Source organism: Mesorhizobium sp. G2-6-1 (assembly GCF_055809095.1).
Genome location: NZ_CM147896.1, coordinates 2,531,690 through 3,454,435 on the forward strand (window position 1 = coordinate 2,531,690; position 922,746 = coordinate 3,454,435).

The 922,746-nt window shown below is 56.2% G+C and carries 771 protein-coding genes, 10 tRNA genes, 2 other RNA genes, 102 pseudogenes and 2 riboswitches (1 of these 887 running past the window's edge); of the genes and pseudogenes, 541 read left to right on the forward strand and 344 right to left on the reverse strand.

What is annotated here, in order from left to right; all coding sequences use genetic code 11:
• Positions 1-539: 539 nt before the first annotated feature.
• A complete protein-coding gene (locus AC0L7S_RS12220) occupies positions 540-1,214 on the reverse strand; it encodes a helix-turn-helix transcriptional regulator (protein WP_473471228.1) in 675 nt (224 codons plus the stop codon).
• Between the two features lie 456 nt (positions 1,215-1,670).
• Here AC0L7S_RS12220 and AC0L7S_RS12225 point away from each other — a divergent pair.
• The 6 genes and pseudogenes from AC0L7S_RS12225 (at position 1,671) to AC0L7S_RS12250 (ending at position 8,294) form a co-directional block, all read left to right on the forward strand.
• Positions 1,671-2,770, forward strand: a pseudogene (locus AC0L7S_RS12225) (ABC transporter ATP-binding protein).
• A 101-nt stretch (positions 2,771-2,871) separates the two neighbouring features.
• Complete coding sequence (locus AC0L7S_RS12230) at positions 2,872-4,062, forward strand: acyl-CoA dehydrogenase (protein WP_473471230.1); 1,191 nt, start codon at positions 2,872-2,874, stop codon at positions 4,060-4,062.
• Positions 4,063-4,157: 95 nt separating this feature from the next.
• A complete protein-coding gene (locus AC0L7S_RS12235) occupies positions 4,158-4,532 on the forward strand; it encodes a YciI family protein (protein WP_473471232.1) in 375 nt (124 codons plus the stop codon).
• Positions 4,529-5,803, forward strand: coding sequence for an RNA polymerase sigma factor (locus AC0L7S_RS12240; protein ID WP_473471234.1), 1,275 nt, complete (start codon positions 4,529-4,531; stop codon positions 5,801-5,803). The genes AC0L7S_RS12235 and AC0L7S_RS12240 overlap by 4 nt, the downstream gene beginning before the upstream one ends.
• Positions 5,804-5,964: 161 nt before the next feature.
• Entirely contained in the window at positions 5,965-7,479 is a 1,515-nt protein-coding gene (gene amaB / locus AC0L7S_RS12245; RefSeq protein ID WP_473471236.1) for an L-piperidine-6-carboxylate dehydrogenase, read from the forward strand.
• Positions 7,480-7,628: 149 nt separating this feature from the next.
• Positions 7,629-8,294, forward strand: a complete 666-nt coding sequence (locus tag AC0L7S_RS12250; protein ID WP_473471238.1) for a hypothetical protein — start codon at positions 7,629-7,631, stop codon at positions 8,292-8,294.
• Between the two features lie 250 nt (positions 8,295-8,544).
• Here the strand turns inward: AC0L7S_RS12250 and AC0L7S_RS12255 are convergent.
• Positions 8,545-8,621 (reverse strand) — tRNA-Met (locus AC0L7S_RS12255).
• A gap of 244 nt (positions 8,622-8,865) precedes the next feature.
• Here AC0L7S_RS12255 and AC0L7S_RS12260 point away from each other — a divergent pair.
• Positions 8,866-9,825 carry a Gfo/Idh/MocA family protein gene (locus AC0L7S_RS12260; RefSeq protein WP_473471240.1) on the forward strand — a complete coding sequence of 320 codons (960 nt, stop codon included), beginning with the start codon at positions 8,866-8,868 and terminating at the stop codon, positions 9,823-9,825.
• Between the two features lie 101 nt (positions 9,826-9,926).
• Here AC0L7S_RS12260 and mnmA read toward each other — a convergent pair whose 3' ends face one another.
• The gene (gene mnmA, locus AC0L7S_RS12265; RefSeq protein WP_473471242.1) at positions 9,927-11,117 is read right to left on the reverse strand and encodes a tRNA 2-thiouridine(34) synthase MnmA; all 1,191 of its coding nucleotides are present in this window, start codon (positions 11,115-11,117) and stop codon (positions 9,927-9,929) included.
• Between the two features lie 325 nt (positions 11,118-11,442).
• Here mnmA and sciP point away from each other — a divergent pair, with 325 nt between their 5' ends.
• Positions 11,443-11,718 (forward strand): CtrA inhibitor SciP, encoded by a 276-nt coding sequence (gene sciP, locus AC0L7S_RS12270; RefSeq protein ID WP_023679563.1) that lies wholly within the window; start codon positions 11,443-11,445, stop codon positions 11,716-11,718.
• A 367-nt stretch (positions 11,719-12,085) separates the two neighbouring features.
• On the opposite strand, the gene AC0L7S_RS12275 is transcribed toward sciP, so the two are convergent.
• Positions 12,086-12,463, reverse strand: coding sequence for a flagellar export protein FliJ (locus AC0L7S_RS12275; RefSeq protein WP_473471244.1), 378 nt, complete (start codon positions 12,461-12,463; stop codon positions 12,086-12,088).
• A 216-nt stretch (positions 12,464-12,679) separates the two neighbouring features.
• Here AC0L7S_RS12275 and AC0L7S_RS12280 point away from each other — a divergent pair, with 216 nt between their 5' ends.
• Positions 12,680-12,880, forward strand: a complete 201-nt coding sequence (locus tag AC0L7S_RS12280) for a hypothetical protein (RefSeq protein ID WP_473471246.1) — start codon at positions 12,680-12,682, stop codon at positions 12,878-12,880.
• Between the two features lie 31 nt (positions 12,881-12,911).
• The gene (ctrA, locus tag AC0L7S_RS12285; RefSeq protein WP_473471249.1) at positions 12,912-13,607 is read left to right on the forward strand and encodes a response regulator transcription factor CtrA; all 696 of its coding nucleotides are present in this window, start codon (positions 12,912-12,914) and stop codon (positions 13,605-13,607) included.
• 178 nt (positions 13,608-13,785) lie between these two features.
• Here ctrA and AC0L7S_RS12290 read toward each other — a convergent pair whose 3' ends face one another.
• Entirely contained in the window at positions 13,786-14,154 is a 369-nt protein-coding gene (locus AC0L7S_RS12290) for a response regulator (protein ID WP_473471251.1), read from the reverse strand.
• 168 nt (positions 14,155-14,322) lie between these two features.
• On the reverse strand, positions 14,323-14,952 hold the full coding sequence (gene chpT, locus AC0L7S_RS12295) for a histidine phosphotransferase ChpT (protein ID WP_473471252.1): 630 nt from the start codon (positions 14,950-14,952) through the stop codon (positions 14,323-14,325).
• Positions 14,953-15,273: 321 nt separating this feature from the next.
• Here chpT and AC0L7S_RS12300 point away from each other — a divergent pair, with 321 nt between their 5' ends.
• The 3 genes from AC0L7S_RS12300 to AC0L7S_RS12310 all read left to right on the forward strand — a co-directional run bounded on the left by AC0L7S_RS12300 (position 15,274) and on the right by AC0L7S_RS12310 (position 17,109).
• A complete protein-coding gene (locus AC0L7S_RS12300) occupies positions 15,274-15,810 on the forward strand; it encodes a DUF1134 domain-containing protein (protein WP_473474282.1) in 537 nt (178 codons plus the stop codon).
• A gap of 89 nt (positions 15,811-15,899) precedes the next feature.
• Positions 15,900-16,565, forward strand: a complete 666-nt coding sequence (locus AC0L7S_RS12305; protein WP_473471254.1) for a hypothetical protein — start codon at positions 15,900-15,902, stop codon at positions 16,563-16,565.
• 79 nt (positions 16,566-16,644) lie between these two features.
• Entirely contained in the window at positions 16,645-17,109 is a 465-nt protein-coding gene (locus AC0L7S_RS12310) for a hypothetical protein (RefSeq protein WP_473471256.1), read from the forward strand.
• A gap of 23 nt (positions 17,110-17,132) precedes the next feature.
• Here the strand turns inward: AC0L7S_RS12310 and AC0L7S_RS12315 are convergent, their stop codons facing one another.
• The 5 genes and pseudogenes from AC0L7S_RS12315 to AC0L7S_RS12335 all read right to left on the reverse strand — a co-directional run bounded on the left by AC0L7S_RS12315 (position 17,133) and on the right by AC0L7S_RS12335 (position 20,652).
• Entirely contained in the window at positions 17,133-17,936 is an 804-nt protein-coding gene (locus tag AC0L7S_RS12315) for a TrmH family RNA methyltransferase (RefSeq protein ID WP_473471258.1), read from the reverse strand.
• 57 nt (positions 17,937-17,993) lie between these two features.
• Positions 17,994-18,329, reverse strand: coding sequence for an ArsR/SmtB family transcription factor (locus tag AC0L7S_RS12320; protein ID WP_473471260.1), 336 nt, complete (start codon positions 18,327-18,329; stop codon positions 17,994-17,996).
• Positions 18,330-18,524: 195 nt separating this feature from the next.
• The gene (locus AC0L7S_RS12325) at positions 18,525-19,259 is read right to left on the reverse strand and encodes a HugZ family pyridoxamine 5'-phosphate oxidase (protein ID WP_473471262.1); all 735 of its coding nucleotides are present in this window, start codon (positions 19,257-19,259) and stop codon (positions 18,525-18,527) included.
• Positions 19,260-19,304: 45 nt separating this feature from the next.
• Positions 19,305-20,067: pseudogene (locus tag AC0L7S_RS12330) on the reverse strand (3-hydroxyacyl-CoA dehydrogenase).
• 73 nt (positions 20,068-20,140) lie between these two features.
• A pseudogene (locus AC0L7S_RS12335) lies at positions 20,141-20,652 on the reverse strand (GNAT family N-acetyltransferase).
• 265 nt (positions 20,653-20,917) lie between these two features.
• Between AC0L7S_RS12335 and AC0L7S_RS12340 the strand changes: the two are divergent.
• Positions 20,918-21,907 carry a glutathione S-transferase family protein gene (locus AC0L7S_RS12340; RefSeq protein WP_473471264.1) on the forward strand — a complete coding sequence of 330 codons (990 nt, stop codon included), beginning with the start codon at positions 20,918-20,920 and terminating at the stop codon, positions 21,905-21,907.
• Position 21,908: 1 nt separating this feature from the next.
• Here the strand turns inward: AC0L7S_RS12340 and AC0L7S_RS12345 are convergent, their stop codons facing one another.
• On the reverse strand, positions 21,909-22,409 hold the full coding sequence (locus tag AC0L7S_RS12345) for an NUDIX domain-containing protein (protein ID WP_473471265.1): 501 nt from the start codon (positions 22,407-22,409) through the stop codon (positions 21,909-21,911).
• Between the two features lie 95 nt (positions 22,410-22,504).
• On the opposite strand from AC0L7S_RS12345, the gene AC0L7S_RS12350 reads away from it, so the two are divergent.
• Positions 22,505-23,437, forward strand: coding sequence for a metallophosphoesterase family protein (locus tag AC0L7S_RS12350; protein ID WP_473471267.1), 933 nt, complete (start codon positions 22,505-22,507; stop codon positions 23,435-23,437).
• On the opposite strand, the gene AC0L7S_RS12355 is transcribed toward AC0L7S_RS12350, so the two are convergent.
• The 18 genes and pseudogenes from AC0L7S_RS12355 to AC0L7S_RS12440 form a co-directional block, all read right to left on the reverse strand.
• Positions 23,427-24,041, reverse strand: coding sequence for a hypothetical protein (locus AC0L7S_RS12355; RefSeq protein ID WP_473471269.1), 615 nt, complete (start codon positions 24,039-24,041; stop codon positions 23,427-23,429). The genes AC0L7S_RS12350 and AC0L7S_RS12355 overlap by 11 nt on opposite strands.
• Positions 24,042-24,124: 83 nt before the next feature.
• Entirely contained in the window at positions 24,125-24,766 is a 642-nt protein-coding gene (locus AC0L7S_RS12360) for an alpha/beta fold hydrolase (protein WP_473471271.1), read from the reverse strand.
• Between the two features lie 133 nt (positions 24,767-24,899).
• Positions 24,900-26,693 (reverse strand): tetratricopeptide repeat protein, encoded by a 1,794-nt coding sequence (locus AC0L7S_RS12365; RefSeq protein WP_473471273.1) that lies wholly within the window; start codon positions 26,691-26,693, stop codon positions 24,900-24,902.
• 199 nt (positions 26,694-26,892) lie between these two features.
• Positions 26,893-28,622, reverse strand: a pseudogene (gene leuA, locus AC0L7S_RS12370) (2-isopropylmalate synthase).
• Positions 28,623-29,067: 445 nt separating this feature from the next.
• Positions 29,068-30,156: an AbrB family transcriptional regulator gene (locus AC0L7S_RS12375; RefSeq protein WP_473471275.1), complete on the reverse strand. Its 1,089-nt coding sequence runs from the start codon at positions 30,154-30,156 to the stop codon at positions 29,068-29,070.
• A gap of 284 nt (positions 30,157-30,440) precedes the next feature.
• Positions 30,441-30,740 carry a putative quinol monooxygenase gene (locus AC0L7S_RS12380; RefSeq protein ID WP_473471277.1) on the reverse strand — a complete coding sequence of 100 codons (300 nt, stop codon included), beginning with the start codon at positions 30,738-30,740 and terminating at the stop codon, positions 30,441-30,443.
• A gap of 326 nt (positions 30,741-31,066) precedes the next feature.
• Positions 31,067-31,981 (reverse strand): cation diffusion facilitator family transporter, encoded by a 915-nt coding sequence (locus tag AC0L7S_RS12385; RefSeq protein ID WP_473471278.1) that lies wholly within the window; start codon positions 31,979-31,981, stop codon positions 31,067-31,069.
• A gap of 17 nt (positions 31,982-31,998) precedes the next feature.
• Positions 31,999-34,189: pseudogene (locus tag AC0L7S_RS12390) on the reverse strand (anthranilate synthase).
• A gap of 226 nt (positions 34,190-34,415) precedes the next feature.
• Positions 34,416-35,669: a DUF2254 domain-containing protein gene (locus tag AC0L7S_RS12395; RefSeq protein WP_473471280.1), complete on the reverse strand. Its 1,254-nt coding sequence runs from the start codon at positions 35,667-35,669 to the stop codon at positions 34,416-34,418.
• Between the two features lie 6 nt (positions 35,670-35,675).
• Positions 35,676-36,728, reverse strand: a complete 1,053-nt coding sequence (locus AC0L7S_RS12400; protein WP_473471282.1) for a peptidase M14 — start codon at positions 36,726-36,728, stop codon at positions 35,676-35,678.
• A gap of 211 nt (positions 36,729-36,939) precedes the next feature.
• A complete protein-coding gene (locus AC0L7S_RS12405) occupies positions 36,940-38,619 on the reverse strand; it encodes a formate--tetrahydrofolate ligase (RefSeq protein WP_473471284.1) in 1,680 nt (559 codons plus the stop codon).
• Positions 38,620-38,862: 243 nt separating this feature from the next.
• The gene (locus AC0L7S_RS12410) at positions 38,863-40,053 is read right to left on the reverse strand and encodes a DUF2333 family protein (RefSeq protein ID WP_473471286.1); all 1,191 of its coding nucleotides are present in this window, start codon (positions 40,051-40,053) and stop codon (positions 38,863-38,865) included.
• Between the two features lie 21 nt (positions 40,054-40,074).
• The gene (locus tag AC0L7S_RS12415; RefSeq protein ID WP_473471288.1) at positions 40,075-41,379 is read right to left on the reverse strand and encodes a DUF6638 family protein; all 1,305 of its coding nucleotides are present in this window, start codon (positions 41,377-41,379) and stop codon (positions 40,075-40,077) included.
• A gap of 46 nt (positions 41,380-41,425) precedes the next feature.
• Positions 41,426-43,336 carry an AAA family ATPase gene (locus tag AC0L7S_RS12420; RefSeq protein ID WP_473471290.1) on the reverse strand — a complete coding sequence of 637 codons (1,911 nt, stop codon included), beginning with the start codon at positions 43,334-43,336 and terminating at the stop codon, positions 41,426-41,428.
• Between the two features lie 51 nt (positions 43,337-43,387).
• Complete coding sequence (locus AC0L7S_RS12425; RefSeq protein WP_473471292.1) at positions 43,388-44,536, reverse strand: hypothetical protein; 1,149 nt, start codon at positions 44,534-44,536, stop codon at positions 43,388-43,390.
• An 84-nt stretch (positions 44,537-44,620) separates the two neighbouring features.
• A pseudogene (locus AC0L7S_RS12430) lies at positions 44,621-45,713 on the reverse strand (hypothetical protein).
• A gap of 340 nt (positions 45,714-46,053) precedes the next feature.
• Positions 46,054-46,317 carry a 30S ribosomal protein S21 gene (rpsU, locus tag AC0L7S_RS12435; RefSeq protein WP_473471294.1) on the reverse strand — a complete coding sequence of 88 codons (264 nt, stop codon included), beginning with the start codon at positions 46,315-46,317 and terminating at the stop codon, positions 46,054-46,056.
• 203 nt (positions 46,318-46,520) lie between these two features.
• Entirely contained in the window at positions 46,521-47,132 is a 612-nt protein-coding gene (locus AC0L7S_RS12440) for a thymidine kinase (RefSeq protein ID WP_473471296.1), read from the reverse strand.
• Between the two features lie 209 nt (positions 47,133-47,341).
• Here AC0L7S_RS12440 and choX point away from each other — a divergent pair, with 209 nt between their 5' ends.
• The 3 genes from choX (at position 47,342) to choV (ending at position 50,524) form a co-directional block, all read left to right on the forward strand.
• Positions 47,342-48,277, forward strand: coding sequence for a choline ABC transporter substrate-binding protein (gene choX / locus AC0L7S_RS12445; protein WP_473471298.1), 936 nt, complete (start codon positions 47,342-47,344; stop codon positions 48,275-48,277).
• Between the two features lie 211 nt (positions 48,278-48,488).
• Positions 48,489-49,343: a choline ABC transporter permease subunit gene (gene choW, locus AC0L7S_RS12450; protein ID WP_473471300.1), complete on the forward strand. Its 855-nt coding sequence runs from the start codon at positions 48,489-48,491 to the stop codon at positions 49,341-49,343.
• Complete coding sequence (choV, locus tag AC0L7S_RS12455; RefSeq protein ID WP_473471302.1) at positions 49,340-50,524, forward strand: choline ABC transporter ATP-binding protein; 1,185 nt, start codon at positions 49,340-49,342, stop codon at positions 50,522-50,524. Before choW ends, choV begins: the two co-directional genes overlap by 4 nt.
• Positions 50,525-50,675: 151 nt before the next feature.
• Here choV and AC0L7S_RS12460 read toward each other — a convergent pair whose 3' ends face one another.
• From AC0L7S_RS12460 to AC0L7S_RS12475, 4 genes are read right to left on the reverse strand one after another with little or no spacing between them, the layout of a single operon-like run.
• On the reverse strand, positions 50,676-52,760 hold the full coding sequence (locus tag AC0L7S_RS12460) for a hypothetical protein (protein ID WP_473474283.1): 2,085 nt from the start codon (positions 52,758-52,760) through the stop codon (positions 50,676-50,678).
• Between the two features lie 2 nt (positions 52,761-52,762).
• Positions 52,763-55,579 (reverse strand): DUF4159 domain-containing protein, encoded by a 2,817-nt coding sequence (locus AC0L7S_RS12465; RefSeq protein WP_473471304.1) that lies wholly within the window; start codon positions 55,577-55,579, stop codon positions 52,763-52,765.
• Entirely contained in the window at positions 55,576-56,493 is a 918-nt protein-coding gene (locus AC0L7S_RS12470) for a DUF58 domain-containing protein (protein ID WP_473471306.1), read from the reverse strand. The genes AC0L7S_RS12465 and AC0L7S_RS12470 overlap by 4 nt, the downstream gene beginning before the upstream one ends.
• A complete protein-coding gene (locus AC0L7S_RS12475) occupies positions 56,493-57,497 on the reverse strand; it encodes an AAA family ATPase (protein ID WP_473471308.1) in 1,005 nt (334 codons plus the stop codon). Before AC0L7S_RS12475 ends, AC0L7S_RS12470 begins: the two co-directional genes overlap by 1 nt.
• 135 nt (positions 57,498-57,632) lie before the next feature.
• Between AC0L7S_RS12475 and AC0L7S_RS12480 the strand changes: the two genes are divergently transcribed.
• From AC0L7S_RS12480 to AC0L7S_RS12490, 3 genes are read left to right on the forward strand one after another with little or no spacing between them, the layout of a single operon-like run.
• Positions 57,633-58,262, forward strand: coding sequence for a DUF1285 domain-containing protein (locus AC0L7S_RS12480; protein WP_473471310.1), 630 nt, complete (start codon positions 57,633-57,635; stop codon positions 58,260-58,262).
• Positions 58,262-58,897, forward strand: a complete 636-nt coding sequence (locus tag AC0L7S_RS12485) for a CoA pyrophosphatase (RefSeq protein ID WP_473471312.1) — start codon at positions 58,262-58,264, stop codon at positions 58,895-58,897. The genes AC0L7S_RS12480 and AC0L7S_RS12485 overlap by 1 nt, the downstream gene beginning before the upstream one ends.
• Positions 58,894-60,162: a CCA tRNA nucleotidyltransferase gene (locus tag AC0L7S_RS12490; protein ID WP_473471314.1), complete on the forward strand. Its 1,269-nt coding sequence runs from the start codon at positions 58,894-58,896 to the stop codon at positions 60,160-60,162. Before AC0L7S_RS12485 ends, AC0L7S_RS12490 begins: the two co-directional genes overlap by 4 nt.
• Before the next feature lie 20 nt (positions 60,163-60,182).
• Here the strand turns inward: AC0L7S_RS12490 and AC0L7S_RS12495 are convergent, their stop codons facing one another.
• The 3 genes and pseudogenes from AC0L7S_RS12495 to hemF all read right to left on the reverse strand — a co-directional run bounded on the left by AC0L7S_RS12495 (position 60,183) and on the right by hemF (position 61,980).
• Positions 60,183-60,368 carry a DUF1059 domain-containing protein gene (locus AC0L7S_RS12495; protein ID WP_473471316.1) on the reverse strand — a complete coding sequence of 62 codons (186 nt, stop codon included), beginning with the start codon at positions 60,366-60,368 and terminating at the stop codon, positions 60,183-60,185.
• A 164-nt stretch (positions 60,369-60,532) separates the two neighbouring features.
• Positions 60,533-60,793, reverse strand: a complete 261-nt coding sequence (locus tag AC0L7S_RS12500) for a DUF1344 domain-containing protein (RefSeq protein WP_473471318.1) — start codon at positions 60,791-60,793, stop codon at positions 60,533-60,535.
• 274 nt (positions 60,794-61,067) lie between these two features.
• Positions 61,068-61,980: pseudogene (gene hemF, locus AC0L7S_RS12505) on the reverse strand (oxygen-dependent coproporphyrinogen oxidase).
• A 96-nt stretch (positions 61,981-62,076) separates the two neighbouring features.
• On the opposite strand from hemF, the gene AC0L7S_RS12510 reads away from it, so the two are divergent.
• Complete coding sequence (locus tag AC0L7S_RS12510; protein WP_473471320.1) at positions 62,077-62,334, forward strand: hypothetical protein; 258 nt, start codon at positions 62,077-62,079, stop codon at positions 62,332-62,334.
• Between the two features lie 273 nt (positions 62,335-62,607).
• Here the strand turns inward: AC0L7S_RS12510 and AC0L7S_RS12515 are convergent, their stop codons facing one another.
• On the reverse strand, positions 62,608-63,066 hold the full coding sequence (locus AC0L7S_RS12515; RefSeq protein WP_473471322.1) for a tRNA (cytidine(34)-2'-O)-methyltransferase: 459 nt from the start codon (positions 63,064-63,066) through the stop codon (positions 62,608-62,610).
• Positions 63,067-63,573: 507 nt separating this feature from the next.
• Here AC0L7S_RS12515 and AC0L7S_RS12520 point away from each other — a divergent pair.
• Together AC0L7S_RS12520 and AC0L7S_RS12525 are read left to right on the forward strand one after the other, a co-directional pair.
• Complete coding sequence (locus AC0L7S_RS12520; protein WP_473471324.1) at positions 63,574-65,454, forward strand: ABC transporter ATP-binding protein; 1,881 nt, start codon at positions 63,574-63,576, stop codon at positions 65,452-65,454.
• Positions 65,451-67,334, forward strand: a complete 1,884-nt coding sequence (locus AC0L7S_RS12525) for an ABC transporter ATP-binding protein (RefSeq protein WP_473471326.1) — start codon at positions 65,451-65,453, stop codon at positions 67,332-67,334. The genes AC0L7S_RS12520 and AC0L7S_RS12525 overlap by 4 nt, the downstream gene beginning before the upstream one ends.
• Positions 67,335-67,431: 97 nt before the next feature.
• Here AC0L7S_RS12525 and AC0L7S_RS12530 read toward each other — a convergent pair whose 3' ends face one another.
• From AC0L7S_RS12530 to AC0L7S_RS12540, 3 genes are all read right to left on the reverse strand, one after another.
• A complete protein-coding gene (locus AC0L7S_RS12530; protein ID WP_473471328.1) occupies positions 67,432-67,911 on the reverse strand; it encodes a hypothetical protein in 480 nt (159 codons plus the stop codon).
• Positions 67,912-68,106: 195 nt separating this feature from the next.
• Positions 68,107-68,337 carry a hypothetical protein gene (locus AC0L7S_RS12535; protein WP_473471329.1) on the reverse strand — a complete coding sequence of 77 codons (231 nt, stop codon included), beginning with the start codon at positions 68,335-68,337 and terminating at the stop codon, positions 68,107-68,109.
• Positions 68,338-68,902: 565 nt separating this feature from the next.
• Positions 68,903-69,136 carry a hypothetical protein gene (locus AC0L7S_RS12540; protein WP_473471331.1) on the reverse strand — a complete coding sequence of 78 codons (234 nt, stop codon included), beginning with the start codon at positions 69,134-69,136 and terminating at the stop codon, positions 68,903-68,905.
• 500 nt (positions 69,137-69,636) lie between these two features.
• On the opposite strand from AC0L7S_RS12540, the gene petA reads away from it, so the two are divergent.
• The 4 genes from petA to AC0L7S_RS12560 all read left to right on the forward strand — a co-directional run bounded on the left by petA (position 69,637) and on the right by AC0L7S_RS12560 (position 73,048).
• Complete coding sequence (gene petA, locus AC0L7S_RS12545; protein ID WP_473471333.1) at positions 69,637-70,197, forward strand: ubiquinol-cytochrome c reductase iron-sulfur subunit; 561 nt, start codon at positions 69,637-69,639, stop codon at positions 70,195-70,197.
• A 17-nt stretch (positions 70,198-70,214) separates the two neighbouring features.
• Positions 70,215-71,519: a cytochrome b gene (locus tag AC0L7S_RS12550; RefSeq protein ID WP_473471335.1), complete on the forward strand. Its 1,305-nt coding sequence runs from the start codon at positions 70,215-70,217 to the stop codon at positions 71,517-71,519.
• A 29-nt stretch (positions 71,520-71,548) separates the two neighbouring features.
• The gene (locus tag AC0L7S_RS12555; protein WP_473471337.1) at positions 71,549-72,406 is read left to right on the forward strand and encodes a cytochrome c1; all 858 of its coding nucleotides are present in this window, start codon (positions 71,549-71,551) and stop codon (positions 72,404-72,406) included.
• A 96-nt stretch (positions 72,407-72,502) separates the two neighbouring features.
• Positions 72,503-73,048 carry an adenine phosphoribosyltransferase gene (locus tag AC0L7S_RS12560; RefSeq protein WP_473471339.1) on the forward strand — a complete coding sequence of 182 codons (546 nt, stop codon included), beginning with the start codon at positions 72,503-72,505 and terminating at the stop codon, positions 73,046-73,048.
• A gap of 92 nt (positions 73,049-73,140) precedes the next feature.
• On the opposite strand, the pseudogene AC0L7S_RS12565 reads toward AC0L7S_RS12560, so the two are convergent.
• The 5 genes and pseudogenes from AC0L7S_RS12565 to AC0L7S_RS12585 form a co-directional block, all read right to left on the reverse strand.
• Positions 73,141-73,612 (reverse strand): annotated as a pseudogene (locus tag AC0L7S_RS12565) (MaoC family dehydratase).
• A complete protein-coding gene (locus tag AC0L7S_RS12570) occupies positions 73,609-74,079 on the reverse strand; it encodes a MaoC family dehydratase (protein ID WP_473471341.1) in 471 nt (156 codons plus the stop codon). Before AC0L7S_RS12570 ends, AC0L7S_RS12565 begins: the two are co-directional and overlap by 4 nt.
• 237 nt (positions 74,080-74,316) lie before the next feature.
• Positions 74,317-74,937, reverse strand: a complete 621-nt coding sequence (locus AC0L7S_RS12575) for a transglutaminase-like cysteine peptidase (protein ID WP_473471343.1) — start codon at positions 74,935-74,937, stop codon at positions 74,317-74,319.
• A 221-nt stretch (positions 74,938-75,158) separates the two neighbouring features.
• Positions 75,159-76,436, reverse strand: a complete 1,278-nt coding sequence (locus AC0L7S_RS12580; RefSeq protein ID WP_473471345.1) for a polyhydroxyalkanoate depolymerase — start codon at positions 76,434-76,436, stop codon at positions 75,159-75,161.
• Positions 76,437-76,617: 181 nt separating this feature from the next.
• A complete protein-coding gene (locus AC0L7S_RS12585) occupies positions 76,618-76,971 on the reverse strand; it encodes a septal ring lytic transglycosylase RlpA family protein (protein WP_473471347.1) in 354 nt (117 codons plus the stop codon).
• Positions 76,972-77,233: 262 nt separating this feature from the next.
• Between AC0L7S_RS12585 and AC0L7S_RS12590 the strand changes: the two genes are divergently transcribed.
• Positions 77,234-78,193, forward strand: coding sequence for a DUF1402 family protein (locus tag AC0L7S_RS12590; RefSeq protein WP_473471349.1), 960 nt, complete (start codon positions 77,234-77,236; stop codon positions 78,191-78,193).
• A gap of 148 nt (positions 78,194-78,341) precedes the next feature.
• Positions 78,342-79,754: an ATP-binding protein gene (locus AC0L7S_RS12595; RefSeq protein WP_473471351.1), complete on the forward strand. Its 1,413-nt coding sequence runs from the start codon at positions 78,342-78,344 to the stop codon at positions 79,752-79,754.
• 90 nt (positions 79,755-79,844) lie between these two features.
• On the opposite strand, the gene AC0L7S_RS12600 is transcribed toward AC0L7S_RS12595, so the two are convergent.
• The 3 genes from AC0L7S_RS12600 to AC0L7S_RS12610 all read right to left on the reverse strand — a co-directional run bounded on the left by AC0L7S_RS12600 (position 79,845) and on the right by AC0L7S_RS12610 (position 81,342).
• Positions 79,845-80,204 (reverse strand): tRNA-binding protein, encoded by a 360-nt coding sequence (locus tag AC0L7S_RS12600; protein WP_473471353.1) that lies wholly within the window; start codon positions 80,202-80,204, stop codon positions 79,845-79,847.
• A gap of 12 nt (positions 80,205-80,216) precedes the next feature.
• The gene (locus AC0L7S_RS12605) at positions 80,217-80,717 is read right to left on the reverse strand and encodes a type III secretion system chaperone family protein (RefSeq protein ID WP_473471355.1); all 501 of its coding nucleotides are present in this window, start codon (positions 80,715-80,717) and stop codon (positions 80,217-80,219) included.
• A gap of 313 nt (positions 80,718-81,030) precedes the next feature.
• On the reverse strand, positions 81,031-81,342 hold the full coding sequence (locus AC0L7S_RS12610) for an accessory factor UbiK family protein (RefSeq protein ID WP_473471357.1): 312 nt from the start codon (positions 81,340-81,342) through the stop codon (positions 81,031-81,033).
• 198 nt (positions 81,343-81,540) lie between these two features.
• Here AC0L7S_RS12610 and lgt point away from each other — a divergent pair, with 198 nt between their 5' ends.
• The 6 genes and pseudogenes from lgt to AC0L7S_RS12640 all read left to right on the forward strand — a co-directional run bounded on the left by lgt (position 81,541) and on the right by AC0L7S_RS12640 (position 87,338).
• On the forward strand, positions 81,541-82,392 hold the full coding sequence (gene lgt, locus AC0L7S_RS12615) for a prolipoprotein diacylglyceryl transferase (RefSeq protein WP_473471358.1): 852 nt from the start codon (positions 81,541-81,543) through the stop codon (positions 82,390-82,392).
• Positions 82,389-83,468, forward strand: a complete 1,080-nt coding sequence (locus tag AC0L7S_RS12620) for a class I SAM-dependent methyltransferase (protein ID WP_473471360.1) — start codon at positions 82,389-82,391, stop codon at positions 83,466-83,468. The genes lgt and AC0L7S_RS12620 overlap by 4 nt, the downstream gene beginning before the upstream one ends.
• A gap of 147 nt (positions 83,469-83,615) precedes the next feature.
• Positions 83,616-84,407: a peptidoglycan editing factor PgeF gene (gene pgeF, locus AC0L7S_RS12625; RefSeq protein ID WP_473471362.1), complete on the forward strand. Its 792-nt coding sequence runs from the start codon at positions 83,616-83,618 to the stop codon at positions 84,405-84,407.
• A 5-nt stretch (positions 84,408-84,412) separates the two neighbouring features.
• A pseudogene (locus tag AC0L7S_RS12630) lies at positions 84,413-85,563 on the forward strand (M24 family metallopeptidase).
• 49 nt (positions 85,564-85,612) lie between these two features.
• Positions 85,613-86,218, forward strand: coding sequence for a hypothetical protein (locus AC0L7S_RS12635; RefSeq protein WP_473471364.1), 606 nt, complete (start codon positions 85,613-85,615; stop codon positions 86,216-86,218).
• 184 nt (positions 86,219-86,402) lie between these two features.
• Positions 86,403-87,338, forward strand: a complete 936-nt coding sequence (locus AC0L7S_RS12640; protein ID WP_473471366.1) for a ribose-phosphate pyrophosphokinase — start codon at positions 86,403-86,405, stop codon at positions 87,336-87,338.
• 15 nt (positions 87,339-87,353) lie between these two features.
• On the opposite strand, the gene AC0L7S_RS12645 is transcribed toward AC0L7S_RS12640, so the two are convergent.
• Complete coding sequence (locus AC0L7S_RS12645) at positions 87,354-88,196, reverse strand: AraC family transcriptional regulator (RefSeq protein ID WP_473471368.1); 843 nt, start codon at positions 88,194-88,196, stop codon at positions 87,354-87,356.
• A gap of 122 nt (positions 88,197-88,318) precedes the next feature.
• Here AC0L7S_RS12645 and AC0L7S_RS12650 point away from each other — a divergent pair, with 122 nt between their 5' ends.
• The 4 genes and pseudogenes from AC0L7S_RS12650 to ychF all read left to right on the forward strand — a co-directional run bounded on the left by AC0L7S_RS12650 (position 88,319) and on the right by ychF (position 92,303).
• The gene (locus AC0L7S_RS12650; protein WP_473474284.1) at positions 88,319-89,530 is read left to right on the forward strand and encodes an MFS transporter; all 1,212 of its coding nucleotides are present in this window, start codon (positions 88,319-88,321) and stop codon (positions 89,528-89,530) included.
• 178 nt (positions 89,531-89,708) lie between these two features.
• Complete coding sequence (locus tag AC0L7S_RS12655; RefSeq protein WP_473471370.1) at positions 89,709-90,350, forward strand: 50S ribosomal protein L25/general stress protein Ctc; 642 nt, start codon at positions 89,709-89,711, stop codon at positions 90,348-90,350.
• Between the two features lie 33 nt (positions 90,351-90,383).
• Positions 90,384-91,109: an aminoacyl-tRNA hydrolase gene (gene pth, locus AC0L7S_RS12660; protein ID WP_473471372.1), complete on the forward strand. Its 726-nt coding sequence runs from the start codon at positions 90,384-90,386 to the stop codon at positions 91,107-91,109.
• 89 nt (positions 91,110-91,198) lie between these two features.
• A pseudogene (gene ychF, locus AC0L7S_RS12665) lies at positions 91,199-92,303 on the forward strand (redox-regulated ATPase YchF).
• Positions 92,304-92,311: 8 nt separating this feature from the next.
• Here ychF and AC0L7S_RS12670 read toward each other — a convergent pair.
• On the reverse strand, positions 92,312-93,064 hold the full coding sequence (locus tag AC0L7S_RS12670) for an SDR family NAD(P)-dependent oxidoreductase (protein ID WP_473471374.1): 753 nt from the start codon (positions 93,062-93,064) through the stop codon (positions 92,312-92,314).
• Between the two features lie 219 nt (positions 93,065-93,283).
• A complete protein-coding gene (locus AC0L7S_RS12675) occupies positions 93,284-94,270 on the reverse strand; it encodes a D-2-hydroxyacid dehydrogenase (RefSeq protein WP_473471376.1) in 987 nt (328 codons plus the stop codon).
• 327 nt (positions 94,271-94,597) lie between these two features.
• Here AC0L7S_RS12675 and AC0L7S_RS12680 point away from each other — a divergent pair, with 327 nt between their 5' ends.
• The 8 genes and pseudogenes from AC0L7S_RS12680 to AC0L7S_RS12715 all read left to right on the forward strand — a co-directional run bounded on the left by AC0L7S_RS12680 (position 94,598) and on the right by AC0L7S_RS12715 (position 103,160).
• The gene (locus AC0L7S_RS12680) at positions 94,598-95,260 is read left to right on the forward strand and encodes an LLM class flavin-dependent oxidoreductase (RefSeq protein WP_473471378.1); all 663 of its coding nucleotides are present in this window, start codon (positions 94,598-94,600) and stop codon (positions 95,258-95,260) included.
• Positions 95,261-95,325: 65 nt separating this feature from the next.
• Positions 95,326-95,703: a hypothetical protein gene (locus AC0L7S_RS12685; protein WP_473471380.1), complete on the forward strand. Its 378-nt coding sequence runs from the start codon at positions 95,326-95,328 to the stop codon at positions 95,701-95,703.
• Positions 95,704-95,846: 143 nt separating this feature from the next.
• The gene (locus tag AC0L7S_RS12690; RefSeq protein WP_473471382.1) at positions 95,847-96,965 is read left to right on the forward strand and encodes an ABC transporter substrate-binding protein; all 1,119 of its coding nucleotides are present in this window, start codon (positions 95,847-95,849) and stop codon (positions 96,963-96,965) included.
• A gap of 183 nt (positions 96,966-97,148) precedes the next feature.
• Positions 97,149-98,069, forward strand: a complete 921-nt coding sequence (locus AC0L7S_RS12695; RefSeq protein ID WP_473471384.1) for an ABC transporter permease — start codon at positions 97,149-97,151, stop codon at positions 98,067-98,069.
• 4 nt (positions 98,070-98,073) lie between these two features.
• Positions 98,074-98,862, forward strand: coding sequence for an ABC transporter permease (locus AC0L7S_RS12700; RefSeq protein ID WP_473471386.1), 789 nt, complete (start codon positions 98,074-98,076; stop codon positions 98,860-98,862).
• Between the two features lie 9 nt (positions 98,863-98,871).
• On the forward strand, positions 98,872-99,951 hold the full coding sequence (locus tag AC0L7S_RS12705) for an ABC transporter ATP-binding protein (RefSeq protein ID WP_473471387.1): 1,080 nt from the start codon (positions 98,872-98,874) through the stop codon (positions 99,949-99,951).
• A 146-nt stretch (positions 99,952-100,097) separates the two neighbouring features.
• A pseudogene (locus tag AC0L7S_RS12710) lies at positions 100,098-101,715 on the forward strand (GMC family oxidoreductase).
• Positions 101,716-101,720: 5 nt separating this feature from the next.
• Positions 101,721-103,160 carry an FAD-dependent oxidoreductase gene (locus AC0L7S_RS12715; protein WP_473471389.1) on the forward strand — a complete coding sequence of 480 codons (1,440 nt, stop codon included), beginning with the start codon at positions 101,721-101,723 and terminating at the stop codon, positions 103,158-103,160.
• Between the two features lie 125 nt (positions 103,161-103,285).
• Here AC0L7S_RS12715 and AC0L7S_RS12720 read toward each other — a convergent pair whose 3' ends face one another.
• Entirely contained in the window at positions 103,286-105,397 is a 2,112-nt protein-coding gene (locus tag AC0L7S_RS12720) for a sigma-54-dependent Fis family transcriptional regulator (RefSeq protein WP_473471391.1), read from the reverse strand.
• A gap of 176 nt (positions 105,398-105,573) precedes the next feature.
• Here AC0L7S_RS12720 and AC0L7S_RS12725 point away from each other — a divergent pair, with 176 nt between their 5' ends.
• Genes AC0L7S_RS12725 through AC0L7S_RS12740 form a run of 4 tightly spaced genes read left to right on the forward strand, consistent with a single transcriptional unit; the run spans position 105,574 to position 108,779 of the window.
• Positions 105,574-106,206, forward strand: a complete 633-nt coding sequence (locus AC0L7S_RS12725) for an enolase-like domain-containing protein (protein ID WP_473471393.1) — start codon at positions 105,574-105,576, stop codon at positions 106,204-106,206.
• Positions 106,207-106,253: 47 nt separating this feature from the next.
• Positions 106,254-106,745 (forward strand): enolase C-terminal domain-like protein, encoded by a 492-nt coding sequence (locus tag AC0L7S_RS12730; protein ID WP_473474285.1) that lies wholly within the window; start codon positions 106,254-106,256, stop codon positions 106,743-106,745.
• Positions 106,746-106,772: 27 nt separating this feature from the next.
• Positions 106,773-108,221 (forward strand): NAD-dependent succinate-semialdehyde dehydrogenase, encoded by a 1,449-nt coding sequence (locus AC0L7S_RS12735; protein ID WP_473471395.1) that lies wholly within the window; start codon positions 106,773-106,775, stop codon positions 108,219-108,221.
• Between the two features lie 36 nt (positions 108,222-108,257).
• Positions 108,258-108,779 carry a flavin reductase family protein gene (locus AC0L7S_RS12740; RefSeq protein WP_473471397.1) on the forward strand — a complete coding sequence of 174 codons (522 nt, stop codon included), beginning with the start codon at positions 108,258-108,260 and terminating at the stop codon, positions 108,777-108,779.
• Positions 108,780-108,860: 81 nt separating this feature from the next.
• On the opposite strand, the pseudogene AC0L7S_RS12745 reads toward AC0L7S_RS12740, so the two are convergent.
• Both AC0L7S_RS12745 and AC0L7S_RS12750 read right to left on the reverse strand, forming a co-directional pair.
• Positions 108,861-109,579 (reverse strand): annotated as a pseudogene (locus AC0L7S_RS12745) (response regulator).
• Positions 109,580-109,598: 19 nt separating this feature from the next.
• The gene (locus tag AC0L7S_RS12750) at positions 109,599-110,111 is read right to left on the reverse strand and encodes a MarR family winged helix-turn-helix transcriptional regulator (protein WP_473471399.1); all 513 of its coding nucleotides are present in this window, start codon (positions 110,109-110,111) and stop codon (positions 109,599-109,601) included.
• 239 nt (positions 110,112-110,350) lie between these two features.
• On the opposite strand from AC0L7S_RS12750, the gene AC0L7S_RS12755 reads away from it, so the two are divergent.
• The 3 genes from AC0L7S_RS12755 to AC0L7S_RS12765 all read left to right on the forward strand — a co-directional run bounded on the left by AC0L7S_RS12755 (position 110,351) and on the right by AC0L7S_RS12765 (position 112,470).
• Entirely contained in the window at positions 110,351-111,244 is an 894-nt protein-coding gene (locus AC0L7S_RS12755) for a branched-chain amino acid aminotransferase (protein ID WP_473471400.1), read from the forward strand.
• A 144-nt stretch (positions 111,245-111,388) separates the two neighbouring features.
• The gene (locus AC0L7S_RS12760) at positions 111,389-111,691 is read left to right on the forward strand and encodes a hypothetical protein (RefSeq protein ID WP_473471401.1); all 303 of its coding nucleotides are present in this window, start codon (positions 111,389-111,391) and stop codon (positions 111,689-111,691) included.
• Between the two features lie 137 nt (positions 111,692-111,828).
• On the forward strand, positions 111,829-112,470 hold the full coding sequence (locus AC0L7S_RS12765; protein WP_473471402.1) for an MBL fold metallo-hydrolase: 642 nt from the start codon (positions 111,829-111,831) through the stop codon (positions 112,468-112,470).
• 143 nt (positions 112,471-112,613) lie between these two features.
• On the opposite strand, the gene AC0L7S_RS12770 is transcribed toward AC0L7S_RS12765, so the two are convergent.
• From AC0L7S_RS12770 to AC0L7S_RS12780, 3 genes are all read right to left on the reverse strand, one after another.
• A complete protein-coding gene (locus tag AC0L7S_RS12770) occupies positions 112,614-113,009 on the reverse strand; it encodes a BA14K family protein (RefSeq protein ID WP_473471403.1) in 396 nt (131 codons plus the stop codon).
• Positions 113,010-113,157: 148 nt separating this feature from the next.
• Entirely contained in the window at positions 113,158-113,370 is a 213-nt protein-coding gene (locus AC0L7S_RS12775; protein WP_473471404.1) for a cold-shock protein, read from the reverse strand.
• A gap of 222 nt (positions 113,371-113,592) precedes the next feature.
• On the reverse strand, positions 113,593-113,805 hold the full coding sequence (locus AC0L7S_RS12780; RefSeq protein WP_473471405.1) for a cold-shock protein: 213 nt from the start codon (positions 113,803-113,805) through the stop codon (positions 113,593-113,595).
• A gap of 600 nt (positions 113,806-114,405) precedes the next feature.
• On the opposite strand from AC0L7S_RS12780, the gene AC0L7S_RS12785 reads away from it, so the two are divergent.
• Together AC0L7S_RS12785 and AC0L7S_RS12790 are read left to right on the forward strand one after the other, a co-directional pair.
• Positions 114,406-114,849, forward strand: a complete 444-nt coding sequence (locus tag AC0L7S_RS12785; RefSeq protein ID WP_473471406.1) for a GFA family protein — start codon at positions 114,406-114,408, stop codon at positions 114,847-114,849.
• 97 nt (positions 114,850-114,946) lie between these two features.
• On the forward strand, positions 114,947-116,674 hold the full coding sequence (locus AC0L7S_RS12790; RefSeq protein ID WP_473471407.1) for a tetratricopeptide repeat-containing sulfotransferase family protein: 1,728 nt from the start codon (positions 114,947-114,949) through the stop codon (positions 116,672-116,674).
• Between the two features lie 141 nt (positions 116,675-116,815).
• Here AC0L7S_RS12790 and AC0L7S_RS12795 read toward each other — a convergent pair.
• Positions 116,816-117,025: pseudogene (locus AC0L7S_RS12795) on the reverse strand (hypothetical protein); the annotation flags it as partial.
• A gap of 235 nt (positions 117,026-117,260) precedes the next feature.
• A pseudogene (uvrB, locus tag AC0L7S_RS12800) lies at positions 117,261-119,855 on the reverse strand (excinuclease ABC subunit UvrB); the annotation flags it as partial.
• A 287-nt stretch (positions 119,856-120,142) separates the two neighbouring features.
• Here uvrB and AC0L7S_RS12805 point away from each other — a divergent pair.
• From AC0L7S_RS12805 to AC0L7S_RS12815, 3 genes are all read left to right on the forward strand, one after another.
• Positions 120,143-121,078: a CapA family protein gene (locus AC0L7S_RS12805; RefSeq protein ID WP_473471408.1), complete on the forward strand. Its 936-nt coding sequence runs from the start codon at positions 120,143-120,145 to the stop codon at positions 121,076-121,078.
• A 366-nt stretch (positions 121,079-121,444) separates the two neighbouring features.
• A complete protein-coding gene (locus AC0L7S_RS12810; RefSeq protein WP_473471409.1) occupies positions 121,445-121,687 on the forward strand; it encodes a DUF1344 domain-containing protein in 243 nt (80 codons plus the stop codon).
• Between the two features lie 192 nt (positions 121,688-121,879).
• Positions 121,880-122,818, forward strand: coding sequence for a diacylglycerol/lipid kinase family protein (locus tag AC0L7S_RS12815; protein ID WP_473471410.1), 939 nt, complete (start codon positions 121,880-121,882; stop codon positions 122,816-122,818).
• A 94-nt stretch (positions 122,819-122,912) separates the two neighbouring features.
• Here the strand turns inward: AC0L7S_RS12815 and AC0L7S_RS12820 are convergent, their stop codons facing one another.
• The 3 genes from AC0L7S_RS12820 to AC0L7S_RS12830 form a co-directional block, all read right to left on the reverse strand.
• Positions 122,913-123,833, reverse strand: a complete 921-nt coding sequence (locus AC0L7S_RS12820) for an NAD(P)-dependent oxidoreductase (protein WP_473471411.1) — start codon at positions 123,831-123,833, stop codon at positions 122,913-122,915.
• The gene (locus AC0L7S_RS12825; RefSeq protein ID WP_473471412.1) at positions 123,830-125,041 is read right to left on the reverse strand and encodes a mandelate racemase/muconate lactonizing enzyme family protein; all 1,212 of its coding nucleotides are present in this window, start codon (positions 125,039-125,041) and stop codon (positions 123,830-123,832) included. The genes AC0L7S_RS12820 and AC0L7S_RS12825 overlap by 4 nt, the downstream gene beginning before the upstream one ends.
• 103 nt (positions 125,042-125,144) lie before the next feature.
• Positions 125,145-126,761, reverse strand: a complete 1,617-nt coding sequence (locus AC0L7S_RS12830; RefSeq protein ID WP_473471413.1) for a GMC family oxidoreductase — start codon at positions 126,759-126,761, stop codon at positions 125,145-125,147.
• Between the two features lie 266 nt (positions 126,762-127,027).
• Between AC0L7S_RS12830 and AC0L7S_RS12835 the strand changes: the two genes are divergently transcribed.
• Positions 127,028-127,423, forward strand: coding sequence for an acyl-CoA thioesterase (locus AC0L7S_RS12835; RefSeq protein ID WP_473471414.1), 396 nt, complete (start codon positions 127,028-127,030; stop codon positions 127,421-127,423).
• Between the two features lie 29 nt (positions 127,424-127,452).
• On the opposite strand, the gene AC0L7S_RS12840 is transcribed toward AC0L7S_RS12835, so the two are convergent.
• The 6 genes from AC0L7S_RS12840 to AC0L7S_RS12865 all read right to left on the reverse strand — a co-directional run bounded on the left by AC0L7S_RS12840 (position 127,453) and on the right by AC0L7S_RS12865 (position 132,955).
• Entirely contained in the window at positions 127,453-128,775 is a 1,323-nt protein-coding gene (locus AC0L7S_RS12840; RefSeq protein WP_473471415.1) for a hemolysin family protein, read from the reverse strand.
• An 80-nt stretch (positions 128,776-128,855) separates the two neighbouring features.
• Positions 128,856-129,557, reverse strand: a complete 702-nt coding sequence (locus AC0L7S_RS12845; RefSeq protein WP_473474286.1) for an LssY C-terminal domain-containing protein — start codon at positions 129,555-129,557, stop codon at positions 128,856-128,858.
• 179 nt (positions 129,558-129,736) lie between these two features.
• Positions 129,737-130,552: an extensin-like domain-containing protein gene (locus tag AC0L7S_RS12850; protein ID WP_473471416.1), complete on the reverse strand. Its 816-nt coding sequence runs from the start codon at positions 130,550-130,552 to the stop codon at positions 129,737-129,739.
• Between the two features lie 306 nt (positions 130,553-130,858).
• Complete coding sequence (locus tag AC0L7S_RS12855; protein ID WP_473471417.1) at positions 130,859-131,695, reverse strand: extensin-like domain-containing protein; 837 nt, start codon at positions 131,693-131,695, stop codon at positions 130,859-130,861.
• A 134-nt stretch (positions 131,696-131,829) separates the two neighbouring features.
• Positions 131,830-132,540 (reverse strand): MOSC domain-containing protein, encoded by a 711-nt coding sequence (locus AC0L7S_RS12860; RefSeq protein ID WP_473471418.1) that lies wholly within the window; start codon positions 132,538-132,540, stop codon positions 131,830-131,832.
• Entirely contained in the window at positions 132,530-132,955 is a 426-nt protein-coding gene (locus tag AC0L7S_RS12865) for a DUF3775 domain-containing protein (protein ID WP_473471419.1), read from the reverse strand. Before AC0L7S_RS12865 ends, AC0L7S_RS12860 begins: the two co-directional genes overlap by 11 nt.
• Before the next feature lie 226 nt (positions 132,956-133,181).
• Here AC0L7S_RS12865 and AC0L7S_RS12870 point away from each other — a divergent pair, with 226 nt between their 5' ends.
• The 5 genes and pseudogenes from AC0L7S_RS12870 to AC0L7S_RS12890 all read left to right on the forward strand — a co-directional run bounded on the left by AC0L7S_RS12870 (position 133,182) and on the right by AC0L7S_RS12890 (position 137,371).
• A complete protein-coding gene (locus AC0L7S_RS12870; RefSeq protein WP_473471420.1) occupies positions 133,182-133,715 on the forward strand; it encodes a tetratricopeptide repeat protein in 534 nt (177 codons plus the stop codon).
• Between the two features lie 246 nt (positions 133,716-133,961).
• A pseudogene (gene greA, locus AC0L7S_RS12875) lies at positions 133,962-134,434 on the forward strand (transcription elongation factor GreA).
• 31 nt (positions 134,435-134,465) lie between these two features.
• The gene (locus AC0L7S_RS12880) at positions 134,466-135,527 is read left to right on the forward strand and encodes a glycosyltransferase family 4 protein (protein WP_473471421.1); all 1,062 of its coding nucleotides are present in this window, start codon (positions 134,466-134,468) and stop codon (positions 135,525-135,527) included.
• A 127-nt stretch (positions 135,528-135,654) separates the two neighbouring features.
• The gene (locus AC0L7S_RS12885; RefSeq protein ID WP_473471422.1) at positions 135,655-136,473 is read left to right on the forward strand and encodes a glycosyltransferase family 2 protein; all 819 of its coding nucleotides are present in this window, start codon (positions 135,655-135,657) and stop codon (positions 136,471-136,473) included.
• A gap of 166 nt (positions 136,474-136,639) precedes the next feature.
• Positions 136,640-137,371 (forward strand): glycosyltransferase family 25 protein, encoded by a 732-nt coding sequence (locus AC0L7S_RS12890; RefSeq protein ID WP_473471423.1) that lies wholly within the window; start codon positions 136,640-136,642, stop codon positions 137,369-137,371.
• A 27-nt stretch (positions 137,372-137,398) separates the two neighbouring features.
• On the opposite strand, the gene AC0L7S_RS12895 is transcribed toward AC0L7S_RS12890, so the two are convergent.
• Positions 137,399-137,869, reverse strand: coding sequence for an Lrp/AsnC family transcriptional regulator (locus AC0L7S_RS12895; RefSeq protein ID WP_473471424.1), 471 nt, complete (start codon positions 137,867-137,869; stop codon positions 137,399-137,401).
• Between the two features lie 317 nt (positions 137,870-138,186).
• Between AC0L7S_RS12895 and trxB the strand changes: the two genes are divergently transcribed.
• A complete protein-coding gene (trxB, locus tag AC0L7S_RS12900; protein WP_473471425.1) occupies positions 138,187-139,161 on the forward strand; it encodes a thioredoxin-disulfide reductase in 975 nt (324 codons plus the stop codon).
• Positions 139,162-139,214: 53 nt separating this feature from the next.
• Complete coding sequence (locus AC0L7S_RS12905) at positions 139,215-140,111, forward strand: LysR family transcriptional regulator (RefSeq protein ID WP_473471426.1); 897 nt, start codon at positions 139,215-139,217, stop codon at positions 140,109-140,111.
• A gap of 728 nt (positions 140,112-140,839) precedes the next feature.
• Here the strand turns inward: AC0L7S_RS12905 and AC0L7S_RS12910 are convergent.
• Positions 140,840-142,892 (reverse strand): annotated as a pseudogene (locus AC0L7S_RS12910) (elongation factor G).
• Here AC0L7S_RS12910 and AC0L7S_RS12915 point away from each other — a divergent pair.
• The 3 genes and pseudogenes from AC0L7S_RS12915 (at position 142,891) to AC0L7S_RS12925 (ending at position 145,439) form a co-directional block, all read left to right on the forward strand.
• Positions 142,891-143,061, forward strand: coding sequence for a hypothetical protein (locus AC0L7S_RS12915; RefSeq protein WP_473471427.1), 171 nt, complete (start codon positions 142,891-142,893; stop codon positions 143,059-143,061). The pseudogene AC0L7S_RS12910 and the gene AC0L7S_RS12915 sit on opposite strands and share 2 nt — an antisense overlap.
• 284 nt (positions 143,062-143,345) lie before the next feature.
• Positions 143,346-144,233, forward strand: a pseudogene (locus AC0L7S_RS12920) (tyrosine-type recombinase/integrase).
• A 12-nt stretch (positions 144,234-144,245) separates the two neighbouring features.
• Complete coding sequence (locus tag AC0L7S_RS12925; RefSeq protein ID WP_473471428.1) at positions 144,246-145,439, forward strand: IS91 family transposase; 1,194 nt, start codon at positions 144,246-144,248, stop codon at positions 145,437-145,439.
• Positions 145,440-146,858: 1,419 nt separating this feature from the next.
• Here the strand turns inward: AC0L7S_RS12925 and AC0L7S_RS12930 are convergent.
• Positions 146,859-148,817, reverse strand: a complete 1,959-nt coding sequence (locus AC0L7S_RS12930; protein WP_473471429.1) for a glycosyltransferase — start codon at positions 148,815-148,817, stop codon at positions 146,859-146,861.
• 14 nt (positions 148,818-148,831) lie between these two features.
• The gene (locus tag AC0L7S_RS12935; protein WP_473471430.1) at positions 148,832-150,121 is read right to left on the reverse strand and encodes an HlyD family secretion protein; all 1,290 of its coding nucleotides are present in this window, start codon (positions 150,119-150,121) and stop codon (positions 148,832-148,834) included.
• Between the two features lie 337 nt (positions 150,122-150,458).
• Here AC0L7S_RS12935 and AC0L7S_RS12940 point away from each other — a divergent pair, with 337 nt between their 5' ends.
• Positions 150,459-150,854, forward strand: a complete 396-nt coding sequence (locus AC0L7S_RS12940; RefSeq protein WP_473471431.1) for a (R)-mandelonitrile lyase — start codon at positions 150,459-150,461, stop codon at positions 150,852-150,854.
• 62 nt (positions 150,855-150,916) lie between these two features.
• Here the strand turns inward: AC0L7S_RS12940 and AC0L7S_RS12945 are convergent, their stop codons facing one another.
• The gene (locus AC0L7S_RS12945; protein WP_473471432.1) at positions 150,917-152,119 is read right to left on the reverse strand and encodes a pyridoxal phosphate-dependent aminotransferase; all 1,203 of its coding nucleotides are present in this window, start codon (positions 152,117-152,119) and stop codon (positions 150,917-150,919) included.
• Positions 152,120-152,334: 215 nt separating this feature from the next.
• Here AC0L7S_RS12945 and AC0L7S_RS12950 point away from each other — a divergent pair, with 215 nt between their 5' ends.
• From AC0L7S_RS12950 to AC0L7S_RS12960, 3 genes are all read left to right on the forward strand, one after another.
• Positions 152,335-153,243, forward strand: a complete 909-nt coding sequence (locus AC0L7S_RS12950) for an EAL domain-containing protein (RefSeq protein ID WP_473471433.1) — start codon at positions 152,335-152,337, stop codon at positions 153,241-153,243.
• Entirely contained in the window at positions 153,227-154,084 is an 858-nt protein-coding gene (locus tag AC0L7S_RS12955) for an EAL domain-containing protein (protein ID WP_473471434.1), read from the forward strand. Before AC0L7S_RS12950 ends, AC0L7S_RS12955 begins: the two co-directional genes overlap by 17 nt.
• Before the next feature lie 89 nt (positions 154,085-154,173).
• The gene (locus AC0L7S_RS12960; protein ID WP_473471435.1) at positions 154,174-154,785 is read left to right on the forward strand and encodes a glutathione S-transferase family protein; all 612 of its coding nucleotides are present in this window, start codon (positions 154,174-154,176) and stop codon (positions 154,783-154,785) included.
• Positions 154,786-155,050: 265 nt separating this feature from the next.
• Here the strand turns inward: AC0L7S_RS12960 and AC0L7S_RS12965 are convergent, their stop codons facing one another.
• The gene (locus tag AC0L7S_RS12965) at positions 155,051-155,263 is read right to left on the reverse strand and encodes a cold-shock protein (RefSeq protein ID WP_473471436.1); all 213 of its coding nucleotides are present in this window, start codon (positions 155,261-155,263) and stop codon (positions 155,051-155,053) included.
• Positions 155,264-155,665: 402 nt separating this feature from the next.
• Here AC0L7S_RS12965 and AC0L7S_RS12970 point away from each other — a divergent pair, with 402 nt between their 5' ends.
• The gene (locus AC0L7S_RS12970) at positions 155,666-155,989 is read left to right on the forward strand and encodes a hypothetical protein (RefSeq protein ID WP_473471437.1); all 324 of its coding nucleotides are present in this window, start codon (positions 155,666-155,668) and stop codon (positions 155,987-155,989) included.
• Here the strand turns inward: AC0L7S_RS12970 and AC0L7S_RS12975 are convergent.
• A complete protein-coding gene (locus AC0L7S_RS12975) occupies positions 155,986-156,561 on the reverse strand; it encodes a methylated-DNA--[protein]-cysteine S-methyltransferase (RefSeq protein ID WP_473471438.1) in 576 nt (191 codons plus the stop codon). The genes AC0L7S_RS12970 and AC0L7S_RS12975 overlap by 4 nt on opposite strands.
• A gap of 193 nt (positions 156,562-156,754) precedes the next feature.
• On the opposite strand from AC0L7S_RS12975, the gene AC0L7S_RS12980 reads away from it, so the two are divergent.
• A complete protein-coding gene (locus AC0L7S_RS12980) occupies positions 156,755-157,465 on the forward strand; it encodes a transglycosylase SLT domain-containing protein (protein ID WP_473471439.1) in 711 nt (236 codons plus the stop codon).
• A gap of 27 nt (positions 157,466-157,492) precedes the next feature.
• On the opposite strand, the gene AC0L7S_RS12985 is transcribed toward AC0L7S_RS12980, so the two are convergent.
• Positions 157,493-157,837, reverse strand: a complete 345-nt coding sequence (locus AC0L7S_RS12985) for a hypothetical protein (RefSeq protein WP_473471440.1) — start codon at positions 157,835-157,837, stop codon at positions 157,493-157,495.
• Between the two features lie 140 nt (positions 157,838-157,977).
• Between AC0L7S_RS12985 and AC0L7S_RS12990 the strand changes: the two genes are divergently transcribed.
• The 3 genes from AC0L7S_RS12990 to AC0L7S_RS13000 all read left to right on the forward strand — a co-directional run bounded on the left by AC0L7S_RS12990 (position 157,978) and on the right by AC0L7S_RS13000 (position 160,204).
• Positions 157,978-158,433 (forward strand): GFA family protein, encoded by a 456-nt coding sequence (locus tag AC0L7S_RS12990; RefSeq protein ID WP_473471441.1) that lies wholly within the window; start codon positions 157,978-157,980, stop codon positions 158,431-158,433.
• A 295-nt stretch (positions 158,434-158,728) separates the two neighbouring features.
• Entirely contained in the window at positions 158,729-159,202 is a 474-nt protein-coding gene (locus AC0L7S_RS12995; RefSeq protein ID WP_473471442.1) for a hypothetical protein, read from the forward strand.
• A gap of 675 nt (positions 159,203-159,877) precedes the next feature.
• Complete coding sequence (locus AC0L7S_RS13000) at positions 159,878-160,204, forward strand: hypothetical protein (RefSeq protein WP_473471443.1); 327 nt, start codon at positions 159,878-159,880, stop codon at positions 160,202-160,204.
• A 935-nt stretch (positions 160,205-161,139) separates the two neighbouring features.
• Here AC0L7S_RS13000 and carB read toward each other — a convergent pair.
• The 3 genes from carB to AC0L7S_RS13015 form a co-directional block, all read right to left on the reverse strand.
• Positions 161,140-164,646 (reverse strand): carbamoyl-phosphate synthase large subunit, encoded by a 3,507-nt coding sequence (carB, locus tag AC0L7S_RS13005; RefSeq protein WP_473471444.1) that lies wholly within the window; start codon positions 164,644-164,646, stop codon positions 161,140-161,142.
• A 234-nt stretch (positions 164,647-164,880) separates the two neighbouring features.
• A complete protein-coding gene (locus AC0L7S_RS13010) occupies positions 164,881-166,485 on the reverse strand; it encodes a BCCT family transporter (protein ID WP_473471445.1) in 1,605 nt (534 codons plus the stop codon).
• Between the two features lie 258 nt (positions 166,486-166,743).
• On the reverse strand, positions 166,744-168,111 hold the full coding sequence (locus AC0L7S_RS13015; RefSeq protein WP_473471446.1) for an Nramp family divalent metal transporter: 1,368 nt from the start codon (positions 168,109-168,111) through the stop codon (positions 166,744-166,746).
• 265 nt (positions 168,112-168,376) lie between these two features.
• Here AC0L7S_RS13015 and mntR point away from each other — a divergent pair, with 265 nt between their 5' ends.
• From mntR to AC0L7S_RS13035, 4 genes are all read left to right on the forward strand, one after another.
• Positions 168,377-168,829, forward strand: coding sequence for a manganese-binding transcriptional regulator MntR (gene mntR / locus AC0L7S_RS13020; protein WP_473471447.1), 453 nt, complete (start codon positions 168,377-168,379; stop codon positions 168,827-168,829).
• 115 nt (positions 168,830-168,944) lie between these two features.
• Positions 168,945-169,133, forward strand: coding sequence for a hypothetical protein (locus AC0L7S_RS13025; RefSeq protein ID WP_473471448.1), 189 nt, complete (start codon positions 168,945-168,947; stop codon positions 169,131-169,133).
• 229 nt (positions 169,134-169,362) lie between these two features.
• Complete coding sequence (gene ypfJ, locus AC0L7S_RS13030; RefSeq protein WP_473471449.1) at positions 169,363-170,286, forward strand: KPN_02809 family neutral zinc metallopeptidase; 924 nt, start codon at positions 169,363-169,365, stop codon at positions 170,284-170,286.
• A gap of 297 nt (positions 170,287-170,583) precedes the next feature.
• Positions 170,584-172,215: a TadE/TadG family type IV pilus assembly protein gene (locus AC0L7S_RS13035; RefSeq protein WP_473471450.1), complete on the forward strand. Its 1,632-nt coding sequence runs from the start codon at positions 170,584-170,586 to the stop codon at positions 172,213-172,215.
• 65 nt (positions 172,216-172,280) lie between these two features.
• Here AC0L7S_RS13035 and carA read toward each other — a convergent pair whose 3' ends face one another.
• A complete protein-coding gene (gene carA, locus AC0L7S_RS13040) occupies positions 172,281-173,477 on the reverse strand; it encodes a glutamine-hydrolyzing carbamoyl-phosphate synthase small subunit (RefSeq protein WP_473471451.1) in 1,197 nt (398 codons plus the stop codon).
• A gap of 264 nt (positions 173,478-173,741) precedes the next feature.
• Here carA and AC0L7S_RS13045 point away from each other — a divergent pair, with 264 nt between their 5' ends.
• Complete coding sequence (locus AC0L7S_RS13045; RefSeq protein WP_473471452.1) at positions 173,742-174,191, forward strand: GatB/YqeY domain-containing protein; 450 nt, start codon at positions 173,742-173,744, stop codon at positions 174,189-174,191.
• Between the two features lie 100 nt (positions 174,192-174,291).
• The gene (locus AC0L7S_RS13050) at positions 174,292-175,686 is read left to right on the forward strand and encodes an MFS transporter (RefSeq protein ID WP_473471453.1); all 1,395 of its coding nucleotides are present in this window, start codon (positions 174,292-174,294) and stop codon (positions 175,684-175,686) included.
• 16 nt (positions 175,687-175,702) lie between these two features.
• On the opposite strand, the gene AC0L7S_RS13055 is transcribed toward AC0L7S_RS13050, so the two are convergent.
• From AC0L7S_RS13055 to AC0L7S_RS13065, 3 genes are all read right to left on the reverse strand, one after another.
• Complete coding sequence (locus AC0L7S_RS13055; protein WP_473471454.1) at positions 175,703-176,050, reverse strand: TraR/DksA family transcriptional regulator; 348 nt, start codon at positions 176,048-176,050, stop codon at positions 175,703-175,705.
• A 77-nt stretch (positions 176,051-176,127) separates the two neighbouring features.
• Positions 176,128-176,361, reverse strand: a complete 234-nt coding sequence (locus AC0L7S_RS13060; RefSeq protein ID WP_473471455.1) for a DUF2061 domain-containing protein — start codon at positions 176,359-176,361, stop codon at positions 176,128-176,130.
• Positions 176,362-176,622: 261 nt separating this feature from the next.
• Complete coding sequence (locus AC0L7S_RS13065; RefSeq protein WP_473471456.1) at positions 176,623-178,287, reverse strand: Na/Pi cotransporter family protein; 1,665 nt, start codon at positions 178,285-178,287, stop codon at positions 176,623-176,625.
• Positions 178,288-178,742: 455 nt separating this feature from the next.
• Between AC0L7S_RS13065 and AC0L7S_RS13070 the strand changes: the two genes are divergently transcribed.
• From AC0L7S_RS13070 to AC0L7S_RS13090, 5 genes and pseudogenes are all read left to right on the forward strand, one after another.
• A complete protein-coding gene (locus AC0L7S_RS13070) occupies positions 178,743-179,135 on the forward strand; it encodes an RcnB family protein (RefSeq protein ID WP_473471457.1) in 393 nt (130 codons plus the stop codon).
• Positions 179,136-179,289: 154 nt separating this feature from the next.
• A pseudogene (dnaG, locus tag AC0L7S_RS13075) lies at positions 179,290-181,249 on the forward strand (DNA primase).
• Between the two features lie 318 nt (positions 181,250-181,567).
• Positions 181,568-183,598 (forward strand): RNA polymerase sigma factor RpoD, encoded by a 2,031-nt coding sequence (gene rpoD / locus AC0L7S_RS13080; RefSeq protein WP_473471458.1) that lies wholly within the window; start codon positions 181,568-181,570, stop codon positions 183,596-183,598.
• Between the two features lie 19 nt (positions 183,599-183,617).
• Entirely contained in the window at positions 183,618-183,908 is a 291-nt protein-coding gene (locus AC0L7S_RS13085; RefSeq protein ID WP_473471459.1) for an HlyU family transcriptional regulator, read from the forward strand.
• A 151-nt stretch (positions 183,909-184,059) separates the two neighbouring features.
• A complete protein-coding gene (locus AC0L7S_RS13090; RefSeq protein WP_473471460.1) occupies positions 184,060-184,941 on the forward strand; it encodes an SDR family oxidoreductase in 882 nt (293 codons plus the stop codon).
• A 241-nt stretch (positions 184,942-185,182) separates the two neighbouring features.
• Here AC0L7S_RS13090 and AC0L7S_RS13095 read toward each other — a convergent pair whose 3' ends face one another.
• On the reverse strand, positions 185,183-186,034 hold the full coding sequence (locus AC0L7S_RS13095) for an OmpA family protein (protein WP_473471461.1): 852 nt from the start codon (positions 186,032-186,034) through the stop codon (positions 185,183-185,185).
• A 45-nt stretch (positions 186,035-186,079) separates the two neighbouring features.
• On the opposite strand from AC0L7S_RS13095, the gene AC0L7S_RS13100 reads away from it, so the two are divergent.
• The 3 genes from AC0L7S_RS13100 to AC0L7S_RS13110 all read left to right on the forward strand — a co-directional run bounded on the left by AC0L7S_RS13100 (position 186,080) and on the right by AC0L7S_RS13110 (position 188,270).
• Positions 186,080-187,192 (forward strand): hypothetical protein, encoded by a 1,113-nt coding sequence (locus AC0L7S_RS13100; RefSeq protein ID WP_473471462.1) that lies wholly within the window; start codon positions 186,080-186,082, stop codon positions 187,190-187,192.
• Between the two features lie 88 nt (positions 187,193-187,280).
• Positions 187,281-187,733, forward strand: coding sequence for a YcgN family cysteine cluster protein (locus AC0L7S_RS13105; protein WP_473471463.1), 453 nt, complete (start codon positions 187,281-187,283; stop codon positions 187,731-187,733).
• Between the two features lie 195 nt (positions 187,734-187,928).
• On the forward strand, positions 187,929-188,270 hold the full coding sequence (locus AC0L7S_RS13110; RefSeq protein WP_473471464.1) for a hypothetical protein: 342 nt from the start codon (positions 187,929-187,931) through the stop codon (positions 188,268-188,270).
• Between the two features lie 138 nt (positions 188,271-188,408).
• On the opposite strand, the gene AC0L7S_RS13115 is transcribed toward AC0L7S_RS13110, so the two are convergent.
• Positions 188,409-189,119, reverse strand: a complete 711-nt coding sequence (locus AC0L7S_RS13115) for an SIMPL domain-containing protein (RefSeq protein WP_473471465.1) — start codon at positions 189,117-189,119, stop codon at positions 188,409-188,411.
• Between the two features lie 230 nt (positions 189,120-189,349).
• Here AC0L7S_RS13115 and AC0L7S_RS13120 point away from each other — a divergent pair.
• From AC0L7S_RS13120 to AC0L7S_RS13130, 3 genes are all read left to right on the forward strand, one after another.
• Positions 189,350-189,425: transfer RNA gene (locus AC0L7S_RS13120), tRNA-Ile, on the forward strand.
• A gap of 344 nt (positions 189,426-189,769) precedes the next feature.
• Positions 189,770-190,558 carry a hypothetical protein gene (locus AC0L7S_RS13125; protein WP_473471466.1) on the forward strand — a complete coding sequence of 263 codons (789 nt, stop codon included), beginning with the start codon at positions 189,770-189,772 and terminating at the stop codon, positions 190,556-190,558.
• 1,681 nt (positions 190,559-192,239) lie between these two features.
• A complete protein-coding gene (locus tag AC0L7S_RS13130) occupies positions 192,240-195,524 on the forward strand; it encodes an autotransporter domain-containing protein (protein WP_473471467.1) in 3,285 nt (1,094 codons plus the stop codon).
• Positions 195,525-195,619: 95 nt separating this feature from the next.
• On the opposite strand, the gene AC0L7S_RS13135 is transcribed toward AC0L7S_RS13130, so the two are convergent.
• A complete protein-coding gene (locus tag AC0L7S_RS13135) occupies positions 195,620-196,267 on the reverse strand; it encodes an amidohydrolase family protein (RefSeq protein WP_473471468.1) in 648 nt (215 codons plus the stop codon).
• Positions 196,268-196,656: 389 nt separating this feature from the next.
• Here AC0L7S_RS13135 and AC0L7S_RS13140 point away from each other — a divergent pair, with 389 nt between their 5' ends.
• The gene (locus AC0L7S_RS13140) at positions 196,657-196,815 is read left to right on the forward strand and encodes a hypothetical protein (RefSeq protein WP_473471469.1); all 159 of its coding nucleotides are present in this window, start codon (positions 196,657-196,659) and stop codon (positions 196,813-196,815) included.
• A gap of 245 nt (positions 196,816-197,060) precedes the next feature.
• On the opposite strand, the gene AC0L7S_RS13145 is transcribed toward AC0L7S_RS13140, so the two are convergent.
• Genes AC0L7S_RS13145 through AC0L7S_RS13155 form a run of 3 tightly spaced genes read right to left on the reverse strand, consistent with a single transcriptional unit; the run spans position 197,061 to position 198,892 of the window.
• Positions 197,061-197,735: a GntR family transcriptional regulator gene (locus tag AC0L7S_RS13145; RefSeq protein WP_473471470.1), complete on the reverse strand. Its 675-nt coding sequence runs from the start codon at positions 197,733-197,735 to the stop codon at positions 197,061-197,063.
• Positions 197,736-197,789: 54 nt separating this feature from the next.
• Positions 197,790-198,386: an isopentenyl-diphosphate Delta-isomerase gene (locus AC0L7S_RS13150; protein WP_473471471.1), complete on the reverse strand. Its 597-nt coding sequence runs from the start codon at positions 198,384-198,386 to the stop codon at positions 197,790-197,792.
• The gene (locus AC0L7S_RS13155) at positions 198,383-198,892 is read right to left on the reverse strand and encodes a TIGR02444 family protein (RefSeq protein ID WP_473474287.1); all 510 of its coding nucleotides are present in this window, start codon (positions 198,890-198,892) and stop codon (positions 198,383-198,385) included. Before AC0L7S_RS13155 ends, AC0L7S_RS13150 begins: the two co-directional genes overlap by 4 nt.
• 250 nt (positions 198,893-199,142) lie before the next feature.
• Here AC0L7S_RS13155 and AC0L7S_RS13160 point away from each other — a divergent pair, with 250 nt between their 5' ends.
• The 6 genes from AC0L7S_RS13160 (at position 199,143) to AC0L7S_RS13185 (ending at position 206,193) form a co-directional block, all read left to right on the forward strand.
• The gene (locus AC0L7S_RS13160) at positions 199,143-200,534 is read left to right on the forward strand and encodes a UbiD family decarboxylase (protein ID WP_473471472.1); all 1,392 of its coding nucleotides are present in this window, start codon (positions 199,143-199,145) and stop codon (positions 200,532-200,534) included.
• Between the two features lie 123 nt (positions 200,535-200,657).
• Complete coding sequence (locus AC0L7S_RS13165) at positions 200,658-201,242, forward strand: UbiX family flavin prenyltransferase (protein ID WP_473471473.1); 585 nt, start codon at positions 200,658-200,660, stop codon at positions 201,240-201,242.
• 57 nt (positions 201,243-201,299) lie between these two features.
• A complete protein-coding gene (locus AC0L7S_RS13170; protein WP_473471474.1) occupies positions 201,300-201,554 on the forward strand; it encodes a transposase in 255 nt (84 codons plus the stop codon).
• 148 nt (positions 201,555-201,702) lie between these two features.
• The gene (locus tag AC0L7S_RS13175; protein WP_473471475.1) at positions 201,703-202,698 is read left to right on the forward strand and encodes a TAXI family TRAP transporter solute-binding subunit; all 996 of its coding nucleotides are present in this window, start codon (positions 201,703-201,705) and stop codon (positions 202,696-202,698) included.
• A 46-nt stretch (positions 202,699-202,744) separates the two neighbouring features.
• Positions 202,745-204,634, forward strand: coding sequence for a TRAP transporter permease (locus AC0L7S_RS13180; RefSeq protein WP_473471476.1), 1,890 nt, complete (start codon positions 202,745-202,747; stop codon positions 204,632-204,634).
• Positions 204,635-204,693: 59 nt separating this feature from the next.
• A complete protein-coding gene (locus tag AC0L7S_RS13185; protein ID WP_473471477.1) occupies positions 204,694-206,193 on the forward strand; it encodes a chlorohydrolase family protein in 1,500 nt (499 codons plus the stop codon).
• Positions 206,194-206,263: 70 nt separating this feature from the next.
• On the opposite strand, the pseudogene AC0L7S_RS13190 reads toward AC0L7S_RS13185, so the two are convergent.
• A pseudogene (locus tag AC0L7S_RS13190) lies at positions 206,264-206,467 on the reverse strand (transposase); the annotation flags it as partial.
• Between the two features lie 181 nt (positions 206,468-206,648).
• Positions 206,649-206,808: pseudogene (locus AC0L7S_RS13195) on the reverse strand (transposase); the annotation flags it as partial.
• Between the two features lie 672 nt (positions 206,809-207,480).
• On the opposite strand from AC0L7S_RS13195, the gene AC0L7S_RS13200 reads away from it, so the two are divergent.
• A complete protein-coding gene (locus AC0L7S_RS13200) occupies positions 207,481-208,083 on the forward strand; it encodes an SH3 domain-containing protein (protein ID WP_473471478.1) in 603 nt (200 codons plus the stop codon).
• Positions 208,084-208,287: 204 nt separating this feature from the next.
• On the opposite strand, the gene AC0L7S_RS13205 is transcribed toward AC0L7S_RS13200, so the two are convergent.
• The 5 genes from AC0L7S_RS13205 to AC0L7S_RS13225 all read right to left on the reverse strand — a co-directional run bounded on the left by AC0L7S_RS13205 (position 208,288) and on the right by AC0L7S_RS13225 (position 212,473).
• The gene (locus tag AC0L7S_RS13205) at positions 208,288-209,532 is read right to left on the reverse strand and encodes a M20 family metallo-hydrolase (protein ID WP_473471479.1); all 1,245 of its coding nucleotides are present in this window, start codon (positions 209,530-209,532) and stop codon (positions 208,288-208,290) included.
• A 5-nt stretch (positions 209,533-209,537) separates the two neighbouring features.
• Positions 209,538-210,419 carry an alpha/beta fold hydrolase gene (locus tag AC0L7S_RS13210; protein ID WP_473471480.1) on the reverse strand — a complete coding sequence of 294 codons (882 nt, stop codon included), beginning with the start codon at positions 210,417-210,419 and terminating at the stop codon, positions 209,538-209,540.
• A gap of 9 nt (positions 210,420-210,428) precedes the next feature.
• Complete coding sequence (locus AC0L7S_RS13215) at positions 210,429-211,211, reverse strand: SDR family oxidoreductase (RefSeq protein ID WP_473471481.1); 783 nt, start codon at positions 211,209-211,211, stop codon at positions 210,429-210,431.
• Between the two features lie 127 nt (positions 211,212-211,338).
• Positions 211,339-211,881 carry an aminotransferase class I/II-fold pyridoxal phosphate-dependent enzyme gene (locus AC0L7S_RS13220; RefSeq protein ID WP_473474288.1) on the reverse strand — a complete coding sequence of 181 codons (543 nt, stop codon included), beginning with the start codon at positions 211,879-211,881 and terminating at the stop codon, positions 211,339-211,341.
• The gene (locus tag AC0L7S_RS13225) at positions 211,778-212,473 is read right to left on the reverse strand and encodes an aminotransferase class I/II-fold pyridoxal phosphate-dependent enzyme (protein WP_473471482.1); all 696 of its coding nucleotides are present in this window, start codon (positions 212,471-212,473) and stop codon (positions 211,778-211,780) included. Before AC0L7S_RS13225 ends, AC0L7S_RS13220 begins: the two co-directional genes overlap by 104 nt.
• 195 nt (positions 212,474-212,668) lie before the next feature.
• Here AC0L7S_RS13225 and AC0L7S_RS13230 point away from each other — a divergent pair, with 195 nt between their 5' ends.
• Positions 212,669-213,475, forward strand: a complete 807-nt coding sequence (locus tag AC0L7S_RS13230) for an alpha/beta fold hydrolase (RefSeq protein ID WP_473471483.1) — start codon at positions 212,669-212,671, stop codon at positions 213,473-213,475.
• Positions 213,476-213,517: 42 nt separating this feature from the next.
• Here the strand turns inward: AC0L7S_RS13230 and AC0L7S_RS13235 are convergent, their stop codons facing one another.
• From AC0L7S_RS13235 to AC0L7S_RS13255, 5 genes are all read right to left on the reverse strand, one after another.
• Positions 213,518-214,177, reverse strand: coding sequence for a GntR family transcriptional regulator (locus tag AC0L7S_RS13235; protein WP_473471484.1), 660 nt, complete (start codon positions 214,175-214,177; stop codon positions 213,518-213,520).
• 117 nt (positions 214,178-214,294) lie between these two features.
• Positions 214,295-215,050, reverse strand: a complete 756-nt coding sequence (locus tag AC0L7S_RS13240) for an ABC transporter permease (protein WP_473471485.1) — start codon at positions 215,048-215,050, stop codon at positions 214,295-214,297.
• Positions 215,032-215,781 (reverse strand): ABC transporter permease, encoded by a 750-nt coding sequence (locus AC0L7S_RS13245; RefSeq protein WP_473471486.1) that lies wholly within the window; start codon positions 215,779-215,781, stop codon positions 215,032-215,034. The genes AC0L7S_RS13240 and AC0L7S_RS13245 overlap by 19 nt, the downstream gene beginning before the upstream one ends.
• Complete coding sequence (locus AC0L7S_RS13250) at positions 215,778-216,620, reverse strand: ABC transporter ATP-binding protein (protein WP_473471487.1); 843 nt, start codon at positions 216,618-216,620, stop codon at positions 215,778-215,780. The genes AC0L7S_RS13245 and AC0L7S_RS13250 overlap by 4 nt, the downstream gene beginning before the upstream one ends.
• A 30-nt stretch (positions 216,621-216,650) precedes the next feature.
• Complete coding sequence (locus tag AC0L7S_RS13255) at positions 216,651-217,664, reverse strand: ABC transporter substrate-binding protein (RefSeq protein WP_473471488.1); 1,014 nt, start codon at positions 217,662-217,664, stop codon at positions 216,651-216,653.
• Between the two features lie 280 nt (positions 217,665-217,944).
• Between AC0L7S_RS13255 and AC0L7S_RS13260 the strand changes: the two genes are divergently transcribed.
• Complete coding sequence (locus tag AC0L7S_RS13260) at positions 217,945-219,351, forward strand: amidase (protein WP_473471489.1); 1,407 nt, start codon at positions 217,945-217,947, stop codon at positions 219,349-219,351.
• 12 nt (positions 219,352-219,363) lie between these two features.
• Here the strand turns inward: AC0L7S_RS13260 and AC0L7S_RS13265 are convergent, their stop codons facing one another.
• Positions 219,364-220,500 (reverse strand): alpha-hydroxy acid oxidase, encoded by a 1,137-nt coding sequence (locus AC0L7S_RS13265; RefSeq protein WP_473471490.1) that lies wholly within the window; start codon positions 220,498-220,500, stop codon positions 219,364-219,366.
• 210 nt (positions 220,501-220,710) lie between these two features.
• On the opposite strand from AC0L7S_RS13265, the gene AC0L7S_RS13270 reads away from it, so the two are divergent.
• The 6 genes from AC0L7S_RS13270 (at position 220,711) to AC0L7S_RS13295 (ending at position 227,950) form a co-directional block, all read left to right on the forward strand.
• Positions 220,711-222,210 carry an aldehyde dehydrogenase gene (locus AC0L7S_RS13270; RefSeq protein ID WP_473471491.1) on the forward strand — a complete coding sequence of 500 codons (1,500 nt, stop codon included), beginning with the start codon at positions 220,711-220,713 and terminating at the stop codon, positions 222,208-222,210.
• Between the two features lie 21 nt (positions 222,211-222,231).
• The gene (locus AC0L7S_RS13275; RefSeq protein ID WP_473471492.1) at positions 222,232-223,944 is read left to right on the forward strand and encodes a thiamine pyrophosphate-requiring protein; all 1,713 of its coding nucleotides are present in this window, start codon (positions 222,232-222,234) and stop codon (positions 223,942-223,944) included.
• A 372-nt stretch (positions 223,945-224,316) separates the two neighbouring features.
• Complete coding sequence (locus tag AC0L7S_RS13280) at positions 224,317-224,688, forward strand: hypothetical protein (RefSeq protein ID WP_473471493.1); 372 nt, start codon at positions 224,317-224,319, stop codon at positions 224,686-224,688.
• A 183-nt stretch (positions 224,689-224,871) separates the two neighbouring features.
• The gene (locus AC0L7S_RS13285; RefSeq protein ID WP_473471494.1) at positions 224,872-226,050 is read left to right on the forward strand and encodes a hypothetical protein; all 1,179 of its coding nucleotides are present in this window, start codon (positions 224,872-224,874) and stop codon (positions 226,048-226,050) included.
• The gene (locus AC0L7S_RS13290) at positions 226,047-226,352 is read left to right on the forward strand and encodes a hypothetical protein (protein WP_473471495.1); all 306 of its coding nucleotides are present in this window, start codon (positions 226,047-226,049) and stop codon (positions 226,350-226,352) included. The genes AC0L7S_RS13285 and AC0L7S_RS13290 overlap by 4 nt, the downstream gene beginning before the upstream one ends.
• A 365-nt stretch (positions 226,353-226,717) precedes the next feature.
• Complete coding sequence (locus AC0L7S_RS13295) at positions 226,718-227,950, forward strand: AGE family epimerase/isomerase (protein ID WP_473471496.1); 1,233 nt, start codon at positions 226,718-226,720, stop codon at positions 227,948-227,950.
• Between the two features lie 148 nt (positions 227,951-228,098).
• Here the strand turns inward: AC0L7S_RS13295 and AC0L7S_RS13300 are convergent, their stop codons facing one another.
• Positions 228,099-228,746 (reverse strand): hypothetical protein, encoded by a 648-nt coding sequence (locus AC0L7S_RS13300; protein ID WP_473471497.1) that lies wholly within the window; start codon positions 228,744-228,746, stop codon positions 228,099-228,101.
• 288 nt (positions 228,747-229,034) lie between these two features.
• Here AC0L7S_RS13300 and AC0L7S_RS13305 point away from each other — a divergent pair, with 288 nt between their 5' ends.
• Both AC0L7S_RS13305 and AC0L7S_RS13310 read left to right on the forward strand, forming a co-directional pair.
• Positions 229,035-230,537: a UxaA family hydrolase gene (locus tag AC0L7S_RS13305; RefSeq protein ID WP_473474289.1), complete on the forward strand. Its 1,503-nt coding sequence runs from the start codon at positions 229,035-229,037 to the stop codon at positions 230,535-230,537.
• Between the two features lie 58 nt (positions 230,538-230,595).
• The gene (locus tag AC0L7S_RS13310) at positions 230,596-230,796 is read left to right on the forward strand and encodes a tautomerase family protein (RefSeq protein WP_473471498.1); all 201 of its coding nucleotides are present in this window, start codon (positions 230,596-230,598) and stop codon (positions 230,794-230,796) included.
• A 77-nt stretch (positions 230,797-230,873) separates the two neighbouring features.
• Here the strand turns inward: AC0L7S_RS13310 and AC0L7S_RS13315 are convergent, their stop codons facing one another.
• Both AC0L7S_RS13315 and AC0L7S_RS13320 read right to left on the reverse strand, forming a co-directional pair.
• Complete coding sequence (locus tag AC0L7S_RS13315) at positions 230,874-231,779, reverse strand: dihydrodipicolinate synthase family protein (RefSeq protein WP_473471499.1); 906 nt, start codon at positions 231,777-231,779, stop codon at positions 230,874-230,876.
• A 132-nt stretch (positions 231,780-231,911) separates the two neighbouring features.
• Positions 231,912-232,886: a dihydrodipicolinate synthase family protein gene (locus AC0L7S_RS13320; protein ID WP_473471500.1), complete on the reverse strand. Its 975-nt coding sequence runs from the start codon at positions 232,884-232,886 to the stop codon at positions 231,912-231,914.
• Between the two features lie 270 nt (positions 232,887-233,156).
• Between AC0L7S_RS13320 and aldA the strand changes: the two are divergent.
• A pseudogene (gene aldA / locus AC0L7S_RS13325) lies at positions 233,157-234,616 on the forward strand (aldehyde dehydrogenase).
• 56 nt (positions 234,617-234,672) lie between these two features.
• On the opposite strand, the gene AC0L7S_RS13330 reads toward aldA, so the two are convergent.
• Genes AC0L7S_RS13330 through AC0L7S_RS13345 form a run of 4 tightly spaced genes read right to left on the reverse strand, consistent with a single transcriptional unit; the run spans position 234,673 to position 239,312 of the window.
• Positions 234,673-235,458 (reverse strand): SDR family NAD(P)-dependent oxidoreductase, encoded by a 786-nt coding sequence (locus tag AC0L7S_RS13330; RefSeq protein WP_473471501.1) that lies wholly within the window; start codon positions 235,456-235,458, stop codon positions 234,673-234,675.
• Positions 235,455-237,239 (reverse strand): hydantoinase B/oxoprolinase family protein, encoded by a 1,785-nt coding sequence (locus AC0L7S_RS13335; RefSeq protein ID WP_473471502.1) that lies wholly within the window; start codon positions 237,237-237,239, stop codon positions 235,455-235,457. The genes AC0L7S_RS13330 and AC0L7S_RS13335 overlap by 4 nt, the downstream gene beginning before the upstream one ends.
• The gene (locus tag AC0L7S_RS13340; protein WP_473471503.1) at positions 237,232-237,354 is read right to left on the reverse strand and encodes a hypothetical protein; all 123 of its coding nucleotides are present in this window, start codon (positions 237,352-237,354) and stop codon (positions 237,232-237,234) included. Before AC0L7S_RS13340 ends, AC0L7S_RS13335 begins: the two co-directional genes overlap by 8 nt.
• A complete protein-coding gene (locus tag AC0L7S_RS13345) occupies positions 237,351-239,312 on the reverse strand; it encodes a hydantoinase/oxoprolinase family protein (RefSeq protein WP_473471504.1) in 1,962 nt (653 codons plus the stop codon). Before AC0L7S_RS13345 ends, AC0L7S_RS13340 begins: the two co-directional genes overlap by 4 nt.
• Before the next feature lie 354 nt (positions 239,313-239,666).
• Here AC0L7S_RS13345 and AC0L7S_RS13350 point away from each other — a divergent pair, with 354 nt between their 5' ends.
• From AC0L7S_RS13350 to AC0L7S_RS13365, 4 genes are all read left to right on the forward strand, one after another.
• Entirely contained in the window at positions 239,667-240,368 is a 702-nt protein-coding gene (locus tag AC0L7S_RS13350) for a GntR family transcriptional regulator (RefSeq protein ID WP_473471505.1), read from the forward strand.
• A gap of 21 nt (positions 240,369-240,389) precedes the next feature.
• Positions 240,390-241,412 (forward strand): TRAP transporter substrate-binding protein DctP, encoded by a 1,023-nt coding sequence (gene dctP / locus AC0L7S_RS13355; RefSeq protein ID WP_473471506.1) that lies wholly within the window; start codon positions 240,390-240,392, stop codon positions 241,410-241,412.
• An 87-nt stretch (positions 241,413-241,499) separates the two neighbouring features.
• Positions 241,500-241,982 (forward strand): TRAP transporter small permease, encoded by a 483-nt coding sequence (locus AC0L7S_RS13360; RefSeq protein ID WP_473471507.1) that lies wholly within the window; start codon positions 241,500-241,502, stop codon positions 241,980-241,982.
• Between the two features lies 1 nt (position 241,983).
• Positions 241,984-243,270: a TRAP transporter large permease gene (locus AC0L7S_RS13365; RefSeq protein ID WP_473471508.1), complete on the forward strand. Its 1,287-nt coding sequence runs from the start codon at positions 241,984-241,986 to the stop codon at positions 243,268-243,270.
• 149 nt (positions 243,271-243,419) lie between these two features.
• Here the strand turns inward: AC0L7S_RS13365 and AC0L7S_RS13370 are convergent.
• Positions 243,420-245,434, reverse strand: a pseudogene (locus tag AC0L7S_RS13370) (putative bifunctional diguanylate cyclase/phosphodiesterase).
• Entirely contained in the window at positions 245,404-245,943 is a 540-nt protein-coding gene (locus tag AC0L7S_RS13375) for a heme NO-binding domain-containing protein (protein ID WP_473471509.1), read from the reverse strand. Before AC0L7S_RS13375 ends, AC0L7S_RS13370 begins: the two are co-directional and overlap by 31 nt.
• A 297-nt stretch (positions 245,944-246,240) precedes the next feature.
• Here AC0L7S_RS13375 and AC0L7S_RS13380 point away from each other — a divergent pair, with 297 nt between their 5' ends.
• From AC0L7S_RS13380 to AC0L7S_RS13405, 6 genes are all read left to right on the forward strand, one after another.
• The gene (locus AC0L7S_RS13380) at positions 246,241-247,956 is read left to right on the forward strand and encodes a TackOD1 domain-containing metal-binding protein (protein ID WP_473471510.1); all 1,716 of its coding nucleotides are present in this window, start codon (positions 246,241-246,243) and stop codon (positions 247,954-247,956) included.
• On the forward strand, positions 247,956-249,242 hold the full coding sequence (locus AC0L7S_RS13385; RefSeq protein WP_473471511.1) for a glycosyltransferase family 2 protein: 1,287 nt from the start codon (positions 247,956-247,958) through the stop codon (positions 249,240-249,242). The genes AC0L7S_RS13380 and AC0L7S_RS13385 overlap by 1 nt, the downstream gene beginning before the upstream one ends.
• 38 nt (positions 249,243-249,280) lie before the next feature.
• Complete coding sequence (locus AC0L7S_RS13390; RefSeq protein WP_473471512.1) at positions 249,281-250,261, forward strand: HlyD family secretion protein; 981 nt, start codon at positions 249,281-249,283, stop codon at positions 250,259-250,261.
• Positions 250,262-250,275: 14 nt separating this feature from the next.
• Entirely contained in the window at positions 250,276-250,626 is a 351-nt protein-coding gene (locus AC0L7S_RS13395; RefSeq protein ID WP_473471513.1) for an Hpt domain-containing protein, read from the forward strand.
• A gap of 74 nt (positions 250,627-250,700) precedes the next feature.
• Positions 250,701-252,611, forward strand: coding sequence for a CHASE domain-containing protein (locus tag AC0L7S_RS13400; protein ID WP_473471514.1), 1,911 nt, complete (start codon positions 250,701-250,703; stop codon positions 252,609-252,611).
• Positions 252,612-252,670: 59 nt separating this feature from the next.
• On the forward strand, positions 252,671-254,572 hold the full coding sequence (locus AC0L7S_RS13405) for a hybrid sensor histidine kinase/response regulator (protein ID WP_473471515.1): 1,902 nt from the start codon (positions 252,671-252,673) through the stop codon (positions 254,570-254,572).
• A 43-nt stretch (positions 254,573-254,615) separates the two neighbouring features.
• Here AC0L7S_RS13405 and AC0L7S_RS13410 read toward each other — a convergent pair whose 3' ends face one another.
• Both AC0L7S_RS13410 and AC0L7S_RS13415 read right to left on the reverse strand, forming a co-directional pair.
• Positions 254,616-255,008: a response regulator gene (locus AC0L7S_RS13410; protein ID WP_473471516.1), complete on the reverse strand. Its 393-nt coding sequence runs from the start codon at positions 255,006-255,008 to the stop codon at positions 254,616-254,618.
• Positions 255,009-255,167: 159 nt separating this feature from the next.
• Positions 255,168-256,283, reverse strand: coding sequence for a helix-turn-helix transcriptional regulator (locus tag AC0L7S_RS13415; protein WP_473471517.1), 1,116 nt, complete (start codon positions 256,281-256,283; stop codon positions 255,168-255,170).
• Positions 256,284-256,522: 239 nt separating this feature from the next.
• Here AC0L7S_RS13415 and AC0L7S_RS13420 point away from each other — a divergent pair, with 239 nt between their 5' ends.
• The 6 genes from AC0L7S_RS13420 (at position 256,523) to AC0L7S_RS13445 (ending at position 265,555) form a co-directional block, all read left to right on the forward strand.
• Positions 256,523-257,566: a transferrin-binding protein-like solute binding protein gene (locus AC0L7S_RS13420; RefSeq protein ID WP_473471518.1), complete on the forward strand. Its 1,044-nt coding sequence runs from the start codon at positions 256,523-256,525 to the stop codon at positions 257,564-257,566.
• A gap of 53 nt (positions 257,567-257,619) precedes the next feature.
• Positions 257,620-258,228: a hypothetical protein gene (locus AC0L7S_RS13425; RefSeq protein WP_473471519.1), complete on the forward strand. Its 609-nt coding sequence runs from the start codon at positions 257,620-257,622 to the stop codon at positions 258,226-258,228.
• Complete coding sequence (locus AC0L7S_RS13430; protein WP_473471520.1) at positions 258,212-258,910, forward strand: surface lipoprotein assembly modifier; 699 nt, start codon at positions 258,212-258,214, stop codon at positions 258,908-258,910. Before AC0L7S_RS13425 ends, AC0L7S_RS13430 begins: the two co-directional genes overlap by 17 nt.
• A gap of 440 nt (positions 258,911-259,350) precedes the next feature.
• Entirely contained in the window at positions 259,351-261,147 is a 1,797-nt protein-coding gene (locus AC0L7S_RS13435) for an adenylate/guanylate cyclase domain-containing protein (protein ID WP_473471521.1), read from the forward strand.
• Between the two features lie 179 nt (positions 261,148-261,326).
• Positions 261,327-262,571 (forward strand): cytochrome P450, encoded by a 1,245-nt coding sequence (locus tag AC0L7S_RS13440; RefSeq protein ID WP_473471522.1) that lies wholly within the window; start codon positions 261,327-261,329, stop codon positions 262,569-262,571.
• Entirely contained in the window at positions 262,538-265,555 is a 3,018-nt protein-coding gene (locus AC0L7S_RS13445) for a Dyp-type peroxidase (protein ID WP_473471523.1), read from the forward strand. Before AC0L7S_RS13440 ends, AC0L7S_RS13445 begins: the two co-directional genes overlap by 34 nt.
• Positions 265,556-265,595: 40 nt before the next feature.
• Here AC0L7S_RS13445 and AC0L7S_RS13450 read toward each other — a convergent pair whose 3' ends face one another.
• A complete protein-coding gene (locus AC0L7S_RS13450) occupies positions 265,596-266,060 on the reverse strand; it encodes a Crp/Fnr family transcriptional regulator (RefSeq protein WP_473474290.1) in 465 nt (154 codons plus the stop codon).
• Positions 266,061-266,450: 390 nt separating this feature from the next.
• The gene (locus AC0L7S_RS13455) at positions 266,451-267,098 is read right to left on the reverse strand and encodes a response regulator (RefSeq protein ID WP_473471524.1); all 648 of its coding nucleotides are present in this window, start codon (positions 267,096-267,098) and stop codon (positions 266,451-266,453) included.
• Between the two features lie 422 nt (positions 267,099-267,520).
• On the opposite strand from AC0L7S_RS13455, the gene AC0L7S_RS13460 reads away from it, so the two are divergent.
• The 4 genes from AC0L7S_RS13460 to AC0L7S_RS13475 all read left to right on the forward strand — a co-directional run bounded on the left by AC0L7S_RS13460 (position 267,521) and on the right by AC0L7S_RS13475 (position 270,122).
• Positions 267,521-267,937: a hypothetical protein gene (locus AC0L7S_RS13460; RefSeq protein WP_473471525.1), complete on the forward strand. Its 417-nt coding sequence runs from the start codon at positions 267,521-267,523 to the stop codon at positions 267,935-267,937.
• Between the two features lie 105 nt (positions 267,938-268,042).
• Entirely contained in the window at positions 268,043-268,537 is a 495-nt protein-coding gene (locus AC0L7S_RS13465; RefSeq protein WP_473471526.1) for a hypothetical protein, read from the forward strand.
• Between the two features lie 298 nt (positions 268,538-268,835).
• Positions 268,836-268,994 carry a hypothetical protein gene (locus tag AC0L7S_RS13470; RefSeq protein WP_473471527.1) on the forward strand — a complete coding sequence of 53 codons (159 nt, stop codon included), beginning with the start codon at positions 268,836-268,838 and terminating at the stop codon, positions 268,992-268,994.
• Positions 268,995-269,438: 444 nt separating this feature from the next.
• Positions 269,439-270,122, forward strand: coding sequence for a DUF4336 domain-containing protein (locus tag AC0L7S_RS13475; RefSeq protein WP_473471528.1), 684 nt, complete (start codon positions 269,439-269,441; stop codon positions 270,120-270,122).
• A gap of 38 nt (positions 270,123-270,160) precedes the next feature.
• Here AC0L7S_RS13475 and AC0L7S_RS13480 read toward each other — a convergent pair whose 3' ends face one another.
• The 8 genes and pseudogenes from AC0L7S_RS13480 to AC0L7S_RS13515 form a co-directional block, all read right to left on the reverse strand.
• Complete coding sequence (locus AC0L7S_RS13480; RefSeq protein WP_473474385.1) at positions 270,161-270,412, reverse strand: hypothetical protein; 252 nt, start codon at positions 270,410-270,412, stop codon at positions 270,161-270,163.
• A 122-nt stretch (positions 270,413-270,534) separates the two neighbouring features.
• Positions 270,535-270,672, reverse strand: a pseudogene (locus AC0L7S_RS13485) (SH3 domain-containing protein); the annotation flags it as partial.
• On the reverse strand, positions 270,639-271,136 hold the full coding sequence (locus tag AC0L7S_RS13490; RefSeq protein WP_473471529.1) for a hypothetical protein: 498 nt from the start codon (positions 271,134-271,136) through the stop codon (positions 270,639-270,641). The gene AC0L7S_RS13490 and the pseudogene AC0L7S_RS13485, both read right to left, overlap by 34 nt.
• A gap of 70 nt (positions 271,137-271,206) precedes the next feature.
• A complete protein-coding gene (locus AC0L7S_RS13495; RefSeq protein WP_473471530.1) occupies positions 271,207-272,193 on the reverse strand; it encodes a L,D-transpeptidase in 987 nt (328 codons plus the stop codon).
• A 132-nt stretch (positions 272,194-272,325) separates the two neighbouring features.
• The gene (locus AC0L7S_RS13500; protein WP_473471531.1) at positions 272,326-273,102 is read right to left on the reverse strand and encodes a lysostaphin resistance A-like protein; all 777 of its coding nucleotides are present in this window, start codon (positions 273,100-273,102) and stop codon (positions 272,326-272,328) included.
• 172 nt (positions 273,103-273,274) lie between these two features.
• The gene (locus AC0L7S_RS13505; protein ID WP_473471532.1) at positions 273,275-274,066 is read right to left on the reverse strand and encodes an SH3 domain-containing protein; all 792 of its coding nucleotides are present in this window, start codon (positions 274,064-274,066) and stop codon (positions 273,275-273,277) included.
• A gap of 105 nt (positions 274,067-274,171) precedes the next feature.
• The gene (locus tag AC0L7S_RS13510; RefSeq protein WP_473474291.1) at positions 274,172-276,145 is read right to left on the reverse strand and encodes an alpha/beta fold hydrolase; all 1,974 of its coding nucleotides are present in this window, start codon (positions 276,143-276,145) and stop codon (positions 274,172-274,174) included.
• 108 nt (positions 276,146-276,253) lie between these two features.
• The gene (locus AC0L7S_RS13515) at positions 276,254-276,577 is read right to left on the reverse strand and encodes a hypothetical protein (RefSeq protein ID WP_473471533.1); all 324 of its coding nucleotides are present in this window, start codon (positions 276,575-276,577) and stop codon (positions 276,254-276,256) included.
• Positions 276,578-276,870: 293 nt separating this feature from the next.
• Between AC0L7S_RS13515 and AC0L7S_RS13520 the strand changes: the two genes are divergently transcribed.
• Together AC0L7S_RS13520 and AC0L7S_RS13525 are read left to right on the forward strand one after the other, a co-directional pair.
• Positions 276,871-277,764 (forward strand): LysR family transcriptional regulator, encoded by an 894-nt coding sequence (locus AC0L7S_RS13520; RefSeq protein ID WP_473471534.1) that lies wholly within the window; start codon positions 276,871-276,873, stop codon positions 277,762-277,764.
• Positions 277,765-277,927: 163 nt separating this feature from the next.
• Positions 277,928-278,557, forward strand: coding sequence for a DUF938 domain-containing protein (locus tag AC0L7S_RS13525; protein ID WP_473471535.1), 630 nt, complete (start codon positions 277,928-277,930; stop codon positions 278,555-278,557).
• A 58-nt stretch (positions 278,558-278,615) separates the two neighbouring features.
• On the opposite strand, the gene AC0L7S_RS13530 is transcribed toward AC0L7S_RS13525, so the two are convergent.
• On the reverse strand, positions 278,616-279,320 hold the full coding sequence (locus AC0L7S_RS13530; protein ID WP_473471536.1) for an SDR family oxidoreductase: 705 nt from the start codon (positions 279,318-279,320) through the stop codon (positions 278,616-278,618).
• A gap of 115 nt (positions 279,321-279,435) precedes the next feature.
• On the opposite strand from AC0L7S_RS13530, the gene AC0L7S_RS13535 reads away from it, so the two are divergent.
• The 6 genes and pseudogenes from AC0L7S_RS13535 to AC0L7S_RS13560 all read left to right on the forward strand — a co-directional run bounded on the left by AC0L7S_RS13535 (position 279,436) and on the right by AC0L7S_RS13560 (position 285,766).
• Positions 279,436-280,368 (forward strand): LysR substrate-binding domain-containing protein, encoded by a 933-nt coding sequence (locus AC0L7S_RS13535; RefSeq protein WP_473471537.1) that lies wholly within the window; start codon positions 279,436-279,438, stop codon positions 280,366-280,368.
• Positions 280,369-280,551: 183 nt separating this feature from the next.
• Entirely contained in the window at positions 280,552-281,877 is a 1,326-nt protein-coding gene (locus tag AC0L7S_RS13540) for an NAD(P)H-dependent oxidoreductase (protein ID WP_473471538.1), read from the forward strand.
• 2 nt (positions 281,878-281,879) lie between these two features.
• Positions 281,880-282,914 (forward strand): thiamine pyrophosphate-dependent dehydrogenase E1 component subunit alpha, encoded by a 1,035-nt coding sequence (locus AC0L7S_RS13545; protein WP_473471539.1) that lies wholly within the window; start codon positions 281,880-281,882, stop codon positions 282,912-282,914.
• Entirely contained in the window at positions 282,914-283,912 is a 999-nt protein-coding gene (locus tag AC0L7S_RS13550; RefSeq protein WP_473471540.1) for an alpha-ketoacid dehydrogenase subunit beta, read from the forward strand. The genes AC0L7S_RS13545 and AC0L7S_RS13550 overlap by 1 nt, the downstream gene beginning before the upstream one ends.
• 3 nt (positions 283,913-283,915) lie before the next feature.
• Positions 283,916-285,296 (forward strand): annotated as a pseudogene (locus tag AC0L7S_RS13555) (pyruvate dehydrogenase complex dihydrolipoamide acetyltransferase).
• A 101-nt stretch (positions 285,297-285,397) separates the two neighbouring features.
• Positions 285,398-285,766, forward strand: a complete 369-nt coding sequence (locus AC0L7S_RS13560; RefSeq protein ID WP_473471541.1) for a hypothetical protein — start codon at positions 285,398-285,400, stop codon at positions 285,764-285,766.
• 3 nt (positions 285,767-285,769) lie between these two features.
• Here AC0L7S_RS13560 and AC0L7S_RS13565 read toward each other — a convergent pair whose 3' ends face one another.
• Complete coding sequence (locus AC0L7S_RS13565) at positions 285,770-286,744, reverse strand: sugar-binding transcriptional regulator (protein WP_473471542.1); 975 nt, start codon at positions 286,742-286,744, stop codon at positions 285,770-285,772.
• A 230-nt stretch (positions 286,745-286,974) separates the two neighbouring features.
• Here AC0L7S_RS13565 and AC0L7S_RS13570 point away from each other — a divergent pair, with 230 nt between their 5' ends.
• The 5 genes from AC0L7S_RS13570 (at position 286,975) to AC0L7S_RS13590 (ending at position 292,752) form a co-directional block, all read left to right on the forward strand.
• The gene (locus tag AC0L7S_RS13570; protein ID WP_473471543.1) at positions 286,975-287,961 is read left to right on the forward strand and encodes an ABC transporter substrate-binding protein; all 987 of its coding nucleotides are present in this window, start codon (positions 286,975-286,977) and stop codon (positions 287,959-287,961) included.
• Between the two features lie 108 nt (positions 287,962-288,069).
• Positions 288,070-289,773 carry an ABC transporter permease gene (locus AC0L7S_RS13575; protein ID WP_473471544.1) on the forward strand — a complete coding sequence of 568 codons (1,704 nt, stop codon included), beginning with the start codon at positions 288,070-288,072 and terminating at the stop codon, positions 289,771-289,773.
• Positions 289,761-290,840: an ABC transporter ATP-binding protein gene (locus AC0L7S_RS13580; protein WP_473471545.1), complete on the forward strand. Its 1,080-nt coding sequence runs from the start codon at positions 289,761-289,763 to the stop codon at positions 290,838-290,840. Before AC0L7S_RS13575 ends, AC0L7S_RS13580 begins: the two co-directional genes overlap by 13 nt.
• Positions 290,837-292,018, forward strand: coding sequence for an MBL fold metallo-hydrolase (locus AC0L7S_RS13585; protein ID WP_473471546.1), 1,182 nt, complete (start codon positions 290,837-290,839; stop codon positions 292,016-292,018). Before AC0L7S_RS13580 ends, AC0L7S_RS13585 begins: the two co-directional genes overlap by 4 nt.
• Positions 292,006-292,752, forward strand: coding sequence for a 5'/3'-nucleotidase SurE (locus AC0L7S_RS13590; protein WP_473471547.1), 747 nt, complete (start codon positions 292,006-292,008; stop codon positions 292,750-292,752). Before AC0L7S_RS13585 ends, AC0L7S_RS13590 begins: the two co-directional genes overlap by 13 nt.
• A 32-nt stretch (positions 292,753-292,784) precedes the next feature.
• Here AC0L7S_RS13590 and AC0L7S_RS13595 read toward each other — a convergent pair whose 3' ends face one another.
• Together AC0L7S_RS13595 and AC0L7S_RS13600 are read right to left on the reverse strand one after the other, a co-directional pair.
• A complete protein-coding gene (locus AC0L7S_RS13595; protein ID WP_473471548.1) occupies positions 292,785-293,459 on the reverse strand; it encodes an HAD family hydrolase in 675 nt (224 codons plus the stop codon).
• An 82-nt stretch (positions 293,460-293,541) separates the two neighbouring features.
• Positions 293,542-294,192, reverse strand: coding sequence for a hypothetical protein (locus AC0L7S_RS13600; RefSeq protein ID WP_473471549.1), 651 nt, complete (start codon positions 294,190-294,192; stop codon positions 293,542-293,544).
• 161 nt (positions 294,193-294,353) lie between these two features.
• Here AC0L7S_RS13600 and AC0L7S_RS13605 point away from each other — a divergent pair, with 161 nt between their 5' ends.
• The 5 genes and pseudogenes from AC0L7S_RS13605 to ptsP all read left to right on the forward strand — a co-directional run bounded on the left by AC0L7S_RS13605 (position 294,354) and on the right by ptsP (position 299,084).
• Positions 294,354-294,791: a transcriptional regulator GutM gene (locus AC0L7S_RS13605; protein WP_473471550.1), complete on the forward strand. Its 438-nt coding sequence runs from the start codon at positions 294,354-294,356 to the stop codon at positions 294,789-294,791.
• Positions 294,792-294,845: 54 nt separating this feature from the next.
• Positions 294,846-295,607 (forward strand): PTS glucitol/sorbitol transporter subunit IIC, encoded by a 762-nt coding sequence (srlA, locus tag AC0L7S_RS13610; protein ID WP_473471551.1) that lies wholly within the window; start codon positions 294,846-294,848, stop codon positions 295,605-295,607.
• Positions 295,608-295,625: 18 nt separating this feature from the next.
• Positions 295,626-296,635 (forward strand): annotated as a pseudogene (gene srlE / locus AC0L7S_RS13615) (PTS glucitol/sorbitol transporter subunit IIB).
• 20 nt (positions 296,636-296,655) lie between these two features.
• A complete protein-coding gene (locus AC0L7S_RS13620) occupies positions 296,656-297,036 on the forward strand; it encodes a PTS glucitol/sorbitol transporter subunit IIA (protein WP_473471552.1) in 381 nt (126 codons plus the stop codon).
• Positions 297,037-297,091: 55 nt separating this feature from the next.
• Positions 297,092-299,084: pseudogene (gene ptsP, locus AC0L7S_RS13625) on the forward strand (phosphoenolpyruvate--protein phosphotransferase).
• A 3-nt stretch (positions 299,085-299,087) separates the two neighbouring features.
• Here ptsP and AC0L7S_RS13630 read toward each other — a convergent pair.
• Positions 299,088-299,894, reverse strand: a complete 807-nt coding sequence (locus AC0L7S_RS13630) for a hypothetical protein (RefSeq protein WP_473471553.1) — start codon at positions 299,892-299,894, stop codon at positions 299,088-299,090.
• A gap of 227 nt (positions 299,895-300,121) precedes the next feature.
• Here AC0L7S_RS13630 and AC0L7S_RS13635 point away from each other — a divergent pair, with 227 nt between their 5' ends.
• Positions 300,122-301,072: a sugar-binding transcriptional regulator gene (locus tag AC0L7S_RS13635; RefSeq protein WP_473474292.1), complete on the forward strand. Its 951-nt coding sequence runs from the start codon at positions 300,122-300,124 to the stop codon at positions 301,070-301,072.
• Between the two features lie 157 nt (positions 301,073-301,229).
• On the opposite strand, the gene hutC is transcribed toward AC0L7S_RS13635, so the two are convergent.
• Positions 301,230-301,985: a histidine utilization repressor gene (gene hutC, locus AC0L7S_RS13640; protein WP_473471554.1), complete on the reverse strand. Its 756-nt coding sequence runs from the start codon at positions 301,983-301,985 to the stop codon at positions 301,230-301,232.
• Between the two features lie 191 nt (positions 301,986-302,176).
• Between hutC and AC0L7S_RS13645 the strand changes: the two genes are divergently transcribed.
• From AC0L7S_RS13645 to AC0L7S_RS13710, 14 genes and pseudogenes are all read left to right on the forward strand, one after another.
• A complete protein-coding gene (locus AC0L7S_RS13645) occupies positions 302,177-303,016 on the forward strand; it encodes a transporter substrate-binding domain-containing protein (RefSeq protein ID WP_473471555.1) in 840 nt (279 codons plus the stop codon).
• Between the two features lie 288 nt (positions 303,017-303,304).
• Positions 303,305-304,027, forward strand: coding sequence for an ABC transporter permease (locus AC0L7S_RS13650; RefSeq protein WP_473471556.1), 723 nt, complete (start codon positions 303,305-303,307; stop codon positions 304,025-304,027).
• Between the two features lie 11 nt (positions 304,028-304,038).
• Complete coding sequence (locus tag AC0L7S_RS13655; protein WP_473471557.1) at positions 304,039-304,743, forward strand: ABC transporter permease; 705 nt, start codon at positions 304,039-304,041, stop codon at positions 304,741-304,743.
• 19 nt (positions 304,744-304,762) lie between these two features.
• A complete protein-coding gene (locus AC0L7S_RS13660; protein ID WP_473471558.1) occupies positions 304,763-305,533 on the forward strand; it encodes an ABC transporter ATP-binding protein in 771 nt (256 codons plus the stop codon).
• Positions 305,534-305,772: 239 nt separating this feature from the next.
• Complete coding sequence (locus AC0L7S_RS13665) at positions 305,773-306,501, forward strand: FadR/GntR family transcriptional regulator (RefSeq protein WP_473471559.1); 729 nt, start codon at positions 305,773-305,775, stop codon at positions 306,499-306,501.
• Between the two features lie 96 nt (positions 306,502-306,597).
• Positions 306,598-308,127, forward strand: a complete 1,530-nt coding sequence (locus tag AC0L7S_RS13670; protein WP_473474294.1) for an alkaline phosphatase family protein — start codon at positions 306,598-306,600, stop codon at positions 308,125-308,127.
• A gap of 285 nt (positions 308,128-308,412) precedes the next feature.
• Complete coding sequence (locus AC0L7S_RS13675) at positions 308,413-310,341, forward strand: autotransporter assembly complex protein TamA (RefSeq protein WP_473471560.1); 1,929 nt, start codon at positions 308,413-308,415, stop codon at positions 310,339-310,341.
• Positions 310,342-310,367: 26 nt separating this feature from the next.
• Positions 310,368-314,543 (forward strand): translocation/assembly module TamB domain-containing protein, encoded by a 4,176-nt coding sequence (locus AC0L7S_RS13680; protein WP_473471561.1) that lies wholly within the window; start codon positions 310,368-310,370, stop codon positions 314,541-314,543.
• 296 nt (positions 314,544-314,839) lie between these two features.
• Positions 314,840-316,495, forward strand: a complete 1,656-nt coding sequence (locus tag AC0L7S_RS13685; RefSeq protein ID WP_473471562.1) for an ABC transporter substrate-binding protein — start codon at positions 314,840-314,842, stop codon at positions 316,493-316,495.
• Between the two features lie 166 nt (positions 316,496-316,661).
• Positions 316,662-317,694, forward strand: a pseudogene (locus tag AC0L7S_RS13690) (ABC transporter permease).
• 15 nt (positions 317,695-317,709) lie between these two features.
• Positions 317,710-318,867, forward strand: a complete 1,158-nt coding sequence (locus AC0L7S_RS13695) for an ABC transporter permease (RefSeq protein WP_473471563.1) — start codon at positions 317,710-317,712, stop codon at positions 318,865-318,867.
• 11 nt (positions 318,868-318,878) lie between these two features.
• Positions 318,879-320,993, forward strand: coding sequence for a dipeptide ABC transporter ATP-binding protein (locus AC0L7S_RS13700; RefSeq protein WP_473471564.1), 2,115 nt, complete (start codon positions 318,879-318,881; stop codon positions 320,991-320,993).
• Between the two features lie 121 nt (positions 320,994-321,114).
• Entirely contained in the window at positions 321,115-321,483 is a 369-nt protein-coding gene (locus AC0L7S_RS13705; protein ID WP_473471565.1) for an IS5 family transposase, read from the forward strand.
• A complete protein-coding gene (locus AC0L7S_RS13710) occupies positions 321,389-321,859 on the forward strand; it encodes an IS5 family transposase (RefSeq protein WP_473471566.1) in 471 nt (156 codons plus the stop codon). Before AC0L7S_RS13705 ends, AC0L7S_RS13710 begins: the two co-directional genes overlap by 95 nt.
• A 56-nt stretch (positions 321,860-321,915) precedes the next feature.
• Here the strand turns inward: AC0L7S_RS13710 and AC0L7S_RS13715 are convergent, their stop codons facing one another.
• Positions 321,916-322,509 (reverse strand): transglycosylase SLT domain-containing protein, encoded by a 594-nt coding sequence (locus tag AC0L7S_RS13715; RefSeq protein ID WP_473471567.1) that lies wholly within the window; start codon positions 322,507-322,509, stop codon positions 321,916-321,918.
• A gap of 210 nt (positions 322,510-322,719) precedes the next feature.
• Between AC0L7S_RS13715 and AC0L7S_RS13720 the strand changes: the two genes are divergently transcribed.
• Positions 322,720-324,258: a trimethylamine methyltransferase family protein gene (locus AC0L7S_RS13720; protein WP_473471568.1), complete on the forward strand. Its 1,539-nt coding sequence runs from the start codon at positions 322,720-322,722 to the stop codon at positions 324,256-324,258.
• A gap of 107 nt (positions 324,259-324,365) precedes the next feature.
• Here the strand turns inward: AC0L7S_RS13720 and AC0L7S_RS13725 are convergent, their stop codons facing one another.
• A complete protein-coding gene (locus AC0L7S_RS13725; RefSeq protein WP_473471569.1) occupies positions 324,366-325,142 on the reverse strand; it encodes a VOC family protein in 777 nt (258 codons plus the stop codon).
• 261 nt (positions 325,143-325,403) lie between these two features.
• On the opposite strand from AC0L7S_RS13725, the pseudogene AC0L7S_RS13730 reads away from it, so the two are divergent.
• The 4 genes and pseudogenes from AC0L7S_RS13730 to AC0L7S_RS13745 all read left to right on the forward strand — a co-directional run bounded on the left by AC0L7S_RS13730 (position 325,404) and on the right by AC0L7S_RS13745 (position 329,181).
• Positions 325,404-326,767, forward strand: a pseudogene (locus AC0L7S_RS13730) (NAD(P)-dependent oxidoreductase).
• 2 nt (positions 326,768-326,769) lie between these two features.
• Positions 326,770-328,083: an NAD-dependent dihydropyrimidine dehydrogenase subunit PreA gene (preA, locus tag AC0L7S_RS13735; protein ID WP_473471570.1), complete on the forward strand. Its 1,314-nt coding sequence runs from the start codon at positions 326,770-326,772 to the stop codon at positions 328,081-328,083.
• Between the two features lie 108 nt (positions 328,084-328,191).
• Positions 328,192-328,719 (forward strand): RrF2 family transcriptional regulator, encoded by a 528-nt coding sequence (locus AC0L7S_RS13740; protein ID WP_473471571.1) that lies wholly within the window; start codon positions 328,192-328,194, stop codon positions 328,717-328,719.
• Between the two features lie 4 nt (positions 328,720-328,723).
• A pseudogene (locus AC0L7S_RS13745) lies at positions 328,724-329,181 on the forward strand (carboxymuconolactone decarboxylase family protein).
• A 25-nt stretch (positions 329,182-329,206) separates the two neighbouring features.
• Here the strand turns inward: AC0L7S_RS13745 and AC0L7S_RS13750 are convergent.
• A pseudogene (locus AC0L7S_RS13750) lies at positions 329,207-329,853 on the reverse strand (TetR family transcriptional regulator C-terminal domain-containing protein).
• Between the two features lie 235 nt (positions 329,854-330,088).
• Here AC0L7S_RS13750 and aptA point away from each other — a divergent pair.
• From aptA to AC0L7S_RS13790, 8 genes and pseudogenes are all read left to right on the forward strand, one after another.
• Positions 330,089-331,417 (forward strand): omega-aminotransferase AptA, encoded by a 1,329-nt coding sequence (gene aptA, locus AC0L7S_RS13755; RefSeq protein WP_473471572.1) that lies wholly within the window; start codon positions 330,089-330,091, stop codon positions 331,415-331,417.
• A 66-nt stretch (positions 331,418-331,483) separates the two neighbouring features.
• Complete coding sequence (locus tag AC0L7S_RS13760) at positions 331,484-332,746, forward strand: Zn-dependent hydrolase (RefSeq protein WP_473471573.1); 1,263 nt, start codon at positions 331,484-331,486, stop codon at positions 332,744-332,746.
• Positions 332,747-332,863: 117 nt separating this feature from the next.
• A pseudogene (gene hydA / locus AC0L7S_RS13765) lies at positions 332,864-334,316 on the forward strand (dihydropyrimidinase).
• Positions 334,317-334,339: 23 nt separating this feature from the next.
• The gene (locus AC0L7S_RS13770) at positions 334,340-335,149 is read left to right on the forward strand and encodes an ABC transporter ATP-binding protein (protein ID WP_473474295.1); all 810 of its coding nucleotides are present in this window, start codon (positions 334,340-334,342) and stop codon (positions 335,147-335,149) included.
• Between the two features lie 11 nt (positions 335,150-335,160).
• On the forward strand, positions 335,161-336,039 hold the full coding sequence (locus AC0L7S_RS13775; RefSeq protein WP_473471574.1) for an ABC transporter permease: 879 nt from the start codon (positions 335,161-335,163) through the stop codon (positions 336,037-336,039).
• Entirely contained in the window at positions 336,036-337,172 is a 1,137-nt protein-coding gene (locus AC0L7S_RS13780; RefSeq protein WP_473471575.1) for an ABC transporter permease, read from the forward strand. Before AC0L7S_RS13775 ends, AC0L7S_RS13780 begins: the two co-directional genes overlap by 4 nt.
• 98 nt (positions 337,173-337,270) lie before the next feature.
• The gene (locus AC0L7S_RS13785) at positions 337,271-338,242 is read left to right on the forward strand and encodes an ABC transporter substrate-binding protein (protein WP_473471576.1); all 972 of its coding nucleotides are present in this window, start codon (positions 337,271-337,273) and stop codon (positions 338,240-338,242) included.
• Positions 338,243-338,524: 282 nt separating this feature from the next.
• Positions 338,525-339,808, forward strand: a complete 1,284-nt coding sequence (locus AC0L7S_RS13790; protein ID WP_473471577.1) for a cystathionine gamma-synthase family protein — start codon at positions 338,525-338,527, stop codon at positions 339,806-339,808.
• 27 nt (positions 339,809-339,835) lie between these two features.
• Here AC0L7S_RS13790 and AC0L7S_RS13795 read toward each other — a convergent pair.
• The 3 genes and pseudogenes from AC0L7S_RS13795 to AC0L7S_RS13805 form a co-directional block, all read right to left on the reverse strand.
• Positions 339,836-341,484, reverse strand: a pseudogene (locus AC0L7S_RS13795) (thiamine pyrophosphate-binding protein).
• Complete coding sequence (locus tag AC0L7S_RS13800; RefSeq protein ID WP_473471578.1) at positions 341,481-342,653, reverse strand: CaiB/BaiF CoA transferase family protein; 1,173 nt, start codon at positions 342,651-342,653, stop codon at positions 341,481-341,483. Before AC0L7S_RS13800 ends, AC0L7S_RS13795 begins: the two are co-directional and overlap by 4 nt.
• A gap of 137 nt (positions 342,654-342,790) precedes the next feature.
• A pseudogene (locus tag AC0L7S_RS13805) lies at positions 342,791-343,719 on the reverse strand (alpha/beta fold hydrolase).
• 158 nt (positions 343,720-343,877) lie between these two features.
• Between AC0L7S_RS13805 and ettA the strand changes: the two are divergent.
• The 3 genes from ettA to AC0L7S_RS13820 all read left to right on the forward strand — a co-directional run bounded on the left by ettA (position 343,878) and on the right by AC0L7S_RS13820 (position 347,526).
• A complete protein-coding gene (ettA, locus tag AC0L7S_RS13810) occupies positions 343,878-345,527 on the forward strand; it encodes an energy-dependent translational throttle protein EttA (RefSeq protein WP_473471579.1) in 1,650 nt (549 codons plus the stop codon).
• 16 nt (positions 345,528-345,543) lie between these two features.
• Positions 345,544-346,311 carry a trans-aconitate 2-methyltransferase gene (gene tam / locus AC0L7S_RS13815; protein WP_473471580.1) on the forward strand — a complete coding sequence of 256 codons (768 nt, stop codon included), beginning with the start codon at positions 345,544-345,546 and terminating at the stop codon, positions 346,309-346,311.
• Positions 346,312-346,404: 93 nt separating this feature from the next.
• Complete coding sequence (locus AC0L7S_RS13820) at positions 346,405-347,526, forward strand: beta-ketoacyl-ACP synthase III (protein WP_473471581.1); 1,122 nt, start codon at positions 346,405-346,407, stop codon at positions 347,524-347,526.
• 37 nt (positions 347,527-347,563) lie between these two features.
• On the opposite strand, the gene AC0L7S_RS13825 is transcribed toward AC0L7S_RS13820, so the two are convergent.
• Positions 347,564-347,875 carry a DUF2293 domain-containing protein gene (locus AC0L7S_RS13825; protein WP_473471582.1) on the reverse strand — a complete coding sequence of 104 codons (312 nt, stop codon included), beginning with the start codon at positions 347,873-347,875 and terminating at the stop codon, positions 347,564-347,566.
• Positions 347,872-348,378 carry a tRNA (N6-threonylcarbamoyladenosine(37)-N6)-methyltransferase TrmO gene (gene tsaA, locus AC0L7S_RS13830; protein ID WP_473471583.1) on the reverse strand — a complete coding sequence of 169 codons (507 nt, stop codon included), beginning with the start codon at positions 348,376-348,378 and terminating at the stop codon, positions 347,872-347,874. The genes AC0L7S_RS13825 and tsaA overlap by 4 nt, the downstream gene beginning before the upstream one ends.
• A gap of 126 nt (positions 348,379-348,504) precedes the next feature.
• Between tsaA and AC0L7S_RS13835 the strand changes: the two genes are divergently transcribed.
• Both AC0L7S_RS13835 and metF read left to right on the forward strand, forming a co-directional pair.
• On the forward strand, positions 348,505-349,527 hold the full coding sequence (locus AC0L7S_RS13835; protein ID WP_473471584.1) for an ArsR/SmtB family transcription factor: 1,023 nt from the start codon (positions 348,505-348,507) through the stop codon (positions 349,525-349,527).
• Positions 349,527-350,441, forward strand: a complete 915-nt coding sequence (gene metF, locus AC0L7S_RS13840; RefSeq protein WP_473471585.1) for a methylenetetrahydrofolate reductase [NAD(P)H] — start codon at positions 349,527-349,529, stop codon at positions 350,439-350,441. Before AC0L7S_RS13835 ends, metF begins: the two co-directional genes overlap by 1 nt.
• Positions 350,442-350,828: 387 nt before the next feature.
• Here the strand turns inward: metF and AC0L7S_RS13845 are convergent.
• A pseudogene (locus AC0L7S_RS13845) lies at positions 350,829-351,708 on the reverse strand (DMT family transporter).
• A 307-nt stretch (positions 351,709-352,015) separates the two neighbouring features.
• On the opposite strand from AC0L7S_RS13845, the gene AC0L7S_RS13850 reads away from it, so the two are divergent.
• Positions 352,016-353,236, forward strand: coding sequence for an alanine racemase (locus tag AC0L7S_RS13850; RefSeq protein WP_473474296.1), 1,221 nt, complete (start codon positions 352,016-352,018; stop codon positions 353,234-353,236).
• 47 nt (positions 353,237-353,283) lie between these two features.
• On the opposite strand, the gene AC0L7S_RS13855 is transcribed toward AC0L7S_RS13850, so the two are convergent.
• Both AC0L7S_RS13855 and AC0L7S_RS13860 read right to left on the reverse strand, forming a co-directional pair.
• Positions 353,284-354,462, reverse strand: coding sequence for a lytic murein transglycosylase (locus AC0L7S_RS13855; RefSeq protein ID WP_473474297.1), 1,179 nt, complete (start codon positions 354,460-354,462; stop codon positions 353,284-353,286).
• Between the two features lie 76 nt (positions 354,463-354,538).
• Positions 354,539-355,341 (reverse strand): annotated as a pseudogene (locus tag AC0L7S_RS13860) (glycoside hydrolase family 25 protein).
• 202 nt (positions 355,342-355,543) lie between these two features.
• Between AC0L7S_RS13860 and AC0L7S_RS13865 the strand changes: the two are divergent.
• Positions 355,544-356,934, forward strand: a pseudogene (locus tag AC0L7S_RS13865) (serine hydrolase domain-containing protein).
• 3 nt (positions 356,935-356,937) lie between these two features.
• On the opposite strand, the gene AC0L7S_RS13870 reads toward AC0L7S_RS13865, so the two are convergent.
• Positions 356,938-360,579, reverse strand: a complete 3,642-nt coding sequence (locus AC0L7S_RS13870) for a hydantoinase B/oxoprolinase family protein (protein ID WP_473471586.1) — start codon at positions 360,577-360,579, stop codon at positions 356,938-356,940.
• A 180-nt stretch (positions 360,580-360,759) separates the two neighbouring features.
• On the opposite strand from AC0L7S_RS13870, the gene AC0L7S_RS13875 reads away from it, so the two are divergent.
• The 5 genes from AC0L7S_RS13875 (at position 360,760) to rnpB (ending at position 364,133) form a co-directional block, all read left to right on the forward strand.
• Positions 360,760-361,047, forward strand: a complete 288-nt coding sequence (locus tag AC0L7S_RS13875) for a hypothetical protein (RefSeq protein WP_473471587.1) — start codon at positions 360,760-360,762, stop codon at positions 361,045-361,047.
• Positions 361,048-361,209: 162 nt separating this feature from the next.
• Positions 361,210-361,929 carry a TerB family tellurite resistance protein gene (locus tag AC0L7S_RS13880; RefSeq protein ID WP_473471588.1) on the forward strand — a complete coding sequence of 240 codons (720 nt, stop codon included), beginning with the start codon at positions 361,210-361,212 and terminating at the stop codon, positions 361,927-361,929.
• Positions 361,926-362,690: an N-acetylmuramoyl-L-alanine amidase gene (locus tag AC0L7S_RS13885; protein WP_473471589.1), complete on the forward strand. Its 765-nt coding sequence runs from the start codon at positions 361,926-361,928 to the stop codon at positions 362,688-362,690. The genes AC0L7S_RS13880 and AC0L7S_RS13885 overlap by 4 nt, the downstream gene beginning before the upstream one ends.
• A 186-nt stretch (positions 362,691-362,876) precedes the next feature.
• Positions 362,877-363,641 carry a lytic transglycosylase domain-containing protein gene (locus tag AC0L7S_RS13890; protein WP_473471590.1) on the forward strand — a complete coding sequence of 255 codons (765 nt, stop codon included), beginning with the start codon at positions 362,877-362,879 and terminating at the stop codon, positions 363,639-363,641.
• Positions 363,642-363,734: 93 nt separating this feature from the next.
• Positions 363,735-364,133, forward strand: an RNA gene (rnpB, locus tag AC0L7S_RS13895) — RNase P RNA component class A.
• Positions 364,134-364,237: 104 nt separating this feature from the next.
• Here the strand turns inward: rnpB and AC0L7S_RS13900 are convergent.
• Complete coding sequence (locus AC0L7S_RS13900) at positions 364,238-365,347, reverse strand: cystathionine gamma-lyase (RefSeq protein WP_473471591.1); 1,110 nt, start codon at positions 365,345-365,347, stop codon at positions 364,238-364,240.
• 404 nt (positions 365,348-365,751) lie between these two features.
• Here AC0L7S_RS13900 and mraZ point away from each other — a divergent pair, with 404 nt between their 5' ends.
• The 22 genes and pseudogenes from mraZ to AC0L7S_RS14010 all read left to right on the forward strand — a co-directional run bounded on the left by mraZ (position 365,752) and on the right by AC0L7S_RS14010 (position 392,106).
• Complete coding sequence (gene mraZ / locus AC0L7S_RS13905; protein WP_473471592.1) at positions 365,752-366,210, forward strand: division/cell wall cluster transcriptional repressor MraZ; 459 nt, start codon at positions 365,752-365,754, stop codon at positions 366,208-366,210.
• Positions 366,207-367,222, forward strand: a pseudogene (gene rsmH, locus AC0L7S_RS13910) (16S rRNA (cytosine(1402)-N(4))-methyltransferase RsmH). The gene mraZ and the pseudogene rsmH overlap by 4 nt, the downstream one beginning before the upstream one ends.
• Before the next feature lie 4 nt (positions 367,223-367,226).
• Positions 367,227-367,598 carry a cell division protein FtsL gene (gene ftsL, locus AC0L7S_RS13915; protein ID WP_473471593.1) on the forward strand — a complete coding sequence of 124 codons (372 nt, stop codon included), beginning with the start codon at positions 367,227-367,229 and terminating at the stop codon, positions 367,596-367,598.
• Positions 367,595-369,310, forward strand: coding sequence for a peptidoglycan D,D-transpeptidase FtsI family protein (locus AC0L7S_RS13920; RefSeq protein ID WP_473471594.1), 1,716 nt, complete (start codon positions 367,595-367,597; stop codon positions 369,308-369,310). Before ftsL ends, AC0L7S_RS13920 begins: the two co-directional genes overlap by 4 nt.
• 54 nt (positions 369,311-369,364) lie before the next feature.
• Positions 369,365-370,819 carry a UDP-N-acetylmuramoyl-L-alanyl-D-glutamate--2,6-diaminopimelate ligase gene (locus tag AC0L7S_RS13925; RefSeq protein ID WP_473471595.1) on the forward strand — a complete coding sequence of 485 codons (1,455 nt, stop codon included), beginning with the start codon at positions 369,365-369,367 and terminating at the stop codon, positions 370,817-370,819.
• Positions 370,816-372,249: a UDP-N-acetylmuramoylalanyl-D-glutamyl-2,6-diaminopimelate--D-alanyl-D-alanine ligase gene (locus AC0L7S_RS13930; protein ID WP_473471596.1), complete on the forward strand. Its 1,434-nt coding sequence runs from the start codon at positions 370,816-370,818 to the stop codon at positions 372,247-372,249. Before AC0L7S_RS13925 ends, AC0L7S_RS13930 begins: the two co-directional genes overlap by 4 nt.
• Positions 372,250-372,272: 23 nt before the next feature.
• A complete protein-coding gene (mraY, locus tag AC0L7S_RS13935) occupies positions 372,273-373,355 on the forward strand; it encodes a phospho-N-acetylmuramoyl-pentapeptide-transferase (RefSeq protein WP_473471597.1) in 1,083 nt (360 codons plus the stop codon).
• Between the two features lie 8 nt (positions 373,356-373,363).
• Positions 373,364-374,764, forward strand: a complete 1,401-nt coding sequence (gene murD, locus AC0L7S_RS13940; RefSeq protein ID WP_473474298.1) for a UDP-N-acetylmuramoyl-L-alanine--D-glutamate ligase — start codon at positions 373,364-373,366, stop codon at positions 374,762-374,764.
• Complete coding sequence (gene ftsW / locus AC0L7S_RS13945) at positions 374,764-375,918, forward strand: putative lipid II flippase FtsW (protein WP_473471598.1); 1,155 nt, start codon at positions 374,764-374,766, stop codon at positions 375,916-375,918. Before murD ends, ftsW begins: the two co-directional genes overlap by 1 nt.
• Positions 375,919-377,046, forward strand: coding sequence for an undecaprenyldiphospho-muramoylpentapeptide beta-N-acetylglucosaminyltransferase (gene murG, locus AC0L7S_RS13950; RefSeq protein ID WP_473471599.1), 1,128 nt, complete (start codon positions 375,919-375,921; stop codon positions 377,044-377,046). It begins immediately after the preceding gene.
• Positions 377,043-378,449 carry a UDP-N-acetylmuramate--L-alanine ligase gene (murC, locus tag AC0L7S_RS13955; RefSeq protein ID WP_473471600.1) on the forward strand — a complete coding sequence of 469 codons (1,407 nt, stop codon included), beginning with the start codon at positions 377,043-377,045 and terminating at the stop codon, positions 378,447-378,449. Before murG ends, murC begins: the two co-directional genes overlap by 4 nt.
• Entirely contained in the window at positions 378,446-379,411 is a 966-nt protein-coding gene (murB, locus tag AC0L7S_RS13960; protein ID WP_473471601.1) for a UDP-N-acetylmuramate dehydrogenase, read from the forward strand. The genes murC and murB overlap by 4 nt, the downstream gene beginning before the upstream one ends.
• Before the next feature lie 229 nt (positions 379,412-379,640).
• Positions 379,641-380,566 (forward strand): annotated as a pseudogene (locus AC0L7S_RS13965) (D-alanine--D-alanine ligase).
• The gene (locus tag AC0L7S_RS13970; RefSeq protein WP_473471602.1) at positions 380,554-381,495 is read left to right on the forward strand and encodes a cell division protein FtsQ/DivIB; all 942 of its coding nucleotides are present in this window, start codon (positions 380,554-380,556) and stop codon (positions 381,493-381,495) included. The pseudogene AC0L7S_RS13965 and the gene AC0L7S_RS13970 overlap by 13 nt, the downstream one beginning before the upstream one ends.
• Entirely contained in the window at positions 381,492-382,799 is a 1,308-nt protein-coding gene (ftsA, locus tag AC0L7S_RS13975; RefSeq protein WP_473471603.1) for a cell division protein FtsA, read from the forward strand. Before AC0L7S_RS13970 ends, ftsA begins: the two co-directional genes overlap by 4 nt.
• Positions 382,800-382,867: 68 nt before the next feature.
• Positions 382,868-384,553, forward strand: a complete 1,686-nt coding sequence (ftsZ, locus tag AC0L7S_RS13980) for a cell division protein FtsZ (RefSeq protein ID WP_473471604.1) — start codon at positions 382,868-382,870, stop codon at positions 384,551-384,553.
• Positions 384,554-384,841: 288 nt separating this feature from the next.
• Positions 384,842-385,780, forward strand: a complete 939-nt coding sequence (gene lpxC, locus AC0L7S_RS13985; protein ID WP_473471605.1) for a UDP-3-O-acyl-N-acetylglucosamine deacetylase — start codon at positions 384,842-384,844, stop codon at positions 385,778-385,780.
• Between the two features lie 203 nt (positions 385,781-385,983).
• Positions 385,984-386,850 (forward strand): outer membrane protein assembly factor BamD, encoded by an 867-nt coding sequence (locus AC0L7S_RS13990; RefSeq protein ID WP_473474299.1) that lies wholly within the window; start codon positions 385,984-385,986, stop codon positions 386,848-386,850.
• 2 nt (positions 386,851-386,852) lie between these two features.
• Positions 386,853-388,527, forward strand: a pseudogene (gene recN / locus AC0L7S_RS13995) (DNA repair protein RecN).
• Between the two features lie 133 nt (positions 388,528-388,660).
• Positions 388,661-390,811, forward strand: coding sequence for an NAD-dependent DNA ligase LigA (gene ligA, locus AC0L7S_RS14000; RefSeq protein WP_473471606.1), 2,151 nt, complete (start codon positions 388,661-388,663; stop codon positions 390,809-390,811).
• A gap of 261 nt (positions 390,812-391,072) precedes the next feature.
• Positions 391,073-391,813 (forward strand): AzlC family ABC transporter permease, encoded by a 741-nt coding sequence (locus AC0L7S_RS14005; protein WP_473471607.1) that lies wholly within the window; start codon positions 391,073-391,075, stop codon positions 391,811-391,813.
• Positions 391,810-392,106: an AzlD family protein gene (locus AC0L7S_RS14010; RefSeq protein WP_473471608.1), complete on the forward strand. Its 297-nt coding sequence runs from the start codon at positions 391,810-391,812 to the stop codon at positions 392,104-392,106. The genes AC0L7S_RS14005 and AC0L7S_RS14010 overlap by 4 nt, the downstream gene beginning before the upstream one ends.
• A 56-nt stretch (positions 392,107-392,162) precedes the next feature.
• Here the strand turns inward: AC0L7S_RS14010 and AC0L7S_RS14015 are convergent, their stop codons facing one another.
• From AC0L7S_RS14015 to AC0L7S_RS14025, 3 genes are all read right to left on the reverse strand, one after another.
• Complete coding sequence (locus AC0L7S_RS14015; RefSeq protein WP_473471609.1) at positions 392,163-394,037, reverse strand: aminopeptidase P family protein; 1,875 nt, start codon at positions 394,035-394,037, stop codon at positions 392,163-392,165.
• Between the two features lie 86 nt (positions 394,038-394,123).
• Positions 394,124-394,996, reverse strand: coding sequence for a 50S ribosomal protein L11 methyltransferase (locus AC0L7S_RS14020; protein WP_473471610.1), 873 nt, complete (start codon positions 394,994-394,996; stop codon positions 394,124-394,126).
• A gap of 22 nt (positions 394,997-395,018) precedes the next feature.
• Complete coding sequence (locus AC0L7S_RS14025; protein ID WP_473471611.1) at positions 395,019-395,597, reverse strand: SCO family protein; 579 nt, start codon at positions 395,595-395,597, stop codon at positions 395,019-395,021.
• Between the two features lie 243 nt (positions 395,598-395,840).
• Here AC0L7S_RS14025 and AC0L7S_RS14030 point away from each other — a divergent pair, with 243 nt between their 5' ends.
• The 3 genes from AC0L7S_RS14030 (at position 395,841) to AC0L7S_RS14040 (ending at position 397,485) form a co-directional block, all read left to right on the forward strand.
• Entirely contained in the window at positions 395,841-396,329 is a 489-nt protein-coding gene (locus tag AC0L7S_RS14030) for a CreA family protein (RefSeq protein ID WP_473471612.1), read from the forward strand.
• 41 nt (positions 396,330-396,370) lie between these two features.
• Positions 396,371-397,012 (forward strand): DapH/DapD/GlmU-related protein, encoded by a 642-nt coding sequence (locus AC0L7S_RS14035; protein ID WP_473474300.1) that lies wholly within the window; start codon positions 396,371-396,373, stop codon positions 397,010-397,012.
• A gap of 149 nt (positions 397,013-397,161) precedes the next feature.
• Complete coding sequence (locus AC0L7S_RS14040) at positions 397,162-397,485, forward strand: hypothetical protein (RefSeq protein WP_473471613.1); 324 nt, start codon at positions 397,162-397,164, stop codon at positions 397,483-397,485.
• Positions 397,486-397,545: 60 nt separating this feature from the next.
• On the opposite strand, the gene AC0L7S_RS14045 is transcribed toward AC0L7S_RS14040, so the two are convergent.
• Positions 397,546-398,757, reverse strand: coding sequence for a hypothetical protein (locus AC0L7S_RS14045; RefSeq protein ID WP_473471614.1), 1,212 nt, complete (start codon positions 398,755-398,757; stop codon positions 397,546-397,548).
• A 121-nt stretch (positions 398,758-398,878) separates the two neighbouring features.
• On the opposite strand from AC0L7S_RS14045, the gene AC0L7S_RS14050 reads away from it, so the two are divergent.
• Together AC0L7S_RS14050 and AC0L7S_RS14055 are read left to right on the forward strand one after the other, a co-directional pair.
• Complete coding sequence (locus AC0L7S_RS14050; RefSeq protein ID WP_473471615.1) at positions 398,879-399,223, forward strand: low affinity iron permease family protein; 345 nt, start codon at positions 398,879-398,881, stop codon at positions 399,221-399,223.
• Positions 399,224-399,293: 70 nt separating this feature from the next.
• Positions 399,294-399,575 carry a hypothetical protein gene (locus AC0L7S_RS14055; protein WP_473471616.1) on the forward strand — a complete coding sequence of 94 codons (282 nt, stop codon included), beginning with the start codon at positions 399,294-399,296 and terminating at the stop codon, positions 399,573-399,575.
• 56 nt (positions 399,576-399,631) lie between these two features.
• Here AC0L7S_RS14055 and AC0L7S_RS14060 read toward each other — a convergent pair whose 3' ends face one another.
• Both AC0L7S_RS14060 and AC0L7S_RS14065 read right to left on the reverse strand, forming a co-directional pair.
• Entirely contained in the window at positions 399,632-400,858 is a 1,227-nt protein-coding gene (locus AC0L7S_RS14060; RefSeq protein WP_473471617.1) for a bifunctional alpha/beta hydrolase/OsmC family protein, read from the reverse strand.
• A 129-nt stretch (positions 400,859-400,987) separates the two neighbouring features.
• A pseudogene (locus AC0L7S_RS14065) lies at positions 400,988-403,556 on the reverse strand (ATP-dependent helicase).
• A gap of 264 nt (positions 403,557-403,820) precedes the next feature.
• Here AC0L7S_RS14065 and AC0L7S_RS14070 point away from each other — a divergent pair.
• A complete protein-coding gene (locus AC0L7S_RS14070; protein WP_473471618.1) occupies positions 403,821-404,093 on the forward strand; it encodes a hypothetical protein in 273 nt (90 codons plus the stop codon).
• 30 nt (positions 404,094-404,123) lie between these two features.
• Here the strand turns inward: AC0L7S_RS14070 and AC0L7S_RS14075 are convergent, their stop codons facing one another.
• Positions 404,124-404,378 carry a hypothetical protein gene (locus AC0L7S_RS14075; protein ID WP_473471619.1) on the reverse strand — a complete coding sequence of 85 codons (255 nt, stop codon included), beginning with the start codon at positions 404,376-404,378 and terminating at the stop codon, positions 404,124-404,126.
• A gap of 97 nt (positions 404,379-404,475) precedes the next feature.
• On the reverse strand, positions 404,476-404,961 hold the full coding sequence (locus AC0L7S_RS14080; RefSeq protein ID WP_473471620.1) for a thioesterase family protein: 486 nt from the start codon (positions 404,959-404,961) through the stop codon (positions 404,476-404,478).
• Between the two features lie 100 nt (positions 404,962-405,061).
• On the opposite strand from AC0L7S_RS14080, the gene AC0L7S_RS14085 reads away from it, so the two are divergent.
• Positions 405,062-406,477: an FAD-binding oxidoreductase gene (locus tag AC0L7S_RS14085; protein WP_473471621.1), complete on the forward strand. Its 1,416-nt coding sequence runs from the start codon at positions 405,062-405,064 to the stop codon at positions 406,475-406,477.
• 309 nt (positions 406,478-406,786) lie between these two features.
• Positions 406,787-410,774: pseudogene (locus AC0L7S_RS14090) on the forward strand (AsmA family protein).
• 38 nt (positions 410,775-410,812) lie between these two features.
• On the opposite strand, the gene AC0L7S_RS14095 reads toward AC0L7S_RS14090, so the two are convergent.
• The 4 genes and pseudogenes from AC0L7S_RS14095 to ssrA form a co-directional block, all read right to left on the reverse strand.
• On the reverse strand, positions 410,813-411,031 hold the full coding sequence (locus tag AC0L7S_RS14095; RefSeq protein WP_473471622.1) for a ribbon-helix-helix domain-containing protein: 219 nt from the start codon (positions 411,029-411,031) through the stop codon (positions 410,813-410,815).
• The gene (locus tag AC0L7S_RS14100; protein WP_473471623.1) at positions 411,028-411,228 is read right to left on the reverse strand and encodes a DUF4169 family protein; all 201 of its coding nucleotides are present in this window, start codon (positions 411,226-411,228) and stop codon (positions 411,028-411,030) included. Before AC0L7S_RS14100 ends, AC0L7S_RS14095 begins: the two co-directional genes overlap by 4 nt.
• A 20-nt stretch (positions 411,229-411,248) precedes the next feature.
• Positions 411,249-411,787: pseudogene (locus AC0L7S_RS14105) on the reverse strand (SspB family protein).
• A 290-nt stretch (positions 411,788-412,077) separates the two neighbouring features.
• Positions 412,078-412,438, reverse strand: a transfer-messenger RNA (tmRNA) gene (gene ssrA / locus AC0L7S_RS14110).
• A gap of 164 nt (positions 412,439-412,602) precedes the next feature.
• Here ssrA and AC0L7S_RS14115 point away from each other — a divergent pair.
• Together AC0L7S_RS14115 and AC0L7S_RS14120 are read left to right on the forward strand one after the other, a co-directional pair.
• Complete coding sequence (locus AC0L7S_RS14115) at positions 412,603-412,911, forward strand: DUF2853 family protein (protein ID WP_473471624.1); 309 nt, start codon at positions 412,603-412,605, stop codon at positions 412,909-412,911.
• 383 nt (positions 412,912-413,294) lie between these two features.
• On the forward strand, positions 413,295-414,089 hold the full coding sequence (locus AC0L7S_RS14120) for a thymidylate synthase (RefSeq protein WP_473471625.1): 795 nt from the start codon (positions 413,295-413,297) through the stop codon (positions 414,087-414,089).
• An 18-nt stretch (positions 414,090-414,107) separates the two neighbouring features.
• Here the strand turns inward: AC0L7S_RS14120 and AC0L7S_RS14125 are convergent, their stop codons facing one another.
• Genes AC0L7S_RS14125 through AC0L7S_RS14155 form a run of 7 tightly spaced genes read right to left on the reverse strand, consistent with a single transcriptional unit; the run spans position 414,108 to position 422,064 of the window.
• Complete coding sequence (locus tag AC0L7S_RS14125) at positions 414,108-415,913, reverse strand: ABC transporter ATP-binding protein (RefSeq protein ID WP_473471626.1); 1,806 nt, start codon at positions 415,911-415,913, stop codon at positions 414,108-414,110.
• Positions 415,914-415,924: 11 nt separating this feature from the next.
• Complete coding sequence (locus AC0L7S_RS14130; RefSeq protein ID WP_473471627.1) at positions 415,925-416,869, reverse strand: acetamidase/formamidase family protein; 945 nt, start codon at positions 416,867-416,869, stop codon at positions 415,925-415,927.
• Entirely contained in the window at positions 416,859-418,505 is a 1,647-nt protein-coding gene (locus AC0L7S_RS14135) for an ABC transporter substrate-binding protein (protein ID WP_473471628.1), read from the reverse strand. Before AC0L7S_RS14135 ends, AC0L7S_RS14130 begins: the two co-directional genes overlap by 11 nt.
• A 23-nt stretch (positions 418,506-418,528) precedes the next feature.
• Positions 418,529-419,449, reverse strand: coding sequence for an ABC transporter permease (locus AC0L7S_RS14140; protein WP_473471629.1), 921 nt, complete (start codon positions 419,447-419,449; stop codon positions 418,529-418,531).
• Positions 419,446-420,354, reverse strand: a complete 909-nt coding sequence (locus AC0L7S_RS14145; RefSeq protein WP_473471630.1) for an ABC transporter permease — start codon at positions 420,352-420,354, stop codon at positions 419,446-419,448. The genes AC0L7S_RS14140 and AC0L7S_RS14145 overlap by 4 nt, the downstream gene beginning before the upstream one ends.
• Positions 420,332-420,952 carry an ANTAR domain-containing response regulator gene (locus tag AC0L7S_RS14150; protein ID WP_473471631.1) on the reverse strand — a complete coding sequence of 207 codons (621 nt, stop codon included), beginning with the start codon at positions 420,950-420,952 and terminating at the stop codon, positions 420,332-420,334. The genes AC0L7S_RS14145 and AC0L7S_RS14150 overlap by 23 nt, the downstream gene beginning before the upstream one ends.
• A complete protein-coding gene (locus AC0L7S_RS14155) occupies positions 420,949-422,064 on the reverse strand; it encodes a transporter substrate-binding protein (protein ID WP_473471632.1) in 1,116 nt (371 codons plus the stop codon). The genes AC0L7S_RS14150 and AC0L7S_RS14155 overlap by 4 nt, the downstream gene beginning before the upstream one ends.
• Before the next feature lie 254 nt (positions 422,065-422,318).
• Here AC0L7S_RS14155 and modA point away from each other — a divergent pair, with 254 nt between their 5' ends.
• The 4 genes and pseudogenes from modA (at position 422,319) to AC0L7S_RS14175 (ending at position 425,387) form a co-directional block, all read left to right on the forward strand.
• A complete protein-coding gene (gene modA, locus AC0L7S_RS14160) occupies positions 422,319-423,122 on the forward strand; it encodes a molybdate ABC transporter substrate-binding protein (protein WP_473474301.1) in 804 nt (267 codons plus the stop codon).
• Positions 423,123-423,138: 16 nt separating this feature from the next.
• Positions 423,139-423,842, forward strand: a pseudogene (gene modB / locus AC0L7S_RS14165) (molybdate ABC transporter permease subunit).
• Positions 423,839-424,954 carry a molybdenum ABC transporter ATP-binding protein gene (modC, locus tag AC0L7S_RS14170; protein WP_473471633.1) on the forward strand — a complete coding sequence of 372 codons (1,116 nt, stop codon included), beginning with the start codon at positions 423,839-423,841 and terminating at the stop codon, positions 424,952-424,954. The pseudogene modB and the gene modC overlap by 4 nt, the downstream one beginning before the upstream one ends.
• A 91-nt stretch (positions 424,955-425,045) precedes the next feature.
• Positions 425,046-425,387: a winged helix-turn-helix domain-containing protein gene (locus AC0L7S_RS14175; RefSeq protein ID WP_473471634.1), complete on the forward strand. Its 342-nt coding sequence runs from the start codon at positions 425,046-425,048 to the stop codon at positions 425,385-425,387.
• A gap of 64 nt (positions 425,388-425,451) precedes the next feature.
• Here the strand turns inward: AC0L7S_RS14175 and cobF are convergent, their stop codons facing one another.
• The 4 genes from cobF to AC0L7S_RS14195 form a co-directional block, all read right to left on the reverse strand.
• Positions 425,452-426,228: a precorrin-6A synthase (deacetylating) gene (gene cobF, locus AC0L7S_RS14180; protein ID WP_473471635.1), complete on the reverse strand. Its 777-nt coding sequence runs from the start codon at positions 426,226-426,228 to the stop codon at positions 425,452-425,454.
• 188 nt (positions 426,229-426,416) lie between these two features.
• Positions 426,417-426,818, reverse strand: a complete 402-nt coding sequence (locus AC0L7S_RS14185) for a VOC family protein (protein ID WP_473471636.1) — start codon at positions 426,816-426,818, stop codon at positions 426,417-426,419.
• 85 nt (positions 426,819-426,903) lie between these two features.
• Complete coding sequence (locus tag AC0L7S_RS14190; RefSeq protein WP_473471637.1) at positions 426,904-427,398, reverse strand: SRPBCC family protein; 495 nt, start codon at positions 427,396-427,398, stop codon at positions 426,904-426,906.
• The gene (locus tag AC0L7S_RS14195; protein ID WP_473471638.1) at positions 427,391-427,765 is read right to left on the reverse strand and encodes an ArsR/SmtB family transcription factor; all 375 of its coding nucleotides are present in this window, start codon (positions 427,763-427,765) and stop codon (positions 427,391-427,393) included. The genes AC0L7S_RS14190 and AC0L7S_RS14195 overlap by 8 nt, the downstream gene beginning before the upstream one ends.
• Positions 427,766-428,002: 237 nt before the next feature.
• On the opposite strand from AC0L7S_RS14195, the gene AC0L7S_RS14200 reads away from it, so the two are divergent.
• From AC0L7S_RS14200 to AC0L7S_RS14215, 4 genes are all read left to right on the forward strand, one after another.
• Positions 428,003-428,521 carry a dihydrofolate reductase gene (locus AC0L7S_RS14200; RefSeq protein WP_473474302.1) on the forward strand — a complete coding sequence of 173 codons (519 nt, stop codon included), beginning with the start codon at positions 428,003-428,005 and terminating at the stop codon, positions 428,519-428,521.
• 161 nt (positions 428,522-428,682) lie between these two features.
• Positions 428,683-429,834, forward strand: a complete 1,152-nt coding sequence (hflK, locus tag AC0L7S_RS14205; RefSeq protein ID WP_473471639.1) for an FtsH protease activity modulator HflK — start codon at positions 428,683-428,685, stop codon at positions 429,832-429,834.
• A 1-nt stretch (position 429,835) separates the two neighbouring features.
• Positions 429,836-430,780 (forward strand): protease modulator HflC, encoded by a 945-nt coding sequence (gene hflC, locus AC0L7S_RS14210; RefSeq protein ID WP_473471640.1) that lies wholly within the window; start codon positions 429,836-429,838, stop codon positions 430,778-430,780.
• 5 nt (positions 430,781-430,785) lie between these two features.
• Complete coding sequence (locus AC0L7S_RS14215) at positions 430,786-430,971, forward strand: DUF2065 domain-containing protein (RefSeq protein ID WP_473471641.1); 186 nt, start codon at positions 430,786-430,788, stop codon at positions 430,969-430,971.
• Between the two features lie 1,030 nt (positions 430,972-432,001).
• Here AC0L7S_RS14215 and AC0L7S_RS14220 read toward each other — a convergent pair.
• Positions 432,002-432,094 (reverse strand): DUF3892 domain-containing protein, encoded by a 93-nt coding sequence (locus AC0L7S_RS14220; RefSeq protein WP_473471642.1) that lies wholly within the window; start codon positions 432,092-432,094, stop codon positions 432,002-432,004.
• Between the two features lie 1,015 nt (positions 432,095-433,109).
• Here AC0L7S_RS14220 and AC0L7S_RS14225 point away from each other — a divergent pair.
• Complete coding sequence (locus tag AC0L7S_RS14225; RefSeq protein ID WP_473474303.1) at positions 433,110-434,630, forward strand: DegQ family serine endoprotease; 1,521 nt, start codon at positions 433,110-433,112, stop codon at positions 434,628-434,630.
• 65 nt (positions 434,631-434,695) lie between these two features.
• On the opposite strand, the gene AC0L7S_RS14230 is transcribed toward AC0L7S_RS14225, so the two are convergent.
• Both AC0L7S_RS14230 and serB read right to left on the reverse strand, forming a co-directional pair.
• Positions 434,696-435,268, reverse strand: a complete 573-nt coding sequence (locus AC0L7S_RS14230; RefSeq protein WP_473471643.1) for a GNAT family N-acetyltransferase — start codon at positions 435,266-435,268, stop codon at positions 434,696-434,698.
• A pseudogene (gene serB, locus AC0L7S_RS14235) lies at positions 435,265-436,151 on the reverse strand (phosphoserine phosphatase SerB). The gene AC0L7S_RS14230 and the pseudogene serB overlap by 4 nt, the downstream one beginning before the upstream one ends.
• Here serB and miaA point away from each other — a divergent pair.
• From miaA to AC0L7S_RS14250, 3 genes are all read left to right on the forward strand, one after another.
• Positions 436,141-437,085, forward strand: a complete 945-nt coding sequence (miaA, locus tag AC0L7S_RS14240) for a tRNA (adenosine(37)-N6)-dimethylallyltransferase MiaA (RefSeq protein WP_473471644.1) — start codon at positions 436,141-436,143, stop codon at positions 437,083-437,085. The pseudogene serB and the gene miaA overlap by 11 nt on opposite strands.
• Before the next feature lie 127 nt (positions 437,086-437,212).
• Positions 437,213-438,004 (forward strand): GGDEF domain-containing protein, encoded by a 792-nt coding sequence (locus tag AC0L7S_RS14245; protein ID WP_473471645.1) that lies wholly within the window; start codon positions 437,213-437,215, stop codon positions 438,002-438,004.
• Positions 438,005-438,155: 151 nt separating this feature from the next.
• Entirely contained in the window at positions 438,156-438,524 is a 369-nt protein-coding gene (locus AC0L7S_RS14250; RefSeq protein ID WP_473471646.1) for a SpoIIAA family protein, read from the forward strand.
• Positions 438,525-438,625: 101 nt separating this feature from the next.
• Here AC0L7S_RS14250 and AC0L7S_RS14255 read toward each other — a convergent pair.
• A pseudogene (locus AC0L7S_RS14255) lies at positions 438,626-440,453 on the reverse strand (ATP-binding protein).
• Positions 440,454-440,848: 395 nt separating this feature from the next.
• Here AC0L7S_RS14255 and AC0L7S_RS14260 point away from each other — a divergent pair.
• The 7 genes from AC0L7S_RS14260 to AC0L7S_RS14290 all read left to right on the forward strand — a co-directional run bounded on the left by AC0L7S_RS14260 (position 440,849) and on the right by AC0L7S_RS14290 (position 446,932).
• A complete protein-coding gene (locus AC0L7S_RS14260; protein WP_473471647.1) occupies positions 440,849-442,630 on the forward strand; it encodes an acetolactate synthase 3 large subunit in 1,782 nt (593 codons plus the stop codon).
• 79 nt (positions 442,631-442,709) lie between these two features.
• Positions 442,710-443,282, forward strand: coding sequence for an acetolactate synthase small subunit (gene ilvN / locus AC0L7S_RS14265; protein WP_473471648.1), 573 nt, complete (start codon positions 442,710-442,712; stop codon positions 443,280-443,282).
• Between the two features lie 221 nt (positions 443,283-443,503).
• Entirely contained in the window at positions 443,504-444,100 is a 597-nt protein-coding gene (locus tag AC0L7S_RS14270) for a LysE family translocator (protein WP_473471649.1), read from the forward strand.
• A 62-nt stretch (positions 444,101-444,162) separates the two neighbouring features.
• On the forward strand, positions 444,163-444,768 hold the full coding sequence (nthA, locus tag AC0L7S_RS14275; RefSeq protein WP_473471650.1) for a nitrile hydratase subunit alpha: 606 nt from the start codon (positions 444,163-444,165) through the stop codon (positions 444,766-444,768).
• Positions 444,765-445,424: a nitrile hydratase subunit beta gene (gene nthB / locus AC0L7S_RS14280; protein WP_473471651.1), complete on the forward strand. Its 660-nt coding sequence runs from the start codon at positions 444,765-444,767 to the stop codon at positions 445,422-445,424. The genes nthA and nthB overlap by 4 nt, the downstream gene beginning before the upstream one ends.
• Complete coding sequence (locus AC0L7S_RS14285; protein ID WP_473471652.1) at positions 445,411-445,767, forward strand: nitrile hydratase accessory protein; 357 nt, start codon at positions 445,411-445,413, stop codon at positions 445,765-445,767. Before nthB ends, AC0L7S_RS14285 begins: the two co-directional genes overlap by 14 nt.
• Positions 445,768-445,804: 37 nt before the next feature.
• Positions 445,805-446,932 carry an ATP-dependent DNA helicase gene (locus tag AC0L7S_RS14290; protein WP_473471653.1) on the forward strand — a complete coding sequence of 376 codons (1,128 nt, stop codon included), beginning with the start codon at positions 445,805-445,807 and terminating at the stop codon, positions 446,930-446,932.
• Between the two features lie 70 nt (positions 446,933-447,002).
• Here AC0L7S_RS14290 and AC0L7S_RS14295 read toward each other — a convergent pair whose 3' ends face one another.
• Positions 447,003-447,404, reverse strand: coding sequence for a SpoIIAA family protein (locus tag AC0L7S_RS14295; protein ID WP_473471654.1), 402 nt, complete (start codon positions 447,402-447,404; stop codon positions 447,003-447,005).
• A gap of 112 nt (positions 447,405-447,516) precedes the next feature.
• Here AC0L7S_RS14295 and AC0L7S_RS14300 point away from each other — a divergent pair, with 112 nt between their 5' ends.
• The 5 genes from AC0L7S_RS14300 (at position 447,517) to AC0L7S_RS14320 (ending at position 452,611) form a co-directional block, all read left to right on the forward strand.
• Positions 447,517-448,257 (forward strand): pyridoxine 5'-phosphate synthase, encoded by a 741-nt coding sequence (locus tag AC0L7S_RS14300; protein ID WP_473471655.1) that lies wholly within the window; start codon positions 447,517-447,519, stop codon positions 448,255-448,257.
• Between the two features lie 102 nt (positions 448,258-448,359).
• Positions 448,360-450,273 carry a potassium transporter Kup gene (locus AC0L7S_RS14305; protein ID WP_473471656.1) on the forward strand — a complete coding sequence of 638 codons (1,914 nt, stop codon included), beginning with the start codon at positions 448,360-448,362 and terminating at the stop codon, positions 450,271-450,273.
• 217 nt (positions 450,274-450,490) lie between these two features.
• Positions 450,491-451,108, forward strand: coding sequence for a TetR/AcrR family transcriptional regulator (locus AC0L7S_RS14310; RefSeq protein WP_473474304.1), 618 nt, complete (start codon positions 450,491-450,493; stop codon positions 451,106-451,108).
• Positions 451,109-451,112: 4 nt separating this feature from the next.
• On the forward strand, positions 451,113-452,132 hold the full coding sequence (gene ilvC / locus AC0L7S_RS14315; protein ID WP_473471657.1) for a ketol-acid reductoisomerase: 1,020 nt from the start codon (positions 451,113-451,115) through the stop codon (positions 452,130-452,132).
• Between the two features lie 188 nt (positions 452,133-452,320).
• Complete coding sequence (locus AC0L7S_RS14320) at positions 452,321-452,611, forward strand: PilZ domain-containing protein (protein WP_473471658.1); 291 nt, start codon at positions 452,321-452,323, stop codon at positions 452,609-452,611.
• 58 nt (positions 452,612-452,669) lie between these two features.
• Here the strand turns inward: AC0L7S_RS14320 and AC0L7S_RS14325 are convergent, their stop codons facing one another.
• Entirely contained in the window at positions 452,670-453,140 is a 471-nt protein-coding gene (locus AC0L7S_RS14325) for a BA14K family protein (RefSeq protein WP_473471659.1), read from the reverse strand.
• A gap of 164 nt (positions 453,141-453,304) precedes the next feature.
• Here AC0L7S_RS14325 and AC0L7S_RS14330 point away from each other — a divergent pair, with 164 nt between their 5' ends.
• Both AC0L7S_RS14330 and AC0L7S_RS14335 read left to right on the forward strand, forming a co-directional pair.
• Positions 453,305-454,417 (forward strand): endonuclease/exonuclease/phosphatase family protein, encoded by a 1,113-nt coding sequence (locus AC0L7S_RS14330; protein WP_473471660.1) that lies wholly within the window; start codon positions 453,305-453,307, stop codon positions 454,415-454,417.
• A gap of 13 nt (positions 454,418-454,430) precedes the next feature.
• Complete coding sequence (locus AC0L7S_RS14335) at positions 454,431-455,162, forward strand: hypothetical protein (RefSeq protein WP_473471661.1); 732 nt, start codon at positions 454,431-454,433, stop codon at positions 455,160-455,162.
• 7 nt (positions 455,163-455,169) lie between these two features.
• On the opposite strand, the gene AC0L7S_RS14340 is transcribed toward AC0L7S_RS14335, so the two are convergent.
• From AC0L7S_RS14340 to AC0L7S_RS14350, 3 genes are read right to left on the reverse strand one after another with little or no spacing between them, the layout of a single operon-like run.
• Complete coding sequence (locus AC0L7S_RS14340) at positions 455,170-456,387, reverse strand: ABC transporter permease (protein WP_473471662.1); 1,218 nt, start codon at positions 456,385-456,387, stop codon at positions 455,170-455,172.
• On the reverse strand, positions 456,384-457,094 hold the full coding sequence (locus AC0L7S_RS14345) for an ABC transporter ATP-binding protein (RefSeq protein WP_473471663.1): 711 nt from the start codon (positions 457,092-457,094) through the stop codon (positions 456,384-456,386). Before AC0L7S_RS14345 ends, AC0L7S_RS14340 begins: the two co-directional genes overlap by 4 nt.
• Positions 457,095-457,099: 5 nt before the next feature.
• The gene (locus AC0L7S_RS14350; RefSeq protein WP_473471664.1) at positions 457,100-458,395 is read right to left on the reverse strand and encodes an efflux RND transporter periplasmic adaptor subunit; all 1,296 of its coding nucleotides are present in this window, start codon (positions 458,393-458,395) and stop codon (positions 457,100-457,102) included.
• Positions 458,396-458,508: 113 nt separating this feature from the next.
• Here AC0L7S_RS14350 and AC0L7S_RS14355 point away from each other — a divergent pair, with 113 nt between their 5' ends.
• The 41 genes and pseudogenes from AC0L7S_RS14355 (at position 458,509) to AC0L7S_RS14555 (ending at position 496,373) form a co-directional block, all read left to right on the forward strand.
• A complete protein-coding gene (locus tag AC0L7S_RS14355; RefSeq protein WP_473471665.1) occupies positions 458,509-459,420 on the forward strand; it encodes a PhzF family phenazine biosynthesis protein in 912 nt (303 codons plus the stop codon).
• Between the two features lie 308 nt (positions 459,421-459,728).
• Positions 459,729-459,804: transfer RNA gene (locus tag AC0L7S_RS14360), tRNA-Lys, on the forward strand.
• A gap of 814 nt (positions 459,805-460,618) precedes the next feature.
• Positions 460,619-461,773, forward strand: a complete 1,155-nt coding sequence (locus AC0L7S_RS14365; RefSeq protein ID WP_473471666.1) for a transporter substrate-binding domain-containing protein — start codon at positions 460,619-460,621, stop codon at positions 461,771-461,773.
• Positions 461,774-461,785: 12 nt separating this feature from the next.
• A complete protein-coding gene (locus AC0L7S_RS14370) occupies positions 461,786-462,202 on the forward strand; it encodes an ANTAR domain-containing response regulator (protein ID WP_473471667.1) in 417 nt (138 codons plus the stop codon).
• A 49-nt stretch (positions 462,203-462,251) separates the two neighbouring features.
• Entirely contained in the window at positions 462,252-462,395 is a 144-nt protein-coding gene (locus AC0L7S_RS14375) for an ANTAR domain-containing protein (protein ID WP_473471668.1), read from the forward strand.
• A 457-nt stretch (positions 462,396-462,852) separates the two neighbouring features.
• A complete protein-coding gene (locus AC0L7S_RS14380; RefSeq protein ID WP_473471669.1) occupies positions 462,853-464,100 on the forward strand; it encodes a transporter substrate-binding domain-containing protein in 1,248 nt (415 codons plus the stop codon).
• A gap of 81 nt (positions 464,101-464,181) precedes the next feature.
• Positions 464,182-465,072, forward strand: coding sequence for an urea ABC transporter permease subunit UrtB (urtB, locus tag AC0L7S_RS14385; RefSeq protein ID WP_473471670.1), 891 nt, complete (start codon positions 464,182-464,184; stop codon positions 465,070-465,072).
• Positions 465,073-465,120: 48 nt separating this feature from the next.
• Positions 465,121-466,206 (forward strand): urea ABC transporter permease subunit UrtC, encoded by a 1,086-nt coding sequence (urtC, locus tag AC0L7S_RS14390; protein WP_473471671.1) that lies wholly within the window; start codon positions 465,121-465,123, stop codon positions 466,204-466,206.
• A 19-nt stretch (positions 466,207-466,225) separates the two neighbouring features.
• On the forward strand, positions 466,226-467,008 hold the full coding sequence (urtD, locus tag AC0L7S_RS14395) for an urea ABC transporter ATP-binding protein UrtD (RefSeq protein WP_473474305.1): 783 nt from the start codon (positions 466,226-466,228) through the stop codon (positions 467,006-467,008).
• Positions 467,001-467,696, forward strand: coding sequence for an urea ABC transporter ATP-binding subunit UrtE (urtE, locus tag AC0L7S_RS14400; RefSeq protein WP_473471672.1), 696 nt, complete (start codon positions 467,001-467,003; stop codon positions 467,694-467,696). Before urtD ends, urtE begins: the two co-directional genes overlap by 8 nt.
• 49 nt (positions 467,697-467,745) lie before the next feature.
• A complete protein-coding gene (gene ureE, locus AC0L7S_RS14405; RefSeq protein WP_473471673.1) occupies positions 467,746-468,198 on the forward strand; it encodes an urease accessory protein UreE in 453 nt (150 codons plus the stop codon).
• Positions 468,195-468,881, forward strand: a complete 687-nt coding sequence (locus AC0L7S_RS14410; RefSeq protein ID WP_473471674.1) for an urease accessory protein UreF — start codon at positions 468,195-468,197, stop codon at positions 468,879-468,881. Before ureE ends, AC0L7S_RS14410 begins: the two co-directional genes overlap by 4 nt.
• A gap of 57 nt (positions 468,882-468,938) precedes the next feature.
• Complete coding sequence (locus AC0L7S_RS14415) at positions 468,939-469,634, forward strand: urease subunit beta (protein WP_473471675.1); 696 nt, start codon at positions 468,939-468,941, stop codon at positions 469,632-469,634.
• A gap of 13 nt (positions 469,635-469,647) precedes the next feature.
• On the forward strand, positions 469,648-471,360 hold the full coding sequence (ureC, locus tag AC0L7S_RS14420) for an urease subunit alpha (protein WP_473471676.1): 1,713 nt from the start codon (positions 469,648-469,650) through the stop codon (positions 471,358-471,360).
• 4 nt (positions 471,361-471,364) lie between these two features.
• The gene (gene ureG / locus AC0L7S_RS14425; protein WP_473471677.1) at positions 471,365-472,012 is read left to right on the forward strand and encodes an urease accessory protein UreG; all 648 of its coding nucleotides are present in this window, start codon (positions 471,365-471,367) and stop codon (positions 472,010-472,012) included.
• The gene (locus AC0L7S_RS14430; RefSeq protein ID WP_473471678.1) at positions 472,009-472,887 is read left to right on the forward strand and encodes an urease accessory protein UreD; all 879 of its coding nucleotides are present in this window, start codon (positions 472,009-472,011) and stop codon (positions 472,885-472,887) included. Before ureG ends, AC0L7S_RS14430 begins: the two co-directional genes overlap by 4 nt.
• Positions 472,888-472,953: 66 nt before the next feature.
• Positions 472,954-473,550: pseudogene (locus AC0L7S_RS14435) on the forward strand (HupE/UreJ family protein); the annotation flags it as partial.
• A gap of 102 nt (positions 473,551-473,652) precedes the next feature.
• Positions 473,653-474,420, forward strand: a complete 768-nt coding sequence (locus AC0L7S_RS14440; protein WP_473474306.1) for a helix-turn-helix domain-containing protein — start codon at positions 473,653-473,655, stop codon at positions 474,418-474,420.
• 201 nt (positions 474,421-474,621) lie between these two features.
• The gene (locus tag AC0L7S_RS14445) at positions 474,622-475,755 is read left to right on the forward strand and encodes a transporter substrate-binding domain-containing protein (RefSeq protein WP_473471679.1); all 1,134 of its coding nucleotides are present in this window, start codon (positions 474,622-474,624) and stop codon (positions 475,753-475,755) included.
• A 3-nt stretch (positions 475,756-475,758) separates the two neighbouring features.
• Positions 475,759-476,232 carry an ANTAR domain-containing protein gene (locus AC0L7S_RS14450; RefSeq protein ID WP_473471680.1) on the forward strand — a complete coding sequence of 158 codons (474 nt, stop codon included), beginning with the start codon at positions 475,759-475,761 and terminating at the stop codon, positions 476,230-476,232.
• Positions 476,160-476,468 carry an ANTAR domain-containing response regulator gene (locus tag AC0L7S_RS14455; RefSeq protein WP_473471681.1) on the forward strand — a complete coding sequence of 103 codons (309 nt, stop codon included), beginning with the start codon at positions 476,160-476,162 and terminating at the stop codon, positions 476,466-476,468. The genes AC0L7S_RS14450 and AC0L7S_RS14455 overlap by 73 nt, the downstream gene beginning before the upstream one ends.
• Before the next feature lie 310 nt (positions 476,469-476,778).
• Positions 476,779-477,813 (forward strand): alpha/beta fold hydrolase, encoded by a 1,035-nt coding sequence (locus AC0L7S_RS14460; protein ID WP_473471682.1) that lies wholly within the window; start codon positions 476,779-476,781, stop codon positions 477,811-477,813.
• A 185-nt stretch (positions 477,814-477,998) separates the two neighbouring features.
• Complete coding sequence (locus tag AC0L7S_RS14465) at positions 477,999-479,237, forward strand: ABC transporter substrate-binding protein (protein WP_473474307.1); 1,239 nt, start codon at positions 477,999-478,001, stop codon at positions 479,235-479,237.
• A 78-nt stretch (positions 479,238-479,315) separates the two neighbouring features.
• Positions 479,316-480,182: a branched-chain amino acid ABC transporter permease gene (locus AC0L7S_RS14470; RefSeq protein ID WP_473471683.1), complete on the forward strand. Its 867-nt coding sequence runs from the start codon at positions 479,316-479,318 to the stop codon at positions 480,180-480,182.
• Positions 480,179-481,210, forward strand: a complete 1,032-nt coding sequence (locus AC0L7S_RS14475; protein ID WP_473471684.1) for a branched-chain amino acid ABC transporter permease — start codon at positions 480,179-480,181, stop codon at positions 481,208-481,210. Before AC0L7S_RS14470 ends, AC0L7S_RS14475 begins: the two co-directional genes overlap by 4 nt.
• Positions 481,207-481,932, forward strand: coding sequence for an ATP-binding cassette domain-containing protein (locus AC0L7S_RS14480; protein ID WP_473471685.1), 726 nt, complete (start codon positions 481,207-481,209; stop codon positions 481,930-481,932). The genes AC0L7S_RS14475 and AC0L7S_RS14480 overlap by 4 nt, the downstream gene beginning before the upstream one ends.
• The gene (locus AC0L7S_RS14485) at positions 481,925-482,617 is read left to right on the forward strand and encodes an ABC transporter ATP-binding protein (RefSeq protein WP_473471686.1); all 693 of its coding nucleotides are present in this window, start codon (positions 481,925-481,927) and stop codon (positions 482,615-482,617) included. The genes AC0L7S_RS14480 and AC0L7S_RS14485 overlap by 8 nt, the downstream gene beginning before the upstream one ends.
• An 84-nt stretch (positions 482,618-482,701) precedes the next feature.
• Positions 482,702-483,133 (forward strand): urease accessory protein UreE, encoded by a 432-nt coding sequence (locus AC0L7S_RS14490; RefSeq protein ID WP_473471687.1) that lies wholly within the window; start codon positions 482,702-482,704, stop codon positions 483,131-483,133.
• Positions 483,134-483,559: 426 nt separating this feature from the next.
• On the forward strand, positions 483,560-484,465 hold the full coding sequence (gene dctP / locus AC0L7S_RS14495; protein ID WP_473471688.1) for a TRAP transporter substrate-binding protein DctP: 906 nt from the start codon (positions 483,560-483,562) through the stop codon (positions 484,463-484,465).
• A gap of 109 nt (positions 484,466-484,574) precedes the next feature.
• Positions 484,575-485,105, forward strand: coding sequence for a TRAP transporter small permease (locus AC0L7S_RS14500; RefSeq protein ID WP_473471689.1), 531 nt, complete (start codon positions 484,575-484,577; stop codon positions 485,103-485,105).
• 17 nt (positions 485,106-485,122) lie between these two features.
• Positions 485,123-486,418: a TRAP transporter large permease gene (locus AC0L7S_RS14505; RefSeq protein WP_473471690.1), complete on the forward strand. Its 1,296-nt coding sequence runs from the start codon at positions 485,123-485,125 to the stop codon at positions 486,416-486,418.
• Positions 486,419-486,507: 89 nt separating this feature from the next.
• On the forward strand, positions 486,508-487,377 hold the full coding sequence (locus AC0L7S_RS14510; RefSeq protein WP_473471691.1) for an FAD binding domain-containing protein: 870 nt from the start codon (positions 486,508-486,510) through the stop codon (positions 487,375-487,377).
• Entirely contained in the window at positions 487,374-487,865 is a 492-nt protein-coding gene (locus AC0L7S_RS14515; protein WP_473471692.1) for a (2Fe-2S)-binding protein, read from the forward strand. The genes AC0L7S_RS14510 and AC0L7S_RS14515 overlap by 4 nt, the downstream gene beginning before the upstream one ends.
• Positions 487,858-490,224 carry a xanthine dehydrogenase family protein molybdopterin-binding subunit gene (locus AC0L7S_RS14520; RefSeq protein ID WP_473471693.1) on the forward strand — a complete coding sequence of 789 codons (2,367 nt, stop codon included), beginning with the start codon at positions 487,858-487,860 and terminating at the stop codon, positions 490,222-490,224. Before AC0L7S_RS14515 ends, AC0L7S_RS14520 begins: the two co-directional genes overlap by 8 nt.
• Positions 490,225-490,234: 10 nt before the next feature.
• Complete coding sequence (locus AC0L7S_RS14525) at positions 490,235-491,023, forward strand: SDR family oxidoreductase (RefSeq protein ID WP_473471694.1); 789 nt, start codon at positions 490,235-490,237, stop codon at positions 491,021-491,023.
• A 209-nt stretch (positions 491,024-491,232) separates the two neighbouring features.
• Positions 491,233-492,867: a thiamine pyrophosphate-binding protein gene (locus tag AC0L7S_RS14530; RefSeq protein WP_473471695.1), complete on the forward strand. Its 1,635-nt coding sequence runs from the start codon at positions 491,233-491,235 to the stop codon at positions 492,865-492,867.
• A 28-nt stretch (positions 492,868-492,895) separates the two neighbouring features.
• A complete protein-coding gene (locus AC0L7S_RS14535; protein ID WP_473471696.1) occupies positions 492,896-493,243 on the forward strand; it encodes a cupin domain-containing protein in 348 nt (115 codons plus the stop codon).
• 2 nt (positions 493,244-493,245) lie between these two features.
• Positions 493,246-493,827, forward strand: a complete 582-nt coding sequence (locus tag AC0L7S_RS14540; RefSeq protein WP_473471697.1) for a CoxG family protein — start codon at positions 493,246-493,248, stop codon at positions 493,825-493,827.
• A gap of 98 nt (positions 493,828-493,925) precedes the next feature.
• Positions 493,926-494,153 (forward strand): aldehyde dehydrogenase family protein, encoded by a 228-nt coding sequence (locus tag AC0L7S_RS14545; protein ID WP_473471698.1) that lies wholly within the window; start codon positions 493,926-493,928, stop codon positions 494,151-494,153.
• Positions 494,150-495,394: an aldehyde dehydrogenase family protein gene (locus AC0L7S_RS14550; protein WP_473474308.1), complete on the forward strand. Its 1,245-nt coding sequence runs from the start codon at positions 494,150-494,152 to the stop codon at positions 495,392-495,394. The genes AC0L7S_RS14545 and AC0L7S_RS14550 overlap by 4 nt, the downstream gene beginning before the upstream one ends.
• Positions 495,395-495,674: 280 nt before the next feature.
• Positions 495,675-496,373: a TetR/AcrR family transcriptional regulator gene (locus AC0L7S_RS14555; protein WP_473471699.1), complete on the forward strand. Its 699-nt coding sequence runs from the start codon at positions 495,675-495,677 to the stop codon at positions 496,371-496,373.
• Between the two features lie 35 nt (positions 496,374-496,408).
• On the opposite strand, the gene AC0L7S_RS14560 is transcribed toward AC0L7S_RS14555, so the two are convergent.
• Both AC0L7S_RS14560 and AC0L7S_RS14565 read right to left on the reverse strand, forming a co-directional pair.
• The gene (locus AC0L7S_RS14560) at positions 496,409-497,344 is read right to left on the reverse strand and encodes an AMP-binding protein (protein ID WP_473471700.1); all 936 of its coding nucleotides are present in this window, start codon (positions 497,342-497,344) and stop codon (positions 496,409-496,411) included.
• Positions 497,345-497,409: 65 nt separating this feature from the next.
• A complete protein-coding gene (locus AC0L7S_RS14565) occupies positions 497,410-498,015 on the reverse strand; it encodes an AMP-binding protein (protein WP_473471701.1) in 606 nt (201 codons plus the stop codon).
• A gap of 208 nt (positions 498,016-498,223) precedes the next feature.
• On the opposite strand from AC0L7S_RS14565, the gene AC0L7S_RS14570 reads away from it, so the two are divergent.
• The 5 genes and pseudogenes from AC0L7S_RS14570 (at position 498,224) to AC0L7S_RS14590 (ending at position 502,906) form a co-directional block, all read left to right on the forward strand.
• A complete protein-coding gene (locus AC0L7S_RS14570) occupies positions 498,224-499,375 on the forward strand; it encodes an ABC transporter substrate-binding protein (protein WP_473471702.1) in 1,152 nt (383 codons plus the stop codon).
• Positions 499,376-499,480: 105 nt separating this feature from the next.
• A pseudogene (locus tag AC0L7S_RS14575) lies at positions 499,481-500,354 on the forward strand (branched-chain amino acid ABC transporter permease).
• The gene (locus tag AC0L7S_RS14580) at positions 500,351-501,394 is read left to right on the forward strand and encodes a branched-chain amino acid ABC transporter permease (protein ID WP_473471703.1); all 1,044 of its coding nucleotides are present in this window, start codon (positions 500,351-500,353) and stop codon (positions 501,392-501,394) included. Before AC0L7S_RS14575 ends, AC0L7S_RS14580 begins: the two are co-directional and overlap by 4 nt.
• Positions 501,391-502,191: an ABC transporter ATP-binding protein gene (locus tag AC0L7S_RS14585; protein ID WP_473471704.1), complete on the forward strand. Its 801-nt coding sequence runs from the start codon at positions 501,391-501,393 to the stop codon at positions 502,189-502,191. Before AC0L7S_RS14580 ends, AC0L7S_RS14585 begins: the two co-directional genes overlap by 4 nt.
• Complete coding sequence (locus AC0L7S_RS14590; RefSeq protein ID WP_473474309.1) at positions 502,184-502,906, forward strand: ABC transporter ATP-binding protein; 723 nt, start codon at positions 502,184-502,186, stop codon at positions 502,904-502,906. The genes AC0L7S_RS14585 and AC0L7S_RS14590 overlap by 8 nt, the downstream gene beginning before the upstream one ends.
• Before the next feature lie 21 nt (positions 502,907-502,927).
• Here AC0L7S_RS14590 and AC0L7S_RS14595 read toward each other — a convergent pair whose 3' ends face one another.
• Positions 502,928-503,170, reverse strand: a complete 243-nt coding sequence (locus AC0L7S_RS14595; RefSeq protein WP_473471705.1) for a hypothetical protein — start codon at positions 503,168-503,170, stop codon at positions 502,928-502,930.
• On the opposite strand from AC0L7S_RS14595, the gene AC0L7S_RS14600 reads away from it, so the two are divergent.
• The 6 genes from AC0L7S_RS14600 to AC0L7S_RS14625 all read left to right on the forward strand — a co-directional run bounded on the left by AC0L7S_RS14600 (position 503,169) and on the right by AC0L7S_RS14625 (position 510,866).
• On the forward strand, positions 503,169-503,996 hold the full coding sequence (locus AC0L7S_RS14600) for a putative hydro-lyase (protein ID WP_473471706.1): 828 nt from the start codon (positions 503,169-503,171) through the stop codon (positions 503,994-503,996). The genes AC0L7S_RS14595 and AC0L7S_RS14600 overlap by 2 nt on opposite strands.
• A gap of 49 nt (positions 503,997-504,045) precedes the next feature.
• Entirely contained in the window at positions 504,046-505,077 is a 1,032-nt protein-coding gene (locus AC0L7S_RS14605) for a zinc-binding dehydrogenase (protein WP_473471707.1), read from the forward strand.
• A 127-nt stretch (positions 505,078-505,204) separates the two neighbouring features.
• Positions 505,205-506,443, forward strand: a complete 1,239-nt coding sequence (locus tag AC0L7S_RS14610) for a diaminopropionate ammonia-lyase (protein ID WP_473471708.1) — start codon at positions 505,205-505,207, stop codon at positions 506,441-506,443.
• Positions 506,444-506,536: 93 nt separating this feature from the next.
• The gene (locus AC0L7S_RS14615) at positions 506,537-508,837 is read left to right on the forward strand and encodes a xanthine dehydrogenase family protein molybdopterin-binding subunit (protein WP_473474310.1); all 2,301 of its coding nucleotides are present in this window, start codon (positions 506,537-506,539) and stop codon (positions 508,835-508,837) included.
• Positions 508,834-509,664, forward strand: a complete 831-nt coding sequence (locus AC0L7S_RS14620; protein WP_473471709.1) for an FAD binding domain-containing protein — start codon at positions 508,834-508,836, stop codon at positions 509,662-509,664. Before AC0L7S_RS14615 ends, AC0L7S_RS14620 begins: the two co-directional genes overlap by 4 nt.
• Complete coding sequence (locus tag AC0L7S_RS14625) at positions 509,664-510,866, forward strand: xanthine dehydrogenase family Fe-S subunit (protein WP_473471710.1); 1,203 nt, start codon at positions 509,664-509,666, stop codon at positions 510,864-510,866. Before AC0L7S_RS14620 ends, AC0L7S_RS14625 begins: the two co-directional genes overlap by 1 nt.
• Before the next feature lie 55 nt (positions 510,867-510,921).
• Here the strand turns inward: AC0L7S_RS14625 and AC0L7S_RS14630 are convergent, their stop codons facing one another.
• From AC0L7S_RS14630 to cbiE, 11 genes and pseudogenes are all read right to left on the reverse strand, one after another.
• On the reverse strand, positions 510,922-511,701 hold the full coding sequence (locus AC0L7S_RS14630) for a CoA-transferase subunit beta (protein ID WP_473471711.1): 780 nt from the start codon (positions 511,699-511,701) through the stop codon (positions 510,922-510,924).
• A 9-nt stretch (positions 511,702-511,710) separates the two neighbouring features.
• A complete protein-coding gene (locus AC0L7S_RS14635) occupies positions 511,711-512,646 on the reverse strand; it encodes a CoA transferase subunit A (protein WP_473471712.1) in 936 nt (311 codons plus the stop codon).
• 32 nt (positions 512,647-512,678) lie between these two features.
• Entirely contained in the window at positions 512,679-514,787 is a 2,109-nt protein-coding gene (locus tag AC0L7S_RS14640; RefSeq protein ID WP_473471713.1) for a hydantoinase/oxoprolinase family protein, read from the reverse strand.
• Positions 514,788-514,817: 30 nt separating this feature from the next.
• Positions 514,818-516,605 carry a hydantoinase B/oxoprolinase family protein gene (locus AC0L7S_RS14645; protein WP_473471714.1) on the reverse strand — a complete coding sequence of 596 codons (1,788 nt, stop codon included), beginning with the start codon at positions 516,603-516,605 and terminating at the stop codon, positions 514,818-514,820.
• Between the two features lie 402 nt (positions 516,606-517,007).
• Entirely contained in the window at positions 517,008-518,018 is a 1,011-nt protein-coding gene (gene cobT, locus AC0L7S_RS14650; RefSeq protein ID WP_473471715.1) for a nicotinate-nucleotide--dimethylbenzimidazole phosphoribosyltransferase, read from the reverse strand.
• Between the two features lie 24 nt (positions 518,019-518,042).
• Entirely contained in the window at positions 518,043-518,801 is a 759-nt protein-coding gene (cobS, locus tag AC0L7S_RS14655; protein ID WP_473471716.1) for an adenosylcobinamide-GDP ribazoletransferase, read from the reverse strand.
• Between the two features lie 5 nt (positions 518,802-518,806).
• A pseudogene (locus AC0L7S_RS14660) lies at positions 518,807-520,122 on the reverse strand (cobyrinate a,c-diamide synthase).
• Complete coding sequence (cobA, locus tag AC0L7S_RS14665; RefSeq protein WP_473471717.1) at positions 520,119-520,937, reverse strand: uroporphyrinogen-III C-methyltransferase; 819 nt, start codon at positions 520,935-520,937, stop codon at positions 520,119-520,121. Before cobA ends, AC0L7S_RS14660 begins: the two are co-directional and overlap by 4 nt.
• On the reverse strand, positions 520,934-521,698 hold the full coding sequence (gene cobM / locus AC0L7S_RS14670; protein WP_473471718.1) for a precorrin-4 C(11)-methyltransferase: 765 nt from the start codon (positions 521,696-521,698) through the stop codon (positions 520,934-520,936). The genes cobA and cobM overlap by 4 nt, the downstream gene beginning before the upstream one ends.
• A gap of 109 nt (positions 521,699-521,807) precedes the next feature.
• A pseudogene (locus AC0L7S_RS14675) lies at positions 521,808-522,098 on the reverse strand (cobalamin biosynthesis protein); the annotation flags it as partial.
• Positions 522,077-523,314, reverse strand: a pseudogene (gene cbiE / locus AC0L7S_RS14680) (precorrin-6y C5,15-methyltransferase (decarboxylating) subunit CbiE). The pseudogenes AC0L7S_RS14675 and cbiE, both read right to left, overlap by 22 nt.
• A 1-nt stretch (position 523,315) precedes the next feature.
• Between cbiE and AC0L7S_RS14685 the strand changes: the two are divergent.
• Positions 523,316-524,083 (forward strand): cobalt-precorrin-6A reductase, encoded by a 768-nt coding sequence (locus AC0L7S_RS14685; RefSeq protein WP_473471719.1) that lies wholly within the window; start codon positions 523,316-523,318, stop codon positions 524,081-524,083.
• Here the strand turns inward: AC0L7S_RS14685 and AC0L7S_RS14690 are convergent.
• From AC0L7S_RS14690 to AC0L7S_RS14725, 8 genes and pseudogenes are all read right to left on the reverse strand, one after another.
• Complete coding sequence (locus AC0L7S_RS14690; RefSeq protein ID WP_473471720.1) at positions 524,047-524,811, reverse strand: precorrin-3B C(17)-methyltransferase; 765 nt, start codon at positions 524,809-524,811, stop codon at positions 524,047-524,049. The two genes, AC0L7S_RS14685 and AC0L7S_RS14690, sit on opposite strands and share 37 nt — an antisense overlap.
• A complete protein-coding gene (locus tag AC0L7S_RS14695; protein ID WP_473474311.1) occupies positions 524,808-525,560 on the reverse strand; it encodes a precorrin-2 C(20)-methyltransferase in 753 nt (250 codons plus the stop codon). Before AC0L7S_RS14695 ends, AC0L7S_RS14690 begins: the two co-directional genes overlap by 4 nt.
• A gap of 8 nt (positions 525,561-525,568) precedes the next feature.
• The gene (locus AC0L7S_RS14700) at positions 525,569-526,201 is read right to left on the reverse strand and encodes a precorrin-8X methylmutase (RefSeq protein ID WP_473471721.1); all 633 of its coding nucleotides are present in this window, start codon (positions 526,199-526,201) and stop codon (positions 525,569-525,571) included.
• A complete protein-coding gene (gene cobG, locus AC0L7S_RS14705; protein ID WP_473471722.1) occupies positions 526,198-527,571 on the reverse strand; it encodes a precorrin-3B synthase in 1,374 nt (457 codons plus the stop codon). The genes AC0L7S_RS14700 and cobG overlap by 4 nt, the downstream gene beginning before the upstream one ends.
• Positions 527,568-530,916: pseudogene (gene cobN / locus AC0L7S_RS14710) on the reverse strand (cobaltochelatase subunit CobN). Before cobN ends, cobG begins: the two are co-directional and overlap by 4 nt.
• 46 nt (positions 530,917-530,962) lie before the next feature.
• Complete coding sequence (cobW, locus tag AC0L7S_RS14715) at positions 530,963-532,000, reverse strand: cobalamin biosynthesis protein CobW (RefSeq protein WP_473471723.1); 1,038 nt, start codon at positions 531,998-532,000, stop codon at positions 530,963-530,965.
• Positions 532,001-532,002: 2 nt separating this feature from the next.
• Positions 532,003-532,431 (reverse strand): DUF1636 family protein, encoded by a 429-nt coding sequence (locus AC0L7S_RS14720; protein WP_473471724.1) that lies wholly within the window; start codon positions 532,429-532,431, stop codon positions 532,003-532,005.
• Positions 532,432-532,468: 37 nt separating this feature from the next.
• A riboswitch (cobalamin riboswitch) is annotated at positions 532,469-532,674 on the reverse strand.
• A 28-nt stretch (positions 532,675-532,702) separates the two neighbouring features.
• Positions 532,703-533,902, reverse strand: coding sequence for a winged helix-turn-helix domain-containing protein (locus AC0L7S_RS14725; RefSeq protein WP_473471725.1), 1,200 nt, complete (start codon positions 533,900-533,902; stop codon positions 532,703-532,705).
• A gap of 329 nt (positions 533,903-534,231) precedes the next feature.
• Between AC0L7S_RS14725 and AC0L7S_RS14730 the strand changes: the two genes are divergently transcribed.
• From AC0L7S_RS14730 to AC0L7S_RS14850, 25 genes and pseudogenes are all read left to right on the forward strand, one after another.
• A complete protein-coding gene (locus AC0L7S_RS14730; protein ID WP_473471726.1) occupies positions 534,232-534,597 on the forward strand; it encodes an NADH-quinone oxidoreductase subunit A in 366 nt (121 codons plus the stop codon).
• Positions 534,588-535,170, forward strand: a pseudogene (locus AC0L7S_RS14735) (NuoB/complex I 20 kDa subunit family protein). Before AC0L7S_RS14730 ends, AC0L7S_RS14735 begins: the two are co-directional and overlap by 10 nt.
• A gap of 3 nt (positions 535,171-535,173) precedes the next feature.
• A pseudogene (locus tag AC0L7S_RS14740) lies at positions 535,174-535,781 on the forward strand (NADH-quinone oxidoreductase subunit C).
• A gap of 9 nt (positions 535,782-535,790) precedes the next feature.
• A pseudogene (locus AC0L7S_RS14745) lies at positions 535,791-536,980 on the forward strand (NADH-quinone oxidoreductase subunit D).
• On the forward strand, positions 536,980-538,005 hold the full coding sequence (gene nuoE / locus AC0L7S_RS14750; RefSeq protein WP_473471727.1) for an NADH-quinone oxidoreductase subunit NuoE: 1,026 nt from the start codon (positions 536,980-536,982) through the stop codon (positions 538,003-538,005). Before AC0L7S_RS14745 ends, nuoE begins: the two are co-directional and overlap by 1 nt.
• Positions 537,972-538,232 (forward strand): hypothetical protein, encoded by a 261-nt coding sequence (locus AC0L7S_RS14755; protein WP_473471728.1) that lies wholly within the window; start codon positions 537,972-537,974, stop codon positions 538,230-538,232. The genes nuoE and AC0L7S_RS14755 overlap by 34 nt, the downstream gene beginning before the upstream one ends.
• A gap of 11 nt (positions 538,233-538,243) precedes the next feature.
• Positions 538,244-539,548, forward strand: coding sequence for an NADH-quinone oxidoreductase subunit NuoF (nuoF, locus tag AC0L7S_RS14760; protein WP_473471729.1), 1,305 nt, complete (start codon positions 538,244-538,246; stop codon positions 539,546-539,548).
• Positions 539,549-539,633: 85 nt separating this feature from the next.
• Positions 539,634-540,275: an NADH-ubiquinone dehydrogenase gene (locus AC0L7S_RS14765; protein ID WP_473471730.1), complete on the forward strand. Its 642-nt coding sequence runs from the start codon at positions 539,634-539,636 to the stop codon at positions 540,273-540,275.
• A 70-nt stretch (positions 540,276-540,345) separates the two neighbouring features.
• Positions 540,346-542,428, forward strand: a pseudogene (gene nuoG, locus AC0L7S_RS14770) (NADH-quinone oxidoreductase subunit NuoG).
• Positions 542,429-542,430: 2 nt separating this feature from the next.
• Positions 542,431-543,474 carry an NADH-quinone oxidoreductase subunit NuoH gene (nuoH, locus tag AC0L7S_RS14775; RefSeq protein WP_473474312.1) on the forward strand — a complete coding sequence of 348 codons (1,044 nt, stop codon included), beginning with the start codon at positions 542,431-542,433 and terminating at the stop codon, positions 543,472-543,474.
• A complete protein-coding gene (gene nuoI, locus AC0L7S_RS14780) occupies positions 543,474-543,965 on the forward strand; it encodes an NADH-quinone oxidoreductase subunit NuoI (RefSeq protein WP_473471731.1) in 492 nt (163 codons plus the stop codon). Before nuoH ends, nuoI begins: the two co-directional genes overlap by 1 nt.
• A gap of 133 nt (positions 543,966-544,098) precedes the next feature.
• Positions 544,099-544,718: pseudogene (locus tag AC0L7S_RS14785) on the forward strand (NADH-quinone oxidoreductase subunit J).
• A 1-nt stretch (position 544,719) separates the two neighbouring features.
• Positions 544,720-545,028 (forward strand): NADH-quinone oxidoreductase subunit NuoK, encoded by a 309-nt coding sequence (nuoK, locus tag AC0L7S_RS14790; RefSeq protein ID WP_473471732.1) that lies wholly within the window; start codon positions 544,720-544,722, stop codon positions 545,026-545,028.
• Positions 545,029-545,030: 2 nt separating this feature from the next.
• Positions 545,031-547,013, forward strand: a pseudogene (gene nuoL / locus AC0L7S_RS14795) (NADH-quinone oxidoreductase subunit L).
• Positions 547,013-548,518, forward strand: coding sequence for an NADH-quinone oxidoreductase subunit M (locus tag AC0L7S_RS14800; RefSeq protein WP_473471733.1), 1,506 nt, complete (start codon positions 547,013-547,015; stop codon positions 548,516-548,518). The pseudogene nuoL and the gene AC0L7S_RS14800 overlap by 1 nt, the downstream one beginning before the upstream one ends.
• An 18-nt stretch (positions 548,519-548,536) precedes the next feature.
• On the forward strand, positions 548,537-549,973 hold the full coding sequence (gene nuoN / locus AC0L7S_RS14805; protein WP_473471734.1) for an NADH-quinone oxidoreductase subunit NuoN: 1,437 nt from the start codon (positions 548,537-548,539) through the stop codon (positions 549,971-549,973).
• A complete protein-coding gene (locus AC0L7S_RS14810; protein WP_473471735.1) occupies positions 549,973-550,800 on the forward strand; it encodes a biotin--[acetyl-CoA-carboxylase] ligase in 828 nt (275 codons plus the stop codon). The genes nuoN and AC0L7S_RS14810 overlap by 1 nt, the downstream gene beginning before the upstream one ends.
• Positions 550,801-550,820: 20 nt before the next feature.
• On the forward strand, positions 550,821-552,491 hold the full coding sequence (locus tag AC0L7S_RS14815; RefSeq protein ID WP_473471736.1) for a ribonuclease J: 1,671 nt from the start codon (positions 550,821-550,823) through the stop codon (positions 552,489-552,491).
• A gap of 22 nt (positions 552,492-552,513) precedes the next feature.
• A pseudogene (gene mce, locus AC0L7S_RS14820) lies at positions 552,514-552,917 on the forward strand (methylmalonyl-CoA epimerase).
• Entirely contained in the window at positions 552,914-553,072 is a 159-nt protein-coding gene (locus AC0L7S_RS14825) for a DUF1467 family protein (protein ID WP_473471737.1), read from the forward strand. Before mce ends, AC0L7S_RS14825 begins: the two are co-directional and overlap by 4 nt.
• Positions 553,073-553,761: 689 nt before the next feature.
• Positions 553,762-555,090 carry a proline--tRNA ligase gene (proS, locus tag AC0L7S_RS14830; protein ID WP_473471738.1) on the forward strand — a complete coding sequence of 443 codons (1,329 nt, stop codon included), beginning with the start codon at positions 553,762-553,764 and terminating at the stop codon, positions 555,088-555,090.
• Positions 555,087-556,394 (forward strand): lipoprotein-releasing ABC transporter permease subunit, encoded by a 1,308-nt coding sequence (locus AC0L7S_RS14835; protein ID WP_473471739.1) that lies wholly within the window; start codon positions 555,087-555,089, stop codon positions 556,392-556,394. The genes proS and AC0L7S_RS14835 overlap by 4 nt, the downstream gene beginning before the upstream one ends.
• Entirely contained in the window at positions 556,391-557,074 is a 684-nt protein-coding gene (locus AC0L7S_RS14840; RefSeq protein WP_473474313.1) for an ABC transporter ATP-binding protein, read from the forward strand. Before AC0L7S_RS14835 ends, AC0L7S_RS14840 begins: the two co-directional genes overlap by 4 nt.
• A gap of 449 nt (positions 557,075-557,523) precedes the next feature.
• Positions 557,524-557,859 carry a hypothetical protein gene (locus AC0L7S_RS14845; protein WP_473471740.1) on the forward strand — a complete coding sequence of 112 codons (336 nt, stop codon included), beginning with the start codon at positions 557,524-557,526 and terminating at the stop codon, positions 557,857-557,859.
• Entirely contained in the window at positions 557,816-558,781 is a 966-nt protein-coding gene (locus tag AC0L7S_RS14850) for a zinc metalloprotease (protein ID WP_473471741.1), read from the forward strand. The genes AC0L7S_RS14845 and AC0L7S_RS14850 overlap by 44 nt, the downstream gene beginning before the upstream one ends.
• Positions 558,782-558,910: 129 nt before the next feature.
• On the opposite strand, the pseudogene lipB reads toward AC0L7S_RS14850, so the two are convergent.
• A pseudogene (gene lipB, locus AC0L7S_RS14855) lies at positions 558,911-559,653 on the reverse strand (lipoyl(octanoyl) transferase LipB).
• A 206-nt stretch (positions 559,654-559,859) separates the two neighbouring features.
• Here lipB and AC0L7S_RS14860 point away from each other — a divergent pair.
• The 3 genes from AC0L7S_RS14860 to AC0L7S_RS14870 all read left to right on the forward strand — a co-directional run bounded on the left by AC0L7S_RS14860 (position 559,860) and on the right by AC0L7S_RS14870 (position 562,215).
• A tRNA-Leu gene (locus tag AC0L7S_RS14860) sits at positions 559,860-559,944 on the forward strand.
• Between the two features lie 278 nt (positions 559,945-560,222).
• Complete coding sequence (gene mgtE / locus AC0L7S_RS14865) at positions 560,223-561,641, forward strand: magnesium transporter (protein ID WP_473471742.1); 1,419 nt, start codon at positions 560,223-560,225, stop codon at positions 561,639-561,641.
• Between the two features lie 187 nt (positions 561,642-561,828).
• A complete protein-coding gene (locus AC0L7S_RS14870) occupies positions 561,829-562,215 on the forward strand; it encodes a MerR family transcriptional regulator (RefSeq protein WP_473474314.1) in 387 nt (128 codons plus the stop codon).
• A 54-nt stretch (positions 562,216-562,269) separates the two neighbouring features.
• On the opposite strand, the gene AC0L7S_RS14875 is transcribed toward AC0L7S_RS14870, so the two are convergent.
• Together AC0L7S_RS14875 and AC0L7S_RS14880 are read right to left on the reverse strand one after the other, a co-directional pair.
• Positions 562,270-562,746 (reverse strand): methyltransferase family protein, encoded by a 477-nt coding sequence (locus tag AC0L7S_RS14875; RefSeq protein WP_473471743.1) that lies wholly within the window; start codon positions 562,744-562,746, stop codon positions 562,270-562,272.
• Positions 562,743-563,742 (reverse strand): annotated as a pseudogene (locus AC0L7S_RS14880) (heparan-alpha-glucosaminide N-acetyltransferase). The gene AC0L7S_RS14875 and the pseudogene AC0L7S_RS14880 overlap by 4 nt, the downstream one beginning before the upstream one ends.
• Before the next feature lie 239 nt (positions 563,743-563,981).
• Between AC0L7S_RS14880 and AC0L7S_RS14885 the strand changes: the two are divergent.
• A complete protein-coding gene (locus AC0L7S_RS14885) occupies positions 563,982-565,181 on the forward strand; it encodes an MFS transporter (RefSeq protein WP_473471744.1) in 1,200 nt (399 codons plus the stop codon).
• A gap of 33 nt (positions 565,182-565,214) precedes the next feature.
• Here AC0L7S_RS14885 and AC0L7S_RS14890 read toward each other — a convergent pair whose 3' ends face one another.
• Entirely contained in the window at positions 565,215-566,393 is a 1,179-nt protein-coding gene (locus tag AC0L7S_RS14890) for an aromatic ring-hydroxylating oxygenase subunit alpha (RefSeq protein WP_473471745.1), read from the reverse strand.
• Between the two features lie 179 nt (positions 566,394-566,572).
• On the opposite strand from AC0L7S_RS14890, the gene cobU reads away from it, so the two are divergent.
• Positions 566,573-567,079, forward strand: coding sequence for a bifunctional adenosylcobinamide kinase/adenosylcobinamide-phosphate guanylyltransferase (gene cobU, locus AC0L7S_RS14895; protein WP_473471746.1), 507 nt, complete (start codon positions 566,573-566,575; stop codon positions 567,077-567,079).
• A gap of 1 nt (position 567,080) precedes the next feature.
• Positions 567,081-567,710: a cob(I)yrinic acid a,c-diamide adenosyltransferase gene (gene cobO, locus AC0L7S_RS14900; protein ID WP_473471747.1), complete on the forward strand. Its 630-nt coding sequence runs from the start codon at positions 567,081-567,083 to the stop codon at positions 567,708-567,710.
• A gap of 91 nt (positions 567,711-567,801) precedes the next feature.
• Here cobO and cbiB read toward each other — a convergent pair whose 3' ends face one another.
• Positions 567,802-568,767 carry an adenosylcobinamide-phosphate synthase CbiB gene (gene cbiB / locus AC0L7S_RS14905; RefSeq protein ID WP_473471748.1) on the reverse strand — a complete coding sequence of 322 codons (966 nt, stop codon included), beginning with the start codon at positions 568,765-568,767 and terminating at the stop codon, positions 567,802-567,804.
• Between cbiB and cobD the strand changes: the two genes are divergently transcribed.
• A complete protein-coding gene (gene cobD, locus AC0L7S_RS14910) occupies positions 568,766-569,821 on the forward strand; it encodes a threonine-phosphate decarboxylase CobD (RefSeq protein WP_473471749.1) in 1,056 nt (351 codons plus the stop codon). The genes cbiB and cobD overlap by 2 nt on opposite strands.
• A complete protein-coding gene (locus tag AC0L7S_RS14915; RefSeq protein WP_473474315.1) occupies positions 569,821-570,330 on the forward strand; it encodes a tyrosine phosphatase family protein in 510 nt (169 codons plus the stop codon). The genes cobD and AC0L7S_RS14915 overlap by 1 nt, the downstream gene beginning before the upstream one ends.
• A 5-nt stretch (positions 570,331-570,335) precedes the next feature.
• Here AC0L7S_RS14915 and AC0L7S_RS14920 read toward each other — a convergent pair whose 3' ends face one another.
• Positions 570,336-571,139, reverse strand: coding sequence for a creatininase family protein (locus tag AC0L7S_RS14920; protein ID WP_473471750.1), 804 nt, complete (start codon positions 571,137-571,139; stop codon positions 570,336-570,338).
• A 61-nt stretch (positions 571,140-571,200) separates the two neighbouring features.
• Positions 571,201-571,584 (reverse strand): RidA family protein, encoded by a 384-nt coding sequence (locus AC0L7S_RS14925; protein ID WP_473471751.1) that lies wholly within the window; start codon positions 571,582-571,584, stop codon positions 571,201-571,203.
• Positions 571,585-571,828: 244 nt separating this feature from the next.
• On the opposite strand from AC0L7S_RS14925, the gene AC0L7S_RS14930 reads away from it, so the two are divergent.
• The 7 genes and pseudogenes from AC0L7S_RS14930 to AC0L7S_RS14960 all read left to right on the forward strand — a co-directional run bounded on the left by AC0L7S_RS14930 (position 571,829) and on the right by AC0L7S_RS14960 (position 578,502).
• Positions 571,829-572,833 carry an ABC transporter substrate-binding protein gene (locus tag AC0L7S_RS14930; RefSeq protein ID WP_473474316.1) on the forward strand — a complete coding sequence of 335 codons (1,005 nt, stop codon included), beginning with the start codon at positions 571,829-571,831 and terminating at the stop codon, positions 572,831-572,833.
• Between the two features lie 33 nt (positions 572,834-572,866).
• On the forward strand, positions 572,867-573,679 hold the full coding sequence (locus AC0L7S_RS14935) for an ABC transporter ATP-binding protein (protein ID WP_473471752.1): 813 nt from the start codon (positions 572,867-572,869) through the stop codon (positions 573,677-573,679).
• Between the two features lie 4 nt (positions 573,680-573,683).
• Complete coding sequence (locus AC0L7S_RS14940; RefSeq protein ID WP_473474317.1) at positions 573,684-574,526, forward strand: ABC transporter permease; 843 nt, start codon at positions 573,684-573,686, stop codon at positions 574,524-574,526.
• 94 nt (positions 574,527-574,620) lie between these two features.
• On the forward strand, positions 574,621-575,925 hold the full coding sequence (locus AC0L7S_RS14945; RefSeq protein ID WP_473474318.1) for a cytosine deaminase: 1,305 nt from the start codon (positions 574,621-574,623) through the stop codon (positions 575,923-575,925).
• Positions 575,925-577,326, forward strand: a pseudogene (locus AC0L7S_RS14950) (FAD-binding oxidoreductase). Before AC0L7S_RS14945 ends, AC0L7S_RS14950 begins: the two are co-directional and overlap by 1 nt.
• 10 nt (positions 577,327-577,336) lie before the next feature.
• Positions 577,337-577,918, forward strand: coding sequence for an NAD(P)H-dependent oxidoreductase (locus AC0L7S_RS14955; RefSeq protein ID WP_473471753.1), 582 nt, complete (start codon positions 577,337-577,339; stop codon positions 577,916-577,918).
• Positions 577,918-578,502, forward strand: a complete 585-nt coding sequence (locus tag AC0L7S_RS14960; RefSeq protein WP_473471754.1) for an NAD(P)H-dependent oxidoreductase — start codon at positions 577,918-577,920, stop codon at positions 578,500-578,502. Before AC0L7S_RS14955 ends, AC0L7S_RS14960 begins: the two co-directional genes overlap by 1 nt.
• A gap of 13 nt (positions 578,503-578,515) precedes the next feature.
• Here the strand turns inward: AC0L7S_RS14960 and AC0L7S_RS14965 are convergent, their stop codons facing one another.
• From AC0L7S_RS14965 to AC0L7S_RS14975, 3 genes and pseudogenes are all read right to left on the reverse strand, one after another.
• Positions 578,516-579,697, reverse strand: coding sequence for a pyridoxal phosphate-dependent aminotransferase (locus AC0L7S_RS14965; RefSeq protein ID WP_473471755.1), 1,182 nt, complete (start codon positions 579,695-579,697; stop codon positions 578,516-578,518).
• Between the two features lies 1 nt (position 579,698).
• Positions 579,699-582,153 (reverse strand): annotated as a pseudogene (locus AC0L7S_RS14970) (GcvT family protein).
• 32 nt (positions 582,154-582,185) lie between these two features.
• Positions 582,186-582,773, reverse strand: a complete 588-nt coding sequence (locus tag AC0L7S_RS14975; RefSeq protein ID WP_473471756.1) for a helix-turn-helix domain-containing protein — start codon at positions 582,771-582,773, stop codon at positions 582,186-582,188.
• Between the two features lie 190 nt (positions 582,774-582,963).
• Between AC0L7S_RS14975 and AC0L7S_RS14980 the strand changes: the two genes are divergently transcribed.
• On the forward strand, positions 582,964-583,674 hold the full coding sequence (locus tag AC0L7S_RS14980; RefSeq protein WP_473471757.1) for a nitroreductase: 711 nt from the start codon (positions 582,964-582,966) through the stop codon (positions 583,672-583,674).
• Positions 583,675-583,831: 157 nt separating this feature from the next.
• On the opposite strand, the gene soxG is transcribed toward AC0L7S_RS14980, so the two are convergent.
• The 4 genes and pseudogenes from soxG to AC0L7S_RS15000 all read right to left on the reverse strand — a co-directional run bounded on the left by soxG (position 583,832) and on the right by AC0L7S_RS15000 (position 588,994).
• Entirely contained in the window at positions 583,832-584,422 is a 591-nt protein-coding gene (soxG, locus tag AC0L7S_RS14985) for a sarcosine oxidase subunit gamma family protein (RefSeq protein ID WP_473471758.1), read from the reverse strand.
• Positions 584,415-587,411, reverse strand: a complete 2,997-nt coding sequence (locus tag AC0L7S_RS14990) for a sarcosine oxidase subunit alpha (protein WP_473471759.1) — start codon at positions 587,409-587,411, stop codon at positions 584,415-584,417. The genes soxG and AC0L7S_RS14990 overlap by 8 nt, the downstream gene beginning before the upstream one ends.
• Positions 587,408-587,704: a sarcosine oxidase subunit delta family protein gene (locus AC0L7S_RS14995; protein ID WP_473471760.1), complete on the reverse strand. Its 297-nt coding sequence runs from the start codon at positions 587,702-587,704 to the stop codon at positions 587,408-587,410. The genes AC0L7S_RS14990 and AC0L7S_RS14995 overlap by 4 nt, the downstream gene beginning before the upstream one ends.
• A gap of 31 nt (positions 587,705-587,735) precedes the next feature.
• A pseudogene (locus AC0L7S_RS15000) lies at positions 587,736-588,994 on the reverse strand (sarcosine oxidase subunit beta family protein).
• 210 nt (positions 588,995-589,204) lie between these two features.
• Between AC0L7S_RS15000 and AC0L7S_RS15005 the strand changes: the two are divergent.
• From AC0L7S_RS15005 to AC0L7S_RS15060, 12 genes are all read left to right on the forward strand, one after another.
• Positions 589,205-591,724, forward strand: a complete 2,520-nt coding sequence (locus AC0L7S_RS15005; RefSeq protein ID WP_473471761.1) for a mechanosensitive ion channel family protein — start codon at positions 589,205-589,207, stop codon at positions 591,722-591,724.
• A 140-nt stretch (positions 591,725-591,864) separates the two neighbouring features.
• Positions 591,865-592,128 carry a hypothetical protein gene (locus AC0L7S_RS15010; protein WP_473471762.1) on the forward strand — a complete coding sequence of 88 codons (264 nt, stop codon included), beginning with the start codon at positions 591,865-591,867 and terminating at the stop codon, positions 592,126-592,128.
• 215 nt (positions 592,129-592,343) lie between these two features.
• On the forward strand, positions 592,344-593,783 hold the full coding sequence (locus tag AC0L7S_RS15015; protein ID WP_473471763.1) for a UbiA family prenyltransferase: 1,440 nt from the start codon (positions 592,344-592,346) through the stop codon (positions 593,781-593,783).
• The gene (locus AC0L7S_RS15020) at positions 593,780-595,135 is read left to right on the forward strand and encodes an FAD-binding oxidoreductase (RefSeq protein WP_473471764.1); all 1,356 of its coding nucleotides are present in this window, start codon (positions 593,780-593,782) and stop codon (positions 595,133-595,135) included. The genes AC0L7S_RS15015 and AC0L7S_RS15020 overlap by 4 nt, the downstream gene beginning before the upstream one ends.
• 121 nt (positions 595,136-595,256) lie before the next feature.
• The gene (locus tag AC0L7S_RS15025) at positions 595,257-595,706 is read left to right on the forward strand and encodes a DMT family transporter (RefSeq protein WP_473471765.1); all 450 of its coding nucleotides are present in this window, start codon (positions 595,257-595,259) and stop codon (positions 595,704-595,706) included.
• On the forward strand, positions 595,703-596,710 hold the full coding sequence (locus AC0L7S_RS15030; protein ID WP_473471766.1) for an NAD-dependent epimerase/dehydratase family protein: 1,008 nt from the start codon (positions 595,703-595,705) through the stop codon (positions 596,708-596,710). The genes AC0L7S_RS15025 and AC0L7S_RS15030 overlap by 4 nt, the downstream gene beginning before the upstream one ends.
• 121 nt (positions 596,711-596,831) lie before the next feature.
• Complete coding sequence (locus AC0L7S_RS15035; RefSeq protein ID WP_473474319.1) at positions 596,832-598,262, forward strand: aspartate aminotransferase family protein; 1,431 nt, start codon at positions 596,832-596,834, stop codon at positions 598,260-598,262.
• Between the two features lie 101 nt (positions 598,263-598,363).
• Positions 598,364-599,506, forward strand: coding sequence for a hypothetical protein (locus AC0L7S_RS15040; RefSeq protein WP_473471767.1), 1,143 nt, complete (start codon positions 598,364-598,366; stop codon positions 599,504-599,506).
• A complete protein-coding gene (locus tag AC0L7S_RS15045; RefSeq protein ID WP_473471768.1) occupies positions 599,503-600,258 on the forward strand; it encodes an FkbM family methyltransferase in 756 nt (251 codons plus the stop codon). Before AC0L7S_RS15040 ends, AC0L7S_RS15045 begins: the two co-directional genes overlap by 4 nt.
• A 150-nt stretch (positions 600,259-600,408) precedes the next feature.
• A complete protein-coding gene (locus AC0L7S_RS15050; RefSeq protein ID WP_473471769.1) occupies positions 600,409-602,928 on the forward strand; it encodes a GcvT family protein in 2,520 nt (839 codons plus the stop codon).
• Positions 602,929-603,242: 314 nt separating this feature from the next.
• Entirely contained in the window at positions 603,243-603,824 is a 582-nt protein-coding gene (locus AC0L7S_RS15055; protein WP_473471770.1) for an inner membrane-spanning protein YciB, read from the forward strand.
• A gap of 180 nt (positions 603,825-604,004) precedes the next feature.
• On the forward strand, positions 604,005-604,802 hold the full coding sequence (locus AC0L7S_RS15060) for a DUF1194 domain-containing protein (protein WP_473474320.1): 798 nt from the start codon (positions 604,005-604,007) through the stop codon (positions 604,800-604,802).
• A gap of 70 nt (positions 604,803-604,872) precedes the next feature.
• Here AC0L7S_RS15060 and AC0L7S_RS15065 read toward each other — a convergent pair.
• Positions 604,873-605,810 (reverse strand): annotated as a pseudogene (locus AC0L7S_RS15065) (GlxA family transcriptional regulator).
• A gap of 503 nt (positions 605,811-606,313) precedes the next feature.
• Between AC0L7S_RS15065 and AC0L7S_RS15070 the strand changes: the two are divergent.
• The gene (locus AC0L7S_RS15070; RefSeq protein ID WP_473474386.1) at positions 606,314-606,682 is read left to right on the forward strand and encodes a hypothetical protein; all 369 of its coding nucleotides are present in this window, start codon (positions 606,314-606,316) and stop codon (positions 606,680-606,682) included.
• Between the two features lie 137 nt (positions 606,683-606,819).
• On the opposite strand, the gene AC0L7S_RS15075 is transcribed toward AC0L7S_RS15070, so the two are convergent.
• Positions 606,820-607,005, reverse strand: coding sequence for a hypothetical protein (locus tag AC0L7S_RS15075; RefSeq protein ID WP_473471771.1), 186 nt, complete (start codon positions 607,003-607,005; stop codon positions 606,820-606,822).
• Positions 607,006-607,195: 190 nt separating this feature from the next.
• On the opposite strand from AC0L7S_RS15075, the pseudogene AC0L7S_RS15080 reads away from it, so the two are divergent.
• Positions 607,196-608,094, forward strand: a pseudogene (locus AC0L7S_RS15080) (LysR substrate-binding domain-containing protein).
• A 117-nt stretch (positions 608,095-608,211) separates the two neighbouring features.
• Here the strand turns inward: AC0L7S_RS15080 and AC0L7S_RS15085 are convergent.
• The 7 genes from AC0L7S_RS15085 to AC0L7S_RS15115 all read right to left on the reverse strand — a co-directional run bounded on the left by AC0L7S_RS15085 (position 608,212) and on the right by AC0L7S_RS15115 (position 615,225).
• The gene (locus AC0L7S_RS15085; RefSeq protein ID WP_473471772.1) at positions 608,212-610,281 is read right to left on the reverse strand and encodes an ASKHA domain-containing protein; all 2,070 of its coding nucleotides are present in this window, start codon (positions 610,279-610,281) and stop codon (positions 608,212-608,214) included.
• Positions 610,282-610,379: 98 nt separating this feature from the next.
• The gene (locus tag AC0L7S_RS15090; protein WP_473471773.1) at positions 610,380-611,345 is read right to left on the reverse strand and encodes a methyltetrahydrofolate cobalamin methyltransferase; all 966 of its coding nucleotides are present in this window, start codon (positions 611,343-611,345) and stop codon (positions 610,380-610,382) included.
• Positions 611,346-611,423: 78 nt separating this feature from the next.
• Positions 611,424-612,527: a methylenetetrahydrofolate reductase gene (locus tag AC0L7S_RS15095; protein ID WP_473471774.1), complete on the reverse strand. Its 1,104-nt coding sequence runs from the start codon at positions 612,525-612,527 to the stop codon at positions 611,424-611,426.
• Positions 612,524-613,135: a methylenetetrahydrofolate reductase C-terminal domain-containing protein gene (locus AC0L7S_RS15100; protein WP_473471775.1), complete on the reverse strand. Its 612-nt coding sequence runs from the start codon at positions 613,133-613,135 to the stop codon at positions 612,524-612,526. Before AC0L7S_RS15100 ends, AC0L7S_RS15095 begins: the two co-directional genes overlap by 4 nt.
• Positions 613,128-613,430, reverse strand: a complete 303-nt coding sequence (locus AC0L7S_RS15105; protein WP_473471776.1) for a virulence factor — start codon at positions 613,428-613,430, stop codon at positions 613,128-613,130. Before AC0L7S_RS15105 ends, AC0L7S_RS15100 begins: the two co-directional genes overlap by 8 nt.
• A 131-nt stretch (positions 613,431-613,561) precedes the next feature.
• The gene (locus AC0L7S_RS15110; protein ID WP_473471777.1) at positions 613,562-614,341 is read right to left on the reverse strand and encodes a formyl transferase; all 780 of its coding nucleotides are present in this window, start codon (positions 614,339-614,341) and stop codon (positions 613,562-613,564) included.
• Between the two features lie 251 nt (positions 614,342-614,592).
• The gene (locus AC0L7S_RS15115) at positions 614,593-615,225 is read right to left on the reverse strand and encodes a DUF1638 domain-containing protein (RefSeq protein WP_473471778.1); all 633 of its coding nucleotides are present in this window, start codon (positions 615,223-615,225) and stop codon (positions 614,593-614,595) included.
• 64 nt (positions 615,226-615,289) lie between these two features.
• On the opposite strand from AC0L7S_RS15115, the gene AC0L7S_RS15120 reads away from it, so the two are divergent.
• Positions 615,290-615,427 carry an entericidin EcnAB gene (locus AC0L7S_RS15120; RefSeq protein WP_473471779.1) on the forward strand — a complete coding sequence of 46 codons (138 nt, stop codon included), beginning with the start codon at positions 615,290-615,292 and terminating at the stop codon, positions 615,425-615,427.
• A gap of 15 nt (positions 615,428-615,442) precedes the next feature.
• On the opposite strand, the gene AC0L7S_RS15125 is transcribed toward AC0L7S_RS15120, so the two are convergent.
• Complete coding sequence (locus tag AC0L7S_RS15125; RefSeq protein ID WP_473471780.1) at positions 615,443-616,141, reverse strand: corrinoid protein; 699 nt, start codon at positions 616,139-616,141, stop codon at positions 615,443-615,445.
• A gap of 258 nt (positions 616,142-616,399) precedes the next feature.
• On the opposite strand from AC0L7S_RS15125, the pseudogene AC0L7S_RS15130 reads away from it, so the two are divergent.
• The 6 genes and pseudogenes from AC0L7S_RS15130 to AC0L7S_RS15155 all read left to right on the forward strand — a co-directional run bounded on the left by AC0L7S_RS15130 (position 616,400) and on the right by AC0L7S_RS15155 (position 623,550).
• Positions 616,400-617,972 (forward strand): annotated as a pseudogene (locus AC0L7S_RS15130) (trimethylamine methyltransferase family protein).
• 146 nt (positions 617,973-618,118) lie between these two features.
• Positions 618,119-618,777 (forward strand): annotated as a pseudogene (locus tag AC0L7S_RS15135) (hypothetical protein).
• 194 nt (positions 618,778-618,971) lie between these two features.
• On the forward strand, positions 618,972-620,150 hold the full coding sequence (locus AC0L7S_RS15140) for a BaiN/RdsA family NAD(P)/FAD-dependent oxidoreductase (protein ID WP_473474321.1): 1,179 nt from the start codon (positions 618,972-618,974) through the stop codon (positions 620,148-620,150).
• Between the two features lie 354 nt (positions 620,151-620,504).
• Positions 620,505-621,064: pseudogene (locus AC0L7S_RS15145) on the forward strand (RNA polymerase sigma factor).
• 2 nt (positions 621,065-621,066) lie between these two features.
• Positions 621,067-623,100, forward strand: coding sequence for a vWA domain-containing protein (locus AC0L7S_RS15150; RefSeq protein ID WP_473471781.1), 2,034 nt, complete (start codon positions 621,067-621,069; stop codon positions 623,098-623,100).
• A 168-nt stretch (positions 623,101-623,268) separates the two neighbouring features.
• The gene (locus tag AC0L7S_RS15155) at positions 623,269-623,550 is read left to right on the forward strand and encodes a hypothetical protein (protein WP_473471782.1); all 282 of its coding nucleotides are present in this window, start codon (positions 623,269-623,271) and stop codon (positions 623,548-623,550) included.
• 19 nt (positions 623,551-623,569) lie between these two features.
• On the opposite strand, the gene bmt is transcribed toward AC0L7S_RS15155, so the two are convergent.
• Together bmt and AC0L7S_RS15165 are read right to left on the reverse strand one after the other, a co-directional pair.
• Positions 623,570-624,586 carry a betaine--homocysteine S-methyltransferase gene (gene bmt, locus AC0L7S_RS15160; protein ID WP_473471783.1) on the reverse strand — a complete coding sequence of 339 codons (1,017 nt, stop codon included), beginning with the start codon at positions 624,584-624,586 and terminating at the stop codon, positions 623,570-623,572.
• Positions 624,587-624,673: 87 nt separating this feature from the next.
• Positions 624,674-625,515 (reverse strand): annotated as a pseudogene (locus tag AC0L7S_RS15165) (helix-turn-helix domain-containing protein).
• A 297-nt stretch (positions 625,516-625,812) separates the two neighbouring features.
• Here AC0L7S_RS15165 and AC0L7S_RS15170 point away from each other — a divergent pair.
• Together AC0L7S_RS15170 and AC0L7S_RS15175 are read left to right on the forward strand one after the other, a co-directional pair.
• Entirely contained in the window at positions 625,813-626,769 is a 957-nt protein-coding gene (locus tag AC0L7S_RS15170; RefSeq protein ID WP_473471784.1) for a fatty acid desaturase, read from the forward strand.
• Positions 626,770-626,847: 78 nt separating this feature from the next.
• Positions 626,848-627,644, forward strand: a pseudogene (locus AC0L7S_RS15175) (phosphate/phosphite/phosphonate ABC transporter substrate-binding protein).
• Positions 627,645-627,650: 6 nt separating this feature from the next.
• Here AC0L7S_RS15175 and AC0L7S_RS15180 read toward each other — a convergent pair.
• The 3 genes and pseudogenes from AC0L7S_RS15180 to AC0L7S_RS15190 all read right to left on the reverse strand — a co-directional run bounded on the left by AC0L7S_RS15180 (position 627,651) and on the right by AC0L7S_RS15190 (position 633,270).
• A complete protein-coding gene (locus tag AC0L7S_RS15180) occupies positions 627,651-629,021 on the reverse strand; it encodes a M24 family metallopeptidase (RefSeq protein ID WP_473471785.1) in 1,371 nt (456 codons plus the stop codon).
• 9 nt (positions 629,022-629,030) lie between these two features.
• Positions 629,031-631,601: a GcvT family protein gene (locus tag AC0L7S_RS15185; RefSeq protein WP_473471786.1), complete on the reverse strand. Its 2,571-nt coding sequence runs from the start codon at positions 631,599-631,601 to the stop codon at positions 629,031-629,033.
• 92 nt (positions 631,602-631,693) lie between these two features.
• Positions 631,694-633,270, reverse strand: a pseudogene (locus AC0L7S_RS15190) (trimethylamine methyltransferase family protein).
• Positions 633,271-633,483: 213 nt separating this feature from the next.
• On the opposite strand from AC0L7S_RS15190, the gene AC0L7S_RS15195 reads away from it, so the two are divergent.
• The 3 genes from AC0L7S_RS15195 to AC0L7S_RS15205 are packed head-to-tail and all read left to right on the forward strand — an operon-like array spanning position 633,484 to position 636,263.
• The gene (locus tag AC0L7S_RS15195) at positions 633,484-634,662 is read left to right on the forward strand and encodes an MFS transporter (RefSeq protein ID WP_473471787.1); all 1,179 of its coding nucleotides are present in this window, start codon (positions 633,484-633,486) and stop codon (positions 634,660-634,662) included.
• A 6-nt stretch (positions 634,663-634,668) separates the two neighbouring features.
• Positions 634,669-634,830 carry a hypothetical protein gene (locus AC0L7S_RS15200; RefSeq protein WP_473471788.1) on the forward strand — a complete coding sequence of 54 codons (162 nt, stop codon included), beginning with the start codon at positions 634,669-634,671 and terminating at the stop codon, positions 634,828-634,830.
• Between the two features lie 53 nt (positions 634,831-634,883).
• The gene (locus AC0L7S_RS15205; RefSeq protein ID WP_473471789.1) at positions 634,884-636,263 is read left to right on the forward strand and encodes an aspartate aminotransferase family protein; all 1,380 of its coding nucleotides are present in this window, start codon (positions 634,884-634,886) and stop codon (positions 636,261-636,263) included.
• A gap of 376 nt (positions 636,264-636,639) precedes the next feature.
• Here the strand turns inward: AC0L7S_RS15205 and mmsB are convergent, their stop codons facing one another.
• Both mmsB and AC0L7S_RS15215 read right to left on the reverse strand, forming a co-directional pair.
• On the reverse strand, positions 636,640-637,524 hold the full coding sequence (mmsB, locus tag AC0L7S_RS15210; RefSeq protein WP_473471790.1) for a 3-hydroxyisobutyrate dehydrogenase: 885 nt from the start codon (positions 637,522-637,524) through the stop codon (positions 636,640-636,642).
• A gap of 17 nt (positions 637,525-637,541) precedes the next feature.
• Positions 637,542-638,708, reverse strand: a complete 1,167-nt coding sequence (locus tag AC0L7S_RS15215) for an isobutyryl-CoA dehydrogenase (RefSeq protein WP_473471791.1) — start codon at positions 638,706-638,708, stop codon at positions 637,542-637,544.
• A gap of 248 nt (positions 638,709-638,956) precedes the next feature.
• Here AC0L7S_RS15215 and AC0L7S_RS15220 point away from each other — a divergent pair, with 248 nt between their 5' ends.
• Together AC0L7S_RS15220 and AC0L7S_RS15225 are read left to right on the forward strand one after the other, a co-directional pair.
• Complete coding sequence (locus AC0L7S_RS15220; RefSeq protein ID WP_473471792.1) at positions 638,957-639,469, forward strand: dimethylsulfonioproprionate lyase family protein; 513 nt, start codon at positions 638,957-638,959, stop codon at positions 639,467-639,469.
• Between the two features lie 3 nt (positions 639,470-639,472).
• A complete protein-coding gene (locus tag AC0L7S_RS15225; RefSeq protein WP_473471793.1) occupies positions 639,473-640,942 on the forward strand; it encodes a cobyric acid synthase in 1,470 nt (489 codons plus the stop codon).
• A gap of 15 nt (positions 640,943-640,957) precedes the next feature.
• Here the strand turns inward: AC0L7S_RS15225 and AC0L7S_RS15230 are convergent.
• Positions 640,958-641,744: pseudogene (locus AC0L7S_RS15230) on the reverse strand (TSUP family transporter).
• A gap of 125 nt (positions 641,745-641,869) precedes the next feature.
• Between AC0L7S_RS15230 and AC0L7S_RS15235 the strand changes: the two are divergent.
• A complete protein-coding gene (locus AC0L7S_RS15235) occupies positions 641,870-642,301 on the forward strand; it encodes a TerB family tellurite resistance protein (protein ID WP_473471794.1) in 432 nt (143 codons plus the stop codon).
• A 16-nt stretch (positions 642,302-642,317) separates the two neighbouring features.
• Here AC0L7S_RS15235 and AC0L7S_RS15240 read toward each other — a convergent pair.
• The 5 genes and pseudogenes from AC0L7S_RS15240 to AC0L7S_RS15260 all read right to left on the reverse strand — a co-directional run bounded on the left by AC0L7S_RS15240 (position 642,318) and on the right by AC0L7S_RS15260 (position 648,724).
• A pseudogene (locus AC0L7S_RS15240) lies at positions 642,318-643,941 on the reverse strand (ABC transporter ATP-binding protein).
• Complete coding sequence (locus AC0L7S_RS15245; RefSeq protein ID WP_473471795.1) at positions 643,938-644,807, reverse strand: ABC transporter permease; 870 nt, start codon at positions 644,805-644,807, stop codon at positions 643,938-643,940. The pseudogene AC0L7S_RS15240 and the gene AC0L7S_RS15245 overlap by 4 nt, the downstream one beginning before the upstream one ends.
• Positions 644,804-645,751, reverse strand: a complete 948-nt coding sequence (locus AC0L7S_RS15250) for an ABC transporter permease (protein ID WP_473471796.1) — start codon at positions 645,749-645,751, stop codon at positions 644,804-644,806. The genes AC0L7S_RS15245 and AC0L7S_RS15250 overlap by 4 nt, the downstream gene beginning before the upstream one ends.
• A 104-nt stretch (positions 645,752-645,855) precedes the next feature.
• A complete protein-coding gene (locus AC0L7S_RS15255) occupies positions 645,856-647,334 on the reverse strand; it encodes an ABC transporter substrate-binding protein (RefSeq protein ID WP_473471797.1) in 1,479 nt (492 codons plus the stop codon).
• Positions 647,335-647,446: 112 nt separating this feature from the next.
• Positions 647,447-648,724 carry an acetylornithine deacetylase/succinyl-diaminopimelate desuccinylase family protein gene (locus tag AC0L7S_RS15260; protein WP_473471798.1) on the reverse strand — a complete coding sequence of 426 codons (1,278 nt, stop codon included), beginning with the start codon at positions 648,722-648,724 and terminating at the stop codon, positions 647,447-647,449.
• 223 nt (positions 648,725-648,947) lie between these two features.
• On the opposite strand from AC0L7S_RS15260, the gene AC0L7S_RS15265 reads away from it, so the two are divergent.
• The 4 genes and pseudogenes from AC0L7S_RS15265 to AC0L7S_RS15280 all read left to right on the forward strand — a co-directional run bounded on the left by AC0L7S_RS15265 (position 648,948) and on the right by AC0L7S_RS15280 (position 654,101).
• Positions 648,948-649,379: a L,D-transpeptidase gene (locus AC0L7S_RS15265; RefSeq protein ID WP_473471799.1), complete on the forward strand. Its 432-nt coding sequence runs from the start codon at positions 648,948-648,950 to the stop codon at positions 649,377-649,379.
• A 186-nt stretch (positions 649,380-649,565) separates the two neighbouring features.
• Positions 649,566-652,406: pseudogene (locus tag AC0L7S_RS15270) on the forward strand (molybdopterin oxidoreductase family protein); the annotation flags it as partial.
• A gap of 4 nt (positions 652,407-652,410) precedes the next feature.
• Positions 652,411-653,174: pseudogene (locus AC0L7S_RS15275) on the forward strand (4Fe-4S dicluster domain-containing protein).
• Positions 653,175-653,177: 3 nt separating this feature from the next.
• Positions 653,178-654,101, forward strand: coding sequence for a dimethyl sulfoxide reductase anchor subunit family protein (locus AC0L7S_RS15280; protein ID WP_473471800.1), 924 nt, complete (start codon positions 653,178-653,180; stop codon positions 654,099-654,101).
• Positions 654,102-654,116: 15 nt separating this feature from the next.
• On the opposite strand, the gene AC0L7S_RS15285 is transcribed toward AC0L7S_RS15280, so the two are convergent.
• The 6 genes and pseudogenes from AC0L7S_RS15285 to AC0L7S_RS15310 form a co-directional block, all read right to left on the reverse strand.
• Entirely contained in the window at positions 654,117-655,094 is a 978-nt protein-coding gene (locus tag AC0L7S_RS15285; protein ID WP_473471801.1) for a lipid A biosynthesis lauroyl acyltransferase, read from the reverse strand.
• Positions 655,095-655,103: 9 nt separating this feature from the next.
• A pseudogene (locus AC0L7S_RS15290) lies at positions 655,104-656,131 on the reverse strand (zinc-binding dehydrogenase).
• Between the two features lie 137 nt (positions 656,132-656,268).
• Positions 656,269-657,540, reverse strand: coding sequence for a beta-ketoacyl-ACP synthase (locus AC0L7S_RS15295; RefSeq protein WP_473471802.1), 1,272 nt, complete (start codon positions 657,538-657,540; stop codon positions 656,269-656,271).
• Positions 657,541-657,552: 12 nt separating this feature from the next.
• Positions 657,553-658,743, reverse strand: a complete 1,191-nt coding sequence (locus tag AC0L7S_RS15300) for a beta-ketoacyl-ACP synthase (RefSeq protein WP_473471803.1) — start codon at positions 658,741-658,743, stop codon at positions 657,553-657,555.
• A gap of 61 nt (positions 658,744-658,804) precedes the next feature.
• Complete coding sequence (locus tag AC0L7S_RS15305) at positions 658,805-659,086, reverse strand: acyl carrier protein (RefSeq protein ID WP_473471804.1); 282 nt, start codon at positions 659,084-659,086, stop codon at positions 658,805-658,807.
• Between the two features lie 164 nt (positions 659,087-659,250).
• Positions 659,251-659,799: a histidine phosphatase family protein gene (locus AC0L7S_RS15310; RefSeq protein ID WP_473471805.1), complete on the reverse strand. Its 549-nt coding sequence runs from the start codon at positions 659,797-659,799 to the stop codon at positions 659,251-659,253.
• 287 nt (positions 659,800-660,086) lie between these two features.
• Between AC0L7S_RS15310 and AC0L7S_RS15315 the strand changes: the two genes are divergently transcribed.
• The 5 genes from AC0L7S_RS15315 (at position 660,087) to AC0L7S_RS15335 (ending at position 664,374) form a co-directional block, all read left to right on the forward strand.
• Entirely contained in the window at positions 660,087-661,544 is a 1,458-nt protein-coding gene (locus AC0L7S_RS15315; RefSeq protein ID WP_473471806.1) for an NAD-dependent succinate-semialdehyde dehydrogenase, read from the forward strand.
• Positions 661,545-661,601: 57 nt separating this feature from the next.
• The gene (locus AC0L7S_RS15320) at positions 661,602-662,621 is read left to right on the forward strand and encodes an aldose epimerase family protein (protein ID WP_473471807.1); all 1,020 of its coding nucleotides are present in this window, start codon (positions 661,602-661,604) and stop codon (positions 662,619-662,621) included.
• A gap of 99 nt (positions 662,622-662,720) precedes the next feature.
• Complete coding sequence (locus AC0L7S_RS15325; RefSeq protein ID WP_473471808.1) at positions 662,721-662,855, forward strand: hypothetical protein; 135 nt, start codon at positions 662,721-662,723, stop codon at positions 662,853-662,855.
• Positions 662,852-663,166, forward strand: a complete 315-nt coding sequence (locus tag AC0L7S_RS15330) for a FixH family protein (protein WP_473471809.1) — start codon at positions 662,852-662,854, stop codon at positions 663,164-663,166. The genes AC0L7S_RS15325 and AC0L7S_RS15330 overlap by 4 nt, the downstream gene beginning before the upstream one ends.
• Positions 663,167-663,174: 8 nt before the next feature.
• Positions 663,175-664,374 (forward strand): cytochrome-c peroxidase, encoded by a 1,200-nt coding sequence (locus AC0L7S_RS15335; RefSeq protein ID WP_473471810.1) that lies wholly within the window; start codon positions 663,175-663,177, stop codon positions 664,372-664,374.
• 1 nt (position 664,375) lies between these two features.
• Here AC0L7S_RS15335 and AC0L7S_RS15340 read toward each other — a convergent pair whose 3' ends face one another.
• Entirely contained in the window at positions 664,376-664,828 is a 453-nt protein-coding gene (locus AC0L7S_RS15340) for a winged helix-turn-helix transcriptional regulator (protein WP_473471811.1), read from the reverse strand.
• Positions 664,829-664,996: 168 nt separating this feature from the next.
• Between AC0L7S_RS15340 and putA the strand changes: the two genes are divergently transcribed.
• A complete protein-coding gene (gene putA / locus AC0L7S_RS15345) occupies positions 664,997-668,608 on the forward strand; it encodes a bifunctional proline dehydrogenase/L-glutamate gamma-semialdehyde dehydrogenase PutA (protein ID WP_473471812.1) in 3,612 nt (1,203 codons plus the stop codon).
• A 34-nt stretch (positions 668,609-668,642) separates the two neighbouring features.
• On the opposite strand, the gene hmuQ is transcribed toward putA, so the two are convergent.
• The 3 genes from hmuQ to AC0L7S_RS15360 are packed head-to-tail and all read right to left on the reverse strand — an operon-like array spanning position 668,643 to position 670,850.
• Positions 668,643-668,957, reverse strand: a complete 315-nt coding sequence (gene hmuQ / locus AC0L7S_RS15350; protein ID WP_473471813.1) for a heme-degrading protein HmuQ — start codon at positions 668,955-668,957, stop codon at positions 668,643-668,645.
• Positions 668,958-669,005: 48 nt separating this feature from the next.
• A complete protein-coding gene (locus AC0L7S_RS15355) occupies positions 669,006-670,382 on the reverse strand; it encodes an energy transducer TonB family protein (protein ID WP_473471814.1) in 1,377 nt (458 codons plus the stop codon).
• 24 nt (positions 670,383-670,406) lie between these two features.
• On the reverse strand, positions 670,407-670,850 hold the full coding sequence (locus AC0L7S_RS15360) for a hypothetical protein (RefSeq protein ID WP_473471815.1): 444 nt from the start codon (positions 670,848-670,850) through the stop codon (positions 670,407-670,409).
• 303 nt (positions 670,851-671,153) lie between these two features.
• On the opposite strand from AC0L7S_RS15360, the gene hemP reads away from it, so the two are divergent.
• On the forward strand, positions 671,154-671,363 hold the full coding sequence (gene hemP, locus AC0L7S_RS15365) for a hemin uptake protein HemP (protein ID WP_473471816.1): 210 nt from the start codon (positions 671,154-671,156) through the stop codon (positions 671,361-671,363).
• Between the two features lie 30 nt (positions 671,364-671,393).
• On the opposite strand, the gene rirA is transcribed toward hemP, so the two are convergent.
• On the reverse strand, positions 671,394-671,855 hold the full coding sequence (gene rirA / locus AC0L7S_RS15370; RefSeq protein WP_473471817.1) for an iron-responsive transcriptional regulator RirA: 462 nt from the start codon (positions 671,853-671,855) through the stop codon (positions 671,394-671,396).
• 245 nt (positions 671,856-672,100) lie between these two features.
• Between rirA and AC0L7S_RS15375 the strand changes: the two genes are divergently transcribed.
• A complete protein-coding gene (locus AC0L7S_RS15375) occupies positions 672,101-672,655 on the forward strand; it encodes a GNAT family N-acetyltransferase (RefSeq protein WP_473471818.1) in 555 nt (184 codons plus the stop codon).
• A gap of 102 nt (positions 672,656-672,757) precedes the next feature.
• Here the strand turns inward: AC0L7S_RS15375 and AC0L7S_RS15380 are convergent, their stop codons facing one another.
• On the reverse strand, positions 672,758-673,114 hold the full coding sequence (locus AC0L7S_RS15380; protein ID WP_473471819.1) for a hypothetical protein: 357 nt from the start codon (positions 673,112-673,114) through the stop codon (positions 672,758-672,760).
• Positions 673,102-673,950, reverse strand: a complete 849-nt coding sequence (locus AC0L7S_RS15385) for a hypothetical protein (protein WP_473471820.1) — start codon at positions 673,948-673,950, stop codon at positions 673,102-673,104. Before AC0L7S_RS15385 ends, AC0L7S_RS15380 begins: the two co-directional genes overlap by 13 nt.
• Positions 673,951-674,201: 251 nt before the next feature.
• On the opposite strand from AC0L7S_RS15385, the gene parC reads away from it, so the two are divergent.
• On the forward strand, positions 674,202-676,508 hold the full coding sequence (parC, locus tag AC0L7S_RS15390; RefSeq protein WP_473471821.1) for a DNA topoisomerase IV subunit A: 2,307 nt from the start codon (positions 674,202-674,204) through the stop codon (positions 676,506-676,508).
• 60 nt (positions 676,509-676,568) lie between these two features.
• Here parC and AC0L7S_RS15395 read toward each other — a convergent pair whose 3' ends face one another.
• Positions 676,569-676,868, reverse strand: a complete 300-nt coding sequence (locus tag AC0L7S_RS15395) for a hypothetical protein (RefSeq protein WP_473471822.1) — start codon at positions 676,866-676,868, stop codon at positions 676,569-676,571.
• A gap of 43 nt (positions 676,869-676,911) precedes the next feature.
• Here AC0L7S_RS15395 and AC0L7S_RS15400 point away from each other — a divergent pair, with 43 nt between their 5' ends.
• The 4 genes from AC0L7S_RS15400 to AC0L7S_RS15415 all read left to right on the forward strand — a co-directional run bounded on the left by AC0L7S_RS15400 (position 676,912) and on the right by AC0L7S_RS15415 (position 683,325).
• Positions 676,912-677,523 (forward strand): TetR/AcrR family transcriptional regulator, encoded by a 612-nt coding sequence (locus tag AC0L7S_RS15400; RefSeq protein WP_473471823.1) that lies wholly within the window; start codon positions 676,912-676,914, stop codon positions 677,521-677,523.
• A gap of 38 nt (positions 677,524-677,561) precedes the next feature.
• The gene (locus AC0L7S_RS15405; RefSeq protein ID WP_473471824.1) at positions 677,562-678,764 is read left to right on the forward strand and encodes an efflux RND transporter periplasmic adaptor subunit; all 1,203 of its coding nucleotides are present in this window, start codon (positions 677,562-677,564) and stop codon (positions 678,762-678,764) included.
• Complete coding sequence (locus AC0L7S_RS15410) at positions 678,761-681,901, forward strand: efflux RND transporter permease subunit (RefSeq protein WP_473471825.1); 3,141 nt, start codon at positions 678,761-678,763, stop codon at positions 681,899-681,901. Before AC0L7S_RS15405 ends, AC0L7S_RS15410 begins: the two co-directional genes overlap by 4 nt.
• 263 nt (positions 681,902-682,164) lie before the next feature.
• Entirely contained in the window at positions 682,165-683,325 is a 1,161-nt protein-coding gene (locus AC0L7S_RS15415; protein WP_473471826.1) for an AI-2E family transporter, read from the forward strand.
• Here the strand turns inward: AC0L7S_RS15415 and AC0L7S_RS15420 are convergent.
• The 8 genes from AC0L7S_RS15420 to hemB all read right to left on the reverse strand — a co-directional run bounded on the left by AC0L7S_RS15420 (position 683,313) and on the right by hemB (position 690,093).
• The gene (locus tag AC0L7S_RS15420; protein WP_473471827.1) at positions 683,313-684,212 is read right to left on the reverse strand and encodes a DMT family transporter; all 900 of its coding nucleotides are present in this window, start codon (positions 684,210-684,212) and stop codon (positions 683,313-683,315) included. The two genes, AC0L7S_RS15415 and AC0L7S_RS15420, sit on opposite strands and share 13 nt — an antisense overlap.
• A gap of 67 nt (positions 684,213-684,279) precedes the next feature.
• Positions 684,280-685,032, reverse strand: a complete 753-nt coding sequence (locus AC0L7S_RS15425) for an arginyltransferase (RefSeq protein WP_473471828.1) — start codon at positions 685,030-685,032, stop codon at positions 684,280-684,282.
• Positions 685,033-685,090: 58 nt separating this feature from the next.
• A complete protein-coding gene (gene crcB / locus AC0L7S_RS15430; RefSeq protein WP_473471829.1) occupies positions 685,091-685,546 on the reverse strand; it encodes a fluoride efflux transporter CrcB in 456 nt (151 codons plus the stop codon).
• A 77-nt stretch (positions 685,547-685,623) separates the two neighbouring features.
• Positions 685,624-685,686: riboswitch (Fluoride riboswitch) on the reverse strand.
• A 46-nt stretch (positions 685,687-685,732) separates the two neighbouring features.
• Positions 685,733-686,203 carry an RDD family protein gene (locus tag AC0L7S_RS15435; protein WP_473471830.1) on the reverse strand — a complete coding sequence of 157 codons (471 nt, stop codon included), beginning with the start codon at positions 686,201-686,203 and terminating at the stop codon, positions 685,733-685,735.
• Positions 686,204-686,278: 75 nt separating this feature from the next.
• A complete protein-coding gene (locus AC0L7S_RS15440) occupies positions 686,279-686,653 on the reverse strand; it encodes a DUF423 domain-containing protein (protein WP_473471831.1) in 375 nt (124 codons plus the stop codon).
• Complete coding sequence (locus tag AC0L7S_RS15445; RefSeq protein ID WP_473474322.1) at positions 686,640-687,929, reverse strand: multidrug efflux MFS transporter; 1,290 nt, start codon at positions 687,927-687,929, stop codon at positions 686,640-686,642. The genes AC0L7S_RS15440 and AC0L7S_RS15445 overlap by 14 nt, the downstream gene beginning before the upstream one ends.
• A 19-nt stretch (positions 687,930-687,948) precedes the next feature.
• Entirely contained in the window at positions 687,949-688,998 is a 1,050-nt protein-coding gene (locus AC0L7S_RS15450; RefSeq protein ID WP_473471832.1) for an aldo/keto reductase, read from the reverse strand.
• A gap of 63 nt (positions 688,999-689,061) precedes the next feature.
• Positions 689,062-690,093: a porphobilinogen synthase gene (gene hemB / locus AC0L7S_RS15455; protein WP_473471833.1), complete on the reverse strand. Its 1,032-nt coding sequence runs from the start codon at positions 690,091-690,093 to the stop codon at positions 689,062-689,064.
• Positions 690,094-690,326: 233 nt separating this feature from the next.
• On the opposite strand from hemB, the gene AC0L7S_RS15460 reads away from it, so the two are divergent.
• The 12 genes and pseudogenes from AC0L7S_RS15460 to AC0L7S_RS15515 all read left to right on the forward strand — a co-directional run bounded on the left by AC0L7S_RS15460 (position 690,327) and on the right by AC0L7S_RS15515 (position 702,768).
• A complete protein-coding gene (locus tag AC0L7S_RS15460; RefSeq protein WP_473471834.1) occupies positions 690,327-691,370 on the forward strand; it encodes an enoyl-CoA hydratase/isomerase family protein in 1,044 nt (347 codons plus the stop codon).
• Positions 691,371-691,417: 47 nt separating this feature from the next.
• Positions 691,418-691,786, forward strand: coding sequence for a DUF6163 family protein (locus AC0L7S_RS15465; protein ID WP_473474323.1), 369 nt, complete (start codon positions 691,418-691,420; stop codon positions 691,784-691,786).
• Between the two features lie 242 nt (positions 691,787-692,028).
• Positions 692,029-692,544 (forward strand): transcriptional regulator LdtR, encoded by a 516-nt coding sequence (gene ldtR / locus AC0L7S_RS15470; RefSeq protein WP_473471835.1) that lies wholly within the window; start codon positions 692,029-692,031, stop codon positions 692,542-692,544.
• Positions 692,545-692,904: 360 nt separating this feature from the next.
• Positions 692,905-694,159 (forward strand): annotated as a pseudogene (locus tag AC0L7S_RS15475) (L,D-transpeptidase family protein).
• Between the two features lie 201 nt (positions 694,160-694,360).
• Positions 694,361-695,674, forward strand: a complete 1,314-nt coding sequence (glyA, locus tag AC0L7S_RS15480) for a serine hydroxymethyltransferase (RefSeq protein WP_473471836.1) — start codon at positions 694,361-694,363, stop codon at positions 695,672-695,674.
• A 214-nt stretch (positions 695,675-695,888) separates the two neighbouring features.
• Positions 695,889-696,353 carry a transcriptional regulator NrdR gene (gene nrdR, locus AC0L7S_RS15485; RefSeq protein WP_473474324.1) on the forward strand — a complete coding sequence of 155 codons (465 nt, stop codon included), beginning with the start codon at positions 695,889-695,891 and terminating at the stop codon, positions 696,351-696,353.
• A 3-nt stretch (positions 696,354-696,356) separates the two neighbouring features.
• Positions 696,357-697,481: a bifunctional diaminohydroxyphosphoribosylaminopyrimidine deaminase/5-amino-6-(5-phosphoribosylamino)uracil reductase RibD gene (ribD, locus tag AC0L7S_RS15490; protein ID WP_473474325.1), complete on the forward strand. Its 1,125-nt coding sequence runs from the start codon at positions 696,357-696,359 to the stop codon at positions 697,479-697,481.
• Positions 697,481-698,098, forward strand: a complete 618-nt coding sequence (locus tag AC0L7S_RS15495; RefSeq protein ID WP_473471837.1) for a riboflavin synthase — start codon at positions 697,481-697,483, stop codon at positions 698,096-698,098. The genes ribD and AC0L7S_RS15495 overlap by 1 nt, the downstream gene beginning before the upstream one ends.
• Positions 698,099-698,195: 97 nt before the next feature.
• Complete coding sequence (locus tag AC0L7S_RS15500) at positions 698,196-698,654, forward strand: 6,7-dimethyl-8-ribityllumazine synthase (protein WP_473471838.1); 459 nt, start codon at positions 698,196-698,198, stop codon at positions 698,652-698,654.
• On the forward strand, positions 698,651-699,160 hold the full coding sequence (gene nusB, locus AC0L7S_RS15505) for a transcription antitermination factor NusB (protein ID WP_473471839.1): 510 nt from the start codon (positions 698,651-698,653) through the stop codon (positions 699,158-699,160). The genes AC0L7S_RS15500 and nusB overlap by 4 nt, the downstream gene beginning before the upstream one ends.
• A pseudogene (locus AC0L7S_RS15510) lies at positions 699,160-700,370 on the forward strand (MFS transporter). Before nusB ends, AC0L7S_RS15510 begins: the two are co-directional and overlap by 1 nt.
• Before the next feature lie 256 nt (positions 700,371-700,626).
• Positions 700,627-702,768, forward strand: coding sequence for a sodium-translocating pyrophosphatase (locus AC0L7S_RS15515; RefSeq protein WP_473471840.1), 2,142 nt, complete (start codon positions 700,627-700,629; stop codon positions 702,766-702,768).
• 250 nt (positions 702,769-703,018) lie between these two features.
• On the opposite strand, the gene AC0L7S_RS15520 is transcribed toward AC0L7S_RS15515, so the two are convergent.
• On the reverse strand, positions 703,019-703,540 hold the full coding sequence (locus AC0L7S_RS15520; RefSeq protein WP_473471841.1) for an outer membrane protein assembly factor BamE: 522 nt from the start codon (positions 703,538-703,540) through the stop codon (positions 703,019-703,021).
• A gap of 120 nt (positions 703,541-703,660) precedes the next feature.
• Between AC0L7S_RS15520 and AC0L7S_RS15525 the strand changes: the two genes are divergently transcribed.
• The 7 genes and pseudogenes from AC0L7S_RS15525 to AC0L7S_RS15555 all read left to right on the forward strand — a co-directional run bounded on the left by AC0L7S_RS15525 (position 703,661) and on the right by AC0L7S_RS15555 (position 708,594).
• Positions 703,661-704,206, forward strand: coding sequence for a ubiquinol-cytochrome C chaperone family protein (locus tag AC0L7S_RS15525; RefSeq protein WP_473471842.1), 546 nt, complete (start codon positions 703,661-703,663; stop codon positions 704,204-704,206).
• Positions 704,207-704,218: 12 nt separating this feature from the next.
• Entirely contained in the window at positions 704,219-704,794 is a 576-nt protein-coding gene (locus tag AC0L7S_RS15530) for a YceD family protein (protein WP_473471843.1), read from the forward strand.
• Between the two features lie 75 nt (positions 704,795-704,869).
• Entirely contained in the window at positions 704,870-705,955 is a 1,086-nt protein-coding gene (plsX, locus tag AC0L7S_RS15535; RefSeq protein WP_473471844.1) for a phosphate acyltransferase PlsX, read from the forward strand.
• Positions 705,952-706,922: pseudogene (locus tag AC0L7S_RS15540) on the forward strand (beta-ketoacyl-ACP synthase III). Before plsX ends, AC0L7S_RS15540 begins: the two are co-directional and overlap by 4 nt.
• Before the next feature lie 104 nt (positions 706,923-707,026).
• A pseudogene (locus AC0L7S_RS15545) lies at positions 707,027-707,347 on the forward strand (integration host factor subunit alpha); the annotation flags it as partial.
• Between the two features lie 204 nt (positions 707,348-707,551).
• Positions 707,552-708,094, forward strand: coding sequence for a MerR family transcriptional regulator (locus AC0L7S_RS15550; protein WP_473471845.1), 543 nt, complete (start codon positions 707,552-707,554; stop codon positions 708,092-708,094).
• A 197-nt stretch (positions 708,095-708,291) separates the two neighbouring features.
• Positions 708,292-708,594 (forward strand): hypothetical protein, encoded by a 303-nt coding sequence (locus AC0L7S_RS15555; RefSeq protein WP_473471846.1) that lies wholly within the window; start codon positions 708,292-708,294, stop codon positions 708,592-708,594.
• Positions 708,595-708,722: 128 nt separating this feature from the next.
• Here AC0L7S_RS15555 and AC0L7S_RS15560 read toward each other — a convergent pair.
• The 5 genes and pseudogenes from AC0L7S_RS15560 to AC0L7S_RS15580 all read right to left on the reverse strand — a co-directional run bounded on the left by AC0L7S_RS15560 (position 708,723) and on the right by AC0L7S_RS15580 (position 716,601).
• Positions 708,723-708,799: transfer RNA gene (locus AC0L7S_RS15560), tRNA-Pro, on the reverse strand.
• Between the two features lie 209 nt (positions 708,800-709,008).
• Complete coding sequence (locus AC0L7S_RS15565) at positions 709,009-710,346, reverse strand: HlyD family type I secretion periplasmic adaptor subunit (RefSeq protein WP_473471847.1); 1,338 nt, start codon at positions 710,344-710,346, stop codon at positions 709,009-709,011.
• A pseudogene (locus tag AC0L7S_RS15570) lies at positions 710,343-712,551 on the reverse strand (type I secretion system permease/ATPase). Before AC0L7S_RS15570 ends, AC0L7S_RS15565 begins: the two are co-directional and overlap by 4 nt.
• A gap of 193 nt (positions 712,552-712,744) precedes the next feature.
• Positions 712,745-714,925 (reverse strand): hypothetical protein, encoded by a 2,181-nt coding sequence (locus AC0L7S_RS15575; protein WP_473471848.1) that lies wholly within the window; start codon positions 714,923-714,925, stop codon positions 712,745-712,747.
• 116 nt (positions 714,926-715,041) lie between these two features.
• The gene (locus AC0L7S_RS15580; protein ID WP_473471849.1) at positions 715,042-716,601 is read right to left on the reverse strand and encodes a hypothetical protein; all 1,560 of its coding nucleotides are present in this window, start codon (positions 716,599-716,601) and stop codon (positions 715,042-715,044) included.
• Between the two features lie 48 nt (positions 716,602-716,649).
• On the opposite strand from AC0L7S_RS15580, the gene AC0L7S_RS15585 reads away from it, so the two are divergent.
• Positions 716,650-716,898, forward strand: a complete 249-nt coding sequence (locus AC0L7S_RS15585; protein WP_473471850.1) for a hypothetical protein — start codon at positions 716,650-716,652, stop codon at positions 716,896-716,898.
• An 809-nt stretch (positions 716,899-717,707) separates the two neighbouring features.
• Positions 717,708-718,235 carry a hypothetical protein gene (locus AC0L7S_RS15590; RefSeq protein ID WP_473471851.1) on the forward strand — a complete coding sequence of 176 codons (528 nt, stop codon included), beginning with the start codon at positions 717,708-717,710 and terminating at the stop codon, positions 718,233-718,235.
• A gap of 13 nt (positions 718,236-718,248) precedes the next feature.
• Here AC0L7S_RS15590 and AC0L7S_RS15595 read toward each other — a convergent pair whose 3' ends face one another.
• The 4 genes and pseudogenes from AC0L7S_RS15595 to AC0L7S_RS15610 all read right to left on the reverse strand — a co-directional run bounded on the left by AC0L7S_RS15595 (position 718,249) and on the right by AC0L7S_RS15610 (position 722,813).
• Positions 718,249-719,478 (reverse strand): O-antigen ligase family protein, encoded by a 1,230-nt coding sequence (locus AC0L7S_RS15595; RefSeq protein WP_473471852.1) that lies wholly within the window; start codon positions 719,476-719,478, stop codon positions 718,249-718,251.
• Positions 719,475-721,010, reverse strand: a complete 1,536-nt coding sequence (locus AC0L7S_RS15600) for an undecaprenyl-phosphate glucose phosphotransferase (RefSeq protein WP_473471853.1) — start codon at positions 721,008-721,010, stop codon at positions 719,475-719,477. The genes AC0L7S_RS15595 and AC0L7S_RS15600 overlap by 4 nt, the downstream gene beginning before the upstream one ends.
• A 106-nt stretch (positions 721,011-721,116) precedes the next feature.
• A pseudogene (locus AC0L7S_RS15605) lies at positions 721,117-722,245 on the reverse strand (glycosyltransferase family 4 protein).
• A 4-nt stretch (positions 722,246-722,249) separates the two neighbouring features.
• On the reverse strand, positions 722,250-722,813 hold the full coding sequence (locus AC0L7S_RS15610; RefSeq protein WP_473471854.1) for a polysaccharide biosynthesis/export family protein: 564 nt from the start codon (positions 722,811-722,813) through the stop codon (positions 722,250-722,252).
• Positions 722,814-723,055: 242 nt separating this feature from the next.
• Here AC0L7S_RS15610 and AC0L7S_RS15615 point away from each other — a divergent pair, with 242 nt between their 5' ends.
• Positions 723,056-725,185 carry a GumC family protein gene (locus AC0L7S_RS15615; protein ID WP_473471855.1) on the forward strand — a complete coding sequence of 710 codons (2,130 nt, stop codon included), beginning with the start codon at positions 723,056-723,058 and terminating at the stop codon, positions 725,183-725,185.
• An 85-nt stretch (positions 725,186-725,270) separates the two neighbouring features.
• On the opposite strand, the gene AC0L7S_RS15620 is transcribed toward AC0L7S_RS15615, so the two are convergent.
• On the reverse strand, positions 725,271-726,488 hold the full coding sequence (locus tag AC0L7S_RS15620) for a GNAT family N-acetyltransferase (protein WP_473471856.1): 1,218 nt from the start codon (positions 726,486-726,488) through the stop codon (positions 725,271-725,273).
• Between the two features lie 139 nt (positions 726,489-726,627).
• Positions 726,628-726,843 carry a DUF2842 domain-containing protein gene (locus tag AC0L7S_RS15625; protein WP_473471857.1) on the reverse strand — a complete coding sequence of 72 codons (216 nt, stop codon included), beginning with the start codon at positions 726,841-726,843 and terminating at the stop codon, positions 726,628-726,630.
• Between the two features lie 162 nt (positions 726,844-727,005).
• On the opposite strand from AC0L7S_RS15625, the gene AC0L7S_RS15630 reads away from it, so the two are divergent.
• Complete coding sequence (locus AC0L7S_RS15630) at positions 727,006-728,100, forward strand: COX15/CtaA family protein (protein WP_473471858.1); 1,095 nt, start codon at positions 727,006-727,008, stop codon at positions 728,098-728,100.
• Positions 728,101-728,150: 50 nt separating this feature from the next.
• On the opposite strand, the gene argC is transcribed toward AC0L7S_RS15630, so the two are convergent.
• Together argC and speB are read right to left on the reverse strand one after the other, a co-directional pair.
• Positions 728,151-729,083, reverse strand: coding sequence for an N-acetyl-gamma-glutamyl-phosphate reductase (gene argC / locus AC0L7S_RS15635; RefSeq protein WP_473471859.1), 933 nt, complete (start codon positions 729,081-729,083; stop codon positions 728,151-728,153).
• 15 nt (positions 729,084-729,098) lie between these two features.
• Positions 729,099-730,097 carry an agmatinase gene (speB, locus tag AC0L7S_RS15640; RefSeq protein WP_473471860.1) on the reverse strand — a complete coding sequence of 333 codons (999 nt, stop codon included), beginning with the start codon at positions 730,095-730,097 and terminating at the stop codon, positions 729,099-729,101.
• Positions 730,098-730,222: 125 nt separating this feature from the next.
• Between speB and AC0L7S_RS15645 the strand changes: the two genes are divergently transcribed.
• From AC0L7S_RS15645 to AC0L7S_RS15655, 3 genes are all read left to right on the forward strand, one after another.
• Positions 730,223-731,431: an acyltransferase family protein gene (locus tag AC0L7S_RS15645; RefSeq protein ID WP_473471861.1), complete on the forward strand. Its 1,209-nt coding sequence runs from the start codon at positions 730,223-730,225 to the stop codon at positions 731,429-731,431.
• A gap of 187 nt (positions 731,432-731,618) precedes the next feature.
• Positions 731,619-732,050 carry a phasin family protein gene (locus AC0L7S_RS15650; protein ID WP_473471862.1) on the forward strand — a complete coding sequence of 144 codons (432 nt, stop codon included), beginning with the start codon at positions 731,619-731,621 and terminating at the stop codon, positions 732,048-732,050.
• A gap of 158 nt (positions 732,051-732,208) precedes the next feature.
• The gene (locus tag AC0L7S_RS15655; protein WP_473471863.1) at positions 732,209-732,694 is read left to right on the forward strand and encodes a MaoC family dehydratase; all 486 of its coding nucleotides are present in this window, start codon (positions 732,209-732,211) and stop codon (positions 732,692-732,694) included.
• Positions 732,695-732,738: 44 nt separating this feature from the next.
• Here AC0L7S_RS15655 and AC0L7S_RS15660 read toward each other — a convergent pair whose 3' ends face one another.
• Genes AC0L7S_RS15660 through AC0L7S_RS15670 form a run of 3 tightly spaced genes read right to left on the reverse strand, consistent with a single transcriptional unit; the run spans position 732,739 to position 735,147 of the window.
• Positions 732,739-733,779, reverse strand: a complete 1,041-nt coding sequence (locus AC0L7S_RS15660) for a zinc-dependent alcohol dehydrogenase family protein (protein ID WP_473471864.1) — start codon at positions 733,777-733,779, stop codon at positions 732,739-732,741.
• 16 nt (positions 733,780-733,795) lie between these two features.
• On the reverse strand, positions 733,796-734,455 hold the full coding sequence (gene maiA / locus AC0L7S_RS15665) for a maleylacetoacetate isomerase (protein ID WP_473471865.1): 660 nt from the start codon (positions 734,453-734,455) through the stop codon (positions 733,796-733,798).
• A complete protein-coding gene (locus AC0L7S_RS15670) occupies positions 734,452-735,147 on the reverse strand; it encodes a fumarylacetoacetate hydrolase family protein (RefSeq protein WP_473471866.1) in 696 nt (231 codons plus the stop codon). The genes maiA and AC0L7S_RS15670 overlap by 4 nt, the downstream gene beginning before the upstream one ends.
• Here AC0L7S_RS15670 and AC0L7S_RS15675 point away from each other — a divergent pair.
• From AC0L7S_RS15675 to AC0L7S_RS15695, 5 genes are all read left to right on the forward strand, one after another.
• Positions 735,146-735,316: a hypothetical protein gene (locus tag AC0L7S_RS15675; RefSeq protein WP_473471867.1), complete on the forward strand. Its 171-nt coding sequence runs from the start codon at positions 735,146-735,148 to the stop codon at positions 735,314-735,316. The two genes, AC0L7S_RS15670 and AC0L7S_RS15675, sit on opposite strands and share 2 nt — an antisense overlap.
• A gap of 43 nt (positions 735,317-735,359) precedes the next feature.
• A complete protein-coding gene (gene serS / locus AC0L7S_RS15680; RefSeq protein WP_473471868.1) occupies positions 735,360-736,664 on the forward strand; it encodes a serine--tRNA ligase in 1,305 nt (434 codons plus the stop codon).
• Entirely contained in the window at positions 736,664-737,422 is a 759-nt protein-coding gene (surE, locus tag AC0L7S_RS15685) for a 5'/3'-nucleotidase SurE (protein WP_473471869.1), read from the forward strand. The genes serS and surE overlap by 1 nt, the downstream gene beginning before the upstream one ends.
• Positions 737,419-738,072 (forward strand): protein-L-isoaspartate(D-aspartate) O-methyltransferase, encoded by a 654-nt coding sequence (locus AC0L7S_RS15690; RefSeq protein WP_473471870.1) that lies wholly within the window; start codon positions 737,419-737,421, stop codon positions 738,070-738,072. Before surE ends, AC0L7S_RS15690 begins: the two co-directional genes overlap by 4 nt.
• Before the next feature lie 107 nt (positions 738,073-738,179).
• Positions 738,180-739,535: a peptidoglycan DD-metalloendopeptidase family protein gene (locus AC0L7S_RS15695; RefSeq protein ID WP_473471871.1), complete on the forward strand. Its 1,356-nt coding sequence runs from the start codon at positions 738,180-738,182 to the stop codon at positions 739,533-739,535.
• Between the two features lie 33 nt (positions 739,536-739,568).
• Here AC0L7S_RS15695 and AC0L7S_RS15700 read toward each other — a convergent pair whose 3' ends face one another.
• A complete protein-coding gene (locus tag AC0L7S_RS15700) occupies positions 739,569-740,438 on the reverse strand; it encodes an ATP-binding protein (protein WP_473471872.1) in 870 nt (289 codons plus the stop codon).
• Positions 740,439-740,614: 176 nt separating this feature from the next.
• Between AC0L7S_RS15700 and yajC the strand changes: the two genes are divergently transcribed.
• Genes yajC through AC0L7S_RS15720 form a run of 4 tightly spaced genes read left to right on the forward strand, consistent with a single transcriptional unit; the run spans position 740,615 to position 744,807 of the window.
• On the forward strand, positions 740,615-740,950 hold the full coding sequence (gene yajC, locus AC0L7S_RS15705) for a preprotein translocase subunit YajC (protein ID WP_473471873.1): 336 nt from the start codon (positions 740,615-740,617) through the stop codon (positions 740,948-740,950).
• 46 nt (positions 740,951-740,996) lie between these two features.
• Positions 740,997-743,549 (forward strand): protein translocase subunit SecDF, encoded by a 2,553-nt coding sequence (gene secDF / locus AC0L7S_RS15710; protein ID WP_473471874.1) that lies wholly within the window; start codon positions 740,997-740,999, stop codon positions 743,547-743,549.
• Positions 743,550-743,555: 6 nt separating this feature from the next.
• Positions 743,556-743,945 carry an Mth938-like domain-containing protein gene (locus AC0L7S_RS15715; protein WP_473471875.1) on the forward strand — a complete coding sequence of 130 codons (390 nt, stop codon included), beginning with the start codon at positions 743,556-743,558 and terminating at the stop codon, positions 743,943-743,945.
• 1 nt (position 743,946) lies between these two features.
• Positions 743,947-744,807, forward strand: coding sequence for a phytoene/squalene synthase family protein (locus AC0L7S_RS15720; RefSeq protein WP_473471876.1), 861 nt, complete (start codon positions 743,947-743,949; stop codon positions 744,805-744,807).
• A gap of 56 nt (positions 744,808-744,863) precedes the next feature.
• Here the strand turns inward: AC0L7S_RS15720 and trmFO are convergent, their stop codons facing one another.
• From trmFO to AC0L7S_RS15735, 3 genes are all read right to left on the reverse strand, one after another.
• Positions 744,864-746,258, reverse strand: a complete 1,395-nt coding sequence (trmFO, locus tag AC0L7S_RS15725; RefSeq protein ID WP_473471877.1) for a methylenetetrahydrofolate--tRNA-(uracil(54)-C(5))-methyltransferase (FADH(2)-oxidizing) TrmFO — start codon at positions 746,256-746,258, stop codon at positions 744,864-744,866.
• A gap of 365 nt (positions 746,259-746,623) precedes the next feature.
• Positions 746,624-746,764, reverse strand: a complete 141-nt coding sequence (locus AC0L7S_RS15730) for a DUF1127 domain-containing protein (RefSeq protein WP_473471878.1) — start codon at positions 746,762-746,764, stop codon at positions 746,624-746,626.
• 42 nt (positions 746,765-746,806) lie between these two features.
• Positions 746,807-746,947 carry a DUF1127 domain-containing protein gene (locus tag AC0L7S_RS15735; protein WP_473471879.1) on the reverse strand — a complete coding sequence of 47 codons (141 nt, stop codon included), beginning with the start codon at positions 746,945-746,947 and terminating at the stop codon, positions 746,807-746,809.
• Positions 746,948-747,295: 348 nt separating this feature from the next.
• On the opposite strand from AC0L7S_RS15735, the gene AC0L7S_RS15740 reads away from it, so the two are divergent.
• The 3 genes from AC0L7S_RS15740 to AC0L7S_RS15750 are packed head-to-tail and all read left to right on the forward strand — an operon-like array spanning position 747,296 to position 750,321.
• Positions 747,296-748,063 carry an FMN-binding protein gene (locus AC0L7S_RS15740; RefSeq protein ID WP_473471880.1) on the forward strand — a complete coding sequence of 256 codons (768 nt, stop codon included), beginning with the start codon at positions 747,296-747,298 and terminating at the stop codon, positions 748,061-748,063.
• 6 nt (positions 748,064-748,069) lie between these two features.
• The gene (locus tag AC0L7S_RS15745) at positions 748,070-748,813 is read left to right on the forward strand and encodes an FAD:protein FMN transferase (RefSeq protein ID WP_473471881.1); all 744 of its coding nucleotides are present in this window, start codon (positions 748,070-748,072) and stop codon (positions 748,811-748,813) included.
• Positions 748,810-750,321 carry an RnfABCDGE type electron transport complex subunit D gene (locus AC0L7S_RS15750; RefSeq protein WP_473471882.1) on the forward strand — a complete coding sequence of 504 codons (1,512 nt, stop codon included), beginning with the start codon at positions 748,810-748,812 and terminating at the stop codon, positions 750,319-750,321. Before AC0L7S_RS15745 ends, AC0L7S_RS15750 begins: the two co-directional genes overlap by 4 nt.
• A 42-nt stretch (positions 750,322-750,363) precedes the next feature.
• Here AC0L7S_RS15750 and AC0L7S_RS15755 read toward each other — a convergent pair whose 3' ends face one another.
• The 5 genes from AC0L7S_RS15755 to AC0L7S_RS15775 form a co-directional block, all read right to left on the reverse strand.
• The gene (locus tag AC0L7S_RS15755) at positions 750,364-751,707 is read right to left on the reverse strand and encodes an ATP-binding protein (protein ID WP_473471883.1); all 1,344 of its coding nucleotides are present in this window, start codon (positions 751,705-751,707) and stop codon (positions 750,364-750,366) included.
• The gene (locus AC0L7S_RS15760; protein WP_473471884.1) at positions 751,704-752,369 is read right to left on the reverse strand and encodes a response regulator transcription factor; all 666 of its coding nucleotides are present in this window, start codon (positions 752,367-752,369) and stop codon (positions 751,704-751,706) included. Before AC0L7S_RS15760 ends, AC0L7S_RS15755 begins: the two co-directional genes overlap by 4 nt.
• A complete protein-coding gene (locus tag AC0L7S_RS15765) occupies positions 752,369-752,695 on the reverse strand; it encodes a PepSY domain-containing protein (RefSeq protein ID WP_473471885.1) in 327 nt (108 codons plus the stop codon). The genes AC0L7S_RS15760 and AC0L7S_RS15765 overlap by 1 nt, the downstream gene beginning before the upstream one ends.
• A gap of 47 nt (positions 752,696-752,742) precedes the next feature.
• Positions 752,743-753,300, reverse strand: a complete 558-nt coding sequence (locus AC0L7S_RS15770; RefSeq protein WP_473471886.1) for a cytochrome b — start codon at positions 753,298-753,300, stop codon at positions 752,743-752,745.
• A gap of 794 nt (positions 753,301-754,094) precedes the next feature.
• Positions 754,095-754,370 (reverse strand): hypothetical protein, encoded by a 276-nt coding sequence (locus AC0L7S_RS15775; RefSeq protein WP_473471887.1) that lies wholly within the window; start codon positions 754,368-754,370, stop codon positions 754,095-754,097.
• 592 nt (positions 754,371-754,962) lie between these two features.
• On the opposite strand from AC0L7S_RS15775, the gene AC0L7S_RS15780 reads away from it, so the two are divergent.
• The 4 genes from AC0L7S_RS15780 (at position 754,963) to AC0L7S_RS15795 (ending at position 759,833) form a co-directional block, all read left to right on the forward strand.
• On the forward strand, positions 754,963-755,892 hold the full coding sequence (locus AC0L7S_RS15780) for a bifunctional DNA primase/polymerase (RefSeq protein ID WP_473471888.1): 930 nt from the start codon (positions 754,963-754,965) through the stop codon (positions 755,890-755,892).
• Positions 755,889-757,208, forward strand: a complete 1,320-nt coding sequence (locus AC0L7S_RS15785; RefSeq protein ID WP_473471889.1) for a virulence-associated E family protein — start codon at positions 755,889-755,891, stop codon at positions 757,206-757,208. Before AC0L7S_RS15780 ends, AC0L7S_RS15785 begins: the two co-directional genes overlap by 4 nt.
• A gap of 359 nt (positions 757,209-757,567) precedes the next feature.
• Complete coding sequence (locus tag AC0L7S_RS15790; protein WP_473471891.1) at positions 757,568-758,092, forward strand: terminase small subunit; 525 nt, start codon at positions 757,568-757,570, stop codon at positions 758,090-758,092.
• A 46-nt stretch (positions 758,093-758,138) separates the two neighbouring features.
• Positions 758,139-759,833 carry a phage terminase large subunit family protein gene (locus AC0L7S_RS15795; protein WP_473474326.1) on the forward strand — a complete coding sequence of 565 codons (1,695 nt, stop codon included), beginning with the start codon at positions 758,139-758,141 and terminating at the stop codon, positions 759,831-759,833.
• Positions 759,834-759,840: 7 nt separating this feature from the next.
• On the opposite strand, the gene AC0L7S_RS15800 is transcribed toward AC0L7S_RS15795, so the two are convergent.
• The 3 genes from AC0L7S_RS15800 to AC0L7S_RS15810 form a co-directional block, all read right to left on the reverse strand.
• Positions 759,841-760,047 (reverse strand): YodC family protein, encoded by a 207-nt coding sequence (locus AC0L7S_RS15800; RefSeq protein ID WP_473471892.1) that lies wholly within the window; start codon positions 760,045-760,047, stop codon positions 759,841-759,843.
• Positions 760,048-760,089: 42 nt separating this feature from the next.
• Positions 760,090-760,272: a hypothetical protein gene (locus AC0L7S_RS15805; protein WP_473471893.1), complete on the reverse strand. Its 183-nt coding sequence runs from the start codon at positions 760,270-760,272 to the stop codon at positions 760,090-760,092.
• Positions 760,273-760,373: 101 nt separating this feature from the next.
• A complete protein-coding gene (locus AC0L7S_RS15810; protein WP_473471894.1) occupies positions 760,374-760,538 on the reverse strand; it encodes a hypothetical protein in 165 nt (54 codons plus the stop codon).
• 424 nt (positions 760,539-760,962) lie between these two features.
• On the opposite strand from AC0L7S_RS15810, the gene AC0L7S_RS15815 reads away from it, so the two are divergent.
• Genes AC0L7S_RS15815 through AC0L7S_RS15835 form a run of 5 tightly spaced genes read left to right on the forward strand, consistent with a single transcriptional unit; the run spans position 760,963 to position 765,020 of the window.
• On the forward strand, positions 760,963-761,277 hold the full coding sequence (locus AC0L7S_RS15815) for a hypothetical protein (RefSeq protein ID WP_473471895.1): 315 nt from the start codon (positions 760,963-760,965) through the stop codon (positions 761,275-761,277).
• A gap of 1 nt (position 761,278) precedes the next feature.
• The gene (locus AC0L7S_RS15820; protein ID WP_473471896.1) at positions 761,279-762,658 is read left to right on the forward strand and encodes a phage portal protein; all 1,380 of its coding nucleotides are present in this window, start codon (positions 761,279-761,281) and stop codon (positions 762,656-762,658) included.
• Positions 762,648-764,468 (forward strand): prohead protease/major capsid protein fusion protein, encoded by a 1,821-nt coding sequence (locus AC0L7S_RS15825; protein ID WP_473471897.1) that lies wholly within the window; start codon positions 762,648-762,650, stop codon positions 764,466-764,468. Before AC0L7S_RS15820 ends, AC0L7S_RS15825 begins: the two co-directional genes overlap by 11 nt.
• Positions 764,468-764,689 carry a phage head-tail joining protein gene (locus AC0L7S_RS15830; protein WP_473471898.1) on the forward strand — a complete coding sequence of 74 codons (222 nt, stop codon included), beginning with the start codon at positions 764,468-764,470 and terminating at the stop codon, positions 764,687-764,689. The genes AC0L7S_RS15825 and AC0L7S_RS15830 overlap by 1 nt, the downstream gene beginning before the upstream one ends.
• 1 nt (position 764,690) lies before the next feature.
• Positions 764,691-765,020, forward strand: coding sequence for a DUF2190 family protein (locus AC0L7S_RS15835; RefSeq protein ID WP_473471899.1), 330 nt, complete (start codon positions 764,691-764,693; stop codon positions 765,018-765,020).
• 81 nt (positions 765,021-765,101) lie between these two features.
• On the opposite strand, the gene AC0L7S_RS15840 is transcribed toward AC0L7S_RS15835, so the two are convergent.
• The 3 genes from AC0L7S_RS15840 to AC0L7S_RS15850 form a co-directional block, all read right to left on the reverse strand.
• Entirely contained in the window at positions 765,102-765,659 is a 558-nt protein-coding gene (locus tag AC0L7S_RS15840) for a tyrosine-type recombinase/integrase (RefSeq protein WP_473471900.1), read from the reverse strand.
• A 68-nt stretch (positions 765,660-765,727) separates the two neighbouring features.
• Positions 765,728-766,312 carry a tyrosine-type recombinase/integrase gene (locus AC0L7S_RS15845; protein WP_473471901.1) on the reverse strand — a complete coding sequence of 195 codons (585 nt, stop codon included), beginning with the start codon at positions 766,310-766,312 and terminating at the stop codon, positions 765,728-765,730.
• Between the two features lie 151 nt (positions 766,313-766,463).
• Positions 766,464-766,548: transfer RNA gene (locus AC0L7S_RS15850), tRNA-Leu, on the reverse strand.
• Between the two features lie 241 nt (positions 766,549-766,789).
• Here AC0L7S_RS15850 and AC0L7S_RS15855 point away from each other — a divergent pair.
• Positions 766,790-767,893 (forward strand): NADH:flavin oxidoreductase/NADH oxidase, encoded by a 1,104-nt coding sequence (locus tag AC0L7S_RS15855; protein WP_473471902.1) that lies wholly within the window; start codon positions 766,790-766,792, stop codon positions 767,891-767,893.
• Positions 767,894-768,237: 344 nt separating this feature from the next.
• Entirely contained in the window at positions 768,238-768,477 is a 240-nt protein-coding gene (locus AC0L7S_RS15860) for a hypothetical protein (RefSeq protein WP_473471903.1), read from the forward strand.
• Positions 768,478-768,566: 89 nt separating this feature from the next.
• On the opposite strand, the gene wrbA is transcribed toward AC0L7S_RS15860, so the two are convergent.
• The gene (wrbA, locus tag AC0L7S_RS15865; RefSeq protein WP_473471904.1) at positions 768,567-769,166 is read right to left on the reverse strand and encodes an NAD(P)H:quinone oxidoreductase type IV; all 600 of its coding nucleotides are present in this window, start codon (positions 769,164-769,166) and stop codon (positions 768,567-768,569) included.
• A 175-nt stretch (positions 769,167-769,341) separates the two neighbouring features.
• On the opposite strand from wrbA, the gene AC0L7S_RS15870 reads away from it, so the two are divergent.
• The 5 genes and pseudogenes from AC0L7S_RS15870 (at position 769,342) to AC0L7S_RS15890 (ending at position 772,386) form a co-directional block, all read left to right on the forward strand.
• Positions 769,342-770,082: a competence/damage-inducible protein A gene (locus AC0L7S_RS15870; RefSeq protein WP_473471905.1), complete on the forward strand. Its 741-nt coding sequence runs from the start codon at positions 769,342-769,344 to the stop codon at positions 770,080-770,082.
• Between the two features lie 85 nt (positions 770,083-770,167).
• A complete protein-coding gene (locus AC0L7S_RS15875; RefSeq protein WP_473471906.1) occupies positions 770,168-770,779 on the forward strand; it encodes a universal stress protein in 612 nt (203 codons plus the stop codon).
• Positions 770,740-771,000, forward strand: coding sequence for a universal stress protein (locus AC0L7S_RS15880; protein WP_473471907.1), 261 nt, complete (start codon positions 770,740-770,742; stop codon positions 770,998-771,000). Before AC0L7S_RS15875 ends, AC0L7S_RS15880 begins: the two co-directional genes overlap by 40 nt.
• A 237-nt stretch (positions 771,001-771,237) precedes the next feature.
• Positions 771,238-771,734: pseudogene (gene gpt / locus AC0L7S_RS15885) on the forward strand (xanthine phosphoribosyltransferase).
• 160 nt (positions 771,735-771,894) lie between these two features.
• Positions 771,895-772,386 carry an NUDIX hydrolase gene (locus AC0L7S_RS15890; protein WP_473471908.1) on the forward strand — a complete coding sequence of 164 codons (492 nt, stop codon included), beginning with the start codon at positions 771,895-771,897 and terminating at the stop codon, positions 772,384-772,386.
• Between the two features lie 213 nt (positions 772,387-772,599).
• Here AC0L7S_RS15890 and tig read toward each other — a convergent pair.
• A pseudogene (gene tig / locus AC0L7S_RS15895) lies at positions 772,600-774,064 on the reverse strand (trigger factor).
• Between the two features lie 339 nt (positions 774,065-774,403).
• On the opposite strand from tig, the gene AC0L7S_RS15900 reads away from it, so the two are divergent.
• A tRNA-Leu gene (locus AC0L7S_RS15900) sits at positions 774,404-774,488 on the forward strand.
• Positions 774,489-774,772: 284 nt separating this feature from the next.
• Positions 774,773-775,102 (forward strand): GYD domain-containing protein, encoded by a 330-nt coding sequence (locus AC0L7S_RS15905; protein WP_473471909.1) that lies wholly within the window; start codon positions 774,773-774,775, stop codon positions 775,100-775,102.
• Positions 775,103-775,492: 390 nt separating this feature from the next.
• Here AC0L7S_RS15905 and AC0L7S_RS15910 read toward each other — a convergent pair whose 3' ends face one another.
• The 3 genes from AC0L7S_RS15910 to AC0L7S_RS15920 all read right to left on the reverse strand — a co-directional run bounded on the left by AC0L7S_RS15910 (position 775,493) and on the right by AC0L7S_RS15920 (position 778,991).
• The gene (locus tag AC0L7S_RS15910) at positions 775,493-776,344 is read right to left on the reverse strand and encodes an alpha/beta fold hydrolase (RefSeq protein ID WP_473471910.1); all 852 of its coding nucleotides are present in this window, start codon (positions 776,342-776,344) and stop codon (positions 775,493-775,495) included.
• A gap of 255 nt (positions 776,345-776,599) precedes the next feature.
• On the reverse strand, positions 776,600-777,760 hold the full coding sequence (locus AC0L7S_RS15915; RefSeq protein ID WP_473471911.1) for an alpha/beta hydrolase: 1,161 nt from the start codon (positions 777,758-777,760) through the stop codon (positions 776,600-776,602).
• 136 nt (positions 777,761-777,896) lie between these two features.
• Entirely contained in the window at positions 777,897-778,991 is a 1,095-nt protein-coding gene (locus AC0L7S_RS15920; RefSeq protein WP_473471912.1) for an alpha/beta hydrolase, read from the reverse strand.
• 198 nt (positions 778,992-779,189) lie between these two features.
• On the opposite strand from AC0L7S_RS15920, the gene ilvA reads away from it, so the two are divergent.
• Together ilvA and AC0L7S_RS15930 are read left to right on the forward strand one after the other, a co-directional pair.
• Complete coding sequence (ilvA, locus tag AC0L7S_RS15925; protein ID WP_473471913.1) at positions 779,190-780,446, forward strand: threonine ammonia-lyase IlvA; 1,257 nt, start codon at positions 779,190-779,192, stop codon at positions 780,444-780,446.
• Complete coding sequence (locus tag AC0L7S_RS15930; protein WP_473471914.1) at positions 780,443-780,994, forward strand: DUF1697 domain-containing protein; 552 nt, start codon at positions 780,443-780,445, stop codon at positions 780,992-780,994. The genes ilvA and AC0L7S_RS15930 overlap by 4 nt, the downstream gene beginning before the upstream one ends.
• A gap of 8 nt (positions 780,995-781,002) precedes the next feature.
• On the opposite strand, the gene AC0L7S_RS15935 is transcribed toward AC0L7S_RS15930, so the two are convergent.
• Positions 781,003-781,443 carry a VOC family protein gene (locus AC0L7S_RS15935; protein WP_473471915.1) on the reverse strand — a complete coding sequence of 147 codons (441 nt, stop codon included), beginning with the start codon at positions 781,441-781,443 and terminating at the stop codon, positions 781,003-781,005.
• A 233-nt stretch (positions 781,444-781,676) separates the two neighbouring features.
• On the opposite strand from AC0L7S_RS15935, the gene AC0L7S_RS15940 reads away from it, so the two are divergent.
• The 3 genes from AC0L7S_RS15940 (at position 781,677) to AC0L7S_RS15950 (ending at position 783,707) form a co-directional block, all read left to right on the forward strand.
• Complete coding sequence (locus tag AC0L7S_RS15940; protein ID WP_473471916.1) at positions 781,677-782,249, forward strand: cold-shock protein; 573 nt, start codon at positions 781,677-781,679, stop codon at positions 782,247-782,249.
• A 124-nt stretch (positions 782,250-782,373) separates the two neighbouring features.
• Positions 782,374-782,916 carry a DUF192 domain-containing protein gene (locus AC0L7S_RS15945; RefSeq protein WP_473471917.1) on the forward strand — a complete coding sequence of 181 codons (543 nt, stop codon included), beginning with the start codon at positions 782,374-782,376 and terminating at the stop codon, positions 782,914-782,916.
• Between the two features lie 23 nt (positions 782,917-782,939).
• Complete coding sequence (locus AC0L7S_RS15950; RefSeq protein WP_473471919.1) at positions 782,940-783,707, forward strand: alpha/beta fold hydrolase; 768 nt, start codon at positions 782,940-782,942, stop codon at positions 783,705-783,707.
• Between the two features lie 45 nt (positions 783,708-783,752).
• On the opposite strand, the gene AC0L7S_RS15955 is transcribed toward AC0L7S_RS15950, so the two are convergent.
• From AC0L7S_RS15955 to AC0L7S_RS15965, 3 genes are read right to left on the reverse strand one after another with little or no spacing between them, the layout of a single operon-like run.
• A complete protein-coding gene (locus AC0L7S_RS15955) occupies positions 783,753-784,358 on the reverse strand; it encodes an HD domain-containing protein (RefSeq protein ID WP_473471920.1) in 606 nt (201 codons plus the stop codon).
• Between the two features lie 18 nt (positions 784,359-784,376).
• Positions 784,377-785,030 carry a hypothetical protein gene (locus tag AC0L7S_RS15960; protein WP_473471921.1) on the reverse strand — a complete coding sequence of 218 codons (654 nt, stop codon included), beginning with the start codon at positions 785,028-785,030 and terminating at the stop codon, positions 784,377-784,379.
• Positions 785,027-785,326, reverse strand: coding sequence for a DUF3572 domain-containing protein (locus tag AC0L7S_RS15965; protein WP_473471922.1), 300 nt, complete (start codon positions 785,324-785,326; stop codon positions 785,027-785,029). Before AC0L7S_RS15965 ends, AC0L7S_RS15960 begins: the two co-directional genes overlap by 4 nt.
• 251 nt (positions 785,327-785,577) lie before the next feature.
• On the opposite strand from AC0L7S_RS15965, the gene AC0L7S_RS15970 reads away from it, so the two are divergent.
• Together AC0L7S_RS15970 and AC0L7S_RS15975 are read left to right on the forward strand one after the other, a co-directional pair.
• Positions 785,578-785,934, forward strand: a complete 357-nt coding sequence (locus AC0L7S_RS15970; protein ID WP_473474327.1) for a response regulator — start codon at positions 785,578-785,580, stop codon at positions 785,932-785,934.
• A 50-nt stretch (positions 785,935-785,984) separates the two neighbouring features.
• Positions 785,985-787,359, forward strand: a pseudogene (locus AC0L7S_RS15975) (PleD family two-component system response regulator).
• A gap of 383 nt (positions 787,360-787,742) precedes the next feature.
• Here AC0L7S_RS15975 and rpmG read toward each other — a convergent pair.
• A complete protein-coding gene (gene rpmG / locus AC0L7S_RS15980) occupies positions 787,743-787,910 on the reverse strand; it encodes a 50S ribosomal protein L33 (RefSeq protein ID WP_080919382.1) in 168 nt (55 codons plus the stop codon).
• Between the two features lie 178 nt (positions 787,911-788,088).
• Positions 788,089-789,910, reverse strand: a pseudogene (locus AC0L7S_RS15985) (LTA synthase family protein).
• A gap of 343 nt (positions 789,911-790,253) precedes the next feature.
• Between AC0L7S_RS15985 and fabD the strand changes: the two are divergent.
• From fabD to gmk, 7 genes and pseudogenes are all read left to right on the forward strand, one after another.
• Complete coding sequence (fabD, locus tag AC0L7S_RS15990) at positions 790,254-791,195, forward strand: ACP S-malonyltransferase (RefSeq protein WP_473471923.1); 942 nt, start codon at positions 790,254-790,256, stop codon at positions 791,193-791,195.
• Positions 791,196-791,249: 54 nt separating this feature from the next.
• Positions 791,250-791,987, forward strand: coding sequence for a 3-oxoacyl-[acyl-carrier-protein] reductase (gene fabG, locus AC0L7S_RS15995; protein WP_473471924.1), 738 nt, complete (start codon positions 791,250-791,252; stop codon positions 791,985-791,987).
• A gap of 203 nt (positions 791,988-792,190) precedes the next feature.
• The gene (locus AC0L7S_RS16000) at positions 792,191-792,427 is read left to right on the forward strand and encodes an acyl carrier protein (protein ID WP_473471925.1); all 237 of its coding nucleotides are present in this window, start codon (positions 792,191-792,193) and stop codon (positions 792,425-792,427) included.
• Positions 792,428-792,458: 31 nt separating this feature from the next.
• Positions 792,459-793,721 (forward strand): beta-ketoacyl-ACP synthase II, encoded by a 1,263-nt coding sequence (gene fabF, locus AC0L7S_RS16005; RefSeq protein WP_473471926.1) that lies wholly within the window; start codon positions 792,459-792,461, stop codon positions 793,719-793,721.
• A gap of 108 nt (positions 793,722-793,829) precedes the next feature.
• Positions 793,830-795,070: pseudogene (mltG, locus tag AC0L7S_RS16010) on the forward strand (endolytic transglycosylase MltG).
• Positions 795,071-795,100: 30 nt separating this feature from the next.
• Positions 795,101-795,991, forward strand: a complete 891-nt coding sequence (locus AC0L7S_RS16015) for a YicC/YloC family endoribonuclease (RefSeq protein WP_473471927.1) — start codon at positions 795,101-795,103, stop codon at positions 795,989-795,991.
• Positions 795,992-795,994: 3 nt separating this feature from the next.
• A complete protein-coding gene (gene gmk / locus AC0L7S_RS16020) occupies positions 795,995-796,651 on the forward strand; it encodes a guanylate kinase (protein WP_473471928.1) in 657 nt (218 codons plus the stop codon).
• 34 nt (positions 796,652-796,685) lie between these two features.
• Here the strand turns inward: gmk and rsmA are convergent, their stop codons facing one another.
• The 6 genes and pseudogenes from rsmA to lptF form a co-directional block, all read right to left on the reverse strand.
• Positions 796,686-797,510 carry a 16S rRNA (adenine(1518)-N(6)/adenine(1519)-N(6))-dimethyltransferase RsmA gene (gene rsmA / locus AC0L7S_RS16025; RefSeq protein ID WP_473471929.1) on the reverse strand — a complete coding sequence of 275 codons (825 nt, stop codon included), beginning with the start codon at positions 797,508-797,510 and terminating at the stop codon, positions 796,686-796,688.
• 10 nt (positions 797,511-797,520) lie between these two features.
• Positions 797,521-798,549, reverse strand: a complete 1,029-nt coding sequence (pdxA, locus tag AC0L7S_RS16030; RefSeq protein WP_473471930.1) for a 4-hydroxythreonine-4-phosphate dehydrogenase PdxA — start codon at positions 798,547-798,549, stop codon at positions 797,521-797,523.
• A gap of 6 nt (positions 798,550-798,555) precedes the next feature.
• On the reverse strand, positions 798,556-799,482 hold the full coding sequence (locus AC0L7S_RS16035) for a SurA N-terminal domain-containing protein (protein WP_473471931.1): 927 nt from the start codon (positions 799,480-799,482) through the stop codon (positions 798,556-798,558).
• A 99-nt stretch (positions 799,483-799,581) separates the two neighbouring features.
• A pseudogene (locus tag AC0L7S_RS16040) lies at positions 799,582-801,977 on the reverse strand (LPS-assembly protein LptD).
• The gene (gene lptG / locus AC0L7S_RS16045; protein WP_473471932.1) at positions 801,970-803,058 is read right to left on the reverse strand and encodes an LPS export ABC transporter permease LptG; all 1,089 of its coding nucleotides are present in this window, start codon (positions 803,056-803,058) and stop codon (positions 801,970-801,972) included. Before lptG ends, AC0L7S_RS16040 begins: the two are co-directional and overlap by 8 nt.
• Positions 803,055-804,254 carry an LPS export ABC transporter permease LptF gene (lptF, locus tag AC0L7S_RS16050; protein WP_473471933.1) on the reverse strand — a complete coding sequence of 400 codons (1,200 nt, stop codon included), beginning with the start codon at positions 804,252-804,254 and terminating at the stop codon, positions 803,055-803,057. The genes lptG and lptF overlap by 4 nt, the downstream gene beginning before the upstream one ends.
• A 323-nt stretch (positions 804,255-804,577) precedes the next feature.
• On the opposite strand from lptF, the gene AC0L7S_RS16055 reads away from it, so the two are divergent.
• The 6 genes from AC0L7S_RS16055 (at position 804,578) to AC0L7S_RS16080 (ending at position 809,330) form a co-directional block, all read left to right on the forward strand.
• Positions 804,578-806,071 (forward strand): leucyl aminopeptidase, encoded by a 1,494-nt coding sequence (locus tag AC0L7S_RS16055; protein WP_473471934.1) that lies wholly within the window; start codon positions 804,578-804,580, stop codon positions 806,069-806,071.
• Positions 806,072-806,097: 26 nt separating this feature from the next.
• Positions 806,098-806,547, forward strand: coding sequence for a DNA polymerase III subunit chi (locus tag AC0L7S_RS16060; RefSeq protein WP_473471935.1), 450 nt, complete (start codon positions 806,098-806,100; stop codon positions 806,545-806,547).
• Positions 806,519-807,211, forward strand: a complete 693-nt coding sequence (locus AC0L7S_RS16065; protein WP_473471936.1) for a hypothetical protein — start codon at positions 806,519-806,521, stop codon at positions 807,209-807,211. The genes AC0L7S_RS16060 and AC0L7S_RS16065 overlap by 29 nt, the downstream gene beginning before the upstream one ends.
• Positions 807,212-807,244: 33 nt before the next feature.
• On the forward strand, positions 807,245-808,105 hold the full coding sequence (locus tag AC0L7S_RS16070) for a 23S rRNA (adenine(2030)-N(6))-methyltransferase RlmJ (protein WP_473471937.1): 861 nt from the start codon (positions 807,245-807,247) through the stop codon (positions 808,103-808,105).
• A 52-nt stretch (positions 808,106-808,157) separates the two neighbouring features.
• Positions 808,158-808,601: a hypothetical protein gene (locus AC0L7S_RS16075; RefSeq protein WP_473471938.1), complete on the forward strand. Its 444-nt coding sequence runs from the start codon at positions 808,158-808,160 to the stop codon at positions 808,599-808,601.
• A gap of 132 nt (positions 808,602-808,733) precedes the next feature.
• Complete coding sequence (locus tag AC0L7S_RS16080; protein WP_473471939.1) at positions 808,734-809,330, forward strand: glutathione S-transferase family protein; 597 nt, start codon at positions 808,734-808,736, stop codon at positions 809,328-809,330.
• A gap of 65 nt (positions 809,331-809,395) precedes the next feature.
• On the opposite strand, the gene AC0L7S_RS16085 is transcribed toward AC0L7S_RS16080, so the two are convergent.
• Positions 809,396-810,055: an outer membrane protein gene (locus AC0L7S_RS16085; RefSeq protein WP_473471940.1), complete on the reverse strand. Its 660-nt coding sequence runs from the start codon at positions 810,053-810,055 to the stop codon at positions 809,396-809,398.
• A 419-nt stretch (positions 810,056-810,474) separates the two neighbouring features.
• Between AC0L7S_RS16085 and AC0L7S_RS16090 the strand changes: the two are divergent.
• The 6 genes and pseudogenes from AC0L7S_RS16090 (at position 810,475) to AC0L7S_RS16115 (ending at position 815,236) form a co-directional block, all read left to right on the forward strand.
• Positions 810,475-811,240, forward strand: a pseudogene (locus tag AC0L7S_RS16090) (SDR family oxidoreductase).
• The gene (uvrC, locus tag AC0L7S_RS16095) at positions 811,237-813,294 is read left to right on the forward strand and encodes an excinuclease ABC subunit UvrC (RefSeq protein ID WP_473471941.1); all 2,058 of its coding nucleotides are present in this window, start codon (positions 811,237-811,239) and stop codon (positions 813,292-813,294) included. Before AC0L7S_RS16090 ends, uvrC begins: the two are co-directional and overlap by 4 nt.
• Before the next feature lie 98 nt (positions 813,295-813,392).
• Positions 813,393-813,989 carry a CDP-diacylglycerol--glycerol-3-phosphate 3-phosphatidyltransferase gene (gene pgsA / locus AC0L7S_RS16100; protein ID WP_473471942.1) on the forward strand — a complete coding sequence of 199 codons (597 nt, stop codon included), beginning with the start codon at positions 813,393-813,395 and terminating at the stop codon, positions 813,987-813,989.
• Between the two features lie 4 nt (positions 813,990-813,993).
• Positions 813,994-814,227, forward strand: a pseudogene (locus AC0L7S_RS16105) (MoaD/ThiS family protein); the annotation flags it as partial.
• 3 nt (positions 814,228-814,230) lie between these two features.
• Entirely contained in the window at positions 814,231-814,719 is a 489-nt protein-coding gene (locus tag AC0L7S_RS16110) for a molybdenum cofactor biosynthesis protein MoaE (protein WP_473474328.1), read from the forward strand.
• Positions 814,720-814,825: 106 nt separating this feature from the next.
• On the forward strand, positions 814,826-815,236 hold the full coding sequence (locus AC0L7S_RS16115) for a YbaY family lipoprotein (protein WP_473471943.1): 411 nt from the start codon (positions 814,826-814,828) through the stop codon (positions 815,234-815,236).
• Between the two features lie 118 nt (positions 815,237-815,354).
• Here the strand turns inward: AC0L7S_RS16115 and ndk are convergent, their stop codons facing one another.
• Both ndk and AC0L7S_RS16125 read right to left on the reverse strand, forming a co-directional pair.
• A complete protein-coding gene (gene ndk / locus AC0L7S_RS16120) occupies positions 815,355-815,777 on the reverse strand; it encodes a nucleoside-diphosphate kinase (protein ID WP_473471944.1) in 423 nt (140 codons plus the stop codon).
• A 362-nt stretch (positions 815,778-816,139) separates the two neighbouring features.
• Positions 816,140-816,835, reverse strand: a complete 696-nt coding sequence (locus AC0L7S_RS16125) for a glutathione S-transferase family protein (RefSeq protein ID WP_473471945.1) — start codon at positions 816,833-816,835, stop codon at positions 816,140-816,142.
• A gap of 64 nt (positions 816,836-816,899) precedes the next feature.
• On the opposite strand from AC0L7S_RS16125, the gene AC0L7S_RS16130 reads away from it, so the two are divergent.
• The 3 genes from AC0L7S_RS16130 (at position 816,900) to AC0L7S_RS16140 (ending at position 821,553) form a co-directional block, all read left to right on the forward strand.
• Positions 816,900-817,412 carry a DinB family protein gene (locus AC0L7S_RS16130; RefSeq protein ID WP_473471946.1) on the forward strand — a complete coding sequence of 171 codons (513 nt, stop codon included), beginning with the start codon at positions 816,900-816,902 and terminating at the stop codon, positions 817,410-817,412.
• 63 nt (positions 817,413-817,475) lie between these two features.
• Positions 817,476-819,353 (forward strand): ABC-F family ATP-binding cassette domain-containing protein, encoded by a 1,878-nt coding sequence (locus tag AC0L7S_RS16135; RefSeq protein WP_473471947.1) that lies wholly within the window; start codon positions 817,476-817,478, stop codon positions 819,351-819,353.
• Positions 819,354-819,447: 94 nt separating this feature from the next.
• Positions 819,448-821,553: a molybdopterin oxidoreductase family protein gene (locus tag AC0L7S_RS16140; protein ID WP_473471948.1), complete on the forward strand. Its 2,106-nt coding sequence runs from the start codon at positions 819,448-819,450 to the stop codon at positions 821,551-821,553.
• Between the two features lie 12 nt (positions 821,554-821,565).
• Here the strand turns inward: AC0L7S_RS16140 and AC0L7S_RS16145 are convergent, their stop codons facing one another.
• Genes AC0L7S_RS16145 through purM form a run of 3 tightly spaced genes read right to left on the reverse strand, consistent with a single transcriptional unit; the run spans position 821,566 to position 823,895 of the window.
• The gene (locus AC0L7S_RS16145; RefSeq protein WP_473471949.1) at positions 821,566-822,084 is read right to left on the reverse strand and encodes a SixA phosphatase family protein; all 519 of its coding nucleotides are present in this window, start codon (positions 822,082-822,084) and stop codon (positions 821,566-821,568) included.
• Between the two features lie 36 nt (positions 822,085-822,120).
• Positions 822,121-822,834, reverse strand: coding sequence for a phosphoribosylglycinamide formyltransferase (purN, locus tag AC0L7S_RS16150; RefSeq protein WP_473471950.1), 714 nt, complete (start codon positions 822,832-822,834; stop codon positions 822,121-822,123).
• Complete coding sequence (gene purM / locus AC0L7S_RS16155; RefSeq protein WP_473471951.1) at positions 822,831-823,895, reverse strand: phosphoribosylformylglycinamidine cyclo-ligase; 1,065 nt, start codon at positions 823,893-823,895, stop codon at positions 822,831-822,833. Before purM ends, purN begins: the two co-directional genes overlap by 4 nt.
• Positions 823,896-824,074: 179 nt before the next feature.
• Between purM and AC0L7S_RS16160 the strand changes: the two genes are divergently transcribed.
• From AC0L7S_RS16160 to hdaA, 3 genes are read left to right on the forward strand one after another with little or no spacing between them, the layout of a single operon-like run.
• Positions 824,075-824,632, forward strand: coding sequence for a CDP-alcohol phosphatidyltransferase family protein (locus AC0L7S_RS16160; RefSeq protein ID WP_473471952.1), 558 nt, complete (start codon positions 824,075-824,077; stop codon positions 824,630-824,632).
• Positions 824,604-825,803 carry an AI-2E family transporter gene (locus AC0L7S_RS16165; protein WP_473471953.1) on the forward strand — a complete coding sequence of 400 codons (1,200 nt, stop codon included), beginning with the start codon at positions 824,604-824,606 and terminating at the stop codon, positions 825,801-825,803. The genes AC0L7S_RS16160 and AC0L7S_RS16165 overlap by 29 nt, the downstream gene beginning before the upstream one ends.
• 1 nt (position 825,804) lies before the next feature.
• Positions 825,805-826,506 (forward strand): DnaA regulatory inactivator HdaA, encoded by a 702-nt coding sequence (gene hdaA / locus AC0L7S_RS16170; RefSeq protein ID WP_473471954.1) that lies wholly within the window; start codon positions 825,805-825,807, stop codon positions 826,504-826,506.
• Positions 826,507-826,591: 85 nt separating this feature from the next.
• Here hdaA and AC0L7S_RS16175 read toward each other — a convergent pair.
• A tRNA-Pro gene (locus AC0L7S_RS16175) sits at positions 826,592-826,668 on the reverse strand.
• A gap of 129 nt (positions 826,669-826,797) precedes the next feature.
• Between AC0L7S_RS16175 and AC0L7S_RS16180 the strand changes: the two genes are divergently transcribed.
• Together AC0L7S_RS16180 and AC0L7S_RS16185 are read left to right on the forward strand one after the other, a co-directional pair.
• A complete protein-coding gene (locus tag AC0L7S_RS16180; protein ID WP_473471955.1) occupies positions 826,798-827,103 on the forward strand; it encodes an ETC complex I subunit in 306 nt (101 codons plus the stop codon).
• 89 nt (positions 827,104-827,192) lie between these two features.
• Positions 827,193-827,269, forward strand: a tRNA-Arg gene (locus AC0L7S_RS16185).
• Positions 827,270-827,314: 45 nt separating this feature from the next.
• Here the strand turns inward: AC0L7S_RS16185 and dprA are convergent.
• From dprA to AC0L7S_RS16205, 4 genes and pseudogenes are all read right to left on the reverse strand, one after another.
• Positions 827,315-828,442 (reverse strand): DNA-processing protein DprA, encoded by a 1,128-nt coding sequence (gene dprA, locus AC0L7S_RS16190; RefSeq protein WP_473474329.1) that lies wholly within the window; start codon positions 828,440-828,442, stop codon positions 827,315-827,317.
• Positions 828,443-828,447: 5 nt separating this feature from the next.
• Positions 828,448-829,035 (reverse strand): glycerol-3-phosphate 1-O-acyltransferase PlsY, encoded by a 588-nt coding sequence (gene plsY, locus AC0L7S_RS16195; protein WP_473471956.1) that lies wholly within the window; start codon positions 829,033-829,035, stop codon positions 828,448-828,450.
• A gap of 85 nt (positions 829,036-829,120) precedes the next feature.
• A pseudogene (locus AC0L7S_RS16200) lies at positions 829,121-830,406 on the reverse strand (dihydroorotase).
• Positions 830,403-831,368 (reverse strand): aspartate carbamoyltransferase catalytic subunit, encoded by a 966-nt coding sequence (locus AC0L7S_RS16205; protein ID WP_473471957.1) that lies wholly within the window; start codon positions 831,366-831,368, stop codon positions 830,403-830,405. Before AC0L7S_RS16205 ends, AC0L7S_RS16200 begins: the two are co-directional and overlap by 4 nt.
• A gap of 177 nt (positions 831,369-831,545) precedes the next feature.
• Between AC0L7S_RS16205 and AC0L7S_RS16210 the strand changes: the two genes are divergently transcribed.
• Both AC0L7S_RS16210 and AC0L7S_RS16215 read left to right on the forward strand, forming a co-directional pair.
• Positions 831,546-833,177: an acyl-CoA dehydrogenase family protein gene (locus AC0L7S_RS16210; protein WP_473471958.1), complete on the forward strand. Its 1,632-nt coding sequence runs from the start codon at positions 831,546-831,548 to the stop codon at positions 833,175-833,177.
• Between the two features lie 275 nt (positions 833,178-833,452).
• A pseudogene (locus tag AC0L7S_RS16215) lies at positions 833,453-833,725 on the forward strand (DUF6105 family protein); the annotation flags it as partial.
• A gap of 15 nt (positions 833,726-833,740) precedes the next feature.
• Here AC0L7S_RS16215 and ruvX read toward each other — a convergent pair.
• The gene (gene ruvX / locus AC0L7S_RS16220; RefSeq protein ID WP_473471960.1) at positions 833,741-834,217 is read right to left on the reverse strand and encodes a Holliday junction resolvase RuvX; all 477 of its coding nucleotides are present in this window, start codon (positions 834,215-834,217) and stop codon (positions 833,741-833,743) included.
• A gap of 171 nt (positions 834,218-834,388) precedes the next feature.
• Here ruvX and AC0L7S_RS16225 point away from each other — a divergent pair, with 171 nt between their 5' ends.
• The 4 genes from AC0L7S_RS16225 (at position 834,389) to gatA (ending at position 837,475) form a co-directional block, all read left to right on the forward strand.
• Complete coding sequence (locus tag AC0L7S_RS16225) at positions 834,389-835,096, forward strand: metal-dependent hydrolase (RefSeq protein WP_473471961.1); 708 nt, start codon at positions 834,389-834,391, stop codon at positions 835,094-835,096.
• 138 nt (positions 835,097-835,234) lie between these two features.
• Positions 835,235-835,522 carry an Asp-tRNA(Asn)/Glu-tRNA(Gln) amidotransferase subunit GatC gene (gene gatC / locus AC0L7S_RS16230; RefSeq protein WP_473471962.1) on the forward strand — a complete coding sequence of 96 codons (288 nt, stop codon included), beginning with the start codon at positions 835,235-835,237 and terminating at the stop codon, positions 835,520-835,522.
• 4 nt (positions 835,523-835,526) lie between these two features.
• Positions 835,527-835,994 carry a GNAT family N-acetyltransferase gene (locus AC0L7S_RS16235; protein WP_473471963.1) on the forward strand — a complete coding sequence of 156 codons (468 nt, stop codon included), beginning with the start codon at positions 835,527-835,529 and terminating at the stop codon, positions 835,992-835,994.
• Complete coding sequence (gatA, locus tag AC0L7S_RS16240; protein ID WP_473471964.1) at positions 835,994-837,475, forward strand: Asp-tRNA(Asn)/Glu-tRNA(Gln) amidotransferase subunit GatA; 1,482 nt, start codon at positions 835,994-835,996, stop codon at positions 837,473-837,475. The genes AC0L7S_RS16235 and gatA overlap by 1 nt, the downstream gene beginning before the upstream one ends.
• A 33-nt stretch (positions 837,476-837,508) precedes the next feature.
• Here gatA and AC0L7S_RS16245 read toward each other — a convergent pair whose 3' ends face one another.
• The gene (locus AC0L7S_RS16245; protein WP_473471965.1) at positions 837,509-838,246 is read right to left on the reverse strand and encodes a DUF599 domain-containing protein; all 738 of its coding nucleotides are present in this window, start codon (positions 838,244-838,246) and stop codon (positions 837,509-837,511) included.
• Positions 838,247-838,437: 191 nt separating this feature from the next.
• On the opposite strand from AC0L7S_RS16245, the gene AC0L7S_RS16250 reads away from it, so the two are divergent.
• The 3 genes from AC0L7S_RS16250 (at position 838,438) to AC0L7S_RS16260 (ending at position 841,132) form a co-directional block, all read left to right on the forward strand.
• Complete coding sequence (locus tag AC0L7S_RS16250) at positions 838,438-839,841, forward strand: L-serine ammonia-lyase (protein WP_473471966.1); 1,404 nt, start codon at positions 838,438-838,440, stop codon at positions 839,839-839,841.
• 62 nt (positions 839,842-839,903) lie between these two features.
• A complete protein-coding gene (locus tag AC0L7S_RS16255) occupies positions 839,904-840,341 on the forward strand; it encodes a DUF1489 family protein (protein WP_473471967.1) in 438 nt (145 codons plus the stop codon).
• Between the two features lie 140 nt (positions 840,342-840,481).
• Positions 840,482-841,132 carry a DnaJ domain-containing protein gene (locus AC0L7S_RS16260; protein ID WP_473474330.1) on the forward strand — a complete coding sequence of 217 codons (651 nt, stop codon included), beginning with the start codon at positions 840,482-840,484 and terminating at the stop codon, positions 841,130-841,132.
• Positions 841,133-841,179: 47 nt separating this feature from the next.
• On the opposite strand, the gene AC0L7S_RS16265 is transcribed toward AC0L7S_RS16260, so the two are convergent.
• Complete coding sequence (locus AC0L7S_RS16265; protein ID WP_473471968.1) at positions 841,180-842,526, reverse strand: D-alanyl-D-alanine carboxypeptidase; 1,347 nt, start codon at positions 842,524-842,526, stop codon at positions 841,180-841,182.
• Positions 842,527-842,797: 271 nt separating this feature from the next.
• Between AC0L7S_RS16265 and AC0L7S_RS16270 the strand changes: the two genes are divergently transcribed.
• The 3 genes and pseudogenes from AC0L7S_RS16270 to clpA all read left to right on the forward strand — a co-directional run bounded on the left by AC0L7S_RS16270 (position 842,798) and on the right by clpA (position 846,295).
• The gene (locus tag AC0L7S_RS16270; RefSeq protein ID WP_473471969.1) at positions 842,798-843,127 is read left to right on the forward strand and encodes a phasin family protein; all 330 of its coding nucleotides are present in this window, start codon (positions 842,798-842,800) and stop codon (positions 843,125-843,127) included.
• A gap of 329 nt (positions 843,128-843,456) precedes the next feature.
• Entirely contained in the window at positions 843,457-843,828 is a 372-nt protein-coding gene (gene clpS, locus AC0L7S_RS16275; protein ID WP_473471970.1) for an ATP-dependent Clp protease adapter ClpS, read from the forward strand.
• A gap of 6 nt (positions 843,829-843,834) precedes the next feature.
• Positions 843,835-846,295, forward strand: a pseudogene (clpA, locus tag AC0L7S_RS16280) (ATP-dependent Clp protease ATP-binding subunit ClpA).
• Positions 846,296-846,456: 161 nt separating this feature from the next.
• Here the strand turns inward: clpA and AC0L7S_RS16285 are convergent.
• The 4 genes from AC0L7S_RS16285 to AC0L7S_RS16300 form a co-directional block, all read right to left on the reverse strand.
• Entirely contained in the window at positions 846,457-846,903 is a 447-nt protein-coding gene (locus AC0L7S_RS16285) for an HIT family protein (RefSeq protein WP_473471971.1), read from the reverse strand.
• A gap of 227 nt (positions 846,904-847,130) precedes the next feature.
• Positions 847,131-848,351 (reverse strand): GNAT family N-acetyltransferase, encoded by a 1,221-nt coding sequence (locus tag AC0L7S_RS16290; RefSeq protein WP_473471972.1) that lies wholly within the window; start codon positions 848,349-848,351, stop codon positions 847,131-847,133.
• A gap of 267 nt (positions 848,352-848,618) precedes the next feature.
• Positions 848,619-849,347: a glycerophosphodiester phosphodiesterase gene (locus AC0L7S_RS16295; RefSeq protein ID WP_473471974.1), complete on the reverse strand. Its 729-nt coding sequence runs from the start codon at positions 849,345-849,347 to the stop codon at positions 848,619-848,621.
• 14 nt (positions 849,348-849,361) lie between these two features.
• Positions 849,362-849,826, reverse strand: coding sequence for a RidA family protein (locus AC0L7S_RS16300; RefSeq protein WP_473471975.1), 465 nt, complete (start codon positions 849,824-849,826; stop codon positions 849,362-849,364).
• Between the two features lie 141 nt (positions 849,827-849,967).
• Between AC0L7S_RS16300 and AC0L7S_RS16305 the strand changes: the two genes are divergently transcribed.
• The 15 genes and pseudogenes from AC0L7S_RS16305 to lpxB all read left to right on the forward strand — a co-directional run bounded on the left by AC0L7S_RS16305 (position 849,968) and on the right by lpxB (position 864,650).
• Entirely contained in the window at positions 849,968-850,801 is an 834-nt protein-coding gene (locus tag AC0L7S_RS16305; protein WP_473471976.1) for a cell envelope integrity EipB family protein, read from the forward strand.
• Positions 850,802-850,820: 19 nt separating this feature from the next.
• Positions 850,821-851,099: a DUF4031 domain-containing protein gene (locus tag AC0L7S_RS16310; protein WP_473471977.1), complete on the forward strand. Its 279-nt coding sequence runs from the start codon at positions 850,821-850,823 to the stop codon at positions 851,097-851,099.
• Positions 851,100-851,317: 218 nt separating this feature from the next.
• Positions 851,318-852,160 (forward strand): 30S ribosomal protein S2, encoded by an 843-nt coding sequence (gene rpsB, locus AC0L7S_RS16315; RefSeq protein ID WP_473471978.1) that lies wholly within the window; start codon positions 851,318-851,320, stop codon positions 852,158-852,160.
• Between the two features lie 117 nt (positions 852,161-852,277).
• The gene (tsf, locus tag AC0L7S_RS16320; RefSeq protein WP_473471979.1) at positions 852,278-853,201 is read left to right on the forward strand and encodes a translation elongation factor Ts; all 924 of its coding nucleotides are present in this window, start codon (positions 852,278-852,280) and stop codon (positions 853,199-853,201) included.
• 157 nt (positions 853,202-853,358) lie between these two features.
• Positions 853,359-854,082, forward strand: a pseudogene (gene pyrH, locus AC0L7S_RS16325) (UMP kinase).
• A 130-nt stretch (positions 854,083-854,212) separates the two neighbouring features.
• Positions 854,213-854,767 (forward strand): ribosome recycling factor, encoded by a 555-nt coding sequence (frr, locus tag AC0L7S_RS16330; RefSeq protein ID WP_473471980.1) that lies wholly within the window; start codon positions 854,213-854,215, stop codon positions 854,765-854,767.
• A gap of 33 nt (positions 854,768-854,800) precedes the next feature.
• Positions 854,801-855,520, forward strand: a complete 720-nt coding sequence (locus AC0L7S_RS16335; protein ID WP_473471981.1) for an isoprenyl transferase — start codon at positions 854,801-854,803, stop codon at positions 855,518-855,520.
• Positions 855,521-855,531: 11 nt separating this feature from the next.
• Positions 855,532-856,347, forward strand: a complete 816-nt coding sequence (locus AC0L7S_RS16340) for a phosphatidate cytidylyltransferase (protein WP_473474331.1) — start codon at positions 855,532-855,534, stop codon at positions 856,345-856,347.
• Between the two features lie 102 nt (positions 856,348-856,449).
• The gene (rseP, locus tag AC0L7S_RS16345; protein WP_473471982.1) at positions 856,450-857,592 is read left to right on the forward strand and encodes an RIP metalloprotease RseP; all 1,143 of its coding nucleotides are present in this window, start codon (positions 856,450-856,452) and stop codon (positions 857,590-857,592) included.
• A 217-nt stretch (positions 857,593-857,809) separates the two neighbouring features.
• Positions 857,810-860,179 carry an outer membrane protein assembly factor BamA gene (bamA, locus tag AC0L7S_RS16350; RefSeq protein WP_473471983.1) on the forward strand — a complete coding sequence of 790 codons (2,370 nt, stop codon included), beginning with the start codon at positions 857,810-857,812 and terminating at the stop codon, positions 860,177-860,179.
• A 76-nt stretch (positions 860,180-860,255) separates the two neighbouring features.
• Positions 860,256-861,306 (forward strand): annotated as a pseudogene (gene lpxD / locus AC0L7S_RS16355) (UDP-3-O-(3-hydroxymyristoyl)glucosamine N-acyltransferase).
• A pseudogene (fabZ, locus tag AC0L7S_RS16360) lies at positions 861,299-861,764 on the forward strand (3-hydroxyacyl-ACP dehydratase FabZ). Before lpxD ends, fabZ begins: the two co-directional pseudogenes overlap by 8 nt.
• A 13-nt stretch (positions 861,765-861,777) precedes the next feature.
• Positions 861,778-862,611, forward strand: a complete 834-nt coding sequence (lpxA, locus tag AC0L7S_RS16365; protein ID WP_473471984.1) for an acyl-ACP--UDP-N-acetylglucosamine O-acyltransferase — start codon at positions 861,778-861,780, stop codon at positions 862,609-862,611.
• Positions 862,598-863,497: an LpxI family protein gene (locus AC0L7S_RS16370; RefSeq protein WP_473474332.1), complete on the forward strand. Its 900-nt coding sequence runs from the start codon at positions 862,598-862,600 to the stop codon at positions 863,495-863,497. The genes lpxA and AC0L7S_RS16370 overlap by 14 nt, the downstream gene beginning before the upstream one ends.
• The gene (lpxB, locus tag AC0L7S_RS16375; RefSeq protein ID WP_473471985.1) at positions 863,487-864,650 is read left to right on the forward strand and encodes a lipid-A-disaccharide synthase; all 1,164 of its coding nucleotides are present in this window, start codon (positions 863,487-863,489) and stop codon (positions 864,648-864,650) included. The genes AC0L7S_RS16370 and lpxB overlap by 11 nt, the downstream gene beginning before the upstream one ends.
• A 182-nt stretch (positions 864,651-864,832) precedes the next feature.
• Here lpxB and gltA read toward each other — a convergent pair whose 3' ends face one another.
• Together gltA and gltX are read right to left on the reverse strand one after the other, a co-directional pair.
• Positions 864,833-866,122 carry a citrate synthase gene (gene gltA, locus AC0L7S_RS16380; protein ID WP_473471986.1) on the reverse strand — a complete coding sequence of 430 codons (1,290 nt, stop codon included), beginning with the start codon at positions 866,120-866,122 and terminating at the stop codon, positions 864,833-864,835.
• Positions 866,123-866,289: 167 nt separating this feature from the next.
• Positions 866,290-867,711, reverse strand: a complete 1,422-nt coding sequence (gltX, locus tag AC0L7S_RS16385; RefSeq protein ID WP_473471987.1) for a glutamate--tRNA ligase — start codon at positions 867,709-867,711, stop codon at positions 866,290-866,292.
• Between the two features lie 240 nt (positions 867,712-867,951).
• Here gltX and AC0L7S_RS16390 point away from each other — a divergent pair, with 240 nt between their 5' ends.
• Both AC0L7S_RS16390 and AC0L7S_RS16395 read left to right on the forward strand, forming a co-directional pair.
• The gene (locus tag AC0L7S_RS16390; protein ID WP_473471988.1) at positions 867,952-868,956 is read left to right on the forward strand and encodes a ComEC/Rec2 family competence protein; all 1,005 of its coding nucleotides are present in this window, start codon (positions 867,952-867,954) and stop codon (positions 868,954-868,956) included.
• Complete coding sequence (locus AC0L7S_RS16395; RefSeq protein ID WP_473474333.1) at positions 868,887-870,284, forward strand: ComEC/Rec2 family competence protein; 1,398 nt, start codon at positions 868,887-868,889, stop codon at positions 870,282-870,284. The genes AC0L7S_RS16390 and AC0L7S_RS16395 overlap by 70 nt, the downstream gene beginning before the upstream one ends.
• Before the next feature lie 76 nt (positions 870,285-870,360).
• Here AC0L7S_RS16395 and lexA read toward each other — a convergent pair.
• The 6 genes and pseudogenes from lexA to AC0L7S_RS16425 form a co-directional block, all read right to left on the reverse strand.
• Positions 870,361-871,076, reverse strand: a pseudogene (gene lexA / locus AC0L7S_RS16400) (transcriptional repressor LexA).
• A gap of 114 nt (positions 871,077-871,190) precedes the next feature.
• Positions 871,191-872,396 (reverse strand): molybdopterin molybdotransferase MoeA, encoded by a 1,206-nt coding sequence (locus AC0L7S_RS16405; RefSeq protein WP_473471989.1) that lies wholly within the window; start codon positions 872,394-872,396, stop codon positions 871,191-871,193.
• A gap of 1 nt (position 872,397) precedes the next feature.
• A pseudogene (gene moaC / locus AC0L7S_RS16410) lies at positions 872,398-872,885 on the reverse strand (cyclic pyranopterin monophosphate synthase MoaC).
• Positions 872,878-873,699, reverse strand: coding sequence for an indole-3-glycerol phosphate synthase TrpC (gene trpC, locus AC0L7S_RS16415; RefSeq protein ID WP_473471990.1), 822 nt, complete (start codon positions 873,697-873,699; stop codon positions 872,878-872,880). The pseudogene moaC and the gene trpC overlap by 8 nt, the downstream one beginning before the upstream one ends.
• 21 nt (positions 873,700-873,720) lie before the next feature.
• The gene (gene trpD, locus AC0L7S_RS16420) at positions 873,721-874,731 is read right to left on the reverse strand and encodes an anthranilate phosphoribosyltransferase (protein WP_473471991.1); all 1,011 of its coding nucleotides are present in this window, start codon (positions 874,729-874,731) and stop codon (positions 873,721-873,723) included.
• A complete protein-coding gene (locus AC0L7S_RS16425; protein ID WP_473474334.1) occupies positions 874,728-876,620 on the reverse strand; it encodes a SurA N-terminal domain-containing protein in 1,893 nt (630 codons plus the stop codon). The genes trpD and AC0L7S_RS16425 overlap by 4 nt, the downstream gene beginning before the upstream one ends.
• A 126-nt stretch (positions 876,621-876,746) precedes the next feature.
• On the opposite strand from AC0L7S_RS16425, the pseudogene tpiA reads away from it, so the two are divergent.
• The 6 genes and pseudogenes from tpiA to kdsA all read left to right on the forward strand — a co-directional run bounded on the left by tpiA (position 876,747) and on the right by kdsA (position 883,063).
• Positions 876,747-877,509: pseudogene (gene tpiA, locus AC0L7S_RS16430) on the forward strand (triose-phosphate isomerase).
• Positions 877,510-877,710: 201 nt separating this feature from the next.
• On the forward strand, positions 877,711-878,172 hold the full coding sequence (secG, locus tag AC0L7S_RS16435; protein WP_473471992.1) for a preprotein translocase subunit SecG: 462 nt from the start codon (positions 877,711-877,713) through the stop codon (positions 878,170-878,172).
• A 370-nt stretch (positions 878,173-878,542) separates the two neighbouring features.
• Complete coding sequence (locus AC0L7S_RS16440) at positions 878,543-879,481, forward strand: L,D-transpeptidase (protein WP_473471993.1); 939 nt, start codon at positions 878,543-878,545, stop codon at positions 879,479-879,481.
• A gap of 124 nt (positions 879,482-879,605) precedes the next feature.
• Complete coding sequence (locus AC0L7S_RS16445) at positions 879,606-881,243, forward strand: CTP synthase (protein ID WP_473471994.1); 1,638 nt, start codon at positions 879,606-879,608, stop codon at positions 881,241-881,243.
• Between the two features lie 120 nt (positions 881,244-881,363).
• Positions 881,364-882,236 carry a VOC family protein gene (locus AC0L7S_RS16450; RefSeq protein WP_473471995.1) on the forward strand — a complete coding sequence of 291 codons (873 nt, stop codon included), beginning with the start codon at positions 881,364-881,366 and terminating at the stop codon, positions 882,234-882,236.
• Positions 882,233-883,063, forward strand: a complete 831-nt coding sequence (kdsA, locus tag AC0L7S_RS16455; RefSeq protein WP_473471996.1) for a 3-deoxy-8-phosphooctulonate synthase — start codon at positions 882,233-882,235, stop codon at positions 883,061-883,063. The genes AC0L7S_RS16450 and kdsA overlap by 4 nt, the downstream gene beginning before the upstream one ends.
• Before the next feature lie 58 nt (positions 883,064-883,121).
• On the opposite strand, the gene AC0L7S_RS16460 is transcribed toward kdsA, so the two are convergent.
• The gene (locus AC0L7S_RS16460) at positions 883,122-883,244 is read right to left on the reverse strand and encodes a hypothetical protein (protein ID WP_473471997.1); all 123 of its coding nucleotides are present in this window, start codon (positions 883,242-883,244) and stop codon (positions 883,122-883,124) included.
• A 211-nt stretch (positions 883,245-883,455) separates the two neighbouring features.
• On the opposite strand from AC0L7S_RS16460, the pseudogene eno reads away from it, so the two are divergent.
• From eno to AC0L7S_RS16505, 9 genes and pseudogenes are all read left to right on the forward strand, one after another.
• Positions 883,456-884,731, forward strand: a pseudogene (eno, locus tag AC0L7S_RS16465) (phosphopyruvate hydratase).
• A gap of 191 nt (positions 884,732-884,922) precedes the next feature.
• Positions 884,923-885,246 carry an FtsB family cell division protein gene (locus AC0L7S_RS16470; protein ID WP_473471998.1) on the forward strand — a complete coding sequence of 108 codons (324 nt, stop codon included), beginning with the start codon at positions 884,923-884,925 and terminating at the stop codon, positions 885,244-885,246.
• 172 nt (positions 885,247-885,418) lie between these two features.
• Positions 885,419-886,459: a pyruvate dehydrogenase (acetyl-transferring) E1 component subunit alpha gene (pdhA, locus tag AC0L7S_RS16475; protein ID WP_473471999.1), complete on the forward strand. Its 1,041-nt coding sequence runs from the start codon at positions 885,419-885,421 to the stop codon at positions 886,457-886,459.
• A gap of 12 nt (positions 886,460-886,471) precedes the next feature.
• Positions 886,472-887,854, forward strand: a complete 1,383-nt coding sequence (locus AC0L7S_RS16480) for a pyruvate dehydrogenase complex E1 component subunit beta (protein ID WP_473472000.1) — start codon at positions 886,472-886,474, stop codon at positions 887,852-887,854.
• Positions 887,855-887,872: 18 nt separating this feature from the next.
• Positions 887,873-889,207, forward strand: coding sequence for a pyruvate dehydrogenase complex dihydrolipoamide acetyltransferase (locus tag AC0L7S_RS16485; protein ID WP_473472001.1), 1,335 nt, complete (start codon positions 887,873-887,875; stop codon positions 889,205-889,207).
• A gap of 7 nt (positions 889,208-889,214) precedes the next feature.
• On the forward strand, positions 889,215-889,853 hold the full coding sequence (locus AC0L7S_RS16490; protein WP_473472002.1) for an SGNH/GDSL hydrolase family protein: 639 nt from the start codon (positions 889,215-889,217) through the stop codon (positions 889,851-889,853).
• 15 nt (positions 889,854-889,868) lie between these two features.
• Positions 889,869-891,314, forward strand: coding sequence for a dihydrolipoyl dehydrogenase (gene lpdA / locus AC0L7S_RS16495; RefSeq protein WP_473472003.1), 1,446 nt, complete (start codon positions 889,869-889,871; stop codon positions 891,312-891,314).
• 121 nt (positions 891,315-891,435) lie between these two features.
• Complete coding sequence (gene lipA, locus AC0L7S_RS16500) at positions 891,436-892,401, forward strand: lipoyl synthase (protein ID WP_473472004.1); 966 nt, start codon at positions 891,436-891,438, stop codon at positions 892,399-892,401.
• Positions 892,402-892,413: 12 nt separating this feature from the next.
• The gene (locus tag AC0L7S_RS16505) at positions 892,414-892,872 is read left to right on the forward strand and encodes a type II toxin-antitoxin system RatA family toxin (RefSeq protein WP_473472006.1); all 459 of its coding nucleotides are present in this window, start codon (positions 892,414-892,416) and stop codon (positions 892,870-892,872) included.
• Here the strand turns inward: AC0L7S_RS16505 and AC0L7S_RS16510 are convergent.
• Together AC0L7S_RS16510 and AC0L7S_RS16515 are read right to left on the reverse strand one after the other, a co-directional pair.
• Complete coding sequence (locus AC0L7S_RS16510; RefSeq protein ID WP_473472008.1) at positions 892,869-893,369, reverse strand: CinA family protein; 501 nt, start codon at positions 893,367-893,369, stop codon at positions 892,869-892,871. The genes AC0L7S_RS16505 and AC0L7S_RS16510 overlap by 4 nt on opposite strands.
• On the reverse strand, positions 893,366-894,595 hold the full coding sequence (locus AC0L7S_RS16515; RefSeq protein WP_473472009.1) for a bifunctional 2-C-methyl-D-erythritol 4-phosphate cytidylyltransferase/2-C-methyl-D-erythritol 2,4-cyclodiphosphate synthase: 1,230 nt from the start codon (positions 894,593-894,595) through the stop codon (positions 893,366-893,368). Before AC0L7S_RS16515 ends, AC0L7S_RS16510 begins: the two co-directional genes overlap by 4 nt.
• A gap of 137 nt (positions 894,596-894,732) precedes the next feature.
• Between AC0L7S_RS16515 and dusB the strand changes: the two genes are divergently transcribed.
• The 7 genes and pseudogenes from dusB (at position 894,733) to AC0L7S_RS16550 (ending at position 903,859) form a co-directional block, all read left to right on the forward strand.
• Entirely contained in the window at positions 894,733-895,761 is a 1,029-nt protein-coding gene (gene dusB / locus AC0L7S_RS16520; RefSeq protein WP_473472010.1) for a tRNA dihydrouridine synthase DusB, read from the forward strand.
• Positions 895,758-896,900: a two-component system sensor histidine kinase NtrB gene (locus tag AC0L7S_RS16525; protein ID WP_473472011.1), complete on the forward strand. Its 1,143-nt coding sequence runs from the start codon at positions 895,758-895,760 to the stop codon at positions 896,898-896,900. The genes dusB and AC0L7S_RS16525 overlap by 4 nt, the downstream gene beginning before the upstream one ends.
• Entirely contained in the window at positions 896,897-898,366 is a 1,470-nt protein-coding gene (gene ntrC, locus AC0L7S_RS16530; protein WP_473472012.1) for a nitrogen regulation protein NR(I), read from the forward strand. Before AC0L7S_RS16525 ends, ntrC begins: the two co-directional genes overlap by 4 nt.
• A gap of 136 nt (positions 898,367-898,502) precedes the next feature.
• A pseudogene (locus AC0L7S_RS16535) lies at positions 898,503-900,784 on the forward strand (sensor histidine kinase NtrY-like).
• Positions 900,774-902,133, forward strand: a pseudogene (gene ntrX / locus AC0L7S_RS16540) (nitrogen assimilation response regulator NtrX). The pseudogenes AC0L7S_RS16535 and ntrX overlap by 11 nt, the downstream one beginning before the upstream one ends.
• A 414-nt stretch (positions 902,134-902,547) precedes the next feature.
• Positions 902,548-902,623 (forward strand) — tRNA-Lys (locus AC0L7S_RS16545).
• A gap of 339 nt (positions 902,624-902,962) precedes the next feature.
• The gene (locus AC0L7S_RS16550) at positions 902,963-903,859 is read left to right on the forward strand and encodes an alpha/beta fold hydrolase (RefSeq protein WP_473472013.1); all 897 of its coding nucleotides are present in this window, start codon (positions 902,963-902,965) and stop codon (positions 903,857-903,859) included.
• 70 nt (positions 903,860-903,929) lie between these two features.
• Here the strand turns inward: AC0L7S_RS16550 and AC0L7S_RS16555 are convergent, their stop codons facing one another.
• A complete protein-coding gene (locus AC0L7S_RS16555) occupies positions 903,930-904,901 on the reverse strand; it encodes a GlxA family transcriptional regulator (RefSeq protein WP_473472014.1) in 972 nt (323 codons plus the stop codon).
• A 326-nt stretch (positions 904,902-905,227) separates the two neighbouring features.
• Between AC0L7S_RS16555 and AC0L7S_RS16560 the strand changes: the two genes are divergently transcribed.
• Positions 905,228-906,814, forward strand: a complete 1,587-nt coding sequence (locus AC0L7S_RS16560; RefSeq protein ID WP_473472015.1) for an ABC transporter substrate-binding protein — start codon at positions 905,228-905,230, stop codon at positions 906,812-906,814.
• Between the two features lie 35 nt (positions 906,815-906,849).
• On the opposite strand, the gene AC0L7S_RS16565 is transcribed toward AC0L7S_RS16560, so the two are convergent.
• The 4 genes from AC0L7S_RS16565 to AC0L7S_RS16580 all read right to left on the reverse strand — a co-directional run bounded on the left by AC0L7S_RS16565 (position 906,850) and on the right by AC0L7S_RS16580 (position 911,634).
• On the reverse strand, positions 906,850-908,070 hold the full coding sequence (locus AC0L7S_RS16565; RefSeq protein ID WP_473472016.1) for an amidohydrolase: 1,221 nt from the start codon (positions 908,068-908,070) through the stop codon (positions 906,850-906,852).
• Between the two features lie 135 nt (positions 908,071-908,205).
• Entirely contained in the window at positions 908,206-909,474 is a 1,269-nt protein-coding gene (locus tag AC0L7S_RS16570; protein ID WP_473472017.1) for a class I SAM-dependent methyltransferase, read from the reverse strand.
• On the reverse strand, positions 909,461-910,285 hold the full coding sequence (locus AC0L7S_RS16575) for a DUF1365 domain-containing protein (protein ID WP_473472018.1): 825 nt from the start codon (positions 910,283-910,285) through the stop codon (positions 909,461-909,463). Before AC0L7S_RS16575 ends, AC0L7S_RS16570 begins: the two co-directional genes overlap by 14 nt.
• Positions 910,285-911,634, reverse strand: a complete 1,350-nt coding sequence (locus AC0L7S_RS16580; protein ID WP_473474335.1) for an NAD(P)/FAD-dependent oxidoreductase — start codon at positions 911,632-911,634, stop codon at positions 910,285-910,287. Before AC0L7S_RS16580 ends, AC0L7S_RS16575 begins: the two co-directional genes overlap by 1 nt.
• Positions 911,635-911,838: 204 nt before the next feature.
• Here AC0L7S_RS16580 and AC0L7S_RS16585 point away from each other — a divergent pair, with 204 nt between their 5' ends.
• Genes AC0L7S_RS16585 through AC0L7S_RS16605 form a run of 5 tightly spaced genes read left to right on the forward strand, consistent with a single transcriptional unit; the run spans position 911,839 to position 915,504 of the window.
• The gene (locus tag AC0L7S_RS16585) at positions 911,839-912,420 is read left to right on the forward strand and encodes a sigma-70 family RNA polymerase sigma factor (protein WP_473472019.1); all 582 of its coding nucleotides are present in this window, start codon (positions 911,839-911,841) and stop codon (positions 912,418-912,420) included.
• Positions 912,417-913,070, forward strand: a complete 654-nt coding sequence (locus AC0L7S_RS16590) for a ChrR family anti-sigma-E factor (RefSeq protein WP_473472020.1) — start codon at positions 912,417-912,419, stop codon at positions 913,068-913,070. Before AC0L7S_RS16585 ends, AC0L7S_RS16590 begins: the two co-directional genes overlap by 4 nt.
• Before the next feature lie 6 nt (positions 913,071-913,076).
• Entirely contained in the window at positions 913,077-913,907 is an 831-nt protein-coding gene (locus AC0L7S_RS16595) for a DUF1295 domain-containing protein (RefSeq protein WP_473472021.1), read from the forward strand.
• The gene (locus tag AC0L7S_RS16600) at positions 913,904-914,929 is read left to right on the forward strand and encodes an SAM-dependent methyltransferase (RefSeq protein WP_473472022.1); all 1,026 of its coding nucleotides are present in this window, start codon (positions 913,904-913,906) and stop codon (positions 914,927-914,929) included. Before AC0L7S_RS16595 ends, AC0L7S_RS16600 begins: the two co-directional genes overlap by 4 nt.
• On the forward strand, positions 914,929-915,504 hold the full coding sequence (locus tag AC0L7S_RS16605; protein ID WP_473472023.1) for a hypothetical protein: 576 nt from the start codon (positions 914,929-914,931) through the stop codon (positions 915,502-915,504). The genes AC0L7S_RS16600 and AC0L7S_RS16605 overlap by 1 nt, the downstream gene beginning before the upstream one ends.
• Before the next feature lie 5 nt (positions 915,505-915,509).
• Here AC0L7S_RS16605 and AC0L7S_RS16610 read toward each other — a convergent pair whose 3' ends face one another.
• Entirely contained in the window at positions 915,510-915,920 is a 411-nt protein-coding gene (locus AC0L7S_RS16610) for a DUF2177 family protein (protein ID WP_473472024.1), read from the reverse strand.
• A gap of 359 nt (positions 915,921-916,279) precedes the next feature.
• On the reverse strand, positions 916,280-917,836 hold the full coding sequence (locus AC0L7S_RS16615; RefSeq protein WP_473472025.1) for an ISL3 family transposase: 1,557 nt from the start codon (positions 917,834-917,836) through the stop codon (positions 916,280-916,282).
• A gap of 90 nt (positions 917,837-917,926) precedes the next feature.
• Here AC0L7S_RS16615 and AC0L7S_RS16620 point away from each other — a divergent pair, with 90 nt between their 5' ends.
• Positions 917,927-918,142 carry a DUF2147 domain-containing protein gene (locus AC0L7S_RS16620; RefSeq protein WP_473474336.1) on the forward strand — a complete coding sequence of 72 codons (216 nt, stop codon included), beginning with the start codon at positions 917,927-917,929 and terminating at the stop codon, positions 918,140-918,142.
• A gap of 362 nt (positions 918,143-918,504) precedes the next feature.
• Here AC0L7S_RS16620 and AC0L7S_RS16625 read toward each other — a convergent pair whose 3' ends face one another.
• The 3 genes from AC0L7S_RS16625 to AC0L7S_RS16635 form a co-directional block, all read right to left on the reverse strand.
• Entirely contained in the window at positions 918,505-919,983 is a 1,479-nt protein-coding gene (locus AC0L7S_RS16625; RefSeq protein WP_473472026.1) for a pyridoxal phosphate-dependent decarboxylase family protein, read from the reverse strand.
• A gap of 22 nt (positions 919,984-920,005) precedes the next feature.
• Positions 920,006-921,091 (reverse strand): PLP-dependent cysteine synthase family protein, encoded by a 1,086-nt coding sequence (locus AC0L7S_RS16630; protein WP_473472027.1) that lies wholly within the window; start codon positions 921,089-921,091, stop codon positions 920,006-920,008.
• Positions 921,092-921,225: 134 nt separating this feature from the next.
• Entirely contained in the window at positions 921,226-921,627 is a 402-nt protein-coding gene (locus tag AC0L7S_RS16635) for a DUF6632 domain-containing protein (protein WP_473472028.1), read from the reverse strand.
• Positions 921,628-921,809: 182 nt separating this feature from the next.
• On the opposite strand from AC0L7S_RS16635, the gene AC0L7S_RS16640 reads away from it, so the two are divergent.
• Positions 921,810-922,746, forward strand: the 5' end (the start) of a protein-coding gene (locus AC0L7S_RS16640) for a BTAD domain-containing putative transcriptional regulator (protein WP_473474337.1). Its footprint extends 1,073 nt past the window's final position; the window shows 937 of its 2,010 coding nt (coding positions 1-937); its start codon is at positions 921,810-921,812; the stop codon falls past the right edge of the window.

Consider the following 922,746-nt stretch of genomic DNA (forward strand, 5'->3'; position numbering starts at 1 on the left):
CCGCAGCGAACAATGAAAAACAACGGGCATGGGTATCATAGAGCGCGTCTTCGGGCAGAGCGATTTGCGATCCATGAAAGACGACCAGTCCGCATTGGTTGCGCTCGCCGTGAACGGGAAATGCAATGCCGGCAGTGCCCGGAGCCAGGGGGCAATCGGGGCGATCCAGGAATGTTCGCGAAATGCATTATCGGAGCCGCCAACATTGTCATCAGCCCACCAGCACGGCTGCGTCGAGTTACGCGCATGATGGACAATGTCTTCGCCGTGCCAGCTCGAAATCTGCTTCGTGATGGGAGCAATGCCAGGATAATCGCTGTCGAAAACGGGGACGAGACATGCCCTTTCCGGCGAGGGACTGGCGAAGAATAGCGCGAAGCCTGTGGCGTTGATGTTGATGGCGATCCAATGGCAGCGGCGGACAGCGTCGGAAATGGTGACGGTATGCTGCTGCGTATCGGGACGGGCCGAGAATGGCCCGAAGGGGCTGTGATGTTCGTTGAAGGAACTTTCTGTGTCCAGCTCGACGTTTGCGTGCATCAGATGATTCCACTCCTGATCGCCGTGGCGATTGCCATTGGCCGATTGCTGGCCGAGAATTTCTGGATGGCGTGTGTGATGTAGCTGTTGACGGTGTTAGAAGAGACGCCAAGGATCACGGCCACTTCGTCGGTGGTCTTGCCCTCCGATACCCAGAACAGGCATTCGCGCTCACGATCCGATAGCGGGTCCAGCGTGGCTGAGCGAGATAGCAATTGTGGAATATGTGACAGGGCATAGCAGCACTTCAACTGAGCCGCCATCAGAGTGTCCTGATCGATTTTTCCCGCTTGATCAGCGGAGAACAGAACAAAGAAGCGCTGATGGCCGACATTGATGCCCAGCGAAAAAATTTCGACATGACCGAGCACGTCGAGCAGGCGGGTTTCCTCGCTAGTGACGAAATCGCCATTGGCAGGTACCTGACTGGTGATGAGCGAGCGCGGGCGAATTCCGGGTGCGGCGGTGAGGGGGCCTTGGGCAAGGGTTGCTATCAGTTTCTTGCCGGCGAGTTCGATGGCATCGAAAATCCAGTTGGACGCAATGATGCGCGCATCATGGTTGGCTTCGCTGTGCGTGATGGCGACCAGCATATAGCTGTCTGCGCCGATCTCTGCCGTCAACTGCATGAGAAAGCTTGTCAGGTCGCCACGCGACGCAAGTCGGTTGCTCAAAGTTTCTGATTGAATAGGCGCTGCGGAACCTGTCATGCCATGCTTTGCTCAGAATCGATCCTCATGCCGATGCTGGGAAAGTCAGCGACCGGTTTTGATTACTCATCACTTTTACGTAGATACACACGCAGCGCAGACTTGCGCCCGATCCGGCGAGATCCACAGGGGAACGCGAAAGCGACCGCGTCGTGCTTCGGAAGAAATCCGCAGCTTCTGACTTGTGATTGCTTGCCTCGCCCCCAAGGTCCGGCTGATTCGGGTCTAATCTAGCCGCAGTCGAATCCGACATCAAATAGGAATTGACAAAATTTTAATTAACGGACTCAAACCCGACTCGGAAGAGGCGTTGCGGGGCAGCTTGAGCAAGGCTCGTGTTACCAATTGGTTTGGCCTATGGTAACAATCGATAGAGCGTGAAGTGCTGCAACAGCAACAATTGAGCGATGGAGTATGTGCGTGCCGGAAATGCCGGATAGGAAGGCGATCGAGGTTCGCGAGGCTCGCAAGACTTTTGGAGCGGGTGAAGCACAGGTTACCGCGTTGGATGCGATTTCCGTGTCTGTACAGGAGAATGAATTCTTCACGCTATTGGGGCCGTCGGGCTGCGGCAAGACGACGTTGTTGCGCTTGATCGCAGGCTTTGATTTTCCCACGTCGGGGAAATCCTGCTCTATGGCGACGACATTGCCTTGCTGCCGCCGTTCAAGCGCCCCGTTAACACGGTATTCCAGAGCTATGCGCTTTTCCCGCATATGACGGTTGCGGAAAATATCGGCTTCGGCCTTGAAATGCTTGGCAAATCCAAGATCGAGAAAAAGGCCCGCGTGGACGAGATGCTCAAGCTGGTGCGTATGGACGACCTCGCCTCGCGTCGAACCAGCCAGATTTCCGGTGGCCAACAGCAACGCGTCGCCCTTGCCCGTGCATTGGCACCGCAACCGAAAGTTCTGCTGCTCGATGAACCGCTATCGGCGCTGGACTATAAATTGCGCAAGGAAATGCAGATCGAACTGAAGCGATTGCAAGCCGAGACGGGGATTACCTTCATCTTCGTGACACACGATCAGGAAGAGGCATTGACGATGTCCGATCGCATCGCGGTGATGTCGGCGGGCAAGATATTGCAGGTCGGTAGTCCGCGCGACATCTATGACAGGCCGGCCGTGCGCTTTGTTGCCGACTTTATTGGCGAATCCAATTTTCTCACGGGCACCGTTCTCAACAAAGCAAATTCGGGTGTCACCGTCAGGCTTTCCTCTGGTGCAGAGATATCGGCCTCGTTGCCGGATGGGTATGTGGCGAAAGAAGCTGTTACGATCGTCGTTCGCCCGGAACATGCCCGGATCGGCCCGCAAGACAGCGAGGCTTCGCTTGTGGGAACGGTTGAAACGGTCGTGTATCTTGGCACCGACACGCATATTCACTTGCGTCTCGATGACGACAGCCCGTTTGTCGTCAGGCGTCAGAACAGTCGCGATATGCGTGATGAGTTTGTGCGAGGGAGCAGGGTCGCTATCTTGATCGACGATCAGGCGGCGCAGGTCGTCAGCGATTGATGCGTTGAAGCTTGGCTGCTTGTAAACAGGCAAATTCAATTGATTTCCAGCTTTGTGCGGTTGATAAGCACGCAAAGTGATGTGTTGGGAGACCAAGTTTCATGACCGGCGACAAGAATACTCTCATCTGGGACGATCCGTTCCTGCTCGAAAACCAATTGAGCGAGGATGAACGGATGATGCGCGATGGTGCGGCAAGCTTTGCCGCCGACAAGCTCAGCCCGCGCATTGAGGAAGCCTATATGGAGGAAAAGACCGACCCGGCGATTTTTCGCGAGATGGGCGATGCCGGGCTGCTCGGTATTACCATTCCCGAGGAATTTGGCGGGCTGGGTGCGGGATATGTGACCTATGGGCTGGTGGCGCGCGAGGTCGAGCGGGTGGATTCCGGCTATCGTTCGATGATGAGCGTGCAATCGTCGCTGGTCATGTATCCGATCCATGCCTATGGCTCGCAGGAGCAGCACAAGAAATATCTGGCCAAGCTTGCGAGCGGCGAATGGATCGGCTGCTTCGGACTGACGGAGCCGGATGCCGGTTCCGATCCGGGTGGCATGAAGACGCGCGCGGAAAAGACGGCTTCGGGCTATCGCATTTCCGGCTCGAAAATGTGGATTTCGAATGCACCCATCGCCGACGTATTCGTCGTGTGGGCCAAGTCATCGGCGCATGACAACCAGATCCGGGGGTTCATTCTCGACAAGGGCATGAAGGGTTTGTCAGCACCGAAGATCGGCGGCAAGCTGTCGCTGCGGGCGTCAATCACCGGTGAGATTGTCATGGAGAATGTCGAGGTGGGCGAAGAAGCCCTCTTGCCCAATGTGTCCGGGCTGAAGGGGCCGTTCGGCTGCCTCAACCGGGCGCGTTACGGCATTTCGTGGGGTGCGATGGGCGCGGCGGAAGATTGCTGGCATCGGGCGCGGCAATATGGCCTGGATCGCAAGCAATTTGGCAAGCCGCTGGCTGGTACGCAGCTTTATCAAAAGAAGCTTGCCGACATGCAGACGGAAATTGCTCTGGGATTGCAGGGATCGTTGCGCGTTGGCCGCTTGATGGATGAGGGCAAGATGGCACCGGAGATGATCTCTCTGATCAAGCGCAACAATTGCGGCAAAGCGCTCGACATTGCCCGCATGGCCCGCGATATGCATGGAGGCAATGGCATCCAGATTGGCTATCATGTCATGCGCCATGCGCAGAACCTGGAAACCGTCAACACCTATGAAGGCGCTCACGACGTTCACGCGTTGATCCTCGGGCGTGCGCAAACCGGTTTGCAGGCGTTCTTTTAAAGCGGGTTTTCCGTACCTTTCGAAGCGTTTTTTGTCGACGGCATGTCGGAAACGGCTTTAGTCTTTCGTCCTTTGTGCAGGAGGAAGGACTTCACATGCTTTACGCCATTCTTTGCTATGCCTCTGAAGATGTCGTCACGTCCTGGAGCAAGGCTCAGGACGATGCCGTCATGGACAAGCTCGCTGCCGTGCAGGAGAAATATGCCAAGGCTGGCAAGCTTGGTCCGGTGGCACGTCTATTGCCAACGACAGCGGCGACAACCTTGCGAAAAGTCAAAGGCGAAGCGGTCGTCCTCGATGGCCCTTTCGCGGAAACCAAGGAGCAGTTTCTCGGCTTTTATACGGTGGATTGCGACAGTCTGGAGGATGCGGTGGAGTTTGCGCGCGAACTTTCAGACGTCAATCCCAGTGGCGGGGCTTATGAAATCCGGCCTGTCGGACTTTTCAATCCGGTAAAGGCAACCTTATGAGCGACCTGGACTGGGTCAGCACCGTGATCACGACCGCCCGCCCACAGGCAATGGGTGCGCTGCTGCGTTATTTTCGGGACTTCGATACTGCCGAAGAAGCGTTTCAGGATGCCTGTCTACGGGCGCTGAAGAACTGGCCGCAAAACGGCCCGCCGCGTGATCCTGCTGCCTGGTTGATCCTGGTCGGCCGCAATAGCGGCATAGATGCCGTGCGCAAACGAAGCCGTCAGGCCCCGTTGCCGGCGGAAGACCAGATATCGGATATCGAAGACGCTGAAAGCGATCTTGCCGATCGGCTGGATGGAGCGCACTACCGGGATGACATTCTTCGACTGTTGTTCGTGTGTTGCCATCCGGATTTGCCCCAAACGCAACAGATCGCGCTTGCCTTGCGCATTGTCTCAGGGCTTGGCGTCGAACAGATTGCTCGTGCCTTTCTGGTTGGCGAAAGTGCGATGGAACAGCGCATAACCCGTGCCAAGGCACGGATATCTGGTGCGGGATTGCCGTTTGAAACGCCGGATGCAGTTGCTCGGTCCGAGCGGCTGGCCGCTGTAGCAGCCATGATCTACCTCATCTTTAACGAGGGTTATTCAACCAATAGCAGCGAGGCGAGTGCCCGCGCGCAATTGTGTGACGAGGCCATACGCTTGTCGCGGCTCTTGCTGCGACTGTTCCAGAGCGAAGCTGAAATCATGGGGCTAACCGCTCTCATGTTGTTGCAGCATGCGCGCACACCGGGGCGCTTCGTTGGAACTGGCGAGATCGTCTTGCTGGAAGATCAGGACCGTAGCCTCTGGAACCGGAAGATGATCGATGAGGGATTGGCGCTTGTTGACAAGGCGCTGCGCCATCGCAACCCCGGTCCCTATCAGGTTCAAGCTGCAATCGCGGCTTTGCATGCGCGCGCACTGCGTGCCGAAGATACGGACTGGCAAGAGATCGACCTCCTTTACGGTGCGCTGGAGCAGATGCAGCCTTCACCTGTCGTGACACTCAACCGTGCGGTTGCGGTCGCGAAAGTTCGCGGGCCGGAAGCCGCACTTGCGATGATTGAACCGTTGGAAGACAGGCTTTGTGGATATTTTCACTATTTTGGCTTGAAAGGCGGTCTGTTGATGCAATTGAGTCGCGATGACGAGGCGCGTATTGCATTTGATCGTGCCATTGCGCTGGCTGGCTCGACCGCAGAGGCCAGTCACATTCGCCTGCATATTGATCGTCTGACAAAGGACGCACATATGCGCCTTTCCGGGCAGCTGGCAATCTGAGATAAATTTCGCCTTCTGGTTCAATCGACAAGGCCGGGCTTGGACCATGCCGGGCTGGCGGATGCGTGCTGAAACAGGTAAGCAACGGCAAAATCCAGCTTGCACATATGGCATGGCGCCAAGCCGATGCCATATGGCGCTGAAATCGAAAAGGACACGTAATGTCGATATCGAACGAAACTGCCGAACTTCTTTCAAAGCTGGGTGTTGCCAAGGATACTCTTACCGGTGGCGATCTGGCGGTGCATAGCCCGGTTACAGGCGAAAAGATCGCGGCTTTGCAAACTGTTTCACCAGCGGATGCGGCAAATTCCATCGAAGCAGCACATAAGGCTTTCCGGGCATGGCGCTTGGTGCCGGGGCCGCGCCGTGGCGAACTGGTACGGCTGCTTGGCGAAGAACTGCGCGCACACAAGGCCGAGCTTGGCCGGCTGGTCTCCATCGAAGTTGGCAAAATCCCATCCGAGGGCTTGGGCGAAGTGCAGGAGATGATCGATATCTGCGATTTCGCGGTTGGCCTTTCGCGCCAACTTTATGGTCTCACCATCGCCACCGAACGTCCCGGCCATCGCATGATGGAGACATGGCATCCGCTTGGCGTTGTTGGCGTTATCTCGGCCTTCAATTTTCCGGTCGCGGTGTGGTCGTGGAATACGGCACTTGCGCTGGTGTGCGGCGACGCCGTGGTGTGGAAGCCTTCGGAAAAGACGCCGCTGACGGCCCTTGCCTGTGAGGCTATTTTCAAGCGTGCGGCCAAGCGCTTGGGCGCAGATGCCCCCGCTGGGCTGCTTGATGTGTTGATTGGCGACCGGGCTGTTGGCGAAGTATTGGTCGATCACCCGAAAGTGTCGCTGGTGTCGGCAACCGGATCGACGCGCATGGGGCGTGAGGTTGGCCCGCGTCTTGCCAAGCGTTTCGCCCGCGCCGTGCTCGAACTCGGTGGCAACAATGCTGGTATTGTGTGCCCAAGTGCTGATCTCGATATGGCGTTGCGCGCCATCGCCTTCGGCGCGATGGGCACCGCTGGACAGCGCTGCACCACGCTTCGGCGTCTGTTCGTGCATGAGAGCGTCTATGACCAGATCGTGCCGCGGCTGAAGAAAGCTTATGAGAGCGTTTCGGTTGGCAATCCGTTGGAAACCTCGGCTCTTGTCGGGCCGTTGATCGACAAATCGGCTTTTGAGAACATGCAAAAGGCGCTGCAAGAAGCCACTGGCAACGGCGGCCGGATAACAGGCGGCGCGCGTGTCGAGAATGGCCACTCCGATGCCTATTATGTCCATCCAGCACTTGTCGAAATGCCGAAGCAGGTTGCGCCGGTGACCGAAGAGACCTTCGCGCCAATCCTTTATGTGATGAAGTATTCGGATTTCGACGAGGTGCTTGATCTGCATAATGCGGTCGGGGCCGGACTGTCGTCGTCGATTTTCACGCGCGACCTGCAAGAGTCGGAGCGTTTTCTTGGTGCCGATGGCTCGGATTGCGGTATTGCCAACGTCAATATCGGCACTAGCGGCGCCGAAATAGGCGGAGCATTCGGCGGCGAAAAGGAAACAGGTGGCGGTCGCGAAAGCGGATCGGATGCCTGGAAGGCCTATATGCGCCGCGCCACCAACACCGTGAACTACTCCAGGGAACTGCCTTTGGCGCAGGGTGTGTCATTCGATATCGACTGACCTCATATAGCGAACAGAGGCGGGAGATAATCTCGCTGCTGCCTTGTCAAAATGCAAGAAATGGTTGCGATATGGTCACCTTAAAAGCAGAATAAACCCAATAAAATAGATGATTTATAAGGAACTACAGTGATTCGGGAGTCATGCTGATGAAAAAGATTGTGCATCCTGAATTCGCAAAGCGGCTCGAAGGTGTGTGCGATGGGAATCCAGATGTCCCACAGTTGAACTATGGTCGCCTCGGATGGTTCGTGGACCAACTGGAAGCCTACGGCCTAAACGTGACACCTGAAACTGTGCGAAAATGGTTTTACGGCGAAACGCGGCCACGCCATAAGCCGATGACTGCGCTGGCACAGTTGCTCAAAGTTAACGAACTGTGGCTAGCAAATGGCGTGGCTCCAGAATTCACCGAGAGCCAACGTAAGCATCATAACGCGGTCGCGGGTGGCGCAGTCAATATCGTCGCTGGATTTATTCAGACGGATGGCGGTCATCCAGCATTTCCACTCGATGATGACCTGGACGCCAAAAATGAGAAGATTGGTCTGTATGCAATCATTAGAGGCGCGAAATACAGTTTTCACATCGTTACGGCGATAAGTGAGAGCGACGACCTGCACTTCATTGTGCCGCACGATGCTCGAAATACGGTCGTTCTTGGCGTCGTCTTCGGTGCGCCCTTTTCGGTGAAAATCTATGAGCTTGATTGGGAAACGATCAACTCGGCCGGCACCCGCAAAAGCACAGGATTTGAAGTGAAGTTAGGTGACGGAGACTGGCGCGAGATCGTGACGTTTTCCGAACGCATTTAAATTCACGCAAAAGTGATAATTCGAAGCTCCCTGATGGAGCTTCGAATGACATCGCATATGAGTAAGTGGAATTCCCGTTTCATGGATTTTGCATGGCCAGTTTCCACTGGGAGCGATGACCTGTCAACGAAGGTTGGATGTGTGATTGTTGACAAGGGTCGACGAGTGGTCGGCCTCGTCTACACATGCCGTTAATTTCAATAATTATATGAAATTATGCGTCCCAATGTGTGTCAATTCAAGGAAAAATTGGTAGCGGGAAGTGGACTCGAACCACCGACCCCAGGATTATGATTCCCGTGCTCTAACCAACTGAGCTATCCCGCCAGGGTACGATAGGATCGAAAAACATCTGCGATACGCAAGTGCGCCGAAGCCATCGTCAAGGTCGGGCGGATATAATGTTGCCATGCCAAGCGTGTCAAGCAGGCAAAAGCGCTGTTTCCCACATGCCTGACGTATTGTTTTGGGGCATAACCGGTTTGTCAGTGCTTTCGCAACGGTCGTCGGGGTTGAGTTCGCGAATTTGCGCCGCTATGTGTCAGCCAAGAAATTTTTGAGTTCTCAATTGATGAAACCGCGTATTGCCGTCCTCGGGTGCGGTTACTGGGGCAGTAACCACATCCGCACCCTCAAGGCTCTCGGCGCGCTGCACGCAGTCTCCGACGTCAATAGCGCCCGCGCGGAAGGTTTTGCCAGCGAGCAGGAGTGCCTGGCAATTGAACCGGACGCACTCTTTGAGTGCAGCGATGTCGATGCGATCGTCATGGCGCTGCCGCCGCAGTACCATGCCGATATGGCGGTGCGGGCTGTGGAAGCTGGCAAGGACGTTCTGGTCGAGAAACCTGTCGCGCTAACGGTCGCGGATGCGCAACGCTCGGTGAAAGCCGCAAAAGACCATAAGCGTGTTTTCATGGTTGGCCATGTCTTGCGCTTTCACCCTGCTTTCGAGAAGTTGAAGGCGCTTGTCGATGACGGTGAACTTGGAGAGGTGCGTTATATTCATTCGCATCGGCTTGGCCTTGGCAAGTTTCACACTGAAAATGACGCATTGTGGGATCTGGCGCCGCACGATCTATCGATGATTCTGGCCATAACTGGCTCGGAGCCGGTTGAAGTGCATGGGGAGGGGGCCGCTCTTCTCGATCATCTCAGTGATTTTGCTCATCTGCATATGCGTTTCCCAGGCAATCTGCGTGGCCATCTCTTTACTTCGCGCCTCAATCCCTATCGCGAGAGGCGGCTGACCGTGGTGGGTACGAAAGCAATGGCGGTTTTTGACGACGTTGAGCCGTGGGAGCGCAAGCTTGCCGTCTATCGTCATGCAGTGTGGCAAGATAGTGGTCACTGGGCCTTTACGGCCAATGAGCCTTCATATGTGCCGGTGGAGCAAGGCATGCCGCTGACACGCGAACTGGAGCACTTTATGGAGTGCATCGAAACGCGAATGGAACCGCGCACCGATGGCGAAGAAGCGATAAGAGTGCTGCGCGTTCTTACCGCCGGTACCGTAAATCATGACCGATTTTAGAGCTCATTGCGTCTAAAGGGATTCATGCAGGGTGCTTTAAGCTTTTGTTTTCATGAATATCGTTGTCTAAAAAACCGCTGCACATTTTTGGGCGACATGCATTATCCGGCTGAAATCGGAGCTGGTCGAGCGCCGAGGCGCACGAGCATCGCTTCGGCTTCGGCGCCGCGTTCCGAGCGCCCTATAAAGCCGCCACCCAGAACCCGTGCTTCGTTACCGTCATCGGAATAAAGAACGCAAGCCTGACCGGGGGCAACGCCGGATTCGCCATCGACCAGTTCAACAAAGGTGGAACCTGCTTCGTGGTGCAGGACTGCCGGGCGGGGTGGTCTGGCTGACCGTACTTTGGCGAACAGTTCGATGCCCTGAGAAGGAATGTCGGTGAGGTCGCCATCTCCCAACCAGTTGGTGTTACGCAGATAGACCTTGTGAGTTTCCAGTGCTTCGCGTGGTCCTACGATGACGCGCGCGTTCTCGGCATCGATATAGACGACATATAGTGGCTCGCCGGATGCAATTCCGATGCCACGCCGCTGGCCAATCGTGTATCGCAAGATACCTTCATGCTGGCCCAGAATGCGGCCGTCCATATGGACAATGTCGCCAGGGTTCGCTGCAGTCGGCCTGAGCTTGGCAATAACGTCAGAATATTTTCCCTGCGGCACAAAGCAGATGTCTTGACTGTCGTGCTTGGCAGCAACCGTCAATTCCATTTCCTCGGCGATGGCGCGCACAGCGGGCTTGGGCAAATCGCCAAGTGGAAAGCGAAGATAGTCGATCTGTGCCTGCGTCGTGGCGAACAGGAAATAACTCTGGTCACGGTCGGCATCGACGGGCCGGTATAGCGAGCGGTGCGCACCATTGGCACGTGAGCGGATATAGTGGCCGGTCGCCAGTGCATCGGCACCAAGTTCCTTGGCCGTGGCAAGCAAATCCGCGAATTTCACGGTTTGATTGCACGATACGCAAGGAATCGGGGTTTCGCCATGCACGTAGCTTTCGGCAAATGGGTCAATGACGGCTTTGCGAAAACGCTCTTCGTAATTGAGCACATAGTGGGGAATGCCAAGCGTTTCGGCAACGCGGCGGGCATCGTCAATGTCCTGACCGGCGCAGCAGGAACCTGAGCGATGGGTGGCCGCTCCATGATCGTAAAGTTGCAAGGTTACGCCGACAACATCGTAGCCCTCGCGTTTCAAGAGCCCCGCAACGACGGAAGAATCGACGCCACCCGACATGGCAACAACAATGCGCGTGTTTTCGGGGGATCCGGGAAGGTCCAGGCTGTTCATATCATTTATTCCGAAATTTTGCCGGGCGCGTTGTCGCCGCTCGCAATACCTTTGTCGAATATATCTGGTGTCGAGCCCATCAATACAGACCCAATGCTGACAATATAGGTCAAGCTTTCGCCCAGCGCCAGCTTGCGTTCAGGGGATATGGTGCTCCGATACCGCTCCAGACAGGCATTCCGGCACTTATTTCAAATGCTGGAAAATTCCCTAACGCGACGTTCATGAACCTTACCTATCCATTAGGAACTGCTTAGGCAAATTTTAAAGCTGTGTCAGTAATGTGGCTGGGATTGGTTCTTTTGTGTTTTTAGTAGAGAGTCTGATGACCGATCTTATTAGACCGCGCGTCAAGTATGTTATAGGGCCCGATGGCAGCCCGCTTACAATTGCCGATTTGCCACCGACGAATACTCGTCGGTGGGTAATTCGCCGCAAGGCGGAGGTGGTTGCGGCCGTGCGTGGCGGCCTCCTTAGCCTTGAGGAAGCCTGTCAGCGCTACAAACTGACCACCGAGGAGTTTCTGTCCTGGCAGGCCTCCATCGATGAATATGGTTTGGCTGGTTTGCGCACAACGCGCATTCAACAATACAGGCATTAGAGCGCGATACGTCCATCCGGACGCACAAAAGCACTCTATCATTTGCTTTAGGATATCGGGGCTGTTGCCCCGTTCTCCGCTTTCCAAATCCGCCGAGCCGCAATTGCCAGTCGTTCAGCCGATGGGGAAATGTGCGTGCGATTTGGCGCGTGGCCGCTTGCCGATTTAATTCCTGGCAGGAGCGTCAGGCGCGCTATCGCGAAGATTTCGGGGGGGTTATCGCTTCCGCTCCCTCTTCCAGCGAGGAATGAAGCGAAACACTCCAAAGCACGCCGCGTCTGGATGGATTCATGCAGGGTGCTTTAAGCCATTGTTTTCATGCATGTCGTTGTCTGAAAAACCGCTGCACACTTTTGGGTGACATGCACTAGCCAATCATGACGTTGGGCGTGCTGACTTCGGCTTCGCGGCCCTTGGTATCTCGCGATTCCAGCATTTCCGCTTTGGAAAGCTCCGCTTCAGCTTCACCTAGTAATGATTCGGCGGTGCTTCGCTGTTGCGCGAGGTCGGATTGGGAATCTCTGAGATTATCGCGGCGCTGGCGTGCCGCTTTGGCAAAGGTGGGGTAGGCAAAATGATTGATATCGGTAATGCCAGCCTTTTTTTCCTCAGCAGTGATCTGGAGCTCCAGTTCACCGGCCATGCGCTCGAATTCTGCAATCATCATGTCCAGTTGCAGCAGTTGCCGCCGCTTCTCGGTAACCTGAAATTGCTTCAGACGAACGAGATTTTCACGTGACTTCATGACTCATACTCCCGCGAACGCACATACGCACTTATCGATTCATCAGCACCAAAGGACTCGGCTACGACCCGTATCCACCGAATTTCCCGAACCTATGGGAAACAAAGTCCTAAAATTTTTCTCCGCCAGTAACCATTCGTTTACGGGCATTGTTAATCATACGTGGCAGGACTTAAGGCCAAGTAAAAATTCCGAAGGTGGAATGGATAGGGGCTAATGAGTCGTTTGAGTCGCTTATTTGAATTTCTTGATGTAAAATTTGAGCAAATGCGCGTCAAATTTATCTTTGGATTCAAAGGAATGTGGCGAGAGGTTAAAAAATGTGGTATCGATTGGTGGGCGAAATTAGGATTTGTTAACCATTCGATGGCAGTTTTCGATTTAGGCAATCACTGTTCCGGTTCTGGATGCGTTTGAAGATGGTCCGGCGGCAGAAAAGGGGATTAAGATGCGCGTTCTGCTGATAGAAGATGACAGTGCAACCGCACAAAGCATCGAACTTATGTTGAAGTCCGAGAGCTTCAATGTCTACACGACCGACCTCGGTGAGGAAGGCGTCGACCTTGGGAAGCTTTACGACTATGACATAATTCTCCTGGACCTTAATCTGCCTGATATGTCGGGCTATGAAGTCCTGCGCACACTCAGGCTGTCCAAAGTCAAGACGCCGATCCTTATCCTTTCGGGCATGGCGGGCATTGAAGACAAGGTCCGCGGCCTTGGATTTGGTGCCGACGATTATATGACCAAGCCGTTCCATAAGGACGAGTTGATTGCGCGAATTCATGCCATTGTGCGCCGCTCGAAAGGGCATGCTCAATCGGTTATCACCACCGGCGATCTGGTGGTCAATCTCGATGCCAAGACGGTCGAAGTTGGTGGCCAGCGGGTTCATTTGACCGGCAAGGAATACCAGATGCTGGAGTTGCTCTCGCTGCGCAAGGGCACGACGCTCACCAAGGAAATGTTCCTCAACCATCTCTATGGCGGCATGGACGAACCGGAACTGAAGATCATCGACGTTTTCATTTGCAAGTTGCGCAAGAAGCTGGACGCTTCCTCGGGTGGCCAAAACTACATCGAAACGGTGTGGGGACGCGGCTACGTTCTGCGCGAGCCGGAAGAAGTACGCGAAAGCGCGTAATCGATCTGATAATTCTTACAAAAAACCCGGCTTGTTGCCGGGTTTTTTGTATTCGAATCCCAAGCACGATGTGCTCAATTGAGTGGATTTGACCGGAACGCCATGATGGGAAATTTGCGTTTACGCCAAGTCGAAGAGGAGATTGTCCCCCTGTTTCAACAGCCAGCACTCGCGATAATTACGCCGCGATATGCAAGGTGCGGAAGCGTTCGAGCAATTGGGAGCGGTTGAAAGGCTTTAGCAAATAGCCTTGAGCGCCAGCGCGCTTGGCGCGCATGATGGCGCCAATGTCGACTTCAACCAGGGAAACAAGGATTTGCGGATCGACCGGACTTTCGATGGCGCGTATGCTGCGTACCAAATCTGCGGTCTGCATGTCTGCCAGTGAGCCGTCGATCACAATGATATCGGGCATTTGCGCCTCGCACATTTCGATCGCTTCACTGCCGGTGCCAGTTTCCACTACGATCATGTCGGGACCTGCGAGGATGCGTCTGGCAACCTTGCGGATGACGCTTGAGCCGTCAACGAACATGCAACGTTTCATTTTTGTACCCTCCTTGCCCTCCCGCTCGAAGCACGACCAAAAGGAATTTGAGGTCAAATATAGACCAAATCGGTAAAAATCCTGGCAACGGCTTTGGTAAACTCTTTGGAAAGATCACGCTTCAGGCGCTATTTGCGACCGAAAAAGGTCGATCAGGCTCCGGGTGGTTTACGCTGCGGTCAGGGTGATTTCATCGGCTGTTGCATGGATAGATATGGTCATGCCGGCTTCGCGCGCCAGTAGCAGCGTGTAATAGGGCTGCACCGCGTGGGCATCGATGGCTTCCTCTGGCTTGTGTCCGGAATGGAGTTCCAGAAATTTCGGCGGAACGCGCAGCATCGGACCACTTGCCATCAGTGTAAAACGTGGCTCGGTTTCGGGATCGTGGAGGGTCACTGCAATCTTGCCACCACGCGGAATGGCGGCATTGGCGATGAGGATGAGATTGAGGAGCAGTTTGACCTTGTTCTTGGGCAACAGAGCACGTGTTCCAGCCCAGGTCAGTTCCGGTTTCTCGTTCTTCAAAAACGCCGTCGCAACGGTTTCCGCATCGCCGGTGTCTATCATCATGCCTGCGGAACCTGCCGCACCGAAGGCGATGCGTGCAAACTGCAACCTTGCCGAAGCGTTGCGCGCGCTTTGGCGAATCAGGTTCATGGCGTCTTCGTCAGCGCCACCTTCGTCGAGTAGTTCGAGGCCGTTATTGATGGCACCGACCGGGGAAATGATGTCATGGCAGACACGACTGCACAAAAGCGCGGCAAGATCGGGCGCGGAGAGAGTGAATAAGTCGGTCATTGACGGTGGTCCTTGCAAAAATCACAGGCGGCCTGATTGAAAATGAAATATATGCCGTTACGTCGAATCACACTCTAGCACTTTTGATATGAATACCGTTCGTGCGGGAGCGTGCCAAATCAGCATTAGCCTTTGAACGGCCATCTTCATGTGAAAGCTTAATGGTTGAAAAAGGATTACGGCCTAGTTTGCCGTGAGAGTTACCTCAGCTGCCATTCAAGAGTTGCGGGGTACAGGGTGCCGACAAAAAAGTGCTCCGTGACGGAGATTGGCTGCATGTTTTCCAGATTTTGCGACCGGAGTTTGGTCCGGCTTATCGCTATGACAATCGTCATGACGAGCGCGTTCATTGTTTCGAGCACGGCTTTGCGGGCTCAGGAATACACCGCTCAGGAGATCGTCGATTCAGGTCACAAATTTTTCGGCGCGACCTCTGGCGGTCTGGCCAGCGTGGTGGAAAGAATATTTGCTTCATACGGTCTGCCCAATGGCTATCTGCTGGGCGAAGAGGGCTCCGGCGCGTTCGTTGGCGGTCTGACCTATGGCGAGGGCACGCTCTATACGAAGAATGCGGGTGACCATAAGGTGTTCTGGCAAGGCCCGTCTCTTGGATGGGATTTCGGCGGCGAGGGTTCGCGTGCCATGATGCTGGTCTACAACCTCGATGACATCAACAGTCTCTACAGCCGCTTTGGCGGCGTGGCCGGTTCTGCCTATGTCGTGGCTGGTGTCGGCTTCAACGTCTTGAAGAACGGCAACATGCTTCTGGTGCCTATCCGCACGGGAGTTGGTGCAAGACTGGGTGTCAATGTGGGCTATCTGAAGCTTACCCAAAAGCCGACATGGAACCCGTTCTAAGCTCCATTTACCGTTTTCAGGACTTGCCGAGGCGCTGAAATTAGGTCATGCGACTGGCGCAGACAGTGAGCTTCAACGGATAGATTAAATTGGCCCAATCGATCCTGCTTTTCGTTCTCGGATTTCTCTGTGCGGGATTTCTGGCGCTGATGATGGCCCCGCCGATCTGGCGGCGGGCGGTTGCGTTGACACGCAAGCGGATTGAAGGATCGGTGCCGCTGACATTTTCCGAAATCCAGGCTGACAAAGATCAGGTCAGGGCGAAGTTTGCCGTGGACATCCGGCGGCTTGAGATGGAAATCAAGGCACTTCGGGAAAAATCGGCAGAGCAAATGGTGAAAATTGGCCGCTCTCATGAGGATTTGAAAGCGGAAACGGCCGAAAGCACGCAAAAGAGTGAGGCTATTCGAGATTTAGACGCCGTGAACGGAGAACTTCGAAGCAAACTTGGCCAACGCGACGAAGAATTGCAGCAGCTTGGCTCCAAAATGAACGAGATGGAGCGCAAATTTGAGCAAGAGGCTGCGGAACTCGAAAAACTGGGGCAGATGTATGACGATGCCAGTTTTCTGGCGAGCAGTCGCCAGATCGAATTGGTGGCGCGTGAATCCGAGCTTGAGCAATTCAGCCTCGACCTGACGAGTTTGCGAAACCAGCGTAAGGATGGTGAGCAGCAGAACCGCGAGATTGCGACCGAAAATCAAGCTTTGCGCGAGATCTTTAAAGGCGGAGCAGAAGAAGATCGCCGCTTTTGAAAAGCGGATCGAGCGGCTAATTGCGACCGTCGCTGATCGCGAAGACAAGCTGGAGCGCAGAGAAAAGGAACTGGCTCGGTTGCGTGAGAAACTCAAGGCGAAAGCCAATACCGGCCGCGAACTGACAGCACAGCGTCTGGGTGTGGACGTCAATCAGGCTGAAGCAGGGCCCGGTGGAAGCGATGGCCAGATTGAGAAGGCGCTTGCCAAGCTTGATGCCGATCGCTTGAGGCTTGAAGCAAGGCTGGCGACCTTGGTGCGCGACAACAGGAAGCTGAAATCAGAACTTGCCGCATCTGGCTCTGCGACCGGGGTCGATCACGAGGCTGACCAGAAAGACAATGAGCAATTGCGCGAGCAGATGAGCAATTTGGCTGCGGAAGTTGTTCATCTCACAGCAATGCTGGATGGTGCGGATTCACCCATCGCCAAGGCACTGGACATGCCCGGTAATGGTGTTGCGCAAAGTAATGATGAGCGGCGGATGCTCAGTCTTGCCGATCGTATCCGCGCATTGCAGAAGGCCGGTTCAACGCCCGCCTGATGTCGGCTGTTCTCAGTTCTTGTCTATAAGGCGTGACGCGCGAAATGATGCAGTGCGATTGCGGATGCTGTGGCGACATTCAGGCTGTCAAAATCCTTGGCCATATCGATGCGCAATGTGTCCATGCATGACATCAGATCGTCAGGCAATCCATGCCCCTCGCTGCCGAGAAACAATGCCGTCGGGCTATCGCATACCACATCGCGAATATCGGTCATGCCGGAAGGCGACAGTGCAAACCGCCTGAAGCCGAACTGTTCCAGTTCTCTGGCTACATGGAGAGGGGCATCGAAGGTGGCAAAAGGAACCTTGAGAGCCGCCCCGACGGAAACGCGGATCGCCTTTCGATAGAGCGGATCGCAGCTTGTCGTGTCCAGAAGCACCGCTTTTGCACCGAATGCCGCGGCATTGCGGAAGATCGCGCCAACATTGTCATGGTTGGAAATTCCGACCAGAACGACGACAAGCGCGTCTTTGCCAAGGGTTGAAAGCAATTCTCCAACACCGATTGGTGCCTTCTTGATGCCGATTGCCAGAATGCCGCGGTGCATTGGAAACCCGGCGATTTGATCCATGATTGCGCTGGATGTGACATAGACCGGGACATTTTCCGGTAAATTATCGAGAATTTGAGAAAGACCCGTAAGACGATTTTCCAGGACAAGGATGGATTCAGTTTTGAACCGTCGCTCGGTCAAGAGAACATTGAGAACAACCTTACCTTCGGCAATGAAGCGTCCTTGCCTGCCAACCAGATCACGTTCGCGGATGTCACGATAGGCGGCAATGCGCGGGTCGCCAGGTTCGTCTATTCGGATAATTCCCATGCCATCCCCATACGTCCTCATCGTCGTTGAGGGGTAAAGAGGCGCAAGGGCTGGCGGTCAAGCCCCCGTTTCGTGAAAGTGGTGGCGCAGTTCGGGTCTCTCGGTCACGATGAAGACTTGCTCAAGATACATCAACAGCTTTCGCACGGCGTCAGAATGACACGAATAATAGATCGTCTGGCGATCTCTTCGAGTCTGGACAAGGTTGAAAGCCCGCAGCTTGGCCAGATGCTGCGAAAGAGCCGATTGGCTGAGTGATACCTTTGCAGCGATGGCACCCACCGACAGTTCAGAATCAATAAGCTGAACCATAATAGCGAGGCGTTTTTCGTTGCCCATCAAAGCCAGAAAAGCGGCGGCCTCGACGCGCGCGTTTGTCTTGAATGAATCCATGATCCCCTATCCAGTACAACAGCCCAGACGCCATGGGGGCAATGGCGAGGGGGTAGTGTATGTCATGTTCTGTGTCCGCTCTCGCGGGTGCTACACAAGCGGTCTGTATTTAAACCTAGAACATTCCCGCTAAATCTCAAGACCTATCTATGGTTGAGAGCGGAAAGAATTCTTTGATACTGATTTTATTCGATTTCAGCGCGGTTTTGCCATCGCAATTAACGTAGGTCGCAGTTCTTGCAATGTTGCCAGCGGCTTGGGAAACAAAACACGCTGCACTTCGCCACTAGCCGCCAGGTCCATGCCTTCGGCGTCAAGTCCTGTCAAGGTCCAGTTCCTGTCGGGCGTCTGAGGGGAAACGCCTGCGTATGTGGCAATGGCATCCCGGTGTTGCGTGTTCATGTGAATGAGCGCCGATTGTTCATTTGCCGCAAGTTCCTCATTGATCGGGCTGTTGAGGATCAGGTCACTGCGTTCAAGCAGATAGGCTTTGCCAAATCCGCCATTCAAGCTTGCCCGTTCGACTTCGAGACGAAAGAAGGAGAAGTCTCCGAGATCGGCGTAAAGCTTGGCCTTGGGGTTGCGGTTGAGGTAGCGGCGCGCCGCGCGCTCATGGTCGGTTGAGCCGCGTACAAGCTGCTTTGCGGTGCAGACAAGCGTGAGGCGCGGATAAGCCAGCGGGTCGCCCTTGCCGGGTTCGCCGAGCAGCAAAGAACAACGCGGATCGGTGGTGATCGCGCTTGTATGGGCTGCAAGCGCAGAAACCAGAACAAGCGGTGTTGCATCGATATCGCTGGCCATGCCAACCCGGCTTGCCAGTGGTGTGCCCGTCACCGGCTCGATAGTGGCCAGAGCCGCAAAGCGCGCTGTGCGCACAAGTGTCTTTGCCAGAGCAATCGCATCATTATCCGTGACGCGGATGACCTCCATTTTCCGATCTTCCAAATTCGTCATCCCGAACCGATGTCTTGAGAGCTATCTTGGTGCCATGCGGATGGCGCCATCAAGGCGGATCGTTTCGCCGTTGAGCATCTGGTTTTCGACGATATGCAATGCAAGAGCCGCATATTCGGACGGTTCACCGAGCCTTGGCGGGAAGGGGACTGCCGCGCCCAGCAGAATCCTGCACGTCCTGGGGCATGCCAGCCATCATCGGTGTTTTGAATATGCCCGGTGCAATGGTGCAAACGCGGATGCCCGAGCGGGCGAGATCACGCGCCGCCGGCAACGTCATGGCAACGATGCCGCCCTTGGACGAAGAATAGGCAATCTGACCGATCTGCCCATCATAAGCGGCGACGGAAGCGGTGTTGACGATGACACCGCGCTCGCCGCCCTGCAAGGGCTCGAGTTTCGATGTGGCCTCAGCGGCGAGGCGGATCATATTGAAGGTGCCGATCAAGTTGACTTCGATGACCTTGCGGTATTGATCGAGCGGGTGCGGCCCTTCTTTGCCGATTGTTTTCACACCAATGGCGATGCCGGCGCAATTGACGAGGATACGGGGTGCTCCAAGCTTTTGCGTGACCTCGGCGATAGCGGCGGCGCCACTTTCGGCGCTGCTGACATCGCACTGGATGGCAATAGCATCAATTTCGCTGGCGACCTTGGCTGCGCGTTCGATACCGATATCAAGAATGGCAATACGGGCACCTTTTGCGGCCAAAGCGCGCGCTGTTGCCTCGCCGAGGCCAGAGCCTCCGCCTGTGATGATTGCAGTCTGACCGTTTGGGTTCATCCTTGTCTCCTCGACAGTTCATTTGATGCGACGAAACTGCATCTGGTCGGGCAATCAATGCTCAAGCCAGCACTCAGGCTTCGGCCAGATCGGCATGGCGAACTTCGCCTGAAAGCCCAGCCGCAGAGCCTTCTATTATTTCATGCACCAGCAGACGATTCAAATCGACCGGTCGCGGCATGGAGATTTGCCCGCGCGGGATTTTTGAAAGCCCAGCGGTCCGTAATAGGGCTCGTCGCCAACCAGTATCACCGCCGCAATCTGTGCATTTTTTGCAGCTTCAAGCGCCAGTGTCACCAGATGGCGACCGATGCCGAGGTTTTTGTATGACGGGCGAACCGCCAAAGGGCCAAGCATGAGTGCGCGGCCGGAGCCGGCGGCTATGCGTGTCATGCGTACCGACGCGATGACTTTGCCGCCCTTTACCGCCACGAATGACAGGGAGCGTTCATGCGGCCCATCTTCGCGGATTCTGTAAGCAGCGCGTGCAAAGCGTCCAGGACCGAATGCCCGTTCGTTGATTATGTCAATTTCGGCATCATGCGCGGGCGTTTCCGGCAGATATTGAATGTCGGCAGGGGGCATTGTCTTCGCGTTCCGGTGTGCGAGGAAGAGATTGCTGCAAATGGCAGCGTTCGCCAGTTAGCGCGTCAAGCGCGGGCGTCCTTTCGTCGTCGGTCGAACCGGATGGTTGCAAAGAGGTCCAGCATGGAGTTTCCGCTAGCACCAATTCTCGCGGGCCGCAATTGGTCTATCGCTTCTAAGTGGCATTGACGCTGTGTTCAGCGATGATGATCCCGACAAGAGGTGATTTCGCACTATATATCCTGAATTGCGGAAAGGATGGATCATGGGATTGCTGGTAGATGGCAAGTGGCACGATCGCTGGTACGACACGAAGGAAAGTGGCGGAAAATTCGTACGGTCCACTTCGCAATGGCGAGACTGGGTGACAGCCGATGGGGCCGTTGGTGAAGGGCGCTCGCGCGCGTTCAAAGCGGAGCCGGGGCGTTATCATCTCTACGTCTCGCATGCTTGTCCGTGGGCGCACCGGACAATGATCTTTCGTGCTTGCAAGAAACTGGAGGATGTCATCTCCGTTTCGGTCGTCCATCACTATATGGGTCCAGATGGCTGGACGTTCCTGAGCGAAGATGGCGCAACCGGCGATACGCTCTATGGTCTGGATTTTTTACACCAGATCTACACCAAATCTGATCCAGCCTATTCGGGCAGGGTCACTGTACCGGTGCTTTGGGACAAAAAGAACCAGACAATCGTTTCCAATGAATCGTCCGAGATCATCCGCATGCTCAATTCCGCTTTTGATGAATGGGGCAATCGAGATGTGGATTTCTACCCGCAGGCATTGCGCGGCGAGATAGATAGAATCAACGCACTGGTCTATCCATTTGTTAACAATGGCGTTTATCGTGCCGGATTTGCCACGACGCAGACTGCCTATAAAGAGGCGTTTGATGAGCTGTTTTCGACGCTGGACACCTTGGATGAGACATTGTCACACCAGCGCTATCTTGCGGGCGAACGCCTGAGCGAAGCCGACTGGCGGCTTTTTACGACACTGGTGCGGTTCGACCCGGTCTATGTGGGGCATTTCAAATGCAACCTCAGGCGCATTGCGGACTATGCGAACCTGTCGAATTATCTGCGTGAGCTTTATCAGATGCCCGCTATTGCGGACACGGTGAACCTGTTGCACATCAAGGCGCATTACTATGGCAGCCATCCCACCATCAACCCGACGCGCATCGTGCCCGTTGGCCCGGAGTTGAATTATTCCGCTGCGCATAATCGTGGCAGGTTTGCCAAAGCTGCGTGATCTACCAGTAGGGTGAGGGTGGGGTGCCTTCAAATATCTCGGCGATCCTGCGCCGTGTTGCAGGCGTGGTGTTTTTCGGCAGATCGTCCAGCGCAAAGAAACCGGCCTCGGCGATTTCGCGGTCCGGCGTTTTTGGTGCTGTCTGGCGAGAGCCTTCAATCAGGTAGAAACCGACATGATCGCGTCGGCTGGCATGACGGTTGAAATGCATTGATTTGAGGATTGGTGGCGTCGCAAAGGCGATGTTACCTTCCTCGGAAAGCTCGCGTTCCAGCGCCTGCGTCATTGTTTCTCCCGGCTCTACCCCACCGCCCGGCAATTGCCAGCCCGGTACATAGGTATGACGAATGAGAAAAACCGAATTGTCGGCGCGGTTGTGAACAAGACCGCGCACGCCGAGCGTCATCGGGCGTGTCAGCACGAAAAAGAAATGGAATAGTTTCGCTCGGATGCCGGGCCATCCGCTCTGGCGAAACGCGCTTTCGGACTGGCTATCGGTCATCGGCAAGTCCTTGCTTCGATTTATCGCTATTCATCTTGATCGAATTTGACAGGTGAAGAGTGGAAAGCATTGCTTCTCTCCCGTAAGAAGAGGTCATGTTCAGGCTTGCGCATATGTCCGATGTCCATATGGGACCACTGCCCGCTGTATCCTATCGCGACCTCGCCTCCAAGCGGGTGATTGGGTACATCAACTGGCAGCGCAATCGACGCCGTTACATACACGACGCGGTCATCGACACAATTGCGTCCGATCTCAAAGCGCACCAACCCGACCATATTGCCGTGACCGGCGATCTCGTCAATCTGGCGCTCGATGGTGAAATCGAGATGGCTCGATCATGGCTGGAAACGCTGGGATCGACGCATGATGTATCGGTGGTTCCTGGCAATCATGACGCTTATGTGCCCGGCGCTTTCGACAAGGCATGTCGTTCGTGGGCCTCGTGGATGAGGGGAGACGGTGTCACACACCTGATCGACCGCCATGCATTTCCCTATCTTCGTGTGCGCGCCAACATCGCGCTGATAGGTGTATCGAGCGCACGCGCGACCGCACCCTTCATGGCCAATGGTTTCTTTCGGGAGAAACAGGCGAGACGTCTGGAAAAAATACTCGACGAGACCGGAAAACGTGGGCTGTTTCGCGTTATCATGATCCATCACCCGCCGGTGCGCGGTGCTGTCTCGCAGGTCAAGCGCCTGTTCGGCATTGGCCGCTTCCACAAGGTTATCGGCAAATGCGGGGCGGAACTCGTCCTGCATGGACATTCGCACCTGCCGTCGCTCCATTTCATCGGCGCAGCCAGTGCAAGAGTGCCCGTCGTCGGCGTAGCTGCGGCCGGACAGGCACCGGGTCATTCGCATCCGGCAGCCCAATATAATCTCATCGACATTGATGGTGAAAACGGTGCTTGGCGCATCATTCTGACACGGCGCGGGCTTGCCGGGCCTGCCATGCCGCCATCCGAAATTCAGAAGTTGGAACTCAGCGCGCTGGAGGTCCAGCGCAGTTTCGTCAAAAACTGATTTTCATTGCGGCGATGCGATCCCAAAACAGCACCAGCGAAAAGACGAGCCCAACCAGTGCGCCGGCTGCGATCAGGGCAAGACCGGTGAGAAACGCTGACCAGAGTTTTGATTGCGGCGTTTTCGGCTCTTCTTGCGCGACTTCGGGAACCGGCGTACGCACAATGCCGGTTGCCGGTTCGGCACCGTTTTCCATCATGCGTTCGCGCTCGATGATGCGCTCGGCGACATAGAGCGTCACCTGATCGACAATCGGCTTCATTTGCGTGGATTCAGCCAGCACGACGCGGCCCACACGCGTATCCTTGAGGAAGCGATAGGTCCGGCGGTCACGGCCCATGGCAACGTGGCTGACGGCGTCGATCCACAGGCGCGGCTGCAACCCGGACGAAACAGTGAAGTCGAAATTGTCGATGTCCGTGGGAACATCCGAGAACACAGGGGCAAGTTCGGAGGCAAGCAACTCCAGGCGCATCCGATGGGCTTCGCGCATGTCAACGACAACGTCATCGCGGTCGGCAATGGCGTTTTTCACACTCCGTATGGACGCGGCCAGTCGATTCTGTGGATCGATTGGCGTGACGTTTTCACCTGCATCGCTCATTGGTGTCGGCTCGTCTGTTGGTAAACAACAGATTAACATAGCCTAAAATGAAATGCATCCGAGGATCGCAGCCAGCGCAATTATCATGTCTGGCTGGCGTTTATTCTGGCGTCTATCAAATCCTTGATGAGATCGGGTGCTTCCTCGATCAGCATATGACCTGCACCTGCCACGAGGTGGCGCTGAAAGTGATGTGGCAAGTCATCGGCTTGCGTTGGTGGCAAAACGGGATCATTTGTTCCCCACACCACTGAGACCGGCATTGTCAGCGCAGCGAGTGATGTTCGTGGAATTTCGCCCTGCCGGTCGTTTTTGGTAATTATTTCAGCTATTTCAACCAGCTTTTCCTTCTGGCCGGGCCGCGCGCGCATTTCCACATACCGTTTGACCGTGGCTTCAGGAACAGTGCTGTCCGGCCCGGACATGGCCTCAAGGCAGGCGCGCAGTTCAACGAAGTCTGTGGCCGCACCATAGCGACGCAGAAGCGGTCCGTTGATTTGCGGGCCAAACCCGCCGGGTGCGAGCAGCGTCAGGGAGGAAATATTCTCAGGTTGCGACAGCGCCATGATGACGGCGATCGCGCCGCCCATGGAGTGGCCGACGATGTGCACCTTGCCAACACCGCGCTGTGCCAAATCGGCAAGAATGGACCGTGCAGCCAGTTTCGGCGGGCCAGCGTCAGGAAAATCAAGCGACTGGTCATGACCCGGCAAGTCATAGGCCAATGACCGTCCATTTTGCGATAAGCTGTTGGCCTGATCACGCCATATAGCGCTGCACCCCCGAAGCCATGCAGAAAGACTATGGTTTGGGGGCCACTTCCTGATCGGAAACGTAGAGCGATGCAGTCATTGGGTCTCAACTGGCTTTGCCGAGGCCGGCAGCCAAAAGGGCTTTTACCAGACGATCGGTGAGGTCCTTCGGATATTTCCTGCCGGTGAAAATCTGCCGCAGATTGGTGGCGAAATTCGGGAAGCGTGATGTAATTTCACGCAGCAACTCGGCCTTGGTGTGTTCGTCACCTGCAGCATCGGCGACGATAAGGCGGGCTGCAAGGTATTGGGATTTCGAGTTTGCCGATGTCAGCGAGATGGCCGCTTCTCGAGCGCCATCCATATTTCCAAGCATGAAGTCACCCAGAAACAGGCCAAAATCCCACCATGGAGGATGTGCGGTAGAGGCTTCGACCGCTCGTTCCATGATTTTTGTGCCCTGGACGTAATCTCCTGCAAAAACAAGACCGTATCCATAGGCTGCTGCCATGGTGAGATCGTAGGTATTGAGTTCATACGCCCTGCGTAGCCACCGCGTCGCATCCTCTGAGTTGCCAAGGCGCGTATTCAGATAACCGAAGGCGCGATAGACATACGGGCTGGTGGCGCTTATTTGCATGGCGCGGTGGGCCAGTTCCGTTGCCCCTTCAATCGTGGCAGATGGCGGATAGGCGTAGTGGTTAACGACGGCTTCAAGATGTAGAGCCGAAAGTTCTGAATAGATTAGCGGCGATTTCCCGTCTTCAGCGATCAGTTTTTCAAAACAGCGGTAAGTCGTCTCCAGTTTGCGGGCATCTTGTGCCTGATAGAAATCGTCGTTGAGAAGCAGGCATCTGGTCAAACCCGATTGGAGACCAGCTATGTCGATATAACTGTAAATGCTCCCTGATGCGGGGACGGTGGCGCTGAGGAGGCCGGCAATTTTGTCGTCCACATTGGCGGCTTCAATTTCGGTTGCTTCCAGCACACGCGACAACAGAACCCGGCCCGTGCCAATATTCTGAAGCTCAACGGTTACGTTTCCTGTTGCCTGTCCAGGTAATACTTTGAAGATAAACTTGGTTGCATCGCGTTTTGGGTCGGGGTCGCCGATGAATTTGCGCCCGATGAAATTGATCGTGTCGAAGCCTGAAAGGCCCGTGCGCATCGCGGTCGCCACGCGACTGCCCTCCTCCTTATCGTCAATGACCGAGAGATAGACTGTCGGTAGACTTTTCTGCCCTTGAATGGAGGCTTTGCGGGCTGTGAGGGATGTGTTAGCAGTGACTGTGTCCAGATTTGCGCCGACCGTTGACAAGATATTGCTTTGACGCAGGATCAAAAAGGCGAGCGCTGCAACGACAATTGCAATCGCCAACCATAAACATAGCAAGTGTCGATTGATCGACGTGACTGCCGAGGTGCCGGAATTGGCGTGGAGTTTCGTTTCCTCTTGAGACGACAGCTGTTCCTGGTGTGGGCTTGCCGGTAAATCGGGGGCGAGTGTCGGACACACTGTGTCGAACTCATAAGCGGGCACATATGTTCCGCGCGGAATGATAATGCGTAGCGGTTCGCCAGCACCCTCGGTCGTGAAATATTGTTGCAACAGTTCGCGTAACCGGCCAGCTTGAACGCGGACGACCGCATCGGTCGATGGATCGAAACCGGCATCCTTCCCAAACACATCCATTGCGATGGAGAAGCCCTTGAGCTTGGCGGCTTCTCCAGCTTGTTCGCGTTCAACAAGATACTGTATGAGATCGCGGGCCCGTTCAGAACGACTGAACGTTTCGCTGGCAAGCAATCGCTCCAACGTCTTGCGCACTGCGGGGGCAGCAGGCGTGTAGTGCTGCACGTGTCGACCCTTCCGAACAGGCGTTGACCGGGTGTCAATCATATATAGCTCGGGCCACGATACAAGCACCGGGATTCTACCCCCGTGCGGCGTTTTGCCGACTACCGTGCGTCGCGCTCTGGCAAATTTATGATTTTAGTGTGGTTTGGCGATTTGAAGTTCGTATCAGTGACGTCGAAGTCAAATGAAACGAACTTCAAATCCACCTCGCCAGAGGTTTGGCAAGGCACGCCGGAATGGCTCAGTTGCCCTTGCGTCCGACGATGCGATTGGCTGCCGAGACGACAGCTTCCAATGACGCGGCCGAGATATTTGTATTGATACCGACGCCGAATATCTTTCCGTCCGGGTATTCCATTTCCATGTAACAGATCGCTGCTGCGTTGGAGCCGCGCTGCATGGAATGTTCCGAATAGTCGATGACAGACATTGTCACACCTATGTGGCGCGACAGGGCGTCGATGAAACCGTCGATGGGCCCTGTGCCGGTTCCACTGATCGTCATCTCCTGTCCGCCATCGAGAATCGTGGCTTCGACCAGCCGGCGTCCCTTGTGCGCGGTGTCCGGGTAAGTGTGATGATCGACGAATTTCAGGCGCGCGCCGGGCTGATCGACATAGGCTTCGAGAAAACGCTCATGAATGCGTTTTGCCGAGACTTCCTTGCCTTCCTTATCCGTGATTTCCTGGATCTCGTGGCTGAATTCGACTTGCAGGCTGCGCGGCAGATTGAGCCCATAGTCAGCTTGAAGAATGTAGGCAATGCCACCCTTTCCTGACTGGGAGTTGATACGGATGATTGCTTCATAGCTACGCCCTACATCGGCGGGGTCGATCGGCAGATAGGGAACTTCCCATGTTGTCGTATTGGCTTTCTTGAGCGCCTTGATGCCTTTGTTGATGGCGTCCTGATGCGAGCCTGAGAAGGCTGTGTAGACCAGTTCGCCGACATAGGGATGGCGTTCGGGTATCTTGAGCTGGTTGGAATATTCATAGACGTCCTTCATCCGGTTGATGTCAGAACAGTCAATCAACGGATCGACGCCTTGCGTGTACATGTTGAGCGCCAGGGTGACGATATCGACATTGCCGGTGCGTTCGCCATTGCCAAACAGCGTTCCCTCAACCCGGTCGGCCCCGGCCATCAGACCCAATTCGGTTGTGGCTATACCGGTGCCCCGGTCGTTATGGGGATGCAGTGAAATGATGAGATTTTCGCGGTTGTCGAGATGGCGGATCATCCATTCAATGCGGTCGGCATAGACATTGGGCGTCGACATCTCGACGGTCGAAGGCAGATTGACGATCAACTTGTTCTTTGGCGTCGGTTTGACGATTTCGGTCACGGCGTTGCAGATTTCCAGTGCAACTTCGAGTTCGGTTCCTGTGAAGCTTTCCGGCGAATATTGAAACCGAAAGCCATCGCTTCCCGACTTCGTAGCTTTTGCCGCCATGTCGGTTATCAGTTTGGCGGCATCGGTGGCGATCGTCTTGATACCGCGCACGTCTTTTTCAAACACGACGCGGCGCTGCAATTCACTGGTGGAATTATAAAAATGCACGATCGGGCGCGTCGCACCTTCCAGTGCTTCAAATGTACGGGAGATGAGTTCCGCTCGACACTGGACCAGCACCTGAAGCGAGACATCATTGGGAACATTTCCTTCCTCAATGCACCAGCGGGCGAAATCGAAGTCGGTCTGGGATGCGGAGGAAACCCAATTTCGATTTCCTTGAAGCCCATATCGAGGAGCAGAGCAAACATGCGCGCCTTGCGGTCATGGCCCATCGGGTCGATCAGTGCCTGATTGCCGTCGCGTAAGTCGACCGAGCACCAGACAGGTGCTTTTTCTATGACTTTGGAGGGCCAGATGCGGTCAGTCAGACCCACCGTCGGATAGGGTTGGTATTTTCGTGCTGCATCCGGCATTCCCCTGCCGGCACCTGTGCGGATTTCATCATGTGCGTTCATCGCTTTATCTCCCGACCACTTGCCGGACCTGCCATCGGGCGGTCACGGACACCGAGTGGTGCCTCTCAACTGAGTTTCGTTCACTGATTGTAATGTGCCAAGGAGCATGGTGCCAAACGGCGGTTCTCGACCGCCGGGCGCTCCTTCAGCGGGCCCGGCGATCGCCTGTAAGACCGAGAAGTAGCAAAGTCGAGGTGAGCGCACGCAAAGCCTCGCCGGACAAGCCGGGCGGACGGGAAACGATGGATGCAGAGCGCGTAGTCATGCCAAGCCTCATACAGGAGCGACCGGAGCGAGGCAAGACCTGTTGCTTTGGTTCGGGTCGAAAGCCGGGCTCCACATTTCCGCATCGCGCTCTAAAGGGATTCATGCAGGGTGCTTCAAACCCTTGTTTTTGTGCATGTCGTTGTCTGACAAACCGCTGCACACTTTTCGGCGATATTCATTAACTTCGCAAAGTTCGTGCGACGAGCCGTGCGACGGCCGGACCAAGTAGCAAGACGACCATGAAGCGCATGGTCTGCAAGGCCATGACGAAGGAAATGTCGACGTTTTGCGCGGCAGCCGCGATAATTGCGACGGAATCCATGCCGCCAGGACTGGTCGCCAGATAGGCTGTTAGCGGATCGATGCCCAGCGTGTGGTTGATCAGCCAGCCGAGACCGCCGCAGAACGCTATGAGGATCAGGATCGAACCAATTATTTGTGGCAGTGCGCGCGTTGCATGACGAAGGATCTGTCGAGTGAAGTTGAGACCTATTGCCCAGCCGATCAATGTATAACTGGCAGCCAGCAACCATTCCGGCAATTGAAGTTCGACATCAAAGCCAAGATGGAGCGTAATGCCAAGGATCATTGTGCCGAGGAAATAGGGCGAGGGCAGTTTCAACCAATGGCCGACGAGCGACCCGGTCAGGGATATTGCAAGGGTGGCTGCAAATGCCTGCGGATGAAGGGCGGGAAACCAGACAGTCGCCGGGATTTCGATGCCTGATGTGTCGATCCACATTCTGGCAACGAGTGCGGCGGCAACGGAAACGAAAATTACGCGAAGATATTGCATGAAGGCGACAAGGCGTTCATCAGCGCCAAAGGCTCCTGCCATCAATACCATGGCTGTCGCGGCGCCCGGCGACGAACCCCAAACGCCGGTGGTTCCCGGCATGATCTTCCAGTGGCTGATCAGCCATCCAAGCAGGCTGGACGCCGCGAGTGTTGCCATGACGACGCCAAGAAACAACGGCCAGTCGGCATAGAAAACTGTGAAAATGTCGCGTGAGATCGCAGTGGCGATGAGACAGCCAACTATCGCTTGGGCGGCTGCGAACGCGACCTTTGGAACGCGCACCGTCGCACCATTCGTTCCAGCAACTATGCCGGCGAGCATCGGCCCGAGGAGCAATGCCGCGGGCATGGCGCTCAGTTGCAATCCTGCGGCAAACAGAGATGACACCACCAGAACGATGAGCCACTGGAGACCCGGATGCGCGCGAGCCATGCGCTCCATGGATGGCGGTTGGGAAGATTGATCCATATGCGGGTCATAGACCGAACATGGTCGAATGCGAAGCCTTCGCCACGGCAGATTGGATTTGCGCCTATGTCAGTGCCGCTGACCTACAGCGGTTCAGCATTAATTTGAATCACTGAACTGCTCCAAGTATTTGTTTTCATGCGATCACGGACGGGTAATCGCTGTATATTTTTCATGGAATTGCTTGAATGCATGCCGCCCAAAAAGTGCAGCGGTTTTGGGTCCAAGAGATGCATGGACAAGTCTAAAATGCTCTGCATGTAACTCTTCAGATTCAAGATGTATCAGGTGTCCGGCAGTCCAAAACCTCCGACCGGATCGGTTTCGATCTGGAACTCGACGCCAGCAATCAGCGGCTTGGCAAGCGCAATTGCGGCCTGGACTTCAGGCGAGGCCAGCGAAGCCTTGTGGCTTTCCTGATCCTTCCATACTTCGCTTACCCACAGCGCAGTTGTGTCGGCCGGGTCGCGCGCGACGATATAGTTCAGGCAGCCGGGCAAGGCATGGGTGGCGTCAAGTAAGAGATGAAGCAGTTGGTCGCGCTTTCCCGGTGTGGCGCGCATCTTGCCGATCAAGCCGTACATCCAATCCTCCTTCGTATGGTGTTTCCAAGGAATATCGGTGTGATTGCAACGGTTATAAATAGAAATAGTTCAGTCTTTGCGCCTACGCCAGTTGTGCCAGGGTGGTCAATATGGATCCAAGTGTATGGTTTATCTCATGTGCGGCCAAGCTTCCTCATTTCTGATGTCTTTGGATGAACGATTTAGCCCAATCTTCAACGTAGCACAAATTGACACGTATGGATGTGTTTGAATAAATTGATTCAGAAAGCCAGAGTAAGGTTTTGTATTTGCACGCTTCCTGACCTTAAAGCGCGCTACACGAATTTCTTGATGCGTGATGCACTTTACGCGAACGGGACTGCGACGGTCCCCTTGGGCAGTTTGGCCTCATCATCGGGTTCGACATGGATAGTGACCCGCACCGAAGGGATTTCCGATTGCAGTGCGTGTTCGATACGGTCGCAGATGACGTGGCTCTCACCCACGGACATGGCCGCATCGACCACCATATGAAACTCGATGAACGTGGCCCTGCCGGCGATGCGCGTCTTTAGATCATGCACTTCCAGCGCACCTTTTGAGTTGGCCGAAATTATGTCGCGGATACGAATGTGCTCGTCAGTATCGACCGCGCGATCCATGAGACCGTTCAGCGATTCACCTGTGATCTTCCAGCCCTGGTAGAGAATATTCAAGGCGACGACAAGCGCCAGTAGCGCGTCGAGTACGTGCCAGCCGGTGAGAACAGCCGCGATAAGGCCGATAATGACTCCAGCGGAAGTTATCACATCGGTCATGATATGCTGGCCGTCGGAGACCAGGGCCGGTGATTTTGCCTGGCGCCCGAAACGGATGAGGATGAACGCCCATACCGCATTGGCGAGCGCGGCGACACCATTGATGGCAAGACCTTCCCAAGGTTGTTCAAGCGGTGCCGGGTTTTGGAGAGAATACCAGACCTGCGTGATGATCAGCAGGGCGGCCACGACAATGAGAACGCCTTCGAGCACGGCTGAAAAATATTCGGCCTTGTGATGCCCGAACGGGTGATCCTGATCGGCTGGCTTATGACTGATCTGGATGGCCCAGAAAGTTGCTGCCGCTGTAATGACATTGACGATCGATTCCAGCGCGTCTGAATATAGCGCGACCGATCCGGTCATGCGCCACGCGATAAATTTCAGCCCCATCACTGCGAATGCAACCGCGATCGACCAGAAGGCAAGACTGGCGATCTTTTGCTTTGAAGTGGATGTCACGACAGTCACGTTTAAGCCTAAGCCGCCTTTTCCTTGGCCTTGCGCGGAAGGTGCGCAACCACGTTTTCTATCATGCGCATACCGGCATCGTGGCCAAGGCTCATGATGGATTCGGGATGGAACTGGACGGCCGCGACAGGTTCTTCCCGGTGCTCGAAGGCCATGATCGTTCCGTCTTCGCTTTCTGCCGTAACCTCGAATTCTTCGGGAAGGCGCGCCGGGTCGGCGAAAATCGAATGATAGCGCCCAACCGTCACGTCCTTTGGCAGACCGGAAAAGATAATGCCGGGGTTCAGCACCCGGATGCGCGATGGTTTGCCGTGCATCGGTACGCTCAATTGGCGCAATTCGCCGCCATAGGCCTCTGCCAGCGCCTGTAGCCCAAGGCATACGCCGAAGATCGGCAATTGGCGTTGGCGCGCCAGCCTGATCGTGGCCGCGCAGTCGAAATCCTTTGGCGTTCCCGGTCCGGGCGACAGCACCACAAGGTCGGGCTTCAGGCGATCAAACACCTCTTCGGCCACGGGCGTTCGCACGGTCGAGACATTGGCTCCGGTTTGGCGAAAGTAATTGGCCAGCGTGTGGACGAACGAGATCCTCGTGGTCGACCAGCAGAATGTTGACGCCTTCACCGACGCGAGCCGTAGCTCGTTCAGTGCTTGCCGAATTCCCGGTCTTGGCGTCGCGGATCGCGGAGAGCATGGCAGATGCCTTCAGTTCAGTTTCGGCTTCCTCGTCCTCTGGGACGGAATCAAACAACAAGGTTGCGCCTGCGCGCACCTCTGCAATGCCGTCCTTTATGCGGATGGTGCGCAGCGTCAAGCCTGTATTGAGATCGCCGTTGAAATGAACCATGCCGATGGCACCACCATACCAGCCGCGTGGCGATTTCTCGTTTTGCTCGATGAAGCGCATTGCCCATAGTTTTGGCGCACCGGTAACGGTGACGGCCCAGGCATGCGTCAAGAAGGCATCGAAAGCGTCCATGCCCTCGCGAAGGCGGCCTTCAATATGGTCGACCGTGTGAATGAGACGGGAATACATCTCGATCTGACGACGCCCGATAACGCGCACGGAGCCGGGCTCGCAAACACGCGATTTGTCGTTACGATCGACGTCTGAACACATGGTAAGTTCGGATTCGTCCTTCTTTGAATTGAGCAGTTTGAGAATCTGTTCCGAATCGGAAATGGCGTCGTCGCCGCGCTTGATGGTGCCGGAGATCGGGCAGGTTTCGACGCGCCGTCCGTTGACGCGTACGAACATTTCAGGCGAGGCGCCAATCAGATACTCGCCTTCACCGAGATTGATGAAGAAGGAATAGGGCGAGGGATTTGTGGTTTTCAGCTTGTGGGCGATATCGGACGGTGCCGATTCACAGCGCTCATAAAACATCTGGCCGGGCACCACCTCGAACAGGTCGCCGCGCTTGAAGCTATCCATCGCGTTGCGCACCAGATTGGCATATTCGCCAGGTTCATGGTCGCTGCGAGGTGGTTTTTGTTCTGTTGGCTTGAACGGTTCCGTCTTTGCTTCACGCGGCAATCCCTGAGTAGAAAAATCTGCCCCTGAATAGTCGTAGCGGTCGGTCCATGCCTTCGCCGAATAGTGGTCAACCACCAGTATTTCGTCGGGCAGAAACAGAACCAGATCGCGTTGGCTCGGCTTGCGGGCGAGCTTGTATTCCACAGGGTCGAACTGGAAGGCCAGATCATAGCCAAACGCCCCGTAGAGGCCAAGATTGGCATCGTTGGCACTCTTGAACAGAGCCGTCACCGCACGCAGAACCGTGAATACAGAAGGGGCTCGGCTGCGTTCTTCCTCAGTGAAAACCCGCGTCGGCTTGGCGACTTCAAGCTGGATAAGTGTCGCCGTATTTTCCACAATGGCCACGTCAGGCAGATCTGACAGTGACTTGCCGATCATCGGCAACAACATTTCACCGCGCGCGTTCAGCGCTTCGATACGCATATCTCGTCCGTGCGCGGAAATCACCAGCGGTGGGTCGATGATGGCGGTGTCCCAGCGCGTATAACGGCCCGGATATTCGTAGTTTGACGAGAAAACCGCTCCGCGGCGCTCGTTCAAACTATCGATGTAAGTTTCAATCGCGTTGGCATATGGCCGGTCATGACGCTGGCGGGTGACCGTGATGCCACCTTCGGTGACATAGCGTTCAGCGCCGTTGTTCAAAACTTCAACCGTCATTGCCGTCTCCATTCGCTGCTTGCGCAACGGACCCGGGGTGCAGAATACAAAATGGCCGCCCGGACTTTCCGTTGCGGCCATCATCCATGTTCACGCGCACGCGTTTACGAGGCCGCTGTCAGCTGGCCCACCACCAAGTCGTATTTTTGGAATGCGTGTTCATGTAAATTCCATAGCTGTGAATGATTACACGGGCAAGAGGAATCCGAATTCGCTTCTCAGTTGCTCAGGCGCGTACGGCTTGGGAAGCCTGGCGCACACGCTCTATGTCGTGTTCGAATGGCATCGCCGTTTCGGCGCGTGCAAGCGCCTGATGGGAATGCTTCTGGGCATTTTGAATATAGCGTTCATCATCGGTTCGGCCCAGTGCCGCGAAAGCCTTTTGCAACCGGATCTGGACTTCGACCAGATTGGCACCGTCGCGGGCAATTGGCGCGAATATGTCATCGAAAAGTTCATCGACAGTGATTTCGGGCACCCATATTTCAGGATACAGGGGTTCTTCTTCTTCCACCTTGTTTGCCCATATCGACAAAACCCTGACGGCGCGACCGATAACGTCGATGGCTGTTCCGGGATCATTGATTGCCGAGGAGAGTGCGCGCGATGCGATTTCAGCCATGACGGAAAGGCCGAAGCGCGGGTCCTGATCGAAGGTGCGTTCGTCAGCTACGGAAAACGCGCTGCGAATTTCCTTGAAATTGTCGGTGTCGTCGAAGCCTGAACACCAGGCAAGCGGACGGCGCAGATCGACGAACCGGCCGGGCAGCGCGACCACATAGATGGTTCCCTTCTGGCGGCGCGCGCATTCCGCGATCTTTGATGTGTCAACATGCTGCACATAGCCGATCTTTTCAGGAAAGACGGGATGTGCTCCATCCGGAATGCCATTTTCCGGGTCGTGCAGCGGTTGTCCGCCCAGGCATGGCTTGTTCTGTCGTCTCCGCATGGCGCGAATTGTCGCTTCTTCAACCTGATCTGTGGTTTCGCCAACACGGCCAAGCCGCAAAAGATAGTCGATCCAGCGTAGTAGCGTGATGACGATCAGGAGAATGACGGCGATGGTCATGACGAACAGCACCACCCGGCCACGATCGCCATAAGCCCCCATCGACAAGGTGATGATAGCGACCAGACTGTAGAGAAACGAACCAACGAATGTGGCCAGCACGTTCTGGGTGGTGGTGTCTTCGATCAACAATTTCGTTGCGCGCGGTGAGACATTGCTCGTCGCGGCCGAATAGGCGGCGACCATGGTGCTGAGCGAAAAGGTCGTGACGGCCAACATGCTGGAGGCGATAATGTCGAGAATACGGTCGACCGCCTGCGCGCCGATGCTGGTGGACAATCCCGCCGGCAGATACGGGGATATCAACAGTGACAGCAATGCGGCACCGATTGCCAGCAACGAGATCAAAGAGGCGCGAAACCAAAGTCTCCGCGAGAGAAGTCGCCACAGCCACGCCCATTTTGAGATCATGCCGCTTCAGTCCTCCAGCGCGCCGCTTCGCGCATCCGTGCTTCGTGCGTTGCCTACCAGTTTTAGCAGAGCATCGCCTGCGCGTGTCAGGCGATGGGAGCGGCGTGTCAGGATGTAGCCGGGCTGGGGAGCCAGAACTTCTACCCTGCCGCCCGGTTCACCGGGAGCGTGGACGATGGTTGCAAGCCGGTCGCCTTGGGCAACGTGATCACCGGGCTTTACATCGTAGAGGACGGCACCTGCCTTTGGCGCGGGCATCATGTCGATGTTTTCCAGCGGTGCGACCAGTCCCTTGAAGGCGCCGGGGGCGGGCAGGGAAGGGTCTGCAATAATGCCACGGGCAACGAGCAAGCGATAAAGGCCATCGGCATCGGAGCGGGCAAAACCTCCATTGACGTCGAGAATGCCTCGATATTCGACGGTAGTCACCGCGAGCCTGTTCAGTGTCGCGCTGTCAGCTTTGAGATAGGGATGAAGCGACGCCTCATCGAATGAGGAGCCGCTGGTATCGGCCCACAAAATGACGGCTTCGACACCCATTGCGGTGGCACAGTCGGCCATTGCCGGCCATAGTTTTTGCGGCACATAAAGATATGCCACGCCTTCGTCGTCGCAATGCAGGTCGAGCACGATTTCATGGCCGACGGACAGTTTCAAAAGGCGTGTCTTGAGTCGCTGGTCCGCCGTTTCCAGTGCCGAATCCGGTGGCAGGAGCCCTGCGTCCGGGTGCTCGATCAATGGAAAGTCGCGGTTGAAATTGGTTCGCGTGCCAAGATGGAAGCGGCCTTGATGGTCGCCGAGAATATATTGACTGCGGCCAATCGGATTGGCCCACGGTACGAGCGTGATCGAGCCGCGAATGCGCCCTTCGTTTTCGGCCTTGGCAAGCATGGGCATAAGCGCGTCGATGGCGACGGTGCCCGGCAATTCTCCGCCATGAAGAGCGGCCTGCAAATAGGCAGAAGGTGCCTGTGGTGACGAGCCGGTGAAGCGAAACACCGGAAATTCGTAGGAAATTCCGTCGCTATCGCCAGTGATACGCTCGATTGATTTTTCCATAGACCCGCACTCTCTCAATAGAGAAAGCTTTGGCATTTCGCGTGGTTATTGTCGATATGCCAGCGATGGTCAGGATGTGATTAGCCGCATACAAGAAGGGCGGGTGTTTTGGCACCCGCCCTTTTGTTCGAGATGATTGTGCCTTGATGCCTGTCGTCCAAAAGTGTGCAGCGAGCGGTTTTGGGCGACAGGCTTTTACGGGGCCGGTCGTTTAACTCAAGCCTTCAATGTCGCCGTCGGCGTTGAGACGGATGTTCTCCGACGATGGCCTGGAGGGCAGGCCCGGCATGGTCATGATCTCACCGCAGATGGCGACGATGAAGCCCGCACCCGCTGCCAGGCGCACTTCGCGCACCGCAACCGTGTGCCCGCTCGGCGCACCGCGCAGGTTCGGGTCCGTCGAGAACGAATATTGCGTCTTGGCCATGCACACCGGCAGATTGCCATAACCTGCCTGCTCCCATGTATGAAGCTGGTCGCGAACGCTCTTGTCGGCAATCGCCTCCGAACCGCGATAGACGCGCTGCACGATGGTGTTGATCTTGTCGAACAGCTTCATGTCGTCGGGATAAAGCGGTGCAAACTGCGAAGCGCCCGATTCCGCAAGCGACACCACCTTGTGGGCAAGTTCCTCGATACCGGCCGAGCCATGCGCCCAGTGCTTGCACAGGATCGCCTCCTCGCCCATCTCCGCGACATAGTCCTTCAGCGCCTTGATCTCGGCGTCCGTGTCGGAGTGGAAATGGTTGATGGCAACCACTGCCGGGACGCCGAACTGGCGCACATTCTCGATATGACGACCAAGGTTCGGGCAGCCCTTGCGCACGGCTTCCACATCTTCGGTGCCAAGGTTCTCCTTCTTGACGCCGCCATTCATCTTCATGGCGCGAACGGTTGCCACGATGACGGTTGCGGCAGGCTTCAGGCCTGCCTTGCGGCACTTGATGTTGAAGAACTTCTCCGCTCCCAGATCAGCGCCGAAGCCGGCCTCGGTCACCACATAGTCGGCCAGCTTGAGCGCCGTTGTCGTTGCCATCACCGAGTTGCAACCATGCGCGATGTTGGCAAACGGGCCGCCATGCACAAAGGCCGGGTTGTTCTCCAGCGTCTGCACGAGATTGGGCTGGATGGCATCCTTGAGCAGCACCGCCATGGCACCCGGTGCCTTGATGTCGCGGGCAAAGACCGGTGTCTTGTCGCGGCGATAGGCGACGATGATGTCGCCAAGGCGCTTTTCGAGGTCCTGAAGATTGCGCGAAAGACAAAGGATCGCCATCACTTCGGAGGCGACGGTGATGTCAAAGCCGGCCTCGCGCGGATAGCCATTGGCAACGCCGCCCAGCGAGCAGTTGATCTGCCGAAGCGCCCGGTCGTTCATGTCCATGACCCGGCGCCAGGTGACGCGGCGCGTGTCGATGCCGAGGTCGTTGCCCCAGTAGATGTGATTGTCGATCAGCGCCGACAGCAGATTGTGGGCCGAGGTGATGGCATGGAAGTCGCCGGTGAAGTGCAGGTTCATGTCGTCCATCGGCACCACCTGGGCATAGCCGCCACCGGCCGCGCCACCCTTCATGCCGAAGTTTGGCCCCAGCGAGGCTTCGCGGATGCAGATCATTGCCTTCTTGCCGATGCGATTGAGGCCATCGCCAAGGCCAACCGTCGTCGTCGTCTTGCCTTCGCCCGCAGGCGTCGGGTTGATCGCCGTGACAAGGATCAGCTTGCCGTCCTTGTTGCCTTGCACCGAGTTGATGAACTTGGCCGATACCTTCGCCTTGTCGTGGCCGTAGGGAAGCAGATGCTCCGTCGCAATGCCAATCTTGGACCCAACTTCCTGGATCAACTGCTTCTTCGCAGCACGCGCTATCTCAATGTCAGACTTTACTTCGGCCATCAGGCGTTCCTCGTTATTTTATTGTCCAGAGCGCCGTGCGTCCGATTAGACGCACGAAGAACGCTCCATCGCTTTGATTGAGCGTCGGGAAATTCCGAAAACCGGTACCCACTTTTCGGTCCGACGCTCTAGAAGACCAATGCGTCTTCCGTGGCGCGCATAGAAAACCGCGCGCCGCGTGTTTGCCGTCTCAAAACAGGCGCGAAATACGCGAAATGCGACAGGCTGCACCATGGTAGCGTGTTAACGGTCGAGCACCGATCTGATTTCAACAATATGAGAACGGACCTGGAGCAAGTTGAAGCCCATCGTGGCAAGATGCGAGGGAAAAAGGGCGCTCGACTCGTTGCCATTGGAAATGATCCATGGCTGGACATTGAGCGATGTGCGCAATTGCTGTTCCATTCGCTCCCAAAGCGTTGTCAGGTTGCGCTCGGCGATGACGGCGGCGAAATCTGAACTGGTTGCTACCAGTATGCCGTAATAGGCATAGAGCTGGCCATAAGCGAACCAGAAACGATCGTCGGCACGCATGTCGAACCAGCCTGCGTCCGAGGCATCGATGCGAGCGCGCAAAATGTCCGAGGTTGATCCAATATCGCTGGCGATACGATCAAGGAACTGCATCAGATTGTCAGCGCGGGCGTCGAAGTTTGACTGGCACTTTTCCAGACTGGAGTTGAACGCACGCAGTTTGACGATTGCTTGGCGGTAGACGCTGGGTGTGGGGCGGGTGGGACCGCGCAGACCGATATACCATGCGTTCTCATCCCAGGCGAGCGCCGTTCGGGCGTCCTGAAGGTTCTGGTCGATCTGGGAGGTGCCGCGCACGCGCCCAAGAGTATCGACAAGCTCGGTCGTGGTGCGGCGCATGACCTGATTGATGCCGAGCTGGAACGCAGCCTTGTTGTCGAAAAACGGCGTGCTGCGCCAATTGATGCCAAACAACCCCAGCTTCGAGACAACCATGGACGATATCCAGGCATTCTGGTTGACGTTGAAGTCAATCAAATCCGCCGAAATGTCTGCGATTGCCGAGCGCTGGCAACTTGTGGCCGCGGGTTTGGTCTGGGCGGTGTCTACCAAGCCTGCTGCGTTGTTGTTGTCGGTTGCAGCTGAACCGGTTTGAGTGGCATCCGCTGCCTGCGTGCCAACCGGTATGCCTGCAAGCGAGCGGCTGGCTGTCTTGACGATGGCGGTTGGATAGTCCGGGTTGAAATTGGTCCACCACTGCGTGACATAGAAGAAATAGCCGTAGAGCCCGACGAGAACCAGAAGGGCAGCGCCAACGCCTGATTTGAGAATCCAGCCGCGCCGTGTGTACCAGCGTCCCGCCCATACAAAAGGCCAGACAATGATGCCGACGATGAAACCGAGACCGCGGCCAATCCACTGGAAAACCATGGCGAAGAAACTCATGATTGGATCAAGCATGGTGGTCTATCCCTCGTCGGTTCAATCGGTCAGGCCGTAAAGGTGGGTCCGCAACGCCGCCTTGTCTTTCAGATATGTGGTTTTGAGAATGTCTACAACATGCGATCGCCATCCATCGCTGTAGTTCTCATAATCCTTGTAAAAGCCCTGCTTGTTGAAAACGTAGCGTGAGACGAAATCTGACGGCACGAAGTCGGAGATCAAGCGGTTGGTCAACCAGGCATCTGGATGATCGGGTTTGGCGCGGATCACCAGAAACCTCCGCTCGGGCAATACATCTTCTATCTTGAGGTGGCCGAGTTGAGAGATTTCACGCTTGGCAGCATTGAGGAATGGAAAATTACCGTCCTTGTTGATCAGGTCGGCGTGGCCGTGGATCCAAGTTTGCAGCCAGACCTTGTCGACATCCGACAGGTTTCGCTTCGGTTCTGAATCGCGGATGAGTGAGCGCACCACCATTTCAGCGCGATGTTCGAGATAGCCCGATGCTTCTACCCAGGAGGCGCGAGGCAGTTCGATGCGCCCCGAGCCGGCCAGGAAGCCGAAGACTTTTTCAGCATTGTGGATTGACAGGTAACTCACCTGCCAAGGTCGCGACCGGCGAAATCCCGGCGCCGACGGATCGCCGATCACGGTCGTCATGTCCGCATCGACAAAGACGTAAAGCCCACCGAAATGGCTTGTCCAATAGGCATTGTGGCGAAAGATGACCTGATCGGGCACCAGCGCGTTTTCGCGGATATCGCCGCAAATCCTTGCCAGATCGACCATATGTGTCAGCATGGCATTGTCACGCCACGCGTCTGGCTCCTGCTTGAGCCTGTCGACGAGTTTGCCAAGTTCGGCGGCTTTTCCCAGCACGTCTTCGCCGGACAGCACCTTGAATTCTACCTGATTGATCGAGAGAAGATCCTCAATATCTTCAACTGTCGAGATGGAATCGTCGATCTCACCACAGATCACGTCCTTGATGGTCAGCGCGTCGATGGCGCGCTGGTTCCTGGACATGAATTCGAACATCAACTGCGATGTGTTTGAAAAGGCGGTATGCACCACCGGCAAATCGATTTGCGACGGCGTCAGGATGATGAAGCGGCGGTTGACCTCATTGGGGTCGAGATAGTCATAGTCGCCGCATTCTTGCGCTACCTGTGGCGAAAAACCGGTGCGATCGATCTCGAAGCGTTCCAGTTTCGTAGGTTGCAATCCAAATGTCGCCAGCGCCTTGTTGTAGCGGTCGATCAGGTGAGGTTCATCGACAACCAATAGCCGCCCATAAATCAACTGGTTGTCGCGCAGGAGCGGGAATTGGGGGGCTGACGCCATCTACCTTTTCCCCTTGTGGGACAAATTGGCCGTGAGTCGTGCGTTGTCAGGCATTCCACAAGCCCTTTTGCTTCAATTCCTCCATTTCGCGCGTGGCGCGTTCGCGCAGGCGGGTATCGCGCAAGAGCTTTTCTACCGCCGCATCGTCGGATTTGTCTGAATAGCGGAATTCTGAATCGGCGTAGCGATTGATCTCCTGCATCACCATGGCGAGTGAGAACGGCCCGCGAAGTTCCTCGATCATGGCTTTCTTTTCGTCGTAAGGCTTGTGGATGAAAACTTCCGGCGTTTCAAACCATTCGTCAGGAAGTTCGATATCCATGGCGCGCATCTTGATGGCGTCGGTGACGTTCTTGATCGAGCGGCCTGTGAAGCGAGGTTCGGCTTCTTTGATGAGATGCAGATAGGTGCCGACGTCGGCCAGGCTTTTGGGACCGCCATTTTCTTTCATGAAACGATCATAGACTTTCTTCAAGCCGTCTTCCTGCGGCTTTTCGTGCTCTTCATAGGCATCAGTGATGGCGCGTTGAATTTCCTGGGCTGCGTAAAGTTCGTGTTTTCCCAACGGAATCTTGTGGTTCTTGCCAGCTAGAAGCACGAATATGTCGATGTAGTCGTCGCGGGTTTGTGGCCCGTCGACCAGCCAGCGGGCGCTGGCGCGTTGACGCAGCGCATCGTCGACGTTTTCGGGATAGTTGGAAAACATGCCGAACGCGCAATTGCCGCGCACCACAGTCGATGCGCCAGCAAAGGCATCCATCAATACGCCGGTGATTTCCTGCTGACCGGCGGAGGCGCGGTCATCAGAACGGCGCGCGGCGACCTGGTCAATGTCGTCGATGGTGCCGAAGCCGATGGTGCGCGGGTTCAAGACATTGGAGATGAACTGGCGGCAATTCTGACCCGATTTGCCCTGATAGGACGAGATCTGATCGACGCCGAAATTCTCATAAACGAAATTGTAGCCGGCGACTTGGCAGTAGTCGTTGACGAGCCCCGCGATCATCTGGATCAAGGTCGTCTTGCCGGTGCCGGGGGCGCCGTCGCCGATGAAAGTGAACAGAAATCCACCCAACTCGACAAAGGGGTTCAGTTCGCGGTCGAAGTCATAGGCCATGAGCATTTTGGCCAGTTTCACCGACTGGTATTTTGCAATGTGGTTGCCGACGACTTCTTCCGGCTTCTTGAAGGTCATGACCAGCGGTTTTGATTTTTTGCCCGGCGCTACGTCGAAGCCGTCGAGGGTAAAATCGTCGGCGTCGATGCGGATATGCGCGTTCTCGAAGGGGCCTATCCCGTCGAAACGGCCTTTTCGCGCCAACAGCCCGTCTATGGCCACACGGGCGAACGCCCGTGCGCGGCTCATCAGGTCAGCATCATCTCCGGCACCGGCAATCGCTGCTTGTAACCCGGCAATGATTGCCTTGACCGCATCTTGCGGTGTGTCGAACAAAAAGTCCGGCTCAGGTGTGTCGTTGGGTGCTTCACCGTCGCTGTCGATCAACTGGAACAGGTATGCAGACAGGCTGAAGGCCGCGATATAGGCCGAGGCGGAGAGTAATTTCTTGAAGGTGGCCGCCTGATCGCCTTGCAGTGGTGCGCGGGCATTTTGCGCCTGAAGGTTTTCCAGATTGGAGCCTTCGGCAAAAACATCGGAGATGGCGAGAGCAATTGCAATGCCGCGGCGCGCCCGGAAAAGCAGCGTGTGCTGGGCAATGGTCAGCAACTGGTCGTCCGGATGAACAGCGGCGACCGCCCTTGTCAGTTCCACCTCGCGGGTGCGACGCACCGAACCCGTAGATACCGTCGAGACAAAACGGCGGCCGCTGCCAGCCAGTGCTGTGCCGGATTCGCGCTCCGAATCTTCCAGCACGACAATACGCGTGATGAAGCTTTGAGCTGTGGCGCGGTGTTTTTCAATTTCCGCCTCGGGAATGGTGGTCAGGCCGGTATCCATGGCGTCCTCCGGGCAAATGGCACCCTAACTTCCTGCGCAAGAGATTTGGTTCTAAACATCGGAGATGACATGCCCGTTCGACAGGATGTGGACCTTGTATCCTGCAAAGATTTTCTGGGCTTCACCAGCCGCGTAAAGCACCTGATATGCCTCGTGCGGGATAAGGGCATGACTTTCATATGCGGAAACGCCCTGCCTTGTGGCTTCCAGATCATCTGTATTGATGAAGAATTCCTGTGTCGTCTGCTCGCTGGAAAACAGACCCTTGCGGCCGGGTTTCTCGCCTTTGGAATAGACCTCTTGAATGGTCCATGTCAGCAGCCAGGCGTTTTCCGGTTTGCGCACCTTGGAAAGCACTTCGCTCACGGTTGTGTTGTTTTCGGTGATACCTGCCGTATAGAAAGGCCCAAGCACTACACGGCGCAATTGTTTGGGGTGCAACGCCTCGAAGTCCTTGTCGAGATTAACGGCAATCGTCATTGGTGCCAGTGAATAGGCGGAGTTCTTCTCGGTAAAATCGTCGAAGCGATGGGCCAGTTCCGGGTTTAGTAACCCATCAACAGGCAGGGGGATCTCAACTTTTTCGTTCAGTTTCCTGGCATTGTTATCGACAAGCTGACGGACTATTGCGGGCGAAGAATCTTCGACCGTGACCATATAGACGAGCGGCAGGTTTGCGGTGCCATCGAATGCAGCCCAATGGACGAGATAATAGGGCAGGCCGGAGTTCGGGTTGACCGACACCTTGGCGGTCCGGGCCAGTGTAAAAGGGCCGAAGGTCTCCTTGCTTCTTGCGTCTTCCAGATAAAGCCGTTCGGCCATCGACTTTTGCAAGGCTTGCGGAAATTCCTTGTGACGCAAAATGAAGTCGGCCATTTCCTCTCGCAACTCATCCGGACGTGGGATGTTGGCGAGGCGGGCATCTGCCTGGCGGCGATCATTTTCGAGTTCAAGCAGGTTCTGGAAGACCGGAAAACCGCTTTCTGCGCGTGAAATACGAAAGCTGTCCTGAAATCCCAGGCGATTGCGCCAGCACGAAAACGATTTTTCCAGCCGCGCTATATATTCGGCCACGACTTTTGCGACAATGCCATGACGATAGAGCGGCGAGCGGTCGTCACGCATGAACACTTCGAGGCCGCGCAATGCCGCTTCGATGGCAGAAAAGTAACGCTCGGCAGCATCGGTTTCGGCGCTCATGCAAACAACTCCGCAGCGAGGCCAGAGGGGGTGTGACTAGGTGCAAACGGGTCAAGCGAACAAGCCGGTTCTCAATTAAACACGTTACGATTGTTGCACGTAGTCAGCCGCATTGTGCTTGCGCAACACATCGTCGAAACGGCGGGCAAAGGCATCATCGGCAAGTTTCTTGCGGCGCTGGATGTCCGCAGTCGCCACCATGTTCTTTTCATGCAATTCCAAGAGATCGCCAATATGCTTTTGTGAGGCAGCACCGATCCCGGCCATGGTTTGTTCGGCGGTCGTATCGACCTGACTACCCAAAGTGTTGATCTTGTGGGCAACATCCTGCTGTGCGGCGGTTTTTAGCGAGATCCTCCAAAGCCTTGTAGAGTACGATGCGTTGCTCGGTATCTATCGTCAATTTGTTGATCAGCGTCGACTGGGCCGCAATCTGGTTGTTGAGTGAATCCACGAATGTCTGGAACATCGAGGTATAGCGTTCCAGCGTTTGGCTCTCTGCCAGAAGCTCCTGTTCCTTGGCCTGTTTCTCGTTATATTCGGTTGCCATTTTCGAACGCTCGCCTTCCAATTGCGTTCGTTCGATCTGGTTGGTGGAAGATGAGATCTTGTTTTCGATATCAAGCAGCAGAGGGTTCAGTTCCTCGATGCGCTTTTGCGTGGCAGTCAAATTGTCGATCGTCGCCTTGCGGCGTTCGATAACTTGCGAGAGGCTGGTTTCCGATGTCTTGTAACGCTGGTCGAGCACATCTTTCTGGGCTTTGAGGATACCGACGATTGTGTCCGACTTGGTTAGCAATTCCTGCAAGTTCCCGGCCAGCGACATGTTGCGAACCCGATCGGTGCGCATGCGTTGTTGGCGCTGCTTTGAAAATATGCCGATGAAGGTTTCCCATCCCGTATAATTCTTCATGCTCTCGAATTCGGTGCCGAAAACATTGGTCGCGTCTTCCAGCCCGATGATGAGATCGGCAATATTGCCTTCCATCGTCTTTTGCTGTTTCAGCACATCCGCGATGCGGGCATTTTCGATGTCGAAGTCGGCATCGCCGATTTTCTTGTCTGCCTGTGCAAGGGTATCAAGCACGGTGCCTGACTGCTCGATCTTGGAGCGCATGTCCTCGACGACCTTCTTGGTCTTGGCAATTTCAGCATCGAAATTCTGCAATGTCGCCATCGTGCTCTCCAGTTTCGGTGTGAGGTCGCGTATCGCAAGCAGCGGCGAATATATGTGTGGTGCCGGTCAATGGAAAGGTGCAACCGAAATTCAGCGGCCAGAATCAGGGGCCAAAAACAGAATTTTCGACGCACACCTGCATCATTCTGGAGAAAGGGGAGGGCCGGTTTAAGGTTTGGAATTGTGACGTTTGGTCTTGCGCACGGTTGTGGCATCGCAAGCGATGGCATTGCGAAAAGCGCGCGCACCGGGATGACTGACTGTCAAACAGCCGAAATCTCTCGATCATCGGATGGAACCCGATGATCGAAGAATGTCGTTTAAACTGGAATGACCCGGATCAGGTCGTTGCTGGGCGCGGGGTGCGCGTATCGGGGCGCGGCTTCTTGACGGGGCCAGCGATCAGCCCTTCGCGAATGGCAAGCTTGCGCGCTGCCTTACGCGTGCGCCGAATTGCTTCGGCCTTTTCTCGACCGCGACGTTCCGATGGCTTTTCATAGGCGCGACGCGCCTTCATTTCCCGGAACACGCCTTCGCGCTGTAATTTCTTTTTCAGAACCCTGAGAGCCTGGTCAACGTTATTATCACGTACAAGAACCTGCAATGAATGCCTTCTTTCTGATTGTTGATTTGATTTGAAAATAAACCGCTTCGGGAATCGATCCCGACCGATTTGGCGTAAACAGGATGCTATATATAGAGACAAGTGATGTGAAATGCACGCACTCGCGAAATATTTTATAAATTCAATGCGTTGGCACTGTATGGGGAAATTTGGGTGTTAATTTGAACTCAAATTGTCACCGTTTATTGCCCGGCAAAGCCAACAAAGTCTTCAACGGGAACGCGCCCCATCTCCTCTTCCCAGTGGCGGCGGCACAAGGAAACGTAGATATCCTTGCCAATAGCCACCTGTTCGCCAAGCCTTGCGACTTTGCCGTCCGAGCCAAGACGAACCACCATTGTCGCTTTACGCCCACAACGGCAGATAGTGCGGACTTCGCGCAGATCGTCGGCCAGCGCCAAAAGGGCACGCGACCCGGAAAACAGATTTCCCTGAAAGTCGGTGCGAAGCCCGTAGCACATCACCGGAATCCCGAGGCGGTCAGCGACACGCGCCAATTGCCAGACCTGCTCTTCGTCGAGGAATTGGGCTTCATCGACGAACACGCAATGGACGGTCGTATGTTCATGATGTGCGGCTACCCGTGCGTAAAGATCGTCGCCGCCGCGAAACATTTCCGCTTCAGCCTCGAGCCCAATGCGTGAGGATATGTAGCCGCTGTCTTCCTTGCGGTAGTGGCCTGCCACAAACATCATCGTGGTCATGCCGCGCTCACGGTAATTATATGACGCCTGCAAGAGCATGGTTGTTTTGCCGGCGTTCATTGTCGCATAATTGAAGTAGAGCTTGGCCATGTCGTTCTTTATGCCCAAATATGGTGGAGAGGGTAGCGCCTGGTTACCTGCTTCCACTAAAAACGGACATCTGTGTCGCAGATCGAACGCCAAGACCTCGATCTGAGATACATGGTGCTTGAAACTATATCAAAATGGTGTTTGGCTGATATACCAATGCAGGCATATAAAGCTGCTCAGCCAAAAGAATCGTAAATGGGAGACTATTCATGTCGCGTATGAATTCATTCGTCGCAGCCCTCGGGGTTGCCGCAATCGTTTCTACGAGTGCGGCTTTTGCTGCAGATTCAGATAGTTGCAAGAAAGTTCGCCTTTCCGATGTTGGCTGGACCGACATTCAGGCAACCACAGGCGTGGCCTCCGTGCTGCTGACGGCACTGGGCTATGAGCCTGATGTCATCCAACTCTCCGTGCCGGTCACTTATGCATCGTTGAAGAACAAGGATCTCGATGTATTTCTCGGCAACTGGATGCCGTCGATGACCAACGACATCAAGGATTATACAGCCGACGGTTCGGTCGAGACCATCAGCGAGAACCTGTCGGGTGCCGGTTATGGCATCGTGGTTCCAACCTATGTCGCGGACGCTGGCGTCAAGACGCTTACCGATCTTGGCAAGTTCAAAGACAAGTTCAACGGCAAGATCTATGGCATCGAGGCCGGCAATGACGGCAACCGCATCATCCTCGACATGATCAAGAACCCTGCCGACAATCTTGAAGGATTCGATCTGGTTGAGTCCTCGGAAGCTGGAATGCTCACGCAAGCCGAGCAGTCGATGAAGAACAATGAATGGATCGCATTCCTGGGCTGGACCCCGCATCCTGTCATGGGCGCGATGGATATCACCTATCTTGATGGCATGGGCGATTCAGGCTTTGGTGCGGCTACGGTTCATACCAATGTGCGCCAGGGCTACACCACCGAGTGCCCGAATGTCGGCAAGTTCATCTCCAATCTGAAGTTCAATCTGGACATGGAAGGCGAGATGATGGACGCGATTCTCAAGGGTGGAGACGCTGATGCGGTTGCAAGCGACTGGCTGAAGGCGCATCCCGATGCTGTCGCTCCCTGGATCGACGGTGTTACGGCGTTTGACGGCAACGATGCTGCGGCGGCTGTCAAGTCCGCGCTTGGCAGTTGATTTGTCTGGAGCATCGGACCGAAAAGTGGTTGCCGGTTTTCGGAATGCCTCGATGCTCCATCAAAGACATAGAGCGTTTTTTGTGCGTCTGATTGGACGCACGGCGCTCTAGTGTGAACTGAAACCAAAGGGCAGTTCCCTATATGAACTGCCCTTTTTGGGTTTGGTTACAGCGTGCCGGTGCGAGGCGAAGCGCATTCGAGGGGGCAGAATGGATCCAATTTCACAATTTCTGATCGACTATAAGATTCCGATCGGGGCATGGGGTAAGGCGTTTTTCACGTTCCTCACGGACAATTTCAACACGGCCCTGCGTGCATTTTCGAACGGCCTGAACTTTTTTCTCGATGGAACCGTTGATCTGTTGCTGGTCGTGCCACCTGTGGCCTTGGCATTTATCATTGCGTTGATCGCCTGGTTCTTACAGCGTTCCAAGCCTCTCGCTTTAGGTGTGTTCCTCGGTCTCGTTTTCATCATCAACCAGGATTTGTGGAAGCAGACTGTCGAAACCATGGTGCTTGTGGTTGCTGCTGCGACCGTGTCGATGGCCATCGGCGTTCCCCTTGGCATCTGGGCTGCGCACAAGCCCAAGGTCTATCGCATCATGCTGCCGGTGCTTGACATGATGCAGACGTTGCCGACCTTCGTTTATCTGATTCCGGTTCTGACACTGTTTGGCCTGGGTAACGCTCCGGGACTTGTCGTGACCATCATTTTTGTTATCCCGACACCGGTTCGCCTGACCTATCTTGGCGTTACCTCCGTGCCCCAATCGATCATCGAGGCGGGGCAATCCTTTGGTGCAACGAAGCGCCAGCTGCTGTGGAAAGTCGAACTGCCCTCGGCCCTTCCCACCATCATGGCCGGTCTGACGCAGGCGATCATGCTGTCGCTCTCGATGGTGGTGTTTGCGGCCCTGATCGGCGCGGGAGGACTGGGAACCGAGATCAACCGGGCCTTGGGTTCGCGCAAGATCGACCTCGGGCTTGAATCCGGGCTGGCAATCGTGGTTCTGGCAATCGTGCTTGACCGAATGACCCGTATCGGTGTGGGAGGCAAGAAATGAGTGTCGCGGTCGATTTCAAGAACGTCGACATCATTTTTGGCGAGAACGCTCGCCAGGCATTGTCCATGGTGGATCAAGGCGCGAGCCGCTCCGAAATTCTGGAAAAGACAGGCAATGTGCTTGGCTGCGCCGGTGCGAACCTGACGGTCGAAGAGGGCGAGATTTCCGTTCTCATGGGCCTGTCGGGTTCGGGAAAATCGACGCTGCTTCGGGCCGTCAACGGGTTGAACAAGGTCACGCGTGGCGAGGTTATCGTTTATGATGATGGCTGGTCAGCCGATGTCGTTTCCTGTTCTTCTGCGGAACTTCTCAAAATTCGCCGCGAATGCGTGGCAATGGTTTTCCAGCAATTCGGTCTTCTGCCGTGGCGCACGGTGGAAGAAAATGTCGGCTTTGGCCTGGAACTGGCCGGTGTGCCGGAAAAGGAACGCGCAGAGCGCGTGCAAAGGCAGCTCAAACTCGTCAGTCTCGATCAGTGGGCGAAGAAATACGCGCATGAACTTTCCGGCGGCATGCAGCAGCGCGTCGGATTGGCGCGTGCCTTTGCAACGGAAGCGCCAATTCTCTTGATGGATGAGCCGTTTTCGGCGCTTGATCCACTCATACGCACGAAGTTGCAGGATGAATTGCTTCAACTTCAGACTGAATTGAAAAAAACCATCATCTTCGTTTCACATGATCTCGAAGAAGCGCTGAAAATCGGCAATCACATTACCATCATGGAAGGTGGCCGGATCGTCCAGACGGGAACGGCGGAAGATATCGTTTTGCGTCCAGCCAACGATTATGTCCGCGATTTTATTTCCAATGTGAATCCTTTGTCCGTTTTGACCGCGTGGAACATCATGCGCGACAAGCGAGACCTCGAAGCGGCTGGAAGGGGAGGGTGGCTATGGCTGGACCGGCGCCAGACAACCCGCTTCAAGATCGACAAGCAGGGTCTTGTCGTGGACGCAGAACGCAATGGCAAGCCTGCGGTCTGGGTGTCTTGCGATGAGATCGACAACGGGCCTGAAGAGGAGGTGCAGGTGTTTTGGGCAACACCTGGAACATCGTTGAAGACCGTGATGCTTGCCATGCACCGCTCACAGACTGCGCCGGTTGCGTTGTTTGACGACCAGTCGCGTTTTGTGGGCTCAATCGGCATTCGTGATGTGTTGAGCGCGGTGCTGCGAAAGTAGCATCCGCGAAGGCGTGCATGCGAAAACTATGACAGTTTGCGTGTAATCGTGTTTGAGCGGTTCAGCTTTTGACAGAATCAAGGAGCCGCTCCAAGCATCTGTTTTCATGTAATTCTGGATGGAAAGCGGCTGCGCATTTTCCTAAAGGTGCTTAGCGGCCTTCCCGATACCACATGCTTCCCAAAGCGAGCAGCAGCAGACCCAGACCGAGGAAACCGCCGAACAGCGGCACATGCGAGACAGCTTTGAGTACGCTGTCATTGGTAGTCCTGAAACCGATCCAATCGCGGCCCGATGCATCGCCGGTTGAGCGCACCGGAACGACCGATGGCAAGGTAACGCCATCTCCAGAGCCAACCAGGGATGAGCTGGCGAGCCGCCTTATGCTGCCGCCTGTTGCCTCTGCCACAGGTCGCAGTTCGTTTTCAGTCGAGACGACATCTGCGAATTCGGGCGCGTTTACCGGGCCGACATGGGCCAGCGCCGACAGGTCGCCATTGCCAATTTGGTAGAGACCGATTTCCGTCGTTTCAATGCTGCCGGTGAACACGCCGGGTTCTGACTGTTCAAGTTTCACCGTCATTGTCTTGCCAGACGGGGCAATGATCTGGGCTGGCCCCGGATCGTCGGTCATCGTCTGGCGGCGGATGTCCAGCATCATGCCGCGTCCATCGGCAGTTAACCGTTCCTCCTCAAGTTCCGGCTCCTTCATCAGCCAGTGCGCCAGCCGCCGGTAGAGTTGAACATGAGGCCCGCCGCCTTCATAGCCGCGCGCCCAAAGCCACCCCTGATCGGAAAGCAACATACCAACGCGGCCTTCACCCTTGTGATCGAGCACAAGCAGGGGCAGGTCGTCGGCACCTTTCATAACCACTTCGCCTTCCGGGTTTTCCACGCCAATGGTGCGAAACCATCGCCCCCAATGCGGTGGCTCTGCGCTTGACCCGTCGAGACCGCGTGTTACCGGATGCCTTTGGCCGATATCTGTAAGGCGCGGATAAAACGCCTTGTCGATCACCTGGCCGGTCGGCATTGCCGGAAGAGCCGCCATCAAAGGTGTGCGGGCAATCGTGCTTTCGCCGGCATATTCCGGCCCCGCGGCAATCAGCAGCGCGCCGCCATTTTCAACATATTGCGCGATGTAGTCATAATAGAGGATCGGCAGCACGTCGCGGTGCTGATAGCGGTCGAAGATGATCAGGTCGAACTGGTCGATCTTTTCCACGAACAATTCGCGCGTTGGAAAGGCAATCAGGGATAGTTCATTGATCGGTGTGCCGTCCTGCTTTTCCGGGGGACGCAGAATCGTGAAATGAACGAGATCGACCGAGGCATCGGACTTCAACAGATTGCGCCATGTCCGCTCGCCCGCATGTGGTTCGCCTGAAACAAGCAGAACCCGCATGTTTTCGCGAATGCCGTCGATCAACGCAATGGCACGGTTGTTGACGTCGGTAAGTTCGTCGTCCTGTTTGGCAATTGCCAGTTCAACGATGTTGCGTCCCGCATTGGGAACGACGATTTGTAACGGCATTTCCTGACCGATAAAAGCGCGCTCTACCGAAACCAGTTCGCCATTGACCAAGACGCGAACATCGATCGGGCCGGATCGCCTCGGGGTCGAAAGCACACGGTAAGTCAGGTCGAGAGGCTTGCCGACCAGACCAAAACGCGGGGCTTTCTCGAAGCGGATACGTTGGTCTCTTTCGTTTTCATTGCCGGTGATCAGTGCATGAAGGGGTGCATTGAATTCCGGCGTCCCCGTTGGCGTGTCATGAACCTGACCATCGGTAATCATCACCGCACCGCCGATACGCGAAGGCGGTACGTCGCGAACAGCACTTTGCAGTGCAGAAAAGAGCCTTGTTTCGGTGCGATCGCTGGCCACTTCGCCCTTGCCGGTTTCCACCACGCGCACGTCAAACTGCTTGAAGCGGGCCAGTCGTTGCTTGATGCCCTCAAGCGCCTCGTCCGTCTGCTTGTTGCGTTCGCCAATATCCTGGCTCTGGCTGCGGTCAACAACGACAGCAACGACGCTTTTAAGCGGTTCTCGTTCCTCGTCGAGCAAGACAGGGTTGAGCAGGGCGGCAGCGAGCGCGGCCAATGCAATGGTGCGAAAGATCGCACCACGCTGGCGAAACCACAGACCGGCAACTGCCAGAATTGCGAGCGGAACGAATATGATGGCAAGCAATGGCCATGAGAGGAGCGGTTCGAAGGAAATCGACCAGTTCATCATCACTGCCCCAACCGTTCGAGTAGAACCGGGACATGAACCTGATCGGATTTATAGTTGCCGGTCAGCATGTACATCATGATGTTGACACCAGCGCGCAACGCATAAATGCGCTGCATCGGGTCAGAGGGCACAGTTGGCAGCAGCGGGTAGCCGCTGGCATCTATTGCCCATGCGCCGGCAAAGTCATTGGCCGTGATCATGATCGGGGAAACGCCGTCTCCGGTTCGTACCGGCCTGTTTTCGGGGTTTCTGGCATTGAGCGACGCCTCGACCCAAAGCGGGCTGCCGTTAAAGCGCCCGGGAAACTCCGAGAGGATGAAGAAGGATTTGGTCAAGACGTGATCGGCTGGCACCGGTTCCAATGGCGGCACGTTGAGATTGCCCAGTATGGCGCGCAGCCTTTGGGTGGCGGGACTGGTGGACCCCGCGTCGATGCCGCTGGAAAATTGATCGCGCGTGTCAAACAGGACCGTGCCACCTTGCTGCATATAGGCGTCGATGCGCGCAATCGCTGCCTGGCTTGGCATTGGCGCAGTTTCATCCACTGGCCAATAGATCAAGGGGTAGAAGGAAAGCTCATCCTTGGCGATGTCGACCCCCGATGGCTCTCCAGGTTCCAGGGCCGTCTTGTCGATCAGGAAGCGAACGAGACCTTCCAGTCCCGCACGGCTGACGGCGTCGACGCCGGGTTCGCCGGTCAAGACATAGGCTATTCTGGTTTTGGAGATGGCTTCTATTGCGGCTGCGTCGCCGGGCTTTGAGTCGTCGGCTCTTGCATGGTTTGGGTGTGCGACCAAGGCGCCAAGCGCCATGAACAAGGCCACAGCCGTTGCTGCGCCTCGCGCTTGGCGTCGGCGTGAAAACAGGCCACCCATCCAGAACACGGCCAGTGTATCAAGAGCCATCAAGGCCAGGGCAATACCAACCAGCGCCCCTTTGAGGTGGCGGGATTCGTCGAATGCGTACTGGACGGTCGTAACAGGAACCGAAACCTCGGGGCGTTTCAGCAGCGCAAACGTACTTTCAGGTTCAAGCAGATTGTGCGCCAGCACGCCTGCGTCGGAACCATAAAGACCGGGCGGATTTTCAATGGTGACGGCTGCGCTACTACCCGGCGTCAGCGGACGCGCATCGGAGGGCGGTGCCGTGAGGGCACCATCTTGAGCGATCATGCGATAAGGGGCCAGCGAAGCGGCCGGGGCGTCGGTATTTACGGTAACGGTGCCTTGATTGCGCGACAATTGTACAATGCGGCGTAGCATTTCCACGAAACTGCCGGAAATCGGCAGGTTCGACCAGGTTGCTTCCGACGTGACGTGAAACAGCACGAGCGTGCCTTTTCCCTTCTTCAGACCTGTCACCAAAGGTGTGCCATCGGCAAGGCTTGCCCAGGTTCGCTCGACAATATCCGGCGATGGTTCGGCCAGCACCTGCCGGCTGACCGTAACCTCTGCGGGCGGCGCAAGGTCGGCAAATGGGCCGGTTTTGGGAAATTCCGCCACTGGTTGCGGGGTTGTCCAGGAAAGTGCACCTCCCAATGATCGCTCGCCGGTGCGCAGCTTGACCGGCAACAGATCGTCATTATCGCTTGCAGCGGCCAGCCGCGACCCGGCAAAGCGCACCAACATGCCGCCATTGTCGACCCAATCGACCAATAGTTGGCGGACTTCCGTGGGAATGGTGCCTATATCGGCCATGACGATCATCGCCGGTTTGCGGGCCAGAATCTGTGGGATGGCGTCGGCAAGATCAGCACTTTGCGGCTCGACAAGATCGGCAAAGGGCGAAAGTGCTCGCCGGATATAAAAGAGCGGTGACAAAAGCGGCTGCGCCTGATCGGCCTCAGCTTGCGACAACAGTCCGACACGGCGGCGTTTTGAACTGTCATCGAGAACGCGCACTGCGCCCGCCTGGCGTTCACCGTCCAGCGATATGGCCGCGAAATCGTTCCGCAATTCGAATGGAACGCTCATGGTTCCCGTGGCCTTGGTTTCGCCAGGGCCAAACGTCAATGTCGCATCGGCAATGCGCCGCCCCTTGTCGTCGAACGCGCCAGCGCTGACTTGCCCCGGTCCGGGGTTTCCCGGCGCGCGTATGGCGGTCAGGGCGAAGCCATCCACTTCGTTTTCGGCATCGACCAGTCCGACCGGCGCGACCCGGTCCGGCACGGCCCACACGACATTTGCCGCATTGCGCGACAACAGCGTGTTGAATGCGGCTTCGTCGCCTTTGGCGGCAAGCCCGTCAGCCAGTATGGCGACGCTGGCACCGGGCAAGGAAGCCAGTGCATCGGCAACACGCGCATAAACAGCGGGGCGATCGGTCGGGATCGGACGTGGCTTGGCGGCGCGTAACCGGTCAAGTGCGGCACTGGCGTCAAACGGACCTATCTCGGCATTGGGTTTTTCGGCGGTAAAGGCGACAATCACCGGCACGCCGTTTTCACCCGCATCGTTGATCAGCCTTTCGGCTGTGGCAACGCGTTTGTCCCAATCGGGGGCTGCGGCCCAGTCATTGTCGATGACAAGCGCCAGCGCTTTGCCATTGGTCGGCAGCGTTTCACGCGGATTGAAAACCGGTTCGGCAAGTGCGGCTATGACAAGGGCTGCCATCAATAGCCTCAAAAGTGTGAGCCACCACGGGCTTTGTTGCGGCGTTTCCTCGCGCTTCAACACCCGCGCCAATATCTTCAAAGGCGGGAATATTTCGCTCTGCGGTTTGGGCGGCGTAAATCTCAGCAACCACCAGATCACAGGTAGTGCGAGTAATCCCCAAAGGATCGCGGGTGCGCCGAAGGAGAGCGGTAGCCAGCTCATGCGCTGAACCTTTGGGCGGGAAAGCTATCGCCACTCATGGCAAGGTGCATGCGAACCAGTGCATCTGAAGCCAGTTTGTCCGTGTGGTTGGTGGTGTAACTCCAGCCCAGCCGCTTGCAGCGGCTCGCCAGTTCATGCCTGCGGGCATGATATAGGTTGCGATAGGCATCACCGAGTGTTTCGGCCCTGCCAGCGGTCAACTTCTCTCCGGTTTCCGGGTCGGTAAATTCGGTGCGTCCGGCATAGGGAAAGGATTCTTCCGCTGGGTCGGCGACTTCGATCAAGTGAGCGCGCACACCATGACGGGCCAACCCGTCGAGCCATTCAAAGGTTTCTTCGACCGGGTCGAGAAAGTCGCTTATCAAAACAATATCGGAAAACCGTTTGATGGTGGAAAGGTCGGGTTTTACTGGTCGAATGGGCGAGTGGGCGAGGTGTGAGGCGATGCGTTCGGCCCCATTGCGCGCCGTGAACGGATCGGTCAGCCCCGGCCATGCTATGCGTTCGCCGCTGCGCGACAATAGCTCGGCCATGGCGAGAGCCAGCACCAGTGCGCGTGTTTCCTTTGAAATCCGTGCAGTTGACGATTTGTACAGCATAGATGGCGAAGCGTCGGCCCAAAGCCATACGGTGTGGGCGGCCTCCCATTCGCGGTCGCGAATATAGGTGTGATCATCGCGAGCAGAGCGTCGCCAATCGATACGGTTGACAGCTTCGCCTTCGACATAAGGGCGGAACTGCCAGAAATTCTCGCCAATGCCGCGTTTGCGGCGGCCATGCCAGCCGGCTATCACTGTGTTGACGATGCGGCGGGCCTCAACCAGCAGATCGGGCACAAGCGAAGCCCGCTGCCGTCCACGCGCCAGCGCTTCCTGTGCTGATGACGGTGGCTGGGCTTCGCCGATCCTGGCCATCAGATGCCTTTGACCAGTCTTGCTACGACATCGCGTACGCTCATTCCTTCGGCCCGCGCGGCAAATGTCAGGGCCATGCGGTGCTGCAATACAGGTTCGGCCAATGCGCGCACGTCGTCTATGGAGGGCGCCAGCCGCCCATCGTAAAGGGCACGGGCGCGCGCGCAAAGCGTCAGTGCCTGGCTGGCGCGGGGGCCAGGACCCCAGGCGACGTTCTTGTCGGTATCGGCATTGCCCTGGCCCGGACGAGCCGACCGGACGAGGGTTAGAATTGCTTCGACGACGCTTTCGGATACCGGCATGCGCCGGATCAGCGTCTGAATTTCCTTCAGCCTTGCGGGTTCGAGAACATTGGCGGCTTTTGCTTCATCGCTTCCTGTTGTTTCCATAAGGATGCGCCGTTCCGCTTCCAGTTCGGGGTAGAGAATATCGATTTGCATCAGGAAGCGGTCGAGCTGTGCTTCGGGCAGCGGGTAGGTGCCTTCCTGCTCCAGTGGATTTTGCGTGGCCAGAACGTGGAACGGTGCGGGCAGGTCGTGGCGGGCACCGGCCACCGTGACATGGTATTCCTGCATCGATTGCAAAAGCGCCGACTGGGTGCGTGGCGATGCGCGGTTGATTTCGTCGGCCATCAGCAGTTGCGCGAAAATCGGGCCGGAAATGAAACGAAAGGACCGGCGGCCTTTTTCGTCCTGCTCCATCACCTCCGAGCCCAAAATATCGGATGGCATCAGGTCAGGCGTGAACTGGATACGGCTCGTATCGAGGCCGAGCACGATGCCCAGCGTTTCCACCAGCTTGGTCTTGGCAAGGCCCGGCACACCGACCAGCAGCGCATGGCCCCCGGCAAGCAGTGCCACAAGCGTGCGCTCGACAACGCTCTCCTGGCCGAAAATGACTTTGCCGACGCCATCGCGAATACGGGAAATGTCGGCCAGGGCTTTCTCGGCCTGTGCAATCATTTCCTTTTCGCTTATGGGGCTTTCCTTGACAATGACGCTCATGCTGCATCAGTCCTTGTGGTTGGAATTGAAAGTCAATCACCGATAGTCTGCGATTCGGCTTCGCGTAAAACGCGTTAGAAGTCTAATTCACAGGGCTAGGCTGACAAGCGCAACAACAGTGACTATTTCGTGACCATGAGCGAACACTCCAAACATCGTGAAGATAGCCTTTCGGGCGCAGCCGATACGGGCGGGCTGGAAGCGTTGATTTCGCGCGCGGCGCGCGCCGGCAAGGGTTTGCCGCCGGTTGAACGCTGGAATCCTGACTTCTGTGGCGATCTCGACATGGAAATCAGGCAGGATGGCACATGGTTCTATCTTGGCACTCCCATTGGCCGCATGCCGCTGGTTCAGCTTTTTTCCACTGTGCTGCGCAAGGATGAAGACGGCAAGACATATCTTGTTACGCCGGTGGAAAAGGTCGGCATTCGCGTTGTTGATGCACCCTTTGTTGCAGTTGAAGTCAATGTTTCCGGCTCGGGAAACACACAGGTCGCCACTTTCCGCACCAATGTTGGCGATGTGGTGGAAGCAGGAGCAGATCACCCGCTTCGCTTTGTCGAAGAAGAAGAAACAGGTGGCCTGAAGCCTTATGTTCTGGTTCGCGGCAGGCTGGAAGCGCTGGTGGGACGAGCGGTGATGTATGAACTGGTCGAATATGGCGAGGAGATCGACATCGATGGCCAAATGACATTTGCGATTCGTTCCAACGGGCAGGTCTATCCGATCATGGCGATGGATAGACTGAAACGGCTGAGCGCCTGATGGAACTCGCTACAGAATCGCCATTCTCGGTGGAAGGGTTTCGCGTCAGGGCTGCACGACAGCGCGTTGGCGATGACGGCGAAGATTATGGCGACCATCGCTACAACCCCGGTCATCCGCGCCTTTTTGCAAGCGAAGGTAAACTGCGCGATGCTGCTGTGCTTATTCCGGTTGTCGATCACGGGAAGGACGCAACTGTCCTTTTGACCAAGCGTGCCGAAACCTTGCGCAACCATACGGGACAGGTCGCGTTTCCGGGCGGACGCATCGACGCAACCGATCCCACGGTGGAATTTGCCGCACTTCGTGAAACGATGGAAGAAATCGGGCTTGGCGAGGGCAATATTGATGTGATCGGGCGCATGCCCGATTATGTTTCGGGCACAGGCTACCGCATTTCGCCGGTCCTTTCCGTGGTCAAACCCGATTTCAAACTGCAGCTCAATCCAGATGAGGTGGATGCGGCGTTCGAGGTACCGTTGCGTTTCCTTATGGACCCGGCCAACCATAGACGCGACAGCCGCATGTGGAACGGCCGGGAATGGTTTTTCTATGAGATGCCTTATGGCGGGCGTCGTATCTGGGGCGTGACCGCGGGCATCATCCGCACGCTTTACGAAAGGCTTTACGCGTGAGCGAGACGGTGAGCATTGCCGGGCGAGTCGACTGGCTTGATAACGATCACTTGCAGCAGTTGCTTGCCGTATTGTCTGATGAAGGAGAGACGGCGCGGATTGCCGGTGGCGGCGTGCGCGATGCGTTGCTGGGCTTGCCAGTCTCCGATGTGGACATTGCCACGACGACATTGCCGCAAGAAACGATGCGCCGTGCGAAATCGGCTGGGTTCAAGGTGGTGCCAACCGGCATCGGGCATGGCACCGTTACCGTCATTGCCGGTGGCAGGGCGTTCGAGGTCACGACATTGCGTGCTGATGTTGAAACCGATGGCCGTCACGCCAAGGTCTTGTTTGGGCGGGACTGGAAAGCCGATGCGGCGCGGCGCGATTTTACCATCAATGCGCTTTATGCCGACGCCGACGGGTGCGTGCTCGACCTTGTCGGCGGTCTTGCCGATCTCGAGGCGCATAATTTGCGCTTCATTGGAGAACCGGAAACGCGTATCCGCGAAGACTATCTGCGCATATTGCGCTTTTTCCGCTTCTTTGCCTGGTATGGCAAAGGACGTCCCGATGCTGATGGATTGAAAGCCTGCGCGCGCTTGAAAGAAGGGCTGGACCAGCTCTCGGCGGAGCGGGTGTGGATGGAACTGAAAAAGCTTTTTCGGCACCAGACCCCGCGCGCGCTTTTATGGATGCGTCAGGCGGGTGTTTTGTCGCGCGTTTTGCCGGAAAGCGAGAAATGGGGCATCGATTCGGTGCATGGGCTCGTCAAGGCGGAGCAGGATTTCGACTGGCTAGCCGACCCCATGCTTCGGCTGCAAGCAATTGTTCCTCCCGATCCCGCCCGCATGAAGATGCTGGCCGAGCGGCTTAAGCTGTCGAGCGCACAAACCAATCGCATGGAGCGCTGGGCGCTGAGGCCAGCGGTTGATCCCAAAATCACCGAAAGCGGCCTGGCGAAACTCCTCTATCTTGGCGATCACCAAGTGTTCGTCGATCGCTTGCGGCTTTCGCTTGCTGGGGCGCGGGCGCGCGCTGTCGAAAACGACAAGGCGCTGGTCGAGGCGGGTGGCTATTCGCGTTTGCTCGCCTTTGCGCTGAAATGGAAGAAGCCGGCATTCCCGCTCAAAGGTGCTGATCTGGCAGCTCTCGGTCTCGCGCAGGGACCAAAACTCGGCTCGCTGTTGAAGCAGTTGGAGAATGTGTGGATCGAATCGGGCTTCGTTCTTGAGCGCGACCCGCTTCTCGAGCGCGCCGCAAAAGAGATCGACATCAGCTAGGATTTGAACGAGTCCCCATCCTAAGCCGCGTCACGAACCTTTTCGATGCGGGAACGGATGGCCTCGACCATCGTTTCGCGGATAATCGTTTCGCCATGTGTATTGCGCATATGCTCGACAGCGCGGCGCATGACCTCGGCTTCCTCATCGGCGCGCGTATGCCAGTCGCAACCGGGGACGAGTGACCCGCAGTGATATTCCTTCATCGGATTCTCCCTTCCTGGTGTCGTTCGGGAACAAAGCATATCATGAAATGAGGCGATTGATTGCGCCGACCTGCGGTTTTCCGATCAAATTTTCTTCCACTTTGGCTGTGAGAAAGGCGAAACGGGTATTTCGCCTTTCTCACCTTAGTTCTGTAATTATATCGTTATTTCACGATCTTAACCGTTTCAGCGACCTTGTTCTTGCCGCTCATATCCCACGAAACCTTGACCTTCTCGCCGACCTTGAGGCCCGGATCCTTGAATGTCTTGGCCAGCATGAACGATGTGCCGTCCTTGAGAACAAGGCTTTTGGCGGTCACGTTGAAGGTTTTGACGCTGCCGGTGGTGTGATGGGTTGCGGCGAAAGCAACGGAACCACTGGCGAGGATGGCGGCAAGGGTAGCGGAAACAACAAGCTTGCGCATGGCAGGCTCTCCTGAAAATGCGGGCACTTTCTTGATCGGTGCCCGACTTGGACTTAGACCGTCAGGAAACGTCGTGTCGCGGTTCGTGAGTTCGCGAACCGCCGGCGTTTCCCGGTCTGGGCGAAAAAATAACGTTGAATTTTGCGCTGTGAATTAGACGAAAAAGAAAATCTGTGCGGAATGAATCGCCACAATCAAGGCCCGAATTTCGACATTTGGACCCGATTGCGGCAGGCGTTCTGCTCACGAAAATTTTACGGCTATCTGGAGTTTTTCACGGCCATTTTGCTTCTGGTGGCAGGCTGGACAAGATTGAATCCACATTTCCGCCGGTCTTCAGGCCAAAAATGGTTCCCCGATCATAAAGCAGGTTGAATTCTGCATAGCGTCCGCGGCGAATGAGTTGTTCTTCGCGCTGGCCATCGCTCCAGTTATCGTTGAAATTGGCGCGCAGCAGATGCTGGTAAACCACGAGGAATGAACGACCAACGTCCTGAACGAATGAAAAGTCCGCGTCCCAACCGCCTTTTTCTTCTGGCGAATGCAGCCAGTCGAAGAATATGCCGCCAATGCCACGCGCTTCGTTGCGGTGAGGGAGAAAGAAATATTCGTCGCACCATGCTTTCAGCCTGTCATAGTCAGCGACATCACTATTTTTTCGCATGCGAACTGCATCGCCCGGTGAAAGGCGAGGGTGTCGCGGTCTTCTTGGGTGCGACGCCGGTCAAGCACCGGCGTGAGATCGGCACCGCCGCCAAACCATAGACGCGACGTCGCAACCATACGCGTGTTCATGTGCACAGCGGGAACATTGGGATTCCATGGATGCGCGATCAAAGAGATGCCGCTTGCCCAGAAACGGGGGTCTTCCTCGGCCCCTGGAATCTGCTTGCGAAACTCCGGCGAGAACTCGCCATGGACGGTTGAGGTGTGTACGCCGACTTTTTCGAAAACACGCCCATGCATGATCGACATGGTGCCGCCGCCGCCCGCGCCATCGTCACGCAACCACGGCGTTTTTCAAAACGCCCCGGTTGCCACGATGCCAATGGCCCCTGCAACTCATCTTCTATCGTCTCGAAGCTAGCGCAGATGCGGTCACGCAATTGCTCAAACCAATCGCGCGCTGCCTGCCTTTTGGTTTCGATGTCGGCGGGCAGTCCAGCCGGTATATCGGGTCTTTCCAATGGCCGTCTCCGGTTTGGGCGTTCTGGCCCGACAAATGACTCGTCTTTTACCTCAGTGATCCCTAATCTGTCAGCCACAAGCGTCAAGGAGGCTTTTTGCGCACCCCGGCTAGGCCGCCGCTGGATGGCCTCAAGAAAAGGCTGGATCAAAGCCGTGCCGAGCGTGGAGGCGCACCGCGCGACGGCTTTTTGCGTGAAACTTTCGTGCTGCCACGTCACGATGCGCGGCAAAAAGCGCAGGAATGGTTCGAGCGTTGGCCAAAGCAGGCCTACTGGACGTCGATCGAGAGTTGGTTCGAGCGCCCCGGCGATCTTATCGAGTTTACAATACGCCGCTTGCCAGCAGCTGATTAACTCCTGCTTTTTAGAGGCGCAATCAGCCATTGCAGCAGCTCGCGCCATCGCGCAGCTTCTTCAAGTGCATGATCCTCTGGTCGAGTTTGCCGCGCCAAGCCTCTGAAAGATGACTCCAATCAGCGCGCACTGATGTGCGTTCTTCAGGTAATGAATCAGGCGCCCGGCTACCAAGCATTGCAGTTGCATATAGGTTTGCGTTCTTTCGCACCCCCTCCGTCCGGCAGGGCAGAGGGGGTGATATTCACAGTGATGGCCGCAACTGCCACGCCGCTACCGAAGTTGGCGTATCGCTTCGCCCGCCACCATGGCGGTGGAAAGAGCGAGATTGATGGAACGGGTGCCACCGGCCATCGGGATGATGAGACGGGCGTCGGCAGCGGCATGTACGTGGTCGGGCACGCCAGATGATTCGCGACCAAACAGAAGCGTGTCGCCATTTTCAAATGTGAAGTCGGTGTAGGGCAGGGTGGCTTTGGTCGACAAAAGCACCAATCTGCGTTTCGCAGCGATGCGTTGCTCCTCGAATGCCTGCCAGTCGACGTGGCGGATCAACACCGCCATTTCGAGATAATCCATGCCAGCGCGCCGGAGTGCCCGGTCGGACAGGTCGAAACCGGCGGGTTCGATAATATCGACGCTCAACCCAAGGCAGGCGGCAAGGCGCAAGATTGTTCCGGTATTGCCGGCGATATCGGGCTGATAGAGTGCAATGCGAAGACCGTCATTCATTTTCAGGCGCTTTTTGTGCGTGGCAGATCGGTCACATCCAGATCGTGGATTTCGCGATGGTGGGACTTTCGTGTGGTCATCTTTCTGGAATGCTTTTATAATGCTGACATTGTCAACTCGAACTGAGGGAGGCGGTTATGGACTTCACGATGTGCCTGAATATCTACCGCCCCACCAGTGGGCACCCGGCCTGACGGCGGCATTCGGTTCGACGATTCACTGACATTCCAGACAAGATCGCGCTGATTTCCGCCGAAATCCGTTTACGGTTTTCAAAGGAACCTTGCGATGTTCCCAATGCCCATAAAGACTTCCACGTTCGGTGGCGTGCTCTCACCTTCTGGCCTGTCAGGATGGTTGCAACAGGCCTGTCGGGAAATTGCCAATGCTATCCTATATCTCACGGATAGGGGCGGCACTTCGTCAAGAGCATCCGCGTTCCAATCTGCTATTCCGATACACCCCGGATTTCGGGCTGAGACCAGATCATGAAAGAGTGCCGACGCCATGTTTAAGTGGTTTGAACAAAAGCTTGATCCGTTTCCGGTTGCGGAGCCTGTCGAGCCACCGAGAACGCTGATTGCGTTTTGCCTGCACTACACGCGTGGGGCATGGCCCTATCTTGTGGCAACCGGTCTTTTGATCACCGCTATCGCATTGGTGGAAGTCTGGATGTTCGGCTTCCTTGGCCGCATCGTCGACTGGCTGTCGGCCCAGAACCGGGAAACATTCCTTCAGACAGAAGGCTGGAAACTGGCTGCAATGGGTCTTGTCGTGGTCGTCGCATTGCCGGGAATGGCTTTCGTTCAATCGCTTATCCATCAGCAAATCCTGATGGGCAACTATCCGATGCGCATCCGCTGGGACGTGCATCGCTATCTGCTCAAGCAGTCGATGACGTTCTATCAGGATGAATTTGCAGGCCGAATCGCAACCAAACTGATGCAGACCGCGCTTGCGGTGCGCGAATGCGTCATCAAGCTGATCGACGTTCTCAACTATGTCACGGTCTACTTTCTCGGTATGCTTTTCATCGTTGGTTCGTCCGATTTGCGGTTGGCCATTCCTCTGGTGATCTGGCTCGCGGGTTATCTCGTTTTGTTGCGGTATTTCATCCCACGTCTCGGCAAGGTCGCCGAGCAGCAGGCCGATGCCCGTTCATTGATGACTGGCCGCGTTGTCGATTCCTACGCCAATATCCAGACCGTGAAACTGTTCTCTCACGCCAGGCGCGAGGCTTCCTATGCCCGCGACAGCATGTCGATATTTCTGGATACTGTGTACCGCTCGATGCGGCTGGTCACTGGCCTGTACGGCTTCTTGTACATGCTCAATTCTCTGCTCTTGTTCTCGGTTGCTGCACTTTCGATCTGGCTATGGTTGAATGAGGCGGTGTCGATTGGCGCAGTCGCGGTGGTCATCGGACTGGTGCTGCGCTTGTGGGGCATGTCGCAGTGGATCATGTGGGAAACATCGGCGCTGTTTGAAAATATCGGCACGGTGCGCGACGGTATTGGCTCGATCTCGCTGCCAAGGCTGGTGGAAGATCGCTCCAATGCGCAGGATATCGTCGTCGACAAGGGTGAAATCGCCTTCGAGAACATCGGATTCCACTATGGCAAGAAAACGGGCGTGATCGAAAACCTTTCGCTCACCGTCAAGCCGGGTGAAAAGGTTGGCATTGTCGGGCGCTCGGGTGCCGGCAAATCGACGTTGGTCAATCTGCTGCTGCGTTTCTACGATCTCGAAAAGGGACGGATCATGATCGACGATCAGGAGATCGCTTCGGTCAAACAGGATTCGTTGCGTGCCCAGATCGGCATGGTTACGCAGGATACATCGCTGCTCCACCGCTCTGTACGTGACAACATCCTCTATGGACGCCCTGATGCCGGTGAGGCGATGATGCTGGAGGCGGCGCGAGGTGCTGCGGCAATGGAGTTCATCGGCGGGCTGGCCGACGCGAAAGGCCGCAAGGGTTTCGATGCTCATGTTGGCGAACGCGGCGTCAAACTGTCAGGTGGCCAGCGCCAACGCATCGCAATTGCGCGCGTCATGTTGAAGGATGCGCCGATCCTCATCCTTGATGAGGCGACTTCGGCGCTCGATTCGGAAGTGGAGGCAGCCATTCAGGAGAATCTGTACAAGCTGATGCAGGGCAAGACAGTCATTGCCATAGCACACCGGCTATCGACCATCGCGGCGATGGACCGGCTTGTGGTGATGGACAAGGGGCGCATCATCGAGGAAGGCACGCATGAGGCGCTTATTGCCAGGGGCGGGCTCTACGCGCAGTTGTGGCAGCGCCAGTCCGGCGGGTTCCTGCTCGATGATGGGCCTGGGGAGCCTGCAAACGATGCAGGTGCGGAGGGGCAAGCCGCGGAATGATGAGTGGTGTCTATCGGTGGTTCGAGAACTGGGTCTATCCCTTCAGGGAACCGGCGAACCTTCGCCCTCCGACGACGGTTGGCGCTTTCCTGTGGCACTATGTGGGCCAGGCGAAAGTCGCCTTCTTTGCCATGCTTGTCATTGGCGGCATTGCGCCACTGGTCGAGGCCGGCCTGTTCTACTTCGTCGGGCGGTTGGTCGATATTCTCGACCAGCTTCCGGCCGAGCGTAGTTGGGAAGCGTTGTGGAACGCAGCCGGTTGGGAACTGGTTTTCATGATCGTGGTCGTCTTGGTCGTGCGCACCAGCATTGTCGCTCTGGCAACGCTGGTTGACGAGCAGACAATCACGCCCGGCTTTTACAATCTGGTGCGCTGGCAGGCGCATCGCCATGTTTCGCGCCAGTCATATTCCTTCTTTCAAAATGATTTTGCCGGCCGTATCGCCACCAAGGTCTGGCAGGCGGGGCAGGCAACCGGCGACCTGATGGAAAGTTTCATTGAGGTGGTCTGGTTCATGCTCGTCTACACCGTCACCACGCTGGTGCTGGTGGCGGGGCTGGATTGGCGCCTTGCGGCACTTGTCGTGGTCTGGATCATGGCGTTCGGCTGGCTGGCCAAGATCTATCTGCCGACGGTGCGCAAATATGCCGAGGCAACGGCCGAGGCCGGTTCTATGATCAATGGGCGGCTTGTCGATTCCTACTCCAACGTTCAAACGTTGAAGCTTTTTGCCGCCGATGGCGACGATAGCTATATTCGCAAGGGCTTTGATATCTATCTCGGGGCTTTGAGGCCCTTCACGCGCAGTCTGACCGGCGTGCGGATAGCGCTCACCACTTTATCAGGCATCATGATCACGGCGATCGGCTGCTTTTCGGTCTTTCTCTGGGTTGATAATCTCATCACGGTTGGCGCTGTTGCCTTTACGCTGTCGCTTGTTTTGCGCCTGAACATGCTGCTTGGACGCCTGATGATGCAGCTCAACAGCATTCTGCGTAATCTTGGCGTTCTGGAAAACTCGAAGGCGCTGATTTCTCAGCCGCTGGGCCTGACCGATGCGCCTGATGCGAAGCAACTTGAAGTCACGGGTGGGCGTATCGATGTGAAGAACGTGGAATTTCACTATGGCAAGGACTCAGGTGTGCTTGATGGCATCGCGCTGACCATCCACCCGGGTGAGAAAGTGGGACTGGTCGGGCCGTCCGGTGCAGGCAAGACGACGCTCGCTAATTTGATCCTGCGTCTTTACGACCTCGAAAAGGGACATATCGAAATTGACGGGCAGGATATCTCGCTGGTCACACAGGATTCGCTGCGCTCCAATATCGGTGTCGTCAGTCAGGAGACGGCGTTATTCCACCGTTCCTTGCGCGACAATATCAAGCTTGGCATGGAGGATGCATCCGACGCGCAGGTCATCGAGGCGGCCAGAAAAGCAGAGGCACATGATTTCATTCTTGCCTTGCGCGACAATCGCGGCCGGGCTGGCTACGAGGCGTTTGTCGGTGAGCGCGGTGTCAAATTGTCCGGGGGGCAGCGCCAGCGTGTTGCCATCTCGCGGGTGTTCCTCAAGGACGCGCCTATTCTCATTCTCGATGAGGCGACCTCTGCGCTCGATTCCGATATTGAGGCCGCGATCCAGGAAAACCTTCAACGACTGATGCATGGCAAGACCGTCGTGGCCATAGCGCATCGGCTATCGACCATCGCGGCTCTTGACCGACTTGTTGTACTCGACGGCGGGCGCATCATCGAAGATGGCACGCATGACGAGCTTATCGCGCTCGACGGTCTTTATGCACGTTTATGGAAGCGCCAGTCGGGCGGCTTCCTGTTCAGCGAGGAAAGCGCGCTCGAAGAAACCCGCCCTGCGGAGTAATGCATGTCGCCCAAAAGTGGCTACCGGTTTTGGGATAACGACATGCATGAAAAACAAGATGCATGTCGCCCAAAAGTGGCCGCTTGCAACGTTATGATCAGTTGGAAAGTGCTGCCAGTTCTGCCGGCGAAACCATGCTGTCCGGGCATTCGCCAGACCGGATGATTGCCCGTATCAGAACCGGCGGTGCATTGATGCCCATATAGCGCTCAAGCCTGCGAAAATAGTGACGCATCAGCGGTTTGACGATTGGTTGCTGATCATACAGCGCGGAACCTGCCGAATAGCTTGCCGAATCGTTGCCAGCCTTCCACTCGACCGCTGCACGGTGCCAGCCCTGGGGCGATACATTGGCAATTCGCAGGTGGCATTTGTCCCGCTCACCGGAAACCCAAAGTGGGTCGGTATCGGGTTTTGGCATCGTCACGGCAAACTGGTTTTTTGCCAGCATGGCCGCGATGTCTTCATTGCCCGGATATTGCGCGCTGAAATTTGTTGCCGACCCAAGCTGAAGCTTGAGGGTCAAGCTCACGAGCAGGAGAAGCGCGAGCGCCGAACTAAGCAGCAGCCGGGGCATTGGTTTTTATTCCATAGCTGAAAATCAATAATATGGCGGCGATGGTGATCCAGGACGCAATCAATGCGCCGATTGGTCCGTGGATCTGCGTGTAGTACTGCGGCATCAAACCGATCAGGGATATCCGGCATACATTGATAAGAACCGTGGCGGTACAGGCACCGATCGTTGCGCCAATTGCTGCCGGTGACCACTTCACCCCTGAATTTTTATGAACAGGACCGCGCAAAGGATGGCGAGCGAGACATTGGTCAGAGATGAACATGACGGTTCGAGGAATATGACGCCGGACCCATCGGCAAGCGGGATCGTATTGCCGCTGCTTTGGGTGCCGACCACCCACCCGACGAGCTTGGCGTCGACCTCCAGTATCGTCGTACTGGCCGCCGCAAAAAGAATGCGCGCCCATAACATCGGGATGGTCAAGGCAAAGAGAATTGCACCGGCTTTGCGCAGATCATCCGAAGGTTGGGAAGAAAGGCAAAGATAGGCAGCAATGAGACTTACGCCGAGCCAACTCAGAAACGGGGCGGGCGCAAGAAAACACAGAGCCGCAAGAAGCGCGACGGCAGAAATCCATCCGCCCAGCGGGGCGCGGCTCAGCGCGATAGAGGAAAAATGCAGCGCTAAGGCCAGCCGCCCAGATGATGACGCTTACGCCAAAAGTATTAAATAGCGAGAGCAGGAGGCCTTCGCGCTCAAATGCGGTTCCGGCCTTCTCACTGATTCCATTGAGGAAACCGATTCCGGCAAGTCCGCAAAACAGCAAATTCCGCGGGATTGCCGAGGCGGTTCGGCGACTTTCGCGCCGATTGTCATCTATCATGGAATTGATTGCGACCACGTGCCCACGCGCCTCGTAAATTTTACCCCAGCGCTCTTCGTTACAACATGCGCTTGGTGGAAAGCGCCTTCCAGTTGTTTCGACGTGCGGCATTGTCGTAAATTGAGCGGAGCCTTGTGAAAGCTCCGCTTTAAACGCGTATGACCGCTATTTCTTGTCTTTGGTATTGCGTGCCCGGCGTCTCAACCAGACGAAACCGCCGAAAGCAACGGCGGCTGGCAATCCCAGGCCGATAACGGGACCGGGTGCCGAATGTGAGACTGAGCCGCCACCGCCGCCACCACCATTATGTGATGGAAACCAAGATGACAAAGCAAATGCTGGTAAACTGCTGAAAACTGTAAATGCCAGTGCGATCGGCAATGCCCTTGTTGCCCTCATTTCAAAATCTCCTATCCATGCGCGAAGACTGAAAATTAACATGCGAGAGCTGATTCGGACGCTAATCATAGGTGGTAGTTTAATAGATACTATGGCTTAACCGCACCTCATACGTGCGCTGTATATTTTCGCAACCCCTAATATACTCCGGTTTGCTAGGGCTTTTCCCCTCTGGGGATGCGCGTTTCGGTTGCTTACGCAGCCAAGGCGAGATTTGCGCCCTATCGTTGCGCAAGCGCCTTTGATCTCGCTCTGTGGCGAGGTTCGCGCGTATGAGAGGCGAATGGCGCAACGCGCCGGCGAAATCCGCTATTCACAGGAGGCGCGACAATCTGCCGTCCTGCCTGTTGCGGTCTGGACAAGCGAAGGCTTCGCGCATAAACCGAAACCCAAATGCCGGAGGAATTCGCTAGCCCGTTGCCATGCGCTGATGGGCGGCGTTGCGAGTGGGGACAAATACTCGTCCTGCGGCACGGAAGAGGCGAAAGGATCAGGCACCCGTGAGCGCAAACGAAATTGACGATCCCAACCGTCGTGACTTTCTCTATATCGCTACAGGTATGGCAGGCGTTGTCGGCGCCGGAGCTTTTGCCTGGCCTTTCATTGATCAGATGCGGCCGGATGCTTCGACGCTGGCGCTGTCGACGGTTGAAGTCGATGTTGCGTCGCTGACGGCCGGCTCCTCGTTGATCGTCAAGTGGCGTGGCAAACCGGTGGTGGTGCGTAATCGCACGCCGAAAGAAATGAAGAGCGGCGAGGACGTAAAACTCGACGATCTCAAAGATCCGATCGCGCGCAATGCCAATCTGGCAAGCGATGCGCCGGCAACCGACGCCAACCGTACCACGCCGGGCAAGGAAGCCTGGATGGTCATGGTTCAGGTCTGCACCCATCTCGGCTGCATTCCTCTTGGTCAGGAAGGTGAGTATGGCGGCTGGTTCTGTCCATGCCATGGCTCGGTTTACGATACGGCTGGCCGTATCCGTAAGGGGCCTGCACCGGAAAACATGGCTGTGCCGGTATTCAAGTTTATCTCCGACACCAAGATTCTTATCGGCTGAGGCAGAGGGACAATTCGATGAGCGAGGGACACTCGACCTATACGCCGAAAACCGGAATTGGACGCTGGTTCGATGCGCGCATGCCATTGCCGCGGCTGGTTTATGATTCGTTCGTTGCCTATCCGGTGCCACGCAATCTCAATTATGCATGGACGTTCGGCGGTATCTTGTCGATCATGCTGGTGGCGCAGATTCTGACGGGCATCGTTCTGGCGATGCATTATACGTCAGACACCAATCTCGCCTTCAATTCGGTCGAGAAGATCATGCGCGATGTCAATCACGGTTGGCTGCTTCGCTATCTGCACTCCAACGGCGCGTCATTCTTCTTCGTTGCCGTCTATATCCATATTTTCCGTGGTCTTTATTACGGTTCCTACAAAGCGCCGCGTGAACTGCTGTGGATTTTGGGTTGCATCATCTACCTGTTGATGATGGCGACCGGCTTCATGGGCTATGTGCTGCCTTGGGGACAGATGAGTTTCTGGGGCGCGACGGTCATCACCGGCTTCTTTACGGCGATCCCGCTGGTCGGCGACTGGATTCAGCAGCTTCTGCTCGGCGGGTTTGCGGTCGACAATCCAACGCTCAACCGTTTCTTTGCATTGCACTATTTGCTGCCCTTCATGATCGCGGGTGTTGTTGTGCTGCATGTGTGGGCGCTGCATGTGACCGGCCAGAACAATCCGACTGGTATTGAAGTCAAGTCCAAGACCGACACATTGGCATTCACGCCCTACGCAACCGTCAAGGATGCATTCGGCATGGCTGTGTTCCTGTTGGTGTTCGCCTATTTTGTCTTCTATCTGCCAAATTATCTGGGTCATCCCGATAATTACACGATTGCCAATCCGCTGAAGACGCCTGCTCACATCGTGCCTGAATGGTACTTCCTGCCATTCTACGCGATCTTGCGCGCCATCACCTTCAACATCGGACCGATCAACTCCAAGCTTGGTGGCGTTCTGGCTATGTTCGGCGCAATCGCCGTGCTGTTTGTGGTGCCCTGGCTCGACACTTCAAAGGTGCGTTCAGCCGTTTACCGGCCCTGGTTCAAATTGTTCTTCTGGGTGTTCCTGGCTGACGCCATATTGCTTGGCTGGCTTGGTTCGCGGCCCGCTGAAGGCTCCTATGTGCTGATGGCTCAATTGGCGACACTGGTCTACTTCGCCTTCTTCCTGATCGTCATGCCTGTCTTGGGTCTGATAGAGACGCCCAGGCGTTTGCCGAACTCGATCACAGAAGCGGTCCTGGAAAAGAACAAGGGTTCAGGCGGCGGTCATCCTGCGGGTGCTACGGCGTCCGCGGAAACCCGAGGCTGAGTGATAGAGAATCTTAGAGGAATTTTGGCATGAAGAAGATTCTCACCTCTCTGGCGGCACTGACAATGATATGTGCTGGCACAGCGGCAATCGCTCAGGAAGAGGGGCATAGCGAGGCAGCGCCTACGCATTTCCCGATCCATGAACCCAAGCAATCGAACTGGAGCTTTGCCGGTCCTTTCGGAACTTATGACAAAGCGCAATTGCAGCGCGGCTTCAAGGTTTACAAGGAAGTTTGCTCGGCGTGCCACTCCATGCATCTGGTGGCGTTCAGGTCGCTGGAAGACCTTGGCTATTCCGAGGCACAGGTCAAGGCGCTGTCGGCGGAGTATACCATCAACGATGGCCCCAATGATGATGGGGATATGTTCGACCGCCCCGGTAAGCCGTCGGACTATTTTCCATCGCCATTTCCAAATGAACAGGCTGCGGCTGCGGCCAATGGCGGCGCTGCGCCGCCAGATATGTCGCTGCTTGCCAAGGCGCGCGGTGTGGAACGTGGCTTCCCGACCTTCATCTTTGACATCTTCACGCAATATGCTGAAGGCGGGCCAGACTATATCCACTCGTTGCTCACCGGCTTTGACGAGCAACCGCCTGCCGGTATGCAGATCCCCGAGGGTACGCACTACAATCCTTATTTCGCTTCAGGCGTATCATTGAAGATGGCAAAACCGTTGTCGGACGATCAGGTGACGTATGACGATGGGTCACCGCAGACCGTCGAGCAGTATTCTGAGGACGTTTCAGCCTTCCTTATGTGGGCAGCAGAACCGCACCTCGAAGAGCGCAAGAAGACGGGCTTTCGCGTTGTGATATTCCTGCTGCTGTTCAGTGCACTATTGTACATGACCAAGCGCAAGGTGTGGGGCGACATTCCACACTAAATGCAAAATGCAGTATGAAATCGAAGGGGCGCCCATCGGCGCTCTTTTCTTTTTCGTTGCGAGCAGTCAAAACTGCTGTGCAACTGGAAGCGATTTATGAAGCCCTCTCTCGAAGAAACACTGCTTGGTGCGATCCGCACCATCCCCGACTATCCGAAGCCGGGAATATTGTTTCGAGACATCACGACGTTGCTTGGTAATGCGCGGGCATTTCGCCGTGCCATCGACGAACTCGTCCACCCGTTTGCCGGAGAAAAAGTCGACAAGGTTGCCGGTATTGAAGCGCGTGGTTTCATACTCGGCGGCGCAGTTGCCCATCAGCTTTCGGCCGGGTTCGTTCCGATCCGCAAGAAGGGCAAGCTGCCGCATGAGACAGTTCGCGTGGCCTACAGCCTCGAATACGGGCTGGATGAAATGGAGATGCACAAGGATGGCGTGGCTGGTGGCGAGAAGGTGATCCTCATCGATGATCTGATTGCCACGGGTGGGACGGCGGAGGCCGCGGTGAAACTGCTCCGGCAGATCGGAGCTGACATTGTGGCGGCATGTTTTGTCATCGATTTGCCGGATCTGGGCGGGCGGAAAAAGCTGGAAGCGCTGGGCGTTCCCGTCAGAACGCTGATCGGCTTCGCCGGTCACTAAAACCGCTGCACATTTCGTGCGACAGCATTAGATGCGAAGCTTCGACAGCTAAAGAACCGGTGGTAAACGTGAGTGCTGGTTGCGCGATGTGCTCAGTTGGTGTCGATGAGGACTGCGTTTTCGAATTCGATCACCTTGTCACCTGTCGAGATCGAATGCCTCGGCGCGAATGGACAGCATTCGCCAGCCCGGACGTGATGCGATTGCCCTGTGGGAGAGCCCTGTGCGCGTGAATGTAATGGTCTCACCAGCATAAACAGGCTTTAGCCATTTCAGATTCTTGAAGCCGGGGGAGGGACCAAACTGTGGCATCGGTCCGGGTCCAGGCCACGCACGCTCTCCTTGCCTCTTGATCGAGGCGAGATTGTATTTCATCCAGGTTGCGGCGGTATGCCAACCCGATGCGCATAGACCGCCAAGCACGCTGTGTTTTGCCGCCTCTTCATCGAGATGAAATATTTGAGGGTCGTATTTGGCGGCAAACGCCTTGATTTCGTCTGCCGTGAATTTATGGGAACCCAATGTGACGGTGGTGCCGATGCCGAAGAACTCGTCCAGGGTCATGATGCACCGAGTGCGGCTGCACGGGTCAGAAACATACCGGTATTTTCAAGTTCAAATACACATTCGCCATTCTGGTTGAACAATTCCGTTCGCATGGTCACTAAGCCAAGGCGAGGGTTCGATTTTGAAGGGCGTTTGGCGAGGATCGTGGTGCTGCCGGTCAGTCGGTCGCCTGCCAGGACAGGCTTTTTCCATTTGACGTGATTTATCCCCGGTGATCCCTGTGATGTCGAGTCGAGCAGGAAGGCGTCGCACAGCATGCGCATGAACATCGCGCAGACGTGCCAGCCTGATGCCGCCAACCCACCCAATATGCTGGCCCTGCCGGCATCTTCATCCAGATGCATCGGTTGAGCATCGAATTCGGACGCGAACTCTATGATCTCTTCGGATGTGACCATTTTCGGTCCAAGCTCCAGCGAGCTGCCCTCAACGAAATTCTCGTAGGCCCATGTGCTGGTGGTCATGCGGATGCCTTGTTCAAATCTGATATATACGATGTTGTCATATCTCGAACACAGCAAGTTTTGTTGGTGTAACGCGTCGATTTGACCGGCCCAGGACACGCAATGCCACTCCAACCGCCGTTTGGAGGTCTGAAAGTGTGCTGGCATTCATGTCACCGGGGAAGGATTGGCCAGCTTTGACGCCACGCATGCGAATGCGTGGGCCACTCATATCAATGTAGATTTGACATTAAGAACCTACTGTACCGAGCCGACCAGAAGTTGCTGATCGCCGCGGATCGAGACCCACCGGCCAGTGTTGTTCGTCGCCTGCCGCTTGAGGAAGCGATAGCCTGTTTGCTGCCAGGCGCGAACCTTGTCAGTCAGATTGTCGAGGATGAAATCACCATTGCTGGTGCGTACCGTCAGTACGGCATGGCCTTCGCCATCGGGCTTGCGGACGACCGTAATCAGGAGATTTGCCAGTGACACACCCTGCCGGTGCAATATGCGCCGCTTTTCCAGCACATAATCCTCGCAATCACCGACGCCGCGGTCCGGATAAGCCCAAACCTCATCCTTGCCATAAATATCGATGTCATTCATAGGCACGACCGCGTGATTGACCTTTGCGGTGACGCTGGTCAATTTCCGACGCAGGGCCTTGGTCCATCTGGCTGGCGTGAGATTGCGCGAGCGGATGGAACATTCGGCCCGGTTTGCCTTGCAGAAATTATAATGCCCGATTGGTTGGGAGGTAATACCGCCGGTCACCATGCCACTGGCCGCCAAAACAGGACCGCTCCAAGCCATTGCCGGTGCCGCGACAATGAATGCAAAGCACAAACGTATCGGGATCGTCCTCAGTGAGGAAGTCATGGTGCCGCTCGCCCCTTTTTATTAACGAAATGTTAATGGGGATTTACAGGGCGTGTCAATTGATCGCGGCAAGCCATTTGGGGCATGGTTACCATCACAGGCAAAATCGCGGCGATTGTGCAACAGTCTTGATGAGCGCCAGATGTAATTACGCCGTTCAGGTGCAACCAGAGTAATTCATTGAAAGCGGCATTTTTTGCAGCAACACCGAGGGCATCGTCTCAGGCCCGTTTTGCGCCCACAGCACGAGATTTCGCTGTAAAGCGGCCTTCATGGCTATTGCGCGACATGAAATCAACTATGCGCGGCACGATCTCACTGCGGAAACGTGAGCCGTTGAAAACCCCGTAATGGCCAACCGTCGGTTGCATGTAATGCGCCTTCATATCGGCTGGTATGTTTATGCACAGGTCATGTGCGGCGCGTGTCTGCCCGATACCTGAAATATCGTCATTCTCGCCTTCAACTGTAAACAGCGCGACATTGCGAATCGCAGAAGGCTCAATCGGCGTGCCGCGATGCGTCATCTCGCCTTTTGGCAAGGCATGGCGAATGAAGACCGTATCCACGGTCTGTAGATAAAATTCTGCTGTCAGGTCCATGACTGCCATATACTCGTCATAGAACTCACGGTGCTTTTCGGCACTGTCGCCATCATCCTTGACCAGATGCATGAAGAAATCTTTGTGGGCGGTGATGTGGCGGTCGAGGTTCATGCTCATGAAGCCCGAAAGCTGTAAGAACCCCGGATAGACCGGGCGGCCAAAGCCCATCGTTGGCCAAGGTGCTGGCATGATGACGTGGTCGCGAAACCAGCCAAGGCCCTTTTGCTTGGCAAGCGCATTGACCGCTGTAGGATGGCTGCGCGTGTCGATGGGTCCTCCCATCAGTGTCATTGTCGCAGGGGCGCAGGGGTCTTTGCGGGCCTCCATGAGCGCGACGGCTGCCAGAACCGGCACCGATGGCTGACATACAGCCATGACGTGCGTGTCGGGGCCCAATTCATGCAACATATCAATAATGTAGTCGATATAATCGTCGAGATCGAAACGCCCTTCGGTGAGAGATACAGTGCGTGCATCAACCCAATCGGTGATGTGAACGTCGGCATGGGGCAGCATCGCTTCGACCGTGCCGCGCAACAAAGTTGCATAATGGCCAGACATCGGGGCGACGACCAGCAGCTTGGGATCTCCGGTGCGGCTTGGCGGAACTTTCCGCTGAAAATTCACAAGATTGCAAAATGGCCGTGACCATATGATTTTTTCACTCACCGGCACTTTCTTCAGAATCCACGACGGTCGCATCGATGCCAAAGCGCGGCTTGCCATAGTGGCGGGTGGTGCGTTCGAATAATTCGGCGCTGGCGGCCACAGATCGGCCCCAATATGTGTTTGAAAGAGGTTGAGCGGGTTGGTGTAAAGCATATGCACCGCATCGGCATATGCCCGCGCAGGCTGCATGGCCGCGTGGCCCATTTCATATATCTGATAGAGCATGCACGTTCCCCGCTGCGGCTTTCGACCGATAAAAGGTTCCGACGAAGCAGTGCCGAGCCTTCAATATCCCGTGGCGAGGTTAACAACAAATTGCTGCGACGCAATACAAACGTTTCAAGTCGTACCCAGCATTGCTACGTAAACCACTGGAAAACCGCTACACAATTTTTCTGGTATCACTCTAGATGCGGTCCAGGCAGATTGAGGTATGGCCCGCTTTTACGAAGCCAAGTTTGCGTGCGGCTCCTTTTGAAAGGTCAAGCACACGCCCCTTGATGAACGGGCCGCGATCATTGATGCGCACCGTGACGCTTTTGCCATTTCGACGATTTGTTACCTTGACCCGCGTGCCGAAGGGCAGGCTGCGATGAGCCGCGGTCATGGCCGCAGGGTTCATCCGCTCGCCCGAAGCCGTGCGCGAGTGCAAGGCGTACCATGAAGCACGTCCGCATTGTGCGGATGCCGGCAGGGTTCCTGCCATCAGACCGGTTGTGACAATAGCCGCGACCAGCGCAGTCTTGTTGTTCTTGTTCATTTGCTCGAGATCGCTCCAATAACAGAAGTGTGTCGGCTAGAGAGCAAATAAGGCGATGTCCGGGCTTTTTGGCCGATGCGCCACACGTTTGGAGTCGCAGGGAAACAGTGCGTCAGAATCGTCAATGAATATCGCGCAGAAATGCAAATGTGTGGCAATATGGAAGCACCCCTTCAACATTCGCGGGGTGCGGTCATGGCCCTCTCGACTTGAGTCCAGCCTTTACCTATTTTGCGCGGCATTTGTTCTTGAGCGGCGGCGCATGAAAATCTTGAAATTTGTTCTTGTGTGGATGGTGCTGGCAATTGCCACCGTGCCTGCTGGCGCGGCAACACTTGTGCCTGCTGGAAACCGCAATATCGAACAACCCCCCATACCGGGTGCGTCCAGCCGGCGTACGCAGGCGACAAACACCACGTTTCAGGCCAAATACCGCAAGGTTTATGCGCTCTTGCGAAATGACGCAGACCTTCGCGACAAGATCGTGCGCACTGCCACTCTATACAAGATCGACCCGATACATATCGTCGGGGCCATTGTTGGCGAGCACACTTATAATGTCGACGCCTATGACCGACTTCAAACCTATTATGTGAAGGCAATCTCCTACTTCTCCAGCAAGCTCAAATTCGCCTATGACGGCGAGGACATTTCAGATTTCATTCGGCGGCCCGAATTCGACGCATGCGCGGCAAAAAAGGATAGCTACAGCCTGTGGGAATGTCGTGAGAATGTCTGGAATCAGTCATTTCGCGGCAAGACAGTTGGTGGAATCAGTTTTCCCGACAATCGTTTTGGCGCGACGTTTTTCCAACCTTACTATGCAGGCCAGACATTCGGACTTGGCCAGCTCAACCCATTGACGGCCCTTCAGGTCAGCGATCTTGTCAGCAAGGTTTCCGGATTGGCCCGGCTCGACGTTGGCGATCCGAACGAGGTTTACAAGACGATCATGGACCCGGATCTGACGCTTGCCTATGTGGCAGCCGCAATCCGGATATCCATCGATGTCTACAAGAACGTCGCCGGATTCGACATTTCGCAAAACCCCGGAATTACCGCAACACTCTATAATGTCGGCAATCCTGATGCGCGCGCTTTGGCCCTGAAGCTAGAGAACGAGCGACGCAGCAAGGCTGGCGAGCCGGAAAAGCTGCCGGAAGAGAATTATTATGGCTGGTTGGTGAATGACAAGCTGCCGGAACTGAATGCACTTTTTTAGCGCCTGGAACCGATGCCTTTTCGCTCTATGGCGTTCGGGCATTGGCTCGACTGGCCAGATGCTGTTCCAGAAATACCCAGCGTGGAATAGAGTGGTCTCGACGACAGCTTGAAAGCGCGTCAGCTTACAACCGCAGACCGGTAAACGAATGGCGACGACAGATTTGCAAGGCCCGCAACCAGATGGCTTTGGCGCACGCATAATGCGGGCGGCAAGTGCGACGCGCCGCGCCTGGAGGCGGTTCTGGCGGCTCATCTCGCTGTATATGCCCAAGCGCCTTTATGCGCGCTCGCTGATTATCATCATCGCGCCGATGATCCTTTTGCAGTCGGTTATCGCCTTTGTTTTCATGGAGCGCCATTGGCAAACGGTGACGCAACGGCTGTCGCAAGCCGTCACCCGTGACATAGCCGCCGTTATCGACCTGATCGAAACTTATCCGCACGATGGCGACTATGCCAACATCATTCGCATTGCGCAGGATCGTATGCAGCTCAAGGTCGACCTTTTGCCGCCCGACCCGTTGCCGCCGCCAGGCCCGAAGCCGTTTTTCTCGATTCTCGACGAGGCCCTGTCTTCCGAAATTACGCGCCAGATCAACCGGCCATTCTGGATCGACACGGTCGGAAATTCGAACATCGTCGAGGTGCGGGTACAACTGGAGACCAAGGTTTTGCGTGTCTTTGTCCGCCGCAGCCAGGCATATGCGTCCAATACCCACATCTTCCTGATCTGGATGGTTGGAACATCGCTGGTTCTGCTGACGATCGCGATCCCCTTCCTGCGCAACCAGATCCGCCCGATCCTGGCGCTTGCGGAAGCCGCCGAAAGTTTCGGCAAGGGACAACCGCCGCCGCGCGATTTCCGCCCGCGCGGAGCCGAGGAAGTGCGCCGGGCAGGCTTTGCCTTCATCCAGATGCGTGAGCGGATAGAGCGCCAGATCGAACAGAGAACGGCAATGCTGACTGGCGTCAGCCACGATCTGAGGACGATTCTCACCCGCTTCAAGCTGCAACTGGCGCTTACGCGCACCAAGGCCGACACCGAAGCCCTTGGTCACGATATAGATGACATGCAGTCGATGCTGGAAGGTTATCTGGCGTTCGCACGGGGTGAAGCTGCGGAGGATGCCGGCCGCTTTGATCTGGCGGCTTATTTCCAGAAACTTGGAGAGGAGGCGCGCTTGCGCAAGCGCAACCTGACGGTGGCCATGACCGGCGAGACGGACATTCAGGTTCGCCCGAACGCATTCATGCGACTGATGTCCAATGTCGTGGGCAATGCATTTCGCTATTCGAAGAACATCGAGATCACCGCGGTTCACGGTCGTGGTTCATTGACGATCACCATAGATGACGATGGTCCCGGTATCGCCCTCGAACAGCGCGAAGATGTGTTCAAGCCTTTCGTCAGACTGGATCAGGCACGCAATCTCGATGACAGCGGAACGGGACTTGGCCTTCCAATTTCGCGTGATATCGCTCGCAGCCATGGCGGTGATATTGTCCTTGAAGATAGTCCGTTGGGCGGGCTGCGTGCCATCGTCAAGGTGCCCGCCTGACCGCAAACGGGAGACGAACGAACCGCTCTATCACTTTGATTGAGCCGCGGATTTATCCATTAACCGGTGCCTGGTTTTCCTAGAGTCGCACTAAAACAGCCTGCCGCCATCCGGCACTTTGCGCTCGATGGCACCCAGCACCACAGCACCCTCATCATCTGGAAAACCGAGGGTCAACACTTCCGACATGAATGGTCCGATTTGTCGCGGTGGAAAGTTGACGACGGCGAACACCTGCCGACCGATTAGTGTGTCGGGCGTATAATATTTGGTGATTTGCGCCGACGATTTCTTGACGCCGATGACGGGGCCGAAATCGATCTTCAGCTTGAACGCCGGTTTGCGCGCCTGTGGAAATGGCTCGGCTTCAATGATGGTGCCTGCGCGAATGTCGACCTTGTCAAAGTCTGCAAAGTCGATTTCGGGCTTGCGGTCGTCACTTGTACTCATCGCGGTGTCGGCTCAGGCGTTGCCATAGGTTTCAAACAACACGCCGGCGAGTGCATCCTTGGCCGAGGTTCCCGACCAGACGACGAACTGGAATGCCTGGAAATAGCACTCGCAAGCCTCCAGGGCAGACGACAATAGCACCTCGACCTGCTGGCTGGATGGCTCGACACCACCGGCAAGCAGCAGCGATTGCCGGAACATGATCGCGCCCTCCTGTTCCCACAGATCGAAATGCCCGAACAACATCTGTTCGTTGATCAATGACAACAGCCGCATCACTTCAAGCGTGCGGCTCTCGGGAACCTTGATGTCGAAGGCACATGCAAGATGGAGCGCTTCAAAATCCTCCATCCATGAAAAGGAGACGTGATAATCGGTCCAATTGCCTGCAACCGAGATCGCAATCTCGTCGTCGCCAGCGCGCTCAAAAGCCCAGTCGTTATTGTGCGCAACCTGTTCGATGACATCCACCGGATGGATTTCACGCGAGATATCAAGTTCGAGAAGTTCCATAAAATGCTTCCTGTCGTTTGGCAGCGCCGCCACACACTTGGTGGAGAGGCACGCACAACGAACGATCTTGTGTAGAACGCAGACGGTCTGGACTGCTTGACTCGACAACCCATGACTGGACCCCACCGCCCGGCGCATGTTCCGTTTCCGAATCATGCAACAAATTCAGTGTATTGATCGGGAGTCGCGTGACCAGTCAAATTTTGCATAAGGCGACATTCGCATGTGGAAAGCCGCTGCTACGAAGATTCATGCAATGCTGATAAAGGATTCACGGCAAAGCACTTTTCCGGTTCGCGCTTTGTGGAAAAGTTTAACGATTATTTTTTGCGCGCGGTGCCGCGGAAGTGCCGGATTTGCCAGTTGCGCCTGAAACCTCGGCCAATTTCGTTTCCAGAGTGTCAATACGGGCAGAAAGCCTGGAATTTTCTTCACGTGCTTTCACCGCCATATCGCGTACGGCCTCGAACTCTTCACGCTGCACGACTTCCATGGAATTGAGAACGCGCTCGGCCTGTCCGCGAAACGCGGTCTCGACTTCGCGTTTCACGCCTTGAGCAGCACCGGCGGCGTCTGTCGCCAGTTTTGCGAGTTCATCCAGAATACGATTGGGGCCGGTCGACATGACAACACCTCATTTGGTCGATTTGACGTAGTCACCATCCGCGTGGAATGCAAGTACGTCCTAGGCTTTCTCCTCGTATCCGAACAAATTTGCTCATACGAGTCCAACCAGATTAATGGGGCCTGGCCCTGGTCTTGACCGTATCAAAAGCGTGCCCCATGTTCCGCGCCGAATGCGCCCTTTATCGAGGTTTGTCTGTTGAGTGCCTATCCGCTTTTGCCACTTGCTGCGCTGTCCTTTCCAAATATCGATCCGGTCATCGTCCATATTGGGCCGTTGGCGATCCACTGGTATGGCCTGGCCTATATTGGCGGCATCCTGTTTGCGTGGTGGTACGCGAAACGGCTTGTAACCAATACCCGCCTATGGCCGAACGGCACCCTGCCGATGAAACCGGAAGACCTCGACGATTTCATCGTCTGGGCAGCAGTTGGTGTCGTGCTTGGGGGCCGCATCGGCTATGTCCTGTTTTACGACCTGCCGCGCTACATTGCCAATCCGTTTGACATTCTGGCGGTCTGGCAAGGCGGCATGTCGTTTCATGGCGGCATTCTTGGCACCTTGCTGGCGATGACGCTTTTTGCCCGTTCGCGCAAAATCAATCCTTGGACGCTGTTCGATGTCGTCGCCGCTGGCGTTCCTGTCGGTCTGGCGCTTGGACGATTGGCAAATTTCATCAATTCGGAGCTATGGGGACGGGTCACTGATGTTGATTGGGCCGTTGTGTTTCCCAATGGCGGTCCTCTTGCCCGCCATCCGAGCCAGCTTTACGAGGCGCTGCTTGAAGGTCTCCTGCTGCTGGGCGTGCTGCGCATACTGACCCATTCGCGGCTCAAGTTGAAAGCGCCGCGTTTTGTCAGTGGTGCTTTCATTGCTGGCTATGGCCTGTCGCGCATCTTCGTCGAATTTTTCCGTGAGCCCGACCAGCAATTGGGCTATTTGGCAGGCAATTGGCTGACCATGGGCATGGTGCTGTCGGCACCGATGGTCCTCATTGGTATTTGGGCAATGGTGAGCGCAAAAACAGTGACGCATCAACACCCTGCATGACCAATCTCAAGAAGAGAATCGTTGAACTGATTGTGGCGAATGGGCCGATACCCGTCAACGAATATATGGCGCTGTGCCTGTTTGATCCGCGTGACGGCTATTACACGAACCGCGAACCGTTCGGGGTTGCGGGCGACTTTGTCACGGCGCCAGAGATAAGCCAGATATTCGGCGAGTTGATCGGCGTCTGGCTGTTTCAGGCGTGGGTAGCACTTGGCCGGCCAAAGTCCGTGACCATTGCCGAAATCGGACCGGGTCGCGGCACGCTGATGAAGGATATGATGCGCACCTTCAAACAACTCGACCCCGCATTTGCCGCTGCCGCATCCTTTGCCATGATTGAAACGAGCCCACGGCTCACCGAAATCCAGAAGCAGACGCTGGCCGATACTTATGCGCCAATCAAATGGCACGAAACAATCGAGACGGTTGCGCAAAATCCGATGCTGATCGTTGGCAACGAGCTGTTTGATGCCATCCCCATCCGACAGTTCGTCTGCACCGCAGCCGGGTGGCGCGAGCGAATGGTCGGGCTGGATGGCGACGAACTCAGCTTCTTTGCCGGTGCCGCGTCGCTCTCACCGTTACTGCTTCCAGATAATGCGAAAACAGCACCAGAAGGCACGATTTTTGAAATTTCACCGGCGAGAAGCGCCTTGATGGAGACAATTGCCGAACGAATCACGGAAAATGGCGGGGCGGGGCTTTTTCTCGACTATGGCCATCTCCACCCCGGCTTTGGGGACACATTTCAGGCGCTTTACAAGCATGACCACGAGGACGTTCTTGCCCAACCCGGAAAAGCCGATCTGACCGCCCATGTCGACTTTTCGTCTCTTGCCGATGTCGTGCGCTCCCACGATCTGGTCGCACATCTGGCCAGTCAGGGCGAATTCCTGCTTGAATTGGGGCTGCTAGAGCGCGCAGGAATTCTCGGAGCCAATGCCGATGGTGCCAGACGTGAGCAGATATCGCTTGATGTCGAACGCCTCGCGGGAACCACGCAAATGGGGGAGCTTTTCAAGGTTCTTGCCGTGCTTGCGCCGGCTGTCAGCGTTCCGCCGTTTTTTCGGTGAATTGACTCTTTGGCCAAGCCTGGCCACTGTCGCGCCGGTTGACATGGATCAACCGGCAACATCTCTTTGCCAGTGAGACTTTGCCAACGAGACTTGGCCAACGAGACTTGGCTTGACGAAACGGATTGCGCAGACAACAAGGCAGTAATGTTGAATCAGTTCAAGCTGGATCCGATCCGCTCGCCCTTGCTTGAAAAAGCAAAAGCGCACGGCATTCGCCACGGATATTTTACCCGTGCAGGCGGGGTGTCCAGTGGGATATATGAAGGTTTGAACACCGGCTCAGGTTCGTCGGACGATCAGACGCTGGTGCGGGAAAACCGTCGCCGGGTTGCCCAATGGATGGGCGTTTCGGCAAATCATCTTCTCACCGTGCACCAGATACATTCGCCCGATGTCATCGTCGCGCGCGAACCATTTTCTGATGAACGCCCCAAGGCCGATGCCATTGTCACGGATCAGCCTGGAATCGCGGTTTGCGCCTTGACCGCTGATTGCGGCCCGGTTTTGTTTGCCGACCCGGATGCCCGCGTTATCGGCGCGGCTCACGCTGGTTGGAAAGGCGCATTCACGGGCGTTCTGGAGAACACGATTGCCGCCATGGAGGGTCTGGGCGCGAAAAGAGAGAACATCACTGCTGTTCTTGGCCCCTCCATAGGACCACAAAACTATGAAGTCGGCCCGGAATTCGTCTCGCGTTTCGTCGAGCAGGATCAGGCCAACGGCAGCTATTTCGTGCCATCAGGCAAGCCCGGTCACGTGCTGTTTGATCTTAACCGCTACACCGTCGACCGGTTGAACAGGGCAGGCGTTATCGCAGCCGGGCTTGACCGCTGCACTTATGCCGAGGAAAACCTGTTTTATTCGTACCGCCGCGCAACACATCGCGGCGAAGGAGATTATGGCCGACAGATTTCGTCAATCGCTTTGGAGAATTGAGAGATATGGCGCTACACTTCGAACGTTCGGAATTTGATGCGCGACGTGATCGACTGATGATCGATCTGGCCGAGAAGAAGCTGGACGCCATTCTCCTGTTTGCGCAGGAAAGCATGTACTGGCTGACCGGTTACGACACGTTCGGCTTCTGCTTCTTCCAATGCCTGGTGGTCAAGGCCGACGGATCGATGACCTTGCTGACCCGCTCGGCCGATCTGCGTCAGGCGCAGCAGACCTCGATCATCGAGGATATCGTTTTGTGGACCGACCGCGAGGGTGCCAATCCGGCAATCGATCTGCGCAATCTGCTCAACAATCTCGATCTGCTGGGCGCGCGCATCGGTGTTGAATATGATACGCACGGCCTTACTGCCCTCAATGGCCGCCGTGTCGATGAACAATTGCAGACCTTCGGGCAGATTACAGATGCCTCAGGCATCGTCTCGCGCCTGCGCCTGTTCAAGAGTCCTGCTGAAATCACCAAGGCCGAAAAGGCCGCTGCCCTTGCCGACGCCGCACTTGATGCTGCTCTTCCCTGATCAAGCAAGGTGGTGATGAAGCAGCCATACTTGCCGCCATGCAAGGCGCTGTCTTTGCCGGTGGTGGTGACTACCCGGCCAATGAATTCGTCATCGGCTCAGGTCAGGATGCGCTGCTTTGCAGATACAAGGCCGGGCGGCGAAAGCTCAACAAGAACGATCAGCTGACGCTGGAGTGGGCAGGCGTATTCCATCATTATCACACGCCGATGATGCGCACCATTTTGACCGGCAAGGTGTCGAAGCGCCATCAGGAGTTGTTCGACGCCGCGCATGCAGCACTTCTTGCGGTTGAAAAGGCGATGACGCCGGATAATACATTTGGCGACGTTTTCGATGCTCATGCGCGCACCATGGAGGCACATGGGTTGACCAAGCATCGGCTGAATGCGTGCGGCTATTCGGTTGGAGCGCGCTTCACGCCTTCCTGGATGGACATGCCAATGTTCTATCAGGGCAACCCGGAGCCGATTGCGCCGAATATGACGTTGTTTGCACACATGATTATCATGGATTCCGAAACGGAAACGGCCATGACGCTTGGCCGCACCTATCTGACGACGGAATCGCAGCCCAAGCCCCTGTCACGCCATGATCTCGACTTGATCGTGCAATGAAACATTGACAGCCGCATTACCGGGGCTTGTTGGGGAGTATTGGGCACAGATGACACGCTTGCACATGGCAGCCATATCGCTGTTGGTTGTGTTGACACTGTCGGCTTGCAACAGTTCAACCGGTGCCCTTGATCCGTCCGCGCTTGCGAGCCAATCGAAGCAACCGACTGTTGCCTCGCAAGGTGACAAGGCGTCCGACATACCGGAAAGCTTTGCTCCAGCGGTTGCGCCAACGCAAAACCCGGCCAGCGCAGCCTCGCCACCCGTCCAGCAGACTGCGAGCCTTGGCAAGACGCGTTTGCAGGTCGCGCCAATCGTTGGTGCGTCGGTCGAAGCGGCGACGCCGCTTAGCGTGGAGCTTCAAACGCGGGCCCGCCAGCGCGGCATCACGCTTGCCGGCAGCGCCGGTCAATCGCCAACCCATGTCCTGAAAGGCTATTTCTCGGTCATTTCCGAAGGCAAGGACACGACGGTCATCTATGTCTGGGATGTTTACGACCCGGCGGGAAACCGCCTTCACCGTATCAATGGGCAGCAAAAGGCGCCGTCTTCGGGTGTTGAAGGATGGCCCGGCGTGCCAGCGAGCACAATGCAAGCAATTGCCGACAATACCATCGACGAATTCGCGACATGGCTTTCAGGCAGCGCTGGCTAGAGCCGGATGAGGAAAAGTGGGTTCCGGTTTTTTGCCCGCATTCCACGCTCAACCATCTTGATCTAACGCCGCAAATGGCGACTTCCGAGCTGTTTTTGGGAATAGCCGAAGATTTTGAAGCAGAGCGCTTGCAATACAGACCAAGGCTACTAAAACCCGAGGAAATTCTCTTCAGGAACAATACATGAAACTCTTCGCGGGCAATTCCAACAGAGTGCTGGCCGAAGCTGTTGCCCGCTATCTCAACATCCCGCTCGGCAAGGCCAGCGTCAGGCGTTTCGCCGATCAGGAGATTTTCGTCGAAATTCAAGAAAATGTGCGCGGAGAAGACGTTTTCGTCCTGCAATCAACGTCCTATCCGACCAATGACAACCTGATGGAAATGCTCATCATGATCGACGCCTTCATGCGCTCATCGGCACGACGCATCACGGCGGTTATTCCCTATTTCGGCTATGCGCGACAGGATCGGCGCGCCTCGGGCCGAACACCGATCTCGGCCAAGCTGGTTGCCAATATGATCACCCGAGCAGGCGTAAGCCGCGTTCTGACGCTTGACCTTCATGCCGGCCAGATTCAGGGTTTCTTCGATATTCCCACCGACAATCTGTTTTCAGTGCCGGTCATGGCGCGTGATGTGAAGGCCAAATACAAGCAGCTTGCCAATGTCATGGTGGTTTCGCCCGATGTTGGCGGCGTGGTGCGTGCACGCGCGCTTGCCAAGCGAATTGATGCTCAGCTTGCCATTGTCGATAAACGTCGTGAAAGACCCGGCGAATCCGAAGTGATGAACGTTATCGGTGATGTCAGCGGCAAGGATTGCCTGCTGATCGACGACATCGTTGATTCTGGCGGTACGCTTTGCAACGCTGGCGATGCACTTCTGGCGAAAGGCGCCACCAGCGTCACCGCCTATATCACCCACGGCGTGCTGTCGGGCGGCGCAGTGGCGCGCATTGCCGGATCGCATTTGCAAGAACTGGTCATTACCGATTCCATCCAGCCGACGCAGGCGGTTCTGGACGCGCCCAATGTACGCGTCGTATCCATTGCCGATCTGCTCGGTGAAGCGATTTCGCGTACTGCCAGTGAGGAATCCGTTTCGAGCCTGTTCGACTGACGCTTGAACTGCTTATCAGCGCACCCGTTCTACATCGCGTGAACCATAAAGATACCTGCGGGGCGACATGCCAAGCATGCGCTTGAACATCGTCGTGAAAGCCGGAACGCTGTCATAGCCAAGATCGAGCGCAACACGGGTAACCGTTTCACCGTCAGTCAGGCGCGGCAAGGCTGCAAATAGCAGCGCCTGCTGGCGCCATGTCGACAATGACAGTCCAGTCTGGCGGTGGAAAACGCGCGTAAACGAGCGGCGACTCATGCCTGCAATTGCCGCCCATTCGTCGATCGTGGCGCGCGGCGATGGCTCGGCCACGAAACGGCGGCATAGCGCTGCAATGCGGGCATCTGCCGGAAAGGGAAGGCCGAGGGATTTTTCGGGCAAGTTCGGAATTTCAAGGAGCAGAAGGCTGAGAACAAGATCGGAGCGCTCTGCAAGTTGGGGTATTTGCGGCAGTTTCACTGCTTCAATGATCAGGCTTCGCATCAGATCACTGACGCCGACAACCCGCAGCCGAACCGGCAGTCCTTCGATTGCATCGGGGACCACATAGACGGAACGCATGCTCACATCGCCAAGCATTTCCACCGCATGGTCAATGCCTGCGGGAATCCACATGGCATGATCGGGTGGCACCATCCAGCGCCCATAACGTGTCTTGACCAGAACGACGCCGGTCAAGGCATGCAACAACTGGCTGCGGCTATGATTGTGGTCGGGAACATGATAGCCGTCAGGATATTCCGACGGCAGGGCGATGATCGCCCCTCTCGTCTGTTCCAGCCAGTCCAGCCGCGCGCGATGCAGATCAAAAAGATCGGCAACGGGTGCCTGTAGATATGAGACATTTATTGGCATTGAGTGGCCCACTTGCGAAACAATTGGACCAAACCACGAAAGAAGCCGCACCGCAATTCGATTATAAACTCACTTGAGGCTCGACCAAGCCAGACAATTCCACGGAGCGTTCCTTGACCGACATGGCGGCGAAAGCCGGAAACACGACTGCGGCCGCTACTGCGACCACCTTCACCGTCATTCTGGCCGTGAGCTTTTGCCACGGCGTCAACGATATCATGCAGTCGCTGCTGGCTGCGATCTATCCGCTGCTGAAAGAAAATTACAGTCTCGATTTCTGGCAGATCGGCCTGTTGACTTTCACCTTCCAGCTGACAGCGTCTCTGTTGCAGCCCATGATCGGCTGGATCACCGACAAGCGACCAATGCCTTATTCCCTGCCTGTCGGCATGGCGTCTTCGATGTTTGGCCTGATCGTGCTCGCCTATGCGGGGCACTATTGGGTGCTGCTGATCGGGGCTTCCATGATCGGCATTGGCTCGGCTGTCTTCCATCCCGAATCCTCGCGCATTGCGCGGTTGGCCTCCGGCGGAAGGCATGGTCTGGCTCAATCCTTGTTTCAGGTTGGCGGCAATACCGGCCAGGCCATCGGGCCATTGCTTGCAGCCTTTATCGTCGTGCCGTTCGGCCAGACGAGCATTTCGTGGTTTGCGCTTGGGTCATTGGTCGGGATTTTCGTTCTGTGGCAGGTTGGCGGCTGGTACAGCCGTCTGCGCACTTCGATGAAGAACCGCAAGCCAGAAGCACATGTCTCGCCTTTTTCGCGAAACCGCGTGGCTTGGGCGCTGGCCGTCCTCACCTTGCTGGTGCTGACGAAGAACGCCTACATTTCCAGCATTGCCAGCTATTACACATTCTACGTCATAGACAAATTCGATGTGTCGGTTCAGATGTCCCAAATCATGCTGTTCCTGTTTTTAGGGGCGTCGGCTCTCGGCATCCTGCTCGGCGGCCCGTTCGGCGATCGTTTCGGCCAAAAATCCATGATCTGGTTCTCGATCATCGGCGTGCTGCCCTTCACGCTTGCGCTTCCCTATGCCAATTTCGAATGGACGATGGTGCTGACCGTGCTCATTGGCTTGATCCTGTCGTCGGCTTTTTCCAACATCGTTGTTTTCGCACAGGAACTGGTCCCCGGCCGCGTCGGCACAATTGCGGGAATATTCTTTGGCTTCGCCTTTGGTATCGGTGGCATCGCAGCCGCTGTACTGGGCGTGGTTGCTGACGCGAAGGGCATCGAATTCGTCTATCGCATCTGCTCCTATTTGCCGCTGCTTGGCCTGCTGACGGTTTTCCTGCCCAACATGAAGAACGCCAAAAAGGCTGGTGCTTGATCTTGCCGATCTTGGACGATCCTTGCGCTCTTTGCGGCCTTCAGCTATAGAGCCGCCAACCGCGTAGACACCCTTGGAGGCAACGCGGCGGAAGGCCGCCCGATACGGCGGCTTTCAACGTTTGCGGACCAACCAAACAAGCCGCAGACGGCCCCAGAACAACGCGAAAGGAAATGCCATGAGCGTGAAGACATACGAGCTCAAGGCCGAAGCGCGCGAACAGGTCGGTAAGGGGTCCGCCCGTGCAGTTCGCCGCAACGGTAAGGTACCAGCAGTTATCTATGGTGATAAGCAGCCTCCCCTGGCAATCGCTCTCACCTATAAGGACATCTACTACAAGGTTCATGGTGGTGGATTTTTGACCACGATTGCCACGATCGTCGTCGACGGCAAGAAGATTCAGGTTTTGCCGAAGGACTTGCAGCTCGATCCTGTCCGGGATTTCCCGATGCATGTCGATTTTCTGCGGATCAGCAAGAACACCGTGGTCAACGTCAACATTCCCGTCCACTTCATCAATGAAGAGACGTCACCCGGCCTCAAGCGCGGCGGTGTTCTCAATGTGGTGCGTCACGAGGTCGAGTTTAACTGTCCGGCTACTGACATTCCCGATTCCATTACCGTCGATCTGGACGGCACCGAAATCGGCGATTCCATCCACATTTCGGCGATTAAATTGCCCGACGGCGTTAAACCCGTGATCTCCGACCGCGATTTCACCATCGCAACGGTTGCAAGTTCATCGGCAATGAAGCCGGACGCCGAAGACATCGAGGAAGTCGAAGAGACGGAAGAAGAAGAGACGGAAGAAGAAGAATAGCGGCAGGTTTCAGCGTCACGGAGGATCGCAACGATGCTGCTCTTTGCAGGTCTTGGTAACCCGGGCGCGAAATTTTCCAACAACCGGCACAATGTCGGTTTCATGGCGGCGGATGCAATTGCCCGCCGCCATTCGTTTTCGCCCTGGTCGAAGAAATTCCAGGCCGACATTGCCGAAGGTACGCTTGCTGGCGAAAAAGTACTGCTGATAAAGCCGCGCACCTTCATGAACCTCTCGGGTCAGGCCGTTGGTGAAGCGATGCGGTTTTACAAACTGGACCCGTTGGCCCTCACGGTTTTATACGACGAGATCGACCTCACTGCGGGCAAGGTGCGCGTCAAGATCGGTGGCGGCTCTGGTGGGCACAATGGCATTCGCTCGCTGGACCAGCATGTTGGCAAGGATTATCGGCGCGTTCGCATCGGCGTGGGCCATCCCGGTGCAAAGGCCATGGTGCATGGTCATGTGCTTGGTGATTTTTCGAAAGCTGATCACGAATGGCTCGATGTTCTGCTCGAGGCAATGGCCGATAGCGCCGAATGTCTCGCTCAGGGTGATGGCAGCAGTTTCATGAATCGCATCACATTGACATTGCGCGACAAACTCGTTCCAACCAGTGAAGACGACACGCCTCCGCCCAAACAAGCAAAAGCCCGCAGCCATATTCATCAGGCGCGCCAGCAATCAAAGCCGGCCAAGCTGCCTGAAACCGGGCCGATGGCGGCGATGCTGAAGAAGTTGTTTGGTGACAAGTCATGAGCCTGCGTGACTTGCAGGGCTTGACGATGGTCAAGCCTATCGCCCATAGCCCTCACTGAACCACTGTTTCCCAATAGGACCGAAAAATCATGGGCTTCAAATGCGGTATCGTTGGCTTGCCCAACGTCGGAAAATCGACGCTGTTCAATGCACTGACCCGGACGGCTGCTGCCCAGGCCGCCAACTATCCGTTTTGCACCATCGAACCCAATACCGGGGAGGTGGCCGTGCCGGACCCTCGGTTGCTCAAAATTGCTGAAATTGCAAAATCGAAAGAGATCATTCCTACGCGGATTTCCTCTCGTCGATATTGCTGGTCTTGTGCGTGGTGCTTCCAAGGGGGAGGGGCTCGGCAACCAGTTTCTGGCCAATATCCGCGAGGTCGATGCCACGGTACATGTCCTGCGCTGCTTCGAGGACGACGACATTACGCATGTTGAAGGCCGTATCGACCCTGTAGCCGACGCAGAGACCGTCGAGACCGAATTGATGCTCGCTGATCTCGAAAGCATCGAGCGCCGCATCACGCAAATGCGCAAACGCGCCGCCAGCAAGGACAAGGAAGCTGCCACCATCCTGCCGATGATGGAAAGGGCGCTTGAGGAACTTCAGGCAGGCAAGCCGACCCGCATATTGCTCAACGGGCTTGCCATTGAGGATTTGCGCATACTTGAAGGCTTGAACCTTCTGACCTCCCACCCGGTTCTCTATGTTTGCAATGTTGCCGAAGCAGATGCTGCCAGCGGCAACGCGCATACCAAGGCCGTTGAAGAAATGGCAAAGGCGCAAGGTGCAGGCACTGTCGTGATTTCGGCGGCTATTGAGGCCGAGGTCGCGCAGCTTCCCGATGACGAGGAACGTGAATTCCTTGCGTCGATGGGGCTCGATGAGCCCGGCTTGGACAAGCTGATCCGTGCCGGTTACGAACTGCTACAATTGATTACCTACTTCACTGCCGGGCCGAAGGAAACGCGGGCCTGGACCATCGAACGCGGCACCAAGGCACCTCAGGCGGCCGGTGTCATTCATACCGACTTCGAGCGCGGGTTTATTCGCGCCCAGACGATCGCCTACAACGACTTCGTAACGCTCGGCGGCGAAGTGCCCGCCAAGGAAGCGGGCAAAGCGCGTGACGAAGGCAAAGAGTATGTCGTTCAGGACGGCGATGTCATGATGTTCAAGTTCAACACCTGACGGCATCGCTACATCGCGATGCTGCCGCCATCGATGGCCAAGGTGCTGCCGGTGGCAAAGGTTGCTTCGACAGCCACGAATGTGATGAAATTTGCGATCTCTTCCGGTGTCGCAATTCGTTTCAGTGGCACACGCGCTATCATGTTTTCACGCACGTCGGGCGTTCCGCCAAACCATTCCAATTCCGCATCCAGCATTGGCGTATCGACAGCGCCGGGGCAAACACAGTTCACCCGTACGGTGGGTGCCAACTCCATTGCCATGGCTTTGGTCAAACCGGCCACACCCGCCTTGGTGGCGCAGTAGTGAGCATAGGATTGCAAGCCGATGAAGGACAGATCGGAGCCAATATTGACGATGCTTCCGCTGCCGCGCTCGCGCATCCGCAAGCCGCAATCGCGCATGACATAGAATGCGCCCGACAAATTGGCGTCAATATGCTTGCGCCAAAGTTCAGGGGTAAGGTCTTCGAGAGGCGCAGGCTCAACAATGCCAGCCGCGTGAACGACATAGTCAATTCCCTCCAACGCAGCCCAGGCTGAATCCACTGCGGCGGAAACATTTCGATCGTCGGTCACATCTGCCGTAACGGCAATGGCGCCGCCGCCTATTGAAGCGGCGAGGTCTTCGATGATGGCTGTTCGCCGTGCCACAAGTGCCACCCGCGCGCCTAGTTTGGCAAAGTGTCTTGCTGTGGCAAGGCCCATGCCTGACGATGCGCCCGTGACGAGCGCCGTTTTTCCGGTGAGATTGGCGACCACTTTCCACTTCTCCTTGAATTGATGAAAGGTGCGAATTGATGAAACTTGCCGTGGCCATAGCTTTTGTTTTAGGCAAATGACCGATCATGCCGGCGAGCGTTCAACTCACCGGCGCAATACACCTAGCAATTCATGTGCCACCTACATTGGTATTATGGGCGCGCTGTCCGCCGCCGCCTTAAGTCGATTAGCCGACACCGCGTTTGATCAGCGGAATGATCAATAACCGCGCGAACCGTCAACGACATTTCGCAGTTCACGCCCCTCGTCAAGACGCGCCATGTTTTCTGCGAAAATGGCAAGGCAGCGGTCGATATAACCAACCGAGTCGTCGCAAGATATGTGGGGCGAAATGACAAGATTGGGGACGTCCCACCATGGCGCGTCCTCGGGCAATGGTTCGGGATCGAATACGTCGATGACCGCTCCTGAAATATGTCCTGAGCGCAGCGCATCGGCGAGCGCTGAATTATCCAGCACACCTGCTCTTGCCATATTCAAAACCCCTGCACCTTGGGGCAGAAGTGAAATCTCCTTCTTGCCGATGAGGTTTTGCGTTTCGGGCGTTAATGGGCATGTCAGCACCAGGAAATGAGCTTGGGCGAGATGGTTCTCCAACTGATCTGGGCCGGATACGGTGTCTGCGAGAGGATGCGGCTCACCCGAGCGCCGGATTCCGAGTATGCGCAGCCCGAATGATTTGAGACGAGCCGCTATGGCCTCACCGAGCGAACCGAGCCCATAAATCAGAACGGTTTTTCCGGTTATTGCAGTGGAAAGTGTGTTGTCCCAGACATGCCGCTTCTGGTTGGTGACGTGGCGGGGGATACCTTCATTGAGCATCAGCACGGCCATGGCACCGAAAGCCCCACCCTTTTCGGCGTGAACGCCGCTGCTGTTCGTCAATACAGCGCCATTGTTGAGCCAGTCGAGAGGCAGGTAACTTTCAACACCAGCGCTCGTGCAATGAACGACACGCACACGCTTTGCATGTTTGCGCAGCATTTCGGTGTTGAAGCCTGAGCCGATGAAATAATCGCATGCGGAGAGTTTTGCCAAGTCAGGATCATCGACACTGCGCACCGTCACCGAATCGGGCTTGGCTACATCGGCCATAGCTGAGCGAACAGCTTCTTCTGTTACCTGGTAGTCGGCCTCAACGCCGGCCTTGTTTTCTACATATATGTTCATCGGCGCTGCACTCATGCCCGGTCTCCATTGTTTGCCTTTACGGCAGCAATTCCCATGCCATCCACTGGCATTGGAAGCATGCCATCCACTGGCGTTTCAAAGTTCGTACTGCTCACCAGAGAATCGGATGATTCCAGGATCAAGATTTTCTCGACTATATGATCTCAAGCAACTCAATATTGAGACGGAGTCTCGTTTATGAGAGATGTAATCGCAAATTACCCGGGTAACTGACGAAGATAGTCCAGAGAATTAGCTCCAATTCAACTGGCATGAGATTTGCTCCCATTATTTCGAAGCCGGATAAAAACGGCGAAGTAAGCTTGAGAGGAGCTACAACTTATGGACCTCGGACTCTTTATGATGCCGTTGCACGATCCGAAGCGTGATTACACTGAGGTGCTACAGCAAGATCGCGAAGCCATCATTTTGGCTGATAAGCTTGGTTTTGCTGAAGCGTGGGTTGGAGAGCATATTACCTGCTCGTCCGAACCGATAGCTGATCCGCTTCAGTTTTGCGCAACTCTTATCCATGAGACGGACAACATCAAGTTTGCTACCGGCGTTCTCAATTTACCGCAGCAGCATCCTGCAATGATTGCCGCACGCGTTGCCCAGTTCGATCATTTGAGCAATGGCCGCTACATCATGGGCGTTGGGCCCGGCGGGCTTGTTACCGACATCGAACTATTCGGAACTGGCGACAGGAACCGCGCAGAGATGGTTCTGGAATCGATCGAGATGGTTCACAAGATCTGGGCTTCCGATCCGCCTTACAACATTCCGGGAAAGTTCTGGAATATTGCTGTCGAAAAAACGCTCATTCCCAGCCTTGGTTTTGGGCCGATGCTCAAGCCTTTGCAGAAGCCGTACCCGCCGCTTGCCATCTCCGTCATGAGTCCTTCATCGAGCAGTGCGCGTCAGGCTGGCGAAAAGGCTGGGCGATGGTTTCGGCAAACTTCACGCCCGCTTCCAACGTCAAAACGCATTGGGAGCAATATGTAATCGGGGCCGAAAAGGCTGGGCGTCGTCCTGACCGTAAAACGTGGCGCATTGCGCGTTCGATTCTTGTGACCGAAACGGACCAGGAGGCGCAGGATTATCTCGATGCCGGTGATTCATCGGTTGGCTGGTACTACGACTACATCATTGAAGACATGGCGGCCTTCAAGCTTCTTGGCGTTTTGAAGCCGACCATGACGACGCCGGACGGCGACATCACACGCGAAAACTGTCTTGAATGGATGGTCCAGTCAGGATCTCCCAAGACCGTACTCGACAAGCTTGTGGCGTTTGTCGATGAGGTTGGTGGACCATTCGGGGCATTGATCATGACGCAGAAGGATTGGGACAAGCCTGCGCTCCACAAAAGATCGATGGAATTGTTGGCGACCGATGTCATGCCGAAATTGCGCCAGCACTGTTCCCAGCTTCAAGCCGCCGAATAATTGTGAAAAATCAAGGGCAGCTTTTCTGATCACCTAGCCATCCAGAAGGTCATCTTGTGGATGGAGTTCCTGCAAACAACAATGGGAGTTTGGATATGACGAAGGATACGACTTCAAATCAAATTGGGGCACCGAGAATTTCCTTGGATAACTTTGAGATAGATCGCCGTAAAGTTCTCCTGGGCGCGGCTGCCGCTGCGGCTGGGGCTACACTTGGTTCATGGGCGCCGCCCGCGCGGGCGGCTGTTGGTGGGCACATGGAGATCATGGCCTGGGAAGGTTTTTCGCTAGAGCCGGAACTGGTTGAATGGCGTAAGGCAAATGGCGTAACGAGTTCTTCCGCGATCATGAGCAATCAGGATGATGTGACGGCAAAGCTCGCGGGCAGCAATCCGGTCAGGCTTGACGCAGCCGAGTATTCGAACGGCTATCAGGAAGTTTACAAGGACATCAAGGCGCTCACATCGATCGACGTCTCCAAGATTCCAAACTACAACAAGGACGATATCTACCCGCCCTTTTACGAAGGCGCCATGTGGCACTGGGATGACACGACATGGGCTTTGCCGTGGTGTTGGGGCGTCGATACGCTGGTCATCAATCCGGAACTCGCCGGCGTTGAAATCAAGAGCTACAAAGACCTCTTGAAGCCGGAATTGAAGGGCAAGGTGACCTTCGTCGACAACCCTTTGACGACTTGGCCGACCATCGCCAAGGTGACAGGTTATGAGGACAAATTCCCGAAGCTGACAAAGGAAGAGCTCGACGATTGCTTCGAGAAGTTGCAGCCTTACCGCGATCAGTGCCGCGTCTTCGCTTCATCAAATGGTGATGTGATCTCGCTGTTCGCTGCCGGTGAAATTGCCGCGTGTTTCTGTGTTTGGGCGGCTGTTCCGCTTGAGACTGCCAAGCAGAATGTCGAGACGAAGGCGATCATTCCAACGGAAGGCGCCGCGGTCTGGGCTGATGCCTGGTTCATTCCAATGACGGCGGAAAATGTCGACACGGCGCATGCCTTCATCAATGAAGCCCTGTCGCCTGAGATTCAGGCTTCCATCGCCGAAACGACGGTGTGTAGCGCGGTAAGCAGGAAAGCCGTGCCGCTGATGGATGACGTCACAAGGGCATTGTTCGATTACGACAATTTCGACGAGGCTTTCAAATCGATCAAGGTTCCCTATCAGCCACCACGCAACAGCGACGAATATGCAACCTATGATGACTGGTTGCAGAAATGGGCCGACTTCCGGGCCGGTTTCTAATGCAGGTGGCCAAGGCTGTTTAGCGGTTCTGGGGCAACGACATGCGTGAAAACAAAGGCTTGAAGCGTGCTGAATTACTCATTCAGATACGATGCGCTTCAAGATAAACAAGCCCCTTGACCTGAAGCGGGAACGGCGGAACGCGAAGCACCGCCGTTCCCGATCAAATTCACGGGAAAGCGAATGACGGATATCGCTCAAGTCAACGATACACCAAGAGAGAAGGTGGGTTTTCGGCGATATTTGGCGGAAAATCGAATCGGCCTGAAGTTCGCCTCTCCATCGCTATTGTTTCTGCTCGTGTTTTTTCTCGTTCCGACATTGCTGTTGTTTGTGACCAGTTTTCTGTCGGCGCGGTCGTTCTCGATTGAATATGTCTGGAATATCCAGAACTATGTTCGGCCGATGTCGGCCATGGGCTTTTGGGCGGCAACCTGGGTCGGCATCAAGAACGGGTTTTTCACGGCGTTCTTCTCTGTCGTCCTCAGTTTTCCTGTCGCCTATTACCTGGTTTATAAAACCCGAAGCAATCTGGTGCTTTATCTTGCACTGCTGTCATGGTTTTCCAGCTATCTTGTGCGCGTCTATGCATGGCGCACAATCCTTGGAACCAATGGCGTCATCAACTCGATGCTGCTGCAACTGGGCGTGATAAACGAGCCGCTGGAGATCATCCTGTTCAGTCCGTTCGCCTCGGTGGTGACGCTGGTTCATATCATGTTGCCGTTTTCGCTGCTGATCCTGGTTTCGGCCATGCGTGATGTTAAGCAAGACTATCTCGACGCGGCGCGAGATATGGGTGCAACCAAGATTCAAGTGCTGACGAAAGTCATCATTCCGATGATCTATAATGGCCTTATCGGGTCTTTCATGTTCACCTTCATTCTTGCGGCTGGCGATTACATTACGCCGCAACTCCTTGGCGGCCGCGACGGTATTACCAGTGGCCTGCTTATCGCCAATCAGTTCAGGAGCACTGGAAACTGGCCCTTCGGCGCGGCGATGGCATTCATCCTGATGATGGCTTTCGCGGTTGTCTTCATGCTTCTCATCCAATTCTTCAAGCTGGCAAAGCTCGCCCCCGGGCGTCGCTATCACGAGTAGAATCATGCTGCGCGTTTATCTCTGGACCTATCTGTTTTTCCTGTTCGCGCCGGTCGCGATCATCGTCCTGTTCAGCTTTCATTCCTCACCTGCGCTGGTGTTCCCGTTCGAGGGCGTCAGCCTGCGCTGGTACGAGTTGCTCTTTTCGCGAGCCTCGTTCGTCAGGTCGCTGGAGAACAGTCTGATCGTGGGATTTACCACTGCAGTGAGTACCGCATTTTTAGGGACCTTCGCCGCGCTTGCACTCATCCGGTTGAAAGAGCCTGTGCGGTCTTGGTTCGCCTTTGCCAATTTCGCGCCGATAGGATTTCCCGGACTGTTTCTGGGAATTGCGATGCTCATTCTCTTTGCCCAGATCAATGTCGGGCGCTCACTGTTGACGGTAACTGTTGCGCATACGCTTTTCGCGCTGCCCTTTTTTGTCCAGGCGGTACGCTCGCGTGTTGTCTATTTCGACACGTCGCTTGAAGAGGCGGCGCGTGATCTTGGCGCGACCCAATTTCAGACGTTCCGTTTGGTCACATTGCCAATTCTGGCACCCACTATTGTCGGTGCTGCAATTCTTACCTTCGCCCTTTCCTTCGATGAATTCATCATAACCGTGTTTGTGAGCGGCAACGACACAACCCTGCCGCTCTATATCTGGTCGATGATGCGGCGGACCGTGGACCCATCGATCAATGCAGCCAGCGTTGTTGCTTTGGGGATGTCTATTTCGGTGCTTGCTTTGGGCGGACTGGCATTCTGGCTGCAGCGGAAACGCGCTTTGGCAGCTCGAGAAAACGGGGAGTAGAGAATTTTCATGAGCCGCAAGATTGTCAGCCTTTCCAATATTACCAAACGATGGGGTGCCTTCACCGCGTTGAACGACATCAGCCTTGATGTCCACGAGGGAGAAATTCTCACCTTGCTTGGACCGAGTGGCTGCGGAAAAACCACGCTCATGAGGATTGTCGCGGGTTTTGAAACACCGACCATGGGGTCCGTGACCATCGACGAAACCTGCGTCGATGGCATTCCGCCGGAGCGGCGCCCGGTCAACATGGTGTTCCAGCGCTATGCCTTGTTTCCTCATCTCGACGTATTCGACAATGTCGCGTTCGGGCTGCGATTGAAGAAACTGCCGAAGGCGCAGATTCAATCGGAAGTTACTGCGATGCTGAAACTTGTTCAGCTCAACGATCTCAGCCGACGCTGGATCAGCGAGATCAGCGGTGGTCAGGCACAGCGCGTGGCATTGGCGCGCGCCTTGATAAACCGTCCGGCAGTGCTGCTGCTCGATGAGCCGCTTGCTGCACTCGATCTCAAAATCAGGCACCTCATGCTGGAGGAGTTGAAACGCATCCATACCGAGACCGGCACAACGTTCATCTATGTGACCCATGATCAGGATGAGGCGATGATCCTGTCCGACCGCGTGGTTCTGATGAACAAGGGTGGGATCGAACAGATGGGCAGCCCCGAAGAGATGTACGGTTCACCGCGCACCTTGTTTTGCGCCCGCTTCTTTGGCGAAACCAATATCGTGACCGGTAAGGTCAGCAGTAATGGTGGCGATGAAATCCAGATTGATACGCAGTGGGGGCCGTTGCTTGCCCATAGCGAGGCCGCCAAGACGGGCGATGGCGTCCACATCTCGGTCAGGCCGGAGGCGATACGCATTGGCGCTTACGATGAAGCCGAAGATCCGCTTAACAGCGTCAGTGGCGTGGTAGATGATGTCACGTTTATCGGCAGCCGCATTCAGTACAAGATCCGGGAAAAATCCGGCACGCTGATAAAATGCCAGGAACCGCGAACCCCGGCGGGCATCCGCTTCAAACCCGCCAGCAAAGTTGCGCTTTCGTGGGATGCTGCGGCTGCGGTGGTGCTTCTTGATTAGGCTCGCAGATGGTTCATTGAAGGTGCGTTGCTGCTCCTTCTCATTATTTCGGATGAGGTTTGGAAAGGCGCCCCGGCATTCGGGCCCGTCATCCCAATCCACCAAGCTATCATGGCCATGATGACGGCCTGACCAGAGGTAAGTTCATGTTCGACTATATTGTAGTTGGTGGCGGGTCGGCGGGTTGCGCTATCGCTTCTCGCCTGAGCGAGGACCCGGACCGGAAAGTCCTGCTGCTTGAGCAGGGGCCAAGTGACTGGAACCCTTACATTCACATGCCGGTCACTTACTTCAAGACGGCGAAGGGCAATCTTCTCACTCGCTATCGCATCGAGCCGCAGGTGCATCAGGGAAATGTCACGCCCGAATTCGTGCAGGGCCGCGTGCTTGGTGGCGGCAGTTCAGTCAATGCAATGGTTTACATGAGAGGTTGCCCTGAAGATTATGACGGGTGGGCGGCTGACGGGTGTCATGGTTGGGGGTACCGCGATGTCCTGCCCTATTTCAAACGGGCCGAGGACAATGAACGGTTCAGCGGCGAGGCGCATGGCCAGGGCGGGCCACTGGGCGTATCGGACCAGAAATACACCCACTATCTGACCAAGGCATGGCTGCGCGCCTGTCAAGACATCGGCATCAATTACAACCCCGATTTCAATTCAGGGACGCAGGCCGGTTGCGGCCTGTATCAGGTTACGATGCGTGACGGCCTTCGTTGCAGCGCGGCCTCGGCATATCTCAAGCCTGCTCGCGCTCGAAAGAACCTCACAATAAAGACGAACACGCGGGCGACGAAAATTATCATCGAAAATGGTCGTGCTGTCGGTGTTCAGTATCTCGATCGCGGCCATCCAACGCAAGCCCGTGCTTCCGGCGAAGTTGTCATCAGCGCCGGAGCTATCGGTTCACCGCATCTATTGATGCTGTCCGGTATCGGGCCTGCCGAGCAACTGAGGAAAGCGGGTGTGTCCGTCGTTCACGACCTTCCCGGTGTGGGGCAAAACCTGCAAGATCATTTCGATGTGTTTTTGATTTATCAACTCACCGGCCCCCACAGTTACGACAAATACAAGAAATTGCATTGGCAGGCTTGGGCAGGCTTGCAATACGCCCTGTTTCGAAATGGCCCCGTCACCTCGAATATCTGCGAAGGTGGCTTGTTGTGGTATGGGGATAAATCCGACCCTCTGCCAAACCTTCAATATCACTTCCTCCCCGGTGCGGGTGTCGAAGAAGGGGCGGAATCGGCACCGGGCGGCAATGGCTGTACTGTCAATGTCTACCAGACGCGGCCACGCTCACGCGGTGCGGTCACGCTCAAGAGTGCGGACCCGATGGTTCACCCGGCAGTCGATCCCAACTATTTATCAGAAGAATATGATGTGGAATGTCTGGCTGAAGCCGTACGCATCGGCCAAGAAATCTTGAGCCAGCGAAGCCTCGAACAATATGTTGCGGGGGTGGTCAGGCCCACCAGGACACTGACCACCAAGGCTGAAAGGATGGATTCTCGTCAGGCAGGCGGGGCAGGGCGCTCTGCACCCATCTGGTGCCTGCAAGATGGGCACCGATGCGATGGCGGTTGTCGATCCGTTTCTCAGAGTCCACGGCATAGATGCGCTGCGCGTTGCCGATACATCGATCATGCCACGCCTTGTTTCGGGCAATACCAATGCGCCTGCGATGATGATCGGTGAACGTGCATCGGACTTCATCAAAGGTAACAAGCTGGAACACGTAATGTCCGAAAAAGAGGCCGTGTAGCGGGCATGGTCATCCGGTTGAACAAGGCGCTTGATACACAAGACCCGGCGCTCTTTTCCTGGTGGCAACAGGATATTCGGCGCCACGGAAATATCTCGCCATGCCCGCATCTGGAAGGCACCAGAGCAGTCGATGTCGTGATCGTCGGGGGTGGTTATACCGGTTTGTGGACCGCTCTTACTCTAAGACAAAGAGCACCGAGCCTGTCAGTCGCGGTGGTTGATGCCGGACGATGTGGTGATGGTGCGAGCAGCCGCAATGGCGGTAATGTTCATGGGTATTGGGGGGCAATGCCAGCGCTTCGAGCCCTGCTTGGCGCTGATCGTGCGATCGAAGTTGCGCGGCTTGGTACCGTTGCGCAGGATGGCATTCGTGCATTCGCGTGCGGCGCGGAGCGTGAGACTTGGTGGCGCGAAGAGGGATATCTGCGCGTTGCGGCCAGCCAGAGACAGGTCAAGAACCTTCAGTCACTCATCATTACAGCGCGAGAGCTTGGCCTTATAAACACTGTCAGGCCGCTTACGAACGAAGAGGTTTCGGCCTATTGCTCCTCGCTGCCATTTCTCGGCGGTGCATTGTTTTCGGAAGGAGCTACGGTTCATCCGGCCCGGCTGGCGGCGGCGCTTCGTGAAGCCGTCATCAATGCGGGCGTTCAGGTCTATGAAGGCTCTGCGGTCACCGCGGTTGATCCCGGCACACCGTCGCGTGTGCAAACCGCCAATGGAGAGATTATTGCGCGCGAAGTGGTGCTGGCAAATTATACCGGCACGCTGGCGCTGCCTCAGGTGAGGGCGCGCACCACGCTGTTTTCCAGTTTTCCCGTCATGTCCAATCCAGCTCCGGAGGGCTTGGCTGCAAGAAACTGGACCAAGCCGCATGGCATTGCCGATTTGCGCATGTTTCAACATTACTTTCGCAGGACATTGGATGGGCGCGTATTGATGGGGTCGGGATCTGGCCCCATGGCGCGTGGCGATGACGATGGCGCGTCTGTTCTAAGGCAACACGAGCCGAGCACGCAGCGGGCGATGGCCGGGCTGAAGCGATTCTTCCCCGATATTGCCGCAGCAGGCATTGCCGCAAAATGGGGTTGGCCGATTGAGGTGTCTTCTGACCGGTTGCCGTTTTTTGGAACGGTGGCGGGAACGCGGGTCCATTTTGCCAGCGGCTATTCGGGTCATGGCGTGAATGCAACCTATATTGCCGGACAATGTGTGACGTCACTTATCCTTGGCGTGAAAGACAAGTGGTCGACATCGCCATTTTGCACACGTACCCAGCCGAAAATGCCTCCAGAGCCTTTTCGCTTTCTGGGAGGGCGGGCGATACAATGGGGCGTTCTTTCTTGTGAAGATGCAGAAGACAGCGGCCTTGCTGGTTCGCTGGCTGCGCGGTTCGTTGCTGATTTGCCCAAACGTCTCGGCCTGAGGATCGGTGTCCGGTAAGCTCATATATGCTCGACAGTGCGGCTCATTGATAGAATCACCGAACGCAATTAAGTATCTGTTTTGACACGATTTCGAGCGAAATCAGATTGTCGTTTCGCTGATGGCGACATGACATTTGTGAATCAGTTCAGGGAAAGCTCATGGCGCTTCAGTTTTCGATACAGCGTTGCACGGCTCAAGCCGAGATATTGCGCGCATAGTTTTGCATCGCCCGCGGATTGACTGATCGCCTTTTCGAGGGCTGCGCGTTCTGCGATTGCGACAGCGTTTTTCGCCGAGCCATTTCCAGAACTCATGGCGTTTTCCTCGTGCGGTTGCGACAGCATTGACTGGCTTTGGTGCGGATGTGTCTGATCCAAAGACACGCCTGCCATGCGAATTTCGCCGGTGGAAAAGAACCCGCCTACAGTCAGGTCTTCGATTTCGATAATGTTGCCTTCGACCATCTGGGCGGCGCGATGGATGACATTTCGTAACTCGCGAATGTTGCCGGGCCATTGATGCGAAAACAACAGATCATATGCGTTCTTGCTGAATTTCAGTTTCCGGCCATCCGCGTACTGCTCGACAACAGCTTCTATCAAAAATGCCTTGTCCTGGCGCTCACGCAGCGCTGGAATCGTGACGACAGCGCCCGCCAACCTGTGAAACAGATCCTGGCGAAATGTTCCTTTCTGGACGCAGGCAACGAGATTCTGGTTGGTCGCAGCAATGACTTGCGCATTGACGAAGCGTGTCTTGCCGCCACCCAATGGCGTAACCTCGCCGGACTCCAGAAACCTCAATAGCCGGGTCTGCATTACCAGCGGCATATCGCCGATCTCGTCGAGGAAAAGCGTGCCATCATGGGCTTCGATGATGCGCCCGGTGTTGCCTTCCCGGCTTGCTCCGGTGAAAGCGCCGGAATTGTAGCCAAACAGTTCGCTGTCGATCAAAGATTCCGGTACGGCAGAACAATTGAAGGCGACATAGGGACCGCTTGCGCGCGAACTGTCGTCATGCAAAGCCCTTGCAAGTGTGTCTTTGCCGACGCCGGTTTCGCCAAGCAGCAACATGTGCAGGCCGCTGCCCATCAAACGGCGCAGCACGCTGACATTCTTGCGCATTCCGGCATCCTGCCCAATGCAGTCGCTGATCGTTGGATTGCGTTGACGAGCGTTCGTTTCCGGCTTTTTTGATGCCGCTCTTGTGGAAAGTGGCCTTGCATCGAGAGTGCGCGCTACGACAGTCGGTTTGCGGCCACGAATCTGAAATGTGACGCCACATCCAATTTCGCGCAGGACCGTATCTTTTCTGCAGAAGCTTTCAGGGCTTGAGATGTCTCGCGTCCGCTCAAACATGGCCCATAGATTTCTGGTGCCGATTGCGCCGTCATGTAGTGACAAGATATTGCGCGCGGTGTGCGTTGCCCCGACAAGCCTGAAATCGTCGTCTATGGCCAGCATGGCAGGGGAAGCTTCTTCACCATCCAGATTGAGGATGAACTGTTTCGCGAATTTCTCTCTGAAGTAGCGTGTTTCAAGACGTCTGGCCACATTTTGCGCAACGCCGAAAACGACCTTGTGGGTGCTTTGCTGCAAGTTGGGATTGCGGGTCGAGAAGTTGACCACGCCGAGCAAGTGCCCGTCAGGATCGAAGAAAGGCGCGGCTGCACAAGACTGAACGGAAAACTCTTCAAAAAAATGATCGTTGAGGAACACGGCGGTCGGGCGCATGTTGAGAATGCTGGTTCCAATTCCATTGGTTCCGCCAACCTCTTCACTCCACACCGCGCCGACCTTGTCGCTGTTGCAAAAATGCGTTGCGTCGCGGCTGCGGCGCTCAGCAATGATCGTTCCCTTGCGATTGGCGATGCAGGCGCTGTAGCCGCCTTCTTCAATAATGGTCAGCGCATTTTCCAGTTCGATCTCGGCGGCGGAAAGATCGACGTTGAATATTTCATTTTGCAGTTTGAGTTCACGCGCCGACATTCCAGGTATTCTGGGCCTGGCCGGGTCGAGTTTATATTGTCCCACGCACCGCATCCAGGATGCGGCACGCCAGTCTTCCTGCGTCGTGGTTGCTGAGACAGCGGACACTTCAATTTGCTTGAGATGTTCTTCGTAGTCTGGCATCGGCATCCTTGCTTTTTTTGCCAATGTCTTGACGACACCGTTTCCCCAACCCTCATGAGACATTGCCAGATTGGGGGAGTCAACAGGCTTTGACCTGAGTTTGAGCCTTGCAAGTCTCACATGTGAGACTCCTTAAAAACCCGGTTGGCGGGCAATCGGCTCTATGCCCTGCTTTGCATGGGGTTAAGACCAGACCAGTCATTTGGCATGAAGCTTGCATGAAAATCTGGAGTGCAATCGTCAATGAAAAAATTGGCATGCCGTCAAGGTCAGAACGCGCAAGGAGCATCCTTAGAATGTCGAAAATAATTGCCGCACGCATCTATTCCGTCACCGGTTCCAAGCTGCATCCGATCGTGGTTGAGCTGGAAACCGACGAGGGACTTGTCGGCGTTGGAGAGGCTGCAATCGCCTATGGTGTGGGAGGGGTGGCAGCTGCGGCCATGCTCAAGGATGTTTGCGAACGCATCGTATTGGGAACAGATTCGACCCGCATCGAGGCTCTATGGCACGAGATGTATGACCATACATTCTGGGCCAAGGGTGGTGGCGCTATCGTGTTCGCGGCGATCAGCGCGGTGGAAACGGCGCTTTGGGATATCAAGGGCAAGCGTCTTGGCGTGCCGGTCTACGAGCTTCTCGGTGGTCTGGTGCATGACAAGCTGGCTGTCTATGCGAATGGCTGGAATTACGAGTTTCTCGATGCGCAAAGCTGGGCCAAGGCCGGTGAGCAGCCGGTAAAGGACGGCTACAAGGCCATCAAGTGCTACCCGTTCGCGATTCCGACCGAGGCATCACGCACGCTGCGTCATGTTACACGGCGCACCCTCGACGCTGACCACATTGAACTCGCTTATCAACGGGTCAAGGCTCTTCGCAATGTGGTCGGGGACAAGATCGACATTCTTCTCGACCTTTCCGGGGGCTGACCACTGACGAAACGATCCGTTACTGCGAGCGGGTACAGGAATTCAATATCGGCTGGATCGAGGAGCCATGCGATCCTTTCGATATCGGTGCCTTGAAGAAGTTCGCCGACCGTATTCACACGCCCCTGGCTGTCGGTGAGCGGCTCTATACGCGCTACGGTTTCCGCAAGGTGCTCGAAACCCAGGCCATCGAGATCATTCAGCCTGATGTCGGCAATACCGGGGGCATCCTTGAGATCAGGAAAATCGCGGCAATGTCGGAGGCGTACAATATGCGTTTTGCCCCGCACAATTGCGCCAGCGGCATTTCAACGGCGGCCAGCGCCCATGTCAGCGCATGTACGAGCAACTTCATGACGCTCGAGATTTACCCATACTTCGTCAACTATCCAAACTACGTCGAGATACTGAAGGAAAATCCCGAACGCCGCATCAAGGACGGCTATCTCGAGGTCGATCGCCTGCCCGGCCTTGGCGTCGAATTGGACCATAAAGTTATCGACCCGTTTTTGTACGCGGAATGCAAGCACAACGGTTGAATGGAAATGCGGGAGAAAGTTGAAGCAATGAATTATACCGATGTGCAGTTGTTTATCGATGGCAAATGGCGTGACGGAAGCTCTGGTCGAACACTTGAAATCACCAACCCTGCAACTGGCGAAAAGATCGGGTGTGTTGCTCATGCGGGCAAAGCCGATCTCGATCTTGCGCTCAGCGCCGCCGAAAAAGGCTTCGAAGTCTGGAGCCAGACATCGGCGTATGAGCGCAGCAAAATCATTCGCCGTGCGGCTGACAATATACGCGCAAAGGCTGAAGATATTGCGCGCATACTGACCACGGATGAAGGCAAGCCGCTGGCAGAATCCCGGCTGGAGGTCAATTCGTGCGCCGATCTGCTTGACTGGTTCGCGGAAGAGGGTCGGCGCACCTATGGGCGTGTGATACCGGCGCGTGCTGTTGGCGTTCAGCAATTTGCGGTCATGGACCCTGTAGGGCCAGCAGTTGGCTTTACGCCATGGAATTTCCCCATGAGCCAAATTGTGCGCAAGCTTGGCCCGGCAATCGCGGCTGGCTGTTCGATTATCGTCAAGGGCGCGGAAGAAGCTCCGGGAGCGCCTGCCCAGCTATTTCGTTGTCTTGATGAAGCGGGTCTTCCTGCCGGGGTGGCAAACCTGATTTTCGGCACGCCCGCCGAAATTTCGGAATACCTCATTCCCCACCCAAGGATCCGCAAGGTTTCGTTTACGGGCTCTATCGCGGTGGGCAAGCATCTCGCTGCATTGGCGGGTTCTCATATGAAACGCGTCACGATGGAGCTTGGCGGTCACGCGCCGGCAATTATCGCAGACGATGCCAATACAGAGTCCGCCGTGGCCGCATTGATCGCAGCAAAGTTTCGCAATGCCGGGCAGGTCTGTATTTCTCCCACACGCTTCCTTGTCCAGTCGAAGGTCTATGACCGTTTTATGAGTGCATTCATTTCAAGCGTCGAAAACCTCAAAGTCGGCGACGGCTTGGAGGAGGGCGTCAATATGGGCCCCCTGATCGGCCAAAAGCGACTGTCGGCTGTTGAAAATGTTGTCGCGGATGCGGTCTCAAAAGGTGCCAAAGTTGAGACTGGTGGCAATCGTATCGGGAATCGTGGTTATTTCCATGCGCCGACTGTTCTGTCCAATGTCGACACCGGCATGGTTGCACTCAATGAAGAGCCGTTTGGGCCGGTTGCATTGGTCAGCCGGTTCTCGGATATGGAGGAGGCCGTCGCCGAAGCCAACCGGCTTCCCTTTGGCCTGGGCTCCTACGCATGGACCTCCAGTGCTGCCACGGCCAACCTTCTGGCCCGTAAGGTTCAGGCTGGAATGTTGACGATCAATCATGTCGGGCTTGGTTTGCCTGAAACACCTTATGGTGGCGTCAAGGATTCAGGCTACGGATATGAGGGCGGCAAAGAAGCACTCGAAGCGTACATGACGACGCGGTTCATCACCCATGACACATCGCTGACGGCCTCGTGAAGCGGCTGGAGTGTGGCATCGTCAAAGGAGTGACCCATGATCAGGGCCGATGATTTCCGGGAGGCAATGCAACGATTTGCCGGTCCGGTTACTGCCATTACAACGATTGAGAATGGGGTGCCCAGCGGTCTGATGGCGACCGCGGTTTGCAGTCTGTCGGACGACCCACCATCCCTCATCGTGTGTATCAACAAGACAGCGACCGCACATGACGCTGTCTTGCGGCAGGGCTTTTTCGGTTGCAGCGTCTTGCCCGATACCCAAAAGGCCTTTGCGGAACATTTTGCCCGCGCAAAGGGAACTGATCGCTTCCAGGGTGCGCTTTGGATGGTTCAGGAAACTGGCGCGCCTCTGCTGGCGGGGGCTGCGGTTGCTTTCGATTGCCGTATCGCCACGCATCACGACGGTTATTCGCACACCATTCTGGTCGGGATCATCCACGATATCCTGCTTCCAAACGAAAATGCTGACCGCTGCATGTTGTGGCATCGCAAAGGGTTTGTAAGGCTAGCCGGAGTGGATGATTACGAGCCCTCATCGCCTGAGGGTGCTCAATAGCGAGTGGCAAGGCGCACCGGGATTACACGATACGTCATCTACTGGCCGGCCCATGCGCGGGTGAGGGGCGCGTCTTGCGCTTTACTCCACGCTGAGCCGGTAGCCGATGCCGCGCACGGTTTGCAACCAGATCGGGTTGGAAGGGTCGCGTTCGATCTTGCGGCGCAATCGGTTGATCTGAACGTCGATGGTGCGCTCGCCAACTTCTGAATCATCGCCAACGAGTTCATGGCGCGGAATGGTTTCGCCGGCGCGCGCTGCAAACATCGCCAGAATTTCCTGTTCGCGATCGGTCAATTTGAGGATTTCTCCCCACATTTCAGTTCGCGCCGGGAGATCTGGAACGTGTAGGGGCCAAATACCAGTTGCTCGACCTTCGGGGTTGCCGCAGGGCCACCGCGTCGCAAGATATTGTTGATGCGCAAGATCAGTTCGCGCGGGTCGAACGGCTTTGGCAGATAGTCGTCGGCGCCGGCTTCAAGCCCCGTTACACGGCTATCGGTTTCCGACAGCGCCGTCAGCATCAGGATGGGAACATTCTTGTCGGTCCTGAGCGCCTTTGTCAGGTCGACACCACTTTCGCCCGGCATCATCACGTCCAGCACAAGCAGGTCGAAATCGATGCCGACGAGTTTGCGCCGGGCTTCGGTCGAGTTGCCGGCAACAGTGACGCGAAATCCGTTTTCGCTGAGATATTGTTTCAACAGATTGCGAATACGCGTGTCGTCGTCGACAACAAGCAAGTGGGGAGCGTCGTCCTCCGGTGCGGTCAGTTGGTCCAGTCTGTCACTGCTTTCCATAACCGTTTCCTGACGTGTTCTAATCTGCGTTTCCGGGGCCTGCATCGATCTGTGTCCTGAGTTCGGGATTGACCATCGCCTTGAGGAATTGCTCGACCGATGCGCGTCCACCAACTCCTGTATCTTCCATTGCAGCATGGATGCGGCGTGACTGTGGCCTTGCCAGTGCGAGCGCCAAGGCGCGTCCCTTGGCAGTTGGATATAGTTCGCGTTGGCGACGGTCACGCGGTCCTTGCAATTGCACAATGTGATCGGTGTCGATCAGTTGCTTGAGTACACGGGCAAGAGATTGCTTGGTGATCTTGAGAACGTCAAGCAATTCGGCCACCGTCAGCCCCGGTCTGCGGTTGACGAAATGCAGCACGCGATGGTGAGCCCTGCCGAAACCATAGTCGGCGAGTATCTCGTCGGGGTCCGAGGTGAAGTCGCGATAGGCATAGAAGAACAGCTCGATGACGGCAAAATCTATGCCGTCGGCGTTTCCGATCGCTGTTTTGATTGGAGTTGTATCCCTAGCTTCCTGGTCCGGCATCGTTTTCCTGTATGACTCTAAAACTACGTCAGCACTATTGACATATTTTTACGGCGATTGTAATTTTTGCCAAGCTTTAGGGCTGAATACGACCTAAAAGGCAAGTGCGGGGCAATTTTGCGGAATTTCCTGAGTTTGTCATAGTCGTCTTATCGGCTTACATTTCGTCTTGACGGTCGCTTTGTTGTGACCGCCTCAACGGCTAATGCAATGCGGGCTGCCGCCTGCGGGAGGTTACCATGGCATCCGTCCCATTCGATCAACTCGACGGCTTTATCTGGATGAATGGCGAATTCGTCAAATGGGCGGACGCGAAGGTTCATGTCCTTTCGCACGGGCTGCACTATGCCAGCGCGGTGTTTGAAGGTGAGCGCGCCTATGGTGGCGAAATTTTCAAACTGACCGAACACACCGAGCGTCTGCATGAATCAGCACGTATCCTTGGTTTCCGGATTCCTTATTCGGTTAGTGATATCGACGATGCCTGCAACGCCTTGTTGAAGAAGCAGGGTTTCAAGGATGCATATGTACGCCCCATCGCCTGGCGCGGCAGCGAGCAGATGGGCATCTCGGCACAGAACACCCACATCAATTGCGCCATCGCCATCTGGCAATGGCCAAGCTATTTCGATCCTGAGCAGAAGCTGAAGGGTATCCGGCTGGATCTGGCCGAATATCGGCGTCCCGACCCGCAAACTGCCCCTTCAAAGGCGAAAGCTGCGGGGCTTTATATGATCTGCACCATTTCCAAGCACGCAGCCGAAGCGAAGGGTTATGCTGACGCCATGATGCTCGACTGGCGCGGCCAGGTGGCGGAGGCGACCGGTGCCAATATCTTCTTTGTCAAGGACGGCAAGATCCATACGCCGAAACCGGATTGCTTCCTGGACGGCATTACGCGCCGGACCGTTATCGGCCTTGCGAAGGAACATGGTTTCGACGTTGTCGAGCGTGTGATCATGCCCGAAGAACTGGAAGGCTTCGAGCAGTGCTTCCTCACCGGAACCGCAGCGGAAGTGACGCCTGTTTCAGAGATCGGGCCTTATCAGTTCGAGGTGGGCGAGATCGCCAGATCCCTGATGAATGCCTATTCCGCGGCAGTTCAACCCAATCGTGCGATAGCCGCGGAATAGCGGAAAAGCTGATTGAATTTCTGAAGGGCGGTTCGCGAACCGCCCTTGTCGTTTCAGATATCCCTTATTTGACATTTGGCCGGTTCCGGGTCTGATGCTGAGGTCGGCTCTGGCGAGTCGGTGTCATTGAGGAGGGACGGAAATATGGAATCAATTCTTCCAATCATCGTTCAGGTGGTCACAGGCATTATCGGTGGTCAGGCGGTGGGCGCTGCGGTCAAACAGGTGGCGATGAGCCAGTTGCCCAAGATTCTCTGCGGAGCAATCGGAGGTGTCGGCGGTGCGGCGATCCTTGGCAGTCTCATGGGCGGCGGCGCGGTCGATCCGGCTATGGCTGCCGATGGCATGGGCAGCGCGCTCAACCTCAATAGCATCATTGGCGGCGCCGGTGGCGGTGCCATCCTGACGGGCCTTGTTGGTGCTGTCATGGGTGCAATGAAGAAGTAGGCCGACCTTTCATTTATAGTTCAACACGGGCGGCTTCGGTCGCCCGACTTTTATGAACGACCATCACGAATGCCCGACATGTTGCCACTTACGCGCCGTTATGTTGTATCGGGTATCGTTTGACCGAGAGGACCGTCATGGGACAGCTCAATGCAGGCATCGTGCCTGTCACTCCCTTTCAGCAAAATTGCACAATCCTGTTCGACAGTGATGACAAGATTGGTGTCGTTGTTGATCCGGGCGGCGATATCGACAACATCCTGGCATCGCTGAAGGACAACGCCATCACGGCAGGCGCGATCTGGATCACACATGGGCATATCGACCATGCCGGAGGGGCGATGGACCTGAAAGATGCGCTTGGCGTTGAGATTATCGGCCCACATGAAGCCGATTTGCCGCTGCTCGCCAATCTTGAGGAGCAGGCCAAACGCTTCGACATTCCCGGAGCCGTGCGCAATTGTGTTCCAGACCGCTTCCTTACCGAGGGAGAAACGGTTTCATTTGGCGAACATGTTTTCGAAGTCCTGCATTGTCCGGGCCACGCGCCGGGCCATGTTGTTTTCTACAATCGGGCGGCCAAGTTCGCGCATGTTGGCGACGTTCTGTTTCGCGGCTCGGTTGGGCGCACGGATCTGCCGGGCGGCGACGCTGGCGCGCTGATTTCCTCGATCAAGGAAAAACTCCTGCCTCTTGGCGATGACATTGGTTTCCTGTGCGGCCACGGCCCGGGCGGGCGCTTTGGCGAAGAACGCCGAAGCAACCCGTTTCTGGTGTGACGGTGTGGCCATCACGGCCTATTAGCCCTTTCTGCCGGGCGGGACGGAGGAGGCGCGAAGCAGCGCAAACCACTAATGCCCATCGCGTCAAAAGGGATTCATGCAGGGTGCTTTGAGCCCCTCCAGCAATCGCCCGGTTTGGGTCAATTCGCCTGACAGAAATGCTGTTGTCCGTCATAGCCGGTAAAGGTGCCGGTGCGTGGCTTGAAGCTGCGATAGCGGTCCGAGCAGTAGCGATACCACTCGCGGCTCCATGGCTCGAAGGCTCCGCCGTATTCGGTCCGGTAATATCTGCGGGCCCGAACGGGACGACGCTCGCGAATGATATATTCCGGTTCCGGCTCATAGTAACGCGGCTGCGAGGCGAGCACACCGCCCAGCAATGCGCCGGCGGCAAGGCCGATGACGCCGGCGGCAATGGCGTCGTCATTGGAATGCCTGCGGTTGTGCCGGTCGCGCGCATTGGCGGCGGGCAATGTCGCAAGGATGGTGGCGGCGATGGTGGCGGAAAGGACTGTGGTTTTCACAAATCTGTTCATGACGGTCTCCATAAAATCCGGTCTGCCGGTGCAGGAATTGCAGTCCGGTGTTGCAGAACTTCTAGAAGACCGTGGCTGAACGGCAGCTGAACAAGCAGCGGCTTACATTGTAAACGCGCCTGCGCGCCACACATCCATGCTCCGGCTGTCAGCCGACTGTCAGGTTGACCGCTTTCGGTCCCTTGCCGCGCTTATCCGGTTCAGTCTCGAAGGTCACTTTCTGACCATCCTCAAGGCCGGGAAGACCCGATGCCTGAACCGCTGATATATGCACGAAGACGTCCTTTTCGCCATCATCAGGTGTGATGAAGCCGAAGCCTTTTGCATGATTGAAGAATTTAACCGTGCCGGTCTGCTCCATGGGAAACTCCCTTTATCCCATAATTTCATGTCTTCGGGCCGGCAAAATGCCCGAAGATTAATTTGTCGTTTATTTTGGGAGCGTCGGCAAGAAAAAAGGTTTTTTTGATAAGAGGTATTCAAATAAATGCATTGAAGTGGCTGTGAAGCCCTATGGAAAAGGGGCGCGGCCCATTCGCCGCGCCCCCTTCAAACTGTTTAATACGCCGGAAGCGCTTGTAGCTTATTCTGCGCTGAGATTAACCGCCTTGGGGCCTTTGCCCATGCGGTCTGGCTCAACGTCGAAGTTGACCTTCTGGCCATCAACGAGAGTGCGCAGGCCTGAAGCCTCGATTGCCGAGATGTGAACGAACACATCCTTGGCGCCGTCGTCAGGCGTGATGAAGCCGAAGCCTTTGGTCGCATTGAAGAATTTAACGGTGCCGGTCTGGGCCATGGGGGAACTCCTTCACCCGATCAGAATTTCGGTCCTGCCCGCCGCCTGGGTCGGATGCAAGTCCCGGTGGTTGTTTTGGCGGTATGCATTTGCGCACAATAATACCCCCGCCAAATAAAGTGGGGCTGTCAGAGATTCACAGTATCGGGGATAGGGTCGTACAAAACGTTCCACTCTCCGGGTCGCAAATGCCCGAACGCAGAACTTATTGCACGAATTTGTGATGGTTGCAAGATAACGCTCGCAGGTTGCGTCATCAGCAGCAAACCCCACGTTGATCATCGGTTACGCTTCGCAAACGCCAAGGTCATAGGCCACATGCGGGGAAACATAGGCACAGATGCGGCCAGTAGAAATTGCCGAGTCTATTGCGACGCATTTGTGGCCAAAATTTCAATGATCGTTTTCAGTGTTCAGTTGTTCAGGACGAAACCGTTGATGAAATTTGCAATGCGCTTTCAAAATACTCTCATATCGAGTTCTGAAGATCAGAAGATCGTCGCTGCATGCCGATGCGAAGAAACCGCCACGGTCAGGTGTCGAATGTGCTAAAGTTGATCCTCGTGGTGAGAGCTTACGTTATGTCGGTTCCGCGCACGAGTGAAAGGACTAAACAATGTCCGGGACACAAAAGGGAGGTGCTTTTGCGGCACCGTTGAAATCGAAGTATCTGGTAATCCGGAAGCGATGGGATACTGCCATTGTGAATCCTGCCGGTCGTGGTCTGCTGGGCCCGTCAATGCCTTTACGCTTTTCAAGAACGAGAACGTGAAGGTCACCAAGGGGCAAGAGCAGATCGGGCATTTCAAGAAAACTGAGCGCAGCGATCGTCAATATTGCACCAAATGTGGTGGACACCTGATGACCTATCATCCTCACTGGGGGCTGATGGATGTTTACGCGGCTACGGTGCCGGGCCAAACATTTTCGCCCGCTGTGCATGTCAACTACGCTGAAACCGTGCTGCCTATGAAAGATGGTTTGCCCAAGATGAAGGATTTTCCATCCGAGATGGGAGGGAGCGGCGAAAGCCTTTCCGAGTAGCCCCTGGAGGTTTGAATTCACCCTTGAACCTCCTGCACTCATGGCTTAGATCGCCACAGGCTCACATTTTTGCGGCAGGTGTTTCATCAACCGGGCTTTGAGACGACAGCAGGGTGCCAAGAGCGCCAAGGGTAGCACCAAGGGTTCCGGTGGTGCTGGCGGGCCGCCTTCCGGTCCGCTTGACGATGCTGTGCGCCAGGCCCTTTCTCTGCATCAGTCGGGGCGACTTGGCGAAGCGGAGGCGCTCTACCGGCAGGTTCTGGCAAAACAGGGAAGCCACGGACCCGCATTGCATTTTCTTGGGCTGCTCTTGCATCAAAGTGGGCGTAGCACCGATGGGCTTTTGCTGATCGAGCGTTCGGTCAAGGGCGCGCCCAACAATCCTGACTTTCTCAATAATCTTGGCACGGTGCTTCGTGACCTCGGCAAGAACGCTGCCAGCGCGGAATGTTTTCGCAAGGCAGTTGAGGCGCGGCCCGATTTTCTCGCGGCGCGTGACAATCTCGGCTCCGTGCAAAGGCTGCTTGGTCGGTTCGAGGCGGCGGAACAGACGTTCAGGGCAACGATGGGGCGCTCGCCTTTTCATATGCGTGCGCGCGCCGGTTTGGCCGAAACGCTGCAAGAGGCGGGACGGCTTGATGCTGCCCTTGACGTGTTTCGCGAAGCGCTTTCCATCCGGCCAAAGGATAGCGAGGCATTGCACGGATATGGCGTATGCCTGATGGAAAAAGGCGATCTTGCGGGGGCCGCCGCGCAGTTTCGCCTCGCGCTTGCGGCTCGGCCGGGGCAGGCGCATTCATGGTTGATGCTGAGCCAGGTGAAGCGGCAGCTGGAAGCTGACGCTGAACTTGCCACCATGCAGAGCTTGCAGGAGCGAGCCGGGGCCGACAGTACCGAGCGGATGCAGCTTTCGTTCGGGCTCGGCAAGGCGCATGACGATTTGAAAGCCTATGAGCGCGCGTTCGGCTATTTCGCCGAAGGTAACGCCATTCGCCGCAAAGAGGTGAGCCACGACACAGCGCGTGTGCGGGCCGATTTCGAGGCGATGAAGGCGACGTTCGATGCCGCGTTTTTCGAGACGCGCCAGCCAAGCATGATCAGCGACGATACGCCGATCTTCATTGTCGGCATGCCGCGCTCGGGCACGACGCTGGTGGAGCAGATCATCGCCAGCCATCCGCAGGTTTATGGTGCCGGTGAATTGTCCATTCTCAAGACAGCGGTGGGCAAGGGCTTTCCGCTGGACATGAAGGGTGGGTTTCCGGCCGGAATTGCGGACATGCCTGACAAGGCATTTGCCGATGCGGGGCAGGACTATCTCGACATGCTGCACAAACGTTATGCTGGCGTTCGCCATGTCACCGACAAGATGCCGGGCAATTTCGTTCTCGTCGGTTTCCTGCGCATGATGCTGCCAAATGCAAAGATAGTGCATTGTGCGCGCAATGGCGTGGCGACGTGCCTGTCGATCTTCAAGACGCATTTTCGCGGCGATAGCCATTCCTACAGTTACGATCTGGAGGAACTGGCGGATTTCCACAATCTCTACACCGACATGATGGCGCATTGGCGTACTGTTTTGCCGGGCGTGGTGCATGATGTGCGCTACGAGGATTTCGTCGCTGATCAGGAGGGTCAGACGCGGGCGCTGATTGCCCATCTTGGTCTGCCGTGGAGCGACGCCTGCCTGAAATTCCATGAGACCGACAGACCGGTGCGTACGGCATCCGCCGCACAGGTGCGCCAACCGATGTACAAGGGCTCGGTCGATCTGTGGAAGCGCTATGGCGAGAAATTGAAACCGCTGATCGAGCGGCTGGATTAAAGCAATCCCAGGAAAAGTGTTCAGCGGTTTTCCGTCTGGGATTGCGCAAGACAAACAAGCAATCCCAGGAAAAGTGTTCAGCGGTTTTCCGTTCGGGATTGCGTAGGATAAACAGGCAATTCCAGGAAAAGTGTTCAGCGATTACTTGCCGGGTCGCCCTGTCTTGCCGGGCCTACGCTTTTGTTTGGCCGTATCGGATGGGTCTTCGTAGGAGTCGATACCGGCGCGTTCACGGCGAACCGGTTTTGCATCATCCGCAGCGGGAGAAGGCGACGGGCGTGAGGGCTTGGCACCTTCGACGGGCTTTTCGGTTCGCCGCACGGTCATTTCGTCGAGCGAATTCTTGCGGAACAATCGCTTGCCGTCATCGCCCGGAATGCCGAAGTCCGAGCCGTGGGCTTCCGAGGCCGATTGCTTTTTGAACAGCGAGCGTGACACCGCACCGGCTGGCGTGGCCATATCGGTGCCCGGCCCCATATTGTCGAGCGAAGGTTTGGCAAAGAGGGAGCGAGGTTTTTACCTGCCCCCTTTGTGTTGATGCCAGTATTCCCGTCAAGGGAGGAGGCTGCCTTGTCGTCAATGGCTTTGTGCAGCGCGCGACCTTTGTTGTGCTTGCCTTTTTCGCGTCCCGAAACAGGACTTTCCATGTCGGCATATTTGGCCAGCGGGTCGTCGGAAATGGCAAGTTCCATCTCGCGCAACCGCTTGATCTCGTCGCGAATGCGGGCGGCTTTTTCAAAATCGAGATTGGTGGCTGCGTCGCGCATCTGTTTGTCCAGTGCGTCGAGATGAGCCTTGAGATTGTTGCCCATCATGGCACCGGCATCGTCGGTGAATTGCGAGATGTCGGCGCGGACATGATCCTTCTCGTAGACCGAATCGAGAATGTCGGAGATGCGCGACTTGACGCTTTCAGGCGTAATGCCGTTGGCCTCGTTCCACTCAATCTGCTTTTCGCGGCGACGATTGGTTTCCGCCATTGCGCGCTGCATCGAACCGGTGATTTTATCCGCGTAGAGGATGACCTTACCATCGACGTTTCGAGCGGCGCGTCCGATGGTCTGGATCAGTGAAGTTTCGGAGCGCAGAAAACCCTCCTTGTCGGCATCGAGAATGGCAACGAAACCGCATTCGGGAATGTCGAGCCCCTCGCGCAACAGGTTGATGCCAACCAGCACGTCGAACGCGCCAAGGCGCAGATCGCGCAGAATTTCGATGCGCTCCAGCGTGTCGATGTCGGAGTGCATATAGCGTACACGAATGCCCTGTTCGTGCAGATATTCGGTGAGGTCCTCGGCCATGCGCTTGGTCAGCACGGTCGCCAGCGTGCGGTAGCCCTTGGCCGTCGTTTCGCGAATTTCACCGACAACGTCATCGACCTGCGCCTTGGCCGGACGCACCTCGACCGGCGGGTCGATCAAGCCGGTGGGGCGGATAACCTGCTCGGCGAACACACCGCCCGCCTGCTCCATCTCCCAGCCGCTGGGAGTTGCCGACACGGCAACGGATTGCGGGCGCATGGCATCCCATTCCTCGAAGCGAAGAGGCCGGTTGTCCATGCAGGACGGCAGCCGGAAACCATATTCGGCCAAGGTTGCCTTGCGGCGGAAGTCGCCTCGGTACATGCCGCCGATCTGCGGAATGGTGACGTGGCTCTCATCGACAAAAACAAGCGCGTTGTCCGGGATATATTCGAACAGGGTTGGCGGCGGGTCGCCGGGCAGGCGTCCGGTCAGGTAGCGCGAATAATTCTCGATACCAGCGCAGGAGCCGGTGGCCTCCAGCATTTCCAGATCGAAGCGGGTGCGTTGTTCCAGCCGTTGCGCTTCCAGCAGCCGTCCAGCCTTCTCAAGTTCCGCAAGCCGGTGTTTAAGCTCTTCCTTGATCGATTTGGTGGCCTGGTTCAAGGTCGGGCGCGGCGTGACATAGTGGGAGTTGGCGTAAATCTTGACCGATTTCAGGTCGCCTGTTTTCGCGCCGGTGAGCGGGTCGAATTCGGTGATGGTTTCGATTTCGTCGCCGAACAGCGAAATACGCCAGGCGCGATCCTCAAGATGGGCCGGAAAGATTTCAATGGTGTCGCCGCGCACCCTGAAAGAGCCGCGCACGAAATTGATGTCCTGGCGCTTATATTGCTGGGCAACGAGATCGGCCAGCAGAGCGCGTTGATCGAGCCGGTCGCCAATCTCCATCTGGAAGGTCATGGCCGTATAGGTTTCGACCGAACCGATACCGTAAATACACGAAACCGAGGCAACGATAATGACGTCATCGCGCTCCAGCAGTGAGCGTGTCGCCGAATGGCGCATCCGGTCAATCTGCTCGTTGATCGACGATTCCTTCTCGATGAAGGTATCGGTGCGCGGCACATAAGCCTCGGGCTGATAATAGTCGTAATAGGAAACGAAATATTCGACCGCGTTGTCGGGGAAGAATTTCTTGAACTCGGCGTAAAGCTGGGCGGCCAACGTCTTGTTGGGCGCAAGGATGAGGGCAGGGCGCTGTGTTTCCTCGATCACCTTGGCCATGGTGAAGGTCTTGCCGGACCCGGTGACGCCAAGCAGGACTTGCGTCCGATCTTCGTTGGATATGCCTTCAACGAGATCCTTGATCGCGGTTGGCTGGTCGCCTGCCGGCTCGAAATCGGACACCATCTTGATGGCGATGCCACCTTCGGATTTCGCTGGCCGTTCGGGCCGGTGCGGCGTCCATAACACGCCATCCTTGTGCAGCGGGTTGCCGCTTTCGATGAGGGCCGAGAGTGCCGCGACGGTCGCGGTGACGCCGCCGGATGAAACCGATTCCGCCTCTTCGAGGCTGACGTCGAGGCCAGCTACCGGGTTGAGACCGACGGCGACGCGTTCCTTGGCTGAGGCCGCACCGCCCATCGAGGTGCCGCGCGAAGTGCGGGTGGGGGAACCGGATCGTTCGGGGATTTTTTCGACGGTCGGGATGGTTTTGCGGTTTCCCCTTCCAGTGAAGAATTGGGCCGCTGGTCTTGTGCTTCCTGTGAAATCTGCTCGGCCCAATCCGAGATCGAGCCGGAAACCGGTGTACCCGAAAGTTCAGCTTGCGGTGATTCTGCAAAGCCGCCCTTGTCCAACGGCACGCTGGCGTCATGGAAGTCGGTCAGCGGATTGCGCCGCTTGTGCTGCGCCGATTTTTCAGAGGATTTGGCCATGGCTGGAATATGGGCGGTGTCAGGTGAAATGGAAAGGGCGGATCGCTGTTCACTAAAATAGCAGGACGTGCTCCTGACAGAAGGGTGTCAGGAGTGGATTCAGCGCGATTACCATAGCGTGGCTTCTCTGCGGCTGTGGTGATCTCTACATTGGGTCTATATTTCGCTACAGGTTGTTGGTGTCGAATTATCCGCTTTTCTACAAGCTGTCATGGCTCCCGCGCTTTCTGAAACCGTCAATGCGTGGCGGCGGGCCTGCTGGATGTGCGCGCAAATCGGCGACATTAATGCAGCCGCCACCCGACCAGACTATAAGGCTGGCATTTATCGGTGATATTTCTGCCGTGGCTAACCGGGCCCCGCCACTTGTCGATCCCGCTATCTCTGATCTTCTGCTCAGCGCCGATCTGGTCATTGGCAATTGCGAAAGTCCGGTGGTTGCGGTGCCGCGCCGGCCGTTGCGAACCCGCCTTGGAACGCATCATGCCATGACAGCGCCGTTTCTGGCTGGTGTGCTGGACGCTGCCGGGATCGATCCTGAAAAGCTGATGCTTTCACTTGCCAACAATCATGCGCTCGATCAGAAGCCTGATGGCTTTGACGAAACGATGGTGAGCCTTGTGCGCATGGGTATTCGGACCATCGGCACGGTTGCGGATGGTCCGGTTGTGCGTGTCGCTGTGGGGGCGTTGACCATCGGTCTTGCCGCATTCACAGTTTGGCACAATGGCGGGCAAGAGGAATTTGCCAGCCGGATTTCGATGGAATGCCAACCGGAAGACTGGAAGTCCAAGGGGTTCGACGAGGTGGACTTGATGTGCGCCGTGCCGCACTGGGATTGGGAATTCCGGCACTACCCGCAAGCAGCTACGCGGGTTCTCGCAGAAAATTTGGTACAGGCGGGCGTCGGACTGATCGCGGGACACCATGCGCATGTCGTGCAACCGCTGGAAGAGGTCGGAAGAACGCCGGTTGCTTATGGGTTGGGCGATTTTATTGGCACCGCATTTTCGCGCCAGCCCTGGCCGGGGCGTATCGGAGCGATCCTGATCGTTGATGTCAGCTCAGACGACCGAACACGCGGAACGATTGCTGCTTATCGGATGCACTTTTTCTACCGCTGCCGTGATGGTGAGCGCGAGCATCTTGTGCCGGTGGCGGCATTGGAGGGGAATGCTGGCGCGCGCGTAAGGCAAAGGCTGGCGGCGATTTTCGGTGAGTGAGCCGGAAAACGCGGCGCGCCGATATAAGGCCGATACAAAACGTGTTTCTCAAATTTTTTTGCTGAGAATCCTGTGACCGCGCTGACAGGAAATGCGGCGTTTGAGTGACTGTCACAAGGGACGGGTCCAGTGCTGCTGATCGACTCGTTTTGCGGGCGTTTCACCATCATCAACAGCTATACCGACGTGAAACGATGATATCACCCGATGGCAATGTGTCAGAAATAAGCCGCTGAAATCATTTAGGAAAGTCATTCTTCGTGATTTGTCGGCGAGGTGCGGCGGCTCTAAATCGAGGGTGTTCCGCAGTTGTCACTGCTCATCGGGCAATCGGAACAACGAAACCGATCAAACGGAGTTTTCGATATGAAAAAGACCCTTGTAACTGCCGCTGCCCTGCTTGCTTTCATTGGTTCCGCTTATGCGGCAACCGTTCAAGGTACGATCCAGTCAGTTGATCCGACGACCAAGTCGATCACGCTCGACGATGGCAAGATTTACCAATTGCCCGCCGAGGCGTCATTGGATCAATTGAAGGTCGGCGCGCAGGTGGTCGTGACGTTTGACGATACGACCGGCACGATCACCTCGATCGAAAGCGCTTCATAATTCTCATACCCGAGCGGAACACCTGCTTGTGAAGATGGCCGGTCCGGTTGGATCGGTCATTTTCATGTCTGCCAGCCGGTGAATCATCAGCTTCCCTCATTCGGGCTACTGCACATTGAGTCTTGCCGAACCGGGCATTGACGCGCATCTATGCCGAAACGAAAATGGGTAACGTTTCGGGGAGGCGCAGACGTGAAAATCGGAGTGGTTCTCAATCCGATTGCTGGTGGCGGCAGGCTCAAGCGCGAGTGGCCGAATGTGGCGGCGCTCATCACCCGCCATTTGGGCGCGTTCGACTTGCGCGAAACTCAGGCAGAGGGCGATGCCGAACGGCTGGCGCTCGACCTTGCCGCGCATGGATGCGACCTGGTGATTGCGGCCGGCGGTGATGGTACGGCCAGCGAAGTGGCGGACGGGTTGTTGCAGGCCGGTCAGGATCATGGGCATGCGCCGGAACTGGCGCTGCTGCCATGCGGTACGGGCATCGACTTTGCCCGTGGCCTTGGTTTGCCGCGAAGCGTCGATGGCGTGCTGAAGCGGATTGCGGAAGCAAAAGGCAGAAAGATTGACGCTGGGTGCATTTCCTATGTCGATGATCATGGTGCGCTTGCCAGCCGCCACTTCGTCAATATTGCCAGTCTTGGCCTTTCAGGCGCGACGGATCGGGCTGTCAATGCCGACAAGCGCAAGGGGCGCGTTTCAGCCAAGGCGCTTTTTTACTGGCGCACGGTGGTGGAGTTCATTTTCTACCGCTTCCAGACGGTACGGATTACCATTGATGACGGCGAGCCGGTTGAGGCACGCATAGCTCTGGTGGCCGTGGCCAATGGCAAATATTTCGGGGGCGGCATGATGATTGCACCGGATGCCGCCCTGGATGATGGGCAGTTCGAGATCGTCGTTGTGCGGGCGGCAAGCAAGACCAGGCTGATCCGGGATCTGCGGCTGGTCTATGGCGGGCATCACCGAAACCATCCGGCCATCACCATATTGCGGGGGCGAAAGGTTCTGGTCGAGCCGGTGGGCACTGTTGCGAGCAATGGCGCGCTGATCGATATCGACGGTGAATCGCCGGGGCGCATACCGGCGACATTCGAGATGTTGCCGGGCGCGCTGACGCTGCGTTTTTGAACCGTACAGCTTGAGAATCTGATTCAAGTCCTTGCCAGATCGATTCGGGTAATCCGGCAAGGTTGTTGATATCGTTGGAGTTCTGCGCAACTCCTCAGGCTTCGAGCCGGGAAGGGAAGCCGGGTGCCCGAAGCTCGGTTCCAACCGTGTCTTCAAGCAGCTTGACGATCATGGTTGACCAGGCATCGCCACCATAGGCGGCTTTGCCATGCTGGAAAATCTCATTGACTTTGGAAACAAGATCGAGCGGCACGCCGTTTTCCTTGCTCATGCGCATGGCAAAGCCGAGGTCTTTCAGGGCCAGATCCATGGTGAAACCGACATCGTAGGAACCGTTGAGAACCAGTTGGCTTTCGGTTTCATGGACGAAGCTGTTGCCGGACGAGGCGACGATGGCGTGATAGGCTTGGGAAAGGTCCAGACCCTCGGTTTTGGCCAGCATGAGTGCTTCGCCCGCCGCAACGAGATGGATGAAGGCCAGCATGTTGGTGATGACCTTGATGACGGCCGCCGAGCCGATGGGGCCCATGAGAAAAGACTTTGCGCACATCGCCTCGATGGTCGAACGGTGGCGCTCATAAAGCGCCTTGTCGCCCCCGACGAGCGCGGTGATGCTGCCGGTTGCTGCCAGATGAACGCCACCAGTGACGGGACATTCGAGCGTTTCGATACCACGCTCTGAGGCAAGCCCGGCAAGGCGAACCATTTCATCGCGGCCATTGGTCGACATTTCGATCCATGTTGCGCCGCGTGGCAAACCATCAAGGATGCCATCGGGGCCGGTCAGCACGGCCTCGCTGATTTTTGGGGAAGGCAGGCAGGTGATGGCGTTGCCCACCTTTGCCGCCTGTGCGGGGGTGACCGCTGCCCTTGCGCCCAAATCGACGAGCTTCTCGACGGCTTTTGGCGAGGGGTCGTATACGGTTAGCGAAAAACCTTCACGCAGCAGGCTGGCGGCAAGATTGCTGCCAAGGTTTCCAAGGCCGATAAATGCGTATTTTTGTCGTGCGGTCATGGAAACAGCGCCTCCTGTGCCATTTGCAGATGCAAATCCTTGCCGGTGTAAGGATGCGCCTCGCAAACGGCTTCGTCCAGTTCGACGCCGATGCCGGGCTCCTTCGATGGAATGACGTTGCCATCCTGCCACTCGATCTTCGTCTTGAGCAGCTTTTCGTGAAAGCCGTCCCATTGCCTGAGCGATTCGAGGATGAGAAAATTGGGAAGCGTTGCTGCAAGCTGGATGTTGGCCGCACCGACGATAGGCCCGCAATAGCAATGAGGCGCGATCTGTATGTGATAGGCCTCGGCCATGGCTGCGATTTTCTTGGTTTCAAGAATGCCGCCGGAGCGTCCGAGATCGGGTTGCAGGATCGAAGCGGCGCGGTTTTCGATGACGCGGGCGAATTCGAATTTTGTGGTCAGGCGTTCGCCTGTGGCGATGGGAATGCGGGTGCCGCGCGCCACTTCTGCCATCACCTCGGGCATATCGGGTGGCACCGGTTCCTCGAACCATAGCGGGTCGTAAGGTTCGATGGCAGCGGCCATGCGCAACGCGCCGGAGGCGGTGAATTGGCCATGTGTGCCAAACAGGATGTCGGCGCGGGTGCCCACGGCCTTGCGGATCGCCTTCAACATGCGGGCGCAAAGGTCGATATCGATGAGGCGCGGCTGATGCCCGTCGAAAGCCGTGTAGGGGCCTGCCGGGTCCAGTTTGACAGCGGTGAAGCCCTGTTCGACATAGGTCATCGCACATTCGGCGGCGAGGTCCGGGTCGTTATAGACATTGCGAGCCTGTGCATCTTCGGTGTGAACGCTGCCGGAATGCGGATAGAGATAGGTGTAGGAGCGCAGGGTTTCGTGGACCTGACCGCCGAGCAATTTGTAGACGGGTTTGCCTGCTTCCTTGCCGATGATGTCCCAGCAGGCGATTTCGAGGGCCGAAAAGCACCCCATGCTCGAGACATCGGGGCGCTGGGTGAAGCCGGATGAATAGCAGCGGCGAAAGAAGCTCTCAATGTCGTACGGATCACGGCCGACGAGATAGCGTTCTGCCATGTCCTCGATCATTGTGGCAGTAACATCGGCGGAGAATGTAGCGTTGTATGCCTCGCCGTAACCGACAACACCGCCATCGGTGGTGAGTTTGACGAAGATGAAATATTTTCCGCCAATGCCGGGTGGCGGATTGCCGACTACATAGGTTTTTACGTCAGTGATCTTCATGGCTGACTTTCTGTCTGGTATCGCAATTCGATTGTGGGGGCTTCCTTTGTCCCACCGTTCTGTCGGAACTTTCCTCTTCAAGCGAACAGGTTAGCAGTATTTCTCACTTCGTATCTTCCACAATCATGGTTGCGCCTTTCCAGCCCGTCATGATGGCGGCAGCATTGGTGTTGCCGGATATGTTGTCGGGGAAGATCGAGGCGTCAACGACGCGTAACCCCAACAAACCATGAACCCTCAACCGTTGGTCGACAACCGCGCGCGATGGGTCCGGCCCCATGCGGCAGGTCGAGACAGGGTGGTAAACGGTGCCCGAACGCATCCTGAAATCCTGAATCAAGTCAGCGTCGGAAGTGATTGATGGACCTGGCACAACCTCTTCTTCGATGATCTGCGAAATCGCCGGCATCGAGGCCAGTTTGCGCAGGAATTTCACCGCATCGAGCATTTGCGAGACGTCTTCATTGGTTGAAAATGCATTAGGCATGATGCGCGGATGTTCGAGCGGATTTTTCGAGCGGATCATGATTTCGCCGCGGCTCGATGGGCGACAATTCGACAGGCCGATGGAAAAGCCCGGCCACGGATCGGGGCTGAGGATGGGGCGCTCGCCATTGCGGGGAATGACGGTCGAGAATGCCTGAAAATAGAGCTGCATGTTGATGCGTTGCAGATCCGGCCCGGTTTTGAAAAAGCCGCCACCCTGGTTCATCGACATGGAGAGCGGACCGGAACGCGTCAGAATATATTGCATGCCGACAAGGCATTTACCCCACCAGGGTCGCAATATCTGGTTCAGCGTGGGTATCTTGCCTTTCCATGTATAGTTGATGCCCTGATGATCCTGCAGATTGCGTCCGACATTTTCGGATGCCTGCACGACGGGAATGCCAAGGCTGGCCAACAATTCGGCGGGGCCAATGCCGGAAAGCTGCAGCAATTGCGGTGTGTTGATCGAGCCACCGCACAGGATGATTTCGCGGCCCGCATGTGCGGTCTGCATTTTGCCACGCTGCAAATATTCAACGCCGGTTGCCCGTTTTCCATCGAACAGAATCCGCGTTGCCAGAGAAGCGGTTTCGACCCGGATATTTGCCCGTTTCATGGCGGGGCGCAGGAATGCACGGGCAGCCGACATGCGCCGGCCTCCCTTGGTGGTGAGCTGGTAGATGCCGACACCTTCCTGAGATGCGCCATTGAAATCGTCATTGAGCGGCAAACCGGCCTGCTGACCAGCTTCGAGAAAGCGCTCGGTCAGGGGATGGACATGGCCGCGATTGTCAGCGACATGAACCGGACCGCCTTGGCCCCGCCATTTGTCGCCACCTGCTTCATTATCCTCCATCGCCTTGAAAATCGGCAGGAGGTCGTCATAGCCCCAACCTAAATTGCCGGCGGCTTGCCACGCATCGAAATCCTGGCGTGCACCCCTGATCCAGACCATTGCGTTGATCGAGCTTGAACCGCCAAGCAATTTTCCGCGCGGCCAATGGTCGGCATTGCCTGCAAGGCCGGGGTCCGGCTCTGTTTTGTAGTTCCAGTTGACGGCAGGATCAAAGAAGGTCTTCCCGTAGCCCAGCGGCATCTGCACGAAGAAACGGCGGTCGGTGCCACCAGCTTCCAGAACCAGAACGGAAAAGCGTCCGTTTGCCGACAGTTTCTCGGCTACGACCGACCCAGCGGAACCAGAGCCGACGACGATAAAATCATAGGTGGTCATGGCTGATGGAAATGGCTCCGCAATGATTACCGCCAGCCTAACCCTGTAGGGTGAGGGGTGGCACCGGACCTTCCGGCATTGCCTACAAGAAAAACGACCACATGCAGTGTCGCATCGAAATGTGATTGCCGGTTTTCGTAATAATCCGATGCTCGATCGAAGCGATAGAGCGCCGGGCACCATAGATCGAACCGTGCGGATGCGTTGACGTATCTGATCTGCCGGACTACGGGACGCAGGCAAGTCGGACAGCGAGGGGATCAATCATGGTGCAATATGCGAGCGGCAAGCCACATGGCGAACTGACGTTGCGAACGCTGGCCATGCCCTCTGACGCCAATGCCGCTGGAGATATATTTGGTGGCTGGGTGATGGCGCAAATGGACCTTTCCTGCGGCATTCGGGCGGCGGAACGGGCGCGTGGGCGCGTGGTGACTGCCGCGGTCAAGGAAATGGCATTCGCCAAGGCGATGAAGATTGGCGATACGCTTTGCATCTACACCCATGTCGAACATGTTGGCCGCACCTCGATGACCCTCAAGGTCGAGGCGTGGGCGCAGCGCTATCTGTCAGATCTGATGGAAAAAGTCACACATGCCGATTTCGTCATGGTGGCGCTGGACGCCGAGGGCAACCCCACGCCGGTGCCTGCCGAGGCCTGATCCTGCTGCGTGCCTTTCCTCATTCCGATTTAACGGACAAACTCACGATGGCCAACGGGCAGGCGGGAGGCAAGCACCTTGTCGATGCGCCGGCCATCAAGATCGATGACCTCAAAGCGCCATCCTTGCGCATGCACCAACTCGCCCGTTGCGGGCAGGTGGTGCATATGGGAAAGGACGTAACCCGCCACGGTTTCATAGTCGCGGTTTTCCGGCAGGTCGATGCCGATTGTGTCGGCCATTTCGTCCGCCTGCATGTAACCTGCGAGCAGCCAGGAACCATCCTCGCGCAGCACCGCGTTCTCATTGGCTTCGCCAACTTCCAGATCGGAGCGGAATACGCCGGTAATGGCCTCAAGAATGTCGGCTGGCGTGACGATGCCTTCAAAATGGCCATACTCGTCATGAACGAGCGCCATTGGCATGTCCGCTTCTCTCAGCTTGGTCAGCACGTCGAGTGCATCTGCCTGGTCGTGGACAATGGGCGCCTCACTGACATGCTTGCGCGGGTCAATTGAACGACCAGCAAGAAGGGCTGCCAGCATGTCGCGGGTCTGGACCACGCCGACCATTGCATCTACGGCGCCATCGCCTGCAGGAAGGCGCGAGTGCTGGGTTTCTATAAGAAGCTTGCGGGTGACGGCCTCGTCTGCCCGCAGATTGATCCAGTCAACATCTGTTCGCGGGGTCATCAGCGCCCGCACAGCGCGATCACCAAGACGCATGACGCCGGCGATCATGCGCCGTTCGTCGGATTCGATGGTGCCGTGATGTTCGGCCTCGGCCACGAGCATCTTGATTTCGTCGTCCGTTACCTTGTCTTCGCTTTGCCCGCGCTGGCCCAGCAGCCAGAGAACGGCGCGGCCGGATAGATCGAGCAACCAGACCAGCGGTGCCGCGATCATGGCGAGAACAGCCATTGCTGGCGCGACCCTCGATGCAACGCGTTCAGGATCGCGCAGGGCGATCTGCTTGGGCACAAGTTCGCCAATAATGAGCGAGCCATAAGTGATGGCCGCGACGACAATACCGACGCCAAGCGGTTCGGCGAAGCGGTCGCTTACGCCCCACTCGGACAATGTCTGGGCAAGCCGTTGGCCGAGCGTGGCGCCTGAAAATGCGCCGGACAAAACACCGACCAATGTGATGCCGATCTGCACGGATGACAGGAATTTTCCGGGGTTGGCACCTAACTGAAGTGCGCTGGCTGCACCACTTGCACCCTTGACCTCGCGCTCGATCATCGCCTTGAGCCGGGCAGGGCGCGAGGAGACAATGGCGAGTTCCGACATTGACAGAAGGCCGTTGACGCAGATGAGAACGACTACAATGGCTATTTCAAAGTAAAGCATCGGCGCTCATTAGCATCTTGGACGGCTTGCGGCATAGATGGTAAAATATGCGATCGTACTGCATTTTTTGGCGATATTCGTCAGGGCCTCAGTATGCCGATCTTGGCCTTGCCATCGGTGTGATAGGAATCGCCTTCGCCATTGCGGCCAACGCGGGTTGCGCCAACCCCTTCAATCTCGCGTACGGATAGCAGCAGTGAAGCATCGGACAGATTGCGTATGATGAAATCACGTTCGGCGTCGATGTCGGGCCCGATATGGTGGGTGATGGCTCCGGTTTCGTGGCTGAGGCCGACGCCTCGGTCAAAGCTTGCCGCGCCAAGCCAGAACGGACGTCCGTCGTCATGACGTCTATCCGTCATCCATAACCGCACATGGTGTCGTTTGTCGGCGCTATTGCCCGACGGTTTTTCAAAGGCGATATCCTGAGCAAGGCCATTGAACAGCAATTCGCTTACAGGGGCGTCGGGATAGGGACGGTCGAAAACTACGCTCTCACCGATTTCAACTGCGCTCTTCAGCGTCACGTTATCGGCAGTGTCCCAATGCGTTACGCCGAATGCATGGGTGACTTGCCGTCTTGTTCCAACAAAGCCGATATTGATGGGATCGCCAGCAATGCCTTGTGGCGTGTGCGTCACCATTTTAGCTTGGCCTTTCCCGAAGCCGTGATCGCGCCATTCCCAAAATGCGGGCGCTGCGAAATAGGCCAGACCCAGATAGGCAGCGCACAGCAGGGCAAACCAGTTTGAAATGCGCCGTTGAAGGCTCTTTTTCTTCATAGCCATCACTGGATTATGATGATTTCAGAACACAATGCGAGCGGATAACCGGCAATTGATTTTCTGCTTTTCGTATTAAAGCACATCGCGTCTAAAGGGATTCATGCAGGGTGCTTTAAGCCTTTGTTTTTGTGCATGTCGTTGTCCGAAAACCGCTGCACACTTTTGGGCGACATGCACTAGCGGCAGGCGCGATAGCCGTTGCGACGGTTCTTGATGTCGAAATGAAAATGGTTGCGATGGTCGTAATTGTAGCCGGGACCGAGCACGGTTGTAAAATATTGGCAGCCATCGGCGCGCACGGTGTTCAGGAAACCCCGGGTGCGGAAGGCGAACAGGCCGGGCTTGCGCACGTCGATGTTGTTGCCATTGTTGAGGTCGATACTCATGACATCGAGCGCGTTGCCCTTGCCATGTTCTGAAAGCACGCCCTCACCGGCAATGTTGCGGCATGAGTAACTGGAGCCCTGACGAATGGCCTTGATGCCGGAGAAATAGCGCCAGCGGGCGGCAGGAACGAGTTCACGTTTGGTCCAGTTGGCAAAGCTGGCGGCCATGTTGCAGGTCAGCGTTGCCGCCGGTTTTATCTGGACGCTGCCAATGGCCGACATTTTGACCGGATGTTCGATGCCGCATTGGCCGCCGCCATGGATGGGTTCAATGTCAGCGTAGGTGACGCCAAGACGCTTCAACTCCTTGCGGCAATCAATCTCGTCAGCCGGCAATTGCTCGACCGGCGTCAGCGGCTGATCCATGCGCGGATAGGCGACGCTCATATAGGGATCTGACGTGGCCGGCATTTGTGGGGGGCTATATTGCTGAATCGCAGCAGTTTGCGTGCCGACATCGACGGCTGGCTCCAAATTGAGGACGCTGCCAGTGGTGCAGGCTGAAATTCCCGCAAGCATTGCGACAACCACAGTATGGCTTGCAAGGCGGGTCGCGCCTTTCGATTGTGGCACGACGGCAAGTGCTGCACGACGATTTTCGAACATCCAACAATTCCTGTCCCCTGGCGCGGGCTCGCGGTTCCCTGGAAAGGCGATTGCGCACAGTCATCTCCGATCTCACGCAGTTTCGGGCAGGAAAGCAGGTGTTGCCTCCTTTGAAATGCTTGAGATGGGAAGAGTTTAGCGGCGAAGGGTAAAGGAAAAATCAGTGCCGGCATTTATTGCTGCGGCTAAAATGAGGCGCGATTTAAGGGCTTCATTCCGCCCTTTAAGTTCTTGTATTCATGCATGTCGTTGCCCCCAAAACCGCTGCATACTTTTGGGCGACATGCATTTTAATGAGGCGTTGCCTCACTGGCAAAAGGTGCCACCATTGCGCCGAGGTTCGAGATCGAAATGGAAATGGCGCGTATGATCGGCATCGCTGCCGGGGCCGAGTACTGTCTTGAACGGCCCGCAGGCGGCCTTTCGCACGGCGCTCAGGAATTGCGCATTGTCTGTCGGCGGTGTGGGGCTGACCTCGACCACCGTGTCGTTTGTCAGCGTGAAATTGGCAATATCGAGCGCATTGCCGAATGCATGCTCAGACATCTTGCCGCCATTGTGGCGGGGGCGGCAGACATAGGCGGACGCTTGCCCGATGGATTTCACATCAACCCCGAATCGGGCAACAGCTTCAGGCGACACCACGTCGGTCATGAAGCGTGCGAGCGCCTCGGTCATTTGGCAGTTGAGTTCCGCCTTTGGGACGATTTCAATCGCCTTGCCCAGTTTGACGACGATCAGAGGGTAGGGGATCGAGCAGCCCGCAGCTTCGTCACGTTCGGCCTCATGGTCTTTGAATTCAACGCCCAGAAGTCTAAGCCGCGTTCGGCAAGCGACTTCCGTTGCTGGCAGGTCCGGCTGGGCAATGATGGCCGAACGCGGGTCGGTGGTCGGTGGTTTGGTCTTGTCTTCGTCGCTGTCAACGGGGCCGATAACGGGCTTTTCCGGTGGTGGCGATATACGCAGTGGCGTGGTCGGCAAATTACCCTGCGGCACATCTTGTGGCATATGCTGTATCTCTGGAACTGGCGCGGAACGCGGCAGTTCGGTGGCCTTCTGCTTCGCCAACGCCATTGGCACGGGCATGAGCCCCGCACATAAGAGCAGCGTTGTCGATATGAGGCAGGGACGCGAATAGACCATCAACGTTCAACGGATGAGGAAGCGGATGGTTGCGCGAGTGAGTCTGCCAGATGAGATGCCGGGCCGTTGATGCGATGATTCAGTATGGTTGCTTATGGCCCTGTTTCTGAATCGCTTTTGATATGCGGTTGCGGCTATGCGCCGCCATGCAGTCTTCGATCCCAATTTTCGACTGAGCGGGCGGCAACGCGGCGATTGGCAAGATCACGCCATGACTCGGCAAGTTCGGGCAATGCACCGAGCGTTTCGAGTGCGGCCATATCGAGCGTGCGCGTGTAGAGGAGTTCGATGATGCGTGTCAGTGGCCATTGCGGCTGGAGCCTCTCTTCAAGCTGGAGATGGTCGCCGCAGGCAGCTTCACCTTCCTGAAGAACACGATAGTACCAACCCGTGCGGCCGGTTTTCTGGACGAGCCATGCCATGTCGTCGCGTCCGAAACGCGCATTCAGCCGCCAGCATGGTTGGCGCCCCTGGCTGACCTGAAGCAGCGATGATCCAAGGCGATAGATGTCGCCGATGCAGACATCGGCTTCTGTTAGGCCCAATGTCGAGATGTTTTCGCCAAACGCCGGCGGGACTACTTCCAGACCGTCCGTGCGCCATGCCGCATAGTGGTCGCGCGGATAGTGGTGGAGTGCCTTTTCCGGCCCGCCATGATGGCGGGTATCGCCGTGCTGATCGCCCTGCACGCCGACAGTCGTTATGCGTTGAAGACCGGTGACGAGTTGTTTGTCGATGCCGCTCGGCACGTGTCGTGGGCCAAGTGGCGCGAGCTTGCCGATAAACAGTGCCTCGACTTTGGGCGTTGATGATGATGCCAGTGCGGCCGAGATATTATTCGGCAATTGCTTCCAGTCCTTCTTCCAGCCAGTCGGCAAGTTGCGGCATGCCAAGCAGATATTTGGCCGTTCGCCGAAACGGGCGTTGGCGCGCCGCAGCCAGCGCGTCCTGCCATTCGGATGCATCGTAGTCGCCACGGCCGACCCAGACCAGAGCGACCAGTTCGGCGGCTTCGTCAACATTGAGGTCGCCAATCAACTCGCGCAATTCGGCCTCGGTCAGGTTTTTGGACTCCTCCTCGGCAAGAGCTTCATGCTGATGGAGGTCGTGGCCATCGCCGTCGAATTCGATCTCATGTTCGCTAGCTCCGGCAAAATCATTGTCGAGGGCGGCGCTCAACGTCTTTGCCTTGAGAATGAACAGGCGCACCGTGTCCGGCCCGATCGAAAGCTCCCATTCCTTTTGAACATGTTGCTGCACTGAGCATCTCCATGCCTGTTCCTTGCCCCTGTCCCCTGCCAATGATAGCGCATTTGCATGCATCGTCACACGTTCTTGGTGCCTGTGGTTGCGTTCGATTGACGACCCCCTCGTTTCGCGTACCCGCACAGGCGAGAAAAAGGTGATAACATGTCGATCCTGCTGCGCCGGGATGAATTGGCGTGCGTCAGGCGTTTACGTTTCAGGGTAACTCATGGAGGCACCAATGCGCACAAGATTGCTGATGCAAGTGGCGGCGATTGCCGTTTTCCCGATGGTAACAGTTCCCGCATTTGCCGCTGGCGAGGAAACCGGCGGCAGTGAGACGGTTGAAAAATGCAAGGCTGGTGAAGTTTATGACAAAAAGCTGAAGGCGTGTGCTGCGCCCAAGGAAGGCATGCTCGACGACGACAATATCTATGAGGCAGGCCATGCGCTGGCGATGGCGGGACGCTATGGTGAAGCGATCACGGTGCTTAGTCTGGCGAAGGATAAATCTGACGCGCGCATTCTCAACTACCTTGGCTATTCGCACCGCAAGGCCGGGCGCATCATCGTCGGTCTCGGCTATTATCAGGAAGCGTTGCAAAATGATCCCGATTACACGCTGGTGCGTGAATATCTGGGCGAAGCGCATTTGCAACTTGGCGACCTCGCATCCGCCAGGGCGCAACTCGACGAGATCGAGAAACGAGCCGGGAAAAATTCGCGCGAATATGGCATGTTGGCAGAACAGATCGACCATTTCCTGAAAAGCTGACGGCATGTCTGCGAATATCGCGGGTGGGCCACAATTGATTGCATTTGGCGGATGATCGCGAACGCGTTTGGCCTGTTTGTAATATAATTATTCAGCCAACTGATTTTTTGGCGTGAAAATCGCGCGCGGGTTGCTATATTAAGGTGATCCGAGATGAGACGGTCCCGCCAGTTGGTGCTGACGGACCGTTTTCTTTTGTGCGACAGGGCCACCCGGAAGGGGGTGGGCGGCAGGAAAGGGCAGTCTATGAACAAGGTTCCAATGACGGGCGCAGGCTTCGAGTCGCTGAAGGAGGAACTGCGCTGGCGCCAGCAGGAAGAGCGGCCACGTATCATTGAGGCTATCGCCGAGGCACGTTCGCATGGCGATCTTTCCGAAAATGCCGAGTATCATGCTGCCAAGGAAGCCCAGAGCCTCAATGAGGGCCGGGTGGGTGAACTCGAGGACTTCATCGCCCGCGCCGAAGTGATCGATATCAGCAAGCTTGGCGGTGAGCGGATCAAGTTTGGCGCGACCGTCGTTCTTGTCGATGAGGACACCGAAGAAAAAAGACCTATCAGATCGTTGGTGATCAGGAGGCCGATGTGAAGCTTGGCCGCATTTCCATTTCATCGCCGATAGCGCGCGCGCTGATCAGCAAGGAAGTGGGCGACACCATCGAGGTCAACGCACCGGGTGGTGCGCGCGGTTACGAGATTCTCGAAGTGCGGTGGGTCTGAGAACAGGTTCCGGACAGCGGGTGCATAACCGATGAAACCGGCACGCGTGGACATGTCGCGGGTGCTGGTCGTCGTTCCCAATTTCAAGCAACGCCTTTCCGGTGTGACAAGCACGATCATTCAACTGGTGCCGCTACTGGCAGACACCATTGGCGTGGCAACCCTTGGGCCGGGGCTTCCCGATCATCTGCCGAAGATGAGATGGTGGCAGCTTGCGGCACTTCTTAAACGCCCGAACAATGCGCGTGTGAGGGTGTGGCATGCGCGGCGAAACCCGGAAATGCTGTGCGGCGTGGTGCTCAAATATCTGTTTCGTGCGCCGCTGAAACTGGTCTTTACCTCCGCTTCGCAACGACGCCACACAAGTTGGACGCGCTTTCTCATCCGCCGCATGGATGCGGTGGTGGCGACGAGCCGCAAGACCGCGAGCTATCTGGAAGTTCCCAACAAGGTGGTGATGCACGGCATCGATCTTGAGCGATTTTGCCCGCCCGCCGACAAGGCGGAGGCCGTGCGCGCCGTCGGTCTGGACCCGAGCCAGCAATATGTCGGGAGTTTCGGGCGTATCCGTCACCAGAAGGGGACCGACCTTTTTGTCGACAGCATGATTGAATTATTGCCCCACCATCCGAAATGGTCGGCCGTGGTGGCTGGACGCGCCACCGCGCAGCACAAGGAATTCGAGGCAGGCTTACGTACGCGCGTCGAGAGTGCCGGGCTTGGCGAGCGCATTCATTTCGTGGGTGAGCATCGCGACATTGAACGCTGGTATCAGGCGCTGTCATTGTTCATCGCGCCGCAGCGCTGGGAAGGGTTCGGCCTGACACCGCTTGAGGCGATGGCGTGCCGTGTTCCCGTGGTGGTGAGCGACGTGGGTGCCTTTTCGGAACTGATCGAGGATGGGGTAACGGGGACGCTGATTGTGCGCGACGACCTCAGCGCCATGATAGATGGTGCGGGCAGGCTGATGGGCGATGATGCAGCGCGCGCAAAAACTGCCGCCTCTTGTTTGCAGCGCGCAAGGAATATCTTCCCGCTTCAAGGTGAGGCAGATGCACTGATCGAGATTTATCGCGGTCTTGCGTCGGCTTGATGCTGGTGTTCAAAAGGTGCAGCGGTTTTCCGTTCGGGATTGCGCAGAAACAAGTAATTGAAGCGGCTCAGTGAACCTGTCAAAAGCTGAACCGGTCTAGATGCCGTGTCGCGGAAGGGATTCCGGCTTGGAAACAGAAGAACCAAAACCTAACGGCGTTCTACCCCTGTCGGCATATATCATCTGCCAGAATGAGGATGCATATCTTGGCGATTGTATCGAGAGCCTGCGCGGCTTCAAGGATATCGTAATTGTCGATTCGGGGTCGACTGATGGCACATTGGCTCTGATACAGGCCTATGTGGACAAGGGTTGGCCGATCCGCCTGTTTTCAGAACCTTGGCGTGGTTATGCCGGGCAAAAGCAGTTCGCCTTGGAGCAGTGCCGCGAAGAATGGTGTTTCAATGTCGATGCGGACGAACGTCTTGACGCGCCATTGCGAGCTGCGCTGCCCGAGCTATTGGCGGCGGACAATTCAATCGTTGGCTGGCGTATCGCACTGCGCCTCTACCTGATCGGATATGGTTATACGCCAGAACGTGTGCATGAGCGGCACTATTTACGCCTGATCCGGTGCGGCAAAGGCCATTACGAGTTGTCAAAAAAGGTGCATGAGGGGATCGTGCCTGATGGTGCGACCCGCAATGCGGCGAAAGGCACCATATTGCATTTCCGTCCATTGATGATGGATGAGCAGATCCTTAAGGAAAACACATATTCGTCGCTGAAGGCAGACCAGCAGGTGGCGGCGGGTGCGTCGGCGCGCCGGCTGAAATTGATTTTCAATCCGCCGATTTATTTCCTGCGCCTGTATTTTCGCAAGGGTTTGTGGCGTTGCGGGTTTCCCGGCTTCATCGAAGCAATGACTGGGGCCGTCTATTCATTCTTGACCGAGGCAAAGATATTCCAGCGCCTCGCCGAGCGTGCACGCCCTCCGGAAGAATGATTCCATTTAGTCGCCCGATGCTCTAAAGGCAGCGACAAGGCGCATGGTTGCCGCCTACCCGGAAATTCACAACAAGATAGTGATGGATAGCATTGGTTTTTGGTGGGATAATTGACGGTGGCGACAGGCTGATAGACAATGTCGTTGAGGGGATAATAAGAGATCGATGCGGATAGAAGGTTTTGTAATTCACCTTTCGCGCGCTTCGCAAAGGCGGCTGCATGCGGAGCGATTGCTCCAGGCTTTGCCGATCCCTTCTCGAATTGTGGATGCGGTCGACGGTCAAGCGCTTGGTGATGACGAGATAGCGTCAGTTTATCGGCGTGATCTTCACCGGCCTCAATATCCGTTCGAGTTGCGCAAGGCCGAGATCGGCTGCTTCCTGTCCCACCGCAAGGTTTGGCGTGAGATTGTCGATGGCGGGTTCGATGCCGGTCTGATTGTCGAGGACGATATCGAGATCGACACTGCGAAGCTGGATCAGATTTTCTCCGTTGCAAGGTCAGGATTTACTGCGGAGGATTTCCTGCGCTTTCCGCAAAAGGCGAATGAGACGGGTCGGGTCGTGTTGGCTGAGGGTGGCATTGCGATCATCGAACCCAAGCATGTCGGTTTGGGAATGGTCATGCAACTTGTTGGCCGTGATGCGGCTGCCGCGCTTCTGGAGACGACCGGGCAGTTTGATCGGCCTGTCGATACGACGCTTCAGCTTCGGTCTTCGCCGCGCATTCGCATGTTGTCATCGCAGCCCGTCTGCGTACGGGAAATCAGCGCTGCGATGGGTGGATCGACAATACAGAAAAAGTCGAAAACCGTGACGGAAATCATCTCCCGCGAAGTCAAGCGTGCCATGTACAGGACGACGTTGAAAATTGCGGGGTTCAGGCAAAGAGCGTGAGATCGTTCGCCGCCACGGCGTTGTTCATCATATCTCTACCGTGACCTCGTCCTTGACCTTGCGGATGGTCAGGGCAGTGCGCACCGTATCGACATTGGGTGTTGAAGTCAGTTCTTCCAGGACGAATGTCTGGAAAGTGCGCAGGTCCGTTGTAACGCAATGCAACAGGAAATCTGAATCGCCCGATACCATCCACGCTTCGCGCACGATCGGCCAGCCGCGTGTGCGTTCGGCAAATGCTTTCAACTCGCTATCGGCCTGATGCTGGAGGCCAATGAGGCAAAAGGCGACGACCTCCATGCCAAGCGAAGGCGCATCCAGAAGGGCGCGGTAGCCGCGAATAATACCCGCTTCTTCCAGCCGTCGCACGCGCCGGAGGCATGGGGGCGCAGAAATGCCGACCCGGTTGGACAATTCCACATTGGTCATGCGGCCATCGTGCTGCAATTCGCGCAGGATTTTCCAGTCTATGGCATCGAGGTCGGCCTTGATCGGCATGCGTATCTGTCCAGTGCGCAAGAATCTGTCGTCGAGTGGTCATTAGAGTATCGGGCAGTTAAATGGAATCAATTCTGTTTCACGAGCGCCTCGACGCAGTAGCCGCCCGATGCTCTAAACGACTTTATGCGATACGCCACCTTTTTTCAGGTAAAGCGAAGTCAGTTTTGTCACACGCGTGAGGCGTTGGCATGACAGCTTTCCGGGGACACTGGCCAACTTGTCTTGATGGGGGCAGCCAGCACTTACATTGCACTGGCACATAAATGATATTTGCGGATGGCAGCTTGCGTGCCTCCTCTTTCAAAGGCCGTTTCATGACCGTCAAACATGCACCCGTCCTCATCATCGGCTCCGGCCCGGCAGGTTATACAGCGGCGATCTATGCCGCGCGCGCCATGCTCAAGCCGATGCTTGTCGCCGGTCTGCAACAGGGCGGGCAGTTGATGATTACGACAGATGTCGAAAACTATCCGGGCTTTGCCGACGCGATACAGGGCCCGTGGTTGATGGAGGAAATGCGCAAGCAGGCCGAACATGTCGGCACCGATATCGTCAATGACATCATCATGGAGGTCGATCTCGATGTGCGCCCGTTCACCGCGAAGGGTGATTCCGGCACCGTCTATACAGCCGATGCGCTGATTATCGCGACGGGTGCGCAGGCAAAATGGCTGGGTATTCCATCCGAACAGACATTCATGGGATTTGGCGTTTCGGCTTGTGCCACTTGCGACGGTTTTTTCTATCGCGGCAAGGATGTCGCTGTCATTGGCGGTGGCAACTCGGCGGTCGAGGAGGCGCTTTATCTGTCCAATCTGGCCAAGAGCGTGACGGTTATCCATCGGCGTAACGATTTTCGCGCCGAGCGTATCCTGCGCGAGCGTTTATTGAAGAAGGACAACGTCAAGATCGTCTGGGACACGGTTGTCGATGAGATTACCGGTCAACCGGGCAAGAAGCCGTTGCCGCCTTCTGTCGAGGGATTGAAGCTCAGGAATGTCAAGACTGGCGAGGAAACGCAACTCAAGATCGATGGTGTGTTTGTGGCAATCGGCCATGCGCCAGCCGTCGAACTATTTGCCGGGAAGCTGAAGCAAAAGGCGAACGGTTATTTGTGGACGGCGCCCGATTCATCGCGCACCGATGTTGCCGGCGTGTTCGCGGCAGGCGACGTGACCGACGACATTTATCGTCAGGCGGTAACTGCGGCAGGCATGGGTTGCATGGCCGCACTTGAGGCGGAAAAATATCTGGCTGGTATTGAAGAACATCGGGAAGCGGCCGAATAAGCCTTAATAAAAACCCGGAACTTCATATAAAGCTGAGCGCAACGAGGGGAATCATGGCGCTGGATTGGGATAAATTACGCGTGTTTCACGCAGCGGCGGAGGCTGGGTCGTTCACGCATGCGGCGGAAACGCTGCATCTTTCGCAATCGGCGATATCACGTCAGGTGAGTGCGCTTGAGCACGATGTTGGTGTGGCGTTGTTCAATCGTCATGCCCGCGGCCTGGTGCTGACCGAACAGGGTGAAATGCTCTATCGCACCGCTCATGATGTGTTGATGAAGCTGGAGACGATCAAGTCGCAACTGACTGAAACCAAGGATCTGCCCTCTGGCATTTTGCGTGTCACCACGACTGTCGGCCTGGGAACTGGATGGTTGACCGACAGGGCCAGGGAATTTCTGGACCTCCACCCTTCCATCAATCTTCAATTGGTGTTGACCAATGAAGAACTCGACCTGACCATGCGCCAGGCGGACTGCGCTGTGCGGTTGCGCCAACCGCAGCAACCGGACCTCATCCAGAGGCGTCTTTTCACGGTGCATCTGCATGTGTTCGCTTCGCAAGCCTATCTCGACCAGTATGGTGTGCCAAAATCGGCGAGCGATCTCGATCAGCATCGTATCGTTACGTTTGGCGAACCTGTTCCGCATTATCTGGCTGGCCTCAACTCGCTGGAGACGGTTGGACGCAAGGACGGTGACAAACGCCTGTCGGCATTGCAGATCAACGATCTGATGTCTGTCAGGCGTGCTGTGAAGCGCGGTGTCGGTATCGCCATGTTGCCCGACTATATGGCTGGCAAGGACACCGGCCTCGTGCCCATATTGGAAGAGCTTGAAGGCCCCTCTTTCGATACCTTCTTTGTTTATCCGGAAGCCATGAAGAACCAGGCCAGGCTCAAGGCCTTTCGCGACTTCATGTTCACCAAGGCGCGCAACTGGTCGTTTTGACCTGCAATTGGTCGAAGTGAAGGATGCTCTGCCTGATTTCGCGGCTCTGGCGCCAATTTGGGCATGACACTTGCACAAGAACGAACCGGCGATATCTCGCCTGCCTGCAACCATGTCTTGCCTGCCTGCAAATCAGCCCGTTTTCTGGCCCTATTGCTGCGAAATTGGTATTGGACCACAGGGTTCGTCTTTTTGCATGCGTGCATTGCAAAATAGGTGCTTGTTTCCTGAGCAGGTAAAGCACATATATTAATCATCTCCCGGGCGCGTTCTCCTCCCATTTGCGCCCTTGAGTGTTCCCTCTGGAGGTTCGCCCTAACGGGCACTTCCATTCAACTCAGCCGGGTCTTTTTTGATCCGGCTTTTTTGTTGCCTGAAAGACGGGGGTGCCAGACGCTGCGCCGGCTTTCTCAATCCCGGCAACCATTTTTCGGCCGATGCTCTCTCCACGTAACAGTGGCGTAACATGTTGTAACATGTCGCGCGCGCGCGATCTTGGCTAGATAGTTGGCAGGACGCGGCGCAGCTTGTTCGAAAGATGGGGGCATCTTTCGTGCGGGCTCTGCCGCAGTTGGCCGCCGCGTCCGGTTGATTATGCCGCCGGCTTTACCGGCGACGATAGAAAAAGATGCGGCGGACCTGCCGTTCCTCCCCGGATGCGGTTCGCAACAAGCGGCACCCGGTTTGCGGGTGCCGCTTGTCGTTTCATGTCACTTGGAGTCTATCGCTCAAGCGGCCTTTCCACGCGTGTTGGCGATGCCATCGGCGAGGCGGCCCGTCAGTTCCGTCATGTGGCTGGAGCTGGCCATATAGGTGGCAACACCAGCCGTTGCCGAGCGCAGTTCGATGATGAGATCGCCGATTTCTGCTTGCGGCATGGTTGCTTCGACGACATCCCAGCCTGACCAGCCCGCGCGTGCATCATAGCCGAGAATTTGACCCCGCCGCTGCGGTATCAATGCGATGATCTTCGCAGTTGCATCGGATGGCGTGACGATTTTGACGTTCATTACCGGTTCCAGCAAAACCGGAGAACAGGCGGCCATGCCCTCTTTCATGGCGATCTTTGCCGCCATCTGAAATGCCATGTCGGAGGAGTCGACCGCGTGATACGAACCGTCTGACAGGTTCACGGCAATGTCGACGACCGGAAAGCCGAGCGGGCCGGACTTGAGATAGTCCAACACGCCCGTTTCAACGGACTGGATATAGGTTTTGGGAACAGCGCCGCCGGTGATGGTATCGGTGAACTGAAACCCGGAGCCGCGCGGCAAGGGTTTGATTTCCAGAACGACATCGCCGAACTGGCCATGACCGCCGGACTGCTTCTTGTGGCGGCCGCGCTGCTGCGCGGATTTGCGAATGGTTTCACGGTAGGGGACGGCCGGGGCATAGCCCTCGACCGAAATCTGGTTCTTGTCCTCCAGCCGTTCGCGCACGACGCGCAGATGCATTTCGCCATGCCCTGACAGCACTGTTTCAGCCGTTTCCTGATTGTGGCTGAGGGTCAGTGAAGGGTCTTCCTCGGCCAGCCGCTGGATGGCGGCGGACATTTTCACGTCGTCCTTGCGTTCCTTGGGGCGCAGGGCGAACGCGTAAACAGACTGAGGCGGTGCCAGTTCGACGAGCGGCGCAAGCCCGCCCTTGACCGATGACAGCGTCTGGCCGGTTCTGGCATCCTCAAGCTTGCCAAGCGCGACCGTGTCGCCTGCGGTTGCAGAGGCAAGCTTTGACTGCTCCTTGCCGAGCAGCCTGTAGATACCCGAAATCTTGTTGGTTTCGCCATTGCTCAGACAGAGTTCCGTTCCATCGGAAATCTGCCCGGATAAAATGCGCGAGACCGACAGCTTGCCGCCATGCGGGGTGTGGATGGTTTTGACGATCTGGATGACGGTATCGTTGCCATCTGGCGCGCCGAGGCGCTCGCGGGTGGCTTCAATATCGGGCGCGTCATGGCGTATTGCCTTCAACAGACGCAACACGCCGTTGCCCTTTTCGGTGGCGCCAATCAGCACAGGCGTCACGGTGCCGTCGCGCAGGTCGGCGGCAAGATCGTCGAAAACCGCATCCTTGGGCGGTTCGATTTCCTCAAGCAGGTTTTCCATCAATGCGTCATCGTGGTCGGCCAGGGCCTCCAGCATCGAGAACCGCGCCTCGATCTCGCGGGCCTTGTCATCATTGGGAATTTCGGCAATCTCGCTCTCGGCATATTCGCGGTAGATGTAGGCGCGTTCCAATGCGAGATCTATCGAGCCGATGACAATGCCATCCTTGCGCAGGGGAATTTGGCGCAGCAACAGGGGCGTCTGGCTCACCGGTTGCAGAACTTTGAGCGTATCGCGCACGCCGCTGATCGATTTGTCGACCTTGTTGAGGAAGAGAATGCGCGGCACGCACATATCGTCGAGCTTGCGCATGATCAGTTGCAGGGCAGGGATTTTCTTCTCATCGGCTTCGGCAACGACAACGGCGATGTCGCAGGCGGCCAGAACCGGGTCTGCCTCGAAAGCGAACTCGATGGAGCCGGGGCAGTCGATGAAAGTCAGCGTATCGCCCATGAATTCGGTGGTGGCAACGCTGGCATCTACGCTCATTGCGTGGGCGCGTTCTTCGGGCGAATAATCTGAAACGGTGTTGCCCGATGCGACGGGGTTCTGGCGCGAAATTGCGCCCGTACGGGCGAGTATGGCTTCGAGAAGGGTCGTCTTACCACTCTGAAAAGGGACCGACGATTGCAATGCACTTCGGCCCCGTGCGTCGTCCTCCGGCTCTGTTACCCATGATTGACCTCCGCTCAGGCGATTTTGAAGGGAGCGGCGGCCGGCCTGTCGACCGTCGCGCGGCGGCTGCCATTATTGCAAATAGCAGCCTACCTTCATCCATCGTCACACGGGTCGATGAACAGGGCAAGAAAAATTGGGTGGTGCTTGAGTTGGGATTGCTGGCTTAGGGTCAAAGTGGTCATTCGTAGCGGAACTGCCGACGACCACTTAGCGCCTCATATGGGGCATTCAGGAGTGCGCTCGCCGTTCTCAATAGCTGCCGTCTATGCACTCATTCGGCTGCCAACGCACCCGATGGTGAACGGCGATGTTTGGGTGGTTGGACTAAGCCGCTCGCGCGGCAATGGCGCTTGTGACAAGCGGTGCGCCTGCTGATTGACCGTGCTTCTTTGTAACTCGGGTTCCTGGCCTGACAATTGGGGTCTTCTCAATCATCAGACAGGAGGTTCCTATGAAGGAGGAGAGGACCACCCCACTGCGCGCGCGCATGATCGAAGACATGCGTATTCGTGGAATGGGCGACAAGGCTCAAGAAGCCCATATTCGGGCCATCAAGGATTTCGCCGGGTTTTTGAGGCGATCTCCTCGACCTCGCGACACCCGACGATTTACGCGCCTATCAACTGCATATGACGAATGCCGGGGTGTCACCCTGGATATTCAATTCCCGGATTGTCGCGCTGCGGTTTTTCTTCGGCACCACCTGCGGTCGCGAAGAGATGAAGCGGCATATGCAGTTTCAACGCAAACCGCGCAACCTACCGATTGTTTTGAGCGTCGAAGAGATCGCCGCGGTTATGGCTGCGGTTCCCGGGCCGGGTCTGAAGTATCGCGCTGCGCTTGGCATCAGTTATGGCGCAGGATTGCGGGCCTCAGAGGTTTGCCACCTCAAGGTCATTGATATCGACAGCGAGCGCATGTTGATCCACGTCGACGAAGGCAAGGCCGGTAAGGATCGCAAGGCCATGCTCTCGCCGGCCTTGTTGGCCTTATTGCGCGAGTACTGGCGGAATCGCGGCCGCGGGGATGGCTATTTCCGGGCCAGCCGAAGATCAATCCGCTGTCGCCGCGTCAACTCAACCGAGCCTTCACCTCGGCCAAGCACAAGGCGGGCATCGCCAAGCCCGCCACGCTGCACACCTTGCGCCACTCATTCGCCACACACCTTCTGGAGGCCAACACGGATGTACGGGTGATCCAGGTTCTGCTCGGCCACGCCAAGCTGAGCACGACTGCCCGATATGCCCATGTCGCCACAAAGATAATCCGCGACACCATCAGCCCCTTCGAGCGCCTGAAGCAGTTGGAGGATCAAACCCTTATGCGTCGGCTGGAGTGACACGCCGTCGGGGTGACCCGGCCGAAGCTGGAGATCGCTGATATTTTCCGTGCCCATGGGCCTGCGTGGCGGCAGGCCAATGCGGGGCATGTCAGTCTGAGCCAGCTCAAGGTCATGTCGGCGATCGAGGCCTGCCGGACGGAGGCGCTGGGCGGGCACGTGGCCGCCTGCGCAAAATGTGGACACCGCCATATCTCTTACAATTCCTGCAAGAACAGGCATTGCCCGAAGTGTCAGGGGCCCGCAGCGCGCGACTGGATGGCAGCGCGGATAGAAGATCTGCTGCCCGTGGAATATTTCCATGTCGTATTCACTGTACCCGCAGAGATCGCGCAGATTGCCTATTGGAACAAGGAGGCGATCTATGGGCTGCTGTTCCGGGCGTCGGCCGAGACGCTAACCACCATTGCGGCCGATCCACGCCACCTCGGTGTCCGCATCGGCATGACCAGCGTACTGCACAGCTGGGGCTCGGCGCTCACCCATCACCCCCATGTCCACATCATCGTGCCCGGCGGCGGGCTGTCGCCGGACGGCACGCGATGGATCGCCTGCCGTCCGGCGTTTTTTCTGCCAGTGCGGGTCCTGTCGCGGCTGTTTCGACGGTTGTTCATCGAAGGGCTGCTGGCGCTGCATCGCACACGCAATCTGGTATTCTTCGGTGATCTGGCCGGGTTGGCTGAAGCTGACACCTTCGCCGCCTGGCTTGCCCCCTTCCGCAAATCCGAATGGGTGGTCTACGCCAAGCCTCCCTTCGGCGGGCCAGAGGCCGTGCTGGCCTATCTCAGCCGCTATACGCATCGCGTGGCCATCTCCAACAACCGCCTGATCAGCGCCGATGCCAAGACGGTGACCTTCCGCTGGAAGGATTACCGGATCAAGAACGGCGACCGTCAAAAGGTCATGCGGCTGGCCACTGACGAGTTCATCCGCCGCTTTCTGATCCATGTGCTGCCCGATGGCTTCCACCGCATCCGCCATTACGGATTTCTGGCCAGCACAGGCCGCAAGGCCGCAATCGCAAAAATCCGAACCCTGCTCACAGCGGAAGCGGTCAGACAGGATGATCCGCCAAGCGCCGAGATCGTTCCGCTCACCCTACGCGAACCATGCCCAGCCTGCGGCGGCCCGATGCGCATCATCGAGATCTTTCGACGCGGCCAGAAGCCGAGATCGCGTGCCCCACCAAGGGAGCAGGCAGCATGACGAGCCGCCCGTCAACGTGGCCAAAGCTGCCCCGGAAAGATATGACGCTCCGGGATGGCATCGGTTTGCGCCACACAACGCTGAACACCGCAAGACCGTCGAACGCGGCAAGAAGGAGGCCGTCAGACCTGCTTCCGATCATGTCATCGCACGCCCCCAGATCAGCCCGTCTGCTTCTGCCGCCAGCGTCGAACTCCACAACAGGCGTTCGCTCCCGCGCGCTTTCCCCATAGGTCCCGCCCAAACTCCGCGGCTTCCTCCTTCCAAGGTTTGTCAACGCGGGCCGCCAATGCCGGTGGCCAACATCGCGCTGCGGCCCGCATCGAAAAACCTTCAGGAAAGCGGAATGGCCGCTTCTGGAGGGTAATGCAAGAAAGCCGTCTCCCAAGTGGTTGGCGCTGAAACAGAATTGGTAATTCTGTTTCAGCGTGACTTTATGTTTGCCGGTAGGCAACTGCCGCCTACGAACGTTCTAAATGCGTGTCGGTCATGCGTCTCGTACGGCAAACGGACGTGTACCCCGACAGCGCTTTGTAGCCACTGTTCGTCGTCAACGAGTATTCCGTGCCAGCCTTTACCACAACCCACTCCCCGATCATAATATCTATACCGTTAATAGTCATATCTCCCGATATAAGCAGGCGGAATATACTTTCGTCATGACTGTGTGGTTGGACAGTTGTGCCGGCAGATGTATCGACAATATAAAATAACCCATATGAAATTAATGGCCATGCAATAGTTGTCTTAATTATGTTGTCGTCGACTCCGTCTAGCAATATCGGAATATTTACATTTCGCGACAGGAGAAGTCCGTCGACGAATTCGGTATTCGCATTTTCAATTCGGGTAAGATGTGTAGACAGGGTTTCATGAATCTCGCGGTCAGGCATAGTACCACTTCCTTTTGTTTTATAGCCATCGTATAGAGGCACGGAATTTTCTTGGGAGCAATCGGGGCGCGCGCCGAAACAAAGCGAGCTTCGACATTGAAACAGAATCATAGTATTCTGTTTCAGGGATTAAACGTCCGCTTCAAGGCAACGACGATAACGATGGGAATGTCTTGGATGGGGTCGCAAGCGACGACGATGGCCCACCCTTGGGGCGTTCGCTTTCCGGCCAGATCTCAGGGGGGTCGCTGGTCGCGCGAAACTGCCACCACCTATGCCCGCTCGAATGTCTGCTTTCGGTGAAATGCCGGTGCCGCCGTTTCGACCGCAATGAGGTCGGTAGCGGAACGGCAATTTATCGATGGTAGCCGCCCTAGACCGGACGTTCGGCTGTCGGCCCAGATTGAGACGTTTTTGTCTCGTCGCCGAGCGTCGTTATGCCCTGCGCATTCAAAAATTCAATCCGTATCTCCAGCAAAACCCGGCACGGTGGTTCGCCGCTGGTTCCGGTGTTGCCAGCGGTGTTTTATCGGAGAAGGCGGGCGAGAACCTTGCGGGCAACAGCACCGGGTTTGACGGTGCCGATCAACGCCCGGTAATCGCCTGAATAGACACGGCGCAGCATCGCGGTGCGTGTGCCTTGCGTCTGCTCCAGCGAAATGGCGAATTCGGCTTCGGTGCGCCTGACAATGGTGCCTTCGAAATGGGCATTGCCAAGTTGCACCGAGACTTCGGTTCCTATTGGTGCGCGAATATTGCCGAGCAGGCGCATGCCCCCCACCGAGACGTCGGCGGTGACATAGATGTGATGTTCTGTGCCAAAGGATACGATGACGGTTTCAGCACCCAGAAGGCGTTCGTGGCGGCGCTGGCGCGGTTTTTCAACACAAACCGCGATTGCGGCAACGAGGATCACCATATTGTACCATGACCAGTAAAGCGCGACCATGCTGGAGTCCTGAAGCGGACCGCGCCCGCCAAAGGAAACAATGATGCCAAGCACGGTCAGGCCGAGCAGCAGGGCGAACTGGTTCATCATGCCCCATTGGATGACGGTCTTGCTGCGGTCGCCACCCTTGGCCGTGACCTTGAATTTCTGGCCCTTCGGCTTGAACAGGCCGATTACCACGGCTTTGAGAATTTCACGTGCGGCAAGTAGTTGCGAAATATCGGTCATCACCGGCAAGACACGTTGTCCCGATAGCCAGCCCATCACGGCGATCTGCGCGAAATAATAGGGCAGGAAGTTCGATATGCCATCGACGGTTCCCACCTGCACGGCATTGATGCCCAGCAGCAGGTAGAAAATTGGCACCAGAATGCCGGCCACGCGAAACAAATAGGCCATGCTCCAGTAAAGCAGGCTTTCGATAAGGCTGACGCGGTCGATGAATTGAAGCCCGTTGCGCAAGTTGAACGGACCGTCCTTGCCGCGAATGATCTGGATGAAGCCGAGACACCAGCGGCTGCGCTGGGTGATGTATTCCTGAAGGCCCTCAGGGGCGAGGCCGAGCGAAAGACGCTCATTGAGATAGACCGTGCGAAAGCCGTTGCGTTTCAGGCGTAGCGTCAGGAGATAGTCTTCCGTTACCGATTCCGTGGGAAAACCACCGGCGAGCTGCAATGCTTCCATGCGGATGACTGACGATGTCCCGCAGCAAAATGCAGTTCCCCATGCATCTTTCGCCGGCATCAGGACATCGAAGAAATAGCGTTGTTCGTCGGGCCATGCGTCCGAGGCTTGAAGATTGGCCTGGATGGGATCGGGGTTGATGAAATGCTGCGGCGTCTGGACGATGCCGACATCGGTTTCCTTGAACAGGCTCAAGGCGCGTGACAGGAACACCGGCGTCGTCACGAAATCCGCATCCAGCACCGAAATGAAATCGGGCGGCACCGGCAGGGCCGAGACGTGGCGAATGGCGTGATTGATGTTGCCCGCCTTGGCATGTGCATTGTCGGGCCGGGTCAAATAGTTGCAGCCCAGTTCCTCGGCCAGATCGCTCAGCCATTCGCGGCGGCCGTCATCGAGAACCCATACCCTGAAATTTGGGTAGGTCATGCCTGTCGCGCCAATGATGGTGCGTTCGAGGATTTCGCGATCTTCGTTATAGGTGCAGATGAAGACGTCGACCAGCGGCATGCGTGGCTGGTTCATCAGCCAACTGGTGTTGCGCTCGACCTCAGGCGTGCGATTGCTGGTCCGCGCAAGCGTTATGTAGGAAATCACCGATCCCGTTACCGCACCGAGTTCGATGAGGAAAAACAGCCAGCCGGCAAAGAAATCGACCGGTTGATCTATCGTCGGGATGGTTGCGGTGATGCGCCAGTAGAGATATCTGGCCGTTAGTGCCAGAACCAGCATGATGGGCAAAACCCGATAGCGGCTGTTCCTGTCTATCCACGGCATTGTCACGAGAAGCAGGCCGGCAATCAAAAGACCGGGTACTGCGCCTTCGGACAGAACTGACAGGATAGGGTTCATGGATGATCCCGCGCTCAGGATGCCGTTTTGCCGAACACGACACGTCCGGTACGCCCGACCGGGCAGGCATCATCCTGACGCATACCGTCAACCGCTACCGACACACGATAGGCTTCCTTGGTAAGCGCCGATGGCAGAATGGCGAAATTGGATGCTGCCGATGAAACGCCGCTCATCTGCACAACCTTGCCCGGCAAGGCGGTCGAGCCGTCGCGGAAGGTGAATTGTGCATCCATGCCGACCGACAGCGTATTGTAGACCGCTTCGGTAACGGCGGTTGTCACCAGAAGTTTCGAGCAATCGAGCACGCTGACCAGAGGCTGACCGGCAACCACCTGTTCACCGGGCGCGGTGAGAAGTTCCCATATCTGGCCGCGAACCGGCGCGATCAGCCTGGCGCTGCTGGCGAGTTGGAACAGGCTATTCTCACGCTGCAAGCCGTTCTCCAGACGCTTGACCCTGGTTTCCAGCTTGGTCTTTTCGGACTGGAGCGATGTCATAGTCTCGGCGATGTCATCGAGGCGCTGGGCCGAACGCGGTTCGTCATCGTAGCCGTCACCGAAAAACCGGTTCTGGCTCAAAGCTTCGGCTTCCACGCCAAGGGATGTCTTTCGGGCTTGCGCCTGATCAACCACAGCTTTGGCAACGTCGAGATCACGTTTGGCATTTTCGCTTGTCGTGCGGGCGCCCGCACCGGATTTCGACAGTGCGGACTGGCGCTCGAACTCGGTTTCAGCGCGCGCAAGCACAGCGTTTGCGGCAATCAATTGCGCGTCGATTTCCGATATGTCGGCGGCAACGCGGACCTTGCGGTCGGCGCGATAGGCTTCGACGCGCTGGCTTACCTTGGTGCGCAGGTCGGCAAGGCGCGCAATATGGGCCTCAACAGCGGTGAGATCCTCGCGTGCCGTTTCCAGATTTTCGGCGACGCGCTCGACATTGTTGTGGTCGGCGCGTGGATTTGCCACTTCCGTCAGGGTCACACCCGATGTGACAGGACTTCCAACGCGCATGTCATTGAGGCCACCTTCGACGACACCGCTGATCGGCGCACGAAGGGTCACAACCTGCGCGTTTACCACAGCCTCGACGCTTGACACCTGAAACAGGCGTTGCAGCGGAAGCCAACCTACGGTTGCGATGATTGCCAGACCCGCCACGGTTTTGAGAATACGCGACTTTGTCGGCGTAAGCGGCTTGCCTATCCGGGCAGGTTCTGGCGCAGGCGTAGGTGTCGGCGTTTCGGGGGCACGTTTTTGAGTGTCCTCGTGGTCGACGAATTCCTTGTGCAACAATGACTGCAACGCCGCTGCACCTTGATTGCCCGGCGCTGCTTCAGACTTGGCCGCCTTGGATTCTGACGGTTTCAGACTGCGCGGACGCTTTTGAATTCTTCACGCGTTTGGGCTGTGCCCCAACCTGTGATGCCATTTGATGTTACCCGTTGATACGGGGTCCCTGCTAAGGTGAATAAGTGCCAGTTCTTGGACCGGCTTTGTTTTACTGATGCCATACTGAAGGGAATGAGTTGCGAGAGATTAAACTTCGATACAATTTAGACGGGATGGATAACGCTTCGTGAAAGCCACAACTCTGTTAAGGCAATGCAAAGCACGGCAGATGAAATGAGGAATAGTTCAAATGAAGATCACACCTTGCGGGGCCGAACCGACGATTTTCGCATCCGATAAATATTTTACCGGGCGCGTATCGCAAACACCGATCATCGTGGCTGAAGAGCCGGCACGGCTTCGGGCCCTGACGGTGAATTTCGAACCGGGCGCGCGCACCGCGTGGCACACGCATCCGCTTGGCCAGACACTCCATGTCGTATCAGGGCGCGGGCTGGTCCAAAGCTGGGGTGGGGCAATTCAGGAGATCAGGGCAGGCGATACGATCTGGTTCTCGCCCGGTGAAAAACATTGGCATGGTGCAGGACCAACAACGGCGATGGCCCATATAGCGATGCAGGAATCGCTCGACGGCAGGCAGGTCGATTGGCTCGAAAAGGTCAGCGACGAACAATATGGCGCATGATTGAACCGGCTTTCAAACTGAACCCGGCGCAAGACCGGGTTCGTTATTGAAACTCAACCTGTTCAGGTGAGTGATGCAGTGAACCGCTGGATACGCGTGCAGGCTTCCTCAAGCAGGGCATCCGACGTGGCGTAGGATATGCGGAAATTCGGACCAAGACCGAATGCCGAACCAAAAACCACCGCGACACCCTCGGTTTCGAGCAATTGCGTGCAGAAGCTTTCGTCGCTGTCGATGATTTTGCCGTCGGCGGTCTTCTTGCCAATCAGATCAGCGCAAGACGGATAGACATAAAATGCGCCCTCCGGCGACGGGCAGGAAATGCCGCGTGCCTGATTGAGCATCGACACCACGAGATCACGGCGCGCCTGAAACACCGCCTTGTTCGTGGCGATGAAATCCTGTGGGCCGTTCAGGGCTTCGACTGCCGCCCATTGCGCAATGGTGCAGGCTCCGGAAGTCTGCTGGCCCTGAATCATATCCATTGCCTTGACGAGTTGAACCGGACCGGCAGCGTAACCGATGCGCCAACCGGTCATCGCGTAGGCTTTCGACACGCCATTCATGGTCAGCGTGCGCTCATAAAGCTGTGGCTCGACCTCGGCGATGGTCTTGAAGACGAAATCGCCATAGGTGAGGTGCTCATACATATCGTCGGTCAAAACCCAGACATGCGGATGCTTGAGAAGCACATCCGCCAACGCCCGCAATTCAGCCTCGGTGTAGGCGGCCCCCGACGGGTTGGACGGTGAATTCATCAACAGCCATTTCGTGCGCGGCGTGATCGTCTTATCAAGCGCGGCTGCGGTGAGCTTGAATCCATTGTCGATGCCCGTATCGGCAAAGACTGAAGTTCCGCCGCAGATCGCCACCATTTCGGGGTAGCTTACCCAATAGGGCCGCGGGATGATGACCTCGTCGCCTGAATTGAGCGTCGCCATGAAGGCGTTGAACAGGATCTGCTTGCCGCCCGTACCAACGATGGTTTGCTCGGGACGATATTCGAGATTGTTCTCGCGCTTGAATTTGCTGGCGATGGCCTCGCGCAGTGGCACGATGCCGGAAACCGGCGGGTATTTTGTTTCGCCACGCCTGATTGCCTCAATCGCTGCGTTCTTGATGTTGTCGGGTGTGTCGAAATCCGGTTCACCGGCACCGAGGCCAATCACATCACGACCGGCATTTTTCAGTTCACGCGCTTTCTGGGTAACCGCGATGGTGGCGGACGGCTTTACGCGGGAAAGGGCGTCAGCAAGAAAGGCCATGAACAATGTCTCCGATGTGTGGACAAGATGAGGTGCAATTCACGGCGTTTCTATTGTCGCATCGGGCGGGCAAGTGCAAGCATCGTCAGCCCCTCCGGTCGTAAAATGAAAGCGCGGGTCTGAAAACCGGGCTCCGCCACACATTAACGTGCGGTAAAATGTTCAGGGCATAAGATTGCGCGCGATTATTCGCTGGAGACAGATAGCGAGGAATAGTGGCGCGGAGCGTTGGACTTGCGCATATCATACGGCAGGACGACGGTACTTCTACCGGCGTGTGGGGTGTTTATACGCTAAAAAGCGCGTTCCAGCCGATCTTCGCGTTCAAGCAGGGCAAGCTTTCGGTGGCTGCGTTCGAAGGTCTTATCCGGCCATTTCGCGATGGCGAACCGCAATCGCCGGGGGCGTTTTTCAGCACATGTCCGCCATGTGACCGGCTGCATGTCGAGGCGTTGACCCGCACGCTTCACCTGCTCAATGCAGGCAGTTGTTTACCGGAAGAGACATCCATCTTTGTCAATTTCGACCCGTCTGTTTTCACCGACCGTTCGATTGCCGAAAATGCCTTGCGCGATATGCGGCTGGTCTTGCACGAAGCAGGCATCGATGCGCGGCGTGTCGTTTGCGAGGTCACGGAACAGAAATCGGCTTCGCAGCGCACATTGTTCGATTTTGTCGAAGAACTGCGCGCCAGTGGCTTCCGGATTGCCGTTGACGATTATGGATCGGACGATTCCGATATCAATCGCATCAAGGAACTGAAGCCCGATATCGTCAAATTCGATGCGATATGGATCAATCAATTGATGGAGTCGGGGGCCGGATTTGCCCTGTTGACCGCAATGGTCGATGCTTTTGAGCAGCAGGATATCCGCACCGTGTTTGAAGGGATCGAGGAAAGCTGGCAACTCGATCTGGCCGAAAAATCCGGCGCTTCGATGGTTCAGGGCTTCATTCTGGCGCGCCCGGAACTGGCACCAACCAGTTTCCGCGTCTTTGCCAGCAATGACCAGGCGGCGGCGTCACCGAAAATGGAAGACGCACATGTTTCGCCGCGCGTGACCTTGCAGGAAGGCCAGCCAGGGCATTCGGACGCCGGACTGCGCAATGAAGCCACCGCATGAACGACGGCGCGATGTCGGTGGCTCGATTTTCGCGGATGAGATCGGCATCGAATACGGTGTTTATGGTGAGTTTCGGTTGCGTAGTGCCTATCAGCCGATTTTCGGCGTGCGCGACAAGTTCCTGACGCCGGTGGCGGTGGAAGCCCTGATCGAGCCGCATCGCGATGGCAAGGCCGTTTCATCGGCCGTGTTTTTCGAGGGCATTGGCGCGCAAGACCAGCTTTATGTCGAAGCGATGTGCCGCACACTTCACCTGCGTAATTTTCGCAATATCGGAGTTGAGGGGCTGGATCTTTTCTTCAACTTCGATCCGAGCATCAACGATCATGTCGGGCGGGTCTTGTCTGAACTGCGCCTGATGGCCGGCCGCCTTGAGGAATATGATCTTCATCCTGGAAAGCTGGTTTGCGAGATCACTGAAATGGCGGCCCCTGACGACAAGGTGCTGGTTGCGCTGGTGCGTGAAATGCGCCGCAACGGACTTCGCGTGGCGATCGACGATTTCGGGGCAGGGCATTCGACCGAGGAACGCCTTCGGCTCGTCGAGCCGGATATCGTCAAGATTGATGGTGCGTGGTTTGCGTTGTTGTGCCGGTATCCGGCTGCCGAGAAGCTTTTCAAACCGCTTGTTACGCTGTTGCATGACCTTGGTGCAAAGGTGCTTGTCGAAGGCATCGAGCAGCCAGCGCAATTGCAACTGGCGTTGCAAAGTGGTGCCGACATGCTGCAAGGTTTTCTTTTGGCGCGCCCGGCACTGGCGGGGGTGATTTTTCAAGAAGAGCCGCTCGAACTTGCACGCTTGCTGAGAGGTCTGGGGCAGACCAAACCCGTGTTCGGCTGAAGCCCTGCAAATATGCGTGCTGTACCAATATAAATTGCTGGATGCCTCATGCTTGCCGGGGCACTATTGGCGTGCATGAGGCAAAGCAGATGAACACACTTTATGGAATGCTCGACAGCGGCAATTGCTATAAACCGCGCCTGTTGATGGCCAAGCTCGGGTTGTCGTTCAAGAATGTTGAAGTGAGCAGCCACACCGGCGATACCCGCAAGCCGGAATTTGTTGCCAAGAACGCCAACGCGATGGTGCCCCTTCTGGAATTGGAAGACGGGCGGCGCATTGCCGAGTCCAATGCCATCCTGCTTTATTTGGCCGAGGGTACGCGGTTTCTTCCTGCCGACCGCTATGATCGGGCATTGGCTTATCAGTGGTTGTTCTTCGAGCAATACAGCCATGAGCCTTATATTGCGGTGCGCAAGGCATTGCTGACATTTCCAGAACGCGCCCATGATGCGACGCCTGAACGTTTGGCATTGACACTTGAACGGGGCAACAAGGCGCTCAAGATAATGAACGGTCATTTGACGCAGAATGCCTTCTTCGCTGGCAAGGCGCTGAGTGTCGCCGACATTTCACTCTATGCCTATTCTCATGTGGCAGAGTATGGCGGCTTTCAGCTTGATGCCTATCCAGCCGTCGCGGCGTGGTTGAAGCGGGTAGAAATGGACCCCGGCCATGTGACGATAGACTGGTTGCCCTGATCGTCGTGGCGTGTTTGCGAATTGCCGTCGATAACAGCGCAATAACTACGCGACATGTGGAAATTCAGGCAAAGAAAAAGGCGGGAAAAATCCCGCCTTTCGATGCTTGGAAGCCTGATCGGGAACATCAGGGCCGGGCCGGCAGCAATCTGCTGCGTCGACTTGTCGGGTCCATCTGCTCCGGCGCGCTTTACGCACGACCGCCAGTACATCCGTGACTTGCCGCGCGCTCTGAACTATCGCTCAGCGCGCGCCATTCGCAAAATCAGGCTGCCTTGCTAAGAGATCCAGCGGACGACTTGCCAGTGCGGCGGTCCTGCTCGATCTCGAAATCGATCTTCTGGCCTTCGACGAGGGTCGAAAGACCTGCACGTTCAACAGCGGAGATATGAACGAAAACGTCCGCGCCGCCATTGTCTGGTTGAATAAAGCCGAAACCTTTGGTGGCGTTAAACCACTTAACGGTACCAGTTGCCATTTGTATTTCCTTCACATTTGCTACGTTTTGTGGCCCGAACAAGTCTGGCCGGTGTATCGAGATTTTGGAGATAGACGTCAGCAAACGCGAAAATCGCGAGGCCCGGATCGATCGGCCGAAATATCAACGAGTTGCATATAGAGACTGTTTAAGGCGAATACAAGGCCGTACCGGGCGTGTTTCAGATTGAGGCCGTCATGCAGATAAAACCGCCGGGAATGGTGCGGATTACACAACATAGATAGGGCTGGTGGCAATCCATTGGCGAAGGCATGGCTTCGCGCGGGGTGCTTGGGGATGCGCGTCAAATGTGCGCCGCAATCGGGTGAAATCATTGGAATGTGGACGGTTTTGATGCGGAATATGTGGCCGTGCCTGCGATGAGAACCCGTGGAGTAGGTGATGAAATCCATCTTGCTGGCGGTTTGTCTTTGTTTTGTAGCTGCTGAGGCGCACGCGATTTCGCGTTATGATCCAACGCGGATGAGTTGCGATCAGGTGCGCTCGACGGTCAACCGCGATGGCGCTGCGATCCTGCGCTATCGCTCCACGCGCACGCCGGGTATTTCGCTTTATGACCGCTATGTGCGCGATGATCGGTTTTGCGAAAGGGGAGAGGTGCGCAAACGCGCCTTTGTGCCGAGTGCCGATTTGAAGGCCTGTCCCGTTTTCAAATGCATACGGCCGGAATTCGACCGGCGGTTTCGGCGATTGTTCCCGGACTAGAAGCTGAAAGCGGCCTGCGCCGAGGGCGGCGGACCAATGCTAACCCCTTCAAGTGACAGCATTTTTTCCTTGGTGGCCGCGCCGCCGACTGCGGAAAAGCCGCCGATCTTGCCGCCTGCCGCGAGGATGCGGTGGCAGGGAATGACCAGCGGCACGGGATTGGCGCCAAGCGCCGCGCCGGTTTCGCGGGCAAGACCGGCATGACCGGCGCGTTTGGCCAGTTCGCCATAGGTGACGGTTTGACCAAATGCGAGGTTTCGGGCGGCGCGATAGATGGCGAGCTGGAAATCGTCGGCGCCTGCGAGGTCAACCGGAACGCTTGTAAAATCAATGGCTTGGCCGCTGGTATAGGCTTTTATCGCGGCGATCAGGCGCGTGATCCATGCAGGTGAAACGTCTGTGATTCCGGCATTTCCGGTCAGGCGCAACAGGCGGCGTTCTACTGCCTCGCGGCTGCTTTGCGGCAGGCAAAGGCGGGTAAGTCCTGCCTCACTCCAGGCTATTGCCATGAAGCCCATATCGGTGCCGAATACGGTCTGACCGCTTGAAATTATGTGGTTTGACGCTTCCATTTCGGCCCTTTTTTGCCGCCGTTTTCCTGTTTTTGCGCTGAAAACGCGACGGAAATGGTACAAATCGCGAACAAAATTGCATTTTTTGGCCGCGTTTTCCACCCGTTTCCTGCAAAAACCACAGGTTGCTCGTCAAAATCTGGTGGTGTAAAGGACTTGTTTACTGTTCCGACCAACGGACCTTGAGCCCGGTTTGTACGCGAAGCCATTCATTGTTGCGATTGCCATGATGCTGGCGATGTTTTCCGTTGCGGGTTGCACATCGACCTCGCAAGGAACATTGACGTCCGGCCTTGGCGATAATGAAAGCATTGCGCTGGCATTACCCGATGCGGTTTCGGTGTTGCCGGAGAGTGCCTTTGCAAGTGGGGCGAACAGTGCTGACATGGCCGCGCTTTCGACTTCGGAGCCATCCGGCCAGTCTGTGCCGGATGAACCTTTGATGGTCGCGTCGATCCAGCCGCAATTTGAGCCGGCATCTTTCGTTGCCCCCATCCAGCCTGCCGGGCCAATCAGTGAGATCGACGGGCTGATTGCCAAATATGCGACGGTTTATGATCTGCCGGTGGCTTTCGTGCGGCGCGTGGTCAACCGCGAAAGCACGTTCAACCCGCGCGCTTATAACAAGGGCCATTGGGGGTTGATGCAGATCAAGCACGCGACGGCGCGCGGCATGGGGTATCGCGGACCGGCGAAGGGTCTGCTCGATGCCGAGACGAATTTGAAATATGCGGTGAAATATCTGCGCGGCGCATGGCTGGTGGCCGATGGCAATGCCGATCGCGCCGACCGGCTTTACCAACGCGGCTATTATTACGCCGCCAAGCGCAAGGGGCTGCTTGAGGCAACCGGCCTTGGCAAAGACCGCAAACGCCGCCGTGGCAAGGTCGATCCCGAGGCTTGAGCCTCAAAAGGGAGCGGCTTGGCTTCCTCAGATGTCGGGCGTGTTGCCGATGCGGCTTTTCATTTCGAGCGCCCATGCGCGGCCTTCGTCGCCACCCCATAACAACCACGCGATATAGCCGGCGGACGGATTGTCCTCATTGCCGTAATTCTTGCCGCGCTTGTCCACTTCGTGGCGGGCAAAATAGCTGACCATGCGCCGTATGGTGGAGGGGCCCAGCGCCTTGCGGGCTTTCAGTTCGGTTGCGCGCCCCACGCCGATTTCGGTGCCGCCACGCCCGAATTTTGCACGAAACGCCAAGCCCCTGGCGGCATTGTCGGCAACGATCTGCGGCGGCACCAGGGAGATTTCGTCGGGTTCGTGATTGGTCATGCGGTTTTTATAGCGCGAATGGGCGGCACACGCATCAGCGGCCATTTTTCAGGTGTCTGCATCTGGCAGGAGCGGATGCGCAACGGGGGACAAATCGGCCTGATTGTTGCTATAGCGAGTGAAACAGCAAAGAGGCCATCATGTCACATATTCCGCTTCCCCTTGCCGGTTCGTGCCGCTGCGGGCGGGTTGAATTTCGCGTTACCAAGGCCCCGATCTGCACGGCTGCCTGTCACTGTCCGGGTTGCCAGAAAATGGCGGCCAGCGCCTATTCACTGACGGCGATGGTGCCAGCGGACGGGTTTGAAATGACACAAGGCCAGCCGGTGATTGGCGGGCTGCACGGCGCGGACATCCACCATTATTTCTGCGGGCATTGCATGACGTGGCTTTTTACAAAGCCGCAAGGCATGGATTTCGTCAATGTGCGGCCAACCATGCTGAATGAAAAAAGCTGGTTTCGCCCCTACATGGAAACCTATGCCAGCACCAAGCTGCCGTTCGCTGAAACCGGCGCGGTGAAGAGTTTTGAGACATTCCCCGCGATGGAGGATTTAGAGGGATTGGTGCGGGGATATGCGGAGTGGGCTGGGTGAGGGGGTTGTCCCCTTGTGGGGAAGGGGAGCGCGACGTTGATTTGAAACAACGTTTTACCAGCAGTAGAAACAGGCCGCTCGCTCTTGCAGGCCTCATATCTAAAAATTAGCTACCACTTATAAGTGGAAATAATTCTATCCAATGTTTTTCACGTATATAATTATCATATGAAATCAATTACTTAATATGATAATTAGTTTGATGCATATTGTCATATGCTGTCGTATTGAAGTGGACACTCGATTGGAGTATAGGCATTGCGCTGATGGAGTTAAATATTTGATGGAGACCGAAATGAATCGAATCAGTGTTAAGGCCGGCGGGCTGGAAGTCGAATATCAGGGCGATCAAACGTTTATCGAAGAGAAACTTGTGGATTTTATTAAGCAGATATCCGAGTTGAGTGGAGTAGTGCAGGACTCGCAACGTTCATTAGCTGCGGATGACGGGCAGTCAAATAGGAAGCTTGAGTTGTCGACAAATACGATCGCTCAAATAATCGACGCTAAAACTGGTTCCGATTTGGTAGTGTCAGCGATGGCCAAGATAATAATATGCAATAATAAATCAACTGCTACGCGACAAGAGATACATTATGAGATGAAAGAGGCATCGACATATTATAAAGAAACCTTTGCAAGTAACCTTTCTTCTTATTTGGATACTTTAATGAAAGGCAAAAGGATTAATCTTGTGTCGAAGCAGAATTATTCGTTTCCAGCGAGCGAGCGGGCGCGATTGGAAGACGCAATTGCCGTCGGCCAGTAGGCGTCTTCCCTAGACAGAAATATGTTTCTTATTATAAGATGGCTGCATCCCGTCCTAGGCGGGCACCTGACGGTCTGGCTGCCGTCAGGTAAAAGCGATCCCTTCCAAAAGGATCGCGTCCCGGTTCCCCCTCCACAAGGGAGGTGTTCCCCAAACGGTAGTTCGGTCCAAACGGACTACTAAGGTGGGCCTGCGCTGAATCCTAACCTCGGTGCGGGCCCACGACTTGTACAATAGCACTGAACCTTTCCTTTGCAATCCCGGTCGCTAAACTTGCTCAGACTCGAAACACTTAAAATATGGCTTCATCGTTCAGGCAATCCGCTTGATAAGTTGCTTATGGTTCTTGGGTCGATTGATGCGCCCTCTACTATAGCGAATTTGAGAGGACGAGCTCTTGAGGCAGGCTTCAAAATTCCCAAAAGTTGGAATGTTTCTAGCGTTCTAGGACGATCAAAGGGATTGGCAATACGGGTTCTCGATGGTTGGGAACTTACTGACGCTGGTAAAAGCCACCTTTGCAATCTTGGAGTTTCAACTCTAAGTCCTGCGTCCGTACAAGTTGCGACTGATTTACGTGCCCATCTTAGTCACATTTCGAGTGCTACGACACGAGCATTTGTTGAAGAGGCAATTAAATGTCACGAACAGAAACTGTACAGGTCGGCTATAGTTATGTCTTGGATTGCTACTGTCGACATTCTTTATAAGGAAGTTGTGGCTAATCATCTGGATGCGTTCAACGCTGAGGCTGCAAAAGTGAATACAAAGTGGAAAGCTGCGCTGAATGAAGACGGACTTGCTCGCATGGGAGAATCTGACTTCATGGATCGGCTCAGTGCAATAGGCGTAGTCGGCAAGAATACGAAAGAGGAATTGATGAAGGCGCTCAAGTTGCGAAATGGGTGCGGCCACCCCAACAGTCTTAAAGTTGGACCAAACATCGTTGCCAGTCATCTGGAAACGCTCATATTAAACGTGTTTGAAGTGTTTCCACGCTAGATTGCGAGATCTGCGCATGGCCTCGGCTGCTGTGATGATGCTAGGCATAGACCCGATGATCGCCAGTACCGACTTGTAGCCTTGAGGGCGGTGATGGCTTCGGCAACGGCGGCGGCACCCGATAGTGTCGCGTAATGGGGACGCTTTCTGCACAAGCGGCGCGGGCTGTCCCTTCTCCCCTTGTGGGAGAAGGTGCCTGAACGAAGTGAAGGCGGATGAGGGGTGTTGGAAGGAATGGGCGGTGCCAAGATGGAGCACCCCTCAACCGCCCTCGTTTTACTCGGCCACCTTCTCCCACAAGGGGAGAAGGGAAGGGGCAGCGTTGGCGACGAAATATCACCCCCTCTGGCCTGCCGGCGTTCGGTGCTCGAAAAGCCACGCAATTGGCATTTCGTCCGCTTCGCGGATCGCATCTCACCCCACCTCAGGTGGGGAGGTTGGCAGTTTCGGCGATGCGCATGGCGCGGGTTTTTCCTTCTCCCCTTGTGGGAGAAGGTGCCTGAACGGAGTGAAGGCGGATGAGGAGTGTTGGAAGGAATGGGCAGTGCCAAGATGGAGCACCCCTCAACCGACCTCGTTTTACTCGGCCACCTTCTCCCACAAGGGGAGAAGGGAAGGGGCAGCGTTGGCGACGAAATATCACCCCCTCTGGCCTGCCGGCGTTCGGTGCTCGAAAAGCCACGCAATTGGCATTTCGTCCGCTTCGCGGATCGCATCTCACCCCACCTCAGGTGGGGAGGTTGGCAGTTTCGGCGATGCGCATGGCGCGGGTTTTTCCTTCTCCCCTTGTGGGAGAAGGTGCCTGAACGGAGTGAAGGCGGATGAGGAGTGTTGGAAGGAATGGGCAGTGCCAAGATGGAGCACCCCTCAACCGACCTCGTTTTACTCGGCCACCTTCTCCCACAAGGGGAGAAGGGAAGAGGTGGCGGTGGCGTTTAGGAGAAATATTCCTGCAACGGCCTGACTTCCAGGCTTCCGGCCTTGAGGGCTGCGATGGCTTCGGCAACGGCGGCGGCACCTGATAGCGTGGTGTAATAGGGCACTTTCTGCATCAGGGTTGCGCGGCGCAGCGATTTGGAGTCCGAGACGGCTTTCTGGCCATCCGTGGTGTTGAAAACGATCTGCACCTGACGGTTGCGGATGGCGTCTTCGATGTGCGGGCGGCCTTCCAGAACCTTGTTGATTTTTTCGGCCTGCACGCCGTTTTCGCCAAGAAAGCGGGCGGTGCCGGAGGTGGCCAGCACCTTGAAGCCGAGATCGGCCAGCCGCTTGACGGCGGGCAGTATGCCTTTCTTGTCTTCGTTGCGCACAGAGACAAACAGCGTGCCGGAGCGGGGCAGATCAACGCCCGCGCCAAGCTGAGCCTTGGCGAAGGCCAGCGCATAATCGGTATCGAGGCCCATGACTTCGCCGGTGGAGCGCATTTCGGGACCAAGCAATGTGTCGACGCCGGGGAAGCGGGCAAAGGGGAACACCGCTTCCTTGACCGCGACGTGGCCGGGATTGCGTGGATCGGGCTTTGCGCCGTAATGGGCGAAGGCGTCGTCGAGACTTTCGCCCGCCATGATGCGCGCGGCGATCTTGGCAATGGGGCGGCCAATGGTCTTGGCAACGAAGGGCACGGTGCGCGAGGCGCGCGGATTGACCTCCAGCACATAGATGGTGCCGTCCTTGACCGCATATTGCACGTTCATCAGGCCGCCGACATCGAGCGCGCGGGCAAGGGCTGCGGTCTGGCGTTCCAGTTCGTCAACGATTTCGGGGGCAAGCGAGTGGACGGGCAGCGAACAGGCGCTGTCGCCAGAATGGATGCCTGCCTCTTCGATATGCTCCAATATGCCGGAAACGAAGGTGTTTTCGCCATCGCACAGGCAATCGACATCTACCTCGACCGCTTCGCTGAGATAGGTGTCGAACAATAGCGGGTTCTTGCCCAGAAGCGTGTTGATCTGGCCGGTCTTGTCGTTGGGGTATTTCTGCTTGATGTCTTCGGGCACGAGGCCGGGCACGGTGTCGAGCAGATAGGTTTGCAGCATGGTCTCGTCATGGACGATCTGCATGGCGCGCCCGCCCAGCACATAGGATGGGCGCACGACCAGCGGGAAGCCAAGTTCGCCAGCGATGATGCGGGCCTGCTCGACCGAATAGGCGATGCCATTCCTGGGCTGTGTGAGGCCAAGCTTGTGCAGGAGCTTCTGGAAGCGGTCGCGGTCTTCGGCCAGGTCGATCATGTCCGGCGAAGTGCCGAGGATGGGGATGCCGGCGGCTTCGAGGCTGGCCGCAAGTTTCAACGGGGTCTGGCCGCCGAACTGGACGATGACGCCGACCAGTTCGCCCGATGCCGCCTCGGTGCGCAGGATTTCCAGCACGTCCTCCGCCGTCAGCGGATCGAAATAAAGCCGGTCAGAGGTGTCGTAATCGGTGGAAACGGTTTCGGGGTTGCAGTTGATCATGATGGATTCGTAGCCCGCTTCGCGCAGGGCGAAGGAGGCATGACAGCAGCAGTAATCGAACTCGATGCCCTGGCCGATGCGGTTGGGGCCGCCGCCGAGGATGACGACCTTTTTGCGTGCCGACACTTGCGCTTCGTTGGCAAGCGCGCCGGCAAACGGCACTTCGTAGGTGGAGTACATATAGGCGGTGGGCGAGGCGAACTCGGCCGCACAGGTGTCGATGCGCTTATAGACGGGATGGACGCCGAGGGTTTGACGTTGTTTTTGAATCGCTTGCGGCTCGCTCTTCGTAAGCGAAGCGAGGCGGGCATCGGAAAAGCCCATGCTCTTCAGCATACGCAGATTGGCAGCGTCTTGCGGAAGGCCGTGCTCGCGAATGCGCGCTTCCATGGCGATGATCGCGGCAATCTGTTCGAGAAACCACGGGTCGATCTTGCACATGGCGTGGACGTCCTCAAGCGAGGTGCCCATGCGGATGGCCTGCGCCACCATGCGCAAACGGTCCGGCGTGGGGGTGCCAAGGGCGGCGCGAATGGCGTTGCGGTCATCACCGCCATCGCCACTTGCGGCAAGGCCGGGAATTTCAATCTCGTCGAGGCCGGTCAGCCCGGTTTCCAAGCCGCGCAGCGCCTTTTGCAGGCTTTCCTGGAAGGTGCGGCCAATGGCCATGACCTCGCCGACCGATTTCATGGCGGTGGTCAGGACATTGTCGGCGCCGGGGAATTTCTCAAAAGCAAAGCGCGGGATCTTGGTGACGACATAGTCGATGCTCGGCTCGAACGAGGCAGGCGTTGCGCCGCCGGTGATGTCGTTTTCCAACTCGTCCAGCGTATAGCCGACAGCAAGCTTTGCGGCGATCTTTGCGATGGGAAAGCCGGTGGCCTTGGAGGCAAGGGCTGAGGAGCGCGAGACGCGCGGGTTCATCTCGATGACGACAAGGCGGCCATCGGCGGGATTGACGGCGAACTGGACGTTGGAGCCGCCGGTTTCAACGCCGATCTCGCGCAACACCGCGATCGAGGCGTTGCGCATCATCTGATATTCCTTGTCGGTCAAGGTCAGCGCCGGGGCAACGGTGATCGAATCGCCGGTGTGGACGCCCATCGGGTCGATGTTTTCGATGGAGCAGACGATGATGCAATTGTCGGCTTTGTCGCGCACCACCTCCATCTCGTATTCCTTCCAGCCAAGCACCGATTCCTCGATGAGGACTTCGGTGGTGGGGGAGGCATCAAGGCCGGACTGGATGATGTCGAAGAATTCGGTGCGGTTGAAGGCAATGCCGCCGCCGGTGCCGCCCATGGTGAAGGAGGGGCGGATGATGGCGGGAAGGCCGATGGTATCCATCGCCTGCGCGGCAATGGCCATCGCATGGTTGATGTAGCGCTGCTTGCGATCACCTTCGCCAAGGTTCCAGCTGGTTTCCAACTCGTCGAGTGCGGCATCAAGGTCAGCGGAGGCGTCTTGCCCGACCTCGGCTTTAAGTGTGGCGCGATCAGCCTCGTGCTTGTTGCGGTCGGCCTCCTTGACGTCGGTGGCGTTGGCGAGCATCGACTTCGGCGTTTCCAGACCGATCCTGGCCATCGCCTCGCGAAACAGCGCGCGGTCTTCAGCCTTGTCGATGGCCTGCGCGTCGGCACCGATCATCTCGACATTGTAGCGTTCCAGAACGCCCATGCGGCGCAGCGACAGGGCGGTGTTGAGCGCGGTCTGGCCGCCCATGGTGGGAAGCAGCGCATCGGGGCGCTCCTTGGCGATGATCTTGGCGACGACTTCGGGGGTGATTGGCTCGATATAGGTGGCGTCGGCCAGTTCCGGGTCGGTCATGATGGTGGCTGGATTGGAGTTGACCAGAATGACGCGGAAGCCTTCTTCGCGCAGCGCCTTGCAGGCCTGTGTGCCGGAATAGTCGAACTCGCATGCCTGGCCGATAACGATGGGGCCGGCGCCGATGATCAGGATTGATTTGATATCGGTGCGTTTTGGCATGGTTTGTCCGTCGGGTCTGGGCCTGCGCGAAATACCGGCACCGGTTTTCCGGGCCGGAGCGCGCAAGAAGATTCTGCTATAAGGCTAAGTGGGCCTTATAGGGAAAGCTGGGCGGGATGTAACCCCGAAAATGCGTTGTAACAACAGGATTTGCCAGATGGGACAAGGGACCGCGACAATGCCGCTCCGGTGTCAGGAATTGGAGCGGCATTGCTTGAAGAGGCGGGATAGTTGCTAGGCGAGCTTGTTTTGCTCCTCGCGCAGCGACTTCCATGTGGCAACCATCATCAACATGAGGAGGATGGCGAATGGAAAGCCGGTTGTGATGGCTGACGCCTGAAGTGCGGCCAGTCCGCCGCCGAGCAGAAGCACGATGGCAACCAGACCCTCAAACGTTGCCCAGAAGACCCGTTGCGCGACAGGTGAGTCCATTTTGCCGCCCGCCGTGATGGTGTCGATGACCAGCGAACCGGAATCCGATGATGTGACGAAAAAGACGATCACAAGGATGATGCCGACGAGCGATGTAATGCCGGCAAGCGGCAGGATTTCCAGCATGCGGAAGAGCGACAGTTCCGGCGTATAGGCGGTGACCGTCTCCTGGACGCCCTGATAGCCAGAGGCGATGAACTCGGTAATGGCGGTTCCGCCGAAGACGGTCATCCAGAATATCGAGACAAGCGTTGGTATCAGAAGAACGCAGACGATGAACTCACGTACCGTGCGCCCCCTTGAGATGCGGGCGATGAACATGCCCACGAAAGGCGACCATGAAATCCACCAGGCCCAGTAGAAGGTGGTCCAACCATGGACGAAGTCGCTATCGGTACGGCCAAACGGGTTGGACAACGCTGGCAAGTGCCGGACATAGGACCATGTGTTTGAAAAGAACCCGGTGACGATTTCGATTGTCGGACCAAGCACGAAGACGAAAGCAACGAGAAGGGCCGCAAGCATCATGTTGAGTTCGGAGAGACGTTTGACGCCAGCGTCAAGACCGGCAACCACCGAACATAAAGCAATGGCGGTGATACCGGCGATCAACAGTACTTTCATGGTGTCGGTGACGGGTACGCCGTAGAGATAGTTCAGGCCGGCAAGGGCCTGCTCGGCACCAAAGCCCAGCGATGTTGCCAGACCGAACAGCGTTGCAAACACCGCCAGAATGTCGATGACGTGGCCAACCCAGCCGCGTACCCTATCGCCAAATATCGGATAGAATGCCGAGCGCATGGATAGCGGCATGTTCTTGTTGAAGGCGACAAGCGCAAGCGAGAGGCCGACGACGGCGTAAATGGCCCATGGATGCAGCCCCCAGTGGAAGATGGTTGCGGCCATTGCCATGTCGCGCGCGGCAACGGCGGTTGCGCCATTGATGGCACCATCGGCACCGATGCCGCTAACCAGTCCGAGCGGCGGGTGGTTGAAATGATACATTGGCTCCAGAACGCCGAAGAACATCAGGCCAATGCCCATTCCGGCCGCAAACAGCATGGCGAACCAGCCGGAATAGCCGTAATCGGGAACAGCATCGGCGCCACCGATGCGGACACGGCCAAGCGGTGAAACCACAAGTGCGATGCAAAACAGGACGAACAGATTGCCGGCAATGATGAACAGCCAGTCAAAGGTCGAGGTGATCCAGACCCGCGTCGCACCCAGAGCCGGGCCAACAGAATCCTGAAAGATCAGGGTGATGATGACAAAAGCCACGATGAGTACTGCAGATACAAAAAACACCGGATTGTGAATGTCGAGGCCGAGGATCTGCACATTGTCCTGGCCAGCTTCAAGACCATGATCCTCGGTGTTATTGGCCGTTGTTTCGGCTGATGACATGTTTCCCTCCTGTATTGTCGCGTAGTCCATCGGCAATCTCGATGGTGATGGAATTGGATGACGCGCGGGTGTCGAAATACGACATGTCTGCCTGAGTGAATCAGACAAATCGTATATATCACGATTTCGAGTTGAACGAACCCGGTTGCAAATCCACCAGCGCGCCGTGCATCCAATTAGACGCTCAAAGGACAGGAATTCCGAAAACGGGGTTCCACTTTTCAGGGGGTGGTGGTTGCTTGAGGGAAAGGCGTGGTTTCAGCCGAATCCGACGATGGTATCGTAGAGCAGCTTGAAGTTGAGCAGGAGGATGAGGCCCGCAACGATACAGGCGAGAAGGATGACGCTGCGTGGAATGGCGAAGACCCCCATCTTTTTCTTGTCGGAGACGAACTGGACCAGCGGGATTACCGCGAAGGGAAGTTGCATGGACAAGATGACCTGGCTGAAGACGAGCAATTCAGCCGTGCCTTTTTCGCCATAGATGGCGGTGACGAAAACGACGGGGATGATGGCGAGACCGCGGGTGAGCAAGCGGCGTGCCCAATGCGGCATGCGCAGATGCAGAAAGCCCTCCATGACTATCTGGCCGGCCAGAGTGGCTGTGACGGTGGAATTCAACCCTGAAGCCAGAAGAGCTACAGCGAAGAGCGTCGAGGCGATACTCAAGCCGAGTAATGGCGAGAGAAGTTGGTAGGCATCGCCAATCTCGGCAACGTCTTGATGCCCGCTGCCATGAAAGGCGACGGCAGAAACGATCAGGATGGAGGCGTTGACGAACAGAGCGAGCATCAGGGCGATGGTGGAATCGGTCGTCGCCCATTTGATCGCTTCGCGCTTGCCGCGTTCGGTGCGTTCATAGGCGCGGGTCTGCACGATCGCCGAATGCAGATAGAGGTTGTGAGGCATGACGGTGGCACCAATGATGCCTATGGCGATGTAGAGCATGGCCGGGTTGGTGGCGATCTCGGTCGATGGTACGAACATGGCGTGCAAAATGGAGCCGACTGGCGGCGCAGCGACAAAAATCTGGACGGCGAAGCAGCCGAAGATGATGAGAAGCAGGGCAATAATGAAGGCTTCCAGATAGCGGAACCCCTTGTTCATCAGGAGAAGTACGAGAAAGGCATCAAGTGCGGTCAATAATGCCCCGCCAATCAGGGGGATGCCGAACAGCAGTTGCAGGGCAATGGCTGTGCCGATGACTTCGGCAAGATCGGTGGCGATGATGGCAAGTTCGCATAAAACCCAAAGCGCGTAAGCAACAGGCTTTGGATAATAAGCCCGGCAGGCCTGTGCGAGATCGCGGCCGGTGGCAATGCCGAGCCGGGCAGCCAGCGCCTGCAACAGGATCGCCATCAGGTTCGACAGCATGACGACAAACAACAGCGTGTAGCCGAATTGTGCGCCGCCAGCGAGGTCGGTCGCCCAATTGCCTGGGTCCATATAGCCGACCGAGATCATGTAGCCGGGGCCCATGAAGGCAAACAGGCGCCTCATCCACGAGCCCGACGTTGGCACGGCAATCGAGGCATGAACTTCCGGAAGGCTGGGCATGCTGCCGTCTGCGTGCCGCACAACACGTTCAGGCACATGCGACGATACGGTTGCTCGGGCTTCTGGCATGAAATGGAGTCCTGCTGGTTTCAACCTCGATTTGCGTCGGGAGAAATATGCCAATGCTTAACAATATGCAATAGGCTATATTTCATTGTTGATGCTTTTTTAACGCGCCGAATAATCGTGCGTGTGGACAGAGGCTTCAATGGTTGCGAAACCGCGCATAAGCAGGCATGAAGAAACGAAGCCTGTGCTATAAAAATACAAGGTGATTGAATCAAACCGCGAGCTATCTTCGTGCTTGCCACCGATCTTCGAAAAGGAGACAGACTTGGCACCCAGAAGCCGCCCGGTTCCGCGGGATGAGCCACTTCCCGACGCAGATGTGCATTCGGAAGGGTTCAAACAGGCGCGCGAAGCGCGCCGCAGCGCAATTGTCGAGGATTATGTCGAACTGATTGCCGACCTGATCGAGGATGGCAATGAAGCGCGACAGGTGGATATTGCGGCGCGCCTCGGCGTTGCCCAGCCAACGGTTGCCAAAATGCTGACCCGGCTTTGCGCCGACGGTCTGGTCTCCCGCAAACCCTACAGGGGCGTTTTCCTGACTGATGCGGGGCGCAAGGTGGCAGAGGAATGCCGCATCCGCCACCAGACGGTGGAGGCTTTTCTGAGATCGCTTGGCGTCAGCGCGGAAACGGCCCGTCTCGATGCTGAAGGGATCGAGCACTATGTCAGCGCCGAGACACTTGAAGCCTTTCGCCGGGCGCTGGCTGCTGCCTGATTTTCGATTGTCATGCGTGGCTTCTGGCAATCGCCGGTTTTGGGGAACCGTCGTGGGCGTGCCGCGTTGGTTCAGATGTTCCGCGATTGTCGCGGGCGAACCGGTGGAGACCGATATGAGTGTCGAACAGGTGCCAACCGCCAAGGGAAAAAAGGCGGCAACAGGTTTGAAAAAGGCTTCGCAGAAAGACGAACGCAAGACGGAGGCTGCGACCGGTCATGCCTTGAAAAAAGGGGCCAAGCGTTTTGACGAACGCTCCAAGAGTTCGGATGGCAAAAGCGCGGGCACAAAACAGCGCGATTGATGCACGCTGTTTCTGAAGGCGCTAAGCAGCCAGCCTTGTCGCGGATTTATGGTTGTTGCGGACGAACGAAAATTTTTAATTGTGGGCGCTTGGTAAGCGGCTCGTCGAAAATTGCCAATGACTTGCTGTGACCATTACGGTATTTGTTGACAAGTTCTGCTGTCTGAAACCGCTGTTGTAACCAGCAGTAGAGTTTGCGAGGACGCTAAATCACGCGCGAGGGACAGGTATGCGTTGGAGAGGCCGCCGTCAGAGCGACAATGTAGAAGACGCACGCGGGCAAAGTGGCGGGTTCGGTCGCCGGGGTGGATCTGGTGGTCGAGGTGGCCAGTTTCGTATCCCGATTGGTGGGCGTGCCGGGGGTGGTAGCATATCGACCATCGTCGTTCTTGTGGTGCTGTTTTTCGCCCTGAAGGCGTGTGGCATCGACCCCATGCAGATTCTGGCAGGCGGCGGCATGGCACCCGGTGGTGGCCAGACCAGTCAATCCGATTCTGGAGAAGGCGCGCCTGCATCCGACGAGATGAAACAATTCGTCTCGACTGTGCTGGCCGAGACAGAGGATGTCTGGAACGGAATATTCAAGGCCAATGGTGCTCAATATGAGGAGCCGAAGCTGACCCTGTTTGCGGGTCAGATAAGGTCGGCATGTGGTTTTGCTTCGTCCGCATCCGGGCCGTTTTATTGCCCGACCGACCGCAAGGTTTATCTCGACACGTCCTTTTTTCAGCAACTTTCGCAGCAATTCGGCGCATCGGGCGATTTTGCCGAGGCCTATGTGATTGCCCATGAGGTTGGCCACCACGTTCAAAATCTGATTGGCGTTTTGCCGAAGTTTAACGAAATGCGCCAAAGGATGAATGAGGCGGACGCCAACCACATGTCGATGCAGGTCGAGCTTCAGGCCGATTGCTTTGCCGGTGTATGGGGGCATTTCACTGCGCAGAAGGGGCTATTGGAGGAGGGCGATGTCGAGGAGGCCCTCAATGCCGCCAAGCAGATTGGCGACGACACGCTGCAAAGGCGCACGCAAGGCTATGTGGTGCCGGAGAGCTTCAATCATGGCACGTCGCAACAGCGCCAAACGTGGTTCGCGCGCGGCTACAAGAGCGGCAGGCTCGATGCCTGCGATACATTCAATAATGCGATTTGACACTACAGTTGCGAATTCAGTTCGCGGCCATCACTGTGTATATTACCCCCTCTGTCCTGCCGGACATCTCCCCCTCAAGGGGAGAGATTGGCCACTCGTCATTGTTGGACCTTTTGGGGAACGCCGATGATTGGCGAAAGACTAGCTGAAGGCTGATCTCCCCACCTGAGGGGGAGATGCCACGGTGAGTTGGCCAGTCAGCGGCAGTGGTTAACGTGAATGTTAGATTTCGAATTCGCGGATTGGCTATCTGGAAATAATTAAGTGTTAGCTTCCGATGTAATTCGGGGTTGGCATATGGCAAAGAATTTCAGCAGCTTTCTTAGCGATCGGCGTGGCAATTTCGCGATTATTTCGTCTTTGCTGGTGGTTCCGGTGGTGCTCGCGGTGGGCATGTCACTCGACTATTCGACGATCATTCGCGCGCACTCGAACCTGCAAAACAGCCTGGATGCCGCCGTCCTGGCGGTCGCCAGAGAGGGCAAGGACGTCAGCGATGACCGCGCGAAGGACATCGCAACCATGTTCGTTTCACAAAACCTCGGACTGGAAGTTTCCGATCTCAAGGTCACGCATGACGGGACGAGCTTCGGCGTTGAAGGCCACGCGACGGCTCCTATTTCGTTCGGAAATCTTTTTGGTTATTCAAGATGGCCGGTAAGCGCATCGTCGACAGCTGATATCGCATATTCTTCCTACGAGATCGGACTGGTTCTGGATACGACCGGCTCGATGGCCGGTGGCAAGCTGGTCGCCATGAAGGATGCCGTGACGGGCCTGATCGACGACATGTCGACAAGCGTCAATGATAGCAACAAACTGAAATTCGCGCTCGTTCCCTTCTCCTCCTTCGTCAATGTGGGACCGGGTTTTGGTCCATCGTTCGACGCGAGTGGAAAGCAGATTGCCGGAACCGGCGCGGATTGGCTCGACCTCAAGGGGGACAGCCAAATCCAGCAGTCCGAACTCGGAACGGGTGCCAGTCGCTTCCAGCTTTATAGCAATCTCGGCCAAAAATGGCAGGGTTGTGTGGAAACGCGCGATGCCGGCACTAAAAATTACGACGTAAGCGATGAGCCGGGAGATCCGACGAAACCGGAATCGCTGTTCGTACCGGCCTTTGCGATTGACGAGCCCGACACTGGCGGCTTCCTCAACAGCTACATCAATTCGTCGGCCGTGCCGAACGATCCTTCGATCGCGCAGAAGATAAAGCGCTGGAACAAATATGGCGTTCAGACCGATCTTGCGGGTAATCCTGTGAACGGCGGTCTGCTCGATTTTGTCTGGGCGCTGCTCAAGGGCCTGCTGCTGACGAGCGGCAACAAGATAGCCATCGACGTTCACAGTGTCGGTGGTTATGGCGAAACGGGGCCGGCCTTCGGGTGCGTCTCCAAGCCGATCATGCCACTTTCCAACAATTATGCGGCGTTGAAATCGGCCGTCAACGGGCTGGCAGCGCAAGGCAACACCAATATCATGGACGGGGTGGCGTGGGGTATGCGCACCCTTTCACCCGGCGAGCCCTTCTCGGAAGGTGCACCAGCGACAGCCTCCAATGTCGAAAAGATCATGATCGTTCTGACCGATGGCAGCAACAGGCTTGGTAACAAGAACAATAGTCTGGGCTCAACCTATTCAAGCTTCGGCTATCTGGTCGATGGGCGTCTGGGCATGACGGCCGGTGGTTCGAGCGCAACCACGAACGCGATGAACGACAGGACGCTTGCCGCCTGCCAGAGCGCCAAGGATCAGGGGATCGAGGTGTATACCATTCGCCTTGAAGAGCCGAATGTGACGACTGGAACCATGCTGAAAGACTGTGCGAGTTCGCCTCAGAACTATTTCGACGTGCCGTCGCGTTCGCAGCTCAAGGATGCTTTTGGCAAGATCAAGGAACATGTTGCCAGAGTGCGGATATCATCTTGATATATCCGGTCGCGGCAATAGCAACCTGACCGATCTGGCAACCCGGTGCGCCTTTGTGCGCCCCGTCATTCAATCAAGGCAGGCTCGCTATGCTTTTCGTTGATGAGGTCGACGAAACGGCGAAACAGATAGTGCGAATCTTGCGGGCCGGGAGAGGCTTCGGGGTGATGCTGGACGGAAAACACCGGCCGCCCTGTCAGCGCAATGCCACAGTTCGATCCGTCAAACAGCGAGACATGAGTTTCCTCGACAGTGTCGGGTAACGAGTCGGCATCGACGGCAAAGCCGTGGTTCATCGAGACGATCTCGACCTTACCGGTGGTGTGGTCCTTGACCGGATGGTTGGCGCCGTGATGACCCTGATGCATTTTCTCGGTCTTGCCGCCGAGCGCCAGCGCCAGCATTTGATGGCCAAGGCATATGCCGAAGATCGGGATGTCGGTTTTCAACAAATCCTGAATGATGGGCACTGCGTATTCACCGGTTGCTGCCGGGTCGCCGGGCCCGTTCGAGAGGAAAATTCCGTCAGGGTGCATGGCAAGAATTTCTTCCGCGCCAGTGGTGGCCGGAACCACCGTGACCCTGGCGCCAAGACCTGCCAGCAATCGTAATATGTTGCGCTTGACGCCGTAGTCGATGGCGACGACATGCATGGATGGTTCGTTTTGTTCGGCGTAACCCTCATTCCAGACCCACGGCGTTTCACGCCAGACAGAAGACTGGCCCGAGGTGACGTCCCTTGCAAGATCAAGGCCGACAAGACCCGACCATTCTGCGGCGCGGCTTTTCAGGTCTTCAATATCGAATTGACCATCTGGCGCATGTGCGATGACGGCATTTGCCAAGCCCTTTTCGCGGATCAGGGCGGTGAGGGCTCTGGTGTCGATGCCTGAAAGCGCAATGACGCCGCGCTTTTTCAGCCATTGGTCGAGATGGCTTGCTGCGCGATAGCTGGACGGGTTGGTAACATCGGCCTTGAATACTGCACCAACCGCGCCAGCACGGCTGACCGGGTTCAAATCCTCGATGTCTTCGTCGTTGGTGCCGATATTGCCGATGTGGGGAAAGGTGAAGGTGACGATCTGACCGCTATAGGATGGGTCGGTGAGAATTTCCTCGTAACCGGTCAGGGCTGTGTTGAAGCAGACTTCGGCAACGGCTGTACCGACAGCGCCAAGGCCGCGCCCTTCGATCACCGTCCCATCGGCCAGCACGAGAAGGGCTGTTGGCTTGTTGACGGTCCAAGGGGAGGTCGAGGTCATGGCGAGGCTCCATCACGAAGCTGCGATCTTCATTGATGGCCGAAACCATTTTCGCAGCAAAAGGCACGGGGCGGCGAACCGTCGCAACCTCCGTGCACAACTACAATTCAGTCTATGCAAGGCCATTCCAATAAGTGAAGGCGCAAGCGCGGTCAATATGGCGTTGTGGCCCGTGCAGGCATTTGTTGTGCTGCTCTTGATGTTTGTCGGCAATGCCTTCTATCTGGGGCCATCAATTCGGGGGCGGATGTGAAGGAGCAGGACATGCGTGAAAGGCTATCCGACGAGGTAAAGAGTGCGATGAGGGCGCAGGATAAGCCGCGTCTATCGACATTGAGACTGATCCAGTCGGCCATCAAGGATCGCGATATTGCCAATCGTGGCACTGGCAAGGAAGCGGCAAGCGATGAAGACATTGCGCAATTGCTGGCCAAAATGGTCAAGCAACGCGAGGATTCGGCCAAGGCATTCGAGGACGGCAAGCGCCCCGAACTTGCGGAAAAAGAGCATGAAGAGATTCTGGTGATCCGAGAATTTATGCCGGCGCAACTGGATGAAGTGGCAATGAAGGCGGCAATAAGTGCCATCATTGCCGAAAACGGGGCCAGCAGCGTGAAGGATATGGGCAAGGTGATGGCCGATTTACGCGAAAAATATGCCGGGCAAATGGATTTTGGCAAGGCAAGCGCCATTGTGAAGGGGCTGTTGGGATAACAGGCAACCGGGCTCTCCGGTGCCTCAGTCAGGACTGGGGAGCGCGTATGAGCCTATGTAATCCGTTCGGCAGGAATACGCGGTAGTGGAAAGGTGAGCAATGGCATCGATCGCCGGATCGAAGCAGACAGGCTGGGTTGATCTTTTTGCGGAAGGGCGCTTGCCGAAATTCGTACTCGTCATGCTTGGCGTGTGGCTGATGGCTGTGGACAGCCTGGTGACATCAACCATCATGCCGAGTGTGGGGGCTGAACTGCAAGGCTATGCCTGGTTCGGCTGGGCGGTCGCCGGTTTCTTCATCGGGGTTGTTCTTGCCAGCGCCAGTTCCGGGCGGTTAGCGGAAATCTTTGGCCTTCGCCGCGCCACTATTGCGGCTGCGCTATTGTTTGCGCTCGGCTGTTTTATGAGCGCTGTCGCGCCGGATATGGCCACTTTCCTGATCGGGCGCTTCGTTCAGGGCGCGGGAAGCGGATGGATCGCCGGTTTTGCCATGGTCGCTATCGGCCTGCTGTTTCCGCACCGCCATCTGGCGCGCGTATTTGCTTCGGTTGCCGCGGTTTGGGGCATTGCCACGGTGTTGGGGCCGCTTTTTGGTGGCTTGTTTGCCGAAAGCGGCAATTGGCGCGCAGTGTTCTGGCTGTTCGCAGCGCAAGCCCTGATATTTGCCATAGCTGCGTTCTGGCTCTTGCGGGGAACGGTCGCTTCCCAAACGGGGGCGGGCGTTCCCTGGCGTCAGCTTGGTGTGCTTGCCGTTGGCATAGGCGCAATCGGGGCTGCTGACATGGTGGCCTCGGTCTGGTTTGCGTTGATGCTGATTTTTGGAGGGCTGTGCGTATTGGCGTCGATCCTGCGTCTGGACAGGACAGCGACTGTCCGGCTGCTTCCTGTTGATGCGGGCGACCTGCGCTCGGTGGCGGGCGCCGGATATGCTGCGATGTTTGCGACGACGGCAGCGGGGACGGGCTTGCTGGCCTATGGGCCTGCAATTCTTCAAAAGCTGCATGGGCTTTCGCCTTTGTGGGCGGGTTATGCGGTGGCGGCACAAGCTGTTGCATGGACGCTTTGCGCCTTCGTGGTTGCAGGTGTTGGCGACGGTGGTGAGCGCCGCTGGATTCGCCTCGGTGGGCTTTGTATTTTCGGCGGTGTGGGATTATTGGCATTGTTTGCGCCAAGCTCGGCACTTGTCTGGTTTGTCATCGCAGCGGCGCTTATGGGGGCGGGGTTCGGCTTTTCCTCCAGCCTCATGAACAAGCGTGTTCTGGGCGTCATCCCAGAATGGGACAAAGCGATAGGCAGTTCGGCTCTGATCGCCGTTCGCCAGATGGGCGGCGCGGTTGGGGCAGCGATTGCGGGCGCGACTGCCAATCTCGTCGGGTTCGGTTCCGGGTTGAGCGTGGAAACGGCACAGGCTGCAGCGTTTTGGGTTTTTGCTACCGCCTTGCCACTCGCGTTTGCCGGAGTATGGGCAGCGTGGCGGATGACCGCGCCACGTTAATGTTGAAAATATGGAGTTATTTCGCGCATTTGACATATGTGGAAAATGTCGGATCGACACCGAGGCGGCCTTCAGCGATGTCTTCGCCGCATTCGAGACAGTAGCCGAACTCACCCTCATCCATGCGCTTGATGGTTTGGCCGATTGCGACGCGTCGGGCCTCCCGACGCCGCTGCACGGCCTGTGACATTGCCTGCATCTGCATGGCATCGATGCGCGAAACGCGCCCGACGCTTTGCTGGTCCAGTTCAACCGGGGCGCTCCACGAGACGTTTTCCTCTTTCAACTGGTCGATCTCGGCAAGTTCCTGAAGAAGGCGCGGCCGGAACCGGTCAACGCGTTGTTTGTAAGCTGTCGTGTCCATCGTGATCAGTATGTCTCAAACCCCCCGACATCAAAAGCCTGATTTTGGAGATTTGATGCGATTTCGGTGTTGGCAGGCTATTCTTCGCTTGCTGGTTGCTTTGGTGGTGCAAGATTGCTCCCAAAGGGAATTTTGAGCCATGCCCGTTCGTGAACATAGTACAGGAACGACTTGGTGACGACCTCGGTCAGCCCAATGGTTGCCGCGAATTTGAGGCTGCCTGTCACGATCAGCGAGATGATCATCGTGTCGATAGAGCCGGTGACGCGCCAGGAGAGCGCCTTGACGAAACTTCGTGAGTGCGTGTCCATCAACAACCCTCTGGAGCGCCGAGCATCCAACCGGACGCACAAGGGACGCTCTATCATTTTGATTTAGCATCGGAATATTGCGAAGACCGGTATCCACGTTTCAGTTCGATGCACTGGAGCGCCCAGCCATGCTTCATAGCTGACCTGCGGGCGGCGGTGCAAAGATTAATTTTTGCTCGTATGGAGAGAACCGGAAACATTGTTCCAAAGCCGGAGAATTCGACGCGAGCCATGTCTGGTTCGGCGTAAAGCGTTTCTGGTTCAGCTTGCTTTGAGCCGCGAGCCGCTGAGCAGGCCATGTTCTTCAAGCACCGGATAGGCCATCGAGGCGAGCAGCGAATTGATCTGCTTCAGGTCGCGAATGGTATCGAGGTGGATCGAGCTTGTTTCGATGCTCTGTGGGGTGCCGTCGCGCAGGCGCAGGAAATGGCTTTGACTGGTTTCCTTCTCGCGGTCGCGCAGGCGGTCTTTCTCCAGCACGAGCTGGCGTGCCGTTTCGGCGTCGCGCGCAACCAGCACGTTGAAGGCAAGGCGGGCGTTGGCGAGGACGGAAGCGTGGAAGGCGCACAGTTCGCGCCACCCTTCGGGCGTAAACTCCAGCCCGTGCTCGACCTTTTTCTTCACATGGACCAGCATGTTGCGCACGATGATGTCGCCAACCTGTTCCAGCTTGACGCAGGCACCGATCAATTCCTGGCAGCGTAACGCCTCATCCTCGGTCATTGTGTGCCGGGTGACTTTGGCCAGATAAATCTTGATTGCCGCATGGCGGCGGTCAACACGATCATCCAGCGATGCCAGAGCCTTGATCTTGTCGTTGTCAGCGCTTTCATACAATTCGATGATGCGTTTCAGCATGATTTCGACCGTTTCGCACACGCGCACGACTTCGCGGGTGGCGTTGGCAAGTGCCTGGCTGGGTGTTTCGAGTGCGGCTTCGTTGAGCGCCGACAATTCCGCGACCTGGAGTGCATCGGCGCTTTCCGGCTTGGCACCCAGCGCCACGATCTTTTCCGATGCGCGATAGACGATGCCGGCAAGCGGCAAACCGGCCAGAAGAATGATGACATTGAAAAGGATATGGGCGTTGACGATCTGGTCGGATGCGGTTTGACCAAGAAATGCGACAGGCGGGTGCAAGCTCATGAAGGCGATGAGCATGATGACGGACCCCATGCCGCGCATCAGAAGATTGCCGATGGGCACGACGCGCACGCCGGGCTCGGCATTGCGCGTGAGCATGGGGGCGATGACCGACGAGCCGAGATTGACGCCGAGTACCAGAACGACACCGAGTTCAGGCGTGATGAAGCCCCGGCCAGCGAGCGTGGCCATGAGAAGAACGGCGGCGATGCTGGATTGAAACAGCCATGTGATGAGGGCCGCCAGCAGGAAAGCGGTGATCGGATCGCTGGAGAAATAGTCGATGATGACGGGCATGAGCTGGCTTTCGCGCAGCGGTTCCGATGCTTGCCCGATCATCTCAAGCGACAGGATCAACAGCCCGACGCCGACCAGAATGCGCCCGATCTGGCGCCAGTCGCGCCGCTCGGTCGCCATGAACATGAAGGTTCCCGTGATAAGGCACAGAGGCACAACCAGCGTCAAATCAAAGGTCAAAAGCTTGGTGACGAACGCCGAACCGATCTCGGCACCACGCACGGCAAGTTGTCCGGCAAGGCCCGAAACGATGCCCGCACCAGCAAAAGAGCCGACCAGGAGCGTGACGGCTGTGGAGCTTTGCAGGGCGATAGCGAGAGCCGTTCCGGCCAATACGGCCATGAAGGGATTGCGCATGGTGGCACGCAAGCGGTGGCGCAAGACATCGCCATAGGCGCGCTCGACGCCGGTTTTTACCAGACGCGTGGCAAACAGCATCAGGGCGACCGCGCCAGCCAGATGGATGAGGACGACTGAGCCGCTCATGACTGGAACCTGCCATTGCCGCGCTTGGCAAAACAGCACACGCATCCACACCGTGTCATCGGTGAGGCTGGCGCCCAGACGGGAAGGCGAATCGGAGATGGAACCATAATCATCATTGCGTTGCGATATTAGCCGGATAATAAAATTTGTCTATTGTGTGCGCCATCCTTTGCACGAAAATTCACGGCAAAAATAGGCATGTTGGGAAAAAGTTGCACAGTGGTTTTCGAGCTGCGCTGGGCGCGGATTCACTTTTCATCAGAAAAGCGATGCCGTTCCGTTTCTGATAATTCGATGCAGGCACGGGCGTTCCGCTATCATTCCGGCGCTTTGAGATTGAATCGTAAAACTCAGATAAATTTCTGAAATTATTACATAAATGTAATCCTGCCATTCATATCCCGTTCATCGGGCAATCTGTAAATCTCTGGCATCGGCAAACAAGGAGTTCCCTGATGAAACGCTTCATTCTTTCTGCTCTCGCTCTATCAATGTTGTCGGCCTCAGCCCTGCAAGGACAAGCCGCGCCATTGATGGCACCGACAGCACCGCATTCCAATTATACGCAGGTCGATTGGAAAAAAACGACGCGTCACGTGGAAAAACGTCACGTCGGCGAACGGGCCAACAAACGCGTTATCGTCAAGAAGCATGTGGTTGCTAAACAGCCTCGGTGGAAGCGCGGGCAACGCTATTCCAACTGGCGTCGCCATGAACGGGTTCGCGATTATCGCCACCTCGGATTGAAGCGTCCGGGCCACGGACAGGAATGGATCCGCGTTGGCAATGATTACCTGCTGGTCGGTATCGCTTCAGGAATTATCGGTGGGATGATCGCCGCGCGCTAGATTTTATCGACGCAAATGGGAAAGGCGGCTCGCATGGGCTGCCTTTTCTCTTGATCCATGAAAAGCGGTGCCTGCGAAAATCGCGAATGGATGCTATCTGGAGTCGTCTTGTGGCGATGGGATGGTTATATGAAGGGGAAACGAGCCGTTCCCCATGCGCTTTTTGCCAACATTTCTTGACGAGATACGTGACCGTGTACCGATTTCCTCGGTTATCGGCACACGCGTGGCGTGGGACCGCAAGAAGACCAATGCGCCGCGTGGTGATTATTGGGCGTGCTGCCCCTTTCACGGCGAGAAATCTCCTTCGTTCCATTGCGAAGACAAGAAGGGACGCTACCACTGCTTTGGCTGCGGGGTATCCGGCGATCATTTCCGGTTTCTCACCGAGCTTGACGGGCTGAGTTTTCCCGAGGCGGTGGAGCGTATTGCCGATCTGGCCGGTGTGCCGATGCCGGCGCGTGACGAACAGGCGGAAGTGCGTGAAAAGCAACGCGCCAGCCTGACCGACGTGATGGAGATGGCGGCCGGTTATTTTCAGGAACGGTTGCACAGCGCAGATGGCGCTAAGGCGCGCGCCTATTTGCGTGATCGAGGGCTGACACCGGCTACGCAGCAATCATTCGGGCTGGGCTACGCACCTGATAGCCGCAATGCGCTGAAAGAATATCTCGCCACCAAGGGCGTTGAAAAGGTGGACATCGAGGCGTGTGGGCTGGTTGTGCACGGACAGGACGTGGCGGTGTCTTATGACCGTTTCCGCGATCGCATCATGTTCCCAATCCCGGATCTCGCGCGGCAGGACCATAGCATTTGGCGGGCGGGCGCTGTCGCCGGAGGTTTCCGCCAAATATCTGAACTCGCCGGAAACGGAGCTCTTTCACAAAGGCAATGTGCTTTATAATTTCGCCCGTGCGCGCAAGACACTGGCCAGAGGCGGCACGGTGATTGCGGTGGAAGGCTATATGGACGTGATTGCGCTGGCGCAGGCCGGTTTCGAGAACGTGGTGGCGCCACTTGGCACCGCGCTTACCGAAAACCAGCTTGAACTGTTGTGGCGCATGGCCGGTGAGCCGGTATTGTGTTTCGATGGAGACGGCGCCGGGCTCAAGGCGGCATGGCGCGCGGCAGATCTGGTCCTGCCAGCCATCCAGCCCGGCCGCACGGCGCGATTTGCATTGTTGCCAGAAGGCAAGGACCCTGACGATCTGGTCAAGGCCGATGGGCCGGAGGCGTTTCGTGCAGTGGTGAACGAGGCGCGGCCATTGGCGGAACTCTTGTGGATGCGCGAGACATCGGGGGGCGTGTTCGAAACGCCTGAACGGCGCGCTGAACTGGAAAAGACGCTACGCGAACTGACAAACCGCATCCGCGATGAGAGCGTGCGCTTTCACTACAATCAGGACATGCGCGAGCGTGTGCAGAATTTCTTCGGGACACAGCGCAACCGCCAGCAACGGTCCGGCAAATATGGCCAGAAGGGACAAGGCGGCCAGTGGGGAGATAAATGGGGGAGCCAGCGGGTCGAGCAATGGTCGCGTGGCGCGGCGCTCGGGCGTAGCGCGATTACCGAAAGCCTCGGCCGCTCGGCATTGCTGAAGCATGGCAGCGAGATGATGTCGGTGCGCGAGGCGACAATCATGGTTGCCCTGGTCAATCACCCGGAACTGATCGATGAAAATTTCGAACATGTCGAATTTCTCGATCTTGCAAATAGCGATCTGCGCAAGCTTCACGGCGCACTTCTGGACGCACTGGCGCATGACCTTGCCAATGACCGCGGAGCCGTGGTTGAAGCGATCGGGCGTGCCGGATGTCTTGGCATATGGGAACGGGCGGTGTCACTGATCAAGCGCACAAGGCAATGGCCGGCGCTGGAAAGTGCCGCTTTGGAGGATGCGCGCGACGCCTTCAGCCAGACACTGCACTTGCACCGCAGCGCACGAACGCTACATAAAGAGCTGAAACAGGCTGAGGTCGCACTTGCCACCGATCCTACAGACGAGAATTATCGGCGTCTTATCGAGATTCAGACGCAATTCAGGGACGTGCAGGCGACGGAAGCGTTGATCGAAGGATTCGGCGTCTCGTCGGGGAGGACAGGACAAGTCTAGGGCGCTGAGCGGTAAATTAGGTAATTGATTCGCTTTTTTTGCACGAATCATGCGACAGGCGCTTGACCTATCGACAGAATGGCGGAATCAGGTCGATTCGTAATCATTGACCCGGCGAGGTGTCAGGGCAGAAGCGTCAAAGAAGGTAACTGTTGGCGGATGAATGGCAAACCGGCCACGGATATCAGGGTTAATCCAGGATTAACGAAAGATGCGGCAACTGGCAGAATAGACGCATTGCTCTAGCAGCTAACCGTAAATACACGGTTTGATAGCCCGCGCGGCTAGCTATGACAGACCTTTGGAGAAGTAAAAAGAATGGCGACAAAGGAAAAGGAAGAGGTCGAAACCGAACGCGAGGGCACAACCGACGGCCCGCTACTCGACCTTTCCGACGATGCTGTCAAGAAGATGATCAAGGTCGCGAAAAAGCGCGGCTATGTGACCATGGACGAGCTTAATGCGGTGTTGCCGTCGGAGGAAGTGACCTCCGAGCAAATCGAAGACACGATGGCGATGTTGTCCGACATGGGCATCAATGTCGTTGAGGACGACGAACAGAGCGACGAGCCCGAAGCGACCGATACGCAGGCCGAGGCCGAGGCCGATGCCACGGAACTGGCCGAGCGGACCGGAACCGCTGTGGCCGCTGTCGCCAAGAAAGAACCGACCGACCGCACGGACGATCCGGTGCGCATGTATCTGCGCGAGATGGGTTCGGTGGAACTGTTGTCGCGCGAAGGCGAAATTGCGATTGCCAAGCGCATCGAGGCTGGCCGCGAGACGATGATCGCCGGCCTTTGCGAAAGCCCGCTTACTTTTCAGGCAATCATCATCTGGCGCGATGAACTCAACGAGGAGCGTATATTGCTTCGCGAGATCATCGACCTTGAAACCACCTATGCCGGGCCGGAGGCCAAACAGGCACCGGCGGTCGAGCGTGTCGACGAAGATGCCAAGGCCAAGGCAGATGAAAAACTGCGCGCAGGCCAGCGCAAGGACGATGACGATGTTACCAATGTCGTTGTCGATACGCGTGGCCTTGAAGACGATGACGACGAGGAAGAAGATGAGGTGAACCTTTCACTGGCGGCGATGGAAGCAGAGCTTCGCCCGCAAGTGATGGAGACGCTGGACGTTATTGCCGACACATACAAGAAGCTGCGCAAACTGCAGGACCAGCAGGTCGAGAACCGTCTTGCCGCGGCTGGCACCTTATCGCCCAGCCAGGACCGGCGCCTGAAGGAACTGAAAGATCAACTCATCACGGCGGTGAAATCGCTGTCGCTCAATAATGCGCGCATCGAATCGCTGGTCGAACAGCTTTACGACATCAACAAGCGGCTGGTTCAAAACGAAGGCAGGCTGTTGCGTCTGGCTGAAAGCTATGGCGTGCGCCGTGAGGAATTCCTGCGCGAATATCAAGGGTCGGAACTCGACCCGAACTGGATGCGTTCGATTGCGAATTTGACGTCGCGGGGCTGGAAAGAATTTACCCGCAACGAAAAGGACATGATCCGCGATCTGCGTACCGAAATCCAGAATCTGGCTACCGAAACGGCGATTTCGATCCTGGAATTCCGCAAGATCGTCAATCAGGTGCAAAAGGGCGAGCGCGAAGCGGCGATTGCCAAGAAGGAAATGGTCGAGGCCAATTTACGGCTCGTCATCTCGATTGCCAAGAAATACACCAATCGCGGCCTGCAATTCCTCGATCTCATTCAGGAAGGCAATATTGGCCTGATGAAGGCGGTCGACAAGTTCGAATACCGGCGCGGTTACAAATTCTCGACCTATGCGACCTGGTGGATCAGGCAGGCGATCACCCGCTCGATTGCGGATCAGGCGCGGACCATCCGTATTCCTGTTCACATGATCGAAACGATCAACAAGATCGTGCGCACTTCACGCCAGATGCTGCACGAGATTGGCCGTGAGCCAACGCCGGAAGAACTGGCGGAAAAGCTGGCAATGCCGCTGGAAAAGGTGCGCAAGGTTCTCAAGATCGCCAAGGAGCCGATCAGCCTTGAAACGCCGGTCGGCGATGAGGAAGATTCGCATCTGGGCGATTTCATCGAAGACAAGATGGCGATCCTGCCGATTGATGCGGCAATTCAGGCTAATTTGCGCGAAACGACGACGCGGGTTCTGGCCTCACTGACGCCGCGTGAAGAACGTGTGCTGCGCATGCGTTTCGGCATCGGTATGAATACCGACCATACGCTTGAGGAGGTCGGCCAGCAGTTTTCGGTGACTCGCGAACGTATTCGCCAGATCGAAGCCAAGGCGTTGCGTAAACTGAAGCATCCCAGCCGCTCACGGAAGCTGCGCAGCTTCCTCGATAGCTAACGGAAACGGGGAGGGCTCCATGTCGTTCTTGAAGCGCCTGTTTGGTGGTGGCGAACCGGAAGAAACACCGGAAAATGCTGCTCCCGCCAAGCAGATCGAACACAAGGGTTTTACGGTCAGCGCGACCCCATACAAGGCCGATGGCCAGTATCAGACCTGTGGTGTTGTCTCCAAGGAAGTTGGTGGACAGACCAAGGAACACCGCTTTATCCGAGCGGATCGGTTCGCGGGACTTGATGATGCCGTCGATGTATCGCTGAAGAAGGGCGTTCAACTGGTCGACGAGCAGGGCGAAAAGATTTTCGAATAATTTGCGCCGGCCAGCATGGCTTTGCCTGATGTGCGAGTGAAGTGGCAGCGTGGCGCATTTTTGAGCGCTGCATCCGTTACGTAAACCTTGCGGGTCTTGCGCAGGAGCCTGTTTAAGGCAAGGATCGTGCGGCATTTGCAGGAGGCCGCCCATGTCACTCACGCCCAGATCACTCAAGGGAAAAACGCTGTTCATCTCCGGTGGTTCGCGCGGGATAGGCTTGTCCATCGCGCTAAGAGCCGCGCGTGACGGCGCAAATGTAACGATTGCAGCCAAGACCGGCGAACCGCATCCAAAACTGCCCGGCACGATCCATACGGCAGCCGAAGAGATCGAGAATGCGGGTGGTAAGGCGCTGCCGGTATTGTGCGACATTCGGGAGGAGATGCAGGTTGCCGAGGCTGTTGCCAAAACGGTCGAACGCTTCGGGGGCATTGACATCTGCATCAACAATGCCAGCGCGATCCAGCTCACCGGTACGCTGGAAACCGACATGAAACGCTATGATCTGATGCACCAGATCAACACGCGCGGCACGTTCCTCGTGTCGAAAATGTGTATTCCCCATTTGAAGTTGGCGCAGAACCCTCACATTTTGAATCTGGCACCGCCACTCGATATGGAAGCCAAATGGTTCAAGAACCACGTTGCCTACACGATGGCGAAATTTGGTATGTCGATGTGTACGCTGGGGATGAGCGCGGAGTTTGCCAAGCAGGGTATTGCTGTCAATTCGCTGTGGCCGCTGACGACGATCGATACGGCGGCGGTTCGCAATCTTCTGGGTGGTAAGACGATGGCGGCAATGAGCCGCTCGCCTGAGGTGATGGCGGACGCGGCGCACGCCATTCTCACCCGGCCATCGCGCGAGACGACGGGTAATTTCTACATTGATGAAGAAGTTCTGCGGGCCGAAGGCGTCAGCGATTTTTCGAAATATGCACTGGGCACTGAGGGACCGCTTGCGGGCGATTTTTTTGTGCCGGATGAGGTTTTCGCGCGGACTGATACGAAAGTGACGAAATTGTCTTAAACGGTTCGATGAAGAAAACCCCGCCAGTGGAGTGGCTGGCGGGGCCTCGTGTCCCGCAGAGAGCGGGACGGGGCAGGGAACCCCATAGGTATAATTTGGGGTTGTGATGCTGCGGTTCAATGGCAAGGCCCTGAACCGCAGCTTCCGGTGCGTCCAAAGGGATTCATGCAGGGTGCTTTAAGTCTTTGTGTTCGTGCATGTCGTTATCCCAAAACCGCTGCACACTTTTGGGCGACATGCACTAGTTCGCACTGGCGACAGGAGCCACCAGGGAGGTGATGCGACGTATGGCGACACGGCGATTCTCCCGTTCCGGTTTGGTCGTATCTACCTTCAGATATTCCTCGCCATAGCCTTGTGTCGAAAGATTCTCAGGCGGAATGCCAAAGGCATTGGTCAGGGCCTGCGCGACTGCTTCCGCCCGCTGGTCGGATAGTGCGAGGTTTGCAGTTTCGGTGCCGACCGCATCGGTGTGGCCTTCGATCAAGAAGGTTTCGGCCGGATTTTTCTCCAAAAGCCTTTCCATGGCGGATGCGACAGCTTCAAGTTTCTGGACATCTTCATCCGAAATCGAAGCGGAGCCGAACTCGAAATTGAGCGTGTCGAGGTCGATGCGCCGAGCGATGTCGCGCACTCGGGCGGAGCGCTTCACCTCACTAACCGAATAGAGCCGCTGCACACGTTCTACGGGCGGCTGTTCGAGGAAGTCGTAATAGGCACCCGGATCTTCGACCGACCTGGAATCGAGAATGTACTGGTTGCGCGGAATACGCAGCCGCATCGGCGGAAGATCATCACCGGGATCGCGCCAATCGCGCAGATCACCGTAGTGGCTCTCGTCGACATAGTTCAGCACAAATTCGCGACCGTCCGGGGTGATGCGCGAGCGGCGGATAATGTCGCCATTTCGGTTGCGGATCGTGACAATCTGGCTGCCATTCTTGCGCTCGATGGTTTCACGCGTTCGGCCACGCGGCAGATCCTCATAGTAGACGTTTTGCGCACCGCGTGTCATGCGCTCACGATCATTGCTTTCAACAAGTGTCTGGTTGTTGAACTGGATGATGAGGCGCCCGCCGATCTCCTTGAGCACGTCAGCGCCGCTGGGGCGTTCGCGGCTCTGGACATCGGGTGCGGATTGACGACGTTTGCCTTTTTCTTCCGTGACCGGAACGATAGCCTCGGGCGTGATGGCCTGCTGTGCAGCCTTGTCATCAACGGGCGGAGGAGCCTGCTCGGCTGGAGCCTGTTCAGGTGCTGCGGCCTGACTGTCTGCGGCTGCTTCGCCATTCTTGCCCTTGCGCTTACGATTACGCTTTGCGTCTTTCTGGCTATCGAGGATGGGCGCGGCCTCGGGATTTTGCGGTGCCGCAGCCTCACCCTCGACAGGTTGTTCTCCCTGTGCTGGCGTGGCCTGCCCACTGTCGGCGGGCTGTTCGGCTGCCGGCTGCTGGTCGGGTGCAGGCTGTTCCGCTTCCGCCGGTGGCTGCTGCGTGGTTTCCTGTGCAGGAGCCTCTTCGACTGGTGCCTGTTCAACCGGTGTTTGTTCGACCGGCGCTTGTTCGCTGTCTTGCGGTGCGGTTGGCTCTGCCTGGGTTGCGGGTTGTTTGGCAGGCGCTTCAGTTGGGACTGGAACAGGGGCAGCTTCGTCCGCCGGTGCCTGTTCAACCGATTCTTTCGCTTTCTTTTCCTTTTTCTTGCGCGGTTTTTGCTCGGGCTCGGCAACTGGCGCTTCCGGTTCGGCCTGCTGTGCTGCGGGGGCTCTTCTGCTGCAGGGGTTGGCTGCTCTGCCTGTGCCGGAGCGGCTTCTGCGGCAGGTGCAGCCTCCTCCTGTGCGGGGGCAGCTTCTTCTACCGCAGGCGCAGGTTCTTCGGCTGCTGGAGCGGGTTGCTCGGCCGGTGCGGCTTCTGGTTCAGGTGCCGCCTGCTCTGGTGCTGCTTGCTCTGGCTGGGCCTCCTTCGGCTCGGCCTGTCTGGCGGCGCACTCTTCAGCAGTCTCATCTTCGGCACATTTTGCCTGTGCCAAATATAGTGGCGCATTCATGGTGTTTTGTGCTGGTTGGGTGAAATTGCCGCTTTGGAGTGGGAATGCGCCTAACGGCGCGGATGCCATCAGCAAGCCCATTGCGGTGCCTGCAAGTATCCGTGGTTGGCGTTTCATGCATGTGTCTCCTTGTGGGGTCCCATCCTTGCCTAAACCAGCCAGTTCGCGAATGGTTCCGGGCGGATGGCTCAGCAAGGCAATGAGATAAGATGCTGAGAAGGCATGCGCCTGTCCAAACCGTGGTGACATCATGTTCATCTTCAGGCTGACTTGACGCCGCCGTCGACACAAGCCACATGCGCAAGATGGAACCGTTCTGGAAAACCAAGACATTGGCGCAGATGACCATCGGCGAGTGGGAATCGCTGTGCGACGGTTGTGGGAAATGTTGCCTTTCCAAGCTCGAGGATGAAGATACCGGCGAGATTTACTGGACCAGCGTTGCGTGCAGGTTGTTTGATGCCGGCACCTGCCGCTGTGGCGACTATGCCAACCGGCTGGAGCGGGTGGCTGATTGTGTGGGGTTAACGCCGCAGAATGTCGGTATAATCAAATGGCTACCAAGCACCTGTGCCTACCGGCTGGTCGGTGAAGGCCATGATCTCTATTGGTGGCATCGTCTGATCTCGGGTAGCGCTGAAACCGTGCATGAGGCTGGCATGTCGGTTCGCGGTAAGGTGAGGGCGAGCGAAAGCGACCTTGGCGAGCCGGAGGAGTATCTCGACTATGTGCTTGATGAAGAGCCGTAAGAGAGCCGAGGCGGCGATGTCGTGCGCCAGTCCGTTCAATGTGCCAGTCTGTTCAACGCAGCAACTGGTTTGTCAGATGAACCAAACATGAATGTCCGGTTCGCCATCGGTTCAGGTCGGTGGCGCTAGAGTTGCCATATTGATTTGGTGAAACGGGATCGAGGCCATACCGAGATCCACAACTGGAGAGAAAAGATGTTTAAACTGGCAAAGACTGCAGTACTTTCGGCTCTTATTGGTCTTGGTGGTCTCGCGGCTGTTCCGGCAACCGCACAGGCGGATGGCATTTATCTCAATTTCGGCCGTCACGCCGATACAGGTTTCGGGGTTCATTTCCGTGATCGTGACAATCGCCGCAATATGCGTCGTGCCTGCTCGCCGAGGCGTGCCTTGCACAAAGCTGGCCGCATGGGGGTTCGCCACGCACGTATTGTTCGTGCAAACAGACGAATCGTAAAGGTTGCCGGTCGCAAGCACCATCGTCGGGTCGCCGTGGTATTTGCAAATCGGCGTGGATGTCCGGTCGCTTATCGCTAAATCGCGCTTATCGTTGAGGCAACGGAAGGTTCGCGATCATCAAAACGAGAGTTTTCTCGTTTGTGTATGAATAGTCATTTTGTAAAAACCCCGGAGGTGCGAGCTTCCGGGGTTTTTTGTAGCGTTATTCCGGCTTTGTCACTTCATCTCGAAGGTGACATTGACCTGAACTCTGTAAGAGTTTTCGCCTGCTTGAATAGGGACCGCTGCTGGTGCCGCGTCGAAAGCCTTGGCGTTGATGCGCATGGGCGAGGGGGCATAATTCTGGTCGGTTATTTCCAATACGCGGCCCAGTTTGACGCCCGCCGCTTCGGCAAGCGTCTTGGCTTTGGCAATGGCGTTGGCGACCGCGTTCTTGCGCGCTTGCGTGATTATGGTTGCAGGATTGGCGTTGGTGAAATTAATGCCGCCGCCTTCATTGACACCGAGCGTTACCGCTTTGTCGAGAATCTCACCGGTCTTGTCGATGTCGCGCACGCGTATGGAGAGCGTGTTGGTGACCTGGTAGGCGACGAGATTTGCCTGTTGGCTGCCATCTGCCTTCTTGGAATAGTCATAGCGCGGATTGATCTGGATTCCTGCTGTTTGCAAATCGCGCTCTTCGATGCCTGAAGACTTCATCGCCGCGATAACGGCAGCCATGGCGTCGTTATTGGCGTCAAGTGCAGCACGCGCTGTTGGGGCCTCTCTCATGACGCTTAATGTCAACATTGCAAGGTCAGGTGCGGCGGTTGCTTCGCCTTCACCGCTGACGATGATGCGCGGGGTTGTCGGCGTATCCGCTGCCTGTGCCACGATGGGTAAAGCCAGGGCGGCACCCAGCGCCAGGGAGAAAATAAATCTGCTCATTGAAGCTCCATTGTCTGCCAGGAGTGGTTTGGCTGTAACGCAATCGGTAGACTACATCGCCCACTTTGCGCAATCTGCAAGAACCTGTTTTCAGTTTGTCTTTGTCGCGAATCGTCTGAAGTGGTGCGGGGTTGGACTATGGCGCGAATATGGAGTGATTTTGACCGTTTGCTCCCGTTCGTTCGGAAAGCCTTGTGTCGGGCGAAGAAAAACACTATCCAGCCGCCGTGGGGCCTGTAGCTCAATGGTTAGAGCCGGCGGCTCATAACCGCTTGGTTGGGGGTTCGAGTCCTCCCGGGCCCACCATTCATAAAATTATCCAATTAAACCAATTGCTTAAATTGCTGAAAATCACTCAAAAATAGTGATTTTAGGTCGTTTTGCGGGCACATGGCCCAAGCGTTCAGCGAACAAATACCCTCATCCCGAATTTGGCAAAGTAAAAAATCTGATGTTGGCGCGGTTAATTTTTCTGAAAAATGTATTTGTTTCAGATACTTAACTTTACAAGGTAGGTCTGATTCGGACGCGGAGTATAACGCCAGTAAGCGGGGCAGGCGGTTGGGGGGTCTTCATAAGCAGGTAGGCAACACAAGCTCGGGTACTGTTTATATGGTCTCGGCACAGCAGGATGAAGAAAGGCTACTGGTATGAGCGCGACTATGCCCGAGAATCTTGTCCTGTTGCAAATAGGCGAAGAAGACCTTCGCAAAAAATCAGTCACGCTCATCGCGGCGAGTGAGGATATGTTACTCGATGTTTCGATGGTCGAAACCTGCATGAACATGCTGCAATATGTTCGCATGAATACGCCTGAGATGAGTGAGGATCAGATGATCGTCGCTCTCATCGGTGCCAGCGTGTTCAACTCAATGGCGTCGGCATTCAAACTATTGCTTGGCGGCTACTACCAATCATCAGGCTTGCAGATTCGCTACATCATGGAGAGCGGGTGGTTGCTTGACTATTTGAGGACTGACCCAACACTCGTCCAAGAATGGAAGTCCACTCCCGAGGGCAAGCGGCAGAGCGTATTCCGGCCCGGGAAAATCCGCGACCGACTGGATAAGCGCGACGGGTTTACTGAGAAGAAGCGCGAAGCGCATTATAAGCGACTTTGCGTATTGTGCGGCCACCCAACCTTCGCGGGCTTTGCCATGCTGCGTCCCGAGGCAAACGCCGACGCCCACATGGGGCCGTTTCTCGTACCCAGCCTCCTAGATGCCTGCATTCAGGAACTGGTGATGGTGTCGATCACCGCACGGCAATCATTCATGCGGTTTTTTCCGCCCAAGACGGTCCCCGACTACAAGGCTCGGATTTCGTACATGGAAAAGCAAAATGTGTGGTTCAAACACGTCTATGGCAAACCGCACGATATGACCGCTGTGGACGAACTCAGAAAACTAATCACGCAATTGGAGGCACAGTCCATATAACGCTGATATGGTTGGCATGCAAAACAGGGGCATCTATGCAGGTATCGGGCATTTTCGCCGAGCTAAGTACCTGAATATATGCGTCTTTCATGTTCTTCCGGTCCATCATTCAACTCTTTACCGTCGCATGAGTTTGCAATTTAGTCAGGTAGATTGCCCCAAACACCAGATAAGTTTGCATCTTGCGACCGCGACGTAGTCATTTCCACAGATTTTGGCGGGCACTCTTGCTGAAACAGGCCAACCGATTTCTGCTGGCCGACGATCCAGATGCCGGTAAAACCATATTTGCCATCCGTTCTGTTGATTGAACCACTATCGATGTGGCGCGCTCGTTCGCGATTCAATGACGCCGATGGTGCGCTGTCTTTCGACCGCAACATCCGCCTAGTGACAACAGACAATCCGCCTCAGGACGAGATCAGCCTTGGTCGGCGATTGGGCTTTTGTCGTTCCGCCAGAATTGCGGGCGCCTGGCTTTGTTGTCTTAGGGTCCTGACCCATTAATCTGGTTGGAATGGTATGAGCAAATTTATTCGGATACGAGGAGAAAACCCACAGGAAACCGTCTGGTTTTCAAGGGCTTGCGACGCTGTAGGTGGACAAATCGGCCATATCCGTCTGGACGGCGAAACGGCTGCGACCTGCGTCGCCGAACCGCTCGATCGGGGATGGACCCCGCTCTTCGCGCGGTCCTTGGTTAATCGGCTGGCTTGTGGCTTTCCCGTTTCGCCATTTTAACGGGGCAGAAATGACGAATCATTCGATCGGCATACTGTAAATCCTGCAAGAAAATGGCTTCGTGCCCGAAGAAGCTATTTGGTAACAGCGTGCGCGCATCACATCGTGGCCCGGCTGCAACAGCAGCCCACTCGCGAGAGGTCGGATACACTTACGCAAACTGGAATCGTCAACGATCAAATTCGTTGCAACGACAGTGTGAACCAACCATTTTTTACAGGACATTCTGCAGCATAGCTTTGTCCTAAGACAGAACTGCGGCATACTTCTTGCGCCAATCGTAGAACGTTGTCTGACTTACACTGGCCTTGCGGCACGCAGTTCGGTTCGGTGTAAAGTCTATGTGGCGACCAATCATCTCGTCAGAGAAATTCGGACCCATTTCATATCGTATCCGCCCATAGGCAATGCAGGGTTTCACATGTGAAATTTCACTGATACTGACGCGAAATTCGCACCTAGACTATCCCATGTGAACTTTCGTCCAACATGATCCTATGCCGCGGAGCGTCAAGCATCAGATTCTACGACATTATTGGTGCCTGGCAGGGGTCCCGATCATTGCGATTTACAACTTGATGGTATGCCATTTTTGTTGTGAAATCAATGTGATGCGGCTCATTCGGCGAAGGGCCAAAGTTCGCCGCTAACGCATATCTGAAACAACGCTTCGAACATCGGCACCTACGTTCTTAGCTGTTGCTTTTTCCAGCCCGAAATATCTCCTCTTCACAGTTAATCACAAAAGACACTGCGTTCACGAACTATGTCGGAAGCGCTGCTTTCGTGTAGTTTTCGACACGCGGAAACGCGGTGACTGGAGATTATTTCAATTATGATTCACAGTAGTGCGATAAGTGATTCGTTTTTGGAACAGGTGCGGTCCCGGGAAGAAAAATAGGATGGGATGACCCCACAACGGCAACGTTCAGTCATCACAATGCCCATCAGTATTTCTGCCGTGCTGATCGCGTTTGCGATAAGCGGCCAAGCGCAAGCCGAGGACTGGCTTGGAACACAATCACAAGATTGGTTCACCGGCCTGAACTGGTCGACGGGCGCAGTTCCAAATGCAACCGACGATGTTGCGATCAACTCCACTACTCCGTACTCGCCGACAATTGACGGCGCATCTGCCACCGCTGGCTATTTGCAGGTCGGCGGTCAATTCGATCTGAATACCGGCACGGCTACGACAGGCACCGGATTTTTGACCATTTCCAATAGCGGGCAACTGGTAAATGGAACGGGCAATTTCTTTGGAACTTTTGTCGGCATAGGGACTGGCTCGCTAGGTGGCGTTACGCTGACTGGAACTGGATCGAGTTGGACAACAGCGGATGCGGTGCTTGTCGGCACATCGGGGGCGACAGGGTGGTTGACGATCGAGGACAATTCCACCGCGGACTTCGCCGCACTTTTTGTAGGTTCGTCCATAAGTGATTTTGCCGGCCTTGCCCTTGTCAACGCCGCAGGCACCAGCAAGGGAACATTGAGCGTAACCAGCGGCGCTCACTTGACGTCCACCGCGTTTATCAACGCTGGCGTGGGACGTGATACTTATGGCGAGGTCACGATTTCAGGCCCCGGCTCGACGATCAGTAGTTCTGGATCTTTCATAGGCGGTGCCCTGGGCGGGAATGGTACGCTTGTCATTGAGAATGGCGGCACCCTTTCGACCGGCATCAACGGACCATATGCGTTTTCGGTAATTGGCGGAGGAGGTCCAAGCAACAATGGCATGGGCCCTCCTATCAATGGTGGTGTCGGCAGGGCGACCATTTCCGGCGCTGGGTCTTCGTGGGTCAATAGCGGTGGGCTCTATGTCGGCGGGTTCTTCGACGCAGCCAATGGCATCGTATATCCGGGAATTGGCACGTTGACAGTTTCCGACGGTGCCACATTGACGAGCGCCGGGGATGCCAACACGGGTCTGCCGGACGGCATCGGCATTGGCACAGGCGCGGTCGGCACGGTCACTCTTACCGGTGCCAATACACGTTGGACAGCTGCACAAAATGTCGGGATCGGCCTGGCCGGTGGTGTCGGCACATTGACGGTTCAAAGTGGCGCTACGCTGGATGTCGCCGATATCACGGGAGTAGGGGTCGGGTTATTCGGATTCTCGGGCGGCAGCGGCACATTGAATGTGTTGGCCGGTGGCACCGTCCTCACCAATACGGGTGGTCAACCCGGCTTCGGAGGCGGTTTCGTTGGTGCAGACGGCACACCTGGGAACGTGAACATTTCCGGCAATGGAGCCTCGTGGATCATTAATGACGGGCTGTTCATGGGCGGGCAACCCGCTCTGGGGCTCGGCCCGGGAACCGGCACGGTAAACGTCCAGAACGCCGGTGTCTTGAGTGCATCTGGCGGCATCACGCTCGCGCCTGAAGTCGGCTCAGTGGCGACATTGAACATCGGCGCCGCTGCGGGAGGAATTCCGGTCGCACCGGGGAGTGTAACTGCACCCACGGTCACTTTCGGCGACGGCAACGGCACACTTAATTTCAATCACACTGGCAGCGTTGTTTTTGCTTCCAACATGTCGGGTTCCGGTTCATTCAACCATGGTGCAGGCGCGACAACTCTGACAGGCGATAGTTCCGGGTTTGCTGGGACAACGACAGTAACAGGCGGCCGGCTCAGCGTCGGGTTCGACACAACCGCATTTCTTGGTGGCACTATCATTGTAATGGCGGATGGAACGCTTGGTGGATCGGGTAGGGTTGGCACGACCACGATTTCGTCAGGCGGCACTGTCGCACCGGGCAATTCCATTGGCACCTTGCACGTCAATGGTGACATCACCTTCGCGCCCGGTTCAATATATAGCGTGGAGATTGCGCCTGATGGGACTTCCGACCGTATAGACGCCACAGGCAACGCCAATATTCTTGGTGGAGATGTCATAGCGCTCAATGCATCCGGTAGCTATTCACCTGGTACGCGTTACACAATCCTGACGGCCACGGGCGGCGTTACCGGCACCTATGATACGCTCAACCCCAGCACTGCAATGCCGTTTATTGATCTTGCTCTCGCTTATGATCCAGGGGCTGTCTATCTCGATGCGGTGCGCAATGCAGCCAGTTTTTGTTCCATAGCTGCTAGCGCAAACCAATGCGCTACGGGCACTAGCGCTGAGAGCCTGGCATCGGGCAATCCAGTGCATGATGCAATCGTCGGGCTTCCTGACGTGATGGCAGCACGTCACGCACTGGACAGCCTGTCGGGCGAGATACATGCCTCGATTGCATCGACGTTGATTGCAAACAGCCGGCTGGTCCGCGATATCGCCACTGATCGTATACGCGGTGCGTTCGGGGATGTGAGTGCCGCTCCCATCCCTGTACTTGGCTATGGTCCCGGTGGACTGGAAGTCCTTCCCGCCTCTACCGATCGCTTCGGGTTTTGGGGTCATGCATTTGGTAGTTGGGGCCGATCGGACAGCGACGGCAACGCCGGAAACCTCGACCGCTCAACGGGTGGCTTCCTCATTGGCGCCGACACGCTGGTTGACGATATATGGCGGTTAGGGCTTCTGGCTGGTTACAGCCGCTCCAGTTTTCATGTGAGTGATCGGGGATCATCTGGAGAAAGTGATAATTATCATCTTGGCCTCTATGGCGGCCGGATGTGGGGAGCCCTGTCGTTGCGGGCAGGCGCGGCCTACACATGGCATGACGTCACGGTAAGCCGATCAGTCTCTTTTAGCGGGTTTGCCGACACACTTAACGCCGACTACCGCGCTGGTACTGCTCAGGCATTTGGTGAACTGGGATACAAAATTGATGTAGGCTCCATTGCCTTTGAACCTTTCGCAGGCCTAGCCTACGTCAATCTGGATACTGACGGGTTCAGTGAGCGCGGTGGAACGGCGGCGCTGACCAGCAAAAGCCGATCCGAGGACACAGCCTTTAGCACGCTCGGCGTGCGCGGCGAAAGCAATGTCTCGCTAGGTGGATTTATCGGCACTCTACACGGGATGCTCGGTTGGCAACATGGGTTTGGTGATGTCACGCCAGTAGCAACCCATGCATTTGCCGGTGGTACGGATTTCGCCGTTTCAGGCGCGCCAATTGTTCGCGATGTGACTATCGTGGAAGCTGGCATTGACGTTGATCTCGCTGAAGATAGCCGTCTTGGGCTATCTTACGGCGGACGTTTCGGTTCCAACGTCCGCGACCACGGCGCTCGCGCCCGATTATCTATGCCGTTTTGATGTCTATCACCCAAGGCGAATGGAGATGTGCCATGCGCAACCAGTGTGAATTTTCACATCTTATTCCAGATGCTTCGCTTAACGCCGTAATCGCATTAGGTCGCGACAGAACGCCACGGTCTTTTTCTTAGATGTGAAGTGGAAGCTCGTCGATACAATTCGTCCGCAGCCTTCTGCGCCATGTGTCTTGTTCGCGTTTCGTCGACACTCAGCATCTGCCTGTCCCTCATGACGAATTCGCCGTTGATCATCACCGTCGAGACTTCGTGCCCGAGCGCCGAATAGACGAGCGTGGAGGGTGCATTGTGGAATGGCGTCAGCCACGCATTGTCGATGTCGATCACAACAACATCCGCCTTTTTCCCCGTCTCTATTGACCCAATTTCGTTCTCCAGCCCGACCGCCCGTGCGCCTTCGATAGTCGCCATTTCGAGAGCCCTTTCGACGGTCATGATCGTAGCGTCGCGGTGAACGCTTTTCTGTATCAAGGCAGCGAATTTCATGGCTTGGAACAGGCTGTGGTTGCTGCTGCTGGCCGGGCCGTCAGACCCCAACCCCACCGTCAATCCAGTCGCCAGCATCTCTGGAATCGGTGCTATACCCGAGGCCAGATAGAGATTGCTGCATGGGTTATGCAATATCTTGACCCCATGATACTTGAGGGTTCGAATGTCGTGACTGTTGCAGTTGACGCAATGGACAGCCAGCACATCGGGACCCAAGAAACCCAGTTCGCTCAACATCTGTGTATCTGTGCAGTCGTAGTCGCTGCGCGCGCGATCTCGAAATCCGTTTCGGAAAGATGGGTGGTAATCAGAATTTTTTCAGCGTCCGCCAATTCGCGAGTCTTCCGATAAGCATCGCGATCAACGGTCCACATCAGCACGGTGTAATCCCGACTTGAACGCGGCCGCCAGGCTTGTTGTGCCGGCGTACCGCCGCGCGAACGTCAGCCATGACGACGTCAGTCTCCTCGATCAATTGCACCGGCGCGCCAAACTCGCCACCACTGCTCATGAACACAAGGCAGACAAATCTCCCATTCCTGTCTGACCAAAATCTTCAACAACAGCGTCGGTTATTCCGGGTTGGACGTGCACATATTGGAAATCCACCAGCGTGGTGACGCTGAATGATTGGATTCAACGCAGCCATGCAGTGCGGCTATATGGATGTCGTCACGAGTGAGATGGACCGCAGCCGGCCCGGTCATGCAGGCAAACCACTTCTTGAGTTCCATGTCGTCGCCCAGCCCTTTCAGCAAGGTCTGAAAGAGATGTGTGTGTGTTGACCATGCCGGGAATGATAAGTTTCCCGGTGCAGTCAATGAATCCGGATTTGGGTCAGAAAGCGGCATTGAGGGCTTTGAAGCTTACCAGCGGACCAAATTCGTGACAGAGTTTGCGTTGTGAATGCATTTTACGTGTGAAATTTCACCGGGCCGTGACCCCGAGTAGCGGAACACCCTGTCCGGGATCAGCGGTGGGGAATGTCAGGCACGGAGATATTCCGAAACGCGCACTTGATGCGGATCAACTATTCGGGGTTGTCAAAGAAATGTTTTTCGCTGAGCAGAATATCAGTCATTTTGCTCAGGTGATCGTGGAACAACAAGGCTATCTTGTCCTCATCACGTTCCAATGCTGCGTTGTAGAGGTTGAGATGTTCCTGATTCAAATCTCGCCCGGAGTTTGAGGTTTGAATGGCTAAACGGCGATAACGCTCCCATTGCGAATAGAGGATATCGCGAATGCGCAATAGCCATCTGTTGTCACATGCGGAAATCAGCGCTTGATGGAACTCGTCATGGGCTAATGGAAATGCTTCGGAAGATCGCAGTGGAGTGCCGTCTTCAAACATCGGCGTTTTGGAAAGTTTATGAAATGCGGCAGCGAGATTGGCTTCCCAGCTAAGATCACCCTTGCGAAGGGATCGCCGAAGACAACTGATCTCAATTTCAATTCTGACGGGTGTGAGATCGCGCAAATCATCGGCTGAAATGGGTGCTGCGCGAAAACCTCGTTGCTGTGTGGCAACGAGTAGGCCTTCGGCCGTAAGACGCGAAAGTGCCTCGCGAACTGCGCTGAGATTCAAAGCTAGGCGCTCGACTGTTTCGTTAATACGAACGCGCCGCCCCGGTACAATTCGGCAAGCGAGAAGGTCAGCCCTGATTATTTCATAGGCGATTTGCGCTTGGGTTGACTCTGACATATATATGTTTCTTGTCGTTGTTGTTTTAATTGTATCAATATCATTAATACTTATTTATTCGAATAAATCATGGTATCCGAAATCATATATATCATTATCGTATACTATTTCAGCAATTCTTGTGCCAAATGTTTTTAGATATAGGATAAACCACGGCGTTAGATTCGCCTCGTTCGCATTCGGCATTTGCATGAATTCGGACCTCACCGCTGTTACCTCTAATTTGTTCGGCCGCATAGGGCCGGCATACATTGCACCAAACAGCTCAACTTTTTCATGCTCAATCAATCTGCCATCGATGCCTAGAGGTGCCGCCACTGATGCACGATAGCGGATGGTGCCGAAATGACGAGGCTTGCAGTTTATACCCAGTTCCTCCCGTAATCTCCGGATTGCCGCGGCTTCATCTGCCTCTCCGGGGAAGGGGTGGCTGCAACATGCGTTCGACCATAAACCCGGCGCATGGTACTTCATAGCCGATCTTTTTTGAAGAATGTGCCGACCTTCGGAGTCGATCAAATGGACGGAAATAGCGGCATGATAACGCCCCTCCTTATGAGCTGCCAGCTTCTCCATCGTTCCGATCGAAGTATCGGTGGCAGGATCAAGTAGGACAATTTGTTCTTCATTAGATGCGTTGTTTAGCCTCATGATCGGTCATCCACCGACGTAGCGGCATTGACTATCGTCTTGATCGCATCGCCTGTCCGATTGTCCTGGATGGAGTTCCTTTGTGACCTGTCTTGGTTGGCGAAGTAGCTCACAATTCGTTCCGCTGTTGCCAGCAGATCGGACGCCACTAGATCGCGCTTCGCCTCGGACATCCACCTCGCAATGATGGCCTGTTCCAGTTGCTCAGCCCGAAGTTCTGTTTCCTTGACCCGATCGCAGAAAACGTCGCCATAGGATGCTCCCTTCAGCCATCGCCGTGCGGCGCGCAGGGGAGCGACCACGTTGTTTCTGAATTCTCGCACATGCGCGTCCAACAATTCGATCTCCATTTTGGAGAAACCGATATTCATCCGGCTGGCACCATAAAGCCCCAGAAGCAGGATGTTCACGTCCACACCATGTCTGTCCTGGAGAAGCAGACAGGCAGATCGAACATCTGCTTTGCTGTAAGTCGCGAGCGCAAACTGCCAGTGGGGGCCATCCATAGAAAGGTTATCAGCCACAGAAATTGCCTCGTTGGCTCAATTGTCGGGATGGTAGTTCGTTCTCAAAAACTCTCGCACCGCTTGAGGATATTCTGAATGCGTAACGTCTTGCGGCGTCAACTGCCTTTACAGCGTGCGACGTCCATTTGACGATGGCAACCAAAAAATCAATTTTTTATGAGAAAGTGGATTTACATATATAATTCCATCGTTAGGATGATGGTCAGTATTCTTGTCCCGGGAGCATGATGTGACTGTCGACAACCAGAGTTTGCGGGGTTTCCTTAGTGCGGTCGAGAGCCGTTTTCCCGAGGAAATTCTTCGTATCAGGGAGCCGGTCAGCACGCAGCTGGAGATGACATCAGTCGTCTTTGAACTGGATCGTGCTGGTAAAGCCCCTATCGTTATTTTTGAAAATGTCGATGGCCACTCGATGCCCGTCGTGACGAACATAGCCGCCAATCGGAAGCTTCTGGCTTCGTGCCTGCAGGTTGATTTGGCAGATCTGTCTACGGCGTTTCGTGAACGGTGCCGAAACTACATTCCATGCGAAACAGTTTCGAAAGGGGCGTGGGACGAAGTGGTTTTCGAGGGTGATGACATCGACTTCACAAAACTCCCGATACCCTTCCAGTTTTCGGTGGATGCGGCACCTTACATAACGGCGGGGCAGATCGCAGCAAGAGATCCCGTCACCGGCGTTGATACCACCGGCTTCCATCGATTGATGTTGAAGGGAAAGAACAGGCTAGGTGTGTCGCTTCATTCCCGTCGGCGCATGTACGAGTTCTATCGCCGTGCCGAGCAGATGGGCCGTTCGTTGCCTGTCGCGATCGTGATCGGCAACCACCCGCTCCATTACATGGGCTCGATGGTCTATTCATTTCCTCCAGATGTGCGGAAATTCGAAATTATCGGTGGCTTGTTCGGCGAGCCCTACAGATTGGCGAAATGTGGCGTCGGAGATCTTGAAGTGCCCGCGGGCGCGGAGATCGTCATTGAGGGCGAGATTCTTGCCGGAGAGAGGGAGCCGGAAGGGCCGTTCGGTGAGTTTACCGGCTATGCGTCTTACCGCAGTACGCAGAATGTCTTCGTGGCCAGCCGTGTACGAATGCGCAAAGACGCGTTCTTTCATAGCGTTGTGTCTGGCATGTCGCGGGATCACATCCTCATCTCATGCGTCACACGTGAAGGCGAGTTGCTAAATGCCCTTCGTCGTAACATGCCTAACGTCAAGGCGGTTCACGTGCCCCACAAGACTTGCGGAGCCTTCATGGCCATCGTTTCCATGAAAAAGGTGTCCGAGGGCGAGCCGAAAATGGCGATGCTGACCGCTCTCGGAACAGAACTCTACACCAAATACGTCGTTGTCGTTGATGACGATGTCGATATCTACGACATGGATGACGTGATGTGGGCCATCGCAACCAGGGTTCGCGCCGAGAAGGACATCGTCATGATCCCCGGCGTGAAATCCGCGATCATCGACCCAACCTCAGATCCAGCAACGTTTACCGTAACAAAAATGGGAATCGACGCAACGGCTCCAATGGAAGCCGGGTTTGCTGAGCGACTTACTATCTCGGATGAGCAGCGCGCACGAGCAAAGGAGATACTGGCGACAGCGAATTTCTCGCTCTGATCCTTAGTGGTTTGCCACGGCTGTTTCGACTTGTCGAACGGATGCGGATTGTGTTGGCAAGGGTTGTTCGAGTGAAAATGTCAACGGTCCACGGTGGCTATATGACGTGCGGGAGCATCAACATTGAGTACTTCACGCCTAATAGTGGGAATTACCGGAGCATCCGGGGCGGTATATGGCCAGAGAATTCTGCTCGCCCTTAAAGGTGCGGGCGTTGAAAGCCATCTGGTGGTCTCGCGGTCAGCGCAGATAACGGTTGCGCACGAGTTGGGTATTAGTCCCTTGGAACTCGCAAGTCTGGCCGATGTCAGCTATCGCATCGACGATATCGGCGCTGCGATTTCCAGCGGGTCCTTCAAAACGGACGGTATGATAATAGCGCCCTGTTCCATTCGAACGCTCTCGGAGATCGCCTGCGGAGTTACATCGAACTTACTTTCCCGTTCGGCTGACGTCATTCTCAAAGAGCGTCGCAGGCTTGTTCTCATGGTGCGCGAAACGCCGCTTCACACAGGGCATTTGCGCACTCTGACAAATGCCTCTGAACTGGGGGCAATCATAATGCCACCGGTTCCCGCGTTTTATGCGAAGCCCGGAAGCATCGACGCGATGGTCGATCATACGGTTGGCCGCGCATTGGATTTATTCGGCGTTGAAACTGAGCTGGTCAAACGCTGGGGGGAGGATGTTGGCTTGGGCAAGGCCTGATGTAGGCCGCTCGTTGAATGGATATGCATCGAAATCGGGACAGAGTTGCGAGGAAACATGGCAAGAAAACCTCATTCTTTGACGGAAATCACATCGAAACTTCGGGAGATTGACTCGCTCATATCAAGCGGTTGTCGAACCGAGGAGGCGGCTCGCAAAATCGGAATAGCGCCGATCACCTATTATCGCTGGCGGCGGCAGAACTGCGATGCAAAAGCCATTCACACAAATATTCGCAAAATGACGACCGTAAATTGGCGTGTAATTCGATTAGAAAATTACAGACAATCTCAGTCAAAATTCCTGAATTAGAAACAAAATTCTCCATTTCATAATTTTATACTATGACAATTAGAAATAAAATCTGTCAAAATTTCGTGAAATAATCAGCATTTGTGAAGTATACCCATTTTAAACGAGGTATCACACAAATAAAACAAGTCGTAAAAAGGAGGAAAATATGCGTTATACTTTAGCAATAGCTTTCGCGATTGTGGGTGGCTCAATGAGTATCCTTCCGGCATCTGCGCAAAGTGGGAAGGAGCTTCGCTTCGGAACGGTTGGAGTGGGGTCATCTTGGTATAATTATGGCGCGGGCATGGCGAACATGGTTCAGCCAAATCTCCCCGAAGGATATACCATAAGTGTGCTGCCTCAGGCCGGTGGTATTGGAAATATCAAACTCGTTCAGTCCGGGGAGATGGAATTTGGTATTACATTCTCCGTCTCGACGTCTGAAGCGTGTGCCGGCACCGGTGTGTTCTCTGGAGAAAAATACGACAAAGTACTTAGTGTGATGGGAGGGCTTGATAAATATTACTTCGCAACTTTTGTGAACAAGTCATCTGATGTCACATCCTGGGATGAGATCGTCGAGGCAAAAGGCGGCTTCCATCTTCTGACAACACGTCCTGGCGGCACTGGCGAGCAGGCTGTGCGTCAAGTGTTGGGATTGATGGGATCAAGCCCGGATGACGTTGCCGCCAAAGGAGGAGAAGTGGAAGCCTCGGCGCGCTCGGGCGCGGCGGAAAGCCTTCGAGATGGAAGGGCAGATGGCTGGGCCCATGTTGTGACTAAAGGGCATCCTGCTGCGACGCAAATTGTTTCAATCAACGATACAAATGTGCTCGGCCTCTCCGACAAGGTAATTGAGGGGATGGTCAAGGAGCATGGTTGGACCGCGGCTGAAATTCCGGACAAGACGTTTGAGGACCAAACCGGACCAGTGAAGACGGTGTCCACGTCGTCCCAGATCATCGTCTCGGCGTCCGTTCCAGAAGAAATTGTCTATGAATTTACCAAGACAATCGTGGAAAATGCGAAGAAGTTGCCGTCCATTCATGCGGCTCTATCAGACTTTGATCCCAAAAGTGCTGCTGATCCGGCGCTGAATGGAAATTGTCCGCTGCACCCAGGTGCCGAACGCTACTACCGCGAAGCTGGCCTTCTTCGCTGATTTCGTGACGCGTATCTGTCATTGAATTTTGACCGGGGACGAGAGAATGCTGCCAGCTTTGTATGGAAAGGTACTTGTCGGGGTAATTGCGATTGCCCTGACAATAGTACAGTTCATGCCACTTATTATAGGCCGGTCGCTGCCGGAATTATCCTTTCTGGGAGCTCATGTAGGTGCGGCGATGGGAGTAGGTTTTCTTGCCTTCGGTCGTCGGGGACGGCGAGGGGCTGACGATCTCATCTCGGTTCCAGACATGTTTTTCTGTCTCCTTTCTCTTGTCAGTGCCGGCTATTTCATAACGCAAGGTGTCCGTGTCGCGACACGTATTGCGAGCGTCGATGCTGTCTATAATATCGACATTTTCTTCGGCGTTCTTCTCATATTGCTATTGCTTGAAGTTTGCCGAAGAACAACTGGCGTGGTTTTAACGGGGATAGCCGTTCTATTCATCTCCTACATATTCCTTGGCCCATATTTGCCTGATTTCCTGTCCCATCGCGGATTAAGCCTGGCGCGTTTCATCGATCTTCAAGTGCTGTCCGCACAAGGGATTTTCGGGACTCCCATTTCCGCCTCGGCGAATATGGTTTTTTACTTCATTCTCGTTGGAGCGTTTCTCGAGGTATCCGGGGCAGGCAAGCTTTTTGTGGATTTGGCCTACTGCGTAACAGGCCGCGCATGGGGAGGGGCCGGCAAGGCTTCTGTCGTGTCCTCCAGCCTGTTCGGCATGGTTTCCGGGAGCGCGGTAGCCAACGTATTGATGAGCGGGATCGTCACGATACCGCTCATGAAGAAAACCGGGTTTAAGCCGACGATGGCAGGGGCCATCGAGGCAACCGCGTCGACGGGAGGGCAACTTGCTCCACCGGTCATGGGTGCGGCGGCATTTATTCTCGCCAGCATTGTGGGTGTCCCTTATGCCGACGTCGTCTATGCCGCTATCGTTCCGGCAGCTCTGTTCTACCTGTCGCTTCTGGTTGTTGTAGACAGCTATGCCCGTCGACAAGGTTTGCGGCCGGACAATTCGTTGCCGGTGTCGGAATCGCTGGCTGGTTTGCGTGCGCGGTGGCATCTGATTCCACCGTTGATATTGATGATTTATCTTCTGATGGCGCATTATTCGTTGATGCTCACAGGCGCGATCACAACGATTGCAGTGATCACGATAAGCTGGCTGCGCCCGGCTACGCGCATGGGGCCGAATGACGTCTATCGGGCAATCGTCGCTGCTGTTCGTGCGACGACTGAAGTTGCAATTCCCTCGGCTGTTGCTGGAATTGTCGTTGGTACGCTCATCCAGACGGGAATGGCACTCGATCTCCAGAGATGGCTTCTGGACGTAGCTAACGGATCTATCTTTCTGTCACTGGCCGCCACCATGATCTTGACGCTCATGCTTGGCATAGGCATGCCGACCGCGGCGGCCTACCTGGTTTCCGCGATCCTCGTCGCGCCAGCCTTGCAGGAACTCGGCATCCCGGCGCTCGCGGCTCATCTCTTCGTTTTCTACTTTGCAATCCTGTCGATGGTGACGCCGCCAGTCGCCCTTGCGGGATACGCGGCGGCAGGCCTCAGCGGCGCCAATTTATGGAATACTGGCGTGGTCGCGTTTCTGATCGCTCTTCCAGGTTTCCTGATCCCCTATGTGTTTGCCCTCGATCAAGGTCTGCTGCTTCAGGGTGACCCCGGCCACATTGCGCGCGTGATAACCAGTGCGGCCGTCGGCATTAGTTGTTTGTCAGTGGCGACCGGCGGATATGCCTTTGGGCCATTGGCGATGCCGCTAAGGGGCATCCTGTTTTGCCTAGGGCCGCTGCTCGTAATGTCGGAGACGGCTTCAGACCTGATCGGCGTCGTCGGGGTCGCTTGCGTCGTGACCTACCAGCTTTGGCGATTTCGCTTTTCCAAACGCCCCGGGTTTAACGAGAATTCGTGACCAGCCGCAAAAGCCCGGCCGTTCTTACCCATAGTATTTCAGATTTCAGGAGATTCTGTATGCGCACATTGATTAATGCCGGTTGGATTGTTGGCCACGAGAATGGTCATCACCGGTTGATCCAGAATGGTGTGGTCGTTTACGAGGAAAACCGGATCATTCATGTCGGAAGGACATTCGACGGCCAGATCGACAAGACCATTGATGCAAGCGGCAAACTGGTTGCGCCGGGTTTTATCGACACGCATGTTCATTCCGGGCACCGTGCATCGCACCGCTTGATCGCCGACAATGGACGCCCATTCTATTTCGGCCAACCCTTTCTCGAGATTAGCGTTCCCAAGGAAGGTAAAGTGGTGAGCGGCGACCCACGCTACCTGAAACACGGAGCTTTGGGTGCCGAAGCGGCATTTGCCTTGAACGCCACTTTCACCGTTGCTGAACTTCTGCGCAATGGCGTAACGACATTTATCGAGTTCGGGAGCCAATTGAATGTTCAGGATGCGCTTCTTGCAGAGGTAGACCGACTTGGCACGCGCGCATATCTCTCACCTGGATATGATTGTGGCCGTTGGGTGGGGGATGAAAAAGGCCGTCTCAAACGCATTCGCAATGAGGAGCAGGGGTTTGATGGCCTGAACAAAGCGCTGGACTGGATATCTCGAAACAGTGGTGCCGCGGGAGATAGGGTTCGTGGCATTCTCATACCACGAGAGGTCGAGACATCGAGCATCGAACTCTTGCGTCGGACGCGCGAAGCTGCCGATGAAGGCAAACTGCCGATGGCAACGCATGCCGCCTACAGCGTGCTTGAGTTTCACGATATCGTGCGTGAGTATCAAATGACACCCATCGAGTTATTGGACGATGTGGGGCTGCTGAGACCCACACTCAATATTGGCCACGGGAATTTTATCTCGGACAATGCGAACATGAATTACGCACTGGCCCGAGATTTGAAACTGATGGGTGAATCCGGGGTTACGATTTCGCATTGCCCTATCAATATCGTGCGACGGGCACGTGTTCTCGATAGCTGGAAAAAATACCAGGATGCAGGTGTCAACATCTCGATCGGATCGGACACCTATCCGCGTGACATGGTCATGAACATGCGATCTGCTTCTTATCATGGTAAAGTCATGAGCCATTCGTACTTTGCGGCAAATGCTGGCGAGGTTTTCGAGGCGGCCACCCTTGGCGGTGCCGATTCAGTCGGACGCAGCGATCTCGGGCGTCTTACTCCCGGTGCGCTTGCCGATATCATCATCATCGATTTGTCCGGTGGAAATACACTGCGCTATGGGCCGGTTCGGGATCCGATCAAGGGGCTCGTCGAGTGCGGCGTCGGTGATGATGTTGATACCGTTATTGTAGATGGCAAAATCTGCATGGAAGGTGGCATTATCCCGGGCGTCGATTTCGACAAGATCCGCGAGGAGTCGCAACAGGCTGGCGAAGCGATCTGGGACAGCCTGCCGGAATGGGATCCACTTGGCCGCAGTGCCGAAGATGCTTGCCCTTGGTGCTATCCGATGGTGGATGGTGTCCGACAATGACGAGAAAAAGAGTGTAATGTCGCCCGTGTGTGAAACCTCACCGAGCCGTGACCCTAGGATGGGGACTCGTTTAAATCCACGCGATTAGAGTTGCGATGAGAGCAATTTCTGAGAGGTAATTTGAAGCTTGGCGATCGTATCGTGTTGCAATGCGCCGCCAGTTTTTGAGCCGGCAGAATAACTGTTCGATGACATTTCTCCGCCGATAGGCTTTGCGGTCGAGTGGATATGGCGTTTTCCGAGCCGCTGATGAGGGGATCACCTCCCTTGACCTTGGCGTCAACCTGATCAGAACTAGCACTTACAATCACCGGCAGGAATACAGGCTTCTGTTCCGGTGGAGCGAACTCCCTCTTCCAGCGAAAGAGCAATGGGCTATCTATCCCGTAACGACGGGCAACGCCCAATATCGAAGTACCGCAAGCCATAGCCTCCGCGACAATCCGGAAAGTTTTTCAGTTTGAACAGAGCCCTCGCAGCATAAGGCGGATAGACGCCAGTTTGAGGAACGCGAGGGCGTTGCGTGATAGGTTCTCGAAGCCCTTGGTCAATCTGCGGCAACGCCCCAAACCAGGCGCATGTCCTCTCGACCACCCAGCGCCTCGGCAAGACCTCCACCACGGCGATAGAGTAACTTACCCTGAACCGCTGAAGCTTCAGTCTTAAACGTCGCTCGCCAATTGCCAAACCGCTTCAACGGCTGCCCGTTCGCTTCTTAGAATTCAATCTGGCCATGATGTTCTTCTCCTGCGCAAATTACATCGCGCAGGAGAGATCGGCACACCTTATCCAGAAACAGCCGTGCATTCCCGAGACGCTTACTAAATTTCCCTGCAATCGCTTAAAGTTTCCCTGATAGCTCGATTTAATTCCCTGTTCCGATGCGTAGGGAATTTGCCTCTTAACTCATTGGTATCACGTCACAATTATCAGCGAAAATCGGCCAAATATACGATTTTTTGAAAATATTCCCTGTTAATTTCCCTGTTGCAGGGAAAATTGACCGGAGACCTGTTCGCTCGAGACTGGCTCCACCACCATTCAGCCTGCTGGTTTTTCTGCTATTCCTGTCGTCTCCAAATAGATTTGACATTTCCGTGGTTTGGGCGGTGCGTCTCTGTGGGACGGTTTGCGTAGCCAAGTGTTTTGGGAGGCGATGGCTACACCCGGTGCATTTCGCACATGGCTGGCAAATACGTAGTGCAAGAGTGGTCACTATTTGACATGTTTCCAGAAGCACTCCTCTATGCGCCTTGGTCCATTTTTCGTGAAAAATGGGAGACGGGCGTGAAATATACCATTGTGGTGGCGGCAAGCCTGATGCTTTCGGTTCTCTCCGTGGGATCAGCCCTGGCGAACGACGAAACAGCCGCGTTTCCTGCCGGCGGCGATGCTGGCGGCATAACAATCTGCTCCCTCGGCGCGATTTCAAGCGACAAGGATCCAAACGGCCTCAATATCCGCGCTGGCCCCGGTGCCAATAACGCCATGATCGGGCGGATTCCGCCGCCGCGCAATATTGAGGGCGAAGAATTTGCTGGCGAGGTCACCATCACCGGTTCGAAAGATGGTTGGTTCCAGATCAAGCACGCCGTGATGCCCGACTACGCATACGACAATGACAAGGTTGTGTTCGATGGCGAAGGCTGGGTGTCCGGCCGTTACCTCTATTCCTGGGTCGAAGAGCGATATCTGCGCAGCGGTCCATCTACTAGCAAACCCGTCATCGCCGACCTTTACAAGCCGGGTCCGAACGGCGAACCCGGGGGGCGGACAATTTCGAAGTCGAAGATTTCTACGCCTGCCTCGGCAACTGGGTCGAGGTGGAGGGCGTGTATTTCGGGCAGCGCCTACACGGCTGGACCTACGGGACTTGCTCAAGCCAGGTGACCACCTGCGGCGGCGGGCACATACCCAATCCCAATTGACGAACGGAAGCTTTCCATAATCATGGTCCGGTAATATTGAGCGGCAAACCTGGAATGTTTCCATGGCCTAATGGGGATGCCAGTTTGTACAGTTAAATCACACCGATACGACCTGCTCTATGGCGGGTTCAAGTTGGGTGGAAATTCACAGATGGAGAACAGTCCACTATATTTTCGACAGGGCTACAAGAACCTCGGTCAATACTCTAGCCCCCTGTTCCACATGCTCAGGTTCGCTCCATTCGAGCGGGTTGTGGCTGATCCCATCGCGACTGGGAATAAAGATCATGCCCGTCGGACACAATGCATGCAACTGCCGGGCGTCATGCCCTGCTGCCGAGTAGATTGCCATATGCGGTACCTTGGCTGTGTCGGCAGCCTTGCCGATAGCCGATTGGATGGCATTTGAGAACGCGATCGAGTCCGCCTGGGCGATCTGTTGCAGATCGATAGTGCAGGGGGAAGGGCAGGTTTCGATTAATCTTCGTATCGATCTGTCAACAGACTCGACGGCATCGTTATCCGGATGCCTGATGTCGATTGAAAAATAAGCCTCGCTGGGCACTACAGATGGAGCATTTGGCTCGACTTTCATATGACCAACCGTGAACTTGAAGTCATCGAACGCAGCGGCTGCGTGCTTGAAACCGGCTATCAGGTCAACGGCAGTCAGCAACGCATCTTGCCGCTCGGCCATGGGTTCCGTTCCGGCATGTGCGGCCTTGCCGGTGACACGAATCCGGTATCGGCGTGTCCCTTGTATGCCAGAAACAACGCCGAGAGGGACGCCGGCCTTTTCGAGTGCCGATCCCTGTTCGATATGCCCTTCGATGAAACAGGCGGGCTTGCGGCCAAGCGGCCTGAGGGCAACATCGATGTCTTGCGAGAGGAATGTTTCCACTGCCTGTTCGACACTGGTTCCATCTGCATCACGTATAGCCAGTATCTCTGTCAGCTTGTCAGGAAAGCAGAAGGCAGTCGACCCATTCATGCCGGGAGCGAAGCGTGATCCTTCCTCATTTGTCCATGCCACGATCTCAATCGAGCGTTGTGGCTGGTATCCGGCACTAACCATTGCTTCCAGCGCCTCAAGCGAAGCCAGAACGCCGAATACGCCGTCAAACTTACCGCCGGTCGGCTGGGAATCGATATGCGAGCCCGAGAGGACGGGATCAAGTTCCGGTTCCAATCCATCCAGTCTCAGGAAGAGGTTGCCGATTACGTCCGTGAAGGGTGTCAAGCCGATGGCGCGCGCCCACGTAATAATTTGCGCGCGTGCAGCAGCTTCTTTGTCAGAAAGCGATGGCCGATCAACCCCACCGTCTTCTCGTGCTCCGAAGCAGGCGAGAGCCTGTATGCGCTGCCACAACCGCTCGCCTGAAACATGTTCGGAGATCAGTTTTGGAACCATCGGCTTCAATCCGTGCGCATAATCTGGGACGGATTGGCGCGCGGGTCGCGAGCGCCCCAACGCCCCGATTGTACGTCGTGAAGGAAGTCCTCAAGGATACGGTTAAACAGCGCCGGTTCTTCCAGGTTGAGCGTATGACCCGCTTTGGGTAATACCGCCAGGCCCGCGCGAGGTATGACGCGCTTGAGAAAAACGCCCGGCTGGATGCAATGATCGTCCTCATCGCCGGTCATGATCAGCACCGGGTTCTCCAGAGCGCGGAACTCGGTCTCGAGGTCATACAGAGAGGGTCTGGTCATCTGGACGCCGCGCATCGTGTTGGCCGCGCCAAGCGAGGAATGCTTGGCAAGCCTGTCGGCAAACAGTTTCCATCCGCGCGGGTCTTTACTCTGAAACTGTACGCGCGAGGCACCTTCCGCGTAGACAGGAGCGAAATCGACGGCTCCCCGCTCTTCGAAATTTCGGGCGACTTCACTGGATATGTTACGGAAATAATCCTCGTGCGCTTTCTCCGCACCGTAACCCGCTCCTGCTGCCGTGACGGACAAAATCCGATCGGGGTGGCGCAGTGCCGCGTGAAGACAGGCAAATCCGCCCATCGACAGTCCAACGATGTGGGCCTTGGCAATATCCAGACCGTTCATCACGTCGATAATATCGTCTGCTGCGCGGGCCTGTGAGTACTTTTCGACATCTTCAGGAATGTCTGATGGCGCATATCCGCGCGCCGCGAAAGTTATGCAGGTGAACCGTCGTGCGAAGTGGTTCATCTGCGGTTCCCAACTCCAATGGCTGCCGCCGAATTCATGGACGAAAATGATCGGCTCGCCTTGACCGACGGTTTCGCAATAAAGGCTGACGCCGTCGCTTGTTTGAATGGTTGTCATGGTCCGCCCTCAGATAACCGAACGCCTGGCAGCAATACCGCCGTCGATTGTAACGATAGTGCCGGTGGTATAGGCGGAGCGTTCCGACGCAAGGAACAGGATCATGTCAACAATCTCGCGCAGATGGGCGGGACGCTTCAGGGGATAGCGCTCCAGAAGTTCCGTATAGCGGGCCTCGTCATTGAAGAGCGTTTTGGCGCGCAGTTTGAGCATCTTGTAAATCCGGCTGGTGTCGACAGGGCCCGGATTGATACCGAGCACACGGATGTTGTCATCGAGGCTGCTTCCACCAAGGGCCCTGGTAAAGGCCATCAAACTGGCATTACCGGTCGCACCCGCTATGTAGTCGGGGTCGCAAATTTCTCCGCCATTTCCGATGTTGTTGATAATGACGCCGCCACTGCGCGCCTTCATTTTCGGGTAGATTGCCCGAGTCAGATCGACATAGCCGAAGCCCTTGAGTGCCCAGCCTTGACGCCACGCATCGGCATCCACCTGCCAAAGATTGCCGCTGGGGATGGTCCCGGCATTGTTGACAAGGATATCAACATCTCCTGCTGCGTCGACAAGCTGGTCGATGGCCCCTTGCAAGGAGAGATCGAGTGCCGAGATGCCAACCTTGCAGTCCGAACGGTTCTCTATGTCGGTCTTAAGGGCCTGGAGCCGGTCAAGCGAACGCGCAACGAGATGAAGCGAGCATCCTTCTTCCGAAAAGCCACGGGCCAACTCCTCGCCGATACCCTGTGATGCGCCGGTGATAAGTACATGTTTGCCTTGCAGATTTAAATCCATCGTATTTTCCTGTCGGTTATCAAGGGCTTTTCATGGTCGCTGCGAATGGCATGATGCCGAAATGGAATTGCCTGGAATGCTGGTTGAAAACGCCGCATAATTGCATCCGCCACATTTTCGCTGTGCCTCAGAACAAGGCGGTCTGGTCGTTAAGACCTCGCGCCTTCTCAACCATGTCCGGCAACAATTGTGCGAACGCCTCGACCCAGTCGGTCGGCACGCTGACACTGACTTTGACGAAACGATCGCCGAAAGTCGGAGTATGATAGGCGCCCTGACGGATCATGATGTCGTGGGTCTGATAGGCTGAAACCAGCGCTTCGGGCTGAATGCCCGCTGCCTGGCATTCGATGATCACAAAATTTCCGTTCGACGGATATACGGGCATGCTCAGGCCATCAACGGCATCGACAGCGGCCTTGACGCGTGCCTGATTGTCTCGCTGGGCCTGCAGGACAGCCGGGAACCATTCGGATTTCGATGCCAGCCCGGCAATAGCCGCGCGTTGGGAAACAATGCTCGAACCAAGATTGTTGGGTGGGGCATCGGCCAGGCATTCGATAACATCAGAAGATGCCACCGATGCTCCGATACGCATGCCCGCCATCCCTAGCCATTTGGAGAAGCTGTAGGTGGTGATCGTCTTTTGCGGATAGAATTCGGCAGCCAGATGATGCTCGTAAGCGAAATGCCGATAGGTCGAGATCATGAACCAGATAGGCACCAGCTTGCTTGGCAATAGCCGCGATTTGTTCAATCTCCTGACGCGTCGCAACTGTTCCCAATGGGTTGTTTGGGTCGACGAAGTAGATCATTTTCGTCTTGGAAGTTATCGCTTGTGCAAGCCGTTCCGGTGCAAGTCGGTAGCCGTGCTCTTCGCCATAAATCGGGATTTGTTTTACTGTCGCGCCCTTTGAGCGCGCAAACGCCATCGGCCAATTCCATGTGGGGTCAGTCGTAATGAACTCGTCGCCCGCTTCCAGGAATGTATGGCAGATGTGGTAGAGCGAAGCGACGGCTCCGTCCGATACAAGAGCGGATTGATCCTTAAGCCCGAGATCAGCAACTATTCCCGCCCGGAGTTCTTCGAAGCCGGCCGGGGGCGCATAAATGTGAAACTCTTCTTTTCTGATCGAGTCGTGCATTGCCTCGATTACCGAGGGATGCGGTGTTGTGTGGTTGGTATTCTGACCTAGCCATTTCAGGCCGGGCGTGTTCACGAGCCGATCGAAATGTGCATTACGGACTTCAAATCGCTTCATTCGCGAACCTCCCCGGCGTCGTTTGTGTTACGCCCACTGCCATCGCCTTCTAGAAGGCTTATCATTATACTACTTATCTTATAAAAAATACAAATATGATTTTCATGCATAACGAAATTATCCGCACCCCTTTGCACCCGCTAAGCAGATACAAACGGTGATACGGTGGAGAATACGGGAGGGCAGGCGGACAGAATGAGTTTTTCAACCCAAATTGGAGAAGTCGGATTTGCGTCATCATCAAACGGTGGGCGTATCGCCTACACCCTTCATGAAGCAGCCAGATCCACTGCAGTCCTATTCATTCATGGTTGGTGTGGAAATCAGCATGTCTGGCGCAACCAATTGGATTTGCTTGAAACAGCCGGCTGCCTGATAATGATAGATCTCGCCGGATCGGGTCTGTCGCGCTTGCCTGACGTGCCTCAATCGATCATCGGACACGCGCATGACGTCGTGTCGGTTGCCGATTTTCTGGGCCTTGAGAATATCGTGCTTGTTGGCCATTCGATGGGGGGACCGGTGGCGATGGAGGCGGCGATTTTGCTCGAAACCCGCTGTCGCCTGCTGATAGGTGTAGACAGTTTTACCGATCCCTACTTTTACAGCAGGCGTTCAAACGGGGAGATTGAACGCCGATGTGCAGATATCGCAGACGGCTTCGAGACGTATATACGTGTCATGATCGACAGGATTACAGCGGTCGATCTCGATTCCCAGACCCGAGAGTGGATTGCAAACGAGATGATTGGCATTGGTCCGGACGCCGCGCTTTCGACACTTCGCGGTTTGCTGGACTGGGATATTTCAGAGCGTTGGCCGAATTTGCTGTGTCCATGCGATACCATCAATTCCCTGGATATGATGGGTGGCGAGCAACTCGAACTTGATGGATTGGTTGTTACGCCAATCGCCGACTGCGGACATTTCCCGATGATTGAACGGCCAGATCAGTTCAATCGTCAGTTAATGCAGGTTTTGCGCAGGCACGGACTGGCATAGTTAGCGATGGTAATCGGGGAGGGGTATATTACCACACCTCCATTAACCGCGTGACATCGCTTGCGGCAAAGCCGAGATGAAGTCCGCCATGTCGTCTCCGAGCAACATGACATGCTTGCTCGCTGCCATCTGTGCCGCATCGGCATCCGCACTTTCTATAGCGTGCAAAATTGCCTCGTGTTCACCGATCGTCGCGTTCATACGACCGGGCTGCGAAGTCACGTGTCTGCGATAAGGGGAAACCCTGCGTCGTAGTGCCTGGGTCCGCGCAGCCAAAAAATGCGTGTGCGATGCCTCGTAGAGAAGATCGTGGAATTCGCTGTTTATCTCATAAAAAATCGCGGGATCCTGATGCTGCAGCGATTCAATGAGCCGGTTGTGAATGGCCCTCAACTCATTCTTCTGGGCGGCTGTCGCTCTGCGTGATGCATGCTTGGCGCAAAGGCCTTCCATGACTGACATCATTTCGAACATCTCGATGAGCATCGAAATGGAAAGTACGGCAACCGTCACGCCCTGCCTGCCGCGAACCTCGACAAGTCCCGTAGCACTCAATGCCTTCAGGGCTTCACGCACCGGTGTGCGCGACATGCCAAACTTGGCACCCAGATCAACTTCATCGAGGCGCTCGCCAGGTGCCAGTGTACCGTCGACAATCATACCTTCGAGAATTTCGCGAAGTTCCTCGGCCAGTGTTCGCAAGCGTTTCTTTCCACCCCCAAGCTGGAAATTTCCTTCGATGTCTTCACTTGATCCATGGTTCGGCCTTCATGTCCCAAGGACGTAATGAAATCTTTTGCACGTATGTTTTGCCGTTTACTAACGCCACCAGACAAGCTTGACGTCAATAGCGACCAAAATCGAATAAAGAATCATGCTCCCGATAGAAGCCACGAACACGGCGGACCAAACATCGACATACTCCATAAGCGCAGTGGAACGATAGATGATCTGACCAAGTCCGGCATATGCGCCAACCATTTCGGTAACGATCACCGCGATCGTGCTTCTGGTCATGCCGATTCGCAGGCCGGTCACAAGCGATGGAAGAGCGGCCGGAAGCCGAAGCTTCCAGAGAATGCTTATCGGACTCGCGCCGAAACTGCGCATCAGGTTCACAGCTTCCTCATCGCCGCGCTTGAGACCGGCGAGGCAATTGTAGATGACGGGGAAACTTACTGCCAGAGCAGCCATGGCGATCTTGGAGTTCGGACCGAGGCCGAACCAGATCAATGCCAGCGGGATATAGGCAACAGGTGGAACGCAGTTGATAAGCACAATGATCGGCATCGACATGCGTTCGATGCGCGGAGCCAGCGCCATCATGAGAGCGATCAGGATTCCGATCATCGAACCGACCAGGAAGCCTATGCTCACTTCTGAAAACGTCAGCAGAGCCGCCTTATAGAACATGTCGATGCGCGTGACCGAATTGACGATGATATCGACAGGCCTGGGCAGGATGTAGGGTGGAAACTGGAATATGGCGATCAGCGCTTCCCATGCGCCGAAAACAACCAGAAATGAGGCGAGCGGCAACAACAGCCGCTCAAACTTCAATTTGTACGCCACCATATCACCTTCTGTTCAATGAAATAGATGGTCCCGTAGAGTGATGCACCAAGGGCACCTGAGAGCAGGATGAGAACCCAAATCCTTACCACCTGTTCAAAGAAAAGCGCCTGCAGCAGCATCACGCCAATTCCCACCGTGTCGCCGAACCATTCACCGACAATTGCTCCTGCCAGGCTGAGCGAAACCCCGACGCGCAGGCCCACCATGATGCTGGGAAGCGCGGTTGGCAGTGCCAGTTTGAGGAACATTTCAAATTTTGATGCGCCGAAGCTGCGAAGCAGATCCACCTTGGATGCGTCACATGATTGAAGGCCGCGCAACGTACTGAGCGTGACTGGGAAAAAGGTAAGATAAAAGGAGATGACGACCTTGGCCATGATGGAGTTGCCGAACCACATGACCACGATAGCGCCGAAGGCAATAACCGGGATCGTCTGCGATACGACAAAAATCGGCAGGACGACACGCTCGATGATCCGCACATAGTTGAAGACGATGCCGCACAGCACCCCGACAAGAGCTCCGCTTGAAAAACCTGCGATCGTTTCGATGAAGGTTCGCCATAGACCAGCCTTCAGGTCGTCGGAAACCAGCCATGCATCCTGCCCGATGGCGACAAGGGACGGCAGGTAGCGCGGCGATATGCCAAGCAGGCGCACGCTCATTTCCCATAGTAACGCCGCCCCGACAATTCCCAATAGCGTGTCGTATTTACCTTGCCACCCGGTCATTTCGTCCCCGCGGCACCGAAAGTTTTCATGCTCTCTTCCTCGACACTGGCGAGCAAACGGCGCTTGATTGCCATGAACTCTGGCGTGGTGACCACATCTGTGTCGCGCGGCCTCGGGATTGGAATAACCTCGCTGGATTTGATCGTTCCAGGACGGGCGCTCATGACGATCACCCTGTCACCCATGAAGATCGCTTCATCAATGTCGTGCGTGATGAACACGACGGTCCGCTTGTGCCGCATCCAGATGTCCAGCAGCCATTTCTGCATCATCATACGGGTCAGCGCATCCAGTGCCCCGAAGGGTTCGTCCAGGAGAATGAGATCGCGTTCAAAAAGAAACGTGCGCATGAGGGCAACGCGCTGACGCATACCCCCGGACAATTCATGCGGGAACTTGTTCTGGAAACCTTCAAGACCGAATTCCGCAAACATTGGCTCCGCACGCTTGCGTGCCTCGCGTCGTGATATTCCCTCGACCTCGAGGGCAAGAGTGGCGTTATCAAGCACAGTGCGCCATGGGAACAGGAGGTCACGCTGCGGCATGAAAGAAACCTTGCCGAGAAGGTCGCCATCTTTTTGCGGTTTGCCGTTGAGAACGATCGAACTTCCCTGATCGGGAACAATCAGGCCTGCTATGATATTGAAAAGAGTTGACTTCCCGCAACCGGACGGGCCGATCAGAGTAACAAATTCGCCGGGCTCAATCGCCAGGTTGAAGTCCTTGACCGCGATGGTCTCGGACTCCTTGCCCGGAAATCGCTTCCATATATTGGAGAGGCGCAACAACGAAGCGTCCGTATCAGCCGTTGGCGTTATCACATCATTTTCTGCGGACACGATGCGCCTCTCCCTGCTATTTAACTTCTGTTACTGCTTTACTTTTTTGTCTTCGGCGGGAACTTTTTCCCAGAAGCTCGTGTCGAAGGCGGCTTTCAAGTCAACTGGTGCCTTGAGCGCGCCGAACTTGACCAGGTTATTTTGGACTTTCTCGATGTTTTCCATGTCCATCGCACCCAAGCCAAGCTCACCGCCCTGGCGTGCAACCATCAGCTTATCGAGTTCGTCGAGCATAAGTTCCTGATGACGGCGATCAAGCGCTGAACCATATTTCATCACCATATCGATTGTCTCTGGTTTGTTCTCAAGCGCAAATTTCCAACCCTTGAGCGTGGCATTTAGGAAGGCCTGGACGACTTCAGGCTTCTCTTTGATGACCTTCTCGGAGGTGGCGATAGCGTCCTGTTGGGAAACGACACCAGAATCGAGCGGGTAGAACAGCTTGATATTGTTGATGCCCTGTTCGCGCAGCACGTTGAGTTCGTTGTAAGTTGTGACCGTGCTTACATCGTACTGCTTGTCGATGAATGGTTGCATGGAAAAGGGTTGGGAAATGATGTCAACGTCCGACTGCTCGACGCCTTCCGCAGCCAAAACTGCAAACAGCGTATATTGTGGTCCGGAAAACCAGGTGGCGACCCTCTTTCCTTTGAAATCCTTGACCGAATTGATGCCACTGTCGTCATACGCAACAAAGGCGTGTGGCGATGTCTGCTGCAGCATGGAAATGGCCACCAGAGGAAGCCCCTTTTCCCTGGCAAACAGGACGACCTCGGTGCCGCCGACCAAGCCGAACATGTCGGAGCCGGCTGCGACCAGCGTATCACTGCTGATGTTCGGTCCGCCGTGATTGATGGTCACGTCTAACCCCGCATCTTTGTAGAAGCCCTTTTCCAAGGCAGCATAAACGCCGGCAAATTGTGCCTGAGCTGTCCATTTCAGCCGAACCGAAACCGGTTCATCGGCCACCGCTGTCTGCGGCAAGGCAAGGCCCAAGCCCATTGTTAGTCCGGCGAGCAGGGCGACGCTGAGTCTATTAATCATGAAGATTCTCCCATTGCGTATGCGTTGAACTCATTTCCGTATCCACTGGAGCCACACCTCCGTTTAACCACCCCTCGGCGGCATATCCCTGGCAAATGTGTGGACGTGTTAATGCCAAGGAAAGCGTTATTTGCGCGTTTGTTATGAATATATACAAAAATCGCAATCTTGTATATATAGAAACGATAAGGCGAGGATTTTCCAACTCTGCTCACGGGCAGGGGTCAAACACATTGGCAGACCGGCTAACCACTCATTTGTAACGTTGAAGGACGCAACAATGACGTCTCTTACAGACTCCAGTCTTGTCGAAACATCAGAAGCCATGCGCACCGGGGCTGTTAGTCCGGTAGAGGTTGTCGAAAAACTGCTGCTCAAGATTGAGGCCGTCGACAAACACCTGCACAGCTTTGCGCAGGTGGCCGCCGAATCATCGCTGCGGCAGGCCCATGCGGCAGCGAAAGATATTAAGGTTGGAAACTGGCGCGGCCTCCTTCATGGAGTTCCTTTAGGGCTGAAGGACGCAATCTTTACGACACGTATCAAGACAGGTTTGGGTAGCCCGGTTTTCGCTGAATGGCAGGCACCCTATGACGCCACAGTGGTGACGCGCCTTGAGGCGGCGGGCGGCATCATTCTTGGCAAGCTGACACTCACCGAAGGCGTTTACGCCGACCATCACCCGACGACCATAGCGCCGGTTAACCCCTGGGGGGACAAGCACTGGACGGGAACGTCTTCAAGTGGAGCAGGCGTCGCGGTTGCTGCGGGCTTGTGTTATGGCGCACTGGGCACAGACACGGGCGGTTCGATCAGATTGCCTTCTTCCTGCTGCGGTGTCGTGGGCATCAAGCCGACTTGGGGACGTGTGAGCAGGCACGGTGTATTCCCGCTTGCGGAATCGCTTGATCATGTCGGACCTATGTGCCGGACTGTCGCCGATGCATCCGCCATGCTCGGTGTAATTGCTGGTGCCGACCCTGCCGATCCGACCTCCAGCCTTGCCGAGGTTCCCGACTATTTGGCCACGCTTGAGCGTGGCATCTCAGGTCTCAAGGTTGGCATTGACTGGCGCTTTATCCGTTCAAAATCGACGGATGAGGTGGTGAGTGCAATGGAGGACGTAGTTTCCATCATCACGAAACTCGGTACCGAAATGGTCGATATTTCCTTTCCCGAAACCGAGACAATCCTGCGCGGATGGGCGGTCGAATGTGCGGTCGAAACGGCAATCGCACATAAGGGCACTTATCCCGCGCAAGCAGCCGATTATGGACCTCGGCTCACTGCGCTGATCGAGCGCGGTTTGGGTTATGGCGGCACCGAACTTGCCCAATGCCAGAAGGCTCGGCGCGAGTTCGAGGGACAGGTCAACCGTATTTTTGCCGATGTCGATCTGATGATCGTTCCGGGTCTGCCTGTCGCTGGACCGACCATGGAATATATGTCTTCGCTTGGGGAAGACCCCGAGGCAATTCTGGCCATCGGCCCCTTCACCGCACCGTTCGATGTCTCTCGGCATCCAACAATCACCGTACCCTGCGGCTTCAGCAGTATGGGCATCCCGATGGGGTTCCAGTTCGTCGGCCCGCATTTTTCGGAGGCGCTGTTGTGTAGCGCCGGCCACGCCTACGAGGGAGCTACAGACTGGCATAGGCGCAGGCCACGACTGGTTGAACTCACCTGACAAATGACGGGGTCAGCGAAAGATATGATCCGAGTTGAGATCCTTGATGGCGGGCGCTCCCAATTGGGCCATCGTCGCCACCAGCTCATGCTTCAAGATATCGATTGTGTCGTCGCCGCCCTGTAGGCCGCCTGCGGCAAGCGCATACATGAAGGCACGCCCCACCAATACAAAATCCGCGCCTGCGGCAAGTGCTTTGACAATGTGTTCTCCTGAACGAATGCCACCATCGAAAATCAGGGGATAATCAGCGCCGACGGCCTCGCGAATGGCTGGTAGGGCTTCAAGGGTTGAAACCGAACCCTCCAGTTGACGGCCGCCATGGTTCGAGATTCCTACCGCATCTACACCGATATCGCGTGCCATTTTGGCATCTTTCGGGTTTAAAATTCCCTTGGCCACAAGACGGCGCGGCCAGCGATCTCGGAGGCGCTTAAGCAGTTCCCAGTCGAGTCTCCCGGTGGATTGCGATGACATATGCGCTGCCAGCGATTGGGCACCGCTGCCCTTGGGTGCATAGCGCGCAATCGTTTCAAGACGCGGCATACCGTTGCGCAGTGTTGCCAACGACCAGCGTGGCCGCGATGCTATGTCCAGAGCCAATGACAATGATGGGCGCATGGGCAGTCCGAACCCATTGGTCATGTCGCGCAATCGGCGCGCTGGCATGGGCACATCGACTGTGACCATCATGACTTCGTAGCCCGCGCGGTCGGCGCGCGCGACAAGATCGTCAGCGACTTCAGGGGAGCGCGCAACATAGAGTTGAAACCAGGCATTTGCGTCAGCAACTTCAGCCAAATCCTCGATGGAGGTGGTGCCGGCCGTCGAAAGGGTGAAAGGTATATCGGCCTTGAGGGCCGTGCGTGCAAGAGCCTTCTCGGCGCCGGGCCATACCAATCCGGCCATGCCGATTGGGGCTATGCCAAAGGGAAGTGACCAGCGGCGTTCGAACAAGGTACATGACGTGTCGATGACATCGACATCGACAAGCGCGCGCGGAAGCAAAGGCAAATTGTCCAACGCTTCCTTGTTGCGCCGCAAGCCGGTTTCATGTCCCGCTCCGCCATCCAGGAAGTCGAAGACGACACGCGGAATCCGACGGGCAGCACGCCGGCGCAACTCTGCAATGGAGACCGCTTTCCTCATGCCATATCCGTTCAAATTGCGTTGACTCAAGAACCTGCATTCTTGCCGCAACTGATGTGGCGGTATAGGGCACGGCGGCGCAACGTTCAAAATCCAACCATATTATTATACAAAATTATCTTGCCTGTATACCTTAACGTAATTATCGTACTCGTGTGTATTGTCGTCATCCCGAATGAATGGGGCCGACGATATGATGGGGAGAGACATATGCCCGCGAAGTTGGAACTCGGACTTTTTATCGACGGCGATTTTCGCGAATCAGGCCAACAAAAGCGCATAGAAGTCCGTAGCCCCGCCAGTAGGGAGCTTGTTGGAACGGCTGCCAGCGCTACAGTTGCCGACATGGAAGCAGCGGTTGCTTCCGCTGCCGCGGCTTTTGACGACGGACGCTGGTCGGCACTTGATCCGATGGATAGAGGGCATGTGCTGAGAGCTATTGGTGATGCACTTTCCCAGCGCATCCCCGAATTTGCGGAATTGGAATCGCGCATCACCGGGCGCCCTATCCGTGAGATGCGCGCCCAACTTGCCCGCCTGCCGGAATGGTTTTACCATTTTGGCGGCATTGCGCGTGGTCTCGACGGCAGCGTGACTCCGTTTCGTGGAGAGTATCTCAATTATACGCAACTCAGCCCAATCGGCGCTGTTGCCATGATTACCTCGTGGAACCACCCCCTGCTGATTTTCCTGAAGAAGCTGGCACCAGCACTTGCGGCGGGCAATACCGTTGTAGCCAAGCCGGCTGAACTGGCGCCTCTTACCCCGCTGCTGTTTGCTGAACTGGCATGCAAGGCCGGGCTTCCGGCTGGCGTTCTAAATGTGGTGTCGGGAAAGGGTAGCATTGTCGGAACGACACTGTGCGAAGCTCCTCGCATCGCCAAGATCGACCTGACAGGCGGCACCGACACCGGTCGTATCGTCGCTGGCATTGCCGCAACGCGCCTTGTTCCAACGGTGATGGAACTTGGCGGCAAGGCACCGGTTGTGATCTTTGACGATACACCGCTTGACGAGGCGATAGCGGCGAGTGCTTTCGCCGGATTCATCGCGTCCGGGCAGACCTGTGTGTCGGGCACAAGGTTTATTGTCCAGCGTTCCATTTATGATCGCTTTGTGGAAGCGTTTGCTGCCAAAGCCAATACGCTAAAGGTTGGCGATCCAATGGACGCCGCGACGGACATGGGCCCGCTCATCTCTCAATCGCAACTCGATCGCTCCCTCGATTATATCGAATCGGCGCGTTCGCAAGGCGCACGACTGATTGCAGGCGGTGAACGTTCTCAACTTCCGGCTCCCTTCGACCAGGGGTTCTTCCTTCAGCCGACGATCTTTGCCGACACGCGGCCCGATATGCGCATCGTGCGCGAAGAGATTTTCGGGCCGGTATTGTCAGTTGCTCCATTCGATGATGAGGCTGATGCACTGACGCTTGCCAACGACAGTGAATTCGGCCTTGGCGCATCGGTTTGGACGCGTGATATCGGTCGCGCACACCGTTTTGTGCGCAAACTGCGGTCGGGCATTGTTTGGATCAACGACCATCATAAAAACGACCCGGCCTCGATATGGGGCGGTTTCGGATCGAGCGGTTACGGTAAGGAAAACGGCTGGCATGCACTTCGCTCCTACTGCAAGGAGCAGAATGTCGTGGTCCGTCTCGGTCGCGATTTCCCCGATTGGTACGGTGGTGGCAACCGCTACGGCTGATTTCATTTTGGAGATATTTTCATGTCGACTTCAACCACACGTACTGCAAGCGACGCATTTCTGGAAGCGCTGAGCGCGGGTGGCGTAGACGTTGCTTTTTCTGTGTTTGGCACAGACCATGCCGGTTTGATCGAGAGTTGGTCGAAGCACGCCGCATCACCGGAAATGGCGGAAATACCACGGTTGGTTTTATGCCAGCATGAGGCAGTCGCGCTCAACGGGGCACTGGGTTATGCGCATTTTTCCGGCCGTGGACAGGCTGTGATTGCTCATGTTGATGTCGGAACGCTTAATCTCGGTGCGGGTTTGCACAATTCGGCCCGTAACCGGCTGCCTGTGCTGATATTCGCCGGCCTCTCTCCTTGGTCTGAAATGGGTGAACGTTTTGGCGGGCGCGATCATTATGTCCACTGGATGCAAGACGTCTACGATCAACGCGGCAGTGTGCGCCAGTATGTGAAATGGGAATATGAAGTTCGCAGTGGTCAGGTGTTCCCGGCAAGCGTTGCACGCGGCTTGCAGTTGGCAAATTCACGGCCGCGCGGCGCGGTCTACATGACAGCAAGTCGTGAACCTCTTGAAGAAGCAGTCAGTGCGGAAGTCGCTCTCCCGCCGATGCCCCCACTTGCCGCTACTGTCCCCGCGCCCGAAACGATTGAAGAGATAGCTGGTGCCTTGCGTGCAGCCAAGGCGCCGCTGCTCATGACGACATCGCTTGGTGCCGAAGATGGCGCGGTGGAAGCGTTGGTGGAGTTTGCCGAAACTTTTGGTGTTCCTGTTGTCGAAATCCGGCCGTTCTATACGAACATGCCAGCAGACCACAGCCTGCATCAGGGCTATTATACCGACGCCAAGATCGACCTTTTGCGTGATGCCGACCTTATTATCTCCGCAGATTGCCCTGTTCCGTGGATCCCAACTCTTGAACAGCCCCGTAAAGATGCGCGTGTCATCTGGATAGGCGAAGATCCTAGTGAAACGCGCATGCCGATGCGAACCTTGCATGGACACCAGTTCATTCAGTGCAACACACGGGCCACGCTGAAGGCACTAACGCAACATGGAAAGGTCGTGCCCGTTACCGATCAAACTGCCTTCGATGCTAGAATGTCCGCGCTTGCCGAGCGGCACAATGTCAACCGAAAGATTTGGGAGGCAGAAGCGCAAGGTAGCGAACTTACAGTCGCGCGACTGGCCCGCATTGTAGCTGACATTTGTGGTGACGAGGCCCTGATCATTAACGAGACGGTGACGAACGACACGCGTATTCTGCGTCAGCTTGCCAAGAATTTACCCTATCGCCTGATGGGCGAGGCCGGCAGCGGTCTGGGACTGGGGTTGCCGGCTGCGTTTGGTGCCAAGCTTGCGCGGCCCGATTGTGACGTCGTGTGCCTGCAAGGCGACGGGTGCTATATATTCGGATCACCATCGGCGGTTCATTGGGGAGCCAGCGCCAACAAGACACCTTTCCTTACGATCATTTTCAACAATGGTGGCTGGCGCGCCGTTGCGCGCTCGACCGCGATGTTGCATCCGGAAGGCCATGCCGCGCGTGCGGGATATCCCGAAGGACGTTTTGAAGCACCGCTCGATCTCGAAAAAATTGTCGAAGCTGCCGGAGGAACTGGCATCGTCGCAACGACGATCGAGGAAGCTGAGGATGCCATTCGACGAGGCCTGAAACTGGTGAAAAGCGGCGTACAGGTCGTCATCAATGCGAAGGTTTGTGACTGACGCCATCAAGTTGTCAACGGTGGTCAGAATACTGGCTATTTATGGTGCGCGCGTACTGATTGGACTTATCGGGCGGCCCGCTAGCGTGGATCATACACGTATATAAGTCCCATTCGAAAGATGATCGAGGATTACCGCAGGCCGCCTCGCCGTATTGGTCGCCGTCGCCGGCACCGGCAGCCTAAAGCACATCGCGCTTGGCGAAGTTGAAGAGGAGATTGCTTCGGGAAGGCTTGTCCGGGTCTTGACTCATTCTATGGCTGCAAAACCGTTGCGGCAGCTACTGCTTGAAATCGCCTTTTCTTCCGCCAAACCAAGTGGCACCAATTCTGGTTTCTTGGTATAGTGTTTCCATCGCATCCGGAGGTAACAATGAAGGCAATATTCGTTGCAACAATCTGCCTTTTGCTCACCATATCGGCAGCACCCGCCCAGCAATTGTTGGATAGTTACACCGCGCGATTAGGCAAGGCTGACCATTTCAATTCTTCCGGCACACGTCTCAAAAGTGCCGCGGCAATTATTCGCCAGGATCGTGCAAACTATTGGGTATTTGGCTCCTATGATCTCGATGATGAGCCAGATCATTATTTCAAAAACAAGGCCAACCGAGCCCGACTCGAAAGAATGCTGAACAACGGGAAATTTTCTCGAGATGCGAGGCGAGCTGTGGTCAATGGGACGCCGTTGATCCATGTCGAAGTCTACGCGGATTTCATCAACGTCTATGTTGACGACGAGTAATTCCCGACAAATCATGCCAGGACGGAAATGCACCTTACGAAGCGCTTCGTGAAAAGCTGTAATCTCCCCGAGGATGTCTCATAACCCTTCGGAAAAATACAGGAAACAGCCCTTCAAAAGTTTGCGATTTGGCACCCAACGGCATTAACTCTTGTCTGGGGGCTTCAATTCTGGAAGGTGATCGTGATGGATCTTGTCGTTTTGCAGACGCAGCCCTGTAATGTCGCCGCATCGCTCAAGAAGCTCCGCGATCGTTTGCCAGCGCCACTTGTCCAGCGGGCTACCGACATAGACCTGAGAGGACGCACTCCATTACCAAGAGAGGTCATTCGTCTTCCCGACGCAGATGAAACGGATGAGACGTTGGTGAAACAAGCACTCGCCGCTTTGCCTCATGACGGATTGACGGTGCAGCGCGAGGCGCTTGTCGTGTCTCTGCCCGCACCGCCACCATCCAGAGGTCCAATGGATCTGGATGCCGTAATCTCGACAATCCGACCCGATCTGGGGCAAGTGAACAGCCTTGCAAGTGATCCGACCGAGGACATCTGGAAAGCCATTCTGGAACGCAACGCCAGCGGGATGGCCTTTCCACCGGAAAGCTACAAAGGCCATCAGGCAACGGCCTACAAAGAAATCGTCAAGCAATTTGGCGGGATCGTCCCACATGAAGATGGCGGCAAGAATCTAAAGCCTGGCGATTTGGAACGGCTGAAACGCCCTTTCCGTATGAACAAACGTGCGTGGAACGAAGTCATCGACCATCTGCGAGAGGAATTGCGGTTCTTTGAAATTGCTCGCGAGTGGTTCGATTCCGGCGGCAAACTCCGCAACAATGTCCGCGATCAAATGTTTGCCGACATGGGCTTTATGTTGCGGCTGAACACCAAGTACGGCCTTTGCGACGCCAAGTCGTCAGTGACGCTGTCAATGGAACTGGCCATGGCGATCGCGGGCAAACTCCTTGGAAGCGCCCATCCGATGGTCGGCTTCGTCTTTGGCCAGTTGTGGAAGATCGCCGCATCCTCCAGGTCCGACAAGGGGCACGTAAAGGCAAAGATCCAGGAGATGGAGATTGCTTTGCACGACGTGTTTGAGCAGACGATCCAGTCAGTCGAGCAGGCATTGATCGCCTTGGTTGCGGATTGGGGCAACCTCAGCGCCTTTATCGAGCAGGTCCGCAGCGGCAAGATCGTTTGGCCCGATGACGCAGCCCCCATTCGGCGAGCCCATGCTGTCGGCTTTCATACCGCCTGTTTGATGACCTTGATGAAGCTGAAGTCTGATACGGAGACTTACAAGGCAGGCAACGGAACAAACACTTGGGGGTCGTGCAATACCAACAGAGCTGTGGCGATGTGAAACGGCACTATGAGAGCAAAACCGGTATCTTGCGTGGCAAGGCCAGCGCCGCGGATTGCCTTGGTGGCAGATGGAACGACAATTGGTTCTTCGGCAGCGTCTATACGACCACCGGCGGTGGCTATGGTCCGCCTCCGCCCGTAATCAAGCTGGCGCCGGCCACCTTGGCGAACAAGCTTTTCGGGAATGGAACAGATGCCGACCCAGGGCTTGGGCTGACCGTCGCGTTCCTGGACAATCCGAAAGTGCGGGCACCCTGGGCCTTGCATGCCGTACGCACGAAACATGGTGGCAAGATTTGAGCCATGCGAAATGAGATTCAGGTAGACGGATCAGATGAGCGAACTGGTATGCTTGTGAATACCTCTTTCATCCCAGAGTTGGGAGCTGATTGGAGATGTCCCGCAAGTGCCGACTGATCTACACTTCAAGCTGGAGGCTGTCGCTTTTCCCGAAAACTGCTATCGCTGGGGCAACATGGTGTGGCCAGATTGCGCCCGACAACAAACACTGTTTTTCTCATCACCGGGCAAGCTTTTCGTCAAACGCTAGTGCATGTCACCCAAAAGTGTGCAGCGGTTTTTCAGACAACGATATGCACAAAACAAGGGCTTAAAGCACCCTGCATGAACCCCTTTGGACGCGATGTGCATTAGGAGAAACGGAATTGCCTGAAAGCCAAGTCATGGCCAGCACGGATTTCGATGGAAACTGGTGCGACGATCCGGTTCATCGATCATGGCTGGCCGATAATGCCCGTTGCCAGCTAGACTTTTTCCGCTCAAGTCTGCGCAAGGATGGCGGTTTCGATGTTCTGGAGTGGGATGGAACGCCCCGCCAGGATGTCCCGCAGGAACTGCACATCACCACGAGGCTGATCCACTCCTATGCCTTGGGTGCGGCTTTCGGCGACAGCGATACAGCGGCGATCATCGATGCCGGCATGGCATATCTGTGGCATAACCATCGCGACCCCACGCATGGTGGATATTACTGGTCGCTCAATGGCCGGAACGCGGTCGATGCCTCGAAACTGGCTTATGGTCATGTCTTCGTCCTTCTGGCGGGTGCAAGCGCGAAGCAACTTGGCCACCCCGATGCCAACCGTCTCATTGCGGACGTGACTTCGGTACTCGACCGGCATTTCTGGGATGAAGATCGGGGATTACTGCGTGAAGAGTTTCATAGCGACTGGTCAACGCTTTCTACCTACCGCGGCATGAACGCCAACATGCATGGGATTGAGGCCATGCTGGCGGCCTTCGAGGCGACGGCAAATGACCAATATCTCCAGCGCGCGGGCCGGGTTCTGGATTTTTTCGTGGGCCAGATTGCATCGACCCATGAATGGCGCATCCCGGAACATTACACCGAGGAATGGCAGGTGGATACTGGTTACGCTGGCAACCCGATGTTCAGGCCGGCGGGTACGACACCTGGACATTCGCTGGAGCTTGGCCGTCTTCTCATCCAGCATTGGGATCTGGCGGGTCGCCCCAAAGGCCAGTCACTCGTTTGGGCACGCAGATTGATAGAGCAGGCTCTTGCCGACGCCTGGCTGCCGGATGGCGGGCTATGCTACACACTTGATTATTCCGGAAACATCGCCATTCGGGATCGCTACTGGTGGCCTGTCGCAGAGGCGATCGGCGCAATCGCGGCCCTTCAGCGCGCTGACCCCCACGATAAAGACGAGATATGGTACCGAAGACTGTGGCGGTTTGCACATGATCACCTGGTTGACCACGATCACGGCGGCTGGTTTCCCGAACTCGATGGAGATGGCAAACCGGTTCAGGGCCAATTTTCTGGCAAGCCGGATATCTATCATTCGTTGCAGGCTGTGCTCCTGCCATTGGTTGGAACGCCTTCGAGAACCATTGCAGGTTTGGCAAGTTAACATTTGAGCGCCGGGAACTCTCCACTTCCGCTCGCTTCTTAGCATTCAATCTGGCCAGCCAGCCCTCCATAGGGAAGCACAACTCCGATGGCGTTCATTAAGACTGATGCTTCGCTTGCCAAGGCTGATCCGGTGCTCAAGCCAATCGTCAACTGCCCAGCGCGCCGTGCAGATTTTCGCTCAGGATGATTAGATCGCCCTGATAGGTCGCCAGGGCGCGACCTATCAGGGCGAGATCGACTGCTGCGCTGTGCTGGCTGGTATAGCCTTCAAAATTGTCGGCTGCGCCGGGATATTTGCCGAGCGGATGGCGGTAGAGATCGATGCCGGCAATTACCATCCGGCGTGGTTGAAGGGCGGCGGCCAGCGCGACCATGAGCGCTCCATTGGTCGGAATTTGCGGACCGGACAAATCTGCTAGCACGGGGCTGAACCGGTCGAGAAATGAGAACCCGGCCGTTGGGAGGTGGCAATTGGTGTAATGATCCAGCAGGATAGGCTGGCCGATCGCGCGGGTCGGGAAGGCGACCACCGGCTGCTTCTCTATACGCACCAGATCGGGATCGCCCGTAATGACAAGATCGGGCGCACCTAGCCAATTGCGTTTCGCCCAGATCCAGTTGACGCGGAAGAGGGTCACCTTCTCATAATCGGTGAGGCGACTGTCCTCTGAGGAGGGGCCGTTACCGAGACAAACTATGGTGTCGTCGGGGGCGAGCCGGTTTCGCAATTCGATCAGGTTGTCGATCCTGAGCTTGTCAAAAGGGTCGGCTGGCAACTGGTGGGAATCCGGCATGCCACTTCCCTAATAGGTCAGGCTGGAGGGTGCAATCTTGTCGGTGAATGGATTCAGCACGTGAGATGCCTTCCAGGTTTCGAGCACTTTGCTCTTGGCGCTCTATGCAGCGCTGAATCATTTTTTCGACTATTATTTATGATTGCTGACAATCATTCATATTGGCGCTACCATCATACATTCTCGCTTGACCGCTGGTAATCCGGCGGATTCGCAGGCCCGCCGCATTCCATTCAGGGGCCTGGTTGCCCACCCTAACCGGAGATCGTCTTGAAAAGACTCTTACACATGCAAAAATCCGACCAGGTGGCTATTGCCGTAGATGGGCTCGATATGGGGGAGACGATGGCGGGCTTCGGGCCTGTCGCTGTCGAGCGCGTGCCGCCCGGCCACAAGGTCGCTGTTGCTGATATCTCGAAGGGCGACGAGGTCCGCCGCATGGGGCAGGTCATCGGCCGGGCGCTCACTGACATCCTGGCAGGCGGTTGGGTTCACGAACACAATCTTGGCTACGAGCCTTCTCACGCGATACGTGAAATTGGCACGCGCCTGCGGAATACGCGCTTCGTCGAGGCAGCGAATGTGCCGGTCTTTCAAGGGTATCGCCGTGGCGACGGCAAGACCGGTACGCGCAATTACATCGGGGTCATCGCGTCGGTGAACTGTTCGAGCCTGGTCTCACGAAAGATCGCGGACCATTTCAGCGGACCGGGTATGCTGGAGGCCTATCCCGGTGTCGACGGCGTTGTCGCATTGACCCATAAATCCGGTTGTAGCGTTTCCGATGGTTCGACCAGTATGGACATGCTGCGCCGAACACTCGGCGGCTATGTGCGTCATCCGAATTTCGCGGGCGTGCTCATCGTTGGGCTGGGCTGTGAAGACAACCAGATCACCACGATGCTGGATGATCAGCACCTTGTCCCAGGGCCGATGCTGCGTACGCTCTCGATTCAGGAAACGGGTGGAACCCGTGCGACGATCTCGGCCGGTGTCATGGAGGTGGAGGAAATGCTGGCGGTCGCGGCGAAGGCCGAGCGAAGCGCCGTGCCCGCGTCCGAACTGGTCATGGGCTTGCAATGCGGCGGGTCGGATGGGCTGTCGGGGCTGACGGCAAATCCTGCGCTCGGCATCGCGGTTGATCGACTTGTCGCCTGTGGTGGCACGGCAATCCTTTCAGAAACGCCTGAAATTCATGGTGCCGAGAATTTACTGCTCGAACGTGCGATAAGTCATGAGGTTGGCGAGCGGCTGATCTCGTTGCTCGACTGGTGGCAGGACTACACCAAACGCGAGCCGCATGGCTTTGACGGTAATGCGTCTCCCGGTAATCGGGAAGGCGGGCTGACGACCATTTTGGAGAAATCCCTGGGTGCGGTTGCCAAGGGCGGCAACACAAATCTCGTGGACGTGATTCATTATGCGGAGCCGGTAACGAAGAAAGGGCTGATCTTCATGGATTCGCCGGGCTTCGATCCAGTCTCCGCGACAGGGCAGGTGGCGGCAGGTGCCAATCTGATCGCCTTCACGACGGGGCGCGGTTCCTGTTTCGGCTGCCGTCCCAGCCCTTCGATCAAGCTTGCGTCCAACACGCCGATGTATCGGCGGATGAGCGACGATATGGATTTCAACTGCGGCACCGTGCTTGACGGCGAGGAGACGCATGAGGCGATGGGCGAGCGCATATTCCAACTCATGCTCGACACGGCTTCGGGAAAGGCGACGAAAAGCGAATTGCTTGGCTACGGGGAAGATGAATTCGCCCCTTGGCACATCAACGCCTGGCTATAGAGTGCTACGAGGCTGCGATGCGACGAGGCATTGATTTGGCGATCAGGGAGTAAATTTCATGCCGGTTATAAGAGTGGAACTGCTGTCGGGACGCACGCTCGAGCAGAAAGGCGAGTTCGCCCGGTCCGTCACGGAACTGGCGTCGGACATTCTGGGATGCAGCCCCGAAGTGGTGTCGGTCATCTACAATGACGTTGCACCGCATGACTGGGCCAATGGCGGCAGGCTGGAATCCGACAAGGCCGCCACCAAGACATAACGCAATTTCGGCGCATCCATTTTCGTTCGCAAAGGGGATACGGGCGCCGGTATGTTCCGGGTGCCCGTATTGTTCGATCAGTCGGTGACAGGCCGGTAACGCGCGAGATCCTTGACGGTCTTTTCAATCACCGCTGTGACGTGCGCGAGTTCCTCGCCTTCGAGTTCCAGCCGCGGTGGGCGCACGCCAGCGGGAGCGCCATAGACGATTTTTTCTGCCAGCTTGATGTATTGGACCAGCTTTACATCCGTATCGAGGTGGAAAGCCGGCGTCATCAGCCTGTAAAGCGGGCGGGCTGCATCGAACTTGCCTGCGCGCGCGGTATTGAAGATTTCGACGCATTCTTTCGGCCATGCGTTCGTCATGCCAGAGACCCATCCGGTAACACCAAGGGCAAGGCTTTCGAGGATGAGGTCGTCGACACCGCAGAAGACGGCGAAACGGTCTTCATATGCATTATAGAGGTCGGTAACGCGCCGGATATCGCCGGTTTCTTCCTTGATGCAGGTGATCGTATCGACGTCGCGCAGGCCTTTGAGCGTCGGTATGTCGACGTCGACCTTATAGGCGATCGGGTTGTTGTAAATCATGATCGGCAAGTCGCTGGCCGAGGCGACGGCCTTGTACCAGGCGATCGTTTCGCGCCGGTCCGTCTTGTAAGCGAGGCTGGGGAACACCATCAGGCCGTTGAGGCCGCGCTGCTGGCAATTCTTCGCCATCGAGACGGCGTCGGCGGTCGAGATCGCGGCAAGGCCCGAGAGCAGGGGTACACGCCCCGCGACGGTCGAGACGGAGAGGTCGAGCACTTCATCGCGTTCCTTCTGGCTGAGCGATGCGTTCTCGCCCAGCATCGGCAAAACGATTATCCCGGAAACGCCGTTTTCGATCAGTCTTTCGATGCTGTGCGCCATGGCATCGGGGTCGAAGCCGCCATTGGCCTTGAGTTTTGTGGTTACTGCAGGGAAGACGCCGCTCCAGGCCATGTTCGTATCCTTTCTCGGAAAATCCGCCGTTCATGCGGCGTGGGCTATTGGTTTTCGTAGTCCGGCTCGTCGCGATCCAACTGGCGCTGGATGCTGGCGAGGTGGAGGCTTCGCCCATGATCTGCTCGCCGGTCAGGCAATCCTGATCGGGGTGACATTGTTGCCCGAAGCGGCATTGTCGGGCACGTGCAGCAGGTGGGATACGGATTGCTCCCATTTCCGGTAGGCCGCGACCATCTGCGCACGCTGCACGGCGGGCGGCGGGACCATCGGTGGCATCAGCCGCAGCCAGTTCGTATCTCCCATCGTGTCGGCAATGATTGCCTTTGCCGAAGGGATGAACGGGTATCGCGATAGAACAGCGTCGGCGTTTCGCAGCGCTTCAACCAGCGGCCGGCCTTCGTAGCTGTTGCGGATATCAGCGAGAGTTCGCATGAAACCGGGCATGATGTTGGCGAGGCCGCAGACCGTGCCCGCGAGGCCCAGCGGGTTCAATTCCGGCAGGTCGATTTCGTTTCCGGTGTAGATCGACATTTCCGCAAAAGAGAGGATGTATTGCCGGGTCAGGTTTGGATCGCCGCCGCTGTCTTTCACGCCGACGACGATGCCCGGATATTTCTCCGCCAGTCGGCGCAGGACGCGCAGCGAAACGGTAACGCCCGAAATGTCAGGGAAGTTGTAGACGAAGAGGCGCAGGTCGTCGCGTCCGATCCGCTCGATGATCTGGCGGTAGAACTCGAAAACGCCATCATCTGTGATTCCACCGCGATACATGCAGGGCGTCATCAGAAGGCAGCCATGGACACCGTGTCCGGTGGCGTGGCGCGCCAGAGTCACCGAATCCTCGAAGGCGAGTGCGCCCGCTGAAACGATGATCCGCCTCGGTTCGATCCCCGCCGAGATGAGCGCATCAAGTGTCGCCATACGGTCGCGGACGGAAAACTCCGGGCCTTCGCCGGTCGTGCCAAAAATGGTGATCCCGTCGACGCCGTAGCTGAACAGGTGGCGTGCAAAGGCAATCAGGCGTTCAGAATCGGGGCGCAGGCTCGTGGTGACAGGTGTTGCGATGGCTGTCGAAAGGTACCTTGAGGGTGGCGGAAATGACATCGCGGAGGTGAGCTCTTGCCGTGAGTGTGATGATCGGTACGTGACAGGATTAATCGCTAATTGTCAACATTCTTCTTGACGGAGACCGGTCACCGGGCAATTGTATATGCGCGCAAGGCAGACACGGCGCGGCATGGAGATCGCGCCGGAGGGAGGGTTGGTGCCCGTAGGGCGCTGTTTGCCCCGCAGGAACGGCGCTGTTTTGTCTTGTGGCGGCGTTGCCCGCCGATCCAAGCCGACCGGGATACAGGAGTTTTTGCTTTGCAGGCTATGAAGGAACTGGTCAAAGGTTCTGACCGCTATCGTCATTTCATTGATGGCGAATGGATCGATTCCACAGTCAAGGAATGGATCGAGGTCGAGAATCCGGCGACGGAGGAGATCATCGCATCGGTGCCGCGCGGCAGCGAGGCCGATGCCGACCGTGCGCTGTCGGCGGCCTGGCGTGCCCAGCCCGATTGGGAAGCTTTGCCACCGATCGAGCGCGCGGAACTTCTCAAGCGTCTCGCGCGGCTGATCCTCCAGAATCGCGAAAGGCTGGCGCAGATCATTATTGCCGAGCAGGGCAAACCACTTGCCGAAGCGCGCGGCGAAATCGAGGGGCTGCTCTTTATCTTTCATATGCGGCTGAAGAAGCGCGCCGCGTGACCGGAGATATCATACCCTCGGACAATCCCAACGAGCAGATCTGGATCCAGAAAGTCGCCCACGGTGTCGTCGTGGCGTTAACGGCCTGGAACTATCCGGCTGCACTGATGTGCCGCAAGATCGGCCCGGCGCTACTGGCCGGCAACACCGTGGTCGTCAAGCCGCATGAAGGCACCCCGCTCTCGAGTTTCGAAATCGCGCAGCTTGCTGTCGAGGCTGGTTTCCCCGCCGGCGTCATCAACGTCGTGTCGGGCACGGGGGAAGGTCTGGGCCAGGCCCTGGTGACGCATCCTTATACGCGCCTCGTCACCCTTACCGGCAGTATACGGGCGGGCAAGGCGATTTTCCGCTCGGCTGCCGACGACCTCAAGGTGCTGCGGCTCGAACTGGGTGGCAAGGCGCCATTCGTGGTCGCGGAGGATGCCGACATTGCCTCTGCGGTGAATGCGGCGGTGTTGTCGCGCTTCGAGAATTGCGGCCAAATTTGCATCTGCAACGAGCGCATGTATGTGCATGAAAAGATTGCTGACGAGTTCACCGAACGTTTCATCAAGGCGGTGGAAGCGCTCAAGGTGGGCGATCCGCGCCAGCTTGTGGATGTTGGTCCCAAATTCAGCCGCGATGAACTGGAGAAAGTGGAGGCCATGGTCGGTACCGCCGTTGGCGCGGGCGCCGAAATCCTCACCGGCGGCAAGCGGATGTCCGGCGGTGAATTTTCAAAGGGCCACTGGTTCCAGCCGACGGTCATGAACGTTGACGACAACGCCATGGAGATCATGCAGAACGAGGTCTTCGGCCCGGTCATACCGATCATGCGCGTCGGTGATTTTGACGAGGCGATGCGGCTGGCCAATGAGAGCCGATACGGTTTATCGGCCTATGTCTTCACCAAGGACATGCGCCGTATCATGCGTCTTACGCGCGAGCTGAAATTCGGTGAGATATATGTGAACAAGCCGGGTGGCGACGTGGTTCAGGCGCATCATGCCGGCCTTCGCGACAGTGGCATTGGAGGCGAGGACGGCAAATATGGCATCGAGGGATATTTCCAGAAGAAGACGATGTATCTGAACTTCAACTAACCTTTCAAAGGTAGGGCTGGATGCAATCTGGCCGGTTTCTTGAGCAATGTGGCAACTTATTCTGGCTGCGACGCGTAGGACGCATAGGCCGAGTAGGCGAGCCAGCCGCAATCCACCGGTAGCACGACCCCGGTAATTGCCGAGGCGGCATCCGAGCAAAGGAAGAAGATTGCTTCCGCGACATCGGACGGTTGAACCAGCCGCTTTATTGCGGACTTGTCGAGAATGGCTTGGGGATCGCGAACGCCTGCGTCAATGCGCGCCTGCATGGCGGGCGTGAGGGTATAGCCTGGCGCGACCGCGTTGACCCGGACGCCCGAGGGACCGAAATCGGCCGCCATCGTTTCCGTCATCGATTTCAACGCCGCCTTCGCAGGGGCATAGGCTGGCTGGGGCGAGGGCCGATAGGTGGTCAGCGAGCACATGTTGATGATGCTACCTGAGCCGGCCTTTGTCATCCGTCGGCCGAAGGCCTGATTGATCAGTAACGTACCGCGAACATTGATCGTCCAGACGGCGTCGAATTCCTCGACCGGCATGTCTGTGAAGCGGATACCGTTTTGCAGGATGCCGCCGGAATTGATCACCGCATCGACGCAGTCGTGTCTTTCATAGGTGCGGGCGGCGAGCGCGGCGATGCTTTCGGCGTCTGCGAGATCGAGTGGTAGCACGCTGACGGACGCGGCACCGGCCGCGCGCGCGGCCTCTCCCACAGTTTCTGCGCGTGCTGCATTAATATCGCCAATCACCACGTTCCAGCCAGCGGTGGCGAAACGCATAACGGTAGCTTCGCCGATCCCGCTGGCACCCCCGGTGACAACCGCTGTTTTTTCAATGTTCATTGGCGGATTTCCTTTTTGGTGTTGTGGGTGGCGCGGAGTCGCTCCCGGTTCGCCTCGGTTGCCATGCTGTCGATGGAACCGTCGCCGGAAAAGAGAATTCCATGATTGCGCATGGCATATTGCGGCGTGATCTTTTCTTGCTTGATGTCGAACGCGATGGCGGCGAGTGCGCGCTCCAGCGGATCGCCATTCCCGCCGCCGCCTGCCTGTTCGTGCCGGATCACAGTGTCCTTGTCGACGATGCGGGTGAGTTTGCCGGGAAGTGGGGCGTTGTCACTGTCGGGGTTCAAGATGTTGCGCGACAGGCTGCCGGGCAGTCCGCCTGCAATCCCGTAGGGTGGCGTGTTGATACGGTCGGCGCGCACTTGCAGCATCGTGTCGTTGACGAGTATTCGGTAGGTTCTGGTCAGACCGAGCCCACCGCGAAACTGCCCTGCACCGCAAGAATCCGGACGCAGGGAATATTCTTCTATGCGCAGCGGATACTGTTTTTCCAAAGTTTCTACTGGCAGGTTCGACATGTTCTGGGCCGGATTGGTAATTGCCTCGATGCCGTCCTTGTCAGCGCGGCCGCCCCATGCTCCGTTGATCATGTCCACCAGCACGAAGGGTTCGCTGGTCTTCTTGTCGTAACCACCCATGGACAGGACCGTGTTGCCGCCTTCACCCGCCGCCATAAGCCGGGCAGGGGCGATTTTGGACAATGCGCCAAGTACGGTATCGACGACCCGGTAGCCGGTGAGCGCGCGCGCGGCAACCGGGGCAGGCATGTCGGGCTTGAGGATCGAATGGTCCGGTGCCTTGACCGTGATCGCGCGGTAGACGCCGGCATTGTTGGGCACATCGCGTTCCAACGCGCAGCGTACCGCCAGATAGGCTGCGGACTTGGTGAAGGAGAAGGTAGCGTTTATCGCGCCGCGAACCTGTGGCGAGGAACCTGCGAAATCGATCTCCAGCGCGTCGCCCTTGACTGTGATCGCGCAGCGGATGGGGATTGTATCCGTGGTGAATCCGTCGCCGTCGATCGCATCTTCGAAGATGTAGGTTCCGTCCGGCCAGGAGGCGATGGATTTGCGGGTCAGGACCTCGCCATAATCAAGCAGCGCGACAAAATAGGCGCGCAGGTCATCATTGCCATAGCGTTCGATCAGCCGGATCAGTTCCCGTTCGCCAGTGCAGCAGGTTGCGTATTGGGCGTCGAGGTCACCGAGCACCAGCGCCGGCAATCGCACATTTGCGCGGAGCAGGTCGAAAAGCGTTTCGTTGCGTTTTCCCGCATCGAACAGACGTATTGGCGGAATGCGCAGGCCTTCCTGGTAGATTTCCGTGGAATCGGCGGCGTTGGAGCCCGGCACGCGCCCGCCCATGTCGCAGTGATGGGCGACGACCACTGAATATCCCTGTAGCCGTCCTTTGAAGAAGATCGGCTTGATCATGAATATGTCGGGCAGATGCATGCCACCGGCATAGGGATCGTTCAGGACGTAGACATCGCCTTCGCGCGCGGTCTTGCCGAAACGATCGACGATCACGTTCATGGCGTCCGGAACCGCGCCGAGATGTAGTGCTACCGTCTTGGCCTGGCTGAGGATCTGGCCGTTGCTGTCGCAAAGCGTCGCCGAATAGTCGAGGACGTCGCGTACGATGGGCGAACGGGCGGTGCGCATGACCGTACCGGCCATTTCTTCGACTATGGCGTCGAGTGCGGATTTGATGACCGCGAAGCTCACCGGATCGGGCCTGAAGCCCTTCGTGTGGGACGTCCGGGAAGGATCAGTCACGGAAAGTCACCACGAGGTTGCCGTGCGGGTCCGGTTGCGCTGTCGCATCGGGCGGAATGGTGAAAGTGGTGTCGGCGCTTTCGAAAATGGCCGGCCCCTCGACTGGTCCTGTCACTTCATGGCGGTCATAGACCGGCGTGACGAGCGGACTAGCGTCGGCTTTGAAAAGACAGAGCGTCGGGATACAGGCGTTGCGTCTGGACCGGCAAGCCTTGCCGCTACGGTCTTGCCCTGTCCGGCTATCGGCCAGTGGGCGCGCAGGCGCAGATTGACGCTCTCGACGCCGTCGGATGAGACATATCCGAACATGTCTTCATAGGAGGCGAGAAAACGGGCGTTCAGGTCGTCGATGGAAAGGCTTTTCGCGAAGGGATCGAACCCGATCTGAAGTTCCGAATCCTGGCCTGAGAAACGCATATCGAGCTCGAATCCGAAGCGGATGGTCGTTACATCGAAGCCTTCGCCGCGCAATTCTTCGCTGGCCTGATGACGTAGCGAAACAGCGGTTTCGCGCAGTTCCATCGGGTCGATCTTGCCGGGCTCGCGGGAAAAAGAACGTATGAAAAAATATTCTACTGCCGCCTCCAGCATGCCCGAGGCAGTGAAAACGCCCGGTTCGGGTGGCACCACCACTTTGCCCATGCCGATGCTTTTGGCAAGGTCGCAGGAATGGTTGGGGCCGGCACCGCCAAAGGCAAAGAGCACGAAATCGCGCGGGTCCTGTCCGCGTTCCACTGTGACGGCGCGAATGGCGCGTGACATATTGGAGTTGGCGATGGCTCGCATTCCCAGTGCAGCCTGTATGATGGTCAGCCCTGCGGGCTTTGCCACATGCTCTTCGATGGCGGCGGCTGCCAGATCAAGTGAAAGCGACATGCTGCCACCTGCCAACCGGTCGGGGAGGTAGCCAAGCACGAGATTGGCGTCGGTGAGGGTAGGGCGGTGGCCACCTGTACCGTAGCAGGCGGGTCCGGGGCTTGCACCGGCGGAAACGGGCCCGACACAAATCAGGCCGCCATCGTCAACATAGGCAATGGACCCCGCGCCATTGCCGATTTCCGCCACATCCACCGTTGGCACCCGCATCAGGTAGCCGCCGGCCTTGATGAAGCGGCTCGGTGTGGAGATGCCGTCCCGGAATTCATATTCGGTCGTGCGGGTCAGTTCCCCGTCCTTGATGAGCGAAGCCGAGGCCGTGGTGCCGCCCATGTCGAAGGCGACGAGATTGGTAATGCCGGAGAGCTTGCCAACGTGGCCTGCTCCGGCCACGCCCGCGGCGCGACCGGAGGAAATGAACATCACCGGCTTCTTCTGTGCAACATGCACCGGGGCGAGACCGCCATTGGAATTGCTGATGAACAGGGGAGCGGAGATGCCGGCAATGCACAGGCCTGCCTGCAATGCGATGAGGTACTCGCGCATCACAGGCAATACATAAGCATTCACCGCGGTGGTCGATGTGCGCTCATATTCTCGCGGCTCAGGCAGGATGGAAACAGAGGTGGTGAGGGCAAGATCGGGCAACTCGTCGCCCAGAATTTCTGCGGCGCGCAGTTCATGGCAGGGGTTGCGGTAGGAGTTGAGGAAACAGAGCGCCAGCGTATCAAGCTTCTCGGCTCTGATGGGCTGTGCGAGAGCGCGCAATTCGTCTTCAGCAAGGGCGGTGACAATGCTGCCATCGGCGGAAATGCGCTCCGTTACCTCGAAACGCAGATCGCGCGGCACCAATGGGGGTGGTTTGTCCCAGGTGAGATCGAACATGCCGGGCGTGCGTAGGCGGCCAATTTCCAGCACGTCGCGGAAGCCCCTGGTGGTGATCAAACCGATCCGGCCGCCGCACTTTTGCAAAATGGCGTTTGATCCGACCGTGGTGCCGTGCACAACCGCTGTGACATCGGCCGGTCGCTGATCTGCTTGCGCCAGAAGTTCGGCCACGCCTGCAAGCACCGCCGCTTCAGGATGTTCGGGTGTTGAGGGAACTTTCTTCGCGAGCCGTTTGCCATGGTCGCTCACGAGAACCAGATCGGTGAACGTGCCACCGATATCGACACCGATGCGTATGCTGGATGGCATGTTGCTCACTTCGCTATCTGACGATAGTTTATTGTCAGCAATCGTCTATGCTGTCAACTGAAGACATCAGGTGGAGGCATCAGGTTGGTCTGTGGCAATCTATAATCAATTGTTGACAATTGACCAATCATGCATTTTGATTATCCATTCCTGTACTGTTTCACTGAAACGAAGACGGACGGGTGAGGGAGGAACATGGGTATCGAACCGCAAGACCGCCGTGTCATTGATAGGTCCGGATATCCGCATTCCCTGACAGGTGGTGGCTGGGGCACGAGACCCTCTTTGGTATTGCAGGCGCTTGTCGTATGAACGATCAGTCTGCTTGCAATTACCAAAAGGAGAAGGGCAAGAATGGTCGTTCTTGAAAGCCTGAAGAGCCAGGACCGGTTGCTGGACCGCCAGGCCGCAAACAGTATCCGGCGTCTGATCGTCAATGGCACCATGCCACCGGCACACCGGTTGCTGGAGTCGGAATTGGCCCGCAATCTCGAGGTTAGCCGCGGCACCATTCGCTCGGCGCTGATGCAACTGACCACCGAGGGGCTGGTGAGTCAGGTTGCGTTCACGAAGTGGGAAGTTGCGCCCGCTTCCGTCCATGAAGCGTGGGAGCTTTACACGTTGCGGTCGGCGCTCGAAGGACTGGCGGCGCGGCTGGCCGCAGAGCGCGCCACGCCGGAAAGCCGGGCACGGCTGGAGAAAGCTTTCGCCGAACTGGAGAAGGCGGCCAAGGCAGGGGTCCGTGAGGCCATCATGGATGCGGACTTCAATTTGCACAGGGTGCTGGTTGGCATGTCCGGGCATGGCCGGCTTGTCCAGGAGCATGAGAAGCTGATCCAGCAGGTGCGTTTCCAGATGACCCATATTGGTTTGACGGCGCGCGACTATCATCACCTTCTGGAAGATCATCGGGCCCTCAAGGACGCCATCGTCAACGGTAGCGTCGAAATGGCCAGCCAACTCGCAGAAAACCACAACAGCGCTGAAGTGGAGCGCCTTCTGGCCGAAGCGGCCAGCGAGAAATCTGCAAAAGCAGCCCGGGAAAAACCGGGCTGACCCAACCCATGGAGAGCTAAAGTGAAAAACAGCAAGCACGGCATTCCTAACATTACCCGCAGAACACTTCTCGCCGCCTCAGGTGCGGTGCTGGCGGCTCCGGCGCTGTCGCGCGTTTCCTTTGCCCAGGACAAGAAGGTTATCCGCATCTCGACGCCCAGCCCGGATTCGGAATGGCAGGCCAAGGGCCTGATGAAGTTCAAGGAAATGGTCGAGGCCAACGCGCCTTCGCTTGCAGTGGAGGTTCATCTAAACGCCACGCTCTTCGATCAGGGCACCGAAATTCCGGCCATGCAGCGTGGCAATCTCGAAGTGGGCATGATCTCGCCGCAGGACATCGCCGGCTACATTCCCGAATACTCGGTCTATACCGCTGGCTATCTGCTGCGCGACGCCGATCACCTTCACAAGGTGTTCGACGACAGCGACGTCGGCCAGGAGTATCGCGACCGGGTGTCGGGCGAGATGGATGTGTCCATCTTGGGCTCGCAGTATCTCGGCACACGCCATGTGATCCTGCGCGAGGCCAAAGATGTGAAAACGCCGGCTGACCTGCAAGGTCTCAGGCTGCGTGTTCCCGGTTCCGATACCTGGCAGTTCCTGGGCAGCGCGCTTGGTGCCAAGCCGACGCCGATTGCGTTCGACGAGGTTTATCTGGCGCTGTCCACCGGCACGGTCGATGGCCTGGAAAACCCGATTGGTGACATGATTGCCGCCAAATTCTACGAGGTGAGCGAGCAGCTCGTTCTGACAGCCCACATGGTCGCGCCGCTGTTCTTTGCTATGTCCAACTCCTTCTGGGACGGGTTGAGCGATGACGAGAAGAAGGTCGTGGGCGATGCGGTGAAAGCGCAGGCGGCCTTTGTGGACGAGGGAACGCTTGCCACCGAGGCCGAGGGGACGAGCCTGCTGGAAGAGAAGGGCTTGAAAGTGACCACGCCCGATCGCGACGCCTTCCGCGAGCACGTCCAGAAGGTCTATCTGGAGAGCGATTACGCCAAGGACTGGCCCGACGGGCTGCTTGACCGGATCAACGCGCTCTGATCCCCGTTTTTCTCTTGCCGGACGACCGGCTGAGACACCACCACGGCCCGTCGCGGGCCGTGGTGGTGCAACTGAAATGGAGCGACAGTGATCAAGCAGTTCTGGGCGTTCGTGACCAAGGCGGCAGAGGTTGCATGCGTCCTCGGGTTTGCGGCTCTCTTCATCATTTTCGTGATGCAGGTTTTTTTCCGCTACGTACTCAACGACCCCTTGTCGTGGACGCAGGAGGTCGCCGGCATCCTGTATGTGTGGATCGTGTGCGTGGGGGCGGCGACCATTGTGAAGGAGCGTGAACATGTCTCTTTCGACCTCGTCTACGAAAGCGTGCGGCCGCAGATGCGCCGCATTCTCGCTCTCACCGGTACGGGTCTGATCCTCGTACTTCTGGTTTTGACGCTTTACGGAAATTACGACTACATCGCGTTCACCGCCCATCAGAAATCCCCTACGCTGCGACTTCCCATGACGGTAGTGTTCAGCGCGTTCGGCGTCTTCATGGTGCTGCTCATCGTCAATTCGGCAATTCGCATCGTTCGTTTGATGCGCAGCGATTGGGACAAGGAACTCTGACATGAGCCTTGCTGCAGCTTTCATGCTGGTCCTGTTCATGCTGGCCGGTGCCATTGGGATGCCGATCGGCTTCGCGATGATCGTGAGTGGCTTCGCCTATCTGCTGGTCACCGGCAAGGACATAGGGCTTGTCAACGCCCAGGGCATCAATGGCCTGTTTTCCTCATTCATCCTTCTGGCGGTTCCGCTATTCATCTTCGCAGCCGAAGTGATGACCTCCTCAAGCATTTCCAACCGCCTGCTGCAGTTTGTTGTCTTGATTGTCGGCCGGGTGCGCGGCGGCCTTGCCTATGTAAACATCATTGTCAGCATCATCTTTGCCGGGATGAGCGGTAGCGCGCTGGCTGACGCTGCCGGTCCGGGCAAATTGATGATTGATATGATGACGCGAAACAACCGTTATCCGCGCTCCTTTGCAGGCGCTTTGACGGCGGCCTCGGCAACGATAGGGCCGATCATTCCACCCTCCATCCCGATGGTCATCTATGGTGCCATCTCGGGAACCTCCATCGGCGCGTTGTTCCTGGCCGGTATCGTTCCCGGTCTGCTGATGGGGCTGGTGCTGGCGATCCAGACATTTTTCGTCGCGCGGCGCAGGAATTTTCCAGTGGAGGCGGCCTTCACCATGCCTGAGGCGCGGCGCGTCTCAATGAGGGTCGTGCCGCCACTCATGCTGCCGGTGATCTTGCTAGGCGGCATCTATTCCGGCGCGGTTACGCCGACGGAAGCGGCGGCCGTTGCTGCACTCTATGCCATCATTCTTGCCATCATCTATCGTGACATGTCGTGGGGCAACATGTGGCAGGTCTTGTTGAACTCTGCGCGTGGTACTGCCATCGTCGCGATCACGGTGGTCGGCGCGCTGTTCTTCAATTATGTGGTGGCTAGCGAACAAATTCCGAACGCAGTAGCGGAATGGATCGCATCCATGTCGCTTTCGCCGACCGCCTTCCTGTTAGTTACGGCCCTGCTATTCCTGGTACTTGGCGCGGTGTTCGATACATTGCTGATGCTGCTAGTGATGGCACCGATCCTGCTGCCGTCCGTGCACGCACTCGGCGTCGACCCGGTGCATTTCGGCGTGGTCATTATCGTCAACATGATGATCGGGCTGATTACGCCGCCCTACGGAGAATTGCTTTTCCTGATCAGTGGCGTTTCGAAGATCCCACTGGCCGAGCTTATCAGGGAGATCTGGGGCTTCATTCTGACCTTGTTGGTCGCCCTGTTTCTGATCATCCTGTTTCCTGATCTCGTGCTCTTCATTCCGCGCGCTGCCGGATATTAGTGCATGTCGCCCAAAAGTGTGCAGCGGTTTTTCAGATAACGACATGCATGAAAACAAAGGCTTAAAGCACTCTGCATGAGCCCCTTTAGACGCGATGGGCTTTAAAGCGGAGTTCAACTTTTCAACGGACGTGGGGTATGCCGCAGCGACTATGAGATGAGTTTCGTTGCGGCGGCACGATCGAGCGGCTTTGAAAAGTAATACCCTTGCGCACTGCGGCAACCCATCTGGCGCAGCAGATCGACATGAGCCTTGGTTTCGGTGCCTTCCGCGATCACGTCCATGTGCAGGTTCTTCGCCAGATCGAGGATCGTCCGAACGATTTCGCGTCCCTGTGTCTGCGTTTGAAGTGCGCTGATGAATGACCGATCGATCTTCAATGTGTCGAAGGGAGTTTGTGCAGGTAGCTGAGGGATGAGTAACCGGTGCCGAAATCGTCAATGCTGACACGGACGCCGAAACTCCGGAGTGACTGAAGGATTCCTACCGTACGCTCGGCATCCTGGATCGTCACGCCCTCGGTAATTTCCAGGCGAATGGTCTCCGGTTTCGCGCCGCTGGCTGTGACGGCTTCAATGACCTGCTCGACGAAATCCGGCTGGTGGAACTGGCGGGGCGAGACATTGACGCTCATCGTCAGCGGTTTATCATCGCGATGCGTTTTCTGCCATTCGGCCAACGTCATGAAGGCCTCGCGCATCACCCAGTTTCCGATATGGACGATGAGACCGGTTTCCTCGGCGATGCCGATGAAATCGGAAGGTGGAACAAGTTCGCCCGAGTTGCGCTGCCAGCGCACGAGCGCTTCGAAACCGGTCAGGCGCTCAGTCTCCAGTGCCACGATCGGTTGGTAGTGCAACACCAGTTCCTTGTTGATCAACGCGCGGCGCAGGTCGCTTTCAAGCGAAAGCCGCCACTTCGCAATCTCGTGCAACGCCTTGTCGAAGACTTCGATCCGTCCGCGCCCGTCCGTTTTTGCGCCGTACATTGCAAGATCGGCATCACGCATGATGTCAGCGGCATTCGCATAACCGGTATCGCTGGAGGCGACCCCGATGCTCGCCGAACTGTAGATGTCCTGTCCTTCAATCGAAATTGGCAGGCGGAGTTCGGCAAGCAGGCGCTCGGCAATGTCAACCGCGACACCGCTATGGCTGAGCCCATCAAGGAGGACGGTGAATTCGTCGCCACCAAGCCGCGCCAGCGTGGTGAAAATGCCGAGATTGCCGGGTTCTTCGGCCTCGACGAGCGCAGCGCCAAGGCGCGAGGCAATTGTCGTCAGGAGGTGATCGCCGGCGGCATGTCCAAGACTGTCGTTGACCAGCTTGAAGCGGTCGAGATCGATGAACAGGACGGCGTAGCCCCTGTCGGGCATGCGGCCATGTTCCGCAACGGCTCTTTCGAGACGGTCCATGAACAAGAGCCGGTTCGGCAACGCGGTCAGCGGATCATGGGTGGCGTCGTGTATCAGCTTTTCTTCGGCATGCTTGCGCTCGATGACACGGCCGAGTTGTGTGCCAATTTGCGCCATCAGGGTGAGTAGCTGGTCATCTGGCTCAAGCGTTTCGCGAGAAAAGAACTCGACGACCGCCATGACATCGTCGCGAACGAGAACGGGAAACGCGAAGGCAGAGCGCAGCCCGCAAGCGCTGGCCACGTTCGCGCGCGGAAAATTAGCGTCCTGCGTGACATCGACGATCCACGAAGCGGCTCCGGTCTCAAGGACACGACCGCCGAGCCCCACGCCGGATCGAAATTCGACCTGCAGGCTCTCCGACAGAAAATCGGCGAAACTCTCCGCGTCCGCTACGTGCCAGAAACGCGTCGGAAGCAGACGTTTGGCGTCGTCGTCGGCGCGCATGTAGACATTGCCTACCGGCCAGCCGGTGTGCCCGCAGATCGCCTCGACGGCGAAGCGAAAGCATTCCTCTACAGTTTCGCTGTGGTTGACCTTTGTTGCAACAGCTTCCAGAAGCACAAGCTGCTGCTGATTGTTGTAGAGGTCGCGCAACCCATTTTCCGCGATGCTCTCGGCTTGCAGGCGCGCTGCACGTTCGCGTTCGAGCCGCCGTTCCAGTTTGAGGATGCGCAGGTTGAGATCAATTGTCAGATCCGCCGCTTCAGCGGCCTGGTTCAGGCGGGCCATCTGACCTCCATCGTGCATCGCTCGTCACCATGCTTCATGCAGCCGTGATGGGTTATTTCCACTTTTTCGCCGAAGAGTTCAGCCGCTCCTTCCATGAAACCGTGCGCCAGGTCGCACATCTTTCGTGGGGAATTGTAGTCCATGAACATGGATCCATTTTCGCCGGGGCGGAAGTGGAAGAACGGACAGTCTGCGCCGGGATAGAGTTTGCGAACTTCCGGGTGGATCATGCTGTTGACGGCCAGCGTGAAATCACGCGCCGTGGCATGTTGATCGAACAGCGCGGGATAGGTTTCCTTCAAGACGGGCATGGCACGCCGACCAAACCACCGCAGAACCTCGCCGCGCGTCATGCCCAACCGGTTGCCGGTGGCATCGGACAATGCGGCGATCTCTGCGTCGGAATAGTTTCCGAGCGAGGTATAGGCGCCATCAAGACCGGTTTCGTCGAGAAGATCATCCCAGACGTCGGGCCCGTGTTCGCGGCGCACGACCTCTTCGAATACGTTGAATATAATGCCCTTCACTAATCCCCCTCGCGTCGCAGCGAACAATCGCCAGAGACGCAGCCGTCACGCTTGATCGTGATCTGATCAACTAAAACTTAAATGCTAATTAATTGAAAACAGTCGCTGTGCCGTGTCGCGCTGGACGATCCGGCTTGGGCACCATGCTTCCTTTCCAAGTGCTCACAGAGCTTCCTCCAGTGCTACCGGTTCATCGTCCTGATGCGCGCCCGACAACGCAAAGTGTCTGGATTTAGAACACTGATTCTTAACCTCATCTTGCTAGCTAAAAGGGTTAAAATTGAAGGAAGTTGCGCATTGGCTCCACGTATTCTCGTTGTTGAAGACGACCCTATCGCCTGTGAGGTGGTAGAGCGCACGCTCATCGCCGACGGGTACGATGTTGTCGTCGCTCGCGATGGCATCGAGGCTGTCGAGTTGACAAAACATGGCTCATTCGACCTGGCGTTGATCGACTACAGCCTGCCGGAAATAGATGGCCTTGCTTCGGCGCGTCTCATCCGTTCAATGTCAACACGCGAAATTCCGACCAAGTTGGTTGCAATTACGGGCAATGGATCTGCGTTGGCCGAGCGATCCGGTGCCTCGGATGTGTTCGATCATATGCTGCCCAAGCCTTTCGCTCCGGAAAAACTTGCAGCATTTGTGGCAAAGGCTTTGCGGCCTGTCGAAACTGAGGAAAAGGCGCGAAGGGCCGATGAACAATGGCGACTGATCGGGTTGAAGCGCCGTCCAAAGGCTTTGTGTATCCCCGAACCAGCCGCTCCGATGGCCCGGCTTCTTGCCACCGCCTTCGAATGTGTTGACCGGTCGACCGATTTCGATCTGATCCTGCTGACGGACGTGACAGGTGTTGACGCTGTGGCCGCAGTCCGTTCGATCATCGACCGTGCGGCACAAGTACCGGTGGTCGATTGCACTGGCAAGGCCATGCTGGGCGCGGATGCCGCGCTCGAATATGGCGATGAGGAAAGCTGGAAAAATGTAGCCGAGACGCTCAAGTCTTATGATGCCCGTCGCTCTACAGTTAACCAGACGGCCGTTGCCGGCGGTGCGAAAATGCGCCTTCTCGCCAGCCTCTATGTTTCAGGGCAGGGGCTGAGGCCGATACTCGATCCGCAAAGCCGGACCTTTATCTGCTTTTCAGGTTTTCGCAATCATGACCAGGTCATCGCCGATGCCACAAGTCTGGTATCGCAAGGCTTCCTGAAACAGGCGTTTGTCGAGCGGTTCCACTGTTGCCCCGGCTGTGAATCACGGCGTCTCAATGTTCGGGAGGAGTGCCCGTCATGCCGGTCTTCCGATCTGAGCGAGACCCCGTTCATTCATCATTTCAAATGCGCCTATCAGGGCCCTGAAGCTGATTTCCGTGAAGGCTCGCGGCTGATTTGTCCCAAGTGCCGGGCAATGCTGCGCCATTTCGGCGGCGACTATGAAAAGCCGGGCACGATCATGACGTGCGGATCATGCGCCGAGTGGACGTCGGAACCTGCCATCGGTTTTGTGTGTGTCGACTGTGGTGTTCATGTCGATGGCGATGCGGTTGCGACACAGGATGTGCACGCTTATGACTTGACAGAGGCTGCGGTGTCGATGCTGACAACGCATTCGCTTCAGGCCACGCGTCAGATGGCATTGTCATCGGGTGATTTGCCGCAACACTTGCTGAGCGAACTCGACCGGTTGGCTGGAGACATGCGGATCGGCATGGAAACGCTTGCTGTGGTCGAAATCAGCTACGGAGCGCGCGATGCAGTGGTCGAGGCTGCCGGTGCCGAGACATTTACGAAGCTGCGTCAGCTCTTTATCGAAAATCTCACCAATCTCCTCGACGAATACGGTGTTGTCGTTGCTCATACGGAACGCGATTTTGTAATCGTCGATTCCGGTCGTGCTGATTCCCTGCCGGATTTCGCATCGAGCCTTCTGGCGGAGGCTCACACAGTTCTCGGCACCGATATACAGCCAGAGGCTCGCGTCGTCGAAATCGGCCCCGCGCGGGCGACGGCTTGATGGAGACAATTCGACTAGGTTTTGATTTTCTGGCTGCCCAGACGGGAACAAGCCTGCTCTACATCTTCTGGTACACACTGATATTCGAGTTTCCACGCTATTCTCTGACATTCGTGTCGGTGGCGCTTGGTGCAATTGCGGCGCGCAAGATGTCGGCAAACAAACATGTGCCGGTGCCCCAATCGGCCAGGCCACAGACGCTTAGTGTTCTGGTTATCGGGCACAATGAAGCCGGCAAGATCGAACGCTGCATCCAGTCGTTGCGTGAACAATCCCGCGTTCCTGACGAGATCGTTCTCGTGAGCGATGGCTCGTCCGACAAGATGGCCGAAGTGGCAAGCAGACTGGTGAAGGACGGGTTGGCCACGCGTGTGCTGACGTCAAAATATCGTGGCGGCAAATCAGGTGGAACCAACCTTGCGATACGCTCTACCAAATGCGACATCATCGTGATCGTCGACTGTGATTGTTCGTTCGACCGATATGCAATCGCCAATTTGATCGCGCCATTGTCCGACCCCGCAATTGGCGGTGTGTGTGGCGATATCGTTCCAAGAAACGGACAGGAAAGCCTCGTTTCCGGTTTCCAGGAAATCGAATATCTTTTGACGATCTCGCTGTCTAAACGGATCGGAAATGCGCTCAATCAGGTTGTCTGCCTCTCGGGCGCGTTTGGTGCGTTCCGGGCGGAAGCACTCAAGACAGTCGGCTTGTTCGATGTGGGTGGCGGCGAGGATCTCGACGCCACGATGCGCCTTCGTGATCGCGGATGGCAGGTCGTATTTGCGGAAAATGCAATCTGCTACACCGATGTCCCAACAAGTTTCTGGGTGCTAGCGCGCCAGCGCCTCAGATGGGAGAGGGATTCCATCTGGGTCCGGTTTCGCAAGCATTGGCGCATCATGTCGCCGTTCCACACGCGTTTCAGGCTGAGTGAAGCATTCCATCAGTGGGACTTCATGCTTTTCAGTGTAGCTGGAGCCGTGATCTTCCCGATTTACACTGTCTGGCTGTTCGGAATGTATGGCTTCTTCGCCCTTCCAGTGCTGTTTGCCATTCAGGTGGCGATGACCGGGCTGGACCTTTGTGTTCTTGCTCTGGCTGTGATCGTGACAGGACGATCGGACACTATCCGGTTGATACCTCTTCTTCCCGGATTCTCGTTTTTCAACGGATACATCATGAAGAGTGTGCGCCTTCTGGCCTACATTCAGGAGGTGTTCCTCTCTTCGTCGCGCAAGGACAATTATGTTCCCGAGCGCGTTCGATCTGTACGGAGTTGGTAGAACATGCAGCGGATAAAAAACGCCCCACCATCGATGCAATGGTCAACCAGCAGAGGGGATCGACGGCTTCGTGGAGTCGGCGGTTTTACTTCCTCCTGCTCGGTGTTCTCGGGGTGACTATCGGCCATTACCTCATCGGCGATCTGTTTCTGCTTCGGGCCGAGGGCATCGTGCTTGCCGAGCGCAACGTGGTTGCCGCGACTTACCTTGGGCGGGTTGCCGACGTTCGTGTTCGCGAGGGTCAAACCGTCAATGAAGGCGATGTCCTGTTGCGAATGGAATCGCCGGACATGCTGCGCGACATAGCGGATCTGGCTGCGCGCAATGCAGACCTCGACCAGCGACTAAGCCAGATGAAAGTTCGCTCAGGCGCCATCGGCGTGATCTTGCCGCTTGCCGAGCGCCGAAATGCGGAAAACACAAAGACCGTCGCCAGGATCGATACATTGTCCACGCAAGGTCTCGTGGCTTCAACCCGCATGGACGAGGCGCTTACTTCGCGCCTTGATTCTGCTGCACAATATGCAGAACTCTCGGGTGAGGCGGATGTGTTGGAGGCCAATATTCCAAGCCTGACGAATTCCATATCCCGCTCTGGCGAAGCACTCGTCAAACTCGAGGAGTTTTATGGAGATGGTTTGGTTCGCGCGCCGCGTTCCGGTGTCGTTGGATCGCATGTTCCCACACAAGGCGAGGTGGCAAAGATCGGTGACGAGCTTTTACAGATCAACGGTACAAAGACCTATGTGCTCGCATTCCTGTCAGATAGCTATCTCTTCCAGGTACGGCCTGGTGATCGGGTCACTGTAAAATCGGGCAATGCAAGTTCGATAGGAACCATTGATGAAATCCTGGGCGTGGCCGATGCCTTGCCGCCCGAATTCCAGAACATGTTTCGCCCGCGCGACCGAAGCCGTCTTGTGCGCATCGCCATACCTGAAAACGACGCCTTCGCGGTTACGCAAAAAGTTGTGGTGGGAGGCTGCGTTGCCGGATGGTGCTGGAGCGGTCAGATTTGAACGAGGAGACTGTGTTGGCCGTTGCTGATCCCCTGCATGATCTGAAGTTGCGTTTCCTCGACAGGTGTCGGGAACATGCCGGGAGCCTCAATGAACTGGTCGAAAATCCTGAGCGGATCAAACAGGGGTCCGATATGGGGAGTGTCGTGAAAATCGTTCACTCGATTGCGGGAACGGGCGGGATTTTCGGGTTTCATGAGATGAGCGCCAAGGCTCACGAACTCGAAACCGTGCTGATAGCCAAGGGTCCGGCAGATCAACCGAGTGCACTTCAGTTGTTGAAGCTGTTGTGTCGCGAAATCTCACATGTACTTGCCAGCCATGAATGTGAGACCGGACGCAGCGAATTTGCCGCCAATTCCTAGGAAAATTCGTCCTGCCGGGTCACCCGATGGTGAATTCGAGCCGTGAACCAAGCAAGACCGCGAGATCGAAGCCCATGCATTTCAACAAGCGGATCGGCCTTATTTTTCTCCTGGCCGTTGTCTATGCGGCTTCCGGGGGCCTCGGCCTCCAGCTTGCGCCGCCGCCCGGATATGTGACGATCATCTGGCCAGCATCGGGTTTTGCGCTCGCGGCGCTGCTTATGTACGGGCCGGGTCTATGGCCCGGTGTTTTCATTGGTTCCTTCGCCCTCAACGCCTATGTCGGCGGCGTCTATGGCGATGCTGGCTGGAATACTACTGCGTTGGCTGTTGCTGCTGCGATTGCGGCCGGGTCGACGTTTCAGGCCTATTTTGGAACGCATGTTCTTCGCCGGCTTTTCGGGGTGCCGACTTCCCTGAATGGAGCGCGGGACGCCCTGGTGTTCAGTGCCATTGCCGGTCCGATTTCGTGCCTCGTGGCTTCCAGCATCGGGGTAGCCGCATTGTTGGGTGCCGGTCTCGTCCCGCTCCATTCTGTGGCGAGAACCTGGCTTACGTGGTGGACTGGCGATCTGGTCGGGATCGCGGTAATCCTGCCAATTGCGGTTTTCAACCCTTGGCGACCGTGGAGCGTGCGCTGGTCCGGGCATCCGCTGGCAGGTCTGACCGTAGCGTCGCTCATTGCACTCCTCATCCCTCTCGGCTTGACCCTTTATGCGTGGAAGTGGACCAGCGAAACAACATTTGAGCGCAACAAGGCAGCCTTTGAGGCACTGGTCGACGACAACGAAAAGGCACTTCGCCATCGTCTCGATTCCTACCTTCAATCGCTTGACGGAATTTCCGGATTTTATGTGGCTTCCGGCCACATAACGCGGCGGGAGTGGAGAACCTATGTCGACGCGCTCGAGATCGGGCGTACATTGCCGGGCATAAATGGCATCGGGTTCATCAGCGCCGTCAATCCCGATGATTTGACGTCTTTTCTCCAGGGCGCGCGTGACGATGGAGTTGCCGACCTGGCCATACACCCGGCCTCGTCGTCACCGGCGCTGTTCATCATCCGCTACATAGAGCCCCTTGCAGCGAATGCCGCCGCTGTGGGCTTGAATATCGCTTTCGAAAGTAACCGCTATGCTGCCGCGTTGCATGCGCGTGATACGGGACTTCCGACAATAACCAAGCGGATTTTCCTGGTGCAGGACTCGACTAAAAGTGCCGGATTTCTATTGCTTCGGCCTTTGTATCGAACAGGCATGGCGACCGGCAATGTAGAGGAAAGGCGGGCCGCATTTGCAGGTTGGGTTTATGCGCCTTTTGTCGCCAATCGCTTCATGGACCATTTGACGGAAAGTCAGGACCGGGATCTCAAAATCGGCATATTCGACGGCACCGAAGCGGATCAGAACGAACTCATCTATTCCAGCACCAATCCGGGTTCGCCGGTTCGTCAGGCCCAATACACGGTGACCCGGACCCTGCCGATCATGGAAAAGAAATGGACCATCGTGTGGAAAAGCACGCCCGCATTCGAAGCGGGGGTCAGCACAAAGGAGGCATCGCTCGTCCTGACCGGGGGGATTTTGCTGTCGATGCTTTTTGGGGTCTATCTGCTTTCTTTTGCTCGCCGTGAAGAACAGATCCGGCGAACGGTGGTTCGCAAGACACAGGAAATTACCGCGAAAGAGCAGCAGAATCGCTCGATTGTGGATACTGCCATTGTGGCTATTCTGCTGTTTGACGAAGATGGTGTCGTTCTTTCTGCAAATCGGGCGGCCGAGGAGATTTTCGGCCGGAGCGAGGCCGACATGGTTGGTGATCGCGTCAACCACCTGCTCAGTTCAAACGTGAACAAGAGTTCTCGTGATCTGCTGCGTCGGCTGGCCCAACGTGAACGCGGGCATCTCGAATATGATGGGGCCATCATTGCCCGAAAAAGGATGGCTCACAGCTTTATCTCGACCTTCAACTCAACAACTGGGTGACGGAGGAAGGGCACACGAGATACACCGCCCTTGTCCGCGATGTTTCAGCACAAAGGCGCATGACCATCGCGTTGGAGGAGGCGGAACAACGCTGGAATCTGGCGCTTCGTGGCGCGAACATCGGTGTCTTCGACATTGATGTGAAGACGGGTACGTCGGTGGTCTCTGACACATGGCGCACGATGCTCGGCTTTGAGGCTGACGAAAAAATCGACCCACAGGCTGAATGGTTGACACTTGTTCACGACGACGACTTACCGCTCGTCCTGGCGGCGAACCTTGAATGTTTGGAAGGGCGCACCCCGCGATCAAAAGCCGAGTACAGAATTCGCCACCGGGACCAGTCTTGGCGTTGGCTCAGATCGGAAGCGACGGTGACCGAACGTGATATCAGCGGGAAACCGCTGCGCTTTGTTGGCACGCAGACAGACATTACAGCCCTGAAAGACGCACAGGTTGCACTTGAGGCGAGCAAGGAGAGGCTGAATTCCGCCATCGAGAACGCACCGATCGGCATGGCGTTGGTCGAGCCAGAGGGCCGGTGGATCAAGGCCAACGATGCATTGTGCAAGTTCTTCGGATATTCCGAAGCCGAGTTTCACAAGATCGATTTCGCGGCGATGGTGCATCCGGAGGATGTCGGCGCGGATACGGAACTGGTCGAGCAACTTATCAGTGGGAAAATTGACACCTATCAACTGGAAAAGCGTTACGTCCACCGGGATGGCAGCACATTGTGGGGCCTGCTCTGCGTTTCGGTTGCACGCAATCCCGACGGATCGATTGCCCATTTCATTTCGCAGATTCAGGATATCAGCCATCGCCGGGAAATGGACCGGATGAAAAGCGAGTTCATTTCCACCGTCAGTCACGAATTGCGTACGCCACTGACGTCGATCCGTGGTTCGCTTGGTCTCATTACCGGGGCGATGTCGAAAGGCATTCCGGACGGCGTCATGCGTCTGCTGACCATCGCGCACAAGAACAGCGAACGCCTGATCCTGTTGGTCAACGACATTCTCGATCTTGAGAAACTCTCGGCGGATAATGTCAGCTATGATCTGGTTGAGAAAGATATCTGCCACGAGGTGCGCCAGGCCATCGACGCCAATCAGGGCTATGCGGATCAGTTAGGTGTATCGCTCAATTGCCATTGCAGCGATGGGGAGGCAAACGCTGAAATCGACAGTTCGAGATTCCAGCAAGTGCTCTCAAACCTTTTGTCAAACGCGGCCAAATTCTCGCCGACTGGTGGAGATGTCATCGTTGAAGTTTCCACCGTCGGCGGCGCGGTCAAAGTGTCGGTGACGGACAAAGGCCACGGAATACCACAGGACTTCAGGGGCCGGATTTTCACGCCCTTTTCTCAGGCGGATGGTTCAGCCACGCGCGTAAAAGGTGGAACCGGGCTGGGACTTCACATCTCCAAGCAGATGATCGAACGCATGGGCGGCACTATCGATTTCAAGAGTGTCGAGGGAGAAGGTTCAACGTTTTGGGTGGAAGTGCCATTGGTGCAGAGCGATGTAGCAAGCCTCTTGTCAATCATTGCACCGATAACTGAGGAAGCCTGCCTTTTGAATGTCTTGCACGTGGAAGACGACACCGATTTTTGCGCGTTCTTGTCGGCTGCACTAAGGGGGCAGGTCAATATTGCCAATGTGCGTACACTGGGCGAAGCCAGAAGCCGGATGCCGCTGTCGCAATACGATCTGATCATTCTCGATCTTGGTCTGCCTGACGGTGAAGGTCTGGACTTTCTGGACGAGATTGAGAGCCTGGATGGAAAACCCGTTATCGTTTTGACCGCGACCGAATGTTGCGTGGACGACCCGCGTGTCAGCCGCGTCATCATCAAATCAAAGATGCCCGAGTCCGAGATCGTCGAAGCCGTGCTGGCTGCTGTCCATCAAGGGCGTGCATCTGATAATCCAGAGCAAATGAGCGCAGCGGTATCGTAGAGCAGGATGAGGAAAAGCGGGTAGTTCAGGGTCTTCTTAAATATCATTTTTCTCGAACGATCTGGTCAAGCAGATCCCTGACCTGGCTGCCAAGCGTCATCGGATCGAACGGCTTCGCAATGACGCCCACGATATTCATGGCCATAAACTGAGCCACCTCGTCCGGTTGGGTGCGTGCAGTCACGAAGGCCACCGGTATGTCACGTGTTGCCGGGTTCGAGGTCAGCTTTTCCCGCGTCATCGGTCCATCCATTTCAGGCATCATGACATCGAGCAACACGATGTCGGGCTGCCATTGCTCGGCAATCGAAACAGCCTCTATCCCACTTGTCGCGGAGCGGACTTCGAAGTCGGGGTCAAGTTGCAGACACATCACCGCAACTTCGCGGATATCCGGTTCGTCGTCGACATAAAGGACTTGTTTTGCTCTGCTCACTTTCAACCTTTGCTATAGGCACAATCCGAAAACCGTTACCCACTTTTCGGCTCGATGCTTTTGAGAGGTTCGGCTTTTGATAGAACCACCGAGCCGTGACCACAAGAGAAAGCGGTGGATTAACGCACTCCGTGCGTGAAAGATTCGATGTATTCGCGATCAACCCAGTCGCGATAGCAGCGAGACCAGTTCGCCCTGCCTGTGCGTGCCGGTCTTTGCGAAGATCAGCTTCAGACGCTGGCGCGCGGTTTCCCGTGTAATCGATTGAACGTCGGCGGCATCGTTGAGGGCCCGACCGCTGACCAGTAGCGCGGCGAAGTTTGCCTCTGCGGGGGTCAACCGGAAGGCTGCGCGATACCGCATTTCCCTTGACTGGGGTTCCGTTTGCGGATCAGCGAAAATCAGGACGGCATGGGCATGCAATGAGTGCTCAAGCCCAAGTGCAGATATGCATAGACCTTCAACCAGCAAAGGCAGCCTGTCGGGGCGGGCGATGACCGCTTCGACTTTGTGTGCCTCTCTTCGTTGCGAGTGCCCGGCGTTGGTCATGGCATGGATAAGTGCTTGCAGAGCGTGGTTGCTGGCAATGGCAACAGCCTGGAAGCGTCCGTTTCGGACGATAAGGCCGTCCGGTGAACTCTTCAACATGCGCTCGCATGCGACGTTCATGGCGAGGATTCGTCCCTCCTTGGTGAGTACCGCTGCTGCATGACCTTGATCACCCAGCGCCGACAGGCTGGTCGAGAGGCAGGAGGTTTCGAAGCGTTCCGCAAGGCGCACGATACGCCGGAAATGTTCGGCAAGAGGCAACATTCGATCGGCATCTTCGGGTGTGAAGAAGCCTTGTTTGAAGTTGCGCAATACGCACATCGCCCATTGCTCGCCACCGACATTGAATCCTATTGCCGCAAAACCCGGATAGCCTTTCTTCAAGTAGAGGTCATTGTAATGCGGCAGAACCTTGCGCTCATCATCTGTCGCCAATTGGTGTTCGATGATGACCGCCGTGTCCGACCTTTTCAGGAGCTGCCATCCGCGTTCGGAACGATAGTGGTTGTTGTGCCAGCCATCGGCAAGGAAATCCGGAAGGAAGTCGTCATACGCCTCTGAAGTCGGCAGCGGCCCCGTATTGAGACCAAGCGACTTTGGATAGAACATGATGGCGGCGGCGTTCAACGCCTTACTCATTGCGTTCAGTGCATCACGCCACGCGTCCGGTGAAGCGACGGCCTCGTAGCACAGATCGATGGCGTGTTCGATGAGGAGTTGATCCAACTGACGCCCTCCCTCGTCAATTGCATAATGATTTATCTTTCAACCAAAGAATGTAGGCGTCAAGGATAAAATCCAACACTCATGCAGAGTGTGCCAAATTCCACTGCAACCTGTGATCTATTCAGCAATTGAACCTTGAGACCCCCAAATGGGAGGTGTCGTCTCTCCATACTTCACCTAACGTCCAATATTCAGTCGCTGGGGTGACAGTTGTTTCAAGATAATTGGGGAGAGAAATTGTGAAACTGGATGCAAGGCTTATGTTCGTGATGCTTGCTGGCACTGCCATGGCAGGTTGCAGCAGCACCAGAGATCAGACCGGGTCTATTGTCGCGCCTGTGGCACCTTATGCTGATGTTTACAGCGCGACATATGCAAAGGCCAATGCCAACGTCATTTCGCAATTGCTTGTCAAGCCTGGCGACAAGTTGGAGGGAGGGGCCGCAACGGTGGATGAGACTTTTGCCACCGGTGCCCGTGAGGCATCGGCACCTCAAAAAGTCGTTATCGAAAAAGCCGCTGATGGCTACGTGTTAAGCTACGCCGGGCAGTCGGTCCATTTCACCAACGCAGATTTGCAGAACAACAGCTTCTATGAGCAAACGATGCCGGACAAGAATGGTGACGCGAAGAGTATCGGTTACCTGTTCACTGTAGCCAGTGCAACAACGCCCGATGCGCTCGCTGCTGCAGATTCCAGCATGGTGCCTTTGGGTTTCGGTGTCAGAACGACGAGCCAGGGCGTTGCCACTGCCGACAATGGCGAAGCATATCGCCAAGGCTATACAATCGTTGGAGCCGAAACCGATCCGAGCGATATGCCGAAGACCGGTTCGGCCAGCTATAAAGGCTATGCACGGATTGAAGCCTTCAACAAGAAAGCTGACTACACCAAGGATTCGCCCGACCGCGTCATTTATCGCGGCGCTTCCACGATCAATGCCGATTTCGGAGCGGGCACCGTCGACGGGTCGATCGACTTCAAACGAAGCCAGAAGCGCACCACCATAAACGGTAATGGACCGGAGACGGACATCTCGGCGGCGGGCGCGTCAATCGCGCTTGATAAAGCCGACATCGTTGCCAATGGGTTTTCGTCGAACTTGTCAGCAAATGCGGCAGCGAGCCAGATCATGACGAATGATGGCATTGCCGATGACATCGAAGCAAAGGCGGTCGGAAGGTTCTACGGCACGAACGCTGGACAGATAGGCGCGATTGTCGGCGGGGATGGCAGCAGTCACGCTGTGACAGGTATCATCACCGGCGACAAGACTCCTTGATTCAAAAGGAAATCGCAGCGGGCGTCAAACGTCCGCTGCGGTGCCGCTGCTCCTTGAAACGCCTGTCAATGATCGCGGCGTCCTTGCTGCTTGGGTGTTCGGTTGCGGCCGCTGAAAGTGTGTCGTTGCTGGACCGGATTGACGGGGCGGTTGCTTCGGGAAAATTCGCGGACGCCAGGGATTTGGCGGTACAGGATGCCACGGACCGCGGTAATCGATGGCTGGTTGCCTATGTCGACGCTTATATCCTGCTCAAGAGTGGGCGGGTGAAAGCCGCCGAACGCATTGCCCGGAAAATTGTAGCGGAGGATGGTTTGGCGGTGCGCCGCCGCCATCTCCTGATCAATGTGCTGATTGCGGAGGGCAAGTACAGGCAGGCGATCTATCACATACGTCAAAATCTGCGGCGCGTGAGAGACCCACGGATGCATCGCGAATATGAGCGGTTGCTGATGCAATATGACAAAAGCCACCCGACCAGCGGAACCTCACTTTCGGTAGGCGCGAGATCCATCAACCAACACCACGCAGGGAACGAGCCAGAATGTCGTCTACCTGAACGGGTTGCCGTTTTCGATCTCGCCCGATTTGCGCAAACGAGCGGGTGCCACGGTCAATATCGGTCTCTCGGCTTATCGAAATTTCGTGACAGGCGAGAATAGTGAGATCGTTGCATCGGCAGCGGCCAGCCTTGAGGCGGGCATCAAGGACAACTCCACGAACCTGTCCACCATCGCGCCCGAGCTCCTTTTCGTTCTCCACATGGACGATGCAACGCTTTGGGCAGGTCCGGTCGCTGAATTTCAGTGGTCGAAATTTGATCCCTATGCGGTGCGTCTTGGGGGAGTGATAGGGGCAAGCTACGCGCTGTCGTCACGAGATGTCCTGGGTTTGCGGATGCGGGGAACATCGCAAACCTATCCGGACTATGCCTATATGGATGGATACAAGTTTACGGCAGGCGCGACTTGGGCGCGCCAATTAACGCCGTCGCTGTCGCTCGATCTGGGCGCGCGGTTTGAGCGCGAGAAAACGCGCGCCCCGCATTTGACCTACAATGGCTATCGAGTTCGCGCCGGTTTGGGCAAGACGTGGCAGAACGGCCTTTTCACCGATATATCGGCGGCTTTTGAGGACCACTCCTACACCAATCCCTTCCCGTTGACCGGTGTTGCGAGAAAAGACCGTGAATTCGAGATTCAGGCCGGGTTCTCCTATGAGAAGCTGAGCCTGTTCGGCATTGTCCCCTATGTGGGGCTCAGATACACGAAACACGCATCGAATGTCGCCCTTTACGATTACGACAGCAAAGACTTGATCTTTGGCGGCAAGAAAAAATTTTGAAGACACGGCGCAGAGCGAAAGCAACCATTTCGCATTGAACGGAACAGGGACGTGCGCGTGCCAGCGCGCCGTTCAAAGCGCGTCGCGCATTTGAGGGTTCATCCCGGAATTTGGCGGAGCGGGTGTTGGATCAACCGGAAAGGTTCGCCTATCCAGGCTTTGCAGCAACCTGGCGCGATGTATTGACAGGTCAGCTCACCGAATATTGAGACACTTGAAAAATCATACGTATTCGATGAGGGAAAAATAAACCAAACCACCACGGATGCAGTGCTTTTTTCTTTTGTATGCATTTCAAATTCTGGCGCTTCTGGGAGGATACTGTTAAACTTCTTGTCTATGGGGGGTCATGGCGTCTGTCTCGCCAATGCTGATTTCCCCGACAATGCGCCGAGGGCGCGACGAGGGTGGCGTTCTTTTTACGCCAGACGAGAGCCAAAATGGATCAAGGCTCGATCAAGGCTGAGCGGCAGTATGTCCGTCAGCTCGCGACAGTCGTTTCCATAGACGCGGCTGAATTCTCGCGGCTGATGGGTCTTGACGACGAGTTCGCCGTCGCCGCATTCGAAGAGCGCCGCGACATCATCGTCGAGCGGTGCCGTGCATTTGGCGGGCGCACTTTCGGCGATGCCGGCGACAGCATCATGGCCGAATTCGGAAATCCGATCGAGGCCTTGCGTGCGGTGTTCGATTTCCAGGAGCGTATCGTGGCACTCAACGCCGCTGTCGAGCGGGATTTGCGGATGCCGTTTCGGGTGGGGATCAATACCGGCGACGTTATTGTTCGCGATGGCCGTCTTTATGGCGACGATGTCAATATCGCTGCGAGGATTCAGGAATTTGCACCCCGCAACGGCGTCTCGATCTCGGAAACAACCTGGCATCACGTAAAAGATAAAACGGCGACGGAATTCACGGATCTGGGCGAGTTCATGTTGAAGAACATCGCGCTTGCCGTTCGTGTCTTCATTGCGGGGCGCGATCAGACCGACTCACCGCCAACACAGACGATCGCCACCGTGGCATCGACCGATCATTCGCAGAAGCCGCGCCGCAACGGTCCGCCAGCCATCGCGGTGTTGCCGTTTTCCTGTGACAGCAGCGAAGCCGATATCGAATATATGGCTGACGGTATCGCGGAAGATATTATCCACGGTTTGTCCAACACGAGATGGTTTTCGGTTATCGCGAAAAGCTCCAGTTTTCAGTTTCGCGACGATACGCTTGGAACAAAGCTTATCGGCAGTGCGCTGGGGGCGCGCTATCTCGTTAGCGGGTCGCTGGCGCGCAAGGGCGAGCAAATCCGCCTGAACGTCTCCCTGGCGGATTCGACGAATGGACGGCTGGTCTGGTCGCAGAGGTTCGACCGCGAATTCATCGGCATATTCGAACTGCGGGACCAGATCGGCAGCGAGATCGTTTCAATCCTCGACAAGGAGGTCGATAGAGCCGAACAGGTGCGCACTTTTCAATTGCCCTGGGAAAGCCTCGAGATCTGGCAGCTCATACGACGCGGACGCTGGCACATGCAACGGCGCACGCGCGCCGACACGGAGCTTGCGCGCGACTTCTTCGAGAAGGCCTATCACGAAGATCCAAATTCAAGTGCCGTACTCAACGAACTGGCGTGGTGGTATTTTTGGCGGGGGTGGTTGCGTTTTGGCGACGGCGACGGCGACGATCTTGACAAGGTTGCCGAGTTTGCGCGCAAAGCCCGGCTGATGGACAGCCTCGACGCACGCGCCCATGCCCATCTTGGTGCCGTCGATATCATGCGCAGAGAACCGAAATCCGGGATCGGGCATCTGGCCGAAGCACTCCATATCAACCCGAGTTTTGCCTTTGCTCATTCGGCGATGGGCAGTGCTCGCCTGCTTCTGGGCAATGCCGGCGATGCGGTTGCGTTCTTCCTCGATGCGGATCGCCTCAGCCCGTTCGATCTCTATCGGTTTCACAATCTTGGAGAATTGGCGGCGACCTACTGCATGCTTGAGGACTGGCCGTCGGCAATCGCGACTGCGGAGCGTTCTCTCAATCTGTCACCTGGCTATTTCTACGCGCGGTTCCTGAAAGTCGGCGCATTGGCGCGCAATGGGCAGCAGGAAAAGGCGAGGCGGGAGCTGGAGGTTTTTGCAACCCGCCATCCCGATTTTTCCGATCAGCGGATTCACTGGATACCTTTCGTGGACAAGACGGCAAGCGACTTTCTTATCGCGAATTTCGAACTTGCGAGATGAGCGGCAAGCAGATGCCAAACGCACATCAGATGAGCGCGAGATTGCAAACGATTGCCACGCTCAACGATCCCATACCGGAGTGGACGATTGTGAAAAACCTCACATACGCGGATTGTTCGCGAATGTAGCTCCAAATGGTCGATATCGCGATGTGGCGAATGGAAGGGAACTTGAGCAGCATGTTCAGCATCAAGTACTTCAAGGGTATTCGCGAGGCGCAGAAAAGCCAGCGCCCGCTGTCGGCATTGCCGCCATTTGATCTTGGCCGATTGAAATCCAAGGGTTTTGCAAGCCGCATCACTGGTTATCTTTTTGACGATCCGCGCTGGGCGCTGGCATTGTTGCGTCGGTTTTGGCCGAACCTGGCCATAAGCAATTTCCTGCTTGTCACCCGTGCTGACGATGTTCGTGACATTCTGGAGCGCGGCGACGATTTCGAGACACCCTATGGACCCGAAATGGCCGAAATGGCGCGAGGATCGGACTTCATACTCGGTATGCAGGATGGCGCGGACTACCGGCAGCTGAAATCGTCGGTTTTGAGTGCCTTTCCGCCAGCCGAGATCGAAGCCGTGGTCAGGCCGATCGCCGCATTCCATTCAAAAGACATCATGACCAGAGCGAGCCCCGGTTTCGATACGATTGGCGGTTTGATGAAGGTCGTTCCGGTGCGCATCTGTCGCGATTATATCGGCATCGAGGTCGACGACGAAGCGGAGTTCGCGGATTGGACGGTGGCGCTGAGTGCTCTGTTCTTTTCCGATCCCACGGCCAGCACGGTTATACGCGAACTCGCCGTGGTGGCAGCCGACCGACTGATCAGGGTCATCGACCGTTCGATTGAGGCGATCCGGTGTGAGGAAGTGCAGCGCGATGTGCCGTTAGCCAGACTGGTGGCCATGTTGGATCAGGGTCGCCTTTCATTGGCCGATGTCCATTCGGTCATGATGGGCATGATCGTCGGCTTTGTTCCGACCAATCTGCTGGCCGGCGGCAATTGTCTCGAAGTCATCTTCTCGCGATCCGAGGCGCGGCAAGCTGTCGATGAGGCATTGGCAGATAGCGATACGGACAAATTGGACAAAGCGATCCGGGAAGCGATGCGTTTCAAGCCGATCTGGGTCGGTCCCTGGCGCTATACAGCGCGTGACACAATCATTGCAAAAGGCACGCGCCGCGAGCGAAAGGTCAAGGAGGGTACGGTGGTGATGCCGGCAACGCTTTCGGCGATGTTTGATCCCGCAGCCGTTCAAAATCCAAATGACTTTGATATGTCACGCCCGGATCACGACTATCTGGTTTTCGGGCATGGCATTCACCAGTGCATCGGCGCGGAGATTGCCAGGGTCCAGATCGCGGAGAGCATGCGTGCTCTTTTCGAAAAAAGGGCATGCGCCGTATGGCTGGCAAGGCTGGCCGCATGAAGCGCGTGGGAACTTATCCAGAAAGCTTCAAGGTTGATTTCGAACGCCAGGAGCTTTGCAAGACAGTCGCACATTCAATGGTGACTGTGGTCTGTCCGATCAAGAACACGACCTCGCTGGACGAGTTGCGTACCAGGATCGCTACCCTTGGAAACCCTGCTACGGAAGACATTTGTGCGGCGCTGAATGATACGGGCATCATTCATTTCACCAGTATTGCGGTCGTCGAAACCGAAATGCCGGATGATGGTTCGGCGCAGGCAACCGGGGTTCTCGTTCTGGAGGTTTCGGGTGATGGAAGCATTGACGATGTGATCGATGCGGTTGCCGTAGGGATCGGGCAGCACATCCGGCCAATATTCGAGGAGGATTGCGGCTTGCCGGCCAAAGGTGAGCTGCGCGATTATCTGCGCAAGCACAATGTCGAGATTTCGGCCTCGTTTGGCAGCAATGCCGGGCTGGTGTTTTCGGGTACGCCGGGGCACTCGGTCGAGCGCATACAGGCAGAAGCCGAACTGGCCGAAACGGTTCGCTTAATCGTTGAAAAGCCGCGCCCTGAAAATGGCGGTGCAGCCAAGGTGCTGGCCGAAGTCCGGCAAGCGATCAAATCGGACGAAAGATTCAAGTGGGCGTTTGAACCGGCTGAAAGCCTGCTTGAGAAGCCGAAGGGGAGTTTGTGGAAGGCCACGAAGGCCACGCTCCTTAATCCGATCGTGCTCACCATCGTCACCGCGTTCATCCTCGTCTGCTGGCGGGTCACTTATGTGCTCGTGTTCAGCAATCCGACCGGATTTGTGCCTGGCACAATACTCATTGCCGGTACGGCGCTTCTGTTGACAGTGCTCGGATTGCTGTCGCTGGCCGCGCTGGTCCTCGGCTTATATTTTCTTGCGCTGCGGCGTCTCGAAAAACGCGACCTTCCCAATGATACGGCGGTCGATCTTAACAGGCTGGATAAGATCCTCGCCCGCGAGGACCGGTGGCAGCAGAATCATCTGACCGCGGTTTCGACAATGAAGGCGGGAACCTTGAGGAAGCTCGCATTGAGGCTGGCGTTCTATCTGATCTCGATTTCGGCGCAGAAGGTCTTCAAGCCGGGTATTCTCGGTACACTCGACACCATACACTTCGCCCGCTGGGTGGCGGTGCCGGGTTCCAACAGATTGATGTTCCTTTCCAACTATGGCGGCAGCTGGGAAAGTTATCTCGAAGATTTCATCGCCAAGGCCAGCCTTGGTCTCAATGGCGTGTGGAGTAACACCGAAGGCTATCCGCGAACTCGCTGGCTTTTTCTTGACGGCGCATGTGACAGCGACCGGTTCAAGCGCTGGGCGCGCCGGCAACAATTCCCGACCCTGTTTTGGTATTCGGCCTATCCGCATCTCAATACGATACGAATACGCATCAATTCGAAAATCAGGCGCGGAATCGCCACCGCCTCGGAATATGAAGCGCGGGACTGGCTGAGCCTGTTCGGGTCACTACCACGCCCGCAAGTGGAAACATCGGTGGGCGGCGACACCAGTGCACCCGTTGCGTCGGTGGTAGAGCAACTGGAAACCGGTGAGATACAATCCATCTTCTTCAGTCCGTTCGGTTTGCTGGAAGCCGCGCAAATGCTGGCGATCCATGTGCCGGAGGATCTGACCAGAACCCAACGCAAGACCTGGCTGGAATATATCTGCAAGAAGACAAGTTTTGGCGATGGCATGTGGCCGGAGCGGGCGATGGTGGTGGCATTCGGCCCCGAGGGGCTGCGCCGTCTTGGGCTCGATGGGGGCGTTGATGCAAATCCCTTGGACAGTTTTCCTGTCGCCTTTCGCCACGGCATGGGCAACCCGGAACGGAGCCGTATTCTGGATGACGTCGTAGAAAGCAGGCCCGAAAAATGGCAATGGGGTTCGCTCCAAAAACCTGTTGATGTCATGGTTGTATGTTTCGCCAAGAACATCGACACATTGAAGGCTGAGGTTGCTGCTGTCGAAGCACGAACGGCGGATGCCGGAATGATCGTTCGCGCGCAATTGCCGTTGGCGATCCGGCGTCAGGGCAGGCGGGCTGTCGAACATTTCGGTTTCGTTGACGGGGTGTCGCAACCGATTGTCAGGGGAACCGCCAAAGCTAATGCCGATGTGGCCCCGATGCATCTTGTTGCACCCGGTGAGTTTTTATTCGGCTACCGTGACGAGCATGGCTTTTATCCGGCTTCACCGAATGTCGAGGCGACGCATGATCGGAACGGCATTCTGCCGCTGGTGCCAGGAAATGCCCAAGCTGATAAGCAGCGACAAGCGGCGCACGATTTCGGCAGAAACGGTTCCTTCCTAGTGGTGCGCCAGTTCGAGCAGCATGTCGATGCTTTCCACGACTATTGCAAGGCAGCAGCAAAGCAGGTTGCAAATGAGACGGATAATTCGCAGGTCAACGAACGGTGGATCGCCGCGAAGATGCTGGGCCGCTGGCCTGATGGCTCGTCGCTGGTGCGCAATCCTGACGGTCGGCCCAAGCGAGGCGCTGACAATGACTATTCGTTTGGCGTGGAAGACCCGCAAGGACACAAATGCCCGCTCGGTGCGCATGTACGCCGATCAAACCCGCGCGACTCGCTCGGCGAAGATCGGGACATGCAAATCAGGATCACCAAACGCCATCGCATTATCCGGGTCGGACGAACTTACGAGAAACCGAAAGATGCGGGCGACAAGGCCGAGCAGGGACTTCTGTTCATGTGCCTGAATGCGGACATTGAGCGCCAGTATGAATTCATCCAGCAGACGTGGATCTCATCGGCCACGTTTCAGGGACTTATTGCTGAAAAAGACCCAACGATCGGATCGCGCAGCGGCGAAGGCCGTTTCACCATACCTTCATGGGAAGGAGCGACCGTTTTGACAGGAATTCCGCAATTCGTGACGACGCGCGGCGGCGGTTACTTCTTCATGCCGAGCCGGTCGGCGCTGCGCTATCTCATCTCTCGGCTATGATGTCCGCGTCGATCATGATCCCATTTAGCCGCTTGATGTTCTAATCGTCATTTTGAAAGTCGGCGATGTGGCGCAACGCACAGGCGTTGTTGATGCGCAGGCCGCCGCGCCTGATTTCGATGAGGGAGCGGGTGCGCCAATCATTGAGCGTCTTGTTGACGGATTCGCGCGTGGCTCCGAGGAAGTCGGCGAGTTCCGATTGCGAAATTGGAAGCCATCCTTCCCGGTCTGCCATCATTGTGGCAAGAAATGCCAGGCGTTTGGCCAGTCTGGCTTCTATTCCGAAGAAGGCTTGATCGCCGAGTTCACCACTGACCCATCGCAACCGCGCGCACAGAAGTTCGATCATGGCGCGGACAAGGGCAGGGTGTTTTTCGATGCGGTCGTAAAGCTGGGTTTGACTGAGCGAGACCAATTCGCATTCGGTGCGGCAAATCGATGTGGCGGTACGGGGCTGGCCGTCGAGTGCGCCGATCTCGCCGATCAGGCTTCGCGGAGTTTCGATATTGGCGACGAGCTTCTGCCCCCCGGTGAGTAGATTGCAATTTCAATTGCACCGCTCATGACACCGTAAATGCGGTCTGAGGAGTCGTCCTGGACAAACAGATGCCGGCCGGCCGCGTAGCGTTCGGCTTTGCAACCGCTAAAGAGAAGATCGAACAAATGCGGATCGATCCGCGCTAGCTGCGGTAAAACATTTGCGTCATGCGCCAACTGGGAAGCCATAGCGATTTCCCGTTTTTCATGTGGTGCCAATTGTACGCCAAATGCGGGCATGATCATAGCTCTAACCTCGATCAATCAGTTTAGACCGGACAATGGCGACACTGTCAGGCATGCGGGTTTTTTGCCTATCCCTGGTGCGGCGGGAACACCTGCTGATTGGCGTCACCGGCTACACGGTCATCCAGCCTTCGACCATTGCGTAGTGAACAAGTGCAGCGCGCGTTCGTAGACCAAGCTTTTCATTGGCGCGTTTTCGATAAGTTTCCACCGTCTTGACGCTCAGGTTGAATTTCGATGAAATTTCCTTGTTGCTGAAGCCCTTGGCTACCAGCCTCAAGACCTCTTCTTCCCTGTCGCTGAGCCCCTGTGTTTCGTCGAAAGCGTTCGTGCGCGACCATGTCACCTTTGAAACGATCGCCGGATCGACATAAATTCCGCCGGCGCAGGCTGCGCGGATGGCAGGAACCAGCGTTTCGGCGGCTGACCGCTTCAACACGAAGCCCCGCGCCCCGGCCTGCAACATTTGCTGCACGCAGGCAGGCTCTTCATGGGAGGTGAGCACCACTGTCATGACTTCGGGACAGTCATGGCACAGCCTTTCCACAAGCATGAGCCCGGCGTCACCGGGCAGGGATGCCTCGGAGATGACGATATCCGGCTGTGTTGCTTCGATGCCTGAAATTGCTGTCTCGATGTCGTTGGCCGTGCCGACCACGACGAAATCTCGCTGGGTTTCCAATAGCGCCTTGATGCCCAGAAGCATCACAGGATAGCTATCCACCAGAAAAACGCTTTGACGTATCGATGTTTGGTTCATTAATGCCTCCCAGTTGTCTGGGAGGCGGCACCAACAGGTTTACCCGAAGCAGGTGCCGCCGCCGTGGAATCATCTTATCGCGACAAGTCTTTTAGCTGTGCGACCCATTTCACATTCGCATGCGCCTTTGGCGAGCGAACGAGCAGACGGGGTGGTTTTGGCCTGTGAGAAGATGCGCGGCATCTGGGGCATCCTGCCACTCAAGCGGCTTGTCTCCCGAGTTTGTTCTTGTAGTGTTTTCCCTTACACATGTAGTGTATTTGCGAAATTACTGTAGTCATTCTTCCCTTCCAAATTTAGGGATTTACGTGACTTGTACGAATACTTATTTTTCCGCATCGTATTTGTGTCGAACGTAACGGTTTGTCATTGGAGATCGGCATCCCGTTATTTTTAAGTCAACCAAATATGGGAGAAATCAGATGAAACGACTTCTTATTGTTGCGACAGCACTTCTTGCGATGACCGGTTATGCTTCAGCGTTTTCCATTGGGAGCGGGAATGGCAACGGTAATGGCAATGTCGGATGGGGCAATGGCAATGGCAATGGTAATGCCAATACCGGCGCGTTCAATGGCAACAACAACGGCAACGGGAATTTTGGCGCCCTCAACGGCAACCTCAATGGTAACGGCAATGCTGGTGCCTTTAGCGGCAATGGCAATGGCAATGGCAACTGGGGTTTCGCCAACGGTAACGCAAACGGCAACGCCAATACCGGCATCGGAAACGGCAACGTCAACGGTAATGGAAACTTCGGTATCGGAAACGGCAGCGGGAACGGTAACGGAAACTGGGGTGGCTTCAGCGGCAACTTCAACGGCAACAACAACAACTAATCGTTGTTAGTCGATTGGTCGGGGTCGCTTCTGGATTCAAGTTCGGAGGCGATCCCGTCCAGCAGTTCCATAAATGAGAACAATCCAAGTTTGAGGAGAACAACCATGAAACGTTATATGGCAACTGTTTTGGCCTTTACCGGGCTCATGTCCCTCGCGCTTCCAGCCAGCACTGCCTATGCCTTTTCGGCCGGCAACGGCAACGGCAATGGCAATGGCAATGTCGGGTGGGGCAACGGCAATGGCAACGGCAATGCCAATACCGGCTACGGAAATGGCAACGGCAATGGCAATGGCAATTTCGGGTGGGGAAATGGCAACAACAACGGCAACGCCAACTTCGGGTGGGGTAACGGCAATGGCAACGGCAATGGCATGCCGTCGGCTGATGGGAATATCGGCTATGGCAATACCGGAACCGGAAATATTGGAGCCTTCAATGGCGGCAGCGGCAATATCGGTGCCTTCAATGGCAACAACAATGCCTCAGGCACTTCCGGCAATGGCAATATCGGTTCGTACAACGGCAATTTTAATGGTGGTACGTTCAACGGCAATGGCAATATCGGATCATTCAACGGCAACTACAACGGTAACTGAAACCCGCATTGAACGGAAAAAAGGCACGCGTGCCATCAAACGTTTGGGAGGATGTTGTGACATCTGGACTCATCACGTTCTCAGTCAGAGCCATTATATTCGGGATTGTTCTTGCAGGAATAACTCCACCAGAGCCGGCTGCGGCCTTTGAAATGAGCATTGGCCGCGGCAACGGCAACGGGAATGGCAATTCTGGCAACGGAAACGGAAATTTCAATAGCGGCAATAACAACGGCAACTATAATTCTGGCAATGGAAACGGCAATTTCATGACCGGAAACAATCAGGAAATTGCGATATGGGCGATGATGCCAGCCGCAAATATCTCAAAATGTATCGCTGGCTACAAAACATGCCGTCACCTTACGCCGCGCCCGGCTACATTCCTGGGCTGCCCAAGGGGTTTCGTGTTCCGAAGGGGTTCGAATTCGACTGCGGAGCCAACAAGAAACAGTAGGTGACTGACGGTCTGGAGCGATTTCGGGAAAGTGACATGCGCCGCGTCGAACCTTGCCGTTTCGTCGCGGATGTACGTATTGCGGGGCCGGCGAAACATGGAGAATTTGTAATTTTACGCGAGCGCATAATCGAGTAGATTTTGATGCGCGTGTATTTGTGTCAGGTATTTTAGAGCATCGGGTGACTAAATGGGATCATTCTGCCGGAGGGAATTTGTGGCAAGGCCGAGGGGACCGGTGACGGTCGTAGCGGGACTACGGCCGAACCGGAACCCGATGGATTTGACGCAAATTCACCCGGCCCTTCGGGTTTCCGATCGGCGGACGCCCACTGCGTCGAGGCGCTCGAACGATGGAACCCCATCGCCCTTCGCGTCTCTCCTTGTGGATCGCCGCCCCGCTCGTGAAACAGAATTGATTCCATTTAATCGCCCGATGCTCTAATGCTGGAAGAATTCGGACCGTCTCTCTATTTCGCCGACGGGCCGACCGTCTCGTTTTACGGCTTTCCTTACCCGACCCGCATGGCTGTTGCGCGTCTTTCGGATGGCGGACTGTGGGTGTGGTCGCCGATTTCCCTGAATGATGAACTGGTCAGCGCGGTCGAGGCACTCGGACCCGTGCGCCACATCGTATCGCCCAACAAAATCCATCATCTTTTCCTGGGAGAATGGGCCAAGCGGTGGCCCGATGCACGGCTCTATGCGCCTCCGGGTCTTGCGCGCAAGAAACCGGAGCTTCGCTTTGACGCCGAGTTGCACGATGATCCCGAAGCCGTTTGGGCCGCCGACATCGATCAGGTGATTTTTCGCGGTTCATTGGCAATGGAGGAGGTGGCGTTTTTCCATCGGGCGTCTCGCACTGCGATCGTCTGCGACCTTATCCAGCGACACGAGCGGGAAGGCATGTCGGGATGGAAAGGCAAGTTGATGCAGCTCGATGGCCTGGTGGGTGAACATGGCAGCACGCCGCGCGAATGGCGTGCCAGTTTTCTTGGTCGTGGACCCGCTCGCGCTGCGCGCCAGAAAATGCTGGGCTGGAAACCTGAGCGCCTACTGATCGCGCATGGAGAATGTGCACAGACAGGAGCAACGACGATTATCAGTGAGGCGCTTGGCTGGATGTAAAACCGCTGATGTTCCGGGCGGGACGTCCAAAACCGGTTTCACCCGCCATAAATGACCGCCTCGGGGATTTCATATCGCTCCTTTCCGCCCATGCGGATTAAGTAAAGATCGGCCATTTTTTCGAAGGTGACGGCCATTGTGGCATCGGTGGTAATGGGATCGCCGGCACGAAATTCGATGTATCGCTCCTTGCCCCCGGCAGAGCGATCCAGACACTCGCATTGCCGTTTCCACCCCGCGTAGCACGAAACGAACATGTGCCGGTTGGCTGACCTGGAGCCGTGGAACAAGGCACCTTTCCACTCGCTTCAGAATTGACAATGCCGTCAGAAGACGGCGCACTCGCCTCGGCGACGTAATGGCCGTTGACCCATCCCGTGAATTTCTGATCCGCACCGGCCTCGATCTGGCACCATCTGGCGTTATCAGCCATTTGACAGCCCATGTTGCGAACGCGGTCGCCATTGGCGAGTTTGCCAATGACCTTGTTACCCGTTCCTGGCCCAGCGCGAACATTCAAAGTGTCGTTGGCTGCGATATTCCTGACCATCCAGAAATCAGGCCCCCCGTCAATCCGTCTGCATAGTCGGGGTTCATCTTGGATGGTGCTTGTGCTGCACTGGCGTCGACGGAGATCGAGAGCGAAAAATTTGCGGTTTCGTGACGCCGCGCTGCATTCCTCATGAGATAAACCCGAATGCGGTAGTCGCCGCTCACCGGCAAAGTGCCGTCGAAATTATCGCCTTCGGTCGATCCGATATGAATTGCCGACTGGCTGTCTATCGGCGAGAGATTGAAATAGGCCGAGGCATTGGTGGCCTGGAAGTCGATTGCCATATTCTGGCCCGCGCTGGCGCCCAGAATATAGTCGATGATTTCGTCTCCCTTGATTTTGCCTTTCAAGGTCGTACCCGACAAACCTTCCCCGAAATGTACGCGTTCTTCGTGAATGGCTTGCGCATTGGCAAGACTGCAAATCAGCCAAAGGCATGTTGCCAGAAATGCTGTGCGCATTGCTTTATCTCCTGTTCGATGGGGTCGGCTGCCCCGGTATCGTTCCAACAGTGCTTCGTCGAAAGGTCGATCAAAACAGCCCTGTCATGACAGTGAAATCGATGGACGTGGTTTTCGTGCTGGCGGAATCGTCCGTTGTGACCAGGGTCATGCCCTGCTGCATGCGCTTTTCTATCTCCTTTCTGATTTTCGGATGGGCTTTTATGCGCCGCAATGTGCGGGCACCGTCGCTTGCGTTGCGCTTGGAGGAAAACCCGGAAGCAACCCAGGTCAGTTCATTGCTGCGTGCATTTACCTTGGTCAGTGTGTAAACGCGCTGGCCCAGCGGTTTGTTTGGCGAAACGATATCCGCCTTGCCTGTCGCAACGACCTTGCCATTCTCCCAGACGATAACCGAGCGGTCCTTGCGGCTGACGACGACGCTGGTGGACGACCGGTTTTCGACGCGGCCTTCTGAATATTGGCGCTGCTTGATCGCGCGATCGATGGCGGCGAATTCGCTTTTCGCATAATCGCCAAGCACCATGCCGGGGTGAACGACGGAGGCGGGATGGGAATCATTGTCGGCAATCACAACCGTCATACCGAGCTTGGTGACGGAAAAAAGCAGTTCCGAAAAGGCCAATGGCAGTCTGACGCAACCGTGAGACGCGGGATAGCCCGGTAGATTTCCGGCGTGCAGTGCAATGCCGGACCAGGTCAACCGGTTCATGTTTGGCATCGGTGCATTGTTGTAGGTCGATGACCTGTGATGTTTGTCCTTTTGCAGGATTTTAAACACGCCGGTGGGTGTTGAATGTCCTTGCTTTCCGGTCGAGCAGGTCGAGGCGCCAATGCGAACGCCATTCCGGTAGACATGAACGACCTGATCGGGGATCGATACAATAATGAGAACGGGGCCGCTGGGTGAGCGCTCCGGAAACCAGCTGAACTCACCGTTCCTCAAAAATTCAGCCGTCTTGTTTACGCGCACGGCGCTAACGGCAAGCTTCGTGACAGCTGCCAGTGAAACTGCGGTCGATGCGACAACTGCCACTCCAAATTGTCGTCGGTTCATTTGAACTCCTTCATTATAATCCGTGTTTCCCTGAGATTCGATCCGTTCACATAGTCAAAGCACCTGATTTCGAAAGAGAGTCATGAAGTTCTCGTAAGTGCTTGTTTTCATGCGCATTTTCTGGCGATGTGCTTAGTCATCGGGACTGTTCGCTTGGTGGCTAACATTGCGCAGAATGAACAAGCCATACACAAACAGCGGCAGGACGAAGAGGATGAGAGAAAACTGCTTCAGTATTCCAGTGTCGACTGGCGGCGCATTGCCTGTGACGGCTATCGACATCATCAAGAAAATACTGAAATCCCATAGGGTGTGAAAGATGATGATTGGAAACAATGAGGACGTTCTGATGCGCAGGGCAATGTAGAGAACGCCGCTCATGAAGGCTGCAATTGCTTGTATGACCGCTACTGGCAGGTCTCCGGTGACGAATACGTTGAGCACATGAACGGCCCCAAAGAGTATCGAAGAAAGCCAGACCGCCGGCCAGATGGAAACACGGGTGCGCAATCCCGAATAAAGGATTCCCCGGAACATCAACTCTTCTGAAATTCCAACCAGCGCGGTGTTGATCAGTACGAACCATATTACCCCGGCAGGGGGCAGACCAAGGGCCAGGATCAGTGTGAAAAAGACGATGAGATAAAGTGCCGGAAACCAGAAGACGAGCAGTGATCTTGGTGGGCTTGGTGCGCGCAATCCGACATCGTGCCATCGAAACGCGACAATGACTGCGATAAGAAAGACGCAGGCGAAAACGAACTGGAGGCCGATGCCTCCTGTTACCAGCTCGTTGAGCGAGTGAGCTTCCGACGAAGCGCCAAATGTCGCCCCGTATATGGTGATCACGATCCAGACCACGTAAACGCCAAGTGAGACGAAGAGCCGATTTGCGTGTGAAAACATCATGCTCTCCTGAGTGAGCGCCATGAGGCGTCGGAGTGGTTCAACGAACGAAGCGACCGGAACATTGGTAATCTAGGGCGTGTGGCGTTTTAAAGGGTTCATTTTGCGGCCTTTCTTTTCTTGTTTTCATGCATGTCGTTGTCCAAAACCGCTGCGCGTTTTTGGGCGACATGATTTAGCGCACAAATAGAAACCGGCCGTTCGACCTGAACCGGCATTGGAAATTGCGTCCCGTATGTTTGATCCGTCCATAGACAAAATAACTGCTCCCGGCGAGTTGGGGCCTGCGCGTTTCGATGTTTGTTGGGCGGGTGCCGAATTTTGCCGAGGCCTCACCCCGGCAATAGGCCGACATTTGACGAACCGACACACTGGCGCGGCCGCTGCCATTGTTGCCGCCGGAAAGGGTTGAAGGATCAAAACGGCGACCCTGAAAGCGAAATGTCGCCCGCCGCCCGTCTGATCGCCCGCAGCGAAAAGTCAGCGAATACCATGTCACCGGTCCTGGAATGGTATCGACTACAAGTCCGCCAGCATGGCTTTCGCTGTCGAGTACTCGGTAAGAACCCTGGCATATTCTGCGCGCATCGCGCAGGCAATCCCTGCTGCGTCCCTTGCACTTTACGCGCTGGGCTCGTGCGTTGCTGCTTGGAACCCGGACGTTTGAGGCTTCGCGCAAATAGCGCCCCGCGGCCCAACCGGTGAAACTGCCGTTGCGCGCCGATATCTTGCACCATCGCTGATTGCCGGATTTGCGACATCCCATGTTGCGCACAAGCGTCCCGCTGGCGAGCCGCGCAATAATGCGCCCCTTCGTTGACGGTGCGGTGCGCACATTAAGCGTATCGTTCGAGGCTATGCCCGCGACTTGAAGGTAATCCGGTCCGTCTGCTTCGGCAAAGGCGGGGGATATCGAGAGCCCGGAAAGAAAGCAAAAAACGCAAAACAGAAAACGCAAATTCAGCATGGTTTGATCCTCAAAAATTGTCTGCGCCGATCCGCATGGCCGGAAGTGGAGTTCTGGGCGCGTAGCAAAAGGTTCGACCCATGGTCACAGGCAAGAGCGCCGCCGCTACTTCGCCTTTTTGACCCATGGGGCGATGTAGAAACTCGGCTTGGCGCTTTCGGCACATCGGTTGTCGAACTTTCTCGTCGGGTCGTTGATGAAGGCAACACCCATATCGGCGACGCAATGCTGATAGATGACGGCACCGTGCCCCGCTTCGGGGATGATGAAGCTTTGACTGTTAGGCAGGGTTTCAGTTGCAAGCTTTGCCCAACTCGCGGCCGTTTGAGTATCCCATGTGCTTCCGAACGAAAGCGTTGGTATATCGCTGACAACGGGATCGTGGATGCCGGCGCGTGGATGCGGCTTGAACAGTTCGCACACGGAGAACAATTCTTTTGCGCTCTTGTCCCAGTTCGTGCGGATCTGAGGATAGTCGAGGGACGATGTCAGTTTGCGGTAGCCTTCCAGTGAATTGTATGGCCGATCCTCCTGACATGCATAGATGAACAAGTGAGCGTTACCCACGATGTCGTGCTCAAGCCGCCCGGCGGCGGTGCGGATGGCGTCGAAGGCAGTTGAAACCTCGGTGTCCGACATGGCGTTGACCAGCGCGAGGAGACGTTCCTGGGCTTTGCCGTCAAAATTGTTGGCTATGAAGCGGCGCAATAAATCTTTCGACGGTACTGCATTTTGCAGCGCAGCGTAATCGGCAAGAGCTGCACGCGCCCGCTCGGGGCTGGAAACGATGGGGCCATTTGCCTTCGACATTTCCTGATCGAGGAGTGCAGGCAACGGGCCAAGTTCGCGATCACGACGCAAGGCTTCCTTCAATTCGTCGATAGAGAGATCCAGCGCCTTGCCGCTGGTCTTTGCGATGTCTGCATTTGTCAGCACGAGTTCGAGCAAGCGTTTTTGATCGTCGGATAATTTGGTTCCTGCCTGTCGGGCTTCGTCCGGTCCGGGTTTGTTGATTTCAAGGTCCTTGTCACTGAGCATCTGGAGAGTTGGCATTTTGTCGGCACCTGCCATCTCGTAGATGATGGCAGGGAGATAGGGCGTATAGCTGGCGTGGTGATAGTCTCCGTTTCGCTTTTCGAAGAGCAGCGAAACGACCCCTGCCGGCAGTTTCTTGCCGTCTATCGACAATTTCCCCGCCGCAGCGTTGGCGAAAGCGTCGTTGAGTTTTGTGCCAAGTTCGGGGTAGGCGCCATTGCAATCCTTGTCGGCCTTGCATTCTTTCAACAATGCCAGGATCGCTTCATTTTCGGGCACGGCGAGCGTGTCATACAAGCGCACCGAAAGTGGCGCGACGCCGTCGATGATGACCGCACGAAGCCCCTCGGGCGCGCTGCGCATCACCTCAAGGCTTAGCTTCGTCCCGTAGGATATGCCGTAGAGATTGTAGGTCTTATAGCCCAGCGTCTTGACGATGGAACGGACATCCAGCGCGTTCTCATATGTATTGTAGTTTTCAAGCCCGACACCTTGGGCTTTCAATTCGGCGATACAGTCCTTGAATAGCTGTGTGGACTGTTGGTCGCTGTCTCCGGCATTCGCATGGTCTACATTCCCGCGAGCAATATCGACGACGTTTTCCGTGAGGGCTTTATAGCAAGTCGTTGACCGGCCCGACAATCCTGCCGCGCGCTGATCGAACATGACAATATCGCGGTTCTGCCGCCATGGTTCGAACAGAGAGGCAAAGCCCTTGATGCTCTCGAGAATCCCGCTACCCGGACCACCGTGCAGGTGAACCAGGGGATCGGGTTCGGGATAGGTGGAATGTGATTTGAGTACCGTAAAAAACAGGTCAAGGCGCCGGCCATCCGGTGTGGCGTGGTTTTCCGGTACGTTAACGGTGCCGCAGATGATTGTCTGGCCTTCGATCTCGTCGCGGCCAAGAGGGCGCGGGCAGGCTTTGATGGTGACGGGCGTGGCAGTATCGTAGCCACCAGTTATAAGTTTTTCGAAAGCGGATGTATCGGGATTTCCACTGATGAGTGCGATGATCAAGGCAATGATCTTGTCGTATACCATCAAGTCCGCTCCGAAATTGAATAATCAACTGATCCGTCTGGCGAGGCACGGCTTTTATTCGTAGGTTAGCCGCGCAACGCCAAGACGATCAATTCGCATATTGTTCAATCAATAGCCGCATTCACTTGGCGCGACAGTATCGACGGACTGATAGCGGCCTTCGTTCGTTACCACTTTTGCGCAGGTGCCCGAAGCGCCGTTCCACCAAAATGCGGTCAAGCCACGTGTCCGTGCCAGTATGAAACCGCGCGATTGCAACTGCGTTTCGCCGGACGATCCACGCGCGTCAACAAGATCGGAAAGGTCGGCAGGGCCAGCCATACTAACGGCAGGACCAGGCATGGTGACAGCAGGTTGGCGCATATTGGAACCGCTGCTCTCGCAGCCTGCGAGCGCGAGACCCACAATTGTCATAACCACCAGTTTCTTCATAGCTTTTCCTCGATCATTGGGTTGGCGAACCATATGGTCGTTGCCACGGGTTTAACTTTTCCATACCCGCATAAGTGCCGACATTCGTCTAATGACAAATATCCTCGATACATGACGTCAGATCATAGTGTGTCTTGCGGATACGCGTCGGATCGGCGCGAAGCACTGGTGGGTATGGAGTTCGGCCTGTCACGCCGAAATCACACGGCTCCAGCATAAATCGGTTGTTTATTGTGAAGAAACGTGGCGTCCTATGCCAAGTTTCCTTTCGATTTCTGGCCAGACAGATGTGAATGCCCTCGGAACTCAAACATAATTTGCGCGCGCTACAAGCCTTTGAGGCTGTTGCACGCCTTCAATCGATTTCCAGGGCGGCCGATGAACTGGGCGTTACCCAAAGCGCGGTGAGCCATCAGGTTCGCCGGTTGACGAACCAGATCGGTGAGCGGCTGATGGCCAAATCCGGGCGTGGGGTAGCCTTGTCTGCGGCAGGCGAGAAACTCGCGCGCAATCTTCGCTTCGCATTTTCCCAGATAGACCGCTCCATTGCCGAGGTGATAGGCAGCAACCGTGAGGTTGTGCGGCTTGCGCTTTGCAGCAGCTTTGCGCCCGGCTGGCTTATACCGCGACTTGCCAACTTCTACGCTTCGAACCCTGAGGTCGATCTGCAGCTTAGAATGTATGCACGCGATCCGGAACTGACCGATGAGGTCGCTGATGCCTTCATCACGACGCTACCCGAAGAATCTGGATTTTGGTCGTTGTTTTTGCGGGCGGAGATTCTGCTTCCCGTTATCAAGCGGGAACCTGTTTCAGAAAGTGCCCCCAGGCTGATCACCACAGACATGGAACCGGGGCGAATTGGCAATGACTGGAAAGAATATTGCGCGATTTCGGGCTTCGAATTCAATTTGCCCGATGAACAAGGCTGGCTGTTCGCATCTCACTATGTGGTCGCAATGGATATGGTGAAGGCTGGTTTGGGAGCGGCACTCGTCCCGGATTTTCTTGCCGAATCCGATCTGAATTCCGGAAAGCTGGAGTTACTCAACCCTGCTATCATGCCGACAAATCAGGATTATTATTTGTGCATCAAGGAAGCTCGCCGGTCAGAACAGGCGCTCGATGCGGTTTCACGGTGGTTCAAGGCTGAATTGCCACGAGAAGACATAAGCGTTGCGATATAACCACGCTGGTCGCGCAAGTCGCGACGCGTACCAGAATGGCAGTTGTCCGGCTTGGGAATGGATGTGGTTCGGTGCCTCTGAAGCGGATCATCTGTTCACCCAATCCCTGACGAAAACCGTTGCGTATTTTCCTGGAATTGCTCTGGCAGGAAAGCAGGGAGTAATGATGCGAACCGAGAAGAACGAAATCGAGAATGATGGTCGGTCTATCAGCCCTTCGGCGGAACGCAACAAGGCGCCCATTGCCGCCATTCTGAAACGTGTTTTGCCCGCTCATGGCAAGGTGCTTGAGATCAGTAGCGGCACGGGGCAACACATCATCCATTTCGCCCGCGAGATGCCGGATTTGATGTGGTCGCCAAGCGAGCGCGATGAGGCGGCGCTCCAATCAATCGCACAGTGGATGGCGGCAGAGGCGTTGCCAAATATTCTGCCTCCACTGCGTCTCGATGTGACTGAACTGCCGTGGCAAGTCGGGAATGCAGCGGCGATCGTTTGTCTCAATATGATTCACATCGCGCCCTGGTCTGCCGCGGAAGGTCTTTTCCGAGGCGCGCAAGCCACCCTTGACCAAGGCGGTATTCTCTTCCTCTATGGTCCGTATCTGCGCCATGATCGGAAAACCTCACCGAGCAACGAAGCATTCAATGAAAATCTGCGTTCGCGCAACCCGGAATGGGGCATACGCAATCTGGAAGATGTTGCGCGCTGCGCTACGACGCACGGCTTCGGCCCGCCGGAAATCCATGAGATGCCAGCGAACAATCTGTCGGTGATATTCCGCAAGCAATGAATGAGAAGAGGAGACGCCGCCGGTCTTGCGTCTGATGGTGCTTCTTGTTCGTTGCAGGTTAGACGGAGCGGGTGACGCCGCCATCGACGCGGATGTTTTGACCGGTAATATATCCAGCACCTTCGGATGCCAGAAACGCAATCGTTGCCGCGATTTCCTCGCTGGTGCCATAGCGCTTCATTGGCACACCTTCACGACGTTCTTCGGTCGCGGGCAGACTGTCGATCCAGCCGGGCAGGACGTTGTTCATGCGGATGTTATCTGCGGCATATTTATCTACGAATATCTTGGTGTAGGCGGCCAACCCGGCGCGGAAAACTGCGGATGTCGGAAACATTTCGATGGGCTCGAATGCCCAGGCGGTCGAGATGTTGATAATGACGCCTGATTTCTGCTTCTGCATTATCGGTGCAACGAGGCGGGCGGGGCGCACGACATTCAGGAAGTAGGTGTCGAGCCCTATGTGCCAATCTTCGTCGGATATTTCCAGAATGGGCGCGCGAGGGCCATGTCCGGCGCTGTTGACGAGTACGTCGATGCGTCCCCATTTGGCAATCACTTCATCGACGAGGCGGGACAAGTCATCATTTGACTGGTTGGAGCCGGTGATACCAATACCGCCGAGGCTCTTAGCCAGTGCCTCGCCTTTGCCTGAGGATGAAAGGATCGCCACCTTAAATCCATCGGCTGCCAATTTGCGTGCTGCGGCGGCACCCATGCCGCTGCCACCAGCCGTGACGATTGCAACTTTATCTGTATTCATGGTCTTGCTCTTTCATGGGAGGACGAAATTCATTGTGTATCATGCTCATAGTGGCAGTGCCGTGCGATTTCGTCTAATCAGAAAAATACGCGCGTGCCTGTAGGAAAACTATCGGATGACCTCTCGCCAAGGACCACTTCGCTACCCGCCGCTCAATGCCTTGCGCATGTTTGAGAGTGCGGCGCGTCACCTCAATTTTCGTGTGGCTTCTGAAGAATTGGGTGTCACGCAAGGCGCAGTTGCTCAACAGATCCGGGCGTTGGAGCAGGATTTGAAAGTCAAACTGTTCGATCGGCTGCCGCGCTCGCTGGCTCTCACCGATGCCGGGCGCATATATCTCAGCCCCGTGCGGCGCGCGCTTAAATTGATTGCCGAGGCAACAGAAGAACTGCGCCCGCAGAAAACAGTTCTATCGCTCAGCGTTACGTCTTCTTTTGCAACGAAATGGCTGATTCCTCGCCTTGGTAAATTTACAGACCTCAATCCGGATCTGGAAGTGCAAATCCTGGCAACGAACGGCCTGTCGGATTTTCAAAGTGACGGGGTTGATCTCGCCGTTCGACACGCCAGGCCGCCATTCAGTTCTGGGCTTCGCGCCGACCTGTTGTTTCCGCTTCAGTTGTCGGCAGTTTGCCGCCCGCATCTTCTCAAGACGCCGGATCAATTTCTGACGCCAGAGGATTTCAGCGACCAAGTTCTACTGCATGATGGACACGGGTTCTGGCCGTTATTCTTGCAAAAGGCTGGTGTCGAGATCTCTTTGAACAGGTTCAAATCTCGGAAATTCTCGCATGAATCGCTTGCTATCGATGCTGCAATTGCTGGACAAGGAATTGCGCTTGCCAACGAAGTCTTGATCAAAGACGATTTGATACGCGGGACATTGGTTCGTGCGCTGAGGTACATCTACTGCGACGACTATGGGTTCTTCGTCGTCTCACCTCGAGAACCACGAAAAGCCGATCAGGTACAGATTATGCGCAATTGGCTTTTGTCGGAAGCTGAAATGTTTCTTCGGGACAAAGCTCTAACAGTCCGCAGCGATTGAGTTAAAGGCCAACGAGCCGAAGCTATCCCGGCAAACTCTGTGACTATTTCGGCGCGAACGCTTGCGCGCCTTAAACATTGAAGCGCACCCAATTACGCGCAATTCTTGAACATTCGACTTGATTGCAAGACACATGTTCATTACTCATAGCGCAGCGGTAAGTTCATTACGGAGGAATTTAATATGGCCATCAATGTCGCACCGATTGGACTTGCACGCGATCTCAAGGAGCGAGCCAGTTCGACTAAGCCTATCCGTATCGGGCTTATTGGCTCAGGCGAGATGGGCACTGATATCGTTACGCGCGTTGCGCATATGTCGGGCATCGAGATCGGAGCGATCTCCGAACTGAATATGCCATCGGCACATAAGGCGGTTGATATTGCCTATCGCGAAGAAGGCCATTCACGCGAGATTTCCAACGACGCGGCAATGACGGCAGCAATGGAAGCCGGCAAAGTGGCGGTGACCAACGATGCCAGCCTGGTGATCAACAACGATCTGATCGATGTCGTGATCGACGCCACCGGGGTCCCGGCAGTTGGTGCGGAGATCGGACTGCGGGCCATGGAGCATGGCAAGCATCTGGTGATGATGAATGTCGAGGCGGATGTGACCATCGGCGCTTATCTTAAAAGCGAGGCTGACCGGCTTGGCGTGACCTATTCGCTTGGCGCTGGCGATGAACCATCGTCTTGCATGGAACTGATCGAATTTGTGTCTGCGATGGGCCACCCGATCGTTGCCGCCGGCAAGGGCAAGAACAACCCGCTCAACATTGATGCGACCCCTCCGGCCTATGAGGAAGAGGCGGCGCGGCGCAACATGAATGTGCGCATGCTGGTCGAGTTCGTCGACGGCTCCAAGACGATGGTTGAAATGGCGGCCATTGCCAATGCGACCGGGTTGGTTCCAGACAAACCGGGTATGCACGGTCCGGCTGCGACGCTTGGCGAATTGTCCAAAGTTCTGGTGCCCGAGAAGGATGGCGGTGTTCTTTCAAAAGTTGGAGTGGTTGACTATTCCATCGGTAAGGGTGTTGCCCCCGGTGTGTTTGTCATCGCCGACATGTCGCATCCGCGTATTTCAGAGCGGATGGAAGATTTGAAGATGGGCACGGGCCCTTACTTCACCTTCCACCGGCCGTATCATCTGACGTCGCTGGAAGTGCCGCTGACCTGCGCGCGCGTCGTGCTTTACGGCAAGGCCGACATGGTGCCGCTGGCAAAGCCGGTTGCCGAAGTGTGCGCCGTTGCCAAGAAGGATATGCAGCCGGGTGACAAGCTCGATGCGATCGGTGAGTTCTGCTACCGCGCCTGGATCATGACAGCGCAAGAGGCGCGTTCTGCCAAGGCGGTTCCATGTGGTCTCCTGCAAGGCGGGTCGGTGAGCGCGCCGATCAAGAAGGGCGAATTGATCACCTATGCCAATGCCGCACCGGCAGCGGGATCGAAGATTGCGGAACTGCGCGCGCGCCAGGACAAGCTTGTCTATGGCACGGGAGGTTGATCATGGCGGTATCCAGGAAATCTACGGCTGAAAAGGCCGCTTCGACCAATATGCCGTTTGCCTATCAGCAATATACGCCTGCACAATTGAAAGACGTGTTGCGCAAGATGTATCTCATCCGGCGCTTCGAGGAAGGTGCCGAAGACTGCTATACGCGCGGTCTCATTCACGGCACCATGCATCTGTCCATCGGGCAGGAGGCCAGTGCGCTCGGCATTTGCATGCCTTTGGCGGAAGACGACCAGATCACCTCGACGCATCGCGGCCACGGTCACTGCATTGCAAAAGGGGCGGATGTCAAAAGAATGTTCGCCGAGTTTTTCGGCAAGACGACCGGCTATTGCAAAGGCCGTGGCGGTTCGATGCATATTGCCGACGTGGCCAAGGGAAATCTTGGCGCGAACGGCATCGTTGCCGGCGGCATTCCGATTGCGGTCGGTGCTGCGCTGACGGCCAAAAGGATGAAGACCGGCAAGGTGGTCGTGTCATTTTTTGGCGATGGCGCCAATAATGAAGGGGCTTTTCACGAATCCCTCAATATGGCCTCGATATGGAAGTTGCCGGTTATTTTCGTTTGCGAAAACAACGGCTATGGCATGTCGACTTCAACCGAGCGCTCGACCGCGGTGAAGAATATCGCCGAGCGGGCTGCGGGCTATTCGATGCCGGGCGTCATCGTCAACGGCAATATCTTTTCGGAAGTTGCAGAAGCTTCGCAAAAGGCCATCGAGCGTGCGCGCGCAGGCGAGGGGCCGACACTGATCGAATCCAAAACTTATCGCTATCGTGGTCATTCCAAAAGCGACCGAAACCGCTACCGGACCAAGGAAGAGATCGAGGACTGGATGTCGAACCGCGACCCGATCATGCTGTTCGAGACCGAGTTGAAGGACTTCGGCATCATTGACGACGCTGGAATTGATGCGGTTCGTGACGCGGTAAAGCAGGAAATCGCCCAAGGCATCGAGTTTGCCAAGGAAAGCCCCGCGCCCGAGATCGGGGATCTTGGCAGCTTTGTCTACACGGAGGCCGCGTGATGGATGTTGCCGTGCGCGAACTGAGTTACGCCCAAGCCATACAGGAAGCCATGGGGATTGCCATGGAAGCCGATGAGCGGGTGTTTTTAATGGGCGAGGATATAGGCGTCTATGGCGGCGCATTTCAGGTGACCGGCGATCTGGTGGAGCGATTCGGCACGGATCGGGTGATGGATACGCCGATTTCCGAACTTGGTGGTGCAGGCGTGGCGGTTGGTGCTGCCATGACCGGTATGCGGCCGATTTTCGAGTTTCAATTCTCGGACTTTGCGACGCTTGGCATGGAGCAAATCGTCAATCAGGCGGCAAAGATGCGTTTCATGCTGGGTGGCGAGGTTTCGGTACCTGTGGTGATGCGTTTTCCGGCGGGTTCGGGTACCGGTGCTGCTGCCCAGCACAGCCAAAGCCTTGAGGCTTGGCTTGCCCATGTACCCGGCCTGAAAGTCATCCAGCCGGCAACGCCGCATGATGCCAAGGGCATGTTGTTGGCCGCCGTTGCCGACCCCGACCCTGTGATGATATTCGAACACAAATTGCTCTACAAGATGAAGGGGCCGGTTCCGGAAGGTCATTATACCGTTCCTATTGGCAAAGCCGAGATACGCCGAGAGGGAAGCGACCTGACCATCGTTGCTACGTCGATCATGGTCCATAAGGCGCTTGAGGCAGCAGAGACGTTGCAGACTGAGGGACTCGACATCGAGGTTATCGACCTCAGGACTATCCGGCCCATCGACAAGGCAACGGTGATAGAGAGTGTCAAGAAAACCTCACGGCTATTGTGTGTCTATGAGGCGGTGAAAACGCTGGGTATCGGCGCAGAGATCAGCGCGATGATAGCGGAGAGCGAAGCCTTTGATTATCTCGATGCGCCGATCGTGCGGCTGGGCGGGGCGGAGACGCCGATTCCCTACAACCCAGACCTGGAAAAGGCGACCGTGCCACAGGTGCCCGGCATCATTGAAGCTGCTCGCGACCTGATAAGAGGGAAACGCTAGATCATGGCGACCGAGGTTATTCTTCCCAAGGTCGACATGGACATGGCGACCGGACAGATTTCACGCTGGTTCGTCGAGGAAGGCGCTGTCGTGAAACAGGGCGACGTGCTGTTCGAGATCGAGACAGACAAGGCAGCGATGGAGATCGATTCGCCAACTAGCGGTATTGTTCGCAATATTGTTGGCAAGGAAGGCGTCGATATTGCCGTTGGTGAAGTTGTCGCCTGGATTTATGCCGATGGCGAAGATGCTGGAGATGTGCCGGACAAGGCTTCGATTCCTGCCGCCAAGGAAGACGTGTCGCCGGTGCAGGCAGACGCGGTTGGCAAAACCGACGGTGTGAAAGAGCGGGATTCGGGCGCGGATTCATCTGGGCGAGCGGAAGGCGCGGGCTCTGCGGGCGAAACCGGACAATCGGGAAATGTTCGCGCTACGCCGCTGGCCCGCAGACTGGCCCGCGAAGCGGGGATCGCGATCTCTTCGATTTCGGGCACTGGCCCGCATGGGCGTGTTGTGAAGGCCGATGTGGAGGCAGCGGTTGCCGGTGGTGGCAAATCACCCCCTCTGCTCTGCCGGGCATCTCCCCTCAGGTGGGGAGATCGGCAATGGCAATGTCGGTTTGCATCCTGCTCCGGTCTCCGATGCGTCGGTGCTGCGCCTGTTCGAGGAAGGATCTTACGAACTGGTTGCGCATGACAATATGCGCAAGACCATCGCCAAGCGTCTGGTCGAGGCAAAATCGACGATCCCGCACTTCTACCTGACGCTCGATTGCGAACTGGATGCGCTGTTGGCCTTGCGCAAGCAGTTGAATGATGCGGCACCGATGAAGAAGACCGAAAAGGGCGAGACGCCAGCCTACAAGCTCTCGGTCAATGACATGATCATCAAGGCCATGGCGCTGGCGCTTGTTGCGGTGCCGGACGCCAATGCGTCATGGACCGAAAGCGCCATGGTCAAGCACAAGCACGCCGATGTCGGGGTTGCGGTGTCGATCCCCGGCGGGCTGATTACGCCGATCGTGCGCAGGGCGGAGGAAAAGTCACTGTCTACGATTTCCAACGAGATGAAGGATATGGCCAGCCGGGCGAAAAGCCGCAAGTTGAAGCCGGAAGAGTATCAGGGCGGCACGACGGCGGTTTCCAATCTTGGCATGTTCGGCATCAAGGATTTTGCTGCGGTGATCAATCCACCCCATGCGACGATCCTTGCGGTCGGGGCAGGTGAGCCGCGCGCAGTGGTCAAGGACGGCGAGATCAAAATCGCTACGGTGATGTCGGTGACGCTTTCCACGGATCATCGGGCCGTTGACGGGGCACTTGGAGCCGAACTCATCGGCGCCTTCAAGCGGCTGATCGAAAACCCCATGGCAATGCTGGTGTAAACCCGCGATGAAATGTCCGTTGCCAGTTGCGCGACTTCGCTCCATCATGGGTAAGTGACGAAATCGACATGGCGCATTTGTATATGCGCAAGGAGGTCAGAATGCCGGCATTCGGTCCAACGGAAGTCAGGAACCTCGTGTCCAAGGTGATGGGCGCTTCGCCTGCCGATATCAGGCTGGTCGCACAAAGGCTGCACGATCACGCATTCGAGCCGCGCATGACCGCGCAGGATACCGAAATGTTCATTCGCGAACTTGGCTATGAAAATCTGGAGGCATTTTGCGCGGATATCGGGTTGCCAACTCATATTGCGGAGCGGTGGGGCCGGTTTGGCGTTTCCGGCGAGATGCGCCAGGTCTTCACGCTGCTGGCAAGCCAGCGCAAGCGGATGGCGGAAGCCATTGCCGAATTCGAGGAAATGACGCATGTCGGCATCGACGATTTCCTGCGTGAGCGCGGGCTGATCTGAACCCTATAGAGGTTCCAATAGCGCGGCTGCGGTTTCACTGTCGGTAATCAGGACGTTGGCTTCGACGGCTTTCAAGGCTGCATGGATTGCCGCGATTTTTTGTTTGCCGCCCGCGGCCAGCACGACATTGGGAATGGTGCTGACGACATCGAGACCAATGGCCATGACACGTTCATTCACTTCGTGATCGACCAGTTGGCCGTCGGCTCCGATGAAATAGGACAGCATGTTCGCTACCGCGCCCTTGGCTTTTAGCGATGGGATCAGCGAAGGCGCGACAATGGAGTGACTGAAGATCGTGGCGGTGGGCGTGATTTCTCCCACCGTGAGAAGTGCGATGTCAGCATTGGCCGCCCTGTTGCGAACGTCGACCAGTTCAGGTTGTCGCCAGAGAAATTCGCGCAAGGATGGATCGTGCAGGACTACCGGTGCGGTGATTTGATAGCTATCAGCACCAAAGACATCGGCGACCTTGGCTGCGACGATCGACGGATTGATCCACTGTGAATGCGGCAGACCGCCGACGAGGCCGATTACGGACGCGCTTTTGAGTGGCCGACGCGCCAAAAACGCTAGTGAGGCATGAAGTGTCGCGCCGCCACCAATGGCCAGCGTCATGTTATCTTGCATCTGTTCGCCCAGATAGAGCGCCACCGCATGACCAATCGCCTCTTCAAGATGCTGCGCATCCGATGGCGTTGGCACGACCACTGCAGCGTCAAGGCTCCAGCGTGTCTCCAGGGCGCGTTCAAGCGCTATCTGGGCGGCCGTTTCTGCGTTGATGGTGGTGATGACGATGCCTTCCGAAGTGCATGCGGCAAGCGTGCGCATGACCTTGACGCGGCTGACATCAAGCCTGGCTGCAATTTGCTCCTGGGTCAGGCCTTCGACATAGTAGAGCCACGCCGTCTTTACATTGAGATCGGAGGATACCATGGGCGGGCGCGGCCTTGGTTTTTGGTGCCTGTCGTTTGCCATTTCCGATCCCTCCTTTTTCGCCCGCTTCCGGCATCGCTATGGTAGTTTGCCGGTGTGACGACTTTCTCATTGTAGTTTTGTTCATTTGTATTTGACAACAAACAAATGAACATGTCTTATGTGAACAGGCACGCTGTCATATACAGGTCATATGCGCCGTGCAGGGAGGAGTAGCAGTGCCGGGCCGCAATGGTTGGGTGCCGTTACGCGCAAATGGATCAGGAGGTCCCATGAAGACTCATTTCATCAAGTTGCTGGCAAGCCAGATAGCACTCGCTGCATTGGTTTTTGCTGGGTCAGCCAGTGCCGAATCGCTGACACTTTATACGTCACAACCGGAAGCGGACGCTGCGAAAACCGTGGATGCCTTCAAGAAGGTGCATCCGGATGTCGATGTAAATATCTATCGCTCGGGCACCAGCGATATCATGACCAAGCTTGCGGCCGAATTTGCTGCCGGTAGCCCGCAACCGGACGTGCTCCTCATCGCCGATGCTGTCAGCATGGAGCTTTTGAAGAAGGACGATCGGCTAATGCCTTATCCAGGGGTCAATCTGGATGGCATCGACGAAAGCGCCTACGACAAGGACAAGACCTATTTCGGTTCCAAGCTGATCACGACCGGCATTGCCTACAATACGGCTGCGGCGGAAAAGCCCGAACATTGGGCCGATCTTGCCAAGCCTGAATACAAGGATGGTCTGGTCATGCCCAATCCGCTCTATTCGGGTGCGGCGGCCTATCTTCTCTCCGGGTTCACGGGCGATCCCGACTATGGTTGGGGCTTCTTCGAGAAGCTGAAGGAAAACAACACCATCAGTGTGCGTGGCAATGGCGCGGTGTTGAAATCGGTCGCCAGCGGTGAAAAGCCTTACGGTATCCTCGTCGATTTCATGGCCATGAATGCCAAGAAAAAGGGTTCGCCCATCGAGTTCGTTTTCCCATCGGAAGGCGTACCCGCGGTGACTGAGCCTGTTGCCATTCTCAAGACGGCCAAGAATGTCGAAGACGCCAAGGCGTTCGTCGATTTCATCTTGTCGGATGAGGGCCAGAAACTCGCACTGGAAATGGGCTATCTTCCGGCCAAGGCTTCGGTCGGTCGTCCTGACTGGTTGCCCGAAGGCGTCAATGTCAAGGTCATGTCGTTCGACACCAAGGCCATTGTCGAAACTACCGACGCCAACAAGGCGAAGTTCTCCGAACTGTTCGGCGGCTGAGACACTCTACCCATCAAAGGGCCGGAAAATATTCCAGTTTCCGGCCCTTTTGTGTGATTGTACGGCGATCTTCGGATTTGCAGGTTTAGCCCTTTCAGGAACCCAACAATGCGTGCGAGCGTGAAGGAAAGTCGGGGTCAGGAACTGGTCCTGACGGCGGCGGTAGCCGTTGTCATAGTGCTGCTTTCGCTGCTGCCTATGCTACGTCTTCTCAAAGAGATCGTGGCACCGGGCGGGGTGATTTCAGACGCGGCAATCCGCGCCGGGGTAACAAGCTCTGCAACTTGGATTGCGACCGGTCATACGCTTGTCGTGGGGATCGGGGGCACCATTCTGGCGGTGTTTTTCGGCACGCTGGTGGCGCTGCTGGTGACGCTCACCGATGTTCGCGGACGTGGCGCGCTGGTGCTGTGCTATGTCATGCCGCTGATGATCGCGCCGCAGGTGACGGCCCTCGCATGGCTGCAATTGTTCGGCCCGGCAAGCCCGTTTCTCAGGCTGCTGGGCATGGCGCCGCCGCTTGGTACGCGCAATCCGCTCTATTCGACCGAGGGCATTATCCTGCTGCTTGGCGTGCAATACGGTCCGCTGGTGTTTTTGCTTGTCAGGGCGGGTTTGCGCAAGCTGCCGCGTGAGTTGGTTGAGGCGGCGCGCTCCGGTGGGGCGGGATGGTTCACGGTGCTGCGCACGATTGTGTTGCCATTGATGACACCGTCGATCATGGCGGCAGCCGCGCTTGCATTCGTCTCATGCGTCGGCAATTTCGGCATTCCGGCTTTTCTCGGCATTCCGGCCAATTATCTGGTTTTGCCAACACTCATCTATCAGCGGCTTGCCGGTGGCGGCCCGGCGGTTCTTGGCGAGGCGGCGTTCCTGTCGGTACTGATCGGGATCATCGCGATGGCCGGTATCATGGCACAGGAGGTGATGAGCCGACGTCGCGATTACCGCATCAGTTCGACTTCTCTGGCAGCCGAACCCTATGAGCTTGGTCGTTGGCGCGTACCGGTGCAAGTCGGCATGTGGACATTGATAACGGCGATCCTCATTCTGCCCTTGTTCGGCTTGGCACTGACCTCACTGGTTCCGGGCTACGGCATTCCGCTGAATTCTGCGACTGCGACGCTCGATAATTACCGTTTTGTTTTGTTCGAGCATGATGCAGCCAAGCGCGCGTTCTTCAACAGTTTCTGCCTTTCGATTGTTGCGGCATTGTTTGCCGTTCTGGTGGCTGTGCCGGTTGGTTATCTGATTGCCTGGGGCAAGCAGAAGTGGGTTCGCCTGCTCAACCTGTCGGTCGAGTTGCCCTATGCCTTGCCCGGTGTCGTTCTGGCGATTGCTTCGCTGCTCCTGTTCCTGCGGCCAATCCCGTTTACCGGCATCCAGCTCTACAACACGGTCTGGATCATCCTCTACGCCTATCTCGCCCGCTTTCTCGTGCTGGCCTTGCGTCCGACAGTAAGCGGCTATCACCAGATTGACCGAGCGTTGGAAGAAGCTGCGCAGGTTGCTGGTGCGGGGCTATTCGTGCGGCTTAGAACCATTGTTTTCCCGCTCGTCGCGCCTGCTGCCATTGCAGGCGGCCTGCTGATTTTCATGACGGCACTGAGCGAACTTACAGTGTCGGCGCTGCTCTGGGCGTCGGGATCGGAAACCATTGGCGTGGTGATGTTTTCCTTCGAGCAGGGTGGCGATTCCAATTATGCGGCGGCAATGTCGGCAATCACCGTGGCGATCACGTTTACGCTGATGCTGATGACCAATCTGCTTGCCCCCTATCTTCCAAGTGGAGTGCTGCCATGGCGGGACTGACGATAAGCAATGTCTCCAAGACGTTCGGGAATTTCGATGCCGTCAAGGACGTGTCTATCGAAGTCAAGGACGGTGAATTTCTCGCCGTTCTGGGCCCCTCGGGTTGCGGCAAGACAACTTTACTGAGGCTTGTTGCCGGCTTTGAGAAGGTTACCGGCGGCGAAATTCGCATTGGCGATGCGACGGTATCAGACAGCAACGGCAATGTGCCGCCGGAAAAGAGGCGCGTTGGCATTGTCTTCCAGAATTATGCGCTGTGGCCGCATATGACGGTAGCGGAAAATGTCGGCTATTCGCTGAAAGTGGCCAAGGTGGACAAGGCGCTCGCCCGGCAAAAAATTGCTGATGCATTGGCATTGGTCAATCTTGAGGGACTGGCGGATCGTCGTCCGGCAAATCTTTCCGGTGGCCAACGCCAACGTGTCGCGTTGGCGCGCTGTCTGGTTGCCACACCGTCGCTTGTCCTGTTCGATGAGCCGCTGGCCAATCTCGATGTGCATCTTCGCGCCTCCATGGAGGATGAGTTCGCGGCGTTTCACAAGCGAACCGGCACAACCATCGTTTACATCACACATGATCAGGCCGAAGCCATGGCGCTGGCGGATCGTATCGCTGTCATGGATCAGGGGCGGTTGGCGCAACTTGCTTCGCCGCGTGAACTCTATCGTGAACCAGCCAACGAAATGGTTGCGTCATTCATTGCCCAGGGCATCGTTTTGCCTGCCACTGTACAAAGCGAAGAAGCAACCGGGCGCATTCATGTCGAAGTGTTGGGGCAAGACCTCGAAGTGCGCTGCCGACCAGGTGAACAGCCGCGCTCCAACGCAAAGATTTGCATCCGTTCGTCTGATATAGAAGTGGCGGCGGCCGATGCTGCGGGCTTTGACTGCCTTGTCAAGCGCGCGGTTTATAAAGGCGGTACGGTGCGGGTCGAGTTCTCGCCGGTATCTGCACCTGATCTTGATCTTCATTTCGAGCACCCCGAACCATTGCCGTTCGAAAATGGCGCGCGGGTCCGTTTGCACATCAAGTCGGGCTGGCTGATTCCGGCTGAGGCGGCAGCATGACAATGCAGGTCGATCTCGCCGGTGGCTTCGGCGAAAAGGGCCGAACCAGTGTGGTGGTGAACCACGAAGGCAAGCATGTCATGCTGGATGCCGGCATCAAGGTCGGCGCTTCCGGGGCTGAATATTATCCGGTATTGAACGTGGCGGCTGATGAGATTGATGCGCTTTTGATTTCACACGCGCATGAAGACCATGTGGGCGCTCTCAACTGGCTGTTATCAAAAGGCTTTCGCGGGCGAATATTGATGACAGCCGAAACCCGGGATGAAGCGCCAGCGACGCTGGAAGCCTATGCCGATGCAGACCTTTTGCGGGCCTTTCCGTTTCCGCAAGGGCGTGTTGAAATTTTTGAACCGGGTGCCGTTCTGGAAGTTGGCGGGCTGACGGTCAGGACCGGGCGTTCCGGTCATGTCGTTGGCGGTGTCTGGTTTGCGGTCGATGACGGCGAGAGCCGGTTGGTTTATTCGGCGGACGTGGTGCCAGACAGCAATGTCTTTGTAATGGACCCAATTCCCCAGTGCGATATTCTGATTCTCGATGCTTCCTATGGGGCCGACCCAGTGCCCGGTCCGGCGCGTGCCAAGGCCATTGCGGATTGGATATCATTGCAGAAGAACGGTTGTCTTTTGCCCACACCATTGTCCGGCCGTTCGTTGGAGTTGATCGCGGCAATACCCGGCACTTTCGCTATTCATGCAGACATGCGAGCCTCACTCGAAGCGCAGATCGATGCGGGTGCGGCACTTTTGCCGGGTGTTGCGGAGATGCTTCGCCAAAGACTGGGCGTGGCGATCGATTGGACAGACGCGGAGCCTTTGCCATCATGTCCGTTGCTGGTTGATGATGGGATGGGCAGGGCCGGGCCTTCCTCTCGCCTGTTGCCGCTGGCCGATGCAGCGGGGATGCCAATCCTTCTTACCGGACATTTGCCCTCAGGGACGCCGGGACAGATACTCCACGCTGCGGGCCGCGCGGAATGGATCAGGATGCCAACACATCCGACTGTTTCGGGCAATGTCGATATCTGGGAAACGGCCGGTTGCCCGATGGCGTTGGGACATTCATGCGAGGCACGCGACCTAGCCGATCTTGGCGCGCATATTTCGGCGCTGAATGACGGGTATCGCACTGGCGACAGTCTGGCCGTCTCACAAGGAAAACCCGTATGCGCATCCTGATTTCCAACGATGACGGTATTGATGCTCCCGGCATTGCCCGTCTCGTTGATGCTGCGAAAACAGTGAGCGACGATGTCTGGGTGGTTGCACCGGAGGTCAAACATACGGCAGCCGGTCCCTCACTGACGATGGCGACGCCGATCACGATGCAACGCAAGGATGAGCAGCGTTTTTCTTGTTCGGGCAGGCCCGCCGATTGCGTTATCGCTGCAATGGCGTGGCTGTTTGCGAATGAGCGCAAACCCGATCTCGTGCTTTCGGGTGTCAATGACGGTCGCAACGTGGCCGAGGATCTCGCTTATTCCGGCACGCTTGGCATTGCTCGTGAAGCAACGTTCTGGGGCGTTCCGGCCATCGGGTTTTCCCGTGTGAAGAACCCGGCTTATACGTCCGGGGATGAGGTGTGGCTTGGTGGCCTGATTTCATCCTTGTGGGATGGGCGGGCCGACTGGGCACGGGAAGGTCATTGGCTGAGCGTCAATCTGCCATCCACTTTGCCCGCGGCGGTTCGTCAACCTCGTATCGGACGAGACAAGATCGGGCGCAGTGCGGATGTGCTGGAAAGCGATGGAGACCGCACGGTGATCGCGTTTCCGCGGGGGCGTGCTCATTCGACCAGCATTGGCGATGAAAACGCGGTTCTCGATGATGGTTTCGTCACGATCAACCGGCTCAACTGGTTTGGAGAGACGCGGTTGAAAGACGGCTTTGTCAACTCGCTTGCACAGCCCTGATCGAAGCGCGACGCCCTTGCCGGGCAGGGGTTTCAGCGCACAAAACCCAACTTTTTCAATTGAACGCCGACTTCGTTCCAGTTGGCGCATGTCGCTGTCGCGCCGCATGAGGTCAGTTTTTCACCATGCCCGGTGTAGCTGTGGCTGCCGCCTGTGTAGCCAAGAGCTTTCATGTCGGCAGCTACCGCACCTTCGATACCGAAGGGCGAGTCTTCGATAACGATGCAGTTTGTGGGGTCGGCTTTCATCTTTTCGGCGGCAAAGAGAAAAATATCGGGTGCCGGTTTGCCGCGCTTGACCATGGAAGACGAGAAGATCGCGCTGCCAAAAAATGCCGCCATGCCGGTTACATCAAGGCTGTGATGGATACGTTCGACTGAAGAAGAGGATGCGACGCAACGCTCGGTTCGCAGTTGTGAGAGAAATTCACCAAGACCAAGTGTTGGCGAAAGTTCCTCGGAGAAAAGGATTTTCGTTTCTGCCCAGATGTCGTCGCCAGCGTGCTCGGGAAATTGATGGCCGGTCAATTCCTTGATGCGTTCGATGATGTCCGATTGCTTCATGCCGATGCATTGGGCAATGATGTCGGCACCGACCCCGCTCATGCCGTGCTTTTCGTAAACCCGCTCATAGGCGCGCGCGGCCAATGGCTCGCTGTCCACCAGAACCCCGTCGCAATCGAAAATGATGAGCTTTGATCCCCGCACTTATTACTCCACGTTCAATTCGCAAATTTTGTACATCGCTATCGGTATAAAGCGAAATGTTCAATAGACGTGCGGGTTGGTATTAATGCGGCGACGCATTTTCACCTGAAATTGCTGGTGGAGGGGATTGCAATATTTTCTGGATTGCATGGCGTGATGCGGCTTGATCAGGGGCGATCCAGTTTGGTTCGCTGCCAAGGAAACGGTCGAGGAACGCTACCGCATAGGCTGGCATTTCCGCGACGTTTTCGCGGTAAGACCACCATGTGCGCAAATCGTCGGCGCATTTGTCTATCGCTGGTGCGGTGCCGAACTCCTGCTCATGAATCGCTGAGACGGCGGAAACACAGTAGTTGGTATAGAGAAACCCCTCGGGCCAGAAATCGACGATTTCCGAACCTTTTTCCAATGAGGCCATGGAACTCCGATCCGGTGAGGTTGTCACGACCTTTGCCGGATTTTGCCGAATCAGTTCGCGTAAAACCAGGCCTGCAGCGAAAACAATGAAGTCGGCGCGATCCACATCGGCAAAACGCTTTTGTTTCTCGACGATCTCTATCCAGTCAAGGAATGCACGGGTCAGGCTGGCGTCATCAATCTGGAAACGCAGGCCATAGGCTGAGGACACCGCTTTGGCATTGGCGCGAAAAGTGGCGCGAAACCAGCGTAATCGTCGCAAACGATGGCGCAGATCAGGCATCGAGGCCAACTCATCCTTGAACCTCATGTCCATCGGCATATCCTCTTCAGGTCCAAGCCTAGCACGTTGGCAGGCCGGGTAATATCACACTGTTAGAATCATACATATTGACAGTTGAGAAAACAAATGTTCTCTAATTAAGCATGTTGCGCCGCTCGGCGTGTGACTGACAAAGGCTTGGGAGGAAGGGCCTTATGGCAATTTGGCAATGGGCATTGTTGCTTATGGCAATCGCCTGGGGTGTCCAGTCCTTCGGGGTGTGGCTCCAGATGCGTCATTACTCGGATGTCTTCAAGGGCGTCACGGAAAAGTACAGTGACGGCTTTGTCGGAGCCGGTAATTTTCGCGGCCGCTTCAAGAAGGGGACCATAGCTCTTCTCGTGGTGACGCCGGACCTTGTTGTACGGCGGATCATGACCATGACCGGCCGTTCAGTTTTCACCAAATTCAAGCGACATGAAAAATTTGAGGGCGTGGCCCTCGATGAGATCCGGTCCAATCCTGCAATCATGGGGGAGGGGGAACCCGGTGTGGCCGAGGCCGTAAAGCGGGCGATCGAGCAGATCGATCGGACGCGGTCGGAGCCAGCGAAGCAGCCGGGCAAATCCGGTTTGAGTGCAGCAAGCGCATAGAGGGCGCCGTACGCCGGCTGGGATTTATCGGCAAACGCGGCATAAGGAGGAGAAATGTCTGTAATTTCAATGTTGGCGCAGCATGCTGACATGGCTGTGCAGAACCTGCATGTCGCAGGTTCCATGGTCTCGGATGCTGCATTGCACGGCAAACTCGCCGTCGAACATGGGGCCGACCATCTGGTCGTTCTCGCACAAGCGGACAGCGGCAATATGACCGTTGATCAGTTCAGGGAGAAATTGAGTGAAGTAAAACCAGAAGAACAGCTTGGCTGGCTGACGGCTATCGGCAAGTATTTTATCGGCATATTCCAGAAGGGTGGCGAAGTCTTCGCCGGCTTTGTCGTCGGCATCATCCCGACGCTTGTCGTTTTGATGACGGCATTCTACGCTGTCACAGAACTGGTTGGTGAAGAACGCGTACATGGTCTGGCGCGTGGTGCCGGCAGGATTGCACTGACGCGCTACACCTTGCTTCCGCTTTTGGCCGTATTCTTCCTGACCAACCCGATGGCCTATACGTTCGGGTCGTTCCTGGAAGAAAAGCACAAGCCAGCTTTCTATGACGCGGCCGTTTCATACGTGCATCCGCCACTGGGGCTGTTTCCCCACATCAATCCGGGTGAGTATTTCGTCTGGGGTGGTATTCTGGTTGCGCTTCTTGAACTTGAGAAAAATGGCGCGGTTGTAGCCGGATATCACATCAAGGTGGCGATCTGGTACGCAATCGTCGGCCTTATCGTGATCTTGCTCAAGGGCATGCTCACAGAACGTATCACTGCGATCATGGCACGTCGCCAAGGCGTCGAACTGTAGGCGGGCGGGAGAGATATCATGATCAAGACATATAAAGCCGTAAAGATATCCAAAGGCTCGCAAGGCTGGGGTGGTCCACTCGTTATCGAGCCGACCGAACAGCGCAACAAGATCGTGTCCGTGACAGGCGGCGGAATCCATCCTGTTGCTGCATTGATTGCGGAAATGACCGGCGCCGAAGCCGTTGACGGGTTCAAGGCCCCGCCAGTTGAAGGCGAAATGGCGGCGGTCGTTGTTGATTGCGGGGGGACCGCGCGTTGTGGGGTTTATCCACGCAAGCGCATTCCGACCATCAACCTCACCCCGGTCGGGCAATCTGGACCTCTGGCCCAATTCATCACGGAAGACATCTACGTTTCAGGCGTCAAACCTGCCAACGTCACTATGGCGGACGGGTCCGAAGCGGTGACGACTGCAGGGGAGCCGCATCAATGGCTTCAGGTAGTGGCGGCTCATCTTCCGGGGCGGCGGCGCAAGCCTTGCCAAGCGAAGGCGGCCTTGTTGGAATGATCAGCTCGATCGGTCGCGTCATGGGCCGTGTGGTCGGCATATTCTTCAATGCCGGTCGACGCACCATCGATCAGATCATTCGCAACGTGCTGCCATTCATGGCGTTCGTGACCATGCTGATCGGTTTGATCCTCTATACCGGGATCGGTGACGTTCTTGCGCAACCGATGGGACCGCTTGCCAATAATATCGTTGGTCTGCTGATTATATCGGCAATTTGCGGCCTGCCATTCCTGTCTCCGATATTGGGGCCGGGCGCGGTTATTGCGCAGGTTATCGGCGTGGCCATTATCGGCCCACAGATAGCCAATGGCACGATTGCACCTGCAATGGCATTGCCGGCGCTGTTTGCCTACAACACGCAAGTGGGTTGTGACTTCGTTCCGGTTGGTCTGGCACTTGGCGAGGCCAAACCCAAGACTATTGAAATAGGTGTCCCGGCGGTTCTCATCAGCCGTCAGGTCATGGGGCCGGTTTCCGTGCTGATCGCATGGGTATTCAGCCTGTTCGTCCTTTAGTAAAACAAGAGGTTCGCCACATGACTGTTCTGTTAAGAACGCGGGTTACTGAAATTGGGCCCGAAGTGGCGGACCTCGCTGAAGGCGGCGTCGTCATCCTGTTTGCGGATGGCTCGCCTCCTGAACTTGCCGAAGTTTCCGTGCTGCACAAGGCGGAGCAGGAACCAAGTGCTGGCGCACCGGCTATTGGTGCGTCGATTGCCATTGGATCGGTCGAGGCAACAATCACCGCTATCGGTGAGACTGCCTGGGCAAAAGTGCGTGAAATCGGCCATGTTGTCATTTCGTTCAACGGGGCATCAGATGCCGAACGACCGGGCGAGATTTGCGCATCGCCGGTCGCGCTTGACCAACTCGTTGCGGTGTTGAAGCCTGAGACCGTGATTACAATCACCGCCTGAGATCAATTTGCCGCCTTCCTGCAAGAGCGGCCGCGTAGAAACCTGAGTATTTGTCATGGAACGCTCGACAATTGTCAGAGTGCACGAAGGATTGCACGCCCGTCCGGCCACACGGTTCGTCCAGCTCGCCAAAAGCTTCGAGTCCGAGATCGAGATCATCAAGGGCGAGAAGGCGGTTAGCGCCAAGAGTTCGGTCAAGCTCATGCTGCTCGGGGTCAAGGAAGGCCAGGAGGTTACGGTTCGGGCCAATGGAGCCGATGCCATCGAGGCGCTCGAAGCACTGATCGGGTATCTCGAAAATCCGCAGGCCGGTCTGGATGGAGATGCAAAACCGGGCGATGGCGAAAATGGCAAGGAAGTGCCTGATACTGTTGCGGTTTCAATGGGTGAGACCAAGAAAGTGCCGGTTTGTGATGTGAAGTCGGCACTTACCGGCATTGCGGCGAGTGAAGGTGTGCATCTTGGCCCTGCTTTCGCTCATTTCCCGCCGGAAATAGCAGGGCAGGCACACCGCCTTGATTCACATGAGATCGACGCTGAAATAGGAAGATTTTCGACAGCCATTGCTGTGGTGCGCGCGCGCATGGACAAAGTTCTGGCTGATGAGAAACTCGGCGGCGGCGACCGGGGCATTGTCGCAGCGCTACGCGATATAGCCGGTGATGAATCACTGGTCAGCGAGGTCGAAACCATGATCCGCGACGGAGCCGATGCGGTTTCGTCGACTATTGCAATCAGTGAAAAACTGGCGGCCGAATTCAGCGCGGTCGATGATCCTTATTTGAATGCGCGCGCCGATGACATGCAGGCTGTGGGACGGCAAATCTGTCTCGCTTTGCTTGGGCAAGACGATGTCAGCCTAGAGGACATTCCGCAAGGCGCGGTGCTGATTGCCGATGATATCGGCGCGTGGGATCTTGCGCGCGCACCCTCAAACGGATTGGGGAATTGTATGCGGTCATGGCGGTGCCACGTCGCATATAGCCATAATAGCGCGCTCTCACGGTATTCCGGCAGTTCTGGGGCTGGGTGAGCAGATCGAGAAGTTGCGCGATGCCAGAGAACTCGCAATCGACGGCTTTGGTGGAATGGTGGTAGCCGACCCCGATGCCGAGACACGTGCTTCATTCGACCAGCGGATGAAAGAGGCCGACGCGGAGCGTGATGCGCTCGGTGTTTTCAAGGATGTTATTCCGGCTCTGGCTGACGGTACACTTATCGAAGTTGCGGCCAATATCGGTTCGCTTGAGGAGATTGAGGCAGCGCAGCAAGCAGGTGCGATGGGAGTTGGCCTTTTTCGCACGGAGCTATTGTTCATGCGCCATATGCATCTTCCATCGGAAGATATGCAGGCCGAGACCTACAGTGCGCTGGCCAGTGCGTTTGCGCCTCATCCCGTTATCGTTCGCACGCTCGATATTGGCGGTGACAAGCCTATTTCCGGCATCGAGTTTCCTGAAGAAGAAAACCCGTTTCTCGGTTGGCGGGGTATTCGCATGTGTCTTGAGCGCCCGGATATTTTCAAGCAGCAGCTTCGCGCGCTGCTTCGGGCCGCCGTTCATGGCAATCTGAAGGTCATGCTGCCGATGATTTCGGACATCGATGAAGTCAGGCAAACCCGCCTGTTGATCGATGAATGTTGCGACGAATTGAAAGCCGAAGGGGTGGCGTTTGGAACCTTCTCGCTAGGCATCATGATCGAGACGCCTGCCGCGGTTCTGATTGCGCCAATGCTGGCGAAGGAAGTGGCCTTCTTTTCCATCGGCACCAACGATCTCACTCAATATGTGATGGCCGCAGACCGCCTCAATCCGGCGGTTGCCAAGCTCAACGATGTTACCAATCCGGCGGTGATGGCAGCGATTGCAATGACAGCCAAAGCCGGCGTTGAGGCTGGTATCATGGTTGGCATGTGCGGCGAAGCTGCGGGGCGCCCAGACCTCATTGCGGCCTTCGTCGACATGGGCTTGACCGAGCTCAGTATGAGCCCGGCATCGATTTTGCGGGCGAAGAAACGAATAGTCGAACTGGCGGCGAAAACAGCGTGATGGTCAGCGAAGATGAAAGAGCAACATCGCGAATATCGGCGTGAGTTCGGCCATCGGATCGGCTCCGCGGCAGGCTGCCAGAATCCGTTCCTGACGGGCTTCGATGGCCAAGGTCGCGATCTCGAAAACATCGATTTCCGGCGCATCCTCGGAACAGATAGTGGCAAGGCCGCAGGCAAGGACGATCGGTGCAAAGCACAAGAGTTCCAAGGAGTGGTTGGCATCGAGCGGTTCAGCCTGCGTCGACGTGGAGGTCTCGATCCTGAGGGGGCGTTGGCCAATAAACTCGATGAGCAACCCCGCACACAATTGCGCGGCCAATGCGAGCCGTTCGGTCTCAACGGTTTCAGCAACGAGGGCTTTCAGGCGTTCACCATGTCGCTTCAGCATGGAAGCATGGACAGCAGCAAAACCGGTTTCGTAGACACGGCTCGTATCGGCTTTACTTTTGGCCAGTGCGGCCTTGACCAGATAGTACATGTCGCGTCGGAACAGGCGTTCGCCCGATAGGTAAGATTGTTTATGTGCTGATGGAAAATAGCTTCCGAAGCCTTTGGCAATGCCGGTGTCGTCGTGTCGTTCATGCGGGATCAAAGTTTCCGCAACCGTCATTGCATCATCGAAGGCGCTTACCGCGTGCCCCATGAGGCCTTCGATCTCGCGAAATGGAAAGGGAGCGGTCTTGTTTTTCTCTGCGGTGAACGAAAGGCTGGCGGTTCCGTCGTGGCGGTGGCTGCGGATAATCTGGCGAACATCGCGCAGTCTGTCCTTCAGATTGACGCGGACCTCTTCGGAGATTTCTCGCAGCATCGTTTTGCCTCGGGTTTGTCATCTGTGATGCGCCGTGAGGCGCAGCGTCGAAAGTCGGATTGTGTCCATCATGCTGGCGCGGTCAATAGACCATATTGCGCTGAGACGTTGAAACATTATGAGATGTCTGCGAAATCTTGAAGGAGAATCGTGAATTGGCCAGAAATTCGCGGGGGAGCGTTGGGTCGACAGTGGGCGTGAAAAATCAGTCAGGTGCAACCAATCATATGGCGAGCGAGAGCAGAAGCGACCGCCTGCGGATCTGCGCGGCCTGGATGTATTTCATCGAGCAGATGACTCAAAATGAAATCGCGGATGTGCTTGGGGTCGGGCGCGTTACCGTGGTGCGGATGCTGGCTGACGCGCGCACACGTGCCGAGGTCAAGATTGCCATTGAAAGCGATCTGGTTGAAATCGTCAGGTTGGAGCGCGCGCTGGAGAAGACATTCGGTCTTGATGAAGCGCTGGTTGCTCCGCTATCTGGCCCCGGTGCCGATCCCATTCCGGCGATTGCTGCTAAAACGGGGAGTTTCTTGTCGGAAACCATGAAGTCCGGTATGCGCGTTGGCGTCGGCTGGGGGCAAACACTGTTTAGCTGTCTGCCCTTCATCAATTCCAAAACGCTTACCGATTTCAAGGTCATTTCGCTGCTCGGCGGCGTTGGTGTCGCGCGCCGTTTCAACCCAGCCGAGTTCGCATGGCGCTTTGCACAGGTATTTCAAGGCGACGGTTATCTGATTCCCACGCCTGCCGTTGTCGACAGTATCGAAACCAAGATCGCCTTGGTCGAGCGGTGCGGTTTGCAGGAAATTTTTCACATGGCGGATGCGCTCGATGCGGTTCTTGTCAGCATCGGCGGCATCGCATCGGCGACGACATTTTATCGTGGTGGCTTCCTCAAGGAAGCTGAACGCGAAGCCTTGGTTGAGCGCGGTGCGGTTGGCGATCTCCTGTTCCATTTTTTCAACCGCAAGGGCGATCTTGTCGATCATCCTGTCAATGATCTTGTCATGTCGGCTGAGGTCGATCGGCTGCGAAAAGCACCGATGCGTATCTTGACGTCAGGTGGTGGAGAGAAGGTTGAAGCCTTGCTCGGCGCCATGCATCTCATCAACCCCACTGTATTCATCACCGATGAAGAGAGTGCGCGGCGGATGCTGGAATTGCACACGCCTTAGACCCGCCCCAAGGGAAAATCTCTGTGCCCTTTTCCAACGATTGCACCTGCGCGGGGACTGGCTATTGCCTCCTGCAAGACAGGGTGCAATCAGCGTCTTGCATGTTCGCATTTTGAATACGGCTCGATAGGCAGTTCCATATACAATGCGACTGCGATCATGGCTCGAATGCCGTGCCGTGGCGCGCTTGCAATCGGTAGCGGTGGCCGGGATAGACAAGACGGGCAAGTGAAACGATTTGCCTCGCCGACCATGTGCGCCGGCGGATGGTCAGGCACGGTTCGGTGCGCAACATTGTCAGCAATTTGCACTCCCAGGTTTTGGGCATGGCGGCTTCGACGACCTGTTCGGAACCATCCATCGGCGCTGTAATGCCCAAATAGGCGTTGGGGGTCATCACCGAGAAATCCTGTTCGAGGTAGGCGGGTGCTGCGGCCGGATTGACGAAACGGTCTTCGATCTGAACGGGAACGTCGTTCTCCGAATGGACGATCAAGGAGTGAAAAACGGTTGCGCCAATTTCGAGTTCAAGTGCGTCGGCAACTTCGGGAGACGCAGAGATTTCGGCCAAAACAACCACTGTGGCAAGGTGATCGTGGCCGCGCTCGGTGATTTCGTCGGCAATGTTGCGGACTTCGGAGAGGGTGGAATAGCCTTTGTGTTCGGCAACAAACGAGCCGACGCCACGGATGCGGATCAATTCGCCTTCGCTCGCCAGTTCGCGTAGCGCACGGTTGGCGGTCATCTTGCTGACCCCAAGTTCGGCGACCAGTTCGTTCTCGGATGGAACCCTGTGCTTTGGTTGCCATTCTCCGCGTCGAATACGATCGACGATCATTTGCTTTACGCTGGCATAGAGTGGCGTCGTGTCGCTGTCGGCCAATTCGCGTTTCATCTCGCCCGGGCGTTTCATGGCTGTCTCCTCGTGCGCAGATGGTGCTGCAAAAATTACTATATGCCTCTTGCGTGATGCAGAATACGCAATATGCTACCCTATACAACCTCCCGATATTGCGATCGTCGAAATCGACCGAATGCGGGTAAGCTGGCGGAAAGATCGGTGCATTGCGGCCAAAGGCCCTTCACAACGCAGAGGAGACTTCGATGAAATTTCATACCTATGTTCTGGCTAGTGCTTTGGCCATTTCGAGTATTGCAGCACCGGCTGCGGCCAAGGACTGGAAAACAGTGACGATCACACTGGAAGGCGCTTATGCGCCCTGGAACATGACCAATGCAGACGGAACGCTCGGCGGTTTCGAACCTGAGCTTGCAAAAGTGCTTTGCGAACGGGCGAAAGTCGAGTGTAAACTGGTCGCGTCCGACTGGGATGGCATGATCCCCGCGCTCAACGCGGGCAAGTTCGATATGATCATGGATGCACTCTCAATCACGGAAGAACGCAAGAAGGCAATTGACTTCACGATACCTTACGCAGCAACGCCTGCCGCTTTTGCGACGGCGAAGGACAGCCCTTTGGCTGACGCGGCCGGCACGGGAATGAGCGTCAAGATGGATGTTGGCCAGACGGGCGTCAAAGACATTGATGCGCTGAAAGAAGCCTTCAAGGGAAAAACCATCGGCATTCAAGCCTCTACGGTCTATGCGAAATTCGTGTATGACAATTTCGGCGATATCGCCACCATCCGCGAATACAAGACCGGAGCCGAGCGCGATATTGACCTGCAGAATGGACGCATAGATCTGGGCTTTGACGACAGCGTTTATTTTGAAAGCGCATTTGAGGCGGCCGACGGTGCTCTGGTCTTTACCGGCCCGCAAATTGTCGGACCCATCTGGGGTGCGGGTGAAGGCCTCGGCGTTCGCAAGGCCGATACCGACCTGCGCGACATGTTCAGCGGTGCCATCAAATCCGCTCTGGCCGATGGCACAGTCAAGACGCTGTCGATGAAGTGGTTCAAGACCGACGTTTCGCCTCAATAAGGATTGTTTCGGCGCTTCCATCGGAAAATGGAAGCGCCGTCGGCACCGTCGCGTATCCGGTGTCGAGCCGCAGATTTTGGCAGGTGACAACTACAGGACAGGTTGTTTGGCGCGTTGAGATGCAGAATCAATTCCGCAGTTTATCGTATTGCAAATATTGGATATTTTGAACCATTCGGCGTTCTCGCATCCACTGCTCTCGTGTAGCGCCCAGCGCGAAATTCGATGCAAATCTCACTTGAAATGACGCGCAAACTGAATTCCCGTACGAGGCGGAAAGTTTTTTGAATGGCGACGCTGGAACTTCTTGGCTTTGGTTCTAATGGATGGGGAGCACTGCTTCTCGTTGCGACACTCATAACGCTTTGTGTCACGGCGGTAGCCTTGGCGATTGGCGCGGTGCTGGGCGGCGTGGTTGCTGCCGCCAAATTGTCTGGAAACGTTGTGCTGGTCGTACTTGGCAACGCCTATACGACAGTGTTTCGTGGCGTGCCGGAACTCCTCATCATCTATCTGATCTATTTCGGCGGTTCATCGGCAATGACGGCTATCGGCCAGGCGCTGGGCTATGAGGGGTTTCTCGGGCTTCCCTCATTTGCGGCTGGGGCGCTCGCCGTCGGCATCATATCTGGGTCTTATCAAGCAGAGGTTTTCCGCGGCGCTTTTCTTGCGGTCTCAAAAGGTGAGATAGAGGCGGGTCTGGCCATTGGCATGAACCGCGCCATGCGGTTGCGTCGTATCATCATGCCGCAAGTGTTGCGCTACGCGATTCCCGGCATCAGCAATGTCTGGCAGTTAAGCCTCAAGGATTCTGCACTGATTTCAGTGACCGGACTTGCCGAACTGATGCGCACGAGCCAGGTGGCGGCGGGTTCGACGCGGCAATATTTCCTCTTCTTCATTGTTGGCGGGTCTCTTTATCTCTTGCTGACCAGCCTTTCGGATCAGGTGTTCAAGCGGGTTGAAAGGCATGCCAATCGCAGCATGCCCTCGGCCATGGGGCAGGTTTGAGGGGCACGACGATGGATTTCGCTTTTCTTTCCGAGACCATGGTAACGCTGCTCAAGGCGCTGCCAATGACACTTGCGCTTTTTTCGTTGTCGGTTGTCACTGGCTGCCTGCTTGCGCTTATCGTTGTATGGATGCGGGTTGGCGGCAATCGTTATCTGTCGGCTTTTGCCAATGCGTATATTTTCGTCTTTCGCGGTTCGCCGCTGCTCATTCAGATGTTCCTGATTTTCTATGGCCTCGCGCAGTTTTCGGCCATTCGAAATGGCCCGTTGTGGCCGTTTCTGCGCGAGCCGTTCGTGTGTGCGGTGTTGTCGCTTGCGCTGTGCACGGCCGGCTATTCGGCAGAGATATTCCGAGGCGGAATTCGCTCCGTGCCGCCGCGCGAGATCGAGGCGGCGCGCGCCATCGGAATGTCGGGATTCCTTCTGGTTCGCCGTATTCTTGCTCCCGTCGCGCTGCGCTACGCACTTCCGGCCTATTCTACGGAGGTGGTTTTGATGATGAAATCAACATCGCTTGCAAGCCTTGTTACCGTTTGGGAGGTAACAGGCGTGGCGCAACGCCTGATTTCCCACACCTACCGCACGATGGAAGTGTTCCTGTGTGCGGCATTGATCTATCTCGTTCTCAATTTCATCGTCCTGCAGGCTATGGCTTTGCTGGAATATTCCCTTTCCCGCCATCAGCGCGCTGCCCCAGAGACGGCAAAGGCGTGACGGAACGCCCGGAGCGACCATGACCGATACATCCCGCCTTTCGGTTCGTAACATTCGCAAGAGTTTCGGCGCTCACGAGGTTCTTCGTGGGATATCGCTGGATGCGCAGGATGGTGATGTCATTTCGGTTCTTGGTGCGAGTGGTTCGGGAAAATCCACCTTTTTGCGCTGCATCAATCTGCTCGAAATCGCCGACGATGGGGATATCTGGGTCGATGGCGAGCAAATTCGCATGGCCCGCAGCAGCGGCAAGAACCGCCCGGCCAGCCAAAAACAGGTGGATCATATCCGTTCTGAACTGGGCATGGTGTTCCAGTCGTTCAATCTTTGGTCCCACATGACCATCCTGCAAAACATCATCGAAGGTCCGGTGCATGTTTTGAAGCGCCCGCGAGCGGAGTGCATCGCTGAAGCCGAAGCGATCCTCGAAAAGGTTGGCATTGCCGAAAAACGCCATGTCTATCCAGCACATCTTTCAGGTGGCCAGCAGCAACGCGCAGCCATTGCACGGGCGCTGGCGATGAAGCCGAAAGTCCTGCTGTTCGATGAGCCAACCTCGGCACTTGACCCGGAACTTGTCGGTGAAGTGTTGCGCGTCATGCGGGCGCTGGCCGAGGAGGGCATGACGATGCTTGTCGTCACCCACGAAATGAGCTTTGCCCGCAATGTTTCAAACCGGGTTGTCTATATGCGCGAGGGGCTTATCGAGAGTTCGGGTGCGCCAGATGATATGTTCGGAGACGCTGCATCGCCGTCCTTTCGCCAGTTCATCGGTCATTTCGGAAGCTGAAAAAATCAGTCAGAACGTGGCTGCGATTTTGCGGCGCTCCAGGCGTTGTAATTCATGTCTTGATCGGTGCGTTTGAGGCTGCTTCGTGGCCGGTTTACGTCTTCAAGCATGCCCATTTCATTGGCCTGTGTGTTGTTGGCAGGCTATTGAGCAATTGATCCTCGGCGTTTTCGGTGGCAATTCCATGCTGGGGTCGCATTGATGGTGGCCGAAACGGCGAGGGCAGTATGGGCAAGAAAATGCCGAAACCGCACTTATCGCGGATAGGAGAGGCGGGTCCTGGTACGGGATCGAGCGTGCATGCATCGCTTGCCAACGAGATCGGCCTGCGGATTGTACGCGGCGATTACGCACCGGGCTCCATCCTTCCAAATGAAGCGCAATGGGCGGAAGCCTTCAATGTCAGTCGTTCAGCAGTGCGTGAGGCGATCAAGATGCTGATGGCCAAGAGCCTGCTTGCCTCGCGTCCGAAAATCGGAAGCCGTGTTGAACCCAAGGAACGGTGGAACCTGCTCGATCGTGACGTGCTTGCCTGGTATGCGACATCGCCTGATCGCGAGGCGTTTTTGAAATCAGTGCAGGAATTTCGCCACATCATCGAGCCGGAAGCGACGGCTCTGGCAGCGATGCGCCGCAGCGATGAACAGATGGTGGAAATCAGCGACGCCTGCACCGCGATGGGGAGGGCCACGACGCTCGAAGAGCGAACGCAGGCGGATACGCGCTTTCACCTGGCGATTCTTCGGGCATCAGGTAACGATCTTCTGGTTCCGCTTGGCGTGTTGATCGAATCGGCCTTCACCCATCTCTTCCTCTATGTGACGCGTGAGGGTGATGATCTGGATGTCGCGCAAAAACTGCATGAAACCATTGCCAGAAATATAAGGCTGCAACAGCCGGAAGCTGCACGGCGAGCCGTGCGCAAGCTGCTTGCCAATACGGACGAAACTATTGAGCGTGGTCCTTGAATTCGGAAATCGGCGTATGGCAAGGATTGCAACAGGTCTGACCGAGAGTTTGATTCCGGTGAAGGGCGTAAGCCATTGATACAGCGACCCAATGTCTTGTTTATCTGTGCTGATCAATGGCGGGCGGATTGCATTTCCTTGCTTGGGCATCCCAATGTCCGCACCCCCAATCTCGACGCGCTTGCTGCAGACGGTGTGCTGTTTCGCAAGCATTTTGGCCAGTGTACGCCTTGCGGCCCCTCCCGAGCCAGCCTGTTGACCGGGCTATACCTGATGAATCACCGCTCCGGCCGCAACGGTACGCCGCTCGATGCGCGCCATACCAATGTTGCGCTGGAAGCGCGCAAGGCCGGTTACGAACCGACGCTGTTTGGTTATACGGATACGAGCATGGACCCGCGCGGGCGCGATCCTGCCGACCCCGTCTTGACCGGCTATGACAAGGGTGTATTGCCGGGTTTTGATACGGGTTTGCATCTGCCCGATGATATGAGTGCCTGGATCGCCGATCTTGAGGCCAAAGGCTATAATTTGCCAAACGGTCGCGACGATGCTTTCCGACCACGCCAGCCATTCGACAAGCCTGATGATCGCGGCTTTCGTTTCATTCCAACCGTTTTTCCAGCCGAAGATAGCGAGACTGCATTTTTGACGAACCGCTTTGTCGAGTGGATGTCGCAAAGGCAGGCTGAGCCGTGGTTTGCGCATTTCGTGTTCTATCGCCCGCATCCGCCGCTCATTGCACCTGAACCATACAACGCGCTTGTCGATCCCAAGGATGTCGATTTTCCGGTGCGTGCGCCTTCGCTGGCGCAGGAAAAACGGCAGCACCCTTTACTGGGCTACGAACTTGATCGGCGGAGTGAACCGGGGCTTTACGATGCGCACAGTCCGTTCGATCCGGTTTCGGCAGATGACCTTGAAATCCGCCAGATGCGGGCGGCTTATTATGGCCTGATCTCAGAGGTGGATCATCATCTGGGCCGCATCATCGACCACCTTAAAGCAACGGGCGAATATGATCGCACATTGATCATCGTGACCAGCGACCATGCTGAAATGCTTGGTGAGCACCACGCATGGGGAAAGGAAATCTATTTCGATAAGGCGTTCCATTTGCCGCTGGTGATCCGCGATCCGCGACCCGAAGCCGACGCTGCGCGCGGCAACCAGGTCGATGTTTTCAGCGAGGCTGTCGATGTCATGCCGACCATTCTCGATTGGCTGGACCTCGACATTCCACGCAGTTGCGATGGGCGCTCACTTCTTGCGTTCGTGCATGGCAATATCCCGGACAATTGGCGCAAGCATGTGTTTTTCGAGCACGATTTCCGCTCGGTGAAGGCGCAGACGGCTGAGACTGCACTTGGTTTGAGTTCGGATGAATGCAGCTACGCGGTGATCCGCGATGATCGCTACAAATATGTGCATTTTGCAGCGCTACCACCACTCCTGTTTGATCTGGTGGAAGACCCGCATGAAATGCGCAATCTGGCCGGCGCGCCGGAGATGGCTTCGACTGTGTTGCATTATGCCCAGAAGATGCTGGACTGGCGGCTGGTCCATGCCGAGCGCACCTTGACCAATATGCAGCTTACCAAGGAAGGGGTTTATTCGCGCCGTTGAATTTGGCGCTACTGGTTATCCTTGTCCTTCGGGGCATGGAACCTCAGGCGATTTCAGGGATTGAGTATACTCGTCTGTCTGAAGGTAAAATAAACGAGGCGCAGCAAACTGTTTCATTTCCGGTTCATCAAGGCTATGCATAATTGGAACCGAGGTCGCATGTCCTGACGACGTTGCGACGGATGCGTGTTTCACACCGATCAATTCAGACAAGTGCATTGTGGTGTCTTTACGAGGGTTTCAGGAGTTCAGTCGAATTTTAACTTTGTGCGTTAAGTTGCCGTGATGCGGCAGAGTATCGGGCACAATGCAGGATGGTCATCAACAGGGCGCACCCTATGGCGTGCCCTGCTTTTGGTGTTTCTCGGATATTCGGTGCTCGTTTTCACGCATATGCCGGCACAGGCTTTTGAGCTTTTTGGCCTGAAATTGTGGGGTTCTTCGAGCGAAGAGGATGTCGATATTGTCGATCCGCTGCGCTATTCCGTTGTCATCAATGCGCCCGGCGCTGACGATGATCTGAAGAAGAAACTGGAAGCGGCTTCTGCGCTCAAGAGCGATGAAGAGCGCCCTGTGTCAGGGTCTCTGGGCCTTCTCACCAAAGCGCGCGGTGAACGCGAGCAATTGGTTGCAGCACTTTATGCCAATGCCCGGTATGAGGGTATTGTAACAATCAAGATCGCTGGCAGATCGATAGACGATCTGGCTCCCGATGCTGAATTCACTGGGCCGCAGCCTGTGCCAGTTGTTGTCGATATCGAGCCGGGACCGGAATTCACGCTCGGCAATATCCGTCTGGCGGGCGATGCAGCAGATCTTGCAAGCGCCGATTTCGGGTTGATTACCGGCGGTGAGGCCGGGTCGGGAACGATTCTGAAGGCCGAGGGTTTGATCGTTCGCGCTTTGAAGGAGGAAGGTCGGCCTCTTGCGGCTGTCACCGACAGAGAGATCGTTGCCGATCACAAGACGAGGACGCTTGATGTGACCTTGACCGTGGCGGCGGGGCCTGTTGCCGGGTATGGCGACACGACCGTTGAAGGTACGGAAAAGGTGGATCGTGAATTCACTGAATATATGACCGGGTTGAAACGCGGTCGCCAATATTCGCCCGAAGAAATCGATGAGGCGCGCGACCGGTTGCTCGGTCTTGAGGTGTTCAACAGCGTGACGCTGAAAGAGGGCGATCAACTCGATGCGGATGGCAATGTTCCCATTGGTGTCGAGGTCAGTGAGCGCAAGACCCGCTATTTCGGCATTGGCGGTACGGTATCGAACACCGAGGGTCTTGGGCTGGAAGGTTATTGGGGGCATCGCAACCTTTTTGGCCGCGCCGAGAAGTTGCGTGTCGACGGTTCGATCAGCGGCATAGGTTCGAACGACCTCACCAAGTTGAACTACAATGCAGGGGTCATGTTCGAAAAACCCGGTGTGGTTGGTCCGGCTTCGAAATTTTTCGCCAACCTCAAGACCGTCTACGAGCACCCCGATGCTTATGACCGTTTTTCGGTCAAGGGCGGGGCGGGGCTGTCTTATGAACTCACCAAGAAGCAGACGGTATCGGGCGAATTGTCACTCGATTATTCCAAGATTACCGATAGTTTTGGCGTGAATGACTATCTCATTGCTTCAATTCCGCTTCAATATGTCTTCGACAATCGCGATAATCGGCTAAATCCCACCAAAGGCTACAGATTACTGGCCTATGTGGAGCCCAGCTATGATATTTTGAACGGGACGACCTTCGTCAAATTGAAGGGTGAGGGGTCGGCCTATCAGGCACTTTCCGAAAGTGGCAAATTCGTTCTCGCCGAGCGCGCCGCCATCGGTTCGATCATCGGTGCCAGTTTGCAGGACGTTCCGGCCGACCGGCGCTTCTATGCCGGTGGCGGTGGCTCGGTACGCGGCTACGCCTATCAGGGTATTGGTCCCAAGGATGCAGGCGGCGACCCGATTGGTGGCCTGTCATACTTCGAGACATCGGTGGAAATGCGCGTAGCCATTACCGACACGATCGGGGTCGTGCCGTTTGTCGATGCAGGTACTGTCTCTACCAAACAGTTTCCCGATTTTTCCGACTTAAAGGTGGGCGCAGGCGTCGGTCTGCGTTATCTGACGCCGTTCGGACCGCTTCGGGTTGACGCAGCCGTGCCGCTCAATAGAGGGCCGGGTGACCCAAGCTTCGGTATTTATGCCGGTATTGGTCAGGCATTCTGACGAAACAGAAAGCGTATAGCGACGCAATGAGAATAGTTAGACGCATCATGCGTGTGCTGTTTATTGCGGTGGTCATCACCCTGGCTACTGCGATCGGCGCAATTTTCGTTCTGACCACGACAGATCGTGGCCTGTCCAATCTGGCTGGCCTTATTTCCGATGCGGCCTCCTCGCCGGAGCGTAAGGTGACGATCAGCGGTATCGACGGTATCTGGTCCGGTAATCTGAGTGTCGCCCATGTGGTAGTAGAGGATGGCAAAGGCCCTTGGCTGGTTTTGCGCGAAATCGCCGTTGACTGGTCACCGCTGGCACTGTTGTCCAAAACGTTTCGTGCCGAGCGCGTAGCGGTGGGGCGTATCGAGGCGGCGCGACTGCCGGTAGCCGACCCGAAAGCCGAACCGGTGAACAGTGGCGGCACGTCGCTGCCTGTCTCCATTGACATCAAACAGATTGAATTGCCGGAAATTGCGCTTGGCGAGGCGCTCGCCGGTGCAGGCATTGCGGAACTGTCGGCCAAGGGTGCCGTACATGCCGATCGCTCTCCGCTGGCCATCGAAGCCGACATCAGTGCAGCGCGCAATGACGGCAAGCAAGGTTTTGTCGATGCGTCGATCCACTTTTTGCCTGATGAAAACAAGCTCGATGTCGATGTGAAAGCGTCTGAGCCGGCGGGTGGTATTATCGCCAATCTCCTGAAACTCCCCGATGGACCGCCGGTCAATATCGAGTTGTCGGGCAGCGGCCCGCTTGCTGACTGGAGCGGCAAGGGTGCCTTCAGTGTCGATGGGCAGGTCATTGCGCAATTGTCGGGACGCCATCAGCTTACCGACAAGGGCAACAGGATCGAGGCCAAAGGCGATGGCGACTTTGCGCGGTTCGTACCCCCACGTTTCAAGCCGTTGCTGGCTGGCAAGTTGACTTTCGATCTTGCCGGAACCGCGACTGAAGCAGGCGGCATCTCCATCGAACACGCAACGATTGCAAGCGATGCTGTCAAAGGCGAGGCGAAGGGGACCATCAACCCCGAGGGTGCCAGCGATTTCGCGCTGGAATTTGCGTCCGCCGGGCCAACTGTTCCCCTGGCACTTGGCAGCGAAGAAAGTCCAATTGATATAGAACTTCATTCGGCTTCGCTGCGCGCCTTCGGTGAAGGCCGTGCGCCAGCGATCGATATTCAGGCGCGTTTGGCCAAGGTCGCCACGGAAGTCACGAAAGTCGACAATATCGCGCTGGTTCTGCATTCCGACGCTTTTGATGTGGAGCGTCGCACCGGCCCGATTTCGGGAACGGTGACCGCAGACAAGATCGGGCTGGATAATCCGACAATCGCGCCACTGATCGCTGGCAAGATTACTGCGCAGGTGGATGGCCAGCTATCCGAAGATACGATCACTGTTGATCGAGGGCTAATAACCAGTGATGCGCTCAAGGGTAACTTCGATGGGCAGGTTTCGCTCGCTGATGGTTCAATCGAACTCAATGTGAAGGCGGATGCTGCATCAGCCGCCCTTCCGGTGGCCGCACGTCCTGTACTTGGCGAACGCACGACGCTTTCCGTGGCGTTGGCCCGTGATACCAATGGCAATGTCACCGCGAAGGCGCTGGACCTTTTGTCGGGGCCGGTGTCGGCACAAGGTAGCGGCAGTTTCATCGATGGTCAGATCGAAGCAGACTTGCAAGGTGGGCTTTCAGATATTTCAACACTGGCCAAGGACGCTACCGGTTCCATCGAATTCGCAATGACTGCAAAGGGTGAGCCTCTTGCTCCAGACGTTTCCCTGAGCGTTGAAAGCGACAAGCTGGTCGTTGCCAGCCGTGAGATAACCGGATTGAAGCTTAGCGTGGGCGGCAAGGCCGACTTGGCCAATCCGGCTGCGGAAATGTCACTGGCGGGGATGGTTGCTGGTCAGAAACTGCAAGGCGAAGCGGTGTTGAAGACGAACAACGCTACGCGCTCCATCAACGGATTAAAGGTTTCACTGGGTCAGAATCGCATTGGCGGCGATCTCGTGCTTGACCAAGCCTTCCTGCCCGAAGGCACGGTGTCGTTTGAACTTCCCGATATCGGTCCGCTCGCTGCTCTTGCGCTTGAACAGGCGGAAGGCGATGTTCGCGGCACCATCGTCTTTTCCAAAACGGATGGCGCGCCTCAAGTTGCGGTCAAGGCGACAACGGCCAAAATTTCGCGGGGCAATCTCTCGGTGGCCGATGTCAGTGTGGATGCGCTTATTGCCAACTATCTGGACGCCCCGGCGATTTCGGGAACGGTCAAGGCCAGAACCGTTACATCCGGTGCAACCGTTGTCAGCGGTATCGATATCGATCTGACACGCGACGGTGCATGGACCGGATTTTCCGGGGGAGCCACCGTCAAGGATATTCCCGCCGAGGCGGTCGGCAGGGTGAAGGTCGCGGATGGCACGACCACGGTTGAACTGACATCGGGGCAGGCGACTTTCAGAGGTGTGAAGGCGAGTATTGCCCAGCCGTCGCTCATCACTATAGCAGACGGCAAGACGGCACTTGAGAAGGTCGTGTTGGCTATTGGCGGCGGCACGGCGACGATTTCGGGGGCTGTGGCTGATGCGCTCGATATAGCTGTTTCTCTTTCGGGGGTGCCGATCTCGGTCGTCAATAATTTCGCGCCGGGGCTTGATGCCGGTGGCGCTGTCTCCGGTACGGTAAAGGTGACGGGTGCTGCGGCAAACCCCGTGATAGACTATGACATAAAGGCGGATGGTGCGCAGGTTTCGCAGGCCCGAAATGCGGGTTTCGGGACAATGAATGTGGCGTCTGCCGGGACATTTTCGAACAACAAACTCACTTTCGATGCCACCATCACGGAAGGTTCGGGCCTCAGCATGAAAGGTGGCGGCACAGTTACGACAGCGGGCGTGCCGAACCTTTCGCTTGATTTTTCCGGTGACGTGCCCTTCGGCTTTCTGGCGCAGAAAATGGCGGCGCAAGGCCTTTCGCTAACCGGGGCTGCTCGTGTTGTAGTGAAGGTTCAAGGCGCGGCGACGGCACCTGTCATCAGCGGCGTCGTGCGCTCTACGGGCGCGCGCTTTGTGGCGGCGGCATCAGGGCTGGCAATCAACGACATCGACCTTGAGGTTTCACTAGGCAATGGTGTTGCAACCATCAACCGGCTTACCGGAACATTGTCGACGCGCGGCAAGCTTTCGGTGGGTGGCACCATCGGCATAGACCCCGCATCCGGGTTTCCGGCCGATCTGAAGGTCAAACTTGTCGATGGGCGCTATACTGACGGAAGGATCGTTACGGCCAATCTTTCCGGTGATCTCGCGGTGACGGGCCAATTGACGGCGGCACCAGTGATTTCAGGTGTAATCAATCTAGGGCGAACCGTTATTACGGTGCCTGAGAAACTTCCCGGCTCGTTGTCGGCGCTTGGGGTTACCCATAAAAATGCCTCTGCGGCGGTCCGGGAGCAGGATGAGGCGTTGCGCCCGGCAAGTGGGGGCGGAGGTGGCGTCAGCGGCCTCAGCCTGGACCTGACGGTGAATGCGCCAAGTGAAATCTTCGTTCAGGGCCGTGGGGTGGATGCAGAATTGGGCGGCAGGCTCAAGCTTTCCGGACCGGTTTCTTCACCGCAGGCGGTGGGTAGATTCACCCTGCGGCGCGGTCGCTTGTCGATCCTTGCCAAGAGGCTGAACTTTACCGAAGGTACATTGACCTTCAATGGCTCGCTCGTGCCCTATATCAATCTGGTGGCTCAATCGACGGCATCGGATGCGACGGTGACAATCACCATTTCGGGAGAAGCGACAAATCCGAAATTCGCCTTCTCATCGGTTCCGGCTTTGCCCGAAGATGAGGTTCTGGCGCGTCTGATCTTCGGCCGTTCCATGTCCAATCTTTCTCCCCTACAAATTGCGCAGCTTGCCGAGGCGGCAGCGCAGCTTGCCGGTGTCGGCGGCTCGACTTCGCTTTTGCAAAATCTGCGCAATGCGATTGGCGTCGATGATCTCGACGTTACCACCGATGATAAAGGCAATGCTGCCGTTTCAGCCGGCAAATACCTCAATGACCGTACTTATGTGACCATCCAGAAGGGCGAGAAGCCGGGTTCAGGCAAGGCGCGGATAGACCTCAATGTGGGGCGCGGCATCAAACTGCGTGGCGAAGCGACTGATGCGGGCGAAGCAAAAGGCGGCATTTTTTACGAGAAAGAATACTGAGTTGGTTCTTCTCTATTATTCTTGACCATCGTTTTGGCTGCCCGGCACGCCTACATTGTTTTTGTCGAGACATACTGACGCTAGGTTTTGTGAGGATGTTTCGCCATTGTCCGGCCTCGCAGATCTCGACTTAAACCCATATTGAGTAACAAATTTGCGTCAAGTTTGTCGTATTTGAGCGAACCGGTACTTTCGCAAAGATGCACATTCCCGTTGGAGTTTTGCACCTGGTTGTTTTTGACATCGCGGCCAGGATGCGAAATGTTAAGGCGGAAAGCCAACAATGGGAGTCTTTCATGACAATTTACAAAAGTGACGGTGATCGCGTTCCTGATCACATTCTGACCATGGCAGAGGAAGCCAAGGCAGGGCGGGTTGACCGCCGCGAATTTCTGGCTCTCGCCAGCGTATTTGGTGCTTCCACGGCAATGGCTTATGGCCTTATCGGCCTGAGTGTTCCAACGCCCGCACAGGCGCAAGAGACCGGCAAGAAGGGCGGCACCTTGAGGGTCGCACAATGGGTCAAGGATCCCAAGGATCCGCGCAAGGCTGACTGGTCGGAGATCGCCAATGCCGAGCGTCAGGCGCTGGAGCCGCTGGTCAAGTACACCCGTGATTACACATTCCGCCCCTATCTGCTGGAAAGCTGGGACGTGAATGACGACGCGACCGAATACACGCTTCATGTTCGTCCAGACGTGACATGGACCGATGGCAGCACGTTCAATGCCGACGATATCATTTTCAACCTGCACCGCTGGGCCGACAAGAGCGCCGAGGGCAACTCAATGCCCGGACGTCTTGGCACCCTGGTGGATGAAAAGACCGGCAAGCTTGCCGAAAGTGCTGTGACCAAGGTTGACGACATGACCGTCAAGCTGACGCTGGCCACAGCCGACATCTCGCTCATTCCAAACTTGTGCGACTATCCGGGTCTTGTTGTTCACAAGACGTTCGACGAAAAGGGTGGCGATTTCAAAGCCTGTCCGATCGGTACTGGTCCGTTCGAGCTTGTCTCCTACGATGTCGGCCAGAAGGTGGTCTACAAACGCCGTGAAGATAACAAGTGGTGGGATGGTGAAGTCTATCTCGATGGCATTGAGTTCATCGATTATGGTACCGATCCTGCTGCCATGGTGAGTGCTTTTGAAGCTGGCGAAGTTCACACCAATTTCGAGACCTCGGCCGACTATGTGGAGATTCTCGACGGGCTCGACCTAGTCAAGTCCGAAGTGGTGACGGCTTCCACCATTGTTTGCCGTACCAACGTTGCCAACAAGCCTTATGACGACCAGAAGGTTCGTCAATCGTTGCAGCTTTCGGTCGACAATAATGTTGTTCTTCAACTCGGCTACAATGATGCCGGTAGCGTTGCGGAAAACCACCATGTCTGCCAGATTCATCCGGAATATTTCGAGTTGCCGAAGGTCGCCCGTGATGCGGAGAAATCCAAGGCATTGATGGCAGAAGCCGGCCAAGCCGATTTCGAGCATGAGTTGATCACGGTCGATGAGGATTGGCACAAGAACACAGGCGATGCGATTGCCGCGCAGATGCGCGACGCTGGCATCAAGGTGAAACGTACAGTTCTGCCAGGTTCGACCTTCTGGAACGACTGGACGAAATATCCACTGTCGATGACCAACTGGAACATGCGCCCGCTAGGCGTGCAGGTTCTGGCACTCGCCTACCGCACCGGCGAAGCATGGAACGAGGCCGCCTGGTCCAACCCCGACTGGGATACAAAGCTCAATGCCGCTCTCTCGGTATCTGATCCGGTCAAGCGCAAAGCGATGATGCAGGATATCGAGCAGATTCTGCAGGATTCCGGCATCATCATCCAGCCATATTGGCGCAAGCTCTACAGCCACTCGGTTGCCGCTGTTAAGAATTACGGCATGCACCCGACATTCGAGCATGACTATGGCAAGGTCTGGCTAGACGAAGCCTGATGGACATGGTCCACAATGGGAGAGGGGCAGCAGCCTCTCTCTCTGCTTTCACAACATGATTGCAGATCGCTTGTCTTCGGTGCACTGTGCCGAGGAGACTGGCGATTTCGTGCAAAAATTCAGGGTTGAACGCGTCTGACCCCAACCCGAATGGCAGGGGCACACAATGCTATCTTTCGTTCTTAGACGTTCCGGCACCATGGCGTTGACGATGCTGTGCCTTACGCTCGTAGTTTTCTTTCTGGTCAATCTTGAACCCAGTTTGAAGAAGCTGGCAATCAGTCAGACGGAAATGCGCACTTCAGCCGACCAGCTTGAAAGCTGGCTGGAACGGAATGGCTATCGGCAGAATTTTTTCGTGCGTTACGGCCAATGGCTTGGCGTGATGCAGAAGCAGCCGAATATCGACCCTAATACCGGTGAGGCCGTGCCACGGTTTCATTTCTGCAACGAATCTGCGGTTCCGACATATTCCGGCATCCTGCAAGGTGACTTCGGGTGCTCCACGAAATTCAAGACGACGGTGGCAGCGAAGCTTTTCCTGCTCTCGCGGCGACCGGCATCCTGATGATGTGGGTGCTGATCGTCATGATACCAATATCGCTGCTGATCGGCGTTCTGGCCGGCATGCGCGAGGGTCTCGAACGGATCGAACGCTTTCTGTTGCCTCAATTGCGTCGACGGCGACGCCTGAATATGTTTCCGGCGTCATTTTCACCGTTATCTTCGCGTCGTGGCTAGGGTGGCTGAACGGCTCTGCGGCATCGGCAAGCAGGGGAATTACATTCTATAATTTCACGCTGCCGGTGATGACGTTGGCCATATACGGTATCGGTTACATTGCACGAATGACGCGCGCCTCGATGGTCGAGGTGATGACGCAACAATATATTCGGACCGCCCGGCTCAAGGGATTGAGCTTTCGAAGTGTCGTTATCAAGCATGCGTTGCGCAATGCGTTGATCGCACCATTTACCGTTATCATGCTGCAATTTCCCTGGCTGCTCACCGGCGTCGTTATCGTCGAGGTGATGTTTCGCTATCAGGGCTTTGGTTACACGCTGGTCGAGGCTGCCGGCAATAATGACATCGATCTCTTGCTAGGCTGTTCGCTTGTGTCGGTGTTCATCGTGCTGATCACACAGCTCATTTCAGATGTCGGCTATGCGTTTCTAAATCCGCGCATCAGGGTTCAATAGGGGGAGACGGGGCTGATGCAGGTTGAATATCTAAATGCATTCGAAATCGTTATAGGCGTTATCGTCCGCTTTTGGCCGGTTTGGATGGCTCTTGCCATCATTATGGGCTCGAGCTACCTCTACAAAACCAAGCTTGGCCTGTATGGCCAGCTTTTTGACAGCATAGTTGGCATGGTTGGGGTCGGGATCTGTCTTTTCTGGCTGTTTACGGCAGTTTTTGCCTCGGTGATCTCGCCTTTCCATCCGCTTATCCAGATACCCATCATGAAGGATGTGCTGCCGGGGGCGATCGAGCCCAAGTCAGGCCTCGCTTATCTTTTTGGTGGAGACAAGCTGGCCCGCGACGTGTTTTCGCGTATGGTCTATGGCAGCCAGATCGTGCTGATCATCGCGCCTGCGGCGACCGGCTTTGCGCTGATGGTTGGCATCACACTCGGGCTGCCTGCCGGTTATTATGGCGGCAAGATCGACACGGTCCTTTCGTTCCTTGCCAACCTGGTTCTGGCTTTCCCGGTGATCCTTCTGTTCTACCTGCTGGTGACGCCTGGAATTATGGATACACCCATTCCCTACGGCATGGCCGGACTGTTCTTTCTGTCTCCAATCGTCTTCTTTTCCGTTCTGTTTTGGACCCGGTTTAAAAACCGGCCCGATCGCATCTACGTGCTGCTTGGCCTGACACTGGTGATTGGTGGATGGGTTTATGCCGGACTGGTGTTCGATGCCGATCCCTTTGGAATCGTCCACATCGACCCCAACCAGTTGAATATCTTCGTGGCGGTCGTTTTCGCATCCAGTCCGGGGGTCTTCCGCATCGTGCGGGGCCTCGTCATGGACATCAAAACGCGAGACTATGTGGCGGCGGCGCAAACACGCGGTGAATCGCCGTGGTACATCATGCTTTGGGAAATTTTGCCAAATGCACGCGGTCCGCTCATCGTCGATGCCTGCCTGCGTATCGGTTACACCACGATCCTGTTGGGTACGCTTGGCTATTTCGGTTTGGGACTTGCGCCTGAAAGCCCTGACTGGGGCACGGCGATCAAGGATGCCAGCCGCTTGCTTCGCTCGCACATTCATCCGGCGCTTCCGCCGACATTCGCATTGATGTCATTCGTTCTGGGGCTCAACCTCCTGGCTGACTCGCTGCGCGAACAATCAATGAAAGACTGATGGAGGCACAGATGAACGAGACCGTTCGAAATCCAGCCGAGCCGATCATCGAAATCGAAAACCTGTCGATCTCATTCTTCACCCGCAAGGGCGAGATTCCCGCAGTGATGGACTTCTCGTGCAAAGTCATGCCGGGAGAGGCGATGGGGATCGTCGGTGAGAGCGGTTGCGGCAAGTCAACCGTATCGCTGGGCATCATGCGCGATCTTTCCAATATCGGAAAGATCGTCGGCGGCCGGATCAAGTTCCAGGGCAAAGACATGGGCGAGCTCACCGAAGATGAGTTGCGCGCCATTCGTGGCAACAAGATCGCCATGATCTACCAGGAGCCGATGGCGAGCCTCAATCCGGCTATGAAGGTTGGCCAGCAATTGATGGAAGTCCCGCTGATCCACGACAAGGTGCCAGCGGAAGAGGCGTACAAGCGTTCGCTTGATATGGTGCGTGCGGTCAAACTGCCCGATCCTGAGCGGATCATGAAGTCCTTTCCGCACCAGCTTTCCGGTGGTCAGCAGCAGCGCATCGTTATTGCGATGGCGCTCCTGTCCAAGCCGACGCTGCTTCTACTTGACGAGCCGACGACGGCGCTCGACGTTACCGTGGAAGCGGGCATTGTCGAACTGGTGAAAGGTCTTGGAGAGCAATTCGGCACGTCGATGATTTTCGTGTCGCACAATCTTGGGCTGATCCTTGAAACCTGCGACCGTATTACCGTCATGTATTCGGGCGAGGCGGTGGAAACCGGCAAGATCAAGGACGTGTTCGACAGGATGCGCCACCCTTACACGCAAGGACTTTTCCGTTCGATCCCACTGCCGGGAGCGGACAAGAATTCGCGCCCGCTCATTGCCATTCCCGGTCAGTTGCCGCTTCCGCATGAGCGCCCCAAGGGCTGCAATTTTGGCCCGCGTTGCCACCATTTTGTTGAAGGGGTGTGCAATGCGGCGGAAATTCCGATGATTCCTATCGAAGGTCATGACGGTCATTTCAGCCGCTGTGTGCGCTTCAATGAAATAGATTGGGATGCGTTGCCGCCCGATGTGAAAAAGACCAGCGAACCGGTCAAGGCTGGCGCGCCGATGTTGAAAGTGGAAGATCTCAGGAAATATTATCACGTTGGCGCCGGTGGAGTGTTTGGCGGCGGTGAGGGGCGAACTGTCAAGGCAAATGAGACCATCAGTTTCGAGGCACGCGAGTCGGAAACGGTTGCCATCGTCGGTGAGTCGGGTTGCGGCAAATCCACGCTCGCCAAAGTCTTGCTCGGCCTTGAGACCGCGAGTTCTGGTGAGGTCACGCTTGGCGATACCTCGATCCAGTCGACTGAAATCGAACATCGCAGCGTGGAGACTGTGTCGTCAATTCAGATGGTGTTCCAAAATCCCTTCGATACTTTGAACCCCAGCCATTCGGTCGGATCGCAAATCATCCGCACGCTGGAGAAGTTCCATGTCGGGAACAATCCTGAAGAACGCCAGCAGCGCATGCTTGAACTGCTCGATCTGGTGAAGCTTCCGCGCGCCTTCGCCACGCGCAAACCGCGTCAGCTTTCCGGGGGGCAAAAACAGCGTATCGGTGTGGCGCGCGCCTTTGCCGGCAGCGCCAAGGTGGTGGTGGCAGACGAGCCTGTTTCGGCGCTCGACGTTTCCGTTCAGGCTGCCGTCACCGAATTGCTGATGGATATCCAGCGCGAGAACAAGACGACCTTGCTGTTCATCAGCCACGACCTTTCCGTGGTGCGCTACATCGCCGACCGTGTCGTCGTGATGTATCTCGGCTATATTGTGGAGCAAGGGACAACGGACCAGATATTTGCACCACCCTATCATCCCTATACGGAGGCGCTGCTGTCGGCGATCCCGATTGCTGACACAAGTGTGGTCAAGAAACATATCGTGCTGGAAGGCGACATCCCGTCGGCCATGAATCCGCCATCGGGCTGCCCATTCCAGACACGGTGTCGCTACAAGGACAACGTGCCCGACAATTTGTGCGAGACGAAGGTCCCGCCTCCTAAGGACCTTGGAGATGGGCATGTGAGCCTGTGTTGGCTATCTGATGAGAAACTGGCAAAAATGGAGCCCGTCATCAGCTTCGCCAGTGATAGCAGCGATAACGAGGTGTCCTAAGGCTGGTGGGGTAACTACAGTCAGCGAGGTGGTAATCTTATCGCTAGGGTGTGAACCCAATTCAGGATATTGATTTTGCTTATGAAAGTGTGATTCACAGCCTCCGTCGATGGAGGTTATCATGGCACGATTTGATCTGACTGACGAGGAGTGGGCCATTATTGAACCGCTTCTTCCGGCTAAAGGACGTGGTTCGAAGCGCAAAGACGACCGCAAGGTTCTCAACGGCATTTTCTATATTCTGCGAACCGGGGCTCCCTGGCGCGATCTTCCGGAGCGATACGGGCCGCGAACGACGGTTTACAATCGCTACACCCGCTGGGGTGAGCGTGGGGTTTGGCAAGGGATATTTGAGGCCCTTGCGCGCGAGCATGAGGATAGTCTGGTCTTCATCGATGCTTCCATCGTCAAGGCTCACCGCGCAGCGGCTGGGTCAAAAAGGGGAACTGGAAGAATGTATTGGCCGCTCACGAGGCGGTCGCACAAGTAAGGTTCACGCGGCCGTAGATGCTGCAGGGCGCCCGCTGCGACTGGCGATCTCCGGCGGGCAAATGCACGACAGCCAGATGATGGACGCTTTCCTCGACTGGGAATATCCACCGCTCGCCATCGTCGCAGACAAAGCCTATGGCAGTCGCAAGATCAGGCAGCAAATTGCTGACGAAAGTGCGCTGGCCGTGATCCCGTCCAAAAGCAACCAGCGCACCATTCCACACGACGCAAACCTTTATGCCCAAAGAAACGTCGTTGAGCGCTTCTTCTGCAACATGAAAGACATGCGCCGATTGGCTACACGGTTTGAGAAAAAGGCTCGAAACTTCCTCTCAATGGTGCAACTCTTCGCTATCAGATGTTGGGCAAATTGAGTCCAGACCCTAGATTGATGCGTCGACGGGGCACCAGATAGTGCTAGGGGCGTGCGTCAAGAGCCGCAGCGTTGCAACTGTGTGGCGTATTTTCGTGCCATATCATCGGTTGCGCGGGCGTAACGCTGTATCGCGGTATTGCCGCGCCAGTCGCCGCGCTTGAAAGCAGTCCTGCCCAAATAATAGGCGAGATAGAGGTTGTAAGTGTCGTTGCGCGCAATACCCAGAGTGTCTGCGGACTTTGCGTGATACCAACCGACGAAATCTACCGCATCTGAGAAACTGCTTCGGCGCGCGGTGAAGTTGCCGGTTTCACTGCGGTATTGTGCCCAGGTTCCATCAAGCGCCTGCGAATAACCATAGGCGGTCGATTGACGCTTCCAGGGAATGAAGCCAAGAAGCTTGGTGCGGGGCGGTTTGGCGTTTCCTTTGAAGCCGGATTCCTTGCGTACTGTCGCCATCAGAACAGGCACCGGCACACCGTATTTCCGCTCAGCGCGCGTTGCCGCCGATTGCCAATTGTTGATCCAGCCATCGCGTTGGTCGAAAACGGAACATACGTTGTTGATGTGGCGGGGCGCGGTTGCACAAGCCGAAAGGGCAAGCAACGCAAGGATCGGTAAAACTCGATTAAAACTGGACACACACATGTGCCGACCAATAGACGCAAATCATAAAGGGAGTGTTGCGCCGCAAATTAACCACTTCGACGATGCTGGTGTGAGTTCTTAGCAGTAGAAACGACATTTTTGTCGTTTTTTATAAAATTTATCCTGCGAAATGCCGGTTTTTATAAATATCTTTCCAGACGTGACGTATTATTGATAGCGAAGCTCGGCGTTGGGGCATTTGATGCGGATATGACGAGATCCCGAAGCAAACGTAGTTCCAGTCGCACCCGTTCGCAGGTTGATGCGGGAATTGGTCAATTGCCTGCGCGGCAAGTCGTCAATCCCTATCCACCGATGGCGCTGTTATCGGCCGATCAGGTCGAGGCGATCCATGAAGCCTCACTGCACATTCTGGAAAATTTTGGCATCGAAGTGATGAGTTCGCACGCCCAGTCGCTGTTTCAGAAAGCGGGTGCGAGCGTTGATCTGGCAACTCAGACTGTTCGCCTTGATCGCGGGCTGGTAGCGGAGGCTTTGACGACAGCGCCCTCTGCTCATGTTTTGACACCGCGTAATGTGGCGAATTCCATCCATCTTGGCGGCAATTCAATCAATTTTACGCTTGTTGCGGGTCCGCCCAATGTCCACGACATGGAGCGGGGACGTCGACCGGGAAATATGCGCGATTATTGCGACCTTGTCCGCCTGGCGCAGCATTTCAATTGCATTCACATGCTTGGCAACCAGGTTTGCGCGCCGGTGGAACTGCCATCGAACACCCGTCATCTCGACACTTATCTTGCCAATCTGACGTTGACCGACAAAAGTTTCCATGTTTCGGCCATAGGGCGCGGCAGGGCGCTGGATGGCATTCGAATGATGGCAATCGCGCGCGGGATGACGCTTGAACAAATGCGCGAGGATCCCGGTGTCACAACCATCATCTCGGTGAACTCACCGCGCCGCATCGACGAGATGATGGCTGAAGGGCTGATGACGATGTCAGAATATGGCCAATCGGTATGTGTCACGCCATTTACGCTGATGGGGGCGATGAGTCCCGTGACATTGGCGGGCGCGTTGGCACAGCAGAATGCCGAAGCCTTGTTTGGCGTGGTGTTGACCCAGCTTGTGCGGCCGGGTACGCCGGTCATGTATGGGGCGTTTACCTCCAATGTCGATATGAAATCAGGCGCGCCGGCTTTTGGAACACCTGAAAACACCAAAGCCAATATCGCCTCAGGGCAATTGGCTCGACGTTATAAGCTCCCTTACCGCACGACGCCGGGTTCGGCATCAAATGCTGCGGATGCGCAAGGCACTTACGAGACGCTGATGGCGTTGTGGGGCGCTGTTATGGGGCATGGCAATCTCGTCTACCATGCCGCCGGTTGGCAGGAGGGCGGGCTCACGGCGTCGTTTGAAAAATTCATCATCGATGTGGAGTTGATCCAGCACATGATGGAGTTTTTGCGCCCTATCGAGGTCAACGAGAACGAACTTGCGGTTGAAGCGCTTGGTGCGGTTCCAACAGGGGGGCATTTCTTTGGTGAACCGCATACGCTGGAACGCTATTCGACCGCTTTCTATCAGCCGATACTGTCCAACTGGCAAAACTACGAGGCGTGGACGGAGGCTGGCAGTTGCGACGCGACAGCGCGGGCAACTGGATTATGGAAAAAGGCGCTGACTGATTATGTGGAACCGGTGTTGGATGCTTCGGTGCGCGAGGAACTCGATGCCTATGTTGCAAAGCGGAAGGAGGAAATCGGGGTGGGTGAGCCATAATTTGGCGTGAGCCCAACCCAACCCCAAAGTGTGGTTATCCACCTCCCGTCTTGATTCGAAAAACTATTGCAAGTTATTCAAATAGCTAAGAATTGTGGGATAAGAAATCATCTTCCGGGCGCGACCATGGCAAAATGAGCGCCTTGCGGGTCGGTGCAATTGACGACCCATTGGCCGCCGGGCACCTCCATCGGACCCATCACCACCTTGCCACCATTATCTGTAACCCGCTTTGCGGCTCCATCTATGCCCTCGACATTGAAATAGAACTGCCAGAAGGGTGTGGGCATGTGTTCGAGCTTGTTCATGATGCCCCCGGACTGCTGATCGTTGACTGAATAAATCAGATAGATGCCCATCTCGCCCATGTCGAAGGGATGATCCTTCACCCAGCCATACTGGTCTGAATAGAAGTCGAAGGCGGCTTGCCAGTCGGTCGTGTAAAGCTCGTGCCAGCCGACATGGCCGGGTGTTTCCATAGCTGCTGGTGGCTGATCTGGTTCATTCGGTTGCAGCAACATGAATGTTGCGCCTTGTGGATCGGCAACGACAGCGAAGCGTCCGACGCCGGGAATATCCGACGGTTCACGGTGCACCTTACCGCCCGCCTTTATCAAGGATGCGGTCGCTGCATCGGCATCGGAAGCATGGATGTAGCCCAACCAAGCGGGAGGCATCCCCATTTTTTGGGCTGGTTCCGGCAGTGTCATCATTCCCGCGACGCCACGGTCGCCAGCTTTCACGACGATGTAAGGTGGCATATCCGCAGTGTCACCGAATGGTTCGGCATTCCACCCTATGACGGCCGTGTAAAATGCCTCTGCCGCTTCGAGGTCGCTCGTCATCAGCTCATACCAGAAGAAGGATTTCTGTGCCTTTGTCATTGGTGTCTCCCTGACCGTTTGGTGAAACTATGTGGCGCTGCTGGAAACTCCGGCAGATGCTTAACCTAGGACGGACGATGCGACAGAATTCCGACATATTGCGGAAAAATTCCCGATTTATGCGCGTGGGGATTAAAACATGATAAAAATCATCATATTTTATATCAATAAAATCAAGGTGTTATCCATAAAATTGACCAATTGATAAAAAATCTGGATGTGGTAGCGTTCTTCAAAACCAAAACATAAGGGGAAAGCGGAATGGCGACAGGTCATTTCAAGGAAGGCATTGCCGCTGGTCGGCTTTCGCCCGAAACCTATTCGGACAATTTTTCAGATCTGCATCCGCCACTCACCAATCATGAGGCGCTGGTCGAGGCTGATCGCTGCTATTTCTGCTACGATGCGCCTTGCATGAATGCGTGTCCGACAGCGATCGACATTCCGATGTTCATTCGCGAGATTTCGACGGGAAATCCACTCGGTTCTGCCAAGACGATTTTCGACCAGAACATCCTTGGCGGCATGTGCGCGCGCGTCTGTCCGACCGAGACATTGTGCGAGGAAGCCTGCGTTCGTGAGGCAGCAGAAGGCAAGCCGGTGCAGATCGGGCGCTTGCAGCGTTTCGCAACTGACATTGCCATGCAGGAAAACAAGCAGTTTTATGAAAGAGCAGCCTCGAGCGGTAGAAAAATAGCGGTGGTGGGGGCTGGACCTGCGGGCTTGGCGGCGGCTCATCGCCTGGCGCGCTACGGCCATGAGATCACGATCTTCGAGGCGCGCGCGAAGGGGGTGGGCTCAGTGAATATGGCATTGCAGCCTATAAAAGCACGGATGATTTTGCTCAAGCCGAAGTCGACTATGTGACCGCTATCGGCGGCATTGACATTCGCTACGGTCAGGTGCTTGGGCGCGATTTTAGCCTGGATGTGCTTGAGCACGACTATGACGCGGTATTCCTGGGCATGGGTCTTGGCGGTATCAACGCCTTGCGGGCGGATGGCGAAGACGCGCGCGGGGTCGAAAATGCGGTCGAATTTATCGCTGTGCTGCGCCAGACGGAAGATCTCGCGAAGCTTCCGGTTGGACGGCGCGTCATCGTTATTGGCGGCGGCATGACGGCAATTGACGCTGCGGTGCAGTCCAAGCTGCTTGGCGCGGAAGAGGTGACCGTGTGCTACCGGCGCGGCAAGGACGACATGAATGCCTCGGGTTTTGAGCAGGATTTGGCTGCGGCCAATGGCGTTAACATCCGGCATTGGCTGCAACCCAAGCGGGTGATTGCCGAGAATGGCAAAGCGACGGCCATCGAACTGGAATATACGGCCATGAACAAGGATCGTCTTGTCGGCACGGGGGAGGTCATAACCCTTCATGCCGACCAGATATTCAAGGCCATCGGTCAGACATTTGTTCCAGATTCGGTGAATGGCAAAGGTGCGTCGCTTGAAATGGAAGGCGGGCGCATCAAGGTCGACGCGGAAGGGCGCACCTCGCTGCCCAAAGTGTGGGCCGGTGGCGACTGTGTGCGTGGTGGCGAGGATTTGACGGTGACATCAGTGGCGCATGGCCGCGATGCTGCCGAAAGCATTCATCGGACATTGACCTCGAACGGGAGGGCATAAACATGGCAGACCTACGCAATACTTTTGCCGGGATCAAATCGCCGAATCCCTTCTGGCTGGCTTCGGCACCGCCTACGGACAAGGCTTATAATGTCGTGCGCGCCTACAAGGCTGGCTGGGGCGGCGTGGTCTGGAAGACGCTTGGCGAGGAAGGCCCGCCGGTCGTCAATGTCAACGGCCCGCGCTACGGTGCGATCTGGGGTGCTGACCGCCGGGTTCTTGGAATCAATAATATAGAACTCATCACTGATCGGCCGCTGCAACTCAATTTGCAGGAGATCAAGCAGGTCAAGAAGGACTGGCCGGATCGAGCCCTGATTGTCTCGCTCATGGTGCCTTGCGAAGAAGATGCATGGAAGTCGATCCTGCCACTGGTTGAAGAGACTGGTGCCGATGGCATCGAACTCAACCTCGGCTGCCCGCACGGCATGAGCGAACGCGGCATGGGTGCTGCTGTCGGTCAGGTGCCTGAATATATCGAAATGATTGTGCGCTGGTGCAAGCAAACCACGCGCATGCCGGTCATTACCAAGCTTACGCCCAATATCACCGATATTTGCAAGCCGGCCCGTGCCGCGCATTTGGCAGGCTCGGATGCTGTGTCGTTGATCAACACGGTCAACTCGATCACGTCGGTTAATCTGGATACGTTTTCGCCGGAACCTTCGATTGACGGCAAGGGCAGCCACGGTGGCTTTTGCGGGCCTGCGGTGAAGCCGATGGCGCTTCATATGGTGGCCGAAATTGCCCGGGATGCTGAAACAAGTGACCTTGCTATTTCGGGGATCGGCGGCATTACCACATGGCGCGATGCAGCCGAATTTCTGGCGCTGGGCGCGGGCAATGTGCAGGTCTGCACGGCGGCCATGACTTATGGCTTCAAGGTCGTGCAGGAAATGATCACTGGCCTTGAGAACTGGATGGACGAGAAGGGACATCGCAATCTCGACGATGTGATCGGGCGTGCGACGCCTAATGTCACGTCATGGCAGTATCTCAATCTGAACTACATTGCCAAGGCGCGCATAGATCAGGATAGCTGCATCAAGTGCGGCCGCTGCCACATTGCCTGCGAAGATACTTCTCATCAGGCCATTACATCAATGGTCGATGGTGTGCGTCATTTCGAAGTGATGGAAGATGAATGCGTCGGTTGCAATCTTTGCGTCAATGTATGCCCGGTGGACAATTGCATCTCGATGGTTGCGCTTGAACCAGGTGTTCTGGATGAGCGCACGGGCCAAACGGTTTCGGCAGACTATGCCAACTGGACGACCCATCCCAACAACCCGATGGCAAAGGCTGCTGCGGAATAGGGTGCAGGCTGATTTGAAAGAGCAGCGCCATTGCGCTGTTTTTTCATTTACTTATTGACGATAATATTTATCCGGGATAATTAATGTCCATGATAGGAGAATGCTTCCATGAAGCTTGGTGAAGGTGTCGAAGCTGCCATCCATTGTGCTGCCATGTTGGCAGGGGTGGAAGGGTCTGCGACCTTGTCGGGTGCGACAATGGCAGAAGCGTTTGGGGTGTCGCCAAGCTATCTGCTGAAGCAGCTGAATGCGCTGGCTGGTGCCGGTGTTCTGGAATCGGTGTCTGGCCCTTCCGGGGGTTACCGGTTGGCTCGGCCGGCGCAAGATGTTTCGTTGCTCGACATCGTGCTTGCGGTGGAGGGGACTGCGCCAGCATTCCGCTGTGGTGAAATCCGCCAGGGCGGACCAGTCAGGCTGCCAGCGTCGGCCTATGCAAAACCGTGCGGTATCAATGTTGCCATGCTACGTGCCGAAAAGGCATACCGTGCTGCACTTGCTGCTGAAAAACTTTCCGACATTGTTGCGGATTTCAACTCTGACGCCGACCCGCGTTCGGTCGCCGCCAATTGCGCATTTGTCGAGCGTCATCAACGTCCGCAAAAATCTGTCCCACACCTACCGTTACAAAGGAGATAATATCATGGAACCCCGGTTACAGTTTTTTGCCGCGGCACCAGCGCTGATGAAGCAGGTGAGCGCCCTGAACATGGCGGTCGAGCAGTGCGGCCTGGAAAAGGACTTTTGCATCTCATCAAGCTGCGTGCATCGCAGATCAATGGGTGTTCTTTTTGCGTCGAGATGCACAGCCGTGAGGCGCGTCGCGATGGCGAGAGCGAACAGCGGCTGTATCTGGTCGCGGCATGGAAGGAATCGCCACTATTTTCCGAGCGTGAGCGTGCAGCTTTTGCCTGGGTCGACGCGGTGACGAAGATCGCGGATGCTGGTGTTCCCGATGAATTGTACGAGATGGCTTTGAAGCATTTTTCTGAAGAAGAGCTGACCAAGCTGACGGTGGCTGTCGGCATGATAAATATCTGGAACCGTTTGTGCGTCAGCTTCCATGCTATTCACCCGGTGGATGAGGCAAAGGCAGCATAGCATCACGTCATGGCGTATTGCCGTTTTATAAAGACGGCGGCGATGATCGCGGTGGCGTCAGGCCGTTGATGATCAATTGCTCAAGAAAACGGGCGGCGTCCTCGAAACGGGCGTCGCCGCTGCGGTCCGGCCCGAGAACGGCGCGTACCTGAACATCGAAGTCGGCATAATGCTGGGTCGTTGCCCAGATCGCGAAGATCAGATGCCTGGCATCGGTCCTGGCAAGTTTGCCTACGCGCATCCAGCCGTCAATGATTTCGGCTTTGTCATCCACCAAACGTTTCAATTCCCCTCCAGCATCGGCATGATGCGTGGCGCGCCTTGCAGGATTTCATTGGCAAACAGCCTGCTTTCGCGGGGAAAGTCGCGCGCCATTTCAAGCTTGCGGCGGATGTAGCTTTTCAGTTCGCTAACAGGATCTCCGGCGTCGTCGAAGTCGCGCAATGGCGCGAGCCATTTCTCCAGCAAGCGCTGCATCAGCGTTTCATGAATGTCTTCCTTGCGGCGAAAATAGTAAAGCAGGTTTGGCTTCGACATGCCCGCCGCCTCGGCAATCTGGTCAATGGTCGCGCCACGAAAGCCGTTGGCCGAGAACACATCCAGAGCTGCCTCAAGGATCAATTCCCGTTTTTCCTGCTGAATACGTGTACGTCGTGGAACTGGAGCTTCCATGTCTGCCTTCATTCCATGCGCGCCAAGACTTCGGCTGAAATCTGGACCAATGCTCTGGACCAGCTTTTGCTGGCTTGTGGAACGCCCCCCAAGAGTGGCATTTCGGCTACTAATCTCTTGACCGCTCATATGGCGGTGCTAACGTTTGTCCATTCGGTCAAAAATTCGTAGCATGAAATTGCGTCGAGGACCAAGCGTTGGCCGGATAGAAACAATAACGAAGGGAAGCTTGGTCATGTCAAACCGGCTCAAAGTAACGCCAAACGATCTCAGTGCATTCTGGATGCCGTTTACGGCCAACAGGCAATTCAAGCAGACGCCACGTATGTTGGTTGCTGCCAAGGACATGCACTACACGGCGAGCGATGGGCGCAAGATTTTGGACGGCACGGCTGGGCTGTGGTGTGTCAATGCCGGTCATTGCAGACCAAAAATCACAGAAGCGATCCAGCAGCAGGCTGCTGAACTGGATTATGCCCCGGCGTTCCAGATGGGACATCCCGTTGTTTTCGAACTGGCCAACAAGCTGGTTGATGTCGCTCCAAAAGGTATGGACCATGTTTTCTTCACCAATTCCGGTTCGGAATCGGTTGATACAGCACTGAAGATGGCAATTGCCTATCAGCGCGTCAAAGGCGATGGCGCGCGCACCCGGTTGATCGGCCGCGAGCGCGGCTATCATGGGGTTAATTTCGGCGGTATTTCAGTTGGCGGCATCGTATCGAACAGGAAAATGTTCGGTTCGCTTTTGACCGGTGTCGACCACATGCCGCATACGCATCTTCCCGAAAAGAACCAGTTCAGCAAGGGTGTGCCGGAACATGGCGCGGAACTGGCGAACGAACTGGAGCGGATCGTTACGCTGCATGACGCCTCAACAATCGCTGCCGTTATTGTCGAGCCCGTTGCCGGTTCGACCGGCGTCATCTTGCCGCCGAAGGGCTATTTGCAAAAGCTGCGCGAGATTTGCACCAAACACGGCATATTGTTGATTTTCGATGAGGTGATTACCGGGTTTGGTCGGCTCGGCACGCCGTTCGCGGCTGACTATTTCGGCGTTACGCCCGACATCATCACCACCGCCAAAGGCGTTTCCAACGGCGTGATCCCGATGGGTGCGGTATTCGTGTCGAAGGAAATTCACGATGCCTTCATGACCGGGCCGGAACATCTGATCGAATTCATGCATGGCTATACCTATTCGGGCAATCCGATGGCATGTGCTGCCGCGCTTGCAACGCTTGATACCTACAAGGAAGAGGGTCTTTTGACTCGTGGCGCGGAACTGGCACCCTATTGGGAAGAGGCGCTGCATTCCCTGAAGGACGAGCCGCATGTCATCGATATTCGCAATATCGGCCTGATCGGTGCTATCGAACTCGAGCCGATTGCGGGCAACCCGACCAAGCGTGCGTTTTCCGCTTTCGTCAAGGCTTTTGAACGCGGCGCGCTGATCCGAACGACCGGCGATATCATTGCATTGTCACCGCCGCTGATCATCACCAAGGGCCAGATCGACGAGTTGGTCGACCATGTGCGTGAAGTGTTGCGGATGATCGACTGATTGAAGATTATGACGGGCGCCGACAACAATGGCGCCCGTCGCACAATGGTAATGAAAGGAAAACATATGTCCGCACCCGGCGAGAATCTACGAATCAATTCAGACCGTTTGTGGGATTCCTTGATGGAAATGGCGAAGATCGGCCCCGGCATTGCCGGAGGGAACAATCGCCAGACTGTGACCGACGAGGATGGTGTTGGCCGAAGTCTTTTCAAGACATGGTGCGAGGAAGCAGGTCTTGAAATGGGCCTTGATCAGATGGGCACCATGTTTGCCCGTCGTGAAGGAACCGACCCGGATGCGCTGCCGGTCTATGTTGGCAGTCACCTCGATACGCAGCCGACGGGCGGCAAATATGACGGAGTTCTGGGCGTGCTTGGCGGGCTCGAAATCATTCGATCGCTCAACGATCTTGGCATCAAGACCAAGCATCCCATCGTCGTCACCAACTGGACCAATGAAGAAGGCACGCGCTATGCGCCGGCTATGCTGGCTTCGGGTGTCTTTGCTGGTGTGCATAAGCAGGATTGGGCGTATGGCCGGGAAGACAAGGAAGGCAAGCGTTTCGGTGACGAACTGGAACGGATTGGCTGGAAAGGTGACGAGGAAGTTGGCGCGCGCAAGATGCATGCATTCTTCGAATTGCACATCGAGCAAGGGCCGATCCTTGAAGACGAAGGCATTGATATCGGTGTCGTTTCGCACGGGCAGGGTTTGAAATGGCTGCAAGTGACATTGACGGGAAAGGAAAGTCACACCGGTTCCACACCAATGCCGAAGCGACGTAATGCGGGACTTGGCATGGCGCGTGTTACCGAATTGGTGCATGAAGTGGCGATGGACTACCAGCCAAATGCCGTCGGTGCGATCGGTCACGTGGAGGTCTATCCGAATTCGCGCAACATCATCGCCGGGCGCGCCGTTTTCACCATTGATATTCGTTCACCCGACAAGGCGACGCTCGACGCGATGGATGAGCGTATCCGCGCGGGAATCGAGACAATTTGCGAGGCACTGGACATCGGGTTCGAAGTTGAGCAGGTCGGACATTTCGATCCGGTCACCTTCGACGAGAACTGTGTGAAAGCTGTTCGCGATGCAGCGAAACGGCTTGGCTATTCTCACCGCGATATCGTGTCGGGGGCAGGCCATGATGCGTGCTGGATCAACCGGGTCGCCCCGACGGCCATGGTGATGTGTCCTTGTGTGGATGGGCTTTCCCATAACGAAGCTGAGGACATATCCAAGGAATGGGCGACGGCTGGTGCCGATGTCTTGTTTCATGCTGTTGTCGAAACGGCTGAAATCGTAACGGATGCCACGACCTAGCCGGATATGACGGGCAAAATTACAGATTGAACTGTGGTGACGAAGTGCTGCGCGCCGGGAAACGCGTATCCAATAAAACGAACAATATGATAGACCGAAATATGGGGAGCGAGAAAAATGTCAAAGGTCATCAAAAACGGTACTGTGGTGACAGCCGACCGCACCTATAAGGCGGATGTGCTGTTCGAAAATGGCCAGATCATTGGCGTAGGGCCGGACCTTCACGGGGACCAGGAGTTCGATGCAACCGGGTGCTATGTCATGCCGGGCGGCATCGACCCGCATACCCATCTCGAAATGCCGTTCATGGGTACTTATTCGGCGGACGATTTCGAGAGCGGCACGCGTGCCGCCCTTGCAGGCGGCACGACGATGGTGGTGGATTTTTGCCTGCCTGCACCCAAGCAGTCTTTGCTGGAAGCGTTGCAGAGGTGGGACAACAAGACCTCCAAGGCTTCCTGCGACTATTCCTTCCACATGGCGATCACATGGTGGGACAAGCAGGTTTTCGAAGAGATGGCCCAGGTTGTCGATAGAGGCATTACCTCGTTTAAGCATTTCATGGCCTATAAGGGCGCGCTGATGGTGGACGATGACGAATTATATGCTTCGTTCAAGCGTTGTGCGGACCTTGGCGCGTTGCCGCTGGTTCATGCCGAAAATGGCGACGTGGTGGCCGCACTTTCGCAAAAACTGCTTGCTGAAGGTAATAATGGGCCCGAAGGCCATGCTTATTCGCGACCACCCGGAGGTGGAAGGTGAGGCGACCAACCGCGCCGTGATGATTGCCGATATGGCCGGTGTGCCGCTTTATGTGGTGCATGTGTCGTGCGAGCAGAGCCATGAAGCGATCCGCCGCGCCCGTCAAAAAGGCATGCGGGTCTTTGGCGAGCCGCTGATCCAGCATCTGACGCTGGATGAGAGCGAATATTTCGACAAGGATTGGGATCACGCGGCGCGCCGCGTCATGAGCCCGCCGTTTCGAAACAAGCAACATCAGGACTCACTTTGGGCGGGCTTGCAAGCCGGGTCGCTGCAAGTTGTGGCGACGGACCATTGTGCCTTCACCACCGAGCAGAAGCGCAATGGCGTTGGCGATTTCACGAAAATCCCGAATGGTACGGGCGGGCTTGAAGACCGCATGCCGGTGTTGTGGACACGGGGCGTCAATACCGGTCGCCTGACCATGAACGAATTTGTTGCGGTAACGTCCACCAATATCGCCAAAATCCTCAACACGTATCCGAAGAAGGGTGCCATCGTTGAAGGTGCGGACGCCGATATCGTGGTTTGGGATCCGAAGCGCAAGAAGACGATTTCATCGAAAAAGCAGCAGTCGGTCATCGACTACAATGTGTTTGAAGGCTTCGAGGTGACCGGTTTGCCACGCTTTGTCTTTACGCGTGGTGAATTGGCCATCGAGGAGACTGACGTCAAGTCGAAACCCGGTCATGGCAAGTTTGTGGCCCGCGAGGCAAATGGAGCGGTCAACCGGGCGCTATCGACCTGGAAGGATATTTCTGCGCCGCGCAAGATAGAGCGCACCGGCATCCCGGCGACCGGGGTGTGAGCAAGGTGACAATGCATTCACCAATGGGAGCAGGAGCGAGCTTGACGCCAGCCAAACAAACCGTTGTCGAGGCAAGCAGACTTGGCCTTACATTCCAGACCAGCGATGGGCCGGTACAGGCGCTTGCCGATGTCGATCTGAAAATCAGCAAGGGCGAGTTCGTCTCCTTTATCGGGCCGTCGGGTTGTGGCAAGACCACTTTGCTGCGGGTAATTGCCGATCTGGAGAAACCGACATCGGGTGCCATTGCCGTCAATGGCATGACGGTTGAGCAGGCGCGTGAGGCGCGGGCTTATGGGTATGTTTTTCAGGCATCGGCGCTGTTTCCCTGGCGTACGATCGAGCGCAATGTGGCCTTGCCGCTTGAGGTCATGGGCCTGTCGAAATCCGAACAGAATGAACGCATCAAGCATACGCTCGATCTGGTCAATCTGACGGGTTTTGAGAAGAAGTATCCGTGGCAGCTTTCAGGCGGGATGCAGCAGCGTGCTTCTATCGCTCGGGCACTGGCCTTCGATGCCGACCTTTTGTTGATGGACGAGCCGTTCGGTGCGCTCGATGAAATCGTGCGCGACCATCTCAACGAACAATTGCTGGAATTGTGGGGGCGGACCAACAAGACGATCTGCTTCGTTACGCACTCCATCCCCGAGGCGGTTTATCTGTCGACACGTATTGTTGTCATGTCGCCGCGTCCGGGCCGTGTCACCGACATTATCGAATCGACGTTGCCGGCAGAGCGCCCTCTCGATATCCGCGAGACCCCGGAGTTCCTGGCAATTGCCGCCAGAGTGCGTGACGGCTTGCGGGCCGGTCACAGCTATGACGATTGAGGCCGCTGATCATGGACTCATTTCGTGACAAGATTGTTCCGGTAGTCTCAATTCTGGCGGTCACTGTGGTCGTCTGGTATGTTTTTGCCGTTGTTCTCAACGCGCCATTCCAGCGCGACCTTGATCGTCGCTCGGGAGAAATGCCGGGGACGGTCGAATTCATCGGCAAGACGCTGACACAGGCCAAGCCGACACTGCCGACGCCAGATCAGGTGGCGACAAATTTCTTTGAAAACACCTTCATGCGCAAGGTTACGAGCAACCGCAGCCTCGTTTATCATTCGTGGGTGACACTTTCATCGACGTTGCTCGGCTTTGCTTTCGGGACGCTGCTGGGCATTCTGATTGCCGTCGGGATTGTGCATGTGACAACGCTTGATCGAAGCCTCATGCCGTGGATCATTGCGTCCCAGACAATCCCCATTCTCGCTGTTGCGCCGATGATTATCGTAGTGCTTGCGGCGGTCGGGATTACCGGTCTCATCCCCAAGGCGCTGATCTCGACTTACCTGTCGTTCTTCCCCGTTGCGGTCGGCATGGTGAAAGGGTTGCGCTCGCCTGAGCTGATGAATCTCGACCTGATGCACACTTATAATGCCAGCCGTTCGCAGACGTTCTGGAAGCTGCGTATGCCAGCTTCAGTCCCTTTCCTGTTCACGTCGATGAAGGTGGCCGTGGCGGCCAGTCTGGTGGGGGCAATCGTCGGTGAATTGCCGACCGGTGCCGTGGCAGGCATCGGTGCCAAGCTTCTTGCCAGTGCCTATTACAGCCAGTCGATCGACATGTGGGCGGCGTTGGTGGCCGGTTCCGTGGTTGCCGCTTTGCTGGTGGTGAGCGTCGGCATTGTCGGTCGCTTCGTTGAACGCTCGATGGGCGGGAGAGCGGCATGAGCGGCTTCAAGTTCTCATGGCAGGCGGTTCTGGCTCTCATATTGTGCCTGATTGCCATCTTCATGGGTGCCATGACCTCGCCTGAAGCGGCGGCAGCGGGCGAGTATCCCTATCAGGCGACGAAGTGGATTATCCTCGGACTGCTTGTCTGTTCGGGGTTGGTATCGTTGGTCAAGATTGGGCCGGTCATTGAGGCGGTGTTGCTGTTTGTCGGGGCGCATGTTGCGGCGTGGCTTCTCATCCGAGGCATTGCCGGTTTTGAGGGAACGGCGAAGGCGCCATTCTTTCTGTTGATTGGCGCGGCTTGGCTTCTTGCTTGGCGCTGCGTAACTGTGCTGTCTTCAATGCAGATTGGATTGCGGCAGATTTCCATCGCGGTTCGGCTCGTCATACCGACGATCTTTGGTGTCTGGATTCTGATCATCTGGGAAGCGGTGACCCGCGGTGCCGGCATTCCCTTCATCTTGCTGCCGCCGCCAAGCGCCATTGGCGTGCGTATTGCCAATTCGCTGCCAATCCTGGCTGCGGACGTCAATCAAACGATCTTCAAGGCGGTTTTCATCGGCTATGTTCTTGGGTGTGGTTCAGGCTTCATGGCTGCGATCCTTGCCGACCGCGTGCCGTTCATGCGTCGAGGTCTGCTGCCGATTGGCAATCTGGTTTCGGCTCTGCCGATTATTGGTGTCGCGCCAATCATGGTCATGTGGTTCGGTTTCGACTGGCAATCGAAAGCAGCTGTCGTCGTTCTCATGACGTTCTTTCCAATGCTGGTGAACACGGTTGCAGGTTTATCGGCGTCAGGGCACATGGAACGCGACCTGATGAACACTTACGCATCCAATTACTGGCAGACGCTTTTCAAGCTGCGTCTGCCGGCTGCTGCCCCGTTTATCTTCAACGCCCTCAAGATCAATTCCACGCTGGCGCTGATTGGCGCAATCGTTGCCGAGTTTTTCGGGACGCCGGTGGTTGGCATGGGTTTTCGTATTTCAACCGAAGTCGGCAGAATGAATGTCGATATGGTGTGGGCTGAAATCGCAGTTGCAGCACTTGCGGGTTCGGTTTTCTATGGTGTCATTGCTCTCATCGAGAGAGCTACGACATTCTGGCATCCGTCTGTCCGAGGTGGATAGACGTGCTGGGGCTTGTTGGCTACCACGCTCCAAATCCTGATAGTCAACAGGTCCTAACGAATGATAGGCTTTGAAACTTAACTCCAGAGGGTAACAAAATGAAAAAACTGATACTTCCCATGCTGGCCGGTGCGATGTCGCTGGCTGCTTTCCAGGCAATGGCGGCTGACAAGGTGACGCTGCAATTGAAATGGGTAACGCAGGCCCAGTTCGGTGGCTATTACGTAGCCAAGGACAAGGGCTTTTATGAAGAAGAAGGGCTCGATGTCGACATCAAGCCGGGTGGTCCCGATATCGCGCCAGAGCAGATAATTGCCGGTGGCGGTGCCGATGTTATCGTTGACTGGATGGGCGGTGCGCTGGCTGCGCGCGAAAAAGGCGTCGGGCTGGTAAATATCGCCCAACCGTTCAAGAAAGCCGGCATGGAGCTGGTCTGCCCGGCAGATGGCCCCATCAAGACTGAAGCCGATTTCAAAGGCCACACACTCGGCGTCTGGTTCTTCGGCAACGAATATCCGTTCTATGCGTGGATGAACAAGCTTGGCCTTTCGACTGAAGGCGGGCCCGATGGCGTTACCGTGCTCAAGCAGAGCTTCGACGTTCAGCCGCTGATCCAGAAGCAGGCGGACTGCATCTCGGTTATGACCTATAATGAATATTGGCAGTTGATGGATGCAGGCTACAAGCCGGACGATCTGATCGTGTTCAACTACACTGCAATGGGCAACGATCTGCTTGAAGACGGCCTTTATGCGCTGGAAGACAACCTCAAGGACCCGGCTTTCGAAGACAAGATGGTGCGTTTTGTGCGCGCTTCGATGAAGGGCTGGAAATACGCCACCGAAAATCCTGATGAGGCTGCCGAAATCGTCATGGATAATGGCGGGCAGGATGAGAACCATCAAAAACGCATGATGAGCGAAGTTGCCAAGCTGGTTGACAATGCCGATGGCAAGCTCATCCCGGAAGCCTATGAACGGACGGCAAAGGCGTTGCTTGATCAGAAGATCATCACCAAGGAACCCGAGGGTGCCTATACGACTGCCATTACGGATAAAGCGATCCAGTAATGCGCGAGAACTAAGGCGGCTCCGTTTTTAATAGAACCACTGAGCCGCGCCAGAAATTAAAAGAACGGCGTCTCCGATTTCACATCAGAGGCGCCGTTCTCTTGACGGGAAGCCATGCATCGATTGCGGTTTGTGCGACTTCATGATCCATGCCGTCGGCAATTTTCTGCTGCATTTTGGGCGTTTGACGGTGATAGATTGCCATAAATCAGAGCGGGATGCGGGGGGAACCGGTGCCCACTTTTCCTCATCCCGCTCTAGCAATTCACAGCGAGGAACATCATGACCGCTCCCAAGCAATCCAGAACTCATATCGGCAATCACAAGCTCCATCCTGAAACGCTGATGCTGGGTTACGGCTTTGATCCGCAACTTTCGGAAGGAGCCGTCAAGCCGCCGGTGTTCTTGACCTCGACCTTCGTCTTCAAGTCGGCTGAAGAGGGGCGCGACTTCTTCGATTACACATCCGGCCGCCGTGAGCCGCCGAGTGGCACAACATCCGGGCTTGTCTATTCCCGCTTCAACCATCCAAACAGCGAAATCGTCGAGGATCGTCTGGCCATCTACGAAAACACCGAGGCTTGCATCCTGTTTTCATCCGGTATGTCGGCAATTGCGACGGCTGTGCTTGCCTATGCAAGGCCGGGCGATGTGGTGCTGCATTCACAACCGCTTTATGGCGGCACTGAAACGCTACTTGCGCGCACGCTCGCTGGCTTCGGTATCAGTGCTGTCAGCTTCTCTGACGGCGTTGACGAACAGGCGGTACGCAAGGCGGCAGACGAGGCAACCGCAAAGGGGCGGGTTTCGATCATATTGGTGGAGTCGCCGTCCAACCCCATCAACAGTGTCATCGACATCGCATTGATGCGGCGCATTGCCGATGAACTGGGCAAAAGTCAGGGTTTTAGACCAGTGGTGATGTGCGACAACACGCTGCTCGGCCCGGTATTCCAGCGCCCAATCGAGTTTGGCGCAGATATATCGCTTTATTCGCTGACCAAATATGTCGGCGGACATTCAGATCTCATCGCGGGTGCGGTTATGGGCAGCAAGGAGGTGACCAAGCCGATCAAGGCGCTGCGTGGCGCTATCGGTACACAACTGGACCCACATTCGTGCTGGATGCTTGGCCGCTCATTGGAAACGCTGTCGATCCGTATGAACCGCGCCAACGTCAATGCCCAGATTACAGCCGAATTTCTGCGTGACCACGCCAAGGTTGCCAAAGTCCATTTTCTGCCATTTCTGGGAGAGGAAACGCCGGCAGGCAAGGTCTTCAAAGCGCAATGCAGCGGTGCTGGTTCGACCTTTTCATTCGATATTCGCGGCGGGCAAAAGGCGGCCTTTGCGTTCCTGAATGCACTTCAGGTGTTCAAACTTGCGGTCAGCCTCGGCGGCACGGAATCGCTTGCGAGCCATCCTGCGGCGATGACCCATTCGGGTGTACCCATCGAGGTGCGCGAACGCATCGGCGTGCTGGATACGACGATCCGGCTTTCGATCGGCGTCGAGCACCCGGACGATCTTGTCGCCGATCTGGCACAGGCACTCGCCGTGGCTTGATCGCTGCACACTTTTCCTTGAATTGCTCTAACGCTTTTCGCGGATGTCCGATAATGTTCGCGACGGCGTTATCGCTTCCGGGTCAAGTTTGATTTCGATCAAGGAGGGCTTGCCGCTGGCTTGCGCGCGCTCGAATGCGGGAGCGAATTCGGCGGTTTTTGCGACCGTTTCACCGTGTCCGCCATAGGCGCGGGCGAGGGCGGCGAAATCGGGGTTGATGAGGTTTGTGCCCGAGACGCGGCCTGGATAATCGCGCTCCTGATGCATGCGGATGGTGCCGTAAATGCCGTTGTTGACGACAATGACGATGATGGAAAGGTCATATTGCACGGCGGTGGCAAATTCCTGCCCATTCATCATGAAGCAGCCGTCACCAGCGAAAGCGACCACGGTTCGTTCTGGATAAAGAGCCTTTGCGGCGACCGCGGCAGGCGTGCCATAGCCCATGGAGCCGGATGTCGGGGCGCTTTGCGTGGCGTAGCGTTGGAAATTGTAGAAGCGGTGTACCCATGTGGCGTAGTTGCCGGCACCATTGGTCAGTATGGCGTCGTCCGGGAGAACTTTTTCAAATAGTTGATGATCGGGCCCATGTGAACCTCTCCGGGACCGGTTTCGGGCGGTGTCGACCATTTCAGATAATCAAGGTGAAGGGCTTTCGTGTGGCTTTCCCACACGGGTGTTTTGGCCGGCTTTCGTGACGCAAATGCTTCTACGAAAGCTGATGGCGAGGCATTGATGGCGAGTGTGGGGCGATAGACGCGGCCCAATTCGCTGGTGTCGGGGTGGATGTGAACCAGTTTTTGCTCAGGATATGGGCTTTTGAGCAGCGTATAGTCGGAAGAAGGCATCTCGCCAAACCGGCCGCCAATCAACAGGACCAGATCGGAAGCCTTGATGTACTCTGAAAGTTTCGGATTGATACCAATGCCGACGTCGCCCGCATAATGCGGGTTTAAATGATCGAACAGCATTTGACGGCGAAACTGGACGCCAACCGGCAACGCCCAATTGGTCGCCAGTTGCTTCATATGAGCGACGGCTTGTTCGCTCCAGCGCGTGCCACCGAGTATCGCGAAAGGCCGCTTTGCTTCGGCAAGAAGTTCTTCAAGCTTTTCAAGTTCGGTTGGTCCGGGCCTCGTTTCAACCGGGGTGAAGGGCAGGGCTGCGGGAGCGTCCGCAAGGCTGGTCAGCATGTCTTCGGGTAATGCGATAACGACCGGACCGGGACGCCCCGACGTCGCAATGGAAAAAGCGCGTGTGAGGATTTCAGGGATGCGCTCTGCATCGTCGATCTCGGTTGCCCATTTTGCGATGGGGCCGAAAAAGGCGCGATAGTCCACTTCCTGAAAAGCCTCGCGCTCGCGCGCTCGCGTCGCGATCTGGCCAATGAACAGGATCATCGGAATCGAATCCTGCATCGCTATGTGGATGCCCGGCGAGGCGTTGGTTGCGCCGGGACCGCGTGTGACGAAGCAAATTCCGGGGCGTCCGGTCAGTCGGCCATGACAATCCGCCATCATTGATGCTCCGCCTTCCTGGCGGCAGACGATCGTCTCGATTTTCGAATCGTGCAGGGCGTCGAGAACCGCCAGATAGGATTCTCCAGGCACACAGAAAACGCGATCGACGCCGTTGGCTTCCAATGAATCTACGATAAGCCTGCCGCCGGTCTTCATGATTTGCCTTGCTCCAGTTCTGCGAGGATTTCCTGCGTATGTTCGCCCAGCCTTGGCGAAGGACGCTGATAAGTGAGTGGTGTTTGCGAAAACATGATCGGGGCGCGAACCGAGGGCAGATGATTGCCATGACCATCATCGAGGTCGATGCGCATGGCTCGCGCAATTGCCTGTGGATCAGCAAAAGCTTGACCAATGTCATTGATGGGGCTTGCTGGTACGCCGGCTTTTTCCAACATGACAAGCACGGTTTCACGCTCCATCAATGAGAGGGCTTTTGTCATTACCTCGCGCAAGGCGGCACGATTGGTGACGCGCGCTGAATTGGTGGCAAAGGCCGGATCGTCGGCGAGTGATTCATTGCCAATGGCCGCACAGAATTTGCGGAACTGGCTATCATTACCAACGGCGAGGATGAAATGGCCATCCTTGACCGGCAGCACCTCATAGGGCGCGATATTGGGATGCGCATTGCCCATTTGTACCGGGGGCGTGCCCGAAACCAGATAATTCAGGTTTTGATTGGCCAGTACGGACATTTGCGTATCAAGCAGCGCCATATCAAGATGCTGGCCGTCACCAGTGTTCTCGGCATGGCGAAGAGCTGCCTGAATGGCAATGACCGAATAAAGACCGGTGAAAATGTCAGTGACGGCAACGCCGACTTTTTGCGGCTCGCCACCGGCTGCACCGGTGATCGACATCAGGCCGGACATGCCCTGAACGATAAAGTCGTAGCCGGCACGCGCGGCATAGGGGCCGTCCTGCCCGAAACCGGTGATCGAACAATAGACGAGGCTCGGATTGACCGTTTTCAGGCTCTCATAGTCGAGACCATATTTCTTCAGCCCACCAAGCTTGAAATTCTCGATCAGGACGTCTGCGGTTGAAACCAGTTTGCGGATCGTCGCGGCCCCTTCGGGCGTGGAAAAATCGACCACAATCGAACGTTTGCCGCGATTGCAGGAATGATAATAGGCGGCTGAAAGGTTCTCGCCGTCCTCGCCGGTGACGAATGGCGGACCCCATTTGCGGGTGTCGTCACCCTCGGGGCTCTCCACCTTGATGACGTCGGCACCGAGATCGGCAAGCAATTGACCAGCCCAGGGCCCGGCAAGGATGCGAGCCAGTTCGATAACGCGGACGCCTTTCAGCGGAGTTTCGGCCATGAGTCACCAAACCATAGATTGGACGTGAACGGGCGGTTTTCTAGAATTGAGTCGATTTCGATTGAACAGGTGAACCGATCTAGCAATCGACGGCTGTGATGTCACGATAGTTGCAATGGGCCAATAACTGGACGCCGCTATTTCAGTGTGCGGTCGATCCATGCAGCAAAGTCGTTCATGACGGTGGCGCGGTTTATCTCGTTGAGGCTTTCATGGCGGGTATCAGTGTAGATTTTCATGTCCACATTTGAAAATGCCATTTTCCTCATTCTCGCTGCCAGTTGGCTGACGGCCTTGCCTCCATTCGTTGCAGGGTCGCTTTCACCGCCGACCAGATTGATCGGCAAGTTCTTGGCCATTCCAGAAAAATTGGCGTTATTTGCGCCATGCATGATGAAGCCGAACAGATCGCGCCACAGCGAAATCGAAGCATCCCAGCCGCAGAGCGGATCGGCAATGTAGGCATCCACTTCCGCCGCATCGCGCGAGAGCCAGTCGAAGAGTGTGCGATGATCGGGTATTGCCTTGCCCCATGCCTGAAAGGTCAGCTTGGGGAGCAGGCGCGATGGCACGTCAGCTCCTAACCTGAAACGCTCCCAGGCAAGAACCGCCAGTGCGGCATAAGCAGGCGCGCCTGCTGAAAAATTGGCATTCCAGATGGCCGCGCCATGAAGCCGGCGTGCATTGCGTAATGCAAAATTGAGAGCAATGAGCCCTCCTATCGAATGGCCGAAAATGATGACCGGCAGATTGGGGTGTTCGCCGGCTATCAGATCGTGGACCGCTTCAACATCGGCCAGAACCTTCAAGCCGCCATCGGCTTGACCAAATCTGCCTTGGGGGCGTCTGGCGCTGTTGTCAGGCCGTGGCCGCGATGATCGTGTGCGTAGACGTGACAACCGTGTTCGGCGAGAAATTCAGCGAAATGGGCATAACGCGCGCCATGTTCGGCAAGGCCGTGATTGATCTGGACGACGATGCGGGCCGGGGCTTTCGCATTTTTCCAATAGAGATTGAGGTGCGCACCGGTTGGCGATGCCAATGTTGTCTGTCTATCAAATGGCATGGCCTGCTCCTGTATGCGATTTTGAATATGCGATGCTGTGCGCGTCAAGACTGGCAAATGTGTCATGAAAGCAGAGAAAACCGGAAAGCGATTGCCGTTTCGCCGCTCATCGCCTACATAGCCCGCAACTTCCATTCATTTTGACGGGGATAGTGCGCGTGGCACGGCAATTTATTTATCACATGGCCGGTCTCAACAAGGCCTATGGCACCAAGAAGGTGCTGGAAAATATCCATCTCTCTTTCTACCCCGACGCCAAGATCGGTATTCTCGGACCCAACGGGGCCGGTAAATCAACGATCCTGAAGATCATGGCCGGGATCGACAAGGAGTGGAACGGTGAAGCATGGCTGGCCGAGGGGGCAACCGTCGGCTATCTGGCTCAGGAGCCTGCTCTCGATGCCGAAAAGACCGTGTTCGAGAATATCATGGACGGCGTTGTCGCCAAGACCGCCATCATCGAGCGCTATAACGAACTGATGATGAACTATTCCGAGGAGACGGCCGACGAATCGGCCAAGCTCCAGGATGAAATGGACCGCCTGAACCTGTGGGACCTTGAACAGCAGGTGGAAATGGCGATGGAGGCTTTGGCCTGCCCGCCCAAAGATGCGGATGTGACCAAGCTTTCGGGTGGTGAGCGCCGTCGTGTGGCGTTGTGCCAGCTGCTTTTGCGCCAGCCCGACCTGCTATTGCTCGATGAGCCGACCAACCATCTCGATGCCGAAACCACTGCATGGCTTGAAAAGCATCTGCGTGCGTATGCCGGTGCGGTGATGATCATTACCCATGATCGCTACTTCTTGGACAATGTTACCGGATGGATCCTCGAACTCGACCGTGGCCGGGGCATTCCTTACGAGGGCAATTATACGAAATATCTCGAAGCCAAGGCCAAGCGTCTCAAGCAGGAGGGTCGTGAGGATGATTCTCGCCAGCGGGCGATCGGCCGCGAACGCGAGTGGATAGCGTCTTCTCCGAAGGCGCGCCAAACCAAATCCAAGGCTCGTATTCAGGCATTTCAGGATCTTCTGGAAGCAGCCGACAAGCGGCGGCCCAGCGATACACAGATTGTCATTCCCCATGGTGAGCGGCTCGGCAATGTGGTGATCGAGGTTGAAGGACTGTCCAAGGGGTATGGCGATAAACTGCTTATCGACGACCTTGAATTCAAATTGCCGCCTGGTGGCATTGTCGGTGTGATCGGCCCGAACGGCGCTGGTAAAACAACGCTGTTTCGCATGATTACCGGTCAAGAGAAGCCGGATGGTGGCTCGATCCGCGTTGGCGAGACAGTCAAGCTTGGCTATGTCGATCAGAGCCGCGATCAGCTTGATCCGGGCAAGACCGTTTGGGAAGAAATCTCCGGCGGTGCCGAAGTCGTTAAACTTGGCAAGTTCGATGCCAATACCCGCGCCTATTGCTCGTCATTCAATTTCCGTGGGCAAGACCAGCAGCAGAAAGTCGGCAATCTCTCAGGTGGCCAGCGCAACCGCGTTCATCTGGCCAAGATGCTCAAGACCGGTGGCAATGTGCTGTTGCTCGACGAACCAACCAACGATCTTGACACGGAAACTTTGGCCGCACTTGAAGATGCACTGGAAAGCTTTGCCGGTTGCGCCGTTATCATCTCGCATGACCGCATGTTCCTGGATAGGCTGGCGACGCACATCCTGGCTTTTGAAGGCGACAGTCATGTCGAATGGTTCGAGGGCAATTTCGAGGACTACGAGCAGGACAAGATTCGCCGTCTCGGTCCCGAGGCCGTCAATCCGCACCGCATGACATACAAGCGCCTGACGCGGTAGAAAGTGACGAACCGCAATGCCAGACTGGTCCGCCGCCCAATATTTGAAATTCGAGGATGAGCGGACACGTCCGGCGCGTGATCTTGTTGCGCAAATTGCAGTCGCTAGCCCGAAGCATGTGGTCGATATCGGCTGTGGGCCGGGCAACTCGACCGAACTTCTGGTAGAACGCTGGCCTGATGCACAGGTCAGTGGTTTCGATGCATCGCCGGACATGATCGACAAAGCGGGCAAACGCCTTCCACAGGTGAATTTCGAGCTGATGGATGCCGCAGTGTGGCAACCGAAACAGCCGGTCGATGTCATTTTCGCCAATGCGGTGTTTCAGTGGCTACCCGAGCATCCGGCCATATTGCAGCGCCTGATGGGGCTTCTCGCGCAAGGCGGCGCGCTTGCCGTGCAAATGCCGGATAATATTGGTGAGCCGTCGCATCGGCTGATGCGGGAGGTTGCGAGCGAGGTGCCTTTTGCTGAAAAGATCGCTGCTGCGGGGCGCGAGCCACTACCTTCACCGACATTTTATTACGATCTTCTGTCGCCTCTGGCGGACCGGATCGACATCTGGCACACGGTGTACAATCATACGATGACCAGCGCGCAAGCAATTGTCGAGTGGTTCAGGTCGACCGCCTTGAAGCCGTTCCTCGATCCTCTCGATGAAGATGAGAGGAAAGATTTCCTGGCACGCTATCTGGCCAAAATATCTGCGGCCTATCCGCCGGCCACTGATGGTAAGGTGCTTCTGAGATTTCCACGCCTGTTCATTGTGGCCAGACGGCTTTAAGTGATCTCGTGATGCGTGAAGCTGGCTGGTGGCACCGGAGCCATGCAGTTCATATATGCGCATGGCGGCGATCGCTCGTAGAACGGATTGAACATGCAACGCGTCACAATCAGCGGAATCGGCATACAAATTCCCGAGGCCTCGATTACCAATGAAGAATTGGTCGAGAGCTTCAATTCATGGGCCGATGTTGAAAATGCCCGCCGCTCCATTGCAGGGCAGGATTTGCTGCAAAAGTCCGACAGCGCCTTCATCGTTCATGCGTCGGGCATCAAGACGCGTCATGTGATAGAGAAAGACGGCATTCTCAATCCGGCACGCATGGCTCCCAATATCCCGGCGCGGCCAGACGATGCCCTGTCGGTTCAGGCTGAATTCGGTATCGCATCGGCGCGCAAGGCGTTGGCGCATGCAGGAGTTGCGCCGGCCGATGTCGACTTCGTCATCTGTTCGTCGTCGCATCTGCAACGGCCTTATCCCTCGATTGCGATCGAAATCCAGCACGCACTGGGAACGCGAGGTTCGGGGTTCGATATGGGGCTTGGCTGTTCTTCGGCGGCTGCTGCCTTGCATGTTGCGGTCAATCTGGTGCGTTCAGGTGCGCAAAAAAGGGTGCTGGTCACGACGCCGGAAATTATCACCGGCCATCTCAATTTCCGCGACAGGCAGACGCATTTCATCTTCGGTGACGCTTCGGTGTCCATGCTGGTGGAAGCTCTCGATGATGGTGAGGAACGCGCGGGGCGTTTCGAGGTTCTGGATACGAGAACCTGGACGCAGATGTCGAACAACATTCGCACCAATCTTGGCTATCTGACGCGAACAGCGCAGGCCGACCCTTACATGATCGACCTTGAAGGCAATATGATCAAGCAGGTGGGCAACAAGGTCTTCAAGGAAGTTACGGTTGCCGGGCACAAGTTCATTGTCGAATTCTTGGCCGAACACGGGCTGACGCCGCACGGAATCCGCCGCTTCTGGCTGCATCAGGCCAATGCGCGCATGAACGCGATGATCCTGCGCCTGGCGTTCGGCCATGACGTTGATCATGACCGGGCGCCGATGGTGATCGACCGTCTTGGCAATACAGCCGGGGCAGGGGCTATCGTTGCGCTTGGTGAAAACCATGCCGATATGAAATCCGGTGATTTCGGCCTGCTTTGTGCGTTTGGGGCCGGTTACTCGATTGGCGGTGCGCTGCTCAGGATGATGTAGCGGTCTGCGGCGTGGAGTTGGCTTTCTATCGCCTGTCTCAATCGTCATCATCGGGGTCGAGCAAACGGGTGGCGCGCCATTTGGTCAGCCATGTATTGATTGGCTCTATGACGAAAAAACGTGCCGCGTCGCGGTCATAACCCTCCGCCAGCAATTTGTCGTAGTCGGTATGGGTATGTCGAACATGTGCAATCGTTGCCAACCACACGGCAATGGATGGCGGCAGCGTTTTCATATGCGGGGCACCAGCGTCGGCGCGTATCTTTTCCATGTCGGCGAAAGGGGCCAACGGTAAAAGCGCAGTCAGTGCCTTGGCAATAGCGCGCCGGCGACTTGTTTTTCCACTCACTTTGTATCCTGCTCGTCAGTGCCATCTTGTGCAATACAATCGACCGAGGCGAGATAGGGCTTGATATCGATGACGGGTGTAGCATCCAGCACGTCGATTGCGTCTAAATCGATCCGGCCGCTGGCCAGATCAAGCGCGAGCAATCTGGCCGTGTGCAATCCAACCGGGTTGGGGCGAACGGGTGAGCGCAATGCGAAAACCCCTTTTACCTCTGATGCATGGCGTGGCTTCTGGATAATCAGATTCCGCGGTGAATGATGCAGCCATGTCAGAATATTTATGTGGGAGAAGCCATCCAGGCCCCGCAGGCCGTCGCGATAAGGTGGGTCGATCAACAGGCTGGCGGGCTTTCCTGTTTCTCGCGCGGCACGCATGTTCTTGGGGCACGTCTCGCGGGTGGTCCATGGTGAAACAATGCGGCCAATGAAGACGACATGGCCATCGGCGTCCATCGTGGCCGGATCGTGTTCCAGGCGCTGCTCTCCGTCTCTTTTATCAAACATGGGTCACTGTCTCCGTTAACGGTGCATCGGTGTGCCGCAATTGCCGAGCGGGCGAGATTGGCATTGCGCTACAGGCAAAAATAACATAAACATATCTTTATATCTTTTCGAAAATGAAGACGCGCCATGCATGTTTCGCTCGATACGATGATTGATATCCTGAAGGCTGCTGCCGAATCCAGCAGGCTTCGCATTCTGGCTCTGCTTACACGCGGCGATCTGACCGTCTCCGATATTACCGAAATTCTCGGGCAGTCGCAGCCGCGCGTGTCACGCCATCTCAAGCTGCTTCAGGAAGCACGGTTGATCGGGCGTTATCAGGAAGGGTCGTGGGCATTTTTCCGCCTTTCGGATACAGATGCGGCGCGCGAGTTCGTGCACGGGCTTATCGGTGGCATCAAAGACGCCGATCCGCAGATCGAGCGCGATCTTGAGCGTTTGGCGACTGTTAAACGCAAGCGTCAGGAACGTGCCGCCAAATATTTTTCGCAAAATGCCGCAAGTTGGGACCATATACGCTCGTTGCATGTGCCTGACAGAGCCGTCGAGAACGCCCTGCTAAACCTTGTCGGCAAACGGCCATTTCAGTCAATGCTTGATCTCGGCACGGGGACAGGGCGGCTTCTGGAACTCTTTGCCCCGCTTTACCGTCGCGGCGTTGGCATTGATATGTCGCGTGAAATGCTGACGGTGGCGCGTGCCAATCTGGACAAGGCTGGCATTTCCAATGCGCAGGTGCGTCAAGGCGACATCTTTTCGCCGCCGGTCGAGCGCGATGCGTTCGATCTTGTGACCATCCACCAGGTTTTGCATTATCTTGATGATCCAGCCCGCGCCATCAGGGAAGCAGCTCGCCTGCTGCGCCCTTCGGGTCGGTTGATTATCGTCGATTTCGATGCCCATAATCTGGAGTTTTTGCGCGACGAACATGCGCATCAGCGCCTCGGCTTCTCCGACAAACAGATGTCCGAATGGTTGGACGAGGCCGGGCTCGATGTCGAGAAGAGCCAGGATTTCGAACCGCGTGGAGGCTCCCAGGCCAAGCTGACGGTCAAACTCTGGCTCGGTCGTGATCGCCGAATGCTGATTGCCGATCCCTCACCGGAGAGCCAATCACTCAACAACCGTCAAATCGGGGAAATTGCTTGATGAACCAGTTTCGCTTCTCGCGCAGGTCTGACATTGGCGACAATATCAGGGTTTCCTTCGAATTCTTTCCGCCAAAGAACGACGATATGGAAAGAAGGCTCTGGCAGACAGTCAAGCGGTTGGAACCATTGCGGCCCAACTTCGTATCGGTGACTTATGGTGCCGGTGGTTCGACGCGCGAGCGTACGGCGCGAACTGTGAAGCGCATTCTGACGGAGACGAGGCTGATCCCGGCAGCGCACCTGACCTGCGTCGATGCCTCGCGCGGTGATGTCGACCGGGTTGTTCGCGAATTTAGCGATATGGGTGTGACCCGCTTTGTGGCGCTGCGTGGCGATCCGGCAGAAGGTGCTGGCAGCGCCTATCAACCGCATCCGGAAGGCTATGCGAACGGTGCCGAACTGACTGGCGCGCTGAAAGCGGCTGGAAATTTCGATATTTCTGTCTCGGCCTATCCGGAAAAGCATCCTGAGAGCCCGGATTTCGTCACCGACATCGACATGCTGAAACGCAAGGTCGACAATGGTGCGACACGGGCGATTACCCAGTTCTTTTTCGATAACGATCTTTTTGAACGCTATGTCGAGCGGGTGAGGCGGGCTGGCATCTATATCCCGATTGTTCCGGGTATCCTGCCAGTCCACAATTTCGCTCAGGTCGCCAATTTTTCCTCACGTTGTGGCACGCAGGTTCCTGCGTGGCTGGCTGAGCGTTTTGACGGGCTTGAAAATGATCCGCAAACTCATGCGCTGGTGGCATCCGCGGTTGCGGCCGAGCAGGTCATGGATCTGGTCGAGCGCGGCGTCGGCGATTTCCATTTCTACACGATGAACCGCGCTGATCTGGTTTTTGCCATGTGCCACATGATCGGTATCCGTTCACATGGCCCGGTTGCGAATTCAGCGGCAGCATGAGCCAAGCCGGGATGATTTTCGATATGCACTGACACCAATAATCAAAAAGGCCGGGTAAAACCCGGCCTTTCCGATTGTTTGCTTGTCAGGTGCTAACCTTCTGCCGCTTGCGCGGGGTTATGGAAGAACGCCCATAATGAGAGCGCCGATGAAAGCAAATGCAGCGCAGATCATTAATGCGTTGATTGGCCTCGTAAGTCCCATGGATAGCCTCCTCAGTTGCAAAGCTATGGGGGAATCTAGGGTCATTTGCATCACAGGCAAGCAGAAAATATGCTGCATTGCGACGTAAATGTGAAATCCTTCACTCAATCGATCTAGCTAGGCATTGAAATGATTTGGCAATTTAACACTGGCGCGTTGTGAATAAACTGTGGCGCGATCGTGTCATTTTTTGTGAACGAGCCGCCCGTCGATCGTGATGAGGCCAAGACCGATAAGGATGATCCCGCAAAGTTCGTAGACCTCGATATGTTCGCCGAGAAACACAATGCCAAGCAGGATGGCGCTGACTGGCACGATCAACGTGACCAGAGAAGTGTTGGTGGAGCCCGCCGAGGCAATGAGATTGAAAAAGAATATAGGCGAAGGCGGTCGACACCAATGCGAGTGCAAGGATTGCCATCCAGACGGGCAGCGAAGCAGAGAAAAGCCCCGCCGGCCCCTGTGTCAGAAGAACGATGGGGAGCATGATGATCGTGGACGCCGTTAGCTGCCCTGTAGCGACGATAGGCGGAGGTAGACCCCGGAAATAGCGGGCGACCATGAATGCGACGGCATAGGACAAGGACGCACCTATCAGCGCGAATTTCGCCCATACAGGACCACCGAGACCGGCCAGCAAACCCGGCCCGATCATCACCGCAGTCCCGGCTATGCCAAGTGCAATTCCAGCAACCTTGTTCCACGCCAATTGTTCGTCGCTGGTCAGGACGGCTGCGATGATGAGCGTCCAGAAGGGGGTGGTTGCATTGAGCACGGAGGCCAGCCCGGCGCCCAATTCGGTCTGGCCTGCGAATATCAGCGAAAAGGGAATGACATTATTGGTGAGCGCCAACACGAAGAACATGCCGGCGTGAGGCAATGCCAGGCGAAATGCGGGGCCGCGTGCCCCAAGGTAGATATGGAGTGCGACCGCTGCAATAGAGACGCGAAACAACACCAATGTCAGCGGATGAACCTCCGACACGGCGATGCGAGCGAAGAAGAATGATCCGCCCCATATGGTGCCAAGGACGATGAGGAGCGCCCAGTCGATGAGCGTCATTGGCCCGCGTGTCGCAATTTTGGTCGTTGTCGTCATGTGATTGCCCTGATCAATATGCCCAAAATGGCGCTACCTCTCGCTTGTCATAGATCAGTGACAGGCGCTTGCCACCCGAAACCGGAGCATTGTCAGATTGGTGCCCATCTGTGGCCCTTGAAACGGGTCGTGTCTGAAGGGATTCATGGGAATACACTTCATATCATTGTTTTCACGCATGAGATGCGCCAATGGCGCAATCAGGGGAGGAATTGTTTTCGTTTACGCCTGCCTGCATTAATTGTGAGTGAGGAAAATGAGGACTGGCATGATGCAGCGATTCGAAAATGCACGAGAAGCGGCACTGGCGCTGAGGCCCGACGATCCGATTTACTGTTTTCGGCCGCAAGTGTTGAAAGCGGACGCCGTACAATTCATGGGCATGTTTCCGGGCAAAACCGCTTATGCGGTCAAGACCAATGGCGAGCCAATGGTGCTCAAGGCGTTGGTGGAAGCTGGCGTCAATGCGTTCGATGTTGCGTCTCCCGGCGAATTCGCGGCTGTGCGTCAGGTCTCGAGCGATGCGGAGATGCTCTATATGCATCCGATCAAGGCGCAGTCGGACATAAAGCTGGCGCTGGAAAAATATGGCATTCGCGTCATCTCCATCGACCATGAGGACGAAATTACCAAGCTGACCCGCGTCGTGCGTGCGCTCGACATTGATCCCGGCTCGATCACCGTCTTCGTAAGGGTGCAGACCAAGGGCCACGCGGCCTATGAACTGTCGAAGAAATTTGGTGCGGGGCCGGCCTATGCGGTTGAACTTGCCGAGCGCCTTGCGCGCACTGGCTATATGGTTGGCCTGTGCTTCCATGTCGGCAGCCAGATTGAAGATCCTGATACCTATGAAAGGGCGCTCGCTTCAGCAGACTGGATCCGCAATCGCCTGAGTTTCGAGTTGGCGGGGCTTGATGTCGGCGGTGGCTTTCCGGCAGAGTATGGCCATGATCCCAACCGCAAACATGTCGAAATGCCCTCGCTCGGGCAAATCATGTCGCGCCTATCGGGCGACCTGAAGGAGTACCAGTTCGACACGATGCCGCTGGTGGCTGAACCCGGCCGGGTGATCGTGGCGCGGTGCTTTTCTCTCATCGTGCGGGTGCTATTGCGCAAGGGCAAGCGCCTTTACATCAATGACGGCATCTGGGCGTCACTGTCGGATTCATGGACAGGCAAGATAACGCTGCCCGCGCGTTTCATCCCTGATCCTGCAATCCGTTCGCGTAACGGTTCGGGCAAAAAGATCGTGCCATTCAAGGTATGCGGTGCGACTTGCGATTCCGTCGATATTTTGTCGCGGCCATTCTGGTTGCCTGAAACGGTCGATACCGGCGACTGGATCGAAATCGGCCATATCGGTGCCTATTCGTTGTCGCTGCGAACGCGCTTCAATGGATTTTATCCCGATACCTTTGTCGAGGTGACGACACCGTTTGACGAAGGCGAAGCGCCAGAGGGATTTGCGAGCCTGGAGACAATGGCGGATTGAACCCACCAGCGTGCCGGAATTTGCCATCCGATTGACTGCGTTGCGCTTTAGAGTTTTGCCAGCAATTCCTGGGTCGGCCAGCCATCGACGGCAATGCCGAGGCGGGCCTGTTCGTTGCGAACGGCTTCGCGCGTATTGGTGCCCAAAATGCCGTCGATGCCACCAACATCGTAACCCATGGCTACCAGCTTCGTTTGAAGCTCCTTCATCTGGTCGCCGTTCAATCCGGGTTCGGGGTTGCGCTGATCGAAGGGCGGGGCACCAGCAAACCGCGTCGCCAGAACGGCGGCGGTCAAAGCGTAGGTGAATGACTGGTTCCACTGCAGATAGACGTCGAAATTGTCATAGGCGAGAAAAGCCGGTCCCTTGCGGCCCATCGGCAGAACAAGACCGGCTTTGAGGCCATTGTCGATGAGCGGTGTCCCGTCGGGCCTGACAACACCCCACTGCGACCATTGCGACAGCGACAGCTTGTTGGTGCGCCCCGTCTCACCCCAGGGCAATTCATCGGGCACGCGAACCTCTTCAATCCACGGCTGATCGCGTTTCCATCCGCGTGAAAGAACCTTGTTGGCCGTGGTCATGATGGCGTCGGGGGCGGAGCCACGCAGATCGACTATCTCGTCGCCGTCGCCGTCCACGCCACGCGCCAGATAATCGGAGGGAAGTATCTGTGTCTGGCCGATTTCACCGGCCCAGGCCCCCTCTACATCGGCGGGCAGCACGCGCCGGTCAATCAGGGTCAATAACGGGATTATCTGTTGGCGGAAGAGTTCTGGTCTGCGGCAGTCATGAGCGAGTGTGACAAGAGCGTTCAGGGTGTGGAAATCTCCCTGTACCGCGCCAAAATCCGTCTCCAGCGCCCAGAATGCGGTGATAATTGGTGGCTGGACGCCAAATTCCCGGTCGGCGCGGGCAAAGACATCGGCATATTTCTTGAGGTTCGCGGCACCCTGCTGGAGCCGATAAGCCGAAATCATGCGGTCGGAAAACTCGATGAATGTCTGCGTAAACACGCCTTGAGCACGATCTCGTGCAAGCACCTTGTTGTCGAGTGAGGCTGCTTTCAGCGCTTGCAGGCCAAGCTCGCCGACGCCACTGGCTTTGGCTTCGTTTGCGATTTCCTGCTTCCAAGAGCCAAAATCGCCGCCGCATTCCTGAGCAATGGCCGGTATTGTTGCGATGGACAGAAACAGTGCCGTGAGAACAGTGGAATGCGGTCGCATGAATGCCCTTACGGTTTGAAACAGCGTATGCCGATACAGCGTTGAAAACATTATTCGGCATCCTGCACAGGTGTTGTCAACGGGTGTTTCGTTTCAGCCAGCTTTTCCAGCTTGAGGCGCTGCCGTTGAAAACATTGATGTCGGCGTCGCCCCTTATTCCCGGCACGACGCCGGTTCCCGTATATTGCCAGAAGGTGAACGGATGGCTTCCATAGCGTTGTGTGGGGTGGTCGGCTACCGAGCGAAGCCAGTAGGGATAGCCGCGGAAGGTGGACAGGTTATTGTCGTCGAAGAAGTCGATCGAGGTGTAAATGATCGGTTTCTTGCCAAAATGCTTTTCGACGATTGCCAGGAAAATGGACATTTCCTTGCGTACCGTTGCCGCGTCTGGCCGCAGTTTGCAGGTCGGTGACAGAGGATTCCATTCCATGTCGAGGACGGGGGGCATGGCTGAGCGGTCATTGGGCACATTTTCGATAAACCAGCGAGCCTGTTCGGCGGCGGGGCGGCAGAAATAATAGAAATGATAGGCTGCACGGGGAATGCCTGCTGCCTTGGCGCGGTGCCAATGTTCGGAAAAATAGTCGTCGACCCGGTCGCCGCCTTCAGTGGCCTTGATGAAAGCAAACGAAATGCCGCTTGCCTTAACCTTGTGCCAATCGACCGAGGTCTGATATTTCGACACATCGGTGCCGTGCACGGCATAGTGCCAGGGGCGCTTTTTTCCCATTGGTGGGGGTCGCTGTCCTTGAATCTGGGAGCGTGGCTGTTGGCTCTTGACGCTTCTGATGTCGCCGGGGACATTACCGGGGCGAGGTCATCAATGGTCGAGCACGCACTGAGCAGCGTAAGTGCAATAAGCAACGCAAATCGGCGCATCGTATCTCCAGGACGGTTTCAGCAGGCCAATTGAGGGTTTTTTTGCGCAGGGCAGGCCGCTCCCCACTATCACCATACCTGTCAACGTCATGGTTCAACATGGTTGATATTCGGTTGATGGGCTCGACAGAGCGTAAAATATGCGAAAACAATAGCTCCAAATATTTAGGGTCACGACCCTGGCGTGTGTTCGAGGCAGACAATGGGAATCATCCTGAGAATCGTGAAATGGCTGCTCATGATGCTGATAATTGCAGTGGTCGGTGTGTTTGCGTGGCTTTTTTCGCGCCGCCAGACCTGATCCGCGTCGGTTCCGGCTATTCGGCCAAGATCGTCTGTTCAAACGTGTTTTTGGCTGGGCGCGATGCCAATGACGTGCTGGCGCTTGATGTGCAGGCACCGGGCCACCCGCTATTGAAGCTTATGTCGGTTTCCGTCGACAGAGGGGCAGGCACCGTATCGGCCGGATTGTTCGGCATTTTGGGCAAAAGCGTTGCGGTTTACCGCGATGGTCTTGGCTGCACCAATGTACCTGACGGCAAGGTTGATGCCGCCAAGGCAATTACCGGACCGCAATTGCACCCCGCGCCGGAAACTGACGCTTTGTGGCCCGCAGGCGAAGGTGTTGCAGCCTCACAGCATCCCGATGTTGAAAAAATTCTCGACGATGTCGTGTTGACGGGCAAGGGGATGCGTGCCGTCGTCGTGGTCAAGGATGGGCGCATTGTCGGCGAGCGTTACGGCGACGGCTTTTCCGAAAAGACGCCGCTGCTCGGCTGGTCGATGACCAAGACCGTCAATGCGGCAATTCTCGGCACGCTGGTCAGGGATGGCAAGATTGCACTGAACAGGCAAAACCTTGAGGAACAATGGGCGGACGATGGTCGCGCCGCGATCAGCATTTCGGACCTGATGGCGATGTCGAGCGGGCTGGAATTCAACGAGGACTATGGTGACGTCACCGATGTGACGCGCATGCTCTTTCTGGAACCGGATATGGCGGGCTTTGCCAGCGCCAAGCCGCTTGCCGGAGCCGTTGGCAAGGTCTTTTCCTATTCAAGCGGTACAGCGGTGTTGCTATCGCGGCTTTGGCAGGATGCGGTTGGCAATCCGAAACAGGCACTGGAGTGGCCGCGCTCAGTGCTGTTCGATCCGCTCGGCATGAAAAGTGCCGTCCTGGAGACGGATGAAAGCGGCACCTTTGCCGGTTCATCCTATCTCTATGCGAGCGCACACGACTGGGCGCGCTTTGGCCAATTCCTGTTGCAGGATGGCATGTGGGACGGGAAGGTGGTGTTGCCCACCTCTTTCGTGGCATGGATGCACGAGAAGGCACCTGCATCGAAAGGCATCTACGGAAAGGGGCAATTGTGGCTTGAAGGGCCAGGCGACGAGCAGAGGCCCGGCGCGGGCGTTGCAGCCGGATTGCCTGCCGATACATATTGGCTGGAAGGTCACGATGGCCAGTCGGTCCCTATCGTACCTTCCGAGCGTCTGGTGGTCGTTCGCCTTGGCCTGACACCTTCGCGGCTTGGTTACAGGCCGCAGGCAATGTTGTTGATGCTGGTGAATGCACTTCGCCAACCGCGATAAGTGTCACTTTTTGCCATATCCTCCCGGCGTCGGCGTTGTGAGAATGATTGCCTCACCTGCCTCCAGAACGGTCTGATCACAGGCTTTGAGTGTTTCGAGACTGCCGTCATTTCGTCGAACCTTGGTGGAACCCGCTTCCCCGGCACCGCCGCCATCGAGCCCTTCAGGCGCCCGGTTACGGTGCGACGACAAGATTGCGCATTCCAGTTTTTCAAGGAAACGGATGGTGCGTTTGGTGCCGTCACCTCCATTCCATGCACCTTTGCCGCCGGAATCTTCGCGAATGTGGAAATCTTCCAGAAGAACCGGGAAACGAAGTTCCAGAATTTCGGGGTCGGTGAGGCGCGAATTGGTCATGTGCGTATGGACGCCTGATGTTCCGGCAAAGCCGTGCCCATCATTCATCTGCCCGGCAGGCGAGCCCGAACAGATCGTTTCATAATATTGGTATTTGGCATTGCCGAAGGTCAGGTTGTTCATCGTGCCCTGTGCGTTGGCCAACGCACCCATTGCACCGAAAAGCGCGTTGGTCACATGTTGGGACGTCTCGACATTTCCAGCGACGACTGCGGCAGGGTAGGTCGGCTTCAACATCGAGCCATCGGGGATGACAATATTGATCGGGCGCAGGCAACCGGCATTCATGGGAATATTATCTTCAACCATCACCCGGAAGGCATAAAGCACGGCTGCGCGTGCGACGGGTTCTGGCGCATTGAAATTGTTTTTCATGACGGGTGACGTGCCAGTGAAATCGACGGTTGCCTCGCGCTTTTGCCGGTTGACGGTGATTTTTACCTTTATCACTTGGCCTGTGTCTGTCGGATATTCATATTCCGAACTGTCAGGCAGGCGCTCCAGAACACGCCGCACGCTTTCTGCCGCGTTGTCTTGAACGTGGCCCATATAGGCCTCAACGACCTCAAGGCCGAAATGGGCGACCATCTTCTTGAGTTCCGCCACGCCTTTTTCATTGGCGGCAATTTGCGCTTTGAGGTCGGCGATATTCTGATGCGGATTGCGCGCAGGGTAGGCGTGGTCGCTCAGCAATGCGTGCAATTGCTTTTCCCGGAATTTGCCGCGTTCAACGAGTTGGAAATTGTCGAACAAAATACCTTCTTCATCGACGGTGGTGGCAAGTGGCGTCATTGAACCTGGCGCGGTGCCGCCAACGTCGGCGTGATGCCCGCGCGCTGCCGTCCAAAACAGAATCTCCTTGTCGGCTTCGTCGAAAACCGGCGTTACAACAGTAATATCGGGTAGATGAGTGCCGCCATTATAGGGCGCATTCAGTGCGAAAACGTCGCCGGGATGAATGTTTCCCGCATTCAGGCGGATGATTGTTTCAACCGACCTGTCCATCGAACCCAAATGCACCGGCATGTGTGGCGCATTGGCGACCAGCGCACCGCTGCGGTCGAAGACGGCACAGGAAAAATCCAGTCGTTCCTTGATGTTGACCGAATAGGCGGTGTTTTGCAGCGTGACACCCATCTGTTCGGCGATCGACATGAACAAATTGTTGAACACCTCCAGCATCACCGGATCGGCTTCGGTGCCAAGGGCTGCCGCGCGTTGCTTCTTCTCGATGCGGCGCAGCAAAACATGGTTTTTCGCTGTGATCTCAGCCTGCCAGCCCAATTCGATGACAATCGTCTGGTTTGGCTCGATAATCAGGGCTGGGCCGGTGATTTTATGCCCGGGTTTCAGCTCGTCTCTGCGAAAAACACCGGCATCTCGCCAGGCTCCGTCAGTGAAAATCGGCCTTGTTTTGCTTGTAGTTGCGGCGCAATCCTCTGTTTTTGAATCAGGCTCACTGCTGGTTTTGCCTGCCGTGTCCATCCCCTCGACGGCGACTGCTTCCACGATCATGGGTTTATCAGGGTAGACAAAGCCGAACTGTGCTTTGTGAGCCGCCTCAAACTCCGATCTCGCTTGGGCAATTGAACCATGCGTGAAAGGCACCTGTAGTGTCGTGTCGGTGCCGTCATAGCGAATGTGAAGGATTGGTCTGGCGGCGATTGCGTCTTCGGATATCCCTTGTGCCGTCAGTTCCTCGAAAACAGCCACGCGCAAGGCTTCGATCTCCGTGGAAATGAGAGGCATCGCCTCGTCGGACAGCGGTTCCAACAAGGCTTGCTGGCGCGCGGCAAACACGGAAGAAAGACCGATGCCATAGGCGGACAGCAAGCCGGACAATGGATGGATAAGCACTGCTTCCATGCCAAGCGCATCCGCCACGAGGCAGGCGTGTTGGCCTCCGGCACCGCCAAAGCAATTGAGGAGATATTCGGTAACGTCGTAGCCACGTTGCACCGAGATCTTCTTGATGGCGTTGGCCATGTTTTCGACGGCAACGGTGATGAACCCTTCTGCGGCCTGCTCAGGGGTGCGGCCATCCCCCACTTTGCGGGCCAGTTCCGTAAAATTCTCACGCACGATCTCAATGTCGAGCGTCTGGTTCTGGTCGGGTCCGAAAATGGCCGGGAACAGGTCCGGCTGGAGTTTTCCGAGGATGACATTGGCGTCGGTAACGGCCAGCGGACCACCGCGACGGTAACAAGCGGGGCCGGGATTGGCACCTGCGGAGTCCGGGCCGGCGCGGAAGCGACCGGCTTCATAATGCAGGATCGAACCGCCGCCAGCAGCAACGGTATGAATATGCATCATTGGTGCGCGGATGCGCACACCGGCGACCGTTGTGTCGAAGGTGCGTTCATATTCGCCGTCATAGTGCGTCACATCCGTCGATGTGCCGCCCATATCGAAGCCGATGACCTTGTCGAAACCGGCGAGTTTTGCGGTTTCGACCATGCCGACAACGCCGCCTGCCGGGCCAGACAGCAAGGCGTCCTTGCCTTGGAACATGGTCGCGGCCGTCAGCCCGCCGGACGACATCATGAACATCAATTCCGGCTGAGAGCTTCCAGTCTTGTTGCCCTGGGCTTCAATCCCCAATTCATCGGCCACCCGTTTTACGTAGCGCGACAGGATTGGCGAAAGATACGCATCCACAACGGTTGTATCGCCTCGACCGATCAGCTTGATCAGCGGCGAAACCTCATGGCTGACAGAAACCTGGCCGAAACCAAGTTGGCGGCAAACTTTTGCCAGCGCCTGTTCGTGTTCGGGAAATTTCCATGCATGCATGAAAACGATTGCCACAGCGTCGATACCATCGGCCTTTGCCTTTTCGATCTCCGGTTTTATTGCGGCAATGTCGAGCAAGCTTTCCACGCAGCCATCGGCCAGCACGCGTTCATCGACCTCAATGACCCGTTCATAGAGCTGTTCAGGCAGGAAGATTTCCTTGGCGAAAATGTCGGGCCGTGCCTGATAGGCAATTTTCAAGGCATCGCGAAAGCCTTTGGTAATAAGCAAGAGGACGCGGTCGCCCTTGCGTTCCAGAAGCGCGTTGGTGGCGACGGTCGTGCCCATCTTGATAGTGCGAACAAGCCCTTGGGGGATCGCTGCTTGCGGCGCTACTCCAAGCAATGTGCGAATGCCGGCAATGGCGACATCGCCTTGAGCGTCCGGGTTTTCCGATAACAATTTCATCGGATGCAAGCCGCCGTCCGGCGCAACTCCAACGACATCGGTGAAGGTGCCGCCGCGGTCGATCCAGAAGTCCCAAGCCGTGCTCATCAAGCCATTCTCCGACGCAGTTCATCGCTCTGATAGGCTGCAAAATATGAAGCGACAATGCTCCAGAACCCGGATGCGTTGTTACATCGGGAAACGCAATGTTACGAAACGATCTTTCGTTGAGCACATTTATCATTCAACCAGCGTCTGGTGGAGGCGTTGTAACGATGGAGAAATGTCATGAAAAAGTTCATTCTGGCTTCGGTGTCGGCTCTCGCGCTGCTCGGCGTGGCAGCATGTAGCGACAATGGCGCAGACAACACGACCACGCAGAGCACCAACCCGCCCGCAGCCGAGCAACCGGTTGCGCCCGATGCGATGGCGCCGTCGGACGACACGGTGCCACCTGCTACGGATAATTCGACGACGCAGGGCATCGTGCCCGTACCAGATGACGGTACAACACAAGATAGCGGAGATGGAGCCATGGCACCTGCGCAGCCTGCGCCTGCCGTGCCGGTCCAGTAACCCGCGATTAAGTCAACCTGCGAATAAGTCAGCAGGCGATTTGACGATGAGGGAAGGGTCGGGAAACCGGCCCTTTCTTTTTCTGCCCGTATTTCCTGCTCGTGTCGGGGGATATGCACTTCACGTCTTGATCGTAACAGAGTGTTCGCTTTAAGAAGCCGCATGTCGATTTGGTTTCGCATGAGCGACTTTCTGGCGCGCGTTTCATCCTCAGCGTCTTCGGGCATTGTTGAGGTGGTTGAAGCCGTGCGCACCGTTTTTTCCGGCGATGCGGAGTTGCGCCGCCGCGTTGCCTTCTCGGTAGCGATGATTGCGCTGTCGGCGAAGATGGCCAAAGCCGACGGCGTTGTAACGCAAGACGAAATTCGCGCCTTCCAGTCCATTTTTGAAGTGCCAAGGGAAGAGGCGCGCAATGTCGCGCGGCTTTATGATCTGGCGAAGCGTGATGTCGCCGGGTTTGAAATCTATGCCGAGCAGATGGCGAACCTGTGTGGCAGTGGCGCCAGGAACTGCATGATGCTCGAGGATATTCTCGACGGCCTGTTTTACATCGCGACCGCCGACGGGGTTTTACATGAGGGCGAAGGCCGGTTCCTCAATCGCATCGCCGAGATTTTCGAGATCGATGAACAGCACTATCTGACCATTCTGGCGCGCCACGTCAAACTGGGCGCTGCCGATCCGTATGTGGTTTTGGGAATTGAACGTGGGCAACCGCTGGCCGAGATAAAGAAGCAATATCGCAAGCTGGTTGCCGAGAACCATCCAGACAAGTTGATTGCGCGCGGACTGCCGCAGGAGTTCATCAAGATTGCGACAACACGGCTTGCGGCAATCAATGCCGCCTATGAAATGATTGAGCGGGGCCTGAGGCCTGCATGAGCGGTTTTTTGCCTGACGAGGCCAGTGCGGAAGTCAGGACTTCACCGAATTTTGGCGCGCCGGTGGGAATGCTGCGGCCAGACATGATCATCCTTCATTATACCGGAATGCCAAGTGGCGAGGCGGCCGAAGCGTGGCTTTGCAATCCGGCAAGCGAGGTTTCATCGCATTATCTGGTGCATGAAGATGGCCGGATCGTCCAGATGGTGCGCGAAAATGATCGGGCATGGCACGCTGGCAAGAGTTCGTGGCGGGGCGTGCGTGACATCAATTCCTGCTCGGTGGGTATCGAGATCGTCAATCCCGGCCATACGCTTGGCTACCCAGCCTTTCCCAAACGCCAGATTGATGCCGTTATCGGATTGTGTCGAGGTATCATCGCTCGCCACTCGATCTCCAATGAGCGGGTATTGGCGCATTCCGATGTGGCACCTGGCCGCAAGGTTGATCCGGGTGAGAAATTTCCCTGGAAATCATTGTTCGAGGCAGGTGTCGGCCACCTTGTAACAGCGGCGCCGGTTCGCAGCGGCGCGGTTTTGCGGGCAGGCGATGCTGGAGCGTCGGTCGAAAACCTTCAAACGATGCTGGCACTTTATGGCTATGGTGTTGATATCACGGGTACGTTTGACCATCAGACCGAGATTGTGGTGGAAGCCTTCCAGCGACATTTTCGACCACGAAAAGTCGATGGCGTTGCCGATGGATCGACTTTGCGGACGCTTTCGAGACTGGTGGATTCCATTTCGACAAGTGTTGTTTAATTCAGATTTCCCTGTCGTCAGATTTCAAGACGTCATTCAAAGTGACTTGCGTGGTCATTATTGACACAAATTCACCGTTCAAAGCCCCGCCTGTGCAGGCCTTGGTGCTCTCTTTGAAGATATTCCAGCCTAGATGAAGCTTTTCCGCGTGATATATTTCGTGCGGCCCAAATAGAACAGGTTCACATGTCTAAATTGTCCGCTTTAGCGGCAGCTTTCGCTGCCGGTGTAATGAGTATTGCTGTTAGTACAGCACATAGCGCCTCGCTCAGCCCGCGCATGGATCACGATCTGGATGCGACCTTGAAGGTGGTGGATAAAACGCCCGACGCGGAGAAAGGTTCCAAACCGGTCACCGCAAGAAGCACGCCGTTGAGCCCGCGTATGGATCGGGGGCAAAGCGTTGCCCCGAAGGCAGTCGCGAAAGCAAAGAAAACTGATCCGGCAAAGAGCAAGACTGCCAAGTCGAAAAAGAACACCAAAACGGCCAAGTTGAAAAAGAGCACCAAGCCGAAAATCGACCAGACCAAGACAGCGTCAATTTCGTCGAAAGGTGCTGGCAAGGATCGTCGGTATTCGAAAATTATCGCCCGCTATGCGGCAAGCTATGGCGTTCCGGTCTCGCTTGCCCATGCTGTCATCAAGATCGAAAGCAACTATCGGCCAAAGGCGCGTGGCAGTGCTGGAGAGATCGGCCTGATGCAGATCAAGCCATCGACAGCGCGCATGATGGGTTATAGCGGCTCGACGAAAGGCCTTTACAGCCCTGAAACCAACATCAAATATGGCATGAAGTATCTTGCAATGGCGCGCGATCTTGGTGGTGGCACGACCTGCGGGACCATTTTGAAATACAATGCGGGCCATGCCGCCAAGCGCATGAACCCGGTTTCTTCCGCTTATTGCAGCAAGGTCAAGGTTCAGTTGGCAGCACTTGGTTCGCCGGCATAATCCTTCCCCAAGGCGTTGCTGGATTTTGCGAAAGGCGAGCCCGTTTCATCTTTTCGTTTGCCTTTTGGGGCTCGACATTCTTTATACCGCATGCCAGCTGGCCGGGCGGCCGCACTCATAAAGCTGAAAGGCTGTGAGTGAGGAAAGTCCGGGCTCCATGGAAACACGGTGCCGGCTAACGGCCGGCGGGGGCGACCCCAGGGAAAGTGCCACAGAAAGGAAACCGCCACGGCTTGTCCGTGGTAAGGGTGAAAGGGTGGGGTAAGAGCCCACCGCGCGACCGGCAACGGAAGCGGCATGGTAAACCCCACCGGGAGCAAAACCGAATAGGGGCGGTGCGAGGGGCAACTCTCGGGGGCTGTTTCCGGCTCACCGTTCGGGTAGGTTGCGTGAGATGCATGGCAACATGTGTCCAAGATGAATGGCCGCCACGTTCTCGCGCCGCAAGGCGTGAGGGCCATACAGAACCCGGCTTACAGGCTGGCTGGCATTTTATCGTTTCCGTTCAGCATCCTGGATGCGTGAACGGACAAACTGAATCATCCAGAACTGATCGCGACCCAAATATTGTCGTGGGTCGCCGATGTTTGTCAGGATTATATTCGGTCAAGTGAAGCTTCTATTGCCGCCCACAGTTCCTCTGCCGGTTCGCAACCAATCGACATGCGCACAAAGCCGGGTGGCACGGCGTCGCCGCGGCGCGTGCGCCGTTCGGCTGATGTGTGGACGCCGCCGAACGATGTGGCCGACTCCATCAATTCGCAGCCATTGATGAAATCTTCTGCGGCATCTTCCGAGGGCAGGACGAAGCTGATGAGGAAGCCAAAGCGGTTCATCTGAACCCGTGCCAGATTGTGTGACGGGTCACCATCGAGGCCGGGAAATCGCACGGATTTTACCTTGGCGTGCGCCTTGAGACGTGGTGCGATGAATTCGGCTGTGTTGCACATGCGCTCAAAACGCACGTCAAGCGTTTCCAGACCGCGGTGAACAAGCCATGCCTCAAACGGACCGGGGATGACACCGCATGTCTTGCGCCAGTCCTGCACCGAAGCGATGATATCGGCGTTGCGGCTTGCGACATGGCCGAAAAGTACATCCGAATGTCCATTTGGCGCTTTGGTGTCGGCTGCCACAACAATGTCTGCGCCAAGGTCGAGTGGCCGCTGGCCAAACGGCGTCATGGTGGTGTTGTCGACGACCAGAAGCGCGCCTGCCGTGTGGGCCGCTTTGGCGACGGCAGCAATGTCGCAAATGTCCAAACCGGGATTTGACGGCGTTTCCATGAATGCCAGCTTGTAGCCGGCGAAGTCTCCATCCAGAAATGAAGCCGTCGGGCGCGTGTCGAATTCGACGCCGAAGTTTTTGAGGAAACGCTCGCCAATGGCGCGTGTCGTGGGATAGCCATCACTGGCGATCAAAATGCGGTCGCCTGCCTTGAGAAGCGCAAAGAAAACCGCAGAAATAGCACCCATGCCCGAGGGAAAGCCTACGCATGGCGCGTCTTCCATATGGGCGAGCATTTCTTCTACCGCATCCCATGTCGGATTGCTGAAGCGGCCATACTGGTGAAAGCCTGTGGCATCGCCGGGAGCGTGAAAAATCGCCGCCATCGTCAGGGGCAGGGGAATAGGATCGCCTTTCGCATATTTGTGGCTGCGCAAATGAGAGAGTGAAGCGGCGCGCGATTTCGCAGTGTCGGACATCTGGGCGGTCAACTTTCTACGTTCATGGATGATGTGTGGCGGACGCTATCCCTGCCAACGATGCGCTGCAAGTGAGACGCATTGCGCCAACCGATCTAAACGGTTCGTTAGGCTTAATGTTCGATAAAGGACGGATGCCGCAACATGCTTCCTGTGGTTGCAATACGTGGATTTGTGATGCCTGTTCCCGTTGACGCCCATGGTTCCCCATGTTATCCCATTCGCATTATCAAGCCTTCGTTTTGTGTCAGCGTGAAGTGTGCGCCAGACGGGCAGCCGTGGCAGGCGCGCGTATGAGCGTTTTTGCGTTCACCAGCGAAGGCTGGGTCGGCCAGGGTCGCGCTGCGGTGGCGCGAACGAAATGATGGAAAGGGGTGCGGCGGCGCAAGCGGCTGTAACGTTGCATGGACCGTTTTCTGTCAAGTTCTGTGAACAGGATCGATGCCAAGGGGCGGGTTTCGGTTCCGGCGCACTTTCGCACTGTCGTGCAGAAGCGGGGCTATTCGGAACTCTACGCGCTGCGTTGCCTCGATGTTCCGGCGATGGATGTTGGCGGGTTGGACTTGCTCGATCGCTACGAGCAGCGCATTGCACAAGAAGACCCCTTCCTGCAGGCAGCCGACGACATGTCGTTCTTCTGTCATGGCGACGGCGCGTTTCTGAAACTCGATCAGGACGGACGCATTCCGGTCACGGATTTCATCCGCGAGCATACCGGCATCGAGGCGGAAGTCGCTTTTGTGGGGCGCGGAAATTTTTTTCAGATGTGGGAACCGGGCAAGTTGGCGGCTTACGGGGCGCAGGCGCGCGCCCGATTGTTGCAGCTTCGGCAGGGGACGAAGCCTGGGGAGCAACCGGAATGATGACAGGCCACGGCGATGACCTCCACGCCGTTGGCGGACCGGCCCGTCACATTCCGGTGCTTCTCGCCGAAGTTCTGGAAGCTGTTGCTTCGAAGCCGGGCGATCTCATCATTGATGGCACTTTCGGCGCGGGTGGCTACACCGAGGCCATTCTGGCAACTGGCGCAAAGGTGGTGGCGATCGACCGCGACCCGGACGCGATTGCTGCCGGCAGGTCGCTGGAGCAGCAGGCCGAAGGGCGGCTGACATTGGTCCAGGCGCCATTCTCGACGATAAGCGACCATGCGGCGGATGCCGACGGTGTGGTGCTTGATATCGGCGTGTCCTCGATGCAGCTAGATCAGGCCGGGCGTGGTTTTTCGTTTCGCACTGATGGACCGCTTGATATGCGCATGGCGCAGACCGGCGTCAGTGCCGCCGATGTCGTCAACAGCTACAAGGCGGGCGATCTTGCGCGTATCTTCGGTTTTCTTGGTGAGGAACGCCATGCCGGGCGTATCGCGCGCATGATCGAAGCGCGCCGCGAAAACATCCTTTTGAGCGCACGCTTGAGCTTGCGGATGCCATCGAAACGCATGTGGGGCGCGCGCCCAAGGACAAGATACATCCTGCGACGCGAGTTTTTCAGGCGTTGCGCATCTACGTCAATGATGAACTTGGCGAACTGGCCAAGGCTCTGTTCGGTGCCGAGCAAATCCTGAAGCCCGGCGGGCGGCTGGCTGTCGTGACATTTCATTCGCTGGAAGATCGTATCGTCAAACGCTTCATTGCCGACCGTGCCGATGCGGCCGCTGGCTCGCGTCATATGCCGGAAGCGCATGTGCGCGCGGCGACGTTTCGCAAGAAAGGTTCCGGGGTTACGGCAGGAGAGGCTGAACTGGCACGTAACCCTCGCGCCCGTTCGGCACGTCTACGTGTGGCTGTGCGCACCGATGCGCCAGCGCGCGACGCAGATTTTTCCATTTTCGGTCTTCCAAAGCTTCCGGGCATTCGTCAGACAGGCGGGGTATAAACACGTGTTTCGTACCAGTGATATAGTTCTGATCGCGGTCATGGTCTCGGCTGCCGCCATGACCTACACGATCAAGCGCGACGCCGAGATTCAACTCGACAAGGTTCACAGCCTGCAAGCGAAGATCCGTACTGAAGAAGATACGATCGACCTGCTCAAGGCGGACTGGAGCCTTCTCACGCAACCGGCGAGACTTCAAAAACTGACCAGTCTCTATCAGGAACAACTCAATCTGGATGTCGTCAGTCCGCATCAATTCGCGACAATCGAAGACTTGCCGCAGCGCCCCTTGACGATTGAAGACATTACCTCGGCCGATAGTGCGCAAACGGCGAATGATGGCAAAGATCAAACCACGACAGGAGCTATCCAGTGATTGGCAGGTTCGGTTTCCTGAAGCGCCGTCGCACAATTGGTGATGATGGGTCGATTGTCGTCGATGCCGCGCGCAAGGCAACCGGCGGCAAGACGAAGACCCGCGTTGTCATGACGATGGCTGTGTTCCTGGGCGTCTATGCCACGATTGGCGGGCGCTTGATCTATCTCGGCTTCCAGAGCCCTGATGGATCTGGCGCACCGGCCAGCCGCGTAACTGCATCAAGGCCGGATATTGTGGATCGCAATGGTGAGATCCTTGCGACCGACATCAAGACGGCCTCCCTATATGCCGAACCGCGCCATATCGTTGATGCTGACGAGGCCATCGAGAAGCTTTCAACGGTGCTCAAGGAAATCGATTACGAGCAGACATATCGCAAGCTGAAAAGCGGCGCAGGGTTTGTGTGGCTACAGCGCCAGCTTACGCCCAAGCAACAGGCCGAGATATTGCAACTTGGCATTCCCGGCATCGGCTTTCGCACCGAGAAACGCCGGTTTTATCCGGCTGGCGAAACGGCGGCCTACATTGTCGGCATGACCAATATCGACAACAAGGGCATTTCAGGGCTTGAAAAATATATCGACAGTCAAGGTCTGACCGATTTGCAACAAACGGGTCTTGCTGTGGCCGATGATTTGGCTCCGGTGAAGCTTTCGATGGACCTGCGCGTTCAGCACATCGTGCGTGACGAGATTGCGAACGCGATGGAAAAATTCCATGCGATCGCGGCTGGCGCGGTCGTTCTCAATATAAAGACGGGTGAGGTCGTGGCGATGTCATCGGTCCCCGACTTTGATCCCAACAATCCCTACAATGCACAAGACAAGGACCGTTTGAACCGCATGTCAGCGGGTCTTTACGAGATGGGCTCCACCTTCAAGAGCTTTACGACGGCGATGGCGCTGGATTCCGGCAAGGTGACGCTCGACAGCACATTCGACGCGACGCGCCCGATCAGGATCGGGAGCCAGACCATTCACGATTTTCACGGCAAACACCGCGTACTGACGGTGCCGGAAGTGTTCATCTATTCTTCCAACATCGGATCGGCCAAGGAGGCGGATGTGGTGGGGATCGAAGGGCATCGTGAGTTCTTGCATCGATTGGGCATCCTTGAGCGGATGCAAACCGAATTGCCTGAAGTCGCGCGCCCGGTCGAACCCAAAGTGTGGAAGAAGATCAACTCCATCACGATTGCGTTCGGCCACGGCGTATCGACCACACCCTTGCAAACGGCTGTTGGTTGCGCGGCGTTGATGAATGGCGGCTATCTGATGAACCCGACCTTTCTGCCTCGCACGCAAGAACAGGCAATGGCTGAGGCCAAGAAGGTTATCAGCGAAAAGACAAGTAATGACATGCGCTATCTTTACAGCCTGAACGCGGCAAAAGGGTCCGGGCGCAATGCGCGGGTTCTCGGCTATCGTGTCGGGGGCAAAACAGGTACGGCAGAAAAGGTCGTCAATGGCCGCTATTCCCATGACAAGCGGTTCAATGCGTTCGTTGCCTCGTTTCCGATGGATGATCCACAATACATTGTCTTGTCGATCATAGATGAACCGAAGCCGGAAAAGCCGGGCAAGGGCGCGACTGCTGGTATGAATGCCGCTCCGATTGTCGCGAATATCATCCGCCGTTCCGCTTCGATGCTTGGCGTGAAGCCAGATTTCAGCCATGAAAATACGCCAAAGCTGGTATCCTTTGAGTGATTCTTCGGGCGTGCTGAAGTTGGTGCGCCGCATTTTCGCGATGACTGGGTTTTTATGAAGCTGAGAGAATTAGCCGGAATCTTGCCTGTTGAAGATGTGCCTCTGGCCAGCACAGAGGTTTCCGGAATTTCGTCAGATTCCCGTCACGTCAAATCGGGAATGCTGTTTTTCGCACTCGCGGGGTCGAAGGCAAACGGCGTTTCCTATGCTGCCGAAGCGGCAATGCGTGGTGCCGTGGCCGTGGTTGTCTCAAAAGGTGATAGCGCGCCCGATCTATCCGTTCCCGCAATTGCAGTCGATGATGCGCGACAGGCGCTGGCGCTGAGCGCCGCGCGCTTCTTCGACGGGCAACCTCAGACCATGGTTGCGGTCACCGGAACCAGTGGCAAGACCTCGGTTGCAGCATTTACGCGTCAGATTTGGGAGCAGACAGGATTAGGCGCTGCTTCAATCGGCACCACCGGTGTCGTGGCTCCGGGGCGCAACGACTATGGCTCGCTTACAACACCTGACCCGGTTGCGTTGCATAAATTGCTTCGCGAGCTTGCCGATGCAGGCGTTACCCATGCTGCGATGGAAGCATCCAGTCATGGACTTGACCAGCGCCGCCTTGACGGCGTGAAATTGGCGGCGGGTGGATTTACCAATCTGGGCCGCGACCACATGGATTATCACCCGACAGTCGAGGACTATCATCGCGCCAAGCTTCGCCTGTTCGATGGGCTGCTTCCAAAAGGGGCGCCGGCTGTTATCTTTGCAGATGATGCGTGGTCGCAACCGACCATTGAGGCAGCGCGGGCGTCGGGTCTTGATGTTCTAACGGTTGGCCGCAATGGTACTTTCCTGAAAATGAAACGCGTCGAGCATGAACGGCACCGTCAACGCGCCGAGATCGAGGCTGATGGCGCGCTTTACGAGATCGATTTGCCATTGGCTGGCGATTTCCAGATTTACAACGCGCTGGTGGCGGCCGGCCTTGCCATCGCCACGGGGACGCCTGTCGCCAAGGCATTGAATGCGCTGGAAAAACTCAAAGGTGCGCCGGGGCGACTCGAACTTGTCGGCACGACGGATAAGGGTGCGCCGGTTTATGTCGATTATGCTCACAAACCGGATGCATTGGAAAATGTGCTGACCTCGGTTCGTCCGTTCACGACCGGTCGGATTGTCGTCGTGTTTGGCTGCGGCGGCGATCGTGACCGGGGCAAGCGTGCGATCATGGGTGAGATTGCGGCACGGTTGGCCGATGTCACTATCGTGACCGACGACAATCCGCGCACGGAAATTGCACAGACAATTCGCGCTGCCATTCTGGCGGCTTCTCCCGGTGCCATCGAGATCGGCGACAGGCGACAGGCAATTCGCGAGGCTGTTGCCATGCTGCATCCCGGCGACACGCTGATCGTTGCAGGCAAAGGGCATGAAGAAGGCCAGACGATCGGCACGGACACATTTCCATTTTCCGATCATGGGGAAGTTCGCGCCGCACTCAAGGAGCGTGTCGCATGAGCCTTTTGTGGACCTGTGATGCGCTGGTTGCGGCGATGAACGGACGCCCGTTGGGTGAGATGCCTGCGGGTGTATCCGGCATTTCCATCGATAGCCGAAGCCTCGTCCCTGGCGACGCATTTTTCGCCATCAAGGGCGATGCAATGGACGGCCACGATTTCGCGACGGCAGCGACCAAGGCCGGGGCAGCGGTGCTTGTCGTCGCGCAAGGTCGCCTGCCTGCGCTGGGTCGTTTGACCGCGCCAATGATCGTCGTGCCTGATGTGCTGGTGGCGCTAGAGCAACTGGGGCAGGCTGCGCGGGAGCGTTCAAACGCGAAAATCATCGCGGTAACGGGCTCGGCTGGTAAAACCACGACCAAAGAGGCGTTGCGCCATGTCCTGGGTTCAATTGGCAAGGTGCATGCGTCAAACAAGTCGTTCAACAACCATTGGGGCGTGCCGCTCACTCTGGCGCGTATGCCGGTTGATTGTGACTATGGCGTATTCGAAATCGGCATGAACCATGCGGACGAAATCCGCCCTTTGGCGAAAATGGTGAGGCCGCATATTGCAATCGTCACACTGATTGCAGCGGCTCATCTCGGCCATTTCCGCAATCTTGACGAGATCGCCAGGGCAAAGGCCGAGATATTCGAAGGTCTGGAACCGGATGGGGCAGCACTTCTCAATCGTGACGATCCGCGTGCGGCAGCGCTCAGCAAGATGGCGCGTGCGGCGGGTGCTGCACATGTACTCGGGTTCGGGGAAAACGCGCGTTCGACCTACAGGCTGATTGATTGTGTGTTGTATGGCGATCACTCGATCATCACCGCAAAGATTGGTGGGCAAAAGATTGCCGCGCGCATTGGCGTTCCCGGCCGCCACATGGTGCAAAATACGCTGGCCGTTCTGGGAGCAGCGCATCTTGCAGGTGCAGATGTTGCCAAAGCGTCACTGGCGCTTGCCGATCTTGCGGCTGAAGCAGGACGGGGCAAACGCTACCTGCTGGCCCACCCGCGAGGCTCATTCACGCTTATCGACGAAAGCTACAACGCCAATCCTGCCTCGATGAAGGCAGCGATGGATTTACTGAATACCACGTCAATTCCAACCGGGGGAAGGCGCATCGCAGTGCTTGGCGATATGCTGGAGCTTGGTGATCATTCCGCCAAACTGCACGCGGCGCTGGCTGAAATCATCGTTGGAACCAACACATCGACAGTGTATCTCGGCGGGCCACAGATGAAGGCGCTGGCCGACGTGTTGCCGGGCGATATCAAAACCGAATACCGTGACGGGGCGGCGGAGCTAGAACTCGTTCTGCTCGATGTCGTGCAGCCCGGCGATGTGGTCATGGTGAAGTCGTCGAAGGGGATCGGCTTTGCCAGGCTCGTCAATGCATTGCTCAAGAAATTTCCAATAGAAGCTGACAATTCAAAACGGATCTAGCGGGTCCGGGGGACGAAGACCGCATGCTAACGCTACTTGTCGAATTTGCTGACCGGATCACGGTTTTCAATGTCTTTAGATACATTACGTTTCGCACCGGCGGCGCTTTGATAACCGCTGTGCTGATCGTTTTCATCTGCGGACCGGCGATCATCAATTCGCTGCGCATCAGGCAAGGCAGAGGGCAACCTATCCGGGCGGATGGACCGCAAACACATTTCAAGAAGGCTGGAACGCCGACAATGGGTGGGCTGATGATCCTGACGGGTATCATCGGCTCTTCATTGTTATGGGCAAACCTCACCAGTGTTTATGTCTGGGTTGTCCTGCTTGTGACACTCGGGTTCGGCGCGATCGGCTTTTACGACGATTATCTGAAGGTGACGAAACAGTCGCATCTCGGCTTTTCCGGTCGGGCACGCCTTACGCTCGAGTTTCTGGTCGCAGGGGTGGCGGCATGGGTCATCATGCATGCGGGTCAGGAGCCATTCTCATCGTCGCTGACGTTTCCGTTTGCGAAGCAATGGATCATCAATCTGGGTTGGTTTTTTATCCCGTTCGCAGCTTTTGTCGTCGTGGGCGCGGGCAATGCGGTCAATCTGACCGATGGTCTGGATGGGCTGGCTATCGTTCCGATCATGATTGCCGCGGCTTCATTCGGGGTTATCGCCTATCTGTCGGGTAATGCGGTGTTCGCCGAATATCTGCAAATTCATTTTGTACCCGGCACTGGTGAACTGGCGGTCATCCTTGGCTCGGTGATCGGCGCGGGACTTGGTTTTCTATGGTTCAATGCACCACCTGCGGCCATTTTCATGGGCGATACCGGATCGCTGGCTTTGGGGGGACTTATCGGCACCGTGGCTGTTTCCACGAAGCACGAGATCGTGCTTGCCATCGTTGGCGGTCTGTTCGTAGTCGAAATCCTGTCGGTGATCATTCAGGTCGGTTATTTCAAGATGACCGGAAAGCGCGTCTTCCTGATGGCACCGATTCATCATCATTTCGAGAAGCTTGGATGGACTGAAAGCCAGGTCGTCATACGCTTCTGGATTATCGCCGTGATCCTGGCCCTGATTGGCCTTTCGACCCTCAAACTGCGGTAGCAATGTCCGTGATCCCAGCAACAACCTTTGCAGGCAAACGCGTAGCGATCTTCGGTCTTGGCGGATCGGGGATCGCGACAGGGCGTGCGCTTGTGGCGGGCGGGGCTGACGTGCTGGCATGGGATGACAATCCTCAAAGTGTCGCCAATGCCGCTGCGCAGGGTATTGTGACAGAAGATCTGCGCGGTTGCGACTGGAGTTCGTTTTCCTCGTGTGTCCTGTCGCCCGGCGTGCCGCTGACCCATCCCAAACCGCACTGGACGGTTGAAATGGCGCGCGGCGCGGGGGTGGAGGTGATTGGCGATATCGAACTGTTTACGCGCGAGCGGATCGCCAGCGGGTCCACCCCCGCCTTCATTGCCATCACTGGAACCAATGGCAAATCAACGACCACGGCGCTGCTTTCGCATATCCTGAAGTCTGCCGGTCGCGATTCGCAGATGGGAGGCAATATCGGGCGCGCGGTGATGACGCTCGATCCACTGGCGGCAGAGCGTCACTATGTGGTCGAGTGCTCCTCGTATCAGATTGAACTGGCTCCCTCGATCAATCCAACTGCCGGTGTCCTTCTCAATCTCACGCCCGATCATCTCGACCGGCACGGCACCATGCAGCACTATGTGGCGGTGAAGGAGCGGTTGGTTGCGGGCAGCGAAACGGCGATCATCGGGGTTGATGATTCCTATGGCGCACAAATTGCCGATCGGCTGGAGTGGGCAGGCAAGGATGTGGTGCGTATCTCCAAACGCCTGCCATTGACTGATGGTTATTTCGCTGATGGCGAGAATTTGATGGAAGCCGTTGGCGGCCGTTACAGCCGGATCGGTTTTCTGGAAGGTATCGGTTCGCTGCGCGGTCAACACAACGCGCAAAATGCGCTCGCGGCTGTTGCCGCCGGCCTGCGCGTGGGGCTTGAGCTTGGCGAAATCCAGGCGGGTCTTGAGAGTTTCCCCGGTCTTGAACACCGTATGGAACAGGTTGGCCGCAAGGGCCATGTTTTGTTCGTCAACGATTCAAAGGCTACCAATGCGGATGCGGCGGCACCTGCACTGTCGAGTTTTCGTCGCATTTACTGGATTGCCGGTGGCTTGGCGAAAGAAGGCGGTATAGAGCCGCTGCGTCCCCTGTTCCCGCGTATCGCCAAGGCTTACCTGATCGGGGAGGCAGCACCGGCGTTTTCGGCAACGCTGGGTGAGAACGTGCCTTACGAGATTTCAGGTACGCTGGCGTCGGCTGTTGAACATGCGGCGCGTGACGCGCAAGACGATCCCAGCGGCGAGGCCGTGGTGCTGTTGTCGCCGGCTTGCTCCAGTTTCGACCAGTTCAGGAATTTTGAAGTTCGCGGCGAAGCCTTCAGGCAAGTTGCGGCTGCTATTGAAGGCGTGAAGCCCATTGGAGGGACACGATAATGCAAAGCCGTCTCGACACAAGCCCGGTTGCCAACTGGTGGTGGACGATTGACCGCTGGTTTCTTGCCGCATTCCTGTCGCTGATGGGACTCGGCATTGTGCTGTCTTTTGCCGCAAGCCCTGCGGTCGCCGAACGTATCGGTCTTGATCCTTTTCACTTTGCTACGCGCCAGATCATTTTCACGATCGCGGCACTTGGCGTCATGTTGGCGGTATCGTTTCTGAATGCCCGGCAAATCCGGCGTCTGGCTCTGGCCATGCTGTGCACGATGCTGGTGCTGATGGTGGTCGTTTTGTATATCGGCGTCGAAGTGAAAGGTGCGCGACGCTGGGTTTCCCTGATGGGCCTATCCATACAGCCCTCGGAGTTTTTGAAACCTGCTTTCGTTGTCATGTGCGCGTGGTTGTTTGCTGAACACAAGCGCCAACCTGAAATTCCCGGCAACCTGTTTGCGATGATCCTTCTGGTCCTGGTGATTTCGCTCCTCGTGGCCCAACCGGACCTTGGGCAGACCATGCTGGTTGCCGGAACCTGGGGCGTGATGTTTTTCATGGCTGGCCTTTCTTGGGTATGGATTTTCGCCTTGGGCATTCTCGGCCTTGGAGGGGTTTATGCCGCCTATGAGGTGTTTCCCCATGTTGCCGGGCGCATCGACCGGTTCATGACCGGTGAGGGCGATACGTTTCAGGTCGATATGGGACATGAGGCGTTGGTGAATGGAGGCTGGTTTGGTGTTGGTCCGGGCGAGGGCACCATAAAGCGCGTTATTCCAGATAGTCATGCGGATTTCGTTTTCGCTGTTGCCGGCGAGGAGTTCGGCCTGATCATGTGTTTTGCCATCATGCTGATCTTTGCTTTCATCGTGCTGCGAGGCTTGAGTTCTGCGTTCAAGGAACATGATGATTTTTCGCGCTATGCGATTGGCGGTCTCGTCACGGTGTTTGGCCTTCAGTCGGTCATCAACATGGCCGTGAACCTGCAATTGATGCCAGCCAAGGGCATGACGTTACCCTTCATTTCCTACGGTGGTTCGTCGCAAATCGCGATTGCCATCTCGATGGGCATGGTGTTGGCGCTGACGCGCAAGAAACCGGAAAAACGCAAGCAATCAGGCTTTCTCGGTCACGCGCAGCGTGTCATGCCGGCGCAATAAATGGCGAAAGGGGTCATATTGCTCGCGGCGGGAGGAACCGGCGGCCATCTCTTTCCAGCCGAGGCTTTGGCGCACGAACTTGGCGAGCGTGGATGGATTGTCCATCTAGCCACCGATGATCGGGCCGAACGTTTTGCCAGCCATTTTCCGGCGAAAGAAGTGCATCAGATCAAATCGGCGACGATCGGTTCGAAAAACCCGGTGGCGCTGGTTGCGACATTCTGGAAACTCTGGCGTGGTGTTCGTCAGGCTTCGGTCATTCTCAGGCGTATCAAGCCGGACGTGGTGATCGGCTTTGGTGGTTATCCGACGTTGCCGCCTCTGTATGCCGCAACCAGACGCAAAGTGGCGACGCTGATCCATGAGCAGAATGCCGTCATGGGGCGTGCCAATCGGGCGTTGGCGTCGCGCGTCGATGCAATTGCAGGCGGTTTCCTGCCACAGGACAGCAGTTCGGCCGGTGTCAAGACGGTGGCAACCGGAAACCCGGTGCGGCCACAGGTTCTGGCGGCGTCAAAAATGGCTTATGCGCCTTCTCGTGATGGAGAGGCGTTTCACTTGCTCGTCTTCGGCGGAAGCCAGGGCGCTCAATTCTTTTCCGATGCGCTACCCGAAGCAATCGCCCTTTTGTCGAGCGCGCAACGCCAGCGGTTGGAAATCACACAGCAGGCGCGCGCCAACGACGTGGCACGGGTTCGCGCAGATTATGCCAAGCTTGGCATTGAGGCTCAGGTGTTGCCTTTCTTCACGGATATGGCTGAGCGCATGGCGCGTGCACAATTGGTGATTTCCCGCTCGGGCGCATCGACGGTATCGGAAATTGCGGTGATGGGCCGCCCAGCACTTCTGGTGCCTTATCCCTATGCGCTGGATCACGATCAGGCGGCAAATGCAGCGGCGTTGGCGGCTGCCGGTGGCGCGCAGGTTCATCCGCAATCAACCCTGTCGGCAGAGCGTATCGCAAAACTCATCGGCGACCTCATGGATGCCCCAGATGAACTTTATACGATGGCCGAAGCTGCAAGGTCAGCCGGAAAACCGAATGCGACACGCTTGCTCGCCGATCTGGCAGAGGCTATTGCCTCGGGCGAATCGGTGGATGAATTCAGAAAGGACATGCACGCATGAAGATGCCGCAGACGATCGGCCTTGTGCATTTTATCGGCATTGGCGGTATCGGCATGAGCGGTATTGCCGAAGTCCTGCACAATCTTGGCTACAAGGTGCAGGGATCGGATCAGGCCGATGGTGCCAATGTGCAGCGCTTGCGTGAAAAAGGCATTGAGTGCTTCGTGGGCCACCGTGCCGAAAATCTTGGTGATGCCGAAGTCATCGTCGTTTCTACCGCAATCAGGAAATCGAATCCTGAACTGATGGCGGCGCGCGAAAGACTGCTGCCGGTGGTTCGCCGTGCCGAAATGCTTGCCGAGTTGATGCGCTTCAGACAGGCTGTCGCGATTGGCGGCACGCATGGCAAGACAACGACGACATCGATGGTGGCAACGATCTTGGAATCGGGCGGCTTGGACCCGACGGTCATCAATGGCGGTATCATCAATTCTTACGGCACCAATGCGCGCATGGGCGATGGTGAGTGGATGGTGGTGGAAGCCGATGAGAGCGATGGCACATTCTTGAAACTGCCCGCCGATATTGCCGTGGTGACGAATATCGATCCGGAACATCTCGATCACTATGGCAGTTTCGAGCGTGTCCGCGAGGCTTTTTGCCAGTTTGTTGAAAACGTGCCGTTCTATGGTTTTGGTGTCATGTGTACCGATCACCCGGAAGTTCAGGCGCTGGTCGGGCGCATTGAGGACCGGCGCGTCATCACCTATGGCGAGAACGCTCAGGCCGATGTGCGGTTTACAAACCGTCGCATGGATGGCGCGATTTCGGTGTTCGATGTGGTCATCCGCAGCCGTAAATCTGACAATGACGTTGTTATCAAGGATTTGCGCCTGCCCATGCCGGGGCATCACAATGTTTCCAATGCGACTGCTGCCATTGCTGTCGCGCATGAACTTGGCCTGTCTGGCGATGCGATCCGCAAGGGCATATCGGCATTTGGCGGTGTCAAGCGGCGCTTCACGCATACCGGTTCGTGGCACGGCGTCGAAATCTTTGACGATTACGGGCATCACCCGGTTGAAATCAGCGCTGTCTTGAGTGCGGCCCGGGATGCAGCGGCAGGGCGCGTTATCGCCATTGCCCAACCGCATCGTTACACGCGCTTGCACGATCTGTTCGACGATTTTTCCGCGTGCTTCAATGATGCCGACACGGTTCTCGTCGCTCCTGTCTATGCAGCCGGTGAGGACCTGATAGAAGGGGCAACTTCGGAAGCATTGGTCGCGCGCATACGCGCTGGCGGGCATCGCGACGCGCGCTACATCGATGCTCCATCCGCCATTGCGCCACTGGTGCGCAGCCTAGCAAAATCCGGCGATATCATCATATTTCTGGGTGCGGGCAATATCACTCAATGGGCCTATGCCTTGCCCAGGGAACTTGATGAGGCAGCAGCTTGAGCCGTGGCGATGAATTGCTTGAGACGCTCAGTGACCGGCTTTCCGGTCTGCGGGGGCGTATCACTCCAAACGCAGAAATGGACAAGATCACCTGGTTCAGAGCAGGCGGGCTTGCCGATGCCTTGTTCCAGCCGGCGGATGAGGCTGACCTCGCGGCTTTCTTGAAAGTCGTTCCCGAAAACATCCCGCTCACGGTCGTCGGTGTTGGCTCAAACCTACTGGTTCGCGATGGTGGCATTCGCGGGTTTGTCATCCGCTTGTCGGCAAAAGGATTTGGCGAAGCCAAGGCGATCAGTGACACGAGGATCGCTGCCGGTGCGGCAACGCCGGACAAACGCGTTGCGGCAGTAGCGTTGGAAGCAGAAATCGGCGGCTTTCATTTTTATCATGGTATTCCTGGGGCGATTGGCGGAGCCTTGCGCATGAATGCCGGGGCCAATGGCACGGAGACGTGCGAACGTGTCGTTGAAGTGCGCGCGCTTGATCGCCAGGGCAAGCCACACACCTTTACCAATGCCGAGATGGGTTATGCCTACCGCCATTCTGCCGTGGCGAGCGACCTCATCTTCACCTCAGCGGTTTTTGAAGGGACTGCCGAAGACAAATCCTCGATCAAGGCAGCGATGGACAGTGTCCAGCATCATCGTGAGACGGTTCAGCCTATACGTGAAAAGACCGGCGGTTCGACCTTCAAGAACCCGGAGGGCAGTTCCGCCTGGAAGGTAATTGACGATGCCGGTTGCAGAGGGCTGATGATTGGTGGCGCACAAATATCACCGATGCATTGCAACTTCATGATCAACACCGGTGCGGCAACGGGATACGATCTGGAGCATCTGGGCGAGACGGTGCGTGCGCGGGTTCTCGAACATTCCGGGATTCGTCTGCATTGGGAAATCAAGCGCATTGGCGACTTCCGTGCCGGTCATACGGTCCAGGAATTCCTCGGGCAGTTGCTCTGAAGACTCACCTCGGCAGTTTTCTTCGTTGTTTTGCCAGAAAGTGAATCTCTCGGAATCTTAAAGGCTTGCCAGAGAATCAACTCTCTGATTCTTTGGGCAAAAGCGTTTCCTGAATTGAGTCGTTTTGTGCGTAGGTCGAATTTTCCGTCTGGGGGGCAACCTGTCGGAAGATTCTGGCTCTCACATTGGGGAACGATGTTGGTGGCCCGCCGCGAGGGGAAGACGGCGAATGAAGAAAAAACACGTAGCTGTCCTTTTGGGTGGTTTTTCGGCTGAGCGGCCGGTGTCGTTGTCTTCGGGCAAGGCTTGCGCCGATGCTCTCGAAGCTGAAGGCTACAAGGTTACGCGGGTCGATGTCGGCCGCGATGTCAGCAGTGTGCTCGATAGTCTCAGGCCCGATGTCGCTTTCAATGCGCTGCATGGCCCTTTCGGCGAGGATGGAACCATTCAGGGCATCCTGGAATATCTCGCCATTGCCTACACCCATTCCGGCGTTCTTGCTTCCGCACTGGCGATGGATAAGGAAAAGGCCAAGAAGATTGGCAAGATTGCTGGCCTGCCGGTGGCGGAATCGAAGATCGTCGATCGCTTTTCGATCGGCGACAAGCATCCCATGCAGCCGCCATATGTGGTCAAGCCGGTGAATGAGGGGTCGAGTTTCGGCGTCGTTATCGTCAAGGAAGGGCAGTCGCATCCGCCGCAGGTCATCGCTTCGTCGGGCTGGAAGTATGGCGATACGGTGATGGTCGAGCGATATATCCATGGACGCGAGTTCACCTGTGCGGTCATGGGTGATGTTGCGCTCGGCGTCTGCGAGATCGTGCCAACGGGTCATTCATTCTACGATTATGATTCAAAATACGTTGTCGGGGGTCAAAACACGAATGCCCGGCAAAAATTTCACCGAATATTTACCAAAAAATACTGACACTGTCGCTTAAGGCTCACCAAGCGATCGGGTGCCGGGGCGTGTCCCGGTCAGACTTCCGTTACGACGACCGTTACTCCGAAAATGGCGAGGTTGTCTGGCTGGAGGTCAATACCCAGCCGGGCATGACGCCGACGTCGCTTGTGCCTGAAATTGCTGCCCATGCGGGGCACTCGTTCGGCGAATTGTTGAGTTGGATGGTGGAGGACGCTTCGTGTCTGCGTTGAGAAGGGGACGGCAAATGCAAGACGGAGCCAGCGGCTGGACGCTGTTTGGTGCTTCCGTCAATGTCGGCCATTTTGTGCTGCCCCGGTTGTTGCGTCGTCCTGCGCGTCTGTTCGCGCGGATTTGCGATGGCAGTTTTCAAGCACCAAGATTTGCGGCAACCATTGTTTCTGCTGCCCTGCTTTCATCCAGTGTCGCCTATGGTGCATATCTTGGTGGGCATCTTGATGATTTCGTTCAAGGGGTCACGGCTCGAACCGGTTTTGCTGTCGATCAGATCAAGGTCGTTGGAAATCGCGAGACTTCCGAGATTGATATTCTCGACAAGCTGGAACTGAACGGCTGGACCTCGCTGGTAGGATTTGACGCGACGGCCGCGCGTGATCGAATTGCCTCTCTTGCCTGGGTGGAGTTTGCCGCCGTGCGCAAGATTTATCCGCATACGCTTGAAATCCGTGTCGATGAGCGAAAAGCATTTGCGCTTTGGCAGCAAGGCTCATCACTCAATGTCATTGAACGTTCCGGGCGCGTCATTGCACCTTTTTCCGGTGGCGCGTTGGCGGCCTTGCCGTTGATTGTCGGCCCCGGTGCGCCTGAGCATGCGCCGGCTTTGCTAGCCATGATTGACAAATTTCCGCAACTTGCAGCCCGAGCGAAAGGATATGTGCGCGTTGGGGATCGGCGATGGGATCTGAAGCTTGATAATGGAGTGACCGTAAAGCTGCCCGAGAGTGGCGAGAATGCTGCGCTTGCAAGTCTTGTCAAGCTGGATCGCGAGGACGGATTGTTGAGCCGCGATATCGTGGCTGTGGATATGCGTCTTCCCGACCGGTTGGCATTGGAATTGTCGCCCGAAGGGCTGTCCGCGCGCAAAGTTGCTTTGGCCGAAAAATCGAAGAATGCCGGTCGCGGTCAGGAGAAGAATATATGAGTTGGCTCGGCGGACATGGCGATGCAGCTTCGCGCCGTTCGGGGACGCTCACGGTCCTCGACGTGGGATCAAGCAAGGTCTGTTGTGTCGTTGCAAAACTGAAGCCATGCGAGGATGGCAAGCTGTTGCGCGGAAGGTCGCACCGAATTCAGGTGATCGGCATAGGCCATCAGAAATCGCATGGCGTGAAATCGGGGGTGATTGTCAATCTCGATCAAGCGGAACGCGCCATTCGTCTTGCCGTTGATTCTGCTGAGCGCATGGCCGGTCTGACTGTCGATCCGCTGATCGTCAACATGACTGCGGGACGACTGAAAAGCGAAACGTTTTCGGCTACGATCAATCTGCGTGGCCAGGAAGTCGATGAGTCCGATATCAAGCGTGTGCTTGCTGCGGGCGCGCGCCAGGCTTTGAAGGCCGAGCGTGAAGTCATTCATTCGCTGCCGGTCGGATATACGCTCGACGCTGAACGCGGTGTGCGTGACCCGCGCGGCATGGTTGGCGATATGCTGGGCGTCAACATGCATGTGCTGACGGGTGATGCAGCGCCCTTGCGCAATCTCGAACTGAGTATCAATCGCTCGCATCTCTCCGTTGAGAAGATGGTGGCGACGCCTTATGCCAGCGGGCTTGCCGCACTGGTTGACGATGAATTGGAAATGAGTGCTGCCTGCATCGACATGGGCGGTGGCACGACGACGATATCCATATTTTCCGAAGGCCGGTTCGTTTTTGGCGACTCCATACCGGTCGGTGGCAATCACGTTACGCTGGATATGGCAAAAGGCCTGTCCACTTCGCTTGAGGCTGCGGAACGGTTGAAGGTCATGCACGGGTCGGCCTTGCCGGGAAGTGCCGATGATCGTGATCTGGTCTCCATTCAACCCATTGGTGACGATACCGAGACGGTGCAGCAGGTGCCGCGCGCCGTCATGACGCGTATTATTCGCGCCCGCGTCGATGAGACGCTGGAAATACTGCGCGACCGTATCAACAAGTCGGGCTATGGCGCTGCGATTGGCAAGCGGGTCGTTCTGACCGGTGGTGCCAGCCAGCTATCGGGTCTGCCTGAAGCAGCGCGCCGCATTCTTGGTCGCAATGTGCGCACCGGGCGTCCGCTCGGAGTTGCCGGTTTACCGGAGGCGGCCAAGGGACCGGCATTTTCGACGGCGGTCGGCCTCATGATTTATCCGCAGGTGGCAGAATTTGAGAGCCGCGCTGCAAAAGGCATTTCCGGTTTCAAGATGACCGGAACGGACGGAAAACTGCATCGCATGAGTCAGTGGTTGAGAGACAGTTTCTAGAGTTGGCGGGGACAGCCCCATAGGCGGCCGCGGCGGCGAAGCGGCGGGAAAGGCAAAGGACGAGGACAATGACCATCAATCTGCAGAAGCCGGATATTACCGAGCTCAAGCCACGCATCACCGTATTCGGTGTTGGCGGCGGGGGCGGTAACGCTGTCAATAACATGATCACCGCGGGTTTGCGCGGTGTCGAGTTCGTGGTGGCCAACACTGACGCACAGGCGCTGACAATGTCGAAGGCCGAGCGATTGGTCCAGCTTGGCGCGCATGTGACTGAAGGGCTGGGTGCTGGATCGCAGCCGGAAGTCGGTCGGGCCGCCGCCGAAGAGTGCATCGACGAGATCAACGATCATCTGTCCAATACACATATGTGCTTTGTTACCGCCGGCATGGGCGGTGGCACGGGCACAGGTGCTGCTCCCGTTGTTGCGCGCGCCGCGCGTGAAAAAGGCATTCTTACCGTTGGTGTGGTGACAAAGCCTTTCCATTTCGAGGGGCAACGCCGCATGAAAACGGCGAATCAGGGTATCGAGGAATTGCAGAAATGCGTCGATACGCTCATCGTCATCCCCAATCAGAACCTGTTCAGGCTGGCGAACGACAAGACGACCTTTGCCGACGCCTTCGCCATGGCCGATCAGGTGCTCTATTCGGGCGTCGCCTGCATCACCGACCTGATGGTCAAGGAAGGCCTGATCAATCTCGACTTTGCCGATGTTCGCTCGGTCATGCGCGAAATGGGCAAGGCGATGATGGGTACGGGCGAAGCTTCGGGCGAGGGCCGTGCAATGGCTGCTGCCGAGGCCGCAATCGCCAATCCGCTGCTTGACGAGACTTCGATGAAGGGTGCAAGGGGCCTGTTGATCTCGATCACGGGTGGCCGTGACCTGACGCTGTTCGAGGTTGATGAGGCCGCGACGCGAATCCGTGAAGAAGTGGATCAGGACGCCAACATCATTCTGGGCGCGACGTTCGACGAAGAGCTCGAAGGCGTTATTCGCGTGTCGGTTGTTGCGACCGGCATCGACAAATCAGCCGTCGATATCGCTGCTGCTCCGATCGCCATACGCCAGGCGCAGCCGAAATCAATCGCTCGTCCAGCCGCTCCAGCGGCGGAGGCGCGCCCGGCAATCGCGGCTCAGGACGTCCGTTCCGACCCGGTTGCGGAAGCAATCCAGATGGCGGAATCAAATGCGGCAGCAATGACGCCGCGCCCAGTGGCAACAGCACAGGCCGACGAGTTTCGTCCGCAAAGCAAGTTGTTCCAGGCACCGCCTGCGCCAGTTCAGGCGCAGCCAGCCGCACCCCAGCCTGTCCAGCAAGCCGCGCCTCAGCCCATCCAACAGGCCGCGCCACAGCAACCCCGGCCGACGCCGCAACCGATTGCCAGCGCACCGCAGCAACGGATGCCTCGGGTCGAGGATTTTCCACCGGTGGTCAAGGCCGAACTGGAAGCCGGCACGCATCCTGCCGATCACGAGGATCGCGGACCAATGGGCCTCCTGAAGCGCCTGACCAATGGGCTCACCCGCCGGGAAGAAGAACCTGCCCGGTTGCAGCCAGCGCAACCGCGCGAAGCAAAATTGCGTCAGCCCGGCGCAGAAGTGCGCCGCCTTGCCACCCATGATCCGCAGCTCTATGCGCCACGCCGTGGCCAGTTGGACGATCACGGACGGGCTGCCGCGCCTGTACGGGAGAATCAGGACGAAGATCAGCTGGAAATTCCAGCCTTCCTGCGCCGCCAGGCAAACTGATTCCTAACGGAATGTAACACTCGTTAACAGGCGGGCGAGCAATCGCCCGCCTGTTAACCTATATATATCAATAAAATCAATACGTTGTACGATCCATCTCAATTGCCTCGCCGTTACAAGAGGTAAAAAAGCGTGATTTGGAGTCTGCCTAGCGCGCCATTATCTTCGCGGTGGCACAAAATGGTATGTGGATTCTTGGGGAAATAGTCCTTTTGCCTGTGCCATCAGGAGCCGCGAACTCGATATAGATAGTGCGGACACGATGAGCTTGGGCATACGGGGATCGATTTGAACGGTTATCAAACGACAATCAAGTCGCGTGTTACGCTTGCTGGAACCGGTGTTCACAGCGGCAAACCCGTTTCCTGTAGTTTCGTGCCTTCCGGTGCCGATACCGGCATCGTTTTCCAGTTTTCAGATGGAGTTGAGCCGGGCAAGGAAATGCGCGCGCTCGTCTCGGAAGTCGGCTCAACCGATCTGTGTACGATGCTTGGCGATCCGGCAGGCCAACATGTTGCGACCGTCGAGCATTTGATGGCTGCCCTTCTCGGGCTTGGAATCGACAATCTCATCATCGAAATCGATGGTCGTGAAGTCCCGATCCTCGATGGCAGCGCCACTCTTTTTGTTGACGCGATCGATGAAGTCGGCATCGAGGTACTTTCTGCAAAACGGCGCTTCATTCGTGTCGTCAAGCCGGTTCGGATCGAAAATGGCGCGTCGTGGGCGGAATTTCGTCCTTATGCGGGAACGCGGTTTGAGATCGAAATCGATTTTGAAAGCCCGGCCATCGGCCGCCAGCAATTTGCCTCCGATCTCAATCCCGATATTTTCCGCCGCGACATTGCGCGGGCGCGCACGTTTGGCTTCATGAAAGACGTTGAACGGCTTTGGGCCGCTGGCTATGCGCTGGGTTCCTCGCTGGAAAATTCGGTGGTGATCGGCGACGACAATCGCGTCATCAATATGGGCGGCTTGCGTTATCCCAACGAGTTCGTGCGCCACAAGACGCTCGATGCGATGGGCGATCTTGCCTTGGCGGGTGCGCGTTTCGTCGGCTGTTTTCGCTCTTATCGCGGCGGTCACAGGCTGAATGCGGCCACGCTTCGCCGTCTGCTGTCGGACCGCACAGCGTATGAGATTGTTGAAACGACGCGCGTTGCGCGTGGCCGCACTGCCGAGATGAGCGCCGTCAGCGCACCTGTCTATGCGCCTTGGGTGATCTGAGCCTGCTGCCTCAGGCTATTGCTGCTTTCAACCGTCGTTGCAAAAATGCATCACGCGGATTGCGATTGTTTCATTGCGGCCTGACTTGTCGGCGCGCCACAAAAATGTGCGATTGCCAGTCGATAGCGTTGCCCGGCAAGGTAATTATGGTCTATGGCTGCTCGCTGATGACTGAAATGGCGCCGAAAGGGCGAAATCCAACCATGTTTTTCAAACGGGCTGATCGTATCAAGGTGCCGATGAAGGCCCTGTTCATGGCATTTTCGGTAATTGGGGCTCCTCTGCTTTTGTCGGCGTGCATGTCGTCGGAAAAGGACATCGACCTTTCGACATATGTCGATCAGACGGAACCGGCCGATGTGCTTTACAATCAGGGGCTCGCCAATCTGAATTCGGGCCGCCTGAAAGAAGCTGGCCTCAAATTTGCGGCTGTCGACCGTCAGCATCCCTATTCCGAGTTCGCCCGCAAATCGATGGTGATGAGCGCGTTCACGAACTACCGTCAGGGAAACTATGACGACGCGATCAGTTCGGCCAAACGCTATCTGACGCTTTATCCGTCCACCGAAGATGCCGACTATGCCGAGTACATTATCGGCCTGAGCTATTTCCGCCAGATCAAGGATGTTACCCAGGACCAGAAGGAAGCGCGTCAGACGATCCAGGCGATGCAGGATCTGGTCACCCGCTGGCCCGATTCCGAATATGCGGAGGATGCGAAAGCTAAAATCCGCTTCGCCACCGATCAGCTAGCTGGCAAGGAGATGCAGGTTGGGCGCTACTATCTTGAGCGGCGTGAATATATTGCCGCAGTAAAGCGTTTCCGTGCAGTGGTGGAAAATTATTCCAATACACGCCATGTCGAAGAGGCGCTGGCGCGGTTAACCGAAGCCTATTTTGCGATGGGTCTGACGCAGGAAGCGCAGACGGCTGCTGCCGTGCTCGGTCACAATTATCCGAACAGTTCCTGGTACAAGGATTCCTACAAGCTGCTGCAGAGCGGCGGGCTTGCGCCGCGCGAAAATGCCGGCTCGTGGATTTCCAAGGCTGGAAAGCTGATCACCGGCTGACGATGCTCGCCAGACTGTCGATCCGCGATATCGTTCTGATCGAAAAGCTGGATATCGATTTTTCGGCGGGATTATCCGTGCTGACCGGTGAAACCGGAGCGGGCAAGTCGATCTTGCTGGATTCCCTGTCTCTGGCGCTTGGGGCGCGTGGTGATGCGTCGCTGGTGCGTCACGGCGCGGCGCAGGGCCAAGTGACAGCGGTGTTCGATGTGCCGCGAAACCATCCGGCGCGTGCGCTGCTTTCCGATAACGCGATTGAGGATGATGGCGACATCATCTTGCGCCGGCTGCAAACGGCGGACGGACGCACGCGGGTTTTCGTCAACGACCAACCCTCCAGCGTTTCGCTGATGCGTGAAATCGGGCGTTGTCTGGTTGAACTGCATGGCCAGCACGATGAACGCGCGCTTGTCGATGCCAGCGCGCACCGCGAATTGCTCGACGCCTTTGGCGGGCATATGGGGGCAGTCGTCGAGACGGGCGAGGCCTGGCGCAATTGGCGCAGCTGCGAGCGGGAACTGACGCTTCATCGTTCGAGATCCGAGGCAGCGGCACGTGAAGCCGATTATTTGCGGGCCTGCAATGCCGAGCTTGATCAGCTTGACCCGCAACCTGGCGAGGAGAGCGAACTGGCCGAGTTGCGTGCGTCGATGATGCGCGCGGAAAAGATCGCTTCAGAAATTCATGACGCGCAAGATGTGCTTTCGGGGCCGTCTTCTCCCTGCCACAATTGGCGAGCCTTTTGAGGCGGCTTCAGCGCAAGGTTGGTGATGCGCCGGGGCTGCTCGATGAGGTGGTGACCTCGCTTGACGAGGCGCTTTTGTCACTTGATGCAGCACAGTCCGGTGTCGAGGAGGCGCTGCGCGCCATCGAGTTTGATCCGCAGCGTCTTGAGAAAGCGGAAGAGCGCCTGTTTTCGTTACGGGCGGCCTCGCGCAAGCACAATGTCGCGGTAGATGATCTGGCGCAACTGCGTGACACGATGGCGGCCGATCTTGTCGATCTCGATGCGGGTGAAGAGCGGCTGCACGGGCTGGAGAAACAGGCGGCTGCCTTGCGCCAGCTTTATGATGAAACGGCTGCGCGTCTTTCGATTTTGCGTCACTCTGCGGCAACCGGGCTGCTCAAGGCCGTCATGGCGGAGCTTCCCGCCCTGAAACTGGAACGGGCCGAGTTCATTGTCCAAATGGCGAGCGAGACGGAAGATCGTACCGAGCAAGGCATCGACCAGATTGAATTTTGGGTGCGCACCAACCCCGGAACGCGCCCCGGCCCGATGATGAAGGTTGCATCGGGGGCGAACTTTCGCGTTTTCTTCTGGCCCTCAAAGTCGCGCTGGCTGATCGGGGATCAGCCCCAACGCTGGTTTTTGACGAAATCGACACTGGTGTTGGCGGGGCGGTGGCCGATGCCATCGGGCAACGTCTGGCCAGACTGTCGCGGCAGGTGCAGGTTTTGTCGGTTACACATGCACCGCAGGTGGCGGCGCGCGCCGAGACACATTTCCTCATTTCCAAATCGGGCGGTGCAGACCGGGTTGCCACCGGCGTGACGGAAATGGATTTAACGGCCCGGCAGGAAGAAATCGCGCGGATGCTTGCAGGTGCCACGATCACGGATGAGGCGCGCGCCGCAGCGCAGCGATTGCTGCGAGAAAACACGGAAGCGGCGACCTAGGCCATTTCCCTCCTCTCGACGAGAGTCAGGATGTAGCTGTAGGGTGTTGATTGCGCGGGTTTTCTTGCACAATTTTCTCCCTCATCGTGAAAGCTGTCTTATGGTCATGCGCTATTCGTGAGGAAGACACGCCATGCCTGAACAATCGGTTGATGACCTCACCGAAGCCGAAGCAGCTTTGGAACTGGAGCGGCTAGCCATGGAGATTGCCGGTCACGATCTGCGCTATCATGGCGAGGATGCACCGACGATCTCGGACGCAGATTATGATGCGTTGCGTCGGCGAAATCTCGCGATCGAGCAGCGCTTTCCCGAGCTTGTTCGCGAAGACTCGCCTTCAAAGGCTGTCGGCGCGGCGGTGTCGGAGAAGTTCGGCAAGGTCACGCATGTCGTTCCCATGTTGTCATTGGACAATGCCTTTCATGATGAAGACGTAGCGGATTTCGTTGCGCGCGTCCGCCGGTTTCTGCGGCTCGGCGCGGATGAGCCCGTTGATTTGACGGCTGAACCCAAAATCGACGGTTTGTCCTTGTCGCTGCGCTATGAAGCTGGGCGCCTTGTAACGGCGGCGACGCGTGGCGATGGTCAGGTTGGTGAGAATGTTAGCGCCAATGCGCGCACTGTCACTGACATTCCAAATGTCCTGTCAGGCGACTTTCCCGACATTCTGGAGGTGCGCGGCGAGGTTTACATGGCACATGCCGATTTTGCCGATCTTAACCGGCGCAATGGCGAAGCAGGCAAGCAGACATTCGCCAATCCGCGCAATGCCGCCGCCGGTTCTCTGCGCCAACTCGATACCGCGATCACGGCCAGTCGCCCTTTGCGGTTCTTCGCTTATGCCTGGGGCGAGGTGAGTGAGCTTCCCGCCGATACCCAGATGGGCATGGTCGAGGCTTTTCGGCGGTTCGGGTTCAAGGTCAATCCATTGATGAAGCTTTTCGACAGTGTAGATGGTCTGCTTGAACAATATCGCTTGATTGAACATGACCGCGCTGCACTGGGCTACGATATTGACGGTGTCGTCTACAAGGTGAACAACCTTGCCTTGCAGGAGCGGCTTGGTTTCGTCTCACGTTCGCCGCGTTGGGCGATTGCGCATAAATTCCCGGCTGAAAAGGCGACGACCAAAATTGAGGAGATCGACATTCAGGTTGGGCGCACCGGTGCCTTGACCCCGGTCGCCAGGCTGAAGCCTGTAACAGTCGGCGGCGTCGTCGTCACCAATGCGACGCTGCACAATGAGGACTACATCAAGGGCATCGGCAATAATGGCCAGCCGATCCGGGATGGGCGCGATATTCGCGTTGGCGACACCGTTCGTGTGCAGCGGGCAGGGGACGTTATTCCGCAGATCATCGATGTTCTCATTGAAGAACGCCCGGAAAACAGTGCGGCATATGCGTTCCCCACTGTCTGTCCGGCTTGCGGCAGCCATGCCGTGCGTGAGGAAGGCGAGGCGGTGCGGCGTTGCACTGGCGGTTTGATCTGCCCCGCGCAGGCGGTTGAACGGCTGCGCCATTTCGTGTCGCGCGGCGCTTTCGATATTGAGGGGCTCGGCGAAAAGCAGATCGAGTTTTTCTTCCAGGCACAAGATCCGGCGCTGCGCATCCATTCGCCAGCGGATATTTTCACGCTGAAGGCCCGCCAGGACGCATCGCTGACCAAGCTTGAGAATATAGAAGGCTTTGGCGCAACGTCCGTGCGCAAACTTTATTCAGCAATCGATGAACGGCGGCAGGTGGCGTTTTCGCGGTTCCTGTATGCGCTTGGCCTTCGCCATATTGGCGAAACCAATGCCAAGCGGCTGGCCCGTCATTTCCTGTCTTTTGCTGCATTTCGGGAGGCCGGAGAAAACGCGGTCATGCCGGTTGGCAAGGGCGACCCCGGCAATGGCGTATGGCAGGACCTCAATGGCATCAACGGAATTGGCGCAATCGTTGCGGAAGCGGTCGTCGATTTTTTCGGCGAAGACCATAATCGTCAGGTGCTGGATGCCCTGCTGGCTGAGGTGACACCGCTTGATGAAGAGGTAGTGGGCGGCGTCGATTCACCCGTTGCGGGCAAGACTGTGGTATTCACCGGCTCTCTTGAGAAAATGTCGCGCGATGAGGCCAAGGCGATGGCCGAAAAACTTGGTGCCAAGGTTTCCGGGTCGGTATCGAAGAAGACCGATCTTGTCGTGGCCGGGCCGGGGGCCGGATCAAAGCTGAAACTCGCCAGCGAGTTGGGCATTGAAGTGATCGCCGAAGACCAGTGGTTTGCCCGTATCGGCAGGACGTAACGCACGCATCAAGTCTGCTGATCGTTTGGCTCAAACGAATTCGTGTGACACGACACCGGGTAGTGCCTACATACGGCCTTCCCGGTGTCTCGCACACGAAATTCTCATCATTGTCCGGGGGAATCTGGACGAATTTCGGTTACGGAAAGAACACTGGAAAGTTCATGATCTTGGTGTGGTTTTGGGATTTTTAGTTCGTATCGGAGACCATGAAATCAAATGAAACGAACTTCAAATCCACCACTCCAGGAAGGTTTATCCATGTCGGCGGACGCTATATCTGCGCATTCAACGCGGGGTGAGTTCTGGCAGGGTGCGCGTCTTGGCATACCGATTGTTGTAGCATCGGGGCCGTTTGCCATGCTCTTCGGGGCTATCGCGGTCGATAACGGATTTTCCGTTTTCGAGGCGGTTCTCATGACTGCCAGCGTATTTGGCGGAGCCAGCCAGATGGTCGGCATCGAACTGTTTGGCCATCATGTTGCACCTTGGCTGATCGTACTTTCGATCTTCGCGGTCAATTTCCGGCACGTTCTTTATTCGGCATCGGTTGGTCGTCACCTCGCGCACTGGACACGGGCGCAGCAGGTCATTGCCTATTTTTTCCTTACGGACCCACAATATGCCTTTACCGAAAGCAAAGCGAAAAGCGGGGCAAAGGTCAGCTTTGTCTGGTATATGGGCGCAGCACTCATGGTCTATGTTTCGTGGATTATCCTGACCGCTCTCGGCGCGTATTTCGGCAAGATCATTCCTGACACCGGCGCTATCGGTATCGATTTCCTGCTGCCAATCTACTTCCTCGGTCTGGTCATGGATTTCCGCAAACGGCCGCTGTGGTTGCCAATCGTTGTTGTCAGCGCTGTCGCTTCTATTGTTGCCTACAAAACCGTGGGATCGCCGTGGCATGTCTCGCTTGGTGCATTGGCGGGCGTGGCGCTCGCCGTCATTCTTCCATCCCGCCATAGCGGCATTGGCGTGGATACGGGAAAATTACCATGAGCATCACGTTCTGGATCATCATTGGCGGTGCTGTTGCCACTTATCTCACCCGGATTGGCGGTCATCTGGTGTTGTCGCGTTTCGACAGCATTCATCCGCGTGTCGAAGCTGGGCTGAATGCCGTGCCCGCAGCCGTTTTGACAACACTGGTAGCGCCTGCTGCCCTTGGCGCTGGACCGGCCGAATGGGCAGCACTTATCGTTGCAGGGCTTGTGTCGTTGCGTGGCGGATTGATGTCGATGTTTCTGGCAGGAGCGGTGGTGCTGATCCTTGGCCGACAATTCGTCGGTTAGAGCAATTCCAGGAAAAGTGCGGTGCGGTTTTCCCAGAATTGCGTAAAAAACTCGCATCAGCCTTTTTCATCGCGCGGCAAGGGTGCCGTTGCGTTCTCAAGCCAGGCCAGCGTTTCTCCATCAACGAGCGGCCCGATCTCGGCCTGCACCCGCGCGTGATAGGTATCCAGCCAATGCAGTTCATCGCGCGTCAGCATATCCGGGCGCAACAGCCGCTTGTCGAAGGGCGCGAGGGTCAGCGTCTCAAATTCGTGGACTGCAATATCTCCACCCGGCAGGTTTTGCGCTGGTGAGACGAGAATGAGATTTTCCAGCCGGATGCCGTAGTGTCCGTTCTTGTAATATCCCGGTTCGTTGGACAGGATCATGCCTTCCAGCAGTTTTTGCGTTCCGGATTTGGCTATGCGTTGAGGGCCTTCGTGTACCGCGAGGTAGGAACCGACACCGTGGCCGGTGCCATGCGCAAAATCGAGCCCATGCTGCCACAAGGCACTTCGCGCGATCGCGTCGATTTCGGAACCACGCGTATTTGCGGGAAAGCGTAGCGTCGAAATGCCGATCAGACCTTTCAAAACAAGCGTATAGCGCTCGCACATTTCTTCGCTTGGCTGGCCAATTGGTACGGTGCGGGTAATGTCGGTGGTCCCGTCCTGATACTGGCCGCCCGAATCCAGCAGGAACAGTTCGCCTTCACCCAGCTTGCGGCTGGTGGCGCGCGAAACGCGGTAATGCATGATGGCGCCATTCGGGCCGGCACCCGAAATGGTGTCGAATGAAATGTCGCGTAGCGGCATTTGCGCTTCTTCACCAGTCTGGCGGCGGCATTCTTCAAGCTTTTTCACGACTGCAATTTCGTCGAGGCTATTCGGCTTTTGCCTGTCCAGCCAGCACAGCAGATTGGCAATGGCTGCGCCGTCCCGGCGATGAGCCGCACGCGAACCGGCTATCTCGGCCCGGTTCTTGGTAGCGCGGGGAATGCGTGCCGGATCGGCAGCCTCCACGACGCTCCCGCCATTCTCCTCAACCAGCATCCGCAGTTTTTCGGCAGCAAGCGCCGGGTCGAGCGCAATTTTCGTGCCGTCCCCTTTCGCGCCGTCCCTTTTTGCATCGTCATTGGCCAGTGCGGCAAGCGCCGGCTCAAACTCATGCGGTTCGTGCAATTGCGTAAGCTGTGTCAGATAGGCGCCAACCTCGCGTGAAAATTTGCGGCTGTCCATGAACAATTGGTGGGTGCCGTTTGAACCGAGAATGGCAAATCCGAGCGCCAGCGGCGTATGCGGTACGTCGTTGCCGCGAATATTGAATGCCCAGGCGATGGATGAGGGGTCGGTCACAACGGCATGGGTCGCGCCATCTTTTTCGATCGCGCCAGCCAGGCGCGCCAGCTTGTCTTTGGCCAGTTCTCCGGCAAAGGCATTGGGGTGGATTTCGACCGGTGCCAGCGGCGGTTCGGGTTGATCGGTCCAGATCGTGTCAATCGGATTGGTTTCCACCGGCACCAGCGTCGCACCTGATTTTTCTGCGGCCTCGCGCAGCGCCTTCGCCTCACCAAGCGTATGCAGCCACGGATCGAAACCGAGACGCGCGCCCTTGCCAAGGTTTGTCTTGATCCATTTGGCGGGCGGATTGTCGATCAGGCTTTCAATGGAAAAGATTTCGGTATCGACTTCATTGCGCACCTGCAACGTGTAGCGCCCGTCGACAAACATGAAGGCCCGGTCGCGCAATATCAGGGCGACACCTGCCGACCCGGAAAAGCCGGTCAGCCAGCGCAACCGCGCCGCACAAGCCGGGACATATTCGCCCTGATGTTGGTCGGCGCGTGGGACCAGAAAGCCGTCCAGTTCGTTTTGGGCCAACCATTCGCGCAACTCTTTCACGCGCGGCTTGCCTACAGATGGATCACCGGACGCATCGAAGGTCTGAAACATCGAAATCTGCTTTCTCAAAATAATTCGTGCGAGCCTATCCGCATGGCAATTAACTGACAATTGCCTGACATATGGTCCAGCCGTCTTTACCGCTTGAGATGGATCGTTACCCATCCGTCGAGGTGCAATGTGCGGACATGGCGGAATTTCTGGTCAATATAGGCTGCAATGACGGCATCGTGTTGCCGTTCCAGAATGCCGGACAAGACCAGCGATCCGGACGCTTTGACATGGTCGGGCATATGCGGCGCGATTTCCATCAGCGGACCGGCCAGAATGTTTGCAACAACGAGATCGAAGGGGCCGCGCTTGGCAAAGACGGGATGGCCGAATCCCGGTGCGGTCACTGTTTCCACCAGTTCGGAAACTTCATTCAGCGTGACATTTGCCGCCGCCACATCAATGGCGACAGGATCAATGTCGGTTGCAAGGACCGGGATGCGCGCCAGCTTGGCTATGCCTATGGCCAGCACGGCGCTGCCGGTTCCCAGATCGAGTGCATTGGCGGGGTGCTCCGCCTCGATGACGCTTTCGAGCATTTCAAGGCATCCGGCTGTGGTGCCGTGATGGCCGGTGCCGAAGGCAAGCCCTGCTTCAATTTCAATTGCAATATCATTGTCGCGGCGTTGCTCGCGGTCATGTGCGCCATGAACGAAGAATTTTCCGGCGCGCACCGGTTTCAAGCCTTCAAGTGAAAGCGCGACCCAGTCGATATCGGGCAGCACTTCCCGCTCGATCGCCAAATTCACCGAAAGGTCAGCGAGGAGCGAACGCAGGCGCACTTGAACCGCATCAATGTCGCCGTCAGCGTAAATCGATACCTCGTGAATAGCGTGGTCCTCGTCGATTTCGAGTATGGCAAGCGGCCACCCGTCTTCTTCAAAGACCGGTTCCATTGCCGCGAATATCCGTTCGGCCTCGGCCTTGAAGGTTCTCAGGTGGAGGCGCGTCTGGGTCATGACCGGCGGCAATCCGATGTTGTCAACCTTTCGCGGCAAGCCGTTTGAGCTTGGCGATGGCATTGTCCGAACTCTCGCCATAAGCGATGGTGCCGGCAAAGTCACCTGCATCATTGAGCAGCAACACCGATGCGGTGTGATCCATTGTGTAATCACCGTCATCCAGAGGCACTTTTTTCCAGTAGATGCCGAACGATTTGGCCATGGCATGAACCTTGTCGGGAGCGCCGGTGATGCCCGTAATGCGGTCCGAAATGTTGCTGATGTATTTGTCCATGGTTTCGGGTGTATCGCGCTCGGGATCAATTGAAACGAAGTAAGCATGAATGTTCTTGCCTTTGTCGCCCATCGTCTTCAGCCAGCCGTTCATTTCAAAAAGTGTCGTGGGGCAGACCTCGGGACAATGGGTGAATCCGAAGAACACGAGGCTTGGATGACCGCGCAGCGCCTGTTCGGTGATTGGTTCATCCTTCTGGTCAAGCAAGGTAAATGACGCGCCGAACGGTTCGCCACCATAGTGCCCACGATACCAGTCGAAAGTCAGCCAGCCGATGCCGGCTGCCATCAGAACCAGAATGCCGACCAAAATTGTACGCATCATGAGAGAAATTCCAGGCTTGAGTGCAGGCAAACAGTTTCAGGCGGGGACATGCCCGAAAATGTTGAAATTGACGAATAACAAAATGGTGCGCACGCCAATCATGGGCGCGACGTTAGCTTTTCCAGAGCCCTCGGCAAAGATGATCTAATGCCGCAAGCGCCATGCGTTTACGTAGACGTTGCTTGAAAAGCGCCTTCCTCACACCCAATTGGGTTCAACCGTCGCAAACCGCAGGAGTGTCCTTTGCGAAACCTGATCAGCGGTGCTTTGGCCGCATCCTTTATATTCATTGCAGGTACAGTTTCGGCTAAGGAGGTTGGCAAGGTTGGTGTTGACTGGCTCGGCAATGACATCGTCGTCGAGGCGATCAAAGACCCGAAGATCGAAGGTGTCACCTGTCATGTTTCGTATTTTGATCGCGGGGTTATCGACCGCCTGCAGAAAGGCAACTGGTTCGAAGACCCTTCCGATTCTTCCATTTCCTGCCGCCAGACGGGACCGCTCAAGATCGGGGATATCGACATGAGTGCTGACGGTGAGGAGGTCTTCAGGCAGGGCATCAGCCTGATCTGGAAGAAGCAGGTGGTCAATCGCATCTATGACAAGGCCAATGACACGTTGATCTATCTTTCGCATTCGCGTCAGGTGCAGGACGGATCGGCCAAGATGTCGATCACCACGGTGCCTCTTTATGGACAGAGCGTGGAGTGGAGCAACGGCAAGCCGCAATAGCAGCGGCTTGCGATGTGCGTAGCGGCGTCGTACAGGCGATCATGGACGATAGCGAACATCCGACGCCAAAAAATGCCGAGCCGCGTATCCATCCAACCGCCGAGTTGAAGGGGTGTCGCCTTGCCCCTTTTGTTTCGGTTGGCGAACGGGTCATCCTGCGCGACGTCACCATTGGTGCCTTTTCTTATTTCGAGCGCCATTGCGAGGCGATTTACACGACCATCGGCAAATTCTGCTCGATTGCTTCCAACAGTCGCATCAATGCGCTTGAACATCCAATGGAACGGGTGACACAGCACAAGGTCTCCTATCGTCCCAACGAATATTTCCGCTATCTGGGTGTCGATTCGAGCTTTCGTGAGAGGCGACGCTCAAAACCCGTTACCATCGGCCATGACGTATGGATCGGGCATGGTGCCGTGGTGATGCCGGGTGTGACGATTGGCAATGGTGCGGTCATTGGTGCCAATGCGGTGGCGACGCATGATGTTGCGCCCTATGTCATCGTCGCCGGTTCTCCGGGTCGAGTGCTGCGCCCGCGATTTCCAGCGCATATCGCCTCGCGGATAGATGCCCTTCAATGGTGGGAGTGGCCAGTGGAGAAGCTGGCGCGCGCGATACCCGACATGCAGACAATGCCCATCGAGCTATTTCTCGACCGTTGGGAACATGAGGCATCTTAACCTAAACACTTAATATTAATATTTGGAAAATGGGTTGTATGATGTAAATAATGCAATCTATAATTGCATTATTTACATCATGTCATATTCTGTCCTTGGAGATAACCACCCGAAGCGGAAGGAAATCGTAAACACTCAAGGAGAATATCATGAATAAGTTTGCTGTTATACTTGCTGTTGCAGCGGTTTCCTTTTCAGCCGCGGGCGCTCAAGCCGGTGGTTGGGGTTCGGGTGGAAATTCGGGCTTTTCAAGTGGACTGATCAATGTCTCACCGTCGGTCGGGCTCGGCAATGTTGCCGCGTTGAATGGTATCGGCAATGGCAACGTCGTGTCCGGCATTTTGAACGGCAACAGGACGAATGTCGGCGGTGTGCTCAATGGTGCCGGTGTGAATGGCGTGTTGAGCGGGATCGGTGCGACCGTGTTTGGCGGCGGCGATAGCTGCGGCTGCAAACACCGCCGCCGCCACTAAGCGGCTGCAAAAAAGCAAAAGACTGCTCGTTGCTGGGCGGGAGGGGTTGCGCCCTCCTGCCTATATTTTTGCGCGCACACCAACAAAAGCATCCAGGCTGTGCTTTTTTACATCATAGATCGTTTGAAGTGTTTTCGAATAATCCACGCGCAGCACGATTGCTGTCGATTTGCTTGCCTGAAAAGTTGCTTCGGCATAGATGCCCTGGCTGCGATCCTCATTGTCGAGCAGCAGGTTTTGCTTGATTTGCCAGAATATGCCCGATGCGATTGCGAAATTATCGCGAACCTTCATGCCGGCTTCCAGTTCTGCTCTTTGCAGCCATGAGGCGAGAGGGTCGTCGCTGTCGGTGCTCTCATGGCGGGCGAACCATGTGCCGCGCAGGTTCAAATCATAGGGCAGTTGTTTGGCGAAGCTTATCCGCCATACTGGTCTGAGATCGCTGTAGATGCCCTTTGTGCCACGCAATCCTTCGACACCGAGTGCCACCGCAAGCGATGAGCCATCGGCTGCGGTGAATTCCATTTCGCCACGGAGCCCATATTGGGTGAGCGATAGCGCCACCGGTGGAAAGCCGAGTTGTTCGGCAGACAAGATCAGGGCGGAGGCGGAAACGCCGAATGCAAAGCTTGCCACGGTGCGCGTAATTTTCGCGGCCAACTGCAACCGGTTGGTGTCCGGGTCCAGTCTGACGGGGGCTATCAGGTCGGCCTCGAAATGTGTCGGACCGGTCTTTTCGTAGCTTTCGCTGGCGTCGAGGATCAGCGATGTGGCGTTGCCGAGGTCCAGGCCCAGTTGCGTGTTTGCACCAAATATTTGCTTGCGTGCGCGGGTTCCGATGACAAACTGGCCTATCGTCAGGTCGTCGCCAGTGTCCGCGATATGGTAATTCAGCGATCCTCGCAGTTCGAGGCCGGGCCGAAAGCGGCGAAAGGCTTGCGCCGACAGTCCAAATGCCCGGTCGTTTTCGATCGAGATGTGGTCGAAGCGTGTTGCCTGCGCATCGGCCCTGAGGCTGGCGTTGGCATCGTCGTCACCCCATTGGCGCTGGAGGGAGCCGCGCAGCAACGTATACCAGTCGGCAATGGCGCGGGGGCCATCCAGTGCGTTACTGGTCCAGTGCCGTTCGAGACTTCCCGTATTTTTCGGAGCGTTGGCTGGTTCGCAATGGACTGGCGTTGCCATGCAAAGGCTGAGGACAATGGCGCTGCTGGCAGCCGAGAAGTGCGATTGGTATCTGGTTGTGCGGTTCGACGTTTTCTTCGGCAGCACTGTCTGCATTCTCCGGCGGCCAAACCCCCTCCGCCATGCGGGGTGGCGAAGCGGAAGGGGTCGGAGGTAACCGCCCTGGAGCGGAAGGTACAGGCGTTCTTGCCTGCATGAAGACAATCGCATGACAATCATAAAGTGTTATTTATATTTTAAACAATTTTATGGTGTAGTCGGTTGTAATCGAGCACTATGCAACCGGCACGACGATCGTGATATTCCTGATGGTGTTCTGATCCAGAACACGCAAAACCGCGATGGCGCGGCAATCCAGGCCAAGCTCGACGCGTTAATCCGTGCCAGCAAAGCGGACATTCAGTTTATCGGCATTGAGCATCTGACCGATTCAGAAGTCGAAAAAATCTGGACGACTTATGAAAAGGCAGCCAGGCGTCATGACGGCAAGGTTCGCTCCAAGACGAGCAAAACCACTTCGCATAAGCGAACCGCCGGAAAGCGCGCGGCGTGAATTCGTGGAAACGACAGTTGACCTTCCATGCTCGGCTTGCGCATGTAGCCCGCGCAACGGAGATGGTTTCTTGACGGATTGGGTTGAAATCCTGCGCCAGCAGACGGCGGATGGTGAACAAATGGCGCGCGAGGTGCCTGAAATCCTCACCACAGCGGGCATCAATGAAGAGCAGGTGCGCGCGCTTTTCTCCGAACTCGAGAAGCAGGCCGATTTTGTCGAGAAATTACGTATGGCGCTGGAGAAGTTCGGCCACGACTTTCCAGTAATCGAGGAGGCTGAACGGCTTGAGGAACGTTATGGCGACCTTGCTGCTTCTGTTGCGGAAAAACTGAAGGCAATGCGGGCCTGACCACCACACGCCAAACATTTGCGCTGTCCGTGCGGATTTGTTGTTGTGCCCGGCCTTTATGCATCTGCCTTGGAAATTGATGTTTCCACCTGGGCTTGCCCTTCAAGCGTTTTGTGGACGGGACACAGGTCGGCAATTTTAAGCAGCCCGGCGCGCTGGTCATCGTCAATGTCGCCGCTGATCATGATGGAGCGCGAGAAACGGTCGATCTTGCGAGCCGAATCCGCATTGTCGCTGTCGGCGGCATGAGATTTGGAATGGGTTACGTCAACAGTCACTCCCATCAGGGGGATCTTCTTGCGTTTTGCATACATGCGAAGGGTAATAGAGGTACACGCACCGAGTGCGGCTGAAAGAAACTGGTAGGGCGTGGGGCCAAGATCCGTGCCACCGACCGATTTTGGCTCGTCCGCCAGAAGATGAAATTTCGCGTCGACTGAAATGCGCTGCAACATGGCGGTAGGCTCCGCTTCAACGACGCGTACCACGCCTTCCGGGTGGTCCGCATTGACGGCGGTGGCCGGTGTGCCGATATAGCGCGACACCCACGCACCGATGACCGAAGCGGCATATTCGGCATCTTCCTTTCGTGTCAGCAAATGGTCGGCCCTGTCGAGGGAGACGAAGCTCTTGGGATGTTTTGCTGCATCAAAGATTTCACCGGCATTTTCAATGCCGACATTCTGGTCGATGGGGGAGTGAAGGACGAGGAGGGCGCGTTTCAACGAACCGATCGCCTTCTGCAAATTGGCTTCGGCGACATCTTCGACGAAACTTTTCTTGATGAGGAACGGTCTGCCGGCAAGCATGACTTCGGCTTCGCCTTGTTCCTTGATCACTGGCAAGGACGCGCCCATCGCTTTCAGGACATGTTCGGGTTCGGCCGGAGCGCCGATTGTGACAACGGCCTTGCATTCGGGGATGCGAGAGGCCGCCGCCAGAACGGCCGCACCGCCAAGCGAATGGCCGATCAGAATGGCAGGCGCTTCCAGCTTTGAGCGAAGGTAGTCGGCTGCGGCAACGAGATCATCGACATTGGACGAAAAGCCTGTATTGGCAAACTCCCCACCGGAATGGCCAAGGCCGGTAAAATCAAAGCGCAGCACAGCAATTCCCAAATCCGCAAGGGTTTGGGCGATGGCACGCGCGGCGGCGATGTCTTTCGAACAGGTAAAGCAATGCGCAAACACCGCGCAGGCACGCGGCCGATCTCGCGGCATGTCGAGCCGCGCGGCCAGCATCGCGCCATCGTGACCGGGAAATTCGACACGACCATTCGCCATATTTTGCTCCAGAATGCGGGGACACGAAACTTGTTCATCGTGCCCGCTTTCAGGAAATTTGCAAATGACGCATGGGTGAACAGGCCTCTTAAATGCGAGGCCATCAGACGGGCAGCCGTTCAAACGCCCTCAAATTCTTTTCACAAACCCATCCAGCACCTTCTTCTGGCCGGCCTTGTCGAAATTGATGGTGAGTTTGTTGCCTTCGATCGCGGCGATATTACCATTGCCGAATTTCTGATGGAAAACGCGGTCGCCGACATTGAAGGCAGATGCGGTGTCGGCCACGGACTTGGCAACAAGTTCGCCATCGATGGTGTGGGATTTGACGGATGTGCGGCCAGCGCCGTAGCCACTGTCAGTTTCGCCGTAGCCGATGCGCTCGACCCGGTGGCCGGAACGCGTGCCCCAGTTGCGGCTGGTTGCTTCGGTGCGGTTGACCTGTGCGCGCTGCCAGCCGGGGTGGCATAGGTGTTGGAGAAGGCACCGGACTTTTCACCGCCTGAATTGCTGCGGCCAGAGCCTGCGCCGACATTGTCGAAACGCGATGCGCCATATGCGTTCTGGCGTGTGCCACCACCGCCATAGGAGTTGCCGTAGCCACCATAGGAGTCGCCCGCATCGGCAACCTCGATATGTGCCTCGGGCAGTTCTTCGAGAAAGCGCGAGGGGATGGTGGACTGCCACAGGCCATGAATCCGGCGGTTGGACACAAACCACAAATGCAGGTTCACCTTGGCGCGGGTCAATCCGACATAGGCGAGACGGCGTTCTTCCTCCAGGCCGGAACGGCCCCCTTCATCCAGTGCGCGCTGGTGTGGAAACAGGCCTTCTTCCCAGCCAGGCAGGAATACGGTTTCGAATTCCAGTCCCTTGGCCGAGTGCAGCGTCATGATGGAAACGGCATCGAGGCCTTCGCTTTTTCGGCGTCCATGACCAGTGCGACATGTTCAAGGAAGGAGCGCAGCGATTCATACTCCTCCATCGAGCGGATCAGCTCTTTCAGGTTTTCCAACCGCCCCGGCGCATCCGCCGAGCGGTCGTTCTTCCACATGTCGGTGTAACCGCTTTCTTCGAGAATGGTTTCGGCCAGTTCGGTGTGTGGCGTGTTTTCAAGTGCTGCCTGCCAGCGTGCGAAATTGGCTGCAACCTCGCGCAATGCGGCTCGCGGCTTGGGTTTCATTTCGTCGGATTCGGTGAGTTTTCCCGCAGCCTCCAGCATTGGCACTCGCAAGGCGCGGGCTGTGTCGTGGACCTGACGAATGGCCGCTTCGCCAAGACCGCGCTTGGGCACATTGACGATGCGCTCAAAGGCAAGGTCATCGGCCCCTTGCGCGACAACGCGAAGATAGGCCATCGCGTCGCGGATTTCCTGGCGCTCGTAAAAACGTGGGCCGCCAATGACACGATAATTCAGACCGATCTCGATGAAACGGTCCTCGAAGGAGCGCATCTGGAAGGACGCGCGCACAAGGATCGCCATGTCGTTGAGGGGATGCTTGCGACGTTGATAGGCCTCGATCGTCTCACCGATAGCACGGGCTTCCTCGTCTGAATCCCATGCAGCGTGGACATTGACCTTGGGGTCTTCGGGATCGGGGTTGTCGGTGAACAGGGTTTTGCCAAGCCGTCCCTCATTGTGGGAAATGAGGTGGGCGGCAGCGCCAAGAATATGGGCGGTGGAGCGATAATTGCGCTCCAGCCGGATAACGGTGGCACCGGGGAAATCCTTCTCGAAACGCAAGATGTTATCGACCTCGGCTCCGCGCCAGCCATAAATCGACTGGTCATCATCGCCCACGCAACAGATATTGATCTTGTTGTCGCTTGCGGGCGCCTGGAGCGAACTTGCCGCTGTGCTTTTCGGTCGCTGGGCGAGCAGGCGCAGCCACATATATTGAGCGGTGTTGGTGTCCTGATACTCGTCGACCAGAATATATTTGAACCTGCGATGGTACTCGCCCAGGACGTCGTGATGGGCGCGCAAAATGCGAATCGGGTGGCACAAGAGATCACCGAAATCGCAGGCATTCAGGGTTTTCAGGCGATCCTGATAGGCCTGATAAAGCTCGCGGCCCCGGCCGTTGGCAAAGGCGCGCGCGTCGCCTTCAGCGATTTCAGAGGGGCCGAGGCCCTTGTTCTTCCATCCGTCGACCATCTGGGCAAAAATACGCGGTGTCCAGCGTTTGTCGTCCAGCCCTTCGGCTTGAATCAGTTGCTTGATGAGACGGATAACATCGTCAGTGTCGAGAATGGTGAAATCGGAGCGCAGGCCGGCAAGTTCGGCATGGCGGCGCAGCAGTTTGACCCCGATTGAATGGAAGGTGCCGAGCCACGGCATGCCCTCGACCGCTTCGCCGACGAGCAGGCCGATGCGCTGTTTCATCTCACGCGCGGCCTTGTTGGTGAAGGTGACGGCGAGGATTTGCGAAGGAAAGGCGCGGCCTGTCGCAAGAATGTGGGCAATGCGGGTGGTGAGAACGCGCGTCTTACCGGTACCGGCACCCGCCAGCACCAGAACCGGACCTTCAGTTGTCTCGACCGCCTTGCGCTGCTCGGGGTTGAGACCATTCAGATAGTCGGGTGCGTTGTTGGTGCCATGGCGGGCCGCCATAGCGCGCGCGGCGATGCCGGACGGGGCGGCAGGGCGCGCATCCGGTTCGTCGAAGAATGGCATGTCGTCTGGAGAGTCGGACATCATGCTCGAATGTAGTGATTCGGGGCAGAAAGGCTAGCTCATAACCTTGGCAGTGTTGGGCTTTTGTTCTGGCGTGCCAGCCTTTGTGCGCGTAAAATTTCGTTCAAAACGGGTGCGTTGCTACGAATCGCAATGAGGTGTCGCCGCAAATCCACACCAATATTTTTCTCTAAAGTGTGACGAGTTTGTTCTTGCCCCTTGGACAAGGTCGGTTAAGTCTGTTGTGTCGACGTGCGATGAAATGGTTTTTCAGACAGGGAGATCATGGTCGACAGTAGAGGACTGGAAATGGACGACAATTTCGACAAGGCAGGAATCGCCGTCATCATCATATTCGGCGCGCTCATCATTGGCGGTCTGATGGCAGCCAATCTTGGCGTTGGCGACCGCAATGGCTTCCTGTTTGCGCTTGGCGCGGGGTTTGCCGCGTGGATTGCAGGACATGCCATCTTATTCGACCTGCCGCGCATTTATGCGGCGCTGGTGGGTATTGCGGCATTGATGGCGGTCGCATCGACGCTTTCCTATGCGTTCTAGGCTGTGCCCGCATCCGCACCCGTTGAGTAGCTATTCGCCGTTTTGGAGATAGCCACGTCTGGTGCGTGCCTGTGTGAGAATGGACCGCCAGCGTATCAGGGCAAACGGGATCGGGCTGTTGTTGCGGGCAATGCGAAATATCTCGTCGTTGAGATTCTTCAAAGAACGCCAGAAATCATAATCGGTGAGGTTCGGGTCAACCGTCAATCTGTCCACCTCGACCTTGATATCCTTGGCCATTGTCGTCTCCCAGATCGGCGCTTGCCGGAAATCGTGCATCGTCATGCCGCGATTTTTCCGGTGCATGGCTGATTCGATCAACGCATCGATGTTGCCTGTGCACGTTTATCACTTGTTAAGGTTAACAGGTCGCGGAAACGGTTCAGGCGGTCTTGCGACGGATACCAATTGAACGCCCGGCCCGTTCGGGTGCGGGCAGCGCCGTGTGGGCCGCGCGCATCGCCTCGACCCGTTGCATGATGTCGTTTGGGAAGGGCGCGACCTTGGGGCCGGTCATGTCGACATGCAAGGAAAGCGATTCCGACGTGGCGGCGAGCCAGCCATCGACGTGGCGAATTTCCTGATAAGCGCGCAACCGCTTGTCGTCATGGTCGAGAAGTTGGAAAGTGACGGTTACCTTGTCGCCGAGATGCAATTCCTGCACGTAGCAAACGTGGACTTCGGCTGTGTAGATGGTCAGTTTCCGCTCTTTTGCGTAATCCGGGCCAAGCCCCATGACTTCGTAGGCATCGTCCGAGCAGCGGTCGAACAACACGTTATAATAGGCCATATTGAGATGGCCGTTATAGTCGATCCAATCTTTTTCGATGTCCATTGCGCGGGAGACGAAAGGAGCGGCAGCGGTCATGGGAATTCTTTCTCTTGCGCAAGGAACAGGCAGATGAGAGGACAAACAACAAAATCCAAAGGCTGACAAGAGTGGGCTTTGACCCATTCGCGGAGGAAACATGGCTCTGAGCGACTTGAGAGTGGTTGAACGCAACGAAGATGGCATCACCACGGTGCTTGGCATTCTCAAGCAGCGGTTCGATGAACGTTTCCAGACAGGGCAATCGATCCGCGCCCAACATGCGCACACGACGACCTATATTCCCACGCAAGCGCCGGACGGTGTGGTGTTTCCAGAATCGAGCGCGGAGATTCAGGAGATTGTGCGCATATGCGCCGGGCATCGCGTGCCGGTCATTGCATTCGGGGTTGGAAGCTCGCTGGAAGGGCATGTCAACGCGCCGGGTGGCGGTATTTCGCTCGATATGGCGCGTATGAACCGCATTCTGACCGTCAATGCCGAGGATCTCGACTGCACGGTCGAACCGGGTGTGACGCGTGAAGACCTCAATCATCATTTGCGCGATACGGGCCTGTTTTTCCCGATTGATCCGGGTGCGAACGCGTCACTAGGCGGGATGGCGGCAACGCGCGCTTCCGGCACAAATGCCGTGCGTTATGGCACGATGCGCGAGAATGTCTTGTCGCTGAGTGCCGTGATGGCTGATGGTGAATTGATCACCACGGGAAAGCGGGCGCGAAAAAGTTCAGCCGGGTACGATCTTGCACGGCTCTTGGTGGGGTCCGAAGGAACGCTTGGCATCATCACCGCGCTGACATTGAAGCTACAGGGCATTCCGCAAGCGATTTCGGGTGGCGTGTGCCCGTTTCCAAGTCTTGAAGCAGCCTGCCAGACGGTCATTGCGACAATCCAGATGGGCATTCCAGTTGCACGTATCGAACTGGTCAACGCATTGCAGATGCGGGCCATGAAAAATTACTCGAAGCTGGATTACCCCGAAAGCCCATGCCTGTTTCTCGAATTTCATGGCAGCGATGCGAGCGTGGCAGAACAGGCGGAGGTTTTCGGCATGATCGCCGAGGAGCAGGGCGGCGGTCCGTTCTTATGGACAAGCGTTGCCGAGGAACGCACGAAGCTGTGGAAGGCCAGGCATGATGCTTATTGGGCATCGTTGACGCTCAGGTCCGGGGCAAAAGGGCTTTCCACCGATGTCTGCGTGCCGATCTCGCGTCTGGCGCAATGTGTTAGTGAGACTGAGGCCGATATTGCGGAAATGGGGTTGATCGCGCCGATTGTCGGGCACGCGGGAGACGGCAATTTCCATACGCTGGTGTTGATGGACCCTGACGACAGGGCAGAAGTCGAAAAGGTCGAGAAATTCGTTGCACGGCTCAATATGCGGGCCATCGACATGGAAGGCACCTGCACCGGCGAGCATGGAATTGGACAGGGCAAAGCCGGATTTTTGCGCCATGAACACGGCCACGGTGTTGATGTCATGCGCACGATCAAACAGGCGCTCGATCCGCTGGATATTCTCAATCCTGGCAAGATCATACCTGCCAGCTTTTGATAATAACATGCCAGTGTGGTGGATTTGAAGTTCGTCACATTTGATTTCGAGGTCTCCGATACGAACTTCAAATCCTGAAACCGCACTGGAATTATAAGTTTGCTAGTGTCCTTATCGAATCTGTAATTCGTACAGCGCCACTCGAATAATGATGCGAATTTCAGATTCGGGACACTGGCTGGTCATCCACTTTGCGGAAATGAATTCCGAAAACCTGTAGTGAGCGGGCGATGCGGGGAATTTGCCTCTTTATCGACACGCCAATGCGGGTAGAGTGCGCGCAAATTGTCATTGATTTGCCGTGAGGGAATGCTCGCTCGCCTGTTTGTCATTGTTGGTGGTCTTTTGGTACTGGTGCTATGTGCGGCACTGGTAGTGCCGCCGTTTATCAACTGGACAAGCTACCGGGCCGATTTCGAGCGTGAGGCAAGCGTCATATTGGGGCGTAAGGTAACGGTGCGAGGCGAGGCAACCGCCCGCCTTTTGCCTTTCCCATCGGTGACATTTTCTGATGTTTCAGTTGCGGGCGGGCCGGACGGTCAGCCGGCGATGGTTGTCGATACGTTTTCGATGGATGCGGAACTCGCACCTTTCCTGCGTGGCGAGGTGCTGATTTTCGATATGCGTCTGGTGCACCCCAAGGCGACAATCGACATTGGCGATGACGGCACTGTCGATTGGGTGGTGCGACCGTCATCACCCTTCAATGCGAAGCAGATCGCAATTGAAAAACTGACGGTGACTGACGGACAGATAGAACTGCGCCACCAGGCTGGCGGGCGCAATCATCTGATCTCGGAGATTAATTCGACGATATCGGCCAAATCTCTATTTGGCCCGTGGCGGGTGGATGGTTCGCTTTTGTTCGATGGGATAAGAACCCGGCTTTCTGCCTCGACCGGTCTTGTTGGCGACAATGGCCAGATGCGGTTGCGGCTCAAGGTCGACCCGGATGCTTATCCGCTGACAATCGAGACTGACGGAAATACGCGCATCGACAAGGGCGCGATTGTCTATTCGGGGCAGTTCAAGATTGCCGGGGACGACAAGAATTCTGGCATGCTGCGTGGAAATGATGGCCAGATGGTGAAGGTCAGTGCTGCCAAGGCTGAACCGGGCTACAGGCTCACCGGATCATTCCAGCTCGACCATCGCAATCTCGATGTCGATGCATTTCGTTTTGAAACCGGGCCGGTTGATAATCCCTATACGGCAGACGGTACGGCATCTGTCGATCTTGGCCAATCGCCGCATTTTTCGATCGTGGCTACTGGTGCGCAAGTGCAGTTCGATGAAGCGGTGGGGGCAAAAGCCGGTAAGGGGCTGACCCTGGAGCAGCGAATAGATTCGCTAAAGGCGGCGCTGGTCCAGATGCCAAAGCCGACGATCCCCGGAATTGTCGAAGTCAAGCTGCCCGCCGTCGTGGCTGGGGATACGACGATCCGGGATGTTCATCTTTCAGCCGAGCCGGTCGATGGGGGTGGGCGGTCAAATCCCTTGCGGCGACGTTGCCCGGTCGCGCGAAGCTTGAAGCCAAGGGGAAACTCAGTGTCGAAGACCAGTTCGGCTTTGCCGGTTCGCTGCTTTTGGCAGTCGGCCAGCCGTCCGGTTTTGCAGCGTGGTTGTCGAAAGATGTCGATGAAGCTATCCGGCGTCTGCCTTCGGCTGGATTTAACGCCAATGTGGAGATGACGGATCAGAGCCAGACGTTCAGCGATCTTGAACTGATTCTTGGCCAGGCCAAGTTCAACGGTCGCATCGTGGCCAACGAGCCGCAGGACGCCAGGCCATCGGTTGAGATGCAACTTGAAGGTGGCAATCTCGACGTTGACGGGTTGGCAGCGTTTGCCTCGCTGTTTGTCAGCGACAAGGGTGCCAATCGCTTTCTGGACCGGGATCTCGACTTCAAGATCAAAGCCGGACCGGTCGATGCTGGTGGTTTCACCGCCGACACGATTGACACGGCGCTGAGGCTTCGCGACGGGTTGCTGGAGATCGACAAATTGTCGATTGGTGGTCTGGCTGGCGCTTCCATCAGCGCGACGGGCCGCATCAAGGATTTTCCCGATAGCCCCACCGGCGATCTTGATGCGTCGATTGTCGCGGTCGACCTCGCACCTTTGATCGATATGGCGGCCGCGCATTATCCCGGCTCCGCTTTGCTGCGTGGATTGTCGGCGCGCGCACAAAGCTATTCCGGTCTGTTTGAGGACGCCCGTATCGACCTGGTGGCGAGTGCGGCTGAAAATAGCGACGGGAGCACCGGGGTGGCGCTGAGCGCGCAAGGCAATGCGGGCGCGTCGGCCTTTTCAGGCTCGCTTTCGGCGCAAGGTGCCAGGGATGATATTGCCAATGCGCCGCTGACCCTGACTTTCAGCGCGAAGAACGACGACGCGACCTCTCTGTTGGCGTTGGCCGGCCTTCCGGCGCTGCCATTGGGCATGGTTGGTGCGGGGATCGCGGACGTTTCAGCCAAGGGAACGCTTGGTGGCGGTCTGTCAGCGGTATTTGATCTGGCGGGTGCAGATTTCAAGGCGCATTTTGACGGAACAGTTGCTGATACATGGCAAGGTGTGGCGGCCAAAGGTAAAATCAGGCTGGATGCCAGCGATATAGAGCCGTGGATGATGACGACCGGTGTCGGGCTGCCGGGAATGGGTCTGGGAACTGCGCTGACGCTGGATGCCGATGCAGATTACGCAAACGGCCTTCTGGTGTTGAACAACCTTGCCAGCACCGTCAATGAAGCCGCGATATCGGGCGACATCAACGCGGATATCAAGGATGGAAAGCCGCATCTGACAGGTGCGCTTGTGCTGGATGAGCTTGATCTGGACCCGGTCGCGGTGATGCTGTTTGGCGATGCCGCATTCGCATCCGTGCCGAAGGGGTGGCCGACTTCGCCTTTCGCGAAAAGTGCGAGCGTGCCCTTCAGTGCTCAGGTTGATCTTAATACCGCCACGCTTGCCGCCGGACAATTTGCTACTGCCTATGATGCGACGCTGTCTTTCAAACTTGATCGTGAGGGCATGCGCGTTTCGGGGTTGAAGGCAAAGCTGTTCGGAGGCGAGGTCAGCGGATTGTTCGAATTGAAGAACAATGACGGCACCGGATTTCTTTCAGGTCAAATGGAACTTGCCAATGCCGATTTGACCGCTGCACTACCTGACGCGGGAATTTCGGGCAGAAGCGACTTTTCGACGACCGTAACGACCAGTGGCAAATCGGTCGATGCGATGATTTCAGCGCTATCAGGCTCGGGAACCGCATCGCTGAAAGGTATGAGCATCGCCAATCTGAACGCGGACGCATTCGCAGCCTTGATTGCCAAGGCCGATGCGATTGGCCGCGACATTAATGGAGCAAAGACGGCTGCGTTCGCGCCAACCATTGCCGGTTCGGGTCGTTTTGCGGCTCGCGATACCGACGTGGCATTCGCCATAGCAAACGGAACGCTGCGCGCGCCGCCGGTTACGCTGGAGGGTGCGGCGGCGCGTGTTTCTGTCGATCTCGGGGCGGACCTTGCCGCCAGCACAGTTAGCGCGCGTGGGACCATTATCTATCAGGCAGGTGATGAGGCACTTGTCGGTTCGGAACCGGCGTTGAATTTCACGGTAGAGGGAACGCCTGGAAAAACGCGGCGCGTATTCGACAGCGAACCACTGGCACAATTCTTGACGCAGCGGGCGCTTGAGAAAGAGCAGTTGCGAGTTGAAGCCATGCAGGCTGTGTTGCTGGAAAAGCAGCGATTGAGGCGCGAGACGCGCTATTACGCTGCTTTACAAGATGAGCGTGAACGGGCAGCCGAGGAACAGCGCCAGAAAGAGGAAGAGGCGCGCCTAAGAGCCGAAGCCGAGGCCAAGGCTGCGGCAGAAGCTCGCGCCATTCAGGAAGCCGAGGCCAAGGCGCAAGTTGAGGCCAAGGCCAGGGTGGAAGCAGAAGCAAAGGCACGCGCAGAGGCGGCGGCAGAGGAAGCGGCGAGGCTGGAACAGGAGCGTCTCAAGGCTGAAGCTGAGGCCAAAGCTGAGGCAGAAGCCCAGGCCCAGGCGCGCGCTGAAGCTGCGGCAGAAGAAGCGGCGAGGGCGGAACAGGAGCGTCTCAAGGCTGAGCAGGCCGTGAAGGAGGCCGAGCAAGAAAAGGCGCGGCGCGCGGCTGAACAAAACGCAATCGAGCAATTGCCGGGTGTTGAGCGAGCCCCTTAGCGCCCACCGTCAACCCGTCCCCACAAACTGATCCGGTATCGAAGCCGGAGCCATTTACGATCGACAATCTGCTGAGATCGCTGGGTGGAGGCTGAACAGGCGCCACCTCGAACCGGATGCGGCGGGTGTTTTTTCAAGGTTTCGATTTTACCCAGTCCAGCACGCAAAGCCTGAGCGCGGATGAAAGATTGGCCTCGCGTGGGCGGGTTTCGTCGATCTCGGCGATAAGCGTGGCAAGAGGTATCTGGCGTATTGCGGCGATGGCGACCAGTTCATCGTGGAACGGCTTTTCAAGCGAGTAGCTTGTGCGATGGCCGCGGATTGTCACAGATCGCTTTTGGACCAGCGTCATTGATCACTATCGTCATTGGGGAGGCGCGCGCGGCGGTGGTCCTCAAAGAAACGATCCGCTTTCTGGCTGATCTGCTTGTCGCGCGCACTTTCAGCCTTGCTGCGGCCATGAAGTACGCGGTTTTGTTCCGCGATGCGTTCCTTGTCCGTGCGCGCTTTTTGCTTGCGTACCAGGCGAAGGTTTACGACATCGGCCACAGCGCAGTGCTCCAGACCAACTATTTCTTGCGAAAAGCGTCGAGTGATACGACATCGGCGCTCTTGCCCTCTTCGGGTTCGTCCTTGTCGGCTTTCTTTTCGGTTTCAGTGGGTTTTTCTTTTCCGAAGTTTTAGCCGGCGCAGTGATGGCGACAAGCTCGCTCTCTGGGGTGACCTCGGTTTCGTCCGTTTCGGTGGCTTCGGCCTTCACATCGAACTCCAGTTCGAAGTTTACCGACGGATCATAAAAGCCGCGTACGGCCGAGAACGGAATTTCCAGCTTTTCTGGAATGTCGGAAAAGGACAGGCCAATTTCGAAACCGGTGTCGGTCACTTTCAGGTCCCAGTACTGGAACTGGACAACGATGGTCATCTGCTCCGGGTAACGTTCATGCAGGCGGCTTGAAATGCGCACGCCCGGCGCTCCGGTAAGAAATGTTATGAAAAAGTGGTGATTGCCCGGAAGACCGGCGCGCGCAACCTCAGCCAGAACCTTGCGCATGACGCCGCGCAATGCCTCTTGAGCCAGTATGTCGTAGCGGATGTGGTCGTCGGCCATGTTCAATCCCGTTGAATCATCGGCATAGCTGTAATCAAGCTTGGGCGCGGCGTAAACCGCATATCAGAACTTGTAGCAACTGGATTGTCAGTTGTGGTGCTAATTTGCTCGCTCATGTGACTATTGAGAGCGCCGTGCGTCCATTTAGACGCACAAAGGACGCTCTTTCACATTGATAGAGCATCGCGGCATTGCGAAAACCGGCAATCACTTTCCGGTCCGATACTCTGGAGTCCGCTGCAACGTACCCGCCACTGAATTCCGTGAACTTTCGGCATCGGGAAAGGAAAAGTGGAGGTTTCTGTTGCCAGGTACCTCCGAACCCCGCCTAGAAGTGCGAACCGCTAGGACTTAATTTGAAGCGATCGCACAGCTTACGCTGCGAGACGTGCTTCCGCATAGTTGTCGTTTGCAACTACAAGTTTAGCCCGATAACGGTGGTACAATGCCGGGCAAAAGTACGATCTTTACACCTTCGTCGATCCTATTTCGCCCCCAGCAAAAGCCGCTTCACGTAAAAGAAGCGGTTTTTGGTGGAGGCGCCGGGTACCGCCCCCGGGTCCGAACGGCTTATTTCATCGCCCATTTATCGCCATAGTCGGTCAAGCCGACGAGACGAATATAGGGGGCGTTCGTGGCAAATGGAAGACTTGCAAGCACACTTCCTTGATGCGCTGTCGTCACAGGCTTGACTTGGCCGCGGACTTTCCCGATGGTTCGCAAAGGTGCAAAGAATCCCAGTGCGGCGCACAGGTTGCAATCGTGGATATTTGCCCTGGCAATGAGGATTTACAATTCCGACAGGGGACGATTGTATGGCCGACTATCTTGCAGACGTGAAGAAATACGATGCCGGTGCTGATGAAGCGGTGGTGAACAAGATCGTGAAGCATCTGGGCATTGCGCTCAGGAACCGGGACTCATCCCTTGTTTCGGCAAGCGACCAGAAGGAACTCGACCGGGTTCGTGATAGCTGGGGCGTCAAGAAGCTTGGGGTGGCTGCGGCAGCGGCTGAAGCATCGGTGGCAAAGGTAGCCAAGACGATGGCAGATGATCGCTCGAAGGGACGCGTGACCTTCTATTATCTGGTGGCCAAGGATCTCGGCAAGCTCGGCTCACTCTGAGACGAACTGCGGTGAATTATGCCTCGGTGCCGTTTGGTGCCAGCAGTCACGTGACTGATAGTCGCGTGGCTTGAGCATGCATTGCGGCCCAAGAGTTGTGCGACATGGTTTGCTGCCAATGGTTTGGTGTGTCGTGAAGATGCTGTCGGGGCTATGATGCCCCTAGTGGTTCGATTCCGACATTTGCATCCGCCTTGTGGACACGCCCGGGCAAATGTCTGAATCAAAGAAACCACTAGGAACTTATTGACTCTCGTGGAACTTTTGAATTTGACATTTGAACGAGAGGCTGACGGTCCTGACCCTAAAATGTCAAATTCGTTCCACTAGACAATGATGCCCCTAGACAATGATGCCTTGAACATGGAATCAAGACGAAGCCAATGAGACAGTATCTGGATCTTCTGGAACACGTTCTCGAAAATGGCGTTGACCGTGGTGATCGCACAGGCACCGGCACGCGTTCGGTGTTCGGCCATCAGATGCGCTTTGATCTGGCGCGGGGGTTTCCTGTCACCACCACCAAGAAATTGCATCTCAAGTCGATCATCCATGAACTTTTGTGGTTCCTGGCTGGCGATACCAACATAAAATATCTGAACGAGAACGGCGTTTCCATCTGGGATGAATGGGCTGATGAGAACGGTGATCTCGGCCCCGTCTATGGCCGCCAGTGGCGCTCATGGCCGGATGGGGATGGAGGTGAGATCGACCAGATTGCGAATCTTCTCATCGAGTTACGCCGAAATCCTCAATCACGACGTTTGATCGTTTCGGCGTGGAACCCGGCGCAAGTCGAGGCCATGGCGCTGCCGCCCTGCCATTGCCTGTTTCAGTTTTACGTTGCCGATGGGCGACTATCCTGCCAGCTTTATCAGCGTTCCGCCGATATCTTTCTTGGCGTGCCGTTCAACATCGCGTCCTATGCGCTGCTCACCATGATGGTGGCGCAGGTGGCCGGGTTGAAACCCGGTGATTTCATACACACGCTTGGCGATGCGCATATCTATGCCAATCATTTCGAGCAAGCGCGTGAACAGTTGCAACGCTTGCCCAAGACATTGCCGACAATGTGGATAAACCCGGCTATCGACGACCTTTTCGCCTTCCGCTTCGAGGATTTCCGGCTGGAAAATTACATTGCGGATGCAACGATCAAGGCACCGATTTCGGTTTGATGATGGCGCAACGGCGCTCTACGGCAATGCCTGATCCGCTACGAGATGGCCGTTGCCGACATCACGAAGGGTAAGGCGTTCAGGGTTATCACCGATATTGCGGGTGGCGCTGCGGATTTCCTGATCCATACGTGCGAAATTAGGGCGGCGTTTTGCCGGATCGGGAACGGGAACTGCTTCAATCAGCCGTTTGGTATAAGCGTGGCGCGGATTGGCAAAGACCTGATCGCGGCTGCCCATCTCGACGATCTGGCCAAGATACATGACGGCAACCCGGTCGGAAATGTTTTCGACAACCGCCATATCGTGCGAGATGAACAGGTAAGCGACGCCAAATTCCTGTTGCAGTTCCTTCAGCAGTTCCAGAACGCGAGCTTGCACGGATACATCGAGCGCCGAGACGCTCTCATCGGCGATGATGAGTTTGGGCCGCAAAGCGAGCGCGCGGGCAATGCACACGCGCTGGCGCTGGCCGCCTGAGAATTCATGCGGATAGTGTTCCATCTGCGAGGCGGCTAGGCCAACACGCTCGAACAGCGCGGCGACACGTTCGCTCCGCTCTTTTTTCGTGCCGATGTTGTGAATGAGTAGCGGTTCAGCGACGAGATCACCAACGCGCATGCGCGGGTCGAGCGAAGCATAGGGGTCCTGGAATATCATCTGCACGTCACGGCGCACAGCTTTGCGGTCTTCGCCAGCGAGTGAGGAAAGATTGCGCCCGTTGATCGTGATTTCGCCGGTGAAGGGTACGAGCCCGGCAATTGCCTTGGCGGTTGTCGACTTGCCGCAACCCGATTCACCGACCAGGGCCAGCGTTTCGTTTGAAGCTATGGAGAAGTTGACGCCCTCGACTGCATGGACCCGGCGGGTGACGCGGCCGAAAAAGCCGCCGCGCACATCAAAGCGCACATGCAAATCCTTGACCTCGGCGACTTGCGGTTGCGGCTGCTCGGCCACTTGCCTGCTGGCATTTCGGCCCTGACCGGTGCCGATGCGCGGGACGGCGGCAAGCAGTTCACGCGTATAGACCTCTTTGGGGGTGGCAAAAATCTCGTCTACGGTTCCTTCCTCGACCATGCGCCCATTGCGCATGACGATGACGCGGTCCGCCATTTCGGCGACGACGCCCATATCGTGGGTGATCAAAATGAGGCTGGTACCGCGCTGGCGCTGTAAGTCGCGCAACAATTCCAGAACTTCGCCCTGCACGGTGACATCAAGGGCGGTGGTTGGTTCGTCGGCGATCAATATGTCGGGTTCAAGAGCAAGCGCCATGGCGATCATTACCCGTTGACGCATGCCACCGGACAATTCATGGGGAAATTGCTTCAAGCGGTTTTCAGCCTCGGAGATGCGCACGGCATTCAAAGCGTCGATGGCGTGCTGGCGTGCGCCATCTCGCGACAGGTCCGTGTGTGTCTCGATGGCCTCGATCAACTGCCTGCCGATGGACAAGACAGGATTGAGGGAGGTCATCGGCTCCTGAAAGATCATGGCGATGCGATTGCCACGGATGAGTTGCATGCGCCGCTCGTCCAGTTGTGACAGATCGGTATCGCCGAGCCGGATCGAACCAGCAGCGATGCGTGCCGCGGGTTCGGGCAAAAGCTGCATGATGGCCAGCGACGTCATCGATTTGCCCGAGCCGGATTCGCCGGCGATGCAAAGCGTTTCGCCGCGAGCAAGGGCAAAGGAAAGACCCGAGACGACGTCGCGTTCGCCGTCGTCGCCGCGCACCGTGATGGTGAGAGCGTCAACTTCGAGCGCCGTTTCTGCCGGTGCAGTCGCGGTCGGGGCGCGAACCCCGGACCGCTTGTTTTTCATGGCGTTTGCGTTCATTCGAAGATGCAGCGCGGGAAGTAGAAGGAAACGACCCAGTTTGGCATGTCGACGATTTCACTGATTCTGAGATCGCCGCACACGGAAACCAGCATGTAGGCATCCACCGCGTCCATGTTGTAACGGGCGGCGAGCAGGTCGACCATCTGGGAGACGGCTTCTTTCGCCCCGCTCATCAGGTCGGCTCCGATGCCGGTCGTCACTTCGTAGCCCTTGGCGTCCAGATGGCGTGTCACCGGGCCCGGCGTGGTGAAGCGCGGCATTTTCAAGTGCGCTTCCTTCACCAGATCGAGCGTCAAGACGACGTTCATCGGGCTTTCTATGGCCGTTCCGCAAACCTCACCGTCGCCTTGGGCGGCGTGGGTGTCGCCAACGGAAAACAATGCGCCAGCAACTTCGACAGGTAAATAAAGGGTGGTTCCAGCTGCCAGATCGCGGATATCGAGATTGCCACCGACCCGCCGTGGCGGGACCACGGAATGCAACCCCTTTTCAGCCGGAGCATTGCCAATGGTGCCAGCGAACGGCTTTAACGGCACCCGGCCATTCTTGCCGAACAGTGCCGGTTCGAGGGAAGCCGCATCATATTTCCAGATGTTCAGGGCCGGTTCCTTGAAGTCATCGGCCAGAAGCCCGAAGCCCGGAATGTTTGCCGTCCAGCCGAAGCCGGACGGTTTGAACTCTTCGATCGTTACTTTCAGCGCATCGCCAGGTTCTGCTCCGTCGATAAAGATCGGCCCCGTCACGGGGTTGATCTTGCCGAAGTCGAGGCTGGCGATGTCGCCAACCCCGCTGTCTGGTTTCAACTGGCCGCCGGACGAGTCGAGACACTCGAACTCGATGGTCGAACCGGGAGCCACCCGCTCGACCGGGACAAACGAATTGTCCCAGCCGAAATGGTGGTGGCGTCCGTGGATGGTGTAGTCGCAGTTACTGCACATCGTTCAGATACACATTGTCGTAGTTGATCGGGATATGGACGGGGTCGACATAGAGATTGTCGGCACCGCCCATGCGAGCGGATTTCATGGTGAAACGCTGTTCATTGAACACTGGTGCCCACGGCGCGTCTTCCATGACCTTGTTGTAGATATCGCTCCACATCTTGAACCGCTCGCCGGCCTTGGCCGGATCGACAATGGAGTCGGCTTCGGCGGCTTTCTTGTCGAGGTCTTCATTGCAATACCATGACCAGTTCCAGCCACCGGGAACCGCACCGCCACAGCCGAGGATAGGTCCATAGAAATTGGATGGATCGGGGAAGTCGGCAATCCATGCCATGCCACCCGACCAGATCATCGGCGCGCCGTCCTTTTCACCGCCAGCGGCTATGACATTGGCCTGAGCAAGGGCCTGAATGTCAGCCTTGATGCCGATTGCGGACAAATCCTGCTGGATCGCCTGAGCAATGCGCGGGTTGGGATCGGTGTTCATGGCGTAAAGTTCGGTCTCGAAGCCGTCGGCAAAACCGGCGTCCGCCAGCAGCGCCTTGGCTTTATCGACGTCATAGGCATATCCCTTATAATCCTTGTCATAGCCGGGCATTGTGGGCGGCAATGGCTGGTTGGCGGGAACGGCGCGGTTGTTGATCAACTGGACGATGCGGTCCTTGTTGATCGCCATGTTGACGGCCTGGCGCACCTTCACATTGTCGAAGGGGGCCATTGTGGTGTTCATGGTGATGTAGCCGGTGTGCAGTTGACCGCCTTCCACAACAAGGGCTTTCTGTGCCGGGTCGTTCATGACTTCCTGGAATTTGGCGGGCGGGATGCCGTCACCGGGAACGTCGATCTCACCTTTTTGCAGACGCAGCAGCGCCACGATCGGCTCCTGGCCGATTTCGAATGTGATCTTGTCGAGATGGGGCAGGCCCTTGTGCCAATAATCGGGGTTGCGCTCGAAGACGACGCGCTGGCCAAGGGTCCATTCGGCCAGTTTGTAGGCACCGGTTCCCACCGGATGCTTGCCGAAATCAGCGCCGTATTTCTCGACTTCTTCCTTGGGCACGACATGGGAGAAGTTGATCGCCATGACATGCAGGAAGGTGGCGTCCGGTCGGGTCAATTCGATCTTGACCGTGTAGGGATCGACGACAGTAACGCCGGCCAATCCTTCGGCCTTGCCGGCAGCGGCGTCGTCATAACCCTTGATCGAGGCAAAGAAGCCGGAGCCGGGGCTTTGTGTCTTGGGATTGGTGACGCGGTCGAGCGAATATTTGACATCCTCGGCGGTCATTTCGCGCCCATTGTGGAATTTCACGCCCTGGCGCAGCTTGAAGGTGAAGGTCTTGCCGTCGGGAGAAATCTCGTAGCTTTCGGCAAGGTCGGGGACAAGGTTTGTGGTGCCCGGCTCATAGTCCATCAATCCGTCGAACAGACTCTTGATCATCGACCAGTTTTGCCAGTCGTAACCGATTGCCGGATCGAGCGTTGCAACGTCATCCTTGTAGGTGATGATGATGTCGCCGCCCTGCTTGATGTTGGGGTCCGCCTGCTGATCGTCTGCGTAGGCAGAAGACAGGCCAAGCACCAGCGCAAGTGCCGATGCGGCGACTGTTGATGTCAGAAATCTTTTCATCTCATGTTCCCTTTCTCTGGTTGTTATCTGAGCTTGATACGCGGATCGATGAATGGTGCGACAATGTCGGCAAGCAGGTTGCCGAGCACGATGGCGAAGGCTGATACCAGCGTGACGCCCATGATGATGGGAATGTCGACGCGCTGGATGGCCTGCCAGGCAAGCTGGCCGATACCCGGCCAGCCGAACACGCTTTCGACGACGACGATACCGCCCATGAAGATACCGATGTCGATGCCGATCATGGCGACGATGGGCAGGATGGCGTTGGGCAGGGCGTGACGCAAAATGACGGCACCGCGAGCCAGCCCCTTGGCGCGAGCGGTGCGTACATAATCCTGGCGCAGCACGTCGATCATGGAAGAGCGCATCATGCGCGCGTACCAACCGGCCCCCAATACGCCCATTGTCAGCGATGGCAGGACAAGATGGTGCCACGTGCCGTAGCCGCCTATGGGAAACCAGCTAAGCCGCACCGCAAAGACGTAAAGAAGAAGCAGGCCGACGACGAATTGCGGAGCTGATACACCGACGAAGGAGGCGACCATCAAGGACTGGTCGGTGGCGCTGCCGCGCCTGATGGCTGCCCATAGCCCCATGCTGAGGCCGATGACCAGTTCGCAGATGATGGAGCCCAGCATCAGGAGTAGTGTTGCCGGCAGGCGTGAGACGACGAGTTGGGTGACTTCGGAGCGCTGGATGTAGGAGCGGCCAAGATCGCCACTGACGAGATGGGTGAGATAGCGCCAATACTGGATGATGAAGGGTTGATCGAGACCGAGTTGCTGGCGGATGCTTTCAACCGTTGCCGGTGTGGCGCTGCGCCCGGCGATCTGGCGCACAGGGTCGGCTGGCAACAAATAGAGCAGGGCAAATGTGATGAACGAGACACCAAGCAGGATCATAGCTGACTGTATGAGGCGGCGTCCAAGATAGGCGATCATGAGCGGCCCCTTTGCGTCGGGTCGAGAATGTCGCGCAAGGCATCACCGACAAGATTGAAGGCAAGCGCCAGTATCAGGATCGCGGCTCCGGGGATGAAGACGAGCCAGGGGGCCGATTGGAAATAGGTCTGGTTTTCGAAAATGATGTTGCCCCATGAGGCAATGGGTGGCTGTACGCCAATGCCGAGATAAGACAGCGTTGCCTCAAGCAGTACCGTGGTGGAAATGCCAAGCGTTCCCCATACGATGATGGTTGGCAGCAGATGAGGCAGGATATGCTTGAACAGAATGCGTCCGCTACTGGCCCCCAAGGTTCGTTCGGCGTCGATGAATTCACGCTCGGACAGTGAGCTTGTTTCGGTGTAGATGACGCGCGCTGTCTGCACCCAGTTGACCAGCGCAATGACCATGGCGACGATCCACAGGCTCGGTTCGAATATGGCGGCAAGGCAGATGGCCAGCAGAAGTGCGGGAAAAGCCATCATGAGATCGGTAAAGCGCATGAGAATGGAGCCGATCCAGCCACGGAAATAACCGGCGGTGACACCCACAAGGCTACCGATGACAAGTGCTACGCCGTTGGCAACAATGCCGATGATGAGCGAGGTGCGCGCGCCATAGAGAATGCGGGTCAGGAGATCGCGGCCAAGCAGGTCCGTGCCGAGCAGGAATGTTGCGCTTGGCGGCAATGGCGAGCCCTGCAGGGTGAGGCCATCGAACATCTGCGCGTAGGGATCGTATGGGGTCAGCCAGGGCGCCAGAATTGCGCCGGTGACGACGACGGCGATAATGACGAGACCGATCAGGGCCAGCGGCCGGGAGACAAGTTGCTGAAACACGCCCGCGCGTGGTTTGGCCGCGACGCCTGTGTCAACGGGAAGATCAGGCGCGATGGGATTGGTCATCACTCTCTTCCTTATCGGCTTCCTTGCCGGTCATTGCCACGATGCGCCGTGCTGCGTCTTCAAGATTGACTTGCCAACTCATGGCCAGCGATCTGAGCTGCGCATAGGCTTGTTCGTCGTCGATACCGCCTTGTGCCGTCAAAGCCGCGACAGCGCGCACGATGGTTTGCCGCTCGGCCACGCGGTTGCGTAGCGCTGTGATTTCAGTGGCGAGTTGACGGCGCGCCTCAAAGGACTGGCGGGCAATGAGAAGGGCGCTATAGACGCCTGCAGTGCCGACGGGCTTCAGAATTTGAGCGTTGGCGTTTTGGGACAGAGCCCATTCGATGCGTCCGGGCGCTTCAGAACCGATAAGCGCAATGAGCGGCATCGGCGCTTCGCCGATCTGCCAGGGAAACTGTTCGTCAAAGCCAAGATCGGCGTCAAAGAAAACAAAATCCGCTGCGAGTGCTTCGGCTGGCAGTTGCGGCCAGCAATCGGTGGTTTCCAGCCCGATTGCTGCCAGTTGACGGGTGATGGCCTGAACGACGGGATGGGGCCGATGCAGGACGAATGCTTTTGCGCCACCCAGATTGGGGATGCGGGATATACGGCTCATGACACGACCCTCAAATTAGGGCGTGCAAAGGTCGTGCTGCGGTTGTAGTGCGACAAATAGGGGTCCGGGGCGATGGCATCGATGCGGCTTATCCGTTCAAAACCAGTGCCGTTGATGCGCCCGATTTCGACCGGAAGTGTCGCGTGCTGGGTGTGCGGATCGACAGTGATTGTGCCAAGTGCCGTGTCGTATGCGGTGCCGGCGAAGGCGGTTGGCAAGTCTGCATAAGTGGCCTGGGCATTGGTAGCCAGCACATTGGCCAGAACCTGAACCGAGGCGCTGGCGGCAGCTTCAAAGGACGATGCGGGGGCTTCCGATATTGTGTGAAGTGGTGCATCCGCATTGTGAAAATAAGGGCCTGCCGAAAGGTGGCCATTTCCCGCAGTGCCGATTGCCGGGAGTTCGCATTCGGAGAGATTGCACGACAGGATCGGGCAGCGCTCTGCGCCGAAGTGCGGGTCTTCGCGTGCAAGTTCTGCATAGGCGGCAAAAAAAGCATAGGATGAATTGCCGATAAGATTGTTGAGAATGAAATCCGGGCGGGTGGCGCGGATTTCCTCGATCAGCCGTGACACGTCGGGTTCGCCAATGGGCAGATAACGCTCGCCGAGAACGGTTCCGCCTGCGTCGGCGATCAGGTCACGGGCGACGCGATTGGTTTCCCAGCCCCATATGTAATTGGAGCCAAGCAGGAAGCCGTTTGTGCCGAAGCGCGGGATGACATGGGCAAGCAGCGGCACGAGATGCTGGTTGGGGCAGGCGTGCATGTAAACGACATGGTCGTTTGCTTCGAAGCCTTCATATGGACAGGCATACCAAAGCGTTCCGCCAACCCGTTCAAGGGTAGGAATGACTTCCTTGCGGCTCCATGAGGTTACGCAGCCGATGACATGGCGTGCTCCGGTCGTGCGCAAGATGTCCTGGCACAAGGGGGCGTAACGGTCGATATTGCCTTCGGCGTCGCGTTCGACAGGAACAAGCTCGATGGTGCCTGCCGGATCGGCGTTAACAGCGGCGATGGCGCGCATGACGCCTTGGCGGCAAGCGTCCGCGATCAAGCTGTAGGTGCCGGATCGCGAATATAAAACGCCGATTTCGATACGTTGCTTCAACCCCATCCCCAAAAATGACAATGCCCCGCAGCCAGCGCCGCAGGAGGCGTGGCATACGAGGCATGTTTGCCGTCCGGCGGTCAGAACCGGTATTTTCTTCAGCCTATTGCTTGCACGCCGTCAGTCAAGCAGGAAATTGAAGACGCCCGTGCCTGGCACTGATGGCGCACTGATGCCTTCCATTGTTATATTCATTCAGATATATCGAAATCAGCTATCATCGCTAAAACGATTGCGAAATGGTGAGGAGTATGATGCCCGTTCAGTGCAGTTTCGGACGGAGTTTATTGGTGGCATTTGGCGGATTGGCGGCAATGTTGATTGCGCCGGTGCCGGCGGCGCAGGCCGGTGAACCGATTGTCGTATTTGCCGCGGCCAGTCTGAAGAATGCTCTCGATGCGGTGAACATTGCATGTAAGCCCGATGCGGGTGAAACGGCCCGGATTTCCTATGCTGCGAGTTCGGCGCTTGCGCGCCAGATTGAGCAAGGAGCACCTGCCGATATCTACATTTCCGCAGATCTCGACTGGGTGAAATATCTGGCGGACAAGGGGTTGATCAAGACGGAGAGCGAGGTTCGGTTGCTTGGCAACAGGATCGTCCTGATTGCACCAAGGGAGTCGACGCTGGAAGCTAAGATCGAAACAGGGTTCGACCTTGCCGGGTTGCTTGGCAATGGCAGGCTTGCCATAGGCGATGTGAAGGCCGTTCCGGCGGGGAGATATGGAAAGGCCGCGCTTCAATCGCTCGGATTGTGGGATGGTGTCAAAGACAAGCTGGCGCAGGCCGAGAATGTGCGTGCGGCCTTGAAACTGGTTTCCCTGGGTGAGGCTCCACTTGGCGTGGTCTATGCCACCGATGCGGTTGCAGAACCGGGCGTCAAAGTGGTCGGCGCGTTTCCTGACAATTCGCACCCTGCGATCATCTACCCTGCTGGCCTGATCGCTTCTTCCCAATCGGGGGATGCACCAGCTTTCATGACGTGCCTGCGAACCGCCAAGGCGCGCAAGCTTTTCGAAGCGCAGGGCTTTTCCGTGCTCGTGCCTTCTGAAAATTGAGAGAACACACGCACTCATGAGCTGGTTCGTGCAACTTACACCGGAAGAATGGAATGCGGTTCAGTTGTCGATCAAAGTGGCAACCGTGGCAATTTTCGCCAGCCTTCCACCCGGTATTCTGATTGCTCTTTTGCTGGCGCGAAAGCAATTTTGGGGCAAGACGCTTCTCAACGGTCTGGTTCATTTGCCGCTGGTGCTGCCGCCAGTGGTTACGGGCTATCTCCTGCTGTTGAGTTTTGGTCGAAAGGGGCCGGTTGGCGCTTTTCTTGCCGAACATTTCGGGATTGTCTTTTCATTCCGCTGGACGGGTGCGGCACTTGCCTGCGCCGTGATGGGCTTTCCGCTAATGGTGCGGGCAATCCGGCTTTCAATCGAGGCTGTCGACCGCAGGCTGGAGGCGGCGGCAGGTACGCTTGGAGCTTCGCCGTTATGGGTGTTCGCTACAGTTACATTGCCGCTTATCTTGCCCGGCCTGATTGCCGGAGCAATCCTTTCCTTTGCCAAGGCGATGGGAGAATTTGGCGCAACGATCACCTTCGTTTCCAACATTCCGGGTGAAACGCAGACATTGCCATCGGCGATCTACACCTTCACTCAGGTGCCGGGGGCGATGCCGGCGCACTTCGGCTGACATTGATCAGTGTGGTCATTTCGATGGCAGCTCTGGTGGCATCGGAATTACTGGCGCGGCGTGTCGGCAAGCGGATGGACATCGAATGACGATCTCAGTCGATATTCACCACAGCCTGGGTGCGTTTGGTGTTGAGGCCCGCTTTGAAAGTGCTGGGCGCCTGACCGCGTTGTTTGGCCCGTCCGGTTCGGGCAAAACCTCATTGATCAACATCATCGCAGGCTTGATCCGCCCGGACGAGGGCCGCGTCGAGGTGGATGGCCGTGTGCTTGTCGATATGCAAACTGGCCTGTTCGTGGCAAAACACCGGCGACGCATCGGCATTGTATTTCAGGATGCGCGGCTTTTTCCGCATATGAATGTGAAGAGCAATTTGCGCTATGGCCTGTGGTTTACGCCTGCGTCTGAGCGTTATTCGCAGTTCGATGCCGTGGTCGAGCTTTTGGGGCTCGGCCCACTACTGGAACGCAGGCCGGGAAAATTGTCGGGTGGCGAAAAGCAACGTGTTGCAATTGGCAGGGCGCTGCTTGCCAGTCCCAAATTGCTGTTGATGGATGAGCCCTTGGCTTCGCTGGACGAGGCGCGCAAGGCCGAGATTTTGCCATATATCGAACGGCTTCGCGATGAGACGAAAGTCCCGATCGTTTATGTCAGCCACTCTCTTGCCGAAGTCGGGCGGCTGGCAAGCGATGTCGTTGTGCTGGCGCATGGCAAGGTCACTGCGGCAGGATCGACCAGCGCCATCATGCAGCGGCTCGACCTTTTGCCTGCCGAAGAACGCGATGAGGGCGGCGCAGTCCTCGAAACGAAGATCGTCAGCCACGATGAGGGTTTTGGCATGACAGTTCTGGGGTCTGTGGCAGGAGATATTCGGGTGGCGCGTGTCGATGCACCGATTGGTGCGCCGGTTCGCCTGCGCATTCGGGCGCGTGATGTGATGATCGCGACCGAACAACCGAAGGGGTTGAGCGCGCTCAATATTTTACCTGGCAGCATTGTTGCGCTGGATTCCGGTTCCGGGGCGACCTCGGAAGTGCGTATTGATTGCAATGGCGCGGTCATTCTTGCGCGCATTACCGAGCAATCACGGCAGATATTGGATCTGCAGCCGGGTCTGGCAGTGTTTGCCATTATCAAGACTGTAAGCTTCGGCAATGCCAATGCATCAGCCTTTCCGCACGTGAATATGGTGGCGACATGATGCTGGCGGCCATGACATGCGTAATATTCACAGAAAATAGCGTTGCGAAGAAATTCCGTGTTTGGGTATGGAATAATTTCGGGATGAACACATGCCGTCATTAAGTTTGCGGATAAATCTTGATCCTGAAGGGCGGGTAGGTCCGGGCAAGATCGAGCTTCTTGAGCATATTGCCGCCTTCGGTTCGATCTCGGCTGCGGCGCGCGCAATGACAATGTCTTATAAACATGCCTGGGATCTGGTCGAGGATATGAATAGCGTTTTCGGCAAGCCGCTGGTTTCGGCGCAAACTGGCGGCAAACGCGGTGGCGGTGCGCAACTCACGACGGTTGGCCTTGCCATTGTCAGCCGCTACCGGGCAATTGAACGCGCGGCAAATTCGGCGGCGGCGATGCATATGGAAGCATTGCAGGCCGAGATCGACGCCGGATGATGGCTTCTTGTTCTTTTCCGCAATTCTAGGCGGAAAACCGCTGCACACTTTTCCTGGAATTGCTCTAATCCCCGTCCGGTTCTCCCGGCTTGCGCAACAGATATGTGTCCATGATCCAGCCCTTGCGGTTTCGCGCATCACTGCGGGTCTGGACGATCTCGTCTCCAATATCGGCAAGGGCGCCGGAAATGATGATCTCGTCGGGTGTGCCGAGATAGGCACCCCAATGGATGAAAATATTCCTGTCTGCGATGGTCTGGAACGCGCATTTGCCGTCGAGCATGACCACGACGCTGCCGGCGTTGGCAGGCATGCCTTCTTTCGTCAGGCGTCGCCCGGTCGTGATCAGAACCGGATCGCCGATGCGGTTCAACGCGATTTCGTGACTGGCGGCGAGCGCCTGTATGGCGGTGATGCCGGGGATGACTTCGACAGCGAACTCGACATTGCCGCGCTGTTTGACGCGTTCGAGAATGCGCAGCGCGCTGTCATAAAGCGATGGATCGCCCCAGATCAGGAATGCGCCGCATCCGCCGTCGTCGAGTTCGCGCGCGATCAGGTCTTCGTAGATGGAGGCAATTGCATCATGCCAGTCGTCCACGGTGTCGCGATAAGAAGATGAAGGCTCCGTGCGCGTTGGTACGTCGAACTCGACGCGTCGCGAATTTACATTGGTGACGAAGCGGTCGCAAATCTCGCGGCGAAGCTCGGACAAGTCGCTCTTTTTGGCTCCTTTGTCAGGGATAAACAGGACATTGGCGCGGTTCAGGCCGCTGATTGCCTGAACGGTCAGATGATCGGGATTTCCGGCTCCGATGCCGATGACAAGAAGCGTGCGCATGGGCAAATCTCCTGCCTGATCGGGCCGCTTGTGTCCAGAGGGTGCATTGCGTTACAGGCGCGCTAAACGCAGCGGGGGCAGTGGGTCGGTTTTGCGCCCCCATTTTGCGATGGCCAAGTGCTTGAAATTTTGTGCCCCAAACAAGGCCGTTGCAAAATGGATGGGATGGCAGCTTCTCTGAAATGACCTTACGTTGCAGCGGCTTCAGTCATTTCGATCAGCTGAATGAGATTTCCGCAAGTGTCATCGAAAACCGCCATACGAACAGGTCCTGCATCCATCGGCTCAACAGTAAACTCTACGCCCAATTCGCCCAGTCTTTTCCGCTCCATATCAAGGTTCTCCACCTGAAAAGAATGCGCGGGAATGCCATCGGCTACCAGTGCTTCCTTGTAGGGCTTAACAGCAGGATGATCGCTTGGCTCAAGCAACAACTCTGTTCCTTCGGAGTCTTCATTGGACACGACCGTCAACCAACGGTTTTCTCCTAGTGGAATGTTGTTTTTCACCGTAAATCCGAGGATATCGGTGTAGAATTTCTCTGCTTTGTCCTGGTCATCGACAAAGATGTTGGTCACATAGATTTTCATGTTTTTACCGTTCGGTTAGTGTTTCGCAGTGCATAGCCGCCATTTGTATAACCGTTGCAAAACCGATGGTTCTTGCAACGCATTGTCAGATGCGCGTGACGTGATTTGCGAGTTTGTCTAGCGTCTGAGCACCAAACTCCACCGCACCAAAGCCAATGACGATAGCGCGCCGTTCTGGCGTCGGGTGCATCTGACGCAATGTCACGACCGTCTTGCCGTTATCCTGTTCGTCGAAGGTAACCAGCAGTTGAAAGCAAGCCGGGTCGTTATCGGTGTCTGTGCCATGATTGGCCTCGATTAGTCTTGGTTCCTCAATGCGCAGAAATTCCATGCGATTTGAAAAACGAGTGCCGTCTGGCGCAACCATGTCAAACCGCCACAAGCCGCCCTCGCGAATGTCGATTTCATGTGTCTCAATACTGAACCCATCGGGTCCAAACCACTGCACTATCTGCTTTGGGTCGCTCCATGCGCGAAAGGCCGTGTTTCGGTCTGCGTCGACTGTACGAGCAATGACGATTTCTTTATCCAGAGGCCATGAAGCCCACTTGGAAACGCTATTTTTAGTGTGTTCATCCATTTGATTCTCCTTTCTTTACATTTTCCAGATGTGCCTCAAATCGGTCAAAACGCTCTTCCCACTGTTGGCGATGAGTGGCCAACCAATCCTCTGCGTCTCGCAAGGCGTTGGGATTCAGCGTGCAAATGCGCGTCCTGCCTTCTCGATGCGATATGATAAGGCCAGCACTTTCCAGAACGCCAAGATGTTGAGTGAATGACGGCAGTGCCATAGCAAAGGGACTGGCCAGTTCGGAGACTGTCGCAGAGCCTTTGCTTAGGGCTTGGATCACCGCTCGCCGTGTCGGGTCGGAGAGTGCGTTGAACGCGTTGTCGATGGGTTGATTATTGTTAGGCATAAACCTAACTATATACCGCGCGTTACGCATGTCAATAATAGTTAGGTAAATACCTAAATTTCAATATCGCACAAGCGGCTATAGGGAGCATTTGTCAGATTGTGACATCAACAGAGCGGCACTCTTGCTCGTTAAGCGAAAAGTTCAAACTGACCCTCTACCGAGGCCGGATAAGGCTATGAAGGCAAACGGGAAACCGATAGGGTCGCGCCGCAATGCGATCACCACGCATCGCCAAGATGGCACCGAAAGCGGGAATGACGAATGATGAATGTCGCGATCTATGTCGCCATTGCCGAAAACGGTGTGATCGGACGCGATGGCGGCTTGCCGTGGCGGCTTTCCAGCGACCTGAAGCGGTTCAAGGCCGATACGATGGGCAAGCCGATCATCATGGGCCGCAAAACCTTTGAAGGGATTGGCCGGCTTTTGCCGGGGCGCTTGAATATCGTGGTCACTAGAGACACGGCTTACAAGGTGGAAGGCGGCGAGGTCGCCCATTCGCTGGAGGATGCCATCAAACTGGCCAATGTGCGTGCGCGGTGTTCAAATGGCGTAGATGAAATCTGCGTGATTGGCGGCAGTCAGATTTATGCGCAGGCGCTTAGGCTGGCGGATCGACTGCATGTAACCCATGTGCTGGCCGACATTGAAGGTGATGCGCGCTTTCCGCCCATCGACCCGGCGCAGTGGGCCATCGTCAGCGAACAGGATGTGCCAGCGGGCGAGAAAGACAGCCACGCAACGCGCTACACGGTTTACCATCGGCGCAACAACGTGCAATGAGGGGCCGAAAAGGTCGCGACCGATCGTCTTCTTCGCTCATATGAGGCGCAGAAGGTGAGCGATTACGTTGAAAGCGCGCCTTGGCGTCCCTATAGAGTGTAGGACAAAGGATTCTGCGCCGCCTTGTTGGCGCATGAGGGAACGCAAGCGAGAGGACATTCATGCCCTGGAACGATAAAAGCGGAGGCGGCGGCGGCCCTTGGGGCGGCGGCGGCGGAGGCAGCGGCGGAAATAATGGAGGCGGGCCCTGGGGGCAGGGGCCAAAGGGGCCAAGTGGGCCTCAGGGATCGCCCCCCGATCTGGAAGACATTATCCGGCTGGGGCAGGACAAGCTTCGCCGGGCGCTGCCCAATGGCGGCGGCGCCAGCCCGGCAATGATTGGCCTGATAGTCCTGGTCCTTCTGGGGTTATGGGCATTCAAGGCCATCTATACGGTTCAGCCGGATGAAGTTGCCGTGGAACTGCGCTTCGGTAAGCCGAAGGCGGAACTCTCGCAACCGGGCCTGCATTTTCATTGGTGGCCGGTCGAGACCGTTGAGACGGCCAAGATCGCCGAGCAACTCGTCGATATCGGCGGCGGTACGCGCAACGACAACAGTTCCGGTCTGATGCTGTCTGGCGATCAGAACATCGTCAATGTCCAGTTCTCAGTGGCCTATCAGGTCTCCGATCCGCGCGCCTATCTGTTCGATGTATCGGACCCCGATGGCATGCTTCGCCAGGTTGCCGAAAGCGCCATGCGTGAAGCGGTAGGCCGGCGTCCGGCGCAGGATATTTTCCGCGATGACCGTCAGGGCATTGCCGAATCCGTGCGCGGGATCATCCAGACCACGCTGGACGGCTATCAGGCGGGCTTGAACGTCAACGCCATTTCGATCGAGGATGCAGCACCGCCGCGCGAAGTGGCCGATGCCTTCGACGAAGTGCAACGCGCCGAACAGGACGAAGACAGGTTTGTCGAACAGGCAAACCGCTATTCGAACCAGAAACTCGGTCAGGCCCGCGGACAGGGCGCGCAGATCCGGGAAGAGGCGGCAGCCTACAAGAACCGCGTCATGCAGGAAGCCGAAGGTGAGGCGCAACGCTTCATCTCGGTCTATGACGAATATGCCAAGGCGCCCGATGTCACGCGCAAGCGGCTTTATCTGGAAACGATGGAGAAAGTGCTGAAGGATTCAAGCAAGGTGCTCGTGGAGCAAGGTGCTGGGCCGGGGGTTGTTCCCTACCTGCCGCTGCCGGAGCTTCAGAAGAAGGCCGCGCCTGCGCCCGCGCCAGCAAGCACTTCGGTGACAGCAACGGAAGGGAACCAGTAACATGGCAAATCGTCTTCCCATTGTCGCCATTGTCGGCGCTGTCATCCTGTTCCTGATCTACTCCTCGATATTCGTGGTCAATGCCCGCCAGCAGGCCATTGTCCTGCGCTTTGGCGAGATCGTCGACGTGAAGTCGGACCCGGGCGTCTATTTCAAGGCACCGTTCCCGTTCTTCGACGCCGATACCGTGCAACTGGTTGAAAACCGGGTGCTGCGCTTCGATCTCGACAATATTCGCGTTCAGGTTTCTGGCGGCAAGTTCTACGAGGTCGATGCCTTCATCGCCTATCGCATCTCGGACCCACGGGTGTTTCGTGCGGCTGTTTCGGGCAGCATCGAACTTGCCGAGCAGCGGTTGCGCACACGTCTCGACGCTGCATTGCGCCGCGTTTACGGCTTGCGCGATTTTGAAGCGGCACTTTCCGAAGAGCGTGCTGTGATGATGCGTGAGGTGCGCGACCAGTTGCGCCCCGATGCAACCTCGCTTGGGCTGGAAATCGTTGATGTGCGTATCCGGCGCACCGACCTTACGCAGGAAGTTTCGCAACAGACTTTTGAGCGCATGAAGGCCGAACGCTTGGCCGAAGCCGAACGGCTGCGGGCACGCGGCAACGAAGCAGCGCAACGCATTCGCGCCCGTGCGGATCGTGAAGTGGTGGAAATCGTTGCCGAGGCGCAAAAGGAATCGGAAATCCTTCGCGGTGAAGGCGATGCCGAACGCAGTGCGACCTTTGCCAATGCCTATCTGCGCGACCCGGAATTTTTCGATTTTTACCGGTCGATGGGCGCTTACAAGGAAGCCTTGGACAGCGCCAGCGGAACGACAATGGTGTTGTCGCCAAACTCGGAGTTTTTCCGTTATTTCCGTGACTCGGCCAGTGAAGTTCCGTCGAAGGCAGCCGCGCCAAAAGCACCGGCAGCAGCACAACCAAGCACCGGCCAGTAAGGCCGGTGCAGGATTTTCTGGCGGCTATGGGCCTGGTCCTCGTCTTTGAGGGCTTGATCTATGGCGGCTTTCCTTCGCTGGCCAAGAAATTGGCCGGCGAAGTGCTATCCATGCCGGAAAACGCGCTGCGCGTGGCCGGCCTTGTGGCGGTGGCAATTGGCGTCGGCATCGTCTGGCTGGTGCGCCATTAGAGCAATGCCGGGAATGTGCGGCGCTATAGAGTGCCAAACCCGGCGTGTGGTGTGGATTTTCCGATAGTTTGATTGAGTGCCGGGCGGGGCTGGCGTGTGGCCATGCGCCGGAGTTAGATGTAGGAATTATTTCCTAATTATATATTTGACGTACCAAGAGCGGAAATGCGATGATCTCGCGACAGGTCACTGCTGAGATAAAGGAAATAGAGGCAACTGCCGAAATGATTGACGCGGGGCTGGATGAGAAGTGCGAACACCACTCTGAAGCTGACAAGCAGCATATGCTTGAATCCGTCTACTGGACATTGACCTATGCCAGTCGCTCCGCTTCTTCCACTAAATCATGGAGATAATTCACATTAAGTTCTGCCACTGCAATCGGTGAGACGTCTTGAAGGCGTTTCCCTAAATGGTGAGTAGGTGGGGTATAGGTCCTGTCGCCCCTTGCAGTGAAAGGGACAAGTACAGTGGTAGCCGGAGTTCTTTGAACGCGCACCGGCTTGCCATCAAGTGCGGCGACTCGCATACCGGGAGGGGCGGACCACCTTCGAAAGATACAGCGGTCTCAAATCCTGAAAAAATGACCACATTGGAGAATGGGCCCCGTCAAGTCTGAGAATGTTGCTAAATCCATTCCCCGCGACACCAATTTCATGTCGTTCCGGTCTGACTTGCACAGCAGAGCCAAGGCCGTGTTCATCGTCATTTCGTGCTTCGAACATGTATTGAAGGAGGGGATCACTTTTTCGAGCTTGTTTCTTTGCGCCGAACCACTGCATGGCCTGCGGGGAGGTTTTTGCGCCTTGCTCTAGAACTGTGTAGACGTTCTTTGATGATGTTAGAACTATGTACCAACTATCGGAAAAGTCCCTGAACGTGTGACTAGACTTCAATTCTGCAAGCGCCTTTCGCGCAATACGAAGTCGTCCTTTGGCTTTTTCAATGGCTGCTAGATTCATGTCAGAAAACCCCAAAGACAAAGACCAAGAGAAGGGCGGTGTGGTATTGCACCGCCTTACTCTATTGCTCACGGACATTCAGGAAGGCTCAGGAGATTATTTGGCTCATCGCCGTCCGCTTCCGTCTTAAGATACTTGTTGCCAAATCGGCTCTTAGCCACTTCAACATAAACTCGGTCGCTCTACGAAAAAACGCCACTCTTTTTGTTCAATTTTGCCTATGGCGTCATAGTTGGTTAGCTTCCACTGCTTCGTCTCGAAGCCCCCGACATGGGTGATCCGCTCAAATGGGTTTAGGCGATCGTCTTTGTTGATGCATTTTATTTGGGCAGTGCTTGTCACGTCAAATTGTCCTGTGCTGTTGCCACAGGGAGTTTGACGTAATCTACCAAGAACTTCATGTGCCGAGCCGCCCTATGGCTTGGTTGCGGTAATGGCAGCGAACTTCCGATTCGCTGCCATTACTATTTGACGGCAACCATAAGGCGAAAAGCAAGCCTCCTATGCATCCATTCCCGCGATTCACAGGGGGTGTTTGTTCTTCTTTCGTTTTCGTATAAATTTTTGAGCTTTTTGCTTTGGCGATACCGGCTTCGCCAATCCGCCGATAGGTCAGGTGCTAGCCTTCAATCATTGCAAGCAACTTGTTATGGCGCTTGGTGTCTGTGACCTTTAGCGCCGTGTGTCGATTATTTCGGAAATCGAACTCGGTAGGTCTGCGGCCATCACGGCCGATATTACCCCCTCTGTCCTGCCGGACATCTCCCCCTCAAGTGGGGAGATTGGCCAGTCGTCATTGATGGTGCTTGTTGCGCAAGGCCGGTGATTGACGAAAGACAAAATGAAGGTTGATCTCCCCACTTGAGGGGGAGATGTCACTCCTTGACCAATTTGGCAGGACAGAGGGGGTGCGGAGGCACGCAAACACTATGCAATTGCACAACCGGGCGGCCCGGCGTGTCGGTCGCCGATAATGTGGCGGCTTGGCAACTGGGCGAACCGGGATGGCCGTTCACTTCTTCGTTTTTGGCGACAATCAGTGCAAAAGCGGTTTCTACTTCTGGCCGAATTGCTCTATTGAAGGACAATGGCCGCAAACGTGCCGTATTTGATGCCATCATGATGCGCGCACTGAACTTGAACGCCGATTTTTCACAAATGCCGGGAGCCTTGTTGATGACAGTCGAATTCCTTTTGTCCGCGGTGAGAAAGACATTTATCGCCGCAGCGGCCCTTGGTCTGGCCGGGACATTTGTCGTGCCTTCGGCTGTTTCGCCGGTGTTTGCGCAAAGCAATGGCCCGGCATCGGTTGCCGATCTGGCCGAAGGTCTGCTTGGCGCAGTCGTCAATATCTCGACCTCGCAAACGGTAAAAGGAACGGAAGGGCCGGGCGCGGTTCCCATGCCGCAATTGCCGGAAGGTTCGCCGTTTCAGGATTTCTTCGACGAGTTCTTCAAGGATCGCGGCGATGAAAGGGGCAATGGATCGCGAAAGGTTCAATCGCTGGGGTCGGGCTTTGTTGTCGATGCCGAACAAGGTTTTGTCGTCACCAACAACCATGTCATTGCCGACGCCGACGACATCGAGGTCAATTTTTCGGATGGCGTGACGCTGAAGGCAGAGCTGGTCGGCACCGACACCAAGACCGATATCGCGGTTCTTAAAGTGAACCCGGCAGGCCACAGTCTGACGGCAGTGAAATTTGGCGATTCCAGCAAGATGCGGATCGGCGATTGGGTCATGGCCATTGGCAACCCGTTCGGCCTTGGCGGCACGGTAACTGTCGGCATCGTTTCGGCGCGCAATCGCGACATCAATTCAGGCCCGTATGACGATTTCATCCAGACGGATGCGGCGATCAATCGCGGTAATTCCGGCGGGCCGCTGTTCAACATGAATGGTGAGGTTATCGGCATCAATACCGCCATCATCTCGCCGTCCGGCGGCTCCATCGGCATCGGGTTTTCCATTCCCTCGCAGCTTGCTGCCGGCGTGGTAAGTCAGTTGCGCGAATTTGGCGAGACGCGGCGCGGCTGGCTTGGCGTGCGCATTCAGCCGGTAACGGATGATATTGCCGAAAGCCTCGGCATGAAATCATCGAAGGGCGCGCTGGTGGCCGGTATCATCAAGGGCGGGCCGGTCGATAATGGCTCCATTCAGCCCGGCGATGTGGTCACCAAATTCGATGGCCGGGAGATTGACGAAATGCGCGATCTGCCGCGTATCGTGGCCGAAAGCCCGGTCGGCAAGGCCGTCGATGTGGTCATTGTGCGCAAGGGCGTGGAACAGACGGTCAAGGTGACACTCGGGCGCCTTGAAGATGGTGAAAAACTGGCCAGCAACGAGGACGGCAGTTCCGATACCAACGGCGCTGAAGAAAACGGCAATGCCGTTGCGTCAGCCTCGGTGCTTGGCATGACGATTGGTGAGCTTGACGATGATGCGCGTACAAAGTTTGGCATCGCCGCTGATGTTGCCGGGGTCGTCGTCAGCGACGTTGCAAAGGATTCGGCGGCGGCGGACCGCGGCATTCAGCCGGGCGAAGTCATCACCGAGATCGCGCAGGAATCGGTTTCGACACCGAAAGATGTCATGGACAGGATCGCCGCGCTGAAAGAGCAGGGCCGCAAGAACGCGCTGCTGATGCTTGCGTCAAAAACCGGAGAGCTGCGCTTCGTGACTTTGCGGATGGATTGAAGCGGAGCGAAGAAGCAGAGTCCGGAAAATCCGGCAAGTCTCTGAGTAACTACAAGAAAAGGCGGCTACGATGCCGCCTTTTTCCGTTTGGCCCATTCTTTGGCCGTCATCCGATAGAATTTATGGCGTTTCAGATGCGGGTGGCTGTCTGGCACGCCGGGATGGTCGAAATCCCGCGCGGGATCAGCCGTCATGCCCAGGCGTTCCATTACCGAAAGCGAGCGGTGATTGGCGACCACCGCGAAAGACACGATTTCACGACAGTTCAGCTTCTCGAAGCCAAAGGCAAGCCATGCCTTGGCCGCTTCGCTGACATAACCGTTTCCCCAAAATTCCGGAGCAAGACGCCAGCCGATTTCGATGGTTCCCTGCGGCATGAAAGGCGTGTCTTCGGTCTTGCTCAAGCCGGCAAAACCGATGCATTCACCTGTCGTAGCCACCTCAATTGCGCTCCAACCGAAGCCATTTTCGTCAATTTTGGCGCAAAACTCATCCATTTTGGCGTCAGAATCGGTTCGATTTCGGCGAAAAGGAAAGAATTCCATGACTTTTTCGTCGGAATTTATGCGATGAAACAGGTCGCGATCACCTTCTTTCCAGTTTCGCAAGACCAGGCGTTGGGTGCGAAAAAGGGTCATTTGCTGAACTCGTCCAGACGATATCCTTGCAGATAAAGCAGCGCGGTGAGATCGCCGTGGTCGATGCGTACCTTGGCTTCTGCGGCGACGGAAGGCTTGGCGTGAAGGGCAACGCCCGTGCCGGCAAGGTGGATCATGTCAAGGTCGTTGGCCCCGTCGCCGACCGCGATTGCGTCATCAGGCGCAAGGCCAAGGCGAGCGGCAATTTCGTTCAAGGCGTCGGCCTTGGCAGCGCGTCCGAGGATCGGTTCGCTGACTTCGCCGGAGAGCCGCCCTTCATGCTCAATCAGGTGGTTTGCACGGTTTTCATCAAAGCCCAGTTGTTGCGCGATGCGTGTGGTGAAAACGTCAAATCCCCCGGAAACGAGGGCGGTCCATGCGCCATTGGCGCGCATGGTGGCGACAAGCGCGCTGGCACCTGACGCAAGGGTCAGCCGCTTGTCGATGATGGTGTCGATGACGGACATGTCGAGGTTTTTCAAGAGCGCCACGCGCTCCTCAATGCGGGTTCGAAGGCGATTTCGCCGTTCATCGAGCGCCGGGTAATTTCGGCGACATGGTCTTTGAGGCCAACCTCGTCGGCGAGTTCGTCGATGCACTCCTGGTCGATCATGGTCGAATCCATATCGGCGATGAGGATTTTCTTGCGGCGGGTTTCAGACTGTTGAACAACGATATCTATCGGCGCGGTGCCCAACGCTGCGCGCAAAGTTGCAATGGTTTGTTCTGTAGTTGTGCCTTGCGGAAGGTCGAGATCGCAGGCGATGCCTTCGGCAAGCCATGTGATGGCGCTTGCGTCGACAGCCTGTAACGCCTTATTCGCAAGGGGTACGCCAAGAGCGCGAGCGCAAGGATGGGAAATCAGCGTGGCAATGAGTGGCATTGACGGTTCCGGCGCAGAGGCGTTCGAGGGGCGCATAAAGAATGCGATCCTGATAGCGGGACCAACCGCCAGCGGCAAGTCGGCGTTGGCGCTCGACCTAGCCGTTCGTACTGGCGGCGTGATCGTCAATACGGATTCCATGCAAGGCTATTCGATCCTTGACGTGTTGACGGCGCGTCCGGGCAGGCAAGATCAGGAACGCGCGCCGCACCATCTTTACGGTCACATTCATCCATCAATGGCCTACTCCACCGGCATGTGGCTGCGCGATGTGATGCGGCTGATCAATGACGGCATGCTTGACGATAAGCCGGTCATTTTCGTTGGCGGCACCGGTCTCTATTTTCGTGCGCTGGCTGAGGGCATTTCTCCAATGCCGGACATTCCTCACCATATTCGAGAACACTGGCGCCAGGCGTTGATAGAGCAGGGGGCTATGAGGCTGCACCAGATCCTGACGAGCAAAGACCCGGAGATGGCGGCGACGTTGCGCGAGGGCGACGGGCAGCGCATCGTGCGGGCGCTGGAGGTGCTCGAGGCGTCCGGGTGCTCCCTCCAGAAGTGGCAGGCGGCGCGCGGTCACCCGCTTATCGACCACGCCAGTGCAAGATTTTTCGTCATCGAACCGGACCGAAGCGAGCTGGTCGAACGCATTGAAAAGCGTTTTGATCAGATGGTGGCGCGCGGAGCGATCGAGGAGGTGCGCAGTCTTGACGCCTTGCAACTCGATCCTGCGTTGCCGGCGATGAAAGCGATAGGCGTGCGCGAACTTCATGCGGCCATTGAAGAAAAGATATCGCTTGCAGAAGCGGTCGAGCGTTCCAAGATCGCGACACGCCAATATGCGAAGCGCCAGGTGACGTGGTTTCGCCATCAACTGGGCGCGAATTGGCAGCGACTGGACCCGGCCAAAGGCCACAAGATCGGGATTTAGTATTGCAATTGAATACAATTTAAACGAATATTGATGTGTTATTATTCGCGTATTGGTTGCTTAAATTAACGATTGGTAAGGATGCTGCCGGCATATTGGACCCGGGCAACATTTCGGCGGGTTATCAATGCGTTTCCACAAGGCGGAATCGGCATTCTTCATTCTTGTTTTCATGATCCTTGCCGCGGGCTTGGTGCTGCTTCACGCCTATAGCGTTCTCCAGAATCTGGCTCCCGATGTTTGGCAGCCGGACAAGATTGCCGACATCGTCTATATATCGAAGCTCCTGTTCATTTCGGGCATTCAACTGAGCGTGGCGCTGATTTTCGGGATGTTCTTCATCTACCCGCTGATCCGCAGACAGTTGCGTGAAGAAGGCAAGTTGCGCGCCATGACAGTGTCACTGAGTGCGCGCTCGGACACCTTCCAGCTTGCCGCGCTCACCGATGGCCTGACGGGAACGCAAAATCGCCGCTATTTTGACGATGCGTTGCGAGAGTACCTTGAGGAATTTCATCGCATCGACAAGCCGGTTGGCCTGATGATCCTCGATCTCGATCATTTCAAACTGGTCAACGATACGCATGGCCACGATGTGGGTGACGAGGTCTTGAAGGCGATCGGCAGCTGCCTCAAGGATATAACGCGCTACCATGACGTGGTGGCGCGTTTGGGCGGCGAAGAGTTTGCGGTGGTGACGCCAAATATGGATGCCCAGCGGCTGGCCAGATTTGCCGAACGAATCCGAAATTCAATTGCCGCCATCACCATTCGCACAGGTGATGTTCACCTGAAGGTAACAGCGAGTATGGGGCTTGCCGTATGGGATCGCAAAGAAACGGCTGAAGAACTCTATCGACGCGCTGATCGCCAACTCTACGAAGCAAAGCGGCAGGGCCGCAACCGGGTTTGCGCCTGAGGCATTGATGGAGGTGGGAGGCACCGAACCTCTGCGCGTCATCAATGCAGCTTTTCTACTTTATCTGAAGCCTTTCCGATCAATTTCGGAACCGACGCTTGGGCCATTGGTTATCCACCAGACGATCAAATTCATCAAATCGGAGACACTTATGTTCAAACCGTTGGATGCCCCGGAAAATGTATGGGCAATGAAAATTTCAGGTGATGTGAGCGTGGAAGACGTTCACGCCATGTATGCTGAACTGGACGCGATGCTCAAGGCCAACAAGACCATTGGCGTGGTCATGGACATAGGAGATTTTAGCGATGCTTCACCCGAAGCGATTAGCGCTGATGTGAAACATGAACTTAGCCTGCTTGGAAACATCACACAGTTCAAGCGCATGGCTCTGCTGACTGACAAGAAATGGATATCCTATCTTGTCGAGCGCCTTGATCCTGTTATTCCGACAATGAAAATGAAAATATTTTCGTTGGGTGAGTCAGAAGCAGCGATCAATTGGGCCGCTTCCGAATGAAGCAACATCGCGTCTAAAGGGATTCATGCAGGGTGCTTTAAACTTTTGTTTTTGTGCATGTCGTTGTCTGAAAACCGCTGCACACTATTGGGTGATATCCACTATTCGCTTTGCGGGCGCAGGCCGAAAGTTGCGGGTTTCAGGCCGTAGCGAAGGTCGAAATCGTCGTCGGCCTGGATGCGTGGCTTGACGACTTTGCGGTAGTCAGGATCGCCAGCTTGGCGCCCGGCATCTACGGCCTCGGCAAACACCATTGACTGCTGTGGCTTTGGCACGTTTCTCAAACGGTCGACGATTGCGGCGAGATTGACATCCTGTCCGGTGTCGCCAAGCGTCGTATCATTTGGCTTGTTCGCGCCGGGTATCAAGGAATCATCGAGCTTTTCGAATTTCAGGCGCATGGTCGTTGCGATGCCTTCACCAAAGGCAATCGCTTCGCGCTGGCCCATCGAAGACAGGAACGACAATGTAGATGCCGAGGAATCGGCAATTGCCGAGCGGATAATCGCCTGATCCTGCTCGTTGGCGAGGCGCATGGCGAAGAATGTCGAGCACTGTGACAGGATCGTCGGATCGAGTTCGCCGGGGCGCTGGGTTACGATGCCGAGATAACAACCATATTTGCGCCCTTCCTTGGCGATGCGTGACAAGGCATAGCGGGTCGGCGCAAATCCGAGGCGGGAATCTGCCGGCATGTAGCGATGGGCTTCCTCGCACAGAACAAGCAGACGCAACCGTCCCTCGCTCCAAAGGGCGAGGTCGAAAGCGAGGCGAGCCAGAACCGAGCAGACGGAATTGACGACCTCTTCGGGCATGCCCGCCATTTCGAAACAGGTGACCGGACGGCCATCATGCGGGACGCGGAAGATGTTGCCGATGGTTTCGTGGATGTTGTCTTCGATGAGCCGAGAATTGAACATGAAGCGGTAACGTGGGTCGGATGCTGCCGATTCAATACGCGTCTTGAGGGATTTCAGGAACGGGCGGTCAGTCTTGCTATCGAGGAGGCCGATACGCTCGTCAATCTGCTTTATCAGGTCGGCGATGCGGTAGGGCACCGGTGTGTCGGCCGTCATCGCGTCCGCGCCGCGCCGGACATAGGCACCAGAACCCGGATTGCGGTACAAATTCTTGGCCACCGGGATAAGGTCGCGAAGGATATCCACTTCTTCCGTAATGGAATCGTGCCCGCGATACAAAACTTCAGAAAATTCCTCAAGCTTGAACATCCAGAAGGGGAGATCGAGCGTCGTGGAGTCAACCCTGACACAATATTCCGGCAACGATGCGGCAAACTCGTTGTGAGGGTCGAGAATAAGGATTCTAAGATCGGGACGTGCCTCGATCGATTTGCGCAAGAGCAGAGATACGGCGGTGGATTTGCCAACACCGGTGGTGCCGACAATGGCAAAATGGCGAGCCAGTGTGTCGTCAATCGCGATGTTCGCGTCGATCTGGGTGTCCTGCGCCAACGACCCTATGGTTACCGCACGGCGGCCGGCGAGATCATAGACTGCTTGCAGGTCGTGGGTGCGGATGCGATGAGCGGGTGCGCCGACATGCGGATAATTGGTGATGCCACGATCAAAGATCGGCACGCCATCATCTTCGTGGCTGTCACGCACCTCGCCGACGAGTTCGACTTCGACTTCGATGGGGTTCGGTGTGTCGTCTTGCCAGGTGCGATCCGATTTTCCTATGCCATAGACCAAACCCACGGTGCGGGTTGAGCCGAGATTGATGGAAATCATCTTGCCGACGACCCAGCGGTTGCTCTCGTCAGCGGTTTCATCGGCAATAGCACTTATGATCGCGTGTCCGCCGTCGCATTGCACAATATGGCCGAGGATACGGTCCTCTACCTGTTGGGCGGCTCTGCGTTCTTGCGAAGTGGTCTCACCACCATTGGATTCTGCGTTCTACAAACATATAGGACCCCCGTTCCCTGACCCTTTTTCATACAGGGTTCGGGTTAAAAGGCAGTGTTTGGTGATGGTTTAGAGAAAGTTCCCGATTCTGTTCCGATTTTACGATTTCGACAGAAGGGGGCGTTGATCTGGTAAGTGAAGTTGCCAGGGGGAAACGGTGTGCGGGAATTTGCGAGAGCAGCAGTTGACAGTTCGGCAAGTTCGCACTTATTGTCCGCGCCCATGAACAGAATAGTCATTCTCGTAGTAGGAAAGCGCATGGGCAAGGTGGTGTAACCACCGGGCGAAAGCACCATGCGCAGACACAGGCTCCCTCGGGGGCCTTTTTTATTGCCCAAAACAGGATTAAACGACCAACACGCGCCTTAGTAGCGAAGACAAAACGGGATCGGACGGATGAGCAACGGACAAAACGAGCAGCGCGAAATGACAGGCGCCGAAATGGTGGTGCAGGCGCTGATCGACAACGGCGTCAAACATATATTCGGCTATCCGGGCGGCGCGGTCCTTCCTATTTACGACGAGCTTTTCCAGCAGGAGGATGTCGAGCACATTCTGGTGCGCCACGAGCAGGGTGCGGGTCATGCAGCCGAAGGCTATGCGCGCTCGACCGGCAAGGCGGGCGTCATGCTGGTGACATCTGGTCCGGGTGCCACCAATGCGGTGACGCCGTTGCAGGATGCGCTGATGGATTCGATCCCGCTGGTGTGCCTGACAGGGCAGGTGCCAACCTCGCTGATCGGCTCCGACGGGTTTCAGGAATGCGATACGGTTGGCATTACGCGCCCGTGCACAAAGCACAATTGGCTGGTGAAGGACGTCAACCAGTTGGCCGCGACCATACATGAAGCTTTCCACGTGGCGACCACTGGCAGGCCAGGTCCAGTCGTGGTGGATATTCCCAAGGATGTGCAATTTGCCAAGGGCATCTACGTGTCGCCGCAGATTGCGCCACGCACAAGCTACAGGCCCAAGGTGCAGGGCGACCTGGACAAGATCAAGGCCGCGATGGAGATGATGGCGGGGGCGAAAAAGCCCGTTCTTTATACCGGTGGCGGTGTCGTCAATTCCGGCCCGGAAGCATGTCAGCTCCTGCGCGAACTGGTGGACCTGACCGGCTTTCCGATCACCTCGACACTGATGGGGCTTGGTTCATATCCGGCATCCGGCAAGAACTGGCTTGGCATGCTTGGCATGCACGGCACCTATGAAGCCAATATGGCGATGCATGATTGCGACGTGATGGTCTGCGTTGGAGCCCGGTTTGACGACCGTATTACCGGGCGACTGGATGCATTCGCGCCGAACTCCAAAAAGATCCATATCGATATCGATCCATCGTCGATCAACAAGAATGTGCGCGCCGATATTGGCATCATCGGCGATATCGGCAGGGTTCTGGAAGATATGGTGCGACTGTGGCGGGCGAGCGCCAAGGCCGACAAGAAGGCGCTTTATCCGTGGTGGGAGCAGGTCGCCAAATGGCGGGCGCGCGATTCACTTGCCTATAAGCCGAACTCCGACGTCATTATGCCGCAATACGCGATCGAGCGGCTCTACGAACTGACCAAGGATAAGGACACATATATCACCACCGAAGTTGGCCAACATCAGATGTGGGCAGCCCAGCATTTCCATTTCGAGAAGCCGAACCACTGGATGACTTCGGGTGGACTTGGCACCATGGGCTATGGATTGCCGGCAGCACTGGGCGTGCAGGTGGCGCATCCCGACGCTCTGGTTGTCGACATTGCCGGCGATGCCTCGGTGCAGATGACCATTCAGGAAATGAGCGCGGCGGTGCAGCACAATGCTCCGATCAAGATATTCATCCTGAACAACCAGTATATGGGCATGGTGCGCCAATGGCAGCAGCTCTTGCATGGCAACCGCCTGTCACATTCCTATACCGAGGCGATGCCCGATTTCGTCAAGCTTGCCGAGGCCTATGGCTGCCATGGCATTCGCTGTGACAAGCCGGGCGAACTGGACGATGCGATCAAAGAGATGATCTCGGTCAAGCTGCCGGTGATCTTCGATTGTCGCGTGGCGACCCTTGCCAATTGCTTTCCGATGATCCCGTCGGGCAAGGCGCATAACGAGATGCTTTTGCCTGACGAAGCGACGGACGAAGCCGTGGCAAATGCCATCGACGCCAAGGGCAGGGAACTGGTGTAGGCGATCAGGTGGCGCGGTGGTGTTAAAAGCCGCGTAAAAACAATAAACTGGCTCAAGACCTCAAGATCGAGATTCAAATATGAACGCGCAGCTTCAACCCACCGGATCGGCCTATTTCATCGCCAAGGAAACCGAAATACCCGAAACCCATACGCTATCGGTATTGGTGGACAACGAACCGGGCGTGCTGGCGCGGGTCATCGGTTTGTTTTCCGGGCGCGGCTACAATATCGAGAGCCTGACCGTTTCGGAAACCGAGCACGAACAACATCTGTCACGCATCACCATCGTGACGCGAGGCACGCCGCATGTGCTGGAACAGATCAAGCATCAGCTGGAGCGCATCGTTCCGGTGCATCGGGTGGTCGACCTGACGGTTCGCGCCCATGAACTGGGGCAGGATCGTCCGCTGGAGCGTGAACTTGCGCTGGTGAAGGTTGCAGGTACCGGCGATGCCCGTGTCGAGGCGTTGAGGCTTGCCGACGCGTTTCGCGCGCATGTGGTAGATGCCAATACCGAACACTTCATCTTCCAGATCACCGGCAAGGGTACGAAGATCGATCAGTTCATTGCGATCATGCGACCGCTCGGCCTTGAAGAAATCTGCCGGACCGGCGTTGCCGCGATGAACCGCGGTGCACAGGGGATGTAACGCGCACAGACTGTCGGGTTTTGCCGAAGCCTGTTGGTCTACAGATATTTGCGATCTGGAAATTTCATGCATTCGGAAAATATGGCAATAATGCTGACCTAAAGCACGTTGCGTTCTAAGGGATTCATGCAGGGTGCTTTAAGCCTTTGTTTTTGTGCATGTCGTTGCCTGAAAAACCGCTGCACAGTTTTGGGCGGCATGCAATAAATGGATGCGCGCCGATGACATTCGACACACTCCTTGCCTTGATGGTCTATGCTTTGGTGGCCTCGATTACACCGGGCCCGAACAATCTGATGCTGTTGTCGTCCGGGGTTAATTTCGGGTTCGCTCGTACCATTCCGCACATGGTGGGCATTGGTGTCGGGTTTGTCATATTGCTGCTTGCCGTTGGGTTCGGTCTTGGTGCGGTGTTGCTGGCCTTTCCATTTCTGAGCACAGCATTGAAGGTCGCAGGTGGTGCTTATCTGCTCTATCTATCGTGGAAAATCGCCACCTCCCGATCAGTTGCAGGAAAGGCTGAGAGCCAGGCGCATCCGATGAGCGTGCTCGATGCTGTTGCATTCCAATGGGTCAATCCGAAAGCCTGGGTGATGGCGGTCACCGCGATGGCACTCTTCACCAATCCGCAAAGGCCGTTTCTATCGGTGGTGTTGGTTGCCACGGCATTCGGTGTGGTGAATTTTCCGAGCGTGTCCGTATGGGCGGGCTTTGGTACTGCATTGCGTGGCTTTCTGTCCGACCCGGTGCGGCTGAAATGGTTCAACATTTTGATGGGTATCCTGCTGGCGGCAACGCTGTGGCCGATGATACGGTAAATTTCGGAGGCGGCGATTGCCTCCTTCTTGAACGCCTGAACATCCGGGAATAGGTTTTCACGATGTCTCATGACCATGACCACGACAATGAACTTGATCCATTCGCCGCACGGGTGCGCGCTTTGGAGACCATCCTGACGCAAAAGCGGTTGATTGACCCCACGGCAATCGATGTCATCGTCGATACTTATGAAACCAAGGTCGGCCCCCGCAATGGCGCAAAGGTCGTTGCCAAGGCGTGGAGCGATGCCGGTTTTGCCGATTGGTTGAAGCGTGACGCGACGGCGGCAATTGCCTCGCTTGGGTTTACCGGCAGGCAAGGTGAACATATGCAGGCCGCGTTCAATACGCCGGACACGCATAACCTTGTCGTTTGCACGCTTTGCTCCTGCTATCCCTGGTCGGTTCTGGGCTTGCCTCCGGCCTGGTACAAGGCACCTGCCTATCGCAGCCGTGCCGTCATCGACCCGCGCGGCGTGCTGGAGGAGTTTGGCGTTGTGCTGCCCGCAGACATGAAGATCCGCGTGTGGGATTCAACTGCGGAACTCCGCTATCTCGTCGTGCCGCTACGGCCCGACGGCACCGAAGGGCTTGGCGAAAAAGAACTGGCTGAACTGGTAACGCGCGATTCGATGATCGGCACGGGACTGGCGAGGCCGGCAGCATGAACGGGCCGCACGATCTTGGCGGCCAGATGGGATTTGGCCCGGTTGCGCCGGAAAAGGATGAACCGGTCTTTCATGGCGAATGGGAAAAACGCGCGCTTGGGGTGACGCTTTGCGCAGGTGCTCTTGGGGCCTGGAACCTTGATGAAAGCCGCCATGCGCGGGAATCACTCGCTCCTTCGGACTATTATTCCTCAAGCTATTACCAGATATGGATCAAGGCGCTGGAGACGCTGCTTGTGCGCCATGGGTTCGTCAGCAACGCCGATCTGGCGGCTGGCAAGGCAGTTAATGCAACGGCTACGACGAAGCGGGTTTTGAAAGCGCAGGATGTGCCCGCTGTGCTTGCCAGAGGTGGGCCGTGCGACCGGCCGATTGACACGCCCGCGCGTTACAAAGTGGGCGACCGTGTTCGAGCGAAGAATTTCAATCCTGTCGGCCACACGCGTTTGCCACGCTATGCCAGAGCGCGGCAGGGGGTCGTTGAGGCTGTGCGCGAAGGTTTCGTCTTTCCCGACAGCAATGCGCATGGCGCGGGCGAGGCCCCGCAGCGGATTTATACGGTGGTGTTTGACGGTGTGGAAATTTGGGGCGAGGAGGCTGACCCGACGCTGACTGTCTCTATCGACGCCTGGGAGAGTTATCTTGAACCTGCATGAGGGCGTTGTAGCGGAGGCGCCGGTCTTCGATGAGCCGTGGCAGGCGCAAGCCTTCGCCATGACCGTGGCATTGCACCAAAGTGGCCTGTTTACATGGGCGGAGTGGGCACAGGCACTTTCGAGCGAGGTCAAAACGCCTGCTGCCGCGGCAGACGGCCACGACTATTACCAGCATTGGCTTGCAGCCCTTGAAAAGCTGCTTGCCGCCAAGGGGGTGGCCGGGAGGGTCGAGATCGACGTGTTGAGTGCTGCGTGGGAGCGCGCGGCACATGCGACGCCGCATGGCAAGCCGATCCTTCTGGAGAACGACCCGGGCAGCGTGCAGGCAATGAGCATCGAGTGAACTTGCCTTTAGTCACCGAATCCTGTCTCACCTTCATATGGAATTTTCTCCTCAACAAGACGATGCGCTGAAGCAGGTAGCGAAATGGCTGAAAGCCGGAAAGCCGCAGCTTTTCCGGCTGTTTGGCTATGCAGGCACCGGCAAGACGACCTTGGCGCGCTATTTTGCCGAGCATGTCGACGGGCAGGTTCAGTTTGCGGCTTTCACCGGCAAGGCGGCACAGGTGTTGCGCTCAAAAGGGGCCGTCAATGCCCGCACCATCCATTCGCTGATCTATCGTCCGCGCGGCGAGGAAGCCATTGAAGACGAGGCGACGGGCAAGACCTCGATGTCGCCGACGTTTTCGCTGAACCGTCAAAGTCCGATCTCGCGTGCCGCGCTTGTCATCATCGATGAATGTTCGATGGTCGATGAGCAGCTTGGCCGCGATCTGATGAGTTTTGGAACGCCGATCCTCGTGCTGGGCGATCCGGGGCAGTTGCCGCCGATTTCAGGAGGTGGGTTCTTTACCGAATATGAGCCGGATTTCCTGCTGACCGAAATTCACCGGCAGGCTCGCGACAATCCGATTATCCGCCTGGCTCTCGATGTGCGAGAGGGGCGCGAGTTTGTCCGTGGCGACTATGGCGCGGCGCAAGTGATCGGCAAGGAGGACGTGACACAGGATCTGGTGGTCGAGGCGGATCAGGTGCTTGTGGGTACGAACCGCACCCGACGGCGCTACAATCAACGGCTGCGTGAACTGAAAGGTTTTAACGCCAATTATCCGCAAGCCGGCGACAAGCTGGTGTGTCTTCGCAACGATCCGGCCAAGGGTTTGCTTAACGGCTCATTGTGGAAGGTGATGACGGCATCGCGCGAAACGGTGAAGCCGGGCATCAATCTTCTTGTTTCGCCCGAAGAAGACGATCCTGATCGCGGTGTTTCCAAGATCAAGCTGTTAAAGGCCGCATTTGAAACGCCTGATGCCGAAATTTCATGGCAGCAGAAGAAGCGATTTGACGATTTCGACTATGGCTACGCGCTGACGGTACACAAGGCGCAAGGGTCGCAGTGGAACAACATCGTGCTGTTCGATGAGAGCTGGGCTTTCAAGGAAACACGCCAACGCTGGCTTTATACCGCGATCACGCGGGCGGCGGAGCAGTTGACGATCGTTCGTTGAGATGGCTTTCCTCGAATCAACAAACGCCAGCAAGCTATTGATTTACATTCCGTTTGATGACTCTTGGTCGCTATTTTTCACTTGGTTGTGCTTCCAGCCATTTCCACGCCTCGGCCTCGTCTTCAGCTTTGAAATGCCTGAGTTGGGTTGGCAATGCGGGTGAGAAAAAGCCGATCACGTTACCGGTCCAGTCGGGCTCTCCGACGGTGGCGCAGCGTTTGATATGGCGAGCCGCCAAAGCCTTGCCCTGTTCGAGTGTGTCTTTGTCGATTTGCAACCAATCGACACCATCGTGATCGTATAGACGCACAAGAACATCTAGTTGCGGGTGAAGCGCATAGGCGGCTTCCAGCAGTCCGAACAGATTTTCTGCATCGGCAGATGAGACATGACCGACGATATCCATGGCAAAAAGGGTGTCTTTCGTCGTTTCAATACGGCGAATTGCCGGAACTTCATCGAGAAAATTCATGATGTGTCCTTCGCTGGCGTTTACTCTATGTGTATCTGGAACACAGAAAACCCCTGTCTGTTCCCATCAAAGGCAAGTATAGATGCGCTCCGCGAACGATCTGGAGCTGGAAATGCCTGCGAAACTGTCGGTCAATCTCAATGCCATCGCCATGTTGCGCAACCGGCGCGATCTGCCGTGGCCGAGCGTGACAGGGCTGGGGCGCATTGCACTTGGCGCAGGCGCACACGGGCTGACGGTACACCCGCGCCCCGATCAGCGGCACACGCGCTATTCCGATCTGCCGGAAATCCGGGCGCTCGTCGATGACGAGTTCCCCGAGGCCGAATTCAATATCGAGGGCTATCCGACAGAAGAGTTTTTGCGCCTTGTGGAAGAACATCAACCGGAGCAGGTGACGCTGGTGCCCGACGACCCATCGCAGGCGACGTCCGACCACGGGTGGAACTTTGCCGAACAGGGCGCGTTCCTGACACCAATCGTCAAGCGTCTGAAGAAATCGGGCTTTCGTGTTTCGCTGTTTTCCGATGCGGATATGGATGGCGTTAAGGGAGCGCGAGACACGGGCGCGGACCGGATCGAGCTTTATACGGGGCCTTATGCGCAGTCACATTCCGATTCCACAAAAGCGGCGAAGGAATTGGAAAGACTGGGAAAAGTGGCTGATGAGGCGATTGCGGCAGGGTTAAAGGTCAATGCTGGGCATGATCTGGTCGTGAGCAATCTGCCCGCCTTGATGGGACGCGTTCCGGCGCTGAGCGAAGTGTCTATCGGGCACGGGTTGACAGCGGATGCGCTGGAGTATGGCATGGCCGCGACGATTGGTAGATTCCTGAAGGCCTGCGGCTGGTGACGCGGTTTTTGCGGGTCATGGATATAAGAGCCCTTACGCAAAGGGACTTGATATTGCGTTGCAGCAAGAGTAGAGCACCGCGCGCTTAACGGAGTCTTGTCAATGGCCCTTGCCGACAGCGATAGCGAGGCAGAGCCCGTCGAACAAACGAGCCAGTCCGAGCATACGAAGCAGGCAACACAAGTGTTGATGCTGGGTGCTCTTGGTGTCGTCTATGGCGATATCGGAACGAGCCCGATCTATGCCTTTCGCGAGGCGTTGCACGCATCTTCCGGCATGGCCCTGCGCAGCGATGTGCTTGGCATGCTGTCGCTGATTGTGTGGGCGCTGACCATTGTCGTGACGATAAAATACGTCGCGTTCGTGCTCAGAGCCGACAATGAGGGCGAGGGCGGTACGCTATCATTGATGGCGCTGGCGCGAAGCGCTTACCCTGCCGGATCAAAAATGATCCTTGGCATCGGCCTTTGCGGTGCCGCGCTGTTCTTTGGTGATGCAATTATCACGCCGGCCATCTCCGTCTTGTCGGCGGTCGAGGGTATCGAGGTGGTGACGCCCAATCTCGATTCGTACGTCGTGCCGATTACTTTGGTGATCCTTGCTGTTGTGTTTTCCGTGCAGCGATTTGGCACAGGGCGCGTGGCGATCGTCTTTGGCCCGATCATGGCGATCTGGTTTGTTGCGCTTGGCGCATCGGGCTTGTTTCACCTTCTGGACGACCCGTCCGTGCTGTTTGCCATCAACCCCTATTATGCCGTGGCTTATCTGGTATCGCAGCCGGAAGTGGCTTTCGTAACCGTTGGCGCGGTGTTTCTGGCTGTTACCGGGGCTGAAGCGCTCTATGTCGATCTTGGCCATTTTGGCCGGCGGCCGATTGTCCTGACCTGGTTTGCCATTGTTTTTCCCTGTCTGCTTCTCAACTATTTTGGCCAGGGGGCATTCGTTCTCGCGCATGGCGGCAAGCCGGAGAATCCGTTTTTCGAAATGATGCCCGAATGGAGCCTCGCGCCGATGGTGGGGCTGGCCACGGCCGCGACCGTCATTGCCAGCCAGGCGGTGATCTCGGGTGCTTTTTCGCTGACACGACAGGCCGTGCAACTCAATCTCTTGCCGCGCATCGAGGTGCAACACACCTCCGAGATGCAACTGGGACAAATCTACATGCCGCGCGTCAACCTGCTTCTGGCCATCGCGGTCATGCTTCTGGTGGTCGGCTTCGGCAGTTCCAGTTCGCTGGCGTCGGCCTATGGTATTTCGGTGACCGGCGAGATGTTGATGACGACGGTGCTTTTGTTCGTGGTCATGCGGTCGCTGTGGAAGTGGAAGTTTGCAGCAGCCTTCTCGCTGGTTGTGCTGTTCGGGATCATCGATAGCGGGTTCTTCCTGGCGAATATCGTCAAGATTGCCGATGGCGGTTGGGTATCCATCGGAGCGGCCTGTATCATGGCTCTCATCATGGTGACGTGGATCAAGGGCAGCCGTCATCTGTTCGACAAGACAAGGCGAAACGAAATCCCTCTCGACTTTCTGGCTGGAAACCTTCTCAAGAAAAAGCCGCAGCTCGTGGCAGGAACAGCGGTTTTCCTGACAAGCGACCCTTTGAGCGCACCGACTGCGCTGATGCATAGCCTCAAGCACTACAAGGTGTTGCACGAACAAAACGTCATCTTGTCCGTGGTTACGGCACAACAACCGACTGTGCCGGATAAGGAGCGCGTCAAGCTTGAAACGGTCAATGAGCTGTTCATGCGGGTGACGCTGAATTTCGGCTATATGGAACATCCAAACATTCCGCGCGCGCTGGCCATGTGCCGCAAGCAGGGCTGGAAATTCGATATCATGACGACCTCGTTCTTCCTGTCGCGGCGCTCGCTCAAGGCTTCTTCCAGCTCCAATATGCCGATGTGGCAGGACCGCCTCTTTATCGGATTGGCACGCTCGGCGGCGGATGCGACCGAATATTTCCAGATCCCGACCGGGCGCGTGGTTGAAATTGGCACACAAGTGGCGATTTAGCGCGGTTCCGGGAAGTGGGCGGTTTTCCACCCAAGACTGAGTAAAAATTCGGAGCGGTTCGGCGTTGCGACGAGAAGTGCTTGCGCTGGCTTTAACAGTCGGGCATAAACCGAACCGTAACGTACGGTACTGAGTCGGCGATGTTGCATTTCCTTTGGAAAGATTTGTGTTGCAGGTGATCGAGAGCGAAGTGGGAGAGAGGCTGACGGCGCGCCAGATGGACGTGCTGAATGCTGCTTTGCGGCTGTTGGTCGAGGAAGGTGACAATCTCACCATGACGGCGGTTGCGCGCCGGGCAAGCTGCTCGAAGGAAACGCTCTACAAATGGTTTGGTGGCCGAGATGGCCTTTTGACGGCAACCGTCCAGTGGCAGGCTTCCAAGGTACGGGTGGCACCGCTCGATCAGGCAGGGCTGGACCTGGTTTCGCTGACGGCCAGTCTAGAAGGGTTTGCGCGAGATTGGCTCAAGGTGATTGCAAGCGACACGTCCGTCGCGCTCAACCGGGTGGCAGTCGGGCACGCCGGATCGGGAAAGGACAATCTCGGTGCAATCGTGCTTGAGAATGGACGGTTTGCCTTGGCTCGACGTCTGAAACCGGTGCTGGAAGCAGGCAGGCAGGCGGGGCTTCTCACCTTTGACGACGCCGAGACGGCGTTTCGCACATTCTTCGGGCTGGTTGGCCGGGACGTGCAGATCCGCCTGTTGCTTGGCGACCGGCTGGAATTGACTGTGGCGACGATCAACGGCGATGCCGCGCGCGCGACGCAACAGTTTCTCGCTCTTCATGGAGCAATGAACGGCCGCAAGGCCACTGACATCAAACGGGAAGGATAACAGAATGCGTGTCTATTATGATCGCGATGCCGATCTCAATCTCATCAAGGGCAAGAAGGTTGCCATTATCGGCTATGGTTCGCAGGGTAGGGCACATGCGCTCAACCTGAAGGATTCCGGTGCGAAAGAGATAGCTGTCGGTCTCAAGGCTGGCTCGGCAACCGCCAAGAAGGTCGAAACAGACGGGCTGAAGGTCATGACCGTTGCGGATGCGGCCAAGTGGGCTGACCTGATGATGATGGCGACGCCCGACGAATTGCAGGCCGACATCTACAAAAACGAGATTGCTCCGAATATTCGTGACGGTGCGGCGATTGCCTTCGCGCATGGTCTCAATGTGCATTTTGGCCTGATCGAGCCGAAGGATACGATCGATGTCGTGATGATTGCGCCGAAGGGCCCCGGCCATACGGTGCGTGGCGAATACCAGAAGGGCGGCGGCGTGCCATGTCTGGTTGCCGTCAATCACGACGCATCGGGCAATGCGCTCGATCTGGCGCTTTCCTATGCCTGCGGCGTTGGCGGCGGTCGCTCCGGCATCATCGAAACGAATTTCCGCGAAGAGTGCGAAACCGATCTGTTCGGTGAACAGGTCGTGCTTTGTGGCGGTCTGGTCGAACTGATCCGTGCTGGTTTCGAAACGCTGGTGGAGGCTGGTTATGCTCCCGAAATGGCGTATTTCGAGTGCCTGCACGAAGTGAAGCTGATCGTTGACCTGATCTATGAAGGCGGTATCGCCAACATGAATTACTCGATCTCCAATACGGCGGAATGGGGCGAATATGTCTCGGGTCCGCGTATCATCACAGCCGATACCAAGGCTGAAATGAAACGGGTTCTCAAGGACATTCAGACCGGAAAATTCACCAGTGAATGGATGCAGGAATACCGGGCAGGCATGTCGCGCTTCAAGGGTATCCGTCGCAACAATGACGAGCATCAGATCGAGGAAGTCGGTGCCAAGCTCCGCGCCATGATGCCGTGGATTGCGAAGAACCAGTTGGTGGACAAGGCCAAGAACTGAGCAAACCCACGAATTCCAGTCTGCGCAATTTTGGGATTTACCGATTACGCGCAATTGGCTGGCGAAACTTGTTCACACGCCGATGGAGAAATCCGTCGGCGTTTTCGCGTTTCAAGCTGTGCCATTTCGAAACGTCGATGTTGGCACGAAAATCGCTTTGTCAGAGGCAGGGACAAGGACGTAGGCAAATGGATATGAACAGGGACAAGCAGAACGGCCATGCAGGCGTTTCAGCCGAATGCCGTGCGTTCGCGCGGCGACGCGTATTGAAAGGCGCTACGCTCACCTTCAACAAGGGGTATGGTGCGATGGAGTGCGTGGTGCGCAATGATAGCGAGGGTGGCGCGCTGTTGGAATTCGGAGACGCCTCTGCCGTGCCGGCGTTTTTCGACCTGAAGGTGAACGGTGCCGATGCATCGCGTTCAGTGCGGGTGCGTTGGCGCACAATGACCAATGTGGGTGTCGAGTTCACCGATTAGCTGTTTGATGACGCCGTTGCCAACGGCGTCATTTCACGATGTGGCGGCTATGAACCCGTCACCGATAAGGTGAGTAACAGGGCTTGCGCGGACCGTGATATGGCTGAAACGTATTGTCCCATGCCCTATACGAGCGATAGCGCGAATAGCACCAGTTGACGTGAGAATTGGAGAGGCGGCGCGGCCGAATGTGACGCCGGGGTTCTACATGATATCGATAAGCAGGCGCGCCGAGGCCAAGGCCGAAGAAGATGCCGGAACCGCGATAGAAATTGCGATGGCGTCGCTGCCGTTGGTGAAACCGGCGGCCCTGACGATATTGCCGTTTGCGCCATCGCTTTTCTGCTTGCTGGTTATTGCCTGCCCAGCCTTCACGCACAGGAATGACGCCTGTTTGGACGCTGTTGGCCAATGGAATGGCAGGTGCCGATGCCGGTAGCGGCCCGGCCAGCGATTGCGCTGAAAGCGCGCCAACCAGACAAAAGGCCGACAGGCCTGCTTTCACAGAGAATGAAAGAAATGGTTTCATTTTACGCTCCAAATGTTTGTTGGCCCCGCGCCACCACACTAGGATTTCATGGCACGATGGCGCTTTAAGAATGAACGAGGGATGAACGCGATGGTTCCCTGAGTTAACGGAACCGTGTTCGGGTGCCCTTGTATTCTGCTTCGCTTGCAGGCAATGGTCACACCATGTCGCTTCGTCTTGCTACCTTCAATGTCGAGAACCTGATGAACAGGTTCGATTTTTCCGGCTACCGCAATCAAACCCGCCAGGATCGAACGCTATCCTTGTTCGATATCAAGAGCGAAGCTGAATACAGGTCGCTTGAGCAGGCGCGCGCCATCGCGCATTCGGACGACACCCGCCAGTTGACGGCATTGGCCATCGGTGCTGCCCGCGCCGATATTATCTGCATGCAAGAAGTCGATAATATGGAGGCGCTCAAAGCCTTTGAATATGGCTATCTTTTCAAGATGGTGGGGAAGGCTACCGGCAAAAATATACCACTGCCGGAAATGATCTCGCGTGGTATCGATGTTGCACTGATGATGCGCGAAGAGACAGCGCACGGCCAGCCAATCGAATTCGTGCGAATGACCAGCCACGCGCATGTGACTTTCGATGATTTCGGGCTGCACACGCCGGAACTCGCGGCCGTGGGGCAGGAGGCGCATGAACGCATTTTCCGGCGTGACTGCCTGGAAATAGACCTGAAAATCGGTGGCTTGCCGATGACGCTCTATCTTGTCCATTTCAAGTCAATGGGGCCGCCGCGCAACGGCATGGATGGCCGCGAGGCGACAATGCCGGTTCGCATCGCGGAGGCGCAGGCCGTTCGCCGCATTATTGAAGACCGGTTTGGAAAGCAGCATGCCGCCAACAAACGCTGGGCGATCTGCGGAGACATGAACGACTACCGGCAACGCCTGAAAATCGACGGCGATGCGCATGACGGCTATCGCTTCGAAGTTGCCGATGACAGCGAGTCTTGCCTGAATGTCCTGCTTGCCGGTGGGTTTTGCGAGAATGTGGTGGAGCGCCGCCCGGAAATGGATCGCTGGACGCTTTACCACACGCGCGGACCGCAGGAGCGGCATCTGTGCCAGCTTGATTATATTCTGGTGTCGAAAGCTTTGGCGGCCCGCAATGAGAGCGCCATTCCCGATATCATTCGCAATGGCCAACCGTGGCGCACGCCTTTTCCAACGGGGCAGGAGATCGAACGTTTTCCTCGCGTGGGATGGGACCGTCCAAAGGCATCCGATCATTGTCCCGTGGTGGTGACGCTGGACATAGTGTGAGGGATTGCGACGCGTGATTTGCGATTTGCCGCGCGATGTCATCTTACCGGTCGATATTATCGACGTGCGGCTGGACCCCGGCCAGCATCCCTTCGAGCGCGACAATGCGCAAGCGATTGCCGCTAATTGGGAATGCGAGGTGGCGCAAAATCCCGCGCTATTCGACGGCACTGTGGTTTTGCTATCGCAGCTTGCCTTTCGCGAAGGGCGGCTTTCCGGTCTTTGCCATCCGGTGCGCTATGCGACGTTTCTGCATTGGCGCAACAACCGCGAAATGGCGGGAACCGAACACGCATTTGCACATGCGATGCTGGTTTCAAGCGATGGCGCGCTCATTACCATCAGAATGGCACCACATACCGTCAATGCCGGTTGCGTATATTTTGCCGCCGGATCATTCGAGCCATGCGATTTCCGCGACGGGCTGGTGGACGTCGAATTCAACATGAAACGTGAAGTCGAGGAAGAGACCGGCCTCGACCTTGACCAGGCTACGCGCGACAGCCGGTACTATGTGCTGGCGGGCGGAACGGGTATTGTGATTTTTCGCCGCTATGTCATGGCGCAACCCGCCGATGAGATTGCCCGGACGATCAAAGCCCATGTCGCTGGCGAGGACACCCCGGAAATCGAAGGCCCGGTCATTATCCGCAATGCGCTGGATATTCCTGTGGGGCTCATGCCCCACATGCGGCCGCTGGTCGATTGGCATTTTGGCGGTGCTGGCAAGCAGGCGTCGGCCTGAATAGCGACTATTCGTGCCTTAGTGCGTCGATCGGATTGAGGCGGGCACCGCGCAGGGCGAGGAAGAAACCGAACACCATGCCAATCAATGCTGAAAAGCCAACGGCGAGCATGATGATTGCCGGACTCGGGGCAAACGGTATCAATAAAAACAGCGATGCGGCTCCGGCCAGCGACAGGCCAAGGAAGATGCCGATAATGCCGCCGAGAAGCGACAGGACGGTTGCTTCAACCAGAAACTGGATGAGGATGTGTTTTTCCTGTGCGCCAATGGCAAGGCGGATGCCGATTTCCCGCGTCCGTTCCGTTACCGAAACCAGCATGATATTCATGATGCCGATGCCGCCAACGAGCAGGCTGACACCGGCGACGGCCCCCAACATGCCGGTCATGGTGGTGGTGGCGCTGGCCATCGTATCGGCGATCTGGGTCAAGTCGCGGATCGAAAAATCGTCCTGCCGATCGGGCGTGATGCGGCGCGTGTCGCGCAATATGTCCTCGACGCGTGTTTGCAAAACGCTCGTCGGGGTGGCGTCATCGGCTGCGACATAGATGGTTTCGATATTCCGGTTGCCGGCAATGCGCCGCTGATAGGCGGCAAGCGGCATCAGGATGATATTGTCCTGATCCTGCCCAAAGCCGGTATAACCCTTGGCTTCGAGAAGGCCGATAATCCTGCAATTGGTTCGATTGACGCGAATGATTTCGCCGTCGGGATCGCCCGCGCCAAAGAACTGCTGACGAACCGTTTCTCCAATCAGGCAAACACCCGTGCCGCTGCGGGTTTCCGATTCTGAAAATGTTCGGCCGGAGACGATTTTCCAGTCGCGCGCTTCCAGAAACGTACTGTCGGTTCCGGTGACGCCAACAGTCAGGCTTTCAGTGCCGTAAATGACCCGCACCTGTTTTTGCGATGCCGGTGCAATGGCACGCGCACCGTTCAGGTGTTTGGTGAGTGCAGCAAGATCTTTGCCATCGAGTGGGCGAATGACGACATCGGGTCCGCTCGGGCCACCGCGTCCGGGAGGGCGGCCGGAACGCACAACCAGCAGGTTGGAGCCAAGCTTGGCGATGTCGGCCTTGACCTTCGCCGTGGTGCCCGACCCGATGGTAAGCATGGCGATGACGGCGGCAACGCCGATGACAATGCCGAGCAACGTCAGGAACGAGCGCAGCGCATTGCGGCGAACGGAACGAAGGGCAAGGCGCACGGTTTCCCAAATCATGATGGCACGGCCTCGTTGTTGGCGGTGTCGGACTCGACGCGGCCATCAAGGAAGCGGATGGTGCGTTGCGCATGTTCTGCCACGTCGGCTTCGTGCGTGACCATGACGATGGTGAGGCCGAGTTCCGTGTTCAGGCGGGTTAGAAGATGCATGATCTCCTGGCTGCGGGCGGTGTCGAGATTGCCCGTTGGCTCATCCGCGACCAACAGCATCGGTCTTGTCACAATAGCTCGCGCAATCGCCACACGTTGTTGCTGGCCGCCTGAAAGTTCGGCTGGTGTGTGATGTTCGCGCCCGCGCAAACCGACTTCGTCCAAGGCGCGCATGGCAAGTTCACGCCGCTTCGAGGCGGCGACGCCGCGATAGATCAATGGCAGTTCGACATTTTCCGCTGCGGTGGTGCGTGGCAAGAGATTGTAGCCCTGGAAAACGAAGCCGACATAGAGGTTGCGCAAGAGTGCGCGCCGGTTCCTGTCGAGACGACCGGCATCGACGCCTTTGAAGGAATAGGTTCCTGCTGTTGGCGTGTCGAGGCAGCCGATGATGTTCATCGATGTCGACTTTCCCGAGCCTGACGGCCCCATGATGGCGACAAATTCGCCGGGCGCAATGGACAGATCAACGCCGGCGAGCGCGTGAACCTGTGTTTCGCCCTGACCGTAGGTTTTCCAAACCGCGTCGAAGGTGATGAGTGCGGGCGCGGCCATTGGACCTAACCCTGTTGCTGCGATGCCGTGATGACCTGATCGCCTTCAGCGAGGCCCGACAATATCTCGGTCAGTTCGCCGTTGGTAGCACCGACTTTGACATTGACGGCAAGCGGCGAGCCATTCTTCAACACGTAGAGCGTGCGCGTGCCGTCTGCCGGCTTCTGGTTCTGCTGTGCCTGGCGGTTACCTCTTGAGCGGCGCATGCGGCCCGTGAACATGCTCAGCAGGCTGAAGCCACGATCTTGCCGAGCTTCAGAAGGAGAAAAGCGAAAGGCGGTCGAGGGAACGGCAAGGACATCGTTTGCCTGTCTGGTGACCACGGTGACGGTTGCGGTCATGCCGGGGCGAAGCAGCAGTTCGTCATTGGCGACTTCGAGGCGCGCGTCGTAGGTGACGACGCCATCGGTGGTGACGGAGGCGTAAGAGATGTCGCGGATAGCTGCATCGAATACGCGCTCGGGAAAGGCATCCACTGTGAAGCGAGCCTGTTGGCCCGGCTTGACGGTACCAATGTCGGCTTCGTCGATCGCGGCCTTCAACTCCATCTTTTTCAGGTCTGCGGCGATGACAAACAGGATGGGTGCTTGCAAGGAGGAGGCGACAGTCTGGCCGGGATCGACGGAGCGTGTCAGAACCATGCCGTCGATGGGTGCATAGATGGTGCTCTTGTCGAGGTCGGTTTGCTGGGCCTTGAGGTCGGCATTGGCGATTGCGAGATTTGCCTCGGCGCTATCGAGAGCACTGGCTGAGCGGTCGCGAGTGGCGGTTGCGGCTTCCAACGCCTGATCGGTCGCCATGCCACGCTTGGTCAGGGCCGTGGCGCGCACGAAGGCCTGCTCGCTCTCTTTCAACGTGATTTTGGCATCATCGACCTTGGCCTGCGCGGCCCTTGCAGACGCCTTGGCACGTTCGATCTGGACCTCGAGCTTGGAAGTATCGAGAACGGCGAGCACGTCGCCGCGTTTGACCTGCTGGTTTTCGCTGACTGGAACCGAGCGGACGACGCCCGACAACTCGCTTGAAATATCGACCTGCGTGAGGGGTTGAAGCGTTCCCGTCGCCGACACTTCGATGGTCAGGTCCGAAAGTGCTGCGGGCGTAGTGGTGTATTCGATCTTGGCGGGAGTCTCGGCATAAAACTGGTAGCCGATGACAGAAGCCGCGATGACAATCAAAGTGAGGAAGGTGTACAGCCAGACATTTCGGCGCTTTTTGGCCGCACCGGTGCCGTCAAGCCCAAGAGCCGTTTCGATAGCGGAATCCGATTCCGCCTTTGGCGGATTGACAATCTGGTCCACACTGGACCCCTATTCTGCTTCTTACGTCCCTATAAGCAACACATCAGTGCTTATGGCTTGAATTTCAAATTAAATTTCGCCCATGTTTGGGCCAAGACATGGGATTTGTGGCAATGCAGGGACGCAACTACCTGATTTATGACGTGTTTACCTGTGAGCGCATGAGCGGCAATCCATTGGCCGTGGTGCTCGATTGCGATGGCTTGGATGAAGCGGCCATGCAGCGAATCGCGCGGGAGTTCAATTATTCCGAATCCGTGTTCGTATTGGCACCGGACAATGACGCCCACCGGGCACGTATTCGCATCTTCACACCGGACTATGAAATGCCGTTTGCCGGACACCCGACCGTCGGCAGCGCCATTGCGCTTACCGAGCTGGAAGAAGATTGCGGCGCGGCGGGTATATTCGTGCTGGAGGAAAACATCGGGCCGGTGCGCTGTGCGGTCAGCAAGGTGGGTAGCGTAACATTTGCCGAGTTCGATCTGGCAAAATTGCCGGAGCCGATGGAACTTTCGGTGGATGCCAGCGCAATTGGTGCGGCGTTGGGGCTCGGCCCGCATGAGATCGGATTTGAAAACCACCGTGTATCCTATTGGTCTGCCGGTGTTCCTTATGTGACGATCCCGGTGGCCGATCTGGAAGTGGCGTCAAGAGCGCGGCTGGACAATCAGGCCTGGTCTGAACTTGCCCCGCGCAAGAGTGACTGGGCGTTTGCGAGCCCCTATGTCTACTGCCGTGAGACGGTGAACCATGACAGCGCGTTTCATGCGCGCATGTTTGTGCCCGGCAATCCTTCCTACGAAGATCCCGCGACAGGATCGGCGGCGGCGGCCTTTGCTGGAGCGATCATGCATTTCGATGGACCGGGCGAGGGGATCTCGCGCCTTTGGATAGAGCAGGGTCTCGAAATGGGGCGTGCCTCAAAAATCCGGCTTGAAATGGAAGTGGAACGGGGAATTTTGACCGGTGCACGCATTGGCGGCCATGCCGTCAAGATCGCGCAGGGGCTCCTCTATATCTAGTGCATGTCGCCCGAAAGCGTGCAGCGGTTTTTTAGACAACGACATGCGCAAAACAAAGGCTTAAAGCACCCTGCATGAACCCCTTTAGACGCGATGTGCTTTAAGCCATTCGACATTGGTGAGACAGTAGGTGTCACTTTGATGCTGTTTCCTCATCGCTTCCAGTGGGAAGCGGGGTCATATATCCACTGCCTGCGGTGCGTCAGGTAGACAGGGCTCGGCTAATTGTCGCGAAATAGCTTCGCGGGGCTGGACATGCCAGATAGTGGCAGTTATATGCGCGCCAACGCTGGTTTTTCCGGCGGCGTGGGTGTGTAGCTCAGTTGGTAGAGCAGCTGACTCTTAATCAGCGGGTCTACGGTTCGATCCCGTACACACCCACCAATGATTTCAATGGGTTATAGTATTAGGTTTTCTGAGATTCTGATTTTGGGTAACAAGATCGGTAGCAGAATTCTTTTCATGAGATTGCGAGCATATGGATAGCCACGCGCGAGGCTTGAAGTCTAAGGGGTATCAAACATTGTAGTTTCTACGGTTGGGTTTGGAGAGTGCTGAACTCTCATCGGCTGTGAATTTTCACTGGACCGGAGCCTCATACAGTTGGGCGCAATGCAACTGCTTTCGCTGCACTTTCAGATGTTGGCACAGGGTTATCGACAGCGCGATTTTCGCTCTTATAGAAATGCCGAATTGTACTTTACAATCAGCATGAGAGACCTGCTCGAAGTAGGGTCCAAGCCCGACCCGATTTTACAGCCATCACAGAGTGAAAGCCTCTCCACTAGAGCACATCGCGTCTAAAGGGGTTCATGCAGGATGCTTCAAGCTTTTGTTCTTGTGCATGTCGTTGTCTGAAAAACCGCTGCACACTTTTGGGCGACATGCATTAGGTGTCGGCGTCATCATAGCGTTGTCAGTCGCGTTCGCCTTGGATGGTGCTTCCGCCTCAAACCTCCATCGAGTGTGGGTGCTCATCCCGGCTTGCTGCCATGACGATATGGGTCAGGAGAGGCCTGCCGCCGTGGGCGCACCTTCATTTCAAATGCTTCTGATGCGTTGCAATTTCGCGACCAGCGCGATATTGCATTGATATTCGAAACAGTGGCGTTTCCAAGTTCAGCTGCGCAATATCTACGCGCGCGGCTTGCGTATGGCTGCATTTGCTGACTTGGGCGCCCATAGATGGCATGTTCGCATGAAAAGTGATGACTGGCGCATCGGTGCGTTGTTTTCTCGCAGTGGCGTAACTGCTGCAGCAGAAATTGCCGAGGCAAATGCGACATTGTTGGCCACCGAAGAAATCAACGCTTCCGGTGGGGTTCTGGGCCGGCAAATTGCGCCCGTTTTTTATGATCCTGGGTGTTCGGCCAAGCAATACCGGGATCTTGCCGTGCGCTTGCTTACCCAGGATGGTATCCGCAACATCTTCGGTTGCTACATGTCTACCGCACGCAAGTCGGTGCTTCCCGAGGTTGAGGCTTATAGAGGTCTTCTGTTTTATCCAACTTTTTATGAGGGTTTCGAGTATTCAAAGCGGTGCTTCTACACGGGGTCTTCGTCGAACCAGAACGCGGTACAATTAGCGCGATATCTCGTCGAGAATTTCGGAACGAGAATACTCCTTGTCGGCTCCAACTATGTATTTCCATATGAGTATAACAGGGTTGTTACCGACCTCGTGATACAGGCGAACGGAAGTATCGTTGACGAGATGTATGTTCCCGTTGACGCTGTTCGAAAAGATTTTGACCATGTTTTCAAGCAGATCAAAAAACTGAAACCGGACGTGGTGGTTTCAACGGTTGTGGGAACCGGCGCGATACTGCTCTATGAAGCCTATAAGGAAGCTGGCTTTGATACAGACGTGATGCCCATAGCCAGCCTGACAACCACAGAAGCGGAAGTTGCAGAAATGTTACCGGAGGTGGCCGTCGGTCATCTGACGTCTGCATCATTTTTCGAGACATTGGATACGCCGGATGCCAAGCGCTTTGTTGCGGCATTCAAAGCGCGGTTCGGTGCGAATGCGCCTGTTACGGCCAGTGCCGAAGCCGCATATTTCCAGGTGCATCTTTACGCAAAGGCGTTGGCGTTGGCCAAGACAGACGAACCCGAAGCAATAGCCAGCCATTTGGCGGGATTGGAGTTTGATGCGCCGCAAGGCCGGGTGCGCATTGATCCGGACAATCATCATACGGAACTCTGGTCGCGTATTGGCCGGATCAATTCGGAAGGGAAGTTCGATATTGTTTGGCAATCCGAAACAAGGATCAAGCCGGATCCATACTTCGTCTCGGTGTCATTGAATGACTGGAAGATCACACCAAATCGACAGAAGCAACAAGCTTAGCGGATTCGGACGGTGTCGACCAAAATCCTGGAAGACCTAAAAGGGCTGCGCGTTCAGGTAATTCACCCTCCTGATCGCGAGGGCGTGGCACTCGTCGAACATCTTCGACGCATCGGTTGCAATTGCGAGGCAACCTGGCCACTTCCCAAGGCCATAGAATCTTCGGCCGTTGTTGTGCTTGTTTCTATCGAACGAGAAAATCGCGATAAAATCCTGCGCCTGTTCCGGACGGCGCAACCTTCGGACCCGGCATTATTGGCGGTGGTCTCATTTGAAGATCCCAGCACGCTGCAAGTCGTACTGGAATGCGGCGCGCTCGCGGTTATTGAACGGCCTATTCGACCGTTCGGCCTTCTCACTAATCTGACAATTGCCCGGTCACTGTGGCTGGAACGGCAGAACGCTGGCAAGCAGAATCCGCAAGCTTGAGCGCAAGCTTGCGGGCAACAACAGAATTCTCAAAGCCAAGGGGATTCTCATGGAAACGCAAGGCTTAACAGAGCGAGATGCATATGAAAGCATCCGCAAGCAGGCTATGTCGAAGCGCTTGTCGATGGACGAACTTGCGGCGGCGATAATCAATGCGCATGAACTCTTGACCTACAAACAGTTACATGAGTAGTATGAAAAATAATTGACGCTCAGGAATTCTGTGCGTTCGTGGTGTGTGACAATGCTGTCGCCACCCATAGGCTGGGTAGCCCGCAAGTCCTTGTGAAAGGATTGGCGGGTTTTTTTGTTTATGATTTGGCCAACAGTGTTGTTGGTCATGCTGATGCAAGCTGGCGCTGCTCGCGTATTCGCTGGCGATTTCGGATGAACCGCTGCGGCGCTCGTTCCGACATGGAAAACGATGCAACGACCAAGCCATCATCTGGCCTGCCAGCCTGATAATGCGGACGAAGACCTATTCTCATTTCATGGGAGAGGACGCCGGTTATTGGAGTGAATGCCGGGAAATCAGAAAGCAAAAAAGCCCTTTCGAGGGCGGAGCGACAAATAACAAGACGCCATTCAATGGCGCTGGCGCAACACGAGAAGAAAACAAAAAAGCACCAAAGCGTGCACTAGGAGGAGCCATGAAAAATCAATCTCGTCGTACATTTCTGAAAGCAACCGGTCTCGCTGCTGCCGGGCTGGCAACGCCGTCCATTTTGCGACTTGGCGACAAAGCCTGGGCCGCAGATGAAATCCCGGTAGGTATCATGTATTCGCTGACGGGCACCACGGCGATCGTCGAAAAGTCGATGAATCAATGTGCACAGATGGCAATTGATGAGATCAATTCCAAAGGCGGTGTTCTTGGCCGAAAACTGCGCGCAATAATCGAAGACCCCGCATCCGAGCCTCGCATTTATAGCGAAAAGGCCCGCAAGCTCGTCATTGACGATCAGGTACCGGTCATTTTCGGCTGTTACACAACAGCCAGCCGCAAGGCCGTTCTGCCGGTGGTCGAGCGGCGCAAGGGTCTGCTTGTCTGGCCAACCTGGTATGAGGGTGAAGAGTGTTCCAAGAACGTACTTTATGCCGGCTCGGCAGTTCCAAATCAGCAGCTTGAGAATTCCATTCCCTGGCTGCAGAAGAACCTCGGCAAGAACAAGCTGTTCATTGTCGGTTCGGACTACGCCTTCCCGCGCGGCATGGCCAAGACGTCGAAGACCATATGCGAGAAGATTGGTATGGAAGTGGTGGGTGACGAATATCTGCCGCTTGGCCATACCGAATGGGCCTCGATGGTGTCCAAGATCGGCTCAAGCGGCGCCGACGTAATTTTCTCGAATGTTGTTGGTGACTCTATCGTCGCCTTCTATCGCGAATTGCGCAATCAGGGCTACGATTTCGACAAGCTTCCATTATGCTCATCGACTACGACGGAAGTCGAGATCAAGGCCATGGGGCCAGAATACGCCTTGGGCAGCTACGTTTCCTTGCCTTACTTCGAGACCGTCGATACGCCGCAAAACAAAACTTTCGTGGAAGCGTTCAAGGCATATGCCGGCGCTGACGCCGTCACGCACGCCGCCATGGAGGCTGTCTATATCGGCGTGAATATGTGGGCTATGGCGGCGGAGAAGGCTGGCGACGTGTCGCCCGAAGCGGTCGTCGCCAGCGCCGGGGGCCTCTCCTTCGACGCGCCGCAGGGCAAGGTGACGATCGATCCCGAAAATCTGCACAGCTACCTGACGCCCCGGATCGGCAAGACACGGGAAGACGGCTTGCTGGATATTGTCGACGAGTATGCCGAACCTCTGGTGCCGCTTCCATATTCGAGCGTTGGCGAGACTGCGGACAATCGGATCTGCACTACGTCAGGTGCCAAACTTTAGCAATTAGCTACTGCAAAGTGTGTCGGTCGGCGCTTTCGTGGTGCCGGCTGGCAACCTCGCAACCGGCCAGGCAAGAGCGACATGGAAACATTTGTTATAGGGCTAAGCATTGCGTCCATATTGTTTATGGTCGCCCTTGGGTTGGCGATCATCTACGGCACAATGAATGTCATTAATCTCGCCCACGGCGAAATGGTGATGATCGGAGCCTACACAACTGTGTTGGCAACCACTCATCTTGGGTTCAACATCTATCTGTGTTTACCTCTGGCCTTCCTCGTAACGGCTGCATTTGGATTTGTTATCGAGAAAACGGTTGTTAGCCGTCTCTATGGGCGATTACTCGATACACTTCTGGCGACCTGGGGCATTGCCCTCATCCTACAGCAATTGGTGCGCATTCATTTTGGCCTTGGGCTGTTTGGAATTGAAATAGAGGGGTTGGGTTCTGGCCTGCAGAACGTTCCCGTTCCGTCGGAACTCCAGCAGGCATTCCATGTGTTTGGTGCCAATATTCCCGTTTATCGCACTTTTGTTTTCGCTATGGCGCTGGCTCTCGGTGCGGTTAGCTGGTGGCTAATATTCAAGACACGGTTTGGGAGCCAACTCCGTGCGGTTTCTGTGGCGCGCAATACAGCGGCCGCATGCGGTATTAATGACAAGCGCGTCAATACACTCGCCTTTGCCTATGGCTCGGGTCTGGCAGGGGTGGCTGGCGTCCTTGTCTCCGGTTTCAAGACTGTGTCGCCTGACATGGGGACACCCTATGTCGTGGACGCATTCCTTGTGGTGGTTGCTGGTGGCGTCGGCCACCTATTGGGGACATTTGCGGCTGCCGGCATTCTCGGGGAAGTCCAGAGTTTTGTGGCAATGTGGCTCAACGATGTCTATGGGCGCACCGTCCTGTTCATCGTGGTCATCCTTATTCTCCTGTTCAAGCCTCAGGGTCTCTTCGTAACGAAGAGCCGTTGAATTTGATCGAAACAATGATGATTGGTTGACAGCAACATGGACGGGCGAATGAATTCACGAATAGCCACCCTTGTCGCGTACGTAGCGTTCTTTGCCGTTCTGCTGGTGCTTCCATTTTTCCTGAGCAGCTTCTGGACCAATAGAATTGCGACTTATCTCGTCTATTCCCTGTGCGCTTTGAGTATCTCCATGTCGTGGGGATATGCGGGCATCCTTAGCCTCGGCCAAGGTCTGTTTTTTGGCATGGGCGCCTACATGTTGGCGATGTCTCTTACACTCGCCGTGCCGGAGAACAATCCGGTCCCGGAGTTGATGCTGCTCAACATGGAACCTGATGCGATACGCGATCTTTGCTGCGTGACGACCGGTTCGTTCCTGTGGATTCCATTTCGATCCGTCGCGGTGGGGATGATTGCCGGCATCGTCGTTCCATGTTTGCTCGCTCTATTTATCGGATATGTGATGTTCAAGCGGCGCACGACCGGCGTTTATGTAAGCATCATAACACTGGCATTTGCCTTGATCGGGCAGTTGCTAATCATCAATAATCAACCGTTGACCGGTGGCTTTAATGGATTGGCCAGCCTCGCCTTGCTCAATGTGGGCGGATTCGAGTTCGATCCCTACGGACCGAGTATTTATTATCTCGTCACCTTCGTTCTGCTCGCAGTCATCCTTCTTGCCCGTTACCTATTGTCAGGTCGCATAGGTCAGGTTCTCAAGGCGATACGCGAGGATGAGGCGCGCGCGCGATATCTCGGCTATGATGTTGAGAACTATAAACTGTTCATCTTTTGCGTTTCGGCTGGAGTGGCTGGTCTGGCGGGGATGCTTTTCACGCTGACTTCCGAGTTCGCGACGCCGTCCCTTATGGCCACGTCGTTCAGCATTTCAATGGTGATCTGGGCCGCGACTGGAGGGCGGGCATCTCTTCTTGGCGCGTGTATAGGTGCCTTGATGGTGAACTTCATCGGTTCGCTTGCCAGTGAGAGCGTAACGTTTCAGCCAGTGTGGCCGATCATCCTGGGTGCCTTGTTCGTGTTTGTCGTCCTGGTCATGCCGAACGGAATTGCGGGGATATTCAAGAGCTTTATCGAAAGCCGGTCGGCATCCAAACTCGCTGAGGAGGGATAGTGTTGTGACAGCAATTCACATGAATGTGCACGCTGAAGCCGCTGCGCCTGCCTCCGCCATACTTCGGACACGCAACCTGACCGTGAGGTTTGACGAGTTTCCAGCCGTGCAGAATGTCGACCTGACGATTGGGGAAGGCGAATTGCGGGTGGTGATCGGTGCGAATGGCGCAGGTAAATCCACTCTTCTTGACCTTCTATGTGGCAAGACGCTGCCTTCTGAAGGTGAGATATGGCTGCGCGATCGCAACATTACAGGTATCGGAGAAGCGGCAATTGCAAGGAGCGGTCTGGGCCGCAAATTCCAGACGCCAACGGTCTTCAAGGATATGACCGTACTGGAAAACCTTCAGGTTGCCAGCAATCGGCAGGTCCGCGTTTTCCAAAATTTACTTCAGCGAGTATTGTCCAAGCCGAGTGATCGGGAGGCTGAGGTAGCCGAGCGAACCGGCTTGCTTGGTTCGATCAACCGAAAAGCGTCAGAGCTTTCGCACGGACAACTCCAATGGCTCGAACTTGCCATGGTCCTGATTCAAGGCCCTGAAATCATACTTCTCGACGAACCGGCGGCTGGCATGACCGCAGCCGAGACCGAGAAGACGGCAGAATTACTCCTCGATCTCGCCGGCCAGCACACGGTTATGGTGATCGAACATGACATGGCATTTGTTCGGCAAATCTGCCGCACGATCACCGTCCTGCATCAGGGGTCAGTTCTGGCCGAAGGAACGGCGGAGGAGATCGAGCACAACCCTGCTGTCATTGAGGCATATCTTGGATCGGCGACGCTCAGCCATGCTTAAAATCAGCAACATCGACGTGTTCTACGGAACCAGCCATATTATCCACGATCTCAACCTGGATATCCGCAAGGGCGAAATTTTCTGCATTCTCGGCCGTAATGGTGTTGGCAAAACGACACTCCTACGTAGCCTGTTGGGTATCGATGTCCGCACATCGGGAACGATCGAATTCGATGGTACCGACATAAGTCGCTTTCTGACTTATCAGCGGGCCCGATATGGAATCGGGTATGTCCCGCAAGGTCGCGAAATCGTTCCGGGCTTGTCTGTTCTCGATAATATTTTGCTTGGTTGCAATGCGCGTGCCGATGGTCAGGCGTCGGTGCCTCCATTGGTGTGGTCGTTATTTCCTTTTCTCAAGGATCATCTCAACCGGCGTGGCACCAACCTCTCAGGCGGTCAGCAGCAGCAGCTTGCGATTGCCAGGGCGCTGGCAACCGATCCACGAATTCTGGTGCTCGATGAGCCGACGGAAGGCATCCAGCCCAATGTCGTGGAAGAGATCGAGAAAGCCATCATTTCCCTCAACCGCGATCATGGGCTGACGATCATTCTCGTCGAGCAGAAGATCCGTTTTGCCCGCACTGCGGCCCATCGCTTTGCCATTCTTGAGAAGGGTCGGATTGCTGCGTCCGGTGAAACCACCGAACTCAGCAACGATCTGATCCACAAGCACATGAGCCTGTGATCATGGGGGTCAACTGCATGTCGAGTTTCTACCAGGAAGGATTTGTTGAATGATCCGTGTCGAAAGCATTCTTGGCAGCAGGGTAGATCCGGCCTTTCACGACAGGATCCACCATTTGGCCCATCATGACGCGGTTGCCGTCGTGACTGTCGCGACTGACGATCTCGCCCGTCGCAGATTGCTGGCGCGCACGGACCGGGGCGAGGAGGTCGCGATCACCCTGCCACGCGACCAGAAGCTATATGACGGCGCGGTTCTTCTTTTGGAGGCCGACCGTGCCGTGGTGGTGCGCGCTGGCGAGCAACGCTGGCTAAGGATATCTCCGCGCTCAGTCAGTGACGCGCTGGAACTTGGCTATCATTGCGGCAACCTTCATTGGCGTGTGCGGTTTGACGGCGATGACGTGTTGGTAGCGCTGGATGGACCTGCCGCAAACTATGCAGCGCGCATCGAACCGCTGATCGCCGCAGACCGCGTAATTCTGACGGAGGAACGGCAATGAGCGGCCCTGTTCAAGCAGGGTTCCTGTTGGCGTTGCAACACGCGGACAGCCAGTTTCCGTCGGGCGGCTTTGCGTTTTCGCAAGGACTTGAGGCATCGGCGCAACTCTCTGACAAGCTTGGGCCATTCGATTTTGCGGGCTTCATCGAGATGCAAATCCGGCATCGCTGGGCGAGTGCCGATCGGGTTGCGTTGGTTCGCGCGCACCGGCTTTGTGGCGATCTGGCTTTGCTGGTCGAACTCGACCACGAAGTTGAAGCATCGACATTCATGGCCGGGCTGCGCGCAGGCTCCAAACGTAACGGGATGGCGCTGCTGACCACCCATTCGCGCACCGGAACGGCAGGCGCGGCAAGCTATCGCGCCATGGTGCGTGAAGGTCGGGCCTGTGGTCACCTGGCGGTTGTTCAAGGTCTGTTATGGCAAGCACTTGGTCTCGACGAGGCGAGTGCTGTTGCAATCGGCGGCTATCAAGCCGCTGCCTCACTAGCCACAGCCGCGGTGCGTCTCGGCATCGTTGGTGCGATCGAGGCTCAAGCTGCGATCGGAGCGGCACTTCCGCAAATCGAGGCAGCCTGCGCTGAACCGCTGGCGGACGATGAGCCGCTTCGCTCTTTTACACCGCTGAGCGAGATAGCGGTGGCTTTGCATGGCACATCGGGTCAGCGCCTGTTCTCCAATTAGGGAATGGCGGTGGCTTCGAGTGTGTCACGGGAACTGGAATGAGGAGGATTGCCTGCCATGTTGTTGACCCCAACCGAACTTGAACGGCTGACGATCTACACAGCCGCCGAGCTTGCTCGCAAGCGCCGCGCCAAGGGCCTCTTACTCAATTTCCCCGAGGCTGTGGCGCTGATTTCCGACGAGATTCTCGAAGGTGCGCGAGAAGGGCGTTCTGTTGCCGAGATGATGTCGGCTGGCTCCCAGATACTCACACAGGCCGACGTTATGCCCGGTGTGGCTGCAATGCTGCCGATGCTGCAAGTGGAAGGGACGTTTCGTGATGGCACCAAACTGGTCACCATCCACGAACCGCTGCGCCCCGTTGCGGGTGGTGAGGTGGACAATCTCGAACCGGGTGGGATCATACCGGGCGAAGGTGACATCGAACTCAATGCCGAACGCCGCAAGGCCAAGCTCACGGTCGTCAACACTGGCGACCGCCCGGTCCAGATCGGATCGCATTTTCATTTCTTCGAAGCCAATCGCGCACTGGAGTTCGATCGTGAGGCGGCCTTTGGCATGCGGCTCGATATTCCCGCCGGAACAGCGGTTCGCCTGGAGCCGGGACAGGAAAAGGAAGTCTCACTGACCACATTTGGCGGCGACCAACGTCTGTCGGGCCTCAATGGGTTGACCGATGGGCAAGCTAACGATCCGAAGGTCAAGAAAGTGGCGCTTGAACGCGCCAAAGCAGCCGGATTCCGCGGCGCATAGAGGAGGAAGCATCATGGCTAGACTTTCACGGCGCGACTATGCGGCAATGTATGGTCCTACCACTGGAGATGGCGTGCAACTCGGCGACACGAGCCTGGTCGCGGTTATTGAACATGACCATGCTGTCTATGGCGACGAGTGTTTGCATGGCGGCGGCAAGACATTGCGCGATGGCGCAGGCATGGCCGCCGGCGTTACCAGCGCAGAGGGCGCACTGGACTTCTTGTTGTGCAACGTCACGGTAATCGATGCCGTGGTTGGCATCGTCAAGGGTGATCTCGGCATCAAGGATGGCAAGATCGTCGGCATCGGCAAGGCCGGTAATCCGGCTATCATGGACGGGGTCGATCCGCGGCTGATTGTGTCTGCGGCAACCACGGTTCGCGACTGCGAAGGGTTGATCGCCACCGCCGGTGCGATCGACGTGCATGTTCATTTCGACAGTGCCCAGCTTTGCGAACACGCCATTTCGTCCGGTATCACGACGATGCTTGGCGGGTCGTTGGGGCCGATCACAGTGGGTATCGATTGCGGCGGAGCATTCAATGTCGGCAAGATGCTGCAGGCCGCGGAACAATGGCCGATCAATTTCGGCTTTCTTGGCCGCGGCAATTCACACAAATCAGCCTCGCTCGTCGAGCAGATGGAGGCGGGCTGTCTTGGTCTTAAACTGCATGAAGACTGGGGTTCCATGCCGACGGCAATCGACACCTGCCTGAGTGTGGCAGAAGATCTCGATTTCCCCGTTCAGATACATACAGACACGCTCAATGAGTCGGGCTTTCTCGAAGATACGCTGGCGGCTGTAAAGGGCCGCACCATTCACATGTACCATACCGAAGGTGCGGGCGGCGGCCATGCGCCCGATATCATCCGCGTGGCCGGCGTGCCTTGGTGCCTGCCGTCTTCGACCAATCCGACCAATCCCTACACGATCAATACCTTTGACGAACATCTTGACATGACGATGGTCTGTCATCACCTCAACCCGGCCATTCCGGAGGACGTGGCTTTCGCCGAAAGCCGCATTCGTGCGCAGACCATCGCCGCCGAAGATGTCCTGCATGATATTGGTGCGATCTCCATGCTTGGTTCTGACAGCCAGGGCATGGGCCGGATCAACGAGGTAATTTGCCGGACATGGCAACTTGCCGACAAGATGAAGAAACAACGCGGCCCCCTACCTGAAGAGGCCGCCGGTCTTGGTGACAACGAACGTATCAAGCGCTTCATTGCCAAATATACGATCAATGCGGCGCGGACCTTCGGCATTGCCGAGCATATCGGCTCTCTGGAAGACGGCAAGATGGCTGACATCGTCATCTGGCGTCCGGCATTCTTCGGCATCAAGCCCGAACTCGTCATCAAGGGCGGTTTCATCGCCTGGGGTGCGATGGGTGACAGTGCAGCTTCTCTGATGACCTGTGAACCACTGATGCTAAGGCCGCAATGGGGTGCGTTCGGGCGGGCCAAACAGGCGCTTTCGGCCTGTTTCGTCAATCCTTTGGCCATTGAGCGGGATATTGCTGCAACGCTTGATCTCAAGAAATCGCTGTTGCCTTCGCGCGGCACGCGCAGCCTGACGAAGAAGGACATGCTGCACAACGATGCCTGTCCCGAAATTCGGGTGGACCCGCAAACCTTCGATGTTTTCGTTGACGGCGAACTGGCGACCTGTGAGCCCGCTCACGAACTGCCGTTGACGCAACGCTATATGCTGAGGTGATGCGATGAATGTTCAGGTTTCTTCCGGCGTCGAGGCTCCTTCACGCGTGGGTGCGGCTCGCATCGGTATTGGCGGCCCGGTCGGCTCGGGCAAAACGGCATTGATCGAACGCCTGATCCCGGCATTTGCAGAACGTGGCGTGTCGCTGGCAATTGTCACCAACGATCTGGTCACGGCCGAGGACGCTGAGCGCATCCGCCGTTCAGGTCTGATCGACCCGGCTCGCGTTGCCGCAGTCGAAGCGGGTGCCTGTCCGCATACGGTCATTCGTGAAGACCCGACCCTCAATATTGCTGCTGCCGACGATCTGGAGGCCCGCTTTCCTGAAGTGGAACTGATCCTGATTGAAAGCGGGGGCGATAATCTGGCCTCGACCTTCTCGCTCGATCTTGTCGACTGGTGGATGTTCGTCATCGACGTTGCCGGAGGCGACGACATCCCGCGCAAAAACGGGCCGGGCGTAATCAAGTGCGATCTACTGGTCGTCAACAAAATTGATCTGGCACCGCATGTCGGCGTCGACCTGAAGCGCATGGAAAGCGATGCGACTTCGGCGCGATCCGGGCGATCGATTGTGCTCACAAATTGTCGCTTGGGTGAGGGCATAACCGCAATCACTGAGCGTATCATCAAGGAAGTGCTGTTCAGATGACAAGTCACTGGCCTCAGCCCATGCAATTGGCGTCGCAACCGTCTGCTGCCTTGAATGGCGATGGTGTCGGGCGTTTCGAGGTGGAGCTTCTGCGTCATGGACCGCGTACGCGTATCGGCCGCCAGTTTGTCTCGTATCCCTTTCACCTGACCCGGCCATTTGCTTTGGACGCAGCGCTTCCATCGCTGCTTACCATTTACCAGCAATCCTCATCGGGAGGTCTTTATCGCGCCGATCGTTTGTCGTGCCGTTATGAAGTTGGTACCGAGGCGGCGGCTCACATCACCACGCAGGCGGCAACGGTCGTGCATGATTGCCATGGTCAGCCTGTCACACACACAACCAAAATCACTGTCGGTGAGGGCGGGTTTCTGGCGCTTACACCTGATCCGCTCGTGTTGTTTCCGGGCGCGGCGTGCAGGACCACGATCGAGGCAGGCATCGCTCCCGGTGCCGTGCTTTTGCTGGGTGATGCCTTTTGTAGCCACGATCCGCAAGCCCGGTCGCGGTCCTTTGACCAACTCAGCAGCGACGTCACAATCCGGGATGAAGGCGACCGGCTGCTTGTGCGCGATAGTTTTCAGGTGTCGGGATCAGCATTGATCGGGAAGGCCTCGCCAATTGGGGATTGGCGCGTCGTTTCCAATTACATGCTCGTGGGGGAGGCGGCGCGGTTGCCGGACCGTGCTGCCCTCGATGTTCTGGCAGGCGATGAGCGCATCGCCGTCGGGCTTACCGAACTTGCAAACAATGCCGGATGGGGGGTCCGCTGTCTCGCGACGGATGCGGTTGCAGCGGGCGTTTTTTCGGAACGTCTCTTTGCCCTGGCGGTACGCGAAGCCCTTGGTCAATCGCCGGTGCCCCGACGCAAGTAGAAATCCACGAACGGACCCGATGGGGCCACGTCAATTCTGATCAACACGAATGGAAGGAACCAGATAATGAACAGGAACCTGCTTAAATTTGCTGGCGCTGCCGCAGTTCTGGCAATCACATCACAGGCGGCTTATGCGCATGTCGGCGTTGGTCAGGCCAGTGGTTTTGCCCATGGTTTCTGGCACCCTCTGGGAGGGTTGGACCATGTCCTTGCAATGGTCATGGTTGGACTTCTGGCCGCTCAACTTGGCGGTCGCGCCGTCTGGCTCGTCCCGGCAGCCTTCTTGTCAGTTATGATGATTGGCGGTGTATTGGGGATGGCCGGCATTGCCGTTCCGCTCGTGGAACTTGGTATCGGCCTGTCCGTCGTCGTTCTTGGTGCGGCGGTTGCGCTGGGCATGAGGATTGCCGTGGTTTTCGCCATGGCGTTGGTTGGCTTTTTTGCAATATTTCATGGCTACGCCCATGGCGCAGAAATGCCCGAAACCGGATCCGGCTTGGCCTATGGTGCGGGTTTTGTCTTGGCAACGGCAATGCTTCATGCGGCGGGCCTTGGTTTTGGTAGCGCGCTGTCGCGTAAAATCGACAATACAGGTGCAAGTCTCGTCAGGGTTGCCGGCGGTGTCACCGCCGTCGCCGGTGTGGCAATCGTTGCCGGTCTTTTTAGGAAAATCCGCACCAACTGGAGTTCGCTGCGCCGAGGTTCAGCGCCGGAATCAACCAACCGAAACGACAATGACAGAAAGCACGGGAGGCATAGACAAATGGGGAAAGTTGTTTTCGACCTGTGCGGGGAGACGGGGCAAGCCTCTACCCCGAACACACGACGATCTTCTCCGGTGCCCGTCCGGGTTTCGCTTCCTGCACTCAGGGAGCCATTAAACCCTGAATCTTCGGATGCCGTTCGTGGAATTTCGCGTGCTGCCGCCGATCGTCAGACCCGGTTTAGCGAACAGGGATTGTTGCAAGCATCCATAGGGCGCAAGGTGCGCGACACGCGACGCCACCATGATGTGAACGGTGCCCGCCTGGCCGAGGCGGCGGGAATATCCGTCGGGATGCTTTCTCGCATCGAGAACGGCACCATTTCTCCTTCGCTTGGAACACTTGAAGCTTTGGCAGGGGCGCTGGGATTGCCCATAACATCGCTGTTGCGCCAACATAGCGAGACGAGAAAAGCCATATTTGTCAGGGCAGGAGAAGCCAGGGCTGTTCAAAGGGCCGGGCGGCAAAATGAGGTTCGCCCGCGCCAGCCCGTTGTTCATCGAGCCGCCAGCGCTGACGGCACCACGGTCGAAACGCGACTGGTCGAATTTACGACGCCTACTTCTGAATTCCCAAGAGTCAGGCGTGATGGCACGCATTTCCTGTACGTCCTGGAGGGAGAACTGATCTACCGGAACGAGAAGAACCGCTATCGCATGCGCGCGGGCGACAGCTTATCTCTGGGTGCGAATGTACGCCACGGTCTTGCCGATCTGCTGACATTGCCCGTGCGGCTCCTTTGCGTCCGCTCGTTTCGAACGGCGTAGCTTTCTCGGGTTGGCGCGAGAGGTTGGCTCCATGAGGCCGTTTCGACTGGTGTGGTAGGTAAACCATGTTATATTAGCAAACAGCGTTTTAATGTCAGGGGTAAGTTCCGATAGTCGCGACATAAGCAGCACGGGACAGGTGGTCAGAAGCTGACCAACAAGGGAGCAGAACAGTGGAGAACAGCAACAGGCTCACATCGAGTGTCAAATTTGGTTGCGGCTGAAGATGGCATCAACGAGCGAACCCTGGCGTGTTGGCGTGCTTTTTCGCAGACGGGCGTCACCGGCTCCATTGAGGAGACCCAGCTCAAGGGTACGATGCTGGGCATTGCCGAAATTAACGCGGCAGGCGGAATAAATGGTCGTGAAATTGTGCCGATCATCTATGACCCAATGTCCAGCACCGAACTTTATTCTCATTTCGCTCGCAAACTGCTCATCGAAGATCGCGTCACGACTATTTTTGGTTGTTACACCTCCACGAGCCGCAAGGCGGTCCTGCCGCTTATAGAGCGCGTAAATGCTCTATTGTGGTATCCAACCCGGTATGAAGGTTTCGAGTTTTCGCCCAATGTCATCTATACGGGTTCGTCTCCCAACCAGAACACGATAGAGCTGGTCAATTATCTCGTTGCAACGCATGGGAACCGGTTTTATCTGATCGGTACCGACTATTCATATCCTCGCCGCACCAATCGAATTGTGCGCGACCTCGTATGCGGTCAGGGCGGTGCAATCGTCGGTGAGGAGTATATGCAATTCGGTGCCGACGCCAACGACTTCCGCCCGATAATGCGCAACCTCCGCGACCAGAAGCCCGACGTGATTTTCTCGACAATCGTGGGTCAGGCGATCTCGCATTTTTACCAGGCTTATGCCGACGTGGGCTTCAACCCGTACACGATGCCGATCGGCAGCCTGAACACCTGCGAGGCCGAGCTTGGCGTCATGGGGCGTGATGTCGGAGCTGGCCACATCACTGCTGCGGCTTATTTCGAAAGCGTGGCAAATGATGATAACGCGCGTTTCGTGCGTCAGTACAAGGCGCGTTTCGGTGAAAACCAAACAACGAACATGTGCGCCGAGGCCGCGTATTTTCAGGTGCACCTGTTTGCGCAAGCCGTGGCGGAAACAAACAGCATGGAGACAGATCTCTTGCGTCCGGCCATTCTTGGGCGCGAGATCGCCGCACCCCAGGGACGGATAGGAATAGACTACAAGAATAGCCACGCAGAGTTATGGACGCGGATCGGCCGGGCCTCGGATGAGGGGCGTTTCGATATTGTCCGTGAATCGATGGTCGCGCTGAGGCCCGACCCGTTTCTCGTGACCTGAGATATGGAAGTTGTTGTGCAACCTTTGAGGCGAGGCAACGTCGTGAACAGTTCAAATTCTCCTCATGGACTTGCCGGTACGGGCGCAGACGGGTCGCGTCATGCCAGCAACGCACCGCCGAGGGCGACACGCGCCGGCAATAGTTCCGGCAAGGAGTTGCGTCAGTCTTCGATCCTTCTTGTTCACCCACGCAACAGCGAGGGTGACGCCCTTGCACGCGAAATCAAACGGCTGGGATGTCAACTCGAGACGACCTGGCCGCCACCGAGCATACCGCCGCTGGGATTTGATTTCGCATTGGTCGCATTGGACTACGATATGCTGACCGCGGCGTCGTGGTTATCTGGTGCGCCGCCGCTGCCGGTGGTCGCTGTCATTGACGGTCAAAGGGAATTCCCGCCGACGTGCTGCGTCTTTCGAATGCGCAAGCAGTCTTGGCCAAGCCGTGTCTGCCAGCCGTTATTCTTACCAATTTGATCCTGGCACGCCAGATGTTCAGCTACGAGCGACGCCTCTTGAACAAGGTCGCGAAACTCGAGGAAACATTGCATGCATCACGCCAGATCGAGCAGGCCAAGCACATCCTGATGCAGCAGCGAAACATACGCGCTAACGAGGCTTATGACCATTTGCGCCAGCAGGCCATGAGCAAGCAAAAATCGGTCGCGGCGATTTCCGCAGCACTGGTTGACGCATTCGAGCTGATAGAGTAACGTTCATGTATTCGCGAAGCAAATTGCTCGCGCGGTTCCGAAGGAACTGATACTGGCGGCAAAAATGCCGTTCTCCATAGAGGATCAAAGCGAACCTCGCGCAAACTCAGTAATACTGAGTGCGTGGGGTTTTGTGCTGTTCTGTCAATTGTGTCTGGCGGGTGAGAAAATCATCCGCGAGTCTTGAGGAATATTGTGCCCGGTCAAGCAGGTTGGGCAAGAGGAAATTTTATACTTGCAGCCGATGCAAGGCCGCGCCCGTTTGGCTCGGTCAATCCTGAGCCATGTCCACTACAAAGGAACTCGTTCGATGAAAGCAGAACTCTCTCCACCGGTTGATTATGAAATCTTCGATCTCGGCGATGTCGCGCTTCAAAAAGGGGCGACGTTGCGCAATGCAAAGCTTGCTTACAAGACCTTCGGCAAGTTGAATGCGAACAAGGACAACGTCATTGTGCTTTTGACCTATATGGCGTCAACGCACTATGACAATCAGTGGGTTATCCGGCCGGGCAGCGCGCTGGACCCGGAAAAGTATTTCATCATCATTCCAAATATTTTTGGCAATGGTCTGTCTTCATCGCCAAGCAATATGCCTCCTCCCTACAATCAGGCACGTTTCCCGGTCGTTACGTATTACGATAATATCAGGGCCCAGCACCGGCTGCTTACCGAGAAGTTCGGTATCAAGAAAATCAAGCTCGTCACCGGTTGGTCGATGGCGGCAGCCCAGACCTTCCATTGGGCTGCGCTCTATCCAGATATGGTTGAAAACATCTGCCCAACGGCCGGGTCGGCCAAAACGGCGAGGCACAACCATGTCATGCTCGAAGGCGTCAAGGCGGCGCTTACTGCTGACGACGCTTTCAACAATGGTTGGTATGAAAAGCAGCCTTTCAAGGGATTGCGGGCAATGGGGCGCGTCTATGCCGGGTGGGGCTTTTCCCAGGAGTTTTACCGCAAGGAGGAATATCTCGAGATCGGCTATTCCTCGCTTGAAGATTTCATCATCAGTTTCTGGGAGCAGTGGTTCAATCTTCGCGACGCCAACAACATGGTGGCGATGATTAACACATGGCAAGCGGGCGATATCAGCGACAACGAGCTTTACAATGGCGATTTCGTCAAGGCGCTCAATGCGATCAAGGCAAAAGCTATCGTGATGCCAGGCAGTTGCGACCTTTATTTCCCGCCCGAGGACAGCGAGTTCGAGGTGGCCAATATGCCCAACGCGGAGTTTCGCCCAATTCCATCGAGCCATGGGCACTTTGCAGGTGGTTCGGGCCTCAGAGATGCCGATGTGAAGTTCATCGACGACGCCTGGCGAGAGTTGCTGGGCTCCTGACACGCAGAAATCACCAATGCATCGGAATCCGGTTTAGGAAGATTCCGGTTTTTAATCAAAATGTTAGAGCGCCATTTGTGTGCCCGGTTGGGTAAACGGCGCTTCAGGCCGACTTTCAAGCAAGACACAAATCGGCTGACCGATCCGGGTCGGCCACAACACAGGGGATTCTAAAAATGACAATAATGACGAACATGAATCGCAGGTCATTTCTGAAGTCAACCGCAGGCGCGGCGACCGGGCTCGGTCTCATCGGTGCGGGAGGAAAGGCATTCGCCGATGAAGATACCATTCCTATCGCCAGTCTCCTCGACCTTTCTGGTGGTCTCGACGCGCTGGGCAAGCCGATGCAGGATGCCATCACCTTTGCTGTCGAAGAGATAAATGCGGCGGGTGGCTTGCTTGGAAAGCAGATCAGCCTCGTCACCTACGACACCCAATCCGACATGCGGCTTTATCCGCAATATGCGCAGCAGGCCGTTTTGAAAGACAAGGTCGCTGCTGCTTTCGGCGGCATCACGTCGGCATCGCGCGAAGTCATGAGGCCGGTCTTCCGGCGTATGAACACTCTCTATTTCTACAACACGCAATATGAGGGCGGCGTTTGCGACCGCAATATTTTCTGCACCGGCATTACGCCCGCGCAGAAACAGTCGAAGCATGTTCCTTATGCCATGAACAAATGGGGTAAGAAGATTTACACGCTGGCGGCCGATTACAATTACGGCCAGATCACTGCTGACTGGACGCGCAAATACTGCATGGACAATGGCGGCGAGATCGTGGGGCAGGATTTCTTCCCGCTCGATGTCACCAATTTCGGCTCGACAATCCAGAAAATCCAGGAAGCGAAACCCGATTTCATCTACACCGTGCTGGTCGGCGGCGCGCATCAGTCATTCTATCGTCAGTGGGCCGCGGCTGGAATGAATACGCGTATTCCGATGGCATCGACAACAATGACGATCGGCGGAGAGCAGAAGTTCCTCGCGCCGGAGGAAACCAACGGTATCCTGCTGTGCTTCAATTACTTTGAGGAGTTGGATACGCCGGCGAATAAAGCCTTCCTCGACCGTTTTCATAAGCGTTTCGGTGCCGACTATCCGTATGTGACGGAACTCGCCATGGCGACATACCAGTCCGTCTATCTGTGGGCTGAAGGTGTCAAACGTGCAGGCACGGCTGAAAGGATGCCGGTTATTGAGGCGCTCGAATCGGGCATCAGTCTCGATCTGCCAAGTGGCAAGTTTTCGATCGATCCACAAACGCATCATGTGATCATGGATATCAACATCGGTCAGATCGAGGACCGCAAGATAAATATCCTCGAAAGCTATCCGCAGCAGCATTCCCTTGACACATCGGCGGTGTGCGATCTCGAGAAAAACCCTGACGACAACACGATGTACGTCATCAAGGTTTAAGCGATCCAGACAAATAGCGAGGCGTTCGGGCGGGGTAATGCTCGAACGCCAAGCAACGACCCAAAGGCTGTGTCAATTATGGACCTGCTCGTTGTACTTTCAATCGAGGCTTTAAAAGCCGTCGCAAGCCTTGCGCTCATCAGCGTCGGCCTCGCAATCGTATTTGGCATGATGCGAGTGATCAATCTCGCGCATGGCGAATTCCTGATGCTTGGTGGCTATGCTGCAATCGTCGCGACAAAGGCGGGGATCAACATCTGGGTCGCCACCTTGCTGATCAGTCCGCTGGTCGTCGGACTCATCGGGATCGTCATTGAACGAACCATCATACGCCACCTTTATGGACGCCCCCGCGACACGATGCTCGCAACCTGGGGGTTGAGCCTTTTTCTCGTTGGCCTGACCACGACGATATTCGGCAATACCACGGAAGGCATTTCGGCACCGGCAGGGTCGCTGCAAATCGGCAATTATTATATTGCCGCCTATTCGCTCATCATCGTGGTGATAGCGGTCGTCGTGTTTGTCGCGATCTGGGCGGTCTTTCGCTACACGCGCTATGGGTTGATTGCACGCAGCACCATGCAAAACGCCGACATGGCAGCGGCGCTGGGTGTCAATCCGTCAACTGTTTATGCCGCAACCTTTGGCATCGGCGCGGGGCTCGCGGGCCTGGCTGGCGGCGTCATGGCCCCAATCACCGGGATCGTTCCAACGATCGGTGCGGCTTATGTCGCCAAAGCTTTCATTACCGTCATTGGCGGTGGCCCGGCGATACTTGTTGGAACGGTGTCGGCATCGGTGCTTTTCGGAGCCATCGACCAAGTCATTACCTATCTTTCCACTCCGGTTATCGGCGAAGTCGCGTTGCTTGCGGCAGCCGTGATCCTGCTCAGATTCATGCCGCAGGGGATCACAGGGCGCTTCTTCAGGAGGGCATCATGAGTTCAGTGTTTAACGGTGCCAGTGGGCTTGTCGCCGGGGCGATCCTGGGCCTGGCCGTGCTGCTTGTGGTGCCGCTTTTTGCCGATCCGATCATGATGATCGAGCTGACGTCCTATGTGATTTTGGCCATTCTGGCGCTTAGCCTTGGTCTGGTGTGGGGGTATGGCGGAATTCTCTGCTTCGGCCAATCCGCATTCTTCGGTATCGGTGCATATGCCTACGCAATTGCCGTCATCAATCTTGGCGACAGCACAATCCCGATCGTCCTTTCCGTGATCGCTCCCGCTCTGTTTGCGGCGCTGCTTGGTTACTTCCTGTTCTATGCGCGCATAACGGACGTCTATTTCGGAGTTATCACACTGACGGTAACACTGATCCTCTATAAATTAATGGGCTCCACCTCCGGTTCCCAGTACATGATCGGCAGCGCCCACATTGGCGGCTACAACGGCATTCCGGCACTGCCGCCACTCAATCTGCCCGGTCGACCAGATGTCTTTCTGTCTTTCGATGGCCTTTACTATGCATCCGGGCTGACTTTGCTGGCCGTGTATATTGGTCTTCGCGTCATGCTGAAAAGCCGCTTCGGCCAGGTTGTCGTGGCCATTCGCGAAAACGAGCGCAGAGCCGAGTTGCTTGGCTACGATGCGCGTTTCTACAAGCTCGCAGCTTTCACGATTGGTGGAGGGATTGCCGGGCTTTCAGGATGCCTGTTCGCCAATTGGGGAATGTTCATCAGTCCCGACGTTTTCGGTCTTGCCCAATCCGCACAGGTCATCATCTGGGTCATCGTGGGTGGCACGGGCACATTGCTGGGGCCAATTGTCGGCTGCTTTGTCGTTCAGTGGATTGCTACGCAACTTGGCACTCAACAATTGCTCAATGCCAATCTGGTGCTGGGAAGCATTCTGATCGGCTTCGTGCTTCTGGTGCCAAAGGGCATCGTGCCTTCAACGTTCGATCTTCTCCAGCGAGCTTATGTGCGCCGCGCGCCTGCGCCAATTGTGCGCCCGGGAGGCGTGCAATGACGGATCAATTCGTTCTGGAAACCCGCGGTCTCGAAAAGCGGTTTGGCGGCGTTGTGGCCATCGCCAATGTGGACTTCAAACTCAAGCAGGGCGAACTTCGCTGTTTGATTGGCCCCAACGGTGCAGGCAAGAGTACCTTCTTCAAGATGTTGACGGCGCAGTTGCAGCCAACGACAGGGAAAATCCTGTTCGATGGAGTTGATATCACGCAGGCACAACCGCATCAGGTCAGCCAGATGGGGGTTGGTATCAAGAACCAGGTGCCGGATGTCTTCAATAATCTGACGGTCAAGGAAAACATCTCGGTGGCCGCGCGCTCCCGGCATGGCAGGTCACAAGCCTCGACAATCGGTGGCGAGGTAATGGATCGGCTGGGATTGACGGGTCTCGCGGGTCGTCTGGTCGGCGAACTCGCACATGGCCAGCGTCAATGGGTCGAACTTGCCATGGTGGTTGCGCTCGAGCCGAAACTCATACTGCTGGACGAGCCTGCGGCAGGTATGAGCGCCGATGAAACCGATCGGACTGCTACCCTCATTCGTGAGGTCAACAAGACAGCGGCAATAGTCGTGGTTGAACATGACATGCAGTTCATCAAGCAGATCGCCCATACCGTCACGGTCTTTCATCAGGGGCAAGTCCTCGTTGAGGACACCATGGACAAGGTACAGGGCAATGAGCTGGTCCGTGAAGTGTACCTTGGGAAGGCTGACGATGATTGAGGTTACAAATCTTCACTCAGGATATGGCCGTATTCCGATCCTGAACGGCATCGACTTCAAGATGAAGGCGGGAGAAGTCGTTGGCATACTTGGACACAACGGCATGGGCAAAACCACGCTGTTGCGGACCCTGGTCGGACAGATCAAGACGACGAAAGGCAAAGTCAGTTTGAATGGTCGCGATATGACGCGTGCAAACTCAGCTACGCGCGCCCGTGCCGGCATTGGTTATGTGCCGCAGGGTCGAGACATTTTCCCCCAACTCACAGTGATGGAGAATTTGAGGATGGGCGAGATCGTGCGCGATGGAGACAGCGCCATCCCGGAGATATTGGAGCATTTTCCGGTTTTGAAGGATCTTCTGGACCGGCCGGGCAAGGGGCTTTCCGGCGGTCAGCAACAGATACTTGCTCTCGCGCGTTGTCTTGTCGGCCGCCCCCAGGTGATTTTGCTCGACGAGCCAACCGAAGGTATTCAGCCATCGATAGTCGATCTTATCGCCGAGAAACTGGAAGAATTCAAAACCGCGCTCGATATTGGAATCATCCTAGTCGAGCAGGATATCCGCTTCATTCGCAAGTTGGCGGACCGTGTTCTGATCATGCAGAAAGGCTCACTCGTCGCAGAGATATCACCGGACGAGCTTTATGATCGTGATGCGGTGGATGCGCATCTGGGTATCTAGATCCATGCTCGATAATCCCTGTCCTTCATTCTGGATGGTCTCACACTCAAATCGGTATTTTGAATGCTCAGGTTGAATTCCATAGTGGGTCTCTCAACGGACAGGCAGATTGGCACACAGCTACATCTGCTCGATCACGAAGGGCGCGTCGAGTTCATCATGCTCGATGCCTGTGAGATCACACGCCGCCATCTGTCAGCCACGACTGACCGCGGAACGCCGTGTCTTATCACTTTATCGCGCGCGCAGCGGCTTGTGGACGGCGCGGTGCTGCTGCTGGAAGACAAACGGGCTATCGTGGTGCGCGCCCAATCGGAACGATGGTTGATATTCGACGCGGTTGATGCCGCTGCCGGGCTGGAGCTTGGATATTACGCCGGCAATATGCATTGGCCCGTGCGGTTCAACGGCAGTCACCTCCACATTGTCGGGGAACTTGGTTCGGGTCATGTCCTGGATCGTTTGCACCACATCTTGAACCAAGGAACAGTCAAGTTCCTTGGCGAGAGCAAGTGACCGCACCGGTTGGTGTTGAGCGCCCCAAATTCAGGGCAGGGTAGCAGTCAAATCTGGCTGCATTTTTGCACAACGAAAATTCGATTTCACAATCGTAGAAGCCTCGCCCTGTGCGCTGTCCCGTCACGAAAGCGAGATATTGCGTGACGTGAATTGACGGGAGCGGATCAATGCAACCCTACGGATTGCCGGACTTCTATTGACATGCTTCCTAAGTAAGTGAATTATACATTAGGTGTTGCCTGTCTCGGGAACGCCAGTAGGTGGCAGTGGAAAGGGAGTGTTATGAAACGATCGCAATTTTTGTCCGGCGATAGGTCTCGCTTACACAAGTATCTTACCCATGCAGCGGTAGGCGCTGTAGCGGCTTTCACGATTGCTAGTACTCTTGCGACAACAGCTTCGGCGGAAGCAATCAAACTTCAGATGGTGGGCTCCTGGGCGCCGGGTGTCTCGCGCGATGCGGATATCGCCATTCGCTTCATGGATGAAGTTAACAAGCACGGCGAGGGCAAGGTCGAAATTATCTACAAAGGTTCGAAGGAAGTGGTGCCGACATTTGACCAACCAGAGGCGCTCGTTCGTGGCGTTTTCGATGTTTGGTATGGTGCCCCGAATTACTGGGCAGGTGTCGTTCCCGCCGGTTACATTACGGAAATGGCAACCACAGATCTTCCCGACCTGGGACCGGGATCAGACCTGTATGACTTTATGGTCAAGATGTATGAGGCGAAGGGAGTTCGTTATCTCGGCCATTTTGCAGGTGACGCCAAAACCGGCGCGCATGCCATGATGGTTCAGAAGGAAATCTCCAAGATCGACGATCTGAAAGGGCTCAAGATTCGAGTTCCTCCGTTGACACGGTTTTTTGTTGAAGCCGTTGGCGCAGAACCGGTTACGTTGCCGCCGGGCGAAATCTACATCGCAGTCGATCGCGGAACTGTGGATGGGTTCACATGGCCCTATTTCGACGGCTTTACCGGATTCGGATGGGAAAAGATCACGAAGTTTGTCATCGACGAGCCACTTTACAGAAATGGCATCGGTATCAACGTCAATCTCGATAAGTGGAATAGTTTGCCTGAGGATGTGCAAGCAATCATGATTGATGCTGTTTCGAGCACCCAGCAATGGGCGCAAGGCTGGATTGCCGCTCATGAAGTGACCGAGTTGAAGGGCATGACGGATGCGGGAATGAAGAAGCTCGAACTGGATGATGGCGAGTCAGAAAAATGGGCAAAAATCGCCAACGATTCAATGTGGGCCCATTTCAAGGAGGCCATGCCTGAAGATCAATACATGGAAGCTCGTAAATTACTTGGATACGAGTAGATAAATTCATTTGGCTCAGTGTTTAATACAGCGCTGAGCCAAATTTCTACATGAAATTGCACTTAATTTTCTGATTGTTAGCAGATAAAACAACAGGAGCGCCTTGGGCATGACGTCAAAATTGCAAAGAATAGCACGCGTTTTTGACCTTTTGCTTTTGTCCAGCGGCGTTCTGGCGGGCGTGCTCATGATAACAATCATGACCATTGTGTGCGTCAAGGTGTTCATGCGCTACATCCTCGGCATTGGCTGGATTGGTGTCGATCAGATCAGTGGTTCCCTTTTGCTTTACATAACATTTCTGGGTGCCGCCTGGGTTCTTCACAGAGAAGAGCATGTATCGATAGATATTGTGTTCAGCCGTCTGTCGCCGAATGCGATGAGGATACTAACAATAATAACATCAATAATATGCGCTATCGTCTGTTTCATTGTGTTCGTGTACGGAACAAAAGAAGTAATTTATTCGATGAATAGAGGAATTCTTGTTGCATCGGAATTGGAAATACCACGCGCTCTAAATTTATTCATTATTCCGGTCGGTTGCTTTTTGCTTTTCATACAATTTTTGCGTCGAGCCATTTCTGCGGCCAAATCGGGTGCCCCGACTTCCAAAGGCAACCTTGAGGGTGTCGTATAATGGAGTGGTGGAACTATATGATCTTTTTCTTCGGAGGGCTGGCACTCCTCCTCTTGACCGGCATGCCTGTGGCCTTTGCTTTCATGCTCGTCAATGTTGTTGGCGTTTACCTGTTCTGGGGAGGTTCAATTGGGCTTGGGCAGCTTATTTTATCCATTGACAGCTCTGTAAATACGTTCGTTCTGGTGCCGGTTCCCATGTTCATCCTCATGGGAACGGTGATGTTTCATTCCGGCGTCGCATTCAAGATGATCGATGTGCTGGATGACTGGCTTGGCCGCATAGCAGGGCGTCTTTCTCTGCTGGCTATCGGGGCAGGTGCCCTTCTTGCGACGCTGACCGGCGTGGCGATGGGCAGCGTTGCGATGCTGGGTTCAACGCTCGCGCCGGAAATGAAAAAGCGTGGGTATTCAAATTCCATGACATTGGGGCCGATACTCGCCAGCGGCTCCTTGGCCATCATGATTCCGCCAAGTGCGCTAGGTGTGGTGCTGGCAAGCCTCGGCAAGTTTTCGGTGGGCAAGCTTTTGGTCGGCATCATCTTGCCGGGATTGCTGCTGGCATTATCGTATGCAGCCTACGTTGTCATTCGCTGCACAATCAATCCGTCTCTGGCGCCACCCTATGAGGTCGAGCCTGCGCCGCTTGGCAAGCGCATGAAGGATCTCTTCTTGTATGTCGTGCCGCTTCTATCCGTAATTGTCGTGGTCATCGGAACGCTGTTTGCCGGTATTGCGACGCCGACGGAAGCTGCGGCTGTTGGCACCTTACTTTGCTTCATCCTGGCTGGGCTCTACCGGAAACTTAACTGGAAGATCGTGAAGAGCGCGGTCGGTTCTGCAACGTCCATCACCGTCATGGTGTTTGTGATCCTGACGGGTTCGGCTGCGTTCAGTCAGGTTCTCGCGTTCATCGGGGTCACATCCGGGATAACAAATCTCGCTCTCGGGCTGGACGTTCACCCTATCGTGCTTCTGATCTTCATGCAGCTCGTGGTGTTTTTCATGGGCATGTTTCTTGAGCAGACGTCCATTCTCCTGGTTACCATTCCGGTATTCATGCCGATCGTTACAGCACTTGGCCTCGACCCGATCTGGTTTGGTGCGATCATGCTTCTGAACCTTGAACTGGCAACCCTGTCGCCTCCGTTCGGGCTGTCGCTTTTCGTTATGAAAGGCATTGCGCCCCCGGAGACGACCATCATGGATATCTACAAGGCGGCCATGCCCTATGTGGGGATCAATATCCTTGTGATGGGGCTGATGATGCTCTTTCCGCAGATCGTATTGTGGCTGCCGAGCATGATGAAGTGATGCAGTTTGCCAAGTTATTCGCCTGCGTGCCGTTTCGGGAACCCGACAATGCTGGCGCAGATTTGTTCGCGGTTATGATGAGTCGTTAGATGAGAGCAGCCCAGTTCGAATATCACGTCGCCGACAGTCCACATAAGGCCGTCGAGCTTCTTGCAGATCTAGGCGATGAAGCGCGGCTTCTCGCAGGTGGCTATAGTCTGGTTCCGATGATGAACCTGAGGCTGGCTCGGCCTGAACATCTCATCGATATCAATGAACTTGGCCTCGACAAGATCGAGAACGTAGAAGGTGCAATTCGTATCGGTGCGCTCGTGCGTCATCACCAGTTGCTTGATGATCCGATAATCGCGGCCAGGCTGCCACTCTATCGGGAAGCTGCATCGCACATTGCGCATCCGACTATCCGCAATAGAGGGAGTTTTGGCGGCAGTCTGGCGCATGCCGACCCGACTGCCGAACTCGTCTTGTTAGCCGTACTGCATGACGGCGTGGTTGTTGTCGCCGGTAGGGATGGTGAGAGGCGCATAGCGGCTTCGGAGTTCTTCAAAGGTGCGTTCACGACTGCGCTTGACGCGGCTGAAATGATCGTTGCCTTCGAAGTTCCATCGGCAGTTGAGAATTTCGCTGGTGCGTTTTTCGAAATTTCGGAGCGTCATGGTGATTTTGCAATCGTTGCCGTGGGGGCACTTGTTCGTGCTGAGGAGGGCAAAATCGCTGAAGCACGCATTGTTTGCGCAGGTGCCTCGTCGGTGCCGATACGAAGCGGGGAAATTGAAGACCGGCTTGTAGGCATGTCTCTCGACAAGCCGGACGCGCAAATGATTGGAAGCGCGCTCGCCGCTGCAATAGAGCCGCCATCCGATATCCGGGCGACTTCGACATACCGCAGGCATCTTGTGTCGGTTCTCACTGAACGCGCTGTTGCAACCGCGTGCCTGCGTGCAGGTGAAATGAAATGAGCACCATACATTTTCACGTCAACGGCAAACCGCACACGCTCGACGTTGAGCCGAGGCGGCTGCTTGCAGATGTCTTGCGCCAAGATCTGGAATTGTCCGGCGTACATATTGGTTGTGCGCATGGTGCCTGCGGCTGCTGCACCGTACAGATCAACGGTCGCCCGCAATTGTCGTGCCTGACATTTGCCGCACAGTGCAACGGGGCAGAGATAAAGACGACCGAGGGTCTTGGCGGAGCCGGTGCGGATCATCCGTTGCAAAAAGCGTTCATCGCAGAACATGGATTGCAATGCGGCTACTGTACTCCCGGCTTCCTGATGTTGCTTGAGCCTTATGTGGAAACGGCGATCCAGAACAAATCCATGCCGAAGGACGACGAGATCCGCAGCGCGATTTCAGGAAACATATGCCGATGCACCGGTTATACCGGCATCATTGCCGCTGTGCGTCGGGCCATCAAGGACGGCATGGAGGCGGGAAATGAGTGACCGCGCAGATAACCCCAAAAGCGTTGGCGCACGCGTCTCGCGGCTCGAAGACCCGCGCCTTCTCTCTGGTCGCGCGCGCTATATTGACGACATCAGGCGTCCGGGAATGCTGCACATGGCGCTGGTCCGTGCGCAGGTCGCTCACGCTGAAATTCTGGAAATCGATACTGAAGCTGCGCTTGACGAAGCGGGGGAGATTTTTGTTTTCACCGGCACCGACACCGGTGATCTCGGCGTGACGGCAAACCAGGATTTTGACGAGTTCCAGAAATCAACCCAGCCAGTTCTGGCCAAAGGCAAGGTCCGGTTCGTCGGTGAACCGGTAGCCGCAATTCTGGCTGACGATCCGTACCGGGCGGAAGATATCGCCGAACTGGTCTTCGTCGATTACGAGCCTTTGCCGGTTCTTTCCAACATGAAGGTCGCGTTGGCAGATGGTGCGCCTCTCATGTTTGAAGACTGGAAAGACAACCGCTTCGTTGAGCGCCAGATGATGGGAGGCGATTTGAAAGCAGCCAAGGCTGCTGCCGTTCATGTGGTAAAGCGCACCTATCGCACTCACAGGCAGGGCGGCAATCCGATGGAATGCCGCGGTGTGGTTGCCGAGTATGACAAGACCGATGAAACGCTGACGGTTTGGTCTTCGACGCAGATTCCACATCTGTTGCGCACATTCCTGGCCGAGCAGCTTGACTGGCCGGAGAACAGGTTGCGCGTTGTTGCACCGGAGGTTGGCGGCGGCTTTGGCGTCAAGGGACAGGTTTTTGTCGAGGAGGTTCTCGTTGCCTGGCTCGCCATCAAGACTGGCAGGCCGGTCAAGTGGATCGAAGACCGGCGTGAACATCTGCTGGCCAGCATTCATGCTCGTGAGCATGAACACACGCTTGAAGCCTATCTCGACGCCAATGGTCGATTGCTCGGTCTCAAGGCTGATATCAGCGTTGATTGCGGTGCCTATTCGACATGGCCGTTCACCGCAGGAAGCGATCCGGGAATGGCCGCCAAGGTTTTGCCCGGACCCTATGACTTTGGCGCATATGAAGCGACGTTTCGCGGCATCGCCACCAATAAATGCCCGACCGGGACCTACCGCGGTGTCGCTCGACCTTCTGCCGTTTTCTCGCAGGAACGCTTGATGGATGACATTGCCGTCGAGTTGGGCATCGACCCGATCGAACTTCGGTTGCGCAATATTATCCGCTCGTTCCCCTACAAGAACGTTCTTGGTTTTACCTATGATGAAGGTAGCTATGCTGCGTGTCTGGAAAAGACCCGGGAACTGCTGGAAAAAGATTTGGTGGAGGCGAAAAACCTCACCAATTCGAACCGGAAACGTATCGGTGTGGGAGTTGCGTGTTTCATCGAACAATCGGCGCATGGGACACCGGATTTTACCCGCCGTCGAGGGCCGATTGAAACCGGCTACGAAAGCGCTCGTGTCGAGATGATGCCCGATGGCAAGGTGTTGGTTGTAACCGGAATGCAGAGCCATGGTCAGGGCCATGAGACGACATTGGCGCAGATATCTGCCGATGCTCTTGGCGTGTCGCCATCCGATGTGCGTGTTAGGCATGGCGATACCCAGTCGACCCCTTATTCTGTCGGCACCTGGGGCAGCCGTGGAATTGCACTTGGCGGCGGTGCGGTGCATCTGGCATCCGTCGAGATCGCGCAGAAGCTCAAGGCTATCGCCGGAGAAGTGCTTAACGCTGGCAATCATGAGATCGTTTTGCGTGATGGCCGCGCATTCCTGGCGACCGATGCGGAGCGTTCGGTTGCCGTCAGCAAGCTTGCCCGCGCTGCCCAGCGAAACCTTTCCATGGCACCCTCGGGCTTTTCGCCTGGCCTTGAAGCGCATGCGGTGTGCGACGGCCCGCCGGATGGCACCTATTCAAATGCCGTTCACAGCGTCGTAGTCGAAATCGACATGGATACGGGCAAGATGAATTTGCGCCGCTACTTCGTCGTTGAAGATTGCGGAACCGTGATCAATCCGATGATCGTCGATGGCCAGATCACTGGCGGCGTTGCTCAAGGGATTGGCTCGGCCCTTCTTGAGCATTTTATCTATGACGAGGAATGTCAGCCGCTCACTGCGAATTTTGCCGACTATCTGATGCCGACGGCACCTGAAATCCCGGATATTGAGACTTTTCATTTCGAGACGCCGACGCCGCTTACGCCCCTTGGCAGCAAGGGCATGGGCGAGGGTGGGGCAATCGGGCCTGCGGCGGCGATCGCAAATGCGGTGTCGCATGCGCTGGGAGTCCCCGTTGCTCAAACCCCGCTTGGGGCCAATGCCGTCTGGGATCTGATCGAAATAGCCCGAAGTAAAGAACGCGGCGCGAGCGCCAATTGAGGAGTGCAGGATGGATCTTGGCTTAAAGAACAAGCGTGCCCTGGTTACTGCGGCCTCGCGCGGTCTTGGGCGTCAGTCGGCGCTGGCATTGGCTGGTGAGGGCGCGCGGGTGGCTGTTGCCAGTCGCGATGCCAAGAAACTTGCCGATATGCTCGACGAACTTCGTGAAGCCGGCGCGCCGGATGTCTGTGCTGTCTCGATGGACTTGTCCAATCCCTCTGCCATCGAACAAGGGGTTGGCGAGGTGGCGGAGCGTTTTGGCGGTCTGGATATCGTTATCGGCAATACCGGTGGTCCGAAATCCGGCCGTTTTCTTGATATCACGCTTGAAGAGTGGAAAGGCGCCGCAGACGAAACACTGTTTGCCATGGTGCAACTGTCGCGCACCTCAGTGCCGCATCTGCACAAGGCAGGGGGCGGGCGCATTATTTTTATCACCACTGTCGGCACCAAGATCGTGCAACCGGATATGGTTTTATCCGACGCTCTGCGCCTCGGGGTGCTCGGTGTGGCCAAGTCGCTATCGCATGAGCTGGCACGCGACGGCATCCTGGTGAATTGCGTGTGTCCTGGCCCCATCGCCACTGATCGCATGGAAGACCTGATTGTTGCGACGATGGAACAACAAGACCTCAACCGGCGTGAGGCTGAAAAGGTTTGGCTGGACGAGGTTCCAATGGGATGCGCAGGCAGCCCGGAAGATTTCGGCGCGATGGTTGCAATGCTTGCGTCAGGTAAGGCGTCTTACCTGACAGGCCAGGCCATCGCGATCGATGGTGGAAAATCACGCGCCTATTGATGCGGCCTACCTAGTGTCCCGAATCCGAAATTCGCATCATTATTCGAGTGGCGCTGTACGAATTTCGGTTTCGATAAGGACACGAGCAAACTTATGATTCTAGTGCGGTTTCAGGATTTGAAGTTCGTGTCGGAGACCTCGAAATCAAATGTAACGAACTGCAAATCCACCACACTAGAGCGTGCTGGCAATTCAAGGAGAGTTCGACAATGAAAAATCAGTATGACGGCGGCATGGCCATGGTGGAATGGTTTAAACGCGCCGGCGTGGAAACCGTGTTTTCGGTGTCCGGCGGGCCGCTTAACCCGATCTATCATGCCTGTTCAGCCCTTGACTTGCCGTTGGTTCATACCCGCCATGAAGCGGCCGCGTGTTTCATGGCGGAAGCGTCGGCGCGCGTGACCGGCAAGCCCGCCGTTGCCGCCGTGACCCTGGGCCCCGGCGCGACCAATGCCGTGACACCGGCGCTGGTTTCCATCATGGCGGGGACGCCGCTCCTGATCATCGCGGCCCAGGCCCCGCTTGCGGCCATGGAGCGCGGGGCCGGCATGTCCTGGGACCCGCACCCGATATTCTCGAGCGTCACCAAGTGGTCGGCTCGGGTTCTTGACGTGAATCGTATCCAGGAATATCTCGATATCGCCTGGCGAAAAATGTGGGCTGGTCGCCCCGGACCGGTTCTGCTGGAGGTTCCGGTGGACGTGCTGTCAGCCATGGCAAGTCAAGAAACATCTTCCAATAGCATTGCAAGGCCCTCGCTGCCCCATCTCGCAGCGGCAGATGGCGTGCAATTGTCAAACGCGATGAAGAAGGTACGGCGCCCGCTTTTCATCCTCGGCGACGAGTTGTTTTGGGAACAGGCACCCAAACTCATGCAAGTCATAGAACGCCACGGCATGCCATTTGCCACCATGCGCCTTGGTCGAGGCAGCGCCGATGAAAACCACCGGCTCTGGGCTGGTCCTGCCTATATCGCTTGCAATGGCGCGCTGCGCCGGTCACTGGCGGAAGCAGACAGCATTTTCCTTCTGGGGCATCATTTCGAATTCGATCTGGGCTTTGGAGACGGGGTCAACCCGCAAGCCCAGATCATCCAGATTGCCTCGGATCCAGAACTCCTTGGCCGCAATCGCGCCGCAACACTTGCCATCCAGGCAATGCCGTCAAGTGCCATTGAGGCGATGGCAGGCGAAGTGGCAATGGATGTCGATGCGGATTGGGTGAGTGAAATCGTTGGCGACTGGAACCGCGAACGAGACGCACAGCTTGGTGATAGCAAAGGCAATGCCATGCACCCGGTTGCGGTGATCGACGCTGTATTTAACGCAGCTCCTGAAAACACGATTTACGTGTCTTCACATGGCAATATCGATTTCTGGGCGGATGCACGGTTACGCTTCAAGACCCCTGGGCGCTATCTGCGTGCCGGGCAGTCGGGAGCCCTCGGCGCGGAACTGCCCTATGGTGTCGGCGCAAAATTTGCCGACCCTGATGCACCAGTGATCGTGTTCGTTGGAGATGGCGCGGTGGGTTATGCGGTTACCGAACTCGACACCGCAGAACGCCACGACCGGCCAATTGTCGTCGTCGTTCTCGACGATGAAATGTGGGGAGCGATCGCCCTTCCGCAGAAGATGTCTTACGGCACCGTTTACGAGATGGATTTGCCGAGACGCGACTGGGTGAAAGTGGCTGAAGGGCTCGGCGGTGGCGGCACGCTGGCGCGTACCGTTGAAGAGGTTGGGAATGCCGTGAAGGCGGCAATCGCGTCAGGCAAACCGCAAATTGTCCAGGTGCCGGTGGCAAGTGTTCTTAGCCCCTACATGGACTTCATTTCCCATTGAACAGCATGACAACGCGCAGGAGAACGGCATGAAACGTTGGAACAAGAAAGATAGCGAACCCTTTATCCCGCCCGCTCATTTTGGTGGTCTGCACGTCTGGAACATCGTCCCATTCGAGGGGCGCAATTTCGCGGTTCAAGTGTCGACCGTCCCCAAGGGCGGCGGTGGAGAAATGCATCATCACGACAATTGGGCGCAGGTATTTTATATCGTCAAGGGCGAGCTGACATTCGATACGGGCTCGGAGCGCTTCACCCTCCATGAAGGTGAAAGTGTCCTGTTTGACCCCAAGGACCCGCATTACACGCTCAACGAAGGTGAAGGCGAGAATGTCAGCCTGGTCATCACGGTAGATCAAAGTCAAAAGGCCGAATAGCTATGGAAGTCACCCAGAAGGTATATATCGCGCGAAGCCCGGATCAGGTCTGGACGTTCATGTCGGATGTGGCCGCGGTGGCAAACTGTGTTCCGGGACTGGAATTGATCGAGCAGCGCGACGATGGCGTTTATGTAGCATCCTTCTCGCTAAAGGTCGGACCGTTGAGCGCCAAGCTCAATGGTGAAGGCACGATGACCCTTGAAGAGGAAACGAGAAGTGCGACCATAGAGGGCAAGGGCGTCGACCGGCGAGGCGGGTCGCGCGCCAAGGGGGCAATGCGCTATCAGGTTTCAGCGGATGATGCCGGTGCCGTCATCGACGTCAAGGCGGACTTCACATTGAGTGGCCCTCTGGCGCAAGTCGGGCGAACCGGCATCGTCAATGACATCAGCCAAAGCCTGACACAGCAGTTTGGCGAAAATCTCGAACGAAAACTGTCGAAACTATATGGCGGAAATGCCGACGAGCCCGCCGATGATAACGAGAAGACGAATGACAGGTTCGATGCGGGCCAGGCTATTTCCACGTCCATCAAACGTCGGGTCGTAAGTGGTTTAAAGCGGCCATTCGGTTCGAAATAAACGTTAGGGTCAAGACCCTAGATGCACCGCACCCGGCTTGCGACGTTTGCTCAGTTATTTTTCGCACGAATCCAGATACCCCTTCAGGGAGATGATAAATGAAGATGAAAATGTTGATCGGTGGGGATTGGGTTGATGCGACATCTGGCAAAACCATCGATTGCGTCAACCCTGCCACCGAAGAGGTGTTTGCGAATGTACCGGCCGGTGGCGCGACCGAAATTGCAATGGCTGCGGCGGCTGCGCGCGCGGCCTTTGAGGGGGCTGGAGATACAGCACGGGGCAACAACGAGGCAAGGTTCTCAGAGGTATCGCCAAGGGCATAAGAACGCGCAAACAGGAATTGGCTGCTGATGAAACCATGGATGCCGGAAAGCCGGCGGCAGAATCCGATTTTGCAATCGAAACAGCGGCAGTCATTTTTGACTATTTTGCGGAACTTGCCGAAGAGTTGGGTGCGAGAGGCGAGGAACAGGTAAAGCTGCCCGATGGTGGCTTGCGCACCAGCGTTACCTACCGCCCCGTTGGTGTCATAGGCATGATAACGCCATGGAACTTTCCCTTGGGGCAGGTGACATGGAAAGTAGCTGCCGCGCTTGCCGCTGGCTGCACTTGTGTCGTCAAGCCATCTGAATTCACCAATGTGACGCCGCTAAAGCTGGGAGAGATCGCGCTTGAGGCGGGATTGCCAGTTGGAGTGCTGAACATCGTGACCGGGCTTGGTGCTGAAGCGGGCGAAGCGTTGGTGCTCGATCCAGAGATAGACAAGATTTCTTTCACGGGTAGCACCCGCACGGGCAGCAGGATAATGGCAATGGCGGCACGCGATCTCAAGCGTGTCGGCCTTGAACTTGGCGGAAAAAGTTCCATCCTTATTTTTGACGATGTGGACCTTGACCATGCAGTGGAATGGGCGGGCTTCGGCGTTTTCGTCAATCAGGGGCAGGTATGTAGTGCTACCGCACGGGTTCTCCTGCACGAAAATTGCGCAAGCGAATTTCTTGTCAGGCTGAAGGCATTTGCCGAGCGCATAAGAGTTGGCGATGGTGCCAACAAGAATGTGCAGATGGGACCGCTCATCAACAAGATGCAATATGAAAAGGTCACCGGATATATCGAGGCAGGCCGCAAGGAAGGCGCGACCCTGTTGACAGGAGGCAACCGCCCGCAGGGGTTGAATACGGGATATTTCATCGAGCCTACCATCTTCACCGATGTGCGCCCCGATATGACGATCTGGAATGAGGAGATATTTGGACCCGTCATGTCCGTAATGACATTCAAGGACGAGGATGAAGCCGTCAGACTGGCCAACGATACGCCTTACGGGTTGGCGGGAGCCGTTCTTTCCGCCGACAAGACGCGTGCCGAGCGTGTCGCTGACAAGCTGGATGCCGGTGTGGTCTGGCAGAATTGCAATCAACTCGTGGTAGTGCAGGCGCCGTGGGGCGGGGTGAAGAAAAGCGGCATGGGCCGCGAACTCGGTCGATGGGGGCTGGAGGAGTTTTTGGATACCAAGCAAAAGACCCGTTGGCAAAATGACGGGGCAGGTCTGGGTTGGTACTGAGCGGGAGGAGCCCGTACTTTTTGCGGGATTTTTTGCGCAAAGCCCCGCGCAATGCCCGGCTACCGGCCTCCAGCATTCGTTGACGGACACCGCTGTTATTGTGGGTATCTTCGTCCTGGCTGTCCCATTTTCCGTTCCAGATATCAGGCCTCGACCGGCTCTGTTGAAGCATTTTCTCAAAGCCGCTAAGTAAGGGTTCGCTTCATGCGTTTTGTTAGCAATTACACTTGATTGCAAACTTACTGCGATATAGCGACGCCAACCTGTTTAGGAGAAGATCATGAGCGATGCGCCAGCGGCAAAAGCAAAGAAAACGGTAGGCAATGCTGGCCGCAAACATTCCTATATTCCGCGTGATCCCGTCGCTACCAAGAAGCGCATTCTGGACGCGGCAGTCGTTGAGTTTGCAACCAAGGGCTTCAGCGGTGCCAGGGTCGATACGATCGCCAAGACCGCGAAGGCGAATATGCGGTTATTGTATCACTATTTCAATGACAAGGAGCAATTGTATATCGCTGTCATTGAAGAGGTGTATCGGACAATTCGTCTGGCTGAGCAGGATCTGCATATCGAGGTTGATGACCCCAAAAAGGGCCTGGAACGTCTGATCGACTTCACCTTCAGCCATTTCCACGACAATCCCGAACTTATCAATATTGTCATGAACGAGAATATTCTTCATGCAAAATATCTGAAGAAGTCTGATCTGGTGCCCAAGATGACGACGAGGCTGTCGAGTTCAGTCCGCTCGTTGCTGGAGAAAGGTTACGCATCTGGCGTTTTCGTGCGTCAACCAGATCCCGTACAACTGTGGTTGACGATATTCTCCCTGTGCTGGGTGCATCTCTCCAACAAATTCACGATGTCGTGGACATTACAGGTCGATCTGACCGATCCCGAGTGGCTGGCCAATCGTCGCCGCCATGTCCTCGATGTGATCATGTGCTATCTGTGTGATCCGGTAGGGGACAGGGCATGACGTATGTAGCATCTGCGTCGGGGTGACGTTGGACGTCATTCCATATTGAGCGCTTGACTGCGCAGCAGATATTTCTGGATCTTACCCGTCGCGGTTTTTGGCAAGGTTCCAAACACGAATGTTTTGGGAACCTTGAACCCGGCTAGATTGGCACGGCAGTATTCTGCCAATTCCGATGCGCTGACGGGAACAGCGTCTTCCTTGAAGTTGACGAAAGCACAGGGGTGTTCGCCCCATTTTTCGTCTGGACGCGACACCACCGCAGCCTCGAGAATGGCTGGATGCCGGTAGAGAATTTCCTCGATCTCGACGGAGGATATGTTCTCGCCACCCGAGATGATGATGTCTTTGGCGCGATCCTTGATCTCGATGTAGCCATCTGGATGGCGAACCGCGAGGTCGCCGGTATGAAACCAGCCCCCAGCCAGGGCCTTGGCGCTAGCCGCCGGGTTCTTGAGATAGCCCATCATCACGGTGTTGCCGCGCAGCAAAATCTCGCCCATCGTCTCACCGTTCCAGTCAACCTCGGTGAAGGTATCCGGATCAGCGACGATTGCGCCTTCAAGGGTGACAAGATTGACGCCTTGGCGCGTATTGATCTTCATGCGTTGTTCGAGTGGAAGTGCGTTCCATTCCTGATCCCACTCGCATATCAGGCTCGGCCCGGTGGATTCGGTCAGCCCGTAAATATGCATGACATTGAAGCCTGCATTTTCGATCGCCTCCATAACTGCTGTCGGCGGCACCGAACCGCCCGTCAGGACGTTGACGGGCAGGTCGAAATGGAGGTTTGCGATCTCTTGTGTGTTTGCCATCATGCTGAGCACAACCGGCGCGGCGCTCATATGTGAAACCTTCTCGCGCGCAATGAGTGAAAAGATGGTGGATGGATCGATTTTGCGCAAACAGACATGGGTTGCGCCAACTGCCGTTACGGCCCAGGTGTGGCTCCACCCGTTGCAATGGAACATTGGCAGCGTCCAAAGATAGACGGAGTTTTCGTCCAGATGGGCGGCCAGCGCATTGCCGAGCGCATTCAGATAAGCCCCCGATGATGGCAGACGACCCCCTTGGGGTCGCCCGTTGTGCCGGAGGTGTATCCAAGGGTGATGGCCGACCACTCGTCGGTGATGGTCGCGGCAATGTCGTCCGGGTCACCCGAGGCGAGAAAGTCCTCGTATTCATCGTCGTGCCCGCCGCCAATGATGATGACGGGGACCGCTGCGCCGATTGTTGCGAGAGCAGCTATAATCACCTCGCGATATTCGGCATCGACCAGTATCAACCGCGCCTCGCCATGTTGCAGGCAAAACCCTATGGCTGCGGCATCCAGACGTGTGTTCAGTGCGTTGAGCACGGCACCAATGCGCGGTGCCCCGTAGTGGGCTTCGAGAAGTGCCGGAACATTGGGAGCCAGTATCGCCACAGTGTCTCCTTCGCCGATCCCTCTCTTCTCGAGTGCGGAGGCAAATTTCAGGCAGCGTTGGTGGAATTCGCGGTAGGTGAAACGCCTGTCGCCATCGACCACTGCGATCTTGTTGGGGAACGCCACGGCCGAGCGCGCCAGAAATGACACCGGGCTCAGCGGTACATGATTGGCGGGTCCCGGTTCGAGATGGCGGCGGTAAGAGTTGGGTTCCAATGGTGCGACCTCTGAAGTGGATGATCACGTTGCGGATGGATCAGTTCGCGCCGTTAGTGCCCGCTTCATCAAAGAGATGTCAAGCCGCTACGCACGCGCTGTTTCGACGTTCAAGTTCGCCCGCAAATACACAAATTCGAATGAACGGTGTTGACAATCTGATTTGTAAGTATTTTATTACTTACGCACTCTAGGGAGGAGTAAGTTAGTGGCCAATCATCTGAAATCATCACTCTTGGCGCTCGCCTTTGCCTTTTCGGCAAGCGGCGCTTTAGCAGAACCCATCAAGATCGGAATCAATCAACCATTGACGGGATCGGTGGCGGCGTCCGGCAATTTCATCACCGATGGTGCGAAGCTTGCCGTCGAGGCAATTAACGCAAATGGCGGTCTTCTGGGCGAGCAGGTCGAATTGATCGCCGAAGACAATAAGAGCAATCCGAGCGAAGCCGCAGCCGCAGCCGAAAAGCTGATAACACGCGACGAGGTCGTGGCTATGGTGGGTGCCTGGGGGTCTTCCTTCACGCTGGCGGTCATGCCAAAGCTTGAGGAATATGGTGTGCCGATGGTCGTTGAAACGGCATCGTCGAGCAAGATCACCAGCGCCGGCAACCCATGGGTATTTCGTATCGCGCCGACCTCGGCAATGGAGGCCAAGGCTTTTGCGCCATCGGTTGCCAAGTTTGGAATCAAGAAAGCAGACTTCCTGATCGTGAACAACGACTGGGGATTAGGTGCTTCTGCTGAGTTTGGTAAGATGCTGAACGAGCAGGGCATCGAGACCGGCTTGGTCGAGACGATGGACCCGGCAGCTCAGGACATTTCGGCTCAACTGGCAAAAATAAAATCTTCCGATGCCGATACACTGTTCGTTACCACCGGTTTCGAGCAACTCAGTCTGGTGTTGAAGCAGGCTCAGGCTCAAAGCCTTGATCGGCGCATCATCACGACCGGAGGATCGCAGTTTCCTGATCGTCTGGCCGAACAGTTTGGTTCCGCTGCTGAAGGTAGCTTCCATCTTCTGTTTTTCGCACCGTGGTTTCCTGATGCCGCAGCCAACCCGGATGTCGCGAAGCTCTATATCGATGCGTGGAACGAACATGGTTACGACAAGTCCGGCCTGTCCGACGGCTTCCGCGGTTATGATGCGATCACTGCGATCGCCGCTGCCATCGAAAAGGCAGGCAAGGCTGACCGAAAGGCAATCCGCGATGCGCTTTGGCAGGTCGATGTCAAAGGCGTGAACGGAGACATCAAGTTCGACAAAGTGGGCGTCGAAGGCAGCGAAAGCGGTCAAAATTCCCCCAATGTCTACGTCATTGAAGTCAAGGACGGCGGTCTCGTACTGCCGGAGCTGTAACAGCCCTTTTAATATCTTGAGTGCAGTCTCCACACCGAAGTTCTGCCGAACTCTGGAGCCTGCACTCATGACTTTGTGTCAAGACGCGACAGGGAGCCCACGGCTTTGGAACAGCTATTACAGCATCTCGTCAATGCTATGGTTTTGGGGTCTACCTATGCCCTTCTCGGAATAGGTCTGACATTCATTTTCGGCATTATGCGTGTGGTGAATTTCGCTCATGGCGAGCTCTACACGTTCGGCGCATATATGGTTTATCTGTTCTCCGTTGTTCTTGGCGTGAATTTTTTGCTGGCAATTGTCATTGCCATCGTGCTGGGCATCCTGCTTGGCGCGGCTATAGAGTTTACCCTTTTGGGCAAGCTGCGTGGCGCAGACATCGACACCACCATGCTGGTGATGATCGGTGTCTGGATCATCATGCAAAATGTCGAGCAACTGGTATGGAGTGGTGTTGCCAAAAACATTCCCACACCGTTCCCCGGCGAGCCGCTTTCGATCGGACTGGTTTCTGGTGGCATGGTCGCGCATCTTTGTGTTCGTCGTCGCAATCGCGCTGATTGTCGGCTCGCAAATGCTCATTCAGCGCACGCGACTTGGAATGGCGATGCGCGCCACGTTTCAAGAGCGCGACACAGCGGCATTGATGGGCATCAACATCAACGTCATTTACCTTGCCACCTTCGCGCTGGGTTCGGGGCTTGCGGCAGCGGCCGGCGCGCTTCTCGGGCCGATCTTCATCGTCATGCCGTCGATGGGTAACCTTGCCGTTCTAAAGGCATTCGCGATCGTCATTCTGGGTGGCCTCGGCAATATGAAGGGTGCCGCCATCGGAGGGTTCATTCTCGCACTCGTGGAGGAATTCGGTGCCGGTTACGTCTCGTCGGGCTACCGCGATGCGATGGGCTTTCTGGTCATCATCCTGGTTCTCATGGTCAAGCCAACCGGCCTGTTTGCCAGATCGGAGCGTATCGGATGACTGCGACCTTGCAATGGCTGTTCCTGGCTGGTCTGGCCTGCATCCCCTTTGTCCTGAGCGATCAGTATTTCTTCCACGTTCTCATCATGACGGGTATATTCACCATCGGCGCGATGAGCCTCAATCTGTTGCTCGGATATACCGGACAACTCAATCTCGGACATGTCGCATTTTTCGGCATCGGTGCCTATTGCAGCGCACTGGCCTCGCTTGGCTTCGATCTGAAGATCACGGACAGCTACACCTTTGTCCTGGGGCGGCAGCCGGTATGGCTTGCAATATTGAGTGGTGTGGTCGTGGCCGGGCTTTGCGGCTGGTTTGTCGGCAAGCTGTCGTTTCGCGTGCGTGGCGCCTATTTCGTCATCGTGACGATCAGTTTCGCGGAAGTGGTGCGCCTCGTTGCGCTAAATTGGGTCGATTTAACCGAAGGTCCGATGGCGCTGAACAACATTCCGTCGATGGCCTTCAGCATTCCATGGCTGGAGGATGGCCCTTTGCAACGCAAGGTCGCCGTCTACTATATCGTGCTGGCTGCGGCGCTGCTTTCCTACCTGATCATCCAGCGCATTGTCCGCTCGCGGCTTGGACGCGCCATGGCCGCATTGAGAGAAAACGAGCCTCTGGCCAAATCCGTCGGCATCGATGTGACGCGCTATCTGGTGTTGGCGGCTGTCGTTTCATCAGCAATTGCTGGAGGCGCAGGCGGGCTTTATGCGCATTACGTGCGCATTGTCGATCCCGACGTGTTCCTGTTCATTTACACGGTGACGATGGTCATAATGGTCATATCGGGTGGTAAGGGCACTCTGGCAGGGCCAATTGTGGGTGGTATCATATTCGGCTTGCTGCCCGAGTTCCTGCGTGGCCACACGCTGCCGGAAGTGCAGTGGATTCTCTACGGCGCGTTGATGATCCTGATCGTCTTCTTTCTTCCCCATGGCATTGTCCCGGCGGTGAAGAAGTGGGTTGAGAGACAGCGCAACGGGACTTCCATAGCAAAACCGTCGCTCGACAAACGCGTATCGGAGCAGAAGGGATGAGTATGGCCAGCCAATCCGCTGCTCAGCCGGTGCTATCCGTCAACAATCTGGCCGTTCATTTTGGTGGGTTGGTTGCCATTTCGGATGTCACCTTCTCCGTAAACAAGGGCGAGGTCGTCAGCTTGATCGGCCCGAATGGTGCGGGCAAGACGACGGCGTTCAACGTCATTTCCGGTTTTCTTGCGGCAACAGACGGAGAGGTTATCTATAATGGCCGCCGGCTAAACGACCTCAAGCCGCATCAAATCGCCGAAGCTGGGCTTGTCAGAACATTTCAAAAGACCAGCGTTTTCGGCAATGATACGGCGCTCGACAACGTCCTGACCGGTTTGCATCTGGCCGGTGCGGCCTCCAGTTGGCAAACATTGCTTAATCTACCGAATATTCGGCGCAAGGAAGCCCAACTGCGGGAGCAATCTCGGCAGATCCTGGATTTCGTCGGGCTCAACCACAGGTCGGAAGAATTGGGCGGGTCGTTGCCTTACGGCGAACAGAGATTGCTTGAGATCGCCATTGCGATTGCCGCCAATCCGACACTTCTTTTACTCGATGAACCTGCTTGCGGGATGAACCCGACCGAGGCACTAAATTTCCGCAAGCTGTTGAAGAAGATCGGCGAGCGCGGGATCACCATCTTGCTGGTTGAGCACAATATGCGCATGGTGATGGGCGTTTCAGACCGCGTTGTCGTGCTTAACCAGGGCAAGATAATTGCCGATGGCATACCCGCAGATGTTCAAAACAATCCTGAAGTCGTGCAGGCATATCTCGGACATGGGTCGCAACAAAATGCTTGAAATCGACAACATCGAATGCCGCTACGGCGCGATCAATGTTCTGCACAAGGTTTCCTTGCAGGTTCAACAAGGCGAATTCGTTACCCTTATAGGAGCGAATGGCGCTGGCAAAAGCACGACGTTGAGGGCTATTTCAGGCTTGCTGCCACCGGTTGGGGGCACCATCACATTTCTGGGCGAGGATATTACGAAGGCATCGCCGCGCCGTATTCTGGAGATGGGCATTGCCCATTGCCCGGAAGGGCGCAAGATTTTCCCTCACTTGACCGTTCAGGAAAATCTGAAAATCGGCTGTTATCTGCGCACTGACTGGAAGCAAATGGCCGACGACATGGATGCGATGTTTGACCGCTTCCCGATACTTGGCGAGCGGCGTGACCAGGCTGGTGGAACTTTGTCGGGTGGCGAGCAACAGATGTTGGCGATCGGTCGGGCACTGATGTCGCGTCCGAAGCTCGTCTTGTTCGACGAGCCCTCGCTGGGGCTGGCTCCAAACAACGTGCAAAAGACCTTCGAATATATCTCGGAGATCAATCGGCAAGGCACTACCGTCTTGATGGTCGAACAGAACGCCTATGCTGCGCTGGAAATGTGTGACCACTCGTTTCTTTTGGAATCCGGAGAGGTGACACTCAAGGGCAGCAGCGCGGATTTGATAGCGAATCCGCATGTGCGTCACGCCTATCTCGGCGTCGAGAGCGATGGCGAAGAGTAAGTGATGGCGTAACAAGTCGGATTAAATCACCTGACCGGAATGTCGTGAATTCGTGCCTGAAAGCGACGGTTTGAAGCGCGCTGAACCGATCCCTTCAAACATTGCTTTCTCCAGTGCTGGGTCAGCAGCAACAAGCGATTGAGCCAGAGCTGTCGATCCGGCTTTTTCTCGTAACCGGCCCAAGGCGGGGTTGACGCGTGAATTATAAGTAAGTACTTTATTACTTAATGAATGGGATAGAATTTCGAGCGAGGTAGCAATCATGACGGCGGTATCGAAAATAGCGGCAGATACGCTCACCAAGCAGGAACTGGAGAGGCTTTCGCCTCGCGAACTGCGGGCGGCATTTCGCGACGGACGTTGGAGCGGCGGCACCGAAGGGCTCGCACGTGGCTATGCCCAGGCCAATTTGATCATTCTTCCCAAGGAGGTCGCCCTCGAGTTCATGATTTTCTGCGGGCGCAATCCAAAACCTTGCCCGATTATCGAGGTGACGGATCCCGGCAGCCCGATGGTTACCCAGTGGGCTGATGCAGACCTGCGTACCGATTTGCCGCGCTATAGCGTTTATAAAGAAGGCAAACTGATCGACCAGCCGACCGATGTCCTCAACTATTGGCGTGATGATCTTGTCGGCTTCCTGATCGGTTGCAGTTATTCCTTTGAGGAAGGATTGCTCAATGCAGGAATTCCGCTTCGCCACCAGCAAGAAGACAAGATTGTCTCGGTTTACACGACCAATGTGCCTTGCGTTCCTGCGGGGCGCTTCGGCGGGCCGATGGTCGTTTCGATGCGACCGGTCAAACGAGATCAACTGGTGCGCGCGATCCAGGTGACTTCACGTTTTCCTGCGACCCACGGCGCGCCGGTCCATATAGGCGATCCGTCGCAAATTGGCGTCGATCTGAACAAGACCGATTTCGATACGGGTGTGTTCGAGATGGCTGAAGACGATGTGCCGGTATTCTGGGGATGCGGCGGCACGCCCCAAGCTGTCGCTCTGGCATCGAAGATCGACTTCATGATCACGCACAAGATCGGACATCTGTTCGTTACCGACAAGCTTTCCGAGGCGGTTGCCGCGATTTAAGGCGCGGCATCGACGGAAGTTTTCAATTTTTCAAGTGGAGGTTATTTCAGTGAAGGCTGCTCTTTATCATGAATATGGTTCGCCGGATGTTCTCAAATATGAAGACGTTGATACGCTTCCGTTAGGTCGCACAGATGTTCTCGTCAAAGTCCGCGCAACATCGGTCAACTGGTTCGACATTATCGGACGCAAGGGAGAGTATCGTCCAAACTTGGGTTTCCCGCACATTCCGGGCGGCGATATCGCCGGGGAGGTGGCCGAGATTGGCTCGGAAGTCACGAACGTCAAGATTGGCGACCCGGTGGTGGTTTATGCAACGGTCGGCTGCGGGCATTGCGAATCCTGCCGCGGGGGCGAGCCCAATGTCTGCTTGAACTACAAATATTATGGCTCGGCTCTTTGGGGCGGATACGCGCAATATTGCACGGTGCGTTCGCAAAACCTTATTCCGCTTTACAAGGGCCTCGACTTTGCCGAGTGCGCCGCTACCAACATCACCTTCCTGACTGCCTGGCATAAATTGGCACGCGCCAATATCCGGGCGGGTGAGGATATCCTCATTCATGCTGTCGGAAGTGGTATCGGGCTGGCCGCATTGCAGATCGCCAAGTTGCATGGTCTCCGGGTGATCGGGACTGCCAGCACCGATGAGAAGTGTGAAAAGGGGCTCGAACTGGGTGCCGATCACATGATCAATTACAAGAAGATGAATTTTCGCGAGGAGGTACGGCGTCTGACCGGCAAGCGCGGTGTCGACGTGGTATTTGAACATATCGGCGCGGATGTCTGGGAAGACAGCGTCATGAGCCTGACGCGCTTTGGACGACTGGTTACCTGCGGTGCCTCGTCCGGCTATCGGGTCAGCATGAACGTTGCCCATGTCTGGCACAAGCAATTGACGATCATCGGTTCCAATCATGGCACGATAAATGAACTGGCAACCATCGTGAAACTGCTCGAGGCCAAGAAACTTCGCCCGATCATAGGTGCGAAACTGCCGCTGAAGGATGCTGCCGAAGCACATCGTTTGGCCGAAAGCAGAAGCGTGTTCGGAAAAATCGTTCTCGAACCGGAGCACTGAGAAGCGAACGCGGGTTGTTAGTTAGGGTCTGGCCGTATTGAGGGAGGGTGAGGTGATGGGCGTGTTTCGTTGCTGTTAGTCTCCTTTCTTCAAAAAGTGGATGTTGGCGTGAGGTGAAGGAGGCAATATGTCTGATAAGAACGTTTTGAAGTTGAGTGGCCGCTACGAGGGCTCGGCGCTGCTCAACGCTCACCGGAACATCCAGTCGACGCGCCTGGCAATGCTCAGCGGCTTCACGGTTGAGGATCTGCAGAAAGCCCAGACCCGTCTATCGGCATGGCCGGATTATGAGGTAACGCCGCTGCATCATCTGCCCGGCGCCGCAAAACGGCTCGGGCTGGGCGCACTTTATTGCAAGGACGAAAGTCGCCGCCTTGGTCTGGCAAGTTTCAAAGCGCTTGGTGCAGTCTTTGCCTGCGTCAGCGAAGTCTCCCAATTGCTTGCCTCGCGTCTTGGCAATCAGGTTTCCGATGTCGATCTGCTGGGTGGAGCGTATCGCGATGATCTCGGTGATGTGGCCCTGGTCTGCGCCACCGACGGCAATCACGGCTTTTCTGTCGCCAATGCGGCGCGCCGTATGGGCTGCACCGCGCGCATCTATATTCCAAATGGCGTGAGTGCCGGGCGTGAACAGGCGCTGCGCAACGAAGGTGCGCAGGTCATCCGCGTCGATGGCATTTACGATGAGGCTTATGAGGCGGCAGAAAATGATGCCCGCAGCGCCGCTGGCGCAATGATGATTTCGGACTCGGCCACGGCGCACTATACCAAAATTCCCGCTTTGTGCATGACCGGCTATTCGGTCATGGCCCGCGAATTCGTTGCGCAATTGGGCGATGATTTACCGACCCATATGATGCTGACGGCAGGTTGTGGTGGTCTGGCCGCGGCAATGATCTCGTCGCTGCATCAGTTGCTTGGCGATCGCGCACCAAAGTTCATCATCGTCGAGCCGCTCAAAGCGGATTGCGTTTTTGCCAGTGCGATGGCCGGCAAATCGACGATGATTGGCGGCGATCTTGAAACCATAATGGGCGGTCTGTCGTGTGCGGCGGTTTCATACCTTGCCTGGCCGACAATCGAATCTGGCGCGTTCGGGTTCCTTCGCATCAGTGATGATGCCGCCGTTGCAGCGATGCGCCTTTTTGCCCGGCCGCAGGACGGCGACCCGTTGATCGTCGCCGGTGAGACGGGTGGAGCCGGTATGGCTGGCGTGCTTGCGATTTGTGACGATGCCGATGTGCGCAAGCTATTTAGCATGGACGAGCAGGCGAAGGTTCTGGTCATCAATTGCGAAGGTGCGACCGACCCCGAACAGTACCGCAAGCTTGCTCTTGGCGAGCATGAGGGCGGACAGGCCTCGTAAAGCCGGTCGTTGCCGGCGTTGGGGGTAAGCGTGACTGAGACGAAGAAGCAGGGCATTGGCGCACGCCTTCCACGCAAGGAAGACGAACGGCTGATGCGCGGGCAGGGCCTCTTCGTGGGCGATATATCAATGCCCGGACTTCAGGATATCGCGTTCTTTCGCAGCCCGATTGCTCATGGCGAAATCAAGATAATCGATGTCCCGCAGGACTGTCGTGACAGCGTGTTCACGGTCGATGATATGGTTTCGGTCAAGCCGATCATTGCCAATTCGGGTTTGCCGGGGTTCAAGCCATCGAGCCAATGGCCCCTGGCCAAAGGCAGGGTGCGCTTTGTCGGTGAACTGATCGCCATGTGCGTTGCCGACACACGCGCCACGGCCGAAGATTTGGTTGGCCGCCTCAATGTTGAAATCGAGGCGCTGCCGGTATTGGCGGATTCTGCTGTGGCACAGAGCAGCGATGCAGCGCGGGTTCACGAGGATTGGCCCGACAACATCTATCTGGAAACCAGAATTGAAAAGGGTGAGCGCGCCGTTCTGGAAAATGCCGCGATCAAGGTCGAACGCGAAATCAAACTAAGCCGTCAATGCATGGTGCCGCTCGAAGGTAAAGGCACCGTAGCATGGTGGGATTCGCGCCTTGGTCAACTCGTCGTCTACACGTCCACGCAAGTGCCTCACATGTTGCGCACCGGCCTTGCTGAATGCCTCGGTCTGGAAGAGAGGCAAGTCCACGTTGTTGCGCCAGACGTCGGTGGTGCTTTCGGTTTCAAATGCATCTTGCAACCCGAAGAAGTCTGCATTGCCTGGCTGGCAATGACATATAAGCGCCCGTTTCGCTGGCTTGAAGATCGGCGCGAGCACCTCGTTGCGGCGGCCAATACGCGTGAGCATCACTACAAGATTACCGGCTATGCTGACGCCGATGGAAAACTGCTTGGCATTGAAGCCGACGTGTCGGTCGATGTCGGGGCCTATTCGGTCTGGCCGTTTTCCGCCTGTCTGGAATCGGCGCAGATCGCAAGCATCCTGCCTGGCCCGTATCTTATGCCCTATTACGCGTGCCGCACGCTTTCGGTCGCCACAAACAAGCCACCCTTCACGCCATATCGAGGTGTGGCGCGCACCGGGGTCTGTTTTGCTATCGAATTGATTATCGATGCGATCGCGCGTGAAGCCGGGCGCGAACCGTTCGAGGTCAGGTCGGCCAATCTGGTACGCCCTGAACAAATGCCGTTCACCAATATCACCGGTAAATTGTTCGATAGCGGCGACTATCCGGAAAGCCTGCGCCGGGCAGTCGAAGCGGTCGATTTACCCGGTCTGCGTGCGCGTCAGGCTTTGAAACGGGACGATGGACGATTGATCGGCCTCGGATTTTGCACCTATTGCGAGCAGGCCGCGCACGGCACCACGGTGTATGCAGCCTGGGGTATTCCCATGGTTCCGGGGTTTGAACAGGCGACGGCCAGAGTTACACCCGATGGCGGGCTTGAACTGCGGATCGGTGTCCATTCGCACGGGCAGGGGATGGAGACATCGATGGCGCAGGTTGCGACGGAGATACTCGGCATCGATCCGGCAAAGGTCAGCCTTATTCACGGGGACACGGCGTTGACGCCATATTCGACAGGCACCTGGGGGTCGCGGTCGATGGTGATGGCAGGCGGGGCGGTTTCCAAGGTCTGTCAGGTCATCTCTGAGCGGGTGAAGTTGATTGGGGCTCATCTCCTGCAAACCACCCCGGACAAGGTGAAAATTGCCGAGGGTCGGATTTTCGGAACAGGGGGCAGCGTCAGCCTCGCCGAAATTGCCCATGCCTGGTACAAGCAACCCGAAACCCTGCCGACAGATGTGGCCCATGAGGGCCTTGAGGCGACCGCTGGTTACAAGCCCCAGGTCGATAGCGGCACTTTCAGCTATGCGACTCATGCGGTCACAGTGGCGGTGGACCCGGAATTCGGCGGTGTGGAAATTCTGGATTATGTGGTGGTCGAAGATGGCGGTGTGCTGGTCAATCCACTGATCGTCGACGGTCAGATAATTGGCGGCGTCGCGCAAGGTATAGGCACCGCGCTCTATGAAGAGTCGCCATATAACGGGGACGGTCAGCCGCTGGCTTCAACCTTTGTCGATTACATCATCCCCGGTCCGTGTGAAGTGCCGGACATCAAGATCATTCACATGGAAACGCCTTCGCCGTTCACGGCGCATGGCGTCAAGGGTATAGGCGAGGGCGGTGCGATCGGGCCACCGGCAGCTATCGCCAATGCAATCAACGACGCGTTGCGCCCTCTGGGCGCAGAAGTAACGATGACACCCGTGACACCGCATCGCTTGCTTGCCGCCATTGCGGCGGCCAAGGGCACGACCGTGGGGTCGTCGCAATCATGAAACCGGTGGAGTTCAATTACAGCCGACCGACAACTATTGCCGAAGCCATTGGTCTTCTCAAAGCAAATGACGGCGCCAAGATCGTGGCTGGTGGGCAGTCGCTCGGGCCGATGCTTAACCTGCGGCTGGCGCAGCCCGATCTGCTTGTCGACATTACCGGTATTCCCGAGCTGACTGAGGTTCGCGAGGAGCCGGACGCCATCGTTTATGGCTCATGTATCAGCCATTCCTCGTTTGAGGATGGCCGAGTGCCGGATGCCACCAATGGATTCCTGAAATCGGTTGCCGGTGGTATTGCCTATCGCGCCGTGCGCAATCGCGGCACGATAGGTGGCAGCCTCGTTCATGCCGATCCGGCTGCGGACTGGATGACGACGCTGACGGCACTGGACGTCGAGTTGATAATTGCTGCCGAGAAGGGTGAGCGTCGCGTTCAGATCGCCGACTTCATGACGTCATCATTTGGCGTGGCACTTGATGACGGCGAATTTCTAACTGCGATCAGGGTTCGAAAATTCTCTCCTAAGGCACGATTTGGCTATTTCAAATTCTGCCGAAAAGTCGGTGAGTTCGCCGAGGCGATGGCAGCAATCGTCATCGACCCGGAACTGAGCATTTTTCGTGGCGTGGTCGGAGCAACAGATTCAAAGCCGATCATCATTGCTGATCTCGGCGCTTTCATGCCGGAGACGACGACGGTCGAAGCGAGCGAGACGCCACTTGAGCGCGCCCGGCAATATGTTTGCGGTCTGCGGATTTCCGACGATCCGGTTTCGTGCGCCATGCATGGAAATGCCTTCGTGCGTGCCATGCGACAGGTGATGTGATGAATAGTCTTCGACTTACCGTCAACGGGGTTTCGGTCACGCAAACCATTGAGGCGCGCACCAGTCTTGCCGATCTGTTGCGAGAAAACCTGCATAAGACCGGTACTCATCTAGGTTGCGAACAGGGAGTGTGTGGGGCCTGCACTGTAATTGTGGACGGTGTTCCTATTCGCTCCTGCATCAGTAGTGCGACCGGCTGTAGCGGTGCTGAAGTGCGCACGATCGAAGATTTTGACGACGACCCGCTGATGATCGAATTGCGGCAAGCCTTCAATTCCTGTCACGCACTTCAATGCGGGTTTTGTACACCGGGAATGCTGATTATGGCGCGTGACATTGTTGAGCGGCTGGGCGATGCAAATGAAGCGCGTATTCGTCTTGAGCTTGCGGGAAACCTGTGCCGGTGCACCGGTTATTCAGGCATCGTCAAGGCGATCCGCTCGGTCATTGTCGCCCGGCAGAAAAGTGGAAGCTCTGCATCCGAGCGTACATTTCCGGGATTAGGCCCGGCTGGTTCGGGGCATTGTTCGCCAAGCGAAAAGATATCAACCTCACCGGATGCGCTAGGTCAGCGGGCGACAACATCTATTGCTGCGGCCAAGCCGGAACTCAACGCACCGGGCAAGATTGGCGCGTCGGCTTCCAGCGTCAAACAATCTTTCATTGTCGATTATCCGCCGGATGTCGTTTGGCAACAATTTGGCGATGTGCCAGGGATGATCCGATGCATTCCTGGTGCCACACTGATAGCTGAGACTGAAGACGGGAACTTTCAGGTCAATATGCGCATCAAGATGGGGCCGATTGGGGCGCAGTTTTCCGGTATAGCTACCCAGGAACGTGATGGTCGGACTATGACTGGCGTCATCTATGGTTCGGGGCGCGATGCGCGTAGCGCTTCCTTGGCACGCGGCGAACTTGGCTATGTGCTGCACGGGGAGAAAGACGGGAGCGCCACACGTGTCGATATGAATGTGAAATATGCGCTTTCAGGCGCACTCGGCCAGTTTGCCCGTGGCGGCATTGTTACCCATTTCATCGGAGCCATAACGGCGCAATTCACTGAGAATTTGCAGCGTTCCCTGTCGCTCGGTCCTTCCGAAACGATGAATGATGTTGATGAATTGCGACTTGCAGGCAGTTTTATGGTGGCGTTGAAGTCGTGGTTCCACGAGTTGAGGTGCAAGTTGTTTTCGCGATAGAGCGATTCCAGAAAAGTTTGCGGCTCCTTTCCGTTCGCCCGATGCTCTAATCGACCTATCGCAGATATATGCGCTGAGGATCAAGTTCACGAAGCAGGTGGAGTTCTTCCGGCGAGGGTGGCTCGCTGGTTTCAAGATTGTCAGGGACTTCTGGCAAAAACGACATGTTGGCAAGCACATCGTCAATCGAAACATCAGGGTGCAATGATTTTACCGAGAGCCGCCTTGTTTTCGGATGGAAGTCGAAAGTGCATAAATTGGTTATGACCTCGAGCACGCCGCCAGTGATCAAACCTGATGCCGTGCGCGTCATGTTGCCGGATAAAAATCCCGGACTGGTGATAAAATCGACGGCTTCAACGAAGCGTTTGCGTTCGTGAGGCATGATCACGATTGTCTTGACGAGGCTCGATATATCGTTGCCGCCACCGCTGCCGGGCAGGCGCGTGGTCGGGCGCTTGGTATCGCCCAGATAAGAGCTGTTGACGTTGCCATATTGATCGATCTGCGCGCCGCCGATGAAGCCGATGTCGACATAGCCGCGCTGTAGCAAAGCCAGCACATCGGTCGCGTTGAGGAGCATGTTGGCTTTTTCTGCCGTGCGCATCTCATTGGTCGAAAGCGGCAATTGCCCCGGCTGGATGAAAGGTCCAATGATGCCGCCTTCGAACAGGATGGTCAGATGTGGTGCGTGGCGGTTTTGCGCCAATGTTGCTCCCAACAGCGGCACCCCAACGCCTGCGAATATAATCTGGCCATCAGACATTGCGCGCCCGCACATCACGGACAGCAATTCCGACGTCGTATAGCCTGGCTCGGTTTTCACGGTTCCCATCCTGCGTTCCTATGCCTTGCTGTCGAGGCCGAGATTTCGAACGAATTCACTCCAGTTTTTCGGCCCGAAAACATGTTCGCGCATATAGGCCAGCGCGGCATCGACACCGCCTTTGCGGGTCTTTTCGGAGTATTCGCCCATGATCTCGTAGTCCGGGTAATAGTGACCGGCGCATTCATGTGGTGCTGCGCCGAAGGGACACTCCACCACCGCATCGACGGCCATGAATGGAATCCTCGTGTGGTCGGGAGCCGCACGGATCTCGTCGTTGGAGACAATTTTCTCGGTGGTCAGGATTACCCTGTCGGCGGCCATGGCAATATCGGCGTCCATGAAGGGCAGTCCGTCATACTGTGCGTTGCCATAGACATCGGCTCGCTGCACATGAATAAGCGCGACGTTGGGGTTCAGTGCCGGCAACAACATTACCTCGTCGCCGGTATAGGGGCAGCGCATCGTCTCAAGCGGGTTTTGCAGCGCCGCTGGCATGTCTGATCCCATCATCACCCGTGTTGGAATGAAGGGTAAACCCATTGCGCCGGCGCGATACATCATGCCGAGGCTCATATGGCTCCATTCCTCATAGATGACCTTGCCGTTCTCGACGTAATCGCGCATCACCCGTGACAAGCCCCAGATGATGCCCTGGCTGAACCAGCTCGTCATGTATTTGTCGACGCATCCGCCAGCGAGAAGGAAATCTCCCTCGGTCGAAGTGATACTGCGCGATACGGTGAGATGGCGTTTTTTCTGACGCACCAATTCCCAAACGAGAGCGAAAGGCGTGCGCGAAAACGTATTGCCGCCAATCGCGACATGATCATGATCGTTGATTGTCGCCACTGCTTGCGACAGGCTCACGACTTTCTCGCGCAGGCCGCGATCACGCTTGGCAAGACGCTGGCGCAGGTCAAGGTAAGGAACTGCCTCCGAGGCGGTCGTCATTTGTCACTCTCCTTACAAGTCAATCAGCGGCTTCATTCGAGTGTTATTATGATGTTGTTTTTCGCGTCGAGCCGTGCGGTTCCGTCAGGTGGGATGGCGCATGTGGTGTCATATTCTTCAACGATGCAGGGGCCTTTGCGAGGTTGGGAAAGGGCAGAGCGCGCAATGATTGCGGTATCCAGCCAGCCATGCTCACGGCCGAAATAGACCTTTCGCGAGACCTTTTCGGATTTGAGATCTCCGCTATGCTCCTGCGGCTTGCCGGGTTTGGCCGCACCGGGGCGGGTTGCCAGCCCTGCGACCTGAATATTGATGACCTGAACCGGTTCATCAAGAGATGCACGATGCCCATAAGTTCTTTCGTGCTCAGCACCGAAGGCCTCTTCGATCACGGCCAGATTTTCCTTCGACAAGGGGCCGTCAGGAAGTGCAATGCTTATTTCGAATGTCTGGCCCTTGTAGCGCATATTGGCGAAGCGCTTGAGCTGCATTTCATGCTCGGCAAATCCATCAAGACGTAACTGGTCGCGGGCTTTTTCATCAAGCCGCGCCCAGCTTTCCAGCCACACGTCCGGTTCGACTTCACGCAACAGACGCCGCACCGTTTCGCTGTAATAGTGCTCGACGTCGGCATGCAGCAGCCCGTAAGCCGAGAACAATCCGGCCGAGGGTGGAACAAGGATCGTCTTGATGCCAAGCTCGCTTGCCATGCCGGCGGCAAACAAGGCACCGTTACCGCCCAGCGCAAATAGTGTGAAGGTGCGCGGGTCGCGGCCGCGTTCCGACGAGACTGCCTTGATGGCGCGAATCATGTTGGAAATGGCTATCTGGCGCGCGCCGTAGGCGGCGGTCGTCACATCGACACTGAGTGGTTGCGCCAACAGCCGGTCGAAATGTTCGCGCGCGCGCGCGGCGTTGAGCTTCAGCTCACCACCGACCAGGTAATCCGGGTTGATATAACCGAGGATGACGTTGGCATCGGTAACCGTCGGGCGTTCGCCGCCTCGGTCATAACAGACCGGGCCGGGGTGCGCGCCTGCGCTTTCGGGGCCGATCTGCATCGAACCGCCAGCATCGATCCAGATGGTCGATCCACCGCCGGCACCCACTTCGGCGACATCGATGGCCGGGACCGCGAGCAGGTAGCCGCCTCCGGTGAGCAATCGAGATGAGATCATGATGCCGCCGCCGACCGAATATTGCTGCGACAGGACAAATTCGCCGTTCTCGGCAACCGATGCCTTGGCGGTCGTGCCACCCATATCGAAACTGATAATGTCGGGATAACCGCTTTCCACTGCATGGCGAACCGCACCGACGACGCCCGCTGCCGGACCCGATTCAACGATATTGACGGGCTTGAGCGAGGCTTCTGCCGCGGTGGTGAGGCCGCCATTCGATTGCATCAGAAGGATCGGCGCCTTCATGCCTTCACCGCGCAGCGTGTCGCCCAGATTTTGCAGATAAGACGCCACGATGGGCATGATGTAGGTGTTGACGACCGTTGTGGATGTCCGCTCATACTCTTTCATCTGCGGCAGTACGTCGAAACTGATGCTGTAAGGAAGGTTGGGGGCGAGATCGCGTATGACCTCAGCGATCAGCTGTTCATGTGCCGGATTGGCATAGGAGTTCAAAAGACAGACAGCGATGCCTTCCACCTGTTCGGCCAGCAGGCGTTGAACCGTCGCCTCGACTTCGGCGCGTGACAGTGGCGTGGTGATCTCGCCCTTCGCGTTCACCCGTTCATCGACTGTCAGCCGCAGGTAACGCTCGACCAGCGGAGCCGGTTTATCCCAATGAAGGTCGTAAAGTTTGGGCATGCGCAGATTGCGAATTTCGAGAATGTCGCGAAATCCCTTTGTGGCAATCAACCCGATGCGCGCACCCTTCAGTTCGAGGATCGTGTTCGAACCGACGGTGGTGCCGTGCAGGAACTCGCTGATACGGTCGATGCTCAAACCGGCGGGCTCAAGCGCACCGGCCAATCCCTCGGTGATGGCTCTTGCGTAGTTATCGGCGGTCGATGACACTTTCTTGGTGAAGGTCTCACCTTTTTCGTTGACCACGACAAGATCAGTAAATGTTCCGCCGATATCAATACCGACGCGGCATCCGGCCAATTTTGGTTTGTCCAACATTGCGTTCTTCCTGAAAATTTGTTTTCGGCCTCAATTGCCCCAGTTCACAAATTCTGCCGCTTCACCGCGCGCGACAGTCATCTCGGCGCGTAGTTGCGTTGTTGCCGAATGATCGATTGCAAGAACCTCTTCATCCAGAACGACGCCGTAATCCTCTCGTGCAGAATTGCGGCTGACGAGTTCGTCCCGGACATCCTTCAACACGGCCGCCGGATCTCGTTCGAGCGGATTTCCCCAACCGCCGCCGCCGGGAAGCACGTAGCGAAACTCGTCGCCCTCGCTGACATTGATCGTGACCTTTGAACCGATGGTGTCGTTGGTCGTATTTGGATTGAGACTGACCGAGCCCGGCTGGCCCGCCTTGCCGCCGTAAAGCCCGTAGGGGCGAACGGTTTGCCGGTCGGCGCGGATCTGCAGGATCGCGTCGGGGACATTTATTCGATAGTCGCGATAGAATGGCGCGCCGCCACGGAATTTCCCCGCACCACAGCGATCCATGGCAAATTCATAGCCAAGAATTTCGATCGGATGTTCTGACTCGATCTGCTCGACTGATTGCGAGGCCATATTGACGAAGATATTGGAGATACCGTCGATGCCGTCCGCCCAGGGACGACCGCCCCATGTGCCGCAGGAAAAATCGACATAGACAAAACGCTCGCCGCCGGGGTCGAAACCCGCAACAGTAACGCCGACATTGCCGCCGTCTGAAGCTGCGAAAACCCGATCCGGCACCATTTTTGCCAATGCACCAAAGGCACAGTCAACCATGCGAAAGCCTGTCAGTGCGCGCGCCGCACAGGCTCCCGGCATCGCGACATTGGCAATAGTGCCTGCCGGTGCAATCGTCTTGATGATGCGAAAGACGCCATCATTATTGGGGATTCCACCGGGAAGGATCGAGCGTAGAGCAGTGTATGATGCGGCTTCGGTTACCGAAAGCGTGCAGTTGATGGCGCCTTTCACTTGTGGCGCGCTGCCCGTCCAATCAAACTCAACGGTTTCCCCCTTTTTCCTGACGGTGACGAACAACCTGATCGGGACGCCGATATCCATACCGTCGTCATCTATCCAGTCTTCGAACGAATATTCGCCATCCGGCAGTTCGCTCAAGGCGGCTCGCGCCAACCGCTCGGTGTAGTCGGTAATCTCATCCATATGGGCGCGAGATGCGCCAAGTCCGTAGCGGGTGGTCAGCATCAGCACTTTGCGCTGGGCAATTTCGCAGGCGGCAAGTTGTGCACGGAGATCGCCAAGGAGTTGGACCGGCAAACGCACATTTGTTCTGATCAGGGTCCACAGCGCCTCGTCATTTCGACCCGCGTCGATCAGTTTGAGCGGTGGAATGCGCAGGCCTTCCTGGAATATCTCGGTCGAATTGACGGAGTTTGAACCGGGTACGTGACCGCCGACATCGACATGATGGGCGGTCGTCGCAGCAAAGGCGATAAGCGTCTTGCCGGAGAAAATCGGCTTGAGAATAAAGATGTCGGGTAAGTGCATGCCGCCCTCGAACGGGTCGTTGAGGACGAACACGTCACCATCGTTGATGTTGCCACGGAACTTGTTGATCACGGCTTCAAGGGCAGTCCGGATCGAGCCGAGATGGACTGGCAGGGTCAATCCCTGTGCCACAAGGCGACCTTCGGCATCCGCAATGCCTGTCGAGAAATCCATATTGTCGCGCAAAACCCCTGAATAGGTCGTGCGACAAATGGTGACCGCCATTTCGTCGGCGATGGAAAACAACTCGTTCTTGAAGAGCTCGAAGTTGATGAATTCATCGCCTTCCGGCTCGGCTGCGGATGGATACGTCATCACACACTCCCTACCTGCGCATTCTGTCGTAAGTAAGTATTCTTTTACAACGAACATTGTCAATGGCCCGCAAGCCAATAAATGGGCAATTTCGTGCCTTCGGCTGATGATGATCCCTGAAAGTGGAGCTGTCATCGCCGTGGGAAAAGCGGAATTTGTGGGTGCAAAGCCATGCCTCGATCTCGCTATGTGCGAGAGGGTGCGGCGGGACGCTCGTGAACGAATTTCGGGCAGAAAGCCGCCGCAGACCCGAGTTGTCGTGGCGGCACTGCTATCAGAGCGGTTCAGCTTTTGAGGAAATCATCGAACCGCTCCAAGTATTTGTTTTTATGTGATTTCAAGCGGAAAACGCACAAGGTGAATTGGAGGAGGCGTTTCAGGCTGAATCGCAAGGTGGCCGGGTTATTTCTCCGACACACCTGCCTCGTCAAAACTGGCCATGTGTGCGTGACATTCGAGTGCCGAACGCACGATATTGATGGCAAGGCACGCACCTGAACCTTCGCCCAGCCGCATTCCCATATCCAGTAGCGGGGGCATGCCAAGCGCCTCAAGCAGATTGCGATGGCCTGCTTCGGCGGAAACATGAGCCGCCATCGTGTGAGCAAGGGCCGTTGGATTCAGCTTTGCCAGTGGTGCGACTGCGGCGGTGCAGACGAAGCCGTCAAGTAGCACTGGAACGCCGTTATGGCGGGCGGACAGTGTCGCGCCAAGGATGGCTGCAAGTTCGCGCCCGCCAAGGCTGGCTGCAATTTTGAGCGGGTCGTTCAATGCAGTTTCATGGCGCTTCAGGCCTGCATCGATGGCAGTTATTTTTCGGGCAAGCCCGGCATCATCGACGCCGGTTCCGCGTCCGGTCCATTTTTCGGCGTTACCGCCGAACAAGGCCGCACAAAGCGCGGCAGCGGGTGTGGTGTTGCCAATTCCCATCTCGCCGAAGCAGACAAGGTCGAGGTCTTTCGTCACCATGTCGTAGCCGGTTGAAACTGCTTTCAAAAACGCCGTGTCGTCCATGGCGATTGTTTGGGTGAAATCGCCGGTTGGTTGTTCGAGTTCAAGCGGAACCACTTCAAGTTCAGCACCTGCAACACGTGACAATTGGTTGATGGCAGCACCACCGCCAGCGAAATTCGCCACCATCTGGACAGTTACCTCGGAAGGGAAGGCGGATACGCCTTGGGCGGTGACGCCATGATTGCCTGCGAAAACCAATACTTTCACGCGCTCCAGCCTTGGCATGTCGCGGCTTTGCCAGCGCGCCAGCCATTCGGCGATGCTTTCCAGACGCCCGAGGCTGCCTTGCGGTTTGGTCAGCGTGAGTTGCCGGGCTGCGACGGCTGCGGCGGCTTCAGGGTTTCCAGCCGAAAGTTCGAGGCAGGCCGAGCGAAGTTCTTCAAGCGATTTAAAAGGCATAGCGGGATAATCTCCAAAAGTGAATCAGGTAAGAACAACGGAGGCGACCAACAGGATTGCGATCTCCGAAAGCTGTTGCAATGCGCCGAGCGTGTCGCCGGTTTGACCGCCGATCTGGCGCAGGCAGAGTGCGCGAAAGGTAAAAAATATCGCGCCAATCACAAGAACCGCAGCAAATGCGCCGTTCAAGCCAAGGCAAAGCAGTGCGATGAAGCCGATTGCCAGACTGATGGCCGCAGTTTGTGCTGTGACGGCACCTGCACCTGACGAAAGCCCGTCCGTGCGGGCAGGTGGCAAAACATGCATGAAGCCGGCAAGCAAGCTGCGTGAGGCAGCGTGGGCCGCAACGAGTGCCAGGAGGACATGAACTGGCTCTGTCAGTTCGGCAAGGGCGCTCCAACGGAGCAAAATCGAGAACAGGAGTGTGCTGGCACCATAAGCGCCGATGCGGCTGTCGCGCATGATTTCGAGTTTTTTGGCCTGCGTCTTGCCGCCGCCAAAACCATCGGCAACATCGGACAGGCCGTCTTCATGCAGACAGCCGGTAACAAGTACGGTTGCGGCGAGCGAAAGCGCTGCTGCCGGTGCGGTTGAAAGGCCGAATTTTGCGGCAAGCGCATAGGTGCAAGCACCAATTAGCGCGACGGCCAGACCCGCGAAGGGCGCTGCCCAGATGGCGGTTGCGAGTTTACGGCCCTGAAAATCCAGCACCGGCAACGGAAGGCGCGTGAAAAAGACGAGGCAGAGCGCGATGTCGTCAAATATGCGGCGGGGCGAGGGCATTTGAGCTATTCGCCCCGCGCTATGGCATGGAAAAATGTGCCGGTGACATGGCCGCGCTGCCCCCGGAAGGCCCTACGGCGTTGCCTTGACCGTCCGCGAGATCGGCTAGCGGCTGGTCAATGCCGTGGTCAATTGTCTTGGCGTAATGAAATTCGTGGCCGCGCACGACTGTGTCCTTTTTTCCGATCGGGCAATCGGCAAGAAGCCGTGCCTGCCTGTAACCAAGATGCATTTTGCGTTTGGCAAAGCTGGTGGTGTGGCCAAGCAGAGCGAGCATGGCGTGGGTTGTTCCGCCAGCATCTTCCAGCGCCTCACCCAGCACCATGAAGCCACCGCACTCGCCATGAACCGGCTTGGTTCTCGCGAAAGTCTTCATGCCGGTTTGAAAATTGGTCGCTGTTGCAAGACGACCTGCGTGCAGTTCGGGGTAGCCGCCGGGAAGCCAGCAGACATCGCAGCTTTGATCGGGTGCTTCATTTGCCAATGGTGAAAACGGTATGATCTCGGCACCGCAATCATGCCAGTGATTGGCTGAATGCGGGTAAAGGAAGGTGAAAGCCACGTCCTGCGCCAGCGCAATGCGTTGGCCAGGAGGCGGCAGAGCACAGGCGAAATCGCCAATTGCTGGTGTTAGCGGTGTTGCCAACTCCATCACCGCATCGAGGTCGATTGATTTTTCGACCATATTGGCAAGCAGATCGATGAAAGCCATCAGGTTTTCATGTTCGCCTGCCTGTACGAGACCGAGATGGCGTTCAGGCATGGTGAGCGCAGGATCGCGCAGGATGGCACCGACGACCGGCAAGCCAAGCGTCTCTATGGCTTCGCTGCATAGTTTGCGGTGCCGCTCGCTGCCCAACCGGTTGAGCACAATTCCGGCTATGCGCACGTCTGGATGATAGGTGGCAAAGCCCTTGGCAACGGCGGCGACCGTGGTGGATTGGCCTGACACATCAAGCACCAGAAGCGTGGGGATGCCATAAAGCGCGGCGAGGTCGGCGGCGGAACCCGAGCGGCCCGCAACGCCGGGAATGCCATCGAACAGGCCCATTGCGCTTTCGATCACGACGAATTCGGTATCCGAAGCGGCGTTTTGGGCAAGACCGTTGAGCAATGCTGGAGCCATTGCCCAACTGTCGAGATTGACGCCGGAAAGGCCAGTTGCAGCGGCGTGAAAAGCCGGATCGATATAGTCGGGGCCGGATTTGGCGCCGCGCACGCGAATGCCCCTTCGCGCCAGCGCCCGCAAGATACCGATGGTGACACTGGTTTTGCCGGAGCCGGAGCGCGGCGCACCAATGATGATGGCGCGTGCGTTCATGATCTGCCTGCCAGTTGCTGGCGCAATGCGACGATTTCTCCAACGACAATCAGGCCCGGCGAGGCGAGGCCCGCTGAAGTGGTTTCATCGGCAATCATTGCCAGAGTGGAGGTGACAATGCGTTGCCGGGGTGTCGTTGCTGCCTCGATGACAGCTGCCGGTGTTGATGGTGCAAGGCCACCTTCAATCAGCGATGCGGTGATGAGTGCCAGGTTGCTCATGCCCATATAGACGACGATTGGCTGACCGGTGCGGGCAAGGGCATGCCAGTCGAGATCGTCGCCGGTGCCTGCGCCGTGGCCTGTCGCCAGGATCACCGCCTTGTTGATGCCGCGCATGGTGGTGGGAATGCCGGCGGCCGCCAGCGCGCTAAGCCCGGAAGTGAGGCCGGGAAGGATGCGGAAAGGAATGTTTTCGCCCGCCAGCGCCAACGCTTCTTCTCCGCCTCGCCCGAAAAGGAAGGGGTCGCCGCCTTTGAGCCGCAGGACCTTGCGCCCATCATGCGCCAAACGAACGAGCAGGGCGGTAATGTCGTCCTGCTTCATCGAGGGTTTGCCGCCGCGTTTTCCGACGAAGAAATGCTCGGCGTTTTCGGCCACCGCAACGATTTCGGGCGAGACAAGAGCGTCGTAGACAAGGGCGTCGGTTTCGCCCAGTGCTGCCAACACTTCCAGTGTCAGGCAACCGGGATCGCCGGGGCCGGCACCAGCCAACCAGACTTGACCGGCTTCAAACGGGTGCGGATTGAAGTTCAAACGCGCGAGTGCGCGCTCGGCCGTTCTCTTGGTGTTTTTGTTTTCGGTGGCTGCGCTCATAGCGTGTCTCGTCCGCGAAAACGGCGCTGATAGGAGGCGTCATACAGCGAGCTTTCCGTGAAATTCTCGGCTGCAAGCGACTTGCCAACGAAAATGATGGCGGTGCGTTCGATCGGGTTTGCGGCAAGCTGGTCTTCAATGGTTGCGAGCGTGCCGGTCAATACGCGCTCGTCCGGCCATGAGGCGCGAAAGACGACCGCAACGGGACAATCCAAGCCGTAAAGGGGCGCAAGTTCGGCCACGACCCGATCGATGGCGTGAATGGCAAGGTGAATGGCAAGCGTTGTGCCCGTGCGGCCAAACGCGGCCAGGGTTTCATCCGGCGGCATTTTCGAGGCGCGGCCCGACATGCGCGTCAATACCAGACTTTGGGCAATTTCGGGGATGGTCAGTTCGCGCCCAAGGGTCGCGGCAGCGGCAGCGAAGGCAGGCACGCCCGGTGTCATGGTGTAGTCGATTCCATGCTTTTCCAACCGACGGATCTGTTCGGCGACGGCGCTCCACATCGAAAGATCGCCGGAATGCAGGCGGGCAACGTCATGGCCTGCCTTGTGGGCGGAAATATATTCGGCTTCGATTTCGTCCAACGACATGGGAGCTGTATCGATGAGCCTGGTACCGGGCGCGCAATGTTGCAGCAATTCGGGCGACACGATGGACCCGGCGTAGAGACACACGGGACAAGTGGCGAGGCGGTTTGCGCCGCGCAGCGTGATCAGGTCGGCGGCGCCTGGACCCGCGCCGATGAAGTGGACGGTCATAATGCCTCTCCAGATACGGCAATTGCGCAAGTGACAGGCCCAAGAACTGTGCGGGGCCGAGCAAATGGGCATGCTGGCCGGCTGCTGCCAGTGCAGCCGTTTCAGATACCGACGGTGTGCCGGACACTGCCATGGAATATGCGGAGCGGGTCAGGCCGCGCAGCGAAACCATTTGAAGGGCTGCGGCATCCACCAGAAAAACAGGAAGTTGAAATTCCTGACCGGCCGCGAAAATGGCATTTTCGTCAGTCTTGAATTTGGCGGTGGCCAAACCCGAAAGGGATGCGCGGGAAAGGCTGTGAACTTGAAGGGCCGTTTCAACAGCGGCAATGATTTGCTCAGTGCTGACGCCGCTGCGGCAGCCGATGCCTGCTACCATCATGATTTCATCCAATTCCATTGCGTGATCGGCATTGCCGGACGCCAACCCTGCATCGCGCCGATGGAGCCAGCGCGGGCAATAGCGATGCGGGTCAATTCACCGCCGAGCGATGCGTGGCGGGCAAGCAGCATTGCCTCCATCTCAAGCGTGACAGCATTGGCAACGAGGCGTCCGCCAATGGGCAAGGCTTTGATGGCAGCGTCGAACACGCCGTAATCGGTACCGCCACCGCCGATGAAAATGGCGCTTGGTGTTTCCAGTCCCGCCAGTGCCTGGGGGGCTTCGCCCTCGATAATTGTCAAGCCGGGCACGCCGAAAGCATCTGCGTTGCGCCCGATACGGGCGGCGCGCTCGCTATTCGCTTCGATGGCGATGGTGCGCATCGACGGATCGGCCAGCATCCATTCGATGCCAATGGAACCGGAGCCGGCACCAATGTCCCACAAGAGTTCGCCGCGCCGGGGGCCAAGGCTGAAAGCGTGAGAGCGCGAACCTCGCGTTTGGTGATCTGGCCATCATGTTCAAACAGGTCGTCTGAAAGCCCTGCGGCAAGCGGAAGGATGCGCGCCTGCGGGGTTGATTCAATTTCCAGCGCCAGAACATTCAGAGGATTGATGTTTTCGAAATTGAAGGCATCGGCACGGCATGTCCGCGCTGCCTCGTTGGGCCCACCAAGCGCTTCGAGCAACGTCAGGCGACTGGGACCAAAGCCGAGTTCGACAAGCAGGCGGGCAATTGCCGCTGGTGCATCGCCATCGGATGTCAGCGCGATGATGCGGGCGCAGGGGTGAAGCAGCGGCCGGATCAGGTCGAGCGGGTGAGCATGAAGAGAAACGGTTTCAATGTCTTGCAGCGGCCAGGCGAGGCGAGCGGCGGCAAGCGAGAAGGCCGAAGGTGCGGGGATGACATGCATGTCTGCCGGGAGCACATATCGCGCGAGAGTGACGCCGATGCCGTGCATAAACGGATCGCCCGAAGCAAGCACGCAGACCTTGCGGCGGGCAAGAGCCAGCACATCGGTCATCTTGGCGTCGAATGGAACCGGCCAGGGTTGAGGCTTACCGCTGATGAGAGAGGCGGCTAGTTCAAGATGGCGCTTGCCGCCAAAGACGAAGTCGGCGCGGGCGATTGCCTGCTTGGCGTTGTCGCCCAGACCCGCTAAACCATCTTCGCCGATGCCGACGACTGTCAGCCATGCAGCGTCAGCGGCGTGTGTATTGTTTTCAGCAGGCATGATGACCCACCGCATTTTGATCCTCGGAGGAACGAGCGAAGCGCGGCAACTGGCTGCCAGATTGGCTATGCGCGCCAATGTCGAGCTTGTCTTGTCTCTGGCGGGGCGCACCGAAAATCCGGTCGCGCAGAACGTGCCAACGCGAACCGGCGGTTTTGGTGGTGCCGACGGGCTGGCGACTTATTTGAAACAACACAGGGTCGATCTGCTGATTGACGCGACGCATCCCTATGCCGCGCAAATTTCTGCCAATGCGGCCATCGCGGCGATGACTGCGGATGTGCCGATATTGGCGCTTCGCCGTCCCGGATGGTGCGTGGTTGATGGCGACAGATGGACGATTGCCGAGGATGTCACCGCCGCAGTTGTGGCGCTGGGTACGGTCCCGCGCCGCGTTTTTCTGGCACTTGGCCGCCAAGAGGTCGGAGCTTTTGAAGCGGCACCGCAGCACCATTATCTCGTGCGCAGCGTCGATCCGGTCAAGCCGCGGCTCAACGTGCCGGATGCGCACTATATTCTGGCGCGTGGTCCGTTCGCGGAAGCAGATGAGCGGGCGTTGCTGATCGAGCACGGCATTGATGTGATCGTGTCCAAGAACAGTGGCGGTGCGGCAACATATGGCAAGATCGCTGCCGCCAATGCACTTGGAATCGAAGTCGTGATGATCCGCCGCCCGCAATTGCCGGACGTTGTTTGCGCCGCAAGTGTCGAAAGGCTTGTGGAATTGGTCGATCATCGGCTTGGCCTTGTGGCGGAGCGCGGCGTGTAGACCAGCGCCGGTTTGTCGCCGCGCCTGATGATGCGGGTTTCGGGCGAACCGATGATGATGCAGGTTGCCATGTCGGCCATTTCGGGTGCAGCCTCGGCAAGCAGGCTGACATTGATGTGTTCATCCGGGCGTCCGGCGGCGCGCCCGAAGATGACGGGCGTGGTACCGGGCAAGATTGCGGTGAGACATTCGAAAGCCCGTCCAAGCTGCCAGGGGCGAGCCTTGCTGATCGGATTGTAGAGAGCGATGACAAAGCCGGCACCTGCCGCTGCCAGCAGGCGCAATTCGATAAGATCCCACGGCTTTAGATTGTCGGACAGCGAAATGGCACAGAAATCATGGCCAAGTGGTGCGCCGATGCGGGCGGCGACGGCGAGCATGGCGGTGATGCCCGGAACAACAGCGATATCTATGTCGTTCCACGCGGCCGGGCCTGTTTCGATTGCCTCGCAAATGGCCGCAGCCATGGCGAAAACGCCCGGATCGCCGCCCGATATGACGGCAACATTGTGGCCCGCCGAAGCTTTCTGCAACGCTTCATTGGCGCGGGAAAGCTCCTCGCGGTTGTCGGACGCTACGCGTGCCTGGTCGTGCCGCAGATCAAGCCGGTCGAGATAGGGCTTGTAGCCGAAGAAGAAACTGGCATCAGTGACGGCGCGGCACGCCTCCGGCGTTATTTGATCGGTGTTGCCGGGACCAAGCCCGATGACGGTGAGCCGGCCAGTCATAGAACTAGTCCCGATGCGAGTTCGCCCGGTCGGTTCACCCAACCGGCCACCAATACGATGCTGAAATAGGGTGCCTGATCGTCGGCTTTTTCCATGAGCCGTATCGATGAGCCATTGGTCATGGTGCCGCGCTCGACATAGACGGCCTTGTCCAGCTTGCCCGCCGTTTTCAGTGCGCGCCTTATCTTTGGCAGGTTGCGCCCGACTTTCATGATGACGGCGGCGTCGGTATCGGCAAGACGGCGCGTCAGCTCGAATTCGCTCATCGTGCCGGGAAGCACACTCAGGACATCGTCGCCTTGTACGATGGGTTGGCTGGTTGCCGACCAGCAGCCGGACATTGCGGTAACGCCGGGAATGACCTCGGTGGGAAAGCGATGGGCAAGCCTGACATGGAGGTGCATGTAGGAGCCGTAAAAAAGCGGATCGCCTTCGGATAGCACGGCAACGGTACGCCCCGCGAGCAGATGTTGCGCAACAGTTTCAGCCGACTGTTCATAGAAGGCGAGGATCTGCGCCTTGTAGTCGTCATGATCCTTGTCGATCTCGGTGGTGACGGGGTAGTGCATCGGCAGTTCGATGACACCGGGTTTCATGTGCCCATCGACGATGGTGCGTGCATTGCCATTCCCGTTGCGTTTGGCAAAATGGGCAACCACGTCTGCCTGCGCCAGCGCCCGCACTGCCTTCAGAGTCATCAGTTCGGGATCGCCGGGTCCGGTGCCGACACCGATCAGCCTGCCTTGCATCTTGTCTGTCACAGCCCCGGCCTCGCCAATGCGTTGAGGGCGGCGGCTGTCATGGCGCTGCCCCCCAGTCTGCCGCGCACAATGGCATAGGGGACGCCGTAGGATTGTTCTGCCAGCGCCTCCTTGGATTCCGCAGCACCAACGAAGCCGACCGGCATTCCGATGATGGCAGCAGGTTTGGGAGCGCCATCGCGCAGTTTTTCCAGAAGATAGAAGAGCGCTGTCGGCGCATTGCCGATGGCGACCACGGCACCCGCCATGCGCTCGCCCCAAAGGTCGATTGCAGCAGCGGAGCGGGTATTGCCAATTTCCAGCGCGCGCGATGCCGTGCGTGGATCGCGTAGCGTGCAAATGACGTCGTTGCCGGCGGACAAGCGGGCGCGCGTGACGCCTTGCGCCACCATTTCGGCATCGCAGAAGATGGGTGCGCCCGCATTCAGCGCCGAACGCGCCGAACTGACGAAATCATCGGAAAAGACGAAATTTTTGGCTGCCTCGACCTGTCCGCAGGCATGGATCATACGAATGGCGACATCGGCTTCGACTGGTGAAAAGCGCGTGAGATTGGCCTCGGCGCGAATGATAGCAAATGAGCGTTCATAGATCGCGGTGCCATCATGAATGTAGTCATATGCGCTCATGCTCGTTCCCGTTGAAAAGCAGCGTTGATTGTGGTGGTGCCCAGCCGCGCCAGACAAGCGGCTGTTGTCTCGGATGTGTGGCGCGAGGTGCGAACCAATTCGACGATGTTGCCAAAGCCGGGGAACATATCCCGGCGTCGTGGCGCGGGTTCGGGCATGTCCCTTGCGGTGCCATTGACGACAAGACCGCACCCGCGCTCGGTTCCGATGATTGTCAGCGTTGCTGTACCGGGATGGGCGCACCCTTTGGCGCAACCCGAAACGTGGAGCGTGAACGATCCATCGAGGAAATCGCCAGACGCGATCGAGATCTCCTGCGCAATGGCGCGGGTTTCGATATGCCCGGATGCACAGGCAGGCGTTCCCGGACAGGCCGCGATGTGGTTACGTGGATCGGCGGCTTCGGTGATGAAGCCCATTTCGGTCGCGATCCGGCGCAGGCTTTGGCCAGCTTCAGTGCTCAAACACGTGAACAGCAGACAACGATGCAGGGCGGGGCGGATATCAGTGACCCCAAGAGTGATTGCCTGCTCAGTGAGATTGATGATCGTCTCGGCTGGCATGGAGCCGAATGGCAGGGCTATAGCGAGGGCATAAACGCCGTTGGCGAGAGGTAGAAGCCCGCTTGATGCAGGCATTGGGTCCGATGTGTGTTGCTGGACGAATTGATGTGTTTCGCGCGCCGGTTCTTTGCTTCCGGGCTTGTCCCCTTCAAGCAGAGAATTCGGCAGTTTCGTGCGGGGTATCTCGGTTGCCCGTCCCTCGCGTCCAAGTTCCGCGATGGATTTGAGTATCGAGATGACCGTGACGGGTGCATCTTCCTCGGACACGACGCCAAGAGGCATGGCAGTTGAAGCATTGCCAGCAATGGCCAGTTGCCATTTTACTTTGTTCTCATGGCATGTTGCGACAAGGCGAATGTCTGCAATCACGCTGTCCATGGTGATTTGCCCGCCACCATCGACAATGATGGAGACTTTTGGGCCAAGTCTCTCGGTGATACCCAAGGAATTTATGGCGGCGCGGATTTTGATCGCCAATGGTAGGGGGTTGGCGACTTCGTGCGGGTCCAGCCCGGCCAGAGGGCCGGTTTCGACGGGCACGCCAGTGCGCACGGCAATGCCGAGGGCATCGACATATGCCGCCAAATGGCGCGCGCTGTGTTCGCTCAACCCGCGTATTTGCAGGCTGCCGCGCGCGGTCACTTCCATGATGCCATTGCCATGCTGGCGCGCGGAGCGAGCCAAACCGATCAAGGCATTGGGCGAAATGTCTCCAGCAACCGGACTAAGCCGGACCAGAAGGCCGTCACCGGTCAGCATTGGCGCAGAAAGGGCGGGACAGGTGCCGCGCCGGGAAACAATACTCATGCCGCGACCCCTTGCGATTGCGCTTCGGCAATGAGAGCGGCGAGGTCGTCGTCTATGGAATTGCGCAGCGGGTGCCAGAGATCGCGACGGCGAGCCGAGAGGAACCTTTCGGCGATGAATTTCGCGGCTTTCGGGTTCTCGCGCAAAATGAATGCCCGAACCGAAGTGTCGCCTAGATAGGCATCATGCACGGCTTCGATCAGATTTCCGGGGATGGCATGGGTGGTTTCAGCAAAGCCGACAAGGCGGTCGACCGTTTCGGCGAATTCGGAAGCGCCGCGCGGGCCGTGGCGCATCTGGCCCTGAATGAAGCGTGGATTGGTCGCTCGAGCGCGCACGACACGCGATACCGCATCAATGATGGAGCGCGGTTTTGGCCGCATTGGATCGGTCGTGTCCAGGACAACCACATCGGCATTTCCACCAAGTGTTGCCAGTGCCGCCGAAAAGCCGCCGATGAAGGCAACATCGGCTGAACCCTCCAATATGTCGCGGCCCGGATCATCGCCAGTGTGGACGAGAAGATCGGCATCGGCGATACGATCGGCAAAGGCACCCGGCGCGGCAACGCCTTCGCCCTCGGCCCCGCCATAGATGTGCGATGCAGTGGCGAGATAGGCGCGCCCCAGTTCTTCGCGGCTTTGCCAGTCGCCGCTGGCCAGCAAATCTTCCAGGCCAGCGCCATAGGTGCCGGGCGACGAGCCGAAAATGCGCGGGCCGATATTGCCGTCGGTGCGGGCGCTTGCTGCCAGCGGATTTTCCGAATCGTCTTCGTCACGCATCGCCACGGCTCTGGTGGCGGCGTCGATGAGGGCGATTTGCGTGGGGAACATGTCGCGAAACAGGCCCGATATACGCCATGTGACGTCGATGCGCGGACGAGCGATGGTTGCGGGCGGCAACACTTCTATGCCGGTCACACGGCCCGTCGCAACGTCCCATAATGGGCGGCAGCCCATAAGTGCCAAGCCTTGTGCGATCTCTTCGCCTCCAGTTCGCAGCGAGGCAGAGCCCCACAGGTCGATCACCAGCGAGCGTGGCCATTCTCCATGCGACTGGAGATAGCTCAACACCACCTCATCGCTTGCTGCCTTGCCGAGGTCGAAGGCGGTGTGCGTGGGCATGGTGCGCGGATCCGCGGTGAACAGGTTGCGCCCGGTCGGCAAGACATCTGCGCGCCCACGCGAAGGCGCGCCGGAAGGACCGGCGGCAATGTGGCGGCCATCGAGCGCGGTCAGGAGGGTCGCCTTTTCCGTTGCGGCACTTTGCAGACGAAGTGCGTCCGTTTCGGCTTCGCCACAGCGTCCATAGATATGCAAGCCATCCTTGATGGTGAAATCCTTGAGATCGCAAAGCCAGGCGTCGATAAGGCGCAATGCCTCGTCGGGCGCGTCCGAGGTTGCGACGCCTGCTTCGGTGGCAAGGCCGGTTCGGGTTGCCGTTTCAACGATCAGTTTGGCAAGTCGGTCGCGGCGGCGGCGGTCAAGACCGTCGGCTTGCGCATATTCGTCAACCAGTTGTTCGAGCCGCTGCTGGTGTTCGTCCAGTCCGGCTCCTGTCAGGGGCGGGGGAGATGGCCGAGCGTGACGGCGGCTATGCGCCGCTTGGCCTGTGCTGCCTCGCCCGGATTGGAAACGATAAACGGATAGATCACCGGCAGCGAGCCGGTGACGATTTCGGAAAACACCCGGCGCTGAGTGCCACCGTCTTGCCGGGTAGCCATTCCAGCGTGCCATGCGCACCGACATGAATGATCGCATGAACGTCAAGCGATTTTTGTAACCAGAAGCCGAATGCAATGAGCGCATGGCGGGGCGGCCGCGTCGGGTCATGATAGTCGGTGCGGCGTTCCGCGATGCGCCCACGATCAGGCGCTAGAGCGATGGTGACATTGCCGAAACGTGCGGCGCGGAAGTTGAATTCGTCCTCGCCGGACTGCGCCAGTTCGTTTTCCGCCGTTCCCCATGTGGCCTCGACCGCAAGGCGTGCTTGGGATGGCAAATGTCTGGCGTGCGCATTGTAGGCTTCAAGCGTCAGTCCATCATTGCCATGTTCGATCTGGTCAAGCAACGTGCGCGGCGATTGCGGAATCCCATCAATTGCATAGCCGCTTTCCTTCAGGTCATGCAGCATGGCTATGACGCTTGAGGGAACGTCGAGGCCGACAGCATAGCCGGTGCGTCCGGGCGCACTTGGGTAATCGGGAATCAGGATGACAATACGCCGCTCTGCATGTGCTGTGCGCTGCAAGCGGATGAAGGCGGCAATGCGCTTTGCCACCTGAGTGATACGGTTCGGCTCAGTGCGATTGGTGAATGCATTGAAGGCAAGTGCTGCGTCGGCTTCGTTCTCGGCCTTGAACGAGATGGCACCGGCTAGAATGCGGCCATCGAGTTCGGGCAAGACGACATGCATGGCGAGGTCGGCGGGGACCAGTCCGCGCTGGTTTTTCTCCCACGCGTCGCGGCGCGTCGTTGCAATGATCACCTGAAAAACGGGTACATTTGCGCGGTCGAACAAGGTTTCGGTGCCGGGTTCGGCTCCAGAAGCAAAAGCCGTGGCCGTGATGATGGCGGCAGGGTTCAATGTTGCAAGGGCGGTTTCGACGAAAGCCAGTGACGTGGGTTCCTTGAGGCTGGACACGAAGATGGGAACCGCATTGATGCCGTCGCGCCTCAATTCAGCGGTTAGCGCGTCAATTGGCGCAACATCGGCGGCCAGCATCATAGACCGGTAGAACAGGATGGGAACGACAGGTGCGCTCTGGTCAAAATCTGGTTGGCTGACGAGGCCTTTTCCCGGTTCGTAGTAACCGGCTTTGGGGATTTCAACGACCTCGGTCTCAATGGCTTCCGTGCCGGAGAGCCGGGCAAGGCGGCCAACCAACGCTTTCATGTTGGCCGGGCCGCCTTCGCGGAAATAGTCAAGCAAACGGTCGAGTTCGTCGCGGGGCAGGGTCGATGCTTCGACAAGCCGCAAATCTTCATCGCGGCACTCGCCGGGCAGCAATGCCAGCTTGATGCCTTTTTCACGCGCGATTGAAGCGAGTTGGTCGCAACCGTAGCGCCACCATTCATAGCCGCCGAGAATACGCACGAGAATAACTTTCGCATGCCGGGCGACAGTGTCGATCCAAAGATCGACGGACATGGGATGGCGAAGATTGCGCAAAGCTGCAAGCCGCATGGTGGGCAGGTTTTGCGCATCCTGGCGCCATGCGGTGGCAAGGCCAGCCAGATCACTGTCGGTAAAGGACAGTGCTACCACATCCGCCGGGGATTGGCGCAGATCTACCGGCTCGATGAGATCATCGAGCGAGGCGGAAGTGGTGGTCAGGATGTGCATGGTCTGGCCTGCTTCATCCGTTGATGCGCCCGTTCTTCACCGAAACTTACCCGATCAGGATTTTTTCGATTGAAGGCCGATTGATGCCCTTCAACCCGATGACGACAAGATTGGAGCGGCGGTCCTCGTCAGGTGTCCATGCCCGATCGTAGTAATGGTTGACGCGCGCGCCAACGGCTTGAACCAGAAGCCGCATCGGCTTGCCGTCGACTTCGACGAAGCCTTTCACGCGCAGCACGTTTTCTTTCTCGGCAGCGGCTGTGACGCGTTTTGTCAGTTCGGTGGGATCGGCAATGGCGGCGATGTCGACAACGAAAGTGTCGAAGTCGTCATGTTCATGCTCGGCCTCGTTGTCGTGATGGGATTTGCGGTTGTGAATGTCGTCTTCAACAGCCAGGCCAAGGCCGAGCAGGACTGACGGATCGACGTTACCTTGTACAGTCGCGACAATCTTGACGGCTGGTGCAATATGCTCGCCGATGAGTGCATTGGCGCGCGCAATGCCCGCTTCATCCATCAAGTCGCCCTTTGTCAGGATAACGAGGTCGGCGCAGGCCACCTGATCTTCGAATACTTCTTCAATCGGATCGTCATGGTCGAGCGATTCGTCCTTGGCGCGCTGGCTGGCAAGCGCGTCCATGTCAAAAGCGACCCGCCCTTCGGCAAGGGCTGCGCCATCAACGACGGCGATGACGCCGTCTACCGTGATGCGGTTTTTGACCGTTGGCCACTGGAATGCCTGCACCAGCGGCTTGGGAAGTGCCAGCCCGGAGGTTTCGATCAGAATATGATCGACTTTTGGAGTGCGAGACAAAATCTGGTCGAGGGCCGGTACGAAATCATCGGCAACCGTGCAGCAGATGCAGCCATTAGCCAGTTCGACGATATTCTCTTCGGGGCAGGTGTCGATGCCGCAACCGCGCAGGATTTCGCCATCGACGCCAATGTCGCCGAACTCATTGACGATGAGGGCCAGCCGCTTGCCGCTGGCCTGTTCCAGCAAATGACGGATCAGCGTTGTCTTGCCGGCACCGAGAAAGCCGGTGACTACTGTGCATGGCACACGCGAGGCGGTGGCGGTCATGGTCAATCCTTCAGGATTTCGAGGGGAGGGATGCGCGCGACAAGGCCGCGTTTCAGGGCGTCGGGGCGGCCACGCCACGGAATGAGACCGTTTGTCGAGTTTGCGAAAAGCCTGGCTCCGGCGACAAGATCGTCGCCGCTGGTTGCAGTCAGATCGCCGAATACGTAGCTCCAGGCACCATCACGCAGGAGTGCCGCGCTGAGGCGGCGCTTGCAATTGCCAAGACATTCGACGGTATGGACGCGGACGTTTTCGTCTTTTGCGGCGCGGCGCGTATCGTCTGCCAACAGGGTGCCGGCACGCGGATGGTTGTCGCAACCGCTTTCGTCGCGGCAAGATGCACAGACGATGACAGTTACGAGCGCCGGAGCATCCGTGTCCCCGGGATCATTGTTGACTGTTTTGGCCGGAAAACTGCCATCTTGACGCAAAACCACGCTCCTTGTCTGGGGCACCCGCCAGACGGTCGGAATTTCTGTTCAAACGGCAGGTCTCCTGGCTCGCGGGTCGTCGCCTTGTTGCCGCCTTCCCGGGAACTTCCCCAGTGGTGTTCGGCCTGGCTCGTCGCTTACAGTTGCGGGGACAGCTGCGGACTAAAGATCTTACGATCCTGCACCGCATTCCCTCTTAGCTCCTCTCTGTTGGGAGAGGAGACCGTCTGTTGCGGATTTAGGCTTGAGAGGGTGGCTGTGTCAACGGGGGCTACGACGTTGCAATGTCTGCAAGCGACGCACCAAGATTGCCCGCTGGCGTGATTTCAATTCGCTCGAGGCCAAGCCAGAGCTGCATTGATTTTAGCTCCGCGAACAGTTCCCGCGCCGTATTGTCTGGTGCGCCGGGTTCGCCATAGGCTGCGTGAACGCGCAGGATGCACGCGGGGCGGTCGGCCTTGAGGTCGACGCGGGCGACGATCCTGTCACCCAACAGAAAGGGCAGCACATAATATCCGTACTGGCGCTTGTCGGCCGGCGTATAAATTTCGATGCGATAGCGGAACCCGAACAGGTTTTCGGTGCGCTTGCGCTCAAAAACCAGCGGATCGAAGGGGGCGAGCAGAGCACGGGCCTCGATCTTGCGCGGCAACCGCGCGTCCTTGTGGATATACGTCTGCTTTTCCCATCCTTTGATGCGAACAGGTATCAGGTCGCCTTCCTCAACCAATTCTTCGATGCGCCCCTTGATGTCGGCAGGCGAAAGCCGGAAATAATCACGCAGGCAGTTTGCCGTTGCGATGCCATGGGCGCGGGCCGAAATGCGCAGCAATTGACGATGGGAATCAGTTGGAGAGGGCGTTGGCATTTCAAGTATGGCAGGCGGTAGCACGCGCTCGGGCAAATCGTAGAAACGCTCGAAACCACGCCGGTAAGCGGTGGTGATGTGACCAGCCCAAAACAGCCATTCGAACGCATGCTTGGCCTCGCTCCACCCCCACCAGCCACCGGTTCCCTTCTGGCCTTCAAGGTCCGAGGCGGCAATCGGGCCACGTTCAACCACCGCCTGATAGATAGTCTTTATATAGTCGGCACGCTCCCGCCCGAATTTTGCCAGTCCGCGGTACATTTCCTCGCCGTTTTCGGCTCGGCGCATGCGCCAACGCATCAGCGGATAAAATTCGACGGGCAACAAGGAAGCCTCATGCGCCCAGTATTCGAACAAAAGGCGCTTTCGCGAGGTGGCGGCATTGTCGAGCATAGCCAGTTGATAGGGGCCGGCGCGAGAATAGAGCGGCATATAATGCGCACGCACGACGGCGCTGACAGAATCGATTTGCAGGAGACCGGTGCGCGAAAGTGTTCTTGCCAGATGCCCGCGATTGATGATGCCAGCGGGCCGTGATTTTGCGAAGCCTTGTGCGGCCAGCGTAATGCGGCGGGCTTGGTTGACCGAGATTGTGTCGTTCATTCGTGCCTTCTCATGATTGTTGCCAAGCCAGGGGAACGCCTGTCTATGCCTATCCTAGCAGGGAAGGTGGCAATCTATGTCAGGAGAAAAAGTGGAGTGTAAAACGAAGGAAAACAAAAGAGCACAGACTGCTCCCGTTGCATCGTATAAAGGAGACTGCGCCACGTTTTGAACAAGGTTTGACTTGCGTCGCAGGAGTGGCTGCGCTAACCCTCGCCGCATTGCAGCATGAGACCGGTCAAACGGTCCGGCGGTGAACTGTCGCGCTTCCGTAACGGGTCCTGCTGCTATAGAATCAGGCGGATAGGCCGTTAACGGAAAGTCGCAGCATGAACGCATTGTTGAGTTCGTATCTGCCCATAGTTATTTTCATCGGGGTCGCGATGGTGGTGGGGCTGGCGCTTATTGTCGCTCCCTTCCTGGTTGCATACCGCAATCCCGATCCGGAAAAACTTTCGGCATATGAGTGCGGGTTCAATTCCTTCGATGACGCACGCATGAAGTTTGACGTCCGCTTTTATCTGGTTTCGATCCTGTTCATCATTTTCGATCTGGAAGTGGCGTTTCTGTTTCCGTGGGCGGTTTCCTTTGGTGATATAGGCATGCTTGGCTTCTGGTCGATGATGGTTTTCCTCGGCGTTTTGACCATCGGCTTTGCCTATGAATGGAAGAAGGGGGCGCTGGAATGGGATTGACCGATAATTCCGGCACACTGGTTGCGCCGAGCCCGAAAGGCATACTGGATCCGAGTACCGGCAAGCCGGTTGGTGCGAACGATCCGTTTTTCCTCGGCATCAATGACGAGCTTTCCGACAAGGGTTTTCTGGTCACCTCGACGGATGCGCTGATTACATGGGCGCGCAGCGGTTCGCTCATGTTCATGACATTTGGTCTGGCATGCTGTGCGGTCGAGATGATTCACACGTCGATGCCGCGCTATGACAGCGAGCGTTTCCGGAGTCGCGCCGCGTGCCTCACCTCGCCAGTCGGATATCATGATCGTTGCCGGGACGCTGACCAACAAGATGGCACCTGCGCTGCGCAAGGTTTACGACCAGATGCCGGAACCGCGCTACGTGATTTCCATGGGGTCGTGCGCCAATGGTGGCGGTTATTACCACTATTCGTATTCGGTTGTGCGTGGTTGCGATCGCATCGTGCCGGTCGATATTTATGTTCCGGGCTGCCCGCCGAGCGCGGAGGCTCTTTTGTATGGCATTCTCCTTCTGCAAAAGAAGATTCGCCGTACCGGCACGATTGAGCGGTGAGCGATCATGAGTGAAGCACTCGAAAGTCTTGCCGCCCATATCGAGGGTCGGCTTGATGCCAATATCGTGGAAAGCGTTATCGCTCATGGCGAATTGACGCTGACGGTGAGGGCTGAGGATATTGTTGAAACGGCGCGCTTCCTGCGCGACGATCCTTCATGCCGGTTTGTTTCAATCATCGATGTCTGCGGTGCCGACTTTCCAGCGCGGGTGCGGCGTTTTGACGTGATCTACCACTTCCTGTCGCCGACAAAGAACCATCGTATCCGCATCAAGGTCGAGGCAGCCGAGGACACCGTCGTGCCCTCGATTACCGGGGTTTTGCTGGTGCCGACTGGTATGAGCGTGAAACTTACGATCTTTACGGCGTGCTTTTTTCCGGCCATCCCGATTTGCGTCGGCTGCTGACCGATTATGGGTTCGAGGGCCATCCGCTTCGTAAAGACTTCCCACTGACCGGTTTTGTAGAGGTGCGCTACGATGATGAAGCCAAGCGCGTTGTCTATGAGCCTGTGGAATTGAAGCAGGAATTTCGCGATTTCGATTTTCTCTCGCCATGGGAGGGTACGGATTACGTGCTGCCGGGCGACGAGAAAGCCAAGACGAATTGAGGCGCGGTAATGGCTGAAACCTCCGTTCGCAATTTCAACATCAATTTCGGTCCGCAGCATCCTGCAGCGCATGGCGTGCTTCGCCTCGTGCTGGAACTTGACGGCGAAGTCGTCGATCGGGTCGATCCGCATATCGGGCTTTTGCATCGCGGTACCGAGAAACTGATCGAGCACAAGACCTATCTTCAGGCTGTGCCTTATCTCGACCGGCTCGATTATTGCGCGCCAATGAACCAGGAGCACGCGTTTGCGCTTGCTGCCGAGCGTCTGCTTGAGATCGAAGTGCCGAAGCGCGGCCAGCTTATCCGGGTTCTCTATTCGGAAATCGGCCGCATCATGTCGCATCTTCTCAATGTGACGACGCAGGCGATGGATGTTGGCGCATTGACGCCTCCGCTATGGGGGTTTGTCGAGCGCGAAAAACTGATGGTGTTTTATGAGCGTGCCAGCGGTTCACGCATGCATGCGGCCTATTTCCGCCCGGGCGGCGTTCATCAGGATTTGCCCGAGCAACTGATCGAGGACATTGGCAAATGGATCGATCCATTCCTTAAATCGGTTGACGATCTCGATGTGCTTTTGACGCCGAACCGTATCTTCAAGCAGCGCAATGCCGATATCGGCGTCATCTCGCTGGAGGATGCCTGGGCTTGGGGATTTTCGGGCGTGATGGTGCGTGGTTCTGGTGCGGCTTGGGATTTGCGCAAATCGCAGCCTTACGAATGTTATGCCGAACTCGATTTCGATATTCCCGTTGGCAAGAACGGCGATTGCTATGATCGTTACCTGATCCGCATGGAAGAGATGCGCCAGTCTGCCCGGATCATGCGCCAGTGCATCGATCTGTTGCTTGGCAAGGAAAGCAGCGGACCGGTTTCAAACATTGATGGCAAAGTGGTTCCGCCCAAACGGGGGAAATGAAACGCTCGATGGAGGCGTTGATTCACCACTTCAAGCTTTACACCGAGGGCTACAAGGTTCCCGCTGGCGAAGTTTATGCAGCCGTGGAAGCGCCGAAAGGCGAGTTCGGCGTCTATCTGATTTCGGATGGAACCAACAAACCTTATCGTTGCAAGCTGCGTGCGCCAGGGTTTGCACATCTACAGGCCATGGATTTCCTGTGCCGTGGTCATTTGCTTGGCGACGTTACGGCAGTTCTCGGCTCTCTCGATATCGTTTTTGGTGAGGTCGATCGCTAATGTCCGTCCGCCGTCTCGCAGATGCCAGTATCCAGCCAGCGACGTTCGCCTTCAACAGGGCGAATGGGGCTGCCGCAAAGCAATGGATCAAGAAATATCCCAAAGGGCGCCAGCAGTCGGCGATCATCCCGTTGCTCATGCTTGCGCAGGATCAGGAAGGCTGGGTGACCAAGGCGGCGATCGAGACCGTCTGCGACATGCTCGAAATGCCTTATATTCGCGGCCTTGAGGTTGCGACTTTCTATACGCAATACCAGTTGAAGCCTGTGGGTACCCGTGCTCACATACAGGTTTGCGGGACGACGCCATGTGCTTTGCGCGGGGCGGACGGCTTGATGGATGTGTGTCGCTCCAAGATTCACCACGACCAGTTCCAGACCAACGACAAAGGGACATTGTCGTGGGAGGAAGTTGAATGCCTGGGCGCTTGCGTCAATGCGCCAATGGTCATGATCTTCAAGGATACATATGAAGACCTGACGCCTGAGCGGCTTGAAGAGATCATTGATCTCTATGATGCCGGCAAAGGTGGTTCGGTGACGCCGGGGCCGCAGAACGGACGCGTCTATTCCGCACCGAGCACCGGGTTGACTTCGCTGACGAACGAAAAGGCGGTTTTGAAATCGACACGCGGTCAAGCGAGTAAAACGACGGCCAAGACGACCAAAAGCTCCACTTCGACTGCACCTTCCAGAGCCGGGAAGCCCAAGACCGATGCGCCAGAGACCAGCCCGGCACTAAAATCGCCTTCCAAGGCCAAGGTTAAATCCGCTGCGGAGAAGCAGGCGAGCGTTTCCGCGCCGAAACATTCGGCTGCCAATGCCAACAAGGCGGCACCCGAGCATGGCGGTGGTGGTAAACAGCGTAGTGGTTCCAGGTCCAAAGCCGCGCCGGTTGGTGCAATCAAGGCACCTGGGTTGAAAGGCAATGCTTCGGCGAAAAAGCAGCAGGAAGTGCCAAGCCCTCGCTTGATGACAAGAACCGTCCATCTGTGGTCAAGAAGCCTGCGACGCCGGATGATCTGAAGCTGATTTCGGGCGTCGGCCCCAAAAATGAGAGCGTTCTTCATTCGCTGGGCATTTATACATTTGCGCAGGTTGGCGCATGGAAAAAGGCAGAACGAGACTGGGTTGACGGCTACCTCAATTTCCACGGACGGGTTGAGCGGGAAGATTGGGTGAAGCAGGCCAAGGCGCTCGCCAAGGGCGGCGTTGCGGAATACATCCGCGTATTTGGCAAGAAGCCGGTCTGAGGAACGAAGAGATGCTTGAGGACAAAGATCGTATCTTCACCAACATCTACGGCCAGTTCGACCGTTCGCTGAAAGGCGCGATGGCGCGCGGGCAATGGGATGGCACGGCCGGTATCATTGCCAAGGGTCGCGACTGGATCATTAACGAGATGAAGGCCTCCGGCCTGCGTGGGCGCGGTGGCGCGGGTTTCCCGACGGGGTTGAAATGGTCGTTCATGCCAAAGCAGAGCGATGGGCGTCCGAGCTATCTCGTCGTCAATGCCGATGAATCCGAACCCGGCACCTGCAAGGATCGCGACATTATGCGCCATGACCCGCACACGCTGGTCGAGGGTTGCCTGCTTGCCGGCTTCGCCATGGGAGCGGTTGCCGCCTACATCTATATTCGCGGCGAATTCATTCGTGAACGCGAGGCGCTGCAACGTGCAATCGACGAGGCTTATGAGGCCAAGCTGATCGGCAAGGGCAACAAGAACGGCCATGATTTCGAGATCTATGTGCATCATGGTGCAGGGGCCTATATTTGCGGCGAGGAGACAGCGCTGCTGGAAAGCCTTGAAGGCAAAAAAGGCCAGCCACGGTTGAAGCCGCCATTCCCTGCCAATGTGGGGCTTTATGGTTGCCCGACGACCGTCAACAATGTGGAATCGATTGCGGTTGCCCCGACAATTTTACGGCGCGGCGCGTCGTGGTTCTCGTCGTTTGGACGTGCGAACAATGTTGGAACCAAACTGTTCATGCTGGTTGGCCATGTGAACACGCCATGCACCGTCGAAGAAAGGATGGGCATTACCTTCCGCGAACTCGTGGAAAAGCATGGCGGTGGCATTCGCGGCGGTTGGGATAATCTGCTTGCGGTCATTCCGGGAGGCGCATCGTGCCCTGTCGTCAAGGCCGAGGATATTATCGATTGCCAGATGGATTTTGACGGGTTGCGGGAGAAAAAATCCTCCTTTGGCACTGCCGCCGTCATTGTCATGGACAAGTCGACGGACATTGTGAAAGCCATTGCCCGGCTTTCCTATTTCTTCAAACACGAAAGCTGTGGCCAGTGCACGCCATGCCGTGAAGGGACCGGCTGGATGTGGCGGGTGATGGAACGTCTTGTGCGTGGCGAGGCGCAAAAGCGCGAGATCGACATGTTGCTTGACGTGACCAAGCAGATCGAGGGCCATACCATTTGCGCGCTGGGCGATGCAGCAGCATGGCCGGTGCAGGGGCTTATCCGTAATTTTCGCCCGGAGATCGAAAGGCGCATCGACGAATTCACACGCAATGCCGATCAAGTTCGGCCTGTGCTTGCCGCAGCCGAATAGAAATAACTGAGAAAGTGCGGGCGAAGTCCGAATTGAGGAAACCAGGAAGAGGGCAAAAAGGAAGAAACGACATAGGAGAGATGACATGTCGAAATTTCCCATTCCCGATAATTTGACGACCAATATGAACGAATTCGAGAAAATGAGCGAAGACCTGACCAAATTGATGCCGAAAGAGATGGCCAGTGCCGTCAATCTGTTTGCGCATCCTGCTGCGGGCATAGCGGCCATGTCGGCGCTCAGTGTGGGCGTGGCCAGTCAGACGTTCGGGTTGTGGCTTGGTGCGCTTTCCGGGGCTGCGCAAGCTTCACAACGTCTGTTTGAACCGCCGGTTGATGATGTGCCGGATGCTGACGTTTCGGACGATTGTGGCGCCCCCCGTGCGGGCAAGACGGCGACTGCACCAAAGGCGCGGGTCGCGGATGTGCCGGCCCTTACAGTTGTTGGAGCGCCAGTGAACGCCGAGGTGATGCCGGAAGATTACCGCCAGCCGCAAATAGCTGAAAGACCGGCGACCCCGGACGACCTCAAGGCAATATCGGGAGTTGGGCCAAAACTCGAGACGGTTCTCAATGGTTTCGGCGTTTGGACCTATGACCAGATTGCAGGTTGGACGGTTCCTGAAATTGCATGGATGGAAGATACGCTCGGTTTCAAGGGGCGTGTCAGCCGTGACAACTGGATTGGGCAGGCTGCGGAATTATCCGAAGGCAAATTGAAACATTGAAGTGAAGCCGGGCACGCAAGCCGTGCCCGGAACTGGAATTGCGGCGGGAGCCGACAGGGTTCGAGGCGATATGGCAAAGCTGAAGGTCGACGGGAAAGAAATAACAGTACCCGACCACTATACGCTGCTGCAGGCGGCGGAAGAGGCGGGCGCGGAAGTGCCGCGTTTCTGCTTCCATGAACGGCTGTCGATTGCCGGCAATTGTCGCATGTGTCTGGTCGAGGTGAAGGGTGGACCGCCCAAGCCGACCGCTTCATGCGCGATGGGCGTGCGCGATCTGCGGCCCGGCCCGAATGGCGAGACGCCGGAAATGTTCACCAATACGCCGATGGTCAAAAAGGCGCGCGAAGGGGTGATGGAGTTCCTGCTCATCAACCATCCGCTCGACTGCCCGATCTGCGATCAGGGTGGCGAATGCGATCTGCAAGACCAGGCGATGGCTTTCGGCGTCGATCTCGTCGCGCTTCCATGAGAACAAGCGCGCAGTTGAGGACAAATATATCGGTCCGCTGGTCAAGACGATCATGACGCGCTGCATCCATTGCACGCGCTGTGTGCGCTTCACGACCGAAGTGGCGGGCATTTCCGAGCTTGGCCTGATCGGGCGCGGCGAAGACGCGGAGATCACCACCTATCTCGAACAGGCGATGACATCGGAACTGCAAGGCAATGTCATCGATTTGTGTCCGGTCGGCGCGTTGACTTCCAAGCCATATGCCTTTCAGGCGCGACCGTGGGAGCTGACCAAAACGGAATCCATCGACGTGATGGATGCGGTTGGTTCGTCGATACGTGTTGATTCGCGGGGCCGTGAAGTGATGCGCATCATGCCGCGCAATAATGATGCGGTGAACGAGGAGTGGATTTCCGACAAGACCCGCTTCATCTGGGATGGGCTGCGCACGCAGCGCCTCGACCGGCCCTATGTTCGCCGGGATGGCAAGCTGGTGGCGGCAAGCTGGAATGATGCTTTCGCTGCGATCAAGGAGGGTGTGTCCAAAACCAGCGCTGACAAAATCGGCGCAATCGCTGGCGATCTTGCTGCTGTCGAAGAAATGTACGCCTTGAAGCTGTTGATGACTTCGCTTGGTTCCGGCAATCTGGATTGCCGGCAAGATGGTGTGGCACTTGATCCGGCGCTTGGCAGGGCGAGCTATATTTTCAATCCGACAATCGAGGGGATTGATGAGGCCGATGCCATCCTGATCGTTGGTTCCAACCCCCGCTTTGAGGCATCCGTGTTGAACGCGCGTATGCGCAAGCGTTTCCGGGCAGGCCCGCTGCCCATTGGTGTCATTGGTGAATTTGGCGACCTTCGTTACGATTACGAGCAACTTGGCACTGGGCCTGAGGCGTTGAAGGAACTGGTTGAGGGTAAGGGCAAGTTCTTCCAAACGTTGAAGAAATCCAACCATCCGCTTATTATCGTGGGGCAAGGTGCGCTGGCGCGTACAGACGGTGCAGCCATACTCGGTCAGGCCGCCAAGCTTGCCAGCGCGGTGAATGGCGCGCGTCCTGACTGGAATGGCCTTGCCGTTCTTCATCATGCAGCGGCGCGGGTTGGCGGTCTCGATATCGGCTTTGTTCCGGGCGAGGGCGGCAAAGCTGTTGCCGATATGCTGGATGCGACGGACGTCTTGTTCCTGCTTGGGGCAGATGAGCTGGATATGAGCAAGGTCAGCAGCAAGCTGGTCGTCTATATCGGAACGCATGGCGATGCGGGCGCTCATCGTGCCGACGTGATTTTGCCCGCGGCGGCGTACACGGAAAAGTCTGGCACCTATGTCAATACGGAAGGGCGTGTGCAACGAACCAACCGCGCAGGTTTTGCGCCGGGCGATGCACGCGAAGACTGGGCCATATTGAGGGCGCTGTCGGACGTGCTTGGCAAGACGCTGCCTTTCGATTCGCTGGCGCAGCTACGGGCGAAACTCCACGAGGATTACCCGCATCTTGCGCATATCGACCAGATCGCGGCCGGCGATGAGAAAGACATTCCCAAGATTGCCAAGGTTGGCGGGCGGCTGAACAAGGCAGGATTTGCTTCGCCGGTTGGAAACTTCTATTTGACCAACCCGATAGCGCGCGCCTCTGCGGTGATGGCGGAATGCTCGGCGCTTGCCAAGAGCGACTTCAAGCAGGCGGCGGAATGACGATGGACAGTTTCTTCTCTTTTTATGTGCTGCCGGCTTTGATCATCCTGTTGAAGTCCGTTGTGCTGATCGTCGTTCTTCTGATCTTCGTGGCCTACATTCTTTATGCCGACCGCAAGATCTGGGCTGCTGTGCAGTTGAGGCGCGGGCCGAATGTCGTTGGGCCGTGGGGTCTCTTGCAGGCGTTTGCCGATCTGTTGAAATTTGTCTTCAAGGAACCGATCATTCCATCGGGCGCCAACAAAGGCGTTTTCCTGCTGGCACCACTGGTTTCTGCCGTTCTCGCACTGGCTGCGTGGGCGGTAATTCCGGTCAGCGAAGGCTGGGCGGTTGCCAATATCAATGTCGGTATTCTCTATGTTCTCGCCATCTCCTCGCTCGAGGTTTACGGCGTGATCATGGGCGGCTGGGCGTCCAACTCGAAATATCCGTTTCTCGGCGCGTTGCGCTCGGCCGCGCAGATGGTGTCCTATGAAGTGTCCATCGGCTTCGTCATTGTCACGGTTCTGCTTTGCGTCGGGTCTCTCAACCTGACCGACATCGTACTTGCGCAGCAAGATGGCCTTGGCACGCGCCTTGGTCTTTCCAATTCATTTCTGGATTGGCATTGGCTGTCGCTGTTCCCGATGTTCGTCATCTTTTTTGTCTCGGCCCTGGCAGAGACAAACCGCCCGCCCTTCGATCTGGTCGAAGCGGAGTCGGAACTGGTTGCCGGCCACATGGTCGAATATTCGTCGACGCCCTTCCTGCTTTTCTTCCTCGGGGAATATGTAGCTATCGTATTGATGTGCGCGCTTACCACGATCCTGTTTCTTGGCGGATGGCTGCCGCCTTTCGATTTTGCCCCGTTCACCTGGGTTCCGGGCGTGATCTGGTTTGTGCTCAAAGTATGCTTCGTGTTCTTCATGATCTCCATGGTGAAGGCGATCGTGCCACGCTACCGCTATGACCAGTTGATGCGCCTTGGCTGGAAAGTGTTCCTGCCGATCTCGCTGTTCATGGTCGTGGCGACTGCTGCCTTCCTCAAATTCTCGGGGTTTGCGTGATGTCTGCTCTTTCTCATGCCGCCAAGTCGCTGCTGTTGCAGGATTTCGTCATCGCCTTTTTTCTGGGGATGCGCCAATTCTTCGCGCCCAAGGAGACGATCAACTATCCGCATGAAAAAGGGCCGATTAGTCCGCGCTTTCGTGGCGAACATGCGCTGCGGCGCTATCCGAACGGCGAAGAGCGCTGCATAGCCTGCAAATTGTGCGAGGCGATTTGCCCGGCTCAGGCCATCACCATCGAGGCCGGTCCGCGCCGCAATGACGGCACGCGGCGCACGGTGCGCTACGACATCGATATGGTGAAGTGCATTTACTGCGGCTTTTGTCAGGAAGCCTGCCCCGTCGATGCGATTGTCGAAGGGCCGAATTTCGAGTTCGCGACGGAGACGCGTGAAGAGCTTTATTACGACAAGGACAAGCTTCTGGCGAATGGCGATCGCTGGGAGCGCGAGATCGCGCGCAACATGTCTTTGGATGCGCCGTATCGCTGATTGGTGAGTGATGGACGAGCCGCAACGGCTCGTTTAAGGAACACGCGACTTCGGCTGCGCAAGTGGAACGAAGTCCAGAAAAGCGAACATGGCACATTGCCTCTGTTCGATCCTAGGAAAGCCGGGGGAACCCATGTTGAACGGACTAGAGGCGGCCTTTTTTACCTCTTCGCCTTTGTAGCGGTGGGGTCGGCCTTTATGGTCATCTCATCACGCAATCCCGTGCATTCCGTGCTTTTTCTTATATTGACGTTTTTCAACGCAGCCGGGTTGTTCCTGCTGGTGGGTGCCGAATTCCTGGCGATGATCCTGCTCATTGTCTATGTCGGCGCGGTGATGGTTCTGTTCCTGTTCGTTATCATGATGCTTGACGTGGACTTCGCGGAGTTCAAGAGCGGAGCGCTGCAATATGCGCCAATCGGCGCAATGGTCGGTCTTATCCTGGCTGCCGAGCTTATCGTGGTAACCGGCGGTTTCGTGCTGTCACCTAAACTTGGCACAGCAGCGGCAATGCCGATCCCCGATCTTGCCGAGCGCAGCAATACGGCGGCTTTGGGCGACATCATCTACACGGATTACATCCACTTCTTCCAGATGGCGGGTATCGTTTTGCTGGTTGCCATGGTCGGTGCGATTGCGCTGACGCTCAGGCACAAGCAGGGCGTTAAACGCCAGAGCATCCCGGCACAGAACGCCCGCACGCCGCAGACCGCGATCGAGGTGCGGAAAGTCGAAACGGGGAAAGGCATCTGACATGAGCGTCGGCATTGGACATTACCTGACCCTCTCGGCGATCCTGTTTACGATCGGCGTGTTCGGCATCTTTCTCAATCGCAAGAACGTCATCGTCATCATGATGTCGATCGAATTGCTGCTGCTCGCCGCGAACATCAATTTCGTCGCCTTTTCCTCGGTGCTGAATGATCTGGTGGGGCAGGTGTTCGTGCTATTCGTGCTGACGATTGCCGCCGCCGAAGCGGCCATCGGGCTTGCCATACTTGTAGTTTTCTTCCGCAACCGCGGCTCCATCGCGGTGGAAGACGTGAATATGATGAAGGGTTAGGAATGTATCAGGCTATCGTCTTCCTCCCCTGATCGGTTTTTTGATCGTCGGCCTGTTCGGTAACGCGCTTGGCGCCAAGGCATCGGAATATATTACGTCCGGTCTCCTGGTGATTTCAGCGGTATTGTCGTGGGTTGCTTTCTTTGCCGTCGGCTTTTCCGAGACGGAAGTGTTTACGGTGCCGGTGCTGCGCTGGATCGAATCTGGCGGTCTTGATGCGGCCTGGGCCTTGCGTATCGACACGCTGACGGTGGTCATGCTGGTTGTCGTCAATACGGTTTCGGCGCTGGTTCACATCTATTCGATCGGCTACATGCATCACGATCCGAACAGGCCGCGCTTCTTCGCGTACCTGTCGCTGTTTACCTTCGCCATGCTGATGTTGGTGACCTCCGACAACCTCGTTCAGATGTTCTTTGGTTGGGAAGGTGTTGGTCTCGCATCCTATTTGCTGATCGGTTTCTGGTATAAAAAGCCGTCGGCGAGTGCGGCGGCAATCAAGGCGTTTGTCGTCAACCGGATTGGCGATTTTGGCTTCGCGCTTGGTATTTTTGGCGTGTTTGTGCTGTTCGGTTCGGTCAATCTGGGCACGATTTTTGCCAATGCAGCGACTTTCATTCCTGCCGAGCATGGTGCTGACGCTGCCGCACATGGCGATACGGTGTTGAATTTCCTAGGCTACGCGCTCGACAAGCAGGCGGCAATGACCGTGGTTTGCCTGCTTCTGTTCATGGGTGCCATGGGCAAGTCGGCACAGGTGCCGCTGCACACATGGTTGCCCGACGCCATGGAAGGCCCAACGCCGGTTTCCGCGCTTATCCACGCGGCCACCATGGTGACGGCGGGTGTGTTCATGCTGGCTCGCCTGTCACCGCTGTTCGAGTTGTCGCATACGGCCCTTCTGGTGGTGACCTTCATCGGGGCGATCACGGCATTTTTTGCCGCGACGGTCGGTCTTGTGCAAAACGATATCAAGCGCGTCATTGCCTATTCGACCTGTTCGCAGCTTGGCTACATGTTCGTTGCACTCGGGGTCGGTGCCTATGGTGTTGCGATCTTCCATCTGTTTACGCATGCCTTTTTCAAGGCGCTTCTATTTCTTGGCTCGGGGTCCGTGATCCATGCCGTTTCCGACGAGCAGGATATGCGCAAGATGGGGGTTGCGAAAACTCATCCCGACCACCTACTGGATGATGGTGATCGGTTCGCTGGCACTGACCGGTGTCGGCATTCCGGCCACGGTGATCGGTACCGCAGGGTTCTTTTCCAAGGACGCCATTATCGAAAGCGCCTTTGTTGGTGAGAACGCCGTTGCCGGTTTTGCCTTCATTCTTCTGGTGATCGCTGCCTGCTTTACGGCGTTTTACTCGTGGCGTTTGATTTTCATGACCTTCCACGGCGAGCCGCGAGCAAGCCATGAGGTCATGCACCACGTTCATGAATCGCCACCTGTGATGCTGGTGCCGCTGTTCGTTCTGGCGGCGGGCGCGCTGTTTGCGGGCTTCCTGTTCCATGATCAGTTCATTGGCGAAGCTTACGGCGAATTCTGGAAAGCGTCTTTGTTCACGTTGCCCGGCAACCACATACTGCATGAGATGCATGGGGTGCCGCTGTGGGCGAAACTGTCGCCCTTCATTGCCATGGTCATCGGCTTTCTTTTGGCCTGGCAGTTTTACATCCGTTCGCCGCAAACGCCGAAGGAACTCGCCGCGCAACATCGCGGTCTATACGCGTTCCTGCTCAACAAGTGGTATTTCGACGAGCTTTACGATTTTCTGTTCGTGCGTCCTGCCAAGCGGATCGGTCATTTCCTCTGGAAGACGGGTGACGGCAAGATCATTGACGGCCTTGGGCCGGACGGGATCTCGGCTCGCGTTGTCGATGTGACGGATCGTGTCGTCAAGTTGCAGTCCGGCTACCTTTATCACTATGCCTTCGCCATGCTGATCGGCGTTGCCGCACTCGTCACCTGGATGATGCTCTGATGACCGACTGGCCCATTCTCTCAACGGTCACTTTTCTGCCGCTGGTTGGCGTGCTGCTCGTTTTGCTGATCAGCGACGAAAGCGACAGCGGCCGCCGCAACATTCGCGTAATTACGTTGCTGACGACCGTGTTTACCTTCGTGGTATCGTTGTTCGTCTGGATCGGCTTTGACAATGCACAGGCCGGGTTCCAGATGGTCGAAAAGCATGGCTGGCTGGATTCAGGCATTTCCTACCATATGGGCGTCGATGGCATTTCGATGCTGTTCGTCATCCTGACGACCTTCCTGATGCCGCTTTGCATCCTCGCTTCATGGGAAGCGATCCAGAAGCGCGTCAAGGCGTATATGATTGCCTTTCTGCTCCTGGAAACATTGATGATCGGCGTCTTTTGCGCGCTGGACATCGTGTTGTTCTATGTCTTCTTCGAAGCGGGCCTGATCCCGATGTTCATCATCATCGGTGTGTGGGGCGGCAAGCGGCGCGTCTATGCCTCGTTCAAGTTCTTCCTCTACACGCTGCTCGGCTCGGTCCTGATGCTGCTGGCCATCATGGCGATGTTCTGGCAGGCGGGCACCACCGATATACCCACACTTTTGACACATCCATTCCCGGCCAGCATGCAGACATGGCTGTGGCTTGCCTTCTTTGCGTCGTTTGCCGTCAAGATGCCGATGTGGCCGGTCCATACCTGGTTGCCTGATGCGCATGTCGAGGCGCCGACCGCCGGGTCTGTCATTCTGGCCGGTATTCTCCTGAAAATGGGCGGCTACGGATTCCTGCGTTTCTCGCTGCCCATGTTCCCGCTCGCGTCGGAAATGTTTGCTCCCTTCGTGTTCACGCTGTCGGTCGTCGCCATCATCTACACATCGTTGGTGGCGCTGATGCAGGAGGACATGAAGAAGCTGATTGCCTATTCCTCGGTCGCGCATATGGGCTATGTGACGATGGGAATTTTCGCCATGAATGCCGAGGGCGTGCAGGGCGCGATTTACCAGATGCTGTCGCATGGCCTTGTTTCAAGTGCGCTGTTCCTGTGCGTCGGCGTCATCTACGATCGCCTGCATACGCGTGAGATCGACGCCTATGGCGGTTTGGTCAACAACATGCCGAAATATGCGGTGGCGTTCCTGATTTTCACCATGGCCAATGTCGGCCTGCCGGGCACCAGCGGCTTTGTCGGAGAGTTCCTGACCCTGCTTGGCGCATTCAAGGCCAATACCTGGGTTGCCGTATTTGCGACCACCGGTGTGATCTTGTCGGCGTGTTATGCATTGTGGCTTTACCGCCGTGTCGTGTTCGGTGCGCTGACCAAGGAAAATCTCAAGAGCATGCTCGACCTGTCGGCGCGCGAGAAGGCGATCCTCTATCCGCTGGTGGTGCTGACCATCTTCTTTGGCGTGTATCCTGCACCTGTGCTCGACGCCACGGCGCAGTCGGTCAAGGCGCTGGTTACCAATGTCACCGCATCCATCGACGCCGCGCAGACCGCGGCTGCGAACTGACTGGAGAATTAGCGAACCATGACGCCGGAACTCTCTTCCAGTCTCGCCCTGCTGACGCCGGAGCTGATCCTTGTCGTTGGAGCCCTCGTGCTTTTGATGATCGGGGTTTATTCCAATGGTCGGCCAAGCACTTTGGTAACAACTCTCGCGGTCATCATCATGGCTGGGGCGGGCGCATGGCTTGTGTTGTCCGTCGGTGAGGGCAGGGCATTCGGCAATTCCTTTGTCGTTGATCCTTTCGCGCGTTTCATGAAGATACTGACCCTGGTCGGGGCCATTGCTACGTTGGTGATGTCGATCGGTTTTGCCAAGGCCGAGAAATTCGACACATTCGAATATCCGGTGCTGGTCATGCTGTCTTCTACCGGCATGCTTTTAATGGCTTCGGCCAACGATATGATTGCGCTCTATATGAGCTTCGAGCTGCAGTCTCTGGCGCTTTATATCATCGCTGCCATCAACCGCGACAGCCTGCGTTCGAGCGAAGCAGGTTTGAAGTATTTCGTGCTTGGCGCGCTTGGTACCGGCATGATGCTTTACGGTATATCGCTGGTTTACGGCTATACGGGCTCCATTGATTTCAACGTCATTGCAAGTGTTGTGAGCGGAGAAGAGCGCCAGGTTGGCGTCCTCTTCGGTCTGGTCTTCATTCTCGCTGGACTGGTGTTCAAGATCTCGGCGGCCCCGTTCCACATGTGGACGCCGGATGTTTATGAAGGCGCGCCGACACCGGTCACCGCATTCTTCGCCGTTGCGCCAAAGGTTGCGACGATGGCGTTGATCATGCGTCTCGTCATGGATGCCTTCGAGCCTTCGGCGGCCGATTGGCAGCAGATCATCGTATTTGTCTCGATCGCGTCAATGGTACTTGGTTCATTTGCCGCCATCGGGCAGCGGAATTTCAAACGGCTGATGGCTTATTCCTCCATCGGCCATATGGGGTTTGCATTGGTTGGCCTTGCCGCCAATAGCGAGACGGGCGTGCGCGGCGTTATCATCTATATGCTGATCTATGTGGCCATGACGCTTGGCACTTTCGCCTTCATCATCGCCATGCGCCGCAAGGATGGGCAGGTCGAAACCATCGGCGATCTGGCAGGGCTTTCGACCAGCAATCCGGTGATGGCGACCTTCTTGACAATCCTTTTGTTTTCGCTCGCCGGCATTCCACCGCTCGCCGGCTTCTGGGCCAAGTGGTATGTGTTTCTCGCGGCTATCGATTCAGGGCTCTACGCATTGGCGATCATCGGTGTCCTGTCATCCGTGGTGGCTGCGTTCTACTATCTGCGTATCATCAAGATCATGTGGTTCGACGAACCTGTCGGCGGCTTCGAACCGATGGCGGGTGAATTGCGCGTGATTCTTGGAGCATCGGGTGCCTTCGTATTGTTTTATGTGCTGATCGGCGGGCCGATCAGTTCCTATGCCGAAGCCGCCGCCAAGTCGTTTTTCTGATGGGGTTTTCGCTCGCGCCGACGGCGGTATCCAATGGATACCGGCTTGACGTGTATGATGTGGTTGGGTCCACCAATGCGACGGCGCTTGAACATGGGCGCGCAGGCGATCCCGGAAATTTGTGGGTGGTTTCCAAGAACCAGCAAAGTGGGCGAGGCCGACGCGGGCGGGCATGGATGTCGCCCGAGGGCAACCTTGCGGCAACTCTGCTGGTGGTCGCTGATTTTGAACCCCGGCTTGCTGCCACGCTTGGCTTTGTTGCCGGTCTGGCGCTTGCCGATGCGCTCGATGCTGTTGCGCCAAAAGCGAGAATATCAGTTGGCGTCGATGGTGGAAGCGGTGAGCACCGCAACCGGTTTGAATTGAAATGGCCAAATGACGTGCTGGCGTCGGGAGCCAAGCTCGCGGGCATTCTGCTGGAATCGGTCATTTTGGAGAACGGGCGTTTTGCGGTCGCTGTCGGCATTGGGGTCAATGTTGTGGCAAGCCCGGATGGATTGCCTTATCCGGCCACGTCCTTGAAGGCCTTGGGCGCGAGTTCTGATGCCGAAACGCTGTTTCTGGCATTGTCCGATGCCTGGAACGAAAATGCACGGGTGTGGAATGGCGGGAGCGGCCTTTCAGATGTGCGGCGGCGTTGGCTTGAACGCGCGGCAGGTTTAGGCAGCGAGGTCGCCGTGCAGATTGATGGCAATGTTGTTCGCGGCAGCTTCGAGACGATAGACGAAGACTGCCGTTTCGTGATCCGTGAGAAATCCGGCTCGATCGTTACAATCGCTGCGGGTGACGTGCATTTTGGTGCGGTCGCCTCGCTTGGTGCGACCTGATCCGCAAGGAAGGAAATATAATGGCGAAAGCTGATAGCGCTGAACTTGTCTTCGTGCCACTCGGCGGTGTTGGCGAGATTGGCATGAATTTCGCTCTTTATGGCTATGGGCCGAAAAATGCCCGCGAATGGCTCATCGTCGATGTCGGCGTGACCTTTCCCGACGCCGCACATCCGGGCGTTGATCTGATCTTGCCAGATACACGCTTCATTGAAGAAGATATCTCCAACCTGCGCGGTATTGTCATTACGCACGCGCATGAAGATCATTACGGCGCCTTGCACGACATCTGGCCGCGGCTGAAAGCGCCAGTGTGGATGACGCCGTTCGGGGCGGGACTGCTTGAGGCCAAGAGGCAGGGGCAGCAGAATGCTCCGAAAATCCCGGTGACAATTTATCGAGGCGGAGACAAGTTTACTGTCGGGCCGTTCGAGATCGAGGCAATTCCGGTTGCGCATTCCATCCCCGAACCAATGTCGCTTGCCATCACGACGCCGGTGGGCACGGTCGTTCATACCGGCGACTGGAAGATCGACCCGGAGCCCACTCTTGGGCCGAAGACGGACGAAGCCCGCTTTCGCGCATATGGCGATAAGGGTGTCCTGGCGCTTATCTGCGATTCCACCAATGCGATGCGGGAAGGGGTTTCACCTTCGGAGCAGGAGGTTGGTGCCAGTCTGAAAACCATTATCGAACAGGCTAAGGGACGCGTGGTCGTCACCACGTTTTCGTCGAATGTGGGGCGCATCATTTCGATTGCGCGGGCGGCGCGCGATGCCGGGCGCAAATGCCTTGTGCTTGGACGGTCGCTGAAGCGTGTCATCGATGTGGCGGGCGAACTTGGCTATATGGATGGATTGCCGGAGTTCATTGCCGAAGAAGACTATTCTTTCGTCGACCGCCAGAACATGGTGGTCATATGCACAGGCAGCCAGGGCGAACCGCTGGCGGCCCTTGCCAAGCTGTCACGAGAAGAAATGAAGTCAGTCGGTTTGACAGCAGGCGATATGGTGATCTTTTCGTCGCGCACCATTCCGGGCAACGAAAAAGCAATCCTTGAGATTAAGAACAGGCTGATAGATCTTGGCATGAAGATCATGGAGGATGACGATGCGCTGGTGCATGTGTCGGGCCATCCTCGCCGCAGCGAACTGAAGCGCATGTATGAATGGGTCAAGCCGCAGATCGGTGTTCCGGTGCATGGCGAGGCCGCGCATCTGGTGGCACAAGGCTCGCTGATGTCCATGTCGGGAATAGGTCAGGTCGCGCAGGTGCGCGACGGTGACATGCTGAGGCTCTATCCGGGTGCAGCGGCCATCATCGATCAGGTTCCATTTGGCCGAGTCTACAAGGATGGCAGGCTGATTGGCAGTGACGAGGCGATGGGCATCAGAGAGCGGCGCAAGCTGTCTTATGCCGGTCATGTTGCGGTTAATGTGGTGCTGGATGACAAATATGAACTCGCTGGCGACCCCGATCTTGTCGCAATTGGTGTTGCAGAAATCGATGCCAGGGGCGAACCTCTCGAAGAATTGATGATCGATGCGGCAATCGGCGCTGTGGACTCCATCCCCAGACAGCGCCGAAAAGATTTGGACCTCGTTCAAGAATCGGTGCGCCGCGCCGTTCGCGCTTCGGCAAACGAAGTTTGGGGCAAGAAGCCGCTTGTGACGGTGTTCGTCACACGCTGATCTTGCTGCAAAGGAGAAGACCATGCTTGGCCGCCTGAACCATGTTGCCATCGCAGTGCCCGACCTTGCCAAGGCAAGTGCGGGTTATCGCGAGACGCTGGGCGCGCAGGTGACGGAGCCACAAATATTGCCTGAGCATGGCGTGTCGGTGGTTTTTATCAATGTCGGCAATACCAAGATAGAATTGCTGGAACCGCTTGGTGAGAACTCGCCGATCGCTGCTTTTCTGGAAAAAACCCGGCTGGCGGCATGCATCACCTTTGTTATGAAGTGCCCGATATTGTCGCGGCGCGCGACCAACTCATGAGTGCTGGGGCGCGTGTTCTTGGCGATGGCACCCCAAAGACCGGTGCGCATGGCAAGCCGGTCTTGTTTCTGCATCCAAAAGATTTTTTCGGCACGCTGATCGAACTGGAACAATCATGAACTGGGTATCATTCACCGCAATTTTTTACGTCATATGGTGGATTACCCTTTTCGCCATTCTGCCGTTCAACGTAACCACACAAGAAGATGAGGGTGACATTGTGCCCGGCACGATGGCGAGCGCCCTGGCTCAATGCGCATGTTGCGCGCGGTGATTTGGACAACCGTGATAACGTCGATTATTGTCGGCATTCTTTTTGGGTTGACGGAAGGGCTTGGGTTTGGGTTCAGCGATCTTCCGCAGATGCTGCCGACCTACAACTGACGTTTCAACTTGTTGTGATGGTTGAGGTTTCTGTCTGAAAGCCTTGATCTGAGGGGCTTCATTCCATTTGAACCGCGGACCGAAAAGCGGTTGCCGGTTTTCGGAATTTCGCGCGGCTCTTTCAAAGCGACATGCCGTAGAAGCGGTGACCCCTAAATGAATTCCATCTGCTGGTGGGTACTGGACTGCACAAAAAAATGCAAGGCCAGAAGCCTTGCAATTTAACGCGTCCGATCTTTATTCCGTAAACGGCGGCTGCGAATTACCGCGCCAAGATCGCATCCTCCCAAGACTTTGACCGCGCAGGAGAGCAGATTATCTCTGCCCCCGCTATTATCGCGGCACACTAGACCAACGCTGTCAGTAGAGTCACTAGAAATTTTCTACAGAAACAAAAATTAATGTGCTGCATTGCACAATTATTCTGCAGGCGTGAGCAAAATCCGATCAGCTTGCGCGATACTATGTTTGACGTCTGGCGCGGGTTTCAATTCGGTCATGAAATGGCTATGAAGTGCCGGCAAACAAACCTGCCGCGCGCCGATTCTGGTGCCGCCATTTTCGCATACGGACCAGATCATGCGTTTGTCACGCTATTTCCTGCCCATTTTGAAAGAGAATCCGCGTGAAGCGGAGATCGTTTCACATCGCTTGATGCTGCGTGCCGGTATGATCCGCCAGCAGGGCGCAGGAAGTTTCTCGTGGCTCCCGCTTGGGAAACGAGTACTCGACAAGGTCTGCAACATCATTCGTGAGGAGCAGAACAGGTCAGGTGCGCTGGAAATCCTGATGCCGACCATTCAAGGGGCCGATCTGTGGCGCGAAAGCGGCCGCTACGACGACTATGGCAAAGAGATGTTGCGTATCAAGGACCGCCATGAACGCGATATGCTCTTTGGGCCGACCAACGAGGAAATGGTGACGGAGATTTTCCGCTCCTACGTTCGCTCCTACAAGGATCTGCCGCTCAATCTCTATCATATTCAATGGAAGTACCGCGATGAAGTGCGCCCGCGTTTCGGCGTGATGCGCAGCCGCGAATTCCTGATGAAGGATGCCTATTCCTTCGACATCGACTTTGAAGGTGCGCGTGCGGCCTATAACCGGATGTTCGTTTCCTATTTGCGCACGTTCACGCGTATGGGGCTTCAGGCAATTCCGATGCGTGCCGACACGGGGCCGATTGGCGGCGACCTTTCGCATGAGTTCATCATTCTTGCCGATACGGGCGAAAGCCAGGTGTTTTGCCATCGCGATTATCTCGCGCTCGAAGTGCCGGGTGAGGATACCGATTTTGCCAATGCGGCTGAAATCGGCAGTGTCGTGAAAACATGGACGACACCCTATGCCGCTACCGACGAGATGCATGACGAGGCTGCATGGGACAACCTCCAGGAGGCTGACCGGGTGTCGGCCCGCGGGATCGAGGTTGGTCACATCTTCCATTTTGGCGAGAAATATTCAAAGCCTATGGGAGCGAAAGTGACCGGGGCCGATGGCAAGGATCATTTTGTCTCAATGGGCTCTTATGGCATCGGGCCATCACGGCTGATCGCGGCGATTATCGAGGCCAGCCATGACGAAAATGGCATCATCTGGCCAGACTCCGTTGCACCTTTCGATATAGGTCTTATCAACATGAAGGCAGGCGACGGCGAATGCGACCGAGTTTGCGATGACCTCTACTCGATGCTGACAGGTGCTGGCAAAGACGTTCTTTACGACGATACCGAGCAGCGCGCAGGCGGCAAGTTTGCGACCGCGGATCTGATCGGACTGCCCTGGCAAATTATCGTCGGGCCGCGTGGCGTTGCCGCAGGCGAGGTGGAACTGAAGAACCGCAAGACGGGTGAGCGTGAAACGTTGCCGATTGCTGCTATGGCGAAACGCCTTGGTGTGACGGCATGAACGAGGCTACAGCGGCGCACATGTCGCAAGATGCGGGCGCGTTACAAAGCGCGGGGCCGTTTTCCGGGTTTGAGCGCATGGTCGCGTGGCGTTATCTGCGCTCGCGACGCAAGGAAACCGTTATCTCTGTCATCGCCTCTATATCGTTTCTGGGCATCATGCTTGGCGTTGCCACGCTGATCGTGGTGATGGCGGTGATGAACGGTTTTCGGGCCGAACTCTTGACCCGCATCCTGGGCGTGAACGGTCATCTGATCGTAACGCCAATCGATCTGCCGCTTGAGGATTATGCGGCCGTGGCGGGGCGCATCAATGGTGTGCCGGGCGTCAAATATGCCATTCCATTGATCGACGGGCAGGTGCTTGCACAAGGCAATGTCGGCTCCGGCACAGGCGCGCTGGTGCGCGGCATCCGTGGTGAAGATCTTGGCAAGGTTTCTATTGTCGCCAACAACATCAAACATGGATCGCTGGTCGGTTTCGACAAAAGTGAAGGCGTTGCCATAGGTCGTCGCATGGCGGAAAGCCTTGGACTTGTGCTTGGCGACACCATTACGCTGATTTCACCGGATGGAGATGTTACACCGCTTGGCACAACGCCGCGTCTGAAGGGATATCCGGTCGTCGCGATCTTTGAAGTCGGCATGTCGGAATATGACAGTTCCATCATCTATATGCCGTTTTCGGAAGCGCAATTGTACTTCAATATGGAAGGCAAGGCGCAAACCATCGAAATCTATATGGATGATCCCGACAATGTCGATGCGTTAAAGCCCAAGGTTGAAGAGGCGGCGCAGAGGCAGATTTACCTGACCGACTGGCGCCAGCGAAACCACACATTTTTCTCTGCGCTACAGGTCGAGCGCAATGTGATGTTCATGATCCTGACATTGATCGTTCTGGTGGCGGCGCTGAACATCATCTCCGGTCTCATCATGCTGGTGAAAGACAAGGGGCATGATATTGCCATACTGCGCACCATGGGGGCATCGCGCGGTGCCATCTTGCGCATTTTCCTGATGACGGGCGCAGCAATCGGGGTGATTGGTACGTTCGCCGGCGTGGCGCTCGGTATCGTCATTTGCCTCAATGTCGAGCGCATCCGGGAATTCTTTTCCTGGATTTCAGGCACGATCCTGTTCAACCCGGAGCTTTATTTCCTTAGCCAGCTTCCGGCAAAAATGAATTTCGGCGAGACTGCTTCCGTCGTCATCATGGCCTTGGTTTTGTCTTTTCTGGCAACCCTGTTTCCGGCATGGCGTGCTGCCCGGCTCGACCCGGTTGAAGCGCTGAGGTACGAATAATGGCCGAGGTCATTATCGAACTGAAAGCCGTTGAACGCCATTATGTACAGGGGCAGCGCAAGCTTACCATTCTCAATGGAGCCAACTTCTCGCTAAGGCGTGGTGAAATGGTGGCGCTGGTGGCGCCGTCGGGCACCGGCAAATCAACGCTCTTGCATACGGCGGGACTGCTGGAACGGCCGGATGTTGGCGATGTGATACTCTCAGGGCGCGCGTGCGGACGTTTGAACGACGCGCAACGGACATCCATACGCCGCAACGATATCGGGTTTGTCTATCAGTTCCACCATTTGCTGCCGGAATTTTCGGCACTTGAAAACATCATGATGCCGCAACTCATCAAGGGTTTGCAGCGTCCTGACGCGGCCGAGCGGGCTGCTCAGTTGTTGGACTACATGCAGATTGGTGATCGTGCTCACCACCGGCCTTCCGAACTTTCCGGGGGCGAGCAACAGCGGGTCGCAATTGCGCGCGCGGTTGCCAACGCACCACTGATCCTGCTTGCCGATGAGCCGACCGGCAATCTCGATCCGGTGACTGCCTCTTATGTTTTTGAAGCGCTGGAGGCTTTGGTTCGCCAATCCGGCCTAGCAGCGCTGATTGCCACGCATAACCATGAACTCGCATCGCGAATGGATCGGCGCATCACGCTTGACGATGGGAAAGTGGTGCCACTATAGGGCGCTGTGCATCTGATCGGACGCACAAAAACGCTCTGACGCGCTGATGAGCATCGGAATATTCCGGAAAACCAGCTATCGCATCTCGCACGATGAACCAACCACGCCCGGTTTCTGTTCATGAGCGGCATCAACACATCATTAACCCTGGCAATCAGACTTGCGGGCTTTTCGCAGGTAGTACAATGATCGCCGTTGACAATTGAACAAAATTAGAACAAAAATAGAACATAACAAAAACAGGAGAGATTTATGACCGATCTTGTTCAGGATGTTGTGTCGCTTGTGTGCATGAGTGCCTTCCTCGTTTCCATGGCGATGTGGATTGGAGCGATGTGAAAACGGGTCGGTGAGGGGCATGCCTCACACTGACGGATTGGACCGGCGTTAAACCTTTGTTGCCGTGGACGGCGCTAGGCTATTCTTGCGAATGCATGAGGTGATGCCAAGTGTCGATGATAGTGACGGTGGGTCTTGTGGCCTGCAATGTCGGTCTGATTTTTGTGCTGATGGCAATGCCTCTCGGCGTGCGGACGGTCAGGCATAGCCGTTTAATGCCGATAGGTCGGCGGCGTCTTTGGCAATCGCTGTGGCCGCTTGGCGCAGAAGCGGGATGGTCTGGCCAAATCGTTTCGGCCACTCCACTGAATGATGAAGGTATGGTGCGAATAAGATCGTCCTGGGAGGGACGGGATGGCCTGCCGATCGAGCGAACGGTTCTGCTGGAGGATGTGACAAACGATGCGCGCTTTTCCATGCGTATTACTGACGATCTCGTCGCTTGATGCTGCGTTCTGGGCGCATTATCGCGAAACCACCGAGATCATAGCTGAAGGCAGCGGCGCGCGCGTAATCGTTAGCCAAACCGACCGCTATCGCGGGGCTGCCTTTCTCGCGTTCAGATATTTTACCATGCGGCGGAAATTGGCGAAGCTGGAAAGCTGGGCTGCGACCGGACATTACAGCGAGGGCGGATGGTTTGAGCATCCGCTTAGCCAGATCGGCTTCGCTGTTCTTTCCGCGCTTATTTTATGGCCGTTGTTCGGTCTGAATTTCGGTGGACTGATGCTCGCTGCCATACTGACATTTGTGGTGGCCTTGCATGAACTTGGCCACATGGCGGCATTCAGGATGATGGGTCACCGCAAGGTCAGAATGATTTTCATACCTCTGCTTGGTGGTATCGCTATTGGTGGGCGTCCGTATGACAGCCGCTTCGAAGTGGCATTCGTGGCGCTGATGGGTGCCGGCTTTTCGGCGCTCCTGGTGCCCGTTGCGATTGCCTCGAGCGTGCTCGCAGGTGCAGAAGGGTTCCACGCGGGGGCGGCGCTGCTTGCGACGTTTGCAGGTTGCGCCGCCCTTTTCAATATTGCCAATCTTGTCCCTGTATGGAAATTCGATGGCGGTCAGGTACTTCGCCAGATCTGTCCAAATCAAGTGACTCTTGGATTGTCATCCTTCTTCCTCCTGTCGGCATTTCTTGTGTTGGGCCAACAGGCAGGTATGTCGTCAGGTTTCCTTATTGTGGCTGCTGTTGTGTTTGCGATCCTCAGTCTTTTGACGGCTGGCAGTAGTGTCAAGCCGCGTTACGATCTCAAGCCGATCCGGACCTTTGACCGGATCGCGATGGCCGGGGCATTGGTGTCGGTTTTCGTCATTCATGGCTACGGGCTGCTGTGGGCGTCAGCAAAGCTTTCGCTGATCTGACAGGATTACTGAACCGTTCCCGATATCGGTTTTACGCAATCGCAAACTGAAAACCGCTGCGCATTTTTTTGGAATTGCGCTAAAATTGTGAACTCGACTTCAAGCACCGCTGCGCGTGGCGGGTTCGCGTCAACCCACATCCTGTATCTCTTCGATGCCGGTAAAAGCGGTTGCACCGAAAACATCTTCGAATGCGGTTTTCAGCGCTGTATCAAGGTCGCTGATTGTTACCGGCAGGCCGAGATCGACAAGGCTGGTAACCCCATGATCTTCTACGCCACATGGTATGATGCCGCTGAAATGGCTCAGGTCGGGCTCGACATTGATGGCGATGCCGTGAAAACTCACCCATTTTCTAAGGCGGATACCGATGGCCGCAATCTTGTCTTCGGCCGGTGATCCATCGCGGCTTGGGGGCGATCGGGCCGAACCACCCACACGCCAACACGGTCTTCACGCCGTTCGCCCCGCACGTTGAAAGCCGCGAGTGTGCCGATAATCCATTGCTCCAGCGCAGCAACGAATGCGCGAACGTCTTCGCGCCGGCGTTTGAGGTCGAGCATCACATAGGCAACCCGCTGCCCCGGTCCGTGATAGGTATATTCACCACCACGCCCGGCTTGAAAAACCGGAAAGCGCTCGGGTTCAAGCAGGTCGGCGACACGGGAGCTGGTGCCGGCGGTATAGAGCGGGGGATGTTCGACCAGCCAAACCAGTTCATTGGCCTCGCCACTTCGGACGGCATCGGCGCGCGATTCCATGTAGGCGAGGGCGTCCGGATAGGATGTGAGACCGGGTTCGATACGCCATTCGACCGGAGCGGATCCGGGAAGTGGCAGGAACGATGTGGCGATCTGGCTGCGTGCAGGCATTGGTTGTCTCGAAGCTATCCTGCTTCATATGGCGTCAATTCAACAAAACGTCCAGTTTGCTGCGCGCGATACCCATGCAACTCATTTATCGGGGCAATGGGCGAGTGAATTCCTTATCTGCACGAATATTGCCGTGCATGCTCTTGTTTAGCCAGAAGCGATTTGCTAAACGCCGCGAGCCGGAGTAGTCCGGCCCTCTACCACGTGCGGTCGTGGCGGAATTGGTAGACGCGCAGCGTTGAGGTCGCTGTGGGGCAACCCGTGGAAGTTCGAGTCTTCTCGACCGCACCAAAATCGCCGTCATTTGGAGCCAGTTCGTTCCTCAAAAGTGCACCATCCTGCCGCGTTCGGCTCCATATAACTCAATGCCGTCGCGTGCTTGAACGACCAGAAGATCAAGCTGCGCTACCGGGCTGTGACGACGCGCCGCCAATTGGTTCGGGATTTCCGGTCGCCCATTCCACTTGCCAATTTTGGCGCAAGTTGCATTTCATTTGATATTGCGGTGCTTTGCACGCTAGACGTGGCCTTCACGATTTGCCGGAATCTCGCCCGCGGGAGGCGCGCCAATGGAAAGCCAGGACGAGAAGGCGACCGGCACACCGGACGCCCAGTCCATTCATGACGAGGTTTACAGCGAGGACGGCGTCATTCAGTCGTCGTTTCTGGCACGAATAGGTGCGGCTATCGCTGAGCGCGATACGCTGGCTCTAAAAAATGACGTAGACGATCTTCATCAGTCGGAACTTGGCGATCTGCTTGAGGCCTTGCAGCCGGAGCAGCGGCGCGCGCTGGTCGAATTGCTTGGTTCTGATTTTGATTTTTCCTCGCTCACCGAGGTCGATGAGGCGATCCGCCTCGATATCGTCGACAATTTGCCGAATTCGCAGATTGCCCAAGCGGTTCAGGAGCTGGATTCGGATGATGCTGTCTACATTCTGGAGGATCTCGATCAGGTCGATCAGGATGAGATTCTTGCGCAGCTTCCGTTTACCGAACGCATCAGGCTTCGCCGCTCTCTCGATTATCCGGAAGAAACTGCGGGTCGGCGTATGCAGACCGAGTTTGTCGCCGTGCCGCCGTTCTGGACGATCGGGCAGACGATCGACTATATGCGCGACGATAAGAATCTTCCCGACCATTTCAGCCAAATTTTCGTCATTGACCCGACGTTCAAGCTTTTGGGTGCGATAGATCTCGACCAGATCCTGCGTTCCAGGCGTGCGGTCAAGGCTGAAGACCTGATGCATGAAACGCGGCATGCGATTCCTGCGACAATGGATCAGGAAGAGGCTGCGCGCGAATTCGAGCAGTACGATCTTCTGTCTGCTGCCGTTGTCGATGAGAACGAACGTCTCGTCGGTGTGCTGACCATCGACGACGTGGTCGATGTCATCCAGCAGGAAGCCGAGGAAGATCTTCTGCGCATGGGCGGTGTCGGCGACGAAGAACTGTCGGACACTGTGTTTACGACCTCACGCTCGCGGGTGCCGTGGCTTCTGGTCAATCTATTCACCGCGTTTCTGGCAGCCTCGGTCATCGGCCTGTTCGACCGAACAATCGAGCACATTGTGGCGCTTGCCGTGTTGATGCCGATCGTGGCCGGCATGGGGGGCAATGCCGGTTCCCAGACGATGACGGTGACGGTGCGCGCGCTCGCGACCAAGGATATCGATATCTACAATGCGTGGCGCATCATTCGCCGCGAAATGGGCGTTGGCTTTATCAATGGCGTGGTTTTCGCCATCCTGATCGGCATCGTTGCCGCCATCTGGTTTCAGGACCCCAATCTTGGCGGCATCATTGCCGCTGCCATGGTCATCAACATGTTTGTGGCTGCGCTGGCAGGAATTCTGATTCCGCTGCTTCTCGATCGTTTCAACATCGACCCTGCGGTCGCTTCGGCTGTTTTTGTCACGACTGTCACCGACGTCGTCGGTTTCTTCGCATTTCTCGGCCTGGCAACGTGGTGGTTCGGGATTTCCTGATCCGGAAAAATTCTCAGGGGTACGCGCGCAAATGTTGCGGTGTTTGACTTTTACGTAAACGCTATGCCAAATTCTGCCCCGCGTTATGCGTTCCTCAACTATGAGGTGCGAGAAGACCGTTTCAGGGCAATGAGGGCAATTGATGGTGGACAGTCAACGCGATTTCGCGCCGACTCGTGGAATAACGATGCGAGAATATTATTCCATTACCGAACTGACCCGAGAATTCGGCATATCGACGCGAACTTTGCGCTTCTATGAGGACGAGGGGCTGATTCTACCGGTGCGTCGCGGTCGTACCCGATTGTTTCGCCCTTCGGACCGTCAGTTGATCCGGCAGATCATGCGCGGAAAACGGCTCGGCTTTTCAATCAATGAAATCCGCGAGATTATCCAGATGTACAAGACGCCGCCCGGCGAGGTCGGCCAGCTTAACCTGATGATCAAGCAGATCGAGGAGAAGCGCGCGGAATTGCGCCAGAAGCGGCGCGACCTTGAAGAGACTTTGGCGGAACTGGATCATGCCGAAGAATTATGTGTGGAACGCCTGGCGGAGCTTGGCGTCAATACATGATGGTTTTGCGCTGCTGATTTCGCCCGGCCTGATCTCGGAAAATTAGCAAGCCTTCTATATCCAGCGGCGTACTTTCTTTGCGTAATCGCGGTATCTCTTGCCGAATTTTGCTGCCAAAGCCTTCTCTTCTTTTTCGATTGCGAGCTTTCGCGTGGCGAAGGCGGCGAGAAATGCGAACAGCAGAAACCAGGGAATTCCGGTCAATAAACCGATTGCGATCAACAGCAATGTGTTTGCGAGATATAACGGATTTCTCGTCGTGGCAAAGGGACCGGTTGTCACCAGATGATCGGGTGGTGCGTTGGGGTTGAGCGTCGTCTTGGCGCGTATCATGGTGCGGATTGAGGTGATCCACAACGCTGCGGTTGCCAGTACCGCCAGACCGCCGATGGCAAAAAGCAGGTAGCCGAGAAGCCCGCCAATCCACGGCAAGGGGTAGAGAAGGCCGAGCACGGTGCTGGCGGCAATCGCGACGATGTAAATGACCGGTGGCCATGGAATGCCACCCCATTTTGCCTGCTTGTCCGTCATTTCGTGTCCCTCCCGATCATGTCGTTATCTGTGCTTAGCGTACACTGAACGGCAAGTTCGCCAATATGGGCCTTGCTCTGGGGGCTCTGGTTGCCGCTGAACACCGCATCCAGACTGTTTTCGGTTTCCAGCGCGTCCAGCATGCACACGCAATAGAGGGAGCAGAATTCAGTGTCGCGCTTGTCTTCGCATGATGCTTGGCAAGAACTCAGGAAGGATTGCTGGCGCGTTTCGACATGGGCTGGCATGACTTGCGAAAACAGCCACACACAGGCGATCAAGACCGGTTGATGGATGAGGTAGAAAGCGAGGCCGTGGCGTCCGGCGAAAATCAGGGGATTTGCCCAGCGGCCGGGCGAGATTTTCCTCAGCCATGCCAGAAGGCCGGCCGATGTTGCCATTTTCGTGACCGCAATTCCCGCCAGAACCACGCCGAACCACGGGAACAGCGGCACGTAGTCATTTGAACGTGGGTTTAGCGAAGACAGGCCGACCCACCATAAGGAAGGGTGATCGAATATGGCGGAACGAAGAAAGGCGGGTGCGGCGATTACCAGTGCTGCAATGCCAAGCGTCAGCAGAGATGGCAAGCGAAGGAAGACGAGACCAAGCAGGCTTGCCAACGCAATCTGATGCAAGATTCCGAAGAAGATGAACGCGTCTGGCGTTGCCAGATATGTTGCAAGGGTAATGGCAAGTGCGGCAACAGCCACCATCGCCAGCCGCTTCCAGAACCCGTTCCAACGAGATCCCCTTGCTGTGAGCCAGCACGAGGCTGACGCCGACCAGGAACAAGAAAGAAGATGCAATGCAGCGCGCGTAAATTTTCCATGCGCCGAATTCGGTCAAACCGGCAGAAGCGTAGCCGAAGAATTCGAGATCCCAGGCCAAATGATAGCTTGCCATGGCCAGGAGTGCTGCGCCACGTGCAAGATCAAGGAGCACGATACGCCCGGACTTTGCCTGAACAGTCTCGGCGCGTTCGTCGATGGTCATTGGGGCTCAAACTCGGTTTCGATCATGGGATAATTATCATGGGTCGCTCAGATGCAAGAGCAGAATTGCGGCAAGGTGCCGATTTGCGCAATGATTAAAGGGTGTTTGGGCCAGTTCAGGAAAGCTTTTGACAGCTTCGTATTTTGGCTTTTTCAGGTCGAAATCCTGCTACTGAGAGCTTAGAGACGACGGCAGATTGCGAAGTGAATCGGGTTTGCGATTCTCTTTCGGAGAAGCCAATGGCTATCCATGTTCGCCATCCGATCTGGCTTCAATCCGTGCGCCCGGCAGGCGCGCGCACATTTGCGTCTCTCTATGCGGTGGAATCATTTGCGCGTGCCATGGTCACGAGCGTAATTCCGATTCAGGCCTATGAAATACTGAAAAACGAGCAGGTCGTTTCGATCCTCTACACGGTCGTGTCGTTGCTCGGTCTGTCGGTCACGCTATTCATGCCAATGCTTATCCTGCGTTTCGCAAGGCGGTGGATTTATACAGCGGGTGCGTGCCTGCTGGGTCTTGGCTCGCTGTTTTTCGTCACCGATACGCTGGTTGGCCAATTGCTAGGGATGCTTTGCCGCGTCATGGGGGCAAGTGCGCTGTCGATCACGCTTAATCTTTATATCATGGACCATATTCGCAAGACCGATTTCATGCGCTCGGAATCGCTCAGAATGGCATGGTCCATGGTCGCGTGGACTGGTGGGCCGACGCTGGGCATCTTGCTCTATACACATTTCGGGCTTTATGCCGCGCATGGTGCCGTGGCGGTTGTCGCACTTGCGTTGCTTGCATTGTTTTGGACATACAGGCTCGGCGACAATTCGTTGATTGCACCGGGCAGGAGCCGCCCGGTCAATCCGCTTGCCAATATCGGGCGTTTCATTTCCCAACCGCGATTGCGGCTTGCCTGGATAATCGCATTTGGCCGGTCGTGTTTCTGGACGACGTTTTTCGTTTATGGCCCATTGTTAATGGTTATCGCAGGCGAGGGTGAACTTGCTGGCGGCCTGCTCGTGTCGGCAGGCAACGTGCTGCTTTTCACGGCAATATTCTGGGGCAAGGCGGGAAAGCGGTTCGGTGCTCGCCGCATCATGACAATGGCATTTTTCGTGATGGCTCTATTGCTGTTTGCCGCCGGGTCGGTTGGAACATCGGCGCCACTTCTTGCCGGGGCCTTGCTGCTTGTCGGAGCCTTTTTTACGATCGCGCTCGATTCACTTGGCTCAACCGTTTTCATGCGCTCGGTGCATGCCTATGAGCGACCGCAAATGGCTGCTGTCTACCGCACCTATCTCGACTTTTCGGAATTGACACCGCCGCTGGTCTATTCGGTGGTTCTGGCGTTCTTCGGGCTCGGTTCCGTTTTCGTGACCCTGGGGTGCCTCGTCGCCGTTTGCGGTGTCGTCACCTGGCGGTATTTGCCAAAATCCATGTAGTCGTTGTTGCTTTGAACCGGTGAAACCCGGTTGTCATGTTGCAGATACACTGGTGTGCTGGTCACGTATCCAGTTGTGGAAGCGATGCAAGTCGTATTCTTCGGGCATCAGAACACCAGCATTGTGAGCTTTGCAGTGCAAGCCTTTCTGATTGACCTCGCAGATCGCGGCGTCTTCTTCCAGCACCTGGGTTCCGAACGCGACAATGTTGTCTATATCGGACTGCGGCGCGCTCAAGGCTTCGGGCAGGAACAACCACTCCGCGGTAAGTTCGGTCTGTTCGGGACCAAGCGGCACCAGCCGCACAACGCGCACGTAATCGACGTGGCCAACCACAAACATTGAGGGCAGGCTGGTGACGTAAGTTTGCCCTGCCGCGCGTTCTTTCTCGGTCAGGCGTGGAAAGATCGGGCCATGCGCGCGCCCGTCACAAGACCATGTTTCGGCACCATCAGCCAGTTGGCCTGAAAATTCAGGCGCGTCATTGTCGGCGTGGCGTACCCATTGGGGATCGTCGTGGCGCTCCATCAGGCCTCGACCGTAAATTGGCACCAGCCGCGACAAATCCTTGTGAACACCTGGGCAGTGCAGGCATTCGTTGAAGTTCTCCCAGAATAATTTCCAGTTGCAGTTCATCACCTTGGTTAGCACATGGCCGCTCACCAGATTTTCCAGCGGCCAGTTGCCCAGATCGCCTGAGGATGGATCAAAGCACGCTTCAGCTGATCCTTCAGCTTTCTGGTCGAGATTGACGAAGACAAAACCGCGCCACAACGACAGCGCCACCGGGTAGAGCGGGTGGTCGCTCTTTTCAAAACCATCCGGTATTGCCTTTGATGGCACCCGCACAAGATCGCCTTTCAAGGAATATGACCAGGCATGGTAGGGGCAGGTGATGAGCCGTGCTTTCAGGCGTCCGGCGTCAACCTGGCAAAGTTGTGAACCGCGATGCCTGCAAGTGTTGTGAAACGCCCGCAATTGACCGGCTTCGTCGCGTATCAGCAGAATTTCCTGAGTGCCGATACGAAACCGCCGGAAAGCAAGTGGTTCGGCGAGGTCGGCTTCGCGGCAAACGAAGACCCAGTTTCGATACCATATCGCTTCGAGATCGCGCGCGAAATCATCCTTGCCCCAATAGTTTGAGGGCGGCAATGTTGGCTGTGTCCTGGTCAGGCCATTATAGCGCGTGCTGCTGTTTTGATCGGGTTGCATGACGGCTTCCTCGAATATGATAGCCGACACCGGACAGGCGGGTTTGTCAATTGCGGGAAGTTAGTCCGAGTTTGCGAATATGAGACAGATTGGGGCGGAAACTGGTTTGCCGCCTGCTGTGGTTTGCCTATAGTCCGAGCGGTGGTTTCAAGCGAAACCAAGAGGAAAATTTCATCACTATGAATAGCCTTACATTTGTCATCGGTGGCGCGCGTTCGGGCAAAAGTCGACACGCCGAGGAACTGATCAAGGCCTATGCTGCACCGTGGACCTATATTGCGACGGCCGAGGCATATGATGAAGAAATGCGTGAACGAATTGCACTTCACCGCTCGCGGCGCGGTGAGGGGTGGCACACTATCGATGCGCCGCTTGATCTTGCGGGCGCGATCGAAGCGCTTCGCGATGATGAACCGGTGTTGATCGACTGCCTGACCTTATGGCTTTCAAACCATCTTCTGGCTGAACATGATCTGGACCGTGAATGCGCGCGGCTGGCGCAATTGCTTTCTCATCCTCGTGGGCCATGGTTCGTCGTCGCCAATGAAGTCGGGCAAGGCGTGGTACCCGACAACGCATTGGCGCGCCGCTTCCGTGATGGGGCGGGGCGTCTCAATCAACAGGTGGCGGCAGTTGCCGACACTGTGCTTCTTATGGTGGCGGGATTGCCGCTCAAGGTGAAATGACATGACTGTTCTCAAGGATATGGCCGCTAGCGATACGCAAGCAGAGCGCCACAAGGCCAAGATGGCCAAACGCAAGGCTGTGCAAGATGCTGAAGTGGCGCAAAAAACTGTCGAAAAGGGCCTGTTGATTGTCAACACCGGCCCCGGCAAAGGAAAATCGACAGCGGCCTTCGGACTGGCGCTCAGAATGCTTGGTTACGGCAAGCGTGTTGGCGTCGTCCAATTCATCAAGGGCGCATGGCATACGGGTGAGAAAGATGCATTCGCAGCTTTTGGCGACCGGGTTGAATGGCACACTATGGGTGAGGGTTTCACCTGGGAAACGCAGGACCTCAATCGCGATATTGCCGCTGCTCAGGCTGCATGGGCCAAAGTGGTCGAGTTGATGGAAGACCCTACGATCAGCCTTCTGGTTCTCGATGAGTTGAATATCGCGCTTCGCTACGACTATCTCGATATTGATGAGGTGGTGTCCGCTTTCATGGCGCGCCGCGAGGGGTTGCACATCGTTGTCACTGGCCGCAACGCAAAGCCGGCTCTTGTTGAGGCGGCTGATCTGGTCACCGAAATGGGATCGACCAAGCACCATTTCTCCGCTGGCGTCAAAGCGCAGCAAGGGATTGAGTTCTAGTGTGGCACCACAATAGCAGATTGTGAGCTTGGCAGGACAGAGGGGGTAATATAGGTCGCGATGGCCGCAGAACTTGGCCGCAACTATAATGTTAGAGGAGTACCAAACCTGCCAGTATTCCCAACAGGGCGATCAATAGGCCGTCAGCCGCCTTATAGAGTTTGAGCGCGCGCCTTATGTCGGTGCTTGTGACATCGCGTCGGCCGCCTTCGCCCATTACGGCATCGTTGACCATTGCCCCGTCATAACTGCGCGGACCGGCGAGAGCCAGGCCAAGTGCGCCAGCCATTGCGGATTCTGGCCAGCCTGCATTGGGAGAACGATGTTTGCGGGCGTCATAAGCTATGGCGCGCAGCGCGCCTTTCGGATCAGCACCTTTTACAAGAAACGCTGCGATAAAAATAAGCAGCGCGGTCAAGCGCGAAGCCGGTAGATTGATCAGGTCGTCAAAGCGCGCGGCAGCCCAGCCGAAGGCTTCATGGCGCTCGGTGTGGTGCCCGATCATGGAGTCTGCCGTATTGGCGGCCTTGTAAGCAACTCCACCGGTCAATCCACCAATGGCGATCCATAGTGTGGGGGCAACGATGCCGTCAGAAAAATTCTCGGCCAGGCTCTCAATCGCGGCGCGGCTGACCCCCGCACTGTCCAGTTTGTCGGGGTCGCGGCCCACGATCATCGACACTGCCTTGCGACCCGCATCAAGACCATCGGAATCAAGAGCATCGGCAACCGCCTTGACGTGTGAAGCGAGGCTTCGTTGCGAAAGAAGCGTAGTTGCCAGAAGTGCAACAGCGATAAAACCATATACGCTCCGGGCCAACTGAGCTTCGATTGATAAAGCAATCATTGCCGGAAGCAGGATGAGGATAAAAAGTGCGACTATCCCCAACAAGCGACGCATCTTGTCGGGCTGGGACGCGCGATTGAGTGTCATGTCGAGAAAGGCTATCAGCTTGCCGATCCATGTGACGGGATGGCCGATGGCGCGAAACAGCCGATCCGGATACCCGATCTGCAATTCAACGATCAGTGAGATGAAGGCGATCAGGAGCGACATGGAATTTCTGAAGGAGGCATTGACGACGGTGGATCACGGCGGAAGCCTTGGTCGGGCGAGGGCGCTGTTTCCACAAGCGCGGGAACCTTTCGTCGATTTATCGACCGGCATTAATCCGCACTCCTACCCGCTTTTCGATGTACCCGCCAGCGCCTTGTCGCGATTGCCGGAAGTCTCGCGTGTTCGCGAACTCATGGCGATAGCCGCAAACACCTATGGCGCGCCGGACGCGACGAATGTGGTTGCAGCTCCGGGTACGCAAATTCTCTTGCCACGCGTTGCGTCGCTAGTGGTGCCGGGCAAAGTCGCAGTGCTTGGTCCGACCTACGCCGAACATGCACGCGCGGCGCGTATCGCGGGTCATGAGGTGATCGAGGCCGTTGATCTTGGGGAACTCACTGAGGCCGATCTTGCCATTGTCGTCAATCCAAACAATCCCGACGGTCGGGTGTTGCGACGTAGCGAATTGTTGACGCTCGCGGCATCGTTGCGGGCGCGCGGCGGCTTGCTGATCGTGGATGAGGCATTCATGGATGTCGGTCCACGCGAACAAAGTGTGGCTGGCGATGTCGATGAGGGTGGTCTTGTCGTGCTTCGCTCGTTTGGCAAGTTTTTCGGTCTTGCTGGCGTTCGATTGGGTTTCGCGCTTTCGGACCAAAAGACGGCGACCTGCCTGGCTGATCAATTGGGACCGTGGGCGGTGGCGGGGCCTGCCCTTGAATACGGCATTCGCGCGCTTGCCGACATGGATTGGCGAGACGCGATGCGAGAGCGGCTTGTGCGTCAGTCGGTACGGCTCGATGCGCTTCTTGGATGTCACGGCATATCAGTCAGTGGCGGAACATCGCTGTTTCGCTATCTCCAGTTTCCGGCTGCACCGGCTTTATTTTCCGGGCTGGGCAGCAATGGCGTTTTACTGCGTCATTTCAATGAGCGCCCGCATGTGCTGCGCGTCGGTTTGCCCGGCGATGAGGGTGAATGGCTGCGGCTGGAATCTGCACTTGCGCAGTGGCGGGCAAAACGTGCCGATATAGCGGCCAGCGAGGCTTCGTGATGATCCATGTTTGTCCGCTTTCAAAGGTTGATGAAACCGTGGCCAGGGTTGGCGCGGGTCATCTGGTGACGCTTCTCTCGGGGCCGGATCAGATGACGCGGCCAGCGTCAATCGAGAGCCAAAACCATCTCTATCTCGCCATGAACGACATTGCCGAGGAACGCGATGGCATGACAATGCCGGGTGAGGTGCATGTGCGTCGCCTGCTCGCCTTCGTCGATGACTGGAAGCAGGTTGGGCCGCTCGTTGTTCATTGCTATGCGGGGATCAGCCGCTCCACCGCGGCGGCCTATATAATCGCAGCAGCGCTCAATCCTGCCCGCGATGAAGCCGAGCTTGCCGCAATGTTGCGCGCTCTGTCGCCTTCGGCCACGCCCAATCCGCGTTTGGTCGTGGTTGGCGATGTGTTGCTCGCGCGCGAGGGGCGTATGGTTGAAGCGATCAAGGGGATTGGTCGCGGATCCGATGCGTTTGAGGGAACGCCCTTTGAATTGAAACCCGGTAGCTGAGGGGTTCAGGAAAGCCAATCAGCCAGTCGTGCCTTTCGAACATCTTTCAGCAGATTGATAAAACCTTCGGCCTGATATTCGGCGGTGAGGCGACCCTTCTCGGGCGTGGCAATAGAGGCATCGCCAACGACGCCGTTGGCGTTCAGGTCGCTGGCAAGCCAGGCGAAGGCGTGCGTGCCGGTGTGGCGCAGCAGATCGAAGTTCTTTTCGGCGCGGGAAACATTCGATACGAAGTTTTCTGCCTTTCCCATATCGACCAGATCAGGGCGAAAATGCAGCATCAGCGATGTTTCGACATCGCCGCCATGGATGCCCTGGCGATCTTCAAGGTCAGTGTACATGCCTTCGGGGCGTCCAAAGCGTTGCCAGCTTGTTTTTACCGCCAGCATTTTCTCGCGCACACGAAGTTCGCGCGTGACAATACCCATGATTTCTTCGTTTCCGCCGTGTGAATTGACGACGACGACCTTGCGCACTCCGGCGCGCGCAATCGACAAACCAAGCCCGGTCCATGCGTCTATCAAGGTCGCAGGTGGCAGCGTCAGTGTGCCGGGTGCATGAAGGTGTTCGTTCGACTTGCCGACGGCCTGAACCGGCAGGATGCGAATGTCGAGGTCAGCGGGCAAGCGGTCGATGACAGTTTCCAACATGCCGTTCATGATCGAGGTGTCGGTCGAAACGGGCAGATGTGGCCCGTGCTGCTCGATTGCCGCCACGGGCAGTACCGCAATTGTCACCTCTGGATCTATGGAAGCATATTCGGTCGTCCGGTAATCGCCCCACCAAACGCGTTTTTTTGTTTTGCTCATGACATGTCTCAGTTGAAAAGTGATCTAGGTCGTAACGCCTTGCGCGAAATGTGTCGAGGATTTACCCGGCTGCAATGGCCTCAATCTCGACCTTGAATTCGGGCCGGGAGAAGCCAGAAACGATCATCAGTGTTGAGGCAGGCGCGGGATCGGTAAACAATCGATCGCGAACATCCATGTAGGGACGCATGAAGGCGCGCTCGGTGACGAATGCACTGATTCTTACAATGTCGCTCAACCCGAGGCCCGCTTCAGCAAGAACCGCTGCAATGTTTTGAAAGCACAATTCCGCCTGTGCCCCTGCATCATCTGGAACGCTGTCATCAGGCCCGATGCCAAGCTGGCCCGAACAAAGCACCAGACGCTTGCCTTCGGGAATTTCGATGCCGTGGCTATAGCGCGCAAAAGGGGGCTTGATCGATGTCGGGTTCAGGAATTTGAACATTGCAGTCTCCGTTTTATCCGTAACATAAAGCGCTGATGTCTGGCCCTTCAAGATGGCATCAACTGGTGCGGCACAATTGTGGACAGCAACCGGAAAATTGGGCAACATGCATTCGGTGGCATTGGTTGTGTTGCTGTTGAAGCTGGTAAAACGGCGCGAGAGCCAAAAAACAAGCCAGGCTCGGGGAATTGATCATATCAGGCTTGGCGCTAGTCGCGTCGAGATCCAAGAATGGGTGGAATTGATGTACAGGAAATTGAAGATCTCGATTGCGGCGGTTGCGCTTGTTGCGGCAGGCGTGGCAGACGCGGCGGCAAATGAAAAGGTGACTTTCGCCACCAACTGGTTGGCCCAGGCCGAACATGGTGGTTACTATCAGGCCGTGGTCGATGGGACATATGCGGCCTGCGGGCTCGATGTCACCATCATGCAGGGTGGTCCACAGGTGAGCGGGCGACCTTTGCTGCTGGCCGGCAAGATCGATTTCTATATGGGTGGCAATATGTTGCAGGCATTCGATGCCGTGCAGCAGGGCATACCATTGCGTGTTGTTGCTGCCTCTTTCCAGAAAGAACCGCAGGTCATCATGACCCATCCCGGCCAGGGCCTGGATAAATGGGAAGACCTGAAAAATGCCGATCAATACATTATCGGAGACGAGGGCGCGCAGAGCTTCTTTTTGTGGATGGTCAGCGAGTTCGGCTTCGATCCGGCAAAGCGCGTGCCCTATACATTCAACCCGGCTCCGTTCATCGCCAACCCGAAATCCATCCAGCAAGGCTATGTCACGTCCGAGCCGTTTGCCGTTGCCAAGGAAGGTGGCTTCCAGCCGAACCTGTTCCTGCTGGCGGACTATGGGTTCAACACTTATTCAACGACCATCGAGGCCATGCAGGATACGATCGACAATCGCCCCGAGGTCGTTCAATGCTTTGTCGATGGCTCGGCAAAGGGCTGGTACAACTATCTCTATGGTGACAATTCCGCTGCCAATGCTGCGATCAAGAAAGACAATCCCGATATTACGGATGAACAGATCGCGTTTACGATAGAGCAGTTGAAGAAGTTCGGCATTGTCGATTCAGGCGAAAGCGAGAAACTTGGCATAGGTGCGATGACGGACGAACATATGCAGAGTTTCTATGACAAGATGGTCAAGGCCAAGGTTGTGCCTGCGGGCATCGACATCAAGAAGTCCTATACGCTGGCTTTCGTCAACAAAGGCGTCGGTCTCGATCTGAAGAAATAGTACGACCGGAGCAACATGCTACAGGACAAGACAATGCAGGTGCCTGATGATGCGTCAGGTGGGGGCTCTGTGCTGCTTGCGTTGCGCGGTGTGGGCAAAGCCTTCTCCAATGGCGTGACAGCATTGCGTGAAGTCGACATGGCGGTGCGCGAAGGTGATTTTCTCAGCCTTCTCGGGCCATCAGGTTGCGGTAAATCGACTGCGTTGCGCCTGATTGCCGGGCTTTCGACGCCGACTGCCGGGTTGATCGAATGGGCAGGTGGCGCAATGGCTGACCGGTCTGACATCGGCTTCGTGTTTCAGGAGCCGACCTTGTTGCCTTGGGCAAATGTCTTCGACAATGTCTGGTTGCCGCTGCGGCTGAAAGGCATTTCGCGCGCCAAGGCGGCACCTGCGGTGATGGAAATGCTGGAACGGGTGCATCTGGCCGGCTTTGCCACGGCCGTGCCGCGCGAGCTTTCCGGCGGCATGAAAATGCGTGTCTCGATCGCGCGTGCAATGGTGACCAGACCGCGTATCCTGTTGATGGATGAGCCGTTTGCCGCACTCGACGAAATCACACGCTTCAAGCTCAATAACGATCTGCTCGATCTTTGGCAGGAGGAGCGTTTTACGGTGATTTTCGTGACCCATAGCGTGTTTGAAAGTGTGTTCCTGTCAAATCGCATTGTCGTCATGGCGGCCCGGCCGGGGCGGGTTTTCGAAGATCTTGCAGTCGATGCACCTTATCCGCGCGACGAGACGTTCCGAACGTCTCCCAACTACGCCGCGCTTTGCCGCAAGGCATCTGATGTCCTTGGCGAGGCTATCAAATCGGCAGATGGAGGTCCTGGTGGCGACAACTGACCAGATGATGGCCGCGACACCTCAAGTCGATCAGGAAGAGGTCCGGCGCCAACGGCAGGAGCGGTTGGAGAAAATTGGCAAATGGGTGTTGCCACTGGCGATCATGATCCTCGCAATCTGGTTGTGGGATCGCATTTGCGTGTGGAATGAAATTCCAAAATATATTCTGCCGCGTCCCGGCATCGTGTTGCAGACAATGTATAGCGATGCCGGATTGCTGTTCTCATCGCTTCTTGTCACGTTGAAGATCACCTTCCTGAGCCTGTTGCTTGCCGTGGTTGGTGGTGTGGGGTTGTCGGTACTGTTTGCGCAGTCAAAATGGGTGGAAATGTCGTTTTTTCCGTTCGCGATCGTGCTGCAGGTTACGCCGATCGTGGCGATATTTCCGCTCATCAACATCTATGTCGACAACCAGACAACCAAGCTTCTTTTGTGCGCCTGGATCGTGGCGTTCTTCCCGATCCTGTCGAACACGACGCTGGGGCTCAATTCGGTAGACCGCAATTTACGCGACCTGTTCAAGCTCAACGGGGCGACGCACTGGCAGCAATTGCGTTATTTGCGCATGCCGGCGGCGATGCCTTACTTTCTTGGCGGGTTGAAGATCGCCGGTGGTCTTTCGCTGATCGGCGCTGTGGTGGCAGAATTTGTGGCGGGAGCGTCCGGTCAATCATCGGGTCTTGCCTCGCGCATCATCGAGGCCGGATACCGGCTGAACGCGCCGCGCTTGTTTGCTGCGCTGATCCTGATTTCACTCACCGGCATTGTCATCTTCCTCGTCCTTTCGCTGATTTCACATCTGATCCTGCGGCGCTGGCATGAAAGCGCGCTGAAGCAGGAGCGATAGGTATGCTCCCACTGACTGCCGAAATGACCGACATACCAGATAAGGGCGGAATTAATCTCGAAGTTCGCGGGAAACAGAGGGGCCACCGGTGTCTCTGATCCCCAACGATCCATCCTATTCCCTCACCAATGCGCGTCTGCATTCGTCGTTGACGCAAGGGTTGGATGCTACTTTTGACCCCGATGGTTTTGCGCTTGCCGATATCGATGTCGCAAACGGCAGGATTATACGCATCGATGCGGCTGGTTCGCGGGGGCTTGCGCCCGATCATGCCGTCGATCTTGCGGGGAGGATCGTTGCGCCATGCTTTGTCGATTGCCACACCCATATCGACAAGGGCCATATTTGGGAGCGCCAGCCAAATCCCGACGGTACGTTTGCAGGTGCGCTTCAGGCGACAGACGTGGATCGAGCGACGCGCTGGAATGCGCAGGACGTTTCACGGCGCATGGATTTCGCGCTTCGCACAGCTTACGCGCATGGCACGGCGGCGCTGCGAACTCATCTCGACAGTATCTCACCGCAAGAGCTGGTTTCATGGCCGGTCTTTGAGGCGATGCGCGATGAATGGCGTGGCCGTATCGAATTGCAGGCTGCCTGCCTTGTCGGCATTGAGCGTGTGCGTGAAGCGAACTGGTTCAAGGGATTGGCCGAGCGGGTCGCGACCGCCAAGGGCATTTTGGGGGCGGTCACCTATATGGTGCCTGATCTGGAAGAATTGCTTGACCAGATGTTTGCCCTGGCGATCAAATATGATCTCGATCTCGACTTTCATGCCGATGAAACGGATGACGTGTCAGCAGCCTCGTTGCGAAAGATTGCTGAGGCTGCGCGACGCCATGATTTCGAGGGCAAGATTCTTGTTGGCCATTGTTGTGCGTTGGCACGGCAACCCGATACGGAGGTTCTTGAGACATTGGATAAAGTGGCGTGCACAGGAATTTCCGTGGTGTCGCTGCCTCTTTGCAACCTCTATCTGCAAGACCGCCGAAATGATGGCACGACGCCACGCTGGCGCGGTGTGACGCTCCTGCACGAGATGAAGGCGCGGGGAATTCCGGTCGCGGTCGCCTCCGACAACACGCGCGATCCTTTCTACGCCTATGGTGATCTCGATATGCTCGAAGTCTACCGCATGGCGACGCGCGTTCTACATTTCGACCATCCGGTCGGCAATTGGCCAAGTGCCATCACCTCGATGCCAGCCGAGGCTATGCGCCTTGACGGGTATGGTGTTCTGGCCAAAGCCGGGAAAGCCGACTTCATTGTATTCAAGGGGCGTAGCTGGACGGAATTACTGTCGCGCCCGGAGTCGGATCGTATCGTCGTGCGCGATGGCCGCGCTATTGAACGGCGGCTGCCCGACTATGGCGAACTCGATGATCTGATGGTGGGATGATGGATATTTCCGCGTTAAAGCGCGACCTCGACGGGCTGAAGATTGAGGATAACGCGAAGATCGTTCAGCAAAAAAGCCGGGATTTTTACTGGTACAGCCCGGTGTTGAAGCGCCAGCTTGACGATGTGAGCGCCGATCTTGTCGTCACGCCAAAGGATGAGGCCGAACTTATCCGGGTTCTTGGCGTCTGCCACAAGCACGGCGTTCCGGTTACGCCGCGCGGCAGCGGCACGGGAAATTACGGACAGGCAATGCCACTTTCGGGCGGTGTGGTGCTCAATCTTGCTGACATGAACGATGTGAGGACGATTGCGCCGGGGCGCGTGGTGTGCGGACCGGGTGCCATCATCGCCGATATCGACCGTGCAACGCGCGCGCATTCGAACCAGGAATTGCGGATGCATCCCTCGACCTACAACACGGCCTCGATCGGTGGCTTCATTGCCGGCGGTTCGGGGGGTCGGGTCCATCAATTTCGGCGGTCTGCGCGATTTCGGCAATGTGCTGCGCTTGCGCGTGGTGACAATGGAGGCCGAACCGAAGGTTCTGGAACTGACCGGCGAGGATTTGCACAAGGTCACCCATGCCTATGGCACCAACGGCATTATCACCGAAGTGGAAATGCCGCTGACAGCATCATATGAATGGGTTGACGTGATCGTCGGGTTCGACAGCTTCATGGCATCTGCGCGCTATGCCAATGAGCTTGCCTGTCAGGACGGTATCTTGACCAAGCTCATCACGCCGATTGCCGCCCCGGTTCCGTGGCTCTATTTCAAGCGCCACCAGAAATTCCTGCGTGAGGGCCAGCATATCTGCGCCTGTATGGTCGCTGCGCATTCGCTCGATGCGTTTCTGGCATTTACACGCCGAAAGGGTGGCGAGGTGGCAATGGTTTCCTCGCAACTCACATCGGATGAGAAGAAGGGCTTGCCGCCTGCGTTTGAACTGGCGTGGAACCACACGACGCTTCGGGCTTTGCGGGTCGATCCATCAATCACATATCTCCAATCGCTTTATCCGTTTCCGAACCAACTCGCGCTGGTCGAGAAAATGGACACGATGTTTCCCGGCGAGGTGTTTTCCCATCTCGAATTCGTGCGGCTTGATGGCAACATCACCTGCTTTGGCCTGCCGCTGGTGAAATTCACTACCGAGGAGCGACTTGACGAAATCGTTCGCACCTTTGAGGACAATGGCTGCCCGATTTTCAATCCGCATCGCTATACGTTGGAAGAGGGTGGTATGAAGCAGACGGATGCGGTGCAGCTTGCCTTCAAGCGCGAGGCTGATCCGCAAGGGCTACTTAATCCCGGCAAGATGATTGCGTGGGAGAAACCCGATTATGATTACCACTCGGGGCGAACATTTCTTTTTCGCGGACTGGAGCGCGTGGGGTGAGCAGTCCGCAATGAAAGTTCTTGTCCTCCATGCGCATCCCGTCGAAACGTCTTTTAATGCAGCGCTGCATGAATTGATCGTCAAACAGTTGGGCGCACATGGCCATGAGGTCGACGACTGTAATCTCTATGCCGAGGATTTCGATCCACGACTGACGCGCGCCGAGCGTCTGGCCTATCACGACGAACGTAGTGGTGACGACGGCGCTGCCCGCTATGTCGAACGCCTATTGTGGGCCGACGCAATGGTCTTGTCGTTTCCGGTGTGGAATTATGGATATCCCGCTATTTTGAAAGGCTTTTTCGACCGCGTGTTCTTGCCGGGAATTTCATTCAAGCTGATCAATGGCAAGGTTCAGCCGTCGCTGCACAATATCCGCAAGGTTTGCGCCATCACGACCTATGGCGGCAGTCGTTTCCGCGCCATATTGATGGGTGATCCGCCACGTAAGGCGGTGAACCGTTTGTTAAGGGCTACTGTACGCCCAGGCGCGTCTTGCAAATATCTGGCGCATTATTCCATGAACCTGTCGACAGATCACTCGCGTGAAGCTTTCATGCGTAAAGTGGCGGCGAGAATGGGTTCGTTCTGATGCGGGTTCTGGTGGTCTATTGCCATCCGGTTGAGGAAAGTTTTTGCGCAGCTTTGCGCAGCACGGCGCTCGAAGCGATTGCGGCGAAGGGGTGCGAGGCGCGCGTTATTGATCTTTACGCGGAAAAATTCGATCCCGTCATGCCGTGTGAAGAGCGTCTTGCCTATAATGAGCGTGCGCCGGCGGACCCTGCATTGCAGGTTCATATCGATCATCTCAAATGGGCCGAAGCCGTCGTCTTCATCTATCCGACATGGTGGTATGGGCTGCCGGCGATGCTGAAGGGCTGGTTGGACCGTGTCTGGGCAACCGATGTGGTGTTTGCCTTGATGCCCGACGGAAAGATCAAGCCGCTGATGGGACATATCGAGAAAATCGCAGTCGTGACAACCTGTGGTGCGGCGCGCTGGTGGTCGTATGTGGTTGGTCATCCCGGCCGCAATACGATCTTGCGCGGTATCAGGGCACTGTGCGGTTGGCGCTGCCGCACGTTGTTCTTGGCGCATTACAGCATGGATGCCTCGACTCCGCAAAGCCGCGCGGCGTTTTTGCGCAAGGTGAAGCTAAAGCTGGAGCGTTTCTGAGCCGAATGTCGTTCTATGCGGCTTCGCGACGGTAATTGGTGACGAACCGGCGTAACCTGTTGGCCGCCTCCTTCAACACCGGCTCTGGCTGACACAGGCTGATGCGAATGTGCCCCGAAGCCGCATTGCCGAAACTTGATCCCGGCATGACGCCTACCTTTTCAGCGTCGAGAAGGGCCCAAGCGAATTTCTCGTCGTCCGGTTCGATGGCACTGATGTCGAGCATGATGTACATGCCGCCTTCCGAGCCCCGCACGGTAACATCGTTCATGCCGCGCACGGTATCGAGAAACATGGTTCGTCGCGTCGAATAGCGCTCGGCGATCTCGGCGATACCGTAGTCGTTTTCCAATGCTTCGACGGCGGCCCGCGAAATGAAGTCGGGCATGCCATATGTGGTGACGAGATTAAGGCTGACCATCAAGTCGACAATCTCTTGTGGTCCAGTTATCCAGCCGATCCGCCAGCCGGTCATGCCGTGGCTTTTCGACATGGAATTGATGACCAGTGTCCGCTCAGCCATGCCGGATAGCGCGCGCGGCGAAATGTGCTCGCCGCCGCCAAGCGTCCAGTAAACCTCATCGGTCAGCAGCCAGAGATCGTGACGCCGGCAAATGTCGGCGATGCCTTCAAGCGATTTCAGCGTATAGACCGCGCCTGTCGGGTTGTTTGGCGTGTTGATGAGAATGGCGCGTGTGTTGGCCTTGACTGCATTTTCAATTGCCTGAATGTCAGGCTGGAAACCATCCTCGGCACGCGTTTCGACGACAGTGAAGTCGGCACCCGCAGCGCGAAACGTGCCGGGGTAGGTTGCATAATAGGGAGCCACGACAATTGCGTGCTCGCCGGAATCGATCGTTGCTTGTATGGCTGCATAGAGCGCAGCCTGTCCCCCCGGTGTTGCGATGACATTATCGGCGGAGGTTTCTACGCCTGTGCAACGTGTCGATATTTTTGCCATTGCCGCGCGCAGTGCTGGAATGCCGGGGAGCGGGGTGTAGTGATGGTGGCCGGCGCGAACGGCTGTGACGCACGCCTCAACCGTTTCATCAGGCGTGTCGAAGTCATGATCTCCAACCGACAGCATGATGATGTCTTCGCCAGCCTCGTGTCTGGTCCACGCCTCAAAATGCACTTCCCATCCGTCCTTGCCGGACGGGGTGATGCCGGAAATGCGTTTTGAGGGTGCTGCCATACTATGCTCTCAGTCTTTCGTTCTTGGGGTCCCAAAGCGGTTCATCGCCCTGCACGACGGCGTCAAAGCGTTCGCCAAAAATCTCGATTTCAATTTCGGTTCCGGGTGCCACGAGATCGTAGTTCAGCATGCCAAGTGCAATCGATTTGTCTACCCTGTGGCCCCAACCTCCTGACAATGTCTCGCCTACGATCGTTCCGTTATGCCAGAGCGCTGACATATAGGGGGCATCGCATTCTCCCGGATTGTTTATAACCAAAGTGACGAAACGCTTTGTGACACCCTGCTGTTTCTCATTGGCCAGCGCAGCTTTGCCCCGGAAATCGGGTTTGTCCCATTTGACAAATCGCTCAAGGGCCCCTTGCATGATCGTGTAATCGGTCGAAAGCTCCTGTTTCCAGGCGCGGTAACTTTTTTCCAACCTCAGAGAATCGAGCGCGAACATACCGAAGGGCTTCAGCCCATGTTTTTGGCCAACAGCCCATACCGTATCGAAGATTTCAGCCGTGTCTGCAACCCTGGTGTGAAGCTCCCAACCAAGCTCACCGGCGAAAGAAACACGGATGAGCTTTGCCCAGCGCCCGGCAATCGTTGTTTCCTGATGGGTCAGCCAGGGCTTGGCGAGATCTGCGTCGCACACATCCGCGAGGATTTTTCTCGAATTGGGGCCGGTGAGAATCTGAGTTGCGAATTCCTCCGTCCGATCGATCAACTTGAAGGGGGCGTTTTTAGGCATCCGCGATTGCAGCCACTCAAAATCATGCCATTGGGCAGCGGCTGCGGTAATCAGCGTCATCAGGTTTTCTTCGTGGCGCACGATCGACATTTCCGTGACAATGCGGCCATTGTCATCGGCAAAATAGGCAAGACCGATGCGGCCAATTTTCGGCACCAGACCTGTGATCTGCGTGCTCAGCCATTCAGCCGCGCCGGGACCATCGAGGTTGAAGCGCGAAAAACCGGGCAGGTCGAGAATTCCGGCGGTATCGCGTACGGCAAGGCACTCCTCGCGCACGCGCTTGTGCCACGGTCCGTCGCGGCGAAAAGTCTGCGTGGATTCTTCGGAAACGTCGTCGCCCTCTTGTGCATACCAATTGGCTCTTTCCCAACCATTGGCGACACCGAATTGTGCGCCAAGCGCCTTTATGCGATCGTGAATTGGTGACTGCTTGCGGTTGCGCCCCTCTGGCCAGGTGTGATGGGGAAAGTGGATTGCGTATTCGTTGCCATAAACCTCTTTGCCTTTGGCAATTGCATAATCCGGCTCTGAAGCGAATGCAGTAAAGCGGCGCGGGTCGCACGACCACATATCCCATTCCGTTTGGCCTTCGGTGATCCATTCGGCCAGAACCTTGCCGGTGCCACCGGCTTGTGTGATGCCGAACGTAAAGACGCAAGCCTCGAAGGCGTTTGGTACACCGGGCATAGGCCCGATGAGCGGGTTTCCGTCTGGTGTATAGGGGATGGGCCCATTGATGACCTTCGACAACCCCGCTGTTCCCAGAATGGGAACGCGCGCGACAGCGTCGTCGAGATAATATTCAAGCCGTTCTAGATCGTCGGGGAAAAGTTCAAAGGAAAAGTCATCCGGCATCGGATCGTCCGGGGTTGCCCAGTGGGCGCGGCAATTGCGCTCATAGGGGCCGAGGTTCATGCCGTTCTTTTCCTGCCTGAGATAGTAGGATGTGTCGACGTCGCGCAGAAGCGGCAGTTTCTTGCCTTGCTCTTTCGACCAAGCGGCAAGTTCGGGAATTTCGTCGAACAATATGTATTGGTGGCTCATGACCATCATCGGGACGGAACGTCCGAACATTTTTCCGACTTCGGCTGCTCGATAGCCTGCCGCATTGACAACGATTTCGCAGCGAATTTCACCTTTGGGCGTCTCCACGACCCATTCGTCATTTTCGCGGCGGGCACCCGTTACGGGGCAAAAACGGATAATCTTCTGCGCCGAGATCACGGGAACCCTTGGCGAGGGCTTGCGTGAGCTGTGCCGGATCAATGTCGCCGTCGCCGGGATCGTAAAGTGCGCCGCGCAGATCGTGCGTTTCGATGAACGGGTAGCGCTTCTTTATCTCATTATCGCCGACCATTTCGATATCCATGCCCTGATTGCGGCCCATGCTCTGGGCGCGCTTGAATTCGCGCATTCGTTCCTCGCTGTGAGCGAGGCGTAGTGAACCGGTCACATGGTAGTTCATCGGATAGTCGACCTCTTCGGCGAGGCGACGGTAGAGTTCGGTTGAATAGCGTTGCATATGCATGAGCGACCACGAGGTGGAAAAGGTCGGCACGTTGCCTGCCGCATGCCAGGTCGAACCGGAGGTCAGTTCGTTCTTCTCCAGGAGAACGCAATCAGTCCAACCCGCCTTGGCGAGATGGTACAATGCTGACGCCCCGACAGCGCCGCCGCCGATAATCACTACGCGTGCTGTCTTGGGTAACTCGGCCATTCGTGCTCTCCTCGAAAAAATGAAGATGTTGTTCAATAAACAGGTGGTGAAACCGTCCAGATAACCACGGCGGGCTCGGTTCCGGGATTGCGCCAGCGATAGGGTTTTCGTTCGAAGCGAAAACTGTCGCCTTCTTTCAAACGATGCCAGACGCCCGCTATCTCGATTTCGAATATGCCCGACGTGACATAGCCGGCTTCTTCCGTCGGGCGCTGGATTGGGGTTTTCAATTCGGCACCCGGTGCAAAGATCGATCGCACCATCTCGAAGCTACCGCCGAGATCGGGTGAAAGAAGTTCTTCCACCAGCCCGCTTTCGTTTGTGCCAAGTGAACGCCTGCGCCCGGAACGTACGATGACGCCGCGCTCGCTTTCGTTTGGTACGTCATGGCTGAAGAAAAGACTGACAGGCACGTCAAAGAGGCCGGCAAAGGCGCGTAAATCGCCGATTGACGGTGCAGAAAGACCACGCTCCACCTGGCTGACCCAGCCAACAGATCGTCCGAGCTTCAGGGCGATCTCTGCAAGCGTCATCGCGCGCGCCTTGCGCAAGGCGCGTATATCGCTGGCCAGCAGGTGTCCGGCACCATATGCTTGCCCTTGAAGTTCGGCTGATGCCATTGGCCGCTATGTTCTCTGTCGTGAAAATTTGTCCAGTAATTTCATGAAGCGGCAAGATAGTGAAAAGATCAAGAGATTTTTCACGTATTGACAGGATTTGCTTGAACGATACTCGCGGTTGGTGCAAAGGCACGTCCGTGAACGGCGATTGGGGGCGTCCGGTCGGAATCCTTAGCGAAAAGGTCCCGCAATGCTGGCACCGAAAGAAAACGGCCCAATCCTAGATGATGCAACGCGTGTTGACGAAGCAATCGTCTCGCGCCGTTCCGTACGTGCCTTCTTGCCTGATCCGGTGAGCGACGAAGTCATCCGTGCTATTTTGGACGTTGCGGCGCGGGCACCTTCAGGCACCAATATGCAGCCCTGGCGCGTCTACGTTACCAAAGGCGCGCTCAAGCAGCGCATCGGCGAGGCCATTCTCAATTCGGGCATTCGAGCGGAGAAGGTCCAATGGGATGAATACCGCTACTATCCGGACCAGTTTTTCGAGCCCTACCTGTCCAGGCGCCGCGCCAATGGGTTCGGGCTTTACAGCGCGCTTGGCATCGGACGGCGTGAAGTGGACAAAATGCGCGCCCAGCATGATCGCAATTTTATCTTCTTCGATGCGCCTGTTGGTTTGATTTTCACCATTGATCGACGGCTCAACAAGGGTTCGTGGATCGACTATGGCATGTTTTTGCAAAACATCATGATTGCGGCACGGGGCAGGGGGTTGCACACCTGTCCGCAGGCCGCATTCGCGCCCTATCATCGCCAAATCAGGCCGTTGCTCGACATCACTGATGAAGAAATCGTGGTGTGTGGCATGGCACTCGGCCTCGAAGACACGAGCAAGCCCGAGAGCGATTTCAGCACCGACCGCGCACCATTGGATGAATGGGTGACATTCGCGGAATAAGATGAGTGGACGGTCTGGTCGCGATGACTGCAATCGCGTTCACCCTTTTTGCCTTAAAACGCGTCGTGTCTAAAGGGATTTATGCAGGGTGCTTTAAGCCTTTGTTTTTGTGCATGTCGTTGTCCCAAAACCGCTGCACACTTTTGGGCGACATGCCTTACGCGTTGATCTCGTAACCGACCTCTTCGCTGGCATGGCATAGCGCCTTCCAGAAACTGCGGGCGAACGAGCGGAAGACATAAATGTCGAACTGATCCGCGTCCGTGCGCTGGATTTGCGCAAAGATGTCATGATGTGTCGTTGACCGTCCAGCCCCTAACGGGAAAGCGACCAGCGAAAAATCAATGGCGAAGAATTTCGCCAGCACCCATTCCGCCTTTGGCCCGGCCATGCGGGTCACGGTGCGGCCATGCGACAGGTCGGTTACCGTGCCGGTTGTGGAATTGACCGCAGTTGCAAAGGCAGCAACCAGGTCTTTCTCCTCATCAGTGACGATGAATTTTCTTGGTGCGAAGCCGAATACCGATTTCGTGGCCTTGCTGATGCCGCCACCGGCGCCGTCTGGCAAGGCGAGCCCGGTGACTTTGCGAATAGCGGCGATCAGCGCCTTTTCCTTGCCCGGCCATGCGGCGAGCTGCACAATCGAGGTCGGCGTAACTTGCGAAAGCACGACGCCGACACCATTCTCGAACTGGCCATATGAGCCTGCGCGCAAGGTCGGCTCCAGTGGTGACTGAGGTTCAACCATGCATGCGGCTCCCATCCGGGTCATAGAAGTGGTTGCTGACGATTTCGACCGGTCCGAAACGGTTGCGCAAGGGGTCGGATATGAACGCGCGCGTGCCGTGGCGAACCTTGCCGCCCTTGACGAGCGCCAGCGCGATATATTTGCCGAGCGCGGGCGAATAACAGCAGGCGGTGATATGTCCGATGGAACCGTGCGGATTGGCCTCATCAAGCTTCTCGACGATATGTGCGCCGCCATCAAGCGGCCGGTTGTCCATCGAGATGACGCCAACCAATTGAATGCGATCAGAAGCGATCAGCCCATCGCGATCCATCATTGCCGAACCGATGAAGGGCTTCTTTTTGGATAGCATCCAGTCGAGATGCAGATCGCGCGCTGTCGTGCGCCCGTCGATCTCGGCACCGGTGACATGGCCTTTTTCAATGCGCAGCGTACCAAGTGCCTCCATCCCGTAAGGCACGAGAGCGAAAGGCTTTCCTGCTTCCATGAGCGCTTGCCAGACGTGGGTGCCGTGACCAGCGCCGCAATAGACTTCAAAAGCCATTTCGCCGGAGAAGGAGAGGCGGCAGATCATCACCGGAACCTCGGCGATCTTGCCATGCACGATGCCCATGAATGGCAATGCCTCATTATCGACGGGCGTATCTGTGACGCATGCGGCGAGAATGGCGCGCGCCTTTGGACCACCGATGGCAGCGCCTGCCCATTGGTCGGTGACGGATGTCACGGTGACTTTCAAACCCGGCCAGATCACGTCGAGGAAATATTCCAGGTGCTGCATCACCTTGCCGGCATTGGCCGTGGTGGTCGTCATCAGGAAATCCTGCTCGCCAAGACGCCATGTGGTCCCATCGTCAAAGGCGAGGCCATCTTCGCGTAACATCAGTCCGTAGCGTGCCTTGCCAACGGCTAACGTGGAAAATTTATTGGTGTAAACGCGATCGAGTAACTCTGCCGCATCCGGTCCTTGAACGGCGATCTTGCCAAGTGTCGATACATCGACGATGCCGGCGGTCTCACGCACTGTTCTGGCTTCGCGCACATATGCCTGCTCGATAGTCTCACCTGCATGGGCGTAGATCATCGGGCGATACCACAGCCCGGCAGCGTACATCGTTGCGCCGTTGTCGATATGCCAGTCATGCATCGGCGTCAGCCGCTCGGGTTTGATGTCGCCATAACGTTCAGCCGCCAGAGAGCCGATTGAAACCGCAGAAAAAGGCGGGCGAAAGCGCGTGGTGCCAACTTCCGGGATCGGTTTGCCGAGTGCCGCAGCCATGATGGCAAGACCCGGCACGTTCGATGTCTTGCCTTGGTCCGTTGCCATGCCAAGTGTGGTGTAGCGTTTGAGATGCTCGACCGAGATAAAGCCTTCGCGGTGGGCGAGGCGGACATCTTCGGCGGTCACGTCATGCTGGAAGTCGACAAAACTCTTGCCCTTGGCGTTGATTTCGAAAACCGGCGCAGGATCGGGAGTTCCGGGACCTTCTTCGACCGCTGGCAGGCTGGCTTTTGCGGTTGCCTTGGTGCCTGTTGCGGCAAGCCCGGCGTCACGTCCTTCGGCGATGGCGGCAGCAGTGGAAAAACTGCCATTGAAGCCGCCCGCGCCAAGCCAGCCCTTTGTCTGTCTGGGTGGCAGGAACGCCTGCAATTTGGCGTTCCATTCTGCCTTGGCACCCGCCTGGCTGGCCAGATGGATGGCAGGAGACCAACCGCCTGACACCAGGAGACAATCAGCCTGGATGTTTCGCGCGGTGTCTCTCAATGCGTTGTCAGCCAAGTCAAAACGCTGAACCTTGACGCTGGAAAGCGCCTTGCCGCCTTCTGTGGCAACGACGGCATAGCCTGCAAGCATTTCGGCGTTGACGTCGCCAGCAAGGTTGAGCATGGCGTCTGAAATGTTTGGCCGCACGTCGATGATTGCAACAATGTCGGCACCGGCGTTCTTCAGGGCCTGTGCGGTGCGGTAGGCGGTGTCATTGTTGGTGAAGAGGGCGATCTTCTGGCCGACTGTGACGCCATACTCGTTTGCATAGCGTTGTGCGCCACTGGCCAGCATCACACCGGGACGGTCATTGCCGGGAAATACCAGCGGCCGTTCCAGCGCACCTGTTGCGAGTACGAGCGATGTCGGTCGCATGGTCCAGTACCGATGACGCGGTTCGCCCTTGCCCGCTCTTTCCTTGTGATCGGTAACGCGCTCCAATGCAGCTATGGTGTTGCCATCATAGTAACCCCAGACGGTGGTTCGCGGTAGCAGCCGGACATTGTCGCGGTTGCGCAGATCTTCGATCATGGCGAGAGCCCATTGCGTGGCGGGCATGGCGTCGATCGTCTCGCCAGACCAGTTGGCTGATCCGCCGAAATTTGGCTCAAGTTCCGCCAGGATAACCTGCGCGCCGGTATCAGCCGCTGTTGCGGCCGCCATTAGTCCGGCAGGGCCTGATCCGACGACGAGAACATCGCAAAAAGCGTTCATGCGCTCATAGCGCGCACTATCGGGAGCTGTTCCGGCGCGTCCAAGCCCGGCGGCGCGGCGGATGAAACGCTCGCAGAACATCCAGAAACCGGTGCCCTTCAATGGACCGATGGCTGGACCCACGAAGGTCTTGTAGTAAAAGCCGGCGGAAAGCAGCTTGCCGCCAAGCTGGTTGATGGCATTTACGTCCCAGGCAAGCGAGGGGAAGCGGTTCTGGCTCTGGGCGACCAGACCATTGTAGATCTCGATCATGGTTGCGGGAATGTTCGGCTCGCGAATATCGCCACGCAGTATTGTGACCAGTGCATTGGGCTCGTCGACGCCAGCCGTCAGAACGCCTCTTGGCCGATGATATTTGAACGAACGGCCAAACAGCGAAACGCCGTTCGCCAGCAATGCCGATGCGAGTGTGTCGCCTGCATGGCCGGTATAGGTGATGCCATCGAAGGTGAAACGAATCGTTTTCAGGCGGTCGATGCGGCCGCCGTCTTTATTACGACGGGCACTCATGATTTCGCTCTCCGCCGTGCTGCCGGTTTGGGCGGCGTGTGTTCGGCGGCAAATGCGGCACTGGAAATTTCATGTGTCACCGTATTGCGCACGACCCGCAGATGCGCGCGACAGCCGCCGGAATGCTGCCAGATCTCGTTATGGTCTCCGGCCGGGTTGAGTCGATCATATACATATGCGTTCCAGGCATTGAGGTCTTGCGAGTCAGGGGCCGGGCGCTCACGATTGCCGTCACCTTGATAGGTGAACTCGGAAACGTCGCGAAGGCCGCAATAGGGACAGTTGATACGCATTTTTCTTCCAAATCCTGATGACCAACAGGCGCTAGTGCAGCCGGGGCGTTGCGCCTTGGCCCTTATCGTCGATGAGAATGCCGCGATGGAAGCGGTCGAGCGTGAAGGCGGCATTCAATTCGTGTGGCTCATCCTTGGCGATGGTGTGGGCGAAACACCAGCCCGAAGCCGGGGTTGCCTTGAAGCCGCCATAGCACCAGCCGCAGTTGAGATACATGCCGGGCAGTGGGCCGGTGGCGATGATGGGCGAACCGTCCATCGACATGTCGCAAACGCCACCCCACGAGCGCAGAAGACGCGCTGGCGCAAGGCTTGGGAACAAAGCGAGCATCTCGGCCATGACTTCTTCGACAATCGGTAAATTGCCGCGCTGGGCATAACTGTTATAGCCGTCGAGGTCGCCGCCATAGACAAGGCCGCCCTTGTCCGATTGTGACATATAGAAGTGCCCCATGCCGAAGGTCACGACGGTGTCGATGAATGGTTTCAGCGATTCGGTTACGAAGGCCTGCAAAACATGGCTTTCAATGGGCATTTTGTCGATATCTGCCAGTTGCATGACGCGCCCGGTGCTGCCGGCAACCGCAACGGCTACCTTTTTGCCCTGATTTCGCCGCGTGTGGTGGTGACTCCGACAACGCGCTCGCCCTCGCGCAGAAATCCGGTGACTTCGCAATTTTCGACAATATCGACGCCACGCCGATCTGCACCGCGCGCATAACCCCAGGCAACGGCATCGTGTCGGGCGGTTCCCGCACGCGGTTGCATCAGACCACCATAAATTGGAAAGCGCGCGCTGCGCGAAACGTCCAGAGCGGGGATCAGGCGTGCGATTTCGGCTGGTGTCATCAGTTCTGCATCGACTCCCAGATGGCGCATGGCATTGCCACGCCGTGCAAAATCGTCGAACTGCGCTGGTGTATGAGCCAGATTGAGGCATCCGCGCTGCGAGAACATGACATTATAATTGAGGTCATGGGAAAGGCCCTCCCACAGCTTCATCGAGTGTTCGTAGAAACGGGTGTTGGCTGGCAACAGATAATTTGAACGCACCGCTGTGGTGTTGCGTCCGATATTGCCGGAGCCAAGCCAGCCCTTTTCCAGCACAGCGACATTGGTGATTCCGTGTTCTTTGGCCAGGTAATAGGCCGTGGCCAGGCCGTGGCCGCCACCGCCAATGACAATCACGTCATAAGAGGCCTTGGGCTCCGGCTTTCGCCACGCCGGCTTCCAATCCTTGTTTCCCCTGAGTGCATTCGCGATGAGCGAAAAGGCCGAATATTCCGCCATTATTGATATTCCGCCATTTTTCCGTTGTCAGTTCGTGGACGAAGCGCAGACTATAGAGCAGTCAACGTGGCCAAAGCCAATATTGCGCCATGGCTTTTCAACAAGCCGACCTCATGAATGAGCTGCGGCGGGTTGCTCCATGCTTTCACCGTCTTTATCAATGATGCAATGTCGATCCCACAACTCTTTTCAGTGAGTCGCAATCCCCTTATGCTTTTCCGATCTCTCTATGTCCTACGTGTGCTGGCTGTCATTGCCGCTGTGTTTGTGTCCTATGGCGCCATCGCACAAGAAAATGGAAAAACGCAAGAAAATGCTGCGTTGGGCGAGCCGTTGTCCTCCGACACGCAGATTGTCGATCAGCAAAAAGCGCTCGAATCGCTTTCCACAAAGACCGACGCCCTGGAAAAGGAAATCGCGCAAGACGCTGAGGATGACGGGAAACTCGTCGATATCCGCCTGCAACTTGTGGAACTTTCGCGTAAAGCTCTCGATAGCGCGCTTACCTTCCGACCTAAGCTAACTGAAATAAACGGTCGTCTTGATGGGCTGGGTGCTGCACCTGCCGACGGAGAGCCGGCCGAGCTTGAAAGTGTGGCAAATGAGCGCCAGACGCTGGTTTCGGAAAAAAGCCGTATCAACGCGGTGGTTGCAACGGCGCAAAACCTGTCAGTGCGTATCAATGGCCTGATCGACAAGATTGGGGCTATGCGCAGCGAGCTTTTCCGCAGTCTGTTGACGAAGCGCTACTCGCTTGGCGATGCGCTGAGTGGCAAGGTCATTTCAGATGCAGGTACGGAGTTCGTCCGGTTTAGTGGTGCCATTTCGTCATGGCTTTCATTTGTGTTCAAGTTCAAATTTCAGGCCATGTTGCTGGCAACGCTGATGGCGCTGGGGGCTGCTGCCGTATTGTTGATTGGCGGCCAGCGTATGTTCGGTCAGGTAATCATTGCTGACCCGGCCATCGAGAACCCCTCATATCTCAGTCGTCTCTCGGTTGCGTTCTGGTCGACTTTTCTACCCACGGCGTCGCTCGTGGTTTTCTTTGCAGCATCATTCTTTTTCTTCGATTCCTATCATGTGCTGCGTGGCGATATTGGAACGTTTCTCGCGACGATGATGGGGTTGATAATCATCGTTTTCTGCGTTTACCGGCTGACCAATGCCGCTCTTTCTCCATCATCGCCGAATTGGCGGCTTATCCCGATCGAGTCGAGGCCGGCGCGTTTGCTGGTGATACTGGCGACAGCGATGGCGGTCGTCATCGGCCTCAATAATTTCCTGGCGGTCGTCAATCGGGAGATGAGTTCGCCGCTTTCGGTTACGATTGCGAGAAGCTTTTTCGCGACGATTATCGTTGGCGTCATCATGATCCTGATGGGCACGATCAAACCGTTCAAGACGCACGAAGGTGTGTGGCGACCGTGGCCGGCATGGCTGCGGTACAGTGCGTTTGCGCTTGGTCTTTTCACCATACTCGCTGCGCTGCTCGGCTATATCGGCTTGGGGATGTTTGTAGCGCTTCAAGTCGTTGTCACCGGCACACTTCTTGTGACGGCCTATATCGGCTTTCTGTCGGCTCAGGCCGTCGGGGGCGAGGGCGAGTTTGGCAATTCGTCAGTCGGGCGATGGCTGACCAACAATGCCAAGATCAAAGACGGTATGCTCGATCAGGTTGGCCTTGCGGTTAGCCTTGTCCTGAATTTGATGATCGTGCTCGTGTTCTTGCCGCTTATCTTGCTGATGTGGGGGTTCCGGCCCGGTGATATCCAGGCATGGGGCTATAAGCTGGCGACAGGGATCACCCTCGGCTCGGTGACCATATCATTGACCGGCATCCTTGTGGGCGTTGTCGTTTTCACGCTCAGCTTTCTCGTGAGCCGCTGGTTTCAGAACTGGCTTGACGGCTCTGTCATGGCGCGCGGCAAGGTGGACGCCGGTGTGCGCAATTCGATCCGGCTGGTGGTTGGCTATGCCGGTATCGCCATTTCCGCCCTGATCGGCATTTCGGCGGCGGGCATCAATCTCTCCAGCCTTGCGCTGGTCGCGGGTGGTTTGTCTCTGGGTATTGGTTTTGGGCTTCAAAATATCGTTTCGAACTTCGTCTCCGGCCTGATCCTGCTGGCGGAGCGACCCTTCAAGGTCGGTGACTGGGTCGTTGCCGGTAACGTGTCGGGAACCGTCAAGAAGATCAGTGTGCGCGCGACCGAAATCGAGACGTTCCAGCGTCAGTCGGTCATCATGCCCAACTCGGAACTGATCAACAACGCCGTTGGAAACTGGACTCATCGCAACAAGTTGGGCCGCGTCGAGATACCAATCGGCATCGGTTATTCATCAGACGTCAAGAAAGTGCATGAGCTTCTGCTCGAAATTGCGCGCAGTCACCCGTTGGCGTTGAAAAATCCCGAACCTTTCGTACTTTTTTCTGGTTTTGGAGACTCTTCACTGGACTTTGAAGTGCGCGTGTTCCTGTCCGATATCGGCAATGGGTTGCTGGTTCAAAACGATATCCGGTTTGCAATTGTCGAAACATTCAACAAAGAGGGGATCGAGATTCCATTCCCGCAACGCGATCTCAATATCAAGCAGGACGTCATAGTTAAGCCGCGGCCGTTGGACGATGAGAAGGCGGTATCTGAGGTTGGCAAAAGTGAGCCCGCCAGTGCCGACAAGGCACCTTATGCGCCGAAAGGCCGGCGGAAAAGGAGCAGGCCCGATCCCGATTGACAATTGAGAGCCGCATTGTGAGCGTTAGCAGCATGAACATGACGTTCAGTTGCCGTTCACCTACATATCCCTATAACTTGTCTGCAAGGAAACAACACCTTGTGACGTGCAATAGAGGCGGTGGAAACACCGGAAACACAATGTGGAAATCACTGATCGCCGTCGCATTTCTCGTGTCAATCGGTGGTGTGGCCACCGCCGCCAGCGCGGTCAACAAGGATAGCGAGACACGCACGCTCGTCGTAACCGAAGGCGGTAGCAAGTCGGAATTGACGCTGGCCGGTGGCGAAACCACGGAATTTTGTCAGGATGGCTGCTTCGTCACCCTGCCGAATGGTGATCTTGAAGCACTTACAGGATCGGAAACCGTTGAAATTTCCGGCGGTGCAGCTCGCATCAAGTGAATTCCCGGTCATCTACTTTCACGCCAGGCTTTCGATGCGGCTGTGTTGGTTGGCCTTTTAACATTCCAGGTAATGCTTGCTTAACGACGCTGCGGAAAATGACCCGCTGAATGTCGATTCCAACGGCGTACCTTAACGTTCGCTAGTCTGTTCGTCGCTATACCCGAGCTTGGCCGCCTACAAGCGGTGCGGGTGAATGGCATAGGGCATAGAACATGGACGTGCGATCGGAAAGGAACGCATTACCGCTTGCAGTGGATCTCGATGGAACACTGATCGCAACCGACCTGCTATGGGAAGGTCTGTTCGCCCTTATCAAGAAAAATCCGCTGTTTCTTTTCTTGATTCCCTTCTGGCTTGCTGGTGGACCGGCAAGGCTGAAGCAAGAGATTGCCAAGCGTGTCGATATCGACCCGGCTTCATTGCCCTATCGCGAGCGATTGCTTTCGCGCCTACGTGCCGATCATGCCGATGGTCGAAAAATCGTGCTGGCGACCGGGACACCACGTAAATTCGCCGAGGCAATCGCTGCCCATCTGGGGATATTCGATCAGGTTCTCGCGAGCGATGGTCCAGTCAATTTGACATCTGCACGCAAGCGGGCCGCCTTGATCGACATTTATGGCGATGGGGGCTTCGATTATGCGGGCAACAGCCGCCACGATCTCGATGTTTTCGATGCGGCGCGGGCGGCTATCGTCGTGGCACCTGACCGCCATGCGTCACGCTGGCAGATGGTTCATGGCGGGGAACTCGTCGCGGGTGCGCGCCCTTCGTTCAAGTCCATTGTCAAGATGTTGCGTTGCCATCAATGGCTGAAAAACACATTGATTGCAGTGCCGATGGTCCTGTCGCATGAATATTTCAACAGCGATATGATCGTGGAATGCGTGCTGGCGTTCGTGTCGTTCAGTGCTGTCGCGTCGGCCATCTACATTCTGAACGATTTTTTCGACCTGGAACTTGATCGGCGTCATCCGACCAAGTGCACCCGTCCTTTTGCCAGCGGTGCCTTGTCCATTCCGTTCGGCCTTATGTCGATCATGGTGCTGCTTGCGGTCGGGCTGGGTGCCGGCCTATTTTTATCAGGCGAATTCCTTTTGGTGCTTGGCGGCTACATGGTCATCACAACAGCCTATTCACTGTCGCTCAAGCGCATGCTCCTGATTGATGTGTTGACGCTTGCCAGCCTTTACACTGTGCGCGTCCTGGCAGGTGCGGCAGCAACCGGGGTGGATGTCTCGTTCTGGCTTCTTGCGTTTTCGATCTTCTTCTTCCTCTCGCTGGCACTGGTAAAGCGCTATGTCGAGTTGCGCTCCTCAACCCTGACCGTGGGTGAACGCATCGCCGGGCGCGGCTATCGTGCAGAGGATCAGGAAATAGTCGCACAAGCCGGTATGGCATCGGCTTTTTCATCGGCGCTTGTTCTGGCGCTTTATATAGACAGCGACGCGGTGCGCGAACTCTATCCTCATCCCTGGCTGGTTTGGCCGCTTGCACCAATCGTTCTTTACATGACCATCCGGGTCTGGATTCTTGCCCGCCGCGACGAAATGAATGACGATCCCGTGGTTTTCATCATACGTGACTGGCGCAGCCAATTGGTGATCCTGCTTGGCGGCATTCTGCTCTTGGTAGGGGGCTGGTCGGTATGATTGCGGATAAATATGATAGCTTTGGCCGTGCGACGCCGCCGGCAAAGCAGGCCATGCCTGCTGATGAAGCAATCACACTCCTGAAGTCGGGCGCGGCGCGCGATGCCTCACTTCTGGCTTACGGCAATGGCCGCTCCTATGGCGATTCCTGTCAGAACGATTTCGGTTCTGTTGTCGATATGCGTGCCCATAACAGATTGCGCTCGTTCAACTCCGAAACCGGGCTTCTCGAAGCTGATGCGGGGATGCTTCTTTGCGAAATCATCGCCCATGCAGCGCCGTTCGGCTTTTTTCCCGCGGTCGTTCCCGGAACGCAGTTCGTCACACTTGGCGGGGCTATCGCGAATGACGTTCATGGCAAGAACCACCATCGGCGCGGGACATTCGGCTGTCATGTCGTATCGCTGTCCCTTCTGCGCTCGGATGGGTGCGTTTATCATTGCTCGGAGACTGAAAACACGCGGCTGTTCTGGGCCACCATCGGTGGCATGGGGCTGACCGGTCTTATTCTGTCGGCATCCATTCGCCTGATGCGGGTCGCATCATTCGATATCGTGGAAACGGTGACGCCGTTTCGCGACCTTGGCGAATATTTCAACCTTGCCGAGGCCGCTGACGAGGGCAATGAATATGCTGTTGCCTGGATTGACCAAACGGCGGGCGGTCGCAATTCTGGGCGAGGGCTTTTGCTCACCGGAAATCATGCCGCGACAGGATCGCGAACCGCCTCGCTGGCAGGCCGTCGGCTTTCAGTGCCGTTCCAACCACCATTCACCATGCTCAACAGGTCGTTCTTGAGAGCTTTCAATACGGCTTACCGATGGGCCAAGAGCCGCACGAAAGAGCCAAAAACAAGCAATTATCAAAGCTTCTTCTTTCCATTGGACAGTGTTCACAATTGGAACCGGCTCTATGGTCCACACGGCCTTTATCAACACCAGAGCGTCATAGCTGAAGACGTTGCTCCGGTGGCTGTGCCTGCCTTGCTTGCCGCTGCACGCGATGCGAGGCAAGGCTCATTTCTCACTGTCTTGAAGCGATTTGGCAAAACGCGTTCGCCAGCGCTTTTGTCATTTCCACGGCCCGGATACACGCTGACCCTGGATTTTCCCAATCGCGGTGAGCCAACACTTGCGTTGCTTGCTGAACTTGACCGCATCACCGTCGATGCCGGCGGTGGCGTCAATCCCTACAAAGACGCACGCATGAGTGCGGCGACCTTTGCGGCCTCGTTCCCAAGCTGGCAACGGCTTGAAGCGGTTCGCGACCCCGCATTTCAGTCGAACTTCTGGGCGCGTACTGTGGGTCAGTTTGGAGTGGCGAAAACGAGTGTGGCTGAAGCTGCGGAATAAGTGAATTGCGAATGCATCATGGTGAACAAACAAGAAAGTAACAATTTTACGTAAACTGTCTCTGATGCTTCACGAAATGTTTTCAGGTTTAAGTATAGATTTCGACTAACGCAGGATTGAGATGAAATACATCGCCTTCATATTGTTTACGGTCATGACGAATGCCGCCGCTCAGTTGATGCTGAAGCAGGGCATGATGACGCTTGGCCCTGTCTCGTTTGAAGGCGTCAATCCTGTATGGCGTCTGTTGCAGATCGTTTTCAGTCCGTGGGTGTTTTTGGGCCTGTGCACCTTCGTCATTTCGATGGCCTCGCATCTTTATGTTTTGTCGAAGGTTGAACTGTCGTTTGCCTATCCTTTTCTCAGCCTTGCCTATGTGGCGGTTGCGATCGTTGCCTATTTCGTTTTTCGCGAGGATCTCAATGGCTGGCGCATTGCCGGTATAGCCTTCATCTGCGTTGGCACCGTTCTGATCGCCCAGAGCGGCAAGGGAGCGGGTGGGCGCGACCATGAGAGCGCTGCAACGACACTTACGCCCGATACGATTACCACCAGTGAGATAGCACGATGAGACATGTGATTTTTGGCGGCGACGGTTTCGTTGGCCGCCATTTGGCCCCAAAACTTCTGGCCGATGGCGAGGAGGTAATTGTTGCGGATATCGTCAGAAGCGACCTTGCGCATTATCACCAGGCGAAGTTCGTGGAATGCGATGTCACCGATCCGGCTTCAATCCAGGCCGTTGGTCTCAAGGCTGACGATATGGTCTACAATTTGTCGGCCAAGATGCTCTCGCCAATTCAGGTGCGCTCAAAGCGTCACGATTTTTTCTTCCCCGTGAATTACTATGGCACCATCCACATCATCGAAGCGATGGATAGCGTTGGCGCGTCCAAGCTTGTCCATTTCACAACGGACATGATTTACGGCCACACGACCACGACGCCGATGAGCGAAGATCATCCGGTTGCGCCGCTTGGCGAATATGGCCTGTCGAAGCAGATGACCGAGGAAGTGGCCGCAGAGTGGCGCAAGCGCGGCATGCAGATCTCGTTGTTTCGCCCGCGTCTCATCATAGGCCCCGGTCGTTTGGGAATACTGGAAAAGCTGTTCAAGCTGATCGATCGCAATCTTCCGGTGCCGATGATCGGTTCTGGCAAGAACCCTTATCAGTTCATTTCGGTGTTCGACTGTGCCGAAGCCGCGCGCGCAGCATGGAAGGCTGATGTTCCAAATGAAGCCTATAATCTTGGCTCACTCAATCCACCGCCTGTTCGCGAGTTGCTTGGCGATCTTATCAAGCATGCGGGCTCCAGATCATGGCTCATTCCGACGCCCGGTTGGGCAGTCAAGCGCACGCTCGATCTGCTTGACCTGATCAACATGCCGCTTATGGACCCGGAGCAGTATCTCATCGCTGACGAAGAGTGCGTGCTCGATGTTTCCAAGGCGAAACGCCAGCTTGGCTGGGTGCCACAATATCGCGACGAGGACATGTTGATCGCGGCCTACAGCGAATACCGCTCCGGCAAGGACGGTCATGCGGTGTCTGGCGCCCATGTCCCGGCGGAATAGATTTTAGATTTTCCACGCGGGGTCCTTGCCTGAATTCGAGGCGGCTTTTTCAGGATCACGTGTTTACAGGAGTTATTGAATGACCGTCATGACCAAGCCAGAACAGCCTTCCGTTCGCACAATGGTGAACGCCCCGACGCTTTCGCCCACCGGTATCGCCAAGCCCGACCTGATTACCGTCGAGCAAGCTAAGGCGCTTGAGGTTGCGCGCATGACCGACCTGTTCAAGGCGCACATCAATCCCGGTCAATTGCATTTCATGAAGCTGCTCGGTTTTCACAAAATCAAGATCGAGCGTGCTGAAGGCATGTATTATATCGACCAGAATGGCCGTAAAATTCTCGATTTCTTCGGCGGGTTTGGCTCTCTGGCCTTTGGGCATAATCATCCGCGCATTCTTGCTGCCCGCACGGCGTTCCAGGAAGAGAAACGCCAGGAAATCGCCATTGCGTTCATGTCGCAATATGCATCTGCACTTGCGCATAATCTTGCGAAATGCTCGCCGGGTGAACTCGATATGGTCTTCCTCGGTTCGTCAGGATCGGAAGCCATGGAAGCTGCGGTCAAGCTTGCCGAGCGTGCGGCAGGCCCGAAGCGGCCCAAAATCGTCTATGCGGAGAACTCTTTCCACGGCAAGACCAAAGGCGTTTTGGCAATTACCGACGGGTCGCTTTATCGCGGCGACTTCAAACTTACCGATAATGTGGTGAAGGTACTTTTTGCCGACATCGAGGCGGTTGAGCGCGCCTTCCGTTCCGATCCCGAGATCGGAACCATCGTTTTGGAAACCATTCAAGGTGGTGGTGGTATCGTTCAGGCTGAGGCTGAATACTGGCAGAAATTGCGCGCACTTTGCGACCAGTATGGAGTTCTTTGGGTGGCCGACGAAGTGCAGTGCGGCTATGGCCGTTCGGGACGTTTTTACGCTTTTGAACATTACGATGTGGTGCCCGACATTACTGCGCTGGCGAAATCGCTTGGCGCTGGCAAGGCCGCAGTTGGCGCTATGATTGCGCGACGCGACGTCTACATGAAAGCTTATGGCACGCCGAAAACGGCCATGATCCATGCGCAGGCGACATTTGGCGGCATGGGCGAAGCGTGTGTCACGGCCATCGAGGGTCTCAACGTGCTTTACGATGAGGGCCTGATCGACAACGCCGCCGATACGGGCGCGTATCTCCTTCAGCGATTGCAGGCTTTGAAAGACAAATACCCGAAAATCATCAAGGATGTGCGCGGTCAGGGCCTTATGGTCGGGCTGGAGTTTCATGATTTTTCACAAACCCTGCCGATGGTTCTGCGCCCCATCGTCAGTGTTCTTGACGAGAAATTGAAAGGCTCGCTTTCAGGCTTTGTCGGCGCGCTGCTGTTGCGCGATCATGACGTTCTCGTTGCCTTCACCGAATATAATCGCAACGTGATCCGGCTGGAGCCGCCGCTGATTTGCCAGCGTGGTGATGTCGATTGCTTTATCGACGCGCTCGATAAATTGTTGGGGCGCGGCATCATTGCGATCGTGAAGGACTTCGTCAAAAGTCAGGTTCGCTGAGGTTATGTGATGCTGAAGCGCACTCCAATTCCTGACCCCTGACAGCACGGCTCACCAGAGCTTGTCTGGCGTGGGGCGAGGGGACATATGCACGTTTTGCCGTGCCGATTGGTGCGCTGGCTTTTGCGCTCTATATCCTGCTGACTGCGGCGAGCGCGTGGTTCATGCCTGACGCGAATTGGGACATGCTTCCCTACCTCGCCATTGCCGAGCAGGCCAACTATCCCGATGCGCAAGCTTTGCACGACTATGCCTATGGTGCGGTCAAGGCGGGTGTATCGGAGGGCGAATATCGGGCGTTGACCGATGATGGCGGCGGCTTCCGCAGCCATATGGCGCAAAACGCCAGCGATTTCAGTTCGCTGCTCGGCATGTACCGGGTCAAATTTCTGTATGCCGAAATCCTGTCGACCTTGAGCGCAGTCGTGCCGCCGGTCGACGCGATGCGGCTTGTCTCTGCCGTTTCGGTTTTGGCGTTTGGCGCTATCACGCTGATGTGGCTGCGGGCTGATGGCGCGCTGGCTCTGGCTCCGATTATCGGCGCTGTGCTCATCATGGCCGATTTTGGCGATGCGGCCCGCGCTTCAACGCCTGATGTCTTGTGCGCGGCCGTATTCATGGGCGGACTTCTTGCCTATATCCGTGGACGCGAAGTGGCGACTGCGCTGCTTTTATTCCTCGCCTTCATGGTGCGGCCGGACAATATCGTTTTTCTGGCGATTTTTGCTGTTCTGGTGCTCGTCTTCCGGCAAAAGACGTGGGGCGTCCTGCTTGGTTTCGCTGCGTCGTTCATCGCCTATTTTGCGATCTCGAAATGGGCCGGACATCCCGGCTGGTGGCCGCATCTGTGGTTTTCCAGCATAGAACAGCACTACAATATGGATGGCTTTTCTCCTCCGTTTTCGGTGACCGCCTATCTCAAGGCGTTTGCAGCCTCTCTGGTTCGGGCGATTGGCTGGAACACATGGGTTGGCGTTTCGGTGCTCGCACTTGCCGGATGGTTTGGAGCGGGCCGTGCCGGAATTCGCCTTGATCGACGCGCCGGTGTCTTGTTTGCGGCGTTGGTGCTTGGGGTGTTGGCGAAGTTCGTGGTGTTTCCCATCCACGATACGCGCATCTATTTTCCCAACTTAGTACCGCCGTTCCTGTTGCTGGCTGACCCCTTCATGATGCTTTGGGCATCGGGTGGGAGCAATGGCAAGCGAGCGCCAACGGCTGTTGAGGCTACTGGAGGAAATCCATGAGTTCGCTTTCCAATGTAGCGCGCATAGCTCTGTCTCTGGGCCTTCCCAGTGGGCTGCTTGATCGCGGGCCGTCGCTGCGAGGAACAAAGTTTCTGGCCAAGGCGGCGCTCAAGGCGCGCTTTGGTGGCGGACGGCCATTCCAGATGGTGAATGTCGGCGCCTGTGATGGCGCGCTGTTTGATGACGTGACGCCGTGGCTGCATCATATCCCGCGGGCCCGTGCCATGCTCGTCGAACCGATTCCCTATAATCAGCAGCGGTTGCGCGCCAATTATCCTGACAGCGAACGATTTGTCATTGAACCGGTGGCGGTAACAAAGTCGAAGGGAACGATTACGGTCCATACATTCGATGCCAAGGCGCTGGAAGCGGGAACATTGCCCATCGAATTTATAGGCTGCTCGTCCGTGACCGATACCAATTTGATGTCCGGCAAGAATGCATGGGGTGCCGAAGACGAGAACTTCACCAAGTTCGCGCCTTATCTGAAGGATATCGAAGTCGCCTCTGAGACGCTGCCAACATTGTTGGAACGCAACGCAATTTCCTGGATCGACGCTTTTCTTGTTGATTGCGAGGGTGCGGACTGGGCGGTGTTCGATCAACTCGATCTGGACCGCTATCGACCCGGTCTTATCAAGATCGAAATTGGCGCGTTGCCGGCTGAGGAAATCGGCCAGGTCATCGTGAAGTTGAAAACGGCAGGCTATCATGTCGGCCTTTATGCCGAAGATGTCTGGGCGTTTGCCTGAGAATAAATCTGATTGAAACTTGCACGTTTTTGATCCGGGTCGCGCTGCATTCTTCGAGTGTCGCAAACAGGCGGTAGCGTTAGCCTCACCGTCTGCATATTGTCGGCCGATCGAACGGGTTTGATGCCCGCCGGAACGGAGAGCGATATCATGAAATCTGAGGCACGCGCAGTCGTCATCGGGGGTGGCGTCGTCGGCGTATCAACGCTTTATCATCTGGCCAAAAAGGGTTGGTCGGATGTGATGCTGCTTGAGCGCAAGGAACTGACCTCCGGCTCAACCTGGCATGCCGCAGGTCTTTTGCCGCTGTTCAACGTCAGCTATTCGGTCGGGCAAATCCACAAATACTCGGTGCAGTTCTATCAGGAACTGCAAAAGGAAACCGGCATGAATGTCGGTTTCAGCAAAGTTTCCAACATCAGGCTGGCCCGCACCAAGGATCGTCTGGACGAATATGAGTATTATGCCGGAATTGCCGAGACAATTGGCGTGCCGGTAAAGATGCTGACGCCGGAACAGCTCAAGGAAATTTGGCCGCTGTGCGAAACGGACGGCATTCTGGGCGCCATGCAGCACCCCGATGACGGATACATCCAGCCGGCCGATCTTACGCAGGCTCTCGCCAAGGGCGCGCGCGATCTTGGCGCAACCATCCACCGCAACACGGTCGTAACCGCGATTGAACAGACCGATGACGGCAAGTGGCTGGTCAAGACCGACAAGGGCGATATCGTGACCGAGCATGTTGTGTCATGCACGGGCAACTTTGCCCGTAAGACCGGTGCGATGGTCGGCATTGATGTGCCCGTGATACCGGTTGAACATCAATATATCGTCACGGAGCCGCATCCGGCGATTGTCGAACGCAGGAAGCAGGGATTGCCTGAAATGGGCGTGCTGCGCGAAAGCGATTCTTCATGGTACATGCGCGAGGAAAATGGCGGTTTGCTGCTCGGGCCTTATGAAAAAGGCGCACCTGTTTGCTATGTTGACGGTCCCTCGGATGGTTCGGAATATGAACTGTTCCAGGAGGATCTGGAACGGCTGGAGCCGCATATTGAAACGGCTATTGCGCGGGTGCCGGCGTTTGCCGAGGTCGGTATCAAGAAAGTCTACAATGGTGCCATTCCATACGCGCCGGATGGCAACCCGATTGTCGGTCCCGCACCTGGCCTCAAGAATTTCTGGCTCAATGAAGGTCATTCCTTCGGTATTACGGCGGCCGGCGGTGCCGGTTGGCAATTGGCTGAATGGATCGTCGATGGCGAACCGACCATCGACATGATGGGCGTTGATCCCCGGCGTTTCGGGCCTTATGCGACGGAAGGCTATTTGAAGGCGAAGAACGAGGAATCTTATGCCGACGTCTTCACCATGCATTATCCCGACGAGGAACGCTCGGCAGCCCGCCCGTTGAAGGTTGCGCCGGTTTATGGCCGTATGCAGGAACTTGGGGCGGTATTTGGGTCCGTTTACGGATGGGAACGGCCGAACTGGTTTGCCCCTGCCGGGTATGAAGTGCCCAAGGAGGAGATTGGCGTCGGTGTTGACGTCATCACCAAGAAAAATCACGCAAAGCCGCTTGCAGATGGCCGAATTGTCGAAAAATGGTCATTCCGACGTTCCAATTATTTTGAGTATGTCGGTAATGAGGTGAAAGCCGTCACCAACAGCGTCGGCTTGCAGGATATGACCCCGTTCGCGAAGATGGAGGTTTCCGGACCGGGTGCACGTGCGTGGCTGGATTCCATTTTGGCCAATCGTATCCCCAAGAAGCGGGGCCGCATCGCGCTTTCGCATCTCCTGACGAAGAATGGCGGCGTCAAGAGCGAATTCACCGTCTACGAATGGAAGCCGGGGCGGTTCTATCTTGTTTCGGCCGGCGCATTGGAAGCGCATGACCATGATGTGTTGCGCAAACTGGCACCGACAGATGGTTCGGTGGTTTTGCAGGCCGTCACCCAGATGTATGGTGTTCTCGTGCTGGCTGGCCCGAACAGTCGCAAAGTATTGCAGAAGCTGACGCGCGCAAGCTTGACCAATGCGGATTTCCCGTGGCTGTCAGGCAAGGAAATCTCGGTCGGCACGACGACGACACATGCATTGCGCGTCAACTTCGTCGGTGAACTCGGCTGGGAATTCCATCACCCGATTGAACAGCAAAATGCCTTGTTCGATGCCTTGATGGAAGCGGGTGCGGAGTTTGACATCAAGCTGTTCGGCATCCGGGCCATGACCGCCATGGCGATTGAAAAGAGCTATCGTCTTATCTCGCGTGAACTCTCTATCGAATATTCGGCCTGGGAAAGCGGTCTTGACCGCTTTGTTCATCCCAACAAGGGCGACTTCATCGGCCGCGATGCGCTTGTGACGTTGCGCGAAAATGGTCCGAAATGGAGCTTCGTCACGATGGAGGTGCATGGCGTAACCGATTGTGACGCGCGTGGGTCCGAAGCGATTTACCGGAATGGATCGCTGGTTGGTCGCGCAACGCATGGCGGTTATGGCTTCCGTGTCGGAAAATCCCTCGCGCTGGCGATGGTCAAGCCTGAACATGCAGAGGCTGGCACGGAACTGGAGATCAAGATCCTTGGCAAATTGCACAAGGCAACTGTCATTGGTGAAAGCCCGTTCGATCCGGATAACGATGCGCTGCGTATGGATGCATAGGTCGCCGGTGCGCCTAATTGGACGCACAAAGGACGCTCTATCACTTTGATTGAGCATAGTGAGAATGTGAGTGGTTTGGCCCGGCTTCGCGGCCCAGCCATTGACCGAAATGTGAAAGCCAAGCGGTAACTATGCTGAAGCCGCTTGCCGCGCGGGCGTTTGCAGGCGCAATTCTTGCTGACAATATCTTCGTAGGGCCAATATCTTCGTAGGGTATTGTGCACACTCAACTGCCGCAGAATACCCTTCTTGGCCAAGGACGTACAGCTAGATCATAGACCGCAGACCATCTGCAAGCACTGCCGGGAACTGAAATGAGAAACTTTCTTTCCACTGCTGCTCTCGTCTTTTTCGACCTCGCTGCTACGGTCTTATTTCTCGTTGTACTGCGTCTTGGCGGCAGTTTATCGGTCGCAGTCGGTGCAGGCATGGGGCTTGGCATTGTCCAGATCGGATGGGAGATCGTCCGCCGCCGCCCGGTTGAAACCCTGCAATGGGTTGGCCTGATATTAGTTCTCGTCTCGGGTGCGTTGACGCTGCTGACCGGTGATGCACGCGTGGTCATGCTGAAGCCAACCATAATCTACGTCCTGATCGGCATTGTCATGCTGCGGCGCGGTTGGATGATGCGCTATCTGTCGCCCGTGGTGCGCGAAACGGTGCCCGATGTCGCGATGGTTTTCGGGTACATCTGGGCTGCGCTAATGTTTGTTACTGCCGTACTCAACATCGGCATGGCATTAAGCTTGGGCGCATTGGCCTGGGCCTCGTTCATGTCGCTCTGGGCGATTTGCAGTAAGGTTGGGCTATTCATTGTCCAGTATCTCACGATGTTTATCATTATACGCCGCCGTCTCATGACGCAAAGCGGCGAGGCCGGGACCACCGCGGCATGATTGCACTGTCACGATAGGCAGCCAAATAGCTGATCGTGTCATTTTGCGCCGGACAGCATTCCACCTTTCAATAAGGGAAGGGGAATTGCTGCGGGCTTTTCTTTTGCTGGCGGCATTTTTCGCGTATTGTGCATCATGTCTGGATCGCTTGGCGTAAGGCATATCGTATTTCTGGCAGCAATGCTCGTGGCACTGTTCGGCGCGAGGCAGCCTTCTCTTGCGGCTGAAGCGGTCGATGTCGAACTGGTCCTGGCGGTTGACGTGTCATTGTCAATGTCGCCCGTTGAACTGGAAATCCAGCGCAGAGGCTACGCGGCAGCACTCACGCATGAGAGCGTGCTTCAGGCCATCGCCGATGGTGCTTATGGCAAAATTGCCGTGGTCTATTTCGAATGGGCAGGTATCAGCGCACAGCAAGTCATCGTGCCGTGGTCGGTGATTTCAAACAGGGCTGACGCCGAGGATGTGGTTGCGCTTATGTCGGCGCGCCCACCCAACAGCGCGCGGCGGACTTCGATTTCATCAGCGCTTGAGTTTGGTGGAACTCTGTTTGACGAGAGTCCGTTTGAAGGCATCAGGCGGGTGATCGACATTTCCGGAGACGGGCCTAACAATCAGGGCGCGCGGGTCGATTTTGTTCGTGACGGTTTGGTCAAGCAAGGCATCACCATCAACGGTCTTCCGCTGATGACGAATGGCGGTATCATTACGGCATATGATGTTGCCGATCTCGATCAATATTACAGCGATTGCGTCGTCGGTGGTCCGGGTGCGTTCATGATACCGGTCAATGATTGGGCACAATTTCCCGATGCGGTTCGCCGCAAGCTGGTGTTGGAGCTTGCGGGCGTGGGATCGCCATTATGGGCGGCTGAGAAGTCAACCAGCCCGAAGATATTGCTTGTGCAAGCTGAACCGGAGAACGACTGCCTCGCAGGAGAAAAGAAGTGGCGTGATCGCTTCTGGATGAACAGATGAGCGATGTCGCCTGTTTGTGGTCGCCTGGTTGTGCTCCGGACACCAGTCTTCAGTTTCCCCGCAGCTCTGCTTACGCGGCCAACCACTGTTTTCTGTCGATGCGTTCCTGTTGCGGTGATCTGGCATAGAGTTCGCGGTAGCATTTTGAAAAATGCGAGGCGGAAACGAAGCCACAGGCGACTGCCACTTCCACGACAGGCATTGAAGACTGGATCAGCAGGTGACGGGCACGATCAAGCCGGATTTCGAGATAGTACCGGGCAGGGAGCGGCCCATTTCGGTGCGGAATAGACGCTCGATCTGACGGCGGGAAAGATCGACCTGGTCGGCGATCTCGATCAGTGACAACGGTTCTGACAAGTTGACTTCCATCAACTCGATGATGGTCAGAACCTTGGAATTTTGTACGCCAAGACGCGCACGCAATGGCAGGCGCTGGCGATCGGTCGGGCTGCGTACGCGATCTGTCAAAACTTGTTCGCAGACGCGATTGACAAGGTTTTCGTCGAAATCGTCGCCGATCAGCTTGAGCATCATATCCAGCGCCGCCGTGCCGCCCGCGCATGTATAGATATTCTGGTCGATCTCGTAGAGGTCGGCAAAGACGTTGACCTTTGGGAATGATTCGGAAAATCCGGGCAGGTTTTCCCAATGGATTGCGCAGCGCTTGTTGGACAACAGACCGGCAGCCGCCAGAACCTGTGCGCCGGTGCACAGTCCGCCAAGCGCGACGCCGCGATTGTACTCTTCGCGCAACCAGGCAAATGTCGACTTGTTATGGTATTTTTCGATATTTATGCCGCTGCAGACAATCGCCATTGACGGCCGGTCCGAGCCGGACATCTTCTTGCGCTCTTCCTCAAGCGAGGTGTTTACAGTGCATTCGACACCGTTGGAGGCGCGCACCGGTTTTCCATCTATGCTGGTCAGACGCCATTTATAGGCGTCATAGCCGAGCATTCGATTGGCCGACCTCAAGGGGTCTACCGCCGTCGCGAATGCGATCATCGTGAAATCCGGGACAAGAAAGAAAACAAACGATCTCTTGACCGGATGCCCGGTAGTTTCCAAATTCGCCTCCCGAATTTGCGACGAATATTCAACGTCGCTATCAGTATAGCGTCATCAGGAAAAACCTTTGTTGTCAATGGGCTGCGCTGTCGGAAATAGGGTAATTTTTTCCAACAAGATCCGCTGATCTTCCCTAACGTCAATATTGTGCCCAAGATCCGCCCCTTGTGAGGATCACGGGGTTCCCATTCATATGTTCGATGGCGCGGAAACTGGCTCTACAGTTTGCTTCGAACTGATTGATTTAGCGTCGGATTTTTTAAGAACATTAGCGGTATGGAGCAGGCGGGCGATAGAACGCGACTGCGTTCGTGCCAACCGCGACACACTTTGTCGTTTGACGCGCGAGTAGCCCTGATCGGAGATGCGGTTTCACTTTGTCAGGAGTTGCACCGAGCAAAAGCCGCCTTGGGTTTCCCAAAGCGGCTTGGATATATCATATGATTATCGCTGCGGATGCGGCGTCGAATTGTGACGGTTCAGGCGATGAAGCCCAACCGAGCAGCTACCACGGCACCAGTCTGGCCGGGCATGGTCGCGGACAGGCGCTGGCGCTCAAGTGCGGTTGTCAGATTCGTTTCACGGCGAGGGAAAAGTCGGGTAAGAAATTTCATGTCAATCTCCATTTAATCACAAGGACGATCGCCTTCGCGTTGTGGAGTGGGGCCGCTCGTTTTGTAATTGTCCCTATACGCTCAAGATTTTTAAAATCAGATCACAAAAACGAAGTGCATGATATGAAATGCGACACGGTCGAAAACAACAAAACACTCGGAATCTTGGAAAGGTTAGCAATTACAATTGGTTGATTACGACATCGCGTCGCTATGTGATTTATACATATGCGTCATGCGACGTTTGCATGGGTCGCGGAGGCAGTTGTTTGCCAAGCGTCACCCGCTGCTCGTTTTGAAGAGCAGCGGGAACGTCGCTGACGTTGCCATGTCTAGTTTGTTCCTGCCCAAGATCCTGCGCCATAATTGGATTTGATTCTGGTACCTGTCGCTTCAGGCCAGCCAATGTCTTTTTGCAACTCGAGTGGCAGGGCACGTATGGCGCGCTCGGTGCGATGACGGGCGCGCGCGCTGTTGAAATCTGCCGCAATGCGGCCGATGGAGGTCAAGATGGACATTTCATTCTCCTTCCATTTTGGCCGGTTTCCCGGGAGTTCAGTACAAGTTGCGTGGTTTGCGAATTCGTCACGAATGCGCTGTGCTGCGCGTTGAAACTCCTTCGATGGAGTTGACTATCTACGGATGTTCATGTTCAATCAAACGAAATGAAATCATGTTTTGTGTCAGAAAAATTGAAGGGTGATCCGAATGAACGCTCCCTTGAACCATCCCCTGCCGTTGCTTGATCTCGACGTTTTACGGACATTTGTAGCGATTGCGGAAACTGGCAGTTTCACGACGGCATCGACGGCGGTGTTCCGCACGCCGTCTGCGGTTTCCATGCAGATCAAGAAGCTTGAAGACATTCTTGGCCGTTCGGTTTTCATTCGCGATGCGCGCTCGGTGGCTCTGACCATGGATGGCGAGATGCTTCTCGGCTATGCGCGCCGTATGCTCACCATCAACCGTGAAGCAGTTTCGAAGTTTATCATCCCCGACATTGTCGGTGTGGTTCGGCTCGGATCACCGGATGATTATGGAGAGCGTGTTTTGCCACATGTGCTGAAGCGTTTTGCCCAATCGCATCCGTCCATTGCCGTCGATGTTACGATTGACCAGAGCGTCAATCTGCGCCGCCGTATGGATGATCGTGCGCTCGATATCACGCTGTTGACGAATTCATACAAGAACAGTGCCATTGGCTCGGAAACGCTTCTGACCGAGCCAATCGTGTGGGCTGGCGCCAAGGGGGCTGTGCGCATTTGCGCGAGCCGTTGCCGGTATCCATGTGGGAGGAGGGCTGTGTATGGCGCGCCGGTGCGCTTGAGGCGCTGGGGCGCGAAGGGCGCAATTACCGCGTTGCCTATATGAGTTCCCATACGGCCGGGCAGCGCGCCGCCATTCAAGCCGATCTGGCTGTCGCGCCGTTGCCGAAGTCATTCCTGAACTGCGATATGATTGAGCTTGGGCCGAAAGACGGGATGCCAGCGATCGGAAATTACGTGCTGGCAATGGTCGTGCCACCGGATGCCAGTGCACCGGTCAAGGCTGTTGCAGACCATATCCGCACAACTTTCGAGGTGTTCAAGGAAACCGGAAAGTTTTAGCGGCCCACGCGGAATCCGGGCCGAGGACATGGCGCGCCTTCAGCAGCCTGATTTACGAGGCAAAGATTCAAGCGGTAAGGTCAGCACCTTGCCAATCCGTCTGGTGCTTCGGCAATATCAATTGCGGCTGCGGCGTGCTGAACGTTCCTCGCGGGAACGCCGGCGTGGTGCCATATCACCTGCCAAAGCTTCCTCACTATTTGCCATGCGGGGCGGCAATTTGACGGCTGCCGATAGTTTGGGGAAGGGGTCCACCTTGTTGGGCAGCGCCATTGCGTCGATGAAAAGCTGCTGGAAGTGCGGCTCGAGTGCGGTTTCGATTTTCTCGATGCGGTGAACTTCCAACTCGATCTCGCGACGATGGCCGCGATTGAGCAGAGCCATCAGGGCGCCGGTTCCCGCAGCATTGCCGATCGCTTTTACTTCATCGAGATCGCAATCAGGGATCAACCCCAGAACCATTGCATATTTCGGGTCGATGAAAGAGCCGAAGGCACCGGCAAAGCGGATTGTGTCGACAGTCTCAACGCCTTGTTTTTCCATGAGCAATTTCACGCCGGCATAAAGTGCTGCCTTGGCAAGCTGGATGGCGCGAACATCATTTTGCGTAACAGTGATGCGTGGTTCGCCTTCGCGCAGCAGGTAAGAGAAAGTTCGGCCATTTGGAATGATGCGTGGGCTTTTCGCCGCCAGCGTCCCGTCGATCACGCCGTCCTCGGAAATGATGCCGCTGAGATACATTTCGGCGACCACTTCAATGATAGCAGAGCCGCAAATGCCGGTAACGCCAGTCTCTTTTACAGCCTCATCGAAACCCGGTTCGTCTGACCATTGCTCCGCGCCGATGACGCGATATTTCGGTTCAAAGGTCTCAGGGTCAATCCTGACGCGCTCGATAGCGCCGGGTGCGGCGCGTTGGCCACCGGAAATCTCCGCACCTTCAAATGCTGGCCCGGTCGGTGATGAAGCGGCCACGACACGTTGCCGGTTCCCCAAGACGATCTCGGCGTTGGTGCCGACATCGACAAGCAACATCATGCTATCTTGCCGATATGGTCCTTCCGACAGTGTTGCACCTGCCGCATCGGCACCGACATGGCCTGCGATGCAGGGCAGCATGTAGACGCGCGCGCCGGTGTTGATATTCAGGCCGATTTCGTCTGCCCATGTGTGGACGGCACCCGAGACGGCAAGCGCGAAGGGGGCTTGCCCGAGTTCTGTCGGGTCAATGCCGAGGAACAGGTGATGCATGATGGGATTGCAGACGAACACGGCATCGAGAATGTCGTTGCTATCGACACCACTCTCGGCACACACTTTTTCGGTGAGGTCGTTGACGGCCTCACGAACGGCTTTGGTCATCGCCTCGCGGCCGTCGGGATTCATCATCACGTAGGAAACGCGGCTCATCAGGTCTTCGCCGAAACGAATCTGTGGGTTCGATGTTCCGCTTGTTGCGACGATGCGACCAGAAAGTAATGAAACCAGATGCATGGCAATTGTCGTCGAGCCGATATCGCAGGCAATTCCGTAAGCCTCATTCTTGAGGCCGGGGGATAGCGAAATGATCGTTGGGCGCGAAGATTCCAGATCGCGGTGGATTGCTGCGGTTACAGCCCAGTTGCCTTTTCTCAGCGTGCTTTGCACCTGCGGCAACAGATGTTGCGAGACGAGTAGATCCTGCCAGCCCCAATCTTTTTCTAGCATCACCTTCAGGCGATCAAGATCACCCAATGGTTTGTGCATGTCAGGTTCATCGACCTCGATATAGCACAATTGCACAGCAGGATTTCGTTCGATAATGCGGTCACTTGCCGCTTTGCGGATGGTCTGGGCGTTGACCACAGTGTCTTGTGGCACGTCGATAACCAGATCGCCCTGGACCGTGGCCGAGCAGGACAGGCGACGTCCTTCCGGCAGGCTGCGGACTTCTGAATAACGTTTTTCTTTCGCGCCGACCGGCGAAATGTGATCGTTGGAGGAAATGATCTTGTGCTTGGCAAAATTGCCTTCTTGCACAACCACCTGACAACGCCCGCATGTCGCTCGTCCGCCGCACACGCTTTCAACATAGACGCCAAGCTGGCGCGCTGCATCGAGAACCGGTGTTCCAACCGGAAAACGCCCACGCTTTCCCGATGGCATGAAAAGGACGAGAGGATCGGTGATGTTAACAGGCGAGTTCATGGCGTACTGCTTTCCAATTACTTTCGGGCTGGCCGTGCCCTAGATCCCGTCCGCTTTGCAGCACTCGAGATCGATATGAGATTGGTCACCTTTGAATGTCAACGGCCCACTCGTGCTTCGCGCCCCCCGCGACGGCGGCCGCCGCTGGAATTGCCTTCGCTGGCTCCGTTGACCGCGGCAGGCGCGGCAGTTGCAGGTTCTCCCGGCTTGTAGTCCTTGTAGGTCTTGATCCAGTTCATGCAATCCTTGTCGGTGCCGTTGAGCACGTTGGCGGCGCGAACAGCCTCCATCTCCTGCGGACGAACAGGGTTCATGATCGCCGAGGTCATGCCCGCACCAATGACCATAGGAATAAACCCGGCGTTGATGCCATGCCGATGGGGTAAGCCGAAGGAAATATTCGACAGGCCGCAAGTGGTGTTGACCTTCAGTTCTTCACGCAGGCGGCGCAACAATGCGAATACCTGCCGACCGGCATCTCCAAGCGCGCCAATGGGCATGACCAGAGGATCGACAACGACGTCATGGGCGGGAATGCCGAAGTCGGCGCAACGCTCGACAATCTTCTTGGCCACAGCGAAGCGGACGTCAGGGTCCATCGAGATACCCGTTTCATCGTTGGAAATGGCAACGACCGGTACATTGTACTTCTTGATCAGCGGCAGGATTGCCTCGAGCTTTTCCTCTTCACCGGTAACGGAATTGACCAGCGGACGGCCTTTTGCAACTTGCAAGGCCGCTTCGATCGCGGCGGAAACGGAACTGTCGATGGATAGTGGCAGGTCGACGAGGTTTTGCACGATTTCCAGCGTCTTGACGAGAAGCGCGGGCTCGGTCTCGTTGGGGTTGACCGCAGTCACGCCCGCATTGACATCAAGCATGGTCGCGCCGCATGCGGCCTGTGCGAGCGCATCTTTCTTCACCGTTTCAAAATTGTCTTCCATCATTTCGGCGGCAAGTTTCTTGCGCCCTGTCGGGTTGATGCGTTCGCCGATCACGCAAAAGGGTTGATCGAAGCCGATAATGATCTCTCGTGTCGCCGAGGCAACAATGGTGCGGGTCATGCAATCTCTCCGTATTGATATAAAGAGTTCTTTATATCGTTATCTTTATTTGTACAAGCCAATGTCTGCGACACATGCTCAATTCGAGGCTTCCTTGACCATGTCGGTCTGAGTTTCGGTAATGTCTTCATGCAGGATCTGATCAAGCCGTTCAGCAACGAGCCGATCATCCGAGCGTGCTTCTTTACGCCATGGGCGACGCCCCTTCAGAACGCCTGATTCATCAACAATTTCCGCAACATATTCTTCTTGCCGGTAAGCCATCACATGGACGCCGGAAACCCCTTCGATTTCCTTGACTTCATTGATGATGTCGATGCAGATCTGCTTGCCTTCCTTCTTCTGATCCTGGGCGCCTTCGAGACGCTTGATGATTGCGTCGGGAATGTGGATGCCCGGTACATTCGAGCGAATCCATTTGGCGGTCTTGGCAGATGCCAGAGGCCCGACGCCGCAAAGGACGAAGGCTTTTTCGGTATAGCCAAGGTCACGGGCCTGTTTCATATATTCGCGAAACATCTCCACATCGAAACAGTACTGGCTTTGAACGAATTGGGCTCCGGCAGCAATCTTCTTGCCGAGGCGATGGGGACGGAAATCGTAAGGCGGTGCAAACGGATTGATGGCAGCGCCCAGGAAAAGCTGGGGTGGCGTGGTCAGTTTGCGCCCGGAAAGAAACTTGCCGTTGTCGCGCATGATGCGCACGGTTTCCAGAAGCGACATGCAATCGAGGTCAAACACCGGCTTGGCACCGGGTTGGTCGCCAGCCTGAACGCCGTCGCCGGTAAGGCATAGCACATTGGCAACGCCCATTGCGGCGCCACCCAGGACATCGCCTTGAATGGCTATGCGGTTCTTGTCGCGGCAGGCGATCTGCATGATCGGCACATAACCCATACGGGTCAAAAGTGCGCAAATCCCAACGGAGGACATGTGGCAATTGGCACCTGAGGCATCGACCGCATTGATGCCGTCTACCCAGCCTTCGAAAATCTTGGCCCGGTTGTATACATCTTCGGGGTCTGCACTATCAGGCGGATTGAGTTCGGTTGTCACGGCGAATTCGCCGCGCCGAAGAACTCTCTCCAAACGTCCTCTGGAGCTGTGGCCGGGCAAGCGATCAAGCGGCAGATCGATGCCTGCCGGGTTTTCGTCGCGGTCAGGTGGAAGTGGTTGTGTCATTTGGGTTCCCCGGCCTTGGCTGCTTGCCGTTCCGAAGCCGCCTGTGCGGTAACGCGCAGCCAGGCGGAAGTCTCGCGCAGCGACTGATCGACCGGCTTTTGCACGTTCAGAATGGTGTCGCCATTGACCATGTTGCGCGACCCTTCCCATGCCTTGACCCAGACGCAGGGCATATCGGGCTCGACCTCACAGTGACCATTGGCGCGCACGCCACCACAGGGGCCATTACGCAATTGCTTGGGGCAATTCATCGGGCAAGACATGCCGGTGGAAGAAAGGACACATTGACCGCACATGCGGCAGTCGAACATGAAGCCTTTCACGCGTTTTTCGATGAATTTTATCGGCGCTTCAACGCGGCCATAGCCTATTCCCCGCCATAGCGGATGCAACATGAGGAATACATCGGCAAACCTGGCGTAAAACCATTCAAGCAAGCGCGAATGGCGTACCGCCCATAGCCTGATGGCGAATGAGCGCTGGACACGTCGTTGGGGCGAAACATCCGACGGCTTGTAGTCCGTCTTGGGGGCCGCCTTCTTGACCAATGTCGCTTGCGTCACGCCGGACGGGCCGGTTGCAGGCGCTTTAGGTTGCGTGTCAGACATTTTCCTTGCCGCCTGCATCTATGAGAGCAACGAGTTTGGTTTTGTCGTACTGAGCATCGAGTGCGGCGAGCGCCTTGTCGGCTTCAGCCTCAAGATCGTCGCCGACTGGCACCGGGTCTGCCTTGCGCCAGTCTTCCAGGTAATCATTGCTTCCGCGTGCGCCACTTCTCATGGCGCACATGTCTATTGCCTCGATGAAACGTAACGGCAGTTCGCGCTTGGCGTTCTGCCTGCCTTTTTTCACGATGACCTGGGCGGGAATGTCGCGCCAGAAAACAACGATCAGATCAGCCATGAATTTTCACTCCTTGAGTTACCGAGCATTGCCGCATGCTTTGGTTTGCTGCTTCTCATGAGACGACGCGCGCGCATTCAAATGCGACGCGCGAAGTTACCTATTGCCACGTGTCAGACGAGATTGTGAAATTACCAGACGTGCTTCGTCAGGCCGGTCCACAGATAGAACCAGATGGTGGGGTGAAACCATAGTTTTGACAGCGGGGCGACTTCGATGGTTTCAAGCTTCCCGCTCATGGCATTTTCGAGCGCCTTGATGCAGATTTCGCGCGAAAAGCCGACCTGCACTAGCGCATAGCTGGCAATGGTGTCACCAGAAGCCGGCTTGCCACGCGCTTGCGCCAGGATGCCGCCAGTGTCGATGCCGGCATCGACCAAATGCAGTGTTGTGCCGAAATTTTCCGCATCACCTGTCGCCAATGCCCAATAACCGCCGTTCATGCCCCGATATTTCGGGGTGATGCCTGCATGGTAGTTGAGGACCGGGCATTGAATTGCCGCCAAAGTCTTGCGGTTCAGCAGTCGACAACCCGCCAGCAATATAACGGACGGTTTGTAGCTCTCGATGGCTGCGAGGCATTGTGGAGCATTGGCGGATGGAACCCGGATGATCGTTTGATCGGTTTTCGGAGACGTTTCAAGTTTTTGCGATGAAATCAGCCGTTCCATATGGTCAGTGCGCCAGCGTTTTGCCAGCCGTACCGCAATCATGGTCGCAAATTGCCCGCCAGCTGAAATCCAGCCTTGCCGTCTTGCCCGGCCAAGCAACAATTTTCGTTTTGATTCAGGCTCTTCGACAATGACGTTGACCGGGCCCAACTGCCTGGCGATAGCGTTGACCAGCGCCCAAATGTGCGGGCCGCCTTCGGTGATGATAAGGATTTTCGGTGCTTCTTTTCCTGCGGTCAACGTCTTGGCTCGATGATGTTGAGAAGCGATTCGCGTCAGATTTCACAAAGAAATGCAAACGCCGCGCCCACAGTCAAACGAAGCTTCATGAAATTCTTTCTGGATCACGATGATTTAGGGTCGAATCGATCCAAAATCATGAACGTGATCGATTCCAATAAGTTTGAGCGGGATGCGGGCGCAAAACCGGTATCCACTTTTCCTCATCCCGCTCTGGGCGAGCCATGGCGCACCGTTCTTGACTTGGGCAACTAAACGACAGGTGTCGCTGCCTGTGCAAGCCCTGCGGGGAGATCGCCATAGCCGGTTGCGCGGCGCTCATAGACCAGACCGAGCAATTTCGCGGCACTTTCAGCAACTTTGTCCAGTTCCGGATCATTGGTCTGGGCAAGGTAAATCAGTTTCTCGTAATTGCCGAAATAGTCTGCGATCAATTCAGGATGCTTGTCGAGACCAAGCGGTTTCATGAAAAAAGCATCGAACTGGCGGCAGAGAAAGTCGGTCATGTAGAACGACATCATGTCGTCGTCAGCGATTTTGGCATAGGCACCCATGCCCTGATAGAAGGCGAAGCAATGCGGGCCGGCCATGCGTTCGACGCCGTGTTTCTCGCAAACCCGGTCGAGCAAGCCGCCGGTGCCGCAATCGGCATAGCCGACGAAAATATGCTCGTAGCCTTTGGCCTTTGCTTCGACAATGGCTGCGTCCATCGCTGGCGCAATGCGATCAGGATAGAAGTGAAACTCGGCCGGAAGGCAGGTAAGTTCGAGATGTTCGAGGTGCAATTGCTCTTTTACAGCGAGAATTTCGCGCGCAATCATGCCGCAAGCGATGACCAATAGCTTGTTGCCTGGATGTGAGCTTTCTTTTTGCACCGGTGTCATGGAACCTGTCGAGCCGGCTTTCGTTAGTGTGGGGTGAAGTTAACAATAGCGAGAGGCAACGTCCATGAAGCTGTCAAACTCCGCACTCTTAGCCGCTATCGTTTGCGCTTTCGCTTTATCAGCTTGCGCCAACACCGTTCGAGGTGTTGGCAAGGATGTCAAATCGACGGCGCATGCAGTCGAAGATACTGTCGAAAACTGACGCGTCAGCTTTTCGTCAGGCGCTTGCACGCAAATTGTGCTTGCGGGTCATGAAGTCTTTTGCGGTTTCGACCGCAACGGCGGCATCACGGCAATAAGCGTCTGCACCAACAGCTTTGCCGAACTCCTCGTTGAGCGGTGCGCCGCCAACCAGCACGACATAGTCGTCGCGGATGCCTTTTTCCTTCATCGTGTCGATGACAACCTTCATGTAGGGCATTGTGGTCGTCAAAAGCGCTGACATGCCGATGATATCGGGCTCATGCTCTTCGATCGCCGCGAGATATTTCTCAACGGCGTTGTTGATGCCAAGGTCGATGACATCGAAGCCAGCGCCTTCCATCATCATGCCGACAAGGTTTTTGCCAATGTCGTGAATGTCACCCTTGACGGTGCCAATGACCATCTTGCCCTGCTTTGGCGCACCGGTTGCGGCAAGGAGAGGGCGCAGGATGAACATGCCTGCCTTCATCGCGTTGGCTGACAACAAGACTTCCGGCACGAACAGAATGCCGTCGCGGAAATCCTCGCCGACAATACGCATGCCCTCGACCAGAGCCTCGGTCAGAACCTTGTATGGCACCCAGCCGCGTTCGAGAAGGATATTGGTTCCCTCCTCAATTTCCTCTTTCAGACCATCATAAAGATCGTCGTGCATCTGCTGCACAAGTTCGTCGTCGGAAAGTTCGGAAAGAATGATCTCGTCGTCGGCCATGTTTTCTCCAACCCATGCTGTCGCGCGACCTTTTCGACGCGCATGAAAAACCTCACGCAATACCTATCGCTTTCGGTAGGTATTGCCATAGCTGATTTGCGACTTCCTGCAAAAGGAAAGCGACTGCAAATCTATTGGATTTCTTGTCGATTTTGCGACAGGTGTTGGCGCTGACTGGCCGTTTCAAATAAGGTGTATGGCTACGATCCTGCACAGACGACCGCATGGGCGGTCAAAAAGTTTTCAAGGAAGACAGAAATGAGCGAAAACGCGGCAGTCGATCAGGAAGCGTCGAAGGCAAGACGCGGGCGTGGTGCGAGTGGGGGCTGCCGCCCGGCGTGCGGCGCGATCCGGTGGCGGGCCCGGCACACAGCTCACCTATATAAAGCGCAAGATCAAAGTCTATGAAGTGCTGGACGAAGAAGGGCTGGCGCTGATCGAGAACAATACGGACATTGTTCTCGAAGAAACGGGCATTGTGTTCCGCGATGATGCCGAAGCCCTGCAATTGTGGAAAGAAGCTGGTGCCGATGTCAGGGGCGAGCGGGTGCATTTTCCCAAGGGATTGTGCCGGTCGCTACTGAAAAACGCACCTTCTGTTTATACGCAGCATGCGCGCAACCCCGAGCGTTCAGTGCAAATCGGCGGAAACGCCACGGTGTTCGCGCCGGTTTACGGGCCACCCTTCGTGCGCGATCTGGATGGCAACCGGCGTTATGCAACGATCGAGGATTTCCGCAATTTCGTGAAACTCGCCTATATGGCGCCGTCGATCCATCATTCCGGTGGCACGGTGTGCGAACCCGTCGATGTGCCGGTCAACAAGCGCCATCTCGACATGATCTATTCGCACATCAAATATTCCGACAAGCCGTTCATGGGGTCGGTGACTGCGCCGGAACGCGCCGAAGACACGGTTGCAATGGCCAAAATCCTGTTTGGCGATGATTTCGTTGAAAACAATACGGTCCTGACCAGCCTGATCAACGCCAATTCGCCAATGGTGTTTGACGAAACCATGCTGGGCGCGCTGAAAGTCTATGCGCGCCACAATCAGGCATGTATCGTCACGCCGTTCATTCTTGCCGGTGCGATGAGCCCGGTGACGGTTGCCGGTACGCTGACGCAGGTTCTCGCCGAAGTTCTGGCGGGAGCATCCTTCACCCAGTTGATTCGGCCCGGCGCGCCGGTCCTGTTCGGGACTTTTGCCTCGTCGATCTCGATGCAATCGGGTGCTCCGACGTTTGGTACGCCTGAGCCGTCGCTTGTTTCTTATGGTGCTGCACAGCTTGCGCGCCGCGTCGGCCTGCCGTTTCGTACCGGCGGTTCGTTGTGCGCCTCCAAGGTCGAGGATGCGCAGGCGGCCTATGAGAGCGCCAACACCTTGAACTCGACGCTGCTTGCCGGCACCAATTTCGTGTTGCATTCGGCAGGATGGCTCGAAGGCGGATTGGCATCCAGCTACGACAAGTTCATGATGGATATCGACCAGCTCGGCATGCAGCAGAAGCTCGCTGAAGGTGTCGATCTTTCGGAGAACGGACAGGCGATGGATGCCATTCGTCAGGTGGGGCCGGGCAGCCACTACCTTGGTTGCGACCATACGCAAGCCAATTTCCAATCAGCCTTCTACCGTTCATCGATTGCCGACAACAATTCCTATGAACAATGGCTGGCCGAGGGTGAAAAGACTGCTCCGCAACGCGCCAATTTGCTGGCAAGGCACTGGCTCGAAAGCTACGAAGCGCCATTCCTCGATCCCGGCACCGATGACGGGCTCAAAGACTTCATCGCCGAGAAGAAAGCGTCCATGCCTGACGCTTTCACTTGAAAGGAGCCCGATACAGGCCGGGCTAAAGTGGCTGACATTATTCACAAGGAAGTCTGGCGGAGCGCATTCTCCGATCCGGTCAAGAAGTGATGATGTCTGCGCAATCTTTGCCCGGTGCTGGTGCGGTGAAAGACGACCTTCTGGAAATGGTGAACGCTAGGCTTGCCACGTCCGGTCTTGTCGTGCGCGGTGGTTTCAATTTCGAAGTGGGCGATGCCGCCCCGCCCGGTCTTTTTGAAACGCCTGCCAGATCGCTCCTGCTTGTCGGGCAGGTGGGGGCTGGCGCATGGTCGCATTTTCAACGCTGGCGCGATACGCAAGCGCCAACGCTTGCCAACCCGCTCGATGCATGGTCGCGTGAAATCATAGGCGCCGTTGCAGCACAAATTGGGGCGAGGGCGGTTTCTCCAAATGACAAGCCTTACATGCCATTTCAGCAATGGGCCATGCGCGCGCAAGGTTTGAAGCCGTCACCACTCGGCATCCTTATGGATCCACAATATGGTTTGTGGCATGCCTATCGCGGTGCGCTGCTGTTTGACCATGAAATCACCGTCGCCGCTCATGATAAAACGATTCATCTTTGCGATACATGTGTCGGAAAACCCTGCCTGAAACCGTGTCCGGTTGGCGCATATTCGAACGCAGGCTTCGCTTATCAATCCTGCCTTTCTCATGTGCGTGGAACGAGCGGCGAGCCATGCCGCAGCACCGGTTGTCTTGACCGCAATGCGTGCCCTTTGGCACCGAATATCGCTATCCGGCCGATATGCAGGCTTTTCACATGGCTTCGTTTGCAAGGTAGCGGTTGCGCTTCTCATGTGGGCCATTAAGTGTGCGCGCGATCTGGATTGAAAATTATGCCGGTATGGCGCATGGATGGCGCATGCCTGAATACGGTGTTTTTGACGAAGCCGGTGGGCGGTGGCACTGGCAACAGTTGACGACGTTGTTTACTGAAGCACCCAATTGAGTTGGCCAACCAAATCGGGGCGCTTGATGCAAGCCTATGATATCGTTGTAATCGGTGCCGGTGCGGCAGGTATGTTGTGTGCGGTTGAGGCGGGAAAACGCGGCCGCTCGGTGCTGATCGCCGATCATGCTGGCGCGCCCGGCGAAAAAATTCGCATCTCCGGCGGCGGACGCTGCAATTTCACGAATATCAATGCGGCCCCCAGGAATTTTCTCTCACAAAATCCGCATTTTTGCATTTCGGCACTGAAACGTTACACGCAACGCGATTTCATCGCGCTTGTTGAGCGCTACGCCATTGCCTATCACGAGAAGACGCTGGGGCAATTGTTTTGCGACGGCTCAGCGCGCCAGATCATCGACATGCTGGTCAGCGAAATGCAAAATGCCGGCGTCGATCTGCATTTGTCGGCAAATGTCGGCAATATCGACAAGAATTCCGAGGGCTTTCATTTGACCATCTCCGGTCGATTGGTGGCTTGCAAGTCGCTGGTGGTGGCTTGCGGGGGCAAATCGATTCCCAAGATGGGGGCCTCTGGATTCGGCTATGAAATCGCCTCGCGGTTCAATGTGCCTGTTGTCGAGACGAGGCCGGCGCTGGTGCCGCTCACTTTCGAGGCTCAAACTCTTGCCAAATTGACGCCACTTGCCGGTGTCGCGGTCGATGCTGAAATTGCTTGTGGCAAAACGCGGTTTTCGGAGGCAATGCTGTTTACTCATCGTGGTATCAGCGGGCCATCGATCTTGCAGATTTCCTCGTTTTGGCGCGAAGGCTATGAAATTCGCATAGCCATGTTGCCGGGTCAGAATGTTGCGGATCTGTTGCGCGATGCCAAGCGCGAGAATGGGCGGCAGGCACTGCAGACGGTTCTCGGCAGGCACTTGCCGAAGCGATTGGCTCAGACGGTCACCGAAAATATCGGGTTTGAATGGAATATTGCGGGTTTATCGGATGCGCAGATAAAGATGGTGGATATTGCGGTCAATGACTGGCGCATCAAACCGGCTGGGTCGGAAGGCTACCGGACGGCAGAGGTAACGCTTGGTGGCGTCGACACTGATGCGCTCGACCAGAAGACGATGCAGGTCAAATCGGTTCCGGGTCTGTATTTTATTGGCGAGGTCGTTGATGTTACCGGTTGGCTTGGCGGCTATAATTTCCAATGGGCATGGTCGTCTGGTTGGGTAGCCGGACAGGCTGTCTAGGGTCAGGACCCATTAATCTGGTTGGACTGGTATGAGCAAATTTGTTCGGATACAAGTAGAAATCCCACAGGAAACCATCCGGTTTTCGAGGGCTTGCGACGCTGTAGGCGGGCAAATTGGCCATATCCTTTCGGACGGCGAAACGGCTGCGACCTGCGTCGTCGAACCGCTCGACCGGGGTGGACCCCGCTCTTCGCGCTTCTCCTTGCATCTCATTGCCGTTTCAGCCGCCATTTCAATCACATTAATGAGTCCTGACCCTAGATGTTGCGACGGCTATTCTTCCAGTACTTTTGAGAAAAACGTGTCCTCAGCCCAAGGATTTCCAAACAGGCTTCGTCCAACGGACAAATGATGGCGATGACGGTGGATGAAAGCGACGCTTCCGATTCCGATCTGATAGGGCGTGCGAAAAATGGGGACGCAGATGCTTTCGGCGCTTTGGTCGAGAGGCACTACGACTTTATCTATCGCGTGGCGTGGCGCTGGTGTGGGAAAAAGCGGATGCAGAAGATATCGCCCAGGATGTCTGCGTCAGGCTTGGCAAGTCCATCCGCGCCTATCGGGGCGCCAGCGCGTTCACCACATGGCTCTATGCTGTCACGTTGAACGCGGCCCGCGATCATGCACGCAAGACAACGCGCGAAGCGGCCAGGACTGCGGCCTATAGCGTTCAGATGCTGACAGAAGACACGGCGCCCAGCGAAGCGGATGAGCAGAGCGAAGACTTATGGCTTGCTGTTCGCAAATTGCCCGACAAGCAGCGCGATGCGGTGCTTCTGGTTTATGGGGAAGGACTGAACCATGCAGCAGCGGCGGAAGCGATGGCTATCTCCGAAGCCACCGTTTCCTGGCACATCCATGAAGCGAAAAAACGGTTGAAAGTGCTGATGCGCTCAGCCGGGGAAGTGTGACCATGGTGGATGACAACGAACTGAAAAGATTGCGAGATATCGCCGCTCCAGCACCGGACGCGCGGGCAAAGGCACGCGCCTTGCAAGCAGCCATGAGCGCCTATGACGGTGCTCAAAATATTTCGCCAGCCACCAAAGGATCAGTGACCAAGCCACGTCTCACCGAACGAGCACATAAGCTCTGGAGAGACATCATGGATAAAAAGCTGATCGTAACACCTGCCATCGCTGGCCTCGTGGCGTTGCCAATCGCTGGCTACACTGCACTCTATCTGTTGCAGGATTCGCCCTTTCATATCACGGAGGGGACTAAGGTCAGCGAAACGCTGGCAGATAAGCCAGCGCGTGAAAAAGCTGTCAAGCCTGCGGAATTGAAGAAAGCCGATAGTGAGCGCGACGATAACGCTACAGTGGCACCGGCCTCGCCAAAGGCCGAAGCTGCTGGCAATAGCCGTGAAATGCGGCAAGATGCGTTTGGCGGGGCTTTGCCTGCACCTGCTCCGTTGGCTGAAGCGATGGCCAATCGGTCGCAAACTGCACCTATGGCTGGCCTCAAGATGCAGGTACGGCCTTCAATTGCGCCAACCGACGCGTATCCACCGCGACAAGAAAACCGCGATCGTGTTGAGGATTTCAAAACCAATCCCGTTCGCTCCGTGGTTGAAAATCCTGTTTCGACCTTCTCGATAGATGTCGATACAGCCTCTTATTCAATGGTGCGGCGTTCCTTGAAGGAAGGCGTGTTGCCGCAACCGGATACCGTGCGCGTCGAGGAAATGATCAACTATTTTCCCTATGACTGGAAGGGGCCGACTGATCGGCAAACGCCGTTCAACACAAGCGTATCTGTCATGCCCGCACCGTGGAACCAGCAGCACAAGCTGATGCATGTTGCCATCAAGGGTTATGATGTTCAGCCAATGCAGCAGCCAAAGGCCAATCTGGTATTCCTGATCGATGTGTCAGGTTCGATGAATGCGCCAGACAAGTTGCCACTTTTGCAATCGGCCTTCCGGCTTCTGGTCAACAAATTGCAACCTGAGGATACGGTTTCCATCGTGACCTATGCGGGTAACGCCGGCACGGTTCTGGAGCCGACGAAAGCGACAGAAAAAAGCAAGATCCTTGCGGCGATCGACCAGTTGCAGCCCGGCGGTTCGACAGCCGGCGAGGCGGGCATTCGCGAGGCCTATCGACTGGCGCAGCAGTCCTTCGTCAAAGAAGGCGTCAACCGGGTCATGCTTGCCACTGATGGGGATTTCAACGTCGGGCAAAGTGATGATGACGATCTGAAGGGGCTGATCGAAGACAAGCGCAAGACAGGTGTCTTTCTCTCGGTTCTGGGTTTTGGGCGCGGTAATCTCAACGACCAGATGATGCAGACCATAGCCCAGAACGGCAACGGTACGGCTACCTATATCGACACGCTTGCGGAAGCCGAAAAAGTTCTCGTTGAAGATACGTCTTCGACGCTGTTTCCGATTGCCAAGGATGTCAAAATCCAGGTCGAGTTCAATCCGCAAAAGGTCGCGGAGTATCGCCTGATCGGCTATGAAACGCGGGCGCTCAACCGCGAAGATTTCAACAATGATCGCGTTGATGCGGGGGATATCGGATCGGGTCATTCGGTTACCGCGATCTATGAGATTACACCCAAGGGTGCCGCGCAACAGATCGACGATTTGCGCTATGGGCAGGCCAGCACGGACAATGGCGGCGTTGCAAATGCGGACGAATATGCCTTCGTGAAAATCCGCTACAAATTGCCAAATGAAGATACATCCAAACTGATCACGACACCGGTTACCCAAGCCAATGATGTTTCATCTTTCGATGCCGCTGGAACGGATCAGAAATTTTCCGTCGCGGTCGCCGCTTTCGGGCAGAAATTGCGAGACGAAGATGCTTTGTCGAGCTTCGGCTATGACAAGATCATGGGAATTGCTTCCGATGCGCGTGGGGCCGATCCGTTTGGCTATCGTTCCGAGTTTCTTTCTCTCGTGCGTTTGGCTTCCGCACTGAAGGGCGCGAAATAGCCTGTGATTAGCTTGACTGGGTGCCGAAAGGTGGAGAAACGGACTGTATGGTCGGCGATTTTTTGCCGGCCATTTGCTTTATGAAGTCCATAAAAATGTCTGGTTTCCTGCCATTGGAAAGCAACTTTAGCGTGTTATCTTGATTGTCACGCAGTTGAGGGCTTTGGAATGCGTATCGATGGCAATGCGGGCTGGGCATCAGTAGCTGCGGGCAGCAAAGCGAGTGAGCCAAGCACGGGATCGGCGGATACAAATCGTATCAAAAGTGATGTCGACATAGCACGGCAAACGGCGTTATCGGCGCTGCACAATGATCGATTTCGGATCATGCTGGAACAGGTCACCGCCCCGCTGTCATCCGACGCGATGATGATGCTGCGAACCGACGATGGTGGCGCGCGTACCGATCAGGCTTCCGTGTTGTCGAGCTACGCCGAAAACAGCGAATAAAGCAAACCGGCCTCGTTTTTCAGGCTCGGGCGCGGCGGCGCTCGCGGCGACCTTGCGATGTCTCGGGCGTGTTTGGTGTTGCAGCTTTGTTGCGCAACGGGCCAATGCGTTCAACGATATTGTCCAATGTCGGACGCGTGGTCTTTTTGTGGGCATCGAGTGCCTGGCGCATGGCGGCGAGATGGGCAAATGACGTGCCGCAACAGCCACCGATGATCTTTGCTCCGGCATCAACTGCCAGACGGACGTAATCGCCCATCAATTCAGGCGTGCCGGAATAGTGGATTTCCGTTCCATGAAATTCGGGAATGCCGCAATTGCCCTTGACGATTACCGTTGCTTCGGGACGCGCCTCTGTCATGTCGAGCAGCGATGCCAGAATATCCGATGCGCCGACGCCGCAGTTCGCGCCAACGCCAAGCGGCGCTTTGGCCAATCCGTCGGAAACGGCATGGATGTCTTTCGGCAGCAAGCCCATCATGGTGCGGCCAGCCGTATCGAAAGACCCGGTATAGGTGTAGGGTAGACCCACACGTATGGCCGCTTCGGCGGCCGCGCGGATTTCGTCGGGGGCGGACATGGTTTCGATCCATGCAACTTCCGCACCGCCAGCCTTGAGACCCTCGATCTGCTCGGCAAATGCTTCGACTGCTTCGTCATAGGTCATCGCACCGAGCGGCACCAGAAGTTCGCCGGTCGGGCCGACTGAACCGGCGGTAATTACCCTTCGTCCGGCCTTGTCAGCAACGGCGCGGGCGAGCTCGGCCGCGCGTTTGTTCAGTTCATGGACGCGATCTTGTGCGTGATGAAGCTTCAGCCGGTGGCGTGTGCCGCCAAAGGAATTGGTCAGGATGATGTCGGCACCCGCATCGACAAAGTTCTGATGCAGGCTGGTAATCGTGTCAGACGCGGTCTCATTCAAAAGCTCTGGCGCCTCGCCAGCCTCAAGGCCCATGGCGAAGAGATTGGTGCCGGTGGCGCCATCAGCCAGAAGCACGCCCTTTTCAGCAAGCAATGCGTCAATCGGGTTGGTCATCAGAGGTTCCGTTTTCAATAGCCTATTTGAAATAAGGATATAAAGAAATCTTTATGTCACGTCAATGCACGAAGGCATGGCTGAATCTCAAAATTCCACATCTGCCAGGCGGTGAACGAAACCAGCAGCTTCGTGCGCGTTTATTTCGGCGGCCCGGATCAGATTGTCGAAATGGCTGGTCAGGGTGCGAATGGGCTGTGTCGCATTCATCACGAGGTACATGTCGCCGACATAGATCGCCGCGCGATATGGTCCGAAGATGGTGTAGGGGATGGAATAGCGTGCGCGGCCATCATAGAAGAACAAGCGGAAGGTCGGGTAGAGATCGTCCAGCAAGGCTGCCATATGCAGCAGTTGTTCCCGGCGCATTTCCTGGGAAATCCACCCCAGACACCCATTCCATGCGCGAATATTTCCAGCGTATGGCGCGGCATGCAGACTTCCATGTCCGTTTCGGGCCGCCGGTTGTATTCAATACGGTACTGGGTTTCTATTGCCTGAGCCTGCTTGTTCCTGTTGGCAAGGCCCGCCTCGTAGTCGACCAGTGCTTTGGTGCGCAGCAGATCGGGTATGCCGGCCGGCACATATCTTATCTTGGTGCCGATGGCTTCGGCGTGCCATTTGGCAAGAAGCGTGCGGTCAAACCCATCCGATGCCTCCTCTATCTCCAGGCTTTCCCTGATCTCGCCGGTTACACCCTCGTCGTGGCTCAGGCCAAGCAGCCAATCGAGCGACACCTTGAATTCGGCGGCGATGTTGAGAAGCGTTTCGGCGCGCGGCAAGCGTGTCGACGCCCCTGACAGCAATTGTGAAAGTGCTGAGCGGTCAATACCGGCCGCGGTTGCGAATGCTGACTGATTTAGATCAGACCTTGTCAGGAGCAATTTCAATCGTTCACGAAAGACAATTGAGAGGTCGCGCTTGTCCATTTCGTCACCGAACCGTTGTTGAGGAGAAAATTCCGCTGATTCGCATTTTTTCCCGCGTTATGCGCAAATTAATCCAAACTAATGTTTACTAAGTATAACACTTGATAATTTATATGCGCAATCGCAACATTTTATGCGCATTGTCGCGTTGCCGTGTTGAATCGCTCCTGACACAATGCTGGCAGGAACCAAGGGCGGTTTCAGTACAGGGGCAACAACGTATCGCATGGAAATTCAGGGTAAAACGGCAGGCAAGAGTAACCGGACAGGACTTTTTCTTCAATCGAGTGGCCAACCGTGTGGCTGACCCTGTTCTGCTACGGGGTGTGGCTTGTTGCGGGCCTTTGGGTATGGGATGTCTATCCCATGTTGGCGCTGGCAATTCTGGTGTTTACTGTTGCGCTGCATTCCTCAATTCTTCATGAGGTGCTTCATGGTCACCCGACACGCAACGGGCTCGTCAACGAAGCTTTCGTGTTTCTGTCGATCGGGCTGATCTGGCCATTTCGTCGTTTCAAGACACTGCATTTGCGCCATCACGCCGACGAACGGCTGACAGATCCTTTCGATGACCCGGAAAGTTGCTATCAGGCCCTATGGCGCCATGAAGGCATGCCCGCGTTCATGAAATTTCTGCTCAAAGTCAACAACACGATGATCGGGCGTTTTGTACTTGGGCCGTTATTGGCCACAACCGGCTTCATCATCGCCGACGTGAAACAGATGCTTGCAGGCGATAAGGTCATTCGCAAAGCATGGCTGTTGCATGCAGCCAGCGTTGCCGTGGTCGCGCCCATCATCCAGTTCGGATTCGGCATCCCACTCTGGCTGTATATTCTGGTGCCGGTGTGGCTAGGTCACTCGCTGATTTCAATTCGCACTTTTGCCGAGCACCAGTGGTCGGAACTACCCGAAGGCCGGACATTGATTGTCGAGCGATCCGCGCTTTCTTTCCTGTTCTTGAACAACAACCTGCATTTCGTTCATCACAAGCAACCGGCAACCGCTTGGTATCGTTTGCCGGCGCTGTTTCGCGCCCGTCGCGAAGAATGGCTGGCCGCCAATAATGGGTATATCTATCCGAACTATTGGGCGTTATTGAAAGCCTATGCCTTCAAAGCCAAGGAACCCGTGGTCCATCCAGTCCTGCGCCGGGCGCCCGAACAGGGCAGGGCTTTCGCACCGCGCATGCGTACGCGCAGCCTTCATGGTCTGGGCACCGCAACAGTGCCGGCAGAGCCGCCAAAAGAATAGGCGCGCCGTCTTGAGCATTTCCTCCGTTATATTTTCGATGCCGTCTTGCTATTTTGCAAAGCCGGACCAGATTTCCGCATGAGTGCATTCCTTGCCGCTTTGCAGATGTATGACTGGCCCGAAGTTCGCGCTGACAATGATGCGCAATGGGCGCGGTTGCGCGACGGGTTTCGCCAAAAGCACATCGACGCGCCCGAGCATCTCGTTCGGTGCAATGCCGATATGTCACCGGTTCCCGGTGGCATCCGCGATGCAGCGGGGTTGTGATCGCGCCCGATCCAGCAACATTGCCACCTGATGAACTCGACTATCACACCCTATGGCGCCATCCTTCATTGCTGTTTGGGCAAACCTGCTGGGGGCCGATGGGACTTGGCCTGTCGAACCATGTTCAGGTCGTGGGGCAACCGAACTACGATGATTTCGAAGGCGGGGACGGCATCAACTATTCGAGCGCCATCATTATGCGGCGTGACAAAGACAGCGTTCCTGCCCCGGCAAATGGTAATGCCGTCCTCCCGGTCGAGACTTTTTGCGGCAAGCGTCTTGCCTACAATAGCTCTGATTCAATGTCGGGGATTATTGCGCTAACGCGCGATCTCGAACTGATGGGCAAGGATCTCTCTGTCTTTTGCGAACGGGTCGAAAGCGGCGGGCACCGCGCATCTGTGGTGATGGTGGCTACAGATAAGGCCGATGTTGCGGCGATTGACTGCAAAAGCTGGGCGCTGGCGCAGCGTTATGAGCCGACGGCCCACAATCTTGCTGTGATAGGCTGGACAGCCTGGCGCAAGGGACTGCCCTTCATTACCGCAGCAACGACGTCCACTGACACGATCGCAGCAATGGGCGAAGTGCTGGCGACGCAGCCATGAGCATTTTCAGCCAGCCATAAGCCTGTCATCGAGAGGGTATGTCGAGAGCTTCTCATTGCCTGTTTCGGTGATGAGGATTTGCTCCTCGATCTTGACGCCCTCGTGGCCGCCCAAACGCCCGATATAGCTTTCCACGCACATGACCATTCCCGGCTCGACTGTGCCGTCCGGGGTATCCTCGGTCCAGTCACTCGCATGGGGCAGGGTCGGATATTCATCGGCAAGCCCCACGCCATGATAGAGGACGCCGTAGCGGGTTGGGAAACAATCAGGTGGTGGAACAGCAGATTGCTCAACGAGTTCACGAAACGTGATACCGGGCTTCATCAGTTCCGTGTTGTAGGCAATCTGATCGGCAGCAATGCGAAACAGGTCGCGTTGCTCGCTTGATGCCGGTTCGTCGCCGCACAACCATGTCCGCGACAGATCTGCACAAAACCCGTAGGGGCCGATAAGGTCCGTATCGAAGGCAACCATATCACCCGCTTCGATGATGCGTGACGAACATTCCTGAAACCACGGATTTGTCCGCGGTCCCGAAGACAGCAGCCGTGTTTCTATCCACTCGCCTGCGCGTGCAATGTTGCCGCGGTGTAGTTCGGCCCACAGTTCATTTTCTGAGATGCCCGGTTTTAACGCCTGCTCCATCTCACTCATTGCAGCCTCGCAAGCGACAATGGCACGGCGCATCGCCAAAATCTCATCGGCTGATTTGATCAGGCGGGCGTTTTCCATCACCGCTTCGCCATTGCCGATCTCGATGCCCAGTCGGGCAAGTTCGTCCACACCTTCAGGATTTATGTGATCGACAGCTATTCGTCTGTTGCCGCCGCCATGTTCGCGAACGAGATCAGCGATGCCGCCTGCCCATCGGCGGGCCTTCATCTGCGCCAGTTCGCCGCCATAGAGATACATCCACGATACGGCCTGGCGCACTTCGTCAACGACACCCGAATGGTCGGAAAGGTGCTCGCAGGAGAAATAATCGAACAGAACCACGGGGCCATCAGTTGCGACGAAACAATGCCGCGTTGGATTGTGCGCGACCCAGAGCTGCATATTGGTGGTATCGGTGGCGTAGCGGATATTGACCGGATCGTAGAGCAACGCCCCGGCATATCCGCGCCGTTTCAATTCAGCCCGGATACGCTCAAGCCGGTATTTTCGCATGGCAGGCAAATCCGGGGCTGCGATACCGGCAGTCGCCCATTCCGCTTCTGCAATCGCACCGTAGCCCAGCACATGCTGGTTGAGTGCTGCCGCCTTCTCACGCGAGGCTTGGCGCAACGCTTCACTGGCGTCGGGCGTCACGCCAGGGTCGAATGGCATGATTTTTCGATGCCGTCCGAAATTACCGTTTGCCGAGGGTGTATCCATCACGAAAAATCAGGCCCGCATTTTTCCACCGCTTGGATCGAACAGCGGATCGATGTTGATGCGGGCAGGGCGGCGCTTGCCGAGAATTTCGATCTCGAACATGCCGCTGTCCGAATTGGTGGAAAGTTCCGTTGGCAGGTAGCCTTGCGCCATTGATTTCTGGACATAGTGCGCAAAGCCACCTGATGTGACCCAACCGACGACGCGCCAGTCGCCATCGACGATACCGCGTACTGCTGATGCGCCTTCTGCCGCCGTGGAGCCACGCACTTCCTTGCCCGCGCCATCGAAGCGGGGCGCGCCGTAACCGTGCGGCTTTTCAACGGAACCGTAATTGGTGGAGACCTTTGCCCAAATCGGTTCGTCGCCCATGACATCTGCATCAAGGGCGTCGACGACAAAGGACACGCGTCGCAGTGCCGGGCCTTCGGCCTGTTCCTTTGCGGCTGCATCGCGCCCGATGAAGTCGTTTTTCTCCATCTTGATGAAGCGCTCCATCGCACCCTCAAATGGGCCATAAATGGGCCTGAGTTCGCGAAACCAGGTCGGGAAGTTCTTTTCCAGCCGCATCGAAAGCAGCGCGCGCATGCCGAAATCGACAATGCCGAATTCTTCGCCCGCATTCTTGATGGCCGCATAGACCAGCCGTTGATAGGCAGGGGCCATCCAGATTTCATAGCCAAGGTCGCCGGTGTAGGTGATGCGGTTGACGATGCAGGGTGCGCCGCCGACAGCCATTTCACGGAAATCCATGAAGCGGAATTGCCCGGAGGAAATGTCGGTATCAACCAGCTTTTGCAGCAAGGCCTGGCTTTTCGGCCCGGCTATGGAGAGGCCGACAAGCGTCTGGTCGAAGCGATGGATGTGAACACTTCCATCTTTGGGCAGATGTGTTTCAAACCAGCGCATGTGGTATTTGGCTGCGGCTGAGGAGCCCCAGATTATGAAGCGCTCATTGCCCGCCTTGGCGATGGTGAAGTCGCCGATCATCTTGCCAAATTCGTTCAGCATCGGCGTCAATATGATGCGCCCGACCTTGGGCATACGGTTTGTCATCAGGCGGTTGAGGAAATCTTCCGCACCTTGGCCCGACACTTCGTATTTGGCGAAATTGGCGATCTCGGTCACGCCAACGCGTTCGCGCGTGGCGCGCACTTCATTGCCGATATGTTCAAAGTCGTTTGAGCGGTGGAAGGACACAATGTCTTTTGCTTCCGTGCCTTTCGGGGCAAACCAGAGCGGGGTTTCCAGACCCCAGCTATCGCCCATCACAGCGTTGTTTGCGATCATGGTGTCGTAAAGCGGCGTGGTCTGCGCTGGACGCGCAGCAGGCAATTCTTCATTGGGGTAGCGGATCGAGAAGCGGCGCGAATAGTTTTCACGCACCTTGGCGTTGGTGTAGCGCAGGCTTGCCCATTCGCCCCATCGGGCGACGTCCATGCCCCAGACATCGAAGCCCGGATCGCCGTTCACCATCCAGTTTGCCAGTGCCAGGCCGACGCCGCCGCCCTGGCTAAAACCGGCCATAACGGCGCACGCGCACCAGAAATTTGTGAGGCCTTGCACTGGCCCGACCAGCGGATTGCCGTCTGGCGCGAAGGTGAAGGGGCCGTTGATCACCTGCTTGATGCCGGCCTTCTCGATGCCGGGAAAATGCTTGAAGCCGATTTCCAGCGAAGGCGCGATGCGATCCAGATCGGGTTGCAGCAGTTCGTGGCCGAAATCCCACGGCGTATTGACCGGTGACCATGGCTTGCAGGCTTTTTCATAGGTGCCGAGGAGAACGCCATTGCGCTCCTGGCGGGTGTAGATTTCGCCCTTGAAATCTAGCACGCCAACCATTTCGCGGCCGGTTTCCTTGTTGAATGCCTCGACCTCGGGCATCGGTTCGGTCAACAGATACATGTGTTCCATGGCAAGCAGCGGCAGCTCAACGCCAACCATTCGGCCAACCTCACGAGCCCACAGGCCTCCGCAATTCACCACATGCTCGGCTTTGACGGTGCCTTGTTCGGTGACAACATTCCAGGTGCCATCCGCCTCTTGCGTCAATTCGGTGACACGATTGCGCAGGACGATTTCAGCGCCGAGTTTCTTTGCGGCCTTGGAGTAAGCGATGGTGGTGCCGGAAGGGTCAAGATGGCCTTCGACCGGGTCCCACATGGCGCCGACGAAATTCTTCTCGTCCATCAGCGGGAACATCGCTTTTGCTTCGGATGGCGTGATGAGTTCGGTATCCATGCCAAGATAGCGGCCCTTGGCGTGGGCAAGGCGCAGGAAGTCCATACGCTCCGGTGTGTCGGCCATCATCACACCGCCGGTCAGATGCAGCGAGCACGACTGGCCGGAAAGCTCCTCGATCTCCTTGTAGAGTTGCACCGTATAGGCTTGTAGCTTGGCGACGTTTGGGTCGCCATTCAGCGTGTGGAAACCGCCTGCCGCGTGCCAGGACGAACCGGAGGTCAGTTCCGAACGCTCGATCAGCATAATATCGGTCCAGCCCGCCTTGGCCAGATGGTAGAGAACCGAGCAACCGACGACACCGCCGCCTATGACAACTGCTTTTGCATGAGATTTCATGTAGATGGGTCCAGATGTATTGAAAGTGAATCAAGGAATACGTGGCTTCGCGATGGGACCAGACGTGGTTGCCTTGGTCGCAGTGCGGGTTGCTAGAAATCGGTCGGCGCACCGCCTTCGGCTCGCCGCTTTTCGACGAAAGCGTTGATTTCTTCGCGGATTGCCGGATCGATATAGGGTTCTTCGTAACTTGCGAGTCGCTCTTTCCAGACGCGGTTTGCCTTGTCCATTGCGGTTGGCGATCCAGCCTCCGCCCATGACTCGAAATTGCGCCAATCGGAAATGACCGGATTATAGAATGCGGTCTTGTAGCGGTCCTGCGTGTGCTGCGTTCCGAAAAAGTGGCCGCCCGGCCCGACTGATTCGATAGCGTCGAAACCAAGCGCATCTTCGGAAAGATCGAGGGGGTAAGGAACTCGGCAATCATCTGCAAGAGGTCGATGTCGAGAATGGCTTTTTCGTAGGAACAGCGTAGTCCGCCTTCAAGCCAGCCTGCCGCGTGCATCATCAGATTGCCGCCGCCTTGCACCGCACCCCACAGCGAAAACACGCTCTCATAGGCGGCTTGCGCATCGACTGCATTGGCCGCGCAGGTGTTGGATGTGCGATATGGAATCTTGTAGCGCCGTGCGAGTTGGCCACCGACCAGTTGCGCCTTCATATATTCCGGCGTGCCGAAAGCTGGCGCACCGGATTTCATGTCGACATTCGAGGTAAAGCCGCCATAGCCGACAGGCGCGCCTTTTTTCACCATCTGGGCAAATGAGATGCCGGCCAGCGCTTCCGCATTTTGCTGAACCAGTGCGCCAGCAATCGTCACAGGTGCCATTGCGCCCGATAGCGTGAATGGCGTCACGATCACAGCCTGACCCTTGGACGACATCTGGATGATGCCTTCCATCATCGGCACGTCGAGTTTCAGCGGCGAGTTGGTGTTGATGATGGTAAATACGGATGGCTCTTCGAGGAGTTGCTCGGCGCTGATGCCACGCGCGATGCGGGCAAGTTCAATGCCGTCAACATTGCGCTCCTTGCCCAGCGAATAGATGTGAAAGGCCTTGTCGGTCAGAAGCGCCAGATCGCGGATGCATTCAAGGTGACGCATTGAAGGATGAATGTCGATCGGCTCCACCGGGTAGCCGCCGGTGACATGAAGGATATTGTGCATCTGCGTCAGCCGCAGAAAATTGCGGAAGTCGGCCTGATTTCCAGGGCGGCGTCCCCGGTCCAGGTCAGAGCAATTGGGCGCCGAGGCAACCATTGCCATTACCAGATTGTTTCCACCAAAACGGACATTGTGCTCGGGGTTGCGCGCATGAAGGGTAAACTCTTGCGGGCAGTGGGAAATAAGTTCGAGGATCATGTCGCTATCGAAACGAACCCGATCTGATCCCTCGCGGACGTCGGCGCCATGAGCCTTCATGATGCGCCGGGCTTCATCGTGCAAAACGTCGACGCCTATTTCCTTTAGAACGCGCAGCGAGGCGAGGTGGATCGTTTCAAGTTCATCATCGGAAACCAGATTTGTCGGCACAAGCCCGTTTTTCAACTGGCGAAACGGCTGTTGCTCGAATGTGGTGGTTGCTCCTGTGCGTTTACCTGCGCGGCCGCCACGTCGTGCGCGGTCGGACGCGAGTGCCGGTTTGGCAGGGTGCAGCGCGGCAGTCATGGCAATCCTCATAAAATGCTTCAGTACCCACTTATAATGAACCGGTGGCCGTTGCGGTAAAGCGGAGGTGGCGACCATTAGGGCAAGCAAAACGACATTGGCGTTCACCGCGTCCTCTGGTCTTCCAACCTGAGCGCGCTGGCGTCTTTCGCCGTTTGCAGCACTGAAGATATATGGGCGAGAGCCGAGTCGTCGGCATCACAAGGAGACTGCATGACTGTCGCAAGCCGGATGGATTCGGGATCGGGAAATGTCCCTTGGGTGCCAATTGCCGGGGTAATCGCGACGGTTTCGGTCTTTGCCATTGCGCAAGGGCTCAGCTATCCGCTTTTCACCTTCCTCATGCAAAGGCAGGGCATGTCGCCCGCCTTGATCGGCCTGTCGGCAGCAATGACGCCTGTTGGCCTGATCGTGTCAGCACCGTTCGTTCCCATGTTGACCAAAAAGGTCGGAGCGCGTCGGCTTGCTGTCACTTGCGCCATTCTTGCGGCCTTTTTGTTCTTGTTGATCGGCATGCTGCAAAACGCGTTTGCCTGGTTTGTGCTCAGGTTTCTCATCGGGGTTGTCATTGATCCGCTATATGTATTGAGCGAGGTCTGGATGATTTCGCTTGCACCGCCCGCCAAACGCGGGCGCATCATGGGTATTTATACTGCCATTATCGGAGCGGGGTTTGCGGCTGGACCGCTAAGCCTGACATTGACCGGCTCGCAAGGATGGTTGCCATTTGCAATCGCCATCTGTGCCTTTCTGGCCTGTGCTGCATGTCTGGTTGCAGTCGGTAAAAAACTTCCGGAAATGATGAACGGCGAAAGTCACGCACCAATTGCATCGTTTTTCACATTGGCACCCGCATTGCTGTTGGCGGTGGCGGTCGCGGCGGCATTCGAGCAGAACATGTTGTCGTTGATGCCGGTCTATGGCCTGCACTACGGCATTGGTGAGCGCACCATGTCGGCCCTGTTGACGGTGATGATTGCTGGAAATATCGCCTTGCAAATTCCGCTCGGCCTCCTTGCCGAGAAGCTCAGCGCACGCAAGGTCATGATGTACTGTGCGTTGCTGACCTTGATTTGTGTCGCGTTCATCCCTCTGGCCATTTCCGATTTTCTGATCTGGCCACTGTTGTTCGTGATTGGGGCGGTTTCCTACACCATCTACACAATGGCGTTGATCGAGCTTGGCAACCGTTTTACCGGTGCGATGCTGGTGGCGGGCAATGCCGCTTTCGGGTTGATGTGGGGGCTCGGCGGGATCATCGGCCCACCTGTCGCGGGCAGCGTCATGCAAGTCATCGGAGTGCAGGGTCTGCCGCTGATGCTGGGTATCTTGTGTGCAACATTGCTGATTTTCTCAACGCTTCGGATACGCCAGAGGTCAACACTAGGATAGGGGTGCTTGTGCGATGCACCTCCAGTCAGCTACATTGCATATATGTGCGTTACAAAGGCTTATCTTCGCCTGCTTTCGACCGCTGTGACCCCGTCGCCGCGCACGCGTCATGCCGAGCTTTTGCGGTTGTGTGCGCGTATCGGCTATTCGCCGCCCGCCGATCTCTGAAGACCCGGCCCGGCCATTTTGCCGGATTGATCTGAAGAGGAAAGGCCAACCAAATGACCTATCAAAACTATTCGCTGAAACAACTTCAGCAAATCGACGCTCGCCATCATCTGCATCCGTTCACCGACCACAAGGAACTGCGTGAGTCGGGCTCGCGTATCATCACGCGCGCCGACGGTCCTTACATCTATGATTCCGATGGCTCTGAAATTCTCGACGGGATGGCAGGGCTGTGGTGCGTCAATATCGGCTATGGCCGCAATGAACTGGCGGAAGCTGCCTATACGCAGATGAAGGAATTGCCCTATTATAATACCTTCTTCAAATGCGCGACGCCAACACCCGTGCTGCTGGCGAAAAAGCTGGCTGAGCTTGCGCCGCGCTCCGTCAACCAGGTGATGTTCGGCTCGTCGGGTTCGGAAGCCAACGATACGGCGCTCAGGCTCGTGCGCCATTTCTGGGCGCTTGAAGGCAAACCGGAAAAGAACCGCATTATCTCACGCAAGAATGCCTATCACGGCTCAACTGTGGCTGGCACTTCCCTTGGGGGGATGGAAGGAATGCACCAGCAACTTGGCGGTGCGGTGCCCAACATCGTCCATGTCATGATGCCTTATGCCTATGAACTGGCGATGCCCGGCGAAAGCGATCATGATTTCGGCTTGCGCGCGGCCAAGGCGGTCGAGGATGCCATTCTTGAAGCCGGTGCGGAAAATGTCGCGGCTTTCATTGGCGAGCCGGTTATGGGGGCTGGCGGCGTCAAGATTCCACCATCAAGCTACTGGCCGGAAGTTGAGCGCATCTGCCGCAAACATGATGTGCTCTTGATGCTCGACGAGGTTATCACCGGCTATGGCCGCACAGGCGAATGGTTCGCCGCCCAGACTTACGGCATTCAACCGGATACCATCACCACCGCAAAAGCGCTGACGTCCGGCTATCAGCCATTATCGGCATTGCTCGTCGGCGACCGCATTGCCGAAACGCTGGTCGAAAAGGGTGGCGAATTCTTCCACGGCTACACCTATGCGGGGCATCCGGTGGCTTGCGCGGTTGCGCTCGCAAATCTCGATATTATCGAGAAGGAAGGTCTGATCGACCGGGTGAGAACCGATACCGGCCCTTATTTCGCCAAGGCGTTGCAGGAGCGTATCGCCAGGCATGGGCTGGTCGGTGAAACGCGCTCCATCGGCTTGATGGGAGCGATCGAGATCGTCAAGGACAAGGCGACCAAGGAACGCTTTTCGCCGGCAGGAAGTGCGGCCGTGCGAATACGCGATCACGCCATTGCGCAAGGATTGATGCTGCGTGCGACGGGCGACACGATGATTCTTTCGCCGCCCCTGATCTGGACGCGTGCAACGATAGACATGGCCTGCGAGCGTATTCTCAAGGCGCTCGATCTTACTGAAGCCGACTTGCGCAAGATTTAAAGCACCTAGCCAATAACAGGAAATTCAGACACGCTCGCAAGCAGTTGCGGGCGTTTTCTTATGTATCGATGAAGCGGATGCGTTTATCAATGACGACGGTATGAAACGCGTCGCAACGCAAAAACCGCGCCCCTGAATGGAACGCGGCATTGCCAGATACGCTTGGAGTTTCGCTACTCGACTACATGCGAAACCTACAAAATATACGGGCTTCGGTACGCAAAACCTGATCCGAAGCTCCGGGCGGATGCGATATGTCCGCCTCGAGAGCAGTTCTACAGGCACATCGTTACCGCATGGTTATCGAGAACTTAAGCAAACCTAAATATTGGCATTTTTGGCATTAAAGTTCCGAGAAACATAAAATGAGCGGGCTTTACTCGGCTTTACCGCGCAAAAAATTGATGATCCCGGAGAAATCCGTTCCGGTGCCACCCTGCGAATTGAAAAGCGCATAGAGTTGGGCGGCCTCAGCACCCAGCGGCGTAACCGCGCCAGCATTCTGGGCCGCCTGCTGGCTGAGTTTCAGATCTTTCAGCATCAATTCGGCGGCAAATCCCGGCTTATAACCGTTATTGGCCGGTGAGGTCGAAACGGGGCCGGGGACCGGGCAATAGGTGGTCAACGACCAGCATTGGCCCGAGGAAGTCGAAGCGACGTCGAAAAGGGCTTGATGCGACAGCCCGAGTTTTTCGGCCAATACAAAGGCTTCAGCGACGCCAATCATCGAAATGCCGAGGATCATGTTGTTGCAGATTTTTGCCGCCTGGCCAGCGCCATCTTCGCCGCAATGAACGATACGGCCCGCCATCGCTTTCAAGATCGGTTCGGCTTTGGCGAACGCATCCGTGGAGCCTCCGGCCATGAAGGTCAGCGTGCCTGCACTTGCGCCTCCGGTGCCGCCCGAAACTGGCGCGTCAATTGACAGCAGGCCATGCTTTTTGGCCACGTTATGAGCTTTGCGGGCCGAATCCACGTCGATAGTGGACGAATCGATGAACAAGGCACCTTGCTTGGCCTTCGACGCAATATCCTCATAGACCGACAGGACGTGCTTGCCGGCAGGCAACATGGTGATGACGATGTCGGCATCCTTCACGGCTGAAACAGCGTTGGCCATTACGGTAACGCCGTGGTCGCGTGCGACCGTCAGGTTTTCCGGCATCAGGTCGAAACCCTGTACTGCGTGGCCTGCCTTGACGAGGTTGGCCGCCATGGGATTGCCCATGTTTCCCAGGCCGATGAAGGCGATTGTCGTCATTAAAGTTCTCCCATTGTTCAGCGGCCTATCATGTGACGTGCGATGATGACGCGCATAATCTCGTTGGTGCCTTCGAGAATCTGATGAACGCGAAGATCGCGCACCAGCTTTTCGATGCCGTAATCGTGCAGATAGCCATAGCCGCCGAGCAGTTGCAGGGCATCATTGGCAATGGCAAATCCGTTATCCGTGACGAAACGCTTGGCCATTGCCGACCATTTCGAAGCGTCATGGGTCTTGGCGTCGAGTTTCGAGGCTGCCGCGTAAAGGAAGATGCGCGAGGCTTGAAGCTCCGTCTCCATATCGGCCAAGCGGAACTGAAGCGCCTGAAACTGGTTGATCTGCTTGCCGAAAGCCTTTCGCTGCGCCGTGTAGCCTAGAGCCTTGTCGAGCGCCGATTGCGCGCCGCCCAGCGAGCAGGCGGCGATGTTGAGCCTTCCGCCATCCAATCCCGCCATGGCAATGCCAAATCCCGCGCCTTCGCCCGATAGCATGTTCTCGGCGGGCACTTTGCAATCTTCAAAGGCCACCTGCCGGGTTGATTGCATGTGCCAGCCCATCTTGCTTTCCAGTGATCCGAAAGAGAGGCCGGGCGCGTCTTTTGGGACGACGATGGTCGAAATGCCTTTCGGTCCATCCTCGCCGGTGCGCACCATGACGACATAGACATCGCTGTCGCCAGCACCTGAAATGAACTGCTTGGCACCGTTCAGCACGTAATCGCCACCGCTTTTTACCGCTTTCGTCTTTAATGCTGCGGCATCCGAACCAGACCCCGGTTCGGTCAGGCAATAGCTTCCCAGCCATTCCATTGATGTGAGCTTTGGGACGAATCGCTGGCGTTGTTCTTCGCTACCGAAGCGGTCGATCATCCATGTCGCCATATTGTGAATCGAGATAAAGGAAGAAAAGCCGGGGCAGGCGCGTGCGAGCGCCTCAAACACCAGCACGGCATCGAGCCTGCCAAGCCCCGAGCCGCCGACATCATCGCGCACATAAATGCCGCCAAGGCCAAGCGGTCCGGTATCGCGGATAATATCTGCGGGAAAATGCCTGTCGCGGTCCCATTCCAGGGCGTTGGGCGCAACGCGATCATTGGCGAAGGCTTCTGCCATTTCCTGTATGGCGCGCTGATCCTCATTGAGTTCAAACTGACCGCTTGATCCAGTTGCAGCGCCGCTCATGGCATGCTCCCTATCTTACCGGGCCTGTTATCTACGCCCTGTCGTTTTTAGCTATGCGCGCCCGCCAATCTAGACCAATGATGCGGCCACGCAACCCGACCTTAAGCGCAGCGGTTGTGCAAAAATACATGTTCGAGGGTGAAGGTGACTGCAAATTTCAATGAACTTCTTGGCTCATTTCGCTCCTATGTCTCCGGTGTGGGAGTGGAGGACCGACAGAGCGCTTTCTTGCCGAGGTCGACTGGACGATGCCAGCCCGACAGTTGGAGGCGCATGCGCTGCCCTGCCTTTCTTATCTGGGACGTCTTGTGGGCATGGCTTCACCGTCCGAGCGCGACCTTGTGGCCTTGCTTGCGCGCCACGCTGAATTCCTGAATTGGGGACAGACCTACAAGGTTGAGGACTTCGGCCAGAATTTCCTTGAAAAATATGGCTGGATGGAGCTTTTCGGCACACGCGGTCATTTTTGCAATGACAGGGTCGCGGCAGGGTTTCTCATGCTGGGGCCGGAAGTGGTCTATCCCGATCACCATCATATCGCCGAGGAGATCTACATTCCGCTCACCAGTGGCACGGAATGGCGCATGGGTGACGAGGCTTTTCGCAAAAGATCGGGCGGAGAGGTGGTGCATCACGCGCCCAATGTCAGCCATGCAATGCGAACCGGTGAGGCGTCATTGCTTGCGCTTTATATGTGGCGTGGCGGACCATTGGCGCAGCGCTCAACCATTGCCGCAACTGCTGGCGGGCAGGAGATCTGACATATGGCCAAGGCAATCATGCTTCAGGGGACGGGGTCCGATGTCGGCAAGACGGTGCTTGTCGCGGGCCTGTGCCGCGTTGCCAGGCGACGTGGGCTCGAAGTTCGTCCCTTCAAGCCGCAAAATATGTCGAACAATGCTGCCGTCGCCGATATTCCGGGCGAAATTGATGGCGGAGAAATCGGCCGCGCCCAATGGTTGCAGGCCATTGCCTGCGGTGTTGCGCCATCTGTCCACATGAACCCGGTACTTTTGAAACCGCAGACCGATATCGGTGCGCAGGTCGTCGTTCAGGGCAAGGTTTTCGGTGAGGCCAAGGCGCGCGATTATCAGGTGTTGAAGGGCAAGCTTCTCGACGCGGTTCTGGATTCGTGGGCAAAGGTCGGCGAGGACGCCGATATTGTCATTGTCGAGGGTGCCGGATCGCCTGCGGAGATCAATCTGCGCGACCGCGACATCGCCAATATGGGCTTTGCGACACGCGCCGATGTTCCCGTCATTCTCGTCGGTGACATTGATCGTGGTGGCGTTATCGCGGCGGTCGCGGGGACGCATCTGATCTTGCCGGATGAAGACCGGCATATGATCGGCGGTTATATCATCAACAAATTCAGGGGCGATGTGTCGCTGTTTGAGGATGGGATTACGGCGATTGACCGGTTCACAAATTGGCGTTGTTTTGGCATCGTGCCTTGGTTGAATGCCGCTTCACGCTTGCCGTCGGAAGATTCCGTCGTTCTCGAGCGTTTGGCGTCGGGAGAAAAACGGGCGCTGAAAATAGCTGTACCGATGCTTTCGCGGATTGCCAATTTCGACGACCTTGATCCCCTCAAAGCCGAACCGCAGGTCGAGGTCGTGTTCGTTCCGCCGGGAACGCGGCTTCCCCAAGATGCCGGTCTGGTCATCATCCCCGGATCGAAGTCGACCATCGGCGACCTGCTTAAATTGCGCGAAAATGGATGGGATCGCGATCTTGCAGCGCACCGACGCCGCGGCGGCCATATTGTCGGCATTTGCGGCGGGTTTCAGATGCTGGGGAATGTGGTGCGCGATCCCTCTGGCATTGAAGGCTCCGCCGCAGAGGTCGAAGGGCTTGGCCTGCTCGATGTCGAGACGGTGATGGAACCTGAAAAGACCGTGCGCAATGTTTCGGCGCGTTCCACCCATTTCGATCTGCCACTGGAGGGTTATGAAATTCATCTTGGTCGGACAACAGGTGGTGACTGCCAAAATCCCGCCGTTGTCATCAATGGTGTTCAAGACGGTGCGACATCAGCCGATGGCAAAGTGTTTGGCACTTATCTTCATGGGCTGTTCGGCGCTGATGCGTTCAGGGGGAAGTTTTTGAATAGTCTCGGCGTTGTCAGTGCCGGCATCGACTACCGTGCCGAAGTAGAGAAGGCGCTGGATCAAATCGCCGTCGAGCTTGAAACGCATCTCGATTGCGATGCGATTTTCGCTATGGCGCGTTGAAATTGTGGTCGAAAGTCACCAGCCCATTGCCGCGCGCAAGGGGTTGGCGGGATCGGCCAGCAGCTTTGCGGCCAGCGCCAGGCACACAATGACCAGTAGCGGTTTTATCAGTTTTGCGCCGTTGCGGATGGCGAGGGAGGCGCCCAGCCGCGCGCCCAGAAATTGCGCAATGCCCATGATGATGCCGATTTTCCAGGCTATGGCTCCGACCATGGCAAAGATGGCGAAGCCGCCGAGATCTCGATGCGAAATTGAGAAGTTTGGTGTGGGCAGTGGCCTTTAACACTCCAAAGCCGGCGAGTGCCACAAAGCCGAGCATGTAGAAGGAACCAGCGCCGGGTCCAAATAATCCGTCATAGAAGCCAATGATTGGGACAAATGTACAGCCGAATATGAGCGGTGATAGCCGCCTTGCGCCGTCGAGGTCGTTCATGTTGGGCTTGAATGCAAAAAACAGTGCGATGGCGATGAGTACGATCGGCAGGGCGGCGCTCAATATATCGCCCGGCACGATCGTTGCGGCGAGTGCGCCAATGGCTGCGCCGAAGAAAGCCAGCAAGGCGGACGGCAATTGGCGGCGTGGGCTGACATGGCCCTTCGTTGCATAGGCAAGGGTTGCCGAGCCTGAGCCGAACAGGCCCTGCAATTTGTTGGTGCCAAGTGCTTCAACCGGAGAGAACCCCGCCAGAAGCAGGGCGGGTACAGTGATTAGCCCGCCGCCGCCTGCGATGGAATCGACGAACCCGGCTGCGAAGGCTGCGAAAACGAGGATTGCGACGGTCTGGAAGGCAAGATCGAACATCGGGTGCAGCACATATTCAGGTGAGGCAGGGAAGACACATTGCGTGTTCGATCACGGTAATGGCGATTGCGCAATGCCATTTCCACGCTAACTATGCGCGTGGTGTTTTCATAGGGGGACTGTTCATGGCCGTAGCTATGCTTGAGCGGATACGTTCGATCTTCGATGGCGATCCGGGAGTGCGCAAAGTGGCCGACGACCCGGTGCTTTCGGCTGAGTTGTTGATGCTGTTTCGGATGATCCTTGCCGACGGCACCGTCAGTGAAAGCGAGATGGATGCTTTTCGGCGCATCTGTCGCGAGGTATTCGGGATCGCAGATGCCAGTATCGATAGCGTCGTGGAATATCTGAACGAAATTGGCTACGAAACCAGCGGTTCGCAGGCGATCGCGCTGTTTCGCGATCTCGATATCGAGCGACGCAGACAACTTGCGCGCCACATGGCTGACATTGCCAAGGCCGATCAACATCTGGCGGCGAGCGAGGTGAAACTGCTGCGGCGTACCCTCGATCTTCTTGATATCAATGCGCTTGATGTCGTGAAGGGGCAAGATTAAACAACCGCAGATTTGCCTACGCCTGTTTGTGCAGCTTCCGTGCGATAGCGCGTTGCAAATCCGGTGCTGCCGCGACAAGTGCTTGTGCAGGAGCGGACTGCGGATGGTTGAGCACTTCATCCGTTTTGCCGCGCTCGACAATCCTGCCTTCATGCATGACCAACACTTCATCGGTTATCGCGCGGGCGACCGTCAGGTCGTGGGTGATGAACAGGTAGGCAATGCCGAGTTTGCCGTTCAATTCGGCAAACAGGTCAAGGATCTGGGCGCGGATTGATACGTCGAGCGCCGAAACCGGCTCGTCGGCTATCACCAGTTTCGGCCGGGTGATGATGGCGCGCGCAATCGACAGGCGTTGACGCTGGCCACCGGAAAACTCATGCGGGTATTTGTCGATATCGGCAGATGCGAGGCCGACCTCGTGAAGTGCATGTGTCACCATTTCTCGGCGCTCTGTGCGCGTGGGCTTTTCTTCAAGTACATGGAGCGGTTCGGATATCAGCCATTCAACGTTCTTGCGTGGATCAAACGAGCCGTAAGGGTCTTGAAAAACGACCTGCATGTTGCGGCGAAGCGGCTTTAACGCCGCCTCATTCCGGCCGGTTATCAGGTCGCCGCGAAATCGAATTTCCCCTGAAGTCGGTTTGTCGAGCGCAAGGACCATGCGCGCCAGTGTGGACTTGCCGCAACCAGAGCGGCCGACCAATGCGACAGAGCCACCGGGGGCTATTTTCATGGATATATCGTCGACTGCACGGGTCGGTGCGGCGCGGCGGAAAAACGTGGTGCGCCGTCCCTGATAATCGCGCGTGATGCCTCTCGTCTCAAGCAAGGGGGCGGTCGTCGCCACGTTGGTAAACCTGGCACGCGCCGGCACATGCATGGAAGCCTGGGCGAGTTGGCGCGTATAGGGATGTGTCTGGTTGGACAAAACCTGGGCGGTGTTGCCGGATTCCGTGACTTCGCCCTGCCGTAAAATAGTGATGCGCTCCGCCATTTCGGCGACGACGGCAAGGTCATGGGAGATCAACAGAAGGCCCATATTTTCTTCGGCGGCCAGTTCGCGCAAAAGATCGAGGACCTGGGCTTGCAGCACGACGTCGAGCGCGGTGGTCGGTTCGTCGGCGATCAGCAGTTTCGGCTTTAGCGCGCAGGCGATTGCGATAACGACGCGCTGGCGTTGCCCGCCGGACAATTCGTGGGGATAACGCGACAGCGGAAAATCCAGCGCGGGGAGGCCAACACGATCAAGGATGGCAATGGCACGCTCTTCGGCTTGCGCGCGGCTGGCTCTTGTGTGCCAGCGAATGCCTTCGGCGACCTGCTCTCCGATTGTCTTGACGGGATTGAGCGCCGTCATCGGCTCTTGAAAAACCATGCCGATATCGTCACCGCGTAGCGCACACATCTGGTCTTCGGTGGCTGAAAGTATGTCTATACCGTCGAAGGTGATGCGCCCTGTGGCACGCGCTGCATAGGGAAGCAATTGCATCACGGCGAGCGCGGTGATCGATTTTCCCGAGCCGGATCTCGCCCACCAGAGCCGTAACTTCGCCCTGCTTTACGTCAATTTCGACGCCATTGAGGATCGAGGCTTCACCGATTGTCAGCGAGAGGTTTTCGATCTCGAGAAGGCTCATCGCCGCCGCCTCGATTTCGGATCAAGGATATCGGCAATGCCGTCTCCAAGAAGATTGAGCCCGAGGACGGTGATGACGATCGCCATGCCGGGAAATATTGCCATCCACGGGGCTATCGTCATGCGCGTCTGGGCCTCGAAGAGCATGCGGCCCCAACTTGGCATGGGCGGTTGCGCACCCAGTCCCAGATAGGACAAGCCCGCCTCGGCCAGAATGCCAAGTGCGAACTGTATCGTGCCTTGCACCAAAAGCTGGTTGGCAATGTTTGGCAGGATGTGTTCAGCGGTAATCTGGCCCTTGCCTTTGCCTGAGGCGCGCGCTGCAAGAATGTATTCGCGTGGCCAGATCGACAACGCACTGGCGCGGGCGACACGGGCGAATACCGGTATGTTGAAAATGCCGATGGCGATGATTGCATTGACCGCGCCGGGGCCGAAAATCGCGGTAATCATGATCGCAGAAAGCAGAGCGGGGAATGCGAAAACGAGATCGTTCAGCCGCATCAAGGCTTCGTCGAGAAGGCCGCCACGAGCGGCCGCGAACAGCCCGAGCGGAACACCGATGCCCATGCCAATGCCGACCGCAATGAGAGCGACCGCAATGGAGTTGCGCGCACCGACCATGATCATCGACAGGATATCGCGGCCGAAATGATCGGTCCCGAACCAGTGGATCAAGGAGGGGGCTTGCGTCCTGTCGGGTATAATCAATTTCGTCACGTCATATGGCGTCCACATGAACGAAACGAGTGCCACGAGGGCGACAATCAGCGTGATGAGAAGACCGGTCAGAAATGAGCGATTGCGCAATGCTTTGGCCGCCAGCTTCGCGAAGCCTTCATCTGGCGTTGTGCTTTGCACGGTCATTGCCTGTGCCTCAGGCGTGGATCGACAATGGCATAGGTCAGATCAACGAGAAGGTTGACGGTAATCACGGTTGCGACCAGCAGCATGACAACGCTTTCGACCACGATCAGGTCGCGCTGGGTGATCGCCTGGAACAATAGCCTGCCAAGCCCCGGCAGATAAAACACGTTTTCGATAATGATCGTGCCGGCAAGCAGGAATGCGAACTGCAATCCCATGATGGTGACGACGGGGATCATCGCGTTGCGCAATGCATGACGCCACAACACGGCGCGATATGGCATCCCCTTGGCGCGCGCGGTTCGGATATAGTCTTCGTTCAAAACTTCTATCAATGCTGAGCGCGTTACGCGGGCAAGAATTGCCGCTTGCGGCAATGCGAGCGCGATGGCTGGCAGCATGAGTGCTTTCAGCGCAGATAATGCGCCGCCATTCCAGCCGGGAAATCCACCTGCGGGAACCCAGCGCAGCCAGACGGCGAAAAGATAAATCAGCAGTAGGGCGAACCAGAAATTGGGAACTGCGACGCCCAATTGTGCGGCACCCATCGAAATGGCATCGCCGCTGCGCCCGCGCCTGCTTGCCGCGTAGAGCCCGACTGGAATGGCAATGGCGGTGGATAGCGCCAACGCGATCAATGCCAGCGGCAGCGACACGGCGAGGCGTTCGCCAACAAGATCAATGACCGGTACGGAATAGGTATAGGAACGCCCGAAATCCAGGGATAGAAGCCCGCCCGCCCAATCGAGATAGCGCAGGATCAGCGGGGCATTCAGGCCCATCTGATCACGCAGTTGCTCAACTTGCATTGCGCTTGCGTTCATGCCCAGCATCAAGCGTGCGGGATCGCCGGGGATAATTTCCAGCACCGCGAAAACCACCAGCGACGCCAGAACCAGTGTGGCGGCTGCAATGGTCAGGCGCTTGAGGAGATAGGCAATCATCCGGCGGATGCCCCCAACATGACAGCCATCAACCGCACTCCCTGCGCCAAGCAGGCCAGAGTGGGTATCCCAGCCTATTCACGTTGGCAGACCCGTTTTGCAGTTCAGTCTGTCCACTTCACCTTGGTCAGATCGTTGGCCTGGATCGGCGCATTTTTCCAAAGCCCCTCCAGCTTGGCGTCCCATACGCCTACCTTTGGCAGCTCGTACAAAAAGCCGACCACTGCGTCATCCGTCAGGATTTTTTGTGCCTGCCCGAGCAATTCGTTGCGCCTGGGTTCGTCGGCCGTAACGTTCAGTTCCGCGATTACCTTGTCGAAGGCGGGGTTGTCGTAATTGAAGTAATAATCCTTGCGCGCATAGATATTGATGTCGTTTGGCTCGGTGTGGGAGACAATGGTCAGGTCGTAATCCTTCTTGGTGAAGACCTGATCCAGCCATTGCGCCCATTCCACCGGAATGATTTCGAGGTTGATGCCGATTTCGCGCAATTGCGAGGCAATGATTTCACCACCCAGCCGGGCGTAGGAAGGTGGCGGCAGTTTCAACGTTGCCTTGAAGCCGTCTGCGAAGCCCGCTTCCTTAAGGAGTTCCTTGGCTTTTGCCACATCGTGCGGGTAGACGCCTGTCAGGTCCACATATGCCTTGCTGGCCGGGGACTGGTGAGAGCCGATCGGCGTGCCAAATCCAGCTGATGCGCCGTCGATGATCGCCTTGCGGTCAAGCGCGTAGGATATTGCCTGCCTTACCTTCAACTGGTCGAACGGCGGCTTCTTGTTGTTGATGGATAAAAGCGTTTCGCCCTCGGTCGAGCCGACCACGATCTTGAAGCGTGGGTCGCCTTCGATCTGTGCAACACCGTCCGGCTGGAAGAAGGGAAATGCCTGCACATCGCCTGACAGCAACGCTGGAACTGCGGCGGCGGCATCGGGTACGATGCGGAACTCGGCCTTGTCGAGGAAAACCGGATCGCCCCAATAATTTTCTGACTTCACCAGTCTGATCGCGGAGCCCTTGGCCCAGCTTTCGAATTTGAACGGGCCGGTGCCAATCGGCTTTTCCTTGTTTGTGTCCGCCGATTCCGGCGCCACCATCACCGCATCGCCCCAGCCCATATTGTAGAGGAAAGAGCCTTGCGGGTTTTTCAATGTCACCTTCACGGTTGCCGGATCGATGACATCAACGGTGTCGATATCCGCGAAAAGGCCCTTTTGTGCATTGACCGAGTTTTCCGCACGCGCCCGGTCAAGCGAGAATTTCACGTCATCTGCGTTGAAATCCGTGCCGTCATGAAATTTGACGCCGGTGTGCAGCTTAAAAGTGTAGATCTTGCCATCGTCGGAAATGGTCCAGCTTTCAGCCAGATCCGGCAGCACCTCGCCATTCGGGCCGATGCGGGTCAGGCCCTCGAACACATTGGCGTAGAGAACTTCGTCGATTGCAGCGGCAGCGCCCGCCGTCGGGTCCAGATGCGGGGGTTCGAGCGGTATGGCAAGAACCAGATCGGTGCGCGCTGCGTAGGCAGCGGTCGCGCTGCTCAACGCCAGCGCGCTGGCGACAAGAATGGCTTTCCAAATTCTCATGGGTCGACTCCCGAAGTTCCCGGCAAGGATGAAACAAAGCGTGGTTTGGCGATAGTGTAAATCATGTTTCGCATCGATATTGAGCTTTGCGTGCGATTATTGCGCTGGCATGTCAGTGCGCACCACCGCGCAGCAGCACGTTCAAACCAATCGCCATAACTTTTGCAGCATCGACCATATCATCTATGCCGACCCATTCGTCGGGCCGGTGGGCAAGGTCGAGAATACCCGGCCCATAGGCAATGCAATCATAGATATGGCCAAGGCGGGCAATGTGTTTCTGGTCATAAGTTCCCGGTGAAATCACATAGTCCGGTTCGCGGTCGAAAACCTCCATGATGCCTTGCGCCACAGCTTTGACAACTGGTGCGTCGCGCTCCGTCATCAGCGGCTGCACTTCCATCATATCGCGAATTTCGTAACGGAATTTGGGACGATCACGCGTCAGGCGTTCAAGGATCGACGTCACCTCGCTTTTGACGGCACCGATTTCTTCTTCGAGCAGAAAGCGGCGATCTATCGTCAGGCGGCAGGAATCGGGCACGTTGGGTGAGGGCAGGCCGGGGCGGAAGTCCTCTGTCTGGCCTCCGTGAATGGAATTGATGTTCATGGTGGAGCGGCGCGCACCCTCAGGCACAACCGGCATACGCGTCGACTTGCGATCGAGAGCGGGAAACAACTCGTTTTCGAAGGCCTGCAATACCGCGCCCATGTGGCGAACCGCATTGTCGCCAAGAAATGGCATGGAGCCATGTGCGATTTCGCCCCTGGTTTCGATTTCGGCCCACCAGACGCCGCGATGGCCAAGACAAATGCGGTCCTTGTTCAAAGGTTCTGGAATGATGACGTGATCGACCTTGGGTTTGGAGAAATAGCCAAGGCCGGCCAGATGGGCGACGCCGCCGAAGCCGCCCGATTCCTCATCGACCGTTCCCGATATTTCGATGGCACCGGGAAAATCGGGATAGACCTGCATGAAGGCTTCAACCGCGATGAGGGACGCGGCAAGCCCGCCTTTCATGTCGCAGGCGCCGCGCCCATAGACCCTGCCGTCCCTGACAAGACCGGCAAACGGGTCAACGGTCCAGCCATCGCCTGCTTCGACCACGTCGATATGCGAGTTGAAATGAACGCAAGGCCCCGGCGCGCGCCCATCGAAGCGAGCCACGACATTGATGCGCGGATAGCGATCCGTGTCGCCCGGTGTGCCTTCGGCGCGGATAAATTCCGTCTCAAAACCGCGTTTTTTCAAATATTCGGCAATGTACTGCGCACAGGGGCCGTACGCTTCACCCGGCGGATTGATCGTCGGGAAACGGATCAGGTCGGCGGTCAGCGCGACGAGGTCGTCACGCTGCTTTTCGACTGCATTCAAGAGTTGCTCATTCATGTACGAAGTTGAACAAAGAACGACCTCGCTTTGCAAGCTCCTTTGTGTCGCCGTTGTTGTTGCGAGTGACCGATGCGCCATTTTGGCACAATCTGTTTCAAATTTTCAGTAATTTTGTCAGGATTCGCTCAATATACATCTGGTAACGTCAATTGAACGCCATTAGTATTCAGTGAATACATTGCCAATTTCAGGCTTGGCTAACGCATCAGGGGGTAGTCTCATGAAAAAAGCAGGATTCACTGCTGCGCTATTCGCAATAATTCTATTTGGCTGGGCTGCTCCGGGCTGGGCCGCGAAGCTAGAAGCTCGCGTCGACATTTCAAAACAGACGATGACTGTCAAAAAGCATGGCCGGGTTGTTTACACCTGGCGCGTGTCAACGGCGCGCAGGGGATATGTCACCCCGCGTGGAACATGGCGGCCCAAGCGCCTGCACAAGATGTGGTATTCGCGAAAATACGATATGTCGCCGATGCCCTATTCGGTGTTTTACTATGGCGGTTACGCAATCCATGGCACCGGTGCGGTCAGAAACTTGGGACGGCCAGCCTCGCATGGCTGTGTCCGCCTGAAAACGGCAAACGCTGCGAAGTTCTATTCGATGGTGCGTGAAGTCGGAATGGGCAACACAAGAATTATCGTTACGAATTAGAGTTATTTCCAGACTTCGGCTTACTCGACCAAAGGGCTGCGCCCATGGGCAGCCTTTTGAAGGCACTGGTCGCTTATGCTCCCGGTTTCGATGGACCAAGTGGAAATTCCTTTGAAAATGCCGCTTTAAGGCATTTCTTTTCTTTTATTTCCCGATAGGCTTCGCCCTTAGGGAGCATTATTGCCAATGAGTCTGAAGCCACGGGTGGTTTTGTCCGAGCCGGTTGCCGACGAGGTTCGCAAAACAACATGTTACATGTGTGCATGCCGGTGCGGCATCAATGTTCACATCAAGGACGGCAAGATCCGCTATATTGAAGGCAACCGCGATCACCCGGTCAACAAGGGCGTTTTGTGTGGCAAAGGCTCTGCCGGTATCATGCAGCACTATGCGCCGGCGCGGCTTCGTGCGCCGCTGTTGCGCACAGGTCCCCGTGGGTCTGGCGAGTTCAAGGAGATTTCCTGGGAGGAAGCTTTGTCGCTTGCGACTGAGTGGATGGGCAATATTCGCAAAGACGATCCCAAGAAACTCGCTTTTTTCACTGGAAGGGATCAATCGCAATCACTGACCGGCTTTTGGGCACAACAATACGGCACCCCCAATTATGCTGCCCATGGCGGTTTCTGTTCGGTCAATATGGCTGCTGCCGGGATCATGACTATTGGCGGTGCCTTTTGGGAATTCGGAGCGCCGGATTGGGACCGTACCAAGCTTTTCGTGATGTTCGGCGTTGCCGAGGATCATGATTCCAACCCGATCAAGATGGGCATTTCCAAACTCAAGAAGAACGGCGCACGCTTTGTTTCGGTCAACCCGGTGCGGACCGGATACTCGGCGGTTGCCGACAACTGGATAGGTATCCGTCCGGGGACGGATGGCTTGTTGATCCTTTCGGTCGTCCATGAATTGCTCAAAGCTCGTAAGATCGACGTTGATTATCTGGTTCGCTACTCGAATGCGACATGGCTGGTGATCGATGCACCCGGAACAGTAGATCACGGGCTATTCGCGCGCGACGCTGAGGGCAAGACACTTGTCCATGAGACCGTGACCGAACGGGTCGTTGCGTTTGGAACAAAGGGGGCAAGGGCAGCGCTGTCGGGCCGCGTTCAGCTTGATGATGGACGTTTTGCAGTGCCATCGTTTCAACTGCTTGCCGAAAAATACTCGGATGAACGATATGCCCCGGAAGCCGTTTCTGAGGAAACCGGTGTTTCGGCGCAGACCATTCGCGGCCTTGCAACGGAGATCGCCCGCGTCGCCTTTGATGAGGCGATCAGCATCGACCAGCCGTGGACGGATATCCACGGCGAGCGCCATCAATCCTTTGTAGGCCGTCCGGTTTCTTTCCACGCCATGCGCGGCCTGTCTGCCCATTCCAACGGTTTCCAGACGACACGCGCGCTGCATATGTTGCAGGTTCTGATCGGTGCCGTTGACTGCCCCGGCGGCTTTCGGTTCGAGCCGCCATATCCCAAACCGATCGAAGCGCATCCGACGCCTCATGGACGGGCTGAGCATTTCGGCTCCAACAAGCCGCTGGCGGGGCCGCATCTTGGCTTTCCGCGTGGACCGGAAGACCTTTTGATCGATGCCGACGGCAAGGCCACGCGGCTCGACAAGGCGTTTTCATGGGATGCGCCGCTGGCCGCGCATGGCATGATGCACATGGTCATCGCAAACGCTCATGCGGGCGATCCATATCCGGTCGATGTGCTGTTTCTTTATATGGCCAATATGGCGTGGAATTCGTCGATGAATACCGCTGGCGTCATCAAGATGCTGGAAGACAAGGATGAAGCGACCGGGGAATATCGTATTCCAAAAATTATCTATTCAGATGCCTATTCTTCGGAAATGGTGGGTTATGCCGATCTTGTGCTGCCCGACACTACCTATCTCGAGCGCTACGACTGCATTTCGCTGCTCGACCGCCCGATTTCAGAACCTGATGCGGTTCAGGACGCTATCCGCTGGCCGGTTTTGGAACCTGATCGCGATGTGCGCTCATTCCAGAGCGTCCTCATCGACCTTGGGGCGCGGCTTGGTCTGCCCGGCTTTGTCGATAGTCGCGGCAAGGCAATCTACAAAGACTATGAAGACTATATTGTGAGCCATGAACGTCGGCCGGGAATTGGCCCCTTGGCGGGCTTTCGCGGGAGCAATGGCGACAAGGTGGGGCGGGGTGCGGCCAACCGCGATCAACTCAAACGCTACATTGAAAACGGCTCGTTTTTTTCCACGCATATCCCGATGGAAGCGCAATTTTTCAAGCATGCGAACCAAGAATATCAGGATTTTGGCGTCAAAATGGGATTTTTTGACACGCAAAAGCCCGTTATTTTCCAACTTTATCAGGAAACTTTGCAGAAATTTCGGCTTTCTGCGCAAGGTTTGCGTGAACCTTTTGCGCCTGAGACGCATCGTCAGCGCATTCTCGACGCGTTCGATCCCTTGCCGGATTGGTATCGCCCACTCGGGGAGGCGCTGGTTGACCGCGATGAATATCCCTTGCACGCCATCACCCAGCGTCCGGCTGCGATGTACCATTCATGGGGTTCGATGAATGCGTGGCTGAGGCAAATCCACACGACAAACCCGCTCTATGTGCCGGGCCCGATCTGCGACGAACTTGGCCTTGTCGATGGCGATTGGGCATGGGTGATTTCCCACTATAGTCGCATCAAAGTGGAGATTGCACGCACCGAAGCCGTCAATAGGACAACGCTTTGGACCTGGAATGCCATAGGCAAGCGGGCGGGTACGTGGGGCCTCGACAAGAATGCGCCTGAAGCCAAAAAAGGCTTTTTAATGAACCACTTGATCCATGAACTTCTACCGCCGAAGGGGGATGGGTTGCGCTGGTCCAATTCAGATCCGGTGACGGGGCAGGCCGCGTGGTACGACCTCCGGGTGCGTATCGAAAAAGCTGAACCGGCGGTGATAAGCGAGCCGCAGTTTGCGGCGATGGCCGAACCCGGCGGGGCTGAGCCGCATCCGGTTGAACTTCGCTATGGTCAGGAGTGGGGAAATGACTTCGCTACCATCTTTGCCGACACCGAAAAGCTCGGTCTGGTGATCGACCTTGATGTCTGTGTCGGCTGTCACGCCTGCGTGGTGAATTGCAAGGAATGGAATACGGGCGGATATGGTGCGGCGCTGTCCGACCAAGACCCCTATGGGGCCGATGTCTCCGGTGCGTGGCTGAACCGGGTTCATACGTTTGAAATTGTGCCCGATGGCGGGGAAGTGGTTGGCGAAGCAGGTGATGCGCGTATCGTGCATTTTCCCAAATCCTGCCTGCATTGCGATGATGCGCCGTGTGTCACGGTTTGCCCGACGGGTGCATCCTACAAACGCTTGGAAGATGGCATCGTGCTGGTCGATGAGGATATGTGCATTGGCTGCGGCCTGTGTGCCTGGTCCTGTCCTTACGGGGCCCGCGAAATGGATGTCGCTGCTGGCGTGATGAAGAAATGCACGCTTTGCATTGACCGTATTTATAACGAGACGATGGAAGAGGCTGATCGCCAACCGGCATGTGTGCGGACCTGTCCCACCAATGCACGACATTTTGGTGACTTTGCTGACCCAAACTCTGCCGTTTCGGTGATGGTTGCAGAACGCGGTGGCATCGATCTCATGCCGGAGCAGGGAACCGGGCCAGTGAACAAATACCTTCCTCCACGCGAACGAAAGCCGTTAGCTGCAAGTGCGCAAGCAATGCCTGTTGAAAAGACAGATGGCGCGACCGGGCTATTAGCCTGGCTTGATAACATGCTGGACCGTATCTGACCCATGCATCCAGCTCTCTCAATCATCATATTCACCACGCTTTCCGGCCTTGGCTACGGTTTGGCAGCCATATTGGGATTGGGTCTGCTCGATCCAGCAGCGCTTGCGACCAAGATTGCTCACATCCTTGCCCTTGCGCTGATTTCGGGGGGCCTGTTGTCGTCCACGCTGCATCTGGGCAATCCCCAGAGGGCGTGGCGGGCGGTGTCGCAGTGGCGTTCGAGTTGGCTGTCGCGTGAAGGGGTAATGGCGCTCATTACGTTCGTGCCGCTTTTATGGTCGGCATGGCTTTGCGTGTTCGAAAGCCGCTACGTTGCGCTTGTGGGCTTGACCGGTACGGTTTTCAGCGTTGGCACAATCTACTGCACCGCTATGATCTATGCTTCGCTCAAGTCGGTTCAAGCTTGGCATACCCCGTTGACGCCGCTTTGCTATCTGCTGATCGCTGCGGCTGGTGGGTTTGCATTTGCCAGTCTTGTCGGATTTTCAGGGGGAGGCAGCACACTCGTGTTGTCAATGCTGGCGGTGCTGTTTCTGATCGGCGCATGGTGCGCGAAACTGTACTGGCGCCGAAACATGCAGCAATCTGCACCAATTTCGACGATTGAAAGCTCTACCGGTCTGGGGGCAATCGGGCGTGTGCGCCTGCTAGAACGGCCGCATATGACGGAGAATTATCTGACGCGGGAGATGGGCTTTAAAGTCGCGCGCAAACACGCCGAGAAATTGTGGAAGATTTCCATCCTTCTTGGATGCGTCGTTCCTGTCGCGCTGTTGCTGGTATTGCTGGTGAGCGGGCAAGAGATGGAGGCCGCTGCCATGATCGCCACGCTGGCTTTGCTGTCACACATTGTCGGTGTGCTTTGCGAACGCTGGCTGTTCTTTGCTGAAGCACGCCATGCCGTGATGAATTATTATGGTGGGTAAGGTTTGTCGGCGGTTTTAGTTCTGACCGCGTAACGTGCGGCGGCGGCCACTAATCTGCCACCGTTTGTGAAACCACATCCACTGACCGGGATCTTCACGCACCCAACGCTCGACGACATCGGTGAGCAGTTGGGTGGTGGCCTGCACGTCGATATTGCCCTTCGCGTTTCGCGGCAGGGTCAATTTGTCTTCTATCTCCAGCCGAAACCGGTTACCGGGCAAACGAACGCACCGTGCGGGATAAACATCGCAATCATAGTGGCGCGCCAGCATGCCTAGCATCGGGTTGCTTTGGCAAATGTGACCAAAGAACATGGTTTCAAGGCCGCTTCTGAATTTCTGGTCGACAAGGACGCCAATATTGCCGCCTTTTTCGAGAATTGCGGCCAATGCAAACGAAGCTCCCGTCGATGAGGGCATCAATTCGCCCATGGTGGAACGACGCATCTTTTGAATGTAATTGGCCAGATAAGGATTGTTGGGTGGCCGAAACAACGCTGTGATGTTCATGCCGAATGTTGCTGCTGCAACAGGCAGGAGTTCAAAATTACCCAGATGGCCGGTGAAGAGAATATGCGGCTTTTCTTCACTTGCTATGTGCATGAAGTGATCTATGCCATTGACTTCAACGCGGCCCGGCGTGGTTGCTTCCGGGTCGAAGTCGAAGAGTTGGTCGAGGAAGATATATTCCGCGGCCAAGCGGGCCATGTTGCCCCACATGTCGAGGGCTATTGCGGATATCTCGGACTCACTCATATCCGGGTAGGCCCTGCGCAAATTGGCAAGTGCGACGCGATGGCGGCTGACAAGCGGGCCGATGCGCCGTGCAGCCTTATCCGCGAAATTGAGAGCGCGATCTGGCGGCAAAAGGCGTAGAACCGAGATCACCGCCATTGCCAGACGGGCGACCAGCCAATGATTGACCTGGCGCACACGACGCCCGAAACCGAACTTCAAGCTCCGTTTGAGCGAGCTAAGTGAAGGCGTCGTCAAAACTATGCCTCAGCCGACGCGCAGGATGATCTTGCCGAATACGTTGCGGTCTTCCATGCGCTTCAGGGCGGTGTCGATGCCGGCAAAATCGACCTCGGTGTCGATGACGGGATGTACAAGCCCTGCCGCCATTTTCTGCATGGCGTTTGCCATATTTTCCATACGGCAACCGAAAGACCCGAGCAATTTCAATTGCTGCTGGAACAATTGCATCAAATTCACCTGCGTCGAGACGCCAGAGGTGGAGCCGCAAGTGACAAGACGTCCGCCACGTTTCATGCAGAGCATCGAGCCTGCGAAGGTATCGGCCCCGACATGCTCGAACACCACATCCACGCCCTTCTTTTTGGTGAGCTTGCGCACGACCCCTTCAAAGCGGTCGTCGCGGTAGTTGATGACGTGATCTGCGCCAAGCGCCTTGGCTTTCTCGATCTTGTCGTTTGAACCAACCGTTGTGATGATGGTGCAGCCCATCTTCTTCGCCAACTGGATTGCGGCGGAACCGATGCCGGAGCCGCCCGCATGAACAAGGATCGATTCACCGGGCTGGAGTTTGGCATTGTCGAAGAGCATGTGTTCGACGGTGCCAAAGGTGACGGGTGCCACGGCTGCGCCAATCGCATCGACGCCGGGTGGGGCAGGGACCAGCAAACGGGCGGGCAGGTTGATCTCTTCCTGGGCAAATCCGTCAAGATGAAAACCATGCACGCCGGAAACATGCTCGCACAGATTGTCGCGACCTTCGCGGCAAGGGCGGCAGATGCCGCAGGTGCGCGCGCCATAAATGGACACAAGCTGGCCGGGCAAGAGGTTCGATACGCCCGGACCAACGGCTTCAACCTCGCCGGATGCTTCAGCACCGATGGTAAGGGGCAATTTGCGCTTGGCGAATGCCATGCCGCGCCAACCCCATACGTCGATGTGGTTGAGCGCCACCGCCTTGATGCGCAATCTCACTTCGCCTTGTGCAGGTGGAGGCGGGGGGCGAGATCAACGACTTCGAGATGCCTGTCCTCGATTAGCTGCAATGCGCGCATGGGGCGTGTTGGTTCCCTGATGGCGCATGACCCGGAAAAGCAAATGAGTGTCCGGGAAAGAACATGCGCAAAACAATAATTCAGGAGCGATCATTGCACGCCTTGATGGCGCTTGCCGCTCCGATTTGAAAGGTCGATTAGACCGGTTCCCGCGCCATGACAAGGCAAGTGTTCTGGCCGCCGAAGCCAAAAGAGTTGGAAAGGACGGTGCTGACGCTGGCTGTGCGCTTGATATTGGGGACGACATCCAGTTCGATTGCGGGGTCCGGATTGTCGTAATTGATGGTCGGCGGAATGACGCCTTCGCGCATTGTCATCAGCGAAAACGCAGCTTCAATGGCACCTGCTGCGGAGAGCGTGTGGCCGATCATGGATTTGTTCGACGATACCGGAATGGAGCCGATGCGCTCGCCAAATACGGTTGAAAGCGACATATGCTCCATCTTGTCGTTTTCCGGCGTCGAGGTGCCGTGCGCATTGACATAGTCGATCTGGTCCTCGTTAAGGCCAGCATCGGCAATTGCCGCGCGCACGGCAGCGATTGCCGGAGAACCATCCGGCTTGGAGCGCGTGCGGTGGAAATCGTCGGCCTTTTCTCCGCAACCACGCAGGATGCCGAGGACGGTAGCACCGCGCGCCAGCGCGCTTTCCAGCGATTCCAGCACAAGTGCTGCCGAACCTTCCGCCAGTACGAAGCCTTCGCGATCTTTCGAGAAAGGTTTTGATGCCCGTTCAGGTGCATCATTATTGGTCGAAAGTGCCGACAGCAGAGAAAAACGAATCAGCGCCTCCGCAGTGGCCGAACCGTCAGCCCCGATGGATAGAGCACGCTCGCATTCGCCACGCCGGATTGCCTCGACGCCAAGCTGGATGGCGGTGGCGCCAGAGGCACAGGCGGTTGAGAGCGTGATCGGCAGGCCGGTGGTGCCGAAGCGGTCGGCAAGCTTGTCAGCGATGTGGCCGAACTGCGAACTGTCGAACATTTCGGATGAATTCAGGCCCCGCGCCATTTCAAGAAGACGCTCGGGCGCGTTCTTGTCGTTGCCGCTATTGTAAAGCGCAAAGCGGTCACGCCAGTCAAGTTCAACCGGTGGGGAAGCCAGGAACAATGGCCCTGAGAAATCTTCGGGGTTGATGCCAGCTTCCGCGACCGCTTCCAGTGCGGCCGTTTCCGCCAGTTCATAGGTCAGTGCGCTTGCGCCTTTTGAACTTGATGGCAGGAAATCGACCATACCCGAAATGCGCGTGTTGAGATGATCGACGGGGAACCGAGAGATCGGGTGGATGCCGGACTTTCCAGCCGTGAGAGCCGCCCAGTTGTCGGCCTTGCCGACGCCAAGCGAGGTGACGACGCCAATGCCGGTGACGGCAACAACGGGTCTGCCCAGATGATCTTTCATATTGGCCATGCTCTTGCAGCCCTATTTGGCAGCGCCGACCAGCGCCATGCCTTCAAAATGGTGATAGCCAATCGAAGTTGCCAGTGCGGCGGTTACAAGACCATCCAACTGCCGCTCGGTGGCATCATCGAAAACGGGATACGCTGCCTTGTGATGCACGGCGAGTGCTGCCAGCGCGACGGCGAAGGGAAACTGTGCTTCCTTCATGTGACCGGTCATGGTCGAGAACCCGCGCGCAAAAATGTTCGAGCGTGCATCGATCGCTGCTTTTTCGGTGCTTGTGGCGGTATGGCTGCCGGATGCACCGGAAATTGCCATGAGTTGCGTATCGGGAAGATTTGCCGCTTCAAGCAGCGTCTCAATTGCAGTTGCCAACTCACCACGGGGGCGGCGTGCTCTTGCCGACACGACCGGTCCCAGGATCGCATAGGCTTTGCGGCCACGGCGTTCGGCATGAGCGCGTTGCTCCAGAACAAGGAATGCACCACCGGAGCCGGAGACAACACCGCCACCTTTTGCGCCTTGACGTTGCCAGACGGGTTTCCATGCGCCGCGATGCAAATATCCGGCAAGCTCATAACCGAGCAGCATGTCGGGATGTTCTGTCTGGAATGCGCCGCCGACCAACATATGCGTGGATTGCCCGGAGCGGATGCGCGCGGCTGCGGTTTCAACGGCTGCCACGCCCGCACCTTCTTCTCCCATGAACGTGCGCGATGAGCCGGTGACCTTGTGGACGATGGAAATGTTGCCCGCGAGCAGATTTGAAAGCTGAGCCAGAAAAAGCGTTGGCCTGAGTTCGGTCGTCAGCTTTTCATTCAACAGAACTTCACGGTCGCTGCGCTGTTCGGATGCTGCGAGAATGTCTGAATCAACCGCGACGTCGCGTTCGCCACCGCCTGCGGCGACAACCATATCCATGGATGCGCACAAGTCTTCATCGCCCTTGATGCCGGCATCGTCGAGCGCAAGGCCGGCGGCATAGGTGCCAAGGCGCTGCCATGTTTCCATCTGGCGCAGGTCGCCCCGCTTGGGAATTTGCAGGTTCCAGTCGATTTCGGGAAGCGGGTGGACCGTATATGGCGCAAAGCGTTCGTCATCGAGGTTTGGCCTCGACCCCGTTGCGGTCAGTTTCTGCCAATGTGCCTCTGGCCCTTCTCCAAGCGAGGAGACAAGGCCGATGCCGGTGATGACGACGTCATGGATGCTCATGGACGGCTTTGTCGGTCAGGCGGTGCGATGCGTCAAGATCACATGCGTGTTTGTGTACACGTCAGGCGCTCTTGGCCGCGACCAGTCCGTCGATCTTGGCGCAGAGGTTCTTCATGACAAAATACTCGTCAGTCGAGGCTTTGCCGTCATTGACTTCTTGCGTCCACTTTTCCAACGGCACCTTGATGCCGAATTCCTTGTCGATGGCAAAGACGATATCGAGGAAGTCGAGGCTGTCAATGCCGAGATCGTCGATGGTGTGGCTTTCGGGGGTGATGGTGTCGATGTCGATCTCACTGGTATCGGCAATGATTTTGGCGACTTTTTCGAACGTGGTGGACAAGGGCGTTTCCTTCGATTTCGAGCGGAACCTGCGAAGTTCTGTTTTGGCGCTGTCTAATCGGTTTTTTTGAACAGGAAAAGGCCGAATATGGGTGCGGCCGGTCAGAACGATCAGGAATGCGGTATTTATGCCATTGGTGGAGTGAAGCAGGAACCCGCAGATCGTCAGAAAACCACGCGCCCCAAAACATGCAGGCCGTCGTCTCGCGGTTCGACGATGACTGCCTCGCCTTCGCGTGGCGAAACGCCGGTGAGTTCCTTGATCGTCTCCAGGTGGGTTACCATGACAAGATTGTCGGAGCCTGAATAATTGGTGATCTCATTCATTATCGCTGCCATCTGCGCTGCCTTTTGCGCAGGGTCTTCAGCGGGTGGATCAAGCGGCGCAAATGGCTCAGGCTCACCTTCAAAGGCAATGCGCGCGGTTTCGAGGCATCGGCAGTAGCGGCTTGACTGTACACGCTCTATCGGGGCGGAACGCGCGCCGAACAATGCGCCGATCTTGCGGGCCTGTTGCTTGCCGCGCTGCGAAAGGTTGCGCTGCGTATTGCATTTGTCGATGTCGAAGTTCGCCGGCTCGCCGTTTCCGGGAGCCATCGCGTGGCGAAGCAACACGACGCGGCCTCCATCGCGCAATGCGGCCCAACCGGCTTCGGTTGCATGGGCGCTTAAAGGTATAAGGAGCAGAAACAACGCAATGAAAATTCGCAGCATGAGTGTCCTATTCCGGGCGATATGCCGGTTGATGGCATATAGGGACGATAAAGCCATCTGAAAAACAAGTGGAAGGTGGTTATGGCGTAAAAGCCGATTCGGCTGCTCACGATAGTAATTCTTTGCCGGGTGGATTCAGGCTGGCATAGTAATTACGTTGGGGGATGGCGTTGATCGTGCTGTGCTCTGTGCGCTATGAGCCGTGGCGATCAAGCGTGCCGCCATTTGCTGCGGTGTATGGAAAATTCTGATTCAGGTGCGTTTTTGCACCAAACGGAGGTACGTCGATGCTCCAGAAAACCAGCCATTTCATGCGTCAGGCCAACCTGATCAACGGTGAATGGGTGCAAGCCGATTCCGGTCAGACCGTCGACGTTATCAATCCAGCCACCGGGTTGAAGATCGGCACGGTGCCGAAATCGGGCAAGGCCGAGACGCGCCGTGCCATCGAAGCGGCTGAAGAGGCTTTCCAGTCATTTCGTAAAACATCGGCTCTCGAACGTTCAAAATTGTTGCGCAAACTGCATGACGCGATCATGGACAATCAGGACGTGCTGGCTGAACTGCTGACCATCGAGCAGGGCAAATCGCTTACCGAATCGAAGGGCGAAGTCGGCTCATCGGCTGCCTATGTGCTGTGGTTTGCTGAAGAGGCGCGCCGGGCCTATGGCGATGTCGTGCCTTCACCGTGGGCTGATCGGCGCGTACTGGTCACGAAAGAGCCAGTGGGTGTCATTGCCGCAATCACGCCGTGGAATTTCCCGTCCTCAATGCTGTCGCGCAAACTTGGACCGGCACTTGCCGCCGGTTGTACAGCCGTTGTGAAACCTGCTTCGCAGACACCGTATTCCGGCCTTGCATGGGGTGCGCTGTGCGAGGAAGTCGGTTTTCCCAAAGGTGTCGTCAATATCGTCACAGGTTCCGCTGGCGAAATTGGCGATGAGATTTGCGCCAATCCGCTGGTCAAGAAGATCACTTTCACAGGATCGACGGAAGTCGGCAAATTGCTGATCGGAAAATCCGCAGCGACCGTGAAGAAAGTGTCGATGGAACTTGGCGGCAACGCGCCGTTCCTCGTTTTTGACGATGCCGATATCGACCGTGCGGTTCAGGGCGCGATTGCCGCCAAATATCGCAATTCCGGCCAGACATGCGTGTGCACCAATCGTTTCTTCGTGCAGGCGGGTATTCATGACAAATTTGTGGAAAAGTTTGCCGCTGCCGCCAACGAGCTGAAGGTTGGGTCCGGTCTTGACGACGGCGTTCAACAGGGACCGCTGATTGACGTGAATGCGGTCGAGAAAGTCGAGGAATTCATCGAAGACGCGGTTGCCAAGGGTGGCAAAGTGATTTCGGGCGGCAAACGTCACGCACTAGGCGGTTCATTCTTCGAGCCAACGGTCATTTCGGGCGCAACGCCGGATATGAAATTCATGAAGGATGAGATTTTCGGCCCGCTGGCACCGGTCTTCAAGTTCGAGACGGAAGAAGAGGCTGTGGCACTGGCCAATGATACCGATTTCGGCCTTGCCTGTTATTTCTATACGGGCGACCTCGGGCGAGCCTTCCGCGTGATGGAAGGCTTGAAATATGGAATGGTTGGGGTGAATGAGGGCGTTATAACCACGCCAGAAGCACCATTTGGCGGCGTCAAGGAATCCGGACTTGGCCGCGAGGGCGGCCATCAGGGCATGGATGACTATCTCGATACGAAATATGTCTGCATTGGTGGACTTGGCCTCTGATCGGACCAAGCAATTGATCCCGGTGGCGCTGAGCCACCGGGGTTTTGGGCTTGAGCGATGAAAGACGGCGAAATCTTCGGTGCGACTGAAGACGGGGACGCTGTTAGCCGCTTTGCCATTCGCGGTGGCGGGCTGAGCGCCAAAATCATGAATTGGGGCGCGATCCTTCAGGATTTGCGCCTTTTTGGCCATGATGCCCCCCTGGTTCTGGGCTTTGACCGGCTGGAGCAGTATTTCAGCGATACTGCATATTTCGGTGCGGTTGTCGGTCGCTATGCCAACCGTATTCGCGATGGCCGTTTCACCATTGGCGGGCAGCGCTATGAGAGCGATCGCAATTTCCTCGGGAAGCATAGCTTGCACGGGGGCGCGCTGGGTTATTCCCGACGCCTATGGACCGTTTCATTGCATGGCCGGGATTTTGTTACGCTGATTTTGCATGATCCGGCCGGTACGATGGGATTTCCGGGCGCATTGGAGGTGAGTTGCACTTACCGGGTGAAAATTCCCGCAACCCTTTCGGTGGAATTTACCGCAACGGCAAGCGAAGCAACGCTGTGCAATTTGACCCAACATTCCTATTTCAACCTTGACGATGGCGGATCAGGGACGACGCTGGACCATCGCCTGATGCTGAACGCTGGAGCTTATCTGCCGGTTGATGCAGAAAAATTGCCAACCGGCGTGGTGCAGCCGGTGGATGATACGCCATTCGATTTTCGCCAGGTGCGGGCTTTGCGAATGGAAATTGATGGGTGCCAAGTGCCCTATGATCATAATTTTTGCCTGACGTCGGCACATGGACCGCTGAGGCAGGCGGCGTGGCTGCAAGGTGGATCGTCGGGCGTCGAAATGGAAGTTTGGACAACTGAACCCGGCCTGCAACTCTATGGTGGCCAGTATATTGCCACATCGGGGCATGGCCTTGATGGCATCGGATATCAACCTTGCTCGGGTGTTTGTTTTGAACCGCAAGTCTGGCCGGATGCGCCAAATTGGCCATATTTTCCGCAAGCGACACTGCGTTCCGGTGAGACTTATCGACATGTGACAGAATACCGGTTCAAGCTTCCGTAGTGTAAAATGGGTGGCTTCATGCGCCCATTCCAGTGTTGGTGCGCGAGTTTCAAAGGCTGGTTTGTTGTCGATACACTCACCGTGAGGAAGGGAGCAGGTTTGGCATCGCTTGGACGAACCATCATTGTGGCCATTGGTGTTGCGGGCGTGCTGATCGGCATTCTGGCCGCGATCTATGTGACCGAGTTTGGAACACCTGCCGGCCCGGATTTGGCACGTACAAAAAGACCATGAACGGTCTTTTCGTCGCCAGCATCAAGCCAGAAAAAGACACGCTTCGCCAAGGAGAGTTGCACGCGTGGGTGTTGACACTGGAGATGGCTTCGGGCGGCGCGCCGGTTGAGAACGCGGCGATCGATATTTCGGGCGGCATGCCCAAGCACAATCATGGATTGCCGACCAGCCCGCAGGTAACCGGCTATCTGGGGGAAGGTCACTATCGGATCGAGGGGGTGAAATTTTCCATGCGTGGATGGTGGCAATTGCGGTTCAACATTTCCGCAGCCGCCGGTTCCGATACTGCTTTGTTCAACATCATGTTGTGAGCCAAGGCATGTGGCGCGCACATCAATTTTGGCCGGTGGCGTTCCTCGTGTTGCTGGCAGGTTGCGGAAAGCCCGAATTCTCGGATGCGGAAAAGACGATCATCGCGTCACTGAGCCTGTCGGCATTGCCGCCGCTTAAAGCTGACACCACCAACAGATTTGCTGATGTTCCCGCCGCTGCGGCGCTCGGTTCGACGTTGTTTTTCGATCAACAGTTAAGTCGTGACGGCACTGTTTCGTGTTCGACCTGTCACAAAATCGACCGTCAGTTTCAAGATGATTTGCCGCGTGCAGTTGGTGTTGCTCAATCCAATCGACGCACCATGCCGCTTGCAGGTGTCGCCTATAATGCATGGTTTTTTTGGGATGGCCGACGTGACAGCTTGTGGGCGCAATCGCTGGCGCCGTTGGAGGACCCGCGTGAACATGCCGGCAATCGTGCGGCTTATGCCCATTATATCAAGGCGCGATATGGCGAGCGATATGAACGCATTTTCGGAGCCTTGCCTGATCTGTCTGACATTCCTGCCAATGCCAGTCCGCTCGGTACGGATCTGGAAAAAGCTGCCTGGAATGGCATGACGGAGCAGCAGCGAGACGCGATCAACCGTGTGTTTGCCAATATTGGAAAGGCAATCGCTGCATTTGAACGTTCGATTATGCCTCAACCAACGCGCTTTGACCGGTTTGCAAATGCGCTGGCGAGCGATGCGGACCTGCCGTCTGATGCGATTCTATCTGATGAAGAAATTCATGGTCTCAAACTGTTCATCGGCAAGGCGAATTGCGCAACGTGCCATAACGGTCCGCGTTTGACCGATGACGGTTTTCACAATGTCGGGGTGGCGCCAGTGGCGGGACTTGCACCAGATCGCGGGCGGATTGCGGCGGTAGGGCAGGTGAAAACTGATCCTTTCAACTGTGTTGGTGCCTACCGCGACGGCGGGGTGGATGCCTGTGGTGAACTGCGCTTCATGCGCGGGTCCGGTACGGAACTGGTCCGGGCTTTCAAGACCCCATCGCTGCGCGGTGCGGCGGCGCGCCCGCCTTATATGCACGCCGGCCAGTTCTCGACGCTTGAGCAGGTTGTCGAACACTATATTCAGGCACCTGCGAGCGCGGAAGGAATAACCGAGCAACATCCGATCCAGTTGTCCGAGCGTGAGCGCGCGGCGCTGGTGGCCTTTCTCAAGACGCTGGTCGAGTGAATTACCTGTCTTTCACCGTTTCCATCGCGACAAATGTCGATGTTTGTGCCACATGGGGAAGGCCCGAAATACGCTCTCCCAAGACGCGTCGATAGGCGGCGATGTCGCGGGTGCGCACTTTCAGGAGATAATCGAAGCTTGATGCTATCATATGGCATTGTTCGATCTCCGCCACGTTGTGGACGGCGCGGTTAAAGGCATCGAGTGCTGCCGAGCGGGTCTCGGAAAGTTTGACCTGGACAAAAGCGACGTGGCCTTCGCCCATGCGCTCATGGTTGATGACGGCACAATAGCCGCGAATGTAGCCGTCTTTTTCCAATCGCCTGACGCGTGCCTGCACCGGCGTTTTGGACAGGCCGACCTTCGTTGCAAGTTCGGCCATTGAAAGACGCCCGTTGCGGGCCAATGCGGACAGGATATTTCGATCTATGCGGTCTATATGATCTTCTGTCATTACAAACTCGGTTCAATTGATCTAATTTCTATCGTCACATTAGTTTGCATGGTCTGAGTTGTCGAATATTTTGGACCGACCGAAATGAGGCTTTGTGTTAGGGTTTCAACTGCGGTCTGGTTTTGGGCTGGACTGTCTTTTTGATGCAGCCGTTCCGATAGGATCGCCATGTCTACGCTCGACACCATTCGCCAGACTATCCGTGCCAATTATCTCCCGGTTGAAGACGCTGCCGTGAAGCGTCTGGTCGAGACAGTTGACCTGTCACAAGCCGATCGCACGGCAATTTCCGCGCACGCTGCTGCGCTGGTTCGTGCGGTGCGCGGGTCATCCGATCCGGGGTTGATGGAGATGTTTTTGTCGTCCTACGGTCTTTCCACCAAGGAGGGGGTGGCCTTGATGTGTCTGGCGGAGGCGCTGTTGCGCGTGCCTGACGCCGAGACGATGGATGATCTCATCGCCGACAAGATTGCGCCGCATGACTGGTCTGCGCATTCGGGCGGATCACATTCGATCTTCGTCAATGCCTCGACCTGGGCGTTGATGCTGACGGGCAGGGTGCTTGAGGAGGGCGAGAGCGGCATTGAAGGCACGCTGCGCGCCATGGTGCGCCGCCTTGGTGAACCGGTCATTCGCAAGGCGGTTGCCGCCGCGATGCGCGAAATGGGCGAACAGTTCGTACTCGGGCGCAATATTGCGGAAGCCGTAAAGCGCGGCCGCCCGATGACACAAAAAGGCTATCTCTATTCCTTCGATATGCTGGGCGAGGCGGCGCGTACCGAAGCCGATGCGCTTCGCTATCTGAAGGCCTATGCCGACGCGATTTCTGCCCTCAATGCTGGCACCAATGGTCCCGATATTCGCAAGAATCAGGGTATCTCGGTGAAGCTTTCGGCGTTGCATCCGCGCTATGAAGTTGCGCAAAAGGAGGCGATGCTGCCGGTGATGGCAGAGCGGCTCTTGTCGCTGGCACTTGCAGCGCGCCATGCCCGTATGGGATTGAATATCGACGCCGAAGAGGCGGACCGGCTCGACCTGTCGCTCGACGTGATCGAGGAAGTGCTGGCCGACCCGCGCCTTGCCGGCTGGAACGGTTTTGGTGTTGTCGTTCAGGCTTATGGTCCACGCGCGGCGTTCACCATCGACTGGCTCTACGGGCTGGCAAAGAAATATGACCGCAATATCATGGTGCGTCTGGTCAAGGGCGCATATTGGGACACCGAGATCAAGCGGGCGCAAATGCTTGGCCTCTCCGGCTATCCGGTGTTCACCCGCAAGGCGAATACCGATGTTTCCTATATGGCCTGTGCGAAGAAGCTTCTGTCGATGACGGAGCGCATCTATCCGCAATTTGCCACGCATAATGCCCATACGGTTGCCGCTATATTGTCGATGGCACCGAACCGGGATTGCTTTGAATTCCAACGCCTGCATGGCATGGGCGAACAGTTGCATGAAGCCGTTCGCAAGGCCGAGGGCACGCGCTGCCGCATCTATGCTCCGGTCGGCGCACATTCGGATCTGCTTGCCTATCTGGTGCGCCGTCTTCTTGAAAACGGGGCCAATTCGTCATTTGTCCACCAGCTTACCGACGAGGAGGTTGAGCCGGAGGAGATTGCGCGTGATCCGCTTGAATTGATTGAAAGTCAGGGTGACGCCGCTAATCCGAATATTGCCATGCCGCTCGATATTTTCGGCAGTGGGCGGCGCAATGCCAAGGGGTGGGATATCACCGACACTGTCACGCTTGCGGCAATCGAGGAGGCCAGAGCCGCGTTCACCGGGCCGGATCACTGGCATGCCAAGCCCATAAGCCGGGCTGCGGGATACGGGAATTCGCGTGCGGTGGTAAACCCCGCCAAGCCGGATGATGTGGTTGGCAAGGTGACGGAAGCCGGGGCCAAGCAGGCTGCGAGCGCGGTACGCTTTGCTGTCGAAGCGCAACCGGCATGGGCGAAAAGGCCAGTTGCCGAGCGCGCCGCGATTTTAAGAAAAGCTGCCGATTTATACGAAGCCAATGCTGTCGAGTTCTTTGCGCTTGCGACGCGCGAAGCAGGCAAGACGCTGGCTGACGGTGTGGCCGAAGTGCGTGAGGCGGTCGACTTTTTGCGCTTCTATGCAACGGAAGCGATAGATGCAGAGGCAGGAACGCAAGCGCGCGGCGCGATCGTCTGCATTTCACCGTGGAATTTCCCGCTGGCGATTTTTACAGGACAGATTGCTGCTGCACTGGTCACCGGCAATTCAGTTATTGCCAAACCGGCCGAGCAGACGCCGCTGATTGCGTTCCGGGCGGTTCAATTGCTGCGTGAGGCCGGTGTGCCTGAGGACGTCATTCAACTTCTGCCGGGTGATGGCTCAGGCGTTGGCGGACCACTGACGTCCGATCCGCGTATAGCGGGCGTATGTTTTACGGGCTCGACCGAGGTTGCCAAGCTGATCGAGAAGCAACTGGCAAAAACGGCAGCGCCCGATGCCATGCTGATTGCGGAAACCGGCGGGCTGAATGCCATGATTGTCGATTCCACAGCACTTCCCGAACAGGCGGTGCGCGACATTCTTGCCTCATCGTTCCAAAGTGCGGGCCAGCGATGCTCGGCTCTTCGCGTTCTCTACATCCAGAAGGATGTGGAAAAGAAAATGCTGGAAATGCTGACGGGAGCCATGAAAACGCTGAAGGTTGGTGATCCGTGGCACCTTTCCACCGATGTCGGACCCGTTATCGATGAAGAGGCGATGAGTTCGATCCGCACTTACTGCGCCGATATGGAGAGCGATGGCAAACTTGTCGCAAAACTTGACGCTCCAGATGGCGGCCTTTTCGTTGCACCGCATGTGGTGCGCGTCAAAGGCATCGAGGACATGCAGCGCGAAGTGTTCGGTCCGGTCCTGCATGTGGCGAGCTTCGATGCAGAGAAGATCGACGCCGTCATCGCTGCGATCAATCGTAAGGGCTACGGCCTGACGTTTGGATTGCACACCCGCATCGAGGCACGGGTTCAGCGCTTCGTCGATGGCGTCCATGCGGGAAATATCTACGTCAACCGCAACCAGATCGGTGCGGTTGTCGGGTCGCAACCCTTTGGCGGTGAAGGCCTGTCCGGGACAGGCCCGAAAGCTGGTGGCCCACATTATCTGCGACGCTTCCGCAAGGGAGCGGAAGCGGGAAGCGAATTGCCTGAAGGCCGTAGCGCGACACCCAAGGAGCTTGCAGACAATCTGCCGGAACCGGCGCTTGGCGGCTGGTCAGGCCGTCCTGACAGGGTCGCCATTTTGCGCAAGCATCTGCGTGGCAAGGGTGCGGCTTATATCGCTGCCGCCGCAGCGTTGGATTTCGGGCAGGTCGATCTGCCGGGACCGACCGGCGAGGCAAACACCTTGTCGCTTGTGGCGCGTGGCCGTGTCCTGTGTCTTGGCCCGGACGCCGAAACGCTACTTGCGCAGGTGATACAGGCGCTTGCCGCAGGCAATGCGGTCTTGGCTGTTGCGCCCAACGCTTCTGCCGCTCTCGCTTCGCTTACCGGAAAGGGGCTGCCGCTTGGCGTGATTGATGCGCGTTTTGATCCGGCCAATGCGGATGTGCTGCGTGTCGGTGTGGTGGCTTTTTCGGGACAAGTGGAAGCGGCAAGAGCCATCCGCAGCGTGCTCGCGGGTCGGGAAGGGGCAATTGTGCCATTGGTCAGCGAAGTGCTGAACCCGGTCGCTTATGCACATGAACGGGCCGTGTGTGTCGATACGACTGCGGCAGGTGGCAATGCGAGCCTGCTGGCGGCGGCGTGAGGCGCTTCATGCCCCAGCGCCAGCGCCTGTGATGTCAGGCACCTTCGACCGACGAAAAACCCTCGAATTGCGGATGGCCGTAAGTCGTCGGTTTGCTTGAACCGGCGTTCTTGTGAGAATTTCGGAAATTTTCCGATTTCGTCCAGGCGATAAAATCGTCCTCGCAGGCCCATACTGTGTGCGAAACAAACAGCGTGTAGTTTTCCTTTTCGTTGAATGCACCGCGTAACAGATGAAACTGCTCGAATCCCTGCATTTCCGTCAGCGTTGATTTGCGATTTTTCCAGACATTTTCGAAACCCTCCTCGGAACCTTTATGGACCTTGAACCGATTCATCGCGATGTACATGGGCTTTGTCCTTTCAAATGCCATTTTGTATTATGGACCACTTCGTTGTCAGCGAACGCCAAGCGGCACAGTGAATTTCCAGCTAGATCGCCCGGCTTGCGCGGGGATTGGCGGGAAAGGGGCAGCGCGACGGACAACGGCCAGCGCTGCGCGGTCAAGCTCGGACGAGCCGGAACTGCGCGCCACACTGACCGCGCCGACACCACCACCGGCGTTGACGACAAATGTGACGTGAACATCATTGTGGGCCTTCGCGCGCGCTGCTCTTGAAATACTGCGCACCGCGCGCCGCAGTTTCATGGCGACTTTTCCCGGATAGTTGGAAACGGCTGCGTTGCCAGCGGCGGAATTATTACCTCCCGCCGTCTTTGCAGCCTTGGTGCCCCTTGTCTCGCCGTCTGAAGCGCCGCTTTTCGTATCGGCATGGTTGGCTCCATTGGCACCGGATGCTGTTTTCTGCTTCTGCCTGGCAGGTTTCCTGAGAACCTTTTTGGTTTCATTTGCCTTGTTTTCGGGCGATGCAGTTTTCTTTGAAGAGACACGCGTTGCTTCAGGTGGTCTTGGCGTCGGGTGAGGGATATCCTCAATTGCTAGCTGTGCAATTCCATGATCTGGCACTGGCTCGATTGTCTCGACAGCTTGCCTGGAAGATTGGATCGTGGCGGGCGGTGCTTTGACAGTATTTTGTGTGGGAGCGACCTGAGCGGATTGAGGCTGCTCGACGCTATTCGCCACCACATTGTCTTCCACCGGGCTTAGCGATGTTGCCGTGAGAATTTGGGGAAGGGGGCTGGTTGAAACTGCGCTCGCCGGTTCTTGTGGTGCAGGCTCAACGCTTTCGGGAGGTTGAGGCGTCTGGATCGTTGTTGCCTGTAAGGGGTCAACGGTTTCCGCAGCGGTCGTCTCCGCCGCTGTTTCGTTCACCGGCTGAAGCGCTTCGACTGTTGCAACCGGTTGAGCTGTCATCGTTTCGACTGGCTTGGGCGTGAGTATACTCACCAGCGTCACATTGGTAACATCGGTGCTGTCTGGTGATATCTCGCCCGCCGATAGCTGATTTTCGGATGAATTTCCAAGGCGCACTGTACCAGCCTGATTTGCGCCTTCCATCAGAATGTCGTTTGCACCATATGCGGCGAAGGCAAGTGCCGCCGCTATATGAAAGATGCAGGATGCAGCGAGCGCCATGTTCCATTTCGGCCAGCGCTCAATGGTTTTTGCGTGCGCGGGATCAAGCGGCTCGCGCGGTGCCGAGGTTAGGGTGGAGTTCTTGTCGACCAGATAGACCTGCTCGAGCATGTCGCGTGACCCATGTTCGATCGCGCCATGAGGAATGGCAAAAGCGGGATCGGCGCTTTCCGGTGGCAAAAACGGATTGTCAGTGAGCGGCCAAACCGTGTTGCTACAAGAAAAGGTTGGTTCCACTCCCACGACGCCACCGTTTCTCGTTCATAGGCCGAAAACGATGCCGGTTCTGGTTCTGGTTTTCAGGCCATCCAGACAGGCGGTGGGCTTGATGCTTGTTCCAAGGCATTCGGTTGCGCTGTTGATCAAAACGCGGCTGATTTTAGTGCAATCTGTACCAGCCAGATCGAAGCGGACCACCTTGGTCTTGCCTGCTGGCAGGTCTTTGAAATCAAGCACAGTCAAGCGGTCAACAACGCCGCTATCGTTGAACAGGGCAATTTCAAACGCTGCCTTGGATAAGTCGGTGCCGAGGGCGTTGTTGACGACAAAGGTCAAGCGGCAGCCGTTTTGGGTGGGCTGTGCCGCGTTGAGTTCAAGATTGAGTGTCGGTGCAGGCTTTGCGTCTTGCGCGGACGCGACCGGTACGGCGATGCAGCATGTGGCTGCTGCCACAGTTGCGAGATAGCGGAGAGTTTTCGCTTTCATTTTAACCTCACGAGGCCGCGCCGCGAGAACGTGCCAGTTGTTGCCGAAGTGATCCGACGCATCATTCTCGTTCCTGGCACGATCATCCGTTGGCATATTTGACATCGATCTCCGTGTCGACTCTTAAGCCGGTACGACCTGTCTGCCGGCGAGGTTGGGAAGTTTAGCTTTGCCGCTCCATTCTGAAATCTTGAACAAATTGGTAAGGTATTGCATTGCAAAATAACATGACTATAAAAGTCATGAAATATGATCATTCTGATAATGAACGCATTTTACCCGGTTGGAGAGGGACAAAGCGCCATGAATACGCAAAATCGCGACGATTTCCGCTACGGGATTGAGCCTGTCGGGTCATATCGCAGGAATAGTACTGAAGAAGCGTCAGCTTCGGTGAAAACCCTCTCGAGCGTGGATCTTTTTCAAGGAACACGCGAAATCGGAATCGAACATTCTGGCGCTTTGTACCGATTGAGAATTACACGGCAGGGAAAGCTCATTCTCAATAAATAAGTATGGACGGAACGTGGCGCGCCTGACAGATCAGGCAGCAGGAGCGCGCCGCTCCAGATGGTCGATGCCAAGTGCATCGCGCATATTGGGTCGCGCGGCGACCAGATCGGCAATGGTGTGGCGCTCCAGTACGGCAAAGAAGGCGTTCAGCGCCTCGCGCAGCGCGGAATTCAGGCCACAACTGTCGATCAAGGGGCAATCGGCTGCATCATTGTCGAAGCATTCGGCCATGGAAAAATTTTCTTCCGTCACACGCACGACATCGAAAAGGCTGATCTGCTCGGGCGGGCGTCCAATGCGGACTCCGCCATTGCGGCCGCGCACCGTTTGAACCAAGCCATGTTCAACCAAGGGCTGCAAGATCTTGAACAGAAACAGTTCCGACACGGAATAGGCGGCGGCAATTTCGGGGATTCGGCTTAGCTGGTCGTTGTTGGCCGCGCAATACATCAAGATTCGCATGGCATAGTTGGTCTGACGCGTGAGCCGCATATTCGTTCCTCGCATAAATGCTGGCTGGAATATGGCCTATAGATTGGAACAATTCCAGACTGGCAGGCCAATATAGGTGAATTTTCTTGTCATCTTATATCATTGGCAATCTGCCTGCCAGTCTGACGGGTGCGGGGCGTGCCTCGCGCGGATGGTTGAAACTCCGTCCTTGCAATTTATGTTGCATCGCACAATATCTGCAAGGTCGATGAACGACTCGGGGAGGAACCCACGAGGAGTGCGACATGGAAAACGATTTTCCCAATGCCGGTCCCGTAACGGGGACGATCCGCCAGTTAAGGCCGTCTGATCTGGTGCGCTTTCGCGAGCATCTGTTGCGGCTCGATAGTGGCAGCCGCCGCGACCGCTTCAATGGTCTGACTGACGACGATTTTATCACGCGCTATGCCGAGCGTTCATTCGCCAATGGTACGACGGTGATTGGCTATGTCGAAGGTGTCGATGTGCGAGGTGCGGCCGAATTGCATGAGCGTGCCGAGGAGACGGAGCCGACGGCTGAAATCGCCTTCAGTGTTGAGCGGCACCTTCAACACCGGGGCATTGGCGGCAAGCTTTTCGAGCGCCTGATCGCACAGGCAAGAGGGCTTGGTTATACGCTATTGAAAGTTACCACTCATCCTCAAAACATTGCGATGAAGGCGTTGGCACGGCGATATGATGCAAGGCTCGTGTTTGAAGATGGCGAAACGCTGGGAACGATCCATCTCGCCCCGCTGCCTGGGGAGGCGTTCTTGTCCGAGCAAGGTTCATCCGTTGGCGAAAGATCACGCCTGAGTTGATGCGGTATCAATGAAGGCCGCCTTCCCAGCTTGTCGGATGTTATGAAAACGCCGCACGATGGGGTGCGGCGTTTTCAGTTTGCGCGTGTTGAGCGTGCAAGGTCAGTCTTCGTTTGCGGTAACCGTCAGGCCCAATGTCTTGGTGAGCGTTAGCGGATTTGTCATGCCGGCGGCCATGATAAGTGCAAACGGCGTTGGGGCTGTTGGCTTTGCAGAAATTTCGAGGCTCTTCGGATCGTCGAGGAATTTGCCGACGGCAGCCGAAACCTGTGCGGTGAGTTCGGGATTATCGAGCTGCGCCATGCCGAAGGGAATGATTGCCTTTACCTGATTTGCAATGTCTTTTGCCATCATGCCCTGCTGCTTGCCTGCATAAGCCAAGGCCTTTGCAGTCAGCGAATCGTCATCGAAGCGGATCGTCATTCCGTTGAATGTCAGTTGTTGCATCAGACCAAGCATGGCCATGCCCTGGGCCGACTTATCGGCACCTTCGGGCTGGCCCCCATCTTCTTTTGCATTTCCTGCATCGACTTGATGAAATCGAGCGTGTAGCCACTGATATTGAAGGTAAAGCCAAGCTTGCCCGCATTGTCGACGGCAATCTCGTTTTTTGTCAGTTCCAGCGTGCCGTCAGTGGGATTCCATGAGCCGGCAAAGCCCATGTTGCCTGTCACTGTTTGATATCCGAGGGCATTGATGGCCTCTCCGGATTTCGGATCCTTGACCAGTGAAAGGTCGCCAGTGAATTTCTCAGTGGTACCGGTGAATTCCAATGCCTTGCCATCCGCAGGCGGAATGACGTCGATGCGTGTATTGTCCATCGAAAACGCTGTTTTGTCTTCAAGCTTGACCGTCAGATTTGCAAGCTCGGCTGATTTGTACATGACCAATGAGGACATTGGATCGCTGTCGTTTTCCGCCGGCAGGGTCAGCCCATGCATCACAAATGGACTTAGTTCGATGGTTGCGTCGTCTTCGGTGCGCGAAAATGGTGCCGTGGAAAGGCTTTCGATGCTGTAACCGCCCTTGGCATCAACGATGCCTTCCAGTGTGATGTCGCCGACAGACAAGCCACCCTTTTGGCCCGTTGGTTTCAGGCTGACACCTTGCAGGACCATATCTGACGGGCTGCCGGAAATTCCGGTCCAGTCGATCTGCATGCCCTGATTGCTCAGCAATGTTTTCAGTCGTTCGGCAACGGCCTCGGTGTCCTGGGCAAATGCGGAATTCAGGGAGAGGCTCAATAGAAAGGTCGAAAATGCCAATTTCTGAAAAGTCGAGCGGTGGGTTCTCATCGCGGGCTCCAAAATGATACTGTGAATGATATTTTGCGGCTATTGTCTCACTTCAGGGAAAATCGGGCCAGAGCAAGACATTCATCGACACTATGGTCGAAATTTCGGGGAGAGGGCAATTGCTGGCGCGAAGTTACGGGAGAGGGTTTAACAGACCCTTGGCAGGGCGGTATCGTTGCCGATTTTGTGACTGGTTTTTTGTTTTCGTATCTGCTCTTGCCGCGAATCAGCACCTCGGATAGTTCAACCCCATGGGAAAAAGCCTTTTGCCACCCGGGGATGGTGGCGGTGACGCAATCGAACCGGTCGATCTGAAGAAAGCGCTGGAAGAGCGCTATCTGGCCTATGCGCTGTCGACCATCATGCATCGGGCGCTGCCGGACGTGCGGGACGGTTTGAAGCCGGTACATCGGCGCATCATGCACGCCATGCGGCTGTTGCGTCTTAATCCCGATCAGGGTTTTGCCAAATGTGCGCGCATCGTCGGTGAGGTGATGGGCAAGTTCCATCCGCATGGCGATCAATCCATCTACGATGCGCTGGTGCGTCTGGCGCAAGACTTTTCGATGCGCTACCCGCTGGTCGACGGGCAGGGCAATTTTGGCAATATCGACGGCGATAATGCCGCCGCCATGCGCTATACCGAAGCGCGCATGACGCAGGTGGCGTCCGAATTGCTGGCGGGCATCACCGAAGATGCCGTGGATTATCGCCTCACTTACAATGAAGAAGATGAAGAGCCGGTCGTGCTGCCTGGCGCATTTCCCAATTTGCTGGCCAATGGCTCATCGGGCATTGCGGTGGGAATGGCAACGTCGATACCGCCGCACAATGCGGCCGAGCTTTGCTCAGCGGCACTTTATCTGATTGATCGGCCCTACGCGTCTGTTGAAGAATTGATGACGACGCCGGCGCAGTGGGAAGGGCTCAAGGCGACGCCTGAGGGACGGTTGGCGTGCAAGGTGCGCGGCCCCGATTTCCCCACAGGCGGCATTGTCATCGACAGCCATGCTTCTATTCGCGAAGCCTACGAGACAGGGCGAGGCGGCTTCAGGGCACGTGCCACCTGGATGCAGGAAGATCAAGGCCGGGGCACCTGGAACATCGTTGTCACCGAAATTCCCTATGGTGTGCAAAAGGCCCGCCTGATCGAGAAGATTGCCGAGCTTCTTCTGGCAAGAAAGCTGCCGCTGCTCGATGATATTCGCGATGAGAGTGCGGAAGACATCCGCGTCGTTCTGGTGCCGAAAAGCCGGGCCGTCGATCCCGGAATCCTGATGGAGTCGCTGTTCAAGCTTACCGAGCTTGAGAGCCGGTTCTCGTTGAACATGAATGTGCTTTCGCGCGGAAAAGTTCCGAACGTATTGTCGTTGAAAAGTGTCTTGCAGGAATGGCTCGATCATCGCCGCGACGTCTTGTTGCGTCGCTCACGGCATCGCCTTGGCGAGATCGAGCGGCGGCTGGAAATCCTTGCCGGATATCTTATTGCCTATCTCAATATCGACGAGGTCATCAGGATCATCCGCGAGGAGGATGAGCCCAAGCAAGTGATGATGGCGCGTTGGTCGCTGAGCGATACGCAAGCCGAAGCCATCCTCAATATGCGCCTGCGGGCATTGCGCAAGCTTGAGGAAATCGAAATCCGCAAGGAATTTGAAGGCCTTAACGAAGAGAAGAAACAGATCGAAGCGTTGCTCGCATCTGATGAGAAGCAGTGGGCCACCATCAAATGGGAGGTGACATCGCTTCGTGAACGGTTTGGACCGGACACCCAAATCGGCAAGCGGCGGACGCAATTTGCGGATGCTCCCGAACATGATCTGACCGATATCGCCCAAGCCATGATCGAGCGCGAGCCCGTCACTGTGGTTGTCTCGCAAAAGGGCTGGCTGCGGGCAATGAAGGGCCATTTGAGTGACTATTCTGCGTTGACCTTCAAGGAAGGCGACAGTCTCAAACTCGCCTTTCATGCCCAGACCACCGACAAAATTCTGGTGTTCACAACAGGCGGCAAATTCTACACGATTGGCGCGGACCGGTTACCGGGAGGGCGCGGTCATGGCGAACCGATCCGTATCATCGTCGATATGGAGAACGACCAGGACATCGTTACTGCGTTCATCCATGAGCCGGCGCGCAAGCTGCTGCTTGCGTCCCAGCAGGGCAATGGCTTCATCGTGGTCGAAAATGAGGTTGTCGCCAACACCCGCAAGGGCAAACAGGTGATGAACGTAAAGGCTCCCGATGAAGCGAAAATCTGCGTTCAGGTGAGCGGCGATCATCTCGCCATTGTTGGTGACAATCGCAAGTTGCTGGTTTTCCCACTTGCCGACATTCCTGAAATGGCGCGCGGCAAGGGTGTGCGCCTGCAAAAATACAAGGATGGCGGTGTTCTCGATTTGAAAACCTTTGTCATGGCGGACGGGCTTTCGTGGCAAGATTCTGCCGAACGGACCTTTATCCGAACGCAGGCCGAACTTCTGGAATGGATGGGCGCACGCGCATCAGCAGGCCGGATGGTGCCTAAAGGATTTCCCCGCACCGGGAAGTTCGGCTAGAGCCATTTTCTGCCAGGGGTTGCGGAAACAACAAATATCTTGAGGGGATCGGTGGTAGTGTCAAAAGCTGACCTGCTCAAAGCCAGTTCCGATGTTTTGAATCACGTTTCTGCTATACCCCTTTGATTTCATGTTATTATCGATGATCGGTTGGTATTGCCTGCCGAGAGGCGATCCATTGTCATGTTCCTTTTCTTCTTTCCACATCAAACGCGGTGGCGACGCCGTCAGTGTGGCATGTGTGAGTGCGATCCAGTCAAAAAGGATTTGCCTCACTTGACTGCGAATGATCGTTCGCATAAATAAAGAGCGATCATTCATTCTCATTATTGGTGCGATAGTGGAAAGCCAGCCTGACACGATTGATGCCCTTTCTGCGCACGCGGCAGGTGAGACCAAACCTATGTCTCGTGCCGAGCGTCGTGACCAGCAGGTGCAACGTATACTCGATGCAGCCAAGATGTGTTTTGTGCGCTCCGGTTTTCAAGGCGCCTCGATGCATGAGATTTGCAGCGAGGCTGGCATGAGCCCGGGGGCTCTTTACCGTTATTTTCCTTCCAAAGAAGCGATTGTCGAAGAGATTTGCGAAGCCGACCGCAAGGAAGATGCCGAGATTTTTGCGCGTGTCTTGCAAAACCCGGATGTTGTGGAAGGCATTGTTTCCGGTGCCATGGCCCATATCCGGCATGTTCATGACACTGGCGCGGCATCCTTGTTTGCACAGATTTGTGCCGAGTCCATGCGCAATGCTGCCGTTGAAACGGTCTGCCGCAAGAATATGGATCAGGTGCAGGCCCTGTTTCGCGACTATCTGGGCGGCGCGATGGAACGCGGCGAGATTGATCCTCCCGTTGAACTCGACGTCTTGTTGCCAACTCTGATGGCGCTGGCGCACGGCATGGCGCTGAACGATTTGCCGTCGCTCGGTGTGCCAATGGAAAAGCTGGAAATTCTACTTCGTGCATCTGTCGTGGGCATGCTTCGACCTACCGGAAAATCTAACGCCCAAGCGTAAATTCACGAGCAGCTATCTACTCTTTTGTGAGCAAAATAATGTTACGACGCACTTCAATTACATTGCTTGCGGCTTCGCTATTTGCCGCCGCTTTTGCAGCTTTTGCCAACACTGCCTTGCTGGCTGGCGAAACACCGGCTGCTGACGCCCCGACGCCACCGTCGATCCGTGTGGTTGCAGCCGAGAAACGAAATCTCATCGAGACACTGTCCGTGACCGGGACGATCGTTCCGCGCCAGGAAGCTACTGCGGGCACCGATCTCAACGGGCTTACTGTGACCCGGTTGAATGTTGATCAGGGAGACCGGGTGGAAAAAGGGCAGGTGCTAGCCGTGCTCGACCGTTCATCGCTCGATACCCAACTTGCTCAACTCGACGCCAGCCGGGTTCAGGCCGAGGCCAGCGTTGAACAAGTTCGCGCCCAGATTGCGGACGCTAATATCGCGGTTCGCCAGGCAACTGAAACGCTGGATAGAGCCAAGGCGCTTCAAGCCAAGGGAGTTGCGACAAAGGCCGAGTTCGACAACGCCTTGAATGCTTTCGATAGTGCCAGCGCCAAGCAAATATCCGCGGAAAAGGCGCTTGACGCATCGCAGGCTCAACTCGGCGTCATTGATGCGCAAAAGCAGGTCGTTTTGCTGCAAATTGCAAAGACCGAGGTCAAGGCACCGGCTGACGGACTTGTTTTGGCGCGCAATGCCACGCTTGGCAGCGTTGTTTCTGCCGCAGGTGGGCCATTGTTTCGCATTGCCATTGACGGTCGTTTCGAATTGGCAGCCGATATACCCGAAACGTCTCTGCCACGCCTTGGCGAGGGGATGAAGGCGACAATCAATGTTGCTGGCAGTGAGCAGGCGATTGCCGGCCATGTGCGACTGATTTCGCCGGAGATCGACCAGAAGTCGCGTCTTGGTTCGATCCGTATCTCACTGGCTGCAAACAGTGTTGCACGCTCCGGAAATTTTGCTCGTGGCGAGATTGAAACGGAAAGCCGTGACGGTGTTGCCGTTCCCGTGTCGGCCATCATCTACAAGGGGCGCGATGCGTTTCTGCAACGTGTCGACGATGGGCGGGTATCGACCGTTGGAGTCGACCTGGGAGTGCGGGCCGACGGTTTTGTCGAGATCAGCGAAGGGCTGAAAGCCGGTGATGAAGTCGTTTCACGGGCCGGCACATTCGTGGCAAATGGCGATATGGTTACGCCGGTTCGTGACGAAAACACCGGAGCGATCAAGCCATGAACTGGAATTTTTCCGCGTGGTCGATCCGCAATCCGGTGCCGGCCGTTCTTCTGTTCATCGTGTTGATGGCGCTTGGCTTGATGGCCTTCGCCAAACTGCCGATCACGCGGTTTCCGAATATCGATGTGCCATTGATTTCGGTGAACGTGGTCGATCCGGGCGTGGCGACAAGCGAACTCGAAACGCAGGTGACCAAGCGTGTCGAGGATGCGGTTGCCAACCTTTCGGGCGTCAAGAACGTCATCTCGACCATTACCGAAGGCCATTCTCAAACGGTGGTGGAGTTCCGGCTGGAAGTGGCAACGCAAACGGCGCTCAATGACGTCAAGGATGCCGTTGAACGCATTCGTTCCGACTTGCCGGCAACGGCGGAGGCACCTGTTATCAGCCGTGTCGATGTCGAGGGGCAGGCGATCCTGACCTATGCGGCGACTGCGAAAGCGATGACGCCGGAGGAACTCTCCTGGTTTGTCGATGATACGGTGATCCGCAAATTGCAGGGCCTCAAAGGCGTTGCCCGTATTGATCGCTATGGGGGTGTCACGCGTGAGATCAAGGTGGAAATTGACCCAAATCGTCTCAATGCGCTTGGTGTCACGGCAGGTGATGTCAACAGGGCATTGCGCGCGGCCAATGTCGACCTGACCGGCGGCAGCGGTGAATTTGGCCAGCGCGACCAGTCGATCCGTACGCTCGGCGGTGCCAAGAAGGTTTCCGACCTTGAGGCGCTGGAAATTCCCCTGACAGGTGGCCGAAAAGTGAAGCTGTCCGACATTGCAACTGTTAGCGACAGTTGGCAAAAACCGAAATCGTTTGCCCGCGTCAACGGTCAGACCGTCGTGTCCTTTGGCATTTTTCGTGGCAAGGGCGAGAGTGACGTTGCCGTCAGCCAACGCGCTGAAGCTGCAATTGCCGAACTGGAAAAGGCTCACCCGGAGGTTTCAATCCGTGAGATCGACAATTCGGTGAGCTATACTGAGGGCAATTACGACTCCGCCATGGAGACGCTGCTTGAGGGCGCGTTATTGTCGGTTATCGTGGTCTTCCTGTTCCTGCGCGATTTCCGTGCGACGCTGGTTTCGGCGGTGGCTTTGCCGCTTTCAGCAATACCGACATTCTGGGCGCTGGACTTGATGGGCTTCTCGCTCAATCTGGTCAGCCTGCTTGGCATTACGCTGGTGGTGGGCATTCTTGTCGATGACGCCATCGTCGAGATCGAAAATATCGTGCGCCACATCAAGTCGGGCAAGTCGCCATATCGGGCGGCGCTGGATGCTGCCGACGAGATCGGTCTGGCGGTGATCGCGATTTCGGCAACCATCATGGCTGTGTTCGCGCCCGTGTCGTTCATGGGTGGCATTGCGGGTCAATATTTCAAGCAGTTTGGCCTTACCGTCGCCGTTGCGGTCTTCTTCTCGTTGTTGGTGGCGCGCCTGATAACGCCGATGCTGGCTGCCTATTTCCTGCGTGACCATGTTCACGAGGAACCGAAGCCCGGCTGGATCATGCAGAGCTATATGAGGCTTTTGCGTGTGACGCTGCGCTTCCGGTGGCTGACGCTTGGCGCGGGTGCGCTGTTTTTTGCGGGCTCTTTATACGCAATGGGTTTCCTGCCGTCAGGTTTCATCCCGCAGGAGGACTCCAGCCGCATCATCTTCTCAATGGAACTTCCACCTGGAAGCAGGCTTGAAGATACCCGCAACACCACCGACAAGGCGGTAGCGCTGATGCGCGAAATGCCTGAAGTCGAAAATGTCTACGTTATCGGCGGGTCAAACCCGACGGGGACGCTGGAGCCGCGCCTTGCAACCGTGGTTGCCGATCTCGTACATAAATCCGAGCGCAAGCTGACGCAGGCCCAGATTCAGGAAATTCTTTTGAAGAAACTGGAACAAGTGCCTGATCTTCGTGCCTATTTCGTCAATGACAGAGGTGAGCGTCAGTTGGCGTTCGGGGTCATGGGGACGAATGGCAAGGTACTCAGTGAGCAGGCACGCAAGATCCAAAGCGCGATGACTGCGACCGGCAAGTTCCGCGCTGTGTCGTCCAATGCGGCACTCGACCGGCCAGAGGTCATCATCGAGCCCAATCTTGAACGGTTGGCCGAGTTGGGGATCTCGACTGCGACCCTTTCCGAGACGCTGCGCATTGCAACGATTGGCGATGTCGATGCCAATCTGGCCAAGTTTACGGTTGGTGATCGCCAGATCCCGATTCGTGTCCAGCTTAACGAGGCAGCGCGCGACAATCTGGCGATTGTCAGCGAATTGCCGGTTCCAACTGCGTCGGGCGTTGCGGTTCCGCTGTCGTCGGTTGCCACCATCCGCTACGGTCAGGGGCCTTCGTCGATTGCCCGCTATAATCGCGAGCGGCGCGTAGTAATCGGTGCCGACATGGCACCGGGCGCGGAATTGAGCCAGGGACTTGATCTGGTTTGGGCCTTGCCGGAAGTAAAGAACATGCCAGCGGGTACCCGTATTCAGGAGACCGGTGACGCCGAAATAATGGGCGAGGTGTTTTCCGGGTTCGCGACCGCCATGACGACCGGCCTGATGCTGGTTCTGGTCGTGCTGATCCTTCTGTTCGGATCGGTCTTCCACGCCTTCACCATTCTGGGCTCATTGCCATTGTCGATCGGCGGCGTGGCGGCCGCACTCTGGCTGACCAATTCGGCAGTTTCCATGCCGGTGGTCATCGGCATATTGATGCTGATGGGTATTGTGACGAAAAACGCCATCATGCTGGTCGATTTCGCCATCGAAGAGGGCAAACAAGGTGTGCCGCGGCTGGATGCGATCATCGATGCCGGGCGCAAACGGGCTCGGCCCATCGTCATGACGACCATTGCCATGTCTGCGGGTATGATCCCGGCGACTTTGGCGCTCGGCGATGGCGGTGAGTTTCGCGCACCCATGGCTATTGCGGTAATGGGCGGTCTGCTGGTTTCGACATTCCTGTCGCTTGTGTTCGTGCCATCGCTCTTTACGGTGATGGACGATGCTTCGCTTGTAACGGGCAAATTTTTCCGTTGGGTGCTGCGTCCAAATCATCCTGACGAGCCAGATGCAATTGGCGAACCGAAAGCGGTTCTGCAGGTTGTTTCGCGAACGCCGGACATGCCCATAGCGGCGGAGTAAGTCCGGGGCGAGAGGACGCGGTTTCGCCTATATCTACTGTAATGCTAAAATGCGTCATGGCCGGTGGGGATAACCGCCGGTCATTTGGCCGTCCGCCATTTGGCTTTCGATCACGATTGCTACACTGTTATCGTTCATAGTCATTCGTGAGAGAATTATATATGTCGCGATGGTGGCCGGGCAGGCGGGAGAGATAGTCTTTGGAAGACGCGGGAATTCAGAAGAACAATCCGGAAGTGCGACTATTGGGCAGGCCGCCTTCGATGCGCGGAGCTGTCGTGCATCCGCTGTCGGCGGCGCGCTGGCTCCTCATCTTGATTGTCGCGGCTGCGGTCTATTTCTTTCACGGGTTTCTCGTTCCGGTTCTTGCTGCGCTGATCATCGCTTTCGCCAGTTGGCCGCTCTATCGCAGGCTTCTTGCGGCGCTGGGGGGCAACCGGACGTTGGCCGCGAGTTGCGCCATTGTCCTCATTCTGACATTTCTGGTCGTGCCGATATCGCTGGCTGGCAGCTATGCCTTCAATGAAGTCCATGAGTGGGTCATCTGGGCTATCGAAGCCAATCGCAGCGGTACGTCGACACCCCACTGGATCGCTGCCTTGCCGGTTGTTGGCGAGTGGCTGAGCGAACAATGGACGATGAATATCGACCATCCCGGCGGCATTGGCGAATTGATCCAATTGATCAGCGGCGCCAATATCGGCAGCATTTATCGTGGCATTCTTGCTGCCAGCGGCAGCGCGTTCGGCTTGCTTCTGGCGCTGCTTTTCATGCTCATCGCGCTGTTTTTCACCTATCGCGATGGAGCCTCCTTCGCCACACAGATCGACCGTATCGGCGAGCGTATCCTGCCGACGCGCTGGGAACGAATATCGCGTGTCGTGCCGGCAACGATCAGTTCAACTGTGACGGGAATGACCCTGATCGCCATTGGCGAGGGTGTCGTGCTTGGCACAGCCTACTGGCTGGCTGGTGTGCCGTCTCCGGTTACGCTTGGCGCGCTAACCGGCATCATGGCGCTTATTCCAGGTGGTGCGCCGCTGTCGTTTACACTGGTGTCGATCTACCTGGCGGCAAGCGGTTCGCCGTTTGCAGGTGGTGCGCTGTTTTTGTGGGGCGCGCTCGAACTGTTTATCGTCGACAAGACATTGCGGCCGAAACTGGTTGGCGGGCCAATCAAATTGCCATTTCTTCCAACTTTCTTCGGGCTGGTTGGCGGCGTCAAGACGATGGGCTTTGTCGGCTTGTTTGTTGGGCCGGTGTTGATGGCGCTGCTCGTCGCAATCTGGCGGGAGTGGCTACATGAAGTGGATGTGATCGACGAATATGTGCCAGCCGATGTCATCGAGCCGGAATCGATCGAGAGCGATGTTGGCAATTCTACCGATCAGGAAAAGCTGCCCCGAAAAATTCAGGCCGGGTGACGAACAGCAAGGGCGGCACGGCGTTTGCTGCCTTGATGCAATTGCCAAAGCGAGTGCGCAATCAGCGTGACGATGAGAATGGTCCCGCCGATCAGGCTGTTTGTCGTTGGCACTTCCGAGAAGATCATCCACACCCAGATCGGGGCAAGAATTGTCTCAAGCAGGTAGAACATGGCGACTTCCGGCCCGGAGATGTATTTCGGACCAGCGGCGAGGCAGAAAAACGAAATCGGCATCACAATTGCACCATTGGCAATGATCCACCACGGCTGGGAAATCTGGATACCGGTTTCCGACACCATGAATGCAGCAACGGCACAGGGGAGAACCACACCGACAAGCCCGGTAAAGCCCATATCCTTGCCGCTGGCGCGCGATACGGTGATGGCACTGGCAATGCACAGAGCTGATCCCAATGCCATCATATCGCCGAACAGACTACCGGTGCCTATCGAATCCCTGACGATAATCAGAACGCCGAAAATCATCAGCAGCATGGCAATGATGGTCGATGGCCGTGGCCGCTCCTTGAGGATAAGCCAGGACAGAAGCCCGGAGAAAACGGTATTGAAAGCGAGAATGAAAACCAGATTTGCCGTTGATGTATTAAACACGGCGGTGATGAAGAAGATCGAACCGACGCCGTAGAGTGTGGCGACCAAAAGCCCGGACCAGCCGGGAATGAGTTTCGGTGCTTTGGGTGTAATTGATCGCCAGATCGCCCAAATGACGAGGGCTGCGATAACTGTCGTGCCGGTTCGGACAAGCAGGATCGACCACGCCGTGCCGTCAGCGAGGCGGATCAATGGGATGTCGATCGTCAGGGTCATGCCGCCTATTGCGGTGATGAGCAGACCTTTGGAATGTTGATTGGATGCAGTCTGCATGGCTATTGGTTCCGGCTGGCGGATGAATATGCATCCATTTCATTTACAGGGGCGCTCGTCGGGCTTTTCAGGTCTCGCTAAAGCGTTCCCAGCCTTTGGGGCCGAGATGTTCCTGCGGCTGAAAGCGCATCTTATAGTTCATTTTGCGCGAGCCATTGACCCAGTATCCTAGATAGACGTGGGGCAATCCCATCGTTTTGGCGCGCATGATGTGATCTAGCACCATGAATGTGCCGAGCGATCGCGAATCGAATTCCGGATTGAAGTAGGAATAGACCATTGAAAGGCCGTCCGCCATCTTGTCAGTCAGGGCGACCGCCATCAGTTCGCCCTGGCCTTTGCCCGTAATGAAGGTGTCCGGGCCGCGTTTGCGGTATTCTATGATCTTGGTATCGACATGGGTGTCTTCGACCATCATGGCATAGTCGAGCACGGTCATGTCGGACATGCCGCCTTTGCGATGGCGGGCGTCGAGATAGTTGCGAAACAACGAATATTGTTCAGTCGAGGGTTCTGCATCGTGCATGGCGCCGATGAGATCCTCGTTATTTTGCAGCACCCGCTTCATGCTGCGGCCCGGTGAAAACTCCTGGGCGAGAATGCGAACGGAGATACAGGCGCGGCACGTTTCGCAAGCCGGGCGATAGGCAATGTTCTGCGACCGGCGAAAACCTCCTTGTGTCAGAAGGTCATTCATTTCCGGCGCTTTATCCCCGACCAGATGCGTGAACACTTTTCTCTCGAACTGGCCATCGAGATACGGGCAAGGCGATGGCGCTGTCAGGAAAAATTGCGGCGACTGGGTAGGGTGCTGCGTCATCTAGCCAAAAACGAACTCCATGATTCACTCCCCTACCTTGGCGTGCCTTTCGAAAAATTCAAGACTTTTGCATCGGAACCGGGCCGCCTTCCTCCTCAATGGCTAGCTGAGCGATACGCGAATCGCCACCATTGAGGTATGCCGCGATCACATGACCAACGGCAACTGCGCCCACACATAGTATCACGGATGCCGCGATATTGACCGTGGCACGCACAATTGCGCCATTGCGTAACAGGTCGAGTGTTTGCAAGCTGAACGACGAAAACGTTGTAAAACCACCGCAAAAACCGATCATAACAAAGAGCCGGATATTTTCTGGCGCGGGATATCGGCCATGCGACAGTGTCAATGTTCCAAACAGGCCGATGAGAAACGAGCCGCCGATATTTATCAGAACGGTGCCCCACGGAATACTACCGCTGATCGGCAGCGCCATTAATGAGAGGGCGTACCGGGCAAGGCTGCCGATGGCACCGCCTGCCATCACGAAAAGACATGTTAGGAAAGACATGCGCGCTCCTTGAGTCGAACGGGCATAAAAAACCCGCCGGCGGCGGGTTTGTCCAGACACACCCCTACCGCAATTGCGTTGCAGCAGGAGTCATCATCCCTCATGGGCGGTTTCGGGGGTACTCCATCCCCATCGCCGATGAGTTTATTCGCCAATAAGCTGTTTCACAAGGGCCTTGGTAAGGGATTAGCGGTCGCTTCGCGAAACCACGGTGCCCAAAAGAATGTCGTGGAGTGTGCGCTTGCGGTTCGTGAACAGTGCCACGAGCAGCACAAGTGGCGTCAAGATAACGTTGCCGGCCCAAAACAGCACGGAATGCACCACAGCGGTCAGGCCGTCGATCCGCTTGCCGTCCAGACGGTCCAGCCTGATCCCCATCATTTTCATGCCTGTCGTGGCCTGATCCTGACTGCCAAGCGTGTTCCAGATATAAAGGATAGCAACGAGCGGCACGAGAATGCCAAACAATGTCCAGCCAAGACCGAATGTCAGAAGGCCAAGAAAGAAAACCAGTATCGCGAAGGGAATGGTGAGCAGCGCCACGATCACATAGTCGATAATGAACGCAAAAATGCGTCGTGACCTCACACCTTCATAGGCCCGAACGTCATCCAGCCTGTTGTTGATGATGTCGCCGTCCAGCGCATGTGGGTTCATATCTCTCCCCAATCGTTACCGATCTTTTCAGATGGTGGATGTTGGCTGCTTTTCAAGATGCGGGCAAGTCTCGCATCATCTGTCTGAAGGATAGAAGGCAGCGAAAGCGATTGCGAGCCAACCGGTGATCAATAGCGTGCCGCCAATTGGTGCGGCCAGCGGAAACAGGCGCGAACCGAAAAAATCGCGTGCCAGCAAATCGCCGCTGAAGACGAGAAGCCCGACCAGTAATATCATGCAACCAATGCGCAGGATGCGGTTGGCGCGATATAAGCCGACGACGAGAAAGACCGGCGCATGCATCAAGAGAAATGACGCAGCCGTGCCAGTGAATGCGCCGCCATGGTGGGCCGCAGTAGCTGACAGCGCGACGCCGGATGCGCCGCAAAAACCACCAAAGAAAGTAAGGGCTCGATCTGCCCGGCGCCTGGATTTCTCATTTGCGTTCATGATTTTGCCCCATGTCAGCGTCTTTGCCGATGGTGTGTGGTGCCTGCAACATGGTGTTGTTGCGCCGCGACTGGATTGACCAATTATAGACGGCGCCGGACGCCATCAGAGCGCAAGTGCCAAGAAATACCGCACGCATGCCGTAGTGGCCGCCGACAAAACCGCCGAGCACCGGCCCTGCGACCTGTCCCACATATTGAGCGGATACCGCCATTCCAAGAACATTGCCTCCGATGTGATCAGGAACATTGTGGCGAATAACGCTGGTGATCGAGGGCAGGAGACCGCCAAGTGCCAGCCCCATCAAGAAGCGCAGCGCCACCAATTGCCAAGCCTGCGTGACGAATGCCTGCGGGATCAGGAGAAGGGCGGAAACAGCCAGGCCGGCGATGACGATATTCCAGTGCCCGACCCGGTCCGCCAGCTTTCCAAGGTATGAAGCCGAAAGAATGCTGCCAAGGGCTGCCGCAGACATGACGATGCCGGAGACAAGGGTAAGTCTGCTTTGGTCGTCAACGAGTTGTGCGACATAAACCGTTATGATCGGCTCAATCGACATATTGGCGAACATGAGCAGCATTCCGGTGAAAAGCATGGCGATAACGGGGCGTTTGTCGGGAATGGCGGCCCATGCGCCGTGCGACTTTTCCTTGGAGGATTTGGCCTTTCGCGGTTCTTCTCGAATGAAGAAGCTTGTCGCCAGAAACGCCACGAAGATGATGCCACCGGCAAGCAGGAAAGTCGCGCGGATGCCAATGAGGGGTGGCAAGGCACCACCAATCAGCGGGCCGACCAGATTTCCTGCCATGATGCCCGCCGATAGAGCGCCCAAAGCCCAGCCGGATCGTTCCCTGGGCGTTTGCATGGCGACGAGAATGGTTGAACCTGACGAATAGCCACCGGCAAAGCCGATCAGCAAGCGCAGCAACACCAGTTGCCACACGCTTTGCACCAACCCCATCAGCGACATGCAGACCGCCATGCCGAGGCTGGCGCGCACCAGCATCAGTTTGCGTCCAAAGCGATCTCCCAACCGGCCCCATAGAGGTGCAACCAATGCGGCGGCCAGAAAGGTGGCGCCATAGGCGATGCCCGACCATTGGACGATTGCGGCATGCCCTTGCGCGCCAAGTTCCTCAACGTAGATAGGGAGAAAGGGCAGCAATAATGTCATCGCCACGATGGTGGTGAATGAACCGGCAAAGCATACCGCAAGGTTGCGCCGCCAATGGATGTTGTACGCTGTTTCCTCTGCGGCGTGGGATGCGGACACGATGGTGCGGGCCTTGTTCTTGTCAGGCTGATCCGCTGGTACGGTCGAGAACGAGATCGGCCGCGCCAAAACTGCGCCGCGCTGTCGCCTGCTGATGCCAGTATGGATAAATCACTGGTGGCAAACTCACCGTGTTCAGCCGTTTTTTCTCGTCTTCGGAAAGGATGAGTTCGGCGGCGGCGATATTGTCCTTGAACTGTGCCTCATTGCGCGCGCCGATGACCAGCGATGTAACCGCTGGACGGCCAAGCAGCCAGGCGAGGGCGATCTGTGCTGCCGACACGCCGCGTTCCTTGCCGATCGCGTTCAGGACATCGACGATGCGCCACAGCCTGTCCTGATCGCGGATCGGCGGTTCATGCCAGCCGGATAGTTGGCGCGCGGTCTGCTGGTCGCGGCTGTACTTGCCAGATAACAGACCGCCCGCAAGAGGGCTCCAGACGAGAACACCAAGCCCCTGATCGACCGAGATCGGCAGCAATTCATACTCGGCTTCGCGTGCTTCCAGCGTATAGTGGATCTGTTGAGTGACGAAACGGGGCGCGTTGTTGCGGTCGCTGATGGCGAGCGCCTTCATCATGTGCCAGCCAGAAAAGTTGGAACAGCCGATGTAGCGGATCTTTCCTTGCTGAACCAAAGTTTCGAGTGCGGCGAGCGTTTCATCAAGTGGTGTCGTGCCATCCCATTCATGAAGGAAATAGATGTCGATGACGTCGGTCTTCAGGCGCTTCAGGCTTTTCTCGCATTCGCGTATGAGGTGGTAGCGTGACGAGCCTTCGTCATTTGGTCCGCTCCCGATTTTCAGACGCGCCTTCGAGGCGATCAGCATGTCGCCCCTGGGTCTTTTAGTGAACACTTCACCGATGATTTCTTCCGACAGGCCATTGGAATAGACATTGGCGGTGTCAATCAGATTGACGCCGGCATCCGCGCACATATCAATCAGGCGGCGCGCCTCTGTGACATCGGTCTTGCCGACTGCGGAAAATTTTCCTGCTCCGCCAAATGTCATCGTGCCCATGGTAAGCGTTGAGACTTTCAGGCCCGAACGACCGAGATAACGATATTCCATGTTCGTTCTTTCCAAGAAATGCAGGGCTGCGCGAGAGAGATGGTGACGCGCGTGGCGCTCAGCTCATCCTTTGAGAATTTTCGCGACGGCTGGTGCGAAATAGGTCAAAATGCCATCGCAACCGGCGCGTTTGAGCGCAAGCAGTGATTCCATCATCGCCCGCTCGCCATCGATCCAGCCATTGGCGCTGGCCGCCTTGATCATCGAATATTCGCCCGACACCTGATAGGCGAAGGTCGGCATGGCGAATTCGTCCTTCACGCGACGGATAATATCCAGATAGGGCAGGCCGGGTTTGACCATGATCATGTCGGCGCCTTCATGGATATCCTGCTCGGCCTCGCGGATCGCTTCATCGGAATTGGCGTTGTCGATGTAATAGGTCTTCTTGTCCCCCTTGAGGAGGCCGGAGGTTCCAATGGCATCCCGATACGGACCATAAAAGGCTGAATCGAACTTGGTTGCGTAGGACATGATGGCGACGTCGTGAAACCCGTTGGCGTCGAGGGCCTCGCGTATAGCGCCGATACGCCCGTCCATCATGTCCGATGGTGCGATGACGTCAGAACCAGCGGCGGCCTGCAATACGGCGGCGGCGGCAATCTGCGCAACAGTTTCATCGTTGACGATAATGCCATCGCGCAAAATGCCATCATGGCCGTGACTGGTGAAGGGATCGAGTGCCGCGTCGGTGATGATGCCGATTTCAGGCACGGCTGCCTTGATCGCACGGGTGGTGCGGTTGACGATGTTGTCAGGGTCGAGGATTTGCGAACCGGTCTGGTCTCGCAACTGCAAATCCACATTGGGAAAGGTGGCAATGGCCGGTATTCCCAATTTCGCTGCCTGCTCGGCTTCTTTCACGGCCTGATCGATGGAGAGGCGGAAAACACCCGGCATGGCATCGACGGGTTGGCGAATATCCTTGCCCTCGACGATAAATATCGGCCAGATCAGATCATTGACGCTCAGATGATTTTCGCGAACAAGGCGGCGCGACCAAGGTGCCTTGCGCATTCTTCGCAGGCGGCGCGATCCGGTGATTTCATCGACGCTGCGCTGGCCTGCCAGTCTGGCAGGTGTGAATTTGTTCATGGGAAAGCTCCGCGATTTCGCGTCTTTCTAGCATGCGATTTTGCCTGATACCAATGCGACATGGTTGTGCCAGCCGCGCATCGTGTGAGTGTATCGAGGCAGATTCTGGGCAGCTTGCATGGATGGTGTAAAAGCAGCGCGGCCGTGGCGCAAGCGATGGGCCTGCATTGACGCGCCTATATGCAACGCTTTAGCACATTGATGCCGGTAGTGTTTGCAGGGATTCTTTGGATATGGATTTTGGTGGTGGCGATGAAATCCGTTTTGAGCGGCGAGGCCGGACGGGCGTTGCAACGCTGACCCGGCCACAAGCTCTCAATGCGGTGAGCCACAAGATGGTCAAGGCGCTTTCCAGGGCGCTGACCGCCTGGGATGGGGATGATGAGATTGCCGCTATCCTGATCATGGGGGAGGGGCGGGCATTCTCTGCAGGCGGTGACATCTTGCAGGTTTATCATGCCGGTAAGGCGGGTGAGCCGTTCGTCGAGTTCTTTGCTGATGAATACAGGCTCAATGCCCAGATCGCGCGGCTTAACAAGCCCTATGTCGCATTGATCGACGGTATCGTCATGGGCGGCGGCTTTGGCGTGTCATTCCACGGTTCGCACCGCGTCCTGACCGAGAATGCAACATTTGCCATGCCTGAGGTTGGCATCGGTTTTTTTCCGGATGTCGGCGGCAGTTATATCCTGCCGCGTCTAGACAATGGTTTTGGCCTCTATCTCGCCTTGACGGGCAACCGGATCAGATATGGCGATGCTCTGGCCACCAGTCTTGCAACACATACCATCAAGGCGGCGGATCAAGTGGGCTTCATCGAAGCGTTCATAAAAAGCGGTGAGCCGGAAGCCGCTCTTGGTCAGTTCAGCACCCCAGCCGCGCCTGAGAGCGATCAACAGAAAATGGCATTGATTGCGCGTCATTTCACGCGGCCTTCTCTCAAGGCCGTTATTCGAAGCCTCGAAGAAGACGCGCCAGATGATGAATTTGCACAAAAGACGTTGGCCACCATCACCAGCCGTTCTCCAACAAGCCTGAAAGTGACATGGCGGCAAATCAATGCGGGCCTGGAGTTTTCCATGGATGAATGCATGAAGATGGAATTTCGCATTCTCAACCGGATGCTGGTCGGCCATGATTTTTACGAAGGCATCCGTGCCGCACTGATTGACAAAGGCTCGACGCCGATGTGGTCACCCTCTGACCTTGATGACGTCGACGCTACTGTGGTGGACGCCTATTTCGCACCGCTTGGCGACGGAGAATTGATCCTGTGAACGAGACATCGAGGCAGGTTGTTCTCCAACCTACGTTGGTTGAGATCATGTTCGTCTGGTTCATGCGCATCGTTGCCAGCTATTGCCTGTTGTTCGGCGTGCTCTACTGGATCAGGTTGATAGGCTATTATCCGGGGCCGTTGTTTCGCTTCGATCTGATGCCGATACACTGGCAGGTGGCAGCGACCTCATTGGCGGTGCTGTTTCCTTTTGCTGCGGCGGGGCTTTGGATGCTGGCCTCGTGGGGGCCGGTTATCTGGTTTATTTGTGCGGCAACCGAAGTCGTGATGTTTACCGGCCTATCGCAGATGTTCGGCCACCGTTGGCTTATCGTGGCCGCTCACGGTGCGGTTGCTGTGCTCTACATCATATTCAGAGTGCTGATCCATTTTCAGAAGCGACAAGCTCAACAGTAATTTCAAAGCCTTCCTCACGTCGGAGAAGAACATCCTTGCCTGTCATGCGCTTCGGTTCGCTATTTCTTTAGGTTAATTTTCGGCGTTTGCGTGACATTTCATTAAGCCTCTTTCCAAGACTGTTACCAGTAAGCTCTTGTTAGCCTTGGCGTTTAAGTCGAATTTTATGAGTATTCGATAGTGTCGGGCCCAAGGTGAGAGAAACAAAAAAATCACCGGGCGACAAACGAGAGGCAAAGACAATGATCAATTCACGTCCGGCGGCGAAGCCCGCAAACGTATCTGAGGATCGAAACGAGGCGATCCGTTCGCTATACATGGAATCGCTCCAGCTTGTTGAGCGGCTGCACCGCCGCCTTCTTGATGTCATCAAGGATGAATTCGACCGCAATGGCCGTTCTGACATCAATGCTATCCAGGCGTTGCTGCTCTTTAACATCGGCAATGCAGAACTGACGGCAGGCGAACTGCGCTCGCGTGGCTATTATCTCGGATCCAACGTTTCCTACAATCTCAAGAAGCTGGTCGATCTTGGTTTCATCAATCATCAGCGTTCGCGCATAGACCGCCGCTCGGTTCGCGTCAGCCTGACCGAGAAGGGCAATGAGGTCGCGGAAGTGGTTGCGGGCCTTTATGACCGCCATGTCGGTTCGATCGAGCATGTCGGCGGCATCAATACAGACGAATTCAAGCAGATGAACCGGGCTTTGCAGCGCCTCGATCGCTTCTGGAACGATACCATCGCATATCGGATGTAAGCAAAGTCGAGCGCGCCATTAGCAGCGCAGCCTGAAACTCCAGTCGCGGGTCGGTGCCGGAATGGCGCTGGCCCGCTTTTTTATCGCGCGATCACGCTGTTGAACCAACCAGCGCCACGTTGCCGCCATATTGGGATGGGAACGAGACGATGAATATTGCCGTTTCTTGATCTACACAGCGCGCCTTTCCAGCCTGTTTCAATTGGAACCTGAGGGTGCCTCGGTCGTTATTGAGACGATCTGACGACGCTATGGTTGGCGAGTTGTTAAGATTGGCAATTCTAGAGTGCAGGCCTAGAGTGCGGAACCTGGTCTGATGGCAAGCAGCTTGCGTTGATTGAAAACAAGTCTGGAACACCGATGAAAACGAACCGCCGTATCTTTTTGTCCGGAGCTTCCGCGCTAGCAGCGTCGGTTGTCGCGGGTGGTGCGAGTGCGCAAAGCGTGATTGACGACATTTTGAAGTCATCGCGCCGCGGAAATTGGGACGACACATTCGATGCGCGCACCAGCGACCGGGGAAAAGTAGCTTCGACGCTGCCAATATTCAGCGCCCAGACGATTTCTTTTACCGAACTGGCGATCACGCAATATCAGAACATCGTCGGGCGCGGCGGTTGGCAACGCGTTCCCAACACCAAGAAGCTGAAGCTTGGCGTTATTGACGCCGACGTGCTGCCATTGCGCAGGCGCTTGATGGTGTCTGGCGATCTCCCGCAAAATGCCGGCCTGTCGGAATCGTTCGATTCCTATGTGGACGCTGCGGTCAAACGCTTTCAGGCCCGTCATGGTTTGCCCGAAGACGGGGTGCTGGGCAAATATTCCTACGCAGCAATGAATGTTGGCGCCGATGTGCGTCTTGGTCAACTTCAGACGAATTTGGGCAGGCTGCGCGAAAGAGTAGGAACCCTTGGCGATCGCTATGTGCTGGTCAATATTCCGGCTGCACAGGTCGAGGCTGTCGAGAATGGTCGTGTCGTGCTGCGCCATACGGCAATCGTTGGCAAGGTCGACCGGCAGACGCCGATCGTCAATTCCAAGATCAACGAGATTATCGTCAATCCGTACTGGACTTCGCCGGCCTCGATCGTGCGCAAGGACATTATCCCCTTGATGCGCAAGGACCCCAATTATCTCAAGGATAGCCATATCCGCCTCTTTGCCCCCGATGGCAGCGAAGTTGACCCGATGACCGTCGATTGGTCGACGGATGATGCCGAGAAATACCGCTTCAGGCAGGACCCCGGTGCTGGCAATGCGATGGCTTCGGTCAAGATCAATTTCCCGAGCCCGGACGGCGTCTACATGCACGACACGCCGCAGCAAAGCCTGTTCAACAAGCTCATGCGTTTCGATCTCGTCAGGGTGTGTACGGGTTCAAAATGTTCGTGACCTCGTGACCTGGATTTTGCGTGATACGCCGGGCTGGAGCCGCCAGAATTTCGAAGCTGCTATCAAGACCGGCGAGAGCCAGCCTGTTGCGGTGACAAACCCTGTGCCTGTCCATTTCCTCTATGTCAGTGCATGGTCGACGGGTGACCGTGTCGTCCAGTTCAGAGACGATATTTATGGCTGGGATGGTGTTGATGAATTGCAGATGACGTCGTCGCTTTAATTTGCCTGCACATTTCTTGAAAAGCCGCCTGCGAGGCGGCTTTTTGCGTTTCGATAGTCTCCAGGGCGCAAAACCACTGCGTAGTTTCCTGGAATTGCCGCGTGACGCAATCGGAGCAGCAAATTTCGCGGGGCAAACATGGCGAGTGTCTATCAAGTGTGCTAATGCGCCCAGACCTCCGGACGCAGGGAAAAATAAGCCATGGCATTACAATCCACCGCTTCGACTTCGCTCGAATCTTTCTTTGAAACGACGCTTGCAGATGCCGATCCGGAAATTTTCGGATCGATCCGCAATGAACTTGGACGTCAACGTCATGAGATCGAGCTGATTGCCTCGGAAAATATCGTTTCTCGCGCCGTACTGGAGGCACAAGGGTCGATCATGACCAACAAATATGCCGAAGGCTATCCGGGCAAACGCTATTATGGCGGCTGTCAGTTCGTCGATGTCGCCGAGGAACTGGCCATCGAACGCGCCAAGAAGCTGTTTGACTGCAATTTTGCCAATGTGCAGCCGAATTCCGGTAGCCAGATGAACCAGGCTGTGTTTCTTGCATTGCTGCAACCGGGCGACACGTTCATGGGGCTGGACCTCAATTCAGGTGGACATCTGACGCATGGTTCTCCTGTCAATATGAGCGGCAAGTGGTTCAAAGTCGTCTCATACGGTGTGCGCCAGGATGATCATCTGCTGGACATGGATGAGATCGAGAGACAGGCGCATGAGCACAAGCCGAAATTGATCCTTGCCGGCGGCACGGCCTATTCGCGGGTTTGGGACTGGAAGCGTTTTCGCGAGATTGCTGATGCGGTTGGCGCCTATCTGATGGTCGATATGGCGCATATTGCCGGGCTCGTTGCCGGTGGTGTGCATCCTTCGCCATTGCCGCATGCTCATGTGGTGACAACGACGACGCATAAATCGTTGCGCGGCCCGCGCGGCGGCATGATCCTCACCAATGACGAAGACATTGCCAAGAAGATGAATTCGGCGGTTTTCCCCGGTTTACAAGGCGGACCACTGATGCACGTCATTGCGGCCAAGGCGGTGGCATTCGGCGAAGCATTGAAGCCGGACTTCAAACTCTATGCGCAAAACGTTGCGGCAAATGCCAAGGCGCTTGCTGCCAGTTTGAAGGAGACGGGTCTCGATATCGTTTCGGGCGGAACCGACAATCATTTGATGTTGGTCGATCTGCGTCCCAAGAATGCGACGGGCAAGCGGGCGGAGGCGGCTCTTGGCCGTGCCAATGTGACCTGCAACAAGAATGGTATCCCGTTCGATCCGGAGAAGCCTTTCGTAACATCCGGTGTGCGTCTTGGTACACCGGCAGGAACGACGCGCGGCTTCGGGCAGGCCGAATTTCACGAGATTGGCCAGTTGATTGCCGAAGTTCTCGACGGTTTGAAAGTTGCCAATTCCGATGAAGGCAATGGTGCCGTTGAAGCGGAAGTGAAGAAGAAGGTCGTGGCGTTGACCGAACGCTTCCCGCTCTACCCCTATCTGGGGTAACGAACGTATCTAAATCTTCTCGGGCTTCGCTATCCGTTGACGGCGGAGCCTGAATAAATTGAGTCATGAAATCTCACCAAGCATTTGATTTAGAACAAGAATACGCGGAAAAGAAGCTTCTGTTTCCCCTTATCTCTCTTTAGGGGCGCTTTGCCTGTGCAGCAAAAGGCTCTAAGCCTTTTTCTCCAAGAGAATCGTGCCGCAAAGGTTGCCAATGCGCTGTCCCTATTGCCAGTCTGAAGACACACAAGTGAAGGATTCACGTCCCGCAGAAGACGGGGCTGCAATCCGCAGACGTCGCGTCTGCCCGGATTGTGGCGGTCGTTTCACGACCTTCGAGCGCGTGCAATTGCGCGATCTGGTGGTGGTCAAGAAAACCGGGCGTAAAGTGCCGTTCGACCGCGACAAGCTGCTGCGCTCGGTCGAGATTGCGGTGCGCAAGCGCAATGTCGACCCTGAGCGCATTGACCGAGCGGTAACCGGCATTGTGCGCCAGCTTGAAAGCTCAGGCGAAACTGAAGTGGTCTCCGGTGAGGTCGGGCGATTGGTCATGGAGGCGCTGAAGTCGCTGGATGACGTCGCCTATGTGCGTTTTGCGTCGGTTTACCGCAATTTCCGTGAAGCCAAGGATTTCCATGAGGTTCTTGGCGAGTTGAAGGGCGATGAGGACGCTGGTTAGGTGATGACGGGGCGCGCCAAAGCCTCTCAGGATTTGTTGGACCGTCGCTATATGGCTGCGGCGCTCAGGCTTTCACGGCGCAATGCGGGGCGCACGTCAACCAATCCTTCGGTGGGCACAATTATCGTGCGCGATGATGGTGCTGGTCCGATGATTGTCGGCACTGGCGTTACCGCGATTGGCGGGCGCCCGCATGCCGAAGCCGAAGCCCTGTCCCAAGCTGGCGATCTGGCGCGGGGGGCGAGCGCATATGTGACGCTGGAACCGTGCGCCCATCATGGCCGCACGCCGCCTTGCGCCACTGCTCTGGTCAATTCCGGTGTTCGGCGCGTGGTTGGGGCGGCCAGCGACCCTGATCCACGCGTGTCCGGCAAGGGTTACGCGATACTGCGCGAGGCGGGGATCGAGGTGGTCGAGAAGGTGATGGCCGCAGAAGCTTCCGATCTGATGGCCGGATATCTCATGCGATCATTGAAGAAACGGCCTGAAGTGACACTCAAGCTTGCGCTTTCGCGTGACGGGAAAATTGGCGTGAAAGACGGTGGCCAGATTTCCATTACCGGTGAGATTGCCAGGCGTGAGGTGCATATGATGCGCGTTGAAACCGATGCGATTTTGATCGGGATTGGTACGGCACTGGAAGACGATCCGGCCTTGACGGTGCGTTTGCCGGGGCTGGAAAACCGTTCGCCGGCCCGCATTGTTCTCGACCGGGAAATGCGGCTGCCGGAAACGTCGAAACTGGTAGCCGGTGCTGATCGTGTGCCGCTTTATCTGGCCATCAGTCAGGCGGCTGATCAAGATGCGCGGGGCGCACTCGAACGCCGGGGTGTTCGTTTTCTTGGAACCGACACACATCGCGAGCGCATTGCGCTGCCGGAATTGCTGGAAGATCTTGCAGCACTTGGCATGGCGAGCGTGCTGGTTGAAGGTGGTGCCAGCGTTGCCAGGGCTTTTCTGGAGGATGAACTGGTCGATCGTATCGTCCTGTTCCAGGGAACGGGTGAGATTGGTGAAAACGGGATTGCGGCACCCATAGATGCCACGCGTATCCCGGCGGGTTTTCGGAAAGTGCGCAGCATGCGCTTCGACGATGACAGCTATGACGAGTGGGTGAGGAATATCTGATGTTTACGGGTATCGTTTCCGATGTCGGAACTGTCGATGCGATCAAGCCGCTGAAGGAAGGGGTCGGTCTGCGCATCGTTACGCGCTATGACCTTGCAACAATTGCGATTGGCGCGTCGATTTCATGCAGCGGTGTGTGCCTGACTGTTACCGGCTTGCCTGATACGGATTCAGATGAAGGCTGGTTCGAGGTTGAGGCCTGGGAAGAAGCGCTGCGACTGACAACAGCGGCGAAGTGGGGTACTGGAACGCATATCAACCTTGAACGGGCTTTGAAGGTTGGAGATGAGCTTGGCGGCCACATTGTTTCCGGTCATGTCGATGGAATGGCGATGGTTGTCGGGCGCAAAGATGAAGGTGACGCGGTTCGCTTCACGCTGGAGGCTCCACGCGAACTTGCGAAATTCATCGCGCCAAAAGGTTCTGTTGCCCTGGATGGCACATCGTTGACGGTTAACAAGGTCGACGGCACGCAGTTCGACGTTCTTTTGATCCATCATTCGCTCAGTGTTACGACATGGGGCGAGCGAGAAATTGGCAATCAGGTCAATCTCGAGATCGACACGATGGCGCGCTACGCAGCCAGGCTGGTTGAGGCGTCAAACCAGCGCCTTTGAGGCGAACTTGCAAAATTGAACCGTTCACCGGGTCACAACGCTTGCGGTTGGCTCCGCTTCGGCCTAATTGACCGGCTTCTCCGGAGACGCAAGACATATGGCCAAAGACAAGAAACCGAAGCTTCTGATTATCGAAGCGCGCTTTTACGATGATCTGGCCGATGCGTTGCTGGACGGTGCAAAGTCTGCACTCGATGCGGCCGGTGCAAAATACGACGTTGTGACAGTACCCGGCGCGCTTGAAATTCCGGCGGTTATCTCCTTTGCGCTTGATGGGGAAGCAGACGATGGCAAAGCTTATGATGGCTATGTCGCGCTTGGAACGGTGATCCGCGGCGAGACGCATCATTTCGACATCGTTGCCAATGAGTCGGCACGTGCGCTGATGGATCTTTCGGTGCAGGAATCACTTTGCATTGGCAACGGCATCATCACGACCGAAAATGACGAACAGGCCTGGGTGCGGGCAAAGCGGACAGAAGGTGACAAGGGTGGCTTTGCGGCGCGCGCTGCACTCACCATGATTGCGCTTCAAAAGAAACTTGGAACCAGATGAGCGTGACACAATCTTCAGATAACACCCAGCCGCCGGTTCGACTGGCCAACAAGCGTGGCGCCGCGCGTTTGGCGGCTGTGCAGGCGCTTTACCAGATGGACGTGGCTGGCAGCGGTCTACTGGAAATTACCGCGGAGTATGAATCGTTTCGCCTTGGCAAGGAAGTTGACGGCGCGCTCTATCGTGAGGCTGATGCGCAATGGTTTCGCGCCATATTGGCTGGCGTGGTGGAGGGGCAGAAAAACCTCGATCCGATCATCCGCCAGTCGTTGACCGAGGATTGGCCGCTTTCGCGTCTTGATTCTACGCTGCGCGCAATTTTGCGGGCAGGGACGTATGAACTGATGCAACTTGAACAGGTTCCCGTAGCGGTGATTGTGTCGGAATATGTCGACATTGCCAAAGCGTTTTATGCTGACGATGAACCAAAGCTCGTCAATGCGGTTCTGGACCGCGTGTCGCGCCGCGTACGCGGTGAAGGAAAAGGCAAGGGCGGAGGTATTTGATGACAACCGCCCATGTGAACGTTGAGCGTCAGGCACGGCGCACGGCGATCATCCTGGCCGCTGCGCAAGCTGTAGTCGGCTCGGCGGGGCCGATATGCTTTGCGCTTGGTGCGCTGGCCGGGCATTACATGCTGGATGCCGACAAATCCCTGGCGACCGCGCCGCTCACCGGATTTAATCTCGGCGTTGCCTTGGGCGCATTGCCGGCGGCGGCGATCATTCGCAGACTTGGCCAACGCGACGGTTTCATGACGGGGACCGGAATCACGGCGCTGGGCGCGCTGGTTGCCACAATCGCTCTTTTCCAGTCCAGTTTCTGGCTATTTGCCTTTGGATTGCTTCTGGTTGGGGTCGGCGGGGCTTTTGTCCAACAGTTCCGTTTTGCGGCGGCAGATAATGCGCCACCTGAATTCAAGGCGCGCGCGATTTCCTTCGTGTTGGCGGGCGGTATCGTCACTGCGGTGCTTGGGCCGCAAGTGGTCATCTTTACCAAAGACCTTCTGGCTCCGGTCATGTTTGCCGGGGCATTTGCAGCACTTATCGTGCTGGCGGCAATCGGTGCCATTATCCTTTTCTTCCTGCCTGCAAAGGCACCTGTGAAAGACCAGCAGGTGATTGTTGCGAGCGGGCGGCCCCTCATCGAAATCGTTACGCAGCCACGCTATGCCATTGCATTGCTTTGCGCGTCCGGCTCCTACGCGATGATGACATTTGTCATGACAGGCGCGCCACTTGCCATGGTGGGCTGTGGTTTCACCTCGGATGAGGCGACGCTCGGCATTTCATGGCATGTGATGGCGATGTTCGGGCCAAGCTTTTTACCGGCAGGTTGATCTATCGTTTTGGTGCGCCGGTGATCGTCGCCACCGGTTTTGTCCTGTTGATCATCTGCGGTCTCGTCGCGCTTTCGGGGATTGAATTGTGGCAGTTCTGGTCGGCGCTGATCCTGCTTGGCCTCGGCTGGAATTTCGGCTTCATCGGCGCAACCGCTATCGTCTCGGAATCCTACCAGCCTGAAGAAAAAGGCAAGGCACAAGGCTTCCACGATTTCGTCCTGTTTTCGAGCGTTGCCTTTGCTTCGCTGATGTCGGGCGCGGTTTACAACGCCTGGGGATGGAACATGCTGGCCTGGATCGTTTTACCCGTTGCCGTGGCCTGCCTTGTCCTGCTGGGGATGCTTCAGTTGACGGAGCGGCGCCAAGCTGCCTGACATATAGCTGGCGGGAATCGCTCAATGTGGCGAGGCGGCCTTCTCGATATAATCGGCAGGCAAAACGATTATGCACGCCTTTATCTAATCCTTTAGGGCGAAAACGGGGCAAAAACCGAACAATATCTTGACGTTCGCCGACCTGTTTCGCATAAGCCGCTTCGAATGATCGGAATCCGTGTGACGGAAAGCCGGTCTCGTCCCCATCGGTCCGGAGAGGGGTTCTTTCGGACCATTACTCGAGGAAACTCCGGCAATGACCATGCTTTACGTCGTCATCGCCTGCGGCCTGCTCTCTGTCGTGTACGCCATCTGGGCTACACAGTCGGTACTAGCTTCCGACCAAGGCAATGCGCGCATGCAGGAAATTTCAGCGGCTATCCGCGAAGGTGCGCAGGCTTATCTGACGCGCCAGTACACAACAATCGCCATCGTTGGTGTGGTGGTGCTTTTGCTTGCCTGGTGGCTGCTTTCCATCACGGCGGCAATCGGCTTCCTGATTGGCTCCGTGTTGTCGGGCGTCGCGGGCTTCATTGGCATGCATGTGTCGGTACGGGCCAATGTGCGAACCGCACAGGCTTCGTCCAACAGCCTCGCGGCAGGCCTTGATATCGCTTTCAAGTCCGGCGCGATCACCGGCATGCTGGTTGCCGGTCTCGCACTGCTTGGCGTTTCCGTTTATTATCTGGTTCTGACCGGCCCACTTGGTAATGCACCTGACAGCCGCGAAGTTGTCGATGCGTTGGTCTCGCTGGGCTTTGGCGCTTCGCTCATCTCGATCTTCGCGCGTCTCGGCGGCGGTATCTTCACCAAAGGTGCCGATGTCGGTGGCGATCTTGTCGGCAAGGTCGAAGCGGGCATTCCCGAAGATGATCCACGCAATCCGGCGACGATTGCCGATAATGTTGGCGATAATGTCGGCGACTGTGCGGGTATGGCGGCTGATTTGTTTGAAACCTATGCGGTGACCGTTGTTGCCACCATGGTTCTTGCCGCGATCTTCTTTGGCGGTGCGGCCAATCTTGCCGACGTGATGGCTTATCCGCTGGCGATCTGCGGTGCCTGCATCATCACTTCGATTGTTGGTACGTTCTTCGTCAAGCTCGGTGCAAACGGCTCGATCATGGGCGCACTATACAAGGGACTGATCGTTACCGGCCTATTGTCGATCGTCGGTCTGGGCGCCGCTACGTCGCTGACCATTGGCTGGGGTGAGATCGGTACTGTGGGCGGCATGTCCATTACCGGCCAGAACCTGTTCATCTGTGGTCTGATCGGCCTTCTGGTGACGGCACTCATCGTCGTCATCACGGAATACTATACGGCGACCGGGAAGCGTCCTGTCGTGTCGATCGCACAGGCTTCCGTTACCGGTCATGGCACAAACGTCATTCAGGGGCTGGCGGTTTCGCTGGAATCCACGGCTTTGCCTGCCATCGTCATTGTTGGCGGCATTATTGCCACATTCCAGTTTGCCGGTCTGTTCGGGACAGCGATTGCTGTGACGACGATGCTTGGCCTGGCCGGCATGATCGTGGCACTGGACGCTTTTGGCCCTGTCACCGACAATGCCGGTGGTATTGCCGAAATGGCTGGTCTGCCCAAGGAAGTGCGCCAGTCCACCGATGCGCTCGATGCGGTGGGCAACACAACCAAGGCTGTCACCAAGGGCTATGCAATTGGCTCGGCTGGTCTTGGCGCGCTTGTGTTGTTTGCGGCCTATTCGAACGATCTCCAGTATTTTGCGGCCAATGCCGAGAAATATCCGTACTTTGCCGACCTCGGCAAGGTCTCGTTCGACCTGTCGAACCCGTATGTTGTCGCTGGCCTGATCTTTGGCGGTCTCATCCCCTATCTGTTCGGCGGCATTGCCATGACGTCAGTGGGCCGTGCGGCAGGTGCAATCGTTGAGGAAGTGCGCAAGCAGTTCCGCGAGGATGCAGGCATCATGCAGGGAACATCCAAGCCCAACTATGCACGTGCGGTGGATATTCTCACCAAGGCGGCGATCAAGGAGATGATTGTTCCGTCGCTGCTGCCGGTTCTGGCACCGTTGGTCGTTTATTTCGGCGTGCTCATGATCTCCGGTTCCAAGGCTTCGGCCTTTGCGGCACTTGGTGCTTCGCTGCTCGGTGTTATCGTCAACGGCCTGTTTGTTGCGATTTCGATGACATCCGGTGGCGGTGCCTGGGACAATGCCAAAAAGTCCTTTGAAGATGGGTTCATCGACAAGGACGGCACCACGCATGAGAAGGGGTCCGAAGCCCACAAGGCTTCGGTGACTGGCGACACGGTTGGCGATCCGTATAAGGATACGGCTGGCCCGGCAGTCAACCCGGCGATCAAGATCACCAATATCGTGGCGCTGCTGTTGCTGGCGGTTCTGGCACACAGCTAGAGCAATTACCGGGAAAAGCGCGCAGCGGGTTTCCCGGAATTTAGTCAAAACAGATATTTGGAGCGGCTCAGAGAACCTATCAAGGGTTGAGCCGCTCCAAGAACCACCGATGGTTCAAATAAAAACCCGCGGATAATTTCCGCGGGTTTTTGGTTTGAAGCGGCCTGCTTTACAGTGAAGTGCAACCAAGCTCGTCGATTTTATGAAATTTGCGGTGGAAAACCGGCTTATAAATTTGCGATCGGCACTTTTACGAGCCGCCTAGCAAGCTGCCCGCGCCGCTCGGTGACAGTTTTCCGGCACCGCTGATGATTTGCGAAAGGAAGTTCTGGTCTTTGCCGCCTGTCGGTGTGGTGCGCGAAATGAAGTCGAACACCCTGCCATCCTTCAAGCCATAATTGGCGATATTGGTTACACGGCCATCGTCACCGAAATAGACGGCGAGGACATGTTGATCGACAAGCTTTGGCTTGGCAAAGGCAACCGCACGCTTGCGCGTCTGCGAGATGTAGTAGAAAACCTCATTGTCAAAGGTCGCGGTCGTTGAAGGCGTGCCGAGCGCCAGGAGAACCTGCTCACGGCTTGACCCGACGGGAACGAGGTCGATCGATTGCTGATCGATGACGTAGCCCTGGTGGAGCGTTTCACCCGGATTGACGTCGCCGAACATCTTTGACGTATTGCACCCCGAAAGTGCGGAGGCGAGAACGATTACCGACGCAATGCGAACGGAACCATACGAAAACGTTGACTTGCAATTCGACTCGCGCAACGACAACTCCATGTTATCAGCTTTGGGTGCCCGCTTGCGCGGGTTTGCAAAACCGGTAAACCAGCTTAGCGACCGATGCAACAAGGCAACCCCAACAAACAGCCCCGGAGACCGTCTTCAATGTTTGATCGCCTGTTTGGTCGCGAACGCCACGCTAACCGTGAAATCACCGAAGCGCTGTACGAACAAATCGTGGCGGCGGCGCGGCAGCCGATATTTTATTCAGATTGGAAGGTGCCGGATACGCCACTTGGGCGATTCGAGATGGTGTCGCTGCATATGTTCCTGTTTCAGCACCGCATGCATGGCGAAACCGGCGTCTCCGCGGACATTGCTCAAGTGCTGATCGACGATTTTTTTCAGGATGTCGAACATTCGCTGCGAGAATTGGGGATAGGCGACGTGGGCGTGCCTAAGCGTATGAAGAAGCTTGCCAGAATGTATTATGGGCGCACCGCTGCCTATGCGGATGCATTGGAGCATGATGACGATGACCGCGAGGCGTTGATGGCTGCCCTTGGGCGCAACATTATGCCGGATGCGGGTGATTGGCCGGAGGCAACTCACATTGTGCAGTATGTTTTGAACGCAAAGCATGTGCTGATATCACAGAAATCCGAGGCGATCTGTGCAGGCAAGTTGACCTTTCCTGCTGCAACGGTTTGAAGGTAGTCCGCGATGACGAAAGTAGATGAAAAAAGTGCGGTGTCGTTTGAGGCACATGTTGCCCGGCTCCCGCAAAATGGCTTGCCCGTAGTGATTGACGCGGACGAGGCGCAGCGCCAGCGGCTGGCGCGTGATCACGGATTGCTGTTGGTTGAAAATTACCACGTAGAATTGGTGCTAAGCGCCTGGAAGCGGCGTGGAATAAAGGTTTCCGGCACGCTCGAAGCCGACATAACCCAGACATGCGTGGTGTCGCTTGAACCGATCCGGACCCATATAGAGACGCAGGTCGAGGGGCTTTTTGCGCCTGACGGTTCCAAACTCGCACGGCCTGATGCAAATGAGGGTGGAGAGATCATGCTCGACGCCGAGGGGCCCGATGGCCCAGAGCCTTTTTCAGGCGATACGATCGATGTCGGAGCGTTTGCAGAGCAGTTTTTCGGACTCGAAATTGATCCCTATCCACGAAAACTAGGAGCTTGCCTTGACATTGCCGAAGGCGAAGGGGCACTCGAGAGCGAATTCCAGAAAAAGCTGCGTGTGCTGCTTGCAAATTCGGGAAACCAGGGTCGCTCTCAGAAAAGGTAGTTGTATGACAGTTCAAAACCGCTATTTTCGCCGGGCATCGCTTGCGAGCAAATTGAACCGTGAGATAATTACCGCGTGATCAGAATATCCATTGATGCCATGGGCGGAGATCACGGCGCGAGCGTGGTTATCCCGGCACTCATGGCGGTTGCGACCCGCCGCCCCGATATACGTTTCATCATTTATGGGCGTGAGGATGTCGTGCGGCCAGAATTGGACAAGTTTCCAAAACTGGCGCAGGTGAGCGAGTTCGTGGATTGCGAAGTCGTCGTCAAGATGGACGACAAGCCAAGCCAGGCTTTACGCCACGGTCGCTGGAAGTCTTCGATGTGGAAGGCCATCGAGGCGGTCAAGAACGGCACGGCAGATGCTTGTATCTCGGCGGGCAACACCGGTGCGCTGATGGCAATGGCGAAATTCTGCCTTCGTACCATGGCAAGTATTGACCGTCCGGCGATTGCCGCGATCTGGCCGAATCTGCGCGGTGAAAGTGTCGTTCTGGACGTTGGGGCCACCATTGGTGCGGACGCGCATCAATTGATCGATTTCTCCATATTGGGCACGGGCATGGCACGCTCGATCTTCGGGATCGAACGTCCGAGCGTTGGTTTGCTCAATGTCGGTGTCGAGGAGATCAAGGGCCAGGAAGAGGTCAAGGAGGCCGGGCGCATGTTGCGCGAGGCTGATTTGGCCTCAATGAACTATCATGGTTTTGTGGAGGGTGACGATATTGGCAAGGGTACGGTCGATGTCGTGGTGACAGAGGGCTTTTCCGGCAATATCGCACTCAAGACTGCGGAAGGCACGGCACGGCAGATTTCGGGCTATCTGAGGGCTGCCATGAGCCGCACCCTGATGGCGCGAATCGGTTATTTTTTCGCCAAGGGGGCGTTTGATCTGCTGCGCGAAAAGATGGATGTCAGCCGTTCCAATGGCGGTGTTTTCCTTGGATTGAATGGCATCGTCGTCAAAAGCCATGGCGGTGCCGACTCAGCAGGTTTTGCTGCTGCGGTTGAACTTGGCTACGATATGGTTCGCAATGGCCTGCTTCATAATATCGAAGCTGACCTCGACTTGTTCCACGCGCGAAATCCTCATAAGCAAGCAATAGCAAACCCCGCCGTCGATACCGACGAAGCCGGACAGGAAAAAGAACTTTGATCAGATCAATTGTGCGCGGTACTGGCTCCGCGCTGCCGCGCCGCATCATGAAGAATGCCGATTTTGAAGGCATGGTCGAGACTTCCGACGAATGGATCGCCCAACGAACGGGAATTCGTCAACGCCATATTGCGGCCGACGATGAGACAACGGCCTCGCTTGGGGAGGCTGCAGCCCGTGCAGCGCTTGCCAATGCGGGTCTGACGCCGGACGATATAGACCTGATCGTTCTGGCAACCTCGACACCCAACAACACATTTCCTGCGACCGCCGTCGAAATTCAACAACGGCTTGGCATGCAACATGGTTTTGCTTTTGACATGCAGGCTGTGTGCTCCGGTTTCGTCTATGCGGTGACGACAGCCGATCTCTATATTCGTGGCGGGCAGGCCAAGCGGGTTCTGGTCATCGGGGCCGAAACATTTTCCCGCATTCTTGACTGGAGCGACCGTTCGACGTGCGTTTTGTTTGGTGACGGGGCAGGTGCGCTCGTGTTGGAATCAAGCGAAGGCGAGGGCACGGTTGCCGAGCGCGGTATCTTGGCGGCAAGCCTTCGTTCCGACGGTACTCATAAGGAAAAGCTCTTTGTCGATGGTGGCCCTTCGACGACGGGCACTGTCGGCCATCTGAGGATGGAGGGGCGCGAGGTCTTCAAACATGCCGTGGGCATGATTACCGACGTTATCGAGGCGACATTTTCGCAAGCTGGCATCACCGCTGACGATCTGGACTGGTTCGTGCCGCATCAGGCCAACAAGCGCATTATTGATGCCTCTGCCAAGAAACTCGGTATCGCTGAAGAAAAAGTGGTTATAACCGTTGATCTTCACGGCAATACGTCGGCAGCGTCGGTACCGCTTGCGCTGTCGATTGCAGCGGCGGATGGACGCATAAAGCGCGGCGATCTGGTGCTTTTGGAAGCGATGGGGGTGGATTTACCTGGGGTGCCGTTCTGGTGCGCTGGTAAGTGCGTTGAAGATCAGTTCGGTCCTTGACCTAGGCGGATCAATTACTTAGTTTCGTCCGTTGTTTGTATTGATTGAATTTTTTAGCTGATGGGACGGTTATAATGGGGGAAAGACACTTACGCGTGCTGACCTTGCCGAGGCTGTATACCGCAAAGTCGGCTTGTCGCGCACAGAGTCGGCCGAACTTGTGGAAGCAGTGCTTGACGAGATTTGCGAGGCGATCGTGCGTGGCGAGACAGTGAAATTGTCATCGTTTGCCACTTTTCATGTGCGCTCCAAGAATGAGCGCATTGGCCGCAATCCGAAAACCGGTGAAGAAGTGCCGATTTTGCCGCGCCGGGTGATGACGTTCAAAGCTTCCAATGTGCTTAAGAGCCGTATCTTGCGAGCCCATCAGAACGGCAAGGCGAGGGACGACAAATAGGCTGGTTTGTTGCCACTAAAGCGCGGTGGAAAAGCTTGTCTGCTTTTGGCGGCGGCAGTTAAAATTATTCCCTGAACGATAGAATTGAGGCATTGTTCGCGCGTTAGCGAGGACTTTCCGGCTGATTCTCTGTATTCTGGGGCACCAGGTGCAGGGACCGAGTTCATTCTTGCCGATCGTGCTCCAACCAGCGAGGAGTTGCCCATGGAAAAGAGCCCTGATGCGTTCCGCACGATAAGTGAGGTTGCCGAGGATCTTGACCTGCCACAGCATGTGTTGCGGTTTTGGGAGACGCGCTTCACGCAAATCAAGCCGATGAAGCGAGGCGGGGGACGTCGCTATTATCGCCCGCAGGATGTCGACCTTATCAAAGGCATTCGGCATATGCTTTACGAGCAGGGCTACACGATCAAGGGTGTGCAGAAATTGCTGCGCGAGAATGGCAATCAGTTTCTGGTTGCCATTGGCAGCGGAGACATGGCCGCTGTAGAGGCGATAGCACAGCGAAAACAGGCCGATGCGGTTACGCTTACATCTGCGACACAGCCACGCGCGGGTGACGACGAGATGTTGGTCGGGCAACCGAAGGTAAAGCCCAGCCGCCGCTTTTTTGGCATTGGCAAGAACGAAGAAGACGGTCCCGTTCAGGCCGACAGCGGCAAGCTCACGCGTGACAACCGTGCTCTCTTGCAAGAAACATTGTTTGATCTGCTTGAGTGCAAGCGGCTGCTCGATCAGGTTCGCTAAATCACAGTGATTTAGGATCGAACCGGTCCAAAGTCATGAACGTGGTCGATTCCGATGGTCAAGAGCGGGATGCGGGCCGAGACGGGGGTTCACTTTTCCTCATCCCACTTCAGGCGGGTGAGCCACAGGCCAAGACTGGAACAATACCACGTGTCATTCGTTTGTATTTCTTCACTATGCAGATGAAGGAATATGGAATGACCGTGTTTTCTCCGATAGCCAATTCAGATATTGAAAAGCAGATTGCAAGCCTGTCCAGAGAATTGGCAGGTTTGAAGAAAACTGTGTCCAGGCGCAGCGGCACATATGTCGAGGATGGCCGTGAGGCTGTGTCGGACTATTATTCCGATATGGTGGACAAGGTCAGCGAAAATCTTCCCGCGCTTGGTCGGCGTGCAAAAGCGATCGAGAACAGGGCACGTGACAATCCGGCCGCGACGGCGGCTGTCGGTCTGGCCGCGTTGAGTCTATTCGCCATGTTCGTGTTCAGCAGGCGCTGACGGGATTATCGGGTTTTACGCAATCGCAGGGGACAGCCGCAACCGCAGGGGAAAGCCGCCGGGTGCTTTTCCTCGAATTGCTTGAAGGTGATTGTGAAGTTGAACCCTGCTGGGTGGCGGGGCATTAATGGTCGGAGTGGCGGGATTCGAACCCACGACCCCTTGACCCCCAGTCAAGTGCGCTACCGGGCTGCGCTACACTCCGGACCGCGAAAAGCCTTATATTCTGTATGGTTGCGGTGCAAGTCCTAAATCCAACCTTTGGCTTATAACTGGCTGTTTGCACCAGTTTGGATGAGCGGCCGACAAAAGCGCCTCGCAGGTCGTGTTCAATTCGATGATTTCGTTCTGTGCCGCTCAAATCATTTCGGCATTTGGGGCGCGATATATGTCTGCCGCGCGATTATCTTTGTCTTACCGTTCTGCAAAGGCGCGCGACATGCTTTCGCGAATAGGCTTGGTCAAATAATCGAGGAAGGTACGCTCTGCCGTCTCGATCATGATTTCGACCGGCATGCCAGGTGTCGCGGAAAAGCCAGGAATTCGCGAAAGTTCCTTGGGTGAGAGTTCAATGCGCGCGAGATAGACCTCGGCGTTTGGAGCGCTTGGATCTTTCAAGGCATCTGCCGACACATAATAGACGTCGCCATTGAGGATCGGTGTGGTGCGACGATTGAGTGCGACGAGCGAAATGGTGGCTTTTTGACCGGGCTTTACAGCATCGATGTCCTTGCGCTGTATCTGCGTCTCGATAATCAGCGGGACGTCCGAGGGTAGTATTTCGAGGATTTTCTTGCCGCTTTCAATGACCCCGCCACCGGTATGATAATACATTCGCACGACAGTGCCGGTGACTGGAGCGTTGATGGTCGAACGCTGCATCAAGTTCTGGGCTTGGCGCGCTTCCTCGCGGATGGTGTCGAGATCGCCTTGTTCGGTTTGCAATTCATCCAGTGATTTTTGATTGAGTTCGCCAATCGTTTGACTGATCTGCTGATTGAATTTTTGAATTTGCGCGTTGGTTTCCGAGACTTCCGAGTCCAGGCGTCCGATCTGTCCTGTCGCATCTGCCATGGCGCGCTGGATGGCGTTCACTTCGGTTTTACGAATGAGACCTTGGGAAAGGAGCTTCATCTTGCCGGTGAATTCCTCCTTGAGGAAGGCAAGCTGGTCGATCATCGAATCCTTTTGCCGTTGAAAGCCTTCGACGCGAAACTTCAACGATTCGATATTCTGTTTCAGGAGACCGACTTCACTCTCCATCCGGTTTTGGGCGGATTTGAATGTCGCCAACTGACCTTTGACGATGGAGGCGATATCGCTATCGCCTTTGTTTTCGGTGATGATTTTCGGAAAATCGACTTCGGAGAGGCCCGCGACCTGAGCGGAGAGCCTCGCAATATTCGCCTCCAGCCGCGCCTGCCGCAAAAACAGCTGGCGCTGTTTAACCTGCGCGACAATACCGTCAAGGCGGATCAGCGGTTGACCGGCGGTGACATGGTCGCCTTCACTGACGAGCAACTCCTGAATAATACCGCCTTCCAGATGCTGGATGACCTTGTTTTCGCCTGTCGCAACAAAGCTGCCAGCGCTGATGACGGCTGCGGCCAAAGGTGCCGTGGCTGCCCATGTGCCGAAGCCGCCGAATGCAACCAGAACCAATATCAACCCGTATATTGCATGTTTCCTGATCGAGCGTGGCACGTCAGTGAACCATTCAATGTCATGGACATGGGCAACGCTGGTGCTCATTGGACTGCCTGTGGAGATTGATGGGCTACACGGTTGTTTCCATTCACGTTATTATATGGTGCGAGCGCCTTGAGCACGTCCTGGCGATATCCGAACATGGAAACGGTGCCGTTTGCCAAGAGCAGAATTTTGTCGACGCTGTTCAGCAAGGATGGTCGCTGCGTGATCGTGATAACCGTTATTTTTTCCTTTTTGGCATGATCGAGCGCTCGCAGGAGCGCGGCATCGCCTGCACCGTCAAGGTTGGAATTCGGTTCATCCAATACGACCAGACGCGGGCTGCCGAAGAAAGCGCGGGCGAGCGCGATGCGCTGTTTCTGGCCCCCGGACAAGGGGGAGCCATCGGAGGCAACGACTGTCTCGTAACCTTGCGCGAAGGTCGATATCAATTCGTGGACATCGGCGAGTGTAGCCGCCTTGAAGATGTCCTCGTCACTTGCATCATCGCGCATCCGTCCGATGTTGGCTTTGATGGTGCCGGGGAAAAGTTGAACATCCTGCGGCAGATAGCCGATGTTTTCGCCGAACTGGCGCTGATCCCAATTGCGAAGGTCCATGAGATCCAAACGTACATTGCCCGATGTCGGCAAGATTGAGCCAACCAACATCTTGCCAAGCGTGGTTTTGCCTGCACCGGAATCGCCGATCACTGCCAAGGATCTCGCCGGGTGCGAGCGAGAAGGTGATGCCGTTTAACACGACCCGCTTGGTGCCTTGCGGCACAAATAGCAACCGCTCGACATCGAGCCGACCCTGCGGTTTTGGAAGCTTCAAACGTTCGAAGTTCAGCGGCGAACCGCGCAACAATGCAGCGATGCGCTGATAAGCCGAGCGGGTATTGAGAAATTGATGCCAGCCTTCAATGGCGCCTTCGACCGGGGCGAGGGCGCGTCCGGCGATGATGGAGGCGGCAATGACCATGCCGCCGGTCAAATGGCCTTGAATGGCGAGATACGCTCCCCAACCCAACATTGCCACCTGGGTAAGCATGCGAACGCCTTTGGAGACGGAGGCGGACATGACGTTGCGGTCTTGCGCAATAACCTGTGACTTGAGTGATCCGGCGGTATCCATCCCCCAAATTTTTACGGCTTCGGGGATCATCGCCAGCGCATTGATGATCTGGGAATTGCGAGACATGGAATCCAGATGCAAATTGGCTTTGCTCTGGAAATTGCCCGCATCGTGAAAAGGACCGGCAGTGAGGCGCTGATTGATGACGGCGATGACGAGCAGCAGAAGCGCTGAAATCACCACGATGTAGCCGAGATGTGGATGCACGAGGAAAACCGCCAGCATGAAAAGTGGCGCGAGCGGCGCATCCAGGAAAGAAAGCAGCGTGCCCGATACGAGGAAGGCCCGCAATTGCTGCAAGTCGCCAAGTGTCTGATATTCGCGCCCGTTGCTGTGAAGCGAGGCGCGTGCCGCAGCACCGAGGATGGACGATCCCAATTGAGCCGCGACTTCAACTGCCGTTCTCATCAGAATAAAACGGCGGATGGCGTCCAGTACGGCGTTCAGTATGACCGCACCAGCGATCAGAATGGTCAGCATGACAAGCGTATCGACTGACCGGCTGGTCAGCACCCGATCGGAAATCTGGAACAGATAGACGGGAATGGCCAGAACGAGAATATTCGTGGCAACCGTAAATGCCATAACGACCATGAGATTGCGCCGAACGGCTTTTACACCGGCCTTGAGATTGTCGGCGAGATTGATCGTGCCGAGACGGCGGTGGAAAACATCCGCGGGATGGGTGGCCGGCTTTTTAATTTCGACGGCTTTGCGGTTCTTTTCCGATGGCGCATTGTCGGCCTTGATCGGATCTGCGTCGCCATCAATCGATTTTAGACCACCGGCGGAAATCGGCGTTTCAACATGCTGTTCTTCTGGTTCTTCGATCGCGAACTGTGGACGATCTTCCAGATCGCCAGATGATGTGTCCGGGCCAGATGGTATTGCGGCTGTCTGTTCGGGGGTGTCGTCATTTCCCTCAAACTCCTGCGGTGCTGGAGTATCTGGCTCAGACGAGGCCTCATCGCTCGCGCTTGTATCACCGTCTTCGTCATCAGTATCGGTATCGACCTCAACCGTTTCGGCCGGTTTTTCAGTCTCAGTGTGAACCTCGGTTGCCGGTTCATTCGGGGTGTTTTCACGGATAAGGACGTCGGCATCCAATTCGCGGTGAGAACTTTTCCTCAAGCCGGCTGCGATGCGGTCGATCTCGGCCATCAGAACTTCAAACGAGGTGTTAAGCTCGTCCACAGGTGCTGTTATGAAATCCGCAGATGCGCTTTCATCATGATATGACCGCCCATCGACTGCCGATGCAGTCGCGGTCGCTCCCTTGGTGTCGCCGACATGCTTATTCATTGTCTTCGCGAAAGCTCTTTCGTTATGACAAGACGGATTGCATTATGTCGCTATGACCGGGGTGTATGCCAATATCGTCTTTCAGGGGTGTTGATGTTTCCTGATGGCCCGTTTGAAGCATATCGTCGGCGAGAAACGCTACGGCCTCGTTGACCAGATGATCGCCATTGTTCACCTCCAGCACGTGATCGGTCCTTATGATGTCGGTTTGGACGAGAAGCTCATCTGAATAGTGCTCGCCGCCAAAATAGGTCTTGCCAAGCGGATCGACGCTGGTGATCTGCGCTGTATTGATAAGGGCGTTAGAGCCGGTGGTGATCGACCATGCCGCATCTTCGGCGATGTTGGCTGTCTGCATCGTCGCCGCGATCTGATCAGCGTCGCCCAACACATTGGTCTGTTGAATATATTGCAGATCGTAGATGCTGCCGGAGATGTAGAGAACCTTGATCCCGATAAGCCCCAGAAACGCGCTATCGGTGAGTACGCTGGAGGTGAGCGCCTTGTTGCCTCCAGAAAAGTCATCAATTGCGCCCTGGAACGCGTTGGGCATCTGCGATGCGGTGCCGCTGCCGATGTTGGTGATCTGTGCTTCGTTCCAAAGGAGATTGTCGCTGGTCGACAATGAACCCTGACCAGATGTGTGGAAACCGGGGATGCCCCCAACTACATCGTCATCCAGCAGAATGTTCGTTTGCGAAATGATGTTGGCATTGAAGTAATTGCCGCCAACCAGAATGAGGTCGTAGTGATTTCCCAGGTCAGCGATGGACAGTGCATTGATTGTCTGGTTTGCGCCGGTGCCGATTATCGAGGTAACGCCAGCCGACGATGATGCGATGACCATATCGTTGTCGATGACGAAATTGTGCTGCTGAACCCAGTTCAGGGAAACGAAGTCGCCGGAGATTTCAGTAACCGCCCAAGCTCTTGGGAACATCATCTGGCCGTCATCGGTGGCTGCGTCATCGTGACTGACGATTTCCGACTGCTTGATCGAGGCGATGTTGAAGGCGTTGCTCGAATGACTGGCTGAAGCACCCCAACCGGACATGCTGGCACCGACTGAATCCGAGTCGCTCCAGGCATTCACCTGAACGATTGCGCTGAGATTGAAGTGGTTGCCGGCGACAGCAACGACATTTCCTTGCAAGGCATTGTTGATCAGCGACGCCGAATTGACCAGAGCATTGGTGCCCGTGTTGATTTCGACGGAGGTGGAGAGGCCCGAGCCACCTTGCCCCTGGACTGCGCCAGATACCGCGCTCACGCCTAGCCCAAGAACAAAGTTGGCGCTTCCAACTGGACCGCTGTCAACGGAATCCTGAGCGTCAGGCGCATCCGCATTTTCTTTGACCAGAGGTGAAGCTGCGGGAAGGTTGTCGTCAAGTTTGGGAGCCTCGGCAACTTCCTTGCCGTTCACGTACAGGGCACCGCTTGTTGGGCTTTCGACTGCCGCGACATGAGTTTCAGTCGATGTTCCATCGGCGTGATTTTCGATATTTGTGGCGCTGGTAATGACGGGACCGTCAGTCGTCTCTTGGTGCGTCGAAGTATCCAGCGCCTGATCGGAGCTTTTCAGTTCCGCGATGAAGGCGTTGATGGAATCGGCTGAATCGGTGATGAACAAGCCGATATCGTCTGCCGAACCCAATCCGCCTGGCGGAGGGGTGAGTTGGAACCCATCGGCTTGATCGGCCAGTGTTGCCAAGGTTGCGTTGGCATTGACGATCGAACTGAAAATGGCATCGCTGCCGCTGGTGTTGACGAAATCGTTGTCAAACAGGTTGTTTTCCTGAAGGACTCGGCTCGCCACCGAGCCTGGCGGATCTATTTCCAGCACCTTGCTGCTCGATGAATTGGTGTGGTGCAGATAGTGCTTGGGGACATAGCCCGGATAAATACCAAGTTGCGCGTGCGCTGATTCCGGGACCATCACCGGCAGGTAGGCCGGTGTGCTGTGCGGTATGAACGGTTCCAACGGCCGCGCGGCCGGCACGTAATGCAGGCCCGGTTCCGGGTCGTCGAGCGTGTATGGTGACTGGAAGGAAATTGGTGCGTGATCGTCTTGTGGCGCAATGTCTTGATGTGCGCGCACCGCAACGAATTTGAGATAGTCATCGCGCATCCGGTTCTGTTCAGATGCAATCTGAAACAGCCCGACGAAGTGGGCGATTGCCTCGGTGATTCTGTCCAGATGCACGGAATCATCCTTTGGTTTTTACGTTGCTCCCAGTTTGGCCGGGACTTTTGGTGTCGAAGGCGGCTACGCGGAGAGAATTCCGCGTAGCCGGTATTCAGTTAGCCGGATTTAGTGGCTCAGGAGTCGTCGCCACCGGTGTCGACGTTATAGTCACCACCAACGACGGTCTGGCTGAGCAGATTTTCCATCATGTTGGCACCCATGACGATGCTCTGGTTGAACGCTGTCGTATCGATGATTGCGTCAGCCGAAGCTTCGGACAGGCCGTTGACATAGGTGTCGCCAATATTGTGGGAGCCCCACATTCCTGCATCACCACCGCCAGCGCCGTCGCCGTTGGTTATCATGCCGCCCATGCCGCCGTGACCGCCATTGCCACCGGTGGCTGCGCCACCCATGCCGTCGCCAGCCACTGGAACAACGATGGTATCGCCGCCCCATGCCATGCCGCCGTTACCGCCGTCACCGCCGAGGCCAGCGCCGATGCCGAAGCCAGCGCCGTTACCGCCACCAAGGCCGAGAGAAGCAGCGTCGCCGCCATTCCCGCTGTCGCCGCCGGAGCCACCGTTTCCAGCGTCTCCGCCTTCGCCATTACCGAGGCCAAGCGAAAGTGCATCGCCAACGGCGCCTGATGTTCCATCACCGCTGTTGCCGCCTTCGCCATTGCCGCCGCCAAGGCCGAGGGCATTGCCGCTATCGCCGCCATTAACAGCGCCGCTTTGACCACCAGTTCCGGTACCAGTTCCTGTACCCGCACCAGAGGTGTTCGAGCCAGCGCCGCCGGTGTTGTTGCCATCGGTGTCACCACCGACGCCAACGCCTACACCAACCAGGCCGAGGCCAAGACCGGCAGCATCGCCACCATCAGAGCCTGCAGCACCGCCTTCGCCGCCTTGTGCGCCGGAAGCACCGCCACCGAGGCCAGCAGCGTCGCCACCATTGCTGGTGCCGCCATTGCCGCCATTGCCGCTACCAGCAGCACCGAGGCCAAGGCCTGCCGCATCACCGGCATCGCCGGAGTCAGCTGTACCTGAAGCGCCACCAAGTGCGCCTGAGAGACCAAGACCTGCGCCAATGCCGCCGTCGCCGGAGGAGTTGCCACCTGTCGAATTACCACTCTGAGCGCCCTGTGCGCCAGAAAGACCAAGGCCTACACCTAGGCCGGTGCCTGAGCCGGTTCCGGTCCCTGCGCCGCCACCGGCGCCATTTCCTGAAGTCGTATCGCCGCCCGCGGCTGCCCCGATCGCGCTGCCCCCAACGCCGAGACCTGCCACATTGACGCTATGGCCGCCTGCCGCGCCATCTGCGGAACCGCCGCCGCCGCCTGCACCGCCAGCACCACCGGTTGCCGAGAGTCCATCAGCTGATGTTGCAGTTCCAGCAGTGGCGTCGCCATTCTGTTCGAAAGTACCGTCGTTCGAGACATTTGCGCGGCCAAGATGGTCGTTGTCATCCAGATTGTTAACCTGAGCGACTGACAGGGCAGAATCGTTGCCTGCACCCGTAAGCGAACCATTCAGGAAGTCGTTGAAGGATGCGCCATCGCCGGGATTGTAGAAGATCTGGCCGTCATGATTGACCAGCATCTGATCGACCCGGGCACCGCCACTCATGTCGATATCGGCGAAATCGTCATCGCTGGGCTCGTAGCCGGTCAGGTCAAGCGAAACATCCACGGTCGTTTTCGTGGTGTTTGTGTTTGTGTTGGTGCTCGACGATTCATTGTGGTTGACATTGCCGTTCAGGTTGCCATTGAGGCTGGCATTGGCGTTCAGGTTACCATTTCCATTCAGGTTACCGTTGCCGTTGCCATTCAGGTTACCGTTGCCGTTACCGTTCAGGTTACCGTTGCCGTTACCGTTCAGGTTACCGTTGCCGTTGCCATTACCATTCCAGTTTCCATTCTCGCTTTCGGAACTGCTGGACTGGAATTGGCCCTGGCCTTGACCTTGACCTTGGCCTTGTGCCTGTAGCTCAGCTTGAGCCTGAGCCTGGAATTCATCCTGGCTCTGATTCTGACTTGGGTCAAAATTGTAGTTATTGTGATGATTGTTTCTAGACGCACCCATAGCGGTCACTTTCTCTAAAATGCCGTGTCAGCGTGACCCTATTCATCTTTTAAAGGGCCTTGAGCTGCGCAGCGGTTGCTTTCAGGGATTGGCTCGATCAAACAAATTCAGTAGCAGGACACAATATTGCATCCATGCCATCCAGTCCCCACTTGCTAAAACGAGCATCAATTTCTTGAAATTCGGGCACACCAATTCTTTCGGCGAAAAAAATGTTCTTCGCGCCGTCGCGGTAGACCCACAATCAATCGAACACTCGTATCCCTTTACCTTGGGATAGCGGCAGTCTGTTCTCAGGTGAGTTTTTAGCCTAGTCGTACATTAGAGCTAGATCGTTGAGGTATCCCCCATTTCGGTCTTGTCGGTGAGGGGCTTACGCAAGGGAAAATCGCTTTGATATCAAATGTAAGAGAAGAACATCCCGGCAAGATCAATGTATTTAGAATTAACCTCGGTTAATGGTCCCTACCTCTTTTTAATTATGCAATGAATGGTGGATAACGTGCCTAGAATAGCCTCATCTGTTGCTTGTTGGCATTCTTGGGGCACGGGATCGCGAATCTTGGCGGCTAGAGCATCGGACCGAAAAGTGGTTGCCGGGTTTCGGAATTCCCCGATGCTCTATCAAAGTGAGAGAGCATCCTTTGTGCGTCCAATTGGACCCATGGCGCTGCAGGCTGGCGCGTGGAAATGAAGTTGAGGGAAACTTGGTGATGGTTGGTGAGCAAAAGAGTATATCGGCGCCTGGACGCCCCAATGCGCAAGGGCTCGATCAAATCCTGCTCCTGCTTGGCAGGCTGAATTACACCTGGACCAATACCGAGAGCCTTCTTATTTATCTGATCGCCGGTCTTGCAAGGGTCGACAAGCAAACGGCAATTGTCATCTTCCTGACGCTCAATACGACGAGAGCCAGAATGGATCTGGTTGAGCGCCTGACCAAACTGCCGAAAACGCCGGACAAATGCGGAAACGATATCCGCGCGCTACTCGATCGGCTTGGGCAACAATCGAAACTGAGGAACAAATACAGTCATTGCATCTACTCCTTCGACGAGAAGGGTGACATTTCGCATACGCAACAGATGCGAATTTTCGACGGCAAGGAATCGATCAAATACGGAAAGATCGAAGCACTTGATGAGATCGAGGTCGGCCGGATTTCAGACTGCATCAATGATATCGCGGATGTGAACAAGAAGATCTGGGATGTCGTGCGGGCCAATAAATTTCCTACCTGAAGCTGCGTCGGCTCTAAAGATGCGAACGCCGCTGAAAGCGGTATTCCAGTGCGATTCCTCCCCATATCATGCCAAGCAGAAGATAGAAGTGGCGCCAATGGTCGGTATCGATGAAGGTGCCAAGACCGATGTGGCCGAGATAGACAACATAGGCGCACAAGACATAGGGCTGCCATGGCCGATCGCGCAGCAATAGGCGAAAACCGGCAGCCAGCGTCCACAACGTCAAGATGAGGTATGAAGCGAAGCCGAGCCACCCGTAGTCCATCAAGGCTTTGAGCCAAATATCATGGGTGTCTTCGCCATATATCTGGCCGAACACAAGGGGACCGATGCCAAGCGGGTGTTCGGTTGCCAGCCCAAAGCCGATGGCATAGCGGGCAAAGCGGCCCAGCCGTGCCGAGTCGTAATCCTGCGCGAGCTGGGCGCGGTTTGAGAACATTTCGGAGACGCCGGGAATCTGCAAGATGACAAGCATCGCAATGACAAGCAGCGCAATGGCTGCGATGCTCATGACGACGATGCGCAGCCTGAAACGGCCACTCATGCTTTGCAAAAACAAGGCTCCTGTGAGGAAGATTGCCGCGACAGCAAACAGGCCCCATGCGCCGCGCGAAAAGGACAGGAAGATGCCGCCGACAATGATGAGCAGTGGCATGGCAATCAGTGGCATGCGCGTTATCGGACCGGTCAATAAGAGATAAAGCAGGTAGATGCCGGGAAGCACTAGGAACGGCCCGAAGACGTTGGGGTCCTGGAAAACACCTGCGGCGCGCCCATATCTGGTGAATATCTCGGCACCGGGAAAAGCGTGAAAATAGCCCGCTATTCCGAAGATTGAAGTCACCACCGCCGACGTAACATATGCGATGAAGATGAGGCGATACAGATCCGGTCGCTGCGCCGTGACAGATGCAAAGAATACTGCGGTAAACGCCAGGAAGATCGATACGGACAGATAGAGCGGCGTTTCCATGAGATCGGCCATCTGGGTCATCGATATGAAGCCGCCAATGTTGAACGACACCAGCAGGATGAGAAGAGGCACGCAAGCACGCGAAATTCTAAGGCCCAATACCGCCCAAACGCCGATCAGAGCGACCATGTAGATGTCGTAGGGTGCCGGTTCATGAATGACGAAGCCCGACAGGAAAATGCCGAGAAAGACAGCGCCCGAGGCGATCAACGCGATCAGCTTGGCGTTAACGGCTTCCGGTGCCAGCTCATTTGTGACGGTGCTCAATACGCATTTTCCGTGTTGAGGAGACGTATTGGCGTCAGTAACAGGATTTTGAGATCAAACAGCAAGGACCAGTTCTCAATGTAGAAAAGGTCGAACTCGGTGCGCATTCTGATCTTCTCGTTGGTGTCCATTTCGCCGCGCCAGCCATTGATCTGGGCCCAGCCGGTAACGCCGGGCTTGACCTTGTGGCGCGCGAAATAGCCGTCGACGACTTCGTTGTAGAGAAGGTTGTGCGACTGTGCCGCAATCGCATGCGGGCGAGGGCCGACCAGCGAGAGCGAGCCAAAGAGTGCGTTGAAGAACTGGGGTAGTTCGTCAATGGATGCCTTGCGGATAAAGCGGCCTACGCGGGTCACGCGAGGGTCGTTTCTGGTTACGGTGTTCTTGGCCGACGGATCGGATTGTTCGGTGTACATGGAACGGAATTTATAGACTTCGACGATCTCGTTGTTAAAGCCGTGCCGCTTTTGCTTGAAGAGAACGGGGCCTTTGCTGTCGAGCTTTATCGCAATGGCGGTTGCCAGCATGATCGGCGAAAATACAATGATCCCAATAAGGCTGAAGACGATGTCGAAAGCGCGCTTGGCGACGGAATCCCAGTCGTTGATCGGCTTGTCGAAAATGTCGAGCATGGGTACGGCGCCAATATAGGAATAGGCGCGGGGTCGGAATTGCAAGGCATTGGAGTGGGCTGAGAGGCGAATATCGACCGGCAGCACCCAAAGCTTTTTCAGCAGTTGCAGGACGCGCCTTTCAGCGGTGACCGGCAGCGATACGATCAACATGTCGATACGTGCGATCCGGGCGAATGCAATAAGTTGTGAAATTGTACCGAGCTTCGGATAACCCGCAACAAGCGGCGGCGAGCGCTTGTCGTCGCGATCATCAAAAATGCCGCATATGCGGATGTCGTTGTAGGGTTGGCGCTCAACGGAACGGATCAGATTTTCCGCTGCCGGTCCGCCGCCGACGATCACTGCCCGGCGCTCCATGCGTCCGTTGCGGGCCCAATTTCTAATCACCCTGGACATGACCAGACGCAAGCCGAAAATAAGCATGAAACCGACGACGAACCAGATGCCGAAGATCATCCGTGAAAAGTCCTCGGTGATCTTCATGATGAAGCCGGTCAGTGTCATCAATGCAAAAGCACCCGCCCACATCAGAAGGATGCGGGAAAAATTGGAAACCGGGCGCATCAGCGCAGAAACCTGATAGCAGTCGCTAAGCTCAAGCATCACCACAGCAAGGAGCGATGCGGTTGTCAGCACAAGTGGATATTGCCAGGCAAGATGCGTGAACGCACCGAGGTAGAAGCAGTAAACCGCAATTCCTGACAGAAACAAAACGGCGAATTCGGTGATGCGCAACACACCGCTGACCATGACCGGTGACATGGTGTCACGACGGTATTGGGATGCGACGTTTCTGGCGACCTCGTTCAGGTCAGCAGGGGTGTTTTCTCCTGCCGCTCCTTCGAGTTTGCGCACCGCATCTATCGAAAAGCGGCGTGCGGGATCGATTTCATTCATCAGACTGCCTGTCAGCTTTCACAGGCTGATATCAAAAGAGAGCTAAGAAAGCCTTGAACCGGCAGATTTATTTGAACAATCAGTGCTGTACCCCGGAGATCAAGGCTTATTTTTGTATCGCAGAAAAATAGGCTTTCTCGATTTCGCGCGCCATCACGTCGGCTCCGAAACGCGCCTTCAATTCAGATGATGGGGGCATCAACGTCCGATAGGTATCAAGATCGCTCAGTGCGTTGCTGATCTTCTTGCCAAATTCGACAGGGTCAGGCTGAACAAGGGCTGGCGATGTGGCACCGAAAATCTCGGGGATACCCCCGACCGATGCCGCTACCATCGGCTTTCTCGCCGCAAGCGTTTCCAAGACGATGTAGGGCATTGCTTCGGCACGTGAGGGAACGACGACAAGCTGCCCCAGTGCAAACGCTTTTCGTGCTGGCATGGGGGAAGAAAATGCACCCGGTCTGCGAGACCGAGACGTTTTACCTGCGCATGGTATTTCTCGAGATCATCACCTGCACCGACCATGATCGCGTTCAGCGGACGAGCAAGCAGGCTTTCGGCCCGGACGATGGCGTCAATGAAGATATCGGGGCCCTTCAGGTCGCGCATCATGCCGATATACAATAAATCCGCGGCGTCGGGAGGGCTGGTTACCGGCTCGAATTCGGGGGACCGAAGGCCGTTGTAGACGAGGCTGTTGGGAATTGGCGGTTCGCCCACTTTCTTGCGGTATGCGCGCCGTTCGTAATCGGACACGAACAGCAGATGATCGGTGAAATAACTCATGAACCGCTCAATGGCGAAGAATGTCTTTCCCGTGACAGTTGCTTCGTCGTAATGAAGGCTACCCCCATGCGGTGAATAAAGACGGGCTACGCGAGACCTTGAAACCCGTAACAGTGAGCCGAAAAGACGGGCATATGTTCCCCCTTTGCACCGTGCCCATGAAGCACGTGCGGCTGCAATTTCTTGATGATCTTGAATGTACGCCAAGCTGACGCAACATCTCCGGGGCCTATGTGGCGTTGCATGCGGGTGCGGTGAATGCCCAGCGACAGGCTATCGCCAATATCTGCGAACAGGCGCTCCTCGAAATCACCGCCCGTGCTCGAATCGCACACGATGCCGACCGAATGTCCTGCTGCGACCTGCGCCTCGGTTAAATCACGCACATGACGGAATATTCCACCCACAGGGGAACGAAAGCAGTGAACGATCCGTAATTTGTCGGGCACGTCTTCAGAACAAGCGTTCGCGGACATAGACGGTATCGCCGGGCATCAATGGATCGGAAGTCCTGACCCTGCCGGTTATTACCTTGCCGTTGATGTCGCGTGTGATGTCGACGCTTTCCTGATTGGCCCGCGGGGAAAATCCGCCGGCGATTGCGATCGATTTTTGCACTGTGAGGCCCGGAACATAGGAATATTGCCCAGCCGCTCCCACTTCGCCCATGACAAAGATTGGCCGATAGCGGTCAATCTCGACCGATACATCGGGGTCGCGCAGATATCCTTCACGAAGTTTGGCCGCAATGGCACCTTCCATCTGTTGCGCGGTATGACCACGCGCCGGGATTGCACCAACAAGCGGGAATGAAATGTAGCCCGACTGGTCGACGCTATAGGTGTTGGTCAAGCCTGGCTGTTCGAAGACGGTCACACGCACACGGTCGCCTGCGCCAAGATGATAGGGCTGATCGAGAACTTCATGAAAAGCCGCTGGTGTTGGCCGATAGCTGGAACATCCAGCAAGCATGGCTACAGCAAGAAGCGCACTAGACAAGACAGCGTGGCTTTTCATTACGAACTACATACCTTCGACTGGCCGCCGTCGGGATGCGGCGAACTTGCAGGATCAAGCCGGATTATCATCCCGTTAGGGTTAATGGCGGGTAAAAGACGCGGTCTGGCCATGCCAGATAACAATGTAATCGGGGCAGGCGTGACCGCGTCAAAGCCTAATAGATGCTTACAGCGATCTTAACGGGTGAGTTACCATAGTTGTTTACGGTGTTCCTGACCCATTTTTCTGGAGTAGGGCGCATGTCAGGTGTTCAATCGACGGCAGCGGATATCGATGTCGATCTCAGGCAGCTTTTCGCGAGCCTTGCGAAGAACTGGTTGCGCATTCTCATCGTCGCTTTGGCTGTTACCGGCGTGGCGCTGCTGATCGCCTGGATGTCGACGCCAAAATACAAAGCCGAAACAAGGCTTTTGATCGAAACGCGCGAGTCAGTCTTTACGCGCCCCGATGCCGGTCAAAGTGATCGGCCCATTCTCGACGAAGAAGGCGTCACCAGCCAGGTTCAGGTCATATCGTCGACGGACATTCTCAAGCAGGCGGCTGAAAAGCTCGATCTTGCCAAATTGCCTGAGTTCAACGATGCGGCGAACATGTCGTTTGTCAGCCGTCTTTTGGTGATTGTCGGGCTCAAGAGTGATCCCAACGAGATTCCGGAAGAAGAGCGTGTTCTCAAAAACATGCGTGAGAAGCTCAATGTCTATCGTGTTGAAAAGTCACGCGTTATCGTCATCGAGTTTTCGTCTGCCGATCCCAAACTTGCGGCCTCTATCCCGAACGCCATTGCTGAGGCGTATATCTCGGTTCAGGGCAACGCCAAGCTTGCGTCGAATTCTGCCGCGACCGATTGGTTGGAACCTGAAATCAAGGATCTGTCGCAGCGGGTCAAAAACGCTGAGGCCAAGGTTGCCGACTATCGCGCGCAATCCGATTTGCTGATCGGCCAGAACAACGCATCATTGGCCACGCAGCAGCTTTCTGAGCTATCCAGCGAACTCTCACGGGTACGTGCGAGCAGGGCGTCGGCTGAAGCAACGGCTTCCAGTGTGCGCAAGGCATTGCAAGGCGGCGCTTCCCTCGATGCCATACCGGAAGTGCTATCTTCAAACCTGATCCAGCGGCTGCGCGAGCGCCAATTACAGATCAAGACGGATATTGCCGATCTGTCTACGACGCTTCTCGACAATCATCCGCGTATTCGCTCGCTCAAATCGCAGCTTGCCGACCTCGACAAGCAAATTCGCGACGAAGCCGAGAAAGTTCTAAAAGGACTGACGACTGAGGCGACGACGGCGCAGGGGCGCGAGAGCCAACTTGTCGCCGATGTCAACAAGATGAAGGCGCAGGCGGCGCGTGCCGGCGAACAGCAAGTCGAACTCAACGCATTGGAACGGGAAGCCAATTCCCAGCGCCAGTTGCTTGAATCCTACATGACACGCTACCGCGAGGCGTCATCTCGCCAGGACCGCAACTATCTACCTGTTGACGCGCGCGTGTTTTCACTGGCGGTGACGCCAGCGGAGCCATATTTTCCGAAAATCATTCCCATTGCCACGGCTGCCTTTACTGCATCGCTTTTGATTATGGCGGTCATCACGCTGTTGCAGGAACTGTTTTCAGGTAGAGCCATGCGCCCTGCTTCAGGCACAAGGCCAACGCTTGTCCAGCAGGTTGCAATGCCCGGCGGGCCGTATGTGCGAAATGGAATAGACGGTGATCTGAGAACCGCAAATGACGATTGGTCGCATTCCTCGCAAACTGCATCTGCCAGTTTGGGACTTGGAGAGATCGACATCGAAAAGGCGGTTGAAAAGCTGATTGCCGGAGTTGCCAACCGTGCGATATTCGTCTCACCGGAAGGCGACGAAGCGGCGGCAAGTTCCGTCCTTGTTGCGCGCGAAGTGTCGGACGCCGGATTGCGCGTGCTTCTGCTTGATCTGACGGCAACGGGGGCGGCTTCGAGGCCGATGCTGGAAAGCGGCGTGTTTGCGGGGATTACCAACCTGCTCGCTTCAGAAGCGCAATTCAGTGACGTGATCCACCCCGATCACTATTCGGACTGCCATGTTATCCCCGTTGGAACGGCGGACCCGGTACGCGCCATGCGCGCCGCAGACAGGCTGCCGATCATCATGCAATCTCTGACTACGGCATATGATCTGGTTGTTGTGGAGTGCGGTCCGAGCGACGCTCAGGGTATTGCGCGTCTAGTCGGCGAGGATGATACGGAAGTCTTTGTCAGCGTGCTCGAGCCGGATGAAAATGTGGTGCAGGCTGCGGTTGGTCTGATCGAAAACGGGTATCCGGAGCTGATGTTGGTAACGCCAGTTGGCCATGAGCCACCGGTGCCAGGAAAATTCGCAGCCGCTTAAGCGCGTCGTATTGGCGTTACTCGATCACGATGATTAAGGACGGGACGCGGGCGCAAAACCATTACCCACTTTTCTTCGGATCGCTCTAACCGGATTTTGGGTTTCCCTTGGCCCCGGTTTTGCGGCGAACGGTCTTGGCCAAAGACCACAGGGTAGGGCTGTTTTTGACGTAAGCCTTCATTTTGGCATTCAGCTTCTGGCTTTGGGCAAACAGATTTCCTTTCAGGGTAAGCGGCACCAGTGCTTCAAAGTGTTGTGTTTCGATGTCGCACCATTGGCGCTTGTATGGTTCGTCCCCAACCGAGAAATCGTAAACGCCAAAACCCTGTTCGCAGGCTTCTTGTATATTGTCGTAGAAGAGAAAATCACCCGGGCTGGCATGTGTGAGTTCGTCGTCGGCGAATGCGCCGAATTCGCATATCAAACGCCCGCTCGATCGGCTAGCCCCGGTGATTGCACGTAACTTTCCGTCGACTTCAAACCCATGCAGTACGAATATAGGTGACGGTTCGGATGCCGCGCCTGCGAAAAGTTCGTGGAAGAATTGGCGAACCTCCTCATTCGCGAAGACATCAGCTATGCCCATTTGGCGGAAGCGCGATTCTTTCATTGCGAAGAACGCATCGAGAAGAATTCTCGTTTCGTCTCGGGATTGTGCCTGAATGCGCCGGTAAGGGCCGACGGCTTCGAACTTGCGGCTTTGCGAACGGTGCTTTTTTCGTTTCCGCTTGGCGCTTGTTCGCTCCAGAACAGCGTCGAACCCGCCGTCAAGATTCACGGCGAGCGAGATGTTCGGGCTTTGGAAGTGGTTCAGCAGGAGCAACGGGTTAGCATGCCCGTCCATTTCCGGTAGCAGTCGCTGCAAGGCGATGGCGTCAACATCTGGCCGGGTTTTGGCAATCTTTTCAAGAAGCAGTTGCATGTGCGATGCGGTAATTTTTCCAAGCCATTCCGTTGCACAGGCGGGAAAGTTTCCGTTGGCATGCCCACCGCCCATGAATTGAGCGATTTGAAACGGACCTGAATGCTGGATCTCCAACGCAAGCGCCAGAGCCGGGCGCTCGTTCAGGCTCAATATTGCTATGATTGTATCTGGCGCGACATTGGCCGCCCAGTGCTGCACCCATGCGCCACTTTGCGCCGGTGCCGAAATGCCGGTTTGGCAGAGCGCTTTATAGGCCGAAATCGCCTCGTCAGACGCGTTGGAGATATGAACCTGCATCCCATAATCCGATTTCGCGGGATGTGCGGTCATGGATTTGGAACAATCACTGTCTTCAAATGACGCTGTAGCGTCAGTCATCCTTCGGTCCTTCAGGTGTAGCTGTTACTACTTCGCAATTTGTTCTTTCGCGTTGGGTGCGTCCGCCAACCTACGAGAAAAAGATGAAGGAATGGATGATGGACCCTGTGATTGCAGGGCCGTTGAGAAAGCGGACAATTCAGTTGCGCGGGCGAGGCTCCAGGATGAGCCATTTGATGATGCCCATTGCCGGTAAAATCCAGAGCAGGCCACTGAAGACGAAAAAGACGAGATGCACAAGAGGTCCGGATTCGGACAGTTGCGCTACAGCTACGATCGTTGCGACGATGGCATATACGATCACCAACAACACCAGCAGCACGGTTCCAATGAGCTTTTTCAGGCGAATGGGCATCGACAACAATCTCTTCAGAGCTATTTTGCTCCCGCTTAGGCCGGATAACGCATATGTGCAACCCGATCGGTCTGGCGCGACGGCGTGCCGCGCCATCGGACCTTGCCACGAGGGAGGCTATAGTACACCAATCCGCGACTTTCATCCGCTGGACAAATGCTCATGGCTTCCATCGACGATTACTCATCGCTTCAAACGGCACAAAACCGTGCCAGTCATAACCGTGCCCTTATCAGAGGTTGGCTTTACGGGGTTCTGGTTGTTCTGTTTGCGTTGGTGCTGGTTGGTGGTGCGACACGGATGACGGATTCGGGCCTGTCCATAACAGAGTGGAAGCCGATACATGGGGTCATCCCACCGCTCAATAAGGCTGAATGGCAGGAGGAATTCCAAAAATATCAGCAAATCCCCCAATATGCCGAACTCAATCAGGGAATGAGCCTCCAGGCGTTCAAGTCGATTTTCTGGTGGGAATGGGCTCACCGCTTGCTGGCGCGTGGCGTCGGCTTTGTTTTCGCGCTGCCTCTGGTGTTTTTCTGGGCGTCGCGCCGCATCGAACGTGGGCTTGCGCCCAAACTGGCCGGTATTCTGGCGCTCGGCGCATTTCAGGGCGCTGTCGGCTGGTGGATGGTAACTTCCGGTCTCGCCGATCGTATTTCAGTCAGCCAATACCGTTTAGCCACGCATCTCACCATCGCTGCCCTGATCTTTACCGCGACGATGGTGGTGGCGCGCGGTCTTGCACCACATTCCGGGAACCCCGCAGATCGCAGGACGCAGCGGATGGCCGGGATCATCGTGCTGATGGCTTTATTTCAAATCTACCTTGGTGGGCTGGTCGCAGGGCTGCATGCTGGGCTTAGTTACAACACGTGGCCCTTGATGGACGGAAGGCTTGTTCCCGATGGCCTGTTGGTCATTGAACCATTGTGGCGTAATTTTTTCGAAAGCCCCAAAACGGTTCAATTCTTACATAGGATTGGCGCGTATGTGCTGTTTGGCTTGGCTTTGTGGCACATGATCGCCACGCATCGCCGCTTTGCCGGAACCACTCACGCGCGACGTGCAGTTCTTTTATTCATCTTGGTGGCTGTGCAAGCGTCAATCGGGATTTCGACCCTGATCATGCATGTGCCGCTGCATCTTGCACTCACGCATCAGGGTTTTGCGCTGATCGTGCTGGGTTTTGCCGCAGCACATTGGCGCGGCACGAAGGGTGCTTATCCGCTACCTCACGCTGGCGCGGTTGCACCTTAATCGCGCAACTTCCGAGGCGGCTGTGCATACCATTGAAATGCCGCGACCTGTCAGTGCTTGGTGGCGAGCATCAGGTCCAGATTCTGAACAGCGGCCCCCGATGCGCCTTTGCCGAGATTGTCGTAAACCGCGATCAACAGGGCTTGTGCCTTGGCATCGTTGGCAAAGACGTAAAGCCTCATACGGTTGGTGCCGTTGAATCGCTGCGGATCGAGTTCAGGAACGCGCTCCACATGTTCATAGGGCGCGACTTCGACCATTCCATCTTCAATGCCAGCGAAATGGCCGGCGATTGCAGCATGTAAATCGATACCCTTTGGTGCCTTGCTTAAACTGCCAAGTTGCAACGGCACGACTGTCATCATTCCCTGAGCAAAATTGCCGACGGCTGGTTGCATGACCGGGTCATGTGAAAGCCGGGCATAGGCTTTCAATTCGGGTATGTGCTTGTGCTGGAGTGTCAGCCCATAGGGCAGGAATTCCGACGCCTTATCGCCCTTGGCAACGTAATCCTCGATCATCGGGCGGCCACCGCCGGAATATCCCGAAATACCATTTATGGTAATGGGAAAATTTGCGGGCAAAAGCCCACTTGCGACCAGTGGTCTGAGCGAAGCGATGGGGCCTTGCGGCCAGCAACCGGGATTGGCAACACGCATGGCGGCGGCGATCTTTTCCGGCTGGTCCTTGTCAAGTTCAGCAAAGCCATATTCCCAGCCATCCGCAACGCGATGCGCGGTTGAAGCATCAATGACGCGGGTGGTGTCGTTCTCGATCAGGGACACGCTTTCTTTTGCGGCGTCATCCGGCAGGCACAGGATCGCGACGTCGGCGGCGTTCAGGTATTCGGCACGCGCGGCTGTTTCCTTCCTGCGTTCTGTGGGAACGGAAATAATCTCGAGATCGCTGCGTGCCGATAAAAGCGCCCTGATCTGGAGACCCGTGGTTCCGTGTTCTCCATCAATGAATATTTTCGGTTTCATTCCTGCCATTCCGCCTTAAATGCCGTGTCCAAGATGTTCGCCATTCGCCTCTTGGTCGCCTGTTTTTGATCTGGCTTTGCGTTCGGCCACAAGGCCAAGATAATGCATAGCTACCATCGAACCGGCGATGGCGGTTATATCGGCGTGATCGTAGGCGGGCGCAACCTCTACAATGTCGGCGCCGACAATATCGACCTGGCCGATCTGGCGAAGCGTTGAAAGCATTTTTGCCGAGGACGGGCCGCCCGCAACAGGAGTACCCGTGCCGGGTGCGAAGGCAGGATCGAGGCAATCAATGTCGAATGTGACATATGTCTTTCTGCCGCCGGTGCGCTCGACGATGGCATAGGCGATGTCGGAGGCGCGCATTTCCTCGATTTCATAGCCGTGGATCATCTTGATACCGCATGTTTCGGGCGCATGGGTGCGGATGCCTATCTGGATAGAGCGGTCGGCATCTATGATGCCTTCCTTGACGGCGCGCCCGACGAAGGAACCATGATCGATGCGCTTGCCGTCGTCTGGCCATGTGTCTTGATGAGCATCAAACTGGACGAGCGCCAAAGGACCATGCTTGGCGGCATGTGCCTTGAGCAACGGCCAGGTGACGAAGTGATCGCCGCCGAGTGTCACCAGAAATGCGCCGGATTTCAGGATTTTAGCTGCTTCGCGTTCAATCGTTGCCGGCGTCTTCTGGTGATTTCCGCTATCGAGCAGGCAGTCGCCATAGTCGACAACGGCCATGTCCTCGAACAGGTCGCGTGAGAAGGGATATTGTGGGTCGGTGTCGAGGATTGCGGAGGCGCGGCGGATCGCCTGCGGGCCGAAGCGGGCACCGGGCCGATTGGTAACAGCAGCATCGAAGGGAATACCCCACACCACGGCATCTGCGCCTTTCACGTCTTTCGAATATTTTCGACGCATGAAAGAAAGCGCGCCGGCATATGTCGGCTCGGATGCGGAGCCCGATTTGCTACGGGCGGTGAAGGCATGGTCGATGGTGCTATTTGACATCGTGGATCTTTGTCTCTGTTGGTCGCGTGCAACAATTATAGAACCGGCACGAAACTTGCCAGTCTTCTCGTAGAGAAGTGAAAGGGCGTTGCAAAATGCCCGTGCGGGACAGGATGTGACCCAACGTGACGCAAGCGGTATTTATTGATGCGTTTCCAAGTAGGACAAAAGCGCTGCCGATCTCCGGTGAACGCTTCGCCGTGCTGGATTCCTGGCGGGGAATTTGTGCCTTGCTGGTGGTCCTGTTCCATTTTCCAACGAGTTCCATTGTTTCGCAGAACGCATTTGTCGGCTCGTCGTATCTGTTTGTCGATTTTTTCTTCGTGCTTTCCGGGTTTGTGATAGCGGCAAGTTATGGCGGCCGTCTCGACGACAGGGCAGCGGTTGGGCGCTTCGCCTTGGTGCGCTTTGGACGCATCTATCCGCTGCATCTGTTCATGCTTGCGATGTTTATTGCTTTTGAGCTTTTACGATGGTTGTTGCCGCAGCTGCGAAATGCTGGTGGAGAACCATTTTCCGGCGGTACGGACCTGTCCAGCCTGCTTAGCAACCTTCTATTGCTGCATGGGATGGGCATTGAGGGCGGACTGACGTGGAATGCACCCAGCTGGAGCATCTCGGCGGAATTCTTCACTTATTTGCTGTTCGCCACGGTGATGATCCTCGCTGGAAACAGGGGCTGGATATGGTTGCTCGCGGCGGCGGTGACTGCGCCTTTGTTCCTGCTCGCTTTTTCCACCCGGCACATGGATGTATCTTATGATTTCGGTTTCATTCGGTGCCTGTATGGATTTTCACTCGGTGCTTTGCTGGCGTGGTTTAAACACGAATCGATATTGAATGCGCGACAGGCGCTTGCGCGGACGGGGAACAATCAACTTTGGACGTTGATCGAGGTCACAACGATATTGGCGATCATTCTGTTCGTAGCCCTGGCTGGAGACAATGAGGCCAGCATTGCGGCTCCGCTGGTATTCACCGCGGCACTTTTCGTCTTTGCGCATGAAGCAGGCAGCATCAGCCGACTGTTGCGCGGACCTGCCATGCTCACACTTGGTGCAATGTCATACTCTATCTACATGGTTCATATCTTCATTCAGCGTTGTATGATCAATGTTGCAGATTTACTGCAGCGTAAATTCGGGCTGGATATTGTCGGCGGTCTGACGTTGCGCGGTGACACAACAGTTGGTTTTGGGCCGGGCGCACATTGGATCGGGCTGGTGGCGGTTGTTGTCATGATCATAGCCACGCTTATTGCCTCGTGGCTTACGTGGCGGTTTGTGGAAATGCCCGCTTTGCGCTGGTTTCGCCGGATGGCAAAACACATCTGACGGCAAATTGCTTGCCTCTGCGTTCGCGGGGCAAGCAGGTTTTCCGCGGTGGCATGGATATCGCCAGTTGGCAGGCATTGTTTTCCATCTTGCGCAGATGGCGCTGCTCGCCAATTGACCATGGGAGCCACTGCTCTATTCTCTTGAAAATAGCTACCACACTAGTGGCACGAATGGAGCAATGATCATGGCCAAGCAATCGCAATCGGAGTCGTTTATGGACCTTTTCGCCAAGTTCGGCCGGGACCTGAAAATGCCAAATGTCGATGTTGACGCGATCCTTGATCATCATCGCAAGAATCTTGAAGCATTGGAGGAATCGGCAAAAGCCTCTGCTGCCGGAATCTCCTCTCTGGCAAACAGGCAACGCGAGATGGTGGAGGAGGCGATGCGTGAAATCACCGATATGGCACAAAACTATCGCGCTCCGGGCGATACAAAGGAAATGGTGGCCAAGCAGGCCGAATTTGCCCGCAAATCCTTTGAAACTGCCGTCAAAAACACCAGCGAAGTGGCCGATCTGGCCAAAAAATCGGGATCGGAATCCGTGGAAATATTGCGCAAACGTATCAAGGAAGCCACGGAAGAGGTTCGCAAGGGCTACGACAAAACCAAATAGGCGCTGCCATTTATCGACCTTTGATGTGAGCGCAGCGTGGGGCGGGCTGTTTGTGCCGTTGCATCCAACAAGTCGGTCACGCAATCAGCCATGTCGAATTGACATGAGGCATTTTTGGCGTCAGGCAAACACAATGAAGGCAATCAGAAAGGGCAGGAATGACGAAGCAGCCACCTACCTTTGAAGAATTGAAGACGCTGGTTGGTCAGGAACTCGGCGTTTCAGACTGGACCGTCATAGATCAGGAGCGCATCGACAAGTTTGCCGACTGCACGGGCGATCATCAATGGCTCCATACAGACCCTGAGCGGGTGAAGCGCGAAAGCCCGTTTCGCGTCACGATTGCGCATGGCTATCTTACATTGTCGATTATCGGTGCACTCAGTCAGGAAATGGACATTGCGCCGGAAAATACGCGGGCCGTATTTAACTATGGCATGGACAAGGTGCGTTTTCTGGCTCCCGTGCGGGTCGGGTCGCGCGTGCGTCTGCATGCAACCTTGATGTGGGTCGAAGACAAGTCCCCCGGTCAATATTTGATGAAGTTTGCCAATTCCATCGAAATCGAAGGCGAAGAAAAGGCGGCGCTGGTTGCCGAGACGCTGGTCATGTTTTACGAGCGGCGCAAGAGAGCATCCGCCTGACCAATGTCTTCAGGAAACACCGGACACCATTTTTCCTGGAAATGCTAGAATTGCGTCACTACGCCGATGCCTAGGCCCTCGAAATTGTCCATTGCCATCAATGCCTGCGGTGCTTCTTCCAGGCTGATGTGCTTGCCCAGCAAAAGTTCAGGCTTGAGTTTGCCCTTGCCGATCATGTCCATCATTGCGGAATAGCGGAAAGCCTGCATGCCGTGGCTGCCGCGAATTTCGAGCTCAAAAGCGATGACTTTCGACATGGGGATCGCGGCCTTGGCGTGTTCGCCGAGCATCAAGCCTACCTGAATATGGCGACCACGGCGACGCAGGTTCGATACCGAATTGAAACAGGTGGTGGGATGGCCGAGCGCGTCCACTGACATGTGGGCACCGCCGTTGGTGATCTGCTTGACTGCCTTGACCACATTGGGCGTCGTTGATGCATTTATGGTGGCAACTGCGCCGATTTTCCTGGCGAGATCCAGTTTTTCCTCGGTGAGGTCGATGGCCACGACATTTGCGCCCATGGAACTGGCAATCATGATGGCCGACAGGCCGACGCCGCCGCAGCCATGCACGGCGACCCATTCGCCCGGTTTGACGCGGCCTTGGTCGACAATGGCGCGAAACGAGGTGACGAAGCGGCATCCAAGACTGGCCGCGGTGGCAAATTCCATCTCTTCGGGAATGGCCACCAGATTAACGTCGGCAAAGTCGAGAGCAACATATTGCGCGTAGGAACCCCAGCTTGAAAAGCCCGGCTGAAACTGGTGTTCGCATACCTGATGGTTGCCAGAGGTGCATTCAAAGCACCGACCGCAACCGCCAACGAATGGCACGGTAACGCGGTTTCCGGTTTTCCATCTTGCCACATTCTTGCCGACCGCTACCACAGTTCCGGCCAGTTCATGGCCGGGTACATGGGGCAGGCGAATACTCGGATCGTGGCCCATCCAGCCATGCCAATCGCTGCGGCACAGACCGGTTGCTTCAACCTTGACGACGACGCCATCGGGCGAGGGCATCGGATCGGCAACGGTTTCGATTGTCGGTGCTTCGCCGAATTTCTCGAAAAGAACAGCTTTCACAAAATGGGCCTTTCAATCATGACAACGCTTCGGCGTCGATCTGGTGTTGCGGTGCGGCTTTTTCAAAAGCGGGCATGGCCATGCAGGCTGCATGGATGCGGGCAATGGTCGGATAGGGCGTCATGTCTACCTTGAAGCGAGCGTTGTTGACCACTTGCGCGACAAGACAGATATCGGCGAGGCCAGGTGTGTCGCCATGGCAGAATGTTCCGGTTTGCGGTGACAGGCTCAGCATCTTTTCAAGCGGCTGGAAACCCTCATTGACCCAGTGCCTGAACCAGTTGATGACATCAATATCGCCAGCACTAAACAGAGTGCGAAGGCTGGTAAGTATGCGCAAATTGTTGATGGGATGGATGTCGCAGGCAATCATCTGAGCCAGCATTCTGACCCGCGCGCGGCCAGCGGCATCGCCTGGCAGCAATGGCGGCTCGGGAAGGGTTTCGTCCAGAAACTCGATGATCGCCAATGATTGAGCAAGGAGCTTGCCGTCGCTCCAGACCAAGGCCGGAACCAATCCTTGCGGGTTGACCGAGAGATAGGCCGGTTCCAGATGTTCACCGTGGCGCAGATGGTGCGCGACATAGCGGTAGGTCACACCTTTCATCTCGAGCGCAATGCGCACACGGTATGAGGTGGAGGAGCGATAATAATTGTGAAGGATGATCTCGCTCATTGAGGTTTTCCGATCATCAGGTCGATTGCGCCAATCCCTTCGATCTCTCCCCGCACCTGATCGCCGGGCAGGAGCGGCCCGACGCCGGCGGGCGTGCCTGTGAAAATGAGATCGCCTGCTTTCAGCTCGACCGCCTCGCTGCAAATCGCAACGATATCGGAGATTGGCCAGATCAGTTCGGTGAGATCGCCTTCCTGTTTCACCACACCGTTGACCGAAAGCTGAATTTTCCCCTTGTCCGGATGGCCACATTGTTGCGCTGGAACCAATGGACCGCAAGGGGCTGAACGATCGAAGCCCTTTGACCAGTCCCAGGGCTTCGAGGTCTTTTTTGCTGCTTCCTGCAAATCGCGCCGCGTCAGGTCGATGCCGGCAGCGTAACCCCAAACATGATCGAGGGCATCTTTGCGCGCGATACGAAAGCCGTTCTTGCCAATGGCGGCGACAAGTTCAATTTCGTGGTGAAAGTTTTTGGTCAGCGGCGGATAAGGAATCGTTGCGCCGGAATCGACAACGGCGTCAGCCGGTTTGGTGAAGAAGAAGGGCGGGTCGAGCGCGTCATTGCCAAGTTCGCGTGCGTGCGCGGCGTAGTTGCGACCGACGCAGAAGATGCGGCGCACCGGAAAACGTTCGTTCTTACCAGCAACGGCAATTGATGGTGTCTGGGGCAGGGGCAGTGAAAAAGCGGTCATGCTCTATCTCGCTTTCGACGCGACAATTCACGGTGAAACGATTGATTGTCGCATTTTTCTCTACCTTCAACTGATTTGTTCGAGCGGGCAAGAACGGCTTTGGTTCAACATCACGCTTGCGTTGAAAAATGCGGGGCACGCCATTGCAGCGTCTTGCATCGGCTCATGATGCGGTTTACGCCCTTGGCGCTTTAGTGAGGATTGGTCTGGTCATGCTTGACATCAAGTGGATTCGTGAGAACCCCAAGGTTCTGGTTGATGCGCTGAAGAAGCGCTCCTGGTCCGATGGCGAGGCGCAATCCACAGTTGACGGCCTTGTTGCAAGCGACGAAGCGCGGCGTGCGCATCTTGGCAAATTGCAGGAGGCGCAAGAGCGCCGCAACGTCGCCTCGAAGGAAATCGGCAAGGCGATGGCTGCCAAGGACATGGCATTGGCCGAAACGCTCAAGGCTGAGGTCGGTGAGATCAAAACCCTTATCCAGAATGGCGAGGCGGAGGAGCGTCGTCTGGACAAGGAACTCAATGATGCATTGGCTGTCATTCCCAATATTCCGCTGGACGACGTACCGGTGGGCAAGGACGAAAACGACAATGTCGTGTTGCGAAAAGTCGGCAAAGTGCCGGCGCGCCCCGAATGGGTGAAAGAGCATTTCGAGATCGGCGAAGCGCTTGGCATGATGGATTTCGAGCGCGCGGCAAAATTGTCGGGTTCGCGCTTTACCGTGCTGAAAGGGCCGTTGGCACGGCTGGAGCGGGCGCTTGGCCAATTCATGCTCGACCTGCACACCACCGAGCACGGCTATATGGAAGTGCAGCCGCCCTTGCTGGTGCGCGACGAAGCATTGTTTGGGACGGGACAGTTACCCAAATTCGAGGAAGACTTGTTTTTTGTGAATCATGGGGAGGCTCGTCTTGGTCTCATCCCCACCGCCGAAGTCCCTTTGACCAATCTGGTGCGTGAAGAAATCACTGCTTTTGAAAACCTGCCGCTGCGCTTTACTGCGCTGACGCCGTGTTTCCGTTCCGAAGCCGGTTCGGCTGGCCGCGACACGCGCGGCATGTTGCGTCAGCACCAGTTCTACAAGGTCGAGATGGTGTCGATCACCGATGCGGAAAATGCGATTGCTGAACATGAACGCATGACCGGATGTGCCGAGGACGTGCTGAAACGGCTGGACCTGCCGTTTCGTACCATGACGCTATGCACTGGCGACATGGGATTTGGCGCGCGCAAGACTTACGACATCGAGGTCTGGCTACCCGGCCAGGACGCTTATCGCGAGATCTCGTCGTGCTCGGTTTGTGGCGATTTTCAGGGGCGGCGCATGAATGCGCGCTACAAGGACAAGGACGGAAAGGGAAATCTGTTTGTCCATACACTGAACGGTTCGGGTGTTGCCGTGGGCCGCGCCCTTATCGCCGTCATGGAAAACTACCAGAATGAAGATGGAAGCATAACCATTCCTGAAGCCTTGCGGCCCTATATGGGTGGTACAGAAAAGATCGAAGCGAAATAATGCGCATTCTCCTGACAAATGATGACGGCATTCACGCCGAAGGCTTGGCTTCTCTGGAGAAGGTAGCGCGCACGCTTTCCGATGACGTGTGGGTGGTTGCGCCCGAGACTGATCAATCGGGCTATGCGCATTCGCTCTCCATTTCCGAGCCGCTTCGACTGCGCAAAGTCGGTGAGAAACACTTTGCCGTTCGCGGAACGCCGACCGATTGCGTTATCATGGGCGTGCGCAAGATCATGCCTGAAATGCCCGATCTTATTCTTTCCGGTATCAATTCCGGTGCCAATATCGCCGATGATGTGACATATTCGGGCACGGTGGCCGGTGCGATGGAAGGCGCGTTGCTTGGCATTCGCTCCATCGCCATCAGCCAAGCCTATCGCTATAGTGGCGAGGACCGCATCGTTGCCTACGAGACAACGGAAGCCCTGGCTCCGGCATTGCTGGGTAAGTTGATTTCGACGCCGTTGCCAAATGGCGTTCTCCTCAATATCAATTTTCCCAACTGCGCACCGCAGGAGGTCGAAGGCACGGTCATCACTTCGCAAGGCAAGGTCGTTCACAGCCTGTGGATTGACGAGCGGCGCGACGGGCGCGGCCTGCCATATTACTGGCTTCGGTTTGGTGGTGAACGGGCGGAAGGCAAGAAGGGCACTGACCTTCATGCCTTACATAACAGGCTGATTTCCGTCACGCCTTTGCAGCTTGACCTTACCGCCCATGAGTTTCGAGATCAGCTAACCAAGGCGATTGCATGAACGCTACGCTGGAAGACCGCGAGGGCTTTGCCGCCTTTATGCTTCGTTTGCGAGGCAAGGGCTCTGTTGCAAAATCATTGATTGCAGCGTTTGAAGCGACGCCGAGGCGCGATTTTCTGGCGGCTCAGTTCAATGGCATTGCGTGGTCAGACCGGATGCTGCCGATTGAATGCGGCGAAGCAATCGAAGGTGTCGATTTGCAAGCCGCGATCATTGCAGCACTTGCCATCGAGCCCAACCATCGCGTTCTGGAGATCGGAACCGGGTCGGGCTATACGGCTGGCGTATTGTCGCGGCTTGCCGCGCGCGTGGTAAGCGTTGAACGTTACAAGACACTGGTCGAACAGGCTCGCCAGCGGCATGAAGCGCTTGGCATTTCCAATGTCATCATTCGCCATGCCGATGGATCGAACGGGTTGTCGAATGAAGGTCCGTTTGATCGCATTGTCGTATGGGCGTCATTCGATAGCTTGCCCCGGTTTCTGCTTGATCAATTGTCGAGCAGTGGCATCGTCATCACGCCAATCGGGCTGGAGGAAAGTGAGCAAGTGGTTGCCAAGCTCACAAAGGTCGGCAGCCGCTTCGAGCGCGAGGACATCGGGATGGTGCGGCTCCAGCCGATTTTGCCGGGCATTGCCGCAGTCATCTGACGGTTTGGTCAATAAAATCTGAATTGAATCAATCGGCTTAACGCGCCGGTAACATTAACGCGCTTTAATCATACGCAGTTTGTATCGGGTATGTGTGGGTTAGTGCGATGCAGTTCAGTATTATGAAAGCAGATGGGCGCAAGCTGGTTCTTGGTTGCGCAATGGTCGTAACTGCTGCGGCCGCATCAGGATGCAGTTCTCAGGTTGCGCGATTCAGCGATGGGCTGGACGGTATTTCAACCGCTTCAACTGCCAATCAGCGTGCGATCATCAATGGTCCGGTCTCACAGCCATATCCGGCTGATACCGTTGCCATCCAGCCAGTCCCGACTGATGGCCGTTATGCGCAATCCGTGAGCCGATCGAGCCTGCAGCCGGTTTCGTCACAGCCATTGCCTGCTGTTACACAGGCGCAGGTCTCGCAAGCCGCACCTCAAGTGGCTGCGGTTTCGTCAAATCCAAATAATGTGCGTGTTGTAGCTGCTCCGCCTCCGGTCCGGGTTGACCGAACCACAACGGGAACTGTTGTTTCGTCGGCCAAGCCTTTCAAGAAGGCGTCGGTGGAAACCCCGTCCAGAACCATTCAATCTAAGACCATGCGCTTGCCGAGCGACCATGTTCCAGTCCCATCCGCTCCGCGAGCGGAGAGAGTGGCCGTGTTGCCGCAACAGCCCAAGTTGAAAGACAGCAAGACGGCAGCGTCGGTGGATGCATCGGCCGCCAACAATGCCAAGTCAAAACCGAGGGACGCCAATATTGCCTCCCGGTCGGGGGCGGGCTCTTATAAGGTCCAGCAAGGCGACACGCTTTCCGCAATTTCAAGACGAACCGGTGTTAGCGTGGTTGCGCTGAAGCAGGCGAATGGAATGCAGGACGGCTTTATCCGAATTGGCCAGACATTGAAGGTGCCGTCTGGCGGGGCGCAAGCTGTCGTTGCTGCCAAACCGGTCGTCGACCCAGTCAAGACAGCATCGACGCCGAAGTCGGCAGAGGCAACACCAACGCAGAAACTTGCTTCCTACACACCGCCGAAAAAAACCGAAAAGGTTATTCGGCAGGCGGAAAGCGATGACGTTGTTGCACCAGACTCAACCGGCATCAGCAAAATGCGCTGGCCGGTTCGCGGGCGGGTGATTTCAAGCTTCGGTGGTAGTCAGGGCAGCGATGGCATCGACATTGCCGTCCCGAAAGGGACGCCGGTGAAAGCCGCTGAAAACGGTGTCGTTATCTATGCGGGTAACGGGTTGAAGGAGTTCGGCAACACTGTTTTGGTGCGCCACGAGAATGGTTTGGTGACGGTCTACGGCAATGCGAGCGAACTGACCGTGTCACGCGGCCAGAAGGTCAAGCGCGGGCAGGAAATAGCCGTCTCGGGCATGAGCGGCAAAGCAGATTCGCCGAAATTGCATTTTGAAGTGCGCAAGAATTCCGCGCCGGTCGATCCGACTACTTTCCTGGAATAGAATGATCGGCAATGGTCAGGCGTAACCTGCACGTCAAAGTGGTTTGCCCAACCTGCCTGCAAGGTCTTGCGTGAATTGCCAGGCAACGCGCCCGGATCGGCTGCCGCGGGTTGTCGCCCATTCGAGCGCCTCGGCCCGCAATTTGTCGGGCGCTATCTCCAGATCGTGAAAGCGCACATAGCCTTCGACCATTTCGAGATAGTCGTCCTGCGAGCATTTGTGGAAGCCAAGCCAAAGACCGAACCGGTCTGACAGCGAAACTTTCTCCTCCACGGCTTCCGACGGGTTGATGGCCGTCGAGCGTTCATTGTCAATCATATCGCGAGGGAGAAGGTGTCGGCGGTTCGACGTGGCGTAGAAGATGACGTTTTGCGGCCGCCCTTCGACGCCGCCTTCCAGCGCCGCCTTCAACGACTTGTAGGATGTGTCGTCATGGTCGAATGAAAGATCGTCGCAAAACAGGATGAAGTTGTAGTCGGCACCCTTGAGGATTGTCATCAGCTTGGGCAGAGTGTCGATGTCCTCGCGGTGGATTTCGATCAACTTCAAGGGTTGCTTGTATTTTGCCGAGTCATTGATGGCGGCATGAACCGCCTTCACCAGCGACGATTTGCCCATGCCACGCGCGCCCCACAGCAAAACATTGTTGGCAGCAAAGCCCGAAGCGAACCGTTCGGTGTTGTCGACCAGAATGTCGCGGACATGATCGACCCCGCGAATAAGTGCGATATCAACGCGATTGACCTTGTGAACCGCTTCCAGGAACCCCGGATCAGCCTGCCAGACAAAGCAATCTGCCATTGAAATGTCTGTAATCGGTGCTACCGGAGGGGCGAGGCGCGACACCGCTTCGATGAGGCGGTCAAGTTTTTGACTGAGTGCGTCGAGGTCGTTGTTGGGCATGTTTTGTCTTTTGGTTGTGGTTTTGAAAGGCGTGTGACGCTCTAACACGGGCCAACTGGCTGGAAAAGCATTGGGTTAGACCGTGCGCGCGGTTGCAATGGCGGCTTTAGCGATTATATTCCGGCAAAATTTTATGGGCCGATTTGCGGCTTTCCTCTCGGTTCAGGAGTTCCTTCATGTTCGTCACACCGGCATACGCCCAAGGTATTGGTGCCAGCCCAGACATGTTTGTCAGCATTTTGCCGTTTGTGCTGATCTTCGTGGTTATGTATTTTCTGATCATTCGTCCCCAACGCACGCAGATGAAAAAGCGCAATGAGATGATTGCCGCGATTCGGCGTGGCGATACAGTCGTTACGGGTGGCGGGTTCGTTGGCAAGGTGACAAAGGTGATCGACGACAACGAACTTGAGGTCGATCTCGGAGGGGCCAAGGTTACGGCTTTGCGCTCGACAATCGCCGACGTACGTGTGAAAGGCGAGCCAATCGCCAATCAAAACGCCAAAAAGTAACCGCATCAAAGGCGATCATCGATTTTCGCCTGAACGGACCTAAAGCATGCTTTATTTCTCGCGCTGGAAGACGATTGCGATTTGGGTAGTCGTACTGCTCGGACTGCTGTTTGCATTGCCCAACCTCTTTTCGCCGTCGTTCCTTGCCAAGATGCCGGACTGGCTGCCGAAGAAGCAGATGACGCTCGGCCTCGATCTTCAGGGTGGTTCGCACATTCTGTTGAAGATCGACCCGAACGACCTGATCAAAGATCGCCTTACGAGTGCGCGCGATGAAATCCGGGTAGCCTTGCGCGAAGCCAAGATCGGCTACACCGGTCTTTCTGGTTCAGGGAGAACGGTTCAGGTCCGAATCCGTGACGCAAACGAGATCGATGCTGCCAAGACGGCGTTGAGTTCGCTGACGGAGCCCGTTTCGACGGGCATGTTCAGTGGCGGCAGCGTTGTGGAAATGAGCATGGAGGAGCCGGAGCCGGGGCTGCTCAGATACACAATGACCCAGGCTGGTATCGACTACCGGACATCGACGGCACTCAGCCAGTCGATCGAGGTTGTGGGGCGTCGCGTCAACGAGCTTGGTACGACCGAACCCGTCGTGCAACGTCAGGGTACTGATCGAATTCTCGTTCAGGTTCCGGGCCTGCAGGACCCGCAGCGCCTGAAAGAGATTCTCGGCCAAACCGCCAAGCTGACATTCCAGATGGTTGATCCAACAATGTCGGTGCAGGACGCCCTTAGCGGGCGAGCGCCGGCCGGATCGAGCGTGATGTATTCCAAGGATGATCCGCCGGTTCCGTATCTGATCGAAAACCGCGTCATTATTTCGGGTGAGAACCTTGTCGATGCGCAGGCAACATTCGATCAGCGCACCAGCGAACCGGTCGTGTCTTTTCGTTTCGATTCAAAAGGCGCGGCGCGTTTCGGCCAGGCGACACAGCAGAATGTTGGCAAACTGTTTGCGATCATCCTCGATGGTCAGGTGATTTCAGCACCACGGATCAACGAGCCGATTTTGGGTGGCTCGGGGCAAATCTCCGGCAATTTCACGGCGCAGAGTGCCAACGACCTGGCTGTTCTGCTGCGCGCGGGTGCGTTGCCTGCAACGTTGACAGTGATCGAAGAGCGCACAGTTGGCCCCGGTCTTGGCCAGGATTCCATCGACGCCGGCAAGATTTCCGGCATCATTGGCTCTGTTCTCGTCGTCGTCTTCATGGTTGCCGTCTACGGGTTCCTGGGCCTGATCGCCAATATCGCGCTCATCGCTAATGTCGGGATGATCGTGGCGTTGCTGTCACTGCTTGGCGCGACGCTGACATTGCCTGGTATTGCGGGTATCGTCCTGACCGTTGGCATGGCGGTCGATTCCAACGTGCTGATTTATGAGCGTATTCGTGAGGAGCGACGCAACGGGCGTTCGGTGATTCAGGCCATCGACACCGGCTTTTCGAAGGCGCTGGCTACTATCGTCGATTCGAACCTGACCACCCTGATTGCAGCGGTCGTTTTGTTCTTCCTGGGCACTGGTCCGGTGAAGGGATTTGCGGTTACGCTGGCAATCGGCATCGTCACAACGGTGTTCACGGCATATACGCTCACCCGCTGGCTTGTCGCGGAGTGGGTCAAGAGGCGTCGGCCGAAGGAATTGCCGGGTGCGCTCGTCACGCTTGTTCCTTCGGGCACGACTGTGCCGTTCATGGGAATTCGGCGATGGACGTTCACGCTTTCCTCCGTTTTGACGATAGCATCGTTCCTTGCCTTCTTTACAATTGGCCTGAATTACGGCGTTGACTTCAAGGGTGGGTCGCTGATCGAAATACAGGCGCTGGATGGAACCGCTGATCCCGGCGATATTCGCTCGCGATTGTCAGATCTCAACATCGGCGATGTGCAGGTGCAGCAATTCGGTAATGATAGCGAGGTCCTGATTCGCGTCGCCACCCAGGGTGACGGCGACAATGCAGACCAGAGCGTCATCACAAAAGTACGTGACGAACTGCAAAGCGACTATAATTTCCGGCGGGTGGAGACGGTCGGTCCAACCGTTTCCAGCGAACTGGCAAGGCAGGGGACGATCGGTGTCATCGTGGCGCTTGGTCTGGTTCTGATTTATGTCTGGTTCCGGTTCGAGTGGCAATTTGCCGTTGGTGCTATCGTGGCGACCATCCATGATATTGTCATGACGGTCGGCTTTTTCGCCATATCGGGGGTCGAATTCAATCAATCCTCGATAGCCGCGATTCTGACGATTGTGGGTTATTCTCTCAACGATACTGTTGTGGTCTATGACCGAATTCGAGAGGATTTACGGCGCTACAAGAAGATGCCTCTGCCGCAATTGTTAAACAATGCGATCAATGAGACGTTGGCCAGAACCACGATGACGGCGATGACAACGGTCCTGGCGTTGCTGGCATTGTTCCTCTTTGGTGGTGAAGTCATACGATCGTTCACGTCCGCGATGTTGTTCGGCGTGATTTTCGGCACATATTCGTCGATCTTCATTGCTGCGCCACTTCTCATCCTCTTCCGGTTGCGGCCGTCGTCGTGGACTCGCGAAGAAGAGAAGCCGGAGGTTGGCAAGACAGTGGCGACGACCTGAGGCAACGTGACCAAGGGTATCGTCATTCGTGAAGCGCATTTCCCGGGCCGGGCACCGATAGAGGCATATGGCAATGGCGGATTTCGCTTTGCTGACATGTCTCATCGGGGTTCCATCCTGTGCCTGACGTCAGGCATTTACGGGTGGGAACCGGCCGATTGGCGAACTGTGAAAGTGACGGATCTGGACAAAGTGTTTGCTGAGGCTGGCCAGATCGAAATCCTCCTGTTCGGCTTGGGCAACGATTTACAGCCGCTGCCTGCCCCCTTGCGTGCGTCTTTGAAAGAACGCGGTATTGCATCGGATACGATGTCGACCGGAGCAGCGGTGCGGACCTACAATGTGCTGCTGGCGGAAGACCGGGCGGTGGCTGCCGCTTTGATTGCGGTCGACTGACATGCAAGCCATCTCGACGTTCGTCATGGACGCGGTGCGTGCTGCGGATCATGAGCGGTATCTTGCGACACTTTATGCTCCGTCAGACAAGCGCGATGCTTTGTTTGCGCTCTATGCTTTCAATGCGGAAATTGCGGCTGTGCGAGATCGCATCCACGAAGCACTGCCTGGCGAAGTGCGGGTGCAATGGTGGCGCGACGTTATTGCCGCCGGGTCTGGCGAGGCCGGCACCGGCCAGCCTGTTGCCGATGCGCTGAATGCTACGATATCGACATATGCGTTGCCGAAAGCCGCTTTCGACAACTATCTCGAGGCGCGAATATTTGATCTTTACGACGATCCCATGCCCACGCGCACCGATCTTGAAGGCTATTGTGGCGAGACGGCTTCTGCGCTCATCCAGCTTGCGTGCATGGTGCTGGACCCGAATGCTGCGCCAGACTATGCCGAACTGGCGGGAAGGGCAGGGTGCGCGCAAGCGATGACCGGTCTGCTTCGCCTCCTGCCGCTTCACAGGGCGCGCGGCCAGTGCTTCATCCCTGCCGACATCCTGGTGGCGGTCGGTTCATCGCCGCAGGAATTTATCTCCGGCGATGATGGTCCCGGTGGGCAGCGTGCGGTAGAAGCCATGATCGAGCTTGCCAATGAGCACCTGGCCGCATTTGAAAAGCGGGCAGTGGACATACCGGTGTCGCTGCGTTCTGCATTTTTGCCGGTAGCCCTTTCGTCGGTTTACCTGGCGAAAATGCGCGGGCACGAGGGTTCATTGTTGCGCGCAGGGGTACGGGTTTCCGCACTCCGCCGTCATCTGATGCTGTTGCGGCGTGCAATGCGCGGTTGGCCAGCCCCGCAGGATTTATGATTCGATCAATAGAGCGTTCGAATGCGGTTCTTCGATCTCAGGACCGCAAGCTCTGCTTAGAGCATCGGGCGACTCAACCAGCCGCGGCAATCGTCAAGCGCGCGCGCTGTCACCGCCTTCTTCTTGGCAATTGTCTTTTCCTTGCCACGCAGGCGTTTTCCTTCCGGTTTTGGTATTTCCATCGGTGGAAACAGGCCAAAATTCACATTCATCGGTTGGAATGACCGTTTGCCGGGTTCATCGCTGGAAAGGATATGCCCTCCGGTGATGTGGTTGAGCAGGGCGCCAAATGCGGTGGTTATCGGCGGCAGGCTAGCTTGATGACCCAAGCGTTCTGCTGCCGCAAAGCGACCGGCGAGCAGGCCGATGGCCGCGCTTTCCACATACCCTTCGCAACCGGTGATCTGCCCGGCAAAGCGGAGCCCTGTTCTTCCCTTCAACTGCAAAGAGCTGTCAAGCAAGCCGGGTGAATTGATGTAGGTGTTGCGGTGCAAACCACCCAGGCGGGCGAACTCGGCGTTCTCAAGACCGGGTATGGTGCGGAATATGCGCACCTGTTCGGCATGTTTGAGTTTGGTTTGAAAACCGACCATATTGTGAAGGGTGCCGAGTGCGTTGTCTTGGCGCAATTGCACAACGGCGTAGGCCTTGACCTCGGGGTTATGCGCATTGGTCAATCCCATCGGCTTCATTGGTCCGTGGCGCAGTGTTTCGACGCCGCGTTCAGCCATGACTTCGATTGGCAGGCAGCCGTCGAAATATGGCGTGCCTTCCCATTGCTTGAACTCGGTCTTGCCGCCTTCGCGCAATGCCTGAACGAAGGTTTCATACTGCTCCTTGTTCATCGGGCAGTTGATATAATCCTTACCGGTTCCTCCCGGTCCCACCTTGTCGTAGCGCGACTGAAACCAAGCGATGTTCATGTCGATTGAATCAAAGTGAACAATGGGTGCGATGGCGTCGAAAAATGCCAGGGCGTCAGCCCCTGTTGCCTCAGCGATGGACCGGGCAAGTGACGGCGCCGTCAACGGACCCGTCGCAATGATGGCCTGATCCCACTCGACCGGTGGCAGTCCGAACACTTCCTCACGCATGATGGTGATGCGGGGATGGTTTTCTAGACGTGTTGTTGCTGCTTGCGAAAAGCCGTCTCTATCGACCGCCAATGCGCCACCGGCGGGAACCTGATGTGCGTCGCCACACGCCATGATGAGAGAGTTGGCCAACCGCATTTCCGCATGCAGCAATCCCACGGCATTGGCTTCAGCATCGTCGGAGCGAAAGGAATTGGAACAAACGAGTTCGGCAAGCCCCTCCGTCTTGTGGGCATCGGTGCCGCGCACGGGGCGCATTTCGTGTAAAATGACAGGAACGCCAGCCTCCGCCGCCTGCCAGGCGGCTTCCGATCCGGCAAGGCCGCCGCCGATGATGTGAATTGGTTCGATGTTCATGGGCGTGGAGATAGTCTCTCCGTTCCGCGAAAGCAATTGCGCGTTGGTGTTGCGTTCAACAGATGTGGACAATCTCATAAACGACAATGCCCGCCGGGGGAGGAGATCCAGCGGGCATCGTTATGGTGGTCGATTTTCGGGAGGAGGTGAAAATCGACCATATCGCCATTGCCGGGGAGGAGGTCGGCACTGGCGAAAATCCTGCTCGCCAATCAAAGAGGGCGGCACTCGTTCCGATAATAGCGCCCGCTGCGGGAGGAGGTGCAGCGGACGCCATTTAGGTGGTCAGCCCATCGGGAGGAGAAGGCTGGCCGCATTCTCACCAGTTTCGGGGAGGAGGTCGAAACCGGCGAAAATGATTGGTGTCAGTTCGCTTTGCGAGCGATCTGTTTGATGTCGTCACGCATGATGCCGAGATCTTGAAGCTGGCGGTTTGACAGGCGACCCAATTCATTGACCGTGTCGCGGTAAACGCGCCAATTGCGGTAGTTGCGTATCAGGCTCATTGTCTTGGTTCCTTTGGTTCAGGCTGATATCAGCCTGGCAGGTCAGGCTGACCGGCGTGCCACGAAGTGAATGTCACCGCGATTCAGGCCAAGGTCGCTCAGTTCGCGCGTGCTCAGGCGGTTCAGCTCCGATACGGTATCCCGGTAGCGGCGCCAGTTACGATAGTTGCGAATCAGGTTCATCTCAGTTCTCTTTTCGTCTTTGTGTACAGGGCAAAGATAGGTACGCCGGTGCTGACGTGAAAGTGCTATTGCCGCATGGCAGCAATGCGTATTGTGCATTGCAGCATTAACGGATTCCGACAGGCTGAGGTGAGACGGGTCGAGATCGCCATTCCCGTTTTGGCCACCCAAACCGCAGCTTGATCGACGCTCGGTTCAGTTGTCTGCACCAGTTTGCAGCCATCGGAATTCCGTTCCTTCCCAAGTCCCGCAAGCTGACAGCCATTTGACAGCCGCGTTGTGGGACATTGCAACCTGTCAGCCTGCAAGGGTTTGTCCGAGCAATAACCAACGTGGAACGCTTCTCCCATGAAACAGATCGCTCTATCTTTCCTCGTGATCGCTGCCTCCGGTGCCTATGTATGGCAACAAGCGAACAAGAACCCCGCCAATGACTTGCCTGGCTCGCGGCTTTCGGCAAATGCCACGGAACTGCTCGCCGTTGAGCCGATGCAGGCTGATGGCCGCAGCAAATCTGCTATCAAATCGGATCGTGTTGAGAGTTTGGAACCTCTGGCGCGGGTCAAATCCAGTTCCGACAACGAAGGCGGCCAATTCAGTCATGACCGACAGGCAGGCACCGCGACTGTGCATCCGGCGAAGTTCGAGCGGGCCACGCCAATTCTGGCAACGCTTGTTCGTTCAACTTTGGCTCCTGCCGCCGAAGTTCCTGCGCCAGCGCCTTCCTTCGATGTGACGCCCGCTGTCTATGCGCCTATTCCACAGCCTCGACCGGCATACCCGCAATCGCAGGGCTTTGTCGCTCGCGCTGGCATGACGAGGGTTGGCGCCGCATATGTTGACGGCACCTACACTGGCCCGGCCTCTGATGCTTACTACGGAATTGTCCAACTCCGGGTGCTCGTACAAAACGGCCGACTCACGGCGATGAAACTGCTTAGCTACCCCTCCGATCGCCGCACGTCGATCCGTATCAACCGGCGAGCCTTGCCGCTGCTGCGCGATGAGGCGATCAGCGCGCAAAACGCCAATGTCGATATTGTTTCGGGTGCGACTCTGACCAGCAGGGCGTTCATCCACTCGCTTCGTGGCGCGCTGAGACAGGCGTCGTCATAACAAACCATGAGCGAAACGCGAATTCTGATGGGAATGCCCGTAACGGTCGATTTCAAAGACGTATCGGACCGCAAGCTTGTTGATACAGTGTTTGCCTATTTCGCTGCTGTTGACCGACGTTTCAGCACTTACAGAACCGACAGTGAAATCGCCATGATCAACCGCGGCGAGATAGCGGTGAAAGACTATAGCCACGACATGCGTGACGTACTGGCGCTAGCGAACATGACGAGGAAAGAGACCGTCGGATTTTTCGACATTTGCAGGCCCGGTGGTTCGCTTGACCCTTCCGGCATCGTCAAGGGCTGGGCGATCCGCAACGCGGCCAGGATAATCCAGAGAACAGGGAACAATAACTTCTTCATTGAGGCGGGAGGCGACATCCAGTCCTGCGGAAAGAACAAGTCAGGGGCCGACTGGAGCGTCGGCATTCGCAATCCGTTCAAGGCGGACGAGATCATCAAGGTCGTCTACCCAAGAAACCACGGGGTCGCGACCTCCGGCAACTATGCGCGGGGCCAGCATATCTACAATCCCCATAGACCAGAGACTTCGATCACCGACATCGTCAGCCTGACCGTTATCGGCGCAGATGTACTCGAAGCAGACCGCTTTGCCACCGCTGCCTTCGCCATGGACAAAGACGGCATTTACTTCATCGAAGAGATGCCGGACATCGAAGGTTACATGGTTGACGTGAATGGCCGGGCCACCTCCACCAGCGGATTTGGACTGTTTAGCAAGCCATGATCAAGATCATCGACCGATTTCTTGAGCGCCATACAATGTACAGGCTGGTCCTGTATTATCTGATTGCACTGGCGGGCGCGGCTCTTGCTTTCGGCTTCATCGGGCTTGCACCGCAAAATCCGACCGCGCTCCTTTGGACATCAGCGTTGGCGCTGCTCACCTGTTGGGCGACCAATCGGGTCTTTAGTCATATATTCGCGGTTCCGGCCAACAACGAGTCCTTATACATCACAGCGCTCATCCTTGCGCTTATTCTGGACCCTATCCTGCCCTCGGACCTGACAGGGACGGGGGCGGTGATATTTACTTCAGTCTGGGCGACCTCATCCAAATTCATTTTTGCCTTCGGCAAGAAGCATCTGTTCAATCCTGCTGCTTTCGGTGTGGCTTTGTCGGCGCTTCTACTCGACCAGCCAGCCACCTGGTGGGTGGGAGGCAACTTGCCCCTGCTTCCCATCGTGCTGGTCGGTGGCCTGCTGATCGTGCGAAAATTGCGTCGGTTCGACCTCGTTGCAACCTTCGTTGTTGTGACGACGATTACAGCGCTGTCGACCGCCACATTTTCGCGCTACGGTATGATACTCACGGAAAGCTTCAGCTCGTCGCCGCTGTTGTTCTTTGCGTTCATCATGCTTACGGAGCCTTTGACAGCGCCAACGACGCGCTGGCCTCGTATCGCATTTGCGGCAATCGTCGGTTTCCTGTTCGCTCCGACTGTCCATCTCGGTTCATTTTATCTTACGCCTGAACTTGCATTGCTGGCTGGCAATCTATTCGCCTTTGCAGCGGGCCCCAAGGGACGCTTGATACTCACGCTGGAACGGATCGAGCGATCGACGCTCGACAGCTACGATTTCATTTTCAAGGCACCCCGCGCACTTGCCTTCAACGCGGGCCAATATCTTGAATGGACGCTTGGCCTCGATCATCCTGACAGTCGCGGCAACCGCCGTTATTTCACCATCGCCTCGGCACCCACGGAAGAAAAAATCCGGCTGGGCGTCAAATTCTATCCATCGCCGAGCGCGTTCAAACGCGGTCTGCTCACCATGAAACCGGGCAGCCGGATCGATGCGTCGCAACTTGCCGGCAACTTTACCCTACCATCCGGGCAGGAAACCAAGATCGCCTTTCTGGCCGGTGGCATAGGCATTACGCCGTTCCGCTCGATGTTGCAGTACCTTCTCGACAGGAAGGAAGCGCGGCCGATCATCGTTCTCTACGCAACGGAGAACCAGCAGGATATCGCCTATCGTCATGTGCTCGATGCTGCCCGCAGCGAGCTTGGTATCAGGACTGTTCACGCCGTGGCACGTGATCCGGACCGTGGCCAGTATTCGGGCTATATTGACGAACGTTTAGTTCGCGTGGCAATTCCAGACTATCTTGAGCGTACCTTCTATATTTCCGGGCCTCAGGCCATGGTCAAGGCATTGCGTCGGATGTTGCGGGCCATGGGTGTGCGCCGCTCGAAAATTAAGGTCGACTATTTCCCCGGCTTTGCCTGACTCCGGTCCGTTAAAGCTTGAGTCGGTCAGGCCTTGGGTCCATCAGACCTTGCGCGGCAGGCTAATCGACACCACCAGTCCCGGTGTGGCATTGGTGATCGACAGACGCCCACCATAGGCTTCCACTATATCTGAAACGATGGCCAGGCCGAGGCCACCACCGCCGTTGTTGTCGAGTTGAACGCCGCGCGACAGGACGGATAACCTGTCCGTATCCGGTATGCCGGGGCCATCATCGGCCACGACTATTGTCAGTTCGTCATTGGTTTCGATGGCATCAATATGAATCGATGATTTGGCGTAGCGTGTCGCATTCTCTATGAGATTGCCGAGAATTTCGGACATATCTCCTTCATCTATGGGTGCCGACAATTCATCCGCCACACCGATGATATATGACATTTGCTGGCCCCTTGGCGTCCGTTTGACCACGGAAATGACGCCGGCGGCGATGGTCGCCACGTTGCACGATGCCGCGCCAGAAAGGCCGGGCGCTACACTGGCGCGTGCCAGCTCCTGTTCGACATGGTTGCGAATTGCGCGCGTGCTCTTTTCGATCTCGTCCGCCAGTTCCGTCTCGCCTTTTTTCCGCAATGCGCGGATATCTGCGGACAAGACCTGCAGTGGCGTTCTCAAACCGTGGGCAAGATCAGTGGCGCGCGTCCGGGCACGCGCCAGGGCTTTTTCCTGGACGTCGAGAAGACGATTGATTTCATCGGCTAGAGGCTGCACCTCGCGCGGCGGCTTTACATTCAGACGCGCGGTACGGCGTGCAATCACATCGCTAACTGCGATCCGAAGATTTTCCAATGGCGCCAGACCAACCGTGATCTGGATGAAAAACGTCACCATCAAAACCACTGCCAGCAGAGCCAGAGCGGGCGCGAGGTCGCGCACATACGCGCTTACCGATACCTCCACACTTTGGTGGTCTTCGGCTACGATTGCGCGAAATGACCGACCGTCCGCATCGGTTATTATCCGCGCGACTGCAATGGCCAGTTCCCCACGAGGGCCTTTGAATTCATTTATCTTTATCAATTTCCCGCCGGTTGTCGGTTCATCCAAAGCAAGCGTCATGTCCCAGAGGGAGCGGGAGCGTTCGAGGTTGCCGGTTGCGATGTCTTCAATCTGCCAATAATAGCCTGAAAAAGGTTTGGTGAACCGGGGGTCGGATAGGGGTGGCGCAACCGCAAGGCTGCCGTTGGCGGCAAAACTTGCAGCAGCGATAAGGCTGTTGAGGTCGAGAGTGAGTTCGCTGACTACGCGGCGTTCGACATTCAGCTCGAACAGATAGCGCAACCCGACGCCTGCGATGGCCAGAGCAACAAGAATGGAGATGGTTGCCGCCGACCACAGTCTGAAGCGGATGGAATTTCCCATCATCGGGTATCTTCGGGCACCCGATACCCGAAACCCCGCCGTGTTTCGATAACATCGCCTCCGATCTTTCGGCGCAGCCGCGCGACAATGACCTCAATGACGTTGGGATCGCGATCATTGCCTGAATCATAGAGATGCTCGGCCAACTCCGTCGTTGCGACAACGCGCCCTGCGTGATGCATCAAGAACGCCAGGAGTCGGTATTCCAGCGGCGATAATTGAACGGGAACGCCGTTGTCAGAAACGTGCATCTGGCGGGTATCCAGTATCAAGGTACCCGATTTCAGCACGGGTGCTGCCTGTCCGGCTGAGCGACGCAGGAGCGCTCGTAGTCGCGCCAGCAATTCCTCCATCTCGAACGGTTTTGGCAGATAGTCATCGGCTCCCGCATTGATACCTTCAACGCGTTCCCTCCACATGCCGCGTGCAGTCAATATCAGGACAGGAAATGCGCGTCCGTTGGCGCGCCAGCGGTTCAAAACTTCCATACCGTCAAGCTTCGGGAGTCCGAGATCAAGAATGGCGGCGTCATAGGTCTCAACATCGCCAGCGAACCAGGCCTTTTCGCCATCGTCCACCATATCGATTGCCATCCCGGCAGCCTTGACAGCAGCAGCGATGTCCATGGCGATGCGTGGCTCGTCTTCTACGAGCAGGATTTTCATCAGCCGCTTTTCCCGTTACGCATGAAAACCCCGGCGCTGGCATCGACGTCGACAATTCTACGCCGGCCATTCTTGGCGATGATCTGAAAGCGATAAATCCATTTATCGCTTATGCGCAGCAGATCGATGCCGACAATGTCGCCAGGAACCCTTGCGCGAACGATGTCGATAATATCGGCAAGTCCCTTTATTTCGCCATGCTCATAAAGCTCTCTCGCCTGATCGTGATCGCCATCATTGTCCTCATCGGCGTAGGCCGATAATGGCATTGCCACGACGAACCCGACCAGACCCATTATTACCATGCGTCGCAATAGCGCCGTCATATCCGTATCCGTGGTGCATTCAGACCCATAATATCAGCATCAACGTGTCAGGGATGCGATTGTGGATTCGTTACTCTCGGCAGCATTCGCTTGAGGACATCATCCTTGCGGATGTAATGATGCCAGAGAGCGGCGGCGGCGTGCACTCCAGCAAGGATGAGGATCGAATTGGCGCTAAGCTCGTGCAAATCCTTGATGAAACTGGCGGCGGTGCGGTTGGGAGACAACGGGGCGGGGATGGTGAACAAACCAAAGAAGCTTAATGCATCGCCTCTGAACCATGTGAGAAGAACGCCAAGAACCGGAATTGTCACAAGTAACGCGTAAAGCAGAAAATGTCCGATCTTGGCCAATTTTCGCTCAAGGGGCGGCATCTCGGCTGCAAGCTGCGGCGTGCCTTGTAACGTACGGAGGCCGATTCGAAGAATGACCAGCGCGAAAAACAGCAAACCAAATGAAATATGGAACCACCAGACGAGATCGCGATTTGGATCTCTGCGAGGGAACAGGTCTTGGACGTAGGTCAGTGCGTAGAGACCGAGAACCAGAAAAATATGGTCCAGTGCAGGAATTTCTGAGAACTGTTGTAGGTTGGGCTCATTCAAATCGTCCAGTTTCTAACATTCTTGTGATCCCGCACAGCCCCATCGGCGTTCTGCTGGCCACTCATATCCATAATGGTTTCCGGCTCCGAGGAAATTGACTAAATTGGCACGAAAAGAACCTGAGGGCGACTGAGTTCGCGACGGGGACTAAATGGATCGATCACCGAGTATGATATGGACGACCTGTCATTTTGCTGACAGTCATTCCATGCTAGAAATCACGACGATCCATAGTGGTGGCGCTGACAGTGACACGATGCCGGCTTCCACGCGGCGGCTTTTGTAACCGGAACAGGATCGTACCCGTATCGATCAACCATTTTGGAAGACACTTTTCGAACCGGTCTCGAGTCATCGGGAGTGGCTTGTACGACGTGAATTATTTTCGTGTTACTTATATTTTGGAGAATCAACACGATAGCGGGGTGCACCATATAAGTATGCTAAATCAATGGTATGAATACCAAATAGATCATGGTGGACAGTAACTAAAAATTACAAGCTGGGAACAAAGCCTTCAGGTATTGTATGAATTCAACTACTGACACGAAATGACCGGTGCTGATCTACACCCAAATACCACCTAAAACCCACAGGTGTCTCCGGTCATGAGGAGACATTTGCCGCAGTCAATTCGTGAATTTCTACAGCAAGATAATGCTCGCCGCTGAATTTCTGTTGACCAAGAGCACCTTGGATGCGGACCGTTACTGGACAGGTCGCTGCGGGGCAAAAGAAAAACAACGGAGGGAGGGCCCACCGTTGTTTGACTGCAATGCTATCGCGATCTGGAATTAGTTGGCACCGCCAAGCTGCTTTGTCTTCTCACAGAAATTGTTATGGAGTTTCTCGGAATCGCTGTCACATTCCCCCATCATCGTGTCCCGATCATCTTGCGACAGGGCCATCCATGCGGCCTTGAATTCATCGTCCGGGCGCATCGTTTTCATAGTAGAGTCAGTATAGAACGGCGACATCACTTGAGGGTTGTCCAACACGCCGCCTGCGAGAGCAGCACCGCTCACTGTGGAAAGGGCTAACGCACCTATACAAATCATCTTGATGTTCATTTCTGGCTCCTTTTACAATTTGAGATCGTAGTGGAACGATCAACCTATAAACGAAGCGGGACACCGGAAAGTTCCATCTCTTGCGCCCCGGTTGGTAAAATGTGAGCGTTCAGCCGCAGCGTTTCGCGCAGGATCTTGGCCGGATGTTTCTGGTGACTGTCATCCTGCTAGCGTGCGAAATGGCCATCTGAAATGCCGCCGGAAGGGATACCCTGACGGTTACCCAATTCAGTTCAAGGCGCGCCGAGCGTGACAAGCGAACAAGTTGTTCTATGTCGTCAAAGTGGTGCGGACGCCGCGCACCATACTTCATTATAAATCAATATTTTAATAGCTCGATGCTGTAAAATGACGCTGTAATTGATTTGAGTGTCAAATTCACTAAAAATGTGAAAAGATTAACAATATCAATAGGATATAGACTATTATCGCGCTCGGGCGTATTATCACGGCTGACGACCGGCACGGTCGCTGAATCGTACGCAAAAAAATGCCCCGCGCACCGACCAAAGTTTGCGAGGCATTTTTCAAACAAAGAAAGAATGCCGTGACTATACATCATAGCCAAACGAATAATCAAGACCTATCTGACTTGCTTGGGCCTGACCCGCTGCCGCAAATAGGCACCAACCTTGCCGTCGCGCTCGACCTGGCAAGGCGAGGCTTCGCTGTATTTCCATGTAAGGAATGCGGACCGAAGGGTGTTATCAAAAGCCCGTACACACCCAACGGGAAGGATGACGCCTCGATCGACCTGGCGCAAATCCGGGCATGGTGGTCGGCTCACCCGAAGGCAATCATTGGGCTACCGTGCAAGCGCAACGGATTGGCTGTGCTTGATCTCGATCGCCACACTGCTGAGCAGGATGGAATCGCGGCATTGCGCGGCTTGGGTTATGATCCTGATAGTCTTTCGCCATTCATAGTCGACACACCATCTGACGGTCGGCATCTGTATTTCCGATATCAGGAAGGCTTGGGAGATTCGCACACCCATTTGCCGGATGGTGTTGAGATAAAAGCAAGCGGCTATGTGATCGCACCCGGTAGCGCTCTGGCTGATGGGCGGCGATACCGTGCCTATGGCGAGCTTGAAGTGGCCGCACTGCCAACATGGCCGACAAGCCTCTCACCGGCTCCCGTTAGTGATAGTTTCGATTTGTCGCGGCTACTCGGACCTGACCCGCTGCCGGTTGATTGGGCGGAAGTGAATCGCGCGCTGCCATTCGTATCGCCTGACTGTGACAGGGATACGTGGGTCAGGGTAGGCATGGCGCTGCACGCGGCCAGCGACGGCAGCGATGCTGCATTCGAGATTTGGAATACATGGTCAGCCACGGCCACCGAAAACGGTAAATATAAATCCGGCATCATGCACAGCCAATGGCGTAGTTTTGGCCGCAAGTCTGGCATCGACATAGGGACACTGTTTCATATCGCGGGTGAACACGGTTATGCGCACGGGCCGAATGTAACCACGGACGATTTCGAAGATCTGCCGCCGCTGGATAAGCCCCCTTGAAAGATTGGCGCTTGCTACTCGACCACGACAAGGAAAAGCGACTCAAAAAGACCGCTTACAACATTCGAATCATTGTTGAGAACGACGCGACCACGGCCGAAGTATTCGCGCTGGACGAATTCCGGCACCGCAATTTCATCTCCAAGCGCCCCGGCGAGAAGCTGCCCGGCGAACATTGGCAACCTGGCACGGTTCAAGATATTCACGAGACCGCTATCAGGGATTGGCTGAGCGCACCGAAGCGCAAAGGCGGATGGGGAATTGACGCTTCCAAGGAGAACGTTCGCGGCGCAATCGATATTGCTGCGCACGGCAGGCGCTTCCATCCCGTCCGGGACCGCTTGGCGACATTTGAGCATGATGGCAAGCCACGCGGCGAAGCACTGTTCATCGAATACCTAGGTTGTCCCGATACTCCCTATTTTCGCGAGACCGCGCGTCTGACGTTGCTAGGCGCAGTGTCGCGCGTCTTTGAACCTGGACACAAGTTTGACTTCATGCCGATCATTGAAGGACCGCAGGGCGTTCGCAAATCCACTTTCGTGAAGGCGCTCGGGATGGGATGGGCAGGCGATCCCGCAATCAATTGGGGCGACGGGAAGGAAATTCTCGAACAGACCGAGGGGTTTTGGCTAATCGAAGTCCCAGAACTGTCTTCTATGAGTCGGGCCGAGTCGAATGACATCAAAGCCAACTTGACGCGCACCGCAGATACGGCGCGCCTTGCCTATGGGCACAACCCCGTCACACGGCCGCGCCAATGCGTTTTCATCGGTACAACCAATGATCGGGACTATCTGAAAGACCCTAGCGGCAATCGGCGATTTTGGCCTATCCCTACTAACGGCACCATGATCGACACCGATAGACTGACGCGTGAAGCGCCGCAAATATGGGCGGAAGCCGTTGGCTGGTATCGCACAATGCGAGAGGCACAGCCGCGCGATGATCTGTTCCTGGCGTTGCGCGGTGGCAGTGCGGCCGATGCGCAGGCGTTGGCCTTGCAAAGCAGTCGGAAAGCCGAGACAGCCGAAGATGCTTTAGCTGGCCAAATAGGCGCTTGGCTCGAAATGCCGGTCGGCATCGATGAACGGTTTGACGACCTCGACGCGGATGCGCCGAAGACGTATCGCGCTGCCACCTGTACATCTCAGATTTGGGGCGAGATGTTGCAGATGCGTGGGGCTATGCCAACGAATGAAGCAATGAGGATCGGCAAAGCCTTGGGGATTATCGGCTGGAACAAGTCGCCGAACAAAACGACGCATCCCGAGTTGCGGCGTTACGGCAAATGTAGCGTTTACACTCGGGGTTGAGGAAATGAGACACAGCTTATCTTCTCCCCTATCTCCCCCTATCTCCCCTTCAGGGGGAGGCAGTTTTCACCTTCAAATTCAATGGCTTGCAGTCATATCTCCCCCATCTCCCCCTTTTTCCTAAAAGGCTAGAAAATCCGGGAATGACACACAGCAGCAGATAGAACACAGACAATCCCCCTGATTCTTGAAACGCATGGGATTCAGGGGAGATGGGGGAGATGGGGAGATGGTTGACTGTATTCGATCTTCGATCCTACCGCATTTCCTCGGGTCCTACCCAAGGGCTGCCGGTTCGGGGGGCGCTGAACCGCGAACAAACACGCTTTGCAGAAATTTTATAGAGATGAGTTGCCGTGATGGACTTAAACACATCTGACCTGTCGGACCTATTGGGCTACGACCCGCCCGCCGTGACCAAGTTGCCCGCAACGGTTCACGAGTCCGCCCTGGCGAGCCTTCTAGGCATTTCACGGCAGGCTATCGGCGATCACGTTAGACGGGGCATCCTTAAGCGCGTAGGACGCGCGCAATTCGATCTTTCGGCTTCGGTCGAAGCCTATTGTCGGCATCTACGGAAGCACGCTGCCCGCGCCGGCCGGCCAAGTGAGGGCGGTGATGCGCTGAAGGCTGAGCGCTTGCGGCTGACCCGTGCCCAGGCTGACGCGCAGGAAACCAAAAATCATCAACAGTCGGGCGACCTTGTACCTGCCGAGGCAGTAAGCAGGGAATGGCAGTCAGTCCTTCGCGACGTGCGTGCGGCTGTCCTGGCCGTACCGAGCCGCTACGGGGCCACCATGCCACACCTGACCGCAAACGATGTTGCCGCGCTCGATCGAGAGATCCGGGCAGCGCTCGAAGGGCTAGCAGATGGAAACGCTTGAGCGAATACGGCGCGAAGCGCTCGAAACGTTGCGCCCGCCCGCGCACATGCCGTTGGCAGATTGGATCGAAGCCAACATCTTTCTGCCTTCGACCGCTTCCGCCACACCTGGCAGAATGCGTCTTTACGCCTATCAGCGCGGCATATGCGATGCACTGGACGATCCTGATATATCGGAGATCGTCATTCAAAAGTCAGCACGTATTGGTTTCACGGCACTGCTTGCTGGCTATATCGGGCACACTGTCGCAACCGCACCAGCGCCTATTCTGGCAACACAACCGACCGCCGACGATAGCCGCGCCTTCAGCGTTGACATAGAATCGCTATTCGAAGCATCACCTGCAATTCGGGGCTTGATCTCGGACGATGCGGATGAGTCGGGGCGCTCGACCATGATGCGGCGGCTCTATCCTGGTGGAAGCCTGGAATTCCTATCAGCGTCCAGCCCGCGCGCTTTTCGTCGCAAACTTGGCAAAATTATCATAGCAGATGAGGTTGACGCATATGCACCGACAGATGAGGGCAATGTGCTCGATTTGCTTCGAATGCGCAGCCAAACCTATCGCGATAGAAAAATTGTTTTTGGTGGCACTCCTATCTTCGATCATGGGCAAGTCACACAGCTTTATGAAACCAGCGACAAACGTGTATTCGAAATTTGCTGCCCAGGCTGCCAAGAACACTTTGAAATAAAGTGGCAGCACGTGAGATGGGATGAGGGGCAGCCTGAAACCGCCCATGTCGTTTGCCCGTTGAATGGCTGCATCATCGAGGAAAAAGACAAGGTGCAAGCGGTAGGGCGTGGGCGCTGGCGTGCAACAGCGCCCGAAGTGGAAGGAAGGGCAGGATTCCGCCTGAACACGCTTGTAAGCCCGCATTTCAACGCCAGATGGTCGAAACTGGTCGATGAGTTCTTGCAAGCAAAGCGCAGCCCGGAAACTCTGCAGACCTTCACAAATCTTGTCTTGGGCGAGCCGTGGCGCACTGAGGGTGAGGATTTTGACGAACATGAACTGTTCGGCAGACGTGAAGCCTTCAGTCTCGACTCGCTGCCTGACGATGTTTTGTGGCTGACCGCGGGAGTCGACTGCCAAGACGATCGCCTGGAGGCTGTTATTTGCGGACACGGATTGAACGACTTCTATGTGCTCGACCATCGCGTGTTTTGGGGACCGATCCACGGCGAGTCCGTTTGGTACGAGCTTGACTCAATGCTCCGCGAGACTTGGAAGCATTCGCACGGCGCAATGATTGGCATCAGCGCGGCTTGCGTCGACTCTGGCGATGGTGGGCATACTGAACTTGTGAACGCTTTTGCTCGACCTCGATTTGGTCGCCGCGTCGTGCCGATCAAGGGCGTATCGGGCTTCAGTCGCGCCGCATTGGCAAAATCTGGTAGTCAGCATCTTTGGCTTGTCGGGAGTGATGCCGTGAAATCGCAGTTATTCGCGAGAATAGCGCGATCAACCGGAATCCATTTTAGCGAGGATTTACAGCCGATCTTCTTTGAGCAACTGACTAGCGAAAGGCGCGTGGTGCGGTATAGCCGAGGGCAGCCGATCGCCAGGTTCGAACGCATAAAGGGCAAGCGGGCCGAGACCTTGGATGCTACCGGCTATGCTTGGGCCGCCCGATCACTGATAAACCAGCATGCCGAGCGGCGCGCCGAGGAACTTTCGAACCAAGGCGCGCCAAGGCGTGCACCTGCAGTAATTCGCTCGAAGTGGTTAGAGTATTAATAAGTAATTATGCTATACTTTTACCAATATCTCTCAGATTCCTATAGTCTGGTTTCTCATCAAGCACTAGAGATGTCAAATTAAAATTGCTATGTTTCTCTTCTGTATTACTGAACCAAGCACAATTTGCACTACCATCACCTATCGTCTCGATGGTCATTGACGGTCCGCCTGATTTTAGCTTAACAACATCACCTGCTTTTAAGTCTGACATAAAATGCTCTCCATGTTAATGCTGGCACAATATTTCGAATCGCTATGAACGTTGGGCCATCACTGCAATCATAAACAGAAAGCCGACGCCAACGCCAGATTCATCGATCGCCGCTTCACGAATATGCTGGACCAAGCGCGGCAGATCGTCAGTTGTCGCGCAATCTTCGATCAACCTGGCAGCACTCTGGCGACCACGTTTGTTTTCATCAAGCCATGTGTTCACAATATAGCTCCGTTCATTAACAACGAAGTCATAAATTCATAAATATATATTTCAGTCAACGCACGTTTAAAACAAGAATCTAACATTAAAAGTGAAATCTATTATGAAAAACCGGCAAAAGCATTTTCAAGGTTCTTCGTTGTAACGCGAATACTGTGTCTTTTCATCCAATCAGCGACTAAAAGCACGGCTATTTCGTATGGAAAACCTGCTTTGGCGCAATTCAGTGCAGCTCGCTGTGCTTGCTTGATCTGTCTGGCGTTCATTTTCAACTCCAATTTGATGACCTGCGCGGCACCGTTAAGCGCCGCGCAGGTCGTGTTGAATCACGGCCAGGAGGTTAGCCGCTTCAACTGCGCACTCCGGGGCCGATTCCTTCGCACGCCACTTGAATATGAATTTAATCCTAACTATAGTTCATGTCAATAGTTACATTAATTTCACCCCTTAAGTGAATGATTTCACTAATTAATTGTAACTCATAATCTATTGACATAATCCATAGTGTAGGATTATATGCCTCACATGGAGCTTACAATCAAAGACCTTGCGAATGATATTGCGGCTGCTGGTGTGCCATTCGAAACCGCGCGGCATCGCATCACAAGCTATGCAACTAACGCCTTGCTTTGTGTTCGAAGAAGCGGACCAAGAACCTCACCGAACTTGTATCGACCCACTGATTCTGCCGTGGCTATCTTGCTTAGCGCACTTCAGGATTGCGGCGTTGCTGACCTCGATTTGCAGCGCGATGTCAGCGTCACGGCTTATTGCAAGATCGATCGTTGCCTGGCGGGACTCGCCAGGGGTGAAGGCTGGTCGCTGGTGATTAATGTCTATCGGGGACCGTTCGGGCGTTTCAACAACGTGGACTTGATTACCCATGACCAACCCGCTTTCGCACCCATGCCTCTCGAATTTGCGCCGCGTGGCGCGATCATCGTCGTCGTTGATGAAATGCTGAAGCCCGTTATCCGGCGCATTTCAAAGCCAAAGGGCCAATAAAATGGGTCTGCTAGATCGCTTTTGGAAGCGTACGACCGCACCGACTGCCGTGCGCCGGTTTGACGGTGCTGCTGGTGGTCGTCGCGGTGGCGGGATGGGAAACTTTGGACGCATCAACCCCGAAGTTGCTGCTGCTGGTCAGTCTCTCGCATCACGCGCGGAGTACCTCACACAGAACAACCCTTGGATTGCACAAGCTGTCGCAAATTGGGCCGGTGCTCTTATTGGTCCTGGTATCATGCCGAACGCTAGACATCCCGATGCTGAAACCCGCAAGGCATTGAATCAGTATTTTGCAGCCTGGTGGGATGACGCCGATATTGAAGGCCGCACCGATTTTGCGGGCTTGCAGGTAAACCTTGCGCGTTCGATGGTCGTTAATGGTGAAGCGATTTCGCTGTTGATTGGAACCGATGATGGGCCGCGCCTCCGGGTGCTCGATCCTGCTTTGATCGATTCCAGCAAAACCGATTATGAGCTTACATTCTCGGGCATCGAACTGAATGAGAACGGCAAACGTCTTGCCTACTGGCTGCTGCCGGAAAAGGCGGGCGACGTGTTTGCATCGTTCGCACCATCGCAAAGAGTTGATGCCGAAAGCGTGCTTCACGTCTTCAAGCCGGTATCACCTGGACAAGTTCGGGGTGCTTCCTGGTTAGCGCCGATCATCTTGCCCGCATCTGATTTCGACCAATACTGCGACGCCTTGCTTATGTCTGCGAAGATTGCAGCGATGCACGCCGGTTTTATTGTAAACCAGAACGGAACCGGCGACGGGCAGCTTTATGATGAGGCGGAACCCAAGCTTGAACCCGGTGCGCTGACTCGTCTTGCGATGGGCGAAGACATCAAGTTCAATTCACCTGCCCAACTTCAACAGGCCGACGCCTTCCTGAAACACAGCCTCCGGCAACTTGCTGCCGGTCTTGGATTGCCAGAATTCTTGCTGTCGGGCGATCTCAGCCAAGCCAACTATTCGAGCTTGCGGGCTGGACTGCTACCCTTCCGCCAGCGTGTCGAGCAAATTCAATATGGCGTACTAATGCCGCAATTTTTGGCACCGTGCTGGAAAGCCGTCATTTTGCACGGCATCCTGAGCGGCGAGATTGAGGCTCCCGACTTTGGGGAAAATCCCGACTCCTATTTGCGTGCTGACTGGCTTCCACCAAAACCGCTGCAAGTTGACCCGTTGAAAGACACGCAGGCAACCGTTGCCGAAATCGACGCTGGTTTGACCTCCCGCCGCAAGGCTGTGGCTGAGCGCGGATGGGTGCTTGAAGATTTGGACGCCGAAATTGCAGCCGATGGCGATCGCAAACCTAACGCTACGGAAACTGCTGACCCATCAAAGAACAAAACGGAATCCAAAGATGAACATTAAGGTAACAGCCGATCCCAGGAAGGGGCGACACCACATCAATGTGAAGGCCGATGGGGATAAGCTAACCCGAAAGCTAACTTTTGACGGTAGCGCCCTCGAAACCAAGCCCGGAAGTTATCTGGAGACGATGACCGTCAGCGCGATCATTGCCACCAAAGCGCCTGTGTTGCGGCGATCGGGCAAGGGCAAGTTCCTCGAAGTTTTGTCGATGCGTGGGTGTCGCCTCGAAAAAGGCGAAGATTGGCCGCTGCAACTCGACCACTCAAGAGACAGCCGCGAAACCGTTGGACGCGCACACAGCGTCAAGATCGAAGGCGACACGTTGGTCGCGGAACTTCGCTTTTCTACCGCCGAAGACGTGTTGCCGATTGTCCAGCGCGTAGCTGACGGAACGCTTCGCCATCTCTCCATTGGGTACGTAGTGCACCGCTGGACCGAGTCCGTCGATGCCGATGGCACTCGAATAAGAACCGCCGTCGATTGGTCGCTACTGGAAGTTTCGATCACCCCAATTCCCGCAGACCCGAATTCACAGATCCAAAGGAGTATTAACATGGATCCCAACGACGATATCACAGAACTGACCCCGACGCTGCGTCGGGCTGAAATTCGAACCATTGGCCGCGCTGCCAATATGAGCGCCGAAGACATCGACGATATGATTGATCGCGATCTCGATCCAGTTGCAGCGCGAGCGGAAGCCTTCGAAGCAATGCAGCTTCGCCAGCGATCAACGCCGCGCATCCGCGTGGTTGCGCAGCATGACGACCCTGCAGCGATCGTGACCCGCGCATCCGACGCACTTGCCTTCCGCATGGGCGCCGCTGAGTTGCCGGAAGCCTCCCGCGAGTTTTCCGGTATGAGCTTGGTTGACCTGGCTCGGGATTCTCTCACTCGATCGGGTGTTAGCGTGCGCGGGCTATCGGTTGACGAGGTTTTCCAACGTGCTGCTAACGGCACATCGGATTTCCCGCTTGTCGTTTCGAATGCTGCCAACAAGACATTGCTCGAAACCTATAAGGCAGCCGAAAGCCCACTGAAGACGCTAGCAAGGCAGCGCACGCTTCCAAACTTCAAGGAAAGCTCGACTCTTCGTATGGGCGGCATGGGCCGACTGGAATCGCTGTCAGAGCACGGCGAGATCACGGCAACGTCGCGGGCCGAAGCTGGTGAAAAGCTCAGCCTGACGACTTATGCGCGCCGTTTCGACCTCACACGCAAACTTATGATTGATGATGACGCGGGCGCTTTTGGCGATATTGTTGCAGCGCTTGGGCAGTCTGCGGCTGCAACCGAGGCCGATCTGCTGGTCTCGCAGTTGCTCGACAATCCGAAGATGGCAGACGGCAAGGCAATATTCCATGCTGACCACGGCAATCTTTCGACGGGTGCGGCGTTGGACGAAACCTCGCTGTCCGCAGTCCGCCTGATTATGCGCCAGCGCAAAGACCTGGACGGCAAGACCTTGATTTCGGCAACACCGAAATACCTGGTCGTTGGGCCGGAACTCGAAACGACTGCCGAGAAGCTGCTGTCAGCAATCCAGGCAATAAAAACCGATGACGTGAACCCATTCGCGGGCAAGCTGACCCTACTGGTCGAACCAAGCATCGATGACGGTCAATGGTATGTCTTCGCAGATCCCGCACGCCTCGCCGGTCTGCAATACGCATATCTTAGCGGCGCCCAAGGCCCGCAGATACAGCGGCAGGAAATGTGGGATACGCTTGGCGTTAGTTTCCGCGTGTTTGAAGACTTCGGCGCCGGCTGGATCGACTACCGGGCTGCGCAGAAGAATCCGGGCACATAATGGCAACGCTCTCACAATTGGTAGCCATGCGCGAAAAGCTGTTGGAGGCCCGTTATTCGGGTCTTCGCAGCGTGCGCGACTCAAATGGCGAGGAAGTCACTTATCGGTCTAACGCCGAACTGGCTTCCGCACTCGCAGCAATCAATAGCGAGATTGCCACGGCCGAAGCCGAGCTTGGCTGTTCTCGCATCATCTATCCCGTAACAAGCAAAGGACTTTAAAATGAGCACCAATTACATTCAGCCAGGCAACACACTGACTATCACGGCAACCGCTGCGGCCGCATCTGGCGAAGTCGTGACCGCTGGTAGCATTGTCGGCATTGCAGCAAATACCGCGGCAATCGGTGACAGTCTCGACATCGAAACGACTGGCGTTTGGGAACTCCCGAAGGTTGCAGCGCTCGCCATCACCTTGGGCGACGTAGTTTACTACGATGCTGGAACTGGTCTTGTGAACAAGACAGCCTCCGGCAACACGAAGCTAGGTGTTGCGGTCACAGCCGCAGCCAATCCAAGCGCAACCGTCAGCGTCCGGCTCTCAGCTTTCTAATTCCTAGGGGTCCTTGTTACCCTAGGAAACTGGCGTGGGCGGTGCCCTTGGCGTGACAGTCGCCGCCCACGTTCTTTCTGCTCATTGCAAAAGTACTGACAGGTCATTCGCCAATCCGGCCTTTTCATGCTTGTCGAGCAAATCGCTATACCATTGCATCATCTTAACGCGCGTTTGCCAACGGTCGCCGCGATCGTAAGCTGCGCGAATTTGATCGTTGGGGGCGTGGGCAAGCTGATGTTCAATTGCCATAGGATCCCATAATTCCGATTCATTAGCGATTGTCGAAAACGTTGATCGGAAGCCGTGCACAGTTGCCCGCCTGTGATAGCCGCAACGGTAGAGCGCATATAGCAAGCAATTCTCGGAAATCGGCTTGTGTCGATAGGGTCCGGGCAATACCCATTCGCTACCGTTTCCCAATTCTTGCAGTCGTTGGAATATCCACTTTGCTTGCCGACTGAGTGGCACCTTGAGTTCGCGCTTCATTTTCATGCGCGGGGCAGGGAGGCTCCAAACGTCTTTATCAAAATCGAACTCTGCCCACTTGGCAAAGCGAATTTCATCGGTTCGGACGACAACATGTGCAACCGCCTTCAAGCCGAGGCGAGTCGATTCTTCCATTGGCGTATTGGTCAACCGTACGAAAAATTCTGGCAAATCACCTTCCTTCAGCGCTGCCCGGTGCGTTTCCTTTGGTACGGGCTTCAATGCGACGTGCAAATCTGCTGCCGGGTTGAATTCAGTGAGACCGCCCGCAATCGCATATCGAAAACCGTGCTCACGAATTGATGCGCACGTCTAGCAGTGTAGACCGCTTCGCGATTTTCGATTTTGCGGATGGCTGTTAGCACTTGGGGCGGTTTGATGTCGGCGATTGCCTTGGCACCGAACGCGGGGAATATATCTCCCTCCATACGTGCCCAGAACCGCGACGAATATGACGGCTTCCACCTTGACTCGTTCGCCTTGAACCATTCTCGCGCAACTTGCTCGAATGTCGGCCGGCTGTCCGGCGCACCGTGTGCAACCCCAGCCGGGTCTATTCCGGCCTTCACTTGAGCTTTCAGTTCGTCGCGCTTGTCGCGTGCTTGGGCGAGACTGGTTTGCGGATAGGGGCCGAAGTTTGCTGTTCGCCGCTTGCCATCAAACGCATAATCGCATCGCCATAATTTCGAGTTGTTGGGTTTAACCAACATAAATAGACCGTGACCATCAGTGAGATTCCACGGCTTCCCACGTGGCTTGGCTTGTCGGCAGTGAGTGTCAGTTAGCTTCATTTCGATCCCCAATATACAGCATCGACTCAAAAAATACAGCATCGACGCTGTAAATCAACCGTGCTGCATTGGTGCGCATTGGGACGGATAAAGCACTAAATTGTTGAAATTATGCAATTTTAATGTGAAATGCTGTCGAGGAAATTCGATAGAAATCATCTTCTGGTGCGGACGCCGGGAATCGAACCCGGATGACCGAAGTCGAGGGATTTTAAGTCCCTTGCGTCTACCAATTCCGCCACGCCCGCACTGATGTCACTGGTACTTGAGCTTTCCCGGATTGCAAGCCCGGGCATGATATCTTTGCTCGCTTTTGTGCACTCAGTACGACTTCGCCGGATGCCGCCAGCGTAGATAGAGATCATAGATTTCATTGAGAAATGATGTCTGGTGAAAGCCATACACGGCGTCTACATATTCGCCAGTGTCCCGAATCCGAATGAAACGAACTTCAAATCCGCCACAGCAGCCTACCATACGGAGTACCCCATGACAGCGCCTCTCTTCCAACCGATCACGCTGGGCGATCTGACATTTCCCAATCGCATAGCCGTGGCGCCGATGTGCCAATATTCTGCGGACGATGGGTCGGCAACGGACTGGCATCTTCACCACTGGATGAACCTGGCAATGTCCGGTGCCGGCATGGTGACAGTGGAAATGACAGATGTAGAGCGTCGTGGGCGCATTAGTCATGGGTGTCTTGGTCTTTATTCGGATTCAAATGAAGCAGCGGCAAAGCGTGCGCTCGACGCGGCAAAACGTGTCGCAGCACCGGGAACCAAGTTTGGAACCCAGCTTGCTCATGCGGGACGAAAAGCCTCGAAGCAGCGTCCGTGGGAGGGCGGTGGTTCGTTGCGACCTGACCAGGATGCCTGGCAGATAGTTTCATCGTCTGCCATTGCTTATGATAAGGGATGGCAGGTGCCGCATGCGCTCGATGATGACGAAATTCTGCAAACGATCCAGCATTTTGCAGATGCAGCGCAACGCGCAGAACGGGCAGGTTTTGATTTTCTGGAGCTGCATGCCGCGCATGGTTACCTTATTTTCCAGTTCCTCTCGCCGCTTTCCAATATCCGCACCGACCGCTGGGGCGGTTCGCTGGAAAATCGTATGCGCTTCGCTATCGAGATTGCCAAAGCGGTCAGGAAGGCTGCTCCCGGCCTTATGCTTGGCGCACGGCTTTCCGTGACAGAGTGGGTAGAAAATGGCTTTGATGTGGACGAGGCTATCGAAGTGGCCAAAGCCCTCAAGGCGGAAGGGGTTTCCTACCTTTGCTGTTCGAGTGGTGGCAATTCACCTCTTCAACAAGTGCCAACCGGTGTCGGTTTTCAAGTTCATCTGGCTGAGGCCGTAGGCAAAGGTGCGGATATTCCGACGCGCGCGGTAGGGCTGATCGTTGACCCCAAGCACGCCAACAGTATCGTTGAGGAGGGGCGCGCCGACATGGTTGCTCTGGCACGCGCATTTCTTGCCGATCCGCGTTGGGGTTGGCGCGCCGCTGCGATTTTCGGCGAGACTATTCACGTCACTCCGCAGCTTGACCGCTCGGTGACGACCATGGAGCACTGGATGAAGGCTGCTGGCTGACGCGGTTCGAGCCGCCACATCCGGTCGATCAACACGAGAAAGTGATCTGGACAGGACGTGGCGGCTTCGCTTTAATCGAACTCCTGCCGGTTTCGGCTGTTTGGTAACGTGGTGTGGTGTCTTGCAGGTTTGCACCGATTGTTGCACTCATCTGTGGGGCTTTGACTTCTGCGGGTCCCGCATTCGCGCAATATTGCGAAGGCTGAGTGCATGACCTTTCAGGCCACTATGATTTGATGAAGGGGAATGGCTTTTGGCGGTGCACTCGCGGCAACCGATGAGACCCGCTTTGCGTTGACAGTCGAAATTCATCCACCAATCCGGTTTCCAACAGGAGAACTACAATGGCAAAACTGACCTACAAGATTGTCGAGCATGACGGTGGTTGGGCCTACAAGGTTGGTGAGACATTCTCCGAAACGTTCCCTAGCCATGCAAATGCACTGCGTGCGGCAGAGATTGCTTCAGCCGAGCAGCAGGTTGCCGGTTCTTCCGATGGTATCCAGTATGAAGATGCGCAGGGTAAGTGGCATGAAGAACTCGCCGATGGACGTGATAGGCCACAAACCGAGGTTTCTGATTGATTACGGCCGTCGCGTACCAAAGTACCTGACCGCAGGGTAGTCATCGGAACCCGAGGCAATCGGGCGGACCGATTGCCTCGGATGCGTGATCAGCCGTGAAGTTTCGCCGTAATTTCCGCCACGCGCTTGCCCTGAAATCTTGCACCTTCCAGTTCCTGCGCAGACGGCTGGCGTGAGCCGTCGCCATTACTGGTCGTTGTCATTCCGTAGGGCGCACCACCGCGCACCACATCATTGCCCATTTGTCCCTGATAGGCATAGGAAAGGGGCACAATGATCATTCCGAGATGTTGCAACATCGCCTGAGTGCTGAGCAATGCCAGTTCAGCGCCGCCATGCTGGGTTGCCGTTGAAGTCATCACCGAACCAACCTTGTCGAGCAGTGCGCCCTTGGCCCAAAGCGGGCCGGTCTGGTCAAAGAAATTCTTGAGTTGCGAGGCCATCGCGCCATAGCGCGTGGAAGCACCTATGATGATTGCGTCATAGTTTTCGAGTTCAAGTGGATTGGCGATGGGTGCGACTTGATCGAGTTTATAATGTGCAGCCTTTGCGACCTCTTCAGGCACCAGTTCAGGCACACGTTTTACCGTCACCGTTGCACCCGCCTCACGCGCGCCCTCGGCGGCTGCGTTGGCCATTTGCTCCATGTGACCCCAGCTTGAATAGTAAACAACCAGTACTTTTGCCATTTCCATCTCCGATTATTCGACGGCGGAGTGACCTCCGCACAGGTCCTTATCTAGGCGACGAATCGTTCACTGAAACCCATGCATTGGCAGACAGATTGTTCACTGTTATTGCGCCATTGCTGACGGCGGCGGGTAGGGGTATGTGACAACCAACCGTTATTTGCCGGAGCTTTCCATGTCTGAAATCGTTACCGCCGCAATGCTTGTCATTGGCGACGAAATCCTTTCCGGTCGCACCAAGGACAAGAATATCGGCCATCTCGCAGACATCATGACTGCGGTCGGTATCGATCTGAAGGAAGTGCGCATAGTCGCCGACGATGAAGATGAAATAGCATCTGCCGTGAACGCCGTTCGGGCGCGATACACCTATGTGTTCACGACGGGTGGCATTGGCCCGACGCATGACGACATCACAGCCGACTCGATGGCCAAGGCTTTCGGGGTGCCGTGCGAATACGACTCGAAGGCTTATGCGATGATGGAAGAAAGCTACGCCCGGCGTGGTGTTGAATTTACCGAGGCACGCAAACGCATGGCCAGGATGCCGCGAGGGTCCGTCCATATCGACAATCCTGTCTCGCTGGCGCCGGGATTTCGCATCGGCAATGTCCATGTCATGGCCGGGGTGCCGTCGATTTTTCAGGCGATGCTTGATAATGTTGTGCCGACATTGAAGACGGGAATGAAAATGTTGTCAGCGTGCGTCGAATGTCCATTTGGAGAAGGGCTGATCGGTGGGCAGCTGGGGGAAATCCAAAATACCCATCCCGACACCATTATCGGCTCATATCCAAAATTCAGTGACGGCAAATTCTGGACGGAACTCGTCATTCGGGCTCGCGTGCAAGAAAGTCTGGACGTTGCCCGCGCCGCGGTGGAAGATATGGTCGCCGGCTTGGCCAAGGCCGGATAAGCGGAAGCGCTGAATTCGGAACCAGGAAGCCTTTGGGTGCGTTGTTATGCATCAGTGAAATCTCTCATCCCCGATGAGGTGAATTATGAAATTCAAAACCATCGTCGCCATTCTCCAGAACGAGCGGGATACCGGACGTGTCCTCGATTGTGCCATACCGCTGGCCAGCCGCTGTGAAAGCCATATCATCGGCATTCATGCCGAGGCGCTGCCGGTTTCGTATACTGCTGCCACCGGTTTTCCGGATACAGAGTATTTGCAGGTCTCGGCGGAACTCAACAAGCAGCGGACGGACAGCGTTCATGCCGCGTTTTTGCAACGTATCGAGCGTGCGGGCGTATCTTTCGACTGGCGAGCCTTTGAAAACTTTTCCGGTGATAGTGCATTGTCTGGTGTTTCCAGTGCGCGCTGCGCCGATCTGGTAATTACCGCCCAGCACGATGGGGATGACGATTCTGCGTCCGATGTCGACAGATTGATCTACGATGCGGGACGTCCGGTCCTGATCATACCATCTAACGGCGAAGTCACATCTGGTTTCAAGCGCGTCTTGCTGGCATGGAATGGCAGCAAAGAAGCCGCTCGCGCAGCTTTTGACGCTCTTCCGCTCATGATTGAAGCGGAAAACACGGAAATTCTGCTGATTGACCCCCGGAGATGCCGGACGGAAGCGCAGATGAGGCAGGTGTCGATATAGCGGCGGCATTGGCGCGTCACGGGGTGGCGGTCAGCGTTTCCGTGCAGTCGTCGGAGGGAATGTCTACTGAAGAGCTCATTCAGGAGCGGCTTGTTGAAAACCATGCCGATCTCCTCGTGCTCGGTGCCTATAGTCATTCATGGTTGCGGCAGCTTCTCTTTGGTGGAGTCACGCGCAGCGTGCTTCGCTCTTTGCCGGTCGCGGCATTTCTTTCACGCTAAAGCACGTCGCGTCTAACGTGATTCATGCAGCGTGCTTTAAGCCTTCGTTTTCATGCATGTCGTTGTCCCAAAACCGCTGCACACTTTTGGGCGATATGCAGTAGGCGTTTGTTCCGGCCTTTTGGGTATTTTTTTCGGGACAATGGTTTGTCCTTGCCAAGTGTGGTGTTTTCCCGCTAATTCCGCGCGCATTCCCTTGCCGTTTGTGTGCGATTTTGCGCCCTTGGAGTGCCTGCCATGTCTCTTCCTGAAAAAGCTTTCCCTGTGTCATGGGATCAGTTTCACCGTGACGCACGCGCGTTGTCGTGGCGGCTTTCCGGGGTGAATGGCCAATGGAAGGCAATTGTTTGCATTACTCGGGGGGTCTGGTGCCAGCCGCGGTGATCTCGCGGGAACTCGGAATCCGGGTGATCGAAACGGTTTGTGTGGCGTCCTATCACGATTATACGTCGCAGGGACAATTGCAGGTTCTCAAGGATATCACGCCCTCATTGCTCGAAGATGACGGCTCAAGTGTGCTGATTATCGACGACCTTACCGATACCGGCAAAACGGCAGCAATTGTCCGGGCGATGCTTCCCAAGGCGCATTTTGCAACCGTTTACGCCAAGCCGAAGGGGCGCCCACTGGTCGACACGTTCGTTACGGAAGTCAGCCAGGACACATGGATATACTTTCCGTGGGATATGGGGTTCACCTATCAAAAGCCGATAGCCGACGACCACACCGGCTGATCCAAACAGACGAAACCGTTGGTGGGGATGCGCGGCTTGGGTCCTGACCCTAGGTCTTCTGCTGTCTTGATATCGCGCGCCATATTTTTACTTTTATAACACGAGATTAGCTTTAGAATTCGTGAGACGGCAAACGAATCTGGCAAGGCGTTTTATTCTCATGCTCGTGCGGCCAAACGCGCAAGAACATCTGGCAGGAAGAGTACGCAAGCTCTTCGGCACAGTGCCTTGCCGTTTGCAGGTCGCGGCTTTGCCGTGGCGTGAACAGGCTCAGGGCATCGACGTCATGCTGATTACGAGCAGGGATAGCGGACGCTGGGTGCTGCCGAAAGGGTGGCCGGAAGCGCGCGAACCCCTGTGCGATGCAGCGGCGCGGGAAGCCGCAGAAGAAGCTGGTATTTCCGGCGTGGTATCGCGGGTCGAGGCGGGGCGTTATTATTATGCCAAGGCGCTGGCGTCTGGGGAGGAAGTCCCCTGCGAGGTTCTGGTATTCCCGCTAAAGGTCGATACTGCCGCTGACAGATGGAAAGAGCGACGTGTGCGCACCCGCAAATGGGTTGCGGGTTCAGAGGCCGAACACATGGTAGCTGAGCCGGATCTCTCGCAGATCATCAGCTATTTCTGCGCCAATCGACATGAGTTCGCGTTTTAGCCTCTGTTGAATATCAACACGCGAGTGGCGTTGTTTCGCAAGGGATCGATGCAGCCTGCTACAAGTCTTCGTTTCCATGCCTGTCGTTGTCCCAAAACCGCTGACACTTTCAGGCGACATGCTTTGGAGCGCCGTGTCGCAGTAATTTTCACAACTGCCGCGAAACAGAAAAGGCCGCCCGAAGGCGGCCTTTTGAGGGTTATGGCAAGATGCCTATTCGGCGTCCTTCGCCTTTTTCTTTGGCGCAGCTTTTTTCTTGGGTTCTGCTGCCTCGTCGGTGTCCTTGCTGCTGGCTTTCTTCGCAGCCGCTTTTTTGGCGGGCTTTGGCTTCTTGACCTCGTCTTCGTCGTCTTCGGCCATCAGCTCTTCCTTACTCACCTTGTTGTCGGTGATGGAAACCAAGCCAAGGAGGTGGTCGACAACCTTTTCCTCGAACATTGGCGCACGCAGTGTGTTGAGGGCTTCGGGATTGCTGCGATAATATTCGAACACTTCCTGCTGCTGGTCGCCGGGGAAGCGGCGCACCTGTTCAAACAGACCGCGCTGCAATTCCTCATCGGAAACCGTAACACCGGCCTTTTCGCCAATTTCAGCCAGGACGAGGCCGAGGCGTACGCGGCGCTCCGCCAGCTTCGTATAGTCGCCGCGAGCTTCTTCTTCGGTGGTTTCCTCGTCGGTGAAGGTGCGACCTGCCGCTTCGAGATCACGGTTGACCTGATTCCAGATGTTGTTGAACTCCGCGTCGACAAGTTTTGAAGGCGCTTCAAACGAATAGGACGAATCAAGTTGGTCAAGAAGCTGACGCTTGACCTTCTGTCGGGTCATCGAACCGAACTGGTTCTCGATCTGCCCGCGAACAACCTCACGCAGACGCTCCAGCGATTCGAGACCAAGGGCCTTTGCCGTTTCGTCGTTCAATTCCAATGGGCCCGGCTTTTCGACACCCTTGACGGTTACGTCGAAGGTGGCTTCCTTGCCAGCAAGGTGGGCAGCCTGATAATTTTCCGGGAATGTCACGGTGACCTTTTTCGTCACCGACGTTGGCTCCAACGAGTTGCTCCTCGAAACCCGGGATGAATTCCTTTGAGCCCAGCACCAATGGCTGGTCCGTGCCGGCGCCGCCGGAGAAGGCTTCGTCGCCGATCTTGCCGACATAGTCGATCGTTACGCGGTCGCCATCGGCGGCCTTGCCGGTCTTTGCTTCATAGGAGCGGGTTGATTCGGCAACGCGTGTGACCTGTTCGTCAATCTCGGATTCGGGAACGTCGTAAACCGGACGGGTTACCTTGATATCCGAAAAATCCTTGATTTCGATCGCCGGGATGACTTCATAGTTGAGGCTGAACTCGAAATCGGCTCCGCCATCCAGGATTTTTTCAGCTTCCTTTTCGTCCTCGGTCATGACCACTTCCGGCTGCATCGCGGCCTTTTCACCACGTCCGGTGATGATCGTGCGAGCATCGTTGAGGATCTCGTTGACCACTTCGGCCATGAACGACTTGCCATAAACCTTGCGCAAGTGCTGAACCGGCACCTTGCCGGGGCGAAAGCCGTTGATACGGACTTTGTCCTTGGCATCCATTAGCCGGGCCAACAGCTTGGTTTCCATGTCGGTGGCCGGCACGGTGACCTTGATCTCGCGCTTGAGACCAGAATTGAGCGTTTCGGTGACCTGCATCATCAAACCTTTGTTTTCACCAATGGGGCTGCCAAACGGTTCTTGCCGTTACAGCCTGCCGGTATCGTTCTGCCGGGAGTGGCTTTTGGCGCGAGATCTGATTGAAATGACCAATTTATGGCTCAAATCACCCGAAATACGCTCCAAAATGTGAATAAGTCTTTGTTTTTCCTACTTCTTATCACATTTTGTGGAAGTGGATCGTCGCGTCCCGTCACATTCGACACGCCTTTTGTCATAGGCTAGGCCAATTTTCAACCATCTTCGCACCAATCAGCCAGCTTCATCTGGGCTTTGACATTGACAGAATGATGACTACGTGTGATTTGCGGCATTACTGCGGATGTGGCGGAACTGGTAGACGCCCTGGATTTAGGTTCCAGTGCCGAGAGGCGTGGAGGTTCGAGTCCTCTCATCCGCACCAATGTCACTATGCCTTCGTTTCTAAAAATGTGGCCTTCATCTTCAAAAATTAGTGCGCCGGTTCAGGTCGTTGGCGCGATTGTCATGTCGGGCTTGCGTGGGCACAGCATCCGTGTTTGCGGTTAATACACGTCGAGCCTGAAAGGTTTCATGCAGCGCCCTAAACCTTTGTTTCATGCTTAGGGGCAAACGATTTTCGGTGGTATTGTCTTTAATTGCGCAATTTTGCGTGAGGGTGGCCCGTTTGCCACCTTTCAACCGACTATAATTACGGAGGGTACGCATATGCCGATTTTCGTAGTTACCGGGAATTACACGTCAACTGCCATGAAGGGGATGATTTCAAACCCGTCTGATCGCGAATTGGCGACCAAGGCGCTCGTCGAGTCGTCGGGAGGGAAGATGCACTCCTACTATATGACGACGGGGGAAAATGATTTTCTGATGATTGTGGAAAGTGCGAATGGATCTGACATGATCGCACCGCTTGTCGTCGCTGGTGCGACCGGAACCGTATCAAATCTAAAGACGGTTCAGGCGTTCTCGAGCGCCGAATTTTTGGCTGCCCAGAAAAAGGCAAAGCAAATCGCCTCTCAATTCAAAGCCGCCGGCTGATATTCGGCGTCAATAAAATTCGTCGCCGATGTCTTTCTTGGCAACTCGCTGCCCTGCAGATCATAATTGCGTGGGGCAGCTTTTGACAGAAGAAGCATGGCGGCCAGAACAATTCCCGGCCCGGATTCGCTGGCGGAGGCGCAGAACAACCAGCGTGATACCCGCAGCCCTTGCCCCTCGCGCTGGCGTTATTCTGCGTCTCCTTGTGTGAATGTGCCTGACGCGGACGCACAGCGCCATGGAAATACATTCTTAACCTTAGTGCCTAAGGTTAATCCTGCCGGCGTTCAAAACACTATGCGCGGCGCAGCTGCGCCAATAGGCGCTGGGTCAAGATCACGTTCAGCAGCGGCTTCAATAATTTAGAGCGGGATTTTCCGCCGTTCGTACTTACATGCCGTCTATGAAGTCGAGCACCGATTGGTTGTATTCTTCGGGTGCCTGGAGCATCGCGAAATGGCTGGCATTGGGCAGAATGATCTCTTTTGCACCCGGGATGACTGAAGCCATATAGTCGGTATGCTCGCGTTTGATTGCCTCATCATGATCGCCTGCAACGATGGCAATCGGGGTTGAAATGGTGGCCAGTTCTTCCTTGCTCCAATTGGGCTGGCTTGCCCACATGTGACTTATCTGCTCGACGAAGGAGTCATACTGGTCGGGGGTTTTCGACAGCCTCGCATAGTCTTTCCCGGACCGTTCGATGTAGGCACCAAAGGTTGCGTTGGTTTCTACACCTGGGTCGACGCCATCGGTGGTTACATTGGCGGCCTGCGCATAAAGTTTGGTGAGGCGCTCAGGGTGATGAAGTGCAATATCGATACCAATGATACCGCCGTCGCTCCAGCCGACCAGTGCCGTCTTGTCGATTTTCAGATAGTCGAGCAGAGCCAGATAGTCCGACGCCATCAAGTCGTAGCCGAAAGGCTCGTCTGTGCGCGTTGAGCGGCCGTGTCCACGACTGTCGGCAACAATAACCTTGTGCGTTTTGGACAGGGTTGCCACCTGACTTGACCAGATGTCGGCATGTCCAAGACCACCGTGGATGAGCAGCACGGGATCGCCGGCGCCGAATACGGCATAGTACATTTCGATGCCGTTTACGGGCGCATAACCGCTGTCATCGGCTTTTGGCATGGGGGCTGGTTCCGGCAGGGTTTGCCATCGCTCCTCGGCACCCGCGGTGGCCGCGAAAAAGCCAAACAGAAGAGAAAGGACAGCGAATTTCAACAAACGGCTCATCAGTTCCTCCATTTCCAGTGTTCTGAATCTGAAGTTCGCATCATTATTCGAGTGGCGCTGTACGAATTTCGGATTCGATAAGGACACTAGCAAGCTTATGATTTTATTGCGGTTTTAAGATTTGAAGTTCGTATCGTAGACCTCGAAATCAAATGGAACGAACTTCAAATCCACCACATTAGCAAAACGGATTAGGAAACGACGCCATTGGTTTGTCAACATAACAGTTGATCGGCAATATGAGGGAGCGGGGTCTTATCTGCCTGTCGCGATCGTCAGCACCTTGAACGGCGTCGTTATAACGATTTCTGCGACCGAGCCGACTGTCTTGCCAATGCCTTCGCCAAGGTCGCTAATCGGTTGACCCGGGTCTACATCTGCGGAGGCAAGGCTCGCAGGCGTCTGCAATTGATCGCCAAGCAGCTTTACCAAAATCGGGTTGTCGGCAAATTTCGCATGGTTCAACCGGCTCGCCGACTTGGCCTGCGTGAGATCCACGACAACGACGCCGTAACTGGCAAGATCGGCTGCATCGCCATAATCGCCGACCCGTGGTTTGTCGCCGGACAGGATGCTGGAGAGTTTGAGCGCCCGATCATCCGATGAGAGCAGGAGCGTGAACGGCTTGTCAGGCTTGCCGTAGCGGATCATCTGCTTCTTGAAGACGTCCACGTCGATATCTGGCGACGCCAGAACGACATAGCCGAGTTTACCGCCGAGATCGCGGTCACCGGTGATGGCAAGCTGGCGCAAAGCCTCCATCGCCACCCATGTGCCCATCGAATGAGCGATGATGTCGATACTTTTGACCTTGGTCCGGGCAAGCATGCGCAATGTCGATTCGAGATCGTCGCGCGCTGCGTTCGAGCTTTCCTTGTCGTAGATGTAGCCCGTTGTCTTGCCACTCGACGCCCATGAAAAAAGCACGGGCGTGCCGGGATAGTTTGTGTCGTTGACGATTTGTGTGATCCGGTAAATGCCGTCGTCAAAGCCGTTGTTGAAGCCATGAACGAAGACGAGCGCGCGGTCGCCTCGCTGGACAATGTCGGCACCCACGGCCTTCGCAAATTGCGGAGCACCATCGTAAAAGGTGACGCGCGATGCAGTGAAATCCTTTGCGGGGTCGCTGGGTGCAGCCCCCTTGGCGCGCTCGATGGCGCCAACCTTGTGGATCTTGGGTACCGTTATATCGACGCGGGCGAAACTCGTGTCCAGCGAACGTTCGCCGTCGAAGACTTGTCGCGGCTCTTTCAGAGCTCTCTTGCGTGTGGTGGCGACATATATCTCGTGGGTTGCGGCAATATCGGATGCCGGTGCAGAAATCGCAGTCTTGTTGAGAAGGTCGTGCGTTTTTGACCCGGCACAGCCGGCTATTGTTGACAAAAGAGCTAGGACGAACAGCGGATTTACACGCACAAATACATCGCTCCTTGGCTGCAGTATGTATGAGGCTGCAGAATGGCTGGCAAATGCTACAAGCGCCAACAGAGTGAGGTCGGCTGGAGGTTCGTTTATATAGTGGCTTTCCGGCAGAGTCGAACCTTGCCGGTGGCTACATGACGCCACCGGCAATCTGTTTGCCGAGTTGATTGATGCGATCGGTGACATCGCGCTCGCTGGCAAAACCGTCATCTGCGCGCAGGCGTTGACCGAGCATCTTGATCATGGCTGGGTTGTCGGCAAATTTGGTGTGATTGAAAGTATCGCCACCTTTGGCATCCGAAAGATCAACGACGGTCACCCCATATTCGGCCAGGTCGGCGGCGTTCTTGTAGTCGCCAACACGGGGGCGCGAGCCGGCAATCAGACCGGAAAGCCTCAACGCCCGGTCATCATCGGACAAAAGCAGAATGAAAGGTTTGTCCGGCTTGCCGTAACGGCGCATCTGACTTTTGAACACATCGACATCAATGTCCGGAGAGGCCAGCACCACGTCGCCGAGTTTGCCGCCGAGGTCGCGATCACCGGTGATGGCAAGCTGGCGCAAGGTTTCCATCGTCACCCAGGTGCCCATCGAGTGTGCAACGATGTCGATACGGCGCGCGCCGGACTGTGCCAGAAGCCTTAGCGTCACCTCCAGCTGATCGCGCGCCGCGCTGGCGCTTTCCTTGTCGTAGACATAGCTGGTGGTGGAATCGCCAGAAGCCCAGGAAAAGAGCACGGGCGTTCCCGTATAGCCGGAATCATGCACGATCTGGGTCAAGCGGTATACGGCATCATCGAAGCCGGTGTTATAACCGTGGACGAATAACAGGACACGTCCGCCGCGCGCGGCGATATCGGCATCGAGCGCCTTGGAGAATTTGGGCGATGTGTCGTAACCGGCCACTTCGGACGCCATGAAGTATTTCGAGGGGTCGTCCGATTTGCCGCGTTTGCGACGCTCGATTTTGCCCGTCTCGTGACTGCTTGGCACGGTGACATTGACGCGCGCGAAGTTCAGCGTGGCTGACCGTTCGCCATTGAAGACCTTGCCGGGGTCGTTTGAATGCTCGCGCGTGGTTGCAATGAAAATCGAATGATTGCCGGCGATCTGAGATACCGACGCGGTAATGACCGCGCTGCCAAGTATTTCCTGCGCTGGCTTTCCAGCGCAGCCGGTAATAAGGAGCGAAAAAACAATCGCGAGGATGATTTTCAACGGCACTTCAAATTCCTGTCCGGGTCGAAGCCCTCACGGTCGGGGCTTTGGCTTTGTTCGCAGGCTTGCGGACAGCCATAGTGCGGCGGAAGTAAGTCATTCGCGGCGCAAAGGCGCGCGAGCCCATATGAAAGCATCATGGTGTTGCGCAATTGCCGAAATGACGGCAGGAACGTAAGTGCGCTTCACAATCAGGACGACATCATGACACGCTTTGCTGACAGGGTTTCCAATGCGGCGGCTGCCGTTCGCGAGATATTCCCGCAAACGCCTTTGCAGGAAAATGCCTACCTTTCCCGGAAATTTGGCGCGCGTATCCTGTTGAAGCGTGAAGATTTGACGCCGGTGCGCTCTTACAAGATCAGGGGAGCGTTCAATTTCTTCCGCAAGACGCTTTCTGACGGCAACAAGGCCAAGTTGTTCGTGTGCGCATCGGCCGGCAACCATGCTCAAGGCTTTGCCTTCGTCTGCCGCCATTTTGGCAAGAAGGGCGTGGTGTTCATGCCGGTAACCACGCCGCAGCAGAAGATCGACAAGACACGGCACTTCGGTGGCGAGTTCGTCGAGATAAAGCTGATCGGGGATTTTTTCGACGAGTGCTATCGCGCTGCCCTCGATTTTTGCGAAACATCGGGCGCCCACATGGTGCCGCCCTTCGATCACCGCGATATCATCGAAGGACAGGCGACAGTTGCCTATGAGATCGCCGAACAGATGGCAGACGCAACCAAGCCGGACATGGTTTTGTTGCCTGTTGGCGGGGGTGGGCTTGCAGCGGGCATCACGCAATATTTTGCTGATATAAACATGCAAACTCGCTTTGTTTTCTGTGAGCCATCGGGGGCACCGAGCTTCAAGGCAAGTCTTGAAGCCGGCAAGCGGGTCAAGCTTGCTAAGGTCGATAATTTCGTTGATGGGGCTGCCGTGGCCGAGATTGGGCGGGAGAATTTTCGATTGCTCAAATCGTTTCCCGCAGACGCGACCAAGCTTATTCCTGAAAACCGCCTGTGTGCGACGATGAACGAGATGCTCAATGTCGAAGGCGTGGTGCTGGAACCGGCAGGGGCATTGGCTATTGATGCGCTGAAGGAGTTTTCGCGCGCGGAACTCAAAGGCAAGACCATTGTGGTGGTCGTGTCCGGTGGCAATTTCGATTTCGAGCGATTACCGGACGTGAAAGAGCGGGCGCTACGCTTTGAGGGGTTGAAGAAATATTTCATCATCCGCTTTCCGCAGCGGCCCGGCGCATTGCGTGATTTTCTGGAAATGCTGGGGCCGGATGACGACATCGCCCGCTTTGAATATCTGAAGAAATCGGCCCGCAATTTCGGCTCGGTGCTGATTGGCATTGAAACGAAAGACCGACGCAATTTTGAGAAGCTTGGAGCAAAATTCGAGCGCGAGGGCGTGCAATATCAGGACATCACTGACAATGAGACGCTGGCGGGCTTCATCATATGACGAGCAAGACAAGGCGTGGCGTTCATGTCGTGCTCTTTCGAGGGGTAGGCGGAGCGACGCAACTTCCCGTGGCAGCATTGAGAGTGGCGCTGGGAGAGGCCGGATTCGGTGACGTGTCGACTTATATCAACAGCGGTAATGCCGTTTTGTCATCACCGTTTGATGAAGCAAAGACCCATGAAATTATCGCTGCAATTGCGAAGAAAAGCTTCGATTTCGACAAGGCGATCATGCTGGTGGATAGGGATCGCTGGCAACAGCTCATTTTGGACAATCCATTTCCGCAAGCCGTTGATGAGCCGACCAACCTGCATGTATTCGCCTTGCAAATGACGCCCGCTGAGGAGGATGTGGAGGCGTTGAGGGCGCGTTGCCTTGGAGGTGAGCAATTGCAGGTGAGAGATAATTTTCTCTACCTGCATGTGCCAAGTGGTTTTAGCGCATCCAAATTGCCACCAGTTCTTGACCGCGTGCTGAAAACGGTCTCGACGGCGCGCAATTGGCGAACCGTGCTGGCTCTGGGCAGGATAGCCGCCGCAGTGGAATAGGCTGAAGCCTACCAGTTTCCGGTGTTTGTCATCGAGGCCCAAGGCTCGGCCTTTTCCTTCGCGGGGCCTTTTTGAAGCAATTCGATCGAGATGCCGTCCGGTGATTTTATGAAGGCCATGTTGCCGTCGCGTGGTGGCCGGTTGATGGTGACGCCCTTGTCCATCAAATTCTGGCAGGTCGTATAAATATCATCGACCTCATAGGCCAGATGGCCGAAATTGCGGCCGCCTTCATAATTTTCAGGGTCCCAGTTGTATGTGAGTTCGACCAGCGGTGCCCTCTCTGCAATGCCGCTTTCTTCGTCGCCAGGTGCGGCCAGGAAGATCAAGGTGAAGCGTCCGGCCTCGTTTTCGTAGCGACGCACTTCTTTCAAACCCATCTTCGCGCAATAAAAGTCGAGCGAGGCCTCGATGTCGGCGACACGAACCATGGTGTGCAGGTAGCGCATGAAATTTCTCCACAATGTTGCGCTGAAACATAGTGACGGCTTCTCGCTGCGGCAACCATGCGGGTAGTTTGGGTGTGTCGGAGATCAACTATTCATGTATTTGCCGAATGATCCCCGAAAAAAGGCAGGTCAGGTCTTGCGCATACCGGAACCGGCAGTGCTATTCTTAGGTTGAGAATCAGTAGCGGTATTTCGACAGAGGGGGCATTCTTATGGGGGAAAAAGCCTCTTTCATGAGGCAGGACGCAGCCATTAGTGATGGTGCAAAACCCGGCGAAAGCGGCGCTTCAGTCGATCTTGTCGAGGTTTCCGGCGCGATCAAGTGGTTTGACGTTGCCAAGGGATACGGTTTTATCCTGCCAGATGTCGCCAATCTGGGTGATATCCTGCTTCATGTGACTTGTCTCAGGCGCGACGGATTTCAGACGGCGATGGAGGGTGCGCGCGTCGTTTGCATGGTCAAGCAGGGTGAGCGCGGGCTTCAGGCTTTCCAGATACTTTCCATGGATACGTCGACAGCGGTGCACCCCGCCGAAATTCAGGAACAACGCTATGCCACGGTTACACCGGAAAGCGGGCTGGAGCGCGCGCTGGTGAAATGGTTCAACCGAACCAAGGGCTTTGGTTTCCTGACCCGTGGCGAGGGCACAGAGGATATCTTCGTTCATATGGAGACGCTGCGCCGCTATGGCGTTGCCGAATTGCGGCCGGGGCAAGTTGTGCTCGTGCGTTTCGGGCGTGGTGACAAAGGCTTGATGGCTGCCGAAATCCATCCTGACATGGGCACTTTGCCGGTCTCGCACTGAGGCGTTTGCCGGTCCGATTTCTTCTATTTTTGCCCTCTGATCCGTTGAGCCTGGCTACGGGGTTTCACATTTATATGCCTGCCCGGTGATTTCGACTCGCAGTAAAATGCGGTAGGGGTGTTCAATGGCATTGAATAATTCCATGAGAGCCGGCAGGCTTGTAGCTCTATGCACCGCGCTGCTTGCGGTCATGGTTCTCCTATGGTCGCAAGAACCGGGTAGGGCTGACGGCCAGGCAATGCTGCTACCGGTCGATCCGGTGCCGTTGGTTGCCGTCACTGCCAGCGGAGAACGTATTTTCGCTGTAGAGATCGCCGACGATGGGTCCAAGCGGGCTGCCGGTCTGATGTTTCGCCAATCAATGCCCGATGATCGCGGAATGCTGTTTGTTTTTGACGACACGCGCGAAGTGGGATTCTGGATGAAAAACACGCCGATGCCGCTTGATCTGTTGTTCATTGGGCCCGATGGCAGGATAAAGGCAATCAGGCAGGGCGAACCGCAGTCGGAAGCGGTGATTTCTCCGGGCGAACCTGTTCGCTACGTGCTTGAGTTGAAAGCTGGAACCGCAGCGAAGCAGGGCATTCATGAGGGTGATCTGGCTCGGCATCCGGCAATTGGCGTAGCCCCGGTTCCCAGCGATTCACCCGTTTCCGGTAGCGATTGAGGCAAGGCACAGGAATCTCACCCATGCAGTTCTTTAATCATCAGGGATTCGATCTTGCCTATCTCGACCGCCAACCGCATGCGGGCAAGGGCGATCCGGTTTTACTCATTCATGGCTTTGCATCCAGCCATTACGTCAACTGGGTTTCGCCGGGGTGGTTCAAAACGCTGAATGATGCCGGATATCGTGTCATTGCATTTGACAATCGTGGCCACGGTGCATCTACCAAGAGCTATGATGAGGCCGACTATACGCCGTCAGCAATGGCTTCGGACGCCGCAGCTTTACTTGATCATCTCGGCATAGAACGGGCTCATGTCATGGGCTATTCCATGGGCGCACGTATTTCTGCATATCTTGGGCTTTCTCATCCCGACATGGTTGCGACGCTTGTGTTTGGTGGTCTTGGCAGCGGCATCATTGACGGTGTCGGTGATTGGGACCCTATCGCCGATGCATTGTTGGTTGATGATCCCGCCGAGATCACCCATCCACGCGGTCGGTCGTTTCGTGCCTTCGCCGACCAGACAAGAAGCGACCGGCGCGCATTGGCTGCGTGCATTGTGGCTTCGCGCGAAGTTTTGAGCGAAGCTAAAATTGCCCGTATTGCCCAGCCGACATTGATTGCCGTGGGAACGAAGGATGATATTTCCGGGTCCGGCGCTAAACTTGCCGCCTTGATGCAAAATGGCGTGGCCTTTGATATTGAAGGGCGCGACCATATGCTGGCGGTGGGTGACAAGACGTTCAAGAAGCGCGTTCTGGAATTTTACGCCGGCAATTCCATGTAGCGCTCATCAGAGCGGATCGATGCCGGCATTACGTCTGGGCCGGAGTTATGCCTGGCGGTTCCTCAGCCTTTCCAGCGCGCGCGCCAGGTTCTTACGTGCCGGTTGTTCGAATTGATCGTTAAACGCCTTGCTGTGATACACATTCGGCCGGTCCAGAAACTTCTTGAGAACATCACTGCGTCCCGCAATCCATGCCGTTTCGGGAACCCAGGAATATTCAAGTCTCACTTGCTGCTCGTATGCGTCGAAAATGTCTGGCGCTGCGCCAAGGATTGCCAGATCCATATCAAGGAACAAGGCGGCGTCATCGATTGCCGCTTGGTCGCCGAATAGCGGCAGTTCATGGGTGGCGCTGGCCAGTATCATTGCCGCGATGCGATCAATCCTTTTGGCGTCAGTGCGCTCGGCCAGCCGGTTTTGCGCGAGTGAAGCGCTGCGTGCTTCGTTATCTGAGGCGCGGCTGTCATAGATTGCATCGTGGAACCAGATCGCGGCCTCGACGGCTGCCGGGTCGCTCAGGTCCGCGTCATGGATGCGTGCCAACTCCAGCATTGCCTGAATATGAGCGAGCCCGTGATAATGACGGCTTTCATGCCGATATAGTGCCGTCAATTCACGGCGCAACGATTCGTCAATGAGTGGTGCGGCCATTGATCTTCCCGAGCAATTTCATACTCCCAGTGCTGCGGCAATTTTTGGTGCCGCGTCATGCCAATCCTCAACTATCTCGATGTCGTCCGGCGTCGGGGGCAGGAATTCACGAAGTGAATTATCTGCCATCAGATGAAAAAGATGGATATCTGGCACCGCCTCACGTGCCGACATCAAATTGGGCGGTTGATCGTCAACAAAGGCAATAGGGCGGCCCTTGTTGCCGCGCAGCTTGGCGACGGCGGGGCCTTTGGCCATTTCAGTGGTCAGCAAGGGGTAGCGAAGACCGAGCGTATCGAGATAAGCGCGCCGGGTTTCACGATGCCTGTGCGGCATTGCCGTCAAAAGGACGATTTCGATCCGGTCCCCGAACATGGCAAGCGCATCGGATGCGCCATCGGTAATGCTTTGCCAATCGGCCTGGCCGTCAAAAAATTCGTCGAGCAGCGCCTTGACTTGCACCTGTTCGGCAAGCCTGCCGCTTGCGCGCTCGGCAATGTTCCCAGTCAGGCGAAACGAGGTCATGGTCAGGCCGTAGCCTCTTTCTTCAAGGAATTTCGGAAAGGGTCGGATGAATTCCAGAACAACGTCGTCGACGTCGAGTACCAGAAGCGGTCTGTCGTCAAGGGCGAGTTCGGCAATCTGGCGTGCGGTTTCGGGATCATCGCTCATATGGATTGCTCGTAGCCGTGATCGCCAAGTGGCAGGTGTTTCATTGCCTCGCCGATTGAGGCCGGCTGCACGCCTGATTGTTCGGCGAAATGCATCAGTGTCGGTTCATGTGCCACGATGAACTGAAGGACACCAGCCAGAAAGCCGGGTTCTGCGGCTGCGCGCCTGATGGCAGAAGCTTCAATGCCCGTCACAGCGAGAAACCGAGGCAAAAGATCTGGATCGGAGGCAATAAAGCCTATTGCCTTGATGGCAACTGCCTCTGCCTGTTCGCGCATTGACGTTGAGCCTGTCATCACTACCTTTCCCGTTCGAGGGTGAATGATTCTGCCTTGGGATTAGTCGCAAGTACCCGTGACGACAAGCTGCAAGCAAGCACAATGCAATGGCCAGACCATCAATATTGGTTTTTGTGCAAGTGATTTCCGTTTCGTCAATCATCTTGCGGTAACGTGGAACTCGGGTTTGGTGCGTTTGCGAAAAAGCGCATAACGGTATCCATCCGCTTGCGGGGGGCCGGGACGGGAAGTCGATGCCGAAAAAAGTAATGATCGTAGAGGATAACGAGCTCAACATGAAGCTCTTTCGCGATCTCATCGAGGCTAGCGGATATGAAACCGTGCGTACGCGCAACGGTCTGGAAGCGCTCGACCTGGCGCGCTCCCACAAGCCTGATCTTATCTTGATGGACATACAGCTTCCCGAAGTGTCTGGCTTGGAGGTCACGAAATGGCTGAAGGAAGATGATGAACTGCACGTTATTCCGGTCATTGCCGTGACGGCTTTTGCCATGAAAGGCGATGAAGAACGCATTCGCCAAGGTGGATGCGAAGCCTATATTTCCAAGCCTATTTCAGTACCTCGTTTTATCGAGACCATTAAATCCTACCTTGGTGATGCCTGATGCACATTGTTTCAACAAATAGGGGTTTCAACAGATCGGGGGCGGTATAGATGACTGCCCGAATTCTTGTCGTCGATGACATTGCAGCCAATGTGAAGCTGCTCGAAGTAAGATTGCTTGCAGAGTATTTCGACGTGCTGACAGCGTCTTCCGGCCCCGAAGCGATCGAGACCTGCGAGTCGACAAAGGTCGATGTCGTGCTGCTCGATGTGATGATGCCGGACATGGACGGTTTTGAGGTTTGCCGACGTTTGAAAAGCGATCCGGCAACGTCGCACATTCCCATCGTTATGGTCACAGCGCTCGATCAGGTGGCGGATCGCGTCTCGCGGATTGGAGGCAGGCGCCGACGATTTTCTTACCAAGCCGGTCAATGATCTGCAGTTGATGACGCGGGTCAAAAGCCTGGTTCGTCTCAAAATGTTGACGGACGAACTGCGCCTTCGCGCGGCCACCACACGCAATATCGGCATTGAAGAATTGCTTTCGCGCAATTTTGCCACTGACAATACGGTCCCAAAAATCCTCTTGGTCGATGAACACAAAAGTTCGTATGAGCGGATCAAGAAATTGTTGAGGGGGATCGCCGATCTCGACATTGTAACCGATCCGCATGCCGGGTTTTTTCAGGCAGCAGAAGCGCCTTACGAATGCGTCATGATTTCTACCGGCTTTGCCGATTTCGATCCGTTGCGTCTGTGTTCGCAATTGCGTTCGCTCGACCGCACACGTTTCATGCCAATCATGCTGATCGCGGATGAAGGTGAGGACGACCGTCTTATCAGAGGGCTGGAACTCGGTATCAACGACTATCTCATCAGGCCGATAGACGCTCACGAAATGACGGCGCGCTTGCGTACACAGGTGCGCCGCAAACGCTACAATGACCAACTACGGGCCAGTGTTACGCAGACCATAGAAATGGCGGTGACCGATCCGCTTACAGGTTTGCACAATCGCCGCTATCTCGACAGTCATTTGAAAACATTGTTCGATCGCGCCGTGGCACGGCGTCGCCCATTGTCATTGATGATTACCGATCTTGATCGCTTCAAGTCGATCAACGACACACATGGACATGACGGTGGCGACGATGTCTTGCGTGAATTTGCGAGCCGGTTACGCAAGAATGTGCGCGGTATCGACCTTGCATGCCGCTTTGGCGGCGAGGAATTCGTTGTCGTTATGCCCGACACCGAAGGCGCTGTGGCCGAAAAGGTGGCAGAGCGTATCCGGGCTGAAATTGCGCAGCTTCCCTTTGCTGTCGGTCAGGACGGCAAGCTTGTGGAAGTGACGGTCAGCGTGGGTGTTTCATCAATCCTGAAGGGCGTCGATACCATCGAAGGGCTGATGAAACGCGCTGATGTTGCCCTTTATGAAGCCAAAAGTGGCGGCCGAAATCGGGTGGTCGCCAAGGCTGCTTGAGTGCGCAAGGTCGAAAATCTCGTCAAAATAATACGGTTACGAATTTACCTTAATCCAAGCAAGTCGTGTGCTTTGGTTAAGAAACTATTGATTATGATTATATCTTGCGCAAATGTCCCGTTGCAAAAGCAGGACAGTGCCAGGCGCGAGGTTTTACTGCCAGGGCAGTCCGAAAATGCCCCGCGATGCTCAGGTCCGCCGCATCTCCTGGGTCCGTGGGGTTGGCCGGCCGGCGTTGGTGAATAGTGGCCTCCTCGTACCGCTGCCAACTGCTGGTCGGCCCCCATTTTTCTTGACCATTGCTATTGGGATTGTCGAAATATTTCAAGAAACAAAAACGCCGCCCAATGGGCGGCGCTTTTTCATTCTGAGGAGTGACCAGATTACTTGATCTTGGTTTCCTTGAATTCAACGTGCTTCCTTGCAACCGGGTCGTACTTGCGGAACGAAAGCTTGTCCGTCTTGGTGCGGCTGTTCTTGCTGGTTACGTAGAAGAAGCCGGTATCGGCGGTCGACAGAAGCTTGATCTTGATATTAGCAGCTTTGGCCATGATGTTTGTCCGTTGGTGTTCGTGAGGTTAGAGCCGCTATTGCACGGGGATATCGCCCGGACGGCGGGAAACTTGGCCGGACACATAAAGAATGCGCCCGTAAAGTCAAGTCGTTGCCATGCTCATTGGCCAAAGTGCAGCGGCGTTTGCGCTTTGCCGTGCGAAGGGTCGTGGCAATTCAACTGGTATGTGCAAGCAATTTATCCGCCATTTCAGGGAAGAAATCGGTCAGTGCGCGGTGCTTACCGAACATCATATCATATTGGAGGTAGCGGAAGTCGCGGATCTCGGGATCGATTTCCTTCTGCCTTGACCAGTCGGCCGTTGCTGTGCCTTGCGTACTCAACAGGACATTGCGGTCAACAACTGCGTAGCGGCCGTGTAAATCCCCTAGAAAGCCCGTATAGTAAGGATGGGTGATGCCTGCTGTGCGCAAGATATGGAACGGCAGGAATGACGGGCTGACTGCGCCGAGATTTTCCACCGGTCCCATCTTGTTCGACCAGATGACAAGTGGTGTTGCATGGTGGGCGAGCATTTGTGGCGCGGGCTCCCTGCGCGGCGCGACATTGTCTTTGAGAAACCCTGTCTCGACATAGACGCGGCCAAGCGGCGGCAGATGGTCGCCGAAGAAGGCAATAATTGTCGGGCGCTCGCGTTTTTTGGCCCAGTCGACAAGACGCTGCAATTCCCGATCCGCATCGGCGGTGCCTTCTGCATAACTCTGCAGCGAATCACGCGCCCACTGCGATGTCGACGCCTCGACATGATGGGTGGGTTGTTTGTAGCGGTTCGGCTCATATGGACCGTGGTTTTGCAGGCTGACCGCGAAGAAAAAGAACGGCGCGTCAGTGGCGTCCGCTTCGCGGATAATTTCGTCAGTCATTGAAGCATCGGACGCCAGTGGGCCGCGCTTTTCAAGCAATGGCAGGTTTTCTTCTGATCTGAATTCGGTAAAGCCGAAATCCGCATAGACGGGCTTGCGGTTCCAAAACCAGTTTGTGCCGGGATGAATGGCATGTGTCTCATACCCTTCACTTCCCAGAAATCTAGCCAGAGAAGGAACCGGCGCACGTACATATTGCTGATAGGGAATGCTGCCTGCGGGCAGGAAAGCATTGGAAAAACCTGTCAGCGCCTCAAATTCGATGTTGGCGGTCATGCCCCCGAATTCAGGTGAAAACATAGTGCCGGATTGCATTGCACGCACGGTGGGTAGCGGATCCGGGGTGATTTTGACGCCGGGCAGAAGCGTTGGATCCCAGAAAGATCTCGCTCATGACAATGATGATGTCGGGCTTTTGCGCAGGAAAGGATGCCGCAGCCGTTGGCCTTGGGATGGCATCAATTGTTTTCTCGGAATAGCCATTGGGCGCACTCACATGAGCCATTGGCACGTTGAGCGCAAATGCCAGCGCGAACCCGTTGCTGGCGTAATTTTCCTTCTGGTCCCACATCATCGGGATGATTTGCAGCCGGTCGCGTGTCCAGGAAAATGTCGCGTAGTCCATGAGCGAGGCGAAAAAGGCCAGCAAGGGCAGGGTCAATACGAGGCGCGCGACACGCCCCTTGTATGGCATTGCGGAAACGCGCCGGTGCCAAAGGCTCCATGTGAACACCAGAAGAGCCAGCGCGGCAATTATTCCGACAGCGATGGCGATGCCCATGATCGGGCGCTCACGCACGAGGAGTGGCATCAATTCAAAAATCTGGCGCGCGAACAGGAAATCCGCCGGGTAGAGCGGGTCGCCGAGATAAAGTGATTTTTGATGACCAACAAAGGCAAGCGCCATTGTCAAAGGGGCGACGACCAGCAATCCCTGATAGATACGCCCAAGTATGGCGTCCAGACTGACAAGGACCAGTGCAAACAGGATTATCGTGGTCCAACCGGGCTTGAAGGGCTGAAGGAAGAAAGCCACCGTTTTGGAGAGATCGCCACGATAGATCAACTCGATGGCAAACACCAAAGCGGCTGACGCCAAGATTGTTATGGCCATGTAGCGCAGGCATATCAAAGCGGGTCTGCGCAGGCTCGGTGCCTTTACAGGGCAATCAGGCCTCGATGTTACAGAGGTAACAAGCGTACTCTTTACCAACTCAATTTCCCCGAATGCAGGCGCATGTCATGAAAATGTCATGCTACCGTCACGAAAAGCGAGCGTGTGTGGCAAAATTGGGAAGTTTGAGCGAACATTTCATGTTCGATTTTAATCATGCGTGATCGCCAAGAGGTACGAGACCGGTGTCAGTTTGGCGTGAGTAAACGAGGGCGTGTGGACTTGACTTGTCCGCCCGGTATGCGCGACACGCAGGCAAGAACAGGATATCGGGGCGGGTTACATGGCCATCGCATTCACTTTTCCGGGACAAGGCAGTCAGGCTGTTGGCATGGGCAAGGAACTTGCCGATCGCTTTCCTGAGGCACGGCGCGTTTTCGAGGAGGTCGATGAGGCGCTCGGAGAAAAATTGTCCACGCTGATTTGGGACGGCCCGGAGGAAGCATTGACGCTGACGGCCAATGCGCAGCCTGCGCTGATGGCGGTGTCGATTGCTGCTCTGCGTGCACTTGAAGCAAATGGCTTTTCACTCAAGGACCGGGTTTCCTACGTTGCAGGTCATTCGCTCGGCGAGTATTCGGCGCTTGCGGCTGCGGGTTTCGTCTCAGTGGCTGATGCCGCGCGCCTGTTGCGCATTCGCGGCAATGCCATGCAGGCGGCTGTTCCGGCGGGTGAGGGGGCAATGGCTGCAATCATAGGTCTGGAACAGGCTGACGTGGAAGCTTGCTGTGTTGAAGCCGCAAAAGGTTCTGTTTGCCAGATTGCCAATGACAATGGTGGCGGCCAGTTGGTGATTTCCGGCGCGAGACCCACGGTAGAAGTCGCGGCAAAGCTTTGCAGCGAAAAAGGCGCGAAGCGGGCTTTGATGCTTCAGGTTTCGGCACCTTTCCACTCGGCCTTGATGGCCCCTGCCGCCGAAGCCATGCGCGTGGCATTGGCAGATGTTGCCAGGCACGCCCCCAGTGTTCCAGTTGTTTCCAACGTGTCCGTTGAACCGACGACCGATCCCGATTTGATTGCCGCGCGCCTTGTCGAGCAGGTGACAGGGCGGGTGCGCTGGCGCGAAACGGTGGAGTGGCTGGGCGCAAACGGCGTCTCGACACTTTACGAAATTGGCGCTGGAAAAGTTCTGTCGGGGCTGGCGCGACGGATCAACCGTGATATCGCAGCCAGTGCAATTGGTACGCCAACCGACGTCGATGCGGCTTTAGTGTCGCTAGGCTGAGGATCGTCCCACTGAACTTTCCCTTGTGAAGGGCGCGCTTTCGAGGAGGCACAAATGTTTGATCTGACAGGTCGCAAGGCAATCGTCACCGGAGCTTCTGGTGGCATTGGCGAGGCGATAGCGCGCATTCTCCATGCGCAAGGCGCTACGGTCGGCCTGCATGGAACGCGGGTTGAGAAACTCGAGGCGCTGGCGGGTGATCTTGGCGAACGGGTGATGCTGTTCCCGGCGAACCTTTCCAACCGCGACGAGGTCAAGGCGTTTGGTCAGAAGGCCGAGGCTGACCTCGAAGGGGTCGACATTCTGGTCAACAACGCTGGAATCACCAAGGATGGCCTTTTTGTGCGCATGTCCGACGAAGACTGGGACAGCGTGCTTGAAGTCAATTTGACGGCTGTGTTCAGGCTAACGCGGGAACTCACGCACCCCATGATGCGTCGCCGGCATGGCCGCATCATCAACATCACCTCGATCGTCGGGGTGACCGGAAATCCGGGTCAGGCCAATTATTGTGCATCCAAGGCAGGCATGATCGGCTTTACCAAATCGCTCGCTCAGGAAATCGCCACGCGCAATATCACGGTCAATTGCGTGGCGCCGGGCTTCATCGAATCAGCTATGACCGGGAAGCTCAACGACAAGCAAAAAGAATCGATCATGGCAGCTATTCCCGCCAGGCGCATGGGAACAGGCTCGGAGGTGGCTTCGGCGGTGGCATATCTGGCCTCCAATGAGGCGGCATATGTGACGGGCCAGACCATTCATGTGAATGGTGGCATGGCGATGATTTGAGATTGGCCCAGCTGCGCGGGTGAAATAAAGGTGTTTCGCCTTGGACCTCGGACGATTTTCGTGTAATCGGCTCGCAGCCCGGCGTTTGGGGTAAAATTTTGATCTGCCGCCGTTTGCGTTGTTGGCAGGACTATCTTTCAGCTTGATTAGCGGCATTTGGACCGCTAACGAAGACAAACAAACATAAAGACGAGGATGCCCACATGAGTGACACCGCAGAGCGCGTCAAGAAGATCGTTATCGAGCATCTTGGTGTTGAAGCCGACAAGGTATCGGAACAAGCGAGCTTCATCGACGATCTGGGCGCGGACAGCCTCGATACTGTCGAACTGGTTATGGCTTTTGAAGAAGAGTTCGGCGTCGAAATCCCTGACGATGCCGCCGAGACCATTTTGACGGTCGGCGATGCCGTAAAATACATCGACAAGGCGTCGGCCTGATATTTCGGGCGGCCAGTATCGGGAACCAGCGATGAGACGTGTCGTCGTCACTGGCCTTGGTCTACTTTCCCCGTTCGGTATGGGCGTGGAACACGGCTGGAAGGCACTTTTGACCGGTCGTAGCGCTGCAAGGCGTGTTACCGAGTTCGAAGTTGACGATCTGGCGTGCAAGATCGCGCATGTTATCCCGCGTGGCGATGGCGAGAACGGGACGTTCAATCCCGAGTCTGTGCTTGAGCCAAAGGAACTGCGCAAGATCGGCGATTTCATTCTCTACGGGATCGCCGCTGCCGATGAAGCGCTGGCCGATCTGGGGTGGCAACCCAAGACGCATGAAGAGCAGTGCGCGACTGGTGTTCTGATTGGTTCGGGCATTGGCGGCATTGAGGGGATTGCTGAAAACGCGATCATTCTGAAGGATCGTGGGCCACGACGGATCAGCCCGTTCTTTATTCCCGGACAGATCATCAATCTGGTGTCTGGCCAGGTTTCCATCCGTCACGGTCTCAAAGGGCCAAACCACGCGGTTGTAACGGCCTGTTCCACTGGTGCGCATGCCATTGGCGATGCTGCCCGGCTGATCATGTGGGGCGATGCCGATGTCATGCTGGCGGGCGGTGCGGAAGCGCCTGTAACGCGTCTGTCTCTGGCCGGATTTGCTGCATGCAAGGCGCTTTCAACCCAACGCAATGACACGCCCGAGACGGCTTCGCGCCCCTATGATGCCGACCGCGATGGTTTTGTCATGGGAGAGGGGGCCGGTGTCGTCGTTCTCGAAGAACTCGAACATGCTAAGGCGCGCGGTGCCAAAATTTATGCCGAAATTACCGGCTACGGCCTGACCGGTGATGCGCATCACATCACGGCTCCAGCCGAAGATGGCGACGGCGCGTTTCGCTGCATGACGATGGCTCTCAAACGGGCAAATCTGAAGCCATCGGATATCGACTATATCAATGCCCATGGCACTTCGACCATGGCCGACACGATCGAACTCGGCGCGGTAGAGCGACTGGTTGGAGATGCGGCATCGAAGGTTGCGATGTCATCGACAAAATCGTCGATCGGGCATCTTCTCGGCGCTGCGGGTGCTGCCGAGGCGATCTTCTCGATTCTGGCCATTCGCGATAATGTCGCGCCGGCAACGATCAATCTGGATAATCCAGAACGCGTTACAAGCATCGACCTTGTTGCCAACAAACCCAAGGCACGCCAGATCGATGTGGCGCTTTCCAACTCTTTCGGCTTCGGCGGCACCAACGCATCGCTCGTCTTTCAACGCTTCAACGGTTGACGGATTGGCCGTGGCAATTTTGCGTGCGGTTACCGCCTTGCGATTTTCGCCATATTCGCTCCTATTCTGTGCTGGCGCATTGGCTGAAGAATCACATGGCAGAACGGTATGAACACGACCCCTGGTGGCGACGGAGAATTTGGGCGGCGAGAAGTGCCACCGGCACCCTCACAAGGAGCGCCATCGGGAGCCCCATCGGGACCCATTGTACCCAAATCCGCGAGTGAGGCTTTGCGGCCTGAAGCAGGTACGCCACCACCAAAGCGATCGCGCGCCTCGCGTAGCCAGATCATCGTATTCATGAATTTTGCCGTCTCCCTCGTATTGCTCGTGGTGCTGGGTGCAGGCGTTGGACTTTATTTCGGTCGGCAGGTTTTTAACGAAGCCGGACCGGCTGCCAACGGAGACACATTTCTGGTCAAGCCAAATACGAGCGTTCAAACAATCGCCGACCAGTTGGAAAGGCGCGGATTGATCAGCGATTCTCGCATCTTCCGAATGGGCGTGCGCGCCTATGGCAACGATCAGGCGCTTAAAGCCGGTGAATATGAGATCAAGCCGCTCGCCTCCATGCATGAGATCATGAATCTCATGAAAAGCGGCAAATCAGTGCAGTATTCGCTGACGATACCGGAGGGGCTTACAGTCGAACAGGCGTTTGAGCGTATTGCGTCGCATGAGATATTGACCGGCGACATGCCGACAAGCATGCCGCAAGAGGGCAGCATTGCAACCGATACGCTTCGCTTTACGCGCGGTGCCACGCGCCAGCAGATGATCGACAAGCTTATTGCCGATCAAAGCGAATTGGTTTCGCAGATTTGGGCGCGGCGTTCGCCTGACTTGCCGCTCGCAAATGTCCAGGAGTTCGTAACGCTGGCGTCGATTGTGGAAAAGGAAACGGCCAAGAGTGGCGAACGATCACGCATTGCCTCAGTGTTCCTGAACCGCTTGACCAAAGGGATGCGGCTACAATCGGATCCGACCATAATTTATGGTCTTTTTGGGGGAAGGGAAAGCCTGCCGACCGGCCTATCTACCAGTCGGACATTGACAAACCGACGCCGTACAACACCTACACTATTGACGGTTTGCCGCCGACGCCGATTGCCAATCCCGGCCGCGCGGCCCTTGAGGCGGTCGCCAATCCCTCCAAGACCAAAGACCTGTATTTCGTTGCGGATGGAACCGGGGGGCACGTCTTCGCTGCCACTTTGGATGAGCACAATGAGAATGTCGCCCGCTACCGGGCATTTCAGAAAAAGCAGGCAAGCGAGGCGGCAAAACCCGATGCGCAACAGCCGAGCACCAATGGCGAGAGTGGAGCAGGAGCCAGCGTGGCCCAATAAGATGATGAGACTATTATCGGGTGTGGGCGAATGAGCTTGCAGAGCATGACCGGGTTTTCCCGCGCAGCCGCCAATCACAACGGCAGCGCGCTAACGTGGGAAGTCAAGTCCGTCAATGGCAAGAGCGTTGAAGTCAGGATGCGATTGCCGCAAGGGTTTGAGCGTATCGAACCTCAAGTGAGGCAGGCGATACAGAGGCGCTTTGGGCGCGGCAATATTCAAGCGACACTGAGCGTTACACGCGCGCCGGGTTCGCAGGCTCAACCCGCAGTCAACGAAGTGTTCCTGAAGGATGTAGCGAGCCTTGCACAACGCCTGCAAGAGCAATTCGGCACGTCTCCTGCAACCGCTGACGGACTGCTTGCGCTGCGTGGTGTGTTTGAAATTCCGGAAGCGGTAGAGACCGAGGACGTTCGAACGGCTCTCGACAAGGCCATATTCGCGTTGCTCGACGAGGCTTTGGCAGGATTGGAACAGGCACGTCAAACCGAAGGCGAGGCGCTGGAGGCGGTGCTGTCGGCTCAGCTTGATACTGTCGAGGCTTTGACATTGCGAGCCGAAGCTGATCCTTCACGCGAACTGGCGGCAATTCGCAAGAAAATTGGCGAGCAGGTGCGTCTATTGCTTGATGCAGGAGCAAATCTCGATGAAGGCAGGCTTCATCAGGAGGCGGCATTTCTTGCCACCAAGGCCGATATTCGCGAAGAGATCGACCGCTTGAAAACGCATGTGATTTCGGGAAGATCACTGCTTGCCCAAGGTGGGGCGGTGGGCCGAAAGCTCGATTTTCTTGCGCAGGAATTTAACCGCGAATCGAATACTTTGTGCTCAAAATCTAATGCTGCCACCGTGACGGCCATCGGGCTGGAATTGAAGGCAGTTGTGGACCAATTTAGAGAACAGGTCCAGAATCTGGAGTAACGGATGCCTGTCAACAATACCGGTTCCCGCATTCGCAGACGGGGCCTGATGCTTGTTCTGTCTTCACCATCAGGCGCGGGAAAATCGACCATCGCACGAAATCTGATGGAGCGTGATTCTGGTTTCGAGCTTTCGGTAAGCGTTACCACGCGGCCTCGCCGTGGCAGTGAAATCGAGGGTCAGCATTATCATTTCCGGTCGATGCGCGAGTTCGAGGTTTTGCGCGACAGTGATGCCCTGCTTGAATGGGCAGAGGTTCACGGCAATTGTTATGCAACACCTCGCGAACCAGCCGAAAAGGCTATGGCCGAGGGGCGTGACATGCTCTTTGACATCGACTGGCAAGGTGCGGAGCAGCTCAAAGAGAAGATGCGTGGCGATATTGTTTCGATCTTCATTTTGCCGCCATCCATGAAAGAGCTGAAAGGACGGCTGAAGAGGCGGGCCGAAGATCAGGAAGCCATTATCGAGGCGCGGGTGAATAACGCGCGCGCCGAGATTGAGCATTGGAATGAATATGATTTCGTCGTCGTGAATGACGATCTCGATGAGGCGTTCAAGGAAGTGCAGGCCATTGTCACGGCAGAACGCTTGAGACGCGACCGGCGTCCCGGCCTATATGATTTTGTCTCCGGCCTGCTCGATGAAAAGGTCGATTGACGCGACGCCCGCTCGATAACGCGACGTGAATTGCTCATATCGCGTTGGCAAGCTGCACGAATTCACTGACACTTAGCGTTTCGGCACGACGCGTCGGATCAATGCCATTTTGGTGGAGCAATGCTTCTCCACCCAGGCTCTTCAAGCTTTGACGCAACATCTTGCGCCGCTGCCCGAACCCAGCTTCGGTAACACGGCCAAGCTTTTTGACGTCAGCTTCGAGTGGCAGGGCGCGCGGAACCAGATGAACGACCGATGATGTGACTTTGGGTGGTGGCGTGAATGCCTGCGGTGGCACGTCGAAGACGATGTTCGCTTGCGTTCTCCAGCCAGCCAGAACGCCAAGCCGGCCGTAGGCATCGCTGCCGTGAGGCGCAACGATGCGCTCGGCGACTTCGCGCTGGAACATCAATGTCATCGACGTGTAAAATGGTGGCCAATCGCTGGTCGTCAGCCAGCGGACAAGCAGTTCTGTCCCGATATTGTAGGGCAGGTTGGCAACGATTTTGACCGGACAGTCGGTGGTGAGTGCGGCGAAATCGGTTTTCAACGCATCGCCGGCAATAATTTCAAGGCGGTCCGGATAATGATTCGAGATTTCCGCGAGAGCGGCAATGCATCGTTCATCGCGTTCGATTGCGATTACCCGTCGTGCGCCTCGAAAGAGCAGTGCCCGGGTCAGGCCACCGGGGCCTGGTCCAACTTCGATTACTGTTGTTTGCGTGAGATCGCCAGCCGTGCGCGCAATCTTGTCTGTGAGGTTAAGGTCGAGCAGAAAATTCTGGCCAAGCGCTTTCTTTGCCTTGAGGTCGTAGTGCTCGATCACGTCGCGTAGTGGCGGAAGTCCATCAATGCTCATACAATTGGGCTCATGCAACTGGTGCCGTTTGTGCTGTATGCGCTAATTGGTGGGCCAGTTTCAACGCCGCAATCAAGTTGTCGGGACGCGCAATACCTTTTCCGGCAATGTCGAATGCCGTGCCGTGATCTGGCGATGTGCGGATAAAGGGAAGGCCAAGCGTGATATTGATTGCTTCATCGAATGCAAGGGCTTTCGCGGGGATCAATGCCTGATCATGGTACATGCAAATTGCGGCATCGTAACCGGAACGCGCGCGGCTATGGAACATCGTGTCGGCGGGCAATGGGCCGAACGCGTCGATGCCTTCAGCTCGTAATTTTTCAATGGCCGGTTTAATGACAGTCTGATCTTCTTTGCCCATGGCACCATCTTCGCCTGCATGTGGATTGAGACCGGCAACGGCAAGCCGCGGTCTATTTAGCCCAAAGCGCGTTTGAAGGTCGAAATTGGCAATGCGTACGGTCGAAACAATGAGGTCGCAGGTAAGAGCGTTTGGCACTTTAGCCAGCGGGATATGTATGGTGACTGGTATCGTGCGCAGTTGCGGCCCTGCCAGCATCATGACGGGCGTCACTTTTTTGCCAGTATGCCGGGTGGCAAGGTGCGCCAGATATTCGGTGTGGCCTGGAAAGCCGAAGCCCGCATCATACAGAGGTTTTTTTGCGATCGGGCATGTTACGACCGCTGCCGCCTGACCGTTCAAGCAATCGGCCACCGCACGGTCTATGGCTTCGATCACGCCGGGTGCGTTGTCTTTTACCGGGCTGCCGGGAGTATCCTTGAAGCGGGCCATGAGTGGGACGACCGGAAGAGCAACCGGAAATTGTCCAACTGCCTGGCCGGGTTCGATTTCACTGATCTGAATGTCGGCCCCGAGCAATCGTGCCCTTGAGGCAATCAACGCGGGGTCGCCAAGCAGATAGAAGGGCGGGACTTCGCTGGATGTGCGCATTTGCCAGGCAGCAATGGCAATTTCCGGGCCTATTCCGGATGGGTCCCCGACACTTAGTGCGAGCGGAATATTGGATTGAGGCATTGCGGATCAGCGTTTTACGATACGGGCCCGCTTCTTCAACTCGTCCATGTATTTTTTGCCAAGTGCATCCGCTTTGCCATCTGTGGCACCTTCACTTTGAAAGACCATTTGCGCAACCTTGTCATCCGACACTTCGTGCGCACTGCATACGCCGATGAACTCCACACCACGGTCGGTTACGCGCACAGCGGTGGCCGCACCTGTCTTGGTCTTTTTGATTTGTTCTGCCCAGTCGGGCGGCAATTGCGGTGCAAGCACGCGGCCAAGATCACGTACTGTCACGTCAATCAGACCTTTGGCGAAATCATGAGTCGTATCACAGCCATTGAAGCGGCCACGCATAGCTTGCGCTTCACGCTTGCGCTTGCTCAAAATGGCATTTCGCTCCTTCGCTGGAACGACGAATATGACTTGCTGAAGCATGTATTCAGTGGCGGTCGGTTTGTTGCCACCATTGTCCAGCATGCGGCGCACAACGTCCTGTTCGCTCATGCCGCCGCCGCCTTGTTCGGAGCGATAGCGCGCGCTGAGCGCCTGGTTCCACGCCATTTGCGTGCGAATGAATTCCTTGAAATGCTGCTTGGTTACGCCCGATTGTGCCATGATTCCGTCAAGCTGGCGAAGCTTCATCTTGTTGGTCGAGGCAAAGCGCGCATAGGCGTCGGAAACCTGCTTGTCACTTATACGGATGCCCAACCGCTTGGCTTCCTCAAGGCGCAGCGTCTGTTCAATCATGTCATTGGCGGCGTCACCCTTTCTGCGTTGAAGGCGCAGAAACGCTGCACGATGTTTGATGTCGCCGCTGGTGATCGGTACATTGTTGACAATGTATTTGATCTGGTTGGCCATTGCCGGTGGTGCCATTACCGCAGCGCCGAGCAATGTTACGGCGAATAATAGAGCAAAGCTCGCGGAAAGGATCAATTTCCTCATTGAATGCGTCCCGGTTTTTCTTTGTTCATGTCCATGGACCGAATGTCACTTGTCCATGCCAGCCTTATGAGGCGAAAGCGTGTCTACTCACATCAGGTCTCACTGTGTGAAATTACTTGTGGCTGAGCCAAAATCGCCGAGCGTACGGAACGAAATATTGAACCCTACATTCTGCGTAACTTCTCTCGTTGCCGTACTGCGAGACTCGGAAAATGTCATGAGATAGGTAAAGCACTCGTCGGCATAGCCAAACCCTATGCCATCTGAAACGAGTACGTTGGTTTCCAGATCGTAGGTGCCCGATCCGAATAGTCGCCAATTTTCGTTCAAACGCGCTGAACCGCTCAACGACACTTCATGCCGGTCTTTTTCAAATCCGTAAGAGGGTTGTTTTTCGATGAATGCGTATCGCGCGGAAACCGAGAAGGGCTGGCCGCTATAGCCAAGCTTCACCTCCGTGCGGCGAACATCAAATGTCTGCTCGTCGAAGCGCCCGCTCAGTGAGGCCGAGAAACCAGTGGGGTTGGCAAGGCCGACCAGTCCCACGTAATCGGATTTATTGGTGTCCAGTCCGGAATTCGCGCCTACATTGACCAGATCCGAAGACGCAAACGAGTTGCGCCCGCCAAGTTGATAGGATTGGCCAAACAAGGCGTTTGTCGTCCAGCCATTGTCATAGCTGCCGGAGTAACGAACGCCGATATTTGCACGGGTGCCACCTTCGATACGGTCATATCCGGAAAATTTGTCACGTTCGAACAAGGTCGAGGCGTCGAACACAAAGCTTTGAGCATCCTCGTTTGGAACGGCAAGGCCGCCGACATAACTTTCATTGGGGCGCATGAACAATTGGGCTGTTGGTTCCAGAACATGCGACGAGCCGACATTGGAAAAAGGATCGGCCAGCGCCATTCCAGCCCGGCCGTCGCCATGCCGCGGAAGAAAGAGGTTCGCATATCCGGTGTCGAGCCGACATTGGTGGCCATGGCGTTGACAGCCGTGAGTGACGCTGCGGAGGCGTTGACATAGCTGCCATCTGCCTGAAAAGCCAAAAGCGGCGTAATCACCATGCCGCTATCGGTTACGAATGATCGTTTCCACTCGACTTCACCCGTCAAGCGCCCGGTTTGCCCTTCGATGCCGCGCACACGATGGACTTTTCCTCCAATGAAAGCCTGGTCAATTTCGCTGCGGTGGATCGCTCTTGCATTGACATTGAACGACAATTGCCCGCCGCCCAGAGGCGCATCAGGAATATAAGCGTAGTCGAGGGAGGGAAGCACCCAGGGTTGAATGCCGTTGCGGGTAGATGCCGAGGTGTTGGGCGCGTTTTCCTGCACTTCGAAATGCATCGCGCGCAGATCGAAATAGTTTCGACCATTCAAACCGGTCAGGTAAATCTCGGATCTGTGAATATATGGCTTGAAACCGTCAATGGCGTAGGTATAGGCGAAATTCTTGTCCGTTTGCAGCAGCGCTTCCCAGCCGAAATTCCACCGGGAATTGATGGCGAAATGGCCCTTGGTCCCCATCATACCGCGAAATTTTGTCGGATCACCGGCAGGACCGCTATCAACGGTACCCGCAACGAATGCTTCAGGTTGCTTCTGGTTGATGCCGGCAATCTTGAAATTGTATTCGCCATTGTTGAAACGCTGGCGCCATTCTGCCTCTCCAAGGAAACCCTGCTTGCTGTAATAGGTTGCCTTGGCCGTGAGATCGTAAGTTGGGGACAGCGCGAAATAGTAAGGAATTCCTGCGCTTACACCAAGCCTAGTGTTGTAGTTGATGTTGGGGAACAGGAAGCCGCTTTTGCGTTTCACCGTCGGGTCGGCAATCTCAAAGACCGGCAGATAGGCAATCGGGAAGCCGAAGAACTCAAAGTTCGAATTCTGGAAGCGAACAGTTTTCTTCTGGCCATTCCAGATGATCTTGCGGGCCTTGATGCGCCAGATCGGCGCTGAATCGGGTTTGTCCTCACAAGGTTCGCAAGCCGTGTAGACACCATTATGGAATGTCGTCAGGACGCCGCCCATGCGTTCGGCGCTTTCAGCCGCGAAATATGTTTTGTCGATAGTCTCGACGCGCAATGCATTGATGAAGCCATCGGCAAAATCATCAGTAATATCAACATGTTCAGAGTTTATCTTAGTGCCATCACTTTGAACGATCTGGACATTGCCACTTGCAACGAGACGCTGGGTCTTGCGATCATATTCGACGCGCTGCGCAACGAGGCGCGTACCGGCATATTCGATCTGCACGCCTCCGACGGCCGTGACTGTCTGTTTGTCGTTGTCATAGACGAGCGTGTCCGATTCCAGCAGCATTTGCGAGCCGGAAGGCACATTTGGCGCAATATCCTGGATTGTTTGCGCCACAGAAGGCGCAACCGACATGCCGTAGGCGAGAAGACACGCCAAACCGCTCACCCCACAAAGGAGTGCCAAACGGGTCGGTCGACTATGCTGCAAAACCGCCCCCTCACTAGCCATCTTCCTTGTAAAGCAGGAATGTTACCCCAAAAAACATTGCCACAACAACCGGGAACCATGCCGCGACTATAGTCGGCACGAATCCGGCCACGCCAAACGCTTTGACGAGAACCGATACGACATAAAGCAGAAAGCCGGCAACAACGCCACCCAGAATCATAGTTGCCGACTGTCCCATTCTTGCAAAACGCATTGATACCGTTGCGGCAATCAATGTCATTGCAACCAGCAGGAAAGGTAGCGCCACCAACGAATCGAATTGCATGGCAAAGGCGTTGGCACTCAGACCAAAAGAACGGGCAATCTTGATCTTGGCTGGAAGGTCGTAAAACGGGATGGTTTCAGGCCGTGCGAGCCGTTCCTGCACAAATTCGGGTTTGAGGTCCGTCGGCACGCGGTCGGTGGCTTTGGTCTGCTTCGTTCCATCGCTGGACAGGATGCTGACGTCGCGAAGGTCCCAGTAACCGTCACGCAGGTACACATGGCGCGCGTCTTTGCGTTCAACGATGTTGCCGTTCGCATCAAGTTGAAAGAAGGCCGCATCCGACATCTCAAGGCCCTGATTGAGAATGGCGCGTGCGCCGATAATCGTATCTCCAGATTTGGTTTTCTGACGAATCCAGGGAGCGGATGCGGCTGAAACCGTATTGGATTTGCCTGATCGAAGCAGGCTTTCGACCTGTTCGGAGCGTGAGTAACCATAGGCGGCCAACGGATTGAGAACTCCGACGGCCAGCATGCCGAACAACAGCGCGCCAGTGCAGACCGGCAAGAGAAATTGCCATGCGGAGATGCCAGCTGAACGGGCGATGACAAGCTCATATTTGCGATTGAGCGAGACCAGCGTCGTCATGGCTGAAAACAGACCGACAAATGGCATAGTTTGCAAGACAATCATCGGCACGCGCAAGGCCGATATGGCGATGCCTGTCTGATAGGTGAATCCTGGCAGGCGTGCGGTGCGGCTGACCAGTTCAGTAAGGTCGATCAGGAAAACCAACGCGAAAATGCCAAGGAAGAACCATGTGGTGATCGCGGCATAGCGAAAGAGGAAGTAGCGGCGAAGGGTCCAGCCCATCACGTGTCCCCCCTGCTTGTGTTCGAACTTGCCGCGCGTAGCCCAAAGGCGGCCAGCTTTTTCCTGATGCGCCAATAAAGTGCGAAAACGCCATCAGCCCAGCCGACAGGCAACTCCATCGGGCGAAAGGTCTTGATAAACCACAAGCTGACGAGCGCGGTGATAATGGGAATGGCAAATGTCACATAGCCATATATTGGTTGCGTTCTCGACTGGCCTTCCACGAAAAAGGCCACCCAGCGCACAAGAAGGGCGATGGAGATCGTCGTAATCAAAGGATGGATACGGCCTTCGCGGTGGGAACGGGCGTCTCCGGCCACTGCCAGAGCAATCAGAGCGAAGGCCAGGGGAAACATCCATTCCGAAAAACGTTTGTTGAGTTCGGTGCGAAACGATCCAGGGGTGTTGTTGAAAACCGAGTCGTTCGGGTCGGGGTGAAGTAGATATTGGGTGGTCTGGTCCTTTGGAAGCCGGAAGTTTCCGGTGTCCTCGGCGTTGAATGCGGACAAATCGAACGCGTAAGAGGTGAAACGCACGACTGATACGTCACCTTTGAGGGATTTGCGATGGACGACGCCATCATGCATCACCAAGGCCTTTTCGCCGTCTTGATCCACGACCGCGCCAGTCTTTGCGTAGTAAATGAGGTCAACGCCTTCCTGGCGTGAATCGGCAACGAAAATTCCGCCAAGCTGATTGCCGGGTAGACGTTCGCCGACCTGCACGAACAAACCATCCTCGATTTTGCGGAACGTGCCCTCCTGGACAATGAGTGACAGGAAATCCGCCCGGGAATTTGCAATGAGGTCGCGATTGCGCTGACGCGCATATGGCTCAACGCCATTTTGTACCGCAAAACAGAAAATGCTTGCCGCAAGAGCCAGCAGAAGCACCGGTTTTGCCACCGTCCATCTGGAGGCACCGGCCGCACTGACAACCACAAGTTCGGAATCGGCATTCATGGCGCTCAATGTTTGGGCAACCGCTCCTGCTACCGCGAAGGGGATGACAATGGGGATGATCGTCGGGATGATGAGGGTGGCGACCTCGAAGAACGTGAATGCCGACTGGCCGCTGTCTGTCACCAGATCAATGCGGGCAAGCACCTGCGTCGTCCAGACAATGGTCAATGTCCAAATCAGCGCTCCCAGGAACAGCAGGAGCGCGCGCCGCAATATGTAGCGTTCAACGACTTTCATTCAAACGGAATCTCGGTTGGATTCAGCCGGTTTAGCGACTCCGGGCAAATTATCTGCCCGGCGGCGCATGCACAACAGGTGTGGATCTTTGGTCCCGTCCGGGATCGCTCTTTCACCTTTGCAGTGTCCTGCATGAATGGATAAAAAAGCACCAAGTACCATGGTTAATCAATGCTTGCGACAAAAACGGGTGGCAAGGCGCGACCAATCGTCCGGGAATAAATCGTAATTGCAGTTACAACAGATAAGCTCGATACCATTGCCATTGGCAATTAAACGACGAAATGTCGTATTTCACGCAGTTCATCCGAAAGCAGGATTTCATGACTTTGATATCATCCGTCTCCTTCGCCCGGTTTAGCGCACCCAAAAAGGGGAGCGTTTATCTGCTGATAGCTGAAGACGCAGATTTTGGTGAGGCTTGTTTGAATTGCGATCCAGCAAAGTCTCTTGGACGCGCGTCTCCTGCCGCTGGTTTTACCGGCAAATTCGGCTCTTGCGTAGAAGTGCTGGCACCGCAAGAAACGTCTTTGGAACGGCTGGTAGCGATCGGCGTCGGCAAGGTGGCGGAATTGGACGAGTACGCATGGCTGAAACTTGGAGGCAAAATTGCGGGCCTGTTGCAAAAAACTGATGATGCAACAATTGTGCTTGATCTGCCCGACTACACGGTAAATGGGGCAGATGCTGCCAATCTCGCAGCGGGCCTGTTGCTGAGAAGCTATTCGTTCGACAAATACAAGACTTCCAAGGCGAGCGATGACAAAGCCGCCAAGCGCAAGCCTTGCAAGGCAACTATCCTTTGCGCCAATGCTGCGACAGCAAAGAAGGCGTTTATCGCAGTGCGGGCTGTTGTTGATGGTGTCCTTCTTGCTCGTGATCTCGTCAACGAACCCGCCAATGTGCTTGGCCCGGTAGAGTTCGCGGCGCGCGCCAAGGATCTCGAATCACTTGGTGTAAATGTCGAAATTTTGGCGGAGAAAGAACTCAAGAAGCTTGGAATGGGCTCTTTGCTTGGCGTTGCCCAAGGATCGCCGCGGGGCGCGCGCTTGGCTGTCATGCAGTGGAATGGCGGCAAAAAAGACGACAAGCCAGTCGCGTTCATTGGCAAGGGAGTTACTTTCGACACTGGCGGCAATTCGATGAAATCGCCATCAGGCATGGAGGAAATGAAAGGCGATATGGGTGGTGCGGCAGCCGTTACCGGGCTGATGCATGCCCTGGCTTCACGAAAAGCGAAGGCCAATGTCGTCGGTATTATCGGTCTCGTCGAAAATGCTGTCGATGGCCTTGCGCAACGACCCGGCGACATTGTCACGTCAATGTCTGGCCAGACCATCGAGGTTCTCAATACCGATGCGGAAGGCAGGCTCGTTCTGGCCGATGCCCTTTGGTATTGCAATGAGCGTTTTCAACCGAGCCTGATGATCAATCTGGCGACCCTAACCGGGGCCATCATGGTTGCACTGGGACAGCACCATGCGGGGTTGTTTTCCAACAATGACGAGTTGGCGGCACGGTTGACCGGCGCCGGGTTGGCCACACAGGAGAAGCTATGGCGCATGCCGCTTGGGCCTGAATATGACAGGCTGATCGATTCGAAAAATGCAGATATGAAGAATATCGGGGGACGCTATGGCGGGGCCATCACCGCAGCCCAGTTCTTGAAACGGTTTGTAAAAGACACGCCGTGGGCGCATCTGGACATTGCCGGAACCGCGATAGGTGCTCCTTCAAGCGATATCAATCGTTCATGGGCGTCGGGATTCGGTGTAAGACTGCTCGACCGCCTGGTGCGCGATCACTATGAAGGTTAGGAAATTTAAAAACTGCTTGCCGGGAAATGACTGAAATCCTGTTCTATCATATGACTGAATCAACCCTGGAAGACGCGCTTCCCGGTCTGCTGGAGCGGAGCGTTGCACGCGGGTGGCGTGCACTGGTTCAAACTGGCTCGGAAGAACGGCGCGATGCGTTGAACCAGCAATTATGGACATTCCGCGACGATTCATTTCTTGCCCATGCAACGGATAAGGATGCGTTTGCCAGCGAACAGCCGATCTTGCTGACCACCGACACGGACAATGACAATAGTGCAAACATCCGCTTTCTGGTCGATGGAGCATCGCCGCCTGACCTTGAGGGTTATGAGCGGGCCGTTTTCCTGTTCGATGGGCATGATACGGATCAGGTTGAGGCGGCGCGAGGACACTGGAAGACCATGAAAGCTTGCGGTCACAGCGTCACTTACTGGCAACAGACGGATGATCGGCGCTGGGAGCGCAAGGCTTGACCTGTCGATTGTCGCGTTGCGGGTGGATTACGGGAACCGATTGATGCGTCTGTTGTTCTTGCTGATTTTGCTCGCCGGGGCTGGCGTTGGTGTGGTCTATCCTTGGGCTGTAACCAATTTCTCGGGTCATGAGATCGGTAGCTGGCCTGTTTATGAGGGGAAAACCTTCATACCGGTCGATATACAACTGAAGGCAGGCGATACACCGGTGCGTGTGCTTGTTGATCTGACAACGAATGCAGATCAGATCATCTCGTCCGACCATACCGTACTTACCGTTACGGCCTCCCATGCTGGCAAGACGATCCTTGCCAGGGCATTGAACTTCAAAGGTAATCCGGTACCGCGCGAGCAAAGCCCGCAAGTGTCCGCCAGGATTTTCCGCGACGATGGCGGCTTGATTCAAACCGTCAGCGATGGCAGCTACCATTTTGTTGTTGGTCGCGGCGATGCGGAGAACATTCTGATCAGCAAAGTGGATCTGGTCCTTCGTTCAGGCAGCGCAGAAGTGGATAAGCGCCTTCAACCAATAGGCATCTCCCTCATGGCTGTTGGCTTTATCGGACTGGTTCTGGCATTCAGGAAACGTAAAGTCGGCCGGCAGGAAAATCCGAACTCACAACCACCTCCAACACGCTGGGGCAGGGGCGGTGACACTGGATAACCGGGTCTTGTCCTCCAAACATGGCGCGCCAGAATGAACTATCGTCACGCCTATCATGCCGGAAGTTTTGCCGATGTTGTCAAACACATCGTTCTGTCGCGGCTGATCGAATACCTCAAGCAGAAGGACAAGGCGTTTCGGGTTATCGACACGCATGCCGGTGCGGGTGTCTATGATCTGGCTTCGACAGAAGCGGACAAGACCGGCGAATGGCGCGGCGGCATAGCAAAGCTGATGGCCAGTCAGGACAATGAAGACGTAGCAGGTATGGTCGCGCCATATCTGGATGCGGTTCGGGCGGTCAATCAAAGTGCAAGCTTAAGAAAATATCCGGGTTCACCGATGATTGTGCGCCATCTGCTGCGCATTCAGGATCGTCTTTCCGCCATAGAATTGCATCCGCAAGATGCCAAGCGCCTGAAAACGGCGTTTGAGGGGGATTTCCAGACGCGAGTTATCAAGCTCGACGGCTGGCTGGCGCTTGGCGCACATTTACCGCCCAAAGAAAAGCGTGGGTTGGTGCTCGTGGACCCGCCTTTTGAAGAGGACGGCGAGTTCAATCGTCTTTTGGAGGGGTTGCGAAAAGCATATCAACGCTGGCCGGGTGGCATGTACGCGCTTTGGTATCCGATCAAGGATCGCGCGGCTGTCGCCGAGTTCAGGCGAATGCTTGCCCAAACTGGTATTGCCAAAGTGCTCGACATCTCTTTCGAGGTCAGGCTTGGTTCAGGCGAACCTCGGCTTGATGGAACCGGGATGATTGTTGTCAATCCACCGTTCACGCTGGCGGGAGAGTTGCAATCCCTTTTCCCAGTGTTGCATCGCCTGCTTGCGGTCGATCAAGCAGCACCGTGGAGTGTCGCGTGGCTGTCGCAAGACAATCAAGGTGCTTGACCGCACTGGCCGAAGTCCTCAAAGTGCGGCAAATTTGCTAGAAGAGGTCGAAATGACTCGTTATAACAGTTCCACTTTCGCAGTTCTTTTCAGCATTTGTGCGTGGGGTGCCGGTGCGGGCGTCGTTTACGCTGCCGATCTTTCGACTTATGTCGATGATGGTGATGCGAGTGTTTGCAGCACGCCGGCGGTCTTGAGCAAAATCACGCATCGCTTCAACTATCAGGTGCACAATGTGCCCAATCTGCCAGATGTGCAGATTGCTGATTTTCAACGCATTCATCTGCATCGCAGTGAACCGGCAAGTGAAAATTGGCAGATCGCGCGCCATTATTGCGGTGCAACGGTGGCGTTGTCGGATGGGCGCGACCGTGAGATCTGGTACCTGATCGAGGAAGGTCAGGGGTTTGCGTCGCTCGGCGATAATGTCGAATTCTGCGTATCGGGCTTCGACCGCTGGAAGGTATATAACGGAAGTTGCCGCGTTCTGCGGTGATCTGTCAAAAGCGTTAGAATGGTCGTTTTGTAGCGAACGCACCGATTTCCTGTAGCGGATTGCATTTTTGTGGCTGGCCGTTACTTCTTGTTTGCCGCTGACGCAGGTGCAGCCGTCAAACAGGAAACGAATATGCTGAAATTACTTTATGCTTCCGCTTCTCCCTACAGCGCCAAAGTTCGCATGGCGGTTGTCTATGCCGGTCTTGACATTGAAGCGGTCCCGACGAAAACCGATGATGCGCCGGTATCGCTGATTGGAGCCAACCCACTTGGCAAAATTCCGACGCTTCTTCTTGATGACGGGCGCGCAATCTATGACAGCCGCGCGATTACACAGTACCTGAACCGCCAGTCGAAGAATGTTCTGTTCCCGCGTAATCCCGACAAGCGACTTGAGGCGGAAGTTCTTGAAGCATTGGCTGACGGTATCTGCGATTGCGCATTGTCAGTGGTTTATGAACGGCGTTCACGACCTGAAGAAATGGTTTCCCAAGACTGGATCGACAAACAATGGGGCAAGATTGTCCGCTCGCTTGACTATCTGAATGCCAATCCACCCAAATTGCCCAAAAAGATTACGGCTGGTCAGATCGCCTTGCGTGCAACCCTTGGTTATCTGGCATTGCGATTTCCCGGCAAGTGGGAGCGCGGGCGTGGCCGGTTGACGCGCTGGGCGGCGCGGTTCGATGCAAAATTTCCCGAATTGAACGCTTACATTCCCTCCTGAGGGCGACAACAAAAAAAGCCGGGCTTGTTAGCCCGGCTTTTCATGTTTGCGACTTTGACGTCGGATCAGAACTTCATGCCGACGCCGAAGGTGACGCGGTTGTCGCGCGAACTAACGCTACGCGTTCCGGCACCTGTCGTGAAGTTGTCGCTACCATAGTCGGTGTAGCGATATTCGACACGGCCAAAGACATTGTCGGTCAGCTTGATGTCGGTACCAACGCCGGCGGTCCAGCCGAGCATGGTATTGCTGTCGCTAACGCCGCCTTGGGTAACTTTCAGGCGCTGGGCAGCACCACCACCGGTACCATAGAGCAGGATGTCCGGGCTGACTACGTAGCCGAGACGGGCACGCAGGGAGCCTTCAAAACCGCCCTTGGATGACGTGCCGGCATTGCTGCCCTTGACGCCATTGTAGCCGATCTCACCTTCACCACCGATGACGAAATTTTCCATCTGGTAGTTATAGCCGGCGAATGCGCCGCCCAGGAAACCGTCAGTATTGACCGTATTGCCGGGCTCTTCGGTGCGGCCGCTGAAGCCGTAACCGATATTCAGACCGGCGTATGGGCCAGCCCACGAGGCAACCGGAAGTTCAGCAATCGGCGCAGGTGCCGGTGCCACATCCATAACTGCGTCTGCGGCGAATGCTGGAACCGCGGTGGCAAAAGCGAAAAGCCCGATAGCTACCGCAGCTGGACGAGCAAATTTGAGATTGGTAGTCATTGTTCTAACTCCTTAAGCCACTCACTCAGGCTTGCTTGGTGTGAAAGACGTGTTTGCCGTGGGAGGAAAACAAATACGTCGCTCATAGGTTCCGGAATTTGGTGGGCAAATGAGGCCGAAGCGAATTTGAAGTTGGGTCATTCCCTGTCACAAATGCGGCTGAACATAGGCGTTGCATCGTTGCAACACAGATGTCAGTAGCGTTGAGCGTGTTTGGCTGTAGTGGGCTTGGAGCAAGGGCTTGGCCCGCCTATATAGCCTCTTCCAACGGCTTGTACCGAGACAAACGGGAAGCTGTGGGGCTGATCTCGCCACAATGTTGCCTCAGGAACGAATAGCAGGTGAATGCATCTAAATACGCAGGACCAGATGGATGGTTGGCAAAAGGCGAACCGGGTTAACTCGGGACAGGAAGATAAATGATGCAGGGCACCGGCACAGTTCTGGTAACGGGTGGGGCGAAGCGGATTGGACGAGCCATTGTCGAAGACCTTGCCGCGCATGGCTTTTCGGTTGCCATTCACTGCAACAAGTCGCTCGATGCCGCGCGTGAACTGGCGTCAAGCATCAACGATCAGGGTGGGCGCGCAATTGCCGTTTCGGCGGACCTGACGGATATGGTCGCGACAACCGCATTGATTGGCCGTGTGCAAGACGAATTCGGACCGGTTCTCGCTGCTTGTCAACAATGCCTCGGTTTTTGAAGCCGATTCGGCGCTTGATCTCGATTGGGCCAGGTGGGACGACCATTTTGCCATTCATGTGAAGGCACCGGTGATCTTGACGCAGACCTTTGCAAAAGCACTTCCCGCCGATCAACGCGGCCTGGTTGTCAACATTGTCGACCAGCGCGTATGGCGCCCTTCGCCGCGGTTTTTCTCTTACACATTGTCGAAATCGACGCTGTGGTCGGCAACACAGACAATGGCTCAGGCACTTGCTCCACATATCCGGGTCAATGCAATTGGCCCTGGTCCGACATTCAAGAGCAAGCGTCAAAGCGATCAGGATTTCCTGAATCAAACTGAAGGGCTGCTGTTGAGGCAGGGGCCGGAACTTGACGAGTTTGGTGCGACGATCCGCTATTTATGGCAAGCGCGCTCGGTAACCGGCCAGATGATCGCATTGGATGGCGGTCAACATCTGGCCTGGGAAACACCAGACGTCATTGGCATTGGAGAATGAACACCAAAGTGGCGCACAGCAAAGCAGGCAATAACGTTCCCGGCGACGATCTTCCCGAAGTCGTGACCGAGGATGGAATGGGCGTTGAAAGTGGCGTGCCTGTGGCTGCGAACGTGTCTTTTACCGCTATCGACTGGACACCGCAAAAAGGTGACACAGATGGGATGATCGGTGCCGAGGTCATCCAGACGCTGGTCAAACGCCTGCCCAATGCACCCGGCGTTTACCGGATGATGAATGCCGCTGGCGATGTTCTCTACGTTGGCAAGGCGCGCAGTCTGAAGAAGCGTGTCACGCAGTATGCGCAAGGGCGTTTCCACACGTTTCGAATTGGCCGCATGGTTCGAGAAACGGCGACGATGGAATTCGTCGTGACCCGTACCGAAACCGAAGCGCTCCTTCTGGAAGCGAACCTTATCAAGCGGTTGCGGCCACGTTTCAATGTATTGATGCGCGACGACAAGTCGTTTCCCTATATTCTCATCACCGATGACCACGCGTCTCCGGGTCTTTATAAACATCGCGGCGCACGCTCTGGTAAGGGTAATTATTTCGGCCCTTTTGCATCGGCGCGGGCGGTGACCGAAACCATAAATTCGCTGCAACGCGCCTTTCTTTTGCGCAATTGTACCGACTCGTTTTTTGCAAATCGCACGCGTCCGTGTCTTCTGTTCCAGATCAAGCGATGTGCCGCGCCCTGTACCGGCGAAATCTCGCATAGTGACTATGCGGCGCTGGTGGATGAGGCGAAGGCATTTCTGTCGGGTCGCAGCCGCAAGGTAAAGGCAGAGATTTCGTCTGCTATGCAGGCGGCTGCCGAGGACCTCGATTTCGAGCGTGCCGCGATCTATCGCGACCGCCTTTCGGCCTTGGCGCATGTGCAAGGCCATCAAGGCATAAATTCCCAATCGGTGGACGAAGCCGATATTTTTGCCATTCATCAGGAAGGCGGTCAGATCTGCATCCAGGTGTTTTTCTTTCGAACCGGTCAGAACTGGGGCAATCGCGCCTATTTTCCCAAGGCGGATCCGGCTCTCGAAGCGGCGGAGGTGCTGGGTTCATTTCTGGCACAGTTTTATGATGACAAGCCGGTTCCTCGCACAATCCTGTTATCGCATTGCGTCGAGGATCAGGATTTGTTGGGAGAGGCTCTGACAAGTCGTGCCGGACGCAAGGTGACGATCAGTGTGCCGCGACGGGGCGACAAGAAAGAACTGACAGACAATGCAGTGCAAAATGCGCGCGAGGCATTGGGGCGGCGTTTGGCGGAGACATCGACCCAGACGAGGTTGCTGGCGGGGTTTGCCGAGACCTTTGGACTGGCGAAGCCGCCGGTGCGGGTCGAGGTTTACGACAATTCCCACATTATGGGTACGAACGCAGTCGGTGCCATGATCGTTGCCGGACCTGAAGGGTTCGTCAAAAATCAGTATCGCAAATTCAATATTCGCTCGACCGATATTACACCCGGTGACGATTTCGGCATGATGCGCGAGGTCATGCAGCGTCGATTCTCAAGGCTTTTGAAAGACCACGGCGATGCTCAGGAAAGCGGACCCGACGGGGAGACCGACGACGACCCCATGCCATCCGAATTTCCGGCGTGGCCGGATGTCATCCTGATTGATGGCGGACAGGGGCAGATGTCTGCCGTGCGAAAAATTCTCACCGAAATGGGTGTCGAGGATCGCGTTGTCGCAATTGGCGTTGCCAAGGGGCAGGATCGGGAAGCTGGGCGAGAGCGGTTCTTCGTCAAGGGAAGAGGGAATTTTACGCTGCCGGTACGTGATCCCGTTTTGTATTTCGTGCAGAGACTTCGTGACGAGGCGCATCGTTTTGCCATTGGTTCGCACCGCGCCCGCCGCAAGAAGGACATGGTGAAGAACCCGCTCGACGAAATCAGCGGTATTGGTCCCGGACGAAAGCGGGCGTTATTGCTACACTTTGGCACAGCCAAGGCGGTTAGTGGTGCGGCAATCGAAGATTTGAGGACGGTTGAGGGCATTTCGGAGCGTGTGGCGAAGCTGGTTTACGATCATTTTCATGAGAGTTGACGCATTACAGCCCATATTGGTGGCCAGACGATTTTAGCCTGTTGACCCCTCACGTCGCCTTCTGCTTGAAGTATCCAAGCAAAAAGAGTCTGTATCCCATGGCCAAACGCGCTTTCAACCTGCCGAACTTGCTCACCTACGCCCGAATTGTCGCGGTGCCGCTGGTTGTTCTGTGTTTTTTTCTGGAAGGTCATTTGAAATCCAGTGACTTCGCCCGCTGGTCTGCGCTGGCGATTTTCATCATTGCCAGCTTGACGGACTATCTGGACGGCTATCTGGCACGCGCGTGGAAGCAGACATCGAACATCGGCAAGATGCTCGACCCGATCGCCGATAAGTTGCTGGTGGCGACCTGCCTGTTGTTGCTTGCTGCCGATACTGATTGGCGCGGGGGAATTGCTGGCTGGTCGCTGTGGGCTGCAATCATCATCTTGTGTCGCGAAATTCTGGTTTCGGGCCTGCGCGAATATCTTGCCGCGCTTAAGGTCAGCGTGCCGGTGACGCAATTGGCCAAGTGGAAAACAACCATCCAGATGGTTTCGATCGGTTTTCTTCTTGCCGGACCTGCTGGTGACAAGATCTTCCCTTACACAAGCCAGACCGGCTTGGTGCTTTTGTGGGTGGCTGCAATCGTTACGCTCTATACCGGCTATGATTATTTCCGCGCCGGTCTGAAGCACATCATTGACGAGTAGGACGATGAAACTCATCTATTTCGCCTGGGTGCGTGAAAGGATCGGCAAATCGGAGGAAGACGTGACGTTGCCTTCCTCTGTTGAAACGGTCGCCGATCTCCTGGTGTGGCTGCAAACGCGCGGCGAAGAATATGAAAATGCGCTGCAATATCCTGATGTCATCAGGGTGGCGCTCGATCAGGAGCATGTCGAGCATGGCGAAAAGATTGGCACCCCTCGCGAGATCGCACTTTTCCCGCCCATGACGGGGGTTGAGTTGGCTCCCGTCTCGATTGTTCCCAAAATCCGTATCCAGACGGAAGATTTCGATGTTGGGGCCGAGGTCGCGGAACTGACGGCTGGCCGAACCGATATCGGTGCCGTCGTTACGTTTACAGGGTTATGCCGCGACGAAGCGGGAAAGCTGGCCGCGCTTGAACTCGAACACTATCCGGGTATGGCTGAAGCCGAAATCCGCCGTATCGCGGAGCAAGCGGCCGAACGATGGCCTCTCCTGGGCCTTACGGCCATACACCGCACCGGCAAGCTTGCTCCGGGGGCTCAGATTGTCCTGGTGATTGCGACGTCATCGCACCGGGCTGCGGCATTCGATGCGGCGAATTTCCTGATGGATTATTTGAAATCCAGAGCACCGTTTTGGAAAAAAGAATCTCAGGCTGATGGCTCTCAGGGCGGCTGGGTTGAAGCAAAGGACGCTGATGAGGCAGCAGCGGCCCGCTGGAAACGGTGACGCCAATCCGGCTCTGTTTCTTCTGGATTCCGAATATTACCTTATAGCAGCCATTTATTTTCCTCATTTACCCCATCCATTGTCGGTCCTGCAAATGAGGTAGGACATGCTGGACAAGGTCGCTGAATTATTCATCTTCGGGTTTGTGCCCATGATGGCGGGCGCAATTGCGACGCCGAACTCTTCCGTTGCCGCTGATCGTGTTCTGAACGGCGAGGTTGTCTATCGTGAGCGCATAGCCTTGCCGCAAAATGCGGTGCTCACCGTTCAACTTGTCGATATTTCCCAAAGCGATGCGCCTGCGACTGTTTTGGGAACACAGAAGATTGAGCAGATGGGGCAGGTTCCTGTCCAATTTGCGATCAAGTTTGACCCATCACTGATCCAGCCGCGTATGACCTATACGCTGCAAGCTCGCATAACGGTGGATGACGAGATCTGGTTTTTCACCACCGATCATCACCCGGTGGATTTGACCTCAGGTGGCTTAAAAACAATTCTTCTGATGAAAGCCTGACAGGTTCCTCTTCGCCTGATCTTGTTCGGGTGGCGATTGACCCAAGGCCGTGTTCCGAAAGACAAAACCCGAGGCGTATGCCCCGGGTTTTGTTCATTCCTGAGTATGTTTTAGCTGATTATCCGACTACTTCGGTAGCGGAGAACCAATATCTGATTTCTTCCGCTGCCGTTTCCGGCGCGTCGGAGCCATGCACCGAGTTTTCGCCAATCGACAGGGCATGAACCTTGCGGATGGTGCCGTCGGCGGCGTCGGCTGGGTTTGTTGCTCCCATCACTTCGCGGTTCCTGGCAATTGCATTTTCACCTTCCAGAACCTGCACGATCGTTGGTGCCGAAGACATGAATTCGACGAGTTCGCCGAAGAAGGGGCGCTCTTTATGGACGGCATAAAAGCCCTCTGCTTCACGGCGGCTCATCCACACACGTCTTGATGCAACAACGCGCAAGCCTGCGTCTTCCAGCATCTTGGTGATGGCACCTGTCAGGTTGCGCCGGGTTGCGTCGGGCTTGATCATCGAAAAAGTGCGTTCGAGCGCCATAAGGTCGTCCTTCTGAGATAGGGGAATTGGTTGGTGGCGGCTCTATACAAGCCGCGCGAACCCTTGCCAAGGGGATGGAACGACGGTGGCGCTTTAGGGCCTGTTGAATATCAGCGCACGAGGCTGCGTTGGCGCTGAAATCGTTGCTGAACAGGAGGAAAGCGCAAGGAAGTGTGGGCCACTTTCGAGCATTTCTGACGTATTCAGGAGCGATTTCAACCCAACCCCAAAGGGGCCGCGTGCAAATGAGCCATTTCTGCGTCGCTCGTCGTCGAATATGCCCTGCATGTCCTTCCTTCTCACTTCTAGAACTGGGCTCATTTTCACCGCGGCGCAGCCCGTACGGCGATATTCAACAGGCCCTAAGCAGCGGCAGCCGTTTTGCGGCCCAGCCCATCGTGAAGGTCCAGGCATCGCTCAAACCAGTCGCGTATGCGTGCATCCTCGTCGTCCAGAAATGCGTAAGTCGATGATACGCGCACCCACTGCAGAGCGCCGAAAACAATGTAATCGGCAAAAAGTGGAGAACTTCCACCTATGAATGGTTGAAATTCGAGCATGCTGCGAAGCGGATCAAGTCTCTTACGGAATGCCGGCAGATGCACATCGCGTTCTGCGCCTACTTCTTCAAGATTCTTGCCATAGCGTTGTTCGCGGCTTGTGCGGAAATAAGTCTCGTTTTCCTCATCTAGTGAATGACAAATCTCCAGGAGGGCCGCAGAGCCCAGAAAAGGGTGGAGTTGTGTCACCGCCCAACGCTCGATGAAGCGAGCCATTGCCTTGCCGCCTTCACTGCCAAACAAGGTTGGCCGGTCAGGATAGGTGTCGTCGAGATAGGTGGCGATTGAGAAGGAATCAACGATGACGTTGTCGCCGTCACGGATAACTGGAACGGTTTTCGCGATCCCGTTCTCGATTTTCGGGACGTCCACAAAACGTGTTGGAACGCATTTGAAATCCAACCCCTTATGGGCCAGTGCCATTGTCGCTTTCCAGCAATGCGGGCTGAATGGACGCTTTTCATCGCGCCCCACAAGGTCATAGACAAGAATGGTCATTGGCGTATTTCTTTCCAGCGGTTAGGTAATCTTGGCAGAGTGTCAGGGAACTATAGGACAATCGATGAGAAAACACTTCATGATGTTTGCGGCCTATAATCAATGGGCCAACAGTCGTATCTACGATGCCGCTGCAAATCTCGACGAGGATGAACTCACACGCAACACGGGTGCCTTTTTCGGTTCGATGACAGGAACACTCAACCATGTATTGACTGCCGATCGCATCTGGATGAATCGCTTTACCGGCGAGGGTGATTCACCGGCTACGCTCGATGCGATCATTCATGAGGCGCTTCCCGCATTGCGTGTTGCGCGCGAGGTGGAAGATGAGCGCATTGCCAAGTGGGTCGATGGGCTCAGTGAAAAAGCGCTGGCTGGCCGCTTTTCCTATATGACGGTGACTGACATGCGCACCGTGTCGCAACGGCTTTCACCGGCGCTCAGTCATTTTTTCAATCACCAGACGCATCATCGCGGCCATGCCCACATGATCCTGACAATGTTGGGCCGCCCGTCGGTGCCGCTTGATCTGATCTATTTCCAGCGCACGCAACAGGGACGCGCATATGCATGATTAGCGGGCGCAAGTGCCCTGCGGGGCTTGCGGTTCGCGGGCGTCCCGTGCAAAAGCGCCGACATGCTTACAATCAACGATCTTTCACTTCGCATAGCAGGCCGCCTGCTTCTCGACCACGCCTCGCTGGCATTGCCCGCCGGGGTCAAGGCTGGGCTTGTGGGTCGCAATGGAACGGGCAAGACTACCCTGTTCAAGGCGATTACCGGCGACATTTCGGCGGAAACCGGCTCAATCGACCTGCCGAAGAACACGCGTATCGGTCAGGTTGCCCAGGAAGCGCCTGGCACCGAAGAACCACTTATCGAGATCGTGTTGAAAGCCGACAAGGAACGCGCGGCACTTCTTGAAGAAGAAAAGACGGCGACGGACCCGCATCGGATCGCCGAAATTCATATTCGTCTCGCCGATATCGACGCGCATTCGGCCGAATCGCGCGCCGCCACCATTCTTGCCGGTCTGGGATTTGACGATGACGCACAACGGCGTCCGGCTTCGTCATTTTCCGGTGGCTGGCGGATGCGTGTTGCACTGGCCGCCGTCCTGTTTGCCGAGCCTGACCTTTTGCTGCTTGATGAGCCTACCAACTATCTCGATCTGGAAGGTACGCTTTGGCTTGAGAATTATGTGGCAAAGTACCCCCATACCGTTCTTCTCATCTCGCATGACCGCGATCTGCTCAATCGCGCTGTCAATTCCATCGTTCATCTCGACCAGAAGAAAATGACGTTCTGGCGTGGTGGCTATGACCAGTTTGAACGCCAGTTCACCGAACAGCGTGAATTGCAGGAAAAGGGCAGGGTCAAGCAGGAGGCTGCGCGCAAACATCTGCAATCCTTTGTCGATCGCTTCCGGGCCAAGGCCTCCAAGGCAAGGCAGGCGCAATCGCGCATCAAGGCGCTGGAAAAGATGAAGCCGATTGCATCGATGGTCGATGAGAATGTGCGGCCATTCAGCTTTCCCGAACCGGTGAAGACCGTGGCTTCGCCAATCATTGCGCTTTCCGATGTCAATGTCGGTTATCAGCCCCATCAACCGATATTGAAGAAGATGACGTTGCGCATCGATGCCGATGATCGCATTGCATTGCTTGGCGCCAATGGCAACGGCAAGTCGACTTTCGCCAAGCTCCTGTCCGGTCGACTAAAAGCCGAAACCGGGACGATGACCGTTGCGCCGGGGCTGAAAGTAGCGATTTTCGCGCAACACCAGCTGGACGATCTCAGGCCGCAGGAAAATGCCTATGAGCATGTGCGTCGGCTGATGCCGGAAGCACCTGAATCGAAGGTTCGCGGGCGGGTTGCGCAATTCGGTCTTGCAACAGAGAAGATGAACACCGCCGCCAAGGATTTGTCTGGTGGTGAAAAGGCCCGGCTGCTGATGGGCCTTGCGGCTTTTGAGGGACCGAACCTGTTCATCTTCGATGAGCCGACCAACCATCTCGACATCGATTCACGCGAGTCCTTGATCCATGCGCTCAACGAATTTCCGGGTGCCGTTATCCTGATTTCGCATGATCGGCATTTGCTGGAAGCGACCGCAGACCGGTTGTGGTTGGTCAAGGATGGCGCAGTTCATCCCTATGATGGCGACCTTGATGATTACAAGACGCTGGTGACAGGCGGATCGGGAGATCGTCGTGAGCGGCGCGAAGCCGAAAAGGCATCGAAGGCCGAACGGCGGCGCGAAGCCGCCGCGCGGCGCAATGCGCTGGAACCCATCGCCAAGGAGATAAGGGCTACCGAAGCCTTGATGGACCGCTTGCGCAAGCGCATGGATAGCATCGAAGACGAGCTTGCCGATCCGGCGCTCTATGAAAAAGACCCGATCAAGGCAACGCGGCTGGCAAAGGAACGAACGGAACTGTCCGGCCAGGTCGCCCGGCATGAGGAAAAATGGCTGGAGATGTCGGCACAATACGAACAAGGCATCGCCGAATAGGCGCGTTTCCCACCGCTGCGCAGTTGTTCCAGCTTGGTGGGCCAGAACCATAGTTTACCTACTCCCGGTGGCCAGAACATTGTAAGCTGTTGCGATGAACCAGCATAGCAAGCCAACTATCGGTCACTCGGCCTGTCCACATGACTGCCCATCGACCTGTGCGCTCGATGTCGAAATTCTCGGCCCGGATCGCATTGGCCGGATTCATGGCGCAAAAGACAACAGCTATACGGCTGGGGTGGTATGCGCCAAGGTTGCGCGCTACGCTGAACGTATTCATCATCCCGAACGGTTGCTGAAACCGCTGGTGCGCACTGGTGCCAAAGGGGATGGCAACTGGAAAGAGGCCAGTTGGGATGCGGCGCTTGATCTTGTCGCCGAGAAATTCATCGCCGCGGAAGAACGTTATGGCTCGCAAACTGTCTGGCCCTATTTCTATGCAGGCACGATGGGATTGGTCCAGCGCGATGGCATCGAGCGATTGCGCCATGCCAAGAAATATTCAGGCTTCTTTGGCTCGATCTGCACGAACCTGGCGTGGACCGGCTGGATAATGGGAACTGGTGCCTTGCGCGGTGCCGACCCCCGCGAAATGGCAAAATCCGACTGCGTTGTGATCTGGGGAACCAATGCCGTTGCGACCCAGGTCAACGTGATGACGCACGCGATCCGGGCGCGCAAGGAACGCGGCGCGAAGATCGTTGTCATAGACGTTTACGACAATGCGACGATGAAGCAGGCCGATATCGCCCTGATCGTTAAACCCGGCACCGATGGTGCGTTGGCATGTGCCGTCATGCATGTGCTTTTCAAGCAGGGCATGGCTGATCGCGCCTATCTCGAAAAATACACGGACGATCCCAAGGGGCTTGAAGCTCATCTGGAAACAAGGACGCCTGAATGGGCTTCGGTGATTACTGGCTTGCCTGTGACCGAGATCGAAGCTTTCGCACAATTGGTAGGCACCACAAAGCGCACGTTCTTCCGCCTGGGCTATGGATTTGCGCGCCAGCGCAACGGTTCAGTGAATATGCATGCGGCTTCCTGTATCGCCGCCGTGACCGGCGCATGGCAATATGAAGGCGGCGGCGCATTCCACTCGAACTCCGGCATTTACAAGCTCAACACCGATATGCTGGAGGGAAGGCGGCTTCGCGATCCAGCTATCCGCTATCTCGATCACTCGCGAATAGGCCCGGTTTTGACCGGTGCTGCCGATGCACTTTATGGCGGACCGCCAGTGACGGCATTGCTGATCCAGAACACCAACCCCGCCAATGTCGCACCGGACCAGCGTCTGGTGAAACGCGGTATGATGCGAGACGATCTGTTTATGTGCGTGCATGAGCAATTCATGACCGATACGGCCAAACTTGCCGATGTGGTTCTGCCAGCAACGATGTTTCTCGAACATGACGACATCTACAAAGGCGGTGGCAACCAGCACATTGTTCTTGGCCCAAAGCTTGTCGAAGCGCCGGAGGGGCCGCGTACCAACCATTTCGTCATCGAGGAATTGGCAAAACGTCTTGGTGTCGGGGACATGCCGGGCTTTGGCATGAGCGAGCAGCAGCATATCGACATTATGCTCGGTAAAAGAGGGTTGGGGAGTTTCGCATCGTTCAAGCAAGACAAGTGGGTAGATTTGCAACCGGCGTTCGAGGATGCGCATTTTCTCAATGGCTTTGGCCACGCTGATGGGAAGTTTCGATTTCGACCTGACTGGACGAGGCAGGCGGCTCCAAATCGCCCACCGAAATCCATGGGCGTGCTTGGTCCTTACCAGCGTCTTCCCGAGTTTCCCGATCATGTCAATCTGATCGAAGTCGCGGACGAGGCGCATCCATTTCGTCTGGCGACTTCGCCTGCGCGCAACTTCCTCAATTCGAGCTTTACCGAGACGCCTGTTTCAAAAGCCAGGGAAGGCAGGCCGCAACTGATGATCCATCCCGAAGACGCAGCGGCGTTGGGCCTGGGTGATGGTGAGCGTGTCGAAATCGGCAATATGCGTGGCGAAATCGTTCTACATGCAAAGTTGTTTGAGGGTGTGCGACGCGGTGTGGTTATCGCCGAAGGCATATGGCCCAATAGTGCTCATGAGCGTGGCGAAGGGATCAATGTGCTGACCGGTGCCGATGCTCCCGCACCATATGGAGGCGCGCCTGTTCACGACAACAAGGTTTGGGTGAGGGCGGCGTAGCGCCCATTGCGGTCAGTTCAAATCTCTTGGTCTGATGAAATGGGTCAATTCAAGGGTATTGAAAGACAAACTCAGCCACGTGCCGGAAAATTGGAAGCGTGCCAGCGCGCATGTCGGAAACTTGTCATGCAGTGCTCGCAAGACTTCCGGGTTTGAATTTTCAGACGCCAGGCGTTGCGCGAAAATTTCAAGTCCGGGGTTATGCCCGAGTAGCAGCAGGCAGTTGACGCGGTCTTTCGTTTTCCGCGCTTCGGAAAGAAAAGCCTTGTCAGATGCTTCATAGAGATCGTCGGAAAACTCCACCTCGCATTGCTCTTGTGACCACTGGGAGGTGACCAGTTGCCACGTTTGGCGTGTGCGCACTGCCGTGGAGACGAGAGCCGCTTGCGGCATCCAATCACGTTTCACCAGCTCTTGCCCTATCAGCGGGGCGGCTTTCAACCCTCGTGGTGCAAGTGGACGGTCGAAATCATCCAGTGAAGCGTCATCCCAACTCGATTTGGCATGGCGCAGCAGGAGGAGTTGTTTCATCTGGAGTCCGGTTTGGCAAAAATCGGATTACGCGCGTCAGGGTGTAAAGCGTGCGAGCGCTTCAAGATCGATAGGGTCGCGCAAGGCTGTGGGCGAAATGATCGCCTGATGTTCGCTTTCGACGATTTGATCGCCTGTGGCGAAGATCACTTTTCCACCTGTCATGGTGGCCTTGCCTTCCGCTACAAGCTGCAACGCCAGAGGAAAAAGATGATGTTCGGCCTGAAGGACGCGCGCGGCGAGTGTGCTTTCGGTGTCGTTGGTCAGAACTGGCACGGCTGCCTGTGCGATGATCGGTCCATCGTCCATTTCCGACGTTACAAAATGGACCGTGCAACCGTGAATGCGAATGCCTGCCTCGAGTGCGCGCCGGTGGGTCTCAAGACCTTTGAACGCCGGGAGCAGGGCAGGATGGATGTTTATCATGCGGCCCTGCCATTTTTCCACGAAACCGCGGGTCAGAAGTCGCATATACCCGGCGAGTACGACGATTTCGGCATTGAATGCTTTTAATGCCGCGTCAATGGCGTTGTCATGCTCCTCCTTGCTTGAATAGTCGGCCCGCACCAATGTGCGCGTCGGTATTTTCCGCGCGGTGGCGACGGCAAGACCGGCAGCATCAATCGTATCAGAGATGACCCCGACGATTTCAACCGGATAGGCGGGTTCGGACGCGGCATCGGCCAAGGCGGTCATGTTGGAGCCTCTTCCCGAAATCAGGATCACAATGCGTTTTCTGGGTGTGCTCATAAGTCGATTGACCCCCGATAAATAACGCCGACGTCCCGGCGCGGTACTATGCGGCCAATTGACGTGACCGTTTCACCGGCTTCCTGCAGCACGGCGGCAACCTGTGCAGCCTGACCGGAAGCAACAACGACGACCATTCCGATGCCGCAGTTGAAAGTGCGCATCATTTCTTCAGATGAGACCTCGCCTGTCTTTGCCAGCCATGAGAACACCGGTGGCACGTCAATGGCGTCGAGGTCGAGTTCAGCGGCGGATTCCCTGGGCAGGATACGGGGAATGTTTTCGGGGAACCCGCCTCCGGTAATGTGGGCAAGGGCTTTTATGCCGTGCGTGCCGCGCACTGCTTTCAAGACCGATTTGACATATATGCGGGTCGGTTCCAGCAATGCTTCGGCTAGTGTTTGGCCGGGAGAAAACGGGGCGTTGTCGCTCCAGGCAAGGCCACTTGTTTTGACGATGCGGCGAACGAGTGAGAAGCCGTTGGAATGCACACCTGAGGAAGCAAGACCAAGCAGAATATCGCCTTCGATGATATCGTCGCTTGGCAGCAATTGCCCGCGCTCGGTTGCGCCAACAGCAAAACCGGCCAGATCGTAATCCTTGCCGTGATACATGCCCGGCATTTCAGCCGTCTCGCCGCCGGTCAAGGCACATCCGGCCAGGCGGCAGCCTGCGGTTATGCCGCTGACGATTGAGGCACCTTGTTCCGGATCGAGCTTTCCGGTGGCGAGATAGTCGAGAAAGAACAATGGCTCGGCACCCTGCACGATAATATCATTGACGCACATGGCGACAAGGTCGATGCCGATCGTGTCATGCTTGCCGGATTCGATGGCGATTTTGAGCTTCGTGCCGACGCCGTCATTGGCTGCGACCAGAATGGGGTCGGAAAAACCGGCGGCCTTGAGATCGAACAATCCACCGAAACCACCGATTTCGCCATCGGCACCTGGTCGGCGTGTTGCCCGCACCAGTGGCTTTATCTTTTCAACCATGAGATTGCCAGCGTCGATATCGACGCCAGCCTCGGCATATGTTAGCCCGGTTTTGCGTTCGGCCATTGCTTGTTTCCTGCTCTTGCGGGCTCTTCGCATGAACGGCATTGCCTCGCAAGACAAGGCAATGCTCTGGCTATGAATAGAGCGGGGAAAACCGTCGACAGCAAGTAACGGTTTGCCGTCTCTTGCGATTTGGCGATGATTTGACCATCTGTCATGAGGATAAGCGGCTAGAGAGTGCAGTGACAATTCCCAATCTGATCACGATATTGCGGTTCTTGCTGGTGCCGGTTGTGGTACTCGCGATGCTCAAGTCGCGCTGGGAACTGGCATTCGCCGGTTTCGTCATCGCCGGTATTTCCGATGGTGTTGACGGGTTTATCGCACGTCACTTCAACCAGCGTTCCGAACTTGGCGCCTATCTTGATCCAATGGCGGACAAGGTGCTACTGGTCAGCGTTTTTGTGGTGATGGGCTTTATCGGCGAATTGCCGTTGTGGCTTGTTGTTACTGTTGTATCCCGTGACGGGCTCATCATCTGCGCAGTGCTTTTATCGACGATCATGGGCAACCCGGTCGAGATGAAGCCACTGATGATTTCAAAGGTGAACACTGCGTGCCAGATCGTTTTGGCCGCAGCAGTGCTGGCCGAATTGGCGTTTGCGCAGAGCTTCGGGCCGGTCAGGCCGGCATTGATAATCATGTCCGGCCTCTTGACCGTAGCTTCGGCGGCAGCCTATCTCGTGGCTTGGCTGAGGCATATGAGCGGCGATGGCGAAAGCAGCACACCAGATTTCTGATGACAGCGGCACGCAAGCCGTGACATCGGCAACGCTAAGGCGCCATATGCGGTTCTGGCTCTTCGGCACCATTGCGCTTGCCGTTTTCTTCTATGTTTTCAGCGACATTCTCCTGCCCTTTGTTGCGGGCATGGTGCTCGCCTATTTTCTTGACCCGGTTGCCGACTGGTTGGAACGGCTTGGTCTGTCGCGGGTGATGGCGACAGTTGTTATCTTGATCGCCTTTATCGTCGTTTTGATCCTCGCATTCGTCATCCTGATCCCGGTTCTGGCAACTCAGATGGTGGAGTTTGCAGGAAAACTGCCTGACTATCTGAGCAAATTGCAGGCGCTTATCACCAGTTTTGATCCGCAATGGCTGGAACAGAAATTCGGTGTTGATGCTGCTGGATTGAAAGAAGGCGTGAATTCGCTGCTCACGTCGGGCTTCGGATTTTTGACGACGGTGTTCCAGTCGATCTGGAGTTCGGGTGTTGCGCTTATTTCGATCGTGAGCCTTTTTGTGGTGACGCCAGTTGTTGCTTTCTACATGCTACTTGACTGGGATCGTATGGTTGCCGTTGTCGACAGTTGGGTGCCGCGCGACAATGTCGAGACGGTTCGCAAGATAGCCACCGATATCAACGGGGCGACCGCTGGGTTTGTTCGTGGCCAGGGAACCTTATGTCTGGTTCTCGGGACGATGTATGCTGTGGGCCTGACGCTGACGGGTTTGAATTTCGGTGCTCTTATTGGCCTGTTTGCTGGACTGATCAGCTTTATTCCATATGTCGGGTCAATGACCGGGCTGGTGCTGGCGGTCGGTGTTGCGCTGGTGCAGTTCTGGCCTGACTGGATCATGGTTGTCGCTGTGGCGGCGGTGTTCTTCGTGGGACAGTTTATTGAAGGTAATATTTTGCAGCCCAAGCTGGTGGGCAAGAGCGTTGGTCTGCATCCCGTCTGGCTGATGTTTGCTCTTTTTGCCTTCGGCGCTCTTTTGGGGTTTGTCGGGCTTCTCATTGCGGTGCCAGCCGCGGCGGCGATTGGTGTTCTCGTACGATTTGCCATTTCGCGGTATTTGGAGTCGCCACTTTACAAGGGTGATCAAAAGAAGGGCGCTCAAGGCGAGCCGGTGAGTTCTTCGCCGCAACCTCGTCCCCGGCGAAACCGCAAGCCCCGCGGTCAGGCGTGATATGGCGCAGCAAGCGGACAGGCCCCGCCAATTGCCACTCGATCTTGGTCACGGGACCGGCTATTCGCGCGACGATCTGATTGTCTCGCGCTCGAACGAGCAAGCCGTGGCGTTGGTTGATGGTTGGCCGGACTGGCCCTCACCAGTTGTCGTACTTGCGGGGCCGGCGGGATCTGGCAAGACACATCTGGCATCGATCTGGGCGGCTAATGTCAATGCCGTGCGAATTGATGTGGCGAAAATCGGTGAGTGCATCGTGGATCTGGGGTCGCGATCGGCGCTGATTGACGATGTTGATGCAGCGAAGATTGATGAGCAGGGGCTTTTTCATCTGATCAACGCGGTGCGAACGGCCGGCACGCAATTATTGTTGACGGCAAGGCGCTTCCCAACCGCCTGGGGTGTTGAACTGCCCGATCTGGTTTCGCGTTTGAAGGCGGCTGCAACCGTGGAAATCGACGAACCTGATGATCTTTTGCTTACAGGCGTGATCACCAAGCTGTTTGCGGATCGCCAGGTCGAGGTCGATTTGCACATTGTCCAATATCTGGTGCGACGCATCGAGCGCTCATTGGCAACCGCCATGCGGGTGGTGGAACGCCTCGATCAAGCCGGATTGGAACAGCAGAGCCGTATTACGCGCGCCCTGGCATCGCAGGCAATAAGCGCAATGGATGAAGGCCAGACGGAATTCGAGCTTTGATCCGGCTGCTTTGCTCGTCATCCAGCCTGCGTCACGAAACATCATGTTTCCCGCGCCAACCCGGCCATATGAAGATAAGGAAAAATGGTCGGAGTGGAGAGATTCGAACTCCCGACCCTCTGGTCCCAAACCAGATGCGCTACCAGGCTGCGCTACACTCCGAACAATGTGTTGCCTATTGATTTCGGCTTCGCAAAGCAAGAGCAAAAACACATAGTCTTGCCGTTGGCAGGATTGCACAGTAAGCAATCATCGAGCGGTGATGTCCGCTGACGCAGAAATGAGGTTCCCATGTCCGTGCGCATTTTCAGCCCTACCAAGACCGCCATGCAGTCGGGAAAAGCAAAAACCGGATATTGGGTGCTCGAGTTCGATCCCGAGCAACCAAGAAAGATCGACCCTTTGATGGGCTACACAACCTCTGGCGACATGAAAAGCCAGATCAGGCTTTCCTTCCAGACCAGAGAAGAAGCGATTGCCTATGCCGAACGCGAAGGCCTTGCCTACCGCGTGGAAGAGCCCAAGGAACCAAAGCGCCGGCAGATTTCCTATTCCGATAATTTTCGCTATGACCGCAGAGTGCCTTGGACACATTGACGCACGATTATTTTCAACCCTGTCTGCGGATCATTGATAAAAGGTCAGGAATCAGGCGCTAGCTGTATCATTGTAGCGTGCATTTGTTTGGTCCCGTAGCTCAGATGGATAGAGCACCGGCCTTCTAAGCCGATGGTCGCAGGTTCGAGTCCTGCCGGGATCGCCAATAATTTCAATGTCTATCCGCTTGCCGACGCCTTGATTTTCGCCGCTACACATTGCCATCGAGCATCGAGATGTTGCCGCCTGCATGGCGCTCAAGACGGCCAGCGAGGTCCAATTCGAGCAGGATCATCGTGACTTGCGCGGGGTGGAGGTTTGTGTGGCGGATGATCTCGTCAATCTCCATCGGCACTGGCCCGAGAGCCTCGATGACGCGGGCGCGCTCATTGTCGTCCGGCGGTGGAGTTGCCACGAAGTCCGCAGGCTCTTCCAAAGGCAGGCTTTGGGGCATTGAGAGCGGTGAAAGCGGCGCAAGCGTGCTCAGCACGTCGGCAACTTCGGTCACGAGGATCGCTCCATCCTTGAGAAGCCCATTGGTGCCGCCGGCACGCGGGTCGAGTGGAGAACCGGGTACGGCGAAAACCAGCCGGCCCATTTCACCCGCCAGCCTTGCGCTGATGAGGGAGCCTGAGCGTTTTGCGGCCTCTACTACCAGCAAACCCAGAGCCATGCCGGCAACGAGCCGGTTGCGACGTGGAAAATCCTGCGCGCGCGGTTGCCAGCCGAATGGCATTTCAGAAATGACTGCGCCGCCGTGATCGACAATTTCATCGCAAAGACCGACATTTTCCGGCGGGTAGGGCTTGTCGAGACCGCCAGCCAGCACCCCTACCGTACCGGTTTCAATGCTGCCACGATGTGCGGAGGTGTCGATACCCCGCGCCAGACCAGATATGATGGCATAACCATTGCGGCCAAGCTCGGAGGCGAGCGCGCGCGCCATTTTTATGCCTGCCAGAGATGCGTTGCGGGCTCCGACAATTGCCACGCCGGGCAAATGAAATACCGCTGCTGCACCCTTCAGCGCCAAAACGGGCGGCGGATGGTCGATTGTTTTCAACAACGGCGGATAATCCGGTTCCCCAATGAAAACGAAATGTGCGCCGAATTTCGTGGCCGTTTCTATTTCCGCTTCCGCGTCATGTCTGGAAGGAATGCGCACAACGCGTCTGGCGCCGCCCGATGCTATTAGTTCAGGCAGCATTTCCAGGGCGATTTCCGCCGAACCGAAGCGATTTATCAATTCGCGAAATGATGCAGGCCCAACATTGGGCGTGCGGATGAGCCGGAGCCAGGCAAGTTGTTGCCGCTCGCTAAGACGCGGGCCGGACTGCATCTGGTTCACCGCGTGGCTCCAATCCTGCCCTCGGTGCCTGCTAAAAGACGTGAAATATTCTCGCGGTGCTTCACAATGAGTATCAGGCTCATCGCCGCAAAAAGTCCTGTGATCGGGAGCGGCGCGAGGAACAGCAGGGCGATTGGTACGGCAACTGAAGCGGTTAGTGCTGCAAGCGACGAATAGCGAAAGACGATGGCTATCAGTAGCCAGATGGCGGCGAAGATCAATGCAACCTGCCAGACAAGACCAATCAACACGCCAAGATAGGTCGCAACACCCTTGCCACCTTTAAAGCCCAGCCATACGGGGAAAATATGCCCGATGAAAGCACCGAAACCGGCCCACATGCCCAGTACCGGGCCATATCTGGACGCTATAAAAACGGCAGCGGCACCCTTTAGCATATCCAGCAGCAAGGTTGCTGCAGCGAGCCCCTTGTTGCCAGTTCTCAACACATTGGTTGCGCCGATATTACCGGAGCCGATAGAGCGCACGTCGCCCATACCGGCTGCGCGTGTAAGCAACAGGCCGAATGGAACCGATCCCAGCAAATAGCCGAGAACCAATGCTGCGATGGGAGCGTAGATCATGTTTCCCCAAAAATACGCCGCTGCTTGTTGGCGCCAAAATAAATACGCAGAACAGCTTAGTGATTCTATCGAAAGCTGAACCGCTTTAAGCTGCGAATACTGTGCGACCTGCAACCATTGTTTGCAAGACCTTGCCTTGCAGGCGCGCACCTTCAAAGCAGGTGTTTTTTGAACGTGAACGAATGTCGCTCTCGCTGACGATCCATGGCTCATCGAGGTCAACAAGTGCGAGGTCGGCAGGTGCGCCGGGTTTCAGTGTGCCGCCGGGAAGGCCGTACAGGCGCGCGGGTGCCGTTGATAAGGTTTCGACCAGCCTGAGCAGTGAGATTTCATCATTGTGATAGAGACGCAGCGCCACGGCCAGCAGCGTTTCCAACCCTATAGCGCCGGCAGCGGCATCGGCGAAGGGCAGGCGCTTGGTGTCCACATCCTGCGGATCATGTGAGGAAACGATCAGGTCGATTGTCCCGTCCCTGACAGCTTCGATCATTGCCAACCGGTCCTCTTCTGCGCGTAAGGGGGCGCAAGCCGGAAGAATGTGCGGTACTCGCCAACGTCGTTTTCGTTGAGCGAAAGATTGTGGATCGAGACGCCTGAAGTCACGCTGGCACCATCGTCTTTGGCGCGTCGGATTGCGTTGCTCGCCATTACTGTCGAAATTTTGGCTGCGTGATAGGCACCGCCCGTCAGACGTGCCAGGGCAAGATCGCGCTCCAGCGGAATTGTTTCTGCTTCGCGTGGGATTCCGGGAAGGCCAAGCCAACTCGCATATAGCCCCTCGTTCATGACGCCTGCGGAGGCGAGTTCAGTATCCTGCGTTTCATGGGCCACGACCGCATCGAAATCGCGAGCGTAGGTCAAGGCGCGCCGCATCACAAGTGCGCTGGAAATTGTGTGACGGCCATCCGTGAACGCCACGGCACCCGCCTCGCGCAGCAGCCCGAACTCGGTCATCTCGCGGCCTTCGAGCCCTTTGGTGATGGCTGCGGCGGGGAAAATATTGACCGTGGCGGTGTCTTTCGCAGTCCGCAGGACAAATTCGACTAAGGCGACATTGTCGATAACCGGGTCTGTGTCGGGCATCATGATGATTGATGTAACACCGCCCGCAGCGGCGGCCACACTTGCCGAGGCTATGGTTTCGCGATGTTCGCCACCTGGTTCACCGATAAACACGCGGCTGTCGATCAAGCCTGGAATGATTGTCTTGCCGCTACAATCTATGATTTTCGCTCCCTCGGGCGCACCCTGATTGAGAACGTCGCGACCTGCGGCAACGATTTTGCGACCATCGACGATAATGGTGCCGACCTCATCCATGCCGCGCGCTGGATCGACGATGCGGGCACGGTGAAAGACGGTGACGCTCATTGGTCGCTGCCTTCGAGATTGCGGCGCGGATCGAGAAGCGCTTCCATTGCCGCCATGCGCACGGCGACACCCATTTCGACCTGTTCCTGAATGACGCTTTGCGGGCCGTCGGCAATTTCCGAGGCAATCTCGACACCGCGGTTCATCGGGCCTGGATGCATGACCAAGGCATCGTCTTTTGCCGCTTTGAGTTTTTCTGCATCAAGACCGAAATAGCGGAAATATTCCCTCACCGAAGGCACGAAACTTCCAGCCATGCGTTCGCGTTGCAAGCGCAACATCATCACGACATCGGCGTCTTTCAAGCCCTCAGCCATAGTGCGCGAGACAATGACACCCATGCGCTCGATACCAGCCGGTAGCAGCGTCGAAGGCGCAACGACACGCAACTGCGCTCCAAGAGCATTGAGGAGAATAATGTTCGAGCGAGCGACCCGCGAATGCAGGATGTCACCACAAATCGTGACGATCAGCTTTGAAAGCGGGCCCTTGGCGCGCCTTATCGTCAAAGCATCAAGTAACGCCTGAGTGGGATGTTCGTGGGTGCCATCTCCGGCATTGATGACGGAACAATCGACTTTCTGCGCGAGGAGAGCTGCCGCACCAGCCGATTGATGGCGTATGATGAGAATGTCGGGGCGCATGGCATTCAGGGTCATCGCCGTGTCAATCAACGTTTCACCCTTCTTCACCGACGAACTTGCGACCGACATGTTCATGACATCGGCACCAAGTCGCTTGCCTGCCAATTCGAATGATGATTGCGTCCTGGTGGATGCTTCATAAAAGAGATTGATTTGCGTGCGCCCGCGCAGCGTCGAGGTTTTTTTCTCGGATTGGCGCGAAATCGCTACCGCGCGGTCGGCACGGTCGAGCAGGATTTCAATGTCGGTTGGCGACAGGTCGCCAATACCCAACAAGTGGCGGTGAGGGTAGAATGGCAGGGACGAGGCGTCGGTCATCACAAGGCGTTGCTATAGGGCCACTACATTGACCTAGCAAGCACTGCCTTTGGATAGTTGCGCTTCTCCCCGGTATTTTCATCGCTTGTGGTCCTTGCCTTGGGCTATAACGCGCGACAACTTCGGATTCGTGGCCGAAGCCAGTTGTGGCCATATGGGGCCAGATGGGGATAGTGCGTGAGCGACGATGTGACGAACCAGCCGCCGCCAATGATTGGAACCAATGCCTGGCGTGGCGATCCATTGCTGATTCAACTGGCTGAACAATTTTCAGAGCCGGTTCGCAAGGAACTTGATGGCATTGGCCGTTTCGTGCTGTCGCACGAAGCGCAGGAGCTTGCGCGTCTTGCCAATGTCGAGACGCCGAAACTGCGGACCCATGACCGGCAGGGTCGTCGTCTCGATCTGATCGAATATCATCCGGCCTATCACGCGCTCATGCGCCGTTCTGTGGCCAATGGGCTGCATTCGTCTATCTGGGAAAATGGCGATAGCGAGATTGGCAGGCGGCATCAGGTTCGCGCCGCCCGCTTTTATCTGACGGCGCAGCTCGAAACCGGGCATCTTTGCCCCATCACCATGACCAGCGCATCGCTGGCTGCACTTATGGGAAGCGCCAAGCTGTTTCGTGAGTGGGCACCGCGCGTGACAACGCGCAAATATGACCAGACTCAAAAGCCACCCGTTGAAAAAGCGGGACTGACGCTCGGCATGGGGATGACCGAAAAGCAGGGAGGCACGGATGTGCGGGCCAATGTCACCCGCGCCGAGCGTGCTGGCAGTACGGGTTTTTACCGGCTGACCGGTCATAAATGGTTCATGTCCGCGCCTATGTCGGATGCTTTTCTGTTGCTTGGGCAAGCGCCTGAGGGATTGTCGTGTTTCCTTGTTCCGCGCGTTCTTGGCGATGGATCGGGCAACGGGTTCCATTTCCAGCGGTTGAAAGACAAACTCGGCAATCGCTCGAACGCGTCGTCCGAAGTGGAATTCACCGGCGCGGTCGGCGAGATGGTCGGGGAACCCGGTACCGGAGTAAAGACCATCATGGATATGGTGACGTTGACGCGGCTTGATTGCGCCGTTGCATCTTCTGCGATCATGCGGGCGGGACTTGCCGAAGCCGTTCACCACACGCGCCATCGCACTGTGTTTGGCACCAAATTGGTCGACCAGCCACTCATGCAGCGGGTCTTGGCCGATATGTCGCTCGATGTTGCGGCGGCAAGCGCATTGTCGTTCCGGCTTGCCCGGTCTTTCGATGAAGCTGCCAATGATCGCGGGGAGGCGGCTTTTGCCCGCGCCATGACGCCGGTTGTCAAATATTGGGTCTGCAAAATAGCCCCGGCATTGCTTTTTGAGGCGATGGAGTGCCTTGGCGGCAATGGTTATGTCGAAGAAGCACCGCTGGCTCGTTACTACCGCGAGGCTCCGGTGAATGCGATATGGGAAGGTTCCGGCAACGTCATGGCGCTGGACGTGCTTCGCGTGCTGGAACGCGCGCCCAGTCTGTTCGATGATGTCTTGGCGGGTATCGAGCGTGATCTGGGTGCTGGCGGGCATGGCACGATCAGCGTGTTGAAGGCGGCAATGCAGGTTGCATCGACCGATGAGGGGTCTGCCAGACTGTTGACCGAGCAATTGGCACTTTCGGCCGCGGCTGCGGAATTGCGTCGGCTGGGTGCGGGGCGAATCGCCGATGCCTTTGTCGAGACGCGTCTGGCCGGTCAGTGGCGCAATACATATGGCATGCTCGATTCGCGCCATGATGCGCGCCTGATCCTGGACACGCTTTATCCGCCGGTGAATTGATGCGTTTCGCGTCAAATTCACGCCTTGTGGATTTGCGTTAACCTTAACAAATGGTTTCCATTGCAGCGATTGGCTGCAAGGCCCACTGTCATGGTTACCGAAGCAGGATGAACCATGCGGTATCTGACGACGATATTCTTCTCGATTGACTGGGCGTTGTTTCTCGTCGTCCCTTCGCTGTGTCTTGCAGCGCTTGTCAAATGGCAGAGCTGTAGCGAACTGGTGCGTGCTGGCAATTCCAGCCAGAGACCATCTCAAATGGCGAGGTATCTCTGATGCGCTACATTCTTGCGCTTTGGGCAGGCCCGCTGGTTCTTTTCTGGGGCTGGTTTTTCCTGTCGCTGAACGACATGAATTTCGGTTATGTCATGCTAAGTCGCCCGCTGCATGACTTTGTGTTTGAGATATATGGAGAAATGCTCGGGATTGATCCTGCTATCATTCCGGGAATGGTTGCCAAGGCTTGTGTGGTCGATTCGTTCTTGCTCGCGGCAATTCTGGCATTTCGGCGGCGCAAGGCCATCATCGGTTGGTACATGGCCAGAAGAGAGAATGCGGTAAACTCAACCGGCCCGGCTGAGGTGGTGTATCCTGTCGAGAGCACCTTGCAGGATAAAGGCCGCAGCCGCCGAATCGATCTTCCCGGCTCGTTTGTTCCGAGAGAAGTCCATCTCGATCAAAGTACGCTCGGCAGCCACGGTCGATAGGCGCTCGTCCCAAAAGATAAATGGCAAGTCCGTCAGTGGCGCCATATTGCGCACAAAGGCGCGGGATTTTTGCGCACGCGGCCCGTGCGAACCGTCCATGTTGATGGGCAGTCCAATCACGATGGCACCGACATTTTCCTTTTGAAGAAGTACAAGCAGCGTCGTCGCATCCAGCGAAAATTTCCGCCGCATGATGACCGGGCGAGGGTGGGCAAATGACAATTGTTGATCGGAGATGGCAACGCCAATCGTCTTGTCGCCCAGATCCAGCCCCGCCAGCGTCTGGCCAGTTCCCAGTTTTGCGGAAACCTCTTCGATTTCGATGATCTTCAAGGGCTTTCCTTTGACATGCCTTATCAGCGTTCTATCCTTAGTTCAGTGGACCCGAAAGTGGGAATTGGTTTCGGAAAAATGCTGAAGACCGGACCAATGAGATAGAACAGGTATTGTGCTTGTGGTCGTGCGTAGACCGTCGCACCGGCAGGAAAATAGAGGTAAGCAGCAATGAAACTGACATGGTATGGGCATTCGGCGTTTTGCGTCGAAACTGCGGACGCAAAAATTCTTATTGATCCGTATCTTGTCGGCAATCCTTCGTGGGAAGGTGGCTGGGAGCAACCTGCCGAGAATGTTACCCACGTTCTGCTGACACATGGTCACGACGATCACATCAACGGTGCGCACGAAGTGCTCAAGAAATCAAATGCCATGCTTGTCGCGAATTTCGAACTCTGCATGTATCTGGTGGGCAAGGGTGTGAATGCAGACAAGATCAATCCCGGAAACATTGGCGGGACTGTCGATTGCGGCGCGTTCACGACGACATTTGTGCAGGCGCTGCACTCTTCTTCAACGTCGGGCGAAGGTGGAACGAATACCTATCTCGGCAATCCGGGTGGGCTGGTGCTGCATTTCCAGGGCGACAAGACGCTCTATCACATGGGTGATACCGACATTTTCTCCGACATGGCGCTCATCAACGAATTGCACGAACCGAAAATCGGGATTGTTCCCGTCGGGGACCGCTTTACCATGGGTGGGGCGGTGGCCGCATTGGCATGCCGGCGCTTCTTCAAGTTCGATACGGTCGTTCCCTGCCATTTCGGGACATTTCCGATCATCGACCAGACACCGGAGAAGTTCGTCGCCGGGCTGGAAGGATCAGGTGTCAATGTGGCGCTGCCGGAAATCGGGCAGACTGTCACTCTTTAAGTAAAAGTGCCGCTCCATGTAGATGGTGGGAATGTGCCAAGGATGCGCTAACAACGCGCTCTCATGTTGCGCCGCGTGCGCCGCGCCGCTATAGCCCGGAGAACATATTTCAGAGGCTAATTCCAACTGAGGCCAAGCATGTCTGTTGATCTACCAACCGTGAAGCGCGTTGCGCGCCTTGCCCGCATAGCAGTGAGTGAAGATGAGGCTTCGCGCATGGTTGGCGAACTCAACACCATTTTGGGGTTTGTCGAGCAATTGCGCGAGGTTGACGTTTCCGGTGTCGAGCCGATGACGTCCGTGATGCCGATGGCGATGAAAAAGCGGCAGGACATGGTAACGGACGGCAACAAAGTTACCGACATCGTGGCCAATGCGCCTGCGACCGAAGAAAACTTCTTCCTGGTGCCGAAGGTAGTGGAGTGAACTCATGGCAATTGAGATTGCCATTGAGAACGCGCTTCAGGACGATGTTCGAGGCATGGTCGCGGCGCTTAATGCTCATATGATGCCGCTTACGCCGCGGGCGTTCCAATTCCAGCTTACTGTGGAACAGATGGCAGAACCGACGATCACATTGTTTGTTGCGCGCAATGCGCAAAATGACGCCATAGGCATGGGCGCGTTGAAAATGCACGAAGCCGGGCTTGGCGAAGTCAAGCGCATGTTCACTTCGCCCATAGTGCGCGGCCAGCGCGTCGGGTCGCAAATCTTGCAGCACATCGAGGCTCATGCGCGCGACAAGGCCATCAACAGGCTGGTGCTGGAGACGGGGGAGGCCCCCGGTTTCGAACCGGCTTACCGTGTTTATGAGCGTGGCGGCTTTGAAGTTTGCGGCGCTGTTCTCGACTATCCCGATTCCGGTTATTCTCGATTCTACGAAAAGAAGCTTTCCTGATGAGCGATCTGACAAGACTGACGATTTCACAAGCCCGCGAAAAATTGCGCGACAAGGAAATTACTGCAACCGAACTCACCGGGGCATATCTCGACGCAATCGACCGGGCCAATCCGACGTTGAATGCTTATGTTGCCGTTACCCACGACAAGGCGCGGGAAATGGCCGGAGCGTCGGACGCCAAACTGACCAGGGGCGAGGGCGGCGCGCTTGAAGGCATTCCGCTTGGCATCAAGGATTTGTTCGCGACCGAAAATGTCCATACACAAGCCTGTAGCCACGTCCTTGATGGTTTCAAGCCGCGCTATGAATCAACGGTTAGCGCCAATTTGTGGGCCGATGGGGCTGTCATGCTGGGCAAGCTCAACATGGATGAGTTCGCAATGGGCTCATCCAACGAAACATCCTATTACGGCCCGGTCATCAACCCTTGGCGGCGTGCGCAAGACAATACGCAGTTGGTTCCCGGTGGGTCTTCTGGCGGTTCGGCAGCAGCAGTTTCAGCGTTCTTGTGCGCCGGTGCGACGGCCACCGATACGGGTGGTTCGATCCGCCAGCCTGCTGCATTCACGGGCACCGTTGGCATCAAGCCTACCTATGGGCGGTGTTCACGCTGGGGTATCGCAGCCTTTGCCTCGTCGCTCGACCAGGCGGGGCCGATTGCCAGAGATGTGCGCGATTGCGCTATCTTGTTGAAATCAATGGCGTCGGTGGATGCAAAGGATACGACTTCATTCGACAAGCCCGTAGCTGATTATGAAGCGGCTATCGGCGGGTCGATCAAGGGTATGAAGGTTGGCATTCCGAAGGAATACCGTGTTGATGGTATGCCTGAAGAGATCGAGGCGCTGTGGCAGAAAGGTATTGCCTGGCTCAAGGATGCGGGCGCGGAAATCGTCGATATTTTCCTGCCACATACGAAATATGCCTTGCCGGCCTATTATATAGTGGCTCCAGCCGAAGCCTCATCCAACCTCGCGCGTTATGACGGCGTGCGCTATGGATTGCGGGTTCCCGGCAAGGATATTGCCGATATGTACGAGAAGAGCCGTGCAGCCGGGTTCGGCGACGAGGTCAAACGCCGCATCATGATCGGAACCTATGTTCTTTCGGCGGGCTATTATGATGCCTACTATTTGCAGGCTCAAAAAGTGCGCACATTGATCAAGCAGGATTTCGAGAAAGTATTCGCCGCTGGTGTCGATGTCATCTTGACACCGGCAACGCCGTCGGCTGCTTTCGGGGTTGCCGATGAGGATATGGCTGCCGATCCGGTGAAGATGTATCTCAACGACATTTTCACGGTGACCGTGAATATGGCAGGCCTTCCCGGAATTGCCGTACCCGCCGGACTGGACGCTAAAGGGCTACCACTTGGCCTGCAACTTATCGGACGTCCGTTCGATGAAGAGACGCTGTTTCAGACTGCCCATGTGATTGAACAGGCTGCCGGCACCTTCCAACCGAAAATCTGGTGGTAAAATCCATTGCCCGTGCAGGCGATGCGCGATCCTCTATTTTTCCACGATTGAGCGTTGGCGCTTGGCAAGGGCAGGTTCGTTCACGACGGCGGCGCGCGCTGCCGAGAAGAATTGACGGCGCACCAGAACGACCAGAAGAAGCAATGTCGACAGAACAAATAGCGCCGGGCTTAGAAACCAGCCGAGATAGCCGATCGAAAAGAATATGCCACGCAGGCCGGAATTGAAGTGTTTCCCGGCCAGCTTGTTCATTTCTGCCGCACGGCGCACGGCTATTTCCGAAATTGGGTTGTGGGCGTCCTTTCCATGCTGGATCGGTACTGTTCCAATCAGAATCGCGCAATAGTTGAACAAACGATACGACCAACCGAATTTGAAGAAGGAATAGGCAAGGATAATCATGAGTCCGACAACCTTGAACTGAAAGAACTCCGGCGATGGCGCATGGCTGAAGGGTAGGTCGCTCATAATTTCGATGACCTGATCTGATGCGCCGAGGAGAGCAAAACAGCCGCCAACCGCAAGCAGCGAGCTTGATGCGAAAAAGGCCGTGCCTTGCTGAAGACCGCCCATGATGGCGGTGTCGACGATACGAATTTCGCGCTCGGCCATTCGGTACATCCAGATTTCGCGCTGCAAATTCATGGCACTATTGAGCGAGACGCGGCTGACCAGTTTGCTGTCGGAGGCAATTGTGTGCACGATCCACGACAGAAGGAAGAAAATCAGCGCAGTGATATCAGCGACAGTCAGATGAAATGAATTGCCCATATGTCCGCTTTTGTCGTGAGGAATGGGATTGACTGGATAGATATAGCCTCGTTTGAAAGCTATGTCGCGCCAGGAGCAGTCAAAGTCGGCGAATGCAGCGCGATGGTCTCGAAAAGAGCAGAAACATCGTTCCTGATCGTGTATGAACGCAACGTAATATGGCACCGGTGATTGCCTGGGAGATTTGGCGCGTGTTTCTCTCTGTTTTTGACCTCTTCAAAATTGGTATTGGCCCGTCAAGTTCGCACACGATGGGGCCGATGACGGCGGCTGTGCGCTTTCTCGACGAGATTGCGAGCGACGATTGGCCAAGACCTGTTGGTGCAAAGGTTGAGCGGCTTGGAGTGAGCCTGCACGGCTCGCTCGCCTATACCGGGCTGGGGCACGGTAGTGATCGCGCCATCATTTTGGGATTAACCGGTTTGACGCCGGATACCGTCGATCCGGACGAGGTCGAAGATCTCATATCCAGAATTGGTGCGGACAAGCGCATATCGCCTCCGGGGCATTCGCCCTATCGCTTCGATCCCGCTGCCGATCTGGTGCTGGATAAGAAAACACCGCTGACGGGTCATGCCAACGGCATGATGTTTTGTGCTTACGATGGTGACGACAGGCTGCTTTTGAAGCGGATTTATTATTCGATTGGCGGCGGGTTCGTCGTCTCGGATGAAGAGCTTCAGCTCTTGAAGGCGCGCGGTTCGATTACGGCTGAAGGAAAGAAAGTGCCGCATCCTTTCAAAAATGCAGCGCAAATGCTGACGATGGCAGCCAGTAGCGGGCTTTCTATCGCTGAAATGAAGCGGGCGAACGAAGAAACACGGATGACGAGCGAGGAGCTTGACGCCGGGTTGGATGGCGTATGGGACGCCATGATCGGTTGTATCGAGCGCGGTCTCTCACAAGATGGAATTATGCCGGGCGGCCTGAAAGTACGTCGAAGGGCCCGGCAATTGCATGACAAACTTCAAGAGCAGTGGAGCCAAAACCGCCCAAACCCACTGCTGGCCAATGATTGGCTTTCGATTTACGCAATGGCGGTGAACGAGGAAAACGCGGCCGGTGGTCGCGTTGTAACGGCACCGACCAATGGCGCGGCTGGTACGCTTCCCGCCGTCTTGCGTTACTGGACGCATTTCCATCCCGATGCCGATAGAGCGAGCATCCGCGACTTTCTGCTGACCGCTGCTGCTGTTGGGGGCATCATCAAATCCAACGCATCCATTTCCGGGGCGGAAGTCGGCTGTCAGGGCGAAGTGGGATCGGCATCTGCCATGGCCGCCGCCGGTCTTTGCGCGGTTATGGGTGGCACGCCTGAACAAGTTGAAAATGCAGCCGAAATTGCGTTGGAGCATCATCTTGGTATGACCTGCGACCCGGTTGGCGGGTTGGTTCAGGTTCCTTGTATCGAGCGAAATGCGCTTGGTGCAGTCAAGGCTGTTACGGCGGCGTCGCTGGCTATCAAGGGAGATGGCAAACATTTTGTGCCGCTCGATTCAGCAATCGAGACGATGCGCCAAACCGGCCTCGATATGAATGAGAAATACAAGGAAACCAGCCTTGGCGGCCTGGCGGTCAATCTCGTCGAGTGCTGAATGGCTTGTGCAAAACACTGTTGTACATTGAATGCTGTCTGAGCCGGCGTTAGGTTCGAACCATGCATCTCAATATTGTAAAGCTATGTGTCGGCTGTGAGAGCGTCGAAGACCTTGAGGGCTGGGTCGCCTTGCGTCTTGAGGAGCGCCGCCGGGCAGGCGTGCCGGTTGAGCACTACCACACAACGCGAATGATGCCGACGCGTGGTGCCGAGATTACCGATAGTGGATCGCTCTACTGGGTCATCAAGGGCAATGTGCAGTGCCGTCAACTCATCACGGAAATCCGGCCCTTTACCGACACCGATGGGATCAAACGGTGTCATCTGGTGCTTGACCCGAAGATCGTGCGCACAAGGTGGCAACCGCGTCGTGCGTTTCAAGGGTGGCGCTACCTGAAAGCGACTGATGCACCGGCTGATCTTGGAAAAGATGCGCGCGGTGTTTCGGAAATGCCTGTCAAGCTTCGGCAGGAATTGGCAGAATTGGGCCTTCTGTGATCTGAATTTTGCATGTCAGCACTTGCCAGAGGGGCGCGGGTAAGGAACATTTACCTTGCAGGATACCTCCAAACGCAAGATGGCGTGAGAAATTGGGCATATTGATTGCGATTGTCGTTTCGTTTTTTGCGCTTCTGGGCATGGCGCTGGTATTTTTGCGCGCCGACCCTGGCAAGTTGGCGCGTGCGACGCGTGCGCTACTGCCGATACTGTTGGCAATTATCGGTTTCGCCATTCTTGCGTTCGGCCATTCACCGGTTGGGGGTGTTATCCTATTTGCAGCGCTTGCCTGGTACGGATCGTTGAGGGTGAAACGAGGCCCCAATCACATGACGAGGCCCCCGGCGCTGGTTCGTACAGCGGCAATCGAGATGGAACTCGACCCCCGGACAGGACAATTGGAAGGCTTGGTGTTGGCCGGGCGCCATGACGCCAAGGTCTTGAGCGCGATGGGCCTTGACGAACTGATAGATCTGTATCGGGAACTGGTTGCTGACCCGGAAAGCCGAACGCTTCTAGAGGCGTATCTTGATAGCAGATTTCCCGTCTGGCGCCATGACCTTGAGGCGAACAGTGGTCGCCGGCTGGGTATTGCGCCAGGTTCTGGCTCCATGACTAAGGAGGAGGCCTACGAGGTCCTTGGTCTTGAAGCGGGTGCTGCCGCGTCTGATATCCGCAAGGCGCACCGCCGCCTGATGCAACGCCTGCATCCCGACGTCGGTGACGGCATCTCTGTCCTGGCGGCGCGGATTAACAAAGCCAAGGACGTTTTGCTCTCCGATCACGAATAGTTCTCCTTCGATCCGATACATTCCCGGGAGATGGAATTGAGCGACGCCTATTGCCTTGTGGCGTAGCACTCGATGTTTTTCTTCTTTAATGCGTGGCAGGCGTTTCTGGCGGCGCCTTTGGAGCCGAAGCCGCCAAACCGGGCACGAAAATAAGTAACGCCGTCATTGTTGAAGGCTGTGGTGAATGCCTCAGCCTTGCCAAGAATGGCCCCTGCCTGCTTCGATGTTTTATCGAGCAGCGCTTTGGCTTCGGTTTTGCTCGGCGATGACGCGACCTGAACGACCCATCCGGACGGCAATGATGCGGTATTGACGGGATCGACTGTTTCAGGTTCGGCGTAGGCAAAGGGTATATCTGACGGTGCCGCAGCCTTCGCGCCATTTGCTGGCGCGGGGATCGTTGCCATGTCTGCTGATGCCACAACGACTTCGGCTGTTTTGACCGGCCGGTTATCAGGTGTTGGGGCATCGTGTTTGGGCAACATCACTTTGGCAAGTGCGCCAATTGGCGAAGTCGCATCAGATTTCGCGATGAGGTTGCCACCTCCGCCGCGTGAAGCCTTTGGTAAGTATGTCTTGATCAACCCGGCCATTTTTCGGTCTCGTCTGGCACCTGTCGATCCACCCATGACAACGGCGACAAGATGACGCCCGCCGATCGACACGGACGACACCAGATTGAAACCCGATGCGCGTGTGTAGCCGGTTTTGATGCCGTCGACGCCTTTGATGCGGCCGAGCAGGCGGTTATGACCATTGATACGGCGCTTGCCATACATGAATGAGCGTGTCGAAAAGTAGCTGTAGTACTGCGGGTAGTGTTCGCGTAGCGCTATTCCAAGCGTTGCCATATCGCGGGCTGTCGTAAATTGCCCCGAGTTTGGCAAGCCGTTCGCATTGCGAAACACAGTCCCCTTCATTCCCAATGCGCGCGCTTTAGCGGTCATCATGCGCGCGAAATTTTCTTCACTGCCGCCAAGTGTCTCTGCCAACGCTGTCGATGCGTCATTGGCCGACTTGGTGACCATTGAGAGAATGGCGGTTTTGACGCTGATCGAACCGCCCTTTTTGACACCGAGCTTGGTGGGCGGTTCTGCGGCAGCGTGGGCAGAAAAGGTGACCCTTGAGGATTTGCTGATCTTGCCTTTCGAGAGCGCCTCGAACGTCAGATAGAGCGTCATCATCTTGGTAAGCGATGCAGGGTATCTGCGCGAATTGGCATTGGATGAATAGAGGGTCTTGCCGGTGTTTGCATCGACGACAATGGCTGCATGCTTTGCGGCTTGTGAAGGCACAGCGAAGGCAAACATAAACACCAACGTCAAAGCAAGCGCCGAAGCGATGCCTGAAAGGCGCGCTGGTTTGGAAACGATACTCGATACAGGCTGACGCACTGTTACATTCCCTTGAGATTTGTTTACGCTGGAGGCGAGTAGCTTTTGGCTCATTTTGAGAGAACCTACGCGGGCAGCGTTACCAATCCGTTTATGGTAACCAGCGCGTTCACCATTTTTGTTTCGATTGAATCAATCTTTACCCATGCCAGCCCGCTAAGCGACGGTGACAACGTGCATGTACCGGCAATTGACTTCTTGTGCATCGCAGCAGATATTGTGTGCGTCGCACAATCGACCAATGCCAACCGTCGAACGGAGAGAGCATTCCATGACCGAGACGAATGAAGATTTCAGCAAGTACGGCAAGGACTTTGCCGATTCCACATTGAAAAGTTTTGAGTCACTTTCCAATTCCGCGCGTGAAATTGCCGAGGAAGCTAATTCTTATGTGCAGAAGAGCTTTGATTCGGGCAATTCCGCATTCGAAAAAATGATGACGGCCGACTCATATGAAACTGCCGTGGGAATACAAAGTGATTACGCCAAGCAGGCTTATGAGTCGTTTGTTGCCGAGGTTACCAAATTCAGCGGTCTTTATGCGGATTTGGCAAAAGACGCTTACAAGCCATTCGAATCGGCTGTTGCCAAGGCGAAGTGATTTAGAGCGGCTCAGCTTTTCACAAAATCCTTGAGCCGCTCCAAGCCTTTTTTAGCAATTCTCACCGGCAACCGCTGCGTACTTTTCTTGGAATTACTCAATTTTCCAGATAGTGTTGGCTGTTTGGTGCCAAAACAGACCCGGACGCGAAAGCGGTGCCGGGTCTTTTCATGTTTGATTGGAATAAGATACCGCACGGGCCACTAATTTGATTTTCTGGCAAGTTTAGCGCCTCGCCATATTGTCAGCCAAACAGAAGGGCTTAAAATTGGCAGTTGAACACCTACATGTCGATTGGGCATGAAGGTCGGACCTAGAGGCAGGGTTAAGTGACAAGCAGTTTGGTTGCTACCAGGAATTTGGCGCGCTTGCAGAGCGGTAGCGACGGCAATGGAAACGGTGCCGGGCGTGGTACTGCGGTCATCACCCGTTCAAAAACCAAAACCAAGAAGCCCAGCCTTTACCGGGTTCTCATTCTCAATGACGATTACACGCCCATGGAATTCGTGATTCACGTTCTGGAACGGTTTTTCCAGAAGGACCGCGAAGCCGCGACGCGCATTATGCTTCATGTTCACAATCATGGGGTTGGCGAGTGCGGGGTCTATACATTCGAGGTGGCCGAGACCAAAGTGTCTCAGGTCATGGATTTCGCCCGACAGAATCAGCATCCGCTTCAATGCGTGATGGAGAAGAAGTGAGGTAGCATGCCGGCATTCTCCCAAGGCTTGGAAAAAGCACTTCATCATGCACTGACGCTCGCCAATGAGCGTCATCATGAATATGCGACGCTCGAACATCTTTTGCTTGCGCTCATCGACGATGGCGAGGCAGCCGCAGTCATGCGTGCGTGCAATGTCGATCTGGATGATTTGAAGCACACTGTTCTTACCTACATCGATACCGAACTGGATAATCTCGTTACCGGATATGACGAGGATTCCAAGCCGACCGCCGGTTTCCAGCGTGTCATCCAGCGCGCGGTGATACACGTCCAGTCATCGGGGCGCGAGGAAGTCTCAGGTGCCAATGTGCTGGTTGCAATTTTTGCTGAACGCGAAAGCCACGCCGCCTATTTCCTGCAAGAACAACAGATGACCAGATACGATGCGGTCAATTACATATCGCACGGCATCGCCAAGCGCCCCGGGATAGCGGAAAATCGTCCACCCCGAGGGGCTGAGGATGACCAGATTGGCGGCGGCGGAACCGATAGTCAGGAAGAAGGCGGCAAGAAAAAGCAGCAGGATGCGCTTACCGCTTACTGCGTCAATCTCAATGACAAGGCCAAGGCTGGCAAGATTGACCCGCTGATCGGTCGTTCATCCGAGATCAGCCGCACCATTCAGGTTCTGTGCCGCCGCTCCAAGAATAACCCGCTTTATGTGGGTGACCCCGGCGTGGGCAAGACGGCGATTGCCGAAGGGTTGGCCAAGAGAATAGTTGAAGCCGATGTTCCTGAAGTGCTGTTGGACGCCACCATATTTGCTCTCGACATGGGGATGCTTCTTGCCGGAACCCGCTATCGCGGTGATTTCGAGGAACGATTGAAGCAGGTGGTCAAGGAACTTGAAGAATTTCCTGGCGCAGTGCTGTTCATCGATGAGATCCACACGGTCATCGGGGCAGGGGCGACATCAGGCGGTGCGATGGATGCGTCGAACCTCTTGAAGCCGGCGCTTTCTTCGGGGGCAATTCGCTGCATTGGCTCAACCACCTACAAGGAGTTTCGCCAGTTCTTCGAGAAGGACCGTGCACTGGTGCGCCGGTTCCAGAAAATCGATGTGAATGAGCCGACCGTCGAAGATGCAATTGAAATCATGAAAGGGCTGAAGCCCTATTTCGAAGAATTTCACAAGGTCAAATATACGGGCGACGCGATCAAGGGAGCCGTCGAATTGTCGGCGCGCTACATCAATGATCGGAAACTGCCAGACAAGGCCATCGACGTCATTGACGAAAGCGGTGCTTCACAGATGTTGGTGCCGGAAACCAAGCGCAAGAAGACCATCGGCATCAAGGAAATCGAGGCGACGATTGCCACTATGGCACGCATTCCGCCAAAGACGGTTTCGGCGGACGACGAGAAGGTTCTATCCGGTCTCGAAGTGGAGTTGAAACGCGTTGTCTATGGTCAGGATACGGCTATCACGGCGTTGACATCGGCAATCAAGCTGGCTCGCGCCGGGCTTCGGGAGCCGGAAAAACCGATTGGATCGTACCTGTTTTCCGGCCCCACAGGTGTCGGCAAGACGGAAGTTGCCAAGCAGCTGGCAACGTCGCTTGGCGTGGAACTGATCCGCTTCGATATGTCGGAATATATGGAACGCCACACCGTTTCACGGTTGATTGGTGCGCCTCCCGGATATGTCGGGTTCGATCAGGGTGGTTTGCTGACCGATGGTGTGGATCAACACCCGCACTGCGTCCTGCTTTTGGACGAAGTCGAAAAGGCGCATCCGGATCTGTTCAACATCCTGTTGCAGGTGATGGATCATGGCAAACTGACCGATCACAATGGCAAGCAGATCGACTTCCGCAATGTCATTTTAATCATGACGACCAATGCGGGAGCGTCTGATGCGCAGCGCGCGGCTATCGGATTTGGTCTCGACCAAGCGCGAAGGCGACGATGTCGAGGCGATCAATCGGTTGTTCACCCCTGAATTCCGCAATCGCCTCGATGCGATCATTCCGTTCGGTACGTTGCCGGTGCCTGTCGTTCACCAGGTTGTGCAGAAGTTCGTCATGCAGCTTGAAGCACAACTTTCGGAACGGGGCGTCACCTTTGACCTGTCGAAGGAGGCTGTGGCCTGGCTTGCGGACAAAGGGTACGACGAGCGTATGGGCGCGCGTCCACTTGGCCGGGTCATTCAGGAGCACATCAAGAAGCCGCTCGCCGACGAAGTGTTGTTCGGCAAGCTCAAGAAGGGCGGCACGGTTCGTGTTACCGTTGAAAAGAAAGAGACTGGCGAGACAGGTCTCAAACTCGAATCGCTCGCCGACGAGGCCCCGGTGAAGCCGAAGAGAGAACCGGAAGAAGCACCAAAGGCCCGCAAAACACCTGCCAAGAAGGGGACGGCCAAGAAAACGGTTGCCCAAAAACCTTCGCCCAAAGACAAGGGCGGCAAACGAAGCCTCGTGCCGCAATTGCCGCGTAAGGGCTGATTGAAATACAAAACAAGAAGCCCCGTTTTCGGGGCTTTTTGTTTCAGGCTGTGCGTGAGGGAATTCCAGGAAAAATATGCCGCGGTTTGCCAACCGGGATTGCGTCAAAGCAAATAGTTGGTGCGGCTAGTGGTTCTATCAAAAGCTGAACCGTTCTAAATCTAGTTGGACGGCGTTTCGCCTTGAAGTGCCAGCGCCGCACGGATTTTCTCGACATTCGCTGCCAAAATTTCAGGTTTTTCCATTTCACCAGTATGCGGCTTTAGCGGCACGCCCTCGAACCGTGGAATGACATGAACGTGCAGATGGTAGACCGTTTGACCGGAAGCAGGTTCATTGAACTGCATGATCGAGACGCCGTCGGCCTCGAATGCCGCCTTGGTGGCGCGCGCCACCTTTTGAACTGTGGTCAGCAAGGATGCGAATATCGATGGATCGGCATCGAGTAAGTTGCGTGACGGTGCTTTTGGCACGACAAGGGTGTGGCCGGTTCCTTGCGGCATGACATCCATGAATGCCACTGTTGCATCATCTTCGTACACACGGTGCGAGGGAATTTCGCCGCGCAGTATCTTGGCGAAAATGTTGTTGGTGTCGTAAGTGGTCATGGTGCCTCGCAATCGATTCGACGCGGCATGTTTGGCATGAGACACTGAAGCGTCAAGGTGGAGATTGGCATGAGATGGGTTGTGGCAGGCTGGTTGCTGTTCATCGTATCGGCAGTGTTTTTCATTGTCTCGGCTTGGCGATCCGGCGATAATATAGCCCTTTGGGGGGCAATTTTCTTCCTTGTGGCATGTTTTTCGTTTCTGGTTCCAATCTCACGCGGGGAACGTCATTGAGCGTCACCTGAACGATCAGATTTGCGAAAAGGCATATGATCTTCGAGATAGTCGCTTACCTGTGCGACTTCGCTGCGTTCTCGCTGGAGATAGTCGGCAATGGCGCGTCTGAGGCCGGGATGGGCGATGTAATGCGCTGAATGCATGGTTACAGGGCGGTAACCTCGCGCCAATTTGTGTTCGCCCTGAGCGCCCGCCTCAACCACCTTCAATTTCTTCGCAATGGCAAAATCGATGGCCTGATGATAGCAGACCTCGAAATGCAGGAAGGGGTGATCTTCAATGCATCCCCAATTTCGGCCGAACAGCGCATCCGAACCTATGAAGTTGATGGCTCCGGCGATGTAACGCCCGTCGCGTTTTGCCATGACGAGTAAGATGTCGTCTGCCATGCGTTCGCCAATCAGTGAGAAGAATTGGCGATTAAGATATGGCCGCCCCCATTTGCGGCTGCCGGTATCCATGTAAAATGTGTAGAAATCGTCCCAGACGCGTTCGCATAGATCTGTTCCGGTCAACCAGTTGATGGTGATGCCCGTTGCGAGCGCCTCGCGCCTTTCCCTTTTGAGTGCCTTGCGTTTGCGTGAGGCCAATGTGGCGAGAAAATCGTCATAAGTCGCAAAATTCTCGTTCAGGAAATGGAATTGCTGATCTGTTCGATGCAAAAATCCAGCCGATTCGAGTGTGCCGACATCTGCTTGAGGCATGAACGTAACGTGAGCGGATGACACGCCGAGTTTTTCGGTTACCAGTTTCAATCCTGATGCAAGGGCAGTCTTGATACTGGTTGTATCCTCATCTCGCGGCACGAGCAGACGAGGGCCGGTCGCCGGTGTGAACGGGACCGCACATTGCAATTTTGGATAGTAGCGACCGCCGGCACGCTCAAAGGCATCGGCCCAACCATGATCGAAAACATATTCGCCCTGACTGTGGGATTTCACATAGCAGGGAATAGCGCCAAGCAATTTTCCGTCGGAGTTTTCCAGGCGCAGATGATGGCCCTGCCAGCCACTTTCCGCGGTGGCGCAACCTGATTCTTCAAGCGCGCTCAGGAAACCGGACGACAGGAAAGGGTTGTAACTCCCGTCCGGCGTTCGTGTTGTTTCACCAAGATTTGCCCATTCTTCAGGCGTAAAAGCATTGATGCTGGTTGCAATGCGGACAGCGTATTGCGCTGTTGCTGCGTCACTCGCCTGATCGCCTTGATCCATGTGCTTTACTTAGTGCATCGGACGACTAAATGGAATCAATTCTGTTTCACGAGCGCCTCGACGCAGTGGGCTCCCGCCGCTCGGGAACCCGAAGGCCAGGTGAATTTGCGTCAAATCCATCGGGTTCCGGTTCGGCCGTAGTCCCGCTACGACCATCACCGGTCCCCTCGACCTTGCCACAAATTCCCTCTGGCAGAATGTTCCCATTTAGCCGCCCGCTGCTCTAAGCGCCGCTTTTGGGTGTGCAAGTCCAAGCCGGTGGCCGCATCAGGCAATGCCACTCGTTTCCGGTTCAAAACCTTCGAATGTCATCTGATCGGCATATTTGAATGTGAGGTCCATCGCAGGTTGATCGCGCACCGTCCAGGTGATGACCGGCATGGCAAGCTTTTCGCGGACGAAGCTTACAAAGCGGTTTGGCAGGTCGCCAGCCGCATATGACGTGAACGCAATGTCATGGGCGAGCATCGCAAAATGCGCCTCGATATCCTGCTCACGCTTACCGCAAGCCGTGAGCCCACCAGGAATGCCAGGTGCATGCTCGGAGAAGTCGCGGATCAGCCAGTGATCGAATGACATGATCGCCGCCTTGCCGGTGTAACTCTGAAGCAGCTTTCCGACACTGGCAACAAGGCCGCTATCCCTTCCCGCTGTGCCCTTCACTTCTATGATGATGGGAACCCGTCCATCGATCCGCGTGAGCATTTCTTCAAGTGTTGGCGGATGGTCATCTGTTCCTCCGATCCTGAGGGCAGCGATCTCTGCCGCCGTCCTTTGCCAGATGAATGCATCCTCGCCCGTCAATCGTTTCAGGTCGCTGTCATGGATGACAATCGGCACCCCATCGGCAGACAGATTTACATCGCACTCGATGGCATAGCCGCGCTCTGCCGCAGCAGAGAACGCAGAAAGCGTGTTTTCCCATACCTCGTTGTTGAGATCGTGGAAACCACGGTGAGCGATGGGCTGAGCCGTCAGCCAGGATAGGGTGGACATGACTGTACGTTGCCCTAATCGACTTCAAGAATGGCTTCGATTTCGACCGCAGCGTTCAGTGGCAGGGCTGCCATGCCGACCGCGACACGGGCATGTTTGCCGCGTTCGCCCAGGACAGAGGCAAAAAAGTCCGAAGCGCCATTTCCCACCAGATGCTGCTCGGCAAAGCCGGGTGCCGATGCGACATAGACGTTGATCTTTATCAGCCGGCGAATCTTTTCCAGGTCGCCGAGAGCGGCTTTGGCTTGTGCCAGCACGTTGATGGCACACAATTTGGCCGCCTCCTGACCGGCTGCGGTGTCAATGTCGCGTCCGACAAGGCCGGTGACATGCAACTTTCCATCCTTTATCGGCAACTGCCCGGATGGAAACAACAGATTGCCGCTTCTGACGAAAGGGACATAATTGGCAGCAGGTGCGGCGGCTGCGGGTAGCGTGATACCCATATCGCTTAACCGCTTTTCGATTGTTTCACTCATGGTAATTCCTTATTGATGAAAAATGCTGCCGTGATGGTCCGCTCGAAAATGCTATTTTTGCCTCGCTTACGCCACGACTTTTTTTAAGCTGGTCCATTGTTACCTGCGGTGTGCCTCAACCGCCATGATCGGAGCCTTTCTATGCGCGCAACGCGCCTTGCCTGTTTTGCTGTTCTGTTGCCTTTCCTTTTATCCATGACCCCCGCTGTTGCATTGCCAATGTTGCAGCCGCACCGCGCGGTCTATGATCTGTCACTCAACAAGGCTTCGGATCGATCCGGGATTACAGGCATCACAGGGCGGATGGTCTACGAGTTTAACGGGTCGCCCTGCGATGGTTATACGGTGCAATTCCGTTTCGTTACACAGATCAGTACATCTGAGACGACAAGGTTGACCGACCAGCAAACGACTTCTTTCGAAGATGGCGAAGGAAAATCGTTCTCTTTCGTCACCAAGTCATTTGTTGACCAGAACCTCGACAAGGAGATCAAGGGGACTGCTCATAAAAAGGCCAATGGACTGACGGTTGATTTGGAAAAGCCGGACCGCAATACCATCGAACTCGGTGCGAGTCAGTTCCCCACTCAGCATCTGGAGGAATTGATCGGCAAGGCGCAGAAGGGTGAAACGTTTTACGAAACCACCTTGTTTGACGGGTCGGAAGACGCAAACAAGGTGATGACGACAACGATTGTGGTCGGAAAGCCTGAACAGGTAAGTAAGGACGATCCCGAATTGCCGGCGCTTGCCAAGCTTGGCAAGGATAAATACTGGCCCGTCGATATTGCCTATTTCGACGAGTCCAAGAAAAGCAGCGGCGAGGAATTGCCGGAGTATCGCATAAGTTTCAAGCTGCATGAGAATGGTGTGACGCGCGACCTTACAATGGACTATGGGGATTTCTCGATGTCCGGTAAATTGGTCAATCTGGTGCTGTTTGACCCCGCCTCGAAGAACGGCTGCAATCAGTAGCCGTCGCGTCTGCGAAGTGATGGCTGTCTACGTCGATGCGGCAATCTGGAAATGGGCTGGCCGGCGCTGGTGCCATCTTCTGGCTGATAACATGGAAGAGCTGCATCATTTTGCGATGCTTCTTGGCATCAAGCGTTCTTCCTATCAGGGGCCGCCCAAGACCTCTGCGCCGCACTATGACATCACAGGGCTTGAGCGCGACCGTGCCGTGCGCTTGGGTGCAATCGAATGCAGCCGCGAGGAGATTGTTCTCGTCTTCCGCAGAGTAAAAGTACCCAACGGGAAAAGGGCGCGCTGAGGTTCTGCTCTTCTTAAATCAGGGTGGCTTGCGCTTGCGCGCGCAAGTCTTTATATGCGCACTCATTCCACACACGGACTTTGGTGTCTGCCCGGGAGAAATCCGGCTGAAACCTCCGGTGGCGGCAAAGGTGAGACCAGCAGGGCGTAAGCCCTTCGATCTGGTTTTATCATGTGTCGTCAAGTGTCCGTGGAGGTCAACCGGAAAGGAACTAAAGAATGGCATTGCCTGATTTCAGCATGCGCCAGCTACTTGAAGCTGGTACCCACTTCGGCCACCAGACACATCGCTGGAACCCGAAAATGTCGCCTTACATTTATGGCGCGCGTAACAACATCCACATCATCGACTTGTCGCAGACGGTGCCTTTGCTGCATCAGGCGCTGAAACTGGTTTCCGATACGGTCGCACGTGGCGGTCGCGTATTGTTCGTCGGCACCAAGCGTCAGGCGTCCGATATCGTTGCCGATGCGGCCACGCGTTCGGCCCAATACTACGTCAATTCACGTTGGCTCGGCGGCATGTTGACCAACTGGAAAACGATTTCGAATTCGATCCAGCGTCTGCGCAAGCTTGACGAACTTTTGGCTGGCGATGCGCAAGGATTGACCAAGAAGGAACGCCTGAACCTCGACCGCGAGCGCGAAAAACTGGACAAGGCGCTGGGCGGCATCAAGGATATGGGTTCGACCCCGGATTTGATGTTCGTCATCGACACCAACAAGGAAGCGATTGCCATCCTTGAAGCCAAGCGCCTTGGCATTCCGGTCGTTGCGATTATCGATTCGAATTGTGATCCGGACAAGATCGATTTCCCCATTCCTGGCAATGACGACGCGGCGCGTGCGATCCAGCTTTATTGCGATTTGATCGCCAAGGCGGCGATTGACGGTATTGCTCGTCAGCAGGGTGCAACCGGTGTCGATGTCGGCGCTGCCGCCGAAGCACCGATTGAGCCCACAATTGCCGAGGCACCAGTTGTTGAAGCGCCTGCCACAGAGGCATCGGCAACTGATGCGCCGGCCACTGATGCACCTGCCAGCGACGCACCGAAAGCGTAATCGGTGAGGCCATTGCGCCTCCCTATTCTCCTTATACTGGCGCACTAAACGTCTAGATGCGGCGCATCACCGGTTTTTCGGTGGTGCGTATGCGCTTTTTGAACAAAGAGGCAAAAAATGAGCATTTCAGCAGCACAGGTCAAAGAGCTACGCGACCTGACCGGCGCGGGCATGATGGATTGCAAGGCAGCCCTTGCCGAAAATAATGGTGACATGGAAGCGGCAGTCGACTGGCTGCGCAAGAAGGGTATCTCCAAGGCAGACAAGAAGGCCGGTCGCACTGCGGCTGAAGGTTTGATCGGCGTCGAGCCCGGTTTGCGTGAAGCGGCCTTGGTCGAGGTGAATTCCGAAACCGATTTCGTGGCGCGCAACGCTGCCTTCCAGGAGATCGTGATCAATATTGCCAAGGTTGCATTGGCCTTTGGCGGCACGACTGACGTCGTTGCAGCGTCCAAATATCCCGGTTCCGAGAAGTCGGTTCAGGACACGATCAAGGATGCTATCGGCACGATTGGCGAGAATTTGGGATTCCGGCGTTCGGCAAAGCTCGTTGTCGAACATGGTGCGGTCGCGACCTATGTGCACAATGCGGTTGCCGACAATCTCGGTAAGCTTGGTGTGTTGGTGGCCATTGAAACCACCGGCAATGCACCAGCGGCGGCGGCGTTTGCGCGTCAGGTTGCGATGCATGTCGCGGCGACCAATCCACTGGCGTTGAACACCGACGAACTCGATCCGGCGGCGGTCGAGCGCGAAAAAGCAATTTTTGCCGATCAGGCACGTCAGTCTGGAAAGCCCGAGAACATCATCGAAAAGATGGTCGAAGGGCGTATGCGCAAATTCTACGAGGAAGTTATTCTGCTGAAGCAGGCGTTCGTGATCAATCCGGATGTCACTGTCGAGCAAGCCTTGAAAGATGCCGAGAAAGAAATCGGCGCTCCCGCCAAAATCTCGGGCTATCTGCGCTTTGCTCTGGGTGAAGGCATCGAGAAGGAAGAGTCCGATTTTGCAGCAGAAGTCGCGGCTGCGGTTAAGAAATAACTCCGTTTCACATACTTCCATGATTTTGTAACAAGGGCGTCGCGTGACATCGCGACGCCCTTCGTGTATCGGGTCAGCGCATTAGAAAGAAACGCTGGACTGTCTTGCGCGAATTTGCGCTTTGACCCATGCGACAACTCGAATTCTTGAGGATTAAATGACGGCCAAGCCCCTTTACCGACGTGTCTTGCTGAAAGCGTCGGGGGAGGCGCTTATGGGCGAGCAGCATTTCGGCATTGACGTTTCGGTTGTAGACCGGATCGCTGCCGATATTGCGCAGGCCCGTTCACTCGGTGTCGAAGTTGGCGTGGTGATTGGCGGCGGCAATATTTTTCGCGGTGTTGCCGTTGCTTCAAAAGGCGGTGACCGGATCACCGGCGATCATATGGGGATGCTGGCAACCGTGATCAATTCGCTGGCGTTGCGCACATCGCTGAACAAGATTGGCGTCGATGCGGTGGTGCTTTCCGCCATAGCCATGCCAGAAATTTGCGAGAGCTTTTCCCAGCGTCATGCAACTGCCTACATGGATGAAGGCAAGGTGGTGATCTTTGCGGGCGGAACCGGTAATCCGTTCTTCACAACCGATCTCGGCTGCTGCGCTACGTGCTGCCGAAATTGGTGCCGATGCCTTGTTCAAAGGTACTCAGGTCGATGGTGTTTATTCGGCGGACCCGAAAAAGGATAGCAAGGCTACCCGCTTTGAGCGCATCAGCCACGAGGAGGTTATCACCAAGGGCCTTGCGATCATGGATACCGCGGCAATTGCCCTTGCGCGTGAAAACAACATTCCGATAATCGTCTATTCGATACATGAGAAAGGCGAGTTTGGTGAAATTCTGAAGGGCGGCGGGCGTTGCACTGTTGTGGCGGACGCCTGACCTGTTGCGGATCGAGCGTCTGACCCGCTGGCAAGGCGGGTCAAATGCGGTGTTCTCAGTTTGAACCACTCACAGGCATGATCAGGTTGGCGGACAATATGTCCGAACGATCCGATCCGAGGAGATAAAGATGAGCGACCATTTTGATGATTTGAAACGCCGCATGGACGGGGCTGTGACCGCGTTCAAGACCGACCTTGCATCGTTGCGCACAGGGCGGGCTTCGAGCAATCTGCTGGATGCCATTCAGGTTCAGGCCTATGGTTCGGGCATGCCCGTCAATCAGGTGGCCACCATCTCAGTACCCGAACCACGCATGATTTCCGTGTCGGTTTGGGATAAGTCGATGGTCAGTGCTGTCGATCGGGCCATTCGCGAAGCGAATCTGGGATTTAACCCGATTGTCGATGGCACGAATTTGAGAATTCCGCTTCCTGAACTCAATGAGCAGCGACGCAAGGAATTGGTCAAGATTTCCCACGGATATGCGGAAAATGCACGTGTTGCCATTCGACATGTTCGCCGTGACGGTATGGATCACTTGAAGAAAATCGAGAAGGATGGCGAGATCAGCGAAGACGATCAGCACAAGCGATCCGACCAGGTTCAGAAATTGACGGATGAAATGATCGGTAATATCGACAGCTTGCTTGCTGATAAGGAAACAGAAATCATGCAGGTTTAGGGATGGCCTGATCTGTCGGCTGGAAGCGAGACTATGACAAGCCCGGCGCATGTCGCGATCATTATGGACGGGAATGGACGCTGGGCCAAGGCGCGTGGCTTGCCGCGTGTGGCTGGCCACCGCGCCGGTGTCGAAGCGTTGCGCGATACGGTTCGAGCCGCGCCGGAATTCGGCATTTCCTTTTTGACGGTCTATGCGTTTTCGTCCGAAAACTGGTCGCGCCCGAAATCCGAGGTCAGCGACCTCATGGGGTTGTTGAAGCTTTTCATTCGCCGCGATCTTGCCGAATTGCATCAAAGTGGCGTGCGGGTCAGGGTCATTGGTGACAAGGATGGCCTTCAGCCGGATATCAGGGGCTTGCTGGACGAAGCGGAGACGCTGACTGCGCACAATGAAGCTTTGACCCTGATTATCGCGTTCAATTATGGCGGGCGCGATGAAATCGTGCGTACAGCGCGCAAATTGGCGAACGCAGTGGTAAAGGGCGAGATCGCTGTGGACGAGATCACCACCGATCTGTTTGCCGATTCGCTTGATACGACTGGTATCCCTGACCCCGAACTGATCATTCGTACCAGTGGGGAACTTCGGCTTTCAAATTATCTCCTGTGGCAGGCGGCCTATAGCGAACTGGTTTTTCTGCCGTGCTTCTGGCCCGATTTCAGCCGCGATCACTTTGCCGATGCGCTGCGTGATTTTGCCGGGCGCGACCGCCGTTTCGGTGGCGTGGTTACCCGAGAAGCCGTTTCATGAACGGCTCTGCGATGAGCAACCTTCAACTTCGAATCATCTCGGCGCTCGTTTTGGCAAGTGTCGTACTTGTACTGACATGGCTGGGCGGCGTGCCGTTTCGCATGCTGGTTGCGCTGATCACCGGCACCGTTTTCTACGAATGGACACGCATGGCGCGGCCATCGGTCGCAAAAGGCATCGGTCTTCTTCCCGAATTGCTGGTGCTGGCCTTCATAGTGGCATTGGTGAGTGGTCTGTCGGCTAAAATCCTTTTGCTCCTGATCGTGGCCAGCGTGATTGTTGTTGCTGGGCTGTCTGCAATCCGCGGAGCAGGGCAGTGGGATGCCTGCGGTCTGGCCTATGCGACGTTATCGGGTTTCGCGCTCGCTTTCCTGCGCGGTGGCGATCATGCGGGGCTTGTCGCTATTCTTTTCCTGTTTGCAGTCGTATGGGCGACCGATATTTTCGCCTATTTCGTTGGACGTGCGGTTGGCGGGCCAAAGCTTGCCCCTGCCATTTCGCCGGGCAAGACGCAAAGCGGTGCGTTGGGCGGTACGCTCGGTGGCGTGGTCGCAGGGTTGGCCGTCGCAGCACTTGCCGGTGCGGCCAATCTTGCATTTCTTGCATTGGTTGCACTGGTGCTTTCGCTCGTCTCGCAAGTCGGCGATCTTTTCGAATCATGGGTCAAGCGGCGTCACGGACGCAAGGATTCCAGCGCGCTCATTCCCGGACATGGTGGTGTTATGGACCGGGTAGACGGGCTTGTGGTGGCGGCGCTGGCCCTGTACGTCATCGGCTGCATTGCGGCTTCGGTCGATTTTCCGGCGCACGGCCTGTTTGCCTTGTGAGCCTTAGCACGATGCCTGTCGGCCTGGAAATGCCACGCAAAAGCCCCGTTTGATACTGAAATCATGGTGCTGACGGCACGGCAAAGGAATTGAGGACGTATAGTGAGCGAAGTTCTGCACGCATTTTTCAGCACTGAAAGCTTTGTGCTTGGTACGCTGGTGCCCTTCCTGTTCGTACTGACCGTTGTCGTATTCGTGCATGAAATGGGGCACTATCTTGTTGGACGCGCGTGCGGCATTGGCGTCAAGGCTTTCTCCATCGGCTTTGGTCCCGAATTGGTCGGCTTCAACGATAGCCACGGCACGCGCTGGAAGCTTTGTGCCATTCCGCTTGGCGGCTACGTGAAATTTGTCGGTGACATGAATGCAACGTCGAGCCCGTCGGGTTCAGAAGAAACTGCGGCGTTGAGCGATGCTGAGCGCAAAATTGCCTTTCATACGCAGCCGATATGGAAGCGGGCTGCAACGGTATTTGCCGGCCCGCTGTTCAATTTCCTGCTGACAATCGCGGTATTTGCCGTCCTGTTTTCGATCTATGGCCGTCAGGTCTCGGAGCCGATGGTTGCCTCGGTTCGGCCCGACAGTCCGGCGGCTATGGCGGGTATCCTGCCCGGTGATCGATTCGTCAGCGTCGACGGTACGAAGGTCGAGACATTTGGCGATGTGCAGCGAATCGTAACAGGTCATGGCGGCGATGCGCTTGAATTCGTGATGCTGCGTGATGGCAAGGAGGTTCAGGTCGTCGCGACGCCAACGCCGATGGAGCAGGAGGATGCACTTGGCAACAAGGTCAAGGTCGCGATTATCGGTGTCGTCAACAATGCCGAACTTGGCCAGCCGCGCCTGATAACCTACAGCCCGGTGGAGGCGGTGTCAGCGGCCGTCAAGGAAACGGGCCATATCATCGAACGCACCGGCCAGTTTCTGACCCGTTTTGCTGTGGGGCGTGAAGACAAATGCCAGTTGGGTGGCCCGGTCAAGATCGCGGGCATGTCGGCTCAGGCTGCCAAACTCGGTTTTGAATGGCTGGTTCAGCTTGTCGCATTGCTCTCGGTGGGGATCGGTATACTCAATCTCTTGCCTATTCCGCCTCTCGATGGTGGACATCTGATGTTTTACGCGGCGGAAGCGGTTATCAGGCGTCCCGTCTCCGAACGAATGATGGAAGCTGTCTATCGGACAGGAATGATTCTGGTTTTGGCCTTTATGGCCTTCGTATTTTGGAACGATCTGTTCGGGTGCTGAAATCATGAAGAAAATATGGTCATGGAAGGGCCATATTGAGATGTCGTTTACCATGGCTAGGAATATGCGTGACGTTAAAGACACGCCCGATGGGGAAGTAAATACTTATTAACTAGAAACCTTGCGTGATGGAAAAATCCGGTTAATACGGTATGGGAATTTACCGCACGTCCGGTTTTCTCGCCGTGGGGACTACGAGAAAAGGTTATAAAGCCCGATGAAGGCAGCATCCAAATTTCTAGGCGCCGCGTCTGCGGCGGCTTTGTCTGCCGCCCTGGTTGTACCGGGCGCGCTCGCCGTTCAGTTTATCGCCGTGTCATCGGCCAAGGCTGCTGTTGTCAGCCGGGTGGAGGTGCGTGGAAATACGCGCGTCGATGCCGACACGGTTCGCAACTACATCACGATCAAGCCCGGCAAGTCGTTTTCCAGCGCCGATATTGACGAGGCGGTGAAGGCACTGTTCGGCACGGGGCTGTTTTCCGACGTTCAGATCAATCGGTCAGGATCGTCTCTCGTTGTTACCGTGGCTGAGTACCAGATTGTCAATCAGGTGCTGTTCCAGGGCAACAAGAAGATCAAGGATGCGCAACTGGCAGGTTCGGTCCAGTTGAAGCCGCGCAGTTCTTATTCTCAGGCAACGCTTGATGCCGATGTCCAGGCTGTCAAGGATGCCTATGCCCGTATCGGACGTGACGATGCGGTCGTGACCACCCAGATCATGGATCTTGGCGACAACCGCGTGAATGTCGTTTTCAATATCAATGAAGGTGATCGCACCAAGATCGCGGCGATCAATTTTGTTGGCAACAGCGCCTATGGTAGCCGCAGGCTTTCCGACATCATCAAGACCAAGCGCTCGAATTTCTTGTCCTTTGTACTTCGTGACGACGTTTTCAGTGAAGACAAGCTGAAGGCGGATGAGGAACTGCTGCGCCGTTTCTATTACAATCACGGCTATGCGGATTTCCAGGTCGTATCGGCGTTCGGCGAACTCGATGATGCAACCAACCAGTACACGGTCACCATCACGCTCGACGAGGGTGCGCGCTACACATTCGGCGATATCAGCGTCGACAGTTCCATTCCCGAGATCGACGGTAGTTCCTTGCAGTCGGCTGTCGAGACCCGCAGCGGCGGCGTCTATAACGCCAAGGATGTTGAAGACACGATCATTGCCCTGACGGAGAAAGTGGCGGGGCAAGGTTATGCCTTTGCGCAGGTGACACCGCGTGGCAATCGCAACTTCGAGAATCACACCATTTCGGTGGTCTACACGGTCGATCAGGGCACCAAGGCTTATGTCGAGCGCATCGAAATTCGCGGCAATGGCCGTACGCGTGACTATGTGATTCGCCGTGAGTTTGATGTCAGTGAAGGCGATGCCTTCAATCAAGTGCTGATCCAACGCGCGAAGAAACGCCTCGAAGCGCTTGATTACTTTGAGAAAGTCGACATTTCAACGGCTCCGGGCTCAGAGCCCGATCAGGTTGTTCTGGTGGTCAACGTCGTTGAAAAGTCGACGGGTGAATTCTCTGTCGGTGCGGGCTATTCGACAGGTGGCGAATCGCCGGGACCATCGGTTCAAGGTTCTATCACCGAGCGCAATTTCCTCGGACGCGGCCAGTTCATCCGGTTGTCTGCCGGGGGTGGCAAGAATTCGCGTGACTTTGGCATCTCGTTCACTGAGCCATATTTCCTCGGACGCCGCATTGCAGCGGGATTCGACGTGTTCAAATCCACGCGCCAATATGACAAATATGACAGCGAATCGTTGGGCGCAACCGTCCGTTTCGGCCTGCCAATCACAGAAAACATCACAACGCAGCTGGCCTATAATATTTCGCAGGAGAAATATTCCTATGCGGATGGTTGTGTGAATGCAGCGGGCGGTCCCCTTGCCAGTTGCAATATCTCGCAAGCTATCATTGATGGTGTCGTCACTAGTCCTTGGCTTAAATCGTCTGTCAGCGGCAACGTGATCTACAACACCATCGACGACATGAAGAACCCGCATTATGGCATCTATGCCAATTTCGGCACGGAAGTTGCCGGTCTTGGCGGCGATGCGAAGTTTGTGAAGTTCACGGCACGCGGTTCGGTGTACGAAACCCTGTCCGAGGAACTGGACATTGTCGGTCTTGTTTCGGCCGGTGCTGGTCATGTCCAGAGTTACGGTGGCAATGGACTGCGCGTGTTCGATCACTTCCAGAGCAATGACCGCATGATCCGCGGTTTTGACTATGGTGGCATCGGTCCAGTTGACTCTGTAACTGGCGATCATCTCGGCGGCACGACCTATTTCAACGCCTCCGCCGAAGCGCAATTCCCGATGCCGATTATACCTGAAAGCTTGGGGTTGCGTGGCGCGGTATTTGCTGATGCAGCCACACTTTATGGCAACAAAGCTCAGACGACCACGCCGATTACAATCGGCTCATCGAGCATGCAGTGGCGTGCGTCGGTTGGTGTCGGCCTGATGTGGGCATCGCCGTTCGGACCGCTGCGCATCGACTATGCCGTGCCGGTTCTCAAGGAAGCGACAGACGACGTACAGGAATTCAATTTCGGTATCTCGACCCGCTTCTAAAGCGTGGTTGAAGACACATCCGGGCCGCGCTTGGCCCGGAATGTTGTGATCCGATCCAGCTGGATAATACTCTGGAATGACCGATCCGGTGTTTTTTGTGCCTTCACGCCGGTTTACGGCGGACGAGGTCGCGAATCTGACTGGTTCGACGCTGACCAATCCCGCTTATGCCGATGTGCCCATTTCAACCATCGCCTCGGCCACAGAAGGTGGCGAGGGGGCGCTCGTTTTCATCGACGGCAAGCGTAATGTCGCGCTGATGCCGCTGCTCCGCGCGGCTGCGGTGATCTGTCCTGCCGATATTGCCGATCATGCGCCAGCGGGTGTTGCGGTTCTGGTCAATCCTCGCGCGCAGCAGGCATTTGGCTTGGCGGGGCGGATGTTGCTTCCCACAGCGGCCACGCCCGGCCCGATGACTGCCGAGACAGGCGTTTCACCGCAGGCACATGTCGATGCGACCGCGCTGATTGAAGACGGTGCCATCGTTGAGGCCGGTGCGGTAATCGGACCGCATGTGGCTATCGGCAGCGGCACGGTGATCGCGCCCAATGCTGTGGTTGGTGCGTCCTGCCAGATTGGCCGCGATGGCTATATCGGCCCAGGCGTCACCATTCAGTGCGCGCTGATTGGAAATCGTGTGGCCATTCACGGGGGCGAGGATAGGGCAGGACGGCTTCGGGTTTGTGCCTGGTGCCAAGGGGCCGGAGCGCATGCCGCAAATCGGCCGCGTCGTCATTCAGGACGATGTGGAAATCGGCTCGAATTCGACCGTGGATCGCGGGGCTATGGCCGATACTATGATCGGCGAGGGGACCAAGATCGATAATCTGGTACAGATTGCCCATAATGTGCGCATTGGGCGTGGATGTGTCATTGCCGGCCATTGCGGCCTTTCGGGTTCGGTGACATTGGGCGATTTCGTCATGCTGGGCGGGCGCGTTGGCATTGCCGACCATATTACCGTGGGCGACCGTGTGCAGGTGGCGGCGTCGTCCGGCTTGATGTACGACATTCCCGCTGGTGAGCGCTGGGCTGGCCTGCCAGCGCAACCGATGCGCGATTTCTTCCGGGAATTGTCGGCAATTCGCGCATTCACGAAACATACCAAGGGGGAGAAGAATGGCTGACCCGGCCAACTCCATGCTTGAAACCGTCGATTTACTCGGGTTGATGCGTTTGTTGCCGCATCGCTATCCGTTCCTGATGATCGACAGGATTATCGAGATAGATGGTGACGATTCTGGCGATTGGCATCAAGAATGTCACCATCAACGAGCCGCATTTTCAGGGCCATTTCCCCGACCAGCCGGTCATGCCAGGTGTGCTGATTGTTGAAGCGATGGCGCAGACGGCGGGAGCCATCTGCATTCGAGGTGCGGGCGCTTCGAAACCATCGCTGGTGTATTTCCTGACCATCGACAATGCCAAATTTCGCAAACCCGTTGTTCCCGGCGATCAATTGCGTATTCATGTCAAAAAGATCAAGAAACGCGGCAATCTTCTCAAATTTGCCTGCGAGGCTCTTGTTGAAGGCGTAAAGGTCGCGGAGGCCGACATTTCGGCGATGATGGTCGAAAACGACTGATAATCAGGTGCTTATGAAAATCGAGACCATTATTCATCCGTCTGCCGTTGTTGAACCGGGAGCCCAGATCGGAACCGGGGCCAATATCGGCCCTTTTTGTTACGTCAACGCGGATGCGGCCATTGGTGACAATGCGCATCTGGTCAGCCATGTCTCGGTGCTGGGCGCAACGACGGTTGGCGCAGGCTGTAAAGTATTTCCGATGGCGACGCTTGGCGCACCTCCGCAAAACACCAAGCACAAGGGCGGGCCAACCACGCTTGTCATTGGCGCCAATTGCACGATCCGCGAAGGCGTGACCATGCATATCGGTACTGATTCGAGCCGGGGTGAGACCGTTGTCGGCGGCAATGGCTATTTCCTTGCCTACGCTCATATTGCCCATGACTGCATCGTCGGGAATAATGTTACGTTCGCCAATGGCGCGACGCTGGGCGGGCATTGCGAGATTGGTGATAACGTCAATATCGGCGGCCTGACGGCTGTTCATCAATTCGTGCGCGTTGGTGACAACGCCTTCCTCGGCGGGTGTTCGGCTATCGTGGGCGATGTCATTCCCTTTGCCATAGCGGTTGGCAACCGGGCCAAACTTCGCGGGCTAAACATCATCGGCCTGAAGAGAATGGGCCTGCCGCGTGCCGAAATTCACTTGCTACGCAAGTGCTACAACATGATTTTCGACCGTTCTGCTCCTGTGGGCGAGAACCTGGAGCGGGCAAAGGCAGAATTTTCACAATCGCCAACGGCCTTGAAAATCATCGACTTCATGAGTAGCCGTGGCAAACGCTACTACGCGGTGCCGCCGCTCAAAGGCAGCAGCGGCAATGAAGCCGATGACGACGCGTGAGGCCGACTTACATCCATTGACTGGTTCCGGTTCGCGTATCGGTATCGTTGCCGGAGGTGGCAATCTCCCTATTGCGGTGGCCGAAGGTGTTACCCGGCAGGGTTTGGTGCCGTTCGTCATTTTGGTTGAAGGTGAATGCGATTCCGGGGCCGGGTTGGATCGTTTCGACCATGAGACGCTGGCGTTGGAAGATCTTGGCTCGTTGATGACGGTGCTAAAAAGCCACGCAATAACCCATCTGGTGCTGGCCGGAGAAATCAAGAGACGACCTCGATTGATGGCGATGCGCTTCAATCTCGGCTTCTTCAAGATTGCCGGTCTTGCAGCGATGGCTTTGACGCGTGGCGATGACGGCTTGCTGAAAGTCCTCGTTAATGGGTTGGAGGCGCGCGGCATCAAGGTTGTCGGTGCCCATGAAGTTGTGCCCGATCTTCTGGCAAACGAAGGACAATTGAGTAAAGCTGCGCCTCAAAAATCTGACTGGAACGACATTCGTGCGGCGCGTTTAGCCGCAGAAGCGATTGGCGCGCTGGACATAGGGCAGGCGGCGGTAGCCATCGGCGGTCGCGCCATCGCGCTGGAAGGCGTTGAGGGAACCGATGGGCTGCTTGAGCGCGTGAAAGGCTTGCGCGGTCATGGTCGCATCGCTGGAAAGCGCCGCGGCGTTTTGGTCAAATGCGCCAAACCACAGCAGGAAGTTCGCGCGGATTTGCCGTCTGTTGGGCCGTTAACGGTCGAGGGAGCCTATTGTGCCGGTCTCGCGGGAATTGCCGTGGAAGCGGGACGCTCGCTGATACTGGACGGCCCACAGATGATAGCGCGGGCAAATGAACTTGGGTTGTTCGTGCTTGGTCTGCCAGCCAAAGGGGTAGATCATGACGGCTAAGGGTCCCTTGAGGGTCGCAATCATCGCCAGTGAAGAATCCGGAGACTTGTTGGGTGCCGATCTGGTGCGTGCACTCGCGAACGCTACGGGCCGCGAAATTCGTCTTGTTGGCGTTGGCGGTCGCCATCTGGAGGCGCTTGGGCTGGTTTCATTGTTCGATGCGAGCGAAGTTGCCTTGATGGGCATCAGCGCCATTGTACGTGACCTGCCGCGCTTGATACGCCGCATTGGCCAGAGTGCCGATGCCATCATCAATGAGAAGCCGGATTGCCTTGTCACGATCGATAGCCCGGACTTTTCGTTACGCGTTGCAAAGAAGGTGCGCGCTGGCGCCCCGTCAATTCCGATCATCCATTATGTCTGCCCAAGTGTGTGGGCATGGCGCTCGGGCAGGGCGAAAGCGATGCGCTCTTATGTCGATCGCATCTTGTGTATTCTGCCGTTTGAAGCGAAGGAACTTGAAAGGCTGAATGGTCCACCGGGCACCTATGTCGGCCACAGACTGAGCCAGGATGGCGGAGTCCTGCGTGCTCAGGAGGCGCAGACGATGGCACGCGATCTCACGGCTGAGCGGGTCAAGACGCTGCTTGTGCTGCCGGGATCTCGTCTGGGTGAGGTGCGGCGGTTGATCGAGCCGTTTGGAAAAACGGTGTCGATCCTGCGCAGCAGGGGCCATAAATTGCGGATTTTTCTACCAAGTGTGCCGCATGTTGCCGAATTTGTGCGCAAATCTGTCCTCAAATGGGATGAAAAACCCGAAATTATTCTAGAAAATGAGCGAAAATGGCAAGCTTTCGGCAAAGCTGACGCAGCCCTTATCGCTTCCGGTACGGTGTCCCTGGAACTGGCGCTGTCCGGCGTTCCGATGATTTCATGCTACAAGCTTGATCCGGTCATGCGTGTGGCACAGGGACTTATCAAGGTTTGGTCGGCATCATTGCCCAACCTGATCGCTGACCGTCCTGTCGTCCCCGAATTCTACGATCAGTATGTCAGGCCGCAAAATCTCGCCCGACAACTGGAGGCCCTGTTCGTGGAAAGCGGCCTGCGAACATGGCAAAAAGACGGGTTTGCCGAAGTCCGGAAACGCATGACAACACAGCGTTCGGCAGGCGATCTCGCCGCTGAGGTACTGCTGCGCCACATTAAATGAAAAAGCGTCCCTAAGGGACGCTTTTTAAATGGTTTTATTCTGTTTGATCTATGAAATACTTCTACGGTCGGAACCCGGTTTTCAACCCGGTTCTCCAAAATCATGAACGTGATCGATTCCAGTAAGTTAGCGCGGGATGCGGGCGGAAAACCGGTATCCACTTTTCCTCATCCCGCTCCAAGTCAACGCTTCGCGATGGGTACGTAGTCGCGTTCGGCAGAACCGGTGTAAAGCTGGCGCGGACGACCGATCTTCTGATGCGGGTCCTCGATCATTTCTTTCCACTGGGAAATCCAACCGACGGTACGGGCAACCGCAAACAGCACCGTGAACATGGTGGTGGGGAAGCCCAGCGCCTTGAGCGTAATGCCGGAATAAAAATCGACGTTAGGATAAAGCTTCTTTTCGATGAAATATTCGTCAGTCAGCGCGATTTTTTCAAGCTCCATCGCTATATCGAGCAGCGGATCGTCCTTGATGCCAAGCTCACCAAGCACTTCATGCGCGGTCTTTTGCATGATCTTGGCGCGCGGGTCGTAGTTTTTGTAGACGCGATGACCAAAGCCCATGAGGCGGAAGGGGTCATCCTTATCCTTGGCGCGAGCGATAAACTCGGGAATGTGATCGACGCTCCCAATTTCGCTGAGCATGTTCAACGCTGCTTCGTTGGCACCGCCATGGGCCGGGCCCCAAAGACAGGCAATGCCTGCTGCGATACAGGCGAAGGGGTTGGCCCCCGACGAGCCGGCAAGGCGAACCGTCGATGTCGAAGCGTTCTGTTCATGGTCGGCGTGGAGGATGAAAATACGCTCCATTGCGCGCGCCAAAACCGGATTGACCTTGTATTCCTCGCATGGCACCGCAAAACACATATGCAGGAAATTGGCGGCGAAGTTGAGGTCATTCTTGGGATAAATGAATGGCTGGCCGATGTGGTATTTGAAGGCCATGGCGGCAATTGTCGGCATCTTGGCGATAAGCCGCATCGACGCGACCATGCGCTGATAAGGGTCTGAAATGTCGGTTGAATCGTGATAAAAGGCTGACAACGCACCAACCACGCCGCACATGACCGCCATTGGATGTGCATCGCGGCGGAAACCGGAAAAGAATTTCGACATTTGCTCGTGAACCATCGTGTGGCGCGTCACGCGATAGTCGAAATCGTCTTTTTGTGCCTTGGTTGGCAATTCGCCGTAAAGGAGCAGATAGCAGACTTCGAGAAAGTCGCCATGCTCAGCGAGCTGGTCAATCGGATAGCCGCGATGCAACAGGATGCCAGCATCGCCATCGATAAAGGTGATTTCCGACTCGCAACTGGCTGTGGACGTGAATCCCGGATCGTAGGTGAAGGCACCGGTGGTGTTGTAAAGAGCGCCTATGTCGATAACGTCGGGGCCGACCGAACCGCTTCGCACCTTGAGCTCATGAGCTTTGCCGCCCAGTTCCAGTTTTGCGGTCGATCCGGTCATTGCAAACTCCTTTTAATTTCATGCAAACCTAGTCAAAATATCTTGCGGTGCAAAAAACGAGAACGCGGAGATATGCTGCTCTTTCGAGAACCGCGCTGGTTCTTATAGCCTATAATGTTGCATCGCAACAAACGTCTTTCAATGTCAATTTTGTTGTACCAGTGCTCCTAATCGATTTGATCGGAAATACGGCCAAGGCTTTCGTCGCGCCCGAGTACCGCCAAAACATCAAAGACGCCGGGTGATGTGCTTTTTCCCGTCAAAGCAGCGCGCAAGGGTTGCGCCACCTTGCCAAGTTTCAAGCCTGTTGCTTCGGCGTGGTCGCGAACCGCACTTTCGGTCGAAGTCGCGCTCCATTCAGCCAGCGCCTCAAAGCGCGGAAGCAGCGCCTTGAGAACATTTTTCGCCTCGGCGTTGAGAATGGATGCCGCTTTTTCGTCGAGCGATAATGGTCTTTCTGCTACCAGAAAATGCGCACTGTCGGCAAGTTCGACCAAGGTCTTGGCCCGTTCCTTGAGACCGGGCATGGCTTGACGCAGGCGCGCTATTGCGGCGGCGTCGAACTTCGTGGCCAAGTCGGCACCATTGGGCAAATGAGGCAGCGTTTCGAGGAAGATGCCGGTCAACCGATCGTCGTCCATTTGACGCATATGGACGCCGTTCAGTGATTCGAGCTTGGCAAAATCGAAACGCGCCGCTCCCTTGTTGACATCCTTGATATCAAACCAGGAAACCATGTCGGCCACGGACATGATTTCGTCGTCGCCGTGGCTCCAGCCAAGTCTGGCAAGGTAGTTCAGCAAAGCTTCGGGCAGATAGCCCATGGCGCGATAAGCTTCGACGCCAAGCGCCCCGTGGCGTTTGGACAGCTTGGCACCATCTGCGCCATGAATCAGAGGAATATGCGCCATTTCTGGCACTTCCCAGCCCATCGCCTGATAGATCACGGTCTGGCGCGCGGCGTTGGTAAGGTGATCGTCGCCGCGGATTATGTGGGTAACACCCATATCGTGATCGTCGACCACAACCGCGTGCATATAGGTCGGATTGCCGTCCGAGCGAAGAATGATGAAATCGTCGAGATCCTTATTTGGAAACCGCACTTCACCCTGTACCAGATCGCCGACGACTGTTTCACCGTCATGGGGTGCCTTGATGCGGATAGCACCAGGAACGCCTTTCGGGGCTTCGGCCGGATCGCGGTCGCGCCAGCGCCCATCATAGCGTGGAGGGCGGCCTTCGGCGCGTGCTGCCTCGCGCATTTGCGTCAATTCGGCTGGTGTGGCGTAGCAATAATATGCCTTTCCACGCTCGACCAACTCCTGTGCGACTTCGCGGTGACGTGATGCGCGTTCGAATTGTGAAATCGGTTCGTCGTCCCACTTCAAGCCGAGCCATGAAAGTCCATCGAGAATGGCTACTGTGGCCGCTTCTGTGGAGCGTTCGCGGTCGGTGTCTTCGACCCGGAGCAGCATTTTGCCGCCTGCATGGCGAGAATAGAGCCAGTTGAACAGGGCAGTGCGCGCGCCACCTATATGCAGGAAGCCGGTGGGCGATGGAGCAAAACGGGTAATGACCTTATCAGGCATGAAACTCTCAAATAGTGGGCGATATGAGCTTGCGGATTTTCGAGGCTCGCGCGTTCATGTAGCATAGACGATGGGGGTGCAAGAGGCAGACCCGATGATGGGGTCAGGCCGGGCGTGAAAATCAACAATGACATGAGGAGCGATATCAGCGAGCGATCGTTGTTTGCGCCTGAGTCAGGGGATCGTCCTCCGACCCGTCTTGTGCCGGCAGTCGCTGAAACGGCTGGTGGGTTTGCTACAGTGAACGACGGTGTCTTCCGATGGTGGCGAGGTCTTGCAGGTGGCGCGCGCCCTTCACGCGCCTTTTCGCTACAGGCGATATATCAAAACATCGTCATTGCCGCGACGACCGATTTGGACCGGGGTATAGCATTTCTGTTTGTGCCGGTATTCTTAGCGCTTGGTGCTCTCGGCTATTTCTCACTGAATTTTGAAATCGGTTTGCTGCGCCCGATAGTGGCAGTGGCGACGCTCGTTTGCGCCTGCTATCTGGCCCGACGACGGCACAAAATGTTCCTTTGCCTTGCGGTGATGCTGTTGATTGCCGCAGGTGTGACTGCGGCAAAGGTTGAAACCTGGCGTGCCGGAACCATGATGCTTGGTTCGCAAATATCGACAGCGCTGACCGGCAGGGTTGTATCAGTTGAACCGCTTGCGAGTGGCCGTATTCGCCTTACGCTTGATGTGATCTCGACTGCGCGCCCGAAACTTCGCTATCAGCCGGACCGGGTTCGCCTTTCCGCGCGGAAAATTCCACAAGGTCTGAAAGCTGGTTCAACGATCAACGCATATGTTCGGCTTTTGCCGCCAACGGGACCGGTGCGACCGGGAAGCTATGATTTCTCCTTCAAAAGCTATTTTGACGGGATTGGCGCGAGCGGGTTTTTCATGTCGGTTCCGCTATTACTCCCCGACACGCAGGCACCTCGTTTTGCGCAAATTATGTCGGCGGTAGAGAATATTCGCACCGACATTGCGGCCCATATACGCAGCCAGATCGAAGGTCCCGAGGGCAGTATCGCGGCCGCCCTTATTGTCGGTGTGCGGGCGGGTATTCCCGAAGAAATCAACGAGGCGATGCGCAAAACTGGCATCTATCACATCATTTCCATTTCGGGGCTGCATATGGCGCTCGTTGCGGGAACCATCATGGCTCTGTTGCGGGAGCTTTTGCGCTGTTTCCCGGACTTTCTTCGCGGCGGCCTGTCAAGAAATATGCTGCGGTCGTCGCGATCCTATGTATAGCCACGTATCTCGTGATCTCAGGCGTGTCGGTTGCTGCTGAGCGAAGTTTTATCATGCTGGCCGTGATGCTGTGCGCAGTGTTGTTCGATCGCTCGGCACTTACCATGCGCAATCTGGCAATATCGGCAATTGTGGTGATTTTGATTTCGCCGCATGAAGTCGTCGGACCGAGTTTCCAGATGTCGTTCGCCGCTACCGCGGCTCTGGTCGGGGCTTATGCTGCTCTGTCTGATTATCGTGCAAGGAAGGCGCCAGCAGCGGTGGCGACCTCACCGTCATTTGCAGGAATGATGGGACGCCGTTTTCTGGTCTTGATGGCAGGGCTGGCGGTCACGTCTATCGTGGCGGGTTGCGCGACGACGCTTTTTGCGATGTGGCATTTCCAGCGTGTTTCACCATTGAGCCTGCTTGCCAATCTTGCAGTCATGCCCATCGTGTCGATGATCGTCATGCCGTTCGCAGTCGTCAGTTCACTATTGATGCCGCTGGGTGTCGATGGGCCATTTCTTTACGTTATGGGCAAAGGCCTGACACTGATGATTGCAATAGCAGGCTGGATCGCAAAGCAATCGCCGATCGACGCTATTGGCCTGATCTCGTTGCAATCGGTATTGCTTGCCACGATCGCCCTGATCATTGCCACGTTGGCGACGACATGGTTGCGCTTGATTGCAATCCCGTTTGCGTTGATGGCACTGTTGACGATGGGCCATGTCAGAACGCCCGATGTGCTGGTTTCCGAAGACGGGCGGCTCGTGGCTTTTGCCATTGACGGGAAGGGACTTGCGATAAATCGGAGCCGGCCAAGCAGATTCGTGCTCGACAATTGGCGTCGGGCACTTTTTGCAGAAACAGTCATCAAGCCCAAAACAGTCAAATCGGACGCCAAGCCCTCTGACTTCAAAATTCAGCTGAAGGGCACGCCATTTTCATGCTCGAAAATAGTGTGTGTGGCTACGCATAGCTCAGGCGCGGTAATTGTCTTTGCAAAAACAATTGCAGTGGCAAAAACAGTATGCGCTTTTGCATCTTTGATAATCATAGATGACGCCACTGCGACCAATCCATGCGGGGATCGTGACGTGGCGGTTATCACCAAACGCCAGCTAGCGCGATCAGGTAGTGCAGCCATATTCTTCGGTCAGACGGCTACGAACAGCCCCCTGACGTGGAATACGCTGTCGAAAAGACCTACCGACCTTGGCATGCGCAGCGCCAGTTTTCGCGCGCGGCAAGAGGTCTTGCTCCATATCGCAGGACCAAGAAGACGAAAAAGTCAAAAGATACGACCCATTGATGTGGATCGGTACAGCGCAAACTGCTCTTAGCCGCAGTCTGGAACCTTTGCATTAGAGCAAGATGCGATGAGGCCCGGATCTGCGCGGAGAACGCGTTGCCGAGCCGTCAATAGCGCCGGATCAGTCCAACCAACCGGCCCTGCACCTTCACCCGATCCGGTCCGAATATGCGTGTCTCATAGGCGGGATTAGCCGCTTCCAAGGCAATGGACGCGCCTTTCTTGCGGAATCGCTTGAGCGTTGCTTCTTCTTCATCGACGAGTGCAACGATGATTTCACCGGGGGTTGCGGTAATGGCATTGCGGATGATCACCGTGTCGCCATCGAAAATACCGGCTTCAATCATCGAATCGCCTTTGACCTCAAGCGCATAGTGCTCGCCACCCATGATCATTTCCGGTGGCACGGAAATTGAGTGCGTTTTGTGTTGAATAGCGTCGATTGGCACACCTGCTGCGATGCGTCCCATGACCGGAATGGAGACGGAAGCTGCGGCATCGTCATTGCCGGCGGTTTGCAGCCGTGCAGGTTCCTTTTCCTGTCGGCCAAGGCTTCCCTGGATAACGCTCGGTGAGAATTTGCGGGCCGCATTCAATCCGGGTGCGATCGAATCGGGCAGCCTCAGCACTTCCAGCGCTCTGGCTCGATTTGGCAAGCGGCGGATGAAACCCCGTTCTTCAAGCGCCGTGATAAGGCGGTGAATGCCTGACTTGGATGCGAGATCCAGCGCTTCCTTCATTTCATCGAAGGATGGGGGATGCCACTTTCCTTCAACCTTTCATGGATGAAAAGAAGAAGTTCATGTTGTTTACGTGTCAGCATGACGGCCCTCGCTGATGCAAAATCAGAATCGGAAAACAAAACCAGAACAAACACTATCTGTTCCAGTTGTGTTCCGCAACCGTTTAAAGTTTAATGAATATGTTGACGTTTTGTTCAGTCCAACATCAGCACGCGGCACGATGAGCCGGGCGCTGCGGCTGCCGCATATGGCTCCCGGATGATAAGGCCATCGCAATCGGCCATCGCGCGCAGCATCGATGAATCCTGAATTGGAAACGGCGTTGCCATCAGCGTGCCGGCATTGTCGTGCAGTTTGGCGCGAATGTAATCCTGCCTGAGATCGTTCGCGGAGATTGCCGTTTCCAGGCGCGCTTCGCGAATGTCCTGCCTGAAGTGGCGGCCACCGAGGCGGGCAAGCAGAGGTTTGAGAAAGATTTGCGTGCAAACAAGGCTTGCGACGGGATTTCCCGGTAGGCCAATACAACGAATATCGCCAAGACGGCCAAACATCATGGGCTTGCCCGGCCGCATGGCGATCTTCCAGAAATCCAGCTTCATGCCTTGATCCACCAAAATGTTCTGGATCAGGTCCATTTCGCCGACGGAGGCGCCACCCAGGGTGACGATGACATTTGCACCACTTTCGATAGCCCGTTCGACCAAGCTTGTTATCGCCTCTTTATGGTCGGGGGCGATGCCCAGATCGAGTGCACGGGCACCAACCGATCTGGCGGCGGCCATCACGCCATAGGCATTGGAGGAAATGATCTGACCGCGGTCCGGCTGGCTGCCCGGCGGAAGTAATTCGTCGCCAGTTGCAATGATGGCAACCAAAGGCTGTTTCACGACACCGAGCCGTGGGTGGTTGGCCGATGCCGCTAGCGACAAGGCACGCGCGCCGAGCCGGCGGCCTTGTTCGATCACCACGTCGCCTTCGCAGAAATCGAGGCCGACGTGCCGGATATTGCGGCTTCCCGTTTTTGTATCAAACACTTCGACTTCATTGCCGTCCAATTTATGCGTGTTTTCCTGTATGACGACTGTGTCTGCGCCGTCGGGCAGGGGAGCGCCGGTGAAAATTCGTGCGGCTTCACCGGCTTTGACAACGCGAGGGAACACGTGACCGGCAGCGGCTGTTCCGATGACCTTCAATCGGACAGGTAGCGTCGCCAGATCTGTCATGCGCACGGCATAGCCATCCATCGCCGAAGCGGTAAATGGCGGTTGTGTACGCAGCGCCACAACGGGTTTTGCCAATACACGGTCAAAGGCGTCGGCCAATGCGATATTTTCGGATGGCAGCGGTTGCGTGTCGGCCAGCAGCCGCTCAAGTGCCTCCGCGACGGGCACCAGCGCCATTTTAGCTATCTGCCTTGAAGTGGCCCGACTTGCCGCCGGTCTTTTCCACCAGCCGGATGCCCGAAATCGTCATGGCGCGATCAACGGCTTTGGCCATGTCGTAAATTGTAAGACACGCGACTGAAGCTGCTGTCAGGGCTTCCATTTCGACGCCAGTCTTGCCGGTAACGCGAGCCAGCGCGGTGACTTTCAAGCCGGGAAGGGCGCTGTCAGGTTCGATATTGACGGACACTTTAGTAAGCAGCAAAGGGTGGCAAAGGGGATCAGTTCATGCGTCTTTTTTGCCGCCATGATTCCAGCCACGCGTGCGGTGCCCAAGACATCGCCCTTTTTGGCATTGCCATCGAGGATCATCTTCAGCGTCTGTGTCTGCATGGTGATGAAGCCTTCGGCGACCGCTGTTCTGGCCGTTTCGGCCTTGTCGCCGACATCGACCATATTCGCCTCCCCGTCAGTGCCAATATGGGTGAGGGATTTGGCATCAGCCATGGGAGGTCTCTTTGGAAGCGGGTTCGAGTCCTAGCAGTTCACGCGTTGCGAGGGCGACATCTCCTTGCCGCATCAGGCTTTCGCCAACGAGAAATGTACCAATCCCGCTTGCGGCCAATCGGCGGCAGTCTTCATGCGAGAAAATGCCGCTCTCACCAATAATCAGCCTGTCGCGGGGCACCATTGGCGCTAATCTTTCGGACGTTTCGAGCGTGGTTTCAAATGTTCGCAGGTTGCGATTGTTGATGCCGATCAGGCGCGAGGTCAATTTTAGCGCACGCTCCATTTCAGTTTCATCATGCACTTCAATCAGAGCGTCCATGCCAAGCGAAAACGCTGTTTCTTCGAGATTGCGCGCCAGTGCGTTATCGACACAGGCCATGATGATCAAAATGGCATCGGCACCCCATGCGCGTGCTTCATACACCTGATAGGGATCGAAAAGGAAATCCTTGCGCAATGCCGGCAATGCAACGGTATTTCGCGCCTTCGTCAGAAATTCGGGCGCGCCTTGAAATGAGGGGGCGTCCGTGAGAACGGAAAGACATGCAGCACCGCCATCGGCGTAAGCCCTGGCGAGCAAGGGTGGGTCGAAATCGGAACGAATCAGCCCCTTTGATGGGCTTGCCTTCTTGATCTCCGCGATCAGCGCGAATTGACCGGCGTCGCGCTTTGCTTGCAATGCTGCCAGAAAGCCGCGCGGGGCATCTGTGTCGCGTGCGCGCGTCTTGATTTCGGCAATGGGAACACGCGTCTTAGCCGCAGCTATCTCGTCGCGCTTATAGGATTCGATCTTGCGTAGAATATCGGCCATTTAGTTGCCCAATGCTCTAATCTAACCGTTGGAAACCTTGACCAGTTTCTCCAGGACCTCGCGCGCTCGTCCGCTATCAATCGCCTCGGCTGATTTTGCGATACCGTCTTCGAGTGTGGTCACCCTGCCAGAGATAACGAGCCCGGCACCAGCATTCATCAATACCGTGTCACGATAAGCACCCGGCGTGCCAGAGATCATGTCTTTCAACGCCTTTGCGTTGAATGGCGCGTCGCCACCGAGTAGCGCCTCTTTCGTGTGTCGTGCCAAGCCGAAGGTTTCCGGCGTCAGTGAAAATGTGCGAATTTTACCGCCGATCATTTCGGCGACCTGCGTTTCGCCAGTCGTGGTGATTTCGTCAAATCCGTCGCCATGTGCGACCCAGACATGCTCTGCGCCCAATTCTCTAAGTGCTTCAGCAACTGGTACGATCCATTCCGGTGAAAACACACCAACCATCTGGCGCTTGACGCTGGCGGGGTTTGACAGAGGTCCGAGTAAATTGAATATGGTTCTGGTGCCGAGTTCGACACGCGTTGGCCCTACATACTTCATTGCAGGATGGTGGGCAGGCGCGAACATGAACCCGACGCCAGCTTCCTCGATGCAGCGTGCGATCATATCCGGTGCGATGTCGATCTTGATACCTAGCGCGATGAGTACATCGGCTGCTCCGGTCTGTGACGACAGGCCACGATTGCCGTGCTTTGCCACAGGTACGCCGCACCCGGCGATGACAAAGGCTGAGGCTGTGGAAATATTGACGCTGTGGGAACCGTCGCCGCCAGTGCCGACAATGTCGATCGCGTCAGCAGGCGCTTTCACGCGCAGCATCTTGTCACGCATCGTCGCGACGGCTCCGGAAATTTCGTTGACAGTCTCGCCGCGAACCCGAAGCGCCATCAACAAGCCACCGATCTGTCCGGGCGTGGCATTGCCGGACATGATGATGTCGAATGCCTCGCATGCTTCCTCAAAAGACAGCGCGCTTCCTGAAGCGGCTTTGGCCAGATGTACTTTAAGATCACTCATCGTACTTTCGCCTGAGAAATTGCCGCGGGGTCGATGGTGACCTTGTACTGGGACTGAAGTTGCGCAACGAGTTGGTCGAGCAGGTCTTCTGACATGCCAGACGCAAACGAGTTCTGTACGTCTTGCGGTAATGAACTTGCATCGGCTCCGACGGGTTCGAATACCTGCGCTACCTTGAATATGATCTTGCCGTTACCGGTTGGTGTGTCGACCACGCCTGAGCCGCCTTCAGCGACTGCAAACATTGCGGCGGCACCTTCCTTGCCGAAGTCTACGTCGTCGGTCTCGCGCTTGAGTCCCCGCTTGGTTTCGGCTTGCAATGACAATTCGCTGGCGATTGCCTGAAGCTCGGTGCCAGCCTTGACGCGTTTTTCAAGCTCTTGAGCCTTGGCCTCGAGCCGCTTGGCGACTTCTGCCGCGGTCCAGTCCGCAACCACCTTTTGTTGCACCTCATCCAGTGTCCGGTCGCGCGCCGGTGTTACCGAATCGACTTCATAGAAGACGAAGCCATTGTCGGCAGTGTTCAGGCTGTCGTTTTCTATGCCTGCTTCGGCATCGAAAACAGCCTTGATGAGCGTAGGCGATTCCGGCAAATCCTTGATGATCGTGCCATCTGGTTTCTGGCCGGCACGGTCGATCGCATCAATGGTTACAACTTTCAGTTTTTGCTTGGATGCAGCCTCCTGCATTGTGTCGCCACCGGCGCGGGCGTCTTCATAGGCATCATGGACGTCGAACAAGATGCGGCTTGCCTCGCCTAAAGCCAAGTCTTTGCGAATCTGGTCCGATACCTCGGAGAGCGGCTTTTCGATCTCGGGCTTTATGTTCGTAACCCGCAGGAGTACCGGGCCAAAGGAACCTTCGACAACTTGGCTGACTTCGTTGACCTCGAGCGAGAATGCGGCATCGGCGATGGCTTTGTCGGAAATCTTGTCCTTTGCAAGCGTGCCAAGAAGGGTGTCGGCAGTCGTCTTGCCCTCTGCCGTTACGATCTTGTCGAATGTCGCGCCACTTTTAAGTGAATCGAGCGCTGCGTTGGCCGTGTCTTTCGATTTGAAAACGATTTGCTCGATCGTGCGCATTTCCGGCGTGGTGTAGCGCGCCTTGTTCTTGTTATAGTCGTCTTCGACTTGCTGGTCTGTGACAGCGCTCAAATCCATGATGTCTTTCGGCTCAAGTCGGACATAGGAAAATTTGCGGTATTCAGGAGCGCCGTAAGTTTTCTTGTTCGCATCGAAATAGGAAGAAAGCGCGCTGTCGGTGGGCGCTTCGATTGGCTCAACCAGCGACTTGGGCAGGGTCAGATAATCCACCGTGCGATCTTCGCCGCGATAGAGCGCCACCGCCTTGAGAAAGGTGTCTGGTGCTTTCATGCCATCCGAGACGGCTTCGACGATTTGCTGGCGTCTGGCAACCTGTCCACGATTCTTCAGATAGTCTTCAGGTTTCATGCCGACTTGGCGCAACACATAATCGAATGTCTGGCGATCGAACTGGCCTCCCGGTCCACGGAAGGCCGGGTCGTCGCGGGTCAGTTGTGCCAGACGATCTTCGGAAATGCCAAGGCCGAGCTTGCGTGCCTGCTCGTCCAGGACCGCACCTGACAGCAATTGGCCAAGCACCTGTCTGTCGAGGCCAAATGCGGTTGCCTGTTCCTGTGTCACGCGCTGTCCGAATTGCTGCGACAAAAGGCTAAGCTGGCGATCATATGCCAGACGGTAGTCATTCACGGAAACGGATGTGTCGCCAACAGAGACGACGGATTCGTGCCCGCCTATAGCGCCAGCAATCCGGCCGGTGATGCCCCATACGGCAAAACTCAGCACCAACAATAAAAGCAGGACCTTCGCGACCCATGTGTTCGCCGCGTTTCTTAAACTACTGAGCATGACCACTTCCGTATTGGGTGAATGAACGGCAATAGCGTCCTTATAGCTCACTGTCGATTGCTTTGTGGTCTGATTTTGGTACTGAGAAGGTCGAACAGAGATGCGCTACCCGGAGATTCAAACAATATGACGCCAGGAATTCACCCGCTTGTGGCCGGTAATTGGAAGATGAATGGAACGGGTGAATCGCTCAATGAACTCCGGATGATCGGCAATGGCTTCATGTCGGGGCTCGATACGGAGACGCATGCTCTTGTCTGCGTACCCGCGACATTGTTGACGCGTGCATCAGAGATATTGTCGAGCACGCCGGTTCGTGCCGGGGGTGAGGACTGTCATGCCAAGGAGAGTGGCGCGCATACGGGTTGTATTTCTGCGGAGATGCTAAAAGATGCAGGTGCGACGCATGTTATTGTGGGCCATTCCGAGCGGCGTGCAGACCAAGGTGAAGACGACGCCACAGTCAATGATAAGGCTTGTGCTGCCTGGCGGGCGGGCCTCGTTGCTATCATTTGCATTGGTGAGACGAAGGCCGAGCGTGAGGAAGGATCAACCCTCGATATCTTGTCGCAGCAAATTGCCGGGTCTGTGCCGCTCAATGCGACGCACGCCAATACGGTGATTGCTTATGAGCCTGTCTGGGCAATCGGAACCGGCCTGACGCCGACTGTTGAAGATGTTGCTTCGGCACATGCACATATACGCGCCAGGCTTGCCGACAAACTTGGGGGCTGCGCAAAGCATGCGCATTCTCTACGGCGGTTCGGTCAAACCTTCCAATGCGCTGGAACTGCTGGGTGTGCAGAATGTGGATGGCGCATTAATTGGCGGCGCCAGCCTCAAGGCGGCGGATTTTCTGGCAATCGCAGAAACCTATCGTCAGATGTAATTGGTGTTTAGCCGCCCGATGCTCTAACCCAGCGCTCACAGGGTGGTGAGGCACGGAGAAACCTGCGACAAACTCGTTGCAATGGGCCTGGCAACGCCCATATTCGAGTGGTGGGCTTGGAAATGCTGTAAAAGCATTGTATTGAGCCGCCCCAAACAGCTGGTCGCGCCCGCGATCGCATCAGGCTTGCCAGGATATGTAATGGAAACCGTTCTAATTGTCGTTCATCTCATGATCGTGCTCGCCCTTGTTGGCGTTGTGCTGGTGCAACGTTCGGAGGGCGGTGGCCTCGACATTGGCGGTGGCTCGGGCTTCATGACGGCGCGCGGTGCCGCCAATGCCCTGACACGGGCGACTGGCATTCTTGCTGCCGCGTTTTTTGCGACATCTTTGCTGCTGTCGATTATTGCTCGCTACGGTGACAAACCCACCGATATTCTCGACCGTGTGCCGGTAACGCAGGGTGAAGCGGGCAAGGGCGTTCTGGATCAACTTCCCGGTGCGACCACGCCTGCACCAGCTACTGCTCCCGCTTCTGACGCCACAACACCACCATCGCCCAGTGATAATGCAGCGCCAGCTGCGCCCGCGGCCGGTTCGGCGCAGCAGCCGGGTGCTGGCGAATCAACAGCGCCCGCCGAGCCACAGGTTCCCAACAACTGACGTTGAGCCTCCCGATTTGGATGCGCCATTGATTACTGTGGTTGTTTGAACACAGTTGCGACAATAGCTGTTTGAACATGACGAAACGCACAAGTCAGATAGTGCTTCTGACTTGAGTGGCGTCCAACTAATCGATTATAGCTTTCTTGCGGCGAGGCTGGGCATTTTTTAGTCCGGAGGGGCCGAAGGCAACAAGCATTTCTGATCGGATATTCGTTATGCAGCTTCGTAGCTTCATTTTTGCTGGCCTTTTGGGGGTGTTTTTCTCGGCACACCTGCATTCGCGGCGGTGCCGGCGGCCGACGTTTCGCTTCCAGTTGCTGCAAACACTTATGTTATAAGCATTGCCGCGCGGAGCCCATCATCGGAATTGAAAATCCTGAAGCGGAAGAAGAAGCCATCGGACGAGGATCTGGCGCGTATTCGGGAACTCGAAGTCAAGATCAAGGCTGATCGGGTTCTGGCCCGGAAAAAAGCTATTGCTGCAAAGAAAGCGGCGATGCGTGAAGTTGCCAAGGCGAAAGCTGTCGCTGCCAGAGAGGCATTTCTTGAGAAGACGAGGCGAAAAGACACGGCGTCCGATTCGTCCGTGGCAAGCGTCAAAGCATCGAAGGCTGCAAAGCCAGCCAAGTCTGAAAAAGTGCGGGTGCCTGCTGAGACAGGCAATATTGCAGTGACCGGCAATAATGGCGAACTGCGCAGCGAACCCACTGGCCAGAAATCGCAAAACAGGGGCCTGTTTGCTGGTTTGTTTGGTGGGTCTTCGGCCTCGACGCTGCTGCCAGAAACGCGCGCTCTTGATGCTGTTCTTGAAAACCGGGAGGCTAAGAGGCCGTTCCGCGTAAAGTCGGAATTTGAACCTCAGGACGTGAAATTTTCCGGCTATGGGGCTGGCACGATCGTCATCGACACGGGCGAGCGTCGCCTCTATCTGGTTGAGTCGGCGTTTACGGCTCGCCGTTATGCCATTGCGGTCGGACGCCAGGGATTGCAGTTCAAGGGAACGGTTGCCGTTGGCGACAAGCAGGAATGGCCACGCTGGATACCCACCAAGGAGATGCAGGAGCGCGAGCCGAAGCATTATGGTCAGTACAAGGATGGCATGGCCGGTGGTCCGGACAACCCGCTTGGTGCGCGTGCCATCTACCTTTACCAGGGCAAAAAGGACACCTACCTGCGCATTCATGGCACCAATCAGCCGCAATCCATCGGTTCCAGTGCATCGAATGGATGTTTTCGCATGATCAACGATCATGTCATGGACCTTTACAGGCGGGTAAAAATGGGCACCAAGGTCGTCATACGCTGACGATCAAAAAGCCACAGGCAAGGGCCGGCACAAGCCGGCCTTTTTATTTGTCAGTTTTGTTATGCCGGGAAAAACAATAGCGGCCGTTTTTTCTCTGGCGGAATCAGTTCGGCCGCGTTAAGCGATGGTTCCCATGGCGCGATATGTTTTCATCACCGGCGGCGTGGTCTCCTCACTTGGCAAAGGCATTGCTTCAGCAGCGTTGGGCGCACTGTTGCAGGCGCGCGGTTATCGCGTGCGATTGAAGAAGCTCGATCCTTATCTGAACGTCGATCCCGGCACGATGTCGCCCTATCAGCATGGCGAGGTTTTCGTCACGGATGATGGCGCAGAAACCGATCTCGATCTTGGTCATTATGAGCGCTTTACGGGCCGTTCCGCCAACAGTCAGGACAACATTACCACTGGGCGCATATACAAGAATATTATCGAAAAAGAGCGTCGTGGCGATTATCTGGGCGCGACCGTTCAGGTCATTCCTCACGTTACTGACGAGATCAAGAATTTCGTCCTCGACGGCAATGAAGACTACGACTTCGTGCTTTCCGAGATCGGTGGCACAGCCGGTGATATCGAGGCAATGCCGTTCCTTGAAGCTATCCGCCAGTTGGGTAACGACCTTCCGCGCAACAACGCCGTCTACGTTCACCTGACATTGATGCCGTATATTCCCACTGCGGGGGAGCTGAAAACCAAACCGACACAGCATTCTGTCAAGGAATTGCGCGGCATTGGCATTGCGCCGGACATTCTGCTGGTGCGGGCCGATCGCGCCATTCCCAAGGAAGAGCGTCGCAAACTTTCCCTGTTTTGCAATGTGCGCGAGTCGGCAGTCATTCAGGCGCTTGATGTGGGCCACATCTATGATGTTCCGATGGCCTACCACAAGGAAGGGCTTGATTCGGAGGTTCTGGCGGCTTTCGGAATTGATCCGGCACCAAAACCGCGCATGGAGCCTTGGCAGGCTGTGTCGCGGAATATCCACAATCCGGAAGGCGAGGTTACCATCGCCGTGGTCGGCAAATATACCGGCCTGAAAGATGCCTACAAATCTCTCATCGAAGCGCTGTCTCATGGCGGTCTTGCCAACCGAGTCAAGGTCAAGCTCGAATGGATTGAGTCTGAGGTCTTCGAGAAGGAAGATCCTTCGCCCTGGCTGGAGAAGGTGCACGGCATTTTGGTGCCGGGCGGATTTGGTGAGCGCGGATCGGAAGGCAAGATTTTGGCGGCGCGGTTCGCGCGTGAACGCAAGGTTCCTTATTTCGGCATATGTTTCGGGATGCAGATGGCTTGCATCGAGGCCGCGCGTTCACTGGTCGGGATTGCCGATGCATCCTCCAGCGAGTTCGGTTCGACCAATGAACCGGTGGTTGGCTTGATGACCGAATGGCTGAAAGGCAACATGCTTGAAAAGCGCAAAGCTGCCGGCGAACTTGGCGGAACGATGCGGCTTGGTGCCTATGAGGCACGCCTGGTAGAAAAATCCCGGATAGCAGATATCTATGGGAGCACCGATATTTCGGAGCGCCATCGGCATCGCTACGAAGTCAACATTGACTACAAGGAACGGTTGGAAGCATGCGGCCTGGTGTTTGCCGGCATGTCACCAGATGGCGTATTGCCTGAAACCGTCGAATATCCTGACCATCCGTGGTTTATCGGGGTTCAATATCATCCGGAACTGAAAAGCCGTCCACTTGAACCGCATCCATTGTTTGCAAGCTTTATTGAGGCTGCGGTTGAACAAAGCAGGTTGGTTTAGAGCATCGGGCGGCAGAATGTTCCCATTTAGCCGCCCGATGCTCTAAGGTCTCTTTGGCCTCGGTGATGAGATGTACCGCCGTCTTGAAACGAGGCTGCCAATGATGCACACCGCCTTTTCATGACCCATCCACTCGACCATCTCGTATTACCGACCGCCAGTCTAGAACTGGCACGGGCGCGCTTGACCGCGCTCGGTTTTACGATCGCGCCAACCGGCGTTCATCCGTTCGGCACGCAAAATTGCTGTGTCTATTTTTCGAACGATACATTCATGGAGCCGCTTGCTGTGAACGATGCGGTTGCCATTGAAAATGCCGTTGCTGCGCGCAACGAGTTCGTGGCGCGGGACCAGCTATATCGTGCAAGATACGGTCAGGAAGGTTTTTCGGCCGTGGTGTTTGGAACCGATGATGCCGATGTCGACCATCGCCGTTATGTAGATGCCGGTTTTTGTGCGGGCGATCGTCTCGATTTTTCGCGCCCGTTTATCGATGCATCGGGCAAACAAGATACAGCATCTTTCAGACTGGCGTTTGCTGCCGGTTCGGATCGATCAGGTACATTTCTGTTTGCCTGCGAACGGGCCAATACACCGACAGTTGATCGAACAGAACTCCAAACCCATACAAATGGTACATTCGCAATCGCCGAAGTCGTCTCGATCAGCGCAGATCCGGCAAAACAGTATCCGCTGCTTGCTATTGCTGCTGGAGCGGACGTTGCGAACGTGCCATCTGCAAGCGGATTGGCTTTGGGAAATGCTCGGTTGACGATTATGGAGCCGAAGGATTTTGCGCACCGTTTCGGTTTTACGATTAGTGACCCATCAGAACTTCGTTTTGAGGCAGTCGTATTTTCAGTTGCGGATTTGGGCAAATTGCGGGTGTTGTTTGTATCCAATGGCGTCAATCACAACATGCACGACAGCCAGATCGTCGTTGCCCCGGCAGCGGGGCAAGGCGCGGTTTTCATTTTCGAGGAAAGAGCATGACAAAGCCCAATGCATCTGTGAGTGCTGGAAGCGTTGCATTCGACAATGCTGGCCCACTGACGCTTATCGCGGGGCCGTGTCAGCTGGAAACGCGGCAGCATGCTTTCGATATGGCTGGCAAGCTGAAGGAACTCGCACAGAAACTTGGCATCGAGCTCGTCTACAAAACCAGCTATGACAAGGCCAACCGCACATCGCTTGGCGGCACGCGAGGAGCAGGGCTTGAGGCCGCACTTCCGATATTTGACGACTTGCGCAAAGAGCTTTCTCTCCCCGTGCTCACTGACGTCCATACTGAGGAACAGTGCGCAATCGTGGCCCCGCATGTCGATATCCTGCAGATACCGGCGTTTCTTTCCCGCCAGACGGACCTACTCATCGCAGCGGCAAGAACCGGAAAAGTGGTCAACGTCAAGAAGGGCCAGTTTCTGGCACCTTGGGATATGAATAACGTGGTTGCCAAGATCGTTGATTCCGGCAATGCCAATGTGCTGGTCACGGAGCGTGGCGCGTCTTTTGGTTATAATACGCTGGTTTCCGATATGCGGGCGTTGCCCATCATGGCCGAAATTGGTGCGCCGGTTATCTTTGATGCAACCCATTCCGTGCAGCAGCCGGGCGGGCAGGGCGGCTCGTCGGGTGGTGAGCGTCGTTTTGTCGAGACGCTTGCGCGCGCCGCCGTTGCTGTCGGTGTCGCAGGGGTTTTTGTCGAAACGCATGAGAACCCCGACAATGCGCCCTCAGATGGTCCCAATATGGTGCCGCTAAAGGACATGCCAGCTTTGTTGGAACGCCTGATGGCGCTTGATCGGGTGGCCAAAGCTTGAGCAATGCGCACTGCCTGATGGGGCGTTCAACGGTTTGAGTTGGCGATCGCCGCAAGATTCAGCGGATGATCTGGACGATCAGGCGCGACGATTTTTCCTGCGTCGCATTTTGATCGTCGCATGATGTCAGGAAAGCCGCTGCTATCAGAAACAGGCTCACGATACCGCTCAACTGAGACATGCGAAACTCCCATGTGTTTCGCTCCCCGCGCATTCGAGACAATATCCGATAATATCGAGATAGGCTTCCCGTTCATCGATGACGAATGGTTTCGCATTCTTTCGCCGCGTGAATCGGCTTGTGGTTACATTTGAAGTAGGAACGGATTGCGTTTTTCCGCACTTTGGCTAAGACGTGGCACGACATTTCAATGATCTGAAAGGGATTTCACATGACCGCCATCGTAGATATCGTGGGCCGCGAAATCCTGGATAGCCGAGGCAACCCGACCGTTGAGGTCGATGTCGTCCTGGAAGACGGCTCGATGGGGCGGGCTGCGGTTCCATCAGGTGCTTCCACCGGAGCGCACGAGGCTGTTGAATTGCGCGATGGCGGCTCACGCTATCTCGGCAAGGGCGTGGAACGTGCCGTCGAGGCGGTGAACGGCGAGTTATTTGATGCGATTGGCGGCATCGATGCCGAAAATCAGATTCATATCGACCAGACCATGATTGAACTGGACGGCACACCGAACAAGAGCCGGCTCGGTGCCAATGCGATTCTCGGTGTGTCACTGGCGGTGGCAAAGGCTGCTTCGGAAGCGGCGGGACTGCCGCTCTACCGATATGTGGGCGGTGCACATTCACATATTCTTCCTGTGCCAATGATGAACATCATCAATGGTGGCGCTCACGCCGACAATCCCATCGACTTTCAAGAATTCATGGTCATTCCAGTCGGTGCACCGACGTTGCGTGAAGCCGTGCGCTGGGGTTCGGAAGTTTTTCATACGTTGAAGAAGCGTTTGAAAGATGCCGGCCACAATACCAATGTCGGTGACGAGGGTGGCTTTGCGCCAAATCTGAAGAGCGCGCAAGCCGCGCTCGATTTTGTCGTGCAGTCGATCGAGAAAGCCGGGTTCAAAGCTGGTTCGGAGATCGCCATCGGCCTTGATTGCGCGGCAACCGAATTCTTCAAAGACGGCAACTACGTCTATGAGGGTGAAAAGAAAACCCGCGACCCCAAGGCGCAGGCCAAATATCTGGCAAAACTCGCTGGCGATTATCCGATCATTTCGATCGAGGACGGCATGGCGGAAGATGATTGGGAGGGCTGGAAACACCTCACCGATCTGGTCGGCAATAAGGTTCAGCTGGTCGGCGACGACCTGTTCGTGACCAACTCCGCCCGGTTGCGCGATGGCATCCGCATGGGTGTTGCCAATTCCATCCTGGTGAAGGTCAATCAGATCGGCTCGCTTTCGGAAACGCTTGACGCGGTCGAGACTGCGCATAAGGCTGGATATACAGCGGTGATGTCGCATCGCTCCGGTGAAACGGAAGATCTCGACGATTGCCGATCTCGCGGTTGCGACAAATTGCGGGCAGATCAAGACGGGTTCGCTCGCCCGCTCCGACCGTACGGCCAAATACAATCAGCTTATCCGCATTGAAGAAGAACTCGGCAAGCAGGCGCGCTACGCCGGAACTTCGATCCTGAAAGCGTAAGTGCCCATTTTGCTTTAGGTCCTGTTGAGTATCGGCGCACGAGGCTGCGTTGGCGCTGATACTCAACAAACCCTAGTGAAAGGGCGGGTTATTTCCCGTCCTTTTTTGCTGCGACTTGCGTTGGAATGTTTCCGTTGTAACCGTCCATTAAGCACAATCAGGCGACAATGGCCCGAAAGGAAATTCGGTTCATGTGGACGCGCCAGCACAAGCAACGAAATACGGGACGGTTGATCATTCCGGTGCTTTGCGCGGTCTTTGTCAGCTATTTCGGATTTCATGCCTATCATGGCGAATTTGGAATGAATTCGAAGTATCAGCTGCAAGCACAGGCGACTGATCTCGAAGCGCGGCTTGCTTCCATAAATGCGCAGCGGGTCGAACTGGAGCGGCGTGTCCGGCTTCTCCATGATGGAACCATGGAAAAGGACATGCTCGACGAGCAGGCTCGCAAGGCATTGAACCTGTCGCATCCCGACGAAGTTATCGTCATGCTTCCGCAAAACGTGAATTAATCTAATTCAAGTTAATTGTACTAATTAGCAATAAAAATAGCCACTTACATGCATGACAGCCATGCATTTTTTCACATAGCGTAATGGTCCTTCCCATGCTAGCTTTTCCCCTCAGTTGGGAGGCTGGATCTCCCGCAATGTCCGTAAAGAGACGCCGACAGGGAGTTGATGCATGGCCACCGCCGCCAGAAAAGCGACAGCTAAATCCAAAGCCGATTCCAAATCTCGAAACCCTTCCGCTCCCAAGCCCGCCGATTTTTCAAAAGACGATGAGATCGCAGCATACAGGCATATGCTGTTGATCCGACGTTTCGAGGAAAAGGCCGGGCAGCTTTACGGCATGGGCTTCATCGGTGGGTTCTGTCATCTTTATATCGGTCAGGAAGCAGTTGTCACAGGCATGAAGATGGCCTTGATCGAAGGCGACCAGATGATTACCGCATATCGCGATCACGGCCACATGCTGGCAATGGAAATGTCGCCGCGCGGGGTCATGGCTGAACTTACCGGACGCCAGGGCGGCTATTCCAAAGGCAAGGGCGGCTCCATGCACATGTTCTCCAAGGAGAAACAGTTTTACGGTGGGCATGGCATCGTCGGCGCGCAGGTCTCTCTGGGGACTGGTCTTGCGTTCGCCAACCGGTACCGGGGCAACAAGAACGTCTCGCTGACCTATTTCGGAGATGGGGCGTCCAATCAAGGACAGGTCTATGAAAGCTTCAACATGGCGTCGCTGTGGAAGCTTCCGGTTATCTACATCATTGAAAACAATCGCTACGCAATGGGAACATCGGTGACGCGTTCGTCTGCCGAGACAGATTTTTCGCATCGCGGTTCCTCGTTCAAAATTCCCGGCGTGAAAATTGACGGCATGGATGTACGGGCCGTTAAATCCGCGGCTGATATGGCCACTGAATGGTGCCGTGACGGCAAGGGACCGATCATCCTTGAAATGCAGACCTATCGCTATCGCGGTCACTCGATGTCTGACCCGGCCAAATACCGCTCGAAAGAGGAAGTGCAGAAAATGCGCGCCGAGCATGATCCAATCGAGCAGGTGAAGGCCCGGTTGATCTCGAAAAAATGGGCGGCGGAAGACGAACTCAAGGCAATCGACAAAGAGGTTCGCGATGTTGTCGCGGATGCTGCCGAATTTGCTCAAAACGACGCGGAGCCGGATGCAGCCGAGCTCTGGACCGACATCGTACATTAAGGGAGAGGGCACATGCCGATCGAAATTCTCATGCCTGCGCTCTCACCGACGATGGAAGAGGGCAATCTGGCCAAATGGTTGAAGAACGAAGGCGATAAAGTGGTTGCCGGTGACGTCATCGCGGAAATCGAAACCGACAAGGCGACGATGGAAGTTGAGGCTGTTGATGAGGGCACCCTCGGAAAATTGCTGATTGCTGCCGGAACGGAAGGCGTCAAGGTGAACACGCCTATCGCGATTCTCCTGGAGGAAGGCGAGAACGCAGACGATATTGGCAAGGCAGTACAGCCTGCCAAGGCAAATTCGCAAGACGCCGCCTCAGAACCATCGACCGAAAAGCAGGTGGCTGAACCCGTTGCCGCCGCCCCCAAGGTTGAGGTTGCGGCGGACCCCGATATTCCCTCTGGCACGGAAATGGTTTCAACGACCGTTCGTGAAGCCTTGCGCGATGCCATGGCTGAGGAAATGCGCCGCGATGCCGACGTTTTCGTCATGGGCGAGGAAGTCGCCGAATATCAGGGCGCTTACAAAATTACGCAAGGCCTGCTTCAAGAGTTTGGAGAGAACCGCGTTGTCGATACGCCGATCACCGAACACGGGTTTGCCGGCGTGGGCGTGGGGGCTGCGATGAGCGGTCTGAAGCCAATCGTCGAGTTCATGACGTTCAACTTCGCCATGCAGGCGATTGACCAGATCGTCAATTCGGCGGCGAAGACGCTTTATATGTCTGGAGGCCAGATGGGCGCTCCTATCGTGTTTCGCGGGCCGAATGGCGCGGCGGCGCGCGTGGCCGCCCAGCATTCGCAATGCTATGCTGCCTGGTACAGCCATATTCCCGGCCTCAAGGTGGTGATGCCTTATACGGCGGCCGACGCGAAGGGGCTGCTGAAGGCGGCCATTCGTGATCCGAACCCGGTTATTTTCCTCGAAAACGAGATTCTCTACGGCCAATCGTTCGACGTCCCCAAACTTGATGATTTTGTGTTGCCGATCGGCAAGGCGCGGGTTCACAAGACTGGCAAGGATGTGACGATCGTCTCGTTCGGTATCGGCATGACCTATGCGCTCAAGGCTGAGGTAGAGCTTGCCAAGATGGGCATTGACGCGGAGATCATCGATCTTCGAACCATCCGCCCGCTTGACCTCGACACCATCATTGCTTCGGTCAAGAAAACAAACCGGCTGGTGGTCGTGGAGGAAGGTTTCCCGCAATCCTCGGTTGGCGATCATATTGCCAATCAGGTCTCGCAGCGCGCCTTTGATTTTCTTGATGCACCAGTCATTACCATTGCTGGCAAGGACGTACCAATGCCCTATGCCGCCAATCTCGAAAAGCTGGCTTTGCCCAATGTTGGCGAAGTGGTCGAGGCGGTGAAAGCCGTCACTTATCGTTAGGTCGGGCGGGAGGACAAGATGCCAGTAAATATTACCATGCCGGCCCTTTCACCCACCATGGAAGAGGGCAATCTCGCCAAGTGGCTGGTCAAGGAGGGCGACAAGGTTTCGCCCGGCGATGTCATCGCCGAAATTGAAACCGACAAGGCGACGATGGAAGTCGAAGCTGTCGATGAAGGCACTGTGGCCAGGATTGTTGTGCCGGGCGGCACCGAAGGCGTTAAGGTCAATGCGCTGATCGCGGTTCTGGCCGAGGAAGGCGAGGATGTTGCTGCTGCTGCGAAGGGCGGTGGGGAAACTTTTGCGAAGGCGGAAGCGCCCAAGGCTGAGGCTGCGAAAGACGAACCAGTAAAAACGGAAAGCGCGAAAGCTCCGCCTAAGCAGGCGGCTTCCAATGGACATGCTGCACCGTCGAGCGGTGAACGGGTATTTGCCTCGCCCTTGGCGCGCCGGATCGCCAAGGATGCCGGTGTCGATGTATCTGCCATATCCGGCACTGGCCCGCATGGGCGTGTTGTGAAGGCCGATGTGGAGGCAGCGGTTGCCGGTGGTGCGAAGGGGACAACTTCAGCTACAGCGTCTGCGCCAGCGGCACCCAAAGCGATGTCGGATGAAGCGGTGCTGCGCCTGTTCGATGAGGGGTCTTACGAACTGGTTGCGCATGACAATATGCGCAAGACCATCGCCAAGCGTCTGGTCGAGGCAAAATCGACGATCCCGCACTTCTACCTGACGCTCGATTGCGAACTGGATGCGCTGTTGGCCTTGCGCAAGCAGTTGAATGATGCGGCACCGATGAAGAAGACCGAAAAGGGCGAGACGCCAGCCTACAAGCTCTCGGTCAATGACATGATCATCAAGGCCATGGCGCTGGCGCTTGTTGCGGTGCCGGACGCCAATGCGTCATGGACCGAAAGCGCCATGGTCAAGCACAAGCACGCCGATGTCGGGGTTGCGGTGTCGATCCCCGGCGGGCTGATTACGCCGATCGTGCGCAGGGCGGAGGAAAAGTCACTGTCTACGATTTCCAACGAGATGAAGGATATGGCCAGCCGGGCGAAAAGCCGCAAGTTGAAGCCGGAAGAATATCAGGGCGGCACGACGGCAGTTTCCAATCTTGGCATGTTCGGCATCAAGGACTTTGCCGCGGTGATCAATCCGCCGCATGCGACGATCCTTGCGGTCGGGGCAGGTGAGCCGCGCGCGGTGGTCAAGGACGGCGAGATCAAAATCGCTACGGTGATGTCGGTGACGCTTTCGACGGATCATCGGGCCGTTGACGGGGCACTTGGAGCCGAACTCATCGGCGCCTTCAAGCGGCTGATCGAAAACCCCATGGCAATGCTGGTGTAAACCCGCGATGAAAACGGTGCTTTGCTATGGTGACTCGCTGACTTGGGGATACAATCCCGAAGGACCGTCGCGGCACCTGCATGAAGATCGTTGGCCAAGTGTGTTGCAAAGCCTGTTGGGGCAAGATGTCAATGTCATTGACGAAGGTCTGAATGGCCGGACAACGGCATTTGACGATCATCTGGCGGGTGCCGATCGCAATGGCGCGCGCATCCTGCCTACGATTCTAACGACGCACGCACCCATTGATCTGGTCATCTTGATGCTGGGCACCAATGACATGAAACCATGGGTGCATGGAAACCCGGTCGCGGCAAAACAGGGCATTCAACGCTTGATCGATATTGTACGGGGCCATGATTATCCGTTCGATGGGGCTGCGGCGCAGGTGCTTATCGTTGCCCCGCCGCGTGCAAGTTGCACCGACAATGTGGAATTCAAGGAAATGTTTGCCGGTGGCGATGCTGTATTTCAGCGGCTTGCTCCGCTTTATGAGGCACTGGCGGATGAGGCGGGATGCGGATTTTTCGATGCGGATGGCGCGGCTGTGACGTCTTCGCTCGATGGTGTGCATCTCGACGCTGAAAATACACGTAATATAGGTCAGGCGCTGGCTCCAGCCGTGCGTCTTATGCTGACACTTTGATCCAAGGAGATATCCGTGGCTGAGAATTATGACGTTATCATCATTGGTTCCGGCCCCGGCGGCTATGTTACTGCGGTACGCGCGGCGCAACTTGGCCTGAAAACGGCAATCGTCGAGCGCGAGCATCTGGGAGGCATTTGCCTCAATTGGGGATGCATTCCGACCAAGGCGCTGCTTCGTTCTGCCGAAATCAAGCATTATGCCGACCATCCCGGCAATTATGGACTCAAGATTGATGGTTCCGTTACGGCGGATATCAAGGCGGTGGTCGATCGCTCGCGCGGCGTTTCGCTGCGATTGAATGGCGGCGTCGGCTTTTTGATGAAGAAGAACAAGGTCGACGTCATCTGGGGTGAGGCGAAAGTCACGAAGCCCGGTGAGGTTGTTGTTGCCAAGACGGCGAAGAAGCCGATGGAACCTCAGCCGCCGGCACCGAAGGGCACGAAAGGTGAGGGTACCTACAATGCCAAGCACATCATCTTAGCCACTGGTGCTAGGCCACGTGCGCTTCCCGGAATCGAACCGGATGGCAAGCTGATCTGGACCTATTTCGAAGCCATGGTGCCGAAAGAAATGCCGAAATCGCTTCTGGTCATGGGTTCAGGCGCAATCGGTATCGAGTTTGCGTCATTTTACCGGACAATGGGTGTTGAGGTGACCGTGGTAGAGTTGATGCCAGCGGTGATGCCTGTCGAGGACGCGGAAGTCTCGAAATTTGCCCAGAAGCAATTCGAGAAGCAGGGCATGAAGATCATTCTTGAAGCCAAGGTGACGAAGGTCGAAAAGAATGCCAATTCCGTTACCGCTCATGTTGAGATGAAAGACGGCAAGACAGAAAAGATCACTGCGGATCGCATGATTTCGGCGGTTGGTGTGCAAGGTAATATTGAAAATCTCGGTCTTGAAACCCTGGGCGTCAAGACGGATCGCAGTTGCGTGGTGGTTGATGGTTATGGCCGGACCAATGTGGCGGGGATTTATGCTATTGGCGATGTTGCCGGACCACCCATGCTTGCCCACAAGGCCGAACATGAGGGCGTGATCTGCATTGAAAAGATTGCCGATGTTGCGGGCGTTCACGGCCTCGACAAATCGAAAATACCCGGTTGCACCTACTGCAATCCGCAAGTTGCGTCGGTTGGCCTGACTGAAGCGAAGGCCAAGGCGGAGGGCAAGGATATCCGCGTTGGCCGCTTCCAGTTCGCCGCCAATGGCAAGGCTATCGCGCTTGGTGAAGATCAGGGTTTCATCAAGACGATTTTTGATAAGAAAACCGGCCAGCTTCTCGGTGCGCATATGGTCGGCGCGGAGGTGACCGAACTGATTCAGGGTTTCGTCATCGCCATGAATCTGGAGACAACCGAAGAAGAGTTGATGCATAGCGTATTCCCGCATCCGACGCTCTCGGAAATGATGAAGGAAAGCGTTCTCGATGCCTATGGCAGGGCGCTCAACGCTTGATGGCGGGCAGGAGATGCCATTGATGGAATGCAGTCGCGACCTTTTCTTTGATTTGAAAAGGATTAGATAACCCTTGCTACGTCACAGCCATAAGGCTTCAAGGAACAATATCGGACGATAAATGGTAACTGTTCTCGACAACATCGCTAATCAGCCACGTGTCAGGCATCCTGAAAAGGCGCACAAGCCCGATCAGGACGTCTTGCGCAAACCTGACTGGATCCGCGTCAAAGCGCCCGTCTCGAAAGGCTATGCAGAAACCCGTGAGATTGTGAAGTCGAACAATCTTGTGACCGTGTGTGAGGAAGCAGGTTGTCCCAACATTGGCGAATGTTGGGAAAAGAAGCACGCTACTTTCATGGTCATGGGCGAGATTTGCACGCGCGCCTGTGCATTTTGCAACGTCTCCACCGGTATTCCGACAGCACTCGACCCAAATGAACCAGAGCGCGTTGCCCATGCGGTCAAGCAGATGGGATTGGCGCATGTTGTCATCACGTCGGTTGACCGAGATGATCTTGCCGACGGTGGTGCGCAGCATATTGCTGATGTCATCCATGCCATTCGCGCCGTGACTCCCGCAACGACAATCGAAATTCTGACGCCTGATTTTCTGCGCAAGGATGGCGCGTTGGAGATTGTCGTGGCGGCCAAGCCGGACGTCTTCAATCACAATCTCGAAACCGTGCCGTCAAACTATCTGACGGTGCGCCCCGGTGCCCGCTATTTCCATTCTATCCGGCTATTGCAGCGCGTGAAGGAACTCGATCCGTCGATTTTCACCAAATCCGGCATCATGGTGGGGCTGGGTGAAGAGCGTCACGAAATCCTGCAATTGATGGACGATCTGCGTTCCGCCAATGTCGATTTCATGACGATCGGGCAATATTTGCAGCCAACCAAGAAGCATCATCGCGTGATCCGCTTTGTTACGCCCGATGAATTCAAATCGTTTGAGACTGTCGGGAAAACCAAAGGCTTTTTACTGGTAGCTTCCAGTCCTTTGACACGTTCGTCACATCATGCAGGAGATGACTTTGCCAAGTTGCGTTTGGCGCGCGAAGCGTCTCTCAAGAAATCAGTGTAATTAGCTGATTTTATGCCAAAGTTTGAAGCTACACGCCGTGTGTCTCATAGCCCGGATGAGATGTTTGCCCTGGTGGCGGATGTCGAGCGTTATCCGGAATTTTTGCCGCTATGCGAAGCGCTTACAATTCAATCGTGCCGCGAGCGGGATGGACGCACCCTGCTGGTTGCGAGCATGAGTATCGGCTACAAGGCGATCCGGGAAACCTTCACCACTCAGGTTCTGTTGAAACCGGATGAGAAGGTCATCGATGTCAAATATATTGATGGGCCATTCAAATATCTCAGTAATGTCTGGCGTTTTGAAGCGGCGAGCGATGGCTGTTTCGTGCGGTTTTTTATCGATTATGAATTCAAGAACCGTTTGCTTGGCGTGGTGATGGGATCGATGTTTGACAGGGCGTTTCGCATGTTTGCGGAAGCTTTCGAAAAACGGGCGGACGCGATCTATAATTCGACGGATGGTGCTTAATTATATGCCGTTGAGTTGAGCGCTCTTAGCCCAATCGTCAGGGCATGTTTGACCGCCTCGCTCCTGATGAAATCGCGGCCACGGCCTTCAAAAATGCGTTGCTCCGTCGTGACAGGCTGACCCGCTACCGCCAAGCCAAACCAGACCAGCCCGACGGGCTTGTTCAAGCTAGCACCGCCCGGTCCGGCAATTCCTGTCACAGCCAAGGCAATGGCAGCATGTGAGCGCGCCAAGGCACCGGCTGCCATCTCCTGTGCGGTTTCAGATGACACGGCACCATGAGCGTCAAGAGTTGCGCCGGATACACCAAGCATTTCCATCTTGGCTTCGTTGGAATAGGTGATGAAACCACGATCGACGACCGATGACGATCCGGCAATATCAGTCAATGCTGCAATGATCATGCCGCCGGTACAGCTTTCTGCTGTTGCCGCGCGGATTTTTCTGCGGGTGCAGGCCTTCAAGAAGCGATCAGCCAATTCGTTCAGGTCGTTCATTCCGGCACCTCGCCGGGAAAGACCACGCTTGCGGTGGCAATCGCGGCAATACCTTCTTCGCGCCCAATGAAGCCTAGCCTCTCATTGGTGGTTGCCTTTACCGAAATACGTTCACCCGATATGCCAAGCATTGAAGCCAGAGTGGATGTCATGGCTTCGCGATGCGGGCCGATTTTCGGGGCTTCGCAAATCAGGGTGATGTCTGCATTGGCGATGCGCCCGCCACGGTCGCGAACCAGTTTGACTGCATGCTCAACGAAGATGTGGGAGGCTGCACCTTTCCATTTGGCGTCCGAGGGCGGAAAATGCGTGCCAATGTCACCGGCACCGCATGTGGCAAGCAAGGCGTCGGTCAGGGCATGAAGGCCGACATCGGCATCCGAATGGCCCGAAAGCTTCTTGTCGTGGGCAATTGCGACACCACAGAGCATGACATGGTCTCCCGCTTCAAAGCAATGAACGTCATATCCATTGCCGGTACGAACGTCCGGGTAGGCACTCGAATTTTGTTGAAGCCGTTGGTCTGCCATCGATATGTCTCTTGCCCATGTCAGTTTGACATTGTCGGGTGATCCGGGGGCAAGCGTCACGGGAATACGTGCCCATTCGGCAATCGCCGAGTCGTCGGTGAAATCCAGTCTGTGGAGTTTGTATGCTTTCTCGTGCGCCTCAAGTATGGGCTGATAAGGGAAGCCCTGAGGCGTTTGTGCCGCGTAAAGACCCGCACGGGAGACCGTTTCACCCACAAAGCCACCCATTGCCTCGCGCTTTAACGTGTCGGCTACTGGCAATGCGGGAAGTGCTCCTTGATCGTCGCTTACCAGATTGATGGTGCGTTCGATCAATTCGAAGTCCGCAAATGGACGCACCGCGTCGTGGATCAACACTTTTGCGGGGCCGTGCGATTTCAAGGCAAGAAGGCCGAGCCGCACCGATTCCTGCCGGGTGGGTCCACCGATGACGACGATAACACGGCCCGCGTGCGAGCCGGTGGCTTGTTGAAACAGGTCGCTGTCGTCGGGGTGAATCGCGACAACGACAACCCCGATTTGCGGGTGTTCCAGAAAAGTGTCCAGTGTTCTGCCTATGACAGTGCGTCCGCCGATAGCGCGGTACTGCTTTGGACCGTCGGCTTGTCCGGCACGCTCGCCCCGGCCCGCCGCAACGATGACCGCTGCGATCTTTCCCGCAGTATCTGCCACCGAATTTCCGCTCGTCTTTGCCATCGCCGACGCTTAGTGGGAGGCCGCGTTGAAGGCCAGCATTTTTAGAAAATCCCCATGTGTCGTGTCATTGTTCATTGCACTTTTCCCACAATATGGCTAGATATTGGGCAGTTGAAAAAGATGCGTGGTTTTTGTGCATGTTCGTATCGGCCAATCTGGCTTGCCCGTTGATGATTGGCGACGTTGAAATTCGCAATCGCGCCTTTCTCGCTCCGATGTCTGGTATCACCGATGCTCCGTTTCGCAAACGTGCCTACGCGCACGGTGCGGGGCTTGTGGTTTCGGAAATGGTTGCCAGTGGCGAACTGGCAAAAGGCCGGGTCGATTGCGGTCGACGTATTCGTCATTCCGGCCTGCCCGTCCATATGGTGCAGCTTGCCGGTCGTGAGGCGTCTCATATGGCGGAAGGCGCCCGGATTGCGGTGGGTGAGGGCGCCGATATTGTCGATATCAATATGGGGTGCCCGGCAAAAAAGGTGACGGGCGGCTATGCCGGTTCGGCTTTGATGCAAAATCTTGATCATGCTTTGACGCTGGTTGATGCGGTGATTGGTGCGGTTGACGTTCCGGTTACTGTCAAGATGCGATTGGGTTGGGATGAAAATGCGCTCAATGCCCCCATGCTTGCCAGTCGCGCCGAACAGGCTGGTGTAAAAATGGTGACGGTGCATGGGCGTACCCGCTGCCAGTTCTACAAAGGCAAAGCTGATTGGCGCGCCATTTCGCGCATCAAGGATGCGGTGTCTATTCCAGTTGTAGCCAATGGCGACGTCGATACACCCGAAGATGCTGCAACTATCCTGGCGCAATCAGGCGCAGATGCGGTGATGATAGGCCGCGCTCACTATGGCACACCCTGGCGGGCTGGGGCGATCATAGCCTCATATTCGGGTGCGCAGGCACCGGGACAGCCGATTGGCAGCGTTGCGCTGGCTGACTATATCGTTGCCCATTACGAGGACATGCTGGCGCTATACGGTATCGAAAGTGGATTACGTCAGGCCCGCAAACATCTTGGTTGGTATATTGACCGGCATATCCGCACTATTGCCGATCAACAACGCAAGGCGCTCCTGACATCAACCGATTATCGGCAAGTCGTCAGCTTGGTGCGCGAGATGTTCACCTCGGGTGTTTGCGATGCAGATGAGCGTGATGCCGCATGAGAACGGCACAAAGCCCATCTATCACTACAGCGGACGCCGCGCAGGTTGTTCTCAATACGATCCGTCGCCCGGTGATCATGGTCGATGCGAATGGATTCATCATCTTCGCCAATGCCGACGCGGAAGACTTCTTCCGATCGAGTGCGGCCATGCTGGCACGAAATAACCTGACGCAACTGGTTCCTTTTGGCAGCCCGCTATTGGCTCTTGTCGAACAGGTGCGAGAGCGCAAAGCACCGGTGAATGAATACCGCGTTGATATTTCGTCGCCGCGCCTCGGCGTTGAGAAAGTCGTCGATCTCTATGTCGCGCCTGTACCTGAATTTGCAGGATCAGTCGTTGTGATGTTTCAGGAACGCTCGATGGCCGACAAGATCGATCGCCAGATGACTCATCGCGGAGCGGCGCGCTCCGTCACGGGTCTTGCTGCGATGCTGGCACATGAGATCAAGAACCCGTTGTCAGGAATTAGGGGTGCTGCGCAATTGCTCGAACAATCTGCGAATGATGAAGATCGTGCACTTACGCGGCTCATCACGGATGAAACCGACCGCATCGTCTCGCTGGTTGATCGCATGGAGGTGTTTTCCGATGAACGGCCCATCGACCGGTATCCTGTAAATATCCACGTTGTTCTTGATCATATAAAGGCGATCGCAAAAAACGGATTTGCCAGCAGAATCAATATTTTTGAAGATTATGATCCATCGTTACCTCCAGTGTATGCAAACCGCGATCAACTGATCCAGGTGTTCCTCAATCTCATCAAGAATGCCGCAGAAGCTGTCGGCGGCGATCCACTGGGCGAAATTACACTCTCAACGGCATTCAAGCCCGGCATACGTGTGTCCGTTCCTGGCAGTCAGGAGCGGGTGTCGCTGCCGCTGGAATTCTGTGTTCACGATAATGGGTCCGGCGTTCCAGACGATATTTTGCCGATCCTGTTCGATCCCTTTATCACCACCAAGCCGAATGGGTCCGGGCTTGGTCTGGCGTTGGTAGCCAAGATCGTTGGTGAGCATGGGGGCATTATCGAATGCGATTCAACGCCGCGTGGGACGACATTTCGCGTGCTGATGCCCGCATGGAAAGAGGTGCCGTTCGATCATGACCTGGACGATGAAGGGAGCGTGCGATGATCAATCAGGAGAGTGCGCCTCAAGGCAGGATACTCGTCGCCGATGATGATGCAGCAATCCGCACAGTTTTGAACCAGGCCTTGTCACGCGTTGGCCATGAGGTTCGCGTCACGTCAAATGCTGCGACCCTGTGGCGATGGGTGGCGGCGGGTGAGGGCGATCTGGTTATCACCGATGTGGTGATGCCGGACGAAAACGCTTTTGACATGCTCCCCAGGATCAAGAGGACACGACCTGATTTACCTGTTGTCGTGATGAGTGCGCAAAACACATTCATGACGGCCATTCGGGCATCGGAGGCGGGTGCCTATGAATATTTGCCGAAACCCTTCGATCTGACCGAGCTGATAGCCATCGTGAACCGGGCGCTTAGCGAGCCACGACGCCCAAAAATCGATGTCCGTGCCGAAGATCAGTCCGAAACGATGCCGTTGGTTGGCCGCTCGGCTGCCATGCAGGACATTTACCGTGTGCTGGCACGCATGATGCAGACCGATCTGACGGTCATGATTGGCGGAGAATCCGGAACAGGCAAGGAACTCGTGGCGCGTGCCTTGCATGAGTATGGCCGCCGCCGCACCGGGCCATTCGTTGCGATCAACATGGCGGCGATCCCGCGCGATCTGATCGAATCGGAACTGTTCGGCCATGAGAAAGGTTCATTCACCGGCGCGCAAAGCCGTTCGTCCGGGCGTTTCGAACAAGCCGAAGGAGGAACTCTTTTCCTGGATGAAATCGGTGATATGCCGATGGAAGCACAAACACGCCTGCTGCGCGTCCTGCAACAAGGTGAATATATGACGGTTGGCGGACGCACGCCGATCAAGACCGATGTTCGCATTGTTGCGGCAACCAACAAGGACTTGCGCACGCTGATCAACAAGGGACTGTTTCGGGAAGATCTGTTTTATCGACTGAATGTCGTGCCGCTGCGCCTGCCGGCGTTGCGCGAAAGATACGAAGATTTGCCCGATCTGGTACGGCATTTCTTCAAACTCGGTGTCAATGACGGTTTGCAGGTCAAGCAGATTTCGGCAAGTGGTCTTGCCTTGATGAAGCGATATCAATGGCCGGGCAATGTGCGAGAATTGGAAAATCTTGTGCGCCGGTTGGCCGCTCTTTATCCGCAAGACGAGATTTCCGTCGAAATCATTGAGGCGGAGTTGAAAGTCGGTGATATGACGATCAATGGCGAAAGCAGCGGTGCCAGTCTGGATAATGTTTCCATCGGTCAGGCTATGGAGTACTATCTGCAACGGCATTTCTCGTCATTCGGTGATGATTTACCGCCGCCTGGCCTTTATCAACGGGTTTTGGCGGAGGTTGAATATCCGCTGGTCCTGGCTTCGATGACGGCAACGCGCGGCAATCAGATCAAGGCCGCCGAACTGCTGGGCCTTAACAGGAATACGTTGCGCAAGAAAATTCGCGAACTTGGCGTCGATACATACAAATCGGCCAGATAGAACCGGATTGGGTCGAGTAGGGTTTGCAGCCCGCTTCTTTTTATCCCCGGAAAATCGTTGTCGATTTCGTGATTTGTTGCATAATCGCCACAATGCGTTGCATACAAGTGACGCTAGTCTTGGTTTCAACGGTGGTATGGCGACACAATTTCCCAAAACGAGCGGGGTCCGTTTCCCAAAGAGCGGCTCGCATAACACACGGCGTTTGCTTGCGCTGCCTGGTGTGATCGCGATTGTCGGCGCGCTGCTGACGGCCGGGATTTCCTTTGCCATTCTCGTTGGCGTTACGCCGATTGCTCCCGATGCGACGACGACGCTTGCGCTGATCGGGCTGAACGCAATCTTTCTTGTGTTTTTGACGACACTGATTGGGCGCGAGATACATCGGATCGTGATGGCGCGTCGGGTTGGTAAAGCTGCGTCGCGTCTGCATGTGCGTATCGTTGCGATGTTCGTTCTTGTTGCCGCCATACCGGCCATCATGGTGGCGATCGTGGCATCGGTAACGCTCAACATCGGCCTCGATCGCTGGTTTGAAATACGAACCAAGACGATTATCAATTCTTCGCTGTCGATTGCCGATGCCTATGTTCAGGAGAACGCCCGTAATCTTCAGGGTACGACCCTGTCGATGGCCTACGATCTGGACAATGCGCGGACCTTGTATGGTCTCGACCGCACGGGCTTTCTTTCGCTCATGAGCAAGGAAGCAGTTGGTAGAGGTCTGGCACATGCCGCGCTAGTCAAGCCAGATGGCTCGTTTGTGATGAGCGCCAAAACAGACACGAATTTCGCGATGCCAGAGCCGCCATCCGGGGCGGTTGAAACAGCAGTGGATGGAAAGCCGGTGCTGATCGAGCCGCGTACACGTAACATCATGGGTGCCATCGTCAAGCTCAGGCAGATCGAGGGTCTTTACCTCTACACCATTCGTCTCGTCGATCCCGAAGTCATCAAGGCGCGCCAGATCGTCAAGGCCAATACAGACGAATACCGAGGCTTGAAGCCAATCGCCGAACATCGCAATTGGCTTTTGCGCTTCCTTACCTGTCGCTTACACTGATCATCATTTTATCGTCCATCTGGACCGGCATTGCCGTTGCCGACCGGTTGGTGCGTCCTATTCGCCAATTGATGGGCGCAGCAGACGAAGTGGCAACCGGTAATCTTGATGTCTCCGTGCCAGTTCGCCAGTCTGACGGCGACGTCGCGTCTCTTGGAGATACATTCAACAATATGTTGCTGGAGTTGAAAACCCAGCGCAACGAACTGCTATCGGCGAAAGATCTTATCGACGAGCGCCGACGGTTTTCCGAAGCCGTTCTGGAAGGTGTTACGGCCGGCGTGATCGGTGTCGATTCCGATGGTATTGTCACAATCGTCAACCGCTCTGCCGAAACCATGCTGGCGATGCCCGCAGAGGCAGCAATCGGGCAAAACCTCACGCTGTTGCTGCCGCTTGTCGGACGTGCATTCGAAATCGGTCGCAAATCCGAAAAGCCGGTTTATCGTGAGCAGGTGACATTTTATCGATCAGGCGCGGAGCGTACATTCAACATTCAGGTTACACTGGAAGAAGAAGACAGCGATACCGTCGACAAGTCATATGTTGTAACCGTTGACGATATTACCGATCTGCTTCAGGCGCAGCGCTCTTCTGCCTGGGCTGATGTTGCGCGCCGCATCGCACATGAAATAAAAAACCCGCTGACCCCCATCCAGCTCTCGGCGGAGCGTATCAAACGCAGATATGGCAAGGTGATAACCGAGGATCGGGAAGTCTTCGACCAATGCACGGATACGATTATCCGGCAGGTTGGAGATATTGGGCGAATGGTTGACGAGTTCTCGTCTTTTGCACGGATGCCCAAACCCGAAATGAAGGAGCTAGATCTACGCGACCCCTTGCGCGAAGCATCGTTCCTCGTCGAAGTTAGCCGTCCCGACATTTCATTCGAGCGCCAGTTCGGCGATGTGCCGATGAAGGGTACTTTCGACAATCGCCTCATGGCGCAGGCCTTTGGCAATGTTATCAAGAATGCTTCGGAGGCTATGGAGGGGATCGATCATGATGATGGATCGATCAATTCCATTCGAATTCGCGCCGGTCGGGAAGGGGCCACATTTCGCGTCGATATCATCGACAATGGCAAAGGACTTCCACGCGAGCACAGGCAACGCTTGCTCGAGCCCTATATGACGACGCGCGAGAAGGGCACGGGTCTTGGTCTGGCGATTGTCAAGAAGATCGTTGAGGATCATGGCGGTCATCTGGAGTTGAACGATGCACCAGATGAATTTTTCGGCGGGCGAGGGGCCATGGTCAGCATTGTCTTGCCGGTCGATGCGACCGCGTCACGCAAAGAACGCAGCGCAGCACCGGAAATAGAAACGGAAAAGGTCAACAATGGCGTCTGATATTCTCATCGTAGATGACGAAGAAGATATTCGCGAGCTTGTTGCTGGCATTTTGAGCGACGAGGGGCATGAAACCCGCACCGCGCATGATGCGGACAGCGCGCTCGCAGCAATTTCGGATCGTGCCCCTCGGCTTATCTTCCTGGACATCTGGTTGCAGGGCTCGCGTCTCGATGGGCTTGCGCTGCTGGATGAAATCAAGGTGCTCCATCCCAATTTGCCTGTCGTCATGATTTCCGGTCACGGAAATATCGAAACGGCCGTATCGGCGATCCGTCGTGGTGCTTATGATTTCATCGAAAAGCCGTTCAAGGCGGACCGGCTGATTTTGGTTGCAGAGCGGGCGATCGAAACATCGAAATTGAAGCGCGAGGTTTCGGACCTCAAACAACGCAGCGGCGAAACCTTTGATCTGATTGGCATGTCGTCTGCCATGAGCCAGTTGCGCCAGACCATTGAGCGCGTTGCGCCGACGAACAGCCGCATCATGATTGTCGGTCCATCGGGCTCCGGCAAGGAACTGGCCGCGCGCGCAATCCATACGCTTTCTGCGCGCAAGAGCGGTCCTTTCGTGATCCTAAGCGCGGCGGCTATCACGCCCGAGCGTATGGAAATCGAACTGTTTGGCACTGAATCAAACGGGACTGAGCGCAAGGTTGGGGCGCTTGAGGAAGCTCATCGAGGCATTCTCTACATTGATGAAGTCGCAGATATGCCGCGTGAGACGCAGAGCAAAATCCTGCGTGTGCTGGTCGAACAACAGTTTGAGCGTGTCGGCGGCACGAAACGGGTGAAGGTGGATGTTCGGATCGTATCTTCGACGTCACAGAACCTCGAAGCCATGATCGCGGAAGGACGTTTTCGCGAAGACCTTTATCATCGCTTGGCAGTTGTGCCAGTCGTCGTTCCGGGGCTAGCCGAACGGCGAGAGGACATTCCCTACCTTGTGGACAGCTTCATGAAGCAGATTGCGCGCAACGCGGGGATGAAACTGCGCCGTATTGGTGATGATGCGATGGCTGTGCTGCAGGCTCACAATTGGCCCGGTAACGTGCGCCAACTCCGCAACAATGTCGAACGTTTGATGATTCTGGCTCGGGGGGGATGCCGAGACACCGATTACCGCGGATTTGTTACCGTCCGAGATTGGCGATGTGATGCCACGCACACCTAACCAATCGGATCAGCACATTATGGCGTTACCTTTGCGGGAAGCGCGTGAGCAGTTCGAGAAGGATTATCTGATCGCGCAGATCAATCGGTTTGGCGGAAATATTTCTCGTACTGCTGAATTTATTGGCATGGAGCGGTCTGCTCTCCATCGGAAATTGAAATCCCTAGGCGTCTGATTTGTTACGAAGGATAGCCTAGGCCCGTTCAAGTTTGCGCAATATTTGTCTTGATGCAGGTGCCAGCGACTTCTATCGCAGTTTGCTTTGGGAATATGAGAGAGCATCCGCCAATTGCTGGTTAAGTACTGCACCTTCTAGCCCGGTTTGCGCCACCTCGTTCAAGCCTTGCATTTCAATGGGATTGGCCATTCGGATGTGGTTTTGTGTTGAACTGTTCTGCTTTCGAAATCGCATCATATGGCGGCAGGAGTTTCAGCAAATGATGGATGGCTGCACACTTGATATTCGAAACAAGTAGACTTTCGCGCAGTAGATGAAAATGTTGCGTTCGCATGAACGTTTTACGGTTGACCGGAGGTGGCCTGCTCCCTATGTTCCGCGCAATTTCCGGGGCACCGTTGAGCCTCGCGAGAGCGCGTAGCTCAGCCGGTAGAGCAACTGACTTTTAATCAGTAGGTCCAGGGTTCGAACCCCTGCGCGCTCACCAATGATTTCAATAGATGTTAGACAGTGTATCCTTGGAGATTGGGATTGGAGAATTCCAATCTCTCATCTTCCTCCATCCAGCCTGCCGATTTGCGTTAAGCGTTTTTGTGTGGCAGCTCAAGTAGCCAAGTGTTTTGGGACGTGATGGTTCGTGCATCCTGGTTGATAGTTGCACTGATACAGAAACGCGTGGCGTTGGATTATCATCTTGCCTCGTTCGTGGAGCAAGTCCTCGACATCGCGCGGCAACAGCGAGTATCTCATATACCTCATTGAGCGGGCTCGAATGCTTAGAATCAATCCGGCTGTGACGCGGAATCGTCGTCGATAAGGGTACCCAATGACAGCAATTGACGCGAATGGCATCAAGATTGAGGTGGAACGGCATGGTCCTGCGCAGGCTCGACCGCTTTTGCTGATCCGAGGGCACGGGTCGCAGATAATTCACTGGCCGGCAGCGCTGATCGATGGGCTCGTCAACAACGGATTTCACGTTATTGTCTACGACAACCGTGATGCCGGACTTTCGCAGAAATTCGACCATCTAGGCGTACCGGATATCAATGAACTGAATCGCAGGATCGCAAATGGTGAACCTGTTGATCCTCCCTACACGCTCAACGACATGGCGACGGACGGTATCGGCGTTCTGGACACACTCGGTATCCTGCGCGCGCATGTGCTCGGCATTTCGATGGGTGGGATGATATTGCAGGCCATGGCTTACCGATACCCCGACCGGCTGTGCAGCGCCACAATTGTCATGTCGTCCAGTGGTGAATCGACGCTTTCGCCGTCGTGGCCGGAGGTGGAGGAAATTTTCCTTGCTCAACCACCGAATCCTTATGATCGCGAGCAATGTATCGAGCACACTCTAATGTGCGACCGTATCTGGGGAAGCCCCGGATTTCGGTTCGACGAGGCAGATCGGCGCGCACTGATAGGCCGTGCATTTGATCGGTGTCACTGCCCAGATGGTGACACCCGGCAGTATGCTGCTGCGCTGGACATTCAGCAATTGCACGCCCAAATCGAGGAAATACAGATCCCGGTCCTGGTGATCCATGGGACGGATGACCCGCTTCACCCGATCGATCATGGCAGGGACATCGCAGCGAGAATACCAAATGCGGAGTTGATCGAGATCAACGGCATGGGGCATGATCTGGAGGGCGGCATCGCGGAGATTATCGCCGCTGAAGTATCGCGATTCACGAGACACGCTTCGAACATCTGACGTGCACCCCTCGATGTCAATCGGAATGGGAACGGCAAGCGACGCATTGTGTTTGCTATCGGCGCGAGAGCTACCGCCGCCGGATTTTGCCGATGCTATGACCAAAATTGCGCGAAAACGCTTTGCTCAATGCGGCCGGACCGGAAAAGCCGCATCGCTGGGCTATTTCCACCTGGCTGAGCTTCGTCGTTGCCGACAGATCGCGGGCACGATTGAGACGGAGGAGTTGGTAGTACCGACCTGGCGGCAATTGTAATTCGTCCAGAAACAAACGGTTGAGATTGCGCAGCGATACGCCGACTTGACGCGCAATTGCCCTCAGCGGTTGCGGTGCGTCAATGGTTTCGACCATCGCATCCAGCGCAAGCTGGAGAGAAGCCGAACCTTTGCCAGCCAGACGCCGAGGGCCACGACCCATCGTGGCCACCCGATCGGCGTCGTGTACGAACATACTTGAAACGTCGAATGCGACGGCCGCGCCGAAGCGCTGGGCGATGACCGATAACATAAGATCGAGCGCGGTTGAAGCGCCGCCACAGGTCTTGAATCGGCCGCATTCGACGAACCGGTCGTGCAACACGATTGTGTCCGGGAAGGTCTCAGCAAAATCCGATAAGACCTGCCAGTGAATCGTTGCGGGTGTTTCAGTGAGCCAGCCAGCACGAGCGAGAAGCCAGGCACCGGTATCGGCTGCAATGACTTGATCCGAAAGCGAAACAAACTTGTGCAGGGTTTGCATCGTTTTCGGTGTCGTGTGACCACGAAACCCATAGCCCGAAAGAACAATCAACAAGTTTGATTTTTTGGCACCGGCAACGGGCAGGTCAGGCGCAATTGCCAACCCGCTGGAACTTACAGCCGGCTCATTTGTCGGCGTAACGACCGACCACTGGATCGCGTTTTGCGTTTGGTCCCTGACGGCGCGAAGGGGTTCGAGCAGGCACGCAAGCACCATATTCGAGAACCCGTCGAAAAGGATGATGGTAACGATCAGTGCGGGCAAATTGGCATAATCCGATAATTTTACGGCACGATGAGACAATGATGTGTCCGCGTCAAGCCTGATAATTGTTGCGGGAACGGAGTACGTCCTGAGCTAACTCTTCTTGGCGAAGGGCTGTTGCGGGAGGCGGTTAATGGTCGGTCTGGAACTGCGCCTCAGCAAAATGGGAGGACGTTTTTCCGCGAGATGAGAACTGCTGCAGCCTGTCTTTCAAGCCCGATGAAAATGCGAAGCGTCGAGGGAAGATAGTCAATCCGTTGCGCGTGACGCTTTCGATGGTGGACAGGAAATCCGGGTACTCATCACACAGGCTTGCAGACTACATGAGTAAAAAAATCAATAACAACAATATATGGGAGATTTTTATGAACAACGAACTCCGTTTCCTTGCGGCCCGAACTGCTCAGGGAAAGCTTGATCGACGTGCATTTCTCGGTCGGGCGGCTGCGTTGGGAATCGCGGCGGCTACCGCCAATACGCTTCTGACAAACACGGTAAAGGCGGCTGGTTCCAAACAGGGTGGTTCGTTGTCTGTGGGCATGGCTGGCGGAGAAAGCACCAACTCACTCGATCCTGCACTGGCGGCGAGTGATGTTCCGGCGTTCAATCTGGCCACGATGGGCGACCGGTTGGTCGACGTATCGCCAACCGGCGAACTGGAATACAAGCTGGCTGAAGCCGTTGAACCATCCGCCGATGCGAAGGTCTGGTCGTTCAAGATCCGAAAAGGGGTCGAATTTCACAATGGAAAAACGCTGACCCCGGACGATGTTCTAAAAACGATGCAGCGCCATTCCGAAAAGGATTCCAAGTCTGGCGCGCTTGGACTCATGACCGGCATCGAATCAATGCGGGTCGATGGTGACCGGGTGGAAATTTCGCTTACTACAGCAAATGCAGACCTGCCTTACCTCATGACTGACTTCCATCTAGTCATTCAGCCCGATGGCGGAATGGAGAAGCCGGATGCCGGGATTTTTACGGGCCCTTACAAGATCGTCTCGAACGATCCGGGCGTCCGGCATGAGTTCAAAAAATTCGAGAATCACTGGAATTCCGCCGTTGGCCATTATGACCATGTTGAATTGCTGGTCATCAACGACTCGACCGCACGCAATGCTGCGCTACAGTCAGGCCAGGTTCAAATGGTCAACAATGTCGAGCCGCGCGTGGCGAACGCGCTGAAGCGATCGCCGGGCGTGACTTTGGCCAATATCTCGGGTCGCGGCCACTACGTTTTCATCATGCATTGTAATACCTCCCCGTTTGACAACAATGATCTTCGTATGGCGTTGAAGCTGGCTATCGACCGTGAAGATATGGTCAAAAAAATCCTCGCGGGCTACGGCTCGGTCGGTAATGACATGCCCATTAATTCTGTCTACCCGCTATTCGATGATACGATCCCGCCACGTAAATATGATCCTGATATGGCCACAGAGTACTATAAGAAATCTGGTCATGATGGCAGCCCGATCGTGTTGCGTACTGCCGATGGCGCGTTCCCTGGCGCTGTGGATGCGGCCGAACTTTTCCAGCAATCTGCCGCGAAAGCAGGCATACCTTTGGAAATCAGTCGCGTGCCGAATGATGGTTATTGGTCCGATGTGTGGAACAACAAACCGTTTTGTGCTTCATATTGGGGTGGTCGCACGACCCAGGACCTGATGTATTCGACAGCATATCTGTCGACAGCCGACTGGAACGATACCCGGTTTCTCCGCAAAGATTTCGACGCGCTAATCATTAAGGCGCGTGGCGAACTCGACAATGAAAAACGCAAAGAATTCTACCGTGAAGCCGGGATGATGGTTCGAGACGAGGGCGGAACCATTTGCCCGATGTTTAACGATTTCATCGATGCCTACAATGATCGGGTCGCAGGTTGGGAAAGTGATCCGAATGCCGGCATGATGAATAATTTTGCTGCGATCAAATGCTGGGCAGCCTAAAGCCATCGCGTCTAAAGTGATTCATGCATTGTGCTTTAAGCCCTTGTTTTTGTGCATATCGTTGTCCCAAAACCGCTGCACACTTTTGGGCGGCAGGCCCTAGTCAGCCACCCAGAAGATTGCAGAATCGTGCGCATGAATATCTTTGACCCAATTGGAATCAGGTCGTCTGGGAAATCGTAGTCTGGATTATGCAACGCGGGATGCCGTTCACCGGCACCCAGGAAGAACATCGCCGATGGCGCGTTGTGGCCGAATATGCCAAAATCTTCCGAAGCGCGCATCGGCAGGCTGTCTTCAGCGTGCAAGATGCCCTCTTCATTGAGTGCTTGTTGCAGATACTCCACCGCCTCAGGCGCGTTGACGCTGGCAACGAATATTTCATGATACTCGAACCGAGGTGATAGAGCATGCTCGCCAGCGATCTGTGAGACCAGTTTTTCCGCGCAGGTGCATAGACTTGCCATCAAGTCATCGCGCCGGGTACGCAGCGTCGCCCAAACCTCCGCACGACCGGGCGCGATGCCAAACACAGCTTCGCCCATCGTGACATGGGTGACGGTAACCATGCCGAAATCATCGTCGGCAAAGGTTCCGCTTCCAAGCTCTGGGAGCGCAGGCATTAGTTGACTTACCGCCAGCATTGGCGAAACGCCGGTTTCGGGCATGGATGAATGCGCGGTTTTTCCTTCCAGCACGATGCGTATGCCGCGGGAAGCACAGTTCACCACGCCAGTTTTAAGCCGCACTTGGCCGAAGGGCACGCCTGGCAAATTATGTAATGAGAAAGCGAAATCTGGCGCGATCTCACTGAAGCGAGGATCCGCGACGACGTCCGCTGCACCGTTGCCGGTTTCTTCCGCCGGTTGAAACAGCAGAACAACACGGCCTCGATCGGGTCTCTTGCGCTCGAGCTGGCGGCCAAGCGCGGCGAGGATCGTAGTGTGTCCGTCATGGCCACACATATGTGACTTGCCCGGTACGAGTGATGAATGAGGCGCGGCTGAAAGTTCGTGGATGGGCAGCGCATCGAGTTCCGAACGGAACATTACTGTCGGCCCCATCTTTCCGCTTTCATAGATCGCCGCGACGCCGTGCCCACCCAGTCCGGTCAACAGTTTGTCCGGCTTTGTATCAGCGAGAAAGTGAACGACCTCTTTGGCAGTTATTTCCTCTTCGTTCGATATTTCTGGATACTGGTGCAGCTTGCGCCGCCAGGCCGTAAGTTCGACAAGGTCCCGATTCGTCAGGGTCACGTTTCCATCTCCGCTTTTGTTACGGCCTCCATAACATACGCGTTTTTTTGGCACGTGCCGATCTGACCGAAACGTACCGTCATTCAATCCACTCAACTGGATTTTTGCGCCAGCCTGGACAATCCGTTGGCTGGTTTAATGAACATCGTAGCGCAATTCCTGCTCATTCTGGCGACTGTCTTGACGCTCCGGTGCCAAAACAAAAATGCCGACATCGACGGTGCCCGCCCTGAAACCTGCTTCGCAATAAGAGAGATAATAGTCCCACAATCTACGGAACCGGGTAGGGAACCCCATTGCTTCGATCTTCGGCCAGCCTTCCACAAACCTCTCTCGCCACTCGGCCAAGGTTCTGGCATAGCTTTGGCCGAAGCTATCCGTGGAGATTAGCTTCAATCCCGCAGCCTTGGCCTGATCGGCAATAATTTGTCTGGTCGGCAGCATGCCACCGGGAAATACGTGGCGCTGGATGAAATCGGCTGAATTTCTGTAACCGTCGAAACGAGTTTCATCGATGGTGATGACCTGAATCACAGCCGTACCGTCGTCTTTCAGACGGTCGCGCAACGTTTTGAAATAGACAGGCCAGTAGGTCTCACCCACGGCTTCCAGCATCTCGATCGAAACGATCCGGTCGTATTTTCCCTCGATATCGCGATAGTCGGTCAATTCCAGGGATACGGCATTGTCCAAATCTTCTTCGACCATTCGTTCTCTGGCATGGACAAGCTGCTCGGAGGAAAGCGTGACACCGGTTACCAGGGCACCTTGTTGCGCCAATCTGGACGCCAGCGCACCCCAACCACAGCCGATTTCCAAAATCTCATCACGTTCTCGCAGATCGAGTAATTCAACAATGCGCCCCAGCTTGGCGTCCTGCGCCTCTTCGAGAGTCATGTCCGGTCGTGCATAAAGTGCCGAAGAATAGGACATGCTTTGGTCAAGCCAGCATTTGTAAAAGGCATTGCCAAGATCATAGTGAAAGGAAATATTCTTGCGGCTGCCCGCCTTCGTGTTCGCCCGAAAAAGATGACGGAGGCGATTGAACATGCGCACTGGCAAGAAGCCCGAAATTTTTCGGTCAAGTTCTCCGAGGTTACGTGCTGCCAGTTCGAGAAACGCTGGAAGATCAGATGTCGTCCAATCGCCATCAATATAGGCTTCAGCAAAACCAAGGTCGCCATGGGTGACCAGTCGCCGGATTGCGCGCCAGCGATGCAGCACAAGCGTTGCTTCAGGTCCCGCTTTAGCCGCACGGTGTTCGATGCGATCACCCGCAGGTGTGACGATGGTGATACGTCCACATTCAAGTGTCGCCGCAAGACGTCGTATCAGGTACGCTGTCATGCCTTGGCTGCGCTGCCTTATATTCAACGCAGCGTGGCTTTCGCTATCGAAGGACATGGCGGGGCTCTTTCTCAATAAGAGGGTCGGCTGATTCAAGTTCACGACCAACAGTAACCGGCTGATCCGGTGGTGGCGGTCGGCGCTGGAGCCTCACACCCTTCAGCCAAAGCAGCAGCGCCTCCCAGTGGATGCCGGCGATCACTTTCAGAGTCAGTAGCGGGTAGGTGAGCAAAAGACGGGTCAATGCCGCATCGGTTAACGCGCGCTTCCTGGCAGCAAGCTTGGCGATGATCAGCGGGCCATGGTCATCATGGCCGGTAACAGAAACTGCAAGACGTTCGCCCGGTGGCGCGACGACGAAAGAATAGGCCATATCGGTCGTCAGGAATGGCGATACATACAGTGTTTTCCGGCTTTCCTGACGAATAGGTGCCGTCGCTCCCTTAGGCACGGAAATGAGGTAACTATGGCGTTGTCCGAACGTGTTGCTGACTTCATAAAATATAGCGGACAGCGAATTGTCCCGCCGATGACAAAAGTAAACATTGATCGGGTTGAACGCATAACCAAGGATACGCGGCATGGTCAGGAGCTTGATCGGGCCGCCGGTTTCCACATCCGATTCGCGCAAATGATCCTCAATTTTCTCTCGAATCGATATAGCTGAACCGTCGCCGTGATCCCGGTCGTAGACGCTGAATAGATTGAAACGATTATGCGAAAACAGGTGAAGCTCTTTTGCCAGCGTATCGACTTCGTCGAGGTCGAGTAGCAGATAGAAAATGCTGTAGCTGAGGCGGTGCTCCTTTGGCCGCAGTCGATGATGCATCAACTCGCCAGCATAGAGGGCAGAATGGAAATAGGTCATCAAGCCGCCTCGGTCACGGCCGGCGCCGACTCGCGAAGATTGATGCGCCCGGATTCTTCGCGCACGTTCCAGGGCCGCCGCACGCCGCCGATAGCTTCGGCAACGGCGAGGCCAGCCTGTAACCCGTCTTCATGAAACCCGGCGCCAAAATAGGCGCCGCAGAACCAGGTCTGGCGTACACCTTGCAGTGACCAGAGTTGCTCCTGCGCTGCGAGGGCTTTGCTATCGAAACCGGGGTGTCGATAGCCAAGTCGCTGCAATACCGCGTCAGGTTTGATTTCGCGGTGGGGGTTGAGAGTGAGGAATAGCGGCGTCTTGTCGGATATCCCCTGCAACCGGTTCATCCAGTAAGTTACCGCAAGTTGACGGCTGCCATGCGTTTGTTGCGACATGTAATTCCAACTCGACCAGACCCTTCGTCGGTGTGGCATCAGGTTGCTGTCGCAATGAAGGATGGCGTCGTTTTTGACATAGCTGAATGCGCCAAGAAGACGTTGTTCCTCAGTGCTCGGCTCAGCTAGCATCGCAAGCGCCTGATCGGCATGGGTGGCGACCACAACATGATCGAAACGGCGACGCTGACCGTCATGTCCGGCTAATTCGATACCGCCTGCCATACGATGGATCGTCTTGATCGGATAGTTTGGGACAATCTCCGCTATGGCTTTGGCGAGTACCCGTACGTAGGCGCGACTACCGCCATCAACGGTGCGCCAAATCGGGCGACCGGACAATTTGAGAAGGCCGTGGGTTTCACAAAACCTGATGAAAGCGGCGGCTGGATAGTTTCCGATATCGGCTGCAGGCGTGGACCAGATTGCGGCTGCCATCGGATAGAGATGATCGTTGCGAAACGCATCGCTATAGCCTGCCTTATCGAGATAGCAATCAAGCGAAATTTCGGCGAACGCGCCCATATCAAGTGGTGCCTCACGATAAAAGCGCACGAGATCGCGCAGCATCCGCCAGAATCTTGGATTGATCGCATTGCGGCGTTGCGCAAACAGGCCCCACATGTCCGTTCCCGAATATTCGAGACGCCCATTATCGAGTGAAACGGCGAAGGACATGTCGGAGGGTTTGGTCATGACACCGATATGGCTGAACAGGGCCGTCAGGTTCGGATAGGTGGCCTCGTTGTAGACGATGAACCCGGTGTCGACGGGCACCTCAGACACATCGACCGTATTGCTATGGCCGCCCAGCCGATTGTCGGCCTCAAACAAGGTTACCCGATGCTGGCGCGACAACAGCCACGCGGCGGATAGGCCGGAGATACCGCTGCCTATTACGGCGATATCCAGCGATTGTTTGCCGTCTCTCTTGAGATCATGCCTATGGCTGCAGATGTCCCCAGATCGTATTCCGGTGTTCAAAGGACTTTCCTTCTCTTCTCGAACTGCCAATATATACGAGGCTCCCTCCGCAATGGATCATATGAAACGTGATCCAACCGCCTCGCGGCAACGTAACAAGGGCAAATGAATGTCTCGCAGTTACATTTCGGGCAGATGCGCGCGCCCCAGGACTGGCCGGCAGCAGGGGACATCGAATTGAACCGCGTCGAAAGAAAAGATGCTCAACCGTCTCCCGACGAACAGTGCGCGCTCATTCAGGCCGTATCGATGGCCTGTGATCGAAGCGCATTTGCCGATCTGTTCAACCATTTCGCGCCACGCGTGAAGAGCTTCCTTATTCGATCCGGCCTTGATGATACCGTTGCAGAGGAAGTGACACAGGAAACGATGCTGACGGTGTGGCGAAAGGCGTCCTATTTCGATCCAAGTCGTGCTGGCGTATCGACGTGGATATTTACGATTGCCCGCAATCAACGGATCGACCGCTTGCGGCGCGGACGGACGAAATCGACGGAGCGCCTATTCGATCCGAGCGACGAGCCGGATGCGCCTTTGTCAGGTGAAGAGATAACAATCGCTACCGAGCGTGGGGAACGGGTACGCACCGCGCTCAGCATTTTGTCGGACGAGCAGGCAACGATCGTACGGCTTTCCTATTTTTCGGAGAAACCACATGTCGAGATTGCCCGTGAACTTGGCATCCCTTTGGGAACAGTGAAATCCCGTATCAGGCTCGCATTGAACCGCCTGCGCGCTCTGTTGGACAATGATCTATGACAATCCACCACCACCCAAGCGATGAAACACTTCTTCGTCATGCGACCGGCACCTTGAGCGCAGGGCTCGCACTCGTCGTCTCCGTCCATCTTGAGGGTTGCCCGGCCTGCCGTTCGCGTCGGGCTCAGTTCGAGGCGGTCGGCGGGGCATTACTTGAAGATATGCCACCGGCGAAACTTGCTGAGGGGGCGCTCGGAAAGATGCTGGAACGGCTCGATGTCGAGACAGTCGCACCAATGACGAAGGCCAAAGTTGCTCGCCACCGGGCAGAGCTGGCGATAGAGCTTCCCCATGCCATGCGCGACTGTGATATCGGCCCCTGGCGTTGGCTCGGGCCTGGATTCAGATGGAGCAAGGTTGGGATTGCCGGCAGTCCGGACGCCAAGATCATGTTGCTCAAGGGACGGGCTGGCTTGCGCCTGCCTGCTCATGGACATACCGACATGGAGTTTATGCAGATACTTTCCGGATCGCTTTCCGATGAACGGGGACGATATCTGCCGGGAGACCTCGACGAAGCGGGATCAGACGTTGACCACCAACCGATCGTTGGCACCGAATCCGATTGCATATGCCTGGCCGCATTGGAAGGGGACACGCGCCTTCACGGTTTTTTGGGGCGGCTTCTGCGTCCGATTGTCGGCTTCTGAACAGGCATGACGACGGTTCTCATCATTCTGGCGATTGCGCTTTCATGTACCATGATGCTTGCGTGGTTCGTTGCCGGACGCACCGGGCGCTCCGGATGGATAGATGCGATCTGGTCGTATGCCGTCGGCGCGGGCGGGGTGGCGGTATCGCTGCTACCCCTCGGGGCGAATGACCAGATCGCTCGTCAATGGCTTGTTGCGGGCCTTGCAGCCTTGTGGTCCTTGCGACTGGGGTCCCACATAGCGACACGTACGCTGCGCGGTGGCGACGATCCGCGTTACAAGCAACTGCGCAAGGAATGGGGCGATAATTTCAGGCGCAGGCTGTTCTGGTTTCTGCAAATTCAAGCGGCAGTGGCTTTCCTGCTCGTTGTAACCATCCTGACGGCTGCCCACCGACCGGGACATGGCCTTGGTTATGGCGATCTGCTGGGCATGGCCATTTTCGCGATTGCCATCATTGGCGAGGCCGTAGCTGACCGCCAACTTGCGCGCTTCAGCGCCGAGCCGGAAAACGAGGGCAAGGTGTGCGATACCGGGCTGTGGGGATACTCACGCCATCCGAATTATTTCTTCGAATGGCTTGTCTGGGTGGCCTTTGCAGCAATCGCCATCGATGGCAGCGGATCGTATATGTTCGGCTGGTTTGCGCTTGCCGGACCAGTCTTCATGTACTGGCTACTCGTCCATGTCTCCGGCATTCCGCCGCTCGAGACACATATGTTGCGCTCACGCGGTGAGCGATTTCGTGCCTATCAACACCGCGTCAATGCTTTCTGGCCTGGCCCGCCACGCGCCCGACACTCGAGGGCGAAATTCGAGGATGAAAAACCATGACCGGGATATCTTCTGCAATACGTCTTGTCGAACAGACCCCGCTACCCGATCCTTTGACCAATGTCGGGATTCAGTTTCTGGTGGGTCGCACCAAAAGGCATCTTGCATCGTTGCCAGCGCAGTGCGTGCACGATTTCATGCATGACATGGAGCAACATTCCATTGCCACTCACACTGATGCGGCCAATGAACAGCACTATGAATTACCAGCGGAGTTCTTTTCACTTGCCCTTGGACCGCACCGCAAATATTCATGCTGCCTCTATCCGCACGGTGATGAAACGCTTGCCGAAGCTGAGCTGCTTGCGCTGTCCGAAACGGTCGAACATGCAGACCTGACGGACGGCCAGCATATTCTTGAACTCGGCTGCGGTTGGGGCTCGCTGACCCTTTTCATGGCCGAGCGCTACCCCAACGCGAAAATAACCGCCGTTTCGAATTCCACGCCGCAACGGCTTTACATCGAGGCTGTGGCGCAAGCGCGGGGCTTGACCAATATTACGGTGCTTACCGCTGACATGAACGACTTCCAGCCATCCGGGCATTTCGACCGCGTCGTTTCGATTGAAATGTTCGAGCACATGTCGAACTGGTCATCCTTGCTGAAGCGTATCAGTTCGTGGCTGGCACCTGACGGGCGCTTGTTCATCCATGTCTTCAGCCACCGTAGCCAGCCCTATCGCTTCGATCACGGTAATCAAGCCGACTGGATTGCCCGGCACTTCTTCACCGGCGGCATCATGCCAAGCCATGGGCTCATGTCGATGTTTGCGGATATCTTCGAGGTCGAAAGCGACTGGCAGTGGAGTGGGTTGAATTATCAGCGCACTGCGCTCGACTGGCTGGCAAATTTCGATGAGAACCAGTCGCGGATCGACCCTATCCTCAGCGATGTCTACGACGCGGATGCAACTCTTTGGCGTCGGCGCTGGCGTCTCTTCTATTTAGCGACGGCCGGCCTGTTCGGCCATTCCAATGGCAAAGAATGGGGCGTTAGCCACTATCGCTTGCGCCCGGCGTGATGGATTTGACGCGTTGGGCATTTCTTCGATCAGTCTGGAAGCGCATCGGTGCATACGCCGCACATGACGACCCTTTGGTCGCGGCATGCAATCTCATCGCGCTTGTCGTAGCCTCCAACCAACCCTTCTATCCGCTCTATGTATATTGGACCGTCAGCGAACACATAGCACCAACGTTTTTCACGTTCCTGTCGACTCCGCTATTTCTTGCCGTTCCGGTTGTGGCCAGACGCTGGTCTACACTTGGTCGCGCCCTGCTTGCGGTGGCTGGCATGGCGAACACGGTTTTAAGTGCTGGCGTCTTCGGTCAGGCCTCAGGTGTAGAGATTTTCCTTATTCCCTGCGCGCTCATCGCAGCCGTGTTCTTTCGATCGACGGAAAGGCTCGTAGGTTTGGCATTGATAGGGTTGGCGCTGCTCATCTACCTTGGGTTGGGTGGCTCCTACGGTGCCCCCGTTCACCTTTATTCACCGAGTGAGTACCAAGCCTTCTTCAGATTGAACGTCATGAGCGCCAGTGCCCTGACTGTCTTCATCGGCCTTATCGTTTCCGGATTGCTGAACCGTGCCCCTTGATCTCGTCAGGAAACGGACGTGAATGCCCTTGAAATAAGGAAGCCCATCGTTGCGGCGAAGGCGGTCACGAACGTTCCCCAGCAGAGGTCGGCGATCGTTACGGCCACCGGCCAGTTTTTCAGCGTTGCCTGGTTGGTCAGATCGTAGGTGGCGTAGGCAAAGAAGCCGAGAAGCGCGCCGTAGCCAGCCGCCGTGGTCCAACGTTCTGTGGCGAGTGCCGGTGATATGGCAAACACAACGATGCCTGCGATATAGATGAGATAGAACAGCAGGGCTGGTACGAGCCTGAAATTTTCAAGCAACATCTCTCCCAACAATGGCCGGTACAGGCGTTGGGCGGCGAGGGTCAGCCAGATTGCATCGATGGCAAGAAACGCCAGACCTGTCGCGACATAGGCGATGCCGTAGGTTTTCATGGAATTCTCCTCGTACATCGCGAGCATTTAGCTTCTTGTACGTCGCGTCCTGATTTTCGGATCATTTGTGTTCCATCGAAATGCTGCCCAGTACCACTCCGTCAAATTTATGATCCGGGACTGAACTGCCTGCGTAAGAGAAACAGAACCAATATGGAATTCGGACACACAGGAAGTAAAAACATGTCCCGCCGCTTTGTTGCAGTTTGCACTATTTCCCTAACATGCTTGGGTATCATATCTGCCCAAGCTGGCAATCCGGATGGTGTGTGGATGCGCGACGACGGCAATGCCCGCGTGAAAATCGCCAAATGCGGGTCAAAGCTGGGCTCTGACGCACATTTGCTGATCTTCAGATATTACATTGCGCCGATCAATCGCGCCTGGAGGAGATCGAGTTTTGCACGCCCGTACATCTGTCTTTTGATGAGTTTCAGTCGCGTTATCTGACCTTCAGTTTGCCCGTTCGACCAAGGAGAGATGATGGCATTGCGGACGGCGGCAATGTCTTTTTCGACACCGCTGGCAAACGATCCCACAAGGCTGTTCTTAGCTGCTACAAGCCATCCATCGAGCTTTCGAGCTGTCTTCGAGCGGATCATGGATTGGAAGTCGCCAATGGCAGTGCGGGCGGCTACCAGTTCCGGAACGTGCACTTCGATCGCCGCCACCAGGATCGCCTCAGGTTTCGCCAAGTCATCGCGTGCGGTTGTCATCAGCCGGGCGATCACCCGCGCTGATGGCGTTCGCGCAAGCCCACTCTGGTTGGCCTTCTCCGCAAGGCGTCGCCGCTGAGCCCATTGCGAGACGACCCCGCTCTGTCCCGGAAAGCCCTTTGCTTTCATCTCCCGCCAGAGCGCCAAGGCGTTCCGCACGCCTTCGTCCCAGCGGTCGTTGAGCCACGGCAGCCAGCTATCCAGTGAACTAGGCCGTGTTCTGAAGACATCAAGGCGCTGGCCCCTTAACACGTCGCGGACAATCTTGCGGCTATGGCCGGTTTGCCGAACAATCTGGCGAATTGACGTTCCATTCTTCGACAGTTCCCGGATCGCTTCATTCGTCTCCTGGCGGCGCAGATATCCCTCGTACTGCAGCTTTTCCGCGTAAGTCAGAAGCTTGGGATCAACGATGTTGCTGCCGACCGCCTGCCTGATCTGTCGCATCGACTTGCCGACGGCATCGAGAAACGCTCGGCTGGAATTTTCCATCAGGTGCCAGCGGTCGGCAACCTGCTCAGCATCGGGCAACGCCTTTGCGATGGCCTTACCATAGCCGCCGCCTCGATCGCGAGCGACAATCGATATCGACTGATGCTCGGAAAGCCATATCCGAGAAGTATCCAACGCACGATCCGGCAACAGGGTGACAGGCCTTCGCCGTTGCAGATCGCAAACGATCGTTCCATAGGTTTGGCCGCGCCTGAAGGCAAAATCATCAATGCCTATGACGGTGAGCTCATCGTTTTGATCAGCAATACGGCGACGAACCACCCGCAGCAGTGTGTCGTTGCTCACCGGCATCATGAGGCGATTGGCAAATGCCGCGGCCGGTCTGCCGCCGAGCGCCAAACCGAGGTGGTGGACGATCGTCTCAAGCCGCTGAGTACGGCGGCCATAGCGAGCCAATACGCCGTTATCGAACCGTTCGCAGAAGATACGCCGGCCGCACAGAACGGCATCGCACCAAAACCGACGCGCCACAATCACCAACTCTACTCGCCGGCCGCTGAGGGGCAGGTCAGCGGGCCGGCGCACATATCTACTTTGAACTCTCCGGCTTGGCCGTCCACAGCCCGGACACGCTCCTGAGAGGTGGCGCGATCGTAGCTGAATTTGAACGCTGTCTGCGACAAACCTCACTTCATCTACTACAAAGCCGGACGGCGCGAGGCTCGTGCGCTGAAATCGATGTTGCATAAACTGATCCTCCGGTGAATCAGCAAAAGCGTCGCCCGCAACAGCAGCAAATGTGAGTCAGAGCCAAAGCTGTGTGCAACAAATCTCTGGATCAAAGATACGAGCAAGGGTGAGGAGGTTGGTGACAAGCTCATCATGTCGCTTGATCGAAAATCTGACACCAAGTTTTCCGGTACCGCTTTTGACCCCAAGCGGGACAGAACCTATTCGATGACTTTGATTGTCAGGCAAAAGAGGTTGACCACCCGTGGCTGCATTTTGGCGGGATTGCTTTGCCGGGATGTGAACTGGGCACCAGTAAAGTAAGCTGATCCACTTTTGACTATGCACCGACATCACGAAGATCGTCGTCTGGTCCTTTCATTTGAGAACAAGACGAAGGACAATTCGAATTGTGAAATCTCACCGAATCGTGATTCTATACTCCAGAATATCAACAAACTGATGCCGCTACGCTTTCTAGTGCTGCCTAAGGTTACGACCTGCGCCATTTACGCCCAAAGGGTCATGCTAATTGCGCCATCAAATTAGCACTATGCAAGCTGCTCGACGATAGGTTCAAGTTGGGTGCAAATTCACACTGGTGACGCCCTCAGCAGTAAATCACTTTACGAGGCGCTTAGGGAAAGCCTTAGTCGAGCAAACAGGCGATCCACCAGATTGCTACATTACACTGCTGCCAGGATTTCATGGCCTAAGCGGATGGTTTCGCTGATCAGCAGATCGAGGTCTTCGGTCTGGGTCCGATGATTGTTGATCGCTACCCGCAGGCAGTGTTCGTCGTGCACCGTCGTGTCCGATAGCGCCGCGATACCTTCTTCTTGCAGTCGCAGCATGACCTCGGTGTTGATCGGTTTCATCACGTCGGTCGCCATTGCCTGAGGTCGAAAACGGTAGCAGACGATGTTGATGCTGGTTGGTGCGACAAGTTCAAGCGATGGCTCGGCTTCGACCAGTTTGGTGAGATAGCGCGCTTGAGCGATGTTTTGATCGATCAGGCGACCGAACTTCTCGACGCCATGCTCTTTGAGCGCCATCCATACCTTCAGCGCCCGAAAGCCGCGTGACGTTTGTAAACCATAATCGTGCAACCACTGGGCCGACGCCAGGCCGCGTGGCATCTGTTCCAGATATTCCGGCGTGACCGCGAATGCTTCACGATGCTCGAATGCGTTGCGCACCAGCGCGCAGCCGACTTCGAATGGCGCATGCAGCCATTTGTGGGGATCAAGCGCAACCGAGTCGGCGCGCTCGATGCCGGCTACGAGGCTCGAATTGTCGGGCGCGATGGCGATCAATGCGCCGATACAACCATCGACGTGGAACCACAGGTTTTCTTCCTGGGCCAGAGTTGCGAGAGCTTGCAGATCGTCGATCGCGCCTGTGTTGACAGTCCCCGCCGTGCCAATGATGCAGGCAGGCAGGCATCCTGCTGCGCGGTCCTGAGCGATCGCCTCGCGCAAAGCCGCGATGTCCATCCGCAGTTCGGCGTCGGTTGGCACGCGCCGCAGCGCGCGATTGCCCAGGCCAAGCGATTCCATCGCCTTGCGGTGACAACTGTGAACCTGATCTGAAGCATAGAAACGCAGTGGCTTTTCGATAGCCGCAACGCCGAGTTCGCGAATGTCGATGCCCGCCTTGACATTGCGGGCGACCGTCAGGCCGATGATGTTGGCCATTGAACCGCCGCTGACCAGCGTGCCGCTGGCCGATGGTTGAAGACCGACCATTTGCTTGCACCAATCCACCACCTGAAGGTCCATCAAGGCGGCGGCGTGGTTGCCGCCACCGAGATTGGAGCCCTGGATCGCGGCCAGAAAGTCGCCCAGCGCGCCAGTGAAGTTGCTCGTTCCCATGTACCATGACCAAAAGCGTGGATGGATGTTGCCCATCGGATAGGCCATCACCGTCTCAGCCACCTCGCGATAGACGTCCTCCAGTGGTGCAGGTGACCGTGGCAATGGTGCATCGAAAAAGGCTTTCACCTCGGACGGCATTTCCCGCCACACCGGACGTTTGCGAACATCACGCAGATGGCCGATCGCATCGTCGACGATACGGTGTGACAGTTCCTGCATTCCCGTCCAATCGGTCGGGTCGAGCGTTTCCGTGGTCAAGGTCTGCCCCATTTGCTTCATGGAACCCATGGCATCCTCCCTGGTGTCAGCTTTATTGCGCGAACTGGTATCCCGGTGTCGAGCGCGACAGAGCTATTTCCGCCTCGTCCATCTCGGCCTCGATTTCGTCGAACATCGGGGTCGTCATGTAACGTTCGCCGGTATCGGGAAGCATGCACAAAATGACTGAACCGGCGGGCGCACCTTCCGCAACCTGTCGGGCTACCGCAAATGTTGAGCCACCGGAAATCCCGGTGAATATGCCTTCCTTTTGAGCCAGCGCCTTCGCCCACTTGATGCCCTCAGGACCGGCGATGGGCTTTAGTTCATCATATAAATGATCGTCGATTGCCTCCTGGAGTACCAGCGGGATAAAATCCGGTGTCCATCCCTGAATCGGGTGCGGCTCGAACGCCGGGTGACTGGAGGCGGGTGCCCCGGCGGGATCGCGTTCCTGTGGCTGGCCACTGCTGATAAGTTGAGCGTTGGCGGGTTCACTCAGAACAATGCGCGTTTCAGGACGCTCCCGGCGCAGCACGCGCGCGACACCGGCAAGCGTTCCGCCGGTTCCAAACCCGCTCACGAAGTAATCAAGCCGAGAGCCGGAAAAATCGTTGATAATTTCACGCGCGGTGGTGGCTTCGTGAATGGCGGCATTGGCTTCCGTCTCGAACTGGTGGGCAAGAAACCAGCCATTGGCCTTAGCCAATTCAACAGCCTTTTTGTACATGCCGATCCCCTTTTCCGCACGCGGCGTCAGCACCACCTTGGCACCCAGCATGCGCATCAGTTTGCGCCGCTCGACCGAGAAGCTGTCGGCCATCGTCACCACCAGCGGATAGCCTTTTTGCGCGCAGACCATGGCAAGTCCGATCCCGGTATTGCCACTTGTTGCCTCGACAACTGTCTGCCCGGGTTTCAATGCGTCGGTGCGCTCGGCGTGTTCGATGATGTTGACCGCCAATCGGTCCTTCACCGAGGATGCCGGATTGAAGAATTCGGCCTTCACGTAAATCGTTGCGTGGTCGACGCCGAGATTGTTGATCCGGATTGCCGGCGTGTTGCCGATCGTATCCAGAATACTGTCGAAAAGGTGCCCATGTCCCGCTGTCGTTCTGATGGTCGGACGGTCTTTCATGCTGGATCTCCCTGGTTGTGGCCGTTTGCCGGTGCATCGCCCGGAGGGACCAAATGGTGGCGTCATGAAAATTACATAGTCGCTGGAATAAGGTCTGTGGTCCATGCCCGTCGCAAAGGCACGGACCGGACTTGTTATTTGCTGAGCGCAAAGTGCGCTTGCGTCGATGCGCCGGAGTTCAGATATCCGAGTACGATTGCGACGAGGAAAAGGGCCGGAACGTCGCCGAGCATATGCCCCATTTCGTGACCATCGGTCAGCGCCTGTATGGCCATGACAGCGGCGTGCGCGGCACTTGACCATATGGTGAAGGATATCAGGCTGCTGTGCTGGGCGGGATTGCGAGAGGCGATGATCAGGTAGATGCCCAACACGGCATAGAGAGCGCAGATCATCTGCAAATAATATTCGCCCTGGCCGGCGTGCCAGACCCAACCCGATGGCCAAACAAGCCCGACCGGGTAGACCAGCAGGAATATGATACCGAACGCCGCAAGGGCGGTCTTCAGAAACTTCTCTTTTGTTTCGGCGTTCATTTTCGTGCCTTTCACGGTTTGAAGATGGAAATGTCGTCGTGGCAGGTGGTGGCAAGCCGCTAACCGTCCGCCTCCCGAATTTGATGCCGGATGCAGCCTGTCGCTTTTACTGATAGAATATATGCGGGTGAGGCAGCGTGGGAGTAAGCGTGGAAACGGACGTGGAAACCGCACAAATCGGCATGGACGGCCATAAAATTGGTCTTCAGGTGCAGATGCTTGGCTCTTTGTCGATTTTCCGAAACGGCATTCGTCTGGAACTTCCCGCGTCACGCAAGGTGAGGGCACTCTTCGGTTACCTGGCAATTGCACCCCATGCGGTTGGACGCAGTCGCCTTTGCGAACTGCTGTGGGATGTTCCGAACGACCCACGCGGCGAATTACGCTGGTGTCTTAGCAGGATGCGCGCCATCATTGACGAACCGGATCGCCACAGAGTTGTTGCATCTGGCGACATGATTTCCCTCGATCTTTCCGGCTGTTTCGTTGATGTTGCCGAGGTCGCCTCTGCGACCGGTCAGGGCCTCGAAACGCTCGATGCGCCGCGTTTGCAGGTGCTTTCGGCGCTGTTTGCCGGCGATTTCATGGAAGGGCTGGAGATCGAGCGAAGCCTGCATTTCGAAAGCTGGCTGCTGGCCCAGCGGCGGCGCTTCAGAGGCTGTCACACTGCCGTACTGGAGCAACTGGTTTCAAGCCTGCCCGACGCATCTGACGAGGTTTTTCCGTATCTGGAAAAATGGGTAGAACATGCCCCGTTCGACACTCGTGCCCATGTGGCGCTTCTTGGTGCGCTGGCGCGGCGTGGCCGTATCGATGCATGCGACGAACACCTAGCCGCGACCGCTCGTCTGTTCGATGCCGAGGATCTTGATTTCGGCCCCGTTCGCTCTGCCTGGAAGGTCGAGCGTGATCGGCGAGGCGCAGCACCCAACCCGATTGCGGCGGTGCCCTCCGCCAATTCGCCCCCAGCGGACATATTAGCTCCTGGTAGCAGCAGCGCGTCATCGCGGCGCGCGTCGTTGGCCGTGATGCCCTTTCTCGAACAACCAGACACGAGCAGCATTCGGGGCGGACTGGCTGATGGCCTTACCCACGACATCATCACGCGGCTGGCCCGGC

What these genes read in the sequence shown, in the direction of transcription:
- AC0L7S_RS12230 (WP_473471230.1), top strand. Translation starts at nt 2,872, where the DNA reads ATGACCGGCGACAAGAATACTCTCATCTGGGACGATCCGTTCCTGCTC.
- AC0L7S_RS12235 (WP_473471232.1), top strand. Translation starts at nt 4,158, where the DNA reads ATGCTTTACGCCATTCTTTGCTATGCCTCTGAAGATGTCGTCACGTCC.
- AC0L7S_RS12240 (WP_473471234.1), top strand. Translation starts at nt 4,529, where the DNA reads ATGAGCGACCTGGACTGGGTCAGCACCGTGATCACGACCGCCCGCCCA.
- amaB (WP_473471236.1), top strand. Translation starts at nt 5,965, where the DNA reads ATGTCGATATCGAACGAAACTGCCGAACTTCTTTCAAAGCTGGGTGTT.
- AC0L7S_RS12250 (WP_473471238.1), top strand. Translation starts at nt 7,629, where the DNA reads ATGAAAAAGATTGTGCATCCTGAATTCGCAAAGCGGCTCGAAGGTGTG.
- AC0L7S_RS12260 (WP_473471240.1), top strand. Translation starts at nt 8,866, where the DNA reads ATGAAACCGCGTATTGCCGTCCTCGGGTGCGGTTACTGGGGCAGTAAC.
- mnmA (WP_473471242.1), bottom strand. Translation starts at nt 11,117, where the DNA reads ATGAACAGCCTGGACCTTCCCGGATCCCCCGAAAACACGCGCATTGTT.
- sciP (WP_023679563.1), top strand. Translation starts at nt 11,443, where the DNA reads ATGACCGATCTTATTAGACCGCGCGTCAAGTATGTTATAGGGCCCGAT.
- AC0L7S_RS12275 (WP_473471244.1), bottom strand. Translation starts at nt 12,463, where the DNA reads ATGAAGTCACGTGAAAATCTCGTTCGTCTGAAGCAATTTCAGGTTACC.
- AC0L7S_RS12280 (WP_473471246.1), top strand. Translation starts at nt 12,680, where the DNA reads ATGAGTCGTTTGAGTCGCTTATTTGAATTTCTTGATGTAAAATTTGAG.
- ctrA (WP_473471249.1), top strand. Translation starts at nt 12,912, where the DNA reads ATGCGCGTTCTGCTGATAGAAGATGACAGTGCAACCGCACAAAGCATC.
- AC0L7S_RS12290 (WP_473471251.1), bottom strand. Translation starts at nt 14,154, where the DNA reads ATGAAACGTTGCATGTTCGTTGACGGCTCAAGCGTCATCCGCAAGGTT.
- chpT (WP_473471252.1), bottom strand. Translation starts at nt 14,952, where the DNA reads ATGACCGACTTATTCACTCTCTCCGCGCCCGATCTTGCCGCGCTTTTG.
- AC0L7S_RS12300 (WP_473474282.1), top strand. Translation starts at nt 15,274, where the DNA reads ATGACAATCGTCATGACGAGCGCGTTCATTGTTTCGAGCACGGCTTTG.
- AC0L7S_RS12315 (WP_473471258.1), bottom strand. Translation starts at nt 17,936, where the DNA reads ATGGGAATTATCCGAATAGACGAACCTGGCGACCCGCGCATTGCCGCC.
- AC0L7S_RS12320 (WP_473471260.1), bottom strand. Translation starts at nt 18,329, where the DNA reads ATGGATTCATTCAAGACAAACGCGCGCGTCGAGGCCGCCGCTTTTCTG.
- AC0L7S_RS12325 (WP_473471262.1), bottom strand. Translation starts at nt 19,259, where the DNA reads ATGGAGGTCATCCGCGTCACGGATAATGATGCGATTGCTCTGGCAAAG.
- AC0L7S_RS12340 (WP_473471264.1), top strand. Translation starts at nt 20,918, where the DNA reads ATGGGATTGCTGGTAGATGGCAAGTGGCACGATCGCTGGTACGACACG.
- AC0L7S_RS12345 (WP_473471265.1), bottom strand. Translation starts at nt 22,409, where the DNA reads ATGACCGATAGCCAGTCCGAAAGCGCGTTTCGCCAGAGCGGATGGCCC.
- AC0L7S_RS12350 (WP_473471267.1), top strand. Translation starts at nt 22,505, where the DNA reads ATGTTCAGGCTTGCGCATATGTCCGATGTCCATATGGGACCACTGCCC.
- AC0L7S_RS12355 (WP_473471269.1), bottom strand. Translation starts at nt 24,041, where the DNA reads ATGAGCGATGCAGGTGAAAACGTCACGCCAATCGATCCACAGAATCGA.
- AC0L7S_RS12365 (WP_473471273.1), bottom strand. Translation starts at nt 26,693, where the DNA reads ATGATTGACACCCGGTCAACGCCTGTTCGGAAGGGTCGACACGTGCAG.
- AC0L7S_RS12375 (WP_473471275.1), bottom strand. Translation starts at nt 30,156, where the DNA reads ATGGATCAATCTTCCCAACCGCCATCCATGGAGCGCATGGCTCGCGCG.
- AC0L7S_RS12380 (WP_473471277.1), bottom strand. Translation starts at nt 30,740, where the DNA reads ATGTACGGCTTGATCGGCAAGATGCGCGCCACACCGGGAAAGCGCGAC.
- AC0L7S_RS12395 (WP_473471280.1), bottom strand. Translation starts at nt 35,669, where the DNA reads ATGATCTCAAAATGGGCGTGGCTGTGGCGACTTCTCTCGCGGAGACTT.
- AC0L7S_RS12400 (WP_473471282.1), bottom strand. Translation starts at nt 36,728, where the DNA reads ATGGAAAAATCAATCGAGCGTATCACTGGCGATAGCGACGGAATTTCC.
- AC0L7S_RS12405 (WP_473471284.1), bottom strand. Translation starts at nt 38,619, where the DNA reads ATGGCCGAAGTAAAGTCTGACATTGAGATAGCGCGTGCTGCGAAGAAG.
- AC0L7S_RS12410 (WP_473471286.1), bottom strand. Translation starts at nt 40,053, where the DNA reads ATGCTTGATCCAATCATGAGTTTCTTCGCCATGGTTTTCCAGTGGATT.
- AC0L7S_RS12415 (WP_473471288.1), bottom strand. Translation starts at nt 41,379, where the DNA reads ATGGCGTCAGCCCCCCAATTCCCGCTCCTGCGCGACAACCAGTTGATT.
- AC0L7S_RS12420 (WP_473471290.1), bottom strand. Translation starts at nt 43,336, where the DNA reads ATGGATACCGGCCTGACCACCATTCCCGAGGCGGAAATTGAAAAACAC.
- AC0L7S_RS12425 (WP_473471292.1), bottom strand. Translation starts at nt 44,536, where the DNA reads ATGAGCGCCGAAACCGATGCTGCCGAGCGTTACTTTTCTGCCATCGAA.
- AC0L7S_RS12440 (WP_473471296.1), bottom strand. Translation starts at nt 47,132, where the DNA reads ATGGCCAAGCTCTACTTCAATTATGCGACAATGAACGCCGGCAAAACA.
- choX (WP_473471298.1), top strand. Translation starts at nt 47,342, where the DNA reads ATGTCGCGTATGAATTCATTCGTCGCAGCCCTCGGGGTTGCCGCAATC.
- choW (WP_473471300.1), top strand. Translation starts at nt 48,489, where the DNA reads ATGGATCCAATTTCACAATTTCTGATCGACTATAAGATTCCGATCGGG.
- choV (WP_473471302.1), top strand. Translation starts at nt 49,340, where the DNA reads ATGAGTGTCGCGGTCGATTTCAAGAACGTCGACATCATTTTTGGCGAG.
- AC0L7S_RS12460 (WP_473474283.1), bottom strand. Translation starts at nt 52,760, where the DNA reads ATGAACTGGTCGATTTCCTTCGAACCGCTCCTCTCATGGCCATTGCTT.
- AC0L7S_RS12465 (WP_473471304.1), bottom strand. Translation starts at nt 55,579, where the DNA reads ATGAGCTGGCTACCGCTCTCCTTCGGCGCACCCGCGATCCTTTGGGGA.
- AC0L7S_RS12470 (WP_473471306.1), bottom strand. Translation starts at nt 56,493, where the DNA reads ATGGCCAGGATCGGCGAAGCCCAGCCACCGTCATCAGCACAGGAAGCG.
- AC0L7S_RS12475 (WP_473471308.1), bottom strand. Translation starts at nt 57,497, where the DNA reads ATGAGCGTCATTGTCAAGGAAAGCCCCATAAGCGAAAAGGAAATGATT.
- AC0L7S_RS12480 (WP_473471310.1), top strand. Translation starts at nt 57,633, where the DNA reads ATGAGCGAACACTCCAAACATCGTGAAGATAGCCTTTCGGGCGCAGCC.
- AC0L7S_RS12485 (WP_473471312.1), top strand. Translation starts at nt 58,262, where the DNA reads ATGGAACTCGCTACAGAATCGCCATTCTCGGTGGAAGGGTTTCGCGTC.
- AC0L7S_RS12495 (WP_473471316.1), bottom strand. Translation starts at nt 60,368, where the DNA reads ATGAAGGAATATCACTGCGGGTCACTCGTCCCCGGTTGCGACTGGCAT.
- AC0L7S_RS12500 (WP_473471318.1), bottom strand. Translation starts at nt 60,793, where the DNA reads ATGCGCAAGCTTGTTGTTTCCGCTACCCTTGCCGCCATCCTCGCCAGT.
- AC0L7S_RS12515 (WP_473471322.1), bottom strand. Translation starts at nt 63,066, where the DNA reads ATGAATGACGGTCTTCGCATTGCACTCTATCAGCCCGATATCGCCGGC.
- AC0L7S_RS12520 (WP_473471324.1), top strand. Translation starts at nt 63,574, where the DNA reads ATGTTTAAGTGGTTTGAACAAAAGCTTGATCCGTTTCCGGTTGCGGAG.
- AC0L7S_RS12525 (WP_473471326.1), top strand. Translation starts at nt 65,451, where the DNA reads ATGATGAGTGGTGTCTATCGGTGGTTCGAGAACTGGGTCTATCCCTTC.
- AC0L7S_RS12530 (WP_473471328.1), bottom strand. Translation starts at nt 67,911, where the DNA reads ATGCCCCGGCTGCTGCTTAGTTCGGCGCTCGCGCTTCTCCTGCTCGTG.
- AC0L7S_RS12540 (WP_473471331.1), bottom strand. Translation starts at nt 69,136, where the DNA reads ATGAGGGCAACAAGGGCATTGCCGATCGCACTGGCATTTACAGTTTTC.
- AC0L7S_RS12550 (WP_473471335.1), top strand. Translation starts at nt 70,215, where the DNA reads ATGAGCGAGGGACACTCGACCTATACGCCGAAAACCGGAATTGGACGC.
- AC0L7S_RS12555 (WP_473471337.1), top strand. Translation starts at nt 71,549, where the DNA reads ATGAAGAAGATTCTCACCTCTCTGGCGGCACTGACAATGATATGTGCT.
- AC0L7S_RS12560 (WP_473471339.1), top strand. Translation starts at nt 72,503, where the DNA reads ATGAAGCCCTCTCTCGAAGAAACACTGCTTGGTGCGATCCGCACCATC.
- AC0L7S_RS12570 (WP_473471341.1), bottom strand. Translation starts at nt 74,079, where the DNA reads ATGACCACCAGCACATGGGCCTACGAGAATTTCGTTGAGGGCAGCTCG.
- AC0L7S_RS12575 (WP_473471343.1), bottom strand. Translation starts at nt 74,937, where the DNA reads ATGACTTCCTCACTGAGGACGATCCCGATACGTTTGTGCTTTGCATTC.
- AC0L7S_RS12580 (WP_473471345.1), bottom strand. Translation starts at nt 76,436, where the DNA reads ATGCTCTATCAGATATATGAAATGGGCCACGCGGCCATGCAGCCTGCG.
- AC0L7S_RS12585 (WP_473471347.1), bottom strand. Translation starts at nt 76,971, where the DNA reads ATGAACAAGAACAACAAGACTGCGCTGGTCGCGGCTATTGTCACAACC.
- AC0L7S_RS12590 (WP_473471349.1), top strand. Translation starts at nt 77,234, where the DNA reads ATGAAAATCTTGAAATTTGTTCTTGTGTGGATGGTGCTGGCAATTGCC.
- AC0L7S_RS12595 (WP_473471351.1), top strand. Translation starts at nt 78,342, where the DNA reads ATGGCGACGACAGATTTGCAAGGCCCGCAACCAGATGGCTTTGGCGCA.
- AC0L7S_RS12600 (WP_473471353.1), bottom strand. Translation starts at nt 80,204, where the DNA reads ATGAGTACAAGTGACGACCGCAAGCCCGAAATCGACTTTGCAGACTTT.
- AC0L7S_RS12605 (WP_473471355.1), bottom strand. Translation starts at nt 80,717, where the DNA reads ATGGAACTTCTCGAACTTGATATCTCGCGTGAAATCCATCCGGTGGAT.
- AC0L7S_RS12610 (WP_473471357.1), bottom strand. Translation starts at nt 81,342, where the DNA reads ATGTCGACCGGCCCCAATCGTATTCTGGATGAACTCGCAAAACTGGCG.
- AC0L7S_RS12620 (WP_473471360.1), top strand. Translation starts at nt 82,389, where the DNA reads ATGACCAATCTCAAGAAGAGAATCGTTGAACTGATTGTGGCGAATGGG.
- pgeF (WP_473471362.1), top strand. Translation starts at nt 83,616, where the DNA reads ATGTTGAATCAGTTCAAGCTGGATCCGATCCGCTCGCCCTTGCTTGAA.
- AC0L7S_RS12635 (WP_473471364.1), top strand. Translation starts at nt 85,613, where the DNA reads ATGACACGCTTGCACATGGCAGCCATATCGCTGTTGGTTGTGTTGACA.
- AC0L7S_RS12640 (WP_473471366.1), top strand. Translation starts at nt 86,403, where the DNA reads ATGAAACTCTTCGCGGGCAATTCCAACAGAGTGCTGGCCGAAGCTGTT.
- AC0L7S_RS12645 (WP_473471368.1), bottom strand. Translation starts at nt 88,196, where the DNA reads ATGCCAATAAATGTCTCATATCTACAGGCACCCGTTGCCGATCTTTTT.
- AC0L7S_RS12650 (WP_473474284.1), top strand. Translation starts at nt 88,319, where the DNA reads ATGGCGGCGAAAGCCGGAAACACGACTGCGGCCGCTACTGCGACCACC.
- AC0L7S_RS12655 (WP_473471370.1), top strand. Translation starts at nt 89,709, where the DNA reads ATGAGCGTGAAGACATACGAGCTCAAGGCCGAAGCGCGCGAACAGGTC.
- pth (WP_473471372.1), top strand. Translation starts at nt 90,384, where the DNA reads ATGCTGCTCTTTGCAGGTCTTGGTAACCCGGGCGCGAAATTTTCCAAC.
- AC0L7S_RS12675 (WP_473471376.1), bottom strand. Translation starts at nt 94,270, where the DNA reads ATGAGTGCAGCGCCGATGAACATATATGTAGAAAACAAGGCCGGCGTT.
- AC0L7S_RS12680 (WP_473471378.1), top strand. Translation starts at nt 94,598, where the DNA reads ATGGACCTCGGACTCTTTATGATGCCGTTGCACGATCCGAAGCGTGAT.
- AC0L7S_RS12695 (WP_473471384.1), top strand. Translation starts at nt 97,149, where the DNA reads ATGACGGATATCGCTCAAGTCAACGATACACCAAGAGAGAAGGTGGGT.
- AC0L7S_RS12700 (WP_473471386.1), top strand. Translation starts at nt 98,074, where the DNA reads ATGCTGCGCGTTTATCTCTGGACCTATCTGTTTTTCCTGTTCGCGCCG.
- AC0L7S_RS12705 (WP_473471387.1), top strand. Translation starts at nt 98,872, where the DNA reads ATGAGCCGCAAGATTGTCAGCCTTTCCAATATTACCAAACGATGGGGT.
- AC0L7S_RS12715 (WP_473471389.1), top strand. Translation starts at nt 101,721, where the DNA reads ATGGTCATCCGGTTGAACAAGGCGCTTGATACACAAGACCCGGCGCTC.
- AC0L7S_RS12725 (WP_473471393.1), top strand. Translation starts at nt 105,574, where the DNA reads ATGTCGAAAATAATTGCCGCACGCATCTATTCCGTCACCGGTTCCAAG.
- AC0L7S_RS12735 (WP_473471395.1), top strand. Translation starts at nt 106,773, where the DNA reads ATGAATTATACCGATGTGCAGTTGTTTATCGATGGCAAATGGCGTGAC.
- AC0L7S_RS12740 (WP_473471397.1), top strand. Translation starts at nt 108,258, where the DNA reads ATGATCAGGGCCGATGATTTCCGGGAGGCAATGCAACGATTTGCCGGT.
- AC0L7S_RS12750 (WP_473471399.1), bottom strand. Translation starts at nt 110,111, where the DNA reads ATGCCGGACCAGGAAGCTAGGGATACAACTCCAATCAAAACAGCGATC.
- AC0L7S_RS12755 (WP_473471400.1), top strand. Translation starts at nt 110,351, where the DNA reads ATGGCATCCGTCCCATTCGATCAACTCGACGGCTTTATCTGGATGAAT.
- AC0L7S_RS12760 (WP_473471401.1), top strand. Translation starts at nt 111,389, where the DNA reads ATGGAATCAATTCTTCCAATCATCGTTCAGGTGGTCACAGGCATTATC.
- AC0L7S_RS12765 (WP_473471402.1), top strand. Translation starts at nt 111,829, where the DNA reads ATGGGACAGCTCAATGCAGGCATCGTGCCTGTCACTCCCTTTCAGCAA.
- AC0L7S_RS12770 (WP_473471403.1), bottom strand. Translation starts at nt 113,009, where the DNA reads ATGAACAGATTTGTGAAAACCACAGTCCTTTCCGCCACCATCGCCGCC.
- AC0L7S_RS12775 (WP_473471404.1), bottom strand. Translation starts at nt 113,370, where the DNA reads ATGGAGCAGACCGGCACGGTTAAATTCTTCAATCATGCAAAAGGCTTC.
- AC0L7S_RS12780 (WP_473471405.1), bottom strand. Translation starts at nt 113,805, where the DNA reads ATGGCCCAGACCGGCACCGTTAAATTCTTCAATGCGACCAAAGGCTTC.
- AC0L7S_RS12805 (WP_473471408.1), top strand. Translation starts at nt 120,143, where the DNA reads ATGCAGCCGCCACCCGACCAGACTATAAGGCTGGCATTTATCGGTGAT.
- AC0L7S_RS12810 (WP_473471409.1), top strand. Translation starts at nt 121,445, where the DNA reads ATGAAAAAGACCCTTGTAACTGCCGCTGCCCTGCTTGCTTTCATTGGT.
- AC0L7S_RS12820 (WP_473471411.1), bottom strand. Translation starts at nt 123,833, where the DNA reads ATGACCGCACGACAAAAATACGCATTTATCGGCCTTGGAAACCTTGGC.
- AC0L7S_RS12825 (WP_473471412.1), bottom strand. Translation starts at nt 125,041, where the DNA reads ATGAAGATCACTGACGTAAAAACCTATGTAGTCGGCAATCCGCCACCC.
- AC0L7S_RS12830 (WP_473471413.1), bottom strand. Translation starts at nt 126,761, where the DNA reads ATGACCACCTATGATTTTATCGTCGTCGGCTCTGGTTCCGCTGGGTCG.
- AC0L7S_RS12835 (WP_473471414.1), top strand. Translation starts at nt 127,028, where the DNA reads ATGGTGCAATATGCGAGCGGCAAGCCACATGGCGAACTGACGTTGCGA.
- AC0L7S_RS12840 (WP_473471415.1), bottom strand. Translation starts at nt 128,775, where the DNA reads ATGCTTTACTTTGAAATAGCCATTGTAGTCGTTCTCATCTGCGTCAAC.
- AC0L7S_RS12845 (WP_473474286.1), bottom strand. Translation starts at nt 129,557, where the DNA reads ATGAAGAAAAAGAGCCTTCAACGGCGCATTTCAAACTGGTTTGCCCTG.
- AC0L7S_RS12850 (WP_473471416.1), bottom strand. Translation starts at nt 130,552, where the DNA reads ATGTTCGAAAATCGTCGTGCAGCACTTGCCGTCGTGCCACAATCGAAA.
- AC0L7S_RS12855 (WP_473471417.1), bottom strand. Translation starts at nt 131,695, where the DNA reads ATGGTCTATTCGCGTCCCTGCCTCATATCGACAACGCTGCTCTTATGT.
- AC0L7S_RS12870 (WP_473471420.1), top strand. Translation starts at nt 133,182, where the DNA reads ATGCGCACAAGATTGCTGATGCAAGTGGCGGCGATTGCCGTTTTCCCG.
- AC0L7S_RS12880 (WP_473471421.1), top strand. Translation starts at nt 134,466, where the DNA reads ATGAAACCGGCACGCGTGGACATGTCGCGGGTGCTGGTCGTCGTTCCC.
- AC0L7S_RS12890 (WP_473471423.1), top strand. Translation starts at nt 136,640, where the DNA reads ATGCGGATAGAAGGTTTTGTAATTCACCTTTCGCGCGCTTCGCAAAGG.
- AC0L7S_RS12895 (WP_473471424.1), bottom strand. Translation starts at nt 137,869, where the DNA reads ATGCCGATCAAGGCCGACCTCGATGCCATAGACTGGAAAATCCTGCGC.
- trxB (WP_473471425.1), top strand. Translation starts at nt 138,187, where the DNA reads ATGACCGTCAAACATGCACCCGTCCTCATCATCGGCTCCGGCCCGGCA.
- AC0L7S_RS12905 (WP_473471426.1), top strand. Translation starts at nt 139,215, where the DNA reads ATGGCGCTGGATTGGGATAAATTACGCGTGTTTCACGCAGCGGCGGAG.
- AC0L7S_RS12915 (WP_473471427.1), top strand. Translation starts at nt 142,891, where the DNA reads ATGATTGACCTCCGCTCAGGCGATTTTGAAGGGAGCGGCGGCCGGCCT.
- AC0L7S_RS12930 (WP_473471429.1), bottom strand. Translation starts at nt 148,817, where the DNA reads ATGAACCCTATCCTGTCAGTTCTGTCCGAAGGCGCAGTACCCGGTCTT.
- AC0L7S_RS12940 (WP_473471431.1), top strand. Translation starts at nt 150,459, where the DNA reads ATGAAGATCACACCTTGCGGGGCCGAACCGACGATTTTCGCATCCGAT.
- AC0L7S_RS12945 (WP_473471432.1), bottom strand. Translation starts at nt 152,119, where the DNA reads ATGGCCTTTCTTGCTGACGCCCTTTCCCGCGTAAAGCCGTCCGCCACC.
- AC0L7S_RS12955 (WP_473471434.1), top strand. Translation starts at nt 153,227, where the DNA reads ATGAAGCCACCGCATGAACGACGGCGCGATGTCGGTGGCTCGATTTTC.
- AC0L7S_RS12960 (WP_473471435.1), top strand. Translation starts at nt 154,174, where the DNA reads ATGAACACACTTTATGGAATGCTCGACAGCGGCAATTGCTATAAACCG.
- AC0L7S_RS12965 (WP_473471436.1), bottom strand. Translation starts at nt 155,263, where the DNA reads ATGGCAACTGGTACCGTTAAGTGGTTTAACGCCACCAAAGGTTTCGGC.
- AC0L7S_RS12970 (WP_473471437.1), top strand. Translation starts at nt 155,666, where the DNA reads ATGAAATCCATCTTGCTGGCGGTTTGTCTTTGTTTTGTAGCTGCTGAG.
- AC0L7S_RS12975 (WP_473471438.1), bottom strand. Translation starts at nt 156,561, where the DNA reads ATGGAAGCGTCAAACCACATAATTTCAAGCGGTCAGACCGTATTCGGC.
- AC0L7S_RS12985 (WP_473471440.1), bottom strand. Translation starts at nt 157,837, where the DNA reads ATGACCAATCACGAACCCGACGAAATCTCCCTGGTGCCGCCGCAGATC.
- AC0L7S_RS12990 (WP_473471441.1), top strand. Translation starts at nt 157,978, where the DNA reads ATGTCACATATTCCGCTTCCCCTTGCCGGTTCGTGCCGCTGCGGGCGG.
- AC0L7S_RS12995 (WP_473471442.1), top strand. Translation starts at nt 158,729, where the DNA reads ATGAATCGAATCAGTGTTAAGGCCGGCGGGCTGGAAGTCGAATATCAG.
- AC0L7S_RS13000 (WP_473471443.1), top strand. Translation starts at nt 159,878, where the DNA reads ATGTCTTGGATTGCTACTGTCGACATTCTTTATAAGGAAGTTGTGGCT.
- carB (WP_473471444.1), bottom strand. Translation starts at nt 164,646, where the DNA reads ATGCCAAAACGCACCGATATCAAATCAATCCTGATCATCGGCGCCGGC.
- AC0L7S_RS13010 (WP_473471445.1), bottom strand. Translation starts at nt 166,485, where the DNA reads ATGTCATCAGCCGAAACAACGGCCAATAACACCGAGGATCATGGTCTT.
- AC0L7S_RS13015 (WP_473471446.1), bottom strand. Translation starts at nt 168,111, where the DNA reads ATGCCAGAAGCCCGAGCAACCGTATCGTCGCATGTGCCTGAACGTGTT.
- AC0L7S_RS13025 (WP_473471448.1), top strand. Translation starts at nt 168,945, where the DNA reads ATGAGTGTCGAACAGGTGCCAACCGCCAAGGGAAAAAAGGCGGCAACA.
- ypfJ (WP_473471449.1), top strand. Translation starts at nt 169,363, where the DNA reads ATGCGTTGGAGAGGCCGCCGTCAGAGCGACAATGTAGAAGACGCACGC.
- AC0L7S_RS13035 (WP_473471450.1), top strand. Translation starts at nt 170,584, where the DNA reads ATGGCAAAGAATTTCAGCAGCTTTCTTAGCGATCGGCGTGGCAATTTC.
- carA (WP_473471451.1), bottom strand. Translation starts at nt 173,477, where the DNA reads ATGACCTCGACCTCCCCTTGGACCGTCAACAAGCCAACAGCCCTTCTC.
- AC0L7S_RS13045 (WP_473471452.1), top strand. Translation starts at nt 173,742, where the DNA reads ATGCGTGAAAGGCTATCCGACGAGGTAAAGAGTGCGATGAGGGCGCAG.
- AC0L7S_RS13050 (WP_473471453.1), top strand. Translation starts at nt 174,292, where the DNA reads ATGGCATCGATCGCCGGATCGAAGCAGACAGGCTGGGTTGATCTTTTT.
- AC0L7S_RS13055 (WP_473471454.1), bottom strand. Translation starts at nt 176,050, where the DNA reads ATGGACACGACAGCTTACAAACAACGCGTTGACCGGTTCCGGCCGCGC.
- AC0L7S_RS13060 (WP_473471455.1), bottom strand. Translation starts at nt 176,361, where the DNA reads ATGGACACGCACTCACGAAGTTTCGTCAAGGCGCTCTCCTGGCGCGTC.
- AC0L7S_RS13065 (WP_473471456.1), bottom strand. Translation starts at nt 178,287, where the DNA reads ATGAGCGGCTCAGTCGTCCTCATCCATCTGGCTGGCGCGGTCGCCCTG.
- AC0L7S_RS13070 (WP_473471457.1), top strand. Translation starts at nt 178,743, where the DNA reads ATGAAACGCTTCATTCTTTCTGCTCTCGCTCTATCAATGTTGTCGGCC.
- rpoD (WP_473471458.1), top strand. Translation starts at nt 181,568, where the DNA reads ATGGCGACAAAGGAAAAGGAAGAGGTCGAAACCGAACGCGAGGGCACA.
- AC0L7S_RS13085 (WP_473471459.1), top strand. Translation starts at nt 183,618, where the DNA reads ATGTCGTTCTTGAAGCGCCTGTTTGGTGGTGGCGAACCGGAAGAAACA.
- AC0L7S_RS13090 (WP_473471460.1), top strand. Translation starts at nt 184,060, where the DNA reads ATGTCACTCACGCCCAGATCACTCAAGGGAAAAACGCTGTTCATCTCC.
- AC0L7S_RS13105 (WP_473471463.1), top strand. Translation starts at nt 187,281, where the DNA reads ATGCGCAAGATGGAACCGTTCTGGAAAACCAAGACATTGGCGCAGATG.
- AC0L7S_RS13110 (WP_473471464.1), top strand. Translation starts at nt 187,929, where the DNA reads ATGTTTAAACTGGCAAAGACTGCAGTACTTTCGGCTCTTATTGGTCTT.
- AC0L7S_RS13115 (WP_473471465.1), bottom strand. Translation starts at nt 189,119, where the DNA reads ATGAGCAGATTTATTTTCTCCCTGGCGCTGGGTGCCGCCCTGGCTTTA.
- AC0L7S_RS13125 (WP_473471466.1), top strand. Translation starts at nt 189,770, where the DNA reads ATGAGCGCGACTATGCCCGAGAATCTTGTCCTGTTGCAAATAGGCGAA.
- AC0L7S_RS13130 (WP_473471467.1), top strand. Translation starts at nt 192,240, where the DNA reads ATGCCCATCAGTATTTCTGCCGTGCTGATCGCGTTTGCGATAAGCGGC.
- AC0L7S_RS13135 (WP_473471468.1), bottom strand. Translation starts at nt 196,267, where the DNA reads ATGTTGAGCGAACTGGGTTTCTTGGGTCCCGATGTGCTGGCTGTCCAT.
- AC0L7S_RS13140 (WP_473471469.1), top strand. Translation starts at nt 196,657, where the DNA reads ATGATTGGATTCAACGCAGCCATGCAGTGCGGCTATATGGATGTCGTC.
- AC0L7S_RS13145 (WP_473471470.1), bottom strand. Translation starts at nt 197,735, where the DNA reads ATGTCAGAGTCAACCCAAGCGCAAATCGCCTATGAAATAATCAGGGCT.
- AC0L7S_RS13150 (WP_473471471.1), bottom strand. Translation starts at nt 198,386, where the DNA reads ATGAGGCTAAACAACGCATCTAATGAAGAACAAATTGTCCTACTTGAT.
- AC0L7S_RS13155 (WP_473474287.1), bottom strand. Translation starts at nt 198,892, where the DNA reads ATGGATGGCCCCCACTGGCAGTTTGCGCTCGCGACTTACAGCAAAGCA.
- AC0L7S_RS13170 (WP_473471474.1), top strand. Translation starts at nt 201,300, where the DNA reads ATGGCAAGAAAACCTCATTCTTTGACGGAAATCACATCGAAACTTCGG.
- AC0L7S_RS13175 (WP_473471475.1), top strand. Translation starts at nt 201,703, where the DNA reads ATGCGTTATACTTTAGCAATAGCTTTCGCGATTGTGGGTGGCTCAATG.
- AC0L7S_RS13180 (WP_473471476.1), top strand. Translation starts at nt 202,745, where the DNA reads ATGCTGCCAGCTTTGTATGGAAAGGTACTTGTCGGGGTAATTGCGATT.
- AC0L7S_RS13185 (WP_473471477.1), top strand. Translation starts at nt 204,694, where the DNA reads ATGCGCACATTGATTAATGCCGGTTGGATTGTTGGCCACGAGAATGGT.
- AC0L7S_RS13205 (WP_473471479.1), bottom strand. Translation starts at nt 209,532, where the DNA reads ATGGTTCCAAAACTGATCTCCGAACATGTTTCAGGCGAGCGGTTGTGG.
- AC0L7S_RS13210 (WP_473471480.1), bottom strand. Translation starts at nt 210,419, where the DNA reads ATGACAACCATTCAAACAAGCGACGGCGTCAGCCTTTATTGCGAAACC.
- AC0L7S_RS13215 (WP_473471481.1), bottom strand. Translation starts at nt 211,211, where the DNA reads ATGGATTTAAATCTGCAAGGCAAACATGTACTTATCACCGGCGCATCA.
- AC0L7S_RS13225 (WP_473471482.1), bottom strand. Translation starts at nt 212,473, where the DNA reads ATGAAGCGATTTGAAGTCCGTAATGCACATTTCGATCGGCTCGTGAAC.
- AC0L7S_RS13230 (WP_473471483.1), top strand. Translation starts at nt 212,669, where the DNA reads ATGAGTTTTTCAACCCAAATTGGAGAAGTCGGATTTGCGTCATCATCA.
- AC0L7S_RS13240 (WP_473471485.1), bottom strand. Translation starts at nt 215,050, where the DNA reads ATGGTGGCGTACAAATTGAAGTTTGAGCGGCTGTTGTTGCCGCTCGCC.
- AC0L7S_RS13245 (WP_473471486.1), bottom strand. Translation starts at nt 215,781, where the DNA reads ATGACCGGGTGGCAAGGTAAATACGACACGCTATTGGGAATTGTCGGG.
- AC0L7S_RS13255 (WP_473471488.1), bottom strand. Translation starts at nt 217,664, where the DNA reads ATGATTAATAGACTCAGCGTCGCCCTGCTCGCCGGACTAACAATGGGC.
- AC0L7S_RS13260 (WP_473471489.1), top strand. Translation starts at nt 217,945, where the DNA reads ATGACGTCTCTTACAGACTCCAGTCTTGTCGAAACATCAGAAGCCATG.
- AC0L7S_RS13265 (WP_473471490.1), bottom strand. Translation starts at nt 220,500, where the DNA reads ATGAGGAAAGCGGTCTCCATTGCAGAGTTGCGCCGGCGTGCTGCCCGT.
- AC0L7S_RS13270 (WP_473471491.1), top strand. Translation starts at nt 220,711, where the DNA reads ATGCCCGCGAAGTTGGAACTCGGACTTTTTATCGACGGCGATTTTCGC.
- AC0L7S_RS13275 (WP_473471492.1), top strand. Translation starts at nt 222,232, where the DNA reads ATGTCGACTTCAACCACACGTACTGCAAGCGACGCATTTCTGGAAGCG.
- AC0L7S_RS13280 (WP_473471493.1), top strand. Translation starts at nt 224,317, where the DNA reads ATGAAGGCAATATTCGTTGCAACAATCTGCCTTTTGCTCACCATATCG.
- AC0L7S_RS13300 (WP_473471497.1), bottom strand. Translation starts at nt 228,746, where the DNA reads ATGCCGGATTCCCACCAGTTGCCAGCCGACCCTTTTGACAAGCTCAGG.
- AC0L7S_RS13305 (WP_473474289.1), top strand. Translation starts at nt 229,035, where the DNA reads ATGCAAAAATCCGACCAGGTGGCTATTGCCGTAGATGGGCTCGATATG.
- AC0L7S_RS13310 (WP_473471498.1), top strand. Translation starts at nt 230,596, where the DNA reads ATGCCGGTTATAAGAGTGGAACTGCTGTCGGGACGCACGCTCGAGCAG.
- AC0L7S_RS13315 (WP_473471499.1), bottom strand. Translation starts at nt 231,779, where the DNA reads ATGGCCTGGAGCGGCGTCTTCCCTGCAGTAACCACAAAACTCAAGGCC.
- AC0L7S_RS13320 (WP_473471500.1), bottom strand. Translation starts at nt 232,886, where the DNA reads ATGTCATTTCCGCCACCCTCAAGGTACCTTTCGACAGCCATCGCAACA.
- AC0L7S_RS13330 (WP_473471501.1), bottom strand. Translation starts at nt 235,458, where the DNA reads ATGAACATTGAAAAAACAGCGGTTGTCACCGGGGGTGCCAGCGGGATC.
- AC0L7S_RS13345 (WP_473471504.1), bottom strand. Translation starts at nt 239,312, where the DNA reads ATGCCATCCAGCATACGCATCGGTGTCGATATCGGTGGCACGTTCACC.
- AC0L7S_RS13350 (WP_473471505.1), top strand. Translation starts at nt 239,667, where the DNA reads ATGGTCGTTCTTGAAAGCCTGAAGAGCCAGGACCGGTTGCTGGACCGC.
- AC0L7S_RS13365 (WP_473471508.1), top strand. Translation starts at nt 241,984, where the DNA reads ATGAGCCTTGCTGCAGCTTTCATGCTGGTCCTGTTCATGCTGGCCGGT.
- AC0L7S_RS13385 (WP_473471511.1), top strand. Translation starts at nt 247,956, where the DNA reads ATGGAGACAATTCGACTAGGTTTTGATTTTCTGGCTGCCCAGACGGGA.
- AC0L7S_RS13390 (WP_473471512.1), top strand. Translation starts at nt 249,281, where the DNA reads ATGGTCAACCAGCAGAGGGGATCGACGGCTTCGTGGAGTCGGCGGTTT.
- AC0L7S_RS13400 (WP_473471514.1), top strand. Translation starts at nt 250,701, where the DNA reads ATGCATTTCAACAAGCGGATCGGCCTTATTTTTCTCCTGGCCGTTGTC.
- AC0L7S_RS13405 (WP_473471515.1), top strand. Translation starts at nt 252,671, where the DNA reads ATGACCATCGCGTTGGAGGAGGCGGAACAACGCTGGAATCTGGCGCTT.
- AC0L7S_RS13435 (WP_473471521.1), top strand. Translation starts at nt 259,351, where the DNA reads ATGGATCAAGGCTCGATCAAGGCTGAGCGGCAGTATGTCCGTCAGCTC.
- AC0L7S_RS13440 (WP_473471522.1), top strand. Translation starts at nt 261,327, where the DNA reads ATGTTCAGCATCAAGTACTTCAAGGGTATTCGCGAGGCGCAGAAAAGC.
- AC0L7S_RS13445 (WP_473471523.1), top strand. Translation starts at nt 262,538, where the DNA reads ATGCGCCGTATGGCTGGCAAGGCTGGCCGCATGAAGCGCGTGGGAACT.
- AC0L7S_RS13455 (WP_473471524.1), bottom strand. Translation starts at nt 267,098, where the DNA reads ATGAACCAAACATCGATACGTCAAAGCGTTTTTCTGGTGGATAGCTAT.
- AC0L7S_RS13460 (WP_473471525.1), top strand. Translation starts at nt 267,521, where the DNA reads ATGAAACGACTTCTTATTGTTGCGACAGCACTTCTTGCGATGACCGGT.
- AC0L7S_RS13465 (WP_473471526.1), top strand. Translation starts at nt 268,043, where the DNA reads ATGAAACGTTATATGGCAACTGTTTTGGCCTTTACCGGGCTCATGTCC.
- AC0L7S_RS13470 (WP_473471527.1), top strand. Translation starts at nt 268,836, where the DNA reads ATGGGCGATGATGCCAGCCGCAAATATCTCAAAATGTATCGCTGGCTA.
- AC0L7S_RS13475 (WP_473471528.1), top strand. Translation starts at nt 269,439, where the DNA reads ATGCTGGAAGAATTCGGACCGTCTCTCTATTTCGCCGACGGGCCGACC.
- AC0L7S_RS13490 (WP_473471529.1), bottom strand. Translation starts at nt 271,136, where the DNA reads ATGCGCACAGCATTTCTGGCAACATGCCTTTGGCTGATTTGCAGTCTT.
- AC0L7S_RS13495 (WP_473471530.1), bottom strand. Translation starts at nt 272,193, where the DNA reads ATGAACCGACGACAATTTGGAGTGGCAGTTGTCGCATCGACCGCAGTT.
- AC0L7S_RS13500 (WP_473471531.1), bottom strand. Translation starts at nt 273,102, where the DNA reads ATGATGTTTTCACACGCAAATCGGCTCTTCGTCTCACTTGGCGTTTAC.
- AC0L7S_RS13505 (WP_473471532.1), bottom strand. Translation starts at nt 274,066, where the DNA reads ATGCTGAATTTGCGTTTTCTGTTTTGCGTTTTTTGCTTTCTTTCCGGG.
- AC0L7S_RS13510 (WP_473474291.1), bottom strand. Translation starts at nt 276,145, where the DNA reads ATGGTATACGACAAGATCATTGCCTTGATCATCGCACTCATCAGTGGA.
- AC0L7S_RS13515 (WP_473471533.1), bottom strand. Translation starts at nt 276,577, where the DNA reads ATGAAGAAACTGGTGGTTATGACAATTGTGGGTCTCGCGCTCGCAGGC.
- AC0L7S_RS13520 (WP_473471534.1), top strand. Translation starts at nt 276,871, where the DNA reads ATGCCCTCGGAACTCAAACATAATTTGCGCGCGCTACAAGCCTTTGAG.
- AC0L7S_RS13525 (WP_473471535.1), top strand. Translation starts at nt 277,928, where the DNA reads ATGATGCGAACCGAGAAGAACGAAATCGAGAATGATGGTCGGTCTATC.
- AC0L7S_RS13530 (WP_473471536.1), bottom strand. Translation starts at nt 279,320, where the DNA reads ATGAATACAGATAAAGTTGCAATCGTCACGGCTGGTGGCAGCGGCATG.
- AC0L7S_RS13535 (WP_473471537.1), top strand. Translation starts at nt 279,436, where the DNA reads ATGACCTCTCGCCAAGGACCACTTCGCTACCCGCCGCTCAATGCCTTG.
- AC0L7S_RS13540 (WP_473471538.1), top strand. Translation starts at nt 280,552, where the DNA reads ATGGCCATCAATGTCGCACCGATTGGACTTGCACGCGATCTCAAGGAG.
- AC0L7S_RS13545 (WP_473471539.1), top strand. Translation starts at nt 281,880, where the DNA reads ATGGCGGTATCCAGGAAATCTACGGCTGAAAAGGCCGCTTCGACCAAT.
- AC0L7S_RS13550 (WP_473471540.1), top strand. Translation starts at nt 282,914, where the DNA reads ATGGATGTTGCCGTGCGCGAACTGAGTTACGCCCAAGCCATACAGGAA.
- AC0L7S_RS13560 (WP_473471541.1), top strand. Translation starts at nt 285,398, where the DNA reads ATGCCGGCATTCGGTCCAACGGAAGTCAGGAACCTCGTGTCCAAGGTG.
- AC0L7S_RS13565 (WP_473471542.1), bottom strand. Translation starts at nt 286,744, where the DNA reads ATGGCAAACGACAGGCACCAAAAACCAAGGCCGCGCCCGCCCATGGTA.
- AC0L7S_RS13570 (WP_473471543.1), top strand. Translation starts at nt 286,975, where the DNA reads ATGAAGACTCATTTCATCAAGTTGCTGGCAAGCCAGATAGCACTCGCT.
- AC0L7S_RS13575 (WP_473471544.1), top strand. Translation starts at nt 288,070, where the DNA reads ATGCGTGCGAGCGTGAAGGAAAGTCGGGGTCAGGAACTGGTCCTGACG.
- AC0L7S_RS13580 (WP_473471545.1), top strand. Translation starts at nt 289,761, where the DNA reads ATGGCGGGACTGACGATAAGCAATGTCTCCAAGACGTTCGGGAATTTC.
- AC0L7S_RS13585 (WP_473471546.1), top strand. Translation starts at nt 290,837, where the DNA reads ATGACAATGCAGGTCGATCTCGCCGGTGGCTTCGGCGAAAAGGGCCGA.
- AC0L7S_RS13590 (WP_473471547.1), top strand. Translation starts at nt 292,006, where the DNA reads ATGCGCATCCTGATTTCCAACGATGACGGTATTGATGCTCCCGGCATT.
- AC0L7S_RS13600 (WP_473471549.1), bottom strand. Translation starts at nt 294,192, where the DNA reads ATGGACATGAGGTTCAAGGATGAGTTGGCCTCGATGCCTGATCTGCGC.
- AC0L7S_RS13605 (WP_473471550.1), top strand. Translation starts at nt 294,354, where the DNA reads ATGGCAATTTGGCAATGGGCATTGTTGCTTATGGCAATCGCCTGGGGT.
- srlA (WP_473471551.1), top strand. Translation starts at nt 294,846, where the DNA reads ATGTCTGTAATTTCAATGTTGGCGCAGCATGCTGACATGGCTGTGCAG.
- AC0L7S_RS13620 (WP_473471552.1), top strand. Translation starts at nt 296,656, where the DNA reads ATGACTGTTCTGTTAAGAACGCGGGTTACTGAAATTGGGCCCGAAGTG.
- AC0L7S_RS13630 (WP_473471553.1), bottom strand. Translation starts at nt 299,894, where the DNA reads ATGCTGCGAGAAATCTCCGAAGAGGTCCGCGTCAATCTGAAGGACAGA.
- AC0L7S_RS13635 (WP_473474292.1), top strand. Translation starts at nt 300,122, where the DNA reads ATGGCGAGCGAGAGCAGAAGCGACCGCCTGCGGATCTGCGCGGCCTGG.
- hutC (WP_473471554.1), bottom strand. Translation starts at nt 301,985, where the DNA reads ATGAAACGCCCGGGCGAGATGAAACGCGAATTGGCCGACAGCGACACG.
- AC0L7S_RS13645 (WP_473471555.1), top strand. Translation starts at nt 302,177, where the DNA reads ATGAAATTTCATACCTATGTTCTGGCTAGTGCTTTGGCCATTTCGAGT.
- AC0L7S_RS13650 (WP_473471556.1), top strand. Translation starts at nt 303,305, where the DNA reads ATGGCGACGCTGGAACTTCTTGGCTTTGGTTCTAATGGATGGGGAGCA.
- AC0L7S_RS13655 (WP_473471557.1), top strand. Translation starts at nt 304,039, where the DNA reads ATGGATTTCGCTTTTCTTTCCGAGACCATGGTAACGCTGCTCAAGGCG.
- AC0L7S_RS13660 (WP_473471558.1), top strand. Translation starts at nt 304,763, where the DNA reads ATGACCGATACATCCCGCCTTTCGGTTCGTAACATTCGCAAGAGTTTC.
- AC0L7S_RS13665 (WP_473471559.1), top strand. Translation starts at nt 305,773, where the DNA reads ATGCCGAAACCGCACTTATCGCGGATAGGAGAGGCGGGTCCTGGTACG.
- AC0L7S_RS13675 (WP_473471560.1), top strand. Translation starts at nt 308,413, where the DNA reads ATGCGGCAGAGTATCGGGCACAATGCAGGATGGTCATCAACAGGGCGC.
- AC0L7S_RS13680 (WP_473471561.1), top strand. Translation starts at nt 310,368, where the DNA reads ATGAGAATAGTTAGACGCATCATGCGTGTGCTGTTTATTGCGGTGGTC.
- AC0L7S_RS13685 (WP_473471562.1), top strand. Translation starts at nt 314,840, where the DNA reads ATGACAATTTACAAAAGTGACGGTGATCGCGTTCCTGATCACATTCTG.
- AC0L7S_RS13695 (WP_473471563.1), top strand. Translation starts at nt 317,710, where the DNA reads ATGCAGGTTGAATATCTAAATGCATTCGAAATCGTTATAGGCGTTATC.
- AC0L7S_RS13700 (WP_473471564.1), top strand. Translation starts at nt 318,879, where the DNA reads ATGAACGAGACCGTTCGAAATCCAGCCGAGCCGATCATCGAAATCGAA.
- AC0L7S_RS13705 (WP_473471565.1), top strand. Translation starts at nt 321,115, where the DNA reads ATGGCACGATTTGATCTGACTGACGAGGAGTGGGCCATTATTGAACCG.
- AC0L7S_RS13710 (WP_473471566.1), top strand. Translation starts at nt 321,389, where the DNA reads ATGCTTCCATCGTCAAGGCTCACCGCGCAGCGGCTGGGTCAAAAAGGG.
- AC0L7S_RS13715 (WP_473471567.1), bottom strand. Translation starts at nt 322,509, where the DNA reads ATGTGTGTGTCCAGTTTTAATCGAGTTTTACCGATCCTTGCGTTGCTT.
- AC0L7S_RS13720 (WP_473471568.1), top strand. Translation starts at nt 322,720, where the DNA reads ATGACGAGATCCCGAAGCAAACGTAGTTCCAGTCGCACCCGTTCGCAG.
- AC0L7S_RS13725 (WP_473471569.1), bottom strand. Translation starts at nt 325,142, where the DNA reads ATGACAAAGGCACAGAAATCCTTCTTCTGGTATGAGCTGATGACGAGC.
- preA (WP_473471570.1), top strand. Translation starts at nt 326,770, where the DNA reads ATGGCAGACCTACGCAATACTTTTGCCGGGATCAAATCGCCGAATCCC.
- AC0L7S_RS13740 (WP_473471571.1), top strand. Translation starts at nt 328,192, where the DNA reads ATGAAGCTTGGTGAAGGTGTCGAAGCTGCCATCCATTGTGCTGCCATG.
- aptA (WP_473471572.1), top strand. Translation starts at nt 330,089, where the DNA reads ATGTCAAACCGGCTCAAAGTAACGCCAAACGATCTCAGTGCATTCTGG.
- AC0L7S_RS13760 (WP_473471573.1), top strand. Translation starts at nt 331,484, where the DNA reads ATGTCCGCACCCGGCGAGAATCTACGAATCAATTCAGACCGTTTGTGG.
- AC0L7S_RS13770 (WP_473474295.1), top strand. Translation starts at nt 334,340, where the DNA reads ATGGGAGCAGGAGCGAGCTTGACGCCAGCCAAACAAACCGTTGTCGAG.
- AC0L7S_RS13775 (WP_473471574.1), top strand. Translation starts at nt 335,161, where the DNA reads ATGGACTCATTTCGTGACAAGATTGTTCCGGTAGTCTCAATTCTGGCG.
- AC0L7S_RS13780 (WP_473471575.1), top strand. Translation starts at nt 336,036, where the DNA reads ATGAGCGGCTTCAAGTTCTCATGGCAGGCGGTTCTGGCTCTCATATTG.
- AC0L7S_RS13785 (WP_473471576.1), top strand. Translation starts at nt 337,271, where the DNA reads ATGAAAAAACTGATACTTCCCATGCTGGCCGGTGCGATGTCGCTGGCT.
- AC0L7S_RS13790 (WP_473471577.1), top strand. Translation starts at nt 338,525, where the DNA reads ATGACCGCTCCCAAGCAATCCAGAACTCATATCGGCAATCACAAGCTC.
- AC0L7S_RS13800 (WP_473471578.1), bottom strand. Translation starts at nt 342,653, where the DNA reads ATGGCCGAAACTCCGCTGAAAGGCGTCCGCGTTATCGAACTGGCTCGC.
- tam (WP_473471580.1), top strand. Translation starts at nt 345,544, where the DNA reads ATGCCAGACTGGTCCGCCGCCCAATATTTGAAATTCGAGGATGAGCGG.
- AC0L7S_RS13820 (WP_473471581.1), top strand. Translation starts at nt 346,405, where the DNA reads ATGCAACGCGTCACAATCAGCGGAATCGGCATACAAATTCCCGAGGCC.
- tsaA (WP_473471583.1), bottom strand. Translation starts at nt 348,378, where the DNA reads ATGTTTGATAAAAGAGACGGAGAGCAGCGCCTGGAACACGATCCGGCC.
- AC0L7S_RS13835 (WP_473471584.1), top strand. Translation starts at nt 348,505, where the DNA reads ATGCATGTTTCGCTCGATACGATGATTGATATCCTGAAGGCTGCTGCC.
- metF (WP_473471585.1), top strand. Translation starts at nt 349,527, where the DNA reads ATGAACCAGTTTCGCTTCTCGCGCAGGTCTGACATTGGCGACAATATC.
- AC0L7S_RS13850 (WP_473474296.1), top strand. Translation starts at nt 352,016, where the DNA reads ATGCAGCGATTCGAAAATGCACGAGAAGCGGCACTGGCGCTGAGGCCC.
- AC0L7S_RS13855 (WP_473474297.1), bottom strand. Translation starts at nt 354,462, where the DNA reads ATGCGACCGCATTCCACTGTTCTCACGGCACTGTTTCTGTCCATCGCA.
- AC0L7S_RS13870 (WP_473471586.1), bottom strand. Translation starts at nt 360,579, where the DNA reads ATGAGCACGGCTTGGGACTTCTGGATCGACCGCGGCGGCACCTTCACC.
- AC0L7S_RS13875 (WP_473471587.1), top strand. Translation starts at nt 360,760, where the DNA reads ATGAAAAAGTTCATTCTGGCTTCGGTGTCGGCTCTCGCGCTGCTCGGC.
- AC0L7S_RS13880 (WP_473471588.1), top strand. Translation starts at nt 361,210, where the DNA reads ATGTCGATTTGGTTTCGCATGAGCGACTTTCTGGCGCGCGTTTCATCC.
- AC0L7S_RS13885 (WP_473471589.1), top strand. Translation starts at nt 361,926, where the DNA reads ATGAGCGGTTTTTTGCCTGACGAGGCCAGTGCGGAAGTCAGGACTTCA.
- AC0L7S_RS13890 (WP_473471590.1), top strand. Translation starts at nt 362,877, where the DNA reads ATGTCTAAATTGTCCGCTTTAGCGGCAGCTTTCGCTGCCGGTGTAATG.
- AC0L7S_RS13900 (WP_473471591.1), bottom strand. Translation starts at nt 365,347, where the DNA reads ATGTCCGACACTGCGAAATCGCGCGCCGCTTCACTCTCTCATTTGCGC.
- mraZ (WP_473471592.1), top strand. Translation starts at nt 365,752, where the DNA reads ATGGACCGTTTTCTGTCAAGTTCTGTGAACAGGATCGATGCCAAGGGG.
- AC0L7S_RS13925 (WP_473471595.1), top strand. Translation starts at nt 369,365, where the DNA reads ATGAAGCTGAGAGAATTAGCCGGAATCTTGCCTGTTGAAGATGTGCCT.
- AC0L7S_RS13930 (WP_473471596.1), top strand. Translation starts at nt 370,816, where the DNA reads ATGAGCCTTTTGTGGACCTGTGATGCGCTGGTTGCGGCGATGAACGGA.
- mraY (WP_473471597.1), top strand. Translation starts at nt 372,273, where the DNA reads ATGCTAACGCTACTTGTCGAATTTGCTGACCGGATCACGGTTTTCAAT.
- ftsW (WP_473471598.1), top strand. Translation starts at nt 374,764, where the DNA reads ATGCAAAGCCGTCTCGACACAAGCCCGGTTGCCAACTGGTGGTGGACG.
- murG (WP_473471599.1), top strand. Translation starts at nt 375,919, where the DNA reads ATGGCGAAAGGGGTCATATTGCTCGCGGCGGGAGGAACCGGCGGCCAT.
- murC (WP_473471600.1), top strand. Translation starts at nt 377,043, where the DNA reads ATGAAGATGCCGCAGACGATCGGCCTTGTGCATTTTATCGGCATTGGC.
- ftsA (WP_473471603.1), top strand. Translation starts at nt 381,492, where the DNA reads ATGAGTTGGCTCGGCGGACATGGCGATGCAGCTTCGCGCCGTTCGGGG.
- ftsZ (WP_473471604.1), top strand. Translation starts at nt 382,868, where the DNA reads ATGACCATCAATCTGCAGAAGCCGGATATTACCGAGCTCAAGCCACGC.
- AC0L7S_RS13990 (WP_473474299.1), top strand. Translation starts at nt 385,984, where the DNA reads ATGTTTTTCAAACGGGCTGATCGTATCAAGGTGCCGATGAAGGCCCTG.
- ligA (WP_473471606.1), top strand. Translation starts at nt 388,661, where the DNA reads ATGCCTGAACAATCGGTTGATGACCTCACCGAAGCCGAAGCAGCTTTG.
- AC0L7S_RS14005 (WP_473471607.1), top strand. Translation starts at nt 391,073, where the DNA reads ATGTCGGCGGACGCTATATCTGCGCATTCAACGCGGGGTGAGTTCTGG.
- AC0L7S_RS14010 (WP_473471608.1), top strand. Translation starts at nt 391,810, where the DNA reads ATGAGCATCACGTTCTGGATCATCATTGGCGGTGCTGTTGCCACTTAT.
- AC0L7S_RS14015 (WP_473471609.1), bottom strand. Translation starts at nt 394,037, where the DNA reads ATGTTTCAGACCTTCGATGCGTCCGGTGATCCATCTGTAGGCAAGCCG.
- AC0L7S_RS14020 (WP_473471610.1), bottom strand. Translation starts at nt 394,996, where the DNA reads ATGACCCAGACGCGCCTCCACCTGAGAACCTTCAAGGCCGAGGCCGAA.
- AC0L7S_RS14025 (WP_473471611.1), bottom strand. Translation starts at nt 395,597, where the DNA reads ATGATGCGTACAATTTTGGTCGGCATTCTGGTTCTGATGGCAGCCGGC.
- AC0L7S_RS14035 (WP_473474300.1), top strand. Translation starts at nt 396,371, where the DNA reads ATGGACGATAGCGAACATCCGACGCCAAAAAATGCCGAGCCGCGTATC.
- AC0L7S_RS14040 (WP_473471613.1), top strand. Translation starts at nt 397,162, where the DNA reads ATGAATAAGTTTGCTGTTATACTTGCTGTTGCAGCGGTTTCCTTTTCA.
- AC0L7S_RS14050 (WP_473471615.1), top strand. Translation starts at nt 398,879, where the DNA reads ATGACAATCATAAAGTGTTATTTATATTTTAAACAATTTTATGGTGTA.
- AC0L7S_RS14060 (WP_473471617.1), bottom strand. Translation starts at nt 400,858, where the DNA reads ATGGCGAATGGTCGTGTCGAATTTCCCGGTCACGATGGCGCGATGCTG.
- AC0L7S_RS14070 (WP_473471618.1), top strand. Translation starts at nt 403,821, where the DNA reads ATGGTCGACAGTAGAGGACTGGAAATGGACGACAATTTCGACAAGGCA.
- AC0L7S_RS14075 (WP_473471619.1), bottom strand. Translation starts at nt 404,378, where the DNA reads ATGACGATGCACGATTTCCGGCAAGCGCCGATCTGGGAGACGACAATG.
- AC0L7S_RS14080 (WP_473471620.1), bottom strand. Translation starts at nt 404,961, where the DNA reads ATGACCGCTGCCGCTCCTTTCGTCTCCCGCGCAATGGACATCGAAAAA.
- AC0L7S_RS14085 (WP_473471621.1), top strand. Translation starts at nt 405,062, where the DNA reads ATGGCTCTGAGCGACTTGAGAGTGGTTGAACGCAACGAAGATGGCATC.
- AC0L7S_RS14095 (WP_473471622.1), bottom strand. Translation starts at nt 411,031, where the DNA reads ATGACGCTGGTCCAAAAGCGATCTGTGACAATCCGCGGCCATCGCACA.
- AC0L7S_RS14115 (WP_473471624.1), top strand. Translation starts at nt 412,603, where the DNA reads ATGGCCGACTATCTTGCAGACGTGAAGAAATACGATGCCGGTGCTGAT.
- AC0L7S_RS14120 (WP_473471625.1), top strand. Translation starts at nt 413,295, where the DNA reads ATGAGACAGTATCTGGATCTTCTGGAACACGTTCTCGAAAATGGCGTT.
- AC0L7S_RS14125 (WP_473471626.1), bottom strand. Translation starts at nt 415,913, where the DNA reads ATGAAAAACAAGCGGTCCGGGGTTCGCGCCCCGACCGCGACTGCACCG.
- AC0L7S_RS14130 (WP_473471627.1), bottom strand. Translation starts at nt 416,869, where the DNA reads ATGTGCAGTAACTGCGACTACACCATCCACGGACGCCACCACCATTTC.
- AC0L7S_RS14135 (WP_473471628.1), bottom strand. Translation starts at nt 418,505, where the DNA reads ATGAAAAGATTTCTGACATCAACAGTCGCCGCATCGGCACTTGCGCTG.
- AC0L7S_RS14140 (WP_473471629.1), bottom strand. Translation starts at nt 419,449, where the DNA reads ATGATCGCCTATCTTGGACGCCGCCTCATACAGTCAGCTATGATCCTG.
- AC0L7S_RS14145 (WP_473471630.1), bottom strand. Translation starts at nt 420,354, where the DNA reads ATGACCAATCCCATCGCGCCTGATCTTCCCGTTGACACAGGCGTCGCG.
- AC0L7S_RS14150 (WP_473471631.1), bottom strand. Translation starts at nt 420,952, where the DNA reads ATGAGCCGTATATCCCGCATCCCCAATCTGGGTGGCGCAAAAGCATTC.
- modA (WP_473474301.1), top strand. Translation starts at nt 422,319, where the DNA reads ATGCCCGTTCAGTGCAGTTTCGGACGGAGTTTATTGGTGGCATTTGGC.
- modC (WP_473471633.1), top strand. Translation starts at nt 423,839, where the DNA reads ATGACGATCTCAGTCGATATTCACCACAGCCTGGGTGCGTTTGGTGTT.
- AC0L7S_RS14175 (WP_473471634.1), top strand. Translation starts at nt 425,046, where the DNA reads ATGCCGTCATTAAGTTTGCGGATAAATCTTGATCCTGAAGGGCGGGTA.
- cobF (WP_473471635.1), bottom strand. Translation starts at nt 426,228, where the DNA reads ATGCGCACGCTTCTTGTCATCGGCATCGGAGCCGGAAATCCCGATCAT.
- AC0L7S_RS14185 (WP_473471636.1), bottom strand. Translation starts at nt 426,818, where the DNA reads ATGAAAATCTATGTGACCAACATCTTTGTCGATGACCAGGACAAAGCA.
- AC0L7S_RS14190 (WP_473471637.1), bottom strand. Translation starts at nt 427,398, where the DNA reads ATGGATGAACACACTAAAAATAGCGTTTCCAAGTGGGCTTCATGGCCT.
- AC0L7S_RS14195 (WP_473471638.1), bottom strand. Translation starts at nt 427,765, where the DNA reads ATGCGTAACGCGCGGTATATAGTTAGGTTTATGCCTAACAATAATCAA.
- AC0L7S_RS14200 (WP_473474302.1), top strand. Translation starts at nt 428,003, where the DNA reads ATGAATGTCGCGATCTATGTCGCCATTGCCGAAAACGGTGTGATCGGA.
- hflK (WP_473471639.1), top strand. Translation starts at nt 428,683, where the DNA reads ATGCCCTGGAACGATAAAAGCGGAGGCGGCGGCGGCCCTTGGGGCGGC.
- hflC (WP_473471640.1), top strand. Translation starts at nt 429,836, where the DNA reads ATGGCAAATCGTCTTCCCATTGTCGCCATTGTCGGCGCTGTCATCCTG.
- AC0L7S_RS14225 (WP_473474303.1), top strand. Translation starts at nt 433,110, where the DNA reads ATGACAGTCGAATTCCTTTTGTCCGCGGTGAGAAAGACATTTATCGCC.
- AC0L7S_RS14230 (WP_473471643.1), bottom strand. Translation starts at nt 435,268, where the DNA reads ATGACCCTTTTTCGCACCCAACGCCTGGTCTTGCGAAACTGGAAAGAA.
- miaA (WP_473471644.1), top strand. Translation starts at nt 436,141, where the DNA reads ATGAGTGGCATTGACGGTTCCGGCGCAGAGGCGTTCGAGGGGCGCATA.
- AC0L7S_RS14245 (WP_473471645.1), top strand. Translation starts at nt 437,213, where the DNA reads ATGCGTTTCCACAAGGCGGAATCGGCATTCTTCATTCTTGTTTTCATG.
- AC0L7S_RS14250 (WP_473471646.1), top strand. Translation starts at nt 438,156, where the DNA reads ATGTTCAAACCGTTGGATGCCCCGGAAAATGTATGGGCAATGAAAATT.
- AC0L7S_RS14260 (WP_473471647.1), top strand. Translation starts at nt 440,849, where the DNA reads ATGAGCAACGGACAAAACGAGCAGCGCGAAATGACAGGCGCCGAAATG.
- ilvN (WP_473471648.1), top strand. Translation starts at nt 442,710, where the DNA reads ATGAACGCGCAGCTTCAACCCACCGGATCGGCCTATTTCATCGCCAAG.
- AC0L7S_RS14270 (WP_473471649.1), top strand. Translation starts at nt 443,504, where the DNA reads ATGACATTCGACACACTCCTTGCCTTGATGGTCTATGCTTTGGTGGCC.
- nthA (WP_473471650.1), top strand. Translation starts at nt 444,163, where the DNA reads ATGTCTCATGACCATGACCACGACAATGAACTTGATCCATTCGCCGCA.
- nthB (WP_473471651.1), top strand. Translation starts at nt 444,765, where the DNA reads ATGAACGGGCCGCACGATCTTGGCGGCCAGATGGGATTTGGCCCGGTT.
- AC0L7S_RS14290 (WP_473471653.1), top strand. Translation starts at nt 445,805, where the DNA reads ATGGAATTTTCTCCTCAACAAGACGATGCGCTGAAGCAGGTAGCGAAA.
- AC0L7S_RS14295 (WP_473471654.1), bottom strand. Translation starts at nt 447,404, where the DNA reads ATGAATTTTCTCGATGAAGTTCCGGCAATTCGCCGTATTGAAACGACG.
- AC0L7S_RS14300 (WP_473471655.1), top strand. Translation starts at nt 447,517, where the DNA reads ATGCCTGCGAAACTGTCGGTCAATCTCAATGCCATCGCCATGTTGCGC.
- AC0L7S_RS14305 (WP_473471656.1), top strand. Translation starts at nt 448,360, where the DNA reads ATGGCCCTTGCCGACAGCGATAGCGAGGCAGAGCCCGTCGAACAAACG.
- AC0L7S_RS14310 (WP_473474304.1), top strand. Translation starts at nt 450,491, where the DNA reads ATGGACGTGCTGAATGCTGCTTTGCGGCTGTTGGTCGAGGAAGGTGAC.
- ilvC (WP_473471657.1), top strand. Translation starts at nt 451,113, where the DNA reads ATGCGTGTCTATTATGATCGCGATGCCGATCTCAATCTCATCAAGGGC.
- AC0L7S_RS14320 (WP_473471658.1), top strand. Translation starts at nt 452,321, where the DNA reads ATGGATATGAACAGGGACAAGCAGAACGGCCATGCAGGCGTTTCAGCC.
- AC0L7S_RS14325 (WP_473471659.1), bottom strand. Translation starts at nt 453,140, where the DNA reads ATGAAACCATTTCTTTCATTCTCTGTGAAAGCAGGCCTGTCGGCCTTT.
- AC0L7S_RS14330 (WP_473471660.1), top strand. Translation starts at nt 453,305, where the DNA reads ATGTCGCTTCGTCTTGCTACCTTCAATGTCGAGAACCTGATGAACAGG.
- AC0L7S_RS14340 (WP_473471662.1), bottom strand. Translation starts at nt 456,387, where the DNA reads ATGATTTGGGAAACCGTGCGCCTTGCCCTTCGTTCCGTTCGCCGCAAT.
- AC0L7S_RS14345 (WP_473471663.1), bottom strand. Translation starts at nt 457,094, where the DNA reads ATGGCCGCGCCCGCACTCATCACCTTCGACGCGGTTTGGAAAACCTAC.
- AC0L7S_RS14355 (WP_473471665.1), top strand. Translation starts at nt 458,509, where the DNA reads ATGCAGGGACGCAACTACCTGATTTATGACGTGTTTACCTGTGAGCGC.
- AC0L7S_RS14365 (WP_473471666.1), top strand. Translation starts at nt 460,619, where the DNA reads ATGAAAAGTGATGACTGGCGCATCGGTGCGTTGTTTTCTCGCAGTGGC.
- AC0L7S_RS14375 (WP_473471668.1), top strand. Translation starts at nt 462,252, where the DNA reads ATGGAAACGCAAGGCTTAACAGAGCGAGATGCATATGAAAGCATCCGC.
- AC0L7S_RS14380 (WP_473471669.1), top strand. Translation starts at nt 462,853, where the DNA reads ATGAAAAATCAATCTCGTCGTACATTTCTGAAAGCAACCGGTCTCGCT.
- urtB (WP_473471670.1), top strand. Translation starts at nt 464,182, where the DNA reads ATGGAAACATTTGTTATAGGGCTAAGCATTGCGTCCATATTGTTTATG.
- urtC (WP_473471671.1), top strand. Translation starts at nt 465,121, where the DNA reads ATGAATTCACGAATAGCCACCCTTGTCGCGTACGTAGCGTTCTTTGCC.
- urtD (WP_473474305.1), top strand. Translation starts at nt 466,226, where the DNA reads ATGAATGTGCACGCTGAAGCCGCTGCGCCTGCCTCCGCCATACTTCGG.
- urtE (WP_473471672.1), top strand. Translation starts at nt 467,001, where the DNA reads ATGCTTAAAATCAGCAACATCGACGTGTTCTACGGAACCAGCCATATT.
- ureE (WP_473471673.1), top strand. Translation starts at nt 467,746, where the DNA reads ATGATCCGTGTCGAAAGCATTCTTGGCAGCAGGGTAGATCCGGCCTTT.
- AC0L7S_RS14410 (WP_473471674.1), top strand. Translation starts at nt 468,195, where the DNA reads ATGAGCGGCCCTGTTCAAGCAGGGTTCCTGTTGGCGTTGCAACACGCG.
- AC0L7S_RS14415 (WP_473471675.1), top strand. Translation starts at nt 468,939, where the DNA reads ATGTTGTTGACCCCAACCGAACTTGAACGGCTGACGATCTACACAGCC.
- ureC (WP_473471676.1), top strand. Translation starts at nt 469,648, where the DNA reads ATGGCTAGACTTTCACGGCGCGACTATGCGGCAATGTATGGTCCTACC.
- ureG (WP_473471677.1), top strand. Translation starts at nt 471,365, where the DNA reads ATGAATGTTCAGGTTTCTTCCGGCGTCGAGGCTCCTTCACGCGTGGGT.
- AC0L7S_RS14430 (WP_473471678.1), top strand. Translation starts at nt 472,009, where the DNA reads ATGACAAGTCACTGGCCTCAGCCCATGCAATTGGCGTCGCAACCGTCT.
- AC0L7S_RS14440 (WP_473474306.1), top strand. Translation starts at nt 473,653, where the DNA reads ATGGGGAAAGTTGTTTTCGACCTGTGCGGGGAGACGGGGCAAGCCTCT.
- AC0L7S_RS14450 (WP_473471680.1), top strand. Translation starts at nt 475,759, where the DNA reads ATGGAAGTTGTTGTGCAACCTTTGAGGCGAGGCAACGTCGTGAACAGT.
- AC0L7S_RS14460 (WP_473471682.1), top strand. Translation starts at nt 476,779, where the DNA reads ATGAAAGCAGAACTCTCTCCACCGGTTGATTATGAAATCTTCGATCTC.
- AC0L7S_RS14465 (WP_473474307.1), top strand. Translation starts at nt 477,999, where the DNA reads ATGACGAACATGAATCGCAGGTCATTTCTGAAGTCAACCGCAGGCGCG.
- AC0L7S_RS14470 (WP_473471683.1), top strand. Translation starts at nt 479,316, where the DNA reads ATGGACCTGCTCGTTGTACTTTCAATCGAGGCTTTAAAAGCCGTCGCA.
- AC0L7S_RS14475 (WP_473471684.1), top strand. Translation starts at nt 480,179, where the DNA reads ATGAGTTCAGTGTTTAACGGTGCCAGTGGGCTTGTCGCCGGGGCGATC.
- AC0L7S_RS14480 (WP_473471685.1), top strand. Translation starts at nt 481,207, where the DNA reads ATGACGGATCAATTCGTTCTGGAAACCCGCGGTCTCGAAAAGCGGTTT.
- AC0L7S_RS14485 (WP_473471686.1), top strand. Translation starts at nt 481,925, where the DNA reads ATGATTGAGGTTACAAATCTTCACTCAGGATATGGCCGTATTCCGATC.
- dctP (WP_473471688.1), top strand. Translation starts at nt 483,560, where the DNA reads ATGGTGGGCTCCTGGGCGCCGGGTGTCTCGCGCGATGCGGATATCGCC.
- AC0L7S_RS14500 (WP_473471689.1), top strand. Translation starts at nt 484,575, where the DNA reads ATGACGTCAAAATTGCAAAGAATAGCACGCGTTTTTGACCTTTTGCTT.
- AC0L7S_RS14505 (WP_473471690.1), top strand. Translation starts at nt 485,123, where the DNA reads ATGATCTTTTTCTTCGGAGGGCTGGCACTCCTCCTCTTGACCGGCATG.
- AC0L7S_RS14510 (WP_473471691.1), top strand. Translation starts at nt 486,508, where the DNA reads ATGAGAGCAGCCCAGTTCGAATATCACGTCGCCGACAGTCCACATAAG.
- AC0L7S_RS14515 (WP_473471692.1), top strand. Translation starts at nt 487,374, where the DNA reads ATGAGCACCATACATTTTCACGTCAACGGCAAACCGCACACGCTCGAC.
- AC0L7S_RS14520 (WP_473471693.1), top strand. Translation starts at nt 487,858, where the DNA reads ATGAGTGACCGCGCAGATAACCCCAAAAGCGTTGGCGCACGCGTCTCG.
- AC0L7S_RS14525 (WP_473471694.1), top strand. Translation starts at nt 490,235, where the DNA reads ATGGATCTTGGCTTAAAGAACAAGCGTGCCCTGGTTACTGCGGCCTCG.
- AC0L7S_RS14530 (WP_473471695.1), top strand. Translation starts at nt 491,233, where the DNA reads ATGAAAAATCAGTATGACGGCGGCATGGCCATGGTGGAATGGTTTAAA.
- AC0L7S_RS14535 (WP_473471696.1), top strand. Translation starts at nt 492,896, where the DNA reads ATGAAACGTTGGAACAAGAAAGATAGCGAACCCTTTATCCCGCCCGCT.
- AC0L7S_RS14540 (WP_473471697.1), top strand. Translation starts at nt 493,246, where the DNA reads ATGGAAGTCACCCAGAAGGTATATATCGCGCGAAGCCCGGATCAGGTC.
- AC0L7S_RS14545 (WP_473471698.1), top strand. Translation starts at nt 493,926, where the DNA reads ATGAAGATGAAAATGTTGATCGGTGGGGATTGGGTTGATGCGACATCT.
- AC0L7S_RS14555 (WP_473471699.1), top strand. Translation starts at nt 495,675, where the DNA reads ATGAGCGATGCGCCAGCGGCAAAAGCAAAGAAAACGGTAGGCAATGCT.
- AC0L7S_RS14560 (WP_473471700.1), bottom strand. Translation starts at nt 497,344, where the DNA reads ATGTTCCATTGCAACGGGTGGAGCCACACCTGGGCCGTAACGGCAGTT.
- AC0L7S_RS14580 (WP_473471703.1), top strand. Translation starts at nt 500,351, where the DNA reads ATGACTGCGACCTTGCAATGGCTGTTCCTGGCTGGTCTGGCCTGCATC.
- AC0L7S_RS14585 (WP_473471704.1), top strand. Translation starts at nt 501,391, where the DNA reads ATGAGTATGGCCAGCCAATCCGCTGCTCAGCCGGTGCTATCCGTCAAC.
- AC0L7S_RS14590 (WP_473474309.1), top strand. Translation starts at nt 502,184, where the DNA reads ATGCTTGAAATCGACAACATCGAATGCCGCTACGGCGCGATCAATGTT.
- AC0L7S_RS14600 (WP_473471706.1), top strand. Translation starts at nt 503,169, where the DNA reads ATGACGGCGGTATCGAAAATAGCGGCAGATACGCTCACCAAGCAGGAA.
- AC0L7S_RS14595 (WP_473471705.1), bottom strand. Translation starts at nt 503,170, where the DNA reads ATGATTGCTACCTCGCTCGAAATTCTATCCCATTCATTAAGTAATAAA.
- AC0L7S_RS14610 (WP_473471708.1), top strand. Translation starts at nt 505,205, where the DNA reads ATGTCTGATAAGAACGTTTTGAAGTTGAGTGGCCGCTACGAGGGCTCG.
- AC0L7S_RS14615 (WP_473474310.1), top strand. Translation starts at nt 506,537, where the DNA reads ATGCGCGGGCAGGGCCTCTTCGTGGGCGATATATCAATGCCCGGACTT.
- AC0L7S_RS14620 (WP_473471709.1), top strand. Translation starts at nt 508,834, where the DNA reads ATGAAACCGGTGGAGTTCAATTACAGCCGACCGACAACTATTGCCGAA.
- AC0L7S_RS14625 (WP_473471710.1), top strand. Translation starts at nt 509,664, where the DNA reads ATGAATAGTCTTCGACTTACCGTCAACGGGGTTTCGGTCACGCAAACC.
- AC0L7S_RS14630 (WP_473471711.1), bottom strand. Translation starts at nt 511,701, where the DNA reads ATGGGAACCGTGAAAACCGAGCCAGGCTATACGACGTCGGAATTGCTG.
- AC0L7S_RS14635 (WP_473471712.1), bottom strand. Translation starts at nt 512,646, where the DNA reads ATGACGACCGCCTCGGAGGCAGTTCCTTACCTTGACCTGCGCCAGCGT.
- AC0L7S_RS14640 (WP_473471713.1), bottom strand. Translation starts at nt 514,787, where the DNA reads ATGTTGGACAAACCAAAATTGGCCGGATGCCGCGTCGGTATTGATATC.
- AC0L7S_RS14645 (WP_473471714.1), bottom strand. Translation starts at nt 516,605, where the DNA reads ATGACGTATCCATCCGCAGCCGAGCCGGAAGGCGATGAATTCATCAAC.
- cobT (WP_473471715.1), bottom strand. Translation starts at nt 518,018, where the DNA reads ATGCCTTTTAAATCGCTTGAAGAACTTCGCTCGGCCTGCCTCGAACTT.
- cobS (WP_473471716.1), bottom strand. Translation starts at nt 518,801, where the DNA reads ATGCCCTCGCCCCGCCGCATATTTGACGACATCGCGCTCTGCCTCGTC.
- cobA (WP_473471717.1), bottom strand. Translation starts at nt 520,937, where the DNA reads ATGAGCGCAGCCACCGAAAACAAAAACACCAAGAGAACGGCCGAGCGC.
- cobM (WP_473471718.1), bottom strand. Translation starts at nt 521,698, where the DNA reads ATGACCGTCCACTTCATCGGCGCGGGTCCAGGCGCCGCCGACCTGATC.
- AC0L7S_RS14685 (WP_473471719.1), top strand. Translation starts at nt 523,316, where the DNA reads ATGACCCACCGCATTTTGATCCTCGGAGGAACGAGCGAAGCGCGGCAA.
- AC0L7S_RS14690 (WP_473471720.1), bottom strand. Translation starts at nt 524,811, where the DNA reads ATGACTGGCCGGCTCACCGTCATCGGGCTTGGTCCCGGCAACACCGAT.
- AC0L7S_RS14695 (WP_473474311.1), bottom strand. Translation starts at nt 525,560, where the DNA reads ATGCAAGGCAGGCTGATCGGTGTCGGCACCGGACCCGGCGATCCCGAA.
- AC0L7S_RS14700 (WP_473471721.1), bottom strand. Translation starts at nt 526,201, where the DNA reads ATGAGCGCATATGACTACATTCATGATGGCACCGCGATCTATGAACGC.
- cobG (WP_473471722.1), bottom strand. Translation starts at nt 527,571, where the DNA reads ATGAGTATTGTTTCCCGGCGCGGCACCTGTCCCGCCCTTTCTGCGCCA.
- cobW (WP_473471723.1), bottom strand. Translation starts at nt 532,000, where the DNA reads ATGACCGCCACCGCCTCGCGTGTGCCATGCACAGTAGTCACCGGCTTT.
- AC0L7S_RS14725 (WP_473471725.1), bottom strand. Translation starts at nt 533,902, where the DNA reads ATGAACGACACAATCTCGGTCAACCAAGCCCGCCGCATTACGCTGGCC.
- AC0L7S_RS14730 (WP_473471726.1), top strand. Translation starts at nt 534,232, where the DNA reads ATGAACGCATTGTTGAGTTCGTATCTGCCCATAGTTATTTTCATCGGG.
- nuoE (WP_473471727.1), top strand. Translation starts at nt 536,980, where the DNA reads ATGTCCGTCCGCCGTCTCGCAGATGCCAGTATCCAGCCAGCGACGTTC.
- nuoF (WP_473471729.1), top strand. Translation starts at nt 538,244, where the DNA reads ATGCTTGAGGACAAAGATCGTATCTTCACCAACATCTACGGCCAGTTC.
- AC0L7S_RS14765 (WP_473471730.1), top strand. Translation starts at nt 539,634, where the DNA reads ATGTCGAAATTTCCCATTCCCGATAATTTGACGACCAATATGAACGAA.
- nuoH (WP_473474312.1), top strand. Translation starts at nt 542,431, where the DNA reads ATGGACAGTTTCTTCTCTTTTTATGTGCTGCCGGCTTTGATCATCCTG.
- nuoI (WP_473471731.1), top strand. Translation starts at nt 543,474, where the DNA reads ATGTCTGCTCTTTCTCATGCCGCCAAGTCGCTGCTGTTGCAGGATTTC.
- nuoK (WP_473471732.1), top strand. Translation starts at nt 544,720, where the DNA reads ATGAGCGTCGGCATTGGACATTACCTGACCCTCTCGGCGATCCTGTTT.
- AC0L7S_RS14800 (WP_473471733.1), top strand. Translation starts at nt 547,013, where the DNA reads ATGACCGACTGGCCCATTCTCTCAACGGTCACTTTTCTGCCGCTGGTT.
- nuoN (WP_473471734.1), top strand. Translation starts at nt 548,537, where the DNA reads ATGACGCCGGAACTCTCTTCCAGTCTCGCCCTGCTGACGCCGGAGCTG.
- AC0L7S_RS14810 (WP_473471735.1), top strand. Translation starts at nt 549,973, where the DNA reads ATGGGGTTTTCGCTCGCGCCGACGGCGGTATCCAATGGATACCGGCTT.
- AC0L7S_RS14815 (WP_473471736.1), top strand. Translation starts at nt 550,821, where the DNA reads ATGGCGAAAGCTGATAGCGCTGAACTTGTCTTCGTGCCACTCGGCGGT.
- AC0L7S_RS14825 (WP_473471737.1), top strand. Translation starts at nt 552,914, where the DNA reads ATGAACTGGGTATCATTCACCGCAATTTTTTACGTCATATGGTGGATT.
- proS (WP_473471738.1), top strand. Translation starts at nt 553,762, where the DNA reads ATGCGTTTGTCACGCTATTTCCTGCCCATTTTGAAAGAGAATCCGCGT.
- AC0L7S_RS14835 (WP_473471739.1), top strand. Translation starts at nt 555,087, where the DNA reads ATGAACGAGGCTACAGCGGCGCACATGTCGCAAGATGCGGGCGCGTTA.
- AC0L7S_RS14850 (WP_473471741.1), top strand. Translation starts at nt 557,816, where the DNA reads ATGCGCGCTTTTCCATGCGTATTACTGACGATCTCGTCGCTTGATGCT.
- mgtE (WP_473471742.1), top strand. Translation starts at nt 560,223, where the DNA reads ATGGAAAGCCAGGACGAGAAGGCGACCGGCACACCGGACGCCCAGTCC.
- AC0L7S_RS14870 (WP_473474314.1), top strand. Translation starts at nt 561,829, where the DNA reads ATGCGAGAATATTATTCCATTACCGAACTGACCCGAGAATTCGGCATA.
- AC0L7S_RS14875 (WP_473471743.1), bottom strand. Translation starts at nt 562,746, where the DNA reads ATGACGGACAAGCAGGCAAAATGGGGTGGCATTCCATGGCCACCGGTC.
- AC0L7S_RS14885 (WP_473471744.1), top strand. Translation starts at nt 563,982, where the DNA reads ATGGCTATCCATGTTCGCCATCCGATCTGGCTTCAATCCGTGCGCCCG.
- AC0L7S_RS14890 (WP_473471745.1), bottom strand. Translation starts at nt 566,393, where the DNA reads ATGCAACCCGATCAAAACAGCAGCACGCGCTATAATGGCCTGACCAGG.
- cobU (WP_473471746.1), top strand. Translation starts at nt 566,573, where the DNA reads ATGAATAGCCTTACATTTGTCATCGGTGGCGCGCGTTCGGGCAAAAGT.
- cobO (WP_473471747.1), top strand. Translation starts at nt 567,081, where the DNA reads ATGACTGTTCTCAAGGATATGGCCGCTAGCGATACGCAAGCAGAGCGC.
- cobD (WP_473471749.1), top strand. Translation starts at nt 568,766, where the DNA reads ATGGAATTTCTGAAGGAGGCATTGACGACGGTGGATCACGGCGGAAGC.
- cbiB (WP_473471748.1), bottom strand. Translation starts at nt 568,767, where the DNA reads ATGTCGCTCCTGATCGCCTTCATCTCACTGATCGTTGAATTGCAGATC.
- AC0L7S_RS14915 (WP_473474315.1), top strand. Translation starts at nt 569,821, where the DNA reads ATGATCCATGTTTGTCCGCTTTCAAAGGTTGATGAAACCGTGGCCAGG.
- AC0L7S_RS14920 (WP_473471750.1), bottom strand. Translation starts at nt 571,139, where the DNA reads ATGAGCAAAACAAAAAAACGCGTTTGGTGGGGCGATTACCGGACGACC.
- AC0L7S_RS14925 (WP_473471751.1), bottom strand. Translation starts at nt 571,584, where the DNA reads ATGTTCAAATTCCTGAACCCGACATCGATCAAGCCCCCTTTTGCGCGC.
- AC0L7S_RS14930 (WP_473474316.1), top strand. Translation starts at nt 571,829, where the DNA reads ATGTACAGGAAATTGAAGATCTCGATTGCGGCGGTTGCGCTTGTTGCG.
- AC0L7S_RS14935 (WP_473471752.1), top strand. Translation starts at nt 572,867, where the DNA reads ATGCAGGTGCCTGATGATGCGTCAGGTGGGGGCTCTGTGCTGCTTGCG.
- AC0L7S_RS14940 (WP_473474317.1), top strand. Translation starts at nt 573,684, where the DNA reads ATGATGGCCGCGACACCTCAAGTCGATCAGGAAGAGGTCCGGCGCCAA.
- AC0L7S_RS14955 (WP_473471753.1), top strand. Translation starts at nt 577,337, where the DNA reads ATGAAAGTTCTTGTCCTCCATGCGCATCCCGTCGAAACGTCTTTTAAT.
- AC0L7S_RS14960 (WP_473471754.1), top strand. Translation starts at nt 577,918, where the DNA reads ATGCGGGTTCTGGTGGTCTATTGCCATCCGGTTGAGGAAAGTTTTTGC.
- AC0L7S_RS14965 (WP_473471755.1), bottom strand. Translation starts at nt 579,697, where the DNA reads ATGGCAGCACCCTCAAAACGCATTTCCGGCATCACCCCGTCCGGCAAG.
- AC0L7S_RS14975 (WP_473471756.1), bottom strand. Translation starts at nt 582,773, where the DNA reads ATGGCATCAGCCGAACTTCAAGGGCAAGCATATGGTGCCGGACACCTG.
- AC0L7S_RS14980 (WP_473471757.1), top strand. Translation starts at nt 582,964, where the DNA reads ATGCTGGCACCGAAAGAAAACGGCCCAATCCTAGATGATGCAACGCGT.
- soxG (WP_473471758.1), bottom strand. Translation starts at nt 584,422, where the DNA reads ATGGTTGAACCTCAGTCACCACTGGAGCCGACCTTGCGCGCAGGCTCA.
- AC0L7S_RS14990 (WP_473471759.1), bottom strand. Translation starts at nt 587,411, where the DNA reads ATGAGTGCCCGTCGTAATAAAGACGGCGGCCGCATCGACCGCCTGAAA.
- AC0L7S_RS14995 (WP_473471760.1), bottom strand. Translation starts at nt 587,704, where the DNA reads ATGCGTATCAACTGTCCCTATTGCGGCCTTCGCGACGTTTCCGAGTTC.
- AC0L7S_RS15005 (WP_473471761.1), top strand. Translation starts at nt 589,205, where the DNA reads ATGCTTTTCCGATCTCTCTATGTCCTACGTGTGCTGGCTGTCATTGCC.
- AC0L7S_RS15010 (WP_473471762.1), top strand. Translation starts at nt 591,865, where the DNA reads ATGTGGAAATCACTGATCGCCGTCGCATTTCTCGTGTCAATCGGTGGT.
- AC0L7S_RS15015 (WP_473471763.1), top strand. Translation starts at nt 592,344, where the DNA reads ATGGACGTGCGATCGGAAAGGAACGCATTACCGCTTGCAGTGGATCTC.
- AC0L7S_RS15020 (WP_473471764.1), top strand. Translation starts at nt 593,780, where the DNA reads ATGATTGCGGATAAATATGATAGCTTTGGCCGTGCGACGCCGCCGGCA.
- AC0L7S_RS15025 (WP_473471765.1), top strand. Translation starts at nt 595,257, where the DNA reads ATGAAATACATCGCCTTCATATTGTTTACGGTCATGACGAATGCCGCC.
- AC0L7S_RS15030 (WP_473471766.1), top strand. Translation starts at nt 595,703, where the DNA reads ATGAGACATGTGATTTTTGGCGGCGACGGTTTCGTTGGCCGCCATTTG.
- AC0L7S_RS15035 (WP_473474319.1), top strand. Translation starts at nt 596,832, where the DNA reads ATGGTGAACGCCCCGACGCTTTCGCCCACCGGTATCGCCAAGCCCGAC.
- AC0L7S_RS15045 (WP_473471768.1), top strand. Translation starts at nt 599,503, where the DNA reads ATGAGTTCGCTTTCCAATGTAGCGCGCATAGCTCTGTCTCTGGGCCTT.
- AC0L7S_RS15050 (WP_473471769.1), top strand. Translation starts at nt 600,409, where the DNA reads ATGAAATCTGAGGCACGCGCAGTCGTCATCGGGGGTGGCGTCGTCGGC.
- AC0L7S_RS15055 (WP_473471770.1), top strand. Translation starts at nt 603,243, where the DNA reads ATGAGAAACTTTCTTTCCACTGCTGCTCTCGTCTTTTTCGACCTCGCT.
- AC0L7S_RS15060 (WP_473474320.1), top strand. Translation starts at nt 604,005, where the DNA reads ATGCTCGTGGCACTGTTCGGCGCGAGGCAGCCTTCTCTTGCGGCTGAA.
- AC0L7S_RS15070 (WP_473474386.1), top strand. Translation starts at nt 606,314, where the DNA reads ATGATTATCGCTGCGGATGCGGCGTCGAATTGTGACGGTTCAGGCGAT.
- AC0L7S_RS15075 (WP_473471771.1), bottom strand. Translation starts at nt 607,005, where the DNA reads ATGTCCATCTTGACCTCCATCGGCCGCATTGCGGCAGATTTCAACAGC.
- AC0L7S_RS15085 (WP_473471772.1), bottom strand. Translation starts at nt 610,281, where the DNA reads ATGAACTCGCCTGTTAACATCACCGATCCTCTCGTCCTTTTCATGCCA.
- AC0L7S_RS15090 (WP_473471773.1), bottom strand. Translation starts at nt 611,345, where the DNA reads ATGACCCGCACCATTGTTGCCTCGGCGACACGAGAGATCATTATCGGC.
- AC0L7S_RS15095 (WP_473471774.1), bottom strand. Translation starts at nt 612,527, where the DNA reads ATGACACAACCACTTCCACCTGACCGCGACGAAAACCCGGCAGGCATC.
- AC0L7S_RS15100 (WP_473471775.1), bottom strand. Translation starts at nt 613,135, where the DNA reads ATGTCTGACACGCAACCTAAAGCGCCTGCAACCGGCCCGTCCGGCGTG.
- AC0L7S_RS15105 (WP_473471776.1), bottom strand. Translation starts at nt 613,430, where the DNA reads ATGGCTGATCTGATCGTTGTTTTCTGGCGCGACATTCCCGCCCAGGTC.
- AC0L7S_RS15115 (WP_473471778.1), bottom strand. Translation starts at nt 615,225, where the DNA reads ATGACACCGGTGCAAAAAGAAAGCTCACATCCAGGCAACAAGCTATTG.
- AC0L7S_RS15120 (WP_473471779.1), top strand. Translation starts at nt 615,290, where the DNA reads ATGAAGCTGTCAAACTCCGCACTCTTAGCCGCTATCGTTTGCGCTTTC.
- AC0L7S_RS15125 (WP_473471780.1), bottom strand. Translation starts at nt 616,141, where the DNA reads ATGGCCGACGACGAGATCATTCTTTCCGAACTTTCCGACGACGAACTT.
- AC0L7S_RS15140 (WP_473474321.1), top strand. Translation starts at nt 618,972, where the DNA reads ATGCAAGCCTATGATATCGTTGTAATCGGTGCCGGTGCGGCAGGTATG.
- AC0L7S_RS15150 (WP_473471781.1), top strand. Translation starts at nt 621,067, where the DNA reads ATGGTGGATGACAACGAACTGAAAAGATTGCGAGATATCGCCGCTCCA.
- AC0L7S_RS15155 (WP_473471782.1), top strand. Translation starts at nt 623,269, where the DNA reads ATGCGTATCGATGGCAATGCGGGCTGGGCATCAGTAGCTGCGGGCAGC.
- bmt (WP_473471783.1), bottom strand. Translation starts at nt 624,586, where the DNA reads ATGACCAACCCGATTGACGCATTGCTTGCTGAAAAGGGCGTGCTTCTG.
- AC0L7S_RS15180 (WP_473471785.1), bottom strand. Translation starts at nt 629,021, where the DNA reads ATGGATACACCCTCGGCAAACGGTAATTTCGGACGGCATCGAAAAATC.
- AC0L7S_RS15185 (WP_473471786.1), bottom strand. Translation starts at nt 631,601, where the DNA reads ATGAAATCTCATGCAAAAGCAGTTGTCATAGGCGGCGGTGTCGTCGGT.
- AC0L7S_RS15195 (WP_473471787.1), top strand. Translation starts at nt 633,484, where the DNA reads ATGACTGTCGCAAGCCGGATGGATTCGGGATCGGGAAATGTCCCTTGG.
- AC0L7S_RS15205 (WP_473471789.1), top strand. Translation starts at nt 634,884, where the DNA reads ATGACCTATCAAAACTATTCGCTGAAACAACTTCAGCAAATCGACGCT.
- mmsB (WP_473471790.1), bottom strand. Translation starts at nt 637,524, where the DNA reads ATGACGACAATCGCCTTCATCGGCCTGGGAAACATGGGCAATCCCATG.
- AC0L7S_RS15215 (WP_473471791.1), bottom strand. Translation starts at nt 638,708, where the DNA reads ATGAGCGGCGCTGCAACTGGATCAAGCGGTCAGTTTGAACTCAATGAG.
- AC0L7S_RS15220 (WP_473471792.1), top strand. Translation starts at nt 638,957, where the DNA reads ATGCCAGCCCGACAGTTGGAGGCGCATGCGCTGCCCTGCCTTTCTTAT.
- AC0L7S_RS15225 (WP_473471793.1), top strand. Translation starts at nt 639,473, where the DNA reads ATGGCCAAGGCAATCATGCTTCAGGGGACGGGGTCCGATGTCGGCAAG.
- AC0L7S_RS15235 (WP_473471794.1), top strand. Translation starts at nt 641,870, where the DNA reads ATGGCCGTAGCTATGCTTGAGCGGATACGTTCGATCTTCGATGGCGAT.
- AC0L7S_RS15245 (WP_473471795.1), bottom strand. Translation starts at nt 644,807, where the DNA reads ATGACCGTGCAAAGCACAACGCCAGATGAAGGCTTCGCGAAGCTGGCG.
- AC0L7S_RS15250 (WP_473471796.1), bottom strand. Translation starts at nt 645,751, where the DNA reads ATGATTGCCTATCTCCTCAAGCGCCTGACCATTGCAGCCGCCACACTG.
- AC0L7S_RS15255 (WP_473471797.1), bottom strand. Translation starts at nt 647,334, where the DNA reads ATGAGAATTTGGAAAGCCATTCTTGTCGCCAGCGCGCTGGCGTTGAGC.
- AC0L7S_RS15260 (WP_473471798.1), bottom strand. Translation starts at nt 648,724, where the DNA reads ATGAATGAGCAACTCTTGAATGCAGTCGAAAAGCAGCGTGACGACCTC.
- AC0L7S_RS15265 (WP_473471799.1), top strand. Translation starts at nt 648,948, where the DNA reads ATGAAAAAAGCAGGATTCACTGCTGCGCTATTCGCAATAATTCTATTT.
- AC0L7S_RS15280 (WP_473471800.1), top strand. Translation starts at nt 653,178, where the DNA reads ATGCATCCAGCTCTCTCAATCATCATATTCACCACGCTTTCCGGCCTT.
- AC0L7S_RS15295 (WP_473471802.1), bottom strand. Translation starts at nt 657,540, where the DNA reads ATGGCCAATATGAAAGATCATCTGGGCAGACCCGTTGTTGCCGTCACC.
- AC0L7S_RS15300 (WP_473471803.1), bottom strand. Translation starts at nt 658,743, where the DNA reads ATGAGCATCCATGACGTCGTCATCACCGGCATCGGCCTTGTCTCCTCG.
- AC0L7S_RS15310 (WP_473471805.1), bottom strand. Translation starts at nt 659,799, where the DNA reads ATGCTGCGAATTTTCATTGCGTTGTTTCTGCTCCTTATACCTTTAAGC.
- AC0L7S_RS15315 (WP_473471806.1), top strand. Translation starts at nt 660,087, where the DNA reads ATGCTCCAGAAAACCAGCCATTTCATGCGTCAGGCCAACCTGATCAAC.
- AC0L7S_RS15320 (WP_473471807.1), top strand. Translation starts at nt 661,602, where the DNA reads ATGAAAGACGGCGAAATCTTCGGTGCGACTGAAGACGGGGACGCTGTT.
- AC0L7S_RS15330 (WP_473471809.1), top strand. Translation starts at nt 662,852, where the DNA reads ATGAACGGTCTTTTCGTCGCCAGCATCAAGCCAGAAAAAGACACGCTT.
- AC0L7S_RS15335 (WP_473471810.1), top strand. Translation starts at nt 663,175, where the DNA reads ATGTGGCGCGCACATCAATTTTGGCCGGTGGCGTTCCTCGTGTTGCTG.
- AC0L7S_RS15340 (WP_473471811.1), bottom strand. Translation starts at nt 664,828, where the DNA reads ATGACAGAAGATCATATAGACCGCATAGATCGAAATATCCTGTCCGCA.
- putA (WP_473471812.1), top strand. Translation starts at nt 664,997, where the DNA reads ATGTCTACGCTCGACACCATTCGCCAGACTATCCGTGCCAATTATCTC.
- hmuQ (WP_473471813.1), bottom strand. Translation starts at nt 668,957, where the DNA reads ATGTACATCGCGATGAATCGGTTCAAGGTCCATAAAGGTTCCGAGGAG.
- AC0L7S_RS15360 (WP_473471815.1), bottom strand. Translation starts at nt 670,850, where the DNA reads ATGAAAGCGAAAACTCTCCGCTATCTCGCAACTGTGGCAGCAGCCACA.
- hemP (WP_473471816.1), top strand. Translation starts at nt 671,154, where the DNA reads ATGAATACGCAAAATCGCGACGATTTCCGCTACGGGATTGAGCCTGTC.
- rirA (WP_473471817.1), bottom strand. Translation starts at nt 671,855, where the DNA reads ATGCGGCTCACGCGTCAGACCAACTATGCCATGCGAATCTTGATGTAT.
- AC0L7S_RS15375 (WP_473471818.1), top strand. Translation starts at nt 672,101, where the DNA reads ATGGAAAACGATTTTCCCAATGCCGGTCCCGTAACGGGGACGATCCGC.
- AC0L7S_RS15380 (WP_473471819.1), bottom strand. Translation starts at nt 673,114, where the DNA reads ATGCTTGGTCTGATGCAACAACTGACATTCAACGGAATGACGATCCGC.
- AC0L7S_RS15385 (WP_473471820.1), bottom strand. Translation starts at nt 673,950, where the DNA reads ATGAGAACCCACCGCTCGACTTTTCAGAAATTGGCATTTTCGACCTTT.
- parC (WP_473471821.1), top strand. Translation starts at nt 674,202, where the DNA reads ATGGGAAAAAGCCTTTTGCCACCCGGGGATGGTGGCGGTGACGCAATC.
- AC0L7S_RS15400 (WP_473471823.1), top strand. Translation starts at nt 676,912, where the DNA reads ATGTCTCGTGCCGAGCGTCGTGACCAGCAGGTGCAACGTATACTCGAT.
- AC0L7S_RS15405 (WP_473471824.1), top strand. Translation starts at nt 677,562, where the DNA reads ATGTTACGACGCACTTCAATTACATTGCTTGCGGCTTCGCTATTTGCC.
- AC0L7S_RS15410 (WP_473471825.1), top strand. Translation starts at nt 678,761, where the DNA reads ATGAACTGGAATTTTTCCGCGTGGTCGATCCGCAATCCGGTGCCGGCC.
- AC0L7S_RS15415 (WP_473471826.1), top strand. Translation starts at nt 682,165, where the DNA reads ATGCGCGGAGCTGTCGTGCATCCGCTGTCGGCGGCGCGCTGGCTCCTC.
- AC0L7S_RS15420 (WP_473471827.1), bottom strand. Translation starts at nt 684,212, where the DNA reads ATGCAGACTGCATCCAATCAACATTCCAAAGGTCTGCTCATCACCGCA.
- AC0L7S_RS15425 (WP_473471828.1), bottom strand. Translation starts at nt 685,032, where the DNA reads ATGACGCAGCACCCTACCCAGTCGCCGCAATTTTTCCTGACAGCGCCA.
- crcB (WP_473471829.1), bottom strand. Translation starts at nt 685,546, where the DNA reads ATGTCTTTCCTAACATGTCTTTTCGTGATGGCAGGCGGTGCCATCGGC.
- AC0L7S_RS15435 (WP_473471830.1), bottom strand. Translation starts at nt 686,203, where the DNA reads ATGAACCCACATGCGCTGGACGGCGACATCATCAACAACAGGCTGGAT.
- AC0L7S_RS15440 (WP_473471831.1), bottom strand. Translation starts at nt 686,653, where the DNA reads ATGAACGCAAATGAGAAATCCAGGCGCCGGGCAGATCGAGCCCTTACT.
- AC0L7S_RS15450 (WP_473471832.1), bottom strand. Translation starts at nt 688,998, where the DNA reads ATGGAATATCGTTATCTCGGTCGTTCGGGCCTGAAAGTCTCAACGCTT.
- hemB (WP_473471833.1), bottom strand. Translation starts at nt 690,093, where the DNA reads ATGAACAAATTCACACCTGCCAGACTGGCAGGCCAGCGCAGCGTCGAT.
- AC0L7S_RS15460 (WP_473471834.1), top strand. Translation starts at nt 690,327, where the DNA reads ATGGATTTTGGTGGTGGCGATGAAATCCGTTTTGAGCGGCGAGGCCGG.
- AC0L7S_RS15465 (WP_473474323.1), top strand. Translation starts at nt 691,418, where the DNA reads ATGTTCGTCTGGTTCATGCGCATCGTTGCCAGCTATTGCCTGTTGTTC.
- ldtR (WP_473471835.1), top strand. Translation starts at nt 692,029, where the DNA reads ATGATCAATTCACGTCCGGCGGCGAAGCCCGCAAACGTATCTGAGGAT.
- glyA (WP_473471836.1), top strand. Translation starts at nt 694,361, where the DNA reads ATGGCATTACAATCCACCGCTTCGACTTCGCTCGAATCTTTCTTTGAA.
- nrdR (WP_473474324.1), top strand. Translation starts at nt 695,889, where the DNA reads ATGCGCTGTCCCTATTGCCAGTCTGAAGACACACAAGTGAAGGATTCA.
- ribD (WP_473474325.1), top strand. Translation starts at nt 696,357, where the DNA reads ATGACGGGGCGCGCCAAAGCCTCTCAGGATTTGTTGGACCGTCGCTAT.
- AC0L7S_RS15495 (WP_473471837.1), top strand. Translation starts at nt 697,481, where the DNA reads ATGTTTACGGGTATCGTTTCCGATGTCGGAACTGTCGATGCGATCAAG.
- AC0L7S_RS15500 (WP_473471838.1), top strand. Translation starts at nt 698,196, where the DNA reads ATGGCCAAAGACAAGAAACCGAAGCTTCTGATTATCGAAGCGCGCTTT.
- nusB (WP_473471839.1), top strand. Translation starts at nt 698,651, where the DNA reads ATGAGCGTGACACAATCTTCAGATAACACCCAGCCGCCGGTTCGACTG.
- AC0L7S_RS15515 (WP_473471840.1), top strand. Translation starts at nt 700,627, where the DNA reads ATGACCATGCTTTACGTCGTCATCGCCTGCGGCCTGCTCTCTGTCGTG.
- AC0L7S_RS15525 (WP_473471842.1), top strand. Translation starts at nt 703,661, where the DNA reads ATGTTTGATCGCCTGTTTGGTCGCGAACGCCACGCTAACCGTGAAATC.
- AC0L7S_RS15530 (WP_473471843.1), top strand. Translation starts at nt 704,219, where the DNA reads ATGACGAAAGTAGATGAAAAAAGTGCGGTGTCGTTTGAGGCACATGTT.
- AC0L7S_RS15550 (WP_473471845.1), top strand. Translation starts at nt 707,552, where the DNA reads ATGGAAAAGAGCCCTGATGCGTTCCGCACGATAAGTGAGGTTGCCGAG.
- AC0L7S_RS15555 (WP_473471846.1), top strand. Translation starts at nt 708,292, where the DNA reads ATGACCGTGTTTTCTCCGATAGCCAATTCAGATATTGAAAAGCAGATT.
- AC0L7S_RS15565 (WP_473471847.1), bottom strand. Translation starts at nt 710,346, where the DNA reads ATGAGCACCAGCGTTGCCCATGTCCATGACATTGAATGGTTCACTGAC.
- AC0L7S_RS15590 (WP_473471851.1), top strand. Translation starts at nt 717,708, where the DNA reads ATGGTTGGTGAGCAAAAGAGTATATCGGCGCCTGGACGCCCCAATGCG.
- AC0L7S_RS15600 (WP_473471853.1), bottom strand. Translation starts at nt 721,010, where the DNA reads ATGAATGAAATCGATCCCGCACGCCGCTTTTCGATAGATGCGGTGCGC.
- AC0L7S_RS15610 (WP_473471854.1), bottom strand. Translation starts at nt 722,813, where the DNA reads ATGAAAAGCCACGCTGTCTTGTCTAGTGCGCTTCTTGCTGTAGCCATG.
- AC0L7S_RS15615 (WP_473471855.1), top strand. Translation starts at nt 723,056, where the DNA reads ATGTCAGGTGTTCAATCGACGGCAGCGGATATCGATGTCGATCTCAGG.
- AC0L7S_RS15620 (WP_473471856.1), bottom strand. Translation starts at nt 726,488, where the DNA reads ATGACTGACGCTACAGCGTCATTTGAAGACAGTGATTGTTCCAAATCC.
- AC0L7S_RS15625 (WP_473471857.1), bottom strand. Translation starts at nt 726,843, where the DNA reads ATGCCCATTCGCCTGAAAAAGCTCATTGGAACCGTGCTGCTGGTGTTG.
- AC0L7S_RS15630 (WP_473471858.1), top strand. Translation starts at nt 727,006, where the DNA reads ATGGCTTCCATCGACGATTACTCATCGCTTCAAACGGCACAAAACCGT.
- argC (WP_473471859.1), bottom strand. Translation starts at nt 729,083, where the DNA reads ATGAAACCGAAAATATTCATTGATGGAGAACACGGAACCACGGGTCTC.
- speB (WP_473471860.1), bottom strand. Translation starts at nt 730,097, where the DNA reads ATGTCAAATAGCACCATCGACCATGCCTTCACCGCCCGTAGCAAATCG.
- AC0L7S_RS15650 (WP_473471862.1), top strand. Translation starts at nt 731,619, where the DNA reads ATGGCCAAGCAATCGCAATCGGAGTCGTTTATGGACCTTTTCGCCAAG.
- AC0L7S_RS15655 (WP_473471863.1), top strand. Translation starts at nt 732,209, where the DNA reads ATGACGAAGCAGCCACCTACCTTTGAAGAATTGAAGACGCTGGTTGGT.
- maiA (WP_473471865.1), bottom strand. Translation starts at nt 734,455, where the DNA reads ATGAGCGAGATCATCCTTCACAATTATTATCGCTCCTCCACCTCATAC.
- AC0L7S_RS15675 (WP_473471867.1), top strand. Translation starts at nt 735,146, where the DNA reads ATGCTCTATCTCGCTTTCGACGCGACAATTCACGGTGAAACGATTGAT.
- AC0L7S_RS15670 (WP_473471866.1), bottom strand. Translation starts at nt 735,147, where the DNA reads ATGACCGCTTTTTCACTGCCCCTGCCCCAGACACCATCAATTGCCGTT.
- serS (WP_473471868.1), top strand. Translation starts at nt 735,360, where the DNA reads ATGCTTGACATCAAGTGGATTCGTGAGAACCCCAAGGTTCTGGTTGAT.
- surE (WP_473471869.1), top strand. Translation starts at nt 736,664, where the DNA reads ATGCGCATTCTCCTGACAAATGATGACGGCATTCACGCCGAAGGCTTG.
- AC0L7S_RS15690 (WP_473471870.1), top strand. Translation starts at nt 737,419, where the DNA reads ATGAACGCTACGCTGGAAGACCGCGAGGGCTTTGCCGCCTTTATGCTT.
- AC0L7S_RS15695 (WP_473471871.1), top strand. Translation starts at nt 738,180, where the DNA reads ATGCAGTTCAGTATTATGAAAGCAGATGGGCGCAAGCTGGTTCTTGGT.
- AC0L7S_RS15700 (WP_473471872.1), bottom strand. Translation starts at nt 740,438, where the DNA reads ATGCCCAACAACGACCTCGACGCACTCAGTCAAAAACTTGACCGCCTC.
- yajC (WP_473471873.1), top strand. Translation starts at nt 740,615, where the DNA reads ATGTTCGTCACACCGGCATACGCCCAAGGTATTGGTGCCAGCCCAGAC.
- secDF (WP_473471874.1), top strand. Translation starts at nt 740,997, where the DNA reads ATGCTTTATTTCTCGCGCTGGAAGACGATTGCGATTTGGGTAGTCGTA.
- AC0L7S_RS15720 (WP_473471876.1), top strand. Translation starts at nt 743,947, where the DNA reads ATGCAAGCCATCTCGACGTTCGTCATGGACGCGGTGCGTGCTGCGGAT.
- trmFO (WP_473471877.1), bottom strand. Translation starts at nt 746,258, where the DNA reads ATGAACATCGAACCAATTCACATCATCGGCGGCGGCCTTGCCGGATCG.
- AC0L7S_RS15730 (WP_473471878.1), bottom strand. Translation starts at nt 746,764, where the DNA reads ATGAGCCTGATACGCAACTACCGCAATTGGCGCGTTTACCGCGACACG.
- AC0L7S_RS15735 (WP_473471879.1), bottom strand. Translation starts at nt 746,947, where the DNA reads ATGAACCTGATTCGCAACTATCGTAACTGGCGCCGCTACCGGGATACC.
- AC0L7S_RS15740 (WP_473471880.1), top strand. Translation starts at nt 747,296, where the DNA reads ATGAAACAGATCGCTCTATCTTTCCTCGTGATCGCTGCCTCCGGTGCC.
- AC0L7S_RS15745 (WP_473471881.1), top strand. Translation starts at nt 748,070, where the DNA reads ATGAGCGAAACGCGAATTCTGATGGGAATGCCCGTAACGGTCGATTTC.
- AC0L7S_RS15750 (WP_473471882.1), top strand. Translation starts at nt 748,810, where the DNA reads ATGATCAAGATCATCGACCGATTTCTTGAGCGCCATACAATGTACAGG.
- AC0L7S_RS15755 (WP_473471883.1), bottom strand. Translation starts at nt 751,707, where the DNA reads ATGATGGGAAATTCCATCCGCTTCAGACTGTGGTCGGCGGCAACCATC.
- AC0L7S_RS15760 (WP_473471884.1), bottom strand. Translation starts at nt 752,369, where the DNA reads ATGAAAATCCTGCTCGTAGAAGACGAGCCACGCATCGCCATGGACATC.
- AC0L7S_RS15765 (WP_473471885.1), bottom strand. Translation starts at nt 752,695, where the DNA reads ATGACGGCGCTATTGCGACGCATGGTAATAATGGGTCTGGTCGGGTTC.
- AC0L7S_RS15775 (WP_473471887.1), bottom strand. Translation starts at nt 754,370, where the DNA reads ATGAACATCAAGATGATTTGTATAGGTGCGTTAGCCCTTTCCACAGTG.
- AC0L7S_RS15790 (WP_473471891.1), top strand. Translation starts at nt 757,568, where the DNA reads ATGGACTTAAACACATCTGACCTGTCGGACCTATTGGGCTACGACCCG.
- AC0L7S_RS15795 (WP_473474326.1), top strand. Translation starts at nt 758,139, where the DNA reads ATGCCGTTGGCAGATTGGATCGAAGCCAACATCTTTCTGCCTTCGACC.
- AC0L7S_RS15800 (WP_473471892.1), bottom strand. Translation starts at nt 760,047, where the DNA reads ATGTCAGACTTAAAAGCAGGTGATGTTGTTAAGCTAAAATCAGGCGGA.
- AC0L7S_RS15810 (WP_473471894.1), bottom strand. Translation starts at nt 760,538, where the DNA reads ATGAACGCCAGACAGATCAAGCAAGCACAGCGAGCTGCACTGAATTGC.
- AC0L7S_RS15820 (WP_473471896.1), top strand. Translation starts at nt 761,279, where the DNA reads ATGGGTCTGCTAGATCGCTTTTGGAAGCGTACGACCGCACCGACTGCC.
- AC0L7S_RS15825 (WP_473471897.1), top strand. Translation starts at nt 762,648, where the DNA reads ATGAACATTAAGGTAACAGCCGATCCCAGGAAGGGGCGACACCACATC.
- AC0L7S_RS15830 (WP_473471898.1), top strand. Translation starts at nt 764,468, where the DNA reads ATGGCAACGCTCTCACAATTGGTAGCCATGCGCGAAAAGCTGTTGGAG.
- AC0L7S_RS15835 (WP_473471899.1), top strand. Translation starts at nt 764,691, where the DNA reads ATGAGCACCAATTACATTCAGCCAGGCAACACACTGACTATCACGGCA.
- AC0L7S_RS15855 (WP_473471902.1), top strand. Translation starts at nt 766,790, where the DNA reads ATGACAGCGCCTCTCTTCCAACCGATCACGCTGGGCGATCTGACATTT.
- AC0L7S_RS15860 (WP_473471903.1), top strand. Translation starts at nt 768,238, where the DNA reads ATGGCAAAACTGACCTACAAGATTGTCGAGCATGACGGTGGTTGGGCC.
- wrbA (WP_473471904.1), bottom strand. Translation starts at nt 769,166, where the DNA reads ATGGCAAAAGTACTGGTTGTTTACTATTCAAGCTGGGGTCACATGGAG.
- AC0L7S_RS15870 (WP_473471905.1), top strand. Translation starts at nt 769,342, where the DNA reads ATGTCTGAAATCGTTACCGCCGCAATGCTTGTCATTGGCGACGAAATC.
- AC0L7S_RS15875 (WP_473471906.1), top strand. Translation starts at nt 770,168, where the DNA reads ATGAAATTCAAAACCATCGTCGCCATTCTCCAGAACGAGCGGGATACC.
- AC0L7S_RS15880 (WP_473471907.1), top strand. Translation starts at nt 770,740, where the DNA reads ATGCCGGACGGAAGCGCAGATGAGGCAGGTGTCGATATAGCGGCGGCA.
- AC0L7S_RS15890 (WP_473471908.1), top strand. Translation starts at nt 771,895, where the DNA reads ATGCTCGTGCGGCCAAACGCGCAAGAACATCTGGCAGGAAGAGTACGC.
- AC0L7S_RS15905 (WP_473471909.1), top strand. Translation starts at nt 774,773, where the DNA reads ATGCCGATTTTCGTAGTTACCGGGAATTACACGTCAACTGCCATGAAG.
- AC0L7S_RS15910 (WP_473471910.1), bottom strand. Translation starts at nt 776,344, where the DNA reads ATGAGCCGTTTGTTGAAATTCGCTGTCCTTTCTCTTCTGTTTGGCTTT.
- ilvA (WP_473471913.1), top strand. Translation starts at nt 779,190, where the DNA reads ATGACACGCTTTGCTGACAGGGTTTCCAATGCGGCGGCTGCCGTTCGC.
- AC0L7S_RS15930 (WP_473471914.1), top strand. Translation starts at nt 780,443, where the DNA reads ATGACGAGCAAGACAAGGCGTGGCGTTCATGTCGTGCTCTTTCGAGGG.
- AC0L7S_RS15935 (WP_473471915.1), bottom strand. Translation starts at nt 781,443, where the DNA reads ATGCGCTACCTGCACACCATGGTTCGTGTCGCCGACATCGAGGCCTCG.
- AC0L7S_RS15940 (WP_473471916.1), top strand. Translation starts at nt 781,677, where the DNA reads ATGAGGCAGGACGCAGCCATTAGTGATGGTGCAAAACCCGGCGAAAGC.
- AC0L7S_RS15945 (WP_473471917.1), top strand. Translation starts at nt 782,374, where the DNA reads ATGGCATTGAATAATTCCATGAGAGCCGGCAGGCTTGTAGCTCTATGC.
- AC0L7S_RS15950 (WP_473471919.1), top strand. Translation starts at nt 782,940, where the DNA reads ATGCAGTTCTTTAATCATCAGGGATTCGATCTTGCCTATCTCGACCGC.
- AC0L7S_RS15955 (WP_473471920.1), bottom strand. Translation starts at nt 784,358, where the DNA reads ATGGCCGCACCACTCATTGACGAATCGTTGCGCCGTGAATTGACGGCA.
- AC0L7S_RS15960 (WP_473471921.1), bottom strand. Translation starts at nt 785,030, where the DNA reads ATGAGCGATGATCCCGAAACCGCACGCCAGATTGCCGAACTCGCCCTT.
- AC0L7S_RS15965 (WP_473471922.1), bottom strand. Translation starts at nt 785,326, where the DNA reads ATGACAGGCTCAACGTCAATGCGCGAACAGGCAGAGGCAGTTGCCATC.
- AC0L7S_RS15970 (WP_473474327.1), top strand. Translation starts at nt 785,578, where the DNA reads ATGATCGTAGAGGATAACGAGCTCAACATGAAGCTCTTTCGCGATCTC.
- rpmG (WP_080919382.1), bottom strand. Translation starts at nt 787,910, where the DNA reads ATGGCCAAAGCTGCTAATATCAAGATCAAGCTTCTGTCGACCGCCGAT.
- fabD (WP_473471923.1), top strand. Translation starts at nt 790,254, where the DNA reads ATGGCCATCGCATTCACTTTTCCGGGACAAGGCAGTCAGGCTGTTGGC.
- fabG (WP_473471924.1), top strand. Translation starts at nt 791,250, where the DNA reads ATGTTTGATCTGACAGGTCGCAAGGCAATCGTCACCGGAGCTTCTGGT.
- AC0L7S_RS16000 (WP_473471925.1), top strand. Translation starts at nt 792,191, where the DNA reads ATGAGTGACACCGCAGAGCGCGTCAAGAAGATCGTTATCGAGCATCTT.
- fabF (WP_473471926.1), top strand. Translation starts at nt 792,459, where the DNA reads ATGAGACGTGTCGTCGTCACTGGCCTTGGTCTACTTTCCCCGTTCGGT.
- AC0L7S_RS16015 (WP_473471927.1), top strand. Translation starts at nt 795,101, where the DNA reads ATGAGCTTGCAGAGCATGACCGGGTTTTCCCGCGCAGCCGCCAATCAC.
- gmk (WP_473471928.1), top strand. Translation starts at nt 795,995, where the DNA reads ATGCCTGTCAACAATACCGGTTCCCGCATTCGCAGACGGGGCCTGATG.
- rsmA (WP_473471929.1), bottom strand. Translation starts at nt 797,510, where the DNA reads ATGAGCATTGATGGACTTCCGCCACTACGCGACGTGATCGAGCACTAC.
- pdxA (WP_473471930.1), bottom strand. Translation starts at nt 798,549, where the DNA reads ATGCCTCAATCCAATATTCCGCTCGCACTAAGTGTCGGGGACCCATCC.
- AC0L7S_RS16035 (WP_473471931.1), bottom strand. Translation starts at nt 799,482, where the DNA reads ATGAGGAAATTGATCCTTTCCGCGAGCTTTGCTCTATTATTCGCCGTA.
- lptF (WP_473471933.1), bottom strand. Translation starts at nt 804,254, where the DNA reads ATGAAAGTCGTTGAACGCTACATATTGCGGCGCGCGCTCCTGCTGTTC.
- AC0L7S_RS16055 (WP_473471934.1), top strand. Translation starts at nt 804,578, where the DNA reads ATGACTTTGATATCATCCGTCTCCTTCGCCCGGTTTAGCGCACCCAAA.
- AC0L7S_RS16060 (WP_473471935.1), top strand. Translation starts at nt 806,098, where the DNA reads ATGACTGAAATCCTGTTCTATCATATGACTGAATCAACCCTGGAAGAC.
- AC0L7S_RS16065 (WP_473471936.1), top strand. Translation starts at nt 806,519, where the DNA reads ATGATCGGCGCTGGGAGCGCAAGGCTTGACCTGTCGATTGTCGCGTTG.
- AC0L7S_RS16070 (WP_473471937.1), top strand. Translation starts at nt 807,245, where the DNA reads ATGAACTATCGTCACGCCTATCATGCCGGAAGTTTTGCCGATGTTGTC.
- AC0L7S_RS16075 (WP_473471938.1), top strand. Translation starts at nt 808,158, where the DNA reads ATGACTCGTTATAACAGTTCCACTTTCGCAGTTCTTTTCAGCATTTGT.
- AC0L7S_RS16080 (WP_473471939.1), top strand. Translation starts at nt 808,734, where the DNA reads ATGCTGAAATTACTTTATGCTTCCGCTTCTCCCTACAGCGCCAAAGTT.
- AC0L7S_RS16085 (WP_473471940.1), bottom strand. Translation starts at nt 810,055, where the DNA reads ATGACTACCAATCTCAAATTTGCTCGTCCAGCTGCGGTAGCTATCGGG.
- uvrC (WP_473471941.1), top strand. Translation starts at nt 811,237, where the DNA reads ATGAACACCAAAGTGGCGCACAGCAAAGCAGGCAATAACGTTCCCGGC.
- pgsA (WP_473471942.1), top strand. Translation starts at nt 813,393, where the DNA reads ATGGCCAAACGCGCTTTCAACCTGCCGAACTTGCTCACCTACGCCCGA.
- AC0L7S_RS16110 (WP_473474328.1), top strand. Translation starts at nt 814,231, where the DNA reads ATGACGGGGGTTGAGTTGGCTCCCGTCTCGATTGTTCCCAAAATCCGT.
- AC0L7S_RS16115 (WP_473471943.1), top strand. Translation starts at nt 814,826, where the DNA reads ATGCTGGACAAGGTCGCTGAATTATTCATCTTCGGGTTTGTGCCCATG.
- ndk (WP_473471944.1), bottom strand. Translation starts at nt 815,777, where the DNA reads ATGGCGCTCGAACGCACTTTTTCGATGATCAAGCCCGACGCAACCCGG.
- AC0L7S_RS16125 (WP_473471945.1), bottom strand. Translation starts at nt 816,835, where the DNA reads ATGACCATTCTTGTCTATGACCTTGTGGGGCGCGATGAAAAGCGTCCA.
- AC0L7S_RS16130 (WP_473471946.1), top strand. Translation starts at nt 816,900, where the DNA reads ATGAGAAAACACTTCATGATGTTTGCGGCCTATAATCAATGGGCCAAC.
- AC0L7S_RS16135 (WP_473471947.1), top strand. Translation starts at nt 817,476, where the DNA reads ATGCTTACAATCAACGATCTTTCACTTCGCATAGCAGGCCGCCTGCTT.
- AC0L7S_RS16140 (WP_473471948.1), top strand. Translation starts at nt 819,448, where the DNA reads ATGAACCAGCATAGCAAGCCAACTATCGGTCACTCGGCCTGTCCACAT.
- AC0L7S_RS16145 (WP_473471949.1), bottom strand. Translation starts at nt 822,084, where the DNA reads ATGAAACAACTCCTCCTGCTGCGCCATGCCAAATCGAGTTGGGATGAC.
- purN (WP_473471950.1), bottom strand. Translation starts at nt 822,834, where the DNA reads ATGAGCACACCCAGAAAACGCATTGTGATCCTGATTTCGGGAAGAGGC.
- purM (WP_473471951.1), bottom strand. Translation starts at nt 823,895, where the DNA reads ATGGCCGAACGCAAAACCGGGCTAACATATGCCGAGGCTGGCGTCGAT.
- AC0L7S_RS16165 (WP_473471953.1), top strand. Translation starts at nt 824,604, where the DNA reads ATGGCGAAAGCAGCACACCAGATTTCTGATGACAGCGGCACGCAAGCC.
- hdaA (WP_473471954.1), top strand. Translation starts at nt 825,805, where the DNA reads ATGGCGCAGCAAGCGGACAGGCCCCGCCAATTGCCACTCGATCTTGGT.
- AC0L7S_RS16180 (WP_473471955.1), top strand. Translation starts at nt 826,798, where the DNA reads ATGTCCGTGCGCATTTTCAGCCCTACCAAGACCGCCATGCAGTCGGGA.
- dprA (WP_473474329.1), bottom strand. Translation starts at nt 828,442, where the DNA reads ATGCAGTCCGGCCCGCGTCTTAGCGAGCGGCAACAACTTGCCTGGCTC.
- plsY (WP_473471956.1), bottom strand. Translation starts at nt 829,035, where the DNA reads ATGATCTACGCTCCCATCGCAGCATTGGTTCTCGGCTATTTGCTGGGA.
- AC0L7S_RS16205 (WP_473471957.1), bottom strand. Translation starts at nt 831,368, where the DNA reads ATGACCGACGCCTCGTCCCTGCCATTCTACCCTCACCGCCACTTGTTG.
- AC0L7S_RS16225 (WP_473471961.1), top strand. Translation starts at nt 834,389, where the DNA reads ATGAAACTGACATGGTATGGGCATTCGGCGTTTTGCGTCGAAACTGCG.
- gatC (WP_473471962.1), top strand. Translation starts at nt 835,235, where the DNA reads ATGTCTGTTGATCTACCAACCGTGAAGCGCGTTGCGCGCCTTGCCCGC.
- AC0L7S_RS16235 (WP_473471963.1), top strand. Translation starts at nt 835,527, where the DNA reads ATGGCAATTGAGATTGCCATTGAGAACGCGCTTCAGGACGATGTTCGA.
- gatA (WP_473471964.1), top strand. Translation starts at nt 835,994, where the DNA reads ATGAGCGATCTGACAAGACTGACGATTTCACAAGCCCGCGAAAAATTG.
- AC0L7S_RS16245 (WP_473471965.1), bottom strand. Translation starts at nt 838,246, where the DNA reads ATGGGCAATTCATTTCATCTGACTGTCGCTGATATCACTGCGCTGATT.
- AC0L7S_RS16255 (WP_473471967.1), top strand. Translation starts at nt 839,904, where the DNA reads ATGCATCTCAATATTGTAAAGCTATGTGTCGGCTGTGAGAGCGTCGAA.
- AC0L7S_RS16260 (WP_473474330.1), top strand. Translation starts at nt 840,482, where the DNA reads ATGGCGCTGGTATTTTTGCGCGCCGACCCTGGCAAGTTGGCGCGTGCG.
- AC0L7S_RS16270 (WP_473471969.1), top strand. Translation starts at nt 842,798, where the DNA reads ATGACCGAGACGAATGAAGATTTCAGCAAGTACGGCAAGGACTTTGCC.
- AC0L7S_RS16285 (WP_473471971.1), bottom strand. Translation starts at nt 846,903, where the DNA reads ATGACCACTTACGACACCAACAACATTTTCGCCAAGATACTGCGCGGC.
- AC0L7S_RS16290 (WP_473471972.1), bottom strand. Translation starts at nt 848,351, where the DNA reads ATGGATCAAGGCGATCAGGCGAGTGACGCAGCAACAGCGCAATACGCT.
- AC0L7S_RS16295 (WP_473471974.1), bottom strand. Translation starts at nt 849,347, where the DNA reads ATGTCCACCCTATCCTGGCTGACGGCTCAGCCCATCGCTCACCGTGGT.
- AC0L7S_RS16300 (WP_473471975.1), bottom strand. Translation starts at nt 849,826, where the DNA reads ATGAGTGAAACAATCGAAAAGCGGTTAAGCGATATGGGTATCACGCTA.
- AC0L7S_RS16305 (WP_473471976.1), top strand. Translation starts at nt 849,968, where the DNA reads ATGCGCGCAACGCGCCTTGCCTGTTTTGCTGTTCTGTTGCCTTTCCTT.
- AC0L7S_RS16310 (WP_473471977.1), top strand. Translation starts at nt 850,821, where the DNA reads ATGGCTGTCTACGTCGATGCGGCAATCTGGAAATGGGCTGGCCGGCGC.
- rpsB (WP_473471978.1), top strand. Translation starts at nt 851,318, where the DNA reads ATGGCATTGCCTGATTTCAGCATGCGCCAGCTACTTGAAGCTGGTACC.
- tsf (WP_473471979.1), top strand. Translation starts at nt 852,278, where the DNA reads ATGAGCATTTCAGCAGCACAGGTCAAAGAGCTACGCGACCTGACCGGC.
- frr (WP_473471980.1), top strand. Translation starts at nt 854,213, where the DNA reads ATGAGCGACCATTTTGATGATTTGAAACGCCGCATGGACGGGGCTGTG.
- AC0L7S_RS16335 (WP_473471981.1), top strand. Translation starts at nt 854,801, where the DNA reads ATGACAAGCCCGGCGCATGTCGCGATCATTATGGACGGGAATGGACGC.
- AC0L7S_RS16340 (WP_473474331.1), top strand. Translation starts at nt 855,532, where the DNA reads ATGAGCAACCTTCAACTTCGAATCATCTCGGCGCTCGTTTTGGCAAGT.
- bamA (WP_473471983.1), top strand. Translation starts at nt 857,810, where the DNA reads ATGAAGGCAGCATCCAAATTTCTAGGCGCCGCGTCTGCGGCGGCTTTG.
- lpxA (WP_473471984.1), top strand. Translation starts at nt 861,778, where the DNA reads ATGAAAATCGAGACCATTATTCATCCGTCTGCCGTTGTTGAACCGGGA.
- AC0L7S_RS16370 (WP_473474332.1), top strand. Translation starts at nt 862,598, where the DNA reads ATGACGACGCGTGAGGCCGACTTACATCCATTGACTGGTTCCGGTTCG.
- lpxB (WP_473471985.1), top strand. Translation starts at nt 863,487, where the DNA reads ATGACGGCTAAGGGTCCCTTGAGGGTCGCAATCATCGCCAGTGAAGAA.
- gltA (WP_473471986.1), bottom strand. Translation starts at nt 866,122, where the DNA reads ATGACCGGATCGACCGCAAAACTGGAACTGGGCGGCAAAGCTCATGAG.
- gltX (WP_473471987.1), bottom strand. Translation starts at nt 867,711, where the DNA reads ATGCCTGATAAGGTCATTACCCGTTTTGCTCCATCGCCCACCGGCTTC.
- AC0L7S_RS16405 (WP_473471989.1), bottom strand. Translation starts at nt 872,396, where the DNA reads ATGGCGCTGGTGCCCGTCGCGGAGGCACTTGAGCGGCTGCTGGCCGAC.
- trpC (WP_473471990.1), bottom strand. Translation starts at nt 873,699, where the DNA reads ATGGCCGATATTCTACGCAAGATCGAATCCTATAAGCGCGACGAGATA.
- trpD (WP_473471991.1), bottom strand. Translation starts at nt 874,731, where the DNA reads ATGAGTGATCTTAAAGTACATCTGGCCAAAGCCGCTTCAGGAAGCGCG.
- AC0L7S_RS16425 (WP_473474334.1), bottom strand. Translation starts at nt 876,620, where the DNA reads ATGCTCAGTAGTTTAAGAAACGCGGCGAACACATGGGTCGCGAAGGTC.
- secG (WP_473471992.1), top strand. Translation starts at nt 877,711, where the DNA reads ATGGAAACCGTTCTAATTGTCGTTCATCTCATGATCGTGCTCGCCCTT.
- AC0L7S_RS16445 (WP_473471994.1), top strand. Translation starts at nt 879,606, where the DNA reads ATGGTTCCCATGGCGCGATATGTTTTCATCACCGGCGGCGTGGTCTCC.
- AC0L7S_RS16450 (WP_473471995.1), top strand. Translation starts at nt 881,364, where the DNA reads ATGACCCATCCACTCGACCATCTCGTATTACCGACCGCCAGTCTAGAA.
- kdsA (WP_473471996.1), top strand. Translation starts at nt 882,233, where the DNA reads ATGACAAAGCCCAATGCATCTGTGAGTGCTGGAAGCGTTGCATTCGAC.
- AC0L7S_RS16460 (WP_473471997.1), bottom strand. Translation starts at nt 883,244, where the DNA reads ATGTCTCAGTTGAGCGGTATCGTGAGCCTGTTTCTGATAGCAGCGGCT.
- AC0L7S_RS16470 (WP_473471998.1), top strand. Translation starts at nt 884,923, where the DNA reads ATGTGGACGCGCCAGCACAAGCAACGAAATACGGGACGGTTGATCATT.
- pdhA (WP_473471999.1), top strand. Translation starts at nt 885,419, where the DNA reads ATGGCCACCGCCGCCAGAAAAGCGACAGCTAAATCCAAAGCCGATTCC.
- AC0L7S_RS16480 (WP_473472000.1), top strand. Translation starts at nt 886,472, where the DNA reads ATGCCGATCGAAATTCTCATGCCTGCGCTCTCACCGACGATGGAAGAG.
- AC0L7S_RS16485 (WP_473472001.1), top strand. Translation starts at nt 887,873, where the DNA reads ATGCCAGTAAATATTACCATGCCGGCCCTTTCACCCACCATGGAAGAG.
- AC0L7S_RS16490 (WP_473472002.1), top strand. Translation starts at nt 889,215, where the DNA reads ATGAAAACGGTGCTTTGCTATGGTGACTCGCTGACTTGGGGATACAAT.
- lipA (WP_473472004.1), top strand. Translation starts at nt 891,436, where the DNA reads ATGGTAACTGTTCTCGACAACATCGCTAATCAGCCACGTGTCAGGCAT.
- AC0L7S_RS16505 (WP_473472006.1), top strand. Translation starts at nt 892,414, where the DNA reads ATGCCAAAGTTTGAAGCTACACGCCGTGTGTCTCATAGCCCGGATGAG.
- AC0L7S_RS16510 (WP_473472008.1), bottom strand. Translation starts at nt 893,369, where the DNA reads ATGAACGACCTGAACGAATTGGCTGATCGCTTCTTGAAGGCCTGCACC.
- AC0L7S_RS16515 (WP_473472009.1), bottom strand. Translation starts at nt 894,595, where the DNA reads ATGGCAAAGACGAGCGGAAATTCGGTGGCAGATACTGCGGGAAAGATC.
- dusB (WP_473472010.1), top strand. Translation starts at nt 894,733, where the DNA reads ATGTTCGTATCGGCCAATCTGGCTTGCCCGTTGATGATTGGCGACGTT.
- AC0L7S_RS16525 (WP_473472011.1), top strand. Translation starts at nt 895,758, where the DNA reads ATGAGAACGGCACAAAGCCCATCTATCACTACAGCGGACGCCGCGCAG.
- ntrC (WP_473472012.1), top strand. Translation starts at nt 896,897, where the DNA reads ATGATCAATCAGGAGAGTGCGCCTCAAGGCAGGATACTCGTCGCCGAT.
- AC0L7S_RS16550 (WP_473472013.1), top strand. Translation starts at nt 902,963, where the DNA reads ATGACAGCAATTGACGCGAATGGCATCAAGATTGAGGTGGAACGGCAT.
- AC0L7S_RS16560 (WP_473472015.1), top strand. Translation starts at nt 905,228, where the DNA reads ATGAACAACGAACTCCGTTTCCTTGCGGCCCGAACTGCTCAGGGAAAG.
- AC0L7S_RS16570 (WP_473472017.1), bottom strand. Translation starts at nt 909,474, where the DNA reads ATGTCCTTCGATAGCGAAAGCCACGCTGCGTTGAATATAAGGCAGCGC.
- AC0L7S_RS16575 (WP_473472018.1), bottom strand. Translation starts at nt 910,285, where the DNA reads ATGACCTATTTCCATTCTGCCCTCTATGCTGGCGAGTTGATGCATCAT.
- AC0L7S_RS16590 (WP_473472020.1), top strand. Translation starts at nt 912,417, where the DNA reads ATGACAATCCACCACCACCCAAGCGATGAAACACTTCTTCGTCATGCG.
- AC0L7S_RS16595 (WP_473472021.1), top strand. Translation starts at nt 913,077, where the DNA reads ATGACGACGGTTCTCATCATTCTGGCGATTGCGCTTTCATGTACCATG.
- AC0L7S_RS16600 (WP_473472022.1), top strand. Translation starts at nt 913,904, where the DNA reads ATGACCGGGATATCTTCTGCAATACGTCTTGTCGAACAGACCCCGCTA.
- AC0L7S_RS16605 (WP_473472023.1), top strand. Translation starts at nt 914,929, where the DNA reads ATGGATTTGACGCGTTGGGCATTTCTTCGATCAGTCTGGAAGCGCATC.
- AC0L7S_RS16610 (WP_473472024.1), bottom strand. Translation starts at nt 915,920, where the DNA reads ATGAAAACCTACGGCATCGCCTATGTCGCGACAGGTCTGGCGTTTCTT.
- AC0L7S_RS16615 (WP_473472025.1), bottom strand. Translation starts at nt 917,836, where the DNA reads ATGCAACATCGATTTCAGCGCACGAGCCTCGCGCCGTCCGGCTTTGTA.
- AC0L7S_RS16625 (WP_473472026.1), bottom strand. Translation starts at nt 919,983, where the DNA reads ATGGGTTCCATGAAGCAAATGGGGCAGACCTTGACCACGGAAACGCTC.
- AC0L7S_RS16630 (WP_473472027.1), bottom strand. Translation starts at nt 921,091, where the DNA reads ATGAAAGACCGTCCGACCATCAGAACGACAGCGGGACATGGGCACCTT.
- AC0L7S_RS16635 (WP_473472028.1), bottom strand. Translation starts at nt 921,627, where the DNA reads ATGAACGCCGAAACAAAAGAGAAGTTTCTGAAGACCGCCCTTGCGGCG.